Origin of the sequence: Bradyrhizobium sp. Pha-3, from assembly GCF_042258325.1 — a bacterium.
GTDB classification, from domain to species: Bacteria; Pseudomonadota; Alphaproteobacteria; order Rhizobiales; family Xanthobacteraceae; genus Bradyrhizobium; species Bradyrhizobium elkanii.
Window position 1 is genome coordinate 4,426,041 of record NZ_CP170151.1, and the last position, 898,460, is coordinate 5,324,500.

The following is an 898,460-nucleotide window of genomic DNA, read 5'->3' on the forward strand; positions in this document are numbered from 1 at the left end:
TCCCTCTGGCGAGGGAGTGTGCCTGGGACCGGACGCCGCTCGGGCTTGAATCCGCCACTCCGTGTCAGCCGCGCGCGGCGCTGGCTGGGGAGGGACCGGAAAAACACGGCGGGATCTTCGATCTGGAAGGTTCCACCGCTGCACCGGGAGGCTGAACGCGACACAACCGGGAGTACTAGCCGTCAGCACCCCGTACATACGTGGATTGACCGCCGCGTGCAAGGGAAGCGTCACGCCGCCGCAACACTCGGTTCTTTTCGCTGGCGCGTCATTAGGGGGCGATTAACCGTGTGGTTCTAATGCGGTAAGAAGCAGCTGGGAGGCTACGAATCGGGTGGCGAACCGCGCAAAACACCTTGTTTTTCTGGGATGCGGGCTATTGTGCGCCGCAACATCGGTGTTTGCCATTGCCGGCGCCCCGAGCGCCGCCGAGGGACCGCAGAACGGCCCGCCTGCGCCGGCCGCGAGCGCCCCGAATTTCCCGGTCGCATCCGGCGCCAGGCTCGCCGGCGACGCCAAGCAGACCCGATTCATCCTCGATCTCGATCGCAAGATCGAATTTCGCGCCTTCCCGCTGGCCGACCCCTACCGCGTCGTGGTCGATATCCCGCAGGTCGATTTCCAGCTCGCGGCCGGCACCGGCTCGGCGGGGCGGGGCTTGGTGAAGGCGTTCCGCTATGGCCTCGTGATGCCCGGCGGCTCGCGGATCGTGTTCGACCTGACCGGACCGGTGAAGATCGCCAATTCCTACGTGCTCGACGCCGCCAACGGCCAGCCGCCGCGGCTGGTGCTGGACTTCGAGGAGGTCGACCGCACCAGCTTCGTGCAGTCGCTGGCGCCCGCGAGCCGGCCCGAATCGAAACCGGCGATTTCCGAATCCACCACGGCGACCATTCCGGCCGTCACCTCAGCGGCGCTGCCGCCGGTCGCGGTCACCGACGCGCGCCCGCTGATCGTGATCGATCCCGGTCACGGCGGCATCGACAACGGCACGCAATCCGGCGACCAGACCGAGAAGAACCTGGTGCTGGGCTTTGGCCTTGCCCTGCGCGACCGGATCGAGAAGTCGGGCAAGTATCGGGTGGTCATGACGAGGTCCGACGACACCTTCATCCCGCTCAACGACCGGGTGAAGATCGCGCGCTCCCAGTCGGCGGCGCTGTTCGTCTCGATCCACGCCGACGCCCTGCCGCGCCGCGAGGGCGATGCCCAGGGCGCCACGATCTACACGGTGTCGGACAAGGCCTCCGACGCTGAGGCCGAACGGCTGGCGGAGGCCGAAAACAAGGCCGACGCCATCGCCGGCGTGAACCTGACCGACGAGCCGACCGAGGTCGCCGACATCCTGATCGACCTCGCGCAGCGTGAAACCAAGACGTTCTCCAATCGCTTCGCCCGTCTTCTGATGGACGAGATGAAGACCACGGTGCGGATGCACAAGCATCCGCTCAAATCGGCCGGCTTCCGGGTGCTGAAGGCGCCCGACGTGCCGTCCGTGCTGGTCGAGATCGGCTACGTCTCCAACAAGGGGGACCTCGAGCACCTGGTCTCGGAGAGCTGGCGGAACAAGGCGGTCGGCTCGATGGTCCAGGCGATCGACACGTTCTTCGCCAAACGGCTGGCAACTGCCGGGTCGGCAAAGTGAAATCGGCCCGCTGAAAAGCCGTGGCCGTTGCGCCGAAGCCCTAGTTTGGCCACAGCGGCGACGGTATAGACAATGGACCGCAGGTCCGCAGAATCGACCATATTGTCCGGCGGCTCTTGTATATTCGCGTGCGCAAGGTGGCTCGCTGGGCCCAAGCTTCGTTGTGTGAGGCTTTCGCACTTTTGGACAGGCGCTTCTGACGACTGAGCGCCGGAGGGTAGGAACGGAACGTCGATAATGCGCCTGCTCGTGCGGTTTATGGGTTTCTTGTTCGCCGCCGGAACCGTCGTGTTCCTGGTCGGTGTCGCCGCCGTCGCTGGCGCCATCTGGCATTTCTCCAAGGATCTGCCCGACTACTCGCAGCTGCAGGACTACGAGCCGCCGGTGATGACCCGCGTGCACGCCGCCGACGGCGCGCTGCTTGGCGAATACTCCAAGGAGCGCCGGCTCTATCTGCCGATCCAGGCGGTGCCGAAACTCGTGATCAACGCCTTCCTCGCCGCCGAAGACAAGAATTTCTACGAGCACGGCGGCATCGACTATCAGGGCATGGCGCGCGCAGCGATCCTTTATGCGCAGAACTACGGCTCGAACCGCCGCCCGCAGGGTGCCTCGACCATCACCCAGCAGGTCGCGAAAAACTTCCTGCTCACCAACGAGGTCTCGTTCAGCCGCAAGATCAAGGAAGCGTTGCTGGCGATGCGCATCGAGCGCGCTTATTCCAAGGACCGCATCCTCGAGCTCTATCTGAACGAAATCTATCTCGGCCTCGGTGCCTACGGCATCGCGGCGGCGTCGCTGGTCTATTTTGACAAGTCGGTCAACGAGCTGACGATCGCTGAGGCGTCCTATCTCGCCGCGCTGCCGAAAGCGCCGGCGGCGCTGCATCCGGTTCGCAATCGCGACCGCGCGATCGAGCGCCGCAACTATGTGATCGACCGTCTGCTGGAGAACGGCTGGATCAAGCAGGCGGACGCCGATAAAGCGCGCAAGGACCCGCTCAACGTCACCAGCCGCTCGAACGGCGCGCACATCTTCGCCGGCGAATATTTCGCCGAGGAAGTCCGCCGCGACATCTTCGAGCGTTACGGCGAAAAGAAGCTCTACGAGGGCGGTCTGTCGGTTCGCACCACGCTCGATCCCAAGATCCAGGTGATGGCGCGCAAGACCATGGTCGCGGGTCTCGTCAATTACGACGAGGCGCAGGGTTGGCGCGGGGCGCTGCACAAGCTCGACATTTCCGGTGACTGGGGCGTCAAGCTCGCCGACGTGAAATCGCTGTCCGACATCTCGCCGTGGCGGATGGCCGTCGTGCTCGAGACCAGCGATCAGTCGGCGCGGATCGGCTTCCAGCCGGGCCGCGAGCTCGGCGGCGCGGTCAGCAAGGAACGGCAGACCGGCATCATCACGATGGACGGCGTGCGCTGGGCCAAGACCAAGGGCAAGGCGCCGAGTGCGGTTTCGCAGGTGCTGCAGCCGGGTGACGTGATCTACGCCGACCCGCTGGTGACCAAGGAAGGCAACGCGGTCGAAGGCCAGTATCGCCTGCGGCAATTGCCTGAAGTCTCCGGCGCTATGGTGGCGATGGATCCGTGGACCGGCCGCGTGCTCGCGATGGTCGGCGGCTTCTCGTTCGACCAGAGCCAGTTCAACCGCGCGACGCAGGCCTACCGGCAGCCGGGTTCGTCGTTCAAGCCGATCGTGTACTCGTCGGCGCTGGACAATGGCTATACGCCGTCGACCACCGTGATCGACGCGCCGATCGAGATCGATCAAGGGCAGGGCGCCGGCGTGTGGCGTCCGGAAAACTACTCGACCGGCAAATATTACGGCCCGACCACGCTGCGCAATGCGCTGCAGCGCTCGCTCAACACCGTGACGGTGCGGCTCGCGCAGGATATCGGCATGCCGCTGGTCGGCGAATACGCCAAGCGCTTCGGCGTCTATGACGAATTGCCGAACTATCTGTCGTATGCGCTGGGTGCCGGCGAAACGACCGTGATGCGCATGGTCACGGCCTATTCGATGTTCGCCAATGGCGGCCGCCGGGTGAAGCCGACGCTGATCGATCGCATCCAGGATCGCTACGGTCATACCATCTTCAAGCACGACACCCGCGAATGCCGCGGCTGCGACGCACCCGGGGGCTGGAAGAGCCAGCCTGAGCCGCAGCTCGTCGACCGCCGCGAGCAGGTGCTCGACCCGATGACCGCCTACCAGATCACCGAGATGATGGAAGGCGTGGTCCAGCGCGGCACCGCGACCGTCGTGAAGGAAGTCGGCAAGCCGATCGCCGGCAAGACCGGCACCACCAACGACGAGAAGGACGTCTGGTTCGTCGGCTTCTCGCCCGATCTCGCAGTCGGCGTCTACATGGGCTACGACAAGCCGCGCAATCTCGGCCGCGCCGCCACCGGCGGCCACGTCGCCGCGCCAATCGCGCGCGACTTCCTCAAGCTTGCGCTCGCCGACAAGCCGCCGACGCCGTTCAAGGTTCCGGCCGGCATCAAGCTGATCCGCGTCGACGCCAAGACCGGCATGCGCGCCGGTCCCGGCGACGGCGGCAACACCATCCTCGAAGCCTTCAAGCCGGGCACCGCGCCGCCGGAGAACTATTCGGTCATCGGCGTCGCCGATGCCGATGGGCGCGGCCCTGCGTCTGGCCCGCAGCCGTCGCAGAATGGCGCGCAGCCGGATGGCGGCTTCTTCATGCGTCCGGGAACCGGGGGGCTCTACTAGCGGCCGATCCGGCCAAATCGCCGGGATAGTGCGGCCAAGCCGATTGCGCTTTGCCGCGCCGGTCGCTACATCCCCCGGAACCTTTTTAGCCAACACCTGAAAGACCATGCGCGCGGAAATCGAACGCCTTGTTGAAGAGATCAAGCAGTCAGTCGGGCTGCTGAGGAGGCATCTTTGACGTCGAACAATCGACGGCACGCCTCGCTGAGCTGAACAAGCTCGCAGAAGACTCCAATCTCTGGAACGATCCCCAGAAGGCCCAGCGGCTGATGCAGGAGCGTACCTCACTGGAGGATGCGCTTTCGGGCATCGGCAAGGTCGAGCGCGAGCTCGAGGACAATATCGGCATGATCGAGCTCGGCGAGGCCGAGAACGATGAGGGCGTGGTCACTGAGGCCGAGAAGGCGCTCAAGGACCTCAAGAAGGAGGTCGCCCGGCGCGAGCTGGAGGCGCTGCTGTCGGGCGAGGCCGACAAGTTCGATTCCTATCTCGAGGTCCATGCCGGCGCCGGCGGCACCGAGAGCCAGGACTGGGCGCAGATGCTGCTGCGCATGTACACGCGCTGGGCGGAGAAGCACGGCTTCAAGATCGAGTTCCTCGAAGAGTCCCAGGGTGAAGAGGCCGGCATCAAGTCCGCCACCATCCAGATCAGTGGCCACAATGCCTATGGCTGGTTGAAGACCGAGGCCGGCGTGCATCGCCTGGTGCGCATCTCGCCGTTCGATTCCAACGCGCGGCGGCACACCTCGTTCTCGTCGGTGCAGATCTTCCCCGTGATCGACGACAGCATCAAGATCGAGATCAAGGAATCGGATGTTCGCACCGACACCATGCGGTCGGGCGGCGCCGGCGGTCAGCACGTCAACAAGACCGAGTCGGCGGTGCGCCTGACGCACATCCCGACCGGCATCGCGGTGGTCTGCCAGGCCGGCCGCTCCCAGCACAAGAACCGGGCGCAGGCCTGGGACATGCTGCGCGCGCGGCTCTACGAGATCGAGCTGAAGAAGCGCGAGGAGCAGGCCGCTGCCGATCAGGCCGCCAAGACCGATATCGGCTGGGGTCATCAGATCCGCTCCTACGTGTTGCAGCCCTATCAGATGGTGAAGGACCTGCGCACCGGTGTGCAGACCTCCGACACGTCGGGGGTGCTCGATGGCGACCTCGATGAATTCATGGCGGCGACCTTGGCGCAGCGTGCCTTCGGCACCGGGCCCGGCTCCGTCGAGGATGTGGATTAGCCCATGCCGCGCGTCGCTTTCATCGGATTGGGACGCATGGGCCACGGCATGGCCGGCCGTTACCTCGATGCCGGCTTCACGGTCGCGGTGTGGAACCGGAGTAAAGCCAAGGCCGCGGACCTGATCGCCCGCGGCGCGCTGTGGGCGACCTCGCCGGAGGATGCCGCGATCGACGCCGATGCTGTCGTGACCATGGTCGCCGACGACGAGGCTTCGCGCGCGGTCTGGCTGACCAAGGACGGCGCCGCCGCCAACATGAAGGCCGGTACCCTCGCGATCGAATGCTCCACGGTCTCGTACCAGCACACGCTCGAGATGGCGCGCGAGCTCAACAGCCGCAGCTTGATCTACATCGATTGTCCGGTCACCGGCCTGCCGGAGGCGGCGGCCGCCGGCAAGCTGACGCTGCTGGTGGGCGCTGATCCGGCCGATCTCGAACGCGCGCAGCCTTATCTCGCGCCGATCGGCAGCACGATCCGGCACTTCGGCCCGGTCGGCACCGGCACGGTGTTCAAGCTGATCAACAACCTGATCGGCGCGGTGCAGATCGCAAGCCTCGCCGAGGGCGTGGCGATCGCCGAGCAGGCGGGCCTCGACATGCAATTGGTGGCCGAGGCGCTGGCGACCGGCGCTGTGGCAAGCCCGCAGGTGATCCGCCACAGCAAGCGGATGATCGACCGCAACTTCTCCGGCGCGTCGTTCACCGCGGGGCTGCGCCACAAGGATGCCGACTACGCCGTGCGGCTCGCCGAGACCTTGCTGCCCGGCGTGCCCGTCAGCCGCGCCGCGCTCGCCGCCTACGACAAGGCGAAGGCCCATGCGCCCGACGCCGACGAGGGCCAGATGATCGAGATCGTGTCGCGGCCGAAATAGGCGGGGCCGCCATTCGCGGAAATCGGGTGGAATATTCGCGGCGCCGCGCTAGTCACCTGTCCGACTGCAGGTGAGTGCCCGACATGCCTTCCGCCGACAACCGCATCGATCGTCGCGACTGGGGGCTGCTCGTCCTGCTGTCGGTGCTGTGGGGCGGCTCGTTCTTCTTCAACGGCGTGATCCTGCGCGAACTGCCGCCGCTGACCCTGGTGCTGCTGCGCGTCCTGCTCGGCACGATCATCCTGCTGCCGCTGCTGCGGGCCGCCAGAATCGAATTCCCGCGCGGCCTGTCCGGCTGGGCGCCGTTCGTTGCGATGGGGCTGTTCAACAATGTGCTGCCGTTTGCGCTGATCGTGTTCGGGCAGACCTATATTCCGAGCGGGCTGGCCTCGATCCTCAATGCGACGACGCCGCTGTTCGCGGTGGTCGTGATGGCGGCGGCCGGCGAGGAGCGGCTGCAGGCGCGCCGCGTGGCGGGCGTCCTGGTCGGGCTGATCGGGGTTGCGATCCTGCACGGCGATGCGCTCGGCTTCGAGAGCCGGCAAGGCATCGGCATCCTGCTGTGCCTCGCCGGCGCCTTCAGCTACGGCATCGCTGCGCTGGTCGGGCGGCGGCTGCCGGAGCGGGTGCCGCCGCTGGGGACGGCGACGTTCCAGATGATCGCCTCGGCGGTGCTGATGGCGCCCATCGCCGCCGTCGTCGATCGGCCGTGGCAGCTGCCGATGCCCCACGCAACGACGTGGCTCGCCGTGCTCGGGCTCGCGGCATTGTCGACGGCGCTAGCCTATATCGTGTTCTTTCAGATCCTGCGGCGTTCCGGCGCGACCAATGTGATGCTGGTGACGCTGCTGATTCCGGTCACCGCGATGCTGCTCGGATATCTCGTGCTCGGCGAGCCCATCGCGCTGCGCGAGGTGATCGGCGCGCTCGTGATCGCGATCGCGCTGCTGCTGATCGACGGCCGTGTGCTGGCCTGGTTCAGCCGCGCGCCTGCTTCCACGCCGCATACCATCCGCTGAAGCGTCCGCTGTCGCGCTCGCCGCCGTGCCAGGCGGCATAGGCGGTACCGTCGTCGGCGACCAGCACCACGGCATCTAGCCCCTTGGAGCGGCGCAGCGTGTCCATCGCCTGCGCCGGCGTCTGCGCGATGGGACCTGCGACATTGAACGAGGTGTTGACCGAAATCTCGACGCCGATATGACGGCCGAGCGCCTTCAAATAGGCATGGGTGAGGGGATCGTCGGCCTCGCGCACGATCTGGATGCGGCCGGTGCCGTCGGCATGCACCACCGCCGGAATCTTCGCGCGCGCCTCGGGCTTCGAATGCGCCGTGAGCACCATGTAGTTGTAGGCGTTGTAGTCGGCGTCGGACGCGCCGTCTTCGAGCTCGAAATAGCCGCGCGCGGCCTCTAGCGTCGCCATCGGCGCCAGCGGCCGGATCGCCTCGCGATATTTGACGCGCTCGTTGAGCCGCTCGCGCACCTCGGGGTCGCTGGGATTGGCGAGGATCGAGCGGTGGCCGAGCGCGCGCGGGCCGGTTTCGGCGGCGCCCTGATAGATCGCGATCACACCGCCTTGCGCGACCATGGACGCCATCAGGTCGGCAACCGCGTCGCGGCCCTCTGACGTCGCCACATTGCCGATCTCTGTCGAGGCAACGTCGTCGGCTTGCAGCGCCGTCGTGATGTCGGCGTTCGAGGGCGGCAGGCCGCAATAGAATGCGTGCGACAGCGGCGCGCCGCGCGGCGCGCCCGCCATATGCGCGAACAGCCAGGCCGCGCCGATCGGCACGCCGGGATCGCCGGGCACCGGCGGCACCCACATATGCAACCGCGTCTTGCGCTGCTGCGCCCGTTCGAACCACGCCTCGTCGAAATGCTCGAGCAGCCGCATGTTGCCGAGCGCGTTCAGCGCGACGCCCCCGGTCAGCACCAGGCGGTCGGTGCCGGTGGTGCGCAGGAGATGGTCGATGACATGGATCATCGCGTCCTCGAACACCAATTGCGTCGCAGCCGCCTTGTCGACGCGGTCCTTGGTGTCGGGGCGGTGATTGATGTCCTCGACGCGCAGCACGGCGTCGGGATTCCAGAGCTGGTCGGGGCGCAGCGGCGGTCCGAGAATATCGATCAGCGGCTGATGATAGGGATTGTCGGCGGGATCGGCGTACCAATTGGCCATCGCGCGATTGAGCTGCACGCTGCCATTGGGCCCGAGCTGCAGCACCGCCTTCAGGCGCTGATAATACGGATTGGTGGCGCGGTTCATGTCGCCCCAGGCGGCGGCGCCCATGTAGCGGCCCTCGCTGGAGAGCCAGGTCCAGCCGCCCTGGCTGGATGAGATCACCGTGTAGAAAGCACCGAGCGAGTCGAACAGGCTCTCATTGCAATAGAGCTGCTTCATCTCGCCGTTCTCGGCGACATAGAGCGAGATCGAGCCGACGTCGCCGGTGCCGTCGAGCACCGCGATCGCAACGCGCTCGCGCGTATCGGCGAACGGCGAGGCGGTGAACGAGTACCAGGCGTGATTGTCGTGATGCGGCATGCAGATCAGCGGCAATTGCTTGTCGAGCCCGTACATCCTGCCGAGTCGGCGCGACAGCCGCCGCACCTGATCCAGCTGGCGCAGATTGATTGCCGGTGCGATCGGGGCGCGCAGCAATTTGAGGCTGGCCGGCGCTTCCTCGAGCGAGGTGCGGATCAGCATCGCCAGCAGCGCCGGATAGTCCCACGTCGTGACGAAGGCGGCGATATCGCCGATGTCGCGGCCCATCCGCTGCAACACCCTGCGCATGTCGTCGAGCGCGTGTTGCGGGAACTCGTTGGTGTGCTTGTTGCCGGAGAAGCGCTCTTCCTCGTTGTTGACGATCAGGCGCGGTCCGTCCTTCTGGGTGATCTCGACCAGCGCGACGCCGGTATTGTGCGTGCCGGGGCAGGCGAGGCCGGCGATGTAGACGGTCTCGCCGCGCTGCAGCTTTTCGCGGATCGACGCGATCGTGCGCTGCGCGAACTCGCCATTGGCCTTGTGCAGGCCACGCTTCGCCAGCGCGGACTCGCTGAGGCGGCGCGTGATCCCATAGCCCGCGGCCGCAAGATGCGGATGCCGCGGACCGGTACGGATGTCCGGTTTACGCAATCAGAACGCCTCGACTCGTGATCCCCAGATCGACCTTCAATCACAAATAGCGCCAGGCAACAATGCCGTTTCGCCCAACGGAAAAACCCAGCGCTTGCCAGCACATGCGTCTCTTGCGAGACTTGCCGCCAAAACCAACGACAAAAATCGGGAGAAAACGATGCCGGCTCGTTTCGGATATATTGGCGCAATCGCGGCGTTCGCAAGTGCCGCGCTGATCGCAACCTCAGTCGCACTGACCGCGACCGCGGCCACCGCGCAGAAGAAATACGATCCCGGCGCGAGTGATGGCGAAATCAAGATCGGCAACATCATGCCATATAGCGGCCCGGCGTCGTCCTACGGCGTGATCGGCAAGACCGAGGCCGCATTCTTCAAGATGATCAACGAGCAGGGCGGCATCAACGGCCGCAAGATCAACTTCATCAGCTACGACGATGCCTATTCGCCGCCGAAGGCGATCGAGCAGGCGCGCAAGCTGGTCGAGAGCGACGAGGTGCTGCTGATCTTCCAGCCGCTCGGCACGCCGTCCAATTCGGCAATCATGAAATACATGAATGCCAAGAAGGTGCCGCAATTGTTCGTCGCCTCCGGCGGCACCAAATTCGGCGACCCCAAGAATTTCCCCTGGACGATGGGTTTTCAGCCCAACTACCAGAGCGAGGGCCGCATCTACGCAAAGTACATTCGCGACAAATTCCCCGACAGCAAGATCGCGGTGTTCTGGCAGAATGACGATGCCGGCAAGGATCAGTTCAAGGGCCTGAAGGACGGTCTCGGAGACAAGGTCGGCATGATCATCGCCGACAAGTCCTACGAGGTCTCCGATCCCTCGGTCGATTCGCAGATCGTTGCGCTGCACGATTCCGGCGCCGACATCTTCTTCTCCTGGGCGGCGCCGAAGGGATCGGCGCAGGCGATCCGGAAAGTGGGCGAGCTCGGCTGGAAGCCGAAATTCTTCCTCGCCAACACCGCGACCTCGGTCGCCTCGGTGCTGAAACCGGCCGGGCTCGAGTTCTCCAAGGGCATCATCTCGACGGCCTATCTGAAGGACCCGACCGATCCGACCTGGGACAAGGATCCGGCGGTGCAAAGCTGGCGTGCGTTCATGGGCAAGTATTATCCCGACGGCGACAAGGCCAACGCCAACAACCTCTATGGCTATGTCCAGGCCGAGGCGATGATGCAGGTCCTGAAGCAATGCGGCGACAATCTCACGCGCGAGAACGTGATGAAGCAGGCCGCCAACCTAAAGAACTTCCACTCCGACCTGATGCTGCCGGGCGTCATGGTCAACACCTCCCCCGACGACTACTTCCCGATCGAGCAGATGCAGCTGATGCGCTTCAACGGCGAGGCGTGGGAGCTGTTCGGCGACGTCATCACCGGCGAGGTCGGGCACGAGGCGTCGCGATAGGGGGAGGCGCCGCTCGCGCCGCAACACCATCGTCGTCCCTGCGAAAGCAGGGACCCATACTCCGCGGCGGATGTTGTGAGCGGGACTTGTCGTTCCAGCATCGCGCAACAATCAGCACTTGTGGTTATGGGTCCCTGCTTTCGCAGGGACGACACCGAATGTGTTGCGCGGCGTGAGGCACAAATCTACGCCAAACTCCTCTCCGGCCGGCGGGCGCGGAGCGCCATGCCGCCGGCGACGCCGACGCCGATCACGTACATCCAGCCTTCGTGAAAATCGGCGAGATGCGAATTGAGCAGCGAGCTCGTGATGTTCTGCACGACCACGGCGAGCCCGATCCAGGTCACGAGATCGCGGCCGGCAAACAGCCTGATGTGGCTGGTCCACATCGCGTAGAGCAGCAGGATGCCGATCAGCCCCCACTGGATAGCGACATTGAGGGTCTGGTTGTGCGGGTTGTTGATCACCTCGGCCTCAAGGCCGGTTTGCCCGACGGCATCCTGCGTGAACATGTGCCTGATCGAGCCGGTGCCGTGGCCGAGCCAAGGCGCCTCGGCGATGAATTTCACCGACTTCCGCCAATAGGTCAGGCGCTGCGCGGTGGAGGCGATGCCCGAGGTGTCGTGGGCGCGATACTCGATCCCGACATCGGCGATGCGTTGGCGGAGGTAGGGGGACGTGGTCCAGACCACGAGGCTGATGATAGCCACCCCGCCGAACAGCAGCCGCGTGGAGCGCCGCGACAGATGCAGCGAGGCGAACAGGATCAACAGCACCGGCATGTAGACCAGCGCGGTCCGCGCCGAGACGACGTAGAGCATGTTGGCGACGAACAGCAGCATCAGCGCGATGGCGCCGGCTGCGATGCGCCATTGCCGGGCCCGCAGCGCCGTCAATGCCGGCAGCGCCAGCGCGAACGCGCAGAGCGCGAACTCCTGGCTCTGGTCGAGGTAGTTCTTGACCGGCACTCCGTCGGAGGCGGTGTGCGCGAGCTTGAGCTGCGGCAGCGCCAGCACAATCCAGGACAGGATCATCAGCACCGTGCACGATACCAGGAAGGCCAGGAACACCCAGAGCCCGCGCTGCGAGCGCTGGAAGTAGCCGAGCAGGAACGGCAGCAGCAGCAGCTTGCCGAGCGGCTTGATGCCCTGCAGCCGTTCGGGCCAGCTTGTCTCCGACCACGCCACGCCGATCACGGCAAGTGCGACCAGCGCGATCGGCAATGCAAAGGCCGGCTCCGCGAGGTCGACAATGAACTGCTCCCAGTCGACGGTCGGGATCACGGCGACAAGCCACAGCAGCATGAAGACGGCGAGTGCCGTGGTCGACCAGGGTAGGGACGTCGCGGCCAGGGCGATCAGGGTATCGGTGGCGCGGAAATAGGCGACTGAGCCGGACCAGGCGCGGACGCGATCGCGCCATCGTGCTGGCGGTTCGGTTGCGAGACCAATGGCGTCGGAATCGGTGCTCATGACCGGTCACACGCCGTGCGCCGTTGCACCGTTGAAGGTCGCCATCGCGGTGGTGAGCGCCGCGGCGGCGGCCGCGACGTCCGGGGCCGCCCGATGCGACAGCAGGTCGCGCGCCTGAGTGTGGTGGCCGAAGCGTTCGACGAGTTCGGTCCGCCGCTCGCGGATCCGGTCGCGCCATTGCTCCTGCTGCGCCAGCACGCGTCGCACCGAGGCGCAGATCGATTCGGTCGAGAACGGATCGAAATAGTCGGCAAGCTCGCCGGCGACCTCGCGGAACACGGCAATATCGGAGCACAGCACGGGGGTATTGGCCGCGAAGGCCTCGATGATCGGCACGCCAAAGCCTTCGGCGAGGCTCGGCATGATCAGGCCGTGCGCGCCCGCGATCAGTGCCGCCTCCTCGTGCTCGTCGACATAGCCGGAGAAGCGGACGTTCTTCGGCAGGTTGCGCGCCTGGTTGGCGCCACCGGCATAGCCGATCACGACGAGATCGGCCTCCGGCAGCTTGCGGAAGGCGCGGATGACGGCCGCGAGGTTCTTGCGGGGCTCGTTCGAGACGATGACGACGAAGCCCGGCCGCGTCGGGACCGCGGTTGGCACCGGCGCAAGCGGCGCTTCCGCGACGTCGAAACGGGTCCGCGGATAAACCACTCGCGCCGGAATGTGCGCATATTGCGGGAGCAGGGCGCGGAAGCGGTTCATGCTGTAGTTCGAGACGAAGGCGAGCTCGTCAGCCTGATTCACGCTGGTGAAAAGGCGCGACAGGAACAGGCGGGTTGCGATGTCGTCCAGCTTGAGATCGGTGATCGGCAACAGGTCATGCACGACGCAAATCACCTTTGCGCCCGGGCGGCGCTGGATCGCAACCCGGGTCGGGGTGTCGACGAGAATGACGTCATAGTCGCGCGCATCGACCCGTGGCGGGGGCAACCGGGTCAGGGCCGACGTGTCCTGATAGCTGTAGAAGCCGGGCTCGAGCAGGAAATCGCCGAACAACTCGAGATGGCGCAAATCGGTCGGAATGTATTCGAGGCCCTCGGTCCGGTTCTCGATCAGCTTGACGCTGGTCGGCAGCAGATGAATCGAGCGCAGGAAGGCGATGATGAATTCGAGCGAGGTCGCCGCGTTGAGCTTGTGCTTGAACCAGTCGACGGTGCGGCGCAGGCCGCCGCGCATGATCGGCGAGTTCATGTCGGTTTCATCGAGGTAACGATAGAGCGCGAGCAGCTCGATCAGCCGTGAGTCCTCGGGCAGCAGGCGCGTCCGCTGCTGCCTGCGGCGCAGCTTCCGGTAACGGCGCGTGGTCTCCACGACGAGGGTCAGGGCATGTCCGTCGCCGGCCAGCGAGCGGATCAATTCACGGGTGAAATGGAAGATGCCGCGCTTGTGGTTGGGCTCGCCAAGCGCCTCGCTGACGACCAGGATCTTTGTCATACGCTGATTTCTCTGAGCTCGAGGTGATGCGGGACGGGCGCATCCAGCGCGAAGGTGCTGGCGATGCGGCCGTGATCGAGATTGATGATGCTGTTGCAGGTCCGGCGCAGCAGGGCGTGGTCGTGCGAGGCGATGATCACGATCGCCGCGGTCTCGACCATCTTGCGCAGCCGCTGCTCGGCCTTGGCCGAGAAAATCTCGTCGACCACGCTGAGCCATTCGTCGAGCAGCAGAATGTCGGCGGGAAACGCGGTCGCGGTCGCGAACAGCACACGCATCAGCATGCCCGACGAGAACATGCGCAGCGGCAGCCGCCGCATGCGCTCCTCCAGTTCCGTGAACGCCCAGATCTCGTCCAGGACCGCCGGCGTCGGCTTGTGTCCCGATATCCGCAGCAGCAGGCTGATATTGTCGGCGGCGACGAAATCGAGATTGACGCCGGCACCGAGGCCGAGCAGCGGCACGATGTTGCCGGAAATCTCGACGCGGCCGCTGCTCGCCGGGAACACGCCGGCGATCAGCCGCAGCAAGGTGGACTTGCCGGAGCCGTTCGGACCGGCGAGGCCGATGCGCGCGCCGGCTTTCGCCTCGATCGAGATGCCGTCGACCGCGCGGATGGTCCGCATCTCGCTGGTCTGGCGGAACAGGCGGCCGAGCAGGCGGCGCTTCAGCGAGAAGTCGTAGGCGCCGTACAGCGGATAATCGAGGCAGACGTCGCGGAGGTGGATGCTTGCCATGCCCTAGATCCAGAATGCCGCTTTGCGCAGATGGGTGATGGTCACGATCGCGGCGACCGCGAGCGCGGCGAGGCAGGCCAGCACGTAGATCACGCTTGCCGTTGCGACATGACCGGTCGCCAGCGGGTCGCGCCAGATCGCGAACAGATGCGTCAGCGGGTTGAGCCGCATCACGGTCGAGCCGCGATCGATCATCTCGGATGTCCAGATGATCGGCGAGGCCAGGAAGGCCAGCGTCAGCGAGGACTCGATGATCGGCTTGATGTCGCGGTAACGCGTCGCCAGCGCGCCGAGCACGAGGCTCAGGCCCAGCGTGCAGACCACGAACAGAACGAGGCCGGGAAGGGCGGCGATGGCGCCGCCGACATCGTGCGGCGTCAGCACGAGCCAGAGCAGCAGCGGCACGATCGCGTTATGGGCGGCGAACAGCGCCTGCCGGAAGGTACATTGCAGCAGGAAGATCACCGGCGGCAGCGCGCGATCCTTGATCAGGCTGGCCGAGCCCTGCAGCGCGGTGGTGGCGTCGAGTACCACGCTGTTGAGGAAGGTCCATGCGGTGAGGCTCGCCGCCAGCATCGGCAGCCGCGCCACCGCGCTGGCGTTGGAGAGATGGCCGATGACCGAGCCGAGTACGGCCACCATGATCGCCATCTGGATCGACATCCAGAAGGGTCCAAGGAGGGAGCGGACGTAGCGATGACGCACGTCGGACCAGGCCAGTGTTGCCGCGATCTGGATCGCGCCGACGAAACCTGCCGTTCGGGGACGCGGGGCTGGGGCTGACGACCCTGCGTCCCTTGCGGCGGCCTCCTCGGTAACGACCTTGCGATACACCGTCTCGACTCCCTCCTTGAAGGCTGCGGTTGAGTATTTCGTCATCGCGCGATGGCGCGCGGCCTGCCCCATGCGGCGGCGCCGCTCGGGATCGTTGATCAGCGTCTCGATGGCGTCGGCAAGCGCGGTGGGATCGCCGGGCGGCACCGTGATGGCCTCGAGGCCGTCGCGGGCGACATGCGGAACGCCGGTGTCGAGCCCGGTGTTGACGACGGGCCGGCTTGCGGCCATCGCCTCGAGCTGCGCCAGCCCGAAGGTCTCCGCATTGGTCACCGACGGCATCACGAAGACGTCGGCGATGCGCATCAGCTTGACGCGCTCGCTCTCGGACACCGAGCCGAGCAGGCGGACGCGGTCCTGCAAGCCATAGTCGCGGATCAGCTGTTCGAGGTTGTCGCGCTCGCGGCCCTCGCCGACGATCCAGACCTCGAAATTGCGGGCATGCGCGGCGCGCACCAGCACGTCAAAACCCTTGTAGGGCACCAGCCGTCCGCAGGCGAGCACGAGACGGCCGCGGGCGTTGACGTCGTCGGCCTGGGCGGCCGGCCGGTCATATTTCGCGACATCGACGCCGAACGGAACGGCGTGGCACTTGTCGGAAAATTCCTGCAGCAGCGGCGTGGTTTCGACCAGCACCGGATCGGAGACGATGATCGCGGCGGCTCGGCGCAGCGTTCGCCGCATCATCGGCTCGACGAGGAACCGCAAGGCGGCTTGCGAGACGATGTCGGCGTGCCAGTGCACGACCAGCGGGCGGGTGCGGCCGAGCCCGAATGCGAAGACGAGGTCGGCGAGCGGGAAGGGGGCGTGCAGCGCCAGCAGATCGTGTTCGGCGATGCGGCGCCACAGCCGCCACGGATAGGTCGGCGCCGCCGGCAGCGACAGCACGTCGCCGAACGAGTGCACGCGCTCGACCGCGACGTCGTTGACCACGATCTGCCGCTCGCCGCCGGAGCGCGAGCAGACCAGCACGGCGGCGTTGAAGGTGTCCTTCAGTCCGGCGCAGATATCGCGGATCACCGTCAGCGTGCCGCCGAACAGGTCGGGATAGTAGACCTTGAAGATGTGGAGCACCGACGGACGCCGGGCCGGCTCGTTGACGACGATCATGGGCGGCTCGATCCGGATCATGCGACGAACAGGGCGACGATGAACGGTAGCGCCAGCGCGGCGGCGAACACCAGCGAGCGCAGCAGCGCCGGAAACAACGGCTCGATCGGGCCGCAGGGGACCTGCGGCGTGAAGCGGAATGTGGTGGCGGCGAACCGACCGGATTCGTGAAACGAATCGGATTCGTGAAACGAACCGGATTCGCGGGCCGAACGAAGAGACATTGCGTCGGATTCCCTGCTGAACGGATTCTGGATACGTGGGAAAATTTCACACGTCAATGGCGTCGGACTAAAATGTGGGATTATGTCCCACGTGGGGCGGTGGACAACTTTTCTGGGAGTAAGGATCGGAACGCATGACGGTGCGATCGCGCCGCGATGGCGCGGGGCGGGCGAGCAAATGCGCGAGTTGCTAGCGGAGCGTCAGGCCGGCTCGGCGGCGCCGCGGTCGGCCGGTTGCTGGAGCTGGCGCCTGATCGCGGCGATGTCGAAATGAATCCGCTCGGGCAGCATTGCCGCTGCCGGGCGCTGCAGATCCTGCTCGATGACGACGCGCTTGCCGCCGTCGGGCGTCAGCGCAATCGAGATCGATTGTGCGCGTGGCTCGGCGCGGAGGCCGGCATGCGCGCGGCAGGCATATTCGCCGGCGCGCAGACCGCCGAAGCCGAAGGCGAGCAGGCGGCCGTAGATGTAGAGCGCAAGCAGGTCGGTTTCGTCGAAGCGGCGCGGCGATCCGGGCGCAACGCCCGGCAGGCAGGGATAGCCGCCCGCCATTACCGTCGACACGAACTCCTCAAAGGGAACCTGGGCGATCCGGCAGGCTTCCGCGATCGCAAGGTCGAATCGGGCAGACGTCATGGAGCGGTCCGTGGCGATGGCGGCAATGCCGGGCACCGTGGCACCCGCTAGCGAGCGCGCGGACTGTGTCCGGAGGTGATTTTGTTTCCCATAAGTGGGAAAATGTCACACGTCAAGTGAGGTGGGATTGTGTCCCACGGCGCGGGCGGCTAAAAGTTAGGCATGAATGCCAAGGCCCCGAAGTCGAAGGTGGGATCGTCCGCGCCGATCGCCGCAGCGAAGCTGCATGCGCCGCTGGCGCGGATGCTGCGCCCGCTGGTGCGGCTCTGCATCCGCGGCGGCATGACGTTTCCGGCCCTGACCCAGCTGCTGCGTGAGCTCTATGTCAACGTCGCCGAGCACGACTTCGCGCTCGAGGGCAAGGAGCAGACCGACAGCCGCGTCAGCCTGCTGACCGGCATTCACCGCAAGGAGGTGGCGCGGCTGCGCGGCGCCGGCGCGCCGGTCAATGCGGTGCCGGCGACGCTGTCGCGCACCAGCGCGATCATCGCGCGCTGGCTGGCCGCGCCCGAGTTCACCGATGCCAAGGGCGATCCGCTGCCGCTGCCGCGCACCGCCGACGGCGGCGCGCCGTCGTTCGAGACGCTGGTCGAATCGATCACCAAGGACGTGCGGCCGCGCGCGGTGCTGGACGAATGGCTCGACCGCAAGCTCGTCACCATCAATGACGACGACGAGATCATGCTGGTCGAGGAGGCCTTCGTGCCGCACGGCGACGACGACCGCAAATGGCACTATCTCGGCCGCAACCTGCACGACCATGTCGCGGCCGCCGAGCTCAACGTATCCTCGGCCGCGCCGCGCTTCCTCGAACGCGCGGTGCATTACGACGGACTGTCGGCCAAACTGGCAAAACGGCTCGAGGGCCGCTCGCGCGAGCTCGCGATGGAGGCGCTCAAGGTCGCCAACCGCGAGGCCAACCGCGCGCTGGCAAAAGACAAGGGCGGCGACTATCGCTGGAATTTCGGCATCTACATCTATCGCGAGGGTCCAGACGGCCCGGTCGATGACGATGCCGACGAAGGCGGTGCGTCGTGAACGGTCCGCCCGTTATCTCGCGCCGGGCGCTGCTTGTCGGCTTCTGGCTTGCCGGAACGTCGCTCGCGGGCGCGCAGGTCAAGAAGCGCGGCAACGATCAGGGCATCGGCGGCACCGGCATCACCGGTTCCGATCAGGGCATCGGTGGCACCGGCATCGTCGGCGTGATCCAGCGGTTCGGCTCGATCTATGTCAATGGCGAGCGCGTCGCCTATGCACCCGACGTGCCGGTCAGAATCGACGGCGAGGCGGCGAGCGCCAAGGCGCTGCGGATCGGACAGCTCGCGCGCGTGGTGGCGCAGCGCGACGCCGGTGGCGCGCTGTCGACCAAACGCATCGATGTGACCAGCGAGGTGACCGGGCCGGTCGAGCAAATGAAGCCGGGCGGGCTGACGGTGCTCGGCCAGACGGTCGCCTGGACCGGACGCGAGAGCTGGCTGAAGGTGGGCGCGCATGTCGCCGTGTTCGGGCTGCGCCGCACCGACGGCGTCGTCGTCGCAAGCCTGGTGCAGGAGCGCCATGACGCCGCCGCGCGCGTCGCGGGGCCGCTCGAGCGCGACCGTGCCGGGGTCTTGCGGATCGGCGAGCTCAAGCTCGCCGGCGTCGATGCGGCGCTGGTCGGTCAGCGCGTGCAGGCCGAAGGACATCTCGCGCAGGGCGTGATGCAGGTGTCGCGCAGCCGCGCCGATGATTTCTCCGATCTCGCCGGCGCGAACCGGCTGTTGATCGAGGCCTATGTGCGGCGGGTCGGCAATGACCTGCAGCTCGGCTCCGGCTTTGTCGCGCGCGACCATTCGCGGTTCTCGCCGGCGGCCGATACGCGCGTCGTCGTCAACGCGCAGCTGTCGGGCCCGCGTGAGCTGCGCGTCGAATCGGTGCAATCGGTCGGCAAGTTCCCGGGCTCGTCGGTGAAGAGCCCGGGCACGCCGGGCCGTGGCCCCGCCGGTGGCGGATCCGGGCCGGGTCATGGACCGGGACCTGGCGGCCGCGGCGCGCCTGGTGGCGGCGGTCCGGGTGGCGGCCCCGGTGGGGCGCCGTCCGGCATGCCGGGCGGCAGCCCGCCAGGCGGCGGGGCTGCGCCTGATCCGCTGAGTGGTGGACCGACCGGCCCCGGTCCCGGTGGCTTCGGCCCGCCCGGCGGGCCGTTCGGTCCCGGTGGCGGTGGCGGTGGTGGTCCGTTCGGGCCCGGCGGTGGATTCGGTGGCGGTGGGCCGCCCGGCGGCATGGGCGGCGGCGGCCGCCGCTGACACGACACGCGTGATCGGCGCAAGCGAGACCGCTTGCGCCGATTGTTCAGATCGATCGTTGTGCGATTGAGCTAGCCCGCGCTGAGCCGGACGCCGGCGCGGAGGAATTTCTGCGGATCGACCGCTTCGCCGTCGATGCGGGTCTCGTAATGCAGATGCGGACCGGTGGAGCGGCCGGTCGAGCCGACGGCGCCGATCACCTGGCCGATCTTGACGTATTCACCGACCTTGACGCCGATCTCGGAGAGGTGGCCGTAACGCGTCGACAGGCCATTGCCGTGATCGACCTCGACCATGCGGCCATAGCCGCCGGCCCAGCCCGCCGACACCACCTTGCCGTTGGCGGTGACACGCACCGGATCGCCCTGCGCGGCGCGGAAGTCGAGGCCGGTGTGCATCGCCGGCCGGCCGAGGAAGGGATCGGTACGGACGCCGAAGCCGCTGGTGAATTCGACTTCACCGACCACGGGCTTGCGGTAAGGCACCAGCGCCAGCGTCTGGTTCAGCCGCTGCATCTGTGCGCGGTTGATGTTGATGCGATAGAGCTGGCGTTCGAACGCGCCGGCGTCGGCAGAGAGTTTCACAGGGACAAAGGGCCCGCCCATGCCGGAGCGCGGCGTCGCCGCTTCGAGCTGCGCCATGTTGAGGCCGAGATCGGAGATCACGCCGCGCATCCGGCGCACCTTGGAATCGATGCTGTCCTCGACCGAGGCGAGCGCGGCAACCTGGCGCCGCTCGACCTGGTCAAGCGACGTTTGCAGGCGGACCAGCACGTTGTCGACGCCCTGGGCCTTGGCGAACTGGTTCGGCTGCGTCTTGGCGATCAGCGGCGCGCGCGATTCCAGCCGTGCCTCGCGATCCGGCGGCGCCACGAAGATCACGGTGTCGCTGATCGGGGAGGGTTTTAGCGTGCCGGAGGACGGCGCAGCCTCGGCGCGGCCCTGCGGCTTGATCGATCCGGTGCTGGTGACGTCGGGCATCGCGCCGAGCGCGGTGGCGCGCGATTCCAGCGTCGACTGCCGCTTCATGATCTGGTCGAGCTTCTGGTCGAACTGCTCCTGGTCGAGCAGCTGGCGACTGGTGGTGCGGTCGACTTTGGCGCGCAGCTCCGAGATGCGGTCCTCATAGGCGTATTGCATCTCGGCCTGGCGCGCGATCAGCCGGGTCAGCACGTCGTCGCGGAACGCGAAATAGGTCGCCGTCGCCGCCGACCACATGCCGAGCAGCACCACCGTGCCGACGATGATCCAGAACACCACCGGCCCAAACCGGACCTGCTTGCCGGCATGGACCAGGGTATAGCCCTCGCCGGAGGTCGCCACCGCTGCGGGTGCAGCGTGATGGGCTGCCGGACGGCGCGCCGGCGTCCGGCCATGGTCCTGCGGATGATGGTGTTTGTGATGTTCATGGTGGTGACCGGACCGGCTCGACATCGGTACTCCCGCGGCCGGTCGGACCAAGCTCCGTACGGCTAATTTGCGGGGCCGATTTGAGCCCGTCATGGTTAATTTTCAGGAAACGGAACTCTTCCCGTCAGAGCGCTCGGGCAGCCTCCAATACCGCTTCGGCGTGGCCGTCGACCTTCACATGACGCCAGACGCGGGCGACTTTTCCGCTGGAATTGACCAGAACCGTGGTGCGAATAATTCCCATGAAGGTCCTGCCATACATGGATTTTTCGCCCCAGGCGCCATACGCCTCCAGCATCTGGTGGGCTGGATCGGAGACCAGCGGCACCGACAGCTGGTGTTTGTTTCGAAATGACTCCTGCGCCTTAACCGTGTCGGCGGAAATGCCGACCACTTCGGTCCCTGAAGCTGCGAACTCGCTTTTGAGCCGGGTGAAATCGATCGCCTCCCTGGTGCAGCCGGGGGTGTCGGCGCGGGGGTAGAAGAACAGCACCAGCTGCTTGCCGGCAAAATCCTTCAGCGAAACGCTGCCCCCGCCGTCGCGCGGCAGGTTGAAGCCAGGCGCCGTGGCGCCCTCGGCAAGTGTGACGGCGGACGAGTTGGTCACGGTCGCGGCCGGCTCTCGCTTTAACGGTTTCGATGCCGCCTTGTGCGAGGCTTTGCTTCGAACACCCGCTGCGGTCTTTGCTTTCGTTGCCTTGGTCGTTTTCTTAGTTGTTTTCTTAGTTGTTTTCTTGGCCGCTGCCTTCTTCGCAACCGCTGTGCGGGTTTTCGTCGCGGACTTCCCAGTGCTTGCGCTTGCGGCACGCGCAACCTTTGTTGCGACCCGCTTTCCGGTTGTGTTGGAGGATTTCTTGCGCGTTTTCTTGGACATACGCCTTCCTTTCGTCGCTTTCCGAAGCTCAACCATTGGGGTATTGCGGGTCTTATTGGCGGCGGCCGGATTCGCTCCGGCCGCTGGGCAAGTTTGATGGCCACGGAGTATGGTGACAAGGAATTCGACGCGTGACCCGTCCGCTTGCTGAATTGGCTTTTGATTGGTTGGTTTGGTCCGTTCTGGGGGCCATCGGCGAGTAACATGATTAGGCGAGGATAGGCGGCGATGCCGGCACAGGAGCGCTCGATACGCATCGACGGGCGCCCCGATGGCGGCGATCAGCTTCGCCGTCAGCACCGAGAGGCAATGGCAAGGAACACGTCGCCGCAGGGTCCAAATCCGCGCGCCGGGGCTGACTTCTCGCAATGGGAAGACGACGCTGCGTGGGACGAGCAGGATGAGGCGGCGGGCAACCGTGCGCGGCAATTGCTGTCGCGTTCCAACACCAACCTGCATCGCTTCACCGATTTCTGCTCCGGCATGCAGCGCTGGCTGAACGGCGAGCGCTGGATCCGTCGCATCGGACTGGTCCTCGTGGTGCTGCTCGCGATGTTCGCGACCTGCTTCGGCGCGCTGTGGTGGCGGCTCGGCGCCGGCCCGATCAATCTCGACATGGCGACGCCGTGGCTTGCCGCGGCGATCGAGGAGAATATCGGCCACGGCAACACGGTCGAAGTCGGTGGAACGCAGATCGAGCGCGCCGGCCGCGTCAGGATCGCGGTGCGCATCCGCGACATCATCGTCCGCGACCGCGACCATGCGGTGGTTGCGAGCGCGCCCAAGGCCGAAGTGCGCCTGTCGGGCACCGCGCTCCTGATGGGCCAGTTGCGGGCGGAGAGCCTCAATCTGGTCGATGCGGAACTGTCGGTGCGCATCACGCCCGACGGCAATGTAACCGTGTCCGCCGGCGACACCGCAAAGCCGCTGGCCACCGGCGTTGCCTCCAAGCGGGAGGCGGGGATGCCGCCGACATTCCCGCGGCCGACACCCGCAGCACCGCCGCCGCCGGTTGCCTCGCCGCCGGCGGCCGCCGAGCCCTCGGCGTCACCCGATTCGGCCCAGAGCGGGCTACTCGCCGGTCTCGACTGGCTCGACAGCCTCAGCATGACCGGCCTCGACGGGCAGAACCTCAACGAGATCGGCCTGAAGAACGGCAATCTCGTCGTCGACGATCAGCAGCGCGGCAACAAATGGAGCTTTGAGAACATCAGCCTCAGCCTGCGGCGCCCGAGCGGCGGCGGCGTTGCGCTCAGCTTCGGTGAGGAGGGCGCAAAACCCTGGTCGGTGCGCGTGCTGGTCGGACCGCAGCAGAACGGCGTGCGCTCGGTCGACATCAAGGCCGACAAGGTTTCCACCCGGAACATCCTGCTCGCGCTCCGGACCAAGGATCTGACCTACACCGCCGACCTGCCGCTGTCGGGCGAGATGAAGGGCGAACTCGGCCGCGACGGCCTGCCGACCTACTTCCGCGGCAAGATCAATGTCGGCGCCGGCAACATCATCGACACCGACACGCCCGACTATCCGATGCCGGTCGATTCGGCCGAGATGAGCGTCGAATGGGATTCGGGGCGGCGCGTGCTGCTGGCGCCGATCAAGATCATCTCGGGCGCCAACCGCATCACACTGCTCGGCCATCTCGAGCCGCCGAACGACAACGTCACCGACTGGCAGGCCGGCCTGTCCGGCGGCACCATCGTGCTGGCCGACGCCGACAAGAACGAACCGCCGTTGATCTTCAATCGCATCAACATCGGCTTCCGGTTCGACACCGACAAGAAGCGCGTGCTGCTGACCCAGGCCGACATCTCCAATGGCGAGATCGGCGTCGCCGGAACCGGCAGCATCGACTATTCCGGCGAGCCGCGGCTGCAACTCGGATTCGCCGGCACGCCGATGTCGGCCTCGGCCCTGAAACGGATATGGCCGATCATCATCGTGCCCGAGGTGCGCGAATGGGTGCTCGAGCGGATCGACCGCGGCACGCTCCAGCGTATCGATGTCGGCGTCAATTCGCCGGTGCACAACCTGTCGCGCAAGGGACCGCCGATCCCGGATGACGGCCTGTCGGTCAACATTGTCGCCTCGGGTGTCACGGTGCGTCCGGTGGATCAGATGCCCGCGGTGCATGACGCGGATCTGAAGGCCCGGGTGACCGGCCGCACCGCGACCGTGACCATCAACCAGGGCATTGCCGACACGCCGGCGGGCCGCAAGATCACGCTGTCGGACTTCACCTTCGAGGTGCCGGACATGGCGCCGAAGCCGTCGCCGTCGAAGGTCAAGTTCCGGGTCGACTGTCCGGTGCCGGCCGCCGCCGAAATCCTCGCCTCCGACCGGCTCAGCGACCTCTCCGGTCCGCCGATCGATCCCAACGCCAGCAAGGGCAACGTCACCGCGACGATCAATCTCGGCATGCCCGTGAAGGGCGAGCTGACCAAGGCCGATACGCTCTACTCGGTCACCGCCGACATCTCCGGCGTTGCCGTCGACAAGCTGGTGATGAACCAGAAGCTCGAAGCCAACACGCTGAAGGTGATCGCCAGCAATGCCGGCTTCCAGGTCAGGGGCGACGTCAAGATCAATGGGCAGGCGGCCTCGCTCGACTACCGCAAGCCGGCTGAGGGCGATGCCGACGTCAAGCTGCAGGCGACGCTGGACGATGCGAGCCGCGCGCGCCTTGGGCTCGATCTCGGTCCCGCGGTCTCGGGCGCGATCCCTATCAAGCTCAGCGGCAAGATCGGCAGCGGCGACAACCCCACCACCAAGATGGGCGTCGAAGCCGACCTGACCCAGCTCAAGCTCGACAACATTCTTCCGGGCTGGGTCAAGGCGCAGGGCAGGGCCGGCAAGGCGACCTTCAACGTGGTGCCGAAGGGTCAATCGACCAGGTTCGAGGACATCTCGATCGACGGCGCCGGCGTGTCGATCAAGGGAGCGCTCGAGGTCGACCAGAACGGCGACCTCATGAATGCCTACTTCCCGACCTACGCGCCGTCGGAAGGCGACAAGACATCGCTGCGGGCCGATCGCGGTCCCGACGGCGTGATCAAGGTGACGATGCGCGGCGACGTGTTCGACGGCCGCGGCTTCCTGAAGTCGGCGATCTCCGGCCGCGACAGCGATCCCAAGAGCAAGACCAGGACCACCGATTTCGATGTCGATCTGAAACTCGGCGCGGTCGCAGGGTTCAACGGCGAAGCGCTGCGGAGCGTCGACGCCAAGGTCTCGCGCCGCAACGGGTTCTTCAAGGCGTTCACGCTGAGCGGCAAGGTCGGCCGCGACACCCCCGTCACGGTCGATATGCGCGGACGCCAGCAGGGCCGCGAGGTGATCTATCTGCAGACCGCCGACGCCGGCGCGTTCCTGCGCTTCATCGACACCTATTCGAAGGTGGTCGGCGGCCAGCTTACGCTCGCGATGGAGCCGCCGATCCCTGAGCCGAGCCCAAGGGAGGGGCTCATCAATATCACCGGCTTCTCGGTGAAGGGCGAAACCCAGCTCGATCGCGCCGTTGCCGGCGGGCCGGTCAGCACCCAGAACGGCATCGGGTTCGACGCGCTGCGCGCCGAATTCACCCGCCAGAGCGGCCAGCTTTCGATCCGCAATGGTGTGGTCAAGGGACCGACCATCGGCGCGACCATCGAAGGCAGCATCGACTATATCGGCAACCAGGTGCGGATGAACGGCACCTTCATTCCGATGTACGGGTTGAACAACATGTTTGGCCAGATCCCGTTCTTCGGGATTTTCCTCGGCGCCGGCAGCAATGAAGGCCTGATCGGCGTGACCTATGAAGTGGTGGGAACGCCGAGCGCGCCGGTGCTGCGCGTCAATCCGATCTCCGCGCTGGCCCCCGGCCTGACGCGCAAGATCTTTGAGTTCAAGCAGTACGGCCCGAACGATCTGCCGACGACGAACAATTAGGGCGTCAATTGCAAAATCAGCGTGGCGTGGACGGTGGCGCTCCCGGAAAGCGAACCCCGAAGCGCTGGATCAGTCCGGGCACGCTGCTCATATCCATGTCGAGCGCATAGCGCGCGCAGAGCGCCGCCAGCCGCTGCGGATCGGGCGGACCATTGATCAACTCCGCTCCGAGCTCACGGAAATAGGCCTCAAATCCGGCGGGCGATATGATTTCCAGTACGCGGGCAGGGGTGTCCCCTGCATTCCAAAAGGTGTGCCACTGCTCGCGCGGCTTGAAAATCAGGTCTCCCGGATTACCGATCACGACGGACTCGCCGAGCAGCGCGCCGATCCTGCCTTCGAGGACGAAACTGTACTCATCCTCGCGATGATGCCGGTGCATGGGTGCTGCCAAAGCGTGCGGCTGCATTGGATGCTCGACGAGCGCAAAGCGCCGGCCGGCGTCGGCCCCTTCGACCATGAACCGGGCGCTCGCGCCGCCGAGAACGGCGAGATGACCATCATGTGGGGCGAGTATTCGCGGTGATGCCATGCTGTCCATCGCTCCAGTCATGTGCCGGGATAATGTTGCCGCAGTGGTTCGCAGCCCCCCGCCAGCACTAGGTTGATCCGGGCGGAGGTGGCAGCGCTCCGATCTGGTGAAAAAGCGCAAATCGGTCGGGCACGCCCCAGTGTTCGATCAGTTTACCGCCGGAAAATCGACAGATGTCGATGACATCGATGGCGACTGGCTTTCCCGATCGCGGATCGACGCCTGTTGCCTTGCTGCGCGCCCATACCGTATCGCCAGCTTCCACGATCGCCTCTATCGCGAGCCGCAGGTTCTTGATGCTGCCTCTCGCATCTTCGATCTGCGCCTTCAGGATTTGCGGGCCGGGAAGGTCGGTTTTCGATAGATACTCATGTTCGATCAGCTTCTCGGCGCAAACTTCGTCCGCGACCGTCAGATCGCCTTGAGAAAATCCACGTTCGATGATGGCTTTGAAGTGCTCCAGGTTCGTCGACATGCCCATCGCTCCGGTTCTCTCGGACCGCCGACCGCGATGCTGGCTGCAACGACACGAATTTGCGTCGCGTCATGCTCGCCGTCATCCAGGTCTTCGGTGAGGGCAGACCTTGCCGGGAAGCCAGCGTGAGCGCTTGTAAATTTCGGTCATCCGCCGGGGAAAAAGATATTGTCCCAGTCGCCGACGAGGCCGGTCGGCGGCAGGCCGGCGAACGCGCGGCATTCGCGGATAAAATGGGCCTGATCGAAGTAGCCGAGTTCGTGGATAATGTCGGTCCAGGTCCGGTGCGGGGCATCGCGGCGGGCGACCAACGCCCGGTCGAACCGGATCGTTCGGGCAAACAGTTTGGGCGTCATTCCAACCTGCGTCGCAAACCGACGCTGGAACTGACTGGGGCTGAGGCCGGAATTTGCAACGAGGTCCTCGATCCGCAAATGGCCCCGGATGGCGATCATCCGGCGTGACGCGACGCCGATCGCGCAGTCGGGACCCCGCTTCTCAAGCATCGTCTCAACCCAGCGTTCGACTGCGGCGACGCGGAGATCGAAGTCCGGCGCCAGGCGCACGGCGTCGCCAACGACCGTGGCGGATTGGCCGAGGACATCGGAGGCTGCCGGGTCCTGGTTGACCAACGACGCCATGTCGATTCCGGCCAATCGGTTCAGGCCGGCCGGTTGAAACAGAATGCTGAAAACGTGGATCGAGCCCGACAGACAAACGTGGGCTCTGCGATAGGTTTGCGGACCGACAATGCTCGTATCAGGCGTAGCGTTCGCCTGGCCACCATCGATGCGGACGCGATATGGATCGGCCAGGTGGACAATCAGGATCTGATGCGGCCGCGCGGCGACGGGCCAGGCCAGGACCGCGCTACCGAGCTCCACGCGCCTCTCCTCGAACGCGCGTAAGACGCCGCGAAGTTGGGGGTGGGGTAATGCCCGCTTGATATCCATGGAGGCCCCTCGGCGGCGGAAGCCTAGATCGAGCCGCTACATGCGACAATATCTGTCTTGCCGGCCCCCGGGTTATTTGCTCCGCGCCGAGTCCGCTTTCGAGACTGCTCGGTTGCATTTGCCTGGTTCAGGAATACGCGCGGCCGCGGGTTTCTCTCCGCATTCATCCGAGGCTGCGACCAAGTCTAGGCCACCGGATGAAGTTCGCGCAGGAACCTTGCCCTATCTGGGATGTTGGAGAGCAATTCAATAACTCAGGAGGAACTCTCATGAGAACGCTGTTACTGGCTGGTGCACTGGCGGTGGCCGGTTTCGCGATGGCCACGCCGATTTCCATTGCACCCGCGTCAGCTCAGGTTGCCGTTGATACGCCGCTCGGCGGCGTAAGAGTGGGCCCGCAGCCCCGTTACGACCGAGACTACGATCGACCCGCTTATCGCGCCTACGGATATGATCGCGGATATCGCGGATGCCGCACCGTCACGATCGAGCGTGACGACGGATCGGTCCGGAGGGTCCGTCGCTGCGACTAGCAGTACCGGACCAGAGGATCGACTTCCGTGGCTTACAAGACCGCTCGAGCCGGTTCTCGCAATCAAGGAATTGGAGCCATCGACTTGGGCCGCTGCAGTTGGCGGCCTGTTTCATTTCGCGAACGCCTGTCGACCCAAGCACTGGTCCGAGGCCGCATGCGTTCAGGTCGGATTCCACGTTGCCTTCGCGGGGTAAGCGGACGCGCAGGTCACGAACTCACCGCCGCAGTGCCGGCACCACCAGGAACGGGATCAGGCCGAGCACCACATTGACCAGCGCGAAGGCGATCAGCGGATTGTAGCTGTGGGTCCAGTCGTGGATCAGGCCGCCGCCCCACGAGCCAAGGCCGGAGCCGAGGCCGCTGCCGATCATGATCGTCCCGTAGATCGTGCCGACGCGCTCGCCGCGGAAGATCTTCAGCGCGGTCGCGGTGATCAGCGGGCCGCGCGAGCCGATCATGCTGCCGAAGCAGATGATGAAGCCGGTCAGCAGCCAGTAGTTCGGATACCACTGCAGCAGCCACAGCAGAATGATGCCGAGGATCGAGACGCCGTAGCTGAACAATACCGAGGGCCGGCGGCCGATGATGCCGTCGAGGGTGGACACGCCGAGCATGCCGACGAACAGCGCGACGCCGGAGAAGCCCCAGGCGGTTGCCGCCTGTAGCGGCGGGAAGCCGACATCGATCAAATAGGCGACGATCTGCGCGGTCAGCGCATACATCGCGATCGCGGTGAAGAAGAAGGTGGAGAACAGCGCCCAGAAGGCGTGGTGGCGCATCGCGCTGAGCAGCGTCCAGCCTTCGTCGGCCAAACTGCTTTCCGCCTTCCTGACGATATGCGGCGATCCGCCGGCGAGCAGCCGCCACGGCAGAAAGACCAGCGGAACAAGCAGGCAGAGCGCGCCGATGCCGAACACCTGATAGGCCTCGCGCCAGCCGATCCGGTCGATCAAGACCTGCGACAGCGGCAACAGCAGCAGGAGGCCGGCGCCGGTCGCCGAATACATCACGGCCATCGCGGTCGGCAGGCGTGGTCCGAACCAGCGGCCGAGCAGGATCGAATTCGACACATTGCCGATCAGCGCGGTGCCGAAACCGACGCAGAGTCCGACGCTGAGCTGGAATTGCCAGAGCTCCTGCGCGCGTGAAGCAACGAGGAATGCGCAACCGAGCAGCGACAGGCCCAGCGCATAGACCACGCGCGGACCCGAGCGGTCGAACAGGCGTCCGACCAGCGGCGCGGTCAGGCCGCTGGCGAGCCAGGTCAGCGAGTAGACCGACACCACGGAGGCGCGGTCCCAGCCGAAATTTTCCGAGATCGGTTTCAGGAAAACGGTGAAGCTGTCGCTAAGGCCGCGCCCAAGCACCGACAGCACGAAGCAGAGCGCGAGCACGTTCAGTGCGACGCGGGACTGTTTCGCCGGCGCTGCAAGCGTGTCGTTAGGAGGCGTGGTCTGCTGGTCCATCGCATTCTTTTCGAGCGCGATCGGACGCAAAACCGGAAGTCCGCTTTTGCTGATCGCGCTCAGGCAGGGAGCGCGCTTTCCGCACTCCCTGCAACCGACAAATGCGAATGCGCCTATGCAGGCTTCAGCAGGACGTGGCGCTTCTTGCCGAGCGACAGTTTCACCACGCCTTCCGGTGTGAGATTGGCCGAAGTCAGCAACATCTTCTCGTCGGTCACGGCAGCATCGTTGACGCGCAGGCCGCCGCCCTTGATCTGCCGGCGCGCTTCGCCGTTGGAAGCGACGAGCTCGGCCTTGACGAAGGCGACGAGCACGCCGACGCCGGCTTCAAATTCGCCGCGCGGAATTTCCACCGTCGGCAAGGTTTCGGCCAGCGCACCTTCCTCGAAGGTGCGGCGCGCGGTCTCGGCGGCTTCGTTCGCTGCATCGCGGCCATGGAGCAGGGCGGTCGCTTCCGTCGCCAGCACCTTCTTGGCCTCGTTGATCTCGCCGCCAGCCAGCGCTGCAAGCTTGCTGATCTCGCTCATCGGCAGGATGGTGAACAGCTTGAGGAACTTGACGACGTCGGCGTCCTCGACATTGCGCCAGTACTGCCAGAAATCGTAGGGCGAGAACTGGTCGGCGTTGAGCCACACCGCGCCCTTGGCGGTCTTGCCCATCTTGTCGCCCGAGGCGGTGGTGAGCAGCGGCGTGGTCAGCGCAAACAGTTGCGGCGTGCCCATGCGGCGGCCGAGATCGACGCCGTTGACGATATTGCCCCACTGGTCGGAGCCGCCCATCTGCAGCCGGCAACCGGCGCGTCGCGACAGCTCGACGAAGTCGTAGGCCTGGCAGACCATGTAGTTGAACTCGATGAAGCTCATCTCCTGCTCGCGCTCGAGCCGGAGTCGCACCGAGTCCATGGTCAGCATGCGGTTGACCGAGAAGTGCCGGCCGATGTCGCGCAGCATCTCGATCCAGTTCAATTTGGTCAGCCACTCGGCATTGTCGAGCATGATGGCGTCGGAAGGCCCGTTGCCATAGCGCAGCACCTTGGCGAACACGCCGCGGATCGAGGCCTTGTTGGCTTCGATCTCCGCAACCGTGCGCATTGCGCGCGTCTCGTCCTTGCCGGAGGGGTCGCCGACCATCGTGGTGCCGCCGCCCATCAGCGTGATCGGCTTGTTGCCGCTCTGCTGCAGCCAGTACAGCATCATCATGGTGAGGAAGTTGCCGATGTGCAACGACGGCGCGGTGCAGTCATAGCCGACATAGGCCGTCGCCTGGCCCTTCGCGGCAAGCGCGTCGAGGCCCTCGAAATCGGAGCACTGGTGGACGAAGCCGCGTTCCTGTAAAGTGTTCAGGAAATCCGATTTAACTGCAGTCATTTGTCGGCCAGCCAGCTCATTCTGTTTTTACGGTTTTTGCATCAATTTGCGGAACCTTGGCGCTGAGGCTGCCGCAGGCGGACGCGCAGTGGCATTATAGGATGTACTTGTTTGAGACAAGCCGGGGGTTCCCGGCTGGGGCGCTTCCAACATGATGTTAACGGCACTCGGTCTGATGAGCGGTACCTCGCTCGACGGGGTCGACGTGGCATTGATCGAGACCGATGGCCGTCAGATCAAGTCTTTCGGACCCTCGGGCTATCGGCCTTATACCGAAGGCGAGCGCAGCCTGCTGCGCCAGGCGCTGACGGAGGCGGTTCATCTGTCGCAGCGCGACGCCCGACCGGGGATTTTGCGGCAGGCCGAGCAGGCCGTCACCACGGCCCATGCCGAGGCGGTCGCTAACTTCACGGCGCAGCACAGGATCTCCGCCCAGGATATCGACATCGTCGGGTTCCATGGCCAGACCGTGCTGCATCGTCCCGAGCGGAGGTTGACGGTGCAGATCGGCGATGCCCTGGCGCTCGCCAAGGTGATCCACATTCCGGTGATGCACGATTTCCGTGCCGCCGACGTCGAGGCCGGCGGGCAGGGCGCGCCGTTCGTGCCGGTCTACCACCGCGCGCTGGTGCAATCGCTGAACCGCGAGGGGCCGATCGTCGTGGTGAATATCGGCGGCGTCTCCAACATCACCTATATCGACGGCACGGACACGCTGATCGCCTGCGACACCGGGCCGGGCAATGCGCTGCTGGATGACTTCATGTTCCGTCAGATGCACCAGCCGTTCGACACCGCCGGCAAGTTCGCCGCGCTGGGCAAACCGGACGAGGCCTGGATCGCACAGGCGTTGAAGCTGCCGTTCTTTGCGCTGCCGCCGCCGAAATCGCTCGACCGCAACGACTTCGCCGGCCTCAAGCTCGGCGCCGTGGCGCCGGCCGATGGCGCCGCGACGCTGACCGCCTTCACTGCCGCGGCCATCGCCCGTGTCGTGCCGCTGCTGCCGAAACGGCCGAAGAGCTGGATCATCTGCGGCGGCGGCGCCTCCAACCTCACGATGATGCGGATGCTGCGCGAGCGACTGGCGCCGGCGACCGTCGAGCCGGCCGAGGCGCTCGGCTGGGCGGCGGATGCGATCGAGGCGCAGGCGTTCGGCTTCCTTGCCGCGCGCGGCATGAAGGGCCTGCCGCTGAGCTATCCCGCCACCACGGGGGTGCCGATCCCGATGACCGGGGGCATCATCGCGCGACCGTGATTTAGATGCAAATGCATCTACCTTGACAGTTCCATGCCGTTGCATTTAATTCGATGCAGTTGCATTGAACGCGAGGTTCGTCATGGCCGCCCTGAAACTGATCAGCCACAAGCTCTGTCCCTATGTGCAACGCGCGGTGATCGCGCTGCGTGAGAAGGGCGTGCCGTTCGAGCGGATCGACATCGATCTCGCCAACAAGCCGGACTGGTTCCTGAAGATCTCGCCGCTCGGCAAGGTGCCGGTGCTGGTGGTGACGCGCGACGACGGCAAGGAGGTCGCGCTGTTCGAGAGCAACGTGATCTGCGAGTACATCGAGGAGACGCAGGCGGGGGCGAAGCTGCACCCGGAGAACGCGCTGACGCGCGCCGAGCATCGCGCCTGGATGGAATTCGGCTCGGCCATTCTCGGCGATCTCTGGGGGCTCGAGACTGCGACAGATGCCGCGGCCTTCGAGAGCAAGCGGCAGGCGGTCGCCGCAAAATTCGCGCGCGTCGAGGCTGCGCTCGGCGCCGGTCCGTTCTTCGCCGGCCAAAATTTCAGTCTGGTGGACGCGGTGTTCGCGCCGATCTTCCGCTATTTCGATTTGTTCGACCAGCTGACCGATCTCGCTGTTTTCACGCACACGCCAAAACTTCGCGCCTGGCGCAGCGCGCTGGCGCAGCGGCCGAGCGTACGCAGCGCGGTGTCGCCGGACTATCCGGCGCTGCTGCACGCGTTCCTGGTCGGCCACCGCGCGCATATGCTGAAGCTTGCCGCGTAAGCCATGTCGCACTCGGTTGCCTGGATCGCGCTCATCGTCGCCGGCCTGCTGGACGTCGGCTGGGCGATTTCGATGAAATATGCCGAAGGCTATACGCGGCTCGGCTGGACGCTGGTCTCGCTGCTGCTGCTCGCTGCGTTCGTGTTCCTGCTCGGACGCGCGCTGCAGGTGCTCGGCGTCGGCGTCGCCTACACGGTGTGGACCGGCATCGGCGCGGCCGGCACGCTGGTCATGGGTGTGCTGCTGTTCAACGAGGCGCTCAACCCGATGAAAGTCGCGGGGATTGCGCTGGTGCTGATCGGGATTGCCGCGCTGAAGCTGGCGCCGGAATAGGTCAGTGCCGTAGCCCGGATGGAGCGGAGCGCAATCCGGGGTTCTCATCCACGGCGAAAGTGTCCCGGATTTCGCTGCGCTCCATCCGGACTACAGGAGCGCAACGTCAGCGTACGTTGGCGAGACGCATGTCGAGATAGCCGGTCACCGTCTCCATCAGCGGCTCGAGCTTGCCGTCAAAGAAGTGGTTGGCGCCGGGGATGACCTGCTGGTCGATCACGATGCCCTTCTGCGTCTTCAGCTTCTCGACGAGCGTGTTGACGTCCTTGGGCGGCACCACGGCATCCTTGTCGCCGTGCACGATCAGGCCCGACGACGGGCAGGGCGCAAGGAACGAGAAGTCGTAGAGATTGGCGGGCGGCGCGATCGAGATGAATCCCTCGACCTCCGGCCGGCGCATCAGAAGCTGCATGCCGATCCATGCGCCGAACGAGAAGCCCGCAACCCAGCAGGCGCGCGCCTCCGGATTGATCGCCTGCGCCCAGTCGAGCGCGCTCGCGGCGTCGGACAATTCGCCGGTGCCGTGATCGAACGAGCCCTGGCTGCGGCCGACGCCACGGAAGTTGAAGCGCAGCACCGAGAAGCCGCGATGCGCGAACGCGTAGTAGCACTGGTAGACGATCTGGTGGTTCATCGTGCCGTGGAACTGCGGATGCGGATGCAGGATCATCGCAATCGGCGCGTTCTTCTGCTTGGCCGGGTGGTAGCGGCCCTCGAGGCGGCCAGCAGGGCCGGTGAAAATGACTTCAGGCATTGTGTTCCCTTGATTGCCGCGTTCCCTTGATTGACGTCGATCAATCAACCGGTTGGAGCCATCTTCAGCGACGGTTCGCGAACAGAGCAGCTCGTGATGAAATCGGCGCAGGCACCGCCGCGCGGCACGCTGGAGGCCTTCTAGCATGACGCGAGGGGCAAAAATCAAGGAAATTGTGCCGCTTGGCGGTCGCGAATCCGCGTCGCGTTGCGCGCGTTGCCGACGCGGCGGCGGCGATCCGGATCGACACGCCGGATTGCTTCGAAGGCTACCTGAAGTTTCAGTCTGTCATAATGCTATCGCGCTCGGGGGACCGCGAACGCCGTGTCTCGCGGCAGCAAGGCTCCTGCCGCGCATGAAAAATCTCCCGTGCCGGTAACGTCTGATCTGGTCTCGGTCGTCAACTGTCGTTATGTCGCAGTGAAGGCCGCAACCACGGTGGTTGCCGCGGATCGCTTCATGGCCGATCGCGTCTATCTCGACTGGAATGCCACCACGCCGCTTCGCCAGGAGGCGAAGGCGGCGATGGCTGCGGCGTGGGAATTGATCGGCAACCCGTCCTCGGTGCACAGCGAGGGACGGCGGGCGCGACGGCTGCTTGAGGATGCCCGCAATGCCGTGGCGAAGGCGGTCGGCGGCCGGCCGCAGGACGTGGTGTTTCTGTCCGGTGGGACCGAAGCCAATGCGCTTGCACTGACGCCGGGATTGCGCCGCGCCGCGGGCGCACCGGTGCAGCGGCTCCTGGTGTCGGCGATCGAGCACGCGTCCGTGCTCGCGGGCGGTCGGTTTGCGACGGAGGCGACCGCCGCAATCCAGGTCACGCGTGCCGGTGTGATCGATCTCAACCATCTGCGCGCGCTGCTGGCGGACGGTCCGCCGGCTCTGGTCTCGGTGATGCTGGCGAACAACGAGACCGGTGCCATTCAGCCGGTGGCTGATGTCGCCGCAATCGTCCATGCGGCTGGCGGCCTGCTACATGTCGACGCGATCCAGGCGTTCGGCAAGATCCCGTTCGATCTGGCCTCGACGCAGGCCGACCTGGTGACGCTGTCGGCGCACAAGATCGGCGGACCGAAGGGCGCAGGCGCGCTGGTGCTCGCCGAGGGCGTCGAGGGTCTGGAGGCGTTTCTGCGCGGCGGCGGGCAGGAGCTCGGGCGGCGGGCAGGGACCGAGAACATCGCCGGCATCGCTGGGTTCGGTGCGGCCGCCAAGGCCGCGATGGCGGCGCTGAAGGGCGACGCGGCCCGCGTCAGGGGGCTGCGCGACCGGCTCGAGCACGGGCTGCGGCAGACGCCGGACGTGCTGGTGTTCTCCGATGACGTTAAGCGGTTACCGAATACCGTCTTGTTCACGGCACCCGGGATGAAGGCTGAGACGGCGGTGATCGGGTTCGACCTTGGGGGAATCGCGGTGTCGTCCGGTTCCGCCTGCTCGTCAGGCAAGGTCCAGCCTTCCCATGTGCTGGAGGCAATGGGATACCGTTCGGAGGTGTCCCAGGCAGCGGTGCGGCTTAGTCTTGGCTGGTCTACCACGGAGACAGACGTGGATTTGACCCTCAAGGCTTGGCGAAAGCTCGCCGATACCTTAGTTAAGGGAGAACGACGAAACACAGCTTGAACTGTTCTAAGCGGATTTCGTCATCAAAGCATCGTAAGAGATTTTCGGAACTTGATATCCACCGCGGTCCTTGAAACCGCGAGCGGAGGATTGAATGCCTGCTGTACAAGAGACGGTCGAGCGCGTCCGGCGCATCGACGTCGACCAGTATCGATATGGGTTTGAGACGCTGATCGAGTCCGACAAGGCCCCGAAGGGGCTGTCGGAAGACACCGTCCGCTTCATCTCCGCAAAGAAGAATGAACCGGCCTGGATGCTGGAATGGCGCCTGGAGGCGTATCGCCGCTGGTTGACCATGACCGAGCCGACCTGGGCGCGCGTCGACTATCCGAAGATCGACTACCAGGACATCTACTACTACGCGGCGCCGAAGCCGAAGAAGACGCTGTCCTCGATCGACGAGATCGATCCGGAAATCCTCAAGACCTACGAGAAGCTCGGTATCCCCTTGCGCGAGGTCGCGATCCTCGAGGGCGTCGAGCCGCCGCCCGGTGGCGAGCAGACGCCGAACCGCAAGATCGCGGTCGACGCCGTGTTCGACTCGGTCTCGGTCGCGACCACCTTCCAGAAGGAGCTGAAGGCGGCCGGCGTGATCTTCATGCCGATCTCGGAGGCGATCCGCGAGCATCCCGAGCTGGTGCAGAAATATCTCGGCACCGTCGTGCCGACCTCCGACAATTACTTCGCGACATTGAATTCGGCTGTGTTCTCCGACGGCTCGTTCGTCTACGTGCCGCCGGGCGTGCGCTGCCCGATGGAGCTGTCGACCTATTTCCGCATCAACGAGCGCAACACCGGCCAGTTCGAGCGCACGCTGATCATCGCCGACAAGGGTTCCTACGTCTCCTATCTCGAAGGCTGCACCGCGCCGCAGCGCGACGAGAACCAGCTGCACGCCGCCGTGGTCGAGCTCGTCACGCTCGACGACGCCGAGATCAAATATTCGACGGTGCAGAACTGGTACCCGGGCAACTCGGAAGGCAAGGGCGGCATCTACAATTTCGTCACCAAGCGTGGCGACTGCCGCGGCAGGAACTCCAAGATCTCCTGGACCCAGGTCGAGACCGGTTCGGCGATCACCTGGAAATATCCGAGCTGCATCCTGCGCGGCGACAATTCGAGCGGCGAGTTCTACTCGATCGCGATCTCGAACGGTTTCCAGCAGGTCGATAGCGGCACCAAGATGATCCACCTCGGCAAGAACACGTCGAGCCGGATCATCTCCAAGGGCATCGCCGCCGGCAAGTCGCAGAACACCTATCGCGGTCTCGTCAGCGCCCATCGCAAGGCCACCGGCGCGCGCAACTACACCGCCTGCGACTCGCTTCTGATCGGCGACAAATGCGGCGCGCACACCGTGCCCTATGTCGAGGCCAAGAATTCCTCGGCGACGTTCGAGCATGAAGCGACGACGTCGAAGATTTCCGAGGACGTGCTGTTCTACTGCATCCAGCGCGGGCTCTCGCAGGAAGAAGCCGTCGGCCTCGTCGTCAACGGTTTCGTGAAGGACGTGCTGCAGCAACTGCCGATGGAGTTCGCGGTGGAAGCGCAGAAGCTGATCTCGATCAGCCTTGAAGGTTCGGTTGGCTAATCCATCCCGCTAACGGCGCGGCCGACGCGCGCCTTTCGGGTGATGCTCAGGAAAAATCAGATGTCTCTGCTTGAAGTGAAAGATCTGCAGGTTCGTGTCGAGGAGCGTGAGATCCTCCACGGGCTGTCGCTCACGGTGAACCCGGGCGAGGTGCACGCGATCATGGGGCCGAACGGCTCCGGCAAGTCGACGCTCTCCCACGTCATAGCCGGCAAGCCGGGCTATGAAGTCACGGGCGGGCAGATCCTGTTCAGGGGCGAGGACCTGCTGGAGATGGAGCCCAACGAGCGCGCCGCCAAGGGCGTGTTCCTGGCGTTCCAGTATCCGGTCGAGATCCCCGGCGTCACCACCTGGAATTTCCTGCATGCGGCGCTCAACGCCCAGCGCAAGGCGCGGGGCGAGGACGAGATCTCGTCGCCGGCCTTCCTCAAGAAGGTCCGCGAGGTCGCCAGGTCGCTGAACATTCCGCAGGACATGCTGAAGCGCGGCGTCAATGTCGGCTTTTCCGGCGGTGAAAAGAAGCGCAACGAGATCCTGCAGATGGCGCTGTTCGAGCCGGCCGTCTGCATCCTCGACGAAATGGATTCCGGCCTCGACATCGACGCGCTGCGGATCGCGGCCGACGGCGTCAACGCACTGCGCTCGCCGGAGCGCGCGATGGTCGTGATCACCCACTATCAGCGGCTGCTCAACTACATCGTGCCCGACTTCGTGCACGTGATGTCGAAGGGCCGGGTGGTGAAGAGCGGCGGCAAGGAACTGGCGCTGGAGCTGGAAGAGTCCGGTTACACGCAGTTCGAAGACGCTGCCTGACAAACGCGGGTTTTGTGATGAACGTTGTTGCAAAGACCGAGACCGGGCGCGCGCTGGGCGATGCATTCGCCGTGGTGCGCGACCGTCTGCCGGGTGAGGGCAAGATCGCCGATCAGCGGCGCCAGGCCTTCGAGGCTTATGAACGATCAGGCCTGCCGCATCGCCGGATCGAGGACTGGAAATACACCGACTTGCGCGCGCTGATGCGCGAAGTGCTGCCGCTCGCGGCGTCCCCGGATGATGCCGCGCTGAGCCGCGCCAGGGCCGTCGTAGAGGCCCGCGCGATCGAAGGCGTCCGGCGCCTGGTGCTGGTCGACGGCGCGTTCGCGCCTGATCTTTCCGATTGGCAGGATCTGGAGAAAGGGCTCTCGATCAATCCGCTGCGCCTCGCGCTGGAAGCCGGCGACGAGATCGTCGCAACGCAGGCTCTCGCGTCCGATGTTGCCAACCCCATGATCGCGCTGAATGGCGCGCTGGCGACCGACGGGGTCGTCATCGACGTCGCCAACGGCGCGGTGCTGACCCAGCCGTTGCACATCGTGCATGTCGCATCCGGCACCGCGCCGGCCTCGACGTTCACGCGGTCGCTGCTCCGGCTCGGCCGCGATACCGGCGTGACGCTGGTGGAGAGCTATCTCGCCGCCGACGGCGCCAAGGCCTACCAGACCCATGACGGACTGGTTGTTGCGATCGGTGACAACGCACGGCTCGATCACGTGCGTCTGGTCGAAGACAGCGTCGATGCCTTCAATATTTCCTCGGCGACGGTGTCGCTCGGCGCGCATGCCCATTTCAACACCTTCGGCCTGACCTCGGGCGGTCATGTCAGCCGCTATCAGCTGACGGTGACCTGCGCCGGCGAGGGCTCGACGGTCGAGACCAACGGCGTCAATCTAATCAACGGCAAGCAGCACGCCGACACCACGCTGTTCTTGGATCACGCGGTGCCGCACTGCGCGAGCCGCGAGATCTTCCGCGCCGTTGTCGACGACCGCGCCCATTCGGTGTTCCAGGGCCGCATCATCGTCCGCCCCGACGCGCAGAAGACCGACGCCAAGATGATGACCCGTGCGCTGCTGCTGTCCGACGACGCGGAGGCCGACAACAAGCCCGAGCTCGAGATCTTCGCCGACGACGTCACCTGCGGTCACGGTGCGACCACCGGCGCGCTCGACGAGAGCCTGCTGTTCTACATGCGCGCCCGCGGACTGCCCGAGAAGGAAGCGCAGGCGCTCCTGATCCAGGCCTTCGTCGGCGAGGCGATCGAGACCATCGCCAGCGACGCGTTGCGCGAGGTCGCAATTGCCGCCGCGCAGCGTTGGCTTCAGGCGAGGGCGTGAGCATGCACAAGGCGGTCGCCAACGGCAGTTACGACGTCGCGCTGGTGCGGCAGGATTTCCCGGCGCTCGCCATGCAGATCTACGGCAAGCCGCTGGTCTATCTCGACAACGCAGCCTCGGCGCAGAAGCCGAATGCGGTGCTCGACCGCATGACCGAGGCCTACAAGAGCGAATACGCCAATGTGCATCGCGGCCTGCATTACCTCGCCAATGCCGCGACCGAGGCCTATGAGGGCGCCCGCGGCAAGGTGGCGCAGTTCATCAACGCCCGCCGCAATGAAGAGATTGTCTTCACCCGCAACGTCACCGAGGCGATCAACCTGGTGGCGTCGTCCTGGGGCGGGGTGAACATCAAGGAGGGTGACGAGATCGTCCTCTCGATCATGGAGCACCACTCCAACATCGTGCCGTGGCATTTCCTCCGGGAGCGCCATGGTGCCGTGATCAAGTGGGCACCGGTCGACGACGAGGGCAATTTCCTGATCGAGGAGTTCGAGAAGCTCCTGACCCCGCGCACCAAGATCGTCGCGATCACCCAGATGTCGAACGCGCTCGGCACGCTGGTTCCGGTCAAGGACGTGATCCAGCTGGCGCACGCTCGCGGCATCCCGGTGCTGGTCGACGGCGCACAGGGTGCGGTGCACCTGCCGATCGACGTCCAGGACCTCGATTGCGATTTCTATGCCTTTACTGGCCACAAGGTGTACGGACCGACCGGCATCGGTGCGCTCTACGCCAAGCACGAGCATCTGGTGGCGATGCGGCCATTCAACGGCGGCGGCGAGATGATCCGTGAGGTGGCCAAGGACTGGGTCACCTATGGCGATCCGCCGCACAAGTTCGAGGCCGGGACGCCGCCGATCGTCGAGGCAATCGGGCTCGGCGCTGCGATCGACTACGTCAATTCGATCGGCAAGGAGCGCATCGCCGCGCATGAGCATGAGCTGCTGACCTATGCGCAGGAGCGCCTGCGCGAGATCAACTCGCTGCGCGTGATCGGAACCGCCCGCAACAAGGGACCGGTGATCTCGTTCGAAATGAAGGGCGCCCATCCCCACGATGTCGCGACCGTGATCGATCGTCAGGGCATTGCGGTCCGTGCCGGCACGCATTGCGTGATGCCGCTTTTAGAGCGGTTCAACGTGACGGCCACCTGCCGTGCATCCTTCGGGATGTATAATACTAGGGAAGAAGTCGACCATCTGGCGCAGGCGCTGATCAAGGCGCGGGAATTGTTCGCATGACCGATACAGCCGAAGTCAAGACGGCCACCATGGAAACCACCTCGGCACTGCCGGCGGAGGAAACCGAGCGCATGAGCGGCGAGATCGTCGCGGCGCTGAAGACGGTGTTCGACCCGGAAATCCCGGCCGACATCTACGAACTCGGCCTGATCTACAAGGTCGATCTCAAGGATGATCGCTCGGTCGACATCATGATGACGCTGACCACGCCGAACTGCCCGGCCGCCGGCGAGCTGCCGCAGATGGTGGAGAACGCGGTCGCCAGCGTTCCCGGTGTCGGCGTCGTCAACGTCAATCTGGTGTGGGATCCGGCCTGGACGCCGGACCGGATGTCGGACGAGGCACGCCTCGTCCTCAATATGTGGTGATGCGTCACAGCGTTTTCGAGCGAAGTGGATGCCGGTTCGCGTGAAGAAAACGCGTCAGAACAAGAGGTAAAGGTTCTGATCAAGAACCTTTACGGATTGGACTTAGGCTCAAGAAGAACGGCAATTGATTTGCCGCTGGGACTGACCACATGAGTGTCATGACGCAAGCTTCATCAACCCCAGCCAAGCCGAAGCGGCCCCGCCCGCAGGTCATGAAACTGACCGATGCCGCCGCCGAGCGGATCACCGAGCTGACCAAGCGCGCGGACTCGGAGATCGTCGGGCTGCGCGTCGGCATCAAGAATGGCGGCTGCGCCGGACAGTCCTATACCGTCGAATACGCCCACGAGATCCGCCCGACCGATGAAGTGGTCGAGGACAAGGGCGTGAAGATCCTGGTGGATCCGAAGGCCGTGCTGTTCCTGCTCGGCACCGAGATGGACTATGTGGCCGACAAGATGCAGGCCCAATTCGTGTTCAACAACCCGAACCAGGTCTCCGCCTGCGGTTGCGGCGAATCGGTGCAGCTCAAACCGGCCACGGTCTGACAGCATCGTCCCGGCCAAGTGCGCAATTGCGCGCGGGGGCCGGGACGCAATAACCACCAACATTGATTGTTGATCCGATCGTCGTCCATACTGCCTTGTCGAGAGGCTGCGGCGTATGGGTCGCGGCCCCTCGTGCGCAATTGCGCACTTGGCCGGGACGCGACGGTGGGCACATGGACCGCGAATTCCTCACCGACCTGTTCGCCGATTTCGGCCCGGTGACGCTGCGCCGGATGTTCTCCGGCTACGGCATCTCGGCTGACGGCACCAATTTCGCGCTGGCCCTGCGGGCTGGGCTCTACTTCCGTGCCGACGAGGAGACCATTCCGCAATTCGAGGCGGAAGGCTGCGGGCCATTCCAATATCAGACACGGTCGAAGACCGTCACGGTGAACTCCTACTGGCAGCTGCCGGCACGGCTGTTCGATGATTCGGAGGAACTCGCGGTCTGGGCACGCTCGGCGCTCGGCGCTGCCCAGCGCGCCGCGCTGCGCAAGCGGCCGAGGAAACGAGCGGCTGCGCGAAAGTCGAAGGCGCCTGCGAAGAAGACTGCGGCAACGAAAACTGCGGGCAAGAATGCTGCGGTAAAGAAGGCGGCCGCGAGGAAATCGCCGGTCAAGAAGAAGCGTGCCCCAACGAAAAGGTCGTGATCCCGGGGCCGAAATGCATCCACGTCATTGCGAGGAGCGATAGCGACGAAGCAATCCATCGTTCCGCATGTGCGGCGAGATGGATTGCTTCGCTTCGCTTGCAATGACGTGGAGTGAGCTGCCTGAGCAATTCGCGCCTCTTGAAATGCGCGAATAGTGCCTCTCGGTACCGGGGTCACGCCACGCGGGTCTGGATCTCGGTGCTGTATTCCGGATCGGCCTCGCAGATCACACGGTTGCGGCCGGCGCGCTTGGCGGCATAGAGGCAGGCGTCGGCGCGCTCGATCAGCGAGTCGGTGTCGTCAGTCGGCTTCAGCATGGATACGCCGACGGAGATCGTGACACGGCCGAGGATCTCGCCGGTCGACTTCTTCTTCAGCTCCTTGGCCATCACGGCGCGGCGGATGTGGTCGGCGACCGTCAGCGCCTGCCGCAGCGCCGTGTTGGGCAGCACCACGGCGAATTCCTCGCCGCCATAGCGGGCGGTGATGTCCTGGCCCTTGATGTTCTGCTTCAGCGACTGCGCCACCAGCCGCAGCACCTGGTCGCCGGTGAGATGGCCGTAGGAGTCGTTGAACGACTTGAAGTGGTCGATGTCGAACATCAGGAGCGACAGCGGCTCGCCGCTGGCGAGCGCGGCCTGCACCGCCATGTCGATCGAGCGGTCGAAATATTTCCGGTTGCCGAGGCCGGTGAGCGGATCGGTCAGGCTCTCGGCGCGGATCGCCTCGAGGCTGTGTTGCAGGTCGCTGATCTCCGACTTCGACAGCGCGAGCCGGTTCTCCAATGCCTGATTGGTCTCGCGCATCTCGCGCGTCGATTTTGCCAGGCTATCGACGATTGCCTTGATGTGATCGCGGGTGGTCGCGCTCGCGAGCTCGTCGCTGGCGCCGACGAGGCTGGCGTCATAGGTCGCGGACACGCCGAGCGCGTCGGTGATCAGCTTCATGACGGCGTCGATCTCGCCGATGACGCGCGCGCCGACCTTGTCGATGCGGTCCGAGGTCTTGATGTGCGAAAGGTAGGTTTCGTAGATCTGCTCGAGATCGGATTCAGAGAGCTTGCCGCTGCGGGCCAGCGTCTCGTTGATGACCTTGTTGAGCGGCGCGTTGTATCCGGTCGCGTAGACGTACCAGATTTCGTAGTTGCGGGGGACGGCGGTCTGGCGAAGCGAGCGGATCTGGCCAAGTGCGACTTCGGCAAAGGCCAGCGTACGTTCGTGTTCGTCCAGCAGCTTGACCACTGTCACGTCCTCAATGCACGCAATGCCGATTAAGCCCGGCAGCAATGACTAAACTATTGGGGCGAGGGTACGGGACGAGAGTGAAGGCAAGGTAAATGGTGGAACTGCGGGGAAGCCGGTTGCGACGACCATGCGGCGCGCCCGATGCTTGTCCGTCTTGAGCGCCACTTTCGGACGCTTCTCGTTTGCCCGCATTGCGATGCGAAAACTGCGCGCATTTGATTCAAACGCCGGGAATCGACGTGTGCACCGGTCGCGGGCGGCAACAGAGATTGGCTGGACTACCGCCGCTGGCGCGGCGGCATCGGAGCAGACTTTACGCGCGTGCGCGCACAGGTCGCAGCAGGAAGGCGGGCAGGTGCGAATGATCGGCGGGCTCGTGGTCCACCTCGCGCTGCGGCCGCCGTGGCTCGGCACGCCCGATCGACGGTACGTGCGACGGAGCGGCCTGCGGAGCCGAATTGCGGCCGTGGCGCGGTTCACGCTCCGGCTTCGCTGCGCGCTCCTCGCGGGGCTGCCGCTCGCGACGCGCTTCGCGTTCACCGTGACGCGCTTCGCGTTCACCGTGACGCGGCTCGTGCTCACCGTCACGCGGCTCGCGTTCACGTCGCGGCTTGCGGCCGCCACGGGCGCCGTCGCGCGAACCTTCGCGGCTGCGCGAGCGGCGCGGAGCGGCGTCCTCGTCGGAGCCCTCGCTGTGAACGGTGTAGTCGCCCTCGGCGCGCGGGATCGGCTGGCCGATCAGCTTCTCGATCGCAGTCATCGATTTGCTATCGAGCGAGGTGACGATGGAGATCGCGGTGCCGGTGCGTCCGGCGCGGCCGGTACGGCCAATGCGGTGGACGTAATCGTCCGGATGGTGCGGGACGTCGAAATTGAAGACGTGGCTCACCGCGGGAATGTCGAGACCGCGGGCGGCGACGTCGGAGGCGACGAGCAGCGGAATCTCGCCCTTGCGGAATTGATCGAGGGCCGCGGTGCGGGCGGATTGATCCATATCACCGTGCAGGGCGCCGACACTGAAGCCGTGCTTCTGGAGTGATTTGTGAAGGACGGCGACTTCGCGCTTGCGATTGCAGAAGATAATCGCGTTGTTGAGATCCTTGGCGTCGCGCAGCAGGCGGCGGAGGATCTCGCGCTTGTCATGCGCTTCGCGACCGGCCGGGACCTGCAATTGCGTGACGGTGACGGCGGTGGTCGCGGGTTTGGAAACTTCGATCCGGGCCGGATTGTGCAGGAAGGCCTCGGTGATGCGGCTGATCTCCGGGGGCATCGTCGCGGTGAAGAACAGGGTTTGCCGCGTGAAGGGGACGAGCTTGCAGATGCGTTCGATGTCGGGAATGAAACCCATGTCGAGCATGCGGTCGGCTTCGTCGATCACCAGCAGCTCGACGCCGGTGAGCAGCAATCCGCCGCGTTCGGTGTGGTCGAGCAGGCGGCCGGGCGTTGCGATCAGGACGTCGACGCCGCGCATCAGCTTGGAGTCCTGGTCGCCGAACGAGACGCCGCCGATCAGCAGCGCCACGTTCAATTTCTGACCGGCGCCGTATTTGTCGAACTGCTCCTTCACCTGCGCGGCAAGCTCGCGGGTCGGCTCGAGGATCAGGGTGCGGGGCATCCGTGCCCGCGCGCGGCCCTTCTCGAGCAGAGTGAGCATCGGGAGAACGAAGGCAGCGGTCTTGCCGGTGCCGGTCTGGGCAATGCCGAGGACGTCGCGCCGGGCGAGGACGTGCGGGATTGCCTGTTCCTGGATGGGAGTGGGGGTGGTGTAACCGGTGGCCGCAACTGCGGCGAGGACCTTATCGGACAGGCCTAGATTGGAAAAAGACATTGAGCCTCTGGTCGAAACCGCCGTTCGGCATCGCAGGTAAAAGGCTGTCGCGTTCGGCCCCGAAACGGCTCGCTTTTCTATAAAGCTCGGGGGCTCTGACTAACGCTGACGGACGGCAAACCTGACGAATCGCGTTTCGATCCGAGGGCCGCGTTGCCCGCAACATAGGGGCGAAAGCGGTAAAGTCAATCTTGGAACCAGCCGGGTAGCCGAAAAAGCTTAACGTTTTGACTGAAATAAGCGTCTTTTTCGTCATTTGGCGGTCAAAAGAATCACGATCCCCGCCCCGGACGGCGAGGTCGCCACGGGGGCTTCCACGCTGTTTTTCATCCTGAATTCGCCGGGCGTCAGGCCTTCGGATGCGCCGAATATCCGGTAGAAGGTGGCGAGGCTGCCGAACCCGCAGGTGAGCGCGATGTCGGCGATCGGCCGCGGCGGCTTTTCGCAAAGCAGCCTTCGGCTCTCGCGCAGGCGCTGGGCGGTGACGGTCTGAGAAAAGCTGGTCCCGGTCGCTTCGAACAAAACGTGCAGGTAGCGCACCGAGACGCCGAGCATCTCGGCGACCCTGCTTGGCGACAGCGCCGGCTTTGCCAGGTGACGCGTGATCAGGCGGCGCGCGAGGCTGAGCCGGCCGACGCGCAGCGCCTGCTGCGCGCGGCGGCTGCCCGGCCTGATCACACCGCGCTCGATCAGCGCAAGGTCCGCCACGATCTTAACCAGCGCAGGAATGCTCGCGGTATCACCGGCCTCCGTCGCTTCCTTGAAGTCGGCGAGGCAGGCTTCGAGCAGCGGCGCCCAGCCGCGATTGCTGGTCGCCGGTGATCCCTGACGGCCAGGCCCAGCTGCCGGGATTTGATGCGCCCGCAGGTCCGCGGCATCGAGAGGAAGGCGCGTCGCGCCTGTAGCCGGCGTTTCCTGGCTGTGATCCCCGTGCTTACCGCGCATTGTGACTGATCCCTCGCTCTGCATGAGAGCGCGCGTCGCCGGTAAGGAAATTTGCGGTGCCGAACCCGGACGAAGCGCCGCAGTGGTTCTGGCGAAATGGCCGGAAAATATCTTCTCAATGCGCGCAGGCTGATCACTTCGGTTCAGCGAAGGTCGGATCGCGCGGCGGTGTGAAATTCAGGGAGGCGAAGGGGGTGCAGCCGAGCTTCGGCAAATTGCGAGCGCGGTGTCCCGGCCGGTCCGGTCGGGCGCTTAGGCCGTTTGCGCGCGGTAGTCGCCCGGCGTCATGGACTCGGACGCGTTGAAGAGGCGGTAGAACGTCGCAAGGCTCTCGAAGCCGCAGGCAAAGGCGACCTCGGCGATCGTTTGCCTCGGCTGCTCGCGGAGCAGGCGGCGGCTTTGTTCGAGCCGGAGCGTGGTGACGGTCTCCGAGAAGCTCATCTCGGTCTCCTCGAACAGGATGTGCAGGTGTCGGACCGAGATGCCGAGCAGGCCGGCAATCAGGGTTGGCGACAGCGCCGCACGCGCCAGATGGCGCCGGATCAGGCGGCGGGCCAGCGACAAATGGGCGGTTCGCAAGGCCTGCTGCGCGAGGCGGCTCTTCGGCCGCATGATGCCGCGCTCGATCAGCGCGATATGGGCAAGCGCCTGCACCATCGGAGCCGTGCCCGCCGCCGCAGCACCGTTGCTTTCGGTGAGGTCGCGGAAGCATGATTCCAGCAGGGTCCGCAGCGCGGTCTTATCCTGCACGGGCCTGGGGACGAGTTCGCCGAGCTCGGCGCCCGGCGGGACGATGTTCGCCACCGGCACCTTGATGATGCGCAGGTGGAAGCCGTCATCGTGCAGCGGGACAGTGCGATAGGGCAGGTCCGAATAGCTGGTCGCGAACATGCCGTCGCGAACGGCGAATTCATCGAGCCGCGCGCCGCCGAACCAGCCGCCGCCGCCAAGCTGCTGGTAGATGCACAGGCTGTCGCTGGCCGCGTCGGCGATGTCACCCGTGCGCCGCTCGACGCGGTACGGCGAGGCGCGCAACTCGACCAGCCCGGCATCGCCGAGCTTGCGCAGCGAGAATTCGCCGAAGAAGTCGCGGCGCCGGTCGGCTTCCAGCTCGGCGGTGACGCCGAACAGCCCCTTGGCGCGGACCTCGCGCCAATAGTCGAAGCGATCCTTGGGATCGACTTGATCAGTAGACCATGTGTGCACGGAAAAGCCGTTGCGACGTGCGGAGAGCTCGAGCCGGATGGAGCCAAAAATCTATCACGCGGGCCGTAAAAAGAAACTTGACCTAAGACAAATCGGACCCCTCATTTCGGCCTGGCGTGGCCGGCCGGAACGGCCGCCCGCGGTCGGCCTTGAACCGGCCAAACGGCTGCTCCGACTATTAGGCGGCGGTCGTACGGGCGGCGTACTTGTCGTGCAGGCGGGAAAACGGGATGAAGAGTTGGCTTTCGAGAGTTTCGGCGATCCTTTGGGCAGTTGCATTTGTCGCATCGGCCGCACCCGCCCAGGCCGAAAAGCGCGTCGCGCTGGTGATCGGCAACAATGACTACAGGAACGTGCCCAGGCTGCAGAAGGCGGTCAACGACGCCCGCACCATGGGCGACACGCTGAAGCAGCTCGGCTTCAGCGTCATGGTGGCCGAGAACCTCAACCGGCAGGCGTTCTCCGAGACGCTGCTCGCGTTCGACCGCGCCGTGGAACCCGGCGATACCGCGTTCTTCTTCTATGCCGGCCACGGCTTCGAGATCGCCGGCCAGAATTTCCTGCTGCCGACCGACGTCCCGGCCGCCACCGAAGGGCAGGAGGAATTGGTGCGCGACGCCTCTGTTCTCGCCGACCGCATCGTCGAGCGCTTGCAGAACAAGAAGGCGCGGACCTCGATCCTGGTGTTCGACGCCTGCCGCAACAATCCGTTCGAGCGCGCCGGCACGCGCGCGGTCGCCGGCGGCGGTGGCCTCGCGCCGATGACGCAGCTGCCGGAGGGCGTGTTCTCGGTGTTTTCGGCGGGGCCGCGCCAGACCGCGCTCGACCGTCTTTCGAACGACGACGCCAATCCCAATTCGGTGTTCACGCGGACCTTCGCCAAGGAGCTGCTGCAGCCCGGCGAGAATCTCGTGCAGGTCGCGCAGCGCACGCGGCGCCTGGTCAGCGAGATGGCCGAGACCGTGAAGCACAAGCAGATCCCGGTCTATTTCGACCAGATGGTCGACGACGTCTTCCTGAACGGGATCGCCAAGGGGCAGGCCGAGGCGGCCAAGCCGTCCGCGCCGCCGCAGCAGGTGGCCGCGCTGCCGCCGGTCGCGGTACCGAAGCTGCCGAAGGAAGATTCGATCAATGCGCCGATCGCGAGCTTCTCGCGGCACAATGGCGGCTGGACCGTGGTGTTCTCGATCGCCGATCCGACGCTCGGGATTTCCTGGCGGATGGGCGATAGCGGCGATTTCCGCGAAACCGGCTTCATCGACACGCTCGATCCGCGCACGCGCAAGCGGATGCCCAATCCGTCGGTCGAGCTGCCGGCCGATGCGCCGGCCGCCACGATCGAGATACGCTATGTCGATACGCAAGGCATGATGCAGGGGCCGTTCCCGATCAAGTTCGATCCCGACGCCGCGCTGATCCGCGACCAGCGCAAGATTCTCGACATGACCGCGACCAGCTGGCTGTCATTCCGCGAGTTCAACGGGCTGCTGGTCTACTATACGCACCTGATGTCGTATCGCTGCGCGATCCGCGAGGTGCGCATCGGCATCGACACCGCGGTGCCGGACAAGGTCCTGAAGATGCCACCCTGCAATTCGCGCGATCCCAGCGCGATCCCGTCCGACGCGCAGCCCTATCTGAAGCTTGCGCCGCAGACCAAGGCGGTCTCGGTCGAGCTGACCTATCGCGACGGCAGCGTGTCGGAAATCAAGACCTTCAGGCGTTAGCCTTGCATCCTTGCCGCCCGATCCGCGTTACAATCGGGTCCTGAAGGGCGAGGCAGCGGTGAGGACGGCATCATGGATGCAGGCAATCCGGCAGGGCCCAACACGCGTCAGATCAGGATCCGCTGCTGCGTGGTCGGTGGCGGGCCGGCCGGCATGATGCTTGGCTATCTGCTCGGACGCGCCGGGGTCGATGTCGTGGTGCTGGAGAAGCACGCCGACTTCTTCCGCGATTTCCGCGGCGACACCGTGCATCCGTCGACCCTGCAGGTGATGGACGAACTCGGCCTGATCGACGGCTTCCTGAAGCTGCCGCATCAGGACATTCAGACGCTCGACGGCATGTTCGGCGGCACCTCGGTGCGGATCGCCGACCTCCGCCGCCTCAGCGTCAAATACCCCTTCATCGCGATGATGCCGCAGTGGGATTTCCTCAATTTCCTGCGCGAGAGCGGCAGGCGCTTCCCTTCGCTGAAGGTGCTGATGGAGGCCGAGGCGACCGATCTGATCCGGCGCGGCGATGCTGTCGCGGGCGTGCGCGCGAACACGCCCGATGGCCCGGTTGAGATCGAAGCGGATCTCACCATCGGCTGCGACGGACGTCATTCGATCGTGCGCGAGCGCGCCGGCCTCGACGTCGAGGAGATCGGCGCGCCGATGGACGTCTTGTGGTTTCGCGTCGGGCGGCGTCCGGATGAGACCGAGAATCTGTTCGCCCGCGTCGAGCACGGCAAGATGATGGTGACGTTCGATCGCGGCGACTACTGGCAATGCGCCTATGTGATCGCCAAGGGCCAATACGAGGCCGTGAAGGCGAGGGGATTGCCGGCGCTGCTCGACGACGTGCTGCGGCTGGCGCCGATCGTCAAGGCCGGCATTGCCGACGTGAAGAGCTTTGACGACGTCAAGCTGCTCACGGTCGCGATCAATCGCCTGACGCGCTGGACCCGTCCCGGCCTGCTTTGCATCGGCGACGCCGCGCATGCGATGTCGCCGATCGGCGGCGTCGGCGTCAACCTCGCGGTGCAGGATGCGGTCGCGACCGCCAACATCCTGGCGGCGAAGCTCGTTCACGGCGTGCCGTCGGAAGACGAACTCGATGCGGTGCGGCGTCGCCGCGAATTCCCGGTGCGCGTGACGCAGCGCATGCAGGTGATTGCGCAGAACAACATCATCAGCGCGGCGCTGAAGGCCGGCGATCAGCCGGTGCCGTTGCCGCTGCGGTTGATCACGGCAATGCCCTGGCTGCAGGGCCTCACCGCACGTCTGGTCGCCATCGGGGTGCGGCCGGAGCACGTGCATTCGCCGGCCGCGGGCTGAAACGCGCGCCGCGCGATGGGAAGAGAGCTCGTGTTTTCAGGCCATCACCGAATAGCCGCCGTCGACGGGGATCGCGGTGCCGGTGACGAAGTCCGATGCCGGCGACGCCAGGAACACGGCGATGCCGGCGAAGTCGTCGATCGCGCCCCAGCGTGCCGCCGGCGTGCGCGCAAGCACACGCTCGTGCAGCCCGGCCACCTGCTGGCGTGCGCCCTTGGTCAGGTCGGTATCGATCCAGCCGGGCAGGATGGCGTTGACCTGGATGTTGTCGGGAGCCCAGGCGTTGGCGCAGGCGCGGGTGTACTGCACGATGCCGCCCTTGCTCGCGGCATAGGCCGCGGCGAAGCTCGCACCGAAGATCGACATCATCGAGCCGATATTGATGATCTTGCCGTGGCCCGACGCCTTGAGCGCCGGATAGGCCGCCTTCGAGCACATGAACGCGCTGGTGAGGTTGGTGTCGATCACCTTGCTCCACTCCTCGAGCTCGAGCTCGTGCGGAGGCTTGCGGATGCTCATGCCGGCGTTGTTGACGAGAATGTCGATCCGGCCGAGCTCACGAACGACCCGTTCGACCATGGCCGCGACCGCGGCCTTGTCGGTCACGTCGGTTGCCACCGCGATTGCCTTGGCGCCGCGCTTGCCGAGATCCTCGACGGCGGCCTTCGACTTCGCCTCGTTGCGGCCGACCACGGCAACCGCCGCGCCGGCGTCTGCGAGGCCGCGTGCCATGCCAAGCCCGATGCCGCCATTGCCGCCGGTGACGATGGCGACCCGGCCCGAGAGATCAAACTGTCCGTTTTTCATTGTTGTTGTCCGCTGAACTTTGAACCGGGCGCGAGAGTGCCCGATCGTCACGGCGCTGACCAGATCAACCACAGCCGGTCCGCCCTGCGCCGGCGGGCGTGTGCGTGGGGCGATTCCCGGGACGTTCGGGCAACAAAAAAGCCCCGGACGATGCCGGGGCTTTGGTCTGCTATCTCAGCAGGGATCAGTACACAGCTCAGTACTTGGCAACAACCGGACCGGTCCAGTTGAAGCGGTAGACCAGCGAGGTGCTGATGGTCTGCACGAACGGCTTGAAGGTGATGTCGCGGCCGTTCGAGATGTTGGTGCCGTCGGCCAGCTCGGAGATGTTCTTGTTGTCGTAGTAAGCGGCGCGATATTCGGTCTTCATGAACCAGCCCGGCGCGGTGATGCCGAAAATGTTCAGGTTGTTCTCGACGCCGCCGCCGACGAACCAGCCGCTGCGATCGAAGCCGTTGGTGTGCAGGCCCGAGGGAAGAGCGGTCGCGGTGTTGAACAGCGTGGTGCCCTTCCAGTGCGAGCTGGAGTAACCGGCGTTGACGTAGGACAGAACGTTCGGGGCGATCAGATAGCCGAGGCGCGCACCAGCGGCCCAGCTGTAATCGTTCTTGATGTTGCCGGCGACGAACGGACCCTGATCCTGGATCGTGCCCTTCAGGCTGCCGAACTGACCGTCGGCGAACACGCCGATGACCCAGCTGTTGGCGGTCTGCCAGTCGTAACCGGCGCCGACGGTGCCGAACCAGCCATCGCCGCCCTGGCGCTGGTTGAAGCCGAGGATCGGAGCGCCCGTGGCGGTCGACTGAACGCCGGTGTCAGCGTCCCAGACGCCGCCACCGCCACCGCCGAAGATGTAGAAGCCGGTCCAGCTCGGAGCGACCGGGAGCGGGGCAGGAGCCTTGGTATAGGGGCGGGCGGCCAGGTCGGCAGCCGACGCCGAGGCCGTCATCGCAGCAACCGCGGTCAGAGCGAGCAAAATCTTCTTCATATCCAAATCCTCGACTTAGCGTTCGATCAGGTCGCTCAGGGGAGTGCGCTGGCACCGATTCCCGAAACTCATGGTCGGACTATACGTGGTTCCACCGGAAATGCTGTTGCTGGTGGGACACAACCGGCCGAAAACGAAGCCGCTGGGGCTCTCCGAACAGGCAAATGGCAATGGCCGCCCCCAATCTGGAGGCGGCCGGAAACTCATTTCAGATCAATCGGTTGGGCCTTAGACGTCGAGCAGGTCGTCGCTGGCGAATTCGGCCTTGTCGGAGATGAAGGCAAAGCGCGCTTCGGCCTTGGTTCCCATCAGCCGTTCGACCGAGTCGGCGGTGCCCTCGCGATCGTCGGCCAGCAGCACCACGCGCAGCAGCGTGCGCTTGGCCGGATCCATCGTGGTTTCCTTCAGCTGCGCCGGCATCATCTCGCCAAGGCCTTTGAAGCGATTCACCTCGACCTTGGCATTGGCATTGAATTCGCTCTTCAGCAGCTCATCCTTGTGCGCGTCGTCGCGGGCGTAGATCGACTTGGTGCCGTGCTTCAGCTTATAGAGCGGCGGAACCGCCAGATAGAGGTGGCCCTCGTCGATCAGCCGCGGCATCTGCCGGTAGAAGAAGGTGATCAGGAGCGATGCGATGTGCGCGCCGTCGACGTCGGCGTCGGTCATGATGATGATGCGCTGGTAGCGCAGATCCTCTTCGCGGTAATGCGCGAGCGTGCCGCAGCCGATCGCCTGCACGAGGTCGGAGAGCTGCGCGTTGGCGGTCAGCTTGTCCTTGCCGGCAGAGGCGACGTTGAGGATCTTGCCGCGCAGCGGCAGCACGGCCTGCGTCTTGCGGTCGCGCGCCTGCTTGGCGCTGCCGCCGGCCGAGTCACCTTCGACGATGAACAGCTCGGAGCCTTCGGTGCCTGCGTCGGAGCAATCGGCGAGCTTGCCGGGCAGACGCAGTTTCTTGCCGGCGGTCTTGCGCGCGGTCTCTTTTTCCTGGCGGCGGCGCAGCCGCTCCTCGGCGCGATCGATCACGAAGTCGAGCAGCCGGTTGGCCTGGTTGGGATTGCCTGACAGCCAGTGGTCGAACGGGTCCTTCATCGCCTGTTCGACGATCCGCTGCGCTTCGGCGGTGGCGAGGCGGTCTTTCGTTTGGCCCTGGAATTCAGGCTCGCGCACGAACACCGAGAGCATGACGGCCGCGCCCACCATCACGTCTTCGGAGGTGATGGTGGCCGCGCGCTTGCCCTGGCCCGCGCGTTCGGCGTGGTCCTTGAGGCCGCGCAGCAAAGCGCTGCGCAGGCCGGATTCATGCGTACCGCCGTCGGGTGTCGGCACCGTGTTGGTGTAGGACGACAGGAAGCCGTCGGCATCGGCCGTCCAGGCCACCGCCCATTCGCACGAGCCATGCGCGCCGCTGCGGCCGGATTTGCCGGAGAAGATATCCTGATGCACCAGGGTGTCGGCGTGGATCGCCGCGGCCAGATAATCCTTCAGCCCGCCGGGGAAGTGGAATTTGGCTTCCGCCGGGACGTCTTCGACGCCCTTCAACAGTTCCTGGTCGCAGTGCCAGCGAATCTCGACGCCGCCGAACAGATAGGCCTTCGAGCGCGTCATCTTGAACAGACGCTGCGGCTTGAAAGCCGCCTTGGCGCCGAAAATGTCGGTGTCCGGCTTGAAACGGATGCGCGTGCCGCGGCGGTTGTTGACCTTGCCGAGGTCTTCGAGCTTGCCCTTGGGATGGCCGCGCTCGAACGTCATGCGGTGCAACTGCCCGCTGCGCGCAACCTCGACCTCAAGTCGCGAGGAGAGGGCGTTGACCACGGAGACGCCGACGCCATGCAGACCGCCCGAGGTCTCGTAGACCTTGGAGTCGAACTTGCCGCCCGAATGCAGCGTGCACATGATGACTTCGAGCGCCGACTTCTTCGGGAATTTCGGATGTGGGTCGACCGGAATGCCGCGGCCATTGTCGGTCACGGTCAGGAAGCCGTCGGCGGTCAGCTCCACGTCGATGAAGGTGGCGTGGCCCGCCAGCGCCTCGTCCATGCAGTTGTCGATCACCTCGGCGAACAGGTGGTGCAGGGCCTTCTCGTCGGTGCCGCCGATATACATGCCGGGACGCCGGCGGACCGGTTCCAGCCCCTCCAGCACCTCGATGTCAGCCGCCGTATAGCCGGCTTCCGCGCCTCCAGCGGATCGCGAAGCAGCCTTCGCCGGGGCGCGTCCCTTCGGCTCCGGGGCTTCGAACAGATCGTCGGCAGATTTGCTTTTGGCGTTCGATTTCAATGATTTGGCCATGGTTCTTCAAGTGGCGCGCCAGTCACGGCGCGGCGAATCGGTTGCTTTGACTATGCCACGGATGGGCTGCCAATGGGGACGGCCGCGCCCTGGAGCCCGGCCATCCCCATAGATAGGAGACCGCGATTACGCCTTCGAGGTACGGAACACAACGACCGTGAACAGGGCCATGGCGGCGACCACCAGCAGTGACCCGACGATCGGCGCGGCCTCGAACGAAGGACCCTTCAGCAGCACGGCGGCCACGCCGGCCGGGAACAGGACGCCGCCGACGATATGCAGCCAGCCCTGGATTCTGGCGAGCAGCATGCTGCCCGCTTCCGGCACCAGCCGGTAGTAGAGGCCGAACAGGAACAGCAGCACGCCGCCGACCAGATTGAGATGCGCATGCGCCGGTCCCTACGTGAAGTCGTGCTGAATACCCATGGCGATGCCCGCGAGCATTCCGAACAGCAGGACGAGAACGCTCACGCACATCATCAGCGATCCGATCATCCGGTATTTCCTTTTTCTTGTGAGGGAGATGCCTGCCAGCCCGAACCTCAGGGGTCTTACGGGAAATCACGCTCGATCCCCGCCTTTGTGACTTGATGTCACGCAATCGGCTGGCTTACCTGTTCTTAGGCTGCGTGCCGCTAGAAAGGTTCATTCGAGGTTCAACGGAGCGGGAAGGCACACGACGAGATGGAAGACCTTGCGCGGGCCCTGGCCGAATTCGTGCGCCATCACCAGGCCTGGGCCGCTCCGATCGTCATGCTGCTGGCGTTCGCTGAATCGCTCGCCTTCATTTCATTGCTGGTTCCGGCCTGGGGCGCGCTGGTCGCGATCGGCGCCCTGATCGGCGTCAGCGGGATCAGCTTCTGGCCGATCTGGATCGCGGGCGGCGTCGGCGCTGCACTCGGCGACTGGGTCTCCTACTGGTTCGGCTATCGCTACAAGGAGCAGGTCGCGCAGATGTGGCCGCTGTCGCGCTATCCGGAGATTCTGCCGCGCGGCGAGGCCTTCGTGAAGAGCTGGGGCGTGCCCAGCATCTTCATCGGCCGCTTCTTCGGTCCACTGCGCGCCTCGGTGCCGCTTGCGGCCGGCATTTTCGAGATGTCGTACTGGCAATTCCAGATCGCCAATTTCGTCTCCGCGCTGGTCTGGTCGGCGGCACTGCTGTTGTTCGGCGACGTCATTGCGCATGCCATCGAGTGGGTGTGGCGGGTGGTGTAGCAAGCTCCGGAATAAGGCCGACCTGCAGGGGTTAGGCGGGAGGACAACCGCTCGCGCCGTCGTCATCGCGCGAGCATCGAAACGCTGATACAACCGCGCCCACCAGGCGCGAATTCATCGGGCGCAGCTTCACTGGGAGGACACCACATGGAATTGACACGACGTCACGCTCTCGCCGGCGCTGCCGGCATCGCCGCTGCACCGTTGCTATCAGCCGTTCCCGCGGGTGCCGCAGCGCCCGCGGCCGACAAGCAGGCACCGAGCTTCTATCGCTACAAGGTCGGCGACATCCTCGTCACTGTGGTGTCCGACGGCAAGAATGTCTTCAAGCTGGAAGATTCGTTCATCCCCAATGCGAAGCGGGACGACGTCAACGCGGCGCTGGAGAAGGCGTTCATGCCGCGCGACATGATGACGATCTGGTTCGCACCGCTGGTGCTCAACACCGGCGGCAAGCTGGTGGTGATCGACACCGGCAATGGCGCGCTGGCGAAGGCCAGCACGAAGGGCACCAATGGCCTGTTCGCCGACAATTTCGTCGCCGCCGGCTTCGATCCCAAGAATGTCGACATGGTCGTGATCTCGCACTTCCACGGCGACCACGTGAACGGCCTCTTGACCGCCGAAGGCACGCCGGCATTCCCGAATGCGGAGGTGCTGGTGCCGGCAACCGAGTGGAAGTTCTGGATGGACGACGGCGAGATGAGCCGGGCGCCGGCCGGCCGCATGCAGGGCCTGTTCAAGAACAACCGCAATATCTTCGAGGCCGGCCTGAAGAAGAAGGTCACGCCCTATGAGTGGGGCAAGGAGATCGCGCCGGGCCTGACCTCGGTCGAGACCGTCGGCCACACGCCGGGTCATACCTCCTACGTGCTGGCCTCCGGCTCGGACAAGGTCTTCATCCAGTCCGACGTCACCAACAATCCGAACCTGTTCGCGACCAACCCCGGCTGGCATGCGTTCTTCGACCAGGACGGCGACGTGGCGGAGAAGACCCGCCGCCGCATCTACGACATGGTGGTTGCCGAGCGGCTCCAGGTGCAGGGCTTCCACTATCCGTTCCCGGGCCTCGGCCATGTGGTGAAGGACGGCAGCGGCTATCGCGTCGTGCCGGCACCGTGGAATCCAGCGATCTGAACGGTTTTTCTTGACGTCAAGCGGGCGCGGCCTTATAGCCGCGCCCATGATCAACGCCGCGACCATCATCATTGCCCGCCGCCGCCGCACTATCGCGGTATGGGCGGTCGCTCGCGTTTAAGACCATCGCCTCTGCCGCCGGACCTGATCCCGCGGCGCTCTCCTGAAAAAGACACGCGGTTCGATCTGGCGGCTCCTTCGTCATGCAGGAGCATCAATCATGTATACGCCACCGCCTTTCAAGCCTGACCGCGCCGCGAGCCTTGCCTTCGCGGAAGCGCGCGGTTTTGGCATCGCCTGCGCGTGGGACGGCGGCAAGCCGATCGCCTCCGCGCTTCCGTTCTATCTGACCTATTCCGCTGACGGCACACCGCAGGCGCTGTTTCATGTTGCCCGTCATAATCCGCTGGTAAAGCTGGCGGGCGGGTCACCTTGGCTGCTGGCCGTTACCGGCGCCGACGCCTATGTTTCGCCGGACTGGTACGTGTCACCCGATCAGGTGCCGACCTGGCTCTATCAGGCGGTGCATCTGACCGGGCCGGTGCGGACGTTGTCGGATGACGAGCTTGCCGTTCAGATCGACGCACTGAGCGCAAAGTTCGAGGACCGGCTGCTGCCGAAAAAGCCGTGGGTGTCGGGCAAGATGACCGCCGCGAGGCTGGAAACCATGAAGAAGGCCATCGTGGGCCTCGAGATGATGGTGGAAGAGGTGGAGGGCAGCTTCAAGCTGAACCAGCACAAGTCTGAAATCGATTTCGCAGCGGTCGGCAACACGCTCGCTTTGCAGGCCGAAGCCGGTGCCCGGGACATCGCGGCCTTGATGCGCGAGGTGCGCCCGCAGGCTTTCGCAGCGACACAACCCGAAATGACGACGCTTCAAGGGGGCGCGTGATGACGAAGAAGAAAATCGGCATCTTGGGCGCGTCCGGCTACACCGGCGCCGACGCGGTGCGCCTGTTGGCGCGGCACCCGAATGCCGAAATCACCGCGCTTACCGCTAACACCCATGCCGGCAAGACGATGAGCGAGGTGTTTCCTCACTTCTTCATGCTCGACCTGCCAAAACTCGTGGAATGGGAAAAGGTCGACTGGACGCGGCTCGATGCCGTGTTCTGCGGACTGCCGCACGGGACGACGCAAGAGATCATCGCGGCGGTGCTGAAAGCCAATCCCAGAATCAAGATCCTCGATATGTCCGCGGATTTCCGGCTGCGCAACAAAGACAGCTATGCGCAATGGTACGGCCATGAGCACCGGGCGCTCGAATTGCAGGACGAGGCGGTCTATGGGCTGACTGAACTCTACCGGGAGGAGGTCACGGCCGCGCGGCTGGTAGCCTGTCCCGGCTGCTATCCGACGGCGGTGCTGCTGGCGCTTGTTCCGCTGGCGAAGGCAAAGCTGATTGACGTCGACGACATCATCATCGACGCAAAGTCGGGCGTCACCGGCGCCGGACGCGGACTGAAGCAGAATACGCTGTTCAGCGAGGCCGGCGAAGGGTTGTCGCTCTATTCGATCGGAAGCCATCGACACTCGGCGGAGATTGAGCAGGAGATTGGCGCGGCCGCTGGCTCGGCTGTGACGGTGAACTTCACCCCGCATCTCATTCCGATGGCGCGGGGTGAGTTCTGCACATCCTATGTCAAGCTCAACGGGGCTACGCCGGACGATTTGCGCGCCGAGCTGGAAAGGGCCTACGCCAACGAGCCGTTCGTATATGTGACGAAGAAGGATGTGCTGCCACAGACGCAGAACGTGCGTGGTTCGAATTACGTTCAGATCGGCGTCGTCGCCGACCGGATCAAGAACCGCGCCATCGTGCTCTCGACGCTCGATAATCTTGTGAAGGGTTCGGCCGGACAGGCGATCCAGAACATGAACCTGATGTTCGGCTTGCCCGAAACCACCGGACTGGAGCAGATCGCGCTATTTCCATGAGCGGGGGTTGTTGTCGCTGGCAAGGGGCGCTCAATCTAAGGATAACTGCCTATCCCCGTTGGCGGCGCAGGCGCGGCCAGATGTGTTAAACGAAACGAACGAGCTCGAAAGGAACGTGCCATGACCCTCACCGACACCAACCAACCGAAAACCAAAAGCGGTGCGACCAAGGCGACCGTGTTCGTCGATGGCGCATCCGGCACGACCGGCCTCGGTATCCAGGAGCGGCTGCTCTCGATCGGCGACGTCGCGGTGAAGCACATCGCCGAGGACAAGCGGAAGGACGCCGGTGCCAAGCGCGCGCTGATGGAGGAGGTGGATCTCGTGATCCTCTGCCTGCCTGACGAGGCTGCCAAGGAGACCGTGGCGCTGATCGACACGATGGGCAATGCCGCGCCGAAAGTGCTCGACGCCTCGACGGCCTATCGCGTTGCGCCCGACTGGGCCTATGGTTTCCCCGAGCTCGTGCCCGACCAGGCCGACAAGATCCGTAACGCGAAGAAAGTCTCCAATCCGGGTTGCTATCCGACCGGCGCGATCGCGCTGCTGCGGCCGATCGTCGATGCCGGCCTGCTGCCGGCGGATTATCCGGTCACCGTCAACGCGGTGAGCGGCTATTCGGGCGGCGGCAAGTCGATGATCGCCAGCTTCGAGGACGGCTCCGCGCCGGCCTTCGAGCTCTACGGCCTCGGTTTCGAGCACAAGCACGTGCCGGAGATGCAGCTCTATTCGCATCTGACGCGAAGGCCGATCTTCATCCCGTCGGTCGGCAATTACCGGCAGGGCATGCTGGTCTCGGTGCCGCTGCAACTCGACGCACTGCCGGGCAAGCCTGATGGTGCCGACCTGCAGGCTGTTCTCGCGAAGTGGTACGCCGGCAGCAAATATGTCTCGGTGATGCCGCTGCAGAACGAGGCCGCCAAGGGCGGACGGCTCGAGCCGGAGGCGCTCAACGAGACCAACCAGCTCGAGCTCTATGTGTTCGCCAGCGACAAGCATCACCAGGCGGTGCTGGTCGCGCGGCTCGACAATCTGGGCAAGGGCGCCTCGGGTGCCGCGGTCCAGAACATGCGGCTGATGCTCGGGCTGGCCGACAGCTGACGGCGAAGCGGATCGTGGACGACGCCACGCTGCAATTCTATCGGCGCAATGCCGAGGCCTATGCTGGGTGGGCGAAAGCCCCGTCCACTCGGCTGATCGGCTTTCTGAAGCTGCTGCCGCCTGGCGGCGCGATCCTCGAACTCGGCTGCGGCGCCGGCAATCATGCCGCGGTCATGCTCGCCGAAGGCTTCGTGCTGCGTGCGACCGACGGGTCGCCCGAGATGGCCGAGGTCGCGGCGCGCCGCATCAATCATCCCGTCGAGGCGATGCTGTTCGATGAGCTCGAGGACCGCGAAGCCTATGACGGCGTCTGGGCCAGCGCCTGCCTGCTGCACGTGCCGCGTGACGAATTGGCCGGCATCATCGGCCGCATCCATCGGGCGCTGAAACCCGGTGGCGTTTTCTACGCGAGCTACAAGATCGGCCATGGCGATGGCCGCGACAGTATCGGCCGTTACTACAATTATCCCGCGGCGGACTGGCTCGCCGCGACCTACGCCTCGTCAGGGGCGTGGACGCAAGTCTCGTCCGACACCAGCGAGATCAAGAGCTTCGACGAGGCGCCCGCGACGATGCTGCATATCGTGGTGCGGAAGAGCGGGTAGTTGATGCCGCGCCGGCGCGGCTGTCGCCGCGACCGGCGGGAAGTCGGAGCTCAGACGATCTTGAAGATCGCGAGCGCCAGCACCGCCTGGGCGAGGAAGCCGACCGTGAAGGCCAGGGTGCGGAACACCGGCAGGCCGAGCGTGTACACGATAAGGTGGGCGACGCGGGCCCAGAAATAGACGGCGCAGGCGAGCACGGTCCATTTGGTGGAATAGTCGGCCGCGTTGAGGATCAGGACCAGCGGCGCGAAGATCACGAGGTTCTCGACCGCGTTGTCATGGGCGAACATCAGCCGGTTGGCCCATTCCGCATGCGGCTTGTCGTTGCGCGAGGGGTTGCCCATGGCGCCGGAGAGGCCCCGAACCTGACAGCGGTTGATGATGTAGGGGATCCACAGCAGCCCGGTCAGGATCACCGTCAGCGACAGCCAGAACAGTTCGCGCGTCATCGTCTCCCCCTCACGTGAATTCGATTCCCGAGCGTCGGGACCGTCTGTTTATAGCTGAGCGGGAGACTTGGCGCTACGCGCGGACGCGGACATAGCTGCCCGGAGCGTCCTCGAGCACCTGCGTGCCGTTGGAGCCGACCATGCGCGCCGGGACCGTCTCCGGATCATGGCTTTCCAGCCAGCCGCGCCAGTCGGGCCACCACGAGCCCTTGTGCTCCTCGGCGCCATTCAGCCAGTCGGCGAGCTTCATGTCCTTGATGTTGTCGTTGGTCCAGTACTGGTACTTCTTCGACGCGGGCGGGTTGACCACGCCGGCGATATGGCCGGAGCCGGACAGCACATATCTCACCGGGCCGCCGAAGAACTGCGAACCGTAGAGCACCGATTCGGCCGGCGCGATGTGATCCTCGCGGGCGGCGAGGTTGTAGACCGGCACCTTCACCTTCGACAGATCGAGCAGCGTGTTGTCCAGCACCATGGTGCCGGTCGACAGCCGGTTCTCCAGATAGCAGTTGCGCAGGTAGTAGGAGTGGTTCGACGACGGCATCCGCGTCGCATCCGAATTCCAGTGCAGCAGGTCGAACGAGGAGGGCGTCTGGCCCTTCAGATAATTGTTCACGACATACGACCATATCAGGTCGTTGGAGCGCAGCATGTTGAAGGCCATCGCCATCTTGCTGCCCTCGAGCACGCCGGATTCCTGCATGTCGCGTTCGAGCGCCGAGATCTGGTCCTCGTCGACGAACACCAGGAGATCGCCTGCATGGGTGAAGTCGACCTGCGCGGCAAAGAACGTCGCCGACGTCACACGCTGGCGGCGCTTCTCGGCGAGATAGGCGAGCGTCGAGGCGAGCAGGGTGCCGCCGACGCAATAGCCGGCGGTATGCACCTTCATCTCGCCGGTGACCTTCTCGATGACGTCCATCGCCGTCAGCGGGCCTTCGGTCATGTAGTCGGCCCAGGTCTTCTTGCCGAGCTCCTTGTCCGGATTGACCCAGGAGATCACGAACACCGTGATGCCCTGGTCGACGCACCATTTGATGTAGGATTTCTCGGGGCGCAGATCGAGGATGTAGAACTTGTTGATCCAGGGCGGCACGATCAAAAGCGGCGTGCGCAGCACGTTCTCGGTCGCCGGCGAATACTGGATCAGCTGCATCAGCTCGTTCTGGAAGATCACCTTGCCCGGCGTCGTCGCCATGTTGACGCCGACCTCGAGATTGCTCGAGTCGGACTGGCGGATCCGCAGCGTGCCGTGGCCGGCCTCGATATCCTCGGCCAGCATCTTCATGCCGCGCACCAGATTGTCGCCATTGGTCTCGACGGTGGCGCGCAGCACCTCCGGATTGGTCAGCACGAAGTTCGACGGCGCCAGCGCGTTGCTGATCTGCTGGACGTAGAATTCGGCTTTCTTGCGCGTGTGGGGATCGATCCCGTCGGCGTCATGGACCAGCTGCTGCGCCCATTTTGAGGTCAGCAGATAGAGCTGCAGGATGAAGTCGAAGAACTGGTTCGACTTCCATTCCGGATCCTGGAAGCGCTTGTCGCGCGGGGCCGGGGCGATCGCCGGCTTGGCATCGGCCTCGCCGGCCATGCGGCGCACCGCCGAGCCCCAGAGATCGAGGTAGTCTTTGCCGAGCTGCATCTGCAGCGACGAGGCGCGCTCCTTGTCGGACAGCCAGTATTCGGCGATCACGCTGAAGGTCTTGATGACCTCACCGAGCTCATTCGGCGGCTTGTCGCGGACTTCTCCCGTCTGGCGCGGCTTGAGATAGGCTGCCAGCGCCTGGCCGCTGCTCTCCATCGCCCGCGCGATGTTCATCGCGAAGGCTTCGGCGTTGAATTTCGGGGTGGTCTGGGTGTCGGTACTAACGTTGCTCATCTGAGGTACAATATCGCGTCGTTTGGAGGGCGTCATCGCGCGGTGCGGCAACGCAAATCAGTCAAAATCCAGCATTTCGCTCTGTTGCGGTGCGAGAAAAAATCTTTGTTCCGTCATATTGAAGCCTCAGGGGTCGCTTTTGGTGTTCCCGCTTTAAGCGTTTCGGGCGACAATGGTTTGAAACGCTAAAGTCGAAATTAACGCAGCGGGGACGCTGCAAGGCTCGTACCAGTGCGACCCGTGTCGGCAACGTGCGACGTGCGCGCTAGCTTGTTGGGGACAATTCGGCGCATGCCGATCGATCGAATGAACAGGGGGCTCGCGGCCGCAGTGCTGCTCGCGTCGTTTGTGGCGCTGAGCGGGTGCTCGAGCACGATCGCCGATATGACGATGCCAGCCGATGCGCCGGCGCGGGAGAAGGACGCCGGCGGCTACCTGCCGGTCCATGATCTTCCGCCCGACCGCGCCGATCCGACGATCAAGCCGGCGGACCAGGCCAAGATCGAGCAGGAGCTGATTGCCGCGCGCGCGCGCCAGGCCTCGACGGCCGCCCAAAGCGGCAAGTAGCGCCCGACAAACGGCCGATCAGCGCTGGCGCCGCCCGGTGTCCGTGCTAAAAGAAACCCAATTCAACCGCAGATCCGGCCGCAGCCCCCAGATCGTGCGCCTGAATTCGCTCTAAGTCATTGATTCAGTGCGATTTCTGTCAGAGGCCGAGCCGGCTTCCGCAAACTGGACCAAGGGGGTCGATTCTGGCATCGCGGTTGTCGGAGCAAGGGTCCCATGGAAGATTTTTACCGCATTCGCCGTCTGCCGCCTTACGTCTTTGAGAAGGTCAACCAGGCAAAGGCGGCCGCGCGCAACGCCGGGGCCGACATCATCGACATGGGCATGGGGAACCCGGACCTGCCGACGCCGCCGCATGTGATCGAGAAGCTCAAGGAGACGCTGGGCAAGCCGCGGACCGACCGCTACTCGGCCTCGCGCGGCATCAACGGCCTCCGCAAGGCCCAGGCGGCCTATTATGCGCGCCGCTTCGGCGTCAAGCTCAACCCCGACACCCAGGTGGTTGCGACGCTCGGCTCGAAGGAGGGGTTTGCCAACGTCGCGCAGGCGATCACGGCGCCCGGCGACGTCGTGCTGTGCCCCAATCCGAGCTACCCGATTCATGCGTTCGGCTTCCTGATGGCGGGCGGCGTCATCCGCTCGGTGCCCTCGGAGCCGACGCCGCAGTTCTTCGAGGCGGTCGAGCGGGCGATCATCCATTCGATCCCGAAGCCGATCGCGCTGATCGTCTGCTATCCGTCGAACCCGACCGCCTATGTCGCGGACCTCGACTTCTACAAGGACCTCGTCGCGTTCGCGAAGAAGCACGACATCTTCATCCTGTCCGATCTCGCCTACGCCGAGGTGTATTTCGACGAGAACAATCCGCCGCCATCCGTGCTGCAGGTGCCCGGTGCGATCGACGTCACCGTCGAGTTCACCTCGATGTCGAAGACGTTCTCGATGGCCGGCTGGCGCATGGGCTTTGCGGTCGGCAATGAGCGGATCATCGCGGCGCTGGCGCGGGTCAAATCCTATCTCGATTACGGCGCGTTCACGCCGGTCCAGGTGGCGGCGACCGCGGCGCTGAACGGTCCCGACGACTGCATCCGCGAGATGCGCGACACCTACCGCAAGCGCCGCGATGCGCTGGTCGAGTCATTTGGCCGCGCCGGCTGGGACATTCCGCCGCCGCAGGCCTCGATGTTCGCCTGGGCGCCGCTGCCCAAGGCGTTCGAGGCGGTCGGCAGCATGCAGTTCGCGACCCTGATGGTGGAGAAATCCGGCGTCGTGGTGTCGCCCGGCGTGGCGTTTGGCGAGCATGGCGAGGGCTATGTCCGCATCGCGATGGTGGAGAACGAGCAGCGCATCCGGCAGGCCGCGCGCGGCGTGCGCCGCTTCCTTGAAAGCGGCATCGAAACGTTGCACAACGTCGTTCCTCTCGCCAACCGACGCTAATCCTTCCAGGTTGCTTAATCTCCAGGTCCCTTAAATCCATGGTCGCACCCCTGAACGTGGGCATAGCGGGGCTCGGCACCGTCGGTGCCGATGTCGTCCGCCTCATCGAAACGCAAGGACGGGCGCTGGCCGAGCGCAGCGGCCGCGGCGTTCGCGTCGTCGCGGTCACGGCGCGCTCGAAAGCCAAGAAGCGCGGCCTCGACCTGCGCGGCATCGCTTGGGCGAAGAGCCCTGAGGCCCTCGCCGGAGATCCCAATATCGACTGCTTCGTCGAATTGATGGGCGGCGCCGGCGATCCCGCGCTGTCCGCGATCGAGACCGCGCTGAAAGCCGGCAAGTCGGTCGTCACCGCCAACAAGGCGCTGATCGCCAAGCATGGACTGCGTCTCGCCGCGGCTGCCGAGAAGCACGGCGGCGCGCTGAATTTCGAGGCGGCGGTCGGTGCGGCGATCCCGGTCATCAAGACGCTGCGCGAGGGCCTCGCGGGCACCAGCGTCAACCGCGTCTACGGCATCCTCAACGGCACCTGCAATTACATCCTGACCCGGATGGAGCAGGAGGGCCTATCGTTCGAGGAGTGTCTGAAGGACGCCCAGCGTCTCGGCTATGCCGAAGCCAACCCGTCGTTCGACGTCGATGGTCACGACACCGCGCAGAAGCTCGCAATCCTGGCGAGCCTCGCCTTCGGAACCAAGGTCGCGGAAAGCGCGGTTTATGTCGAAGGCATCTCCTCGATCACGCCGGAAGACCTCAAGGCCGCCGCGGAACTCGGTTACCGCGTCAAGCTGCTCGGCGTCGCGGTCCGCACGGCAAAGGGCATTGAGCAGCGCGTGCATCCGACCATGGTGCCGAAATCATCCTCGATTGCGCAGGTGATGGGCGTCACCAATGCGGTCGCGATCGACGGCGAGGGGATTCCGCCGATCACGCTGGTGGGACCCGGCGCCGGCGGCGGCGCGACGGCTTCGGCCGTGGTCGCCGACATCGCCGACGTCGCCCGCGGCATCCGTGCCAAGCCGTTCGGCCGCCCGGTGGAGCGGTTGCGCGACACCACCAAGGCGCCGATGGAACGCCATGAGGGTGGCTATTATATCCGCCTGATGGCGCGCGATCTTGCAGGCACTGCCGCAACAATCGCCACCCGGCTGGCGGAACAGAAGATATCTCTGGAATCCATCGTGCAACGGCACCCCGATGGCGTCGATGTGAACGGTGCGGCCAAAAAACCTTCACCGGTCCCGGTCATTCTGATTACCTATGCGACCAGCGAGGATGCCGTGCATCGCGCGCTGGCTGCAGTGCAGCGCGATAAGGTCATCAGCGGCCGGCCGCAGGTGATCCGGATCGAGAAAAACTAGCGCATGGCCTGAACGGGTCGGGCGTGAGACGATTGATGCGGGCAGGCTGGCCTGTCCCCGAGGCTTAAGGAGTACGCCGATGTCGACCCATATTTCCGTTCCGCCGCAGATGCTGCTCGAGCGCATCCTGACGCTCGAAATCGTGCGCGTGACGGAGCGCGCGGCGGTGTCGGCCGCGCGGCTGCGCGGCCACGGCCAGGAGAAGGCCGCCGACAAGGCCGCGGTCGACGCGATGCGGCGCGAGCTCAACAAGCTGCCGATCGAGGGGACCATCGTGATCGGCGAGGGCGAGCGCGACGAGGCGCCGATGCTGTTCATCGGCGAGAAGGTCGGCCTCAACGCCGGTCCCAAGGTCGACATCGCGGTCGACCCGCTCGAAGGCACCACGCTGTGCGCCAAGAACATGCCGGGCTCGATCGCCACGATGGCGATGGCCGATGGCGGCACGCTGCTGCACGCGCCCGACGTCTACATGCAGAAGATCGCGATCGGTCCGGGTTACGCCAAGAATGTGATCGAGCTCGACGCGCCGCCGGCCGACAACGTCCGCCGGCTCGCCAAGGCCAAGGGCGTCGACCCCAGCGCGATCAACGTGCTGGTGCTCGACCGTCCGCGCCATGCCGACATCATCAATAGCGTGCGTTCGACCGGCGCTGCCGTGCAGCTGATCACCGACGGCGACGTCGCCGGCGTCATTCACTGTGCCAAGCCCGATGAGACCGGCGTCGACATGTATATCGGCACCGGCGGCGCGCCCGAGGGCGTGCTCGCGGCGGTGGCGCTGCGCTGCATCGGCGGCCAGATGCAGTGCCGCCTGATCCTCGACACCGAGGAAAAGCGCGAGCGCGCCCACAAGATGGGCGTCACCGATCCGAAGATGATCTACGGCATCGAAGACATGGCCAAGGGCGACTGCCTGTTCGCCGCCACCGGCGTCACCACCGGCTCGCTGCTGACCGGCGTGAAGTTCAAGAAGGACGTGATCGAGACCGAGACCGTCGTGATGCGCTCGGTCACCGGCACCGTGCGCTACATCAAGGCCGAGCATCGGCAGCTCGAGAAATTCCACCTCGACTAAGACATGCGGTCGTTCCAGGGGCGTCCTTCGGACGCCCCTGGAACTCGAGATTCCGGGTTCGCGCTCACGCGCGCCCGGGAATGACAAGCCAACAAGAACAACAATGGGAGACGCGCATGTCCGATCTGTCCGGAGTCAAGGCGCTGGTATTCGACGTGTTCGGGACCGTGGTCGACTGGCGCACCAGCCTGATCAACGACTTCACCAAATGGGGCGAGACGCGCGGTATCAAGGCCGATTGGACCGCGCTGGTCGATGGCTGGCGCGCAGTCTATGCGGCCTCGATGGACGAGGTGCGCAAGAACCCGCAGAACGGCTACGTCATCCTGGACGTATTGCACCGCCGCTCGCTGGAAAAACTCGTCGCGCAATTCGACATCAAGGGGCTGACCGAGGCCGACCTGCAACATCTGACGCTGGGCTGGCATCGCCTGCACGCGTGGCCCGACAGCGTCGCCGGTCTGACCCGGCTGAAGACCAAATACATCATCTCGCCGCTCTCCAACGGCAACGTCGCGCTGCTCACCAACATGGCGAAGTTCGCAGGGCTGCCCTGGGACCTCGTGATGTCGGCCGAGCTGTTCGAGCACTACAAGCCCGATCCGGAAACTTATCTCGGCGCCGCGAAGCTGCTCTGCCTGCCGCCGGAGCAGGTGATGATGGTCGCCGCGCACAACTACGACCTGAAGCACGCGCAGAAGCTCGGCCTGAAGACCGCCTTCGTGGCGCGTCCGACCGAGTACGGCCCGCTGCAAAAGGTCGATTTCGAGGCCACCGGCGAGTGGGACATCGTGGCCAAGGATTTCGGGGAAATCGCCGGCCGGATGGGCTGCTAGAACTGGTCCACAAATCATCGAAGCGTTACGATTCCTGCCTGATTGGAAAAGGATCATGACGCTGCACGCATCCGCACTGCCCGTTGAGGCGCCACAGGCGTTCCTCGGCGTGACGCGGTCGCTGACCGGAAAACTCTGGCGCGACCGGCTGGATGCGCGCGGGGCGGCGCGGGCGCTCGCGATCGTGCAGCGTCACAACCTGCCGGAAATGCTGGCGCGGGTTCTGGCGGGGCGCGATGTCGGGATCGACGAGGTCGCCGACTTCCTCGATCCGACCATCCGCAAGCTGATGCCGGATCCCCATACGGTCACCGAGATGGAGCACGCAGCCAAGCGCATTGCGGATGCCGCGGTGCGCGGCGAGAAGGTTGCGATCTTCGGCGACTATGACGTCGACGGTGCGACCTCGGCCGCGCTCTTGACCTGGCATCTGCGCCATTGCGGGCTGGACCCGCTGATCCACATTCCCGACCGTATTTTCGAAGGCTACGGGCCGAACGTCGACGCTGTGCGTGCGCTGGCGGCGAAGGGCGCGACGCTGCTCGTCACGGTCGATTGCGGCACCACCAGCATCGAGCCGCTGGCGGAAGCCAGGAAGCTCGGGATGTCGGTCGTCGTGATCGATCATCACCAGACCGGCGATGTGTTGCCCGAGGTCGACGCACTGGTGAATCCGAACCGGCCCGACGATCTCTCGGGGCTCGGCCATCTCGCAGCCGTCGGCCTCGTGCTGGTGACCTTGGTCGCGGTAAATCGCGAGCTGCGCCAGCGCGGCTTCTGGACCGGCGAGATGCCGGAGCCGGACCTGCTCAGCGTGCTGCATCACGTCGCGCTCGGCACCGTGGCCGACGTCGCGCCGCTGATCGGGCTCAACCGGGCCTTCGTTGCCAAGGGCCTGATCGCGATGCGCCGCCGCGACCATGTCGGCCACACCGCGCTGATGGATGTCGCGCGCCTCAACGGCCCGCCGGAGGCCTGGCATCTCGGCTTCATGCTGGGACCGCGCATCAATGCCGGCGGGCGTATCGGGCGCGCCGATCTCGGCGTGCGGTTGTTGCTCGAAGGCGACGTCTCCGAAGCTGCGCGGATCGCAGCCGAACTCGATCGCCTCAATGCCGAACGGCGCGTGATCGAGCAGGCGGCCGAGGCACAGGCCGAAGCCGAGGCGCTGGCTTCGCTCGGGCTCGAGGACAAGGGCGCTGTCATCGTCACCGCGGCGGAAGGCTGGCATCCCGGCGTGGTCGGGCTGGTCGCGGCGCGGCTGAAGGAGAAGTTCGCGCGTCCCGCGTTTGCGATCGCGCTGGAGCCCGGCGGCATCGGCACTGGATCGGGCCGCTCGATCGGTGGCGTCGATCTCGGCAAAGCGGTGCGGCAGGCGGTGCATGACGGCCTCCTGATGAAGGGCGGCGGCCACGCGATGGCGGCCGGCGTCACGCTGCGCAAGGAGAAGCTCGCCGAATTCCGCGCCTACATGGAGAGCGCGCTGGCGGCCGACGTCGCCAACTCGCGTCATGAGAACGAGCTGTTCATCGACGGCGCCGTGACCGCGCGCGCGGTGACGGCGGAATTCGCCGCGACGCTCAATCGCGCGGGCCCGTTCGGCAGTGCCAATCCGGAGCCGGTGATCGCGCTGCCGTCGCATCAGCTGGTCTATGCCGACGAGGTCGGGCAGGCGCATCTGCGGCTGCGCTTCAAGTCCGGCGACGGCTCCATCGTCAACGGTATCGCGTTCCGTTCCGTCGGACAGAAGCTCGGCAGCGCCTTGACGCAAAATCGCGGCCAGCAATTGCACGTGGCGGGCTCTCTTGCGGTCGACCGTTGGCAAGGCACCGAACGTGTGCAATTCCGTGTCCTCGACGTCGCGGTGCCGGATCAGGGCCCGACGGTGATCCGATAGGAAACGTTGGGAGAGGACATGTCAGGACAGGTTGAAGGCAAGGTCGCACTGGTGACCGGCGGCGCATCGGGTATTGGCGAGGCCATCGTCGAATTGTTCGCGCAGGAAGGCGCGACGGTTGTTGCGACCGATATCGACGAGTTGAGGGGACCCGAGCTCGCAGCGCGGCTGAAGAAGGCCGGTCGCGAGGTGGTGTTCCTGCCGCAGGACGTCACCAGCGAGGAGCGCTGGATCGAGGTCATCGCTGACATCGGCAAGCGCTACGGCCGCCTGGACATCATGGTCTCGAATGCCGGCATCGGCATCGGGGCGCCTTCGATCGTCGAGATGTCGCTCACCGACTGGCGGCGGCAGACCGCGATCAATATCGACGGCGTGTTCCTGTCGGTGAAGCACTCCCTGCCGCTGATGCGCAAGCATGGCGGCGGCTCCATCATCGTGATGTCGTCGCTGGCCGGCCTGCGTGGCGCGGCGACGCTCTCCGGCTACAGCGCCACCAAGGGCGCGGTGCGGCTGTTCGCCAAGTCGATCGCGATGGAGTGCGCGCAGGTAAACGACGGCATCCGCGTCAACTCGGTGCACCCCGGCATCATCGACACGCCGATCTGGGGCAAGATCCCGACCGGCGCGACCGGCGCCGGCCAGAACGCGCCGATCGATCCGGAGGAGCGCGCGAGATTCGCGACGCCCCTCGGCCGCGCCGGCCAGGCGATCGAGATCGCGCAAGGTGTGCTCTATCTCGCTTCCGACGCGTCACGTTACGTCACGGGCAGCGAGCTCGTGATCGACGGCGGCATGAACGCCGGCGGCGTCGTGCGGCAGCCTCCGAGCGGCTAGCCGCGAACTGTCGTAGCCCGCATGAGCGGAGCGATATGCGGGAACGCGTCCCTGGGTATCGCTTGCGCTCACCCGGGCTACGCAGATCGCTGTCGCTCCTCGCAATGACGTTGGCGGCCTACCCGCCTTGGCGTAACCGCGCCAGCACCTTGAGCCCGCCGTAACCGTCGGCGGGCAACAGGCCCGTCCTGATCTGAAAATCCTTGATCGCCTTCATGGTGTCGTTGCCGACGCGGCCGTCGGTGCCGCCGGTGTCGAAGCCGGCCTTGGTCAGCCGCGTTTGCATCTCCTGCACTTCGGCGAGTGTCAGCGCGCGCTCCGAGCCCGGGAAGGGCTGGATGAAGGGCGGCCCGCCGAGGCAGCGATCGCCGAGATGGCAGATCGCCAGCGCGTAGTTCATCGACGGGTTGTAGCTCTTCACCGAATTGAAGTTCGGACCGAGCAGGAAGGCCGGACCACCCGCGACCGGGATCCACAATTGCGCTGACGCATTTGGCTGCGGAAACGGCTGGCCGTCGGCGCGCGTCACGCCGGCGCTGGCCCAGGCCGCATAGGTGCGGCTGCCGCTGGCGCCGCCGCCGGGCGCGCGGACCTCGTAGCCCCAATGCTCGCCGCGGTGCCACTTGCCGCGATTGACGAGATATTTCGCGGTCGAGCCCAGCGCGTCGTCGGGCCGGCCGAACGGCGAGACCTTGCCGTCGCCGTCATAATCGAAGCCGACATTGAGCCAGACTTCCGGCATCCACTGCGAATGCCCCATCGCGCCGGCCCAGGAGCCGTTCATCTCCTGAGGCGTGCTCCAGCCGCGCTGCACGATCTTCATCGCGTTGATCAGTTCGGTCTCCCAATAGGCCTTGCGGCGCGGCTCGTTCCAGGCGAGCGCCGCCAGCGAGGGAAACACCGGCGTCATGTGGTTCTGCTGCACCAGCGGATCGCCATAGGCTGACTCGACGCCCCACAGCGCGAGCAGCGTGCCGCGCTCGACACCGAAGTCGCGCTCGATCCGGCCGAACAGCGCCTCGTTCTTCTTCAGTGCCTCCCGGCCGTGAATGATCCGCCAGTCGGAGACACGGCGATTGATGTACTGCCAGATCTGCTCGTGGAATTCAGGCTGGTTGCGCATCTGCCTGAACACGCTCATGTCGGGTTCGACCCGCCCCATGCAGCGATTCCACGTTGCCTCCGAGATGCCTTTTGCCAGCGCGCGGGCGCGAAAATTGTCGCGCCACTGGTCGAAGCCGGGAGGGGCGGCCGCCAGCGCGCCGATTGGATTGACGAGCACCACGCCGGCCGCGAGCCCGGCCTTCAGGACGGCGCGGCGGGCAGGGGATTTCGGAGAATCAGGCTGTTTCATCGGGCCAGTGTAGCGGCGCCGATCGGGTGAGCCAAAAGCCACACCGCCGCAGGAGCCATTGTTTTGAGCATGACCTCCGCGCAAACGCGTTCCGCGTTTGTCGCGAGGGAAAACCGGTTCCCACTTTTCCGGGTCATGCTCTAGCTATCCTGCAAATCTAGGGCGATTTTTGACAGCCACCGGCGCACCACCTGTTCCGACCTGGCGTCGAGACTGGCGGCGAGCCGGCGTTCCTGGGCCTGGGCGATCTGCCGGCATTTCTCCAGCAGCGCGGTTCCATGGCCGGTCAGGGTCCATTGCAGCACGCGGCCATGGACGGGGTGCGGCGTCTTGCCGATTGCGCCGTCGCGCTCGAGGTTGCGGATGATCACGCTCACGGTCTGCGGCGTCAGCAGCGCGACGCGAGCCAGATCGGCGCCCGAGAGCCCCGGATAGGCTTTCAGCATCGTCAGCACGACGAATTGCGGCGAGGTGACGCCGAGCCGTCCCAGTTGGCGCTCCATCGACAGCCGCGAGGCCGCGTGGGCCTGGCGCAGCAGATAGGCGAGATAGCCCTGCTCGCCGCGCTTGCCTTCGCCCGGCGCCGGAACGGAGGGGGCGAGCAGGACGTCGCCTGCGGTCGATGCCGCATTCGCTGCGGCCCTTCGGCCGGCGGCTTTTCCGACCGGACGCCGCTCGGCGGTGCCGGATTTGCCTCGTTTCTGCATTGCCGCCATGTCGCCTGCTGTCGCCTTCGCCGATGCCCGCATCTTGCCGATGATATCAGAGCTCTGATAATATCTCAGTACACTGATAACATGAGGCCAGGCCAATGTCACATGCCCGCAAGGAATACACCGACTTCGAGAAGCTCGCGCCCGACGTCTTCGCCGCGGTGCGCGCGCTCGGCCAGTTCGCGGCGAAGGCCGGCCTCGACAAGCAGCTGCTCGAACTGGTCAAGCTGCGCGCCTCGCAGATCAACGGCTGCGCCTTCTGCGTGCAGTATCACATCCTGCAGGGCGAGAGCCTCGGCGTGTCCGCCGACAAGCTGAACCTCGTCGTGGTGTGGCGCGAGGCGCCGCAGTTCACGCCGCGCGAGCGCGCCGCGCTGGCCTGGACCGAAGCGTTGACCACCTTGCCGAACGGCGTCAGCGACGAGGTCTATGCGCAGGCCACCGCCGAATTCTCCGAGCAGGAGCTGACTTACCTGACCTCGGCGATCGCTTCGATCAACGTCTGGAACCGGTTCGGCGCGGCCTATCGCTGGACGCCGCCGCCGCGCCGGCAGCGTGCGGACGCGGCTTCGTAACGTCGAGACGGATCAAACGGCAACCGACAGGGAGAAAAACAATGACCTCGATGGCAATGACTCCATCTGTTCCATTCGCGCGGCCGCCGCGGCCGGTCGCGCTGGCCGTGATCGCGGGGCTGGCCTCCGCGTTCGTGATCGGCAAGGCACTGCCGACCCCGATGGACGCGATCTCCTCCGTCATCGCGCCGCTGTGCGCCAGCGCCAATGCGGCGTCGCCGCTCGACAAGGTCGAGGTCATCAGCTCGCATGCGCTGCCCAATGTGGCGGGAAAGCGCGTCACGGTGGTGCGCGTGTTCTATGGTCCCGGCGGCTTCACGCCGCCGCACCGCCATTCCGGTTCGGTGACGGCCTACATCACCAAGGGAGAAATCCGCTCCCAGCTCGGCGGCGGGCCGGTCGAAACCTTCAAGGTCGGCCAGTCCTTCTTCGAGCCGCCGGGTTCGACCCACATGGTTTCGGCCAATGCGAGCACCACGGAGCCGGCGGAGCTGATCGCGGTGTTTGTGGCTGACGAGGGCGCGCAGCTGACCACGATGCTCGAATAACGACCGGCGGGAAGCACTGGACCAGTTTGGTGCCCAGTTCGCGTGAAACTGGACCTTGCGCGCGACGCGGCGCGTCGATTGATTGCGCGGCAGGTTACGGCGACAGCCGCCGACGAGGGACGAACCGATGATCAGTCTGAAGGGCCTCTCTGCCTTCCCGATAACGCCTTCGAACCGGGATGGACGAGTCGATGTGGGTGCGCTCCGCGCCTTGCTCGACCCCTTGGTTGCGGCGAAGGTAGATTCGGTCGGGCTGCTCGGAAGTACCGGCTCATATCCGTATTTCAGCCGCGATGAGCGGCGGCGCGCCGTGCAGGCGGCCACCGCCTTGGCAGACGGCAACACACCAATATTGGTTGGCATCGGCGCATTGCGCACCGACGATGCGGTGCGGCTGGCCCAGGATGCGCGCGATGCGGGCGCGACGGCAGGCCTGCTGGCGGCGGTTTCCTATACGCCGCTGACCGATGACGAGGTCTTTGAGCATTTTCAAACCGTGGCTCGCGAGAGCGGGTTGCCGATCTGCATCTATGACAATCCCGGAACGACTCATTTTCAATTTACGCCGGCGCTCATCGGCCGGTTGGGTCGTGTGGACGGAATCGTCGCGGTAAAAAGTCCGGCGCTGGATGCTTCGACCGTGGCGGGCCATCTCAGGGAATTGCGGGCTGTCGTTCCGGACGGCGTTGCGTTGGGTTACAGCGCCGACTGGAATTGCACCGAGGCGCTGCTGGCGGGCGCAGATGCCTGGTACAGCGTTGTCGCAGGAATCTTCCCGAAGGTCTGCGTGGACATCGTTCGCGCCGCGACGAGCGGCGATGCGGCCCGGGCGCGAGAGCTCAACGCGCGTCTGCGGCCGATTTGGGATCTGTTCAGGACATATTCCAGTCTGCGCGTCGTCTACGCACTTGCCAATCTCCGAGGGATCTGTGCGGCCGAGCCTCCACGTCCGATATTGCCGCTCCCCGCGGACGCTCAGAGGCGGGTCAAGGAGACGTTGGCGGCGATCGAGATCGATTAATCGAAACCGCGGCGCAAGGCGCTAGATGCCGGCGCGCGCCAGTGGGTTGCGGCCGAACCGGTTGTCACCCTTCGATCCCGGCAGCACGCTCAGCGTTGCGACGAGCGCCAGATAGGGGATCCAGTATTTGACGTGCAGCGCGGCGGCGAGGTGAGGAATGGCGAGGATCGTCAGCGCCCACCAGCCCGAGACGTTGAGGTCGTGCAGCCGCTTCACCAGGATCGCGGTGAACGGCCACAATGACAGCATGAGCAGCAAGCGCAGGACGGACAGGTCGTCGGCGGGCGGGCTGCTGTCGTAATACCGTGGACCGGGGTCGAGCCTTACGCCGATGCGAATGACGAGCATGTCGACCAGCACGAGGCCGAAAAATCCCAGGCCGAATTCCTGCCGGCTGATGCGGCCTTTCACCGAAAGAAAGAACCAGCTGAAGGTCGAGAGCATGCTTGGTTGTGGTCCAGCCTGAATGGGCATCTGATAGAGACTTGCGTCCGATGGTCAAAGCGGGACAGGTTCCTGCGGATTGCTGCTTCCATCATGATCATTCAAGCTGGCAATTGTCGCCGCGACATGGCGCGCATCGATGCGATTCCGAATGGAACCTGCGGTCGTTCCGCCCGTGGCATGGCTTCCATCAGCGCGCAAAATCGGCATAACAACCGTTAGGCGTGCTCGCTGGGAGGCGTTCGATGCGATTGCCGCTATTTCTGTTGGCGCTGCTGGTTCCTGCATTGGCCCGGGCCGAGGAACCCGCGACCAATGCGCCGGCGCTGTGGGGCAGCCCCACGGTCGACAACGGCGCCTGCTGCAAGACGCTTGGCGAGGTGCGCAGCAATATCGACAGGCTCGACCGCGAGATCGTGCGCCTGATGGCCGAGCGCGGCCGCTACGTACATGAAGCGGCCCGCTTCAAGGCCAACCCGGCGCAAGTCGAGGCGCCCGAGCGGGCCGAGGCGGTGGTGAAGAAGGCAATGACGCTGGCCGAACAGGACGGGCTGTCGCCCAAGGTCGCGGAAGCCGCCTATCGCGCGATGGTGCGCGCCTTCATCGACTACGAGCAAGGCATCTTCGCAGCCGCCGCGGCGCGCGGCGACGCGCCCTGGAAGAAATAGGCGGACGCGCTGATCATGCGGTACTCATTCCGGCGCGTGCTCGCAGGCGCGGCGTTCGTCCTGATCGGCTGCACGTTTGTATCGATCCCCGCGCTTGCCGAGCGGCGTGTCGCGCTCGTGATCGGCAATTCGGCCTATCGCAACACGGTGCAGCTTCCCAATCCGCGCGATGACACGGCCGACGTGGCGCGGATGCTACGTCACTGACGCCGGAGCTGCGCAAGGCTGTCGAACAGCGGCTGGCTCGCGCCGGCCTGCCAAGCGCACACCCGACGGCCACTATGGTCCAGATACGCTGGCTGCCCTGCAAAGCGCAGTACTTGCGAAGTAGTCGGCAAGCGCGTTGCGGTCATCGGTCTGTGACGCTGCGACGACACGTGTTCTGCGATTCAGATCGCAACCATCTCAGATAATAATTACTCTTTTGCTCTGCGGCATGCTTAAGCAAGCTGAGAGAGCGCGGTTCAATTTGTTCGTACCGAAGCTTTAAGTCTCCGGCAGATCAGCAAGGAGCCGTCAGCATGCCGTTTCTGCGTTTTGATTTGATCGAGGGAAGAAGCGACGCCGACATCCAAAAGCTGCTCGATGTCACGCACGAGGTGCTGGTCGAAACTCTCCACGTGCCGCAGCGCGACCGTTATCAGGTGGTGCATCTTCATCCGCGATCTCGCATTGTCGCACTCGATACGGGACTCAGTATCGACCGGACGGACAAGCTGGTGATGTTGCAACTGACCAGCCGTCCGCGCGACAGGGCGTTGAAGCTGGATTTCTATCGTGTTCTCGCCGAGAGGCTGTCGTCGGCCTGCGGGATCGCACCGAGTGACCTCGTCATCAATTTTGTGATCAATGACGATGAGGACTGGTCGTTCGGCATGGGGCGGGCACAGTTCATCACCGGCGAGCTGAAATAATTCCGCGGACGAGGCTTTCCGGTCCGTTCGATCTTGCGAGTCTTTCACGATCGATGTGGTCACTTCACGGCGGCGATGCCGTGAGCAGGCGATCGTTTTCTCTGGCGCTGGAGTCTGATCATGCTTCGCAGTTTGCCGCTGCTCATGCTCGCGATATCGCTGGGGCTTACCGGCGCCACCGGCGCCCAAACGCCAACCGGAGCGCTGGCTCCGCAGACGTCCACGCCGGAGCAGCTCGTCGATGCCTTGAACGGCGTGTTCGGTAAACATTCGGGTGCGCGCGCGGTCCATGCCAAGGGAATTGTGCTGGCGGGCACGTTCACGCCCGGCTATCAGGCATCAGCCGTCAGCAAGGCGCCGCATTTGCAGAATACGATGGTTCCTGTAACGGTTCGCTTCTCTGACTTTGCCGGAATTCCTGACATTCCCGATAATCAGGGATTGGCCAGCCCGCGGGGCTTCGCAATCAAGTTTAAGCTGCCCGATGGCAGCGACAGCGATATCGTGGCCCACTCTTTCAACGGCTTTCCTTCACCGACCGCGGACGACTTTCGCGAACTGCTGATTGCGTTGGCAAGCAGCGGTGCCACGGCGCCCAAGCCAACGCCGCTTGACAAGTACCTGGCGACGCACCCCGTCGCACAGACTTTCCTGACCGCGCCGAAACCGTCGCCCGAGAGCTATGGCACACTACCGTATTTTGGCGTCAACACGTTCAAGTTCGTCAATCGCGCCGGAAAGGTCACCCATGGCCGCTATCAATTCCAGCCGATGGCCGGCGCCCATTTCCTCAGCGACGAGGAGGCAGGAAAGAAGGCCGCAGACTATCTGAGCACGGAAATCCGTGCGCGGGTCGCGCAGGGGCCGGTTAATTTCAGGATGCTGCTCCAGGTCGCCGGGGCCGATGACAAGCTCGACGATCCGTCAACAGCCTGGCCCGACACGCGCCAGACCATCGAACTCGGTACGATTTCGATTACGAAAGCCGTCCAGGACAGTGACGCCGCCCAATGGCAATTGCTGTTTCTGCCGAACGCGCTTCCGTCCGGCATCGAGGTGCAGGATCCGATGATCGATGCGCGGTCGGCCGTGTATCCGGTCTCGTACTCTCGCCGGCAGGAATAGCCGTCGCCGTCGGCTGCGCCGAGCGCCATGGCGGTGGGCGTTTGCACAATTTCGGAATAATGGAATAGTGCCGCTGATTTGCCCGACGTGTCAAGTTGTCGTGTCGAACGACGGCAGCCGCCGGCTACTTTGCATGGGGTTGTTTTCGATATTTTGGCAGTGCGCCCCGAACCGGTGTCCCCTTCGCTCGACAACATTCTAATTGCCGCCACCCTCCTGGGTGTCGATGCGATGCAAGACGTCGTCGGGCAGGGCATGGGCCACGGCGGCCGCAGGTCCGGGCTCCGGTCCGATCTCGCGGCCGCGGCCGCGGATCAGCCGCTCATAGGCCGACACCAGCGTGGTGTAGGGATTGACCCACAGCCAGCCGTCGCGCGTGAACACCTGGACGTCGAAATGCAGATGCCGCGACGTGCCGTTGGGGTGGTCGAGATAGTTCGAGACCACGCCGATCTTCTCGCCCTCGCTGACGCGGCGTCCGTTGAGCAGGCCGTCGCCATCCATCACTGACGGGTTCATGTGCATGTAGCGGAAGCGGACGTGCTCGGTGCGGGTGTTGACCTGCAATGTCGCGGCCTGCTGTTGCGGCGAGCGGATCACGATGCTGTCGCGCACCGCAACGACCGCCTGCTGCTTGGGGTCGCAACCATCCTTGCTGTCGACAGGACATGCGCCGGGGCGGATGTCCTGGCCCTGATGGCCGTAGCCGCTGGCACATTGGCCGACCTCGAAGCTGCGCGCCTCGCAGAAATTGTCCTGCCAGGGATACGCGTCGACGGCCGCGCCGGGCTTGCGCCTGGCGAAGGATTGCGAGTGGGCGAAGGCCGGCGCCTTCTCGAGCGGAAAGCGGATCTGCGAATAGACGGTGAAGTCGGCGTGACCGCCTTGTTGCCTGCGGCCGCCGCTGCCTGCGACGATGTCGCCGCTCGGGTGGTAGGTGAAGTCGGCGGATTGCGCGGCGGGCCGCTCGGCGATGTCGGAGGCGACGTCACTGCGTGGCCGTGACGGCTGGCCGCCGGCGATGCGCAGGGCCTTCAGAAAGCGCTCGACGACCGGATAGGCCTCGCGGCAGGCCAGCCGCTTCGGCCGCGGCGCGCTGTCGAGGCACTGGATCGACACGACATAGGGAATCCCGAAGCGGGTGAAGGCGTAGCGGACATAGCCCTCGCGAATGAAGCGGCGCAGGTCCGGAAACTGCGCGGCCAGCGTCTTGACCGGCTCGCCCTTGCCGCCGAGCCGGTCGGCGAGGTCGTAGACCAGGATCGAGCCGGAAATCTGCACCTCGACCGGCTTCGCAAATGTTCGCGGCGGCATGCCGTCACCGGCGCCGGGGTCGAGCGAGAACACGGCATCGTAGCCCGACGCACCGGCATGGAAGAAATCGACCGCGCGGAAGTCGGCTTGGTAGCGCGCGATCGACAGGCTGTCCGGCACACCGTTTTGCCGCGCGTCGAGATAGCTGGCGGGATCGAACGGCAGCAGCACCGGGATCGGGCTCTGCGCGATGCCGGGAAACAGCGGCGCTGTCACCGCGTTCAACTGCACCAGCGCAGGCGTCGCCCGCGGATCGGTGGAAGGAACGCGGCGTTGTCCGGCGAAAGTGAACCCGGCGGCGACGGCCGGGCGGCTGCCGATCTCCTGCCGCAACTGGTCGAGCACGGCTCGCCATTCGACCCGCATGGCCGAGATCGATGGCGTTCGGAACTCGTCGGCATGCGCGCCGGGAAGAGGCGCGAGCAGGGCTGCCAGCCAGCAACTGACGAAGCTGACCACCTTCCTGCTCACTGCACTCCCCGGGCTCATGTCTGATCGCCCGAGAGACTAAAGCAAGTTCCGGAAAAGTGTGTAGCGGTTTTCGGTAAAGTTGATGCTTAACCAACAAGTTGAGGCGGGGTGACGATTCATTTCAAATCCCACCGCGCCTCAAGCGCTCAGTCCTTGGCGCGTTCGACGTAGGAACCGTCCTCGGTCATCACCACGATGCGGGTGCCCGTGGTGATGTGCGGCGGCACGCCGGTGCGCAGGCCGTTGGACAGCATGGCCGGCTTGTAGGACGAGGAGGCGGTCTGGCCCTTGGTCACGGGCTCGGTCTCGACCACTTCCAGCGTCACGCGCTGCGGCAGCTGGATCGCGACCGGGTTGCCCTCGTGCATCGAGAGCTTAACGGTCATGTTCTCTTGCAGATACGGCGCAGACGAGCCGACGATTTCCTTGGAGACCTGGACCTGGTCGTAGTTGTCGTTGTTCATGAAGTGGAAGCCGTCGCCATCTTCATAGAGGTAGTTGTAGTTGTGGTCCTCGACGGTGGCCTTCTCGACCTGATCGGTGGTCTTGTAGCGCTCCGAGACCTTCACGCCGTCGCCGATGCGGCGCATTTCGATCTGGCTGACCGGGGTGCCCTTGCCGGGATGAATGTTCTCGGCGGAAAGGACCACATAGAGCTTGCCGTCCTGCTCGATGACGTTGCCCTTGCGGATGGAACTGGCGATGACTTTCAAAGGTGTTTTCCTGAATTTGAGAGCCTAAGGGCGCCAACCGGATCGGCAGCCCCTCGGCCATGGCGGCGATTTCGGGCTGCAACATACTGATTTGTCCCTGAGATGCCAGTCTTTTGCGGCCGAATTCGCAAGGTTGCGAACCGTCCCGGCCGCGCCGATCGGCCCTATTTTCGGGCCGGATCGGGCGTTTTCGGTGCGGTCCGGTTGTGCTCGGCAAAGCTCGCAGGAACCGAGAATGTGCCGGTCTTCAGATCGTAGAGGCAGCGCCAGTCCTCGACCCGGGGGAGAGGCGTTTCCTCTCCTTGGATGTCGAACGACAGGCCGATCACGAGGTAACGGCTATCCGGCCAATGCTGGCCCATCGAGGTTGTCAGAGCCGTCGTTCAGGTTCAGCCAGGCGCGCACATGGACAAGGTGCGCGTCTTTCGACAAGAAGGGATCAGCCTCGCCGCATTCGGCGGGGGTTGGGGCTGTGCAGGCTTATGAACTTGTGTGGAATCAATCGGTTGTGCAAGACTCTTGAGTGCGGATGGCGGCTCGTTGATGTTGAATCCATGAGGATGCTCTGGCGATGACAGCTCATGACCAGCCGTCGCGGTGGTGGACGCCGTCGCGCTACGCCGATCGCAGGCCGTTCCTGCAGGCGCGGGCCGCGATCACGCGAGCGGTGCGCGCTTGGTTCGAGGAGCAGGGATTTGCCGAGGTCGAGACCGCGATCCTGCAGATCTCGCCGGGCAACGAGACACACCTGCACGCTCCCCGCACCGAGCTCAGGCAGACCGATGGCTCGCATGTGCCGCGCTATCTGCGCACCTCGCCGGAGTTCGCCTGCAAGAAGCTGCTCGCGGCCGGCGAGCCGAAGATTTACGAGTTCGCGCGGGTGTTCCGCGACCGCGAGCGCGGCGACCTGCATCTGCCCGAATTCACCATGCTGGAATGGTACCGCGCCAATGCCGGCTATGACGCCATCATGGCCGACACGATCGTCGTGATCGCCCATGCGGCGCAGGCGACCGGGATCGGGCGGTTTTCATTCCGTGGCAGGATGGCCGATCCCTTTGCCGATCCGGAATTGCTGACGGTCGCGGCAGCTTTCGAGCGCTTCGCCGGCATCGATCTGTTGGCGACGATCACGGGCGGCGCGGGCGATCGCGAGGCGCTTGCGGCGGCGGCAGCAGCGCGGGTGCGGGTTGCAGATGACGACACCTGGTCCGATATCTTCAGCAAGGTGCTGGTCGAGCATGTCGAGCCCCAACTGGGGCAGGGCCGTCTGACGGTGCTGTTCGAATATCCGTCGCCAGAGGCCGCGCTGGCGCGCACCAAGGCCGGCGATCCTGATGTCGCCGAGCGTTTCGAGGTCTATGCCTGCGGCGTCGAGCTTGCCAACGGCTTCGGCGAGCTGACCGATGCGGCCGAGCAGCGCCATCGTTTCACCGCAGCGATGGACGAGAAGGCCCGCCGTTATGGCGAGCGCTATCCGCTCGACGACGATTTCCTTGCGGCGGTCGGCCAGATGCCGGAAGCCAGCGGCGTCGCGCTCGGCTTCGACCGGCTGGTGATGCTGGCGAGCGGCGCGCCACGAATTGATCAGGTGGTCTGGACACCGCCTGCGGGAGAGACATGAACAGGATCGATCCAAAACTGGCGGCGACATTGCGACAGCCGCGCGAGCTGGTCGATGCCGGGCTCGCGCCGGTCGCAGCACTTGCCGGGCTCGAGCGGGTCGCTGCGCGCTACGCGGTCGCCGTGACGCCGGAGCTCGCCGCGCTGATCGATCCGGCCGATCCCGCCGACCCGATCGCGCGGCAGTTCATCCCGAGCGCCGACGAACTCGTCGAGCAGCCGGGCGAGAACGCCGATCCGATCGGCGACGATGCGCATTCGCCGGTCGCCGGAATCGTGCATCGCTATCCCGATCGGGTGTTGTTCAAACTCGTCCATGTCTGCGCGGTGTATTGCCGGTTCTGTTTCCGGCGCGAAATGGTCGGGCCGGGAAAGGCCTCGGCCTTGTCCGATGACGCCTACCGCGCGGCGCTGGATTACATCCGCAGCTATCCGGAGATTTGGGAAGTCATCCTGACCGGCGGCGATCCCTTGATGCTGTCGCCGCGCAGGCTGACCGAGATTATGGCCGATCTCGCCGGGATCGATCATGTGAAGATCGTTCGTCTCCACACCCGTGTTCCGATCGCCGATCCGGGCCGTATCAATCCCGAGATGGTCGCGGCATTGCGGGTCGAGGGCGCGACGACCTGGATTGCGATCCACGCCAACCATCCGCGTGAGCTGAGCACCAATGCCCGCGCGGCGTGCGCGCGCCTTGCAGACGCCGGCATTCCCCTGGTGAGCCAGTCCGTCCTGCTGCGCGGCGTCAATGACGATGCTGCGACGCTCGAGGCGCTGATGCGTGGCTTCGTGGAGTGCCGGATCAAGCCCTATTATCTGCATCACGGCGACCTTGCGCCCGGCACTGCGCATTTGCGCACCACGATCGAAGCCGGGCAGGAATTGATGCGGGCGTTGCGCGGGCGTGTCTCCGGACTTTGTCAGCCGGATTATGTGCTCGACATCCCCGGCGGCCACGGCAAGGCGCCGATCGGCCCGAGCTATTTGTCGCAGCCGGCTTCCCGCGAACGTGAAGATCCGGTGGAACAGCGCTACCGTATCGTCGATTATTGCGGCGACGTTCATCTTTACCCGCCGCAATCCTGAGGCGGCGATGAGCGGGGCCAGGGACGGACGGCAGGAGCCGCCCGAGGACGAGGGCAACCGCAGCATCGAAAATGCTGTGATGTTCGGCTTCTTTGTCGTGCTGGTCGCCGCGGGAATCTGGCTCCTTGGCACGATGGCCGATATACGGAAGGTACAGGATTGCGCAGCGCAGGGGCGACGCAACTGTGCTACCGTCGAGGTCCCGGAACGGGCGCGATAGGGTTGAGAAGCGGAGACGCGAGATGCGGAAGACAGTTTTGTTGATGGCTCTGATGATGGTTGCGGCCGGAGCGCCCCAGCTTGGCACGTCCCAGGCATGGGCGCAGCAGCAGGGCGGATCGTCCTCCATGCAGAAGGGCGGGACGGTCCCGGAGGCGCCGATCGGACATCGTCAGCCACGCCGCGGGGACGTTGGCAACGAGAAGAACATTAGCGATCCGAACAGTCAGGCCAACAAGGAAGACGCGGCGCTCGACAAGAAGATCAAGAGCATCTGCCGCGGCTGCTAAGCCACGGAAGAGACCGGCGGAGCGCGATGTACGCCCCGCCGGCAACGCTCAATCCGTCCGGCCGCGTCAGGCCGAACGCTCCTGCAGGCCGTCACGCCGCACACTGCGCCTTGCGTCGACGGCATCGGCCAGCTGCTTCAGCACGTCAGCCGTCGTCCCGAGGTCGATGCAGCCATCCGTGATGCTCTGGCCGTAGGTCAGCGCCTTGCCCGGCACGACGTCCTGGCGTCCCGCAACAAGATTGCTCTCGATCATCACGCCGATGATGCGCTGTTCGCCGCCTGCGACCTGGCGCGCGATGTCGGCGGCAACTGCCGGCTGGTTCTCCGGCTTCTTGCTGCTGTTGGCGTGGCTGGTGTCGATCATCAGCCGCGCTGCGACACCAGCGCGGCCGAGCTCGGCGACGGCAGCATCGACGCTCGCGGCATCATAGTTCGGCGCCCGGCCGCCACGCAGGATGACGTGGCAGTCTTCGTTGCCGCTGGTGGCGGCGATCGCCGAACGGCCGCCCTTTGTGACCGCCATGAAGTGATGCGGGTGCGAGGCCGACTTCACCGCGTCCGCCGCGATCCGCACGCCGCCGTCGGTGCTGTTCTTGAAGCCGACCGGGCAGGACAGCCCGGAAGCCAGCTCGCGATGGATCTGGCTCTCCGTGGTGCGTGCGCCGATCGCGGCCCAGGAGACCAGATCGGCGATGTACTGCGGCGTCGTCATGTCGAGGAATTCGGTGCCGGCCGGCAGGCCGAGATTGTTCACCGCCGACAGCACGTTGCGGGCGAGCCGCAGGCCCTTGTTGATGTCGAAGCTGCCGTCGAGATCGGGATCGTTGATCAGCCCCTTCCAGCCGACGGTGGTGCGCGGCTTCTCGAAATAGACCCGCATCACGATCTCGAGGCGGTCGGCGAGCTGTTCGCGCAGGCTGGCGAGGCGCTCGGCGTAGTCGACGGCCGCCGCGGGATCGTGGATGGAGCAGGGGCCGACGACGACCAGCAGGCGGTCATCGGTGCCGTTCAGGATCGCGTGGACGGCATTGCGGGCGCCCATCACGACCCGGGTCGCCGTCAGGGTGCGCGGGACCTCCCGCATCACCTCTTCGGGCGTACTGAGCTCTTTCAATTCCTTGATGCGAAGATCGTCTGTCGTACTCAACACGGCTGGCTCCTTTGGAGTTCGGGACCTGCCGGCACAAAAAAGCCGCCAGGTCTGGCGGCTTGTTTTGGACGTTTGCTGCAATTCTTCAGATTGAGCGCGATCCTCCTGCCGCCAGCGAGCTGTCGTAGCTAAAGTACCAAAAATAGCTGGTGGCTGATGTGATCATGGGTCGGCTCTATAGCGCAGGGATTTGGGGCTGTCACCCCCCAAAAGCAAGCCCCCCGCGGTTCGGCGTCAGGTGTTGCGCGCCGCCAACGCCATGCCGATCAGGGTCGCACCGCCGAACATCAGATTGAGGCCGACGAGGAGGCCGATCGCCCATCCCGCGGATTCCGGCAAGCCGGCGATGATGAAGAAGGCGATCACGACGTCCATCAGGCCGGCGATCAGCAGCCAGGACCAGCGTCCCGACAATTCGCGGCGGTGCTCCAGCGCGTACATGATGGCGGCGACGCCCTCGGCGACGAAATAGGCGCCGACCACGATGGTCAACGTCAGCACGCCCTGCATCGGACGGGCGAGCAGCACCATGCCGGCCAGCACGGCGAGCGCGGCCGAAATCAGCGACCACCAGAAGCCCGGCATGTTGCGCGCCCAGAACGTCACGATCAGCCCGCCGATCCCTGAGATCAGGAACATCCAGCCGAGGAAGATGGTGACGGCGAGGCTCGCGAAGGTCGGCACGATCATCGCGGCAATGCCGAGGATCACGAGCAGGATGCCTTCGAACAGGAACGCCTTCCAGTGCGCCTTCACCGCGGCCTGCATTTCCGATCGCAGCTTGTCGAGGTCGTTGGACAGGGTCATCGCGGCTCTCCGGATCTGCGAACGTAAAGGCTGCGCGCGTGCGGCGTGATCCTAACTCTGGCTCGGTGCGGACGGAAAGCCCTCCGAGGCGGTCCGCATCCGGTTGCGGCCGAGGAAGTAGACCGCGGTGGTCGCGATCAGCAGCGCCAGTCCGATCAGGATCGAGGTGAAGCCGATCGGGACCAGGATGAACGACGCATTGCGTTCGGGATTGACGTACCAATGATGCAGCGAGGTGAGCAGGAAGGAGACGCCGGCAAAGCCGGCGCCGCCGCCGATCAGCAGCAGCGCCCACATCCGCCGCAGCTGGCTGAGCCGCTCGCGCGCAACGTCGGTGCGCGGCGCATGATGCTTGCCGAGGCGTCGCACCAGGCGGATCGCAAAGCCGATCGAGGAGAAGCCGATCAGCACGCTGGCCGAGCCGAGCAGCAGCCGCGTGGTCGAGCCGAGATCGGGGATGCGCTGGAGCGCGAGCAGCGGAAAATCGAACGCCGCGTGCAGCGCGACCGGTGCGACCAGCACCAGCGCCCAGTTCGTCATGCGCGCCCAGTCGCGGTGACCCCGGTAGGCGCCGAGCGCGCCGCCGGACCGCGCGATCGCAAGATAGGCGCCGGCGATGATGCCGAGCGCGCCGTGGAACGGCACCGTGAGCACGCTGCGCAACGCGGCGAGCGCGCGCCACATGTCCTTGTGCTGGACCAGATAGGCGAGGTTCTCATAGGCGGCAAATCCAAGTCCGGCGGCCGCGCCATAGACCACCGTATCCATCGGATCGGCGAACGCGCGGCGCCGCGTCGAGATGACGACGATGACGAGCACCTTGACGATCTCCTCCGGTGCGGCGACCCCGAAGGCTGCACGCACCGCCTGCGTCGCCCAGGGATTGTCGGGAATGGCGAGCAGCGCATTGAACGGAATTCGCGCCAGGCCGAGCAGCGAGATGCTGGCCGCGCCGAGCACGAAGGCGAGCCACACCTGCACCGGCGGTCCGGGGCGCTCGTCGGCGGCGATGACGAGCCACAACACCAGCAATGCGGGGGCAATGGCGGCGGCGCCGATGACGGTTGGAAGCGACTCAAGCAACAACATGAGCCGGACGGGCCCCTTTGATGGCACCAAAGCGATGCGTGCCGAAGAAATGGCAGCAAGTTCAGCGGATTGCAAATCGGTCTGATGCCGTTCTCGTGACCAATATGCCACGGTGCCTTGCGAAAGCGGGTTGGAAAGGTGCCGTTGCGGGCCTTGATCAGCTCAAGGCCGAGGGCGGCTCCCGGACAGGTTCCTGACGGCGGCAGGCCCATGGCGTTTCCAGGCGCAGGAGCTTTGGTACCCCGACGATGGATGGGATCGCGACCTGTGGGTCCAATCAGCTTTCGGCACCGCGTTCCCTTCGTTGGGCTATAATGCCGTGGGCAAGGCGACTGATCCGGTAAAAGCCAGAGATGCTTTCGATTGATTCTGCTGTGAGCGTTCTTGCCGTGATCGCGCTGTTTGCGGCGTTTGTGAATGGCGCGCTTGGTTACGGGTTTTCCTCGCTCACGGTGCCGGTCGCGCTCGTCTTCTACACCAACCGCGTCCTCAATCCCGCGGTGGTCCTCGTCGAAGTCTTCGTCAATCTGTATGTTCTGTGCATCAACCTGAGCGGTGTTCCGGCCGTGTGGCGGCGCGTGCTGCCTATTCTCATCGGCATGCTGCCCGGCATCGCGGTCGGAGCCTTTGCGCTGACGTCGCTTCAGCCCGGCTGGACCAAGTTCGCCACCTACTCGATCATTCTGCCGCTCATTCTGCTGCAGGCGGCCGGTTGGCGGAGGCCGATCCAGTCGAAATGGCTGGTCGGTCTGCCTTTTGGAACGATGCTCGGGGTCTTGTACTCGGTCACGACCATTTCGGGCCCGCCGCTGGCGATCCTTTTCAACAATCAGGGCCTCGTCAAAGATGAGTTTCGGGCCGGTCTCGCACTGGTTCGGGTGACGGAGTCCAGCCTGACCGCAATCGCGTACTACAAGCTCGGTCTGTTCATCGACGAGAGCCGGAGCCTCTTGTTCGTGCTCGTTCCCTGCGTTGTCCTCGGCATACCGTTCGGTGCCTGGCTGATCCGGCGGCTGGACGCCGAGACGTTTCGCCGGATCTGCATGAGCTTTGATGCGTGGGTCGTGGGATTCGGCCTGTCGCGCGTGTTGATCGAAGTGAAGCTGATGGAAAGCCCGTGGGCCTACAGCGTCATGGCCGGCACGATCCTGATCGACGTCTGCTTGTTGTACGTCTTCTTCACCGCGAGGAGAGGCACCGTGCAGAACTCGCACGCGCTGGCTTCGCTGAAGTCCGGCAACCGGGGCGGTCCGACCTGAAGGTGCTTTAACCTGCGAGCAGGCGCCGGCAGGTTTCGACAAACACCTCGGCCCCCGTGACGATATCGGCGTCGTCGGTGTTCTCGCTCCAGTGATGGCTGATGCCGCCGATCGACGGCACGAACAGCATCGCCGCCGGCATGATGGTGGCGAGGACCTGGGCGTCATGGCCGGCGCCGCTCGGCATGCGGATTGATTTGCCGCCGGCGCAGGCTGCGCTCGCGGCTTCGATCGCATCCTGGAATGCGGGCGTCATCATCGCCGGCACCCCGGTGCGGATGCGCTCAACCTTCACGCCGCAACGGCCTTGAGCGGTGGCCTCGGCCGCCAGGCGATGCAGCTGTTGTTCGAGGCGGGCGATCATCTCGGGATTGTCGTCGCGGATCTGGAACAGCATCTCGGCGCCGCCTGGAATGATGCTCGGCGCGCCCGGGTCCAGCGTGATGCGGCCGGTGGTCCACACCGTGCGCGGTCCCGACAGGGCAGGGAAGCTATCGTCGATCGCGACGCAGAACCGCGCCAGTGCCAGGCCGGCGTCCCTGCGCACCGCCATCCGCGTGGTGCCGGCATGGTTCTGCTCGCCGGTGAACGTGATGCGATATTGCCAGATGCCGACGATCGAGGTGACGACGCCGATCTTGAGCCGGCTGCCTTCCAGCGTGTCGCCTTGCTCGATATGCGCTTCGAGATAGCCGATGTGGCGGCCGGCCTCGGCGTTGAGGCGCGGGCGACCGGCGAAGCCTGCGTCGCGCAATGCATCGCGCATGGTGCGATCGCTGGAGCGGTCGCGGGCTGCATCGATGTCGGCTTCGGTCACCGCGCCGACAAACGACCGGCTGCCGAGGAAACTGCCGAAATGTCCTTCCTCGTCGCACCACGCGGCGACCTCGACCGCGCCGTTCGCGTCCGGATCGGTATTGATGACGCGCGCCGCCTCCAGCGCGTAGATCACGCCGAGCGGCCCATCGAGCCAGCCCGCATGGTTCTGGCTCTCCAGATGCGAGCCTGCGAGCAGCTTTGGTCCCGTCTTTGCGCTGGAGCCGAGCACATTGCCGATGCCGTCGATCGTTGCGGTGAGATTGGCGTCGGGCAAACGCGCCGCGAGCCAGTCGAGCGAGCGCAGATGCGGTTCGGAGAATGTCGGCTTGTGCACGCCGGTCTTGTAGGCGCCGATCGCGCGCAGCGCGTTGAGATCGGCGAGCACGCGCTTGCCGTCGAAGCGACCGTTGATGCCTGGCATGATTGGACTCCGGATTGCCGTCTTGATTTCGCGTCTTGATTTGCGCCTCGATTTGCTCCTTGGCGCCTCAATCCCGTCTTGATGCCGTCGTGGTTGGGTGCGACGGAACAATCAGGGCAAACGATTTCTTAGCGGTTCTGCTCTTAGGTCGCAGTACGAATAGCGTGAGAGTGTGATCATGTCTGCATTCCGGAACTGGGCCCGCAAGGCCGCTGTGCTGTTTTTCCCGATCGCGCTCGGCGCCTGCGCGCAGGTTTCGCAGCAATACAGCATGACCGCGCCGCCGCCGGGGACAGGTCCGCTGGCTTGGGACGGTGCCGGACAGGACCCCAATCTCCCGCAGCCGCGGCGCCATGCGCGAAATGCGTCGCCCGCGGTGGCGGACACATCACCTGAGCAACTGTCGGAAGCGGATGCCGACGAACGGCTGGCGCGCAAGCTCGTGATCTGCAGCACCTGCATCAAGCGGACGCCTGTGGCGGCGGCGCAGCCGAATAATCGTCAGGATGTTGCCAGCAATCACTAGCGGCCGGCGCTGAGCGCTGTTGCCGGACATCCAGCCCGCTCGCAGGCCTTAGTTAGGCCACGATGTCGGTCGATGCGCAGGCGCATGTCGATCCGAAGATACATTGTTCCCGTCGTCGTCGTCGCGCTCGCCGCCGCGATCCTGGTTCACGTCGGCGGTTCGCGGGCGCATGCACATGTGCCGACGCATTGCGGCTTCTGGACCTCGATCGAGGCCGGATTGTCCTGCAGGTGATCTCTAGGTGACCTGCAGCGTGACCTGCAATCCGGGAAAAGCGCTCTGAACGCTTGCCCGCCCGGCCAATCGCCACTATACGTTCGCCCGTCGCGGCTTGAGGGCTGTGGCCAGTCCGGCGCATCTCACGTCTAACGTATTGATTTGCCGGGAGTTTTGCTCCCTTCGTCTATCGGTTAGGACGCCACCCTTTCACGGTGGAGAGAGCGGTTCGATTCCGCTAGGGAGCGCCATCACGGCCAAGCTGAAGACTCCACAAAATCAGACGTTTAAGCGCCGAGATTGACATTTTCGGCGCATCCGCCAGTCGATCTCGCGACGACAGTTCTATCAGCACCTTTGGGAAGTGACCCCCAAGCGCGGTGATCGCCGCACCTGGGTCCGGAACGGTCTTGGTAAACTGGCGGCGTTTTGTCTCTGCTCTGCCGTCAGGCCAGCAATTGCCGCAAGCTGCTTCTTGATTGGGGCTTACGATTGCGATTGGCGCTGCTCGGAGCATGACGTCAGGCCAGACTTTTCGGGCTGCTGCGCGACTGTTAGAATCGCTGGATCAATTTCGTCTGGAAATAATCCACACGACGATGGGCCAGCTCGGCTCATTTCGTAATGCCAATTGGTAAATTGGATTGGCAGGATCGTCCGGGATGGGTTTCATCCGAAGCGGGGATGCCATCAACCCGATCACCTCGCGGTTGCCCCATCCCCCACAAGCGATCGACTCGGCGTTCGCCTTGTCAGATAACAGCCTTAGCGATTCCGGAGTGAAGCGCCAAAAGTCCTTCGGCGCCGCGTGAATGCCATTGACGAAACAGGTCGTGTGACAGACGTAGCCGCCCGGCTTCACAACTCTGATTGATTCAGAGAATGCTTTTTGGGGATCTCCCTCGACGTGTTCGAGAACCTGGTCCGAGACACAGAAGTCAAAAGTGCCGCTTTCGAATGGCAAATCTATGAAGTTGGCATCAGGATAGCTGACCTCTGTGTATTTCGTTTTGGTCAGCCCCAGCTCAACACCGAGTCCCTTCGATCCGGATATCGACAGGCAAGTTTTTTCGGTTCCGTCATATTCCGATAGAGCGCGATGGAGCGCTTTGTACATCGCGAGGCGCGTGATCCACCACGTCTTTGGACCGGGCGCATCGAGAGCGTGTTCGTAAAGTTGCCGAATGGTGGTTGGCGAGAGACCGTCCATTGTTTTTCCTTTGAAGGTGGCACACTACCGAATTCAAAATGTCGATTGAGCCCCAGCAAACGGAAAAGAGATGTGCAGCAGTCGCCCGCTCCCTTCAATTAAAGAAGACACCATACGCACCACGGTCAATCCGATCAAGTGCGGCATTTAGCGATCGAAATTTGCTGTGGCCCAAGCCGCGCCGACTCGCCACCAAACGGAGAAGGCCAAGGTCGCTTCATCAATTGTGTTCGGTGCCAAGACCGCGTTCCTGATGAGCGACGATGTGAGTATCGCGTGAACGCTGGCGGGCATTTACGGCAAAACGTCACCGCAGCACTTGGCAGCAGCCAGGCAGCCGCGCTCCGCTTGGTACCAAGCCATGCAGCAGATCAGCCAAGTCAGCCAGGATGTCACTTGCGGAGTCCGAACTGACTTCGAAATCCAGATTTGCAACGGCGCCGTGCCGCGCTGGCAGATGTGAACAATCCCGAGATCGCTGCAATCCGCCCCTCTTTCGCAACCCTTTGTAAAGCCAACGGCGATACGGCTGGGCCCGGGATGATGTGATGGCTCCAGGGACCAGGAAGCGCGAAACGCGCAAATCGCTGCGGCAATCCGGCTGGATCACGCTCGACGGCGGATTCGCCGCGCGGCCCTGCGTGGTCGAGGACATGTCCTCGTCGGGCGCCAAGATCACGGTCCAGGACAACAACACGCTGCCGGCCAAGCTGCGGCTGGCGTTCACACGCGACGCCCGCACCGGGCGCGCCTGCGAAGTGGTGTGGCGCGAGGGCAGGACGTTCGGCGTCAAGTTCGTGCGGTAGAGCATGATCCGGAAAAGTGGATCCGGTTTTCCGAACAGATCATGCTCAAGAAAGCAGCAAGCTCATGCCGCAATTCTTCCCGATCGCATCATGAGCTAGCCTCATCCGGTGGGGCAGGATAGAAGGGCGGATGCGCAAGACCTGCTTCGCCATCATCGCCGTCCTGCTTCCCGCCGCTGCGTTCGCGCAGCAGGGCGACCGCCGCAATTTCCAGACGCCCACCGACGCCGGCAAAACCTTGCCGTCGAAATCCGCGACGCGAAGCAATCCTTGCGCGTCGTACGGACCGGGCTTCGTCAAGGTCGAGGGCGCCGACACCTGCGTGAAGCTCGGCGGCGGCATCAGCGTCGATGGCGGGATGTCCGGCCGCGGACGGTGAGCGGTTTGCCGCCCGCGCTCACGACATCGGCGGCGCGATGAAGCGCACGAAGGCCGGCCGCCCCGCGATCTCACCGAACCAGCGTTCGAGATTGGGCAGCTTCGGCTTGCTGACGCCCTCGACGCCGAGCCAGCGCCGCGCAAAGGCGCCGAGCGCGATGTCGGCGATCGTGAAATGGTCGCCTTCGATGAAGCGGCGCCTTGCAAGCTGCGCCTCGACCACGCGCCACACCACGCCCTCGGCATCGGCGTCCTTCTGGATCTGCACGATGTCGCGCTTCTCCGGCGGCGTGCGCACCAGGCCCCAGAACACCGGACGGTCGACCGGCTGCAGCGTCGACAGCGTCCAGTCGAGCCAGCGGTCGACGGCGGCGCGCGCCTTCGGCGCTTGCGGATAGAGCGGCGCGCCCTGACCATAGGCCATGCAGAGATAGCGCATCACCGAATTGGATTCCCACAGCACATAGTCGCCGTCGACCAGCGTCGGGACGCGGCCATTCGGATTCATCGCGAGATAGTCGGGCTGATCGTTCTTGCCGAACTGCATGCCGGCATCGATGCGCTGATAGGGCAGGTCGAGCTCGGCGAGACACCAGAGCACCTTCTGCACGTTGACCGAGTTGGCCCGGCCCCAGATCGTCAGTTGCGGCTTGCTGTCCATCACGCGATTCTTCCCGCCGTTGTGCTTTGCGCGCGTTCATAGCTGAAGCGTCGGGGAAAAGCGCGGGGTGAATTGTACCGAGAGCAAAAAAAGAGGCTCCGCCGCATTGCGGCAGAGCCTCGCTGATAGCTATGCATCAAGACGCCGTCAGTGACCGAACAACAACCACAACACGATGATCACAGGGATCGGCACACCCAACAGCCAAAGCAAAATTCCTCTTCCCATCGTTGCCTCCTCGCATGCTTGTAAGGAGGCAACGTCAACGATCGTGTCGCGTTCCTCGCGATCGCTCCGCCCTTCAGCAAAAGCGAAATGCCGACAGGAACGTGGGTGCGGGCGCGGTGTTTACCAGTGGCCGGTGTTCGGCATCGACGCCCACGGCTCGGCCGGGGCCTTCGGCTCGCCCTTTTGCAGGATCTCGATCGAGTGCAGGTCGGGCGAACGCACGAACGCCATGTTGCCGTCGCGCGGCGGCCGATTGATGGTGACGCCCATCTTCATCAGCTTCTCGCAGGTCGCGTAGATGTCGTCGACCTCGTAGGCGAGATGGCCGAAATGGCGGTCCTCGCCGTATTTCTCCTCATCCCAATTGTAGGTCAGCTCGACCAGCGGCGCGCCGCGGGTCTGCGGCAGGGACTTGAGCAGATGGAGATCTTCCTCCGCGCAGAGAAACACCAGCGTGAAGCGGCCCTTCTCATTGTCGATGCGGCGCACTTCCTTCAGCCCCAGCGCGTCCTGATAGAATTTCATCGCGACATCGAGATTGCGGACGCGCAGCATGGTGTGCAGATAGCGCATTTTTTTATCCTCCTGCGGATTGAGATTTTGTTTGGGCTCGGGCGAGACGGGGCAAGAAATAGCAGCAAAACGCGGCGCGGGGCAGGGGTTTGCGCGACTTTTGCCGACCGCATTTCGCCTTTGCATGCTCACGCCTTCGCGAGCGCTGGCTCCCGTTGCGCCGCGCGATCACGCAGCCAGGTATGGACGGGACGCGCCGCGACACGCTTGCGCAGCAAGCCCCGCCCAGCAAAATTTCTGGGACGGGGCTTGTGGTCGAGCCTTGGAGGCGCGGCCTCTATCGCACTGATTGCCGATCACGGCCAATCAAGGACGCGCGAGGTTGGACGTCCTCTAAAGCGCAAAACCCCGCGAGTGGGCTCGCGAGGTCTGATGCCGACCGGCCTTGGGGAGATCGTGCCGGCAACCGGGCACACAATGTCATTGCGCGCGGAAAGTTCCTGAGGCCGGAAAATAGAAAGCCCCGCAGGCTGGATGCGGGGCTTTCCCAGCTGACGGACTGGGGATCTCTCAGGGCGTGAGCCGTCAACTGTTGGAGACCAAACTTAAGGTTGAATTTGTAAAATGCAACAGCGCCGCGTAGACGGAGTATGTTCGTCCCACAGCGCTGCGCCGGATGCTGGGCCCTGAAATCCCCAGCGCCCTTTATGTCTTCGCGCCGTGCAAAAGGTTCAAAGGAGGACCCCGCGAGGGGGATTCGCGGGGTCCTTCCAAAGCCGACAGGGCGGTGAGCTGTCGGCACCACGCGTGATATGCCGTTGCGCTGGTTCAATGCGGTTTCGGCTGGCTGGGTCCGCCAGCTGGCCGACCGGCTTCAGAAACCAAAACCCCGCCAGTTACCGAAGTAAGCTGACGGGGCTTGTTGAGCTGATATTTCCGGTGGATTTCTCCCTCGTTGTACCGCTCACCAAACCAACGGCGGAACGAGAGACTCGTTCCTTCTTTTTTTAAGGGCGCCTCCTTTTTTTGAAGGTGGCCTTTTTTCAAGGACGCAGCTCCCGGACGTTGGTCGTGGGAACCTACTTTTTTGCGTCGTTCCTTTTCGCCGCGCCTTTTGCCGTGTCTTTCATCTCGGACTTGTTGGCCCGCTTCATATCCATCCCCGTGGTGCCCATCGCGCCGCTCTGGGTAGCTCCGTTGGTGTTTTCAGGCCGTTCCATGCCGCTCTGCGGCGCGGGACCGGTATCCTGGGCAAAGGCCGCGCCGCAGATCAGGGCGAGGACGGTGACCGCGACAAGCTTGCACATGGGTGCCTCCCGGCGTCACCAGGATGACCCGCGCGCAGTCGAGAGGTTCCTGTCGGCTGGTGCCGCTCTCACACCTTGATGTCGAGGATGGTCTCGACCGCTTCACGGTCGGCCTGGTTCTTCGCGGCGAAGACATCCAGCACATCCTCATTGATGATGCGCGGCTGCTCCTTCGCCGTCTGGTCGACGACGAGCTGCACTCTGGCTTGCGTCACTTCGACAGGTACGGGGTATACGAGCATGGCTCTCTCCCTCCGGAGGATCGAACCTTGTCAGGGCTTTCTTAACGATTTGTAAGCGCCCGGGAGCTGCGTTTTGCGCCGATTCGGACGGCCGGACGGTATCGGCCTGCTCGCACGTCGGCCGGATTGGAGCCATACTGCGGGCCGCCAGGACCGGGCGGCGCGATCGATGAAGAACGGGCTCTATTCGATCCACATCCACATGACCGACGGCGTGAGGGGCCGCGACAGCGGCATCCTGATCCTGCGCGACGGTCTCTTGATCGGCGGCGGGCCGTATTTCTGGTCGATCGGGGCCTACACGGTCGGCGAGGGCACCTGGAAGGGACATCTCAGCACCAACCAGCATTCGCCATTCGCCGACCCGTTTACCCGTCCGCTGTTCGCCGGACAGGAAGTGACGAGCGGGTTCTCCGGCACGTTCAGCGGTGACGAGGCCGAGGTGTTCGGGACGGTGCTGGTTGGAACCCGCAGCCTGGGTTTCCGGGCCACCCTGAAACGGCTGGCGGATGCCTGAACGCGCACACACGGCGTGAGGCTGTGGACGAAGGTGCAGCAAGATCCGTGTTTTGTTGGATAATTGGTCCCGCCGGTGCTGTGAATTTGCTGCGGACAACCGGGGGATATCGCTGTGAATCCCGCTGCGGCGGCTGATCGGAACTTCCCTGACGAGGCATTACCCGGCCACCGCTAACCCTACCTGGTTAGGTTAAGGGCAGCATCGTGTTGTCAACACCTGCGATTGCGATTGGGATGGCTGCGGGTGACAGCCATGATGCCATCGTTCCACAGTGCTGATCGACCGACCCACCGGCGCGTGATGGTGGTGGGGCTGCTGTTCTGCTCGGCTTTTGTCGCGATCAGCTTCTGGCTTCGGCCGCAGCCGGAGAGCGGCAAAGTGCTCGTGAAGTCGGACCGGCTGGTCCGGACAGCGGGAGAGGCTCGGAAGGCAAACTGAAGACGGCAAGCCGGGGAGCGGCAAGCGGAGACGGGCCGCCGGCGCTCAGTCCGGCAGCTTCCCGTTCGGATGCTTGTGATACATCGCGATGCCGATGAAGCCGGCAAAGCCCATCACGTTAAGCAGCAGTTCCATCCACGCCGGCATTGATGCCAACCTCATTCACCGCCAAGATAATCTCTGAGGTTGTATTTTTGTTCCAGCGCTATCCGATGGTAGCTTTGCGCTATCGCATGGCTGACGCGTTTTCGAGCGATCCGATCGGAAAGGAAAACGCTCGAGGGAACCGGAACTGCGCTTGCGGCAACCATCGCACAGCGGCACTGGCAACAGCCATAAGCCCGGAGCACGCCGCTCGGGGCTTTCTCACTTGCGCCTCATGGCGCAATCGCGGTGCCCGGACCATGACCGCGATAGCCCGGCAGGGCATCGAGCGGCCTTGCGTTAAGCGGTCTTGCGTTGAAATCCGCTCCAGGCATTGCCGAGCGTGTTGTCGTAGTATTCCTGGCGATCGCGCTCGAACTTCTGCTGCGTCGCCCTGAAGCTGGCGACACGCGCGACGATCTCCTCGCGCTCGCGCGCGACGCGGTCTTCCTGATCGGTCATGCCCATCCTCCTGGCCGTGGTCCTGTCCCGGGCGCATTGGCGTCAGCGAATTGGGCGTCAATGCGGAGCAGCCAGTGCAGGAATGTGATGATGCTGAGGCGGTGGAAGAGTGACGAAGCGGATGCGCCGAGGCGGCTGGTCGCAAGCCGATCGATCAGGGCATCTCGATGGCAGCCGATCGCTCGCGCAACGGTTGAGCTCGCAATCGGTCTGGCCGTGCTATAGTCGCTGCGGCCAACCGGATTGTTTTCAGTGATCGCAAAAGACTTGCGCAGCGGCGTCGAGCAGCTCGGCAACATGATTGCCGAGGCGTCGTCCATCGTGCCGTTCACCGGGGCGGGTATCTCCACCGAATGCGGCATTCCCGATTTCCGCTCGCCCGGCGGGCTGTGGACCCGCAACCGGCCGATTCCGTTCGACGAGTTCGTCGCCAGTCAGGACGCGCGCGACGAGTCATGGCGGCGCCGCTTTGCGATGGAACCGACCTTTGCCGCGGCCAAGCCCGGTCGCGGCCATCGCGCGCTTGCGTCGCTCTACCGGGCCGGCAAGGTTCCCGGCATCATCACGCAAAACATCGACAACCTGCATCAGGCATCGGGCTTCAAGGCCGACGACGTGATCGAGCTGCACGGCAACACGACCTATGGCCGCTGCATCGGCTGCGGCAAGGACTACGAGCTGTCGTGGGTGAAGCAGCAGTTCGACAACACGGGCAGCGCGCCCGACTGCGCGGACTGCGGCGATCCGGTGAAGACCGCGACGATCTCGTTCGGGCAATCGATGCCGGAGGATGCGATGCGCCGCGCGGCGGAACTCTCCAGGCACTGCGACCTGTTTCTGGCGATCGGCTCATCGCTTGTGGTGTGGCCCGCCGCGGGCTTTCCGATGATGGCGAAGGAGAGCGGCGCGCGGCTCGTGATCATCAACAACGAGCCGACCGATCAGGACGACATCGCCGATCTGGTGATCCGCCACGACATCGGCGACACGCTTGGTCCTTTCGTAGGCAATTGATGCCCGATTGATTCGCGGCTGTGCAAGCCTGTTCATAGTTCCCGCAAGAATCGTTTTTTAGCTATGCCCCGCAAGCGGGAGTGTTATCTTTTGGTTGAGAGATTCGCGCCGCGTCCAAAATCAGTCCGAGTGAGTTGGTCATGGAGAGCAGCGTGTACAGGGTGCGCCGCAACGACGGCGATCTGCATTTGATGTGTGGGGTCCGGGGTCATGGGGTCGGACGGATTTGAGTCCAAGAAGCTCGGTGGACCGCCGATGGGCGGAGTTGGGCAAAGCAGGATTGGTCAAGGCGAGTATGGAAGCGCGCCGCGCGATCCGGCGATCGATGCCTTCTCCGGTCTCGGCGACACCGCGGCCAACCTCGTCGAGGTTTCCGGCGTCATCAAATGGTTCGACGCCTCGAAGGGATACGGCTTCATCGTCCCCGACAATGGCTGGCCCGACATCCTCCTGCATGTGACCGTACTGCGGCGCGACGGCTATCAGACCGCCTATGAGGGCGCGCGGCTGGTCGTCGAGTGCGTGCAGCGCGCGAAGGGCTACCAGGCTTTCCGCATCGTCTCGATGGACGAATCGACGGCGATCCATCCGGCGCAGATGTTGCCGCCGCGTACCCATGTCACGGTGACCGCAACCAGCGGGCTCGAGCGCGCGCAGGTCAAGTGGTTCAACCGGCTGCGGGGCTTCGGCTTCGTGACCTGCGGCGAGGGCACGCCCGACATCTTCGTGCACATGGAGACGCTGCGCCGCTTCGGCATGACCGAACTGCGCCCCGGCCAGTATGTGCTGGTGCGGTTTGGGCCCGGCTCCAAGGGCATGATGGCCGCCGAGATTCACCCGGAGACCGGTCCGTCGGCGCTGTCGTCGCATTAGCGCCTGAACGGACTCCATGACGGAAACGTGAGCCGCCGGCGAGCCTTCCCGGCTCTGGCATTTGCCGCAATCGTCGGGTTAGGGTCCGCCGGAAAATTGTCTCCGGTGTGGGTATTTGTCGATGGATTTCGTTCGCATTGTTGAGCGGCTTCGCCCCTGGCTGATGGCCTCGCTCGTCATCATGTTCGGCGCGCTGGTCCCGGCCGCGCAAGCTGCCAGCGTCCAGCCGCTTGAGATCGTCACCAAGTCCGGCGTGCATGTCTTCTCGGTCGAAATGGCGACCACCGAGCAGGAGAAGGAGACCGGCCTGATGTACCGGAAGGAGCTCGCGGACGGCAAAGGCATGCTGTTCGACTTCTCGCCGGAGCAGGAAGTGTCGATGTGGATGAAGAACACCTACATCTCGCTCGACATGATCTTCATCCGCGCCGACGGGCGCATCCTTCGGATCGCCGAAAACACCGAGCCGCTTTCGACCAGGATCATTCCGTCGCGCGGGCTCGCCAAGGGCGTGCTCGAGGTGATTGCCGGGACCGCGCAGAAATACGGCATCCAGCCCGGCGACCGGGTTGCCCATCCGCTGTTCGGCGGCCGTTAGCATCCGGTTTTGACGTGATTTCCGGGCGGAAAAACCGGTGCCCGGATTCGCCGCACGAAGCCCCCATCCGTGCCTTGCTGGCGCTGGCTGAAGCGTGTATCCACGGGGCTTCTCGGAAATGTCGGGGTATAGCGCAGCCTGGTAGCGCGGCAGTTTTGGGTACTGCAGGTCGTTGGTTCGAATCCAGCTGCCCCGACCATCCAAATCAAAGACTTAACAGAGACGCTTCGTCGGTAGATGAGGCGGACGCGATGTTTATGATCGGCGCGTGCTCGGCATTCGCGTCTGACTTGATCCACAAATCGCGGTCAGTTGGCATCCTGAAACAGCAAGCGCGGGACCGAAGCCCCGCGCTCCACTGCTCGCCAGCCGCCTGGGCGCTGAGCAGATCAACGAGCCGGCGGGTTGTAGCGATCCAGGATCACGGTTCTTGAGCCACTCTCCGGCGGTCGCGAGATCGGGTCGTCGAATTTGTGATAGCGGTCGAACTGCTGCTGCTCATCGCGCAGATGTGGCGCTTCGACGGACGAGTAAGCTCTATTTGCGTTCCAGTGATCAAATCCCGACACGACGCAACCCCGTCTTGATTCAGATGCAGGTTGGTTAGCATCGTTGTGGGGGTATCTCTGTATCGCCGTGGCAACACCGCCGGCAATCCGCGCGACATGAGCACACGGATTGTTTCTGTGGCTCTCTGTGCGTGAACAGCGTTCTGGCACGGGTAACCAGGCTTCGGCCGAGATTGTCTCGCCTGAGGCAACAACGCCGCCTGGACGGAATATGCTCGTCCAGACGGCGCCGTCGAAATACTGGGCCCTGAAATCCCCAGTGCCAATGGGTCGTGTGGGCAGGGGATAGGTTCAACGTTGCGCCGCCTTGCCGCAGTCCATCCAAGGCACGACATCGTGAGCTGCGATATCGAGCGGATGCAGCTTGCCGACAACGCACGCGCGCTGGCAGGGTGGTTCGGCCCGACAAGACCAATCCGCGAGAAAGCACCATGGCGCGCAGACTGATCGATATCTCCGTTCCCCTGCAGAACGACGTTCCGGCCGATCCGCCCGGCAATCATCCGAGCATCCAGTATATCGATCATCAGCAGGGGCTGCCGCGCATGCTGCAGTTCTTCGATGGACTGAAGGCCGATGATCTGCCCGACGGGCAGGGCTGGGCCGTCGAGCAGGTCTCGCTCTCCACCCACAACGGCACGCATCTCGACGCGCCCTGGCATTTCCATCCGACCATGAACCGCGGCGAGCGATCCTGGACCATCGACGAGGTGCCGCTGGAGTGGTGCTTCCAGCCGGGGGTGAAGCTCGACTTCCGGCATCTGCCTGATGGCTATGTGGCGACCGCCAAGGATGTCGAAGCCGAGCTGAAGCGCATCGGCCACGCGCTGTCGCCGCTCGAGATCGTCGTCGTCAACACCAGCGCGGGCGCGAAATATGGCCAGCCCGACTACGTCAATTCGGGCTGCGGCATGGGCTACGAGGCGACGATGTATCTGCTCGAGCGCGGCGTGCGGCTGACCGGCATCGACGGCTGGAGCTGGGACGCGCCGTTCGTCTTCACCGCGAAGAGATACGCCGAGACCAGGGACGCCAGCCTGATCTGGGAAGGCCACAAGGCCGGGCGCCACATCGGCTACTGCCACATCGAGAAGCTGCACAATCTCGAGCAGCTGCCGTCGACCGGGTTCATGGTGTCGTGCTTCCCGGTGAAGATCGAGCGCGCGTCGGCGGGGTGGACGAGGGCGGTCGCGATCCTCGACGGCTAGGCGCGCCGGGGATTGTGTTCGGCCAGCTTCGGGAACCGGTGGACAGGCTGTGCATTACTGCGGGTTGTTGCGGTACGGCTACAGCCTGAGGAAGCCGAATCTGCTTTCATGCACGCAGTAGATGCATTGGGTGATCGGGCCGCCGGCTCGTCCTCGCGTCCCGATTTCGGAAGCGTTCTCTCCCATGACTAGAGCCCCGGCGTCTCCGGGGCTCTTTCTTGCGTGCCGCAGCTGAGCCAAGCCCGGCAGGTGAACCAAGCCCTAAAAGCAAATCAGGTGCGCCGGGACCGACGCACCTGATTTCATGTCTTCAATATCGCTTGTGTCGACCGGGCGGTTGTTACCACCGGCAAACGCGAACACCGCGCGGGGTCCACCAGCAACGGGGACCGGCGTAACCGCCGTAGTAACCATAGCCACGGCCATATCCGCGGCCATAGCCCCACCCGCGACCGCGACCCCAGCCGCCGCCGCGATAGCCCCAGCCACCGCCGCGTCCGCGCCAGGCTTGCGCAGGCGCTGTGGTGACGCCGACCAGGATGGCAGAGGTGCTTGCGACATAGACGAACAACAAAGCGACTGCTGCTAGGCAACGAGTCAGGATATTGTAGCGTTTAGTCATTCTGAAGATCTCCAGTCCACTTCCAAACATCTGAACTGATGCTGGCTGTCTCGCTTAGACGCGCGACACCGGCATTCGGTTCGTGCATGCTAAGACAATATTTTCACTAAGGTTCTTGCGAGCTTTAACGACTCTATTGAGACCAACAGGTAAGGTCAAGTTACAGTCCCGCCTGCAAAGGATACTGTCGTTGCTGCGCTCATCTTGTCGTTCATCCGCCGTTCATTCTGTTCATCTTGCGTTGCGCCGATTTGATTTGTGCATCGCAGAAACAGAGATTTGAGAACCTCGAAAAATGCCGGCGAGAACTTGAAGTCGACACGATCCTGTTCTCTCAGCGTTGCTGTATCCTTCCAAAGAGTGCCCATGCCGAAACAACACACTTACGTCCTTGGTCTCAACGTCTACGACCATGACGTCAGCGCCTGCCTGCTGCGTGGCGGCGCGATCGCCTACGCGATCTCCAAGGAGCGCATCACCCGCGAGAAGCACGCCTCCGGCTTCTACAAGGAAGTCGTCGACTACTGCCTGTCGGCCGAGGGCATCACCCTCGACGACGTCGATCTCGTGGTGCGCAACAGCTACATCCTGCCGGTGCCCGAGATGGAGGAGCGGATGCTCCACCAGGATATGCCGGGCTTCCTGCCGATCGCCGAACGCAACGAGGCAATCAAGCACCCGCTGTTTCGTTCCAAATCCGACAAGGTGGTGTCGATCTCGCACCACCTCGCGCATGCCTACAGCGCGTTCGCGGTGTCGCCATTCAGGGACGGCGTCGTGATGATCGTCGACGGCGTCGGCAATTATCGGGCCGACGCGATGGAGTCCTACTCCGAGGATGAGGCGTCGCCGCTGGCCCGCGAGTCCGAGAGTTACTACAGGTTCGACGACACCAGGCTCGAATGCCTGAAGAAGGTCTGGATGGAGCCGGCGCGGGGGCTGTTGTCGGACGAGTTCTACAACATGCCGGGACTGGGGGCGCTGTACAGCCGGGTCTCGACCTACGTGTTCGGCGACTGGAACAAGTGCGGCGAGTTGATGGGGCTTGCGCCCTATGGCCGCCATGAGCAGGTCGGCCATCTGCTCGAGATGAAGGACGGCAAGCTGCACGTGCCGTTCTGGGGCGCCGAGAACCAGCAGCCCTTCGTGCTCGACAGCGGCAGCTGGGACAAGAGCCCGGCGATGCGGCACTGGGAGGACATCGCCTGGCGGGTGCAGGACGACACCGAGAACGTGCTGCTGGCGCGGGCGCGCTGGCTGCGCGAGACCACGGGTGCGAAAAATCTCTGCATCGCCGGCGGCGTCGCGCTGAACTGCGTGGCCAACGGGCGCATCGCGCGCGAGTCAGGTTTCGAGAACATCTGGATCCAGCCCGCCGCCGGCGACGACGGCATCGCGATCGGCTGCGCTTATTACGGCTGGCTCGAGGTGCTCAAGCAGCGCCGCTCGTTCGTGATGGACCACGCCTATGTCGGGCGGCGCTACGGCGACGCCGAGGTGGCCGCCGCGCTGCAAAGCTTCCTGGTGCGCATCCAGATCGACGCGAAGCGCAGCGACAATATCTGCCGCGACACCGCAAGGCTGCTCGCCGACCAGCGCGTGATCGGCTGGTTTCAGGACCGTTCCGAATTCGGTCCGCGCGCGCTCGGCAACCGCAGCCTGATCGCCGATCCGCGCAAGGCCGAGATGAAGGACATCCTCAACAGCCGGGTCAAGCACCGCCAGGCATTCCGGCCGTTCGCGCCGATCGTGCTGGCCGAGCGCATGAAGGAGATCTTCGAAGGCGAGGAGGACTCGCCCTACATGCTGATCGCAAAGCCGGTGCGGCCGGAATGGCGCGACAGGATCCCGGCGATCGTGCATGTCGACGGTTCGGCACGGGTGCAGAGCGTGCGGGAAGAGACCAACCCGATGCTCTATCGCCTGCTGAAGGAGTTCGAGGCGCTCACCGGCGTGCCGGTCCTGATCAACACCTCGTTCAACGTCAAGGGCGAGCCGATCATCGAGACGCCGCAGGACGCGGTCAGCTGCTTCCTCACCACCGGGATCGACCACCTCGTGATGCACGACACGCTGGTGTCGAAGACCGCCATGCACAAGGTGGTCACGCCTGTCATGACGACGTTCGGCGACGTCGCCACCATTGTCTCCTCGACGACGCAGGACACCAGTCGCGGCGGCGGCTGAAACTTATTACGCGGGTGTCGCCGGTGCCGCGGGCTTCGCCGCCGGCGGCTTGACCGGCTTGTCCTGCCGCTTCGACCACGAGATGTAGTAGGCCACGATCGTCATGATCGCGATGCCGGAGATGCTGACGAAGATCTGCGCGAACAGCGAGCCCGAGCTCATCGAGAGCTCGAAATGTCCGACAAAGGACAGGAACACGCCGACGCAGAACACCGCCAGCGACTGCTGGCCGCAGACGATCAAGGGATCGAACACCTTCCACTCCAGCGCCGCCCAGTCCTTCGGAATGAAGCGGATCACCAGCACCGTGATCACCACGAAGTGCAGGAAGCGATACGGCGCGAGGTTGGTCTTGTCGTTCGGGTTGAAGGCCGAATAGAGCCAGTCCGGGAACATGGCGCCGAAGTCCGGGAAGCGTCCGGCCATCGTCATGATCAGCGCGAAAATCATATAGGCGATGCAGAACCACAGCGTGTAGCGCGAGTTGATGATGCCCATGTTGTTGCGCGCGCCGCCCATCGCGCACCACGAGCCGAACACGAACAGCACCTGCCAGGCGAACGGATTGAAGTACCAGCTGCCGGCCGGGTAGGCCGGCAGGTTCCAGCCCTGGTGGCGCGACACCAGCCAGAGCACGAGCGAGGCCGCCATGGTCCAGTTCGGCCGCCGCAGCATGAACCACAGCACCGGCGGGAACAGGCCCATCAGCACGATATAGAGCGGCAGCACGTCGAGATTGACCGGCTTGAATTTCAGGAACAGGCCCTGGCGCAGCGTCTCGGTGGCGTTGTCGACGAGGCCGGCGACATTGAACTCGTTGATGATCTCGGAATCGCCGAAGCGCAGCGCCAGATAGCTGATCGAGGCGATGTAGATCACGAACAGGATGATGTGGGCGACGTAGAGCTGCCAGACCCGCTTGGTCAGCCGGGTGGCGCCGACGATGAAGCCGCGTTCCAGCATCATGCGGGCGTAGACGAAGGAGGCGGTGTAGCCGGAGATGAAGACGAACAGGTCCGCGGCGTCGCTGAAGCCGTAGTTCCGCGTCGTGATCCAGTTCACGACATTGTCGGGGATGTGATCGAGATAGATCGCCCAGTTCGCGACCCCGCGGAACAGGTCGAGCCGGAGGTCACGTCCTTTTTCGGGCAGGGTAGCGTGGATTTCCATGGGGCGCCGCTTCCTCGAGGTGATGCTTGTCGAGAAGATCGCGCCGCGGGCCCAGGCGACTGCTAAGGGAGCCTCCCGGGGCCAGATTGTCACAGCGCGGTAGAATGACTATACCGGTCCGGCGAAGGCTGCCTCCGAGATCGAGGAATCACCGATCAGATCGTTGATAGGTGTCTCTATACTATCCCGGCGGTTTCCTTCAAATCGCTTCCATGTCGCACATCCCACGGGGCCGACCATCCATGACCGCACGCATTTTTAAGCCCGCCAAAAACGCGATGCAATCGGGACGTGCCAAGACCAAAGAGTGGCAACTGGACTACGAGCCGGAGCAGCCGCGCTCCGTGGAGCCCTTGATGGGCTGGACCTCGTCCACCGACATGAAGCAGCAGCTGACGCTGCAGTTCGAGACCAAGGAAGAGGCGGTCGCCTATTGCGAGCGCAAGGGCATCGCCTACCAGGTGATCGAGCCGAAGGATTCGGCGCACCGCCAGATCGCCTATGCCGACAATTTCGCGTTCCGCCGTTGGGAGCCTTGGACCCACTAAGGTTGGACCCACTAAGTCCTGACTGGCGCCCGGATCAGCTCGCCGCGGGCGCGGCGAGGGCGCCCGGGATCGGCAGCGGCGCGTCCTTGGAGACGCCGAGCACCGGAAAGCTTCTGATCTTACGCACATTGGGCAGGCCGGCGAATTGCAGCAGCTGCTGGCGCATGTCGTCGACGCTGGGCGCGACGCATCGGAGCATGAAGTCGGCATCGCCCGAGATCCGCCAGCATTGCAGGAAGCGCGGCACGGCCGCCACATCAGCCTCGAACGCCTCGATCGCGCTCAGGGTCTGGCTGTCGAGCTGGATCAGCACGAAGGTCGTCACCTCATAGCCGAGCAGCCGTTCGTCCAGCGTGGCGCGGATCGCCTGAATCACGCCGCGGCTGCGCAGGGCGCGAACCCGGCGCAGGCAAGGCGGGGCAGTGATGCCGACCCGCTCGGCGAGCTCGTTGATCCTGATCCGGCCGTCCCGCTGCAACTCGGACAGGATCCGCAGATCGGTGTCATCGAGCTGTGGGCGCTCGGTCACGGTCACGAGCCCGCCACGGCGGCGCGCTGGCTGTCGCTGCCGTGGCTCGCCTGGCCGATCGCGGCCTGCGGCGCGACGCCCGACAGCACCAGCTTCTCATGCGCCGCGATGATGGCGTCGCGGGTCAGGCGGCCGCCGGGGCGGTACCAGGTGCAGAGCCCGGTGAGCAGCGCCAGGATCGCGAAGGTCGCGATCTGGATGTCGACCACCTCGAACACGCCGTCTGACGCCCCGTCGGTGAGGATCTGCGCCAGCCGCTGCTCATAGGCGCCGCGCAGCGCCACCACCGCGTCGTAGTTCTTCGCATCGAGGCTGCGCAGCTCGGAATTGGCGATGAAGACCTCGCGCTTGCGGGTCATGTGATAGGTGACGTGGAACGCGACAAAGGCGCGCAGCTTCTCGACCGGATCGGCCTTGCCCTCCAGCGCAAGATCAAGCTCGCGCAGCAAATCGTTGATATGGTCCTGCACCAGATCGAACAGCAGGTCCTGCTTGGTTGAGATATGGTTGTAGAGTGAGCCCGCCTGGATGCCGACTTCGGCGGCAAGCTGGCGCAGGCTCATCGCCTCGTAACCGTGCTCGAAGATCAGGCGCACACCGGCCTTGCGGATCGCCTCCAGCGTGGTGGGACCGTGTGAGCCGATCGTGCGTGCCATCGGGGCCTCGGAGGGTGTTGGCTTGCCAGGGAGAGCTAGGAAACAAGCGAACGACCGTATGTATATCGCACGAAATCCCAGTGAATTCAATGAACTGCGGATTTCGCGCCCAAACCATAGCACGATTGCTTGCGAAGCCAAGAAAAAAACGTATGATCGTTTAATTGCAAGATGAATCTCACGGGAGGGGATCATGGCCTCGAACCAGGCGGCAATCTTCAATTTCGACCTTGGCGAGACCGCGGATGCGATCCGCGAGACGGTGCATGACTTCTCGACCAACGAGATCGCGCCGCGCGCCGCCGAGATCGACCGCAGCAACCAGTTTCCGCGCGACCTATGGCCCCGGATCGGCGCGCTCGGCCTGCACGGCATCACCGTCGAGGAAGAGTATGGCGGGTCGGGCCTCGGCTATCTCGAGCACTGCATCGCGGTCGAGGAGATCTCGCGGGCGTCGGCCGCGGTCGGCCTGTCCTACGGCGCCCATTCCAACCTCTGCGTCAACCAGATCCGCCGCAACGGCAACGAGGCGCAGAAGCGCAAATATCTGCCGAAGCTGATCTCGGGCGAGCACGTCGGCTCGCTCGCGATGTCCGAGCCGTCCGCGGGCTCGGACGTGGTCTCGATGAAGACCCGCGCCGACAGGAAGGGCGACCGCTTCGTGCTGAACGGCAACAAGATGTGGATCACCAACGGCCCGGTCGCCGATACGCTGGTGGTCTACGCCAAGACCGATCCGAACGCCGGCCCGCGCGGCATCACCGCCTTCATCATTGAAAAGGGCATGAAGGGATTTTCCACCGCGCAGAAGCTCGACAAGCTCGGCATGCGCGGCTCCGACACCTGCGAACTGGTGTTCGAGGATTGCGAGGTGCCGGAGGAGAACGTGCTCTCCGAGGTCGGCCGCGGCGTCAATGTGCTGATGAGTGGTCTCGACTATGAGCGCGCGGTGCTGGCGGCGGGGCCGATCGGCATCATGCAGGCCTGCATGGACGTGGTGCTGCCCTACGTCCACGAGCGCAAGCAGTTCGGCGAGCCGATCGGCTCGTTCCAGCTGGTGCAGGGCAAGGTCGCCGACATGTACACCACGATGAACGCCTCGCGCGCCTATGTGTACGCCGTGGCGAAAGCCTGCGACCGCGGCGAGACCACGCGCGAGGATGCCGCCGGCGCCATCCTCTATGCCGCGGAGAAGGCCACCCAGTGCGCGCTGGATGCGATCCAGCTCTTGGGCGGCAACGGCTACATCAACGACTATCCGACCGGCCGCTTGCTGCGCGACGCAAAGCTCTACGAGATCGGCGCCGGCACCAGCGAGATCCGCCGCATGCTGATCGGCCGCGAGCTGTTCGCCAAGACGGCCTGATGTCTTCTCCCTCGCCCCGCGCTGGCGGGGTGAGGGGCGGGGTGAGGCCTGTCACCGCATCGACGGTGGCAGCTCACCCCGGCACGATGATGATCTTGAACCCCACCGATACTCCAACGAAACGTGCAACACCGATGCCGCTTCATTCGACGATCGATCCCACATCTTCTGAATTCGCCCGCAACGCCGAGGTGATGCGCGGCCTGGTCGCGGAGCTCCGCGGAAAGCTCAACCAGGTGGCCGGCGGCGGCGGCGAGACCTCGCGCAAGCGGCACACCTCGCGCGGCAAGATGCTGGCGCGCGATCGCGTCGATCTTTTGGTCGACCCCGGTACGGCGTTCCTCGAGCTGTCGCCGCTCGCCGCCAACGGGCTCTATGGCGGTGACGTGCATTCCGCCAGCGTCATCACCGGCGTCGGGCGCATCGCGGGGCGCGAGTGCATCATCGTCGCCAACGACGCCACCATCAAGGGCGGCACCTATTACCCGATGACGGTGAAGAAGCATCTGCGCGCCCAGGACATCGCGCGGCAGAACAATCTGCCCTGCGTCTACATGGTGGATTCCGGCGGCGCCTTCCTGCCGCTGCAGGACGAGATCTTTCCCGACGAGCGGCATTTCGGCCGCATCTTCTACAACCAGGCCCAGATGTCGTCGAAGGGCATCCCGCAGATCGCGATCGTGATGGGCTCCTGTACCGCCGGCGGCGCCTATGTGCCGGCGATGTCCGACGAGAGCATCATCGTGCGCAACCAGGGCACGATCTTCCTCGGTGGTCCGCCGCTGGTGAAGGCCGCGACCGGCGAGGTCGTCACCGCCGAAGAGCTCGGCGGCGCCGATGTCCACTCCCGCCAGTCGGGCGTGACCGATCACTATGCGCAAAACGATGCCCACGCGATCGGGATCGCGCGCCGCATCGTCGGCACGCTGAAGCAGCCGGTGAAGGCACTGCTCAACATGCGCCCTGCGCAGGAGCCGCTGTTTCCGGCCGAGGAGATCTATGGCGTGGTCTCCGCCGACGGCAGAAAGCCGTTCGACGTGCACGACATCATCGCGCGGATCGTCGACGGCTCCGAATTCGACGAGTTCAAGAAGCTCTACGGCACCACGCTGATCTGCGGCTTCGCCCATATCTTTGGCTATCCGGTCGGCATCATCGCCAACAACGGCATCCTGTTCAGCGAGAGCTCGCTGAAGGGCGCGCATTTCATCGAGCTGTGCTGCCAGCGCGGCATTCCCCTGGTGTTCCTGCAGAACATCACCGGCTTCATGGTCGGCAAGAAATACGAGGCGGGCGGCATCGCGCGCGACGGCGCCAAGCTGGTGACGGCGGTCGCCACCGCCGGCGTGCCGAAATTCACCGTCGTGATCGGCGGCTCCTACGGCGCCGGCAATTACGGCATGTGCGGCCGCGCCTACAGCCCGCGCTTCCTCTGGCTGTGGCCCAACGCGCGCATCTCCGTGATGGGCGGCGAGCAGGCCTCGATGGTGCTCAGTCAAGTTCGCCGCGACGGCATCGAGGCCAAGGGCGAGAGCTGGTCGGCGGAAGAGGAAGACAAGTTCCGCGAGCCGATCCGCGCGCAATACGAGAAGCAGGGCAATCCCTATTACGCGACGGCGCGGTTGTGGGACGACGGCGTGATCGATCCGGCCGATACGCGCCTCGTGCTCGGGCTAGGCCTGTCGGCGGCAGCCAACGCGCCGATCGAGCCCACGAAATTCGGCCTGTTCAGGATGTGACCCAGGAACTGACCATGGACCGCTCAAAACTCACCCGGCGTTTCCGCACGCTTCTGATCGCCAACCGCGGCGAGATCGCCTGCCGCGTCATCCGCTCGGCGCGCGCCATGGGGCTGCGCACCGTCGCTGTTTATTCCGAGGCCGACCGCGACGCGATGCATGTCGCGCTCGCCGACGAGGCCGTGCTGCTCGGTCCGGCCCGGGCCCGCGACAGCTATCTCAACATCGAGCGCGTCATCGCGGCGGCCAAGGAGACCGGCGCGGAGGCGGTGCATCCCGGCTACGGCTTCCTGTCTGAAAATGCGGAGTTCGCGCAGGCCTGTCTTGAAGCAGGTTTGGTGTTCGTCGGCCCGACCGCCGAGATGATGACGGCGATGGGCTCGAAGTCCGGCTCGAAGGCGCTGATGGAGAAGGCCGGCGTGCCCTTGGTGCCCGGCTATCACGGCGAGGCGCAGGACGAGGCGACCTTGGCGGAGGCCGCCAACCGGATCGGCTTCCCCGTGCTGGTGAAGGCGTCCGCCGGCGGCGGCGGCCGCGGCATGCGCGTGGTCAATTCGGCGGCTGAACTCACGGCCGCGATCACCAGCGCCAAGCGCGAGGCCAAAGCGGCATTCGGCGACGACCGCATGCTGATCGAGAAATACGTGCAGAACCCGCGCCACATCGAGGTGCAGATCATCGGCGACAGCCACGGCAATCTGCTCTCGCTGTGGGAGCGCGAATGTACGCTGCAGCGCCGCCACCAGAAGGTGATCGAGGAGGCGCCGTCGCCGACGCTGAACGCCGCGCAACGCGAGACGGTTTGCGAGGCTGCCCGCAAGGCCGCCGGCGCGGTCAACTACATCGGCGCCGGCACCATCGAGTTCGTCTCCGACGGCAAGGACGTGTTCTTCATCGAGATGAACACCCGCCTGCAGGTCGAACATCCCGTCACCGAACTGATCACCGGCGTCGATCTCGTCGAATGGCAGCTCCGCGTCGCGTTCGGCGAGGCGCTGCCGCTGAAGCAGGACGAGATCAGGCTGAACGGGCACGCCATCGAGGCGCGCGTCTACGCCGAAAATCCGCAGAAGAACTTTATGCCCTCGGTCGGCCGCATCAAGACCTGGCGCACGCCACAGGAAGGCGACGGCCTGCGCATCGATGCCGGCTATCGCAGCGGCGATAACGTCTCGCCTTACTATGACGCGATGCTCGCCAAGGTGATCGCCTGGGCGCCGACCCGTGAGGGCGCGATCGACAAGCTCAATCGCGGGCTGCAGGAGACCGATGTCCGCGGCATCGTCACCAACATCCCGTTCCTGTCGGCGCTGGTGACGCATCCGGATACAAGGGCCAATGCGATCGATACCGGCTTCATCGAGCGCGAGCTGAAGAACCTGACATCAGGCACCGGCGCGGCCGGCGAGTTCGAGCTTTGCGCAGCAGTCGCTGCGATCGTCAACGACGAGCAGAAGGCGGCGCGGCGCGAGGTGAACTCGCCCTGGCAGGCCTTCGGCTGGATGCCGGTCGGCCGCCGTCAGCGGGTGTTTTCGTTCCGGCAGAGCCATGAGCCGGCCCAGACCATCACGCTGCACTATGGCAACGGACCGTCTACGCTATCTATCGGTGGGCGCGAGTTGGCTTTCGCCATCTCGTCGTCAGGCGAAGATGGCTTCGACCTGACGCTCAACGGCCTCAAGTCGCGCATTGCCTCTGTGATCGAGGGCCACGAACTTTACTTGCGCACCCGCAACGGCCGCTTCGACCTGCACTGGGTGGATCCGTTCGGCGGCGAGAGCGAGGAGCAGGTCGGCGAGGACAAGATCGTCGCTCCCCTGCCGGGCACCGTGGTCGCGCTGCTGGCCGAAGAGGGCGCGACGCTCGAGAAGGGCGCGCCGATCCTCACCCTGGAAGTGATGAAGATGGAGCAGACCCTGCGCGCGCCCTATGCCGGGGTGCTGAAGAAGCTCAAATGCAAGGTCGGCGACATCGTCGGCGAGGGCGTCGAGCTTGCCGAAGTCGAACCTGCGGCCGCGTCATGAGCGATCAGATCCAACTCGTCGAGATGGGGCCGCGCGACGGCCTGCAGAACGAGAAGACGCCGGTCAGCGTCGAGGCGCGCATCGCCTTCGTCGAGGCGCTGGTGGCGGCCGGGCTCAATACCGTCGAGGTCGGCGCCTTCGTGTCGCCGAAGGCGATCCCGCAGATGGCAAGCTCCGACCAGGTGCTGCGCGGCGTCAGCCACGTCAAGGGCGCCGAATTCCATGTGCTGGTGCCGAACGAAAAGGGCTATGACGCCGCGCGCGCGGCGGGCGCCCAGGTGGTCTCGGTGTTCGCGGCGGCCTCCGAAGGCTTCTCCCGCGCCAACATCAATTGCTCGGTCGCGGAGTCGATCGAGCGCTTCAAGCCGGTGCTGGCCCGCGCCAAGGCCGACGGCGTCAGGGTGCGCGGCTATATCTCCTGCGTGCTCGGCTGTCCGTTCGACGGCGAGATCAAGCCGAAGGCGGTCGCCGACCTCGCGGTGACGCTGTGGGATCTCGGCTGCTACGAGATCTCGCTCGGCGACACCATCGGCGTCGGCACGCCGCTGAAGGCCAAGCAGTTGCTGCGTGCGGTCGGTTCTGAGTTGCCGGTCGGCAACCTCGCGATGCACTTCCACGACACCTTTGGCCAGGCGCTCGCCAATCTCTATGCCGGCATGGAAGAGGGCGTCCGCGTCATCGATGCCGCCGCCGGCGGTCTCGGCGGCTGCCCCTACGCCCCCGGCGCCACCGGCAATGTGGCGACGGAGGACGTCGTCTACATGCTCGAGGGCATGGGCGTGAAGACAGGGATCGACATGGACAGGCTGCTGGCCACGACGAACGAGGTCGCCGGATTGCTCGGCCGCCCGCCGGTGAGCCGTGTTGCGTCCGCGCTCAACGCGAAACGCAGGCGGCTCGCCAAATCGTAAATGTGGGACGTTTGGAGCGATTTGTCCGCCGTTGCTCGAGGAGCGAAGGCGGAAGCGATACCGATCGCGGCCCGGGCGGCATTGATGGGTATCGGGATTGCAGCCGCCTCAATCTTCAGCGCTCGCGCTCGGAGTTATGCGCTGCGAAGCGCAGATTCAAGGCACATAGTTGCGCCCCCGGCTTGCGCCGTCTGGGCTCCCGAAGCTGGACTCTCAACCCATATGCGTATGGTGCGACAGCGCCTTGCGCTATCGCCGCCCTCCTTGAGGGCGTTTCCTCCCTAGACTTGGGCCGCTCGTTGTTTCGAGCGGCCCTTTTTCTTACGCTGCCGGAGCGTTGATCGTCGCGATCACGGCCCTCATATCGGTCGCCAGCTCGCGATAGTGCCCGCCCAGCCGCTGGTACAGTTCGCGGTTGCTCCCATCCAGCGTCCTGCTAGCGATCAGCTCGCATTCGTCGGCGAGGATCTCAAATCGTTCCAGCTTCGCTTGAAGAGCAGACATGGCGGGAGTTTCCCTGACTGTTACTGAGGGAGTTGCGACGCTACTACTCCGACTGCGTCTAGCGCAGCATAATTATAGGGTAGAACTAAATTCTTCTCGGCAGTGACCTTGACCGATTGATGGGAGCGACTTGTCCGCCGTAGCTTGAACAACGAAGGCGGAAGCGCATGAGCGGTAAGATGGTTGGAGCGAACCGAAGCTTTTCTCAGATGGGAGGTGTTCGGATCGTCCATGTCGGTTGGAACCCGTTTTGCGGCGCACACAGCCGGCGTCATCGGGTCGGCTCCCGATTAAACCCTCCCGAAAGCGTTCATGGCTTGGTGACTCAAACGTGCTGAGGTGAGGGGGCTCGCAATTGCTCCAGGTGGATTCTCGCCATGTCCGGACAGGTGTCAGCTTCCCGCGGCCGAACGTTTCTGGCCGGAAAAATCGTCTTCAACTTCGGCCGGTCGGCCTTCGACTGCACGGTCCGCCAGCTCACGGAGACGGGCGCCACCGTGGAACTAGAAAGTGTCGTTGGCATTCCCGATCACATTCAACTGTTGCTCGTCGGCAGCAATCAGGTGAAGCCATGCAAACGGCTGTGGCAATCGGACCGCCAGCTCGGCCTGGTTTTTGAAGAGCAGCAGGCCAACGCTGCGGCGCCCGCGCCTGCCGCTCCTGCGCCGGCCGCCATTCCGGAGCGGCGCAGCGGCGATATTCTGCGCGGGCACATGCTGGCGCTGCGCGCGGCGCTCGATCAGATCCCCGTCGGCATCCTGCTGTTGGACGCGGAGTTGAAGGCCCTGTTCATCAACCGCGCGTTTCGGAACATGTGGCGGCTTCCGAACGAGGTTGCCGATCGCAACCCCACCTTCACCGACCTGATGCATCACGGCTGCAAGACCATGGCCTACGAGCTGCCGGCCGCGCAGCTCGAAGCCTATGTTGCCGAGCGCGTCCGCCTCGTAAGCGTCGGGGACCCAAACCCGATCGATCTTAGGCGCAGCAATGGTGATGTGGTTCGATGTCAGTGCACACCGCTGCCCGACGGCGGCCGGATGATGAGCTACACGCCCGTGACCGACATCGTGCGCGCATCGGACAAGCTGAAGGTGCTGACCGGTGCGCTCGAGAACGTGGAGGACGGCGTCGTCCTGCTCGACCGCGATCTCAATGCGGTCTTCCTCAATCGGCGAATGCGGGAATTCTGGGAGGTGAGCGAGGAGGAGGTCGCGCGGCATCCGGCATACATCACGCTGCTCACGCGCAACCGCCGCGCCGTTCCGGCGGGCGCGACCCCAGAGCAAGTCAGGGCCTTTCCCGCGCAGCGGATCGCCGAGATCAAGGCAGGCGATCACAAGCGCGACGTGCAGACGCCGGACGGCCGCCATATCAGGATCCATTGCTCGACGATGGCAAACGGCGGTCGCATGCTCACCTTCGTCGACGTGACCGATCTCGTACGCAACGCACGGCAGCTGGAGGTGCTTGCGACCACCGATCCGCTCACCGGATTGTTCAACCGCAGGCACTTCCTGACGACGCTGGATGCGGAGTGGAGCCGGTTCGAGCGCTACTATCGTTCCGTATCCGTGCTGATGGTCGATATCGATCACTTCAAGAGCATCAATGATCGCTTCGGCCATGCGGCCGGTGACGAGGCCATCAGGGCTGTTGCCGGGATTTGCATTCGGGGCAAGCGCAAGTCCGACGTCGTCGGCCGCGTCGGAGGCGAGGAGTTCGCGGTCCTGCTGCCGGAGACCACATTGTCGCGCGCCCGAACCGTCGCCGAGCGCATCCGCAAGAGGGCGGAAGCGTTGACGGTGGGCGCGGATGATCGACCGGTGTCACTCACGGTGAGCATCGGCGTTGCCGAGGCCCTCACAAGCATGCCCGGGATCGACGCCCTGATGAAGGCCGCCGACGCGGCGCTCTACCAGGCCAAGGAGCACGGCAGGAATCGCACGGAGTGCTGGTCACCTCCGTCGCCACCGAAGCTGGCGGCCGGGTAAATTGCAGGATGGGCAGAACGACTTGTCCGCCGCCGAGATCGGCGATCTGGCTGAATACGTTCGCCGCAAGCTCGGGGATGCCAACCAGACGGAAGAAGATCGGCACAAATGATTCTCATCCTTCGGTAAGGGCGTCGAGTGCTCAGGTCGATACCGCCTTAATGCTTGGTGCCCGACTTCCGATAGATCAGGGAGACGCAAAACAGCCGCTCGGATGCGGAGCGAACTTCAATCGCCATATCGGGCCGTTCGTTTATAAAGACCGAGTCCTTCACCATCCCGGCTAGGGTTTGCATTGCTTCGATTTCGGCGGCCTTTTGATTGGGCAAATCGAGGCCATCCTCGTCCGCAAAGAATTCGCGGCCGCTTTGGATGTCGAAGAAAAAGAGGGCCATCTGGAGCACTCCCATCCATGCAAGGCGGGAGCGCGCACAAACTCTCAGCCACCGGCGCCCAAGGGGTCTCGTGCCAGTGATCTCCTAGAACGCAGCAATCAGGGGATAGTTTCTAACCGGGCGGCTTCAGCCCCGGTGACGTCAGCCACTCCGTCAAATGGGCGGCGGTCTCGTCATGCCGCGCCTTCCTCAGCAGGCTTCCTTCCTTGCGCATGGTGGAAGCGTCTTGGCTTCCTCGCGCAGGCTCTTGGCCTCGTCCGTGAGCCGCTCTTCCAACGATTGCGTTTGCCTGAAACGACGCCGTTTCTGCATGGTGCTGCTCCCTGTAGCGTTCGGCGGGAGCGCGAAAGGCGTTCTCAGCACCGATAGATACCCGAAGCCGTGCGGTGATGAACCGTTAACGGACCGACAGACACGAAGTTCCTGCACGCGGAACGCGAAGCAGAAGAGCCTGCGCGGCCAAGTTCGTGCGGAGCGCGGTATGTCGCGAAGGACCAAACACGGACAGCTTCTGTGCGAAGCGATCAAAGCGGAAAAATGATCCGGCAGACCATTCCCTCGGGACGCCAATCAAAAGAGGCAGTGCCTGTTCGCTCGGCAGCCATAACCTGGATAATCTTGCTGCCAAAGCCTGCGCGGCTCGGCGGCAATACCCTCGGACCATTGGTCTCGGCCCAGACAAGTTGCAACTTCCGGTCGGCGTCGGACCACGTCACGTCGATGCAGCCATGGTTCGTGGAAAGGGCGCCATATTTTGCAGCGTTCGTTGCCAATTCATGGATGACTATGGCAACCGCTTGCGCAAGGTCTGGTTCAAGCAGCACTTGAGGTCCGCTCATGCGCACACGATTGTCCACCTCAGCGGAATATGGGGCAAACTCCTGCTTGAGGATCGGCGTCAATTCCGCTCCGATCCAGCGGGTTGCCGCAAAAAGCGAATGAACGTTCGCGAGAGCTTGAATGCGTCCCTGTACCGACTGCTTGAGCTCATCGACAGTATCGGCCCGCGACAGATTGACCATAGCGTTCACATTGGCGAGCAAATTCTTGCTTCGGTGTTCGGCCTCCCGTGCAAGTACGGAAATTCGCTCCTGGATTTGCTTCTGATCGGTAATGTCGCGAGCGATCTTGGAAGCACCGACGATAACGCCATCGCTGTTCTTGACGGGAGAAACAGTCAGCGAGACTACAATCTGAGTGCCGTCTTTACGTTGACGGATAGTCTCGAAATGCTCGATGCGCTCTCCATGCCTTATCTTCGACAGTATTTCCCGTTCTTCAGCATGCCGGTTCTCCGGAATGATCATTGTGATCGGCTGTCCGATTGCCTCCGCCGCTGTGTAGCCAAAGACGCGTTCGGCGCCCTTGTTCCAGCTCGAGATGATGCCATCCAGATTTTTGCTTACGATGATGTCGTCAGTCGAATGGACTATCGACGCAAGCAAATTCAGTTGCTCTTCGCTATGACGAAGCGCGCTCTCCATTTCTTTGCGCTCGGTAATGTCGGTGTTCGTTCCATACCAACGAATGATCTGGCCCGCGGCATCACGAAATGGGAGCGCGCGCGAGAGAAACCACCGATAGGTGCCGTCCTTACCCCGCAATGGAAAAGTATCTTCCCATGGCGTTCCGGTTTCGAACGACATTTTGATTTTTGCGACGACGCGGTCCACGTGCTCGGGGTGATGAACCTTCTGCCACCCCCAACCCTGCATCTGTTCGAAGTCAGTGCCCGTGTAGTCGTACCAACGCCGATTGTACCAATTGATGTCGCCGGAGGCGTCGGCGATCCACGCAAGCTGCGGGATGGCGTCGACCAACGCGGCAAGTGCGGCCCAATCAACTCCGTCCAAATGATTGTCCGACATCCATCCTCGCGCCCGTTGCCGTCATATCTAACACGGCAGCGGGCAGGGCGGTTCATGAAACGTCGATCGGGAGACCTTCGGCGGCAGCCAACGAACTCTCGCGCGCCTATCCCGCCGCCTGTTTTTGTGGCGCGATCGATTCCGGGCGCAGCCCGGAGCCGTCATCGGGCGCGCGTTCGCGCAATCCGTCGGAGCTGCCCCGGAATGACGGCGGGAGGGGCGCCCCCTGCCACTGAGTTGCCCGACGGCGCAAGGCCCCTTCGTAAAAATATTTCGCTTTATCAGAAGCGCAACTCAGGGTATGATTTGCCCGTCTCACCCGACACTTTGCCCGTCTCACCCGACACGAGGGGCGCTTCGCGGTCGTCACGAACGTGGGTCGAGATGCGGTGGACGCCGATTGCGCAACTGACGAGTGCGCGTGACGCGGACGGCGAAGTCGTGTGGGCCTTATTTTGATACTCGGCGAGCCGATCTGATACCCGCTGAGCGTATCTTTACCCTATAAAAATAGGCTCATTTGGGAATATCCTTGATCTGCAAGGCTGATGGGCGCGCCGCTGAACCGCCGCTACTGGGGCAGGGCCCCAGCGCGGCACCCCCGCATCGCATCGCCTTGAGAGCACCCAATGCCCAACATCACCGAACGAGACTGCCGCGCCGAAGTGAAGCAGCGCCGCAAAATTTACGACGCCTCCTGCTCCGGCCTCTACGTCAGCCTGAGCCCATCAGCGCCGCCGACCTTCTTCCTGAAGTATACCAATCCCATCACCAAAACGCGCGGCACGCATCGCCTGGGCGTCTATCAGAAGGGCGAGCACGATGTGATCTTCTGGCGCAAGGAAGCGTGGAAGCTGAAGGTTAGGATCGCCAACGGCGAGGATATCGCGCAGACCGCGCGGCAGGTTCGCAGGCTGCAGGCCAAACAGGCAGGCATCACGGTCGGCGAGATCATCGACAAGCGCATCGCGTGGATCAGCGAGGAGATCGAGACGCGCCGCCACGCTGAGCATGGTGTCGTGATCAAGAAAGCGCCGCGCATGAAGAGCTGGCAAGAGCAAAGCCGCCACCTGAACCGTTTCGTGCGCCCGCGCCTCGGCAGGATGATCGCGAGCGAGGTCACCAAGCACGACATCGCGCAGCTGCAGGCCGATATCCTCGCAGGCAAGCTGATCGCCAACGGCAAGCCGCTGAAGGCATCGGTCAGCAGCGCCCGCCATATGCGCAAGGCCGTCTCAGGCCTCTTCAACTGGGCGGCTGAAGCTGGCCGCGACTACGTCAGCACCAGCCCTTGCGTGAACCTGCCGCTGCTGCCAGCCGAGGAACCGCGCAAGCGCAAGCTGAGCCGCGAGGAGATCAGGCTGCTCTGGCGCGGGCTGGATCGGCCTGACATCACCGTTGATCGGCGCATCTGCCTTGCGCTGAAGTTCGCGCTGGTCAGCATGCTGCGCTCGGTCGAGCTGCTGCACATCCATCGCGATGAGCTGGGCCGCGACGGCCTGAGCAGCAGGAATCCGCTGGTGGTGGTCCCCGAGGAGCGGGTGAAGGCAAACCGCGTGATCCATCAGCCGCTGTCCGATCTGGCGGTCGAGATCTCCAAGGAAGCGATGGGTAACTATCCGTGGATGTTCGCGGGCCGTTGGAGCACCGAGCCGCTGAACAAAAAAGCCATGGCCTGCGCGCTGCGCGGCAATAAGGCCAGCAATGGCCGCGTGCGCTCCGTGGGCCTTTGCGAGCAGCTCGGCATCAAGCCCTTCACGCCGCATGATCTGCGCCGCACTGCCGCCAGCCTGATGGGCTCCATCGGCATCAGCCGCGCGACGATCTCGCTCTGCCTTGACCACACCATCAAGAGCGATGACCATGGCGCGGTCGCGGCGGTGACCGGCAAGCATTACGATCAGGACCCGCGCATCGAGGAGAAGCGCGCGGCGCTGCAGAAGCTCGCCGACGAGATCAGGCGGATCATCAGCTCGCCAATGGATGCCGAGGAAGAGATGCGGCAGGCCGCCTGACCTGATGTACCGCAGACATCCTGATAGCTTTGCCGGATGTTCTTTGATCTAGATCAACCTTAGCGAGCAGCCTCCGAGCACCACTGCCGAGCGTGCGTGCATGAGATAGGGCACGTATCCTGACGGTTGTCAGTTCTCCGACAGCGGTCAGGGGAGAACAGCGGCACAGAAATTTTCAAAGTGCTTCGGGGCCTTTGGCCGAAATTGCAACTTGGCTGAGGTCAACCAGGAAAGGGACCGATGCGATGGCGTTGTTGTGGACGATTGTAGCATTCATTCTAGGTATGTTTCTTTCAGACGTTGCTGCCGCGCAGGGATATTGTTCTTGCACGTCGGGTCCAAACATGAACCAGCGGCCCTATTGTGTGCAAGATTCCCGGCAGTGCCAATTTGATTGTTCTCCCTATCCATTCACGTATTCGCCCAATGCAGGTTGCTCCTCTTCGCTGCCCACCGCTAATGAACCTGATTGTGGGCAAGTCTGGAGCGATTGGGTTGATGTTGGCCACGGCCCAGGAAACCCATGTCCTGACGGCTGTCGCAATAGGACCAGTGACCCCGATTTGGGGATAGCACTAAGGATGAAAACCCCATTTCAGCCGCAAGCGAAGTACAAGCTTCAGTGTTGGGGAATAGCACGGCAACCGGCACCGCCATGGGCCGGCCATCAGGCCAGCATGGCAGATGTAAATGGTGATGATAAACCGGACCTTATTTTTAGAGACTTCGGCAATCGGTTCTGGATTTCACTGGCTGACGGCGGTGGGTTGCTGGCGAAGCCTGTCGCAAGCATTGGGCATGGCGGACCGTTTCGCGATGGTCAGGTCTTCTTCGCAGACATCAACGGCGACAAGCGATCTGATCTGATCTTTCGCGGTGTGGATAATCGCTTCTGGATATCGCTGGCTGATGGCAAAGGAGGACTCGCGAATCCAGTCGAGAGTATCCGGCATGGCGGGCCATTTCTCGAAGACCAAGTATTTTTTGCTGACGTAAACGGTGACGGTCGGGCGGACCTAATATTTCGCGGACAGGACAGCCGCTTCTGGATATCGCTGGCTGATGGCAAAGGAGGACTCGCGAATCCGGTCGAGAGTATCGGACATGGCGGGCCATTTCTTGATGGTCAGGTCTTCTTCGCAGACATCAACGGCGACAAGCGATCTGATCTGATCTTTCGCGGTGTGGATAATCGCTTCTGGATATCGCTGGCTAATGACAACGGGGGTCTCGCGAATCCGGTCGAGAGTATCCGGCATGGCGGATCATATCTTGTAGACCAAGTATCTCTTGCTGACGTAAACGGTGACGGTCGGGCGGACCTAGTATTTCGCGGACAGGACAGCCGCTTCTGGATATCGCTGGCTGATGGCAAAGGAGGACTCGCGAATCCGGTCGAGAGCATCCGGCATGGCGGGCCATTTCTTGAAGACCAAGTATTTTTTGCTGACGTAAACGGTGACGGTCGGGCGGACCTAATATTTCGCGGACAGGACAGCCGCTTCTGGATATCGCTGGCTGATGGCAAAGGAGGACTCGCGAATCCGGTCGAGAGTATCGGACATGGCGGGCCATTTCTTGATGGTCAGGTCTTCTTCGCAGACATCAACGGCGACAAGCGATCTGATCTGATCTTTCGCGGTGTGGATAATCGCTTCTGGATATCGCTGGCTAATGACAACGGGGGTCTCGCGAATCCGGTCGAGAGCGTCCGACCTTAGGTAGCCCTCCTGCCTCGCGATCAGCGTCGACCGCCGCCGACCGCTAGGATTGAGTTTGGAGGCCTGCCATGGCTACATTCATCCTCGTGCATGGGACTTGGACGAAGTCCGCCCGTTGGCCTGCCTTGCAGGATGGTCTAGCAGAAGCGGCGCGCGCAGCCGGTGACGAGCCAGTATTTGAACAACTAACGTGGACTGGAAGAAATTGGGCAAAGGATCGTCGGGCGGCGGCTTCGGCGATCCTCACATTGGTACAAAAGGTTCAGCGCGCTGCGGCAAATGAAACGATTTTCATTATCGGCCACAGCCACGGGGGAAGCGCTATTGCTTACTTCCTCAAGGAACACCCAGAAGCGGCAAAAACGTTAGGAGGCTGCGCATTTTTATCCACGCCGTTCACAGCCATTCGTCCGAGGAGAGAAGCTTTTCAGCTCATCTCTGCGCTGATCTTTTTTCTGTTGATCCCGTACGCAAGTCTATGGAATGCGATCACTGAAGGGCGTCCTGATCTCTCAACCATGGAGAAAATAGCAGAACACCTTAATTCGCCTATCATAACGTCAACCAAGCTGTTCACCATCTTGGTCTCGTTCATTGTTGCGGGGCTTGTCTGGTGGGTTTCAGTCTCCCTCAAAAAGGCCAGCGCCGCTCAGAATGTGGAACTGGCGATCCGACAGCAAACCGCCGATATTCCAGCTGGGAATTATCTTTTTCTTAGGTGCTCCGGCGACGAAGCTGCCGCAGCTCTTTCAGCCGCTCAGATCATAGCGTGGGCGGCCACGAAGACTTCGCAAATGCTGGAGCTATTGATTCGACCATTGTTCAACTCAGGGCGACCCTACGTTCGGGCTGCTTCTTGGGCTTTATTCTTTCTTCTACTTTCAAGCGTCGCTTACGGATGGCTCTCTGTGTTTCCCGGCATTCTTAAGTCCGGACTAGGGTCTGTACCTAAATAGCGCCACGTGATTCTCTTGCCTACGTGTTGATTCGGGGGCGAGAGAATGCGCGCTGGTTTGTTTTGGCTGAACGACAGGCAATGGGCGCGTATCGAACCGCATCTGCCGAGGGGACTGACGGGGCCGGATCGGGACGACGACCGACGCATCGTCAGCGGCATCATTCACATGCTGCAATCGGGTGTGAGCGTCATCCGGTGACCACGCCCTGAGGGCTGATCTGGTCGGCTAGGAAGACCTCGTGGATTGGTTTTTCACGAGGTCACCATGTCAAAGGATAGTTGTAAGGATGGCGCTAAGGATAGGCATACGGCTATCCTTGAGGACGGCTCTAACACGTTGCAGCGCATCGAGATCATCACGGGGACTGGCCGCCGACGGCGCTGGTCGACGGATGCGAAAGCGGCGATTGTTGCGGAGAGTTTCGCGCCGGGTGCAAGCGCTTCCGGGGTGGCGCGGCGGTACGACATCAGCCCGGGCCTGTTATTTCTTTGGCGTCGTCAGGCAACGCGGGCAAAGGTCGCGGCGCGCAGGGATGGAGGCGTGGCACCAGGCTTTGTGCCGGTCACGATTACTGGCTGCGGCGGCAAATTGCCGGTATGCGAGGAGCAGGGGGCGATTGAGATCGAGGTCGGCGCGGTTCGCATCCGTGTCGTGGGAACGGTCGACCGGCGGGCACTCTGCGAGGTGCTGGCGGCAGTCGGGACGGTTGGCCGATGATCGGGCTCCGACCTGGGTTGTCGATCTGGATCGCGACGCAGCCGGTCGATTTCCGTCGCGGCATGGACTCGCTGGCGCTGCTGGTGAGCGAGGCGTTTGGAGCCGATCCGTTCGACGGCGGGCTGTGGGTGTTTCGCTCCAAGCGCCGAGATCGCGTGAAGATTCTGACCTGGGACGGAAGCGGCCTTGTCCTTTACTACAAGAGAATCGAGGGGCAGTTCACCTGGCCGCCGATCAAGGAAGGCGTCATGCCGCTATCTCATGCTCAGCTCTCGGTACTGCTTGACGGTTCGGATTGGAAGCGTGTGCCGATGCGGGTTGTGGATCAACCAACACGAGCTGGTTGATCATCGTCAAGAGTAGTTCGTCATTCATGCAGAGCTGTAGTAGAAACACGCTGCATGATTGATTTGCCTTCTGATCCAGCATTGCTCCAGCAAACCGTGATGGCGTTGTCGTCACGGCTTGCGGTGTTGTCGGCGGAATGTAGCACGCTGGCGACCGAACGTGATGCGGCGATCGCCCAGCGCGATGCTGCGATCCAGGAGAACGACAAGCTCCTGGTGATCCTGTCGCAGTACAAGCGCACGATCTTCGGTCCCCGCTCCGAGACACTGGATTCCGGACAGCAGTCTCTCTTCACCATTGCGGCGCAGGCGGCTTCTGCGGCCGGCAATGATGATGCGCCCGGGGCCAAGCTGCCCGACAGATCCGAGGCTCGTGGAAAGCAACCGGCGCGACGCAACCGGGGGAGGCTTCCGGAGCATCTGCCGCGCATTGATGTCGTGATCGACGTCGAGACTGACATCTGTCCTTGTTGTGGCGAACGGCTGCACAGGATCGGGGAGACCGTCAAGGAAGCCTTCGATGTCGTTCCGATGCAGTACCGGGTCAAGCGCATCATGCGCCCACGCTATGGCTGCCGGGGGTGCCGCCAGGGTGTGCTGCAGGCGGCCGCGCCGGCCCAGGCGGTCGAGGGCGGGATGGTGACGGAAGCCTTGCTGGCTCACATCGCGGTGATGAAATACGGTTACCAGCTGCCGTTATATCGCCAGGAACAGATGTTTGCCGCGCAGGGCATCGCGCTCGACCGTCAGACGCTGGCTTCGTGGATGGGCCGCGTCGCCTGGTGGCTGAGGCCGCTTCACGCGCTGTTGCGCGACACGGTGATCTCCTTCCCGCGGCTGTTTGCCGATGAGACACCGCTGCCGGTTCTTGATCCCGGCCGTGGCAGGACCAGGATCTGCCAGTTCTGGGCGATCGCCACCGATGACCGGCCGTGGGGCGGCCCGGCACCGCCGGCGGTGGTCTACGTGTTCGCCGAGGATCGCAAGGCGATCCGCGCCAAACAGCTGTTCGGAGACTACCGGGGCATTCTGCAGGTTGACGGCTATGCCGCCTACAAGGGTCTGATCAAGAACGGCGGCCATCTGGTGCAACTGGCATTCTGCTTTGCGCATGCGCGGCGGAAGTTCTGGGACGTTCACGTCGCGACGAAGTCGCCGATTGCCGCGGAAGCGCTGCAACGGATTGCGATGTTCTATGCCGTCGAAGACCGCATCCGTGGTCTGCCGGCGGCGCAGCGGGCTGCGGTTCGGCAAACTGACACCAGACCGCTGATCGAGGACTTCAAGCCCTGGCTCGAGGCGCGGCTGCTGGAAGTCTCGAAGAAGTCTGGCCTTGGCAAGGCCATCCGCTACACCCTAAACCATTGGGAAGGCCTGACGCGCTTCATCGATGACGGACGCATTGAAATAGACAACAATACGGTCGAGCGCACCATCAAGCCGATAGGGCTTGGAAAGAAGAACCATTTGTTCGCGGGCAGCGAAGGCGGCGCCGAGACATGGGCCATTCTCGCGTCGCTCATCAACTCGGCAAAGCTGCAAGATATCGACCCACGGCATTATCTGACCGACGTTCTCGAGCGCATCGTCTCCGGACGCACCAAGATCAATCAGCTGCACACATTGCTGCCGTGGACATGGAAGGCCGAGCGCGATGCTCTGGAGACAAAGCTCGCTGCCTGATCAATTTGACGGGAGGGCGTCGGGAACTTCCTGCGCGTCGCTGGTGTCGTCATAAATCTCTTCGCGGATCACGCGCAGCGTCACCTCGTGCAGATAGACTTGCAGCGCCCTCTCCAGCTCGGTGAACTCCGGCAGCAGAACCTTGTCAACGAAGCCCCGTGACGCGCGGATCATCACCGTGTTGCGTCGCTGGCGGCGGTAACGAAACGGCCGCAGCCCGTATCGGCGGCAAAGTGCCAGAAACAGCTGCCGCGACCATTGGTCAGGAAGTGATAATTGTTGCTCGATCGGTGGATCGTGGCGAGCGAGCTCCTCGACCCGGGCACGCACCCGCTGCAGCGCGGCTTCCGCTGCCAAGCGCTCACCAGCAGTTCCTGCACCCGCGAACAACGCCTCGATCTTCCGAAGCTTCTCGCGCAGCTGCGACTCGCTGGTCATTCTGATCCCCGTTACCCGCTCCAAACCGGGATCACCCCATCACCGCGCGCCGGCAGCGTCAATCATCCCGACCGGGCTATCCAGAGCATTCCGCGCAAGTCAAGCCCGGGCACCAGTGCTCCTCTCGTGACGCTCACAATCGGGTGCACGATGGCGTGATTGTCCACGTGAATACGGCCCTTACACGACGATCTACAATCGCTTCAATCGCTGGGCCAAGCGAGGACGATGGTGCGCAATCTTCGAAGCGCTGGCCAAGCCTGGCGAAGACGGCGTCGTACTGTCGCTCGACTCGACCTCGATTAAAGCTCACCGGTGTGCCTCCGGCGGAAAAGGGGGGAGCACAATCAAGCAATCGGCCGCTCGCGCGGAGGCCGCACGACAAAAATCCATGCGCTGAGCGATCCGCTCTGCCGGCCGGTCGTCCTGCATCTGACTCCAGGCCAGGATGCCGATATCGCTGCGGCTCCCGATGTCCTGGCGCTCGCGCCACCCATGAGCGTGCTCCTCGCCGACAAAGGGTATGATGGCGACAAGCTTCGCGGCGAAATCATTCGTCGTGGCGCCAAGCCCGTAATCCCCAATAAATCTAACCGTGTCGTCATCCATCGCTTCAACAAACGCGCCTACAAAGGACGAAATGTCATCGAACGCTGCTTTTGCAGGCTCAAGGACTTCCGGCGCATCGCCACGCGATATGACAAGCTCGCCCGTAATTTTTTGGCCGCTGTTCATCTCGCCGCTCTCGTCGCATATTGGCTCAATTGAGTCTGGACCCTAGCTCCAGGACTAGTCCTATGGCTTCGCGAAGCCTCACTGCCGACGCAAGGTGGCCGTCACCGGGGGCTTACTGTGCGGCCGCATCAATCGGGCCCAAAAGCCGCCCTCTGACGAATAGGCCGGGCTAGCAGTTGACGGTGCTCAGACCGTGTAGCGGCACACGGTATATGCATGTATATGCATGTATATGCATGTATATGTAAAGAAATGCGACAGATGCGTTAATAGAATTGCAGAATCCTACATGTCGAACGCGATGCTCAAATCCAGCTGCGCCACCCCGAATTTACCGCCCCCCAACGCCTTTCCCGAAGACCCCGGGTCGCTGGCTGCCAAAGAGGTCGCGCGACTGAGCATTCTTGACGGCATGCGGGGAATTGCTGCCATCTGTGTCGCCGTTTTACATTTTTATGAACCCTTTCAGTTCGGTCCTCAGAACCGGATTCCTCACGGTTATCTCGCTGTAGATTTTTTCTTTTGCTTGTCAGGGTATGTAATGGCATTTGCCTACGACCCTTCTCGCGTAGAATTGTCACCCACAGAACTTATTAAAAGGCGTCTGATACGACTGCATCCGCTCGTCGTAATTGGCTCCTTGTTGGGCTTCGTTGTGGTTGTAATCGGACGATTCTATGCGCCTATGGCTGCTGCGTTATTCAATTTTAGTGTCACGGAGTTTTTTATTCTCCTCACCTGCAGCGTACTTCTGTTGCCGCACTTATTTGTCCACGATCCCAGCTTTCCTATTTTTCCTTTTGTCGCTCCCGCCTGGTCATTGCTTTGCGAGTATGTGGCGAGCCTAACGTTTGCTCTTTGTCTGCGCCAACTATCGCTTCGATGGTTGCTAGCGATGCTCGCCTTCGCCGCGGTTGCAACGGCATACACGTGCTACGATTTCGGAAGCCTAAACGGCGGTTTCGACCGCAGAACCTTCTGGATTGGCTTTGTACGGGTAGGTTTTTCATTTATCGCGGGCGTTGTTGCTTGCCGTATTGGCAGGCAACCGCTGTTGCCAGGGGCAGCATATTACCTTCCGCTTATCATGCTTGCGACCTTTTTTTGGCCCTTCCTTTGGAAGCCCTACGATTTCCTGATCGTCACAATCGTATATCCGCTCCTTGTTTGGCTGGGCGCTAATGCAATCGGGAGTCCGTCGATCAACCGTTTTAGCGAGTTTATCGGAGATCTTTCATATCCGCTTTATATGACCCACTACGTTCCACTCATGCTATTGTTCGGCGGAACTTCGGCAGGTTGGGTTGCGCAGATCCATGCAGCGCTAGCGGTACCAAGCATGACTCTAGTTGCAATCGCTTTTAGCTTTCTTGTTAAGCGATATATCGACGAACCGATCCGTGCCACTTTGCGTCACAGATCATTTGAGCACCTCAAAGGCTAATGCAGGCACTGCCGCAGGTATGCACGGATGTGCTTATCCTGTTCTGCTCTCAGAAGCGCTTTCGCCCCCTCTGGCCTTCCAGCTTCAGGGTAATTAGCTAGGTATGAGATGTGGGTAATTGAAAGAGCTAACTCAGGCAGACCACAGTATCCATCCGGCCAAGACCGCGGCAGATCTGTTACGCGATTTGCCACGCGACGTGATCGTATCGTGCTCCGTCATTGACGAAGAAGTACGCAATCGCTTTGTAGCATTCTTCTAGATCTATGCACCAGGATAGGGGATGCTCGTCGACCTGCCCGTTGGAGAGTGTGTAAGCGCAGGTTCCCTGATGGTCTGGGTTACCCTTTGTCACGACGCCGCTATCACCATTGAACCGCAGATACATAAGCCAAGCGTGGCTACCATTGCGCAGCATGGCTAAGGACTGACCGTTCGGTACCGATATCCAGAGTTCGAACTGCGGTTGCTTGTCGATGCGATCCAGAGCAAGGCTCAGATGCTCGACAGTGGCAATCGACAAGTCAGTTCCGTTAAACGTGATCTTCATCTGATCAGGCAGCGGCGACAAGGGTTCTGGGTTTTGACCAATTCCACGGCAGCAGCTCGTCGAGCCTCGACGCCGGATGATCATTGATCCGCAGCAGCACGTCCGTCAACCAGGCCGGCGGATCGAGATCGTTGAGCTTGGCGGTCTGGATCAGGGTGTAGATGGCGGCGGCACGGCGGCCGCCATCGTCGGAGCCGGCGAAGGTCCAGTTCTTGCGGCCGACGGCCACGGCGCGTAGCTCGCGTTCGGCCGCGTTGTTGGTCATGCACAGCCGGCCATCGTCGATGAAGCGCGTGAACACCTCCCAGCGCTTGAGGCTGTAGTCGATCGCCTTGGCGGTCTCGCTCTTGCCGGAGAGCTTGGCGCGGCGCTCGTGCAGGAAGGTATGAAGCTCATCGACCAGCGGGCGGCTGCGCGCATGGCGCGCGGCTTTGCGCTCGTGGGCCGGCAGACCGTTGATGTCGCGCTCGATCGCAAACAGGGCGTCGATCTTCGCGATCGCTTCGATCGCGATCGGCGCCTTCTTCAGCCGTGCGATCTCGAAGAACTTGCGCCGTGCATGCGCCCAGCAGCCGACCTCGATGATCGGGCCCGGCTTCCGCGATGGATCGTAGAGCCTGTTGAAGCCGGCATAGGCGTCCGCCTGCATCGGTCCGGCATAGGTCGCAAGATGCGCCTCTGGATGGGTGCCGGAGCGGTCGGGCGAGTAGAAGAACACGGCGGCCGGCGGCGCGTGCCCGGCGAAGGGCCGATCGTCGCGCACATAGGTCCAGACGCGCCCCGTGCGCGTCTTGCCCTTGGCCAGAACCGGCACCGTGGTGTCGTCGGCATGGATGCGCTCGGCAGCGAGGACATGCGCCTTGATCGCATCGACCAGCGGCATCAATGTCGCCGCCGCCGCGCCGACCCAGTCGGCCAGCGTGGAGACGTCCAGGATCACACCTTCATGCGCATACGTCGTGCTCTGCCGGTTGAGGGGCAGGTGCAATCCGTATTTGGCGAATAGGATGTGCGCGAGCAGACGCGGTCCAGCGCGCCCGCGCGAGATCGGATGGAACGGCGCCGGCGGCTGGCTGATCGCCTCGCAGGCGCGGCAGGAGAACTTCTCACGGACGTGCTGGATCACCTTCCACTGCCGCGGCACGAGCTCCAGCGTCTCGGTCACGTCCTCGCCGATCTTGCGCAACCTGTCGCCGCCGCAACACGGGCAATGGGCCGGCGCGGGATGAACGACGCGCTCCCGCGGCAGGTCCTCGGGCAGCGGCCGCCGCGCCGGACGCCGCCGCTCGAATGGCTGCACGTCTATCTTCGCGGCCTTGGCCCGTTCGGCTGCCAGCTGCGCATCGGCTTCGGCCTCCGATGCATCCTCCTCGAGGTCGGCGAGTTCTAGCTCGAGCTGATCGAGCACCGAGGCTCGTTCGGAGGATTGGCCGTGCTGTTCGTGCTTGAGCTTGGCGATCGTGAACTTCATCTGCTCGATCAGCAGCGTGCGGGCGCGGACCTCGGCTTCGAGATTGCGTGCCTTGGCTTCCGCCGCAAGCTGGGCCGCCTGGCCGGCGAGCACCAGCGCCTTCAGCGTCGCGACATCATCAGGGAGCGAATCGGCTGTGATCATCGCAGAAGATGGAATCACAGCTCCGCCCGGTACGCATCAGTGCCGTTACGTTCGAGCGCTCAACCAACAGCTTCCGGGCGCCACGTCCGCTGCGGATGCCGCCAGTCGATGCCTTCGAGCAGATAGCCGAGCTGGGCCGGCGTGATCGTCACGGCTCCGTCCACAGCCTGTGGCCAGATGAAGCGGCCGCGCTCCAGCCGCTTGGCGAACAGGCACATGCCCTGGCCGTCGTGCCACAGCACCTTGATCAGCCCGCCGCTGCGGCCGCGGAACACGAACAGATGGCCGCCATGCGGATCGCGCTTCAAGGTCTCCTGGACCAGCAGCGCCAGGCCGTCGAAGCCCTTGCGCATGTCGGTATGGCCGCTCGCCAGCCAGACCTGTGTGCCGGAGGGGATCGGGATCGTCATCGCGAACCCGCCCGGAGCGCCGTGATCACCGCCGTCACCGTCGCGGCATCCGCCGCGCCGCTGATCCGGATCTTGGTCTCAGTCCCGATCTCGACTTCGATCAGCCCCTGAGGCGGAGCTGCCGCTGCGTGAAGATCGGGATCGGCTGCAATCGTCACAGCGGCGAAGCCGGGCACGGCAGTCTCCTCGCCGCACAGCTGCTGGCGCCAGCGGAACACCTGGCTGGAATGCACACCAAACGCGCGCGCCACGCCCAGGATCGTCGCACCCGGCTGCAACGCTGCAGCGACGATGCGCTCCTTGTCAGCCCGCGACCAATGCCGCCGTCGCCGCTCCGACGTGATCACTTCCACTTCCGCTTTGGCCATAGGACTAGGGTCTGTACCTAAATAGCGCCACGTGATTCTCTTGCCTACGTGTTGATTCGGGGGCGAGAGAATGCGCGCTGGTTTGTTTTGGCTGAACGACAGGCAATGGGCGCGTATCGAACCGCATCTGCCGAGGGGACTGACGGGGCCGGATCGGGACGACGACCGACGCATCGTCAGCGGCATCATTCACATGCTGCAATCGGGTGCACGATGGCGTGATTGTCCACGTGAATACGGCCCTTACACGACGATCTACAATCGCTTCAATCGCTGGGCCAAGCGAGGACGATGGTGCGCAATCTTCGAAGCGCTGGCCAAGCCTGGCGAAGACGGCGTCGTACTGTCGCTCGACTCGACCTCGATTAAAGCTCACCGGTGTGCCTCCGGCGGAAAAGGGGGGAGCACAATCAAGCAATCGGCCGCTCGCGCGGAGGCCGCACGACAAAAATCCATGCGCTGAGCGATCCGCTCTGCCGGCCGGTCGTCCTGCATCTGACTCCAGGCCAGGATGCCGATATCGCTGCGGCTCCCGATGTCCTGGCGCTCGCGCCACCCATGAGCGTGCTCCTCGCCGACAAAGGGTATGATGGCGACAAGCTTCGCGGCGAAATCATTCGTCGTGGCGCCAAGCCCGTAATCCCCAATAAATCTAACCGTGTCGTCATCCATCGCTTCAACAAACGCGCCTACAAAGGACGAAATGTCATCGAACGCTGCTTTTGCAGGCTCAAGGACTTCCGGCGCATCGCCACGCGATATGACAAGCTCGCCCGTAATTTTTTGGCCGCTGTTCATCTCGCCGCTCTCGTCGCATATTGGCTCAATTGAGTCTGGACCCTAGGATTTTTTTTGTCGCCTGATGGACTCCTCTTCGAGAAACTCGACGCTATAAGGATGATTACTCACATCACCGCAATTGGGTATGCCGTTGTCTCCTTTGTCGTCGCAATCTTTATCTCCTTGTGCATATTGGCGGCGCTTATCATTTTTGCAGTGCAGGCGCTCACCTCATGGGCGTTTGGGTGGACGCTGTTATCTACGGGCTTCTTGGTCGAAGTAGCCATTGAGCCGCTTCCATTTGGAAAGCATTCTTTGGGGCACATAGATTGGACCGCCAGTTCGATTGGGCTCGATGGACTGCTGCACAGTTGGACGTACGCTCATCCTGTCGCAATAATCCATCTGCAGAACTGGGTTAGGGAGCGGCTAGAGGAAAGGTTGCCCAGGACGGCTTCTTGACTACCGCCCATAAACTGTAGTTTGCATTCCGCAACGCCGACCAGTTAACGCAGCAGCCCGTCGAATTTTCCGGACGATGGCGGCGCGTAACCACCTGCCAGCCTCGTGCGGGCAACCGGCGTCAGGCCGAACTCGGCAGCGTAGCGGATCACATCGCTGGCGTGCTTGCGGGCGACACTAACCAGCGGATTCATTGCGGCGTCACCATACTTGGTTTTGATAATCATCGCGTTCATGGTCGGATCGTTTGCTTGCATCTTCCCTAGCGCTTCAGCCGCCATCCGCCATTGGCCGAAAGCGTGGCAGTAGGCAGCGAGAGCTGGGACATCGACCTTGGTCAGAAGACCAAGGCGATGCAGTTCGGGTGCGGTAATCCACCATTCATCGGCGGCATAGCCGGTGATGAAGGGCGGCGGATCAGGCACATCAGCGGCGATCTCGGGCTGTGGCTCGGGCTTCATTGGCCGCTTGCCAGGGTTGCCACGGAGCACTTTCAGCGGAAACGGCACTGGTGGGTTGGGCATTGGACTGCCTCCGGGCGGGTTGTCGGCAAGTCTGCTCGGTTTGAAGCTAGGAAACGAGGGGTTCCGCAGAATAATTTTTCTGGGCAAAAAGCGCGAACTGCGGGCGCTAAAATGGGAGCGCCGCCAGCGCTCGGAGACGCTATAGTGCCTATTGAGCGATCCGCCCCCCGGCCCCTGAACAAGCTCAGCCCATCGCGCAGCCGCTGGTGAGTTATTTTGAGGTGGCCGGTAACCATACAGCGGCGAGCTGCTCGAAGGCATCAGCGACTCTCTCCGCGGCAAAATGCTCACAGAGAGCCAGTCGTGCTCACTCACTACGATCATTCGCACTGCGCGCCAACTTGAAAGTTCCGTCGCTCCGCTTGGTGGAACCTTTCGTGCAAGCATCACGACCAACGGCTTTGGGTTCACCCTTGTGGGTGAGACAATCTATTCCGGTGGGCGCAGGGTCCTGTTTTTCAGACCTCGCCCCTCCCTGATCGCGGGTTGACCCTCACACCGGCAGTGGCATGTAGAGCATCATCCTATTGTAGTGGGTGGTGGGTGGGAGGACGAAGTCGGTGGAGGTGAGGGTTGGTCCGAAGTTTGTGCATATTGTCGAAGACAATGCGAACTTCCGCAAAGCAATTGAAGGCCTATTGAAGCAATTCAGATATGAGGTCTCCACCTATCCTTCGGCCCAGCACTTCCTGGATCGCTTGCCGAGCGACGACGTACCGAGTTGCATCCTTCTCGACGTGCGGCTGCCCGGAATGAGCGGGCCAGAGCTGCAACAGCGCTAGTCAGAACTCGGTTCGACGCTGCCCATCATATTCCTCTCCGGTTACACTGACGTTGCGACCACCGTGAAGACCATGAAGGCCGGTGGAGAGGATTTCCTGATCAAGCCTGTATCATCGGATCAGCTTCTTCCAGCCGTCGAACGAGCCATCGCACATCACAAGGCGATGCTTAACCTGAAGCAAACTCGCGCCCAAATTCTCTCCCGTCTTGCAACGTTAACGCCGCGCGAACGGCAAGTCTTTGAACTTGTCATTCGCGGCAAAACCAACAAGCAGATGGCCGATGCCTTGGGTGCGACCGAGCGCACCATGAAGGCGCACCGTCACGGCGTGATGACTAAGATGCAGGTTCGATCCTTAGTGGAACTGGTTTCGCTTACATCGGAACCGCGTATTGGTCGTTGATGATGATCCGGGAATGTTGAAGGGCGTTGAGCGGCTGCTTCGGCATAATGCCTACGAACCCATCCTGTTTTCGTCTGCGGAAGCCTTCCAGAGCCACACTGATTTTGACGGCGCGGTTTGCCTAATCCTCGACATCAACCTGAAGGATGGGTCGGGTATCGAGCTAAGGTATCGTCTCAAGGCTGACGGCGTTTCGGTGCCGGTTATCTACATGACCGGGAACGACAGCCTGGACGTTCAAAAGGCAGCGCTGGCCTCCGGGTGCATCGCCTTTCTGAAAAAGCCATTCGCAGCCCAGGAGCTGATAGAGCCACTCAGGAAGGCCGAGCGGCTCTAACACCAGCGGGTCTCGCAGAGGGTCTGCTGGGGCACCTGCGCCAGCGGACTCGCTTAAGGCTTGGAGGCTCCTCAAACGAGTCCGCTACGCCGCCGCTGCTTTCCCCTTGATCGATACTGTCGATCAGCTGACGGCGCGTCTGCACGCTCTTCAACATAAGCAGGCGGAACATAATTACCGTGTTGAGGCAGCCACACTGTCTGCTCCCGCCATGGGCAGTCGTTGGTGAATGCGGGCCGCAAAGGCTGCAGGGATCGATCCACGTGTCCAATATTGGGGTGGTGCCTCGCGCTCGGAACCGTCCGCGCGATCAGCCTGCGGGCTAACGGTCGTAGCCGTACAAATAGCAACCTTTCCCGGACAGCAGCATCTTACTCATCGCTGGCGCTGACTTACCTCGCCAAAGCCCGAGTGATCTGCCCCGTTCTGCTTGTTGGCGGCCAGAGTGAGCGGCGTGTGCGGGGGCGTTTCTGTGATTGAGATCAAGAATGATTTTCATGTTGTTTGCTGCGGCTATTGCCGCCTTATTTTTTATCGGCTCACTCCTCTTGCTGCATTTGGGTCAACAGCTCGGTCAGCGACATCGCAAGCGAAACGGTAGCGAAGGCATTGGAGGCTTAGCGACCGTTGAGGGCGCAATTTTCGGTTTGATGGGTCTATTGCTGGCATTCACCATCTCGGGTGCACTGCAACGCTTCGATGATCGCCGACAATTAGTCATTCAGGAAGCGACGGCGGCCACCACCGCATATGACAGATTAAGCCTTTTCGGCGGGGACGATGCGCTCAGGCTTCAGACCGGCCTCAAAGAATACGTCCGCGCCCGAATCGATCTATATCGCATGGCCCATGATTTCTTGCTGCTCCAGCGGGCGGAAGATTTCTCGGACCAGCAGGAAAAAAATGTGCTCGAACTCAAGAACCAGTTATGGGACGCGGCGGTGGCGGCATGCCCGCAACCGAACTACCGTCCTGCCTGCGCGTTATCGCTTCCAGCTCTGAATAGCCTTTTTGAGGTCGCACGCCTGCGCGCAGGTGCCGCCGAGAAGCACCCGCCGCAGATCATCTACTTCATGCTGTTCGGCCTTGGCCTTGGTTGCTCGTTACTCGCCGGGTTCGGGATGGCCGCAAGCGCCGGACACAGTTGGATACACATGCTGCTCTTTGCAGGAACCCTCACCGTCGCGCTCTACATCGTGACCGATATGGAATATCCGCGTCTTGGCCTGATCCGGATCGAGAGTTTCGATCACTTCCTCTCGGACGGTTACGATCAAATGCGATAAGTCGGATCGATCCATGGCTCGCGTCACTCTGCGTAGCTGCTAATCATCCGATCGTATTGCCAGAACGCCAACACGAAACCGGCTCCGCATATAATCCAGAAAACTAATTCCCAGTTGATCGGCGGCATTCGCATCGATCCCTCCGGCAAGAGAGCCGGCGTCATTAGTGCGCACCTTTTGGTCCAATCGTTGATTTCGATCAATCGCGTTTGAGAGGCCAGCGCGGGTGAGCACCCAGCAACTGCTGGATTCAGGTACGGCCCGATCCCTTGCCCAGCCCCTTGAACGAACTCGCCCGCAGCAAGCCTTCCGACGTGACGTCGCGGTACTCAACATCGGCATAGAACTTTGGCTCGACCCATGTTGCTTTCGGTTTTCTGATAGGTCTGGTCAGCTTTGACTTCGGGCTGACCACGGTATCGAGCTGCTTTCTGATCTGGCTTGAGACGGTGCGGGACCAGCCCGTGCCAACCTTGCCCATGTAGACTAGCTCTTTGCCTTCCTGCTTGCCGAGATAGAGTGCGGCGACACCACTCGGGTCTTTGACAAAGCCGACGACAGGGAATTTGCCTTTCTGCACGGTCTTGATCTTCAGCCAGTTCTCATTTCGCTCCGACCGATACGGGGCGTCGGCTCGCTTGGATATGATGCCCTCCCAATTCAGCTTGGCGGCATGCTCGAACATCTGCTGACCGTCGCCGATGAGATGTTCGGAAAACAGCACGGGCAGCTCGACATCGTTTTCGCCGAGCAGGTCCAGCAACAGTTGCTTGCGCTCGATCTGCGGCAGCTTGCGGAGGTCGCCATTCCGCCAGAGAAGGTCGAAGGCGTAGTAGATCAGGCGGCCCTGCCTGCCCGCAGCCAGCTCTGCCTGCAGTTCCGAGAAGTTGGTGCGTCCTTCATGGACGACCACCACCTCCCCATCGATGATGGCTTCGCCCGGAATGGCTAGAGCGCCGGCGATCTCCGTGAAGCGCTTGGTCCAATCCAGTCCGTTGCGGGTAAAGACTTTCTTCCGTCCCCGGTTGAGATGGACCTGAATGCGATAGCCGTCATACTTGATTTCATGGAGCCATTGATCGCCCTGGGGCGCTTTGGTTCTCAGGGTGGCGAGCTGGGGTTTAATGAACCCCGGCATCTCGATACGCTTTGGCACTCGGGAAAATCACAAACGCCCGCCGCACCTTGGGGGCAATGGCGAGCATTTTACTTACTTCCCCAACATCTCGAACAATCAGGGGACGTGATCGCTCTGGCCACCACCAATGGTTTGCAGATTTTTCCCGAACGATTTCCAGCCTCGTAACACCGTGATTCTACGGAATCCTCAATTCTGCTGGGCGCGATAAACTTGCTCCGGCCAGCGTGGTGTTTTCATCCCGAACAAATTTGGGCTGGCGGAGGGCCGCAGGAATGCGGCCCTTTTGCCATCCGGTAGTTGCGCCATTCGCTCATGCCACAATGCGCCGGGGTTCCGGCAATCGCCACTACCAGCCCTAGTGCAATTTGCGTTGCGCTCCGCGACCCGCTTTGATGTGCGATGGGCACCAAGTCACGAGAATCCATCTACGGCGCGTCAGTTCGGGCTGCGGCGGAACAGGCTGCGGAGGCGCGCAAGACAGCCGACCGCTTAGCCTGCGAGGCCTGGAACAAGCGGATGCTCGGCTTTCAGGGACCGGCGCAGCCTTCTCCTGCATTGGGTGATGCTCTCAACGCCGGCTACCTCTACCTTGAAGTCAAATGTCTGGGCTGCAGCACGCATCAAACCGTGCCGCTAAACATAGTCCGCCGACCGAAGGCTACGCCGATCCATGAGCTGGAGCGCTACATGCGGTGCAAGGATTGCTCGCGGCTTCAAGGGCGACCGTACAAGCGGAGCCATCTGATCGCGCTGCGGGCGACGAAGATTTCCGCAAACGATCCGGCGTCAACGTGGTGGCCGGGCGAGCGGGATTAGGGACAATGTGCAATCTCTATTCGATCACCACGAACCAAGAAGCCATCCGCGCGCTCTTTAGTGTCGTGAACCGTTACGTGGGCAACCTGCCGCCGATGCCTGGCGTATTCCCGGATTATCCGGCGCCGGTGATCCGCAATGCCGGTGACGAGCGCGAGCTGACGATGATGCGCTGGGGCATGCCGCCACCACCGCGCGCTGGCGGGCCGCCGGTGACCAATATTCGCAACACCAGCTCTCCGCACTGGCGGATGTGGCTGAGGCCGGAGAACCGCTGCCTAGTCCCCTTTAACAGCTTCGCCGAATACGCCCCCGAGCCCAATCCGGAGACCAAGAAAAAGGATGTGGTCTGGTTCGCGATGAGCGACGAACGACCGCTGCTGGCCTTCGCGGGTATCTGGACCGAAATCAAGGGCGACCGGGGCACCAAGTCGAAGCCGATCCCGGGGCCGCACCTCGTTTACGGCTTTCTGACAACGACGCCGAACGCCGTGGTCGAGCCGATCCATCCCAAGGCCATGCCGGTGATCCTGACGACCGATGAGGAACGCGATGTATGGATGCGCGCGCCGTGGGACGAGGCGAAGGCGTTGCAGCGGCCTTTGCCGGATGATGCGCTCAAGATCGTGATGCGTGGTGTCGACAAAGAAGACAAGGCCGCTGCATAGCGGCTCATCCGAGGGAGGTTGGTAGTTCTTATCTTGGTTGCTTGAGCGCCCGAGCAATGACCTTGTCAGCCGTACTCTTTTTCTTCCCGATCTCATCCATGATAATTAAGACAATACGTATAGCGAGAAGAAAGTTTGCCTTTGCCGGCAAATTCAGCGGAGTGCCATTGGGAAAAGTTCCATTTGTTCCTTGGATTGAGCGGGTCAGTTTGAGGCGGCTGACCTCTTGCGAAATCGGCTCGTCAGAGAATGAGATAAGCATCTTGGCATGCGCGAAAGCGTTCCGTATGGCACGCATAACATGAAGTTCGTCTGCAAGTGGGCGGGTTAGGATGCCGAATGCCTCGCCAGTCAAAATTTTCGAGTTGAAATCGCTCAACGGCCCCATGTTTTGAAACAGGCGATTTAGAAATTCTTTGTCTGTCCTCTTGAGGCGCGTCACGATCAACTTCTCAAGAGTTGCCTCGACAATGGAAACAGCGACGATGCCAGTATGCAAATCATCCTTATTCTGCAATCCATCGAATATTTTTTCGACCTCGCGCGGCGCCGGTAATCTGCGGCTCAATTCACGAAGCGCGTCACGTTTAGGCATTAATTCGTTCCGTTGCGATGGAGACTTCTCCCTCTTACTGCGTAAAACCCATGGCAATACGTTCAAGTTGACGTATTCGACGCCATACGTCGGTAATGTCTCCCGATAAAGAATGATCAAGACGAGCCGCTGCGGCCTTCCATTTTTCCAGACTAGTATCCATTAAATTGCGGCGTTGATCGTGCTCGTCGTCGGGGATATCTACGTCCCCCTCCTCATAGTCTAATCCTGAAGTGCTTTGCCGCATAATTGTAACCAAGTCGACGAGGCCCGATCGGACTGATTGCAGAGTGGCAATTGCATCAAGTCTGGCCTGCTGGGTCGGCGACGGCTCTGGATGGCGATTACTGTATCGCTGCATGTCACGCAGCGCCGCATCGCAAATCTCCATTTGACCGAACGCCGCATCCGGCCACGAGGAATAGATGTCTTCCCATGATCTATTGTCATAATCAAAGAGAAGACCGGGAAAGTGGTAGAAGTCGTCAGCTGCCTTCCTAATCCGATCGCGCTCGGCTTCGAGTGTTTCGGCAGACCTGGTAATCATAGTAACTGCCGCCGCCGCCGATTGTCGCCGTTGCTCCCTTAGCTGTCGATACACAGGCGCAGCAGCAAAATAGGCTGCCGCTAACGCTAAGAGAGCGGCCAGAAGTGTTTGCCATTTTTCAAGGCCAATCCAGACGCTGTCGGCGAAAAACGGCCCCGCGATGCCAGTCCATGCGACTAGGGCGCAGCTAAGCACCAAGATCGAGAAAGCCAGCAAGTCAGCATCGGGTTTACGCATAGGGCGAGATTTCCAGCCGGAGGGCATTGCAACCAAGGCAATAGACCAACTGGGATTGTCAATTCTGCCGCCCGCAAGATCACAAGTTTATTCTTGTGGGAGCACGGCACCGGAAGGAGCTTCGTTGTCAGACCCCGGCGGCTGCTCGCCAAGAAGTCGAGAAATCCAAAGCTCTTATCAGCCCGAAGCTGTCCATCCAGCCCACCTGCATTTGATTGCAAACGTCAGGTACCTTCCTGTTAGCCCGCTGCTTGCCTGGCTTAGAGATTTCATTGGTCACGACGCAGCGATCATTTCGCGATTTTAATCCATAAGAGATTAGGAATGGATCACGCCCAATGATTTCAACCTCTTGATCGGTCAAGTCAGCGGCATATCCTTCGTCGACGACTCGTCGAACGAGGGCAACGTCTGCCGCTTCATCCAAACACAACGCATCCAAATTGTCGCGATCTGACAGCCAATCGGCTAGATCGTCTGTACCCTCGCGAATTTCCTCAACCATCTCCAACGGCATTTTCAGCTTACCTTCGGAGCCTTGATAAACAAGCCATTCCCAAAACTCGGGAACGCGATCCAATGGATAATAGAGCCGATTTGCCGTTATGAGGATGTTGGCGTCGAGCAAATGTAACAATTGTTACCCCTGCACCGACTTTAAGTTAGCCGGTCCTCTCGCAGCGCCGACGATGCTGTAGACATTGGTAGGTTTGACGCCGAGAACTTTGGCCGCCTTAGAGGGCGACATTGTTCTTTCCGTCATCATTCGACCGGCAAAGGTGACCAGAGCCTCGCCGAGACGGTGCCGTCTCACGACATAATAATTCGGGCCACCCTCGCGCTCACGATTCCTCTCTCGTTCGGTGGCGCGAGACGCTTTCCATTGATTGCGATAGAGTGCAGTCAACCTACTCCAAAGATCACGTTCAATAATTCCTTCCCTTAACAGCTTGTAGGCAACCATTGACCGGCTAATATGCCGCTGCTCCGCGAAATCGTTTATGCGCGCAATGACAGTGTCGAAGGATGCACCGCGCAAGTCAGCCAGTCTGTTTATCTCCGACGCGGGCAGAAAAAATCGACCGGCCACATCGTTGCAAAATTGTTCAACGGCTGTTCCGGCTGTTGCGCCGCTGACTCCGCTCGCACCAAGCCAGACATGGCAGAGTTCGTGAAGCAACGTGAACGCCCATGCCGTTACGGCATCTTGGTCATTAATGACGATGAAGGGAGCAATGTCATCAGCCAGCGCAAAGCCGCGAAATGTCTCAACGTCTAGATTAGTGTGATGGCTGCCAAGATTTCCGATAAGCAAAACATAAATACCGGCCTTTTCGGCTCTCTCACGTAGGTAGGCGAACCCACCGGATTGCCGGTTCGTTCCGCGATACCGCTCAAGATCAAGGTCTAACGTCTCTTTGATCGACTGGAGAACAGCCTCGACGCCTTGGCGCATTGTCATCGACGCGACAAATGGAAGCCGAACAGCTTCGTCTTGATCCTCCAGCGCCGCACGAACAATCTGCTGGCGCGCGCGAACATCGCGAATTAGAGCATCGACCAAGGCGTCCTGCGCTGAAGAGTGCTCCGGCGGAAGCGTTCGGAAATCCTCGCCCCGTTCTCCCACCTTGGGAGGCTCTGACATATAAAATGTGAGCAACGGACGACGATATTGCTTGGCCATACGGACCAAGAGTGGACGCGACGGCTCGTATTCTCCCGACTCATACGCGGCGAGCCGGTCTTCGCCGGTCACACCGCGCGCCTCACCAATATCGAGTTTTGCTGCTGCATCCTCGATAGAGAGGCCGGCTGTCTCGCGCGCCCATTTCAGAATGTCGGGATTTACGCTTGGCATGAATAAGATATAGCCCAAAATTGGCGCAGGTCAGCCCTGCGGAACCAAATTCGTAGCCTTAAATGGCAAAAGATTACGTAACGAGCTTGGCTACTGCGGCGGCTCGCCATGGCTTCCAAATGGTACTTTGGGGCGGTTTGGGCGCTGGACCGGGCCTTTTGGGGAGATTGATGCCAAGGTCGTTTCGGATGTGCGGGGGTATATCGCGTGAGGGCCGCGAGGCTTAATTCAATCCGCCCCGCTGCAGTACCTCCGGCAAGTCGATCACCTTCGCCTGTTCGGCCCTTATCATGTGGCGCAGTTCGGCAATTGCGATCTGGTGTTCTGCCAGCTGGACGCTGATATGGCGGTCCTCGGCTGATCGGAGGTCGTTCGCGCCCACCAATTCCGCCAGCTTGAGTTCGAGATTGTGGATTTTCTCGGTCTGCGCCTTCAACTTCTCATCCTGATCTTCGATCATACCCTTTAGGTCGGCAACCAATTCGACGAGTACCTCCCGATCAAAGCTGCGTTTGCGGTCGATCCGTGAATCGCACCAGCGATTCCAGGCGGACCAGTCGGGCTCTCGGTTTCTGTCGCTCATGATACTCACCAGTTGACGTTGTTGATGACCTGCGCGCCTCCCGGCGTGACAGCCCACGCCGCGCGGGCACGCACACGGATCGAGATGAGGTGGGTTTGAAAAATGCTCTCGGTCGGCGCAGCCAGCACGCCACCCAAACTAACTATATCGGCTGGACTGCCATCTTCGAGATGGATGGTTGCTGACTTGCTGGTTTCGATCTGGGGCGCGCCCTGATAACCTGACGCAACCGCAGTCGGCGCAAAGCAGGCAACGGCCTTTGTCGGCAGTCCCAGCGTTGAAAGAACCGGATAATCGAACTTGGGACCAACCTTGATCTTGATGATCGTTGCTTCGCGCGGCGAGCAGACGAATACGGCTCCTGAAGGATCGATGCCCGACGCTCCGATTGCGCCGATCAAAGCACCGAGGTCTTCAGCCATAGCGTCGGGCCCAGCGGCAGCTGCCGTGGTAGGAGCCACGCCATGCAGCAGACCAGCAGGCTGGTCCTCATCGGCTGCGGCGTTGCCGAACGCGACGGCGTCGATGGACTTGTTGGAGCTGTCAGCGAGAACGCGCCCAACGAGAGCGCTCGCACTCGCTGGAGTAGCGGCCTCAAGATCGCCCGTAACGGCTGCGAGGATCAAAACCTTTCTCGCAGGGCCGAGCACAGTGGTGTCAAAGGTCCAGTGGACGTTGGGTGCTGGCTTTCCTTCTCCGACAAAGATAGCTGCGGGTGGAAGCGTAGCGAAGTTTGGGATGCGAATGGTGGTGATGCCGGCCAAGTCCAGCTGGAGCCCGCGCTCAAACAGCTGCAAGGCCGCGCTGGACGGCGCGAGGCTCTGGAACAATCCAGTCTTGTCGAATGCCGGGAAGTCATCGGTGCTAGTCGGGCTCTGGGCCGCCCGCAGGATCAGCGCGGCCCTATCATCATTTGGCCATGCGGCCTTGAGCACATTGGCCGGATCGGAATGCCGCAGGGTGGCGAGCGCGGAGGCGGCGACGGCGCGGTGCCAGGCACAGCTTTCGAGACGTTGCGCCTCGCGGTAATCTGGTCGCAGAGGAATTGGTTGGCTCATGGCAGACCGGTTCTGATTTGGTCCTAGCCTGCCACGTTCCGCGAGAGCCGAGCGTTACCGGTAACGGGGTTGCTAAACCCAAGGAAACTCCTCGTCTTGTTCCTCTCCGCGTTCGATGCGTTCGTAGAGCGCGCGGACCTTGTCCTCGGGCAGATCGTATACGGAAACCCAACCATTGCTTTCAGCGGACTTAACGAAGGTAACCCGCCCGATACAGTCGTCGGAATCGGGATCAGTTCCATAGGGATCGGCTATCTTGGCCCACCACCATGTGATTTTACAGGTCTCGACATCGATCATCCTCCCAGCCTCTTCGCGGCTCGCCAACCATGCTTGCCTCTTTTCGTTGATCATGGCTTTTCTCCCTTCATATTGAGCCTGAATGTTCTGCCGCTTCGCCTATCAGGCGGCGAATGGCCTCGCCTATCTGCTCGTGCTTGCAGGCGTCACTTTCAGCCAACCACCGCATTTTGATCAGAAGGCCGATGATCCGTTCGTCGACTACGACCGGCGCGACGATCTGGTGCCTCGCCAATCGCCGACGATAAGCCCGTTGCTTTTTCGCCTGGCGATCTGATGGTGGAGTGCGCTTTTTCATCAGTCGGTCACCTCGCGAAGCACCTTGCGAAACACTCCTCGGGCTGGTTGCTGTCGCCGTGGAGTGAGTAGGATGTCGCGCGGGGGGTGCGTAGAAGTCTTCGGGACGCACAAGACGCACTGGGACGCACTGGCTATATACCCCCACGCGGGGAACCCCTTATTGGGCCTACGTAGGGAAATGTGTCCCAATGCGTCCTGTGCGTCCCGAAAGCGTTTCATCCGCGCTCCCATAAACGTTGGCCTCCGATGCCGCGCTTCTTGGCGCGCCGCCAGCCCAAGCCGGTCATGATCGCGGCGATCCGACGCGCATCTGCGGTGCCCAGCTTGTCGATCTTTTTAAAGTCGAGAGCGCACTTGGCGATTTGCAGGACCGTGATCCGCCTGACTGTACCGAGATACTCGGCAACCGGCCCTTCCCAGACATCCGCCTCATAGCGCTCAGCCTGTTCGGCTCGCGCATGCTCGCGCTCAAATTCAGCGGTCGGCCACCACGCCGTGCCCTTGCGGTAGAGCGTAACCGCCTCGGCGAACAACTGATCGCGGTCGCGCTTCAGCGCCGCGATCTTGATGCTGACGGTCTTGATCGGCCAGAAGCGCCTGCCTCCGGTCTCGTCGCGTAGATAGGCATCCTTGTTGGTGGTTCCCACAAAGATGCACTGTCGAGGTTCGATCACCTCCATCCGGCCATAGGGCGGGCGGAACCGCTCGACCATGCGGCTGATGAAACTCTTGAGCAGGGAGGCTTCGGCCTTGTTCATGGCATGAAGTTCGGCGACCTCGATCAGCCATTTGCCGCGCAGATGCTGGCTAACATCTTTGCCAGCGGTGATTTCTGGCAGATTGTCGGAGAACCAGTCGCCCGCGAGGATGCGGCAGGCGGTTGATTTCAGAATGCCTTGTTCACCCTCCAGCACCAGCATGTGATCAGCTTGGCATCCCGGCGCGAAGATTCGGGCGACCAGACTGATCATAAACATCTGCCCGATGCCCCTGACGTATTCGGAATCTTCTGCGCCTAAGTAGGTGGTCAGCCACTGTTCCAGGCGCGCCTCATTGTCCCAGCGCAGTCCGTTGAGGTAGTCGCGAATCGGGTGAAACGGGCATTCGCTTGCGCGCGTCTCGACCGCCTGTTGCACGATCTCCCGCCCGATCCGGCGCAGCCCCTGCCACTGCAGATATTCCTGAATGGCAGCGATGTCGGCATCGCTCACCGGACGAACGGCGAAATCAGGCTCCGCCTTGAACAGCGGGCGAAGCAGGACCGGCACGCATAGCATTTCATTGAAGGCGAACGCATCGCGGAACGCCTGATCCTCTCGCAGGGCCAGCAGCGCGTTGCCGAGGTTGCTGGCGATGTCGCTTTTCGTCCCCATCGTCTTGCCGACCCACGTACGATTGGCCTTGCCGCCCCGCGCGCGGCGGATGACTTCGAGATCATTTTCGGTGTCATGCATCGTGGGCCTCCTTGGCCATGATGCGTTCAGCGTGGCGGTGGACGATGCGCCGCCAGATGCGGTGGACCTCGGAGGCCTCTAGCGGTGGCCGGCAAACGTGCTCGTTCCACCAGAACAGAACGTCGAGCGCGACGGCAGGATCGAGATGGCGCACCAGATACCCACCGAAGCGGGCACAGGCGAGGTCTGCATATTCGGTAACCGGCTCGCGGGTCAGCTTGAGCCAGTTCTGGTACGGCTGCGGCAGACGCGGCGGATCAATCTGGCGCGGCGGCGATGCAAGCCTCTTCGCGAGCCACACCGGCAATTCTGCGAGCGGAATCTCGGCGGGATGGTGGTCAACAGACCACGCATAGCGGTTGGCCGTCAGATGCCGGGACGGTGGTGCGACGATGTAGCCATCGCGCGCCCTGATATCGATGCCGGGACCGAGCAGCGGATTGTCTCGCGCCTGGCTTGAGGCGATCTCGACGCCTTCGGGACATTTGAAGATCACATGCTCGCCGCCGCCGCCGGTCATCACCCGCCAAGTCGGCGGGAAGTTATGGGCGTGTTCCAGCGCGGCAAGTGAGCTGTCCCCGTCGTGACGCGGATCAACGTCCAGCACCACCAGGCGGTTGGTGACGACGCCGAGATTGGCCTGCGGTTCGTCGGCAAACCATCTCCGGATCACAGCCGGATCGGTCGAGGCACTAAGAAGCCCATTCGGCACTAGCCGCCCCAGCGGATGCTTCGCGCCTGAAATGCAGTCAGCCGCTTTCCGGCAGCTACAGACCGCGCGCCCGTTGACTCTGATTGGCCACGTCAGCGGCAGCACGGCATGGCCGTGCCTCGCAAATGCCAGAGCGGTGCTCTGTACTGAAATGGAGCTGGCGTCGATCATGGCCCGGTTCCTTATGCACCCTCTGGCGGGGCGGCTCGGATCGGGCTATATCGTCGGTGCTGTAGTGATGACGACCTTGCCCGGTCGGAAAATGTTCAAGCCTCGGAGGTCATCCTCCGAGGCTTTTTTCTGGTTCAGCAGCGAGACCGAAATTCAGCGGTCGCTCTTCGCGCATGATGCGCCTGACGATGCGGTCCCATTTTTGCTTCGGCACCAGCAAAAACCGACCGTCCCGCACAAGCGGAAAGTCGCCTGCATGTGCTCTGCGGAAGCTCGAAGCACGGCTCCAGCCGATCATGGCTCCAGCAACATCGACCGTGTAGTAGTGGCGTTGACGAAGCTCTTCAGGCAGCCGCATCTCGCAACCTCCATGAAATTGGTCGAGATCGACGCGAGCATGCCGCCGAGGCTGAGCACTGTAAATTGCAGGGTTTTTAGGCTGAGACGTGCTGAGCCGACTTGAGACGCGCTGAGTCAATTTTGAAAAAAATATTTGAGCGCGAGAGCGAGCAGCTTGCATTTCAATGCCGCGCGCGTCCGTCAGATCAGCTGCGAAGATGCGCGCAACGCTTCCAAGAAGTTGCCAGCGGAGAACAGGACGTGGGTGTTCAAGATCAGCGCAGCGCCGCTCAGCGGGTATCAGCGCCGCTCAAGCCTTGGAAAACTGAGCCGGGGCCTATTCGGGGCCTGATCCTTCCGAGCAGGCCGCTCTATTTTGCTAAAGCATTGAAAAGCCAGCATTTCTTTATGCTTGCGGCAAAGCCGTGTGGTCCTGACGCCCTAGCGGCAGGTGTCCTCTCGTAAGACGCGAAGCGTGTTGCGAAGGCGGTGACAAAAAAGCCCAGTCTCGCCGGGGAGAGCACGTATAAGCCGTAACCCATCGCGCAGGGAAAGCCGGATTGCTCCGGTTACACCTGTGGTCCTACCCCCGAGCTTTCTACCTTTTGCTCGGGGCCCATGGGTGCGATCGGCACCCGGCTTTCCCTGCGCCCTCTGTTCAAGACAGGGCGGAACGAAGAGCAAAGCTCGGACAAATCATGTCGCGAGAATGCGGATGTGTGACCCTCTGGCCGCGCAACACATTCAGTGTCGTCCCTGCGAAAGCAGGGACCCATAACCACAAATGCCGATTGTTGCGCGATGCTGATACGACGAGTCCCGTTCTCAACACCCGCCGCGGCGTATGGGTCCCTGCTTTCGCAGGGACGACATCGGTAGAGAGTCGTGTACCCTCATTCTCCCGGCGTCATGCCGCACACGCGGGCGTCCAGTACGCCGCGGCTCCTCGGCACAAGCACAGACGCCTCTGGAATACTGGATCACCCACATGCGCGGGGTGACGACACCGAATACGCTGTTTGACAGTTGAATCCGCGAGCAGCGGCTGTCCTTCAATCCCGCTACTCAAGCGAGCTCCATCACAAGGCGGCAATCTATCGGCTATGTGGTCAGGCCCGCGTCAGGTTCCCATAAGGACTGGTAATACATGGTTGCGCGGCGGCCACGATTGTTGCGGCGCGGCAACGGTGCTTGAACATTTAACCTTAAAAGCACCCGGTCCGTAGTCGCGCCGCTTTTTAGCCACACCCCGACATGAAAGGATATTCACGTAGCTGAATCCGACGGTGGGACATTTTTTCGGGTTCCGGCGTTGACGCAGGAAAGAGCGCCGGGAACAGGGTCGCGATGGACGTCAAGACGAACATCAAGGGCAGGCTGCCCAGCCGTCACGTGACGGAGGGCCCCGAGCGCGCACCGCACCGGTCCTATCTCTATGCGATGGGGCTGACGACAGCCCAGATTCATCAACCCTTTGTCGGCGTTGCTTCATGTTGGAATGAAGCCGCTCCCTGCAACATTTCGCTGATGCGCCAGGCGCAGGCGGTGAAGAAGGGTGTGGCCTCGGCCGGCGGCACGCCGCGCGAGTTCTGCACCATCACGGTCACCGACGGCATCGCGATGGGCCATGACGGCATGCGCTCGTCGCTGCCGTCGCGTGAATGCATCGCCGATTCGGTCGAGCTGACGGTCCGCGGTCACTCCTATGACGCGCTGGTCGGGCTCGCCGGCTGCGACAAGTCGCTGCCGGGCATGATGATGGCGATGGTCCGCCTCAACGTGCCGTCCATCTTCATCTATGGCGGCTCGATCCTGCCCGGCAACTTCCGCGGCCAGCCGGTGACCGTCCAGGACATGTTCGAGGCGGTCGGCAAGCACTCGGTCGGCGCCATGTCGGACGAGGACCTCGACGAGATCGAGCGGGTGGCGTGCCCGTCGGCCGGCGCCTGCGGCGCCCAGTTCACCGCCAACACCATGGCGACCGTCTCCGAGGCGATCGGCCTCGCTCTCCCGTATTCGGCCGGGGCCCCGGCGCCTTACGAGATCCGCGACTCCTTCTGCTCCGCCGCCGGCGAGAAGGTGATGGAGCTGATCGAGAAAAACATCCGACCCCGCGATATCGTCACCCGCGAAGCCCTTGAAAATGCTGCGGCCGTGGTTGCAGCCTCAGGTGGTTCGACCAATGCTGCGCTGCACCTGCCGGCGATCGCCCATGAGTGCGGCATTAAATTCAATTTGTTCGACGTCGCCGAAATCTTCAAAAAGACTCCTTACGTCGCGGATTTGAAGCCGGGCGGCCGTTATGTTGCCAAAGACATGTTTGAAGTAGGTGGCATTCCGCTGCTGATGAAGACGCTGCTCGACAATGGCCACCTGCACGGGAATTGCCTGACCGTCACTGGCCGAACGATCGCCGAAAACCTCAAAAGCGTGAAATGGAATCCGCACCAGGATGTGGTGCGGCCCGCCGACAATCCGATCACCGTGACAGGTGGCGTTGTCGGGCTGAAGGGTAATCTCGCTCCGGAGGGTGCGATCGTGAAGGTCGCGGGAATGTCCAACCTGAGGTTTACCGGTCCGGCCCGGTGCTTCGACCGCGAGGAAGACGCCTTCGAGGCGGTGCAGAAGCGCACCTGCAGGGAAGGCGAGGTTATCGTGATCCGCTACGAGGGGCCGAAGGGCGGTCCCGGCATGCGGGAGATGCTGGCGACCACGGCGGCGCTGACCGGGCAGGGGATGGGCGGCAAGATTGCCCTGATCACCGATGGCCGGTTCTCCGGCGCCACCCGTGGCTTCTGCATCGGACATATTGGACCCGAAGCGGCCGTCGGCGGGCCGATCGGGTTGTTGCAAGACGGCGACATCATCGAGATCGATGCGGTCGCCGGCACCCTTAACGTAAATTTGAGCGACGCCGAACTCGCAAATCGTAAGACCAAATGGGCCCCTCGCGCGACGAACCATACATCTGGTGCGCTGTGGAAGTACGCCGAGCAAGTGGGGCCGGCGGTGGATGGCGCAGTCACCCATCCGGGTGGCGCGTACGAGAAACAGTGTTATGCGGACGTTTAGGCGTACGATATTGGCGTTTGCGTTAGGGGCCATCCCGGTGGCGGGCTCCGGATTCGGATTCGACGGCGCTCCGGTCAACCCACAAGATACGGTTCTTCCTGTGGTTTCCCCGCAGCCGGGGACAGCCGGCGCGCTGAAACGGGCCGCGACTCCGGTGGCGCCTGCGGCGACCTCGCCAACCTCGTCGTTCAGCTCATTGCAGTATCAGGCCGAGGGCGGTCACCCCGTCGCGCAGTGGAAGCTCGGCAAGATGTACGCCGAGGGCGACGGCGTCATCCAGGACGACATGCGCGCCTTCGAGTATTTCAGCCGGATCGCCAATGCGCATGCCGAGGATTCGCCTTCGGCGCCGCAGGCCTCGATCGTGGCCAACGCCTTCGTCGCGCTCGGCCGCTACTATCTGAGCGGCATTCCCAATTCCAAGGTGAAGGCGGACACCGAACGGGCGCGGGAAATGTTCTCCTATGCCGCGTCCTATTTCGGCAACGCCGACGCCCAGTACGATCTTGCCCGGCTGTACCTGAAGACGCCGGACGCCTCGCGGGACGACTTCCGCTACGGCGCGCGCTGGCTCGGGCTCGCCGCCCAGAAGGGCCAGCATCAGGCGCAGGCGCTGCTTGGCCAGATGCTGTTCAACGGCGACCGCCTGCCGCCGCAGCGGGCGCGCGGCCTGATGTGGCTGACGCTGGCGCGCGACAGCGCGACGCCGGACGAGGCCTGGATCAAGGAAAGCTACAACCGGGCGATCGCCAAGGCGTCCGAGGACGACCGCGCGATGGCGCTGCAGATGCTCGAGCACTGGGTGCAGGGCCGCCGGGATTGATCTCCCGGCCGGCGGGTCAGGTGGTCTCGAAATCGAGATCGGCCCAGACCGGGACGTGGTCGGACGGCTTCTCCCAGGCGCGGACATAGCTGTCGATGCCGACGTCGATCAGCCGGTCGCTCGCCTGCGGCGACATCAACAGATGGTCGATGCGCAGGCCCCAATTCTTCTGCCAGGCGCCGGCCTGGTAGTCCCAGAAGGTGTACTGGCCGGGCTCGTCATTGACCGCCCGCAGCGCGTCGGTCAGGCCGAGGCCGAGCAGCGACTGGAAGGCCTCGCGGGTGGCGGGGCGGAACAGGGCGTCGTCGGCCCAAGCGGCGGGATTGTAGACGTCGCGGGCTGCCGGAATCACGTTGAAGTCGCCGGCCAGGATCAACGGCTCCTCGGTCTTCAGCCGCTCCTTCGAATACTCGAGAAGCCGCGACATCCACTTGAGCTTGTACGGATATTTGTCGGTATTGGCGGGGTTGCCATTGGGCAAATAGAGGCACGCGACCCGGATCACGCCCTGCTTCAGCGTGACGACGCCTTCGAGGAAACGGGCGTGGGCATCCTCGTCGTCGCCGGCGAGGCCGGATTTGGTCTCGTCGAATGGCAGCTTGGAGAGCAGCGCGACGCCGTTGAAGGTCTTCTGGCCGTGCGTGACGACATTGTACCCGAGGGCCTCGACCTCGAGGCGGGGAAACGCATCGTCGACGCATTTGATCTCCTGCAGACAGACGATGTCGGGGGAACACTCCTTCAGCCAGCTGACCAGAAGGTCGATCCGTTGCCGGACCGAGTTGACGTTCCACGTAGCGATGCGCATGCAAATGACCGGATTGAAGCCGCACTATTTCACTTAGGTGGCATACCATGGGCGGTCCGCCTGTGCTAACTCTCTCCGGAAACAAGGCGCAACAATTGCCGACGGGGGAGTGACGACGCGCACCGGCCTTCAAGGGAAGCCGGCGGCGCACGTGCAAAACTTATGAAAAAACGCAATTTGGTTCTGACTGTCGCTGTTCTCGGCATTGCGGCCGGGGCGGCTTACATGACCCGCACTTCATGGATGGGTGGCGGCGCCGCCACCGCGCAAGGGACCCCGCGGCCACGCGTGGTGTCCGTGGATCTCGCCAAGGCGGAACGCAAATCGGTTCCGGTCGATGTCGATGCCATTGGACAGGTCACGCCGATCTCCAGCGTGGCGCTGAAGTCGCGGCTCGAGACCACCATCGTCTCGGTGCATTTCGAGGACGGCGCCAGGGTCAATGAAGGCGACCTGCTGTTCACGCTCGACGCGCGGCAGATCGACGCGCAGATCGAGCAGGCCGAGGGCGTCCTGGCCCGCGACCAGGCCCAGCTCGAGGGCGCGCAGCGCGACCTCCGCCGCTACACCGAACTGGTCGGCAAGGGCGCGACCACCCAGGTCAACCTCGACAACGCAAAGACCCAGTCCGACGTCCTGATCGGCACCATCAAGGCGGACCGGTTCGCGCTGGAAAACCTCCGCGTCCAGAAGAGCTACACCGTCATCCGCGCACCATTCGCGGGACGGATCAGCGCCGCCAACGTCAAGGTCGGCAACTTCGTCCGCCCCGCCGACACCCAGCCGCTCGCGGTCATCAACCAGATGGCGCCGGTCTATGTCACCTTCGCGATCCCGCAGCGGGCGCTGGTCGATCTGCGCGACGCGATGGGCAAGGGCGATTCAAGGGTGATCGCGACCATTCCCGGCCACCAGCGTTCCGAGCGCGGCAAGGTCGCGATGGTCGAGAACGCCGTCGACGCGACCACCGGCATGGTGACCGTGCGCGGCATCATGAACAACGAGAGCGAGACGCTGTGGCCCGGCACCATCGTGCAGACCAAGCTGATCATCCGCAGCGAAGACGCGGTCGTGGTGCCGACGGTCGCTGTGCAGCGTAGCCAAAACGGCAATTTCGTCTTCGTCGTCAGGGACGGCGTCGCCAAGGTCCAACCCGTCAAGGTCGATCGCACCTTCCAGGGCAGCTCGGTGATCTCGGACGGATTGGCGGGCGATGAAAGCGTCGTTGTCGACGGCCAGCTGCTGTTGTCGGAGGGATCGCGGGTCGAGCCGCGGGCGCGCAAGGCTGGAGCCTGACCGATGACGCTCTCCGAGCTCTGCATCCGCCGCCCGGTCATGACGACGCTGATCACGGCGTCGATCATCGCGTTCGGGGTGTTCGGCTTCCGCCTGCTGCCGGTCTCGGCGCTGCCCAAGGTGGACTTCCCGACCATCGCGGTGACCGCGACCTTGCCCGGCGCCAGCGCCGACACCATGGCGGCTTCGGTCGCCGGCATCATCGAGCGCCAGCTCTCGACCATTGCCGGCATCTCCTCGATGTCCTCGAACTCCTCGCAGGGCACGAGCGTCATCACCATCCAGTTCGACCTCAACCGCAACATTGATGCTGCCGCGCTCGACGTGCAGACCGCGTTGACGATCGCGCAACGCCGCCTGCCGATCGAGATGACGATCCCGCCGAGCTTCCGGAAGGTGAACCCGGCGGACTTCCCGGTGCTGTTCGTCTCCTTGGGATCGGCGACACTGCCGCTGTCGAGCGTCAATGAATATGGCGACATCACGATTGGGCAGGCGCTATCGCAGCTGCCGGGCGTCGCCCAGGTGCTGATCTACGGCGCGCAGAAATTTGCCATCCGCGTCCAGGCCGATCCGGAGGCCGCTGCCGCGCGCGGCGTCTCGATGGAGGATATCCGCGCCGCGGTGTCGCGCGCCAATTCCTCGACCCCGGTCGGTACCTTGAACGGGCCCAAGCAGGACGTCGCGCTGCAGGCTTCCGGCCAGATGGACAAGGCGGCCGACTACCGCCAGATCTATGTCGCCTGGCGCAACGGCTCGCCGGTCCGGCTCGACGAGATCGCCAAGGTCTATGACAGCGTCGAGAACGACAAGATCGCGACCTGGATGAACGACGAGCGGGCGATCGTGCTCGCGATCCAGAAGCAGCCCGACGCCAACACCGTGGCGGTGGTCGATGGCGTGCTGGCCAAGCTGCCGTCGCTGCGCGCCGCCATTCCGCCCTCGGTGACCATGCAGGTCATGATGGACCGCTCGGTCTCGATCCGCCAGGCGGTCAGCGACGTCGAGGAGACCCTGCTGATCGCGATCGGTCTCGTCATCCTCGTGATCTTCCTGTTCCTGCGCTCGGCCTCTGCCACCTTCATTCCGGCGCTCGCGGTGCCGATCTCGCTGTTCGGCACCTGCGCGGCGATGTACGCGCTGGACTACTCCATCAACAACATGACGTTGCTGGCGCTGACGCTCTCGGTCGGCTTCGTGGTCGACGACGCCATCGTCATGCTGGAGAACATCGTCCGCCATATCGAGCACGGCATGAAGCCGTTCGAGGCGGCGCTGAAGGGCGCCCGCGAGATCGGCTTCACGATCATCTCGATCACCTTCTCGCTGATCGCCGTGTTCATCCCGGTGCTGCTGATGGGCGGCATCGTCGGCCGCGTGTTCCGCGAATTCGCGGTGACGATCTCGGTTGCGATCATCGTCTCCGGCTTCGTGTCGCTGACCTTGACCCCGATGCTGTGCGCCCGCGTGCTGCGCACGCATGACGCGACCAAGCGGCCTAACGTCGTGCTGCGGGCGTTCGAGGCGATGTTCGAGGCCTGGCTGCGGGCCTATGAATGGGCGCTCGACTGGGTGCTGGCCAAGAAGGCGCTGATGCTGCTGGTCACGCTGGCGACGCTCGGCGGCACCATCTATCTCTACATGATCGTGCCGAAGGGCTTCTTCCCGCAGGAGGACACCGGCTTCCTGATCGGCGTGACGGAGGCTGCGACTGACACCTCGTTCGAGGCGATGAAGGTGCGCCAGCAGGCGCTGGTCGAGGTGCTCCGGACCGATCCTGCGATAGAGTACATCAACTCTACGGTCGGCTCCGGCGGTCCCAATCCGACGGCGAATTACGGCCGGCTGTTCATCGCGCTGAAGCCGCAGAAGATGCGTGACAACGCCACCGTGGTGATCGGCCGTCTGCGGCAGAAGGCGCGCGAGATCCCGGGCATGCAGGCGTTCTTCCAGAGCATCCAGAACCTCAGCATCGGCGGGCGTATCTCCAAGAGCCAGTATCAGTATGTGATGCAGAGCGGCGATACCGAGGCGCTGTACCGGCTGGCGCCCGAGATGCGCGACAAGATCGAGAAGATCGCAGGGCTCCTCGACGTCACCACAGACCTCTACATCAAGAACCCGCAGATGACGGTCGACATCGATCGCGAGAAGGCGGCGGTCTACGGCGTCACCGTCGATCAGGTCCGCAACCAGCTCTACAACGCCTACGGCGCGCGGCAGGTCGGCACCATCTACATGCCGTCGAACGACTACCAGATCATCCTCGAGGTGCAGCCGCAGTTCCGCGTCGATCCGTCCGACCTCTCGAAGCTCTACATGAAGACCGCGAACAACCAGACCATTCCGCTGGATGCGGTGGCAAGGCTGGTGCCGACGGTCGGGCCGTTGCAGATCAACCACCAGGGCCAGCAGCCGGCGGTAACGGTCTCCTTCAACCTCGCGCCGGGCACCTCACTCGGCTACGCGGTCGACAAGATCACCGAACTCGAGCAGACCGCGAATTTGCCGCCGACGATTGTGACCGGCTTCTCCGGCACCGCGCAGGTGTTCCAGGATTCGCTGCGCGGGCAGGGCGTCCTGATCCTCGCCGCGGTGTTCGCAGCCTTCGTGATCCTCGGCATTCTCTATGAGAGCTTCATCCACCCCATCACGATCATCTCCGGCCTGCCGTCGGCCGGTATCGGCGCGATCCTGACGCTGATGATGTTCGGGATGGAGCTGTCGGTCATCGCGATGATCGGCATCGTGATGCTGGTCGGCATCGTCAAGAAGAACGCGATCATGATGGTCGACTTCGCGCTCGAGCGACGCCGGGTCGGCCTCAGTGCCGAGCACGCGATCCGCGAGGCGGCACTGCTGCGCTTCCGCCCCATCATGATGACGACGTTCGCGGCGATCTTCGGCACGCTGCCGATCGCGCTCGGCGCGGGCGCCGGCGCCGAACTGCGTCAGCCGCTCGGCGTCGCCGTGGTCGGCGGCCTCTGCGTGTCGCAATTGTTGACGCTGTTTATCACGCCCGTCATCTACATCTACCTCGACCGCATCGACCGCAGGCTGCGCCGCAAGCTCGATCCGCAGGCGGACGCCGGCGGCGACGTCGAGCGGCCGCAGGTGGTCGCGGCGGAATAGCCGAACGTTCGGCGCGAGCCGGAAACCGGCTCGCCGGGGGTAACCGCTCGGGATCGCGAGGCGTTAAATCGAGAAGCTGGTGCCGCAACCGCAGGAGGCGGTGGCGTTTGGATTGACGACGCGGAACGAGGCGCCGATCAGGTCGTCGACGAAGTCGACTTCCGAGCCCGCGAGGAACGGCACCGAGGCGGGATCGATCAGCACCACCGCGCTGTCGCGCTCGATCACGAGGTCGTCATCGGCCTGGGTGCGCTCGACGTCGAACTTGTACTGAAAACCGGAACAGCCGCCGCCCTCGACCGAAATGCGCAGCTTGGCGCCTTCGCCTTCCTTGCTGAGGATCTGCCCGATACGGCGGGCGGCCCGTTCGCTGACGGTGATGGCAGCAGTCATGTCGGTCTCCGAAACCCTATTTGAGCATGATCTGATCCGGATCAGGCCCGGCGTCATCCCCAATTCATTTGGTCGGCCGCCTCAGTCATAGTTAAGTGCGTCGGACCATGGAATCAAATGGATAAGGACTAAAATACAGTGTCGGTCGGAATGGCTGCCCCCCGCGCGCCTTATGCCTGCGACCCCGATCGCAGCCGCGGCCGGCTGGTCGCCGAGCCGCCGAGCCGGACCCGCAGCCCGTTCCGGCGCGACTGCGACCGGGTGATTCATTCCACCGCGTTCCGCCGCCTCAAGCACAAGACCCAGGTCTTCGTCTTCCATGAGGGCGATCACTACCGCACCAGGCTGACCCATTCGCTGGAGGTGGCGCAGATCGCCCGGGCGCTGGCCCGCCAGCTCGGGGTCGACGAGGACCTGACCGAGACGCTGGCGCTGGCGCATGACCTCGGCCATCCGCCGTTCGGGCATGCCGGCGAGCGGGCGCTCGACGAATGCCTCAGGGATGACGGCGGCTTCGACCATAATGCGCAGGCGCTGCGGGTCGTCACGTCGCTGGAGCATCGCTACCCCGAATTCGGCGGGCTGAATCTGACCTGGGAATCGCTCGAGGGGATCGTCAAGCACAACGGGCCGCTGACCGAGCGCAATGGCGCGCCCGCCGGCCGTTACCTGGAGAGTGGAATCCCGATCGGAATTGCCGACTACAACAACGGCTACGACCTCGAGCTCTGGAGCTATGCCTCGCTCGAGGCGCAGATCGCGGCCTTCGCCGACGACATCGCCTATGACGCGCACGATATCGATGACGGCCTGCGTGCCGGCCTGTTCGCGGTCGACGATCTCAAGGAGATGCCGCTGACCGCCGACATCATCGCCGAGATCGACCGCCACTATCCTGGGCTCGACGAGGTCCGGCGCGGCGCAGAACTGGTGCGTGAGCTGATCTCACACTTCATCAGCGCGGTCTTCAACGAAGCGAGCCGGCGCCTCGCGGCCGCCCAGCCGCAATCGGCGCACGACGTGCGCCATCACAATGCCCCGCTGATTGCGTTTCCGTCCGAGGTGGCGGAGCAGGAGGCGGCGATCAAGGCGTTCCTGTTCCGGCGGATGTATCGCCACAAGCGGGTGATGCTGGTGATGGGGGAGGCGGAGGAGGTGGTCCGCAATCTGTTCGAGCGCTACCAGCAATCGCCGGAAGACCTGCCGGCGGAATGGATCGAGGGGAGCGTGCAGGAGACCGGGAGCGCTCGGAACAGGCGGATCGGCAATTTCATTGCCGGGATGACCGACCGTTTCGCCCTGATCGAGCACCAAAGGCTTTTTGACTCGACCCCGGATTTGCGTTAGCGCCCTGCCATGGCCGACACCACTGCTTCACCACACCTTTTTGCCGACATGCTGACGCGCGTGCACGCGATCTGTGCCGCTGTCGCAGCCGAGGACAATTGGCCCGCCGGCATCGATCTGTCCCGCGTCGTGGTGGAGCCGCCGCGCGACGCCAGCCATGGCGACATGGCGACCAATGCCGCGATGGTGCTCGCCAAGGACGCCAAGGCCAAGCCGCGCGAGCTTGCCGACAAGATCGCCGAGCGGCTGCGCGCCGATGCGCTGGTGGTCTCGGTCGATGTCGCCGGGCCCGGCTTCATCAACCTGACCTTGAGGCCGCAGGTCTGGTCGGACGCGCTACGCGCCGTGCTGGCCGCCGGCTCGGCTTACGGGCGCAGCGACATCGGCAAGGCCGAGAAGGTCAATGTCGAATACGTCTCGGCCAACCCGACCGGGCCGATGCATGTCGGCCATTGCCGCGGCGCCGTCTTCGGCGACGCGCTGTGCAGCCTGCTGCAATTCGCGGGCTTCGACGTCTGCCGCGAATATTACATCAACGACGCCGGCGCCCAGGTCGACGTGCTCGCGCGTTCGGCGTTCCTGCGCTACCGCGAGGCACTCGGCCAGGACATCGGCGCGATCCCGGAAGGGCTCTATCCCGGCGACTACCTCGTGCCGGTCGGCGAGGCGCTCGCCAAAGAATATGGCGAGAAGCTGCTCGACATGAGCGAAGCCGCGTGGCTGCCGATCGTGCGCGACAAGGCGATCGCCATGATGATGGAGATGATCAAGGGCGATCTCGCCGCGCTCAATATCCATCACGATGTGTTCTTCTCCGAGCGCTCGCTGATCACGTCAGGCAACAACAAGGTCGCCGAGACCATCGATTTCCTGCGCGCCAAGGGCGACATCTACGAGGGCCGTTTGCCGCCGCCGAAGGGCAAGCCGGTCGAGGACTACGAGGACCGCGAGCAGTCGCTGTTCCGCGCCACGGCCTATGGCGACGACGTCGATCGTCCGCTGATCAAGTCGGACGGCTCCTACACCTACTTCGCATCCGACATCGCCAACCACCGCTACAAGTTCGAGCGTGGCTTCACCAATCTGATCGACGTGTTCGGTGCCGATCACGGCGGCTACATCAAGCGCATGCAAGCCGCCGTGAAGGCGGTGACCGCGGGCAAGGCTGTGCTCGACGTCAAAATCGTGCAGCTCGTGAAGCTGCTGCGCGACGGCGAGCCGGTGAAGATGTCGAAGCGGTCCGGCGAGTTCGTCACGCTGCGCGAGGTGGTCGACGAGGTCGGCTCCGACGCTGTCCGATTCATGATGCTGTTCCGCAAGAACGACGCGGTGCTCGATTTCGACCTCGCCAAGGTGATCGAGCAGTCAAAGGACAACGCGGTCTTCTACGTCCAGTACGGCCACGCCCGCGGCCATTCGATCTTCCGCAACGCGCGGGAGGAAGCGGTTCCCGATCTGCCCGAGACCGATGAGGCCCGGCTCGCCTATCTCCGTAATGCTACGGTCGAGCGGCTGACCGACCCGGCCGAGCTCGAGCTGCTCAAGCGGCTTGCGCTTTATCCGCGGATGATCGAGGCTGCCGCGGTAGCACATGAGCCGCACCGAATCGCTTTTTATCTCTATGATTTGGCCAGTGAATTTCATGCGCTTTGGACCAAGGGGCGTGATTTGCCCTATTTACGCTTCATTATCAATAATGATGCAGAGATCACGAGGGCGCGACTGGCAATGGTTCAGGGCGTCGTCTCGGTTCTGGCATCGGGCTTAGCTGTTCTAGGCGTCCACGCTCCGACCGAGATGCGGTAGGCAGGGGCATTAGGCCCTCACGAGTGGGGATTTGTGAGGGCATCTGGCAGAGGCCAACTCGTACGAACCGGCTGTGCCGGCGATTTTGGCGCTGTCCCGAAGGGGATGCATCATCACAATGGCTGATCGATATCAGGACCGACATTTTCCCGCCGACACGGCTTCCAAGGCCGACAGCGATCCGCTTGCCGAACTGGCACGGCTGATCGGCCAGACGGATCCGTTCGGCTCCTCCAACAAGCCGCCGCCGCGTCCGCTGCAGTCGCGCGCCAACGCGCGGCCGCAACAGTACGAGCCGCAGGCCGCGGACGAGGATGCGCCGCCCGCGGGCCCGCCGCCCTGGATGCAGCGCGCGCGGCAGGAGGCGGTCGCTCCGCCCCCCGTGCAGAACACCGAAGACGAAGAGGCCGAGCAGGACTACCAGCCGAAGCCGGTGCATCCGTTGCACCGCTATGCGGCTCAGCAGGCGCAGCCCGCGCCCGCGCCGGTGGCGCAATATCGGCCGGTCGAGGCCCCTCGTCAGCCGGAGGCATTTGACGAGGAGCCGCACTATCAGAGTGACGGTCAGAGTCAGGATCCGTCGCGCTATGACGACGCGCTCTACGGCCAGCTGGAAGCCGGCGAGCAGGACCTGCAGCGCGATCCCGCCTATCCGGACGATCCCTATGCCTATGAGGAGGCCTACGAGGAAGAACCCGAGCCCCGTCGGCGGCGCAGCGGCCTGATAACGGTCGCCGCGGTGCTGGCGCTTGGCGTGTTCGGCGTCGGTGGCGCGTACGCCTACCGGACCTATGTCGGTTCGCCCCGCAGCGGTGAGCCGCCGATCATCAAGGCTGACAACACGCCGACCAAGGTGATCCCGGCCCAGGCCGATGCGCCGGCCAAGACGCCGGACCGGATGGCGACAGGCGACGGCACCGAGAAGATCGTGTCGCGTGAAGAGACGCCGGTCGACGTCAATTCGAAGACCGCCGGACCGCGTGTCGTGTTTCCGCCGCTGAACGCCAATGCGAATCCGCCGCCGGCGGCCAGCGTGCAGACGGCGCAGCCGGCGCCGGCGCCGCTCACCGCGAACGGCACGTTGCCGAACAACGAGCCGCGCAAGGTCCGCACCCTCTCGGTCAAGGGCGATACGCCCGATGGCACGCAGGCCACCGCGGCCGTGCCGGCAAAACCTCCGGCGGCGGCGAAGCCTCCGGTGTCGCGCGGCAACCCGGCTGCGGCCAATGCCAGTGTCAACTCGCCAATGTCGCTTGTTCCCGGCCAGGCTGAGGCGGCTCCGGCCGCGCCTCCGACCCGGGTGGCGTCGACCTCGGCGGCTCCGGTTGGTGGCGGCGGATATCTGGTCCAGGTGTCCTCGCAGAAGAACGAGGCGGACGCCCAGGCGTCGTACCGGACGCTGCAGGGCAAGTATCGCAACGTGCTCGGTTCGCAGCCCTTGGTGGTGAAGCGCGTCGATCTCGGAGAGAAAGGCGTCTACTACCGCGCCTTCGCGGGCCCGTTCGCGTCCTCGGAAGAGGCGAGCCAAGTGTGCAAGAGCCTGATGTCGGCGGGTGGGCCGCAGTGCCTCATCCAAAGAAATTAAAGGCCGTTTCCTTGACCCGTGAGCTGCATACGGCCTAATCGGCCGAATGACGAACCGCGCATTCATCACGGGTATATCCGGGCTGATCCTCAACGACGCCGAACGCGAATTCATTCGCGCCGAGCGGCCATGGGGCTTCATCCTGTTCAAGCGCAACATCGAGAGTCCTGCCCAAGTGACGGCTCTTGTTGGGGAACTCCGGTCTGCAGTCGGCGTCGCCGATGCCCCGGTCCTGATCGACCAGGAAGGCGGGCGGGTGCAGCGGCTCGGCCCGCCGCATTGGCCGGCCTATCCGCCGGGCGCGAGCTTTGGTGCGCTCTACGACATCGATCCGAAGCTTGGGCTTGCGGCAGCCCGGCTCAGCTCTCGGCTGATTGCGGCCGACCTGATCGATCTTGGAATCACCGTCGATTGCCTGCCCTTGGCCGACGTTCCCGTGGCCGGGGCGGATGCGGTGATCGGCAACCGGGCCTATGGAACCGAGCCGGACAAGGTCGCGGCGATCGCCCGCGCTGTCACGGACGGGCTGGAACAGGGCGGGGTGCTGCCGGTTCTCAAGCATATTCCCGGCCATGGCCGGGCCACGGCGGACAGCCATTTCCGGCTTCCGACGGTTGATACCGCCAGGGACGAGCTGGAACGGACCGATTTTGCTGCGTTCCAGCCGCTTGCGTATCTGCCGATGGCGATGACTGCACATGTTGTGTTTAGCGCGCTCGACCCCGTCCATCCGGCGACGACTTCTGCGACAATCGTCGAACAGGTGATTCGCGGCCTGATCGGGTTCCAGGGTTTGTTGATGAGTGATGACGTGTCGATGAATGCTCTGGCCGGATCGATTGCCGAGCGGACCCGCGCCATCGTCACCGCCGGTTGCGACATGGTTCTGCACTGCAACGGCAATATTGACGAGATGCGCGAGGTCGCACGCGAAACGCCGGAACTGACCGGCAAGGCGCTTGAGCGCGCCAAGGCGACGCTCGCCGCGCGCAAGCCGCCTCAGCCGCTCGACCGGCAGGCGGCACGGGCTGAACTGGATGCGTTGTTGGATCGGGTAGGGACGGCATGACCGCTGAAATTCTTTCGTTTGATACCGGGCGGCCGGCCGACCTCGCCGAGGGCGAACCGGCGCTGGTGGTCGACGTCGAGGGCTATGAAGGTCCGCTCGACCTGCTGTTGACGCTGGCGCGACAGCAGAAGGTCGACCTGTCGAAGATCTCGATCCTCGCGCTCGCCGACCAGTATCTTTCGTTCATCGAGGCGGCGCGCAAGATTCGCCTCGAGCTTGCGGCCGACTACCTCGTGATGGCGGCGTGGCTGGCGTTCCTGAAGTCGCGGCTCCTGCTGCCCGAGCCGCCGACCGCGGAGGGGCCGAGCGCCGAGGAAATGGCGACCGCGCTCGCCAACCGGCTGCGCCGCCTGGAGGCGATCCGCGAGGCGGCGAACCGGCTGATGAACCGGCCGCAGTTCCAGCGCGATATCTTTCCGCGCGGCAATCCGGAATCGATCGCCGAGATCAAGCATCCGAAGTTCACCGCGACCTTGTACGACCTGCTGTCGGCCTATGCCACGCAGCGCGCGTCGCGCGTACTGACCTCGGTGCATCTGGCCAAGCGGACGGTGTGGTCGCTCGCCGAAGCGCGCGCGTCGCTGGAGCGGCTGGTCGGCCTCGCCGAGGAATGGAGCTGCCTCGACGAGTACCTGATGAAGTACGTCGCAGATCCCAAGCAGAAGGCGACGGTGTTCGCCTCGAGCTTCGCGGCCGCCCTCGAACTGGTTCGCGAGGGCGAGATGGAGATCAACCAGAAGCAGGCGTTCGCGCCGATCTATTTCCGAAAGCGTCAAGCGCAAGCCGCAATGGCGGCGCCGGACCTGTCGGTTGAGTAAGTGGAAGAAGGAGAGCAGGCCCATGGCAAGCTTGGCGGAAGTGCGCAGAGAAGAGCCCGAGGAGGAGGCTTCTCCTATGGATCCGGTGGCGCGTCCTGAGGAATTGCGGCTCCTGGAAGCCCTGTTGTTTGCATCGGCCGAGCCGATCGATCAGGCAACGCTGGCAAAGCGGATGCCCGACGGCGTCGACGTCAAGGCGGCGCTGGCACAGTTGCAGGCGGAATACGCGCCGCGCGGCGTCAACCTGGTGCGTGTCGCCAACAAGTGGACGTTCCGCACCGCCGGCGATCTGTCGTGGCTGATGACACGCGAAAGCACCGAGACCCGCAAGCTGTCGCGTGCCGCGATCGAGGTGCTGGCGATCGTCGCCTATCACCAGCCGGTGACCCGCGCCGAAATCGAAGAGATTCGCGGCGTGGTCACGTCGAAGGGCACGATCGACGTGCTGCTCGAGACCGGCTGGATCCGTCCGCGCGGCCGCCGCAAGACGCCGGGCCGTCCGCTGACCTTCGGAACCACCGACGCGTTCCTGTCGCAGTTCAGCCTGGAAGCGCTCGGCGACCTGCCGGGGCTCGAGGAGCTGAAGGGCACGGGTCTGCTCGACTCGCGTCTGCCGACCGGATTTTCCGTTCCGTCGCCGTCGGATGACGCGACGCTGCGGGAGGACGAGGAGCCGCTCGAGCCGGGTGATACGCTGGAACTGCTGCTGGCGCCGGCCGTCGAGCCGGAAGCCGAGGAACCCAAGACTGAGGCCGAAAAGACTGAGGCCGAAGCGTCCGCGGAGGTTGAAACCATCGCCGAGGCCGAGGTCGAGGGGGACGTTGCCTCTGACGCGGATGCGGCCGAACCTGACGCTGGCGAGCCGGAAGACCGGGCCGACCACGCGGGTGATGACGCCGACGCCGAGGACAAGGGCGAATAAGCCTGAATATTCCCGGTTAAGCCTAGCAATATTACGTAGCCGCGACAGCGATTTGCCGCGGCCGAGGTCCTTGTTTTTGACACCCCGCGGGCCTACCTTCCGGCAAAGTTCAGGCCGGTCCGCCGGCCATTTCTGGAGGGTTGCAGGATGGGTTCGTTGAGCATTTGGCACTGGATCGTCGTGATCGCAGTGGTCCTGCTGCTGTTCGGACGCGGCAAGATTTCGGATCTGATGGGTGACGTCGCTCAGGGCATCAAGGCCTTCAAGAAGGGCATGCAGGACGACGACAAGGTCGCCGAGAAGACCGAGCCTACCAAGTCAATCGATCACAATGCGGCGACGTCGGCCGCGCGCCAAGATGTCGGCAGCAAGGCCGTCTAACGCGCTTGTACTGACGCATATTTCGACGTTTTTTCTTGCGCGAAACGGTGACGCCGTCGCACAGACGCGCTATGGACGCCGATTGAGAAAAGGCGCCGGCAGCCCCAGATCCTGTTAGGAGCGATGGGGCCGATGGCGGCGCGCTTAGGCGGAAGAATTCATGTTCGATATCGGGTGGAGTGAACTGGTCGTCATCGCGGTCGTCGCGCTGATCGCCATCGGCCCGAAAGAACTGCCGGGCGTGCTGCGCATGGTCGGGCAATGGATGGGGAAGGCCCGCAAGATGGCCTCCGAATTCCAGGGCCAGTTCCAGGAAGCGATGCGCGAGGCCGAGATGGCCGACCTCAAGAAGAGCTTTGACGAGGTCAGGGAGGCCGCAACCGGCATCACCAGCGGCAACATCATGACCTCGCTGCAGAAGGACGTCAGCGACGCCCTGCAGATCGACAAGCCGGTCGATGCGCAGGTCGCGTCCGCAATCGACGCACCGGTGACGTCAAATGACGCACCGGTAACGCCCACGACTCCCGCCGAGCCGACGCCGGAAACCTTCGTCGAGGCCGAGGCGCACACGGCCGCCAGCGAGCCGCTCGCGATCATCAATGAGGTGAAGGGCGAGCCGGCGCCGCAGGATGTGACGCCGGCACAGCCCGATGTACGCAAGGACGCGAGGGCGTCATGAGCGCCGAAGACATCGAGGCCAGCAAGGCCCCCTTGATGGATCACCTGATCGAGCTGCGCTCGCGGCTGATCAAGGCGCTGCTCGGCTTCGGCGTGGCCTTCATCATCTGCTTCTTCTTCGCCAAGCAGATCTACAATGTGCTGGTTTGGCCGTTCGTCTGGATCGCGGGGCCGGAGAATTCGAAATTCATCTACACCGCGCTGCTGGAATATTTCATCACACAGCTGAAGCTCGCATTGTTCGGCGCGGGCTTCATCTCGTTTCCGATCGTCGCCACCCAGATCTACAAGTTCGTCGCGCCCGGTCTCTACCGGCATGAGCGCAACGCCTTCCTGCCGTATCTGATCGCCACCCCGGTGTTCTTCGTGATGGGCGCGGCGCTGGTCTATTTCGTCGTGCTGCCGATGCTGGTGCGGTTCTCGCTCGGCATGCAGCAGGCCGGCGGCGCGGAGACCGCGCAGATCCAGCTGCTGCCAAAGGTCGGCGAATATCTTTCGCTGATGATGTCGCTGATCTTCGCCTTCGGCATCGCGTTCCAGCTGCCGGTGATCCTGACGCTGCTCGGCCGCATCGGCATCGTCACCTCGAAGATGCTGAAGGAGAAGCGGCGCTACTTCATCGTGATCGCCTTCATCATCGCCGCGGTGCTGACGCCGCCCGACGTGCTGAGCCAGGCCTCGCTCGCGATCCCGCTGCTCGCGCTCTACGAGGGCGCGATCATCGCGGTCCGGATCGTGGAGAAGAAGGCTGCCACCTCGACCGCCTCGTCCGGGGCGACCAATCCCGCCGAATAGGTGATTTTGCCTCACACTCAGCGTCATACCCCGCGAAAGCGGCGTATCCAGTACGCTGCGGCCTCTCGGTGACACGCTGACGTCTCTGGAATACTGGATCGCCCGCCTTCGCGGGCGATGACAGTTGTGCTAGTTGAGGCACACCACAAAACGTTGACATACAACGTTATCTGCCTGAGCGACGTTAGGACCCCGACTGCCATGCACGACATCAAAGCGATCCGCGACAACCCGACAGCCTTCGACGCCGGCCTGAAGCGCCGCGGGCTTGGGCCGTTGTCGCCGTCGCTGCTTGCGATCGACGAGAAGCGGCGGGCGGCGATCCTGGCGTCTGAGCAGGCCCAGGCGCGGCGCAATGCGGCCTCGAAGGAGATCGGCGAGGCCAAGAAGGCCAAGGACGAGGCGCGTGCGGCCAAGCTGATGGCCGAGGTCGCCGAGCTGAAGACCACGATGCCGGAGCTCGAGGCGGCGGCGAAATCGTCCGATGACGAGCTGACCAAGGAGCTGTCGTCGATTCCGAACCTGCCGCTCGACGAGGTGCCCGACGGCAGCGACGAGCACGGCAATGTCCAGCACCATGTGTACGGGAAGAAGCGCGACTACGGCTTTGCGCCGAAGCTGCATGACGATCTCGGCACCGCGCTCGGCTATATGGATTTCGAGGCGGCGGCGAAATTGTCCGGCGCACGCTTCGTCGTGCTGAAGAAAGGGCTGGCGCGGCTCGAGCGCGCGATCGGACAGTTCATGCTCGATTTGCACACCGGCGAGCACGGCTACACCGAAATCAATCCGCCGCTGCTGGTGCGCGACGCTGTGATGTTCGGCACCGGCCAGTTGCCGAAATTCGAGGACGACCAGTTCTGGGCGATCAAGGGCGAATTGCTCGCGGCACCGAATGCCGATCTGCGCAGCGAGCGCCTCGGCCTGATCCCGACCGCGGAAGTGTCGCTGACCAACCTCGCGCGCGAATCCATCCTGGATGAAAAGGAACTGCCGATGCGGCTCACCGCGCTGACGCCGTGCTTCCGCGCCGAGGCGGGCGCGGCGGGGCGCGACACGCGCGGCATGATCCGCCAGCACCAGTTCACAAAGGTCGAGCTGGTATCGATCACGACGCCGGAAGCCAGCAAGGATGAGCTGGAGCGCATGCTGTCCTGCGCCGAGCAGGTTCTGCAGAAGCTCGACCTGCATTATCGCGTGATGACGCTGTGCGCCGGCGACATGGGCTTCTCCGCGCAGAAGACCTACGACATCGAGGTGTGGATGCCGGGGCAGGGCGACGGCGGCGCCTATCGCGAGATTTCGAGCTGCTCGGTGTGCGGGGATTTCCAGGCCCGCCGCATGGACGCGCGCTATCGCGGCCCCGACGGCAAGCCGCGCTTCGTGCATACGCTGAACGGCTCCGGCACGGCGGTCGGGCGCGCCTTGATCGCGGTCATGGAGACCTATCAGCAGCAGGATGGTTCGATCGCGGTGCCCGATGTGCTGCAGCCCTATATGGGCGGGCTCAAGGTCATCGAGCACGGCATGTGAGGCGAGGGCCAGTGTGATGCCGCTCCACCGTGACATCCACTGGCTTGGTCGACAATGGGCCGTCACGGGCCACGGTCTGCAGCTGATCAATCAGAAGCAGATGGGCTACTACGACATCGAGGCCGCGCGCCTGTGGGACGCGCGCGTGACCGAGGTGCAATCGAAGGCCTGGATCGACAGGCCCGACTTCGACAAGGCGCTGGAGATCGCGCGCGGCAAGTTCGCCCAGATGGCGCCGGCCGATCTGCCGCCACCACCGGCACCGATTGCGTCGCCGCCACCGCCGGTCCGGGCGACGCCGCCGGCCGCGCCGCGCGCGCCGCTTGACGCGACATCGGTGCCCTCGATCGAGGAGCTGCTGGCCAGGCTGAAATCGAAATCGGCTGCGACGGCGCCGATCGCAAAACCGGCCGAGGCGCTCGCTCCGGTGCCGCCCAAACCCGAACCGCTCAGGGTTGAGTCTCGGAAGGTCGAGCCGGCGAGATCTGAGCTCCCCCAAGCGGCTTCGGTCGCCCCTGAACCGTCCAAGGCTGCGCCTCGCGCGTTTGAAGCTCCGAAGGCTGAGTCGCTCACGACCGCGCCCGCCAAGGCCGATCCCATCACGGCCGATCCCATCAAGTCCGAGCTCCCCAAATCGGAGCTTCCGAAGCCTCCCGAGCCCGAGCCTCGCCAAACCGCTCCTGCTCTTGAGCCCGCCAAGTCGGAAGCTCGGAGGGTTGAACCGCCCAAGGTTGAAGCGCCCAACTCTGAAGCTCCCAAGTCTGAAGCTTCCAGGTCTGAAGTTTCCAAGTCTGAAGCCCCCAAGGCTGATGCTTCCAAGGCTGATGCTTCCAAGGCTGAAGCTCTTAAGGCTGAAGCTCTCAAGGCTGAAGCGCCAAAGCCTGAACCTGCCAAGCCCGAGCCACCAAGGTCAGAAGCTGTCACGTCCCGGGGTCTCGGGGCCGAACTGCGTCAGGCCCCGCGGGTCAAAATGCCAGGGGTGCCGCCGCCAGCGCCCGTGATCGCCGTTGTTCGGCGGCCGGCCAGACCGGCCTGGCCGGTGTTCGAGTGCAAGATCGCCGGCAGCGCGCGATTTGTCCGTCCATGGCGCGTGACGTCGGCGCGATGGCACGGGCCATCGCCAGGTTTGCCTCCGCGGCCCTAGCCGGTTAAGACGGCAATCAACTCAAGAAACCGCAGCGTAAGAAACCCGCGTCGAATCGGAACAAGAGGCACTTTGACGGATGCGAATTCTCTGCACCAATGATGACGGCATCCACGCTCCAGGCCTGCAGGTCGTCGAGCAGATCGCACGCGCGTTGTCCGACGATGTCTGGATCGTTGCCCCCGAGCTCGATCAGTCCGGCGTCTCGCATTCGCTGTCGCTCAACGATCCGCTGCGTCTGCGCGAGGTCAGCCCGCGTCATTTCGCGGTGCGCGGCACGCCGACCGATTGCGTCATCATGGGCGCGCGCCACATTCTCGGAGACAAGCTGCCCGATCTCGTGCTGAGCGGCGTCAACAAGGGCCGCAACGTCGCCGAGGACGTGGTCTATTCCGGCACCATCGCCGGCGCGCTGGAAGGCACCATTCTGGGCTTTCCGTCATTCGCGCTGTCGCAGGAATTCTCGATCGAGACGCGCAATGCGCCGCTGTGGGACACTGCGCTGAAATTCGGACCCGACATCATCCGCAAGGTGATCGGCGCCGGCGTCCCCAGGAACACCGTCATCAATGTCAACTTCCCGTCCTGCATGCCCGATGACGTCAAGGGCATCCGGATCACGCGGCAGGGCAAGCGCAATCAGGGTTTCCTGAAGATCGATCGCCGTCACGACGGACGCGGCAATCCGTATTTCTGGATCGGCTTCGAGCGCGCGGCGATGATGGATGCGCCGGCCGAAGGCACCGATCTCGCCGCGCTTGCGGCGCGCTACGTCTCGGTGACGCCGCTGCGGCTCGACCGCACCGATGAAGCATTTTCGGAAACGCTGCTTGATACGCTGAAGTAATCCTCGGGGAATCTGTAGCACGGATGGAGCGAAGCGAAATCCGGGACCCGTGTTGTGAAGTCCCCGGATTACGCTTCGCTCCATCCGGGCTACGCACCCAACTTGCCGTTAAACCGGCGCACCCTTCATCGCGCTGGAGATCACCTGGGCCAGCGTTTCCAGCTGGAAGGGCTTTTGCAGCGCCGGACGGTCGCGATACTCCGGAGGCAGGCCGGACGAGCCATAGCCGGTCGCGAAGATGAAGGGGCGGTTGCGGGCGTTGATCAGTTCGGCGACCGGGGTGATCACCTTGCCATTGACGTTGACGTCGAGGATCGCGAGGTCGAATTCGGTCGATTGGGCAAGCTTGACCGCTTCGCCGATTTCGCCGGCCTCGGCCGCGACGCTATGGCCGAGTTCCTCCAGCATATCGGCGACCATCATCCGGATCATGACCTCGTCCTCTACGAGGAAAACTGAACAGCCCGCCGGCCGTATCGCTGTCATGATGGAATCCTTGCCCTTCCCTGAATCAGGCTCGCAAATAACATTACAGCGCGCAATGCAAACGTTTGGGAATTGGTCCTTTTCCAGCGCGCAGCGAGGTTTGCCGCATCGCCTTGGCTGACCTTGTTGCGCAAGATTTGCTCAACAGCCGACGAGGTATGTTGGCTCTGCCAGAGCCCCGGTCTGCACCACCCAGACGTTAACCCGCGCATCGTCGCGATTATATGTGATGCAACCGGGCCGGCGCCAATGCGAAACCGGGCGGATGGTTCCTGGCCGGGAACAAAACGCGACGGGAAATTTTTCCTTAACGCGGTATTTCGGATTTCAATGGCATCAAGAGGGCGGAGATTCCGCGCTGCTGCCCAGAGACGCTGATGAACATGGCCGTGAACCCCGATCCGACCGAGAAGATGATGTTTCAGCTGACCCTGCGGCGGCGCGGGGTGAGTGATCAGGCGGTGCTGCGTACGATGGAGGAGGTGCCGCGCGAGGTCTTCGTCGATCCGCGCGATCGCAACGAGGCCTATCGCGACAGCGCGCTTGCGATCGCATGCGGGCAGACCATCAGCCAGCCTTTCGTCGTGGCCTACATGACCGAGCAACTGCAGCTGCAGAAGGACCATCTCGTGCTCGAGATTGGCACCGGCTCGGGCTACCAGGCGGCCGTGCTGTCGCGGTTGTGCAAGCAGGTTCTGACCATCGAGCGCTACCGGACGCTGGCCGACGGCGCCCGCAAGCGCCTCGAAAAGCTGGGCTATTACAATATCGAGGTGCTGCTCGGGGACGGCTTCGACGTTCCGGCCGGGGCGGGTGACTTCGACCGCATCATCGTCACCGCGGCGATGGAGCAGATCCCGGAGAAGCTGCTCGAGCGGCTCGAACCCGGCGGCATCCTGATCGCCCCGGTCGGACCGCATCAGGGTACCCAGACCCTCGTCCGCGTGGTGCGGACCGAGAACGGCTTCGACCGCAAGGAATTGGTCGACGTCCGCTTTGTGCCGGCGCTGCCGGGAATCGCGCGCGAATTGTAAATTTGGCGATTTGCTGCTTGGCACCAACGCCTTATTCGCAGGGTTAAGCGGTTATTTACTCGGTACGTGTTTACTCAAAACAGTCTTTTGTTGCGTACGAGTGAGTAACCATGTCTGGGGTTGTCGAGTTGCTTCGCTCGCGTCGCGTGCCGCAGGTTGCGGTGCTGACGCTGATGTCCATGGCTTTTGCCGGTTGCAGCGCCGATATGTCGTCGCGCTTCTCGCAAAACTCCTACTCGCAAAATCCGTTTGCGTTTGATCCGCAGCCGACCGGCGCCGTGCAGCAGGCGCCGCCGCCGCGCGAGTTGCCGCAATACGCGCGGCCGCGAACGCAACCGCAATATTCGCAATATCAGTCACAGCCATTGCCGCCGCCGGTCGCAGCGGCGCCGCAGTCCTATCCGGTCGCCAATGCCAACGCCGGCGTCTCCGGAGGAGGGCGCGGGGTTTCGTCCTACACACCGCCGCCCGCGCGTCCGCAGATCGAATCCACCGGCACCGTTCCGCATTCGGTCGCAGCAGCCCATGCCGGGCATAACGGCACCACCATCATCGTCGGCACCAGCGACACGCTGGAAGTGCTGGCGCGCCGCTACAACGTCTCGACCGCCGAGATCCTGCGCGCCAACGGTTACAAGGGACCGCGCGCGCTGTCGCCCGGCCAGCAGCTGATCATTCCGCGCCCGACCGCATCAGCCGCGGCGCCGGCGTTGGCCGCACCGCCAGCGCGCCCCGTCGCCGTGGCAGCGGCGCCTGCCGGCGTCCACTATGTCAATCGCGGCGACACGCTGCACAGCATCGCGCGCCAGCACCACATTCCCGTGGCCGAGCTCGCCCGCGCCAACAATCTCGACCAGTCGGCCCGGCTCAGCCTCGGCATGAAGCTCATGGTGCCCGGCGCCAAGACGGCGATGGCGGCACCTGCGCCCGTTGCGCAACCCGTTGCTGCCGCACCGGTTGCTGCGGTGGCTCCGGCACCGGCGGTCGCAGCCCCGAAGGTCGTTGCAACCGCGCTGCCGCAGCAAAGCGCGCGGCTGGTCCAGCCGACCGCGACAGTCGAACAGCCGGCGGCTGCTGCTGAAGCGCCCGTCGTCACCAAGTCGAGCGAGGCCACCGGCGCGTTGCCGACCTTCCGCTGGCCGGTGCGCGGCAAGGTCATCACCGCCTACGGCTCGAAGACCAACGGCAAGGTCAATGACGGCATCAACGTCGCGGTGCCCGAGGGCACGCCGGTGAAAGCGGCCGAAGACGGCGTCGTCGCCTATTCGGGCAACGAGCTGAAGGGCTACGGCAATCTCGTGCTGGTTCGCCATTCCAACGGCTACGTCACCGCCTACGCCCACGCGAGCGAAATCCTGGTGAAGCGCGGCGATACCATCAAGCGCGGTCAGGTGATTGCCAAGTCGGGCCAGTCCGGCGAGGCGGGCTCTCCGCAGCTCCACTTCGAGATCCGCAAGGGATCGTCGCCGGTCGACCCGCTCCAGTTCCTCAACGGCGCGTAAGCTACGCGTCGGGACTTCAAGGGGCTTCCAAGTCTCACAACAAAGACAGCGGGGGAGGCGCAAGCGTCCCCCGTTTTGTTTGTGTGCCGAGTATGAACGACAGCTTGGAGGTGGAAGTCCTCTACCCAGCCTGATGGCGGCGAAGGGTTAGCGAAGCGCAAGGGCATCATCGCGAGGTGGGGTCTGAAGAAAGCGTGGAGCAAAGCCGCGGCCCGATGGACAAGAACCGGATAACGAGGCCTACCCGGCCGGACGAGCGAGCAAACGGTCGCGAAGTCCAAGGTCATCAAGGGTCGGGGTGGTAAATCCGGCGGGCGTGCGGCGAAGGCGGTCGGTCTTACCTCGGGAGGTCTGCGCTGTGTCCCGGCAACGGGACTGAGGTCGTCGCAAGGCGGCCTGACCGCAGCGCAGAAGTCAGCCGAGGGCATAGTAGGCGGCAGCGCGCCGCCGAAGGCCCGAACGGTGGAAGTGGTTAGTAGAGCGGTCGATCTCGCGCGAGCCATGCGGCAGAAGAATCAGGTTGAGCTGAACTCGGACACCGGAGCGAAGGGTGAAGCCCAAAGCGCCGCCGTCCGAGAGACCGAAGCAAGCGCGGCGACGGCCAGTCTTGAACGCCCGGCGGTCGCAGGGCTGTCGATGGAAGCAGTGGTCGAGCGTGAGAATCTGAAGAAAGCGTTGGCGCAAGTGAAGCGCAACAAGGGCGCGGCAGGCGTCGATGGGATGACCGTCAACGAACTGCCGGCCCACCTGAAAGAGCACTGGCTCACGATCCGAGCTCAACTGCTTGACGGCACCTACAAGCCGCAGCCGGTGCGGCGGGTCGAGATACCGAAGGCGTCGGGCGGCCTGCGGCCGCTCGGCATCCCGACGGTGCTCGACCGCGTCATCCAGCAGGCGGTGATGCAGGTGCTGCAGGCGGATTGGGATGGGACGTTCTCCGAGACGAGCTTCGGCTTCCGGCCGACCCGCTCGGCGCATCAGGCGGTGGAACGGGCGCAGGCGTATATCGCGTCCGGGCACGCCGTCGTCGTGGACATCGACTTGGAAAAGTTCTTCGACCGGGTCAACCACGACGTCCTGATGGGGCTGGTCGCCAAACGGGTGACTGACAAGCGCCTTCTGAAGCTCATCCGCGGATTCCTGAATGCGGGGGTGATGGAGGGAGGGGTGGTCAGCCCGACGGAAGAGGGCACGCCGCAAGGCGGTCCGCTCTCGCCGCTGTTGTCGAATCTGATGCTGGATGTGCTGGACAAGGAACTGGAGAAGCGCGGCCACCGCTTTGTGCGTTATGCCGATGACTGCAACATCTATGTGCGCAGTCAGCGAGCGGGCGAACGGGTGCTGGCCGGCATCGAGAAGTTCCTCGAAAAGCGCCTCAAGCTCAAGGTCAACAAGGCCAAGAGTGCGGTCGCCAAACCGAGCGTTCGCAAGTTCCTGGGCTTCAGCTTCACCGGCGGGACAGCACCGCGGCGGCGCATTGCGCCGCAGGCGCTCGCCCGCTTCAAGGCGAAAGTTCGGGAGCTGACACGGCGCACGCGCGGCCGAAGCCTTGCGCAGATTGTCAAGGAGTTGTCCGTCTATCTGATCGGATGGCGCGGCTACTTCGGCTTCTGCCAAACCCCGTCGATATTGCGCGACCTTGATCAATGGCTCAGGCGGCGGTTGCGCGCCATCGCCTGGAAGCAGTGGAAGCGCGGAATCACTCGTTTTGCCGAGCTGCGACGCCGCGGCGTCGGCCGGGATCGGGCGGCGCAAACCGCCGGAAGCCCACATGGCCCCTGGCGGCTCGCGAACAGTCCCGCACTCACCATCGCCATGCCAATCGCGTTCTTCAGTTCACTCGGCTTGGCTTCCGTCGCGGCGCTGCAGACCGCATAATCCACTGAACCGCCGGATACGGACCCGTATGTCCGGTGGTGTGGGAGTTGCGCCTTGCAAGCGCGTTGAAATCTGCCGTCTGAGATGACGGCCACGGCAAAGCCTAGCGAGCGGCCGTGTACCAAGTCTTGCGTGGCGTCCGGTAACGGTCGCTACGAAGCGTAGACAGGGAGGTTGCAGGCCGGAATGAAGTGAACGGGAAGATAGCCCCGAAATCGAACGTGATCGGAGTAGCCGACCCTGTCTCTCAAAGGGGAAGGCGGAATCGCAACCCGCGTCATCGCGAGCGGGCTGAGGTGCTCCCGGGGTTCGTACCGCCAGCATGCAACCAAGGGGATTGACGTGAACAAGGGAGATCCGTCCGGTTCAAGCGCAAGCTTGTAGGACCTGCCAAGCCGATGAGGTGAGAAGGGTCTGATGACCGGGTGGAAGTCAGACTGACTGATAGTACTCGGAGGTCGGGAGAGCCGACTACATGGGGAAGCGGTCAGCGGTAGTTGAATTGTTCTTGGGCGACATGGGCTCCATTCAACGGGAGTCACGGCCTTCTATCCTAAGAGAAGATCAGCTGACCATGGAAACGAAACTTGAACAAATAGCAGTGAAAGCTCGGCGCGAGCCAAATCTTCGCTTCACCTCGTTGGCCCATCACATCACGCGCGACCGAGTGCAAAAGAATCTATTACAGATTCCGAAGCGCTCCGCCGCCGGGGTGGACGGACAGACGGTGGAGGCGGCGAGGGAGAGCTTCGACGGATGGATCGAGCCGATGCTCCAATCCATCCACCGACAGGGATATCGGGCGCCGAACATTCGGCGTGTCTATATCCCCAAGCCCGGTAAGACGGAGAAGCGCCCCCTCGGGGTTCCAACTGTCGCCGACCGGGCCCTCCAGCGCAGCACGGCTGAGGTGTTGTCCGCCATCTACGAGCAGGACTTCTTGCCCAGCTCGTTCGGCGGCAGGCCGAAGCTCAGCGCCCATCACGCCTTGGCGACCCTCAATGAGGTCATCGCCGGCGGCATGATCAGCTGGGTGTTGGAGGCGGACTTGAAGAACTTCTTCGGGAGTCTCGATCATGATTGGGTCCTCCGGTTTGTCGAACATCGAGTCGGTGATCCGCGCCTGATCAGCTTGATCCGGCGCTGGTTGAAAGCGGGTGTCTTGGAAGACGGAGCAGTGCATCCGAGCGAACAAGGAACGCCACAAGGCGGATCGATCAGTGTGCTTTTGAGCAACCTCTACCTTCATTACGTTCTCGACCTCTGGTTCGAACGCGTGGTGAAGGGTCGGTTGCGGGGCGAAGCCCGACTTTTGCGCTATATCGACGACTTTGTGATCTGCTTCCAATATCGATCGGACGCCATCCGCGTACAGGAGGCCCTGCGTCTTCGGTTGGGGAAGTTCGGCCTCACTCTAGAGCCGACCAAGACCAAGTTGGTCGAGTTTGGTCGGTTCGCGCAAAGACACGCGGGCAAACGCGGCAGAAACCGCCCGGAAACAATCTACTTTCTGGGGCTGACGCTCTATTGCACGCGAAACCAAAGAGGCAACTTCAAGGTTGGGATGCGTACCGAGAAATCTCGGCTAAAGCGCAGCCTCATGTCTCTGCAGGAGCTGATGCGGCGAATACGGCATTACAAGATCAGTGACCAGGCCGATGAAATCAACGTCGTCCTGCGCGGCCACTATGGCTATTACGGCGTCGCCGGAAATCTCCGGAGCCTCGTAAAAGTTTATCGGGCAGTGGAGCGTTACTGGCGCGGAATGCTGCGCAGCCGCAGCTGGGCAGGCCGACGCCTCACTTGGGACGCCTTCAACCAAATCAAAGAACGGACACCGTTGCTGAAGCCTAAGCTGCGCCTCCCTTATCGGGAGCTGCAGGCGCTTGCGGTGCTGTGAACCAACTGTCGAAGAGCGTCGGTGCGGGAAATCCGCACGCCACGTTCTGTGGGAACCGGGGGCGGGCGACCGCCTCCGGTGACCCGGTGGGCGGAGCCGCGAGGCCCCCCCTATCCCGATTGTCGATTGCCGCGGTGATTACTTGCCGCTCAGCCGCGTAGCCCGGATGGAGCGAGGCGAAATCCGGGAGCTCACCCGCGGAGTGCACCGATCCCGGATTGCGCTGCGCTCGATCCGGGCTACACAGGCGATGACGGGAGGGGCTAGGCCTCCCATCGCCTGTTACTTGCCGCTCAGCCGCACGCCGAGCCGGCCGGCGAGCTCCTGCGTGTACTGCCAGGCGACGCGGCCCGAGCGCGATCCGCGGGTGGTCGACCATTCGAGCGCCTCGCGCTCGAGTTCGTCGTCGGCGATGTTGATGCCGTAATGGTCGCAATAGCCCTTCACCATCGCGAGGTATTCGTCCTGGCTGCAGCGATGGAAGCCGAGCCAGAGGCCGAAGCGGTCCGACAGCGAGACTTTCTCCTCGACCGCTTCGCCGGGATTGATCGCGGTCGAGCGTTCGTTCTCGATCATCTCGCGCGCCAACAGATGCCGCCGGTTCGAGGTCGCATAGAGGATGACGTTGTCGGGGCGCCCCTCGATGCCGCCTTCCAGCACGGCCTTCAGCGACTTGTACGAGGCATCGTTGCCGTCGAAGGAGAGGTCGTCGCAGAACACGATGAAGCGGAAGGAGGAGCTGCGCAGCAGCTCCATCAGGCCGGGCAGGCTCTCGATGTCCTCGCGGTGGATCTCGATCAGCTTCAGCCGGTCGGCCGGCTCGCGGTCGAGATTGATGCTGGCATGGGTGGCCTTGACCAGCGACGACTTGCCCATGCCGCGGGCGCCCCAGAGCAGCGCATTGTTGGCGGGCAGGCCGTCGGCGAAGCGCTCGGTATTCTCCATCAGGATATCGCGCATCCGGTCGACGCCCTTGAGCAGGCCGATCTCGACGCGGCTGACGCGTGGCACCGGGGCCAGGCGCCCGTCCGGATGCCAGACAAAGGCGTCCGCGGCGCCGAAGGTCTCGGCCGGATCGAGGGCCGGGGAGGCGTCAGCGAGGCGGCTGGCGATGACCTCCAGGGCGTTCGCGATCCGCTCGGCCGCTGCGCCGTCGAGCGCCGTTACCGGGCGTTTTGTCGCGGCGTTTTCAGCACGCTTGGCGGCAGCCTTGGGGGTGGTTTTGCGGGTTGTTTTACTGGTCGTTTTCTTGGCTTTTTTCGGCATTTGTCCAGTTCCTGACGGCGCAGCCTTATCGGGCTGGCGGCGGTCCCGCAAGCGCCCTAAATGAAGGTCCGTTAACGTTGCAATTGGGACCGCGGCCGCTATAGTCCGCGCGAATTTGTCCGGACCGCCATACCGCCCCGAATCCGAGGGCGCTGCCGGTTCTTTCCCGTCTTATCCGAGGATCGTCCGAATGCTGATTACTCCTGCGTTTGCCCAGGCTGGAGCGACTGGTGACACCAACAGCATGTTGATGTCGCTGCTGCCATTCGCGCTGATCTTCGTCATCATGTACTTCCTGATTCTACGCCCGCAGCAGAAGAAGGTGCGCGACCATGCGGACCTCGTGAAGAACATCCGCCGCGGCGACACCGTGGTGACCTCGGGTGGCCTCGTCGGCAAGGTGACCAAGGTGGTCGACGACGACCAGATCGAGTTCGAGATTTCGGACGGCGTGCGCGTGCGCCAGATGCGCCAGATGATCTCGGGTGTGCGTACCAAGGGTGAGCCGGCGAAGGGCGACGCCAAGGACGAGGCGTCCGCGAGCTGATCGCCGCGGCGCCTTTTTGGAATCTGACGGGTCAACTCGATGTTGTATTTCACGCGGTGGCGAGCGCTGGGGATTATCCTGACAGCGCTGGTGGTCTGCCTGTGCGCCGTGCCCAATTTCTTCCCCGAGGCGCAGGTGAAGACCTGGCCGGCCTGGGCGCAGCGGCGCCTGGTCCTCGGCCTCGATTTGCAGGGCGGCTCTTATCTGCTGCTCGAGGTCGACTCCAACTACGTGAAGAAGGAGAAGCTCGACCAGATTCGCGACGATGTTCGGAAGGTACTTCGTGAAGCCAAGATCGGTTACACCGGCCTCAACACACGCAACGACGCGGTGGAAGTCCGCATCTCCAAGGAAGGCGACCAGTCGACGGCATTGTCGAAGCTCCGCGAGCTGTCGCAGCCGCTCGGCGGCCTGCTCGGCTCCAGCGGCCAGCGCAGCCTCGAGGTTGCCGATGCCGGCGGCGGCCTGATCCGCCTGACGGTCCCGCAGGCCGCGATCACCGAGCGCATCCGGCAGACCATCGAGCAATCGATCCAGATCGTCGAACGGCGCGTCAACGAGCTCGGCACGGTCGAGCCGGTGATCCAGCGTCAGGGCACAGACCGCATCCTGGTCCAGGTGCCGGGCCTTCAGGATCCGACACGCCTGAAGGAACTGCTCGGCAAGACCGCCAAGATGGAATTCCGCATGGTCGACAGCTCGGTGTCGCCCGACCAGGCCCAGCAGGGCCGCCTGCCGCCGGACTCCGAGCTCTTGATGAGCGCGTCACCGCCGCCGGTTCCGTATGTCGTCAAGAAGCAGGTCCTGGTTTCCGGAGGCGAGCTCTCCGATGCCCAGCCCGGCTTCGACCAGCGCACCGGCGAGGCGATTGTCAGCTTCAAGTTCAATACGTCGGGCGCGCGCAAATTCGCGCAGGCGACCGCCGAAAACGTCGGCCAGCCGTTTGCGATCGTGCTCGACAACAAGGTGATCTCGGCACCCGTGATCCGTGAGCCGATCACCGGCGGACAGGGCCAGATCTCCGGCAGCTTCACCGTGCAGTCGGCCAACGATCTGGCGATCCTGATGCGTGCCGGCGCGCTGCCGGCCCCGTTGACGGTGATCGAGGAGCGCACTGTCGGTCCCGGCCTCGGACAGGACTCGATCGAGAAGGGCGAGCTCGCGGCCTATGTCGGCTCGATCCTGGTCATCGTGTTCATGCTGATCACCTATCGGCTGTTCGGCGTGTTCGCCAACATCGCGGTGGCGATCAACGTCGCCATGATCTTCGGGCTGCTGTCGCTGCTCAACGCCACGCTGACGTTGCCCGGCATCGCCGGCATCGTACTGACCGTCGGCATCGCGGTCGATTCCAACGTGCTGATCTACGAGCGCATCCGCGAGGAATTGCGCGGCGGCCGCAACGCGATCTCGGCGATCGACGCCGGCTTCAAGCGGGCGCTGGCGACCATCCTCGACTCCAACATCACCACCTTCATCGCCGCCGCCGTGCTGTTCTACATCGGCACCGGACCGGTGCGCGGCTTTGCCGTGACGCTCGGCATCGGCATCATCACCACGGTGTTCACCGCCTTTACCCTGACGCGCCTGATCGTCGCCGGCTGGGTGCGGTGGAAGCGGCCGCAAACCGTGCCGATCTGAGAGGCCTGTTGTGACTCATACCGTTCTCATTGGCCTTGGCATCCTGATCGCCGTCTTGACCGTGGTCGCGGCGCTCGGCCTGCTGCCGGCGCTGCGCATCGTGCCGGACGACACGCATTTCGACTTCACCCGCTTCCGCCGCATCAGCTTCCCGATCTCGGCGCTGCTCTCGATCCTTGCCATCACGCTGTTCTTCACCCACGGCCTGAATTTCGGCATCGACTTCAAGGGCGGCACGCTGCTGGAGGTGCAGGCCAAGTCCGGCACCGCCGACATCGCCGCGATGCGCACCACCTTGAACGGCCTTGGCCTCGGCGAGGTGCAGCTGCAGCAGTTCGGCGGTCCGGCGGAAGTCCTGATCCGCGTCGCCGAGCAGCCCGGCGGCGACAAGGCGCAGCAGGATGCGGTGACGAAAGTACGCGGCGCGCTCGGCGAATCCGTCGACTATCGTCGCGTCGAGGTGGTGGGACCGCGCGTCTCCGGCGAACTGCTGGCCTATGGCATGATCGGCCTGATGTTCGCGATCATGGGCATCCTGATCTACCTTTGGTTCCGGTTCGAATGGCAGTTCGCGCTCGGCGCCATGATCGCCAACGTCCACGACATCGTGCTCACGATCGGCTTCATGTCGATCACCCAGGTCGATTTCGACCTCACCAGCATCGCGGCGCTGCTGACGATTCTCGGCTACTCGCTCAACGACACCGTCGTGATCTATGACCGTATCCGCGAGATGCTGCGGCGCTACAAGAAGATGCCGATGCCGCAGCTGCTGAACGAATCGATCAACTCAACGCTGTCGCGCTCGATCATCACCCACGTCACCGTGACGCTGGCGCTGCTCGCACTGCTGCTGTTCGGCGGCCAGGCGATCCACAGCTTCACCGCGGTCATGATGTTCGGCGTGGTGCTGGTCGGCACCTACACTTCGATCTTCATCGCGGCGCCGATCCTGATCTATCTCGGTGTTCACACCACGCGGGGTGGAGAGGCGGCGCAGGACGCGCCGGCCAAGAAGCCGGACACGGCGGCAGCCAAGAAGTAGCCGGTCATGAGCAACCCCTCGGACGCTCCCCATCTTCCGAGGTCGGCGCCGATCGAGGCCTACGGCAAGGGCGGCTTCGCGTTCGCCGATATGTCGCACCGCGGCTCGCTTTTGTGCCTGCCCGACTCGATCTGGGCCTGGCCGGTCACCAGACCGCAGGAGATCGACGAATACTCGCTGCAAAAGGTGTTCGCGGCCGCCAATGCGATCGACACGCTGATCGTCGGCACCGGCACCGACGTCTGGGTCCCGCCAAAGGGCTTGCGCGAGGCCCTGCGGGCCGTGCGGTTGGTGCTCGATCCGATGCAGACGGGACCCGCGATCCGCACCTACAACATCATGCTGGGCGAGCGGCGTCGCGTCGCGGCGGCGCTGATTGCGGTGCCATGAGTGCGACGGAGGCACCGAAGGACGGCGCGGCCTTCTGCGCCGATTTGGTGCGGAGCCATGACTTCGTGCGCTACGCGTCGACGTTGTTCCTGCCCGGTCCGGAACGGCGGGCGATGCTTGCGATCTACGCCTTCAACATCGAGGTCTCGCGCGTACACGAGCAGGTCAGCCAGCCGCTGCCCGGCGAGATGCGGCTGCAATGGTGGACCGACATGCTCGCCGGCGCGGGCCATGGCGGGGTCGAGGGCAATCCGGTCGCGGCAGAACTGCTGCACACGATCCGCAATCACCGTCTGCCGGTCTCGCCATTCTCGCAGCTGGTCGAGGAGCACCAGTTCGATCTCTACAACGATCCGATGCCGTCGCTGGCCGAGCTCGAGGGCTATCTCGACGCCACGGCCTCAGTGCTGTTCTCGCAGGCCACGCGCGTCGTGGCGCGGCCGTCGGAGGCGATCGATCACCTGGCCCGTCATGCGGGTCTTGCCCAGGGCATGGCGCAGGTCATCGCTTCGCTTGGCCGCGACGCCTCACGACAGCAGCTGTTTCTGCCGTTGCAGCTGCTGCAGCAGCACGGCGGCAGCAAGGAGGAGGTGTTTGCCGGCAAGGTGACGCCGAACATCCGTGCCGCGATCGATCAGCTTGCGGACGAGGCCCAGGGCCATCTCAAGACCGCATTCGGACTGCTTGCGGATGTCCCGTCCGGCGTGAGGCCGATCTTTCTGCCGCTCGCTTGCGTCAGGCGCGAGCTGAACCGGGCGAGGAGCGAGGACTACGACCCGTTCCTGCCGAAACCGGTCTCGCGCCTGCGCACGCTCTGGACGTTGTGGCGAGCCGCGCGCACGGAGGAGTTCGGTCGCTAGCTCTGCTCTTTCGGGATGTGCTTGGTGAAGATCCGGATCATTGCGCCCCTGACCATCGGGCCGCTGTCATAGATGTCGGATGCGATCTGCTCGACCGCGTCGCGCAGCGCAACGAACTGGGCTTGCCGCGCCATGCTCGCCGTTCCGCGCGTGCCGGCCAGCTCGTCCAACGCGGCGTCGCTGATCTGGCATTCGATTTCCTGGTCGCCGTTCATCATGGTGAATCCGAACGCCAGTCGTTCGGAATTGTATCCCCCGATCCGGCCACGGGTGAGTGGCATTAAACTTGTCCCTTGAGCGCGCTACCCCTCGCAAAGAGTGAAGCTTCGCGCCGCGTTTGTCGAGGGCCACGCGCCGAGAAGCGCGCTCTAACCTGCCGGCCGGTCCATCTCGGCGACTTCAAAATTGAAGCGGTCGCGCAGATTCTTGCGTTGCTCGAGGATGTCCTTGAGGAACTCGCGATCGGCGTCGCTGCGCATCATCGGTTCGATCAGGTCGATCTGGTTCATGGCGACGAGCTGCAGGATTTCGGTGCGCGGCTTGCCGGCGGCATCGCGCGGCAGCGCGTGCACGATCTGGATGTGTTCGGGCGGCTTGACGCCCCTGGCCGCGGCAAGCTCATTGCGCAGCGTCCTTTCCAGCGCGGACTGGTCCGCCTCGACGAAGGCGTAGAGTCCGACGCCGACGCGCCGGTCGGCAAAGGCGACGATCGCAGTGTCGCGCACCTGCGGATTCTTGCGGATCAGATCGATCAATACCGGGGCGTCGTTGACCAGCCTGCGGCCGCCGCCTTCGCGGTCGGTGAAATTGAAGATGCCGCGCGTGATCGCCTGATAGACCTTCTTGCCGGTCCTGAGCCAGATGCTGGCGACCGCGGACTTCTTTGCGAGTACCTTGCGCTCTTTCGGCGTCAACGCCTCCGGCGCGTAGCTGCGCTTGTGCTTCAACAGATGCCGCAGATCCTCATAGGCGGCGATGCGGAACAGCCGGCTGCGGGTCTTGAAGCAGGCGGCAAGCTGGAAGTCGGTGAGGTAGGCGCGGCCATCGCGCCCGACCAGCCAGTTCTGCTCCTTGGCGAGATCGTTGTGGCAGATGCCGGCGCGATGCAGCCTGCGCAACGCGGCCTTGGCGGAGCGAAAATATGCGACGTCGCCATGCGGCTTCGCCAGATGCAGCGCCGCGCCGTCGATGAAGCCGCGCACCAGCGCGCGCCGGCCGGCCCACAACAGCTTTGGCCCGACGTCGAGGTCGCGCGCCAAGGTCAGCGCGCGGCGCTCGCGCGAGAACAGATGCAGCGCCAGGCCGAACGACCAGAACGGCACCTGATCGAGCCGGCGCAGCACGCCGTCGACCTCGCCGTCATCGGCGCGGAAGCGGCCGCGCTCGACGGTCGAGAACACGTCGCGCTTGAGCAGCACGCCCTGGCTCCACCGCACCGACAGGGTGGCGTCATCGTCTTTCGGCAAGCTCATGACTGTCAGGCCGCTGCCGCAACGCGCAGATGCTCTGCGATCCAGTGGTCGAGATCGGCGAGAGCGCGCGCGCTGATCGCCTGCTTCTTGGCGACGGTCTTCTCGTTGCCGCGCAGCCGCGAGCCGTCCGGCTTCTTGGTCGGCGCGCTGGCCAGCGGCGGGAACAGACCGAAATTGATGTTCATCGGCTGGAACGAGCGCGAACCGGCCTCGATCGTTTCGATGTGGCCACCGGTGATGTGGCCGAGCAGCGCGCCGAGCGCGGTCGTCGCGGGCGGCGGCGTCAGCGCGGCACCACGCATGTCGGCGGCGGCACAGAGGCCGGCGATCAGGCCGACGCTGGCCGACTCGACGTAACCCTCGCAGCCCGTCATCTGCCCGGCGAAGCGCAGCCGCGGCTGCGCGCGCAGACGCAACTGACCGTCGAGCAGCTTTGGCGAGTTCAGGAAGGTGTTGCGATGCAGGCCGCCGAGGCGGGCGAACTCCGCGTTCTCAAGGCCAGGAATGGTCCGGAACACGCGCTGCTGCGCGCCGTGCTTCAACTTGGTCTGGAAGCCGACGATGTTGTAGAGCGTGCCGAGCTTGTTGTCCTGCCGCAGCTGGACGATCGCATACGGCTTGACCGTCGGGTTGTGCGGATTGGTCAATCCCACCGGCTTCATCGGCCCGTGGCGCAGCGTCTCGTGACCGCGCTCGGCCATCACCTCGACCGGCAGGCAGCCGTCGAAATAGGGCGTGTTGGTTTCCCAGTCCTTGAAGTCGACCTTCTCGCCGTCGAGCAGCGCCGCGACGAAGGCGTCATACTGCTCCTTCGTCATCGGGCAGTTGATGTAGTCCGCGCCGGTGCCGCCGGGGCCGACCTTGTCGTAGCGCGACTGAAACCAGGCCACCGACATGTCGATGGAATCCCTATGCACGATCGGCGCGATCGCGTCGAAGAATGCCAGCGCGCTCTCGTCGGTCAGTTGCCTGATGGCGTCGGCAAGCGGTGCCGAGGTGAGGGGACCGGTCGCGACGATCACGTTGCTCCAGTCGGCCGGCGGCAGCCCCGCGACTTCCTCCCGGCTGATCTCGATCAGCGGATGTTCGTTGAGCGCCTTGGTGACGGCGGCCGAAAAGCCGTCGCGGTCGACCGCCAGCGCGCCGCCGGCGGGCACCTGATTGGCATCGGCCGAGCGCATGATGAGCGAGCCCAGCCGCCGCATCTCGGCGTGCAGCAGCCCGACCGCGTTGTTGGCGGCATCGTCGGAGCGGAAGGAATTCGAGCAGACCAGTTCGGCGCAGCCTTCGGTCCGGTGCGCCTCGGTCATCCGGTGCGGGCGCATCTCATGCAGCACGGCACGGACGCCGGAGTTGGCGACCTGCCAGGCGGCTTCCGAGCCGGCGAGCCCCGCGCCCACGATGTGCACGGGTTGGGAAGAGGATTGATGCGGTGTCATCGCGCAGCGTTAGCGCGTTTTGATCTCATATGCATCTGAAACCGCACCACAAACGACAACGCCCGCTGTGGAAGCGGGCGTTATCCGTTCAGCAGATGGCCTGCGGCCGATTAGCCGTTGTAGGTGCCGGCGGCAACGCGCGGAATGTCCGAGCGGTCGAGGCCGATATCGGCGAGTTCACGATCGCTGAGCTGGGACAGTTCGCTGACATTGCGCTGATAATCCCGGAAAGCCTGGATCATGCGGATGAGCGAGAGCAACATGGTAGTCTCCTAGTAATTCAGATTCAGCTTTTCCAAAGCCTCATCGTTGAAGTGAATATAGATGATATAGTGCAGTGCGGTAGTTCCGATGTTGCGATGCAGCTAGGCTCAAAACGCATAGCGATGGTAAGTTCCGGTTAACCGTTTGGCGCATGGAGAACTGCCCCGTAGACGGAAGTTCCATCAAGGCGGAGTATTCCAACAAACGTTCCTGAAATCAGTTGGTTATTGAAATCTTGGCAGGCGTGGTTACGTCATTTACGTGGTAATTACGGACCGTTTGTTCAAGCCGAGGTCCCTCGTTATGGGAGGGATCACAGCGATGTGTTTCATGCGTGATTCGCATACAAGCGATTATCGTTAAAGTGATCTTATATTCACTTCATTGCGATCTCGGACAGGAGACGGCATCGCGTCAATCAGTCGCATTGACGTAAGCGGTAATTCGATCTTGTGCCGCAACGGATTTCCGTCGCGGGGTCGCATGTCGCGCGGAATGTGCTGCTGATTATCGGAAGTGCGTCTCGATTGAAGTGAATACGTCGAGCAAAGCTATTGCGGCGCTGCTTCCTTACTGCCTTGTAATCAAAACACTATGCAACGCATGCGCGATACGCGCGCAGCGCTCATCACATTTGTATCGCGCGAAGTTCATTCTGAACGGTGCCGGGAACAGCGAATAATCGTTCCGCAGATTCCGCAATCACGCTGGGATCTGTCCAAGAACAACAGATGGATCATCCCATGATTAAGACATTGATCGCAGCAGCCACCGTGGCTGCCGTTGCCTACGCTGTCGCTCCCGCTCAGGCTGCGCATCGTCATCATGCGGGCCTCGGCTGCAGCGGTGCCAATCTCGGCAAGACCGAAGCTGCAGTCGAAGCTATGGCTGACAATGAGGTCAAATTCGCGGCGGAGAAGGAAGTCTCGCTCGCCCAGGACGCGATGCTGAACAACAAGTGGGGCGCATGCGGCGCGCACCTCAGCAAGGCTGCCGAAGCCAGCATGGCGAAGTAAGCTTTGATCATTGCGATAAGGGCCGATTGCCTGGGGCGATCGGCCCTTTTTGATTCACCCGTGGAGCAGCCTTGATTGAGTCAGAGAGGAAGGTTGGCCTCGCTGCGCCACGCAATCTGGTGTGAAAGCGCTATGGAGCCTTGGCGAGCTGGGTGGCGAAGTAGCCGATCGTCTTGGCGTACACCTCGCTCTTGTTCCACTGCTGGATCACCGCAAAATTCTCGCTGCCGGGCTCCCAGCCCTTGCCCTTCTTCCAGCCATAGCTCTTCAGGTAGTTTGCCGTCGACGCCAGCACGTCGGGCACGTTGTGCAGGAGGTCGCGCTTGCCGTTGCCGTCGAAGTCGACCGCGAACTTGATGTAGGACGACGGCATGAATTGGGTCTGGCCGATCTCGCCGGCCCAGGCGCCGCGCATCTCCTGCGGCGGCAGATCGCCGCGCTCGACGATGCGCAAGGCATCCATCAACTCGGCCTTGAACATGTCGGAGCGGCGGCAGTCATAGGCGAGCGTCGCCAGCGAACGTATGGTCGGAAACTTGCCGGTGTTGACGCCGAAATCGGTCTCCAGTCCCCAGATCGCAACAAGGATCTCGCCCGGTACACCGTAGGCCTCCTCGATCCGCGACAGCACGGAGCCGTAGCGCTTCATCATGTCGGAGCCGCGATTGAGGCGCGGCGGCACCATGCGGCCCGAGAACTGCTCGAACGTCTGGCTGAACACCTGCTGCGAATGGTCGCGGGCAAGGATCGCCTTGTCCTGTGTGACGCCGGTCAACCCGGCCTGGATCGCGTTCTGCGAAATGCCCTTCGTCGCAGCCTCTTTCTTGAAATCGTCGAGCCAGGATTCGAACGTGCCCGTGCCGCATTGGGCAGCCAGCACCGACGCCGTCGAGGTCAGGAGCCACGCGCCGATGGCGAGCGTGCGAAAGCAAAAGCGAGAGGTCATAGGCAATTCACTCCGGAGTCTGCGATGTCGTCGATTGGTCGTGAAGGGCGGCGGGTATGTTCGCGGCAACAGCGGCCAAAACAAGGCTCGTGACCGAGCCGTTCTTCCTCGGGCAGCGCTGCAAATGCCACGCCAATTTCACATCCTCTTGACGGTCCGGGACGACAAACCGCCGGCCGAACATATCGGCCGGCGGTTGCTTTGACGTTTACGAATCCGGGTTAGCGGCGCTTAGCCGCGATCGCTGCGCCGCCACGGAAACAGATTGGCCGGGAAGTCCGCGGCGGGCTTGCGCTCGCGCGGTTCGGGGGTTACCGGCCGCGCATTCGGATCCTTGACGATGACCTCGCGATAGAGATGCCAGGTGGCGTGACCGAGCAGCGGGATCACCACGGCAAGCCCGAGGAAGAACGGAATCGTGCCCAGCACCAGCAGCACCGCGACGATCAGACCCCAGGCCGCCATCGGCACCGGGTTCTGTGCGACGGCGCGCATCGACGTCACCATGGCTTCGCCGGCGGTCGCCTGGCGGTCGAGCATCATGGGGAAGGCGATCACGCTGATGCAAAGTGCGACGAGCGCGAACAGGAAGCCGACGCTGCAGCCGACCACGATGAGCCACCAGCCTTGCGGAGTGGTCAGCACGCGCGCGGCGAAATCGGGAATGTTGGCTGCGGTCTCATAGCCGAACACCGCCGTGTAGATCGCCTGGGCGGTCGCGATCCAGGTCACGAACAGCGCGAACAGCAGCGTTCCGACCCCAAGCATCGCGCCGAATGACGGCGAGCGGAATACCTCCATGGCATCCCATGCAGATGCTTCCCCGCCATCCTCGCGGCGGCGGCTCATCTCGTAGAGGCCGATGGCGGCAAACGGGCCGAGCAGGGCAAAGCCCGCGGCCAGCGGAAACAGCAGGGGCAGCACGGAATAGCCGTGCACGGTGCGCGCGAGCACGAGGCCGAGCACCGGATAGATCAGGCAGAGGATGATGGCGTGACTTGGCACCGCCTTGAAGTCTTCCCAACCGAGACGCAGCGCGTGATGCAAGTCGGACAGGCCGATGGTGCGGATAACAGGCGCAGACGCGGCGCCTTGTCCGCTCTGCGTCATCGATGTGACATTGCCTTGGTATGATGTGGCCATGGTCGTTGTCTCCCTCTGGGCGGTCGCATCTGGCGCCCGGCACGCGGGCACAAACGTACCGCCTCTCGAAGCGATCACGATCAAGCCAGACGCGAAAGACAGAGCAGGGAACTGGCCGTGTCGCGAACTGTGCAATGAGGCTACTCCCAAACTGTGCCAAAAGCACTCACGCTTAAGTGAATGTCGCATTGGCAAGCTATGGAGGGGGCGATAGACTTGAACTGCGACCTCGGTCAGCCGGCCAGTTGCCGTGTGACCTTCACATCTCAACTCTCTTGGGAGCGAACGATGAGCATTTTCGGAAAAATCATGGGCGCGATCTTCGGCAGTAGCGCCAGCGCTGCGCCCGCCGGCGGAACGGCCACAAGCGCAGCTCCCGCCGGTGGATCCGGCAGCGCATCGTCGTCTCCTGCCGCGGTGCCCGCCGGCGCGGCGCCGGCGCAGTCGGTTGACGTCGCCCCGATTCTCGACAAGGCGGTTGCCGCGAAGGGCGAGAAGCTCGAGTGGCGGACCTCGATCGTCGACCTGATGAAGGCGCTCGACATCGACTCCAGCCTGTCGGCCCGCAAGGAGCTCGCCAAGGAGCTCGGCTACACCGGCGACACCAACGATTCCGCCAGCATGAACATCTGGCTGCACAAGCAGGTGATGACCAAACTCGCGGCCAATGGCGGCAAGCTGCCCCCCGACATCAAGCACTGAGGGATCATCCTCCCGCGCATAGAAAGGGCCCGCGCCAGCGCGGGCCCTTTTTTATCGACCGGCGAACATCTATAGATCGCCCAACAACAACAAGGAGAACGCCCATGACAGATCTCGATCGCCGGACGATGCTTGCGACCGGCGCCCTCGCGCTGGCCGGTGCCGCCGCGCAATCCGCGCCGGCCCATGCCGAGGCCGCGCCGAAGGCGATGTTTCCGGTCGCGGCCGTGACGATCCCGATCGTCGGCGCCAGCGAGGTGTTTCAGGTTCGCCGCATCTACTGCATCGGCCGCAACTACGCCGCGCACGCGATCGAGCGCGGTTCGGACCCGACGCGCGAGCCGCCGTTCTTCTTCCAGAAGCCGACGGATGCGATCCAGAATGTCGCGATCGGCACCGTCGCCGATCATCCCTATCCGTCGCTGACCAAGAACTATCACCACGAGGTCGAGCTGGTCGCCGCGCTGAAGTCCGGCGGCACCAATATTCCCGCCGACAAGGCGCTCGATCACGTCTATGGCTACGCGCTCGGCCTCGACATGACGCGACGCGATCTGCAGAACGGCATGGCCGCGGAGAAGAAGCCCTGGGAGATCGGCAAGAGCTTTGACCATGCCGCGGTGCTCGGGCCGATCCATCCGGCTAATAAGACCGGCCACTTCACGCAAGGCGCCATCTCGCTCGCGATCAACGGCACGGTGCGACAGAGCTCGGATCTGAAGAACATGATCTGGAGCGTCGCCGAGCAGATCGCAAAGCTGTCCGAGGCATTCGAGCTGAAGGCCGGCGACATCATCTATTCCGGTACGCCGGAGAACGTCGGCCCGGTCGTCAAGGGCGACGTGCTGCTGTGCAAGCTCGAGGGCCTGCCCGACATGTCGATCAAGATCGTCTGACGCCGGGTGAGGCGCAATAGCGTTTTCGAACGAAGTGGGTACCGGTTCGCGTACGGAAAACGCGTCAAAAGAAGCAGCTGGAGCCCCGTTCCGATTCCATCGGAACGGAAAGGGCTCTAGCCGGCAAGGTCCGCGTATTCCGGATGCTTGTCGAGGTAATTCACCACGAAACCGCAGCCGGCGATCACCTTGCCGCCGTCGGCGCGGATCAGCTCCAGGGCACCCTTGACCAGCTCCGATGCGATGCCGCGGCCGCGCGGGGCGCGCGGTGTCTCGGTATGGGTGATGATGACGGCCGCGGGCGTCCGCCGGTAGTTCGCAAAGGCGAGGCCGCCCTCGGTGTCGAGCTCGAAGCGGTTTTGGTCCCTGTTGTCGCGCACGGCGGCCATCGCAAAATCCCGGTTGATTCACAGGCGCTGATGTAAGCGAGTGAACCGGCCGGTGCAAAGCCGCGACCAACCCGCAAATTGGCATTTGTGGATTGACGATATGCGCATTTCGGCCTGCCTGACCGCCGTATTGCTCGGCGCCGCCTTGACGCTTCCAAACCCGCCGAAAGCCGCCGCCGGCGACGATCCGAACTGGCAGACCTGCGTCGGCCTGACGACGGCGCCCGGCGACCGCGTGGCCGCCTGCACCACGGTGATCGACGGCAAGACCGAGAGCGGCAAGCGGCTGGCCGGCGCCTATTGCAATCGCGGCCATGGGCTGACCGAGAAGCGCGAGCTCGACGCTGCGTTCGCCGACCTCAACGAGGCCATCAAGCTCGATCCCGCCTATGCCTGCGCCTACACCAATCGCGGCCGCGTCTACGCCTTCAAGCGCGACCTCGATCATGCGATTGCCGATTACGACGAGGCGATCCGCATCGATCCGGCGTTCGCGCTGGCCTACAACAATCGCGGCGATGCCTGGCTCAACAAGGGCGATCTCGACCGCGCGCTGGCCGATCTCAGCCTCGCCATCAAATACAATCCGCAGCTCGCCACCGCCTACGGCAATCGCGGCTTCGTCTACTACCGCAAGCGCGACGCGGCGCATGCGATCGTCGACTTCACCACCGAGATCAGGCTCGAGCCCAACGTGCTCGCCTACATCAACCGCGGCAATGTCTATCGCGATACCGAGCAGCTCGATCGCGCAGCCGCCGATTACGGCGAGGCGGCGAGGATCGCGCCGACCGATGCGCGCGGCTGGCGCAACCGCGGCATGATCCGTCTCTTTCAGGGGGACAACAAGGGCGGGCTCGCCGATTACGACAAGGCGCTGCAATACGATCCGAACGACGTCTATTCCTGGAATAATCGCGGCCAGGCCAAGCTGCGGCTCGGCGACAGGAAGGGCGCGGCGGCCGATTTCCGCAAGGCGCTCGAGCTGCAGCCCGATCTGCAGAGCGCCAAGGGGGCACTGGCGCGGCTCGGCGGGGCGCGGTGACATCCTGCCGGCCACGATCGCCGCGGCCGCGTCGCACACCCGCTGGACGGGCCTTGCGGATGGATGCAGTTCGATTACGTTTGATGTCAGACATACGCCCCTGATGCGGCCGGATGGTCGTCTGGTACGGAGTGGCGGAGCCGGCCGCCGACGTATGCCTCTTGTCGGAGGAGGTTCGTCATGTCTGACAATCGTTTCTTCAACACACACCGTCCCTGGGAGGACTGGTTCGGCATGCTGCTCGGCGTGCTGATCATGGTCTCGCCCTGGTTTCCGATGCAGGTGAGCGGCGCCGTCGATATCGAGCGCAGCCACCTCGTCCTCAACAGCTTCATGGTCGGCATGCTGGTGCTCGGCATCGCCCAGCTCGAATATGTCGCGCTGCACCGCTGGGAGGAGGTGGCCAGCATCCTGCTCGGCCTCTGGCTGATGGCATCGCCCCTGGTCTTCGGTTACGCCGAGGACCACTGGCTGCAGATCTGGCACATCCTGCTCGGCGCGGTGGTCGCCTTTATAGGCGCGTTGCAGCTGTGGCAGGACTGGAACCTGAGCGAGCAGGAACTCGCCAAGCACCCGCAGTAGCGGCCTGGGCAGAAAACAACGGGCTGGCCGCCGCCGGCGCGCGGTATCATCGCGCTGCGTCCGGCGGGCCTTGCCGAAGGCGGCGGCTTGGCGATAAACCGGGTGGTACCGACCCCTTGCGGCGCTTGAAGACGCCCGGTTCTGACCGAGGAAATACCCGATGACCGTCCTGACCTTGCCCTGTCTGTTGTGCGTATCGGCGGGGCGGCAATGAGCGGGACGGCTGCTGCCGCACCGCGCGGCGGGATCGCGCGGGTGTCGCGCCGGGTGATGAACCTCGCCTACATCCTGACCCAGAACGCCCGCCGCCACGGCGATCGCCCCGGCTTCATCTGGAACGAGAAGGCCTGGTCCTGGCGTCACATCGACCAGAACGTCTCGGCGTTGGCCGCGGCATTGGCCGCGCGTGGCATCGTCAAGGGCGACCGCATCCTGGTGCATGCCAAGAACTGCGACGAGATGTTCTGGTCGATGTTCGCGGCCTTCCGGCTCGGCGCGGTCTGGGTGCCGACCAATTTCCGCCTGATGCCGGACGAGGTCGCCTATCTCGCGGCGGCCTCCGGCGCCAAGGCGTTTCTCTGCCACGCCGACTTCCCCGAGCATGCCAAGGCGGCCGCCAATCCCGCGCTCGAATTCGTCTGGCGGATCGGCGAGGAGGGCACGTTCGGCGAGGCGACTCTTGGTGACGTCATCGCCAAACACGCAAGCGCTGTGGTCGAGAACGTTGCCGTCGACTACGACGATCCCTGCTGGTTCTTCTTCACCTCCGGCACCACCGGCCGCTCCAAGGCCGCGGTCTTGACCCATGGCCAGATGGCCTTCGTCATCACCAACCATCTCGCCGACTTGATGCCCGGCACGACGGAAGAGGACGCCTCGCTGGTGGTGGCGCCGCTGTCGCATGGTGCCGGTGTGCATCAATTGGTGCAGACTGCGCGCGGCGTGCCGACCATCCTGCTGCCGTCGGAGAAGTTCGACATCGCCGAAGCCTTCCGGCTGATCGCCAGGCATCGCGTCAGCAACATGTTCACGGTGCCGACCATCCTGAAGATGATGGTCGAACATCCCGCCGCCGACCAGCACGACCATTCCTCGCTGCGCTACATCATCTATGCCGGCGCGCCGATGTATCGCGAGGACCAGAAGGCGGCGCTGAACAAGCTCGGCGGCGTGCTGGTGCAGTATTTCGGCCTCGGCGAGGTCACCGGCAACATTACGGTGCTGCCGCCCGGCCTGCACGATCCCGAGGACGGCCCGCATGCGCGGATCGGCACCTGCGGCTTCGAGCGCACCGGGATGCAGGTCTCGATCCAGGGCGACGACGGGCGCGAGCTGAAGCCGCACGAGACCGGCGAGATCTGCGTGATCGGTCCCGGCGTGTTCGCCGGCTACTACGACAATCCCGACGCCAACGCGAAGGCGTTCCGCGACGGCTGGTTCCGCACCGGCGACCTCGGCCACATGGACGTGGAGGGCTTTGTCTACATCACAGGCCGCGCCTCCGACATGTACATCTCGGGCGGCTCCAACATCTATCCGCGCGAGATCGAGGAGAAGCTCTTGACGCATCCCGCGGTCGGCGAGGTCGCGGTGCTCGGCGTGCCCGATCCCTTCTGGGGCGAGGTCGGCGTCGCCGTCTGCGTCGCGCGCGAGGGCACCGAGGCGGTCGCGGAGGCGGAGCTTGCCGCCTATCTCGCGCCGAAAGTGCCGCGCTACAAGATGCCGAAACGCTTCTTCTTCTGGGAGGCGTTGCCGAAGTCCGGCTACGGCAAGGTGCCGAAGCGACTGATCCGCGACGAGCTCGAGGCGCGCGGGCTGCTCGAGGTGATCGCCAAATCGACGGGCGCGTGAGGCGATGCGCAGCATCGCCCAGCCTGGCGCTCCGCATCCAGAGCGCATCCAATGGGTCAGCGCGCGCGGCCGCGCCTTTTCATTCGTGCTCGAGGCCGGCATTCCGCTGCTCGAAGCCGTGCGCCGCGGCTTTGCGGCGGAGGGTTTTTCCGGCGGCGTCCTCAGTGCGAAATGCGGCGCGCTCGGGCCGTTCGCCTATGTGATGCCGGCGCTGTCGAAGGACGGCGTCAACGCCGCGTTCTACAGCGACACGTTCCGTCCCGACGGCGTGACGCGACTCAAGCTGGCGGCGCTGACTTTCGGCGAACGCGACGGCGCGCCGTTCTTTCATTGCCACGGCCTGTGGACCGAGGCCGATGGCCGCTTCAGCGGCGGCCACATGCTGCCGGATGAAACCATTGTCGCCGAGCCGTTCGAGGTCAACGCGTTCGGGATCGACGGCGCGACGTTCCTGGCCGAAGCGGACAGCGAGACCAATTTCAAGCTGTTCGGTCCCGTCGCCAGCGCGCCGCGCGGGGCGAAGACCACGAGCCATGCCTTCGCGCTGCGGCTGCGGCCGAACCAGGATTTTGCCTGCGCGCTGGAAGGCTTCTGCCGCCAGCACGGCATCCTGCGCGCGCGGCTGCATGGCGGCGTCGGCTCGACCATCGGCGCCGTCTTCACCGAAGGCCACAGCGTCGTGCCGTTCGCGACCGAGCTCGCGGTGACCGCAGGCGAGATCACACCGGACGCCGATGGCCGGCTGCATGCCGAGCTCGACATCGCACTGGTCGACTATCTCGGCGGCATCGCCGAGGGACGCCTGGTGCGCGGCGACAACCCGGTGCTGATGACGATGGAGCTGGCGCTGGAGGTGCTGGCGGAGGCGGAGCAGCCGTAGGGGCATGGCATACCCCATCCCCGCGTCGTCCCGGCGAAGGCCGGGACCCATACTCCGCAGCAGTTGTTGTGAGACGGACTCGTCGTTCAAGCGTCGAGCAACAATAGTCATTCGTGGTTATGGGTCCCGGCCTTCGCCGGGACGACAGGGAGTGTGTCATGCCGCCTGCGCGTCACACATCCGCATTCTCGCGACATGTTTGCCCGAGCTTTGCATTTCGCTCCGCCCTCTCTTGACCAGAAGGCGCAGGAGCCGCTCACCGCCGCTTGCGGACATGGATGTTGATGTCGAGGTCGATCTCGCTGACGCAGGTCTGCTCGGTGCGGTGCGATCCGCCCTCGTGCCAACGGCCCTTGCGCAGGCTGATATCGTTGACATTGGCGAGCCGCAGGCAGCGCCATTGCGGAAGCTTGCCCGAGCTCTCGCCGGCGAACTGCCAGGCCAGCACGACCTCTTCACCGCTCTTGTTGTGGCCGATGATGTGCGGGCAGAGCTCGCGCGGCCGGCCGTCATAAATGCAGACGACCTGCTGCTCGGTGAGGATCGCCTTGCGGAACAGGTCATAGCTGCGGCTGGGCATCGGCGCGGGTCTCGGTTGAAGGGTGGTGGCGGCAGCGGGCGCTTGCGCATCAGTTAGCATGATGCATCGATAACGCTTCTGGCCGGGCTTTTTGTTCTTGTTACGTTCTTGACGGGTCCATATCGATCTGGGATTGTGCGCTCCGAGGCGCGAGCCCCCAAAGGTTGCACCGATGGCCAGACGAAACCGCCCGATCAATATGCCCGCGCCATACCTGCGGCGGGTCTGGCTCGAGCCTGCGCGGATCCCGGACCGCGAGGCTTATCCATTCGTGCTGCCGCTGCTGCGCGACGATTTCGAGCTGAGCTTCGACAAGGCAATCACCATCATTGTCGGCGAGAACGGCACCGGCAAGTCGACGCTGCTCGAGGGGATCGCCGTGATGGCCGGTTATGATGACGCCGGCGGCGGCAAGGGCTACATGCCGGTCGATCACAGCAATGCGGTCGAGGAAATGGGCGGCTCGCTTGCGACCGCGCTCCGCGCGAGCTGGCTGCCGAAAATCACCAATGGCTGGTTCTTCCGCGCCGAGAGCTTCTTCTCGGTCAGATATCTCGACTCCGTCGCCAGCCCCTACGCTGACTTCCTGTCGCATTCGCATGGCGAAGGCTTTTTGCGCTTCTTCGAGGAGCGCTGCCAGCGGCAAGGCATCTTCATCTTCGACGAGCCGGAATCCGCGCTGTCGCCGTCGCGCCAGATCGAATTCCTCAAGCTGCTGCACCGGATGAACGGCACCGGCCATTGCCAGGTGATCATGGCCACGCATTCTCCGGTGCTGATGGCCTATCCGAATGCGACGCTGCTGCGGCTGACGAAATACGGGCTGGAGCCGGTGAACCTGAGGGACACCGATCATTACAAGGTCATGCGCGAGTTCTGCGACGATCCGAAAGGGTTCGTCGAGGCGGCGATCGAGGAGTGAGACCGCCGCCCGGCGGGCTTGCCTCCCGGGGAAGCCGCCGGCCGCGACTTCGCTCTGGTGCAAGAAGCCCGTCCCCGATCTAGTCTAGAACCCTGACCATAAACTGCGGCATACGCCAGGCGGCGGATGGCCGACACATATCGGGAGAGAACAAGGATGAGGCGAACGATCGCGCGAGCTTGCGTCGTGGTGGCGGCATTGGCTGTGTTGGGGGCCGCGTGGGCTCACGGGCCGACCCGCCAGAAGGTGCGGGAATCGATCGAGATCGACGCGCCGCAGGCCAAGGTGTGGGCGGTGATCGGCAATTTCCAGGACATGAGCTGGCTCGCCGGCGTCACCAAGACCGAGGGCGAGAAAGGCAACGAGATCGGCGCTACGCGGCGGCTGACGCTGGGACCCGGCGCCACCGTCGACGAGGAACTCTATAAATACGAACCGGAGATGATGAGCTATTCGTACCGGATCACGGCGGTCGACGTAAAGGTGCTGCCGGTCACCAATTATTCCTCGACGCTGACGGTGTCGCCGGCGCCGGACGGCAAGTCGAAGCTGGAATGGGCCGGCGCATTCTACCGCGGTTTTCCGAACAATGATCCGCCGCCGGAGCTGAGCGACGAGGCCGCGGTGAAGGCGGTGAGCGGGCTCTACAAGGCCGGGCTCGAAGCGCTGAAGAAGAAGATCGAGAGCGGGACCTGAGCGTGCGCGCGATTGCGCTCGTCGCGCTGCTTGCCAGCCTCGGCGCCGCGCATGCCGAGGAGGCGTTCGTCACCAACCAGCTCAGCGACGACCTCACGGTGGTCGATCTCGCGACCTCGAAGCCGGTCGCGACCATCGCGATCGGCGGCAAGCCCGCCGGCGTTGCCGTCAGCAATGACGGCCGCTTCGCCTATGTGACGAGCCCGGATGCCAAGGCGGTCACGGTGGTCGACGCGTCGACGCGAAAGGTCGTCGGCCGGGTCGATGTCGGCGGCGGGCCGCTCGGCATTGCGGTCGCGCCCGACGGCGCCACGGTCTATGTCGCCGACTGGTACGCCGCCGCGGTGCGGGTGATCGACGCCAGAGAGCGGCGTGTCGCCGCGAGTATCGCGGTCGGGGCTTCGCCGTCCGGGCTGGCGGTGACGCCGGATGGGCTGCTGCTGCTGTCGGCGGATCGCGACGATGACAGCGTCTCCATCATCGACACCGCCTCGCGCGAGCGGAGGGGGATCGTGAAGGTCGGGACGCGGCCGTTCGGCGTCACGATCGATGCCGATGGCAAGCGCGCCTACACCGCCAATGTCGGCACCAACGACGTCTCGGTGATCGACATCGCGACCGCCCGCGAGATCGGCCGCGTGCATGTCGGCCTGCGCCCCTACGCGGTTGCGCTGGCGCAGGGCCGCGGTTTCGTCACCGACCAGTATGACGGTAAGGTCAGCGTGTTCGACCTCGCGACGTTGCAGCCCGTGAAGCGGATCACCGTCGGCGATTACCCCGAAGGCATCGAGGCGACCGCCGACGGCAAGCGCATCCTGGTCGCGAACTGGGAAAGCAACACGCTGAGCGTGATCGACGCCGCCGAGCTGAAGGTGATTGGCGAGGTCAAGGTCGGCGACGGCCCAAGGGCGTTCGGGGCGTTTCTGAGAAGGACGGAGTAGGCGGAAGGTGAACAGGGGGCGGGTTAGTTTTACTGTGTCAGGTACTCCCGCGTCGTCATTGCGAGAAGCTCGCGACAAATTGCAGAGCAATTTCTGAGCTGAAGCGACGAAGCAAAGGTACGCGTGCTAAAATATCGAAAACAACCCCATGCAAAGTGGCAGGATGCCGCCGGCATTCAGAACAGCGACTTGACGCGTCGGCCAAATCAGTGATACATTTTTATTATTCCGAAATTGCGCAAGCGCTCGCCGTCGCGCGATCAACGTTCTTTGCCAGGAGCTCCCTTCGTCGTCATTGCGAGGAGCTCGTGACAAAATTGCAAAGCAATTTTGCGTTGAGGCGACGAAGCTATCATCTAGCTGCGTTTGCGGCCAGATGGATTGCTTCGAGGAGCCCTTCATCGGCGGACGTTCGCGGGACCCGTTGACTCGGAATGACGAAGTCTGGCCAACGCGCCTGCGACCTGTCGCCGAGCTGCGACCCATTGGCTCACCAGCGCGGCAGGCATATATTATCGGCAAACACCAGGAAACAGGGAGGATGCCATGCATCATACCTTGGTGCCCAGCGACCGGGTCGAGCACGTCTGCGTGTTCGGCCGCGACGGCGCAAAGCTCGGTTCGATCGAGCGGCTGATGCTCGACAAGGTGAGCGGCACGGTGGCCTACGCCATCATCAAGACCGGCGGCGTGCTGAGTACCCACCACCACTATCCCGTCAGATGGACCGCACTGCGATTTGATCCTGTGCGTCAGGCCTTCGAGGCCGAGGTGACGCTGGAGGATTTGCGGACGGGGCCGTGCGAGTTCGACGGCGACGAATTCGACTGGGGCGACCGCTCGCGGTCGTATACGCACCCGAATTACTGGGCGGTGTAGTGCAGACGAGGTGGTTTTTGTAGCCCGCATGAGCGAAGCGACATGCGGGGCCGACGTTGGCGACTGCCAGAGCTCCCCGGATGTCGCTTCGCTCATCCTGGCTACTTGCTCCCTGCGTCTGGCAGATCGCTACATGCCGCAGTAATCAGTAGGATGGGCGGAGCGAAGCGATACCCATCATTCGGGCCGCGGGGTGAGTTGATGGGTTTCGCTTCGCTCTACCCATCCTACTTGCATGTTGCGGTAACTCGCACCGACGAGCGATGCCGCTACTCCGCCGCCTCGCTCGCTGAGCTCTTCCTCGGCTTGCTGTTCGCCTTCTTCAGCACCGGCGCCAGGAACTTGCCGGTGTAGCTGCGCGGTGCCTTGACGATGTCCTCCGGCGGGCCCCAGGCGACGATCTCGCCGCCGCCGTCGCCGCCTTCGGGGCCGAGGTCGATCACCCAGTCGGCGGTCTTGATGACCTCGAGATTGTGCTCGATCACGACGACCGTGTTGCCCTGGGCGACCAGCTCGTGCAGCACCTCGAGCAGTTTTGCGACGTCATGAAAGTGCAGGCCGGTGGTCGGCTCGTCCAGGATGTAGAGCGTGCGGCCGGTGGCGCGCTTTGACAGCTCCTTCGCCAGCTTGACGCGCTGGGCTTCGCCGCCCGACAGCGTCGTCGCCTGCTGGCCAACATGGATGTAGTCGAGGCCGACGCGGTGCAGGGTCTGGAAGGTTTCGCGCACGCGCGGCACCGCCTTGAAGAACTCGGCGGCTTCCTCGACGGTCATGTCGAGCACGTCGGCAATGCTCTTGCCCTTGAACAGCACCTCCAGCGTCTCGCGGTTGTAGCGCTTGCCCTTGCAGGTGTCGCAGGTGACGTAGACGTCCGGCAGGAAGTGCATCTCGATCTTGATGACGCCGTCGCCCTGGCAGGCCTCGCAGCGGCCGCCCTTGACGTTGAAGGAGAAGCGCCCGGGCTCGTAGCCGCGCGCCTTCGCTTCGGGCAGACCGGCGAACCACTCGCGGATCGGCGTGAAGGCGCCGGTATAGGTCGCGGGGTTGGAGCGCGGCGTGCGGCCGATCGGCGACTGGTCGATGTCGATGATCTTGTCGATGTGCTCGAGGCCCTCGATGCGGTCGTGCGGCGCGGCGCCTTCGCTGGCGTTGTTCAGCTTGCGGGCGATGGCGCGGTACAGCGTGTCGATCAGCAGCGTCGACTTGCCGCCGCCGGAGACGCCGGTGACGCAGGTGAACAGGCCGAGCGGAATCTCGGCGGAGACGTTCTTGAGGTTATTGCCGCGGGCGTTGACGACCTTGATGGTGCGCCGGTGGTTCGGCGGCCGCCGGTCGGGCACCGGAACCGAAAGCTCGCCGGTCAGATACTTGCCGGTCAGCGATTTCGGGTTGCGCATGATCTGGTCAGGCGTGCCTTCGGCGACGATGTGGCCGCCATGCATGCCGGCGCCGGGCCCGATATCAAGCACGTAATCGGCAAGGCGGATGGCGTCCTCGTCATGCTCGACCACGACCACGGTGTTGCCGAGGTCGCGCAGCCGCTTCAGCGTGTCGAGCAGGCGGGCATTGTCCCGCTGGTGCAGGCCGATCGACGGCTCGTCCAGCACGTAGAGCACGCCGGTGAGGCCGGAGCCGATCTGCGAGGCGAGGCGGATGCGCTGGCTCTCGCCGCCGGACAGCGTGCCGGAGGAGCGCGACAGCGTCAGGTAGTTCAGGCCGACGTCGAGCAGGAAGGTCAGGCGCTCGCGGATCTCTTTCAGGATCCGCGTCGCGATCTCGTTCTGCTGTGCGTTCAGCGCCTCCGGCACCGTCTCGAACCATTCGCCGGCGCGCTTGACCGAGAGCTCGGAGATCTCGCCGATGTGCTTGCCGCCGATCTTGACGCACAGCGCCTCGGGCTTCAGCCGGTGGCCGTTGCAGCCTTCGCAGGGCACGTCGGAGAAATACTTGCCGAGCTCCTCGCGCGCCCACTCGCTTTCGGTCTCGCGGTAGCGGCGGTTGATGTTGGTGATGACGCCCTCGAACGGCTTCTTGGTGTCGTAGGAGCGGACGCCGTCCTCATAGGAGAACTTGATCTCGTCGTCGCCCGAGCCGTGCAGCAGCGCGTTCTGGACCTTCTTGGTGAGGTCCTTCCACTTGGTGTCGAGCGTGAACTTGTAGTGCTTGCCGAGCGCGATCAGGGTCTGGATGTAATAGGGCGAGGACGATTTCGCCCAGGGCGCGATCGCGCCCTTGCGCAAGGTCAGCTCCTTGTCGGGGATGACCAGGTCCTCGTCGATATGCTGCTCGACGCCGAGGCCGCCGCAGGCCGGGCAGGCGCCATAGGGGTTGTTGAACGAGAACAGGCGCGGCTCGATCTCGGGGATCGTGAAGCCGGAGACCGGACAGGCGAATTTCTCCGAGAACAGGATGCGCTCGGGCCCGCTCTTGTCGTGGATCTTCGCGGTCTTCTTCTTGTCCTCTTTCTTGTCGTCCTGGGCGGCCGCCGCCGGCGCGTCGGCGTATTCGATCACGGCGAGGCCCTCGGCGAGCTTCAGCGCGGTCTCAAAGCTTTCCGCGAGGCGCTGGGCGAGGTCGGGACGCACCACGATGCGGTCGACCACGACGTCGATGTCGTGCGGGAATTTCTTGTCGAGCGCGGGCGCCTCGGACAGTTCGTAGAAGGTGCCGTCGATCTTGACGCGCTGAAAGCCCTTCTTGAGATATTCGGCGAGTTCCTTCTTGTACTCGCCCTTGCGGCCGCGCACGACCGGCGCCAGCAGATAGAGGCGGGTGCCTTCCGGCAGCGCCAGCACGCGATCGACCATCTGCGAGACGATCTGGCTCTCGATCGGCAGGCCGGTGGCCGGCGAATAGGGCACGCCGACGCGCGCCCACAGCAGGCGCATGTAGTCGTAGATCTCGGTGACGGTGCCGACGGTGGAGCGCGGGTTCTTCGACGTGGTCTTCTGCTCGATCGAGATCGCCGGCGACAGGCCGTCGATCTGGTCGACGTCCGGCTTCTGCATCATCTCGAGGAACTGGCGCGCATAGGCGGACAGCGATTCGACGTAGCGGCGCTGGCCCTCGGCATAGATGGTGTCGAACGCGAGCGACGACTTGCCGGAGCCGGACAGGCCGGTGAACACCACGAGCTTGTCGCGGGGAATCTCGACGTCGATGTTCTTCAGATTGTGTTCGCGCGCGCCACGGATCGTGATGGCGCGCGATGAGGAGCCGGCGTTCTGTTGGCGCTTCGCCTTGAGCACTTCATCCATAGCGACAGTTCCGGGCGCATGCTTGGGCGCCTTTTGGGCGCGCATCGCCGGTGATGCCGGGACCTTGCGCCGATGGGGTGTGAAGACTGGAACGTAGGAAGAACGGTCGACAATTTCCAGTGCTGAGTCGCGTCCATCACCGGATAGTTTGCCTGATGGCAGCAGCCGTCAGCAGCGCCGGTTCCGCTAGAGTCTTTTGCCGTTCCGATGGAATCGGAACGGGGGCTCCGGATTCCTGCTTTGACGCGTTTTCTTGACGCGAACCGGAATCCACTTCGCTCGAAAACGCTCTTACGCAAAAAGGCCGGCGCGAGGCCGGCCTTTCCGTGCGATCTGATCGCAGATCGATCTTAGTACTTGGCGACGATCGGGCCGCCGAAGTGATAGTTCACACCGAACTGGGCGCTGTGCAGCTCGAGCGTGCCGGACGGCACGCCGAAATAGTTCTCGCTGTCGAGGCTGCGATACAGGTATTCGCCCTTGATCGACCACTGCGGGGCGATGAACGCCTCGACGCCGGCGCCAACGGTCCAGCCGGAGTGGAAGTTGCTCTGCGAGGCGGTCACGCCGAGCGCGGTGACGCTGACCTCGTTGTTGGCCCAGGCGTAGCCGCCGGTGCCGTAGAATAGCACCTTGTCAACGGCGAAGCCGAAGCGGCCGCGCACGGTGCCGAGCGAGTCGATCTTGCTCCGGGCGGTGACGCCGAGGGCGGAGACCGACGCGTCGATGTCAGCGCCTGCAGCGTCGACCTCGAGGCCGTACACGATGTTGCCGGCCTGCCAGTTGTAGCCGATGGTGCCGCCGCCGAAGCCGCCTTCCATGCTCGGGGTGCCGGAGTTCTCGCTGGCGTAGCCGCCGAAGCCGCCGACGTAGAAGCCGGTCCAGTTGTAGATCGCGGCCGGCGGCGGAGCCTTCACGTAGGGGGCGCGAGCCGCCATGTCGGCGGCCATCGCAGGTGCAAAAGCGCTCAGTGCAAACAAGCCGGCCGATGCCAGCAAAACATTCCTGATTTTCAAAGTCCGAGTCCCGTTTTTCTTGCCCATTTTCTTGTTGTCCCTTCAAACTTTTGAAGAGAGCGTCACAGCAGTGTCGCGTGACGTGCCGGTGCTTCTACAGAGAAATGCCGGAAGTTGTGTATCCGCGAAACCACAATGCACCGAAAACGGCCGCGGTGAGGTGCACGCGCACACACAATGAAGAAGCCGGCGCACAAACAAAAAGGCCGGCGCGAGGCCGGCCTTTCGTCTGGATCAATCGGATTCGCGCGTTCAGTAGCGCGCAACGACCGGGCCACCCCACTTGTAGTTGACGCGGACGGTGACGAGGTCGACGTCCTGGCGATCACGGATGGTGCTGTTCAGCGTGCCGTTGGGGGCGATCAGGTTGTAGGTCTTGTCCTGCATGAACAAGTGGTCGTATTCGATGCCTGCGGTCCAGTTCGGCGCGAAGCCAACTTCGATGCCGGCGCCGACGGTGCCGCCCCAGCGGGTGTCGCTTGCGCTGCCGACCAGCACGCCGGTCGGGGTGAAGTAGGTGTTGAAGCGGTTGTCGGTCAACGCCGCGCCGCCCTTGGCGTAGAGCAGCACGTTGTTGACGGCGTAACCGATCTGGCCGGTGAACAGGCCGAACGCGTCGATCTTGGACTGGTTGGTGAACAGGCCCGGGAAGATCGCGCTGCCGTTGCTGCCCTTCAGGTCAGCCCAGTCGCCCTGCGCTTCGAGGCCAAACACCCAGGCGCCGGCCTGCCAGCGATAGCCGATCTGGCCACCGGCGACGCCGCCCGTTGCGTCGTGGCAACCGTCCGAGGCGAGGAAGATGCCGGCCGGGAGCTGGTCCCAGCAATTGTGGCTCGAGCCCCAGCCGCCGTTGGCCCCGATGTAGAAACCGGTCCAGTCATAGATCGGGGCAATCACGGGCGGCGGCGCCTTGGTGTAGGGGCGCGCAGCGAGGTCGGCGGCGGCGGCAGGCGCAGCGAACGCAATCAGAGCAACCGTACCGAGCAAAAACTTCTTCATTATCAGTCCCCCAGCTCCCCGATCGGCTTCCAAAAGGTCCCGAAGCACGATCCCAGACGCGAGCGCCCGCGCCATGGTTGGAGCTATACGCTGATTCAACCGGAAACGCCGTCTCCCAAATGCAACACTCGCGGAAGAAGTAACGATAAGGCAAGGCGCTGATTTATTTGTTGTTTTTGTAGATCTCGCTGCCAGGCGTCGGCCGGTGCCGAGATCGACTGCCGCTCCGGCGGCACGGGCCGCTTCTACGACTGGTTGTGGCGAACAAAACTGGAACAATTCCGAATGCGATGCTATATCTCGAATGTCGTGGATAACCGGCGCGAGGGCAAAGGCGGCGAGCCGGCACCGGCGTATAGGGTCATCCACGACGCCTGCGACGTAAGTGGCGAAGGTTGAGAGTGGCGGCCGATGTCCGGACGCCCGGTTTTTGAGTGGAGATGATGCGATGGCAGGAAGCGTGAACAAGGTGATCCTGGTGGGAAATCTCGGCAAGGATCCGGAAATCCGGCGGACGCAGGACGGCCGTCCGATCGCAAACCTTTCCATCGCCACCTCGGAAACCTGGCGCGACAAGGGCACCGGCGAGCGCAAGGAAAAGACCGAGTGGCACCGCGTCGTGATCTTCAACGAGGGCCTCTGCAAGGTCGCCGAGCAGTATCTGAAGAAGGGCGCGAAGGTGTACATCGAGGGTCAGCTGCAGACCCGCAAATGGACCGACCAGAGCGGCGTCGAGAAGTACTCGACCGAGGTCGTGCTGCAGGGCTTCAACTCCAACCTCACCATGCTCGACGGGCGCGGTGGTGGAGGCGGCAGCTTCTCCGATGATGGCGGCAGCGATTTCGGCTCGGCCGGACCGGTCAGCTCGGCGCCGCGCCGCGCCGTCGCTGCGGGCGGCGGCAGCCGCAACAGCGACATGGACGACGACATCCCGTTCTGAGGAGCGGTCGCGCTTCCATCGATGCCGTCAGGCGCCGTTCCGTGAAGATCATTTCCCGGAACGGTCGTTGCGATCCGGAGTGGCAATCTCTTCGTGTGGACTATGAGGATAACCCCGTAACCGTCTGCTAGAATGGCGGCGATCCGACGTGCAGGGATGCGGGTTCCCTGAACTTTGACACAGGCCGATGTAAATGTTATTTACATTGATCTGCGGCATTTGATGTCTGGCCGCGAGCTTCACTCAAGGGCCGCCATCATGAGCCTCGCGCCATTGCTCGACGCAGCGCCTGCGATCCCGCTTCACGCCTTTGCCGCGATGGCCGCCTTCGTGCTCGGCTCCATCCAGCTCGCCGCCCCCAAGGGCACGCTGCCGCACCGGACCCTGGGCTGGATCTGGGTGATCCTGATGCTGGTGGTTGCCGGAAGCTCGTTCTGGATCCATCAGATCCAGCTGCTTGGTCCCTGGAGCCCGATCCACCTGCTGTCGATCTTCTCGCTGGCGATGCTGGTGCTCGGCGTAACGGCGGCGCGGAGCCACAATGTCCGCCGCCACAGGTTCACGATGATCGGCATCTTCTTCGGCGCACTGCTCATCGCCGGTCTGTTCACCTTCATGCCCGGGCGGATCATGCACGCGGTGGTTTTCGGTCATTGACGGGAGAGGGGGTAGCCAATGGCGAGGGGCGAATAGGGATTTTTCCATTCGCTGTTCGCCATTCGCAACGCGCTTCCCGACCAAGCAGCCGGAACCTCGGCGCTCCACCCGTAAGTGCATGAAAAAACGAAGGGAAAAACGGCTTGCCGGAGCCGCGCAAGGGTGGTTATCAGGGCCCCGATGGGCTATATGATTCCCCAGTAGAACTGACCGGATTTCCCCTTTGTCCGATAACGACGACCACAAGCCCGGCGAGCCGCCGGGACCCTCAGATATTCGTCCCGTTTCCATTCTCGACGAGATGAAGAAGTCCTACCTCGATTACGCGATGAGCGTGATCGTGTCGCGTGCGCTGCCCGATGCGCGCGACGGGCTCAAGCCGGTGCACCGGCGCATCCTCTATTCGATGCATGAGCAGGGACATACGCCGGACAAGAAATACGTGAAATCCGCGCGCGTCGTCGGCGACGTGATCGGTAAATATCATCCGCATGGCGACCAGTCGATTTACGACGCGATGGTCCGCATGGCGCAGGATTTCTCGCTGCGCGTGCCGCTGATCGACGGCCAGGGCAATTTCGGTTCGGTCGACGGCGATCCGCCGGCGGCCTATCGATATACCGAAGCGCGGCTGACCAAGGCGGCGCTGGCCGTGCTGGCCGACATCGACATGGAGACCGTCGATTTCCAGCCGAACTACGACAACTCCGAGAAAGAGCCGTCGGTTCTGCCGGCCCGGTTCCCGAACCTTCTGGTCAATGGCGCCGGCGGCATCGCGGTCGGCATGGCGACCAACATTCCGCCGCACAATCTCGGCGAGGTCGTCGACGCCTGCGTGGCGCTGATCGACAATCCGGCGCTCACGATCGACGAGCTAATCGACATCATTCCGGGACCGGACTTCCCGACCGGCGGTGTCATCCTCGGCCGCCAGGGCATCCGCTCGGCCTACCACCTAGGCCGCGGCTCGATCGTGATGCGCGGCAAGGTGACCATCGACACGATCAGGAAAGATCGCGAAGCGATCGTCATCACCGAGATTCCCTATCAGGTGAACAAGGCGACGATGGTCGAGCGCATCGCCGATCTGGTGAAAGAGAAGAAGATCGAAGGCATCGGCGACCTGCGCGACGAGTCCGACCGTGACGGCTATCGCGTCGTCATCGAGCTGAAGCGCGAAGCGGTGCCCGACGTGGTGCTCAACCAGCTCTACCGGTTCACGCCGCTGCAGACCAATTTCCCGGCCAACATGCTGGCGCTGGATTCCGGCCGTCCGCAGACCATGAATCTGAAGGACCTGCTCACCATCTTCGTCGCGTTCCGCGAGCAGGTGGTGACGCGGCGGACCAAGTTCCAGCTCGGCAAGGCGCGCGATCGCGCCCACATCCTGGTCGGCCTCGCGATCGCGGTCGCCAACATCGATGAGATCATCCGTGTCATCCGGACCTCGTCCGATCCGAACACCGCGCGCGAGGCCCTGATGTCGCGCGACTGGCCGGCGCGCGACGTCGAGGCGATGATCACGCTGATCGACGATCCCCGGCATCGCATCAACGAGGACGGCACGCTGCGGCTGTCGATGGAGCAGGCCAGGGCCATCCTCGACCTTCGCCTGCAGCGGTTGACCGCGCTGGGCCGCGACGAGATTTCCGAAGAGCTCGACAAGCTGGCGGCCGAGATCGCCGACTATCTCGACATCCTGCGCTCGCGTGCCCGCGTGCAGGGCATCGTCAAGACCGAGCTGGCCGAGGTGAAGCAGCAGTTCGCCACGCCGCGCAAGACCGTGATCATCGAGCAGGAAGGCGAGGTCGAGGACGAGGACCTGATCCAGCGCGAGGACATGGTCGTCACCGTGTCACATGCGGGCTACGTCAAGCGCGTGCCGCTGTCGACCTACCGGGCGCAGCGCCGCGGCGGCAAGGGCCGCGCCGGCATGCAGACCCGCGACGAGGATTTCGTCTCGCGCCTGTTCGTGGCCTCCACGCACACGCCGGTGCTGTTCTTCTCGTCGCGCGGCCAGGTCTACAAGGAGAAGGTCTGGCGGCTGCCGATGGCCGCGCCGAATGCGCGCGGCAAGGCGCTGATCAATATCCTGCCGCTGGAGCAGGGCGAGCGCATCACCACGATCATGCCGCTGCCGGAGGATGAATCCTCCTGGGCCAATCTCGACGTGATGTTTGCGACGACCGGCGGCACGGTTCGCCGCAACAAGCTGTCCGACTTCGTCGACGTGCGCCGATCCGGCATCATCGCCATGAAGCTTGGGGAAGGCGAGGCGATCGTCGACGTCCAGATCTGCACCGAGCATGACGACGTGCTGCTGACCGCCGCCGGCGGCCAGTGCATCCGTTTCCCCGTCACCGATGTGCGCGTCTTCACCGGCCGCACCTCGATGGGCGTGCGCGGCATCGCGCTGGCCGAGGCCGACAAGCTGATCTCGCTGGCGATCCTGCGCCATGTCGAGACCACCTCGGACGAGCGCTCGGCCTACTTGAAGATGCGCCGCGCCGTAGCCGGCGAGGCCGCGGCCGAGGAGCCGGTCGAGGCCGAGGGCGAGGAGACCGCGAATGCGATCCAGCTGTCGCAGGAGCGCTATGCCGAACTGTCGGCGGCCGAACAGGTGGTGCTGACCGTCTCCGTCAACGGCTACGGCAAGCGGACCTCGTCCTACGAGTACCGCACCACCGGCCGCGGCGGCAAAGGCATCGTCGCGATGAGCGTCAACAACCGCAACGGCAACCTGGTGGCGTCGTTCCCGGTCGAGGACGCCGACCAGATCATGCTGGTCACCGACAAGGGCCAGCTGATCCGCTGCCCGGTCGCCGACATCCGCGTCGCCGGCCGCTCGACCCAGGGCGTGATCGTGTTCGACACCGCCGAGGACGAGCACGTGGTCTCAGTCGAGCACATTCCGGAGGAAGAGAACGGCGCGAACGGGAACGGCGAGTAGGGCCGTTCCCGAACGTGGTTCGTTGCATGCGCCTCCAGGTTGGGGCGCCACGCCCCGCCGGGTTGATGAATGCCTGATTGCTCGGGCGCGCAGGGCTGCGCCCGTGGGTCGTTTCGGCGGGCTTCGCGAACCTGCGTCTGTGTTCGTCGAGCGGCAGCCCGCTCAGGGCGACTGGGACGCAGACAGCATTGTGAACAGAGCGCTATCGCCGTCCCGTTGCGCTGTTTCGCGTGACGTCGCGTAGCCGTGCGTGAGCTCCAAACCGCCTTCGGAAACATGCCATTTCCAGCGAGTGGGCTCTTTCTGCGCACTCACGATAACCTCGAGGAGGCGAACGCGGGTTTGTTTGGCCATCTTGCCGAGATGCGTCTGAGTTGGCATTTTGCCCATGCGCCCAATTTGGTTGCGCAGGAGTTATTTCTTCTTCTTTGGCGGGGGAGGATTGATCTCGGCGATCTTGCGCAGGCAATCGGCTTCGGTGTCATGCGGGCCGGTGACGAATGTTCCGCTGACTTTTGTGGAATACCAACCGGAAGTCACGCCGAGGCGCACAGACTCTTCAGTCTTGACGTGACGAGGCGAGAGATTTTGCATGAAGGTCTTTCGGTGAGTGCGTTCGAACCTTTCTCGAACGCACGGAGGAGGCTTTCAACCATCCGACTGGAACGTTCGTCGGGTTCGCCTTGCGCTGGCAAGCCGCGCCAGTCAGCAAGCGTTCCTGCGCGCGATTGCAGCAAATAGCCAGCACTTTCTCGCGCGATGCGGGTATTTGTCCAATCAAGCAGATCATACCTTGTATTCGACCGCATCGTCGCCATGTCCGTAGGACAAAGAGGAACGTATTTCGAATGAAGCTTCGTATCGGATTCGAAATGCACTACGAGTTCCCGCAGCCGACGCCCATGATCATGGTGCTGGGCACGCATTTCACGCGCGCGTCCGATATCATCGTCCCCGATCACCTGACCACCATCCCCGCGGTGCCGATCACGCCGTATCGCGACGGCTTCGGCAACTGGTGCAGTCGTATCGTCGCGCCCGCCGGTTCGATGCGCCTGGCGGCCGATGGCGTCGTGCGCGACAGCGGCGAGCCTGATCCGGTGTTTGCTTCGGCCGGTCAGCACGCGATTGAGGACTTGCCGGCCGACACGCTGGTCTATCTGCTGGGCAGCCGCTATTGCGAGACCGACCGGCTTTCAGAGGTCGCGTGGAAGCTCTTCGAGGGCACGCCACCGGGCTGGCCGCGGGTCCAGGCCATTTGCGATTTCGTCCATCGCCACATCGCTTTCGGCTACGAGCACGCCCGCGCCACCAAGACGGCGCGGGAGGTCTTCGACGAAGGCAAGGGCGTGTGCCGCGACTACGCGCATCTCGCTATTACCTTCTGCCGCTGCATGAACATTCCGGCGCGCTATTGCACCGGCTATCTCAGCGACATCGGCACCCCGCTGCCTTGGGCGGCTGGTGATTTCGCCGGCTGGTTCGAGGCCTTTATCGGCGGGCGCTGGCATACATTCGATCCGCGCAACAACGTGCCGAGGATCGGCCGGGTTCTGATTGCGCAGGGACGGGATGCCTCCGACGTTCCGATCACCCAGACGTTCGGGCCAAATACGCTGATTTCGTTCAAGGTCTGGACCGACGAGGTCGTGTCATGACGGATGATCCCCAAGCCCTCAGTTCGGACGAGTTCGCCTCCTTGGTCGAGGTCGGCAAGGGCGATGCGCAACGGGAGATTCCCCAGTTGCACGGGGAGCGACTGGTCGGTCTCGGCTACGCAGTCAGACGGCTCGGTGAACTCGGCCTGACTGCATCCGGCGTTCGTCGTCTCGCGGCGGGCGAATAGACTTTCAGGCCCTTGGATGTCGCAGTCCGATTTGGGTCAATGAGCCACGCCTTGGCCGGTCGAATTCTCGAGTTCTCGGCTGAGGCCGGCCAGCGGGTCCGTCTTGCCGATCTGCGCGAACCAGCACCACAGCTCCAGCGTTGAGGCGAGCCGGTAGAGCGCGATCGTGGCCTCCCAATCGGGGCGGTCAAGCGCGCCATAACCGGCGAGCAAGCCGGCGCGTCGCGAGGCATCCTTCGGCGTGAAGTAGTACAGTGCCTTGGCGATATCCATCAAAGGATCGCCGGCAGTCGCGTTCTCGAAATCGACGATGCCGCGGAGCTGCGGCGTGCCTTGCGGCGTCACCAGCACATTGCCGGCATGCAGATCGTAGTGGCAAAGGCGGGGCCTGTCAGCGGCGTCGAGCAGGTGCGCGCGGGCGGCGATGCCGGCCCGGAGCCGCTCGGCCAGCGCCGCGTCTCCGCCCCGGGTGCAAAACTCGGTCAGCTTGCGCTCAAACTGCGCGGACATGTAGGCGCGGTTGGTCGGGTGGGGCGTCCAGACCCCGTTCGGGCCGATATAGCCGAAGCTGTCGAGCGCGATGTCGTTGATCCTGCGCAGCGCCGCGCCCATCTCGGCGAAGATAGCAAATTGCTCCTGCTCGCTCAGCTCCGGATCGCGCCGGCTAAGCTCGATGCCGTCGAGCTTGCTCATCAGCACGAAGCTGAGGCCGATCACTGAGCGCGTGTCGTCGGCGAGGAGAATGCGGGGGACGGGGATATCGACGCCGCGCAACCGCCCGAGGACGTAGACCTCCTTCGCCATCTTCCAATGCAGCTCTGCGGGATAGACCTTGAGAATGCAGTTTGGCGCGTCCGCCAGCACGATCTCGAGGATCGTGCTGATCTCGCCGCCGCGCAGCTCGGTGATGCCTGCCACGCGCGAGCCCGGCGCAACCCGATCGACGATCGCCTGCGCCTGGTCGATCGAAATCGCCAGGCGCGGCTTCAGCTGAAGAGGTGGATCGTCGGACATTTGCAAATGCCGTAGCCTGGATGGAGCGAAGCGAAATCCGGGAGCTTGCGGTGCGGTTTCGATTGTCCCGGATTGCGCTTCGCTCTATCCGGGCTACGCAGCTACGCAGGCGGCGGGATCAAATCTCGATCTCCGTCCCGAACTCCACGACCTGTCCGGTCGGCACGCCGAAGAACGCCGCCGACCGCTCGGCGTTGCGCTGCAGGAAGGCGAACAGCGATTCCCGCCATACCCACATGCCCGGAATGTCCTCCCGCGGGATGATGGTCTCGCGGCCGATGTAGTAGGTTACATCGGTCAGACGGAGACCGGGCAGTTTGCCCTGACGGCAGGCGAGCTTCAGCCCTTCGTAAACGGTCGGATATTGCATGAAGCCGTAACGTAGGATGACCCGGATGATGCCCGGGGTGACGTCGTGAACCACGACGCGATCCTCGTCCGAGATGCGCGGGGATTCCTCGATCTGTACGGTGACCAGCAGCACGCGCTGGTGCAGCACGTGATTGTGCTTGACGAACTGGGTCAAGGCGAGCGGCACGCCGTTAGGGGCGGAGGCGAGGAATATCGCGGTGCCTGGCAGCCGGCTGTGGCACTTGTTGACCGCGGTCTCGATCAGATCTTCTTCCGGCTGACGCAGCTTGCTGCGCGCCGTCTCGACCAGTTTTACGCCGCCGCGCCAGGTCAGCATCAGGAAGGCCACCGCAGCGGCGAGCAGCAGCGGGAACCAGCCGCCTTCGAACAGCTTGGTCGAGTTCGCCGCAAAGAAGATCGCGTCGATCACGAAAAAGAAGCCGTTCACCGCGATCACGATGATCGGCGAATAGCCCCACTGGATCGCGACCAGCGCTGCAAGCAGCGTGGTGATTGCCATCAACAGCGACACTGCGATGCCGTAGGCGCCGGCGAGCGCGTCCGAGGTGCCGAAGGCGAGTACTGCGCCGAGTGTCCCGGCGGCGAGCAGCCAGTTCACCAGCGGCACGTAGATCTGCCCGATCGCATCGCTCGTGGTGTGCTCGATGTGCATGCGCGGCAGGAAGCCGAGCTGGATCGATTGCTGGGTCAGCGAGAACACACCCGAGATGATGGCCTGCGAGGCGATCACCGTGGCAATGGTCGCAAGCAGGACGAGCGGGTAATGCGACCAGTCCGGCGAGAGCTGGAAGAACGGGTTCTCGATCGCGGTCGGATCGGTGATCAACAGCGCAGCCTGGCCGAAATAGTTCAGCACCAAGGCGGGCAGGCAGACGGCGAACCAGGCGAGCCGGATCGGAAAGCGGCCGAAATGTCCCATGTCGGCATACATCGCCTCACCGCCGGTCACCGCGAGGAAGGCGGCGCCGAGGATGGCGAAGCTGACGTGAAAATCCTGATGGATCAGGAAATCGAATGCATAGAGCGGGCTCAGCGCAACCAGCACGCCGGGCGCCTTGACGATGCCGTGAATGCCGAGCGCTGCCAGCACGGCGAACCAGAACAGCATCACCGGGCCGAAGATCCTCCCGATGAAGCCGGTGCCCTGCTTCTGCATCATGAACAGGCCGATCAGGATGACGACGGTGATCGGCACCACCGCAGGCGTCAGCGAGGGCGCGTCGACCTTGAGGCCCTCGATCGCCGACAGCACCGAGATGGCCGGCGTGATGGCGCCGTCGCCATAGAGCAGGGCGGCGCCGATCAGGCCGACCACCAGAAGGTGGGCGCGCCAGGTGCCGGGCGCCGCGTTGCGCGCCGAGAGCAGCGCCAAGAGCGCGACGATGCCGCCTTCGCCGCGGTTGTCCGCGCGCAGGATCAGCATCGCGTATTTGATCGAGATGATAAGGATCAGCGCCCACAGGATCAGCGAGACCACGCCGAGCACCGCGCTCTCGGTGAGCGGACCGCCATGGGTGGCGGCCTTGGCGGCTTCCTTCAGTGCGTAGAGGGGGCTGGTGCCGATGTCGCCATAGACGACGCCGAGGGCACCGAGCGTGACGGCAACCGGGATCGGACTGGACGGGGGGTGGCCAGAAGAAACGATGGCGGGCGTACTCGTCACGGCAATCCCCCGATGTCTTGCGCGCGCCGGGTTATCCGGCCGGGCGCCGTAGACGATAGTCTGCGACGGGACGTCGCAAATTACCATTGGGTTTTGTGTGACGGCCTGACCTTACGCCAGGCTGACGATCGACTTCGCTTGAATGCGCTACGGGGTACGGTCGGCGGTAACCAGGCGGGCTTCGCGAACCACCGTCTTGTTGCCGGCGGTGCGCAGGCACGAGGCCTCGAAATTCGGCCAGGCCTGCTGCGAGCAGTCCTTGCCGACCGGGTGGACGTCGAGACGGTCGCTCTTGGCCAGCGGCTGCGGGGTGGAGGCTTCGACCTGCGGCGCAAAGCCCGGCAGCACGGTGAGCGCGGCGGCAATGAACGCGGCGACAGCGATGGCGGAAAGTGCCTTGATCATGACGGTCCCCAGTTGATCGGGCCCCCGGGCCCGTCGTTTCGTTGTCCAATGTCTACCGGCCGCAAGTTTCCTGGTGTCTTCGCCACCCCGGGAAATGGTTTCGTCGCGGGCCGGTTTTGTTTCGTCCGCCAACGGCCGACGAAACATTCACCCCCGTAGACGCTGGCATCCCAGGACTCGTTCACTGGACGACTGGAAATTTGTTTCGAGCAGGCGATGGAACCCGGGCGGCTTGCCGGGGAGAGCCGGGCGGGTTAGGAGGGACCATGTCCCGTATCGCGATCTATCCTGGCTCCTTCGATCCCGTCACCAACGGCCATCTGGACGTGGTGAAACAGGCCGTCTTCCTCTGCGACCGCCTGATCGTCGCCATTGGCGTCCATCCCGGCAAGAAGCCGCTGTTTTCCACCGAGGAACGGCTGGCCATGGTCCATGAGGTGTTCGGCCCCATCGCCCAGCAGGCAGGCTGCGCCTTCGAGAGCGCGACCTATGACAACCTCACGGTGGCGGCGGCGCGCGCGACCAAGGCCACGCTGATGATTCGCGGTCTGCGCGACGGCACCGATCTCGACTACGAGATGCAGCTCGCCGGCATGAACGAGGCGATGGCGCCCGAGGTACATACCGTGTTCGTTCCGGCGTCGGTTACGGTCCGCCCGATCACCGCCACACTGGTGCGCCAAATCGCCCAGATGGGCGGCGACTTCTCTTCATTCGTGCCGTCATCGGTCGCCGCTAGCCTGAAGGCCAAGTTCGCCGGCTGATCCCGGCGGCCTGCCACATCCCGAACGTTAAAGCTCCGGAGTTGCCATGATCCGCATTCTTGCATTCGTTGCCGCGCTGCTCTGCGTCGTGCCCGCGGTCGCGCAGCCGCTGCCGGCCAATCTCGACAAGGCCGATGCGATCGTGATCGACACCACCAAGGGCCGTATCGTCATCAAGCTGCGCACCGACATCGCGCCCAAGCATGCCGAGCGCATCAAGCAGCTGGCGCGCGAGGGCTTCTACAACAACGTCCCGTTCCATCGCGTGATGGACGGCTTCATGGCGCAGACCGGCGACGGCCAGAACTTCAACGGCACCGGCGGCTCGAAATATCCGAACCTGAAGCAGGAATTCTCCCAGGTCCCGTTCAAGCGCGGCATCGTCGGCATGGCCCGGCGCGGCGACAGCGTCGACAGTGCCAATTCGCAGTTCTTCATCATGTTCGCCGACGGATCGAGCCTGAATGGCCAGTACACCGTGATCGGCGAGGTGGTGCAGGGCATGGACGTGGTCGACAAGCTGAAGAAGGCATCTGCGGGCTCGCCTGGCGGAGCCGTCACCGATCCCGACAAGATGGTGAAGGTGCAGGTCGCATCCGACATCAAGTGATCCGCGATGGCGGCGCGCAGCAAACCACGTGCCTGGTTCGCCGCGCCGCCGCTGGTGTGGCTCGCGCTGACCGGATCAGCGGCGGCCGAGCCGGAGCAACTCAATACGATCAAGGACGTTGTTCTGGCCATCCACCGCTGCTGGCGGCCGCCGCCGGCGGACAAGGCCGGCCCGATCGACATCACCGTCATCGTCAGCTTCAACCGCGAGGGCGCGATCCTCGGACATCCCAGGATCAGCTATGAATCGCAGGAGGCGACCGACAACGACCGGATTGCATACCGGATCGCGGTGATGGAGACGTTGCAACGCTGCACGCCGTTGCCATTTACCGAGAGCCTGGGCGGCGCGGTCGCCGGCCGTCCATTCGCAATCCCGTTCAGGAATAAGAAGTATCCACCCCGAAGCCAGGAGAAGCGAGCATGGCTGCTACCGAAAATACTCTGATCCTCGAAACCACCCAGGGCCCGGTCACGATCGAGATGCGCCCGGATCTCGCGCCCGGCCACGTCGCGCGGATCAAGGAGCTGGTGCGCGAGGGCTTCTACGACGGCATCGTGTTCCACCGCGTGATCGACGGCTTCATGGCGCAGACCGGCTGCCCGCAGGGCACCGGCATGGGCGGCTCCGGCAAGAAGCTGAAGGCCGAATTCAACAAGGAGCCGCATGTCCGCGGCACCGCCTCGATGGCCCGCGCCGCCAATCCGGATTCCGGCGACAGCCAGTTCTTCATCTGCTTCGACGACGCCTCGTTCCTCAACGGCCAGTACACCGTCTGGGGCAAGGTCACCGAGGGCATGGAGAACGTCGACAAGATCAAGCGCGGCGAGCCGGTGAAGGATCCGGACAAGATCGTCAAGGCACGCATGGCCGTCGACGCGGCGTAAGTCAAACACTCCGTCATTCCGGGGCGATGCGCAGCATCGAACCCGGAATCTCGAGATTCCGGGTTCACGCTTCGCGTGCCCCGGAATGACGGCGCTGAGGTATTAGTCACCGCCATGCGCACCGATCTCTTCGACTTCGAACTCCCCCCGGAAAGCATCGCGCTTCGCCCTGCGAGCCCGCGCGATGCGGCGCGGATGCTGGTGGTGCATTCGGACGGCGTGCTGCGCGACGCCGCGATCGCCGACCTGCCGCGGTGGCTGGAGCCGGGCGATCAGGTCGTCGTCAACGACACCAAGGTGATCGCGGCGCAACTCAAGGGTCGCCGCATCGGACGCGACACCGAGCCGAAGATCGAGGCGACCTTGATCAAGCGGCTCGACGGCTCGCGCTGGCAGGCGCTGGTGAAGCCGGCGAAGAAGCTCAGCCCGGGCGACACCATCCGCTTCGGCAATGAGGGCAGGGTCTGCCTGCTCGGCAATCTCGATGCAGAGGTCGAGGCCAAGGGGCAGGAGGGCGAGGTGACGCTGTCATTCTCGTTCCATGGTCCGGTGCTCGACCAGGCGATCGCCGATGTCGGCGCCACGCCGCTGCCGCCCTACATCGCCTCCAAGCGCACGCCTGACGACCAGGACGTCAGCGACTACCAGACCATGTTCGCCGCCAATGAGGGCGCGGTCGCAGCGCCCACGGCGGGGCTGCATTTCACGCCCGCGCTGGAGGCCGCGCTGAAGAGCCGCGGCGTCGAGCTGCACCGCCTGACGCTGCATGTCGGGGCAGGGACGTTCCTGCCGGTGAAGACCGAGGAGACCTCGGAGCACAAGATGCATGCCGAATGGGGCTGCATCACCGCCGAGACCGCTTCCGCCTTGAATGCCGCGCGCGCAAGAGGCGGCCGGATCGTCGCGATCGGCACCACGTCGCTACGGCTCCTCGAAAGTGCGGCAAATGCCGACGGCACTATCGAGCCGTTTGCGGCGGAAACCTCGATCTTCATCACGCCGGGCTACCGCTTCCGCGCGGTCGATATTTTGCTGACCAACTTCCATCTGCCGCGCTCGACGCTGTTCATGCTGGTCTCGGCCTTCTCCGGCCTCGAGACGATGCAACGCGCCTACGCCCACGCGATCAGGGACGGCTACCGGTTCTACTCCTACGGTGATGCGTGCCTGCTGTTTCGCGCGCGAGGCTAGCTCAGCAAGCACGGCTGCTTCACCGTCACCCCCGCGCAAAGGCTTCGCCTTTGTCGCTGAGGCGGCCGCTTCTTCAGCGGCCCTCGAAGGGCGACGGCCCGACTGGGGCCGATGTATCCTTCGAGACGCCCGCCGCGCGGGCTCCTCCAGCGACAATGGCTGCGCCATTGCGCGGGGATGACGGTTCTTGCATTCATGCCATCGCGCGTTCGGGCAGCAGCTCGGCGATCTGCACCGCGTTGAGGGCCGCGCCCTTCAGCAGCTGATCGGCCGCGACGAACATCGAGATCGAGTGGCCGCTGGGATCGCTGAGATCCTTGCGGATGCGGCCGACCAGCACGTCGTCCTGGCCGGAGGCGTCGATCGGCATCGGGAAGTAGTTCTTGGCGCGATCGTCGACGACCTTGACGCCCGGCGCCCGCGCCATGATCGCGCGCACCTGGTCCTCGGTGATCGGCTTCTCGCATTCGAAGGTGATCGCCTCGCAATGCGCGCGCAGCACCGGCACCCGCACGCAGGTGACGCCGACCGCGATCTTCTCGTCCTCGAAGATCTTGTGGGTCTCCTTGATGACCTTGGTCTCCTCGTCGTTGTAGCCGGTCTCCGGATCAACAGCGGTGTTGTGGTTGAACAGGTTGAAGGCGTAGGGGTGCGGCATCACCTTCGGGGTGTAGACCTGTCCGTTGAGATTGGCGCGGGTGGACTCGACGAGCTCCTCCATCGCGGCTGCGCCGGCGCCGCTCGCGGCCTGGTAGGTCGAGATGATCACGCGCTTGATGCGGTTCTTCTGGTGGATCGGCCACAGCGGCACCAGCGCGGTGATGGCGGCGCAATTCGGGTTGGCGATGATGCCCTTGTGGTCGCGGATGCGGTTGGCGTTGATCTCGGGGATCACCAGCGGCACGTTCGGATCCATCCGGAACGCCGAGGAATTGTCGACCACGACGGCGCCGGACTTCACGGCAAGCGGCGCGAACTTCCTGGAGATGCCGCTGCCGGCCGAGAACAGCGCGATGTCGACGCCCTCGAAGGCGCGCTCGGTCAGTTCCTCGATCGCGACCGGCTTGCCGCGGAAGCTGACGGTCTTGCCGGCCGAGCGGGCGCTTGCCAGCGCCTTCAGCTTGCCGACGCGGAAGCCGCGCTTGTCCATGGTGGCGATGAATTCGGCGCCGACGGCGCCGGTGACGCCGACAATCGCGACGACGGGATCGTTACTCACTTTGTCCTCCATTCGAGTTGTATTTCAGGCAATAAAAAAGCCCCGGACCTTCATCAGGCGGGGCTTCGGGTAGAGATGATGCGGTTCGACCGACTACGCGCGCACGCCTCCCGAGGCCCCGGAGGGCTTGGTGGTTTTGCTGGTGCGTTTGGTCGCGGTGATCATGGCTCGGACTTATGCGGGACAGATCGGCGTCCGTCAACGGCTTTTGGGCGAAAACTTGGCGAGGGAAAACTTGGCGAGTCCCGCGCCGGCCTCAGCGCCTGCGCGCGCCGGGCGGTTCGAGGATCACCTCTTTCAGATCGCTGCCGGCGAGCACGACGATGACGAAATTGAGCTTGCCGCGTTCGCGCATCAGGCCGCCGCTGATCGCCTTCCCCGAGGTCGTGCGCTCGGCCACCCGCACGGCGTCGGCGAGGCGATGCCGAAGCGCCCTGAGCACGGCGAGGTTGTCACGGTCTTCGGCGCCGAGCGATTTCAGCGGCGCGGCGGCCTCGCCACCCACCACTTCGCCGGTCGCCGCGTCAATGGCGTGGCGCCAGATGCGGTCCTGCTGCATGGTCTTGACCCGGTAGACCGCGGGCTCCGACGCGCCGTCGAAGCTGATGTCGGCGGTGATCGAGCCGGAGTGCAGCGCCTCCGCAATCGCCATCGCCTTGCGCAGCGAGATCTGGGCCGCCTGGAAGCTGTCGAGCTCGCGGCGAACCGCGTGCACGTCGAGCGCGGTGTCGTTGTCCTGCGGGGTGAGCGCCGCGGCAGTTGAGCTCGTGATCGCGTAAGCCGGCGTCGCGAAGGGCAGGGCAATGAGCGCGGTTGCCAGCAGCCGCGTGCCGAATGCCCAATGCCGCAGTGCGTGTAATCGTCCCGTCGTCATGGTCGCATCCGTCGCGTCGAACCGCCGCCCGGGCAAAGAAAGTGCGGCCGACCTTTGTTAGTCAGAGGTCGGCCGCCGAACGTTCAGACGGAGCGATGGCGGCAGCTCCGTCGTGACGATCGAAGTTACAAGGCGACACGAAACCGTTGGGGGGCTGAACTTGGGTTCCGCGTCTCATTGCAACTAAACAATACGGTTTCGTTCTGTTTCCTTCAAGGCTCATCACGACAACGTGTGAGGCGATGCAACGATCCTAAAACTGTTAGCGGGCCGGGCGGCGGCGCGCCTTCGTCGCTTCCTTGGCCGTATCGCGAAGCCGGTCCTGCGGCCCGACGGCGCCGGCGAGAAACAGCCGGATCGAGACTTCCATCCGGGTCTCGGCGGTCTTCATGTCGATCGGAATTCCGAATGTCGCCATCCGGTGGGTGTGGCCGACCACCATGTTGAGGAATGTCTCGGCCGCGATCGTGGTGTCCTCGAGGTCGAGAACGCCCTTATCGACCAGATGGTCGAAGAAATGCGCCGTCGTGGACACGGCTTTCGACCAGCCCTCGTCGACGGCAAGCTTGGCGACCTCGGGGAAATTGATCGCCTGCGCGGTCAGGATCCGGCTGAAGGCGATGGAGTCGGCGCTGCAATTCAGCACCAACAACTGGCGGCCGAGCTCGGTCAGCCGTTCCTCGACCGAACCGTCGCAGTTGCCGCCGGTCTGCGCTTCGGCCGCCGCGGCGGCGAGCGGGGCCAGCCAGCGCGCGATCTCGCGGCGGAGCACCGCGGCGAACAGGCCTCGCTTGTCGCCATATTGCCCGTAGACGGTGGGCTTGCTGACGCGGGCGGCCTCGGCCACCGCGTCGATCGACGTCGCATCGAAGCCGCGCTCGAGGAACAGGCGGGTGGCGACCTCGATCAGCCGCTGGTCGCGCTCGATCGCGGCATCCCGCGTCGGCCGGCCGCCGCGTGACTTGATCACGCTGCGCTTGGCCGCTTTGGCCTTGGTTGCCGTCAATCCCATTTGCCCATTCATCTCGTTGTGCTTCGGACGGGTCTTTCCGGTCTATAACCCGCGCGGTGCGGATTCGTCCATTCGGCGGTACCGGGAGCAGGCCGCTTACGGGGGCGTCGTGGTCCAGGCCTGCCCGGCGGCGGCCTTGTCGTATCCGTACTGGTAGAGCGCGCGCATATAGGCGGTGTCGAAGCCTTGTGTTTCCGCCGCCGGATAGTCGCGCTCGATGTAGGACAGATGGAAACCCACCCGGTTGCGCCGGGCGAAGTCATAGGTCGAGAGGATGACGGAGCGCGTCTGCGCCTGCGTGATCGCGGAAATGCTGCGCGAGGCGACGTCGATCGTCGAGTTCGACACCAGCTCGAAGTTGCCTTCGAGCTTCTTGTTGACGAGGATATAGATGTTCATGCGGCCATTGGCGGGCCAGCCGCGCTCGCGGAACAGCAGCGCGTCCGGCAGCGTCAGCACCGGCGCGGTCACGCCGCCGTCGACATGCATCTCCTGGAAGCGCCGGCCCTGGCCCTCGGCGTCGATCATGATCGGCGGAAACACCAGCGGGATGCTGGCGGAGGCGGCCATCACGTCGCGAAACAGCTGCAGCGCCTCGGGCGTTCCGACAGCGGCGATCCGTCCCATGTCCCAGATCACCGTGCGCTGGGTGTCGAGATCAGTGGTGACGATCAGGAGCTTTCGGCCCTTGGCGTTTTCGCGCGCCACCTCGCTCAGGATGTGCGGACCGACGTAGCGCGCCACCAGTTCGCGCAGTCGCTTGTTGCCGAACAGGCCGGAGCCGAACAGCACCCGCATCAGGCTCGGATCCTGCAGCAGGCTTTCCGCGATGCCCGAGGTGTAGACCTCCTTCAGCGTGTCGTCGTAGCGCGGGCCAAGGAAAGCAAAGGGCGCAATCAGTCCGCCGGTGCTGACGCCTGAGACGACCGAAAAGGCCGGGCGGTTGCCGGCCGCAGTCCATCCGTTGAGGACGCCCACGCCATAGGCCCCGTCGGCGCCGCCGCCGGAGAGGGCGAGGTAGGTCTTGATCGGGGCGAGGTCGCTTTTCTCGAGCTTGAATTTTGACGCCGGCTCGTCGGCATAGCGGCGCAGCCCGTCGAGGTCGAGCACCCGCGAATTGGCGGCATCGGCGGCCGTGTAGGGCATCCGCGGCAGCGAGCTGCAGGCCGCCAGCGCCAAGGCGAGGCCGCACAGCAGGACCGCGTGCCGGATCGCGCGGGCGGCCGTCATCCGAGGGCCGGCGCCGGCGGGCCGGGCGCTACGGGGTGAGACCATCTCTGCCAGTCAGGTTCGCGGATTGACGTCGCTGCGGAAGCCGGTTGCCATATTGTTGTCATAAAACGACACGGTTTCGTTTTGTTTAACGGGACGGACGATGCAAGGCAAGCGTCCGGCCGGTTGTCGATGTTCACGAAGTCGCGCGAGGGCCGTTATCCGACGGGTTGATCGGGCACCGGCGACACGCAATAAGCAGCCGCATGAATCTTCCCAATCATTTCGAGCTGCTGGCAACCGACGGCGCCGCCCGCACCGGGCGCCTGACCACGCCGCACGGCTTCGTGCGGACGCCCGCCTTCATGCCGGTCGGCACCGCGGGCGCGATGAAGGGCATGCATTGGCGCGAGGTGCGCGATGCCGGCGCCGATATCGTGCTGGGCAACACCTATCACCTGATGCTGCGGCCCGGCGCCGAGCGCATTGCCGGGCTTGGCGGCCTGCAGCGCTTCACCGGCTGGGGCGGCCCGATGTTGACGGATTCCGGCGGCTTCCAGGTGATGTCGCTGTCGGAACTGCGCAAGGTGACCGAGAAGGCCGTGACCTTCCGCTCGCATATCGACGGCACCAAGGTCGAGCTGTCGCCGGAGCGCTCGATCGAGGTGCAGCGGCTGCTCGGCTCCGACATCGCCATGCAGATGGACGAATGCGTCCGGCTGCCGGCGGAGCGCGCCGACATCGAGCGCGCGATGCAGCTGTCGCTGCGCTGGGCCGAGCGCTCCAAGCGCGCCTTCGCGGCGGCGCCGGACGGCTACATGCTGTTCGGCATCGTACAGGGCGGCGACGTCCCGGATCTGCGGCACGCCAGCGCGCGCGGGCTGACCGACATCGGCTTTCACGGTTATGCGATCGGAGGGCTCGCGGTCGGCGAGCCGCAGGCGGTGATGCTGGCGATGATCGAGGAGACTGCGCCAGCGCTCCCGGTCGATCGACCGCGTTATCTGATGGGCGTCGGCACGCCGGAGGACATCCTCGAGGCGGTGGCGCGCGGCGTCGACATGTTCGACTGTGTGATGCCCACACGGAACGGACGCCACGGCATGGCGTTCACCCGCTTCGGGCAGATCAATTTGCGCAACGCCCGGCACGTCGACGATCCGCGTCCGCTCGACAACGAGAGCCCGTGGCCGGCGGCCAACGGCTATTCGCGCGCCTATCTGCATCATCTGGTGCGATCGGGCGAAACACTTGGGGCAATGCTGCTGTCCGAAATCAACGTCGCCTATTACCAGCAGCTGATGCAGGGCATCCGCGATGCGGTGGCGAACGGCACGTTCGAGGACTTCAGAACGAAAACGCGCGCCGGTTGGGCGCGCGGTGACATCGCTCCAAGATGAGCTGTGTGATCAGTTGCACACGATCGGTTTCACCGCGTGCTTGGTCACGAACCCGTAACCGCAGTTGTCGCAGGTCCAGAGATAGCTGATCAGATTGTCGAACAGGTACGCGGAGGCTTCCGCCGCCACCATGGAGTCAGCACACACCGGACAGGTCGGCAAATCGCAGCCGCGCGGATCGGGCCTGGACGCTGTGGTCGACAGAACTTCAGCGAGAGCTGGCATGTGACCTCCTTTGCGTTCTGAGCTGCACCTGACGAAAGTATATAGACGCATTTGTTTGACCATGTCGCAACACAAATGCGTAGGTTTTACGTTATTTGCGTAGGTTCTTATTTTGCGATGCAACGAATTCGCGCCACGGCGGTTTCTCACTTGCGCGTCATGATGCGCTGCTTCTAATGAGACAAGACCGCATATTTCCAGCACATCCCGCTACAGGAGCCGCTTGATGGACGCGCCGTCGACAACGAGTGCAGTGCAACCCGGACGCGGCCGCGTCTTTGACTCCATCGTCGATGCGATCGGCTCTACGCCGATCGTGCGGCTGCGCAGATTGCCGCAGGCGGCTGGCATCAACGCGACGATCCTCGCCAAGCTGGAATACTTCAATCCGGCGGCCAGCGTGAAAGACCGCATCGGCGCGGCGATGATCGTGGCGATGGAGAAGGCCGGCATCATCAACGCCGACACGGTGCTGATCGAGCCGACCTCGGGCAACACCGGGATCGCGCTCGCCTATGTCGCGGCCTCGCGCGGCTATCGGCTCAAGCTCGTCATGCCGGAATCGATGTCGATCGAGCGGCGGCGGATGCTCGCCTTTCTCGGCGCGGAGATTGTGCTGACGCCGGCCGCGCAGGGCATGAAGGGCTCGATCGCGACCGCGGAAGAATTGGTGCGCACGACGCCCAACGCTGTCATGCCGCAGCAGTTCAAGAACCTCGCCAATCCCGAGATCCATCGCCGCACCACCGCCGAGGAGATCTGGAACGACACCGGCGGCAACATCGATTACTTCGTCGCCGGCGTTGGCACCGGCGGCACCATCACCGGCGTTGGTCAGGTGCTGAAGCCGCGCAAGCCGTCATTGCGCGTCGTCGCGGTGGAGCCGGAAGAGAGCCCGGTGCTGTCGGGCGGCCAGCACACCCCGCACAAGATCCAGGGCATCGGCGCCGGCTTCATCCCTGACATCCTCGACCGCTCCGTGATCGACGAGATCGTCAAGATCAACAGCGCGACCGCGATCGAGACCGCGCGCGAGCTGGCGCGCAACGAAGGCATCCCCGGTGGTATCTCGTCGGGTGCCGCGATCGCAGCCGCCTTGCAGATCGGCAAGCGGCCGGAAGCGGCCGGCAAAACCATTCTGGCGATTGTGCCGTCATTCTCGGAGCGCTATCTGTCGACGGTACTGTTTGAAGGAATCTGAGACACAGGAATCCAGCATATGGCCGACCAGCCGAGGCGACCGCGAACCCTGAACGATGCCCGCAGCGAAGCCGAGGCGGCGTTCAAGCGCGCCACCACCAAGGTCGCGGACGCGGTGCCAAAGACCGTCGCTGTCCCCGGCGTCCGCGAGCAGGTCACACTGCGGATCGATCAGGACGTGCTGGAGTATTTCCAGGCGGGCGGCCCCGGGTGGCAGGACCGCATCAACGCGGCGCTGCGCAAGGCCGCCGGAAAGTAACACGCTTTCGAAACCAGGAGGCCCGGGACGATCCCCGGGCCTTTGGCTGGCAGGGCGCGGGCGGCGCTAGCTGCGGCGCGACGCGAGCGTCATCTTGCGCGCGCCGGCTTCCTTGCGGTCGGTTTCAGGTTCATGAGGTTGCCGGCCAGGATCATGGCCGCGCCGAGCACCGTGTAGACATCGAGCCTTTCGGCATAGATCAGCCAGCCGGCGATCGCCGTCAGCGGCACGCGGACGAAATCCATCGGGATCACGACAGTCGCGTCGGCGTGGAGCAGGGCGCGTGCCATGCAATAGTGCGAGAAGGTGCCGCAGAACGCGATCACGACAAGCCAGCCCCAGGTCGAGAGCGGCGGCCAGGTCCAGACGTAGAGCGCAGGCCCGATGCTCGCGAGCGATTGCACCACCAGCATCCAGAACATGATCGTCAGGGTCTGCTCGGTCCGCGTCAGCGACTTGACCACAGCGACCGAGATGCCGAAGCCGACTGCCGCGGCAAGCGCGATCAGCTGGCCCGGATTGATCGCGCCGGCCGCCGGCCGCACGATCACGAATACGCCGACAAGGCCAAGCACGATCGCGACGATCTTCCACGCCGTCATCCGCTCGCCGAGAAAGCTCGCCGCAAGGATCGCGGTCCAGATCGGCATCGTGAACTCGATCGCGACCACCTGGCCGATCGGGATCAATGTCACCGCAAAGAACCAGCCGAGCTGCGCGCAGAAATGGATCAGGTTGCGCGCGATATGGACGTGCACCCGTGCCGTCTTCACGATCGCAAATCCGCCATTCATGTGGATCAGCGGATAGAGCATCGCGAAGCCGAGCACGCCGCGAACGGCCATCAATTGGAAGACGTTGACCTCGCGCGTCGCCTCGCGGCCGGCCACCGCCACGATCAACATCAGCGCGAGCCAGCCGGACATCCACAATGCTGCGCGGGTCTTTGAGGGCGTGCGATCCATGACGGGGAACGAGCGGAGGAGGGGGCCCGGTATCGGCGAGCTGCCATGAATTTGCAACGCGCAATTCTGCCTGCGCGGTGATGCGTCACCCGCGCGATCTCTGCTAAGCAGATCGGGAAAATCAAATCAGGAGGATCTGCTCATGCGCGTCTTGCAACCGGCCGAATGGTCGAAACCCCGCGGCTTCTCGCACGGTGTCGCGTTCGACGCGCCCGGCAAGTGGATCGTGCTGGCGGGGCAGACCGGCGGCGACGAGAAGGGCGACTACGCCCCCGACATGGCCGCCCAGGTCGGCACCGCGTTGAAGCGCATCATCAAGCTGTTGAACGAAGCCGGTGCTGGCCCCGAGCACATCGTCCGCCTGACCTGGTACCTGACCAGCCGCAGCGAATATGAGGCCGCGGGCGCCGGTATCGGCGCGGCGTGGAAGGAGACGCTCGGGCGCAATTTCCCGCCGTCGACGCTGCTCTATATCGGCGGGCTGGTCGATCAGCGCGCCAAGGTCGAGATCGAGGTCACGGCATTCGTGCCTGCGGCATAGCACCGCTGCGACGGGTGTGGGCGATTGGCATCCAGCCAGCAAAAAGCCCTCGGGGATGACCCGAGGGCTTTTCTCGCCTGAGCGCGGATCGATTACTTCGACAGCGTGATGCTGGCGCCGCGGAACTGGCTGTCGGCCCTGATCGTGACCGCCTGCTTGTTGCCGGTGGTGCGCATCGAGATGTCGGCATTGAAGCCGGGAGCGCTGGCAACGACCTGGAAGTTGCCGCCGCCGCCGCGACCCTGCAACGAGCCGCTGACATTGCGGCTGGACTCGCTCCAATTGCCGCTGACCGCGCTGCCTTCGGCCTGCACATCGGCCGCCAGGTTGAACTTGTAGGCGTCGCTGGCGCAGGTGAGGCTCATGGTCATGCGGGGCCCACCGACGTGATAGGTGGCGCGGCAGCGGATGCGCTCGCTGGAGCCGTCGTCCAGCATGACCGAGCCGGCACCCGACCAGGTGCCCGCCATGCCGGCGAACGGGCCGGACTGGGCATGGCCCGTGGTGCTTGCGAGTGCGATCACGAAAAACGCGGCGGCAGCAAATGCTGGCCGCCGCGCGATGGCGAAGAAACTTGATAGGCTGGTGATCTTACTGACGGGACGCTTCCCATCGGCCGCTGCACGGTACGCCAGCTGATGCCCCATTCCACTTCCCCGATCCGGAGTTGCCACTGAGTTGTCCGTTCGCATATGCACCATTGATCGAGACTCGCACAAGTCCCCCGCTGCCGACGGTGCCGGAGATCGCCGCGCCCTGGGCCGAGATCTTTCCTTCAGCGACAGTCACGGTCGAGCTCTGCGACGGTTCGCAGCTGCCGGTCTTGGTGACGACGGTGACGTTCCAAAGGCCGTCATAAGGCTGCTGGGCGGACACGGGAGCAGCGGTGAGGGCGGCGGCCGAGGCGACCGAGGTGACCAAAATCAGGTCGCGAATGCGGATCGAACGCATGAATCAAATCCCTGTAATTTCGTGTGATGACGCGGCTTATCCTGTCACAATGTGTTCAAAATTTGCTGCGTCGCGAGAGTCCCCAAATGTTCCTGTGAACTCAAACACATCATGGTGAATTCGGTTCCGGATCAGGAACGGAAAATCCGAGCATGGCTTTTCCGAACGAGGTATTCATATACCCTAGCTCGGGTTAGTGTTTGCCGGGGCTCAGATTCGGCGCCTTGGTCGCAAACTGCTCATCCTGGACCTTGGCCGGCAGCGAGCCGTTGACCTTGCCATAGTCGATGACCTGGGCGAGCAGACGCAAACCGAGCGGCGCCAGCGCGCGCTCCCACAGCTCGCGGGCGGTCTCGCCTTTCTTGACGAACACCCAGTCCTGCGCGGCGATCGCGCCGGCGTCCATGCGGTCGGCGAGGTGATAGATGCTGCCGCCGGCGATCGGATCGCCTTCCTTGATGGTCCATTCCACCGCCGCGATGCCGCGGTGGCGCGGCAGCAGCGACGGGTGGTAACCGATGCCGCCGAGCCTGGACGCGGCAAGCGCCTCCCTGCTGACCCGGGCGTGGCTGTGGGCGGTCACGATCAGGTCGGTGTCCGGCGCGATCTCGGCGGCCGTCACCAGCTTGGGATCAGCCTGGACAACGACCTCGATGCCGGCCGCCCTGGCCGCTGCCGCCAGCCGGTCCTCGCCGTCATGGACGACCACCCTGACCAGCGTGACGTGGTGTTCGCGCAGCATGTTCAGGGTCGTCACGCCGAAATGGCGGGAACCGACAAGGGTAATGCGCATGGGGATCTATTCCGTGGGGTTTACTCGAGGATTATTCAGGCCGCCGCTATGCCGATAGCACACCGCAGCCGCCTGTTTCGCTGTCTTGCCGCTTATCAACAGGACGGCCGGGTGGCAAATGTCAGGCCGCCGGCTGCTTGCTGGCCAAAACCTTGTCGATGCGCCGGCCGTCGAGGTCGACGATCTCGAATTCCCAGCCCTGCGCGGTGGTTTTCGCGCCGACATCGGGGATCGCGCCGAATTCATGCAGCAGGAAGCCGGCCGCGGTCTGGTACGGCCGCGGCGATGGCAACGCGATGCCAAGCAGTTCGCTGAATTCCAGCGCCGGCATCCAGCCCGAGATCAGATAGGAGCCGTCGGCGCGCCGGACATAGGCGGGCTCGGCCGGGCCTTCCTCGGTATGGAAGGCACCGACGATGGCTTCGAGGATATCGGCACTGGTGACGACGCCCTGGAAGGTGCCGTACTCGTCGTGGACGAGTCCGATATGCACTCTGGAGTCGCGCAGGATCGCGACCACGTCGCGGGCGTCGACGGTCTCCGGAATGATCGGCGCATCGCGCGTCAGCGCGCGGATGTCGGGCGTCTGGCCCGCGAGGTAGACGTCGAGCACGTCCTTGGCCTGCACGATGCCGAGCGCATGATCGCGATTGCCGTCGAACACCACGCAGCGCGAGTGACTGCTCTTTTGCAGCGTCGCCAGGATTTCGGCCGCGGGGGCGGCGAGGTCGATCAGGCTGACCTCGTGGCGCGGCGTCATCACGGCGCCGACCGGAAGATCGCCAAGCCGCATCACGCCGGCGATCATCTCCTTTTCGCCGGGCTCGAGCACACCGGCGTTCTCGGCCTCCACCACCAGCGTCTTGATCTCGTCCTCGCTGACGCGGTCCTGTGCATCCTCGCGATGGCCGAGCACCCACAGTAGCAGCTTGCCGGATCGGTCGAGCAGCCACACCAGCGGCAGCGACAGCCGCGCCATCATGGTCATGGCCGGCGCGACCTTGACCGCGATCGACTCGGGATCGCGCAATGCGATCTGCTTCGGCACCAGCTCGCCGACGATCAGCGAGGCATAGGTGATCACGCCGACGACGAGGCCGACGCCGACCGCGTCGGCGATGCTTGCAGACACGCCGAGCTCAAGCAGCCATTGGGTCAGACGCTGGCCAAGCGTTGCGCCCGAGAAGGCGCCCGACAGCACGCCGATCAGCGTGATGCCGATCTGCACCGTGGAGAGGAACTTGCCGGGATCGGAGGCCAGTGCAAGTGCGCGGCGCGAACCGCTGACGCCTCGTTCGACCAGAGCCGCAAGGCGCGCCGGACGCGAGGAGACGATCGCGAGCTCCGACATCGCCAACAGACCGTTGACGACGATCAAGACCGCCACGATCGCAAGTTCCAGATATAACACGGGAGTCCCTAAACATTGGCGGCGTCGGCCGCTGCACAACGCCCAATATAGGCATACCGGAGCGATTTTGCTGTGCCTTGTCGGGCGTTCCTGCACAAGCAGAGGGTGCGTATGGCCAGCATGCAGCAGGAGATCGCGGCATTTTGGCGCGCTGGCATGGGTGACAGCCAGACAAACGCTGAAGCGCGATGCGATTGGGTTGAATCGTCATCGCGCTTCAGCCCATTGTTTGAGCATGATCTCCACGCAAACGCCCCGCGTTTTGTCGCGGGGGAAAGCCGCTTCGCACGTTTCCGGATCATGCTCTAGGCGAGGATCCGCAGCGCCGGCCTGGCGAACGTCCGGCTGCCCGATGAGGCGGGCTGCACCAGCATTCGTTTGGAGGCGGCTTGCAGTTGCACGCGCAAATCGGCGTTGCACTGCTTCATCTGGTTGCGCAATTCGCGGCGAGAGAAGGCGGTGAGCGAGGGGTCCGCGAGTTGCTGCCAGGCCCTGCGCAGCCATTCCTGCAGTTCGCGAATGTTCTGATCCAGAACCTTCTGATCAAACACGTCGGGCTGGGTCATGCCGCCAAATCCCACGAAGCGATCAGTTGCAAAGTAACGCTGATTCGCGTCGCTTCACCTAGCGCTATGTTGCGCAGGCGTGTTTGCGGCAGGGGAGATCGGCGGCGGCAGGCGCGTTCGTGCCCGCGTCAGCGAGCGTCGCCGGACCCGCTGCGCAGCAAATCCAGCGCGACGGGCAGCGCGAGGAACAGCGCTGCCAGCATCGAGAGATGGCGTGTCTGCGCGGCGGTCAGGCCGAGATCGTATTGGGCGAGATAGGCCAGCATGATCGCGATGTAGGCGGCGACGCAGATTGCGACGGCGATGCTTCCGAAATCGGTCTTGCTGTCGGTCTGATCGTCCACGGCGGCACCACGTCGTTGCCGGAGCGGTGTAGCGTGGCTCGGCTTCACCACCTATGAGCTGGATCACGGGCAAGGGGTTGCGCGGCCGAATGGCTTCGTGCGTCACGACTATCATCTGGTCAGCACGCGCGGCAATCTGGCGACCAGCATTCCGCAGCGACGTGGCTGCGACGCCCTTGAAAGTCTCGCGGCGACCTAACCTGCCAGCAGCAGGGGCCTAGCGAGGCAGGCTGCCTTGCGGTTGGCTTCCACCGGGAAGCTTCACCGGAATGTGGGGCGAGGTGCTCACCACGCGGGGACTTCCGTCGGAATGGGTCTGGCCGTTAAGCAATGTCTCGAGCAACAGAATGAATTTCTCGGCAAGCATGGGCGTAGCCCTCGTCGTCTAATGTCCTTATGTCGCGGCGCTCGGCGGAAAATTCGATCAACAAAATGCGAGTCGAACCGGCACTGCGATGTTGCAGCGCGGAGACTTCCCGGCGCAATCCGGGAGACTACCGGCACCCGCGTACAGCCCGCGCGTGGATGGTTGCCAGGTTGCTAACGATTGCCGGCGCTGCACGTGATGGCACTCACCGTTCCTTCAAGGATGCACGTTAATGATAGGGATATGGATCGTGATCAGGACATCGACGAGGGATTCGGATCGGCGCTGCGCCGCAGCTACGGGCGGCTGGCCTGGTGGGTCGTACGACTTAACCGCGTGCTCGAACCGTCGCGCGCGGCCGAACCACCGCGCACCCAATTGCCACCGCGGCCGGCCGTTCCGCCACGGCGACCTGTCCCGCCGCGCCCCGAATAGACCCCACCGGAATACCGGCTTCCGCTGTATCGGCCGCGCGGCCGGACTGCTATTCATGCGCCATCCGCGGACCCCTCCGGTCCGCCGTTTTTGACGATGCGGCCGCGCGGCCGCGCAAGCGACGAGGGACGAATGCGATGATTGAGACGGTTGGCATTATCGGCGCCGGGACCATGGGCAACGGCATCGCGCAGATCTGCGCGGCGGCAGGCCTCGGCGTGACCATGGTGGATATCTCCGACGCGGCGGTCCAGCGCGGCCTGAAAACGGTCGGGAGCAGTCTCGATCGGCTGGTCGCCAAGGAGAAGATGACCGCGGCCGATCGCGACGCGACGCTCGGACGCATCAACGCGACCACCGACAAGGCCAAGCTCGCCGCTTGCGATCTCGTGATCGAAGCCGCGACCGAGAACGAGGAGCTGAAGATCAAGATCCTGAAGGATCTCTGTGCGGGGCTGAAGCCGAGCGCGCTGGTCGCAACCAACACCTCGTCGATCTCGATCACTCGCCTTGCGGCCTCGACCGATCGTCCCGACCGCTTCATCGGGATGCATTTCTTCAATCCGGTGCCGGTGATGGCGCTGCTCGAACTGATCCGGGGCTTGCAGACCTCGGACGACACCGTCGCCAAGGCCGAAGCCTTCGCCAAGCGGGTCGGCAAGGTCGCGATCACGGCGAAGAACAGCCCGGGCTTTGCGGTGAACCGCATCCTGTGCCCGATGATCAACGAGGCGATCTTCGCGCTGCAGGAAGGCATTGCGACCGCCGAGGAGATCGATGCCGGCATGAAGCTTGGCTGCAATCATCCGATCGGCCCCCTCGCGCTCGCCGATCTGATCGGGCTCGACACGATGCTGTCGGTGATGGAGGTGTTCTACACCGGCTTCAACGACCCCAAATACCGGCCGGCGCCGCTGCTGAAGGAGATGGTCGATGCCGGCCATCTCGGCCGCAAGACCGGGCAGGGGTTCTACAGCTACAGCAAGTGAGGCCGGCGCGCGTCCGACCCCGTAATCATCCGGGATGGATCGCGCGGACAAGGTCGCGTATCGACAACACCTGATCCGCCACGAGGCGGGGGACATCAGAAACGAGGCCCGGTCTCCTAGGCACACCGGGCCTCGTTTTTTTGTGAGATACCGGGCTCAGTCGGCCGATGCGACCGGCGTGACGCTGGTTTCCTCGGGATCGGCGCCGAACAGGCCGACGAGATACTTGTAGTAGTCCGGCATCTTCTCCTTCAGCGTGGCGCGCGTATAGGGCTCGTGCTCGGAATCCTTGCCGGCCAGGAAGATGCTCGCCGTCACCGCGAAGAACTCCTGCTGGTTCTCAACGCATAGGCCTCCTTGGCGAACAGCTCCTTCGATTTGGCCTGGCTGAGGAAAGCCTTGATGCCTTTGTTCTCATAGCCGTTCGGCATCAGCCGGGCGTGATAGGCATGAAGGAATTCGTGCAGCAGCACCGGCTCCTTCGCGTAACGCATCATGTTCGGACGCATCCTGATGATGCCGATGCCGGAATCGAGCGCAAGCGCGAGCGGATCCGAATTGGTCCATTGCTGCTTGTCGTGATCCCAGATGGTGACGTCGCGCGTCGTGCCGTGGTCCCATTCCGGCGGCGTCAAGCCATAGCAGGCCGCCGCCGCGCCTTCGTCGAGACACGCCATCTCGCTGGCAACGATCGGCACGCGATGGAAGAACTGCAGCACCTTGGGGCTGAAGCCTGCGGTTTCCACGACGTCGAGCTGGCGGCGGACCATGTCGGCGATGCTGGTGACGTCCTTGCGGTCGGCGTTCTCGGAGAGATCGAAGACGTAGCCGCGATATTTCTCGACGCTGCCCGGCGCCGCCTCGGACGGCCCCGACATTCGTGGTCCGGCTACGGCCGGCCCGACCGCGAGTGACAGGATCATTGAAGCAATGAGCGCGCTGCGCATGATTATCCCCCGTGCGACGAGCCTCTCCGGGTGTCGTCGTCCATTGAGCCGCGCGGGAGACTAGGGCAGCCGCCTTGCGGCGCGCTCAAGTCGTACATTTCAACCGCGTATCCCCGATTAGGCGTCGGTTAACTACATGCGCTGGGATGGGCCGGCGGGCAGCGGGCCAGCGGGGTGTGGAGGCCGCGAGGGCCGATGACCGGTCAGCCGGTGCTCACCGTGCCGCGAGCGGGCTTTGAACGATCGTCACAGCTTCTTGAGGCGGTCCCCGGAAACCTCGCAGATCGTGCCGGCGTACCTAGATCAGCGGCTGGGTGCCGATTGAGCAAGGAAACACGATCATGCGCAGGACGAATTGGGCAATTCTGGCGTTCGCGGCGCTCGGAACGAGCTGGATTGTCGGTTCCGCGTCGCCTGCGGCGGCCGATCCCTATGAGTATCCCTGGTGCATCCAGGGCCGGCAGGAGGGATATCCCGGCTATTGCGGCTACCAGACCTATCAGCAGTGCCAGGCATCCGCGTCGGGCCGCGACGCCTATTGCGGCATCAATCCGCGTGTTGCCTTCAGCCAGCAGCGGATGGCGCCGCGGGCGTTCCGCTGAGCGGTGCGAGGAGGTCGGGCCAAGCGACCGTCGGGCACGATGGTTGCATAGCTGACGGTCGGATCATTTTTTTTGCCTTGGAGCGAACATGGGCGAGATCATCAGGTTCATCTCGAAGTCCGAACGCGAGCGCGCGCGTCTGATCCGCGAGGCGCGTGCGAACTATGAGCGCATCTTTCCATCGGCCGATCCGGCTGATGCGCAAGGCGCCGCAGACGAAGGCAGCAGCGAGGCGTCGTCGAAGCCGTAGCGCAAGTCAAGCGCGCAACGGGAGGCGGAGCGGCGATGTGGCAGCGTTTGTGGCAGACTTGGACGATCGACAAGCCGGCCGCGCTTGGCGATTGGCTGTGGCAGATCCTGGTCGTTGAGCTCGCCGCCTTGCTCGATCGGCTGACGTTACGGAAGCTGATCGCGCTGATCCCGGTTGCCATCGTGATCGGCGCCTATTGGCACCGGATTCCGCTTCCTCCCGAGCTGATGCTGGTTGGCGATGTGCTGGCCTATATCGACATCTTCTCGATGATCTTCCTGATCGGCTTCTTTACCCGCGTTGCGACGGTGGTGGCCCTCGTCAGGCAGGCCATCGATCTCGTCCGCGGCGTGATGCGGCAGGTGCCGATGGCGCTGCACAGATTTGGCGCTCGTCACCGTCGTGCCAAGGACAGTCCGCGCCGCAGGCGGCTCACGCATGCGAAGACAGATGACGATGGCGCCGCCGGCATGGCGGGCCTGGCGTGGGCCTAGTCGGACGCGATGTGGTGGTGACGAACGCGATCGCGGCGCCTATCGCGGCTGTCCGGCCAGCTGATCGCCGTCATCCGCCTGGCGCCGGGCCGGGCTGCGCGCGGAAGCGCCGTCCTGGCTGCGCCGATGCGAACTGGAGAGGTCGGTCGCGCCGTGCTGGGATCGATGAAACGCGATACCCATCTGGAAACTCCAGACACCGAACAGCAGTGCGCCTGCCACACAGGCCGCCACGAAAGCCCAATCGCGTTTCCTCATCTGGTCCAACAAAGCCAATTCGATGCCGCATCAACGGCGCATGTTCCAAATCTCGCCAAGCGAGACAGCCGCATTGTGAAACGATTGCACGCGGTTGTCGATCCGCGCAGCTCATCCTCGCATCGGTCACGGAGCGGTGACTATCAAATCATGCGTCCAGAAACACTCCGACCAGATTGCCCGACCCCCGCAACAAACTTGCCAAACTTTCACTAGGTCGCCGGCGCACTGAGTTCGAAAATGCAGGAACCGATCGGACGATTCGCGAATGACCGAACTTGAGGAGCTCAGATATTTCGAGCATCAGTGCCTGGAGATGGCGGAGCAATCCACGCTGCCGGATGCCCGCCGCGCGCTTCAGATCCTGGCGCGCAACTATGCCGCTGCGGCCGAAATCGTCGAGCGGCGCGCGCAATCCGCCAACACCGCGCTCGCGCAGCTGTTTCGATGTTTGAGGCTATGAGGGCGTGACAAGGGCGCCGCGAGCCGGTCACGACGACCGATCCCGATGGCGCGGATGCGGCTTGCCCTCGAAGCCGCAGGCGTCAGGACGCCTTGGTCTCGTGTCGTCGGCATCGAAATGCTTGAACACACCGGGCGACGCTGCCATCAGATTGCGCGATCTCGGCGGCATGGCGCCGTCGGCAGTCGGAAGGCGAGGTGCTGCGATGTTCTCGCTGACTTTTCTGGGAACGTCGGCAAGCGTGCCGTCTCCCGAGCGCAATCACCCGGGCATCCTCGTCGAGGCGGCCGGCAGTCGTATTCTGGTCGATTGCGGCGAGGGAACGCAGCGCCAGCTGCTGCGGAGTGGCGCCGGCTTTCGACGGCTTGATCGCCTGTTGCTGACCCACGGGCATTTCGATCATGTGCTCGGCATCCCCGGGCTGTTTTCGACCCTCCGGTTGCGGCAAAGCTCGGATGCGATGACGATTCATGCCGGGCCCGGCACGCTCGATGTCGTCGTCCGCATGCTGGCAGGCCTTTGGGGCGAGGGCAGAGCGCCGATCCCGCTTGATCTGGTGCCGTTGAGCGAGGGGCGAGTCCTCGACGCCGGCGAATTCACCATCGATTGCTTTCCGGTCCGCCACCGGGATACGGACAGCTTCGCTTTCTCCTTTCAGAGCGCGATGCGCCGGCATCTCCTCCCGGACCGGCTCCTGGCGCTGCGCGTGCCCGATGGGCCCGTTCGGCGGGAGCTGGCGGAGGGACGGCAGGTGAAGCTGGACGACGGTCGCACCATCGATCCCGAGCAGGTGCTTGGCCCCGCGCAGGAGCGAAAGAAGCTCGTCATCGTCGGTGATGCCGAAACCACCGAGGGGCTCGCCGAACACGTCGGGGACGCCGACCTGCTGGTGATCGAAGCGACGTTTCTCGAGCGTGATGCAGTCATCGCGCGCGACTACGGACATTTGACCGCCAGCGAAGCCGCCGCGCTCGCGGCGCGGAGCGGGGTCAAGCAGCTCATCCTCACGCACATCTCCGGCCGCTACCCGGACGAGGACATTCTGGCGGAGGCGACGAGGACTTTCCCGAACAGCCGGATAGCCATCGACTTCGACCGCATCGCGATCTGAGTGCGCGCCGCCGCACGAACAACGTTTCATTAACCCGACTCACGCAACGTCGTCCCAGGCCGTCTGGATGGGCCGCTTGCAGAAGGCCGCCACGAGTGACTACGTGGCGGCCTTTTGCGTGTCACAGTGCCAAGGGAGACGACCGATGGACTACGGCGCCTTCACCGACGCCAGCCTGAAGATGATGTACGAAGCCGTCCGCGGCGCGCTCAAGGCCGACGACCAATTCGAGGCGGCCGGCGAAGATCCAAGATTCCGCGTCCGCGCAACGCCCGAATGGAAACGGCATGCCGGCAGTCTCGAGGCAGAGATGTTGAAGCGAGGACTCCAGCTCGAGATCATCGACTGGACAGGCGGTCAGGGCGAATTGCCGTTGGCCTGATGTCTGAACTCTTGCAGCGCTCCGAATGTTCGCTCCGAATTGCCCGCTGGGCTTCGTGCGCTTTCGGCATCCTGCGTTCACGCTCCTCTCGGTGCGCAGGTGGTCTTCACCGTCGCGGGCGGCTTCCACTATGCTTTTGAGCTGTTCACTGATCGTTCCTCCGCGGCGACGCGCGGTGGCTCGACTAAAAGGCCGGTAGTCAAAGCTGAATTCCGCGACGGCCTAATTTGCTCCACTGATGCGCCGCGGTTTTGCCGCGCCTCGTTCGCTTTGCCCAACTCTGTTCATATACCTTACGAGGTAACACAGATGTCATCTGTTCGCGGTTTGTGTCGCCGCCGATCGGGGTATTCGAGCTAGCTCTGCCTACGGCTCGGGCTTCAGGGCGTCCGTCAATGCCTGCTTGATGTGTTCGGCCTGTTCCTTCGTCAGCTTCTCGGCGAAGCGGCCGTCTTTCTTCAACTGCGCTGGCCCCTTGAGCTCTCGATCATAGACCATCCAGTCGGTGCTTCCTCTCCGAACGATAAACCTTGACGGTAGGGGCGCTGCGTATCTCAACGATACCTCCCAATGAATCCAGCTGGCCGTCTCCAAAAGACACATCCGGCGACAGCTTGTTCCTGAACCGGGACACTGAAATTCCCTGCGCCACGTAAAGAGCAAGGCTTATGCCGCAATACACCCGCCGCCGACCGGTCCGGAGAACCGCAGGCGGGCCCGACGTGGGCGACGCCGAGCATGATGACCGCGACAGGGAGAGCAACGAGCCGTTGGCGTCCGAATGCGTCTGGTCCGAGCATTGGGATTGCGGTTCTGATCATTCCGAAAAATTACGCCGCCGGGCCCGAAATGGTTTGTCCCGGCGGCGCCCTGTTCTTCCAGCCTCTGGGCCCTGAAATCCCCAGCGCCCAAAACCTACTAAAGATCACGCCGAACAACTGTGGCTTGGTTCACACAAAATTAAGAAGAGCCGGCGCCAGGGCCCGCGCGCCAGCTCCTCCTGAAACGGTGACCGTATTCCGCATCCCCAATCGGTCCCGTCCCGTGAGAAGCGCCCTCCGGTACGGTTACCGATCTGCTAACCGGGCTTGCCGAAGCCGTTGATCTTGGCGATCGCGGTCCCCGCGGCCATGAACGGCGCCGGCGCCTGCGCAGCTGCGCGAGCACCATGAGCGCTATCGTCATTGCCGCACTACTGTGTGCAACGCATGTGCAAGACGAAACTTTGAAAACGGCTTGGAGGCTGTATTTCTGGCTTCAATATCTGAATTTGCTTGGTGAGCGCGGAGGGACTCGAACCCTCGACCCCATGATTAAAAGTTATGGCCCAGCACACTTGCTAACCTCATGAGTTGGCGTTGTTTTCAGCCGAACGACCTTAAGTAGCTGAAAATGCATAATTAATCAACTATCATCCGTTTTCATGGGGGATAACGCGATTTCACTTGCATTAATTCCGGCGAGTGTGCTCAGAGTGTGCTTGTTGACCCCGTGACGCAAGCACACTCCGAGGGAAGGGCGCGCAATGGCCGCGAAGCTGAAGATCACCAAGGAAGCGGTGGAAGCCCTGGAGCCGGGCCAAATCATCTCCGATACCAACCCGACCGGCTTTGTCGCTCGCTGCCAGCAGAGCGGGAAGGTGTCCTATTTCTACCGCTACCGGGACAAGCGCACCGGCAAGAAGCACTGGCTTGGCCTGGGCGTGCACGGGGACATCACACCGAAGCGGGCGCGGGAACTGGCGTCGATCAAGGCCGGCGAGGTTGCCGGAGGATCCAATCCGCTCGAGGAGCAAAAGGCCGAGCGCGAGGAGGCGCAACGGGAGGCCCTTGCCGACAAGAACACGGTGGACGCGGCCTTGGACTTATTTGTGGAAAAGCACGCAAAGAAGCTGCGGAGCTGCAAGCAGGTCGAGCACGCCTTTGACAGCTATGTCCGGCCGAAGATCGGCACCATGTCGATCTATGACGTCAAGCGTCGGCATATCTCCGAAATGCTGGACGCTGTCGAAAAGGAAGCCGGCCCAGTCATGGCTGACCGGACGCTGGCCCACGTGCGGAAGGCCTTCAACTGGTGGGCGACCCGCGACGACGAATTCTCCTCTCCGATCGTCCGCGGCATGGCGCGCACCAAGCCAAAAGAGCGAGCCCGGAAGCGCACACTGACGGATGAAGAAATCCGGGACGTGTGGAAGGCGCTGGAGAAGGTGCCCGAACCGGCCTGCTACTCGCGGTACGTGAAATCGCTCCTGCTCAACATGACGCGCCGGAACGAATCCTCACGGATGACATCGGCCGAACTCGACGGCGACCTGTGGACCATTCCTGGCTCGCGATACAAGAACAAGCTGGATCACGTCATCCCCATGTCGGCGCAGGCGAGGGCGCTGATCGGCGAAAAGCCGGAGGGCTTCAAGGGTAACTCATGGTTCATTTTCTCGACCGTGGGCGGCGCCAAGGCCTTTAGCGGCTTCTCAAAGGCGAAGAAGCTGCTGGACGCGGAGATAGCCAAAATCCGCAAAGCGGAGAGCCGGCCCAAGATGCCGCGGTGGACGCTTCACGACCTGCGCCGCACCGCCCGCACGCTCATGAGCCGCGCCAAGGTGCCGGAAGATCACGCCGAGCGAGCGATGGGGCACGTGATTGTAGGCGTTCGCGGTACCTATGACCGTTACGCCTACTTGGACGAGAAGCGCGAGTCGTTCGCCAAGCTAGCTGCACTGGTCGATATCATTCTCGCCCCGCAGACTGACAATGTCGTTCCCTTCGCGGAGGTCGCAAAGTGAGCAAAGAGCTACGAAGCTGGCTCAACTTCCTCGTCGGTATCGCTGATGGGCCGCACATGAAGAAAGTCGGCAAAGTGGAATTGCTCGAGGAGAGAATGAACGCTTATGCCGTTGCCGCTCGCGGCTGGGCGTTTCTAGCCGGCTTCAAGGGCGATGATACGATCGAGGTTGTTGAGCTGGCGACGTTGGAGGCGATCTCGCGAATGTCGCGTTTCAGGCAGCAGCGGAAGGGGCGCAGGGAAGGGTACGTCTCAGTTCATACGAAAAAGCAGGATGCCGCTCTCGATGCCGAGCTGAAGCGTGGCTCTTCGCTGCGCAAGGCCGCTCGCAAGGTGGGCGGAGAGGATCAGGCGGAAACTCATCGACGACGCGTCCAGCGACGGCGGCGCCGCGTGAGAGAAATTGTCGCCCTTCAGACAAAAGATAGGTGACATTGAAAGGGCAAAAAATCGTCCATTTAAACTGACGCTCAGTCGAGGCCACTTCACGCAACTAACTTCCTTCTCATTGCAAATCACTCTTGATGAGGAGGCTTCATGTCCGAGAATCCCGACGATCTCCTTTCCCCCCAGGAGGTCGCGTCCATCTTGAAGATCACGACCGGTGCACTCGCCAACAAACGCGTGAAGGGAGACGGCCCGGCTTTTGTGAAAGGCGGCAGGATCCTGTACCGGCGCGGCGACGTGGTCGAATACGTCCGCTCGCTGGTCAGGCGATCGACCTCTCAGCAGGAGGCCGCGGCCTGATGATCCAAGAAACAGAGAAGGCCGGCGCCGTGGCGGGCACCGACCTTCGGAAAACTGTTCTGGCGAACAGCTCCGAAGATAGCCTCCGCGCCCGGCGCGCGCAATACCTCTCCGAAATCTTCGCGATGCCGGCGGACACCGCCGTCACGATCGCAGACCTCGCTTTTGGAGGTGCTGCGCATGATTAAGGCCTACGCCTGCCAGGTCGATCACATCGCCGGCCAGCTCCAGCACAACGGGATGAACGACATCAGCACCGATGACCTGCGCTCACTCTCGGGCTCGCTGCAGATGACGCTGGATATCGTCTATCGAGAAATCTACCGCAGAATGGAGCTCGAACAGGAGGCGCTGCCCAAGGTGGCCAACTATTCCGGCGGCGGCCTGCTCGACCTTCTGAAGCCCTCCAATCCGGAGGGCGCAGCATGAGCGAGCCCGTCACCTTCAATGTGCTTGGCCCGCCTCAGGGTAAGGGCCGGGCTCGAGCTTTCGTCCGCGGTGGTCGCGTCGGCCACTACACGCCGCAGAAAACCCGCAGTTACGAGAGCCTGATCTTCGGCGCCGCCGTCGATGCTATGGGTAGCCGAGCGCCGTTCGGCGAAGCCGTTGAACTCACGCTTCGCGCCATCTATCCGATCCCGGCATCGTGGTCCGAGAAGAAGCGCCAGCGGGCGATCGTTGGCGAGCTAAAGCCGACGAAAAAACCCGATCTCGACAACGTGGCGAAGGTCTTCAACGACGCCATGAACGGCGTGGTGTATGTGGACGACAGCCAAGTCATCCTGATCCACCTGGAAAAGCGTTACGGGCCGCAGCCGCTCGTGGTCTGCACGGTGAAACCTATTTTCAGTGCAGATTGCACCGAAAATCAAACTCCCAACTTGGGAGTTTCATCTCAGGTTGAGACAAAAATGGAGGCTGGCGAATGAACCATCGCCTCATGGTCTCCGATCCGGCCATCCGGAAGCAGCTCCAGCTCGCCGGCCTGCGCTTCATGTGCAGCCGCGCGCAGTGGCTCGCCAGCGAAGCCCGCGTGCTCGGGCTGCAGCTCAAGAACGACAGGATCACGTCAGCGCAGGTTGACGCGAAACTGGAGGAAATGGGCGCGCTGGATCTCGTCTATCCCGAACTGATGCGGGGTGACGTATGACGGTTCCTGAGCATGTCATTGAGCGTGCGTGGCAGGTTGCTCAACCGATCCTGAATAGCGGTCGCAACCAACGCCGTGCGAAGGCGAAAGGCTTCGCGTTCAAGCTTTTCCGCGAATTCGACCATCCCGCGCAGGAAGGCAGCAAGGCGCATATCATCAAGAAGATATTCGCATGGGGAGAGACTTCTGCGTGGATCGGGCCACCTGGTAGCCTGAAGTCTTCCTTGCTGGCCGATGCTGCCGTAGCCATCGCGAGTGGCAGCGATTGGTTTGGATACAAAAGCAAGGGCCCCGTGAGTGTCGTGTACTTCGCCCTTGAGCGTGCCGATCTTGTCGAGCGGCGCATCTGGGCGACGGCGGCTCGGCGCGGCATCACAGGTAGTCTTCCAATCGCAATTGTCCCTGGCATCGTGGATTTGGCCAAACCGGGTTCAGTTGAGAAGATCGTCAACACCATTCGTGAAGTTGAGGGCGAATTCCTTGAGGACGAAGATCATCAAGGAGACTACGTGGGGTTGGCGATTTTTGACACATTCGCCAAGCTGGTCGCAGCCGGCGGCGGTGATGAGGACAAAGCAAGCCATCAGGGAGCCGTCTTTACCGGCATCCAACGAGTAAAGGACCTGCTCGGCGGCGGCGGACCGCACATCGCACTGATCGGCCATACCGGGAAAGACGAGAGCCGCGGCGCGCGCGGTTCAAATGCTTTTCTCGGCGACGCCGATCTGATGGTGACGTTGAGCGGCGAGGGTATCAAAACCGCGACGGTCACAAAGGCCAACGACGCTCCCGAAGGTCCTCTCTTCTCGTTCATAGGGGAAGTGTGCGAACTCGGCGCCGACGAGGACGGAGACCCGATCACGGTGAACATCGTGAGCCGGGAGGAAGTCACCGCGACGTCGAGCGGCGGCAGCACCGAGCCGAAGCTGTCCACCAATCAGCGCGTCATGTACCGGCTGCTGTCCGATGCCGGACCCGCAGGATTGACGACGGAGGCCTGGAGCGAGCTTGCCAAGGCCGAGGGTATCACCGTGAAGCAGCGCCATTACGAGACGCGCATGGCGCTGAAGGACAAGGGACTGGTCCGGGAATATGCCGGCATCTGGAGAGTGAACGCATGACCACCGAAGCCGAGATCATCCCGCCGGAGCCGAAGCCGAAGCGGCCGAGCGAATTCACAGACGAAATCTTCACCGAGATTTGCGATCGCATGGCGAACGGGCAGGGGCTTCGCAAAATCTGCGAGGACCCCGAGATGCCAAGCCGCCAGACATTCCTGCGGTGGATGGAGAAGGACACCGGTCGGCAATCCCGGTACCAGACCGCGCGCGAATCCCTGATGGATTGGTACGCCGAAGACATCATCGACATTGCTTGGGACAACTCCAAGGACACCATCAAGGACGGAAAGGGCGAGCCGAAATGTAACCATGAATGGATCAACCGATCCCGCCTCAAGGTTGATACCCTCAAGTTCCTGATGGCGAAGCTTCACCCCAAGCGATACGGCGACAAGGTGCCCGAGCTGGAGGGCGAGCGTGATCTCAAGATCAGTTGGCAGCAGCAGGCCGAACCGGTCCACCGCATCGAGCGCATCATCCTACAGGGCGTCGCCGCCGACGAACGCGTGCTTCAGAGGCGCATCGATGAGTTGGAAGCCGAGTTGGAGAAAGCCAAAACTCTGCCGCCTCCGCCGCCAGCGCAGCTCACGTTCCAGCCCGATCCATTGCCAGGCGATCTCACCCCCGAGGATTGGTCATTGCTCTCGGAGGTGCTGAACCTCATTCGTCGGACCATACCGACGGACGACAACTCTCCGCCGCAGGTGATCTTCGGCATCCTTCGCCAAGCCCTGCTGCTTCACTTCCGGGAAGTCGAGATTGATCTCGCGGCTCAGGCCGCTGAGTAACGGGGTCCGGTAACGTCCGGTCTCCCCCTTATAGGGGGGAGAACCGTGACGTGACCGCGTGACCGGTCACGATCCGTGACCATCCGTGACCGTGACCGTTACCCGTGACCCAGAGAACCCCATGGCACGTAACCAAGCATGGCGATTGAAGAAATCGGGAGATTGGAGCCACGCGGGCGAGAGACGGACCATTACGCGCGCGTGCGCGCGAGGCTTGGCCGATGGCTTGGTGAGGCGTGACGGTAACGCCTGCGATCCGTTACCAAGACCGTCAGAGTGTGCTGATGGTGTGCTTTTGGCTAGGAATGATTTTAAGTGATTGAATATGAAAACAAACTACGTGATTAAAGATTACGGGGTCTTGTAGTCGCGCCGCTAACGCTCCACACTTGCTCCATCTGATTTGGAGGAAGCGATGGCGACGAACTACCAGCTCTATCGACCGCAGAGCGTCGTCCAGAACGGGCAGCACATGGGGCCGGCCACTCTGGTTGGCACCTATTCCACACAGGCGCTTGCGATGGCGGCGCCCAGTGTCGTGGGGGATTTGATCATCCCGCCTGGCTGGAACTGGTCCATGACGAGCCACAGGCCTGTCCTCAGCGACACAACGTTGGCGGCAGGTAGCCAGCCGCAATACGTCACCGTGGGTGGCGGCGCCGGCTCGACGGCAAACCACGTTGGTCCGAGGCAGTGATGTCCAATTCCGTCCGTTACTCGAGTGAGATTCATCTCCGATGTGCGCCTGAGGTGACCGAACAGATTGACTTGGCAGCACGGAAGCATGGTCAGAAGCAATCCGAGTATGTGCGGCAGGCGGTGCTGAAAGCCCTCCGAGCTGATGGCATCGATCCGATCGCAGCGGGGAGGGCTTCCTGATGGACGAGGACGATTGTGACCTGTTCGACGCTGAGACCTTCGATCGCGAGACCTTTGCGACCGGTGAGCCGGCGCCGAGCAATGACAACGAGGAGGCGTCGGATTGACCCTCATTGCCCGGCATAACTTTGTCTCGCCGTGGCCGCAGGGAGGCGATGCAAGGCGCGTCTATGGGCCGCAGTGGAACGATGATCATCCGATCACGGGGACTGCAGACGCGACGCAGCTCAACGCGAACGTTGTCCAGTCCGTTGTCAGCGACACGAACGTCGTCGGGGCGATCTCCAACCAGACCCTGACGCTTTCGTGGTCTGGTGTGCTTTCGGCAAGCCGCGGCGGGTTTGGTGTGAACGTCAATGCCAGCACCGGTGTGCCCGTGTTTTCGGCTGGTGTTCCGACGTTTGCACCGACGACCGGGACGGGCAACGCTGTTCTCGCGACGTCGCCGACGATCTCAAATCCCACAATTTCGTCCATCAACAGCGCTATTGCGATCCAATTCCTGAACGGCGCCAATGCGCAGCAGGCTGATGTCGGTGCGCTTGTCGTCGCGGCGAACTATTCGGCGACGCCTCCGACGAATGGCATTTATACTCAAGGGGGCGTTGCCTTTGCTGGATCGAGTTCGGGGACTACGCAGGTTAACGCGGCTGTGGCGGCATCTGGCACGCTGACGCTTCCAGCGGTCACGGATACCCTTGTCGGGCAGAGCGCAGCGCAAACGCTATCGAACAAGACGCTTGTAGCGCCCGCGCTCGGCACTCCCGCGTCTGGTACGCTCACGAACTGCACCGGCTTGCCAGTCTCGACTGGTGTAAGCGGCTTTGGCACCGGCGTTGCGACGTTCCTGGCAACGCCGACCTCGGCCAATCTGCGGGCTGCAATCACCGATGAGGTCGGAACGGGTGCGGCTTACTTCGTTGGTGGTGCGCTGGGCACACCGGCATCAGCAACGTTGACCAATGCGACCGGTCTGCCTCTCGCGACGGGCGTGACGGGAAATCTGCAGGCCGTCAATGTCAACGGCGGTACAGGCGCATCTACGACCACGTTCCTCCGCGGTGATATGACGTGGCAGACGCCGCCAGGCGGTGGCAACGTCAGCACCAGCGGCTCTCCGACTTCGGGTCAATTGGCGTTTTTCGCAAGCGCGACTTCGATCCAAGGCGTCACCATCAATCCTGTCATCAATTCGCTGGGTGCGAACGTCAGCATTTCGAATACAACTTCGTATTTCGATGGCCCAACTTCATCGCAGGGTGCGGCAACAGGGACTTTCTACGTATCGGGCTATGTGTCGCTGTTTTGCTCGAGTGCGACCAATTCCTACACTCTCAGACTTTGGGATGGCACAACAGTTGCGGCTTCCACCTTTGCGAGCTCTGCAGCGGCAAATCAAAGCGTCGTGGTTCACATCAGCGCCATCGTTACCAATCCAGCAGGTGCCATTCGCATCTCTGTGAAAAACACGAACAACACATCTTCCATCATGCAGTTCAATGCCACGGGCGACAGCAAGGACTGCACCATCTCCGTCTACCGAATTTCGTGAGGTACTGATGGCCCTCTTTGATGGCAGCTTTTTCGCACCGAACAGCTATCGCGGAGACGGCTTGATTGGCCGTCTGCTCGACCTTGCCGGACAGCCGAGTTTCCCAAGTGGTCTGCCGAGCGACATGGCGCAGTACGGCGGGACAACCCCGCCGATGATGGCCGGGTCTGCTCCAATGGTCCAGTCAGCGCCGCTGCCCCCGGTGCAGCAGCCGATGCAGGCAAGTGCGGTTCCAGCGCAGAACTACACTCAGCCTGCCATGGCGCCCGGCCCGCAACCGGGCATGCCGCAGTTTGCGCAGGCTCCGGATACATCGGGTCTTGGCGCACATCTCCGGGCCGGCGCCGAGAGCTTGGGCAATTCCGGCGGCCTCATCTCGGGCATCATCAACGGTGTTACCGGCTTGGCAACGGGCGAACTGCAAGGCCCTGCAGGCGTCGCGCAGCAAAATCAGCGCGCGCTGTTCAGCGCCTTGTCCCAGCAGCTTGGGCCACAACGGGCTCTGATCGCGATGCTTAGCCCACAATATGGGCAGCAATACGTTGCGGACTCGATCGCTGCCGGCAAGCATCAGTATGGCTTCCAGACGCTTCCTGATGGAACGATCGTCAAGACCGATCCGAGGACCGGTGCGGTTTCGCCGGCCTATCAGGGCCCTCAGAAGTGGGAATTTGGCGTCGTCAAGGAAGACGAAAACACCAAGACTTATGGCTGGCGCGATCCGGTTACGCACAAGACCTATGACGTGAACGGCAAGCCGCTCGAGGCTGGCACCGAAGCGCCAGCCGACAGCACGACGGTTACGGGACCGGACGGCAAGGAAATTCCGATCCCGCCCGGCGTGGACCGCAAGACGTTCGTCAAGGAAGTCACCAAGGCCAACGCCGATGCTGCGACGGGCAAAAAGACTGAGGTGCAGGCGAAGTCCGAGAAGTTCGGAAACAAGATGGAGACCGCCGAGAAGACCATTCAAAACCTCGAAGGAGAGGCGGGCGGGCTTTCCGGGAGCTACAATCGCGCACTGGACACGATCCCGTTCGTCGGCGGCAGCGCGGCCACCAACATGGCCAACACCGGCAAATATCAGCAGTACCGACAGGCAAGAGACAATTTCATCACGGCAATCCTGCGTGACGAGTCGGGCGCTGCGATCGGCTCCTCGGAGTTCCAGCGATACGAAAAGGAGCTGTTCCCGCAGCCGGGCGACAGCGCTGCGGTCGTTGCGCAGAAGCGTCAGGCGCGCCAGGTTGCCATTGAGGCGATGAAAAAGGCGGCCGGTCCTGGCTACAAGTCGCCGAGTGGAGGTGGTTCGGCTGCAGGGGCGCCGATTGACCCATTGGGTATTCGCTGATGGCCGGACAGCTCACGATCGCAGACGTTCGCGCGAAATTCCCGCAGTACGATGACATGAGCGATGCTGATCTGGCATCGGCGCTGCATCAGAAATTCTATGCGGACATGCCGCAGGCTGATTTCAACGAGAAGATCGGGCTGAAGCCGGACAAGTATCGGCAGGCGGCGATTGACGAGCGCAACGACCTGCAGGCCAAGGGCATCGATACCGGCGCCGGCCTGACACGCAGGCTTGTACAGGGCGCGACACTGAACCTTGCGGATGAGGCAATTGCCGGCGCGATGACGCCGCTGGAAATGATCAAGCGGGGTACTCTGGATCCTCGCGAGGCCTACAAATATGCGAAGGCTCGGGAAGACCTGATCCTGGACGATGCGCGCCAGAACACTGGCACGCTCGGCACTGCGGCGGAGATCGCGGGCGGAGTTGGCAGCGGTCTTGGTCTTGCTCGGCAGGGCGTGACCACTGCGAGAATGCTTTCGCAAAGCCCGGGCATAGTCGGACGTACACTTGCCTCGGCAGCGGACAGCACGGCGCTTGGCGGAATAGCGGGTTTTGGTTCCGGTAACTCGCTTGACGATCGCCTTGCGAACGCGGGGCAGGGAGCAGCCATCGGCGCCGCCGCTGGTGCGCTGCTCCCTCCTGCTTTGGCAGTCGCAAAGACTGCGGCAAGCCCGCTGATCAGCAACATCATGGCTCGGATCAATCCGGATCGATATGCGAGCGGCCAGGTTGCGCGCGCGATTAACGAAAGCGGTCTGACCACGCAGGAGGTTGCCGATCGGCTCGCGCAGGCAAACGCTGAAGGATCGCCCTATACCCTTGCTGACGCGCTCGGCAACTCGGGGCAGCGGATGCTTTCGACGGTAACGAGAGCACCGGGTCAAGGCCGAACTGATGTCGTCAATTTTCTCGATACCCGGCAAGCCGGGCAGGGCCGCCGCGTTTCTCGAGCCATTGAAGAGGGCTTCGGCAGTCGGATGACGCCGGACGAACTGCGGAACACCATGACGGCGGAGCGCGGTGCCATCGCCGATGAGGCGTATGGTGCTGTTCGCGACGGTGCGGGCCCCGTGAACGTCCGTGGCGTGGTCGATCATATCGAGGCCAACGTTCCCGCTGAGCCGGCGGCACCGGACACCATTTCGGGACGCTTGCAGCGCTACCGGCGCATGCTTACCAACGGCGACGCGGAAAACCCGGAATTCATCTCCGACTTTGAGCATGTCCAGCGTGTCCGCTCCGAGCTCGCTGACGAGGTGCAGAACGCTCGGCAGAATGGGCAGGGCAACCGTGCCAGAATGCTCGGGCAGGTGCTTACTCAGATTGACGACGCGCTGGAGAACGCTTCAGAGGGCTTCCGGCAAGCCAACCGGGACTTTGCTGGCGCGACCCGCAACATCGAGGCAATCGACGCCGGCCGGGCAGCAGCGACCCGCGGTCGCACCGAAGATATCATTCCAGCCTATCGCGCCTTGTCGCCGCGCGGTCAGCAGGCGTTCCGCACCGGTTATGCCGATCCGCTGATCTCGCAGACGCAGGGTGCGGCCTTCGGTGTGGACAAGACCAGACCGCTGATAAACGATGCCTTTGCAGCAGAGGCGGGGGATATCGCTCCCGGCAACCCGTTGATGCAGCGGCGGCTGATGACAGAACAGCGCATGTTCGAGACGCGCAACGCCGCCAAGGGCAACAGCAAGACGGCTGAGAACCTGGCCGACGATGCCGCGCTTGGCGTCGATCCTGGCGTGGTGGGGCAGGTGCTTTCCGGCAACTACGGCGGCGCCGTGAAATCTCTCATCAGCGCCGGCTCGAACGTCGTCACCGGAAACACGCCAGCAGTCCGCGAGGCGGTCGGCAGGATACTGCTCCGGCGCGGTGTTTCTGCCGGCGAGCTGGACGGCATGATTGACGAGACGATCGGGCGCATTCAGCGCGCGCAGCAGATGGCGCGAACGGCAGGCCGTGGCGCTGCCGGCGGTCTGGCAGAAGCATCAACCCAAAAGAAGCGACAGCTTAGGAGAGCGAATTGACAGACCGCGACGAAGCTACCGGGCAGTTTGTCCCGTCAGAGCCGAAGTTCGGAATTGAAGGTGTCGAGATCGATCAGGGGTACGTTCCTCGCTCGGCTGTCATCAAGAAGGAACAGCCGGAGGAGTACGGCAGCGACGACGCATCGCTGTGGGAGCTGGCAGAGAGCCTGACCCCGACTTCTGACGAACCGGTCAAGCTGGTGGCGACCGATGATGCCGGCAATCCCGTTCCGGAAAACGAGAGCGTTACCGTCGATCAGGCGGCAGACGATTACGCGAATTATAGCGACGCCAATCGCGCAGCCCTTGAGGCCAAGGACGACGCAGATATTGCTGCTGCTGTCGATGCTGCGCGGGCGGAGGCACTGAAGAACGATCCGAATGCGGCTCAGATTTACGGCTTCGAACTGCCGAAGACTGATGAGGCAAAAATTGAGAAGCCGGCGACGGATGCTGCCGAACCTGCTGGCCGCGCGTCGGTGCCGGATGGTGAACTTGATCCGCAGCTTGAGGCTGCGCTCAACAACCCGCAAGTTCGCGCAGCGTTGGAAGCCGAGGTAGCCGAAATCGGAAAGGCTAAAGAGGCCTATGCTCACGGCATCAAGGAAGCCGGGGAATTTGCGCTTGTCGGCTTCCTCGATCAATTCCCCGAATTTGCGACGATCCCGCGAGATCAGTGGCAGACCGCCGCAATCCTCATGTCACAGCAGAACCCGCAGCGCGCCCAGCAGGTCGCCGCTTATGTGAACCGCTGCCAAAATATCCTTCATCGGACTGCCGAATTGAATGCGCACCAAGCGCAGCAGGCCGAGCGCGATTTCGCGGAGTACGCGAAAGCCGAAGATGCCAAGGTCAACGCCATCATTCCGAAAATGGATGGGGACGTCATGGCAGAAATCCGAGCCAGCTTGAAGGAAAGCGGGATCGAACTCGCCGAGTTTGATCGATTGTCTCGGAGCGATCGAACGTTGCGCAGCGCCTTCGCTCAAAAGACAATGTACGAGGCAGCGCAGTGGAGGCTGCATCAGAGGGCGATGGCGGATTACAAAAAGCAGATCGAGGCGCGGAAGCTCCCGCCTGTTGCTCCGAGGGTTCAGCGTCCTGGTGTGGCCTTGACGCGCGGCGATCGCGCCCATGCCAGCTTGGGCGACCTGGAAGCGAAGCTAAGCCGGAGCGGGAGTGTTGACGACGCTTTCGCTCTCTACAGCGCACAGAAAGCTGCTAGGAGGTAAGCCATGTCAGACGATGATAAGAGCTACGTTGACGGCCTGGAAGAGCATAGCGAGTTGATGACAGGCAAGCCGGCGACGCCGGACGAGATCACCAAAAACTTTGCGCTGTATGGTCTTTCCAGGCGTGTGGACATCATCAAAGACTTCCGTAAATCGCTCGACCGAGATGTGGACAGTGATGTTGCCTCGCTAAAGAAATACGCCAGCGACGTGAACCAGCTCAAGCGACTGGAGGAGATGCACGCGCGCTTGAGGAAAGCGAAGCGGTGAACGGGCTTGGAGCATATGTCTCGGCTCTGTCACGCTTCAACAATTGGTGCGAGACTAAGGGCTTGAGTTCGATGCCGGCGAGCCCTGCGACCGTCGCCGCTTTTGTCGCGGCTTGCGAGCCGATTGGATTTGAAAATCTTCTGCAATCCGTGGTGGCTGTATCGAATGCTCACACCGGGCGAGGCCTTGCCGATCCGACGTTCGGTCCGGCATCGGCGGAATTAAATCGCATCAGCGGCATCGGCGTTCCGTCCTCGTGGAAAAAGGCGCATTGGCCAGCGTTCATGGGATTGCCGTATCCCCTACAGGTCTATGTAATCGAGCGTGATAAACAGGACAGGTTAGTGGTCGCGCGATCGTTCAACGACGCGGCCAAGGCAAAACAGGAATTGGAAGAAATCAAACTGAAGGAAGCAATATGAAGATCCCCAAGGGTGTCCGCGAAAAATTTGTCCAAGCGAAAGCGGAGGCCGATGCCTTCATTGACAAGCGAGCGGCTGAACTCGCAAAACTCTCCCCTGGGGTCCCAGTCGGCGTGATCCGTAACTTGATCACGGGCCATGGCTGCGCCTGTCTCGACGCGATGAAGATCTCGGACGAGATCGAGAAGGAAAACGCCGCGTGAGCTGGCTAGACAGGCTGGAGGCGCGAGGTTTTGAAGCGCGAAAGGCCGCGGTGGTTAAGAGGCGGTCGCCGGCACCGAAGCGGTCGCCAGTGCAACAGGTCGTTTACCAGGTTCGTCCGCAGTCTGAGGGCGACCCTGGGGAGATCGATTTCGGCTTCTATGTAATCGAGGACGATGCTGTCGTGACGTTGACCGATATCAACGGCAAGCCACTCGGCAATGATTGCAACCAAACCATTCCGCCGGGCGCCGAGCCCTTCAGCATTGCGCGGAACATGATCTTCAATCGTCGCAAGAATGACCCCGCGGCGAATTTCAACCGGCGGATTCCCTACGGCCGCACGGGATGGCTTTAACTTACTGTTGGCCCGGCTTCTTGCGCCTGATTGCGACAATCAGGTTTCCGATGCCGGCACCAAGGGCGGCGCCGCCAAACATCACGATCAGCACCACGACGCCGATAGCCAATAGCCAGCCAAGGATGCTCAACATTATCGGAATCCTCCGAGCCATGTGATGATAGCGACAGCGCCGATCAGCGCCATGCAGATCGCGGTACGCATGCCAATTAGGTTGAGACGTTGCATGTCATTTGGGCCTTGCTTCGGTGCCACCGGGGGCAAGCACCATGGCCATGTCCGCTTGATCTCCGCCGTCGAGTGCGTCCTGCAGCACGATTTGAAGGTGATCCATCACGCGCATGATAGCAGGCTCCTGGCCGATGCTCGTGGCGAGATGCGCGACAACCAAATCTACGTGGTGCGCGATCGCCTTTGCGGTTTGATAGGTGTCTGCCATTTGCAAAGCTATTATGTTTCGCCGGGAAGGCTGTCGTACTGTCGGTCAAGCCGATCTTGAATTCCTCCGGTCGGCAACAGATCAGCCGCCTTCAGGAGAGCTCTCCCAAGACCTGTCAGTTTTGTGGATCTAAAACGTCCCTCGAGGCCGGTAGAAATTAAACCGCGTTGATGCAGGTTTTGTTTGGACCACTCGTAGAATTCAGATCTATCGCGCTCTGGGCGGGGAGCACTTGCGGCGACAGGGCGAGGTGCAATCTCTTGAAGACGCGCCTGCGCATGGTCGTCGGCATAGGCCTGCAGTATCAAGATTTCCTGATCGTCCAAATCACCCAGTATCTTAAGCAGTCTCTTTTGGCGAAGCTTCGATTGTTCTTCGCTGGCAAGCCCGCTCGCGACGACCTTTGCAATCTGCAGCCTTCGATCATCGGTCAGCGCGCGCACCGCCTGATAAGCGCCTTCCTCGATCAGATCGACGCTTTCGGGCCGCTTGATTTCTTCCATTGCGATCTGCAGGCGATCGATCTGCTCCGAGAGCATCACAAGGTATTTCTCAACGCGCTCGGCTCTTTGGTTTGGCACGATGGCGGTGACGACCTCTTGCAAGGTCTGGCCCAGCACTGGGATTATCGAAAGGACCGATCGCGCGACGGCCACGGTTACGTCGGCGCCCGTCGCGCCGATGTACGGCTTTTCCTGATCGCCGGATTCGTCTGCCATGGCGAAGATACAACCCGAACGGGCGGCCGAAGGCAATTCCTCCCCCAAGGGAGGGGATGGATTTTTAAGCAAATCAGGTGCAGGCTGTCCGTGGGTGTAGGAACCCGGACCGAAATAGGCTGGCGATCGATTGGCGTCGATGGCTGCCGAAAGCGCGGTGAGCCTTGGCGGGCTCGCTAGGCGCTACTGGAGCGCCTTGGCGGGCGCGCCGTTCTGGCTTTATGCCGGGGGCGCTGCGCCATGTCCAGAGGGGAAACCCTTAAAAGCGCTGCGACCTGTCTTTCGGCAGGTTCCTACCCCCCGGCTGCCCAGTCTGTCACTGGGCGCGGCTGTAGGAAGCCAAACCGAAAGACTACCGACATGCAAACCATCATAGAACGGCCAGCCGACTCCGCTGGTGCGATCCGGTCTGGACTCGCTGTCCAACGGCGGGAGCGGGAAACGACTCTCCAGAGCCTCCGCAGACTCAGGAAAGAGGCATCCGCGGAAATCGAGCGGCTGATCGCCTTCCTCGATGCGAGCGACGAATACGTGATGACCGAGCGCGAGCTGGACGATTGCGACCGCGAGGACTGCTTCGAGGACGACGAGCCCGACCTTGGGAGCCTCGATCGGGCAGCCCAGCCTCATTGGGCGGCTGGCGGCACCGACGACCTCGAGGAGGACAACGACAGCGGGATAGGGGACATGGACGGCCTGCTCGAGCAGACCGGGACCCAGGACTGGCAGCAGGGAGCGATGGCGTGAGGCTGACCCGTGCGCTGGTGATGCTGATCCGGCTGCGGATCGCGCGCTATTCCATCCTGCTCAGCCGGAAGCTCGCGACGATCGGCAGCAGCATGATGTTCTGAAAGCTAAAGGGCTCGCCGGTTCATGCCCGGCGGGCCTTTTCATCAGGGGGCGAGACGGCACGTCGTTACGAAGCCCGCCTTGCTGCACTGCCACTCGCTGCCGAGCTCGGCGCTTGGGACGGCACGGGGAGCGGCCATCAACGCTAGTAGGGCGGCGGTCGCAGCCAGCAAACTTGCGAGTATGAGCATGCGCACTTTGCGATTCTGCAGTGAGCCCGTCATAGCCTTCGCTCCTTCTGGAGGAGCGGCGACGTTAGGCTTGGTTTATTTCGGGACGGTTTCGCGCAATGGGGAAAATGGTTTCGTCCCGAGCTTTAGCCCGGCTCACCGAAGCTGTTGACCTTGGCGATGAGCACCACCGCGGCAACGAAGGGTGCGAGCAGCACCAGAACTGCGATCCCGAACAAGAGAGCGGCAATCATCGCTGCACCTAGCGTGTGCTGGGTGTGTGCTTGGGCGATTTTTCAGCCCAGTATCGCAATCTCGATTTTGATCTAAGTGCTTGAATTTGTTTGGTGAGCGCGGAGGGACTCGAACCCTCGACCCCATGATTAAAAGTCACGTGCTCTACCGCCTGAGCTACGCGCTCACTCACCTGAACAGCGGATCCAGACGTCAGCGGGTTAACCCGCATCTCGGGATCGTGCTCCAGCCCGCGCTGTGTAGGGGGCAGGGCCCATCGGGTCAATAGCCGAGGGGCGCTCAATTGTGCACCGGCGCACCGGATTTGCCGTTCCGGCGCCTGCGGTTAGGGCCGTTTCTTGAAGTCGGCTAAATCAGGCGCTAGTTGTCGCGGCGGATTTCCGAGCCGACCGGCTGCGACGGGGCGGCGACCGAGGGCAGGCTGACCGGGCGCAACCCGATCAGTTCCGCGGTCCGGATCGCGCTGTTGCGCCAGAATGCGAACTCGTTGATCCGCGAATTTTCCAGGATCGCGATGGAGACCGCCGCCAGGAATGGCAGGCTCTGCAACACCAGGACGCCGGCAAAGATGTAGATCTCGCGCACCTGCTTGTAGCCGTTGGTGACGACAAGCACGACGGCGCCGATCAGCAACAGCACGCCGATCACGGCTTCCCAGAACGCCTGGAACTCGATCGACATCCGCGACAAGCCGCCCTTGGAGGTGCGAGCGAACGCGAGATGCTCGGTGATCAGGCCCTGTGCCACCGCGCGCGACACCGTCCACTGCACGCTCATCGCCGCGATCATGGCCCCTAACATCTGGCCTGCCTTGATATTCACGCGCAGCCGGTAGAGCGCGACGAAATGCACCAGCGAGACGATGAAGGAGGCGATGATCGGCAGCGTCAAAATCTTGTCGGGGATCGCGATGTCGGCAAAGGCGACGATCGGCACCCAGATCAGATTGAGGATCGCAACCACGACGCCGAGGCTTTCGGCGCCGAGCCAGTTGAGCCAGCCCAGCGAAAATTCGCGGCGCTGATCGGGCGTCAGCCGGCTGGCGCCGGGCAGGAAACGCCGCCAGTGCTTCTTGACGATCTGGAAGCCGCCATAGGCCCAGCGATGCCGCTGCTTCTTGAAGGCCTCATAGGTGTCGGGCAGCAGGCCTTCGCCGTAACGTACATTGGTGTAGTGCGTGAGCCAGCCCTGCTGCTGGATCGAGAGGCCGAGATCGGTGTCCTCGCAGATCGTGTCGCTGGACCAGCCGCCTGCCTTGTCCATCGCGGCGCGGCGGATCAGGCACATCGTGCCGTGCACGATGATGGCGTTGAACTCGTTGCGCTGGACCATGCCGATGTCGAAGAACCCGGCATATTCGCCGTTCATGATGTAGTGCATCAGCGAGCGATCGCCGTCGCGATGCTCCTGCGGCGCCTGCACGAGGCCGACGCGCGGATCGGCAAACGCCGGCACGAGATCCTTCAGCCAGTCCGGATGCACGACATAGTCGGCATCGATGATGCCGATGATCTCGGCATCCGCCGCGGTGCGGTCCATCGCGATGCGCAGCGCGCCGGCCTTGAAGCCCTGCACCTTCTCGGCATTGATGAACTTGAAGCGCTCGCCGAGCAGCCGGCAGTGGTCCTGGATCGGCCGCCAGAAGTCGGGATCGGGCGTGTTGTTGATGATGCAGACGCACTCGAAGTTCGGATAGTCGAGCCGCGACACCGCATCGAGCGTCTGCTTCAGCATCTCGACCGGCTCGAAATAGGCCGGGATGTGGATCGAGACCTTCGGAAACTTCACGTTCTCGCCGATCGTGGCGGGCGCGAGCGGCGCGCTCTTGCCGATCAGCCGGCGCGGGCCGCGGCCGAACGCCACCGCCGCGATCTCCTCGATTCGCGCCATCGCGATCAGGACCAGCGGAACCAGCAGCACCAGGCCGAGGCTGAGCGCGAAGGCCGAACCCCAGACGAAGTAGTGCGTGGTCCAGTAGGAGAACACGGTCGCGACCCAGGCGCCCACACCGTTGGCGGCCGCCGACAGCAGCAGCGCCTGCATCACGGTCGGCTGGTCCAGCCGCAGGATCGGCAGCGACATGAACAGTCCGACCAGCACGGCGACCAGCGCGATCTTCCAGTAGTTCGGATCGGTGACCGGACCGGTCCAGGCGAACTTTGGCTCGCGGTCGGCATTGAGGATGCCCCAGTAGGGTCCGACGCCGCCTTCGAAGAACTTCCACGGCTGATCGATCGCCTCGACGATGTTGTAGTCCATGCCGATGGCTTCGGCGCGGGTGACGAAGTTGCGCAGCACGGTGGCCTGCTGGAACGGGCCGGGAACGGCGCTGCGCAGATTGTAGCCCTGGCTCGGCCAGCCGAATTCGGCGATCAGGATGCGTTTGCCGGGGAAGGAGTCGCGCAACAAATTGTAGCGGTCGACCGCCTGGTCCACCGCCTGCTTGTCGGTGAAGTTTTCCCAGTAGGGCAGCACGTGCGCGGCGACGAAGTCGGACGAGTTGGCGAGCTGCGGATGGTCGCGCCAGATGTTCCAGATTTCACCGGTGGTGACGGGAACGTTGACCGACTTCTTGACCCGCTGGATCACCTTGATCAGCCGGTGCACGTTGTTTTCGGCGACTGCCCATTTGATCGCTTCAGCGCGCTTGCTCAAGCCGCTGCTGCCGCTTTCATCCGGCTGCATTTCCGCGTCGTGAAGGCGCTGCGCTTCCTCGCGAAGGATACGTTCGGACTCCTCGGGCGGCACGCCGATCTCCGGAACCGAGCCAAGGTTTTCCAGCGGCACCTGTTCGCCGCGGAACACGGTTTCGTTGCCGACCACGATGCCGATGACGTTGCTGTTGCGCTTGGCCAGGTTAATCGCGGCTTCGATCTCGCGGTTGTTGCGGTTGGCGTCCTTGTCGATCCACGCGCCAACCGTGACCTTCATGCCGAACTCGGCGGCAACCGGCGGCACCAGCTCGTTGCCTTCCGTCGACGAATAGAGGCGGACCGCTTTTGTGAGCGTGGAGAGCTTCTTCAGGTCGGTGCGCACCTTCTCGGTGTCGGCGGCAACGTCGGCGACCGTGTGACCCGACTCGAACGGGGCGTAGGACAGGCTCGGCAGCGTGCCACGGAAATCGGGCGCCGACTGCTTCTCCTGGAAGAGACCCCAAAGGGCGGCGTGGGCGGCGGTGACAAGCAACAGGACGGCGACGACGGCGCGCATCGCGGTTAAACCATACGGGGCCTGAGATTGAGGACTAAGCGAACCCGTCCCCTGGGTTCGACCAATTCGACGGCGGAGGGAAAGATATCTCCGCCATCCGATTTAACAACTGGTGTGCCGCGATGGCGTTTTAAGGGCGCAAGCCGTTCCAGCCGCGAAAAAAATTCGCGGCCGGACCCGGTCGCGGGATACGGCTATTTCGACGCCGGCGCAGGTGACGCCGACGGGGTCGGTGCAGGCGAGGGCGACGCTGCCGGTGCCGGTGCCGCGGTGCCGGCCGTCGCCGGCGCCGGGGTCGGAGCAGCGGCGGCCGCCGCGGCCTGGGGCTGCGCGCCCGGATTGATCCAGCAGGCGTGGATGCGGCCGTCGAGGCTGCCGCGGACCTTGTCGTCGATCTGGGCGCCGAACCGGGTCAGGCAGCGGAACGCCGCCTGGACGTGGCCGCCGGGGCAGCCGAACCGATCGTAGAGGTCGAGATGGCGGAACGCGGTGTCGAGGTCGTCGTTCCACATCAGGCGGACGACGCGGCGGCCGAGCCAGACGCATTCCGGGTTGCCGGCCGGGCCGTTGATGGCCTGCTGGGCCTCGACGAATTCCTCGACCTTGCGCTGGTTGGCCTCGCGCACCGCATTGGCGTTCGCGTCGGCCTGTCCAGGCTGCTGCTTGGCCTGGTCGGGCGGATTGGGCGTGCCGCTCTGGGCGAAAGCGCCGCCGGCCCCGGTCAGGAGCGCAAGGCCTGTGACAAGGCCGGTTACGGCAAGGTGGCGCAAAGCAGTGTTCTTCAACTCAAGCAGCCGTCGACGCATGTATTCCCCGATAATGTTCCTGCCCCCGCGGGATCATCCTAACGGCTCGCGTGATGCCGTCCAAATAGGTCTCCAGTGCGGCGGAGACTCTGGCGGAATCCCATGACTGGAATTTGGTATTTTGTCCAGCGAACTCACAACTTTATCGGCCCAGCGCAAAACTGTCGCAGGACAACCACGGTATTGACCTAATCCCGCTCTTGGCAGATGGGCTGTGACCGGCTAATTCGACGGTCCCCCGGAGGATGGAACCGATTTCGCTTCGTACGCCGCTGGCGCTTCTCCTGATCTCGCTCGCCGTGATTGCATCCGTGTGGTGGTGGCTCGCCACGCCGATTACGCTCGTGCGCGCGCCGATCGATCCCGCTGCAAAGCTGCAATGCGTGTCCTATACGCCGTTCCGCGGCGCGCAGACGCCGCTGGATCCCACCACCCAGATTCCAGTCGAGCAGATCGAGCAGGATCTGACCGATCTCGCCAAGGTCACCGACTGCGTGCGCACCTATTCGATCGAGAACGGCCTCGACCAGGTCCCCGGCGTTGCGGCCAAGGTCGGGCTGAAGGTGATGCAGGGCATCTGGCTCAGCAGCAACCGCTTCAAGAATTTGCAGCAGATCGCGATCGCGGTGCGGCTCGCCAAGGAGTATCCTGGCGTCGTCACCTCGCTGATCGTCGGCAACGAGGTGCTGCTGCGCGGCGAGATGACCGCCACCGATCTTGCCGGCAACATCCGCGCGGTGAAGGCGGCGGCGGGCAATCTTCCTGTCACCTATGCCGACGTCTGGGAATACTGGGTGAAGAACCGCGAGATTTATGACGCGGTCGATTTCGTCACCATTCACATCCTGCCCTATTGGGAGGACATCCCGGTCAAGGCGAAGTACGCCGCGGCGCATGTCGACGATATCCGCAAGCGGATGGCGGTGACATTCCCGGGCAAGGAGATCCTGATCGGCGAGACCGGCTGGCCGAGCCAGGGGCGGATGCGGGAGGGCGCATTGCCGTCGCGCACCAACCAGGCGCGGGTGGTGTCCGAGATCCTCGACCTCGCCAAGCGCGAGGGCTTTCGGGTCAACCTGATCGAGGCCTACGACCAGCCTTGGAAGCGCAAGCTCGAGGGCACGGTCGGCGGCAATTGGGGCCTGTTCGATTCGGTCAAGCGGCAGGTGAAATATCCGCCCGGAGTTGCTATCACGAACTATCCGGACTGGAAGCTGCAGATGGCGGGCGGCATGGCGCTGTCCGTCGCCACCTTCCTCGCGGCCTGGCTGACGCTGCGCCGCCGGCCCTGGACGCCGCGGCCGTCGGCCTGGATCGCGGTCGCCATTTCGGCGACGACGGCGGGGGCGCTGCTCGGGATTGCCGGCGACAAGATGTATTACGAGAGCTACGGCGTCGGCGGCTGGCTGCATTGGGGCGTGCTGCTCGCGGTGGGCATTGCCGCGCCACTGCTGACGGCGCATGCGCTGATCGCCGGGCGGTCGCTGCCGACCTTCCTGGAGTTGATCGGGCCGCGCGACTATCGCGGCAAGGGCGTGATCGGCGCGGTGCTGGCGATTGTGCTGATCATCACCACGGTGATTGCTGCCGAAACCGCGCTCGGCTTCACCTTCGATCCGCGCTACCGCGACTTCCCGTATGCCTCGCTGACCATGGCGGTGGTGCCATTCGCGCTGCTGACCATGCTCAATCGCCCGAAGGAAGGCATCCGGCCGCTCGCGGAATCCGTATTCGCCGGCCTGTTGGCGATCGCCGCCCTCTACACGATCTACAATGAGGGTACGATCAACTGGCAGTCGGACTGGACCTGCGTGATGTACCTTTTGCTTGCCGCTACGCTGTGGCGGGCGCGGGCCGCGCAAAACCCAGGATGAACAGCCCGATCGCAAGCCCCGACAGCACGACGTTGTAGAGCACGATCCCGAGCCCCGCAGCGATCAAGCCGACGGTGAGCAGCACGATCGACGGCCGCGTCAGGTTGAGCACCGCGATTACCAGCGCGGTGATCCCGAACACCGAGTTCTTGAACAGGACGGTCGACAGCGCGCGAGCCTTGCAGAGCATGGTCTGCGTGCCGGCATCGCAGGCCAGCGCAACGGGAGAGAACTCGATTGCCAGATAGCGCACGTAGAGCGCGTAGCCGACGGTGACGAAGCCCACGACCATCAGGAACTGGACCTGATAGGGTGAGAGGCGGAACGGAGGTTTTGTCATCGCGGCACTATGGTCGGGATCGGGTTGCAGGACAAGCTCGGTCGGAGCATCGAAATCGGTTGAAAATCCGGCCGCAATCCCTTGGCTAGCAAGATTATTGGCTGTTCCGCCGGAACATCGAGGAGATCGTGGTCGGCTCCGGCTTCTTGTCCTCCGCGACCGGCTGCGGCGATGGCGGCGGTGCGACGGCGCGCTTCGGCACGGCCCGCCGATGCGATGGCGCCGGCTTGGCTCCGGCGGGTGGCTCGTTGAGGGCCAGCCGCTGGCCGTCATAGATTGCCGTCTCGCAGGTCCGCTGCACCAGGTTGAGGCCCGCGCAGATCCTGGCGGCGGTGCCGGCGTCGTTCAGCGGTCCCGCCACCAGGCGCAACTGCATGCCGAGCCCGTTGCTGTTCTCCTTGATCACGATGATCGGCCGCAGCGCCGCCAGCGGCGCGTTCGCCTTCGACTTCAGCAGGCCGCGCCACAGCGCGCGCAGACCATTGACCGAATTGGCCGTGCCGAGATCGACGCCGAACTCGGTGCGGTGGATCTGTGCCTGCGGCGCATCGTCCTCGGAGTCCGGATCCGCTGTGATCACCAGCGGAGGGATTGGTGCGGCGGTGACATCGTTGGCGGTCGGCGGCTTGACCGCTTCGGTTGCCTTGTTCGCCGCAGGATCGAGCGATGCCAGGACCGGCTTGTCGGCAGGCGGCTTGTCCGCGATCGGCGCCGGCGCAGCGGGTGCATTCTCGGCGCTGGCCGCCGCGGCGCTCATCGGACTGGCGATCGATGCGGCGGAGGCGGAATTCGGCGACGAATTGTCGGAGGCTGGCGGCTTCTCCGCGGCGGCTTGCGGCTTGGCGGCCGCCGGTTTCTTGTCGGCCGTCACGGGCTTTTCGGCCGCCGCAACCGGCTTCTCGATCGGCCAAGTCGCCTTGCTGTCGCCGGCTGCGGGCAGCTTGTCGATCGCCGCCGGCTTGTCCAATGCGACCGGCGGCGTCGTTGCGACAGCGGCAACGGTTGGCGCGGAGGCGGCGGGGGGCGAACTGGCGGTTGCGGGCGAGGTGCCGGGCGCCGCTGCCAAGGGCGACGGTGCCGGCGGCTGCCTGGCGATCGCGCCGGTCACGGAGTCGAGACCCTGCTCCAGCGTGGTGACGCGCGAATACAGCCGGTCGTGGTCGCCGTTGAGCGTATCGATCGCGGACGCCAGCCGGCGCGTCTCGTTGTGGCTCTCCTTCGCCAGCGTCTGCAACTGCTGGGCCTGTCGTGCAAGGTCCGCGGCGGCGACCTGGTCGCGCCGCAGCGTCAGCGCCGACTGGTTGGCCATCACCGCGACGGTGACGGCGCCGACCGCGGCGACGCCCCACGAACCGAGCCGCCACAGCATGCGGCGATCCAGAGCTTCCTCCTCGGCCAAAAAGCCGGTGGTGCTCTCGGTGTCGAATTCCGCCGCCAGATTGTCGCGATCTTTGGCCAAAGCCCGCTTGGCCCTCCTCAAGGCCCGCCGAATCACGAGGCAAAGATTAACAGGAAATGGACCGGGAACTTGAATCCGGAGCGCCCCGGAGGCGAATCGGTTTCTTCTGCCGGGGAAAACAATTAAAGACGGCCTCGAAGAGAGCTTTGCGCAGCGAACTGCGCGCGACATCGAGGATTGCGAATGACTGCGCGAACGAGCCTGACAGTGGTGCTTGCGGCCGGTGAGGGCACGCGGATGCGCTCGTCGCTGCCGAAGGTGCTGCACCCCGTGGCCGGGCAGCCGCTGCTGGCGCACGTGCTCGATGCCGCCGCCTCCGGCGAGGGATCGCAGCTGGCGGTCGTGATCGGCCCGGATCATGAGGCGGTCGCCGCCGAGGCGCGCAGGGTGCGGCCCGACGCGCAGGCCTTCGTGCAGCGCGAACGGCTCGGCACCGCGCATGCGGTGCTGGCGGCGCGCGAGGCGATCGCCCGCGGCGCCGACGACCTCTTGATCGCATTCGGCGACACACCGCTGATCTCGGCCGAGACCTTTGCCCGTATGCGCGCGCCGCTGCGCGACGGCGCGGCGCTTGCGGTGCTCGGCTTTCATGCCGCCGACCCGGCCGGCTACGGCCGGCTGGTGGTCGAGAACGGCAAGCTGGTTGCGATCCGCGAGCAGGCCGATGCCAGCGCCGAAGAGCGCAAGATCACGCTGTGCAATGCCGGCGTGATGGCGTTCGACGGCAAGAAGGCGCTCGCGATCATCGAGAAGATCGGCAATGCCAACGCCAAGGGCGAATATTATCTGACCGATGCCGTCGGCATTGTCAGGGAACTCGGACTGGAGGCCGTCGTGATCGAGACCAGCGAAGATGAAGTGCGCGGCATCAACACCAAGACGCAGCTCGCCGAGGCCGAGGCCGTGATGCAGGCGCGGCTGCGCAAGCAGGCGCTCGAGGCCGGCGTGACCCTGATCGCCCCGGATACCGTCTATCTCGCCGCCGACACCAAATTCGGCAAGGACGTCACGATCGAGCCGTTCGTGGTGATCGGTCCCGGCGTGTCGATCGACGACGGCGCCGTGATCCATTCCTTCTCGCACATCACCCAGGCTACGCTCGGAAAGAAGGTGGAGCTCGGACCCTACGCGCGGCTGCGGCCCGGCACGTCGCTCGGCGACGGCGTGAAGATCGGCAATTTCGTCGAGACCAAGGGTTCGAGGCTGGAGGCCGGCGTCAAGGTCAACCATCTCTCCTATGTCGGCGACGCCCATGTCGGTGCCAATTCCAACCTCGGTGCCGGCACCATCACCTGCAACTATGACGGCTTCCTCAAGCACAAGACGCTGATCGGCGAGGGCGCCTTCATCGGCACCAATACGTCGCTGGTCGCGCCGGTCACGATCGGCAAGGGCGCCTATATCGGCTCGGGCTCGGTGATCACCAAGGATGTTCCTGACGATGCGATGGCGCTCGAGCGCAGCGAGCAGTCCATCCGCGAAGGCGGCGCCGCGCGCTACCGCACGGCGAAGCTGAAGGAAAAGGCCGCGAAGGGGAAGTGATCTTATCGCGACATATTTGCGAGCCTGTATCAACGATAAGGTGTCGTCCCGGCGAAAGCCGGGACCCATACTCCGCAGCGGAAGTTGGGGGCAGCACTCGTCGTTCCAGCATCGTGAAGCAATGACCATCGGTGGTTATGGGTCCCGGCTTTCGCCGGGACGACAGCCAATGTGTTGCGCGATCTGTGAGTCACATGTGCGCATCGGGCGGCGGGGTTCATGCCGCATTCTTCGCCTGGCGCGGCTCGTCGGTCTTCGGCTGGACCGGTCCGAGCAGGATACGCCGCTGCATCTCGTCAAAGGCGAGGTTTGCGTTCTTCTCCCGGGTCACCAGCGACAGCAGGATCGCGACCGCAAAGGATAGCGGCATGCTGATGATCGCCGGATTGCGCAGCGACACGAACCACCATTGATGCTCGACCGCGGCGAGCGGCTTGCCGAGAATGTCGACCTGGATGGTCGGGGACAGATAGATCAGCACCAGCGAGCTCAGCGTACCGACAAGGATGCTCGCCACGGCAGCAGGCGTCGTGAAGTGGCGCCAGGTGATGGCGAGCACGAGCGACGGGAAGTTGGCGGCGCAGGCGATCGAGAACGCAAGTCCCGCCATGAAGGCGACATTCTGGCCTTCGAACGCGATGCCCAGGCCGATGGCGAGGATGGAAATCAGAACAGTCGCGACCCGCGCGACCTTGAGCTGCTCGGCCTCCTGAGCGGTTCCGTTCCGGATCACGTTGGTCCAGACGTCGTGGCAGAGCGTGGCGACGCCCGACAGCGTCAGCCCCGCGACGACGGCGAGCATGGTCGCGAACGCGACCGCACAGATGAAGCCGAAGAACGCATTGCCGCCGACGGTGAGTGCGAGCAGGGGCGCTGCCATGTTGCCGCCGCCTCCGGCCTTGGCCACCGCCTCGGGGCCGACCAGCACCATGGCGCCAAAGCCGATGATGAAGACCATGAGATGAAAAACGCCGATCAGGCCGGTGGCATAGAGGATCGACAGCCGTGCGGCTTTGGAATCCTTCACCGTATAGGCCCGCATCAGCACATGCGGCATCGCGGCGGTTCCGAACATCAGGCCGAGCCCGAGCGAGATGGCATCCCATTGACCCGAGACCACCTTCGATCCCGGCTGCAGCACCTTGGTGCCGTATTTCTCGGACGCCGCGGCGAACAGCTTCAGCGGGTTCATGTCGAAATGGGTCAACACGAGGAAGGCGAGCAGGATGCCGCCGCCCATCAGCAGCACGGCCTTGACCACCTGCACCCAGGTCGTCGCCAACATGCCGCCGAACAGCACATAGACCAGCATCACACTGCCGACGACGATGACCGACCAGGTGTAGGGCAGGCCGAACAGCAGCTTGATCAGCGATCCTGTCGCGACCATCTGGGCGATCAGGTAGAACAGGATCACGGCAAGTGTACCGATGGCGCCGGCGAGGCGCACCGGGCGCTGGCGCAGGCGATAGGCCACGACGTCGGCGAAGGTGAAACGACCGACATTGCGCAATGGTTCGACGATCAGGAACAGAATGATCGGCCAGCCGACCAGCCACCCGATCGAATAGATCATGCCGTCGAAGCCATTCGAGGTGACGATGCCGGCAATTCCGAGCAGGGCCGCGGCGCTCAGGAAGTCTCCCGCGAGTGCCCAGCCGTTCTGCCACGGCGTGACCTGGCCACCGGCGGCAAAAAAGTGCTCGGTGGTGCGCGTGCGCCGCGCAGCCCAATAGGTGATCGCCAGCGTCAACGTCATGAAGGCGAAGAAGAACCCGATCGAAAGCGTGCTGCTGCCCATTTGCCCGTCCCCTTAGCGAAGCTCGCGAACGCCTGCGTCGAACACCCGGTTCGCCCACAGCACGTAGATCAGGCAGAGCACGAAGGAAGAGATGATGACGAGCGGGCCGAGCACGATACAAAGCGACAGGCCGGGCATCAGGATGGTGCCGAGCAGCGGCTTGTCGAACGCGAAAAGCCCCATGAAGCCGAAATAGATCGCGATCATCGCGACGCTCAGAACGAGCGCGACGGTCAGCCGCTTCTTGGCCAGTTGCTCGGCCGCTTTCTTGGCCGGTTTCTTGGCCAATGCGCCGCCGCTCTGCGCCGGATCGGCATTGCCGGGAATAACCACGTTCATATCGGCCCCCTCAAAACTTCAGCGCGCTCTGCTTGCGCCAATCGGACGAGCTTCAGCCGGGGTCTGACGGAAGGGAATTATGGATTTTTGCAATCTGCTGTGCGCGGCTGCGGCACGACATCGGCCAGCGTGACCTGCATGTCGGGATCCTGCTTCAGGGTATTTTTCAGGAAGGCGCGGACGGCGCGGATGCGCGGGGCGAATTGCAGGTCGCCATGGACGTTGAGCCAGACCTCGCGAACGGTGCCGGCGAGGGTGGGCAGCACGGGTATCAGGTCGGGCCGGTTCCTTGTGGCAAAGCTCGGAAGCATCACGATGCCGAGGCCGCCCGCCGCGGCGTTCATCTGCGCGATCATGCTGTTGGAGTGGAAGGCGATTTTCGGCTCTTCGATGACGTCGGCGAGCCAGCGCACCGAATCGACCTGGATCAGGTCCTCGATATAGGACACGAACCAATGATCCTGCAGGTCGCGCAGGCTTGCGGGCGTCCCATGATTGTCGAGATAGTCCTGGCTCGCGAATAGCCCGAGCCGAAACTTGCCGATGCGCTCCGAGATCAGGCCGGGACCAGGTGGCCGGAAGAAGGACACGAACAGATCGGCCTCGCGCTTATGGACGTAGACTGTCTGGGCGGACGTGACGAGTTCGACCGTGAGCTGTGGCGCGGTGCGTCGCAGCTTGGCAAAGCGTTGCGCCAGATAGAGCGAGGCGATCCCCTCCATGGTGGCGAGCCGCACGGTCCCGACGAGCTCCTGGGTGTCGCTGGCGCTGGCCTCCTCGCGAATGGCGATCACCGCGCTCTCGACCCGCTCGGCATGACGCAACAACCGCTCGCCGACCTCGTTCAGCTTGAGCCCGGTGCGGTGGCGTTCGAACACCGCAACCCCGAGGGAAGCTTCCATCTGGGCGATGCGACGGCTGACGGTGGAATGGTCGAGCCGCAGCCGCTTTGCTGTTTGGCTCAAATTCCCGGCGCGGGCGGCGCAGAGAAACACCCGCAGATCGTCCCAGTTGATCGTGTCGAACATGATCTGCCTCCAGGTTGCGGCCGTTGAGATTGCGGCCCTTGTCAGCAAAGCAATTCCCGTTCCAGCGCGTGGCGGTTCCGATCCTTCGCAACCGACCTTGCGACAATTCCCATGCACGCCGGCAAGGCAGGGATGATACCGCTTCGCTCCCCTCATCCTAGAGCCTTCCGTTCCGATTGGATCGGAACGGGGCTCCAGATTTGTTTTGACGCGTTTTCGTCACGCGAACCGGTATCCACTTCGCTGGAAAACGCCTAGCCGGGATTTTCGACATGCTCCCTCGTTTCAAGGCTGCTGCCGTCCACGTCGCACCCGTCTTCCTCGACAGCTGGGCGACCACCGAAAAGGCGATCGCCATCATTCGCGAGGCGGCCAGGGCCGGCGCCGAGCTGATCGCGTTTCCCGAGACCTACATTCCCGCCTTTCCGGTCTGGGCCGCGCTGTGGCCTCCGATCGACAACCACGATCTGTTCGTGCGCATGGCGGAGCAATCCGTGCTGGCGGACGGACCGGAAGTGGCGCGGCTGTGCGCCGAGGCGCGCGCCCTCGGCGTCACCGTCTCGATCGGCATCAGCGAGCGCTCGGCCGTCAGCGTCGGGGGGCTGTGGAACTCGAACCTGCTGATCGGCGAGACCGGTGAAATTCTCATCCATCACCGTAAGCTGGTTCCGACCTTCTATGAGAAGCTGGTGTGGTCGTCCGGGGATGGTGCGGGCCTTAAGGTCGCGGAGACGCGGCAGGGCCGGATCGGCGGATTGATTTGCGGCGAGAATACCAATCCATTGGCACGCTTCGCGCTGATGGCGCAGGGCGAGCAGGTGCACATTTCGAGCTGGCCGCCGATGTGGCCCACCCGGCGCCCGGCAGGCGGCGGCAATTTCGACAACGTGGCCGCCAACCGCATCCGGGCCAGCGCCCACTGCTTCGAAGCCAAGGTATTCGGGATCGTCACCGCCGGCTACATGGACCAGGCGATGCGTGCCTTCCTCATCGAACGCGATCGAACGATCGCCGACGTGATCGACCAGACACCACGTGCGGCGAGCTTCTTCGTCGATCCGACGGGCAGCGTCTTCGCCGATGCATTGCAGGACGAGGAGGGGATCGCCTATGCGGAGATCGACCTCAATCGATGCGTCGAGCCGAAACAGTTTCATGACGTGGTCGGCTACTACAACCGCTTCGACATCTTTGGCGTGACGGTCGACCGCAGCCGGTTGACCCCCGCACGATTCCGCGATGCAGAGCAGCCAATAGCGGATACGCAAGACGCGGCAATTCTGTCAGTCGATGCCGACGCCGGCTCGAACGGTCAGGGGCGCGACCGCCGGAGCTGACGAGGAGCTGGTGCTGCTCGTATAATCCTTCGTCCGCTTGCGTGACCCGATGTGGACATCGCAGTCCGGCATTCTCGATAGCCCGTAAACCTGCACCGTTGCCAACGCGGGAATGTATGGCTACGCTTTACCCTGGGTAGGCTGCCAAACGCTTCTTCGATCGGCCGGACGCTCATGCCAAAATTCCTTCGCATCGGAGTCCATCAGTCGAACGTTTCCGGATACACGTCGAAGGCATGGTGCATTCGACGGGCCGGCTCGACGGTTTTCCTGAAGTGGGGCGCCGTGCAGGTTGATGGCGCGGGCGACGGGCGAAAGGTCTACTGGACGTTTCCACCGCAGGAAAAAACCATTCGCTGCCGCACGGTGCAGCGCGCCCAGGACTACACCAAGGCCGCCATCGCGCGGCGACGCAGCCATCGCTATGAACCGCTGGCTGGAAATATCGCGAACCGGCGCCGAACCGCCGATCGGGACTCGCAGCTCAAGCAGGCGCTCGCCACCATCCTCTATGTCGATATCGTCCGATCCACTGAAAAGGCCGCGCGGCTCGGCGACACGCGCTGGGCGACGGTGATGAATCACTACTATGTCGCTGTGCGCAGGGAGCTGAAGGCCTTGCGGGGGAAGGAAGTCGTGACGACGGGGGACGGGGTGCTGGCGACATTCCGCGCGCCGGCAGCCGGGATCCGTTGTGCGACCGCAATCCGCGAGTCCGTGCGCACGCTGGGGCTGGAGATCAGGGTCGGACTGCACGCTGGCGAATACCAGGTGAGCGGGGCGGAGGTGATCGGTCTTGCGTTTCACATCGGCGCGCGCGTCGCAGCGAAAGCGCGGGCCGGCGAAGTGCTGGTCTCGAGCGCCGTCAAGGACCTGATGTCAAAGTCCGAAATCCGCTTCAAGGACCGCGGCGCGCACCAGCTCAAAGGTGTGCCGGAGCGATGGCGGCTCTACCGGGTTGAGCATTAGGGCGTCCGGCAAGGATCAACGTCGACGTTGCGATCAACGCCGACGCGACACGCTGATGGCTCGACGCGCTACAGCGCGATGATATCTGGTTGAGCCGCCGTCGCCGTTCAGACCATCGTCAAAGCATGATCCTTTCGGAAATCCGCATCGCACTTTCCCGGATCGTGCTCTAGCCCTTGCGGGTCGAGATGTTCTCTCGAATCCGTTCCAGCCAGCCGATGATGGCGCCGAGCGCCTGATCGCCCTTGCCGAGCAGTCCCGCCAGCTCGCGCTCGGCACTGCCTCGCCGCGTGGAATCGGGCTCGAGCAGTGGCGGAAGAATGTGGGCGTAGTAGGTCTTGTCGAGCAGCCGGTGCAGCAGGCGTTCGCCCGGGAACGGTTCGTTGTTGTTCAAGGCACGGGCGCCCTTCAGGATGGTCCGGATATCATATTGCGTGGGGCTGATGTCCGGCACCTGCTTGGCGAGTTTGAGCAGTGTGTACCCCGCGACCCGCGCGGTGCGGACAGAGCTGTCCATCGTGAAGATGATGTCGTTCGATGTTTCCACGAACTGGCCCATCAGGCCCAGATTGGTGCAGCCCGCGGGGACGGGATGCGGCCGGTCGCCCGCCGCGCGGGGCATGAACATCGCGGTGATGTAGGGCATCAAGGCGAGGCGGGCCTTGGTGTTCGCCACTACCGCATCCAGCTTGTCCTCGATGCCGAGGTGGTAGCAGAGCTCCGCCAGAATCTCGCGGCCGGTGCAGGCCGGCATCGGCTTCTTGACGTAGTTGCCCTCCTTGTCCATCAGCAATGCATAGACCCAGACCACCAGGACGTCCTTCGGCTGGGTCGGAAAGTGCGGCTGCCGGTTGCAGGTGAAGCTGAGCACCCAATTGGAGTCGGTGAAGGTGATGATCCCGCCGGTGACCGTCTTGCCGGAATAGGGATCGTTGACTGAAAGCTCCTTCAGCCGGTCGACGAAGGGCGACGGCTTGCAGGTGAGCGTGACCGACTCCCACATCGACTTGTCGACATTGCCGTAGAACTTCTCGGGCTTGCCGAAGATCGGCGATTTCTTCGCCAGGTTCGTCCACAGCGTCCAGTCGCTGGCCTCGCCCGGATCATGCTTGCCGCGCTGAAGAACCGGAGCGTGGTCCATGTCGCCATAGGCGGTGCCCTCGGTCATCGATCCCGTGAGCGCAAAGACCAGATCTTTCGGACCGACCGGAATGGTGGTGTCGGCGCCGCCCACCTTGGCGTGGATCGCGGTGACCGTGCGGGCATCGCCGTCGACCTTGATGTCGAGATCGTGGGCGCGGGTATCGAACTGCACCTTGACGCCGCGCTCGCGCAGATGCGTCACCAGCGGACGGACGAAGCTGTCGAACTGGTTGTATTTCGGAAATACCAGCGCCGACATGTCGCTCAGCCCGTCGATCGCATCGAGGAAGCGATGCATGTAGAGCTTCATTTCGAGCAGGCTCTGCCAGTTCTCGAAGGCGAACATCGAGCGCCAGAGGAACCAGAAGTTGGTCTCGAGGAAGCCCGGGCTGAAGTACTGCTCGATGGTGATGTCGTCGAGATCCTCCTTGCGCTTCAGCAGCAGGCGGATCAATTCCCATTGCTGCGGCTTCGACAGGCCGAGCGTCGAGAAGTCGCGGATCTGGCCGCGCTTGTGCATCAGCCGCGCCTTGGAGAAGTTCGGATCGTTGTCGTTGACGAGCCGGTATTCGTCGAGAACGCTGTAACCCTCGGGCAATTCCAGCGCCTGGACGTCCTGGAACATGTCCCAGAGATTGTCGTAGTTCCAGTTCATCTCGCGACCGCCGCGAATGATGTAGCCGTTCTCGGGATCACCGGCGCCGTCGAGCGAGCCGCCCTCGATGTGCATGGTGTCGAGAATGGTGATGTCGTCGCCCTTCATGCCGCCGTCGCGGATCATGTAGAAGGCCGCGGCCAGTCCCGCGATGCCGCTGCCGATGATCCAGGCCTTGCGGGCTTCGACCGGCTGATTCGACACGGGACGGTTGCGCATGTAAGCGCCCATCATGTCCGGCGGCGGCAGCGTGTTGTGGCTCCCGTTGTGCCAGTAGCGCCTGGACGCGTCGGTTTCGACCTCGAAGGTGGGCGTGCCGGAAGCTGCGACATCAGTCATTGGCGACCTTTCTGCGTGATTGGCTTTCGCGATCTCCGTGGGGCCGATGTTGGCAGTTCGCCATGTCATTTTCTGGCCCGGGCCCGGTTGCGGAGAAGATGCCGCGGCGCGACCGGCGATGCTTCGTTAAGGGAGGGTGTCGCGGAGCCGGCAAATTTTCAGTGATTTGGGGAGGTCGACCGGATCGCCGCGCACCGGTCCGGGATCGTAGGTGCGTCTCTACCGCGTGCCGAGGATACGCTGCCATGGCGTGCCGCCGAGTACCTTCTGGGAGCGCCGACGACGTCCGGCGTCGGCTGGCCTCGTCGAAAGGCGTTAATGACGTATTGATGTGGTTAACGACGTTTGCGGTCTGCGGTTTCATCGCTCTTAGGAGGCGACGAGGCAAAACACGTCATGCGCAAACATGCTGCGACCGCTTTGATTGGAGTCTTTTGCAGCCTCGTGACGTACTTCAGCGCCGCACGACTCTGCCAATGGGCCGAGACCAGACAGCTGGCGGTGCTGTCCCGGAAGACACACGACCAACCTGAGTTCGTTTCCTGGGGCGACGATCGGCTCAGCTTCGTGCTGCTGTTCGCGCTCTATCTGTTTTTCCTCAAGAACGGACTGCACGGCATGCTGGCTACGTGCCGCGACGTCTGGCGTGGCCGGGGATGGGAACCGTGAGCGCGCGGCTGATCGCTGGATTGATCAAGGTGCTGCTCGGAGGTCTTCTCACGGCCGGTCCGTCGCTCGTGTCGGTGGCACGGGGCGACGAAACTTCGAGCATCAATGTACGACGCGAGGCGCTTCGCGAATGGAGCAGTCTTGCCAATGGACGCACGGACTTTGAAGTTTTCGATCCGGCCCTGGTGCCAAGGATGCTTGCGCTTGCGGCCGAGCAATCCGGCTGCAAATACAGGGATGACATCGAGAAGTTGCCGGTTCGCTTCATGAAAGTGGCCGGGCACCGTCTCGCGCTGATGTTCTGTCGCTTTTCCGTGACCGGATCGCATCGCGCGTTCGATCTTTCCGACGTCAGCAGACCAAAGCCAATGGAGTTTCCGTACGTCGCGCTGAACGGCTTCGGTACGACGGACACTCCGGGTTTCATCACATGGAGGGAGGAGGCCGGCTTGTTTCAGGCCGAAACCGGATCGGACCTGTGTCCCAGCCGACACCTGCGGCATGTCTATCGGCTGGACGTGACCAACCGCGAAAGCTTTGTCGTGGTTCGCGTCGAGGTCAGCGCGCCTGCGTGCGGCGCGGGTCAAGAATGGACCACGATTTGGGAGGCGAAACCGTGGCCAGCGCCGGCGGGTCCCCGCTGACGCGCTCTTGCCAAAATGGTTAGCCCCGATTAACCAGCCTTTCGCATCAACCTTGCCGTTTAAGACTGTCGCAATCGGCAATAATTATTGAGTATCTTGCGGCCGGCGATTCCCGTTAAGGGACCGTGTCGCCGCTTTGGCAAATTTTCGGCGATTTTTGGGGACATTGAACCGCATGTGCGGCATCGTCGGCATTCTTGGACGCGCTCCGGTCGCGGAGCAATTGGTGGATTCGCTCAAGCGGCTGGAATATCGCGGCTATGATTCCGCGGGTGTCGCCACGCTGGAGAATGGCGGCCTGGCGCGGCGCCGCGCCGAGGGCAAGCTGAAGAACCTCGAAGCCCGGCTCGAGGCCAAGCCGCTCGGCGGCCACACCGGCATCGGCCACACCCGCTGGGCCACCCACGGCCGGCCGACCGAGAACAACGCACATCCGCACGCCACCGAGCGCGTCGCCGTGGTGCATAACGGCATCATCGAGAATTTCCGCGAGCTGCGCGAGGAACTCGAGGCCAAGGGCGCGACGTTCTCGACCGAGACCGACACCGAGGTCGTGGTGCATCTGGTCGACAACCTGCTGAAGGGCGGCGTCAAGCCAATCGAGGCGGTGAGGGCGGTGCTGTCGCAGCTGCGCGGCGCGTTCGCGCTCGGCTTCATCTTCGCCGGCGAGGACGACCTGATGATCGGCGCGCGCAACGGCCCGCCGCTTGCGGTCGGCCATGGCGAGGGCGAGATGTATCTCGGCTCCGACGCGATCGCGCTCGGGCCGTTCACCGACACGATCAGCTATCTCGAGGACGGCGACTGGGTGGTGCTGAACCGCAAGGGCGCCACGATCTTCGACAAGGACAACGCCATCGTCCACCGCGAGGCGATCAAGCACACGACGGCGACCGCGCTGGTCGACAAGGCGAACTACCGCCACTTCATGGCGAAGGAGATCCACGAGCAGCCGGAAGTAGTCGGGCACACGCTCGCGCGCTACGTCGACATGGCGACCGAGCGCGTCACCATGCCGGTGAAACTGCCGTTCGACTTCAAGGATATCCAGCGCATCTCGATCACGGCCTGCGGCACCGCGAGCTATGCCGGCTTCGTCGCGAAATACTGGCTGGAGCGGCTGGCGCGGCTGCCGGTCGAGCTCGATGTCGCCTCCGAATTCCGCTATCGCGAGGCGCCGCTGCGCAAGGGCGACCTTGCGATCTTCATCTCGCAGTCGGGCGAGACCGCCGACACGCTGGCGGCGCTGCGCTACGCCAAGGCGCAGGGCGCGCACACGCTGTCAGTCGTCAACGTTCCGACCTCGACGATCGCGCGCGAGAGCGAGACCGTGCTGCAGACGCTCGCCGGCCCCGAGATCGGCGTCGCCTCGACCAAGGCGTTCACCTGCCAGCTGATGGTGCTGGCCTCGCTCGCGGTCGCCGCCGGCAAGGCGCGCGGCGAGCTGTCCGATGCCGACGAGGCCAAGCTGGTGCATGGCCTGGTCGAGATCCCGCGCCTGATGTCGGAAGCGCTGACCACCGAAGTGCAGATCGAGAAGCTGGCGCGCGAGATCTCGAAGTCGCGCGACGTGCTCTATCTCGGCCGCGGCACCAGCTATCCGCTGGCGCTGGAAGGCGCGCTGAAGCTGAAGGAAATCTCCTACATCCACGCCGAGGGCTATGCCGCCGGCGAGCTCAAGCACGGGCCGATCGCGCTGATCGACGAGCACATGCCTGTCGTGGTGATCGCGCCGTACGACAAGGTGTTCGAGAAGACCGTCTCCAACATGCAGGAGGTCGCCGCCCGCGGCGGCAAGATCATCCTGATGACCGACGCCAAGGGCGCGGCGGAAGCGACCATCCAGTCGCTGGTGACGATCGTGATGCCGGACATGGGGGCGACCTTCGCGCCGATCGTCTACGCCGTTCCGGTGCAGCTGCTCGCCTATCATACCGCTGTCGTGATGGGCACCGACGTCGATCAGCCCCGGAATCTGGCCAAATCGGTCACGGTCGAATAGTCGCAAGCCGCGGCTTCACGCGGCCCTTCAAAAAGCTGCTAGAATGGCTTAGCTGGGTGATGACTACGGCCCCTCCGACGCCGCTTCGACGACCTTGGAACCGCAATGACCTCCAACCAAGTGCCTCCCGCCTCGACCGGTGAATCACCCCCGGATGCCCCGCGCGGGCTGATGGCGCGGTTTCGCAACTATTTCCTCACCGGCCTCGTGGTGGCCGGTCCGGTTGCGATCACCCTGTATCTGACCTGGTGGTTCGTGAACTGGGTCGACAATCTGGTCCGCCCGTTCGTGCCCACGGCCTACCGGCCGGAAACCTATCTGCCGTTCGGACTGCCGGGTTCCGGCCTGATCGTCGCGGTCATCGCGCTGACGCTGCTCGGCTTCCTCACCGCCAACCTGATCGGGCGAACCCTGGTCGATCTCGGCGAACGGCTGCTTGGCCGCATCCCTGCGGTGCGCGCGATCTATCGCGGCCTGAAGCAGGTGTTCGAGACGCTGTTCTCCGGCAACGGCTCGAGCTTTCGCCGCGTCGGCCTGGTCGAGTTTCCGTCGCCCGGCATGTGGTCGATCGTGCTGATCTCGCAGGCGCCGAGCACCGAGCTCGCCGCCAGCTTCCCCGGAGAGGAAGAGCACATCTCGGTATTCCTGCCGTGCGCGCCGAACCCGACCACCGGCTTCTTCTTCTATGTGCCGAAGAGCAAGATCATCGAGATCGAGATGAGCACCGAGGATGCCGCGACGCTGATCATGTCGGCCGGCGTGGTGCAGCCCGGCGCCAACGATCAGAAGCGCGCCGCGGCGCTCGCCGGCATGGCCAATGCCGCGCGCATCGCCAGCCAGGCCTCGACCAACCAGGCCTCGCTGCAGCCTGCCACACAGCCCGCGCCGGCGAAGGTGGAGTAGGCAAGCGCCACTCCATACTACCCCGCGCCGATCAGCGGCACGGCCTCGTCGCGTTCATAGAGGTAGAGCAGGACGCGCAGCGCTTCGCCGCGCTCGCCCTTCAGCTTCGGATTGTCCTTCATGATCCGCAGCGCCTCGTCGCGGGCCTGGGTGATCAGCTGGCCGTGCACCTCGGAGCGCGCGATGCGGTAGCCGGGCAGGCCGCTCTGGCGGATGCCGAGAACGTCGCCTTCGCCGCGCAGCTTCAGATCCTCCTCGGCGATCCGGAATCCATCCGTGGTCTCGCGGATCACTTTCAACCGCGCCTTCGACATCTCGCCGAGCGGCTCCTTGTAGAGCAGAAGGCAGGTCGAGGCTTCCGAGCCGCGGCCGATGCGCCCGCGCAATTGATGCAGCTGTGCGAGCCCGAAACGTTCGGCGTTCTCGATCACCATGATGGTCGCCGCCGGCACGTCGACGCCGACCTCGACCACCGTGGTCGCGACCAGGAGGCCGATCTCATGCGCGGCGAATTGCGCCATCACGCGATCCTTCTCGGTGCCCTTCATCTGGCCGTGCACGAGGCCGACACGATCGCCGAACCGCTTCTGCAAGCTCTCGAAACGTTCGGTCGCGTTGGTGAGATGCTCGGTGCCCTCGGCCTCCGATTCATCGACCAGCGGGCAGATCCAGTAGACCAGCTTGCCGGCGGCGAGCGCGCGGCCGACGCCGTCCATGACGTCCTCGATCCGGCTCATCGGCACCGCGCGGGTGTCGATCGGCTGACGGCCAGCGGGCTTTTCGCGCAGCTCGGAGACGTCCATGTCGCCGAAGTAAGTCAGCACCAGCGTGCGCGGAATCGGCGTGGCGCTCAGCACCAGCACGTCGACGGCCTCGCCCTTGGAGGTCAGCGCGAGGCGTTCGCGCACGCCGAAGCGATGCTGCTCGTCGACCACGGCAAGCGCCAGCGCCTTGTAGATCACGTCGTCCTGGATCAGCGCGTGGGTGCCGACCAGGAGATCGATCTCGCCGGCCTCGAGCTGTGCCAGCAGCTCGCGGCGCTCCTTGCCTTTCTCGCGGCCGGTGAGGATGGCGACGCGTAGGCCGGCGCTCTCGGCGAGCGGCGCGATGGTCTTGATGTGCTGGCGCGCCAGGATTTCGGTCGGCGCCATCAGCGCGGCCTGCTTGCCGACTTCGGCGACTGCGGCAGCCGCCAGTAGCGCCACCACGGTCTTGCCGGAACCGACATCGCCCTGCACGAGGCGCAGCATCCGCACCGGCTGCTGCAGATCCGTGATGATTGCCGCGACCGCCTCTTGCTGCGACCTGGTCAGCGCATAGGGCAGGGCATCGATGATCTTCCGGCGCAGATGACCATCGCCGGCGTTGCGCACACCGGCAGGGCGGCGCAGCGTGGCGCGGATCAGGGCGAGCGCGAGCTGGCCGGCGAGCAACTCGTCGAACGCGAGGCGCGACCAGAACGGGCCGTCGGGCAGGATGTCGGTCAGCTCGACCGGCACATGCACGCGGGTCAGCGCCTCCCTGATCGGCGGGAAGTTGCAGCGGCGCAGCACCTCGGGGCTGATCCATTCCGGCAGATCCGGCAGCCTGGTCAGCGCCTGCGCGATGGCGCGGCGGAGCGAGCCGATCGCAAGGCCCTCGGTCAGCGGATAGACCGGATCGATGCCGGACAGTTTCGCAAAGCCCGCTTCATCGACGACGCGATCGGGATGCACGATCTGCGGGATGCCGTCATACATCGCCAGCGTGCCGGAGACGTAGCGCTTCTCGCCGACCGGCAGCAGCTTCTCGACATAGCCGGGCTGGGCGCGGAAGAAGGTCAGCACGACGTCGCCGGTATCGTCGCTGGCATAGACGAGGTAGGGCGCGCGCGAATTGCGTGGCGGCGGCGGGCGATGGCGGTCGACGGTGACCTCGAGCGTCACCATGGTTCCGACCGCGGCGTCGCGGATCTTCGGCCGGGCGCGGCGGTCGATCACGCTCGCCGGCAGATGCAGCAGCAGGTCGACCAGCCGCGGCGTCTCGCTGCGGTCGAGCAGATAGCGCAGCAGCTTGTCCTGCTTCGGGCCTACCCCTTGCAGGGTCGTGACCTGGGCAAACAGCGGATTGAGCAGGGCTGGGCGCATCGGTGCCTTTACACACGACTCACGGCATGCGCGCAAGGAAACCCCAAAACGCGGCGAATGAGGGCTGACATCGGCCGTCGCCACGGCTATATCAAGCCCGCCCGGCACGTCCGGGCTTTTGGCGTTGGATGGATTTTGGGACATGACGGGATCGACACGATCGAGCAGCGGGCTCGATGACCGCCGCAAGCGCCTTTTGTTTCGCTGCTGGCACCGCGGCACCCGGGAGATGGACCTGATCCTCGGCCGTTTTGCCGACGCGACCATTGGCGAACTGTCCGACCACGAGCTCGGCGAGCTCGAGCATCTGATCGAGGTGCCGGATCCCGACCTCTACGCGGCGCTGACCGGCGACAAGGTGCTTCCCGCAGAGTACGCGACCGCGCTGTTTGCCCGCATCAAGGCGTTTCGGGTCGCGGATCCCAGCGCATGAAACAGCCCATGAAATCACCGGCCGCGATGCTCGCGCCCGGCCGGGTGCTGACCATCGCCAACGTCGCCGAGGGCGCCGAGGGGCTCGTCATCTCGGATCTGGCGCGCGCGATCGCAGCGCAGCCGAAGCGTCCGGCGGTCAGCCTTGCCGTGGTGTGCCGCGACGGCGCGCGGATGCAGCAGCTCGCCCGCGCGCTGGAGTTCTTCGCGCCCGATATCGCCGTGATGCAGGTTCCGGCCTGGGACTGCCAGCCCTATGACCGCGTCTCGCCGCATTCCGGCATTTTGGCGCAGCGGCTGACCGCGCTGGCAAAGCTGTCGCGGCTGGTCGGCAGCGACAAGCCGCTGATCGTGCTGACCACGGTGAACGCCGCCGTGCAGCGGGTGCCGGCGCGCGATCAGGTCGCAGCGCAAGCGCTGTCGGTTGCGCCGGGCAATGTGGTGCCGATGGATTCGGTCGTCGCCTGGCTCGAGCACAATGGCTACACCCGTTCGTCAACGGTGCGCGAGCCCGGCGAATATGCCGTGCGCGGCGGCATCCTCGATCTGTTTCCGGCCGGCCTCGACCAGCCGGTGCGCTTCGACTTCTTCGGTGACTCCCTTGAGTCGATCCGCACCTTCGATGCCGAGACCCAGCGCACGCTGCTCGACATGCGCGGGCTCGACCTCGTGCCGGTCTCCGAATTCCAGCTCACCACCGAGACCATCCGGCGTTTCCGCATGGGCTATGTCGCGGCGTTCGGCGCGCCGGAGCGCGACGATCAGCTTTATGAAGCCGTCTCGGAAGGACGGCGCCATCCCGGCATGGAGCACTGGCTGCCGCTGTTCCAGGAGCGGATGGACACGCTGTTCGACTATCTCGACGGCGCGACGGTCGCGATCGAGCCGCAGGGCGAGGACGCCGCGCGCGAGCGCTTCTCGCAGATCGTTGACTACTACGACGCGCGGCGCGAGGCGCTGGAGCATCCCGGCAGCGGCGCGATCTACAAGCCGCTGCCGCCGGACCAGCTCTATCTGACCGAGGCCGAATGGACCAGGCTGCTCGGCGATGCGCCGCTGGCGCGGCTGACGCCGTTCGCGGTGCCGGAAGGCTCGCCCGACGTGTTCGACGCCGGCGCGCGGCAGGGCCGCAATTTCGCCCCCGAGCGCGCCGACACCAACGTCAACGTGTTCGAGGCCGTGGTCGGTCATGTCGGCGCGCTGCAGAGCCAGCGCAAGAAGGTGGTGATCGCGCTGTGGAGCGAGGGCTCGCGCGACCGCATGGGCGCGATGCTGCGCGACCACAAGCTCTTGAACACGACCAGCGTCAACACCTGGCGGATCGTGCAGGCGACGCCGCGCAACGAAACCATGCTGGCCGTGCTCGGCATGGAATCCGGCTTCGAGACCGACGAGTTCGCCGTCATCAGCGAGCAGGACATTCTCGGCGACCGCCTGGTGCGGCCGCGCAAGGCGAGCCGCAAGCTCGACAATTTCATCTCGGAGGTGACGAGCCTTGCGACCGGCGATCTCGTGGTCCATGTCGAGCACGGCATCGGCCGCTTCGTCGGCTTGCAGACGCTGGAAGTCTCCGGCGCGCCGCATGACTGTCTCGAGCTGCATTATGCCGCCGAAACAAAACTGTTCCTGCCGGTCGAGAACATCGAGCTGTTGTCGCGCTACGGCTCCGACAGCGCCAATGTCGAGCTCGACCGCCTCGGCGGCGGTGGCTGGCAGGCGCGCAAGGCCAAGCTCAAGAACCGCATCCGCGAGATCGCGGGCGAATTGATCAAGATCGCGGCCGAGCGGCAGCTGCACGAGGCGCCGAAATTCCCGCTGCAGCCGCATGTCTATGACGAGTTCTGCGCGCGCTTCCCCTATGAGGAGACCGAGGATCAGTTAGGGGCCATCACCTCGACCTTGAAGGACCTCGAAATCGGCCGCCCCATGGACCGCCTGATCTGCGGCGACGTCGGCTTCGGCAAGACCGAGGTGGCGCTGCGCGCGGCGTTCGCTGTGGCGCTGGAGGGCCGGCAGGTCGCGGTCGTGGTGCCGACCACGCTCCTGGCGCGCCAGCACTCGCGGACCTTCACCGAGCGCTTCCGCGGCTTCCCGGTCAATGTCGCGCAGGCCTCGCGGCTGGTGTCGACCAAGGAGTTGAACCAGGTCAAGAAGGGGCTCACCGACGGCAGCGTCGACATCGTCGTCGGCACCCACGCGCTGCTCGGCAAGACCATCAAGTTTAGGGATCTCGGCCTGCTGATCGTCGACGAGGAGCAGCATTTCGGCGTCAGCCACAAGGAGCGGCTGAAGCAGCTGCGCGCCCAGGTCCATGTGCTGACGCTGTCGGCAACCCCGATCCCGCGCACCCTTCAACTTGCATTGACCGGCGTCCGCGAGCTCTCGATCATTGCCTCGCCGCCGGTCGATCGCCTTGCGGTGCGCACCTTCGTCGCGCCGCACGATCCCCTGATGATCCGCGAGGCGCTGCTGCGCGAGCGCTACCGTGGCGGGCAGGCGTTCTATGTCGTGCCGCGGATCGAAGACCTCGCCGGCGTCAAGGACTTCCTCGACAAGAACGTGCTGGAGATGAAGGTCGCGGTCGCCCACGGCCAGATGCCGCCGACCGTGATCGAGGACATCATGTCCGCGTTCTACGACGGCAAATACGACATCCTGCTCTCGACCACGATCGTCGAGTCCGGTCTCGACATCCCGAACGCCAACACGCTGATCGTGCACCGCGCCGACATGTTCGGCCTTGCCCAGCTCTATCAGCTGCGCGGCCGCGTCGGCCGCTCCAAGCTGCGCGCCTATGCGCTGTTCACGCTGCCGGCACAGCAGAAGATCACGGCGCAGGCGGAGCGGCGGCTCAAGGTGCTGCAATCGCTGGAGACGCTGGGGGCCGGCTTCCAGCTCGCCTCGCACGACCTCGACATCCGCGGCGCCGGCAATCTGCTCGGCGAAGAGCAGTCCGGCCACATCAAGGAAGTCGGCTTCGAGCTGTACCAGTCGATGCTGGAGGAGGCGATCGTCAACCTCAAGGCCGGCGTCGCCGAGCCGGCTGCCGACCGCTGGTCGCCGCAGATCACGATCGGCATGCCGGTCCTGATCCCCGAGGACTATGTCAACGACCTCAGCGTGCGGCTGTCGCTGTATCGTCGGCTCGCCGATCTCGACACCGACGAGGACATCGACGCCTTCGCCGCCGAGATGCGCGACCGCTTCGGCGTGCTGCCCGACGAAGTCCGCTATCTGTTCAAGGTCGCGGCGATCAAAGCCTATTGCCGCCGGGCCAATGTCGGGAAGGTCGACGCCGGCCCGAAGGGCGCCGTGATCGCATTCCGCGACAACAGCTTTGCCCATCCGGAGCGGCTGGTGAGCTTCATTCGCCAGCACGGCCAGGCCGCCAAGGTGCGGCCCGACATGAAGGTGGTGTTCTTCCAGGAGTGGGATACGCCGGAAGAGCGCCTCGCCGGCACCACCGAGATCCTGCGCCAGCTCGCCAACCTCGCGGAGAGCAAGAAGGCGGCTTGACACGCGGTTCGACGCGAGCCCCCGCTCAGGATCGGATCAAATATGGCGCAACGTGGTCGTCGAGCAGTTTCAGGAACTGCTCGGCGAGAACGCTGAGTTCGCCGATCGTCGGCTTGAGGACCCCGACCTCGTAGTGGATCGCCGGCGCGAAGGGGCGGACGACGAGCGCGCTCGCACCGCTGGTTCGCCTGAGCGTTTCGGACGCGCTGAGCGCGTCGACGAGGCAGACACCCGCGCCATCGATGACGAGGTTGAGCGCGACGGCGAAGAATTCACACTCGATCGCCGGATGAAACGGCGTACCGCTGGCTTCGAAGGCGCGCGATACCGCGGCATAGGTCGATCGGCTCTGCGAGGTGATGATCAGATCATGTCGTTCGAGAAGATCGGGAGTGACGACTTTCCGATCAGCCAGTGCATGCGTTGCAGGCAGCACGCAGTCCAGCGACATCCGGTAGCGCCGCAGCACGACATTGGTGCGGTCGAACGGCGGCTCGGCGACTCCGAAGTCGAATGCACGCGCCGAGACCAGGCTCCGGACATTCTCGGAGCTTCGGGTCAGGAGCCTGATCGTTGTTGACGGGCGCTCCCGCTGGAAGCGGCTGACGACGCCCGGAAGCCAGACTATCCCAGGTCCCGGACTCGCGATCGTCAGAACGCCGCGCTTGCCTGCGGAGATCCCGGCAGCGGCGTCCTCCAGCTCGGCAAACCCGGCGAGCGCCCGGATCGCTTCGTTGTGCAGCAGATGCGCCTCCGGCGTAGGCACGATATGGCGGCTCTCCCGGCGAAACAGCGCAAACCCGACATCCGCTTCCAGCCGTTTCAAGGCCGTACTCACAGCCGGCTGCGATATGCCGAGTGCGCGCGCGGCCTCGGTTGCCGATCGATGCTGCATAACAGCATGGAAAATCTCAATAAGACGACGATCCATAATCAATATCTATATATCGTTTCGATGCTGCTCGTGGTATGAGCATGGAGGGAAACGCCAATAATACAAGGGAATTTTCGCACATCACGCCGGCGAGATTCCAGATAATGTTACCGCAATCTGAGCGTGACGAGCATTGGCATTATATTTGCTTATGTTTCGAAATGAACTCGTCTGGAGGGTCTGCGGGGATGAACACCAGCCACGCATCATGTGCCGCGTCGGTCCTGGCCGCCGAGGCGGTGGTCAAACGCTTCGGCGCCCACACCGTTCTGAACGGCGTGGATCTTGCGCTGGGCACCGGGCAGTCGACCTGCATCATCGGTCCAAGCGGCTCCGGCAAGACGACCCTTCTGCGATGCATGGCGCTGCTGGAAGCTCCTTCCGACGGGCGCGTCGTGATGGAGGGGGCGACGGTCTCGCAGGCCCGGCCATCGTCGGATGTGCGGCTCGCTGCCCGCAAGGTGCGGCCGGAAATCGGAATGGTGTTCCAGCAGTTCAATCTGTGGCCGCACATGACGGTGCTGGGAAATATCATCGAGGCCCCGATGCGCGTGCGCGGCGTCAGCCGGGATGAGGCGGTCGTCACGGCCGAACGGCTGCTTCAGAAGGTCGGCATGGAGGCGAAGCGCGATGCCTATCCGGCCAGGCTGTCCGGAGGCCAGCAACAACGCGTTGCGATCGCCCGGGCGCTTGCCATGCAGCCGAAGATACTCCTGTTCGACGAGCCGACGTCGGCTCTCGACCCCGAACTTCGCCGCGAGGTGCTGCAGGTCATGCGCACGCTCGCGCTCGAAGGCATGACGATGCTCGTGGTGACGCACGAGATGGGCTTCGCCCGGCGCGTGGCGAGCCATGTCGTGTTCATGGACGAGGGGATGATCGTTGAGCACGGCACGCCGGCCGCCTTTTTCGAACGTCCGACGACCGAGCGCGCCAAGCGCTTTCTCAATCAGTTTGACGAGTGATCACTGCAAGACAGGAGATTGAAGCTCATGCCAAATCTGCGCCGACTTGCCTTCGTTTGCGCGCTCTTTCTCTCGATGACGCCGGCGGCTGCCCAGCAGACGCAATCGCGCCTCTACGAGATCACCAAGAGCGGGGTACTCAGGGTCTGCATCTGGCCCATGTACTATTCGATTTCGTTCCGCAATCCGGATAGCGGACAGCTCGAGGGGATCGACATCGACCTCTCCAAGGAGCTGGCAAAGGACATGGGCGTGAAGCTGGACTATGTCGAGACCAGCTTTGGCAGTTTCATCGCCGACTTGCAGGCCAACAAATGCGATCTCGGCATGTTCGGCGTCGGGGCGACGATGAAGCGTGCGCAGGCCGTCGCGTTCTCGGACCCGTATCTGACGAGCGGCGTCTATGCCGTCGTGCGCAAGGGCGGCCCGATCACATCCTGGGCGGATATCGACAAGCCGGGCGTCAACGCCGGCGTCTCGCTCGGCAGCTATGTCGAGAACTTCATGCGGTCCTACTTCAAGAACGCCAAGACCGTCGCGGTTGCGCCTCCGGCCACGACCCAGGCTGAGCTGATGGCGCAACGCGTCGACGTCGTCATGACCGATTATCCGGCCTCGATCAAAATGAATGCCCAGTTCGACTGGACCACGACGGTGGCGCCGCCGGAAAACCTGTCCGTGACGCCCTACGGTTATGTCATGAACCAGGGTGACCAGATCTGGCTGAACTACGTGAACCTGTTCGTTCGCACCATCAAGCTCGACGGCCGGCTCAAGGCCGCCGCCGAGAAGAACAAGCTCGGACCGATCGTCGCGCCTTGAGACATCAGATGCAAAGCTACAGCTTTCGCTGGGACGTCATCCCGAACAATCTGGGTTTTCTTGCCTCCGGCATGGAAATGACCCTGTTCATTTCAATTGTCACGCTCGTGGTGGCGACCCTGTTGGGGCTCGTCATCGCGATCATGCAGATGTCCCGTTTCCGCTTCGCGCGCATCATCGCGCTTTCCGTCGGCGAAATTGTCCGCAATACGCCAATCCTCGTGCAGCTGCTATGGGTCTATTACGTGCTGCCGATCGTCTTCAATGTGAGGATCGATGCGCTGGCCGCGTCGATCCTCGGTCTCTCGCTCTATTCGGCGGTGTTCATCTCCGAGGTCTTCAGAGCGGGCATCCAGACCGTTCCGGTCGGGCACCGCGAAGCGGCGCAGGTGCTCGGCCTGACGCCCGCGCAGAGCTTTGTGCGGATCGTTGGCCCGCAGGCGATTCGCAGCGTGCTGCCGCCGCTGGCCGCCAATTTCGTCCAGCTCATCAAATATTCCTCGCTTGCGTCCGTGGTGTCGGTCGGTGAGGTCACGCGGCGCGGCATGGAGTTGTCGTCGTCGACGTTCAGGCCGCTGGAAATATTCACCTTCATCGCGGTGGTGTATTTCGCGATCTGCTGGCCGCTCACCCACTCAATCCGCATATGGGAAGCGCGCCTTGCACGACGTTGATCAAGTTCGCCGCGCGGTTTCGAGCGATCGGACCAGCCAGGTCGTCGAGCTGGCGATGCGGCTGATCGGAGTGCCGTCGCCAAATCCGGACGGCGACACGCGCGCCGTGGCGGCGCTGGCGGCGGATCTTCTCAGGGCGCATGTGCCTGGCGTTGCAGTTGAGCTGCATCCGGGGACAGCCGAGATCGTCAACGTCGTCGCGCGGATCAAGGGCCATGCCCCCGGCCGCCGCATCGTGTTCAACGGCCATCTCGACACCTATCCGTTGGGCGAGCGGATGAGCTGGTCGGTCAATCCCGACGGAGAGGTCGTAGGCGGCCGCCTTTACGGCCGCGGCGCTGCCGACATGAAGGGCGGCATCGCGGCATCGATGGCCGCGATGGCCGCATTGGCCGAGCAACGCGAGGCATGGGCGGGAGAGGTGGTGCTGACGCTCGCCGGCGACGAGGAAAGTATGGGTCCATACGGGACCAAATACCTGCTCGACCAGGTCTCCCATGCCAGCGGCGACGCCGTGATCATTGGCGACGCCGGTTCACCGATGGTGCTGCGCTTCGGCGAGAAGGGATTCCTCTGGATCGAGATCGAGGCGGAGGGCAGCGCGGCGCACGGCGCGCATGTCCATCTGGGCATCAATGCGATCGATCGCTTGCGCGAAGCGCTGGACAGGGTGAGTGAGCTGCGCAGCCTGGCGGTTGCGATGCCGGTCAATGTCGCCGACGCCATCCGCCGTGCAAGGCCTGTCTCCGAACCGCTGTGCGGCGCCGGCGAATCCGATGTCCTGTCGAGCGTCACGGTCAACATCGGAACGGTGAGTGGCGGTTCGTCGCCGAACCTGGTGCCGAGCCAGGCGCGAGCGGCCATCGACCTGCGTCTGCCGGTCGGCGTCACGTCGGCAGCGGTTCTCGCGCTGTTGCGGGAGGTGCTCGATCTGCCCGGCATCACATGGCGCGTGTTGCGCTGCTTCGAACCCAATCACACCGGCCCCGGTGACGAGATCGTCACGCGCTGCGCAACGGCGGCGACGGACATCATCGGCGGGGCGCCGGCGATCAACATGCGCGTCGGCGGCTCCGATGCGCGCTGGTTTCGAATGGCCGGAATCCCGACGGTGGTCTATGGGCCGACTCCTCACAACATGGGCGCGCCGGATGAGTACGCGGAGATCGCCGAACTGGCGACCGTCTCCCGCGTGCACGCGCTGACCGCCTTCGACATGCTGACAAGAGAGAACAGAAAATGAGCGACGTGGCGGGTTTCGTGGGTCCGGAAACATTCATGGGATTGCCGGCGGGGTTGCCGCGGCCGGGCAGCCGCGCTGCCGTGCTCGGCGTGCCGTTCGACTGCGGCACGCATCCGTTCCGCGTCGGCGCCCGGCAAGGCCCGCTGGAGGTCCGGCGGGAGTCGCGGCTCATTCGCCGCTATCATCCGTCGCTCGCCGACGTCGACGTGCTGTCATTGCTGGGTGCGGTCGATGCCGGCGATGTTGCCTTGGTGCCGGGACGCATCGAAGACGCCTTTGTGAAGATCGAGGCTGCCGCCGGTCGGATTCTCGAGCTTGGCGCGGTGCCGGTCGGGATCGGCGGCGACGGTTCGGTCTCGCTTCCGCTGATGCGCGCCGCCGCCCGGTATCACAAGGATCTCGTCGCGCTGCATATCGACAGCCATACCGATGCATATCCGTACACGCCCGACGATCGGTACAATGCGGCCACGCAATTCACCAACGCGGCGCAGGAAGGCGTGGTGAACGCCGGCCGATCCTGGCACGTCGGCGTGCGCGGATTCACCTATTGCCCGGGTGTGCTCGAACATACGCGGTCGCTCGGATTTCGCGTCGTCACGATCGAGGAGCTGATGCGGCGCGGTTTCGCGCAGACCGTCGCGGAATTCAGCCAGGTCGTCGGCGCGCGACCGGTCTATCTGTGCTGGGACATGGATGTGTTCGATCCATCGGTCGCTCCCGGCGTCTGCACGCCCGCCTGGGGAGGCCTGTCGGCCCGCGAGGGGATCGAATTGCTGCGCAGCCTTTCAGGCTTGAATATCGTCGCGATGGATTTCAACACGGTCAGCCCGCCACAGGACGTTCAGGGGATGGCCGCCCAGCTCTGCGCCCATATGATCATGGAGGCTCTCGTGCTGCTTGCCGCGGGCATGGGGCTGTTGCCGGACTGAAATCGCAGCGGCTTGATGGGCTATGCTGCGCCGGCGATGACCGTGCCATAAAATCCGCGGGCCTTACGACGCCGCGCGCTCCGGCGTTCCGAACAGGCGCCCGAGCAAGGAGATCGCGGAGTCGCCCGGCATCAGCGTTGCGACGCTGACGGCGGGCTCGGCACGCGTGTCGCGGCGGCCGTTCTGGGTGTGGCGCATCACGCTGGCGAGTCGCCGCGTGATCGCCTGCGCATTGCGCAGATCGGTGCCGGCGAACGCAACGACGAGCGAGCGGTCGTCGTGCACCGCGCCGAAATCGGCCCGGCGCATCAGCCGGCTGATGATCCGCGCGCCGTCGAATTGCGCGCGCGGTTGCGTGTCGTCGAACGTGAAGCGCGCCACCGAAAGAGCGCCGCCGCGCTCGGCGGTCTGGTAGACGGCGGTGGCGAAGTCGCGCTCGAACGCGGCCTTGGTGAGCAGGCCGGTGCGGGCGTCGATCAGGCCCTTGGCGTCGATCGCCTTCAGCATGCGGCCGAGCCGCGCCTCGAAGGCGTGTTGGCGGATCATCGGCAGCGCCATGTCGGCGATGCGCGTCGGCCCGGCCGTGACGATCTCGAGATTGGGCAGCTCGTATCGCGGCGTCACCTCGCCCGAGGCGACGATCACGGGCAACGGGCGGAAGCGGACATCCTCGGTCAGCACGGTCAGGAACGCATCCATCACCCGCGGCGTGAAGCCTTCCGCCAGCACGATGCCGTCGATATCGCGGCTCGAGAGATGCTTGGCGGCGGCCTCGATGCTGAGCGCGCCGACCACGCCGGCGCGTTCGCCGAGCGCGACCGACAGCGTCGGGTAGGCGCCGCCGCGGCCGATCAACAGCGCGGTGGCCTCTCCGATCGGATCGATGTCAGACAGGGCGATCGGTGCCGGCGGCACCAGGCGGCGCATCACGGTGGCATGCAGGCCGCGAACGCGTAAGGACGCGTTGAGCCGGGCGACCAGCCGATCCGGCAGACCCTTGTTCTGGAAGAATGCGATCACGGTGTCGGGCAGGGTGGTCGCAGGATCGACCGCGATCAGCGGCAGATACGGAGCGCGGGCGGCGGCGCGCTTGGCGAGACCCGACAGGGTGACGAAGTCGACGCCCTCGGCGGCCGCGATGATCGCTGCCGGCTTGACCTGCTCGATGGCCCGTCCGGCCTCGTTCCAGTCGCTGACCACGACCGGGAACAGTTTCATCTCATCGAGGACTGCGGCAAACGACGGCTTTGTCGACGCCGATACGATGAGGACCGGACCTTGTTGGGACATTCGAACGCTCGAAACCAATGCTTAAGATCAGCAAACGGCTGCGATGCTAGTTCGCATGGCTTAATGCGGCGTCAACACAATGATAAGACTAACGCAATGATAAGATTTTAACTCACCCCGGCGCCACCACGGTCGCGAAATGCTTCGACCATCAAGGGGTTAAGCCCAAGTTCTGTGAGGGCGTCGCGGGCGCGCGCATTGTCCTGCGCCCGTCCGGCCAGCCGGTGGCCGCTGAGACGGTCCGGCAATGCCGTGAGCAGCGCACCCTGGCCGAGGCGGCGCGACCACTCCTGCAGCTCCTGGGCGAGGAAGCGGTAGCCGCCGACCGTCATCACCCCCGACGGCGGCGCGGTGATGTTGATGGCCCCGGTCGCGCGATCGACCCGCGCGGCATATTCGGTGTCGACGAAATCGCGCAGCGGCGGCGCGATCAGGCTGTCGCCGGGCGGAGGCGGCGGCGCATAGGCGGCGACCGGCACCATCGGGCCGCGCAGGCCGAGCGTGCCCTTCGGCGTCAGCAGGATCTCGCCGGCGATCGATGCGCCGGCCGCTTCGCGCGGCGCGCTGTGCGGCCCCGGCTTGATCAGGGCCGGCGATCCGTCCTCGGCGGTGCGGCGGGCGCCGAACAGCCCGGCCTCGCCGAACAGATAGACGTCGGTCATGGTCACCGGCCGCGAGCTCCAGCGCGCACTGGAGGCAACCTGCTCCGGCGTGCGCCAGAGGCCGATCACGTTGCGCAGGCTGGGCAGGCGCTCCGACAGGCCGCGCTCGTCGAGCCGCAGCGCGAGCTGCGCCGGCGCGATCAGCGCGTTGCAGGTGTGATCGTTGAACTGGGTCTCGAACGCTTCCTCGTCGAACGGGTGGTGCAGCACCAGCGTTCCGCCCGACAGCAGCCAGGTCACCAGCGACGCACAGATGCCGGCGAACGACATCGGCGCGAACGCCGACATGATGGTGGCACCTGGCGGCAGATCGCTCTCCAGCGACATCGCGAGCCCGCCGGCAATCAGGCCGAAATGCGCGCGCGGCACCGGACGAAGACCTTCGCTGGTGACGTCGAACGAGATCAGCGCCGGCTTGCGGCCGTCCTCGATCATCGGGCGCGAGGCCCGGGTGTCCTCCAGGATCGCCTGGTCGAGCGAGGCCATGCCTTCGGGCAGATCGGTGCCGAAGCCGCAGACATGGCGGATCGAGAAGGCTTCCGCCGCGGCGTTCATGGCGATGTCGGCATAGGAGACGCCGTCGATCCGGCCGCAGCTGACGATCGCCCGCGCCGCGGTGCGGTTGAGCACGGACGTCAGCTCGGCCTGCCGCCACAGCAGCGGCAGCGGCACCACCACGAGGCCGACCCGATGCGCGGCGAGGACCGTCAGGGCGAATTCGACCGTGCCGGGCAGCTGCACGGCGATCACCGTGTTGGCCGGCAATCCGCTCTGGACGAAGTGGGCGGCGATCGCCGAGATCGCGCGATCGGCCTGAACATAGGTCAGGCGCTTGCGGGTCTGTCCGGTGATGCGCTGCTTGTTGAGCGGGTCGACCAGCGCCAGCGCCTCGGGCTGCCGCGCCAAAGTGCGCTTGAACAGGGTATCGAGCGTTGGCGAGGTGATCGACTGGTTCACGGGTTCAACGTCGGTTGCATCGCTTCGGTCGGACCAGATCATGCCGCGTCGGGTCGCATCACTCGGCAAATCATCTGGATTGCGTGCCGGGCTTCTGCCACCAAGTCTCCGGCAGGTAGCCCGTCAACGCCGTGGTCGAAGGCCGTTCTATCCGATTCCAGCGCGCGATCCATTGCTCTCCCAAGTTAAATAGGGGGATAGCGTAGAAGCCCGACATCAGGGCCCGGTCCAGCGCCCGTACCGCCGAGACGAAGGCCGGCCGCTCGCGCGCCGCGAGCAGCGCCGCGATCATGGCGTCGATGGCGGGATCCTTGGCGCCCATGTAATTCCTCGTGCCCGGCACATCGGCGGCCTGGCTGCCCCAGTAGAACCACTGCTCGTTGCCCGGCGACAGCGACTGGTCCCAGCGGATGGGGATCATGTCGAAGTCATAGCCGACCCGGCGCTGCTCGAACTGCACCGCGTCGACCACCCGCACCGTGGCTTCGATGCCGGCCCGCTTCAGGTCACGCTGATAGGCGAGGGCGATCCGCTCATGCTCGCGCGTCGTCACCAGGATCTCGATGCGCAGCGGCGTCCCTGTCGACCGCTGCTTCAGGACGGTGCCGTCGAGCGCGTAACCCGCCTCGGCGAGCAGCGCGAGCGCACTGCGCAAAAGGCTGCGGTCACGCCCCGACCCGTCGGTGACCGGCAGACGATAGCGGCCGTCGAGGATGTCAGGCTGGATGTGCGACAGGTATGGCTTGAGCAGCTCGCGCTCGCGATCGTCAGCGGGACGGCCATAGGCAGACAGATCCGATCCGGCGAAGAAACCACCGGCGCGCGAGAACAGTCCGAAATAGTAGTTGCGGTTGACCCATTCGAAATCGAACAGCATCGCCAGTGCCTGACGCACCCGCAGGTCGGCGAATTTCGGCCGTCGGCTGTTGAACACCAGAAATTCGGACGGCCGCGGCGTGCCGATCTTGATGGTGTCGCGGATCACCTCGCCGTTGCGCGCCGCCGGGAAGTCATAGCCGTCGTGCCAGCGCAGCGGCTCGGTCTCGGTCCGGAAATCATACAGGCCGCGCTTGAAGGCCTCGAACATGCCGTTGGCCTCGCGGTAGTAATCGAGCCTGATCTCGTCGAAGTTCCAGAGGCCGCGGTTGATGGGCAGGTCGCGGCCCCAATAATCGGGATCGCGCGTGAAGGTCACGCTGGCGCCGGGCTTGACTGCCGTCACGCGGTAGGGGCCGGACCCGATCGGCGGGGCCAAGGTTGTTTCCTCGAATTTTTCGGGGTCGATGGCGTGCCGCGGCAGGATCGGCATCAGGCCGAGGATCAGCGGCAATTCGCGATCCGCCACGCCGCCGAAATCGAACCGGACCGTGAGCGGGTCGAGCGCCTCGGCCTTTGCGACTTTCGAATAATACTGACGGTGCATCGGACGGCCGTGGTCGCGCAGCAGCGCCAGCGAGAACAGCACGTCGTCGGCGAGTACCGGCTGGCCGTCCGAGAAGCGGGCGCGGGGATCGATGTGGAACGTCACGTAGCTTCTGGCGTCGTCGGTCTCGACGCTGCGCGCGAGCAGGCCGTACAGCGTGAACGGCTCGTTATTGCCCCGCGCCATCAGGCTTTCGTAGACATAACCGCGCTCATAGCCGTAGCCCCTGACCTGCTGCACGGCGACGCCCCTGATGATCATCGGATTGAGGCTGTCGAAGGTGCCGATCACACCCTGGATCAGGCGGCCGCCCTTGGGAGCGTCGGGATTGGCATAGGGCAGGTGGGTAAAGTCGGGTGGCAGCGCGGGGGCGCCATGCATCGCGATCGCGTGGCTCTCGGCGGCCGCCGCAGGGGCCAGCCCGCTCGTCATGCATCCCAAGACCAGCCATCCCAAGGCTAGCCAGATCGCGGCCCATGCGGCGCGCCAAGTGTGCCCGGGAACACGTGCGTGAGGCGCCGGATTTGATTCGCGAAACGTCACGTCCGGAGGTTTATCACAGGCCGCTGAAACTCGCCGCGAGATGGGCGCAAATACGCTTGTCGGCATTGATCTTTCCGCGCGCCGCTGTATTGAAGGCGTGCAATTCGAAGGCGGGAACGCCTGTCACGTATCCGCCTCAATTGACTAGGAGACAGCCGCCCAAACGGCTATGTGTCGGCGCCTGCAGCGGTTTCGGGCTTCCGTTCAGAAAGGGTTTTCCGCAATGAATTTCCGTATCTTGGCCGCCCCGGTCCGGCCGCATGGGCGAATTGTTGCCCTGATGGCGGCGACGGCATTCTCTGCAGCGCTCCTGGTTCCTGCCGCTCGGGCCCAGCAGCCGGCAGCGCCGGCGCCTGCGGCACCGAAGGCTGCGCCCAAGGCGGCACCCAAGGCAGCTCCGAAGGCTCCGGCAGCCCAGGCGCCCGCCCAAGCACCGGCCGCCGGCCAGCCGCCCGCTGCGGCCGCCCAGCCGCCGGCGCAGGATCAGCAGATCCAGCTGATCTACGCCCCCTGGACCAAGTTCTGCCTGAAGGGCCAGGAAGCCAACGCCAAGCAGGTCTGCTTCACCGGCAAGGACGGCCGCATCGAGTCCGGCCAGCCGGTGATCGCCGCCGTGATCATCGAGCCGGAAGGCGAGCCGAAGAAGATCCTGCGCGTCACGCTGCCGCTCGGCATGCAGCTCGTGCACGGCACCCGCATCATCGTCGACGGCAACCCGCCGCAGCAGGCGCCCTATGTGATCTGCTTCCAGAACGGCTGCATGTCCGACTATGAAGCAACGCCCGAGCTGATCGCCAACATGAAGAAGGGCCAGAACCTCGTGGTCCAGGCGATCAATTCGAACGGCGCGCCGCTGACGCTGCCGCTGCCGCTCAACACCGAATTCGCCAAGGCCTATGACGGCCCGCCGACCGATCCGAAGGTGTTCGAGGAAAACTCGAAGAAGCTGCAGGAAGAGTTGCAGAAGCGCGCCGAAGAGCAGCGCAAGAAGCTGGAAGGCGCGGGCGGTGGCTCCGCGCAGGCTCCGGCGCCGGCCAATCCGGCGGCCAAGTAAACACTTCGATCACGCGTTCAAGAAAACGCGAGATCATCGCAGTCAAAAGGCGCCCGGAAGGGCGCCTTTTTTTGTCATGCGAAACAGACTGGCTGCTGGCAGCCTGCTGCGCTGGTGATCGCGCAGATCGTGTGCGATGGTCATCGAAGGGTGCTTCGATTGCGTCGCGCGATGAGCGCGCATCGTTGGTGCCTCGTTCGGACAAGTCCGGCGTCGAAGCACAATCATAAATCCGATACGGGAGGCCAGACGAAAGCGCGGACAGCGCCTTCGATGCGCAAATCTGCGCGTGGTTCTTCCGCGAATCCTGGCCGCCGTTCGCAGTCATGGAAGTCGCGCAATGTCCCAGCAAGTCAGCACGCAGCGGCGCGAACCGCGCTCCCGGCCTCCGGAACAGCCGACCGGCCGCGCGTCGGTCGATGCAGCTATTCGCGTCAGCCAGGATAACGCCCCCGGTAACTTTCATCCCGGCATCATCCATCTCGCGCTAGCGATGGGCGGCTTTGCGATCGGCATCGCCGAATTCGCGACCATGAGCCTGTTGCCGTTCTTCGCCCACGATCTGCACGTCAGCGAGCCCCAGGCCGGCCACGCGATCAGCGCCTACGCACTCGGCGTCGTCGTCGGTGCGCCGGTCATCGCGGTGCTGTCGGCACGCATGACGCGGCGGACGCTGCTGATCGCGCTGATGGGCTTCTTCGCGCTGATGAACGGCCTTTCGGGGCTCGCGCCCGATTATCACACCATGCTGGCGCTGCGCTTCCTGGCGGGGCTGCCGCACGGCGCCTATTTCGGCATCGCCATGCTGGTCGCGGCCTCGCTGGTCCCGATGGACAAGCGCACGGCGGCGGTCGGCCGCGTGCTGCTGGGGCTCACCATCGCGACGACGATCGGCGTTCCGCTCGCCAACGGGGTCGGCCAGGCAATCGGCTGGCGCTGGGCCTTCGCGATCGTTGCCGGCCTCGCGCTCTTGACCGCGATCCTGGTCCTGATCTTCGCCCCGCGTGATGCCGCCAACAGCAAGGCGAGCCCGCTGCGTGAACTGTCGGCACTCGGGCGCAAGCATGTCTGGCTGACGCTGGCGATCGGCGCCATCGGTTTCGGCGGGCTGTTCTCGGTCTACACCTATCTGGCGTCGACCATGCTGGCGGTGACCCACACGTCGCCCGCGCTGGTGCCGGTCACGCTGTGCGTGTTCGGCGCCGGCCTTACCGCCGGCAACATCATCGTGCCGCGCTTCGCCGACCGCGCGCTGATGGCAACCGCAGGTGGGCTCCTGCTGTGGTCGGCGGCGACGCTCGCGCTCTATCCGCTGGCGGCAGGCAATTTCTGGACGCTGACCGCCGATGTGTTCCTGATCGGGCTGGGCGGGGCGCTGGCCACCGTGTTGCAGACCCGCCTGATGGACGTCGCGGGCGAGGCGCAGAGCCTCGCCGCCGCGCTCAACCACTCCGCCTTCAACGTCGCCAATGCGCTGGGTCCGTGGCTCGGCGGAATGGCGGTTGCCGCGGGTTATGGCTGGACGTCGACCGGCCTCGTCGGCGCGGCGCTGGCGCTGGCGGGATTTGTCGTCTGGGCGATCGCGGTTGTCTTGGCCAAGCGCGAGGGGGTGTGAGCGTGGCAGCGCGAACGCCGTGGCATTCGCCGGACAGCCGCCGAACCTCAGTTCAGCGACGGGTTGCGCGGACGGTAGCCGCCCGATTTGTCCTTGATGAAGATCTCCGCCACCTGCGAATGCCGGATCGGCTCGCCCGACTCGTCGGGCAAGAGGTTTTGCTCCGAGACATAGGCGACGTACTCGGTCTCCGAGTTTTCCGCGAGCAAATGGTAGAACGGCTGGTCCTTGTGGGGCCGCATGTCCTCGGGGATCGACAGCCACCATTCCTCGGTGTTGTTGAACTCCGGGTCGATATCAAAAATCACGCCCCGGAAGGAGAACACCCGGTGACGGACGATCTGCCCGATCTGAAACTTGGCGGTGCGCGCTTTGATCATGGCTCGTCGATAGACCAACATTGTGGCCGATGCTAGGGGCTAAGGTCCGAATTAACCCGCGCTTTACCGATTCCAGCCCTGCAAAAACGACCCGAAATCCGGCCGAGAAACTACTTTCAAAATGATCGATATCCTCAATCTGGCGTTGCCGTATTTCGGCTTGATCTTCATCGGTTACGCGTGCGGCAAGGCCAAGGGTTTGCCCGAGAGCGGGCTCGCCTGGATGAATTTCTTCCTGCTTTACGTTTCGTTGCCGGCGCTGCTGTTCGGGATCATGTCCAAGACGCCGTTTGCGGAGCTGAACAACCCGCCATTCCTGATCGCCACCACGCTCGGAACCGTGCTCGCCTTCATCCTGGCGATGGTCGCGGGCAAGGTGATCGGCGGGCTCACGCTGCGCGAGGCGACGCTGGCCGGCCTGTCGGGCGCCTACGGCAATATCGGTTACATGGGCCCTGGCCTCGCGCTCGCCGTGCTCGGTGCCAAGGCGGCGGCGCCGACCGCGCTGATCTTCTGCTGCGACAGCATCTTCCTGTTCTCGATCGTGCCGCTGCTGATCGAGCTCACCGACCGCGACCATCCCTCGCTGCTGCACGCGCTTGGCGTGGTGCTGCGGCAGATCGTGCAGAACCCGCTGATCATGTCGGCCGTGTTCGGGGCGCTGGTTGCGGCGTTTCACATCCCGATCCCGGTCGCGCTCGATCGCACCATCCAGTTCCTGGAAAACGCCGCCGCGCCGACGGCGCTGTTCGTGCTCGGCATCACGGTGGCGCTGCGGCCGTTCGAGCGGGTGCCGTGGGAGGTCCCGGGCGTGGTCGCGATCAAGCTTTTGATCCATCCGCTGCTGGCGTTCGGCCTGATGCTGCTGTTCGGCCCGTTCGCGCAGCCTTGGGCTGCGACAGCGGTGCTGATGGCTTCGCTGCCGCCGGCGCTCAACGTGTTCGTGATCGCGCGGCAGAACGACACCTGGATCGAGCCGGCCTCGGTCGCGGTGCTGATCGGCACCTTCGCCTCGGTGGTCACGCTGACCAGCGTGATGTGGTTCATCCAGAGCGGCCGGCTGGTGTTTCCCTAAAGCGTGATGAACTTGAAGCGGTCCGACCGTGGATTCGGTTCACCTCTCCCACGGGAGAGGTGAAGTTCATCGCCGCCATGACGGCGCGAGGCCCTCGCGCATCGCTAGCCGCCGCAACGGGCCGAATGCGCCGAGCAGATGCAGGCCGGCAGCACGCGCCGTCTGCATGCCGAGGAAATCGCTCAGCAGCGACCGGTTGGCGATGTCGATCGCCCAGGTCCGGCTGGCGACATCGGGGCGCCGCGCCGCCTGGTAGCGCCACAGCACATTGGGCGCGCCGGGATCTTCGCCACGACCGATCGCCTGGCCCGTGATCTCGGCGATATCGGCGGCATCGCGCAGTCCCATATTGAGACCCTGCGCGCCGATCGGCGGCAGCACATGGGCGGATTCCCCGACCAGCGCGATCCTGTCCTTGGCGAATTGCCGCGGCCGCTCGATCGCGAGCGGAAACACGTGACGGCCGCCCTGGACTTCGACGCGGCCGAGGATCGAATGCGATTGCCGCTCGGCGGCGAGGGACAATTCGTCGTCGCCGAGCGCCATCAGCCGCTCGGCCTCCTTGGGCGCCGAGACCCAGACCACGCTGCTTCGGTTGCCGCTGAGCGGCACGAACACGCAGGGGCCGTGCTCGGTGTGGAACTCGGTCGAGATGTTGTTGTGCGGGCGGGTATGGGTGATGTTGAAGGTCAGGGCGGACTGCCCGAGATCGCGGCTTGTCACCTCGATGCCGGCGGCCTCGCGGGATAATGAATTGCGCCCGTCGGCACCGACCACGAGCCGGGCCTGAAGCGACTGGCCCTGCCGCGTCACCACGGTGATCTTGGCATCGTCCGGCCGCACCGAGGCGGCTTCATCGTCGAACCGCGTCAGCGCGGACAGTTCTCCGGTGCGGTCCTCGAGCGCGGCGACCAGCGAGCGGTTGTCGATGTTGAAGCCGAATTGCTCGCGGCCGATCTCGTCGGATGAGAAGCGCACCTCGGGCGCACGGATCAGGCGGCCGGTGTCGTCGACGAGGCGCATGGTCTTGAGCGCCGCCGCTCGGTCGCTGCAGCGCCGCCAGACGTCCAGCCGGTCCAGGATATCGGTCGAGGCACCGAGCAGCGCGGTGGTCCGGTTGTCGGCATAGGGCGCGCGGCGCGCCAGCAGCGCGGTCCGTGCACCGGCGTCGGCAAGGGCAATCGCAGCCGTCAATCCGGCCGGACCGCCGCCTATTACGATAACGTCATAATCCAGCGAGCTGTCGGTCATATCAGGACATTTGACATGCTTGGCCCGATTTTCAAGCCATCGGTAACCACCAAGAGTTTCCAAGGCTTTGCGCGGCGGAACGCCGCAAGACCGCATATGCAAACCAGTCCGATTCCTGATAGCACTTCGGCCGATGGAGCATTCGAGCCAGCCCGAAGCGTTGCCAGAACGGATGCGGACCGCCGCATTCTCCGTTCATATTTTCACGGCGCTCGGCGCCGGGGTCGCGCTGCTGGCGATGCTGGAGGCGGTGCGCGAGCACTGGGCCAACATGTTCGCCTGGCTCGGGGTCGCGCTGATCATCGACGGGATCGACGGCCCGCTGGCGCGCCGGCTCGACGTGGTGCGGCTACAGCCGAACTGGTCGGGCGAGGTGCTCGACCTGGTGGTTGATTTCGTCACCTATGTGTTCGTGCCGGCCTATGCGATCACCGCGAGCGGCATGCTGCTGCCGCTGGCCGCGCCGATCCTCGGCATCGGCATCGTGGTCTCCAGCGCGCTGTATTTCGCCGACCGCCGCATGAAGGCCGATGACAACCATTTCCGCGGCTTCCCGGCGCTGTGGAATGCGGCGGCGTTCTATCTGTTCCTGCTGCACCTGCCGCCGGTGCTGTCGACGATCGTGGTCGCGGCCCTGATCGCGCTGACCTTCGCGCCGTTCCACGTGCTGCACCCGCTGCGTGTGGTGCGGCTGCGCTGGCTGACGCTGTGGCTGCTCGCCGCATGGGCGGTGCTCGGCATGTACACGCTCGCCAACGACTTCGTGGTGGGAGCTCCGATCACCTTCGGGCTCTGCGCCATCGCAGCCTACATCATCGGCAGCGATACCGTGATCCGCCGGATGAAAGCCTTCAGAGCATGATGCAATTGATCACCAGCCCGGAAGCCTGGGCGGCGCTGTTGACCCTGACTGCGCTCGAGATCGTGCTCGGCATCGACAACGTGATTTTCCTGTCGGTGATCGTGTCGCGGATCCCGCCGGCACAGGCCAAGCGCGCGCGGCAGATCGGCCTGCTGCTGGCGCTGGTGTTCCGCATTCTGCTGCTCTCGATCCTGGTCTGGCTGATCGGGCTGACTCAGCCGGTGATATCAGTCAAGGACGTCGAGCTGTCGTGGCGCGACATCATCCTGATCGGCGGCGGCCTGTTCCTGATCGCGAAAGCGACCCACGAGATCCACGGCGAGGTCGAGGCGCGCGAGGCGGAAGCCGACGACAGGCCGAACGCCAGCGCGTTCTTCTGGGTGATCGTGCAGATCATCATCATCGACCTGGTGTTCTCGCTGGATTCGATCATCACCGCGATCGGCATGGCGCAGGACATCGAGATCATGATCGCGGCGGTGGTGATCGCCTGCGCCATCATGTACATCTCGTCGGGACCGGTGGCGCGGTTTGTCGCGGAGCATCCGACCACCAAGATGCTGGCGCTGGCCTTCCTGGTGCTGATCGGCGTGGCGTTGGTGGCCGACGGCTTCAAATTTCACATTCCGCGCGGCTACATCTATTTCGCGATTGCCTTCTCGGCCGCCGTCGAGGCGTTCAACGTCATGGCCAAGCGCAACCGCAGGAAGCCGGCGCGCCAATGAGCATTGTCTCCGCGCCAACGCTGCGCGTTTGTCGCGAGGGAAAGCCGCTTCGCGCTTTTCCGGATCATGCCGTAGCCGGTTCCCGCCCGCTTGGTTGACAAGCCGGCCGCGATGGCATTCGCTCGCTTGACGCTGATATCTGAGGGGAGCGACGACATGACCAAGGCTGTGCGCGTGCACCAGGTGGGGGGCCCGGAAGTCCTGACCTATGAGGACGTCGAGGTGGGCGCGCCGGGGACCGGCGAGGTCCGGATCCGCCAGCATGCGGTCGGTCTGAATTTCATCGATGTCTATTTCCGCACCGGCCTCTACAAGGCGCCCGGCCTGCCGTTCATTGCCGGCAATGAGGCCGCAGGCGAGGTGTTGGCCGTGGGTCCGGGCGTGACCAATTTCCACCCCGGCGATCGCGTCGCCTATTACTACAATCTCGGGGGCTACGCGTCCGAGCGCGTCATCCCGGCCGACAAGCTCGTCAAACTGCCCGACCACATCACCTACGAGCAGGGCGCCGTGCTGATGCTGAAGGGGCTCACGGTCTGGTACCTCCTGCACAAGACCTTCAAGGTCGAGCAGGGCCATCGCGTGCTGATCCACGCCGCGGCGGGCGGCATCGGGCTGCTCGCCTGCCAATGGGCGCGGGCGCTCGGCGCGCATGTCATCGGTACCGTCGGCTCGAAGGCGAAGGCCGATCTCGCGCTCGCCAATGGCTGCGATCACGTCATCCTCTACAACGAGGAGAACTTCGTCGAACGAGTCAAGCAGATCAGCCGCGGCGAGCTCTGCGACGTCGTCTATGACGGCGTCGGCAAGACCACGTTCCCGGGATCGCTGTCCTGCCTCCGGCCGCGCGGCCTGTTCGTCTCCTTCGGCAACGCGTCGGGTCCGGTGCCGCCGTTTCCGCTCGCCGAGCTCAACAACCACGGCTCGCTGTTCGCGACGCGGCCCAAGCTCAACGACTATGTCGGCACCCGCAAGGAATTGCTCGAAGGCGCCGACACGTTGTTCGCCGCCGTGATCAACGGCAAGCTGCACGTGCCGATCAACCATGCCTATGCGCTCAAGGACGCCGCCAAGGCGCATATCGACCTGGAGAGCCGGGCGACCACCGGAGCAGCGATCCTGCGGCCGTAATTCTCGCCGTCATTGCGAGGCGCTCGCGACAAAATTGCAAAGCAATTTTGCGCTGAAGCGTCGAAGCAATCCATTGTCCCGCATATGCGGAGGGATGGACTGCTTCGCGGAGCCTGTCATCGGGCGCGCGTTCGCGCGACCCGTTGGCTCGCAATGACGAGCGCGTGCGTTACGCCACCCGGCGCGCAGCGCCGACCTTGGTCAGCACCGTATCCAGGCAGTCGATGACCAGGGAAATCTCCTCCCGCGTCACGTTGAGCGCCGGCATGAAGCGCAGCGTGTCCGGCTGCGGCGAGTTGATCAGCACGCCGGCCGCGAACGCCTCGGCGACGACGGCCGCGCCGATCGGCATCTTGAGATCGAGCGCCAGCAGGAGGCCGCGGCCCCGGATCTCGCCGAGACCGTGCCGCGACGACAGCCGCTGCAATTCGCGCTCGAGCAGCAGACCGGCATCGACGACCGATTTCAGGAAATCGGTCTTGCCGACCTGATCGAGCACGACAAGCCCCGCGGCGCACATCAAGGGATTGCCGTTGAAGGTGCCGCCCTGATCGCCGTGATCGAAGCACGAGGCATGCTCGGTCGCGAGCAGGGCCGCGAGCGGCACGCCGCCGCCGATGCCCTTGCCGAGCGTCATGATGTCGGGCTCGATCCCGGCGTGCTGATATCCGAACAGCTTTCCGGTCCGGCCGATGCCGGTCTGAATCTCGTCGACAATGAGCAGCAGGCCGCGCTGCTGGGTCAGCGCCCGCAACTCCTTCAAAAACTCATCCGTCGCGGGCCAGACGCCGGCCTCGCCCTGGATCGGCTCCAGCATGACCGCGACCGTCGACGACGAGATCAACTTTCGCACCGACTCGATGTCGTTCAGCCTGGCTTTGCGGAAGCCCGAGACCTTCGGCTCGAACAGGGGTTCGAACGCCTTCTTGCCCGAGGCCGACATGGTCGCGAGCGTGCGGCCGTGGAAGCCGCCTTCGAAGGTGATGATCTCGTGGGCGCCATTCTTGTACTTCGTGCCATATTTGCGCGCGAGCTTGATCGCGCCTTCATTGGCTTCGGCACCGGAGTTGGCGAAGAACACCTGGTCGAAGCAGCTGTTGTCGACCAGCAGCTTTGCCAGTTTCAGGCTCTGCTCGTTGTAGAACGCCGGGCTTGGCGTGAGCAGCCGTCTGGCCTGCGCGGCCAGCGCGTCGGCCACGATGACCGGCGAGTGGCCGAGGGGATTCACGGCCCAGCCCTGCACGAAGTCGAGATAGCGGTTGCGGTTGCTGTCCCACAAATACGAGCCGGCGCCGCGCACGAACACGACCTCGGGGCGAGCGGTGATGTCCATCAGCGCATCGAACGGAGGGGTAGCGTTGGTCATGTCGTTCTCCTCTGGGGCCGGTGTTGGGAAAGGGCAGGCCGAAAAGCGAGAAGGCCGCGCTTTGGGGGCGCGGCCTTCTCGAAAACCTTGGCTGATTTATAAGATCAGCGATGGCGTCGGACACGGCGCAGCCCAGCATCGTCGCGGGTGCGACGACGGCAGATGGCGCTGCGGTGGGTCCGATTCAGCTTCATGGCAGAGGGCCATACAGCCGAACGCCGGAACATGTCAAGCATCAGAATCCGGCGACGCTGCCGTGCAGGTCGTATTCGTCGGAGCGCTCGATCTTGGCGGTGACGATGTCGCCGACCTTCAGCGGGCGGCGGCTGGTGAGGTAGACGGCGCCGTCGATGTCAGGCGCGTCGGCCTTTGACCGGCCCTTCACCACCGTCGGACCGACCTCGTCGATGATGACCTGCTGGCGGGTGCCGACCTTGCGCTTCAGGCGCCTCGTCGAAATCTTCTGCTGACGGGCCATCAGCGCATTCCAGCGCTCCTGCTTGACCTCATCGGGCACAGCATTGGGAATCGCGTTCGACGCGGCGCCGGCAACCGGCTCGTATTTGAAGCAGCCGAGGCGATCGATCTCGGCCTCATCGAGCCAGTCGAGCAGATAGGCGAAATCGGAATCGGTCTCGCCGGGGAAGCCGACGATAAAGGTCGAGCGCAGCGTCAGCTCGGGGCACGCTTCGCGCCACTTCTGGATCCGCGCCAGCGTCTTCTCCTGCGCAGCCGGGCGCTTCATCGCGCGCAGCACGTCCGGGCTCGCATGCTGGAACGGGATGTCGAGATAGGGCAGCACCTTGCCCTCGGTCATCAGGCCGATGACCTCGTCGACATGCGGGTAGGGGTAGACATATTGCAGCCGCACCCAGGCGCCGAGCTCGCCGAGCTCCTTGGAGAGATCGAAGAATTTTGCGCGGACGCTGCGGTCCTGCCATGGGCTCTCGGCGTATTTCAGGTCGACGCCATAGGCCGAGGTGTCCTGCGAGATGACGAGCAATTCCTTGACGCCGGCCTTCACCAGCTTCTCGGCCTCGCGCAGCACGTCATTGGCCGGCCGCGACACCAGATCGCCGCGCAGCTTCGGAATGATGCAGAAGCTACAGCGGTTGTTGCAGCCTTCGGAAATCTTCAAATAGGCGTAGTGCCGCGGCGTCAGCTTGACGCCCTGCGGCGGCACCAGGTCGACGTGCGGATTGTGCGCCGGCGGCAGCGCGCGGTGCACGGCGTCCAGCACGCTCTCATATTGCTGCGGCCCCGTGATCGAGAGCACGCCGGGATAGGCGCTCTCGATCTGCTCGGGTTCGGCGCCCATGCAGCCGGTGACGATCACCTTGCCGTTCTCGGCCATGGCCTCGCCGATCGCGGCGAGCGATTCCTGCTTGGCGCTGTCGAGGAAGCCGCAGGTGTTGACGATGACGATGTCGGCGCCGTCATGCTTGCGCGCCAGCTCATAGCCCTCCGCGCGCAGCCGGGTGATGATGCGCTCGGAATCGACCAGCGCCTTGGGGCAGCCCAAGGACACAAAGCTCACTTTCGGCGCGGCGGCCTCTTGCATATCTCTGATCTGCCTGATGAATGGGCAGGAGCTAGTCCCAATTGCCGAGAATTACAACCCTTTCCCGGGGCTTCCGGCATGATATGGATGCTGCTTGCCGGGTCCCTAAGAGTCGTCGATGAGCGCTGAGTCGTCTCCCAAGATCGTCATAGTCGACGAAAGCCCGATCCGCGCAGCCATCCTGGAGGAAGGACTGCGGGAGGCCGGCTATACGGACGTGGTCCATATCAGCGAGATGCAGAGCCTGCTCTCGCGGATCTATGCGCTCGACCCCGAGATCATCGTCATCGACCTCGAGAATCCCAGCCGCGACGTGCTGGAACAAATGTTCCAGGTCAGCCGTGCCGTCCGCCGGCCGATCGCGATGTTCGTCGATCAGAGCGACGCCGCCTCGATCCAGGCCTCGGTGGAGGCGGGCGTCTCCGCCTACATCGTCGACGGCCTCAAGAAGGAGCGGATGAAGCCGATCCTCGATCTGTGCGTCTCCCGCTTCAATGCCTTCGCCAAGCTGCAGGACGAGCTCGACCGCACCAAGCACGCGCTGGAGGAGCGCAAGGTGATCGACCGCGCCAAGGGCATCCTGATGAAGGTGAAGGGGCTGACCGAGGAGGAGGCCTATGTGTTGATGCGCTCGACCGCGATGCGCGAGAAAAAGAAGATCGGCGAGATCGCGCAATCGATCCTGACGGCGTCGGAGCTCCTGAAATGACCACACCTTTGCGCATCGGGTTCATTCCGCTGGTCGACGCTGCCGCGCTGATCGTTGCCGTCGACAAGGGATTTGCCACGGCCGAAGGCCTCGACGTCACGCTGGTGCGGGAAGTGTCGTGGTCGAACGTCCGCGACAAGCTGAATATAGGCCTGTTCGACGCCGCCCATCTGCTGGCGCCGGTGGCGATCGCCTCGAGCCTCGGGCTCGGCCACGTCAAGGTGCCGATCGCGGCGCCTCTCAACCTCGGGCTCAACGGCAATGCCATCACGGTCTCGCCGGCGCTGCACGCCGCGCTGATGGAAGAGCTCGACGGCGACCGCTTCGATCCGATGGCCACCGCACAGGCGCTCGCCCGCGTGGTGGCCAAGCGGCGCAAGAGCGGGGCGGAGCCGCTGACCTTCGGCATGACCTTCCCGTTCTCGACCCACAATTACCAGTTGCGGTTCTGGATGGCCGCCGGCGGCGTCGATCCCGACGAGGACGTCCAGCTCGTGGTGCTGCCGCCGCCCTACATGGTCGACAGCCTCGCCAACGGCCATGTCGACGCGTTCTGCGTCGGTGCGCCCTGGAATTCGATTGCGGTCGATCTCGGTATCGGCCACATCCTGCATTTCGTCTCCGACATCCTGCTCAGCGCGGTGGAAAAGGTGCTGGCGGTGCGGCAGAGCTGGTCGGAGAAGCATCCCGATATCGTGGCGGCGCTGGTGCGTGCACATCTGCGCGCCGTGGAGTTCATCGAGCGGCCCGAGAACCGGTCCGAGGTCGCGCGCATCCTGGCGCAGCCCGAGCGGATCGGCGTCGATGCCAGCGTCATCCAGCGCACGCTCGATGGCCACCTGAAGATCTCGCCCGACGGCACCATGCGCGAGAGCAATCGCTATCTGCTGGTCGGGCGCGAGGCAGCAGCGCGGCCTGATCCGGGGCAGGCGGCCTGGCTCTACGCGCAGATGGTTCGCTGGGGCCAGGCGCCGTACCGGCCGGAGGCGCTGAAGACCGCCATGGCCGTGTTCAGGCCCGATCTCTACGATGCCGCATCGGGGCGCCCGGCCGGCGCCTCCAGTGCCATTGGGGCGTTCGCCGGCCCGCCGTTCGACCCGAGCGACGTTCCCGGGCATCTGGCGGCGTTCAAAATCGGGCGCTGGAAGGCCTGAGCGCGACGCAACTCCGCCTCCGGCTACTTTGCATGGGGTTGTTTTCGAGATTTTGGTTAGTGCGAGACTGGTGCGGGTTCCCGACGCCTCGAATTGCAGCGAATAGGATTCTCGGCCGAGCGCGCGAGAAGGAATATTCCTCTTGGAACCGGGTTCCCGAAGGCGGCGGCATCGCTATTTTTGCCGCCCGCTTGAATCCGCCCGCGAACGATATTCCATATGCCTGAGAATGGGGCATTGGAGATCGACCATGCGCGAACTATCGGCGGAGGCCCGCCTGCACCTTTACGCGCGAAACATTTCAAGGAAATCCGGGACCGGAATTCACACGGCGGCGCTGTACAGCGCCTTTGCGGTGATCGCGGCCATCGTGTTCGGCACGCTGTCCGTCCACCCGTTCTAGGCGCTTCGGAACATGCAAAAGCCGCCGCCTGATATCCTCAGACGGCGGCTTTGTGTTGGGTGGATGCTGGCAGCTCAGTAGCCGTAACCGTATCCGTAGCCGCCGCCGCAGGTGTTGCAGGTCGGCTGAACCGGCGCATAGTAGGAATAGCCCGGCGAGACCATCTGCACGCGCTCCTGGGTGGCGTATTGCGGCGGGATGCGCTCATAGGCGACGCCTTCCGGCGCGACCATCACGGTCTTCGGCACCATCACGGTGCGATACTGCGCCGGCGTGCGATGCGCGACGACGCGGCCCGGCGCCACCATCACGGTTTCCTGCACCGTGCGAAATTGCGGCGGCACGCTCTGCACCTGATAGCAGGTCGTGCACGGCTGCGGCGGCGGCGTATAGCAGCTGTAGCAGCCGGCGGATGCCGCGCTGGTGAACGCGGCGGTAGCAACCGCGGCGATGGTGAGGGAGAGGCTGGTGCGGAACATGCTTTCGTACCCAATTTCCTAAGAGGACAATCAAAGGCTCGGAAGCTGCACCTAGCAATCAAACGGCAAGTTTGGGTTTAAGAAGACTCTTAACGGAGTCTAAAGGGCCGGCGCGGCGGCCGGCCCTTTTTTGATCGATGTTCGCGGCTTAGTGCGCGGTCTTAAACGGCGCAACGGTGATGCCCGCCTGCTTCAGCGCCTCGCGCAGGCCGCGCGCGATCTCGACGGCACCGCGCGTGTCGCCGTGGATGCAGACGGTATCGGTCTGCATTTTGATCACCTTGCCGGTGACCGAGACGACCGCGCCGTCCTGCACCATCCGCACCACACGATCGGCGATCGCCTTGGGATCATGCAGCACCGCGCCGGGCTTCTTGCGCGACACCAGGTTGCCATCGTCCTCATAGGCGCGGTCGGCGAACACCTCATGCGCCATGCGCAGTTTGGCAGCCTCGCCGGCACGCACCAGTTTCGAATTCGCGAGCACCACGAACACGAGGCTCGGGTCGACCGCCTTGATCGCATTGGCGATCGCCCTTGCAGTCATGTCGTCCTCGCAGGCGACGTTGGAAATCGCGCCATGGGCCTTCACATGGGTGACCTTGTGGCCGGCCGCGGTCGCAATCGCCTGCAGGGCGCCGATCTGATAGGCGATCAGGTTCTCGATCTCCGAGGACGTCAGTCCCGGCATCGGCCGGCGGCCAAAGCCGTGCAGGTCGCGATAGCCGGGATGGGCGCCGACGCTGACGCCGCGCGCCTTCGCCAGCTCGACCGTCTTGCGCATGATGTCGGCGTCGCCGGCATGAAAGCCGCAGGCGACGTTGACCGAGGTCGCAAGCTCGATCATCGCGGCATCATTGCCCATTTCCCAGGGGCCAAAGCTTTCGCCGAGATCGCAATTGAGGTCGATGGTGGAGGTCATGACGATCGATCCGTCTGTTGTTGTACAGATTCAGGGTAGCGCAACTTGCCAGGTCGACACATCGACGGCGTTGACGGCCTGACCCGCGACATTCGCATCCCGCAGCGCTTCGATGTTGAGGCCAAAATCCTCAATGCCGCGGACGCGGTCGGGCAGGGAACGCAGCAGCTCGTGGAACTTGATCGCCTCGGCCTGCGCTTCCGCCATCGTCACCGCCTTGAAGCGGAACGGCCGGCCGGCCGAGATCTGCGCGAAGCGGCCGAAATCGGCCGTGATCACCGTCGCGATCTTCGGATAGCCGCCGCTGGTGCCGCGGTCCGGCATCAGCACGATCGGCTGGCCGTTGCCGGGCACCTGGATGCTGCCGTTCACGGTGCCGTCGGAGACGATGTTGTGGCCGTCGAGATGCTTGATGACGGGACCTTCGAGGCGATAGCCCATGCGGTCGCTGGTCGCTGAGATCTTCCACTCGCTGTCGACCAACAGCTTCTTGTTGTCCTCGGCGAACTCGTCGTCCTGCGGGCCGAACACGATGCGGATCGGCGCATCGGTCGGGGTCGGCAATTCGATGCGGCGTTCGGGCGCGCCGCTTGCGGCTTGCGTTTTCAACTCGTCGCCGCTTTGCAGCGGCCGCGGGTAGGGGCTGCCAAGCCCGGCGCGGGCGTTGACGGCGAGGCTGCCGAACATCGGCTCGCCTTCGATGCCGTGCTCGATCGCGAGATAGCTGAACGAGCCGCTGCGGGCGAAGCCGAGAGTGAGCGTCTCACCTTCGGCAAGCGTTGCCGAACTGTCGAACAAGACCGGCCGGCCGCCGATATCCGCATTGCGCGACGCGCCGGCGAGGGCGACGCGCACCGCGCCGCCGCGCGCGGTGAAGCTGGCGCCGAACGGGCCGATCTCGACCGCGGCGGCGAACAGTTCATTGTCGACCAGCGTGTTGGCGGCCGCCAGCGAAAGCCGGTCCATCGCGCCGCTCGGCACGAGACCGTAGCGCTGCGAGCCCGGACGACCAGCGTCCTGCACCGAGCTTGCCGGGCCGATCGAGGTGACGACGAGCTTGCTCATGGCGTCACCAGTTCAGCGACGAACTCGCCGGCCTCGGCGGCGCGGTCCTGTTCGGCGAAGGTCTTGGCGTCGACCGCCGTGAAGGTGATGGCGTCGCCCGGCTCCAGCAGGAAGGTCGGATCGCGATGCAACTGGTAGGTTCGCACCGGCGTGCGGCCGAGCAGGTGCCAGCCGCTCGGACCGGCCAGGCACTGCACGCCGGTCTGGATGCCGCCGATCGAAATGGTGCCGGCCGGGGTCAGGAGCCGCGGATCCTTGCGCCGGGGCATGTGCAGGAACTTCTCCAGTCCGCTGAGATAGGACCAGCCCGGCGTAAAGCCGATCATCGCGACGCGATAGTCGCCGGCGACATGGCGCGCCACGATCTGGTCGGGCGTGGTTTTGAGCGCCTTCGCGACATCCTCGAGATCGATGCCGTGCTCACCGCCATAGGTCACCGGAATCCGCCAGCGCCGCGTTCCGGTCTCGGTCGGCGGCGCCTTGGCGGCGCGTGCCAGCAGTTGCTCGCCCAGCGCATCGAAAGTGATCTGGATGGGGTCGTAATGCACCAGCAGCGACCGGTAGGTCGGCACGGTCTCGGTGATGCCGGCGATCGGCTCGGCGGATATCACGCGGTCGAGCGCCAGCACCCGCCGGTTGGCGGCGTCATCGATGGTGCGGCTGAATTCCACCGTGATGGCGCTGTCGCCACTCGGCAAAAGGCGGGGAGGACTTAAGGGTTCGGCCATTGGGTCAAGCGCTGTCGTCAGCCATCAAGCTAGCGTGTTTCGGGATAAAACGGAATTCGCTTCGTGCAAAATGATGCAGCAACTTCAATAAATTAATCGGCATGCCGGCGATAAATTTGGATGATCGCAGCTTTTTCGCGCAGCCCTTGACGCAAAGCCTTTGCCCGGCAACATGCGCCGGTCTTTTCCTCCATCGGAGCACTCTTTCCAGATGTCACTGTCCGCCGAAGCGATCGCGACGCTGTCGCATGTGTCCACCGCTACCATCACCACCGTCCTGCTCAAGAAGGGCCTGCGCAACATCTGGATGCGCGGCACCAAGCCGCTGAAGCCGGGGCAGAAGCGGCTGGTCGGACCGGCCTTCACGCTGCGCTTCGTGCCGGCCCGTGAGGATCTGGCGACGCCGGAATCCTGGTCGTCGCCGATCTCGACCCGCACCGCGATCGAGGCGATGCCGGCGGGCTGCATTGCCGTGGTCGATGCCATGGGCATCACCGATGCCGGCATTTTCGGCGACATCCTTTGCGCCCGCATGGTCAAGCGCGGGGTGACGGCGCTGATCACCGACGGCGTCGTGCGCGACGTCGAGGGCGTGCTCGGCACCGGCCTGCCGGTGTGGTGCGACGGCTACGCGGCTCCGCCGTCAGTTGCAGGTCTGACCTTCGTCGGCTGGGGCGAACCGATCGGCTGTGGCGGCGTTGCCGTATTTCCGAATGACGTCGTGGTGGCCGACCAGGACGGCGCGGTGCTGATCCCGCAGGCGTTCCTCGATCACGTGCTGGCCGAGGGGCCGGAGCAGGAACGGATGGAAGCCTGGATCGTCAATGAAGTGAACAATGGCGCCCAGCTGCCCGGCCTGTATCCGATGAATGCCGAGACCAAGGCGCGCTACGCCGCCACCAAGAAATAACGTCAAGAAAGGGAGGTAACCCCATGGACATCCACGTTTCTGGCTCGCGGCCGACCCGCCGCGCGCCGAAGGAGAATTTTACCGGCACGGTGTTGCAGGACCCGATCAACATGGCGCCTGCGCCGGCGCGGCTCAACGCCTCGCGCGTCTCGTTCGAGCCCGGCGCACGCACCGCCTGGCACACCCATCCGCTCGGACAGACGCTGTATGTGATCTCCGGCATCGGGCGCGTGCAGGCCAAGGGCGGCCCGATCAGGGAGATCCGTCCCGGCGATGTCGTCTGGATTCCGCCGAACGAGAAGCACTGGCACGGGGCCACGCCGGACAACAGCATGACCCACATCGCCATGCAGGAGGCGCTCGATGGCGTCTATTCGACCTGGATGGAGCACGTCACCGACGAGGAATACAACGGCAAGGTCGGCTGAGCAGCCGTAGTTGCTAGCACAAAGGAAGGCCCCGCTCTTGAGCGGGGCTTTTTCGTATGCGTAGCACGGATGGAGCGAAGCGCAATCCGGGGCAATCTCTCTCTCGGTGAAAACCCCGGATTTCGCGGAGCCTGTCATCGGGCGCGCGTTCGCGCGACCCGTTGGCTTCATCCGGGCTACGAATTCCGGCCGATTAATTCACCCGCGTCCAGGTCTGGCCGCCGCAAAACAGGCCGCCGAACGCGCAGCCCTGGACGCGCAGCGTGTCCGGGTTCCTCATCGCGATGGTGGAATCGTAGGTGCTGCCGCTGTTCGGATCGACGATGCGGCCGATCCATTTGTCCTTGCCCGGCTTCATGTTGATCAGAACCTGTTCGCCGTTGGCGCTCGATTTCTTGTCGACGGCGTAACCGCAGAGATTGGCACCACATTGCTCGATGCGGATTTTGCCTTCCTTCTCTTCGGTGAGCCAGACGCCGAGCGGCGAGTTCGCTGCTTGCACGGGATTGGCAAGCGGCTTGGGCACCGGAGCGCTCGGCGAGGCGGCACCAACGGTTGGAGCGGCGGTGGGCTTTGCGGCTGGCGCAGCAGTTTGCTGGACGGCTGGCGGCGCGGGCGGCGGCGCTGTGGTCGCTGCGGTAGCTGAAGGCGGCGTGGCCGCAACACCCGTGCCGGCCGGCTCTGTCGTTGTTGCGGCAGGCGCCGGCGGGACGGCGGCCGGATCGTCGGCCGGCGGAGCGGGCGGAGCAGCCGCCGCGGGCGCGCTGGGCGGCGCGGCCTGGGAATCCGTCTTGGTGTCCGACTTGGTGTCCGACTTGGTGTCTGTCTTGGCTTCCTTCGGAGCCTTGCGCTTCTGCTCGGTGTCCTCGCTTTTGGCGCGCTTGGCGCGGCGGCCGGTATTGTCGTAGACGCCGGGGATCGAAACCGTGCCGCGATCGGGATCGATGCGAATGGTGCGGCCGCCGTAATCGAATGTGTACTGCGCCTGCGCTGCGGCCGTGCTCGCAAGTATGAGTGTGGCGATCGCCAGAAGCTTTCTCATCTCGATCTCCGATGCAGGAAACTCCGTTCGCAAGGCTATCCGGTGACCGCCTCGTTGAACGTGTCCCAGATCACGGTCAGAACATGAGTCGTATCCTTGCGGCTTAGGTTCAAATCGCTGGATTGCGGTCTGGTTTCAGGCCGCGCGCTTCAAATGATGAGCGTGACGCAGGCTATTCGAACCACGCGGCGTAGATCTTCGCGTAGCTGCCATTTTCGCGCGCGATGTGAAGCCATTGGTCGACGAACGCCTTCAATGCGACGTCGCGCTGCATCCAGTAGGCCTTTTCCGCGAAGTCGAACGGCTTGTCGGGATGCACGGCGCACAGCACGCCGGGGTGCAGCTTCTGCTGATAGCGCGTCTCGGACGCATCGGTCATCATCAGGTCGGCGTCGCCCTTGGCGATCTCGTCGAAGATCTTGGTGTTGTCGTTGAAGACTCGGATCTCGGCGGTTTTCACATGGGCGCGTGCGAAGCGCTCATTGGTGCCGCCGGGATTGACGATGATTCGGGTGCCCGGTTTGTCGATCTCGGCGATCGTCTCGAACTTGCCCTTGTCGGCACAGCGCGCGATCGGCGTCTTGCCCTCGCGCATGATTGGAGTGGAGAACAGACCCTTCTTCTGCCGATCGAAGGTGATGGAGACGCCGCCCATCGCGATGTCGAAATCGTCGGCCTCGAAATCCCTGGTCATCTGCGGCCACGACGTCGGCACGAACTCGACCTTGACGCCGAGCGCCTTGCCGAGTGACTGCGCCATGTCGACATCGAAGCCGCGGAAGGCCTTGGTCTCCTTGTCGAGGTAGGTGAAAGGCAAATAGTCGCCGGTCATGCCGACGCGCACGATGCCGCGCTTGACGATCTCATCGAGCCGGGACGGCGCCTGCTGCGCGTGCGCGACAGACAGAAGCAAGGCGAGGGCGAGGCCGGCCAGCGCGCGAAACATCAAGGTCTTCTCCATCCGCATTTTATTGCGATGCCCGAAGGGCACGTATCGCGTCTCAGGCCTCGTTGCTGTCCTCGCTCGCCCGAATGACGCTCGCAGTGCGGCTGAGCATCTCGTGCTTGAAATGCTCGAAGCGCCGCCGCGCTTGGGCCTCGCGATCGTCGACGAATTTGATCGCGGCATCCCTGTCCATCGGGCCGTTGACGAGTGGGGTCGATGCCTCACCGACGGTCTCGTCGACATAATATTGGGCGCCGTCCTGGCGCACGGTCCAGCGGAAGCGCAGCGCGGCCATCGGACCTGGGCCGGACTTCGAATAGCCATTGGCCTCGATCGATTGGGGCGGCGGCTGGATCGGCTCCGGCTCCGGCGCACTGGGCTCGGGTTCACTAAACCCGGCCTCACTCGTCTCAGCCTGTTCGACCGGGGTGGGCTCCTCGATCGCTGCCGGCTCGACCACCGCCGGTTCGGCGGGCGCGACCTCAACGGACACCGTCTTGATGGACACGGTCTCGACGGTAACGATTTCGACGGATGACGGCAGGGGCGGCGGCATCGCTATCGAAACCGGCGGCTCCTCGACAGGTTCGGGTGCCTTGTCCGACGACTTGCTCTCGGACGATTTGGACTTCTCGGGAGGTGTGGTCGTCTGGTCGAGAATGCTCGCGATTGCGGCCAGCGCATTGTCGGTCGGGTCATTCACGGTTTGGTCTCCCAGGCTGACGGCGCGCGGAATCGTGCCGACGCCCGCTCTATCTACCTGATCTGACTATCCTTTGTCAGCCCCGGCAGTTCTGGCGCGCAGCTTTCAAGCGAAGCGGGATCCGCTTCGCTTGAAAGCGCCGCTAGGCGCAAACCGGCGGACGCCGGTCCTTCCAGGGGCGGACCTGTTCGAGCTGGCCAGCCAGGCGGAACAGCAATCCTTCCTCGCCGAGCTTGGCCGCGAACATCATGCCGAGCGGCAGACCGGCCTTGTTCCAGGCCAGCGGCACCGACATCGCCGGCTGTCCGGACATGTTGAACATCGAGGTGCCCGGCATGTAGCGGCGCAGCACCGGTGCAATGTGGCCGAGGTCCTCGGACATCGTGTTGAGCTCGCCGAGGCGGAGCGGCGGCGCGCACAGCGTCGGGCTGAGGAAGATGTCGCAACCTTCGAAGAAGGTCGCAAGTGCGCGCGAGATCTGGAACGCTGCAAGCTGCGCGGCCACGTAGTCGGCCGGGTTCATCTTGGTCGCATTCTGGGCGCTGGCGAGCGTGAGCCGCTCGACATCGTCCGACGTCAGGGTGCGCCCGACGCGCTGCTCGAGCAGACGGACGGTCAGCGCCGTGTTGCCGCCGACGATGGTCGTCATGACCGCGGCGGGATCGGCCGCAAGCGGCGGCGCGCGCTCCTCGACATGATGGCCGAGGCCCGCCAGCAGCTTGGCTATGTCGCGCACGGCCGCTGCGATCTCGGGATCAATGGCATCGCCATAGGGCGACTTGTCGGTGAAGCTGATGCGCAAATGGCCGGGATCGCGGCCGACTTCCTGCGAGAACGGCCGCTCCGGCGGCGGCGCGACATAGAGGCTCGACGGCTCCGGGCCGTGGATCGCATCCATCATCACCGCGCTGTCGCGGACGCTGATGCTGAGCACATGGCCGACGGAGAAGCCGCCCCAGCCTTCGCCGCGATCGGGTCCGCAGGGGTTGCGGGCGCGCGTCGGCTTCATGCCGAACACGCCGGAAGCGGAGGCGGGGATCCGGATCGACCCGCCGCCGTCGCTGGCATGCGCGACGGGCAGGATGCGGGCCGCGACCGCAGCCCCGGCGCCGCCGGACGAGCCGCCGGAGGAATGGTCGAGATTCCAGGGATTGCGGGTCGGGCCGAACAGGCGTGATTCCGTCGTCGGCATCAGCCCGAATTCCGGGCTCGAGCTCTTGCCGAAGATCGCAAGCCCGGCATCGAGAAAGCGCTGGGCCAAGGTGCCGTTGTGGTCGGCAACGAAGTCCTTCAGCAGGCTGGCGCCCGACGTGGTGCGGGTGCCTTCGAGCAGATCGAGGTCCTTCAGCAGGAACGGCACGCCGGTGAAGGGACCGTCAGGCAACCCCTTGGCGATCTGGCGCTCGGCGTAGCCGTAATGCTTGACGACGACCGCGTTGATCTTGGGATCGACGGCGGCGGTGCGCGCGATCGCCTCGTCGAGCAGCTCCTTCGGCGTCACGTCCTTGTTGCGGACGAGCTCGGCGAGACCGACCGCATCGTAGTTGCCGAATTCCTTGAAAGCCATGTGGGTACTCCGCATCGCCGGGCCGATCTTTCGGATCGGCCGCGGCGCAAACGAGGAAGGCTGAAAGCTCAGCCGAGGACGTCCTGGTTGATCACATTCTGGCGCAGCGGATTGCCATCCAGCACGCTGAGGATATTGCGTGCGGTCTGCTCGCTCATGCGATCGACGGCCTCGACCGTGACGCCCGCGACGTGCGGCGCCATGATCACGTTGGGCAAAGCGTGCAGGGGCTGGCCGACCGGCGGCGGTTCGACCTCGAACACGTCGAGGCCGGCGCCGGCGAGCTTGCCTGACACCAGCGCGTCGTGCAGCGCCTTCTCGTCGACGATGCCGCCGCGGGCAGTGTTGATGAGATAGGCGGTCGGCTTCATCAGCCGCATCCGCGCGGCATTGAACAGCCCGACCGTTTCGGGATTCTTCGGGCAGTGGATCGTGACGAAGTCCGCCCGCGGCAGCGCCGCTTCGAGGCTCGACACGGCCTCGCAGCCGGCCGCGGTGATCTCGCTGGCGGGCTTGTAGGGATCGTAGACCAGCACGTTCATTTCCATGGCGAGGCAGCGCTTGGCGGTGCGGGAGCCGATGCGGCCGAAGCCCACGATCAGCACGGTCTTGCCGTAGAGGTCGAACGGCAGCACGCCGAGCCGGCTCGCCCAGGTGCCGTCCTTGACCATCGTGTGCATTTCCTGCGCGCGCTTGGCCAGCGTCAGCATCATGAACAAGGCTTGTTCGGCAACCGACGGCGAGTTCGCGGTGCCTGCGACCATCAGCGGCACCTTGCGGCGCGACAGCGCCGGAACATCGACGGCGTCATAGCCGACGCCGATCCGGGTCACCACCATCATGCCCTTGGACGCCTCCAGCTCCGCCTCGCCGAAGCGGGTTGCGCCGAGCGCCACGCCATGGACCGGCGCGTGCTGCTCGAGCATGGTCTGAAAGTCCTTGGCGGAGATCAGGTTGGGAAATTCGATGAGTTCGACGTCGTCCCGCTCGTTGAGGAGCACCCGTGCCCCCGGTGACAGAGTCTGGGTAATAAAGATCTTCTTCTTGTTGGTGGCCATTTCCTGCCCTTGAGGTTTCTTGTGCGCCGTCAAAGGACGGCGCCGGTCACCTCGTTTAGCAAATGCATATTGTTGAGGTCCACAGCCAATCGGAGCGGACTGCCATCCTGCGCACCGGCATTGGGATTGACCCGGCCGCAGACCTGGGTGCCCTCGAGCGTGAAATAGACCAAGGTTTCCATCCCCATCGGCTCGGTGACGTCGAGCGTCGCGTCGAACGGCTCGATGCCCGGTTCGGCATGCGGCCGCGCCTCCATGACGTGCTCGGGCCGGATGCCCAGCAACAGCTTGTCGGTGCGGGAGAGAGCCTGATAGCGGGCGGCGCGCGCCGGCGGCAGCGTGAAAGCGAGGCGATCGGTCAGCCGCACGTTGAGCTTGCCTGCGGTGTCCTCGAGCCGACAGGGCACGAAGTTCATCGCGGGCGAGCCGATGAAGCTTGCGACGAACCGGGTCGCCGGCTTGTGGTAGAGTTCGTTGGGCGTGCCGATCTGCTCGATCCTGCCGTGGTTCATCACCACCACGCGGTCGGCGAGCGTCATCGCCTCGACCTGGTCGTGGGTGACGTAGACCGTCGTGGTGCGGACCTTCTGATGCACCTTCTTGATCTCGATCCGCATCTGCACGCGCAGCTTGGCGTCGAGGTTCGACAGCGGCTCGTCGAACAGGAACACCTTCGGATTGCGCACGATCGCCCGTCCCATCGCGACGCGCTGGCGCTGGCCGCCGGAGAGCTGCTTCGGCTTGCGGTCGATCAGATCGGTGATGTCGAGCATGCGGGCGGCCTCGGTGACCCGGCTCTTGATCTCGGCCTTGGGATAGTGCTTCAGCCGCAGACCGAACGACATGTTCTCGGCGACGGTCATGTGCGGGTAGAGCGCATAGTTCTGGAACACCATCGCGATGTCGCGGTCCTTCGGCGGCACGTCGTTGACGACGTCGCCGCCGATCATGATGTCGCCGTCGGAAATGTCCTCGAGGCCGGCGATCATCCGCAGCGTCGTCGACTTGCCGCAGCCGCTCGGCCCGACCAGCACCACGAACTCATGGTCGGCGATATCAAGGTCGATGCCGCGCACCGCCTCGACCTCATCGTAACGCTTCACAACCTTCCGCAAACTGACGTCAGCCATAAGTTCAACCCTTTGTCGCACCGGCGGTCAGGCCGGCAATGTAGTAGTCCATCAGGAAGGCGTAGATGATCAGCGGCGGCGCGGCGCCGAGCAGGGCGCCGGTCATGATCTGTCCCCAGTTGAAGACGTCACCCTTGATCAGGGTCGTGATGATGCCGACCGGCAGCACGAGCTGATCGGTCGATGTCGTGAACACCAGCGGATAGAGGAACTGGGCCCAGGAGACGGTGAAGGCAAAGATCGTGGCCGCGATCAGGCCGGGCAGCGCGACCGGGATGAAGATCCGGGTCAGGGTCTGGAACCAGCTCGCGCCGTCGATGATCGCCGCCTCGTCGAGCTCCTTCGGGATCGAGGCGAAATAGCCGATCATGATCCAGGTGCAGAACGGCACAGTCAGCGTCGGGTAGATGAAGAGCAGGACGTACCAGCGATTGACCAGCTGGATGCCGGTCCAGTCGCCGAACACGGCGAACATTTTGAACAGCGGAATGAACAGCAGGCTGTCCGGAATGAGATAGGTGAGGAACACGCCGGTCGCGAGCGTCGCCGAGCCCCAGAATTTCATCCGCGCCAGCGCAAAGGCCGCCGGCACGCTGATCAGCATCGTGATGGTGACCACGATGATCGAGACCCAGGCCGAGTTCCAGAAGAAGCGCAGGAACTGGTTCGAGGTCAGGAGCTCGATGTAGTTGCTGAGTGTCGGGTGATAGACCCACCACGGATTGGTCGCGGCCGAGATCTCGGCGCTGCTCTTCAGCGAGGTGATCAGCATGTAGATCGGCGGCGTCAGCGAGAAGATCGCAAACAGCACCAGGAAGAAATAGGACCAGCGTAGCGCCCAGGCGCGGTCGCGGCTCATGCTGCCGTACTTGACCTTGCGGGTCGGTCCGGACTTGTCGATCGTCAGCGAGCTCATCAGGCTTCGTTCCCGCGTTTGGTGATGTCGCGCAGGATGAAGATCGCCGCGACCGCGAGGATCGGCACCATGAACAGCGAAACGCTGGCGCCGAGCGGCACATCACTGCCCTCGATGCCGACGCGGAACGCCCAGGTGGCGAAGATATGGGTGTGGTCGAGCGGGCCGCCCGCGGTCAGGATGCGCACGATGTCGAAATTGGCGAAGGTCACGATCAGCGAGAACAGTGTCGTGATCGCGATGATGTTGCGCATCATCGGCAGGGTCACGTACCAGATCCGCTGCCACCAATTGGCGCCGTCGATCGCGGCCGCCTCATAAAGCTGGTCGGGTACCGATTTCAACGCCGCCAGATACATGATCATGAAGAATGGCGCGCCGTACCAGACGTTGACCAGGATCACCGAGAAGCGCGCCCACATCGCATCGCCGGTCCATGGGATCGGCCCGATGCCGAAGAAGGAAAGCGTGTAGTTGAAGGCGCTGTAGGAGGGGTCGAACAGCCAGAGCCACGCCAGCGTACTCATCGCCGGCGGGATCACCCACGGCACCAGCAGCATGCCGCGCCACTTGCGTTGCTTGTTGGCGGGTACGTTGTGCACGAAATGCGCGACGATGAAGCCGATCAGGGCTTTGAAGATCACCGCCGAGATCGCGAAAATGCAGGATTGCTTGACCACCAGCCAGAAGGTGTCGCGCTTGAACAGGAACTCGAAATTGCCGAACCCGACGAACTTCGTCATCGCCTTGTTCAGCGTCGCAAGGTGCAAGGAGTAGAGGGCCGGGTAGAGCACCAGGATCGCGATCAGAAGGATCAGCGGCAAGGTCATCAGGAACGCGGCCATCGACTTGCGCCGCAGCGCGTTGCGTAGGCCGACGCGCCTTCGTCCCGTCTGGGCAGCGGCTGCGCGGTTGGATTGGAATGCTACATCAACCATAACGCAGGTCCCTCGCGCGGGTTGGTTGCACAGCTCGCCGGTCCGACGGCTGGGATGTGAAGACGGGACCTCGCGCGGCCAACATTACGGGCGGTCGCGCGAGACCTCGCTTGTCGTCAGCTTCGCATGAAGCCTTCGCACTCGCCCTCGGCCCAGGCGAGTGTCTTTTCCATGCTTTCACCCTGGTAGTACCGCAGGCACATCTTGGTCAGCGTGGCCTGGAAGTAGATCTGCTGCGCGATCTTGGGCGGCGCGGGCGAAGCCGCCATCGACAGGGTCTGGTGCTTGAAGGGGTTCGGGTAGTGATAGAGCGTGCCCTTGGGCGGCCCGACCTCTTCCCAGACCTTCAACGTCGTGAGCTTCTCGTAGGCCGGCAGGTCATAGCCGCCGCTCGCGACCACCATCTTCTCGATCGATGCCGGTTGTGACAAATGGGACAGCAGGCTCTTGGCCGCTTCCTTGTTCTTCGAGAACGACCAGATCGACCAGAAGAACGGCAGATAGGGCGCGAAGCGGCCCTTGGGCCCGGCCGGGAACCCGTGCGTCCAGCATTGCTCCGCGACTTGCGGGGCATCGCGCTTGGCGACCGCCCATGCGCTCGGCGGATTCATGATCATCGCGCCCTTGCCGGCGACCAGCCACTTGTTGTTGGAGGCATCGTCCCATGCGGAGACATCGGGCGGCAGGAAGGCGATCAGCTTCTTGTAGAAATCGAGCGATTGGCGCACCGCGTCGGTCTTGACGGTCAGGTTGCCCTTGGCGTCGACCAGCTGCGCGCCGAACGAGTTGAAGATCGCGCCGGCGGTGTCGACGCTGTCGCTGGTTTCGCCAAGGCCGATACCGAACGGGAATCCGGCCTTGTGGCAGGCTTCAGCCGCCTTGAGGAACGTATCGAGGGTCCAGTTATCGGCTTTCGGCTCGCTTCCAGCCGGATACATCTCCTGCACGTCGATGTTGGCATGTTTCTTCATCAGGTCGATGCGTGAGCAGGGACCCTTGATCTGGCTGCCGACGCTGGCGGGAACGCCGAGCCATTTACCGCCGGCCTGGCCGAGATATTTCACCGTGCCGTTGACCTCGCCGTTCAGCTTGATGAGCGGGTCCATGATGTCGTTGACCGGCTCGAGCAGCTCGGCGTTGGCCTGCGGCCACCATGTCGGCATCTGGAAAATATCGTGACCGGATTTCGCCTGCGCCTCGGCGGCGATGGTGACGATGTTCTTGTTGCCCTGGCTGGTGACGTAGTCGATCTGGACCTCCACCTTTTCCTTGGCGGCCCATTCGTTGACGAGCTCGGTGGAGGCACTGTTCGCGCCCGGCACCCAGTGATCCCAGAAGCCCATCGAGAGCTTTCCGGCTGCGTAGGCGCCACGTACGTAGGGGGCTGTAATCAGCGCGGCCGATGACAGCGCTGTCGCTGCGACGAATTCTCGGCGCGAGAGCTTCTTCCGTGACATGGCATTCCCTCCCTGGTAGCCAACGGACAAAAGACTTTTTTGAATCCCGTTGTTGTTTTTGTGCGTCGCGTTTGCGCGACGTCGCGGGATTGCGTTGACACCGATCAGAACAGAATTGCCGGCATCTGTCGAGAAACGAGATGCTGATGCCACGTAGAACTAACGTTGTGGTCAAATAGCAGGCAGTGTCGTTCGCATCATTGCAGTTGCCGGCGGTTTGCCGCGCGTCTTGCGATCATGCTGCGACGCACGCGGGCGGTGACGGAGACAAGGAAGCAGACGGTGCGCGGTTGAGCCGCAGCTTTCCGGTCAAGCCTCGGCGAACTCTGTTCCGCCATGGTGATGCCCGCCGCGGCCGATAGACTTGCCGAAGCCGTAGACGTTAAAGTCCGGATTCGTCGAACCTACCCCCGCATCAATTCCGCAATCCACCACCGATCACGGAGACCCGATCATGCTCATCCCGGTAGCGAAGCTGCGAGCGCAATGGAGATTGTGCGCCGCGGTTGGGGCCGCCACCGTCACGTTGCTCGCAGTGCCTCATATGGTCGATGCGCAGATCGTGCAGGGCGTCGAAAAGGGTGCGCGCGAGGGCAACAAGGCCGCCGGGCCGGTCGGCGGCGTTCTCGGCGGAGCGATCGGCGGCGTTGTCGGAGTGGTGACCGGCGTAACCGGAGTATTGACCGGCAACAATGGCAACTCCAATGCCGGCAGCGGCAAGAACGCGCAGGCCCCGGCGGCCGGCGCCAAGGCCTCCAAGTCGGCCAAGGCCGCCGCCAAGGACAAGGGCGCGAAGCAAGCGCCGACCGTGCTGACCCAGGCCGGCGCGCCGCAGCTGACGGCCGAACAGATCGTCGCCAACAGCGACGCCAACATCGAACGGATCAAGAAGGAGCTGAACCTGACGCCGGAGCAGGAGAAGAATTGGGCCGGCTTCAACAGTGCGATGCACTATCTAGGCCACAACGGCGCCGACCGCCTCAACCTGCGCATCGCACGGGCGCAGCGCGATCCGCCGGATGACATCATCGAACAGATGCGCAACGAGGCCCAATTCCTCAATGACCGGGCGGTCGATCAGCGCGGCGTTGCCGACGCCGCCGAGCCGCTGTTTGCCAGCCTCGACGACAAGCAGAAACAAATCTTCATCAACGAAATGGTCCGCCTGAGCCACGAACGCGGGCTCGATTGAGCGGCCTCGCTGGCCAAGTGGGGACGAATAGCCGGGCCACCAAGCCCTGGGGTAGGTTAAAGGCGCAGCACCCGGCTATTCTGCCGCAGCGGCGCGGCCCGGTTAATTCGTCATTCAATGTTGAAGAAAAACGGACCGGATCACGCCCGAGTGATGGCCGAGTCAGGGCCTTGTCGGGAACCATCCACAGCGCCCGAGGCCAGCGCGGATTGAGCCGTCAATGACCGGGACATCGGCGCGGCAAAGCGACGATGTCCTTCGGACGGCTCTGGCAATCAGCGATCCGCAAAACGCCGGCGCTCAACTCTTCGGGAAATTCAGCTCCACGCCGACGCCGTCCGGATCGTAGAGGAAGATCTGAGTGTCGCCGGTGCGCGGCACGATCCGCTCACGGAAGGTGACGTTCTTCGACTGCAGGCGCTTGCGCACGGCCTCGACGTCGCTGGCGGCAAAGGCGATATGGTCGAGGCGGCCGGTGTCGTCATATTTCTTCTCGGTGCCGCGCACCACGATGCCGTCGCGTGGCTTGCGGGTGCCCATTAGATGGACTGTGGCCTGGCCGCCGGAATAGAGCCAGTAGCCGGGGAAATCGAGCGGCGGCCGTTCGCCGTTCTCGAGCCCGAGCACATCGCAATAGAACTCCTTGGTGCGCTCGAGATCCTGCGGCTCGATGGTGTAATGCTGTAGTCCGCCCAGTTGCATGGTTCTTCTCCTTGAGAAATCGGGTTAAACGAAGCTGAGGTCGGTATCGACGCCCAGCATCCAGGCGCCGACGGTCTCGAAATGACTGAAGCGGCCCTGCAATTGCTGGGTCACGGTATGGATGTCGCGGAAGCGCCGCTCCAGCGGATGGCCGTCGAAGATCGCGGTGGCGCCGGCGGTGTTGTAGGCGAAGTCGACGGCCTCCCGCGCCTTGTGGATGGCGTGCGTGGCCGCCATCCGGATCGTCATGCGCTGGGCGACCGTGATGCTGTGGCCGGCAACCAGATCCTTCCAGATGTCGGCCATCGACTGCAGCAGGAAGGCGCGGGCAGCGCGCAGATTGACCTCGGCCTGGGCGAGGCCGGACTGCACCACGGCATTGTCCCGCAGTGTCTTCTTCATGCCGCGCGGCACCTTGTTGCGGGCGACGTCGACGAAATTGTCGAGCGCGCTGCGGGCAATGCCGCAGGCGACCCCGGCAAAGCCGATCTGGTAGCAGGTGTGGTTGCTCATCCGGTACAGCGGGCCATCCTCGCGGCACTCGCGGTCGAATTCGCGCGTGATCGAATGGTCCGCGCGGACGAAGAAGTCGTCGAGCGCGAACTGGTCGCTGGCGGTACCGCGCAGTCCGACCGTGTTCCAGATGTCGGTCCATGCGACGTCGTCGGTCCGCACCAGCATGGTGCGCTCGACCTGCTCGCCATTGGCATCCCGGCGCGGCGAGCCGTCCGCGGCATAGACCGGGCAGTGCGCGCCGAGCCAGGTGGCGTGCCGCCCGCCCGAGGCAAACGACCAGACCCCGGTGACGCGGTAGCCCCCCTCGCACTCGATCGCCCTGACCTTCGGGCCGGGGCCCCAGGCCAGCACGGCGCGTGGATCGGCAAACACCTCCTGCGCGACCGGCAGGTCGAGATAGGCCGCTGACATCGCGCAGCCGCCGGCCTGGCTCAGGCACCACGCCGTCGAGGCATCCGCCTTGGCGATGGTCTCGATGGCATGGAAGAAGGTGACGGGATCGGTCTCAATCCCGTTGCTTGAACGCGGCAGCAGCAAGCGGAACAGCTGCGCCTCATGCAGCCGGTCGAGCAGGTCGGGCGGCAGGCGGCGCGTCGTTTCAATATCGTTGGAGGCGGCCGCCACCGAGTCCCTGATCGCCTCGGCGCGGGCGATCACGTCGCGATCACCGGTAAGGTCCGCAGCAGTCACATTCATGTTCGCCTCCCTCAGGCGCGCCGGATCGTTGCGGAGGCCGCGACGTCAGCCGTCGCGTTGAGCTCCTTGTCGATCTGCTCGATCGACTTGTCCCGGGTCTCGAGCCCGAAGAACAAATAGACGGCACCCGCCATCAGGAACCAGCAGCCGAGATAGACGAAGGCGGTCGGGATCTGGGTCAGTGGCACGTCGGGCTTGAGGTAGTTGGTCGAACCGACGATCAGCGCCAGCCCGACCGGCCCGATGATCTTGCCGATGCCGCCGAAGCCATAGGCCGAGCCCATGCCGGTGGTGCGCAGATGCGACGGCCAGACCTCCGCCGCGTAGGGCCCGACGATCGCAAAGCCGCCGTCGGCGAAGAAGAAGGCGGCGGCCAGCAGCAGCCAGAACGCCGACATGTCGAACAAAGTCGCGTCGTAGTGGTAGCCGGCAATGATGGTCAGCGCGCCGGCGCCGAAGCCGAGCAGGCCGCCGGCAACACGCCGTCCGAGCAGCTCCGAGAACCAGGAGAACGAGATGCGACCGAGGAAGCCGGTGATGCTGAGCAGGATCATCATCTTGGCGGCTTCCTGCGGCGTCACCTTCAGCAGCAGCACGAACAGCGCGGGCGCCCATAGCGTGATGCCGTAGACGCCGGTCTGCGCGCCGGCATTGCCGAGCCAGGAGACGATCAGGCTGCGCGGATATTTGAAGAGGTCGAACCAGCTCGTCGTGACGATCGGACCGGCGTCGGCCGCGCTCGGCAATGGCAGTTCGGAGGGCTGAACTTGCAGCGCCCAGGCCAGCGACTTGCGGGCTTCGTCATAGCGTCCCTGCCGGCACAGCCAGCGCGGCGACTCCGGGACCCAGATCCGAACCAGCAGCACCAGGACCGACGGCAGCACGCCGATCGCAAACAACAGCCGCCACTGATCGGTTCCCATGACGGCTCCCAGCACCGCGCCGAGGCCGACGCCGAGGGGGATCACGCAGGTGACGAGGCCGCCGACCCAGCCGCGCTTGTGCGAGGGCATGAACTCCTGCACCAGCGGCAGGTCGACACAATAAAGACCGCCGACGCCGGTGCCGACGAAGAAGCGCAGGATCGCCAGATAGACCCAGCCATTATCGGGCGTGAAGTAGAGCAGTCCGGTTGCGATCGAGAAGTTCAGCACCGTGCCGATGAAGACGATCCGTCGCCCGACCCGGTCGGCGAGCCAGCCCCAGAGATAGGCCCCGAGGATGGCGCCGATGCCGGAGCTCATCAGCACGGTGGCCGACTGGCCAAAGGTGAGTTTCCACGGCCCGATCAGGAACGCGAGCACGAAGCCGATCAGGAAGTAGTCGAAGAATTCCAGCGCATCGCCGATGATGGCCGCCGCAAGGATCTTGATCTGGTTGCCGGTCAGAGTCGTCCGGCGATCGAGAATCTCGAACATGGCGCGTCTCCCCATGGCGCCTGTTCATTATTGTTCGGAGCGTGCGTCGCGCCAGCGCATCGCCCATAGGATGAGGCTATCCTCGCGCCAGCGCGAACGACAAGCCGCGCCGACGCGGGGCTCATCTGCACTGGCGCGATAAGCGGTTCGGTCTACTGCTGCGCACAAATGGTGGTGCGAAAGCCCGATGGGGGCCGCCGGAGCCGTTGACTCCTGCAATGCCGATCGCCCACGTTTACGTGAAGAAGGCGGGGGAGCAGGTTGGGTGGACGAAAAGCGCAAGCATCCGCGAACCGAGGTCAATGAACCCGGCTATGTCTCGTCGGGCGGTTCGGTCATGCATTGCACGATCGTGAACATCTCGCCGGAAGGGGCAGCCATTGAGGTTGAGAATCCGGCCTTCGTCCCGCACAGATTCCGCCTGATGATGGCCCGCGACGCCTCGGTTGTCTATGAATGCCAGGTGATCTGGAGTAAGAAGTCGCGAATTGGAGTGAGTTTCGTGGCGACCGCCTGAGCGCGGCAATCTCGATTGGGGACGCCCATGAACCAGCGTGCCAAGGCGGTCGGGTTTCGTTGCTGGAACAGCAGGTGATCCGCCGATGACTCCGGAACCTGCAACGATATGCCTTGGCTGCTAGCAAAACCTGCATATGCCGATCCCGTTGCGCGGTCCCTTGTCGGCGCCGTTCCGTCTGTTCGGCGTCCGGCCGAGCCGCATGAACCCGAACACATGCACGATCTGTGAGATGGCCTTCTCGAAGATCATGAAGGCGCGCGCCGTGACCATCGACGCCACCATCCTGTTCGCCGATCTGCGCGGCTACACCACGCTGACGCAGACCATCGCGCAGGACGGGCTGACCTCGCTGCTCGACGCGTTCTACGACGACTGCGCCGCCGCGATCTGGCGTTATGACGGCATTCTCAACAAGACCATCGGCGACGCCGTGTTCGCGATCTTCAATTTCCCGGTGCGGCGCGATGATCACGCCGTGCAGGCCTTGCTCGCGGCGCGCCAGATCCAGCGCAGTTTTCGCGACAGGCACGACGCGCTGGTGCGGGCGATCGGCGCCGGCGACATCGAGATCGGCATCGGAATCGGGATAGCGGTGACACCAACTTCGGTGAGTTCGGCCAGGCCCACCGCGACCTGACGGCAGTCGGCACGGTGGTCAATCGCGCGGCACGCGCGCAGGCGGCCGCCAAGTCAGGCGAGATTCTCGTGACGACGGCCGTGCGGGATCGAACCCGCGACATCATCACGGCAGCCGGTGCCGACTACACCCTGAAGGGCTTCGACCAGCCCGTCACACTGTTTCCTGCGTGAGTTGGCTTTCGCGTGAATTGACGCGGCGCAAAAAAGACGGCTCCAGCGTGCAACTGCGCGCCGAAGCCGTCGGGGATGGTCGTTTGCCGATTACGAACGGCGCCTCAACGCGCGGCAGGACGTTCGTTCCAGGCCCCGCTAAATCGTTCGGGGCCGCCATCAGCGCCACATGCCGCGCATCCGGGCGCCGATGTCGATCGGCGGCGCGCGGTTGGCCGAGGATGCTTGCGCTGTTGCGGCGCGCGGCCAGGTGGTGCGCTCGAACGTCGGCAGCAATCGTTCCGGGATGAACCGGGTGCGCGAGGCATACATGTGGCGGTCGCCCTTGGCGGCCTGGCCGTGAACGAAGAAGCGCTGCGGCACCAGCAGATGCAGATCGTCCTTGGCGCGGGTCATCGCGACATAGAGCAGGCGGCGCTCCTCCTCGAGTTCGGCCGACGTGCCGGCGCCGAGGTCGGAGGGCATGCAGCCGTCGACGACATTGAGCACATAGACGGATTTCCATTCCTGCCCCTTGGCGGAATGGATCGTCGACAGGATCAGATAATCCTCATCGAGCAGCGGCACGCCGGCCTGGTCGCTGGTCGCATCGGGCGGATCGAGCGTGAGTTCGTTGAGGAAACGTTCGCGTGACGGGTAGCCGGCGGCGATCTGCTCGAGTTGGATGAGATCGGCGCGGCGCACCTCGGCGTCCTCGTGGATGCGATCGAGATGCGGCTCGTACCAGAGGCGGGCGCGTTCGATGTCGACGGGCCATTCCGAGTAGCGGAGGTTCTCGATGGCCTCCACGAACAGCCGCCAGTCCGCACCGGCGCGGGGCGGAGCGGGCAGCGCGACGAGCGCCGCAATCGGATCGGCGGCCTCGGTCATGCGGTCGAGCACCCGCTGCGCCGAGGCCGGTCCGACGCCGGGCAACAGATGCAGGATGCGAAAACCTGCAACCCGGTCGCGTGGATTGGCGGCGAAGCGCAGCAGCGCCAGCATGTCCTTGACATGCGCGGCGTCGAGGAATTTGAGGCCGCCGAATTTCACGAACGGAATGTTGCGGCGGGTCAGTTCGACCTCCAGCGGCCCGCTGTGCGAGGAAGTGCGGAACAGCACCGCCTGGTGCTTCAGCAGGGTGCCTTCCTCGCGATTGGCCAGCACCTGCTCGACGATGTAACGGGCCTGATCGGCCTCGTCGCGGATCGTGACGAGCAGCGGCTTGCGCGTCGAGGTCCGGTCGGTCCACAGGTTCTTGGTGAAGCGCTCCTTGGCGAGCGAGATCACGCCATTGGCGGCCGACAGGATCGGCTGCGTCGAGCGATAGTTGCGGTCGAGCGTGACGATCTCGGCGGCCGGGCTGAACTGGGCCGGGAAGTCGAGGATGTTGCGGACGGTGGCGGCGCGGAACGAATAGATCGACTGCGCGTCGTCGCCGACCACGGTAAGCCCGCGTCCCGTGGGCTTGAGTGCGAGCAGGATCGAGGACTGCAGGCGGTTGGTGTCCTGATATTCGTCGACCATCACATGGTCGAAGCGGCCGCCGATCTCCTCGGCCAGCGCGGCGTCCGTCACCATCTGCGCCCAGTAGAGCAGGAGGTCGTCGTAATCGAGCACGTTCTGCCGCTGCTTGGCTTCGACATAGGCGCCGAACAGCTGTTTCAATTCACTGGCCCAGCCGGAGCACCACGGGAAGAACTGGCCGAGCACGGCCTCGATCGGCATCTCCGCGTTCACGCAGCGCGAATAGATCGCAAGGCAGGTGCCCTTGGTGGGGAACCGGCTTTCGGTACGGGAGAAACCGAGATCGTGGCGGACCAGATTCATAAGGTCGGCGGAATCCTCGCGGTCATGGATCGTGAAGGCCGGGTCGAGGCCGATACGCTCGGCGAATTCGCGCAGCAGCCGCGCGCCGATGCCGTGGAACGTGCCGGCCCAGTTCAGCGCAACGGTCATGACCGAGGCGCGATCGCCGAGCACGCGGCGCGCAATGCGCTCGACGCGGCCGGCCATCTCGGCGGCGGCGCGCCGCGAAAAGGTCATCAACAGGATGCGGCGCGGATCGGCGCCGGCGACGATCAGATGTGCGACGCGATGGGCGAGCGTGTTGGTCTTGCCGGACCCCGCGCCCGCGATCACCAACAGCGGCGCGCCGACGATGCAATCCTTGCCGACCCCGTGCTCGACAGCACGGCGCTGCTCGGCATTGAGCGCATCGAGATAGGTCGTGTTGGCAAGATCAGTCACGAATCACCCCCAACGAAACGCTAACAGACATTGCGATTCATGGGGCCGACGCACCGAGGCGGACGCAGAGAAATTAGATTGACATTAACGTGGCGCGGCGCACAACCCGGCCATGGGTGACGTATCCAAATCCGACACGCCGCTGAAGGCGACGTTCAAGGTGCGGCTGAACGGTGAGACGGTGACGCTTGCGACCGTCGGCCAGGCCTATCTCTTCATCAGCAATCTCAGCGCTGTCGAATGGATGGAGTTCCGCTCGCTGCATGACGAGGCGCTGGTTGCGCTCGAGAGAGCGGCGGGGAACGCCATGCTGACGGTGCAGGCGACCAACGCGTTGCGGATGCTGTTCGTCCGCGCGAAATTGCTTTGAAAGGAAAATGAGCCGCCTTGGTGTTCCCTTGGCCCTCCAAGGCGGCCCGAGAGTACGGCTGAAGCGCATTGCGCGCCCGGCCGTCGCGTGTACCGCCGTTACCTTGTTTGCGGCCATAACGAATAGGGCCTTACGCAACCACGGCCGATTCGGCTGTAGCCGCCGCACCACAATCAGGAGCCAACGTCGTCGACCAGGCGGTCATACACGAGCGCGGACCGGAGGTTCATGGTTGCGATCTTCAGATATCCCGGCTCGCGCATGGCGTTGTTGAACATCATGATCGCCGTCTTCCAGTAGCCGCGCTGACGCTGATCCAGGTTCAGCGCGGACAGGTAGTCCGCGGCGTCGCCGACCGTCGCGAGCGTTCGCCCGTCCTTCAGCGTAATCGGGAACGCAAGCGGCGACCGCTTCTCCAGCTCCAGCACGTCAGGCTCCCCCAGGACCAAGCAGCAATAGGACAAAGCAGCAATAACAGGAACAGACCTAGCTGCGCCGCTATATCAAAGCCTTAAGGGGGCGTCCGGCCCGGTTGGAGCGGACGGTTCAGAAAGAATCCGCCAGCGCGATCTCCGCCTTCAGCGCTTCGATGCGCCGTTCGGCTTCCTCGGACGTCAGGTCGCGTGCGTACTGGTTCGGCTGGTAGGCCTCCTCGGCAAGGCTCCTCAACCGCAGCGCCTGGGCGCGGGTCATCAGCCCGCCAAGGCGCTCCGCAACCCCACCATATCTTACCGCTGTCACGCTCATTGCTTGCCTCGCTTGCTGGATCGTGACTTGACAATATGTTCTATTTTTGTTCCAACAAGCCATGGACAACAAAATCAATGAAATTCGGCGCAAGATCAGCACGTTGCGAGCTGAGATGACCCTGATCGAGGCGTCGATCCGGGATCAGGTCAACCGCGACCTCGATTGTAGTGAGGCGTCGTACCGGCTGATGGCGATGCGAGCCGAAGTGGCCGAGCTCATCGGCCGGTGGAAGGCCGCCGGCGGCGGCGAGCGTCTCCCCACGGTACGCGAGCGGCTCAGCCGGAGCTTCGAGGACCGTGCCGGTGCGAAGGTCAAGCTGGACAAGGCGAAGAAGCCCGGGGCCAGTCACAGCAACGCGCGGGTGTGATCGGGCCGTTCGACCAAAGAAGGGAGCCTCGAACACCGGCTCAGGCCCAAATCAGGTTTCAAGGCTGGAACCCGAGCCGCAGGATCTGTATTTTCTTGTGGTGAGAGCCAACACGATAGCATCGCCCAGCGCCATGATCGCCGATCCGACCGCGCCACCGCGGGCATCGATGAATGACGATCGCAGTCCGTTGCTGACGCTGATCTCCTGCATCAGCTGCATCAGGACGATGCGGCTCGAGAGCAGTCATCCGGGCAGTGAGGGCAGGGATATCCTTCAGTACCGCTGCGAGCAATGCAGCCGCATCGAGCGGGTGCAATTGGTGCGGCGAAGCTGGCCGGCGGAACGCTAGCCTTTCCACTTCGAACTAGGAGCGGGCTTTCGCCTTTGGCCTGGCCGCGACGTCACGCGCGATGGCATCGAACTCGCCCGAAGCGTCGGCGGACGGGCTGCCCGCCGCGTTATCGACCCCGTGCCCCGTCAACTTCGCGAGTTCGCGGCTAAGGTCGTGGATGTGGTACGGCTTGCGCAGCACCGGAAAGTCGGACCTCACGTCGCGCGCGCTCTCGCTGTAGCCTGTCGTCAGCAGGATCGGCAGTTCGGGCTTCCTGTCGCGGATCGTGCGCGCCAGCTTCAGTCCGTCGATCCTGCCGGGCATGACGATGTCGCTGAACACCACGTCGATCCCGTTGGTGTCGATTTCCGACAAGGCGGCCTCTGCGTTCGACGCCCAGTGCACCGTGTAACCGAGCTGTTCGAGCAGGCCCGTGCTCGCATCGGCGACGGCGGGATTGTCCTCGATCAGCAGGATCGTGGCCGAGCCGGGCACGCTGCGCCCCGTAGCCGTGCGCTTTGCGGCCGCGGTCCCCTGCGGCAGGTAGATGCTGACCGTCGTGCCCTTGCCGAGCGCGCTTGTAATCTCGACCCGGCCATCCGCCTGGTGCGCGAAACCGTGAACCTGGGACAACCCAAGGCCAGTCCCTTTGCCGACCGGCTTGGTGGTGAAGAAGGGATCAAAGACTCTGTTCATGACATCGTCAGGAATGCCTTCGCCGGTGTCGGTAACGCTGACGACCACCTGGGCGGCTTCCGGGACATTGCGCGCCGCGATGGTCAGCGTGCCGCCGCCGGCCATCGCATCCCGCGCATTGACCACGAGGTTGATCAGCGCGGTCTCGAATTCGGTCGGATCGACGAAAATCGGCCAGAGATCCGCTCTGATCTCCATGTTCAGCTTGATCGCGCCGCCAAGCGCGCTGGTCAGGACCTCGCGTACCGCGGCGATCCTGTCAGCGACATTGATGGTCTGCGGATTGACGCTCTGCCGACGCGCGAAGGTGAGGAGCTGCCTGGTCAGGGATGCGGCACGCTCGGATGCGGTTTCGATCGCACTGAGTGCAAGCTTGCTCCGCTCGCTCGTTACCTCACGCTTGATCCGGTGCAGATTGCCGGAGATGATCATCAGCAGGTTGTTGAAGTCGTGCGCGACGCCGCCGGTTAATTGGCCGATCGCATCCATCTTTTGCGATTCCGCAAGCTGACGCTGCACCTGTTCGAGCTTCTGCTGCGCGTCGCGCCGCTCGGAAATATCCCGCGTGATCTTGGCGAAGCCGACCAGGCAGCCGTCGGTATCGCGGATCGGATCGATCACGACGCTCGCCCAGAAGAACGAACCGTCCTTGCGGACCCGCCAGCCTTCCTCCTCATAGTGCCCGGTCTCTTCCGCGATCTTGAGCGCGCGGGCCGGCTTGCCGGCGGCCCGGTCGGCCGGCGTATAGAACCGCGAGAAGCTCTGGCCGATGATTTCGCCGGGCGAATAGCCCTTGATGCGCTCGCCGCCGGCGTTCCAATTGGCAATGATGCCGGCCGGCGTCAGCATATAGAGCGCATAGTCGGTGACATTGCTCACCAGCAGACGGAACTGGCTTTCGCTGGCCTCGAGGTCCTCGCGCGCCTGATGCCGCTCGGCGATGTCGCGGATGACCATCACATAGCCGACGAGCTTGCGCTTCTCATGGATCGGATCGATGACCACAGCGGCGTAGAATTGCGATCCGTCCTTGCGAAGACACCAGCCTTCGGCCGCTGAGTGCTTTTCCTTCCGCGCCATCTGCAGCGCTTTCGCCGGAACGCCGGATGCGCGGTCTTCGGCAGGATAGAAGATCGAGAAGTGCTTGCCGAGGATCGCCTTGGCCGGATAGCCGGTGATGCGCTCAGCGCCCTTGTTCCAGTTGATGACCCGGCCATCGGGGGCGAGCATGCAAATCGCGTAGTCGACCACGCCGCCAGCCGCCGGCCGAAAATTGCGCCGGCTCGCAACAATACCGCGTTCGAACTGTTCTGATTTCTTAACCATCACCGATCCTGCCCCCGCCCGAAACGCGCGGGGGAGGGCAACGTTCCATGCGAACACGAGGACCGGGCGATTAGGCCGCTTACGTCGTTCGTCGGAAAAGTTCGGCCAACGGCCGGAACTTTTGGTTCCAGTTGCGATTAAGGTACTCGGTTTGCGTCACAAATTGCGGTTTTGGCGTTTTCCCGCTTGAATAGATCAAGGGCAGTCATTCTTATAGTCACACTGGCATTGCCGAGTCTCTGGATTCGCGGCCAGCGCGTAGGGGAAATTACATGACCGATCTCGGTTCGCCGCCTCGTCCCCGTGCTGATACACGCCGCAGCCAACCATCAAACGGAAGCCTCGATTCCTCGCACGATCTGCTGCAGTCGCTGCAGGCGATGCGCGCCGGCGACTTCTCGGTCCGGATGCGTGGCGACTATCTCGGCATCGACGGCAAGATCGCGGACGCCTTCAACGAAATCGCAGCCGCCAACGAGCGCATGGCGCAGCAATTGGCGCGCGTCGGCCAGGTCGTCGGCCGCGAGGGACAGACCCGCCAGCGCGTCAATTTCGGCCTCGCCAGCGGCGCCTGGGCCGATATGGAGAGCTCGGTCAATACCCTGATCGACGATCTGCTGTGGCCGACCCGCGAGGTCACCCGCGCGGTCGCCGCGGTGGCGCAGGGCGACCTGCTGCAGACCGTGCAGCTCGACGTCGAGGGCCGGCCGCTGCGCGGCGAATTCCTGCAGTCGGCGAATATCGTCAACACGATGATCAAGCAGCTCTCGGTGTTCACCTCGGAGGTCACGCGCGTGGCGCGCGAAGTCGGCACCGAGGGCAAGCTCGGCGGCCAGGCCCAGGTGCCGGAAGTGACCGGCGTCTGGAAGGACCTGACCGAGAGCGTCAACTCGATGGCCAACAACCTGACCGGCCAGGTCCGCAACATCGCCGAGGTGACGATCGCGGTCGCCAACGGCGACCTGTCCAAGAAGATCACGGTCGACGTTCGCGGCGAGATCCTGCAGCTGAAGGAAGCCATCAACACGATGGTCGATCAGCTGCGTTCGTTCGCGTCGGAAGTGACGCGCGTGGCGCGCGAGGTCGGCACCGACGGCAAGCTCGGTGGCCAGGCGATCGTGCCCGGCGTCGCCGGTACCTGGAAGGACCTCACCGACTCGGTGAACGCGATGTGCGGCAACCTGACCGCCCAGGTCCGCAACATCGCCAACGTGACCACGGCCGTGGCGCGCGGCGACCTGTCACGCAAGATCACGGTCGACGTCAGCGGCGAGATTCTGGAGCTGAAGGACACCATCAACACGATGGTGGACCAGCTCAACTCGTTCGCGTCGGAAGTGACGCGCGTGGCGCGCGAGGTCGGCACCGAAGGCAAGCTCGGCGGCCAGGCCCAGGTGCCCGGCGTTGCCGGCACCTGGAAGGACCTGACCGACAACGTCAACTTCATGGCGTCGAACCTGACCGCGCAGGTCCGCAACATCGCCGACGTCGCGACCGCGATCGCCGGCGGCGACCTCTCGAAGAAGATCACGGTCAACGTGTCGGGCGAGATCCTTCAGCTGAAGGAAACGCTCAACACCATGGTCGATCAGCTCAACGCCTTCGCGTCGGAAGTGACGCGCGTGGCGCGCGAGGTCGGCACCGAAGGCAAGCTCGGCGGCCAGGCCAATGTGCTCGGCGTCGCCGGCACCTGGAAGGATCTGACCGACAACGTCAACTTCATGGCGTCGAACCTGACCGCGCAGGTCCGCAACATCGCCGCCGTGACGACGGCGGTCGCGGGCGGCGACCTCTCCAAGAAGATCACGGTGGACGTGCGCGGCGAAATCCTCGAGCTGAAGGACACCATCAACACGATGGTGGATCAGCTCAACGCCTTTGCTGGCGAGGTGACGCGCGTGGCGCGCGAGGTCGGCACCGAAGGCAAGCTCGGCGGCCAGGCCGAGGTGCGCGGCGTCGCCGGCACCTGGAAGGACCTGACCGACAGCGTCAACTCGATGGCCTCGAACCTGACCGCGCAGGTCCGCAACATCGCCGAGGTCGCGACCGCGGTGGCGAAGGGCGACCTGTCGAAGAAGATCACGGTGAACGTGTCGGGCGAAATCCTTCAGCTGAAGGAAACGCTGAATACGATGGTGGACCAGCTCAACGCCTTCGCCGGCGAGGTGACGCGCGTGGCGCGCGAGGTCGGTACCGACGGCAAGCTCGGCGGCCAGGCCGAGGTGCCCGGCGTCGCCGGCACCTGGAAGGACCTGACGGACAGCGTCAACTCGATGGCCGGCAATCTCACGGCGCAGGTCCGTAACATCGCCGAAGTCGCGACCGCGATCGCCGGCGGCGACCTGTCGCGCAAGATCACGGTCGACGTGCGCGGCGAGATCCTTCAGCTGAAGCAAACGCTGAACACGATGGTCGACCAGCTCAATCGCTTCGCGGGCGAGGTGACGCGCGTGGCGCGCGAGGTCGGCACCGACGGCAGCCTCGGCGGCCAGGCCAACGTGCCCGGCGTCGCCGGCACCTGGAAAGATTTGACCGACAACGTCAACTCGATGGCCGGCAACCTGACCGCGCAGGTCCGCAACATCGCCGAGGTGACCACCGCCGTGGCGCGCGGCGACCTGTCGCGCAAGATCACGGTCGACGTGAAGGGCGAAATCCTCGAGCTCAAGAACACCATCAACACGATGGTGGACCAGCTCAATGCGTTTGCGGGCGAGGTGACGCGCGTGGCGCGCGAGGTCGGCACCGAGGGCAAGCTCGGCGGCCAAGCCGAGGTGCCCGGCGTCGCCGGCACCTGGAAGGATTTGACCGACAACGTCAACTTCATGGCGTCGAACCTGACCGCGCAGGTCCGCAACATCGCCGAGGTCGCGAGCGCGATCGCCGGCGGCGATCTGTCGAAGAAGATCACCGTGGACGTGCGCGGCGAGATCCTGCTGCTCAAGGACACCCTGAACACGATGGTCGAGCAGCTGCGCTCGTTCGCCGCCGAAGTGACGCGCGTGGCGCGCGAGGTCGGCACCGAGGGACGGCTCGGCGGCCAGGCCGTGGTGCCCGGCGTCGGCGGCACCTGGAAGGACCTCACCGACAACGTTAATCTGCTGGCCGCGAACCTGACCACCCAGGTGCGCAACATCGCCGAAGTCACCACCGCGGTGGCGCGCGGCGACCTCTCGCGCAAGATCACGGTCGACGTGAAGGGCGAAATCCTCGAGCTCAAGAACACCATCAACACCATGGTCGACCAGCTCAACGCCTTCGCCGGCGAGGTGACGCGCGTGGCGCGCGAGGTCGGCACCGAAGGCAAGCTCGGCGGCCAGGCCGAGGTGCGTGGCGTTGCCGGCACCTGGAAGGACCTCACCGACACCGTCAACGTCATGGCGGTCAACCTGACCGAGCAGGTGCGCGGCATCGTCAAGGTGGTGACCGCGGTCGCCAACGGCGATCTGAAGCAGAACCTGACGGTGAAGTCGAAAGGCGAGGTGGCCGCGCTCGCCGACACCATCAACAACATGACCGAGACGCTTGCGACCTTCGCCGAACAGGTCACCAGCGTGGCGCGAGAGGTCGGCGTCGAGGGACGGCTCGGCGGTCAGGCCAACGTGCCCGGCGCGGCCGGCACCTGGAAGGATCTCACCGGCAACGTCAACCTGCTCGCGGCTAACCTGACCTCGCAGGTGCGCGCGATCGCGGAAGTCGCGACCGCCGTGACCAAGGGCGACCTGACGCGCTCGATCCAGGTCGACGTCCGCGGCGAAGTCGCGGAGCTGAAGGACAACATCAACACGATGATCGGCAACCTCCGTCTCACGACGGAGCGCAACACCGAGCAGGACTGGCTGAAGACTAATCTGGCGCGCTTCACCAACATGCTGCAGGGCCAGCGCGATCTCGCGACCGTCGGCCGGCTGCTGCTGACCGAGCTTGCGCCGCTGATCAACGCGCATATGGGCGTGATCTACCAGGTCGACAATCCCGAGAATGCGCAGTTGCGCCTCTTGTCGGCCTATGCCAGCGACAGCAGCAATCCACATCCGCAGATCGTCCAGTTCGGCGAGGGATTGATCGGCCAATGCGCGCTCGACAAGCGCCAGCGCCTCGTCTCCGAGATTCCCGGCGATGCGGTGCCGATCAATTCGGCCTTGATGCGGATCATGCCGAAGAACCTCGTCGTGTTTCCGGTGCAGTTCGAGAACCAGGTCAAGGCGGTGATCGAGCTGTCCTCGATCGCCTCGTTCACGACCTCGCAGATCACCTTCCTCGAACAGTTGACCGACAGCATCGGCATCGTGCTCAACAGCATCGAGGCGACGATGCAGACCGAGGCGCTGCTCAAGCAGTCGCAACAGCTCGCCGGCGAGCTGCAGACCCAGCAGAAGGAATTGCAGCAGACCAACGATCAGCTGGAGCAGAAGGCCCAGCAGCTTGCCGAACGCAACGTCGACGTCGAGCGCAAGAACCAGGAAATCGAGCAGGCGCGGCGCGCGCTGGAAGAGAAGGCGACCGAGCTGTCGCTGACTTCGAAGTACAAATCCGAATTCCTTGCCAACATGTCGCACGAGTTGCGGACGCCGCTGAACTCGATCCTGATCCTGGGCCAGCAGCTCACCGAAAATCCCGACGGCAATCTGACCGGCAAGCAGGTCGAGTTCGCCCGCACCATTCACGGTGCCGGCACCGACTTGTTGAACCTGATCAGCGACATCCTCGATCTCTCCAAGATCGAGTCCGGCACGGTGACGGTCGACGCCGAGGAAATCCTGACATCGAGCCTGCTCGAGACCGTCGGACGGCCGTTCCGGCACGAGGCGGAGAACCGGCATCTCTCGTTCAGCATCGATGTCGACGCCAATCTTGCACGCAGCATGGTTACCGACTCCAAGCGGCTGCAGCAGGTGCTCAAGAACCTGTTGTCGAATGCGTTCAAGTTCACTGCGGAAGGCGGCGTCAGCCTGACCGTGTCGGCCGCGCTCGGCGGCTGGAGTGTGGAGCATCCGATCCTCAATGCGGCGCCTGCGGTCGTTGCGTTCGAGGTGTCGGATACCGGCATCGGCATTCCACAAGACAAGCAGAAGCTGATCTTCGAGGCGTTCCAGCAAGCCGACGCCGGCACCAGCCGCAAATATGGCGGCACCGGTCTTGGACTGGCGATCAGCCGTGAGCTCGCGGGTCTGCTCGGCGGCGAGATTCATCTGCGCAGCGCGCCGGGCAAGGGCTCGACCTTCACGCTCTATCTGCCGCTGAAATATGCCGGACCGTCGGTGGCGCTGCGTCAGCAGGCCCAGCCGTTCCCGATGCCGCACGCGCCGGCGCCGGCGCTGCAGGCGTCCGGCGCGCAGGACCGTGTGATCGAACAGCTTCCGGACGACCGGCTCAATCTCGAGCCCGGCGACACCATCCTGCTGATCGTCGAGGACGATCCGCATTACGCGCGGGTGCTGATCGATCTGGCGCGCGACAAGGGCTTCAAGGTGCTGGTCGCAAGCCGCGGCGCCGAAGCGCTGGACCTGGCCAAGCAGTTCCAGCCGAGCGCAGTGTCGCTCGACGTCTTCCTGCCCGACATGCTGGGCTGGACGGTGCTGAGCCAGCTCAAGCACAATCCGCTGACCCGTCACATCCCGGTTCAGATCATCACGCTCGACGAGGACCGCCAGCACGCGCTGGCGCGCGGCGCCTTCTCCTTCGTCAACAAGCCGACGACAACGGAAGGCGTCAGCGCGGCGCTGTCGCAGATCAAGGAATACGCCAGACCGCGCCGCAAGCGCCTGCTGATCGTGGAGGACAATGCGGCGGAGCAGCTTAGCATTACCGAACTGCTCGGGCACGAGGATATCGAGATCGTGACCACCGGCACCGGGGCAGGGGCGCTCTCAACGATGCGCGAAAATCCGTGCGACTGCGTCGTGCTCGACTTGCGCCTGCCCGACATGAGCGGTTTCGAAGTGCTGGATCATATCCGCAAGGACGAGACGCTCTCCAATATTCCCGTTGTCGTGTTTACGGGCCGGGAACTTTCAGCGGAGGAAGACGCGGAACTGCATACGATGGCGCGCAGCATCGTCGTCAAGGGCGTGGAATCGCCGGAGCGTCTGCTCGATGAAACGTCACTGTTCCTGCACCGTGTGATCACGGAATTGCCCGTCGAAAAACAGAGGATGCTGGAGAAGCTCAATAGTTCCGACGAGGATCTTATTGGCAAGACCGCGCTGCTGGTCGACGACGATGCCCGCAACATCTTCGCGCTCTCGAGCGTGTTGGAGCGGCGAGGTATGAAGGTGTTGACTGCGACGACCGGTCACGAGGCCATCTCGCTGGTCGAATCCAATCCCAAGATTGCGATCGTGCTGATGGACATCATGATGCCGCAGATGGACGGTTACCAGACCATCGGCGCCATCCGGCAAAACTCCGCCTTCGCGCGGCTGCCGATCATCGCGCTGACCGCGAAGGCGATGAAAGGCGATCGAGAGAAATGCCTGGAGGCAGGCGCGTCCGACTATCTGGCGAAACCCGTGAACACCGAGCAACTGCTGCTGGCGATCCGCATGTGGCTGCACCGCTGATCGGCGATCGAACATGATGGACCACGAAAAGGTAAACATCCTTCTGGTCGATGATCAGCCGGCGAAGCTGCTGGCCTATGAGGTCATCCTGAAGGAGCTAGGCGAGACGCTGGTCGCCGCGTCGTCGGGCCGCGAGGCGCTGGAATTCCTGCTCAAGAACGAAGTCGCGGTCATCCTGGTCGACGTCTGCATGCCCGAGCTCGACGGCTTCGAGCTCGCGGCGATGATTCGCGAACATCCGCGCTTCCAGAAGACCGCGATGATCTTCATCTCGGCAATCCAGGTCAGCGATATCGACCGGCTTCGCGGCTACGAGATGGGTGCGGTCGATTACGTGCCGGTGCCTGTCGTGCCCGAGGTGCTGCGGGCAAAGATCCGCGTGTTCGCCGAGCTCTACCGCAAGACACGGCAGCTCGAACGCCTCAACGCGGAGCTCGAGGACCGCGTGCGCGCACGCACCGCCGAGCTCGAGCAATCGACCACGCGGCTGGTCGAGAGCGAGGCGCGCCGCAGCATGGCGATCGCCGCCGGCAAGATGGGCTCGTGGGACTGGGATTGGGTCAACGGCGACTGGATGTGGGACGAGGGGCAATACAAGATCTTCGGCGTCGACCCGAAGTCCTTCAAGCTCACGTCCGACAATATACAGGCGCTGTTTCATCCCGACGATGTCGAACACCTCCGGCAAGCCTGGACTGGCTTCGGCAAGGGCCAGACGTCCTACGAAACCGAATTCCGCGTCATGCGGCCGGACGGCGAGGTGCGCTGGTGCGTCGGCACGGCCGCGGCCACCAGCGACCGCAACGGCAAGGTGGTACGGGTGAGCGGCGTCACCGTCGACATCACCGATCGCAAGAAGGCCGAGGAGCGGCAGAGCCTGTTGACCCGCGAGGTCGATCATCGCGCCAAGAACGCGCTGGCGCTGGCGCAGTCGATCGTGCGGCTGACGCGCGCGCAGAACGTGACCGCCTATGTGCGGGCGGTCGAGGGCCGCATCACGGCGCTGGCGCGGGTTCACACCGTGCTGTCGCTGTCGAGCTGGCAGGGCGCTGAAATCCGGCGGCTGGTCACCGAGGAGATCGCGCCGTATTCGGAGGCCGGGCAGATCCAGATCGACGGCGCGGAGGTGCAGTTGCAGCCCGCGACCGCGCAGACGCTGGCACTGGCGCTGCATGAGCTCGTCACCAACTCCGCCAAATATGGCAGCCTGTCGGTATTGCCAGGCCGGCTCGCAATCACCTGGGAAGTGGCGGACGACACGCTGATCCTGGCCTGGGTGGAATCCGGCGGACCTCCCGTGACCAAGCCGAAGCAGAAGGGTTTCGGCACCAGAAGCGTGATCGCCAGCATCGAGACCCAGCTCGGCGGACGGGCCGACTTCGATTGGCGCGCCGAGGGCTTGATCTGCCGCCTCACGGTTCCTCTCAAGCCGCTTGTTGGAGACACGCCGGCGTTCCGTGAACCGTCGGCAGCCCAGCGCAAGCCCCTGGTCAGTTCCAGAGCCGTGTAGCGCCTCCCGGCCGAACAGGAACCAAGCGCCGGACGCTGCGGTTAACGAAGCCTGACCGCTCCGTTCGTGGCTTGAGGTGCTGCCGTGGATGCCCAAACCCGTGAGCGCGGGCTGTCCGCGGAGAAGCCGCGGCAGCCTGAGCGCAATCCCGAGCAAGAAACGCGACCCGACCGCGAATCCTCGCCGCAGCAGGAGACCGGGCGCAAGCCATCGATGCGTGATCGGCTGCGCGAGCACTGGCTGCTTGCCACAGTCGGCGCCTGTCTGCTCCTGCTCGCGATCATCGGTGGCGTGAGCTATTGGCTCGACGTCCGTCATTATGAATCGACCGATGACGCGTTCGTGGCCGCACGCAGCTTTGCGGTGGCGGCAAAGGTCGGCGGCTACGTCGTCGAGGTCCCCGTCACCGACAACCAGCACGTCAATGCCGGCGATCTCCTCGCGAGGATCGACGAGCGCGACTACAGGATCGCCGTCGATCAGGCCAGCGCGCAGGTCGCGGTCGCAGAGGCCAATATCACCAATGTCGAGGCCCAGATCGACAGCCAGCAGGAGCAGATCAAGGAAGCCAAGGCGCAGCAGCAGCAGGCCGAGGCGCAATTGAAGTTCGCGCGGGAAGAGGCGGAGCGCGCCCAGAACCTCGTCGAGAAGGGCGCGGGCACGGTGCAGCGGCAGCAGCAGACCCGCTCGGATCTCGATGCCCAGCAGGCCAATGCCAGCCGCGCCAGGACGGCAGTGACCGCGGCCGAGCTTGGCGTCAAGACGCTCGAGGCTCAGCTCAAGAGCAGCCAGGCATCGCTGGAGCAGGCGCAGGCACAGCTCGATCAGGCCAAACTGAACCTGCAATATACAAGCATCGTCGCGGCGCAATCCGGACGCGTCGTCAAGCTGAGCGGCGCGGTCGGCACTTATGTGGCGCCGGCCCAGAGCGTCATGATGTTCGTTCCTGACGAGGTCTGGATCACCGCCAACTACAAGGAAACGCAGCTGACGGACATGCGCCCCGGCCAGCCGGTCGAGATCAGGATCGACGCGTATCCGGGGCGCAAGCTCACCGGCCGCGTGGCGTCGGTTCAGCCGGGCTCGGGCACTGCGTTCAGCCTGCTGCCGGCGGAGAACGCGACCGGCAATTTCGTCAAGGTCGTGCAGCGCGTTCCCGTGAAGATCGTGATCGACAATTGGCCGAATGACGTTCCGATCGGGCCGGGCATGTCGGTCGTGCCCTGGACCAGGGTGCGGTGAGCGACGTTGCGGCAGGCGGCGGCGCGGCCTGGTCGCCGGAGCGTTCGGCTGCCGGCGGACATAATCCCTATCTGATCGCCTTCGTCGTCTCGATCGCGACGTTCATGGAGGTGCTGGACACCACGATCGCCAATGTGGCCTTGCGCCATATCGCGGGCGGCCTGGCGGTCGGCATCGACGAGAGCACCTATGTCATCACCAGCTATCTGGTCGCCAACGCGATCGTGCTGTCGATCTCGGGCTGGCTCTCGACCGTGATCGGCCGCAAGCGCTTCTACATGATCTGCGTCGGCACCTTTGCATTCGCATCCCTGTTGTGCGGGCTTGCCTGGAGCCTGGAAGCGCTGGTTCTGTTCCGGATCATCCAGGGCCTTGGCGGCGGCGGGATGGCGACGAGCGAGCAGGCGATCCTCGCCGACTCCTTTCCGCCGGCCAAGCGTGGCCAGGCGTTCGCGATCTACGGCGTCGCGGTGGTGGTTGCTCCCGTGATTGGGCCGACGCTCGGCGGCTGGATCACCGATACCTATAGCTGGCACTGGATCTTTCTGATCAACGTGCCGATGGGCTTGCTCTCGCTGTTCCTGGTCGGGACGCTGGTTAAGGAGCCGTCCGGCGCCGAGCAGGAGCGCAGGCAACTCCTCAAGGACGGCCTGCGCGTCGACTACATCGGCTTCGTGCTGGTCGCGATCGGGCTCGGTTCGCTCGAATTCGTGCTCGACGAAGGCCAGCGCAAGGACTGGTTCGGGTCCAATATGATCGTCGGCTTCGCGCTGGCCTCGGCGATTTGCCTGATCGCGCTGGTCCCCTGGGAGTTGACGCGCAAGGACCCGATCGTCGATCTCCGCCTGCTGGGACGCCGCCAGTTCGGATCGTGCTTCCTGGTGATGCTGTGCACCGGCGCGGTGCTGATCTCGTCGACGCAGCTCCTGCCGCAGCTGTTGCAGACCGAGCTGAACTATACTGCGCTGCTTGCAGGGCTCGCACTGTCGCCCGGCGGCATCGTCACGCTGATCTTGATGCCGGTGGTCGGCAACCTCGTCAGCCGCGTCCAGCCGAAATATCTGATCGCGATCGGCGGCTGCATCGTCGCATTCTCGATGTGGCACCTGACGGGATTGAACGGCGACATCACCTATGGCTACGCCGCGCTCGCGCGCATCTTCCTCTCCGCCGGGCTTCCGTTCCTTTTTCTCCCCGTCACGACGGCGTCCTATGACGGTGTGCCGCCGGACAAGACCAATCAGGCCTCGGCACTGATCAACGTCGCGCGCAATATCGGCGGGTCGATGGGCGTCGCACTCGCCCAGACGGCACTGGCGCAGCGCCAGCAATTCCACCAGAGCCGGCTGATCGAGCATGCCGCGCCGTCCGATCTCGGGTATCAGCAGACCATCGACACGATGACGCGCTTCTTTCAGGCCCAGGGGTCGAATGCATCGGACGCCGCGTCCCAGGCGGTCGCCTGGGTCGGCCAAACCTTGCAGCGGCAGGTCGACCTGCTCGCCTATATCGACGTGTTCTGGATGCTCTCGATTATCGGCCTCGTGATGATCCCGCTGGCGCTGATCATCAAACCGGTCGATCTGACGGCGCCGCCCAAGGGACATTAAAGCAGACGACATTGTGAACGCGGGAGCGGCCGAACCGCGCTATGAACGGCGTGACCGAAGGGAAATCGCGCGAGGAGCATATGCCCAGGACGAGTCTTGCCGGTGCGGGTCTGTCGGTCGTCTTCCTCGCGGCGATCAGCATCACGCAATCGGGCGCCGAGCCCGTGCTGAAAGGTACGGAAGCCTTCGGCGACTGGCAACGCGACAAGCCGGGCACGGTGCGCCTGATCACGCCGCAGGACTTACCCAAGCCCGGGGCAACGGCGTCGAGCAGCAAGTTTCCGCGCGTCATGCCGAGACCTGCATCGGCCATGCCGCAGGTGCCGGCAGGGTTCAAGGTCGAACTGTTTGCGAGCGGGCTCAGCGGCCCGCGGATCATCCGGACCGCGCCCAATGGCGATATCTTCGTCGTGGAAACCGGCTCGGGCCGCATTCGTATCCTGCGCAGCGCCGACGGCGCCACCAAGCCTGCGACCAATGAAGTCTACGCAACCGGCTTGAACCAGCCGTTCGGCATCGCGTTCTTTCCGAGCGGTGACAATCCGCAATGGCTCTATGTCGCCAACACCGACAGCGTCGTGCGCTTTGCCTACCGTAACGGCGATCTCAAGGCGTCGGGAAAGCCCGAGACGATCGTCGCCCGGCTGCCGCCCGGCTACGCCCATTCCACGCGTGATATCGTGTTCACGCCGGACGACAAGCGGATGCTGGTATCGGTCGGCTCCGCCGGCAACGCAGGCGAGGGGCTGGGCCGCCCGCCGAAAGGGATCGAGGCCTGGAGCCGCGACCATGCGCTCGGCGCTGCCTGGGGCGACGAGACCGACCGCGCCGCCGTGCTCGCCTTCGATCCTGATGGCAAGAACCGGAAGCTGTTTGCCACGGGGATCCGCAACTGTGTCGGACTTGCGATCCAGCCCGGAAGCGGTACGCCGTGGTGTTCGACCAACGAGCGCGATGGCCGCGGCGACAACCTTGTGCCCGACTATGTGACACGGGTCCGCGAAGGCGCGTTCTACGGCTGGCCCTGGTACTACATCGGCGGCAACGAAGACCCCGCGCATGCCGGCGCGCGGCCCGACCTGAAGGACAAGGTGACGGTCCCCGACGTGCTGTTGCAGGCCCACTCGGCGTCGCTTGGCCTGACCTTCTACACCGGCAGCAGTTTTCCGCCGGAATATCGCGGCGATGCGTTTGCCGCCGAACACGGCTCGTGGAATCGGTCGAAGCGCACCGGCTACAAGGTCATTCGCATCAGGCTGAAGGATGGCGTGCCGACCGGCGAGTACGAGGATTTCGTCACCGGCTTCGTCATCGGCGACAATGAGGTCTGGGGCCGTCCGGTCGGTGTGACTGTCGCGCGCGACGGCGCGCTGCTGGTCTCCGAAGACGGCAACGGCACGATCTGGCGCGTCAGCCGCGACTAATACTCCAGGCGGCGCGCGCTAGCCGAGCCCGTCCTTGAGTCCATATTCCTCGTAGATGGTCAGGGGATCGGTGTCGGGAAACAACCGGCACTTGGCCTGCGCAAGATGCAGCGTGACGGCGCCGGCCTCACATCTGGCGGTCAGGATCTTTCGGACGTCCTCCATATGCGCGCGGGGCTGATGCTTTGACGGCAACTGTTCGAGCGCCACCAGCGCTGTGGCCAGGGCCTCCGTGACCACCCATTCGTCGTGTCCGGTAATTCCCTTTCGCGGCATCGCCACACCCTCCGTAGCACCGGCTGCGACATTGTAGCGCGAGATGGGTGGGGGCTGTCATCAGCTAACGTGGGCAGGGCAGCGGGCGGGGAACCGGTTCGCGTGGCCCTGCCACGATGCGCCGCAGGGAACCGGCGTGGCAGCGCGCGGAAGCAATGATTAGAAAAACGAGGCTCGCTTCTTCGTCCCCGGTCAGTCCACCCAAATGTTCGCTCCCTATCTCTCGGCCTGGAGTCTTGTCCCCGACGGCGACCCGATCGTGACGCACGCCGCACGGTTGCTGCCGGTGCGCCGGCATGGCGAGCCGGCCATCCTCAAGCTCTCGCACGAGCCGGACGAACGCCTCGGTGCCGTCGTGATGGAGTGGTGGGACGGCGAAGGTGCGGCGCGGGTTCTTGCCCGTGACGGCGACGCCCTTCTGCTCGAAAGGGCGATGGGTTCGGCTTCGCTCAGCGAGATGGCGCGAACCGGCCGGGACGACGAGGCCTGCAGGATTCTGTGTGCAACGGCTGATCGGCTTCACGCCGAGAGAGCGAAGCCGCGGCCGGATCTGACGCCGCTGACGCACTGGTTTCGTGAGTTGTGGCCCGCGGCGAGGGCGCATGGCGGCATTCTGAACCGATCGGCGGAAGTTGCCGAAGCTCTGCTGGGCAATCAGCGTGAGATCGTGGTCCTGCATGGTGACCTGCACCATGACAATGTGCTCGACTTCAGCACGCGCGGCTGGCTTGCGATCGATCCGAAGCATCTTGTCGGCGAGCGCGGCTTCGACTTCGCCAACATCTTCACCAATCCGGATCTTGCGGATCCGACGCGGCCGGTCGCGACCGAATCCGGACGCTTTGCCCGGCGGCTCGACATTGTCGTTGAAGCCGCGCGGCTCGATCGCCGGCGCCTGCTGTCATGGATTGTGGCCTGGACCGGCTTGTCGGCAGCCTGGTTTCTGGGGGACGGCGATCCACTCGCCGAAATCGACCTTACGATCGCACAGCTAGCCGCCGCGGAGCTCGACCGGATGGCGTAGAGCGCGCAGCGATTACGCCGCCGCGGCGCTGGCTCCACTCAGCGACACGCTCAAAATCCGCCACTTCGAGATATCGAAGAAGTAGGCGGCCTTGATGCGCGCGGAAGCGGGGTCCGGCGCCTGAATCGCCGTGTGGAATTGCCGCGTCCCATCGCTCAGCGAAATCCGGAATGTTTGCATTGGTCGAACCTCCACGCGCGGATGCTGCGGCACGGAGCGTTAACATCCGGTTGCAGTTGATGGCGCGCGACACGTGCACTTCTCACTCGGGTGAGGCCGGCGGCAGCCGCACCATCGTGTCTTCCGCGCCAACGACGCGTCCGTCTTGCGCGCGCAGCTCGAGCCGGCGCACCGGCAGCCCGTTCTTGCGGTCGACCAGGAGCACATGCGCCTCGTCGGGTTCAAAGAAGAAGTCCTCACCCCACTGGCGGAGCGCGACGAGAAGAGGGAAGAGCCCGCGTCCCTTTTCGGTCAGCACATATTCCTGGTAGGGGCTGCCGTCGCTTGCGGGCACCGTTTCCATGATGCCGTGCGCCAGAAGATTGCGAAGCCGGGCCGAGAGGATGTTCTTGGCAAGCCCGAGGCTCTTCTGAAACTCGCCGAAGCGGCGCAGCCCGTCGAAGGCATCGCGGACAATCAGCAGCGACCACCAGTCGCCGATCGCATCCAGCGGCCGGGCGACGCCGCACATCGAGTCCCTGTGGCTCACTCGCTTGGCCATCGTGATCCTCAATACTCATTCCCTGGGGGGTGATCGGCGCTCAGTGGCGCGGCCGGAAAACCACCCGGATCGTTCGGTGGATATATTGGTTGCAAACTAAAACCTCAAGCGTTACACGTTGGTTTCAAATTGAAACCATGCGAGGTCAGAGCCGTGATCCAAGCCGACGCCACGTTCGACGGCACTTTTTCGTTCTCGCCGCATTTCAGCGCGGCGCCGGGCTTCCAGATGCATTATGTCGACGAAGGTCCGCGGGACGGCGAGGTGGTGCTTTGCCTGCACGGCGAACCAAGCTGGGGCTATCTGTTCCGCCACCTGGTGCCAGGCCTCAGTGCGACGCACCGGGTGGTCGTTCCGGATCACATGGGTTTTGGCAAGAGCGCGACGCCGGCGCATCGCAGCTATTGGCTGCAGGACCATGTCGACAACCTCGAAGCGCTGGTCCGCGCGCTCGATCTCACCAACATCACGCTGGTCATGCATGATTTCGGCGGCCCGGTCGGCATGGGGCTAGCGGCCCGGCATCCGGACCGGATCCGCCGCATCGTTTCCGCCAATGGGCCAACGCCGTTCGGGCAGAGCGATCTGTTCGATCGCGTCGCCGCCAACGCGCAGGCCTCGCCGTGGTTTCAATGGATCGCAAAGGCCGAGGCGAGCGGCGACCTCGAGCCGGTTCTCGGACAGCTCGACTTCAACATTTTGAGCACGCTGAAGCTCAACGGATTCGAGAACAACGCCGTCATCACGGACGCCTGGCTCGCCGCCTACGGCGCGCACTTCGCCCGTCCGGCGGACTGCCTCGGTGCGATCGGCTGGGCCAAGGGCTTTGCGACCGGCACGCATCAATTCCAGACGCCCGATCCCGCCGCCGACCGTTTGATTCGCAGCAAGCCTGCGCTCGCGATCTGGGGCGAGGCGGACCGCACGCTGCGTGCGGAGCATTTCCTGCCGCTGTTTTCCGCAATCTTCCCAACGGCACCGGTCAGGCGCCTTGCCGGTGTCGGGCATTACTGTTTCGAGGATGCGCCTGAGGAAATCCCGGGCCTGATCGCGGAGTTCATCCGGCAGACGTGACTGCGCGTCTGATCGCGTGCCGCGGGCAGGCAGCACTGACCATGCGACGCTCCTGTATTGTGGGACGTGCCAGTCGGCCCGGCCGTCGCACGTCACATCGTGCATTCCGCCGAGATCGCCGCCTCAAGTGCCGGCACCCAGGCCTTGTAGGCGGCCGCGGTGAAGTGAATGCCGTCGGCCATCTTCGCGCCGGGCGGCAAATGCGGGTCGATAAACCGAACACCACGCGCAACTGCGGCAGCTTCGATCGCGCGGTTGGTCCGTTCGTCAGCTGCGACGGCAATGACCACCAATGGCCGCGTCGACAGCGGCTTGACGGTCTCGATGAGGTCGGTGAAGTCGCGTTGCGCCGTTGGCGATCCGGCATCGTTCGCGCCCACCGCGAGGACGAGCAAGAATGCGCCCTGGTCCTGCAGCACGCGCCCGGCGAGCTGCTTTGCCTCCGGGATGGTCTGACCGCCAACGCCGGCATTGATCACCGGACGTCCGCAGAGCAGCCGGGGCAGCGGAGCCATTTCGGTGATGCTATCGCCGAGCACTACGATCGGAGCCGGCGCGTCGGCGAGCGCGGCGCGTATCATGAATTCGCGCACTGCGGCATGATCGTGAAAGGCGTGCTGAGACACTTCACCGAAACGGTTGCGCATCCTCTGCAGCTCCGCAAAGGAAGCGACAAAACCAATCAGAAAAGTAACGGCCAAAACCCAAGGTAGTGCGCGACGCATTGCTGCTCAGAGCTACCATCGCGGCTCCGGCCCGAGCAATATTCAGAAACAACCGCGCAACGCCGGAGCGATCACTTTATGCGGATCACGCCCTGCGGGAGGTTGCTGGATACGGCGGCGCGCAACCCGTTACCATCGTTGCGGCCGCGCCAACACTCCACTCTTCGATAAGGATCCGTTGCCCGGCCGAGTTCGCGCGGTGCTGAATCGCTCGGTATCGACGCTGTGACGCCGGCCTAATCGAGGGAGGCATTGTCCCGAAAAGACGCCGCCGGTCTCACAAATACACGTCCGGCGGCGTTTTCTTCCTGGACTGGGACACTGAAATCCCCAGCACCGTCAAAACTGCAGAGATGATGCCATCGCGGTTCACGCGGGACGGCTAAGTACGCATGCCGCATCGCTGGATACTTTGACCTAGATCAAGCCCCATCTATCGAAAACAGCGTCACATACGCGCCCCCTGTCATTTCAATTGGAGGGTAGCATGGCAGTCGTCGTGCAGTATGTGGTCAAGCCGAATCCAGGCGGCGACCTCGCAGGAATACTCGAATTGGCAAAGGAGAGCGCCGGGCTTTGGCGCAAGCACGGTGGCAAACCAAGGTTCTGGTCTGTCGCCGTCGGCGAAGCCGGTAATTTCGTTTTCTCAGTGAATTTCGAAACGTTTTCGGCTTACGGCGCGGCGGTTGACAAACTAAACGCCGATCCAGCCTTCCACACTTGGCAAGCGAAAAGATTGAAAGCCGGCTTGACCACCCTCGTGCGCGCGAACATGGCGATCGAGATTGAACTCTGAGTGAGCGGTACGCGAAAATTACGCCGCCGGGCCCGAAATGGTTTGTCCCGGCGGCATAATTTCAGCTGGTTCGCGATGCCCAGCGTCATAACGATAGTGGGATTGTCGTAACGGCCGCATCGACGCCGGTATCAATGCGGCTGTGCGTTCTCGCCCCGTGGGCCGGATCTATTGGGCAGCGAGCGCCCTACCATCAGGAGCGATCTTCAGGCGGCGGCCATTGGGGCACCGGCACGAAATCGTCGTGGGCAAATAACAAAGTGAATTCAATAGATTGTGGCGGAAGGGGTGGGATTCGAACCCACGGTACCCTTGCGGGCACGCCGGTTTTCAAGACCGGTGCCTTAAACCACTCGGCCACCCTTCCAGGCCTTGAAATTGCTTAGCTTTCTTGAGCGGCGGAGAGAACATTTCGAGACTCGGCTACCGCTTTGCTACCCAACGTCGTCGGCGCGCTTGTTTATGGCGGCTCGCATCACCCCGTCAACCGCTGCGGCCGCTTCTCCCTGCATGTTCGGCATCAGGTGCGAGTAAACGTCCATCGTGATCGCGATCGAGGAGTGTCCGAGCCGTTCCTGAACGACCTTGGGGTGGATATTCGACGCCAGCATGTGGCTGGCGTGGCTGTGGCGCAGCCCGTGCAGGGTGACCTTCCAATCCTTCAGGAACGCCGAGACGACGTGGGTGAGGCTCCTGGGCTGCAACGGGGAGCCGTCAAACTGGGTTACAACATGCCAATCATCATCGGCGCGTACCCCGAGCCGGAGCAGTTCCTGGGCCTGTGTGACGCGCCAGCGGCGAAGTTCCTCGACGGCCATGGCGGGCAGGGCGACCGTGCGGGCCCGACCGCTCTTAGCTTCCTTCTCTCGGATTGCGCCGGCGTCGGTCTGTTCCGTGCTGGCGATGACGGCGAGCTGGCCGTTCTCAAGGTCGACTGACTTCCACCGGAGGGCGGTAATCTCGCCACGCCGAAGGCCACAGAGAGACGCCAGCACCAGCGGCACAAAGAGCCGGCGCTCGCGGGCAGCATCGAAGACCGCGGCGGTTGACAGAGCGTCGATCGTCCGAACTGCCTTCCGCTCGATCTTGGGCCGGTCCCGCTTTTCCAGGAGCGCGGCGGGATTGCGAACGATCAGCTTCCAGCGCTCGGCCTGGTTCAATGCGGAGTAGAGGACGCGGTGCATATGGTGCACTGTCCGCGGCGAGAGGCCACCCTTGCCATCACGACGGCCGGTCTCAAGGGCGTTGCTGTAGGCTTCGCTGACGTCGATGGGCTGCAACTTTGAAAGGATCTTGGCGCCGATCAGCGGCGCGAGGTTTTTCGTCGCGATCTGTTCGTATCGTTCGTGAGTGCGAGGCGACACGTTCGGCTTGATGTGCTTGAGCCAGCGCGTCAGAAACTCCGCAACCGTGGTCTTTGAAGGTTCGACGTAGGCGCCGGCCTTCACCTCGGAAATCAGGCGCGCACACTCGGTCTGCGCTTGCCGTTTGTTACCCTTGTACGAATGCCATTTGCGCTTACGCTTTCCGGTGGACGGATCGCGCTGCTCGATAATGATGGCCCAATGGCCGGGCGATCGTTCGCGGATATGACCTTTCATTTCTTGCTCCTCTTGCTTTGCCGCTGCATTGCTGCGTCTCTCGCATCCAAGGTGCGATAGCTTTCGATGCGCTGCACGAGAGCGCCAAGGCTCTTGTTCAGGTCGGTAGCAAGTGCTTGATTTTCAGGTACGTTCGGCTTGCCCGACGCTGCGAACTTCAGGAAATACTCGCCCCAGAACACTCCGTCCCAAGGCGTAGGGTAGTTATCCGGAGCGCGACGAGTTGCCGGCCGCAGTGCTTCTAGGATCGTGATCGTGGCCTCCACCGCGCGGCCATATGCTTGCGGGCTATCTGTCCACAGTTTTTTGCGCGCGATCTCCCAGGACATATCGTTCTCCTCGAAGAGAGCTGCCTCGCCTGCAGCGTTCATTGCTTCTTGGATCAGCTTCAATATGCCGAAGGTCGGCTTGCTGTCGTCGAGGGACTTCGCTTCGAGCGAGCGAACAAGCCTTTCCGTGATCTCTTTATTGAGAGATACGCCGTTTTTTTCCGCGGCCTTTTCGAGCTGATCACGCAGCTCACGATCAATCCGGAATTTCAGTTGGGAGGAGTCTTCCTGCGCCATTTGTCCACACCTAGTGACGGGGAGGGACTGGTTAGCATGTAACCGATATTGACGCAAGGTAACCAAATCATCTATTTCGGTACCATGAAGCTTCGATATTAACCAAGAGGCATATCATGACCGAGAAGCCGGAAGTGTTGGTTTACGACGTTCCCGAGGCGGGGCGACTGTTGGGGATGGGTCGCAACAAGGCCTACGCAGCCGCGGCGGCCGGCGAAATCCCGACGATCCGTTTCGGCAAGTTGCTGAGGGTGCCGAAGGTCGCGCTCGATCGCATGATCGAGGAGGCCTGCGCGGCGCATGCGAAATAGAAAAAACCCCGCGCGGTTAGGCGACGGGGTTTTTAATGACGATCGCACCAGTCAACGCGATTTCCCCGTGAATACGACAACAGAGCCCAGCCCGCAAGGGTTGCAGGCGCGCAGGCTATCCAAGCTTTTTGCGCTCCCGATTGCTCTGGCAATCGTCATCGCCGAGCTGGCTTTCGGTCCGGAGGCGCGCCGATGAGCAATATTCAGCAAATCATCAGCCGCGCAGTCGGTGGCATCGTGAGCGTTGCCAGTATCCGCGATCCGGCGGACGGCTCGGTCCGGTTTACCGTGATCTATCAGAGCCGCGCGCTGTATTGGCAGACACGACACCGATTTCAGCAAGTTGAACATGCGGAAGCCGGCGCGCTGGCCTTGGCCGATTTTCTCGGCGCGGAGGTGCGCTTGTGAACGTTGCCACCTTTCCCGTTTCCGTCGACGGCTGGCTTGCACAATGCCTCAATGAGAACGGCAAGCCGCTCGCGATCGTCACCAACGCCCTGGTTGGCTTGCGCCGAGATCCGGGCCTTAGAGATGCCTTTGCTTACGATCAGATGCAGCGCTGCGTTTTGATCATGCATGAGGTTGGCTGTCCGACCGGGCCATTCGAGGTGCGGCCGATCGCAGATGAAGACGTAACCCGCGTCACCGAACATCTGCAGCGAGCTGGGCTGAAGCGCATCTCGCGCGATATTGTCCGTGACGCAATCAACCAGTTTGCACAGGAGAACGCCTTCCATCCCTTGCGTAACTGGCTTTCGGACCTCGTTTGGGACGGCCAAAAGCGCATCAATGTGTGGCTGACAACGCGGCTGGGCGCCGAGCTGAATCCCTACACTCAAGCCATCGGCAAGATGTTTCTAGTTTCGCTCGTCGCCAGAGTTTTCGAGCCGGGCTGCAAGGCCGACCACATGATCGTGCTCGAAGGCCCGCAAGGCGCTATGAAATCCACCGCCTGCGCCGTGCTCGGCGGCGAATACTATTCCGACAACTTGCCAGAGATCGGTGAAGGCAAAGACGTTTCTCAACATCTGCGCGGCAAATGGCTGATCGAGATCGGCGAAATGCACGCGATGAACCGCGCCGAGAGTGCGCAACTCAAGGCGTTCATCACCCGGCAAGTTGAGCGCTATCGTCCAAGCTATGGGCGATACGAGGTCACCGAGCCGCGGCAGTGCATCTTCATCGGCTCGACAAATCGCGAGGCGTACCTGCGCGATGAGAGTGGCGGAAGGCGATTTTGGCCGATCAAGGTCGGCAAGATCGACATCGACAGCCTGATCGAAGATCGCGACCAGCTATTTGCGGAGGCGGTCCACGCCTACCACGAGGGCGAGCGGTGGTGGCCAGATCGAGACTTCGAGCGCGAGCACATCAAGCCGGAACAAGAAGCCCGCTTCGAAGCCGACACCTGGGAGGAGTCCATCGGCGACTACCTCAAGACGCAGACCCGCGTTTTGGTCAGCCAGGTGGCGAAGGAAGCACTCTTCATCGAGGCCGCCAAGGTCGCGCGCGCTGACCAAAACCGCATCACGGCCGCTCTGGAGCGCCTCGGTTGGCGGCGGGAGCGCGAGGACGGCAAGACCGACTGGCAGGGCAAGCGCTGGTGGATCAAGGCATGACACCACAGCGCACAGCGGACCACAGCGCACTTCCCAATAGAGGGGTACTGACGGAAGGGGTTCATATAGAAAACTCCGCTGTCTGCGCTGTGTCCGCTGTGGGTCCCGGTGAGCCGTCAGGTTCATACGGAGAGCGAACGCGTCCTCCAGCAAATCGGGGTCCGGAAAAGGGTGAATTTTACCGGCTGGGTAAAATCGCCGAGGCGCTCGCCGCCGGCATCGACCTGACGGCCGAGGAACGCGCCGCGGCCGCGCAGGCACTGCGCACCGCCTCGCTGGTGCTGATGCCAACGAAGCCCGGCCAGCGCAGTGTGTCGACCAGGATGGCGCAGGCTGAGCATCAGCGGCTACTGCGCACCATGGCGGCGACGTTCTATTCCGAACAGTCAGCCAGTGGGGCCGCCGACGGCATCGCCAAGCGGCTTGCCCGGTATCGGTCCGGGCCAGATTGGAAGCGCGACCGCACCGCCGCCAGCATCTCCTACCGGGAGACGCTGCGCGGCCACTGCTGGGCCGTCCTGAAGGCAATCGACCGTCCGCTATCTGCCCGGCGCATTCGTGCACTGTTGGCCGCGAGCTAGGACAGCTCATGGCCAACGACCTGAGGCATGGTGAGGACGAATCAGCCCAACGGAGCTTTTGAAATGCCCATTGAGTATTTTCCCAGCAGCACCATCAGAGCATTGTCGGGCGATCTCGGCATCCCGAGCAGCATGGAAGACTGGGAGCGTATGGCCAATGCGGCCAGTGCGACCGCCAAGACCCCGGCCGAAAGGGCGACCTTCGCCCGAATTGCGCAGACCGCCCGCAACATCAGTGCCGGCGCATTGGAGCCCGAGGCACAGGCTGCATTCGCGAGGGTCACACAGGCATTTCAGGAACTCGATGCAGCCACATCGGCCCGCACCGCGGAGCTTCAGGGCTCTCTCGATCGCAACGTCCAGGCCTTGGTCCCGTCGGCGGCGCCGGTCAACACCAGCTTCAGCCTGGTCCGCGGCCGTCTCCCGGACTGGGTGCAAGCGCATCTGGAGCGTATCGATGATGACCTCGACGAGGTGCGCGCGCAGCGTCACAGGCTGACGGAGGAACTTCAGGCGCTGATCCAAGAGCGCGGCGATGTCGTTCAAAAGATCCGGATCAACACCGACGAAGCCCAAGCCTCACGATATGGCATCACCGTCCTCATGCCTGAGGGTCATCCTGGCTTGGTGAAGCTTCAGGCCGATCAGGCCAAGCTCGATGGTCAGATCGCGAAGGTGAATGAGAAGCTGGATGCATCCAAGCCGCGCTTCGAGGCGCTGGATAAGTTGCAGGAGCGCTGCAGGATCTATGCCCGGCACCTCCTGCAGCAGGCATTGGAGTTCATCCCGCACGAAGGCAAGCAGGGCAAAACTGTTGCGGACCTGAAGAAGGCCATTGTCGACATCAGGCAGGAGATCGCCGAACTGTTCGCTGACCTTCGGGAACTCCGCGATCGTCCTCGACCGTCCGCTGACGTGAAAGCCTCCGCCAGGAAGCTGGTAGACACCACCGCGAAGGCACCGAACGTTGCGCAGGCGATCGATCACGGCGACCCGATCACCTGGCCGGTAGCCGGTATTCAGACCGAGATCATTCGGGATGATGGCCGCAGCATGATGGTCGAGGGCCGAGCAGCAGCAGCCTTCGGCCGCACCACTGACGCGCTCGGCTTCCTGCTCTGGGCGTTCAAGGAGCCAATCATCGCTGCGCTCGATCAAGAGATCGACCGCTATGCCGATGACGCAAACGCTATTACCGACGCTGACCGTGCGCTGGGCGAAGCCGAATTGCTCGCCAAGATCCTGCTCCTCGAGCGGGAGGAAGAGCAGCTGATCCGATTGGCGAAGGAACGCGAACTGCCGATCCATCGCCGCGGTGATGCTGATCCGCGCGTCGTTCTCGGCTTGGCCAGCAGCCTGCCGGCGATGGTGGAATTCTAGTGGAGATCGTCCCAGCGCGGCCAATGAGGGAATGGGTTGGCTTCCTCGGCTCGACTGTGGACGCGGGGAGCGCCGTCTTGATGGATGGTGCTCCCCCTCGGTTTCGCAGGGGCTTTCCTTGTGATGCGTCAGCCAGAACTGGACGGGCGGGGCGAGCGTCTCCGGGCTCTCGCCCCCGAGTTCCTGGGTCCTGGCAGGCCGAAAACTTAGTGCGGGGAGCCCGAGTGTTCGATTTCTCTAGCGCGACAGACATTTTCGAAGGTGAACAGTGAACGACGCAGGATTGAGCTTAAGCGCATTGGCCAAGGTGCTCCGCCGCGCCAAGAGCGGTCTGCACAAACTCGCGAAAGCCGGGAAAATCCCACAGATGCCGAACGGTCGCTACGATTTGGCGGCCGTCCAGCGCGCGCTCGAGAGCAACCTCGAACCGAGCCGCGCGAAGCGTTCTCAGGGTGAACGAAATCCGGCCGATCCAGGTGAACAAGTGAACGGGCGAACGCCGCGGCCTACCATCTCGGCGCCGGCTGACGCAGAACAGGCCGTCTCCGTGATCCGAGAGGTGCTTGAACGGGAGGGCGCCTTCAAGGGCATCGTCGACTTTAACGCGGCCCGGACCGCGGAATTGATCCTCAAGTCCTATGGCCGATGGTTGGACAACGAGGAGCGGACCAAGGGTCTCATCGACGCCAAGGCGGCCTGCGAGTGGGTCTCCGATTGGGCTCGGGAAGTACGCGATGCTTGGTTGAATTGGCCTAGTCGCATCGGGGCCTTGCTGGCTGACGATATTGGAAGTGATTCCGTCAAGACCATGATTGCCCTCGAAAAGCATGTTCGAGAGCACCTGTCTGAGTTGGCGGATCCAGATGAAATGAGAAATCGGATCGAGAACAAGATTGAGGCGCTGTGATGCTGATCGTTCCTCCGACTTGGCGACAGCCTTTGGTCCCGGCCGAGCGTGTCATCCTCGAGGGCCTGCTCCGCGCAGGAGGTTCGCTTTGCTTTCCGGAGCCGGACGAGGACACCGATATCGAAGAGATCAAGCTGGTCATCCTGCTCAACGCATTGGCTCTCGACGGCAATGTCGCCATCGATCGCGGCGACCGTTCCAGCCTTTACACTATCACCGACGCAGGCCGGGCCCTGCTCAGCAGCAAACCGCAATAGGAGGGCCCAACCATGGCGGGCAAGAACGACATTGTCATGCGGATCGCGCTCGAGGGCGCGGAGGACGTCCAGGCCAAGCTGAAGCGGACCGGCGAAATCGGAAAGCAAGCCCTGCAGGACACCGAGAAGCGGCTCGCCGATGCTGGCAACGCGGCGCAGAGGCTAGCCGAGCCGATAAGCAGGGTAAGCGAAGCTCTCGCCCCAGTCATCGAACAGGGAGGCATCGCCGGCGCGCTGGGCGGTGCTGGCCCCAGTGGCGTCGGTGGTTTGATAAGCCGACTTGCTTCGGGCTTCCTAAGCCCCGCTGGGCTCGTCGCTGGCGTCACCGGATCGCTGATTGGGCTGGCGAAGCTTGGTGAGGAGACGGACCGTTACAAAGCTCGCCTGAAGGGGCTTGGTGGCAACGCGGACGCCTTTGGGAAGCTATCTGGTTCGGCGAAGGAGTTGGGCACCGACGTCGAAAATCTGCAGCCTGGATTCGAGAAGTTCCTGACCTACCGTCGCGACCTGCTTACTCGGAACAAATACTTTCCTATCTTCGAGGGGAGTTCCGCCGTCGCGCCGGCAACTGACGAAAACTTCCTCAAGGCGCAGGGCGGCCTGCTCGCCGAGAGCCGGGTCGACAAAACGAATACCCAGACAGCATCCGCGGCCATCGGCCAATTCTTCGGGAGCCTTTTCGACAACAAGCTGCTCACGACCGAGGCCGTGAAGGCGCTGCAGCAGGTATCGCCGAATGCGGCAAACTTTGTCGCTCGCTCGGTGTCGCCTCCGTTCGGGTCGGGACGGCCGTTTAAGAACGCTGATGAACTAATCGACTTCACCGACCGCGGCGGCCGTTTACAGCCAAACACGGTCATCGATCAGCTCGCGAGAAAGTATCCGCAAGCTACGGCCGATGCAGAGGCGGCCCGCGGCGTCACTGAAGCTTTCGAGAATTTAGAGGCGGCGACCAAACGGCTGACCACTACGATGGGGGGCGATCACGCTAACCTCACCAAAGGCATCGACACTGCCGCCGGGTATGTCGATAAGACAACCGAGGGCGCCGACAGGCTCTTGCACGCCAAGGATTATCTGCCTGGCGGCGGGCGGTTCATCGGTCCGGTGCGGCCTGAAGACGTGCCACGGGCACCGCAGAGCCTCAGCGAGGTGTTCTCGTCAGATAAGGGTGATCTGCTCGGCCGATTCGTCGGCTATCTTCGCAACGATGCGGCTTCCGGGATCAATGGCGGCAATCCGTTCGGCGTGATCACTGACTTTGTGAAACGAGCGATCACGGATCCCGGTTCGATCGGTCGGCCGATCGAGGCGAAGCCGCTCCCATATCAGGGGGGACCTAATGATGTCGATGTTGTAGGGCCGAACGGAAAGCGGGAAATCTACACTCCGGCGCCCGACGGCGGCGACTTCATTCGCCGCGACCCTAACTCTCGATACAACTGGCCGATCGCGCCGGGCCCGACCGCACCAGCGCCCTCAGTCACGCCCGAACAAGCGCCGCGGGTTGGCGAAGCTCAACCGTTGCAACAAACCGCCGACCTATCCGGCGCGCTGCGCATCATCCTGGAAAGTATATCGGCCGCGGCGAACAACGCAAACAAGCCGGACTTGAAGGTTGACGAGCCCGCCAGCGGCGGCATCCGCGGCGAAGGTCCATCAGGGACAGCAGTCGCCGACGCCAGCCAGGTAATCACGGCGGCGGGCGATAAGCTGGCGGCAGCGCTGGAAGGTGTCGCCTCGCGCATTGAGGCCAAACCGGCGAGCGTGCAAGTGGCTTCAGGCGGGGAGGTCCGCAAGAATATGGATGGCGGAGGTCACGTCAGTGGCCCCGGCACCACGACATCCGATTCCATCCCTGCCCGGTTAAGCGACGGAGAATATGTCATCCGCGCCAGCTCGGCGCGCAAGATCGGGCGGTCCCGTCTCGATCAGCTCAACGCTAACGGTTACGCCGATGGCGGCGATGTCTCGGATGATGACGGTGTTGTTGGCCGCACGCTCGCCAGTGCAACCAGGCTTGGACCCGGTCAGCATACGGTCACGTTCGATCCAGGATCCGGCGGCGCGATCGTCGATGGCATCCTGCATCTGCCCGGCGATCCGCTGCTGGATGATCCTGTCGTCAAGAAGGGCATCGCGGAGAGCAAGGCTGGAATGCGGGAGCAGTCCAAGAAGCCGAAATACAAGAGCTGGTTCAAGGGACGCTTTGGCCACAGCGACGACAGTGACACTTACGTCCGGGACGGTGGCGCAGTCGGTCACTTCGCCGAAGGAGGCCTGGTTGGCAACCTTCTGAGCAGACAGATCGGCTTGCCGCACCTTGCAGGCGGCGGTGCTACCGGCTTCGATATGGGCAGCATCGGCCACGCTCCAACACCGGCGCTGGAGAGAGGCTCGGGCAGCGGCGAGCACCACACCGTGGATTTGCGCACCAACGCTGGCGACTATCCGGTGAAGATGGAGCGGAGCGTTCTCGACCAACTGAAGCGCGAATCGACTCAGGCCCAGCTGGCCCAAGGTGGCATAGCACCGAGCTGGTATAGATGAGGCGAGAGAGATGCTTTTGCCTTCTTCGCCGCATCGTAGGCGATCGAGGGCAAAGGTTGCGAGGTCAAGTTTTCGTCCATCTGTGTAGAGGCTGCTCGGGCGGCGGCGCCGGTGGCGGTATAGGAGCGCCAATGGACGTCGCAAATCGCGCGTAGTCCGCAAAGCGAACAGTCGCACCTTGCATGACTGCCTCAATCGATCCGTCCGATAATGTCCGGTAGGGTATGCCGGACAACACGCTTTCCGCCTGAAAGGGGCCGGCCGTGGTGTAGGCCGGCCTCGGCTCTGGCGCATCTTGTCGCTGCATCACCAGCACGAACAGTAGCGCCAGCAACGGCGAAATCACGAGCGATAGAAAGAACCAACCGATGCCGCTGCGACCGCGCGCATTGGCTGCGACTGCGACGAGGATCGAAAACCCGACCCAGAAGAGAAAAATTTCCATGTGCCCGGCCCCCTGAATTAGTGCAGATCGCTCCTCGCAAAATGCGAAAAACGTTGTAGAGCTACGACTTGTCGAACTTCGTTGGGCTTCCGCGCCGTGGATCAGATGCCGAGCGCGATCGCGCTCGGTTCATGACATCCCGCCATTCTTCGATACGCAATTCGGTCTTGTCGCAGGCAACGAGCTGCGAATCTAACATGCGATTGTATTGAGCCGCCTTTAAGACCGCCGACGGATCCGCGCGGGTCGTCCCTGCGGCGAGCTTGCCCTTCATTTCTCGGATCCAATCACGAATGTTATTCAACGATTCGAGTTCGCGATCGGCGTTGAAGTCATCGTTGATCATGAAGGACTGGTTTAAGCGCTTGAACGGAAACACCGCCGTCAAGCCGTCTGAGGACTGTGTAAATCGATCGAACATCTTTCTTACGCACGGATCGCCAAGCTCGTTCACATACTGAACGACCACGGGGTCGACCTCGATGAACGGAGTCGTGAGCTCGTCCGGCTGCAATCTGAAGATTGAGACCGCCTTTTCTCCGTCAAGAGCAGCATGATAGCCTGATCCAATGAACTGATCTTCGGTATGGTAGATGCGACCCCGCGTTATGAATCCTCTGCACATCAATCCCTTAGACAACAGTGCAAGACAGGCCTGCCAACAATGGTTCACGACGCCGAGCGCGCCTGCCGGCGACATTTCCGTGGAGACCACAGCACAATCTGAAATTTGAGTTATTTGAAAATCGATGTCAGGCGCCAGCTTCGGAGAGCCAGGGCAGAGGCGAGGCCCGCGTTCTCTCATGTCTTCCCGGTCGGCACGGGACCCAAGATCCTTCGTCGCGGCGATTATATCTTGCAGCGGCATTCCTCGACCCGCTTCGGCCTCGGTAACCATGTTCTTGAAGCCTAGGATATCAACGAACGCGATAAATTTGTCTTTGAAGACAGCCGTGCCGCTGGCGACGTCGCTCATGAGCTTAGGTCTTTTATTTTGTTGAGTTCGGCGGAAAGCGGTAGAGTTCCTCAAACTTGCCGTCGACGGTCCGGCCGACAGACCATTCAGAGAATTGCACGGCTTGATGATCATCCACAGCGGCAATAAGTCCGCTCTCAACGTCAAATATCTTGTGCTGGGACTGTGTTTCAAATGCCCGGATGAAGCGCTGAGCGCCGGCACAAATCAGTCCGGAGCCAATGACGCGGGGTATGCGGCTAGATAGTTTTGGCCGCATCGCGGCGTCGGGAAAGTGGATGAGCGGCTGCGTCATGCCGCCGATCTGTATCCAGATCGTGTTATTTTTGGAATCGGCCGTCGGCAACGTAAGAGCTGCTCTCGCACCTCCGCCATCGGCAACGCAAAGTCCAAATGATCCATCCGAACTAAACTGGAAAAATCCTCCCAACGGCAGACGGTCAAAACCGGTGATCACTCCATTGAAATCGACTTGCATTCAAATATCACTCCTTTGAAATTTTCCCTTTTGGCTCGTTCGCGGGAGCAGGCGACAATTGCTCGGATGGTCCCCCACGGAAAATGTCGACGAGGCGCGACAAAACGTCGTTCGCCATAGGCACCTTCGGAGGCGGCGTCCGATGAGCAGCGTCGATATCTAAGAGATCGCAGACATTCTCAGGCTTGCCGTCAACTCGACGCCATATTCCGCGGTCGTTAAACCAAAGCTCGCCCTCGAACCTATAGACCTTAAGCGTCGCGCCCGATGCTACGCCTGGATCGGGTGCGCATGTCCTCACCAGCACGGCATCTCGGTCGAACTTCTTTTGGAATCCGATTTCTTCAGGTGTGGGAATCCGCCTGTTGAAATAGGCGAACACACCTAATGCGACGATGATTGCAATAACCAGAAGAAAGCGCCCCATGGGGCCCGATGATGTTGCAACCGAAGAGCGAGCGCAAGCGCGGTTTTCACGGAAACCGGGTTATTGGTCCTTCGCCTTAAGTCCAATCTCGACCAACTGCCGGATGGCCGTCGCCAGCTTGGGACTGTCGGGCTGATGCTTCGCCCAAGTTCGGACTTCGGCCTGCAACTCTTTTGGCATGCGAACGCCGACCATTGGCGCGGTCCCGGTGGCGGGGCGGCCTCGTCCTATTTTACGATTATCTTTTATTGACTTCGCCATGAATAAAAGATTATCATAAAAGCAAGCCGGGGCAAGGCGGCAACCTCGCTCCGGCTCTAACCCGAGCCACACAGGAGTGGAATCCAAATGACCCAGGCTGTTCGCGTGCTTAGCACGCCACGGACGAACTCGCCCTCTGAAACCGACCATAGCGCCGCCGGCGCTGTTCAATTGTCGTCACCGCAACTGATTTCGACCAGCCGAGCCATCGCATGTCAGGGGCTCGCCACGGAGGCTGAACCCAATGCCAACGTGAAGACTTATGCCGACCGAGCAGGGGGCATAACGAGGAGATCCGCAATGAACCTGATCGCATCCACCGCAGCCTTGGCTGCCGCCGTCCCCACAACCGCGCCAGCGATCGCCGAGGCCGCACAACAGGACGAAATATTTGCTCTGATCGAGGCCCATCGCGCCGCGGCGAAGGCCTCGTCTGAGGCCGCGGACGAACAGTGCCGCCGGGAGGAAATCCTGATCGACGAGGGCATCGGCCTTTGCCCCTACGTCGTCGTCATGTGGGGTGGCCGCCCGGTCACCATCCACACACACGATCAAATCGATAAGAACACGGGCGCCACGGATCGACAGCGCGCAGGGGCTCACGCCGAGCTGGATAGGGTGCTGAAGCGATATAGGGAGATCTTCGGTGATGCCGAGGATGTCGCCGATGCCACCTATAAGGCCGACCGTGAGGCGCTCGATCGCCTGATCTCCACTGTTCCCACGTCGAACACTGGTCTGCAGGCGTTGCTTTCCTACGTGGCGGAGGAGGTCGAAGACGTCGAGATAGCACTCCGAGACGAGGGGCGGCTGGAAACGCTCCTAGTCACGATCCAGGAAGCGCTGGCCGAGCGGGTGACGGCATGAGGACCACGACCCGCCGGCGCGCGCCGCAGTGCCTCGCCACCACGATCCGCAAGGTCGAGCCCATGGGCAGTGGTTTGGTCCGCCTTTACTTCGCCGTCGAGCAGGGCGGCTTATGGGAGGATCGCGCCGTGATCGAGATGCCCAGCATCGGAATCCCCCAGAACTTTGCCTTTACGCTCGAAGCCGTGCGCGAGATTGAACGGGCGGAAGGCGCAGATCTCGACCACACACCGTTGGCGGCCATCCCGCACCTCGGGGCGGTGAACTGATCTGGCGGGCGACTGCTACCGCTTTTGCTACCGAACGACACAGCACCAAACAAAACAGGGCGGCACAGCGATGTGTCGCCCTTGCTTTTTATCGTGATTTTTCAGCACTCAACGTAACGAGACGTCACTACCCGATACGTCAACTCCAGAATTTCAAGACCGGTGCCTTAAACCACTCGGCCACCCTTCCGGATCGATCGGATCAGGCCCTTAGCGTAGGGCAGCGCCGAACGCAACGCGAACTTGGCGGCGAAACCCGGGCCGGCCGGTCGTTCGCCCGGTCCCTGCTGAAGGGGCAGGTCACACATGCGGCAGCCCCGCGCCAATGCAGGCGAGGCCGACAATCAGCAGCGCGCCTGCGCACGCTTCCAAGATGACTGAACGATGCCGTCTTGCATAAAGGGCGAGCACCGATCCCACGATCGTGCTCGCGATACCGAACTCCACGATCATTGATTTAAATCGCTGAACTTTGGCAATTGGCCTTGACGAAGAAAAATGAAATATCTCAGACACTACATGACGCCACGTCGGTGCGGGCATCGGTTTTCGGCTTAACGTTAAGGTGGCGAACCGTGGATTTACGGATCCGCCGCCGACCCCGCTGTTACTGTCGGGTGATCTGGACCGCACTATTTTTGTCGATCGCGCCTGCTGAACATGCTTCGAAACCGGCGGGGCAGCCGCGGCAATTGCCATTCCGAACTAGTCCTAACCAACAGACTTGCAGCCAAATCGCGTGCGCAAAAGTAGTAGCGCGCCGCAGCATTGCGGTTCGTGGTGGATAGAAATTCGGAAAAAGGCGCAATGTAACGTCGTGGGCGGAGGGTGGCCGCTACAGCCTCCGAAGCCGCGTCAGTCCCAGCTCAATCCGCCTTCCAGCTGGGCGCACCGGACGGGGAGGGAGATCTCATGAAGGCAGCGCTCTTGGCATTGTCGCTCGTTGGTCAGCCGCCCGTACAAATTTCAGACAGTGTTCCCAACTTCGACATCAAGGCGCTTTGCGCGGACGTTTCCGTTGACGATAGAGCGTCGGGACTTCCCAAGGACGCGAGTAAGTGCGTGAGTGACGAGACGGTTGCGCGGCAGCAGCTAAACTCGATCTGGCTAACTGTCCCGGCAGGACCGCGTGAAAGTTGCGAACTCTTGGCGGGGTCAGGGCAAGTGCAAAGCTATGTCGAACTCCTCGTTTGCCTGAAAATGATTGACTGGGGCTCGCCATCGACAGTGCCCTCTCAGAGGCCCAAGCAAGGTTCGAAAACGCTAGGCAATTGAGCGCCATTCGATGAATTGCGGTTGAAAGACGCCGCCAATTGAGGCGGTCGGAAACGCTTCAATTGCGGCCGAAGATCAAAGAACGTATCTGCCCGGCTGGGCAGCGGCCTGGATTTGAATTGGCAAAAATAGCCCGCCGGCCGTGAACCGGCATCGTCGGGCCCGGTCTCGGCATCAAGTGCCCGTGAAATGTGAGGCGGTTCACACTCGATCATCGCGAGTTGGTCTAATGCACGAGCGGGTGGCAGCTCGGTGTCGGAGAATTGTGATGCCGTTTTTCAGCAGCCAAAGCTTGCCGTCGGCAGCCGCCGCTTCAGTGCTCAGTATTCTCATCGTGGGAGCGGCTGCCTATTCGGCTGTTGGCTATGTGGAGTGGTCATCGGGCGTTAATCTGACCCATTTCATGGGCCGGACTGCCCCGGATGCCTCAACGCCGGTTCTACCGCTCAAGGGGCGAACAGGTTGCGAGCAGGGCAATAGGCCGCTGCCCGCGCTTTCTCTACCGCTCGAATGACGCCGACCTGAAGCGACAGCGCCCAATCTCCCAAGGAGGAGACGAAACCGGCAGACGGGCAGGCAGGGCAATCGCGCCAGCTTGCTGTGCGAGGAAAAGACGCCGCCGGTCTCAAAAATACACGCCCGGCGGCGTTTCCTTCCTGAACTGGGACACTGAAATCCCCAGCGTCAATTTAACTGCATGGGTCGTGCCGGGAGGGCCTCATCGCCTGCTGGCGACGTGCATCGGCGAATTTGTGCCTGGCTCGGGCGCCCCCATGGTTGCCCATACCGCAACGCCTATAGCCAGCGCTAACAGCACGGTCTTTGTAGCAATCTTGTCGCCAGACATTCTCGAGACGCCTCTCATGCGTCAGCGCGGCAAATCTCAAAAACTACGCCGCCGGGCCCGAAATGGTTTGTCCCGGCGGCGCCCTGTCATTCCCAGCGCTAGGGCCCTGAAATTCCCAACGTCACTTGCTTAGCAGGTACCCGGAGTGACGGCTGTTGCCTAACTCACACAAGGTCCAAAAGAGGAGCCGACGCTCAGGGCCGGCGCGCCAGCTCCTCCGAAACGTGACCGTGCTGCGTCCCCAACGGTCCCGTCCCTCAGAGAAGCCTGCGCCGATCACGTTGCTGATTTGCTAACGGGTCTCATTTCCGGATGCGCCCTGTGGGGTACCCCCTGAGACCTCGCCAGGCACGCCACGACATCGAGTACAATTCAGACAGCCGCGGATGTACCGGCGCTCTGCTGAACCGAGGCGGCCTGCTCACTGGCGCCCGCGCCCCCAGCAGACAGAATGACGGCCTCAGCAACCCACGCTGGGGCCGTTTTCGGTTGCGGCCCGCTGCTCAAAATTGGCACCGCAATTGGCACCCAACTCAACGGGACGGGCAGGGATGATTGAGGACTGGTCGGTTCCGTCGTTTCAAGCACCCCCGGGCCGGCCCGTCATTCGCCCGGTCCGTGAGCTGAAAGAGGCTCATGCTCGCAACGCCGTTGACCGCGAGGGCCGACGTTGGCCATCATGACGGCCATGAAGCGTGTCCTCTTTCTCTGCACCGGCAACTATTATCGCAGTCGATACGCAGAGGAACTGTTCAATCATCTTGCAAGAGCCGAACAACTGGCGTGGCGCGCGTCCTCCAGAGGCGCGGCCGAGCGGGGATCGCCCGACAATGTCGGGCCCATGTCAGTCTTCACCGATGATCGTCTTCGCGCCAGCGGCATTGTGCCGGAAGGCGCAGCGCGCTTTCCGCAGCCCTGTTCATTGGCCGACTTCGACGACGCCGACCTCGTGATCGCGCTCAAGGAGGCCGAGCACCGTCCGCTGATCGAGCGCCGGTTCCCCGAGGTCGCCGACAGGGTGACTTACTGGCATGTGGACGATATCGACTTTGCGCATCCGTCAGTCGCGTTGGCCTTGATCGACGATCACATCCGCGCGCTGGTTTCAGCGCTCAGGTCATCGGCTCGCGCTTCAGGAAGATCTCCAGCGCAAACGTAGCCGGGCGCGCGAGCATGCCGCTGATGCGTTCGAGGTCGTCGATGGCGACGATCTCGAGGCGGCCTTCGGTCACCGTCAATTGGTCGATGGGCACGTCCCGCGCGAGGAACACCTCGCCGCGAAGCGTGCCGTTTGGCGTTGCATGATCGAGACCGGAATAGCGGCCGATCAACTCAAAACGCTCGGGCGGCAGGTAGTAGCCAATCTCCTCGTGGATCTCGCGCACCACGCATTCGAGAAAAGTCTCGGCGCCTTCCCGCCGTCCGCCAAACAGGCTGACCTTTCCGCGATCGGTAACATGTGGGAGGTCGTCGCGCAGTTGCATCAGCAGCCGGCCATCTGTGCTGACGAGAAGCGCGGACGTTCCCTCCCTGACCCTGCCGATCATCCGTACATCCTCTTCTGGAAAAGGCGAGGATGCGTCACGAGTGGGGCGGGGAGAAGACCGCGCGCCTGCCGAAACCCGATCGGCGGGGAATGAGATAGGGGTAATCGATCACAGTCGCACGGGCGCCGATGGCGCCCGAGGTCTCAAAAACGTTCAGCCGAACGCGAACGCCAGCAGGCTCGAGCACAGCAGCACCAGGCTGGCTGCGGTCAGGGTCAGAAATCCGTCGGAGACCAAATCGTGATTACGCATGACACACCTGCCTTCAATCGATGCTCATCCGAATTGATTAAAGCTTTCCGAACATTCACTCCTGGAAAGAGGTGACGCGTCTTTCCACCTTCAACGGACTGTCAGGCCCGGTACCGATAGCCTTCCACGGCGTGCGCCAAGAAGATCGCCGCACTCACCAGGCCCATCACCGCTGTAACCGTCTCGATCATCGCAAACTTCCTTTGCGCCCCACGCGGACGAGAAAACGATTGCAGCCTTGCACAGTCAAAAAGATTCAATTGTTGGAATCCAAGATGCCCCCCGACTGATGATTTGCTGCAACAGTGTGTCTGATAGCGGGACAGGCCAGGGCGTTTGGCGGAGACGAAGGTCAAGTAGAACGACGGAGGAGGCGCAACAGACCATTCACCAAGACGCCACCGCCCGCCGGCTCTCCCCATTTCCGCCGTGTTCCGGTTGCGATATCGTCACGCTCTGGTGCGGAGGTGGGCCGCACAGCGACGGCAAGAGACTTCGACGCCTCGGAGTAGGCGCAGGTCCGGCAGAATGGTACTTGGGGCAGATGGGGATTAGACGGCCAGATTCGATGATCCGGACGGCGCGCGGCGCCGTTGCGGTGGCGACGTGCCTCGTCCTCGCCAATTGTGCCTCCTCGAACAAGTTCGCCAGCCGGGTCGACCCCAAATACGGGGTGTCGTCGAGCCCGCGCGTGGTGGCGCTGGGTGATCCCGTGCCGAAAGGCGGCGGCACCTATCGCATCGGCAAGCCTTATGTTGTCGCCGGCCGCACCTATGTGCCGGAGGAGAATGAGAACTACCGCGCGGAGGGCATGGCGTCCTGGTACGGCGACGATTTCCATGGCCGCCTGACCGCCAATGGCGAGGTGTTCGACATGGGCTCGCTCACGGCCGCCCATCCGACCTTGCCGATGCCGAGCTACGCCCGCGTCACCAATCTGAGCAATGGCAGATCGCTCGTCGTTCGGGTCAATGACCGCGGCCCGTACCACGGCAACCGCCTCATAGACGTCTCGAACAAAGCCGCAGAACTGCTTGAATTCAAAGGCAATGGCGTGGCTCGTGTCCGCGTCGAATATGTCGGCCGGGCGCCGCTCGAAGGGTCCGATGACCGCCAGCTGATGGCGACCTTGCGCACCGGTACTCCCGCGCCGTCCCCATCGATGGTCCGCGTCGCCTCCGCACGGCCGTTCGTGCCTGAGATGTCGTCCTCCTCGGGCCGGATTCGCGGCGACGTTCCGTTGCCGGAGGGGCGGCCCTACAGCCTCGGCAACACCCAGGCCGACTACGCCTCGGTGAGCGCCACCTCCGAAATGTCGGCCTCGAGCCGGTCGCACCGGCGCGCCCTGAATAATCCGCGCGAAGTCTCCTATGAGGGTGACGCGCGCTATGCCGCAAGCCCGAGCCCGGCGGCCGCCTATGTCCCGATCGACGCGCGGGGGCCGGCCGAAGTCCTGAGCGGGCGCGGCCTCTACTGAGCCATGCGCTTACAGATCAAGCCCTTGGCCTGATCATTTCAGAAACGCGATCAGCGCCTCGTTGACCTCGTCGGGGCGCTCCTGCTGGATCCAGTGGCCGGCGCCTTCGATGATCAGCTTCTTCCTGAGGTTCGGCAACACGCGCTCCATGTCCGCGACCCGCTTGGCGCCGATCAGCCCGGTGATCACCGAATCATTCGAGCCGGCGATGAACAGTGACGGCTGATGGATCTGCGCGTCCTGCCAGGGCGAGGTCAGTTCCCAGTTGCGATCGAGATTGCGATACCAGTTCAGGCCGCCGCGGAAACCGGAGTGCCGATAGCCTTCGGCGAATTCGGCAATGTCAGCCTCGGTCAGCCAGGCCGGCAACGGCATTCCGGCCGGCAGCTTGCCGAGGAAGCCCTTGGCCTCGTCGACGAACATCGAGCTTGGATCGGAGACGCCACGCCCGAGCACCAGCCGCATGGTGTGGGCGATGTCGCGCTCGAACTCGGCCTCGGCCACGCCGGGCGCCTGGAAGTACTGCCAATAGAAATTGGTGATGCCGCTGTCGCGCAGGGTCTCGAGCGGGCGACCACGGCCGCGGAATGGCGGCGGCACGCTGAGGCCGGCGACTTTCGTGAAGATGTCGGGACGGAACAGGGCTGCGTGCCAGGCCACCGGCGCGCCCCAGTCATGGCCGACGATCATCGCGCGGGTCTCGCCGAGCGCGGCGACCAGCGCGACCATGTCTCCAACCGTATCGAAGATCGTGTAAGCACCGACCTCGGCCGGCGCGCCGGTGCGGCCGAAGCCGCGCATGTCAGGCGCGACGACCCGAAAGCCTACCGCGGCCAACGCCGCGATCTGGTGCCGCCATGAATAGGACAATTCCGGCCAGCCATGACAGAGCACGACCAGCGGGCCTTGTCCGGCCTCGCGCACGAACATGTCGATGCCGTTGGCGGAAATGGTGCGGGAGGATGACATTCGCGTTTCCGCCTTGTTTGCCGGTTCTGCTGACGTTAGCTGGTTCCAAGGATACGGACGTTCAACGCAGGCGGCAATCCGGCTTGCCGTGCACAAGCGCAGAAACCTCAGTTGTTTGCGATACTTCCAGCTGTTAGAACGCAGTCTTTCAGGACATCGCCGATGGCAGCCCCAACCGCAGTTCCCCGCACGTTGTCAGCTCGCGCCGGGCGTTGCTGGCGCGGCCTGGTCGCGGCCGCGGTCGCGCTGGCGATCGGTTGCGGCGGAATGGTCTATGCCGCCAACAACAGCGTCCAGGGCGCCAAGAAGGAAGAGGGCGGGTTCGACGGCGATGCGCCGACCGCGATTCTGGTCGAGGCCAGCAGCGGCAGCGTGCTGTTCGAGAAGAACGCCGACGAGCTGCGCGCGCCATCCAGCATGATGAAGCTGATGACGGCCGAGGTGGTGTTCGACGCCATCAAGAAGGGCGACATCAAGCTCACGGACGAGTACCGGATCAGCGAGAGCGCCTGGCGGCGGGGCGGGGCGCCGTCCGGCACCTCGACGATGTTCGCGGCGATCAACAGCAAAGTCTCGGTCGACGATCTCCTGCATGGCGCGATCATCCCGAGCGGCAACGACGCCTGCATCGCGCTCGCCGAAGGCATTGCCGGCAATGAGCATACCTTTGCGACCGATTTCATGACCAAGCGCGCCCGCGAGCTCGGCATGACCAAGTCGACCTTCGGCAATTCCAACGGGCTGCCCGACCCGGCCAACAAGATGACGGTGCGGGAACTCGCAACGCTGGCGCGCCACATCATCCTGACCTACCCGGACAGGTACAAGCTGTTCGGCGAGAAGGAATTCACCTGGAACAAGATCCGCCAGCAAAACCGCAATCCGCTGCTGAACGCCTTGCCCGGTGCCGACGGCTTGAAGACCGGCTATACCAAGGAAGGCGGCTACGGCATGGTCGGCTCGGCCGTGCAGAACGACACGCGGCTGATCGTCGTGGTCAATGGCCTCGAGGATTCCGAGGACCGCGCGACCGAAGCCAAGAAGATGCTGGAATGGGGGTTCCGCAGCTTCGAGACCCGGACCCTGATCGCGGCCAACCAGCCGGTCGGCTATGCACGGGTGTTCGGCGGCGAGAGCCGCTCGGTCAAGCTCGTCAGCCCCGATCCGATCAAGGTGATGGTGTCGAAGAACGGCAACGACAAGCTGCTGGCGCGCGTCATCTATAGCGGCCCGGTCAAGGCGCCGATCACCGCCGGCCAGAAGATCGGCGTGGTGCGGGTGTGGCGCGGCGCCAATGTCGCAATGGAAACTCCGGTCTTCGCGGCGGACGCCGTCGGCACCGGATCGACGATGCGTCGTGCGCTCGACGGCGCCCAGGAGCTGGTCATCGGCATGTTCCGCGCAGGGGTCGAGAAGCTCTGACATGGCGGAAGCAGCAGTCCAACGGCCGAGCTTGCGCGGTCGCTTCATCACCTTTGAGGGCGGCGAGGGGTCGGGGAAATCGACCCAGATCCGCAAGCTCGCCGAACGGCTCGATGCCGCCAAGCTGCGTGCGATCGTGACCCGCGAGCCGGGCGGCTCACCAGGGGCTGAGATCATCCGTCACCTTGTGCTGTCGGGGATGGGCAAGCTGCTGGGGCCGGAGGCCGAGACGCTGCTGTTTGCCGCTGCGCGCGACGACCATGTCCGCACCGTGATCCTGCCGGCGCTCAATCAGGGCATCTGGGTGCTGTGCGACCGCTTCTTCGACTCCACGCGTGCCTATCAGGGCCAGCTCGGGCAGGTGTCGCCCGAACTCGTCAATGCCATGCAGCGCGTGACCATCGGCGATCTCAAGCCCGATCTGACCTTCATCCTCGATGTGCCTGTCGAGGTCGGATTGCAGCGCGCCGCTGCGCGACGCGGCAACGCCACCGCCGATCGCTTCGAAGCCGAAGGCATCAAGTTCCATCAGGATTTGCGTGACGCGTACCGCCGGATCGCGGCCGAAGATCCGGAGCGCTGCGTGCTGATCGACGCCACGGCCGATCCGGACACGGTTACGGCCAGAATATGGGCCGCGCTGCGCGAGCATCTGCGCGCAGCGCTCACGGCGGACAATCCTGCATGAGCGCGCGCAAGGTCGAACAGGAGAGCGCCGCCCGCCCTCCGCGCGAAACGCCGGATTTGTTCGGGCATCGCGAGGCGGAGACCGCCTTGCTCGATGCCTATCGCAGCGGGCGAATTCCGCACGCCTGGCTGATCGGCGGCGCGCAGGGCATCGGCAAGGCGACGCTGGCCTACCGCATGGCGCGGTTCGTGCTGGCGTTTCGCAATCCGAAATCGTCCCAGGTTCAGGCGGCGCCGACGCTGCGGGTAGATCCGTCCGATCCGGTGGCGCGGCAGGTCGCGGCGGGCGCCCATGGCGGGCTGCTGGTGCTGGAGCGCGGCCTCAACGATCGCGGCGTGATGCGGACCGTCATCACCGTCGACGAGACGCGCGAGACCATCTCGTTCTTCGGCTCGACCGCTGCGGTCGACGGCTGGCGCGTCTGCATCGTCGACACCGTCGACGAGCTCAATCCCAACGCCGCGAACGCGCTGCTGAAGATCCTCGAGGAGCCGCCGCAGCAATCGCTGTTCCTCCTGGTCAGCCACGCACCGTCACGGGTGCTGCCGACCATCCTGTCCCGTTGCCGCAAGTTGCTGCTGCGGCCGCTGGAGACGAGCGATGTGGTGCGCGCGGCCGCGGCCGCAACCGATATCGAAGCCGACGATCCGGCGCTACTGGAAGCCGCCGCAGCATCCGAAGGCAGCGTCGGGCGGGCGCTGTCGCTGCTCGGCGGCGATGCGCTCAAGCTGCAGCAACGCACGGCCGCGTTGCTCGCGACGCTTCCGAGCGTCGATCCGCGCGAGCTGCATGCGCTGGGCGATGCGCTCGGCACCAGTGACCGCGTCGCGCTCGCCGCTTTCATCGACGGCATCGATCGCTGGATGAGCGAGCGCATGCGCGCGGGCGATGCCAACGCCAATCTGCCGCGCCTTGCACGGCTGGCGGAGGTATGGGAAAAGATCGTCCGCGCCGCGCGCGATACCGAAGCCTACAATCTGGAGCGCAAGCCGCTGGTTTTCTCGGTGTTTTCGATGCTCGCGGATGCGACCCGATAGACCCGATAGACACCGCGTCTGACAACACATCCGTCTGACAACACTCCCGACAATCTCGTTTCGATCTGCAAAGGATTCTGTGGTGGCGACCGCTAAGAAGAAATCGTCGAAAAAAGCCAAGAAGACGAAGAAGGCATCGTCCGCTCGCGCGACCGGCAAAGCCACGGCGAAGGCGCGCGCCGCCAAGAAGGCTGGGCGCGTCGCCAAGAAAGCGAAGAAGGCCGCCAAGGCCAAAACGGGAGCCAAGGGCGCCAGGAAATCGGCGGCGAAGAAGGTCGTGAAAAAGGCCGTCAAGAAAGCTGCGAAGAAGACGGCCAAGAGCACGGCCAAGAAGGCTGCTGCGAAGGCCACCAAGGCTCCGCCGAAGAAGGCAGCCGCAGCAGCCGTCGCACCGGCGGCAACGAAGCCCGCTCTGCCGATGGCTCCCGTTACCGAGAAGGCGCCGAGACCGGCAAAGCCTCGCGCGCCGAAGCAGCCCAAACCCGCAGCGGCAGCTCCTGCGGCCGCATCCATCCCGGTGCCCGCCGCGGACCGCGGCAACATGTTCTACATCACCACCGCAATCGCTTATCCGAACGGTCAGCCGCATATCGGCCACGCCTATGAGGCGATCGCGACCGACGCATTGGCGCGCTTCCAGCGTCTCGACGGCAAGGACGTGTTCTTTCTGACCGGCACCGACGAGCACGGACAGAAGATGATCCAGACCGCGGCCGGCGAGGGAATGACGCCCTACGATCTCGCGACCCGCAATGCCGCGCGGTTCAAAGAGATGGACGAGCGGCTCAACGTCTCGTTCGACCGCTTCATCCGCACCTCGGAGCCTGCGCATCACGAGTCGGTGCAGGCGATCTGGCGCCGTATGCAGGACAATGGCGACATCTATATCGACACCTATGCCGGCTGGTATTCGGTGCGCGACGAGGCCTATTACGCCGAGGAGGAGACCGTCGTCGGCGAGGACAATGTCCGCCGCGGCCCGCAGGGCACGCCGGTCGAGTGGGTCGAGGAAAAGAGCTATTTCTTCAAGCTGTCGGCCTACCAGGACAAGCTGTTGCACCTCTATGAGAGTCAGCCCGATTTCATCGGCCCGGATTCGCGCCGCAACGAGGTGATGAGTTTCGTACGGGGCGGGCTCAAAGACCTCTCGATCTCGCGCACGACGTTCGACTGGGGCGTCAAGGTCCCGGAGGATCCCGAGCATGTGATGTATGTCTGGGTCGACGCGCTGACCAACTACATCACCGGCGTCGGCTATCCCAATGAGAGCGACAAGCATTGGCGCTACTGGCCTGCCGACGTGCACATCATCGGCAAGGACATCATCCGCTTCCACGCCGTGTACTGGCCGGCCTTCCTGATGTCGGCAGGCATTCCCGTGCAGAAGCGGGTCTATGCGCACGGCTTCCTGTTCAACAGGGGCGAGAAGATGTCGAAGTCGGTCGGCAACGTGGTCGACCCCTTCAATCTGGCCGAGCAGTACGGCGTCGACCAGATGCGCTACTTCTTCCTGCGCGAAGTGCCGTTCGGCCAGGACGGCAACTACAATCACGAGGCCATCGTCGCGCGTATCAACGCCGACCTCGCCAATGATTTCGGCAATCTGGCGCAGCGTTCATTGTCGATGATCGCCAAGCAACTCGGCGGCGTGCTGCCGGAGCCCGGCGAATTCAGCGACAACGACAAGGCGATCCTGGCGCAGGCCGACGCCATGCTGGAGGCGTCGCGGACCGCGATGGCAACGCAGCAGATACATCAATGGCTCAACACGGTCTGGGCCGTGGTCGCCGAGGCCAACCGCTATTTTGCCGGCGAGGCGCCGTGGGCGCTGGCGAAGACTGATCCCGCGCGCCAGAAGACGGTGCTGTATGTCACCGCCGAAGTCGTGCGCCAGATCGCGATCATGGCGCAGGCCGTGATGCCGGAGTCCTGCGGCAAGATGCTCGACAGCCTCGGTATCGCTGCTGACGCCCGCGGCTTTGCCGCGGTCGCCGAGCGCATCAAGCCGGGGACCGTCCTGCCGGCGCCTGTTGGCGTGTTCCCGCGCTATGTGGAACCGAAGACCGAGTGAGCGGTTCGAAATTCATGCTGGTCGACAGTCACTGCCATCTGGATTTTCCCGACTTTGCCGACGATCTCGACGGGATCGTCGAGCGCGCCGAGGCGGCCGGCATCGGCCGCATGGTCACGATCTCGACCCGGGTGAGGCGGCTCGGCGGCCTGCTTGCGATCACCGAGCGCTTCCCCGACGTCTACTGCTCGGTCGGCACCCATCCGCATCATGCCGATGAAGAGGACGGCATCCCGGCCGGCGAACTGATCGAGCTGACGAAGCATCCGAAGGTCGTGGCGCTCGGCGAGGCGGGGCTCGACTATTTCTACGAGCACGGTTCGCGCGAGGCCCAGGAGCGTGGCTTTCGCGCGCACATCGCGGCGGCTCGTGAAACCGGCCTGCCGCTGGTCATCCACACCCGGGAAGCCGACGAGGATTGCGGTCGCATCCTGGAGGATGAAGTCGCGAAGGGCCCGTTCAAGGCCGTTCTGCACTGCTACACCGGCGGGCGCGAGCTCGCGATGAAGGCGATCGCGCTCGGGCTGTCGATCTCGTTCACGGGCATCCTGACCTTCAAGAAGTCGGACGCGCTGCGCGCGCTGGCGGCCGAGCTGCCGGCCGACCGCATCATGGTCGAGACCGACGCGCCGTATCTTGCGCCCGGCAAATTCCGCGGCAAGCGCAACGAGCCGTCCTATGTCGTCGAGGTCGCCAAGGTGCTCGCGGAAACCCGCGGCGTCTCCCTGGAGGAGATCTCGCGGCAGACCACCGAAAACTTCTTCCGGCTGTTCTCCAAGGTGCCGGCGCCGAAGGTTGCTGCATGACGATGACACTGACCATTCTGGGCTGCGGCTCGTCCGCCGGCGTGCCGCGCCCGGCACTCGGCTGGGGCGCCTGCGATCCCGGCAATCCCAGGAACCGTCGCCGGCGCTGCTCGATCATGGCCGAGCGCACCATGGAGCACGGCACCACGCGGGTCGTGATCGACACCTCGCCCGATCTGCGTGAGCAGCTGATCGACAGCAATGTCGAGCACATCGACGCGGTATTCCTGACGCATGAGCATGCCGACCAGACCCACGGCATCGACGATTTGCGCTCGGTCGTGCTGCATCAGCGCCGCCGCATCCCGGTCTACTTCAACCAGTCGACCGCCAAGGACATGATGGCGCGGTTCTCCTATTGCTTCATCGCGCCGGAAGGCAGCGACTATCCGCCGATCCTGACGCGGCATTCGATCGAGGCCGGAGAAAGCCACACAGTCCAGGGGAAGGGCGGCCCGCTGAAGCTCGGGGCCTTCCTGGTGCAGCATGGCAAGATTCCGGCGCTCGGCTACCGCATTGGCGGCGCCGCCTACACGCCCGATCTGCACGACATCCCCCAGGAGAGCTGGCCGGCGCTCGAAGGTCTCGATCTCTGGATCGTCGACGGCTTGCGCTACGCGCAGCATCCCAGCCATTTCAGCGTTGCGGACGCGCTGTCGTGGATCGAGCGCTTCAAGCCGAAGCGCGCGGTCATCACCAACATGCATTCCGATCTCGACTACGAGGTGCTGCGGCAGAGCCTGCCGGCCGGCGTCATCCCGGCCCATGACGGCATGCGGCTGACGCTCGACCGAGCCGGCTGACGGCTCAGGCCGAGATCGCCTTGGCCGATCCGACCTGGTTGCGCAGCAGGAATTTCTGGATCTTGCCGGTCGAGGTCTTCGGGATCACGCCGAACACCACGGCTTTCGGCGTCTTGAACCCCGACATGTGCTCGCGGCAATAGGCGATGATCTCGGCCTCGGTCGCCTTGGCACCGTCCTTCAGCTCGATGAAGGCGCAGGGCACTTCACCCCATTTCGGGTCTGGCTTTGCCACGACGGCCGCAAACAGCACCGCCGGGTGCTTATAGAGGATGTCCTCGACCTCGACGGAGGAGACGTTCTCGCCGCCGGAGATGATGATGTCCTTGGAGCGGTCCTTGATGATGACGTAACCGTGCTCGTCCAGCACACCGAGATCGCCGGTGTGAAACCAGCCGCCGGCAAAGGCCTCCTGCGTCGCCGTCGCGTTCTTCAAGTAGCCCTTCATCACAATGTTGCCGCGGAACATGACCTCGCCGATGGTCTCGCCGTCGCGCGGCACCTCGCGCATGGTCTCGGGATCGAGCACCGTGACGCCTTCCTGCAGCGGATAGGACACGCCCTGACGCCGCTTCAGCTGCGCGCGCGCGTCAGCCGACAGTTCGTCCCAGCCGGGCTGCTCGGCGCAGACCGAGGCGGGGCCATAGACCTCGGTCAGCCCGTAGACATGGGTCAGCCTGATGCCGATGCGCTCGCCACCCTCGAGCACCGCAACCGGCGGCGCCGCGCCGGCGATCAGGCCGACGACGGGCTTTGCCTTGCCGCCCTTCGGCGCATCGGGCGCGTTGATCAGCGTGTTGTAGACGATCGGCGCACCGCACATGTGGGTGACGCCGTGCTTGGGGATCAGCTCGAAGATCTTGGCCGGATCGACCTTGCGCAGGCAGACATTGACGCCGGCGGTCGCCGCGATCGTCCAGGGGAAGCACCAGCCGTTGCAATGAAACATCGGCAGCGTCCAGAGATACACCGGATGCTGGCCAAGATTGCCGGCGAGGATGTTGCTGACGGCGTTGAGATAAGCGCCGCGGTGATGGGTCACGACGCCCTTGGGATTGCCCGTCGTGCCCGACGTGTAGCTCAGCGCGATCGCATCCCATTCGTCGGCCGGCGGCCGTTCGACGAAGCCGGCATCGCCCGCCGCGACCGCCGCCTCATACTCGATCTCGCCGATCCGCTTGCCGCCGCTGAAGGCTGCGTCATCGACGTCGATCACGAACGGCTTTGCGCCTGTCATCAGGGTCAGGGCTTCCGCGATCACGCCGGAGAATTCGGGATCGACCAGAATGATCCTGGCGCCGCCATGCTCGAGCTGGAACGCGATCGATGCCGCGTCGAGGCGGATGTTGAGCGCGTTGAGCACCGCGCCGGTCATCGGCACCGCGAAGTGCAGTTCGTTCATCGCCGGGATGTTCGGCAGCATCGCCGCGACCGTGTCGCCATGGCCGATGCCACGGCCCGCGAGATAGGACGCAAAGCGCCTGCAGCGTTCGTAGGTCTGTTTCCAGGTGAAGCTGCGGCCCTCATAGACCGCGCTGATATGGTCGGGATAGACCGCGGCCGAGCGCGCCAGGAAGCTCAGCGGCGAGAGCGGCACGTAGTTGGCCGGCGTCTTGTCCAACCCGATCGAGTACTGGTTTTGAGCTGCACTCATGGCCCTATCCCATCCGCAAGGTGCTTTACAGGAAACCGATCGATATCCAGGGGAAGATGGCGACGATGATCAGGCCGATCAACAGCGCCAGCATGTAACCCCAGATCGGCCGGATACCTTCGGCCGGATCGACGCGCCCGATGGCGCAGGCGGCATAATAGCCGACCCCGAACGGCGGCGCGAACAGGCCGATGCCCATGGCCAGGATGATGATCATGGCGTAGTGCACCTCGTGGACGCCGACCTGGTGCGCAATCGGAAACAGCAGCGGCCCGAACAGCACGATCGCCGGGATGCCCTCGAGCACGCTGCCGAGGATCACGAAGGCCAGGATCGAGACCGCGATGAAGGTCGCCGAACCGCCGGGCAACCCGGTCATCGCCGCCGCCAGCGCCCGCGAGAAACCGGACTGGGTCAGGCCCCAGGCCATGCCGGTCGCGGTGCCGATGATGAACAGGATCGCCCCCGACAGGCACGCCGTGTCGATCAGCATCGGCAGCAGCCGCCGCCAGTTGAACTTGCGGTAGATCAGGAGGCCGATGACGAAGGCGTAGACGATGCCGATGGTCGACACTTCGGTGGCGGTGGCGATGCCTTCGACCACGGCGTAGCGGATCACGAAGGGCAGGGCCAATGCGGGCAGGGCGAACACGAACGCCCTGCCGATCTCGCTGCCGGTGGCGCGCTGGGCGTGGCTGCGGTCTTCGCCGCGGTAGCGCCACCACACCAGCCCCGACAGCGTGATCGCCAGCACCACGCCCGGCAGCAGGCCGCCGGTGAACAGCGCCGAGATCGAGACGCCGGTCACCGAGCCGATCGTGATCAGCACGAGGCTCGGCGGAATGGTTTCGGTCTGCGCGCCGGTGGCGGCGAGCAGGGCGACCAGATCGCCCGGCTTGGCGCCGCGCTGCTTCATTTCCGGGAACAGCACGGGCGCGACCGCGGCCATGTCCGCGGCCTTCGATCCGGAGATGCCGGAAACCAGATACATGGCGCCCACCAGCACGTAATGCAGGCCGCCGCGGACATGGCCGAGCAGGCTCGCGAGGAACGCCACCATGGCCCGCGCCATGCCGGTCATCTCGATCAGGAGGCCGAGGAAGACGAACAGCGGCACCGACAGCAGGATCAGATGGCTCATGCCCTCGTCCATCCGGCCGACCAGCACCATCAGCGGCGTCCGCGTGGTCAACGCCAGATAGCCGAAGATCGCCATGCCGAAGGCAAAGCCGATCGGCACGCCGGCGAACACGCAGAAGCCGACCACGCCGACGAAGAAGATGATCAGGTTGAGGTTGCCGAGCGGCCGCAGCATCGGCTGCGCCAGCCAGAACGCACCGATCAGCGCAGCCACCGTCAGCGCGGCCAGCAGGAAGGTCTTGAACTCGCCGACCCGGGCCAGCCGCAGCAGCGCGAACAGCGCCATCAGACAGGTGCCGACCGGCAGCGCCGCCGCGCGCCAGGTATTGGAGATCTGCAGTGCCGGCGTGGTGATGAAGCTTTCCTCGTAGGCGTACTCATAGGCCGGCCGCACGATCAGGATCAGGAACGCCAGCGCGGCGCAGGTCGCGACGACGTCGAGATAGGCCCAGAGGCGCGGTCCCGCGCTTGCGACCAGCGCCGTCATCCGCATGTGCTCGCCGCGGCGGAACGCAACCGCCGAGCCCAGCATCGCGAGCCACAGGAACAGGATCGACGCCAGTTCGTCGGACCAGATCAGCGGCGCATGGAGCACGTAGCGCGACACCACGCCGGCGAACAGGATCACGACCTCGGCGACGACAAGGATCGCCGCCGGGATTTCGACCAGCATCCCGAGCGCCGCATCGATGGAACCGAGAACGGAGCGGCGGCGAGGGGGCTGCGACGCCGCCTCGCCGGCCACGGCCGGCGTCATCTCGACATGAGCCATGGCAAGCCTCCTGCTGGATCGATCAGGACAGTTTGCCGACGGACTTCTCGAGCAGATCCCAGGCCTTCTCGCCGTACTTGCCCTTCCACTCGGCGTAGAAGCCGGCGGCGCGCAGCTTGTCGCGGAACGGCCCGACCTCGGGCTGGTTGAAGACGAGCCCCTTGCCCGTGAGCTCCTGCTTCACGGTGGCGTTCAGCTTCTCGGTATCCTCGCGCTCCTTGACGGCGGCCGCGTTGACGTTCTTGGCGACGATGGTCTTGATATCGTCCGGCAGCGCCGCCCAGGCTCTGCGGTTCATCAGGAACCAGAAACCGTCCCACATGTGGTTGGTCATCGAGCAGTACTTCTGCACCTCGTAGAGCTTCGCCGCCGAGATCAGCGCCAGCGGGTTTTCCTGGCCCTCGACGATCTTGGTCTGCAGCGCCGAATAGACCTCGCTGAAATTGATCGAGGCGGGCGATGCATCGAACGCCTTGAACATCGAGGTCCACAGCGGCGACACCGGCACACGGATCTTGAAGCCCTTGAGATCGTCGGGACCGGTGATCGGCTTGGTCGACGACGTGGTCTGGCGGAAGCCGTTGTCCCAGATCTTTTCCATGACCTCGAGGCCTGCCTTGTTGATCTCGCCGCGCACATAGGCGCCGAGCTCGCCGTCCATGGCCTTCCAGACCGTGGGATAGTCCGGGAATGCGAAGCCGATGCCGTTGATCGAGGCCGCCGGCACCAGGGTCGCCAGGATCAGGCCGGACAGCGTGAAGAACTCGACGCCACCGGAGCGCACCTGGCTCAGCATGTCGGTATCGGAACCGAGCTGACTGTTCGGGAACACCTGCAGGTCAAAGCGGCCGTTGGTCTCGGTCTTGATCGCCGCGGCCATCTCCCGGGCGCGCGCCACGAACGGATGCGACTCCGGCAGGTTGTTGGCGAACTTGTAAGAGAACTCGGCCGACTGGGCGCGCGCGACATAGGGCGCGCCAATCCCGCCGAGGACGGCGGAAGCGGCGGAAACCTTCAGCAGCGTGCGTCGTGAAAAGCTCATTGGTTGCTCCCTCAAGAGGCTTGTTGTTGTTCTGAGATGCCATCCTATACGGACCCGATGCCGCGGGGTCACCAGCGATCTCTGCACAGCTGGGGCTTATTGCAGCGTCCGGACGCGGCGGCAATATCGGCTTTCAGACGAGATGCGCGCGCGTGGATCGCTGCGGCATCGGCACGGGCCGGACGACCGGCTTGGGTACATCAGCACACACGCCAACTTGCGGACCAGTGCGAAGATTTCCCACTAAACATCTGATCTAATTGTAGATATAAATATTCCATAATATACCTTATGCGAATTGTCGATATGAGGCTGCCAAGATGCCCACGGTCCGCTCACCTTGACCACGCGGCCGACAGTCATCCCAGGAACCATCGGCACCGGTCGCAGATTGACGGCCCCGCTCCGACCTCCAGTGATCGAGCGATGAGCCGTATGAGACACAGGCGCGTTCCGCGCTCGCAAGATTCGCGCGGGCGCTTTGGCTTGCTCGGCGTCACCATGACTACCTCAGCCGCCCACGGTGGCGTCAGCCGGTCGCAGCTCGACCAAGCCGCGATCGTGCCGCGGCCAGGCGCGCAACTGCCGGAGCGTCAGCCCGCAGAGCATCATCAGCCGCGCGGGCTGGATCGCACCTTCGCGCTCAGCAGCGAGAGAAACGGCGGCATGAACTGTCCCAGCGCAACCCCAGCAAGCAGGCATTGCCACCCCTGCTCTGGCTCGCCCTGATCGATTTCCTGGCCCGGACCTGAGTTAGTTCTGGGGTGGAGCGCGGCATCGGCGCGTCATCGCTTCAGTCGTCGAGGGCCCACATCCGCAGAATATCGGCTGTGGATGCCACCTCGATCTGGATGCTGAAGCGTTCGGCATAGAGCTGCAGCAGCGCGTCATGGCTTTGATCGGAAGAGCTGCACAGCGCATCCTCGGCCACGATCACCCGATAGCCGATATCGATCGCGGCCAGCACGGTGGCGAGCACGCACACGTCGGTCTCGCCGCCCGACACAATGACCGTATCGGTCCCATGCGCATCCAGGTGAGCTTGCAGGCGCCCATTGCCGAACGCGTTGTAGATCGGCCGGTCGACGATGGCAGCCGGCGGCACACAGGCGGCGAGCGCCGGCACGAGCTCGATCAGCTCCGGATCAAGCCGCTCACGGGTCACGCATTCCCATTTCTCGTAATAAGCCCGCCAAATCCCTCGCGCGTCGTGCTTCGAGTGCGGCGGAATAAAGCGGGTGAACACGGTACGTTCAGGCGCATGCTGCGCCAACTCGACGACGCATGGCAGCACTCGGTCCATCCAGGGCGTCGCCCAGGGCGCCCCCGGCTCGAACAGCCGCTGCATGTCGATGCAAAGGTGCGCCGCGCGCGGACCCGGCGGGCTCAGAAGCTGTCCCATCGCTTACTCCTGCGCGCGCCGACCTGATGCCGTCACACGCAGGGTCAGCTGCTCAGGCCGCGAAAGGCCCCGCCGAAGCGGGGCCCGGGACGTGGTCCCGTTCACCATTTCTGGCGGCCGTACCAGTCGTTCACTTCCTTGGCGGCTTGATCCTTGGCATAGCCGTAGCGCTGCTGCAGACGGCCCTCGAGCTGGTCCTGCTTGCCGGCGATCACATCGAGATCGTCATCGGTGAGCTTGCCCCACTGCTCCTTGACCTTGCCCTTGACCTGCTTCCAGTTGCCTTCGACACGATTCCAATCCATTGCGGTTCTCCCTTGAACGATGAGACCGACCAACGGGCCGGCCGAGGCTTCGTTCCGTAACCGCGTTGCGGCAAGACTTCGCAATCAAGACTTCGCAATCCGACCAGGGTCCATCGTAACGCCCTTGAATGCGCGACAGCCGAGAAGGCGCTTTGCCGCGCATCGATCAAGGATAGGAACTTGCTTTCCGCACTCGTGTTGGCACTCCGAACTATTCACCCAACTCACGGAGCGACCAATGCCGGACAAAGATCTCAGCGCCCTCTTCCTCGATACCCTCAAGGATATTTATTACGCGGAAAAGCAGATCCTGAAGGCGCTGCCGCGGATGGCCAAGGCCGCCGAGTCCGACGACCTGCGCGCGGCCTTCGAGAAGCATCATGACGAGACCGAAGGACAAATCGAGCGGCTCGAGCAGATCTTCGACCTGATGGGCAAGCCGGCGCGCGGCAAGAAGTGCGACGCCATCGAGGGGATCATCGACGAGGGCAAGGAGATCATGGAGGAGTATGCCGACACGCCGGCGCTCGACGCGGGCCTGCTTTCGGCGGCCCAGGCGGTCGAACATTACGAAATCGCCCGCTACGGCACCTTGAAGGCTTGGGCCAACCGGCTCAGCATGAAGGATGCCGTCAAGCTCATCGACCAGACCCTGGCCGAGGAAAAGAAGACGGATGAAGCGCTCACCAAGCTCGCCGTCAGCGGCATCAACGCCGAAGCCGCCTGACGAGACGCGCGATGAAGCGACGTCCGCTTTGTACACACGCTCGCATTTGCTGGTAGATTGGACGCCGATTCAGCATCTGGGAGCCCGATGGCCCGACGCACCGGCAGCGCCGATCTCCCGCTCCATGGCGGCCGCGTGCCGCCATGGCTGGCGGCGCGCATGGCGACGCTGGGCGGCATCATCACCCAGGCCGTCGTCCACCATCACGGCCGCGATGCCTTTTTGCAGCGACTGTCGCATCCATTTTGGTTCCAGTCGTTCGGCGCCGTGATGGGCATGGACTGGCACTCGTCCGGCATCACCACCAGCGTCATCGGCGCGCTGAAGCGAGGTCTGGCCCCGCTGCAAGGCGAGCTCGGAATCCACGTCTGCGGCGGCCGGGGCAAGCATTCGCGCCGCACGCCCGATGAACTGTCCGCCCTCGGGGACCGCGTCGGATTCGACGGCGTCGCCCTGACCCGCGCGAGCCGGCTGGTGGCCAAGGTCGACAGCGCCGCGGTGCAGGACGGATTCGAGCTCTACCTGCATGGCTTCTTCGTCACCGACGACGGCAAATGGACCGTCGTCCAGCAAGGCATGAACGGCGACAAGCGGCAGGCCCGCCGCTATCACTGGCACTCCGAGGGCCTGCGCAGCTTCGTCGACGAGCCGCACAGCGCGATCGACGGCCCGACGCAGGGCGAGATCGTCAATCTCACCGATCACCGCGCCGAAAGCTCACGCCAGGCGCAGCTCGATCTGCTCGCAGCGCTTGGGCCGGACGGCATCACGCGAGAATATGCCGAGCTGACGCAGAGCGCGACCGCGCAGCCGGATCTCCTGCACCTGATCATGCCCGCGCATCACGACGTGCGCTCGAGCGACGTGTTCGTGCGCCGCCTGCACGGCACCTTGGCCGCGGCTGCCGATCGCGGGCCGCTGGATTTTCCCGAACTGCTGCTGACGCCCGGCGTCGGCGCCCGTACGGTGCAGTCGCTCGCGATGGTCGCCGAGGTCGTTCACGGGACGCCCTACCGCTTCCGCGATCCGGCACGCTTCTCGCTCGCCCATGGCGGCAAGGACCGTCACCCCTTCCCGGTGCCGATCAAGGTCTATGACGAGACCATCCGCGTGCTGAAGTCGGCCGTGCAGCAGGCAAAGCTCGGCCGCGACGAGGAGATGCAGGCCTTGAAGCGGCTCGACGATCAGGCCCGCAGGCTGGAACGAACCGCCACCGGTCCCTCCTTCGAGGCGTTTGTCGCGAACGAGCGGGCCCGTTCTCCTGCGCTCGACGGCCGCTCGGTGTTCGGCTGGGAAGCCGACCTTGCCGAGCGCAACGGGATCACCAAGCCTTGAAGCGAGGGCTTGATCCAACAGCTTGATCCACCGCTTGGACCATCGCATGGCGCGCGTATTGATTGGTACCTCCGGCTGGCACTATCCGTCCTGGCGCGGTCCGTTCTTCCCCAGGGGATTGCCGCTCAAGCGGCAGCTCGATTACTACGCGACGCAGTTTCCAACCACTGAGCTGAACGGCGTCTTCTATCGCACGCCGACCGAACAGGCGGTCACAGGCTGGCGGGATGCGACCGATTCGGATTTCGTCTTCGCGTGGAAGGCGTCGAAATTCATCACGCACTGGAAGCGCCTCTCCGCGAACTCGGTCAACAGTCTCCAGTTGCTGGAAGAGCGTCTGTCGTTGCTGCGCGACAAGGCCGGCCCGGTCCTGTTTCAGCTGCCACCGAACTTCACGATCGATGCCGATCGGCTAGGCGCGTTCCTCAAGCTGTTGAAACGACGGCGGCGCTATGCCTTCGAATTCCGCCACCCCAGCTGGTACGCGCCGCATATCCTGAAACTGCTGGCGGATCGCAATGTCGCACTCTGCATTTCCGATCACCACGACGCACCGGCGCCGTGGAAACGGACCGCGGATTTCGTCTACGTCCGCGGCCACGGCCCGGGCGGCCGCTATCGCGGGCACTACAAGCCAGCCGAGCTCTCCGATTGGGCGAAGCGCATCCGCAGTTGGAAGCGGCAGGGATGCGACGTCTATGTCTATTTCGACAACGACCAGAAGAGCGCAGCGCCGGCGGATGCCAAACGGCTTTGCGCGCTGCTCGGCTCCGCCGTTCTGCGGCAGCCCTCGCAATAGGAACGAACAGTTCCAGCCTGCATTGGCTCCTGAAGAAAGGAGCCGATGCGATGCCATCCGATGCGCTGAAAGCCATTGCGCTGAACTGTACGCTGAAGCGGAGCAAGGATCCCTCCTCGACCGACAAGCTGCTCGGAGAATTGCTCGATGCCCTCGGTCAGCACGGGGTCTCCGGTGAAGTGGTTCGCATTGTCGATCTCAGCATCAAGCCCGGCGTGACCTCGGATGAAGGCGCCGGCGATGAATGGCCGGAGCTGCGCCGCAAGATCCTCGCATCCGACATTCTGATTGTGGGCACCCCGATCTGGCTGGGACAGCCATCCAGCGTCGCAAAGCGGTTGCTGGAGCGAATGGATGCGTTCCTGGAGGAGACCGACGACAAGAACCGCATGCCGTCCTTTGGCAAGGTCGCGATCGTGGCCGTCGTTGGCAATGAGGATGGCGCCCATCACTGCCATGCCGAACTGTTTCAGGCGCTGAACGATGTCGGCTTCACCATTCCGGCCGGCGGCGGCACCTATTGGGTCGGCGAGGCGATGGGATCGACCGACTACAAGGACCTCGAAAAGCCCTACGACAAGACAGTGCAGACCACCGCCATGCTTGCGGCGAACGCGGCACACCTTGCACGCCTGCTGAAGTCGGCGACCTATCCGGGCGTAGCCTAGGCACGGAGCGGATATGCCGCTTCATCCGACCTGGACCGACATCGCCATCCGCCTTGCCTTGACCATTCTCGCCGGTGCCATCATCGGCTTGACCGCGGTGCGCGCGGCCATGCCGCGATCTTTTGCGTGTCCTCGAGAAGCACTTCGTCGTCAGGTCCTTCGAGGTGACCACCGAGAGCGGCAAGTAGCACCGCGGCCGGCCGGCGCCGACTTCGTTCCCGCGACCGCCTGCGTCCTGGCCGCGGCGACAAAGTTAGGAACGCCGTTCCGGGCGGCATCGTTAGGCCGTTGACGCAACCAGCCAAATGGAGAGGCTAGCATGAAGGTTTGCGACGCGATGACACCTGACGTCCAGCTGTGCACCCCCGACGATACGCTCCGCGATGCCGCAGAAGCGATGGCTGCACTCGGTGTCGGCCTGCTGCCGGTTGCCGATAGCGAGCGCCTGGTCGGCATGATCACGGACCGCGACATCGCGCTTCGCGGCATCGGAATGGGTCGCAGCCCCGACTCGCGGGTCGGCGACGTCATGACGGCCGAGGTGAAGTATTGTTTCGAGGATCAGGAGCTCGAGGACATCGCGCAGAACATGGGTGCGATCCAGGTTCGACGCCTGCCGGTGCTGAGCCGGGACAAGCGCCTGGTCGGAATCATCGCCCTCGGGGATATCGCCCTGATCCAGGCCAGCGATGGCACCGGCATGGCGCTCAGCCAGATCTCGCGCCCGACCACCCAGCACGCGCAACGTTAGACTTACACGGCTCCGCTTCGCCCGCTGGCTCGCGAAGCGGAGCGTCAGGTGCGCCAATGGCCGACTATGTACCGTGGATCGTGATTGCCGCAGGGCTCATCGCCCTGATCGTCACGGCGCTGCTCTGGCGCGCCCACTACGTCAGCTCCGATTGACCGAACGGCGAGCCCGCGCCGTCAGGCCGCCATCTTGCGGCAGGATTCCGCGCACGCACGGCACATCGCCACGCATTCGTCCATGCCGCCGACACGATCGCAATCCTCGGCGCATTCACCGCAGATCTCGGCGCATTCCCGGCAGGTGTGCTTGTGATGCGGGGTGTTGATCAGCATGAAATGGGCCGCCGTCCGGCACATTTCCGCACAGGCCATCATCAATCGGAAATGTGCCGGCTCGACGTGCTTGCCGCCGGTGACGAGACAATGGTTCATGGCCGTGGCGAGACAGGTCCTATAGCAGGACAGACAGGTCTCAACGCATCGGTTCATTTCCTCCGAGAATGCCATGTCGATACCTCACGCCTGCGCCAGCAGTCGGCGCAGGTAGCAGAGCCCGTCAAAGGTCAGCTTCGACTCGCGGACCTCGCCCTGTGCGATCTCGGCTTCGAGGAAGGTCTCGAGCTCGGGAAGCGCGCGGTCGAACCTGTCCGCGATGCCCATCAGCTCGCAGGTCTCCTTGATCCGCTCGATCGGTTTTTCCAGCACGTTGATCTGAACCATTTTGGCATAAGCCCGGGCCATGCCATTGGTTCATATGCTCATTGCTGGATGCGTTGCTGCGGGGTCGGCGCCGGCTACGACGCCTTGCCGACCGTGTCGGCCATGGTTGCGCCACGTGCTCCGAGCGGCTTGCGGCGGCCCTCGGTCGAATCGAGCATCGTCTGATGCTCGATCTCTGAATTCAGCTCTGCCCCGCACAGCACGATGATGGCGGACATCCACATCCACGTCATCAGGCCAATGGCCGCCCCCAGCGAGCCATAGGTCGCGTTGTAATCGCCGAAGTTCGCCAGATACCAGGAGAGCAGCACCGAACCGGCCAGCCACAGCACGGCTGCCGCAACGGCGCCGACGCTGAGCCATTGCCAGCGCGGCCTGGTTCGGCTCGGGCCATAGCGGTAAAGCACCGCAAGCGCGGTGAGGAGCAGGAGCACCAGGATCGGCCAGCGTCCGAGCCGGATGACGAGCTCGGCCGTCGTGCCCAGTCCAACCTGCTGCAGCAGCAGCGGGACGACGACCACCGCTCCGACCATCAGCATGATGGAAATCAGCCCGGCGATCGTGAACGCGAGGGACATCAGGTTGAGTTTGACGAAGCCGCGCTTTTCCTTCTCGTCATAGACGACGTTGAGCGCATCGAAGATCGCCTTCATGCCGGCATTGGCGCTCCAGATCGCGATCAGCAGGCCGGCGGCAAAGGTCAGGCCGAGCGTCGAGGTCCCCTTCGCGAGCACGCGGGCGATCTGGTCCTGGACGATCGCAAACGAGCCTTCCGGCAGCATCAGGGCCAGGCTCTGCAGGTTCGATGAGATCGTGGACGGATCGGCGAACAGGCCGTAGCTCGAGACCAACGCGGTGATGGCCGGGAAGATCGCCAGCAAGCCGTAGAACACGACGCCGGCCGCGGTGGCCAGCAGGCGGTCCTCGTCGATCTGCTGATAGGTGCGCAGCAGAATGTCCTTCCAGCCGGCAGCCGGAATCTCAAGCGGCGTGTCGGCAAGCCGTCCACGATCCCGGGTTTCGGCCAGCGCGGGTTCGACGTTCTGCTCCCGCGCGGACGGCCGCTCCGATCGGGACAGCTGGCGAGAGATCGCCAAGGTCGCCAGAGCCGTTGCACCGGCGAGCATCAGATCGTTGGTCCAATTGCGTGGCGCCATCGCTAGTCCTGGATCGCGTCGCGCTGACGCCGGGCGCGCGATGCGGCAAACCAGCCGACAAGCATGATCGCAGCCCCGGCGGCCAGTGCCCGGGTGGTGGGATCTACGCTCCTCCCTGCTCCCGTCCGATTGGAGGCGATCAGCCGCGCCGCGACTGGCACCGCGATCGCGCGCTTGAGCATGTCGGCCTGTCGGCCCGCGCGCGGCACGCCCGGCGCAGGACGCGCGAGCAGCACGCGGCCCACGACCAACCCCAGGATCCCGAGAAGGAGAAAGACGCCTCCGATCGCGGCATATGCGATCCAGATGCCGTAATGCGCTTCAAGGGCGTGGAAAGCCGCTGCGACCCCGATCCCGATCGCGACCAGGAGCGAGACCGCGCCGACCAGCATGACGCCGCATGCCAGCGCGTAGCCGGTCACGAGACGCCCCAGCCATTGCCGCAAGTCCGCAAGGTAGGAGCGGAAGATCAGGCTCAGCGAAGGCGGCCGGGTGTTGACGGGCATGACAAGGTCCGTAGCAAGTTGGCACCCGACAACCCGGCAGGAAGATCGACGTTCCTCGCCCCGGGAGCGCGCGACGGTTCGTGCGACGCGGGGCAGCGCGGACCGAGCGCTAGCTGACCGGAGGGAGATTTGCGCGTGGTGGCATGGAGCTCGGGAACGGCTTGGCGACCATGAGCGCCGCGCGCTCGTCGGTTTCGAGCGCGATTTTCTGGGCAAGCATCACGTCGCCCGCCACCAGCGAGCCGACGGGCCGGAAGCACCAGCCCAGCACGATGCGGTCGCCGCCGTCCATCTCGTAGACGTTGGTCGAGGTGCCGTAGCAAATTCGGTATCGCTTGCCGGAGTCCGAGCCGATGACGTCGAAGCGATTATATTTTTCGAATTGCGCCCGCTGCTCGGGTGACAGCCACGCGGATAGCAGCGCAAGTCCGCGCGCCTCAATTCGCTCATAGGCCTTCCAGCGATCCCAGATCGCGGCCATGGTCGCACGCAACGTAGTGGCGGCTCCTCGGAGCGCGGACCGCAGGGGCATCTCGCGCAGGCGGGTGAGCATGGCGTCAGCCGCCGACCAGCCTCGGATAGAACAGAGTTTCCTCGGCGGTCGGATCAAGCGCGCGGACCAACCTCGCCTCTCCGGTCGCCTGCCGAATTGCGGCAGTGTAGCCGTCCGATGTGAGCTGGGCGAAGCGGGCATTCGCCCAGGCCAGTTGCTCGCTGTTATCGGGATCGAATTGCTGCCTCGTATCGCCGGAGTGGTCCATCACCAAGATCGTTGCCATCATCGTCTCCCTTGAAGGACATTCACAACTGCATCAGACAATCGGCACGGCCGTCGTCGGCCTGCCGCCCATCCACTCCGGCAACGCGGCGCCGTCGCGGTGACGGCCGCCCGCGCCGGCCGCGGCCCACGCGGCGACCGCACCGAACAGCAGTGCCGCCGCAACCGAGAACGCCAGAATCACCGCGCTGCGCCGCGACCGCTGGATCGCGGTCCTGGCATCGCCCATCACGCTGTCGACGCGCTTCTCCGCCTCTGCCGCGGCCAGACCGGTCGCGGCCGCAACCTGCTGGATCAGATAGCTGCGATCGTCGGCGCTGACGCCCCCGCGGCCGGAGCTCGTCAGCAGGATGCGGCCCGCCTCCGCCCGCTCATAGCCGATATCGATATTGGCCGGACGCCGCAGCGACCGGTACAGGCGGTCGAGCTCGGCGCTCAGCAACGGCTCCGCGGCCGTCGCAGATGGCCGGTTCTGGACCACCGGGCGCGCGGTTGACAGGCCGACCAGCGCGACGATTGTAGCACCGAGGATGACGGCGAGCGCCCAGGCGGTCAGTCCGTGAAGCCCGTCGCGGCTGTCGATCTCGTCGGATCGCGTCGCGCCGATCACGCGCTGCGCCCGGCCGGCGATGTAGCCGCCGACACCGAAGCTCACCACCGCCTGCAGGATCAAATACATCCCCGACAGCAACGCGAGCGCAGCCGATGCGTCGCGCCATGACGGCGAGCTTGAACTCACGCCCAACCCGACCGCCGCGCCGAAGCCGATCAGGATCACCGACAATGCCGCGGCAGCCAGCGCGCCGGCGATGACCGGGCTCCATTGCAGCCGAAGCCCGGTCCTGTTGACGGCGGACGCGGCAAGCCCTCGCTCGTTGTCCATGATGTGCCTACCGCAGCCCGAAGAACGACAATATCGCCAAAATGACCACGATCAGTCCGACCAGATAAATCAACTGGTTCATGCAAACCTCCTCCTCCACCTCGTCCCGTCCTGACAATCTGGTGGAGCAGCCAAGGTTCCTACGCTGACAAACCGGCGCGATGCGGTAACGCCAATGAAAAGGGCCCCGCCGAAGCGAGGCCCTCATCGGTCGTCGCGAGCTGGTTATCGCGACGTGCGACCAGCACCGTTAATCGTCCCAGTCATGACCACGGATCACGAAGCCGCGGTCGCGGTAGTAGTCGCGATGATGGTTGTACCAGCCGTGGTGCCAGCCCCGGTCATGCCGGTATACGTCGACGCGCGGGCCACCATAATATCGATTGCCGTAGTAGCCGTGGTCGCTGCCGACATAGATGCCCACACCCTGCGCGCTCGCAACGGTCGGTGCCGCTATCGAGAGTGTCGCAACTGCGGCAAGAGCGTAAGTAAGCTTCGTCATGGCATCCTCCTTTCCAGTACGACGTGACAACGACTGGCGTCCGCGCATGTTGCAGGAACAGGATCGGAACTTTCCTGAACGTTCCTTCACCATCATGGCGGCTGCACGTGACCGGCGGACGAGATCGAGGAGCCATCGACGCGCACTGCTCGATCGCTGCGGCTCCACTCACACCTGTTCGACACAAGTGACCCCAGCTCAGGGGTGAGAGCTGGGGCCGTAGCGGCGTTCTCCTGGTTGAGCTGACGACCGGTCGGCGCGTCAGTTCGCGAGAACCTGCGCTTCGCAACGGGTTCCGGCACTAACGTCTGCAAATGTGCGACGCACAATCGCGACAAACGCAGCGCCCGCTCCAGGCCGACGTCGGCGCCTTGCAGCGTCTCAGCCGCGCAGCTTGGTATGCAGATAGTCGGCCGAAAACAGCGCCGTGTCCTTGAGCAGTTTCAGGTCGTTGATCGTCAGTATGCGGTCGCGCAGCACGATCAGGCCGGCGCCGCGCAGCTCCTGCAGCGTCCTGTTGACATGGACCACGGACAGCCCGGTGGCATCGGCAAGATCCATCTGCGTGATCGGAAACAGGCAGGAATCGCCGTCGATCATTCCGACCGGCAGCAGGCGCTCATAGAGTTCGCACAACAGATGCGCGACCCGCTCCAGCGCCACGCGCCGCCCGATATTGACCGTCCACTCCCGCTGGATCGCGCTGTTCACCATGGTTTCGCACCACAGCGCTTCCTCCAGCGAACGGTCGCTCGCCAGCAGCTGCTCGAACGCCGGACGCTTGATGTCGGCGTAGGCGACCGGGGTCAGAGCGCCGATCGAATGATCCATCACCGACAGCAGATAAACGCAGGCGTCGCAGCTGTCGCCCGGCAGGACAAAATTGACGATCTGGCGACGCCCGTCGGCCAGCGTCTTGTAGCGGCAGAGCCAGCCCGACAGGATGATCCTGACGCTGTCGACCGGATCGCCTTCGGTCGCGAGGTCCTCGCCCGGGCGGGCGCGATGCAGCCCATCCTGGATCGCCTGTTGCAGCAATGCGATCCCCCGTTCGGACAATGGCCGCAGGGCGTTGAGCCGCCGGATCACTGGCTGCGCCAGATTTCCCTCGAGCATCGGGGGATGCATCTAGCTCCCCATGCTCGGCGTATGGATCGCTTGCGGGGTCATCGGTATGGCGATCGTGCAGTGAAGTCCCGACGGATTGAACTCGAGCGTGCTCCTGCCCTTGAATTCAAATTCCAGCGTCCGTTCCAGGAGATCGGATCCAAATCCCCTGCGGCGCGGCGGCGTCACCTCAGGCCCGCTGCGCTCGCGCCAGTTGAACACCAGTTGCCGTGGCTCGGCCGCATCGTCGATGCGCCATGAAACGTCGATGCGCCCGGCGCGTTGGCTCAGCGCGCCATATTTCAAGGCGTTGGTTGCGAGCTCGTGGATTGCCAGCGCGAATGTCTCCGCGGCCTTGGGTTGCAGGCGAATCCCGGGACCGGACACCTTCAGTTGCTCGCCTTCCCGCGCGTTGTAAGCCAGGAATTCCTCGACCACGAGGTATTCGAGATCGACGCCGCCTTCGGGATCGCGGGTCACCAGCGACTGGGTCCGCGCGAAGGCATTGAGCCGGCCGTCGAGATGCGACGCATAATCCTCGACGTTCGCGCTGGTCTCGGCCGAGCGGCGCGCGATCGAGCGGACCACGCCGAGCGTGTTGCGGACGCGATGCTGCAATTCTGCGAGCAGCAGGCGCTGCCGCTCCTCGGCCCGCGTGATTGCAGTGACATCGATGAAGCTGATCACGACACCGGCGACGAAATCGTCGATGCTGCGGTACGGCAGGATGCGCACGATGTAGCGCCTGCCGCTGTCGGGCGCGGTCAGCTCGCGCTCGGCGCTGGCCAGCGTCCGCTGCACGCGGCGGACATCATCATAGAGCTCCTCGATCGGGATGCGCGCCTTGATATGCGCGATCGGGCGGCCGACATCGGTCTCGACCAGATGCAGCAACTGCGTGATCGCCGGCGTGAAGCTCATCACCTTGAGATCGTTGTCGAGGAACACGGTTGCGATCCGGGTGCTCTCGAGGAAATTCTTCAGGTCGCTGGTGACCCGGGTGAGTTCCTGCACGCGGTGCGCCAGCTCGCCATTGACGGTGGTCAGCTCCCCATTGACCGACTGCAATTCCTCGCGCGAGGTCTCCAGCTCCTCGTTGAGCGACTGGTATTCCTCGTTGGAGGACTTCAGCTTCTCATTGGTGTTTTCGAGTTCCTCGATGGTGACCTGTAGCCGCTCGCGGGTGGCGAGCAGCTCGCTTTCCAGCCGCTCGACATGCTCGGTCCCGACCAGAATGCTGGGATTGCTCTCGGCCTGCTCCACGGGACGGATCGGGCCATCCTTGAACAGCACGACGAAATTGCGATGGCCGACAGGGCCGTTCTGGATCGGCTCGACGGTGATGTCGACCAGCACGCGATGCCCGTTGACGCCGAGCCGCACCTGCTCGGCATGCGCCGGTTCATTGGTTTCAGCGGCACGGCTGAGCACGGTGCGCAATTCAAGCCTGAGGTCGCGATGCACGAGTTGCAGCAAATCGAGCGTTGCCGTCCCTGCGGTCGGCTCGACGTAGCGGCCGGTGCGGCCGGAGAAATGCAGGATGCGATAGTGGCCGTCGGTAATGACATAGGCGGGCGCGTAGCGCTCGGCAATGCGCTGGGCGCGGCGCTCCAGGCCGACATCCGGGCCAACGGAATGTACCGGCGAGATGTCGATCGCGACCCGTCCGGCCGCCGTCGTGATGGGGAATTCCGGCGGCAGCCGCGTCCCGGTGTCGAGCCGGCGGAGGTGGCGGGAATAGACATCGATACGCTCCGGAATGTCCTCCGGCGGAAGCACAAAATCGGCGATCGCCGCGGCGGAACTGCCTTCGTCGTGGGGGTCTGACTGGCCGTCGCCAATGCCTTCGGCGATCGCCAGGCCGCCATGATCCTTCAAGGTCCCGACCCCGAGTGTGCCATCGCCGCCCGTGCCGGCCAGCACGACGCCGATCGACCGCTCGCCGCGCTCCTCCGCCAGCGAGACCAGGAAGCTGTCGATCGTCGCCCGGTCACCACGCGCCTGCTCGGCGCGCCGGACGGCGAGACGGCCGCTCTGGATCGTGGTGATCATGTCAGAGGGGCAAAGATGGATCACGCCGCCCTCGACGACCTGACCGTCCGTAATCTCGGACACCCGCGCGCCTTCCGATCGCTGCAACGCGGCGTGCAGCCGGGCATCCTCGATGACATCGTGGTCCTGCAGTACGAGCACGACGGCTTGATCCGGATTGAGCCGCAGCCGGGAAAAGAACCGCTCGATGCTATCGAGAGCGTCGGCGGATGCGCCCACGCCTACGATCAGCGGCGCCTTGCTCTCGCGCTCTCCATCTCCGCCCTGGGGCTGGCCGACGTCATCCATGGTCGCAGCGGCTCTCAATTCTCCGACGGGCATTCTCGCCCGTGCCCGTTGATACCAGAGTTTGATCCTATCCCGATGGGATAAGTAGGAAATCTCCTACCTGCAGGGAAGCGCGATGTGGTCGCCGCTGGTCCTCCAGAGCGCGACGGATCATGTTTGCTTGGCGGCGGCCGACCCGACGATAGACCTTTCCAGTGAGTTCGCGCCGCTACCCCGGCCGAACCGCCGATGGCGATGATGTCTCGATTGGACATGGAACCTGCCCTTTCCAACATTGTTTGCAACAAGGCGAGCATTCGTCCTGCGTTCCAATTTTGCGATGACGACATGCCGGGCGCGGCCGGAGTTGATATGTCTGATTTTTCTGCACGTTTGCCCGAGGGCCCATTGCTGACAGGACGCCGTGTCCTGATCGTCGAAGACGAGTATTTCCTTGCCGACGACATGCGCAGCGCGCTGCGCGCGCTCGGTGCCGATATCGCCGGGCCGGCCGGTAACATCGACGATGCGCTTCGCATCCTGCACGACGGCGGCGTGATCGATGGTGCGGTGCTCGATGTGAACATCCGCAAGCAGATGATCTATCCGGTCGCGCGCGAACTCCAGGCGCGCGGCGTGCCCATCGTGTTCACCTCGGGATACGACAAGATCGTGCTCGGCACCGAGTTCGGGGACGTCCCGTTGTGGGAGAAGCCGTTCGATCAGCGCGCCATGGCGCACGGGCTCGCCGGCATGATCCTGCGCGGCGATCCCATGAAGCAGATTGATCCGCAGGTCTGACCGCCTGTCTCATGGCGCTGCTGGACACGAATAATCCACCCGAGCATTTGCAAATGTTAGTGCGGAGGTTTGCAGCGAACGCCACGATACTCCAGTCACGATATCGGACGGGGGTGCGTAATGACCGAGATCGAAAAACGTATCGAGCTGCTGGAGCAGACGGCCGCGGAACGCGCGCTGATCGCCGACCTCTCAACCGTTACGGAAACCCGCATCCGTAACGCCCAATTGGCGGACGAGTTACGCCTCGTCGTCGCGCAGCTCAGGACGTTGAGATCGGGTGACGTTCATGCGGTGAGATGCAGTGGACGCCGAGCGTGGTACTGACGAGAGCACGCAAGGCGGACGGCGAAATCGTGCAGGCCTGACGCCTCCCCGGCGAGACTGGGCTTTGTTGTTACCGCAGGGAAAGCCGGGTTGTTTCCGGTTACACCTGTGGTCCTACCTCCCGCATTTTTCATTACGCGGAACCCATGGGTGCGATCGGCACCCGGCTTTCCCTGCGCCCTCTGCTTTCAGAGCGGCGAAACGAAATGCAAAGCTCGGGCGATTCATGTCGCGAGAGCGCGAAATCATGACCACTGATCGCGCAACACACTCGCTGTCGTCCCTGCGAAAGCAGGGACCCATAACCACAAACGCAAATTGTTACGCGATGCTGGAACGACGAGTCCCGCCTGTAACGCCCGCCGCGGCGTATGGGTCCCTGCTTTCGCAGGGACGACGTGGGGGTTGGAGTTGTGCGCCCAGATGCAGCAAGCTACGCGGCCTCAGGCAGGTTGCAGCTCCGCCCCACCCGCCCTCGCCGCGTGCGGGCGGGCTTCGTCGATCGAAGCGAACGGGCCGACGACGTGATAGCCGGCCTGCCGTGCCAGCGCGGCACAGTCATCGGCAATGAAATACTCGTCTTCCACGATCAAGATCGTGCGCATAGCAGCACCTCTGCCAGTTGCGCGGATCATCGAGGCATTAACGTTTTCCCGCTGGACGGGTTTCCAAGGCGCGTCGTTGCGTGCGCCGTTAAGACAGCGGCCGTGGCCTATTTCACCGAGCGGGGAATTCGACGCCAAGGCGGGCTGGTCCCGTTTTCCAGGCACGCGCCGTCAGCTACCGGCCACCAGCAACCCGAGGTACAGCCAGAGGACAATTGTCACAGTGATCGTTGCGGCGAAAAAGTAGCGGTCGATGAGATTCATCAACTGCACCCTTCGGCTGACTAAGGCAGATATCGAATCGCGGTCGAGACATCAGTCGCCCCCGCTTTTCATCTCTGCGCCTGGTTCCGGCATTAACATATGAGAGATCGAGTCGCGCGGGAATTTCGCAAAATCCAAACAGAGGCGCGTGGCAGCAAACGATCGGAGCGCCCGCGCTGGCCGATGATCGTGGTGCGCAGTCCAACTGCAGCAAGGAAAGCCGCGCGCACCGGAGCGCGGCGGCGAAGTTAAGCTTGACGGTCGGAGAGGGTTGGGATGACGATTTACATATGCAAATGCGGACGCCGGTGACGGGCGCATGGTACCCGCTGCCTGCTCGGTCTCGACAACGGTGCAGGCGGATGCCCCAGCATCGGCCCCAGGGCCCTGAAAGGTGCTGGGGTCGTCTCCGCACCGCAAAGGCCCTGACGCATCGGCCCGGCGTCAGGGCCTTCGCCATTCCAAAGCCTGGAAGGGCTCCTGAACGAGAAGTATCAGCGCCCCTTGAAGCGCGGCTTCCGCCGTCCGAGGAAGGCCGCGACGCCTTCCTTGTGATCCTCGGTTAGGCTGGCCAGCGCGAACTGGTCGAGGTCCATGTGGCTGGCGAGATCGTCGAGCGCATGTGCCAGCCGGTTGACCGTCAGCTTGGTCATCGCGACCGAGATCGGCGGCTGGGCGGCGACCTTGGCCGCGAGCGCCATCGCGACGTCATATGACTTCCCAGGATCGGTCACCTGCTCCACCAAGCCCCATTCGTAGGCCTCATCGGCCGAGATCCGGTCGTCGGCCAGGATCACCGCCTGCTTGGTGCGCGCCGGTCCCATCAGATGCAGCATGCGCGGCACGCTCTGCCAGCTCATGTTCATGCCGAGCGCAATTTCCGGCACCCGCATATGCGCGTCGCGCGCCATGACGCGGAAATCCAGCGCGACCGCGAGTGCCACGCCGCCGCCGACGCAAAACCCCTCGATCGCGCCGATCGTGACCTGCTCCATGTCCTGCCAGGCGCGCGTCAGCCGCGGCCCGAGCTTCAGGTGCCGGCGTAGCGCGCCCATGTCCATGGTTTGGCGCGAACGCCCTTCGGCATCCTTGAGGTCGAAGCCGGCGCTGAACGATTTGGCGCCGCCGGTCAGCACCACCACCGAGGTCTCGCCATCGTCCTCGAAGCTGCGCGCCGCGTCGGTCAGCTGCCGCAGCGCATTCGGCGACAGCGCGTTGATACCGTCGCCGCGGTCGAACCGCACCACCGCGATGCGGCCCTCCGGCCCGAGCCCCTTCTCGATCGTCACATCATCAACCACGCATACCTCCCCGCTCGCATTCTTGTGTACTGCCTGCCTCGACATAGCACGACGGTTTCGCCTATTCTGTGGGCATGAGCGAACATGATCATCACGACCATTCCGAACTGTCGGAGACCGAACTGCGCGTCCGCGCGCTGGAATCGATCCTGACCGAGAAGGGCTATGTCGAGGCTGCCGCGCTCGACGCCATCGTGCAGGCCTACGAGACCAAGATCGGCCCGCATAACGGCGCCCGCGTCGTCGCCAAGGCCTGGACCGATCCCGCCTTCAAGAAGGCGCTGCTCGAGGACGCCAGCAAGGCGGTCGGCACCCTCGGCCATGTCAGCCGGGTCGGCGACCATCTGGTCGCGATCGAGAACACGCCTGGTCGTCACAACATGGTCGTCTGCACATTGTGCTCCTGTTATCCCTGGGAAATGCTGGGGCTGCCGCCGGTATGGTACAAGGCCTCGCCGTATCGCTCGCGCGCGGTCAAGGATCCGCGCGGCGTGCTCGCCGATTTCGGCGTCAGCCTGCCGAAGGAGACGGAAATCCGGGTCTGGGATTCGACCGCGGAGACGCGCTTTCTGGTGCTGCCGATGCGGCCCGAAGGCACCGAGGGCTGGAGCGAAGACCAGCTCGCCGAGCTGGTGACGCGCGATTCCATGATCGGCACCGGCTTTCCCAAGAAGCCGGGAGCGCCGTCATGAACGGCGTCCATGACATGGGCGGCATGGACGGGTTCGGCAGGGTCGACCCCGAGCCGAACGAGCCGATGTTCCATGAGGAATGGGAATCCCGGGTGCTCGCCATGGTCCGCGCGATGGGCGCGGCCGGCGCCTTCAACATCGACGCCTCGCGCTTCTATCGCGAGACCCTGCCCCCGCAGGTCTATCTGTCGAGCTCCTACTACAGGAAATGGCTGCTCGGGCTGGAAGCCCTGCTGCTCGACAAGGGCTTCATCTCGAACGACGACGTCGCCGCTGGGCATTCCGTCGCGCCGGCGAAGGCGCTCAAGCACGGCAAGTTCTCGGTGGCCGATGTCGAGCGCGTGATGGTGCGCGGCAAGTTCGGCCGCACGGCGCCGGCGCCGGCGAAATTCAAGGCCGGCGATCGGGTGCGGGCGAAGAACATCCATCCCGCCACGCACACGCGGCTGCCGCGCTACGTGCGCGGTCACGTGGGGGTGGTCGAGCGCGACCATGGCTGTCACGTATTTCCCGATACGGTGGCCAACGACGCCGGCGAGCATCCGCAATGGCTGTACACCGTCGTGTTCGACGGACGCGAGCTGTGGGGACCGGACTCCGATCCGACCATCAAGGTCTCGATCGACGCGTTCGAGCCGTATCTGGAGGCCGTCTGATGGATGCCGGTGCCGCCGCGCGCGCCACCAGCGCCGTCTCCAGCATTCCCCGCGATCAGGACGGCCCGGTGTTCCGTGCCCCCTGGGAAGCGCAGGCGTTCGCCATGGCGTTGAGCCTGCATGACCGCGGCGTGTTCACCTGGACCGAATGGGCCGCCGCGCTCGCCGACCAGATCAAGCGCGCGCAGGCTGCCGGCGATCCCGACACCGGCGAGACCTATTACCAGCATTGGCTGGCAACCCTCGAACACCTCGTGGCCGCCAAGGGCGTCACGACGCATGAGACGCTGCACCGCTACCGCGACGCCTGGGACCACGCCGCCGACCGCACCCCGCACGGCCAGCCGATCGTGCTGACGGCTAAGGATTTCGAGTAGCGGCGCATTCTTTCTCTCGTTTGCCATCGCGCAGGCCTCATCAAGCTCGTCGTCCTGGCGAAAGCCGGACCCATAACCACCGAATTGAATGATGGACGGGATCGCGGCCCCGGCGTCGCGCAACGATTGAGATTTGGGGTAATGGGTCCTGGCTTTCGCCAGGACGACGATGAGGGTGGGTTCTCGCGCGTACCGGGTCGCCCAATCGAGCCACACCCGCACGATTTCGGAATAATAGAAGAATACCGCTGAGTTGCCCGACGTGTCAAGTTCCCGTGTCGAACGCCGGCAGCCGCCGACTCCTTTGCATGGGGGTTGTTTTCGATATTTTGGCAGTGCGCCCCTGCGGACGGCTATCAGCCCACGGTTACGGGCCGCCCTGCGCGACATATTCGCGCCAGCCCTTGGCCCGCAGGCTGCAGGCCGGGCATTCGCCGCAGCCATAGCCCCAATCGTGCTGCGCGCCGCGTTCGCCGAGATAGCAGGTGTGCGAGTGCTCGCGGATCAGGTCGACCAGCCCTGCTCCGCCGAGCTCGTGCGCGAGCCGCCAGGTTGCGGCCTTGTCGAGCCACATCAGCGGCGTGTGCAGCTCGAAATCCCTGGCCATGCCGAGGTTGAGCGCGGACTGCAATGCCTTGATGGTCTCATCGCGGCAGTCCGGGTAACCGGAATAGTCGGTCTGGCACATGCCGCCGATGATGTGGCGGATGCCGCGCCGATAGGCCAGCGCCCCGGCGAAGGTGAGGAACACGAGGTTGCGGCCGGGCACGAAGGTGTTCGGCAAGCCGTCCGCGCCCATTTCGATCGCGACGTCGCGGGTCAGCGCGGTGTCGGAAATCTCCGACAGCGTCGGGATATCAAGCGTGTGGCTGTCGCCGAGTTTGGCAGACCATTCCGGCCGGACCCGCTTGATCCCGGCCAGCAGCTGGTCCCGGCAATCGAGCTCGATCGCGTGACGCTGGCCGTAGGTGAAGCCGAGCATCTCGACGCGGGCAAAGCGCGACAAGGCCCAGGCAAGGCACGTGGTGGAATCCTGGCCGCCGGAAAACAGCACCAGCGCGGTGTCGGAAGCGTTCTGATCGGTCATGGAACGCGATTTAGCACCTGACGGCGCCGTGGCCAATCCGTGGACAGTGCCGTGTTTCCGGCGTGTTTTGCTGGGATCGACAGGGCCGACTTGGCATAACGGCCATAACTCTCATACAGCAGTGCTCCATGACCCCTTCCCGCGACATTTCCCGCCTGATCGAGATCATGGCTGCGCTGCGCACGCCGGTGACCGGCTGCCCATGGGACCTCGTGCAGAATTTCGAGACCATCGCGCCCTACACGATCGAGGAGGCTTATGAGGTTGCGGATGCGATCACCCGCGGCGATCTCGACGATTTGCGCGAGGAGCTCGGCGACCTGCTGTTGCAGGTGGTCTATCACGCCAGGATGGCCGAGGAGCAGAACGCGTTCGCGTTTGGCGATGTGGTCGAGGCGATCACCGGGAAGATGATCCGCCGTCACCCGCACGTCTTCGCCGACAAGGACGGCAACATCCAGCCGGCCGGCGTCGAGAGCGCCTGGGAACGGATCAAGGCCGAGGAGAAGGCCAAGCGCGCCGCGCGGCGGCCGCCCGAGGAGACCGCGCACAAATCGCTGCTGGCGAGCGTGAAGGCGGGCCTGCCTGCCCTGACGCGCGCGATGGAGTTGCAGCGCAAGGCGTCCACCGTCGGCTTCGACTGGAACGACCCGCGCGCCGTGCTCGCCAAGATCCGCGAGGAGGCCGACGAGGTCGAAGCCGCGCTCGACCGCAACGACAGAGCGGAGATCGCCGAGGAAACCGGCGACCTGATGTTCGCGCTGGTCAATCTCGCCCGCCACGTCGACGCCGATCCGGAAACCGCGCTGCGTGCGACCAACGCCAAGTTCGAGCGGCGGTTTGCCTATATCGAGAAGGCGCTGGCGGCGAAGGGGCGTTCGCTGGATGGCGCGTCGCTGGAGGAGATGGACGCGTTGTGGAATGAGGCGAAGACCGCAGTCACCGCCGTCGTCCCTGCGAAAGCAGGGACCTATACCGCGTGATCTAACAGTAGGTTGGCGATACCAGTACCGGGCAATTCACCGCCAAGCTTGGTTGCGCTGAACAACTGCGACCGAGCTCAATAACTACGGCCGGTGGTTATGGGTCCCTGCTTTCGCAGGGACGACAGCCAATATGGTGGACGCGATTGCGGCGAAGCGCGCAGACGCGCTCCTCACCTCACAACAACGTCCCACGCAATATCACCGCGGCAACACCGAAATAGATCACGAGACCTGTGACGTCGACCAGTGTTGCGACGAACGGCGCGGATGCGCTAGCCGGGTCGAAGCCGATGCGTTTGAGGATGAAGGGCAGCATCGAGCCGCACAGCGATCCGAACGTGACGATGCCGACCAGTGCGGCTCCGACGGTCGCGGCGACGAGCACCCAATGCGGGCCGTAATCGAACAGGCCGAGCGTCTGCCAGAGCGTAATCCTGATGATGCCGATCAGGCCGAGAATGGCGCCGAGCACGATGCCGGTCGGCAGTTCGCGCACGGCGACACGCCACCAGTCGCGCAGCCGTACCTCGTGCAGCGCCAGCGAGCGGATCAACAGCGAGGTTGCCTGTGAGCCGGAATTGCCGCCCGAGCTCATGATCAACGGGATGAAGAGCGTCAGGACGATCGCCTTCTCGAGCTCGCTCTGGTACGACTGCATCGCGGTCGCGGTCAGCATTTCCGACAGGAACAGCGCGCACAGCCAGCCGGCGCGCTTCTTGATCATCTCGCCGAAACCGATCCGCAAATACGGCTCGTCGATCGCTTCCATGCCGCCGAACTTCTGGGCATCCTCGGTCGATTCCTCGACGATGGCGTCGATGACGTCGTCGACGGTGACGATGCCGAGGATATGGCCGGGGCCGTCGACGACCGCGACGGCGAGCAGGTCGTAGCGCGAGATCAGCCGCGCCGCCTCCATGCGGTCGGCCTCCGGCGAGATCATCAGCGGCTTCCGCGCCGGTGCCGCCGTCAGCACATTGGCGTGCGGATCGCCCGAGATCAGGCGGCGCAGCGGCACGGCCTGGATCAGGGTCTTCTTGACCGGGTCGATCACGAAGATCGAGTAGACAGTCTCGCGGGTGCGCTCGACCATCCGGATGTGATGCAGGACCTCGGCGATGGTCCAGCTCGAGGGCACGCTCACGAACTCGGTCGTCATGATGCTGCCGGCGCTGCGCTCGGGATAGGCCAACAGCCCCGAGATGACGTTGCGGGCCTGCGGATTGAGCCCGTTCAGCAGCGTGGTGCGCAGCGGCTCGACCAGCTCCTTGAAGATATCGGCGGCACGGTCGTCGGAGACGCCCGACAGCAGCGAGACCGCGGTGTCTTTCGGCAGCTCGGCGAGGATTTCGCAGGTGTTGTCGAGCCCCGGCAGGTCGAGCACCTCGATTGCCTTCTCGGCCGGCAGCGAGCGCAGCAGCTTGGCGGCATCCGCGGGCTCCCGGGCGTTGAGCGCCTCGACGATTTCGGGCGCCCGCTCCTGGGCAAGATCACCGTTCTGGCCGGCGACCGTGTCGTGAGTGAGGGTTTCGCTGGTGTCCTGCATCGATCGGCCTCGGCTTTGCGTTCTGCAGCGCAATGAACCAAGGCGGCGCGGATTTCAAACAGAAAGTGCGACGCCGCGTCGCAGGCGCATCGGCGCCCGCACCGTCACGGCATCGTCATATTTCGGAAGATTGCAGGGACCGTCTTCGACGGGCTTACGCCTCGTGGGGAACAGCCGCGAACCGGCTCATCACGATGTCGCGCTTGGTCTCGTCGACGCGCACGGTCATGTCGAAGCGCTCGCCATGCAGCTCCTTGTTCAGGACCTCGGCATTGCGGTGCAGCCAGCTGATGCCGGCGCCATCGGAGGCGTCGATCGAGAGATTGAGCGTCGAGCGCTTGGCCGCGAGGCGATCCTCGATCGCGGCGAGCAGCGCATCGATCCCCTCGCCTGTCGCGGCGGAAACCAGGAAGCATGGCCGCTCCGGCGGACGGCGCGCGGCGATATTGCGCAAATTGTCCCGCTCCTCGGGATCGAAACGGTCGATCTTGTTCCAGACCTCGATTATGCGCTGACCGCCGTCGGCGTCGGGGTCGATGCCGAGCTGGCGCAACACCGCCTCGACGTCGCGCTCCTGCGCCTCCGCATCCTCATGGGAGATGTCGCGGACATGCAGGATGATGTCGGCTTCCAGCACCTCTTCCAGCGTGGCGCGGAACGCGGCCACGAGCTGGGTCGGCAAATTGGAGATAAAGCCGACCGTATCCGACAGCATCGCCTTGCCGCCATGCGGCAGGTTGAGCGCGCGCAGGGTCGGGTCGAGCGTCGCAAACAGCATGTCCGCGGCCTGCACGTCGGCGCGGGTCAGGCGGTTGAACAGCGTCGATTTGCCGGCATTGGTGTAGCCGACCAGCGCCACCACGCGGTACGGCACGCGCTGGCGGCCGGCGCGATGCAGCCGCCGCGTCGCCTGCACTTTCTTCAACTCGCCTTCGAGCTTGGTGATGCGCTCGCTGATCAGGCGGCGGTCGGCCTCGATCTGGGTTTCGCCGGGGCCGCCCATGAAGCCGAAGCCACCGCGCTGCCGCTCGAGATGGGTCCAGGACCGCACCAGGCGGCTGCGCTGGTAGTTGAGATGGGCGAGTTCGACCTGCAGCGCGCCTTCCTTGGTCTTGGCGCGGCGGCCGAAGATTTCCAGGATCAGGCCGGTGCGGTCGAGCACCTTGGTGCTCCAGGCCTTCTCGAGATTGCGCTGCTGGATCGGCGACAGCGCGCAATCCATCACCACGAGCTCGACCTCGTTGCTGGCGACGAGCCCGTTGATCTCCTCGACCTTGCCCTTGCCGAGATAGGTCGCGGGCCGGATCTGGCTGATCGGCGCGATGACGGAGTCCACCACGGTGAGGTCGATCGCACCGGCGAGGCCGGCGGCTTCCTCGATCCGCGCTTCATAGTCGCGGACAGAGGATTCCGTTTGCGCATCGCCGTCGCCACGGCGCGTGCGCACGTACGGGCCGATGACGATCACCCGCCCGGTGCTGCCGCTCCCCGCCGACCCGGCCCTAGACTTGGTCCGGTCGGCGCCCCCTTCACGATTGAAGGGTTCCAATCAGTTCACTCTCAAGCCGGTGCGTCCTCACCACCTTCGAACAACTGAATCGGAGCTCCGGGCATGATGGTCGAGATCGCGTGCTTGTAGACAAGCTGCGAGTGGCCGTCGCGCCGCAATAGCAAGCAGAAATTGTCGAACCATGTGACAATGCCCTGCAGCTTTACTCCGTTGACCAGAAATATCGTCAGTGGCGTCTTGGTTTTACGAACGTGATTAAGGAAGGTGTCTTGTAGATTTTGTGCGCGGTCTGCCGCCATTGTTTTTGTCCCGCAAGCTTGTGCTTCTTTTTATTGAACCGGTTGCTGCTCTCTGACGGAGCCTCCTCCGGCTGCCCACCTGCCACGAGATCCCCCTCCGGCAGGCATAGCGGTAGGATTAGAGGCTACGCGCGGTTTTTAGGCAAGCCAGTTCGCGGTGCAGTCGGTAGGAACACGGTGGCAATTCTAAGAAAGTGCGGGGAAAGAGACGAATATTCTCGTGGAGAGTGGATAAATCCCCGGTTGTACCGGCCCCACCCTCGCCCCACTGATCGATCCAAACCGCCGCCGAGAGCCGCCCTGTCGGCTCCCCGGCGGTGACCGCCGGGGCTTCGCTCCGAGCCGCCGGCGGACTGCCGGCCTGCAGCGCCGGGGGTCAGCCGACCCCGAGCGCCTTCAGCTTGCGATGCAGCGCCGAGCGCTCCATGCCGACGAACTCCGCGGTGCGCGAGATATTGCCGGAGAAGCGGCTGATCTGGGCGATCAGATAGTCGCGCTCGAACACCTCACGCGCCTCGCGCAACGGCAGGCCCATGATGTGCTCGCCATTGTTGGAGGTCGGCATCGCCGGCACCATCGAGCCGACGTCCTGCGGCAGCATGTCGGCGGTGATGATCGCCTCCGGCCCGCCGCCGGCCAGGATCATCACGCGCTCGACATTGTTGCGGAGCTGGCGGACGTTGCCCGGCCAGACATGCGACTGCAGCACCGCCATCGCGTCCTGCCCGATCTGCCGCTTCGGCAAGCCGGTGGCGGCCGAGATCTGGTCCATGAAATAGTCGATCAGCTCGGGGATGTCCTCGCGCCGCTCCGACAGCGGCGGCACCCGGATCGGCACCACCGAGAGGCGATGATAGAGGTCCTCGCGGAAGCGGCCTGCTGCGATCTCCTCCTCGAGATTGCGCGCGGTCGAGGAGATGATGCGGACGTCGACATGGACCTTGCTGGTGCCGCCCTGGCGCTGGAAGGTCTGATCGACCAGCACGCGCAGAATCTTGTTCTGGGTCTCGCGGGGCATGTCCGCGATCTCGTCGATGAACAGCGTACCGCCATGCGCCTCCTCGAGCGCGCCGGCCTTGCGCTGCTGCTCGCCGTTCGATCCCTCGATGCCGAACAGCTCGATCTCCATGCGCTCCGGCGTGATCGCGGCCGCATTGATCACCACGAACGGCCCCTCGGCGCGCCCGGAGGCATGGTGCAGCGTGCGCGCGGCAAGCTCCTTGCCGGCGCCGGAGGGACCGACGATCAGGATGCGGCTGTTGGCCTTGGCGGCGCGGTCAATGGTCTGGCGCAGCTGGTTCATGCAGGCCGAGCGGCCGGTCAGGACGCTCGCCGCGGGTGCCAGTTGCTTAAGCTCCTTCACCTCACGGCGGAGCCGCGAGGTTTCCAGCGCCCGGGTCGCGACCAGGATCAGCCGATCCGACTTAAACGGCTTCTCGATGAAGTCGTAGGCGCCGCGCTTGATCGCGGCGACCGCGGTTTCGATGTTGCCATGGCCGGAGATCATCACGACGGGCAAATCGGCATTGTCCTTCTTGATCTGTTCGAGCAGCTGCAGGCCGTCGAGCTTGGAGCCCTGCAGCCAGATGTCGAGGAAGACCAGGTTGGGCCGGCGGTTGGCAATCTCGGCAAGCGCCGAGTCGCTGTCGCGCGCGGTGCGCGTGGAAAAGCCCTCATCGTCCAGAATACCCGCAACGAGGTCGCGAATGTCAGCTTCGTCGTCGACAATCAGAATGTCACTTGCCATGGGTTACACCTGCCTTGTCAGTCGCTCGTCGCGGCTTTGAATTTTGGCTTTTGCGCATTTGGCTCTTGATTATTTGGCCGTTGATCGGCGGGATCTTGGATTGGTTCTTGGGTCGGTTCTTGGATTTTTGGTTCATTGTTGGTCGCCTGTGCCGGGCTGTTGGTCGGCTCCTCCGGCGGATTTTTTTCACTGTCCGGTTCGGTCTTGTCCGGTTTGACGTCCGGTTTTTGGTCCTTGCCTTCGGGCTTGCTTTCCGGCTTGGCCGCCTGGCCCGTGACGGCAAAGCGCAGCCGCATCCAGGCGCCGCGCTGGCCATCGCGGAAATCGGAGGCATCCTTGAGCTCGATGCGGCCGCCATGGTCCTCCAGAACGCGGCCGACGATCGCCAGGCCGAGGCCGGTGCCCTTCGCCCGGGTCGTGACATAGGGCTCAAGCAGGCGCGCGCGGGCGACCTTGGGCAGGCCGATCCCGTTGTCGACCACGTCGATCAGGATGTCGTCGTTCTCGCGCTGCGCCACGACGTCGATGCGGCCCTTGCCGAGTTCCTCGCGCGGCACCTGCTCGATCGCCTCGGTGGCGTTCTTGATGATGTTGGTCAGCGCCTGCGAGATCAGCCGGCGGTCGAACTGCGCGGGCAGCGGCGACTGCTTGATGTCGGCCTCGATGTCGAGATCGGGATGGGCGACCTTCATCAGGAACACCGCCTGGCGAACCACGTCGGCGACGTCCTCGCCTTCCATCACGGGCTTCGGCATCCGGGCGAAGCGCGAGAACTCGTCGACCATCCGCCTGATGTCGTCGACCTGGCGCACGATGGTATCGGTGCACTGCTCGAAGATCGACTTGTCCTTCTCCTCGGTGATGGTCTTGCCGAACTTGCGGCGGATGCGCTCGGCGGAGAGCTGGATCGGGGTCAGCGGATTCTTGATCTCGTGGGCGATGCGGCGGGCGACGTCGCCCCAGGCCGATGTGCGCTGCGCCGACACCAGCTCGGTGATGTCGTCGAGCGTGATGATGTAGCTGTCGCGCGACTGGCTGGTCTGCTCGGCCGAGACGCGGACCGACAGATTGCGCTCATGGCCGTCGCGCAGGATCGTGACCTGCCCCTGCACCAGGCGCTGGGTTCCCTCGCGCGCGGTCTTCATCATCTCGTCGAGCTCGGGCAGCACGTCCGAGAGCGGATGGCCGAGCGTCTCCGACTCCGCGTGGCCAATCAGCTTTTCCGCCGAGCGGTTGAGGACGCCGATGGTGCCAGAGGCGTCGACCCCGATGATGCCGGCAGAGGCCGACGACAGCACCGCTTCGATGAAGCGGCGGCGGCTGTCGATGGTTTCGCTGGCATCGACCAGCTCGTTGCGCTGGGTGCGCAGCTCCTGCGTCATCTTGTTGAAGATTTCGCCGAGCAGCGCGAGGTCGCTTTCCGACTTGTTGACGGGCACCTGGACATTGAGGTTGCCGGTCGAGACCTCGCTCGCCGCGCCCATCAGCTGGCGGATCGGCGACACCAACCCGTTGGCGAAGTTCAGCCCGATCAGCACCGAGGCCATCAGGATGGTCAGTGCGATCACCGCGAACATCAGCGCGAACGCGACCTGGATGCCGAGCCTGCGGGTCTCGAGCTGGGCATACTCGGCCGCGCTGGTCTGGGTCTGCTTGAGCTGGGCAACCACCGCCGGATCGAGCAGCCGTGCCACATACAGGAACATGTCGTCATAGGCCCGCAGGCGGACCACGGAGGCGACATAGTTTTCCGGAAAGACCGAGATCTTCGGTTCGGTCTCGTTGATGTCCTTCAGGATGTCGGGCGGGGGCGCCTCGTAGTTTAGGCGAACGCCGGTTTCGGCGCTGGCGACGATCTTGCCGTCCTTGTCCATCAGCACCGCGACCGGAAGATTGCGCGACTCGGCGCCGGCCGTCATCAGCTGCAGGAACGTCATGCGGTCCTGGTCGTAGAGCGGCCGCGCATGGGCGAGGTCATTGGCCATCGCCAGCGTGTCGCCGTTGATGAGCTGGGCGTGCTCCTGCATGTAGGCGCTGGCAATCGTCAGCGAGTTCTGGATCACCTGCTTGGTGGGCCCCGAGAACAGCCGGTCGAGGCCGCGCTCGATGGTGACGTTGGCCACGATCGACACCAGCACCGCGGGCAGCACCGCGATCACCGAGAACAGGCCGACGATCTGGACATGCAGCCGCGCCGCGGCCCGGCCGCGCCGCCTCGCCTGCACCATCTGCCAGACTTCCCGGACGATAATGCCAACCAGCAGCAGGATGGTGCCGGCGTTGATCATCAGGAAGGAGCGGACCACCTCGGACGTGGGCTCGATCGGGGTCAGCCCGGTCAGCACCACGAAAGTCAGGAAGGCGGACAGCAGCGCGATGGCCACGGCAAACGGCGCCAGCCAGCGCCGCAGCGGGAAGCCCCGCGCCTCTGCATTGGGCTCGGCCGGTGAGGCGTGTATTGTTGAAGCGGTGGTCTCTGCGCTGGTCATACCGGCAATTGAGCTGAGAGCGATCGCCCGCGGGAATTGCGAACTGATGCAATCATATCACAATGTTGCCGAATTGCGACATTTCCGCGGCGCAAACCAAGGTGCGGCGCCGTGTCCCCAAAACCATTTGTGACTACTCAATAACGGTGGTGGGGCCCGTGCCGGCCCCGTCAACCTCTACCCGCCGCTCCGGTAGACCTGGATGTCGAGGTCGCGGATCTTCTTGCGCAGCGTATTGCGGTTCAATCCGAGCAGGTCGGCGGCCCGGATCTGGTTGCCGCGGGTCGCCGCCAGCGCGGCGGTCAGAAGCGGGATCTCGATCTCCTTGAGGATGCGGTGGTAGAGGCCCGGCGGCGGCACGCCGTTCGGGAAGCCGGAGAAGTGCGAGGACAGATAGGCCTCGACCGCGCCGCCGAGATTGTCGACGCCGACGGTCGCCGTGCTGCCCGAGGTCACCGCCGGCGGCGCCAGCTCGCCGTCGATGACGGAAGCGGTGATGACGTCCTGCGGATAGAGCGCGGCGAGCCGCCGGGCGAGGTTCTCCAGCTCGCGGACGTTGCCCGGCCAGCGGTGCTGCTTGAGCCGCTCTAGCGCCTGGGCGTCGAGCTTCTTCGGCGGCAGGCCGTCCTTCTCGGCGAGCGAGAAGAAGTGCCGGATCAGATCGGGCAGATCCTCGATGCGCTCGCGCAGCGGCGGCAGCCGCAGCGGCACCACGTTGAGGCGGAAGAACAGGTCTTCGCGGAACAGGCCTTGCTGGATCAGGATGCGCAGGTCCTTGTTGGAGGCGGCGACGATGCGCACGTCGGTCTTGATCGGGGTGCGACCGCCGACCGTGGTGTATTCGCCCTGCTGCAGCACGCGGAGCAGTCGGGTCTGCGCCTCCATTGGCATGTCGCCGATCTCGTCGAGGAACAGCGTGCCGCCCTCGGCCTGCTCGAAGCGGCCGGAGGCGCGGGTGTTGGCGCCGGTGAATGCGCCGCGCTCATGGCCGAACAGCTCCGATTCGATCAGGTCGCGCGGAATCGCCGCCATGTTGACCGCGACGAACGGGCCGTTGCGGCGCCGCCCATAGTCGTGCAGCGCGCGGGCGACCAGCTCCTTGCCGGTGCCTGACTCGCCCGAGATCATCACGGTGAGGTCGGTCTGCATCAGCCGCGCCAGCACGCGGTAGATTTCCTGCATCGCCGGCGAGCGGCCGACCAACGGAATCGAGTCGAACTCGCCGTCGTCGGCGGGACTGGAGACCCGCTCCTTCGGCTCGGCCAAGGCGCGGCCGACGATGGTGATCAGCTCCTTCAGGTCGAACGGCTTCGGCAGGTATTCGTAGGCGCCGCGCTCGGAGGCGCGGATCGCGGTCATGAACGTGTTTTGCGCGCTCATCACGATGACCGGCAAATTCGGCCGCATCTTCTTGATCCGCGGCAAGAGATCGAACGCGTTCTCATCCGGCATTACCACGTCGGTGATGACGAGGTCGCCCTCGCCCTGGCTGACCCAACGCCACAGCGTTGCGGCGTTGCCGGTCAGGCGCACCTCATAGCCGGCGCGCGAAAGCGCCTGGTTCAGGACGGTCCGGATGGCGGTGTCGTCGTCAGCGACAAGTATGCTACCTGCAGGCATTGGTGTTCCTCATCGTACATCCTGAGAGGCAGGCGAGGACGTACCCGGAACGTCATCGCGGTTGCTTTGGTCGAGTTGTTTGGCGGCGCTGTACATCGGCATCAGCACGCGAAAGGTGGTTTTGCGCGGCTGCGACTCGCATTCGATGATGCCGCCGTGATCGCCGACGATCTTGGCGACCAGCGCGAGGCCGAGCCCGCTGCCGGTCTGCTTGGTGGTGACGAAGGGGTCGAACAGGTTCGGCAGCAGGTCTTCCGGCACGCCCGAGCCGTTGTCCTTGACGCAGAATTCCAGCGGCAGCGAGACCCGCGATTTCTTGCCGGGTACCGACAGCCGCACCCCCGGCCGGAACGCCGTGGTGAGCTGGATCTCCGCATCGGTGCCGAGATCGGCGACCGCCTCGGCCGCGTTCTTCACGAGGTTGAGGAACACCTGGATCAGCTGGTCCTGGTTGGCCAGCACCGGCGGCAGCGACGGATCGTAATCCTCGATGAAGCGCACATTGCGGGCAAAGCCGGACTGCGCCAGGCGCTTTACATGATCAAGCACGGAATGGATGTTGACCGGGCCGCGCGCCACCGGGCGGTCGTCGCCGAACACCTCCATGCGGTCGACCAGCGTCACGATGCGGTCCGCCTCGTCGCAGATCAGCCGCGTCAAGAGCCGATCCTCGGAGGAGGCCTGCTGCTCCAAAAGTTGCGCCGCGCCGCGGATGCCCGACAGCGGGTTCTTGATCTCGTGGGCGAGCATCGCCGCCAGCGCGATCACCGAGCGCGCCGCGCTGCGATGGGTGAGCTGCCGATCCATCTTGTCGGCAATGGTGCGCTCCTGCAGCATCACCACGATATGCCCGGGCCGCTCGGTCAGCGGCGCGACGTGCAGATCGACCTGGCGATCGCCGCCGATCCGCGGCGTGCCGAGATCGACCTTGTATTCGTTGACCGGCGAGCCGCTCGTCCGCACCTGCTCGATCAGCGCCAGCAGCGGGCTGCCGAACGGCACCAACTCCTTCAGCGATTGCCGGCGCAGGAACTGGGTCGAGATCTCGAAGAAGGATTCGGCTGCGATATTGGCGTCGACGATCCGCCCGTCGGGCGCGACCAGCAGCACCGGATTGGGCAGCGCATTGAGGATGGCCTCCCCGTCAGTCGGCACCGGCCGGCGGAATTCCATGGCTGACGTCATGCGGCAGCACTCCAGGCAAAATCGTCGTAGGCGTCGGCGAGCGAGCGATGCACGCTGGACGGCTCTTCCGCGGTCAGGATCGCCTGCCGCCAGGTCTTCAATGTCGCGGCCGGTGCGCAGCTATAGGCCGCAGCAGCCTCCAGCGCCCAGCCGAGATGCTTGCGCGCATGCTTGAGCCCGATGCGCAGGCCATAGTGGCTGCAAACCTCGTCATAGAGCGCGCAAATGTGCTTGAGCTGCTCGGCGAGCGACGGCGCGGCCTCGGCGATCCCGGTCTCCAGGCGGCGGCCGATCTGTCCCGGCAGCCAGGGCTGCCCCTGCGCGCCGCGGCCGATCATCACGGCGTCGGCACCCGACATCTCGAGCGCGCTGACCGCCTTGTCGAACGAGGTGATGTCGCCATTGACCACGACCGGGACGGTGACGGCGTCCTTCACGGCGCGCACGGCGTTCCAGTTCGCCTCGCCCTTGTAGAACTGGCAGCGGGTCCGGCCATGCACGGTGATCATCTGCACGCCGGCAGCCTCGGCGCGGCGCGCCAGTTCCGGCGCATTGAGCGAGCGGTCATCCCAGCCGAGCCGCATCTTCAGCGTGACCGGCACCTTGACCGCGGACAGCGTCGCCTCGATCAGCGTGATCGCGTGGTCGAGGTCGCGCATCAGGGCCGAGCCGGACTGGCCGCCGGTCACATGGCGGGCCGGGCAGCCCATGTTGATGTCGATGACGTCGGCGCCGGCGCCTTCGGCGATCCGCGCGCCCTCCGCCATCCAGTGGGTCTCGCAGCCCGCCAGCTGGACCACATGCGGCCCGATCCCGGCTGCCTCGCAACGCAGCTTCGACATCGGCTTGCCGTTCACCAGATCGTTGCTGGCGGTCATTTCGGAGACCACCAAGCCGGCGCCCAAAGTGGCAGCGAGTCGCCGGAAGGGCGCATCGGTAATGCCGGACATGGGCGCGAGGAGAACCCGGTTGGCGACAGCAATATCGCCGATCTTCAATGGGTTACGAGGAGTACTTTGCACGCCGGTCACAGCCGTCTCGTCGTTTTGTCAGCCACGCCATTGCAGCTGACATCGTCCATTCTGCGCACAATTCTTGTGCAGTCAAGGCTCATGCCTACGGTTTAGACATTTCTACCATTTGCGCAAGTGCACCGCAACAAAATCTGCTTTTCCCACAGTCATCGGCAAACGCTCTGTTTTTGCGCAGCGGTCATGCTAAGGGCTGTGCGCGGCGATCCTCGCCGTCCCCCTCATCCCCGATTCGTCTGTCACTGGTTCAAAATGCCGAAGCCTGAGCGTACCGCAGCCATCCTTGTTGCAGCCGGCCGTGGACTGCGCGCCGGCGCAGGCGGGCCGAAGCAATACCGGACGATCGGCGGACAGACGGTGATCTACCGCGCCATGGAGGCGTTCTCCGGACATCCGGACGTGTTTGCGGTGCAGCCTGTGGTCAATCCTGACGACACCGCGCTTTTCGATGAAGCGGTTGCAGGCCTCCGCCACCGGCCGCCAACGCCGGGCGGCGCGACCCGGCAGGCCTCGGTCCATGCCGGTCTCGAGGCGCTTGCAAGCCAGAAGCCGGACATCGTGCTGATCCACGACGCCGCGCGCCCCTTCGTCACCGCAGCCGTGATCTCGCGCGCGATCGCCGCGGCCGGCCGGACCGGAGCTGCGATCCCCGTGATTCCCGTCACCGACACGATCAAGCTCACCGGCGATACCGGCAACGTCGAGGCGACGCCGGAGCGCGCGCGCCTGCGGATCGCGCAGACACCGCAGGCTTTTCGTTTCGACGTAATATTGGAGGCGCATCGTCGCGCAGCGCGCGAGGGCCGCTCCGATTTCACGGACGATGCGGCGCTTGCCGAGTGGGCGGGATTGACGGTTGCGACGTTTGAAGGTGATGCTGCCAACATGAAACTCACCACACCCGAGGACTTCGTGCGCGAGGAAGCGCGGCTCGCAAGCCAGCTCGGCGACATCAGAACCGGCACCGGCTACGACGTGCACGCCTTTGGCGACGGTGACCATGTAATGATCTGCGGCGTGCGCGTGCCGCACACGAAAGGATTCCTGGCCCATTCCGACGGCGATGTCGGGCTGCATGCGCTGGTCGACGCGATCCTCGGCGCACTGGCCGACGGCGATATCGGCTCGCATTTCCCGCCGAGCGACGCCAAGTGGAAAGGCGCCTCCTCCGACCAGTTTCTGAAATACGCGGTCGAGCGCGTCACCGCGCGTGGCGGACGGATCGCCAATCTCGAAGTGACGCTGATCTGCGAGCGGCCGAAGATCGGGCCGTTGCGCGATACCATGCGGGCGAAGATCGCGGAAATCTCCGGCGTCCATATCTCCCGCGTGGCGGTCAAAGCCACCACCAGCGAGCGGCTCGGCTTCACCGGCCGCGAGGAAGGCATCGCGGCTACCGCGAGCGCCACGGTGCGTCTCCCGTGGGATGATAAAGGTTGGGACGATAAAGGCAGGAGTGCCTGACATGGGCGGCAGCGACGCTCGTGCCCTCTCCCGCTCGCTGCTCGACCTGTGCCGGATGCGCAAGCTGACCATCGCGACCGCCGAATCCTGCACCGGCGGCCTGGTCGCGGGTGCGCTCACCGACATCCCCGGCTCTTCCGACGTGATCGACCGCGGCTTCGTGACCTATTCGAACGAGGCCAAGCGGGTCATGCTCGGCGTCAAGGCGGCCACGCTGGAAACGTTCGGCGCGGTGAGCAAGGAGACCGCGACCGCGATGGCGATCGGCGCGCTGGAAAAGGCCGGCGTCGACCTTGCGGTCTCGATCACCGGCATCGCGGGCCCTGGCGGTGCGACGCCGGGCAAGCCGGTCGGCCTGGTGCATTTCGCCGTCGCGGCGCGCGACGGCCGCATCATTCATCGTGAACAGCGATTTGGCGCAATCGGCCGCAGCACGGTGCGGCAGCGCTCCGTGGTCGAAGCCTTGCGCATGCTGATGGAGCTTGCGCGCCCGCCGCAGGCCGCCAAGCCGCGTCGCGAGGCCGCCAGCCGGTTGCGGCCAAGGGTGGCCCGCTCGCCACGGAGCCACGCCGCGAAACGCCGCCGGCCGCCGCGCGGATAGGCCCGACTCAAAGTCGGGTCGCGCCACGGCCCGCCCTACACTGACTTGTGTCAACTGCGGCCCAGTGACGCCTACCTAAAATGGAACCTTGACGCGGCTTCGCCGCTTTATGTTGTTCCAACTCTGCTGTTTCGATTGTTCGTCCAACAGCAAAATCCCACAACAATGAGAAAATGATGAAGTTGGGAACTTTGCTCGTGGCCGCCATCAGCGCTGGCGCCATGACGCTGTCGACTGTTGCGCCGTCGTCCGCCGCACCACTCGCTCCCGCGCGATTGCAGGACCAGCCTACCTCCGTCGAGCATGTGCAGTATCGTCATTGGCACGGTGGTCCGCGTTACGGCTATCGCGGCGGATACGGCTACCGCGGTGGTTACTATCGCGATCGTGGCAGTAACGGCGCGGCGATCATCGGCGGGCTTGCGGCCGGTGCGATCATCGGCGGCGCCATCGCGGCAAGCCAGGCGAAGGCCAATAACGACGCCTATTGCTCCCAGCGCTTCCGTACCTACGACCCGGCTTCGGGCACCTACATCGCATCCGGCGGCGTGCGGCGATCCTGCCCGTAAGTCGGCGAACGGTCTCCCGCATCGTCCGTCGTGCCCGGCCTCGTGCCGGGCATTTGCGTTCCAGGGAAGCAAACGAGACGGCTTCGCTACGTCGACAGCTGCGGCTTGCCGTAGACCTGATCTGCGCGCTTCTCGAACGCCGCGGCAAAGCGCGAAAACGCGGCGTCGAACATCGAGCCCATCAGCATCGCCAGCATCCGGCTCTTGAATTCGTAGTTCAGGAAGAAGCCGACATCGCATTCGGCTTCCGACCTCGGCTCAAAACTCCAGCGATTCTCCAGATTGCTGAACGGGCCGCGCAGATATTCGACCAGGATCTTCAGATTGGGACGGTCGAGCGTCACCCTGCTGGTGAAGGTTTCCCGCACCAGCTTGAAGGACACCGTCATGTCCGCCACCACGACCTCGGTGCCGTCGTCCTTGGGCGTGCGCTGGCGGATCTTGAGCGACTGGCACAGCGGCACGAATTCGGGATAGCGCTCGACGTCGGCGACCAGATCGAACATTTGAGGTGCGGTGTGGCGGACCCGCCGCTTGCTTGAGAATCGTGGCATCAGTGGATACTCGCACGGTTTTGCCCGAGTGCGAGGCGCTTCAGATAATCATCCGCCTGCGCTCGATCGGTGAAGCAGACCAGCGATTGATCGGGCCGCAAGCCGGCAAAATACTCGATCAGCTTCGGCCGCTGCTGCTGGCGATAGGTCCAGACGTAGCGGAAGAATTCGAGATCGATCTTCTCGGGGCAGCCTTCCGCCATCTCAGGCCGGACGTGGCCATAGCTCCCGGCAATCCGCCTGAAGATGCCGAGCATGCAGGTCGACCGCGGCAGGTCGAACCAGATGATCGTATCGGAGAGCTTCCGGCGCAATTCCCCTGCACCGTGCCTCATGTAGTTCCCATCCATGATCCAGCGCGGTTCTCGGGCTGCTTCGGTCATGCGGCGCTCGAATTCGTCCCTGCCCGACTCGACCCAGCCCGGTTTCCAGAACAGCGCATCGATCGACACGGTCGGAATCCCTGTCATCGCGGACAGCCGCCGCGCAAAGGTCGACTTGCCGGATCCCGACGATCCCATCACCAGAACGCGCTGCATTGGTCCAGTCCAAGATTCGATCAACGTTCGATCAAGGTTCGGTCTAGGCCCGATCAAGCAACGGCGCGTGACGGCGCCGGCTTACCGCCGTTTACAAAAATCTAGCGACCGCGGGCCGTGCGCGCCGCCTGCAGTTTGGCGAAATCCTCGCCGGCGTGATGCGACGAGCGCGTCAACGGGCTCGCCGACACCATCAAAAAGCCCTTGGTATAGGCGACGCGCTCGTAGCCAGCGAACTCGTCCGGCGTCACGTAGCGCATCACGGCGTGATGCTTGCGGGTCGGCTGCAGGTATTGGCCGATGGTCAGGAAATCGACTTCGGCCGAGCGCAGGTCGTCCATCACCTGCAGCACTTCGTGCCGCTCCTCGCCGAGGCCGACCATGATGCCGGACTTGGTAAAGATGGTCGGGTCCATTTCCTTGACCCGCTGCAGCAGCCGGATCGAATGGAAATAGCGAGCCCCGGGACGGACCGTCAGATAGCGCGACGGCACGGTTTCCAGATTGTGGTTGAAGACGTCGGGCTTGGCCGCGACCACGCGCTCCAGCGCGCCGTCCTTGCGCAGGAAGTCCGGTGTCAGGATCTCGATCGTGGTGTTCGGGCAGCGCGCGCGGATGGCGCGGATCGTCTCTGCAAAATGCTCGGCGCCGCCGTCGGCGAGATCGTCGCGGTCGACCGAGGTGACCACGACATGACTGAGCCCGAGCTTGGCGGTCGCCTCCGCGACGTATTCCGGCTCGCTCGCCTCGAGCGCGCCGGGCATGCCGGTCTTGACGTTGCAGAACGCGCAGGCGCGCGTGCAGGTGTCGCCCATGATCATGAAGGTGGCGTGCTTCTTGTCCCAGCACTCACCGATATTGGGGCAGCCCGCCTCCTCGCACACCGTGACGAGGCCGTTCTCCTTCACGATCCGGCGCGTATCCGCATAGCCGCGCGTGTTCGGCGCGCGGACGCGGATCCAGTCCGGCTTCGGCGGCGACACGGCATCCGGCCGGTTCACCTTTTCGGGGTGACGCGGGCGGAGCTGAGTGGTGGAGATGGTGTCGACGATGGTGACCATGGATGCCTGCAAGTCGCGGGAGCATGATCCGGAAAAGTGGAGGCCGGTTTTCCCCCGACAAACCCGGAGCGGGTTTGCGCTGGAGATCATGCTCCGAACCAAGGGTTTAGCTAATCGGTGTTGACGCGGCTCGCAACCCGCCCCGCGACCCTAGCAGACCTGCCCATATATTGGCAGTCTTGCGGTCCGTTCCATGCCGATTCCCACCTCAAAATGCCTCAAAAACCCCGATTCACCAGCGCGACCGCGCCGCGCCTCGGCAAGGCGCTGAAACGCTCGTTCTTCGATCGCAGCGTCCACGAGGTCGCCCCCGACCTGATCGGCGCGACCTTCCTGGTCGGCGGCTCCGGCGGCATCATCACCGAGGTCGAGGCCTATCATCACACCGATCCGGCGGCGCATTCCTACCGCGGGCCGACCCCGCGCAACCAGGTGATGTTCGGCCCGCCCGGCTTCTCCTACGTCTACCGCTCCTACGGCATCCATTGGTGCGTCAATTTCGTCTGCGAGGAAGCGGGCTCTGCCAGCGCCGTGCTGATCCGCGCGCTCGAGCCGACCCACGGGCTCGCGGCGATGCGCCGGCGGCGCGGGCTGGAGGACCCGCGCGCGCTGTGCTCGGGACCCGGCAAGCTCTGCGAGGCGCTCGGCATCACCATCGCGCACAGCGAATTGCCGCTCGACCGCGCCCCGATCGCGCTCCATGCGCGGACCGAAGCACCCGACATCATCACCGGGGTGCGGATCGGCATCACCAAGGCCGTCGACCTGCCCTGGCGCTACGGGCTGAAGGGATCGAAATTCCTGAGCAAGCGGTTTTGAGCGCCACGGCGCTATCAGCTATGACGCCTTCTTCAACCGCTCGATCGCCTCGAGGATCTTGGCGCGGCGCTCCGTTGCTGCCGCGCGCTTTTCCTTCTCTTCCTCGACGAGCTCTTCCGGCGCGTTGGCGACGAACTTCTCATTGGCGAGCTTGGCATCGACCCGCTTGATGTCGGCGTCGGCCTTGCCGAGCTCCTTCTCCAGCCGCGTACGTTCAGCCGCGAGATCGATCACGCCCTTCAGCGGCAGCGCGACCGCCTCGCCGCGGACAAGGAGCTGCACCGCGCCTTCCGGCGGGTGATCGGCGAACGAGATATCCGACAATCGCGCGAGCCGCTTGATGGTGTCGCTCCAGCGCTGCGCGCGGTCCCGCGTCTCGGCGGAGGCGCCCGCGATCACCAGCGGCGTCAGCGTCGACGGCGGGATGTTCATTTCCGCCTTCACCGACCGCATCGCGGTGACGAGATCGACCACCCAGCCGATCTCGGCTTCAGCCGCGGGATCGCTGAACTCGTCGGCGTCGAGCGCGGCAATGACCGGTGGAATGATCGGATCGACCACCGGACCGGCGGTCGCGATCGCGGCCAGCTGCTCGCCGGTCACGCCCGACTTGCGCGGCCAGGACGCCAGTACCAACAGGCCGTCGCGCTTTGCGGTCACCGCCCACAGCTCCTCGGTGATGAAGGGCATGAACGGATGCAGCAGCTTGAGGATCTCGTCGCGGGTCCAGGCGATCATGGCGCGGGTCTCGGCCTTGGCCGCGCTCTCCTCGCCCATCAGCACGGGTTTCGCGAGCTCAAGATACCAGTCGCAGAACACGTTCCAGACGAAGCGGTAGATCGCAGCCGCGGCATCGTTGAAGCGATGATCCTCGATCGTCTCGGTGACCTCGCGGGTGACGCGCGAGGTTTCGTGCGCGATCCAGCGGTTCAACGTCTCCTTTGCGCCCTTCGGATCGAAACCGTCCGGCTTGACGCATTCGTTCATCTCGGCGAAGCGGCAGGCGTTCCAGAACTTGGTCGCGAAATTGCGGTTGGTCTCGACCAGATGCGGCGACAGGCGGATGTCATGGCCTTGCGCCGCCTCGCGGGTCAGCGCGAAGCGCAGCGCGTCGGCGCCGTATTCGTCGATCACGCCGAGCGGGTCGATGACGTTGCCCTTCGACTTCGACATCTTGGCGCCCTTCTCGTCGCGGACGAGGCGGTGGATGTAGACGGTCGAGAACGGCGCCTCCTTCATGAAGTGGAGGCCCATCATCATCATGCGGGCGACCCAGAAGAAGATGATGTCGAAGCCGGTGACGAGCGTGTTGGTCGGGTAATAGCGCGCGACCTCCGGGGTGTCGTCCGGCCAGCCCAGCGTCGAGAACGGCCACAGCGCCGACGAGAACCAGGTGTCGAGCACGTCCTCGTCACGCGTGATAAAGCCCTCGCGCTTGGCCGGGTCGACCGCCATGTCGTGGCCCTGCTCCGGCGTGATGACTTCCTGCTCGACGTAATAGCCGAGCGCGTGACCGACCGCCTCTTCCTCGGTCTCGGCGACGAACACCTTGCCGTCAGGTCCGTACCACGCCGGGATCTGATGGCCCCACCAGAGCTGGCGCGAGATGCACCAGGGCTGGATGTTCTCCATCCACTCGAAATAGGTCTTTTCCCAGTTCTTCGGCACGAACGTGGTTTCGCCCGAGCGCACCGCCGCAATCGCCGGCTGCGCCAGCGTCTTGGCGTCGACATACCACTGGTCGGTGAGATACGGCTCGATCACAACGCCGGAGCGGTCGCCATGCGGCACCATGTGGGTGTTGGGCTCGATCCGCTCGAGGAAGCCGAACTCCTCCAGCCTTGCGACGATCTTCTTGCGCGCCGCGAAGCGCTCGATCTTGTCGAACTCGGCGGCGAACTCGGCGGCGCCCATCGGCAGGCCGCGCAGATAGTCCTCGTTGCCCACCAGGCTGAGGCTGCCTTCCTGGTCGAGCACGCTGATCTGCGGCAGGCCGTGACGCTTGCCGATCTCGAAGTCGTTGAAGTCGTGCGCCGGCGTCACCTTGACCGCGCCCGAGCCCTTCTCCGGATCGGAATAGTCGTCGGCGACGATCGGAATCCTGCGGCCGACTAGCGGCAGGATGACGTGGTGGCCGACCAGATCGGTGTAACGCTCGTCGTCCGGATGCGCCGCGACCGCGGTGTCGCCGAGCATCGTCTCGGGACGCGTCGTCGCGACCACGATGAACGATTTCGGATCGTCGGGGCTGAAGCTGCGGCCCTCGATCGGATAGCGCAGGTACCAGAGATGGCCCCTGACCTCGACCTGCTGCACTTCGAGATCGGAGATCGCGGTGAGCAGCTTCGGGTCCCAATTGACCAGGCGCTTGTCCTTGTAGATCAGGCCATCGCGGTGCAGCTCGACGAACACCTTGACGACGGCGCGCGACAGGCCCTCGTCCATGGTGAAGCGCTCGCGCGACCAGTCGCAGGACGCGCCGAGACGCTTGAGCTGGTTGACGATGGTGCCGCCGCTCTCGGCCTTCCACTGCCAGACCCGCTCAAGGAATTTGGCGCGGCCCATGTCGCGCCGGCCCGGCTCCTGCCGTTCCATTAGCTGACGCTCGACCACCATTTGCGTGGCGATGCCGGCGTGATCGGTGCCGGGCTGCCACAGCACGTCGCGGCCGCGCATCCGCTCGAAGCGGCACAGGATGTCCTGCAGCGTGTTGTTGAGCGCGTGGCCCATATGCAGCGAGCCGGTCACGTTCGGCGGCGGGATCACGATGGTGAAAGGCGCGGCGTCCTTGCGTTCAGGCCGGCCGGCCTTGAACGCACCGCTCTCCTCCCAGATCCGGGCCATGCGGTGCTCGATATCGGCGGGCTGGTAGTTTTTCTCGATCATGACAATGCGCTGTGGACCATGGAAAGGGCTAGAAAGCCGCCGGAGCGCACCAAGTCAACCGGACCGGCACGTCAAAACGGCGTTTAGGGCGTTTTCGAGCGAAGGGACACCGGCTCGCGTGAAGAAAACGCGTCAAAACAGGAAGCTGGGGTTTCGGTTCTGATTTTGTCAGACCGAAACTGTGGGGGATTTGGGGAGCTGAATGAGGGCTGCCAGGCCCAACGGCGGGAGCCAGCCTCGCGCCCGCGGCGGAGCTAACGCCCGCGGGATACCCGCTCGATCTCGGCCTTGACGATCCGCTCGACCAGCCCAGGCAGATTGTCGTCCAGCCAGGACTTCAGCATCGGCCGCAGCATCTCCTTGACCAGATCCTCAAGCGTCCGCGCATTGTTGCTCAGCACGGTGTTGGCCAGCGAGTTGAAGGCCGACTCGACGGCCCGCATCGTGGTTCCCGAAATGATCTGCTGCATGGGCGCGCTCTCGATCGCCGGCGGCTCCCGGGCCGGTTCCGGCGCTCGGCTCCGCGCTTCCGTGAACTCGAGGTCGTCCTGCGGCTCGACCTTGCGGAACGACGGCGCGGCGGCTGGGTCCGGCAGCGCCATCTCGTCGGTGAGTTCGAACACGTCGGCTTCGGGCTGGGCTGCGGGCTGCGGCGACGGCCTGATCTCGGCTGCGGGCGTCGCCTCGTCGAGGCTGGCGAGCAGCGAGTCGATGTCGTCCTGACTGTTGCTGGCCACCGGTGCCGGCGCAGGCGGCGGTGATTTCGGCGCGGGCGCGGCGGCCTTCGCGGCCGGTGGCGCTGCGGGCGGCGGGCTCTTCATCGCGGGCTTGGCTGCTGGTGCTGGCTCGACCTTCGGCGGCGCTGCTGCAGCAGCAGGCTTCTCGGCCGCGGCCGGCTTCGCCTCGTCGTCGGCAATGATGCGACGGATCGACGCCAGGATCTCCTCCATCGAGGGCTCTTGGACCTTCGCAGGTTGCGTCATCTCCGACTCCACATCGAAACGATTTTACATCAAGCCCGAGAGGATTCGCCGGTTCCGATGATGCGGGCGGAGATTTTCATTACTCCCGCCCGACTTGTCCCCAGATCAAGCCCGCCCGAGGCTTTGTGCAAGCTTCGTGTCGCCCAATGCAGCGTGATCACAGGTGGCGTCGCACCTGTCATCACGCTACGCCGGCGCGCCGCGAATCGCCTTGCTGCCCGACAAAACGGTATGTCAGGCCAATTATCGAATGCAAGCAAGCGCGCCTGTTTGTGGTCCTGATTAACTCAGAACCACAAACATGACGCGACAAGCGATGATGATGCGAAGGTGTTTAGCGGCCGTCGGGCGTGCGTACGCCGGCCCAGTTGTCACGAACCTGCTGGTAATGCACGCTCGGATCGTAGACGTTGGTCGAAAGGCCGAGCACCTGCGGCGACAAGCGGCCAACTGCGCTCAGCACGTTATAGGACGCGACGACGCGGTCGTGCTGCGCGGTGACCAGCGCGTTGCGCGCGTTGACGAGCGCCTGCTGCGCGTTGAGCACGTCGAGCGTGGTGCGCTGACCGGCCTTGGCTTCTTCGCGCACGCCGTTCAGGGCGATCTCCGACGCGGTCACCTGCGCCTGTGCCGATGCCACCTGCGACTTGCCGGCGACCAGCTGGCCCCATGCGGTGACGACGTTGGCGCGCGCCTGATCGCGGGTCTGTTCGAGCACAAGGCGCTGCTGCGCCAGCGATTCCTTGGACTGGCGGATCAGCGAGTATTCCGCACCGCCCTGGTAGAGCGGCACCGACAGCTGGACCGCCGTTCCCGCGCTGAATGCGCGCTGGCTGATCATGGTCTGCTCGTATTGCTGCTGCACGGACGTTTGCAGGTTGACCGACGGGAACAGCGCACCTTCGCTGACCTTGACCTGCAGGAAGTTGACGTCGACGCCGTACATCGCCGAGGTGACGTTCGGATTCTGGGTCAGGCTGAGTTCGACGGCGGCCGCAAGCGTCGTTGGCAGGAAGCGGTCAACCGGCGAGCCCGGCGCGAGATTCTGCGGCTCGTTGCCGATGATGCGGCGGAAATTCGATCGCGTCGTCGTCAGGTTCGATTCGGCGGTGAGCTGCTGGGTTTTGCCAGCCGCAAGCTGCGCTTCGGATTGCGCGACGTCGGTCCGCGTCACTTCGCCGACATTGAAACGGTCCTGAGTCTGCTTCAGCGTCTGTTCCAGCACGCGCGTGTTGCTGCGTTGAACTTCGACGATGGCGGAGTCGCGGAGAAAGTCCATGTAGATCGTGGCCGCGCTCAGGATCACGGTTTGCTCGAGCACACGCAGGCCCTCGCGGGCCGCCGAGACCTGGCTTTCCGCCGCGCGCACCCTGGGCGCGGTCTGTGCGTTGAACAGCGACTGGTTGACCGTGAGGCCTGCGCTGCGCGGCGCGTTGGCGCCATGGATTTGGGTGCGAACCAGATTGTTCGAGTCGCCACCCTGTGTCGTCAGCGTATCGGTGTATTGGTACCCCGCGCTTGCCGTCAGCGCGACTTTCGGGCGGTAGCCCGACAGTGCCTGCGGAACGTTCTCGTCGGTTGACCGCACCTGCGCGCGTTGCGCGTTCAGCTGGGGATTGTTCTGGTAGGACCGCACCAAAGCGGCCTCGATTGTATCGGCGAGTGCGGGCACAGGGCCCATCTCCGCCAACAGAAGGACGGCAGTCGCAGCCGCGGTGACAACCTTCACCCCACGCATCCCCGGAAATCCAATCATTGTAGTCGCCGTCTCCACACGCAAATCAGTCCGGCGGTCGCTTCAGTCGAAGTGAGTCCCGCCTCACCTTAGTCCGCAGCTAGGGCCAACGGAACTACCCCGCAACGGAACACGGTCGAAACTCTTCACATGGGGCAAACGGGCCACACTTCTGATTCGGAACGGGATTTTATCAGGCGGTGCGCCGCGATAGCGTCAGAAGACGAAGGCGGGAAGCCGCTCGAATCCTGGCAAAACGGGGGCCGAGGCGTCGAACAGCTCGCGATGGCCGAAATCCCCGTGGGAGTGCGTCACCAGGGTGGCGCGCGGCGGCGGCAACAGGCTGAACACCCCGACCAGCCGGCCCCCCTCCTTGAGCTGGCCGAACAGCCCGGTCGGGACGATTTCCGTCGCACCATTGAGGATAATGACGTCAAACGGGGCGCCCGCGGCATCGCCGTCGGCGGCCGCAGCCGTTTTGACGGTGATATTCTGGATCCCGAGCTGGGCGAAGGCCGTGGTCGCCTTTGCGGCAAGCGCCGGGTCGCTTTCGGTCGCGCTGACGTCTGCGGCAAAGCGCGCCACGACGGCGGCGGCGTAACCGGTCGCGCAGCCGACCACCAGGACGCGGTCGGTGGCCTTGATCTCGGCGGCCTGGAGCATCCGGGCGAGCAGCGCCGGCGTGATCAGGCAGCGCCTCGTCGCACCGCCCTCGGCTACGTCGAGGTTGAGGTCGAGATAGGCCAGCGCCTGCTTGCCGGTCGGCACGAAGACCTCGCGCGGCACGGTCAGCATGGCATCGAGAATACGATCATCGGTCACGTCGCTCGGACGCACCTGACCATCGACCATATACTGGCGCGCGGTCGAAAAACCGGTCATTGGCGGAGACCCTGCAAGTCGCGGCATTGCCGCTGGAGAAGCTAGAACAGGGCCATCTTTTGGAACAAGCTCCGCCAAAACGCAACACGCCGCTGGCGTGCAAAACGCGCCCGAAAACGCGCTCCACGGCGCGGTCTATTCGATCGTGACGGCGAGTCGGCCGATCAGGCGGGCCACTTCATCGAGATGCTCGGAATCATGCTCCTCGACGGCCCTCGCGAGCCGCCGGACGCACTCATCGTCACTGATGTCGGGGGCATCATTCGGAACCAGCGTCGGCTGCGGCATCGACAGGTCGATCAGGTTAATGGCCATCAAAATCACCTCTCAAGACCCGGCGAGAACAAGTGTCGACGGCTATTGAGTCGATTTGACGACGTTTTCGGCCTGTCCGATGCGGACCACGGGCTTGTGATTGTTGATGAGTGTGATGGGGCCAGACCGAACTGGCTCCCCGGGCTGGATTCGAACCAGCGACCATTCGATTAACAGTCACACGCGAAACCACTTCGCTGCATTTCTTCCCATTCTTATCATTTGTTCTCTTTGCAAAAATCGCTGTAAATCTTGCGGTTTTTTGAGTTTCGATTTATCCTTCCACTTCATCGGGCCACATACCATTTCCCGCTCAAGTGGCCCCGGAGTGGCCTCAGATGCCCAAGACCGATCATCGCGTAACACTGACGCCCACCAAGGTGACTGGCCTGAAGCCGGCCGCAAAGGGCGAGCGTTATCAGGTAATGGACGCTGTGGTTGCGGGCTTCGGCGTCAGGGTCACCGAGAATTCGAAGACATATATATTAAGGCTGCGCTATCCGGGTGGTGGAGCCAGCGCCAGTCGCCGCGAGATCGGGAAATGCGGCCACCTCGATCTTGCCGACGCCAGAGAGAAGGCTAGGCAGTGGCGCGCCCTCGTCGAGAAGGGTATCGACCCCGCCGACCAGGAGCGCCGGGACCGGGAGGCTGAGATCCTCCAGCGCAAAACTACCTTCGGCGCCGTGGTCCAGGATTTTATCGACGACAAACTGTCCACCGAGCGCAAGGGAGCCGAATCCGAACGTGAGATCCGGCGGGACCTGTTGCCGGCCTGGGAAGCCTTGCCCATCACAGAGATCACCGACCTGCAAATCTCAGCTCTTATAAAGGCGAAGGGTCGAAAGAAGAATGTCGCCAAGTCCAAGGGATCGGGCGGCAAGGTTGGCGCCCGCAACCTGCTCGCCCTCATCAAGCGATTCTTCCGGTGGGCGGTGGCGCAGCCGGAGTATGGATTGAAGGTGTCTCCGGCTGCCAATCTCACGGCGACCGCCATTCTGGGCGACATGCCGCCGTCGGCCGCGCGAACGCTATCCGACGATGAGTTGTTCGCTCTCTGGCGAGCGGCATCGCGCATGCCCTACCCGGTCGGCGCCATCTATCGAATGCTTTGCCTTACAGCGCTTCGGCTCAATGAAGTCGCCGATGCATCCCGAGATGAGATCAAGGCCCGTGATGGCATCTGGGTTATTCCGGCCGCTCGAATGAAGGGTAAGAACGGCGGCAAAAAGCAGGCCCGCCCCCACGCTGTCCCGCTGACGAAGGACATCCTCGCCGTCATCGAGGATCTGCCGAAGTTCAAGGGCGGCAAGTTCTTGTTTTCGACTACTGCCGGGAAAACCCCTGTCTGGGTCGGCTCAAAGTACAAACAGCGACTGGACGCGCGGATGCTTCGGACGCTTAAGGCCTTGGCGAAGGTGCGCGGCGAAGACCCCAAGCACGTCGCCCTGCCCCCGTTCGTCAACCACGACATCAGGCGCACCGTGCGAAGCCAGCTCTCGCGGCTCAAGGTCACCGAGGAGGCCCGGGAAGCGGTGCTCGCCCACGTCCGGCCCGGGATCAAGGGCACATACGACCACCACGACTATTTGGACGAAAAACGGGAGGCCCTCGAGTTGTGGGCGGCTCGGTTGATGACGATCGCAGAACCGAAGCCGGATAATGTCATTCCGCTTCGTACTAGGGCTTGACGCTTCCCCTCGTCCGCTCCATATATTGTGGCGTTGCTGATTCGCGGGATGCGAGTCAGCGGCTGCCCTGATCATAAAGGAGTATTGGGGCCGCCACGGCGGGATGCCGGAACTTCATCGTAAGGCAGAGCACTGCCCCGATGGTCGTTCAGTCTTCGGTATCCGAACCAAGCACCATTCAGCAGCAGTTTCGATCGCCGGAGAGCTTTCAGGAAAATCCTGGGTCTCGCCGGCTTTTGACGTTTGAAAACCGGTCAGGCGAGCCCGCAAAACGGAGACTCGTGACGATGGCTGCACCAGTTCTGATTTCGTACGACCGACTGAAGACCAAGGGCATCAGCCTTTCCAAGGTTCAGCTTTGGAAGCTTGAGAAACGCTCAGCATTCCCCAAACGCGTCCGCACCAGCCCGGGGCGTTACGCTTGGGTCGAGGCCGAGATTGATGCGTACATCAGCGCGAAGATTGCCGAGCGCGACGCCGCCATGGTGGCCGCATGATGGGATCCCTCATAGCCCGCGGCTTGTTGCCGCAATACAGAAATCAGGACGGCAGCAATTTCGAGTCCTGTTGCGGGATTTCACTGACGGAAGCGTCAAGGCTGAAATTCGCATTTACGAGCGCCACGGCGACGCCGACTGGGAGCCTTCGGCGCGCCACGTTGTCGTGGGCCGCCCATATCTTCGCGAGTTGGTCGACGGGTTGTTGCGGGCCGACGCACTTCTTACCGCGGAGGCTGCTTGAAGCATGACTCCCAAAATGGAAAACGCCGCCCTGGCCGGCGGCGTCTCCGAATGCGATCTGGCGACCTGTAAGATCATTTCGGACTCTAGGATATCGATCCGCGAACTTCAAGCGGTGAAGCTCACGCGCCGATGCGCGGTCTCTCTCGCGATGGCGGCAATCCTCGCCCCTCTCTTACATGGGGAGGTGCCGCGATGACGTCGACAGAGGTTTATCGTGCTGGCCCGATAAAACAACATCGGGACCGTCGAACCAATGCCAGGATTGGGCAGCTCGATCGCCAAATCATTGAGGTGCTCCGAGAAGACAATCCGCAGAGCGTCCGGCACGTCTTCTACCGGATGACCAACCCCCGCTTGCCGGAGCCGGTCGAGAAGACCGACCGCGGGTATCGTCACGTCCAAGACCGGCTGGTGAAGCTCCGTCGATCAGGTCGAGTGCCGTTCAATTGGATCACGGACTCCACGCGGCGCGGTTACCACACCCCCACCTACCGCAACGAGGCCGAGTTCCTGCGCGCGATGAAGGGGCATTACCGCGCCGATCTTTGGCAGCAGTCGCAGTACTACTGCGAGGTCTGGACGGAGTCGCGGTCCCTTGCCGGCACCGTCGAGCAGGACTGTAAGGAACTGGCCGTCAGTCTGTATCCGGCCGGAGGCTTCTCCAGCATTACGCTGGCGTATCAGTCGGCGGAGGTCATCAATCACTATGCCGGCGGTCGGCCAGTCGTCATCTTCTACATCGGGGACTACGATCCTGCCGGGGTACTAATTGACGTCGCGCTGGAGCGAGAACTGCGAGAACATCTCGATCCAAGTCTCGAGCTGCACTTCAAGCGGATCGGGATCACGGAAGACCAGATAACGCATTACGACCTGCCCTCAAAGCCACGGAAAGCGACCGACCTAAGGTCCCCCCATGTCCGCGACACCGTCGAGGCCGAGGCAATGCCAGCTCATATCCTGCGGGACTTGCTGCGAACCAACATCGAAAGCCTGTTGCCTGAGCGCGCACTAGCTGTGGCCGAGGTTGAAGAGCAATCAGCCCGATCGTTCTTTGAGGCTATGGCCAGCATGAGGGGGCAGGCATGAACAAGCCGATCAATCCCGAACAACTCGAGTTGGCCACCGGTCTGTCTCGAGAGGAATGGTTGCTGACTCAGGCGCCTCACATCGCCCCTGAAAGTCCTGCCTTCAAGGCGGATATTGCGAAAGTCGATAAGATCGCGCTCACCATGGCGGCCGATCCTGTGGACGAAGAAGTCGAGTTCAATTGGAATGACGACGACTCCATCATCCTCCGAGAACAGCGTGCCACCGCGGCTTACCGCAACAAAGACGGCGATCTGATAATTCGCCAGCGGGCTCGTTGGAACGATGATGAGGATACGTTCGTCTTCATCTCGCCCGAGAACGAAGTCGCTTTCATGGAGGGGCTCGCCAAGCGGGCTCGGGAAGGTTGACTTTCCTTGGGCAAGAGACGCAACAACCAGATAGACGGGCAGTTCTCTGCCCGCACTATCGAAATGCTGGCCAGTCCCGCCTGGCGGGCTCTGAGCTTGTCAGCACATCGCGTGTTCGACCGCATCTGCATCGAGCTCGCACACCACGGCGGCAACGACAACGGCCGGCTGCCAGTCACGTACGACCAGTTCATGGAATACGGGATCGATCGGCAAGCAATCGCGCCGGCAATCCGCGAACTGGAGGCCCTTGGCTTCGTCGAGATTACCCAGCGAGGCAAACCCAGCGCGGGCGAATTCCGATGGCCGAACTATTTCCGGCTCACCTGCATCAACTGCAAGAGCAGTCCCACACCCTCTCACGAATGGCGCAGCATCAAAACGGCAGAGGCGGCCGCTCAGCTCGCCCGGTTGGCACGCATGGCCAAAAACAAATCCCCAGGGTGGAAAACCCACACTGTCACAGTAGGGGAAACCCACACTGTCGAAGGCATTTCCCAGGGTGGAGATTCCACACTACTGGCCCGGTAGGGGAAACCCACACTACCTCTATATCTCGGGTAGCTAGCGCAGCGGTTCTGTTCAGGTGGCCGAACGGCTCATCAACACACCGCTCCGGCCCCAAAGCATTTGCTCCCTGAGCCGACTTTTCCTGTGTTCGGCTTTACCGAAAGTTCTGCGGCGCCGATTTGCGGAGTGAGAAAACAACCGCTCTTTAGTCGGTTGTTCTATGAAGCGCAAAGACAGAATTTGAAGGGCTTTCACACCGACGATTTGACAGGTGAATCATACGGGGCCACTTATGGGCCACATGAATTGCCAATCGACGGTGGAATACGAATGTCGGCCCCTACCCTGGCAGTAACAACTGGCAAGCAGACGCATCGCTCCCGTGTCACCAACGGGACCGCGCTGTTGGCTGGAGTTGACGGCCGTAGCGTGTGGGCGCGTCGACTGCGCGACCTGATCGAGTCCCACGTCTCGGATCTAGGTGGCAACGACGCTGTAACGGCCGCTGAGCGCTCCATCGTGCGCCGGGCTGCGACATTAACCGTTGAACTTGAGCGCATGGAGACCGTGTTTGCGGGCGCTGGAGAGGCCAGTCCGGAGGCGCTGGACCTGTACGGCCGAACTGCCGGCAACCTGCGCCGTCTGCTCGAGAGCGTTGGCCTGCAGCGCCGCGCGAGGGACGTAACCCCTGATCTGCGCGACTACGTCTCGGCTATCTCGGTGGAGACTGCATGAATATCCTGCAGGCCTGCGCCGACGCGAAGCTTTTCGCGCCTTGGTTCAAGACGAAGTCTGATTGGGCTGCCTGGATGGCGTTCTTGGCTGCGTTGTTCGCGTTGCCGATGTCGCCCGAGATGTTGGTCGTCTATCAGCAATGCACCGGCAGAACAGAACCGCCGACCTCCCCTGCCCTTGAAGCCTGGTTGATCTGCGGACGCCGTGCCGGCAAGTCGTTCATTTTGGCGCTCACGGCAGTGTTCCTAGCCTGCTTCGGCGAGTACCGGCGCCATCTCGCTCCCGGTGAGCGCGGTGCTGTACTTGTGATCGCCACCGATCGCCGCCAAGCGCGCACCATCATCAGGTACATTCGCGCCCTTCTCCACCAGATCCCGATGCTCAAGCGCATGGTCGAGCGCGAAACGAGCGAGAGCTTCGACCTGTCGAACTCCGCGACCATTGAGGTCGCAACAGCAAGCTTTAAATCCGTGCGCGGCCACACGATCGTTGCGGGCCTTTGCGATGAGATCGCGTTTTGGCCGACCGAGGATGCGGCAGAGCCGGACTATGAGATCCTAGACGCACTCAGGCCCGGCATGGCGACTATACCGGGGGCAAAACTGCTTTGCGCCTCCTCCCCCTATGCGCGCCGCGGTGCGCTCCACGATGCGTTCAAGCGCTATCACGGTAAGGATAGCCCGGTCTTGGTGTGGAAGGCTGACACCAAGACCATGAATCCAACTGTGCCGCAGGCTGTGATTGATCAGGCCTTCGAGCGCGATCCGGCCAGCGCATCGGCTGAGTACGGAGCTGAGTTCAGGAACGACATCTCGGCCTTTATCACCCGCGAAGCCCTCGACGTGTGCATCTCGCCCAAGGTTCTCGAGCGTCCGCCTGTGTCCGGCGTGAGATATAGCGCATTCTGTGATCCGTCCGGTGGCTCATCTGACAGCATGACCTTGGCAATTGGCCATCGTCAGATGACGGCGGATGGCAAGAAGTCCATTTCCGTGCTGGACGCGACGCGCGAGGTCCGCGCGCCGTTCAATCCGGACGATGCCGTCACCGAATTTGCAAGGCTCCTGCAGGAGTACGGCATCCGCAGCGTTCGGGGTGACCGCTACGCTGCCGAATGGGTTGTTGCGGCTTTCAAAAAGGTCGGCATTGCCTATCGGCCCGCCGATCTAAGCAAGGTCGAGATCTATCGTGATTTGTTGCCCCGGCTGAATTCCGGCGAGATCGATCTGCTCGACAATCAGCGCCTGATCTCGCAGTTGCTCGGCCTCGAGAGGCGCACGGCTCGCGGTGGCAGAGACAGCGTCGATCATCCGCCCGGCGGTAAGGACGACCTCGCAAACAGCGTGGCTGGCGTCCTGGTCTATTTGTCGAGTGCGCGCCACCAGCCCGTTTATCCCGCCATGTACTCGTGGAGCGGCGAACGAATAGGCGCGCCACGATCGAGACAATTCGACGGACCAATCACCGAAGGCGAACTGGCCGGCGGCTACGCAACAGCAATGAGGTAGAAAATGGCTTCCGAAGGAAGAAGGCACCTTAGAATCAATCGCGATGGATCGGCGGACGCCTCGTCGCCGTTTATCGGGATCTGGGATATTGAGGCGAGGCCCGGTACGACGTTAGAGCGGCTTAAGGCGGCCCGTCGAAGCGGACTAGATGCGGCTGACCTTATGAGAACTCGTCGCAGCGAGCACGTCGCCAGCGGACAATTTACGGCGGATGGCATCAAGGCGGCGTTGGTGAAGAACGCAATGAGTGAAGCCGTGTCACGGTTGCATCGCGCCCGTCAAGCGATCAAGAGCGCAAAAGCAGAGCGGGATGAGTTGCGAGCGAAAGTGAAGCCGCCCGCTACGGACAAAACAGATCTCGTCTCCGCAATGCTCCGCGCCGAGATGAGAGACTGGTTTCGAAGCAAGCCTCAGTCCGAACGTGATCGCATAAGCGCCGATCCCGCGAAGATGGATTCTCAGCTTGCTCTAGCCCTGACGGAAATGCCGGCCGAGCTGACGGGCGTTTCCGTGATGCACCGGAATGCGCTGATCGAGCACACCGTGCAGGCAGAGCACGCCGAAACAATCGCAACGATCAAGGAACTGGAGCGTGGAATCGAGCTCGCTGAGCGAGCTGTCGAAGCATCGCGAGAAGAAATCCGCAAAGATACCGGGCTGGAGCGCGCGGCATTCGACGGGTTAGCGGCGCCGATCGAGAAGAAGGTGACCGCGCCCTGGCTGCGCAAGGGTCGTGTGATCGATCTCGAGCGCGGCGTGGCGCGGGAGCCGACCGAGGAAGAACTCGCCATCGTCGTCTAGCCCCCGGTGAAACCTTCTGGAATCCTGAATCAACCGGGACTCGAGCGCAAGAACTATCTTTGACGGTCACGCCTGCTGAACATGCTTCGAAATCCTCGCGGCATCCGCGGAAGGTCATCCTCCGGCTTCGGCCTATTGCACTTCGGGCAGGGCGCGCCAGCACCGCCGCACCTGCATGCGTGATTGCCAGTCCATGGCTGGTCCGGGTGGTTCTCGCAGACCCAGCCGGTGTCGTCGCAAAGAATGCATGCTGGCTCAGTCATCTCATCAGCTGGTGCTGGCCTGTTTTAACCGTAAGCGTCGTTCTCAGGCCACGGCTTTGAGGGCTTGAGCGCGGTAGGCCCAGGGCAGTAGCTGGTCGATGTCGCGGTTTGGATGCCCGTTGATGATTTTGGTCAGGACGTCGGTGAGATAGGCGAGCGGATCGACGTCGTTGAGCTTGCAAGTCTCGACCAGGGACGCGACCACAGCCCAATGTTCGGCACCGCCGTCGGATCCGGCAAACAGCGCGTTCTTGCGACTGAGCTTGATACCACGGATTGATCGTTCGACAGTATTGTTGTCGAGTTCGATGCGGCCGTCATCGATGAAGCGCGTTAAGCCTTGCCAGCGCGAGAGGGCGTAGCGGATGGCCTCGGCGAGCTTGATCTTCTGGCTGATGAGAGCCAGCTTGGTGCGCAGCCATACCTCGAAGGCATCGGCCAGTGGTCGGCTCTTCTGCTGCCGCACGAGGCGACGCTCCTCCGCGCTGCGGCCGCGGATCTCCTTCTCGATCGCATAGAATGCGGCGATGTGCTTCAGCGCCTCGCTCGCGATCGGAGCGGGGCCGGCTGTCGCGAGTTCGTAGAAGTTGCGCCGCATGTGCACCCAGCAGAAGGCGAGTTCGACCTCGCCACGTCCGGCAAGCTTTGGGTAGGCGTTGTAGCCATCGACCTGCAGGACGCCCTTGAAGCCGGCAAGATGGCTGAACAGCCGCTCGGCTTTGCGGTCGGGTGCATAGACATAGGCGATGCCGGGCGGATCAAGGCCGCCCCAGGGCCTGTCGTCGGCGGCATAGGCCCAGAGCTGGCCGGTCTTGGTACGCCCTCGACCGGGATCGAGCACCGGCACCGTCGTCTCGTCGGCGAACAGCTTGGACCTCGCTCGAAGCACCGTGAGAAGGCGCTCATGCAGCGGGCGCAGATGGAAGGCGGCATGCCCAACCCAGTCCGCCAGTGTCGATCGATCGAGAGCGATGCCCTGGCGGGCATAGATCTGGGCCTGCCGGTAGAGCGGCAGATGATCGGCATATTTGGACACCAGAACCTGGGCGACGGTTGCCTCCGTCGGCAGTCCGCCCTCGATCAACCGGGCCGGAGCCTCGGCCTGCAGGACGCCATCTTCGCAGGCTCGGCAGGCGTATTTGGGACGTCGGGTGACGACAACGCGGAACTGCGCCGGCACCATGTCCAGCCGCTCGCTCTTGTCTTCGCCGATCTGGTGCAGGTCGCCCTTGCAGCAGGGGCAGGTCTTGGCATCGAGGTCGACCACGACCTCGATCCGCGGCAGATGCGCCGGTAGTGCTCCGCGATTGTTGCGGCGCTTGCGTGCGCGCTCCGCCCGGCCTTCCGGAGCTGTCTCGTCTTGGCTGGCTTCCGTACAGGCCGCAACCTGCTCGACGTCCTCGAGACCGAGCAGCATCTGCTCCTCGGGAAGCGACTCTGCCTTCCGGCCAAAGCGATGACGCTGCAACTCCTTGATGATCTGGCGCAGCCGCTCGCTCTCGTGCCGCTCGGCAAGCAGCATCGCCTTCAGCGTCTCGGGATCATCAGGAAGGTTATCGCTCACAGGCAAATCAGAGCATATTCGCGCCCGCCTGACGACGTGCTCGATGCCCCTGATTCACTTCGCCGCAGCGCGGCCCACAATTATCCGGCTTGCGTCGGCACGACCGTCTCCCGTGCCGCGTGGACACGCCGCCAATCAAGTCCTTCGAGCAGCGCCGACAATTCCGCCGCCGACAAACGCATCACGCCATCCTCGATCTTCGGCCAGCGGAAGACGCCTTCCTCGAGCCGCTTGGCGAACAGGCACAAACCCGTACCATCCCAGAAGATCAGCTTGATCCGGTCTGCCCGCTTGGCACGGAACACATAAACAGCACCCGAGAACGGATCGGCCTTCATGTGCTCGCGTACCAACATCGCAAGCCCCTCCATTCCCTTGCGGAAGTCGACCGGCTTGGTTGCCACCATCACCCGGACAGTTCCGGATGGGCCGATCACCGGCTTGCCTTCAGCGCATGGACGATGGCCGCAATCATCGTCACGTCGGCGCCTCGGCCGACCCGGATAGTGACGCCTTCGGCTTCGATCTCGATGCCCTCGACATCCGGCTTGGCCTTGCGTCGCGCTGTCTTGCGCTCATGGCCAACAGCCACGGCCGGTACCATGGCGTCTACCACCGCCGGTACAAACGGCGGATCGTCAGCCATCGGCGTCGGCAACCGGCGTGCTTGCCGGCGCCAGGTGAACACTTGTTGTGGGGTCAGCCCGTGTCGCCGGGCAATCTCGGAAACGACCGCGCCTGGTACCAGCGTCTCCTCGACGATCCGGGCCTTCTCGTCCTTGGAGAACCAACGACGGCGTCCCGTCTCCGTGATCACTTCCAGCCGGCGCGCCGTCACGTCCGACTTAAGCGTATGGTCAAACATAGACACAAGCCGATCCCTTCAAAGAGATCGTGAAACTCGCCTATCCCATGTGCCGCGAGAAGGTGGGAGCGGAACGACGCTTACTTTTAACCCCTAGTGGCCTAATTTGAATTTGGGAGTGGCCTGTTTTGAATTAAGCGAACCGAAACCAAGGCTTGGCCGATGTTCTCAGTAGGACTACCGAGCTGGCTATTCACCGTTTTAGGCACATAGATTTAGATAGTACCCCGTCCGTTCCTGATCCACAGAACACATGGGTTACCGGGGATTCTCCGTGCGTGAACAGAGTTCCTGACACCAGCCCACCACCGTAGTTCTACGGGCTTGGCACCAATTGCACTGGCGCCGCAAGCTTTATGGCGTAGGCTGTCTGCCTCACGCGCGAGGGTTGTGTCATGATGGACGACCTACTCTACAAGGTGCTCGCCGTCGTTTTTGGACTTTGCCCTATCGCACTGATGGCCAGCGCCCTATTTATCTCAGGTTAAAGCGCTGCCTGGACCTCGCGCATTTACCCTTCAAATTCCGTAGACCAGACGCCTAGAGCCGTTCTAAATGGACTGGAACTCTCGGGAGCGCTCTTGGGTCAATGCGAAATTACAGAGCCTTTATCCTTGGGGACGATGGCCACGTCATCGACCGCGTGGACCTGCCAGACTGCGACGACGATGAGACCGCGAAGCACAAGGCGCGGAAGCTCGCCATCGGGCAGGCGGTGGAGCTATGGGACGGCCCGCGCAAGATCGCGACGTTTCAGCCGACTAATCCCGAATCCTGAGAACGTGCGCCTGAATGTAAGGCCGCCTCAGTTGGCGGCCTCTTCGTTTTCGTGCCCTTCCTGATCGGCAAGGATTTCCTTATCGATTTCGAGCTTCTGAATTAGGCGCTCGATCTCCTTCACGCCAATGTTGCCGCTCGCCGCCCTTTGCGAGGGCGTCGGCATCCGCACCGCTGCGCGCCTGACCGGCGTCAACCGTGGCACCGTTGGCAACCTGGCTCTCCGTGTTGGCATGGGCTGCATGGAGCTGCACGATCGCTTGACCACAACGGAGACGCCGTTTTCAACGTAAGCATCCGGTGAGGACCGCGTAGCGGTCACTCAGGCTGCTTTTTCGGCTCGCTTGTTTCGGTCACGCCAATTCCACGGAAGCAGTTCATCAAGCTTTTGGGCTGGATGTGCGGCGATGCGCGCCAGGACGTCGGCGAGCCAGGCTTGAGGGTCTACGTCGTTCATCTTGGCAGTGACGATTAGGCTGTACATCATTGCGGCACGGTCGCCACCGCGGTCGGAGCCGCAGAACAGCCACGACTTCCGTCCCAGGGCGATGCCGCGCAGGGCTCGTTCGGCGGCGTTGTTCGACAGGCAGATGCGGCCGTCGTCGAGGAAGCGGGTGAACGCACTCCAGCGCTTGAGCATATAGTCCATCGCCTTGGCGACATCGTTGCGCCGCGAGAGCTTGGCGCGTTGCTCACGCATCCAGGTTTCCAAACCGGCGACCAGCGGCGCGCTGAGCTCCTGGCGGACGGCCCGGCGCCGTTCGGGCGTCTCGCCGTTGATGCCTCGCTCGATCTCGAACAAGGCGTCGATCCGGCGGACTGCTTCCAGCGCCAGAGGCGAGATCACCGCTGGCTTTTTGCCCTGCATTTTGCGGCGCGCATTCTCCGCCAGATCAGCCATCACGAAGAACGGCCGTCTGGCATGGACCCAGCATGCGGCTTCCAGGATCGGACCTGCGTTGCGGCCCGAGTTGTAAAGCTTGCCATAGCCGCCATAGGCGTCGGCCTGGAAGATGCCGCTGTAGCCGGCCAGATGGGCCTGGGGATGCTCGCCGGCGCGATCGCGTGAGTAATAAAACACTGCCCCCGGTGGGGCCTGCCCGCCAAAAGGCTTGTCGTCGCGCACATAGACCCAGATTCGGCCGGTTGAGGTCTTGCCTTTGGCCAGGACCGGCACCGTAGTGTCGTCGCCGTGCAGTCGCTCGGTACTCAGCACATGGGCCTCGAGGCGCCGGAACAGGGGCGTCAACGCGACCGTACAACCGCCAACCTGGTCGGCGAGGGTCGACAGGCTGATCGGCACGCCCTCCCTGGCATAGCGTTCGGCCTGCCGGTTCAGGGGCTGGTGCTGGCCGAACTTCTCGAACAGCACCATCGCCAAAAAGCTCGGACCGGCCCAACCACGAGCGATGACGTGGAATGGCGCCGGCGCCTGACTAATCTTCTCGCAATCACGGCAGGTGAACTTCTCCCGGACGTGCTGGATCACCTTCCAGGACTTCGGGATCACCTCCAGCGTCTCGGTAATGTCCTCGCCGAGCTTGGACAGCCGCGAACCGCCGCAGCAGGCGCATGAGGTCGACCCTGATACAATCACACGCTCGCGGGGCAGATGATCCGGGAATGGTTTGCGGGATGGCCGCTGGCGGGTGAACGACGCCACGGTGGTGGTATTCGTGATCCTGGATGCGGCCATTTCGGCGGCCAGTTCATCTTCGGTCGCTGAGGCCTCGAGCTCCTCCAGCGTCATTTCAAGTTGATCCAGCAGCCTTGCGGTACGCTCCGAGCGAGGGCCATGACGATCACGGTTTAGCTTTTCGATCTGCAGCTTCAGGTGGGCGATCAGCGCCTGGTCGTCAGACTGTTGGGCGCGAACGCCGGCAAGTTCGGCGCGCGTTGCCAGCAACGCCGCCTGCAGTGCCTCAATGTCTTCCGGCAGCTTCTCGGCACCGTCACCCATGCACCGATGGAATCACAAAAGCCGCGATTTGGCGCGGGCTTTTTGCAATCTCACGGGATTATTAGGTAACCTATCCGGCGCTCTGCGGCCGCCAGCTGTGTTGCGGGTTGCGCCAGTCGATCGCCTCCAGCAAATAGCCCATCTGAGCTGCGGTCAGCGACACCACGCCATCCACCGTCGCTGGCCAGATGAAGCGCCCACGGTCAAGCCGCTTGGCGTAAAGCGATAGCCCGACCCCGTCGTGCCAAAGCGCTTTGATCAGTGTGCCGGCACGACCACGGAACACAAAGACGTCGCCGGCAAAGGGATCTCGCCCCAAGCCCTCCTGCACCAGCAATGCCAGACCCTGCATGCCTTTGCGCATGTCAGTATGACCGGTTGCGATCCAGATTCTCGCCCCCGCTGCGATCGGGATCATCGCCGCTCCAGCAGATCCAACACGCGAGACAACGCGGTCATATCAACGCCGGCATCTACGATCACTCGATAAGCTCTAGCCGAGACAATTTCGATGCGCCCGCTCGCTGACGTCGCTAAAGCTGTCGGCTGCGCTGGCGGCTGGTCCGGCATCACCATCGCCGGCACAAAGCTAGGCTGAGGCTCTTCATCACCGCTCGCTTGGGCCCCAAACGATCGCCGCCAAGTCAACAGCAGCGAGCGCGAGATGCCGTATCGCCGCGCTGTCGATGAGACGGACCGTGGGGTCTGCAGGCTCTCCAAAACGATCTTGAGCTTCTCATCATCGGTCCACCGACGACGCCGGCCAGTCTCAACAACCTCGAACCGTTCAACCTGAGTACTGCCCTTATTGCTGTCCATAAGGACTGTTACACAGCACTCGACTTAAGCCGACAAGGCGGCCCTCACCGGAGGGAGACTTTTCAACGATGACGGATCGGAAATGATTTCCGTCACACCTCAGGAAAAGGGCATCGATGTTCGTTTAGCGCTCGACCTAGTCAGTTGCGCTCGCACAAAGCAATTCGATATCGCCCTTGTGTTCAGTCAAGATCAGGACTTGCAGGAGGTCGTTCAAGAGATTGCCGACATTGCCAAAGAGCAAGACAGGTGGATACGAGTAGCTTGTGCTTTCCCATCCGGTCCCAACGCATCTTCAGGGCGCGGCATCGACAAAACCATGTGGGTGAAAATGGATCGAGAGTTCTACGACAAGTGTCTCGATCCTTGGGATTACCGCCCCAAGAAATAGTGGCCTATTTCGTATCTGCGAATGGCCTAAATGAAGAAGTCCCAGCGCCCCGGGGAAGGAAGCGCTGGGACTTGATGGCGAAAGCGCTTGGGAGCAATGCGGCCGCGCTGCCGCCGATTGCCTAATTTTCCCGACACGCAATCGTTCCTATCAAGTGGCCGGTTTTGAAATGGCGAGTGGCCTATTTCGGCCAGTACCCATCAGCTCGAAGAGATCGAGGACGTCTGCGAGCCGCAGTTTAGCACCTTTGGGCATATGCTGGAGGAGCAGATGCCGAGTGTCCGCGGCGATCTCGTCCCGCTTGAGCGGGCTGTACTCGGCATGGAACGCCTCTATCTTGGCGGCGAACTGGCGGGCCACCTCTGGCGGGATTTCCAGCGGCTTTCGGGTTATCGGCATGGGCGCGGCATCGTGGTGCGCTAGATTGAAGGGCTCATTGATCCGCAGGTCTCTTGGGTTTTCTTGTGCGCGTGCGCACGCCAATGTTTGAGCACGTACCCCTGCCCACAGTGATGGTGCTTCTGGGCGTAGCTAAGCGAACCGATCACAATCAAAGCCACTACGACAAGTCCGGCGACGATGTTCTGCACCATGGCTACCACTCCCTGGGACCGCACCGCCCAAACGGGGATATGGACACTGGAACTCTTCGGGGCGATGGAAGTTTGGGATTAGGTTTCCCGCAGGACATCGGCAAGCCGGAGCTTCGCTTCAGCACTCACGATCTCCAGTTTTCTGAAAGTGGCACGCGGCCCCCATGTCGTGCCAGTTCGGAACGATGTGCGCGGCGCAAACCGTGCCGCACTGAGCGCCAAAACCGGCGCAGATCCCCCGTCTTCTACCAATACCCCCGCCGGGTCTGGGACCGACGGGGGTTGGGAAAGATGGTGCGAGGCGGGATATAATCCCGGTGTCGCTCCAAGGACCCGTCCGCATGACAGCGTGGTGGAGCAATCTTCACAAGGTGATTTGATAGGCAATCGGACCGCGGATTAAGCAGCTCGTGTGGATTCCTATGGCTCCCGTCTCTGCTCCCTGGACAGGTCCTCTAAGAACCGCTCAAGAGCTCGTTTGCCAGCATACTCGGCAGCAGTGGGAGATTGAAACCCACTGGAGCCGAGTTGGATGCCCATTGGCTTGCTTCGTCTTCTCAACTCCCAACGCCATGGGTGTGGGCGCGTGCCCGTGTTGATAATCTCGATGTAGTAGTCTGACTCCATGGGAAGGGTCAAAATAATGACCGCGCGCTGGGCTTCCTGAGGGTGCCTCGCTCCTTTGCTCTCGCTGGGGTCATTTCTTTTTGGCGCGGGGCCCTAGCCAGCGACGCCTTTGGCGAAGTTGATCACCTCTCCCCAGTCCATCCGGGTATCGACCCAACCGACCTTGCCGCAGGCGCTGCATTTGAGGTGGGCCGAGATGTCGGCCCAGTCCCACTCTGGCAGATCGGCAAGGTTCAGCCGGCCGTTGTGATGGTCGCACGCGACGCAAAACACCAACACGGTCTTGAAGCCGGCGTTGCGATTGACGGTACCGGACCAGTAGCGGAGATGACGAGCGGGCTTGCGGCGCCAGGGCATGACCCGATGATCGCGCCATTCGCGCGCGGAGAGAAGCCGCTACGCGTCGGGCTGGCGGGATCTGCTGACGCAGTGGGTCGGTCAATCCGCAATGCGTCTAGACAATTAGGCCTCAGCCGGCAGATCCGTTGACAGACGGTTGTGACTCACTCAGGGTTCCACCTTTGACATCTGGGAAATCACTTTCAGGTGTAATTCTGAGCATTTACAATGGCTTACGAGAAGCCCGCGCACACTTTGAACCAAATCGACAAAGCCGGCCGGGCGATACTTGATCCGTCGCTGTTTTCCGAAGGGATCGACGTGCTGAATAGCTGGCGGGTGGCGCATCGCTATCCGCTCAACGCGCTGCATATGACTCTTCGCAACCGATCAATGCGTATTGACGCCAATGCAGTTACCGCGCAGCGGTTGAAGCGCTTGGATTCTGTTGTTCGAAAGCTTCATCGGCAACCCACTTTGCAAATGTCCCAGATGCAGGACATCGGAGGATGCCGCGCGGTTCTCTCAAATATGAGCCGCGTAAATATGCTGCGGTTCATGTACGAAACAAACCCGCTGCGACACAAACTGGCGCGCACAAGAGATTATATTTCTAACCCTAAAGAAGACGGCTACAGGAGCGTTCATCTTATCTACCGGTTCGTCGGCAAAGCGACATCGTCGCCCTGGAACAAGCTATGGATCGAGATCCAACTGCGGACCAGTATGCAACATGCTTGGGCGACCGCCGTCGAAACCGTCGACGCCTTCACAAGTGAGAACCTGAAATTTGGAAGCGGCTCCGACGACTGGAAGCGCTTTTTTCAGTTGATCGGAGCGCTGCACGCGCGAACAGAAAAGACTGCTCCAATCCCCAATGTGCCAAGCGCTTACGAGGGCCTAGCGAAAGAGGCCAAGCTACTGGAGCGAAAACTGGGCGTCATCCATCGCTTAGAGCAATATGCGCACATCACCCAGCAAATCACCCGGAAGAAGCGCGGTGTGAATTTTGACTGGTACGTGATGCAAATTCTGCCCGAGACAGGCCGAGTGATTGTGAGGGGTTTCCCGCTTCAGGCGTTTGATCAAGCGCAGGAGTCGCTGATCCTCCTAGAGGCAAAGTTCAAGGGCACAAGGAACCAGGCGGTTCTTGTAGCCACCGCTTCTCTGAATGAGCTGCGCCGAGCTTATCCAAACTATTTCGCCGACACCAAATTCTTCATTGAAGTATTGCGCTCCCTCGTTCGTTAGAGGCGCTATGCTCGCGGCCTTCGGTGGTTGCGTCGATTTGTGAATCGCAGGAGGCAAGGCCGAAGGGCCGGCCGGAGCACCGCAGTTTGGGCAACTAGCGGCCCGCTCGCTAATCGACTTTCCGCAATCTTCGCAAGTAACCAATGCCATGCGTCGAACGCCCTAATTCGCCAAACGCTGTATGAGTGCTCCGACGGACGAGTACCCGCAAAAATAGGCATAAGTCGCGGCTTGGCCTGCGGCGACTATGTCCACTTCCACTCGAATGGGAGGCACGGGTTCGCTCCACTTTTGGGCCGACACTTCTATCGTGCGCGTGCGTGTGGCCTTAATGGTTAGACCGGCGATTTTGGGAAGCGCCTCTGCCGATTTGAGTGTGCACGCCCGTCTCGCTTCTGGGAAAGATTCGGCCGCTGGATCGGCCGTTGGCCGTTCCGCTGGCTGTGCGGGCGCCGGTGATGCTGCGGCCAATTGAGCGGCGGTATCTGCCGATGCTTGCTTGAGCACAAAGAGATGGAGCGACTGCTGCGCGATGACAGTGACGAGCACGCCGGCAACAAAACTAAGGGCTGCAATTGCCCAGACTGTGCGGTTCATTGAAATGCCCCTGTTACGAAACGGCGGAGATAGATCTCCGTCCAATCTCAGTGGACTAAGCCGCGTTGATTTGCGGTGCGCTCGGGCACGAGATAGGTCGGATTCTTGGGACTGTTCACCAGCCGCTCCGACATATCGCACTCACCAATCGGCTTGCAGGTGTGAAGCACCTCGACGGTGTCTTGTTGGCAGTCGGGGCACGGGTCTTTCATTGGAGGCGTGGAAACTGCCGCCGATTGGTGAACGAGACTGTCCGGATCATGCTCAGCACGCTCTCTCAGTTGGATGAAAGCGCGCTCGCGGTCACTCTCATCATCCGAGATCAGCAGAGGATAGATCGTGGTATACACGTTCACCGGCACAATCACCTCGCCGAGATCAGGCACGTCCACGACTGCGGGGGCTGTTAGTCCGGCCAGCGGCGGGACACCGATCGTGCGCCCGTGAAATCTCACGAACCGGTCGGGAGCGCGTCGCATGGGATTGGCGTAGATCGGATTGCGCGGCACATAGATTGGTCGATACACGCTCGGCTTCCGGTAGATTATTCCGGGGGCGATATACCTGGGGTGGGCGAACTGCACCCTGGGTGCATAGACTCGAGTTACCGGCGCCGCCCGATAGACGGGAGCCGAACGCATGACGGGAGCGGCTCGGAATGTTCCGGCGGACCTTGCGCCGCCACCACCATAGGAATGACCGCCACCGCCGGCTCTCGCAAAACACGGTGATGAGGCCACCATCGCCGCGGACAGCGCCGCGGCGACCAGCAAAAACCTTTTCATATCGATCGCCCTAAAATAACTGTCTTTGAAAGGGCGACAGTGTCTCGCAACCCTCGGGCGAGTGCAAGCGGGCTTTCTACGGGTTATTTGCCTCGCACCTTCAGCCCGATCTCGACCAGCCGGCGGATCGCCTCAGATCGGCCCGGGGTGTCGGGCTGCTTTGAAGCCCAAATATCTACGTCCTCTCGCATTTCTGCCGACAGGCGAATGGCGGTCACGGGGTCTTGACCCGTTGCCGGCCGGCCCGGACGTTTTCGTACTACGTTTTTTGTTGACTTAGCCATAATAAACGTACTACGTTATTTGTGCTTGAAAAGCAAGCGGCCCGCTCCGGTGCTTCCAACACCGAAACGGGCCTAACCCGCAAATCATGAGGTTGAGTCATGACGTCGCAAGCTACCGCAAATCATACCACAGTTCCGCTTTACCAGCTCTTCCGCAGTCCCGTCCTGCGCGCCGCCTTCGAGGCTGCAGAGCGTGACGGCCTCGCTCCGGCTGCGGTCATTGTCGACCGTCCGCGCGATCTCGACGGCGGCCCCGTTGTTCGCCCCGAATTCGAACCGGCATAGGGGGCAGCGATGAAAGAACTTGATGAGGAGTCTCGGAAGCTGAGGGCGAAGCAGTCGCATGAAAACGCCCTTAAGCGCCTCAAGAAGGACGGTAGCACGTCGAGCGCGAACGTCCGGCGCCGACTGGCCCTAATCGCAAACGAGCGATTGCTGCCTGGCGCAGCTGCCTCGAGGGCGGCTCGCTCGTTCTCTGAAACCATTGCCTTCTGCAAGGCGCATGCTGTGAACCTCGACTGGGTGCTATACGGCGACCTCAAGGGCCTGCTCCGCACCGTGCGGGACGCGAGGTCCGCGACGCCAGAGGCTGAGCTGGCTCAGTCTCAGGAGGTCGCGACCCTCTTCCGGCAGCTGTTGCCCCATGACCGGAACAGGCTCCTCAACGGCCTCCGCAACATGACTGGGGCGGCATTCAAGCGGGAGCCATCAGCATGATCGCCAACAACACCATTGACGACTGTGATGCCATCATCGACCACGCCACGCTGCTGTGCGTGCTCACGACCGCTCCAGATGCTGAGACCTGCTTGAATCAGATGAACCGCCTCATGTGGGTCATCATCGAGCATGCGGGGGCGATCAAGGAGCGCGAGGTTGAGAACCACGTACCAAGTCTGCCGCCTCGGCCGAAATTGTCGGTAGTGCACCGGCCCGAACCGCGCGATCGGACCTGATCCGTCCCAAGAAAAGACGCCGCCGGTCTCAGAAATACATGCCCGGCGGCGTCATTCCAAAACCTGGGCCCTGAAAATTCCCAAGCGCAAGCAAACGTCAGTGCCCCCGCCCGATTTGCTATTTTTAAGGGGCCAGTTTGGTTGCTGATTTGCGAACGGCTGTTTCTCCACGCGTCTTTATCCTTGCGGGACCTGAGGCTCAGCGCTTAGATTTCCCGTATTGGGATCAAAGGAGTTTTGTCCGTGGCTACAGGTACTGTGAAGTGGTTCAACCCGACGAAGGGTTACGGATTCATCCAGCCCGATGACGGAGGGAAGGATGTTTTTGTGCATATTTCTGCGGTCGAAAGGGCGGGGCTGAGCAGCCTAAATGAGGGCGCGAAAGTCAGCTTCGAAGCGAAGGACAATCGCGGAAAAACATCCGCCGAAAATCTGCGGGTGGGCTGACGCACCAGGAACAAGGGGCAATGCCGGGAGTCATCATAAGCTCCCGCAATCTGGTGCCCCCCCGACCGGGAGTTTAGAGCGACCTTGGCGTTCCCCGCGCCAAGGTCGCTTTCGTTTGACAGGCCGCCTCGGTTCAGCCGGCGGCCAGACCCCTCTCGCAGGCAAGGAAATCTCGATCACAATTTCTTGTGGCCCTTAACGTGGCCCCAAGCCGAAAACGGATCTTGTGATGGATGATGATTTGCGAGCCAAGTCGTTGAAATTGCTTGGCTCCCCGGGCTGGATTCGAACCAGCGACCATTCGATTAACAGTCGAATGCTCTACCGCTGAGCTACCGAGGAATAGGCGAACATCCGTTCGCGCGCGGGCAGCGTATAACAAAGCCTTTCGGCCTTGCAAAGAACCAAATGGCCCCTCCGGCGAAACTTTAGCGCGCACGGTAAGCCTCTGCGATACAAGGGCTTACCCTTCGCCCCGGCTTGGTACATGCTCAGCCCGCCGGCCCGGCCGCGCTCCTGTGGGCGCCTGGAAACACCGCCAGCGCGGCGATCGGGCCGAGCCTATGATTCTGGTCTCGGGCAGCACGGCCCGGCTCCTCGCGCAAAGGGGCTGGCTACCGCCCGGCGATGGCAACGATGAAAAGCGCGGTCGCGGCCAGCGAGGCGATGGTCCGCACGTGGTTCCAGAAGGTCCAGTCGGTCAGATAGCGCGCCCAAACCGATGCCGCCGACGTGCCCGCGGGGTCGGTAGCCGCAAGCTGATCGTTCAGCGGCACATTGAAGACGATGGTCACGACGAACATGCCGACCACGTAGAGGCCGCCGCCGCAAATCATCGCAATCGCGCCCGGCTCCCGCCATCTGAGCCCGCCGAGCACGACCAGCACGGCGCAGGACAGCGTGGTGCCGAGGAACACCGGCATGAACGGCGAGCGGACGATATCGACATTGATCGCGTTCATCGCCGAGATGCCGGCGGCCTGATCGATGCGGCCGAGCGCGGTCATGACGAAGGCCGAGAACGCGAAATAGAGCCCGGCGAGCAGGCCGCAGCCGAGCGCGGAAAACCACAGCAAGCCCGAGGTCAGGATCTGGCGCATCGCCTCCAAATGCGAGACATACTCGTATTTGTGAAATGCGATAAACTCTCGTATTAGAGCCGTCAACCCCGATTGCAGGGAAGAAAGAGATGTCGAGACGAAAGGCCGCGCCCGTGGAAGTCCCCCTGCCCGGGCTGGCGCGGCTTGCCCCGACCCAGCAGCGCAGCCGCGAGCGCTTCGAGCGCATCCTGGCCTGCGCGACCGAGATCATGGCGGAAAAGGGCAGCGAGGCTTTCCGCATGAGCGACGTCGTCGCGCGCAGCGGCGTCGCATTCGGCTCGCTCTATCAATATTTCCCGGACAAGGCCGCGATCATCGGCACCCTGGCCGCACGCCATAACGCGGTCGGGCGCGATTGCGTCAGACGCGATCTGGCCACCGTGACGACCGCGCGCGACCTGCACCCGGCGCTGTGCCGGATCGTCGACAGCTACTACGAGATGTTCATGCGCGAGCCGGTCATGCGCGACATCTGGCAGGCGACGCAAGCCGACCGCGCCCTGCAGAAGCTCGATGCGGACGACATGGCGGTGCTTTCGGGCCTGTTGTCCGATGCTGTCATGCGGATTGCGCCCGACATGCCGACTGCCGCCCTCGCCACCTTTTCAGCACTGACCATGACGCTGGTCGCAGCCGCCGTGCGTCACGCGATCACGCTGCCACCGAGGAAAGCGCGGCAGGCGCTGACGCAGTTCAAGACCATGCTGCCGTACGACCTCGCCGGGTTGACATAACGGCGCGCAGACGTCGGGAATTTCCTCCGGCCCGAGGCGATAGACAGCGGGTGTCGACGATTGGCGCTGTCCGGGAGCTGCCCGCAGCGCCCAACGCTGCCCACCGGTGAAACGATGTCAGCAAGAGCCGAAGATCGAGGCGGCATGCGATCAACGAGTATAGCGCGACGCACGCCGTCATTGTCACGGCTCCCTAAAATTCCTGCGATATTTGACGGCTATGAGTATTGCCGGGAATTCTAGGCAGAGTTTTCCGCAAGATGTGATCTGCCTCACATGAGGTGCGGCCACGCCGACCTAGGTTCCCGAAGGGGTCACCAACGATTTATTAACCAACGCGGGCGCCATCGTTCTTTTCATAAAATTCGAACGAATCGCTCAATCCGGACCGAAGACTGTTTTGCGACCATGGCGCTCTCGAACCTCGGAGAGCGCGATGAGCGAAGTCGAATTTGATCTGCTGCTGGACGCCGTGCGAACGGCGATCGCGCCCATTGCTCAGGAGGATCTTGTGGCTCAGCCCTCGCCCCGCATTCAGCCGCCACCGCGTGCGGCCAATGACAACCAGGCGCCGTGGCCGCTGATTCCGTTTCCTGAAGGTTGGTACGCCGCGAGCTAATGCGGCTTCTCATTGACTGGCTGCAAGCCATTGATGAGATGAGTGGAGGCCACGACCAGAATTGAACTGGTGTACACGGTTTTGCAGACCGTTGCGTAACCACTCCGCCACGTGGCCCCTTGCGGCGGACTTCATATACGGCCTCTCTCCGATAGGCAACCGAGCCGGAAGGTAAGGTGCCCCTCGTTTGAGCATGATCTCCGCGCAAACGCCCTGCGTTTGTCGCGAGGGAAAGCCGCTTCGCGCTTTTCCGGATCAGGCGCTAGCGCCGACGCCTCCGGAAATCCCGCTTCTTCGGTTTTGGCGCCAATTCCGGCAATTTGGCCTGCACTTCCCGGAACCTCGCCAGCATCCGCTCGAAACTACCTGATAACGTTGCGGCAATGTCCGGGCGCTTCTCCAGCCCCGCCAACAGGATCGCGGCCGCCTCAATGGTGGCCAGGCCGTCGCGACGCGGTTCCCGCCGCAGTCTGCCGTAGAGCGAGGGCCGTTTCGGTCCGAGAATCACCCGCTGGCACTTCAACATCCAGGCATTGCGCCACCACAGCGCCTTTGCCTGGCTCCAGGTGCCGTCGAGCAGCACGATTCCCTCGATGTCGGCCAGGATGGCACGCTGATGCGGCTCAAGCTCGCCCTTGCGGTTGATCGCGACGATCTCGGCATCGGTCTCGAGGTCCTCGACCTTGGCGGAGCCGAGATAGAGCACCGCCCAGCGCGACGGATCAGGCACCGGCCGGCCAAGCGCCTTGGCAAGGCTCGGCCAGGACAATCCGATCCGCACCACGGCGTTCTCGAAATGCCGCGCCAACAGTCGCGCGGTGCCGAGCGCCCTGTCCTGCTCCTGCGGATGGATCAGGATCAGGAGCTGGATGCGGCTCTCGATCGGCGTGACGCTGTCGCAGATGCACAGCGGCAGTGGCTTGCCGCAATGCGGGCACTCCTCGATCTCGGCGACAATATCGGTTTTTGCTTCGGTCGGTTCGGACATCGCTCCGCTATACGCTTGCAACCGCGCAATTCAAACTATTCCGCGGGTGCATGCACGCCTGATGGCTCGCGGCGCTGGCGCAGCCGGTCGATCAACAGATAGATCACCGGCGTGGTGTAGAGCGTCAGGATCTGCGACACGAACAGGCCGCCGATGATGGTGATGCCGAGCGGCCGGCGCAGCTCGGTGCCCGGGCCGGTCGCAATGACCAGCGGAACGCCGGCGAACAGCGCGGCCATCGTCGTCATCAGGATGGGACGGAAGCGCGCGCGGCAGGCCTCGAAGATCGCGTCCCGCGAAGACAGGCCCTGATGCCGCTCGGCCTCGAGCGCGAAGTCGACCATCATGATGCCGTTCTTCTTGACGATGCCGATCAAGAGGATGATGCCGACGAAGGCGATCACCGTCAGCGGCGTGTTGGTCACCTGCAAGGCGAGCAAGGCGCCGAGGCCGGCCGACGGCAGTGTCGAGATGATCGTGATCGGATGCGCCAGGCTCTCATAGAGCACGCCGAGCACAATATACATCGCGACCAGCGCGCCGAGGATCAGCAGCGGCTGCCGCCCGCTGGTCTTGTTGAAATCGCCGGCATTGCCGTCGAAGCTGCCGCGAATGCCCTCGGGCATGTGCAGCTCGTCGACCGCCTGCTGGATGTTGGTCGTCGCGACCTCCAGCGGCACGTCCGGCAGCAGGTTGAATGACACCGTGGTCGAGGGGAAGCCGCCGGAGTGATAGACCGCGAGCGCCGACAGGCCGCGCTGGTAATGCACCAGCGCCGACAGCGGCACCTGCACGTCGTTGGCGCCGGCAACGTAGATGCGCTCGAGGTTCGACGGATCGCTCTGGAATTTCGGATCGATCTCGAGCACCACCATGTACTGGTTGCGCTGGGTGTAGATGATCGAGATCTGCCGCTGCGAGAAGGCGTTGTTGAGCGCGTTGTCGATGTCCTGCACGCGGACACCGAGGCTGGAGGCGGTCTTGCGGTCGATCACCAGGTTGAGCTGCAGGCCGCCGGGATCGCGGTCGGAGGAGACGTCCGTAATGCCCTCCACCGTCTCCATGCGCTTAGCCACGATCGGCGCCCATTTCTGCAACAGCTCGAGGTCGGTCGAGGCGAGCGTGTACTGGTAGTCGGAATCGCTCTGCCGGCCGCCGGTGCGGATGTCCTGGGCGGCGAACATGAACAGGCGGATGCCCGGCACCATGAACAGGTTGCGGCGCAGCCGGTCGATCACCTGCGCGGTCGACAGGCCGCCCCGCTCCTCCGGCGGCTTCAGGCTGATGAACATGGTGCCGCGGTTGGAGGTGGCGCCGCCCGGGCCACCGCCGGAGCCGACCGACGAGCCGATGCCGGCGACCGCGGGGTCGGCCATCACGATGTCGGCGAGCCGCTGCTGCAGCTGAAGCATCGCCTGGAACGAGATATCCGCAGACGCCCGTGTCGAGCCGATCACAAAGCCGCTGTCGTCGGTAGGGAAATAGCCCTTCGGCGTCTTGATGTAGAGCGTCACCGTCAGCGCGACGGTGGCGAAGAACACCACCAGGGTCAGGAAGGGATAGCCGAGCACGATCCGCAGCGTCGCTGCGTAGAACGCCACGACACGGGACAGCGTGCCCTCGATGACGCGGTCGTACCAGGTGGCGTGATCCGAGGTCGCCTCCCTGATGTAGTGCGCGCAGATCATCGGCGTGATGGTCAGCGACACCACGGTCGAGACCGCGATCGCGAACACCAGCGTCAGCGAGAATTCGCGCAGCAGCCGCCCGACGATGCCATCCATGAAGATCAGCGGCGTGAAGGCCGCGATCAGGGACAGCGAGATCGACAGCACCGTGAAGCCGATCTGCTTGGCGCCTTCGACGGCGGCCGGATATGGCGCCATGCCCTGCTCGAGATTGCGGTACATGTTCTCGATCATCACGATGGCGTCGTCGACCACGAAGCCGACGGAGATCGCAAGCGCCATCAGCGACAGATTGTCGATCGAGAAGCCAGCGAGCCACATCCCGGCGCAGGTGCCGGCCAGCGCCAGCGGCACCGAGACGCCGGCGGCGATCGTCGGCACTACCCGGCGCAGGAACACGAACACCACAATCATCACAAGCACGGCGGTCGCCAGCAGCGTGAACTGCATATCCTCGACGCTGGCGCGGATCGTTCCAGTGCGATCGACCAGGGTCGAGATCTCGACGCCCGCCGGAATCCATTTCCTCAGCTCCGGCAGCAACCTGCGAACGCCGTCGACGGTGTCGATGACGTTGGCGTCGCCCTGCTTGGTGATCTGGATCAGCACCGCCGGCTGCTTGTTGAACCAGGCGATCGAGCGCGAGTTGCGGACGGAATCCTCGACCTCGGCGACGTCGGCGAGGCGGACGAAATTGCCGTTCGAGCTCTTGATGACGATGTCGCGGAACTCGGCCGCGATACGCATCTGCTTGTTGATCGAGAGCGTCTCGCTCAGCCGGCCGCCATTGAAGATGCCGACCGGCCCCAGCGGGTTGGCGTTGATGATCGCAAGCCGGACGTCGTCGGTCGCGATCCCGGCGTTCGCCAGCGACACCGGGTTGAGCGCGATGCGCACCGCCGGCTGGTCGGCGCCGCTGACGGTGACCTCGCCGACCCCCGGCACCTGCGAGATCCGTTGCGCCAGCACCGTGTCGGCGACGTCGTACATCGCGCTGGTCGAGATCGTCTTCGAGGTCAGCGCCAGCACGAATACCGGCGACGCGGCCGGGTTGGCCTTGCGGAACCTGGGCAGCGACGGCAGGTCGCTCGGCAGATCGGCGAGCGAGGCGTTGATCGCGGCCTGCACGTCGCGCGCGGCGCGGTCGATGTTGCGGCCGATCGAGAACTGCACCTGGATGCTGGTGGTGCCGAGCGAGCTCGTCGAGGTGATCTGGTCGACGCCCGAAATGGTGCCGAGCTTGCGCTCCAGCGGTGCGGCGACGGTCGCGGCCATCACCGAGGGATCGGCTCCCGGCCTCGACGCCGACACCCTGATGGTCGGGAAGTCGACATTCGGGACCGACGACACCGGCAGGAACTGGTACGCGACGATCCCGACCAGGAACAGCCCGATCGCAAGCAGTGTGGTGCCCACTGGCCTGCGGATGAAGGGCTCCGAGATCGAGATCACTGCATGCCCTCGGTGGCGCCCGCGATCGGCGGGCCGCTGGGACCTGGCTCCGGCACCGCCCGCTCGATCCGGCGATTGAGCCGGTCGAGCGCCAGATAGATCACCGGCGTGGTGTAGAGCGTCAGCAGCTGGCTCAGCAGCAGGCCGCCGATGATCGAAATGCCGAGCGGGAAGCGCAGTTCGGCGCCGGTGCCGCTCTCGATCGCGAGCGGCAGCGCGCCGAACAGCGCCGCCAGCGTCGTCATCATGATCGGGCGGAAGCGCAGCAGGCAGGCCTGCACGATGGCGTCATAGGACGACATGCCCTGGTGACGCTCGGCCTCCAGCGCGAAGTCGATCATCATGATCGCGTTCTTCTTGACGATGCCCATCAACAGGATGATGCCGATCAGGCCGATCACCGAGAGGTCCTGCCCGCACAGCATCAGGGCGAGGATGGCGCCGACGCCGGCCGAGGGCAGCGTCGAGAGGATGGTGATCGGATGGATATAGCTCTCGTAGAGCACGCCGAGCACGATGTAGATCGTGATGATCGCCGCCAGGATCAGCCAGGGCTGCCCGGCGAGCGAGCGCGCGAATTCGGCGGCGTCGCCGGAATAGATCCCGACGATGCTGCCGGGCATTCCGATCCTGCTCTCGATCGCCTTCACCGCCGCGACCGCGTCGCCCAGCGCCTCGCCCGGCGCCAAGTTGAAGCTGAGCGAGACCGACGGGAATTGCGCCTGGTGCGAGATCGCGAGCGGCGCCGTGGTCCGGACCAGCGTAGCCACCGCCGACAGCGGCACCTGCGCGCCGTTGGCGCCGGGCAGATAGAGCTTGTCGAGGATCGACGGGTCGCGCTGATACATCGGCAGCGCTTCGAGCACGACGCGGTACTGGTTGGCCTGGCCGTAGATCGTCGAGATCTGCCGCTGCGCGAAGGCATCGTTCAGCGTGTCGGTGACGCCCTGCAGACTGACGCCGAGCTGGCCGGCACGCTGGCGGTTGACGTCGAGCGCCGCGCGCAAGCCGCCCTCCTGCGCCTCCGAGGAGACATCGCGGAAGATCGGGTCGCGCCGCATCTCGGCGACGAGCTTTTGTGCCCATTGCGAGACCTCGGCGGCGTCGGTCGCGGTCAGCGTGTACTGGTATTGCGACCGGCTCGACTGAGTCGAGATCTGCACGTCCTGCACCGGCTGGAAGTACACCGTCATGCCGGGCACCGTCGCGACCTTCTGCTTGAGGCGCTCGATCACCTTGACGACGCCTTCGCGCCGCTCATCGAGCGGCTTCAGCGTCATCACCAGACGGCCGACATTGGTGGTCGGATTGACCGAGCCCGAGCCGATCACCGAGGCCACGCCAACCACATCGGGATCGGCCTTGATGATGTCGGAGACCGCGCTCTGCCGCCGCTGCATCTCGGCGAACGAGACGTCGGGACCGGCCTCGGTCACCGCCGTGATCGACGAGGTGTCCTGCAGCGGCAGAAAACCCTTCGGCGCCAGCACATACATGATCAGCGTCAACGCGATGGTTGCGAACGTCACCAGCAGCGTCGCGCGCTGGCGCCGCAGCACCCAGAGCAGCGTCCGATGGTAGAACTCCACCATGCGGTCGATGAAACGGCTGACCGCGGCCAGGCCCGGGACCGCCATTTCCTCATGGATGTTCTTGAGCAGCCGCGAACACATCATCGGCGTCAGCGTCAGCGAGACGATCGCCGAGGTCACGACCGCGATCGTCAAGGTGAGCGCGAATTCGCGGAACATGCGGCCAACCAGGCCGGACATGAACAGCAGCGGGATGAACACCGCGATCAGCGACACCGTCAGCGAGATCACGGTGAAGCCGATCTCGCTGGCACCCTTCAGCGAGGCCTCCATCACCGTCTCGCCGCCTTCCATGTGGCGAACGATGTTCTCGATCATGACGATGGCGTCGTCGACCACAAAGCCGGTTCCGATGGTCAGCGCCATCAGCGACAGGTTGTCGAGGCTGAAGCCCGCGAAATACATGATGCCGAAGCTCGTGATCAGCGACAGCGGCAACGCGACGCCGGCGATCAGGGTCGCGCGCAGCGACCGCAGGAACAGGAGCACCACCAGTGTCACGAGCACGACGCTCAGGATGAGCGTGAACTGGACATCGCGCACGGAGGCTCGGATCGTCACGGTGCGGTCGGAGACGATGGTCAGCTTGACGCCGGCCGGGACCGCCCGCTGCAGCCGCGGGATTTCGCCGCGGATCTGCTTGACGACGTCGATGACGTTGGCGCCCGGCTGGCGCTGGATGTCGATGATGACGGCCGGCGTGCCCTGGTACCAGCCGCCGGTGCGGTCGTTCTCCAGCCCGTCGACGATCTGGGCGACGTCGCCGATCGTGACCGGCGAGCCGTTGCGATAGGCGATGATGATCGGCCGGTAGGCGTCGGCGGCGGCGATCTGGTCGTTGGCGGCGATGGTGTAGGATTGCTGGGCGCCGTCGAGCGAACCCTTCGGCCCCGACACGTTGGCGCCGGCGATCGCGTTACGCAAATCCTCCATCGCGATGCCATAGGCCGCAAGCCGGGCCAGATCGGCCTGCACGCGCACCGCCGGCTTCAGGCCGCCGAGGATCGAGACCCGCCCGACGCCGGAAATCTGGCTCAGCCGTTGGCCCAGGATGGTATCGGCGAGATCGCTCATCGCCCGCAGCGAGATCGTGTCCGAGGTCAGCGCCAGGGTCATGACAGGCGCGTCCGCCGGGTTCACCTTGGCGTAGACCGGCGGATACGGCAGCGTCTTCGGCAAAATGCCGGCGGCAGCGTTGATCGCGGCCTGCACATCCTGCGTGGCGCCGTCGATGTCGCGGTTGAGGTCGAACTGCAGCGAGATCTGGCTGACGCCGAACGAACTCGTCGAAGTCATTGACGACAGTGACGGGATCTGCCCGAGCTGCCGCTCCAGCGGCGCCGTGATCAGCGAGGCCACCACGTCGGGGCTCGCGCCGGGCAGTTGCGTCGTCACCTGCACGGTCGGGAAGTCGACCTGCGGCAGCGCGGAGACCGGCAGCGCCCAATAGCCGAGCGCACCGCCGATCATCAGGGCGATGCCGAGCAGCGAAGTGGCGATCGGCCGGCGGATGAACGGTTCGGAGACGCTCATGGTTGCGTGCTCGCTGTTGGGTCGGACATTACGAGGTCAGGATGCCGGTCATGGCTGCGCCTTCGGCGCGCCGCCCGACTGTTCGCCCCCTGCTGCCGGCGCGGGCGCCGGTCCGGTCTGCCCCTTCTGATCGCCTTCGGTATGCTCGTGCCGGCCGCGATGCTCGCCGTCCTTGCCCTGCCAGTCTTTCTTGCCGTCCTTGCCCTGCCCTTCGCCTTGACCAGCGCCGCGCTTGCCGTCGGGATTGCGGCTGCGCTTGCGCGGCGCGAGATCGGCGGCCGGCGGTCCGTCGTCCTTGCCGACCACGACCTTCGCGCCATCGGCAAGATTGGCAAAGCCGGTCGTCACGACGCGGTCCGACGTGGTCAGGCCGCTGGCGATGACGGCCTCATGCTCGTTCTGCTGGGTGACCGTGACCGGCTTGGCGGTGATGATGTCGCCCTCGCCGATCACGTAGCTGAAGGTGCCGGCCGGACCGCGCTGTACCGCCGAGGTCGGCACCACGATCGCCTGCGGCAGGGTCTCGACTTTGAGCCGCACATTGACGAACTGGCCGGGCCAGAGCTGGTAGCTGGCGTTGGGGAATTCGGCCTTCAGCTTCAGCGTGCCGGTGGTCGGATCGACCTGGTTGTCGATGCCGGTCAGCTTGCCGGTATCGATCACGGTGACGCCGTCATTGCCGAACACATCGACCGCAAGCTGGCCCTTCGCCGCAGCGGCATTCACGCGCATGATCTGCTGCTGCGGCAGGCTGAACCACACCGCGATCGGCCGCAACTGGGTCAGGATCACGAGGCCCGTGGTATCGGCGGCGTGGATGATGTTGCCCTGATCGACCTGGCGCAGGCCGGCCCGCCCCGCGATCGGCGCGACGATCTTGGTATAGCCGAGCGTGGCGCGCGCATTGTCGATCTGGGCCTGGTCGGCCTTGATGATGGCCTCCTGCTGCGCGACCAGCGCACGCTGCGTATCGGCCTGCTGCTTGGAGCCCGCGTTGGTGGCGGCGAGCTGCTCATAGCGGGCAAGGTCTATCTTCTGATTGGCGAGCAGCGCTTCGTCCTTGGCCTTCGTGGCCACCGCCTGGTCGTATTGCGCCTGATAGATCGCCGGATCGATCTCGCCCAGCACGTCGTCCTTCTTGACGTCCTGGCCCTCGACGAAATTTACCTCGAGCAGCTTGCCGTCGACCTGCGAGCGCACGGTCACGGTATTCAGCGCCTTCACCGAACCGACGCCGTCGAGATAAACCGGCACGTCCTGCACATGCGGCATCGCCGCGAGCACCGGCACCGGCAGGTCGGGCCGCCCGCCCGCGCCGCGCCCGCCGCCGCCATTTTGCTTGGGCTGGAAGGCGAGCCAGCCGAGATAGCCGAGCCCGCCCAGGATCACGAGCGTGATGAGCAAGGACACCATGCGCCCAAGCAGGCGCGAGAGAAGGCTCCGCTTGCGCGGCGCCGTGCGTTTCTCGTCGTCCGTCGAGTCGGGCTTAAAGAGCATCGACCGGTCTTTCCATCTTCAATTCCCAGCCGCCCCCTAATGCCTGATATAGGCTCACGATCGCCAATAGCCGGGCCAGTTGGGCCTGCGAATAGGCATCTTCCGCCTGGAACAGGGTCAGCTGCGTGTTTAGCACAGTTACGATATCGGCGGTGCCGGCCTTGAGCTGCTGCTCGGCGAGGTCGAAGGCCCGCCGCGACGACGACAGTACGTCGCGCTGCAGCTGCAGCCGCCGCGTGGTCTCGCGGATCGCGACCAGCGCATTGTCGACGTCGGTGAACGACTGCACCACCGTCTTGCGGTAGGTCTGCAGCAACTCGTCCTGCTTGGCCTTGGTGTATTCGAAATTGCCGAGGATCCGGCCGCCGTCGAAGATCGGCTGGGTCATGCTGCCGACCAGGTTGAAGAAGGCGGCATGCGGCTGGAACAGCGAGACCAGCGCCTGACTCTGGTAGCCGCCCGTTCCGGTCAGCTGGATGCTCGGGAAGAACTGCGCCCGCGCGCTGCCGACATTGGCGGTGGCGGATGCCAGCTGCGCCTCCTGCCGGCGGATATCGGGACGCTGGGTCAGCAATTCGGACGGCAGACCCGGCGTGACGCGCGGGATCGCAACGGCGTTGAGCGAGCCGCCAGAGACGCGCACGCTTTCCGGCGGCCGCGACACCAGCACCGCGAGCGCGTTGACATTCTGGTCGAGCGTCTGCCGCAACGGCGGCACCAGCGCGCGCTGGTTGGCGAGCACGCTCTCCTGCTGCGCGACGTCGAGATCGGAGCCGGTGCCGGCCTTGAAGCGCTCCTTGATCGCATTGAGGATGCGCTCGGCGCTGGCGATGTTGCGCTGCGCGGTGCGCAGCCGGTCCTGCGTTGCGAGCACCGTGAAATAAGCATTGGCGACGCTCGCCAGCGTGGTCAGCGCCACCACCTCGCGATCGAACCGGTTGGCAACGGCGGTCTCCTCCGCCGCCTGCGCGGCGTCGCGGTTCTGGCCCCAGAAGTCGAGCTGATAGCTGGCGCTCAGCGAGGCGTTGTAGTTCACCACCTCGCGCCCGCCATTGGTGAGGCCGCTGGCGCTGGAGCCGGAGGTGCGCGAGTAGGTTTCCGATCCGTTGAGATTGAGGGTCGGCAGCAGCGCCGCGCCGGCCTGCCGCGCCAGCGCGTCGGCCTGGCGGAAGCGCGCAACCGCAGCGGCAATGTCGAGGTTGACGGTCTGCGCCTCCTCCATCAGCTGGGTCAGCTCCCTGGAGCGGAAGCCCCGCCACCAATCGAGCGTCGGAAGCGCGTCGCCCGGCCGGCCGAGACGCGCGGCCTTGTAGCCCTGCGGCACGTCGAGCGCCGGATCAGGGATGTCCTGGGTCAAAATGCAGCCGGCAGAACCAACGACCAGGCCGAGTGCAACAAGCGAGCGTCCCGCGAGCCGGCGCACGCGGACGGCGAGGCCGAACCGGCCTCCAGGCACCATCACGGACACGGGCTGGGTCACACCCGTTCTCCGCCGAAGCCAGACTTCGCCCGTGGCGCACGAATGACGCGTTCAGCGATGGTCTGGGTGACGTTCACGGGGGTATGCTTCCAATGGAACCTGCCTGTCCCATCCTACCCTTGGGACAATGGGGCGGACAGCCCCGTCACGATTGCGTGGCGTCGCATCGCAAGCGATTCGTGGCTACCTTGAATGCCGACTTTTCCCTATTTTTTACGGCATTTCCGCGCATTTCGGCCCGTGTCGGAAGTCACGATTCTTACAAAGATTTCATGGAGATTTCTCGGCTCCTGTTGCATTGAATCCGCAAGATGTGCTTACGCGGCGCGAAAGTCGCGCCACCGCGCACCGCGCCGTCAGGTCTTGATCGGCCTGGAGCGCGCAACTCATCCAAAATCACGGACCACAGGATGATTCTGCTGGCCGACCCGACCGCCGCAAAACGGCGTTCTCCCCAAGTCCGCAACATTCGCGCTGGTGAGGTCAAGCGTGTTGAACCCGCCTCTTGCCGCAGTGCAAAAGCCCTTCCCTTTTTCGATCAGCACACTAGGTTCGCCAAGCAAGACACAGACCGGCAAAGAAATTCCCCGACATGATATTCAACAAAGACGTCATCGAAGCGATCGGCAACACCCCGCTCATCAAGCTGAAACGCGCGTCCGAACTGACCGGCTGCACCATTCTCGGCAAGGCCGAATTCATGAACCCGGGCCAGTCGGTGAAGGATCGTGCCGGCAAATGGATGATCCTGGAGGCCGAGAGGCGCGGCGCGCTGAAACCTGGCGGCCTGGTGGTCGAGTCGACCGCGGGCAATACCGGGATCGGGCTTGCGGTCGTGGCGAGTGCGCGCGGCTACCGCACCCTGATCGTCATTCCGGAGACGCAGAGCCAGGAAAAGAAGGACATGCTGCGGCTGTGCGGCGCCGAACTCGTCGAGGCGCCGGCGCTGCCCTTCGCCAATCCGAACAACTATCAGCATCTCGGCAAGCGTCTCGCCGAGCAGCTGCGCAAGACCGAACCGAACGGCGTGCTGTTCGCCGACCAGTGGAACAACCTCGACAATCCCAAGGCGCACTACGACTCGACCGGACCGGAAATCTGGCAGCAGACCGACGGCAAGGTCGACGGCTTCATCTGCTCGGTCGGCACCGGCGGCACGCTTGCCGGCGTCAGCCGCTACCTGAAGGAAAAGAACCCGGCCATCATCACCGCCTGCGCCGATCCGCACGGCTTCGGGATGTACGAACTGTTCAAGAATGGGCAGGTCAAATCGACGCCGGGCGACTCGATCACGGAAGGCATCGGGCTCGGACGCGTTACGCCTGTGGTCGAGACAGCGAAGGTCGACACCGCGTTCCTGATCTCCGACGAGGAAGCCGTGACCATCATCTATGAGCTTTTGGAGCACGAAGGCCTGTGCCTCGGCGGCTCGACCGGCGTCAACATCGCAGGCGCGATCCAGCTCGCCAAGCAGCTCGGCCCCGGCAAGACCATCGTCACCATCCTCTGCGACTCCGGCAACCGCTATCAGTCCAAGCTGTTCAACCCGGCCTTCATGCGCTCGAAGAATTTGCCGGTCCCGGAATGGCTGGAAAAGCGCAGCAAGATCGAGCTGCCGTTGGTCTAGGGAGACAGTAGCGAACGGCGAGCAGCAAATAGCGCGAAGCTCTATTCGCCATTCGCTGCTCCCTACTCCCTCATCTCAAGATTTGACTCAGGAACAGCTTCGACCGCGCGTGCTGCGGGTTGGCGAAGAATTCCTGCGGCGTGTTCGATTCGATGATCTGGCCCGCGTCCATGAACACGACGCGGTTGGCGACCTCGCGGGCAAAGCCCATTTCATGGGTGACGACCAGCATGGTCATGCCCTCCTTGGCAAGATCGACCATGGTGTCGAGCACTTCCTTGACCATCTCCGGGTCGAGCGCCGAGGTCGGCTCGTCGAACAGCATCACCTTCGGGTTCATGGACAGCGCGCGGGCGATCGCAACGCGCTGCTGCTGACCGCCCGACATCTGGCCGGGAAACTTGTTGGCCTGATGCGGGATCTTGACCCGCTCGAGGAACTTCATCGCGGTGGCCTCGGCATCCTTCTTCGGGATGTTGCGCACCCAGATCGGCGCCAGCGTGCAATTGTCGAGCACGGTGAGATGCGGGAACAGGTTGAAGCTCTGGAACACCATGCCGACCTCGCGGCGGACTTCGTCGACGCGGCGCAGGTTCGGGCCGAGGTCGATGCCGTCGACCACGATCTCGCCCTCCTGGAATTCCTCCAGCGCGTTGATGCAGCGGATCAGGGTCGACTTGCCCGAACCGGACGGGCCGCAGATCACGATGCGCTCGCCCTTGCCGACCTCCAGGTTGATGTCGCGCAGCACATGGAAGTCGCCGTACCATTTGTTGAGAGCGGAAATGTTGACGATCGGGGTTGTGGACATGGTGACCTTGTTCAGTGGCGGCGGTGAGCGTTGAGCCGGTTTTCGACGAACAGCGAGTAGCGCGACATTCCAAAGCAGAACACGAAGTAGATCATTCCAGCGAAAGCGAAGCCGGTAAAGGCCGTGGTCGGCGTCGACCAGGTCGGATCGGAGAACGTCGCATGCAACGACCCCAAGAGGTCGAACAGCGCGACGATCGAAACCAGCGAGGTGTCCTTGAACAGCGCGATGAAGCTGTTGACGAGCCCCGGAATGACGTGGCGCAGCGCCTGCGGCATCACGATCAGCGACGTGGTCTTCCACCAGGACAGGCCGAGCGCGCTCGCCGCCTCGCCCTGCCCGCGCGGGATCGCGGCAAGGCCGCCGCGCACCACCTCGGCCTGGTAGGCGCCGGCAAACAGCGCGATGCCGATCAGCGCGCGGACCAGCCCGTCGACGTTGAAATTGCCCGGCAGGAACAGCGGCAGCATGTAGGTTGCGAAGAACAGCACCGTGATCAGCGGCACGCCGCGCCAGAACTCGATGAAGGCAATCGAGAAGATCCGGATCAGCGGAATGGTCGAGCGGCGGCCCAGCGCCAGCGCGATCCCGATCGGCATCGAGGTGACGATGCCGGTGACCGACACCACCAGCGTCACCAGGAGGCCGCCCCACAGCCTGGTGTCGACGATGGGCAGTCCGCCGCGGTCGAGCCCCATCAGCTTGATCACGATCGCGATGCCGGCAAAGCTCGCCAGGCTCCCGAGTAGCGCCCGTTGTCCGGTTCGCATGCCGCCGCCGAGGAAGAACAGGATCAGCGAGACGATACCAGTGGTCAGCAGGAAGTCGAACCACAGCGGCTGGCTCGACATCTGGAGCTGCTCGCGCAGCGAGGTCAGCGGAAAGATCAGCCAGCCGATCAAGCTGCCGACGAGCATGATGATCTTGCCGACGGCCCACAGCGGCGGTCCGATCGCCGAATTCCGGCTGAGATTGACCAGTACCTGCCCGGCATTGACGATGCTGTCGTCGAACAGCTGCAACAGGCTCGTGACCCAGCTGACGCCGAAACCGGCTAGTCCGCCGCCGCGCAGCAGGAAGAAGGCGACCGCCGGAAACGCGAAGAAGAACAGGCTCGCATTCAGGCCCTTCGCCGGCAGGCGCGGTATCAGCAGCGGCAGCAGCAGGACGGCCGCGAGGATGAATGTCAGATTGACGCGCCAGCGTTCGGCTTCGGGATAGAAGCCATAGACCAGCTGCGTCAGTTTGGCCTGGATATAGGGCCAGCAGGCGCCGACCTGACGGCCGGCGGTCTCGGCGAGACATGCATTGCGGTCCTTGCCGCTCCAGACCGCATCGATCAGCAGGAACCTGAACGCGGGAACGATCGTGTACCAGAGCAGCCCCAGCGCCAGGATCGTCAGCAGGATGTTGGTCGGCGAATTCAAGAGCCGCGTGCGGATGAAACCGACGAGGCCGGTGGTCCTCACCGGCGCCCGGCGCTCGGGCACCAGGTCCTGCCGGACAAAGGATGACGCGGTGACGTCGGTCATGCCCCAAGGCTCCGGTTGATGCGCCAGCCATAGACGCTCATGACCGCGCTGGTGACCAGCGAGATCAGCAGGTACATGCCCATGGTGATGGCGATGATCTCGATCGCCTGGCCGGTCTGGCTCAGCGTCGTGCCGGCAAATACAGAGACCAGGTCGGGATAGCCGATCGCGACCGCCAGCGACGAATTCTTGGTCAAGTTGAGATACTGGTTGGTCAGCGGCGGAACGATGACGCGCATCGCCTGCGGCACGACGATCAGCCGCAAGGTGGTGCCGCGCGACAGACCGAGCGACGAGCCGGCTTCCATCTGTCCCTTATGGACCGACAGAATACCGGCGCGGACGATCTCGGCGATGAAGGCCGCCGTATAGGTCGACAGCGCAATCACCAGCGCAACCAGCTCCGGAATAACCCGCGCGCCGCCGGCGAAGTTGAAGCCCTTGAGTTGCGGCAGCTCGAAGGTCACCGGCAGCCCGAACACCAGCACCGTCACCAGCGGCAATCCGACCAGCAGGCCGAGCACATAGGGCCAGATCCGGATCGCCTGCCCGCGTTGAAACAGCGCCCGCCTTGCGTAGGCGCGCAGCGCCAGCGCGCCTGCGATGGCGATCGCGAGCGCGATCAGAAACGGATCAAGCCCGGCCTCGCCGATCGGCCGCGGGATCACCAGCCCGCGATTGGAGAGGAAGAAGGCGTTGAACAGCGAGATGCTCTGGCGCGGCCCCGGCAGCGCCGCCAGCACCGCAAGGTACCAGAACAACAGCTGGAACAGCAGCGGCAGATTGCGGACGATCTCGACATAGATCTCGCCGAGCCGCGCCAGCAGCCAGTTCGGCGACAGCCGGCACAGCGCAATGATGAAGCCGATAATGGTGGCGAAGACGATGCCAATGCCCGCAACCAGCAGCGTGTTGAGTAGGCCGACGAAGAACACCCGGGTATAGGTGTCCGACCCCGAATACGGGATCAGGTTCAGGCTGACATCAAAGCCCGCATTGTTCTTGAGAAACCCGAACCCGGAGGCAATGCGCTGCGTCTCCAGGTTGGCGCGGGCATTGGCCACGATCTCATAGGCGACCCAGGCCAACACCGCCGCGAACACGATCTGCACGGCAAGGCCAGTCCAGCCGGACTGGCCGCCGAGCGCGCGCTTCAGGCGGAAGATAAACTGCGGCGGTGGTTTTCGGGGCTCGGTCGTCATCGCCGCAGCCGCCTCGTCGCCGGTCAGCGGATCGGAGGCGCGTACTGGATGCCGCCCTTGTTCCAGAGATTATTGAGCCCGCGTGCGATCTGCAGCTTCGATCCGGCGCCGACGTTGCGATCGTACATCTCGCCGTAATTGCCGACGGCCTTGATGATGCGGGAGAACCAGTCCTTGGTCAGGCCGAGTTGCTCACCGAGATTGCCGTCGGTGCCGAAGGCGCGCTTGAGGTCGGGCTTGTCCGACTTGGCCATCTCGTCGACGTTCTTCTGGGTGACACCGAGTTCCTCGGCATTGATCTGGGCGAACAGCGCCCACTTCACGATGTCGAACCACTGGTCGTCGCCATGGCGAACCATCGGGCCGAGCGGCTCCTTGGAGATGATCTCGGGCAGCACGACGTGGTCGGCCGGGTTGGCGAGCTTCAGCCGCTGCGCATAGAGTTGGGACACGTCGGAGGTGAACACGTCGCAACGGCCGGTCTCGTAGGCCTTCACGGTCTCGTCGGCGCCGGCGAACGCGATCACCTCATACTTCATGTTGTTGCCCTTGAAGTAGTCGGCGAGGTTCTGCTCGGTCGTGGTGCCGGTCTGCACGCAGACCGACGCGCTGTTCAGCTCCAGCGCCGAGTTGACTTTCAGCGACTTCTTCACCAGAAAGCCCTGCCCGTCATAATAGGTCACGCCGGTGAAGTTGGCGCCGAGCGAGGTATCGCGCGACAGCGTCCAGGTGGTGTTGCGCGACAGCACGTCGATCTCGCCCGACTGCAGCGCGGTGAAGCGGTCCTTGGCCGACAGCGGCACGAACTTGACCTTGGACGGATCGTCGAAGATCGCCGCGGCAATGCCACGGCAGATGTCGACGTCGATGCCGGTCCAGTTCCCCTTGTCGTCCGGTGACGAGAAGCCCGGCAGGCCGCCGCTGACGCCGCAGGACAGCTGGCCTCGGTCCTTGACCGTCTTGAGGGTTTGCGCCGAGGCGGCCTGGACCGACAGGGCGGCGGCAGCGGCAAGGGTGACAGCCAGGGATACGCGTTTCATGGGCGGGGCCTTTCAGGGTCGTCCGGTGGACGGTTACTTTGTGATCGCCTCGCGTTCACGGGCCATCCCAATGATCCCTTGCAGCAAAAATGCCGATTTGACCGGCAGTTTGACCTGCAAACCGGTCAGGCAACGGATCGTAGGTCGCGGCAGGCCCCTCAACGTGCGGCGACTGGTAGTTGCGGCGCATCACATAGCGACTGACGAGCCGGGTCAAGGGGTTGACGCATGTCTTCTACCTCTTGTTAGTAACACCTCCCGGCCCGGCCCTGTCTTCCGACGCGGTACGGCTGCGGCAAAAAGTCTAAAGTCCAACGGCAGCGATCCATGACCTCCTCCGACGGCTCCACGCCCTCCCACCCGCAACAGGCCGCGACCCGTCTGGTCACGGCCGGCCGCGACACCAAGGCCCAGAAGGGCTTTGTCAATCCGCCGGTGTTTCACGGCTCGACCGTGCTCTATCCGACCGCGGAGGACCTCCACGCCCATCGCGCCGAATTTACCTATGGGCGCCATGGCAGCCCGACCACGCGGGCGCTGCAGGACGTGCTGATGGCGCTGGAAGGTCCGCAATGCGCCGGCGTCGGCCTTGCCCCGTCGGGACTGGCGGCGATCAGCACCACGCTGCTCGCCGTACTCAAAACCGGTGATCACCTCCTGGTGTGCGACAATGCCTATCGGCCGACCCGCAATTTCTGCGACAACATGCTCAAGCGCTACGGCATCGAGACCAGCTATTTCGACCCGCTGATCGGCGCCGGCATCGAGACGCTGTTCAAGCCGAACACCCGCGCGGTGCTGATCGAAGCGCCCGGCTCGCAGACGTTCGAGATGCCGGACGTGCGGGCGATATCGGCCGTGGCGCACGCCCGCGGCGCGCTCATGATCGACGACAACACCTGGGCGACGCCGCTCTATCACCGCTCGCTCGAACAGGGCGTCGACATCAGCATGCAGGCCGGCACCAAATATGTCGGCGGCCACTCCGACATCATGTTCGGCACCGTCGCAGCCAATGCGAAAGCCTGGCCGCTGATCCAGGAGGCGATCCGCCTGCTCGGCGTCTGCGCCGGCCCCGACGACGTCTATCTCGCGCTGCGCGGGGTTCGCACGCTATCGGTGCGGCTTGCGCAGCACCACCGCTCCGGGCTCGAGATCGCGCGCTGGCTCGGCGCGCGGCCCGAGGTCGATCGCGTGCTGCACCCTGCCCTCGACACCGATCCCGGGCACGCGATCTGGAAACGCGACTTCACCGGCGCCTCCGGGCTGTTCAGCATCGTGCTGAAGCCGGTGCCGCAGACCGCGGTCGATGCAATGCTGAACGCGCTCACTCTGTTCGGCATGGGCTTTTCCTGGGGCGGTTTCGAAAGCCTCGCCATCCCGTTCGATTGCAGCGACTATCGCACGGCGACCAAATGGTCGCCGGGCGGGCCGACGCTGCGGCTGCATATCGGGCTCGAGAATCTCGACGACCTCAAGGCCGACCTCGACCGTGGATTTGCGGCGCTGAAGGCCGCGCTCTGATCCTCCCGCGCTGGCGCGCGCGTTAGACGACATTAACCACGACCAACCGGCGATGACGCCGCGTTGCGACCAACGTCGTATGCCTTGAGCACGCGCGATCTCCGGGATTCTGCGGAGATGCAACGGCGCCGATAACTCGCCGTTCACCATCCCCACCAATCCCTTAATTGTCCGGACCTTCCATCAAGTTCCCTTATACTTTTGCGGCCGTAGTGATGCCTCGGGAAGGGCTGTCAGTGCCGCAAGGACGCGACTGCCCTGTGTGAAGGGCATTCAGACAATCGCATGAAAACGGCACGCATCGTGGTCCTCGGCATCGCCGGCGTCGCAGGCCTCGCGGCCATGTATCTCGCGAGCGTTGGCGATCGCAAACCGGCGCCGGTCGCGCCGCCCGTCGCGCAACTGCCGACCGTCGAAGTGCTGGTCGCAAAGTCCGACATCGGGCTCGGTCAATCGGTCAAGGCCGAAGACATCCAGTGGCAGCGCTGGCCAGCTGAAACTGCAAGCAGCGCGTTCATCCGTCACGACGCCAACGCCAATGCCATGAACGACATCATCGGTTCGATCGCACGCGCGCCCTTCATCGTCGGCGAACCGATCCGCGAGCAGAAGCTGGTCAAGGCCAATGGAAGCGGCTTCATGGCCGCGATCCTGCCCTCCGGCATGCGCGCGATCTCCACCGAAATCTCGCCGGAGACCGGCGCCGGCGGCTTCATTCTGCCGAACGACCGCGTCGACGTGATCCTGTCGCGACGCGACAAGAATCCCGACCAGCAAGGCGGCCGCGATATCGTCACCACTGAAATCCTGCTGTCCAACGTCCGCGTGCTGGCGATCGACCAGGCGCCGAAGGAGAAGGACGGCAACAACTCCCTCGTCGGCAAGACCGTGACCCTCGAGCTCAAGCCCGAACAGGCCGAGACGCTGGCGCGCGCCCGGCAGAGCGGCACGCTGGCGCTGGCGCTGCGCAGCATCGCCGACGTCAACGAGCAGACCGACGAGACCAGAGACCATGCCCCGAAGCGGGGCGAGAGCATCAAGGTGGTGCGCTTCGGCATCCCGAGCTCTCTGACGACACAGAAGTGATGGGGGCTTCGATATGACGACGGGTGCGAAACAAATGGCGACGTCGACCACGCTGGTCCGCGCGCTGTCATTCTCGGCGATCACTGCGCTGATGCTGATCCCAGCCCTTGCCAGCGCGACCGATCCCGACAAGAACGCGGATGTCGCGGTGACGAGCAGCATCGCCGCCAAGACGCGCTCCGTCTCGCTCGGCGTTGGCAAGTCGGTCGTGGTCGACCTGCCGCGCGAGGCCAAGGACGTTCTGGTCGCGGATCCCAAGATCGCCAACGCCGTGATCCGCTCGGCGCAGCGCGCCTATATCATCGGCGCGGCGGTCGGCCAGACCAACGTGGTGTTCTTCGACGCCGACGGCAACCAGGTCGCCTCCTACGACATCGCCATCAAGCGCGACCTCAACGGCATGCGCGCCGCGCTGAAGCAGATGCTGCCCGGCGTCCAGATCGAGGGCGTCGGCGACAGCGTCGTCCTGACCGGCACGGTGGCAAGCCCGGTCGAGGCCCAGCAGGCCGGCGACATCGCCGCCAAACTGGTCGGCAGCGCCGACAAGGTCGTCAATTCCATCGTGGTCCGCGGCCGCGACCAGGTGATGCTGAAGGTCACCGTCGCCGAAGTCCGCCGGGACGTCGTCAAGCAGCTCGGCGTCGACCTCAGCGCCAACATGAACTACGGCACCGCCGCGGTGGTCTTCAACAACGCCAACGCCTTCACCGCCAATAATGGTGCGCTCGCCCCCAACAACGGGCTAACGGGCGCAGCCCTGAACAAGCTCGGCGTGCCGACCGTCACCGCGACGCTGCGCGCGATGGAGAGCGCGGGCGTCGTCAAGACGCTGGCCGAGCCCAACCTCACCGCGATCTCGGGCGAGTCGGCGACCTTCATTTCGGGCGGCGAGTTTCCGATTCCGACCGGCGTCACCTGCCAGACGACGACGTCGGGCACGATCGGCAATTGCGTCCAGACCGTCAGCTTCAAGAAATTCGGCATTTCGCTCAACTTCACTCCGGTGGTGCTGACCGAGGGACGGATCAGCCTGAAGGTGATGACCGAGGTCTCCGAAGTCTCGATGGAAAACGCCCTGACCGGCGGTCAGAACGGCACGACCATTCCCTCGATCAAGACCCGCCGCGCCGACACCACGCTGGAGGTGCCGTCCGGCGGCTCGATCGCGATGGCCGGTTTGATCCAGGAGCAGACCAAGCAGGCCATCAACGGCATGCCCGGCGTCGATCAGATCCCGATCCTCGGCCAGCTCTTCAGGAGCCAGGACTTCGTCAACAACGAGACCGAGCTCATGGTCATCGTGACGCCCTACGTGGTGCGCGCCGTTGCACAGAAGGAGCTGTCCCGTCCCGACGACGGATTTGCCCCGGCTTCCGACGCGCAGTCGGCGCTGCTGGCGCGCGTCAATCGCATCTACGGCGTTGCCGCCCGCGGCGAGCCGATCGGCGCCACGCCGGTCAATTTCGGCTTCATCATCGACTGAGGCGCGGACCTGAAGGGGGTGGGGGATCCTATGATGACACGCAACACACAAGCCGGTCGTGCCACGACGCTGTCGCTGTTCGGCGCCCTCGTCGTCAGCGCGATCGCGCTCGGCGGCTGCAATCTGACGGGCGATGTCGTCACCGGCACGGTGCCCGACGACTACCGGCAGCGGCATCCGATCGCCGTCACCGAAGGCGAGCAATCGATCGTCGTCTTCGTCGGCCGCGCCCGCGGCAACCTCACCGAAACGCAGCGCGACGACGTCATGGGGCTGGCACGCACCTGGCGCCGCGAAGGCACCGGCGCGATTGCGATCGACGTGCCGGCCGACAGCTCGAACGCGCGCTCGGCACAGGCGGTGTATCAGGAGATCCGCGGCCTGCTGGCGTCGATGGGCGTGCCCGCCCATGCCATCACCAAGCGCCCCTATCATCTCGATGATCCGCGCGCGCTTCCGACCATTCGCTTGAGCTATCCGAAGATGGCCGCCGTCGCCGGTCCCTGCGGAGTGTGGCCGAGCGACCTCGGTCCCTCGATCTACAATCCGAGCTACAACGAGAACAAGCAGTACGACAATTTCGGCTGCGCCACGCAGCGTAACCTTGCCGCGATGGTCGCCAATCCGTCCGACCTCGAACAGCCGCGAACCGAGACCGCAGCCTATACGCCGCGCCGTACGATCGCGTTCGATAAATACCGCAAGGGTGAGTCGACCGCGACCGCCTACCCCGAAGCCGAGAAAGCCAAGCTGAGCGACGCCGCGAAATGACCGAACAGCAAGACGAGCCGCAGCACGCCAACGATTACATCGCGCCGGCGCCGCGGATTTCCGTGCAGGCCTTCTGCGCCAGCGTCGCGACCGCCGCGAACGCACGCGCGGCTGCCGACGACCGCCGGCTCGCCAAGGCTCATCTCTCGGTCCATATGGGCGGCATCGCCGCGGCGATCGACGCCTACCACAAGGCGCCGACGCCCAACGTCATTATGCTGGAGACCGAGCCGGATCACGATTTCCTCGCCGGTCTCGACGAGCTCGCCACGGTCTGCGATCCCGGCACCCGCGTCGTGGTGCTCGGCAGGCCCGGCGAGACTGCGCCGTATCGGGAATTGGTCCGGCGCGGTGTCAACGACTACGTCATCGGGCCGGTCAAGGTGCTCGACATCGTACGCTCGATCTGCAGCCTGTTCTCGGCCTCCGAAGCGGTCTCGGTCGGCCGCCTGATCGCGGTCGCGGGCGCCAAGGGCGGCGTCGGCGCCTCGACCGTTGCCCACAATGTCGCCTGGACCATCGCGCGCGACCTCGGGCTGGATTCGGTCGTCGTCGATCTCGACCTCGCCTTCGGTACCGCCGGCCTGGACTACAATCAGGACCCGGTGCAGGGCATTGCCAACGCCGTGTTCTCGCCCGAACGTCCGGACTCAGCCTTCATGGAGCGCCTGCTCGCAAAATGCGGCGATCATCTCAGCCTGCTGGCGGCGCCGGCCACCCTCGACCAGGTCTACGATTTCGGCGCCGAGGCGTTCGATGCCATCTTCGATACGATGCGCATGACGACGTCCTGCATCGTGCTCGACGTGCCGCATCAATGGACCGCCTGGACCAAACGCGTGCTGGTCGGTGCCGACGATATCCTGATCGTGGCCGAGCCCGACCTCGCCAACATGCGCAACACCAAGAACATGATTAACCTGTTGAGGACAGCGCGTCCGAACGACCGCCCGCCGCTCTACTGCCTGAACCAGGTCGGTATGTCGAAGCGCCCCGAGATCGAGGTCAAGGATTTCGCCAAGACGATCGAGAGCCAGCCGATCGCAGCGATCCCGTTCGACTGCCGGCTGTTCGGTGAAGCCGCCAACAACGGCCAGATGATCGCGGAAGTCTCCGCGCGTCACCGCACCACAAGGACTTTCCTGCAGATCGCGCAGCGCCTCACCGGCCGCCCCGATCTCGCCGAAGCCCGCGAGTCGTTCCTGTCGCCGATCCTCAAGAAGCTGCAGTCGCGCCGAAACGACGGGCGCCGGGCCGCCGGCTAGCGTTCCGCTTGAAAGCGTCCTAGTCGCGGCGACTGGCTGCGACCGGGATCTTCTCGGCGTCGGTGCGGCTCGCATCCCTGCGCGCCAACAGCCGTTTCAGCGCGGCGACGTTGGCTGAGCCCTGCTCCGGCGTCAGATCGGCCTTCATGATGGTTTCCGCCTCGGACTGGCGGCCCTGCAAACCAACCACGACGGCGAGATTGGTTCGCACCCGCATGTCGCCGGGGGCGCGCTCCCGGGCACGGCGCAGCGTCTCCTCGGCCCTCGGCAGGTCCTTCGACAGCAGGTAGGACAGGCCGATATTGGAGAGCACTGACGGATCGTCAGGCACGATCTTCAGCGCACTCGCATAATACTGCCGCGCCTCGTCGTGGCGATCGAGTTGATCGAGCACGGCGCCCTGCGCCGAGAGGATGCGCCAGTCCGGATCTTCCGGGGTATGCGCGCGCCCGAGCACGTCGAATGCCTGCTGGAAATTGCCGTTGTCGGCGAGCGCCCGGCCGTAACCTGCGAGCAGCGCCTTGTTGCTGGGTTGCGCCAGCACCGCCTGCTCCATGACGGCGACCGCCTGGGCCCGCTGGCCGGTGGCGCGTAGCGCCCGGGCGTATTTCAGCGCGGCCTCGGTGTCTTTCGGGTTGGCGCGGACGCGCTCGTGGTAGGTCGCGATGTCGCGCCGCGGATCGGCCGGGGCCGGCGTGGCCTCCGCCGTGTCGCCCAATGAGCCCGTGATGTCAGACGGGCCGGAGGTTTGACAGGCGGACAACCCGATCAGCAGGATCGCGGCAGATACCGTGCCCGCGAGACGGCGCGCGCGGCCTGAGGGTCGGGGTAATTTCTCAAACATAAAGCGAGACTCGGAACGGCGAAGGTTCCGGGATGCTCACAGCTTAACCCTAAGGTCCGGTTAAGGATGCCATCATGTCGCCGTCATCCGGCCCAGATGCGGTGCCGGACGCCTGGCGAGAAAGCAGCCAAATGACGGGTTCAGTCGACGAACTGGGCGCCGAACTCGTGCCCGATCTGCCAGGCCAGCCGACACTGACGCGGACTGCCGGTCGACAGGATGATGGTGAATTCCGGCGGGATCTCCAGATATTCGGCGATCACCTTGACGCCGCCGGCCGAAATATCGGTGATCATGCAGTCGCGTGGCAGCGACCCTGTGCCCAGTTGAATTTTGGCGACGCTCCGGCACGGGCGGCGTTCGCTCTTGCGGCGATTCATAAACATTCTGATCCCCAAGCCTTTCTGGGCAACTTCCTGACTATCGTCATACCCGGGAAAGATTGGAAACTGCCTAGCGGAACCCATCGCAATTGAGCGGTCGCGTTCGAGATTCGTTTACCCGGGGGCGCCCTCGCCGGGCCCCAGAAGCTTGCTTCAATCAAAGATTGAATAGTTGAGGATTGACGCTGTAGATCGAATGACACCCTCCCGATCGGCCGATCCACTCAGCAGCGTGCGTCGCTCCCGCCGGGCTCGCATGAGAACAAAAAGGGGTTGATCGCCAGTCGATAGACGATACCTATATCCTTTCGACTCGAATTCGCCGGGATGCCAGGAAGCATGGGAAGCATTGTTCTGCTCGATCTGATGGGGGGCGTGGCGCTCCTGCTGTGGGGCCTGCACATGGTCCATAGCGGGATTCTGCGTGCCTTCGGGCCGGATTTGCGGCTGCTGCTTGCCCGGGCGCTGCGCAACCGCTTTACCGCCCTTGGCGCCGGTCTCGGCCTGACCGCCCTGCTCCAGAGTTCGACCGCGACAGCCCTGATCACCAGTTCCTTCGCCGCCGAAGAGATCGTCAGCCTGGTGCCGGCGCTCGCGATCATGCTCGGCGCCAATATCGGCACCACGCTGATCGTGCAGGTGCTGTCGTTCAACGTCGCCGCCATCGCGCCGGTTCTGTTCATTGTCGGCCTCGTCGCGTTCCGCAGCGGGCCGCGCTCCCGGATCAAGGATCTCGGCCGCGTCTCGATCGGCCTCGGCCTGATGCTGCTGGCGCTGCACATCCTGCTCGATACGATGGCGCCCGCCGAGAATGCCCCGGGCGTGCGCGTGTTTCTGGGCGCGATCACCGGCGATCCCGTGCTCTGCATCCTGATCGGCGCCGTCGTCACCTGGCTAGTCCATTCCAGTGTCGCCAGCGTGCTGCTGGTGATGTCGCTGGCCTTTTCCCAGTTCATCTCGCCCTATGCCGCGTTCGCGCTGGTGCTCGGCGCAAATCTCGGCAGCGCCATCAATCCGTTGCTGGAGGGCGCGCGGCGCGACAATCCGGCGAGCTACCGGCTGCCGGTCGGCAACCTCGTCAACCGCGTCGTCGGCATCGTGCTGGTGGCGCCGTTCCTGCGCCCGATCACCGAGATCATCTACGCCTGGCAGCCCGATCTCGCCAAGGCGACTGCGCTGTTCCACATCGCCTTCAACGTTGCGACCGCGCTGCTGTTCATCGGCGTGCTCGATCACATGGCGCGGCTGCTCGAACGTCTGTTGCCGAAGCGAGCGCAGGAGACCGATCCATCACGGCCGCGCTATCTCGACGAGAGCGCGCTGGAGACGCCCTCACTGGCGCTGGCCGATGCCGCGCGCGAGGTGCTGCATATGGGCGATCACACCGAGGCCATGCTGCGCAAGGTGATGGCGGCGATGCTGACCAACGATCGCGCCCTGGTCGACCAGGTGTCGAAGATGGACAACACCGTCGACCGGCTGAACGAGGCGATCAAGCTTTACGTCACGAAACTCACCCGCGGCAGCCTGGACGAGCGCGAGGGTCAGCGCGCGATGGAGATCGTCGCGTTCGCGATCAATCTCGAACATATCGGCGACATCGTCGACAAGAACCTGAGCGAGCTCGCGACCAAGAAGATCAAGCATCGCCTGCAATTCTCCACCGAAGGCGCCGAGGAACTGTCGGCGTTCCACAAGCGCACGATCGACTCGCTGCGGATCGCGTTCGGCGTGTTCATGTCGGGCGACGCCAACGAGGCGCGCAAGCTGCTCACCGAAAAGGCGGCGCTGCGCGCGGCCGAATTGGCCGCCGTCGAGCGTCATCTGGAGCGCCTGCGCGAAGGCCGGCCCGAAACCATCGAGACCACTTCGCTGCATCTCGACGTGCTGCGCGACCTTCGCCGCATCCATTCGCACATCTGCTCAGTCGCCTATCCGGTGCTCGATGCCACCGGCGAGACCGCCGCCGACCGCGAGAGCACGATGGCGACGACCGACGTTGCGGCGCCCGTGCCTTCGAGCTCTCCGGGCTCCTGACCCCTGCAAGGCCCGCCACGGCGCCATGGCCTGATGCGATCTGCGCTCGCTATGTCGGCGGCCGATGTTCGGAGCCGAAACGGCGCTGTGGAAGCGCGGAGATGGCAGCGAGTTGGTTGATGCTGTCACGCTGGCGATCGAAGGCCCCAAGCAGGTCGCCTTGCAGCAGCCGGCCGCCTGACAGCTTCATCCGAAGCGGATCGACGTTGCGGCCGTTGATCCGCACCTCGTAATAGAGATGCGGTCCGGTCGAGAGACCGGTCGATCCGACAAAGGCGATCGTCTCGCCCTGACGAACGCGGTCTCCGATCTTCAGTCCGGACGGGAAGCTCGCGACGTGGGCATAGGTCGTCTCATAGCCGCGGTCGTGCCGCACGCGGATATATTTCCCGTACCCCCGTTCGTACCCTTCAGTCTCGACGACGCCGGCGCCCGCGGCCGCGATGGGCGACCCATAGGGCGCCGCATAATCGACGCCCTCATGGAAGCGGCGGTCGCCAAGGATCGGATGAATCCGCCAGCCAAAGCCGTCGCCGAGCCGCCCGCTCACGACCGGCTTGCGCAACAGGAATTTGGTGATGGACTGGCCGGTCTCGTCATAGAAATCGGAGCTGCCATCGTCCGGCGCCGTGAAGCGATAGTACCGGCGGGTCTGCCCGCCCGCCGTCAAGTCAATGAAGACCAATTCCGGCTGACCGATGTCGTTCGGCGCGTAGATGATCTCAGCCACATCGGCGTCGCCGAGCGGCTCGTCGAGATCGAAATCGCGACCACAGAGCCGCATCAGTTCAGCAACGATCCCCTGATCGACGTGGTTGGAGCGCGCAAGCGCGTTAAGGCCGTCACGGAGCGTTTCGCCCGGAACGGAATGCGTATCGATCGACTCACGCAGCGGGCTCTCGCTCCGCGAGGTGATATCCGGCTGTTCCGGCACGATCGCCTGGTATTGGCCGCCATCGGTGCGACCGACGGCGGACACATTGGAGCCGGCCCGTTCGATCGACACTTTCGCGACATGGCCGCGTGGCGAACCGGCGTCTTCGCCCTGTTCGATGACCGTGATTTTCTCGCCACCGGACAGCGTCTCTCGAGCGCCAGGCGACGGGAAAGCCGCGAGGATCGCCGGCGCGTCCTCCGCGGCCGCCGCCAGCGCCCGCAGGATGGCGGACAGCGTGTCGCCGCTTCTCGCGATAATGACATGTCGACGGTGACGCGACGACGAAGGAGACTTCGGAAGGTTGGTTACGTTGACAGCCTCACCGATCGGAGCCGGCGGATGCGGTACGTCCTCACCGTCAGCATAGGCGCTGGTGCCGCCCGGCAGTGGGCGGCGCGATGGACCCGTCCGTATGATGGCCGGCAGCTCCGACAGCAGGTCGCGTTGCGAGCCCGGTCGCGCGTCGTCCTTTTCGTCTCCCCGCGCTTCCTGTCGTGGTTCGAGATCGATCTCCGCGAGCCGCGCTGACACGCGGGTAAATCGACGGACCGCGCCGGCATCGCTCAGCTGCTCAATCTTGAGCGCAGCGGAATTGCCCTGCGAGCCGAGCCTCCGGTCGAGACGATCGCCGCGCCGCGCCTCGTCAACCACCTGCCCTGCGAAGCGCGGAAGTGACACGACCGGCGCGCTTGCGAATCGCGCGTGATCGCCAAACGCCCCGCGAAGCGCGCCAGCCAGAAGAGCGACGGCCGCGGATCCGATCAGAATCGTCCCCGTCATCCAGCGGAAACTGACGGCGCGCCGGTCAGGCAATTTGCGCTCGCCGGTCAGCGGCGGCTCGTCAAGCGACGGAACATCGCGGACGCCCGATAGACCATCCGCTTTCGTCGCTTCGTCACGGCCGGTCATCAACGCCCCTCATCCCCTGGGGCACGGTCTCGAGATACCGCCACGCCCACGGCAAGCCGTAGATGCCACGCGCCTTGGGGCGAATGTTTGACCTTGATTCAGATCCGGTCGCAATCGATCCGGGCTGACGATGACGGCAATCAGCTATCGAGCGTCTTCGACCCGCGGCCGCGGTTCTTCACGATCAGCATGATGTTGCGAATGTAGATCAGCGTGGCCAGCCCCTGCCCGATGATGATGACGGGCTCGCGCTTGGCAAGCCCGTAGATCAGCGTCATCAGGCCGCCGCCCATCGAAAAGAACCAGAACGCCATCGGCACCACGCTCTGGCCGGCGCGCTCGCTGGAAATCCACTGCACGAGGAAGCGCGCGGTGAAGAACAGTTGCGCGATCAGTCCGAACGCCAGCCAGAAGTCGAACTTGGCGATGAACACGTCGTAGAGATAGGCGCTCAGCGCCTGACCGTACTGAATCAGCATCACTTCACCTCGGTCACGCCCGGCACGCCGGCGACATCGGGCACTTCAGCGACCACTTCCGTGACGACCGGCGTCGGCTTCTTGCGGCGGATCAGCCACCACACGCCGGCGAGATCCATGATCCCGATCCAGAGCCGGTCGAAGAATCCATAGTTCGACACGCCGGAATGGCGCGGCCGGTCGACGACGTCGACATAGGCAATCGTCAGCCCCTCGCGGCGGACCAGTGCCGGAAGAAAACGGTGCAGCCCGTCGAAGTAAGGCATCGCCAGAAACACCTCGCGCGGAAACGCCTTCAGGCCGCATCCGGTGTCGCGGGTGCCGTCGCGCAGGATGATGCTGCGCACCGTGTTGGCGATGCGCGATTGCAGCTTCTTGAAGCCGGTGTCCTTGCGCCCGACGCGCTGGCCCGCGGCGAGGCCGACGCGGCCATTGCCGCTCTCGACCGCCGCGATCAGGTCCGGCAGGAAGGCGGGATTGTTCTGGCCGTCACCGTCGAGCGTCGCCACGATCGCGCCGCGCGCGGCGCGCACGCCGCTGCGCACGGCCGCCGACTGGCCCGACGAGACCGCGTGGCGGAGCTGCCGGAGATTGCGCCGCTCGACCATGACCGCGCTCAGCCGCTCGCCGGTGGCATCGGTCGAACCGTCATTGATGTAGATGATCTCGTAGGCCCAGCATCCGTCGAGCGCGGCCGCGATCTCGGCGATCAGCGGCGCGATATTGTCCGCCTCGTTGCGCACAGGCACGACGATGGAAACGGCGACCGGCGTCTGGTCGGGAGCAGGCAAATCGGCACTCGTGGTTGGTATTGTCGGCGATGGAACCAGCCCGATCCGACCGTCGGGCGACCGCTTTTATGGGGCGAAGGCGCTCCTCGCAACCCTTTTGAGACGCCCGTCCGACGGTCCTGAGAGCGCCACCACGGTGCCGTCGCGATGAATGGCAAAACCAAGGCGGCGGGCGGCGAACCAGTAGCGTACGACCATTGCGCCGATCACCCCGACCAGCGCACCGGCCACCACGTCGCTCGGATGATGCGCCAGCAGCACGAGCCGGGTCGCGGCGATGACCAGCGCATAGACCAGCATCGCGAACCGCGCGCCCGGCCACACCGCGGACACGGCAAAGGCCAGTGCGAACGCGGTGATCGAATGTCCCGACGGAAAGCTCGAATAGGCCTCGGTGCCGGCGAAATGCTGGAAGTTGAAGGCATTGGCCTTGCCGCCGACAAAGGGCCGTCCGCGGCCGACGGTCCACTTGATCAATTCGCCGACAGCGACCGAGAGCACGACCGACAGAAACAGGTATTGCAGCCTTGTCCCGAGGCCGAGCAAGGTGGCGCGCGGCACGCCGCGCAGCGCAGGCGCCGCCAACGCGACCGCGATCAGCAGCAGGCCAAGCGCGCACAGCACATACTCGTCCTTGCCGAAGTCGGTGAGCGTCTTCACCCACCAGAGACTCGGCGTGCCGCGTGGCGGCATCAGACTGATCTCGGTCACATCGAACGCATACATCAGCGTGATGATCACGGCGCCGACAATGACGACGAGCAAAAGTCCGTGGCGCGCGGAGCGGCGCGCCGCCTCGGCGCGGCGCGAATGCGACGGCGCCCGCACGAGCTGGGCGAGGGACAGCCAGACCAGCGTCAGCAATCGTCCGAAATAGTTGGCGGATTCCGGGGTCGCTGGCAGCGCCGGCATGTCATTCCGTCCCTTCGGAACGGAAGATCGCGATCGAGACCGCCTTGCCCTGCGAGATGTTGTAGCCCTCGACGCGCACCGGCGCGTTGTAGCGCAGGCCGATCGCCTCGGCGCGCTGCACGAAGGCGCGCTCCGAGCGCTGCTCGACCAGCGCGAAGCGGCAGGAGCCCTGCCCGAGGAAATCCGCGGCGCCCGATCCGTCGGTGAGCAGCGTCGAGGTATCGGTCATGAACACGAGGCTCGGCTCGTGGAAGCCGGCGGCTGCCGCCTTCGGGCCGACGCAGGTCACGTTACGCAAGGCGCGTGCGACCTCCTGGCTTGGAAATACGGTGGTGAGCCGCGGCAGCACCACGCCATAGGTGCCGGCTGCCATCAGAGCCGCGGCGACCACCGCATTGAGCAGCGAGCGCTCGGCGCGGCTGTCCTCGAACAACCACCACGCGATCAGGCCGAACACCATCGCGACGGCGAACAACGGCCAGGCCGGAAACACCGGCTGATGGATCGCCTTGATGGCGCCGACGATCACCAGCACCGCGCCGAATGCGGGGATCGCGAACCACCAGGCGGCGCCCCGCAACAGCCAGGGCGAGCGCGACAGCACGCGCCGCTCCAGCGCACCGACCGTCAGGATCGCGATCGCCGGATAGAGCGGCAGCACGTAATGCGGCAGCTTGGTCAGCACGGCCTCGAACACGATCCAGGACGGGATCAGCCAGGCCAGCAGGAACTGCGCACCGGGCTCGCGCCGCGCCCGCCAAACCGCAGGCGCCGCCATGCCGGCCAGCGGCGCACCGGGCCAGAACGTGATCCAGAACAGCAGCAGATAGACTCCAGGCGGCGCGCCGTGGGATTCCTGTGCACCGAGCTTGCTCAGCATGTCGCCGCCGACCGAGTCGGCAAAGAAGGTCTCGCCGGCGCGCAGGAAGATCAGCACGAACCACGGCAGCACCAGCACCAGGGTCCACATCAGGCCCCAGACCGGGCGCATGCGCCAGAACCATGCAGCCGATCGGTCAAGAATCGCTAGCCCCGCCATCGCAAGGCCGACGAACATCAGGATCAGCGGTCCCTTGAGCAGGATGCCGACCGCCAGCGCCGTCCAGAAGACCGCCGGCGGGACCCATGACGGGTGCGCGGGGTCCTCGCCGCGCTGCCACGACAGATAGACCCGCGCCATCGCGCCCATCGCCGCGGTGACCGTCAGCAGCAGCATCGCATCGGTCTTGGCGAGCCGCGCTTCGACCCCGAGCAGCACACAACTTGCCATCATCAGGGCGGCCAGCACGGCCCCCTGCCGCGTCACGAAGGCAAGCGCCGTCCAATAGGTCAGCAAAACGGCGCCGATGGCGCCGATCAGGGACGGCAGGCGGTACACCCAGATGCGGACCTGGGCGCGCGGCACCCCGAGCGCGGAGACGGTCTTCAGCGCAGCCGCCTGCATCCAGTAGATGCCGACCGGTTTCTTGTAACGGACGTCATCCTGGAAGCGGATGTCGACGAAATCGCCGCTCTCGACCATCTGCTTGGTCGCCTGGGCAAAGCGGACCTCGTCACGGTCGATCGGCGGGATGGTGAAGAAGCCCGGCAGGAACAGCACCAGGCAGGTCAGCGTCAGCAACAGGATCGAACGCCATTGGCTGGCCGTTGCGAACTCGAACGCCATGAACAGCCTGCGGCTCGAATGCGCAGGTTTTACAGACTGTTGCCCTGCTCCGAAGCGCCGGGGTTGGAGGCCATCCACCATGGGTTTCGCATACGATGAAACCGCAGCGCAAACAACTGTGCTGTTCCGCTTTCCGACCGTGCCGGTCCGCTTTCCCGTGCGATCATTGCACGCGGATCACAACGGTATCCGCGGCACCCGTGGCGTCGATCACGGTGAGCCGGGCGAAGCCCGGCCACGGCGGGTCGATCAGGCGCTGGCGCCGGCTGTCGATGTCCCCGGCTGAGACACCATTCACGAGCACCGTCAGCGGCAGCACCCCGCCGGCAACCTTGACCGGCATCGGCGCATTGCGGCCGTCCTCGGAATGATCGACATCGATGCGCGAGCCGTTCAGCGGAAACTGGATATGCGGCGCCTGGTCGCTGCCGCTGCGGACCAGTTCGCCGAGCGGCCGGAAGCGGCGCAGCGGCGGCGGCAGTTTCGCGTTGGAGGCGACCAGAACGCCGCGTGGCGGCTTCGGCAATGCCGCCGGGATTTTGCCGGTGCGCGCAAAGGCGTCGAACAGGATGGGTGCCGCGGCCGTACGGCCGACCAGACCCGGCACCGGCGCTCCGTCGGGTCGGCCGACCCAGACGCCGATCGTGACGCGGCCGTCGAAGCCGACCGACCAGGCATCGCGATAGCCGTAGCTGGTACCGGTCTTGAACGCGATCCGGTTGTGCACGCCGTTCTCCGGCGGCGGCGTGCCGAGCAGGACGTTGCCGACCTGCCAGGCCGCAGCCTGATCCATCAGCCGCATCGTGTCGCGGCCGTCATTGGCCTGCATGATCTCGCGCAGCGGCTTGGTCGCGCCAAGCCGCGCCAGGCCGGAATAGAGCTGGGCGAGATCCTGCAACGTGATGCCGACACCGCCGAGACCCATCGCAAGGCCCGGTGCCTCGTCCTTCGGCAGCACGAGACTGGTGCCGGCCTGCTTCAGCCGCGACGACAGCCGGCTGGCACCGACGCGGTCGAGCAGCGCGATAGCCGGCACGTTCAGCGACAATTGCAGCGCCTTGCGGATCGGCACCGTGCCCTGGAACGTCATGTCGAAATTTTCCGGCGCGTAGGTGCCGAAGCGGATCGGGCGATCCTCGATGAGGCTGTCGGGATGGACAAAGCCATCCTCGAATGCGAGCCCATAGATGAACGGCTTCAAGGTCGAGCCCGGCGAGCGCACCGCGCGCGTCATGTCGACCTGCCCGGCCCGCCGCTCGTCGAAATAATCCGCCGAGCCGACGCGCGCGAGCACGTCGCCCGTCTCATTGTCGACCACGACGATCGCGACCGAGACGTCAGGCCCCTGCGCGATGGCGCGGTCGCGCGCCAGCGCCTCCAGGTTCCGTTGCAGCGTGGCGTCGAGTGTCAGCTTGATGACGGGCGCATCCTTCATCGTCGCGATCGCCTGATCGGACGAATGCGGCGCCAGGATCGGAATCTGCTTGCGCATCTTCGCCACCGCCGTCGCCGTGGCCTGCGCGGCATCGTCTTTCGACACCACGCCATCCTCGACCATGCGCTCGAGCACGCGGTCGCGGGCGGCGTGGGCCGCGTCTGGATAACGGTCGAGCCGCCGCCGCTCCGGCGATTGCGGCAGCGCCACCAGCAGCGCGGCTTCGGCGAGCGACAGCCGCTTCGGCTCCTTGCCGAAATAGGCGATCGAGGCGGCGCGGATGCCCTCGAGATTGCCGCCGAACGGCGCCAGCGCAAGATAGAGATCGAGGATCTGGTCTTTCGAAAGCTGCCGCTCCAGTTCGACCGCGCGCACCATCTGCCGCAGCTTTGCGTAGACCGAGCGCTGCTGGCGCGGCTCGATCAGCCGCGCCAGCTGCATCGTGATCGTCGAACCGCCCGAGACGATATGGCCGCTCGTGAGCAGCTGGAATGCGGCGCGCGACAGCGCCAGCGGATCGATGCCGTGATGCTCATAGAAGCGTTTGTCCTCATAGGCGAACAAGAGCTTCAGATAGGTGGGATCGACGGACGTCTTCGCGTCGACCGGCAGCCGCCAGCGCCCGTCCGCCATCGCATAGGCGCGTAACAGCTTGCCGTTGCGATCGATCACCGTGGTCGAGACCTGCTGGGCCTTGTCGAGCGGCAGCGGCCCGAGCGACACGACCCAGGCGGCGAATGCGCCGGCTGCGCTCAGCGTCGCGACGGCACAGATCGCAAGGACCGACTTGATCCGTGGCCAGCGCGATCCGCGTACCGGTGCTGTCCTCAACGTTCCACTCATTTCGCCGGCTTCACCTCAACCGCACCGGTGCCGCTGCGGCCATAGCGCGAGGGATTGTACATGTCCTCGACATAGGCCTGCGGCAGCACATATTTGCCCGGCGACACCGCGCGCACGACATAGGCAACCGTGAACACCGATTTGTCGTTGGCGCCCCGGTCGATCGCCGCCGTGAAGCGGTCATCGCGGAACTCGGTGTTCTTCGGCTCGACGCCGTCCTCGATCCACGCGAGCGTGCCGGAATCCCCCGATGACACCAGGTTCGGGTTGTCGATCTCGAGCCCGGCCGGCAGATAGTCGGCCACCATGATGTGCCCAAACTCCGGCTTTGCTTCCGTGACCTTCAGGACAACCGCGAAGCGGTCATTCTGTTTCGCCTTGGCGACATCGGCCGGCTTGCCATCGAGCGTGAAATAGCTGCGCTCGATCTTGAAACCGTTGGAGGCCGCCGGCTCCGGCGTGACCGGCGAGCCCGACACCGAGATCACCGCCTGCACCGGTGCGTCTCCGGTATTGGTGATCCTGAGCGGCTGGCCGGTCATCTCCTCGGCCTTATAGCTGCGATAGACCGCGGTCTTGACCGGCTGGCCGTTGATATCGAGCGCCAGCGTTTCCTTGGCGAGCGCCCGCGCCGCCAGCACCATCCACGCATTTTCCTGCGTCGAGGTGTAGGGCGACAGTCCCCGCGCCGCCTCGACCCGCAGCACGGCCTGCGTCAGCGTGGTGCGTGGCGCATTGCCCTCGCCGGCGAGCGAGACCAGCGCAGCAGCGTCGCGCAATGCCGAGCCGTAGTCGACCCGGCCGAACTCGATCACGGGTTTCGGGTTCAGCGCATCGAGCGCGGCACCATAGACCCGCTCGGCCCTCGCCTTGTCGCCCACCAGCGCAAGCGCAGCGGCAAGCTGGGCCTTGGAGATCGGCGTCGCCAGGTTGTTCAGCTTGGTGTCGGCGAGATAGCGCAGATCACCGATCGGTGCTGCGCCGTTGCGCGCGAGCACGTAGAGGCCGTAGGCCAGATCGCGGCCGCCGTCCTTCTCCGGCTCGTTGGCATTGACCACCGAGTTCCTGACGCGGTCGAGCGCGCTCTTGAACAGCACGTCCGGCACCGCAAAGCCCTTTTCGCGGGCCCGGGTCAGGAAGTCTGTGACGTAGGCATCGAGCCAGGCGTCGTCGCCGCCCGCCGACCACAGGCCAAACGAGCCGTTGGACCCTTGTCGAGCGAGGAGCCGTTCGATCGCGTCGCGGATGCGCTGGTCGACCGCGGTGTCCATCGCGAGATGGGCGCCGGCGGCGAGATCGTTGACATAGAGCAGCGGCAGCGCGCGGCTCGTGATCTGCTCGGAGCAGCCATAGGGATAGCGATCGAGCGCCTTCAGAATGCTCGCGGCATCGAGCGCGGTCGACAGGCTCGCCGAGACCGACACGCTGCCGGTGCCCGGCACGAGATCGGAGAACATGTCCGAGGTCAGTGCCAGGCTCTCGCCCTTCGCCAGCGTGCGGATCGAGCGGCGCGCCAGGACCTGGGTCGCCGGCTTGACGTCGAGCGCATAATGCCGCGCCAGCGTCAGCCCGTTCGGCCCGGAGATGTCGACGTCGAACTCGGCACGTCCGGCGCCGCCGGCCTCAAGACCCAGCGACAGCGAGGAGCGCTGCTTGGCGGCGAGCTTCACGGTCGTGGTCGAATTGCCCGAAGCCTTGATCGGGCCGCTCGCCTTGACGCTGATGGCGTAGTTGCCCGCTGCACCCTCGACATTGTCGATATCCATGCTGATGGTGCCCCTGTCACCGGTCAGCAAGAAGCGCGGCAATGTCGCGGTCACCACCACGGGATCGCGCACGATCACGTCGACATTGGCGCGGCCAACCTTGGTTGCGCTCCACGCCACCGCCATCACCCGCGCGGTGCCGGCAAATTCCGGGATGTCGAAGCTCACCTCGGCAGTCCCATCAGGCCCGACCGTGACGATGCCGGAATAGAGCGCCAGCGGCTTCTGCGTCGGCGGCGAGCCCTGCAGCTCGGCGCCGGCGGAGTCGCCGCCGCTGCGGATCTGGCCGCGGGTGCCCTGCATGCCGTCGATCAGCTGGCCGTAGAGGTCGCGGATCTCGGCGGTCAGGCGGCGCTGGCCGAGATAGTAATCATCCGGCGCCGGCGGCTTGTAATTGGTCAAATTGAGAATGCCGACATCGACCGCGGCCAGCACCACCTTGGCATCCTCGCCGGGATTGAGGCCGCCGAGCTTGACCGGAATCTTCAGCGTCGAGCCCGGCCGCACCAAGGCGGGCGGCGACAGTTCGACGGCAAGCGTGCGCGCCTTCTTGTCGATGCCGAACCATTTCAGCCCGATCGCGCGGCCGGGCATGCGCCCGGCGGCGACATCGAGCGGACGACGCAGCGTCGTCATGACATAGGCGCCGGTGCCCCAATCCTTTCCGACCGGGAGCCTGACCTGCTGGGTGCCCTCCGTGACGTCGACGCTTTGGGTGGTCAGCAGGCGGTCGCCAAGCACGTAGACCGTCAGCTTGCCGGCGGTGCGCGCATTGACTGACACCGTCATGGTGTCGCCGGATTGATATTCGGGCTTGTCGATCGAGGTTTCCAGTAGATCGGGCGTGTCGGCGCTGCCGTCGGAATACCAGCCGACGTCGAACTGCACCGAGGTGACGGGCCCGTCGGCGTCGGTCGATTTCACGTCGAGCCGGTAGCGGCCGGGCTGCGGCTGGAAGGTCAGGCGCATCGGCTTGTCGGCGGCAAGGTTGACGTCGCCATCGGCAACGCGGCGAGTCGACTTGACCGGCTCATACTGCCAGGACGAGTTCTGCCGGTACCACTGATAACGCGACTCCAGCTTCAACAGCTCGTAGCGCAGCCCGTTGCGCGGCAGCTGCTTGCCGTCGGGCGCGACGAACACGACGTCGAACTCGGCCTTGTCGCCCTCGGCCACGCTCTTGTCGCCGAACAGCGGCTTGACGCCGATCAGCGAGGCCACTGGGGCCACCGGCAGTACGATCTTGCGCTCCACCGAGCGTCCGCCGGTCTCCGCCATGCGGATGTAGATCTGGGCCTCCTGCGGCCGGGTCGAGGTCGGCACCTTCTCGAGCTTCACCGGGAACGTCGCCGCGCCGTTGGCATCGGCCTCCGGCAGGTCCTCGATCGGGGTCCGCTCGTTGCTCGCAGTCTGCTCGTCGTCGACGCCGAACTGATAGCCGGCATAACCGGGCCGGCCGTTCGCCGCGGGCGCCACCAGCATGTCGCCCTCGAGCTGCAGGCCCGAGGCCGGCGCGCCGTAGAGGAAGTGGCCGGAAACCTGAAGTTCCACTGGAACTTCGGCTTTGATCACCTTCTCCTTGCTGGTCAGATCGAATTCGACCCGTTCGGGGATGTAATCCTCGACCATGAAGGTGGTCTCGCCGACCGACGAGCCCTTCGGATCGGTAAAGACGCGGGCGCGCCAGGTGCCGGTCGGCACCGCAGAGTTCAACGCCACCGCCAGCATCCGGCCGCCGGCGCCCTGGTCGGGTAGCACGGCGCGGCGGAATTCGACGCCGTCGGGGCGCTCGATCACCATGGTCAGCGGCGTCCCGGTCAGGGCATTGCCCTGCCCGTCGCGCAGCAGCGCGATCAGATAGACGGTCTCGTTGGAGCGGTAGACGCCACGCTCGGCGTAGACGAAGGCGTCCGCGCCGGCCGGGATCGCCCGGCCCGCGACGCCGCGGTCGGTGAGGTCGAACGCATTGGTCTTCAGGCTCAGGAAGGCGTAGTCGGCCTTCTCCCCCATGACAGTCAGAAGCGCCGGCGACAACCCGCCCTCGCCGCGGGCCAAGCCTTGCTCGAACAGCACGTGGCCGGCCGCATCGGTCTTGCGGGTGGCCAGGATCTCGTTGTTGCGGGCGACCAGCTTCACGTCGGCGTTGGCAACCGGTTCGGTGGAAGCCAGTGAGTTGACGAAGACGTGGATACCGTCATTGCCGGAGAAGGCCGACAGGCCCATGTCCGAGACGATGAACCATTGCGTCGCCAGCGTGCCGTCGTCGTCGGTGCCCGGCCCCTTGGCCGCGGCGGTCATGACATAGACACCGGGTTGCAGGTCGCCAAGCGCCTGGTCGACCGGAAAGGCCGTAACGACGTCCTGGTTCAGCGTGGTCGCTGTCGCAAGCTCGCCGGACCACACCTTGACGCCGCGCTGGTCGCCGAGATCGGAGAGCTGGTAGCGGCTCAGCGTGCTCTGGAAGTCGCTGTCGATCACCGTGTTGATCAGGTTGCGGTCGCCGATCCGGAAGACGTCGACCTTGACCGCCGGCGTGTTGACGCTGACCACCGGGATACCGCGCTGTCCGGTCCGCGGCAGCACATAGGCCCGCCCGGTGAACCGCACGAACGGCTTGCGGTCGCGGACATAGATGTTGAACTCGGCCGATTTCGGCAGGGTCTCCTTGACAGTCGAAGGCAGGCCGGCGCGCAGATTGATGTTGTAACGCTCGCCGTGCTTCAGCCCGTCGACGCAGAGCTGCTGGCCTTCCGCCGACAAGGCCGGCTTGTCGGTGCCGGCGAGCGCCAGATAGGGCGCGAAGTCGACGCGCTTGGCGAGCTCCTCTGAGAACTGGAAGCAGGCCCGCGGCGACGCCGCGTCGGAATCGACGGTATAATCGAGCAGCCGGAAGCCGTGCTCGTCGCGCATCTTCTCGTACTGGCCGCGGACATCGGCGACCTCGCGCATGTCGAGCGACAGCCGCAGGCTGTCCAGCGCCGGGCGCCACAGCTTGCGCTCGGCAAGCGCCTTGCCGAGCACGGCCAGTGCGTCAGCCTCCTCGCCCGCATTGCCGGCGCGCTGATAGGCGATGTAGGCGGCGGTGGAGGCGCGCTCCATCAGGAACGTCTGTTCGCTTGAGCTCGGCGACCGGATCTGGAAGATCGTCCTGGCGAGGCGCAGCCAGTTGGCGCCGTCCTCCGGCGTGGTCGCCGCGATCTGGCCGAGGATCTGCAGCCCGCCGCGGAAATCATTGCGCCTGAAGGCGGCGTCGGCGTCGGTGCGCAGGGTTGCGGCCGATTTGTTGACCGCGCCGGCCTCGCTCTTGATCTGGGCTTCCAGCTTGATCGCGGAATCGGCGAGATCGTCGCGCCTGAAGGCCTTGTCCGCGGCCTGAGCGCTCACCAGGGCGAGCACCAGCGTGGCGCATATCGTGGCGGCACGAACCAATCCGATCATGATGGAGCTCCTGAACGCCCCCGCGGTCGAACGCCGCGTTGGGGCCAAAAGTGCGCGAAAAGGTGACGGAGTGAAGGCGCGGACATGAACGGACGAAAACGTCGCAGATCGCATTGCCGACATTCCTTTGACCAGCCCCCGGCGGCAGCATCGTGCGGCGCGGCGGGCTGGACAGGCCAACGCAGGGCGGGTCCCTGCTCGCCTTTGTCGCTCGACCACAAAAATCGGTTCGGCCGGACTTGGCGGAAAGGCGGATTTTTCATATTGGCGGTGCTACAAGGCCGCCACGGTCCCGTAGCTCAACTGGATAGAGTAGCGGATTTCTACTCCGCGGGTTGCAGGTTCGAATCCTGCCGGGATCGCCACCCTGCTCCCTCCAATGAAACCATTTTCTGGAAGCCGCGAAGCCGGCCGGAAACAAAGGCGGCGTAGCGTCCCATCATTGGACCAAAGGGGATTCGGTCATGTGGGATTTCATCAACGAATTGTATCGGGATTTTTGCCTCGCTCGCCTGCAGGAGATGCGGAAGCTGGAGCACCATAGCTGATCGGGCGGAGCATCGGTGGCGATCAGCCGTTCTCGCGCGGCGGCGTGGATCACCCTGACAATCGGACCTTCGCCAGCGCACAAGCAGCCAACATCAGTCCATCACGGGACGCCAGTCCCCGTATGACTACGGGGGCGCTCGAACCTTGGCGCCGGTTTTGCAGACACAAACATGACTGGGATTGCGGGCCCAGATTGGAACAGGGCGCTGCCGGGACAATGCATTTCGAGCCCGGCGGCGTAATTTTTCGGGACAGGCTCACCGCCGTAATCCGAACGCCTTGGCGTCATTGCCAGGACCGGTCGCGTTACTTCGCCGCGGCCTCTCCTGCCTGGAAATCGAGCACGCTCGTTCGACGTCGATAGACCCACCATCGAAGCGTCAGCCTGGACGGCGATGAAAAAGTATCGCCGTTGGTTGATCGTCGTCTTCCTGGCCGGTCGCTCGCGAACGTCGACCGTCGGCAGCAATCAAACCAATCTCTAAGGCTCTCTTAACCACAAGCGAAGGCCGAACGCGGGGTCGTGGGCCGATTGCGCGCCGATCCGCGTTGTCCGGCACCATGCGTATGACAAGCCGTTCGATCGCCTCTGCTCTGTGTGGTACGGCGATTCTCGCCGCGCCGCTCGCAGCCGCCAATGCGCAGCAGGTGCAGGCCGGAACGCTTGAGTGTCGTGGTGGCCCCGATACCGGGTTCGTCGTAGGTCCGGTGACCAACCTCAATTGCGTGCTGCACGTCGATAGCACGCCGGACAGTCGTTATGTCGCAGCCATCCGCAACCTCGGCGTTTTGATCGGAGATCAAGAAGTCGCCATGACCTGGAAGGTGATGGCGCCCGTGCCGTGGCTTGGAAGCGACGATCTCGCCGGCGGTTACGCCCATGCCGACGGCGCCGGCGTCAACGTTCTCGCCGGCGGCTCGAATACGCCGATCACGCTGCATCCGTTGAACGAGCAGAACGCCCCCTCAACGCCGCCCCTGAAAATCGAGAACCTCGAGATTCGGCCGGTGGACCGCTGACCCCGAGCACAGCTAGGTGATAGCCCGCGCGGTCGCCAGAATGCACAACGCCGTCCGCTTGAAATACATGCGAACGGCGTTGGCCCTAGCCCCAGGAAGGTGATGCAAAATCCTGACAGCTCTAAGAATGCACACTTTGTGCCAGCGGCGCATGTCCCAAATTGGCTATCACGCGGCATGGCCCAAATGGGCCATTTGGAAACACAGAAACGAAGATAAGTTAGGCACCGAGGCGCCGGCGACGGTGCCTCACGACCAAAGTGTCTACTTGGCCTCAGCGTGGCCCACGCGCTGAGGCCTTTCTTTTTTGATGTTCGCCGTGTGCCGTGAAATCAGTCGCCGTCTTTATCATTCAGCGCACGAAACGATTCCGTAGTTCTCCGTGCGTGAACAAAGTTCCGACGGCGATTGAGAGACCGATCGCTTTCTGTTCGTGCGTTGCAGGTTCCAACATATGCCGCGAGCGCCGGCAGCGCGCTTCGCAATTTCTTAATCCAAAAGTGCGTTCTTTAGGGGATTGTGAGTGCCCGCCTCGGTCGTCGATATAGCAGGGACCGCGATGGACGATTCCGAGATCGTCCTTTTTCCTCGATGAGGATTCGCACGACTAAAAACATCAAGCGAGCGACGCGGACACACGGCGCACAGCGATCACGCCGCGAGAGTCTCACCTTGGTTTGCTCGGTCGATGCGCCATTCCCATATACACCCCACCGGCTTTCAACTCCGCCAGCATCTGGTCGATCCGCTTGCGCCGTGTTGCAGCTCGCACGCTGCGGCCGATCCAGTGCAGATAGTCGTTGCGCTGATAGGGCGGGCGCGCCTTGAACGCCTGCATCAGTCCGGTCGCATCGAGCTCGCGACGGATGCTCGCCGGCATCGCCGCGCGCGGTCGCTTCAACGTCACGCCGCTCTCCAGTCGCCGGATCAGGACCGCCGCTTGGCTTCGACGTAACGCTTGAAGTTATCCAGGATCGCCTGCCAACCGCCGCGCTGCTGCTCGACCGAATGGGTATCCTCGCTGTCGAAGCTGACCTGCACCCTGACGCCGCCGGTCTCCGGCGTGAATGCGACCTGCGCGCTGCGATCGCCGAACGAATATTCGAGCAGACGGGGCTCCTCGACCCTGGTGTAGGTGCCGGCGAAATCGAACCCCATGCTGCCGTCCTTGGCTTCCATCCGCGACGAGAAGGCGCCGCCGGTGCGCAGGTCGACGGTCGCGGCGGTCGTGTGCCAATCGTCGGAAGCCGCGTTCCACTGCTTGATGTCGTCAGGCGTCGTGTAGGCGCGCCAGACATCCGCGATCGGCGCGGCAACGGTCGTTTCGACGGCAATCCTCATATCTATTCCCTCGTCGCGATGGAGTGAAACCGACGCGCTTCCCGGGCGGCGCCGGACCGCGGCCATTCTATTAGGGCCATAGATGCCTTCGTCAAATGACAACGGTCGGACCACCGGGAACATGAGGAGACCGGAGACGCCATTCAACCAACCAAATGGTGCGTGGCCGCCACAAGAATTTCGTCAGGAATGACCGTGTATGGAAGACGGGTCCAATGCCCGGAGAGCGCGTCATGCGGAACCTGAACACCGTCCTGAGCAAGCTGAACGACCGCCTGCTGCGGCTGGAGGGCGAACTGTTCGTGCTGCGATCGATCGCGCGCGCCGCCCTCACCGCCGGCGACGAGTCCGCCGTCCGCACCCGCAAGCTGCTCGAAGGCGCCAAGCTCGCGCTGTCAGACGAAGCCGAACGGCCGCTGGACGCCGCGACCGGGAAATACGTCGCGGCCGCGATCGCCATGGTCGAAGAGCTGCTTGAGAATCCCCGCGAGGCGGCGCCGCTGTTCAGGGTGATCGACGGCGGCAAGCGGGACGATTAGCGCGCTTGCCAAAAGCACCGCGCCTAGCCGGCGCCCTGCACGGCCCTGTCATACGCCTCGATCGTCACCCTTGCCCTGACCGAAATATCCGCGGCCGTCATGCCCGGCTTGTAGAGGCTGCTGCCGAGACCGAAGGCGCGAATGCCCGCCTTCACATACTCGGCGAAATTCTGGTCCGAGACGCCGCCGACCGCGGCGACCATCACATCCGGTGGCAGCACGGCGCGGATCGCGGTGATGCCGGCGGCGCCGAGCACGCTGGCTGGAAAGAATTTCAGGCTCGACGCCCCCGCGCGCGCGGCGAGCAGCGCTTCCGTCGGCGAGAACACGCCGGGCATCGTGATCATCGCATGGTCCCGCGCCCGCGCCAGCACCTCGACGTCGACATTCGGCGACACCATGAGGCGGCCGCCGACATCGTGCAGGCGATCGACGTCTGCTGCAGTCAGAACCGTGCCGGCGCCGATCAGAACATCGGCCGGCGCGCGCTTCGCCGCGATCTCGATCGAGCGGAACGGCTCGGGCGAGTTCAGCGGAATCTCGATCGCGGTCATGCCGGCGTCGAGCAGCGCGCTGACGATGCCCAGCACCTCGTCCGGCTTGACGCCGCGCAGGATCGCGACCAGCGGTCGCTTCATCGGCGGAAACGGAATGCTCATGCGTTGATCCCTCGCTTCTTCCAGATCGCCGCCGCCGCGCCGGCGAGACCACGGCGAACCGCCTCCTCCGCATCCACGGCATCGAGCGGAATCGAAAGGCATTCGAGCGCCATCTGAAAGAGCCGCTGCAACCGGCCCGAGGCGATCAGCGTAACCGGCGCTCCCTGCTTTCGCTCCGCAAGGCCCGCCGCCAGTTCGACGCCGATCAGCGTACCCGAGATCGTCTCACGCGCGGCCTGTGCGCTGCCGCCGAACAGCAGTTGCCGCGATCGCACGCGAAACAGTAGATTGGCCGATAGCGCCGGCGCCGCGAATGCCTCCGCGACGGCCGCGCGGAACGCATCGCCGTCAACCGCCTCCTCTGCGCCGGCGACGGCGTGCGACAGGATGGTGTCGCGCGCAATCGCGCTGAACAACTCTCCGGTCATGAAGGTCGCAAAGCGCTCGACCGTTCCACCGCGGACCCTGACCCATTTGGAATGCGTTCCCGGCATGCAGACGAGCGCCTCGCCCGGCGCGTTCAAGCCGAGCGCCCCCAGCAGCTGGGTCTCCTCGCCCCGCATGACGTCAGGTGCGGCGATATCACGCTGCGCAATCCCAGGCAGGATACGGATATCGCGCGGCTGCCCGCTGACCACGACGGCGCCCTTGAGGATGTCCGACAGATCCGCCGGCGTATCGATATAGCCGGCCTCGACCCAGCCCTGCCGCGCGCCCGCCATGCCGCAGATCACGACCGGCAGGTCGGCCGCCGCGCCCAGCGCATCGAGATGCGATTGCAGCACGGCCGCAAACCCGGTCCTGGCGGCCGCGGTCATGCCTTCATCGCTGCGCCGCTCACCGAGCACCTTGCCGCTGGCGCTCATCAGCCAAAGCCGGAAGCTGCTGGTGCCCCAGTCGACCGCGACATAGGAAAGTCCGCTCATCGCGCCCTGTTCCACGCTCTCAGTATCCGGCGCGCCGACGGCGCCGCTGCCCAGACGCGATAAAGGCGATCATCGCGCCACGCAAGGCGGCCCGCTGGCGTGACGTCACGAGGCCTCGCCTGGCATCAGATGCGCGGCTGCGACTACCGCGCGCCCTTCAGCGTGCAGGAGGTCGTGCAGGTCGTGACGTTGCCGCGGTCACATTTGATGCAGGCGTTGACGCACTGATCCATGACCTTGGGATTGTACTGACTGTAAAGATTGGCCGCACAGCTGTTGGTCGATCCCGTGACCTCCGGGTCGGACCAGCAACCGGACAGTAAAAATGCTGCGGCACTCAAAATGGCGACCTTGCGCATAAGGCCTCCTGCCACGCTCTATCCGAGTAACCTTGATCGGTTAGGTTAAATTCTGGTTTCAATTGCGACCTTATTCGGAAGCAGTATTGCTTATCCACCGGACATTTCCCCAAGGTCCGGGCCCACACCGGCAAGGCCGTCAGGCGACCCCGCCTGGCGGCTTTGTTGCCCAGCAATGCACAAGGATACCAACAAGATGGCCCGAAAGCCGCGGTGGTCGTTCAAGGAGGACCGACGACTGATGGAACTGGCACGCTCCTCAAAGTCGCTGGAGGAGGTCGTGAAGGCGACCGGCCGCTCGCCGGAACGGATCAAGAAGATGGCCATGCGCCTCGGCCTGTCGATCAAGCCGCGCGGTACCACCAAGAAATAACCTGAAATGCGGCCGCTGCGGCGGCCCGGCCGGCCGGCGCGCCTTCCAGCGAAATCGGCACCGCCTCGCGTGCGGACAACGCGCCAGAAAAAGATATCTAGAGCTCCGGCGGACAATCGTCCTTCGCCCGCACCGGGATCGCCTTGACCTCGCCCTGCGGCTTGGCCTCAGCCTCCGCCTCGGTCGCCCGGGTGCAGGTGGTCAGCACGAAGGCGACCCGGCTGCATTGCCATTCCGGCCCGAGCGCCGCATTCGACACCGGCTCGGGCGACGCCAGCGCCAGGGATAGATACGCCACCAAAACGGCACCCGCCGCGCCTGCGGCAGCCAGCGCCGCGCCCTTTCCGGACCACAGCTTGGACATCATGGCCTTGGTTCCCGCCGATCTCCGGGAGTGAGGCAGCCCGCCTGTCCGCGTGTGATCGGAATCACAACCGGGATCAAACAGTTCAGCCCGAGTCTTTGGGCTTGATGTGGGATCGATATTGCACTGCCGCAAGACGGGGTCAGCGCGCCGGCTCGATCACATTACAGTTGGTCCGGCCCGACATCAGGCAGTCCTGCATCTTGCTCGCCGCCGTCAGGTCATGCGCGAGCCAGAGGCCGACCGCGAGCATGACCGCTGCGACCAGCAGTCCGATCAGCGCGCCCCTCCTGCTGCCTCCGTCGTCGGATTCGCTCATGCCAGCTTCGGTTCCCGATTGCCACGGTCCGCATCATGACCCTTTGCACGGTTGCGTGCGATCAATTCTGCAACAGTCGCACTACGAAATGCACGGCCGCAGCCGTCGGCACCGCAATTCCGTTGCGCGCCAGGGGCGACTCGCGAAAGAGTACTCGCTGAAGTGGAGCGCGTGTGCGGGGCGTGCCGATGAGCGAACAAGAAGCGACGACGTACGACTATCAGCGTTACAGGCAGTTGCTCTCGGAGGCTGTCGATGAGAGCAGCAGGCTGCAGCTGATCAGCCTCCTGATCACCGAAAAGGCGCGCGACAGGCTGGAAGCCCAGCGCGCCTCGGACCGGAGCGCGATGACCGCCGAGACGGTTGCCAAGGTCCTGGGTAACGGACGACGCGAGCACCTCCAGCGCGGCTGAACTTTTCAACAGCCCTTGTTCAACAGCCCTTGGTGACCGGCCACTCACCACGCGCCCGCGGGGCGAACGATGGCCACTTGACGTTGGCTCATATCTCCCTTGCTCCACAGCCCTCCGTTCGCCACTGGCAATTTCGTCGCCATTCACTTATTGAAACGCCGAACCAACCCCATCCATCACCCGAACAGAAAGCAGCAAGGCTTCCTCTATGAGTGGCTTCAAGGAACCGGGTTTTGCCGACCGCCAGAAAGCGGCCCTGCAGGCGCGGCAAAACCTCCTCAACAAGTTTCGCTCCCAGCCGGGAGCTGACGATCCCGCTGTGAAGGCACGTGCCGAGGAGCGCGCGGCGATCGCCGACCGCCGCGCCAAGGCCAAGGAAACCCGTGAGGCCGAAAAGGCCGAGCAGAAGCGCCGCGAGGAAGAGGCCGCAGCCGCCGAGGCCGCCCGCATTGCGCGCGAGAAGGAAGAGGAAACCGCCCGCGAGGAGGCGCTGCTCGCCGAGCAGAAGGCCAAGCGCGATGCCCGCTACGCGGCACGCAAGGAGCGCGGCAAGAAGAAGCGCTAAGGCGCAATCAGGCCCGCCAGAGCGGCGGGCCTGCGGACAGCGGGCGATGACGGCAGTCAGTTCTTCTTCATGCCGTCGTCTTTCTTCATCATCCCGCCGCCGTCCTTCTTCATGGCGTCGTCCTTCTTCATCATGCCACCGTCCTTCTTCATGGCATCCTTGGACATCGTGTCTTCCTTCTTCATCGCGTCATCCTTGCCCATCTTGTCCTGAGCGAAGGCGGCGGGCGCCAGCGCCAGGCTGAACGAGAGCAGCGCGGCGGAAAGGCCGAGGCGGGTCTTGGTGGTCATGGTGATGATCCCTTGTGTGGTCGAATGTGAGCGCGACGACTTGCCGCTCTCTGCTCGACGCACTTGCGCCGGCCGTCGTTACCTCCAATAACGAATTCTTGAAGCAGCACGGCTGCGGTCGGCTGGTCGCGCGACGGTTGCGTGACGACGCGGCGTCACCGCGCATCAGTGTGCGCCGCAACAACGGCAAGGCTTGAATGTCAGGACTTGAACGTCAGGACTTGCAGCCCCGTATCGGCTCGCACTATCAGGGCGCCTCGAACTATCAGACTAGAGAATATTCACGCGAAGACCGGCTAAGCTAAAACTCCGCGCCGGCCTAACAGCCACTCAAGAAGCTCTCAGGGGAGAACAATGCTTACACGCCGCCACGTCCTTGCTTCCGCCCTCGCCGCACCCGCCGTCCTGCGGATGGGCATCGGGACCGCGCATGCCGCGACCACGCTGAAGATCTCCCACCAGTTCCCCGGCGGCACCATCGACAAGGGCGACTTCCGCGACCGGCTGTGCAGGATGTTCGCGGCCGAGGTCGCCAAGCGCTCGGGCGGCGACCTGACCGCAGAGGTCTACCCGAACTCGTCGCTGATCAAGACCAACGCGCAGTTCTCGGCGATGCGCAAGGGCGCGCTCGATCTCAGCCTGTATCCGATGCCTTATGCCGGCGGCGAATTGCCGGAGACCAATATCGGCCTGATGCCGGGCCTCGTCACCACCTACGATCAGGGCCTGCGCTGGAAGAAGGAGCCGGTTGGCAAGGCGCTGACCGACTTCCTCGCCGACAAGGGCATTCTGCTGATTTCCTGGGTCTGGCAGGCCGGCGGCGTCGCCAGCCGCTCCAAGGCGATCGTGGCGCCCGAAGATGCCAAGGGCCTCAAGGTGCGCGGCGGCTCGCGCGAGATGGACATGGTGCTGCAGACCGCCGGCGCCGCCGTGCTGTCGGTGCCCTCGAACGAGCTCTACGCCGCGATGCAGACCGGCGCCTGCGACGCCGGCATCACCTCCTCCACCAGCCTGATCTCGTTCCGTCTCGAGGAGGTCGCGAAATCGCTGACCTCGGGCGCCGGCGCCTCCTACTGGTTCATGCTGGAGCCGTTGATGATGTCGAAGGCGATCTTCGACAAGCTGCCGAAAAACCAGCAGGACATCATCCTTGCCGTCGGCACCGAGCTCGAGGCGTTCGGCCGCAAGGGGGCGCAGGACGACGATACCGAAGTCGCCAAGGTCTACGAAAAGGCAGGCGCCAAGGTCAGCGCGCTCGATGCAACCATTGTCGGCAAGTGGCGCGACATCGCGCGCGATACCGCGTGGAAGGACTATGGCGCCAAGACCGCCACCGCCGCCAACCTGCTGAAGCTCGCAAGCGACGTCGCCGCATGATGCATGGTCCGGTCGCGGATCAGGCCGAAACCGCAAGCATCGCCGCGGGCAACAGGCCCGTGGCCTTGCTTGGGCGCGCGCTGTCCATCTGCAACAACATCATCGTGGTGTTCGCCGCGCTCGCCCTGGTCGCGGCCTGCGTGATCCTGAGCTACAGCGTGCTCGGCCGCGCCCTGTTCCACAGTCCGAACTACTGGCAGGACGAGGCGGCCGTGTTCCTCCTGGTCGGCGCCACCTTCATGACCTCGGCCTATGTGCAGAGCCAGCGCGGCCATGTCAGCATCGAGGCGTTCGTCGGGCTGCTCTCGGCGCGCGCCAACGCCATCAGGCTGTGGCTGGTCGATGTCGCGAGCTTCGCGTTCTGCGCCTTCTTCGCCTGGAAGTCCTGGACCCTGGCGCATGAGGCCTATGTCGACGGCCAGGTGTCCAACTCGATGTGGTCGCCGCCGCTGGCCATCCCCTACGTGCTGATGGCGCTGGGCATGACGCTGCTCTGCGTGCAGATCCTCCTGCAAATCATCATTCCGCTGACGGGTGGCGCGCGTCGATGACCGTGTTTGGTATTGGTATCTCCTACGGACTTGCCACCCTGTTTGCGATGTTCTCCGGCATGCCGATCGCGTTCGCGCTCGGTGCCGTCGCGGTCGTGTTCATGGCGATCTTCATGCCGGCGGCCTCGCTCGATACGGTGACGCAGAACGTCTACGAGGAGATGGCCTCGATCACGCTGCTGTCGATCCCGCTGTTCATCCTGAAGGGCGCGGCGATCGGCAAATCGCGCGCCGGCCAGGATCTCTATTCGGCGCTGCACGCCTGGTTGCACCGCGTGCCCGGCGGTCTCGGCGTCGCCAATGTGTTCGCCTGCGCCCTGTTCGCGGCAATGGCCGGCTCCTCGCCGGCGACCTGCTCGGCGATCGGTTCGGCCGGCATTCCGGAGATGCGCAAGCGCGGCTATTCCGGCGGCTTTGCCGCGGGGATCATCGCCGCCGGCGGCACGCTCGGCATCCTGCTGCCGCCCTCGATCACGATGATCCTGTTCGCCGTCGCAGCCGAGAAATCGCTGGGACGGCTGTTTCTCGCCGGCATCGGCCCCGGCCTGCTGCTGGTGACGCTGTTCGGTTTCTACGCCGTGTTCCGCTTCCGCAAGGAATACGCAATGGCCCGCGCCGTCTATGACGCGACCGGCAAGGACGCGGCGATCCTGCAGCATGACGAATTCACCATGGCCGAGCGCTTCAGCGCGCTGCCGCGCGTGATCCCGTTCGTGCTGCTGCTGACCGGCGTGATGATCGCGCTCTATGGCGGCTACGCCACGCCGTCGGAAACCGCCGGCCTCGGCGGCCTCCTGGCGCTCGGGCTGATCGCCGTGATCTACAGCGTGTGGACGCCCAGCGACCTGTCGCCGATCCTGAAATCGACCATCCGCGAGTCCACCATGCTGATGCTGATCATCGGCATGTCGCTGCTCTATTCCTATGTGATGAGCTACCTGCATATCTCGCAGTCGGCGGCGGAAGCGATCGTCGCCATGCACCTGCCGCGCTGGGAGCTCTTGTTTGCGATCCTCGTGATGGTGATCGTGCTCGGCTTCTTCCTGCCGCCGGTCTCGATCATCCTGATGACCGCGCCGATCATCCTGCCGCCGCTGCGCGCGGCCGAGTTCGACATCATCTGGTTCGGCGTCGTCATGACCATCGTGATGGAGATGGGCCTGATCCATCCGCCGGTCGGCCTCAACATCTTCGTCATCCGCAACGTCGCGCCCGACATCCCCTTGAGCGAGGTGATCTGGGGCACGCTGCCGTTCGTGCTGCTGATGATGTTCGCAGTGCTGTTGCTCTGCTTCTTTCCGCAGATCTCGACCTGGCTGCCGAATCTGATCATGGGGCCGGACGGCGGGCGCTAGACCGTTTTCGCGCAGAGGGGACGCGGCAAGACCGGAGTTTCAGGCCGCCTCCTGCTCGCGTTCCGCGAGCGCCTTCTCGATCCGGCGGACCAGCACCGCCGTCGGACGCCCCTCGCGCTTTAGCCGGCGGAGCTCGTTCCACAGCCTGATGATTTCGCGGTCTCGCTCGGCGTCCATGGCGGCACTCTCCCGGGGCGCGCCAATATGAACGAAACAAGAACAAAACTCAAGACCCCGAGATCAAGACGCAGTCGCTCGTGCAGGAACGGGAGCGACGCGGCGCGATTGGTTCCTTCATGAAAATGGCCAAGGCAATTCGCAAGCAGGCGCAGACCGCGGAGCGGGTCGCATTGACGACGGCCGACGCACTTGTCGCCAACCAGATGCGCTCCCTCGCCCGCGCCTTCAGGAGCCAGGCCGATATCCTGAAGAAGAAAGAGAAGAAGAAGTGAGACGCGCCTGCGGTCGCGGCTCAGGGATAGCCATCACCCGGCGTGTCGACCTCGACCACATCGATCCGCGACGTGGACCTGCCCTTGCGTAGCTCCTCGTAGGACGTCTGCGCGCTCAGGCAGAACAGCGTTCTGCGGTCCGCACCACCGAGCGCGCAGGCAAGCGCGCGGCGGCCGGACACCGTGATGCGCTCGCGCTCCACGCCAGTGCGATCGATCCGGACAAAAGCATCCTCCGTGAAAGACGCGACCCAGGTCGCCCCGTCAGCATCGAGGCAGATGCCGTCGGGATCGTTGATGCTGCCGAACCGCCCGCGCAGGCTCAGGCCGCCGTCCGACGCGATGTCGTAATCGGCGAGACCTGCGCCATCCATTTCGGCAACGACGAGCCGGCGATGGTCGGAGGAGACCGCAATGCCGTTGGGAAACCGCAAGCCTTCCGCGACGACGCGCGCACTGCCGTCGGGCGTCACGAGGATGATCCGGCCGACCGCACCGCGGCGCTCCGGCGGCGGCAGGTTGAAGCCGAGATCGCCGACATAGGCGCGTCCCTGCCCGTCGATGATCATGTCGTCGATCGTGCCGGTCGCGACCTCGGAGAGATCGGCATAGGGCGACAGCGCTCCATCGGAAAACCGCAGCAGCCGCTTCCTGAACATCGTCAGCACGACGATGTCGCCATCAGGCAGGACGCCGAGCCCGCACGGCGTGTCGCCGGTCAGCGCAGCATGCTCCTGCAACTCGCCCGACGGGCTGATGCTCAGAAGCGTCCGCGCCATGCAATCGACGAACCAGAGCCGCCCGCGATGCCAGCGCGGGCCTTCGAAATAGCGGCCGCCGTCGAGGATGGTTCTGAGGCGCGCCGTCATGGCGCACCGGCTGGCGAAAAGTGATCTGTCAGTGACATCGGCAGCCCCCACGCGTGTTCGCAATGACGATACAACTCACGCGGAACCGGTCAAAGCACGGTGCTGCCTGTCCGTTTCCGCCCGTAAAAACCCCGGATCCCGCGGGTTTCACACGCCATATTCCATATTTCGCCGCGTTTTCCCTGTTGAGTTGCAGCTGCATTAACACTCGAGAATCGAGGGTAGTGATAATCTGCGGCGGTTGTGCCGCCGTATGACGCGTTCTGTTGTGCCTCATGGTTTCTCAGGGGGGACCAGGGAATGAACCGTTGCCTACGTCCGCTGGCGTGCTTCGCCACCGCCGCCGCGCTCGCGCTGCTTCCGGTCCAGGCGACCGCCAAGCCGCATCACCAGCACCAGGCCAAGAGCGGCCACGGGGACAAGAAGGCGCATGGCGGCAAGGCCGCGCGCGAAACTGCCTCCGGCAAGCGGCGGCACGCCAGACATGGCGCCGATAAGCGGAAATCCGCGAAGGCCAAATCCGCCCCTTCCAAATCCGCTGAGAAGGCGCCCGAGCCGGAGAAACCCGCCGGGCCGCAATTGTCGGGCGATCTCGCCACGATCAGGGACGCGATCCTCGCCGCGCGCAGAGGCAAGACCAGCGACGCCACCGACATCCAGGCCAAAATCACCGACCCGGTCGGGCGAAAACTCGTCGAGTGGTATCTGCTGCGCCACTCGGAATCGAGCGCGCCGTTCACCCGCTATGCGGCATTCGTGACGGCCAATCCGGATTGGCCAAGCGTCACGCTGTTGCGCAAGCGAGCCGAAGCACGGATGTGGCAGGAGCGCAGCGATCCGGCCACGGTGCACGGCTTCACCCTCGATCAGCCGATCAGCGCCAAGGGCAAGTTCGCGCTCGCCCGCACGCTGCTGGCCGAAGGCGACCGCGACGGCGCCACCCGCCTGGTGCGCGAAGCATGGCGCTCGGAGGAACTGTCCGATCGCACCGAGAGCGACGCCTATGATGCGTTCAAGGACCTGCTGACGCGCGACGACCATCGGGCGCGCATGGACAAGCGGATCGGCGCCAAGGACCTCGCCGGCGCCCGGCGCGCGGCGCAGCGGCTCGGCAGCGACGATCTGGCGATCGTGAAAGCCTGTGGCGCGGTCCGCGGACAATCCAGCAAGGCAGAGGACACACTCAACGATGTGCCGGCCGATGCCCGCCGCGATCTCGGCTACACGCTGTGCCGAATTCAGTGGCTGCTTGCGAAGAACAAGGTCGACGAAGCGGCGCGCGTGACGATCGCGGCTGAGCCCGAGACGATGGCGCAACAGGACACCGACCAGTGGTGGCGCGAGCGCCGCATCCTCTCCCGCAAGCTGCTCGACCAGGGCGAGTACCAGGCGGCCTATGACGTGATCCGGCCCGCGGCGGCGCCGGACAATCCTTATTACCGCTCCGACATGCACTTCATGCGCGGCTGGATCGCGCTGCGCTATCTCAACGACGCCAGGATCGCCGCGGCGCATTTCGCGCATATCGACGAGGGCCAGACCAACCCGACCGTGCTGGCGCGCGCCGCCTATTGGCGCGGCCGCGCCGCCGAGGCACTCGGCAATTCCGCGGCGATGCGGGCCGATTACCAGGCCGCCGCGCGCTACCCGACGGCCTATTACGGTCAGCTCGCGCTGGCCAGGCTCGGCCGTGATGGTGGCGTCGAGCTGCGCGCGCCCTCGCCGGCCGCCAACGCCGGCAGCATGGCCGCGGATGAGCGGGTCCGCGCTGCCGATATGCTCTATGCGATCGGCGAGCCCGACATCGTGCTCTATTTCGCGGCCGACCTCGCCGAGGAAAGCACCGATGTCGGGATGCTCGAAGCGCTCGGCGAGCTCACCGGCCGCCGCAACGATGCCCGCGCCATGCTGCAGATCGGCAAGATCGCACTCGCGCGCGGCTTTGCCTTCGACCATTACGCTTTTCCGGTGATCGGCATTCCCAAGCACACGCCGATCGCCCCCGATATCGGGCGCAGCATGACCTACTCGATCGCGCGTACCGAAAGCGCGTTCGACCAGCGCGACAAGTCGGCGGCCAACGCCGTCGGCCTGATGCAGGTGACTCCCGAAGCCGGCCGCGACACCGCCAAGCGCTTCGGCGTCAGCTATGACTGGAGCCGGATGGTGTCCGATCCCGTCTACAACACCCAGATGGGCGCAGCCGAATTGAGCGCGTTGCTGTCGGAATATCGCAACTGCCACATCATGACCTTTGCCGGCTACAACGCCGGCCGCGGCCGCGTTCGCGACTGGATCAAGGCCTATGGCGACCCGCGCGATCCCAAGGTCGATCCGGTCGATTGGGTGGAGCGGATCCCGATCTCGGAGACGCGCAACTACGTCCAGCGCGTGATGGAGAATTTCGCGGTCTACCAGGCGCGGTTCGAGGACGCCGGCACGGCGATAGCCAAGAACGGCGAGCGCGTCGTGACGCAGGAGAGCAACGCGGCGCCGGCTGAGGCAATGCCGTCGCAATAACGTCGTCCCGGCCTAGTACGCAATTGCGCGCGGGGCCGGGACCCATAACCACCGCTGTCAGTTGTTCGCAAATCGTCAAGCCGATTGCCCTTTGCGTCGGCCGCGGCGTATGGGTCCCGGCCTTCGCCGGGACGACAAGGTTCAATCCACCTTCACGTTGGCGGCCTTGATCATCGGCCACCATTTTGCGATTTCCGCCTTCTGCCAGGCGCCGAGTGCATCCGGCGTGAGCTGGTCCTTCGGCGGCATCTGCAAGCCCAAATTCTCGAGCTGCTTCTGCACGGCCGGATCAGCCATCGCCTCGACCGCCGCGGCGTTGAGCTTGGCCACGATCTCCTTCGGGGTACCCTTCGGCACCCAGAGGCCGGACCACAGCGTCATGTGGAAGCCCGGCAGACCGGCCTCGTCGACCGTCGGGACGTCGGGCGCATTCGCGACCCGCTTGGAATCGGTGACCGCATAGGCACGTATGTTGCCCGCGCGGACCTGGTTGATCGAATTCGAGGTCTGGTCGACGATGATGTCGATCTGGCCGGCGACGAGATCGTTCAGCGCCGGCCCGGTGCCGCGATACGGCACATATTGCAGCTTGATGCCGGAGACGTTCTCGAAATAGAGCCCGGCGATATGGCTGCCGCTGCCGGCGCCGGCGGTGCCCGCGGTCGGCGGCGCCGGCCGCGACTTCAGCCACTCCAGCAATTCCTTCAGCGATTTCGCCGGCACGGCGTTCTTGCTGACGATGATCATCGGGTTGCTCGGCAGCAGCACCACCGGCTCGAGATCGGTGACGAGGTCGTAGCCGAGCTTGTAGATCGCGCCGTTGGCGACATGGGTGCCGAGATGGCCGAACGAGATGGTGTAGCCGTCGGGTGCCGAGCGCACCGCACGGCCGACGCCAATCGAGCCGCCCGCTCCGGTCACGTTCTCGATCAGGAGCACCTCGCCCAGCGACTGCTTCATGCGCTCGCCGAGGATGCGTGCCATCGCATCCGAGGGGCCGCCGGCAGCAAACGGCACCACGATGGTGATCGGATGCGCGGGATAGGTTTCCGCGGAAACGGTCCCCGTCAACGCCAACATCGCCAATACGGCCAGAACCAGCTTCCGCATCACGCTCTCCCTCAATTTTCTTGTTTCCAATATTTTTGAAGGGCCACCTCTCGACAAGATGGCCCTTCGGATGAGGCGTCAGAACTGCGAGAAGTCGATCGGCTTGTGCCGGTCGAGTGTGCGGGTGATCGGCGGCAGCGGGTATTTCAGGCCGCTGGCGCAGTTGAACAGCATCACCCGGTCGGTCTTGCTGACGCGGCCGTCGGCGAGGCTCTCCTTGTAGGCGGCATAGGTCGCGGCACCCTCGGGGCACAGCAGCAGCCCCTCCTCGCGCGCAACCTCGTTGAGGGCGGCGCTGATCTTGTCGTCATCGACGGCGATCGCAAAGCCCTTGCTCTCGCGCACCGCGCGCAAAATGAGGAAGTCGCCGATCGCCTGCGGCACGCGGATGCCCGAGGCGATGGTGTGGGCGTCCTCCCAGCGCGCGGCGTGCTCGGTGCCGGCGTCATAGGCCCGCACCATCGGCGCGCAGCCGGAGGCCTGCACCGCGACCATGCGCGGGCGCTTGCTTCCGATGAAGCCGATCTTCTCGAGCTCGTCGAACGCCTTCCACATCCCGATCAGGCCGGTGCCGCCGCCGGTCGGATAGAAGATCACGTCGGGCACGTCCCAGCCGAGCTGCTCGGCGAGCTCGAGGCCCATCGTCTTCTTGCCCTCGATCCGGTACGGCTCCTTCAGGGTCGAGGTGTCGAACCAGCCGACTTTCGCTTTTCCCTCGCCGACGATCTTGCCGCAGTCGTCGATATAGCCGTTGACACGATAGACGGTGGCGCCCTGCAGCTCGATCTCGCTGACATTCACCTCCGGCGTATCCGCCGGGCAGAAGATCGTGGTCTTGATGCCGCAGGAGGTGGCATAGGCCGCCAGTGCCGCGCCGGCATTGCCGTTGGTCGGCATCGCCATGTGCTTGATGCCGAGCGCCTTGCCCATCGACACCGCCATTACCAGGCCGCGTGCCTTGAACGAGCCGGTCGGCAGCCGCCCTTCATCTTTCACAATGATCTCGCCGCCGCCAAGCTTTGCGCCGAGCCGCGGCAGCCGGATCAGCGGCGTCGTGACTTCGCCGAGCGAGACGATGTCCTTGCATTTGCGCACCGGCAGCAGCTCGCGGTAGCGCCACAGATCGGCGGGACGCTGCGCCAGCGCGTCCTTGGTCAGCGCCTTCTTCACCCCGGCAAGATCGTAGCGCACCAGCAGCGGCTTGCCGACCTTGGAGAGGTTGTGCACCTGGTCGGCGGGATAATGATCGCCCTCCATCGCGCATTCGAGATGGGTGACGAAGGTCGGGCGTTCGATGGTGAGGTTGTCGTTGTCTTTCACGAGATTCTGTCCTTCTTGTTCTTCGTGATGTCTTCTCTGCCAGACCCGTCACCCCCGCGCAAAGGCGAAGCCTTTGTCGCTGGAGGAGGCCGCGCAGCGGCCGTCTCGAAGGGCGACGAGCCCCGCTGCTCGATCCGGGCCGTGCATCCTTCGAGACGCGCTCCTCAGGATGACGGGACTTCTATCGGCGACGTCTCCGAACGTTAGATATTCAGCACGCGCCCGTAGGCGTCGAGGACGGCTTCCTTCATCATCTCCGACAAGGTCGGATGCGGGAATACGGTGTGCATCAATTCCTCTTCCGTGGTCTCCAGATTCATCGCCACGACGTAGCCCTGGATCAGCTCGGTGACCTCGGCGCCGATCATGTGGGCGCCGAGCAGCTGGCCGGTCTTCTTGTCGAAGATCACCTTGACGAGGCCCTGGTCCTCGCCGAGCGCGATCGCCTTGCCGTTGCCCACGAACGGGAAGCGGCCGACCCGGATCTCGCGGCCGCCTTCCTTGGCGTTGGCCTCGGTGAGGCCGACGGAGGCGACCTGCGGGTTGCAGTAGGTGCAGCCCGGGATCATCAGCTTGTCCATCGGATGCGGATGCAGGCCCTTGATCGCCTCGATGCAGATCACGCCTTCATGCTCGGCCTTGTGCGCGAGCATCGGCGGCCCCGCGACGTCGCCGATCGCATAGATGCCGGGAACGTTGGTCTTGCCGAGGCCGTCGATCACGATGCAGCCGCGGTCGGTTTTGACGCTGAGCTTCTCCAGCCCGAGATTCTCGATATTGCCGACCACGCCGACCGCCGAGATCACGCGCTCGAACTCCACCGCTTGCGGCTTCTCCTTGCCGTCGTCGATGGTCGCAACCACGCTGTCGGCCTTCTTCTCGAGCTTTGTCACCTTGGTCGAGGTGAGGATCTTGATCCCCATCTTCTCGAAGCGTTTGCGCGCAAGACCGGCGATCTCGGCGTCCTCGACGGGCAGGATCTGCGGCAGCACCTCGACCACGGTGACATCGGCGCCCATGGTGTGGAAGAACGAGGCGAACTCGATGCCGATCGCGCCGGAGCCGACCACCAGCAGCGATTTCGGCATCCGCTCCGGCACCATCGCCTCGAAATAGGTCCAGATCAGCTTCTTGTCGGGCTCGAGCCCGGGCAGCACGCGCGGCCGCGCGCCGGTCGCCACGATGATGTGCTTGGCCTGATAGGTCCCCTCGCCACTGGCGCCCTTCGGCGCCTCGACCGCCGACTTCTTCACCGTGATCTTGCCGGGCGCATCGATCGTGGCCTCGCCCCAGATCACCGTGACCTTGTTCTTCTTCATCAGGAAGCCGACGCCGTCATTGAGGCGCTTCGAGACGCCGCGCGAGCGCTGCACCACCGCCTTCGGATCGAACGAGACGTTGTCGGCCGACAGTCCGTAATCCTTTGCGTGCTGCATGTAGTGATAGATCTCGGCGGAGCGCAGCAGCGCCTTGGTCGGGATGCAGCCCCAGTTCAGGCAGATGCCGCCGAGATAGGATTTCTCGACGATCGCGGTCTTGAAGCCGAGTTGCGCGGCGCGGATCGCGGTCACGTAGCCGCCGGGGCCGGAGCCGATGATGATGACGTCAAAGGATGTATCGGCCATGGCGGCTCCCGTTCAACTCAACGTGTGGCGCCGCGGGCGCGGCTTCTTGCGATCAATGACCTGACCAGCCATTCGAGCCCGGTCGCCAGGGCCATGATGGCCAGGGCCGTCAGCACGATCGGCTGGGCGATGTTCCGCGCCAGCTGTTCGCCGGCGAAGAACGCGGAGTGCAGAAAATCGAACCCGACCGGATTGCAGGCCAGCGCGGCCGACAGCAATAGCGAGATCCAGGGCCAGCGCGTGCGAGCCGTGCCGGCCATTCATCCGTACTCCCGCCATACCGCACCGAGGAACACGGACCACGCCAGCGCCAGCACCGCGGCGCCGATCATCATGATCCTGAACTGGATCGTCGATATCAGGTCGCGGTTGACCGCAACGAGCAACGCGACGGCGACGGCGGCGAGCAGGACGTACGGACCGTAGATCGCGTACATGGCGGATGCCCGTCACACCATCATCATCACGGGGTTTTCGATCAGCTGCTTGAAGGCGCCGATCAGCTCGGCGCCGAGCGCGCCGTCGATCGCGCGGTGATCGCACGACAGGGTCACGCTCATCATATGCGCGATCTCGATCTTGCCGCCGCGCACCACCGGACGCTCCTCCGAGGTGCCGACCGCGAGGATCGAGGCATGCGGCGGATTGATCACGGCGGTGAAGTGGTTGATGCCGTACATGCCGAGATTGGAGACCGCGGTGGTGCCGCCCTGATATTCCTCGGGCTTCAGCTTGCGGGCGCGGGCGCGCGTGGCGAAATCCTTCATCTCGTTGGAGATGGTCGAGAGCGTCTTGGTCTCGGCCTTGCGGATGATCGGCGTGATCAGGCCGCCCGGCATCGCCACCGCGACGCCGACGTCGGAATGCTTGTGCTTGAGCATGCCGCCTTCGGTCCAGCTGACGTTGCAGTTCGGAATCTTCTGCAGCGCGACCGCCATCGCCTTGATGACGAAGTCGTTGACCGAGATCTTGTAGAGTGGCTTCTTCTCCTTGTCCTTCGGCGCTGAGGCGTTGATCTCCTCGCGCGCGGCGAGCAGCTTGCCGATGTCGCAGTCGATGGTGAGGTAGAAGTGCGGGACGTTCTGCACCGAGGCGGTGAGACGCTGCGCGATGGTGCGGCGCATGCCGTCATGCGGCACCACCTCGTAGGAGCCCGGCTCGAACAGCGCGAGGATCTGCTTGTCCGACATCGACGGCGCGATGCTCGGTCCCGCGGCGGGCGCGGCCGCCGGCGCCTTCAGGCCCTTGCCGGACTTGGCCTCGTCGACGTCGCGCGCGATGACCCGGCCATGCGGGCCGGTGCCGGTGATGCGGGCGAGATCGATGCCGGCTTCCTTTGCCAACCGGCGCGCCAGCGGCGATGAGAACACCCGGGCGTGGCCGTTGGCCTGCGCGGCGGCCTGAGGCGCCGCGGCGGGCGCTGCGGCCGGCTTTGGCGCAGGCGCTGCCGCCGGTGCCGGAGCCGCCGCCGGCGCGGCCTGGGCCGCGGGTTTCGGCGCCTCGGCGGGTTTCGCGGCCGGTGCTGCGCCCGCTCCGGCGCTGGCCGCCGCCTTCACATCCTCGCCGTCGCCGGCCATGACCGCGATGACGTCGTTGACCGGCACGTCCTGGGTGCCTTCGGGCACCAGGATCCTGGCGATCGTGCCTTCGTCGACCGCCTCGACTTCCATCGTCGCCTTGTCGGTCTCGATCTCCGCGATCACGTCGCCGGACTTGACCTTGTCGCCCTCTTTCTTGAGCCACTTGGCGAGGTTGCCCTTTTCCATCGTCGGCGACAGCGCGGGCATGAGAATATTGATCGGCATTGTCAGTGACCTTGTTGCGACCGCGGTTTGGTTTGGCCCATGTCGGTCGGCCGGGCGATTTCGGCTTCGAACATCTCGACGATGCGCGCGAGCGCCTCGTCCTCGGTGTATTCGCTCTCGCGCGCATAGGCGCGCGCGGCATGGCGGGCGATGTCGACCAGCATCAGCCCCCACATGTCCGGCTCCTCGAAAGCGCGCTGGAACGCGATCGACAGGCCGCCATCGACGACGAAGGCGCGCAGCACCTCGATGGCGTCGTCGCGGCCCATCACGTCGGGCGGCAGCGGCTGCTCCTTGGGACCGGCCATCGGCGTTACCGGTAGGATACGGCCTTGGCGGCGGCGACCACCTCGGCGACGGAGGGCAGAGCGAGCTTTTCGAGGTTGGCGGCATAGGGCATCGGCACGTCCTTGCCGGAGACGCGCGCCACCGGCGCGTCGAGATAGTCGAAGGCGTGCTCCATGATGCGCGCGGCGACCTCGGAGCCGACGCCGCTCTGCTGCCAGCCCTCCTCGACCGTCACCGCGCGGCCGGTCTTCTTCACCGAGTTGATGACGGTCTCGGTGTCCATCGGACGGATGGTGCGCAGATCGACCACCTCGGCCTCGATGCCTTCCTTGGCGAGTTCGTCGGCAGCCTTCAGCGCGTACGACATGCCCATCGCCCAGGAGACGATGGTGACGTCCTTGCCGGCGCGGGCAATCCGCGCCTTGCCGATCGGCACCACGAAATCAGCCAGCTTCGGCACCTCGCCGGTGTGGCCGTACAGCACCTCGTTCTCGAGGAAGATCACCGGATTGGGATCGCGGATCGCGGCCTTGAGCAGGCCCTTGTAATCGGCGGCCGAATACGGCGCGATCACCTTGAGGCCCGGAATCTGCGAATACCACGCCGCGTAGTCCTGGCTGTGCTGGGCGGCGACGCGCGCGGCGGCGCCGTTCGGGCCGCGGAACACGATCGAGCATCCCATCTGGCCGCCGGACATATAGAGCGTCTTGGCGGCGGAGTTGATGATCTGGTCGATCCCCTGCATGGCGAAGTTGAAGGTCATGAACTCGACGATCGGCTTCAAGCCTGCCATCGCCGCGCCGACGCCGACGCCGGCAAAGCCGTGCTCGGTGATCGGCGTGTCGATCACGCGGCGGGCGCCGAATTCCTGCAACAGGCCCTGCGTCACCTTGTAGGCGCCCTGATATTCCGCGACCTCCTCGCCCATGATGAAGACGTCGCCGTCGCGGCGCATCTCCTCGGCCATCGCATCGCGCAGCGCCTCGCGAATGGTCTGCGTGACCATCTCGGTTCCCGCAGGGATTTCCGGATCAGGCAGCGGCTCGGGCGCGGCCGGCGCCTTCGCCGCGGGCTGCGGCGCTTCCGCCTTGGCTTCGGCAGGCGCGGCCTCGGCGGCCTTCGGCTGCGGCACTGGTGCCGCCGGCGCCTTGGCGAGGTCGGCGGCGCTTTCGCCGTCGACGAGAATGGTGGCGATCGGCGTGTTCACCGCGACGTCCGCGGTGCCTTCCGGAATCAGGATCTTGCCGAGCGTGCCCTCGTCGGTTGCCTCGACCTCCATCGTCGCCTTGTCGGTCTCGATCTCGGCGATGACGTCACCGGACTTGATGGTCTCGCCTTCCTTTTTCAGCCATTTGGCGAGGTTGCCCTTCTCCATGGTGGGCGACAGCGCAGGCATCAGCACTTGAATGGGCATATCGGCTCCCGAAATCGGTCTTGAAATTCGTCTGCGCGGGTGGGGTCAGCGGTAGATGTCGGTGTAGAGCTCGGCCGGATCCGGCTCCGGATCGTGCTGCGCGAAGTCGGCGGCCTCGTTGACGATCTCGCGCACCTGGGCGTCGATCGCCTTCAGGTCCTGCTCGCTGGCGCCCGAGGCCAGCAAGCGGTTGCGCACCTGCTCGATCGGGTCCTGGTCGTGACGCACCTTCTCGACCTCCTCGCGCGTGCGGTACTTCGCCGGATCGGACATCGAGTGACCGCGGTAGCGGTAGGTCTGCATCTCCAGAATCATCGGACCGTTGCCGCCGCGGGACCAGGCCACGGCCTCATCGGCGGCGGCCTTGACCGCGCGCACGTCCATTCCGTCGACCTGCTTGCCCGGAATGTTGAAGGAGGCGCCGCGCTTGGAGAAGTCCTGCTGGGCCGATGCGCGCGACACCGAGGTGCCCATCGCATAGCGGTTGTTCTCGATCACGTAGATCACCGGCAGCTTCCACAGCTCCGCCATGTTGAAGCTTTCGTAGACCTGGCCCTGGTTGGCCGCGCCGTCGCCAAAATAGGTCACGCTGACGTTATCGTTGCCGCGATAGCGGTTGGCGAACGCAAGGCCGGTGCCGAGCGAGACCTGCGCACCCACGATCCCGTGACCGCCGTAGAAATGCTTTTCCTTGCTGAACATGTGCATGGAGCCGCCCTTGCCGCGGGAATAGCCGCCGCGGCGTCCGGTCAATTCGGCCATCACGCCCTTGGCTTCCATGTCGCAGGCCAGCATGTGGCCGTGGTCCCGGTAGCCCGTTATGACCTCGTCACCCGGCTTCAGCGCCATCTGCATGCCGACCACGACCGCTTCCTGGCCGATATAGAGATGGCAGAAACCGCCGATCGCACCCATGCCGTAGAGTTGACCGGCCTTCTCCTCGAAGCGCCGGATCAGGAGCATGTCCCGCAGTGCCTTGAGCTCCTGCTCCTTGGTGAATTCGGGGGGAGAGCCGGCCTTCTCCTGCCCTGATTCTTTTGCGACGCTTTTCTTGGGTGCGGCCATGGCAATTCCGGGTGAGAGAAGTCGGAGAACCCTCTCTAACCCAACTCAAATCGCCTTGGAAGGATTGCGTTCGCCCGATGGAATTTTGCTATGCCGCACTGCAGCGCAGCGCGACATTTTTGTGATAGCGCGCGAGTGATTTTGAAATTTGAGAACGCGTCAGTACTTGTTGATCCGAACGAGATCGCGCGGATTGGCGTAGTCGAGCTGAAAGCGCGCACGCTCGTCCAGCATGTCGGGATCGACCCGGTCCGACCGCAACAGCGACACCCGCTGCTCGCCCTCGGCCCGCTCCTTCTTCAGCCGCGCCAGCTCGGAGGTCAGCGCGATGATCTCCTGATCGAGCTCCTGCCGCGCGTTCAAGCCGTATTTGCCGGTGTAGGCGTTGACGCCGAAATAACCGACCATCAGCGCCGCCAGCGTATAGAGGGCGAGCCCGGTCAGAATCGATTTGAGGCGTGTGCGGGAAACCATGGCCGCGAGCATGCGGCCATGGGGTTAATGAAGGCTGAACCAGAGCGTTTTCGAGCGAAGTGGATACCGGTTCGCGTGAAGACAACGCGTCAAAACAAGTTCAGAGTCCCGTTCCGATTCAATCGGAACAGGGCTCTTGCTCAGCGGTTCTGCTTTTCGATAAAGGCCGCGAAGGCGTCGAGGTACTGCTGCAGCACGCCCTTGAGCGACTCCTTGGTCAGTTCGCCGTTGTCGTTGAAGGCATCGCCGACGCCGTTGAGATAGGCTTCCGGCTGACCGAGGATCGGACCGGAAATGCCCGGCAGGATGTTCTGCAGGTGCTTCACCGCGCTGACGCCGCCGAGCGGTCCGGGCGAATTGCCGATGATGCCGATCGGCTTGCCGCTGAACGAGCTCTTGCCGTAGGGCCGCGAGGCGACGTCGATGGCGTTCTTCAGCACGCCCGGGATCGAGCGATTGTATTCGGGGGTCACGAACAGCACGCCGTTCGACTTCTGCAGCTTCTCGCGGAAGGCGAGCCAGTCCGCCGGCGGCGCGGCTTCGAGGTCCTGGTTGAAGAAGGAAATTTCCTGAAGCGTCGTCACATCGAGCTTCAGCGACGCCGGTGCAAGCTTGGCCAGCGCATTGGCGATCTTGAGCGAGAAGCTCTGCTTGCGGATGCTGCCGACGATGGTGACGATGTTATAGGCCATAGCAAATTCCCCTCGGGGTTGCGCGTGAAACTGGTGGCCCTCACCTACCGGGGCACCAAGAAAGATGCAAGTGCATGGATCGTCCAATTCCGGAAACGCAGCGTTTCGCCGAATTGGTCTATGCAAAGCAAAAAGCGCCGCCCCTGTCGGGACGGCCCTTGCGTTTCGATCCTCAGCCCTTGTTCGGGTTGATCAGGAATTTCTCGCCGGTCGCGCGCTTGTTGTAGACGGCGATGTTGTCGAGCTGCAGGGTCTCCTGCAACGAGACCACCTTGGTGTAGTGACTGGCGAAGGTCGTCTTCAGTTCGGCCACCACGCGTTGGCGCAGCTTGTTGCCGGCCTCCGGACCGATCTTCATCAGAAACGGGAACAGCAGCCAGCCGCCGACGCCCCAGGCCATGCCGAAGCCGCGCGGCAATTCGATCGAGCGGGTGTCGAGGCTGCCATAGACGTAAACCTGCTTGTGCACGTTCGAGCCGTAGCGGCTATAGGCCTTGGCGGTCTTGTTGATCGCGGTCTCCATCGCGACCAGGATCTGGCCAGCGAGCTTGCCGCCGCCGATCGCATCGAAGGCGATGGTGGCGCCGGTCTCGACCAACGCGCCGGTGAGCTTGTCCATGAAATCGGGCGCGGAGGAATCGACGACATGCTTGGCGCCGATCTTGTGCAGGATGTCGGCCTGCTCCTTGTTGCGCACGATGTTGACGAGGCCGATGCCGTCCTTGAGACAGATCTTGTTGAGCATCTGGCCGAGGTTGGACGCCGCCGCGGTGTGCACCAGCGCCTTGTGCCCCTCGCGCCGCATCGTCTCGGTCATGCCGAGCGCGGTCAGCGGATTGACGAAGCAGGACGCGCCTTCCGCCGGCGTGGTGCCGTCGGGCAGCGGCAAGCATTCGTTGACGCGCAGCGTGCGGTATTGCGCGTACATCGCGCCACCGATCATCGCGACCGTGCGGCCCATCAGCGCTTTCGCCGCATCCGATGAACCGGTCCTGATCACGACGCCGGCGCCTTCATTGCCGACCGGCATGGACTCGTCGAGCCGCGCGGCAAGGCCCGGCAATGCCGCTTCCGGCACGCGCGCGGTGACCACGGGCAATTCCTTGCTGCCGGAGACCTTGGCGGCCGACATGTCGGCCGGGCCGATCAGAAGACCGAGATCGGACGGATTGATCGGGGTCGCCTCGACCCGGACCACGACTTCGTCGGGGCCGGGCTCGGGGGTCGGGACGTTGACCAGCGATATCTCGAGCTCGCCATTCTTCTTGAGCAGCGAACGCAGTTGCAGACCGCTCTTGCCGTCGCTCATCCCGACCTCCCGTTTTTGCGTTTGTTGGATCCCGATCAAGTTGGGGCGCTACGCCAGCGCCTTCAAGGCCGCCCTGCCCGCGTATTTCGCCTGGGTGCCGAGCTGCTGCTCGATGCGCAGCAGCTGGTTATACTTGGCGGTGCGGTCCGAGCGTGCCAGCGAGCCGGTCTTGATCTGCCCGCAATTGGTGGCGACCGCGAGATCGGCGATCGTGGAATCTTCGGTCTCGCCGGAGCGGTGCGACATCACGGCGGTGTAGCCGGCCTTGTAGGCCATCTCGATCGCCGCAAGCGTCTCGGTCAGCGTGCCGATCTGGTTGACCTTGACCAGGATCGAATTGGCGCGGCCGTTCTTGATGCCGTCGGCAAGCCGGGTGACGTTGGTGACGAACAGATCGTCGCCGACCAGCTGGCACTTCTTGCCGATCGCATCCGTCAGCTCCTTCCAGCCGTCCATGTCGTCCTCCGACATGCCGTCCTCGATGGTGACGATCGGATAGCGGCCGACGAGATCGGCGAGATACTTCACCTGCTCGGAGCGCGAGCGGGTCTTGTTCTCGCCGCCATAGACGTAGGAGCCTTCCTTGAAGAATTCGGTCGAGGCGCAGTCGAGGCCGAGCACGACGTCGTCGCCCGCCTTGTAGCCGGCCTTGCCGATTGCGTTCATGACGAACTCGAGCGCGGCGTCGGCCGACGGCAGGTTCGGCGCGAAGCCGCCCTCGTCGCCGACATTGGTGTTGTGGCCGGCCTTCTTCAGTTCGCCGCGCAGCGTGTGGAAGATTTCCGAACCGCAACGCAGCGCCTCGGCGAACGACGTGGCGCCGACCGGCAGGATCATGAATTCCTGGAAGTCGATCGGGTTGTCGGCATGCACGCCGCCATTGATGATGTTCATCATCGGCACCGGCAGCGTCCGCGCCGAGGTGCCGCCGACATAACGATACATCGGCATGTCGAAGGATTCGGCGGCGGCCTTGGCGCAGGCCAGCGAGACGCCGAGGATGGCGTTGGCCCCGAGCCGGCTCTTGTTCGTCGTGCCGTCGAGCTCGATCATGATCTGGTCGATCGCGACCTGCTCCTCGACGGCCTGGTCGCTGAGCGCCTCGAAGATCTCGCCGTTGACGGCGGCGACCGCCTTCTCGACGCCCTTGCCGAGGTAACGCGACTTGTCGCCGTCACGCAGTTCCACCGCCTCATGCGCGCCGGTGGACGCGCCCGATGGCACCGCCGCGCGACCGATTGACCCATCCTCCAGCACCACATCGACCTCGACCGTGGGGTTGCCGCGGCTATCCAGGATTTCGCGGCCGATGATGTCGACGATGTCAGTCATGAGAACCTCTTATGGCAGTGAGGGGGTCGGATGGCGGTGCTTCTAGCGCAATGCATCGAGGGGGAAAAGGCCGGGTGACGGGCGCCCGATCATAGGCTAGGAGACCCCACGGAGACCCTCGAATGGCAAAGAAATCCAGCAAATCAACGACCTCCCCCGGCCTGCAACTCGGCCGTGCGGTGGAATGGCCCGACGCGCCGGAAAAGGCGCAGCTCGACCGCGTTCCCAATCCGCAAGCTGGTACCGATTATCTGGTCCGCTTCACGGTGCCGGAGTTCACCTCGATCTGCCCGGTAACGGGCCAACCGGATTTCGCGCATCTGGTGATCGACTATGTGCCGGGCCGCTGGCTGCTGGAATCCAAGTCGCTGAAGCTGTTCGCCGCGAGCTTCCGCAACCATGGCGCATTCCATGAGGATTGCACTGTCATGATCGGCAAGCGCATCTCGGACGAGATCAAGCCGAAATGGCTGCGCATCGGCGGCTATTGGTATCCGCGTGGCGGCATCCCGATCGACGTGTTCTTCCAGACCGGTCGGCTGCCGAAGGGCCTCTGGGTTCCCGATCAGGGCGTCGCGACTTATCGCGGGCGGGGCTAAGGGCTTAGTCTCTTAAGGCTCGACGTCTGGCCGCGCGGCGGCATCGGCCGGCCGCGTCTGCTTCAGGAATCTCGCGCAGATGAATCCGAGCACGACCATCACGGCGGCGGCTGACACCAACGTCGCGGTCTTGCCGACGTGTTGCAGGCCGAAGCCATAGGCGATCGGGCCGACGGTCTGGCCCATGAAAAAGAAGAACGAGTGCAGCGACAGCGCGGTGGCCCGCGCCTCGACCGACAGCTCGCTGGCGAACACCTGCAGGCAGCCGTGGATCATGTAGAAGCCAAGGCCCATCACCAACAGGCCCGCCATCTGCAGCTTCCAGTGCGGCCCGAAGGCGACGCCGACCAATTGAATCGCGACCAGCGTCGCGCCGACGACCATCATGCCCCTCACCCCGATCCACGGCAGCAGGCGCGACACCGTCAGCGTGTAGAGCAATCCGCCGATCGCAAAGCCCGCGATCACGATGCCGGCGATCGACAGCGAGGTCTCGCCGAGCTCGAACAGGAACGAGGCGATGAAGGGAAACAGCCCGAGCACGCAGCAGCCTTCGACGAAGACCGCCGAGTAGCAGATCCGCGCGTTCGGGTTGGTGAAGATGGTGCGATAGCCGTGGCGCAGCGCCTTCAGGCTGGTGCGCGGCGGACGGTTCAGCGCGGCGCCGCGGAAACCGGCCGCAACCGCCAGCGCGACGATGATCACGAGGCCGCCGAGCACCGCGAGCACGCCGCGCCAGCCGAGGAAATCGCCGATCAGGCCCGAGGCCGTCGCGCCAAGCAGGTTGCCGGTCATCGAGCCCGCCAGCGTTCGCCCGATCGCGAGCTGCCGCTTGTCGGGACCGACGAGATCGCTGGTCAGCGACAGCGCCACCGGAAACACGCCGCCCGAGCCGATGCCGGCGAGGATGCGGGTCACGAACAGCATCGGGAACGAGGTCGACAGCGCGCCGAGGATGTTGGCGACGCCGAGCAGCCCGAGGCAGATCGTCATCAGCCGCGCCTTGCCGAACAGGTCGGCAGCGGCGCCGATCGCCGGCTGGACCGCGGCGAAGGTAAAGGCGAACACCGCGGCAAAGCTCGCCGCGGTCGCGATGCTGACGCCGAAGTCCTCGGCGACATGCGGCAGCACCGGATCGAGCGCGCGCACCGACAGGCTCGCCGCGAAGGTCGCCAGCGTGATGACGTTGAGGGCCGGCGGCATGCCGCTGGTTGCGGTCATGTCGTTGTCCGCCGGTCAGGTCGTCTTGGCGAGCGCGTCGAACTGCATCAGCCGCTTGACGAGGGACTCGAAGTCACGGAGCGGCACCATGTTGGGGCCATCGGACGGCGCGTGATCCGGATCGGGATGGGTCTCGATGAATACGCCGGCAACGCCGACCGCGACCGCGGCCCGCGCGAGCACCGGCACGAATTCACGCTCGCCGCCCGAGGATGTGCCCTTGCCGCCCGGCTGCTGCACCGAATGGGTGGCGTCGAAGATGACAGGCGCGCCGGTGGTGCGCGACAAGATCGGCAGCGCGCGCATGTCGGAGACCAGCGTGTTGTAGCCGAATGACGCGCCGCGCTCGGTGACCAGCACGTTGGCGTTGCCGGCGCCGGTGATCTTGCTGACCACATTGGCCATGTCCCACGGCGCCAGGAACTGGCCCTTCTTGACATTGACGACCTTGCCGGTCGCGGCTGCGGCCAGCAAGAGATCGGTCTGCCGGCACAGGAAGGCCGGAATCTGCAGCACGTCGACTGCCTGCGCCACTTCGGCGCACTGGGTCGCCTCATGCACGTCGGTCAGCACCGGCAGCCCGAGCGAAGACCGGATCTCGGCGAAGATCGGCAGCGCCTGCGCCAATCCGATGCCACGCGCCGCCGTCGCGCTGGTGCGGTTCGCCTTGTCGAACGAGGTCTTGTACACCAGACCGATCTTGAGCCTGGCCGCGATCTCCTTCAGCGCGGACGCCACTTCAAGCGCATGCGCGCGGCTCTCGAGCTGGCAGGGACCGGCGATGATCGAAATCGGCAAGGCATTGCCGAATTTAGCCGATCCGACGGCAACGATCGGCGCGGCGGCTGGCGCGGAAACCTGATTGGTCAAAATGCTGCATCCTTTTGCCGGCGACCATGCAGTCCCGGGCGGGACGGATCAAGCCATCCCGCACGATGAGGGGGTTGCGCTGACGCCGTGGGTGCGCCGTGCTAACACAATCCCGCCCAACCAGCGCCTATAAACTGGCGCGGAACAGATTCCCATGAGGAAGACATGCGCATCCCGCTGATGATCGGAGCCGTCGCCGCCCTGTCGGCGATGTCGGGCCTCGCCTACGGCCAGACCAGCAGCCAGCCCGGGGTCGTCACCAGCGGCGCCACCGGCGTGACCGTCAATGGCAAGCCGGCGGCGCGCAGCGGCGACACCACGAGCAATGGCGGCGCGCTCGTCGAGGGCGTGCCCAATGTCCTGATCAACGGCAAGCCGGCGGTGGTCATGGGCGATCGCACGCATTGCGGCGGCAAGACGACCTCCGGCAGCCACGGCGTCTTCATCAACGGCAAGCCGATGGTCCGCGAGGGCGATCAGACGTCCGGCTGCCCGCAATAGCCGCGCCGGTCACTGGGCGCGACGAAGTTTCGTCATCGCGCCCCCTGCGGCCACCGCGTCACTTGACCGACGAAAACGCCGTCGGCACCAGAAGCTGGTTGACGATGTTGAGAACGATCTGGCCGTCCTCCTCGGTCTTGGCGCGCGCGGTGATCCACTCCGGATCGGTCCGGAACGCGGTCCACTTCTTCTCGCGCTCGGCGAGCGATTCCCAGGCCAGCAGATAGGTCAGCTCCTGGTTGGATTCCCCGACCAGCGTCGTGAAGAAGCCGGCCTGCCTGATGCCGTGCTTGTCCCAGAGCTTCAGCGTGATGGTCTCGAAGCGCTTGAGCAGCGCCGGCAGCCGTCCCGGCAGGCAGCGATAGACGCGGGTCTCGTAGATCATTGGCAGTCCTCCCAGATTTGTGTGCGGGCGGTTATAGCCAGCGCCTTCCGGACTGTCTTGAGGGGGTGACAACATGGCACCCCTGCTCGCGACAGGCGGCCATTTCCGCAATGTTGTTGCAATGTTACTTGCCCTAAAACCTGCCTTCAGGAGCTGGACCCACAAGGACATGCGGATACTGCTGGTTGAGGACGAGGCCGAAATGGCGGCGGCGCTGTCGCAGGCGCTGAAGGGCTACGACATGGTGGTCGACCACGTGCCGAACCTTGCCGAGGCCGAGGAAGCGATCTCCGCCGACGTGCATGGCGCGGTCCTGCTCGACCGCCAGCTTCCGGACGGCGACGGCCTTACCCTGATCCCGAAGCTGCGCGCCAAGGCCGACGGTGTCCCGATCATCGTGCTGACCGCGCGCGGCGACCTCACCGACCGCATCACCGGCCTCGACAGTGGCGCCGACGACTATCTGGCCAAGCCGTTCGCCGTCGAGGAGCTGCTGGCGCGGCTGCGAGCCGTGCTGCGCCGCCCCGCCGGACTGCAGCTCGAGATTATCAGGGCCGGCCGCGTGGCGTTCGATTGCAGCCATCGCGAGGCCAGCGTCGACGGCCGTCCGCTCGAGCTGCCGCGGCGCGAGCTGCTGGTGCTGGAGACGCTGTTGCGCCGCATGGGCCGCACCGTGCTGCGTGCGACGCTGGAGGAAGCCGTTTATAATTTCGAGGACGAGATCCAGTCCAACGCGCTCGACGCCCACGTCTCGCGGCTGCGTCGCAAACTCGCGGACGCCAGCGCCGGCGTCGAGATCCACAGCATCCGCGGCGTCGGCTATCTCTTGAAGCAAACGTCATGAGCGAACAGGCCGAGCACTATTGCCTGCGCTCGCAACTGAGCTGGCGGCTGGTGACGCTGCAGGCGCTGCTGCTTGCCATGCTGATCGTTTGCCTGATCAGCGCATTGTGCGCCACCGGCTTCCTGATCGTTCCGCGCGATGAGGATCATGTGATTTCCATCGTGCAGGGCGCGGTCGCACGCGACGGCAAGGGCGAGCTGATCTTGCGCCCGACGGCCGAACTGCAAAAGCTTCGTGACGACACGCCCGACCTCTGGTTCCTGGTGCGCGACCGGCAAGGCCGTTCGCTGACGGAAGGCGCGGTGCCGCCGGAATTTGCCAGGATCGGCGGCGCACTCGACCAGATCAGCCAGGCGCGGCTCGGCTGGCAGATGTTCGAGGATGATCCGCGCAAGCCGCCGGCGCGGCTGAAGCGCGTCAATTCCGACGCCGGCCCCGTGCAGGTGCTCACCGCGACGCAAGGGCCGATGTCGAGCGTCAAGACCGCGCTCGCCACGACGCTGGCATTCCTCGCCATTGCCCTGCCCGGCCTTTTCCTGATGGCATGCGCCACCTTCATCGCGACGCCGATGGTGGTGAGGCGCGCCTTCGCCGGTCTCGATACCACCGCCGACGAAGCGCGCCGGATCGATTTCCGCCAGCGCGGCAGCCGGCTGTCGGCGGACCATCTGCCGCTCGAGGTGGCGCCGCTGGTGACCGCCATCAACGATGCGCTGAAGCGGCTCGACGACGGCTATTCCCGGCACCAGCGCTTCGTCGCCGACGCGGCACATGAATTGCGCACGCCGATCGCGATCCTCAACACGCGGCTGGAGTCGCTGCCGCCGGGCCCGGAGAAAACCCGCCTGCTCGAGGATTCAGCGCGGCTTGCGACATTGGCCGAGCAACTGCTCGACATCCAGCGCTTCGACCAGTGCCGCAATCCGTTCGTCCGCGTCGATCTCGTCGCGGTCGCACGCAATGTCGCGGCCGACCTTGCGCCGCTGGCGATCGCGGCCGGCTACGAGCTGTCGCTCGATACTTCGGTCGATCGCGTGGAAACATCCGGCGATCGCGCCGCGCTGGAGCGCGCGCTCACCAACCTGGTGCAGAACGCCATCCAGCACGGCGGCCGCCGCGGTACCATCACCATCCATGTCGGCAGCGCCGCGACGATCGACGTATCGGATGAAGGCGACGGCATTCCCCAGGACCAGCGCACGCGGATCTTCGATCCGTTCTACCGGCTCGCGCCGCTCGACCGCGGCGCCGGCCTCGGCCTCAACATGGTGCGCGAGATCGCAAGGCTGCATGGCGGTCACGTCTCCGTGCTCGACGGACCGAAGGGCGGCGCGTGCTTCCGTCTCACGTTACCGCCGGCGCCGTTCGCGTCGTGATGCGCACAACATCGCGCAATGTTGTCGCAATGCAGCTCCCGCAAACAAGGCGTCACGCTTCGCATCTTGAGTCGAAGCGCCGCGACACTTTGCTGGGAATCCCAATGTCACATGATCTGCTGTCTTTCTTCACGGCGTGGATGGCGGCCCCCGGCCGCGTCGGCGCCATCGCGCCGTCGGGCGCCGCGCTCGCCGAACTGATCACGCGCGACATCAGCGCCGACACCGGCCCGGTGCTCGAGCTCGGTCCGGGCACGGGCGCGTTCACCTATCAGCTGTTGAAGCGCGGCGTGCGCCAGCAGGATCTCACGCTGATCGAGTACGGCTCGGATTTCATGCGGCTGCTGCAGCTGCGGTTTCCCGGCGCGCGCGTGCTGTGGATGGACGCGGCGCGCCTCGCCTCCGAGCGGCTCTACGATGGCGCGCCGGTTGGCGCCGTCGTCAGCGGACTGCCGCTGCTCAACATGTCGCCGCGCAAGGTCATCTCGATCGTCGGCGGCGCGTTCAGCTATCTGCGTCCCGGCGGCGCGTTCTATCAATTCACCTACGGGATGCGCTGCCCGGTGCCGCGGCCGATCCTCGACCGGCTCGGCCTGCGCGCCACGCTGGTCGATCGCGCCATCCTCAACGTGCCGCCGGCCGCGGTCTACCGGCTGACCCGCCGTCCGCAATACAAGCTGATGACGCGCGACGGCACGCCGGCGGCTGGTGCAAACGTTTCACTGATCAAGAAAGAACGCCGGACCAACGAGGACTGCGCCGTGTAGCGGCGCAGCTGACGGCCGCTTGGTTAGACCAACCGGCTCTGCTTCGCCGCGGCCTCGATGAACGAGGCAAACAGCGGATGCGGCTCGAACGGCCGCGACTTCAGCTCGGGATGGAACTGGACACCGATGAACCAGGGATGGTCCTCGTACTCCACGATCTCCGGCAGCACGCCGTCGGGCGACATGCCGGAGAAGCGCAGGCCGTGCTGCTCGAGGCGGTCCTTGTAGGCGGTGTTGACCTCGTAGCGATGGCGGTGCCGCTCGGAGATCTCGGTCGCGCCGCCATAGACCTGCGAGACGCGGCTGCCGCGGTTGAGCGCCGCGGGATAGGCCCCGAGCCGCATCGTGCCGCCGAGATCGCCGCTCTGCGAGCGCTTCTCGAGCTCGTTGCCGCGCAGCCATTCCGTCATCAGACCGACCAGAGGCTCCTTTGTCGGGCCGAACTCGGTCGAGTTGGCGTCCTCGATGCCGACCAGGTTGCGCGCCGCCTCGATCACCGCCATCTGCATGCCGAAGCAGATGCCGAAATACGGCACGTCACGCTCGCGCGCGAACTGCGCCGCGCGGATCTTGCCCTCGGCGCCGCGCTGGCCGAAGCCGCCGGGCACCAGGATGCCGTTGACGTGCTCGAGGAACGGCGCCGGGTCCTCGTTCTCGAACACCTCGCTCTCGATCCAGTCGAGATTGACCTTCACCTTGTTGGCGATGCCGCCGTGCGAAAGCGCCTCGATCAGCGATTTGTAGGCGTCCTTCATGCCGGTGTATTTGCCGACGATGGCGATCGTCACCGCACCTTCCGGATTGCGGACGCGCTCGTTGATGACGTTCCAGCTCTGCAGCGCCGGCGGAATCTTCGCGGTGATGCCGAACGCGGCCAGCACCTCGTCGTCGAGGCCGGCGGCATGATAGGCCTCCGGCACGGCGTAGATGTTGTCGACGTCGCGCGCCTCGATCACGGCGCTCTCGCGCACGTTGCAGAACAGGCCGAGCTTGCGCCGCTCCTCCTTGGGAATTTCGCGGTCGGTGCGGCACAGCAGGATGTCCGGCTGGATGCCGATCGAGCGCAGCTCCTTCACCGAGTGCTGCGTCGGCTTTGTCTTGAGTTCGCCGGCACTTGGAATGTACGGCAGAAGCGTCAGGTGAATGTAGACGGCATGATCGCGCGGCAGCTCGTTCTTGAGCTGGCGGATCGCCTCGAAGAACGGCAGGCCCTCGATGTCGCCGACGGTGCCGCCGATCTCGACCAGCACGAAATCGAACTCGTCGTTACCCGACAGCACGAATTCCTTGATCGCGTTGGTGACGTGCGGGACCACCTGGATGGTGGCGCCGAGATAGTCGCCGCGGCGCTCCTTGGTGATGATGTCCTGGTAGATTCGCCCGGTCGTGATGTTGTCGGCCTTGGTGGCCGGACGACCGGTGAAGCGCTCGTAATGGCCGAGATCGAGATCGGTCTCGGCGCCGTCGTCGGTCACGAACACTTCGCCGTGCTGATACGGCGACATCGTTCCGGGATCGAGGTTGAGGTAGGGATCGAGCTTGCGAAGGCGGACTTTGTAGCCCCTGGCCTGCAGCAAAGCGCCGAGCGCCGCTGAAGCCAGACCCTTGCCGAGCGAGGAGACCACGCCGCCGGTGATGAATATGTACCGCGCCATGGGACTTTACCTTTAATCCGCTTCCTGCGATTCGCAAAACGAATCGACCGTTCCCGGCAAACAAATCACCGGGCTGTGGGTTACGTTAAACTGAGAGCGATTTCAGAGCATTAATGGGGGCTTCTGATGCAGGATGCCAGCGGGGCATCCTGCATGGCGCCCCTGCTTTATTGCGACCGTGGCGCCTGCGGGCCGCTCGGGGCCTGCTGCCCCTGCTGTTCGTCGGCCTTCTTCAGCGAATCGAGGATGCCGCCGGAGGTCGGCGCGTTCATCGGCGTGCCGCCGGCCGGCTGGGTCTGCGCCGGTGCCCCGGTGCCGATGATCGAGCTCGGCTTGCGGTCGTAGCCGGCGTACCAAGACAGGAACAGGCTGGTGAGGAAGAAGCCGGCCGCGAGGATCGCGGTGGTCCGCGACAACAGATTCGCGGTGCCGCGGCTCGACATGAAGCCCGCGCCGCCGCCCATGCCGAGGCCGCCGCCTTCGGATTTCTGCAGCAGCACCGCGCCGATCATGACGGCGACAATCATGAGGTGGACAATGATAACGACAGTCTGCATCGCAAGCCTTCCGTCACAAGCCGCCAAGCGGCCAGACAAACGGCGCTATCGGCTTTACGGGTTTTCGTGAAGTCGCGCTCTGTTACACGATTGCACCGGGCATTGTCACCCCCGAGATAGTCGCACTGTCGATGATCACAAGCAGCGCCGATCACGGCCCGGCCAGGCCTTGCCCGAAGCCGGCAGATTCTATTATAATAGACATATGGACACTTTGGTAGACGATCTGAGCCAACGCCTGGCACAGCGGATCAGGCTCGAACGCGATGGCCGCGGCTGGTCGCTGGCCGACGTCGCCGAACGCGCCGGCGTCTCGAAGGCCACAATCAGCAAGATCGAGCGCGCCGAGGTCAGCCCGACCGCGGTGGTGCTGGTGCGCCTCGCCTCGGCTTTCGATCTCACTTTGGCCGGGCTGATGTTGCGCGCCGAAGGCCAGGGCGAACGGCTGTCGCGCGCCGCCGCGCAACCAGTCTGGCGTGATCCGGAAACCGGCTATCTGCGCCGCCAGGTGTTCAGCCGTCCCGACCATCCGGTCGAGCTGGTGCGGGTCGAACTGCCGCCAAGGCAGACCGTGACCCTGCCCGCCTCCTCCTACGCGCATATCCGCCAACTGGTCTGGGTGCTCAGCGGCAGCCTCGTTATCACCGAAGGCTGCACACGCCACGTGCTCGCCGCCGGCGATTGTCTCGGATTCGGCCCGCCGGCGGAGACGACCTTCGCCAACGAGACCAACGCCGGGTGCAGCTATGTGGTCACCCTGGCCCGGAGCTGATGCATGTCACACTTTGCCATCAAGCCGATCGAGGATGCGCCTGCGATTCGCGGCGCGCTCAGCGAACTGTTGATCGAGACCGTCGCCAGCGGCGGCTCGGTGAGCTTCATGCATCCGCTGTCGCCAGATGACGCCGATGCATTCTGGCAGGACTCGCTCGGCGCCGCCGCACGCGGCGAACGCATCGTGCTCGGCGCCTTCACCAGCAATGATCTGATCGGCACCGTGACGCTTCTGCTCAAACTGCCGCCGAACCAGCCGCATCGGGCGGAAATTGCAAAGATGATGACGCGCGTCGCCCATCGCCATCGCGGCGTGGCGACCGAATTGATGCGCGCGGCCGAGCAGCTTGCGATCACGCACGGACGCACACTGCTGGTGCTCGACACCGCCGAAGAGGATGGCGCCGCGCCGCTCTATGAACGACTGGGATTTCAGCTCACCGGCATCATCCCGGACTACGCGCTGAAGCCGCATGGCGGCCTCACCGGGACGATGATCTACTGGAAGCGGATCGGCGCGGCCGCGGCCTGAATCCGTAGCCAAGCAGAGATGCCGATGGCAGCTGTCTGCGCAACACTGCCAATCCCGTCACCCCCGCGCAAAGGCGAAGCCTTTGTCGCTGGAGGAGCGCGTAACGCGTCTCGAAGGGTCGACGGCCACCAGCCGGGCCGTCGATCCTTCGAGACGGCCGCGTTGCGACCTCCTCAGGATGACGGCGTGAGAGCTCGGTGCGAAAGGGGCACCCCTAACACCCCGCAGCGATCGCCAAAAAGTCGGACGCCTTCAGGCTGGCGCCGCCGACCAGTGCGCCATTGACATTGGCGACGGCCATCAGCTCGGCCGCGTTCGACGGTTTCACCGAGCCGCCATAGAGGATCCTGATCCTGTTTCCCTCGCCCTTGAAGCGATCGGTGAGCTGACCGCGGATAAACCTGTGAACTTCCTCGACATCCTTGGCCGTCGGGGTCAGGCCGGTGCCGATCGCCCAGACCGGCTCGTAGGCCACGACGAGGTTGGCCGCGGTCGAGCCGTCGGGCAGCGACCCCGCAAGCTGGGTGCCGCAGACATCGAGCGTCTTGCCGGCGTCGCGCTGCTCGCGCGTCTCGCCGATGCAGACGATCGCGGTCAATCCGGCGCGCCACACGGCCTCCGCCTTCTGCCGAATCAAGGCGTCGGTCTCGCCGTGGTCGGCGCGTCGCTCGGAATGGCCGACGATGATCGCGACCGCGCCGAGGTCCTTGAACATCTCCGCCGAGAGATCGCCGGTGTGGGCACCCGATGCCTTGGGATGGCAATCCTGGGCGCCGACCGCGACCTTCGAGCCGCGCGCCTTGTCGGCAAAGGCCCCGACCAGCGTCGCCGGCGGACAGACCAGGAGATCGGCCTTTCCGGCGACATCGCCGGCGCCCGCCAGCATCGCGTCGAACTCGACAAAAGAGGATTTCAGGCCGTTCATTTTCCAGTTGCCGGCGATCAGCGGCCGGATGGCGTCGGTCATGTCGGATTTCCCATCGTTCAAGCGTGTCCCTGCGCTATCAGAGCCGGGCGGCGACTTCCAGAGTGCGGCTTCGCGCACACCGTGCGACGCTTCCGCCCGCGCGGCCAAGGTTGCGGGGGCGCTTCGGCCACTTTATGATGGGTTTTCAACCCGGTGACGCCCTGCTGCGGGACAAAAGCCTCGACATTCGGCTCCCCATTGGGCACGACCCGGTTCCCCTCCTGTAAAACAAGTTGGACCCATGCTTCGAGGAATGCGGAAAGCCTCATCAAACTGGCTCGGCAAGACGATTATGGCCGTGGTGATGGGCGTTTTGATCGTCAGTTTCGGAATTTGGGGTATTGCCGACATTTTCAAGGGGTTTGGCCAGTCGACCTTCGCCAAGGTGGGCGGGACCGAGATTTCGGCCGAGCAGTTCCGCCAGATCTATACCGACCGCCTGCAGCAGCTTGGCCGCCAGTTCGGCCGTCCGCTGACGCCGGACCAGGCGCGCGCCTTCGGCATTGACCGCCAGGTGCTGCAGCAGACGCTTGCGGAAGCCGCGCTGGACGAGGAGGCGCGCCGCATGGGCCTCAATGTGTCCGACGCCGAGGTGCTGCGCGCGATCTACAACGACCCGAATTTCAAGGGCCTCAACAACCAGTTCGACCCGCAGCGCTTCCAGGCCGTGATCCGCAACTATGGCTATACCGAAGGCCGCTACATCGCCGAGCAGCGCCGCGTTGGCCTCAGGCGCCAGATCGCCGGCACCATCTCGTCCGGGATCGAGCCGCCGAAATCGCTGGTCGAGGCGCTGACCCGGTTCCAGAACGAGCAGCGTTCGATCGACTACATCACGCTCGGCGCCGCGCAGGCCGGCACCATCGATCCGCCCTCGCCCGAGGCGCTCGCCGCCTATTTCGAGGACCACAAGGTCCAGTTCCGCGCGCCCGAATACCGCAAGATCTCCTTCGTCGCGATCACGCCCGAGGAGATCGGCAAGTGGGAAACGGTGTCGGACGAGGACGCCAGAAAGATCTTCGAGGAGCGCAAAGACCGGCTCAGCACGCCGGAGAAGCGCGAGGTCTCGCAGATCGTGTTTCCGGACGCCGGCGAGGCGCAGGCCGCGCGCGGGCGGATTGCGTCGGGCGCGTCGTTTGACGACATCGCCAAGGAGCGCAACCTCAATCTGGCCGACGTCAATCTCGGCCTGATCGCGAAGTCGGCGATCCTCGATCCGGCCGTCGCCGATGCCGCCTTCTCCCTGGCCGCAGGCGAAGTCAGCCAGCCGGTGCAGGGCCGCTTCGGCGCCGCGCTGGTCAAGGTCGGCAAGGTCGAGCCCGGCGTGACCCCGAGCTATGAAAGCCTCGCCCAGCAGGTGAAGAACGAGATCGCCTCCGAGCGCGCCCGCACCAAGGTCGCCGAGCTGCGCGACAAGATGGAAGACGAGCGCGGCGGCGGCGCCAGCGTCGTCGAAGCCGCACAGAAGCTGAAGCTGACCCCCGTCACCATCGACGCGGTTGATCGCTCCGGGCGGCTGCCGAACGGCCAGGTCGCGACCAACATCCCGCGCGGTCTCGACGTGGTGTCGCAGGCCTTCAATAGCGACGTCGGCGTCGACAACGACCCGATCCAGTTCAACGGCGGCTATGTCTGGTACGACGTGCTCGGCATCACGCCGTCGCGCGAGCGCAGCCTCGACGAGGTTCGCGACCAGGTCGAGGCCAAGTGGCGCGAAGACCAGATCTCCGCCAAGCTGCGCGCCAAGGCGACCGAGATCGTCCAGAAGCTCGACAGCGGCGCCAAGCTCGCCGACGAAGCCGCCGCTGTCGGCGTCAAGGTCGAAACCGCGGCGAATTTCAACCGCGAGGCCTCGCTGCCTGCCGTGCCGGCAGGCGTGATTGCGGCCGCATTCCGGGCCGCCAAGGACGGCGACGGACAGACCTCCGTCGCCGGCGGCAGCCAGTGGGTGGTCTTCCGCGTCACCAACGTGACGGTGCCGCCGGTCGACTTCGCGTCAGATGCGGCCAAGCAGCTGACCGAGGCGCTGCGGCGGTCGCTCAGCGACGAGCAGGTCGCGCAATATGTCACGAAGATCGAGTCCGATATCGGCGTGACCATCAACCAGGCAGCCTTCGCACAGGTGACAGGCGCAAATAATTGAGCATGATCGGGACACCGCGACGGCGCGCTGCGCAGCGATCAAGCTCCAACAACAGACCCTGAGCCAGCGAATGGACGACCTGAAATCGATCATCGGAAAAGTCGCCACCGGCGCCACGCTGACGCGTGAAGAGGCGGCATCCGCCTTCGACAGCATGATGTCGGGCGAAGCCACGCCCTCGCAGATGGGCGGGCTGCTGATGGCGCTGCGGGTGCGCGGCGAGACCGTCGAGGAGATCACCGGCGCCGTCACCGCGATGCGCGGCAAGATGCTGCCGGTCACGGCGCCGGCGGAGGCCGTCGACATCGTCGGCACCGGCGGCGACGGCTCCGGCTCGGTCAACGTCTCGACCTGCGCGGCCTTCATCGTGGCCGGCGCCGGTGTGCCCGTGGCGAAGCACGGCAACCGCGCATTGTCGTCGCGCTCGGGCGCCGCCGACGTGCTGGCCTCGCTCGGCGTCAGGCTCGATTTGACGCCCGAACAAGTCGGGCGCTGCGTCAAGGAAGCCGGCATCGGCTTCATGTTCGCGCCCGCGCATCATCCGGCGATGAAGAATGTCGGTCCGACCCGGGTCGAGCTCGCCACCCGCACCATCTTCAACCTGCTCGGGCCGCTGTCGAACCCGGCCGGCGTCAAGCGGCAGATGGTCGGCGTGTTCTCGCGGCAATGGGTGCAGCCGCTGGCGCAGGTGCTGAAGAACCTCGGCTCGGACAAGGTCTGGGTCGTGCATGGCTCCGATGGCCTCGACGAGATCACCCTCACCGGCCCGACCTTCGTTGCGACGCTCGAGAACGGCGAGATCAGGACATCAGAGGTGACGCCCGAGGACGCCGGTCTTGGCCGCGTCGGCGGCGAGGCGCTGAAGGGCGGTGACGCCGATACCAATGCGATCGCGCTCGCCAGCGTGCTGCAGGGCAAGCCGAGCGCCTATCGCGATGTCGCGCTGCTCAACGCCGCCGCCGCGCTGATCGTGGCCGGCCGCGCCAAGGACCTCAAGGACGGCGTCGCGATCGGCGCGCAGTCGCTCGACAGCGGCGCCGCCGCTGCGCGGCTGAAGCATCTGGTCGCGGTTTCGAACGGTTGAGCATGATCCGAAAAAGTGGGAACCGGTTTTCGAATCAGATCATGCGCAAGCAAGGCATTAAGCGATGTCCGACATCCTGACCAAGATCGAGGCCTACAAGCGCGAGGAGATCGCGGCCGCGAAGCGCGCCCATCCGCTCGCCGAGATCGAGGCGCAGGCCAAATCGGCTTCGGCCCCGCGCGGCTTCGTCCGCGCCCTCAAGGACAAGCATGCGCGCGGCGACTACGCGCTGATCGCGGAAGTGAAGAAGGCCTCGCCCTCGAAGGGCTTGATCCGGGCCGATTTCGATCCGCCCGCGCTCGCGAAGGCCTATGAGGCCGGCGGCGCGGCCTGCCTGTCGGTGCTGACCGACGCGCCCTCGTTCCAGGGCCATCTCGACTTCATGGTCGCGGCCCGCGCCGCGACCAGCCTGCCGGTGCTGCGCAAGGATTTCATGTTCGACACCTACCAGGTGGCGGAAGCGCGCGCCCATGGCGCCGACTGCATCCTGATCATCATGGCCGCGCTCGACGACGCGGCGGCCGGGGAGATCGAGGACGCCGCGCTCGGCTACGGCATGGACGTGCTGGTCGAGATCCATGATCGCGCCGAGCTTGACCGTGCCTTGAAACTTCGCTCGCCGATGATCGGCGTCAACAACCGCAATCTGCGTACCTTCGAGACCACGCTCGCGACCAGCGAGGCGCTGGCGCCGCTGATCCCGCGCGACCGCCTGATGGTCGGCGAGAGCGGCATCTTCACGCCTGACGATCTCGCCCGGCTCGAACGGGTCGGGATGTCGACCTTCCTGGTCGGCGAAAGCCTGATGCGCCAGCAGGACGTCACCGCGGCCACCCGCGCCTTGCTGACGCGGCAGGCCGCCCCGCGCGCCACCGCAACGCGCTGACGCAATGGCGCGGAACAGCAAGGGCAAGACCAAGGCCGAGCCGTCCGGCTCGGGCACCGCCCTCACCCATATCGACGCCAAGGGCGAGGCTCGGATGGTCGACGTCTCGGCCAAGCCCGCGACCGAGCGGACCGCCGTCGCCGAAGGCCGCGTCGTGATGAGCAAGGCTACGCTGGCGCTGATCGAAACCGGCCAGGCCAAGAAGGGCGACGTGCTCGCGACCGCGCGCATCGCCGGCATCATGGCGGCGAAGCGGACCTCGGAATTGATCCCGCTCTGCCATCCGCTGGCGCTGACCAAGGTCACGATCGACATCACACCCGACCGCAAGCTGCCCGGCTGCATCGTCCGCGCCAGCGTCAAGGTGACGGGGCCGACCGGCGTCGAGATGGAGGCGCTGACCGCGGTCTCGGTCGCATGCCTGACGATCTACGACATGGTCAAGGCGGTCGACCGCGGCATCCGCATCGAGGACATCCACCTCGTCGAGAAGATCGGCGGCAAGTCCGGGCGCTATCGCGCCGGCGCGTGATCGCAACCGATGCGCAAGCGACGGCCTGTCGCGAATGTCCGCAAGATTTCGTTAACCAATCTCGCTAACCCGCGCTCCATTTCGATTGGATACGACTTTCGCGGGCCGGGGGTGCACGAAACCTACTTCCGGGTGAAACACCTGGAAGCGATTGCGGCACATGAATCCAAACGGCAGCGCCTCGTTCAACATCACCTCGGTGATCGGCAGCGGTCCAATCCGCTGGCTGATCCTCGGCGGCGCCGTGCTGATGGCTGCGATCGCGATCGGCGCGACCTTGATGGCCGAGAATTTCCGCGAGCGCGCCCTGCACAACAGCGAGCGTGAGCTCGAGAACACCGTGCTGCTGCTGGCGCGGCATTTCGACCAGCAGCTCGACGATCTCGAGGTCGTCCAGCGCGACCTGATCGCGTTCATGCGCGACAACGCAATCGCGACACCGGAGAATTACAAGCGCCGGATGTCGGCCGCCGACATCCATGCGATGCTCAAATCCAAGATGGACGCGCTGTCCAATGTCGGCAGCCTCAATGTGTTCGACGCTGACGGCGTTCTGATCAACAGCTCGGGCGCCTGGCCGCTGCCGCAGGCCAGCATTGCCGATCGCCCCTACTTCCAGATCTTCAAATCGAGCCCCTATTCGCCCGACATGCAGGTCGCGCCGGTGGTGAGCCGCGTCACCGGAAACTGGACGACCGTCATCGTCCGCAAGGTCACCGGACCGCATGGCGAATTCCTCGGCGTAGTCGGCCGCGGCATCGAGCCGGCGACCTTCGAGAAGTTCTTCTCCACGGTGGCGCTCGGCGACGGCGCCGCGATCTCGATGCATCATCGCGACGGCACGCTGCTGGCGCGTTATCCCCATGTCGAGGAGCTGATCGGGAGGAACTTCCGCAACGGTCCGGTCAATCAGCAGCAGGTGTTCGAGCTGCCGCAGAGCACGACGCGGCTCGCCAGCCCGGTCGACGGCAAGGACCGCCTGGTGTCGTCGCGGGCACTGACCAAATTCCCGATCGTCGTCGTTGCGACGAGCACCACGGAGGCGGCGCTCGCCAACTGGCGCGAGCAGATCGGCATCCTGATCGCGGTGACCAGCATCTCGGTGCTGGCGATCGCGATCCTGCTGACGCTGGTGGTGCGCAAGCTGGTGCAGCAGCATCGCGCCCAGCAGCAGAGCCTGACGCTGGAGAAGCTGCGGCTCGACACCGCCGTCAACAACATGACGCAGGGGCTGTTGCTGTTCGATGCCGCGCAGCGCCTCGTGATCTGCAACAGGCGCTATATCGAGATGTACGGGTTGTCGGCCGACATCATCAAGCCCGGCTGCAGCTTCCGCGACGTCATCGTGCATCGTCACCGGACCGGATCGTTCCAGGGCGACGTCGAGCGCTACGTCAATCTCGTGCTGCGCGACGTCGGCATCCGCAACACCATGGTGATCACGACGCCCGACGGGCGCTCGGTCCAGGTCGTCAACGAGCCGCTGGCCGATGGCGGCTGGCTTGCGACCCACGAGGACGTCACCGAGCGCCGCCGCGCCGAGGAGCGCATCACGCATCTCGCCCACTACGATGCTCTCACCGACCTGCCGAACCGCGCACTGTTCCACGAGGAGATCAGGCGCGAGCTGCCGCACGTCGCGCCCGACAGCCAGCTTGCGGTGCTCTATATCGACATCGACGAATTCAAGGGCGTCAACGACTCGCTCGGCCACATGGTGGGCGACGAGCTTCTCAAGTCCGTGGCGAGGACGCTGAGCGGCGTGATCGGCGACGGCGATTTCGTCGCCCGCCTCGGCGGCGACGAGTTCGCGATCGTGCAGACCGGGGTGAAGAGCGAGGCCGAGGTCACCGACCTCGTCGCGCGCATCTACGAGGTGATCCGCGCGCCCTATCAATGCCTCGGCCACCAGGTCACGACCGACGCCAGCATCGGCATCGCGCTGGCGCCGAAGGACGGCACCGATCTCGACCAGATCATGAAGAACGCCGACCTTGCGATGTATGCAGCAAAGTCGGCCGGCCGGCGCGTCTTCCGCTTCTTCGAGCCGGCGATGGATGCCGACGCGCGCGCCCGCCGCGAGCTCGAGATGGAGTTGCGGCAGACGATCGCCGCCGAAAGCGGGCTCGAAGTGCATTACCAGCCCTGCGTCGACCTGCGCAGCAACGAGATCACCGGCTGCGAGGCGCTGGTGCGCTGGCGCCATCCACAGCGCGGCATGATCTCGCCGGCCGAATTCGTGCCGATTGCGGAAGAGACCGGCCTGATCAACCAGCTCGGCGAATGGGTGCTGATGACGGCCTGCAAGGAAGCCGTAAACTGGCCCGACCAGGTCAGGCTTGCCGTCAACGTCTCGCCGGTGCAGTTCCGCAGCGGCACGTTGGCGCTCAAGGTGATCGCGGCGCTGGCATCGTCGGGGCTGTCAGCGAGCCGGCTCGAGCTCGAGATCACCGAGGCGGTGCTGATCCGCGACGACGAGACGGCGCTGGCCGCGCTGCACCAGCTGCGCGCCATCGGGATCAGGATCGCGCTCGACGATTTCGGCACCGGCTATTCGTCGCTGAGCTACCTGAAGCGATTCCCGTTCGACAAGATCAAGATCGACCGCTGCTTCGTCACCGACATCGCCGATCCGCAAGGATCGGCCGGCATCGTCGAGGCCGTCGTCAACATCGCCGCCGAGCGCAGCATGACGACGACGGCGGAAGGCGTCGAGACCGCGCAGCAGCAGCAATTGCTGCGCGAGCTCGGCTGCTCGGAAATGCAGGGCTATCTGTTCAGCCCGCCGAAGCCCGCCGCCCAGATCCGCGAGCTGCTGGCCGGGCATCGCCGCGGCCCTGCCGCGGGCGCGAGCACCACACGCCGGCGCAAACCCGTCGCCGGCGCGGCGTAAGGCTGCTCGGAAGTCGGGAGCCCGAGGGCGCGCCTGCACGATATTCGGAATATTAGAAGAATACCCTGAAATTGCCCGACGTGTCAATTGCCTGGTCGAGCGCCAGCCACCACCGGCTACTTTGCATGGGGTTGTTTTCGATATTTTGGCAGCACGCCCCTCGACGGCGCCCGGATGGACCCAACACGTCGCGCGAACGCGCGCCCGATGACAGGCTGCGCGCAATCCGGGGACCTTGCAAACGCGCAGACAGCTCCCGGATTTCGCTTCGCTCCATCCGGGCTACATGTGTCAGGTTCTAGTTCGGCACCGGCCGCTTCTGCGCGGCCTTGGTGTCGGCGTTCTTGGCATCGGCATTGACGGTAACGCCGCGCAGCTGGTTGAACGCGGCAGCCAGCGCCTTGTCATTCTTCTCGTCCGGCGGGACATAGGACTGCGAGCCGGTCTGCTCGGCGCCCTCGGCGGAGAGATGGCCGCGCATCGAGGCCTCGCCCTTGATTTCCGAGCGGGTCTTGAACTCGTCCGGCACGTCCTGCAGCACCTCGATGTCGGGCTTGATGCCAAGCGCCTGGATCGAATGGCCCGACGGGGTGAAATAGCGCGCCGTGGTCAGCGCCAGCGCACCGTTGCCGGTGCCGAGCGGAATGATGGTCTGCACCGAGCCCTTGCCGAACGAGCGGGTCCCGATCAGGGTCGCGCGCTTGTGGTCGTGCAGCGCGCCGGCGACGATCTCGGAGGCCGATGCCGAGCCGCCATTGATCAAGACGACGAGCGGCTTGCCCTTGGTCATGTCGCCGCCATGCGCGGTGAAGCGCTGGGTTTCCTCGGGATTGCGGCCGCGGGTCGAGACCACCTCGCCGCGCTGCATCAGGGTCGAGGTCACCGAGACCGCCTGGTCGAGCAGGCCGCCGGGATTGTTGCGGAGGTCGACGACGTAGCCGGCGAGCTTGTCCTGCGGCACCTGCTTCTGGATCTCGCCGATCGCCTTGCGCAGGCCCTCGGTGGTCTGCTCGTTGAACGAGGTGATCCTGATATAGCCGATGTCGCCGCCCTCGACGTGATACTTCACGGGACGCACGCGGATGATCTCTCTGACGATCGAGACCTCGATCGGCTTGTCGGCATCCTTGCGGATGATCTTCAGCCGGATCGAGCTGTTGGGCGCGCCCTTCATCTTGTTGACGGCCTGATCGAGCGTCATGCCCTGGATCTGGTCGTCGTCGATCGAGGTGATCACGTCGCCCGACATGATGCCGGCGCGCGAGGCTGGCGTGTCGTCGATCGGCGCCACCACCTTGACGAAGCCGTCCTCCATGGTGACCTCGATGCCGAGCCCGCCGAACTCGCCATGCGTGGTCTCCTGCATCTCCGCCCAGCCCTTCTCGTTCATGTAGCGGGAGTGCGGATCGAGCGAGGAGATCATGCCGTTGATCGCTCCCTCGACGAGCTTGGAGTCCTCGGGCTTCTCGACGTAGTCGGTCTTGACCTTCTCGAACACCTCGCCGAACAGATTGAGCTGCGAATAGGTGTTGCTGTTGTCGGAATGCGCGGCGGCATTGGCGACGGCGAACAGATGCGCGCCCTGCGGCGAGGCCACGAGCAGGGTGAGACACGCGCCCGCGACCGTCCCGAGCAAGAAGCCAACATGTTTGCGCATTATCCGTGATCCCTTCGCTAACGGCCGGCAACGTTTCGCAACATTCGGCCCCACCCCGACGCGGGGCACCACACAACGGCTTTTTGGTCGGATCAAGGCCGCCTTGTCACCGGACCATTACGGTCCTGTCACGGTGCCCGGATCGGCCTCCTGTCAGCCCCCTGTCAGCCTTTCGTCGGCCTTTGGCCCAGTCTCCTGCAACCCGTTCTGCCAGGTCGACGGTTGGGTGCCGAATCCGCGCTTGGCCCGCGTGCCCAGCCAATAGCCGAACTGCGGAGGAACATTGCGGAACGGCCCCTCGACGCCGAGCTTGAGCGCGGCGTCCATCGGCCAGTTCGGGTTATTGAGGATTTCCCGGCCGACGGCGATCAAATCTGCTTGTTTATCACGCAGGATTTGTTCGGCCTGGTCCCCGTGGATGATCAGGCCGACCGCCATGGTCATGATATCGGCATGGGCGCGGACATATTCCGCGAGCGGCACCTGATAGTTGTATTTGATCTCCTTACCCAGGATCGGCGCCATCTCGCTGATTCCGCCCGATGAGCAGTCGATCACATCGACGTCCTTGGCTTTCAGGATCCTGGCGAGCCGGGCGCTCTGCTCCGGGCCCCAGCCGGCATTGTCCTCGACCGACAGCCGCACGAACAGCGGCTTGTGATCCGGCCAGTGCGCCCGCACCGCCTCGGTGACCTCGATCAGGAAGCGCATCCGGTTGGCTTCCGAGCCGCCATATTCGTCGCTGCGCTGGTTGGAGCGGCCGGAGAGGAATTCGTGCACGAGATAGCCATGGGCGCCGTGCAGTTCCAGCACCTCGAACCCTGCCTGATGCGCGCGTCGTGCCGCCTGCCCCCAGGCCGCGACGAGGTCCTTCACCTCGTGCGTGTCCAGCGCGCGCGGCACCGGCCAGCGCTCGCTATGGGCGATCGCGCTCGGCGCCACCGGCGTCCAGGCATCCCAATCCTCGATCTCGGCGGTGCGTTCGAGCGGGCGATCGCCCTCCCAGGGCCGGCTCGCACGCGCCTTGCGGCCGGAATGGCCGAGCTGGATGCCGGCGACCGCGTTCTGCTGCTTGATGAAGCCCACCAGGCGGCTGAGCGGCGCGATGAACTTGTCGTCCCAGATGCCGAGATCGCCGATCGTGCCGCAGCCGCGCCGCTCGACCTTGGTCGATTCGACGATCACGAGACCGGCGCCGCCGGCGGCGAACTTGCCGGCATTCATCAGATGCCAGTCGGTCGGAAAGCCCTTCTCGGCGGAATACTGGTGCATCGGCGGCACCACGATGCGGTTCTTCAACGTGACGCCGCGGATGGTCATTGGCGAAAACAGCAGCTTGTCGGACATCGCTTCCTCATCATGCGTCGTTACCCGGCGCGCGGGACCGATCTTGTGTTTGGCGCGGACGATATACGCACCGCGCGATGGCCGATAGGGGCGCGCCGGCGGCCGCAATTGGCCGCTCAAATGGATCGCGGCATGGCAGCGCCGAAGCTGGCCGCGACACGTTCGCCATGCCTGTTCCCTCGCGGCGATTTTTCGCACGCATAGGAAATGATGATCGCGATGCGTGTTGTCCCCGGCAACCCAGAGGAGGGACACTTATGAGGACCCGCACAATCGCACTGCTCATCGCCGGTGCCATGGCAACCGGCCCGATCCTGGTGCAACACGCGGTTGCCCAGAACCTGCAGAACGAAGCCGACAAGGGCGCCAAGACCCGCAACTCCGGCGAATCCGGCTATGTCGGCGATCAGGACAAGCCCGGCGCGGCCGCAACGCCTCCCGGACGCCCCGATACCGCCGCCGGTTCCCCAGATGCCGCGACGTCTCCGAGCGCTCAGAGTTCCGGAACCGGGATCGCCGGCGCGCCGGGCAACAAGAGCGGGCCGCCCGCCAAGCAAGGCACGGTCGGTTCGAACTCGCAAAACCTGCATGTCCAGGAACAGGATTCCTCGAACATCAAGGGACAGCCCGGCAACAAGAGCGGCCCACCCGCAAAGCGCTAGGCGGCGCGCATGCCGACCAGGCGGCCGTAACCCGGAATGGCGCCGACAAAGCTCGCTGGGCCCGATCGGCGCCGGTTCGAAACCGGCAATTGATCGCGTCGTTGAGATATTATTGAGCGGCCTTCCGGCTCGCGGAGAGGTCGGTGGGGCAATTTGCTCCGCATTCAATCGACTTCTTCTGGTCGGCGACGCGCCATACCAGCAACGCGACCAGGACAATGATGGTGACGGTGAGCTTGGCCAATGCGTCGTGGTTCAATGTCGGCTCCGCAGAACAATCGGCATAACGGAAAAAATCAGCTGCAAGCGGAAATGTGACCCCGACACCCTTTGGGGCCGAGAGCCGACGCTGGGGGGCGTCCACCGGGCCCGCATTCGATTCGGGCCGGCCGACGTCATGATGGTACGGACCTGACGCGGTCCGCAAGCTTCTCAGTCTGCATGGCAGCATGGCACGGCCGGCCGCAGCCGGTTGGAACATAGTCATCGGTGTGCGGTTCAGAGGCTGTCCTCTGATTCATTGCCCCAGAGGCACACACCACCCCTGCGGCCCCAGCCGTCACGCTGGGGCCGTAAATCATTGGAGGTGCACGCGGACTGCTGTTGGTCGCGGGATGAGTGCACGATCTCCGAGAACCACAATCGATTTGCGCGGGCGGGCCGCAAATGACGTAGCCTATACAGATCGCGGTCAGAGCTTCGCGAGCCTCGCCGCACCTGCCGCGATCGCCTCGTTGAAGCTGGTGTCCCAGAATTTTCCAACCTCCGCGCGAGCGTCGAGCACGCCGAGCTTGAGGAAGGTGTCGGCGACCTTCTGGTGCGTCTCCGGCACGTCAGGCGTCACCCCGGCGAGCGCGAAGTCGTCGCTGCGACGGGCGAACTGGTCGAGGATGTCCTGCAACGGCAGATGCGTCTCCGCCACCTGCGCGGCCGCATACACCGGAAAATTCTTGTTGGCGAACGCATAAGCGCGCTGGATCCGCAGCAGCAGATCGCTCACGGCCGCGTGACGCAGCGGATCGTCGACCGCCTTCGGATTGGCGTAGATCGGGAAATTCCCCGAGAGATAGCCGGCGCCGGTCTTGAGCAGCCGCGCGCCCTGCTTGGCGATCGCGAGTTGCCCGTTATAACCGTAGATCGCCCAGGCATCGAGCTTGCCGGAGGCGAACGCCGAATAGCCGTCGGACGGCGTCAGATTGATGGCCTCGATATCGCCAAACGCAAGGCCGGCTTCCTCGAGTTGCTTGGCGAGGAAATAATGCGCCGTGGTCGCGCGCACATAGCCGACGCGCTTTCCCTTGAGATCAGCGATCGAATGGATCGGCGCGTCTTTCGCCGCCACCGTGACCTGGATGTTGAGATCCTCATGGGTGACGGCGACGAAGCGCACCTTGGCATTCTGGCGCGCCGCGAACATCGCCGGAATCTCGCTGCCCGAACCGATGTCGAGCGCGTCGCCGTTCAAGGCCTCGATGTGGAGCACACCGTTGTTGAGCTCCTTCCACTCGATCCTGTACGGCGTCTTGTCCTCGCCCGCGGCCTGCAACAGCTGTCGCCAGCCGCCCTTGTAGTAGGCAACGCGCAATGTAACGCCGCTGAGATCGGTGCCGCCCCCCGCCCCGGTTTCCGCGCGCGCACCGCCGGTGATCAGACTTCCGGCAAGCACGCCGAGCGCAGAACGTCGCGAGAGCGAAAATGGCGTAGTCACCGGCTTGAGCTCCTGAACAACAGTCACAACTGCTGCGAGCTTAAGAGAAAACCGCCCGATGTATATGAGACGCTATTTCGTTTTTCGCCATGCGCGCGAAAAGCCGTTCCATGGATTGATGGCTGGACGCGGCGATCTGTTTTCCGCCGCCCTGTCGGCCAATTGTAGCCCGGATGAGCGAGCGCGATATCCGGGGTCCCGCCATCGATTCAAGCTGGACCTTACCCGCATGTCGCTTTGCTCATGCGGGCTACTTTCTGCTACTTGCCGACCTCGTACACATCGGGATCGAAGCTCGAGCTCGGATTGGCGAACGCGTGGCGCAGCGCCGGCGACATCGGCACGTTGTAATTGATACCTTTCGGCGGGGTCGGCGCTTCCAGCCACTTCCTGTACATGACCTCGATCTCGGGGCTCTTGTAGAGCTCCGCCGTGGCGCGGTCGGCGAGCGTCTTGAACGGGGTGTCCTCCCTGCGCAGCATGATTCCGAACGGCTCTGCCTTCGAGAAGGCCTCCTCGCTGATCATGTAGAGCGAAGGCTGCTTCGATCGCGCGATCGCAACGGCAAGCTGGACGTCGTCGAGCGCGTAGGCCTGGGCGCGATCGGTCTCCAGCATCAAAAACGCCTCGGCCTGATCCTTGGCCGGCAGAACGTTGATGCCGAGCTTGCGTTCGGTGTTGACCTTGATGAGCTGCGTGAGGTTCACCGAGCCCGCAACAGCGGTGACCGACTTCCCCTTGAGATCGTCGATCGTGTTGATGCCTGCGGATTTCTTGGCGGCAAATCGTGTCGCGCTGAGGAAGTGCGTGTTGGTGAAGGTCACCTGCTTCTGGCGGTCCGCGCTGTTGGTGGTCGCCGAGCAATGCAAATCGATCGTACCATTGACCATCAGCGGAATGCGGTTCGACGAGGTCACCGGGAGGTAGTCGACGGCGATGTCGGATACGCCGAGCTCCTTCTTCGCGGCATCGACGATCTTCAGGCAGATGTCGAGCGCAAAGCCGATCGGCCGCTGATTGTCGTCGAGATAGCTGAAGGGAACGGAAGCCTCCTGAAAGCCGAGCGTGACCTTCTTCGTTTCCTTGATCTTCTGCAGCGTGCCCGACAGCTCCTCGGCGGCCGCGGGGCCCGCGGCGAACATGAGAGCGAAGAGGATGGCGGGCAAACGCATCGGCGGCTCCTGTGCGGTGATCAGACGGCGGTGATAGCGCACGCGTGAGCCCGTAGCCAGATGACGGTGTGTCTAGCAGCTATCGCACTTTGCTATGGTCCGCCTGCCAAGGTTGCAGCCGCGGCCGCGACGCATCCCTAGCGCTGCGCCCCGCCCTCGAGCAGGCGGTCGCCGACCAGGCGGACCGCGCCACGGGTCCAGGAATAATCGGCGCCCATCCGCAGGCCGCTGTCGCCGCGTGAGACGACCGCGCCGCTGCGGGCGTCGCGCAGCTGGAAGCCGATCGTGTATTCGGTCCGGCTGACCCGCCTGATCACGCCGATCAGCGACTGATCGGCACCGAGCTGTTGCGCGATCGCGGCCTCGCAGCCGTCGCAGTCGCGCAGCGCATGTGCCTTGACGGGCTCCGCGGTCGCGCCGCCGGTATCGACCAGGCGGTAGCGGCCCGACTGCGCAATGCGGTCACGCACGCCCTTCGTGACATCGGCGAGATAGGCTGCATCGGAGCCGGCAAGGCCGGACGCGGTTGCCGCCGAGGTATCCTCAAGCTCGAATTCGAACACCGCAAGCCCGATCGGCGCCGCAGCGGCGGTCTGCGCCGGCGGCAGTGCGGCCGCAAGGGCGCGGCGCACCTCGCGCGACACGAACATCGCCGCGTGGTCCCATGCCTCGTCAGTGTCGCCACGAAACGTGTAGAGCTTCTCGTAGAGCACCTGGCTTGCGCTGACGTCGATGACCGCCACCTTGGCCCACTGGATCAGCGTGCTCATCTTCTGCACGCCGCCGATAACCTTGATCCGGGCCTCGCCCGCAGGCGCCGTCGATGGCACCAGGCGATAGTGCGGCTCCGCGGCGACATCGGCGCGCAGCGTCCGCATCAACGCATCCAGCCGCCTCTGGTGCGCAGCGGTCTGGTCGTTTACCTCGCCCGACGTATCAACATAGCCGAAATCGTCGATGCTGACGCCAACCGGGAACACCGTCGCGGCGCCGGTCTCGGCGCGCAGAGGACAGATTCCGGCCAGCAGGCCGATCAAGGCAACAGAGAGCAGGACGAGACGGGGCTGACGCATGATTGGGGCCTTTCAGCTGCTGGTGCGGGCGGGTCGGTCGCAGCCTAGGCCGGCGGGCCTCCGCGCCGCAGCGGAGCGCCTCCCGCCCGGTGCCGGGAAAATTTCACGACGATGGTCCGCGCCGATAGCGGCGCTTCTCGGCGCCTCCGTTCTGCCGTTTAATGTGCCTGACGGCCCTGCCCGCGATCGCGCACTGAGGCTCGTCTGCGACCTTGAGGATACGCCAATGTGGAATTGGTCCGGAAGCGATCTGAAACTGCGGCTGACGTTGCGCGTGGCGATCGTCTCGACGCTGTGCTTTGCCGTCATCTCCGGCTATTTCCTGATCGAGGCCGACCGCTCGGTGCGCGGGCGGATCGCGGCGGTTGCCGATGTCGCCGCCAAGACGCTGGAGCTGCAGCAGAGCAAGATCCAGTGGCTGAATAATGCGCGTTCCGACTTTCCCGATCTCGACAGCGTTGCCGCTACGGTCATGACGCCGGGACTCTGCATCGCCTTTCGCAGCAATAGCGGCGAGATCAGCCAACGCTTCTGCGGCGGCGCGCAGACTGACACGGCCGCGCCGCCGCTGGCCTTCGCAGCGCTCTATCGCCGCCTGTTCGATCCCGGCCGCGAGGCGGTGCGGCAGGTGGTTTCGCGCGGCAACGCCATCGGCGAAGCGGTGGCCTGGATCGATCCAGCGGTGCCGACCGCCGAGGCCTGGCACGATGCCGGCCGGCTGATGGCGGTGTTCATGATCGCGCTGCCGCTGCTCTGCGCTTTGGTCTATGCGGCGCTGGCGCGCGCGCTGCGTCCGACGCGGCAGATCCGCGACGGGCTCGAGCGGATCGCCGCAGGCGACCTCGCCGCGCGCCTGCCGGCGTTCGATCTCGCCGAACTGTCGGCGATCGGCGACGTCTTCAACCAGCTCGCCGAGCGCCTCGCCGCCGCGCTCTCCGACCGCAACGCGCTGACGCAGAAACTGATCCTGGTGCAGGACGAGGAGCGCCGGCACCTCGCGCGCGAGCTGCATGACGAGTTCGGGCAGTCGCTGGCCGCCATCCGTGCGCTCGCCGCCTCGGCGCGCCAGACCGCGGCGGCGGATTGCCCGCCTTTGCTCGCCGAATGCGACGGCATCGCGCGGACCGCGTCCGACATGATGGAGACGTTGCGCGGCGCCCTCTTCCGGCTCCGCCCGCCCGATGTCGACGAACTCGGACTTGCGGCCAGCCTGGAGGGCCTGGTCGCCGGCTGGAACGGCCGCAGCCGGGGACAGCCACGGTTCGAGATCACCATATCGGGATCGTTCGAGCGCCTTGCCGCCTCCGTCAGCGCCAATCTCTACCGCATCGTGCAGGAGGCGCTCACCAACGCCGCCAAGCATGCCGGCGCCACGCGCGTGATGCTGCGGCTTGAGATGCGCGAGGCGGCGCCCGGCGGCGGCGCGATCGTGCTCGCGATCGACGATGACGGTCAGCCCGGCGATCCGCAAGGCGATCCCCAGCTCAAGTCAGGCCTCGGCCTGCTCGGCATGCGCGAACGGGTCGCCGCGCTGGGTGGGCGGCTCAGCTTCGAGACCGGACAGCCGAGCGGCTCCTCGCTCCGCGTCATCGTTCCCGTCGCGGCCAACCGAGAGGCCGCACCGGTGGAGCGCGCGGCATGAGCCATGCGGCGCGAACCATCATGCTGGTCGACGACCACGCCGTCGTCCGGGAGGGCTACCGCGCGATGCTGCAGAAGCAGCCGGGCCTCTGCGTCGTCGCCGAAGCCTCCGACGGCGTCGAGGCCTACCGTCTCTACAAGGAGACCGGGCCCGACCTCGTCATCATGGACCTGTCGATGCCCGGCATCGGCGGCATCGAGGCCATCCGCCGCCTGCGGCAGTGGGACAGGCGCGCAAAAATCCTGGTGTTCACCATGCACCAGAACGCGGCCTTTGCCGTGCAGGCGATCCGCGCCGGCGCGAGCGGCTATGTCACCAAGACCAGCCCGCCGGAGACGCTGGTGCACGCCGTGATGGATGCGCTGTCGGGCAAGATCGCGATCAGCCCGGATATCGACCACGAGCTCGCGCTCAGCCACCTTGCCGGCGAGACCAAGGCTGCCGACCTCCTGACCGCGCGGGAATTCGAGGTGCTGCGGATGCTGCTCGCGGAAAACACCACCGAGGAGATCGCCGAGGCGCTGCACCTCAGCCCCAAGACGGTCGCGAACCTGCATTCCCTGATCAAGGACAAGCTCGGCGTCGGCACCGATATCGAGTTGGTCCGCCTCGCGCTGCGGCAAGGCATCCTGACGCAGCTCGATCTCGGCGAACGCTGAGCCCGCGTCAGCGGCAGCGACCAACCCTTGCGAGCGCGCCGGGGATTGGATAGCCTCCTGCTCGCGATGAGCTGCAGGCTCATTCGCCCCTCGCGCGACTGGCGAGCTTACGTGGAATTGACCACGGTGAAGCGCGAAGGGTTCTAGCGCCGTTCGCCTGGGCAACCCGTTCAGCTGATGATCCAGCGTCTTAGGGAGCCCGGACCATGCCGTCATTCCGCAATGAACTCCACCTCAACGATTCGGAAGTTGCCCTTGCGCTCGAGGGCGAAGAGCGCCGCCAGCAAGACGGCGTCGAGCTGATTCCGTCGGAGAACTACACCTATCCCGAGGTTCTCGAGCTGCTTGGATCGGTGTTCACCAACAAGTATTCCGAGGGCTATCCGGGACGCCGCTATTACGGCGGCCAGGAATTTACCGACCAGATAGAGAACCTTGCCCGACAGCGAGCTTGCGCGCTGTTCCGCGCCGAACATGCCAACGTTCAGCCTCTGTCCGGGTCGCCAATGAACCAGGCCGTGTATCTCGGCCTGCTGCAGCCCGGCGATACGATATTGGCGATGGACCTGTCACACGGCGGCCATCTCACCCATGGCGCGCCCGTGTCGCACATGGGGCGGCTCTTCAACTTCGCCCGCTACAAGACGCAGCCGTCAAGCGGCGGCGCCATCGATTTCGATGAGCTCCGCGCCATGGCCCGGCACGTCCGTCCGAAGCTGGTGCTCTGCGGCTACAGCTCCTATCCGCGCGATCTGGATTATGCGTCCTTCAAGAGCATCGCAGATGAGGTGGGTGCACTGACGATGGCCGACGTCAGCCATTACGGCGGCCTGATCGCCGGCAACGCCTTGCGCAATCCGCTCGATGCGGGTTTCGAGGTGATGACGACGACATCGCACAAGACGCTTCGCGGGCCGCGCGGCGGCATCGTTCTTTGTCGCCGGGAGTTCGCCGGCAAGATCGACGCGTCGGTGTTCCCGGGTTTGCAGGGCGGGCCGCACATGAACGTTGTGGCCGGAACCGCGGTCACGCTGAAGAAGGCATCGACGTCCGATTTTCAGGCCTATTCAAGACTGGTCATGCGCAACGCGAAGGTCCTGGCCGAAGCGTTGATGGAACGCGGCATGACGTTGATCACCGGTGGAACCGACAATCACATGATGGTCGTGGATACGGTGGCCAGTGTCGGCCTGGACGGCGGCGCGGCCGAGAACATCCTCGACGCCGTCGGGATCACCGCAAACAAGCAGATCATTCCCGACGATCCGCGTCCGCCGCTCAGGCCGAGCGGCATTCGCCTCGGGACGCCGGCGGCGACCACGCGCGGCATGGGCGAGCCCGAAATGCGCCTCATCGCCGAACTCATTGCGGAATCCCTCCGGTCGAAGGGAGATGCAGCGGTCGTCAAACGACTGAGATCGAACAGCGTCGAAATGTGCCGCGCTTTCCCCGTTCCGGGGATCGCGCCGCCCTCATAGGCGGCCGAGCCGCATTCCTGCTCCGCGTTCGTCGCGTCACCCGGCCGGGTATGCGGCCTGCATGGGCACGTCGTGAAGGTTCCCCGGAAAGGACCGGAACGGAAATCGATGCTGTTCGTTGGACCGCATGATCTCGAAGACGGAGCGTCCAACGCCGTGACCCGGAAAACCTTGCAAGCACGCTCGGAGCAGGCGCTCGTCGTCATCATTCTCAGCACCGGCGCGCTGATCGGTTACCTCGGCCTGGCGCTGTCCAGGATGTGAGCGCTACGCCCGGCGGGCACCAAGCCGCCGGCAAGCATCCGGCCGCCGGCAAGCATCAAGTCGCTTGATGCGCTGAAAGCTCGCGCGCGTGCCACTGAGTTGCCCGACCCACAAACGACGCCTTATATTGGGTGTCGTCCCTGCCTAGTGCGCAATTGCGCACGGGAGCAGGGACCCATAACCACAAATGCTGATTGTTGAACGACGCTGGGACAACGAGTCCCGTTCTCAACACCCGCTGCGGCGTATGCTTTCGCAGGGACGACACCGGTAGATTCGGGCGATGCAGTACGCCGCGGCCTCTCGGCTCAAGCACAGCCGTCTCTGGAATACTGGATCACCCGCATGCGCATGCGGGTGATGACACCGCGGTTTTTGACGTCTTGAATCGCGAAACAACCTCACCGTCGTCCCGGCGAAGGCCGGGACCCATAACCCCAAATACAGATTGTTACGCAACGCTGGAACGCCGAGTCGCATCCAACAAGATCCGCCGCGGTGTATGGGTCCCGGCCTTCGCCGGGACGACGGTGGTGTGCGCGGGAACAGTCTCGCGATGAATGCAACGCCACGTACAATCCACACACCGGTCACTGAAATCGAGGACATTGCCGCCTGCCCGCAATTCTCGTACACGGTTTCATGCAATGACCTCGCAATTCTCTCCCGACGCCGTCGACGTGCTGCTGTTCGATATCGGCCGCGTCGTGCTCGACATCAACTTTGACAAGGTGATGGCGCACTGGGCGCAGCACGCCGGCTGCGCGCCCGCCGAGCTCGCCACCCGTTTTGTCGTCGACGACAGTTTCAAGCATCACGAGATCGGCCGGATCGACGACGCGGCGTTCTTCGAAAGCCTGCGCCAGACCCTCGGCATCAACATCACGGACGCCCAGTTCCTCGAAGGCTGGAACGCGATCTTCACCGGCGAGATGCCGGGCATCGCCCCGCTGCTCGCGGCGGCCGCCGAGCGGATGCCGCTCTACGCCTTCTCCAACACCAATCCGGCCCATGTCGCGCATTTCTCGGTCACCCATGCCGAGCTGCTCAGCCATTTCCGCAACGTCTTCCTGTCCTCGAGCATCGGCTTCCGCAAACCCGACGCCGAGGCCTACGATCATGTGGTAAAAGCCATCGGCGTGCCGGCGTCGCGGATCCTGTTTTTCGACGACCTGGCCGCCAATATCGAAGGTGCGCGGGCGCGCGGCCTTCATGCTATCCACGTGACATCGACGGATGACGTGGCAAGGGCTTTGACCGCACTTGGTATTTGAACATTGGGAATTGAGGAGCTCTGAGCGTGGCCCTGATGCCGGTTGCCGATGCCCTGTCCGCCGTCCTCGCCGGCGCCGAACCGCTGCCGGAGGAGATGGTCGCGCTCGATGCCGCCTACCACCGCACCCTGGCGCACGACCTCGCGGCGCTGCGCACCCAGCCGCCGCAGCCGATGTCGGCGATGGACGGCTATGCGGTGCGCGCCGCGGATGCGGCTGATCTAAAGGCCCGGCTCGAGGTGATCGGCGAAGTCGCCGCCGGCCGGCCGTTCGAGCGGACGGTCGGCGCCGGCCAGGCGGTGCGGATCTTCACCGGCGGCGTGATCCCCAATGGCGCCGACGCGGTGATCATCCAGGAAGACACCGCCGTCGACGGCGACCACATCACGATCACGGAGACCGCCAGCATCGGACGGCACATCCGCCCGGCCGGGGTCGACTTCCGTGCGGGCGAGGTGCTGCTCAGCGGCGGCAGCCGCCTGTCCGACCGCGCGCTGTCGCTGGCGGCCGCCATGAACTATCCGGAACTTGCGGTGCGCCGCCGCCCGAAGGTCGCGGTGCTGGCGACCGGCGACGAGCTGGTGATGCCGGGCTCGCAGCCCGGCCCCGGCCAGATCGTCTATTCCAACGGCTACGCGCTGCGGGCGCTGGCGCGCGCCGAGGGCGCCGAGACCGTCGACCTCGGCGTTGCCGCCGACACGGTGGAGGCGACCACGGCCGGCATCCGCCGGGCGCGCGAGGCCGGTGCCGATGTCCTCATCACGACAGGCGGCGCCTCGGTCGGCGACCACGATCTCGTCAAGCGGTCGCTGGAAGCCGAGGGCGTCGACATGACGTTCTGGCGGATTGCGATGCGGCCCGGCAAGCCGATGATGCATGGCCGGCTCGGCGCGATGCGGGTGATCGGTCTGCCCGGCAATCCGGTGTCGTCCTATGTCTGCGCCTTCCTGTTCCTGGTGCCGTTGATTCGGGCGCTGAGCGGCCGGAAAGTGATTCATCATCGCCGCACGAGCGCCCTGCTCGGCCGCGACCTCGCCGCCAACGACCAGCGCGAGGACTATCTGCGTGCACGGCTCGAAGCGCGCGAGGACGGCACGCTGATCGCAACGCCAGTGACGCAGCAGGACTCGTCGCTGCTCGGGAATCTCGCTGCGGCACGGGCACTTCTGGTGCGTCCGCCGTTCGCGGCTGCGGCCGTCCAAGGCAGCGAATGCGAGATCCTGACACTGCCCGAATAAGGTTTTCGCGCCCCGCCGATTGTGCGTTGCCTGATCCGTTCACCGGAAATTAAGTGGTTGCGGAACACATATCGAACATATAGTGTCCGTTCATGATTTGTTTCGAGTACTGGTGTCTACAATCGGGAAGTCGTGTGGAAGCAGGTGCAACGAGCACATGCTCCTGAGGTCAGGCCCCGCCTGCAGGCCCTACCAGAAGAGTCTCGGAATCGAACGACGCTATCAACCGGGGGAATACTCGAGATGCTCACGCGCAAACAGTACGAACTTCTGCGTTTCATCAATGAACGTCTGAAAGAGGCCGGCGTACCGCCCTCCTTCGACGAGATGAAGGATGCGCTCGACCTGCGCTCGAAGTCCGGTATCCACCGCCTGATCACTGCGCTGGAGGAGCGCGGCTTCATCCGCCGCCTGCCGAACCGCGCCCGCGCCATCGAGGTCATCAAGCTGCCCGAACTCTCGGCCGGCGGCGGCAACGGCCGCCGCGGCTTCACGCCCAGCGTCATCGAAGGCACCCTCGGCCGGCGCGCCAGCACGCCGCCGATCGCCGAGGACGACGGCAACCGTCCGGTCGCGGTCCCCGTGATGGGCCGGATCGCCGCCGGTACGCCGATCGAGGCGCTGCAGACCCGCAGCCACACCATCAGCGTGCCGCCCGACATGCTCGGCGCCGGCGAGCACTATGCGCTCGAAGTGCGCGGCGACTCGATGGTCGATGCCGGCATCCTCGACGGCGACATGGCGCTGATCCAGCGCAACGACGTCGCCAACACCGGCGACATCGTGGTGGCGCTGATCGACGAAGAGGAAGCCACCCTGAAGCGCTTCCGCCGCCGCGGCGCATCGATCGCGCTCGAGCCGGCCAACACCGCCTATGAAGTGCGTATCCTGCCGCCGAACCGGGTCCGCATCCAGGGCAAGCTGATCGGCCTTTATCGCAAATACTGAATTGCAAATACTTGCGGCGGCCGGGAACGAGCAACACGTCGGATCGTTCCTTGCATGATAGTGTAGCGTACGGCCTGCCCGATGCGCTCCGATACCTCTCGCGCAGCGTCGCGTGTTTGTGATCGGAGGCGGTCTCGGACCAGTCGTACAATCGCCCAGAAACGAGCAGAAGCTCGTTCGCTATCGTCCACTCTGGTAGAGGCCCTAATGCCTCAAGGAGAGGCACGGGTCGCTACCTCGAAATGAGGAGCCATCCGATGTGTGACTATAGTCTGCACGCCGTGGCATCGCGCCCCGCCATTGTCGGAGAGACGCTGATCACGACGACGTTCCGCGGCACGTCGACCCGCGGCTTTGCTTCGGAGAACGATCCCACTGTCGCGGTCTGCATGCTGCCGGGCACCGAGCTCGCTTTCGCCGAGAACGTTCGCTACGACAGCCGCTGGATTTGGACCAAGACGCTGAACTATCGCGTCGGCGTATTCAACGAAGTCGAGCCCGACGTGCCCGATCGGCATCATGACGCGGTCGAATTCCCCGACGGCAGCCATGTCCTGGTGACCCAGCTGGTCGAGGGACAGCGCGTCAGCGTGCTGCAATTGCCGGCGCTGCATCCGCCGGTCGAGCAGAAGCCGAAGGTTGTAGAGCGGCGGCCCTCCGCATTCGCAACGCTGTTTTTGGGTTGAGCGCATCGTGCCGCGGAATGAGCTGTTCGGCGGCGGATGACCTAAGCAATTTCGGGCGACCCCGGACTTCCGCTTCCGGGGCGCATGGGGAGATTTGCGTCGGCCGGCGCCTTGGCGCATCATCGGGCACGGAGGACGTGCGCGGTGGTCGATAAGGTCACTTGGCAAAAGGCTGGACGCGTCACGGAACCGGGCCGCTACATGTTCCGGTTCGGTTGGCTGACGGTGACGGCCGACGACCTGAAAGTCTGGGAGCAATTTCCCGAGGCTTCCTTCACCCTCGTCAAGAAGCCCGACGTCGGCCCCGACTCCGACGAATACCATCTCGGCCTGTTCGAGTTGCCGAGCGGCCCCTCGCCGGACCACCGCTAATCATCGCCCTGCAGATCGGTCTCGGCCGGCGTCGCGTCCACGGCGGGCCGCGGCGCGGCGGCGGGCGCGCGCAGCATCGTCTCGCTCTCGCCGTCGCCGGGAACCGCCGGCGACCACGGCCGGTCGATCCCGCCGGGCTTCACCGCGTCGACGGCGTAGCCGTCCCTGATCCGCCGCAGCACCAACGCGCCGTGGCGGCGCAGTCGCTCGGCATCGATCACCGATGCCGCGCAGCCCTGCGGCGCCGGCCGCGCCGTCACGATCAGGCCTGCGCGCTCGCAGTCGTCTGCCAGCGCCTCCGGCCGGGTCGCGAGCGCGACGAAGGCGCCGCCAGGTCCCTGGGCCACGCAACCGCCGGCATCGCACGAGACGCCCTCGCCGAGCGACGCATCGGTAGCGGTCCGCGCGTCGGCGTCCGCTGCCAGCCACTCCTTGACCAGGAACGCATCCTTGGCGCTGTGCATCAAATGCAGCCGCCCGTCACCGCCGCGCACCGCGACGTTGCGCCCGTCGCCGGAGACCAGCACGTCCGGCTGCGGCACCCTGAGCGCCCAGACCGAGGCCACCAGCAGCAGCACCGCGCCTGACCAGCGCAGCGGCGTACGCAGCAGCCCGAGCAGGATGATGCCGGCACTCGCTGCGATCAGCGGCCCTATGCCGAACGCCGCCATGCGGCCGACCGCGCCCGGGAGTGCGGCGACCCATTGCGTCACCAGGATCATCCAGTCGATGCCAAGCCCCATGATCGCCCAGAACACGCCGTCGAAGCCGAACGGCATGGCGACGAGTCCCAGCAGGCCGGCCGGCATCACGACCGCCGAGACGACAGGCATCGCCGCGAGGTTGGCGAGCAGCCCGTAGGGCGTCACGCGGTGGAAATGGAACGCAGCGTAGGGCGTCGTCGCAAGCCCTGCCACCAGCGAGGCCAGCATCAGCATCGTGAGCTCACGTCCGCCCCACAGCGCAACCCGTGCGGTCGCCGAATGGTCGGGCGACGCGAATAGGTTCGGCAACCCGATCTGCACCAGCGCCACCAGCCCGAGCGTCGCGGCAAACGACATCTGGAAACTGGGATGCACCAGCGCCTCCGGCGCGATCGCGAGCACGATCAGTGCCGCCACCGCCAGCGTACGGAAGGTGATCGCGCGGCGGTCGACGATCACGGCGAGCAGCACCACGGCGGTCATGAAGAACGACCGTTGCGTGGCGACCTCCGCGCCCGACAGCAACAGATAGAACGCCGCGGCGAGCAGCGCGGCCGCCGCGGCCCATTTCTTGATCGGATGCCCCGCCGTCAGCGCGGGAAACAGGGCGAGCAGCGCGCGCACCGCGAAGAATACGACGCCGGCGACCACGGCCATATGGTAGCCGGAGATCGACAGCACATGGCCGAGCCCCGAAATGAACATCGCATCGTTGACCGGCGTCGAGATCGCATCGCGCCGGCCGGTGAGCAGCGCGGTTGCGATCGCGCGCTGGTCGCCGTCGAGCGTGGTGCGAATACGCGCGTCGATGGCGTCGCGCAGGCCTTGCATGAAGGCGGCGTAGCGCAGCGCAAAGCCGCCGGTCGCAGGCGGCTCCCTGGTCTTGACCGCGCCCATCACGAAGCCGGAGGCGCCGATGCCCTGGAAATACAGGTCTCGTCCGAAATCGTAGGAGCCCGGACGCTGCGGCCCGAGCGGCGGCAACAGCCGCGCCTTCAACTCAACGAAGCTGCCGACATCGGGCGCGGTGCCCTTCTTCACCGAGAGCCGGACACGATCGAGCTTCGTCATGTCGCGCGGGCTCTCCATCGAAACCACGCGCAGCACGAAACGATCGGTCTTCTCGCGGATGTCGCGCGTCTCGACGAAGCCGGTCAGCGCCACCGAGAACATCGGCCGCGCCAGCACCGTGTGGGCAACGCGCGCCGTCTTCCAGGTCGCCGTCGCAAAGCCCGCGGCCACCGCGGCCAGCATCGCGATGACCGGAAACACGCTGCGCCGCCGCAGCAGCAGCGCCAGGAGGCAGAGCAGGATTGCGACGGTGGCCGCGGCCGACAGCACCGGCTCGTGCTCGGCCGCGAAATAGAAGGCGATACCGGTGCCGAACGCCACCGGCACCCACGGCAACAACCGGCCCGCCCCCGCCTCCGCGCGCGCCCATTGCCGCAATGTCCCGACGAAAGGCTTCCAGATGCCGACGCGCGTCGGGAGATAGCCGCCGACCGGCGCAGCCGCGCGCGGCGGCCACGTCCCCGCGTAGCCGCGTTTGCCGCCCGGCGTCGTGCCCTGCTCCGCCATTCCGCTTGCGATCCCTGCCGGGCGGCAGGCTAGCGGATGGCCCGGTCACCCGACTAGCGGAACGGATGCAGAATACGGACCCGGCAACGCCCGGGTACCTGGATCGTCCTGCGCCTTGCCAACCTCGCGCCGGGCCACAGCTGCCGCCTGCGTCAAATCGATCGAGCCGAAAGTCTCATAAGATACCGATCCCGTTGGGATTAGACTGTCCTGATGCCTCCACTCCCAAAGAGACAGGGATGAGGCAGTGACGGCTCGCGGCACTTGGAGGCCGCTGGAGCTCCTCTCAGGTGGCCACAACTCCCCTGAGATCAGGCGTTGCGGACGAACTCGCAAAATCTCGCCTGTAACGCCGTGCACCACGCGCACTCCGCGAGCGGACAGATCGCTGAAAAACGCGAGGCGTAGCGTTTGCATTTGAGAGGAGCAGCACATGGCAATTCAAGTACCGAGCGATTTTCGTCGCGTGATTGTGGCTGCGTCAGTGGGAAACATCATTGAATGGTACGACTTTTATATTTTTGGCAGCCTGGCCGCGGTTCTGTCGGTCAAGTTCTTTGAGCAATCCCACCCCGTCGCAGCCCTGCTGAGCACGATCGCGCTGTTCACTGCGGGATTCCTGATCCGCCCGCTGGGCGCCTTCCTGTTCGGATGGATGGGCGATCGGGTCGGCCGCAAATATACATTCCTTGTTACCTTGAGCGGAATGGGCCTGGGAACGGGCGCGATCGGACTCATCCCAACCTATGAATCGATCGGCCTGACGGCCGCATTCGTTCTGTTCGGCTTGCGGATGATCCAGGGTCTCTGCCTGGGCGGCGAATATGGCGGCGCCATCACCTACGTCGCCGAGCATGTTCCGGATGACCACCGCGGCTACTACACAGGCTGGCTACAAACCTCGCCGACACTCGGGATCGTGGTGTCGCTGGCCGTAATCGTTCTGACCCGAACCTGGGCCGGCAATCAGGCCTTTGACGAATGGGCGTGGCGCGTACCGTTCCTGGTCTCGTTCCTGCTGGTGGCCATCGCCATCTACATCCGCCTCCAGCTCCAGGAGACGCCGATTTTCCAGGAGATCAAGGCACGCGGACAGATGACCAGGAATCCCTGGCGGGAAGCTTTCCTCAGCTCCAACATCAAGTACATCCTGATCGCGATCGTCGTCCTGATTGGACAGGGCGTGGTCTGGTACAGTGGTCAATTCTGGGCACTGTACTTCCTGCAGCAGGTCTCCAAGGTCGATGCGGTGACCTCGGCCTACATCGTGGGGACCGCACTGTTGATCGCAACGCCGAGCCTGATCTTCTTTGGTTGGCTGTCGGATCAGATCGGCCGCAAATCCGTGATCCTCGGAGGCATGCTGCTTGCCGCGATCACCTACTATCCGCTGTATCTGTGGCTCGGCATGGTCACGCAGCCGGGACACATCAACTATCCGGTCGCCGTCTTCATCATCTTCATCCTCGTCTGCTACGTCGGGATGGTGTACGGGCCGGTCGGCGCGTTTCTGGCGGAGTTTTTCCCGGCCAGGATCAGGTACACCTCGGTCTCGGTGCCGTATCATATCGGCAATGGTTGGGGCGGCGGATTGGTGCCGTTCATCACATCGGCCGCCTTCGCAGCGACCGGCAGCATCGGCTACGCGCTGATCTACCCGATTGTCGTTCCCGCGGTGTGCTTCGTGATCGCGGTTTTCATCATGCCCGAGACACGCAAGACCCGAATTTGGGACCAGATCGAGGCGAAAGCCGCATCGTGACGGAGTCACTTTGCTGACGGGCGACTAGAGCCCCGTTCCGATGGGATCGGAGCGGGGCTCCAGAATCTTTTTTGACGCGTTTTCTTTACGCGAACCGGCATCCACTTCGCTCGAAAACGCTCTACCGCTGCAGCAGGAGCCGTGGCCGCCGTCCAGCGCGCGCGGGACGACGCTTCTGGATCGTCCGGTATTCGCCGTCTCTGGCGTGATGTCTCTGTAGAACCTGCATCCGCGTTACACCGAAGCGGCACGGAGGGGATCCGGCGCTGCGCAGTTCCAACCTCTCCGGCCGCCTTGGGTTGGCGGTCAGGCCAACGTCTCGGTCAGCTTCCTCTCAGCCAGCTCGGTGATGCCAGCGATCGTGCCACCAGGTGGCGAAATCACGATCCATCGTCAGCTCCCAGCAAGCGAGCACGATCACCACGATACCCGCGAGCACGCTGCTCGTCGTGACCGATCCCGACTGGTAGCTAAACGTCCAGGGTGCCACCACCAGAGCCAACCCCATCAGCATCTCGCCCCATTCCTCCAGATAGGACGGAATGATGAATGCCTCGAGGGCGAACAGCACGACGCCCAATCCAAGCGCGATGGAGATCCAGAGAGCTGCCCCGGAGAAGCCCAGTGCAAACGGCGATGCAACCAGCCAAACGCCCACCAACAGGCTGGCGGCATCCTGCCAGTGTTGAATGCGCATGATCCTCACCTCCTTCTTCCGAAGACATGGTGCGGCGCGGTCAAAAAAGCATCAGTCCGACCTGCGATGTGTTGCCGCTGCTGATCCGCGAGCCGACGACCATGCTGCCGTCCGGCCGCCCGGAAGCCGCGCTCCACAGCCTACGACCTTGGTCCCTCCTCGCAATGCAGCGCGATCCAGATAGCCTGCGAGTTGGGTGCAGCCGCGAGGCGCCCGGCCCCGCGCACTCTCCCTGACTACGAGGGCCCGCCGGCCCTCGACTTTTTGTGGCACGCTCCAGCGCCAGGCCTAGATCAGCGGCGTCTGCGACGAGACGTGGTGGCAGACGATCTTCCAGTCGCCGTCCTCGCGTGCGATCACCCAGGTGATCTTGACGGCGAGCGAGGGCGCATCGCCGTCGAGGAAGAATGACGCGATGCTCGCCATGTTGACGAGCTCGGCATTGACCCGTTCTGCCCTGACATCGCTGAACTGAACGCGCGGCGCGCGCCAGCGCGGCAGACCGTCAAAATAGGCTTTGACGCCGTCGCGGCCGCGATACAGCGTCGGGTTCGAGCCGAAGAAGAACGCGCTCTTCGAATAGAGCGCGCTTAACGCATTCGCATCGAGCCTGCTGAAACCCGCCGACCATCTGGCGATGATGGCGGAGGCGATCTCGTCGGATTCATCAGGCATCGATCCCCCGTCTGCTTGTCCGCGCGGAACTGCGCTAGCCCTTGCCGCCGACTTCCTTGGCGAAGGTATCGCGCAGGCCGATGGTGCGGTTGAACACCAGCCGGTCCGGCGTCGAATCCGCATCGCGCACGAAATAGCCCTGCCGCTCGAATTGCATCGGGTCGGGCGAATTGCTCTCGGCGATCGCCGGCTCGACGCGCGCATCCTTCAGCACTTCGAGCGACTGCGGATTGAGGTCGGCGGCGAAATCGGCCGCGTTCGGGCTCGGATTGGCGAACAGCTGATTGTAGATACGGATCTCCGCCGGCTTCGACTGCGCCGCCGGCAACCAGTGCATCGTCGCCTTGACCTTGCGGCCGTCGGGCGCGTTGCCGCCCTTGGTCAAGGGATCGTAGGTGGCGCGGAGTTCGACGATCTCGCCGGCGTCGTTCTTCACCACGCCGGTGCACTTGATGAAGTAGGCATAGCGCAGCCGCACCTCATTGCCGGGCGAGAGGCGGTAGAACTTCTTCGGCGGATTCTCCATGAAGTCGTCGCGCTCGATATAGAGCTCGCGGCCGAACGCGATCTTGCGGGTGCCGGCTTCCGGATTGTCGGGATGGTTGATCGCCTCGATCTCCTCGACCTGCCCTTCCGGATAGTTCTCGATCACCACCTTGAGCGGCCGCAGCACCGCCATCCGGCGCAGTGCCGTGCGGTTCAGCTCCTCGCGGATGCAGAATTCGAGCATGCCGACATCGACCACGCTGTTGGCCTTGGCGACGCCGATGCGCTTGATGAATTCGCGCACCGCCGCCGGCGGCACGCCGCGCCGCTTCAAGCCGGCAATGGTCGGCATGCGCGGATCGTCCCAGCCCGAGACGTGTCCGTCGCGAACGAGCTGGGTCAGCACGCGCTTGGACAGCAGCGTGTAGGTCAGGTTCAGCCGTGCCATTTCGTACTGGCGCGGCTTCGAGGGCACCGGCAGCTTGTCGAGCAGCCACTCATAGAGCGGGCGGTGATCCTCGAACTCCAGCGTGCAGATCGAATGGGTAATGCCCTCGATCGCGTCCGACTGGCCGTGCGCGTAGTCGTAGCTCGGATAGATCGACCATTTGTCGCCGGTGCGCGGATGGTGGGCGTGCAAGATGCGGTAGAGCACGGGGTCGCGCAGGTTGATGTTGCCGGCGGCCATGTCGATCTTGGCGCGCAGCACGCGGGCGCCGTTCGAGAACTCTCCGGCCTTCATGCGGCGGAACAGGTCGAGGTTCTCCTCGACCGAGCGGTCGCGGAACGGCGAGTTCTTGCCGGGCTCGGTCAGCGTGCCGCGGGACGTACGGATCTCCTCCTGCGACTGATCATCGACATAGGCATAGCCGGCCTTGATCAGGCCCTCGGCCCAATCGTACAGGCGTTCGAAATAGTCCGACGCAAAGAACAGGTTGGCTCCCCAGTCGTAGCCGAGCCAATGGACGTCGGCCTGGATGGAGTCGATGTACTCCTGCTCCTCCTTGGTCGGATTGGTGTCGTCGAAGCGCAAATTGCACTGGCCGCCGAACTCTTGCGCGATGCCGAAATTCAGGGCGATCGACTTGGCGTGGCCGATATGCAGGTAGCCGTTCGGCTCCGGCGGAAAACGGGTCACGATCCGGTTGTGCTTGTGGGAGGAGAGATCGGCCTGGACGATGTCGCGGATGAAGTCGCGCCCTGCCTCTGCCGTCGTGTCAGTCGTCATCAAAGGGTTCCCTGGAGGAGTCAGCTCAACCTTCTGCCAAATTCGTGCCGTCCGGCCAAGTCTGGTTTCAAGCCCTGGTTTCAAGTCTGGTTTGGCGGGCAAAAGGTCAACCGGGGCTTTAGTTATGTCCGGTTCCTGTTATACACCACGGCCGTTCCCGCATACGTCTCGCTCGATCATGACCAAACCCGTCGTTACCCGCTTCGCCCCCTCACCGACCGGCTTCCTCCATATCGGAGGTGCCCGTACCGCGCTGTTCAACTGGCTCTATGCCAGGAAGCTCGGCGGCAAGATGCTGCTCCGGATCGAGGACACCGACCGTGAACGCTCGACCAAGGAGGCGATCGACGCCATCCTGGACGGCCTGAAGTGGCTCGAGCTCGATTGGGACGGCGAGGTCATCTACCAGTTCAGCCGCGCCGCCCGCCATCGCGAGGTCGCCGAAAGCCTGCTCGCCGCCGGGCGCGCCTATTACTGCTATGCCTCGCCGGAAGAGCTCACCGCGATGCGCGAGAAGGCGCGCGCCGAGGGCCGCACCCGCCTCTATGACGGCATGTGGCGTGACCGCGATCCGGCCACCGCGCCCGCTGGCATCAAGCCGACCATCCGCCTCAAGGCGCCGCAGACCGGCGAAACCGTGATCGAGGACCAGGTGCAGGGCCGCGTGGTCTGGCAGAACGAGAACCTCGACGACCTCGTCCTGCTCCGCGGCGACGGCACTCCGACCTACATGCTCGCGGTCGTGGTCGACGACCACGATATGGGCGTCACTCACATCATCCGTGGCGACGACCACCTGATCAACGCCGCGCGTCAGAAGCAGATCTACGACGCGCTGGAGTGGGAACTGCCGAGCATGTCCCACATTCCGCTGATCCACGGTCCCGACGGCTCGAAACTGTCGAAGCGCCATGGCGCGCTCGGCGTCGATGCCTACCGCGCGCTCGGCTACCTGCCGGCCGCCTTGCGCAACTACCTCGTCCGGCTCGGCTGGAGCCATGGCGACCAGGAGATCTTCTCGACTCAGGAGATGATCGACGCGTTCGACCTCTCGGGCATCGGCCGTTCTGCGGCGCGGTTCGATTTCGCCAAGCTGGAGAACCTCAACGGTCACTATATCCGGCAGAGCGACGATCAATCCCTCGTGACCCAGTTCGAGAGCGTGCTGGATTATGTTCCCGAGGGCGCCGCGCTGAAGGCCAAGCTCAACGACACCACCCGCGCGCAATTGCTGCGGGCGATGCCGAGCCTGAAGGAGCGCGCCAAGACGCTGATCGAGCTGATCGCGGGCGCCTACTTCATCTTCGCCGATCGTCCGCTCGCGCTCGATCCGAAAGCTGTGGCGCTGCTGACGCCGGAAACGCGCGCGTTGATCGGCCGCCTGCGCACCGCGCTGGAAGCCGTCAACGACTGGACGGCGGAAACCACCGAGACCGCGATGCGGAATTTCGCCGAGCAGAACAACCTGAAACTCGGCGCCGTCGCCCAGCCGCTGCGGGTGGCGCTGACAGGACGTACAACGTCGCCGGGCATATTCGACGTGCTGGCCGTGCTGGGACGCCAGGAGTGCCTTGCCCGCCTCGCCGATCAGGCGGCGTGATCCTGCATGGACCCCCTCCAGGGTCCATCTTGCAGCGCACATGGCAATGAGCTACCCAATCCCGGACGCTTTCTCCACAAGCCGTTCCGCCCCGCCATGGGCCGCAATTTAGCGACTGGGCAAGGTCGGTTTTCGCAACGAATTCATCGGGGATATCACGATGGACGCAAAATCCAGCAAGACAGCCACACTCACCATCGGCAACAAGAACTACGATTTCCCGATCCTGAGCGGCACGGTTGGGCCTGATGTCATCGACATCGCCAAGCTCTACGGCCAGGCCGGGGTGTTCACCTACGACCCCGGCTTCACCTCGACCGGCAGCTGCCAGTCGAAGATCACCTACATCGACGGCGACGCCGGCGTGCTCGAATACCGCGGCTATCCGATCGAGCAGCTCGCCGAGCACGGCGACTTCCTCGAGACCTGCTACCTGCTGCTGTACGGGGATCTTCCGACCCCGGCGCAGAAGAAGGACTTCGACCATCGCGTGATCCATCACACGATGGTGCATGAGCAGATGGCGCGGTTCTTCCAGGGCTTCCGCCGCGACGCTCATCCGATGGCGATCATGGTCGCCGCCGTCGGCGCGCTGGCCGCGTTCTATCACGACTCCACCGACATCAACGATCCCCGGCAGCGCATGATCGCCTCGATGCGAATGATCGCGAAGGTGCCGACGCTGGCGGCGATGGCCTACAAGTACACGGTCGGTCAGCCCTTCGTGTATCCGAAGAACTCGCTCTCGTTTGCCGAGAACTTCCTCAACATGTGCTTCGCGGTGCCCTGCGAGGACTACAAGATCAACCCGGTGCTCGCCGACGCGCTCGACAAGATCTTCATCCTGCACGCCGACCACGAGCAGAACGCCTCGACCTCGACGGTGCGCATTGCCGGCTCCTCGGGCGCCAATCCGTTCGCCTGCATCGCGGCCGGTATCGCCTGCCTGTGGGGCCCGGCGCATGGCGGCGCCAACGAGGCCGCGCTCAACATGCTCTACGGCATCGGCAAGGTCGAAAACATTCCGGACTTCATCGCCAAGGTGAAGGACAAGAACAGCGAAGTTCGCCTGATGGGCTTCGGCCACCGCGTCTACAAGAACTACGATCCGCGCGCCAAGATCATGCAGAAGATGTGTCACGCGGTGCTGAAGGAGACCGGCCACGGCGACGATCCGATGCTCAAGGTCGCGATGGAGCTCGAGAAGATCGCGCTCAGCGATCCCTATTTCATCGATCGCAAGCTCTACCCGAACGTCGACTTCTATTCGGGCATCACGCTGAAGGCGATGGGCTTCCCGGTCTCGATGTTCACCGTGCTGTTCGCGGTCGCCCGCACCGTCGGCTGGATCAGCCAGTGGAGCGAGATGATCGAGGATCCGCAGCAGAAGATCGGCCGTCCGCGCCAGCTCTACACCGGCGTCGCGCGCCGGGACTATGTGCAGATCGACAAGCGCAAGTAAGCTGCATCGCTCAAGAGAATCCGGGACGGCGCCATCATTCCTGATGGCGCCGTTTTCGTTTGCCCCGCGCGACTTCGGTCGCGATCGCGTCAAGGCGCGGCAGCCAGAACGCCCGGAACCGGTCGAGCCAGTCGTGGACCTCGCGCAGCCGCGCCGGCTCGACCGCGTAGATGCGGCGCGTACCCTCGGCGCGCACCGACGCGAAACCGGCGTCGCGCAAGATCCGCAATTGCTGCGAGACCGCCGACTGGGTGATGCCGAACTCGCGCTGCACGACCGCAACGACGTCACCCGAACTGTGCTCGCCGGTCGCCAATAGTTCCAGGATGCGCCGGCGGACGGGATCGCCGAGGATGTCGAAGGCGTGCAAGGTCGCTAAAGCGCGATGAGATTGCATCGTCATCCCGCTTCAGCTCTTTGTTTGAGCATGATCTCCGCGCAAACGCGTCCCGCGTTTGTCGCGAGGGAAAACCGCTTCACACTTTTCCGGATCATGCTCTAGCCTCCGCTCCCCGGCTCCGGCTCGCCACAATAGGCCGCCGTGGTATTTGCGGCTGATCTGCGCGCCGCAGCCTCCTCGGTGCCCGCCGCGATCGAGGCCCGGCACCAGTCCTCGCTGGCGCGGCGGATGAATTCCTTGCCGTCGTCGGTGGCCGGCCACGCGGACGCGGCGGCGCGGTCGAATTCCTCGCCGGGCGACATGGCCAGATAGAGTGCGAGCCCGAGCAGCGCGAGATCCCAGCCGACGCCGACCGCACCGGCTCCGTAGCGGTCCCAGAAGTCGCCCTCGATCACCGAGAGGTGTTCCAATTCCAGGCGCGTGGTGTCAGGGCCATTCTCGGCCAGCGTGACGGTAACCCAGCTGACGGTGCCCATGGACTCCCACGTCACGGCAAGCCGGCGCGGCGGCTCACACGTCGTGATCTCGCCGCCCGCATGGCCCTGGAACTGATAGCGGCCGCCAAGCCTCAGGTCGCCCGAGATCGGCAGGAACCAGCGCGGAATGCGTTCGGGGTTGGTCAGCACATCCCAGAGATCGGCGATGTCGGTGTCGTAGTTGCGGGTCGCGATCACCGCCCGCGCCGGCTTGCCGTCGCGTTCCCGGAAGGCGACTTCGCGAATGACGGCTCCGACATAGGCGACCGGGTCGATCTTCATGGCAGGCTCCATACTAATATTAGATATTTCTAATATTAGTATGGACTAAATATCCAGCACAAGCGGGATCGTTGCGGCGGTATGTCGCCACTGAACGAGTACACGATCGATTGGCTAGGCCGAACGGCGGCCCATCTCCGCCAGCACGATGTCGGCGGCGCGGACGCTCGGCGGCTGGTCGCCGGTCGACATCTTCCCGTCCATCGTCGCGAACCCCACGAGCTGCCGCAGACGATCGGGCGAATCCGCAAGCACGTCGCCCAGCGCCGCCGCGAGCTTGTCCGGTGTGCAGTCCTCCTGCAGGAACTCGGGAATGATATCGCTGCCGATCACGAGATTGGCGAGGATCACCGAGGACACCCGGATCGCGCGGCGCAGGATGAACGCCTCGGCGGCGCCGACGCGATAGGCCGTCACCATGGGAATGCCCGACAGCGCGAGCTCCAGCGTCACCGTGCCCGACTTCGCGAGCGCAGCGCGGGCGACGCGGAACGCAGCGCGCTTCTCGGTCTCGCCGATCGCGAGCCGCGGCACCACCGGCCACGACGCGACGCCTTCGCGCACCATCGCCTCGAGATGCGGCATGGTGGGGAGCACGAGCTCGAACGGCGTTTGCTTGCTGAGCTGGCCGAGCGCCGTGCCGAACAGCGCCAGATGATGCCTGATCTCGCTGCGCCGGCTTCCGGGCAACACCAGCAGCACCGGAGGCTGTGCATCGCGCCGCTTCTGCTCGTCCTCGTTCGGCCGCAGCGAGGCAAGCTGCTCGGTGAGGGGGTGGCCGACATAGCTGCACGGCGGTCCCTGCAGCTTGCAATATTCCTCCGGCTCGAACGGCAGCAGCGCGAGCACATGATCGACATAGCGTCGCATCGCGCGCGCCCTGCCCGGCCGCCAGGCCCAGACCGACGGCGACACGTAATCGACGATCGGAATGTTCGGGTTGCGCGCGCGGACACGGCGGGCGACGCGGTGCGTGAAATCGGGGCTGTCGATGATCACGAGCATGTCAGGCGCGTCGGCGAGCACGGCATCGGCTGTGCGCCGGATCAATCGCAGGATTTTCGGCAATTGCTTCACGACGGAGGCAAAGCCGATGATCGAGAGTTCCTCGATCGGAAACAGCGGGGCGATGCCCTGAGCAGCCATCGCCTGGCCGCCGACGCCGGAAAACTGCACGGCATCGCCAAGGCGCTGGCGCAGCACCTGCATCAGCGCCGCGCCGAGACGGTCGCCGGATTCCTCGGTCGCGATGAGGAAGATCTTGGAAGCGGTGCTGGGGCTGCGCACCTGCATCAGCCCGCCAGTCCGATGACAAACAGTCCCCTGGCGTCGGCGGCCTCGACCAAAGCCTGCGGCTCGGCGGCCAGCGTATTGCCGGCGATCACGGCGATGCCGGCGATACCGGCGGCTGCCGCGCCCTCGACCGTCCGCGGGCCGATGGTCGGCAGATCGAAGCGCAGATCCTGCCTGCTCTTCGGCGCCTTCACCAGCACGCCGCGGCCGGCCTTGGCGCGAATGCGGCCCTCGGCGCGCAGCCGCGCGACGCGCGCGAGCAGCCCGTCGGTGCCCTCGATATCCTCGACCGCCACCACGTGACCGTCGATCACCACGGCAGCCTGACCGATGTCGAACGGGCCGAGCGCGTCGAGCACGCCGCGTCCGCGCGCGATATCGGCGAGCGCCGTGCTGTCGGGCGCCGCGCGCGTCACGGCGCCCTCAGGCATCAACAGATCGGGCGCGACATCCTTGATCCCGACCATGCGGAATCCCTGCTGCTCGAGGATGCGGCCAACGCTCGATAGCAAATGATCGTCGCCGCCGCGAAATGCACGCACGACGTGGCCGAGCAGGCGCAGCGTGCCCCAGTCGAGCCGGATCTCCGACAGCGCGGGGCGCACCAGGGTGCCGATGAAGATCAGATCGCGGCAGCCTTCGTCGCGGAACAGCCGGGTCGCCCGCCCGAGCTGGCCGACCGAGATCCAGCGGTGACGAAACCGCTGGGCGCGCGCCGGATCGCACGCGCCGCGCAGCGCGAACAGCACCGGCGTGATACCGCGCGCAACCAGGGAGTCGGCAACCGCGAACGGCATGGCGCCGCCGCCGGCGATGACGCCGACCGGCGAGGAAAGCGAGGGAGCCGCTGACGTCATGCTGGCGGCCATCCCCTGCTCAATCGGTATCGGCGGGAAGGCAGAGCGGGCGCAGCTTGCCGCCCTCGATGAAGGCCAGGATTTCCGCAATCGCGGGATCCTCGCCGGCCAGCGGCTGCACCGAGGCCAGCCGCTCGGCGAAGATGCCGGGGCCGTGGAACAGCTTCTGATAGAACGCGCGCACCGTCGCCAGCCGCGCCTTGGTGAACTGGCGGCGCCGCATGCCGATGATGTTGAGTCCTTCGAGCACCGCGTACTGACCGTTGGCGAGGCCGAACGGGATGATGTCGCCGCGTACGCCGCAGACGCCACCGATCATCACCTGCGAGCCGACGCGGGTGAACTGGTGCACAGCCGACAGGCCGCCGATATAGACGAAGTCGCCGATCTCGCAGTGGCCGCCGAGCGTCGCCGACGTCGCGAAGATCACGCCATTGCCGACCATGCAGTCGTGGCCGACATGGCTGTTGTTCATGAAGAAGCCGCGATCGCCAACGCGCGTGAGCCCGCCGCCCTTGACCGTGCCGACATTCATCGTCACGCCCTCGCGGATGGTGCAGGCTTCGCCGACTTCGAGGCGGGTCGGCTCGCCGCGATAGCTGAGATCCTGCGGCGGCCCGCCGAGCGCCGCGAACGGCGAGATGATACAGCCGGCGCCGATCCTGGTATGCCCGCTGATCGTGACATGCGCGATCAGCTTGCAGTTCTCGCCGAGCACGACATTGGGGCCGATGATGCAGTACGGACCGATCTCGGTGCCGGCCCCGATCACAGCGCCATCGGCAATCCGCGCAGTCGGGTCGATCATGCTCATGAAGTTTCGGTCCGGAATTCGTTAATGGCGCCAAGGTGCTATCGAGGCGCCAGGCTGTCGATTGGGGCGGTCGTTAGCGCGACTTTGCCCGCCCTGTCCAGTGACGTATCATGACCGCCTGTTGCAAACGAGAAGGTCGCAACCAATCATGGTCCGGGCCGCCGCGCTGATCCTCAGCCTGCTCTCTGCGCCAGTCGGCCCGGAGACGGTCGATCTCGGCAACAGCACGGCGGTCGATCTCTCGAGCTTCGAATGCCGCGACATCAACCGCAGCACGATCGTCCAGCGGGTCTGCTACAGGGCGGATCAGCGCGCGCTACTGGTCGCGGTCAGAGGCAGCTACCAGCACTATTGCGGCGTCCCTGCCGAAACCTACGACGCGCTGATGAGCGCGCCGTCGATGGGCGTCTTCCTCAATCGCGTCCTGCGGATCGCGGGCGCGGACGGCCGCTACACCTGCACAACGTCGTGAGCCCGGCGCGGCCTAATCCGTCAGCATCGCACCGACATCGGCCTCGGCGACGACCTGGCCGTTGACCTTTGCATCGCCGTGAAACCACCACATCGTCTTGCGCCGGCCGAGCGAGCGCATGTGATACTCGATGGTGTCGCCGGGCATCACCGGCTTCCTGAACTTGCACTTGTCGATGGTGAGGAAATACACCGCGCGCGGCTTCTCGGTGCCCTCGACCGACTTGATGCCGATGACGCCGGCGGTCTGGGCCATCGCCTCGATCATCATCACGCCGGGGTAGACCGGGCGGTCCGGGAAATGGCCCTGGAACGGCGGCTCGTTGAAGGTGACGTTCTTGATGCCGATGCCGCTGTAGTCGGTGCGGATCTTGATCACCCGGTCGATCAGCAACATCGGAAAGCGATGCGGGAGCGTCTTCAGGATATCGTTGATATCCACCAGCTCGAATTTGACCGGTGCCTCCTCCATCACTCCTGTTCCTTGCCTTTGGCTTCGTTGTCGCGCACCAGACGCTCCACTGCGATAATTTCCCTGAACCACTGCTTGGTCGGCTTGGCGAAATGCCCGCCCCAGCGACCGTTGGCCGGGATATCGTCCTTGACCGCGCTCATCGCCGTCACCTGGGCGCCGTCGCCGATCTTGAGGTGGTTGTTGATGCCCACCTTGGCGCCGAGCGCGACATTGTCGCCGATCGTCAGGCTGCCGGCGAGCCCGATCTGGGCCGCCAGCAGGCAGTGCCGGCCGATCGTCACATTGTGGCCGATCTGGACCTGGTTGTCGATTTTGGTGCCCTCGCCGATCACGGTGTCGCGCAGGGAACCGCGGTCGATGGTCGAGGCGGCGCCGACCTCGACATTGTTCTGGATCACCACGCGGCCGGTCTGCGGCACCTTCACATGGCCGGCCGGCCCGAAGAAGATGAAGCCGTAGCCGTCCTGGCCGATATTGCAGCCGGGATGGATCAGGACATTGTTGCCGATCAGCGCGAACTGAATGGTGGTCTTGGCGCCGACATTGCAGTCGCGGCCGATCTTGACATCGGCTCCGATCACCGCGCCGGCGCCGATGATGGTGCCCGAGCCGATCTCGACCCGCGGGCCGATCACGACCAGCGGATCGACAATGACGCCGTCCTCGAGGCGCGCGGTAGGATCGATGATCGCCGACGGCGCGATGCCCTCGGTGTCGAACCAGGATTGCGGCCGCAGGGCATCGGCGTGCCATTCGCGGGCGAGCTCGACGAACGCCTGGAACGGCTTCGCCGCCCGCAGCACGGCAGTGCCCTTCGGCACCTGTGCCTCGAAGCGCGGGCTGACCAGACACGCGCCGGCCTTGGTCGCAGCAAGCTGGTCGGCGTATTTCAGATTGTCGAAAAAGGCGAGATGCATCGGACCGGCCTCGTCGAGCGAGGCCAGCCCCCTGATCTGAAGCGCCCCCCTTTCGGGGTCGACCAGTTGCGCCTTCGTCAGCGCGGCTATTTCAGCCAGCGATGACGAAGGAGGACTCTTGAAGAAGATCGGCTGCGCCATTCCATCCGTCGCAGTCCGGTTGGCAATCGGTCTTAGAACGTCGTACCGCCGCCAAACCGGAATTCTTGCGTGCGGTCAAACGCACCCTTGGTCAGCGGCACCGCGTAGTCGAAGCGCAGCGGACCGAACGGTGACTGCCAAATCAGGCCGACACCGACCGAGGTACGGACAACCTTGCTGTCATCGTAGCTCAGGCCAAGGCACGTACCCGGAGACGGCGGATTGTTCGTTGGCCTGATACAGCCAGGCTGGTTGACTTCGCCGGTCGCCGCCCACGAGGTCGGGCCCTGGTAATCGTACAGGCCGCCGGCGTCGGCATAGACCGCGCCCTTGAGCCCGACTTCCTTCGGCAGGAACCAGAACGGCATCTGCAGTTCCGCCGACACGCCCCAGTACTTGGTGCCGCCGATGGCGTCCATGGTGCCGTACGGGTTGATGTCACGCGGACCGATACCGTTCGGCGCGAAGCCGCGGACCAGGTTCGGGCCCATCTGGAAGTGATCGAGCATGCGCAGATCCGACGTCCCGAGCTTGTTCAGGATGCCGCCCTGGGCGTGGATCACACCGACGATGTCGGACACCAGCGGGGTGTAGTACTTCGCGTCGATCGCGGTCTTGATGTAGCTGACGTCACCGCCAACACCGGCGAAGTCCTGCTTGAAGTCGACGATCAGACCGTCGGTCGGGTTCTTGTTGTTGTCGAGTGTGTTGTAGTTGAGCGTGTAACCCAGCGCCGACGTGAGGGTCTTGCCGCCAGCCAGCTCCTTGCGGACCGGCAGCGAGGCTTCGCCGTCATAGAAGCAGCCGAGACCATTGGTCGACACCAGGCTGATTCCGTTCAGGTTCGCATAGGCCGGGCTCGGATTGAACGCGGGATTGGGCGTTCCATCCGGCAGGAGCGGCACGTTGTTACAGTTGTTCAGCGTCGACGGCAGGGTGATTTCCTGCTGGTAGATCGAGTAGCGCAGCTGCAGCGACAGATCTTCACGCAGGCTGAAGCCGAGCCGCGGGCTGAAGCCCAGCGTCTTGGTGCCGTACGCGATGTAGCTGTTGGACAGCTGCTGGCGCTGATAGAGGTCGAGGCCGAGCGCGACGCGGTAGTCGAGCAGATAGGGCTCGACGAACGACAGCGAGTAGCCGCGGGCATATTGGCCGTAGGTCACCGACGCCTTCGCGTACAGGCCGCGGCCGAGCAGGTTGCGCTCGGAGACGCTGACTTCGGCCAGCGCGCCGTCGGTGGTCGAGTAACCGCCCGACACCGAGAAGTCGCCGGTCGACTTCTCCTCGAGATCGACAATCAGGATGACGCGATCGCTGGAGGAGCCCGGCTCGGTGGTGATCTTCACCGTCTTGAAGAAGTCGAGGTTCTTCAGCCGGCGCTCGGCACGGTCGACCAGCGCACGGTTGTAGGCGTCGCCTTCCGAGATATCGAACTCGCGGCGGATCACGTAGTCGCGGGTGCGGCTGTTGCCGCGGATGTTGATGCGCTCGATATAGGTGCGCGGACCTTCGTCGATCGCGAAGGTGATCGACACCGTGTGATTGTCGAAGTTGCGATCGCCGCGCGGCCGAACCACCGCGAAGGCGTAGCCGCGGCGCGATGCCTCGATCTGCATCTCCTCGACCGATTTCTCCAGCGCCTCGGCGTTGTAGAGCGAGCCGACATTGACGCGCGAGTAGGTGCGCAGCGCGTTCGGGTCGAGCGTTGCGATCGACGACGTATAGTTGACGGACGCGACGCGGTACTGCTGGCCTTCCTCGATCTTGAAGGTAACCAAAAAGCCCTTCTTGTCGGGATCGTATTCGGTCAGCGCGGCGACGACCTGGACGTCGGCATAGCCGTTCTTGAGGTAGAAGCGACGCAGCAGGTCGCGATCGGCCTCGACCCGGTCGGGGTCGTAGACGTCGTTGCCGCCGAGGAAGCTCAGGATGTTCGATTCGCGGGTCTTGATGACGTCGCGCAGACGGGACGCCGAATAGGCGCTGTTGCCGATGAACTCGATCGACCGGACGCCGGTCTTCACGCCTTCATTGACCTCGAAGATCAGGTCGACGCGGTTGTTCGGCTGCTCGATGATCTGCGGGTTGACCCGCACGTCATAGCGGCCGGACCGACGGTAGATTTCGGCGATGCGCAGGGCGTCCGACTGGACCATCGGGCGCGAGAACGTGCCGCGCGGCTTGGACTGCACTTCAGCGGTGAGCTGTTCGTCCTTGATCTTCTTGTTGCCCTCGAAGGCAACGCGACCGATCACCGGGTTCTCGACCACGACCACGACGAGGCGCCCGCCCCGCTGATCGATATGGACGTCCTGGAACAGGCCGGTCTCGATCAGCGCCTTCAGACCGTCGTCGATCTGGGCCTGGCCCAGCCGACCGCCCGGCCCGGGATGGAAGTAGGAGCGGATGGTTTCAAGCTCGACACGGCGGTTCCCCTCCACCGTGATCGAATCGACGGTCTGCGCCGACGCAGGCACAGACACAGCTACGGTCGCCAAGGTGGCAACCACCGGCGCGGCGAACATGACCAAGGCGGCGAACAGCCCCCCCCTCACTCGCATTCCAAACATCATGCGCAACGCGCCCTTATCTTAACGATGCCAGATCGTTCCCCAACGACCCGACAGATTCCCAACCTGCCGCTCAGCTTGTAACCAAATTTGCCAAGGGGGCAAACTTACTAGAGCTGAACATTTCCATTTTCGTTCCAAGACGTTGCCCATTGGCAACGCCACAAAAAAGCCCGTTTCAGGACCCGGCGATCCTGAGGATGTCGTTATACGTCGCAAACACCATCAGCATCAGGACCAGACCCAGCCCGATTCGGAAACCCACCTCTTGCGTCCGCTCCGACAGCGGGCGTCCCCGCAGCGCCTCCGCACTGTAGAAAAGCAGGTGTCCGCCATCCAAAAGCGGGATCGGAAACAGGTTCAGCAGGCCGATCGAGACCGACAGGATGGCGCAAAGATTGATCACGAACTGGAACCCGGCGCTCGCGGCCTGCCCCGACAGCTTCGCGATTCCGATGACTCCGCTCACCTCGGCCGGATTGCCGGTTCCAACGAACAGCGACCCCAGGAACTTGAACGTGCTGGAGATGATGTACCAAACCTGCTCGACGCCGATCTTCAGGGCCTCCAGCACGCCGACCGAGGCGCTGGTCGCCTCGCCGACCTGAGCCTTGTGCTCGATTCCCAGCACGCCGATTCGGTGGGCATTGCCGAAGGGGTCCTTGACCTCTCGGAGCGCCGGCGTCGCCTTGAGTGCGACGATCGCGCCATCGCGCTTCACCTTGAACCCAAGCTCTGAACCAGCATTCGAGGCTACAATCCGCTGCATGTCGGCAAAGCTCTGAATCGCGCTGCCGTCGATATCCACGACGACATCCCCGACCTTGAAGCCGGCGTTCGCGGCGACGCTTTCGGCCACCAGGCCGTCGACCCGGGCGATCGTGCTCGGCTTGCCGTAGTAGAGCGCCATGCCCGCGAAAATCAGGGCGCCGAGGATGAAATTGGCGATCGGGCCGGCCGCAACGATGGCGGTGCGCTTTCCGACCGATTTGTGATGGAAGCTGCCCTCGCGCTCTTCCGCCGTCATGGCGGCGAGCGTCTCGTTGGACGGCGTCGATGCCTCGCTGTCGTCGCCGAAGAATTTGACGTAGCCGCCGAGCGGTATCGCCGAGATCTTCCAGCGCGTGCCATGCCGGTCGTTGAAGCCGGCGAGCTCCGGCCCGAAGCCCAGCGAGAACGTCAACACCTTCACGCCAGCCCAGCGCGCGACCAGGAAGTGGCCGAGCTCGTGGAAGAAGACGACGATGGTCAGGACGAAGAGGAAGGGAACGATGGTACCGAGAAGCCCATGACTCAACGCATTGATACTATGAATAAAATACTCGGGCATTCGATTTTCCCTCGACAAGAGCCAAAGGCTCCGTCCCCAACCCTCTAGGTTGCCTTTAAGGCAATTTGAGGCAATAGGGCGGCAGCTTTATTTCGCGCGATATGGTCAACGGAAATCGCATCATCCGCCGAGCGCAGTGGTGGCTGATTCCCTGACTTGATCCAATCGTTCATCGTCGCCTCGACCAGCCGGGCGATCGCGCCGAACTTGATCTTGCCGGCGATAAACGCGGCGACCGCGATCTCGTTCGCGGCGTTGTAGACCGTCGTCGCGCCGTGCCCCATCCGCAGCGCCTCGTACGCCAGCCGCAGTCCCGGGAAGCGTTCAAAGTCCGGCGCCTCGAAGGTGAGCTGTCCGATCTTCGCGAGATCGAGCTTGGCGGACGGGCCGACGACGCGGTCGGGCCAGCCGAGGCAATGCGCGATCGGAATCCGCATATCGGGCGTGCCGAGCTGGGCGACCACCGATCGGTCCGAGAACTCGACCATGCCGTGGATGATCGACTGCGGGTGCACCAGTACGTCGATCTCGTCGGGCGCCAAAGCGAACAGATAGGACGCCTCGATCACCTCGAGGCCCTTGTTCATCATCGACGCGGAATCGATCGTGATCTTCTGCCCCATGCTCCAATTGGGATGTTTCAGCGCCTGTTCCAGCGTCGCCTGCTCGATGTCGGCGGGCGCCCAGGTGCGGAACGGCCCGCCGGACGCGGTGATGATCACCCGCGTCAGTTCCTCGCGATTGCCGGAAGCCAGCGCCTGGAACAGCGCATTGTGCTCGGAGTCCGCCGGCAGAATGCAGGCGCCGGCCCTCTTGGCCCGCTCCATGAAGATATCGCCGGCGCAGACCAAACATTCCTTGTTGGCGAGCGCGACGGTGGCGCCGCGATCGACCGCGGCAAGCGCGGGCTTCAGCCCGGCCGCGCCGCTGACCGCCGCCATCACCCAATCGGCAGGCCGCGCGGCCGCCTCGATGATCGCGCTCTCCCCAGCCCCGCATTCGGTCCGGGTTCCGGCCAGCGCGTCCTTCAGCTCCGAAAGCTTCGCCGGATCGGCAATGGCGGCGAACCGCGCGCCGAATTCCTTGGCCAGCTTGGCGAGGCCCTCGACATTGCTGTTCGCGGTCAGCGCCTCGACTCGGTAGCGGTCGCGCGCGCCGCGCAGCAGATCCATGGTGCTGTCGCCGATCGAGCCGGTGGCACCGAGGACGGTTACGGTCCGCACGGCGGACACCGCCGCGGCCTTGTTGTTACGCAACGGAACTGCGCTCATCTCATCACCAAACCATAAGACCGCGTCCGACGCCATCGGCGCCACCACGGAGAAAGCCGAAAATCGCCGCCACAATGACGGCCGCGACAAATCCGTCCAGGCGGTCCAGGAGGCCGCCGTGACCGGGAATGATGTGACTCGAATCCTTCACGCCGAACCGCCGCTTCACCGCGGATTCCAAGAGATCGCCGAGTTGCGAGACCACAGACAACACGGCTCCGAGCATCAAGAGCGGACCGGTCGAGCCGATCTCGAAGGCGGCAAAGCCGGCAGCGACCAGCAGGCTCGCCACGAAGCCGCCTACCGCGCCCGCCCACGTCTTCTTCGGGCTGACCCGCACCCAGAGCTTCGGCCCACCGATGCTGCGGCCCGCGAAGTAGCCGCCGATATCGGTGACCCACACGATCAGCAACACGAACATCAGCGCGGCAAAGCCCTTCGCCGTGTCGAGGCGCAGCAGGATCGATGCGATCTCGGCCCCCGCGGCATAGAGCAATCCCGCAATGGCCCAGTTGCGCCGCGCGCCGGACGTCAGTGCCACAACAACCGCACCGACGGCGAGCACGATCAGGGTCGCATCGATACGGCCGGCCATCAGGCACAGTCCGGCGAGCAGCAACGTGATCACGCCGGGCACCACGATACGGAGCTCGCGTCCGAGTCCGGTGACAACAAGCCATTCCGCGAACAATCCGGCCGCCGCCAATGTCACGAGGAACGACCAGGCGACGCCACCCATATAGGCCAGCGCGATCGCAACCGGCGCCAGCACCAGCGCCGCGATCACGCGCATCGCGAGATTGCGCGACCCCTGTTCGTTTGCTGCCGCCGGCGCGGCCTCGCCCTCGGTCACGATCCGGTTTTCGCAGCGAGCCCGCCGAACCGGCGCTCGCGCTTGCCGTATTCCGCAATCGCGCCTTCGAGCGCCGCCTTGTCGAAATCCGGCCAGTGAATCGGCACGAACACGAGCTCGCTATAGGCGGCCTGCCACATCAGGAAGTTGGACAGACGCTGCTCGCCGCTGGTGCGGATAATCAGATCCGGATCCGGGATGTCGGGCGCATCGAGATATTGCCCGAGCGTGTCGGCATCGATGGAGCTGGCGTCGCGCTTGCCTTCGGCGACCTCGCGCGCAAGGCGCCGCGCTGCGGAAGCGATCTCCGCGCGCGAACCGTAGTTGAAGGCGACCACGAGGTTGAGCTTGTCGTTATTCCTGGTCAGCTCCTCGGCTTCGTTGAGCAGCGCGCAGATGTCGGCGTCGAGGCCGTCACGCTCACCGATCACGCGTACCCGCACCCCATCGCGGTGCAGCGTCGCCAGATCGTTGCGGATGAAGCGGCGCAACAGGCCGAACAGATCGCCGATCTCGCTGGCCGGCCGCGACCAGTTCTCCGAGCTGAAGGAAAAGATCGTGAGATAGACGATGCCGAGTTCATGGGCTGCACGCACCACGCGGCGCAGCGCCTCGACGCCGCGGCGGTGGCCCTCGACGCGCGGCAGGCCGCGCGACTTGGCCCAGCGCCCGTTGCCGTCCATGATAACAGCCACATGCAACGGACTGCCAGAGCGATCCGGTCCGTCAGTTGCTGGGGCGGCGGCGTTCGACATCGGCTGTTTCCGTAGCGCCTTCAGACCGTCAGGATTTCCTTTTCCTTGGCGGCGAGCAGCTGGTCGATTTCAGCGATCATGCCGTCGGTCGCCTTCTGCACCTCGTTCGACAGGCGCTCCTGATCGTCCTCGGAGATCTCGTGATTCTTCTCGAGCTTCTTGATCACGTCGAGACCGTCGCGGCGCACGTGGCGCACCGCGACCTTTGCCGCTTCGGCGTATTTGTGCGCGACCTTGACGAGCTCCTTGCGGCGCTCCTCGTTGAGTTCGGGAATCCGCAAGCGCAACACCTGACCTTCGGTCGCCGGCGACAGGCCGAGATTGGAATCGACGATCGCCTTTTCGACCGCCTTTACCATCGTCTTGTCCCAGACCTGCACCGAGAGCAGGCGCGGCTCGGGCACGCTGATGGTCGCAACCTGGTTGAGCGGCATATGCGAGCCGTAAGCCTCGACCTGGACCGGCTCCAGCATGGACGCCGCGGCACGGCCGGTGCGCAAACCGCCGAGCTCGTGCTTGAGCGATTGTGTGGCGCCCTGCATGCGGCGCTTCACGTCGTTGATGTCAAAACCAGGTGCGGCCATGACGTTCTCCCTTCCCTAGAAACCGGCTGTCGACGCCCGGAGGCGCGGCATCAGCCGGCGACGACCGTGCCGTGTCCGGTACCGCGCAGAACCGCACCGATCGAACCGGGCTCCGCGATCGAGAACACGATGATAGGCAGCGACGTCTCGCGGGCAAGCGCGAAAGCGGTCGCGTCCATGACCTTGTAGCCGCCCTCGATCGCCTGCGAATGGGTCAGGCGGTCGAAGCGCTTGGCTTTGGGGTCCTTCTTCGGATCGGCGCTGTAGACGCCGTCGACATTGGTGGCCTTCAGCACCGCCTGCGCGCCGATTTCGGCCGCGCGGAGCACGGCGGTGGTGTCGGTCGTGAAGAACGGGTTGCCGGTTCCACCGCCGAGCAGGACGATACGTCCCTCGGCGAGATATTTGTGCGTTGCACTACGGGTGAACAGCTCGGAGATCTCCGGCATCACGAATGCCGACAGGGTCCGCGCCGGGGTACCCTTGCGCTCGATCGCCGCCTCCAGCGCGAGGCAGTTCATCATGGTGGCAAGCATGCCCATGGTGTCGCCGGTCGGCCGGGAGACGCCGCGCGAGGACACCTCGACGCCGCGGACGATGTTGCCGCCGCCGATCACGACGGCGACCTCGATGCCGAGCTTGCGGGCAGCGATCAGGTCGTCGGCGACGCGATCGACCGTCGGTTGATCGATACCGAAACCGTGGGAGCCGGCTAGATATTCGCCGGACAGCTTGATTACCACGCGACGATAGATCGGCTCAGCCATGATGCGATCGCTTTCCTATCCCGCGCAGGCAGGCTTCCGGCGCAAAGCGCCGGAGGCCCTCTGGTGTCAGCGGTTACTTCTTGCCGCTGGCGGCCGCGACTTCGGCGGCGAAGTCGCTTTCCTGCTTCTCGATTCCCTCACCGAGAGCATAGTTCACAAAGCCAGCGATTTTGATCGCCCCGCCGACCTTACCCTCAGCTTCCTTCACCGCCTGGGCAACCGACTTGCCGCTGTCGTGGATGAAGGCCTGATCGAGCAGGCAGACCTCCTTGTAGTAGGTCTTCAGGCCGGAATCGACGATCTTCTCGATGACGTTCTCCGGCTTGCCCTGCTGGCGGTACTTGTCGGCCAGCACGTCCTTCTCGCGCTTGACGGTCTCCGGATCGAGTCCGGCCGGGTCGAGCGCCAGCGGCTTCGCCGCCGCCACGTGCATGGCGAGCTGGCGGCCGAGCACCGCGAGCTCGTCGGCCTTGCCGGCGGACTCCAGCGCCACGATCACGCCGATCTTGCCGGCGCCCTCGACGACCGCGTTGTGGACATAGCTCGACACCACGCCCTTGCTCACCTCGAGCGAAGCGGCGCGGCGCAGCGTCATGTTCTCGCCGATGGTCGCGATCGCGTCGGAGATCGCGGTCTCGACGGTGACGTCGCCGACCTTGGCCGCCTTGATGGTCTCGACGTCGGCACCGTTGTGCAGCGCGACCTGGGCGATCATCTTGACGAGGCCCTGGAACTGCTCATTGCGCGCAACGAAGTCGGTCTCCGAGTTGACCTCGACGAGCACGCCCTTGGTGCCGGAGGTCAGCGCGCCGATCAGGCCCTCGGCCGCGACGCGGCCGGCCTTCTTGGCGGCCTTGGAAAGGCCCTTCTTGCGCAGCCAATCCTGCGCTTCCTGCATGTCGCCGTTGTTCTCGGTCAGCGCCGCCTTGCAATCCATCATGCCCGCGCCGGTCGACTCGCGGAGCTCCTTGACCATCGCTGCTGTGATCGTTGCCATCGTTCAATGCCCTTCTTGCCTGTACAGAAACCGCGGCGCCCGATGGCGCCGCTGTCTGCGACAGGGAAATCGTTGTTCGTGGAATAGAAGCGGCGGCCGGGAGAGACCCGGCCACGCCGCGTAACCTTTATTCCGCTTCGGCGAGCGTCTTGGCCTGGGCGACCCAGGCGTCGGCACGGCTCGGCAGACCGACTTCTTCGCCGATCTTGTGCGCGGTGTCGTGATCGAGCTCGGCGAGCTGCCAGTAGTGGAAGATGCCGAGGTCGTTGAGCTTCTTCTCGATCGCACCGGACACGCCGGTGAGCTTCTTGAGGTTGTCGGCGGTGCCGCGCGGACCGGCGAGGCCCTGGAAGCCGGACGGCGCAGCCGCCGGAAGGTCTTCTTGCACGGGCGTCGCCGACGCGCCGATGTCGATTCCGGAATCGCCCTGAGCGCGCGAGATGCCGTCGATGGCGGCGCGCGCCACGAGATCGCAATACAGCGAGATCGCGCGGCCGGCGTCGTCATTGCCCGGCACCACATAGGTGATGCCCTTCGGGTCCGAATTGGTGTCGACGATCGCGGCGACCGGAATGTTGAGCCGCTGGGCTTCCTGGATCGCGATGTCTTCCTTGTTGGTGTCGATCACGAAGATCATGTCGGGAAGACCGCCCATGTCCTTGATGCCGCCGAGCGAACGGTCCAGCTTGTCGCGCTCGCGCTGCAGCGTCAGCCGCTCCTTCTTGGTGTAGGAGTTGGCTTCGCCCGACGACAGCACGTCGTCGAGATGACGCAGGCGCTTGATCGAGGCCGAGATCGTCTTCCAGTTGGTCAGCGTGCCGCCGAGCCAGCGCGAGTTGACGAAGTACTGCGCCGAACGCTTGGCAGCGTCGGCAACGCCGTCCTGGGCCGAGCGCTTGGTGCCGACGAACAGGATGCGGCCGCCCTTGGCGACGGTATCGCTGACCGCCTGCAGGGCACGGTGCAGCATCGGCACGGTCTGCGCGAGGTCGATGATGTGGATGTTGTTGCGGGCGCCGAAGATGTAATCCTGCATCTTCGGATTCCAGCGGTGGGCCTGGTGGCCAAAGTGAACGCCGGCTTCCAAAAGCTGACGCATGTTGAATTCGGGCAGCGACATAGATTCAATTCTCCGGTTGGTTCCTCCGGAAACGTGTGAGCAAACGCGCCTGAATGGCCCGGTTGCCACCGGACGGCCTTGAGAGCCATGTTTCCGTGTGAGATGGCGCGCTATATAGCGCGATTTGCGCGAGAAGCAAGGAAATACGGCAGGTTACCCCGGCCGGCCGGGCCCAAATCGTGCCGAAACGGCCCTGTTTGGCGCCCGAAACCTCCCTTTAGAGGGTCTGCACGTCGACCACGCCCGCGACCGCCTTGATCGCGCCGGCGATCTGCGGCGAGACCCTGTAGCGGCCGGGCAGCTTCATCTCCACCTCGGTTTCGAGGTCCAGCATCATCACCAGCGAGACGTCGCCATCGGCCCCTGCCGCCGGTGGCGGTGCGGCGGCCGGCTTCACGGCCGGCGCCTTTGCGGCGCCGCCCGGGGCGGGCGCGGCTTCCGGCATGTTGAGGCGGCGAGCGATCGAATCCAGCGGCTTGGTGTCGCGGACGAAGATGCGCAGGCCCTTTTGCGTCTTGGCGGCGGCGTGATCCAGCGGTTCGGCGTGCAGCACCCTCGCCCGCACGTCCTCTCCCTGCAATTCGGCGCCGAGCTGCAACAGCACGGCCGCCCCCGGCTCGAGCACGTCGCGGTATTGCGCAAGGCCCTCCGAGAACAGCACCGCCTCGAAATGGCCGGTCGGGTCCGACAGGCCCATGATGCCCATCTTGTTGCCGGTCTTGGTGCGCCGTTCCATGCGCGACACCACGGTTGCCGCGACCTTGCCCGCGGTGGCGCCGGTCTTCACCGCGCGCGAGAATTCCGCCCAGGACTGCACGCGCAGCCGCTTCAGCGCGGTCGCGTAATCGTCGAGCGGATGGCCCGACAGGAAGAAGCCGATGGCGTCGTATTCGCGCCGGAGCCGGTCCGCGGGCAGCCACGGCTCGATCTGCGGCAGCATGATGCTCGGCGCATCCGCCGCGCCGCCGAACATGTCGTTCTGGCCCGAGGTCGCCGCCTCGTGGCTGCGCTGGCAGGCGGCAAGGATCGCATCGGCACCGGCGAAGACGCGCGCGCGGCTCGGCTCCAGCGTGTCGAAGGCGCCGGCCGCCGCAAGGCTCTCGATGATCCGCTTGTTGACGGCGCGCGGGCTCACCCTTGCTGCGAAATCGGCGAGCGAGGTGAAGACGCCCTTCCTGTTGCGCTCCTCGATGATCTGCTCGACCGCCTGGATGCCGACGCCCTTCAGCGCCGCGAGCGCGTAGTAGATCGTGTTGTCGCTGACCTCGAAGGTCGCGCCGGAGCGATTGATGTTGGGCGCCTCGACCTTGATGCCGAGCCGCTGCGCCTCGGAACGAAATTCGGAGAGCTTGTCGGTGTTGTTGAGTTCGAGCGTCATCGACGCCGCCAGGAACTCGACCGGGTAATGCGCCTTCATATAGGCGGTGTGGTACGACACCAGCGCATAGGCGGCCGCGTGGCTCTTGTTGAAGCCGTAGTCGGCGAACTTGGCGAGCAGCTCGAAGATCGTCTCGGCCTGGCCCTTCGCCACGCCGTTCTTCATTGCACCGGCGACGAAGATGTCGCGCTGCTTGTCCATCTCGGCGCGGATCTTCTTGCCCATCGCGCGGCGCAGCAGGTCGGCCTGGCCGAGCGAGTAGCCCGCCATCTGCTGCGCGATCTGCATCACCTGTTCCTGATAGATGATGACGCCGAAGGTCTCCTTCAGGATCGGCTCCAGGATCGGATGCAGATATTCCGATTCCTCGTCACCGTGCTTGCGCGCGCAATAGGTCGGGATGTTCGCCATCGGGCCCGGGCGATACAGCGCCACCAGCGCGATGATGTCCTCGAAGCGGTCCGGCCGCATGTCGATCAGCGCGCGCCGCATGCCCTGGCTTTCCACCTGGAACACGCCGACGACATCGCCCCGCGCCAGCATCTGATAGCTCGGCGCATCGTCGATCGGCAGCGTCGCGAGATCGACATCAACGTCGCGCTGCTTGAGCAGCTTCACCGCAACGTCGAGCACGGTCAGCGTCTTCAGGCCGAGGAAGTCGAACTTCACGAGGCCCGCCGGCTCGACCCATTTCATGTTGAACTGGGTCACCGGCATGTCGGATTTCGGATCGCGGTAGAGCGGCACCAGCTCGCTCAGCGGCCGGTCGCCGATCACGATGCCGGCGGCATGGGTCGAGGCGTGGCGCGTCAGACCTTCGAGGCGCTGCGCGATATCGAACGCACGCGCCACCACCGGATCCTCGTCGCGGAACGCCTGCAGCTTCGGCTCGCCCTCGATCGCCTGCGCCAGCGTCACCGGTGCTGCGGGATTCTGCGGCACCAGCTTGGTCAGCTTGTCCACCTGCCCATAGGGCATCTGCAGCACGCGCCCGACGTCGCGCAGCACGCCGCGCGCCTGCAGCGTACCGAAAGTGATGATCTGCGCCACCTGGTCGCGGCCGTAGCGCTCCTGCACGTACTGGATCACCTCGCCGCGGCGGTCCTGGCAGAAGTCGATGTCGAAGTCCGGCATCGAGACGCGTTCGGGATTGAGGAAGCGCTCGAACAGCAGCGCAAACCGCATCGGATCGAGGTCGGTGATGGTGAGCACCCAGGCCACCAGCGAGCCCGCGCCGGAGCCGCGGCCCGGTCCGACCGGAATGCCCTGCGCCTTCGCCCATTTGATGAAGTCGGAGACGATCAGGAAGTAGCCCGCATATTTCATGCGGGTGATGACGTCGAGCTCGAACGCAAGGCGCTTGCTGTAGTCCTCTTCGGTCATTCCCGGCGAGAGACCGTGCACCCGCAGGCGATTCGCGAGCCCCTCCTCGGCCTGGCGTTTCAGCTCGGCGGCCTCGTCGGCGGCGGCATCGACGCTGGCGGCCGCCCCCACCGTGAAGAACGGCAGGATCGGCTTGCGGGTCTTCGGCCGGAACGAGCAGCGCTCGGCGATCTCCACCGTCGAGGCCAGCGCCTCCGGGATGTCGGCGAACAGCACCGCCATTTCCGCGCGGGTCTTGAAGCGGTGATCCGGGGTCAGTTGCTCGCGGTTAGTCTCGGCGATCAGATGGCCGCCGGCGATGCAGAGCAGCGCGTCATGTGATTCGTAGTCGTCATTGCTGGCGAAATACGGCTCGTTGGTCGCGACCAGCGGCAGGCCCTTGCTGTAGGCGAGATCGATCAGGCCGCCCTCGGTGCGGCGTTCCTTGTCGGCGCCGTGGCGCTGCAATTCGATGTAGAGGCGATCGCCGAACAGGCTGGCCAGCCGCTCGCAGCGGGTGGTCGCCAGCGCCGCCTGTTCGGCCCGGAGCGCCAGCGCGATCGGCCCGTCGGGGCCGCCTGTCAGCGCGATCAGGTCTTCGGCGTCGTCGGTGAGCCAATCGAACTTGATGTGTGGGGTCTGGTTGACCGGCGTCTCCAGGAACGCCCGCGAGTTCAGTCGCATCAGGCTGCGATAGCCGCGCTCGCGCGCCGCCAGCAGCACGATTCGCGCCGGGCCCGTCGTCGCAAGGATGCTCCGCGTATTCGGATCGACGTCGCCGAAATCCACCGCGAGCTCGCAGCCGACGATCGGCTGGATGCCGTAGCCGGCCATCTTGTCGGAGAATTCCAGCGCCCCGAACATGTTGTCGGTATCGGTCAGCGCCAGCGCCGGCTGGCGGTCGGCCTTCGCGAGCTCGCCCAGCTTGGCGATCTTGATCGAGCCCTTCAGCAGCGAATAGGCGGAATGAACGTGAAGATGAACGAATCCGGCATTCGGCATGGCTGCTTACGGAAGCTCTTGGGTCAGGGATGGAGCGAGCGCCAGGGCCGGAGCTCGAAAGCGTCAGACCCGACTCGCGATCCCATCGTGGGGCCTGAACCCTGCCAAGTCCACGCCGAACGCGGCATGGCGGCAAGTCCTCCCGCTTTTCCCCAAGGGCAAACCATGCCGTCGGCTATGCTCCAGTCCCCGCGGGCGCATTCTCAGAATTGGGTGATCAGCTGGGCCCACACCGCGATCATCCCGACGAACAGCGTGATCGATGCCAGCGCTGCAGCTTCCTGCACGAAAATCTTCAACATGGCCGCCCTCCCTGAACTGGAACGTATGCAGAACATTGTTCCTTTTTTGTTCTAGGAGTCAAGCAACGGTAGTGGGTCAGTTTGAAAACTGACCCCGAAAGAATCCCTTGGTTAATCGTGGCAGGAAGTGGCAGCGACTCGATAGTTTGAAGCGTTACTGCGCTCAGCGTAGGACGTGCTGATTCACTTCTCAGACTTGGCTGCCAGCGTTGCTTGGGTAGTGGGTCAGTTTGATTGTGGCAGTCGGCCGGGGTGGAAATTGGCTGGCACAGGGTGCATATTTGCTCCATGAGCCACTGGCTAAAAACTGCCTTGATCATTTTCGGCATGTGCGCCGGGTGGATGGCCTTTGGTTACTTGACCACCGATGACGATGAGATCGTCCGAATCGTTGCGGCGCAAAAATGACCCCTAAACGCCCCAGAGACCCCAACCTCTGTGGTTAATTCCAGACCGGCCGACGTCTCGCCGCCGATCCGGATGGCGAGCTGGTCGGGAAGTTCCGGGGAGCTAGTTACCGCAGCAATTCCCCGCCTGCTTGGGCGGGCACGGGATTGTTCCGTATGAGCAAAACACGCAGCAATCTCCTGCTTTCGGTTTCAGGCGACTGCCGCACCCCTTGCAGTCGTAGAAGAACCGGCAGGCATCGGTCGGCATCGTCTCGATGGAGACATGGCCGCAGGATGGGCACGTCAGTTCGGAGATAAGCTGCACGTTCGTCATGCCCCGAATATGCGGCGTTGACCGTTCGGTTGGAAAGCCCGCCCAATCAAATCTGCCCCGAATCCCGGAGCGGACGAGCGAAGCCCACCCCCCTGCTACTGGCCGACGAACTGCGCCGCCAAGCCAACAAAAAACCCCGGGCCGAAGCCCGGGGTTTTCGATGCCGCTTGAATTAAGCGAGCGATCAGTACTTCGCGATGACCGGGCCACCGAACTTGTAGTTCAGACGGCCGAGGACCATGTCGGTGTCGCCACCGGTGTGGAAGCCAGCCACTGCAACACCAGCCGGGGTGACGAAGGTCGCGCCGTGGGTGTCTTCGAAGATGTGGTTGTATTCGACGCCGAGCGACCAGCCCTGCGAGAAGGCGAACTCGAGGCCAACGCCGACCGTCGGGCTCCAACGGGTGTCGAAGCCGGTCTCGGACGCCAGATTGCCGACCGCGTTGAGGAACTGATAGTTGCGATCGGTGACCGCAGCACCGCCCTTGGCGTACAGCAGGACGTTGTTCCAGGCGTAGCCGATCTGACCGGTGAACAGGCCGAACGCATCGGTCTTCGAGCGAACGATGCCGCCCGGGACGACCAGGTTGCCGGTGCTGCCGGAGAAGTCAGCCCAGTTGCCCTGAGCTTCCAGACCGAACACCCAGCCGCCGGCCTGCCAGCGGTAGCCGATCTGGCCACCGACGGTACCGCCGTTGGCGTCGTAGCTTCCGACGCCGCCGAAGCCGTCGACCGAACGGTTGTCGTGGCTCTGGCCCCAACCGCCGTTGATACCGATGTAGAAGCCAGTCCAATCATAAACAGCGGCAACCATGGGCGGCGGAGCCTTGGTGTAAGGGCGAGCCGCGAGGTCAGCCGCGGAAGCAGCAGTCGCGCTGAGCGCGATCATGCTGGCGGTGACAAGCAAAATCTTTTTCATTTTCCCGTTCCAACTTTTTCTACAGGCCCCCAAGGCCGCGAGACACCGTCATAGCAGCCCCCGGCGGAATTGCTGTAACTTCGCTGCAACAGGCAGGGCCAAATGACTTCCCTCAAATTTGAAGTTAATACTGTATTACGGGCTCTTCCTGGAACTTTTGCCACACAACTGCCGCACAATCTTCACAATTCAGGTCCGCCTGCGCAGCTGCGCGCAAGATCGTGTTGACCGAAACCGGCTTGTCCGATTTGGATCGTCGCCAAGGTCGAATCTTCGCAGCAAAAGGAATGCACATGCGGACGATGATTCTTGCTGCTGCAGCGTCGGTGGCCGCACTCGCAACGCTGGGGACTGCGCCCGCACATGCGGTCGGCGTGCGTTACCCGTTCTGCATTCAGGGCGACCGCTATCCCGGCCTCAGCAACTGCTCCTATCCATCGTATGAGGCGTGCCTGGCCACTGCTTCGGGCATCGGGCAGAACTGCGTCGCCAACCCCTATTATGCCGGCGACAACGACCCGCGCTCCTATCTTCACGTGTCCCCGCGGGACCGCCGTGAGGGCAATTTCTTCGACCTGTTCATCCACTGACGCCCGATCCGGCAAACACCGGCGCGGGAATGTGAGTTGATCCAGCGCTGCGCGCGGGTGCCTATTCGCGCGCGCTCGGCATCAGCATTGCCGGCGCCCGACCGACGAGGAGATTTCTGATGCGCAGTCTGATTCTGGCACTGTTGCCGGCATTCCTGGCCTTGGCGGCGCCGGCACCAGCCAGCGCCCAGAAATACGATTCGACCTCGCCGGTCTGCAAAACCAACTACCGATGGGGCGGTGAGGATACCGATTGCGGCTACACGTCGATCGCGCAGTGCCAGACCTCGGCGTCCGGCCTGGCGGCGATCTGCGTCAACAACCCCTACTATGCCGGACCGCCGATCGACCGTCGGCCGAGGCAGCCCGGCAGACGCCCCGCTTATTGAGGATCAAGCGCTTTCCGGGTCCGCGTGAAGCAGAGCGAAAAAGGCTCCGGATTCCAGCTCTTAGCGCGCGTTCTTCGCGTGAACAATTACCTGGTTCGCGCGACGGCGCACTATTCGAGCTCGACAACCTGTCCGTTCGACAGCGACACCCTGCGATCCATTCGCGCGGCGAGATCCAGATTGTGGGTTGCGATCAGCATCGCGACCCGGGTCGCCTTCACGAGTTGCATCAGCGCGCTGAAGACGTGGTCGGCCGTGCCGGGATCGAGATTGCCGGTCGGCTCGTCCGCGAACAGCACCCGGGGCGCGTTGGCGACCGCACGCGCGATCGCGACACGCTGCTGCTCGCCGCCTGAGAGTTCGGCCGGACGATGGGTGATGCGGTCGCCGAGCCCGAGATAGGAGAGAATCTCGGTCGACCGTTTCACGGTTTCGGAGCGTTTGAGGCCGCGAATCATCTGCGGCAGCATGACGTTTTCGAGCGCCGAGAACTCCGGCAGCAGCCGGTGCGATTGATAGACGAAGCCGATATCGGAACGGCGAATCTGGGTGCGGTCGACATCGGACATCTGCGAGGTCGGCGTGCCCGCGACATAGACTTCGCCGTCATCAGGGGTCTCCAGCAGGCCCGCGATGTGCAGCAACGTCGACTTGCCGGATCCCGACGGCGCCACCAGCGCCACCGATTGCCCGGGCCACAGCGCGAGCTTGGCGCCGTTCAGGACCGTCAGCGTCGCTTCGCCCTGCCGGTATTCCCGCTTGATGTCATGAAGATAGACGACCGGTGTGTCTTCCGCCCCCTCAGCCATGTGCGCTCCTTATTCGTACCGGAGCGCGTCGACCGGATCGAGGCGCGCGGCGCGCCAAGACGGGTAGAGCGTCGCAAGGAAGGACAGCGTCAGCGCCATGATCACGACGGCGAGCGTCTCGCCAAAATCGATTTCAGCAGGCAGCTTCGACAGGAAATACAGCGTGGGATCGAACAGTTCCGTGTTGGTGAGCCACGACAGGAATTGCCTGATGGTTTCGATGTTGAAGCAGATCAGCAAGCCGACCAGCAGACCGACCAGCGTGCCGACGACGCCGATCGATGCGCCGGTGATCAGGAATATCCGCATGATCGAGCCTTGCGAGGCGCCCATGGTACGCAGGATCGCGATGTCCTGGCCCTTGTCCTTCACCAGCATGATCAATCCTGAGACGATGTTGAGCGCCGCGACCAGCACGATCATGGTCAGGATCAGGAACATCACGTTGCGTTCGACCTGAAGCGCGTTGAAGAAGGTCGAATTGCGCTGCCGCCAGTCGACCAGGAAGACCGGCCGGCCCGCCGCCTCCGTCACCAGCTTGCGATAGGTCTCGATCTTGTCCGGATTGGTGGTGAACACCTCGATCGAGGACACGTCGTTGTTGCGGTTGAAATAGGCCTGCGCCTCGGTCAGCGGCATGAACACGAAAGTCGAATCATATTCCGACATGCCGATCTCGAACACCGCGGTGATCTTGTAGGGCTTGATGCGCGGTGTGGTGCCCATCGGCGTCACCGCGCCCTTCGGTGAAACCAGCGTGATCATGTCGCCGGCATGCAGCGAAAGCTGATCGGCGAGGCGGCGACCGATCGCGACGCCCTGCCCCTCATCAAAGCCCTCGAGCGAGCCTTGTTTGATGTTCTTGGCGATCGAGGTGAGGTTGTTGAGATCGTCGGCGCGGATGCCGCGGATGAAGACACCGGCAGCGTTGAACGGCGACGATCCGAGCCCCTGCCCGTCGACGACAGGCGCGGCGAGGCGGATGCCCTGCACCTGGCTGATGCGGTCGGCGACATCCTTCCAGTCGGTCAGCGGCGATTCCAGCGGCTGCACCAGAATATGTCCGTTGAGGCCGAGGATCTTGTCCAGCAATTCCTTGCGGAAGCCGTTCATGACCGCCATCACCACGATCAGCGTAGCGACGCCGAGCATGATGCCGAGGAACGAAAAGCCGGCGATGACCGAAATGAACCCTTCCTTGCGGCGCGCGCGCAGATAGCGTCCGGACAGCAGCCATTCGAATGGCGCAAAGGGCGGGGTACGGACTGGCTCGCTCATGGTCTCATCCATCTGTCGATAATCCCATGATTCGGGCCAAATGTGGCCGGATTACCCCGCCGATCAGCGCGGCGTGAATAAACTTTAACCCGCGAGCTTCGCGACCACGTCGGCGGGGCTCATGTTGTCGCGTGAGCCGTCGCTGCGACGCTTCACTTCAACCTTGCCGTCCGCAAGCCCCTTGGGTCCGACGAGAATCTGCCACGGGATGCCGATCAGATCGGCCGCGGCGAACTTGGCGCCGGCACGCTGGTCGGTGTCATCATAGAGCACGTCGACGCCCTTCGCCGAGAGCTCGCGATAGAGCTGCTCGCAGGCGCCATCGACCGCGGCATCGCCCTGCTTGAGATTGAGGATCGCGGCGCGGAACGGCGCGACGGCCTCGGGCCATTTGATGCCGGCGTCATCGTGACACGCTTCGATGATCGCGCCGACCAGGCGCGACACGCCGACCCCGTAGGAGCCGCCATGGATCGGCACGTCGACGCCGTCGGGACCGGCGACCATCGCCTTCATGGTGTCGGAATACTTGGTGCCGAAATAGAAGATCTGGCCGACCTCAATGCCGCGCGTGTTCAGCCGCTTCGCCTCGGGCACTTCCTGTTCGAAGCGCGCGGCCTCGTGGACGTCCTCGGTCGCGGCGTAGACCGAGGTCCACTGCTTGATGATCGGCGTCAGATCACCGTCATAATCGACGTCCTCGCCCGGCACCGGCAGGCCCAGCACATCGCGGTTGATGTAGACGCCGGACTCGCCGGTCTCCGCGAGCACGATGAATTCATGGCTGAGGTCGCCGCCGATCGGGCCGGTCTCGGCCCGCATCGGGATCGCCTTCAGGCCCATCCGCGCAAAGGTGCGCAAATAGGCCACGAACATCTTGTTGTAGGAGCGCCGCGCGCCGGCCTCGTCGAGGTCGAACGAATAGGCGTCCTTCATCAGGAACTCGCGGCCGCGCATCACGCCGAACCGCGGACGCTGCTCGTCGCGGAACTTCCACTGGATGTGGTAGAGGTTGAGCGGCAGGTTCTTGTAGGACTTGATGTAGGAGCGGAAAATCTCCGTGATCATTTCCTCGTTGGTCGGCCCGTACAACAGCTCGCGCTTGTGACGATCGAGGATGCGCAGCATCTCCGGGCCATAGGCGTCGTAGCGGCCGCTTTCGCGCCAGAGATCGGCGAGCTGCAGCGTCGGCATCAAGAGCTCGAGCGCGCCGGCGCGGTCCTGTTCCTCGCGAACGATCTGCTCGATCTTCTTCAGCACCCGGAAGCCGAGCGGCAGCCAGGCATAGATGCCGGCAGCCTCCTGCCGCATCATGCCCGCGCGCAGCATCAGCCGATGCGAGACGATCTCCGCCTCTTTCGGGTTTTCTTTCAGGATGGGCAGGAAAAACCGCGACAATCGCATGGCGTTACTCGGGAATCAGGAAAGCGTGGGAAGAGCTGCAGTGAAACCGGATCGGTTGTGAAAACACAAGGCCGCCAAATAAGAAAAACCCTTCAAATCAGGCGATTTTCGGCCATTTGAACGAATTGCGTCCCATCGAAGCCCCGAGCGCGCTGACCGCGGCTTTACCTGACCTCGAAATCGTCTTCCAGCGTCACTTTCTTGAAATCGGTCACCAGAGCGTCGATCTGCATGTGCCAGCGGCCCGGGACCGGCAGCGGCACCTTGCGCACGTGCCAATAGCCATCGGCACCGCGCGCGGCGGCGCGTTCCATCGGTTCGATGCCGCGCTCGGGCAGGCTCAGCGTCAGCGTCGCCTCCTTGGCCGCAAACGGGCTGGCATCGCCGTTCATCAGCTGCAGCACGAAGTCGTTCGGCCCGACCTTGCCCGGCGCGATCAACACCTGGAACATCGCGGCATCGGTGTGGATGTGGACCGCGAGCGGAACATCGGCCGACATCGCCAGCACGCGCGGCGGCGGCGTGAAGCGCCAGAGCGCGACGAGGCCGAGAATGGCGATCATCAGCACGAATTCGAGCGCAATCGAGCGCTGCAGCGGCCGTGTCCGATGAAACTCGCGCGCGATGGCCGGCGTGAACACCAACCGGTTCAGCGCAGCGAGCCCGAGCAGCAGCACCACCGGCACCAATTTCGCAACGAGGATGTTGCCGTACCCGGTGTCGATCAGCGCGTGAAAACTTTCGAGCTGGACGATCGCGAGCGCCAAGCCCGACAGGGCGATCAACGCGACGACCGGCACTGCGAGCGTCGAAAAATGCCGCAGCACCCGCAGCAGCGAATCCTTACGCTGCCAGGCGAGTACCGCGAGCGGCGCCAGCGCGCCCATCCAGAACGCCACGCCCACGCCATGGATGAACAGCGCGGTTCGCGTCAGCCATTGCGGCGAGGCCGTGGCGGCGTGGCCGCTGACCGCAAACGACAACCCGACACAGATCATTGCGATCGCAGTGCGGGTGAAGGCTGCACCGAACGACGGGCTGCGCCAGGCAATTGCCGCGATCAGCATCGCGGCAATTGCGAGCAGCAGCGCGGGAAACAGGCTGGTGTCCGCGGCGCTGGCCCATGCCGCCCACGTCACGATGCCCGAGAGCGGCAGGTTCAAGAGGTCGACGCCCTGCAATCCAAGCGACGCGATCGCGCCGACAAGGCCGATCTTCAGCGACCACATGATCAGCCGTTCGCCGGCCGGGCCCTGCCCGATCCAGGCGGCAAAGAACACGCCGCCGACGCCGGCAAACAGCCCCAGATAGAGCCCGAGCCGCGCCAGCCAGATCAACACATCGAGCACGCCGTCGCTTGACGGCGCCGCCGAGCCGGTGACGACGCCGATCGAAAACAGCAGCGAGCCCGCGACCGGATGCCTTGTAATACGATCCGACCGCCGCCTGCTTTCCTTCGAGCGTGATATGCGCGATCGCCGGCTGCGCTGCGAGCAGCGCAGCCGTGGCAATGAGGAGCGTCTGTGATCGCATGGCTCCCTCACATCTTCTTCATGTCCATGTGACCGGAATGGTCGCTATGGCCGGAACGATCGCCGCCGCCCGGCGCCTGCGCGCCGACGGCCTGCACGTCGAGCGAGACCGAGACCTTGCCGGCCTTCTCGAATTCGAGCGTGACCGGCACCTTGTCGCCCTGCTTCAGCGGATTCTTCAGGTCGAACATCATCAGGTGATAGCCGCCCGGCGCGAGCTTCACGGTTTTGCCGGGCTCGATGGTGAGGCCCTTGTCGAGCGCACGCATCTTCATCACGCCATTGTCCATCGACATCTCGTGGACTTCGATCTTGCCGGCAACATCGCCGGAGCCTGACACCAGCCGGTCGGGCGTCGTTCCCTTGTTCTCGATCGTCAGATAGCCGCCGCCGATCTTGGCGCCGTTCGGCGTTGCGCGCGTCCAGGCCTGCGTGATCACGAGGTCGCCGGCCTTAACGTCCTCGGCACGTGCGGACGTCGACACGAGTGCAGCGGTCAGCGCTGCGAGGGCAAGGATGCGGGGGAGCGTCTTCATGGCGACGGATTTCCTTTCAAGTTGGAATTCAAGTGTCATCGAGCTGCACCCGACTGGGCGCTGGACCATTTGTCCAGATCGGCAATTTCGGCCGATCCTTCGATCGTCGTGATCGTTCCATCGCGCGCAATCAGCATGGTTCGCGGGATATCGCCTTGCCAGGCCGGATCGATCTCAAATCTCAACCGCTCGGCAAAGCCGTCGTCGAAAATCCAGTTTTCGGCCGCGCCGAGGCCGGCGCGATCCAGCATCGATCGCGTCGCCTCCGGTAGGTTGGGAACCAGATCCGCGCTGATCGTGACGACATCGATTCCGGGATGATCCTTCATGAACTGGCCAAGCTGCGGTAGCTCGACCTTGCATGGTCCGCAGGTCACTCCCCAGAAGTGCACCAGGGTCGGATGACCGGCATGCGCATGCAGCAGCTTTTGCCAGCTGCCGCGTTCGAATGGCTTTGGCGCGCCCTCTCCCGCCGCCAACGCAGACGGCAGCGTTGCGAGCAGGACCAGCGCCGCGAACATATAACGCTTCATGGTTCGCCCTCGATCACTTGAAAATGGTAGCCGTCGGCCTTCGTCATCCACGACAGATAGGTCTGCCGGCTGTCCGAGACGAGCAGCGGATGGTCGGAACTGTCGGCGGTGTCCGCGATCACCGTTGGCTTCGACCATGTCGCTCCATCGTCGTGCGATGTCATGAGGTCGATTGTCGTCTTCTGCCCGTCGAATTCCTTCCAGGCCAGAACAAGCCCCTGTGGCCCCGCGATTATCTGCGGCCTGGATGGGCTGCGGTTCGGCTGACCGACCGGAAGTGGATCGGAGAAGGTTTTGCCGCGATCGCGCGATCGCGCATAGAACAATCCCTTGCGCGCCTTGCCGTTGGTGTACCACGTCACATGGTAGGTTCCTTCGGGCGATATGGTCAGGCTCGGACCGTGATGCGGACAGGCCGCGATCTGCCAGTCGTCACGGCTCACCCGGTGTATCTCGCCGGGCGTGGCCAGGTCAGAGAACGTCACGATCGCATGGTCGCGCACGCCGCCCTCGAAGATGTTCCGGAACACGATCACCGGGTGGCCCGCGCCATCGAACGCCAAAGCGAGGCGGCAGCATTCGCAGGTGTTGTCGGCGACGAGCCGCGCGTCGGAATAGGTTGCTCCGCCATCTCCCGAGGACGCGAAAAACAATCCGGCGCCGTCATACTTCTGGCCGCGCTGCTGCGCCGGCACGCGGTTGCGCTTGTCGAGCCACGCGGCAAACACCGCCCCCGCAGGATCGAAACCGATCGCTTCGAACCGTTGGCTCTCATTGCTCGCGGTGATCGGCTTCGGCGCATCGAAGCTGCGGCCGCCATCGGTCGATCGCGTGGTCAGCACCTGACCGTTGAAATTCTGATCGCGGAAGATCGAGAACGCCACAGCGATGTTGCCGTTGGCATCGATCGCAAGCTTCGGCCGCGCATCCGGTCCCCAATCGAGATTGAGCCGCTCCCGGGTGACCTGCACCGGTGTGGAAAAGCTCTTGCCCTGGTCTTTTGAGCTCGCGACGGAGATCTGGCCGCCGGCCATCCACGCCAGCCACAATGTCCCATCCCGCCCAAAGGCGGGCGTGACCTTGGTCGCGCAGCGCAGGTCCGTCTCTTCGCAGGCCGCTTCGGAGGCGTGCTGATGGCTCATCTGTGCGACAGCAAGGCTCGGCAAGGCCGCGAGCATGAGCGTTGCAAGCAGCGTCAGGGCGACCGGTTTGCGATAGGTCATCGATGCGCTCCTCATTTGAACGCAATCTTCATGCCCGCCACGAAGGCGCGCGGCGATCCGGCATAGATCGAGTTGGTCGAGTTCGCCAGTACGCTCGCGGGATTTTGAATGCCTGCCGCGGTCACCGAATTTGAGATGTTGTTCGCCGACGCCACGTAGGTCCGGTCGAAGACGTTCCTTACCTCGATGTACAGGTTCAGCGCCTTGAAATAATCCGAGACGAGATCGGTCTTGTAATGCAGGTTGAGATTGACCAGCTCATAGCCCGGCGCCTTCAAGAGGTTGGCGTTGTCCATGTAGAAGCTGTCCTTCCGCTGGACTTCGACGAACCCGCCAAGTCCCTGCAACGGACCCGACAACTGGTCGTAGCCCAACCGCGCTGTGAGCTCGTTCGGTGAAATGCCGGGGATCTTGTTGCCGGCGCGATTGAAGCTGAACACCGTGCCGTTCGTGATGTTCTCGATATATTCGGTGTAGACCTCGTCGAGATAGGTGTAGGCCGCCGAGAACCGCCAGCCCGGCAGGAATTTCCAGTCGGCGGCCAGCTCGACGCCGCGATGCTCCGATCGCGGCGCGTTGAACGTGTAGGAGATGCCCGCAAGCGGCGTGGCCTGGGAAACGAGCTCGTCCTTGAAGAACTCGTAGAAGCCGGTGACGCTGAGCTTGAGCGCGTTGTTCGGTGTCCAGTCGGCGCCGACGTCGTAGCCGAGATTCTTCTGCGTCCGCAGCTGGGTGTTATTGCCCGAGGCGCCACTCGGCAGGACGAACAAATTGCCGACCTGCGGCGTGCCATATCCGGTTGCGACGCGCCCGCGGAATTGCCAGTCACTGTTCAGCCGGTACAGCAATGCGAGCTCGGGCGCGGTATTCTGGAATTGCCGGTCCGCCGTCGTGATCGCCGTGGTGGTGGTTCCGGCCGCGCCGGCGTAGCTGTAGGCGGTGTTTCGGCCCGTCAGACTGGTGGCCTCCCAGCCAATGCCGGCAACGGCCGTCAGCGCAGACGTGAGCTTCAATTCCTCCCGTGCACGAACACCGTAATTCGTCGTCGTGCTGAGCAAATTGCTGGACAGGCTTCCGAGCGTCGCATTTCCGCCCGGCATCACATTGCGCGTATCGCTCGACGCGGTGAGCGTATTGTAGAAGCCTCCGAAATAGGTCGTCGAATCCAGCCCGAACACATCGCCGCGTCTGACGACGTCGCTCATGTAGTTGTAGGACGGGAAGTCGCCGATCGCGCTCGTCGATCCAGTCGGCTGATTGATGTTGCGGTCGTCGAAGACGAACTGGTTGCGCCAGGTGGTCTGGTTGTCGAAGTCGTGCTCCCAGCGGCCTCCGACGATGGTGCGGCGGTCGTCGCGCCCGAGGCCGGCCTGAACCGCGGTCTCCCTGTCGGTTCCTGCCGCCGCGTTGAAGCCGTTGTTGAACAACGTCACGGTGGCGCATCCCGGCGCGGCCGTCGCGCCGGTCGTGCAACCCTGCTGGAACGGGTTCTGGTAGAACTGGTTGAGCGAGGAGCGTATCGGCAGGCGCGTCGTCAGGTCGTTGTTGATCAGCTTCACCGTGAAGCGGTCGTCCGGCGTGACCTGCAGCGTACCGAGGAAATTGACGGTCTGGGTGTTGAACCAGCTATTGCCGATGTAGCCGTCGCCGCGCGCGTCGCTCGCGAACAGCGAGCCCTCGAAATTGCCGACCTTCTTGCCTGCGGCGAGATAATTGTTGAGGTAACCGAAGCTGCCACCGTCGACGCCATACTCGACACCGTCGATCGTGCCGCCCGGCCGGGTCCGGAAATTCAGCGCGCCGCCGGTCGCATAATTGCCGTAGAGCGCCGATGACGGCCCGCGGACCACGTCGATCGCGCCATAGGCACGCGGATCGATCAGGTCGCTGCGCGACAGCCCGTCCGGCTGGGTCACCGGGAAACCGTCGTCGAAGATGACGAGGTTGCGGATGCCGAAGCCGTTCCGCGCATTCGACCCGCGGATCGAGATGCCGAAATCACGCGGGCCGTTGCCCTGCTTGATCGAGATGCCCGGACCGTCCCGCAGCACATCGGCGACGGAGAACGCCGGTCGGTTGTCGAACTGGCTGCGGTCGATGGTGGTCTGCGTCTGGCCTGTGGGCGCCCGATTCAAACCGTCGCGGATCGCGGCAAGCGTCTCCCCCGGCCTCGCGCCGCCCGACGGGGCCGCCGTCACGGCCGGCGCTGTCGCCGGCTTCAGTGGCCGTCGGACGGATGCCGCACGAACGCGCGGCTTCGGCGCCGCCGGTTTGGCGCGCACCGCCGTCCGGGGCGCCTCGACGGTGACGGAGGGTAGCTCTGTGCTGGGCGCCTGTGCTTCGGCAGCGGACGGCAATGCGCAAAGCGTCGCGCCCAGCGCGAGCACGCTTGCCGCTTCCAGCGGACGATAGCGAAACATGGAAGAATCCTGACACCGGCGCTTCGGCCGGCTTGCTCAAGGGCACTTGCCGGCGCGGGACGCACCGGCAGCGACAAGGTCGTCAGGAAAACAGCGGCGGCGCGCGGGCTTGCACCGAGAGGCCGGCGCGCGAACGATCTAGCTCAGTGGCGAAATCAAGCCAGGCGATGCGGCTCGGGAGGCGCTCGACGGGCTGGGCCGCAACTTGCGGGCTATCAACCGGCGCACCGGTCTGCAGCACGCTGCAGGCCGAGCAGCAGCCGTCATGGGCGTCGTGACCGGTCTGGTCGCCCTGCCCGGCTCCGGAGCCGGCATCGCCGTGACAGATGGTGGCGGCCGCGAGCGGATCGGACGCGGCAAGGCTCGCCGCCCAGCAGGCCCCGATCGGTGCAAGAATCTGCACCAGCAGGGCAACCAGGACGATGGGCAGAAAATTCTTCAGCCGCCGGCGCATCGCAAATCCATCCGGGACGGAACTAACCACCATGGACGCCGGAAGTCGAGATCGCCGACGCGTCCCGTTCCTTCCAGCCGACGGAAATAGCCGAGCGTGGCACTTGCGTCACGGCGGCTCCGAAATCAGTCGTATCCCCTTACCCTGCAACGTGTTTTACATCTCCGGTCACAACCGCCAGTGGAGCCATCCCAATCATTTCGCAAATTGCTCGAAAATTGAACAATCGTTGCCGAAAATGATGACAAGCCTGGAAAGATAGTCTACCAATTCGGGCTCAGGCCAGCCGCGAGGTGTGTCCTGGTGGTCCAAGTCTCGGGAGGAGCCCGACGCGCACAAGCAGCGTCACCCCATCAATCAAGATCAAATCGAATTTTTGGGGCAAATAGGGTCGACACAATTTTTGGAGCAGGGCTTTCAGCCCTGCTCTTTTTTTATGTGATGATCGCAATCCGCTATGACTCCATCATTGAATCCGATTGAACGCAGCTTTGAACTCGCAGCCGCGCGTTGCGATGATCTGACACCGCTGGTCTATCGCCGCCTGTTTCGCGAACATCCCGAGACGCAGGCGATGTTTCGCACCGAAGGCAGCGAGCCTGTGAAAGGCTCGATGCTGCAGCTGACGATCGAAGCCATCCTCGATTTCGCGGGCGAGCGCCGCGGACATTTTCGCCTGATCGAGTCGGAAGTGTTCTCGCACGACGCCTACGGCACGCCGCGCGAACTGTTCGTGGCATTCTTCGCGGTGATCGCCGATACGCTGCGCGACATTCTCGGCGAGCAGTGGACTGCGGAGATCGATGCTGCGTGGCACAAGCTGCTCGGCGACATCGAAGCCATCGTGCTGCAGCAGAAACATCTCGTGGACGAGAGGCCGTAGCGTCACCGTTCCGATTGTGACACACTCGCTTTATCCGCGGCGCGTGCAACTGACGCCGACGGTCAGAAAAACGATGAGGGAGCAAGCAATGCCAGGGACCGACAAGGGGATGGACAAGGCGTCGACGACGCGGCGCGACCTTCTGCAGATGGCGGCGGCAGGTGGAACTGCAGCCGGCCTGTTCGGCGGAATGGGCATGACGACGTCCGCGCTCGCCGCCGAAATGGGACGCTCGGAAAAGCCGCTGAAGGCGGCGTTCTCCAACGCCGGGCTGCAGGCGACGTGGTGCGCACAGGGCAAGCAGGCCGCCGAGTTCTGGGGCAAGCTGTTCAATGTCGAGGTGACCTGGTTCGACGGCCAGCTCGATGCCGTCAAGCAGCGCGCCGCGATCGACAACATGGCGTCGCAGAAATGGGACTTCGTCGCGATCCAGGCGTTCGGTATCGGCACGCTGACCCAGCCGGTGCAGAAGATGATCGACGCCGGCACCCCCGTGATCGACATGGACACGCTTATTGCTCCTCTCGATCAAATTAACGTCCACTCGTTCCTCGCGCCCGACAACGAGTTCATGGGCGCCTCGGTGACCCAGGCGCTGTGCAACGCGATCGGCGGCAAGGGCAAGGTCATCATGACCCAGGGCGCGCTCGGCCACACCGGCGCGCAGGGCCGCGCCAAGGGCTTCAACTCGGTCATCAAGCAGTTCCCGAACATCGAGGTGCTGGATACCCAGCCCGCCGACTGGGACGTCTCCAAGACCGCCCGGCTCTGGGAAACCTATCTGACGAAGTATTCGCAGATCGACGCCGCCTTCTTCCACAATGACGACATGGCGCTCGCCGCCTACAACATCATGAAGGCGCGCAACCGCACCAACATCCTGATCGGCGGCGTCGACGCGATGCCGCCGGCGATCCAGGCGGTCAGCGAAGGCCGCATGTTCGCGACCGTCCGCAATCCGTCCTGCCGCATCCATGGCGGCGCGATCGTCGCGGGTGTCGCCGCCGTGGTCGGTGGCGAGAAGAGCGGCCAGGGCATTCCGAAGAACGTCGTGACCGACGGTCCCGTCGTGACCAAGGCCAACGCCGCCGGCATGCAATGGATGGAGGATCACTTCCTGATCTGAGCGGGCCTCATGACGCAGGGACGCTCGGCGATCCTCGAGTTGCACCAGATCACGAAGGCCTTCGGCGGCGTCGAAGCCCTTCGTGGGGTCGACTTCGCGCTGCACGCCGGCGAGATCCACGGTCTCGTCGGCGAGAACGGCGCCGGCAAAAGCACGCTGATGAAGATCATCGCCGGCGTGCACCCGGAGTTCTCCGGCCGCTTCATGCTGGACGGCAAGGAAACCCGCTTCCGCTCCACCCGCGACGCGCACGCCGCCGGCATCGGCATGGTGCATCAAGAGCTCAGCGTCGCACCTGATCTCACGGTCGCCGAGAACGTGTTCCTCGGCAACCAGCCGACCAACCGCCTCGGCTTCGTGCAGTGGGGGCGGATGGCGCGCGAGGCCGGCGAGCAGCTGGCACGGTTTGGCATCGACGTCGATCCGATGACGCGGCTCGGCGATTTGCCGATCGGCCTGCAGCAGCTGATCGAGATCGCCCGCGTGCTGTTCTCGGGCGCACGCATCATCATCCTGGACGAGCCGACCTCCGCCCTCTCCCCGCCCGAGGTCGAACGCCTCTTTGCGACGCTCCACAAGCTGCGCGACGAAGGCACCAGCATCGTCTTCATCTCGCATTTCATCGAGGACATTTTGCGGGTCTCCGACGTGGTGACGGTGTTCCGCAACGGGCGCAAGATCGCCGAGACGGCGTCCGCGGACACCACCAAGGGCGCGCTGATCGAGGCCATGATCGGCCGCGGCGGCGAGGCGCTGGAGCACAGCTACACCGATGACCTCATGCTCCCGCAACCGGGCGGCGGCGCGGCGGTGCTGAAGGTCGATCGGCTCTCGCTCCGCCGCAGCCTGCAGGACGTCTCGTTCGAAGCCCGCTCCGGGGAAGTGCTCGGCATCTACGGCTTCATGGGCTGCGGGCAATTGGAGCTGTCGCGCATCCTGTTCGGCAAGCTGCGGCCCGACGGCGGAGCGCTGATGGTCGACGGCGCCGCCAAGACCTTCCGCAGCACCGCAGCCGCGCGGCGGGCCGGCGTTGCGCTGGTGCCGGAAAGCCGCCGCGCCATGCTGTTCCACCAGGAGCCGGTCTACAAGAACATCTCGATCAGCATCCTCGAGCGGATCTCGGCGCTGCTGCTCAAGCCGGTGCGCGAGCGCGCCATCGCCCAGCGCCAGGTCGAGCAACTGCAGATCCGGCCGCCGGTGGTCGGCCTCGATCTCGGCATGCTGTCCGGCGGCAACCAGCAGAAGGTGGCGCTGGCGAAATGGCTCGCCTACCCGCCGCGGGTCCTGGTGCTGTGCGAGCCGACCCGCGGCATGGATGTCGGCGCCAAGAACGACGTGATCAACATCGTGCGCGATCTCCGCGCCAGGGGACTGGCGATCATCGTGCTGTCGACCGAGCCGGAGACGGTGCTGTCGCTGGCCGACCGGATCCTGGTGCTCAAGCGCGGCGCGGTGGTGCGCGAATTCGCGGGCGAAGCAGTCAGCAAGGACCGGCTGCTGGAGGCCGCCTAGAGCATGATCCGGAAAAGTGCGAAGCGGTTTTCCGATGAGGTCATGCTCAAACAAACAGAGAAAGTGCGATGACCACCTCATCGTGCTTGATGGAGAGACATGATGGCAAGCAGTGACGGCGCGACGGCGCGAGCGGATCACCAGCGGTCGCGCGGACTGGCGCCGTTCCTGCGCTCGCAGATGCGCAACATCGCGCCGTTCCTGACGCTGATCTTCCTCAGTGCGTTCTTCGCGATCGCGAGCCCATCGTTCGCGACCATCGACAATGTCGGCAACATCCTGACCCAGGTGTCGGTCACCGGCATCATCGCCGTCGGCCTCACCTTCGTGATCCTGTGCGCCGAGATCGACCTATCGATCGCCAGCATCGCCAACGTCACCGGCATTGCCGTGGCGTACTTCACGTTGCAGGAATCCTACGTCAACATCGCCAATGTCCCGATGCCGGGCATCGTCGCGATCCTGCTGGCGCTGGCGCTGTGCGCGCTGCTCGGCCTCGTCAACGCGCTGGGGCTGACCATGATCGGCATCCCCTCCTTCATCATGACGCTCGCCATGATGCAGATCGCGGCCGGCGTCTCGGCACTGCTGGTGCGCGGCCAGATCGCCTACAAGGTGCCGGACCTGATCACGACGCTCGGCTCCGGCTCGATCGGCGGCATCCCCTGGATCGTGATCGTCGCCGCAGTGATGCTGCTCGGCGGCCATCTGGTGCTGACCTACACGCGGTTCGGCCGCTACGTCTACATGGTCGGCGGTAACCGCGAGGCCGCGGAATTTGCCGGCCTCAACGTCAAGCTCATCCTCGGCAGCGTGATGGTGATCTCGGCGGTCTGCTCGGGGATCGGCGGCATGCTCGGCGTCGCCCATTTCGGCAGCGCCCAGCAGAACGAGTTCGATACTTATCTGCTGGATTCGATCGCGGCCGTGGTGGTCGGCGGCACCAGCCTGTTCGGCGGCCGCGGCGGCATCGGCAACACCATCGTCGGGCTGTTCGTGCTCGGCGTGCTCAACAACGGCCTCGACCACGTCAATATCGACAGCTTCCTGAAGATCCTGATCCGCGGCCTGATCCTGCTCGCGGCGCTCATCATCAACGTCTACGCGCAGCGGCTGCGGGAGCAAGCGGCGGATTGAGAAGTACGCATACGACGAAGACCGCCTGATTGATGCATGCGCGCGGGCACGGCGAGCTCTATGATTGTGTTGCGTGAAGATCAGGCGGCCTGCTGATCGGCAGGCTTGTCGCCTTGGCGCAGGAGCTTCCATTCCCAGGGTAGCAGTTCGTGCAGACGCGAAGCGGGAAGATCGGCGATACGGGCGAGGACGTCGGCGAGCCAGGCCTTGGGATCGACGTCGTTGAGACGACAGGTCGTGATCATCGTCAGCATGATAGCGGCACGGTCGGCACCACGCTGGCTGCCGGCGAAGGTCCAGTTGCGCCTTCCCAGGGCGATGCCTCTCAATGCGCGCTCAGCGCAATTGTTGGTCAAGCAGATCCTGCCATCGTCGAGGAAGCGGGCGAAGTTGTCCCAGCGCCTGAGCATGTAATTCATCGGCTTCAGGACCTCGGACGAGCGAGAGAGGGTTTCGCGCTCACGCAACAACCAGGCGTGCATGTCCCCGAGGAGCGGCTTGCTCTTTTCCTGGCGCACGGCGTGCCGCTCTTCGGCGCCGCAGCCGTTAATGGCGCGCTCGATCTCGAACAACACATCCAGGCGCCTGACCGCCTCCAGCGCGATCGGAGAGACCGGTTTACCTCTCTTGCCTTCCCGGGCATTCTTCTCGATGTCAGCCAGCTCGAAGAAGCCCCGCCGCGCATGGGCGAAGCAAAACGCCGGCGTAATCGGCAGCACCTTCTTTTGCGGGTCGAACAGCGGCTCGAAGCCGTTGTAGCAATCGGCTTGCAGGATACCGGCGAAGGCGGCCAGATGCTTCTGGGGATGCTCGCCTCGTCGGTCGCTCGAGGCGTAATAGACCGCCGCCGGCGGCGCAGGCCCGGCAAAGGGCCGGTCATCCCGCACATAAGTCCAGATCCGCCCGGTCGTGCACTTGCCCTTCGCCAGGATACGGATGGTGGTGTCATCGCCATGAAGGCGCTCGGCAGCGAGCACATGGCGTTCGATCAAGTGGAAGAGCGGCATGACGGCGAAGGTCCCGTGGCCGACCTGGTCGGCCAGCGTCGACAGCGGCAAATCAATCCTCTCGGCCTTGAAGCGCGCACTCTGGCGGTTGAGCGGGATATGCATGCCGAACTTGTCGAACAGGATCGTCGCCAGCAATTGTGGGCCGATGAAGCCGCGCGGCGTGGCATGGAACGGCGCAGGCGGCTGGCTGATCTTCTCGCAATCGCGGCAGGTGAACTTCTCGCGCACTGTCTCGATGACCTTGAAGCGACGCGGGATCTCCTCCAGCGTCTTGGTCACATCCTCGCCGATCTTCGCCAGCCGCGATCCGCCGCAGCAGGCGCAGCTCGTCGGAGCGTCAATGACGACGCGCTCGTGTTCGATGTCGTCCGGCCAGGGCTTGCGCACCGGCCGCTTGCGCGTGAAGGGGCGGACGTTCTGAGTCTTCGCCGCTGCGGCCTGCGCCGCAAGCTCATCCTCGCTCGCCGTGGTGACGAGGTCTTCGAGCTCCAGTTCCAACTGCTCGAGCAGCCGCGCCGTGCGCTCGGAGCGCTGCCCGTACAGTTCGCGTTTGAGCTTCTCGATCCGCAGCTCGAGATGCGCGACCAGCGCCTCGTTGTCCGACAGCTCCGCCTGCGCGCTGGCAGCCACCGCCTCAGCTCGCAACCGCGCCTCACGCTCGGCCTGCAGCGCCGCCAGGGCACTCGCAAGGTCCGATGGAAGATCGTCCGGCTTCGATGTCATGAAGCCATTGAATCAGATCAAGCAGAAGATTCAAACTGTAAAACGGCTATCCGACCCGCGTCGGACGCTGGGTTTCTTGAGGGTTGCGCCAATCGATCCCGGACAACAGATAGCTCAACTGCGCCGGAGAGATCGTTACCGATTCACCGGCAACCGATGGCCAGATGAACTTTCCTCTCTCGAGTCTTTTGGTAAACAGGCATGCTCCCTGGCCATCGTGCCAGATCACTTTCACAAGATCGCTGCGCCGACCGCGGAAGACGAACAGATGACCGCTGAGCGGGTCTTTGCGCAGCACCTCCTGCACTTGAAGTGCCAACGACGGAAAGCCTCTGCGCATATCCGTGTAGCCTGTCGCGAGCCACACTCGCACGCCGCTCGGAACCGGAATCATCGGCGCACCAGGGCATCGAGAACTCGTCGCAGCGCGTCTCCATCAACGTCACCATCGACCCGGATTCGGTGTCCGCTACCGAGATCAATCTCGATGATGCCCTGGCTCCTCCGTCGACGCGCCGGCGCCGTCGTCAATGGCGCTTCGGCCACATCCCGCGGCGGCACAGACGGCCCAATCTCGACCGGCACTAACGGCGCTACACTCGTTTCACCGTGCTTGCAAAGCTCTTTGCGCCACCTGAACAGCTGGCTCACATGAAGGCCGGCCATGCGAGCCACCTCCGAAACGGTGGCTCCGGGCTCGAGCGATGCTGCAACTAGCCGTTCCTTCTCATCCTGCGACCACCGACGCCGCCGCTCGACCGATGTGATCACCTCTGCCCGCGAAATCGTCATAGCGCTTCTCCTAGGATTACCCCTAGGACCTGCAGCGCTCGCGTCCGTCAAACAAGGCGGCCCTCAACGGAGGGATACATTGAGAACGATGGAGGTGAGTACACAGCTCTCTCCATTCGTCGTCCCTGCGAAAGCAGGGACCCATACTCCGCGGCGGATGTGGTGAACGGGACTCGTCGTTCCGCGATCGCACAACAATGACCATCTGTGGTTATGGGTCCCTGCTTTCGCAGGGACGACAGCGAATGTGCGGCTCGGTTCGTGAGTCATACTTCGGTGTTCTCGCGACATGAATTGCCCGAGCTTTGCTGTTCGTTTCACCCTCTGAAAGCAGAGGGCGCAGGGAAAGCCGGGTGCCGATCGCACCCATGGGCCCCGTGCAAAAGGTAGAAAGCACAGGGGTAGGACCACAGGTGTAACCGGAAACAACCCGGCTTTCCCTGCGCGATGGGTTACGGCTTACTTCGTGCTCTCCCCGGCGAGACTGGGCTTGCTTGTCACCGTCTTCGCAACGCGCACCGCGCAATCGGAAAAGACACCTGCCGCTAGGGCGTCGGGACCACACGACTTCACCGTCCGCGTCATGCGCGTTCGTCAACTGCGCACTCCGCGTCCACCGCATCTCGACCCACGTTCGTGACGACCGCGAAGCGCCCCTCGATCGGGTGAGACGGAGGAATTAAACATCTGAGTTGGGGTCCACGTCAAGATAAAATTCGGAAAATACGAATATTTCCACCGCCCCCGCTACCTGGCGAAATCCGGCTGCCAGTGGCGCAGCTCGCGCGCGGCGTAGGTGACTGCGCCTATTGTCGTGAAGGATGCTGCCTCCAGCATCATGTTGCGGGCGAGCTTGAGGGCCCGCGCCTCGCAGATCGCGCGCTGCTTCTCATCCGCGATCCACTCGAAATCGATGTTGTGCGCGAGACCAAGGATGCGCCGGACGGTCTTGGCCGCGGCGAAGCTGACGGTGTCCTGGAACAATCGCGCCATATAAGCCTGCCGTTCCGCCTCCAGCCGCGCCGCGCCCGCCTCGCCCGCGAACAGCGACACCGGATAGCCGTCGCCATCAGCCTCGCTGCGCCACAGCGCGAGAAATCTTCGCGAGAACCCGGCCCAGACGCCCTCGATGGTCTCGAGCAGCCACGCCTCGAAAGAGGCACGGTCGCCCGGCGCGCGCTCGTGGCCGGCGGAGGCGAGATAGGCCATCAGCAGATTACCGATCACCGCGCCGATGTCGAAGCCCATCGGGCCGTAGAAGGCGAATTCGGGATCGATCACCTTGGTTTCGCTCTCGGTGACCATGATCGAGCCGGTGTGCAGGTCGCCATGCAGCAGCGCTTCCGGGCTCGCCATGAATTTCAGCTTCAGCCTGCTGATCGCGACATGCAGGTCGAGATCCTCGCGGAATGCCGCGGCCGTGGCGTCGAGATACGGCGCGGTCCAGCGGTTCTGCTCGGCTGTGCGGTAGGGATCGGTGAAGATCAGATCCTCGGTGATCTTGCAGAGCGCATGGTTGCCGGCGAAATCGGCGATGCCCTGCTTCTTCTCCGCCGCCGCCGCATTGCCAGGGCGAGGTTGATCCCCGCTCCATTGGCATCAGTTTCTAAAACAGCATCCCCATCGGTACGTAGCCCGGGTGAGCGAAGCGATACCCGGGAAAGTGATCCCGCATGTCGCTTCGCTCATGCGGGCTACTTCTGATCCGACGAAAACTGCGTATCAGAACGGCATCCCCATCAGTTTCGACAGCCGCTCGATCGAGAGATAGCCGGAATGATAGGCCCACATCGCGATCGCGAAGATCACGGCCGAGATCAACGTGGTCCACAACAGCTTGCGGCCCATCCGCGCCAGGATCGGGGCGCCGGGATCGGTGCCGGGCGCGCCGACGCCGTCCTCATGCTGGCTACGTATGCCGAACGGCAGCGTCAGGAACAGCACGAGCCACCAAAGCACGAAATAGATCGCTAGCCCTGTGGAGATCTGGTACGCCATATGGCCTCAGGCCTGTTCGATCTCGACCAACGCGCCGGAAAAGTCCTTCGGGTGGAAGAACAGCACCGGCTTGCCGTGCGCGCCGATCTTCGGCTGGCCATCGCCCAGCACCCGCGCGCCCTCGGCTATCATGCGGTCACGGGCCGCGATGATGTCGGGCACGTCGTAGCAGACATGGTGGATGCCGCCGTCGGCATTGCGCTCGACGAATTTCGCGATCGGCGAGGCTTCGCCCAGCGGCTCGATGAACTCGATCTTGGTGTTCGGCAGCGTCACGAACACGGTGATGACGCCGTGCTCCGGCAGCGGCACCGCATCGGAAATCTCGGCATTGAAGGCAGTGCCGTAAATCTTCGCGGCCTGCTTGGCGTCCTTGACCGCGATCGCGACGTGATTGAGCCGGCCCAGCATCTCTCTCTCTCCCTTTAGTTGAGCATGATCTTTTCGGAAAACCGCTTCGCACTTTTCCGGATCATGCTTAGGCTCAAACCGTCAGAACGTGCACGACGCAGATCGGCTTCTTGCCCCATTGCTCGTTCAGCGCCGCCCGCACCGCGCGCCGCACCGATTCCCCCAGCGCGTCCGGATCGCGCCGCCGCGGCTTCGGCAGGCCCTCGATCGTCGATACCACCACATCGAACACGATGTCGTCGAGCAGTTCGCCCGCCGCATTGTTCTCCGGCATGCCGACCAGATCAACCTCGGGATCGTCGACGAGCTCGCCCTGCTCGGTCATGGCGATGGCGACGAAGGCGCAGCCGGCAAAGCCCATCCGCCGCCGCTCCACCACGGCACGCGACTTGGCGTCCTCCAGAATGGTTCCGTCCTTGTAGAGCCGGCCCGCCGGCACCTCGCCGATGATGCCGGGCTCGCCGGGCCCGAGCTTGACCAAGTCGCCGTTGCGGCAGGTCAGGACCTTGGGCACGCCGGCGGCGCGCGCCAGCTTGGCGTGTTCGGCCAGATGCAGCGCCTCGCCATGGACCGGGATCAAGAGCTGCGGCCGCACCCAGGAGATCATGTCGCGCAGCTCGTCGCGGCGCGGGTGGCCGGAGACGTGGACCAGGTGCTCGCGGTCGGTGATGATCTCGACGCCCTGCATGACCAGGTTGTTGATGATGGAGCCGACCGCCTTCTCGTTGCCGGGAATGGTGCGGGAGGAGAAGATCACGGTGTCGCCCTTGTTCAGGGTGACTTGCGGATGGTCGTCATTGGCGATCCGCGCCAGCGCTGCGCGCGGCTCGCCCTGGCTGCCGGTGCACAGCGCCAGCACCTTGTCGGCCGGGAAATGGCCGTAATAGTCGGCGCTGCGGAATTTATGCGAGCCGTCGAGATAGCCGCATTCGCGCGCCACCTGCACCACGCGCTCCATGGCGCGGCCGACCACGACCACCTCGCGGTCGGCGGCGTTCGCGGCGTCCGCCACCGCCCGCACCCGGGCGACGTTGGAGGCGAAGGTGGTGACCGCGACCCGGCCCTTGGCCGCCTTGACCAGCTTCTTGATCGTGGCGGCAACCTCTGTCTCCGACGGCGAGCGCCCGTCGCGCACCGCATTGGTGGAGTCGCCGACCAGCGCCAGTACGCCTTCATCGCCGAGCTCGCGCAGCCGCCGCTCGTCGGTCGGCTGGCCGATGATCGGGGTCGGATCGATCTTCCAGTCACCGGTATGCAGCACGGTGCCGACATCGGTCTTGATCGCCAGCGCGTGCGATTCCGGAATCGAATGCGCGACCGGGATGAACTCGACATTGAACGGACCGATATCAACCCGCCCGCCCGACGGAATCACCGCGACCGGGATTTTTGGCGGGTTACGCTCGGCGGCGCATTTGGCCTCGAACAGCGCCGCGCTGAATTGCGTCGCGTAGATCTTGCAGCCGAGCTTCGGCCAGAGATCGATGATGGCGCCGAAATGATCCTCATGGGCGTGCGTCAGCACGAGGCCCATCAGATTGTTGCGCTCCTTCTCGAGGAAGCGGACGTCGGGCATGATCAGGTCGATGCCCGGCAGATGCTCCTCGTCGCCAAAGGAGACGCCGAGATCGACCGCGAGGAAGGAGCGCTGGTGGCGGTTGCCGAGGCCGTAGATCGACAGGTTCATGCCGATCTCGCCGACGCCGCCGAGCGGCGCAAAGGTGAGCTCCTCGGGACGCGCCATCAGTTCACCCTCACCGAGGCTGCGGAGCCGAAATAGACCTCGCCCGCCGTCACGGGCAGGCGCTCGCCATCAGCGGCGCGGACGATCAGGCAGCCGGTATCATCGATGGTGTCAAACGTGCCCTCAAGGGTCGCCGATCCGGTATGGACCGCGACCTTCTCGCCGAGCCCGGCCGCGCGCTCCAGCCACAGCCTGCGGATCTCGGGGAAGCCGCGGCCGTCGTCCCAGATGCCGCGAAACTCGACCCAGGCGTCCGACAGCGCGGCAAACAGCTCCTCCGCCCCGATCTGGATGCCGAGCGCCGCGAGCGATACGGCCGGCGTCGGCGTCCCCTCGGGTGCTGCGACGACATTGGTGCCGATGCCGACGACGACCGCCAGCCGGCTCCCGATGGCCTCGGCCTCCAGCAGGATGCCCGAGAGCTTCTTGCCGTTGGCCAGCACGTCGTTCGGCCATTTCAGGGTGAACTTCGGGCTGTCCGGCCCGAGCCGCAGCGCCGCCTCGATGCTGACCTTCCGCAGCGCGGCTTCGAGCGACAGCCCGGCGGCAAAGCCGAGGGTGGCGGCGACTGCCGGCTGGACGTCCGTCACCTCGAGGATCGTGCTGGCGAGATTGCCGCGCGGCGCGACCCAGACCCGCTGCCGCCGCCCGCGGCCCGCGGTCTGTTCCGGCGTCACGAACCACATCGGCCCCTGCTCGCCGTCGCGGGCGCGCAGCATCGCCTCGGCATTGGTCGAGCCGATCTGATCGAAGGCGGCGAGCCGGTAGCCCGCCGCTATGGCCCGGGGCCCGAGCGTGAAGGTCATGTCAGCGTTATGCGCATGATTGGTTCCGAAAGCCAGCATCCCGATTTCGGAACCGCACGCGTCAAAATAGTGATTTGGCCGCCGCCGTGGCCACGCTCACCAGCGGACCCGGATAGGCGAAGAAGAAGATGTTGAAGATGCCGGCGACCGCCAGCACGGTGCGCAGCTCGACGCGGACCGGGTCGAGCTTGCCGAGCGGCTGGTCGAAATACATCACCTTGACGATCGACAGATAGTAGAACGCGCCCACCACGCTGGTCAGCACGCCGATCACGGCGAGCGTGAACAGATTGGCCTTGATCGCGGCGACGAACACGTACCACTTGCCGAAGAACCCGGCGAGCGGCGGCACGCCGGCCAGCGAGAACAGCAGCATCGCGAAGATGAAGGCGAGCAGCGGATTGGTGCGGGATAGGCCGGCGAAATCGCTGATCTGCTCCAGCGCCTGGCCGTTCCGCTTCATCGCCAGGATGATGCTGAACGAGCCGAGCGTCATCGCGACATAGATCGCGATGTAGATCAGGACGCCCTGCGCGCCCTCGACCGTGCCGGAGGCGAGGCCGACCAGCGCAAAGCCCATATGGCCGATCGAGGAATAGGCCATCAGGCGCTTGATGTTGGTCTGGCCGATCGCGGCGAACGAGCCCAGCGCCATCGAGGCGATTGCCACGAATACCAGGATCTGCTGCCACTGGGTGACGATGCCCGGGAACGCGGTCAGCGTCGCGCGGGTGAACACCGCGAGCGCGGCGACCTTCGGGGCGGACGCGAAGAACGCCGTCACCGGCGTCGGCGCGCCCTCATAGACGTCCGGCGTCCACATGTGGAACGGCACTGCCGAGACCTTGAAGCAGAGGCCGGCGAGCAGGAACACCAGGCCGAACACGATGCCGATGCTGCCGGTGGTTGCCGCCGCGGCGATGCCCGCGAAGCTGACCGTGCCGGTGAAGCCGTAGATCAGCGAGGCGCCGTAGAGCAGCATGCCCGACGACAGCGCGCCGAGCACGAAATACTTCAGGCCCGCCTCGCTCGACTTGGCGTTGTCGCGCTGGCTGGCGGCGACAACATAGAGCGCAAGGCTCATGAGCTCGAGACCGAGATAGAGCGAGATCAAATCGCCGGCCGAGATCAGCACCATCATGCCGAGCGTCGACAGCAGCACCAGGATCGAGAACTCGAAGTTGCGGCTCGACGGCTGGGACAGGTACTCGGTCGACAGGATCAGGGTCGCCGCCGAGGCGATCAGCGCGAGGACCTTCAGGAAGCGGGCGAAGTCGTCGACGATGAAGCTGCCGCCGAAGGTCACGAGCTTGCCGGCCGGCAGCCAGAGCTCCAGCACGCCGGTCAGCACCAGGAGACAGATCGCCAGCGCCGTGACGAGCCGCGTCGTCCCCTGCCCGCGATAGGCTCCGATCATCAACAGCACCATGGCGCCGACCGCGAGCACCAGCTCCGGCAGCACCGGCTGCAACTGATAACCTGCACTGGAAAAGCTCATGACGAGGGCCTTACTGGACGGTCAGCGCGGCTGCCTTCACGGCAGTCACGGCGGTTTGGTAATTGTTGACGAGCTGCTGGACCGAGGCGGCCGACATGTCGAGCACCGGCTTCGGGTAGACGCCGAACAGGATGGTCAGCGCGATCAGCGGGAACAGCGTCACGCATTCGCGGAATGTGAGATCCTTGATCGACATCAGCGACGGCTTGACCAGCGCGCCGAACACCACCTTGCGGTAGAGCCAGAGCGCGTAGCAGGCCGACAGGATCACGCCCGTGGTGGCGAAGAACGCCGTCGGCAGCGAGATCTTGAAGGTGCCGAGCAGCGTCATGAACTCTCCGACGAATCCGCTCGTGCCCGGCAGACCGACATTGGCCATGGTGAAGACCATGAAGGTCAGCGCATAGAGCGGCATCCGGTTGACGAGGCCGCCATAGGCCGCGATCTCGCGGGTGTGCATGCGGTCGTAGACCACGCCGACGCAGAGGAACAGCGCGCCGGAGACGATGCCGTGCGAGACCATCTGGAACATGCCGCCGGCGACGCCCTGCGTCGTCACCGCGAAGATGCCCATGGTGACGAAGCCCATATGCGCGACCGACGAATATGCAATCAGCTTCTTCATGTCCTCCTGCATCATCGCCACCAGCGAGGTGTAGATGATGGCGATGACGGACAGCACGAACACGAACGGCGCGAAGTCGTGCGAGGCCAGCGGGAACATCGGCAGCGAGAAGCGCAGGAAGCCGTAGCCGCCCATCTTCAGCAGGATCGCGGCCAGGATCACCGAGCCCGCCGTCGGCGCCTCGACGTGCGCATCGGGCAGCCAGGTGTGCACCGGCCACATCGGCATCTTCACCGCGAACGAGGCGAAGAAGGCCAGCCACGCCCAGGTCTGCAACGACCGCGGCACCGCGGTGTGCATCAGGGTCGGGATGTCGGTGGTGCCGGCGTTCCAGTACAGCGCCATGATGGCGAGCAGCATCAGGACCGAGCCAAGGAAGGTGTAGAGGAAGAACTTGAACGACGCATAGACCCGGCGCGGGCCGCCCCAGACGCCGATGATCAGGAACATCGGGATCAGGCCGCCCTCGAAGAACAGGTAGAACAGCACGAGGTCGAGCGCCGAAAAGGTGCCGACCATCAGCGTTTCCAGGATCAGGAACGCCATCATGTATTCGCCGACGCGCTGCGTCACCGACTTCCAGCTCGCGATGATGCAGAGCGGCATGATCGCGGTGGTCAGGATGATCAGCGGCAGCGAGATGCCGTCGACGCCCATGTGATAGGTGATGCCGGTGGCGAGCCAGGACGCCTTCTCGACGAACTGGAAGTCGGTCGAGGCCGAATCGAAGCGCACCACGAGGATCAGCGAGATCGCGAAGGTAATCAGCGTGGTCCACAGCGCGATCCAGCGCGCCGTGCGGCTCGCGGTCTCGTCACCGCCCCGCGCCAGCAGATAGACCAGGATCGCACCGACCGCCGGCAGGAAGGTCGTGACCGAAAGGATGGGCCAGGTTGTCATTTACTGGCCTCCCAAGCCGAACATGAACCAGGTGATCAATCCGGCAGCCCCGATCAGCATCGCGAATGCGTAGTGATAGAGGTAGCCGGTCTGCAATTTCACGACGTTGCGGGTGACGTCGAGCACGCGGGCGGAGACGCCATCCGGACCGAAGCCGTCGATGATGAAGCCGTCGCCCTTCTTCCACAGCGTGTAGCCGAGCCACTTCGCCGGGCGCACGAAGATCCAGTCGTACAGCTCGTCGAAGTACCATTTGTTGAGCAGGAACTGGTACAGCATCGGCTGCTGCTGCGCGAGCTCGACCGGCAGATACGGCCTGCGGATGTAGAACAGATACGAGATGAACAGGCCGAGCGCCATCATCACGGTGGGCAGCGGCGCGAGCCAGCCCGGCATGTGCTCCATGTCCTCGAGGATGTGCGGGTTCATCTTCACGGACTCGCGGAAGAACTCTTCCACGCCGTGATGGCCGACGAACAGCTCCTTGAACGGCAGGCCGGCGAGGATCGAGCCGGCGGCGAGCACGCCGATCGGCACCAGCATCCACACCGGGCTCTCATGCGCCGCCTCGTAGTGCTTCTGGTCGTGCGGCTCGCCGAAGAACGTCTTGAAGATCAGACGCCAGGAGTAGAACGAGGTCAGGCCGGCGGCCACGATGGTCAAGAGATAGGCGTAGGTCGCGAACGGGTTATGCGCCGCATAGGCCGCCTCGATGATCGCGTCCTTGGAGAAGTAGCCGGCGAACAACGGGAATCCGGTCAGCGCCAGGGTGCCGATGCACATCACCGCGAAGGTGTACGGGATCTTGCGCCACAGCCCGCCCATGTTGCGGATGTCCTGCTCGTGATGCATCGCGTAGATCACCGAGCCGGAGCCCAGGAACAGCAGCGCCTTGAAGAAGGCGTGCGTGAACAGGTGGAACATGCCGACCGAATAGGCCCCCGCTCCCATCGCCACAAACATGTAGCCGAGCTGCGAACAGGTTGAGTACGCGACGATGCGCTTGATGTCGTTCTGCACGAGGCCGATCGTGGCGGCGAAGAACGCTGTGGTCGCGCCGAAGAACATCACCACCGCCTGCGCGGTCGGCGACAGCTCGAACAGCGGCGACAGCCGCGCCACCATGAAGACGCCGGCGGTGACCATGGTCGCGGCATGGATCAGCGCCGACACCGGGGTCGGACCTTCCATCGCGTCCGGCAACCAGGTGTGCAGCAGGAACTGGGCCGACTTGCCCATCGCGCCCATGAACAGCAATAGGCAGGTCAAGGTCAGCGCGTCGACCTGCCAGCCGAAGAAGTTGATGGCCTTGCCGGTCAGCCCGGGCGCGGCGTGGAAGATGGTCTCGAAATCAGTCGAGCCGACCAGCGCGAAGATCGCGAAGATGCCGAGCGCGAAGCCGAAGTCGCCGACGCGGTTGACCACGAAGGCCTTGATCGCCGCGGCATTGGCCGACGGCTTCTGGTACCAGAAGCCGATCAGGAGGTAGCTCGCGAGGCCGACGCCCTCCCAGCCGAAGAACAGCTGCACGAGGTTGTCTGACGTCACCAGCATCAGCATCGCGAAGGTGAACAGCGAGAGATAGCCGAAGAAGCGCGGCCGGTTCGGATCCTCGTCCATGTAGCCGATGGAGTAGAGGTGGACGAGCGCCGATACCGTGTTGACCACGACCAGCATCACGGCGGTCAGGGTGTCGACCCGCAGTGTCCAGGCCACCTGCAGGTCGCCCGAGGTGATCCAGGGCAGCAGCACGACGCGCGCGTCATGGTGCATGAAACCGACATCGACCAGCGTGAACCAGGACAGCGCCGCCGAGACGAACAGCAGGCCGGTGGTGATCAGCTCGGCGAGGCGCGAGCCGGCGGCCGCCGGCTCGGAGACATGGTGATCGTCATGGCCATGGTCATCATGGCCGTGATCGTCATGGGCCGCGGAGGTATGGGCATCCCCATGCGCATCGTCGTGATGGTCGACGGTATCGCCGCTCGGGCAGCGCGCATGGGCACCGACCAGCGAGATGATGCCTGCGAGGATGGCGCCCAGCAGAGGCAGGAATACGATTGCCTGAACCATAACTGCGCCTAGCCCTTCATCAGATTGACGTCTTCAACCGCGATCGAACCGCGGTTGCGGAAATACACCACCAGCACGGCGAGACCGATCGCAGCCTCGGCGGCGGCCACTGTCAGCACCAAGAGCGCGAACACCTGGCCGACGATGTCGCCCAGGAAGGTCGAGAACGCCACCAGATTGATGTTGACCGACAGCAGGATCAGCTCGATCGACATCAGGATGACGATGATGTTCTTGCGGTTGAGGAAGATGCCGAGGATCCCGAGCGTGAACAGGATCGCGGCGACCGCGAGATAGTGTCCGAGCCCGATCGTCATTTCACCCACTCCGCCGCGTCGGCATCCTGCAGGCCCTGCCCCGACGCCACCTTGCGCATCGCCATCGCCATCTCGGGCGTGCGCGCGTTCTGCACGTTGATGTTCTGCCGCTTGACCTTGGCCTTGTGGCGCAGCGTCAGCACGATGGCGCCGATCATCGCGACCAGCAGCACCATGCCGGCGAGCTGGAAGTAATGGATGTACTTCGTATAGAGCACGAGGCCGAGCGCCTCGGTGTTGCTGACATTGGTCGGGATCGCCGCGGTGATCGTCTTGGTGACCTGCGGGTTGATCACCCAGGCGCCGACGACGAGCAGCAGCTCGAACATGAAGATGCCGCCGATCACGATGCCAATCGGCAGATACTGGATGAAGCCCTCGCGCAGCTCGACGAAATCGACGTCGAGCATCATGATCACGAACAGGAACAGCACCGCGACCGCGCCGACATAGACCACGATCAGCATCATCCCGAGGAACTCGGCGCCCATCAGGAGGAACAGCCCGGCCGCGTTGACGAAGGCCAGGATCAGGAACAGCACGGAGTGCACGGGATTGCGCGAGACAATCACCATGACCGCCGAGGCCACGCAGACCGCGGCAAACAGATAGAAGAACAGCGCCGAAAGGATCATGCCCTCACCTCACCGGTACGGCGCGTCGAGCGCGATCGACTTCGCAATCTCGCGCTCCCAGCGGTCGCCGTTGGCGAGCAGCTTGGCCTTGTCATAGTACAGTTCCTCGCGGGTCTCGGTCGCGAACTCGAAATTCGGTCCCTCGACGATGGCGTCCACCGGGCATGCCTCCTGGCACAGGCCGCAATAGATGCACTTCACCATGTCGATGTCGTAACGCACCGTGCGGCGGGTGCCGTCGTTGCGGCGCGGGCCGGCCTCGATCGTGATCGCCTGCGCCGGGCAGATCGCCTCGCACAGCTTGCAGGCGATGCAGCGCTCCTCGCCGTTCGGATAGCGGCGCAGCGCGTGCTCGCCGCGGAAGCGCGGCGAGATCGGGCCCTTCTCGAAGGGATAGTTCAGCGTCGGCTTCGGCTGGAAGAAATAGCGCATCGCGAGGAAGAACGCCGAGACGAATTCCGACAGCAGAAGCGAGCGGGCTGTTGCGTTGACATTGACACTCATGACGGCCTCACTTCGGCGCGATGCCGGCGAACTGCAGCACGCCGGCCACGATCACCACCATCGCCAGCGACAGCGGCAGGAACACCTTCCAGCCGAGCCGCATCAGTTGATCGTAGCGGTAGCGCGGCACGATCGCCTTCGCCATCGCGAACATGAAGAACATGAAGAACACCTTCAGGGCGAACCAGACGATGCCCGGAATCCAGGTGAACGGCGGCAGGTTGACCGGCGGCAGCCAGCCGCCCAGGAACAGGATCGACGCCAGCGCGCACATCGTGGTGATCGCGACATACTCGCCGAGCATGAACAAAAGATACGGGGTCGAGCCGTATTCGGTCATGAAGCCGGCGACCAGTTCGGATTCGGCTTCCACCAGGTCGAACGGCGGACGGTTGGTTTCCGCGAGCGCCGAGACGTAGAACACGACGAACATCGGGAACAGCGGCCACACATACCAGTTCAGGATGGTGAGCTGCGGCAGGCCGATCAGGTGCGCAAGCCCGCGGGTGTTCTGCGCCTCGACCACCGCCGACAGGTTCAGCGAGCCGACGCAGAGCAGCACGGTGATGATGACGAAGCCGATCGAGACCTCGTAGGACACCATCTGCGCCGCCGAGCGCAGCGCGGCCAGGAACGGGTATTTCGAGTTCGACGACCAGCCGGCCATGATGATGCCGTAGATCGACAGCGACGAGATCGCGAAGATGTAGAGAACGCCGACATTGATGTCGGAGATCACCCAGCCGAGATCGAACGGGATCACCGCCCAGGCGGCCAGCGCCAGCACGCACGACACCAGCGGCGCCAGCAGGAACACGCCCTTGTTGGCGCCGGACGGAATCACCGGCTCCTTCAGTACGAATTTCAGGAGGTCGGCGAAGGATTGCAGCAATCCGAACGGCCCGACCACGTTGGGGCCGCGGCGGATCTGCACCGCCGCCCAGATCTTGCGGTCGGCGAGCAGGATATAGGCGATCGCGATCAGGAGCACGACCAGCAGCAACAGGCTCTCCGCGACCATGATGATCAGCGGCCAGAGGAAGCCGGTCCAGAACGAGCTTGCGAAGAATTCAGCCATCAGGTCACGCTCACTCCGCTGCCGTCAGCATTCGGCCCGACGCCAGCCGCGAGCATTCCGCCATCACGGCAGAGGCCCGCGCGATCGGGTTGGTCAGATAGAAATCCTCGACGGTCGGCTTGAACGCCGCCTTGTCGACGCTGCCGCCCTTGCCGGCCAGCGCCTTGACGTCGTCGGGCTTGCCGGCCTCGATCTGGTCGAGCCGCATCAGATGCGGATGGGCCTTGAACATCGCTTGCCGCAGCGCCTGCAGCGAGTCGAACGGCAGCTTCTTGCCGAGCACGTCGGACAGCGCGCGGATGATCGCCCAGTCCTCGCGGGCCTCGCCCGGCGGGAACGCGGCGCGGTTGGCGATCTGCGCCCGGCCCTCGGTATTGACGTAGATGCCGGACTTCTCGGTATAGGCCGCGCCCGGCAGGATGACGTCGGCGCGATGCGCGCCCTGGTCGCCATGGGTGCCGATATAGACCACGAAGGTGCCGTCTGGCGCCTTGATCTCGTCGGCGCCGAGCAGGAACAGCACGTCGAGCGTGCCGAAGGTCGTCATCTGCGCCGAGGTCAGCCCGCCCGCCGCCGGCGAGAAGCCGATATCGAGCGCGCCGGCGCGCGAGGCGGTATCTTGCAGCACGGCAAAGCCGTTCCAGCCGTCCTTCAGCGCGCCGACGTCGACCGCGAGCTTGGCAGCCTGCGCCAGCACGGCCGCGCCGTCATGCCTGGTGTAGGCGCCGGCGCCGACCAGGATGATCGGGTGCTGGGCCTTCTTCAAGACGTCGGCAAAGGAGTGCTTGCCCGCCACGAGATCGGCCAGCGTATCGGTGCCCGCGCCGAGATAGTCGTGGTCATAGGTGAAATCGGCCTTGGCGCCGATCATGCCGACCTTGAGCCCGCCGGTGCGCCAGCGCTTGCGGATCCGCGCGTTCAGCACCGCGGCTTCCTTGCGCGGATGCGAGCCGACGATCAGGATCGCGTCGGCCTGGTCGATGCCGGCAATGGTCGGATTGAAGATGTAGGAGCCGCGGCCGGCCTTGGCGTCGAACGCATCGCCGCCCTGCACGGCGAGATTGACCGAGCCGAACTTCGCGAGCAGTTCCTTCAGCGCATACATTTCGTCGACTGCGGCGAGATCGCCGGCGATCGCGCCGATCCGCTTGCCGTCGCTGCGGCCGGCCCTGGCGGCGATGGCGGCGAAGGCTTCCTGCCAGGTCGCCGGCCGGAGCTGGCCGTTCTCGCGCACATAGGGACGGTCGAGGCGCTGCGTGCGCAGGCCGTCGACGACGTGGCGGGTCTTGTCGGAGATCCACTCCTCGTTCACCGCCTCGTTGATGCGCGGCAGGATGCGCATCACCTCGCGGCCGCGGGTGTCGACGCGGATCGCAGATCCCACGCCGTCCATGACGTCGACCGACTGGGTCTTGCCGAGCTCCCAGGGCCGCGCCGCGAAGGCGTAAGGCTTGGAGGTCAGCGCGCCGACCGGGCAGATGTCGACGAGGTTGCCCTGCAGCTCCGAGCTCAGCGCCTGCTCGAGATAGGTGGTGATCTCCATGTCCTCGCCGCGACCGGTCGCGCCCATTTCCGGCGCGCCGCAGACTTCGGCGGAGAAGCGGACGCAGCGCGTGCACTGGATGCAGCGGTTCATCGAGGTCTTGACCAGCGCGCCGAGATACTTGTCCTCGACCGCGCGCTTGTTCTCGGCGAAACGGCTGGTGTCGACGCCGTAGCCCATCGCCTGGTCCTGCAGGTCGCACTCGCCGCCCTGGTCGCAGATCGGGCAGTCCAGCGGATGGTTGATCAGCAGGAACTCCATCACGCCCTCGCGCGCCTTCTTCACCATCGGCGAACGGGTCGAGATCTCCGGCGGCTCGCCCTTCGGGCCCGGCCGGCAGTCGCGCACGGCCCAGGCGCAGCTCGCGACCGGCTTCGGGCCGCCCTTCACCTCGACCAGGCACATCCGGCAATTGCCGGCGATCGACAGCCGCTCGTGATAGCAGAAGCGCGGAATCTCTGCGCCGGCCGCCTCGCACGCCTGCAGCAGCGTGTACTCCGGCGGCACATCGATCTCTTTGCCATCGACGATGATCTTGCTCATGTCTGTCTCAAGTCTTTCCGAGCTTGCAGTCGGGCGGTGCGACGCTCGCGGTTTTCAATGAGGTCTTCACCCATTGCTGGGTGTCGGCGCCGTAGGTCGCGAGATAGGCAGGCTGCGCCTGGTTCTTCTCGCAGAGGAACGGCAGATGCGGTTTCAGGTCGTAGTCACACGATGCCTGCCATTCGCGCTTGTCCGCGAATGCGGCAAAGGTCTCCTCGCAGGCATAGAGGAAGTACGAGACAAAACTTTCATATTGGGACCGCTCTTCGCGGCCGCCGGCCTTGATGGCTTCGTAATCGGGCTGAGCGAATTTCGGATTCTGGAATGCGAGATCGGTGTAGCCGAGAAACGCCGAACGCGCGCTGGAGGCGCGGTTCGAGGTGCGGATTTCGTTGATCTGCAGCAGGATTGCACCAAAGCCGAGCAGCGCCACGGTCGCCTGCGCCATCTGCGCAAGCGTTCCGTACTTCTGCCACCATGCGGCCTGTTGCGTCATCGCCAGCATTACTCCGCGGCTACCATGTGCATGGGATCGCGCACGCCCTGATCGTCGAGATCGGCCTTGTGCGAATACTGGTCGATGCGCTCTTCGATCTCGTGACGGAAATGCGCGATCAGGCCCTGGATCGGCCAGGCAGCGGCGTCGCCGAGCGCGCAGATGGTGTGGCCCTCGACCTGCTTGGTGACCTCGAGCAGCATGTCGATCTCGCGCTTGTGGGCGCGGCCCTCGGCCATCCGGGTCAGGACGCGCCACATCCACCCGGTGCCCTCGCGGCACGGCGTGCACTGGCCGCAGCTCTCATGCTTGTAGAAATAGGAGATGCGCGCGATCGCCCGGATCAGGTCGGTCGACTTGTCCATCACGATCACCGCCGCGGTGCCGAGGCCGGAGCGCAACTTGCTCAAGCTGTCGAAATCCATCGGCGTGTCGATGATCTGCTCGGCCGGCACCATGCGCACCGACGAGCCGCCGGGGATCACGGCCTTCAGATTGCCCCAGCCGCCGCGAATGCCGCCGCAATGCTTCTCGATCAGTTCGCGGAACGGAATCCCCATCGCCTCTTCGACGTTGCAGGGCCGCTCGACGTGGCCGGAGATGCAGAACAGCTTGGTGCCGACATTGTTCGGCCGGCCGATGGCGGCGAACCAGGCGGCGCCGCGGCGCAGGATGTCGGGTGCGACCGCGATCGACTCGACGTTGTTGACGGTGGTCGGGCAGCCATAGAGGCCGACATTGGCCGGGAACGGCGGCTTCAGCCGCGGCTGGCCCTTCTTGCCCTCGAGGCTCTCGAGCAGCGCGGTCTCCTCGCCGCAGATATAGGCGCCGGCGCCGTGCGCGACATAGATGTCGAACGGCCAACCGTTGATGTTGTCCTTGCCGACCAGCTTGGCCTCATAGGCCTGGTCGATCGCCGCCTGCAGCCGCTCGCGCTCGCGGATGAACTCGCCGCGGATATAGACGTAGCAGGCATGCGCGCCCATCGCGAAGCTCGCGAGCAGGCAGCCTTCGACCAAGAGGTGCGGATCGTGCCGCATGATCTCGCGGTCCTTGCAGGTGCCGGGCTCCGACTCGTCGGCGTTGACGACGAGGTAGCTCGGACGGCCGTCCTTGGATTCCTTCGGCATGAAGGACCACTTCATGCCGGTCGGGAAGCCGGCGCCGCCGCGACCGCGCAGGCCCGACGCCTTCATCTCGTTGATGATCCAGTCGCGACCCTTGTCGATGATCCCTTTGGTGCCATCCCAGGCGCCTCTGCGACGCGCGCCCTCGAGGCCCCAATCATGCAGGCCGTAGAGGTTCTTGAAGATGCGGTCCTTGTCGTCGAGCATGCTCAAAACTTTCCGAACATCACCGATTGGCTTGCGAATAAGCGAGCCCGGCGGCGCAGCCGCCGAACACGATGGCCCACAACAGGCTGGATTCCAGCGTGGCGCTCAGGCCGTAGCGTTGCAGCAGGAACATGAAGCCCGCCGCGACAACGGTATGCAGGGCGATCGTGCGCCAGGCCTTCATCGCAGCGCCCCTTCCCGTCTCATCTGCTAGCACCTGAAAGCTCCGCATCAGGTGGTTTCCTTCAGCGTCGTCGGCCCGCCCGCGGGCGCCGAGAACTGACGGTCGATCTGCGGGCCCGGGTTCGGCGGATTGCCGGCGGCAAAGCCGTCGAGCACCTTGCCGAAGCTTTCCTTGGTCAGGTCCTCATAGGTGTCCTTCCAGATCAGCACCATCGGCGCGTTCACACAGGCCCCTAAGCACTCGACCTCTTCCCAGGAGAAGTTGCCGTCCTTCGACAGCTGGAAGGGATCGTGATGGATGCGATGCTGGCAGACCTCGATCAGGTCGGCGGCGCCGCGCAGCCGGCACGGCGTGGTGCCGCACACCTGCACATGCGCCTTCTTGCCGACCGGCGAGAGCTGGAACATGGTGTAGAAGGTCGCGATCTCCAGCATGCGGATATGCGGCATCTCGAGCAGGTCGGCGACGGCGCGGATCGCGGCTTCCGAGACCCAGCCGTCATGCTGCTCCTGCACGCGCCACAGGATCGCGATCGCGGCCGAAGCCTGCCGTCCCGGCGGATACTTCTCGATCTGCTTCTTGGCCCAGGCGAGATTCTCGTCCGTGAACGTGAAGCTCGCGGGCTGCAATTCCTTCGGGGCAAGGCGGCGGACGGACATCGATCAAACTCTCATTGCGCGCGGTGCGGATGCGGACATCGTCACCGGTCGACCTCGCCGAACACGATGTCCAGCGAGCCCAGGATGGCGGAAACGTCGGCCAGCAGATGGCCCCTGCAGATGTGATCCATCGCCTGCAGATGGGCGAAGCCCGGCGCGCGGATCTTGCACTTGTAGGGCTTGTTGGTGCCGTCGGCGACGAGGTAGACGCCGAACTCGCCCTTCGGCGCCTCGACCGCGGCATAGACTTCGCCGGCCGGCACGTGCACGCCTTCGGTGTAGAGCTTGAAATGATGGATCAGCGCTTCCATCGAGCGCTTCATCTCACCACGGCGCGGCGGCGCGATCTTGTTGTCCTCGACCACCACCGCGCCCTGCCCGTCGGGTGCTTTGAGCTTCTGGATGCACTGCTTCATGATGCGCACCGACTGGCGCATCTCTTCCATGCGGATCAGATAGCGGTCGTAGCAGTCGCCGTTCTTGCCGATCGGAATGTCGAAATCCATCTCGGCGTAGCATTCGTAGGGCTGCGACTTGCGCAGGTCCCAGGCCGCGCCCGAGCCGCGCACCATCACGCCGGAGAAGCCCCACTCCCAGGCTTCCTTCAGCGGCACCACGCCGATATCGACGTTGCGCTGCTTGAAGATGCGGTTGCCGGTGAGCAGCCGATCGAGATCGTCGACCACCTTGAGGAACGGATCGCACCACGCCTCGATGTCGTCGATCAGCTTCGGCGGCAGGTCCTGATGCACGCCGCCGACACGGAAGAACGCCGCGTGCATGCGCGAGCCCGAGGCGCGCTCATAGAACACCATCAGCTTCTCGCGCTCTTCGAAGCCCCACAGCGGCGGGGTCAGCGCGCCGACGTCCATCGCCTGCGTGGTGACGTTCAGCAGATGGGAGAGAATGCGGCCAATCTCGCAATAGAGCACGCGGATCAGCTGGCCGCGGCGCGGCACCGTGATGCCGAGCAGCTTTTCCGCCGCGAGGCAGAACGCGTGTTCCTGGTTCATCGGCGCGACGTAGTCGAGCCGGTCGAAATAGGGAATCGCCTGCAGATAGGTCTTGTGCTCGATCAGCTTCTCGGTGCCGCGGTGAAGCAGACCGATATGCGGATCGACGCGTTCGACGACTTCGCCGTCGAGCTCCAGCACGAGGCGCAGCACGCCGTGCGCCGCCGGATGCTGCGGCCCAAAGTTGATGGTGAAGTTACGAAGGTTTTGCGGCTGTTCATTCATGGCTTCGGCTCCGCCTTGGCCTTTTCATCGCCGGGCAGCGGATAGTCCGCGCCTTCCCAGGGCGAAAGGAAATCGAACTTGCGGAATTCCTGGTTGAGCCGGACCGGCTCGTACAGCACCCGCTTCTCCTGGTCGTCGTAGCGCACCTCGACGAAGCCGGTGAGCGGGAAATCCTTGCGCAGCGGATGGCCGTCGAAGCCGTAATCCGTCAGCAGGCGGCGCATGTCCGGATGACCGGTGAAGATCACGCCATAGAGGTCGTAGGTCTCGCGCTCGAACCAGTCGGCGCCGGGGAAGACGCCAAGGATCGACGGCACCTGCGTAGTCTCGTCGGCCTGGCCGCGCAAACGGATGCGCGCGTTCAGCGTCGGCGACAGCAGATGGTAGACAACGTCGAAGCGCTTCTCGCGGCTCGGATAGTCGACTGCGGTCACGTCGGTGACGTTGACGAAACGGCAGCCGGGATCGTCACGCAGAAACCTGGCGACGTCCACGATTCTGCCAATCTCGACGTCGATAGTGAGTTGATTGAACGCGACCGAGTGCGCCGTGGCCGCGCCCGGAAGCGCGCTCACGATCGTCTGCCCAAGGGCGTCGAGCTTGCCGTCGTCCATACCTGAAACCTTAGCGTTCAATAGTGCCGATACGGCGGATCTTCTTCTGCAGCAGCAGCACGCCGTAGAGCAGCGCTTCCGCCGTGGGCGGGCAGCCGGGCACGTAGATATCGATCGGCACGATGCGATCGCAGCCACGCACCACCGAGTAGGAGTAGTGATAGTAGCCGCCGCCATTGGCGCAGGAGCCCATCGAGATGACGTAGCGCGGCTCCGGCATCTGGTCGTAGACCTTGCGCAGCGCGGGCGCCATCTTGTTGGTCAGGGTGCCCGCGACGATCATCACGTCGGACTGGCGCGGCGAGGCGCGCGGCGCGAAGCCGAAGCGTTCGACGTCATAGCGCGGCATCGAGACCTGCATCATCTCGACCGCACAGCAGGCGAGACCGAAGGTCATCCACATCAGGGAGCCGGTGCGCGCCCAGGTGATGAGGTTATCGGCTGCGGCGACGAAGAAGCCCTTGTCGGACAGCTCGTGATTGACCTCGAGGAAAAACGGATCATTGGCGCCGACCGGCTTGCCCGTCGACGGATCAAGAATACCCTTCGGAGCCATGGCGATCTCAGATTTGGCAATCGCCGGCTGGGAGGTTGCGGCGGTGGGGCTCAATCCCATTCGAGCGCGCCTTTCTTCCATTCATACGCAAACCCGACCGTCAGCACGGCCAGGAACACCATCATCGACCAGAACCCGGTGGCGCCGAGCTTTCCGAACGCCACGGCCCAGGGGAACAGGAACGCCACTTCGAGGTCGAAGATGATGAAGAGGATCGCCACCAGATAGAAGCGGACGTCGAACTTCATGCGGGCGTCGTCAAAAGCGTTGAATCCGCATTCATAGGCGGACAGCTTTTCCGGGTCCGGCGATTGGAACGCGACCAGGAACGGTGCGATCAGGAGCGCCAGACCGATCAGGCTCGCAACTCCGATAAAGACCACAAGTGGGAGATAATTCTGCAGGATGCCGGTCATCGGCGAGGCCTTCTTGCTGCGGTTTCGGACGTGCCGCAGATTCGTTGATTGGAATTGTTCTTGAGGCTTTAGCGCAGCGCAACAGGGGGCGCAAGACAAGCTATTTTGACGCTTTTACCGTCCTTCCCGCGGGCTCTTAGCCTCATCAGGCGGATGCGCTTGCCTCCATGGGTAACGTCGCGACGGCCATTCTGTGCCCTGCGCTCTCCCCATGTCAGCCCAGCCCCCGCTCGGCAGCGAGCATCTCGGCGGCAGTCAGGGTGAGCCGATCGATGTGTCCGAGCAGCAGCTCGAGATCCCCCGGCGCAAGCTGTTCCAGCAGGCGCCGGTTTCGCTCCTGCGCGCCGGCCACGATGGCATCATGGGCGGCCAGGCCGGCCTTGGTAAGAGAGACCAAAGTCTCCCGGTTGTCGCGCGGATTGGCCGCCTTCGCCACCAGCTTGCGCGCCACGAGCTCGGCGAGTGCCCGGCTGATCTGCCCCTTGTCCATGCCGACGGCCTCGGCGAGCCGCACCACACTCATCGGCGGCCGCCGGCCGAGCGAGGCGACCAGGCCGAACTCGACCGAGGACAGGCCGGTCAGGCGCTTGTAGCGCAGCATCGCGCCGCGCCTGAGCAGGTTCGCCAGCACCATCAGCCGCGACGACATCATCGCGGTGATCGGCGCCAGTTCGGAATCGACAACGGCCTCCGGCGGCAAGGCCCTCTCAGTCCTGAGCTTCTCGGTCATCACCAACCTCTGCCAACAAAGCCGCGCGCTGCCAAGCTCAACGAGATCGTTGACATTGTCATCGATATATCGTTGACTTGGTCAACGATAGATCAGCCGCCGGCGCCAGACCAGCGGCGGGGAGGACAACATGACGATCACCCAGCGGGACCGCGATCTCGGCACGGCCTATGCGATGAAGCCGTCCAACACCCGGACCGAGCTCACCTCGGTCGGCCGCGGCACGCCGATGGGCGAGCTGCTGCGCCGGTATTGGCACCCGCTCGGCCTCACCGGTGACGCCACCGATATCCCCAGAAAAGTCCGCGCGCTTGGCGAAGACCTGATCCTGTTCCGCGACCGGCATGGCCGGGCCGGCCTGCTGCATGGGCGCTGCTGCCACCGCGGCACCACACTCTATTACGGCAAGGTCGAGGAAGACGGCATCCGCTGCTGCTATCACGGCTGGAAGTTTGACACCGAGGGCCGCTGCCTCGAACAACCCTGTGAGCCCGACGGCGGCCTGTTCAAGGACAAGGTGCGCCAGCCCTGGTATCCGGTGCAGGAACGCTACGGCCTGATCTTCGCCTATATGGGGCCCGCCGAGAAAAGGCCGGTGCTGCCGCGCTACGAGTGCCTGGAAAACATGGACGACGGCGAGTTCGTCGAGGCCGACGATTCCTCGATCGGCGGCGGCGGCCCTGCAGTGATCCCCTGCAACTGGCTGCAGCATTTCGAGAACGTCGCCGACCCCTACCATGTGCCGGTGCTGCACGGCTCGTTCAGCGGGCCGCAGTTCACCAATATGATGGCCTCGATGCCCGAGGTGAAGTTCGAGATGTCGCCGCGCGGGGTCGCGGTGCGTTCGATCCGCAGGCAGGACGACGGCAAGGTGTTCTATCGCGTCACCGAGGCCGCCCTCCCCACACTCCGCGTCGTGCCCAATCCGCGCGTCGCGCAGTTCGCGCGCGTCGAATCGATCGGCTGGACCTTGCCGATCGACGACACCTCGTTTCGCATCTACGTCGCCGGCCGGGTCAAGAACGCGGGCGATATCGGGCGGATGCGCTCGAAGTTCAACGGCAAGTTCTGGTGGGACATGACCGAGGCCGAGCACCAGCAATTCCCCGGCGACTACGAGGCTCAGGTCGGCCAGGGGCCGGTGACGATCCATTCCGAAGAGCATTTTGGCCAGAGCGATCGCGGCATCCTGATGATCCGCCGGATGCTCTCTGACCAGATCGAGGCCATGGCCACCGGCCGCGACCCGATCGGGGTGTCGTTCGACGCCGACACGAGGCCGGTCGAATTCGAGGCAGGGAATTACATCCGCGAGGCGTAAGGCCCGCGCGCAAGCAACAACAATCAAGAAGATCCGGGGGAGGAAGTCATGGTCGATGTCGCACCGCAAGCGGCCGCGCCAATACAAGCTGCGGCCGCGCCCCCGGCGCGCCGCTACTACGTCCTCGCCTTGCTCACGATCATCTACGCCCTCAACTTCCTCGACCGCACCATCTTCAACGTGCTGATCGAACCGATCAAGAAGGAGTTCACGCTCAGCGACACCACGATGGGCCTGCTCGCCGGGTTCGGCTTCGTGCTGTTCTATTCGCTGCTCGGCATTCCGATCGCGCGGATGGCCGATCGCCTCAACCGCCGCAACATCGTAGCATTCGCCTTCGCGCTCTGGAGCGCGATGACCTATCTCTGCGGCCTCGCCTCCAGCGTCACGACGCTGGCGCTGGCGCGGGTCGGCGTCGGAATCGGGGAGTCAGCGGGAACGCCGGCCTCGCAATCGATGATCGCCGATCTGTTCGACAAGAATGAACGACCGCGCGCGCTCGGCATCTACGCGATCGGCACCTATCTTGGCGTCTTCCTCGGCTATTTCATCGGCGGCTATGTCAACCAGCACTATGGCTGGCGGATGGCGTTCTTCACCGCGGGCCTGCCCGGCATCGCGCTCGCCGCCGTGCTGTGGCTGACGATCACTGAACCGAAGCGCGGCGCAATGGCCGAGAGCTTCAAGGCCGAGCCGATCGGGCCGACATTGCGCTTCCTCGTATCGCAGCCGAGCTTCGTCATCGTGCTGATCGGCTTTTGTCTGACGACCTACACCAACTACGCCACCGCGGTGTGGATCCCGCCGTTCCTGGCGCGCATCCATCACCTCACCAGCGCCGAGATCGGCACCTATGCCGGCACCTTCAAGGGTCTCGCCGGCATGGCGGGCACGCTGATCGGCGGCCTCGTGGTGGCGCAGATCGGCCGTCGCGACGACCGCTGGAAGCTATGGGCGCCCGCGATCATGTCCGGCCTCGCCGGGCCGGTGTTCGCCCTGTGCATGCTGACGCAAAGCTTCACGCTGATGGTCGCGACGCTGGCGCTGACCTCGTTCATGGTCGGCTTCCATCTCGGCCCGATCTTCGCGATCGCGCAGACGGTGGCAAAACCCAGCATGCGCGCGCTGGCCTCGGCGATCGTGCTGCTGACCGCGACCTGCTTCGGCCAGGGCGTCGGCCCCCTCGCCGTCGGCATGATCAACGACGCGCTGAAAGGCACCTACGGCGTCGATGCGGTTCGCTACTCGCTGCTGTCGGCCGCGCTCACGACGACGCTCGGTGCCCTGCTGTTCGTGTGGGCGGCGCGCGCGATCCGCGCCGACATCGCGCGCGCGAGCTAGCACCCGTCTCAGCTGAGCCTGCGCGCGATGTCAGGCGGCGCTCACGTCAACTTCCCGGTATACTTCTCCAGCGCCGCCCAGGCGTCCGCGCCATAGGTCTTCTGCCACTGCGTGTAGAAGCCGGCCTTCACCAACGCGGCCCTGAACTGCACGGGATCAGGCTTGTTGAACGTCATGCCCTTCTCGGTCAGCTCGGCCTGCAGCGAGCGGTCCATCTCGACCAGATCGGCGCGCTCCTTCACCGCCGCGGCGTCGAACGCGGCATTGATGAGCTCGAGCAGATCGGGCGGCAGGCCCGCCATCGCGCGGCGGTTGCCGAGGATCCAGTAGCCGCTCCAGCAATGGTTCGAGAGCGCGCAGAATTTCTGCACCTCGTAGAGTTTTCCGGTGGAGACCTGCGCCAGCGGATTCTCCTGCCCTTCGACGATGTGGGTCTGCAACGCCGAATAGAGCTCGCTGTAGGAGATGCTCGACGGCAATGCGCCGAGCCCTGAGAACAGCGACGTCAGCAATGCCGTCACCGGCACGCGGATCTTGAAGCCCTTGAGATCGTCGACGCTGTTGAGCTGCCGGCTCGACGACGAGGTGATCTGGCGGAAGCCGTTGTCCCAGACCTTCTTCAGCGGCACGACGCCGGTCTTCGTGATCGCCTCGCCCACGAGGTCGCCGACGCCGCCGTCCATCGCCGCCCAGACCTGGTCGTAGGACTGGAAGGCGAAACCGATGCTGGGCAGTCCCGACAGTGGCACCAGCGTCGACAGCGTCATGCTGGGCGCCGCCAACAGCTCGATCCCGCCGGCCCGGACCTGTGACAGCATCTCCGGATCGCCGCCGAGCTGGCTGTTGGCGAACACCGTGATGTTGACCCGGCCGGACGACTGCGCGCCGACCGCCTTGGCGGCCTCAGTCAGGCGCATTGTTAGCGGGTGGGTTTCCGGAGTGTTGACGCCGAGCTTGAGATCGAACTCGGCGGCGGCAAGGACCGGCTTACCAAACATCGTGGCGGCAACTGCAGCAGAACCGGTTCCCAGCACCCGGCGGCGGGTCATTCTCATTGTTTTCATTATTGTTTTTCTCCCAAGCGCATGTCCGCGCTCACGGCCAGTTTTAGCCGGCCGCCAGTGTGACGCAAGGCACGGTGAAACCAATCCGCCCGTGGCACGAAACCATTTCCCGGAACTCACGAAACGATCCGGAAACAGATGGGGCTTACCAGTACCTGCCATAGACGGCGCACAGACGCCCGGAGGCGACCATGAACCACTCGATCCATTCAGCTGACCGCGCGACCCATCTCAAGATTGTGGTGGTTGCCCTTGTTGCGGGGATCGGGATTGCGGCGCTCGGCATCTCGGCCCGGAACAACGCGGATTTCACCCAGACTGCCCAGACGACGCAGGTCATCAAGGCCGGCAAACCGGTGGCGATCACCTCCTCGGGCACCTCGACGGTCCGCTAGGACGGGTTCAGGCTTCGGCAGACAAAACGGCCGCCCTCGGGCGGCCTTCTTTTTTGTTGGTCCTGATCGTCGCAAGCTCGGACCAGGATGGTGTGGCCTTTGCGAGCAAGTTCGGCTACGGCGATTGCCGGACCACCGAGACCGGGGCGCGCGCGATCGACGTGTGCAAGGTCGCAACCCGGCTGAGCGCCGCGCATGACTGAGCCTCGCCTCGCCGGCGACAACATTGCGAAGCCGCAGGATGCTTCCCGTACCGACGGGTCGCCCGCTTTGCTCGGCCTCCCGGCATCGCTGCCGCTGGTGCTCGATCTCGACGGCACGCTGATCACGGGCGACCTGCTCTATCTGAGCTTCTTCTCGATCCTGCGCCGCAATCCGCTGATCGTCGTGTCATGCGCCGCTTGGCTGACGCGCGGCCGCGCGGCACTGAAGCGCCGGCTCGCACAGCGCCAGCACATCGACTGGAGCCGGATCGAACTGCACCAGGACGTCGTCGCATTGGCCGAGCGCGAGAACGCGGCCGGCCGCCGCATCGTGCTGGCAACCGCGGCCGACGCGCTGCTCGCACAGAAGCTGGCGTCGCGTCTGCCTTGGATCGACCAGGTGCTTGCCTCCGACGGCGAACACAATCTCAAGGGTGCCAACAAGGCCGACCTGTTGCAGAAGACATTTCCCGAGGGCTTCATCTACGCCGGCGACAGCGCCTCCGACCTCGCGGTCTGGGCCCACGCTGCCGGCATCATCACCGTCAATGCCCGCGATGCCGTGCGCGCCGCCGCGGCCGGGCTCGGCAGGCCGACGCTGCATCTGCAGGGCCGCGCGGCCGCGGCGAAATCTTAATCGCGTCCTAACGCGGTCGCTCGATTGCAATCCGCTCCGCGACCCCAGTCTTAAAAGTTGCTCGGTTAAGGTCGGCGTCAACAGAGGCGCAGGCCACAATGAATTTGCAGCAGCAAGTAATCTCAACCGGCTTCAAGATCATCTGCACGGATTGCGGCAGCCTGGCGATCAAGGTCGCCGATCCGGCGCACGCATCCGGCGACACCATCATCGAATGCCGCCGCTGCAACGCGGTGCGCGGCACGGTGGCGGACCTGCACGACCTGGCGCGGCACGGCCGCGACCTGTTCGAATTCTAACCGCGGCCCCGCCGATGCTGTCAGACCCGAAGGCAACCGTGCAGAGCGACGTTCCCTTGGACACGGTCTGGTCGATCCTCGAGGCCGCCAACGAATTGAGCGACACCCACACGGTTGACGCCTGCCGCCGCGTCATCGACGCCAATTTGCGCGGCGACGCGCCAGGTCAATCCGACCTCAACGCGGTCGCCGCATTCTTCGCCTGATCAAGGCAACGTGTTGCCGTTCTGTGAATTCAATAAGGCATCGCGGTGACGAATCGCCGGGCAGAAACATAACAACACAGACCGAGATATTGCTTAACTTGCTTCGTCCAGGGCCGACCGGCTAGCTGCCCGGCAGCTTTCGGATTCGGACTGGCCGATGACATTGACGCGCGATGACCTGGTTGTCGGGGTCACGATCCCCGGGTTCTTCGTCCTCAGCGTCGCCTCGATGATCGCCTGCGGGCACGCATTCCCGGCGATGCATGTCTGGCAATCCGGCATCACCGCGCAGGCCGTCCTCGGCACCGCCATCATGGTCGCGTTCGTCCCGGCGTTCGTCGCGGCACGATTCAGCTTCGGTTATCTGGTGGGCTTCTCGCTGCTGTCAGCCGTGTTCGGCTTCGTCTGGCTCAGCTTCTTCAGCGCATTCGACTATCCGCATGCCATCGCCCGCTGGGCCATGATCGCCGCTCTGGCCGCCGCGATGATCCCTCTGATGCTGCAGAATATCCCGGTTTGGCGGCCCGATTTGTCCGATGCGGCCGTCAAGCGCATCGCGGTTCTGCTGTTGGCGTCGTGCTTCGCCGTGCTGGTCGCCGACATCTCCTACGGGGCCAATCTTGGCAATCCCTATGGCGCAGCCCGCACCGCTGTCGTGCGGCCGGCGCTAATGAACTATCTCACCGGGATCATGATCGGCGCGGTCCTGCCCTATCTGTTCGCGCATTTCGCATCCCGCAGTCGATGGATTCCGGCGGCCGGTGTGCTGCTGCTTGCGCTTTGCTTCTATCCCGTCGTCAACAACAAGACCGTGCTGCTGCTGCCGATCTGGCTGCCGTTTCTGTTCTGGCTGTACGGCCGGTTCGACCCGCGGCTGGCCACGGTGCTCGCATTTCTGATCCCGATGGTCATCGGCCTTTTTGGCCTTCGCCATTCTCGTCGCCGACAAGAACTACATCGTGTTCAGCGCCATCAATCTGCGCTTCGTCGCAATCCCGTCGCTCGCGCTCGATCAATACGCCGACTTCTTCGCGCACCGCGAGCTCACCCGGTTCTGCCAGATCACCGTCGTGCGATACATGACCGCCTGCCCGTACGGCGAACTCGGCCCGACCCTCGGAGCGATCTATCAGGACGGCAATTTCAACGCGTCCTTCCTCGCCACCGAGGGCATCGCGTCGGTCGGTCTTGCGCTCGCCCCGCTGTCGGCGCTTGTCTGCGGCCTGATCCTGTCGGTGGGATCGATGGTCTCAAAGCACCTGTCGCCGCGCTTCATCGCGGTTTCGTCCGGCATCGCAGTTCAGGCGATCATGAACGTGCCGCTCACGACAGGCCTGCTGTCGAACGGCATAGCGCTGCTGTTCCTGCTGTGGTGGCTGACGCCCGAACAGCGCACGGCATTATCCGTCAGGCCCGAGCTGGCCGCTCAACGGGTCGGCGCCGTCGGCCTCGCGGCGTCGTGAGCTGTCGCGACAGTCGCCAGGTGCAGTGAGCAGGGAGAGAGCAAGCAACTCGTTACGGCACCGGCCCTGAGGGTCCGATGGTTCCGGGTCAAACACGCTGCTAAGTCATTGAAATGAATGGCGCGAGAGACGGGACTCGAACCCGCGGCCTCCGCCGTGACAGGGCGGCGCTCTAACCAACTGAGCTACTCCCGCGGATGCCGATCATCGGATTGATCCGCGCAGGACCGAGGGCATAAAGGCCCGCATCCGGTTAGTCAAGGACGTTGCGGATCCCTGCACAGCGTCGGCAGTTTCGCGGCGCCGGCGCGAGGTGTCGCCTGTTTTCAGGGGAAACGGCGTAGTCAGCGAAGCCCCGAATCAAATAAGGCCTGATACGTCTGGGTTTCCTGTGGCCGGCCCGGCGCTGCCCGTTCCCGGAACCGGCGGTTTTCAGGACTTTTCCGGACGCATTTTCCCGACGCGAACGGCGCGCCATTCGCGTGAAAGCAGCAATCCAGCCATTCAGCAACGAGGAGGGCCAGACATGGCGAAGAAAGCAGCGACACCGGCGACGATCACGCTGAAGCATTTGGCGGCGGCCATCGCCGAAGAGCAGGAGCTGTCCAAGAAGCAGGCCGAGGCGATCCTGACCGACATGGTCACAAGGATCACCAAGCACCTCAAGAAGGGCGAGCGCATCAGGATCGTCGGCCTCGGCATCCTGCAGGTCCGCAAGCGCGCCGCCCGCATGGGCCGCAACCCGGCGACCGGCGAACAGATCCACATCAAGGCAAGCAAGAAGGTCGCCTTCCGCGCCGCCAAGGAGCTGAAGGAAGCCGTCTAGCGCCTTCTCTCTCCGTTAAGACAAAGCGCCATTCCGGCTCGTGACGCGGCCCCGGAGTGGCGCTTTTCTGTTATTGTCCTTCGAAACTCGCCTTGACGCGGTTTGCTCGCGCGAACCAACTTCGCCAAAGCGCATTGTTCCTTTTCCCTGTTTTTGCGCGGTTTTCATGCTGGTACCGGCTCTCGACTTCAAGCACACCGTCACCGAGCGCTTCCTGCGCTATGTCGTGATCGATACCCAGTCCGACCCGGATTCACCGACCTGCCCCTCCACCGAGAAGCAGAAGAATCTCGGACGCCTGCTGGTCGCCGAGCTGCAGGCGATGGGGATATCCGACGCGCATCTTGATCCGCACGGCTACGTCTATGCGACGATCCCGGCCAACACCGACAAGACGGTGCCGGTGATCTGTTTCTGCTCGCACATGGACACCTCCCCCGACTGCACCGGCAAGAACGTCAGGCCGCAGGTCGTGAAGAACTACCGCGGCGGCGACATCGTGCTTCCCGCCGATGCCTCGCAGGTGATCCGCCCCGCCGAGCACGAAGCGCTGGCCGACCAGATCGGCAACGACATCATCACCACCGACGGCACCACCCTGCTCGGCGCCGACAACAAGGCGGGCCTTGCCGAGATCATGGATGCTGCGCATTTCCTGGTCACCAATCCGCAGGTCAAGCACGGCACCATCAAGATCCTGTTCACGCCGGACGAGGAGATCGGCCGCGGCGTCGACAAGGTCGACATCAAGAAGCTGGGGGCCGATTTCGGCTACACCATGGATGGCGAGACCGCCGGCCATATCGAGGACGAGACCTTCTCGGCCGACGGCGCCAGCATCATCATCGAAGGCGTCGCGACCCATCCCGGGTTCGCCAAGGGCAAGATGGAGCACGCGATCAAGATCGCCGCCGCGATCGTCGATCGCCTGCCCAAGGACACCTGCTCGCCCGAGACCACCGAGGGCAAGGAAGGCTTCCTGCATCCGGTCGCGATCTCGGGCGCGCTGGAGAACGCGCGGATCGACTTCATCGTGCGCGATTTCACCGAGGCCGGCCTGAAGCAGAAGGAAGCGTTGCTGGAAGACATCGTGAACGATGTCATGAAGGGCTATCCGCGCTCGACCTACCGCATGGAGGTCAAGCAGCAGTACCGTAACATGAAGGATGTGATCGATCGCCACCCGCAGATCGTGGCCTATGCGATCGAGGCGATCGAGCGCGCCGGCCTCACGCCGGTGAAGACCTCGATCCGCGGCGGCACCGATGGCTCGCGGCTGTCCTTCATGGGCCTGCCCTGCCCGAACATCTTCGCCGGCGAGCACGCGTTCCATTCGCGGCTCGAATGGGTCAGCCGGCAGGACATGGAGAACGCCGTGCAGACCATCGTGCACCTGGCGATGATCTGGGAAGAGAAGGCCTGATCAGGCCCGCGCCGTCACGATCCAGATCGCGCCGGGCAGCAGCACCGCATCGCCCTTGACGAACGGCGCCAGCGCCTCGCGCATCGAGGCGATCGCCGCAGCGCGCACCTCATCGGGGTGCCCTTCCAGCGCGCGGCTGGCCGGCCCGATCTCGAGCGCGCCCTGGATCGCGGCATCGATGCCGCGCCCGGTCGCGACATCGAGCTCAATCCGGCACGGCTCCATGGCAATGCCGGAGAAGCCGGCTTCGCCCAGGATCCGCTTCACCCTCGCCTCGGAGGCGAACGCGAACGGGCCGGGATCCTCGGGCCCGAGCGGCGGCAGTTTCGGCACGTGTCTGTAGACGGCAGCAAGCGGCGTCATGAAGAACGGATTTTCGCGCGGCTCCTGCCAGCAGGCGAAGGCGAGACGGCCCGTCGGCTTCATCGCCTTGTGCAGATTGGCGAACGACACCACGGGATCGGCAAAGAACATCACGCCAAAGCGCGAGGCCAACAGATCGAAGCTCTCGCTGACAAACGGATAGACGGTCGCATCGGCCAGCGCGAACTCGACCGGCAAACCCTGCGGCGCGCTCTGCCGCGCCCGCGTCAGCATCGGCTCCGAGACATCGACGCCGAGCACGTGACCAGCCGGCGCGACCTTGGCCCCCAGCGCGAAGCTCGAGGCGCCGCTGCCACAGCCGACATCAACGACGCGTTCGCCGGCTTTCGGCGCGGCGCGATCGATCAGGAGGTCGAGCACCGGTTGCAGCACGATGTCCTGCGCGGCCTGCCGTGTGGCCCAGCGCTGACCGCCCGGCCCGTTCCAGTATGCGATCTGATCGGCGTTTTGCGGGTGGCCTGCGTTCATGCGATCCAAACCTTCTCGGGAAGCTTCTGTCGTCTCATGTTTGGGGAAAACCGCTTCGCACTTTTCCGGATCATGCCCTAGCAGCTCTCGCGCGTCGCGGCGCGCAGCATCGGCATCACCTGATAGGTGAATCCGGCGTTGGCCTTGGTGACGGGATCGTTGGCGACGATCTCCTGCGGATCGGCATCGTCGGGCAGTTGCAGCACGCCGAGGCCCCAGATCCCTGCCGGATCGGCGACCGGCCCAAACACCAGCGCCTTGCCGGCCTGCAGCAGCTCGCCGCAATAGGCGACGTGCGCCTGCATGATGGCGGCTTCCTGCGGCGTCATGTCCTGCGGAAAGGTCGGGCGCGGTCCGGTCAATTTGCAGACGTAGTATTTCATCGACCCGATCCGCGCTCGGAGATTACTTGGCGGCTGCGCTCGTCGGCTTGGCCGGCTTCGGCTTCGCGGCATTCGCCTTGGGCGCGCCCTGCCCGTCGCTGCGCGCGATGCCCCAGGGATCGGTCGGCTTCTGATCCGGCACACCGCTGAGCGCACGCTGATAGGCACGCTGCTGCCGCGCCTCGTTGGCCGCATCGGCCGGCGACTTCTCGACCTCTTCGCGATAGCGCTGAACGTGATCCGACTGCGCGAATGCGGGTCCGGCAATCATGGTGAGAAGAAAAATCGCGGCGAGTTTGCGCATACATCGAGTTCCCGGTTAGGCGGACAGAATAGCATCGCGGCAGCGTCGGCATCAAACCTGAGCGCGTGACTTTCGGCACCTTTCGCGCGATCGGCCATCGAACGACACTTGACACGCCAGCGCGGAGCAAGCGCGGTCCCGGCCACCCCATCCACGCCACGGTCGGGATCGCGCCCTCTCCATGCGTTCACCGAGAGCCGTGCAATGGGCTTGCTCCGTAGGGCTCATCAACCAGAGGCCGCTTTGCAGCTCGTGAAACACCGCGCCACCGTCATCCTGCGCGAGCATGTGCAAGCGGAGGCGGAGTTGGTCGGACGAGCCGCGGTTCTCACCGATGGAACCGCGGGCACCGTCGAGGGCGTGTTTCTGGACGAATCTCATGGGTTGCGCATCTCGATCAGGGGCCATATCGGGAAGTGGCCGATCGCGACAATCAGGATGCTTCAGCCATAGGCTGGATCCAGCGCCTTTACGTCAACGGGCAAGCGCCGATGCAATCTCCCAATCATCGGGAGAAGCGGACGGCTGCGCCGCTCGAGGCTTCGTCTGAGGGTTGCGATGGTGGGCGGTGAGAGGATCGAACTCCCGACCAATGGTGTGTAAAACCAGTGCTCTACCGCTGAGCTAACCGCCCTTGCCAGCGCGCCTCTTTAGCCTCGCCAGCCCTCGGGGCGCAAGGTCGCAAACGCCTCAATCCGTCAGCTCCAGTCCTTGGGTCGCGCCGGCAATTCCTTGAGATCATTGATCCATGGCGCGGCGGAGCGGCACCAGACCTGGCGTCGCGGGGGCAATCGGTCGCGCTGGCGAATGCTGCCCCAGCGGATGCCCCAATCGTCGGGCCCGCCGTTCTCGCCGCTCGTGAACAGCGGCGAGCCGCAATCGCCGCAAAAATGCTGGAAACGGATCCGGCCATTGTCGCCTCGCTTGCGGTAGATATTCGGCGCACCTGCGGTCAGCCACACCTGCTCGGCGGCGCAGATCACCGTGACGCGATAGGGCGAACCGGTCAGCGCTTGGCAGTCCGTGCAATGACAGATCGACACCCGTTCGGGGTCGATCTCGGCCTGATAGGTGATAGCCCCGCAATGGCATTGCCCGTCGATACGCATGTGGCGCGCTCCAATTCCGTCCAACAAAGCAGCCGCCATGGGCGCGGTTCCATCGTCCCCGGCGCTCGGCCCGTCTCCCTTGACGGAGCCACGCCGGTATCCCGTACCCGCCTTGTTTGGGATACCAAATCGGGATACGAAAGCCGCCTGACCGAGATTCCGCGCCCGCCAAGGGCGGCCAAAGGACGGCGCCATGTCGCAGATGCTTCAGATCCATGACCAGCTCCGGGAGATGATCCTGTCCCTCGACCTGGGCCCCGGCGAGCGGCTGACCGAGCGCTGGCTGGAGAGCCGGTTCGAGGGATCGCGCACGCCGATCCGTGCCGCGCTGGTCCGGCTCGAAGGCGAAGAGCTGGTGCGTCGTGACGGCCGCAACTGGATCGTCGCCCCGATCGACCTCGGTGAGCTGGAGGCGCTGGCCGAGTTCCGGATTCCCCTGGAGACGACGGCGGTGCGCCTCGCCTGCGCGCGGGCAAGCGCGGCCGATATCGCCGGCGTCGAAGAAATGCTGGACGCCTGCCAGTCCGGCGCGCCGCGCGAGGAATGGCACCGGGTCGGCACCGATTTCCATGTCGAGATCGCACGGCTCTCCGGCAATCCCTTCATCGTCAAGGCGATCGCCGGTGCCATGACCCGCCTGTCGCGGGCACGCTGGCTGGAAGTGTGGACCGAGCCGTCGCGCGAGCAGGCTTGGCGCGAACACCGGCGCATCCTCGGCTTCATCAAGGCCAACGATCCGGAGGCCGCCGCGCGCGAGGCCGCCGACCACATCACCAATACCCGCGATCGCCTGCTGCGTTCGCTCAACGAGGATCGCCGCGGCCTGCGGGCGCGTCGAGGAGTTGCTCCGACGCCATCCTGAGCTCGGCGCCGGCATCCGTCGCACGCTGGAGCGCCGGATCCGGGCCTGGCGGGCGATCCACGGCGAGGAGCAGGAGGTCATCTTCCGGCAGACCCACGAACCCGGTCAGCGCGGCCTGTCCGACTTCACCGACATGGGCGAATTGGGTGTCACGATCGCGGGCGTGCCGCTCGACCATCGTCTCTATCACTTCCGGCTGGCCTATTCCGGGTTTGAGCACGCCCATGTCGTGCTCGGCGGTGAGAGCTTCATCGCTCTGGCCGAAGGCCTGCAGAATGCCTTGTGGTCACTCGGTGGAGCGCCACGGGAGCATCGCACCGACAGCCTGTCGGCCGCCTTTTGCAATCTCGACCGCGACGCCAAAGACGATCTGACGCGGCGATACGAAGACCTCTGTGCCCATTACGGCATGCGCCCCTCCCGCAACAATCGTGGCATCGCCCACGAGAACGGGGCGATCGAGAGTTCGCATGGCCATCTCAAGCGGGCGGTCGGCGACGCGCTGTTGCTGCGTGGCACCGCCGACTTCGACGATCTCGCTGCCTATCGTGGCTTCATCGATGAGATCGTCAGCCGCCGCAATGCCCGCAACGCCAAGCGGATCGACAGCGAACGTACCGCACTTCAGGATCTGCCGGACCGCCGCACGTCGGACTATGAAGAGGTGATCGTCCACGTGACATCGTCCGGCGGCTTCACCTTGCGCAAGGTGTTCTACACGGTGCCGTCGCGCTTGATCGGCCATCGGCTGCGGGTGCGCCTGTATGACGATCACCTCGACGTGTTTGTCGGCGGCACGCATCTCCTCACCTTGCCGCGCGGGCGGCCGCATCCCAATGGCAAGCACGATCAGGTCGTCGATTATCGGCACGTGATCCATTCCTTGCGGCGCAAGCCGATGGCGCTCCTCAACCTGGTCTACCGCGACCAGCTGTTCCCCCGGGAAGCTTACCGCCGAGCCTTCGACGTCCGGTTTTGCCGTGATCGGGACTTCGAAGCCGTACCGATGATCTCCAAGGCGCAAATGACCGCGCTCGCCGCCGGCGACGGCTGGTTGAACAAGGGCGCCAATCTGCTGCTGTTTGGTCCGCCCGGTGGCGGCAAGAGTCACTTGGCAGCAGCAATCGGCTTGGCTCTCATCGAGAACGGATGGCGCGTCCTCTTCACCCGCACCACCGATCTCGTGCAGAAGCTCCAGGTGGCGCGCCGCGAACTCAACCTCGAGGGTGCCATCAACCGCCTCGATCGCTTCGATCTCGTTATCCTTGACGATCTTGCCTATGTCACCAAGGACCAGGCCGAGACCAGTGTGCTGTTCGAGCTCATCAGCGCACGCTACGAGCGACGCTCTTTGCTGATCACCGCCAATCAGCCCTTTGGAGAATGGAACAAGGTCTTTCCGGACCCAGCTATGACCCTCGCGGCGATCGATCGCCTTGTTCACCACGCCACCATCGTCGAGATGAACGTCGAGAGCTATCGCAGGGCTGCGCTGACATGAACATCGAAGTCGATCGCGAAGCCCTGCTCGACGCGGGCCCCTGGAAACGCAATTTGATCGTCTGCGTGTTCGGCTCCTTCACGACAATCGTGGGGATGACGCTGCTGCTGCCGTTCCTGCCGCTCTATGTCGAGCAGCTCGGCGTGACCGATCACGCCGCGATCGTGCAATGGTCGGGCGTCGCCTATGGCGCAGCTTTCTTCAGCGCGGCACTGACGGCGCCGCTGTGGGGTCGGCTCGCCGATCGCTACGGCCGCAAGCTGATGCTGATCCGCGCCAGCCTCGGCATGGCGATCGCCATGTCGCTGATCGGCATGGCGCACAATGTCTACGAGCTGGTCGGCCTGCGGCTGCTGACCGGCCTGCTCGGCGGCTACGCCTCGGGTTCGACCGTGCTGGTCGCGGCGCAGACGCCGAAAGCGCGGTCCGGCTGGGCGATCGGCGTGCTGTCGGCCGGCATCATGGCCGGCAGCCTGGTCGGTCCCTTGATCGGCGGCGTGCTGCCGGGGCTGATCGGCATCCGCGCGACCTTCTTCCTGATCGGCGGCGTCATCTTCTTCACCTTCCTCGGCACGACGTTCCTGATCCGCGAGGAAGCACGCCCGAAGACCGCGAAAGGCGGCAAGGCGCGCGGCGGCTGGTCGCTGGTCCCGGACAAGCGCCCTGTCGTCGCGATGTGGGGAACAGGCCTGCTGCTGATGGTCGCCAACATGTCGATCGAGCCGATCATCACGGTCTATGTCGCGCAACTGGTCGAGACACCGCGGGTGACGTTCGTCGCCGGCCTCGTGATGTCGGCGGCGGCCTTTGGCAGCCTATTGTCGTCCTCGCATCTCGGCAAGCTGGCCGATCGGGTCGGCCACTGGCGGATCATCACCATCTGCCTTGCGGTCTCGGCGCTGCTGTTGATCCCGCAGGCCTTCGTGGTCAGCGGCTGGCAGTTGATCCTGCTGCGCTTCCTGATGGGGCTCGCGCTCGGCGGCCTCCTGCCCTGCATCGCGAGCGTGATCCGGCACAACGTGCCCGATGCGGTCACCGGCAGCATGCTCGGCTATTCGATCTCGGCGCAATATGCCGGCCAGGTGATCGGCCCGCTCGCAGGCGGCTTCATCGGCGGCCATATCGGCATGCCCGCGGTGTTCCTCGGCACCAGCGTGCTGATGGCACTCGGCGCGATCGGCAATTTCGTCGTCGAGAGGAAAGACTAGTCCGGCGCCCGCGTACCCACATCGGCAACTCGATCGTTCCGTACCGCAACGACGAAAAAGCCCGTCGGGGTGTCGGAACGCGCGCCATTCGTTCGTCCTTTTGCCTGTGAAGCCAGCAAATGGAGATACGCAATGGCCGACCTGACGCTGACCACCTTCGCTTGGGTTCCGGAGATGCCGCGGGGATTTGTGCGCGACCTCCGGGTGCGCTGGGCATTGGAAGAGGCGCGCTTGCCGTATCGCGTTGCGAGCGTGCCGTTTCGCGATCGGAGCGCCGAGCACTTCGCGCACCAGCCGTTCGGCCAGGTGCCGTGGCTGACCGACGGCGACATCTCGATCTTCGAGAGCGGCGCGATCCTGCTGCATCTCGGCGAGCGCAGCGACGCGCTGCTGCCGACCGATCCGCGCCAGCGCAACGAGGCTTTGAAATGGCTGTTCGCAGCGCTCAACTCGGTCGAGATGGCAAGCCTGCCCTGGTCGCTCCTGGTATTCTCGGGCGAGAGCGGCGGCACGTCGGCATGGACACGCTTCGACGGCTTCCTGCAATCCCGGCTCAGGCACATGGAGCCGGTGCTGACGGGCCGCAAATGGTTGGCCGGGCCGTTCTCCGTCGCCGACGTTCTCATGGCGGATGTGCTGCGCCTGGTCGACCGCTTCGACGGACTGGCGGAATATCCCACGTGTCGCGACTACGTCGCGCGCGCCACGGCCCGGCCGGCTTTCGCAAAAGCGCATGCCGATCAGATGGCGCACTTTGCCGCCGCGGACAGAGCCGCAGCCTTCCCGACCTGATCGCGAACAGCGAAAACAAAAACGGCGCCCGAAGGCGCCGTTTTCTTATGTCGATCTGAGCTCGCTTCAGTGCGCCGTCAGGCCGCCGGAAGCCTCGTCCGAAGCGTCGGGCTTGACGTCGACCTTGCTGGTCTCCTCTTCCCAGACGATCGGCGCCGGCACGCGGGTCAGCGCCTTGGCAACGACCTCATCCAGCCGCGAGACCGGAATGATCTCCATGCCGCCCTTGATCGCATCGGAAATCTCCGTGAGATCCTTGGCGTTGTCTTCCGGGATCAGGACCGTCTTGATGCCACCGCGCGCGGCAGCCAGGAGCTTCTCCTTCAGACCGCCGATCGGCAGCACGCGACCACGCAGCGTGATCTCGCCGGTCATCGCGACATCGTGGCGGACCGGGATGCCGGTCATGACCGAGATGATCGCGGTGGCCATCGCCACACCGGCGGACGGACCGTCCTTCGGCGTCGCGCCCTCCGGCACGTGAACGTGGATGTCGCGGCGGTCGAACATCGGCGGTTCGATGCCGTAGACGATCGCACGCGAGCGGACGTAAGACGCCGCCGCCGAGATCGACTCCTTCATCACGTCGCGCAGATTGCCCGTGACGGTCATCTTGCCCTTGCCGGGCATCATAACGCCTTCGATGGTCAGCAGCTCCCCGCCGACATCGGTCCACGCCAGACCGGTGACGATACCGACCTGATCCTCGTCGTCGATCTCGCCGAAGCGATACTTCGGAACGCCGAGGAACTCTTCGATGTTCGCCTCGGTGACCTTCACCGACTTCTTCTTGGAGATCATCAGCTCCTTCACCGCCTTGCGGGCGAGTGTGGAGAGCTCACGCTCCAGGTTACGCACGCCCGCTTCGCGGGTGTAGCGGCGGATCATCAAGAGCAAGGCCGCGTCGTCGATCGACCATTCCTTGGAGTCCAGACCGTGCTTGGAGAGCGCGCTCGGGATCAGATGCTTGCGCGCGATCTCGACCTTCTCGTTCTCCGTGTAGCCGGCGATCCGAATGATCTCCATGCGGTCCATCAGCGGGCCGGGAATATTCAGCGTATTCGCGGTCGTGATGAACATCACGTTGGACAGGTCGTAGTCGACCTCCAGGTAGTGGTCGTTGAAGGTCGAGTTCTGCTCAGGGTCCAAAACCTCAAGCAGCGCCGACGACGGATCGCCGCGGAAATCGGCGCCCATCTTGTCGATCTCGTCCAGCAGGAACAGCGGGTTCGAGGTCTTCGCCTTGCGCATCGACTGGATGATCTTGCCGGGCATCGAGCCGATATAGGTGCGGCGGTGACCGCGGATCTCGGCCTCGTCACGCACGCCGCCGAGCGACACACGCACGAACTCGCGCCCCGTCGCCTTCGCGATCGACTTGCCGAGCGAGGTCTTGCCGACGCCAGGAGGCCCGACCAGGCACAGGATCGGTCCGGTCAGCTTGTTGGCGCGCGACTGCACCGCGAGATACTCGACGATGCGGTCCTTGACCTTCTCGAGCCCGTAGTGATCGGAGTCCAGCACCGCCTGCGCGGCCTCGAGGTCCTTCTTGACCTTGGACTTCTTGCCCCACGGGATCGACAGCAGCCAATCCAGATAGTTGCGCACGACGGTCGCTTCCGCGGACATCGGCGACATCTGGCGCAGCTTCTTCAGCTCGTGCTGGGCCTTCTCGCGCGCTTCCTTGGACAGCTTGGTCTTGGAGATCTTCTCCTCCAGATCGGCCAGCTCGTCGCGACCTTCGTCGTCGCCGAGCTCCTTCTGGATCGCCTTCATCTGCTCGTTCAGGTAATACTCGCGCTGGGTCTTCTCCATCTGGCGCTTGACGCGCGAGCGGATGCGCTTCTCGACCTGCAACACCGAGATCTCGCTCTCCATCAGGCCCAGCACCTTCTCCAGGCGCTGCGTGACGGACAACGTCTCCAGGATCGCTTGCCGATCGGCAATCTTGACCGCGAGATGCGAGGCAACGGTATCGCCGAGCTTGGCGAAATCGGTGATCGCCTGAACCACGCCGACGACTTCGGCGGAGATCTTCTTGTTCAGCTTCACGTAGCTTTCGAAATCGGACACGACCGACCGCGCCAGCGCCTCGGCTTCGACCGAGTTGGCGTCGGTGTCGGCGAGTGCGACCGCGGTCGCCTCGTAATATTCGCTGCGGTCGGAGTACTTCTCGACGCGCGCGCGCTCGAGGCCCTCGACCAGCACCTTCACGGTGCCGTCGGGCAGTTTCAGGAGCTGCAGGACGCTGGCGAGCGTACCGGTCTCGTAAATTGAATCGGGTGCCGGATCGTCATCGGACGCGTTCTTCTGCGTCGCGAGCATGATCAGCGCGTCGTTCTTCATCACCTCTTCGAGCGCGCGGATCGATTTCTCGCGGCCGACGAACAGCGGCACGATCATGTGCGGGAAGACGACGATGTCGCGGAGCGGCAACACCGGATAGGAGTGGCTTTCGCCGTGGACGATCGTTGGCCGGGGTTTTGAGGTCGTCATGGCCTAATCCTTTTGTTTTGCCCCCTTGCACGCAGTCCGCTTGCTTGCGCAACCGCCACAAGGTGCCTTGGTGATCCGGAATGAGAGTGCCGTCAGCAGCCGCTTATTCCGCATCGTGAAGCGACGAATCTCAACGCATGAGATCCCTCACCGATAGCATTAGGTGGCTATCAGGCAGGGGGGTGTCAAGTCTCAGAAGTGTCGGGAAATATAGGCTAAACAGGCATTTGCTGCTACGCCGCAAGGGCGCCGCTGCTGCGCCACAGCGGCCGCCGGAGCGTCCGGCAGCCGTGCATTTTTGGCGGGTCGAGACGAGCGCCGTTTAGGCGCTCGCGCTGCTCTCGACGGCGCGGTCGGAACGATCCGCGTAGATGTAGAGAGGACGCGCCGTTCCCTCGACGACCTCGCGCGAGATCACGACTTCCTCGACGCCTTCCAGGCCCGGGAGATCGAACATGGTTTCGAGCAGGATGCTCTCCAGGATCGACCGCAGGCCGCGCGCGCCGGTCTTGCGCTCGATCGCCTTGCGGGCGACCGCGCCAAGCGCCTCGTCAGCGAAGGTCAGCTCGATGTTCTCCATCTCGAACAGCCGCTGGTACTGTTTCACCAGCGCGTTCTTCGGATCGGTCAGGATCTTCTTCAGCGAGGCCTCGTCGAGGTCCTCCAGCGTCGCAACGACGGGCAGACGGCCGACGAATTCCGGGATCAGGCCGTACTTCAGCAGGTCTTCCGGCTCGACGTGACGGAAAATCTCGCCGGTGCGGCGGTCCTCCGGCGCGAGCACCTGCGCCGCGAAGCCGATCGAGGTCGAGCGGCCGCGCGCGGAGATGATCTTCTCGAGACCCGAGAACGCACCGCCGCAGATGAACAGGATGTTGGTGGTATCCACCTGCAGGAATTCCTGCTGCGGATGCTTGCGGCCGCCCTGCGGCGGGACCGAGGCCACCGTGCCTTCCATGATCTTCAGCAGCGCCTGCTGGACGCCCTCGCCCGACACATCGCGGGTGATCGAGGGGTTGTCCGACTTGCGGCTGATCTTGTCGATTTCGTCGATATAGACGATGCCGCGCTGCGCACGCTCGACGTTGTAATCGGCGGCCTGCAGCAGCTTCAGGATGATGTTCTCGACGTCCTCGCCGACATAGCCGGCTTCGGTCAGCGTCGTCGCGTCAGCCATGGTGAAGGGCACGTCGAGGATGCGGGCCAGCGTCTGCGCGAGCAGCGTCTTGCCCGAACCGGTCGGACCGATCAGCAGGATGTTCGACTTCGCCAGCTCGACGTCGTTGTGCTTGGTCTGATGGTTAAGCCGCTTGTAGTGGTTGTGGACGGCGACCGACAGCACCTTCTTGGCATGGCTCTGGCCGATCACGTAGTCGTCCAGGACCTTGCAGATTTCCTTCGGCGTCGGGATGCCGTCGCGCGACTTCACCAGCGAGGACTTGTTCTCCTCGCGAATGATGTCCATGCAGAGTTCGACACACTCGTCGCAAATGAAGACAGTCGGTCCGGCAATCAGCTTGCGAACTTCATGCTGGCTCTTGCCGCAGAACGAGCAATATAGCGTGTTCTTGGCGTCGCTCGTGCCGACCTTACTCATTCATTATCTCCGTCCGCCGTTCGATCTTGTTTGCCAGATCGACCCAATCCGGCACAAAACCGGGGTCTTGGGTAGATAGAGCAAATTCCGTACCAAAAAAGACCCTACGCAATACCGACCGTGTGGATCACGGTTTATTCGAATCTCCGCGATCATAGCCGATGCATCACAGCCAACCATGCTGGCACCCGACTATCAAGAATTCGCTAATCGGATGGCCGGCTCAAGACCGTGACAATACCGTGATTTTCAACGATCGCACGTGGAATACGCGTCGAAATCCACGGAACGTTGCGGGATTACCACGTCGGTATAAGAGCACGAAACCGGAACTTTCCGCCTGTGCGCATGCACCCGCCGCGGGTCCACCGCCCTGCTTTTGCCGGTTATGTGAGGCGTCAATGTGGAGATCACACCGACGCCTCGAGATGCCTGCCCAGATCAGGCCGCCTTCGCGGCGGCCGGATCGTCCGGACGCTTGTCGATGACCTTGTCGACGAGGCCGAACGCCTTGGCGTCCTCGGCGGTGAGGAACTTGTCCCGCTCGAGCGCGTCCTCGATCGCCTTGTAGGTCTGGCCGGTATGCTTCACGTAGATCTCGTTGAGGCGCTTCTTGAGATTCAGGATCTCCTGCGCGTGCAGCATGATGTCGGTGGCCTGGCCCTGGAAGCCGCCGGAGGGCTGGTGCACCATGATGCGGGAATTCGGCAGCGTGAAGCGCATGTCCTTCTCGCCGGCGGCCAGCAGCAGCGAGCCCATCGAGGCCGCCTGCCCCGTGCACAGTGTCGATACCGGCGGGCGGATGAACTGCATCGTGTCGTAGATCGCAAGGCCCGACGTCACCACGCCACCCGGCGAGTTGATGTACATCGAGATTTCCTTCTTCGGATTCTCGGCCTCGAGGAACAGCAGCTGCGCGACGATCAGCGTCGACATGCCGTCTTCCACCGGACCGGTGACGAAGATGATGCGCTCTTTCAGAAGGCGCGAGAAAATGTCGTAGGCGCGTTCGCCGCGATTGGTCTGCTCGACGACCATCGGCACGAGGTTCATGTAGGTTTCAACGGGATCGCGCATGAAAGAACCCAAGGGTTAGGGGTGATGCAGAACTTTGCTCAAGACTACTTGGCTCAAGACTACTGCCTCAAGGCTTAACCCAGATATGGGCCAATTTCCGGCCGACAAGACCGTCAACTCGCCGCACTAGCCACCTGGGCAGGTCGCAGAAGTTCAAGCTGATTCGCGTCGGTGCGCCTAGCGACGGGACCCGTCGCGAGGCGCGCTTTCGCGGTTCATCATTAACGCGAGGTGCCGGAATTAGGCGGCAGTTTTCTCGGCGTCTTCATCCTTGAACAGCTCTTCCTTGGTGACCTTCTTCTCGGTCACATTGGCGAGCTCCAGAACGAAGTCGACAACCTTGTCCTCGTAGATCGGGGCGCGGAGCTGGGCCAGCGCCTGGGCGTTGCTGCGGTAGTAGTCCCAGACCTCCTTCTCACGACCGGGCATCTGGCGCGCGCGCTCGATCACGGCGCGCGACACCTCGTCATCGGTCACGGTGATCTTGTTCTTCTCGCCGATCTCCGACAGCACGAGGCCGAGGCGGACGCGGCGGTCGGCGATCTTGTGGTACTCCTCCTTTGCCGCTTCCTCGGTGGTGTTCTCGTCGGCGAAAGTCTTGCCGGACGAGTCCATCTCGGCCTTGATCGAGTTCCACATCAGGTTGAACTCTTCGGCGACAAGCGACGGCGGCGCCTCGAATTTGTGGCTCTCGTCGAGCCGGTCGAGCAGCGCGCGCTTGACCTTCTGGCGGGTGGCGCCGGCGAATTCAGCCGTCAGGCGCTCGCGGGCGGCTTCCTTCAGCTTGTCGAGCGACTCCAGGCCCAGCGTCTTGGCGAACTCGTCGTCGATCGTGGTCTCACCGGGCGCCTCGATCAGCGTTGCCGTGGTCTCGAACTCGGCCGGCTGGCCGGCGAGCTTCTCGTTCAGATAGTTCTTCGGGAACGAGACCTTCAGGGTGCGGGTCTCGTTGGTGCCGATGCCGATCAGCTGCTCCTCGAAGCCCGGGATGAACTGGCCGGCGCCGATCACGACCTGGATGCCCTCGCCGGTGCCGCCCTCGAAGGCCTCACCGTTGATGGTGCCCTTGAAGCTGATGGTGACGCGGTCGCCCTTCTCCGCCGCACCCTCGGCCTTGGCATTGTACGGGCGGCTGCCTTCGGCGATCCGCTTGATGGCATCGTCGACATCGGCGTCGGAGACGTCGACCACCGGCTTCTCGACCGAGAACGACTTGAAATCGGCGAGCTGGATCGGCGGCACGACCTCGATCGCGACGGTGTAGGTCAGGTCGGTCTTGCCCGACAGCAATTCCTCGACCTGGTCCTTCTCGGTCGGCATCGTGATCTTCGGCTCGCCGGCGAGGCGGAAGCCGCGATCTTCGAAGATCTGCCGGTTGGTATCGCTGATGGTCTGGTCGATGGTCTCGGCCATCACCGAGCGGCCGTAGATCTTCTTCAGATGCGCCACCGGCACCTTGCCGGGACGGAAGCCGTTGAGACGGACCTTGTCCTTGAGGTCGACCAGCTTGGCGTCCGCCTTGGCATCGAGATCGGATGCTGGGACGCTGATCGTGAATTCGTGCTTCAATCCCTCGTTGAGGGTCTCGGTGACCTGCATGGTATCAATCTTCTTCCGCTTTTGCCGCGGCCCGAGCGGCCGTGTCAGTGTTCAATCTGTTCGACGATGGGCTTTGCGGCCTAACGTCTGTGGGTTCGGCGAACCCTCACCCCATCGGGGCCAAAGGTTCTCCAAGAATTCGTCATGCAAACGCTGTAAGCGCTTGGTGCGGGCGGAGGGACTCGAACCCCCACAACTTTCGTCACTGGAACCTAAATCCAGCGCGTCTACCAGTTCCGCCACGCCCGCGCGAAAAGCATCCCAGTCCGGCCGCGATGCCGCGGGCGGCCGGGCTTATAACATGCGCCCACCGGTTCGCAGCAAAAAAATGGCCGCTGTTGAGCCCGCCCTGCGACCGATCGCGACTGGACAGGTACTCTTGAAAATGGTCCGCATCGGCCGGATGGCAAGTCCTCCCGCAAGTCCCGAATTTTCACTCACCCGGCGCAACCTGATCGCCGCCCTCGGCGCCGCGGCGCTTTGCCCCGCTCTGCCGGCCACCGGCGCGGCGCAGGGCCGGACCGCGGTCGCGCTCCATGCCAGACCCGACCGCATCTCGCTTCGTCCGGGCGACGGACCGGGTCTTGGCGGACCGGGTCCTGGCGGACCGGAGACACCGGTCTGGTCACTCGGCAGTGGCGAACTCCGCTTCAAGCGCGGCGAGGTTCTCGACGTGACCTTTGGCAATGAACTGCCGGTCGCGGCCGCGCTGGATTGCCGCGGGCTCGACGGCGTCGCGGCGGCGGAGCCACTGGCTTCCCGGGCGCTGCTTGCCGCCGGGGCCAAGGATAGCTTCCAGTTGCCGCTTCGGCACGCCGGCACCTTCCTGTGCGAGCCGCTGCTCGGTGATGGCGGCACGGCACCGGCACGGCCGCGGCCGCTAATCGTGACCGGCACTTCGCCGGTCGCAGTCGATCGCGACGAGGTCCTGCTGATCGAGGAGTGGCGCCTGCAGCCGGACGGAAGCGCAATCCCGGCCGGCAACGATCCTAAAGATTCGACGCAGATTCATACAATTAACGGAAAAACCTCATACGACATCTCGGCACCAGCCAATGCCCGCCTCAGACTCCGCTTTATCAACGGCAGCCAACGCAGCGTGCTGGCGATCAAGCTGGAGAACCTCGACGTCCGGGTGATGGCCATCGATGGCCAGCCGGCCGAACCATTTCCGGCCCGCAACGGTGCGCTCGTCCTCGCTCCCGGCAGCCGCACCGATGTCTTCGTCGACGCGGCCGGACTGGCCGGAACCAGCTTTCCGATCCTGCTGCACGACGGCAAGCAGGCTCGCCCGGTCGGCAGGCTGGCCGTCTCGAACGACCCGCCGGTCCGCCCGGCGCCGTTCGCACCGGCACCGCCGCTGCCCGGCAACGACATGCCCGCCCAGCTCGATCTCAAGAGCGCCGCAAGGTTCGAGCTGGCGCTCGGCACGCCGACCGAATGGTTCCGCCCGGCGGACTTCAAGCCATCAGCCGCTCCGGCCTTTCAGGCCAAAGCCGGCTGGCCGGTGGTGCTGGCGCTGACCAACCGCGGCCCGATCGCCAGCGTGTTTCATCTGCACGGCCATCACTTCCGTCTGCTCGACCGGCTCGACGACGGCTGGAAGCCGTTCTGGCTCGACACGCTCGCGATTGAGCCGGGCCAGACCCAGCGCATCGCCTTCCTCGCTGAATATCCCGGCCGCTATTTGATCGAGCAGGTCGCGACCGACTGGGCCGCGCCGCGGCTGGTCCGATGGTACAGTGTCCAATAACAAGAAGAGGAAACGTCCATGAGCCAGACAGTTGCGGCGATCCGCGGAGTTCGAGCGCGAAGCGTCGTGGTGCCGCTCAAGCGCCCTGTGAAGAACGCCTTCGGAGTGATCGATTCAGGCCCACTGGTTCTGATCGATATCGAGACCGACCAAGGCGTTACCGGCCGCACCTACATCTTCGCCTACAGCAAGCTCACGCTTAAGCCTCTTGCCTATCTGATCGAGGAGATCGGCCGCGAGCTCATCGGCAAGCCGGTCGCGCCATTCGACCTGATGAAGGCGATGGACGCCAAGTTTCGGCTGCTCGGCTGGCAGGGCCTCGTCGGCATGGCGGTATCCGGACTTGACATGGCCTATTGGGACGCGCTCGGCCAGCTCGCCGGCCGGCCGCTGGTCGAACTGCTTGGCGGCTCGGCGAAGCCGATCGAGGCCTATGACAGCTACGGCGTGGTCGATCCCGTCGCCGATGAGCGCGCGCTGCGCCGTTCGCTCGACCAGGGTTTTCGCGGCATCAAGATCAAGGGTGGCGACGGTGATGCCGCCAATGACGAGCGCGTCGTGAAGGGCGTGCGCGCCCTGCTCGGCCCCGACATCGCACTGATGATCGACTTCAACCAGTCGCTCGATCCGGCGGAGGCGACCCGCCGCATCGCCCGCCTTGCGCCCTACGATTTGCACTGGATCGAGGAGCCGGTGCCGCAGGAGAGCCTGTCCGGCCACGCAAAAGTCCGCGAGACCTCGCCGACGCCGATCCAGGCCGGCGAGAACTGGTGGTTTCCGCGCGGCTTTGCCGAAGCGATCGCGGCCGGCGCATCCGACTTCATCATGCCCGACGTGATGAAGGTCGGCGGCGTCACCGGCTGGATGCAAGTCGCGGGACAAGCCGATGCCGCCTCGATCCCGATGTCGAGCCATCTGTTCGCGGAGGTCAGCGCGCATCTGCTCGCGGTGACGCCGACCGCGCACTGGCTCGAATTCCTCGACTTCGCCGGCTCCATCCTCACAAGGCCCGCCGAAATCGTCGACGGCGCGGTGACTGCCCGCGGCCCCGGGCTCGGGATCGAATGGAACGAGCCGGCGGTCGCGAAGTATCTCGTGACCTAGCGGCGATCCTGGCTGGTGAGCGCGCGCTTCACCTTTGCGACGCATTCATGTAGGTCGATCCGAAATCGGAGCGCCCAATGTCGACCAATAGCAAGCTGACGCTCAAATTCCGTTGCCCGACGGAGCTCGACGGACTGATACCGGCCCCCATACCGGCGGCGCAGGGCGTTCCCGACTGGCTCAAGGCGATGCCGGCGACGGCCTTCTCTTCGATCAACCTGCACGACGAGGACACCATCAAGCGCTGCCCGCCGTTCGTGGATGCGATGACCTGCGGGTTCTTGCTGCCGCTGGTTTGCGATCTCAAGGTCGAGGACGGCGAAATCACCTGGGACCAGGACCTGCCGCCGGGAGGCACGCCGGAATTTCCACGCTCACCGATCGGCTTCCACGACCCGGGTCAGGTCACCGGCACCCCGCTGTTTGAAGAGGGCCGCTTCTTTCTCAAATTCCACAATTTGTGGACAGTCGAAGCCCCGGAAGGCTACGCGATCTACTTCACCCATCCCGTCAACCGCTTCGACCTGCCATTCACCACACTCAGCGGCCTGGTCAATTCCGACCTCTATGCCGACAATTGGGTGCACTTTCCGGCGTACTGGCACGACAGGAATTTCAGAGGCGTCCTCCCCAAGGGGACTCCGATCGCGCAATGTATTCCCGTCAAGCGAGACGACTGGACCGCGCAGACATCGCCGTTCACCGCGGAAGACGCCAAGCGGGTCGGCGAACTCCGCACCGAGCTCAAACGGCAGCCGAACCTCTACCGGAGAAACTTCAGGGCGTAAGGCAAGGCGGAATGTCGTCCGCCGCGCTCAATCTCAGTCCCCACCGAGGAACTTCGCAGCGGCGCTCTGGGAGAAGAAGAAGCGGCCGTGAGATCCCGAGGCCATCACGAATGCCGCGCGTCCAAATAGCTGGGGCTGACCGCGCATCACCGAGCGCAGCGCTGCCTCGGCAGCATCGCGCTCACCCTGCTCAAAAAGGCAAGTGGCAAGGTGGGCGCGGGTCGAGCGATCATCCGGGTATTGCGCGAGCACGCGGCGGAACGCATCCGCGGCTGCGGCGTAGTCGCCACGGAGGATCAGGACCCGCCCGAGCTGGTTGAGAACGTCGGGGCGTCCCGGCGCAGCATCACGTGCCGCCGTCAGGACGCTTGCAGCCCGCGCGATGTCATTGGTCTCTTGCAACAGGCGCCCGAGATCGAGCTTCAGGTCGACGCTCTCAGGGGCCAGCGCCAGACCGGCCTCGATCGTGCTGATGGCCTCGTCGTGTTGACCGGCCTTGGCAAGCTGCCCGGCGAGTTCCTGAAAGGACGGAAAATATGGCGGGCGGCGCGCCGCCGTGCGCCGAAGCTGCGCGATGCCGTCGGTGACGCGGCCGGCGCCGCACAGCAGCGCGCCGAGCAAAGTCTCGACCTCTCCATCGTCGCCGCGGCGCGCAACGCGCTCGAGCGCCGCGATCGCCTCGCCTCCCCGGTTCTGCCCCATCAGGGCATGCGCCAGAAGAAGCGCGGCATGTCTGTCCGTGCGGTTTGATTTGAGGATGTTCGTCGCAATCTGCTCGGCCTGAGCAAACTGCTGCGCCCGCAACGCCAAGACGCCTTGTTGCAGCGCCTGAGCGAGGAAATTGTTTTGCCTGCCACTCACGAGCGAGATTCACGGTGCCGAAGGAATATCCTGCGCGTTTAGCCCGCATCTTTCGACGCGTCCACCAAAAGTATCGTAAGACGGACGAGGCCCGGATGTCCGCATGCGTTGATCACGCGGACATCGTGCGCTTCGTCCCGCTACTCCCCGCCGGCGGCGATCCCGCCGGGGCTTGGTTGCAGCTTGCCGCGTACCTCTGCGGATGACGCTTGGTCGTCCATCGCCTCCGGCCGCAACGCCTCCAGCGGACGCTTGCGGGTCTCGATGCCGAGCGCCGCAACCGCGATCGCCTGCACCACGAGGAGCCCGGCCACCACAGAAACAGCGCCGGTGACGCCGAACCTCGTGAACAGTTCGACCACGATGAACGGCGTCACGATCGACATCAGGCGACCGGCGGTGTTGCAGATGCCGGATCCGCGCATCCTGAGCTCGGTCGGGAACAGTTCGGGGATGTAGAGCCCCCAGGCCAGCGCCAGCATCACCGCCACGGTGAAGACGAGGAGGAAGCCGATCACGACGAAGGCGACGGGGTTGATGAACATCGGATAGATCAGCCCGAGCCCGGCCGCCGCGAGCGACAGCACGATCAGCGACGGCTTGCGGTCGATCTTCTCGCCGATCCACATGCCCGACAGCGTGCCGAGCGGGCTGCCGAGCGTCATCAGCATGGTGTAACCGAGAGATGACGACAGGTTGATGCCCTGCTTTACGAAGAAGGTCGGGATCCAGGCGATGAAGCCGTAGACCGCGGTGTTGAGCCCGATCAGGATCAAGCAGCCGACGATGGTCCGCGCGATCAACGCGCGCGAGAACAGGCGCGTGAAGCGAACGTCCGGCTGCACCGGGGCCGGCCGATAGGCCGGGGTCGGCAGGGTCCTGCCCTTGCCGACCTCCTGCTCGATCGCCGCCAGCACCGCCTCCGCCTCAGCGCTCTTGCCCTGCGTCTCGAGCCAGCGTGGCGATTCCGGCAGCGAGCGCCGCAGGAACCAGACGATCATCGCGCCGACGCCGCACAGCGCGAACATCCAGCGCCAGCCGAGATGCGGAATGACGACCCAGCCGACCAGCGTCGCGACGAACAGCGCACCATTGGTGCAGGTCGCGAGCGCCGCGCCCCAGCGGCCGCGCTGCTGCGGCGGGATGAATTCGCTGAGCACGACATAGCCGACGACGATCTCGGCGCCGAGCCCGAGGCCCATCACGAAGCGGGCCCCGATCAGCCAATTCATCGACGGCGCGAGCGTTGCCGCCAGCGCGCTGAGGCCGAAGATCAGGAGATTGGCCTGGTAAGCGAACTTGCGGCCGAAGCGGTCGCCGGCGACGCCCGCCAGCCAGGCGCCGATCAGCATCCCGACAAAGGTCGCCGAGATGAAGCGCGCATTCTGGGCGAGGTCCGAATAGCCGGACTGAACCAGTGCGCCGAGAATGCTGCCGGCGAGGAATATCTCGAAGCCGTCGACGAACAGTCCGGCTCCGATCAGCGCGAAGATCCGGTAGTGAAACCTTGAGATCGGCAATCTGTCGAGCCGGCCCCCCGCGTTAGCGCCCTTGGTCACTTCAGCCTCCCTGATTTTGATTTTGTTCTGATCGTTGTCTGCGCCGATTTTTGTGCCGGGGCTATCCGGTCGAGACGCGCGCCTCCTCGTCTGCGCTTGCATGCGCGGCTTGCGGCCGCGGCAGGCCGAGATTCTCGCGCAACGTGTCACCCTGATACTCGCGCTGGAACAGGCCGCGGCGTTGCAGCTCGGGCACCACGAGGCGCACGAAGTCCTGGTAGGTGCCGGGCACATGGGTGGCGGCGACGACAAAGCCGTCGCAGCCGCCTTCGCAGAACCAGCGCTCCATCTGATCGGCGACCGCCTTGGGCGAGCCGACGAAGGTCGGCAGCTCGGCGAGTGTTCCGCGCCCGCTGAACTGGACGAAGTCCCGCGGCGTCGGATTGGGCTTGCCGCTGAGATTCATCACGCGGTCGCGGATTGCCTGCAACCCGCTGATCGAGGCCAGCTCATCCGACGTGAACGGCTCGTCCATCGGCTTGGCCGCGAAATCGTAGTTCAGCACCTCCGACAACAGCGTCAGCGCATCGATCGGCTTGGCGAGCCGGCTGATCACCGTGAACTTATCCTCGGCCTCGGCCTGGGTCTCGGCGACGACAGGATAGACCGCCGGCGCGATGCTGATGTCCCTGCCCGTCTTGGCCAGCGTTCCCTTGAGGTCGGCATATTGCTTCTTGGCAAGGTCGAGATTGGGATAGATCACGAAGATCAGTTCGCCCCAGCGCGCCGCGAAGGTCTTGCCGCGGCCGCTCTGGCCGGCCTGGATGATCACCGGATGGCCCTGCGGCGAGCGCGGCACCGTGAACGGGCCGCGCGAGCGGAAGAACTGCCCGTGATGGTCAAGCCGGTGCACCTTGGCCGGGTCGGCGAACAGCCCGCTCTCGCGGTCGAAGCTGACGGCGCCGTCCTCCCAGCTGTTCCAGTGACCGAGCACGACCTCCATGAACTCGTCGGCGCGGTCATAGCGCAGATCGTGGCTGAGATGCTGCGAGGCGCCGAAATTCGCCGCCTCGGAGTCGTTCAGCGATGTCACCACGTTCCAGGCGGCGCGGCCGTTCAGCAGCAGGTCCATCGTTGCGAACACCCGCGCGACGTGGAACGGCTCGTAATAGGTGGTCGAATAGGTCACGCCGATGCCGAGCCGCTCGGTCGCCAATCCCATCGTGAGCGCGACCGAGACCGGATCGAGCTTCGCCGCGCGCACGCCGTGGCGGATGGTCTCGCGGAAATCGTCGCCGAAGCGATCGGGGATCGCGAGCCGGTCGTCGAAGAAGGCGAGATGGAACTTGCCGTGCTCCAGCGTGCGCCCGATCTCCTGATAATAGTCGCGCGAGAACCAGTTCGGCTTCGAGTCCGGATGGCGCCAGGAGGCGGGATAGTTCGAGCAATTCTGGGCCTGCAGGAAGCCGATCAATTTCATCTGCCTGGTCATGGCGTGGTTCCTTCGTGGCCGCGGGAGAATTGGCTCATGTCAGATCACCCCGTCGCTGCGCAGCGCGGCGAGCGCAGCCGCGGTTGCGCCGGCAAGCGAGGTCAGAACTTCGTCGGTGTGCGCGCCGAGCGCGACGCCGGCATGCCTGAACTGCGGCGGCGTGCGCGACATCTTGGGGATCGCGCTCGGCACCGCGATCGGCCCGGCGCGCGAGGGCACCTCGGCGATGTTGCCGCGGGCGCGGTATTGCGGGTCGGCGAAGATGTCCGCAATGCTGTAGATGGGACCGCAGGGCACGTCGTAGCGCTCGCACTCGGCAAGCGCCGTCTCCAGCGGCATGGAGCCGATCCAGTCGGCGACCATCCCGTTGACCTCCTCGCGCCGCGCCAAGCGCCCGGCCATGGCCGCATAGCGCGGGTCGGTCGCGAGATCCGGCCGCCGCATCGCCTGCGCCAGCCGCTCGAACATCTTGTCGCTCGAACAGGCCAGTGCCACCCATTTGCCGTCGGCGGTCTGGTAATGGCTGTGCGGCACGACATTGACCGTGTCGGCGCCGAGGCGTTCGCGGACGAAGCCGGTCTTGGCGAACACGGTCGCCATTTCATCAAGCAGCCGAAACACCGATTCATAGAGCCCGATATCGACCACCTGCCCGTGTCCGGTGGCTTCGGCATGGCGCAGCGCCAGCAGCACGCCGAGCGCACCCCATAGCCCGGAAATATAATCGGCGAGCGAGGTCGATCCCGGCATCACCGGCGCCCGCCCCGCCTCGCCGGCAAGGTAGGCGAGCCCACTGAAGCCGTGCGCGATCCGGGCAAAGCCGGGCTTGTCGCGCAGCGGGCCGTCCTGCCCATAGGCGCTGACGCGCAGCATCACGAGTTTTGGGTTGATCTCGCGTAGCGCCTCGAAGCCGAGCCCCCATTTCTCCAACGTGCCCGGCCGGAAGTTCTCAAGCACCACGTCGGATTGCCGGACCAGCTCGCGAAACAGCGCGGCGCTCCGCTCGCTGCGCAGATCGAGCGTCACCGACTTCTTGTTGCGGGCTTCGCTGAGCCAGACATAGGTGTCGCCGCAGTCGCTCGGCGTTCCGAACCGGCGCAAGGGATCGCCGACACCTGGCTGCTCGATCTTGATCACCTCGGCGCCGAAATCGGACAGCACCGTCCCGCAGAACGGCGCCGCCACGAAGGTCGCGATGTCGAGCACGCGAATTCCGGCAAGCGGTGGCTCATGCGACATCGCGCGCTCCTGCCCTGCCCGCCGCCTGAATTGCGTCGTGGCGGTCGATGATCGCCTGCGCGCGCTTGAGCACCGCAAGATCGATCAGCACGCCGTCCTGCCCGAAGGCGCCGTCGCCGCCGGCGCTGGCGGATTGAATCCTGGCCGTGATCTCGCGCGCCCAGCCGATCTCACGCGCGGTCGGCGAGAACACCTCGTTGGCGCTCTCGAGCTGCGAGGGATGGATCGCCCATTTGCCCTCGAAACCGAGCGCGGCCGCCCGCGCCGCACTGGCGCGAAAGCCTGCGGCATCGCCGAAATTGGCATAGGGGCCGTCGATCGCACGCAGGCCGTGGGCGCGGCAGGCATTGGCGATCCGGGCGAGCGCGAAGTGCCACTGGTCGTTCCAGTGCACGCGGCGCGCGCCGCCCTCGTCCGCATCGGTGAGCACGGCATAGCGCGGATCGGAGGCGCCGATAATCTCGCCGCAGGTGCGCAGGTCGATCGAGTAATCGCCGATGCCGAAGATCACAGCCTCTAACCGCTCCGACGCCTGCACGATGTCCTCGACATTGGCGAGCCCAAGCGTGGCCTCGATCAAGATCTCGATGCCCAGCGGCCTTGCGCGCGGGAACTCGCGCTCGAGCCCTGTCAGCAGCGCATCGACGAAACGGACGTCGAATGCGGTGCCGACCTTCGGCACCATGACGAGGTCGAGGCGCGGCGCGCGGCTGACGATCTCGATGATGTCGCGATGCGCCCATTCGGTGTCGAGGCCGTTGATCCGCACCGCCAGCGTCTTGTTGCCCCAGTCGATCCGGTTCAGCGCCTCGATCGCGATCTCGCGCGCCTCGGGTTTTCGCGGCGGCGCAACCGCGTCCTCCAGATCGAGGAAGATGAAATCGGCGGCGCTACTCGCGGCGCGTTCGAAGAAATGGGTCGAGGTCGCGGGAACCGCGAGTTCGGAACGCTGGACGCGGCGGGTGCGCGGCTTGGTGACGGTGAAGGACATAAAGCATCTTTTCTGCATCGCGCCGCAGGATCGTCTCCCGCGGCCAACACAATCATGCTAGATGTCCGGAACTGATCTTTCCAACGAGATTATCTTAAGAATTGTTCAGTTGTTCGGGACAATCCCTCGCAAGGCAAAACGATGTCGCAGATCAATTTCAAGCTGCTGCACATGTTCATCGCGGTCGCCGAGAACAAGAGCTTTCGCCAGGCCTCCGAGCAGCTCAACCGTTCGCAATCCGCGGTCAGCATGCAGATCAAGCTGCTGGAGGACCAGGTCGGCGCCGCCCTGTTTCATCGCACCACGCGGCGCGTCGAGCTGACCGCCGAGGGACTGCAATTGCTGACGCATGCCCGGCGCGCGCTCGGCGAATGGGAGAACGGCCTGCGCGAGATCCGCGAGGTCATCGACATCCAGCGCGGCACGCTGTCGCTGGCCTGCGTTCCCACCATTGCCGCGACGATCCTGCCGCAGGCGCTCCATGCCTTCCAGGCGAGCTATCCCGGCATCAACATCAATCTGCGGGAGCTTGCGGCCGAGGACATGCTGGACTGCCTGCGCCGCCGCGAGGCGGATTTCGGCATCGGACCGGAGATGGACGGCTCGACCGAGTTTCAGTTTGCGCCGCTGTTCAACGACCCGATCTATGCGCTGGCGACCAAGGCGTTTCCGTTTCGCAAGCGCAGCGTGGTCGACCTGACCGAGCTGTCCGCCTACCCGATCCTGCTCAACTCAAAATCGGCGGCGCTGCGCTCGATGCTGGAGCGCGCGCTCGCCACGCGCAATCTGCAGATGAAGATCAAGTTCGAGGTCGAGCACAGCTACACGCTGGCCGCGCTGGCCGGCGCCGGCCTCGGCGTCGGCATCCTGCCGAAGGTCGCCTTGCCGCGGCCGGTCAGGAAGACGATGCAGGCGCTGCCGATCGTCAATCCGACGCTGGAGCGCACGGTCTGCATCGTCTCGCTGCGCGGACAATCGTTCTCGCCGGCCGCCGGCGCGCTGACATCAGTGATCCACAAATTCCTCAAGCCGCGGCCTTAGGTCCGCCGGGTCAATCCGCAGAACGCGCCGCCAAAATAGATCAGCGGCGTCTCCCCCTCCCGCAGATGCATCGCGCGGACCGCGCCGACGAAAATCGAATGCGTGTCGTGCGCATGTTCGTCGATCAGCTCGCAGTCGAGCCCGATTAGCGCACCCTTTAGGATCGGCGCGCCCGTGGCAAGCGATAGCCAGCCGTCGGCGTCGGAAAAGCGATCGTCCCGCTCGATGCCGCGGCGGCCGGCGAACACGTTGGCCAGCTCGGCCTGGTCGGCGTGCAGCATGTTGACGCCGAACGCGGCGGTGCGCCGGATCAGGCCATGCGCGCTCGCCGAACGGTTGACGCAGGCGATCAGCCGCGGTGGCGTGTCCGACAGCGAACAGACCGACGTCGCCGTCATGCCCGTTCTGTCGCCAGGCCCGCCCGCCGACAGGATCGTCACCGCGCCGGCGTGGTGGCGCATCGCCGCGCGATAGGACGCGGGGGCGACGTCGTGGTGGAGCGCGCCGGCGGTCCGTGCGGCGGTAGAGAGCTGGCTGCTCGGTGCGATCATCTGACTGTTCCGCGCAAGTGACAAGGATGCCGATCCTATAGGTCAGCCGAACCGATCGCGGAAACGCAAATATCTAACGAGTTGTTCAGTTCAGCCGATCAATGCCAATCACGCTCATGGGAGAGGTCCCGCAATCTCCAGTTCGCCCTGGGCAATAAAACGTAACGTGCCGCTCGCCCGGAACTATTTCAGTGTGGCCGAGCCAGATGCGGATAGGTCAATGAAGAACCTTCAGATGCCTCGAACCTCAATCATCATTTTCTGCCTTTCGGGCCTCGTCCTGTCGATGTCCGCAACCGGCATGGCCGAGGCGAGAGGCAGCTTCCACCCGAATTGCCGCGTCCCAAGGATCAGCCTCTGTCCGGGTTGCACGGCCGCCGTTAAGATTATCGTGCTGCAGAATCACGAGTGCCGGATCAACTATGGTTCGTTGGGTCCCATGCACTCCGAAGCTGGAGCGAACTTTGCCGTCCATCAAACGGCAGACTAGATGAACTCATTGCACAAGCGCCCTGGCCTTCACCGGAGGAGTACCGTCCAACTCGGCAATCCGGCGTTCAATCACACCGATCACGTATTTCGAGAACGGCCCGAAGTGCAAGTACAGCGCCATCAGCATCACGATGTAGCGCAGCGCGCCTGGATTGGACTTGGCGACCTCGACAAAGACCTTCCAGAACGGCTCGCGAACCTCCGGCAGGGCACTTATGATCTTGTGTACGCCTTCGATGCCGCCAAGCCTCTTGCGCATGTCGCCATCCGGCAGGTCGCGGCGCCGGTCCGACCGGTCGAGCATGGCGGCAAGCCGCGACAGCCGTCCTGCATATCCCGTCGGGCTGTATACGTGCCCGAGCACGGCCTTGTAATCCGTGAGGATGTCACGAAGCGGACGTTTGGTGTCGAAATTGCAGCCCAGCGTGCATTGGTCGCCTGCCTGCTCGACCTTCATGAGATCATGGCCCTCGTGCAGTCGGCCTTCCTGGGCCAGCCGCCGCGTCAGCTGTGTGCCAGGCAGCGCATAGAGCAGTCCAACCATGCAGACGGGAATGCTCGCCTCCTCGATGAAGTCGATCATCGCCTGTGCCATCGAGACCTTCTCGGTATCGAACCCGACGATGAAACCCGCGGTGACGAACATGCCATAGTCATAGATCTTGTGAACGCTCTCGGCGATGTTGCGCCTGGTGTTCTGCTTTTTCTTCATCTGCACGAGGGTCTCTGGATCCGGACTCTCAATGCCGACAAAAATGCCGAAGAAGTTGGCGTCCTTCATTGCCTGCAGCAGTTCGCTGTCGTCAGCGATATTGATCGAGGCTTCGGTCGAGAATTCGAACGGATAGTCCCGCTCTTCCAGCCAGGCCTTGAGCCGCGGCAGCAAGACTCGGAGATTTTTCTTGTTGCCGATGAAATTGTCGTCGACGAAATCGACATGCCCTCGATAACCATGATCGTAGAGCGCTTGCAGCTCGGCGAGGATCTGATCGGGGGTTTTGGTACGCGGCACGCGCCCGTACAGCTCGATAATGTCGCAGAACTCGCAGGTAAACGGGCAGCCGCGCGAATACTGCACGCCAATGAAGAGATAATGCTCGAACTTGATCAGATCGTAGCGGGGCATCGGGCTTAGCGTGACGTCGATCTTGAATTTCTCGGCGGTGAACACGCCCTTGCGCTCACCGCGTTCCCAAGCGGCGATGAATTCCTCGATGATGTGCTCGGCCTCGCCGATCACCTGGAAGTCCGCATCCGCGTAGAGGTGCGGGCTGGAGGAGACGTCGGGCCCGCCGACACATACCGGCTTGCCGTGCCGGTGGGCGAGATCGATCAGGTGGAGAAAATCAGGCTGCTGGTTGAGCATACCGCCGATCATGACGAGATCGGCCCAGTCGAGGTCCGCGTCGGTCGAAGGCTCGGTGTTACGGTTGACGAGGCGAATCTCCCAGTGCTTCGGCAGCATGGCGGCCACGGTGATCAGTCCGAGTGGCGCCGCCGGATACTTCGCGCCGACGAGTTCGCAAGCCTCCGTATAGTTCCAGAAAGAATCCGGAACGAACTTCGGATAGATCATGAGGACGCGGCAGGGACTCGTCATGTTGCTCCGGTCCGTACCACAAAACCTCAAGGCTCAAGGGTACATTCGCTGGTCGATACAGGCATTAAGTGCTCAAAAGGTGGCGGATAGCCAGACGATATTTCGTCTTGCCGCGAGCCCGGTCCTATCCCCGGGCCTGCCGCGGTCAGCTATTCCGGTCAAAAATCACTCACGCGCCGGCCCGCGCGTCCAGCGATAGCGCACGCCCGGCTCCCTCTCCTCGTTGCCGCTGCCGTCGGTCTCCTCAACCGCGACAAAACCGCGCGTCTCGTAGAAGCGGCGCGCGCGGGCGTTGCGTTGAAACGTCCAGAGCTGCAGCCGGTCCGCGTCTTGCCTTGCGATCTCGAGCAGCGCGCCGCCGATGCCGCGGCCCTGCGCGTCCGGCAGCACATAGAGCTGCTCTATCCAGTCGTCATGAAACGCAATCACGCCCCGCATCGCCGCGCCGTCGAACGCCCCCCATAGCGTGCAGGTCGCAAACATCCGCTCGCGGTAGAACCAGCGATCTTCGTCGGGCGTGTGCAGGCCGGCGAGCCACGGCAGCACCTGATCGAACGCCGTGCGATGCACGCGCGCGGCGGCATCCATGTCGGCCAGCGTGAGCCGCCTAATACTCAATCCCGAATTCGTCATAGAGGCGGCGGAACACGGCGGGCAGCACTTCGGTGAGATCCTCCGCGATCAGGCCGGGGCCCGCCTCGCTCGCGCTCTCGCCGTGCATCCAGACGCCGATGCTGGCGGCCTCGAAGGCCGCGACACCCTGCGCCAGGAAACCCGCGATGATGCCTGACAGCACGTCGCCGGCGCCGGCGGTGGCGAGCCACGGCGGCGCGTTGGCGGCGACGGTGGCGCGGCCGTCGGGAGACGCGATCACTGTGTCGGCGCCTTTCAGCAAGACCACCGCGCCGGAGCGCTCGGCCGCCGCGCGCACGCGCTCGAGCTTGGAACGGCCGGGATGCTTGTTGGAAATATCGCTGAACAGCCGCGGAAACTCGCCCTCATGCGGCGTCAGCACCACCTGCTGCCCGTCGCTTGCCTTGATCGCCTCGAACAGCCGGTCCGGCGCGCCGGCAAAGCTGGTCAGCGCGTCGGCGTCGAGCACCAGATGCCGCTGCGCCGACAGCGCGGTGTGGACGAAGTCACGGGTCCGCGCGCTGACCCCGGCGCCGGGACCGATCACGCAGGCATTGAGGCGCTTGTCGCCGAGCAGTTCGGCGAACTGGATCGGGTTGTCGACCGCGCGCACCATCACCGCGGTCAGCGCCGCCGCATTGACGGCAAGCGCATCGCGCGGCGAGGCCAGCGTCACGAGGCCGGCGCCGGCGCGTAAGGCCGCGCGCGCGGCGAGCCGTGCCGCCCCGGTCGAGGCGAGGTCGCCCGAGACCACGACGGCATGCCCCCGCGCGTATTTGTGGCCGTCGATCCGCGGCACCGGAAACGACCAGCGCCAGGCCTCCGGCAAGTTCTCCGCGGTCAGCGGCTTGATCTCGTCGAGCACCTGCGCGGCGATGCCGATGTCGGCAACGCGCACCCGGCCGCAATACATCCGGCCCGGCAGCAACAGATGCGCGGGCTTCTTGCGGAAGAACGTGACGGTCTCGGTGGCCTGCACGGCCGCGCCCATCACGGCGCCCGATGTGCCGTTGATGCCGCTCGGCAGGTCGACCGCCAGCACCGGCGTACCGTTGGCATTGATCGCCGCGATCATCTCCAGCGGATCGCCCTTCACCGGCCGGTTGAGGCCGGCACCGAACAGCGCATCGATGATCAGCGCCGGCTTGCCGAGTGCCTGCGGGTTGAACGGCAGCACCGGATATTTCCAACCCTTCGCCGCCAGCGCCGCGTCGCCCTGCAGGCTGTCGCGCTCGCAGAGCAGGATCACCGAGACCTCGCGGCCGCGCGCGGCAAGCTCCGCGGCCGCAACGAAGCCGTCGCCGCCATTGTTGCCGCGGCCGGCGACCACCACGATCGGCCCCTCCTCGACGAGGTCCATCGCGGCTTCCGCGACGGCCTGACCGGCGCTCATCATCAGAGCGAAGCCCGGCGTTCCGGCTGCGATGGTCAGCCGGTCGGCGCGTTCCATCTCGGTGGTGGTCAGAACGTCCATGCCGAATCCTCAATCGCTTCGCCTTTTCGAGAGGCAATTCCTGTGACGTTCGCGGGGTTTCCACTGGCCGACTGCATACGGATTGATCTATTTGCCTATTTGTTAGGCTTGGATATCATAGCCCATGTGGTTCGATATCAGCCGATTGCCTGTTAAAAGGCTGATAACATTCCGAAATCGGGGACCTTAACAACTTGGCATAGACCCTGCTTTTGAGGAAGCCGCGCGCAAGGCCGCTCCATGCGACCATTGCGCGTGTTTCCGGCCACCGGCCGGAAGCCTTAAGACCAACCAGACTGCGCCCCACGCGCATCGAATTCGACCCTGCAATCTGCAATGCCCGGGAGGCGCTCAGTGAAGAAGATTGAAGCCATCATCAAGCCCTTCAAGCTCGACGAGGTGAAAGAAGCGCTCCAGGAAGTCGGACTGCAAGGCATCACCGTCACCGAGGCCAAGGGATTTGGCCGCCAGAAGGGCCATGCCGAACTCTATCGCGGTGCGGAATACATCGTCGACTTCCTGCCCAAGGTGAAGATCGAGATCGTGATCGGCGACGACCTGGTCGAGAAGGCGATCGACGCGATCCGCCGCGCGGCGCAGACCGGCCGGATCGGCGACGGCAAGATCTTCGTCTCCAACATCGAGGAAGCCATCCGCATCCGGACCGGCGAATCCGGGCTGGACGCTATTTAAGGGCGGTGCTATCCGGAATTTCTGACGGCAAAAGAGAAAAAAGGCTGCTTCGGCAGCCTGATTTCGTTTGTGCAGTCACACGAACTCGCCAAAAGCGGGAATAACGTCGCTCTCCGCTGGAAACCGACCCGCACATCCATAAGGGGTATTCATGAAGACCGCCAAAGACGTCCTGAAATCGATCAAGGACAACGACGTCAAATACGTCGACCTGCGCTTCACCGATCCGCGCGGCAAGTGGCAGCACGTCACCTTCGACGTCAGCATGATCGACGATGACATCTTCGCCGAGGGAACGATGTTCGACGGCTCGTCGATCGCCGGCTGGAAGGCGATCAATGAATCCGACATGTGCCTGATGCCCGACCCGGTCACCGCGACGATCGACCCGTTCTTCGCCGAGACCACCATGGTCATCACCTGCGACGTGCTCGAGCCGACCACCGGCGAGCCCTACAACCGCGACCCCCGCGGCATCGCCAAGAAGGCCGAGGCGATGGTGAAGTCGATGGGCGTGGGCGACACCGTGTTCGTCGGCCCCGAGGCCGAGTTCTTCGTGTTCGACGACGTGCGCTATTCGGCCGAACCCTACAACACCGGCTTCCGCCTCGACTCCTCCGAGCTGCCGATCAACTCGGCGACCGAATATGAGGGCGGCAACCTCGGCCACCGCATCCGCACCAAGGCCGGCTACTTCCCGGTGCCGCCGCAGGACTCGGTGCAGGACATGCGCTCCGAGATGCTCGGCGCGATGGCCAAGATGGGCGTCAAGGTCGAGAAGCATCACCACGAAGTCGCTTCCGCCCAGCACGAGCTCGGCATGAAGTTCGACACGCTGACGCTGATGGCCGACCATATGCAGATCTACAAGTACTGCATCCACCAGGTCGCCCACATCTACGGCAAAACCGCTACCTTCATGCCGAAGCCGGTCTATGGCGACAACGGCTCGGGCATGCACGTCCACCAGTCGATCTGGAAGGACGGCAAGCCAACCTTCGCCGGCAACAAATACGCCGACCTGTCGGAGACCTGCCTGCACTACATCGGCGGCGTCATCAAGCACGCCAAGGCGATCAACGCCTTCACCAACCCGTCGACCAACTCCTACAAACGTCTGGTCCCGGGCTATGAAGCCCCCGTGCTGCTCGCCTATTCCGCGCGCAACCGCTCGGCGGCCTGCCGCATCCCCTACACGGCGAACCCGAAGGCCAAGCGCGTCGAGGTGCGTTTCCCCGACCCGATGGCCAACCCCTATCTCGGCTTCGCCGCGATGCTGATGGCCGGTCTTGACGGCATCAAGAACAAGATCGATCCGGGTCCGGCGATGGACAAGGACCTCTACGATCTGCCGAAGGAAGAGCTGAAGCAGATCCCGACCGTCTGCGGCTCGCTGCGCGAGGCGCTCGAGAGCCTCGACAAGGACCGCGCGTTCCTCAAGAACGGCGGCGTGTTCGACGACGACTTCATCGACGCCTATATCGAGCTGAAGATGACCGAGGTCGCGCGTTTCGAAATGACCCCGCACCCGGTCGAATTCGAGATGTACTACTCGCTGTAAGTTTTTACGGCACCGACGAAATGCGAAAGGCGCTTCCACCGGAAGCGCCTTTTGTTTGTGTGCCGAGTATGAACGACAGCTTGGAGGTGGAAGTCCTCTACCCAGCCTGATGGCGGCGAAGGGTTAGCGAAGCGCAAGGGCATCATCGCGAGGTGGGGTCTGAAGAAAGCGTGGAGCAAAGCCGCGGCCCGATGGACAAGAACCGGATAACGAGGCCTACCCGGCCGGACGAGCGAGCAAACGGTCGCGAAGTCCAAGGTCATCAAGGGTCGGGGTGGTAAATCCGGCGGGCGTGCGGCGAAGGCGGTCGGTCTTACCTCGGGAGGTCTGCGCTGTGTCCCGGCAACGGGACTGAGGTCGTCGCAAGGCGGCCTGACCGCAGCGCAGAAGTCAGCCGAGGGCATAGTAGGCGGCAGCGCGCCGCCGAAGGCCCGAACGGTGGAAGTGGTTAGTAGAGCGGTCGATCTCGCGCGAGCCATGCGGCAGAAGAATCAGGTTGAGCTGAACTCGGACACCGGAGCGAAGGGTGAAGCCCAAAGCGCCGCCGTCCGAGAGACCGAAGCAAGCGCGGCGACGGCCAATCTTGAACGCCCGGCGGTCGCAGGGCTGTCGATGGAAGCAGTGGTCGAGCGTGAGAATCTGAAGAAAGCGTTGGCGCAAGTGAAGCGCAACAAGGGCGCGGCAGGCGTCGATGGGATGACCGTCAACGAACTGCCGGCCCACCTGAAAGAGCACTGGCTCACGATCCGAGCTCAACTGCTTGACGGCACCTACAAGCCGCAGCCGGTGCGGCGGGTCGAGATACCGAAGGCGTCGGGCGGCCTGCGGCCGCTCGGCATCCCGACGGTGCTCGACCGCGTCATCCAGCAGGCGGTGATGCAGGTGCTGCAGGCGGATTGGGATGGGACGTTCTCCGAGACGAGCTTCGGCTTCCGGCCGACCCGCTCGGCGCATCAGGCGGTGGAACGGGCGCAGGCGTATATCGCGTCCGGGCACGCCGTCGTCGTGGACATCGACTTGGAAAAGTTCTTCGACCGGGTCAACCACGACGTCCTGATGGGGCTGGTCGCCAAACGGGTGACTGACAAGCGCCTTCTGAAGCTCATCCGCGGATTCCTGAATGCGGGGGTGATGGAGGGAGGGGTGGTCAGCCCGACGGAAGAGGGCACGCCGCAAGGCGGTCCGCTCTCGCCGCTGTTGTCGAATCTGATGCTGGATGTGCTGGACAAGGAACTGGAGAAGCGCGGCCACCGCTTTGTGCGTTATGCCGATGACTGCAACATCTATGTGCGCAGTCAGCGAGCGGGCGAACGGGTGCTGGCCGGCATCGAGAAGTTCCTCGAAAAGCGCCTCAAGCTCAAGGTCAACAAGGCCAAGAGTGCGGTCGCCAAACCGAGCGTTCGCAAGTTCCTGGGCTTCAGCTTCACCGGCGGGACAGCACCGCGGCGGCGCATTGCGCCGCAGGCGCTCGCCCGCTTCAAGGCGAAAGTTCGGGAGCTGACACGGCGCACGCGCGGCCGAAGCCTTGCGCAGATTGTCAAGGAGTTGTCCGTCTATCTGATCGGATGGCGCGGCTACTTCGGCTTCTGCCAAACCCCGTCGATATTGCGCGACCTTGATCAATGGCTCAGGCGGCGGTTGCGCGCCATCGCCTGGAAGCAGTGGAAGCGCGGAATCACTCGTTTTGCCGAGCTGCGACGCCGCGGCGTCGGCCGGGATCGGGCGGCGCAAACCGCCGGAAGCCCACATGGCCCCTGGCGGCTCGCGAACAGTCCCGCACTCACCATCGCCATGCCAATCGCGTTCTTCAGTTCACTCGGCTTGGCTTCCGTCGCGGCGCTGCAGACCGCATAATCCACTGAACCGCCGGATACGGACCCGTATGTCCGGTGGTGTGGGAGGGGCGGAGCCGCGAGGCCCCCCCTATCCCGATTGCGGGGTGTCGCCGTCGCGCGCGATCCGTAGGATGGGTAGAGCGAAGCGAAACCCATCATCTCGAGGCTTGCACCGGCGCGATGGGTTTCGCTTCGCTCTACCCATCCTACGAAGGGCGGCTACACCTTCGCCTTGGCGAGCCGCCGTCCGCCGGCGTCGAGCGCGCCGAATTTGCCCGCGATCATGTCCGGCGTCGGGATCATCCCGCCGAGCGACCAGTTCGCCGGCTCGCCTTCCTCGATCTTGACCCAGACGTTGCGGCGGAAGTCCGGGTTGCCCTGCCCCTCGATCTCGACCATGAGATCGGTGACGCGCTCCAGCAGCGCCTGCTTCTGCGCGACATCGAAGATGCCGCGGACGGTGGAAATCGTGACGTAAGGCATGGTCTCTCTCCATTGCTGAGGGTGTGACAACGCAGCGAAGATGGACCGGCACGGCCAAATCAGGCAGTGGCCGATCGGACAGAGATCGGGCAATATCTGCCACCGCCGGATCGCGCTGATCGGCTAGCATGACGGCAAATTCCGGAGGTCCCATGAAGCTTGCGATCCTCGCGCTGGAAGGCTGCATGCAATCGGCGGTCGCCGGCATCGCCGACATCCTCACCCTCGCCAACCACGTGATGCAGCTGCGCGGCGGCAAGGCGCGCTTCAGCTGGCAGACGCTCTCGCTCGACGGCAAGGCGGTGCGCGCCGGCGGCGGCAAGTTGCTCGCCGTCGATGGTGCGGTGGGCGGGCGGACGGCGTGCGACGCGATCATCGTGCCAGGCAGCCTGGTCGATCATCTCACCGCCGAGCGCCTGCAACCGCAATATGACCGTGCCGGCGCCTGGCTGCGCCGGCAGCATGCCAGCGGCCGCTTGATCGGCGCGTTCTGCAGCGGCGTGCTGCTGCTCGCCAATGCCGGCCTGCTCGAGGGCCGCCGCGCCACCATCACCTGGTGGCTACAGAGCGAGCTTCGCCGCCGCCATCCCAAGGTCGATCTCGCCGGCGATGCCGTGATCACGCAGGCCGATCGCCTGGTCTGCGCCGCCGGCCCGATGTCGTGGGTCGATCTCCTGCTGCGGCTGATCGAGCTTGTCGAAGGCGCGGAGGTCGCAAAAATTTGCGCCGACTATGCGGTGATCGACACCGCGCAGCGCACCCAGGCGATCTTCATGCCGCTCGGCTACATGCTCGGCCAGGATCCGCTGCTGATCAAGGCGGACATGCTGGTGCGCCGCACCGGCAAGACCCCGATCACGGTGCGCGGCCTCGCACACGCGCTCGGCCTCAGCGAGCGCACGCTGAACCGCCGCTTCCGCGAACTGACCCACGAGCCTCCGCAGGCCTTTATCATGCGCCGCCGCGTCGAGCACGCCCGTACGCTGCTGGAGACCACGGCGCAGCCGATCAAGGCGATCGCCCGCGCCACCGGCTATGAGGACGAGAGCAGCTTTCGAAAAGCCTTCCGCAAGCTCACGCTGACATCGCCGCAGGCCTATCGCGCGCAGCGGTCGATGCGCGCGGCCTGATCGCAGGAAGCCCGGAAGACTACGGTCAGCAACGCTGACGAACCTGATGACGTGCTGCGAACCGCACACAAGGTTGTGTTTCCGGGATCGACAACGCCTGGGCTCGGGTGTTCACTGCCGGCAAGGACCCGAAAAGCGGCCTCCGATAAATCACGCATTCATTTTCTGCATGGGGAGAAACGAGATGTCTTTCGTCGCTCTACGAATGGCGGCGCTTTCGACCGCCATCACCATTCTCGCTGTCTGTGCTGGCGGCGCATTTGCCCAGAAGAAATACGACACCGGCGCAACCGATACTGAAATCAAGATCGGCAACATCATGCCCTATAGCGGGCCGGCATCCGCCTATGGCACCAGCGGCCGGGCCCAAGCGGCCTATTTCCGCAAGATCAACGCCGAGGGCGGCATCAACGGCCGCAAGATCAACTTCATCTCCTACGACGACAGCTACAGTCCGCCGAAGACAGTCGAGCAGGCGCGCAAGCTGGTCGAAGGCGACGAGGTCCTGCTGATCTTCGCCTCTCTCGGCACGGCATCCAACGGCGCGATTCAGAAGTACATGAACGTGAAGAAAGTACCGCAGCTGTTCATTCAGACCGGTGCCACCAAGTGGAACGATCCGCAGAACTTCCCGTGGACCATGGGCTGGCAGCCCAGCTATCAGAGCGAGGGACGGATCTACGCGAAGCACATATTGAAGGAAAAGCCGAACGGCAGGATCGCGGTCCTCTACCAGAACGACGATTATGGAAAGGACTATCTCAAGGGCCTGAAGGACGGCCTCGGCGACAAGGCGGCGTCGATGATCGTCATCGAGGATGCGTATGAGGTGGCCGAGCCGACCATCGACACGCACATCGTCAAGATGAAATCGATGAATGCCGATGTATTCGTCGACATAGCCACACCGAAATTCGCGGCGCAGGCCATCAAGAAGACGGCCGAGATCGGCTGGAAACCGCTGCACATCCTCAACTCGGTCGGCTCCTCCCTCGGCGCCGTGATCCAGCCTGCCGGCTTCGAGAACGCGCAGGGCATCATTTCGGTGGCCTACCTGATGGATCCGCTCGATCCGCAATGGAAGGACGACCCCGGCATGAAGGCGTTCGACGAATATCTCTCCAAATATTTCCCCGAGGGCAATCGGGCCGACGGCCTGATTATGACAGGGTACAATGCCGCCCAGACGCTGGTTCAGGTGTTGAAGCAGTGTGGCGACGATCTCACGCGCGCCAACGTGATGAAACAGGCCGCCAACCTGAAGGCCTTCCGGACCACCAACCTGCTTCCCGGCATCACGATGAACACCAGCCCGATCGATTTCGCGCCGATCAAGCAGATGCAGCTCAGACGACTCAAAGGCGAGCGATGGGAGCTGTTCGGGCCGATGCTCAGCGCGGAAGTGGGCGGTTAGCCGACCGTGGCCCCTCGCTGCACCGCCCGGACTGTCCGAGCGCTATCCGCGTCATTGCGAGGAGCGCAGCGACGAAGCAACGACGCTAATAGCTTTAGATCTGTAGGATGGGTAGAGCGCAGCAAAACCCATCACCCTCGCCCCTTGCACAGGCGATGGGTTTCGCTTCGCTCTACCCATCCTACGCGGGCCGAACTACACCCGGAACAGCTTCGCGTACTTCGCCTTGATCTCCTCGCTCTGCACCTGCACCTGGGCCGGATCGGCTTTCAGCATTTTCAGTTTGTCGAGCGGCACGTGCCCTGCCTTCTCCTTCACCTTGGCGTGAAACGAGCGGTGCGCGAATTCGTCGGCCAGCATCTGCTGGGTCTCGGCGCTGAAGAAATAGCTCTGGAACAGCCGCGCGGCATTCGGGTTCGGCGCGTTCTTGAAGATGCCGCTGGGGACGATGATCAGTGGCGCGCCTTCGGTTGGATAGACCACCTCGACCGGCTTGCCCTGATCCTTGGCCAGCACGAGGTTATAGTCGTTGCCGTCGGCCATCACCGCGCGCTCGCCGAGCAGGATCTTTTTCGGTGGATCGGCCGCCGACTGCACCTGCATCACCCGCTGCTGCGAAAGCTTCTCCAGATACGGCCAGCCGAGATCGCGCGCCAGCACGAAGGTTGCGGTCATGATCGCGCCAGAGTAGCTCGGGTGGCCCTTGACGATCTTGCCGCGCCACTTGGGATCGAGCAGGTCGGCGTAGCTCTTCGGCGCCTCCTCGCGCTTCACCTGGTCGGTGTTGTAGCCGATCACCTCGAACCAGGCGCAGGATGTCGCCGAGGTGCCGTCGGGATCGATCTGGTCGGCCGGAAAATGCCTGGCGACGTCTTCCGGGACATAGGCCGCGAGCCAGTCGTTCTTCTTCCAGTCGAGGTAATGCGCGGGATCGGTGGAATTGGCGACGTCGACGGCGTTGATGCCGCTGCCCTGCTCCTGCGCGATGCGCTGGAAGATGCGCTCCGCGCCGGAGCGCTCGACGCGGACGCTGATCCCGGGATATTTCTGCTCGAAGTCACGCGCGAGGCGCTCGGCCGTGTTCAGTTCCAGCGCGCTGTAGAACGAGATCTTGCCTTCCTTCTTGGCGGCTGCGATCAGCTCCGGCGTCACCGCTTCAGCCGGCGGCGCCGCCGCGCGCAGCGGCTCCGCGAATACCATACCGGCGGCGGTGGCCGCCGTCACCTTGAGCCAGTCGCGCCTCGACCATTTGCGGTCCTGCATTCCATACTCCCTGAAATCGGGCCGTTGACCGGCCGCGCCTTTGTCGCGGGAGCTTAGCGCGTAGGATGGGTAGAGCGAAGCGAAACCCAGCGGCCGCATCAGGGATGATGGGTTTCGTGCAGTTTATCATCAGGCCGTGCGTTGCGGACCCGGTGGCATCCAGGCCGCGCCGCGGTCTACGTCTTCCCCGGCGGATTCTCGCGCAGGAAGCGCTCGAGATCGGGCTGTACCGAGTAAGGCTGTGGAACCGGATCGCCCTGAAAGTCGACCTGAAGATCAAGGCAGCGCCGCAGCATCCGCCCCAGCTCGCCGCGCCGATAGGGCTTGGTGAGCAGCGGAATGCCGTGGCCGCCGCGCCCCTGCTGTGCGGGCAGCACGCCGTCGCTGTAGCCCGACGTGAACAGCACCCGCAGTGCCGGGCGCCCCGCCATCAGTGTCTCCGCCAATTGCCGGCCGTTCATGCTGCCGGGCATCACGATATCGGTGAACAGAAGGTCGAACGCGGTGCCGCGTTTGACGATTTCGAGCGCGGCGTCCGCGTTCGCCGCGACCAGAACGTGGTAGCCGAGGCTTTCGAGCTGGCCCGTGACATAATCCCGGATCGTAGGGTCGTCCTCGACGCACAGGATCGTCTCGTCGCCGCCCCTGACGCGCAGATCGTCCTCCTCCGCCGCGCGCTGTGCGGTGCCGTCGGCCTTCGGCAGATAGATCCTGAAGATGGTGCCGCGCCCCTGCTCGCTCTTGACCTCGATGCCGCCGCCGCTTTGCTTGACGAAGCCAAACACCATGCTGAGCCCGAGCCCGGCGCCCTGCCCGACCTCCTTGGTGGAAAAGAACGGATCGAAGATCTTCTCCAGATGTGTCGGCGAAATGCCGGTGCCGGTATCGGTCACCTCGATCACGAGATGATCGCCGGCGCGCTCGACGCCGCACGCCACGGCGTCGGGAATCCCGAGCTGGATGTTGCGGGTCGCAAAGCTCAGCGTGCCGCCCTCAGGCATGGCATCGCGCGCATTGATGGCGAGATTGACCAGCGCGGCACCAAGCTGGCTGCGGTCGACGAAGGCGAGCCAGGCGTTGCGGCCGAGCTCCGTCCTGATCTCGGTCTGCGAGCCCAGCGTCTGCGACAGCAGCCGGACCACCTCGCCGACCAGGTCGTTGACATCGGTCTCGCCGGGCTGCAGCGGTTGCTTGCGCGCGAATGCCAGGAGGCTCGAGGTGAGCTGCGCGCCGCGATCGGCGGCATCGCTGATCAGCTTGGCGATCGCGGCAAGCTGCGGGTTGTCCTTGACGCCGTCGGCGAGGATCTCGATCGTGCCGGTGATCACGGTCAGCATGTTGTTGAAGTCGTGCGCGATGCCGCCGGTCAACCGCCCCAGCGATTCCGACTTCTGCGCCTGGATCAACTGCTCCTCGGCGATCCGGCGCTGGCTGACGTCCCTGACAAAGGAATTGATGATCCAGCCATCGCCGCGGCGCAGCGCGTTGAGCGACACCTCGACATAGAACCGATGACCGTCGCGGTGCAGGCACGCCGTTTCATAGCGCATGCCCATGCCGCCGGCCGCGGTTTCCTGCAGGAAGCGGGTGATCCGCTGCCGGTGCGCGAGGCGCAGCTCCTCCGGAAACACCAGTTCGACCACCCGATAGCCGACCGCCTCGGACCGCGTCCAGCCGGTCAGTGCCTCGGCCTGCGGGCTCCAGTCGAGAATAAAGCCGTCCTGGTCGGTCTGGACGAAGGCGTCGAGCGCGGTCCTGACGATGGCCTGCGCCATCTGCTCGCTCTCGACCAGCGCCTGGTGTGCCCGCCGCTGCGCGGTGACGTCATGCAGCACGGCGACCGCGCCCCGCAGATTGCCGGTATCGTCGCGCAGCGGCCGCGCGTTGACGACAAGACAGACGGCCGGTTGCGGCGGTTGCGGTTTGACGATCAGCTCGAAATCGTCGACGTCATCGCCGCGCAGCGCACGCGCCATCGGCGTGTCCGTGATCGGCATCACGGTGGTGCCGTCGGCATAATAATTCTGGAAGGTGCGAACGCCGGTCAGGGTATCAAAACCGGGTTCGACGCTGTAAAGCCGTCGCGCCGCGGCGTTGACGATCACGATCATCCCGTGCTCGTCGGCGACCACCACCGGATCGCGGATGCTCTCGACGGTCTTCTCCAGCAGGTGCTGCCTGCTGCCCAATTGGGCCGACAATTCGGCCAGCGTCGCCGCGAGCTGAGCGGTCTCGCCGTCATCGCTTGAGCCGAGCGAGACCTGCTGGCCGCGCGACAGCGCCTCCGCCGCCCGCACCAGCTGGGCGGGCGTCCTGGACAGCGATCTCGCAATCACCTCAGCCGTCATCAATACCACCGCAACCGCGCCACCCGCGAGCAGAATGCCCGGCAAGGTCACGCCATGGATGAAGCCCAGCGCGAGCAGGAGCGCGGCGACGGGAAACATCATCCCCGTCGCCAGTCGGCCCGACAAATTCATCCCGACCAACCCCTCGTGTCGGCTGCACCGAAAATGGAAAAGGAAAAACAGTATTCGGAAAGGGGTCGTCGGCGCCGGAGCAAATATCCCTGTTGCTTAGCCGAGTCCGGCGCAGCAATCCGCCACTTTCGTATCCGTATTAGTACGGAGAAAGACCGATTCCGGCGCGCGCTCGATACCGGAAGAACAGCTGCGGCCTGTCAACCAGCGGGACATCTCGCCAGCAGCGCAACTCAACATACCGAGAATGCGCGTGAGGGCGCCCCGGGGTACATGTCTGGCGCCACGGTCAGGCACCGGCCGAAGGCGCCATGCAGGATGCCGACATGGTCGGTTGCCGAACATGGAGCGCTCCGCATCCCCGCGTTTCAGGTCCAGCCCGCCCTCTCCGGCGCTTGGTGACGCTCTCAACGCCGACTAACGATACCTCGACGTAATGTGCCTCGGCTCCGAGAGGCATCCGATGTTCGCGCTCGATAGCGTGAGGCGGCCGAACAGCACCCCGATCCACGAGCTCCAGCGCTCCATGGCAAGCGGTGTTCCCGATTGCGGACGAACGATATCTCGGTCAAAATCGTCGGGACAGTTCAGGAAGGGTGAGCTGATAAAAGAAGGACGATGTGACGTACAGGCCACATCCTCATCCCTGGGAAGCTTAAGCTGCAAATACCCATCCGGGTCCCGTTGAATGTTAGCGCGCCGAGGAGCGGACCTGCTCTCAAGGCGGGTGACCTTGCATTTGATACGGAGCACAAAATGCATTCCATGCTGGATGACAGGGGCGCGGAAGGGCGGCTCGCGAGCTTGGAAGAGCAGCTTTCGAACCTCGCGCGCGAAGCCGGAGTCACTCCTTCCAACCCACCGACCACCATGAAGGCGTTTCGCGCGCCGCTAGCGACGGTTCATCGATTGGTGGATTGGCGCCACCTGGCTGTTGTCGGTACTGTGTTGGCAGCATGCATTGGTGGCGCTGCTTGGTGGTGGTCGTCACCCGTTGATAAGGCGATGGTGGCCTCCTCCGGCCACCCATCGCCTCCTGCGCAAACCCCGCCGAAAGACGTCGCGCCGAAGGACGTTGCGCCGACTGCCGCCGCACTTTCTTCCGACTTGGCGCAGCAGCTCCAACCGATGGCGCGCGATCTCGCTGCCTTAAGGCAAGCGGTCGAACAGCTTGAGGTGAGGCAAGACCAATTGGTCCGCGACCATAAAAACGTCGCAAGCCAACTCGAGGCGAGCCAAGCAGAAATGGCGCGCAGCAAAGATATCATCGACCAGATCAAGGCGACCCAGGATCAGCTGGCGCGCGAAAGCGAGACCGTCACCGAGCGGCTCAACGCAAGCCAGGAACAGCTGGCCGGTGTCATCGCCAACGCCGCCGAGCCAAAGGTGAGCCCCGAACAGCCAACGGTAACCCCGGAAATACCTCTGCCGCGCCCGCGGCCGTCGGCCAATGTTGCCCAAACGCGCAAACCGGCGCCATCCCCGGCGCGACCGCACGCCACCGCCAAACCGCAACCGTCGGCTTGGCCATGGTCAGTGCGCTAATGCCATAACGTGCTGCTTCCTGCGCGCCATCGACGCGGCGACGGCCCCTACCTGCATTTGCGATCAATGAAGCAACACGAAGAGGCCGCTGGCGCTGGTCAGCGGCCTCCTGAACCTGATCTCAAATGAACGTCTTGGTGGTAAAATCTTTGCCTCAGGTCCGCCATTATTAAACGGGGAATTCGCCACACAGTGAAGTCCCAACAGATGCGATGCTCAACGGAACTCTTGTGACGTTGCGGGGACAACACACTTTGCGTTGGCAACGATCTACTCGCCTGCCGCTCGGCTCGCGCGGATTGGCTCAGGAAAGCCCCGCGTCTTTCACGGCCTCCCGAACCGAGGTGCGACAAGCCGACCCGACGGGCAGACGACGCCACACATCCGGCGTCGTCCCTGCGAAAGCAGGGACCCATAACCACCGACGGTCATTGTTGAGCAGTGCCGCAATGACGAGTCCCCTCCACTACAACCGCTGCGGAGTATGGGTCCCTGCTTTCGGAGGGACGACAGCGCGCTTTTTGAAGACGACGTCGCGACTAGACGCGCAGGGACGATGGCGGTGAGACCATCCTACGCCGCCCGCCGCCGCTCGCGCAGCGCGTCGCCGAAGGCCTCGAACAGGGCGCGGTTGATCGGATTGCGCTGCGGATCGTATTCGGCGTGCCACTGCACACCCAGCGCGAAACCCGGCGCATCGGCGATGCGGATCGCCTCGATGGTGCCGTCCTCGGCGATGCCCTCGATCACGACGCGCTTGCCGGGCTCGAGGATGCCCTGGCCGTGCAGCGAATTGACCCGAATGGTCTCCCGGCCGAGGATTTTTGCGAACGCGCCGCCCGGCGTCAGTGCGACGTCGTGACGGTCGGCGAACACAACGGTCGGGTCAGGATGGATTTCACCGTTCTCGAGCCGCGGCATCCGGTGGTTCATGCGGCCCGGAATCTCGCGGATCTCCGGATGCAGCGAGCCGCCGAAGGCGACGTTCATCTCCTGCAGGCCGCGGCAGATGCCGAATATCGGCACGCCGCGCGCGACGCAGGCTTCCGACAGCGCCAGCGCGACGTCGTCGCGATGGATGTCGTAAGGCTCGTGCGCGGCACACGGTTCGGTGTTGAAGCGCGTCGGATGAACATTGGCGCGGGCTCCGGTCAGCACGACGCCGTCGACCACGTCGAGCAAGGCGCCGACCTCAGTGATTTCGGGGCTGCCCGCAAACATCAGCGGCACCGCGCCCGACACCTCGGCAACCGCGCGAAGGTTGCGCTCCCCGACCATCTGGACTGTGAAACGATTTTCGATGCGATGGGCGTTTCCGATCACGCCGACCACGGGCCGTCTCATTATTGAAGTCTCGCGCAATGATTCTTCTAAGTTTGCGACGTTGCGTAGACGATCATGCCTTCGAGTTCCCGCCGGATCAACTGTCTATATCTGCACAGGGGGCCTTGCAGTCCTGCACAGATTCGCGCCCCTCGGGACCCGGAGCCGGCCAGATGCCCGCCAATCGCGCCCGGCGCCGCGGCGCGTCAGCGGCAAACCGGCACGCTCCCGCCAGCTTGATCCCGGCGGGATTTTCGCCAAAGACTGCTTCGGACCGTCGCGAAGGGGGAATCACCCGTGACAGATTCGGCTGACAATCGCCTGCAGGCCCGCAACGACTTGGCATGGGCGATCGCCGTCGGCGGCATCGGCGTGGTGCTGTTCGCAGCCCTGCTGACCTTCGCCTGGCATTTCGCCGCGACCCTGTTCCTGCTGTTCGCGGGCATGCTGCTCGGGGTCGCCCTCAATGCCATGACCACCCTGCTCGGCCGGCTGACCAAGCTACCCCACGCGTTGCGGCTCGCGATCGTCTGCCTGGCGATGGCCGGGCTGCTGTCCGGCATCGTGTTCCTTGGCGGCACCACGATCGCGCAGCAGGCCACGGTGCTGAGCAACACGATCAAATCACAGCTCGGCAGCGTCAAGGACTTCCTGGAGCAGCACGGGGTCGACACCAGCTATCTCGATTTCACCAATGCCGCCGGCGAGGCGAAGGGCGAAGGCAGCGCCCTGACGACAACGACGACGACACCCGCGCCGTCCCAGTCCCACGGCATCCCCGGCGCCGGCGCGCTGGCCTCCAGCGGCGGCGCCATCATCAGCCAGACGCTGAAGGTGCTGCTGGGCACCGTCAGCGTCGTCGGCAACTTCTTCATCGTGCTGTTTCTCGGGCTCGCCTTTGCGGCCCAGCCAAGCATCTACCGCGCCGGACTGTTGTTCATCGCGCCGGCGAAGTATCGCGCGCAGGCGACCGTCATCGTCGACCGCATCGGCGAGACGCTGGAGCGCTGGCTGATCGCGCAGATCATCACGATGACGGCGGTGTTCCTCGTGACCTGGATCGGGCTTGCCATCATCGGCATTCCGAGCTCGTTCATCCTCGGCATCCAGGCCGGTCTGCTCGCCTTCATCCCAACGGTCGGCGCGATCCTCGGCGGGCTGATCGTGGTGCTGGCGAGCTTGGCGACCGGGTGGATCGCGGCGCTGTCGGCCTTCATCCTGTTCCTCGGCGTCCACGCGCTGGAAAGCTACGTGTTGACGCCGATCATCCAGCGCCAGGCGCTCGACATCCCGCCGGCCACGCTGTTCGCGTTCCAGATCCTGCTCGGCGTCGTGTTCGGCATCTGGGGGCTGGCGCTGGCGCTGCCGCTGATGGCGATCGCCAAGGTGATGATCGACCACTTCAAGACGGATGATCCTGCGCGGGCCGCGTGACCCGCACGTCAGGAGAGCAGCAGCACTGTTCCCGCGACCATCAGCATCACGCCGGCCAGCATCACCATCGGCCAGCGGCTCTTCGGCGGCTGGTATCGCCCCTGCGCGCGCCGTTCGGCGATCAGCGCGGTCTCGTATTCATTGGAGTCCGAGAACAGGCAGGCGAAACCGCTGCGCGCCGAAACCCTTCGGCTTCGAGCGACATCAGGGCTGACTGCGGATTGCGGGTGCGGATCGACTCCATGCCCGAAAGCATGGGATCGAATGGTTAACCACTCGTTACCGCGCTCACACCCGGACGCTCGCCGGCTTTTGCCGCGCCGAAGCCGGCAGGCCCGCGGTCTTGCGCCGCCAGTTCTCCAGCGAGAGCGGCAATTCCTCCGCCGCCTCGACGCGGTTGCGGCCGCCGCGCTTGGCCTGGTAGAGCGCGGTGTCGGCCGAGGCCAACAGCACCTCAAGCTCGGTGCCGGCTGGGCCGCCGGCGACGCCGATGCTGACCGTGGTGTCGACCGCGCCTTCCTCGCAGGTGATGTTGCTGTTCTCGAAGGCTTCGCGCACGCGCTCGGCGACCAGCACACCTTCCTCCAGCGAGCACGGTAGCAGCGCCGCGAATTCCTCGCCGCCGATCCGCCCCGACAGATCGCTGATCCTGAGGCTGTTGACCACCACGGCGGAGAACAGTTTCAGGATCTCGTCACCCGCGGGATGGCCGAAGCGGTCGTTGATCGACTTGAAGTGATCGATGTCGAAGATCATCACGGTGACCGGCCGGCCCGCAACGGACTCGCGCTCGATCACCCGGGCGCAGGCCTCGGTGAAGCCGCGGCGGTTGAGCATGCCGCTCAGGGGATCGATCGACGCAGCCGTCTTGTGCACGGCCACCGCGCGGTCCGACACCATCATGAAGATCACGAACACCGTGCCGATCGCGTACAGCACGAGTTCGATCGAAAACAGCGTGACCCAAAAGCTGGAGACGAAATTCTGGCCGTTCAATCGCAGCAGGTCGCCGACCAGGATCGGCAGCATCAGGACGCAACCGTGCGCGACCGGAATGACGATCGCAAGCCAGCGCCGCTGCATCGCGCGGCGGCGCTCGCTCCACAGTTCGGAGGCGGTCAGCGCGGCGTAGATCGCGACGGTCCCGGCGCCGATCGTCAGGCGCATCGCGGGATCCTCAACCGTCGTCACCGCCCCGATCCATGCGATCGGGCCGAGCACGAGACCCAGCAGGTTGGCGTTGCGGCCGTGGAAAATGCGCGCGGCATTCCAGACCAGGCCGCAGGCGGCAAAGCCGATCGCATTGAGGCCCAGCAGAACCATCGGATCGAGCGTCGAACTGCCGACCGTCCAGACCGCGACCGAGGCCGCGCCGAGCAGATAGGCGGTGCCCCACCATTTCAGCGCGGAAATGTTCTCCTGCCTGCCGAACAACCACAGCATGGCGCCGAGCATGCCCGCGACCATGGTGGCGAACAAATAAAGTGTCGATGGATCGAACGACATAAACTCACCCCAGCCCGGTGTGATGCAACGTTCGCAGGCGCAAATAAATACGGTGATGCAGCGCCACTGCGAGCCCGCAAGCTAGAAGGTGCGAGTTCCAATTTCGTTTGCACGCACACGCAAGTTTTCATGAAAAACTGCGCTAATTCGCGCCGAAGCACGGCCGGTCGGACGCAGCAAAAAGGGCGCCTCGCGGCGCCCTCTGCAACTCGATGCTTGCGGCAATTGCCGCGAATTTTAGAACTCGAATTAGCGCTTCGAGAACTGGAAGGACTTGCGGGCCTTCGCCTTGCCGTACTTCTTGCGCTCGACCGAGCGGCTGTCGCGGGTCAGGAAGCCGCCCTTCTTGAGGACGCCGCGCAGCTCGGGCTCGAAGTTGGTCAGCGCCTTCGAGATGCCGTGCCGAACAGCACCGGCCTGGCCGGAGAGACCGCCGCCGGCGACGGTGCAGATCACGTCGTACTGGCCGTTACGGGCCGCAGCGACCAGCGGCTGCTGGATCATCATGCGCAGCACCGGGCGGGCGAAGTAGACTTCGAACTCGCGGGTGTTGACCGAGATCTTGCCGGAGCCGGGCTTGACCCAGACGCGGGCGACCGCGTCCTTGCGCTTGCCGGTGGCGTAAGCGCGGTTGTACTTGTCGACCTTCTTGACGTATTTCGGCGCGTCGGGCGCGGCCGGCTTGACCTGCGAGAGCTGGTCGAGGGACTGCAACGTATCGGACATTATGCGGCCCTCGTGTTCTTGCGATTCAGGGAAGCGATATCGACCTTCTCGGGGCTCTGCGCTTCATGCGGATGATCGGCACCCGGATAGACGCGCAGATTGCCCATCTGCATGCGGCCGAGCGGACCGCGCGGGATCATGCGCTCGATCGCCTTCTCGACGACGCGCTCGGGGAAGCGACCCTCGAGGATCTGCTTCGCGGTGCGCTCCTTGATGCCACCGATGAAGCCGGTGTGCTTGTAGTAGGTCTTCTGGTCGCGCTTGCGACCGGTCAGCACCACATGCGCGGCGTTGACGATGATGACGTTGTCGCCGCAATCGACGTGCGGGGTGTAGGTGGGCAGGTGTTTGCCGCGCAGGCGCATCGCGACGAGCGTGGCGAGACGACCGACGACCAGACCCTTGGCGTCGATCACGACCCACTTCTTCGTCACTTCGGCGGGCTTGGCCGAGAACGTGCTCATGTGTGAAATCCGTGAAAAGGAAATCGGCGCCGTATGCGCCGAACTGGGCGGCTTTCTAGAGAAGCCGCGATCGCGCGTCAACGCCCACGCGATCAAATTACACCAGCGAAAACAATGGCTTGTAAATATGGTGCAATAATACCGCAGAAAAGCCTATTGATTCGGAATGGAATAGGTCGCCGTGACATGGGCAATGGGATCAGGAGACGAGCCGGACAGCAGGTTGACCTCGCCGACCGCGAGCCGCTTGCCGAGCTTGAGCAGCCTTGCCACCGCAAGCACGTCCTGCCCCGGCTGGCCCTTGCGGAGGAAGTTGATGTTGAGGTTGGTGGTCACGGCAAGGCCGACCGGCCCGATCGCCGACAGCAGCACCACGTACATCGCGAAATCTGCCAGGCCCATCAGGGTCGGCCCGGACACCGTACCGCCCGGCCGCAGCATGCGCTCGCTGAAGCGCTGGCGCAGCAGGGCGGTCTCGCCGTCGGCGCTTTCGATCCGGACATCGTCGTGGACGAACGCCTGCGGGAATTCCCTCCGCAGGAACTCCTCCACGTCAGCCACGCTCATTTTCGCAGTCGCCATGCCGTCCCTGCCCTCGCTTCAGCCTGCCTGTTACATTAAGTTGTCACAGAGACCAAAGTGGAATTTTCAGCATGTCCGCCCAAGCCGCCCGCGCCGAAGCGCCGCAACGCCAACCGATCCTGCTGCGTGAGACCATCGGCAGTATCGCGCTACTGACGCTCAATCGGCCCGGAGCGCGCAACAGCCTCTCCGAGGGCCTGATCGCCGAGCTGCACGCCGCGCTGAACGATGTCGGCGGCGACAAGCGCATCCGCGCCGTCGTGCTCGCCGCCAACGGCCCGGCGTTCTGTGCCGGCCACGACCTCAAGGAGCTCACCGCGCGCCGCAGCGATGCGGACCGCGGCCGCGCCTATTTCGCGCAAATCATGAACGCCTGCAGCGCGATGATGCAGGCCATCGTGCGCCTGCCGAAGCCGGTGGTCGCATCCGTCCAGGGCATCGCCACCGCGGCCGGCTGCCAGCTCGTCGCAAGTTGCGACCTCGCGGTCGCCTCCGAAGCGGCGGCGTTCGCGACGCCGGGCGTCGACATCGGGCTGTTCTGCTCGACACCGATGGTGGCGCTGTCGCGCAACGTGCCGCGCAAGCAGGCGATGGAGATGCTGCTGACCGGAGAGCCGGTCTCGGCGGCAACGGCGCAGACCATCGGCCTCGTCAACCGCGTGGTATCCGCGGGCACCGAACGCGACGCCGCGATCGCGCTGGCCGAGAAGGTCGCGCTGAAATCGGCCTACACCGTCAAGCTCGGCAAGGAAGCGTTCTATCGCCAGGCCGAGATGAACCTCGCCGACGCCTATCGCTTCGCCGCCGAGGTGATGACCGAAAACATGATGGCGCGCGACGCCGAAGAAGGCATCGGCGCCTTCATCGAGAAGCGCGATCCGAAGTGGCAAGACAAGTAAGATCGAAATGAATCACGACGCCTACGACGACAATTACATCCGCAGCATCTTGAACAACGTCAAGACGATCGCGATGGTCGGCGCCTCGCCGGTCAATGTGCGGCCGAGCTATTTCGCCTTCAAATATCTGGCGCAGCGCGGCTACGACATGATCCCGGTCAACCCCGGCCATGTCGGCAAGGCGCTGATGGGCAAGCCGTTCGTCGCCTCGCTTGCGGACATCGATCGGCCGATCGACATGATCGACATCTTCCGCAATTCAAGCCACATCATGCCCGTGGTCGAGGAGGCGCTGAAATTGTCGACGCCGCCGAAGGTGATCTGGATGCAGCTTGGCGCGCGCGACGACGCCGCGGCCGAGAAGGCGGAAGCCGCGGGCCTCAAGGTGGTGATGAACCGCTGCCCGAAGATCGAGTATGGCCGGCTGTCGTCGGAGATCTCCTGGATGGGCGTCAACTCGCGCACGCTGAGTTCCAAGCGCGCGCCGATCCCGACGCAGGGCATGCGGCTGTCGCTCAATCGCACGAGCTTCGGCGGCGGACAGACCCCGGCATCCGACCGCGCGGCAAAGAACAAGACCGAGACGACCTGACATCGCGGCGGAATAATCGCTGCGATCATCCGGTATAGCGCGGGATGCCCCTCCAAAAACCGGCGGTGTGCCCAACTCGCTTGACGGCGGGCGTCGCCGCCATCAGCATGCCGCGCGTTTCGACCAGGCCACAACAGGATACAAAGAATGACCGATCGCCTTCCGGGATTTTCCACCCTCGCCGTGCACGCCGGCGCGCAGCCTGATCCCACCACCGGCGCGCGGGCGACGCCGATCTACCAGACCACGTCATTCGTCTTCAACGACGCCGACCACGCGGCCTCGCTGTTCGGCCTGCAGGCATTCGGCAACATCTATACCCGCATCGGCAACCCGACCAATGCCGTGCTCGAGGAACGTGTCGCAGCCCTCGAAGGCGGCACCGCGGCGCTCGCCGTCGCTTCCGGTCACGCGGCGCAGGTCGTCGTGCTGCAGCAGCTGTTGAAGCCCGGAGATGAGATCATCGCGGCACGCAAGCTCTATGGCGGCTCGATCAACCAGTTCACCCACGCCTTCAAGGCGTTCGGCTGGAATGTGGCCTGGGCCGACCCCGATGAGATCGAAAGCTTCGAGCGCGCGGTGACGCCGCACACCAAAGCAATCTTCATCGAGTCGATCGCCAACCCGGCCGGCAGCATCACCGATATCGAGGCGATCGCGGCCGTTGCGCGCAAGGCCGGCGTGCCGCTGATCGTCGACAACACGCTGGCCTCGCCCTATCTGATCAAGCCGATCGACCACGGCGCCGACATCGTCGTGCACTCCCTGACCAAATTCCTTGGCGGTCACGGCAACTCGCTCGGCGGCATCATCGTCGACGCCGGCACCTTCGACTGGTCGAAGGACAACAAATATCCGATGCTGAGCGAGCCGCGCCCGGAATATCACGGCATCAGGATCCAGGAGACCTTCGGCAACTTCGCCTTCGCGATCGCCTGCCGCGTGCTCGGCCTGCGCGACCTCGGCCCCGCACTGTCGCCGTTCAACGCCTTCATGATCCTGACCGGCATCGAGACGCTGCCGCTGCGCATGCAGAAGCACTGCGACAACGCCAAGGCGGTGGCGGAATTCCTCTCCACCCACCCCGCGGTCTCAGCGGTGAATTATGCCGGCCTGCCCGGCGACAGGTACAACGCCCTGCAGCGCAAATATTCGCCGAAGGGCGCCGGGGCGGTGTTCACCTTCAGCCTGAAGGGCGGCTATGACGCCGGCGTCAATCTGGTGTCGAACCTGCAGCTGTTCTCGCATCTCGCCAATGTCGGCGACACCCGCTCGCTGGTGATCCATCCGGCCTCCACCACCCACAGCCAGCTCGACGACGCCGCCAAGGTGAGGTCGGGCGCGGCGCCCGAGGTGGTGCGGCTTTCGATCGGCATCGAGGACAAGGAAGACCTGATCGCCGACCTCGACCAGGCCCTGCGCGCCTGATCCCGCAATTGTTCCGGAGCGGTGCGCCGCATCGCTCCGGCAGCTTGCCCAAGGCGACGGACCTGCCGTTAAGGCTTAATACCGACGGGCCTCTCGTTAACGTTCAATCCGGCTTAAAGTGGCAGTGATAGGCTCCGGATGATTCGGGAGAGCATTGATGCTGCGCTGGACATTGCCGCTCGCGATCACATTGTTTGCGATTCCGCCTGCTGACGCCGCCGACGGCCCGGCCGTCGCCAAGAGCGCGACCGTCAAGGCCGCGCGCCAGCTGCCGGCGGGCCTGCCGCGGCAGCATTACGCCTACCGCACCACCATCACATCCCCGACCTATGTGCGGCGCGGACGCCAGCTCGTGGTCGTCGAGCCCGTGGTGATCCCGCTCAATACCGAGCCGTATATCCCGTTCGTGCCCGGCGAACCGCTGCTGCCGGGGTCGTCGTCACTGCCCGGCTATTACGGCAACTGGCACTCCTACAACTATCTCGGCCCGTACTACGGCGGTGCCTATGTGACCTATTGGGACCGCCTGCCCTACGCCTGTGGCGTCTACGGCTACTGCTAGCGCGGACCGATCGGGTGGCCAGATCGCCGCAGAAATCCAGCGCACCGGCTTCGGGGAACGCGGTGACCGCCGATCTCGTCGCGGTGCTGGTCGCCGTCACCGAGGGCACGCCGAAGATCATGACCATCGCCGGCGGCTCCGCGCTGCCGAGCGGCCCGTTCGAGTTCACCCATCGCTCGCTGCAGACCGCGCTGCGGGCCTGGGTCGAAGCGCAGACCGGCCACCCGCTCGGCTATGTCGAGCAGCTCTACACCTTTGCCGACCGCGGCCGCTCCGGCGACGCCAAGGGGCCGCACAGCGTCTCGATCAGCTATCTTGGCCTGACCCGCGAGGACCGTGTCGGCGAAGGCTTTGAGGCGCACTGGTCCGGCTGGTACGACTACTTCCCCTGGGAGGATCATCGCGCCGGCGCGCCGGCCTTCCTGGCCAAGACGATCGCGCCGAAGCTCAAAACGTGGGCGAAGGCCGCACCGTCGCCGACGCTTCAGCGCGAGCGCTGGCAGCGCTGCGCCATCACCTTCGGCCTCGACGATCGCGACTGGAACGAGGAGCTGGTGCTGCAGCGCTATGAGCTGCTCTACGAGGCCGCGTTGATCCCGGAAGCCGGGCGCGCGCATGGCCGCGAGGCGCCGGTCGTGCCGGGCAAGCCGATGACGGCGGATCATCGCCGCATTCTCGCGACCGGGATCGCGCGGCTGCGCGCGAAGATCAAATACCGTCCGGTGGTATTCGAGCTGATGCCGGCCGAGTTCACCCTGCTGCAACTGCAACGCAGTGTTGAGGCACTCGCAGGCCGGCTGGTCCACAAGCAGAACTTCCGCCGGCTGATCGAGCAGCAGGAACTCGTTGAAGAGACTGGCGCAATGGCCGCCGATACCGTCGGCCGGCCGGCCAAGCTATTCCGCTTCCGCCATGCCGTGCTGGCCGAGCGGGCCGTCGCCGGCACCAAGCTCCCGCTTTCGCGCACTTGACACGCCTTATGCTCAGGATAAGTATAAGCCATCTTATGCTCACGGAGAGTATAAATGGTTGCACTCGATACCGATCTGCTCACCCGCACCGCGCCGCTCTATGAGCGCGTCAAGCGCGTCATCCCGCCGCTCGAATGGGCCACGTTCGCCGAGGACGTCGATGCGATCCTCACGCTGAAACGCCGCCGCAACGCGGTGGTGCTGGCGCACAATTACCAGACGCCGGAGATCTTCCACGGCGTCGCCGATATCGTCGGCGACAGCCTGTTGCTCGCGCGCGAAGCGACCAAGGTCGATGCCGATGTCATCGTGCTCGCGGGCGTGCATTTCATGGCCGAGACGGCGAAGCTGCTCAATCCGGCCAAGACCGTGCTGATCCCCGACCTCAAGGCCGGCTGCTCGCTGGCGGATTCCATCACGGCGCAGGACGTGCGGCTGATGCGGGCGCGCTACCCGGACGCGCCGGTCGTCGCCTATGTCAACACCTCGACCGCGGTGAAGGCCGAGTCCGACATCTGCTGCACGTCAGGCAATGCGCTGAAGGTGGTTGAATCGCTCGGCGCCGAGCGCGTCATCATGCTCCCGGATGAATATCTGGCGCAGAACATCGCCAAGCAGACCAGCAAGAAGATCATCGCCTGGAAAGGCCACTGCGAGGTGCACGAGCTGTTCACCGCCGACGACGTGCGTCAGCTGCGCGAGGATCATCCCGATATCACCATCCTGGCGCATCCGGAATGCCCGCCCGAGGTGGTCGCTGAAGCGGACTTTGCCGGGTCGACGGCTGCGATGCAGTCGTTCGTCGAGACCAAGCGTCCGCCGCGCGTCGTGCTGCTGACGGAATGCTCGATGAGCGACAACATCGCGGCACGAAACCCCGATGTCGACTTCGTCCGCCCCTGCAATCTCTGTCCGCACATGAAGCGGATCACGCTGAAGAACATCCGCCACGCGCTGGAGACCAACCAGCACGAGGTTACGATCGACCCTGCGATCGCCGATCGCGCGCGCAAGAGCGTCGAAAGGATGCTGGCGATATGAGCACCAATATCTCCGATCTCAACGGCCGTCCGGTGATCAGCGGCGGCGGCGCCGCCGGGCTGATGACCGCGCTTCAGCTCGCGCCCGAGCCGGTCGTCCTGCTGTCGAAATCGCCGCTCGGCGCGGAAGCTTCCAGCATGTGGGCACAGGGCGGCCTTGCCGCGCCGGTCGGCGCCGATGACAGCCCTGCCCTGCATCTCGCCGATACGCTCGCGGCCGGCGCCGGCCTTTGCGACGCGGCCGCCGCGAGCCGGATCGTCCACGCCGCGCCCGCCGCCGTCGAACAGCTGGCGAGGCTCGGCGTCGCCTTCGACCGGCACGCCGACGGCAGCTGGCGCCTCGGGCTCGAGGCCGCACACCGCCGCAACCGCATCGTGCACGCCACCGGCGACGGCACCGGCCGGGAGATCATGCGCGCGCTGATCGCGGCGGTCCGCCAGACGCCGTCGATCACGCTGCTGGAAGGCGTCGAGGCGCGCCGGCTGATCGTCGAGGACAATGCGGTGAGGGGGGTGCTTGCAGCCAGCCCAAGCGGCGCGCTGACGATCGCGACCAACCGCGTGGTGATCGCGACCGGCGGCATCGGCGGGCTGTTCGCCGACAGCACCAATCCCGGCGGTTGTTTCGGCCAGGGGCTCGCGCTTGCCGCACATGCCGGCGCGAAACTGTCGGACATCGAGTTCGTCCAGTTTCATCCGACCGCGTTCGACGGGACGTCGCGCCCGATGCCGCTGTTGACCGAGGCGATCCGCGGCGACGGCGCGATCCTGATCGACGAGACCGGCCGGCGCTTCATGGCCGATCAGCCCGGCGCCGAGCTTGCGCCACGCGACATCGTCGCGCGCGCCGTGTGGCGCCACCGCGCCGCGGGGCATCGCACCTTCCTCGACGCGCGCCAACATCCGGGCGCGGAGTTTGCGCAGCGCTATCCCGTGATCAGCGCGTTCTGCAAGATGGCCGGCATCGATCCCGCCCATGATCCGATCCCGATCCGGCCGGCGGTTCACTACCACATGGGCGGCATCGCGGTTGACGGTTTTGGCCGCAGCACGGTGCAAGGCCTGTGGGCCTGCGGCGAGGCCGCGCGCACCGGGTTGCACGGCGCCAACCGCCTCGCCAGCAACTCGCTGATGGAAGCGATCGTCTGCGCGCGCTGGGTCGCCGAAAGCATCGAAAGCGTGAATGCGGGCCCGCGCGCCATGCTGCGCGAGGACGCGATGCCACAAGCTTCCGATCCTTCCGCCGTGCGACCGATCCTCACCCAGGGGCTCGGCGTCCTGCGCGACCGCGACGGGATCGCCCGCGCGATCCGCAGCCTCTATCCACTCGCATGCGGTCACAGTGCGGCGTCCGATGCAGCATTGGTCGGATTGATGGTCGCGGTTGCCGCAATCAGGCGCGAGGAAAGCCGCGGCGGCCACTTCCGCAGCGATTTCCCCTACACCGCTGCGTCGGCCGTTCCGTCGTCCCTTACCCGCGCCGATGCACTCGCCGCCGCGCGCGACATCGTCGAATCCACGCCATTTGCCAGGAGTGCCCTGTCATGACCCTCAATCCCCTCTTGCCCCTGATCTATGAGCCGATCGTGCAGACTGCGCTGCGCGAGGATCTCGGCCGCGCCGGCGATATCACCGCAGACGCCATCGTGCCGGCCGTCCAGCAGGCGCGGCTGGTGATGCGAGCGCGGCAGCCCGGCGTAATCGCCGGGCTCGACGTCGCGCGGTCGGCCTTCCAGATGGTGTCGCCGGCGATCACGCTGCGCGCCGAACGGCCCGACGGCAGCGCGGTCGAACCCGACCAGGTCATCGCGATCATCGACGGCCCGGCCCGCAGCCTGCTCACCGCCGAACGAACCGCACTCAACTTCCTCTGCCATCTGAGCGGCGTCGCCACCGCAACCGCCACGTTGGTCAAGGCCGTGGCCGGCACCCGCGCGCAGATCGTCTGCACCCGCAAGACGACGCCGGGACTGCGTGCGCTGGAGAAATATGCGGTGCGCGCCGGCGGTGGCGGCAATCACCGCTTCGGCCTCGATGATGCCGTGCTGATCAAGGACAACCACATCGCGCTCGCCGGCGGCATCCGCACCGCGATCGAGCGCGCCAAGGCCAATGCCGGCCATCTCGTCAAGATCGAGGTCGAGGTCGACACGCTGTCGCAGCTCGAGGAGGCGCTAACGCTCGGCGTCGACGCGGTGCTGCTCGACAACATGACGACCGAGCAGCTCAGCCAGGCGGTGGACATGGCGCGCGGCAAGGCGCTCACCGAAGCCTCCGGCCGCATCACCGCGGCGACGGCCGCAGCGATTGCCGCAACCGGCGTCGACCTGATCTCGGTCGGTTGGGTGACCCACAGCTCGACCGCGCTCGATATCGGGCTCGACTATCTGTCCTGATCGATCAAAGAGGTTGATGGATCAACCGGGTTGATGGATCAACCGGGCTGGCCGACCGGCACGAGGGTCGGCTGGTCCCGCTCGGTCCGGCGCGCGGCGAAGCGCTCGGCCTGCAGCACCGCGAGCGTCAGCACGACGATGGCGACGGCCTGGTGCGTCAGCGCCAGATCGATCGGCACCTGATGCAGCAGCGTCAGGATGCCGAGCGTCGCCTGCAACGTGATCGCCGCCACCAGCCACCAGGCGCCCGCGACCACCGCGCTGCCGGCGCGCGCGCGCATGGCATCGATCGCATGGGCGATCGCCAGCGCGAAAAGCAGATAGGCGGTCATGCGATGTTCGAACTGCACGGTCAGCGTGTTGTCGAACAGATTGCGCCACCACGGCGTCTCGAACCAGAGACGGTCAGCCGACGGGATGAAGCCGCCGTCGATGTCGGGCCAGGTGTTGTAGACCCTGCCCGCGCGCAGCCCCGCGACCAGCGCGCCGAAATAGAGCTGCACGAAGGTCAGCACGAGCAGCACCGCGCTCGTGATCTTCAGCCTGAGCGGCGCGATCACGGACGGACGGTCCGTCAGGCGCCGTAGCGTCCAGACGATCGCCGCGAAGATGAGGAGCGCCAGCACCAGATGCGTCGCCAGCCGATACTGCGACACCTCGACGCGTTCCGAGAGGCCGGACGCGACCATCCACCAGCCGACGCCGCCCTGCAGCGCGCCGAGGCCGAAAATCACCCACAGCCGCCGGCCGAGCTCGCCGCTCACGGCGCCGCGCCACAGGAAATACAGGAACGGCAGCAGATAGGCCGCGCCGATCACCCGGCCGAGCAGCCGGTGGCTCCACTCCCACCAGAAAATCGTCTTGAAGTCCGCGAGCGTCATCCCGGCGTTGAGCTCGCGATATTGCGGGATCCTCTTGTAGCCCTCGAAGGCCTGGGTCCACTGCGCCTCGGTCAGCGGCGGCAGCGTGCCGGTCACCGGCTTCCATTCGACGATCGACAGGCCGGACTCGGTCAGCCGCGTGGCGCCACCGACCAGCACCATCAGCGCGATCAGGGCGGCGACCGCGACCAGCCATACCCTGACGGCGCGGAGCTGCGATGTCTTTGCGGAAATACCGACCATTTCGCCCTGACTTGATTGGATTTTCGGGCCCCTTATAGTCCGCCGCGCCCGCAGCGCAAGATCACGAGTTGTCCATATCAGCCATGGCCATACGCACCCGCAAATTGCTCGGAACCATTTTCCTGCTCATCCTGGTCGTGGTGTGGTCACTGCTCGGCATGACGGTCGCGCAGACGCCGTGGCTCGCCAATTCCGGATTGTTGCAAGCGATCTTCTACGTCGTCGCGGGCCTCGGCTGGGTGCTGCCGGCGATGCCGATCGTCGCCTGGATGTCGCGGCCCGATCGCGCCTAAGTAACGTTCTGGTCGCGCGCGCTGCGCGTCGGCCGCACCGGCGCGAACATCACGCCCGACAGCAGCACCCGCATCATCCGCAGCGAGCGCACCCGGCCGTCCCATGCGATCCGCGGCAGCGCGTAAAGATTTGTGCGGCCCTGCGCCTCGACAACTCCGGAGATGGTCGACACCGCGCTGGCAAAGCCGGCCTCCTCGGCCATCACGACATGCGGACGGCCGAATGCTTCGCGGTCCCCGAAGGGGAACGCGAAATGCCTGACCTGCCGCCGCAGCGCGCTCTCGGCCACCGCCTTGCCCATCGCCATTTCGCGCTGCGCGTCGGCATCCCTGAGGCTCAACAGCGCCGGATAGTTCACCGTGGCGCTGCCGAACGTCACGTTCGGATCGGCGGCAAGCTTCGCCAGATCCTGCCAGTCGAGTGACGCATGGCGTGACAATTGGGCCGCGTCGGCCGAATAGCGCCTGGCGAGATCATTGAGCGCGTAGGACAGGTCCGACGGCGGCAGCTTGCGCAGCCAGCCGGACAGGAAATCGAACAGCTCGTACTTGTCCGACGGCGTCGAGATCGCAAAGTGCTGCTCCCTGCCGTCGACCATCATGCTGATGCGGCTCTCGCGGGCGATGATGTCTTCGAGCGCCAGCCACCACGCGACGCCCACGCCATCCGGGAAGGCCGTCGGCAAATACAGGGTGAAGGGGACGCCGTGCCTGGCGAGCACCGGCCAGGCATGGGTGACGATGTCCTTGCTGGCGCCGTCAAAGGTCAGGCAGGCAAAGCGCCGGCGCTCAGGCAAGGTCACCGCGCGGCGGCAAGCCTCGTCGATCCCGACGATGTCATACTGCCAGCGCTTCAGCGCGCGGATCGTGCGATCGAGGAATGCCGGCGTGATCTCCTGCGACTTCAGCGGCTGAAACCGGCCGCGTCGCGCGGGACGAACGCGGACGAACCGCAGGATCACCCCGGCGCCGCCGGTCTCGCGTTTCCGCAGCCTGAACGCGCCACTGAAATACGCGAGCTCCATTCGGGCCCGTCGTAAAATCCCGCTGTCCGGCGCCAAGGTCCCTCTACCCGTCCCTGCCTGGCGGTTCCCGCACGCCGCCGCGGCATTGTTCTTACACTTTGTTGACATTTCCCTGCGAAGGTCGGCCCCAGCCGAGAACTGTAAATTAATACCTAAAAATTTCGAGTTCCGAGATGACCATGGCGGCGGCAATCGAAGGCCAGACGACTGAGGCGCGAGCGTGGCCGAACGCAATCCGCCTTGCCGGCGTCGACATCTTTCATGATCTCACCGCGGCCGAGGCCACCTGGCGCGGCTTCGAGACATCGCAGCACAGCTACACGCCCTATCAGCGGTTCGATTTCCTCGCCGCTTGGCAGCGCCAGGTCGGCGAGCGCGAGGGCCTGCGGCCCTTCATCGTCGTCGCTCATGACAGCGAACGCCGGCCGCTGCTGCTGCTGCCGCTCGCAATCGAGTCCCGCCTCGGCGCAAACTGCGCGAGCTTCTTGGGCGGCAAGCATGCGACCTTCAACATGGCGCTGTGCGCGAAGGATTTCGCCGCCAACGCGACGGAAGCCGACATCGCGGCTCTGATCGGATCGATCGCCGAACGTTCCCGCGCCGATGCGCTCGTGCTCTGCCAGCAGCCGCTGCGCTGGCAGGACCTCCCGAATCCGCTGGCGCTGCTGCCGCATCAGCCTTCGGTCAACGACTGCCCGGTGCTGGCGATCGAGCCCGGCGCGGCACCGGCGACGCTGGTCAGCAACTCGTTCCGCCGCCGCCTCAAGGGCAAGGAGCGCAAGCTGCAGGCGCTGCCCGGTTACCGCTATTACGTCGCGAGCGAGAGCGCCGATGTCTGCCGCCTGCTCGACTGGTTCTTCCGCGTCAAGCCGCAGCGCATGGCCGAGCAGAAGCTGCCGAACGTGTTCGCCGAGCCGGGTATCGAGCAATTTGTTCGTGCCGCCTGCCTCGCGCCGCGCGCCGACGGCAACGGCAACGGCTATGCGATCGACATCCACGCGCTGGAGTGCGACGAGGAAGTGATCGCGATCTTCGCCGGCGTATCCGACGGCCATCGCTTCTCGATGATGTTCAACACCTACACGATGTCGGCCAATTCCAAGTTCAGCCCCGGCCTGATCCTGATGCGCGATATCATTGACCGCCATGCCGGCCTGAACTACCGCGCTCTGGATCTCGGCATCGGCTCGGACGAGTACAAGCGGCTGTTCTGCAAGGACGATGAAGCCGTCGTCGACAGCTTCGTTCCGCTCAGTCTGCGCGGCAAGCCGGCGGCGAGCGCGCTGTCGGCCGTCAATCGCGCCAAGCGCGCTGTGAAGCAAAATCCGGCGCTGTTCGAGATTGCGCAGAACCTGCGCAGCATGTTCCGCTGAGCATTCAGCTCGCCGCGTCGCCCTGCTCTGCGCCGCCACCCGGTACGCCGAGCCGTTTCATCGCGTCGAACAGCAGTGCCGCGGCGGGTGACAGCGCACGCTTGCGCAGCTTGATCAGGCCGTAATTCTCCAACAACAGCCTGTCCCGCAGGCGCAGCACCTTGAACCGCTGCGGATCGACCAGATCGAACACCAGCATGGGGACCGGCACGATCGCGTCGATGCCCGCGGCAATTCCGACCGAGGCGAAAAACGACTCGGTGTTGATGACCCGGCGCGGCGGCGTCACGCCGCGGCTCATGAACAGCCTCTCGAGCGCCTGGCGCATGAAGGATTCGCGCGGCTGGCAGATCCATTGCTGGTCGGCCATGTCCTCCAGCTCGACCGTCTCGCGGCTGGCCAACGGATGCTCCGCACGGACGAGCAGCACCGCCTCCTCCGCGCCGATCTCGTAATAGTCGAATTGCCGGGGATCGATGCCGGCGGGAATCCTGGCGACGACGAAATCGAACTCGAGCGCCAGTAGTCGCGTGATCAATGGCGGGCTGGTGCTGACATCGAGCGAGATGTTCACCCGATTCAGCTTCTCGCCGAGATACTGGATCACGTCGACGACGAGGTCGATGCTGGGCTTGGCGACTGTTCCAACGGAGACGGTGCCGAGCTCACCGGATTTGTAGCCCGCGAACTCGTCGGTGACCTGGTCGAGATCCGCCAGCACGCTCTTGCCGCCACGGATCAGGATCGACCCATAGGCCGTCGGTTCGACGCCGCGCGCCGTGCGCTCGAACAAGGGAACCCGCGCCAGCGCCTCGATTTCGGCGAGCATCTTCGATGCGGCGGACTGGGTGATGTTCAACCGCTCGGCGGCGAGCTGCAACTTGCGCTCATTATCGAGAGCGACCAGCAGGCGCAACTGGCGCAGTTTCAGATTATTGATCACGGCCCGCCACCATCCTGCCCGGCAAGAGCCTGTTCCGTTCCGATTAGACCGGAACAGGGCTCCAGATTCTGCTTTGAGGCGTTTTCTTGGCGCGAACGAGCAGCCACTTCGCTGGAAAACGCTCCAAGGTTCCCGCGCTTATATCGCGGTGCATCATGACAGTTTCGCCGTGGCTCCATTCCCAAATGCCATTAGTCACGCGGCAGTCGATTACACAACAATGAAGAAGACTTGCAAGAGCAACGCGACGAACCGCTGCGAGTGCGCCAGGTGCCGCCCCGAACAGCGCGGTGATCGTCTGCCGATTCGAAAAACAGGAAGGGATGGGAACGATGAGCGACGATGTCGAGAAGCGCGCGATCGGAAAGATGATGCGGCGGCTGATTCCGTTCCTCATCCTGTGTTACTTCGTGGCCTATCTCGATCGCGTCAATGTCGGCTTCGCCAAGCTGCACATGAACGCAGCGCTCGGCCTCAGCGAGGCCGCCTACGGGCTCGGCGCCGGTCTGTTCTTCATCGGCTACTTCTTCTTCGAGGTGCCCTCCAACATCCTTCTGGAGCGGTTCGGTGCGCGGCGCTGGATCGCCCGCATCATGATCAGCTGGGGCATCGTCTCGGCCGCATTTGCCTTCATCCCGCAGATGTCCGCGGCGAGCGGCCTGTCGAGCGAGTGGATCTTCTACTTCCTGCGGCTTCTGCTCGGCGCCTGCGAGGCCGGCTTCTTCCCCGGCATCATCTTCTATCTGACGCTCTGGTTCCCGTCGGTGTACCGCGCGCGCGTCATCAGCCTGTTCATGCTGGCGATCCCGATCTCGAGCATCATCGGGGCGCCGATCTCGGGATTGCTGCTCAACCTGTCGGGCGCCGGCCTGACCGGATGGCAGTGGCTGTTCGTCTGCGAGGCACTGCCGTCGGTCCTGGTCGGTTTCGCTGTCCTGACCTTCCTGCCGGACTTTCCGCGCCAGGCAAGCTGGCTGCAGCCCGACGAGGTCAAGTGGATCCAGACCACGCTTGAGCGCGAGCGGCAGCAAACCGAGGCCGTGGAGCATATTTCCGTTCTGCAGTCGCTCACCGACTCGCGGGTTCTTGCCTGCGCCTTCGTGTATTTCTGCCTCAACGCGGCGAGCTACGGCGTCGCCTTCTTCCTGCCCACCATCATCAAGGCGTTTGGCGTCACCGACACCCAGACCGGCTTGATCGCGGCCCTGCCCTTCGTGTTCGGCGCGGTCGGCATGGTGCTGCTCGGCCGCCATTCCGACAAGACCGGCGAGCGGCGATACCATGTCGCCGGCGCACTGACGCTCGCCGCCGTCGGCATCGGCCTTGCCGGGCTGATGTCGAATCCGGTGCTGATCGTCGCCCTGCTCTGCCTTGCGCAGATCGGCGTGTCGGCGGTGCCGCCGATGTTCTGGCCGATGCCGGCCGGCATCCTGACCGGCGCCTCGGCAGCGGCAGGCATTGCCGCGATCAACTCGCTCGGCAACCTGTCAGGCTTCGCCGGCCCATTCGCCGTCGGCTATCTGAAGGACCTGACCGGCAGCTTCACGGCGGGGCTGCTGCTGCTCGCCGTGATGGGCCTGATCGGCGCGCTCGTCACGATCAGGCTGCGGATCGATCCGGTGCTCGAGCGAACCGCGCGCCAGCCGATGATGGCGCATTAGACGTCAGGCGCCTGCGGGAGCGGCGCCCGCAATTCGCGTCATTTGCGGACGGCCGCTTTGCTCGCGGCCGCCGTGGCGACCTCGCGGATGCAGGCGATGAATATCTCGGCGGTCGGGCCCAACGTGCGGCCTTTCAACGTGACGATCGCGGCCGAGACGGCGGCCGCTCGCGGAAGCTGAACCGGAAGGACCTTCAGGCCGAGATCGCCGCCGGCAAACCGCGCGACCGAGCCGGGCAGCACGGTGATGAAGCGGCCGGTCGCAGCGAGCCGGCAGCACAAATGAAGCGACAGCGTCGTGACCGGCGCGCTTGGCGTCTGCATTCCGAATTCGCCAAACATCTCCGCCACCGCGGAGCCCGGAAAGGTGTCCGGCGGAGGCAGCACCCAGCGCTCGTCCGCGAGGTCGGCCAATTCGAGCCTGGATGCGCGCGCCCATTTGCTTCGCCTTCCCGCAACCACGACGCGCCGATCATCGAGCAAGGGCTCGACCGCCAAGTCTGTCTCGTCAAACGGCGTCGGCGTCCATCCAAGCAACAGATCGATGTTGCGCTCGCGCAGTTCGCGGTAACGCAGATCGCTGAGAACGGTCTGCGCGACATTGATGCGGATGCCGGGATGCTGCCGCGTGAAGCGGTCGATCGCCACCGGAAGCAAGCCCGCTGCGATGCTCTCCGTGCTGCCGATGCGCAACTCTCCGATGCTCGGATCGGCCAGAAACTCGAGTTCCTGCAAGCCCTGGGTAAGCTCGTCGAAGATCGAGACCCCGCGTCGCACCAGCGCATGGCCATAGGCCGTCAGTTCGATGCCGTTACGGCAACGATCGAACAGCCGAAGTCCGAGCGCGTGCTCCATGTCGCTGACCGCCCGCGAGATGGCCGGCTGCGACACTGCGAGCTCCGCGGCAGCCTTCGCCATGCTGCCGCGCTGCGCGATGACGAGCAGGATGTGCAGGTCACGCAGCTTGATCCGACGTCGGGCACGCTCGATGTCCTGCATCAACGACCCTTACCAAAACGGTTATGGACGCCTCAGACACTAGCATTGGACGTTTATCCCCGCCTCACGCATCCTCCGCGTGCGATGACGCAGATCGTCGCGGCCCGGACGGCGCGGCTCGACGACCATGGAGGCATGCATGTTGACCCGTCGCGACGTCCTGACCGCGTCAGCGGCCGGTGCCGCGCTCGCCGCCGCGGGCTTGGTCCGGCCAGTCGCCGCGCAGCCCCGCCTGAAGACCGCCCATATCCTGACCGGCTACACACCCGGATTGCCGGACGCCGTCGCAAGGCTCATCGCCGGGCAGATGAAGGATTATGCCGACTCAATCGTCGTCGAGACCCGGCCCGGCGCGAGCGGCCGGATTGCGATCGAGGCCGTGAAGAACGCCGAGGCCGATGGATCGGTCATGCTGCTCGCGCCGCTTGGGTTCATCGCGCTGTTTCCGCACACCTACAAATCGCTCGCATATGCACCGCAGGACTTCACGCCGGTATCGACCGTCGGCTCATTCGCGACGTTGCTGGCGGTCGGCCCGAAAGTCCCGAACGACGTCAGGAGCCTCGCCGACTTCGTCGCCTGGTGCCGCGCCAACCCGACACAGGCGACCTACGGCACACCGGGCGTCGGCACCACGCTGCATTTCATCGGCGCGATGCTCGGCCGGACCGCGGGCTTCGACTATCTCCACGTGCCCTATCAAGGCAGAGGGGCGGTCCAGGATCTCCTGAAGGGCGAGATCGCGTCGGCGGTGATGCCGATCGACAGCCTGCTGGGCCAGGTCCAGTCCGGACAGCTTCGCGCTCTGGCGACGACCGGTCCCAGCCGTCTCAAATCTCTCCCCGATGTGCCGACGGTGGCGGAAGCCGGTTTCCCCGCGCTTCAGGACGTGACCTGGTTCGGCATCTTCCTGCCGGGGAAGACGCCTCCGGCAATCGTCGCGCAACTCAACAGCGCGATCCAGGCGTCACTGCGCACCGACGAGGTCAAGTCCGGCATGGCCAAACTGTCGGTCGACGTCGACGCAATCGCGATGAATGACTTTGCCCGACTGCTCGCCACCGAATCCGATCGCTGGAAGGGGATCGTGCGGGCGACCGGATTTACCCCGACGGGCTGACGGTGGCGCTCAGGCGGCCACCACCCGCGGGCCCCTCACGGCCGCGTCCGACGCCGCGCAGGATTTGCTCAGCATCGTCACTTCGGCGAAGCCGACCGCCCTGAGTTGCTCGTCCATCGAGCGGCGGGCATCCTGCGCCATGGCGGCGTCCGGCACGACGACCGCCTGCGCCTTCGCGGTCAGCAGTTCGGCCGGCAGGTCGACGGCCGAACCGGCGTCGAGCAGCACGTGATCGTAGACCCTGAGCAGCGCGTCGATCGCAAGTGCGAGCCGCGGCGACTGCAGATGCGAGCGATCGAAGCCCGGACGCCCGGCGCTGACGATCTGAACACGCGACTGCCGATCCTTGGTGATGATCTGCGCGAAGGTCGCCTCGCCCTGCATCAGTTCGGCAAGGCCGGGCGCGGCGGGATCGACGGTCGCCGACGTCAGCACCGGCGAGGACGCGACGAGATCGACGACGACGACCTTGGCCTGGCGCGCCATCAGACGCGCCAGCGTCAGGGCGGTCAGCGTAACGCTTTCGGCGGCGGCGGGCCCGAGCACCGTGACCTTGTGGGCGGCGGGACCGGCGGCGACGAGGCGCTCGGCGAGCTCATAGATCTCGTCGGCGGCCCGGGCGGACGCGGGCTGCGGCTCAGCTTCATAGGCAGCCGCAGGCTCCAGCGGCAGTTCGGGCTCCACGGTCGGCCTCGGCACGACCGGCGATGCGAGCGCGGGTTCAGGCGGCAGCGCCGGCGCGGGTTGGTCCACCGTTGCGGCATCCATGACCGGCTCGCGGCGCCTGATCACGGCGGCCGCCGGCGCGAAGGCGCGGCCAACCGCACCGGGCGCGGAGATACGCAGCAGCTCGCCGGTGATGATGATGCCGGACGACAGCAGCAGCGTCGCCAGCGTCGCGATCAGCACGATCGGCAGCTTCTTCGGATAGGCCGGCGTATTCGAAACCGAGGCGCGCGAGATGATGCGACCGTCGGTCGGCGCGGCCTCGATGTTCTCGCGCGCCGTCGCCTCGCGATACTTGGCGAGATAGGCCTCCAGCAGGTCGCGCTGCGCCTTGGCCTCACGCTCCAACCCGCGCAGCTGCACGTCCTGGCTATTGCTCGACGATGCCTGCTTCTTCGACTGGTCCAGGCTCGCCTGCAGCGCCATGACACGGCCATCGGCGACGCGGGCGTCATTGTCCAGCGAGCGCGAAACCTTGCCGGCTTCCTCGCGCAATTGCCGGTCGAGATCGGCGATCTGAGCCTTCAATTCCTTGATGCGCGGATGGTTGTCGAGCAGCGTCGACGACTGCTCGGCAAGCTGCGCGCGCAGCGTGCCGCGCTGTTCGGCGAGCCGGCGGATCAGCTCGGAATTGAGCACCTCCGAGGCCTCGATCGGCTTGCCGCCCTGAAGCATCTCGCGGATCAGCCGCGCCTTGGTCTCGGCATCCGCCTTCAGCGCGCGGGCATTGTTGAGCTGCGTGTTCAGCTCGCCCATCTGCTGGTTCGACAGCGGGATGTTGTTGGTACCGACGAACAGGCTCGACTTCGAGCGGAATTCCTCGACGCGCGAATCCGCGTCCGCGACCTTGGTGCGCAGCTTGTCGATCTCGCCGAGCAGCCATGTGCTGGCGGATTTGGCCTGGTCCTGCCGCGCGGCCTGCTGCAGCACGAGATAGCCGTCCGCGATCGAGTTGGCGACGCGCGCCGCAAGCTCGGGATCCTCGGACTGGAATTCGATCACCATGACCCGCGACTTGTCGACCGCAAAAGCCTGGAAGCGCTCGTAGTAGGAATCAAGCACCCGCTCTTCCGGCGTCAGGCTGAACGGGTCACGGCCGATGCCGAACAGCGCCAGCAGCGACTTCAGCGGCGAAAAGCCCCGCAATACCGGATCGAACTCCGGACGCTCGGCCAGCTTGTTCTTCTTGATGATGTCGCGCGCGAGATCGCGCGACAGCAACAACTGCACCTGGCTCGTCACCGCCTCGGCGTCGAGCGAGGTGCGCTCCAGGTCGCGCTCGCCGTTCGGACGCAGGAAGGCGTTCTCGCGATTGTCGATCAGGATTCGCGCTTCCGACTTGTAGCGCGGCGTCACGACGTTGACCGCGGCAAGCGACAACACGAACACCAGCACCGTCGGCACGATGATCCAGCCGCGCTTGCGCGCCAGCGCACGGCCGAGCACATGCAGGTCGAGATCGGCCGCCTCCGCCGGACGCGCCGGCTTGTCAGGCGCAGGCTTGTCAGAAGCAGGCTTGGGCGCGGCCGCCTTCACGACAGCGTCGTCGGCGACGGGCGCAGACTTCGGCAACGCCCGTTGCACGACGGCCTTATCCTTGCCTCTACGCCAGAATGCAAAACGCATAACGAACTCCCGCGGACGCCGCGACTCCATCGCAATGGGGCGATTACAGTCCATTAAGGTTGCCGCTGGGTTAATCGGTGGGGTTGACGGACATCGCGGCCACCACCCTGCCCGTCATTCTTTGTTAACCACGAGTGCCGTTAATCGAGGCCGATATTGTCGCGGGATTCCTCACATGCGCGATCTGCGCGCTCCCCTTATTTGCCTGGTCGCTGCGCTCGCGCTGTCGGGCTGCATGGGCCGGACGTCGCCGGTCGCCGGCGACCCCGGCCTCAATTCGATGGCGTATGCTGCGCCCGTGGCCTATGCCGAGCCCGCGCCGACGCGCGAGGGCTACAATCTCGGCCCCGGCGACAAGCTCCGGGTCGTGGTCTATGGCCAGGAAGGGCTCACCAACGCCTATGCGATCGACGCCGCCGGCGCGATCACCATGCCGCTGATCGGCTCGGTGCCGGCGCGCGGCCGAACGTCTGCCGGGCTTGCCGCCGAGATCACGGCACGGCTGCGCAACGGCTTCATCCGCGAGCCGTCCGTGGCGGTCGAGATCGAGGCCTACCGGCCGTTCTTCATCCTCGGCGAAGTCCAGGCCCCCGGACAATATCCCTATGTGCCCAACATGACGGTCGAAAGCGCGGTTGCGATCGCCGGCGGCTTCTCGCCGCGCGCCAGGCGCGACGAGGTCACCCTCACCCACACCGATGCATCCGGCGCGGGCCGCTTCGTCGCTCCGCTGGGCACGCCGATCGGCCCCGGCGACACCGTGTTCGTCGGCGAGCGCTGGTTCTGATCGATGGCGCAGGATCAAAATCAGCAACCGCCGCTCCGCATCCTGCATGTCGTCCGTGCCCCGGTCGGCGGCATCATTCGTCATATCCTCGATGTCGCCAACGGCCAGATCGAACGCGGCCATCATGTCGGAATCGTCGCCGACAGCCTGACCGGCGGCGCGCGGGCCGACGCGGCGTTTGCCGAGATCGAGCCGCGGCTCAAGCTCGGCGTCCGCCGCGTGGCGATACGCCGCGAGCCGCGCTTCGCCGACTTCATGGTCTGGGCCCACATCGCCGGCCTGATCCGCAAGCTGAAACCCGATGTCGTGCACGGCCATGGCGCCAAGGCCGGCGCCTTTGTTCGGCTGCGGCGGCGGTCGAGCAAGGTGATCCGGGTCTACACGCCGCATGGCGGCTCGCTGCACTACCCGCTCGACACCTGGAAGGGCCGCTTCTACAGCCAGCTCGAGCGCACCCTGATGAACAGCACCGACCTGTTCCTGTTCGAGAGCGCGTTTGCCCGCGACACCTATCAGCGCACCGTCGGCAAGCCGGCAGGCCTCGTGCGCTGCGTGTTCAACGGCGTCACCGCGGAGGAATTCGAACCGGTCCCCCGCGCCGGTGATGCCACCGATGTGGCCTATGTCGGCGAGTTCCGCCGCATCAAGGGCGCCGATCTCCTGATCGACGCGGTGGCGAAGCTGCGCGCCGAGGGCAAGCCGGTGACGCTGACGCTCGGCGGTGACGGCGAGGAATTCGAGCGCCTCAAGGAGCAGGTGAAGCGGCTGTCGCTCGGTGAGGCCGTCCGCTTCATCGGTCACGTCAAGGCGCGCTACGGTTTCTCCAAGGGCAGCCTGCTGGTGGTGCCCTCGCGCGGCGATTCGATGCCCTATGTTGTGATCGAGGCCGCCGCCGCCGGCGTTCCGATGATCGCCGCCGATGTCGGCGGCATCCCCGAAATCTTCGATACCCACACCGACGCCCTGTTCGCGCCGAGCAATGCCGGGGCGATGGCCGACGCGATCAAGACCGCACTGGACAATCCCGCCGCGACCGCGGCGCGCGCCGCCAGACTGCGCGAGCGGATTTCGGAACATTTCTCGCAGGACGCGATGGTCGAAGGTGTGCTGGCCGGCTATCGCGACGCATTTGCCAAACGTTAACCACTTCTTGCACACGTAACCGTTTCTTCCGATTTGTCCCCTTAAGTCACGTCCGGGGGAATTTCGTGCTGCGCGCGGATGCCCATCTGCATGCGCAGGAATGGACGTGGACTCGTGGAACCGTTTAACGCACGCTCGATGCTGGATGCCGCTGCGTCTGCGACGGCCGCTCAGCCGCAGATCGAACGGCGCCGGCGCCTCTCGCCGGCCGCGCTCGCCGTTACCAACCAGAAGGTTCGCGGCGCCTACTCGCCGGTCGTGATCGCCGGCGTGGTTCGCCTCGCCGACTTCGTGCTGCTCAGCCTGGTCGGCGTCGGGCTTTATCTCGCCTATGTCAGGCCGCTCGCCGGCGGGGGCATTCACTGGGGATACATCGCATCGATCCTCGGCATGTCGGCTGCCGCCGTGGTCTGCTTCCAGGCCGCCGATATCTACCAGGTGCAGATCTTCCGCGGCCAGCTTCGCCAGATGACGCGCATGATCTCGTCATGGGCCTTCGTGTTCCTGCTGTTCATCGGCATCTCCTTCCTGGTCAAGCTCGGCGGCGAAGTCTCGCGGGTCTGGCTGTCGTCGTTCTTCTGCGTCGGCCTGGCGGTCCTGATCGCCGAACGGCTGCTGCTGCGATCGATGGTGCGCGCCTGGGCGCATGACGGCCGGCTCGACCGCCGCACCATCATCGTCGGAGCCGACCACAACGGCGAGCAGCTGATCGAGGCGCTGAACGCCGAGAATGATTCCGACATCCACTTGCTCGGCGTGTTCGACGACCGCAATGACGATCGCGCCACCAATACCTGCGCCGGCTCACCGAAGCTCGGCAAGATCGATGACATCGTCGAATTCGCCCGCCGCACCCGCGTCGACCTCGTGCTGTTCGCGCTGCCGATCTCGGCGGAGACCCGCATCCTGGAAATGCTGAAGAAGCTGTGGGTGCTGCCGGTCGACATCCGCCTCTCGGCCTATACCAACAAGCTGCGCTTCCACCCCCGTTCCTATTCCTATATCGGCAAGGTGCCGACGCTCGATATGTTCGAGGCGCCGATCACCGACTGGGATCTGGTGCTGAAATGGCTGTTCGACCGCGTGGTCGGCGGCCTGGCGCTGCTTGCCGCGCTGCCGGTGTTGGGACTGGTGGCGCTCGCGGTGAAACTCGACAGCCCCGGCCCGGTGCTGTTCCGCCAGAAGCGCTTCGGCTTCAACAATGAGCGGATCGACGTCTACAAATTCCGCTCGCTCTACCATCATCAGGCCGATCCCACCGCCTCCAAGGTGGTGACCAAGAACGATCCGCGCGTCACCCGCGTCGGCCGCTTCATCCGCAAGACCTCGCTCGACGAATTGCCGCAACTGTTCAACGTCGTGCTGAAGGGCAATCTCTCGCTGGTCGGCCCGCGGCCGCACGCCGTGCAGAGCAAACTGGAGAACCGCCTGTTCGACGAGGCGGTCGACGGCTACTTCGCCCGCCACCGCGTCAAGCCCGGCATCACCGGCTGGGCGCAGATCAACGGCTGGCGCGGCGAGGTCGACACCGACGAGAAGATCCAGAAGCGCGTCGAATATGACCTCTACTACATCGAAAACTGGTCGGTGCTGTTCGACCTCTACATCCTGCTCAAGACCCCGTTCTCGCTGCTGACCAAGAGCGAGAACGCGTACTGAGATCGAGAGCCTGCCGCCGACGCTCCCCGCAAAGAACGAGCGTCAGGTTATGTATCTGTTGCGTTGCGTGAGTATCCGATGGCCTATGCGGCGACAGCCGGGACGTCCCATTCGCTGACATCAGCACCAACGGGCGTGCTGGCGCTGCAGCGGGCGCTGGTGTGGCTGGCCGGCGCGTCCGGCGCCATCGTGTTCATCGAGCCGAGCCCGTATGAGCTCGTCACGCTGACCGCCTGCGTGCTGTTCTTCGCCACGGGCCTGCGCATGCGGCTCGTGTTCATGCCGCTGCTGTTCACATTGATCGTGCTCAATGTCGGCTACAGCATCGGTGCGATACCGTTCCTCGACAAGCCGGAGGTCGTGAACTGGGTGCTCACCTCCTGGTACATGGCCGTCACCGTCATCTTCTTTGCGATGGTGATGTCGGAGGACACCGAAGCTCGCCTCGACATGCTGCGCCGCGGCCTGATCGTCGGCGCGATGATCGCCTCGCTCGCGGGCATCGCCGGCTACTTCCGTCTGGTGCCCGGCGGCTACGATCTGCTGACGCTGTACGATCGCGCCCGCGGCACCTTCAAGGATCCGAACGTGCTCGGCGCCTTCCTGATCCTGCCGGCGCTGTTCACGCTGCAGAGCGTCGTCTCCGACCGCTTCGGCAAGGCGTTCCGCAACGCCATCGCCTTCGGCATCATCTCGCTCGCGATCCTGCTGTCGTTCTCGCGCGCCGCCTGGGGCGGCCTCGTGATCACCGCGGCCTTCATGCTGGCGCTGATGGTGTTCACCAGCCGCTCGCAGGCGGAGCGCTCACGCATCATCGTGATGACCTTGATCGCCGCGATCCTGGCCGTGGCGCTGATCGCGGTGCTGCTCTCGATCGGCTCGGTCGCCGACATGTTCAAGCAGCGCGCGAGCTTCGACCAGAGCTACGACGAAGGCCGCTTCGGCCGGTTCGGCCGCCACATCCTCGGCGCCCAGATGGCGCTGGAGCTGCCGTTCGGCATCGGGCCGCTGCAATTCCACACCTACTTCCCCGAGGACACCCACAATTCCTATCTCAACGCCTTCATGTCGGGCGGCTGGATCTCGGGGATCTGCTATCCGGCGCTGGTGTTCGTCACCGCGATCATCGGCTTCCGCTACGTCTATCTGCAGGTGCCGTGGCAGCGCGGCTATCTCGCGGTCTTCTCGGCGTACCTCGGCTTCGTCGGCGAAAGCTTCATCATCGATACCGACCATTGGCGGCACTTCTGGATGATGCTGGGCACGATGTGGGGCATGTATGCGGCCGCCGAGCGCTATCGCGCGACGTCGGCGCGGATCATCGACGAATCTTCGGCGGCATCTTGAGACTGGCGCGCTGCTCCGGCGGCATGTCGATCACCGCCTTCAATGCTCCGGTCGCTTCCAGCACGCCCTTGTAGCCGTCATTGGCGAAGCGCAGCAGCAAGCGCAGCTCGTCGTCGGTGTAGCCGCTCCACAGCTTGAGCATCGCCTCCTGCATCGGCACGTAGAACTTGCCGATCTCCGCCGCCTTTTCCTCCACCACCGAGATGAAGACCTTGCGGCGGTCGCTCTCGTCCCGCTCGCGGCGCACGTAACCCGCCTTCTCCAGACGATCGACCACGCCGGTGATCGCGCCCGTGGTCAGGCCGGTGACTTCGGCGAGACGGCCGGCGGTCACGCGCCCCTCCAGATGCAGGATGTCCATGCATTCCATGTCGGAGTTGGAAATTCCGGCCATGTTCGCAACGGCTTGGCCGTACATCACGCCCTGCGCGGATGACCGGCGCATCGCCTCCTCGAGTTCCTGCATCAGCGCTGCGCGCGACTTCGCACTTGACAAGGCGGCTCCTGTATCTTACTCGCCTTATATCTTATATACTAAGATAGTTAGCAACTGACTTTTCCTACCCCACACCGATGCATGGAGCAAGGCATGACCTCTCGTCCCCGTAAAGCTCTGATCATCGGCGCCGGCATCGCAGGTCCAGTGAGCGCGATGTTCCTGACCCGGGCCGGCATCGAGGCCGAGCTCTATGAAGCCTGGCCCTACTCCGCCGGGATCGGCGGCGGACTGCAGATCGCGCCGAACGGCATGCATGTGCTGGCCGAGCTTGGCCTCGCCGACGAATTGATCCGCAACGGCTCGATCGCGGAGTCCTTCGACTTCTATTCGCAAGGCGGCAAGAAGCTCGGCTCGCTCAATCAGAACATGCAGCAGCGCTTCGGCCAGCCCGCGGTGAACATGTGCCGCGCGACGCTGAACGAGACGCTGATCGACAAAGCCTGGGCCTCCAACGTCTCGGTGTTCTTTGAGAAGAAGCTGGTGAAGATCGAGGACCGCGGCGACCAGCCCGTCATCGCCTATTTCAACGACGGAACCACCGCCGAAGGCGATTTCGTGATCGGCGCCGACGGCGTGCACTCGGCGGTGCGGCGCCACGTGATCCCGGATGGGCCGACGCCGTTCGACACCGGGCTGATCGGCTTCGGCGGATTCGTCCCCCGCGCGGTGATCGAGAAGCTGCCGATCGGCCAACGGGTGGCGACCACGTTCGGGCAGAGCGGCTTCTTCGGCTATGGGATGTGCAGCCCCGATCCGGACACGGGCGCGATGTGGTGGAGCACGCAGCCGTCGCACGGCATGACCGCGGCGGCCTACCGGCTGCAGAGCCAGGACGCGATCAGGCAGCATCTGCGCGATTTCCACGCCGGCTGGCACGCGCCGATCCCTGCGATCATCGAAGCCGCCGAAAATATCGTGGTCACCGACACGCTCGACGTCGCAACGCTGCCGACCTGGTCGCGCAAGCGCACGCTGTTGATCGGCGACGCCGCGCACGCCACCAGCCCGCATGCCGGCCAAGGCGCATCGCTGGCGCTGGAGGACGCGCTGCGGCTCGGCATCCTGATGCGCGAGGGCCAGGAGCTCGGCATGACGTTCCAGGCCTTCGAGCACGAGCGGCGCCCACGCGCCGAGAAGATCGTCGCAATCGCCCGCCGCAACGGCAACAGCAAGCGCGAGTTCAGCCCGACCGGCGCCTGGCTGCGCGATCATATCCTGAAGCTGCTGCTGCCGGTGTCGTCCAAGGGCATGGACTTCATGTACGCGTATGATCCGCGGGCGGCGGCGTAGCGCTGGCTGTCATGCCCCGCGAAAGCGGGGCATCCAGTATTCCAGAGACGCTCGTGCTTCAACCGAGAGGCCGCGGAGTACTGGATCGCCCGGTCAAGCCGGGCGATGACACCGATAGGGACGGCTAAAGCTACTTCTCGACCTCGAACGTCAGCCCGGCGTGATCGACCAGGCGCTTGATGAGCTTGTGCTGCATCGCGGCTCCCGGCGTCCAGAAGCCGGGCGCAACGTCGGGCGTATCGCGCAACAGGCAGATCGCGCATTCCGAGATCATCTTCGAGGTCGAGCCATAGCCGGGATCGCGATCGCCCTTGACGCCGGCGCGGACCATGCGCCCGTCGGGCGCGACCGCGAGATAGAGCAGATCGTAGCGGCCGTTCTCGCGCTCTTCCTTTGACGGGCCCTCGCCCGGCTTCGGCGCGCTCGGGCCGGTCTTCTCGGCGTTCAGCGCCATCACGCGCTTGGCGTTGGCCTCGCCCTTCTCGCCCGGGCCGGTCAGGACCATCTCGTCGTAGACGAAGTCCCGTCCGTAGGGAAAGCCCATCAGCATGTTGGAGCGGTGGACGTTGCGCGTGTTGATCAGCGCCATCATGAACGGCGCGGTCCAAGAGTGCAGATCCTCCTCGTAGGCCGGCTTGCTGCCGCGCGGCTGCTTCGGCCCCTCGAAGCCCGGCGTCAGCGCGAACGGGTTGTTGAGGATCGCAACCAGGCTGAGGTCCTTGGCGACCGCATCGAACGTCGCCTTGGCGCTCGCCGCGGTACCGCCGGACAGCGTACCGCGCATGTCGCGCACGCGGCCCTTGACGCGCGACGCCGGCGCGCCGAACACGCGCCTCGCTTCCTCCTGGACGAAGAACGCGCCGAGCTCGAACGGCACCGAGTCGAAGCCGCAGGAGAACACGATGCGCGCGCCGCTGGCCTTTGCCGCGGCTTCGTATTTGTCGATCATCTGCCGCATCCAGACCGGCTCGCCGCAGAGATCGAAATAGTCGGTGCCGCTTTCGACGCAGGCCGCGATCAGCTCGTTGCCATAGAGCTGATACGGTCCGACGGTCGAGATGACAGACTTGGTTTGCGCCAGCATCGCCTTCAGCGAGGCGGCATCGCCGGCATCGGCGACGATCAGCGGCGTGTCGGCGGGCGCGCCGATCGCGTCGCGTACCGAGGCGAGCTTGTCCTTGCTACGCCCGGCCATCGCCCATTTCAGGCTGCCGTCGCGATAATGCACCGCGAGATATTCGGCGACGAGCTGGCCGGTGAAGCCGGTCGCACCGTAGACGACGATGTCGAGTTTCGACGAGGACATGGATCAGGCTCCTTGCGCAGCGAATTGGGCGCCTTTTGTCATCGCGGGCGCGGCGACGCAATGCGCTATTTCTTGTACGATACGCCCATGCCGGCGCGCACGTCGGCCTGGATGCCGTAGGGCGCGATCGGGTAGCGCAAGCCGTTCTTGGCAAGCTGCTTCATGCCGGCGATCGCCTTCACCAGATAGGCCGGCGGCAGCGCCATCAGCATCTCCTCGTCGGGCACGCCGCCGTAGCGGCGCTCGGCGAAGCATGGCAGCGACAGGCTCGGCTCGCCGGTCTTCAGCGCCCGCCCCCACGAATCCGCGCAGGCGGTTTCGCCGACCACGCCCCACTCGAACTTCTTGTAGCCGGTATATTGGAGGCCGTTGATCAGGATGATCATCTGACCCGGCGTCGCATAGACGAGGCAGATGTCGGGCGGATTGAGGCGGCCGCTGGTCAGCGGGCTCACCGCCATCGCCTGGTACTGGCCGTAAGGCACCACATCGAGCGCCTCCTGACGCTTGCGCGCGTCTTCGGCGGTGCCGTGCCAAACACCGACATAGTTCTCGCCGGCAAGCCATTTCTCGTCCTGCGGCGCGAGCCCGATCACCGCGCGGCATTGCGCGCCGACCAGATCGTCGCCGGTGATGCCGACGGTCCAGCCGAGCCGCGAGGCCATGCTGACGATCTGGTCCGTCGTGTGGACCGCCGACGGACGGCGGATCTTCGGGATCGCCTCCATCTCCTCGACGCGCGCGAACATCTTGATGCCGATGACCGTGGTCTTCAGCCGCAGCAGATTGTTCAGATCGGTGACGATTGCGCCGAGGTCGAACTGTTCCGGCGGTGTCTGCTGTTGCATGGCGTGAACTCCCGTGATCGGCGGCTTGGCGCCGCCTGTTGCGTCGATGTTAGGATTGGCCGTTGGAGGCGACAAGTCCCTGCGGCTCAGCGCGCGGCCGGTCCCGGCAGCAAATCATCGGTTCTGCCAGCCAGATGATAGGCCAGAAGCCCGATCCACTCCCGTGTGCCGAGATCGGTGCGCGAGAGGCCCTCGATCGCGAGCGTCGCGAAGCTGAAGACATTCCCGACGCGCCAGTCGACCGGATAGGCCTCGACGTTGAATCCCGCCTTGCGGAACAGCCCGACCGAGCGCGGCATGTGGTAGGCCGAGGTGACGAGCAGCCAGCGCTCGCCCGGTTTGGGATCGACCAGCGCCCTGGAGAACTCGGCGTTCTCCACCGTGTTGCGGGAGCGGCGCTCGATGATCAATCGCGACCTGGCAATACCGAGACCCTCGAACATCTCGGCGGCATAGTCGGCTTCGCGCGCATCGTTCGAGATCAGGTTTGCGCTGCCGCCGGTGAAGACGAGGCGCGCATTAGGATATCTGCGCGCGAGCGCCGCCGCCGCGATGACGCGATCGGCCGCGCTGCGCACCACCGGCGTGCCATGCGCAACCGACAGATCGGCATCGATCGAGCCGCCGAGCACGATGATGCCGTCCGGCGCGCCGCGTGAGGCGTCCCATGGCGGGAAGCGCTGCTCCAATGTCGAGATCAGGACATTGCCGAGCGGCGAGAAGCCGCAGATCGCAAGCAGCAGCAGCGCGGCAACCATCAACCTGCGGCCGCGGCGCGCAAACCGTGTCAACAACAGCACGGTGCCGATCACGCCGATACCGATCAGGAAGTTGATCGGCAGCAGCATGATGCCGAGCGTCTTGGAGAGCACAAAAAACAAGAGAAGCCCCTGCGAAGTTCTGCTACAGCGTCATACGCTGCTGGGAAACTAATCAAAAGCCGTCACATGACCCATCATCATCTGAAGTCGAGCCCCGAAACCTGCCATTGGGGCTTCTTTGAAGCCAAGCTGAAACCGGTTCTGACCGTCGCGAGCGGCGACGAGATCACGATCGAGACCGTCAGCGGCGGCCCGGACGTGGTGCCCGATCGCGGCAAATTCTTCGTTCCGCCGGAGCTCGACGACATCCATGCCAAGTGCGAGCGGATGGTACCCGGACATATTCTGACCGGCCCGATCGCCGTCAGCGCCGCCGAACCCGGCGACGTGCTCGAGGTCGATATTCTCGACGTTCAGCTGCGACAGGACTGGGGTTACAATCTGATCAAGCCATTGTCCGGCACCCTGCCCGACGATTTCCACGAGACACGCGTCCTCAACATCCCGCTTGATCGCGGGCGCATGGTCGGCCGCATGCCCTGGGGGCTCGATCTGCCGCTCAAGCCGTTCTTCGGCGTAATGGGGGTGTCGCCGCCGCCGGCCTGGGGCCGCATCTCCTCGCTGATCCCGCGCGCAATGGGCGGCAATCTCGACAACAAGGAGCTCGGCGCCGGCGCCAAGCTCTATCTGCCGGTGTTCGTTCCGGGCGCGCTGTTCTCCTGCGGCGACGGCCACGGCGTGCAGGGCGACGGCGAGGTCTGCGTCACCGCGATCGAGACCGCGGTGACCGGCCGCTTCCGCCTCACACTGCGCAAGGATATCCAGCTCGCCTATCCACGCGCAGAGACCGTGGACCATTACATGACCATGGCGATGGATCCCGATCTCGACCAGTGCGTGGTGCGGGCGCTGCGCGACATGATCGTGCTGCTCGGCGAGAAGCGCAATCTGTCGCGTGAGGACGCCTACACGCTGTGCAGTCTGGCCGCCGACCTGCGCGTGACGCAGACGGTCAACGGCTCCAAGGGCATCCACTGCATGATCGCCAAATCCGTGGTCCACGGCTGACAGGCGGTCGATAAGCCGCACTTGTGTTCCGCGAGCACGGCTCGATACAATCCCCATCCCAACGAACAAGAATGGACGGGGACGGATATGCTGAAGGACAGGCTTTCGCCGGCCGACGAGGCTGCGCGCGACCGGGAGATGCACGAGACGCTCGCCGCCTGCCCGCGCATCCTCGACCTCATTGCCCGCGGCCCGCAGGGCGCGCCGGACGCCGAAGCCGCGATCTATCTGCGCTCGCCGCTCGATCCCGACCCGGTCGTGATCTCGAACGATCATTTGATGGGCTGCATCAAGGCCGCTGAAACCTATTTCCGTAAGCAGGGCATCGGCAAGGACGATGCGGTGGCTGTCCTGCTCCCGGCGTGCCCCGCGACCGTCGTCGCGATCTTCGGCGCTGCCGCCTGCGGTGTCGCCGAGCCGCTCAACTTGCTGTTCACGCGCGAGGCAATCGTCGCCCAGCTCAATGCGATCAACGCAAAGCTGTTGCTGGCGCCCCCGCCGGGCATGCCGGGCGGGCTCTATGAGAGGGTCGAGGGCCTGCAGCGCGAGGTGCCGTCCCTGAGGCGCATCGTGATCGTGCCGCTCGACGGCAGCATCGCCTTCGACGGCGAGGTGCTGCGGCCTGATCCCGCCTGGCGCGACGACTACGGCAAGTCCAGGGACATGAGCGAGGCCGACCGCGTCGCCGTGATGCTGCCGACCGGCGGCACCACCGGCCATCCCAAGGTGGCGCGGCTCACCAATCGCGCGATGGTTGCCTCCACGGTATCCTCGCGGATGGCGCTCGATTTCCATCGCGGCGAGCGCGCGATGATCACGATGCCGCTGTTCCATGTCGGCGGCCTGTTCTGCACCACGGCCAATTCCCTGGCGGCCGGCACGACGATGGTCATCCCCGGCCCCGCCGGCGCGCGCGATCCGGCGCTGGTCCGGCACTTCTGGCAGATCATCGAGAAGTACCGCATCAACATCGCCGGCAACGTGCCGACGATACTCGGCGCCCTCGCCGATATCCCGGTCGCGGACAGCGACATCTCGACCCTGCGTGTCACTGCCACCGGCGCCTCGATCTGCCCACCGGAGATCGAGCGGCGTTATCTTGCGACCTGGGGCGGCCCCTGCATCCAGCAGCTCTACGGCATGACCGAACTTGCCGGTGCCATCACTCACGATGTGCATGGCGTGAAGCCGCGCGCCGAGAGCGTCGGCACCCGCAATCCGCTGGTCGAGCTTGCGATCCTCGACGGCGGCAAGCTCCACACCGGGCCGTGGCCCTCGCCGGTCGGCGAACTGCTGACCAGGGGCCCGCAGGTGTTCGCCGGCTATGTCGACAAGAAGCAGACCGAGGAGGCGTTCCGCGACGGCTGGCTGCGCACCGGCGACATCTGCCGGATCGATGCCGACGGCTTCGTCTACATCATGGGCCGTGCCAAGGACGTCATCATCCGCGGCGGCCACAACATCGATCCGCGCGCGATCGAGGACGCCGCGCTGGCCTTTCCGGGCGTGGCGCTTGCCGCAGCCGTCGGACGTCCCGACACCTACGCCGGCGAAGTGCCGATGCTGTTCGTCTCGGCGCAGCCCGGCTCCCATATCGATCCGAACGCGCTCGCAGCCTTCGTGCAGGACAACATCCTGGAGCCGCCGGCGCGCCCGCGCGTGGTGTCGGTGATTGCGGAGATGCCGGTCACGCCGGTCGGCAAGATCTTCAAGCCGAAGCTGCGCGAGATCGCCGCCGGCGAGGCCGCGCGCGAGCTGCTGGCGCTGGAAGGATTGTCCGGCGTGGTCAGTGTCGACGCGATCACCGATCCGTCCCGCGGGCTGTACCTGAGTGTGAGCGGGCCTCCGGACAAGGCAGAGACGGCTGAGCGACTTCTCAAGAAGTTCCCGGTCAAGGTCGAGTTACGGTCCTAACACCCTCATTATTCAAGACAATCTGATTACAGTACCGCGCCGGAACTGGCCTCCGGCGCGGCTGGACGCGGCTGCCCGCATTTTGCGGTCCATGGCTTGACGGATCGCCACATTCCTAAATAGACTCTAAATAGATACTTTTCAGTGCGGCCGTTCAGGGTTAAGCGTTTCACCATGGCTACGGAAAAGGCCGAAACCGACCGCGTCCCGGTCACGCTGGCGCTCTCGACCATCGGATACCTCGAGAAGCTGGTGAGACAGGGCACCCACGGCACGAGCGTCCCGGGCGTTGCACGGACATTGATCGAGGAAGGCATTCGGCTCGCCATCAAGGACGGGTTGCTTGCAATCCGCGACAACGGCCGCACGCCCTAGAGCATGATCCGGAAAAGTGGAGACCGGTTTTCCGAAGAGATCATGCTCAAAAGGGGAATGAGATCACGGCGCGATCGCTTGTCATCGCGTGGTGAGCTCAGGCGTGTGCCGGCGCGGCGGTTCAACACAGAACGTGGAACCGTCAGATGATTGCCATCGAACCAACCTGGACGCCGGAGCGCGTCGACCAACTCAAGATCTACTTTGAAGCCGGCCTCTCCTGCCGCGATATCGCCGTCAATATCGGCGTCAGCCGCAATGCGGTGATCGGCAAGCTGTCGCGGCTGAACCTCACGCGCGCGACGCCGGACGAACGGCGGGCCCGGCGCAAGAAATCCGCCGCGCACGTCGCGCAACGGGCGACCGCCAAGCAGCAGCTCCGGCTGCTTCAGACGGTCTACGAGCAGCCCTGCGACGATGCACCCATCGTCAGCGCCAACAATTGCTCGCTGTTCGAGCTGAGCGAGCAGCGCTGCCGCTGGCCGATCAGCACCCCGGGCGCCGATGATTTCTGCTTCTGCGGCAACACGCCGCTCGGCGGCATGCCCTATTGCTCGGGGCATTACCGCCTCGCTTATCAGGCGGGCTCGCGCCAGCGCGCGATGCGCGGATAGCCCTTGTGTGAAGCCGTCCCGTACGCGATGCGGGACGGTCGCTCAGCCGACCTTCCAGCCGGTTGCCGCTACGATGTTCTGGTAGAACTCCGGCGTGTAGGCCTGTTCCGGAGTCTTGCGCACGCGCTCGTCGAGCAGATGCGCATCGTCACCGACCAGGATGCGCCAGCGCTCGGCCTTGACGCCGTCGAGGATGATCTTGGCGGCGGCCGCGGCCGAGGTCGGGGCTTCGTCATGGAAGATGCGGGCGCGATCGAGCGCGAGCTGCTGGATGTCGGCATCCGACATCTTGGCGACGTCGATCCCCTGCCCCTGCAGACGCTGACGGGCCTGCTTGAGCTCGTCGGCATTGAGTTGGTCGGAGCCGTTCTGCACCTTGCGCGAGTTCGACACGATCGAGGTGCCGATGTGGCCGGGCATCACGACCGAGCACTTCACATGCGGCGCATTGAGGCGGAGATCGTTGATCATCGCCTCGGTGAATCCCTTCACGGCAAATTTCGCCGCGCTGTAGGCGGTGTGCGACACGCCCATGCCGACCGAGGCCCAGAAGCCGTTGACGCTCGAGGTGTTGACGATGTGCGCCTCGTCGGCCTTCACCAACAGCGGCAGGAAGGTGCGGACGCCGAGATAGACGCCGCCCCAACAGATGTTGAAGGTGCGTTCCCATTGCTCGCGCGTGTTGGTGAACAGGCTGCCGCCGCCACCGATGCCGGCGTTGTTGAACAGCAGGTGGATCTTGTCGGTCGCCTGCTGCTCGATCAGCTCATCGCGGAAGCGCTTGTAGTGATCCTCGATCGAGACGTCGGCAATGTGGGTCGTGATGCGCAGGCCCTGCGGCAGCTTCTCGACCTCGCAGAGCCGCTTGGTCTCGGCCATCGCCTCGGCCGAGACGTCGCACATCGCGACATTGCAGCCCTCGGCAACGAGCTGCCGTGCCAGCTCGCGCCCCATGCCCGTGCCGCCACCGGTGATGACGGCGATCTTTCCGGCAAATTCCTTCATGTGAGATCCGTTCCTTCCCTTATTTTTCTTGCCCTGTTCTTCTTTGTTTCGGCCGGAGCGCGGATCGCAGTCCCAACCGCTTGGCTGCGGCACCTTACATCACCGAATTGTCGCCCAGCAACGGCGCCTCCTCACGCGCAAGTGAGCCGCGTGCAGCAAATTGAAGCGGCGGCGGCGTAACGAGATCATTCCGCGTTGCGAACAATCCGACATCGACAACAGGAGACGATGATCGTGCACATCCTGAACAGATTGGTCGCGACAACGCTGATGGCGATCGCGGCCGGAATTTCCACCGCGGCTGCTGCCGCCGAGGTAACTCCAGCGAAGCAGCGCGACAGCACCTGCGCAGATGGACCACGTTGATCGCAATCGGCGCAGCGCGCGGCGTGGCACAGCGCGCGATCGTCATAGGCGGAGCTCTGACAATGTTAGGATCAGGTCGCCCGAATTCGAATACTTGTTTGCGAAGCGCGTGAGCCTCACGCGATGATCGCGCGCATCCTGGCCGCAGGCCAAGCCGCGTCATGATGCGGCCCGCGCTATTCGGCGGTCTCGATGCGCACAGATGCGCGCCGCCGCAGGGCGCCGGCACCTGCGCTCAGGGCCAGCTTGAACAGTCCGCGCCACGAGAAATCGATGATCACCTCATGGTGCCGCAATCCCTTGCCGCCCTTCACCAGACCGAGATCCCGGATCAGGCAATAGTGGCCGCTGCTCATGCGCGCCAGGCGGCTGTTCTTGAAGCGTCCCATGAATGGCGAGAATGCACTGCGGATCGATTCCGTCAAATCTTGACGGCGTCGAATCGGCAAGGCGACGGCAACCCGATCGCCAGCCGCAGCTTGCGCGGGCGACGCACACCACCATCGTCGACGCCGGCTGAGCCCTTGAATCAAAAACCTCCGGCAGGGCATTGCCGGAGGTTTGGGAGGCTTAGCAGCTAGCTAAGAGCCATCATTCAATGTGTTGGCCGTGGCGTATATAGTTTAGTAGATCAGGTAAGTAAATAAGTTTGGCGGCTGATGAATCGCATGGCTCGTCTTCGTCGTTCGCGTGGACCGAAATGACGCAGCTCAGCTCTTCTCGGAATCTTCCGCAAAGAAAAACCCCGGCAGTTGCCTGCCGGGGTTCTGTCGGATCGTGATCAGATCAACCGGAATTACCAGTTGCGCTGAGCGCGGAAGAGCATCTGGACAGTGTCCTGATCCTTCAGCTCGTAGGTCGCGGTCGGCTTGCCGATAGCAGTCGACGACGTCGTGATGATGCCGGCATATTTCTGATCGAGGTGCGAGTAGGTCACGTCGGCCGAGAAGGTCAGGTTCTTGACCGGGGTCCAACGGGTGATCACGCCGATCTGCGCGATGTTGTAGTCGGGGTTGCAGGCGGTCACGCCAGCGCCGCCAGCGAATGCGGCACGGAACGAACCACCGACGCCACCAACGCCGCAGATGAGCGACTTAGCCGCGTCGTTGTACGAAACAGCGGCGAACGCACCGTACAAGCTGGTGTTCCAGTAGGGATCCCAGTTGTGGGTGTACGCACCGCGCATACCCCAGGTCTTGATGGACTGCTGCTGACCGCCGGGGCCGAACACCGTGTCGGGTGCCGTTCCGAAGCCAACGCTGCCATAGACGCCCGGCAGGCTCGAACCGCCGAAGATGGCGATCGAGCTGGCCTGGCTGGCCAGTTCCTGGATGTTGTAACGGGTCGCACCGTCGGTGTAGACGCCCTGGATGTTGATGGTGTCGCCAGGTCCGGTCGGGATGTTCTTGATCGACAGGGCCAACGCACCAGCCCAACCCCACTTGTCGTCGGGATGACCGGTCAACTCGGTGCCGCCGTAGTAGGCAGCGTGGTTGTCATGCGCGGCGACCGACGCCTGGAAGATACCCCAAGCCTGGTCGACCTTGAGCGAAGCGACGAAGTCCGGAGCGATCGTGCCGGCGTAGTCGCTGGAGCCGTAAGCGCCACCGACACCGAGGTTGTTCACGCCAGCCTGCATGTAGGCAACCTGGTCCTGCGCCGACAGAGCGAGCGACACGCCGTTGCCGAACTGCGCGGTGTAGGTGAACTGGTTGATGCCGTTGGTGGTGTTCACGCCACCGACGAGCGCGTCGTAGTTGTTGCCCGGATAACCGTTCCAGGGGGCAGCGAACTGCGAAACCGCCTTACCCATCGTGAAGCCGGCGAACTGGATGAAGGCATAGTAGACGCCGACCGTACCGGCAGCCACGTTGCCCGAACCTGCGTTGTTCGGCGCAGAAGACGAGCCGATCGCCGAGTACACGGTCGAGCCGTTGCCCTGGCCGGCATAGGTGTCAGACGTCCAGGTGAACACCGCATCGAAATAGGTGCGGACCACGCCGTATTCGGTCGCGGTGCGCGTATCGATGTTGAAGTCTTCACGCGAACGCCAGGTGTAGCCGTTCGTGAAACGGTTGTTGGCACCGCTGGCGCCGTTGTAGTTCGCGCCGTACACGCTGTTGCCGTTCACCACGACGTCAGCACGCACATAGCCGCCCAGCTTGATGCAGGTGTCGGTGCCGGGGATGTAGTAGAAGCCCGGACCGTAAAGCGAGCAAACCTTCACGTACTCGACCGCTTTGGCCTTGACGGGAAGATCGGCCGCCTGTGCCCCGCCGACCGCGACCAGCGCAGCCGTCGAGCCCAGGATAAGGCTCTTCAAATTCATATTAAACCTCCAAGTTGCTCATATGCGGAGAGTCCGAGGCCGCGAGCGCCCCGTGATCCTCCCGCATTGTCCAAGACCGTTTTCCCCAAACCCCGCACCCTCAGATCAATCTGTGGTGTGCGACGGACTTGAACGATCACCGCAACGGGACGATCGAGATTCCCCTACCGCCGGGTTCAATATGCATTGGCGAGTTCGCCAATCAAAATAGTTTATAAAGTCAGGAATGCGAATGCGGCCACACTGTGTCTCGCCGGCAACGCTGCCTGTAAGCCCTTTGCTTACCTGGGAAAACTTGTCACACCGCAAATAGTCCAACCGTCACGCGACCATCATAATTACTTTACGTTCACTTGCGTTCGTTGGCGGCTTGCGGGAAAAAACGTACTGCAGCGCAGAAAACAAGAAATGAATCAGCACAAAGCTGAGTCGGCGCCCGAGGGAAGAGGAAGCTGTGTCAGTGACAAGGAAGGATACGACGCGCCAGCGCGCCATCGAACATCTCGACATCATCAAGCGATTCACGCTCGAGATTTCCGCCATCAACTCGCATCTGGAGCGCGTCCGTCAGTTCTGGGGCAGGTCGCTTGGCGTCAGCGGTCCGCAATGGATGATTCTCATCGCGATCTCGGATCTCGACAAGGATGACGGCGTGCCGATCAACGTGGTGTCGAAGCTGCTGCACGTCGATCCGTCGTTCGTGACCACGCAATCCAAGCTGCTCGAGCAGAAGGAGCTGCTGCGGCGCGCGCCCTCCCCGGCCGATGCGCGCGTGGTCCGGCTGTCGCTGACCGACAAGACCAAAAAGCACCTCGCGGGCCTCGCCGAACAGCACAAGGCGTTCAAGAAAACCGTCTTCGAGGAGTTCAGCGAGCCGGAGCTGGCCGAGTTCACGGCCAAGCTTTCGATGCTCACCAACCGCCTGGAAAAGGCCTGCCTGATTGTTGCGATGGAAGCCGAGGCCTGAAGTCGCGGCCACATCGGCCGGAAGGAACGCCGCCGAACGTTCCGAAAATTGGTCGGAGCGAGAGGATTTGAACCTCCGACCCCTAGTCTCCCAGACTAGTGCGCTAACCGGGCTGCGCCACGCTCCGATGCCGTTCCATTAGCTGCGATCCTGCGTTCGCGCAAGGCGGGGCAGGCTCTCAAAGACTGTATTCCGAGGCCGGTTCCCTTGGCAGGCGTCCTTGCCTCAGCCGTCCTTCATCGCCGCGTCGACCATCTGCCGACAGGCGACCAGCTCCTGCAGCACGCGTTCGAGCCGCTCCCGATCCGCTGACGGAACGGAGGGGCGCACCGGCGGCGCCGCGGCGGGCGCCTTGCCCGGATGGGCATGCGCCTTGTAGGTCGACAGGATCGGATCCTCGTCGGGATCGACGAATCGGTAGTCGATCCCCTTCTCGTCGCCGTCGCCCTCCTCGCCGTCGAAATCGAGGCCGTCGCTGCTCTCGAGGTCGTCGGGCTCGGCCATGCTGTTGCCGACGGCTTCCTCGACCGCGCCGAACGAGACCGCCGCGGTCTGGTCGGCAATGCCCTGCACCGACTTGATGCCGTGCTCCTTCAGGATCCGCTGCACGCCGCGGATGGTGTAGCCCTCGCCGTACAGCAGCCGGCGGATGCCCTTGAGCAGGTCGACGTCGTCGGGGCGATAATAGCGGCGTCCGCCGCTGCGCTTCATCGGCTTGATCTGCGCGAAGCGCGTTTCCCAGAATCTCAGCACATGCTGGGGAATATCGAGTTCATCAGCGACCTCGCTGATGGTACGGAACGCATCCGGCGCCTTGTCCAAATGCCCGCTCCTTTGAGCTCAATGCCTGGAGCCTTTCCGTTCCGATTGAATCGGAACGGGGCCCCGGATTCTAGTTTTGCCGCGTTTTCTTCACGCGAACCGGGTATCCACTTCGCTTGAAAACGCTCTAGTCGGCCTTGCTGCCGTCGCCATTGGTGACGACATGGCCATTGATCCGCTGCTTCAGGATCGCCGACGGCTTGAACACCATCACCCGCCGCGGCGAGATCGGCACCTCGGTGCCGGTCTTGGGATTACGCCCGATACGCTGGCCCTTCTTGCGCACCATAAAGGAGCCGAATGAGGACAGCTTCACCGTCTCGCCCTTTTCCAGGCAATCGGTGATCTCCTTCAGCACCAACTCGACAAATGCCGACGATTCCGTGCGCGACAGACCCACCTTTTGGTAGACCGCCTCACACAAATCGACGCGCGTAACTGTTTTTCCGGTTCCCGTGGTCATCGCCTGCCCCGCACTCTCGGCGAACAATTTCTTGACTGAAATTAAAAGCTTAGCGCGCAATGGTCAACAGCGACAAGCATCCGGGTGCAGGAAAGATACCAGCAACCTGTCGATACTCTTTGGCGATGCGCTACCAGCGCACGAGCGCCGAGCCCCAGGTGAAGCCGCCGCCCATCGCCTCGAACAGCACCAGATCGCCCTTCTTGACGCGCCCGTCCTTCACGGCGACCGACAGCGCCAGCGGGATCGAGGCCGCCGACGTGTTGCCGTGCTTGTCGACCGTCAGGACCACCTTCTGCGGCGCAATATGAAGCTTGTGCGCCGACGCATCGATGATTCGCTTGTTGGCCTGGTGCGGAATGAACCAGGTGATGTCCTCGGCGGTGAAGCCGGTGGCGTTGAAGGCGTCGACGATCACGTCGGTGATCATGCCGACGGCGTGCTTGAACACCTCGCGGCCCTCCATGCGGAGATGCCCGACCGTCCGGGTCGAGCCGGGCCCGCCATCGACGAACAGCTTCGCCTTGTGGCGGCCGTCGGAGCGCAGATGCGTCGTCAACACGCCGCGGTCGCTGGTGGTGCCGGAATGCTGCTGCGCCTCCAGCACGACCGCGCCGGCGCCGTCGCCGAACAGCACGCAGGTGCCGCGGTCGTTCCAGTCGAGAATGCGCGAGAAGGTTTCAGCACCGATCACCAGCGCCCGCTTGTGGGTGCCGGCGCGCAGGAAATTATCGGCGGTGGCCAGCGCGAAGACGAAGCCGGAACAGACCGCCTGCAGGTCGAACGCGACGCCATGGTTGATGCCGAGCCCGTGCTGGACGGCGACCGCGGTGGCAGGAAAGGTGTTGTCGGGCGTCGAGGTCGCGAGCACGATCAGGTCGATCGACTGCGCATCGACTTGCGCATGGGCGAGCGCAGCCTGCGCCGCCTTGATCGCTAGATGCGAGGTGAATTCGTCGTCGGCCGCGATGTGGCGCTCGCTGATGCCGGTGCGCTGCACGATCCAGTCATCCGACGTGTCGATCCGGCTGGCCAGTTCGGCATTGGTCAAAACCCGCTCCGGCAAATATGAGCCGCAGCCGAGCACTACCGAACGTATAGCAGTCACGAGACAGCCTCCTGCGCGGTCTGCGCCCGCACCAGGGCGCTGCCGTCGCGATTGAGCATCTGATTGATCTTGGTGAGGAGATCGAAGTGGGCCATCTCATAGCCAACATCCACCGCATAGGCAAAGCCTTCCGCGTTGGTGCCGCCATGGCTCTTGACCACCACGCCCTTCAGGCCGAGCAGCAGGCCGCCGTTCGACTTGTTGGGATCGAGCTTGTCGCGCAGCTTCTGGAACGCGCCGCGGGCCAGCACATAGCCGATTCGCGCCAGCCAGCTCGATGACATGGCCTCGCGCAGCAGCGTGAACATCTGGCGCGCGGTTCCCTCGGCGGCCTTGAGCGCAATGTTGCCGCTGAAACCTTCCGACACGATGACGTCGGCGAGACCCTTGCCGATCGCGTCGCCCTCGACGAAGCCGATATAGTTGAACTGGGTCGAGTTCATCGCGCGCAGCATCTCCGCCGCCTCGCGGATTTCCCCGTGCCCCTTGATCTCCTCGGACCCGATATTGAGCAGGCCGACGGTCGGCCGTTCGAGGTTGAACAGCACGCTCGCCATGGCGCTGCCCATCACCGCCAGCGTCGCCAGATGGCGGGCGTCACCGCCGATCGTGGCGCCGAGGTCCAGCACGACAGAGTCGCCGCGCAGCGTCGGCCACACCGCCGCAAGCGCCGGGCGGTCGACACCGGGCAGCGTCCGCAGATTGACGCTGCCCATGGCCATCAGCGCGCCGCTGTTGCCGGCGGAGACCGCAACGTCGGCCTCGCCATGCTTCACGGCGTCGATCGCGAGCCACATCGAGGACGCCCTGCGGGTCCGCCGCAGTGCCTGGCTCGGCTTCTCATCGTTCTTCACGGCGACGTCGGTATGGATCACTTTCGATACCGCCTTCAGCGCCGGATGCTTGGCGAGCTCCGGCTCGATCTGGGCCCGGTCCCCCACCAGCAGGAATTCGCTGTCGGGATGACGGCTTAACGAGATTGCGGCGCCGGGAATGACGACGGAAGCGCCGACATCGCCCCCCATGGCGTCAAGCGCTATTCGAACCTTTTGAGGCATGAACGTCCCGGAAGCCTGCTTTCCCGCAGCCTTCAGACGAAGACCGCGAGCTTGAAGTCACCGCCGTCAACGGCGCGCGGCGAAACACCAACTCGCGTCCCGGCCGGGCCGCGACAATAGCGTGTCCTCGATCCGACACAACCTCTTGACCGCAAATGAGGCAGCTGCCGAACCGTCACGCAACACATCAGAACATACCAGAAATACATTGTATTTCAATGTATTGTGACACATATTTGAAGTAACTGGGAACGCCGCTCGCGCAAGCTTGCAGGCAAGCCATCCCCGCAAATGTGGCGTCGGCTGCCCTCAACTCCCCTTGGGCTTCTTGCCGTCCGGCTTTTCCTTCAGCGCCTTCAGGGCCGCGAAAGGATGATTTTCCGGGTCAGGCGCTTCAACCTTCTGTTCAAAGACCGCATCCACCTTGCGCGGATACGGGTCTATGCCGAGAAACAGCGCATCGGTGGCGAGCCGGCCGATGTCGATGACGCCGCCGACGATCGGCTCCGGCGGGTCCGGCGTTTCCTCATCGCTGTCGTCGGCGTCGTCGACCAGGTCGGCCATATGCGGAATCTGCTCGGGCGGCGCGAACACCACATCGATCGGCTCATCGATCTTGTTCTCGATCGGATCGAGCGTCACCACGCAGGTCTGCCCGACCCTGGCCTTAACTCTGCCGGTGACTTGGTAGCTGCCGTCGCGCTTGGGCTGCAGGTCGAACTCCGCGTGCGCGGAGACGACTTCCCGTAACTCGGCAACTTCGGCCATCGCCTTGCGCGCCGCCTCGTCGGCCGCGATCTCGCGATGCAGGCCGGTCTCCGGGATCTGCGCGACATTGACGAGAACCCGCCAGGGGTCGCGGTCGCGCCGTGCATCGGGCTGCCCTGTGGTGCCGCCGCTCATGCCGCCGTCCCCGCAGCCTGTGCTACCGGAAAGCGCCAAGCGCCCTTGGCCAAAGCCGCGAGATCGGCGCGCGCCAGCTCTTCCATCGCCTCCTGGGCGTAGGCGGCGAGCTCGCGGGCCTTGTCGATGTTCTGACCGTTGAGGATGTTCTTGCAGAACGACTCGGCCAAGGCCGCCTGGCTGTCGGTCAGCGCCAGATCATAGGCCGCGGTGCGGCCGTAGAAGGCTTCACCGAAGGCCTGCATGCGCTTCGGCACCGTGAGGTCGCCGACGCCCATTTCGCGCAGATTGTCGTCCATATCGATGCAGAAATGATCGAACAGCGCCTGGGACAGCGCTACGCCGCCCTCGACGGACTTGAGGCGCCGCAGCACCAGCCACAGATGCATCAGAAGCAGGTCAAAACGGCCGTTAAGCGTGTCCGGAACGCCCAAGTCACGGTAAAACAACGGTTCTCGCGCCTGCGTCACGATCATGCCATAGATGGTCTCAATGGTGCTGCGCGCGGGCACCCGGGGTCTTCTGAAGTGATTGAACGGCCAAAGCATGACGGGTTCCGGCTGCCGGTCCCCAAAGGGTCGCCTGTTGAGAGGTCGCCCATTGGAGCTCGGCATGATTGCAATCCATTGAGCTGCCCGGTACGTCAATGCCTCGGCCGATGCAAGGGGACGGATCAGTTCCGCCGATGAACCACACTCTTTCACGACAGTCTCGCGCCGCTTCCGCGCGCGGGTTCTTTTCGCGTCTCCGCGCCGTCGCGGCGATCGGCCTCGTCTGCGCCGCGCTCGGCGGCTGCGCCGGCGAACAATTCCAGAAGGGCTACATCCTGCCCGAAGGGGCGCTTGAGCAAATCCCGATCGGCGCGAGCCAGGACCAGGTGCTCATCGTGCTCGGCACGCCCTCGACGGTCGCAACGCTGGACGGCGAGGTGTTTTATTACATCTCGCAACGGACCTCCCGCCCGGTCGCCTTCATGAATCAGCGGGTGATCGACCAGCGCGTGATCGCGGTCTATTTCGACAAGAACCGGCAGGTGCGCCGGCTCGCCAATTACGGCCTGAAGGACGGCAAGATCTTCGACTTCGTCAGCCGGTCCACGCCGACGTCAGGCCAAGAAATGTCCTACCTGACACCGCTCTTCAAGCTGCTGAGCTTCAACTAGAGCGAAGTGGACTCCGGTTCGCGTGAGAAAACGCGTCAAACCGGAGTCCAGAGCATAAGCCGCTGCGCCAAGTTGTCGCTTGCCCGAGGGGCAAGCGGTCCCCTAGTTTGCTCGCAAACAAGAGCCTGAGCAGGGGGTAAACGCATGAGAGCCAAGAGATTTTCCCGTCGTACGGTATTGTCGGGCACAGCCGCGATGACGGCCGCGTCGATCCTGCCGCGCACAAGCCTCGGCGCCGGCGACTGGCGGCCGACCGAGACCGTCCGCATCATCGTGCCGGCGGCGGCGGGCGGCTCGACCGACGTGATGGGGCGTCTGCTCGCGGCGCATTTGCAGCCGCTCTGGGGCCAGTCGGTGGTGGTGGAGAATCGCTCCGGCGCCGGCGGCACCATCGGCACATCCGAGGTCGCGCGCGCCAAGGGCGACGGCCACACCATCCTGATCGGCAATCCCGGCCCCAACGCGATCGCCTACAGCATCTTCCGCAACCTGACCTACAAGGCCGACCAGTTGCAGCCTGTCTCCAACATGATCCGGATCCCGAACATCGTGTCGGCGCATCCGTCGACCGGCCTCAAGTCGATCCCCGAATTGATTGCCTTCCTGAAGCAGAACCCGGACAAGCTCACCTACGGCTCGTCCGGCACCGGACAGAGCCCTCACCTCACCGGCGCCTGGTTCCTGCAACTCACCGGGCTGAAGATGACGCACGTGCCGTTCCGCGGCGCCGGTCCCGCATTGCAGGCGGGGCTCGCCGGCGACATCCAGATCCTGTTCGACAATCTCTATCCGTCGCTGCCGCAGGTGCAGGACGGCAAGCTCAACGGCCTCTGTGTCACCACGCCGGAGCGCAGCGATTCCGCACCGAACCTGCCGACGATGCGCGAGGGCGCGCCGGAACTGGCAAAGTTCGACGTCTCGTCCTGGTTCGGCGTCTTCCTGCCGAAGACCGCGCCCGCTCCGGTGCTCGACGAACTGAACCGCCAGGTCAGGGCGATGCTGGAGCGCGACGACATCAAGAAGAACATCGCCGGCATGGGTGCGCGCGCCGACTACGGCACGCCCCAGCAATTCTCCGATTTCGTCGATGCCGAGACGAAGAAGTTCGCGGCAATCATCGAGAAGGAAGGCTTGCAGATGGAGGTCAAGTAGCAGCCGCCGCCGCGATCGTTCGTGAGCATGTCGCGCCTCATGCTACGACGACTTGTTGATCTTCTTGACCTTGGCGTCGGTTGCTTCAATCGACATCGCCAGTTCCAGGATCGCCTTCGACAGCAGCTCGATGGCCTCCTTCTGATCCTGTGATTTGGAAGCGCGGAGCGCGTAGTTCCGTGCGGATGAGAGTGACATCGATTGATCTCCGTGTTGTTCGCGTCTGGGTCTCTGCGGATATCGTTGGCGGAAAGTCGATCAGTTCGGCAAGCACGCCGAACGAAGCCCATATAGAAATAAAAATCCCGCGGCTCGCACCGCGGGATTTTGCGCTTCAGTCGTGTCGCGCCGCTCAGTGCGCCAGGATCGCCAGCAGCAGCAGCGCCACGATGTTGGTGATCTTGATCATCGGGTTCACCGCCGGGCCCGCCGTGTCCTTGTAGGGATCGCCGACGGTATCGCCAGTCACCGCGGACTTGTGGGCGTCAGAGCCCTTGCCGCCGTAGTGGCCGTCCTCGATGTACTTCTTGGCGTTGTCCCATGCGCCGCCGCCCGAGGTCATCGAGATCGCGACGAACAGGCCGGTGACGATGACGCCGAGCAGCATGGCGCCGACCGCGGAGAACGCCGCCGACTTGCCGGCTGCGCCACCGCCCGCGATCGCGTAGATCAGGAAGTAGACCACGATCGGCGACAACACCGGCAGCAGCGACGGGATGATCATCTCCTTGATCGCCGCCCGGGTCAGCAGGTCGACCGCCTTGCCGTAGTCCGGCTTGTCGGTGCCCTGCATGATGCCGGGCTTCTCGCGGAACTGACGGCGCACCTCCTCGACGATCGCACCGGCGGCGCGGCCGACCGCGGTCATGCCCATCGCACCGAACAGATACGGCAGCAGGCCGCCGAACAGCAGGCCGACCACGACGTAAGGATTGTTCAGAGAGAAGTCCGGGTTGACGCCCTTGAAGTAGAGGTGGTTGGCGGAGTCCGCGATGAAGAATTTGAGGTCCTGGTTATAGGCCGCAAACAGCACCAGCGCACCGAGACCGGCGGAGCCGATCGCGTAGCCCTTGGTCACCGCCTTGGTGGTGTTGCCGACCGCGTCGAGCGCGTCGGTCGACTTGCGCACTTCCTTGGGCAGCCCCGCCATCTCTGCGATGCCGCCGGCGTTGTCGGTGACCGGGCCGAAGGCGTCGAGCGCGACGATCATGCCGGCCAGCGCCAGCATGGTGGCGGTCGCGATCGCGATGCCGAACAGGCCGGCCAGGCTGTAGGTGACCAGGATGCCCGCGATGATCACGATCGCGGGCAGCGCGGTCGCCTCCATCGAGACGGCAAGGCCCTGGATCACGTTGGTGCCGTGACCGGTGACGGACGCCGCCGCAATCGACTTCACCGGGCGGTAGTCGGTGCCGGTGTAGTATTCGGTGATCCAGATGATCAGGCCGGTGACGACGAGACCGACCACGCCGCACCAGAACAGCGCCATGCCGGTATAGTCGACGCCGTCGAGCTTGCCGAAGCCGACCAGCCAATTGATCACGAGCGCGACGCCGACCAGCGACAGGATGCCGGTGGCGATCAGGCCCTTGTAGAGGGCGCCCATGATGGACTGGCTGGCACCGAGCTTGACGAAGAAGGTGCCGATGATCGAGGTGATAATGCAGATACCGCCGATCGCGAGCGGCAGCGTCATCATGTTCACCAGGATCGGCGTCTTGGCGAAGAAGATCGCCGCGAGCACCATGGTGGCGACCGCGGTCACCGCATAGGTCTCGAACAAGTCAGCCGCCATGCCGGCACAGTCGCCGACATTGTCGCCGACGTTGTCGGCGATGGTGGCCGGGTTGCGCGGATCGTCCTCGGGGATGCCGGCCTCGACCTTGCCGACGAGGTCGCCACCGACGTCCGCCCCCTTGGTGAAGATGCCGCCGCCGAGACGGGCGAAGATCGAGATCAGCGAGGCGCCGAAGCCGAGCGCCACCATGGCGTCGACCACAGTGCGGCTGCCGGCTTCGAGCCCCATGAACTTGACCAGCACCATGAAGTAGATGGTGACGCCCAGCAGCGCGAGACCGGCAACCAACATGCCGGTGATCGCGCCCGCCTTGAAGGCGAGTTCGAGGCCGCCGGCGAGCGAGGTGGTTGCCGCCTGCGCGGTGCGGACGTTGGCGCGCACCGAGACGTTCATGCCGATGAAGCCGGCAGCCCCCGACAAGATGGCGCCGATCGCAAAGCCGATCGCCACGAGCAGGCCCAGGAAGTAGGCCAGCACCACGAAGATCACGATACCGACCATGCCGATCGTCGTGTACTGCCGCCGCAGATAGGCCTGTGCGCCCTCGCGCACCGCGGCCGCGATTTCCTGCATGCGGGCATTGCCCGCATCCGCGTTCAAGACCGACTGCGTCGCCCAGATCGCGTAGACGATGGAAAGCGCCCCGCAGAGCACAATCAACCATAAAGCTGTCATGTTGCCTCAGATCCTTGATGTAACCCCCGCGCCTTCTTGTGCCGCTAGGGGGCGGCAGGCGCTTGTTTTGCGAGGACAATCCTCCCCAAAAACGGATTGCCTCAAATCGGGCGCGACCTTGCCAAAATCGTTACCGCTGTGCAACGCCACCTGTGGCCGAAAACGCCGATATCGGCAGCTATTTAGAAGGAAAATCGGCATCATCAGGCGCGGGAAGTCTCGCGCTCGTTGCGTTCCGACGCGTTTTCCTAACGCGAACCGGTGCCCACTTCGCTCGAAAACGCTCTAGAAATGGCTGTACGACAGCCGCTTCAACTTCAGTTCCCGACCCTGCCCGTCAAGGAAGCTTGGTGGCGACAAGCCTGCGATCAGGCCGCCGATTGCGGTTACCGCGACCTTGGCCTGCCGTGCGTCGCGCAGAAACGCGTCGACGTGATCGCTCGGGACCGCGCACAAGAGCTCGTAATCATCACCGCCGGCCACCAAGGCCTCGATATCGATCGCCTTGCGCGCGAGCAGCCCTGCGGCTGCAGACGACAACGGGATACTCGGCACATTGATTACGGCCGCCACACCACTGGCTGCGCAAAGCTTGGTCAGATCGCCGGCAAGACCGTCGGACACATCCATCGCGGCGCTGGCGTGGGTGCGGACGGCCTTGGCCAACGCGTTGCGCGGCTGCGGAACACGGTAACGGGCGGCAAGAAAATCCCGCCCGACGACATCGTCCGCCAGAGCCGCGGCGACCGGGCCGCCCCGGAGCACATCGAGGCCGAGCGCGGCGTCTCCGATCGTGCCGGTGACGAACACGCGGTCGCCCGCCTGTGCCCCCGCGCGATGCACCATCGTGCCCTGCGGCACCCGGCCGAACGCGGTGATCGAGATCATCAGCGGCCCCGGCGTCGAGACCGTGTCGCCACCGAGCAGCGGGCAGCCGAAATGCGCGGCGTCCTGGCCGAGCGCCCGGGCAAACGGCTTCAGCCAGGCCTCCTCGGCGCCGCGCAGCGCCAGCGTCAGCACGAATCCTGCCGGCACCGCGCCCTTGGCGGCGATGTCGGAGAGGTTCACCCGCAGCGCCTTGCGCGCCAGCGTGTCGGGCGGATCATCGAGAAGGAAGTGCACGCCCTCGACGATGGCGTCCGTGGTGACCACGATGTCCTCGCCATCAGCCCTCAGCGCGGCGGCGTCATCGTCGAGCCCGAACGCACCCGGATCGGTCGCGAGCGGCTTGAAATAGCGCGCGATCAGGGAGTCTTCGCCGGATATCGGTTTGTCGCTCTGCGTCACGATAGCAGCCCCGTCATCCTGAGGTGCGAGCGGAGCGAGCCTCGAAGGATGCACGGCCCCAGCCGGGCCGCCGCCCTTCGAGACGGCCGCTGCGCGGCCTCCTCAGGGTGACGGTCAAGCGATCATATGTCTCCACTCAGCTCCGCACAAACTCGTCGCCGCGGAACTGGCGCGCGATCTGGTCGAGCACGGCGTTGACCATGCCGGTTTCGTCCTTTTCGACGAACGCGTGCGCGACGTCGACATATTCGGAGACCACCACCCGGCCCGGTACGTCCTTGCGATGCTCCAGCTCGTAGGACCCTGCCCGCAGCACCGCGCGCAGGATGGCGTCAATCCGCTTCAACGGCCAGCCCTTCGACAGCGCCTCGTCGATCAGCGGATCGAGCTTGGCCTGGTCGCGCACCACGCCGGAGACCACGTCGCGGAAAAACGCGGCTTCCGCCGGCAGGTATTTCTCGCCCTCGACCTCGTTGCCGAGCCAGTGGCTCTCGAACTCGGCGAAGATGTCGTTGATGCCAGCGCCGCCAATGTCCATCTGGTAGAGCGCCTGCACCGCCGCGAGCCGTGCCGCGCCGCGGCGGTTGGCTTTTCTATCGGGAGCTTTCGCGGGCTTCTTGTTGTCAGCCATGGTCAGGCCTTTGCCAGGCGGCGTTTGATCCGCAGCATCGCCAGCGCCGCACGCGCCGCGTCGCCGCCCTTGTTGAGTTCGCTGGCGCGCGCCCGCGCCCAGGCCTGCGCCTCGGTGTTGACGGTGAGGATGCCGTTGCCGAGCGGGAATTTCCGGCTGACGGCCAAATCCATCAATCCGCGCGAGGATTCCTGCGAGACGATTTCGAAATGGATGGTGTCGCCGCGTACCACGCAGCCGAGCGCGATCGCCGCGTCATAGGGCTTGCCGTTCGCTTCAGCCGCGTCGATCGAGATGGCGATCGCCGCCGGAATCTCCAGCGCGCCCGGCACCGTGATCACGTCATGGCTGGCGCCTGCGGCCTTGATCTCGGCAAGCGCGCCTTCCAGCAGCGCATCCTGGATGTCGTCATAAAACCGCGCCTCGACGATCAGCACGCGTGCGCCGGTAATGTCGGTCTGGTCCTTCAGGGGTTCGCGCCGCGCGTCAGCCATTACAATACCAATCGGAACTTGGGGAGGAGTTGTGCAGCGTTTTAGGCGCAGCAGGGGCTAAAGCCAAGGGCAATACTGGCCCGGATGTCACCGCGATCAGCCCGATTTTTCAGGCCGGGTTCGCCTGCAATGCATAGGCCCCCGGGACTGGAAATCGCCCCGAAGCGAATAGGCAGATAAGGATGCCTGCCTCGGCCGCAATGCGCGGGCCGAAGCTATTTCATCTCCGACAGCCGCGCCGCGTAGCGGGCCATCAGGTCGACCTCGATATTGACCTCGCTGCCGGCTTTCCAGCCGCTCAGGGTCGTGACAGCAAGCGTGTGGGGGATGATCAGCACCGAAAATGTCACATCGTCGACCGTATTCACGGTCAGCGACACGCCGTCCAGCGTGATCGAACCCTTCGCCGCGATGAAACGCGCCAGTTCGCGGCTGGTTCGCAGCTCGAAGCGCGCCATGTCGGGTAGGTCGTCGCGCTTGACGATGGTTGCGATCCCGTCGGCATGCCCGGCCACGATGTGACCGCCGAGTTCATCGCCGATCTTGAGCGCGCGCTCGAGATTGAGCCGGCCGCCCTGCGCCCAATGCTTGGCGGTGGTCATGCCGAGCGTCTCGGCCGCCGCATCGACATCGAACCAGGTCTTGCCGTCGGCGGTGCCGGAGGCGACGACGGTGAGGCAGACGCCGTTGCAGGCGATCGAGGCGCCGTCGGCGATCGTGGTCTGGTCGTAGTCGCAGGCAATTCGCATGCGATGCAGTTGCCCCTGCGCTACCTGCTTCAGGCTGGTGATCTCACCGATATCGGTGACAATTCCGGTAAACATTACGCACGCTCGTAGATCATGAGACTGTCTTTGCCGAGGGTTTCGCTAGCACGAAGGCGAAAGGCCGGCGACTGCGTGATTGCGTCGAGCGGCATTGCGTCCAGCGCGGGAACGCCACCGGCACCGATCGCATCGGGTCCGCGCAACAGCCAGATCTCGTCGACAAGGCCGGCTGCCACGAAAGAATTTGCCACGCGCGATCCGCCCTCGACCAGCAGCCGCGAGATCCCCCTCTCCGCCAGCGCATGCAGGACGGACGGCAGATCGAGACCTTCAGGCGCGCTGGCGGAGACGCGGATCACCTGCGCCCCGGCGGCACCTAACTTCACCGCGGCAGGCGCCTCCGCCATGTCAGAGGTCATCACCCAGAGCGGCGTCTCGCGCGCCGAATGCACCAGGCGGCTGTCGCCTGAAATCCGCAGCGCGCGGTCCAGCACCAGGCGCACCGGCGAGCGCGCCGCCATCCCCGGCAACCGGCAGGTCAAAAGCGGATCGTCGGCCTTGACCGTGCCGATGCCGACCAGGATCGCGTCGCTCTGCGCGCGCAGCAAATGCACCCGGGTCCGCGCGGCCTCGCCTGATATCGCGACCGGCTCGTGGCCGCTGGCGGCGATCTTGTCGTCGACGGACACCGCGAGCTTGAGGATCACATGCGGGCGCTTGTCGCGGATGCGGCGGAAGTGTCCGGCGTGGTCGCGCGCAGCTTCCGCCGCACACAGCCCGACATCCACCGCGATGCCGGCGGCGCGCAGCTTGGCGTGCCCCTGCCCGGCGACTTCCGGATTGGGATCCTCGATCGCCGAAACGACGCGGGCGAGCCCGGCCGCAACCACGGCATCCGCACAGGGCGGCGAGCGGCCGAAATGCGAGCAGGGTTCGAGCGTCACGTAGAGCGTGGCGCCGCGCGCGGCGTCACCTGCGCGCCGCAGCGCCTCGACCTCGGCATGCGGGCGGCCGCCTGCTTGCGTCCAGCCGCGGCCGACGATGATGCCGTCCTTGACGATCACGGCGCCGACCGCCGGATTGGGCCAGGTGCGCCCGAGCCCGCGCCGGCCGAGCGCGAGCGCCAGCTGCATGAAGCGCAGATCGACCGCCTTTGCCGCGTCCTTGGCCTCTTTGGCCTTCTGCGCGAACTGGTCTTCCAATATCCGGAAGATCATTTGCGTAGCGTCGCGAGCCGCGGGTCCTCTTCGCCGGTCAACTCGTCGAGCACGGCCTCAAAGTCCTTGGCCTCGCGGAAATTGCGATAGACCGAGGCGAAGCGCACATAGGCGACGTCGTCGAGCTGGCGCAGATGCTCCATCACGATCTCGCCGATCGCCTCCGAGGAGACCTCGGCTTCGCCGCCGCTTTCGAGCTCGCGCACGATGGTCGACACCATCTTCTCCACCCGCTCGGATTCCACCGGGCGCTTGCGCAAGGAGATCTGCAGCGAGCGCACCAGCTTGTCGCGGTCGAACGGCACGCGGCGGCCGTTGCGCTTGATGACGGTCAGCTCGCGCAACTGCACCCGCTCGAAGGTCGTGAAGCGGAAGTTGCAGGCCATGCAGACGCGACGCCTGCGAATGACCGCGGAGTCCTCGGTCGGACGCGAGTCCTTGACCTGCGTATCGAGAGAATTGCAGCTCGGGCAGCGCATCCGACGGGACCTCTACAGCGACCTTTTACTGATAGATCGGGAACCGATCGGTCAGCGCCTTGACGCGCTCCTTGATCGCGGCCTCGACCAGCGGCGCCTTGCCGTCTGGCGACTGCGCCAGCGCGTTCAGCACTTCGGCGATCATGCCGCCGACCTGATTGAACTCGGCGACGCCGAAGCCGCGCGTAGTCGCCGCCGGCGTGCCGAGACGCAGGCCCGAGGTGACGAACGGCTTTTCGGGATCGAACGGGATGCCGTTCTTGTTGCAGGTGATGGCGGCGCGCACCAGCGCCTTCTCGGAGATGTTGCCCTTCAGGCCCTTCGGCCTGAGGTCGACCAGCATTAGATGGTTGTCGGTGCCGCCGGAGACGATGTCGAGGCCGTGGCCGCGCAGCGTCTCCGCCAGCGCCTTGGCGTTCTCGACCACGTTCCTGGCGTAGACCTTGAAATCCGGCCGCAGCGCTTCGGCGAACGCCACCGCCTTGGCGGCGATGACGTGCATCAGCGGACCACCCTGCAGGCCCGGGAAGATCGCCGAGTTCAGCTTCTTGGCCAGCGTCTCGTCATTGGTGAGGATCAGGCCGCCGCGCGGACCGCGCAGCGACTTGTGCGTCGTCGTGGTGGTGACGTGTGCGTGCGGCACCGGCGAGGCATGCACGCCGCCTGCCACGAGGCCCGCGAAATGCGCCATGTCGACCAACAGATACGCACCGACCGAGTCCGCGATCTCGCGGAAGCGCTTGAAGTCCCAGGCGCGCGAATAGGCCGAGCCGCCGGCGATGATCAGCTTCGGCTTCACCTGCTCGGCCTGCTTCTGCACCTCGTCCATGTCGATGATCTGGTCCTCGCGGCGCACGGTGTAGTGCGCGGCCTTGAACCACTTGCCGGACATGTTGACCGGCGAACCGTGGGTGAGATGGCCGCCGGCCGCGAGGTCGAGGCCCATGAAGGTGTCGCCCGGCTGCAGCAGCGCCAGAAACGCCGCCTGGTTCATCTGGCTGCCGGAGTTCGGCTGGACGTTGGCGAAGCCGGCGCCGAACAGCTTCTTGGCGCGCTCGATCGCCAGCGTCTCGGCGACGTCGACCCACTCGCAACCGCCGTAGTAGCGCGCGCCCGGATAACCCTCCGCGTATTTGTTGGTCATCACCGAGCCCTGCGCCTCCAGCACGGCGCGGCTGACGATGTTTTCGGAGGCAATCAGCTCGATCTCATGACGCTGCCGGCCGAGCTCGCCCTTGATCGCGGCGGCGATCTCGGGATCGGCCTCGGCGAGGGTCGCGGTGAAGAAGGAATCGGGCGCGGAAGCGGTCTTGGTGGATGAGGTCATCGGCGAAATATCTCCACCGCCGCAAGCCTTTAGGCGGGATGCGGACGGTCACGAGTGGCGGTCGAAGCTGGTTTCAGAGCGTTATCACATCGCCCCAAAATGGCCAAGCGGTTGCGGTCCCTGCCGGTCAATTATGCCAGATATGGTGGGGATGGCGGGGATTGCCAGCCGGCGGGTGGCCGCCCCCGCCATCCGGTTCCAGCCGCCCGGCCAGCACGGCTGAGGCGGCCACCGAATGGAATGTGACGCCCCCTTCCCGACCGCGCGGGCTAACGGACAAGACGACCAGCACCTCGAGGTTTGCAAGCGCTGCTCGCGCAACCACGCGACATCGGACCCGCCTGATCGCGACGCGCGCGATCGCGATACATTTGGCTCACGAGACGGCGAGACGATTTTTGAATCGTTCGATTTTTGAATCGTTCAACACTGGATCGATTCAAAGCTCTCACGCGATGCGTGCAATTGCGCGTCATGCGCCGTTGTCTCCCGGTCACACAGCCAAGCTTTGCGCGCAACTTCGACAGCTTCTAACCGCGTGCAGGCTGCTCGCGAAAATCACCGTGATAACGACTCGCTCAAGATTTTTTTACGGAGCGTGGAATTAATGTCGTGCAGGTGGATTCGGCCGCAGCGGTTTGCTGCTTCGGCTGTCGTTGTGTTTTCGGTTGTCGGTGCGGACGATGTCGTCGCCCAGACGCAATTGCCGTCCGTGACCGTCGAAGCGCCGCAGCGGCAAGCGGCGCGATCGCAGCAACCCTCGCAACGAACCGCACGCCCGCGCAGCGCCTCGCGCCGCGCAACAGTTGCGCCAGCGGGCGCGCAGCCGCAGATCGCTCAGCAGCCCGCGGGCGGCGGCGGCGGGCACGAACGCGCCAACGGCCCGGTCACCGGCTATCTGGCGCGGCTGAGCGCCAGCGGCACCAAGACCAGCACGCCGATCATCCAGACGCCGCAATCGGTGTCCGTCATCAGCGCCGAGCAGATCCGCGACCAGAAGATCGTCAGCAAGTTCGACGAGGTGCTGCGCTACACGCCGGGCGTCATCGGCGGCACCTATGGCGCCGATTTCCGCAACGACTGGTTCATGATCCGCGGCTTCCCCGCGCAGAACGAGTCGCTGTTCCTCGACGGCCTGCAGCTGTTCTACACCTCCTATGCGAGCTGGAAGCTGCAGCCCTTCAATCTCGAGCGCGTCGAGGTGCTGCGCGGTCCGTCCGGCATCCTGTATGGCGGCTCGGCGCCGGGCGGCCTCGTCAACGCGGTGAGCAAGCTGCCGCAGACCGAGCCCATTCGCTACATCGAGACCGGCGTCAACAATTTCGGCAACGCCTATACCCAGTTCGACATCGGCGGCGCGACGGCGCAGCCCGGCAATGGCCAGGTGCAGTACCGCCTCGTCGGCCAGGCCCAGGGCGGCGGCACCCAGACCGACTATGTCTACGACAACAACTTCTTCTTTGCCCCGTCGGTGACCTGGCGGCCCGATGCCGACACCAGCCTCACCGTGTTCGGCATGGCCTCGCACAGCAACACCCGCGCGCTGAACTTCCTGCCCTATGTCGGCACCGTCACCAACGCGCCGTTCGGCCGGATTCCGACCAGCCTGTTCGTCGGCGATCCCAGCGCCGACCAGTTCCGGCGCGACCAGCAGATGGTCGGCTACCAGTTCCAGAAGAGCGTGACTGACAGCGTCGACTTCCGCCAGAACGCGCGCATGGCGCATGTCGACGTCTATTATGCCGGCCTCTACGGGCTCGGCTACGCGACGACGCCGGCCGCCGCCGACATCACCCGCGGCAATTTCTACACCCGCGGCATCGCCACCCAGCTCAACCTCGACAACCAACTCGAATACCGCTTCGCCACGGGCGCGCTGCAGCACACCGCGCTGGTCGGCGTCGATCTGAAATATTACGGCATCGACGACCGCCAGGGTTTTGGCATGGGCACGAATCTCAACGTGCTCAATCCGGTCTATGGCACCAACCTGCCGTACAGCGGCCCGCTCTATCAGAACGGCTATCTCGCCCAGGGCATGGCCGGGCTCTATCTGCAGGATCAGGTCAAGCTCGACCGCCTGACGGTTGTGCTGTCCGGACGCCAGGACTGGGTCGATCTCACCAACAACAACCGGATCGGCGCGTCGCAGGGCCGCGACGACAGCAAATTCTCCGGCCGTGTCGGCGCGATCTACAATTTCGACAGCGGCGTTGCGCCCTACGTCTCCTACATGACGGGCTACAATCCGGTGATCGGCACCACCGCGGCCGGCCAATTGCTGCTGCCGGAAACCTCGGAGCAGACCGAGGTCGGCGTCAAGTACGAGCCGGTCGGGCTCAACGCGCGGTTCGGCGTCGCGTATTTCGACCTCAAGCGCAAGAACGCGCTGACAACAGATCCGAACAACCCGCTGTTCCAGACCCAGAACGGCGAAGTCACCTCGCGCGGCGTCGAGCTCGAGGCGGTCGCGAACATCACGCGCGATTTCAAGCTGGTGGCGAGCTACACCAATTACGAGCTGTTCGTCAGCAAGGACCTCAATCCCGCGCTGATCGGCACCGTGCCGACCAACGCGCCGCGGCAGCTCGCATCAGTGTGGACCGACTACACCTTCCGCGACGGCCCGCTCACGGGCTTCGGCTTCGGCGGCGGCGTGCGCTATGTCGGCTCGTCCTTTGCCGACACCGCGAACACCGCACGCGTCCCGGGGGTCGTGCTGGGCGACCTCGCCTTGCATTACGAATGGGACAACAACTGGCGCGCGGCGCTCAATGTCGTGAACGTCACCGACAAGATCTATGTCGCGAGCTGCGCGACCATCAGCTCCTGCTATTACGGCGACCGCCGCCGCATCACGGCGAGCCTCGCCTACAAATGGTGAGCTGAACTTTCAGTTCACGGAAAATCCTGTGACCGGGAGGCGGTGTTCAGCCGCCTCGCTTTTTTCACCGTCGTCAGGATGGTGTCAGCTTGTCGCGCTAGGTTTTGCGTCGCGGCGATATTTGCCGTGCCCAGACTGGCCCGCTCCGAAATGCGAGCCCCGGAGCGGGCCTTTTACGATCTGGTCGCGTCCTAATCCTCGTTCGCCTTGAACCGCCCGAGCCCCTTGAGCACGAACGGCGCCAGCAGCGCGATCAGCGCGATGCCGAGCAGCGTCGCCGACATCGGGCTTTGCAGCAGCACCATGGGATCGCCGAGGCTGATCGCCAGCGCGCGGCGCAGCTGGCTTTCGGCGATCGGCCCGAGGATCAGCCCGATCACGACGGGCGCGATCGGGAAGTCGAACCGGCGCATCAAAAAGCCCATCACGCCGAACGCCGCCAGCATCGACAGCTCGACGACCGACGGCTTGGCCGCGATCGTGCCCATGGTGGCGAACACCAGAATGCCGGCATAGAGCCAGGGCTGCGGAATCGCCAGCAGCCGCACCCAGAGCCCGACCAGTGGCAGATTGAGCACCAGCAGCATGCCGTTGGCGATGAACAGGCTCGCGATCAGGCCCCACACCAGGTCGGGCCGCTCCGCGAACAACAGCGGCCCCGGGTTGAGGCCGTATTGCTGGAAGCCCGCCAGCATCATTGCAGCCGTTGCCGAGGTCGGCAGCCCGAGCGTCAACAGCGGCACCAGCGTGCCGGCGGCGGACGCGTTGTTCGCCGCTTCCGGCCCTGCGACGCCTTCGATCGCACCCTTGCCGAACTCCTCCGGATATTTGGTCAGCCGCCGCTCGGTGGAATAGGACAGGAATGTCGGGATCTCCGCCCCGCCGGCCGGCAGCGCCCCGATCGGAAAACCGAACAGCGTGCCGCGCAGCCACGGCTTCCACGACCGCCGCCAGTCCTCGCGCGTCATCCACAGCGAACCGCGCACCGGCTCGAGCTTCTCCTCGGCGTGATGACGGCGCGAGGCGACATAGAGCGCCTCGCCGACCGCGAACAGGCCGACCGCGAGCGTCGTCACCTCGACGCCGTCGAGCAGCTCGGGGATACCGAAGGCAAGCCGCGCCTGACCGGTCAGCTTGTCGATGCCGACCAGCCCGAGCGTGAGGCCGATGAACAGGCTGGTGAGACCGCGGACCGGCGAGTCGCCGAAGGTTGCCGACACCGTGACGAAGGCGACGCACATCAGCGCGAAGTAATCCTCCGGCCCGAAGCGCACCGCGAAATCGACCAGCCATGGCGCTAGGAATGCGAGGCCGATGGTGGCGATGGTGCCGGCCACGAACGAGCCGATCGCCGAGGTCGCCAGCGCCGGGCCGCCGCGGCCGGCCTTGGCCATCTTGTTGCCCTCGAGCGCGGTCGCCATCGACGCGCTCTCGCCCGGCGTGTTGATCAGGATCGCGGTGGTCGATCCGCCATACATGCCGCCGTAATAGATGCCGGCGAACATGATCAGCGAGCCGCCGGGATCGAGCTTGTAGGTCACCGGCAGCAGCAGCGCGACCGTCAGCGCCGGTCCGATGCCCGGCAACACGCCGACCGCGGTGCCCAGGAACACGCCGATCAGGGCGTAAAGCAGGTTCATCGGCTGCATGGCGACCGCCATGCCGTGCGCCAGCGCGGCGAAAGTGTCCATCACAGCAGTCGCTCCAGCGGGCCGGCGGGAAGGCTCAGCGTCAACAGCTTGTCGAACGCGAGATAAATCAGCGTCGTGATCACGAGCGCGATGGCGGTGTCGGCCAGCACGGCGCGGCGGCCGAACGCCGCCGACGTGGTAACGAACAGCGCCGAAGCCGCGAGGATGAAGCCGCCGCCAAAGCCGATGATGGCGATCAGGAGCGCCAGGCCGCCGATGATCAGCCACACCGGTTTCGGATCCATGCTCTCGCGCGGCGGCAGGTTGCCGCGCAGCGCATCGATCAGATTGCCGACCGCGAGGATGACAAGGCCGGTTGCGATGACGACCGGCATCGCCTCCGGTCCCATACCGTACATCGTGGTGGACGGCAGCTTGCTGGCGTCCCACACCAGCACCGCGGCAAGCCCGGCAAGCGCGGCCGCGATGACCACGCCGGCGCGATCGACGCGCCGCGCCGGCGCGGGCGGGAGATTTTCAGACGCCGCGTCCGGCGTCATGACTTCACGAGGCCGACGGACTTCAGCACCTCGGTCACGCGCGCGGTCTCCTTCTTCAGGAAATCCGCGAACGCGTCGCCGCCGAGATAGGCGTCATCCCAGCCCTTCTGCTTCAGGATCTCCTTCCAGGCATCGGACTTCACCATCTTCTCGACCGCATCGCTCAGCACCTTGCGCTGCTCCGGCGTGATGCCGGGCGGTGCGACCACCGAACGCCAATTGGCCAGCACGAGATCGATGCCCTGCTCCTTGAAGGTCGGGATGTCGACGCCGGGCAAACGCTGCGCCGAGGTCACGCCGAGCGCGCGCAGCTTGCCGGCCTTGATCTGGCCTTCGTATTCGCTGAGGCCGGAAATGCCGGCCGTGACCTTGCCGCCGAGAATGGCTGCAAGCGACTCGCCGCCGCCCGAGAACGGAATGTAGTTGATCTTCTTGGCGTCGGCGCCGACCGTGCCCGCGAACAGCGCCGCCATCACATGGTCGACGCCGCCGGCCGAGCCGCCGGCAAAGGTCACCTTGGCGATATCGGCCTTCACCGCGGCGGCGAGATCCTGCGCCGTCTTGATCGGCGAGTTCGCCGGCACCACGATGACCTGGGTCTCCTCGGTGAGGCGCGCGATCGGCGTCACCTGATCCAGCGTCACCGGCGACTTGTTCATGGCGAGTGCGCCCACCATGACGAAGCCGTTCACCATCATCTGGTTGCCGTCGCCCTTGGCGCCGTTGACGAACTGCGCGATGCCGACGCTGCCGCCGGCGCCAGGAACGTTGGTGACCTGGACGCTGCGCGCGACACCGGAGGCGACCAGCGCCTGCTGCATCGAGCGCGCCGTCTGATCCCAGCCGCCGCCGGGCGCCGCCGGCGCCATCAGCTTGAGCTCGAGCTGCTGTGCGGGCGCCGGACCGCTCGCCCCAAGCAACAGCGCGACGACCGCGCCGAACAGGCGCATGTGGGACGGGATCATGGGGCTTCCTCCTGAATTTTCGAAAGCAGCCTGCCGATCGCCGGCCGCATCCGGTCACGTGATCGCATCGCCACTCGGACAGCGCGGTCCCTTCGGTCAGGAATCGCTCGCCGATCTCGCGTCTGCGTATCCCTAGCGACCATTCGCCACAGCCTTCGGCAAGCCGGAGAGCGCGGCGAGCCAGTGCTGCAAATCGCCGCACCATCTCCGGTCATTTTTCGCTTGCTTTGATTCGGAGCGGCTCGCCAACGCAAGCCTGGTTCTAGGAACCTTCGCCATTTTCTCCCGTTCCACCTCCTTCATGAGGCTATTGGAGGAGACCAACATGAACATTAAAGCGATTGTCGCGGCATCGTTGCTCGCCGCTTTCGTCACGCCGGCATTTGCAGCGGACGAATTCTACGTCGTGCAAGACGTGAAGACGAAGAAGTGCACGATCGTCGACAAGAAGCCGGTCGACACAACGACCACCATCGTCAGTCCGTCGGGCACTGTCTACAAGACGCGCACCGAAGCCGAGACCGGCATGAAGAGCGTCAAGGTCTGTACCTCGAACTAGGAGGCGATCGCATGCCGGTCATCATTCTCTGGGCTGTGCCGGCGATCATCGTGATCGGTGGCGGCATCTACCTGATTGGCCATATGCACTGAAGGCAAGGAGACCTCTTATGAAGAAGTTGGCTATCGGCTGCATCATGGCTGCAGCGTTCGCTACTGCCGCGCATGCGGCAACCACCATGCCCGCCGCGCCGGCGGACAGTTCGACCATCACCAACTACTACAAGCAGAACGTCTACGACCCGAAGGAATCCAAGATCGGGACGATCGACGACGTGCTTGTCGACAAGTCTGGCAAGGTGACCGGTCTCGTCGTCGGTGTCGGCGGCTTTCTCGGCGCCGGCGAGAAGGACGTGATCGTGCCATTCACGGCCGTCAAGTCTCAAAAGAAAGACGACAAATGGTGGCTCACGCTCGACGAGACCAAGGACAGCCTGAAGGCCGCGCCTGGTTTCAAATACGATCGCGCCAGCACGACCTGGAAGCCGGAAAACAAGTAATACCGAAGTCCTGTCTGCTCGCTGAGAGCAGACAGGACCCCTTCGAAATCAATCAGCGGGATGGGATGTACTGAGGAGACTCACGTTAGCGCAGGCGGGAAAATGGCGCCGCTAGTCCTCCCAGATGCGTTCACCGCAGTTGCACTGATAAAGACGAACGGTCTTGCCTTTGCTGGTATCCAGCATCGACTGAATAAGCCGGAGAAAGGCTGCGCAGGTGGGGCAGCGGAGCCCGCGCTGTTGGATTTGTGGCGCTGATAGCTCTTCTTGGTGATGCGTAGTCACTGACTTAAACCTCTCAACCGGAGTCTTAAGTGCAGAAGTGAACATTCGTTCCAACCCACCGCGCAGCCTCGCCCCGCCAGGGACCAGAAGTTCAAACTTTGCTGCGATGCAAGACGCCCCCCTTGCGGTAGCCGACAGATCGTGTCTTGTTCCCCGAGTTCCCGGGAGACCTGCGATGCAGGACATGCGCGCGTATCTGGAGAAACTTCGCATCGAGGCCGAGGAGTGCGAACTCATCAGCAAGCTCGCGACCGATCCCACCAAGAAGGCGCTTTTTGCCAAGCTTGCGGCTCACCATCGGGCGCTCGCCGACGAAGTCGAGGGGGCAATCAGCGTATCCAGTTCGAAACCGTAGCGGCGTCACCTGCCAGCTGCGCGTTGCCGCTTTCGGATGATCGCCAACCGAGAACTCACCGCCGCCTCCGTACGCCCCATCATGTGAGCTATCTCACGTTGACTCAGCCTGGTCTCCCTTAGCAACCGCAATAAATTTTGTTCGTCCTCTTCGGACCGCGATGCCGATGACCTGCTTTGCAACTCTCATCCCCCGAAATAAGCGAAGTATGACTTCGAAATTGCGAGACCTAGTCGAGTCCACCCTTGGCGCGAAATTCGACCGTAGCCGCCATCAGTAGCGCTGGCGAGCAGACGGTTCAATGCGGGCGGAACGCCGCTCGTGGAGCGGACTGCAGTTCGTCCCGCACCAGTCCGGTTCTCACGGCTGCGCCAAATCCCCAAGAGATTTTGCTGTCGCCTCGGTCGAAGCCGGGCCTTGATGATCACCGCTCGGACCGAGGCAGTTGTCGGTGACGAGAACGCGGTCGCGCTCCCGCCGCTTGAGGAGCGCTGACCATTGCACAATGCCATCCACATTTTCGATCGAGGAGTTGCGCTGGAAGGGATCTGGCCATTCCGCATCGGCACCTTCGCGGTTCGTCGCGCGAGACGACCAACCGAGGATCTCATGCCCATTGATATGATGATCCGCAAGGTGCGTCTCCATTGCGAGCTGTCGGGGGCGGATACAACGACGCTGCGGTCGATCGTTTCTCGCGTGAGGGAAATGCCCGCAGACACCATCATCCATCGTGACGGCGACGCGATTATCCAGTGTGCCGTCATGCTGACGAGCCTGTCACAAGCCCGCATGGATTCATTGATCATGCTGCGCTTGAGCAAATTATCGACACGCGGCCGGCAATCGACAGGGCGCTCTGGCGGGAGACGCTGTTGGATGCGGCCCTCTTCAGGCAATGGGTCGTCAGGTTTGGGACGCTGCCCGCCCGGACGCGGCGACACATCATTCAGGGGATGGCTGCGGTGTCTGGAACGGATCACGAAGCGCGCGAAACAACGATACGGCCCCAGCACCTTTGGGGGCCTGGAGGCCAGTGCCGGGGCCGGTCGCCTGATCCGGGCCGAGTTGCTGCTGGAGGCAGGCAGTCTGATCGATCAATAGCGGCGCGGTTCCGGCATTAGCTTATGTGAATCGGCGTCCGAATTTCCGCGGCGGTGTCTTGCAAGCAACACCCGCCACAACGAAGAGGATGGATTCACCGCAAAAATTCTTCGGCCGGCTTCTTGACACGGCATCTCCGATTTTTATTTTTTTCGCGCCAGCCCCCATCGCGGAGGCTGGTGCCTGGTCGCCGTTCGGGTCCAGGCCAGACGGGCACCGGTCGTGTCCGGTGCCGTTTCATATCCATCTTGCTCTATGGAGGATTTGGCTATGCGCACATACGACTTCTCTCCCCTGTTCCGGTCGACCATCGGATTTGACCGGCTCTTTGATCTCGCCGAAGCAGCCCACCGGGCCGGCGAAGATCACTACCCACCCTACAACATCGAACGGCTGTCCGAAGACCGCTATCAGATCGTGCTCGCGATCGCCGGCTTTGCGCCGGACGAAATTTCCGTCACGGCGGAGCAGAACGTTCTGACTGTCGAAGGCGTCAAGGTCGAAAAGGTCGAGCGCGAATACATCTATCAGGGCATCTCGACGCGCAGATTCAAGCGCCAGTTCAGCCTGGCCGACTACGTCGAGGTCAAGAGCGCGGCGTTCGATAACGGACTTCTCAGGATCGAGCTGGCGCGCGAAGTGCCGGAGGCGATGAAGCCGCGACGCATCGCGATCAATGCGGCATCGAACATGGCGCCCCGACAGCTGGAAAGCGTCGCCGCCTGATCGAACCGGCGAAGCCGCGCCCGACCAACGGAGCGGCTTCGTCTCAACAGCAACTCGTCCCTAGAACGGAGGCAACCATGCGGCCGACGACCGCGCCTGCTCATAACGTTGTTGGCTTTAACCGGCCAATTCGCGACCACCACGAATATGAGACCCCGCACGATGTAGTGCGGGATCCTCGCCTGAGCGTCGCCGAGAAGCGAGCCATCCTGGCATCCTGGGCTTCGGACGCCGGCGCTGTGGCGTCCAATCCCGCCTTGCGCGCGCCCACCCCGCTCAAATCACCCGTTCCCGTCAGCGAGATCCTCGAAGCACTTCTTGCGCTCGACGACGATCCACCCCAGCCGCCAGGCGGACGGCCTGCCCGCCTGCGCTCCGTCAACCGCTGTCTGGCTGCATAGGGAGAGCGAGATGACAGACATCAGACTACCGAAGCAGGTCATCGACCGGCTCGAAGGACGCTGGCGGTCAAGATTTGGCCAGGAGGCCAGGCAGCGGAGCTCAGAGCTGTTCGACCACCGGCTCGAACAGTTGCGCGCTCATCGCAACAATATTCATCGATATCGGCGATTGCTGCAGACCCAGCTCTCCGACCTCGAACGCGCTTTTATCGAAAGACGGATGTGCGAAGAAGTTGCCGCGATGGAAGACGTCGCGGCCGACATTCCGCCACTTCCCTCCCCGCTCGATCGCGCAGCTTGCGAGGAGATCAAGCCATGAATGGGCTGCAACAGCTGCTCATAAGAGGCAGCGAAAAAGTCATCGGTCACTATCAATTCCTGCTGGACACCGCGACCTCCGAACAAGAGCGCGAGCGCTATCGACGGAGGATCGAGGAAGAACGCCGGATACTAGGCCGCCTGCTTGGTAATTCCGATCAATCGGCCCGCGCGGCGTGAGGCGATCACGGCGGCGGGAGATCAATGTCGCTCGTGATATTCCCCCGCCGCCGAGGATATGCAGCACGGCGCGCACCTTAAGAGCGATACGATACGACAATCCTCCAAGCCCGAGCACCCGTCGAGGATCGCCAGGAACCAGCGGCATTCGCAAGTTGTTGGAGGAACGAGGACGTTAGCGGCGCAGCGCCCAAGATGTACAAAGACGCTATCATGGACGAGCTGAGGCAGATTGAACTCGACGTGGTCGAAGGCGAACGGCGGCTCGCGGAACAGGAGGCACTGCTGATTGAATTGAAACGGCTGAACGAAGACGCCACCAAGGTTCAAGCCGAGCTCGAAGTGATGCGCAAAAATCAACTCGAGCGGGAGCAGAGCCGGCAACGCCTGCTTTCGCTTCTGCATCCCTAGCGCAAGCAAGACATCGCTTAAGCGAAGCGGGCACCTTTGCCTTGCAGGAAGAGAAAGGTGCCGCCGATTTGTCCCGAATGAGGGTCTCGATGGAGCGCCCTCGTTCGAATTTCACCCTATCAAAAGCCAGGCCATGGAGGCGATGAAGGCCACAAGCGACACGGTCGCGGCGCCTACAAAGGCAATCTCCACACCGTCGATATGGTGGTGGTTTGTATGCATTGAGCATCCTCCTAGCAGGCTGTTGAAAAAGGTACTCGCCGCCAACCGGCGAGCGTGATTCATTGGCTCCGACGAGATTCGGAGACGGGGCGTGCGCGGTGGCGATAATCGAACGGGCGAGTTGTTCAGCTACGTCGACCTGGAGGCACGGGTACGGCGTGATCATCCGCTGCGAGCGATCCGGAGGATTGTGAACGAGGCGCTGTCAGAGCTGGAGCGCGAGTTTGCCGCGCTCTATTCGCCGATTGGGAGGCCGTCGATCCCGCCGGAGAAGCTGCTGCGGGCGATGCTGTTGCAGGCGTTTTATTCGATCCGCTCGGAGCGGCTTCTGATGGAGCGGCTGGAATACGACCTGCTGTTCCGCTGGTTCGTCGGCATCGGCGTCGATGACGCAGCCTGGGACCATTCGGTGTTCTCGAAGAACCGCGACCGGCTGCTGGAAGGCGACATCGCGGCGAAGTTCCTGGCGGCGGTGCTGGCGCAGCCCAGGGTGAAGAAGCTGCTGTCGAGTGATCACTTCTCGGTCGATGGCACGCTGATCGAGGCCTGGGCCTCGATGAAGAGTGTCAAGCCGAAGGACGGCTCCGGCGAGCCGCCGGCGCAAGGCGGCCGCAATGCTGATGCGGACTTCCACGGCCAGAAACGCTCGAATGACACCCATGCTTCGACCACCGATCCAGACGCCAGGCTGTATCGCAAGGGCAAAGGCAAGGAGACGAAGCTGTGCTTCATCGGGCACGGGCTGATGGAGAACCGCCACGGTCTGCTGGTCGATGCCTGCCTGACGCAGGCCGATGGGCATGCCGAGCGGGTGGCCGCGCTGCACATGATCGAGCCTCGTGCTGACCGGCCGACAGCGATCACGCTTGGCGCCGACAAAGCCTACGACGTGGAAGACTTCGTCAACGAACTGCGCTCGATGAACGTGACGCCGCATGTGACACAGAACACCAGCGGCCGCCGCTCTACGATTGACGGGCGAACAACCCGGCACGGCGGCTATGCGGTCAGCCAGCGCATCCGCAAGCGGATCGAGGAGGCATTCGGCTGGATCAAGACGATCGCGGGGCAAGAGAAGACCCGCTTCCGTGGCCGTGATCGGGTCGCATGGGCCTTTACCTTCGCTGCCACCGCCTACAATCTGGTGCGGCTGCCCAAGCTGATCGCGGAGACCGGCTGATGGCCAAGGTGCCCGGTCTCGCCAAGGCCTTTGCAGGCCGCTGGCGCATCGTCGAGATGGACGTCTGGGATAGCGACTTCCTCGATCTTGTCGAGGAGGCGCATCTCACCTTCCAGGGCAAGTCCGATGGCGAAATCGCCTTTGGGGCTCTCAAGGGGTTCCTGGACGTGCGCTACGGCACCCGCGACGGATCGGCGTGCGCGGAGTTCTCATGGGAAGGGCACGATGAGAACGATCCGTCCTGCGGTCGCGGATGGGCTATGGTCGGCACTGCAGACAGGCTCGTCGGCCACTTCTACATCCACAACGGCGACGATTCAGCCTTCGTTTGCGAACGCGGCTGAGTTCTTCAACAGCCTGCTAGATGCGTGCCCGCGGACCTTGGGACAGTAGCCATGCCGTCAAATTGGCGGTGGTTTCGTCGTGCCGCGCCTTCCTCAGCAGGGTCTCTCGCTCCCGACAGGGAGGAAGGTTCTTGGCCCGTTGGCGTAGCCGTCTGGCTTCATGGGCAAGGCGTTCCTCAAGGGGGAAAATCTGCTTAACACGGCGTCGTCGCTTCATGGCTCCTCTCTCCAACGCTGACGTTTGGCTGCCCCGAAAGCAAAATCAAAAAGCTCGGGAAGCGTGAAAAGTTCCCGCCAGCTTCGCGTCAATGGGAATGAATAGGCGCCATTTTTCGACGTCTCTCATTCGTTCAGCCGAACTGAGAGTTCGTCGATCGCGATCGTGCGATCAAACGGATGGAACTGCCGGTACGGCGTGGAAGTTAATGGACATGGGCATCGCCAAGGACCTGAAGAAGCAGGCCAAGACCGCCGAGCAGGCGGCGGTGCGGACGGCTGACGAGTTCGCGGCCGAGCAAATGAAGAACCTCGCCCAGGCCTTCCGGGCTCAGGCCGAGGTCGTCAAGCGAAACAAGAAAAAGAAGAAATATGAGCTTCACCGTAAAGGCTAGGTGCAGGTTTGGAGAGATCGTGCACCGTCGCGGCACGGCCGAGGCAGCTTTGCGGAAGGCAAAAGAGCTCTCGCGATCGCACTGTTACGACATCCACATCGTGACACCTGAAGGCCGAGACTACGACTCGTCCGAGTTTGGGGATCTTCCTCGCACGCCGTTGGCTGTGCGCGTTGCTCAGAAAGGCCACACCTATCCATAGCACAGTATGGGTTTCAAAAAGGCCGGCTCAAAAAACGGCCCCAGCGAGGGGGTACAGGCTGAGGCCGGAGCAACTTGGTGCTCAATCCTAACCTGGACCCGACATTTGCCGCCACTCCGTCCGGTATAGGCGCTTACGAAATTGAGGTACCTCTTCGTGGCTACGAAACTCTTGGACCCGCCAGCAGACCAATTGTCGTCAGGATTTTGCATCACCCATCCTGGGGCTAGAGCCATCGCCGCTCGCATGCATTTCAAGCGGGCGGCGTTGTGCTATCGGTGTCTTGCCACGCTCCGCGCCCCCGCTCTGATGATCGACAGCCGCGCTGACTGAAGCCTCAGTGCCCGAGCTTCCGGTCGGTCTCGCGCTACGTTAAGCCGGTCTCGCGCAAGAGCGGCTGCTCATCCTCTACGGACAACAGGGTGAGCGATAGACCCGAGCGTCGCTCTGATAACCGCCATGGACGGCGCGGCGCTTTTTCATCCCGCCGCTATTCCGTCATGGACCGAACCATATCGCCGGCACGCTGCCGAACATCGGCCCAACCAACGCCCCCCGGCGCCGGAGGTTCACAGCACCGGGGATCGTTACTCCCGGGGCTTTGGGGGCAATGGGCCGGGAGCTGAAAATCGACTCTCGCGGTTCTCGTTCGTTCCTTGGCGCAAAAAGGGCCGCTGACGGTTGAAGGTCTGCGCTGGGTGCGCCCTTCCCTGTCCCTTCACACGCCGGTCGGGGAGGACAATCAATATCGCTCGCGAGGTGCCCGCCATTGCCGGCCAAACGCAGCGCAATGGCAAGGATGCCGTGCTTTTTGCCGCGGTCCGATGTTTCCCGATACGCAAGCTTGATCGTTCGCCGGCTGCGAAACTTCAATTGAAAAAAGTTCCATCGACCAATAGAAATGTTTGAGTGGCGCGCTAGCGTGACCAGAGCCATCATCAACCAACACCGCTCGGTTCGAGGCAGATACCGGGTGATGAGAACGTTGCGTTGCGCTCCCGCCCTGTGAGGAGTGCCGAAGGTGCAGCTTTGTCCAACACACCCGAGCTTGCGGCTCACATCGTCCGGGCCCCGGAGGTGGTCCAGCTCTGGCCGGGCGACTCGTGACGTCAAATGACTGCGAGGAAATGATGCCCATCGATATGATGATCCGGAAGCTGCGTCTTCACTCCGACCTATCGGAGGAAGACACAGCCGCCCTGAGGTCGATCGTCTCGCATGTGAGAGAACTGCCCGCGGAAACGTGCATCCAGCGCGAAGGTGATGTCGTCAGCCAATGCACCGTCATACTCAGCGGCTTTTCATATCGTTCGAAAGTCACCGACAACGGCAAGCGGCAGATTTTATCTTTCCATATTGCAGGCGAAATGCCGGATCTGCACGGGCTGTTTTTCAAGACGATCGACCATGACCTTACGAGCCTCTCGCGGGCGCGCGTCGGCTTCATTGATCATGCTGCGCTACAGGAAGTCATCGATCGGAGGGCGGCGGTTGCGAAAGCCCTTTGGCATGAGACGCTGCTGGATGCGGCCCGATTCCGGCAATGGATCGTCAGCCTCGGAACGCAGTCGGCCGCCAGCCGGTTGGCCTATTTGATCGCGGAAATCCGCCAGCGTCTCGCGGCGGTGGGTCTTGCCGCAGACGATCAGTTCAGTTTCCCTATCACCCAGGTAAAGCTCGCTGAGGCACTCGGCCTCAGCACCGTGCACGTCAACCGCACGCTTCAATCGTTCCGCGCCAAGAACATTCTCGATATTCAGGACCGGGTCGTGACGCTGGGCGACATTGAAAAGATCGTCGAGCTCGGCGGCTTCGGTGAGAGTCACGTCGGCCGGCACGAAGATGCGTAGGAACGATCGGACAAACCTCCGGTTGGCGAACATGGCGACCTATTATTTCGTGATATCGGGCGCTCGTCCCTACGACGGCCGGGATGGAGTTCCATTGAGGGATGATGCAGCGGCATGGGAAGAGGCGCGATCGTTGATGCGCGACGCCGAAGAAAGTCTTTGCCCTGGCGACGAGTGGGTGCTCGACGTCAGGCGCGAAGCCGAGCGTATTTTTACTATCCGAGTGAGTAGCGAGAAATTCCCCGGAGTTTAGGGACTTCGGCGTGATGATCGACGGCATGCGCCGCGACGAGCTGTCTCAATTGGCCGCCTTCTTCCCGGTCGCTCGAGAAATCAATAACGATCGCGATATCCCCGCCGCTGCTGACCAAATGCCGCGCGAGGATTGATGCCGCAGGTCACGTTCCTTCCGGAAGCTGACGCGAGACACTGGGCGCGGGTGCGGTACATGCAATCGCCGGGATAGCCGACGCCGCGCCCCTGCACGCACCAGGGATAATCCCGGGCGCTGGCCGGGCTCACATTTGCCAGCCCTGCAAAGCCGAACGCCAGGACGAACGCCAAGATAGCGAATGGGACAGTTGTGCGCATGATTGGCTCCTCGCAAGCAATCGAGGACCAACGGAGTGGAAAGATCAGCGTTCCCTTCGGATAGTGGCCGGCTGGTGCGCAGGCAGGATCGCGGGCCGCAGCTGGAGCGGCCGCGCCGAGAGCGAGCGCAGGAACCATGCTCCGTTGGGTCGGTTGTCGGAAACCATCCATCCCACCGAAGTCAATTGGCATGCCGTCACGACTGCTTTGGTTCCTGGGTTTTCCGGTTCTGGTTGTTCTGGGTGGCTGCGGCGATCAACTCGAGTGCGATTCAATCGAAACCAGGAAGGCCGTGCTCCAGACCATCTCCAACGATCACCGCAATCCGCTTGTCAATTTCGCCGCCAGGGAATCGACGGCGAAGCCCACCGCGGAAAACTCAAAGCCGCAATATCTCCTCGGTGAAAAGATCGTCACGACGTCGGCCAGCGAGGACAAGCGAACATTGCAGTGTAGCGGCGGCATCTCGGTTTCCCTCGGCGACATCAAGGCTTCCAAGGAAGTCGAATTCACCGTGCAGAAATCAAGCGACGGAAAGCTGGCGGTTTCGGTTGCTCCATTCCAGTTTTGAGGGGCGACAAACTCAGTGTCGTCCTGGCGAAAGCCAGGACGACGATCGTGTGTGAGGAACCCGCACCGTCATAGCCAGGTTGGCGATCCAGTACGCCGCGGCCTCTCGGCTCAATCACCGCGGCCTCTGGAATACTGGATCACCCGCTTTCGCGCGGGTGATGACAACAGCTGTTTGACAGTTGAATCAGACTGCGAAACCAGGCTGCCTTACAGCCCGGTATACCCAGCCTTGACATGGTCGGTGCTGCCGTCGAGCTGGCGCAGATAGGTCAGCCCGCACACCGTCAACCGATGCGGATCGCGCTCGCCGGCGTCGAACAGCGTCTGCACGTACTCTGTCACCTTCGCGCGCGCTTCGTCGCTTGCAGCGGGCGTGCGGTTGAGCAGCAGATCATACGTCTGCATGATCCGATCGATCGCGGCTTCCATTGAAGTCTCCGGGTTGACGCTCAGGCGACCACCAGCGTCTCGGCCTCGAACTTCGCGATCGCCTTGTTGGCGAGGCGGAGGCGGTTCATCTCACCGCGCTGGAACAGCTTCACGATGATGCCGAGCAGGCGCTCATTGGTGGCGAAATTGTCGGGAATGGCTCCGGATTTGCGCAGATAGTTCGAGGCGATCGCGTAGGCGTCACCGACGACCTCGACGTTCAGCACCTCAATCCCGCGTTCGAGCAACATATCCCTGCCTCTCCGTTGGCTAAGGGATAAGCCGCAGGGAATGCCTTGGTTCCTCGCCGGGGCCATTTATTTTCGCAGGTGCAGCATGAAAAAACGCACCGGCCGGGCATGACCGATGCGTTGACTGGAGCAAGGCTGGACTGGAGCAAGGCTGCCGGTCTTCTCGAGCGGCCGGCTTGGCCATCAGGCGAAAACGGGAAGGCTCAGAGGCGATACAGGATCTGGTCGGTCCAGAAGCGCTCGAGGCGATGCAGCGACTTGTTGAGGCTCGCGAACTCCTCGTTCGAGATGCCGCCGACCTGCTCCACCGTCTTGACGTGCTTCTGATAGAGCGCATCGACGATCTTGCGGACTTCCTGGCCCTGCGGGGTCAGCCGGATGCGGACCGAGCGGCGATCGACGCGCGAGCGCTGATGATCGAGGAAGCCGAGCTCAACGAGCTTCTTCAGATTGTAGGAGACGTTGGAGCCGAGATAGTAGCCGCGGGTGCGCAGCTCGCCGGCGGTCAGTTCCTTGTCGCCGATGTTGTACAGGAGCAGCGCCTGCACCGAGTTGATGTCGGCGCGGCCACGACGATCGAATTCGTCCTTGATGACGTCGAGGAGGCGGCGATGCAGCCGCTCCACCAAAGTCAGGGCTTCGAGATAGAGCGGCTGCACCGGAGCTTGACCGGTAGCGCGATCAGCGGCATCCGCCGCCGTTGTCGCAACGGCTTTCATCATGACACTTCCCCTGTTTGTCGTTTTTATCGACTTTATTCGACGAAACTTGTGTCCCGCCTGATAGGTCCAACGTAAGGGGGCCGTTTGAATATCCGCTTAAATAAGAGAATAAAGAGATCATGAATTTAAGACAGTGAATCGTGGATTAAGCCCATGGATCAAAGGCTTTTCGCAACTTTTCATTGACGGTGGCAGAGCCTTGTTCACGCTTCGTCTGCCTGCCCTGTCACATTCGGAAACAGCATCGTCTGAATTCGAAACGGTGGCGTAACGGGTATGAGGGAACCCTTTACGGTGACCGATCGGTTACCGGAAAATTCTTTGAAAATTTTATCGGAGTGTCGGCGGGACGTGCACGCGGTGGGCGCAAGCGGTGACGACCTGTTGCGGGGGCCAGACCGGTTCCGCCGTCGGCCCGCGCAAAGCCGGCCGGCACACGCGCCGAGATCCGGTGAAATGGGTCCCGACGGCAGGTCCCGCAGAGACGGTCCCGGAAGGGGGTGTCTCAAACGGATGCGATCTGTCGGAACCCACCTATCAGAACCAGCAATGCTGTCTTCTCGTTGCGCGCACGGCTGCCAAATTTTGCCGGCCGCGGCCAGCTATTCATGGCGCTGTCGCCACGGGGCAACAGTGCATCAGGCCATCGCCGCACGCCGGCCTATGGCGGGCGTTCACGCGCCGACATCCAGGCCAGCGCGAGATAGGCGGCGAGCATCAGCGCCTCGAGCCCGACCACGGTGAGACTGCCGCCATAGATGCCGGGAAACATCAGCTCGATGACCGCCATCGACACCACGGTGGTCAGCCACACCACGGCGCCCCACGGCGTCGCGAGCCAGAGCCCGACGGCGGCGACGAGTTCGATGACGGCGAAATAGATCGTGGCGGTCTGCCAGGCCATCGACTGGTTCTCGAAGGCCTCCTCCTCGCCGCCGACGAAGCCGGTCACCTGGGCCCAGTGATAGAGACCCTTGGCAACCGAGACGACGGCCATGATGCGCAGGAAGATGACGAGGCGCCGCGTCCACGCATTGTCGTCCGGCTCGATCCGGTCGGACGAGATCGCGCTCACCGAGATGGCATTGTCCCGCGCCTGATCGCGTGCAGAGGTGTCAGACATCCGAATCGCCGCATAGCGGCTGCAAAATGGGGTTTATGGGCGCAGTCTTGGCCCGCCGGGGACGCAAAATCAATTGCCGTTGCGGCAAATCAAGGGCGCCAAGGATGCAATAGCGGCGCAATGACGGCGCCCCTGACAGGTGCTAGAACTGGACTTATATCAGGTCCAGACCTTATCAGGTCCAGACCAGCCGTCCGTCGAGGAGAAGAAGACATGGCGATCAAATTCGGGCGCCCGATCGAACTGCGCGATACGCCACGGCGCCAGACGGATGCCCTCGCCTCCCCCTCGCTCGATCTCACGATCCGGATGCGGCGCAATCGCAAGTCGGAATGGGCCCGCCGCCTGGTGCGCGAGAACGTGCTGACCACTGACGATCTGATCTGGCCGATGTTCGTGGTCGATGGCCACAACGCCCGCACGCCGGTGGCCTCGATGCCCGGCGTCGACCGGCTCACCGTCGACCAGATCGTCCGCGACGCCGAGCGCGCGGCAAAGCTCAACATTCCCTGCATCGCGCTGTTCCCGTTCACCGAGCCGTCGCTGCGCGACGAGCAGGGCTCGGAGGCGCTCAACCCCGACAATCTGGTCTGCCAGGCGGTGCGCGCGATCAAGAAGGAGTTTCCCGACATCGGCGTGCTGTGCGACGTCGCGCTCGATCCGTTCACCAGCCACGGCCATGACGGGCTGATCGAGGGTGGCAAGATCCTCAACGACGAGACCGTCGCGGTGCTGGTGAAGCAGGCGCTGACCCAGGCCGAGGCCGGCTGCGACGTGATCGCGCCGTCGGACATGATGGACGGCCGGATCGGCGCGATCCGCGAGGCGCTCGACGACAACGGCTTCGGCGACGTGCAGATCATGTCCTATGCGGCGAAATACGCCTCCGCCTTCTACGGCCCGTTCCGCGACGCGATCGGCTCGGCCAAGACGCTGACCGGCGACAAGCGTACCTACCAGATGGACAGCGCCAATTCCGACGAGGCGCTGCGCGAGGTCGAGCTCGACATCGCCGAGGGCGCCGACATGGTGATGGTGAAGCCGGGCATGCCCTATCTCGACATCGTCCGCCGCGTGAAGGACCATTTCGCGATGCCGACCTTCGTGTACCAGGTGTCCGGCGAGTACGCGATGATCGCGGGCGCCGCCGCCAACGGCTGGATCGACGGCGAGCGCGCGATGATGGAGAGCCTGGTCGGCTTCAAGCGCGCCGGCGCCGACGGCATCCTCACCTATTTCGCGCCGAAAGCCGCCGAAAAAATCAAGGCGGAGAGCTGATAGTTTCCTCCGCCGTCATTGCGAGGAGCTCGCGACAAAATTGCAGAGCAATCTTGCGCTGGAGCGACGAAGCAATCCATGCCGCCGCGAGCTCGGCAATGGATTGCCTCGCTCCGCTCGCAATGACGGCGTGGAGGTAGAACCGCTCAATTCAGCCGCCGAATCGCCGGAATATTTCGGCTAGTTAATGTTCGCGCAGGCTTGGCGAACGCGCCTCCTGTTCCCATCTCCTGCGCGGGACTTTCATCGGAGGTTGGTCATGTCCTACGGCAATGACGGCGGCACCTGGCGCAACGAGGCCTGGCGCAACGACGGCGGCGTTCCTCCGCATGCGTTCGACCCAATGATGCAGCCGGACCTGTTCCGCGGCGTGCTGACGCGGCGCGTGTTTGCATTCCTGATCGACCTGTTCGTGCTGTCCGTGCCGGTGATCCTCGCGGTGATTTTCATCGCGGTGTTCGGCCTCGTCACGCTCGGTCTCGGCTGGGCGCTGTTCTGGCTGGTCTCGCCGGCCTCGATCGTCTGGGCGATCGTCTATTACGGCGCCTCGATCGGCGGGCAGCACTCGGCCACCATTGGCATGCGCATGATGGATCTGGAACTGCGGACCTGGTACGGCGCGCGCGGCTATTTCGTGCTCGGCGCCACCCACGCGGTGCTGTTCTGGGTGACGATCTCGTTCCTGTCGCCGCTGGTGCTCCTGATCGGGCTGCTCAACGGCCGCCGCAGGCTGCTGCACGACATCATCCTCGGAACCGTCATTATCAACAGCTCGGTCCGGACCCCGGTCGCTCCGGCCGCGCGGGCCTCCTATTAGGCCCGCCTAAACCAATTGACCGTTAGCCTCAGGGGGGCGATGCTCACTCGGCTGCCTGTATTGTTTGTGGAGCCCGACGATCTGACGTGACCCAGCATTCGCGTGATACTCCCCAGTTCTATTTGACGGCGCCCTCGCCCTGCCCGTATTTGCCGGGCCGTCACGAGCGGAAGGTTTTCACGCACCTGGTCGGCGACAAAGCGGGCGATCTCAACGACTTGCTGACCCATGGCGGCTTCCGCCGCAGCCAGTCGATCGCCTACCGCCCGGCCTGCGACCAGTGCCGGGCCTGCGTCTCGGTCCGGGTGATCGCCAACGAATTCCGTCCCTCCCGCAACTTCCGCAAGGTGCTGGCCCGCAACGCCGACATCATCGGCGAGCAGCGCACCGCGGTGCCGACCTCGGAGCAATATTCGGTCTTCCGCGCCTATCTCGACCGCCGCCACCGCAACGGCGGGATGGCCGACATGACCGTGCTCGACTACGCCATGATGGTCGAGGACAGCCATGTCGAGACCCGGATCATCGAGTACCGCAAGCGCAATGCCGACAGCGCGATCACCGGCCGGGGCGACGAGCTGATGGCGGTGGCGCTGACCGACGTGCTCAGCGACGGGCTGTCGATGGTCTATTCGTTCTTCGAGCCCGGGCTGGAGGCCCGCTCGCTCGGCACCTTCATGATCCTCGACCACATCGCCCGCGCCCGCCGGCAGGGCCTGCCCTACGTCTATCTCGGGTACTGGATCGAGGGCTCCAAGAAGATGGACTACAAGGGCCGCTTCCTGCCGCAGCAGCGGCTCGCGCCTTCGGGCTGGCTGCGCGTCGACGCCTCAGGCGAGGTCTTGGCCGAGCCGCAGGACTAGCTGCCGAAGAACGTATCGATCAGCAGCTTCACGTTCAGGATCACGATCAGCCCGGCGACGATCCACGCCGCCACCGCGACGGGGCGCGAAATCGCGAACGCGCCCATCTTGCGCTTGTCGGACACGAAGCGCACCAGCGGGATCACCGCGAACGGCAGCTGCATCGACAGCACGACCTGGCTGAACACCAGCAGCTGCGCCGTGCCGCTCTCGCCATAAAGCGCGGCGACCACAATGACCGGGACGATCGCGATGCCGCGGGTCACGACCCGCTGCAGCCAGTCGGGCAGCCGCAGATCGAGGAAGCCCTGCATCACGATCTGGCCGGCCAGCGTCGCGGTCACCGTCGAGTTGAGGCCGGACGCCAGCAGCGCCACGGCAAACAGCGTCGAGGCGATGCCTAGGCCGAGCAGCGGCGACAGCAGTTCGAACGCCTGGTCGATCTCGGCGACATCGGAATGGCCGCTCTTGTGGAAGGTCGCGGCCGCCAGCACCAGGATCGCGGCGTTGACGAACAGCGCCAGCATCAGCGCGATGGTGGAATCGGTGGTCGCCCATTTGATCGCGTCGCGCCGGCCCTCCTCGGTGCGCGGATAGGCGCGGGTCTGCACGATCGAGGAGTGCAGATAGAGATTATGCGGCATCACGGTGGCGCCGATAATGCCGATCGCGATGTACAGCATCTCCGGATTGGTGACGATCTCGCGCGACGGGATGAAGCCGCCGAGCACGGCGGCCACCGGCGGCGCGGCGGCGGCGATCTGGACGACGAAGCAGACCGCGATGACGATCAGGAGCGCGATGACGAAGGCCTCGAGGAAGCGGAAGCCGCGGTTCATCAGGAGCAGCAGCAGGAATGCATCCAGCGCCGCCAGCAGCGCGCCGCCGATCAGGGGAATGCCGAACAGCAGCTTGAGCGCGATCGCGGTGCCGATCACCTCAGCGAGGTCGCAGGCGATGATCGCGGCCTCGCAGGCGAGCCACAGCAGCAAATTCACCGGGCGCGAATAGGTCGCGCGGCAGGCCTGGGCGAGATCGCGGTCGGTGGCGATGCCGAGCCGCGCGGCGAGCGCCTGCAGCAAAATCGCCATCAGGTTGGAGAGCAGGATGACCGACAGCAGCGTGTAGCCAAACTTCGATCCGCCCGCGAGGTCGGTGGCCCAGTTGCCGGGGTCCATGTAGCCGACCGAAACCAGATAGCCCGGCCCGGCGAAGGCGAGCAGCCGCCGCCACCACAGGCCGCCCGACGGCACCGCGACGCTCGCGTTCACCTCCGGCAGGCTGCGCACATGTCCGGCGTCGCCCCGCCAGCCGCCTGGCACGGCATTGGGAACGGAAACGGAAGACAGTTCTGGGGTCCGAGCATCCATGCACCAAGGATGGCCGATCTCTGCCGTTATTGCAACTCATTTGCAACTGCATCTAGGCTCACGAAAATGATACCAACTGCCCTCCTTGTAAAGTACTGAGGAAGTGCTTTACGTTTGATACATGATTAAGCTGCCCGTCGAGACGCCAACCGCGACGCTGCGCTACGCCCTCGCCCCTGACCCTTCAGGCACCGAGGCGATCGAGGCGACCTTTGCGGCCTATGACCGGATGATGGCGATCCTCGCGGAGGTCGCTCCCGTCGGCGCCAACCTGGTTTCGCTGCACGCCCAGGCCTACGAGAAGATCCGCAAGGAGACCGGCCTGCCCGCACGGCTGGTGACGCTCGGCCTGCGCGATCGCGCCAGTTACATCGCAGGCTCCGCCGTCCGCCGGATACCGCTCGACGACAAGTTGTTCGCGATCAAGGGTCCAACTTCACTGACCATTAGCACTGTCAGCGGACGCGTCTTGGTGCCGTTCGACGTGCCGGGATATGTCTCGGGCTGGGAAAGCCCCTTCCCGGCGCATTTGATCTCAGATGGACGCGGCTACGAAATCCACATCGCCGTCAAATCGAAATCAGCACAACCGGAGGAGAAGACCATGCTTCACGAAGGCATCCTTGCGCGCATGGGCCGGCTTCTTGCCGCCATCGCGAGCCAGACCATCGACAATGTCGAGAACAACAACAAGGTCGCGCTGGTCAAACAGGCGATCCGCGAGATCGACACCGGCGCCGACGAGGCGCGCTATGCGCTCGGCAAGTCGCGCGCCGAAGAATTCCGCTTGAGGAAACGGCGCGAGGAACTGGATACCGAAACGACTGGCCTGAACGAGAAGATTCGTCTCGCACTTGCGGAAAATCGCGAGGATCTCGCGCGCGCCGGTGTCGCACGGCAAATTGATCTGGAGTCGCAGGTGATCGCGCTGGAGCGCGCGATGGATTTCATCGAGCTCGAAATCGATGAGCAGACCAAGGCGCTGCAGGCCATGCTCGGCGCGCGCCGCGAGGCGGAGACGCGCCTGGCCGATCTCGAACAAAGCCTGATCCGCGAGGCCCAGGACGAAACCAGCCGGGGCCCATCGACGACCAATACATTGAGTGCTGAGCGCGCCATGGCGGCGATCGCCCGGGTCACCGGTGTTCCCGCCTCCAGCGTGCTCGGCGACAAGGAGCTTGACGAACTCGATCGCCTGCATCGCGAAAAGGAAATCGCGGCGCGGCTTGAAAGGATCAAGTCAGAAAAATGAGTGCAGTTGGCGACATTCTGCTCGCCCCCGACGTGCGGCCGTTCGCGGTCGCGGCTGCGATCATGGTGGCACTTGGCGGTATCGAACTGCTCTCCACTATGGTCGGACTTTCGATCAGCGAATTGATCGGCAAGGATTTCGCGGTCGAGGCCGAGAGCCACAATGCTCTCGGTGGCCTGTTTCTCTGGATCAACGCCGGGCGGCTTCCCCTCCTGATCCTGATCATCCTGATCCTCGGCATCTTCTCGATCGGAGGCTTCCTGCTTCAGGGACTGGCGCATGCCGCAGGCACCGCCATCCCGGTCTCGCTTGCCGCGGTGGTTGCTGCGGCAGGCAGCATCCCCGTGATCAGGAATACCAGCCGCGGCCTCGCCCGCGTCATTCCGCGCGACGAGAGCTACGCGGTCAACGACAGCGACTTTGTCGGCAAGGTCGCAACCGTGTCGGTCGGCCCGCTCGATCAGGGCCTGCCCGGCAGGGTCCGTCTCAAGGATGTCTTCGGCAACTGGCACACCGTGTCGGCGCGTGCCAGCGCGGAGTCCGGGGCATTGCCGGTCGGCGCCAGCGTGCTGCTGGTCGATCGCGATGCCAAGGGCTTCATCGCGATTGCCGCTCCAGCCGACCTCGTCGAACAACAACGATCTTCCAACAGGGCATAACACATGTGGGAACTTGCTGTACCCGTCGTTATTGGCGTCATCGTCATCCTCGTTATCGGTCTCCTGTTCGCAAAGCTCTACAAGCGCTCGACGCGCGATGAGGCCTATGTCCGCACCGGCCTCGGCGGCCAGAAGGTGGTGCTCGACGGCGGCTCGCTCGTGCTGCCGATCTTCCACTCCACCGCTGCGGTGAACCTGAAGACGCTGCGGCTCGAGGTCGCGCGCGGCGGCCCGGACTCGCTGATCACCAAGGACCGCATGCGCGTCGATATCGGCGCCGAGTTCTATCTGCGCGTCAAACCCGACTCGTCGTCGATCGCGCTCGCCGCGCAGACGCTCGGCAACCGCACCAATGACGCGGCCGAGCTGCGCGAGCTGGTCGAGGCCAAGTTCGTCGACGGCCTGCGCTCGGTCGCCGCGACCATGAACCTCGAGGAATTGCAGGAGCAGCGCGCCACCTTTGTCAAGGCGGTGCAGGACGCGGTCGGCGCCGACATCCAGAACAACGGTCTCGAGCTTGAATCGGTGTCGCTGACGAAGCTCGACCAGAGCGACATCAAGCACTTCAACCCGAGCAATTTCTTCGACGCGCATGGCCTGACCACGCTGACCAAGATCACCAAGGAGCGTGAGCAGGAGCGCAACCAGATCGTCCGTACCACCGAGGTCAACATCGCCCAGCAGGATCTGGTGGCGCGGCAGACCACGCTGACGATCGAAAGCACCAAGCGCGAGGCCGAGCTCGCCCAGCAGCGCGACATCGCCAACAAGACCGCCGCGATGCGCGCGCAGACGGCGCAGGTCGAACAGACCGCGCTGCAGAACGAGGCCGAATACCGCATCCAGCAGGAGCTCGCGGTCGCCAACAAGCAGACCGAGGCCAACCAGGCCCGCGACACCCGCAAGATCGAGGCCGATCTCGCGGTCAAGCGCCGCAACACCGAGATGGAGCGCGACCTTCAGATCGTGGCGCAGGAAAGCGCCATCGCGGTCGCGGCCAAGAGCAAGGAGCAGTCGGAGGCCCAGACCATCGCCGAGACCGCGCGCGCCGTCGCGATCGCCGCCGAGGAAAAGGTCACCACCGCCCGCGCCACCGAGATCGCCGAGCGCGACAAGATCATCAACGTGATCGCGGCGCGCAAGGCGGCCGAGACCGACGCGATGCCGATCACGGTGATGGCCGAGGCCGAACGCCAGGCCGCCGCCAACAAGGCGGAAGCCACCAACGTGCTCGCCAAGGCCGATGCGGCGGCTGCCACCACCCGCGCTGCCGGCGTCAAGGCGCTCGGCCAGGCCGAAGCCGAGGTCGCGACGATGAAGGCGGAGGCGCGCAACAGACTGAGCACCGACATGATCGCCTACGATCTCAACCTCGCGCGGATCAACGTGATCCCGAGCGCGCTCGCCGAGGCGGTGAAGCCGATCGAGAAGATCTCCGACATCCGGATCTTCGACACCGGCAGCATGCTCGGCCGCGGCGGCGCCAATGGCCACGCCAACGGCAATGGCGGCCTTGGGCTCGGCGACGGCCTCGCCGCGCAGTTGCTGTCGGTCTCGGCGTTCAAGCCGATGATCGATAAGATCCTCTCGGAGGCAGGCTTCCCCGCCGGGTCGGACGCGCTCACCAGCCTGACCAGCGCGCTGGCGCAGCGCAAGTCCGAGGTCGCTCCGCCGGCGGCGAATGGCGAGGACAGCCGCCCCGCCACGTTGGTGGGCACCATCACCGGCCAGCTTGCGGCGGGACCCACGGCGCAGTGATGTGACCGGGCTCTGACGGCAGACGCATTTCACCTCTCCCGCTTGCGGGGTCGAGACGAGCGAAGCTCGCTCTTACGTCGGATCGCATCGGAGATGCGATCCGGGTGGGGGCTCTCTCCACGATACGGATCGCGGAGAGAGCCCCCACCCTAACCCTCCCCCCGCAAGCGCAGGGCAATCGCATATGACCCTTCGGCGGCTGCGGAGGTAACTCGGCCTCGTGGTTCGAGACGCGCCGCAAGCGGCGCTCCTCACCATGAGGGTCTATTATTGTGCCGCAAAACAAGATCCTCATCCTGAGGAGCCCGCCGAAGGCGGGCGTCTCGAAGGATGGCCGCGAGGACGCTGCCCGACAGATTTCTTTCCATATGCGATTGCCCTGCCCGCAAGCGGGGGAGGGAATGCAGCTCCGATGCGCTAAACCCCATCTCACTTCGACCAGAAAGGCCCGCCTCTCCGGCGGGCTTCTGCTTTTGGCGTTATCGGGAAACGGGTGGGATCGGACCTCTTCCAACCACACACTATGGGCAGTCGAATGATCAAGGATTCTGCCATGTCCGCCGATACGCCTCGCCTGCCGGCCACCTTCAATCGCCTGGCCTGGTCCAATCTCGCCGCGCAGTCGGCCGAGCAGATCGCGCTTGCGGCCGCACCCATCGTCGCCGTGCTGCTGCTCGGCGTCGGCGAAGGCCAGACCGGCCTGCTGCAGACCGCGCTGACGCTGCCCTTCATCCTGTTTGCGATCCCCGCCGGCCTGCTCGCCGACCGCGTGTCGCGGCGCTGGGTGATGGCGGGCTCCGAAGCGCTGCGCGCGGCCGCGCTTGCCGCGATCCTGCTGTTGCTGTGGCTCGGCCTGATGACCTTGCCGCTGCTCGCCCTGCTCGGCTTCATCGCGGTCTGCGGCACGGTCGCCTACAGCGTCGCTGCGCCGGCGCTGGTCCCTTCGCTGGTGACGTCACAGCAATTGCCTGCGGCGAACGCCCGCATCGAGCTCGCGCGCACCGTCGCGTTCGCCAGCGGCCCCGCGCTCGGCGGCGTGCTGGTCGGCTGGGTCGGCGCTGCGCCCGCATTCGGCTTCGCCGCCGCGCTGTCCGCGATCGCAGTCGTGCTGCTCGCCGGCATCTACGAGCCGGCGCGCCAGCCTGCCCCGCGGCGCCATCCGTTGCATGACATCAAGGAAGGCGCGGCCTTCGTGATGCACCACGCCTTGCTGCGGCCGGTGTTCATCACCCAGTTCATCTTCAACACGGCGTCCTTCCTGCTGCTCGCCGTGTTCGTGCCCTATGCGGTGCGTCATCTCGAGCTCAGCGCCACCGGTGTCGGCACCACGCTTGCGATGTACGGCGTCGGCATGGTGGTCGGCGCGCTGTTCGCCACCCGCGTGATGAAGCGGCTGGCGTTCGGCACCGTGATCGGGCTCGGCCCGGTCACCGGCTTCGTCGCCGCGGCCGTGATGGCGCTGACGACCTGGATTGCGACGCCGCTGCTCGCCGGCCTCAGCTTCTTCCTGCTCGGCGTCGGCCCGATCCTGTGGGTGATCTCGACCACCACGCTGCGGCAGTCGGTGACGCCGCCCTCGCTGCTCGGCCGCGTCTCGGCGATCAACATCATGAGCTACGGCGCGCGCCCGCTCGGTTCCGCGCTCGGCGCCATCGTCGGCGGGCTCTACGGCGCCGAAGCCTGCCTCTATCTCGCAGCCGCAATCTTCGCCGCCCAGGCGCTGGTGATCCTGATGTCGCCCGCGGTGTCGCTGACGCGACAGCCGGACATGGTCGGCGAACCTGCGCGCTGCTGATCAGCTCGCTAGGTACCGCTCGTATTTGCCGCCGACGACCTCGTCGGCGGCGACAGCCGGATCCAGCGTGTAGAGATCCTGCGCATGGCCGATGCCGCGCAGCACGAAGCGGCCGGTGGAGACCAGATAGTTGCGGCCGGCGGCGTCGAGCCCGGTGCGGAAATCGGTCGAGGTCAATAGCTCGCGGTCGACCGAGGCGCACATCGAGGCGATCCGGCTGACCTCGTTGACGGCGGGCCCGACCACCGTGAAATCCAGCCGGTCCTCGCTGCCGATATTGCCGTAGAAGACCTGGCCGACATGGAGCCCGACATAGGCCGTGGTGGTCGGCCGGCCCTCGTTCTCGCGGCGATCGTTCAGCACGCGGATGTTATGTCGGAATCTGTGCTCGGCCCGCAGCGCGGCCCGCTTCGCGCCTGCCACGTTCTCGCCGGTGAACATCGCCAGCACGCCGTCGCCGATCAGCTTCAGCACCTCGCCGCCGGCGTCATGGATCGCGTCGATCGAGGCCTGCGCATAGTCGTTGAGGAACGGAATGATCTCGTCCGGGCCGATCCGCTCGCTGATCGCGGTCGAGCCGCGCACGTCGGAGTACCATAGCACGGCCTTGATCTTCTCGGTGATGCCGCGCTGCATGCGTCCGCGCAGCACCTGCTCCGCGGTGTCGCGGCCGAGATAGACCCGGCCCAGCGTGCGGGCGATCTCGACCTGCGCGGCCGACTTGATCGCGAGCCCGAGCACCGGCACCAGATCGCGCAGCGCCGCCATGTGGTTCTCGTCGAACCCGTCCGAATGGCGGGTGGTGTAGTAGGAGTAGAAGCAGTCCATCTCGCCGATCGTGCCGGCCTCGCCGAAGCGATGCACGAAGGCGGCGAAATGCTTGTGGCCCTTTTCGGCGAGCTCGCCGATCATCGAGAAATCGTGCGAGGTATCGGCGAGATCGATCACTATCTCGCCATGGCCGTTTTCGAGCATGTGGTAGAAGGCCGACCGCCGCCAGGTCTGGCTGGCCTCGCCGGTGCTGGTCGAACCGTATTCGAAGATGTCGGCTTCATTGCTCTCGCCGTCGTTCCAGCGGAAACCGCGTCCCTCGAAGATCGGATGCAGCGTATCGATGAAGACGATGGCCCGCGAAAGCGGCATGCCCGCCGCCCGGCAGCGCTCGCAGAAACCGCGCAGCAGGTCGTTTTCCGGCAGGCCCGTCAGACCCTGGCGGACCAGCCAATTCATCAGGCGCAAACGGGGCGTCAGTTCCATAAGTCGGATTATGCCGGGCAATTGGTGCGGGAGGAAGGGCTGGTCGTCGCGTGACAGATGCGAACGCCAATGCGGCATTGCAAGGCCGCCCGCGCCACCATTTCGAGCGGAACACGGCCACCGAAGAGCGCCGATTCCGCTTCCTTTTGTCCGGCCGCTCGCGCACAACAGCGCATGGACAACGACGCTGGCCCGCCAAACCCGATCCGCCGCCTCATGCAATGGGCGATCACCCCGCCGCAATCCTATGGGGTCTACCTTGTCGGTCTTATCCTGGTGTTCGTCCTGTCGTTCTACGCCGGCACGCTGAAGCCGAAGCACTCGCCTGCCCCATCGGTGACCACGCCTTCCGCCCCGCGCGGCTGATCAGACCGATTTGGTTTCCGACGTCGCGATCCAGATGCCCGCAAAGACCGCGATCAGGCCGACGACCAAATTGGCCGTGATCGGCTCGCCGACCAGTTGCTTGGCAAGCAGCCCGGCGGCGATCGGATTGACCGTCATGGTGTTGGCAACGCGGGTCGGCGAGGCCCGCTCGAGCGCCAGCACCCACAGGATGAAGGCCAGCGCACCGCCGGCTATGCCGAGATAAAGCCCTGCGATCCATTGCGACGTGCCGAACTCGCGCAGCGTCGCCGGGCTGCCGGTGAACGACCCCACCGCCACCAGCGCCGCCGCGCCGGCGCCCATGCCGACGGCAAGGAAACCGAGCGCGCTGGAGCGGCGGATGAACGGTCGCGACAACACGTTGTAGAAGGCCATGCAGAGCACCGCGGCGGCCATGATCAGTTCGCCGCGCCATGCGCCCGGTGGCGCCGCCGCCAGCCCGGATGCCAGCGCTGCCGCCACGCCGAGCACCGCAATCGAGACCCCGACCGATTTGCGCATCGTCAGCGGCTCGATGCCGAGCAAGGCGCCGACCACCATGGTGGAGAGCGGCAAGGTCGCCAGCGCCAGGCTGGCGCGCGCCGCCGTCGTGTAGGACATCGCGAGATTATAGAGCACGAAGAACACGCCGAAGAAGGCGACGCCGAGCGCCGCGACCGCCGGCAAGTCCTCGCGCCGCGGCCACTTCGCCCCGAGCAGGACCGCGGCGGGAAGCACGCAGAGAAAGCCGATCGCCCAGCGCAGGATCGCCAGCGTGATCGGGTCGGCGTTGCCGGCCAGATAACGCGTGATCGCCGCCGCCGTGCCGCCGAGGCAGCTCGAGACCAAGGCAATCGCAACGCCGATCCACTCGCCCATGCCGATCCCCATGCGTTTCGCATTCGCTTGTGGCATCTTGCCCGGCGAGATCATTCCGGCAACTACTTGGCAGGTATTTGGCAGGTACCCATGTCGCAGCAGCGCGATTTTGCAGCCAGCCTGCGCTGGTGGCGGCAACGCAAGGGGCACTCGCAACTCGAACTCGCCGGGCGCGCGGACATTTCCCAGCGCCATCTCAGCTTCCTCGAGCTCGGGCGCGCCGCACCGAGCCGCGACATGGTAATCCGGCTTGCCGCGGCGCTCGACGTGCCGTTTCGCCAGCAGAACGCGCTCTTGGTCGCGGCCGGATTCGCGCCGGTCTGGCGGCAAACCGACCTTGCCGCGCCGGAGCTCGGCCAGATCCGTTACGCGCTGGATTTCATCCTGGCGCAGCAGGAGCCTTTTCCGGCGGTCGTGGTCGACCGGCACTGGAATCTGCTGCTCGCCAATTCGGGCGCGGGGCAGCTGGTGGAATTCCTGGTCGGGCCGCTGGCCCCGGGCACGGCGGTCAACCTTGCCGATGCACTGGTCGCGCCCGGTGTGTTGCGCCCCTATCTCACCAACTGGACCGAGGTGGCCGGCTATTTCATCCGCAGCGTCGAGGCCGATGCCGCCGCCGACGGCACCACCGCGACGGCGGAATTGCTCAAGCGCCTGCTGGCCTATGACGGTGTCGAGGCCGCGTTGGCCGCGCCGCCGGGGCCCACATCCGGGCCGGTGCTGCCGATGCTATTCCGCAAGGGCGACGTCAGCCTGCAATTGTTCACCACGATCGCGACGCTGGGGACGCCGCAGGACGTCACACTGCAGGAGCTGCGCATCGAAAGCTTCTTCCCGATGGACGAGGAGACCGCGCAGGTTTTTCGCGACTGGTCGAAAGCGCGCGGCGCCAAGACCGTTCAGTCATAGAACTCAGGCGACAGCTTCAGCCCGTCGCGCTGCGCCTTGTCGTGGTTGATCCAGAGCTGCGCCTTCTCTTTCGACAGCGTGTCGGCGATCTTCTGCATCGAGGCCAGCGTCTGCTCCTTGCTGGCGTTCATGCTCGGCGCGCGCCGATTGTCCCAATTATCCCTGAAGTGAACGGCATCGCCGGTCAGCACTACCGCGCCTGTCTTCGGCAGTTTCACCAGCAGCGACTGGTGGCCGGGCGTATGGCCCGGCGTCGACAGGATGGTGATGCTGCCGTCGCCGAATACGTCGCGGTCGCCTTCCAGCTTCGTCACGGGATGCTCGGGTTTGAAGCGCGGCGCGTTGTTGGTCCCGGGCCATTCATATTCCGCCTTCTGCACATACAGCATCGCGGCCGGGAACAGCTCGACATTGCCGATGTGATCGGGATGGGTGTGCGAGACGGCGATCGCCTTGATGTCCGACGGCTTGACGCCGAGCTGGTCGAGCTGCGCGGCGAGCGTCTTCGGCCGCCGCCAGGTGACCGCCTTCGGATCGGCCGGCGCAAGGCCGTTCGGCATCGCCGCCACCGCATCCGGAATGCCGGTATCCCACAGGAACCAGCCCTGGGCATGCTTGATCAGGTAGCAATTGTCGACGAAGTCCATCGACTTGCCTTCATTGACGCCGGGCGACCAGCGGGAAATGTCGCCTGCAACGCCTTCGCCGCAGTTGAGGATGTAGAGCTTCTCGACGCCTGATTTCGCCGGCTCGGCGCCCGCATGCGGCAGCGCGCCCACGGCCCAGAACAACATCGCAAGACCGATTGCCTTCTTCACGTCGCCCTCCGTTGATCACGCCGGCCATTCGCGCGGTCGCAATGTGCCGTGTCGCCGCCGCCCGCGGAAGACGGGGACATGGGTCGATCGATCAATTGAATGCGAGTGGATGGCGGCTCCTAGGCTAGACCATTTCGGCCGGTGCCAGCCGGCAGGTCTCGCTGCTGATCTCGACCTGCAGCGTGGCGTGGTGGATGCTGAAGCGCTCCGAGAGCTCGGCGCAGACATGATGCAGGAAGACATCGTCGTGTCCGCCGGGCCGCACCAGATGCGCGGTCAGCGCGGTCTCGCTGGTGCTCATCGCCCAGATGTGCAGGTCGTGAACTTCAGTCACCCCCTCGAGCGCGGCGAGATAGTCCCTCACCTGCTTGAAAACGATCCCCTTCGGCACCGCGTCGAGCGCGAGGTTGACACTGTCGCGGGCGAGCTCCCAGCCGCTCAGCAGCACCACCACGGCGATGACCAGGCTGATCGCCGGATCGAGCCACTGCCAGCCGGTCGCCATGATCAAGAGCGCGGCGACCACGACGCCGACCGAGACGCCGGCATCCGCCGCCATGTGCAGATAGGCGCCGCGGACATTGAGATCGCTGTCGCGGCCGCGCATGAACAGCAGCGCGGTGCCGCCATTGATCAGGACGCCGAGCGCCGCGACCCAGACCACGGTCCAGCTTGCGACCTCCGCCGGTTCGCGCAAGCGATTGATCGCCTCGACCGCGATGCCGCCGACCGCGATCAGGAGCAGCCCGGCATTGAACAGCGCCGCCAGGATCGAGGCGCGACGGTAGCCATAGGTGTGGGTATCGGTCGGCCGCCTGCCGGCGAGCCATGCCCCGCCCCAGGCCAGCAGCAGCGCGATGACGTCGGAGAGATTGTGAACCGCGTCGGAGACCAGCGCCAGCGAGTTGGCGGAATAGCCGAAGATCAGCTCCGCGACGACGAAGGCGGTGTTCAGCGACGCGCCGACCGCAAAGGCGGTGCCGAAATTGTCGGGCGCGTGGCTGTGTCCGGCATGGGAATGCCCGGCGTGGGCGTGTCCGTGAGAATGACCGCTGTGGTCGTGGTCGTGATTGTGCGCCATGGCAACCGTCGCCCGATGTCGTCGGCGACGGTTATAGCGCGGTGAAATGTGGATACTATCACACCGCGCTAGTCGAAGGCGTAGCCCGGATGGAGCGCAGCGCAATCCGGGATCATTGCCCAATGCGACAGCGGCCCCGGATTTCGCTTGCGCTCCATCCGGGCTACCGTACGGCTATTCCACGCCGCGATTGAACTTGTTCGACTTCGGCAGGCCGTGGGCGAGCCGGCCGGCGTCGGCGCGGTTGCCGCGCCAGTCGGCCAGTTCCTTCATGGTCATGCTGTGCTCGCGGCCGGCGGAATCCTTCCAGGTCAGGCCGGCCTTGGCATCGAACACCGCAACGTCAGACAGCGACGCGCTGGTGTATTTCTGCAGGCGCACGCCGCGGCCGCGCGCCATCTCCGGCACCTGGTCGAGGCCGAACAGCACCATCTTGTGGTTGGTGCCGATTACCGCGACGGTGTCGCCGTTCACGATCGTGATCGCGCGGGCCTCGTTCGGCATTTCGACGTTGAGCACCTGCTTGCCCTTGCGGGTGTTGCCGACGCAGTCCTCTTCCTTGACGACAAAACCCTGACCCTCGCTGCTCGCGATCAGAAACTTGCGCTCGCCCTTGTTGACGAACAGCGAGATGATCGCGGCGTCCTGCTCGAGATCGATGAACATCCGGATCGGCTCGCCATGGCCGCGGCCGCCCGGCAGCTTTGCCACGTCGAGCGAATAGAACTTGCCGTTGGTCGCGAACAGCAGCAGCTTCGAGGTGGTCTCGGCAAAGAACGAGTGCTCGAGCTTGTCGTCGGTCTTGAAGGCAAGGCCGGAGAGATCCTCGACATGGCCCTTCAGCGTCCGCACCCAGCCCTTCTCTGATATCACGACGGTGCACGGCTCGCGCTCGACCAGCGCTTCCTCGATCGCGGCGAGGTCATGCTCGGGCGCATCGGCGAAGGTGGTGCGACGCTTGCCGAGCGGCGTCTTGGGCCCGAAGATGTCGCGGACCTTGCGCACCTGATCGCTGACCTTGGCCCACTGCTCCGTCTCGGAAGCCAGCAGGCCCTCGATCCCTTTCAGCTCCTTGCGAAGATCCTTGTCCTCGGTGCGGATCTCCATCTCCTCCAGGCGGCGCAAATTGCGCAGGCGCATGTTGAGGATGGCATCGGCCTGAATCTCTGACAGCTTGAAGGTCTTCATTAAGACCGGCTTCGGCTCGTCCTCGGTCCGGATGATCTTGATCACCTTGTCGAGGTTCAGATAGGCGACGAGGTGGCCGCCCAGCACTTCCAGGCGGTGCTCGATCTGGGTCCTGCGGAAGTTGGACCGGCGGACCAGCACGTCGCGCAGATGGTCGAGCCATTCGCGCAGGCACTCGGCAAGGCCGACCACCTTCGGGATGCGGCCCTTGATCAGCACGTTGAGGTTCAGCGAGATCTTGCTTTCCAGCTCGGTCAGGCGGAACAGCGACTCCATCATCAGCGCCGGATCGACGGTGCGCGATTTCGGCTCGATCACGAGCCGGACGTCCTCGGCCGATTCGTCGCGGACGTCGGCAACCAGCGGCAGCTTCTTCTCGTTGATGAGCTCGGCGATTTTCTCCACGATCCGCGACTTCTGCACCAGCCAGGGGATCTCGGTGACGACGACCACCCAGGTGCCGCGCGCGCCCTCCTCCTGGGTCCAGCGCGAACGGGTGCGGAACGAGCCGCGCCCCGTGGTGTAGGCCTCGACGATCGCTTCCTTGGAATCGACCACGATGCCGCCGGTCGGGAAGTCCGGGCCCTTGACCCATTTCAGCAGCGCCTTCGACTTGGCGTCGGGCTTCTCGATCAGATGCAGCGCGGCGTCGCAGAGTTCGGCCGCGTTGTGCGGCGGGATCGAGGTCGCCATGCCGACCGCGATGCCCTGCGCGCCATTGGCGAGCAGGTTCGGGAAGCCGCCCGGCAGCACCACCGGCTCTTTCGACTGGCCGTCGTAGTTGAGGCGAAACTCGACGCCGTCCTCGTCGATGCCGTCGAGCAGCAGCCGCGCGACCTCGGTCATGCGCGCTTCGGTGTAGCGGTAGGCCGCCGGATTATCGCCGTCGATATTGCCGAAATTGCCCTGGCCGTCGACCAGCGGGTAGCGCGAGGAGAAATCCTGCGCCAGACGCACCATGGCGTCATAGATCGCCTGGTCGCCATGCGGATGGAACGAGCCCATCACGTCGCCGACGATCTTGGCCGACTTCTTGAATGCGGCGCGCGGGTCGAGCCCGAGCAGGTCCATGCCGTAGAGGATGCGCCGGTGCACCGGCTTCAGCCCGTCGCGGGCGTCCGGCAGGGCGCGATGCATGATGGTCGAGAGCGCATAGGCGAGATAGCGCTCCTCGAGCGCGTCACGCAGCGGCACCTCGTGAATTTCGGCCGGCTCTTCCGGCGGAATCTGTCGTTTTCCCATGGGGAGGCGTTAAACCTTGGCGGTGAATCGGGCAAGCCGCGAATCACGCCAACCGCCCATCGATGCACCTGATTCGCGCGATTATTGCGCCGACTGGCCGGCGGTCCGCACGGGCTTGACGGGAGTTTCCTTGAGGCAATGGCGGGCGATTTCGATCTCGGCGTCGGTCGCGCCATGGGCTCTGGCCCAGCTTTCGGCGGCCGAGGCGGAGTACCTGGCGACGTAGTAGCGAACCACCGTGCAGGAGACGCGACGGAGCACGCCCCCCTGCTCGCCGGCCATTGCGTCCGGTGGCAGCGTCAGCAACGCCGCTGAAATAATAATTCCCCGCAGAAACATCGGTCGCCCATCGATGGAACCACGCCCCCGCAATGCTTCACGAGGCGATCTCGTTCCCGTCCCGCCGCGCATGACAGGGGCGCGGGAATGTCAGTGCTTCGCGCCATCGACGTCCGAGGCGAGCTCGATGACCTCGATCTCGTGAAAACAGCAGCTCGGGGCGCGGGATCACGTCCCCGCCAGCCGTCTCCGCCGCCGGGCCACGGCGTTGATAAATCCGTCGCGGGCGTCGGAATGGCCCTGGCCGCGGGGCTCCAGCACGTGGCGGAGCAGGAACAGGCCGGTAATCTGGAAACCGTCGAGCAGGTCCTGGTCCGACCAGCTGTTGGCGCCGCCCTCGCCTTCGCGCAGGAACGCCGGCAGCGGCAACAGCCGGTCGCGCCACTGCTCGCCGGCGGCGCGGGACACGGCGCCGCCGGATTTCGGCGATACATAGATCAGGTCCGACGTCTCCCCAGTGGCCGCGCAGTTTTCCAGGTCGAGCCCGAAGCCGAGCTCGGTCAGCATGGCGAGCTCGAACCGGATCAGGTGCACGGCGGCAACGCCGGCGTCCTCGAAATCGTCGAGCGTCCCTTGCAGCATCCAGTAGATGTCCTCATGCGGATCGCGCTCCGGCAGCAGCCGGGCCAGCGCCGCCAGATGCGTGACGCCGTAGACCGCATGTGACGAGCCGAGCAGCGTCGCCGCGCGCAGCCGCGTGCCCTCCAGCACATACATGCCGAGATGCTCGTCGAGCCGCGCCCGCCACACCGCGGTGACGCTGTTGCCGGGCTGCAGCAGCGGCCGCATCCGCGAGCCGGCGCCGCCGCGCACCAGGCCGAGATGGCGGCCGTGCTCGCGCGTCAACAGCTCGACGATGGCGGAGGATTCGCCATGCCGCCGCACGCCGAGCACGATGCCTTCGTCGGTCCATTCCATGCGCGGAGTCTATCAGGATTCCTCGGATGAACGCAGCTTTCCTCACGCGTCATGCCCTACGCGTTGAACCAGCCCCGCGCGTCACCGGTGAAGGAATAATACATCCCGGCCGTGGTCAGGATGCATGACACCACCTCGATCGCGCTGTCGATCTCCATGCCCCTTGCGCCGATGACCTGCACCAGGGACATCACCGACAGGACAAGCACTGCGAGCAGCGCCCAGCGCGGCCAGTTCTTGCGGTGCTGCGCGGCGAGCCGGACGAAATACATCAGCAGCAGAATCATGCAGCCGGCCGTCAGGGTCTCGCCCATGATCATCTGCTCGGTCTTCAGCACGCTCGGCGTGCGGTCCTGGAACGCCACCGACAGCGCATCCAGCGTCAGCGACAGATAGAGCAGAACCTCAAACCACAGCACATTTCTGGGCACGTTCATGCAAACGTCGACTCTTATTCCTTGGGGAATTCCAGTCCCATTTCCTTGTAGCGATCGGGATCGTCACCCCAGTTCTCACGCACCTTGACGAACAGGAACAGATGCACGGGGACGCCCATGATCTCGGCGATCTCGGCACGTGCCTGCGCGCCGATCGACTTGATGGTGGCGCCGCCCTTGCCGAGCACGATCTTGCGCTGGCTCTCGCGCTCGACAAAAATCGTCTGCTCGATGCGGATCGACTTGTCCTTGCGGTCGGTCCAGCTGTCGGTCTCGACCGTCGACTGGTACGGCAGTTCCTGATGCAGATGGCTGTAGATCTTCTCGCGCGTGATCTCGGCCGCCAAATGCCGCATCGGCGCATCCGACATCTGGTCCTCGGGATAGAGGAAGGGCCCTGCGGGCACCAGCTTGGCCAGCGTCTGGCGCAAATCGGCAACGCCGTCGCCGGACAGCGCCGAAATCATGAAGGTGTGCTCGAAGCGCATCCGCTCGTTGGCGGCCTGCGCCAGCGCCAGCAGCTTCTCGCGCTGCACGAGATCGACCTTGTTCAGCACCAGGATCTTCGGATGGGCGACGGTTTCGAGCTTGGCCAGGATCGCGTTGGCCTCTTCGTCGAGGCCCGACTTCGCATCGAGCAGCACACAGACGAGATCGGCGTCGTGCGCTCCGCTCCAGGCGGTCGACACCATGGCGCGGTCAAGCCGGCGCCGCGGCGCGAAGATCCCGGGCGTGTCGACCAGGATGATCTGCGCGTTGCCCTCGATCACGATGCCACGGATCAGCGCGCGCGTGGTCTGCACCTTGCGCGAGACGATCGTGACCTTGGAGCCCACCAGCGCGTTGACCAGCGTCGACTTGCCGACATTGGGCGCACCGATCAGCGCGACGAAGCCACAGCGCGTCGCGTCCCCTTGCCCTTCGGCCTCGTCAGTCATTGGTGCCGACGCCTTCGCGCTCGATCATCGCGGATGCTGCCGCCTTTTCGGCCGCGCGCTTGTTGCCACCGAGGCCCTCGGCGGAGGCCAGGCCCGGCAGGTCAACCGCAACGCGGAATTGTGGATCGTGATGCGGGCCGGTGCGTTCGACCTCGCGATAGACCGGCGTCGGCAGCCCCTTGCCCTGTGCCCATTCCTGCAACACGGTCTTGGGATCGCGCAGCGGCCGGCGCAGCTTGTGCATCCGTTCGGTCCAGTTGCGCTCGACGAACTGGCGCGCCGCCTCGTAGCCGCCGTCGAGAAAGATCGCCCCGATCACCGCTTCGCAGATGTCGCCAAGCACGGACTTGCGCAGCCGGGCGCCCTCGACCGCCTTCACCATGCCGAGCTTGATGTCCTCGAGCAGCCCGAGCGCCTTGGCGACGTCGGCACAACTCTCCTTGCGCACGAGGTCGGCGAGCCGCTTCGACAGTTCGCCCTCGTCGGCCTTGGGGAACGACCGGAACAGCATGTCCGATACGATCAGCCCGAGCACGTGATCGCCGAGGAACTCCAGGCGCTGGTAGCTGTCGGCGCGGTTGCGGGTGGCGGGCTTCAGCGCGGACACGTGGGTGAACGCAGTGGTCAGCAGCGCGGGATCCTGGAACGTGTACCCGATCCGTGCCTCGGTGCCCGCGATCGCGGCCTTCTCCTCAGCGGCCTTGGCCGCCTTGCTGCGCCGTTTCTTCGGCGCGGCTGTGCTGTCGGCGGCAGGCGTCTGGCTCGGCTCGCCGGTCGGCGCTTGATCGTTGATGGCTGCGGTATCGTCGTTCATCGCACGATAGAGAATAGGCGATTCCACCGCACGGCAAGCGGCCAGCGCCAGATCATCCAGGCCTGCTCGCCCTCGGCGATCGAGAAGAAGATCATCTGGGCGCGCCCGATGATGTTCTCGAACGGCACGTAGCCGACCTGCGACAGGAAGCGGCTGTCGGTGGAGTTGTCGCGGTTGTCGCCCATCATGAAGAAATGCCCGGGCGGAACGGTGTAGACGATGGTGTTGTCCATGTAGCTGTTGTCGGTGCAGTCCAGCGTCTCGTAGCTGACGCCGTTCGGCAGCGTCTCCTTCCAGCGCTTGACGCGGGCGGTCGCATCCGCCGAGCCGCAGGGATCCTCGCCGACGAAATCGCTCAGCCGCTCCCGCTTGATCGGCTCATCGTTGATGTAGAGCAGCCCGCTCTTGACCTCGATGCGGTCGCCGGGCAGCCCGATGACGCGCTTGATGTAGTCGGTGGAGTCATCCCGCGGCAGCCGAAACACCACGATGTCGCCGCGGTTCGGCTCCGAGCCGAAGATGCGGCCCGAGAAAATGTTCGGCGAGAACGGGATCGAATAGTGGCTGTAGCCATAGGAATATTTCGAGACGAACAGGTAGTCGCCGACCAGGAGCGTCGCCTTCATCGACCCGGAGGGGATGTTGAACGGCTGGAACAGGAAGGTGCGGATAACGAGCGCGATCAGAAGGGCATGGATGACGACGCGGATGGTCTCGCCCAAGCCGCTTTCAGATTTGGTCCCGGTGGTCACGCTCATTGCTTTCCCAATTCCCGTGGACTGATGTCCACGCGGTGGCAGAACGTTCTCTTCGCGCGAAGCGTTCGGCCTTCGCGTGAGGAAAATGGCCTTGATTCTGATCTTGAGGGCAAATTCCGGCCTAAACCCGGAATCAGCGTCTCGCTCGATATAACCCTGCGGCGTTTTAGACGGTTGTTCGCAGGGGCGCAATCAATCGGCGCCTCAAAACTTCGCAATTCATTGAAATATCAATGATTTTTTAGTTTGCTGAAGTTTTCCGGCAGATTCCGGCGCCCCGCGTTCATCTGGCGGGGGCAACCGCCGAAATTATGACGAAGGCCTGGGCCAACGGCCAATCGTCGGTGATCGAAAGATCGATCTGCGCCTGCATACCCTCGGGCGTCAATTCCTGGAGCCGGGCGAGCGCCCCGCCGGTCAGCCGCATCGAGGGCCGCCCGCCGGGCAGGTTCACGACGCCCATGTCCTTCCACCACACCCCGCGCCGGATACCGGTGCCGAGCGCCTTGGAGCAAGCCTCCTTGGCGGCGAAGCGCTTGGCGTAGGTTGCGACCACCATCTTCTCGCTGTTGGCGCGGCGCATCGCCTTGGCACGCTCGGCGTCGGTGAAGACGCGATCGAGGAATCGCTCGCCATGGCGCTCGATCACCTTGGCCACTCGGGTGATGTCGATCAGGTCGGAGCCGATGCCGATGATCATGCGCTGACGCCACCCTGCGCCCTGGCGCGGCCGCGGTCCATCGCAGCACGCATCTCACGCACCGTCGCGGCGATGCCGACGAACAGCGCCTCGCCCATCATGAAATAGCCGATGTTCAACTCCCGGATTTCGGGCAGCGCGGAAATCGTCTCCGCGGTGTCATAGTCGAGCCCGTGGCCGGCATGGACCTCGAGCCCGGCCGCCTGCGCGAGCCTGGCGCCGGCGACGATGCGCTTCCATTCGGCCTCCGCCTTGTCCTTGTGACCGTCGACCACGGCGTCGCACCAGCCGCCGGTGTGGATCTCGATCACCGGCGCCTTCAGCTTCGCGGCCATCTCGATCTGCCTGGGATCGGCGGCAATGAACAGCGAGACGCGGATGCCGGCGTCATTGAGCCGTGCGATGAACGGCGCCAGTGCGTTGTGCTGGCCGACGACGTCGAGGCCGCCTTCGGTGGTGAGTTCCTGGCGCCGCTCCGGCACCAGGCAAACCGCGTGCGGCTTGGTGGCGAGCGAGATCCGCAGCATGTCGTCGGTCGCCGCCATCTCGAAATTCAGCGGCTTGGAGATCTCGGCCTTGAGCCGCGCCATGTCCTCGTCGCGGATGTGGCGGCGGTCCTCGCGCAAATGCGCGGTGATGCCGTCGGCGCCGGCCGCGATCGCGGCAAGCGCCAGCCGCACCGGATCGGGCCGCCCTCCGCCCCGCGCGTTGCGCAGGGTGGCGACGTGATCAACATTGATACCGAGACGCAGCGGCGGAGACGACATCAAATCACTCTCTGACAAACCAGTTAAACCATCCCCTCATCCTGAGGAGCGGCGCCTGCGCCGCGTCTCGAAGGATGTGGCCCCGTCTCGGGCCGCATGGTTCCCGAGCGATGCGGAGCATCGTCCGGAGACGGCGCTGACGCGCCTCCTCACCATGAGGGCCGATGACAGGCGGAACCCTAACCATTGACGCGCTCGACCCGAGCGACGACGGCCTTGGCGCGCAACTGGGCGATGATAGCGCTGAGATGCTTGAGGTCATAGACCTCAAGATCGATGGTCAGCTCCGTGAAGTCAGGCGATTGGCGCGACATGTGGATGTTGTCGATGTTGCCGTCGTGCTCGGCGATCACGGTCGCGATCTGGGCAAGGCTGCCGGGCTCGTTGACATTGTGGACCAGGATGCGCGCAGGAAAGCGCTGCGGCATGGTTTCGTCGATATCCCAGCGCACGTCGAGCCAGCGCTCCGGCTCCTCCTCGAAATCCTTCAGCGCCGGCGACTGGATCGGATAGATCGTGATCCCCTCGCCCGCCGTGACGATGCCGACGATCCGGTCGCCCGGCACGGCGCCGCCGTTCGGCGCGAACTTCACCGGCAGGTCGGAATTGATGCCGCGCACCGGGATCACCGAGGTGGCGCGCGCCGGATGCGGCGGGTTCTGCGTCTTCAGCTTGGCGGCGAGGCCCTTCTTGGCGCCGTAGCGCACCAGCCGCTCTTCCTTGTAGTCGGGATACATCGCGCGCGCGACGTCGGAAGCCTTGATCTCGCCGCGCCCGACCGAGGCCATCACGTCCTCGATCGAGGTGCGCGCGAGCCGCGGCAATGCGCCCTTCAGCTTGTCGTCGGCATATTCGATCTTGGCACGGGCAAACAGGCGGTCGACGATGCGGCGGCCGAGCCCGGCATACTGGTCGCGCACCGCGTCGCGGGTGGCGCGGCGGATCGCGGCCCGCGCCTTGCCGGTGCGGGCGAGCGCTTCCCAGGCCGACGGTGGCGCGGACTGCGCCTTCGAGGTCAGGACCTCGACCTCGTCGCCGTTCTGCAGCTCGGAGGACAGCGGCGCGAACTTGCCGTTGATCTTGCAGCCGACCGCGCTGTTGCCGACGCCGGTGTGAACGGCGTAGGCGAAATCGATCACGTTGGCGTTGCGCGGCAGCGCGATCAGCTTGCCCTTCGGCGTGAAGCAGAACACCTGGTCGTGGAACAGCTCGAGCTTGGTGTGCTCGAGGAATTCTTCCGGATTGGCGCTTTCCGAGAGGATGCCGATGGTGTGGCGCAGCCAGGCGAAGGCGTTGGACTCGTGCTTCATCCGCTCGTGCGGCGAACCCGCGCCCTCCTTGTAGAAGGCATGCGCGGCGATACCGAACTCCGCGATCTGGTTCATGTCCTCGGTGCGGATCTGCAGCTCGACGCGCTGCTTGCCCGGCCCGATCACCGTGGTGTGGATCGAGCGGTAGTCGTTCTGTTTCGGGGTCGAGATGTAGTCCTTGAAGCGGCCCGGCACCACCGGCCAGGTGGTGTGGACGATGCCGAGCGCGCGGTAGCAGGCCCCGACATCGTCGAGGATGATGCGGAAGCCGTAGATATCGGACAGCTGCTCGAAGCCGACCGACTTGCGCTCCATCTTGGTCCAGATCGAAAACGGCTGCTTGCGGCGGCCGAACACCCGCGCAGTAATGCCGTTCTTCTGCAGATTCTTGGAGAGCTGGGTTTCGATCTCGCCGATCAAATTGCGGTTGCGCTCGGCCAGGGAATCGAGCCGCTGCTTGACCACGGCGTAGGCCTCGGGATCGAGCACGAAGAACGACAGGTCCTCCAGTTCCCCGCGCATCTCCTGCATACCCATGCGGCCAGCCAGCGGCGCGTAGATATCCAGCGTCTCCTCGGCGATGCGCCGCCGCGAGGCCGGCGGCACGAATTCCAGCGTGCGCATGTTGTGCAGCCGGTCGGCGAGCTTGATCAGCAGCACGCGGACGTCGTCGGCGATCGCAAGCAGCAGCTTGCGCAAATTCTCGGCCTGCTTGGCCTCGCGCGACACCAGTTCCAGCCGCTTCAGCTTGGTCAGGCCCTCGACCAGCGCGCCGATCTCGTGGCCGAACACGTTGTCGATCTCGGCCCGCGTCGCCTCGGTGTCCTCGATCGTGTCGTGCAGCAGCGCCGCCACGATCGTGGCGTCGTCGAGCTTGAGGTTGGTGAGGATCGCGGCGACCTCGAGCGGATGCGAGAAATAGGGATCGCCGGAGGCGCGGGTCTGCGTGCCGTGCGCCTTCATGGCGTAGACATAGGCGCGGTTGAGCAGGTCTTCGTTGGTGTCGGGGTTATAGGAGCGGACGCGCTCGACGAGGTCATATTGTCGCATCATTCGCGTCCGCGGCTTGGCCGGCCTTTCCGCCGTGGACGACGTCGGCGCCACCGCGACCGTTTCGGTTGCAGCCTGCATCTGGATGGAACTGCGGCGTCGATACGCCATGAACTCGCTGCCTCTCGCGCGGGACCGGAATGTCCCAACTTTCCTCAATCTAGTGCGCTTTCGAATGAAGCAGCACCCCGCGCGGGCCCTGGAACCATTCAATTTCGCGCGTCCGCATAGGACGCACCGTAACAGCAAAATTGTCAACAAAAGCAAAGGCCCGGAGCAATGTCCGGGCCTTCGGTAAATCGGTTCGAAACGACGGCGAGTTTACTCGTCTTCCTCGGGCTGTTCCTCCGGGGGCGCCAGACCCTCGAGGCCCTTCAGCAGTTCTTCCTCGGTCATCCGCTCGACCGCGACCTCGGTGTCGTCGGCGTCGACGCTGGCACCGGCGGAACCGATCAGCGGCACGGTGTCGGGCTCGGGCTCGTCGACCTCGACGAACTTCTGCAGGGAGTGCACGAGCTCCTCTTTCAGGTCTTCCGGCGAGATCGTCGAATCGGCGATCTCCCGCAGCGAGACGACCGGATTCTTGTCGTTGTCGCGATCAACCGTGAGTTGCGACCCCGACGAGATCATCCGGGCGCGATGCGCGGCCAACAGGACGAGGTCGAAACGATTGTCGACCTTGTCAATGCAATCTTCGACGGTGACGCGAGCCATCTCGAGGCGCTCCGTGGTAAAAGGGACCGAACATGTAGGTTATGAGGGTTAGTTATAGGCCTAGCCCCCGTTTCGCAAGGTAAAATTTGTGATTTGCCTTCCGAACAGGCTCTGATAACCCGGTCTCACGGGGGCCAGAAGGGCCGGAGCGTCTGACGACATGGCTAGGTTGCTGTCCCAGGCGAGTAAATCTCTTCATTGCAATGTCAAGGGTCTAGGCTTTTTGCCCTCGCCTCACCATAATTGCGGTGGTGACTGTCGTGGGGAAAGATTCACAGAACTTTAGGCAGCAACGCCGGAAATTGCGCGCGGTTGATCACCGCCGCGCTAAGAACACTAACAACCACGCGAGAACACTTTGATGTCGTCACCTGTTTCCAACAAGATCGCGCTCTTCATCGACGGAGCGAATCTTTACGCCACCGCTAAGACGCTGGGCTTCGACATCGACTACAAGCGCCTCCTCAAGGAGTTCCAGAGTCGCGGTACGCTGCTCCGTGCGTTCTACTACACGGCGATCATCGAGGATCAGGAGTATTCGTCGATCCGCCCGTTGATCGATTGGCTCGATTACAACGGCTACACCGTCGTCACCAAGGCGACCAAGGAATTCATCGACGCCAGCGGCCGCCGCAAGGTGAAGGGCAACATGGACATCGAGCTCGCCGTCGATGCCATGGAACTCGCCGAGCACATCGACCAGATGATTCTGTTTTCCGGCGATGGCGACTTCCGCTCGCTGGTGGAGGCCGTGCAGCGTCGCGGCGTTCGCGTCACGGTCATCTCCACCATCGCCAGCCAGCCGCCGATGATCGCCGACGAGCTGCGCCGCCAGGCCGACGTCTTCACCGACCTGGTCGAGCTGCAATCCAAGCTCGGCCGCGATCCGTCGGAACGTCCGGCCCCGCGCGAACCGCGCCACCACTCCCCGCAATTCCTGCAGCGCGCGACCACCATGGCCCCACGGGGAGCCGATGACGATTTCGACGAGTAACCTCGTCATCGCTGCCACGCGCCCCGACAGCAACTGTCCGCTCTGTCCACGGCTGGCCGAGTTCCGCGCGCAGGCGCGCGCACGCGAGCCGGGCTGGTTCAACTCACCGGTGGAATCGTTCGGCGATCCGAATGCGCGGCTGTTGATCGTCGGGCTCGCGCCGGGCCTGCAGGGCGCCAACCGCACCGGCCGTCCCTTCACCGGCGACTACGCCGGTGATCTGCTCTATGCGACCCTGCTCGAATATGGCTTCGCCAGCGGCGTCTATCAGGCGCGGCCGGACGATGGGCTGAAGCTGGTCGACGCCCGGATCAGCAACGCGGTGCGCTGCGTGCCGCCGCAGAACAAGCCGCTGCCGGCCGAGATCAACACCTGCCGGCAATTCCTCCGCGCCACCATCGCCACGATGCCGAAGCTGCGCGCGATCGTGCTGCTCGGACGAATCGCCCACGAATCGACTCTCAAGGCGCTGGATGTTCGCTTGGCGGCCGCGCCTTTTGTGCACGGTGCCGTGCATAGTGCGGGCAAATTCAAGCTCTACGACAGCTACCACTGCTCGCGCTACAACACGAACACCGGCGTGTTGACGACCGATATGTTCCGCAAGGTGTTCGCGACCGTGCGCAAGGAGCTCGGCTAGCATCCGCGACAGCCTTGGGGCGGGGCATGCACAATTTCGGAATATTAGAAATATATCCCTGAATTGCCCGACGTGTCAAGTTGCCTGGTCGAACGCCGGCCGCCGCCGGCTACTTTGCATGGGGTTGTTCTCGATATTTTGGCAGCGTGACCTGCGACCGCCCCATCACATCATGTTCGCTAGTCCCTCCGCGGATTGGCCTTCAGCCATGCCAGCACGTCGCCGGCGTTCCGGTCAGGCGGGAACACCGGATAGAACACGTGCGTGATGCGCGCGTCGTCGATGACCAGCGCGAGCCGCTTGATCATGGTCAGGCCGGCCACCGACATCGTCGGCAATCTCAGCGTGTGTGTCAGTTCCAGCGCTTCGTCGGACAGCACCGGAAACGGCAGATGCAGGCGCGACGCCATCTCGGTCTGGTACGCATTGCTTTGCGTCGACAGCCCGAACACCTGGGCAGCACCGGCCGCCTTCAGCTCGGCAAACAGGTCGCGGAATGCGCAGGTCTGCGGGGTGCAGCCGCGGGCGCCCGGGATCATGTCCCAATCGTCGACCAGCCCGATCTTGCCGGGCTCGCCGGTTCGCGGATAGGCGAACACCACGGTGCGGCCCTTGAGCGCCGACAGCGCCACCGCGGTGTCGTCGGTGGCGCGCAGCCTGACCGGCGGGATCGTCATGCCGACGAGGTGCGCCGCGCCGCCGTCATCCGTGGGCGCCGGGATCTTGCTCCAGTCGACATCGGTAAGGCTCGATTGAGTCAGGCCCAAATCTCCATCCACCGTCATCGCGAGGAGCTCGCGACAAAATTGCAGAGCAATTTTGCGCTGAAGCGACGAAGCGATGACGACAAATATCAACCGCCCTACCCGCGCGCTCGCATCAGGCGGCCCTTCTCGCGGCCCCAGTCACGCTTCTTCACGGTCTCGCGCTTGTCGTGCAGCTTCTTGCCCTTGGCGACCGCCAGCAGCAGTTTGGCACGGCCGCGCTCGTTGAAGTACAGCTTCAGCGGAATGAGCGTCATGCCCTCGCGGTCGACCGCTCCGAGCAGCTTGTTGATCTGCTTGCGATGCAGCAGCAGCTTCCGCGGCCGCTTCGGCTCGTGGTTGAAGCGGTTGGCCTGCAGATATTCGGGGATATTGGCGTTGATCAGCCACAGCTCGCCGTTCTTGGAATCCGCATAGGATTCCGCGATCGTGCTCTTGCCGCTGCGGATTGATTTCACCTCGGTGCCAGTCAGCGAAATGCCGGCCTCGATCGTGTCCTCGATCGCGTAGTTGAAGCGGGCCTTTCGGTTCTCGGCAACGACCTTGATGGGACGTTCGTTCTTCTCGGCCACGTTAGCTCTTCTTGAGGAGGTCGCGGATTTCAGTCAGCAGCACGACCTCGTCGGACGGCTTCGGCGGCTCGGCGGGCTTGGCCTCATCCTTGCGCTTGAACTGGCTCATGACGCGAATGACCATGAACAGCACGAAGGCGACGATCAGGAAGTTGAGCGTCAGCGTCAGGAAGTTGCCCCAGGCCAGCACGGCGCCCTGCTTCTTGGCGTCGGCCAGGTTGGTTGCGTTGACGGCCTTGGAAAGCCCGGTGAAATAGTTGGAGAAGTCGAGGCCGCCCGTGATCGCGCCGATGATCGGCATGATGATGTCGCCGACCAGCGAAGTGACGATCGCGCCGAAGGCCGCACCGATGATGACGGCGACGGCGAGGTCGACGACATTGCCCTTCATGGCGAACTCGCGGAATTCCTTCAGCATGCCCATCCCCTTCTGTTCGACATTGCGCACGGCACTGTTCACGGCGGTAGCGGTCCGGCTCAGTTGATCAGGCCGGCATGCACCATGGCGCTGCGGACCGCCTGGCGGGTCGCCTCGGTGACCGGCACCATCGGCAGGCGCAGCTTCTCGTCCAGCTTGCCGAGCAGCGACATCGCGTACTTCACCGGCGCCGGATTGCTCTCGATGAACAGATTGGTATGCAGCGGCATCAGCTTGTCATGGATCTTCAGTGCCGTGGTGACGTCGCCCTTCTGCCAGGCGGTCTGGAACTCCGAGCACAGCCGCGGCGCGACGTTCGAGGTCACCGAGATGCAGCCGTGGCCGCCATGGGCCATGTAGCCGATGATGGTGGCGTCCTCGCCGGAGAGCTGGTTGAAATCCTCGCCCATCGCCGCGCGCTGCTGCGAGACCCGCACCATGCTCGCGGTGGCGTCCTTGACGCCGGCGATGTTCTTCAGCTCGAACAGCCGCGTCATGGTGTCGACCGACATGTCGATCACCGAGCGCGGCGGGATGTTGTAGATGATGATCGGAATGCCGATCGCATCGTTGATCGCCTTGAAGTGCTGATACATGCCTTCCTGGGTCGGCTTGTTGTAGTACGGCGTCACGACCAGCACCGCGGTGGCGCCAGCCTTCTCGGCGTGCTCGGCGAGCTCGATCGCCTCCTTGGTCGAATTCGAGCCGGCACCGGCGATCACGGGAACCCGGCCCTTGGCCTCCTCGATGCACCATTCGACCACCCGCTTGTGCTCGTCGTGGCTCAGCGTCGGGCTCTCGCCTGTGGTGCCGACCGGCACCAGGCCGTGGGTGCCCTCGGCGATCTGCCAGTTCACGAGGCTGCGGAACGCCGCTTCGTCCACCGAGCCGTTTTTGAAGGGCGTCACCAAGGCAGTGAATGATCCCCGGAATTTTGTCTTGGCTGCCATGGACTTCCTCCAAACGCTTCAGGCTAAAGGCTAGGTCGACGGACCTTTGTTGTCGGCGCGCTTCACGTCCGTGCGACCGGCACCCGGTTGTTGCGAAACGCCATGAAAGGCAATTCATATCGGGTCTGGCCGACAGGCGAAAGGGCCGTACCGTACCTATTCCCAACGGTAATCTGCGGCGCGCGAAATCGTTTCCAGCCGCGATTTTGCCGTTGTGCTGGCGCAAACAGCCGCACCGGCAGGCTTCTTAGTATTTTGTGTACGTTTTCAATCAAATAAGAACCCATGGCCCAAACGACCAGATGATTCGGGGCCGCAGAGGACTTCTGTGATCCGTTCCGTTCGCGCAGGCACATTGCGGTCGACGGCGCTGGCGACGAGCCTGGCGCTCGTTGTCGGCCTCGCCGCCATCACGGCAGATGCCTGGGCCGCCGAGGATGCTCCAACTGCAAAGCCGGCTGCCCAAGACACGGCTTCCAAGCCTGCTCCTTCCAAGACCACGCCAAAGTCCACGGCTCCGAAGGCGGCGGCTTCAAAGCCAACGGCAACCAAGCCCGGCGCCGCCAAGACTGACGCAGCCAAGACTGAAACTCACAAGACCGACGCTCATAAGACCGACGCTCACAAGACGACGTCTTCCAAGTCCGGCGCGGTCAAGGCCGATGGAGCCAAGTCCGCTCCTCCCAAGACCGAAGCTCACAAGCCAACGGCTCCGAAGACCACGGAATCCAAGGGCACCACGTCCAAGACCAATACATCCAAGACCACAGCGGCCAAGCCCGCCGCTCCGGTTGCAACGGGAACTGTATCGAACAGGTCGGTGCCCGCGCCCGCGCTGGTTCCGGCAACCCGCCAGCACGCCGCGCCGATCGCGCGCAAGCCGGTGCTGCCTGCGGCCGTGGCCGCGACATCCTCGACGTCGCAGTCGGACAAGGAAGTGCTTGCAAGCGTCGTCGAGCTGCTGCGCAAGCGCAGGCCGGCGGACGCCACCGAGGCCGAGGCCTCGATCTCAGATCCGGTCGCGCGCAAGCTTGCCGAATGGCTGATCCTGCGCAGCGAGGACAACGGCGCCTCGGTCGAGCGCTACCGCGCCTTCCTCGATGCCAATCCGAGCTGGCCGTCGCAGACCTTCCTGCGTCGCCGCATCGAGGCCTCGCTGTGGGACGACCGCCGCGACGACTCCGCGGTCTGGACCTGGTTCCAGAATGAATCGCCGGTCTCGGCCAAGGGTCGGCTCGCGCTCGCCAAGGTGATGATCGGACGCGGCGACCGCGGCAATGCCGAGCGCCTGGTCCGCGAGGCCTGGCGCAACGACGGAATGAGCGAGGACACCGAAAACACCGCGCTCGACCTGTTCGGCTCGCTGCTGACTGCCGGCGATCACAAGGCACGCATGGACACCATGCTGTACGGCACCGACAACGAGGCCGCCGGCATGCGCGAAGCCAAGCGCCTTGGCTCCGGCTACGTGGCGCTCGCGAAGGCACGCATCGCCGCCACCCGCAAAGGTTCGAACCTACGCGCGCTGCTGGAAGCCGTGCCGAGCGAGCTCTCCGGCGACACCGGCTATTTGTTCGCCAGGATCCAGTTGCTCCGCCGCGAAGAGAAATTCGCCGAGGCCGCGCGGCTGATGCTGAGCGCACCGAAGGAAGCCTCCCGCCTCTACAATGTCGACGAGTGGTGGATCGAGCGCCGGCTGCTGGCGCGCAAGATGATCGACACCAACGAGTTTCGCACCGCCTATCTGATCGCGCGCGACGCGGCGCTGCCGGCCCGCGACATCTACAAGACCGAGCAGGAATTCACCTCGGGCTGGATCGCGCTGCGCTTCCTCAACGATCCCGCCCTCGCCGCCCAGCATTTCGCGCGGATCGGCGTCGGCAGCGCCAATCCGACCGCGCTGGCGCGTGCCGGCTATTGGCAGGGCCGCGCCGCGGAGGCCGCCGGCCGCGGCCAGGAGGCGCGCGCCGCCTACGGACGCGCGGCCGAGCAGTCCACCAGCTATTACGGCCAGCTCGCGCGTGCCAAGCTCGGCCTGCCGCAGATCGAGCTGAACAGCGCGCCGCGCGGCCGCGGCGCCGAGCGGCTGGAGATCGTGCGCGCGGTGGCGCTGCTCTACGAAATCGACGCGCGCGAGCTCGCGATCCCGATCTTCGGCGACATGGGCGACAATGGCGATCCGGAGGCCCTCGCCGGCCTCGGCGAGCTCACCGGGCGCCACGGCGATGCCCGCGGCATGCTGCTGATGGGCAAGGCCGCGCTCAACCGCGGACTGCCGTTCGACCACTACGCCTACCCGGTCAACGGCATTCCGTCGTTCCGCCAAGTCGGGCCGGAAGTCGAGCAGAGCGTCGTCTACGCGATCGCGCGCCAGGAGAGCGCGTTCAATCCGGCGGTGGTGTCGCCGGCCCAGGCCTACGGCCTGATGCAGGTGACGCCGGACGCCGGACGCTATGTCTGCAAGCGCGCCGGCATCGGTTTCGACCTCAACCGGATGAAGACCGACCCGGTCTACAACGCGATGCTCGGCGCCGCCGAGCTCGGCGGCCTGCTCGAGGACTACCGCGGCTCCTATATCCTGACCTTCGCCGCCTACAATGCCGGCCGCGGCAGCGTGCGGAAGTGGATCGAGCGCTATGGCGATCCGCGCGATCCCAAGGTCGACGCGGTCGACTGGGTCGAGCTGATTCCGTTCTCGGAGACGCGGAACTATGTCCAGCGGATCATGGAAAACCTGCAGGTCTATCGCGCCCGGTTCGGCGGCGGCACCAAATTGCAGATCGAGGCCGATTTGCGGCGCGGCGCCAGCGTGGAATGAGCCGGCGCAACCGGTTTTCAACAGGCTTGGCGCCGGGCGCTTCCAGTCCCGGCCCGATGTCGGTCTAATATATTGTTATATCTTGTATTCTAAGCATCCGGGCGCTCCGACGCCTGCCGATTGGAGCCATATATGAAGGCTCGGGGATGGCCGGCGGCGGAGCTGCCCTCAAATCACCTTGGCGCAATCTGAATCTGCCGCTTGCGGCTCAGCGCCCTCTCGGGCATATCGGCGCCATTGGAGACGTGGCCGAGTGGCTGAAGGCGGCGGTTTGCTAAACCGTTATAGGCTTGTAAAGGCCTATCGAGGGTTCGAATCCCTCCGTCTCCGCCATACTCATTGTGTCCAGCCCGAAGACATGGGTAACAGGTCGTACCTAAGACATGGGTGACAACCTCGTGCCGAACGGGTTGTCGAGGGGTTGCAGGGTTTTCTGCTCCAGGTCGAAGTATCCCAAATCATAGTGCATGAAGCTGACGAGCCAAATGCTGGCCCCTGGCCTGGACTGGTCGTCACCTCCGCGTGAATGAAACATCATTCCCGGCGCCGCGAAGCGAGCGCGCAACAAACCGCGCCCACGATCCCCGCATTGTTTTCTTTCACCTGAACATTTCCGGGGTAAGGCCATGCAGCAAGACAGTGGCATCCAATTCCAGGATATCGACCAGGTTCTGCGTAACGCCCAGCTTCGCCGATCCGCCGACTTTGGCTTCTGGCTACGACAGCGCTTCTCATCCAAAGCAGGCAGGCTCGTGGTCGCAACTTCGCTGGCTTGCATGGTTGTTGTGCTGGCGATCGTTGCTGCCCCGCGGCCGGTCTCAAGCGCTGCGCTCGGCAGCGAGTGGCAATGCAGCAAGGCGGCGTTTGTTTTGACGACCTGCCGTCAAGCCGACCCTGCGCGCTCATAGCAATCGGCCGCGTCCGGGGGGCGTACGGTAGCAACGTCAATTGACATCGGTGAAACCATTGTCCGCCGACTCCGTAGCTGGAGCGCCGGCCCATTTCTTCCATTTTGGCACTACGGGCCGGCTGGGGCCGTTCGGTCTTTCCCAGTCACGAACGGCCTCACTTTTAGGTCCATCTATGAACTCAGCTTTCCCTCGGCTTGATTATTTGGCATCAAATGATCATGCAGCGTGCTCGAAGAATCCGCCGGCCGGTCGAGATCGGGCTGAGGGCGAAGAAATAAATGGATGGTCCAAGTCACGGTCTCAGGTTAGCGATCTGTTTCGCGCTGGTTCTCGTTCTGCCTGCTGCGCAGACGCCGCCGACGCAGCATTCGCGGGACGAGTGGCGTGTGGTTGACAAGGAATGTCGCGACGTCTTGCCTCCGCAGGCAAAGATACGAGCATGTCTCAACCTGCTGAGCGATCGACGACTCCCGACCGCCTATCTCGCGCCGATCACCGGCGAAATATCGAGCACCTTCCAAAGCTTGCGGGATTACGGCAACGCCATCAAGTACAAGAAGATCGAAATTGAACGCACCTCGGCAAGGCAACCTTCTTCGTCGGGCGACGCACTTCCTGCCAGTCTCGGTGCGATGTCTCTGCGTTATACGGAGCTCGGGACACTCCAGGCACTCGATCGCCAAACCAACTTCGGCAGTCAGTCGGATGAAGCCCGCCGAGGCGCCGCTGAGGAGCAAAATAGCTACAACCTTGCGCTTCAGTACAACCCGATGAACTACAGGGCATATAGATACCGGGCTGAAATTCGCAGCCAATTCTGCGAGAGCGCGTCCGCCGCTCAGGACATGGAGGCAGCGGTCAGGTTTGCTGAACAGGCTGGAGATCAGGACGCCGCTCGAGACTTCAAGCGTGTCACGCTAGGTGCTTGCGTTCCGGCGTGGCGGCGAGACTAGTCTGCGAGACCCCATCAGGCTGTCGTTCACCCGGTGGCGCACCCTGCGCCAGACCGCCCGACCGTATTCCTACGGACCCGAGGTTGGCAGGCAACTTGCGATGTATCCGTGAATAGTTCGGCGCCGCTGTTCTCGATGTGCCGAACTCAGACATTCGGAGCACGCAAATGAACATGCATCATCGTTTTGAGACAGCTCGCGGACATGGCGGACGAGAGTCGACAGTCGGCAAGATGCTGTCCGATCTCATTCTGGCCTGCCAGCAGATCGAAGCCGATATCGCGACCGAAGAACAGCGCGCGGGAATTTACGACCGATCGGACGCGAGGTATCCGATCTTGGCAAGGTCGCTCAATGAGCGGTACGCCAATCTCAAGCGAACCATCGCCACACTCGAACAGCGTGTCGCCGAAAGATCTCAGCACAAATTGGTCACCGACGCCGCATAGCTCGATCTTTGACCAACTTCCTGTACGCTGGCAGAGCGACCGATGCGATGAAGCATCAGTGCAGGCGCTGACCGACATCAGCCGCTGCCGCGGGTGGATGGATCGAGGTTCCGGTTCTCGCCAGGCGGTATGGGCCCAAAGCCGGGATATCGGTACAAGCTCGGAGGAGCCACCTGCTCGCTTGGGCGGATGATGAAAGGCTGCCGCACGCGCCTGTGATGCGCAGTTGCGGCGTCGGCAACCACGCTCGACAGGAGCACAAGCGGCAGCATCAGGACCAGGGAAATACGTAAGCATACGCGCAAGGCAACACGCATCGTGATCACTCCGTCTCACCGAACAGGTGATCGCAGAGCGTAGCGCCCTATTCTGCCCTGGCCTCTCACATGCGATCAAAACGGCGAGATCGCCAATCCATGACTTACGAGTCATCGCGTATCGCGGGCCGTCTTGACCGGCCGCGGAAAGGCCTGCGCGCAGGCGACGCCGAGCAGCGCAAGGCCGCCGCCGATGACGTGGAATGGCCTCACCGGCTCGCCCAGCATCACGATCGCGGCCGCGGCCGTCAGCACCGGCAGCAGGTTCATGAAGACCGCGCAGCGGTTCGGGCCGAGCTGCGCGACGCCGCGGATCCAGAGAAACGGCAGCACGACCGAGGCCAGCGCGCCGGCATAGACGATCAGCGGCCAGGTTTCGGCGTTGACCTGCCGCAGCGGCACCGGCGTCGCGAGGAACGCGGGAAACATCACGGCCAGCGCGCACAGCGCCTGCATGTAGGTGGATTGCCATCCACTAATCGGCATATTCCAGCGCTTCAGCAGCACGCAGTACAGCGCATAGACGATCGCGGCCAGCAGCATCAGCGCGTCGCCCGCATGCACGCCGTTCTGCAACAGCAACGACAAGTCGCCGCCGCTGACGAGATAGACAAGGCCCGCAAATGACAGCGGCGCGCCGCAGATCATGCCAAGCGTCGGCGGTTCGCCGAGCAGCGCGGCACTGAGGGCGACCGTCAAGAGCGGCGTCAGCGCGGTGAACACCGCCATGTTGATCGCGGTGGTGGTTTCGGCCGCCAGATACGACAGGCTCTGGAACAGGCACATCGCAAGGAAGCCGAGGATCGCGAGCGGACCAAGATGCGGCCAGATCGCATGGCGATTACGCCAGGCGCCGCGCGCCACGAACGGAGACATCAAGAGCACCGCGACCAGCAGACGATAGAAGGTGATCGCCTGCGGACCGATCGTGTGCGCCGAGAGGCGCGAGATGATGACGTTGCCGGCCCACAGCACGATGGCAACGAAGGGATAGAGAAGTGCGGCTTTTGACTTGAACATGACCCGGCAGCGCGTTGGTGAAGGAACCACCAGCAACTAGCCGTCGCGCCGAAGTCCGTCTCACGCTAGAATGACTTTGCCTAGCGAGATTGGGACATGCGAGATGAAGACGTGTTGGACGAGCTGATCACACGGCACCTCGACTATCACGCCACGGCGCGGCCGATGGCGGCGATGGAGATCGACTATCCGAGCGGCGCGTCGACCGGCCTGCACGCGCATCCGCGCGGCCAGCTGCTCTACGCGATCGAAGGCGTGATGGTCGTGCGCTGCACTGAAGGCACCTGGGTGGTGCCGCCCAATCGCGCGGTGTGGCTCGTGGCCGATCTCGAGCACGAGGTCCGGATGTGCGGCGCGGTCAAGATCCGCACCGTGTTCGTGGACGCCGACGCGGCTCCCAATCTGCCGCAGGCCAGCTGCGTGTTCGCGGTCTCGCCGCTGCTGCGCGAATTGTTCGTCGCCGCGATGCGCGTCCCGCTGGACTATGCGCCCGCGACCTCCGACGAGCGCCTGATGCGCGTGCTGCTCGACCAGCTGCGCGAAGTCGATGTGCTGCCGCTGCATCTGCCGATGCCGCGCGACGAAAGGCTCGCGCGTGTCTGCGCCGCGCTGGTGGCTCGCCCGGACGATGGCTCCACGGCCGAGCAATGGGCGCGCCGGCTGAGGCTGACGTCGAAGACCATCCATCGTCTGTTCGCCAGGGAGACCGGCATGACGTTCGGCGAATGGCGTCAGCAGGCACGTTTGCTGTTCGCGCTCGAACGCCTCGCGCGCGGCGCGCGCGTGGTCGATGTCGCGCTTGATGCCGGCTATGCCAGCCAGAGCGCCTTCACCGCGATGTTCCGCAAGCATTTTGGCGTGCCGCCCAACGCGTTCTATCGGTAAGCCGCCACCGGATCGCTAGCGCCCAGCGGCGGCTACTGGGCGACCGGTCCCAGGATCCATTCCCTGAACGCCGCGATCTTCGGAAGCGACTGCCGGTTGTCGGGACAGACGAGATAGTACGCGAACTCCTCCAGATGCGCGGTCTCGAGCAGCTGGATCAGTTCACCGCTCGCGATCTCATTTGCCACCATCGCGGCCGGCAGCAGGCCCGCGCCCTGCCCTGTCAGCACGGCCTTCAGCAGAAGGCCGCTGTCATCGAACGAGGGTCCGCGAGGCGTGCGAACCTCCGCGATGCCGTTGGCCTGAAACCACAGGCTCCACCCCTTGCGATCGGCGTCATGCACCTGCGGCCAGCTTGCGAGCGCGCCAGGAGATGCCGGTCGCCCGAGGCGCGCCACCAGCGACGGCGATGCGACCGCCACCATCTCCACGGTGACGACGCGGTCGCTGCGCAGCCCCGGATAGCGGCCAAGGCCGTGGCGCACCGCGACGTCGACGCCGCTGCGCGAGAAATCGACCACTGTGTTGCTGGTGACGATCTGCAGATCGATCTCGGGATGCGCGCCCTGAAACGAGGCCATGCGGGGCACCAGCCAGGCCGACGCAAAGAACGGCGTGACGCTCACCGTCAGCGTACCGACATCGACGGATGCCGCGACGCGGCGCGAGGCATCCGCGATCTGGCGAAATGCGTTGCGGATCGACGGCAGATAGTCGCGGCCGGCGTCGGTGAGATAGATGCCGCGCGGCACCCGCTCGAATAGCTTCACGCCGAGATCGGCTTCGAGCGTCTTGAGCATCTGGCTGACCGCGCCCGACGTCACGCATAGCTCCTCGGCCGCGAGCTTCACCGAGAGATGGCGGGCGGCGGATTCGAACGCCTTGAGCGCGTTCAGGGGTGGAAGCCTGCTTTCCATGATTTAGATTTTCTAATCTGAATCGTCCAGCAAATCTGGTTTGCCAACTCGGCCTTGCAGGCGCTCTATCAGCTTAATCCGGTGCTGAAAGCCGCGTCAATGCAGAGAAAGTCGAACTATGGAACTTAGATTTTCTAACCTTCTTTGCCGCTCCCGACGGCGCCGCTTTCTTGATGGAGCCAAGCCATGACTGAGGTCGCAAGCAAGCTCGGCCTCCGCGAGATCGCTGCGGGCGGCCAGACCGGCCCGCTCGCCGAGCGCATCAACGCGTCGCAAGCCGGCAGCCTGCCCGGCCTCCTGGACTTTCAATGGCTCGAAGCCGGACGCGGCCACATCCGCGGCCGCTTCGAGATTGCCGCAAAACACTTCTCGCCGCACGGGCTGCTGCACGGCGCAAGCATCGTCGCATTGGCCGATACCGCATGCGGGTTCGGCTGCCTCGCGTCGTTGCCGGATGGCGCCATCGGCTTCGCCACCGGAGAGTTGAAGACCAACTTCATCGGCGCCGCGCGTGAAGGCGGCGTGAGCTGCGAGGCGCGCCTCGTTCACGCCGGGCGCACCACCCAGGTGTGGGACGCCGAGATCCGCGACGAGGCCACAGGCAAGACCATCGCGCTGTTTCGCTGCACGCAGATGCTGCTCTACCCGCCGGGCAAGCCCGGTGGTCACGCGGCACAGGGAGAACGATCATGAGGAATGCCGTCATGCACGCCGGTTATCAACGAACCAAGCCGTTCTACGGCTGGTATGTGGTCGCAGCAGCCTTCGTCGTCACATTGATCGGCTTCGGCAGCGCCTACACGTTCTCGTCCTTTGTCGAGTCCCTGCAACGGGAGTTCGGCGCCTCGCGCGGCTCGGTGTCGCTGGTGTTCTCCTTCGCGGGCTTCCTGTATTTCGGCCTGGGGATGATTTCCGGTCCGCTTGCCGATCGCTGGGGCGCACGCAGGCTCGCTGGCCTCGGAATGGCGCTGGTCGGTCTCGGCATGGTGCTGGCGGGACAGGCCCAGACCATCCTCCAGGTCTATGCCGCCTACAGCATTGGTATCGGCGCCGGCGTCGGCTGCGCCTACGTTCCGACCTTGGGCGCCGTGCAGCGCTGGTTCGTCAGGCGGCGCGGCTTTGCGTCGGGCCTCGCCGTCAGCGGGATCGGGGTCGGCACACTGGTGATGCCCCCGCTCGCGACCTGGCTGATCACGAGCCTCGGCTGGCGCGATGCCTATGCCGTGCTGGGCGTTGTCGCCGCCGTTGCCGGGATCGGTGCATCGCTGCTGATCGCGGACGATCCGCGCCGCTACGGCACCGGACCGGACGGCGATCCGCTCGATACGGTTTCGGGCGCGCCGCTCCGCCAGGGCGTCTCGATCGGCGGCGCGGTGCGGACCGCGCGCTTCGCCGGGCTCTATGCCGCCTGCCTGATCAGCGCGTTCGGGGTGTTCGTGCCCTTCGTGCACCTCGTGCCCTTCGCGGTCGATCATCAGGTCGCGCCGACGCTTGCCGTGTTGCTGCTCGGGATGATCGGGGTCGGCAGCACCGCCGGCCGGTTCTTCCTCGGCGGCATTGCCGACCGGGTCGGCCGCGATGCATTCCTGGTCGCGATGTATCTCGGCATGGCCGTCTCGCTGGCGATCTGGGCGATCGCCGGCACCTTCTGGTCGCTCACGGCCTTCGCGCTGCTGTTCGGCCTGTTCTATGGCGGCTGGGTCGCGATCCTGCCCGCTGTGGTCACCGACCATTTCGGCGGCCGCAATGTCGGCGGCATCATCGGCATCCTCTACACCAGCGTCGCTGTTGGCACGTTGCTGGGCCCGAGCGCCGCCGGCTTCGCCTACGACATCAGCCACAGCTACTTCATTCCGGTGGCGATCAGCGCAGCCGCCAACCTCGTCGCCGCCCTTATCGCAATCGCGACCATGCGAACGGCCTCGCCGATCGTTTCGGTTGCGCAGGGGTGAAGCCCTCCTGACGGTCGGCGATCCCTGTGCTAGCGTTCCGGGCTCACCTCCCTGATCGCTTCAAGACCTCTGTGATCACTCCGTTCGCCATGACCAATACTTGGAATTATCGGCGAGCGGACAGTGACGGCATCGTCGAGCTGGCATCGTGGCGCGGCGCCGGCTCGCTTGGCCTCAAGCCGCACTTCCACGACGAGAACCAGATCGTGCTGGTGCTGGCGGGGTCGCGCGCCTTTCGCATCGGCGGCGCGACCGTCACCGTGCCTGCCGGCCATGCCGCGCTCATTCCGGCGGGAATGCTGCATGCGCCGATGACGATGTCGGACGAGGAAACGGTCTGCCTGAACGCCTACGTTCCAGCCGACCGCGTCTGCTCGTCGGTGCGGATCATCCGCTTCGGGCAGCGTTGGCGGAACCTCGATGAGATCTCGCCTGAGCAGGTCGGCGAGATCGCCGACGACATCCTGTCGCGCGCGCCGTCTCACCCCGCCGGGTGCACCGACAGGACGAAGCTCGCCATCGCGCTGACCGAGAGCGTCGCGCCGATCGGCGCGATTGCCGCCGGCTTCGGGCGAAGCCGCGAAGGATTCAGCCGCATGGTCAGCCGCGAGCTCGGCATCCCGCCGCATACCTTCCGCCTGCTGGCCCGCCTCAATCTTGCCCGGCAATTGCTGCGCGCCGGCGAGCCGATCGCGGCAGTCGCGGCCGATGCGGGCTTTTCCGATCAGAGCCACCTCACCCGGCTGTTCCGCCGCACCTTCGGCACGACGCCGGGCGTCTACTGGCGCGGCTGAACCGACGTCACAGACGTTCCAGACCGATTGGCGCGCCGCCCGCTAGCCTGCTCACCCTCGAGAGGGTGAAGGATGGATACCCAGACAAGTCTTCTGCTGCTGGCGGCCGGGGTCGCCGGAGGGATCATCAATGCACTGGCGGGCGGCGCGACGCTCATCACCTTTCCGGCGATGCTCGCGGCGGGCCTGCCGGCTGTCATCGCCAATGCGTCGAATGCGGTGGCGATCTCGCCGGGGCATTTGATCGCAGCGCTCGCCGATCGCGGGAAGTTGCCGCCGCTGACGCGGCGCGCGATCAGCTTCGTCGTGATCGCCGCGGTGGGCGGCGCGGTCGGCGCCGGCGTGCTGCTGCTGCTTCCCGAGCGGCTGTTCGTCCTGCCGGTGCCGGCTCTGATCGCATTTGCAACACTGTTGTTTGCCTTCGCGCCGCAGATCCAGGGATGGACCGTCGGGTGCGAGAGGGCCGCAGCGCTGCCCTCGACCGGCGCGAGCGGTGCTATCCTGGGATTGTCGTGCGTCTATGGAGGGTTCTTCGGTGCCGGATTAGGCGTCATCCTGACCGCGGTGCTGTCGATTACCGAGCCCAACGACATCAGGGCGATCAAGGCGTTGAAGAACCTGCTCGCGACCTGCGTGTCGCTCGCTGCCACATTGATCTTTGTCTGTCAGGGAGCAGTGCGGTGGCCGGAGACCTTGGCGATGCTGCTCGGCGCCATGGTCGGCGGCTATGCCGGAGGTTTCCTGATCCGGATCCTTCCCGGCCACATCGTCCGGCAGTTCGTCATCGTGGCCGGAGCGCTGATGACCGTGATCTACGCGGCGCGATACTGGTTCTAGGTGGAGCGAGGGAGCCGAGGCTCCCATCGACATCGGTGCCTTGCTTAGTGCGTCGTCATCCAGGCGCGGGCTTCGCGCTGGGCGGCCGCGATCTCGACATCGGACATCTGCTCGGCGACTTCGCGGCGGTGCGCGATCGCGTCAGTACGTCCCTTGAGGGCCGCCAGGTTGAACCATTTGTGCGCCGCGACGAGGTTGACCACACCGGAGCGGCCGCTCGCCCAATACATGCCACGTTCGAACAGCACGTCCTGGATTGCCGTTGCGGCAACCGGGACAGCGCTTTCCTGATCGATGACCCCCTGAAACATTCTCATTCCCCTTTTTGTTGTTGGCCGCCCTCCCCCGAGCGCGGCCCCCGTCCACTGTTAAAACTACCCTGTCATTCCCAGGCTGAACTCTTGATCATGCCCCGCGCCGATCCTTGGGATCACCGCGTGCCGGTTGCCGGCTTGTTGGGATGATCTTGGCCCATCAAATTTGAAGAGCGGTTTAAGTATCGCGATGAACGGGATGTAAATCGGCACCGCCAGGGGCGCCTCCAGGAATCGCAGAAGTGCCTGTGCCGCAGGCACTTCCTTGCATTCGTGAACGCCGGTTTACCCTGGTGCTTGGGACAACGATAACCATGGCGGACATTGGCCGAGGGCGCCGGCAGATCCCGCCAGGCAATCAGTTTCGAATTGACGGAGGGGTAGCGCGACCAACGGTCGAGCCGCGGAGCGGCGTGCGGTCGGGTGCACAGACAAAAGCAACGCGACGCCGTCAGGCCCAACGTCGATCCGGAACGGAGATGGGGAAAGTGGCTGCCGGGCGCGGACTGCGCGGGCCGCCGGAACGAGGGGGTCGGCGAACACGTCAGGACCAGATTTCAGCTCGGCATTCTCGCCGGTGAAATTGCGGAACCAAGCGGGCTCCGCACCGAACGAAGAAATCTCTGTTTCTTCTGCCGGACCGGTTTTGGGAAGGTTGCCCTCTCCGAAATTCGATCCAGCCGTTTGACCTGATGTCTCGCCGACACCCTCTTTCGTCAGCCAGAGCCTTGGGGGTGGGATGTGCCTCTCAGCAGTCCGTCCGCTGGCTCTCGCGACGTGCCGGCGTCAAGCCGCCGGCAATCCTCTCAAGGCGAGAGGCTTACTTCTTCTTGGCGACCTTGCGGGTCTTCTTCGCAGTCTTCTTCACTGCGCTCTTCGCCTTCTTCGCCTTCTTCGCCTTCTTTGCCTTCTTAGCCATGTTGCCCTCCAGTATGTGAGATGGCTCTTACTTCGCTGCGTGCACTCGGGAATCGATATGCACTACTTCCCGAATACACCAACAGACCGAAAAAAACAGTGTCCCGCTTAAGGAAGTGTTGACGCAGCGCTGGCAGTGCGCACCGTGCGCGCCGCCGTTCAAATCGACGCGTCATTCGCGCGACGATGCAAGAAACGCAACGGCCGCCGACATCGGCATTTGTCAACGTTGCAGGAAACGCCTTCTGTTGTAGGCTTTTCTTGAATTCGCATTCGAGCGATCGACGCGCGGCCGTCATTGCGTTGAGTCGCGAGCGACGATGAAAAGCGGCCCGTCGCCGACGCCGAGTCGTAATTTTTGGCAACGAAAAAATTTTCGTGGGTAAGACGGGTTTTGCCTCGTTTGAGGTCATCCGAACCGGATTTGCGAACGAATCGCGGCTTCGGCGATTCGACGCCGAAGGCGCCGGCGCGCCGCGAACGGAGGGTGTGAGGCAGGATCACGCCGCGTTCAGGCGCGCGCGACGACGCCGGAGGTGACGGCAAGGAAGCATGCAAGGAAGCATGATCCGGCTGGATCATGCGCCAAGGACAACATCATTGTCCTGTTGTTCAGATGCCGAGCTTCGACTTCAAGAGGTCGTTGACCGCCTGCGGGTTCGCCTTGCCGCCCGACGACTTCATCACCTGGCCGACGAACCAGCCGACCAGTTGCGGCTTCGCCTTCGCCTGCTCGACCTTGTCAGGATTGGCCGCGATGATGTCGTCGACCACCTTCTCGATCGCGCCGAGGTCGGTGACCTGCTTCATGCCGCGCGCCTCGACGAGCGCGCGCGGATCGCCGCCTTCCTGCCAGACGATCTCGAACAAGTCCTTGGCGATCTTGCCGGAAATCGTTCCCTCACCGATCAGGTCGACGATCGCGGCGAGTTGCTCCGCCGACACCGGCGAGGCTGCGATCTCGACGCCTTCCTTGTTGAGACGACCGAACAGTTCGTTGATCACCCAGTTGGCGGCGAGCTTGCCGTCGCGCGCATTGTCGGCAAGACCCGACAGCACCGTCTCGTAGAACTCCGCGCTCTCGCGCTCGGCGACCAGCACGCTCGCATCATAGGGCGACAGGCCGAAGCCCGTAATAAAACGGGACTTCTTCTCGTCTGGCAGTTCCGGCAGCTGCGCCTTGAGATCGTCGACGAAGGCCTGGCTGAACTCGAGCGGCAACAGATCGGGATCGGGGAAGTAACGGTAGTCGTGCGCCTCTTCCTTGGAGCGCATCGAGCGGGTCTCGCCCTTGTTCGGGTCGAACAGCCGGGTTTCCTGGTCGATCGAGCCGCCGTCCTCGATGATCTCGATCTGACGCCGCGCCTCGTACTCGATCGCCTGGCCGATGAAGTTGACCGAGTTCATGTTCTTGATTTCGCAGCGGGTGCCGAACGCGCTCTCGCCGTAACGGCGCACCGAGACGTTGACGTCGGCGCGCAAATTGCCCTTCTCCATGTCGCCGTCGCAGGTGCCGAGGTAGCGCAGGATCGAGCGCAGCTTGGTGACGTAGGCCTTGGCCTGCTCGGCGTCGCGGATGTCGGGCTTGGAGACGATCTCCATCAGCGCGACGCCGCAACGGTTGAGGTCGACATAGGACATCGTCGGCGACTGATCGTGCAGCAACTTGCCGGCGTCCTGCTCCAGGTGCAGCCGCTCGATCCCGATCGTGACGCTGCGGCCGCCGTCGAGCTCGAGCGACACCTCGCCCTCGCCCACGATCGGCGATTTGTACTGGCTGATCTGGTAGCCCTGCGGCGAGTCCGGATAGAAATAGTTCTTGCGGTCGAACACCGAGCGCAGGTTGATCTTCGCGTTCAGCCCGAGACCGGTGCGCACCGCCTGGCGGACGCACTCCTCATTGATCACGGGCAACATGCCCGGCATCGCGGCATCGACCAGCGAGACATGGGAATTGGGCTCGCCGCCGAACGCGGTCGATGCGCCGGAGAACAGCTTTGCGTTCGAGGTGACCTGGGCATGGATCTCCATGCCGATCACGACCTCCCAATCGCCGGTGGCGCTCTTGATCAGCTTGTGCGGGGCGGCAGATGCGGTCATGGATCTCGGTTTCCGGATAAAGGATATCTGGGATGGATTGGGCTTCGCGCAACCGATCGCGCCAGTCAAGCCGCCTTGCACCTATGGACCCCCTCATGGTGAGGAGCGCGGAACGCGCGTCTCGAACCATGAGGCCCCGCCGGCGGCCTACATCCTTCGAGACGCTTGCTTCGCAAGCTCCTCAGGATGAGGATAGACGGTGTCGCCGAAATCTAGAGCCCGCGCCGGAACTGCTGGTAGGCCTTGCTCGAGCGCAGCGCGTCGGCGCCGCCCGCGATCAGCTGGTCGACCTGCTCGGGCGGCAGCGACAGCCGCGTCGGGATGGCGTTCAGGATGCCGGCGCGGTCCGGTCCGAGCCGGTCAAAGCCGAGCCGCTCGACATAGATCGCGACGTCGCCGCATTTCCAGCCGGCGCCGACGCCGAGCCGGCTGCGCTCCGCCGCCGACAGCCCGCAGCGCCAGCGCTTCAGCTTGCCGGACCAGTCCTCGGCGAGCGCCGTGAAGGCGGCGTAGCTGGAGCGCACGCTGGCATCGATCGCGGTGTCGGCGGCTGCGGACACCAGTTCTACGCCGCTCGGCCCTTCGAGCGTCTGCACGAAGTCGCCGGAGATGCCGCGGCCGGCGTCGACCACCAGGAACAGGATGCGCTTCAGCTTGGCCGCCTGCCGTTCGTTCAGCGGCTCGTAGGGACGCTGCGCGGCGAGCAAGCCGATGCTCAGCCCCGACAGGCCGTAATTGTCGACGAGGCCGCCATCGAGCAGCTTGACGTAGCGCATCGAGCCGTCGCGGTAATGCGCCTGGGCCTCGGCGTAGGCGCGCAGCAACGGCTGTGCGTTCGGATCGTTGCGCACCCGCTCGAGCCAGGCCGGCAGCGGCGCGGCGCAACCGCCGGGATAGGTTTGCAGCACGATCGGGGCGAATGCCAGCGGCACCGCGGCGGATGCCGCCACCGCTTCGGCGACACGATACGATCTGATGTCGCTGCACAAGGCATCGAACGACGTCTTGCCGAACACGAACGGCGTGCGGTTGTAGATATCAGACGCGTTGATCCAGACCCGCGGCCGCCGATCGTCGGCCAATGCATCGAACCGCGCGCCGTCGAACAAATTCTGATCGAGCCAGTCGGTGAACTGGCTGTCGTTGACGCCGCCGCCGAGCGCGCGCCCGATATTGCCGAGCGAGATCCGGGTCTTCAGTCCCTCCTCGGCGTTGCGCAGCAGGAAGCGCTGGCGGAAATCGTCGAGCGCCGCGCGGCGCTTCAGTCCGAAATAGGCGGCGGTGACCGATCCGCCGGAGACGCCGGAGACGAAGTCGACGCGGTCGAGCAGCGTCTTGGTGCCCGCCGCGCTCGAACGCGTATGGTCAAGCTCCTCCAGCACGCCGAAGGAAAACGCCGCCGCGCGGGTGCCGCCGCCGGAGAACGACAGCGCGAGCAGCAGATCATCTTCGTAGGCCGGAATGTCGCGCGCGCTGCTGTTGTCGGCGAGCGCGGCGCCGAGCGGCACATTGCCGGGCAGATTGTAGACGGAGGCGCAGCCGGCAAGGCCCGCCGCCACCACGGCCACCAGCATTGCTGACAGCCATCCCCCTATGCCCGACCCACGCACGAATACTCTCTTTTGCCGCTGGCCCCCGCCCGGTTCCATTAGCCTATCACGGCCAATCTGGGCGGCGGCATGGCGGCCGAAACAGGGTTAATGCTCGCGGTGCCTCCGCACCGGCGTTCTTTAGCCGCGCTGCGCCAGCAGCGTGGCAACGATCCGCTCCCACTCGGCTTCGAGCGTGTCCTTTGCGACCGGCTGGCCGGCCTGGCGATACCAGTAGCCGGCGTTGCCGAGATCGCCCTCGACGCGATGCAGATAAGCATGCACCCAGGCCGAATTGGCGTCGCCCTCATCCTGCACGATGCGGTGCGCCTGATCCCAATTGCCCTTCTTCGCCCACCACAACGCAGCGAGCGGCGGCGGTAGCGCCGCATCAGGCGCGGTGTCAGCGAGACTGGCGCGGAAATCCGCCATCGCTCACCACCATTTGGGCGCCGTGAAGCGGCCCGCCGCCTGCTCGATCACCTCGCCGAGCGAGAACAACGTCTCCTCGTCGAACGGACGGCCGATCAGTTGCAGGCCGAGCGGCAGACCTTGCGAGTCCTTGCCGGCGGGCACGGCGATGCCCGGCAGGCCCGCCATGTTCACGGTCACGGTGAAGATGTCGTTGAGATACATCTCGACCGGATCGGCGCCGCCCTTTTCGCCGATGCCGAACGCAGCCGACGGCGTCGCCGGCGTCAGGATCGCATTCACGCCCTTGGCGAAGCAGTCCTCAAAATCCTTCTTGATCAGCGTCCGCACTTTTTGCGCACGCAGATAATAGGCATCGTAGTAACCGGCCGACAGCACATAGGTGCCGATCAGCACGCGGCGGCGCACCTCGTCGCCAAAACCATCGGCGCGGGTGTTCTCGTACATCTCGATGATGTTCCTGCCCGGTTCGCGCAGCCCGTAGCGCACGCCGTCATAACGCGCGAGGTTCGACGAGGCCTCGGCCGGCGCCACAATGTAATAGGCCGGCAGCGCATATTTGGTGTGCGGCAGCGACACCTCGACGAGCTCGGCGCCGGCGGCCTTCAGCCACTGCGCGCCCTCGCTCCAGAGCTTTTCGATCTCGGCCGGCATGCCGTCGAGCCGATATTCCTTGGGGATGCCGATCTTCATGCCCTTCACGGATTTGCCGATCGCGGCCTCGTAATCCGGCACGGCGATGTCGACCGACGTGGTGTCCTTGGGATCGTGCCCCGCCATCGAGCGCATCAGGATCGCGGCATCGCGCGTCGAGCGCGCGATCGGGCCGGCCTGGTCGAGCGAGGACGCAAAAGCGACGATGCCCCAGCGCGAGCAGCGGCCATAGGTCGGCTTGATGCCGACGGTTGCGGTGAACGCGGCGGGCTGGCGGATCGAGCCGCCGGTGTCGGTCGCGGTCGCGCCCATGCAGAGAGCCGCCGCCACCGCCGAAGCCGAGCCGCCGGACGAGCCGCCCGGCACCAGCGTGGTGTTGGAGCCCTCGCGCCGCCACGGGTTGGTGACCGGGCCGAAGCACGAGGTCTCGTTGGACGAGCCCATCGCGAACTCGTCATTGTTGAGTTTCCCGAGCAGCACCGCGCCGTCGCGCCAGAGCTGCGAGGTCACCGTCGACTCGTAGGGCGGAATGAAATTGCCGAGGATCTTCGAGCACGCCGTGGTCCTGATGTCGCGGGTCGCGAACAGGTCTTTGATGCCGAGCGGGATGCCGGCGAGCGGTCCGCCCTCGCCTTTTGCAATTTTCACGTCGGCGGCCCTGGCCATCTCGCGGGCGCGGTCGGGCGTTTCGAGCACATAGGCATTGAGCACACGCGCGGCTTCGATCGCTGCGAGATGCGCATCGGTCAGTTCGCGAGCGGTGAAAGACTTGCTCGCCAGGCCCTCGCGGGCCTCGGCGATCGTCAGCGATGTCAAATCAGTCATTTATTGATCGGGCTGCAGAAGAACGGAGACAGGGTCTTGTCGTTGGCGGGGTCGTCTTGGCGTGCCAGGTTATTTGCCTTGGCGTTTTCCTTGGTGCGCTCGGCGTCGAGCGCCTCGAGATGGTCGAGCACAGCGTCCATCGCCGCGTTGGGATCGGCGACCTTCCCCTTGCGCTCCATGGCATCGAGGAAGTCCATATAGGCCTTGTAGGCCTTCTCATCGTCGCACAGCAGACACATTGGACTTTGTCGCTTTTGTTTGGCGCGTTTTGTTCACGCGAACCGGTATCCACTTCGCACGAAAACGCGATGCTTGCGTTACTCGACCACCTTCGGCACCAGGAAGAAGTCGTTCACGGTGTCGGGCGCGTTGCGGACGATGACGTCGGCGATCTCGCCGTCATTGACCACGTCGGCGCGCTTCCTCATCTCCATCGGCGTCACCGAGGTCATCGGCTCGACGCCGTCGATATTCACTTCCGACAGCTGCTCCACAAAGGCCAGCATCGCGTTCAGCTCGCCCTGGAGATGGGGAACTTCGGCGTCGCTGACCGCGATCCGCGCCAGATGCGCGATGCGACGGACGGTCGTGGCGTCTACGGACATTATATAGGGCCTCGGGGCTGAAAGGTCAGGCTGAAAGGTCAGCCTGCCGTATAGCAGAGGCCGGTTTTGCGCCGCAACCGCGCGAATTTGCCCGCCCAACGGGGCTTTGGAGCCCATCCGGCGACCGGGCAAGACATCCTGCCACCCATTCCGGCTGCGAAACGCACGACGAAACCACTTCGCGGCCGCCGCGAAGTCGTCCCGAAACATTCACGGCGCCTACTCGACCCCAACAAAAAATTCGGAGCGCGTCATGTCAATGCTCAACGGCAGCCCCCGCCCGGAGGGCTGGGACCCCGCCCTCTGGTCGATCGGCACGGCGCTGGGAGTCGCGATCCTTTACGTGGCCTGCCTCGTCTGAAAGAGCTGGCGCGTCAGGCCTGAGACAGAGCCCCCATCCGCGCCAGCGCCGCGCCCGCCAGCGCGCGGGTCAACTCGGCCGCCGGCATTTCCTTGCCCATCCGCACCGCCTGCCCGGCCCACAGATTGGTAAAATCGACCTTGCCCTGTTTTTCGGCTGCCGCCTTCAGCGGCCCGAGCGCGGTCGCCGCATGCGGGAACGCCGGCGCATCCGGCGAGATCGGGCCGACCTCGCGCATTACGCGGTTGGCGACGCCGCGCGCCGGGCGTCCGGTCATCACATTGGTGATGACGGTCGATTCATCGCTCGCCTGCGCCAGCATCACCCGCGCCGCCGGAATGACCTTGGACTCCGGGCAGCGCAGATAGGCGGTGCCGATCTGCACGCCGGACGCGCCGAGCACGAACGCCGCCGCGATGCCGCGCCCGTCGGCGATGCCGCCGGCGGCGATTACGGGCACCCTCACCGCATCGACCACCTGCGGCACCAGCGCGAAAGTGCCCGGCTGCTCGGCGATGTTCTCGGTCAGGAACATGCCGCGATGGCCGCCGGCCTCCGCACCCTGCGCGATGATGACATCGGCGCCGTTTTCCTCGAGCCAGATCGCCTCCTTGACCGTCGTCGCCGACGACAGGATGACGGCGCCGATCGCCTTCACGCGCTCAAGCAGCTTCGGCTCCGGCAGGCCGAAATGGAAGCTGACGATCTCGGGCTTCAGCTCCTCGACAACAGCGCAGAACGCGGCATCGAACGGGGCGCGGTTCGCGGCATTGATTTGCGCGTTCGGGTCGAGCCCGTGCTCCCGATAATAGGGTGCGAGCCGCTGCCGCCAGATCGCTTCGCGCGCCGGATCGGCGTCGACCGCCTTGTGACAAAAGAAGTTCAGGTTGATCGGTGCCGAAACGCGCTGGCGGAAGATGTGGACCTGCTCGCGCGCCTTCTCGGCCGACAGCATCGCGCATGGCAGCGAGCCGAGCCCGCCGCCCTGCGCCACCGCAATCACCAGCTCCGCATCCATCACGCCGGCCATCGGCGCCAGCACGATCGGAAATTCGGTCTTGAAGCGATCGATCAATCGACGGTCCGGCCACATGGTGTGTCTCGCACTTGTTCAGGTCAAAGAGGAAAGAGAGTTGCGCCGGCCCTGCAGCGACTGCTCGGCTTCGGCGACGATGCGACCGACGATCTCGGCCGCCGGAACGATATCATGGATCAGGCCGACGGACTCGCCGGCAAACACCGCGGCGACATCGAAATTGGCCGCGGCCTTCGCGGCGGCATACTCCACCGCGATGTCGTCCGCCCGCTGCATCAGCTCGATCTCGCGGCCGCTCCAGCGCCGCAGATGATCGTTGGCAAGCGAACGCGCGGTGAACGGCGCCGGCCACATCAGCTTGCGCGACCAGTCGAACACCACGCCGCGCACCGTCTCGCCGCTCTTTGCCGCACAGATCAGCTGCTTCGCCTGCTCGGCCGCGTCGGCCTCGGCGCTGGCGTAGAAGCGCGTTCCCATCAGCACGCCGGATGCGCCGAGCATCATCATCGCCGCGAGGCCACGCCCGTCCGCGATGCCGCCGGCCGCCACCACAGGCACGCGCCCTGCCGCGAAATCGATGATCGCCGGCACGATGTCGAGCGTGGTGCGCGATGCGCCGTGACCGCCCGCCTCCGTGCCCTGCGCGATCAGGATGTCGGCGCCGCAATCGAGCGCCTGCCTCGCCATCTCCTCGCTCTGCACCTGGCAGATCAGAAGCGCGCCTGCGGCCTTGATGTCAGGCGCGAACGGCGCGGGATCGCCGAATGACAGCATCACCGCACGCGGCCGCGCATCCAGCGCGATGTCGATCAGCTCGGGCTGCTTTGCGAGGCTCCAGGTGATGAAGCCGATGCCGAACGGCTTTGCAAACCCCTTCAGCTTCGCGGTCTCGGTCTGCAGCCGCGTCTTGTCGCCGTAGCCGCCGCCCAGAATGCCGAAGCCACCGGCATCGCTGACCGCCTTAACCAGCCCGCTGCCGGCAATCGTGTCCATCGGCGCCGCCAGGATCGGATGCTCGATGCCCAGACGTGCCGTCAATTCGGTGCTGATCGGCATGCGCTTGCTCCCTGTTCTGGACTTGCTGTTCTGGACTCGCAGCCTAAGCGGGCCTAACATTCTCGGATAATGAATACTAGAGAACGCTACCATCTCTAAATCAGAACGGTGGTCCCGATGGAATTGACCGACCTGCTCACCTTTTCCACCGTCGCCCGGCTCGGCGGCATCACCCGGGCGGCCGATGAGCTGAACACCGTGCAGTCCAACGTCACCCAGCGCATCAAGGCGCTGGAGGCCGAGATCGGCACCGCACTGTTCGAGCGCCACAGCCGCGGCATGTCGCTGACCGGCGCCGGCCGTCGCCTGTTGCCCTATGCGCAGCGCATGGCGGCGCTGTCGCGCGAAGCCGTGCTTGCCGCGCGCGACGATGGCGAGCCGAAGGGTCCGTTGTCGATCGGCTCGATGGAAACCACCGCCGCGGTGCGGCTGCCGACGCTGCTCGCCGAGTTTCATCGCCGCTATCCGGCGGTGCGCCTGACCTTGCGCACCGCGCCGACCGCCGACCTCGTGGCCGCCGTGCTCGACGGCTCGCTCGATGGCGCCTTTGTCGCCGGTCCGATCGAGCATGCCGAACTGTCGGCGACATCAGCCTTCACCGAGGAACTGGTGCTGGTCACGGCGCAGCGCTGGAAATCGCTGGCCGCGTTGCGCGCCGGCACGCCGGAGTCGGGCCCGACCGCGCTGGTGTTCCGCACCGGCTGCACTTACCGGCAGCGCCTCGAACAGGTGTTCACCGAGTTCGGCTGGCCATCGGCCGTCCGCTTCGAGTTCGGTACGCTCGACGGCATGGTCGGCTGCGTCGCCGCCGACATGGGCGTCACCCTGCTGCCGCGCGCCGTCGTCGAGCGCGATCACGTCCAGCGCGACATCAATATCCACAAGCTCAATCCGCAGCATGCGCGTGTCGAGACGTTGTTCATCCAGCGCCGCACCGCGCATCAGTACAGCGCCTTGCAAGGGCTGGCCGCGTGCCTTCCCGGCGACGACCGTGTGATCGCCGCCTGACCGGCGTTTTCGCATGGACGCCTGCCCGCAGCCGGGCTTTGCCTCGGCGCGCGGCTGCGTGCTAATCGCAAGGGCATGCCCGCCCCCATCCTTCCCCTGATCGAAGCTGCGCCGCACTGGCCCGAGCGCGGCGCGCTTGTCGGCCTCGACCTCGGCACCAAGACCATCGGAGTCGCCGCCTCCGATCCCGACCGGCGGCTCGCCACCGGCGTCGAGACCATCCAGCGCAAGCAGTTCAAGACCGACGCGGCGCGGCTGCTCGCGATCGCCGCCGAACGCAATGCCGTCGGCTTCGTGCTCGGGCTGCCGATCAACATGGACGGCAGCGAAGGCCCGCGCGCGCAATCGACCCGGGCCTTTGCCCGCAACCTCGCCGGCCTCACCGCGCTCGCGATCGGGCTGTGGGACGAGCGGCTGTCGACCGCGGCGGTCGAGCGCGAGCTGATCGGGATGGACGTCAGCCGCGCCCGGCGGGCCGAGGTGATCGACGAGCACGCCGCGATCTTCATCCTGCAGGGCGCACTCGACCGGCTCGCGAAGTTGCGCGGGGAGCGCTGAAAATGGCCGTGGTGATCGCGGCGCTGCTGCCGGTGTTCCTCCTGATCGTGCTCGGCTTCGTCCTGAAGCGCACGCTGATGCAGCTCGATACGCAATGGCACGGGCTGGAGCAGCTGACCTATTACGTGCTGTTCCCGGTGCTCCTGGTGCAGACACTGGTGAAGGCCGACCTGACCAAGGTGCCGGTCGCCGGCGTCGGCGGCGCGCTGCTGCTCGCGGCGCTGGTGATGTCGCTGTTCTGTCTCGCGCTGCGCGGCCCGCTGGCCCGCGCCGGGGTCGACGGTCCCGCCTTCACCTCGATCTTCCAGGGCGCGACGCGCTGGCAGACCTATGTCGCGCTGTCGGTGTCGCGCAATCTCTATGGCAGCACAGGCCTTGCGCTGGCTTCGGTCGCGATGGTCGCGATCATCCCGCTGGTCAATGTGTTCAGCGTCGCCGTGCTGGCGAAATATGCCTCGTCGGAGAAGCGGTCGACCGGCGTCATCGTGATGACGGTCGTGAAGAACCCGCTGATCTGGGCCTGCGTCATCGGGCTCGTCATCAATGTCGCGCACATCCCGCTGCCGCAGATCTGGCATGACGTCGCCGACGCGCTCGGCGGTTCGTCGCTGGCGATCGGCCTGCTCGTCACCGGGGCCGGGCTGCATCTGGAAGGCATCTTCCGGCCCAGCCTGGCCGCCAGTATCGCGCTGGTGCTGAAACTCGTGCTGATGCCCGTCCTGACCGTCGCGCTCGCGGTGTGGTTCGGCGTCACCGGGTCCAATCTCGCCATCGTCGCAGCCTGCGCCGCGGTGCCGACCTCGCCGTCAGCCTATGTGCTGGCGCGCCAGATGGGTGGCGACGCGCCACTGCTCGCCCAGATCATCACGCTGCAGACGATTTTGGCTGCGATCACGATGCCGATCGTGATCGCCGCGGTCGGGCCCTAGAGGACGTATCCGAGCGGCCTGGAATAGCGCCGCGCCTATCGGCTGCTACCAGACTTCGCGATAGTTCGCGAACTTGCGCAGGGTCTTGTCGTAGCGGGCCGGTACGATCCAGGGCAACAGAAGCCTGAAGATCGCGTTCGGAAGCGGAGAGCGAAGCCGCACATAGAGGTCGAGCGGATCGAGGTCGTGCCGCATCCGGAATTTCGGTTCGTAGCTGAGACCCGTGCTTCGAAGCCACCTGTAGCCGTTGGCGATCGCCCAATTCATCATGTCGCGAATGGTGTAGTAATAAAGATGAAGGTCGAGTGCGACGCCATAGTCGAGGCCGACATACTCCCAGAACAGACTGTCGCCTTCGACCATGCAAAGGCTGAAGGCGATCACCTTCCCGCCACGGCGCCAGATGAAGAAGCGGACCTTGTCTTTCATGTCGCTGCCGAGCCGGCGGAGATAGTCGGCTGTCAGTTTCTCGAACCGGAATTTCGAACGGTCGAAGACCTGCAGGTAGAGCGGATAGATCTCGTCGACGGCATCCCTTGCGTCGTCGGTGACGGTAAGAGCTATGGTTTCACCGTCGGTTGCCTTGAATTTCTTGCGGAGCTGCCAGCGCGCCGACCGCGGCAACGCATTTTGCATGTAGGCATCGAAGTCGTCGTGCTCGATATTGAGCGCCGTCATCGGCATGCTCGGCGCACGGGCGAAGCCGCGCCGGACGAAGCAATCCAGCACCGGCCTATAGCGCGCGGGGAATTCCTTCAGGACGATGAGTTGCGCCCGGCACGATCTTGCGAGAGTGACGATTTCGCTGCAAAGAATCTCCGCGATCTTGCCGGACGGCACCGTGCTTGATCCCGCAAGATGCCCTTCCCCGGCGAAGCATCCGACCATCAGGGTGCGCATTCTGAGAAACCCGGGAACGAAGCGTCGGATGCGCGCCAGCAGCGGCTGCCATTCCGCTCCAAGTCCTTCGAGAACGTCCTGGTCGAGAAGAAAAAACGGCTGGACGGCGTGGAGACAGCCCGCCCGGTCGATGATCGCGAAGTACCGATATTCGACACGCTCGCGGAGCGTATCCTCCAGGATCTCGTAGTAACGGTGATCCTTGCGCAGGTCGGCGAAACTGGCAGCCCAGGCGGGACAACCGGCGATTTCGCCGCGCGTTACGATCTTCACGCAAAATGGCGCTGTAGCAGCCGCCGCGTCCGCTACACTTGTAGTATCAGCCAGACTGACTGTGTCTGACGCCAACGCAATGCTCCGGTGATGAAAAGTCTTTCAATACAGTATCAATGTACCTGATTTGGCCGGGGGCTCCTGTACCATCCGCGCAACAAATTATTTCTTTCGAAGCCGCGTCGCGCCGAGCGGCGCGCGCTCCCCCCGATCAACCGGCCCGCCGGTCGCGGCGACGTAGCGCCACAACGCGTCCCTGCGCTTCAGCAAGCAGCGAAGCCCGCAACAATTGGCGCGGCTCGTAGGCCTTCTCCTGATCGTCGCTATTTTCCAGACGAGCCGACGAACGCCGTATCGAGCACATCACCGATCGGCTGCCAGCTACGGCCATCGAACTGAAGCAACCGCAATTGCTCGACCGGTCGGAACTGAGCGGTGTTGATCTTGATGCCGGGGAGCAGAGCGGACGCCTGATAATCCCTGAGCGCCGCAGCCTGCTTCATGACGTTCTCACGCGACAGGTCGTTGCCGCATTGCCTGAGCACCTCGACCATCGTTTCGGCAGCGGCATAGCCGTAGACCGCCGCCGCGTCATCCTTGCCGCCGGCTTTGGTATACTTGTCCAGGAAGCTGTGCCAGCCGCCCTGCTCCGTTCTCCAGGCCGGATCGCTCGCATCCTTCAGGAACGCCGCGGTGATGACGCCGGTCGCATTCTCCGTGCCGGCCGGCTTGAGCACCGTCTCGATCGATGACGCCATCTGGTTCACGACAAACACCGGCCGCCAGCCGTGGTCGGCCGCGGCCCGGATCACCTTGGCGGCATTTTCCGGCACTCCGGCAAACACGAAGACCTCGGCGCCCGATTGCTTCAGGATCGAGACGTGGCCGTCCAGATGCTGATCGTCGACATCATAGGCGATGTCGACCCTGATGTTGTGGGCGACGTCACCCAGCCCTTGCACCAATCCCTTGAACAATTCGCGCCCGAACTGGTCATTCTCCCAAAGCGCCACGATTTTCTTTCCGGGATAGAAAGCCTGGATGTAGTTGGCGTAGATGCGCCCTTCCTCGCGATACGAAGGCTGCCAGCCCATGGTCCACGGATAGAGCGACGGCTCGCTGAGATCATGATCGCCGGAAGCAACGAAAAGCTGGGGGATCTTCCGTTCGTTGAGATATTTCCGCACCGCCAGATTCCCCGGCGTGCCGAACGAACCGAACATCAACAGCACATTGTCGGTCTCGACCAGAATGCGCGTGAGATCCATGGCGTTGGAGGGATCCGACAGATCGTCGTAAGACATGAAGCGGATCTTGCGGCCATTGATGCCGCCGCGTTCGTTGATCATCTCGAAATAGGCGGCTTCCGCCTTGCCGATCTGCCCGAAAATCTCCAGCGCGCCACTATACGGCATGACATTGCCGATGCGGATTTCGGTGTCGGTAACGCCCTGGTCGCGCACCTGCTGCGTGATGGCGCCGAGAGACGCCAGCGCGACGACGCCGGCCAGGATTGCTCGGATCAAGATAGCCATGAGAAGAGCTCGCACGACGGCAGCCGCCGCTGCCTGGTTTCAGTCCGGCCCGCGCTCATTCATTGATCCAGATCATAGCACTCGGACGGGATGCTGGCATCCCCTTCGTCAACCTTCCGATGGGCGGCGATGCGCCACTGCTTGTTCCGGATCATCGCGCTGCAGACGGCTCCGGCGGCCATCACGATGCCGATCGTGATCGTCGCGATGGGGCGTTAAGCGTAAGGGCCTATCGTGAAGCAGCTGACTATGTTCAAGGCCGAGTGAACGATCACAGTCAGCCAGGTCGAATTACTGCGCCAACGAAAGTAGCCCAGAGCGAGGCCGAAAACGAATAGACAAAAACGATAGGACCAATCGTACTGCGTGTGGTTGAGAGCCCAAACCAGTGATGTCAAGACGATGGCACCGACTGGTCCGAGGAAGGACTGCGACCATCCTGAAACAAAAAGCCGCGGAAAACAAACTCCTCCATGATCGGCGCGGCCAAGCAGCAGCCGATCAGGAAGCTGAGCAAGCCAACCCGCCCCTGCACGTTCAGATTGGGAACGGCCCAACTCGTGTCTGCTCCTACGAAAGCTAGAAAACAGCTCTCCACAATCAGCAGAACTGCCGCGATGGCGAATGCGAGAAGAAGCTCTCTTGAACTGGGCCAATTGAGCGCAAGGTATTCGGAAAAGTCCCGATCGAGCTTGCGGACGGCGACCCAAAGCACCGCAACAGCGGCTGGACTTCCGAGCACCAGACCTGCACCCTGCCAGCGTCCCTCGAGCCCGACCTGAGCAATCGGGATTGTCCCATACTGCGCGTGCATAAGGACAAGAACACCAAGCCCTCCCGTCAGAAGAAACGCGCCGTAGGCGAGAAGGCCAACAAGCGTCGTCTCCAGGAAATCCCATACCCGCGGCGATTTCGCCGAAGCCGGGACCGGCGCGTTGGCATTCTCGAAGTTCGACATATGGGATTCTTCTGCAACAACGTTGCAGCGAAGGTGGGCCTAGCTTCAACCTAGCATAGGGAACTCTCAGCCCGCCAGCCACCAGGTCTGGATCGTCGCCGCGAAATTGTTCAGCCCGTGCAGCAGGATGGTCAGCCAGGTCGAGCCGGTGCGGAAGCGCAGATAGCCGAACAGGAGACCGATTGTCAGCACCTGACAGAGGAAGAACCAGTCGTACTGCAGGTGCATCACGGTCCAGACGATCGACGACAGCAGGATCGCGCCGTAAGGGCCGAGCCTGGATTCCGACCAGCCGCGGTAGAGCCAGCCGCGTGCGAACAGCTCCTCCCAGAGCGGCGCGGCCACGGCGAACGCGATCACCAGGAGCCACAGCGCGCTGTGCTCCTGCGCCGATTTCAGCACGTCGCCCATGAAGCCCGGCGCCACCTCGCGGCCGGCCGCCCGGGACACCATGTCCCAGGCCCCCACCAGCACGACGAGCGCGACGACGCCGATGATCACGTTCTTCCACGACGTCCCGCGCAGCCCGAGGTAATCGGCGAACGGGATCCGGGTCCGGCGGATCGCGAACCACAGCACCAGCAACACCATCGGCAGGCCGGCGAGGACCGAGAGCGAGATCGTCAGGCCGTCGGCGACCACATGGGTGATGCCGGCCGTCGACACCTCCCCGCCCTGCGCGACGATGCGCCAGACGATGACCGTGACCTGGCCGACGAACATCGCGGCGAAGATCAACAGGCCCCACAGCGCGGTGCCCCAGAATTTCCAGACCCGCGGGGGGAGCGGCGGCGGTTCGACAGCCGACGGCGGAGTATCGGGATTGAGTGCGTCCATCAGCAAACCTTCATGGCAGCGCCCGCGCCAGCAGCGCGCGCTGATCGGCATCGGATAAGTCCACCGCGCCGTACATGCCGGCGTGGCGCTCGGCAAGCCGTGTCGCCGCGAACAGTTCGGCGTTTTTCGGCGAGACCTGGTTGAGCGCCGCGGTTGCCGCCAGGAGCGCCAGCTGCTCGACCGCAAGCCGCGCGACGCGCTCGCTGTCCGGCCGCCGGAACGACTGCCCGATCGAGGCAACAGCCTCGGCGGCGCGGGGCAGCCCCCTGGTCTCGTCGGCGAGCGCGCGCAGCACCGCGAGTGCGGCGTCAGCCTCGCGGCCGAGTGCGCGCAGCACATCGAGGCACATCACGTTGCCGGAACCCTCCCAGATCGCGTTGACCGGCGACTCCCGGTAATGGCGCGCCAAAATGCCTTCCTCGACATAGCCATTGCCGCCGAGGCACTCCATCGCCTCATAGAGGAAGCCGGGCGCGCTCTTGCAGATCCAGTATTTGATCGCCGGCGTCAGCAGCCGCATATAGGCGGCCTCGCCCGCATCGGCCGGCGCACGATCGAAAGCACGGCAGAGCCGCATCACCAGCGCGATCGACGCCTCGACATGCAGAGCCATGTCCGACAGCACCGCCTGCATCAGCGGCTGGTCGGCGAGATGCTTCTGGAACACGCTGCGGTGCCGCGCGTGATTGAGAGCATGCGCCAGTCCCGAGCGCATCAGCCCGGCGGAGGCGATCGCGCAATCCTGCCGCGTCAGCTGCACCATCTGGATGATGGTGCGGATGCCCTTGCCCTCCTCGCCGATCAGCTCGGCATAAGCGCCGTGGAATTCGACCTCCGACGAGGCGTTGGAGCGGTTGCCGAGCTTGTCCTTCAGGCGCTGGAAGTGGATCGCGTTGACCGTGCCGTCGGGCGCAAAGCGCGGCATGAAGAAACAGCTCAGCCCATTCATCGTCTGCGCCAGCACCAGGAAGGCGTCGCACATCGGCGCCGACATGAACCATTTGTGCCCGGTGACACGCCAGGCCTCGCCGTCGCGCTCGGCGCGCGTCATGTTGGCGCGCACATCCGTGCCGCCCTGCTTTTCCGTCATGCCCATGCCGAGGGTCATGCCGCGCTTGGTCCACCACGGCGCAAAGGTGGGGTCGTAGGCGCGCGTTCCGATGACCGGCATCGTCTTCGCCAGAATATCCTGCTGCGAGGCCAGCGCCGCGACCGAGGCGCGCGTCATCGTGATCGGGCAGAGATGGCCGGTCTCGACCTGGGAAGCGATGTAGAACCTTGCCGCACGCACCACCTCGGCCGCCCCGCCGGCCGGCCTGCCGTCGGCGCTCCAGGTCGAGTTGTGCACGCCGGCATGCGCGGAGTGCGCCATCAGCTCGTGATAGGCCGGATGAAACTCGACCTCGTCGCGGCGATTGCCCCTGGCATCGAACAAACGCAGTTTCGGCGTGTTCTCGTTGGCAACGCGGCCGCGCTCCGCCATGGCAGCGGATCCCCAATGCTTGCCGAAATCGGACAGCTCAGCCGTTGCCGCCGCTCCGCCATTGGCGGCAACCGCAGCGGCGAGCGGCGCATCCACCGTGAACAGGTCGACATTTTCGAACGGCGGCGACTGGTTGAAGACGTCGTGGGTGGCAAACGGAGCCTGCGTCATGGTCTCCTCGGGAACTGGTCTATACGCATGCGGCCCGGACAACCGGCCTCCTCCGGCCGGATCACGGGCCAGCCGCGGCGCAATGGAATCGGAGGATCATAAGCCTGCGAGCCGGCGCGGGGCAGCGAAAAGTACACGTCCGCTAGATGCTTCCATGCTTTAGATGCTTGCGCGCTTGGGCGCATGGCGGCCGAGCCAGCGGTCGACCCAGTCATTGACGCGGGTCCGGTTCGCCTCCTTCCTGGAAGCCTGGACAGGAAAGATGTCACCGCTGCTCAGGTGCCGGTTATCGGGATAGGCCGCCAACTGCAGGTTGGACTCGTGCGCGGCGCCGTCCACCGGCGAGATGTAGGCAAACCGGATCTCGATCTTGTGCTTGATGTCGGCGCCCTGCCATTTCGGATGATGGCGTGCCAGCAGCTCGGTAAGCTCGCAAGGCAACAGATCGGAGGTCGAGCTTCGCGACCCCTCGGTCTTCTCCATGTAGCATTGCTCCCTGACGCTGCTGACGCGCGCGTCGATCGGCCGGAAGTTCAGCCGCTTGTCGAGCTCGCCATAGACATAGAAGCTCGCGACGGCGACAGCGATCATACCGTAGAGGCCAAGGCGCATGGTTGTGCTTCCGTCCTGTCGAACCGCGTCGGTCAGATCGAACGCGTCTTGTCCGCCTTGTTCTTGGAGGCAAGGACGGGAAACACGTCCCCGGCGCGCAGCGGCTTGCCATTGGGGAAGTAGGACATCTGCAGGCTCGACTGGTGGGTGGCCCCGTCGACCGGCGAGACATAGACGACCTTCACCTCGATCTTGTGCTTCACGTCATAGCCCTGCCACTTCGGATGCTCCTTGCGCAGCAGCTCGGCAATCTCGCAGCGGGTCAGGTCGGAGGTCGACGTCGTCTTGGTGATGACGCCGCGCTCGACCTTTTCCAGATAGCATTGCTCGCTGACGCCGCTGATGCGGGCATCGACGCGCTGATAATTCGCGCTCTTGTCGTGTCGATCGTAAATCAAGACGCCGGCGACGCCGACGACAACAATTGCAATGGCTGCGAACCGCATGCTGCATGCTCCCGTGTTGCCCGCACTTCATACGGCCACAATTAAGGAGTGTTGAAAGCGCGCTTAGCTACTTTTGCGATGGCAAGCGTCGTCTTGCGAAAATGCTTCGGATTTGAGGAAAATCCTGCGCTAGAGCTTCGGTTTTGATTGAATCGGAATCGAAGCTCCAGTCTCTTGTTCTGACGCGTTTTCTTCACGCGAACCGGCGTCCACTTCGCTCGAAAACGCTCTACCGCGCCCGGACGACCGGGAAGTCGTAGGCCGGCCCACCCGCCCCGGCAGCGAAAAGTGCCACCATTCCTTGGCATAGTTCGCGAACCCCTGCCGGGCCATCGCCGCGACCAGCATGGCGCGCCAGCGTCCTTGCGCCGGCGTGATCGATCTGGCCGCGGTGTGGGCCTTCACGTCGGAACAGTCGTAGCCGGTGCCCATGTCGACGCTCCCCTCCGGGGCGCGCGCGGCGGCCGCCGCTGTGCAGTCGGCATAGTCCCTGGCCGGATCGAACTTGCGCGAATTGTCGGCGCCAAGATCGACCAGCGTGAGATCGACCGCGGCCCCTGTCGAATGCCCCGAATGGGTGGCGATGTAGCCGAGGCGGAACAGATCGGCTTTCGAGAAGGCCGGATTGTAGCGCCGCTCGGCGACGGTCTCGGTGCCATTTTTCGCCCACGCCACCGTGTCGGCGACGGCACGGGCCGGCCGGTAGCAATCGAACATCTTCAGCGACAGTCTTTGCCGGGCCAGTTCCTGCTGCACCGCCTTGAGCCTGAGCCCCACGTCCCGCTTCACCACGCATTCCGCCGCGCCATAGCCCGCGAGCGGCCGGCCCATGAAATTGTTCGCGCCGGCGTAGCGGATGTCCTGGATGATGGTCGGGTCGATGTCGCGGAGGAACGCGAAGTCGCCGGGCAAGTTCTGAGCGAAGGCAGGCGAGACCGCCCTTGGGATCAACGCGATGGCCATCCATGCGATCACGACAATTTTCACGAGGTCTCGCTCCGGCGTCACGGCCGGGTATAGCCCGTCAGGAGGACGGCGTCGCTGCCGCTCCGCCTATGCCCGGCCATCCACGTCTTGTTCCGGAAAACCCCGCAAAAGTAAGGCGCGGATGTCCCGCGGCGAGCCCCGGCAGGACTGCCGAGAAGGCGGCGACATCTTACTCGGGGAAAACTCCCGCGAGCCCTCTTCGCGCTTGCCCCACCGGCCATCCGCGCCTATAGCTCTCGCTTTAATGACCCCATCATTGAAATCGACTTTTGTCCTCGGTCACCGGCATCTGCTGGGCATCGAGGGCCTTTCCGCTGACGACATCACGGGCCTGCTCGACCTCTCCGAGGAGTATGTCGAGCTCAACCGCCAGGTCGACAAGAAACGCGCCAGTCTGCGCGGCCGCACCCAAGTCAATCTGTTCTTCGAGGCCTCGACGCGGACCCAGTCCTCGTTCGAGATCGCCGGAAAACGCCTGGGCGCCGACGTCATGAACATGTCGGTGTCATCGATGTCGACCCGCAAGGGCGAGACCCTGATGGACACCGCGGTGACGCTGAACGCGATGCATCCGGACATCCTGGTGGTACGCCACCACGCCTCCGGCGCGGTCGAGCTCCTGGCGCGCAAGGTTGACGGTTCCGTGATCAACGCCGGCGACGGCAGCCACGAGCACCCGACCCAGGCGCTGCTCGACGCGCTGACCATCCGCCGCAACAAGGGCCGGCTCGAGGGGCTGACGATCGCGATCTGCGGCGACGTGCTGCATTCGCGCGTGGCGCGCTCCAACATCTTCCTGCTCAACACGATGGGCGCGCGCGTCCGCGTGGTGGCCCCTTCCACCCTGCTGCCGCCCGGCATCGAGCGGATGGGCGTCGAGGTCGCGCGCGACATGCGCGAGGGGCTGAACGGCGCCGACATCGTGATGATGCTGCGGCTGCAGCGCGAGCGCATGAACGGCTCCTTCGTGCCGTCGTCGGGCGAATATTTCCACTATTTCGGCCTCGACCAGAAGAAGCTCGGCTACGCCAAGCCGGACGCGCTGGTGATGCATCCCGGCCCGATGAACCGCGGTGTCGAGATCGACACATTCGTCGCCGACGGCGCGCAGTCGCTGATCCGTGAACAAGTCGAAATGGGTGTGGCAGTGCGCATGGCGGTGCTCGAAGCGCTCGCCCGTAACCTGCCGAACGCGTGATGCCATGCTGACCGACCGCCGCCCTATCCTGCTCGCCAACGCCCGCGTCATCGACCCGTCCCGCGACTTCGACGGTCCGGGCGACGTCCTGATCGCCGACGGCGTGATCCGTGACGCCAAGCGCGGCATCGGCGCCGCCGGCGTCCCCGAAGGCACCGACATCGTCAATTGCGCCGGCAAGATCGTGGCCCCCGGCCTGATCGACATGCGCGCCTTTGTCGGCGAGCCCGGCGCCAGCCATCGCGAAACTTTCGCCTCCGCCAGCCAGGCCGCCGCGGCCGGCGGCATCACCACCATCATCTGCCAGCCCGACACCTCGCCGGTGATCGACAATTCGGCGACCGTGGATTTCGTGCTGCGCCGCGCTCGCGACACCGCGATCGTCAACATCCATCCGATGGCGGCGCTGACCAAGGGCATGCAGGGCCAGGAGATGACCGAGATCGGCTTGCTCAAGGCCGCCGGCGCCGTCGCCTTCACCGACGGCGACCGCAGCGTCACCAACGCCCAGGTAATGCGGCGCGCGCTGACCTACGCCCGCGATTTCGACGCGCTGATCGTGCATCACACCGAGGATCCGCATCTGGTGGGCGAAGGCGTGATGAACGAGGGCGAATTCGCCACAAGGCTCGGCCTCGCCGGCATTCCGACCGCGGCCGAGTCGATCATGCTCGAGCGCGACATGCGGCTCGCGGGGCTCACCGGCGGCCGCTATCACGCGGCCTCGCTGACCTCGACCGAATCGCTGGAAATCCTCAAGCGCGCCCGCGACGCCGGCTACAATGTCTCGGCCTCGGTCTCGATCAACCACGTGACGCTGAACGAGAACGACATCGGCCCCTACCGCACCTTCCTCAAGCTGGCGCCGCCGCTGCGCACCGAGGAGGATCGCAAGGCGCTGGTCGCAGCGCTCGCCTCCGGCCTGATCGACGTCGTGATGAGCGACCACAACCCGCAGGACGTCGAGGTCAAGCGGCTGCCGTTCGCGGAGGCGGCGAGCGGCGCGGTCGGCCTGCAGACCATGCTGCCGGCGGCGCTACGGCTGATCCACAATGGCGAGATGGAATTCAAGACGCTGATCCGGGCGATGTCGACGCGGCCGGCGGAATTGCTCGGCCTGCCCGGCGGCACGCTGCGCGCGGGCGCACCGGCCGACGTCATCGTGATCGACGCCGACACGCCCTGGGTGCTCGACCGCGACGATCTCAAATCACTGTGCAAGAACACGCCGTTCGACGACGCCCGCTTCTCGGGCCGCGTAACGCGGACGATCGTCGGCGGACGGACCGTGTACGAGCACGTCTGAAACTGGGGTGGAACTCAGCGCGACGCGAGTTGCGACATCGCTTCCATCGTTGTGCCAACGACGATGGCCGCGACGTAAACGACAAAGAAAAACTGCTCCAGCCGCCTGCGAACAGAAGCCATGATAAGCTCCCTCATTACCAAGGCCATGGTGCGCATTTATGGTTAATATTTCATTGACGGCACGGCCCCATTCGGGCGGGACCGACCGAAGGAACCACCGCGATGTCTGCTGATGGCTTGCTGCCGGTCGCCTTTCTGATCGGCTACCTGCTGGGCTCGATCCCGTTCGGCATGGTGCTGACCAGGATGGCCGGCACGCAGGATCTGCGCACGGTCGGCTCGGGCAATATCGGGGCCACCAACGTGTTGCGCACCGGCCGCAAGGGCCTCGCCGCGGCGACGCTGCTCGGCGACATGCTGAAGGGCACCGTTGCCGTCATCATCGCCGGCACCATCGACGGCCCGAACGCGGCGATGCTGGCGGCGCTGGGGGCTTTCCTTGGCCACCTCTTCCCGGTCTGGCTCAAGTTTCGCGGCGGCAAGGGTGTCGCGACCTATCTCGGCGTGCTGCTCGGCCTGTTCTGGCCGGCGGCGCTGATCTTTGCCGTGATCTGGCTCGGCACCGCCTACACCACGCGCTACTCGTCGCTGTCGGCGCTGATCGCGGCGTTCGTGACGCCGCTGTTCCTATGGTGGTTCGGCCACAACGCGCTCGCCTCGCTGTTCGCCGTGCTGACGCTGCTGCTGTTCTACATGCACCGCGAGAACATCCAGCGCCTGCAGGCCGGCACCGAAGGCAAGATCGGCGAGCGGAAGTAGCGCAGCCGCTACCGCTTCAGCGCGTCCTCGACAAAGCTCGCGGCCGCCAGCGCCTTCGCATCATCGCCAAAACCCGCGATCACGGTCACGCCAACCGGCAATCCGCCCTCGGCGGTCAGCGTCGGCACGTTGACGCAGGGCACGCCCATCAAGGTCCAGAGCCGGTTGTAACGGGGATCGCCGGTCGACGCCAAACCCTTGGGCGCCGCGCCCGGCGCCGACAGCGTCACGAGCACGTCGACCTCGGTGAGAACAGCAGCCAGCGCCTGCCGCGCGCGCAGCGTGACGTCCATTGCCGCGTCGTATTCGGCGGGCGTCCCGCCCTTGCTCTCGTCGAGCCGGCCGCGCAGCAGCGGCGGCATCGCATCGTAGTTCTGGCCGTATTCCCAGGCGAACGACTGATGCGCCTCGAACTCCTGCACCACTGGATGGATACGCCAGGCTTCCGCGATGATCTCGGGCAGCGCGAGTTCGCGCACGGTCGCACCCGCCTGCTCCGCCGCGCGCGCCGCCTTCTGCAACGCCTCTGCGCCGGAAGGTTCCGGCGAACCGGCGAAGGCCTGCGTCACCACGCCGATGCGCGGCGCGGAAACCTTCGACGGCACCACCAGCTCAGGCCGCCTGGTCATCGCAGCGAGCCCCAGCGCGACATCACGCACGCCGGCGCCGAACAGCCCGACGGTGTCGAGCGTCCAGGAGAAGCATTTCACGCCGACGGTCGGCAGCAGCCGGTAGCTCGGCTTGATCGCGGCGACGCCGCAGAACGAGGCCGGCCGGATCACCGAACCGCCGGTCTGCGTGCCGAGCGCGAGCGGGATCATCCCGGCCGCGACCGCTGCGGCCGAGCCCGACGACGAGCCGCCCGGCGTGTGCGCGTGATTGTGCGGATTGAGCGTTGCGGTCGGATCGTTCGCCGCGAATGCCGTCGTCGTGGTCTTGCCGATGATGGTGGCGCCGGCCTGCTTCAGCGCCATCACGACCGGCGCGTCGGCGCGCGGCTGATGCCCGCGGTAGATCGCGGCGCCCATCTCGGTCGGGAGGTCGGCGGTATCGATGATGTCCTTGATGCCGACCGCGATCCCGCGCAACTGCCCGGCTTGTTGCGCACGCGCCGTCTCGTCGAGGCGGACGAACGCGCCGATGGTGTTGTCCTGCGCCGCGATGGCGTCCCGCGTCTGCGTGATGGCGGCATCGGTGGACAATTCGCCGGAGGCGATGCGGCGTTGGAGATCGGCAAGCGAAATCATCGGCGGACGTCCTGTTTCTTGATGGTTCTTGACGGTTTTTGGCGGCTTCTTGCCAAGCGCTTTTAGCGCGTCGCGCGCGGCTGCGCCAATGTCGCAGTTGATCACAATCTCAGGTTGGGCGAAGCTGCGCCCCGCATGCATGACCGCTCGCCCAGCCCTACAAAACTCACCGACACCGAACGGCTCAACCGCCTGCGGCTGATCCGCTCCGACAATGTCGGCCCGCGCACCTTTGCATCGCTGCTCCGCCATTTTGGCGACGCGGCGCACGCGCTGGAACGCCTGCCCGATCTGGCGCGCCGCGGCGGCGCCTCGGGCCCCGGGCGGATCTGCAGCGAGGCCGACGCCGCAGCCGAGCTCGCGGCCTGCCGCAAATTCGGCATCGATCTCGTCGCACCGGAGGAAGCCCATTATCCGGCGCGGCTTGCCACCATCGACGACGCGCCGCCGCTGCTTGGTGTGCGCGGCGCGCGCGAGGCCCTGATGCGGCCGATGATCGCGATCGTCGGCTCCCGCAACGCCTCCGGCGCCGGGCTGAAATTTGCAGGCCAGCTTGCGCGCGATCTCGGCGATGCCGGCTTTGTCGTGATCTCCGGCCTCGCCCGCGGCATCGATCAGGCGGCGCACCGCGCCACCGTTGCCAGCGGCACGGTCGCCGTGCTGGCCGGCGGCCACGACAGGATCTACCCGCCGGAGCACGAGGATCTGCTGGCCGCCCTGCTCGAGCACGGCGCGGCGATCTCGGAGATGCCGCTCGGCCACGTGCCGCGGGCGCGCGACTTCCCCCGCCGCAACCGCCTGATCTCCGGCGCCTCGCTCGGCGTCGTGATCGTCGAGGCCGCGCATCGCTCGGGCTCGCTGATTACGGCGCGGATGGCGGCCGAACAGGGCCGCGAAGTGTTCGCGGTGCCGGGCTCGCCGATCGATCCGCGCGCCGCCGGCGCCAACGACCTGATCAAGCAAGGCGCCACCTTGGTCACCGAAGCCGCCGACGTCATCAGCGCGGTGACGCCGATCATGGAACGGCCGGTGATGCTTGGCGCGCGCGAGGACGACGAACCGCTGGACTTTGCCACTGATAGCGGCGATCGCGCCCGCATCATCGATCTGCTCGGGCCGAGCCCGATCAGCCTCGACGATCTGATCCGGATGGCCGACGTGTCACCCGCTATGGTCCGCGCGGTGCTGCTCGAGCTCGAGCTCGCCGGCAGGCTCGAGCGCCACGGTGGCGGGCTGGTGTCGATGATTTGACGAGCTGAATATCTCGCTCGCGCAAACGCCTGTCCGTCATCCTGAGGAGCGCGCAGCGCGTCTCGAAGGATCGACGGCCCGACTGGTGGCCGTGCATCCTTCGAGACGCCTGCTACGCAGGCTCCTCAGGGTGACGGGTCTACTTGTCCGAACGCGAAGGCTCCGAACTCAGCCTTCGCCATTCCGCGCATCGAAGTCGTTTCGCGCGCCCTCGATCTCCGGCAGATGCGCGAACGCCCATTCGCCGAGCGCCATCACAGGCACGGCCAGCCCGCGCCCGAGGTCGGTCAGCTCGTAGTCGACCCGCGGCGGAATGGTCGGAAACACCGTGCGCGTCACCAGGCCATCGCGCTCCAGCCCGCGCAGCGTCAAGGTCAGCATGCGCTGCGAGATGCCGTTGATCATCCGCTTCAGCTCGTTGAAGCGGCGCGGTCCGTCGCGCAGCAGCATGATGACCAGCACGCTCCATTTGTCGCCGACCCGCGACAGCACCGAAGCCACGCCGCGGCAGTCCTGATGCGTCCCGGGACCACGCGGCAGGCCGGTTTCGGCGGTTACATCGATGTGCTCGGGTTCCATTGGTGTGCTCGGGTTTCAAAAATGTGCGTTCTTGCGGAGATTTAGGGCGGTCACTCATATAGCGCCAGTTACAAACCTATACCAAAGGTGACCTCAGCCATGAAACTTCTGCACATCGATTCCTCAGTGCTCGGCCTCCACTCCGTCAGCCGCCAGGTCTCCGCCGCCGCCGTCGAGCGGCTGCGCCAGGCCAATTCGGGCCTCGTCGTCAGCTATCGCGACCTCAGCCAGACCCCGCTCGCCCACCTCTCCGGCCTGCACCTCGCCGCCAGCCAGGGCGCGGCGCCGGACCCGTCGGTGCGCGACGACATCGCGACCGGCCAGGCCGTGCTGGACGAATTCCTCGCGGCCGACATCGTCGTGATCGGCGCGCCCATGTACAATTTCACGATTCCGAGCCAGCTCAAGGCCTGGATCGACCGCATCCTGGTTGCGGGCAAGACCTTCAAATACGGCGCCGGCGGCGTCGAGGGATTGGCCGGCAACAAGCGCGTCATCATCGCGATCTCGCGCGGCGGATATTACGGTGCCGATACGCCGATGGCCGCGCTCGAGCACCTCGAGACCTATCTGCGCGGCGTGTTCGGCTTCATCGGTGTCAGGAATGTCGAGTTCATCCCCGCCGACGGCATCCAGGTCGGCCCCGAGCATCGCGAAAAGGCGGTTGCGGGCGCGCTGCAGGCCGCCGGCAGCCTGAACGCCGCCTGATGTGAATCAAAGCGCCTGCCGTCGCCCGGCGGCGGCAGGCCGTTCAGGTGGAGAAACTCAGAACCAGACGCCCTGAATGCCGAGGATGACGGCCACCAGCGAAATCAACAGGCCGATGCCGGAAAACAGTGCGACCATCACGAACTGTGACGTGTCCGAACTTTCCGATGCGGACGAAACCGGGATCGACGTCGAAATGCGGACTGCTTTCGGCATGGCGGCACTCCAAATGATTCCGTGGTGAAAAATTCCCCGCCCAATCAGGAGTCCGGGGAGTACGTCAAAGGTTCAATACACACGATGATAGTCGCGCACGAAATCGGCCGGTGTGAAGCGCTTCACACCGGCCGTTCGTTACAATGAGAAACAAACCAGAGCGTTTTCGAACGAAGTGAATACCGGTTCGCGTGAAGAAAACGCGTCAGAACAAAACCAGAGCCCCGTTCCGATTTAATCGGAACGGAAAAGCTCTATCCGCGATAGATCGGTGCGCCTGCGGGCGACGCCGTTGCACCGCCATCGATGAACAGCTCCTGCCCCTGCACATGCGCTGCGTCGTCGGACGCCAGGAACAGCACGGTCTTCGAGATGTGATCGGGTTCGCCGATACGGCCGAGCGGCGTGGTCTTGCCGATCCGCTGCTCGAATGCCTTCTCGGCCTCGGGCGTCGCGATCGCCGCGCCCCAGATCGGGGTGCGCACCGCGCCCGGCGCCACCACATTGACGCGGATGTTGCGCGGCGAGAATTCAGACGCCATCACCCGCGCCATCGCGCGCACGCCGGCCTTGCTCGCGGCATAGGCCGAATAGCCGGGATTGCCGAGCACGGAAATTACCGAGCCGTTGAGAATGATCGACGCGCCGTCGTTGAGATACGGCGCGACCGCCTGCACCGTGAAGAACACACCGGTGAGATTGGTGCGGATGACATTCTCGAAGGCGGCCAGCGTGGTGCCGCCCACCGGCGTCTGGCCGGGAATGCCGGCATTGGCGAACAGCACGTCATACTTGCCGAACTTCTCGGCGCCCTGCTTGACCGCGGCTTCCAGCGCCGCGACGTCGGTGGCATCGGCGGCCACCGCGAACGCGTTCGGCCCGAGCTCCTTGGCTGCCGCCGCAAGCGTCTCCTTGTTGCGCCCGGTGATGACGACCTTGGCGCCCTCGGCCACGAACAGCTTTGCTGTCGCGAGCCCGATGCCGCTGTTGCCGCCGGTGATCAACGCCGTCTTGTTCGCCAGTCTCATGTCCGCCTCCAGTTGGTTGCATTATTAAACTTCATTGCCTAGCTAGGGCATACGGTTTAATATTGCAACCACACAAGGTCGTGATGGCCCAAATTCCTGGAGACAGCCGGTGAAACGAACCAGCCTTGCAGGCGACAGCTGTCCCGTCGCGCGCGCGCTCGACGTGTTCGGCGACTGGTGGTCGCTCCTGATCATCCGCGACGCCAGCCTCGGCCGGCGCCGCTTCGGCGAATTCCAGGCGAGCCTCGGGCTTGCCAAGAACATCCTTGCCACACGGCTGCGCACGCTGGTCGAGCGCGGCATCCTGAAGACGGTCCCCGCCTCCGACGGCAGCGCCTATCAGGAATATGTCCTGACGCCGAAGGGCCACGGCATCTTTCCGATCCTGGTCGCGCTGCGGCAATGGACCGAGGAATTCGACGAGCATCCGGACGAGATCGCGACCATCCTGATCGACCGCGACAAGGGCAAGCCGGTGAAGAAGCTCGCGCTGTACTCGCAGGACGGACGCGTGCTGGGTGCCGCGGATACGACGCTGAAGCCGCGGCCCGCGCGGAAAGCGGCAAAGCGCGTATCGGCGTAGCGCCATCCTCATCGTCGTCCCGGCGAAGGCCGGGACCCATTACCCCAAATGAGAGTTGTTGCGCACGCTGGGGCCGCGATCCCGTTCATCACCGAATGCGGTGGTTATAGGTCCTGGCTTTCGCCAGGACGACGCGGCGAGAGTTTGGGTGCGCCCCTCACGACAGCTTCCTCCGGCTGCGCGAGCGCAGCTGCTCGTCGGCCTCCAGGCGGGCCATCGCGAACAGGCGGTCGAGGACTTCGAATTCGTGTTGCCGGGCGAGTTTGGCGAGTTCGGTCGCGGCGGCTCCGATCAGGACCAGAGCGTCGTCCGGGCCGCCCTCCCCAGTTGTCTCGTCGCCCGCTGGTCGCCGCCGGCCGGACGCCTTGCGCTTCCGGCCGCCCCCTGTGCTGCTCAAAAGGCCTAATCCGATTCCCACCCTATATATAAAGAGATACGCCCTTTCCGGCCGCAACTCTAGGGCGCATTTTGCAACCCTTGGGATAGAGACTCCACAGCTTGGCCCCGCCCTTCAATATCTGGCGATTTGACAGGGACCGCCCCAGCACCCATGTTCGCCCCGACACTGCGGGCGCGAGTCTAGCGGAATCCGTCTTCAAGTTTTCCCGTAAGCTATTGGAATGACATGAATATCGTCATTGTGGAGTCGCCGGCCAAGGCCAAGACGATCAACAAATATCTGGGGTCCTCCTACGAGGTCCTGGCGTCGTTCGGCCATGTTCGCGACCTCCCGGCCAAGAATGGTTCCGTCGATCCCGACGCCAATTTCCAGATGATCTGGGAGGTCGATGCCAAGGCCGCAAGCCGGCTCAACGACATCGCCAAGGCGCTCAAGGGTGCCGACCGTCTGATCCTCGCAACCGACCCCGATCGCGAGGGCGAGGCGATCTCCTGGCATGTGCTGGAGGTGATGAAGGAGAAGCGCGCGCTGAAGGACCAGAAGGTCGAGCGCGTGGTGTTCAACGCGATCACAAAGCAGGCCGTCTCCGAGGCGATGAAGGCGCCGCGCCAGATCGATGGCGCGCTGGTCGACGCCTATATGGCGCGCCGTGCGCTGGACTATCTGGTCGGCTTCACCCTCTCCCCCGTGCTGTGGCGCAAGCTGCCGGGCGCCCGCTCCGCCGGCCGCGTGCAGTCGGTCGCACTGCGGCTGGTCTGCGACCGCGAGCTCGAGATCGAGAAGTTCGTGCCGAAGGAGTACTGGTCGCTGGTCGCGACGCTGCTGACGCCGCGCGGCGACGCCTTCGAGGCGCGGCTGGTCGGTGCCGACGGCAAGAAGATCGCACGGCTCGACATTGGCTCCGGCGCGGAAGCCGAGGATTTCAAGAAGGCGATCGAGGCCGCGCTGTTCAAGGTCGCGACCGTCGAGGCCAAGCCGGCGCGGCGCAATCCGCAGGCGCCGTTCACCACCTCGACGCTGCAGCAGGAAGCGAGCCGCAAGCTCGGCTTCGCGCCGGCGCACACCATGCGCATCGCGCAGCGGCTCTATGAGGGCATCGACATCGGCGGCGAGACCACCGGCCTCATCACCTATATGCGAACCGACGGCGTGCAGATCGCGCCCGAAGCGATCACACAGGCGCGCAAGGTGATCGGCGAGGACTATGGCAATGCCTACGTGCCGGACGCCCCGCGCCAGTACCAGGCCAAGGCCAAGAACGCGCAGGAAGCGCACGAAGCGATCCGCCCGACCGATCTGTCGCGTCGCCCGGCCACCATCGGCCGAAGGCTCGATGCCGATCAGGCGCGGCTCTATGAATTGATCTGGAAGCGCACCATTGCGAGCCAGATGGAGTCGGCCGAGCTCGAGCGCACCACCGTCGACATCGAGGCCAAGGCCGGCTCACGCGTGCTGGACCTGCGCGCTTCCGGCCAGGTCATCAAGTTCGACGGCTTCCTCGCGCTCTATCAGGAAAGCCGCGACGACGAGGAGGACGAGGATTCGCGCCGCCTGCCCGCGATGAGCGAGGGCGAGGCCGTGAAGCGACAGAGCCTCGCCGTCACCCAGCATTTCACCGAGCCGCCGCCGCGCTTCTCGGAAGCCTCGCTGGTGAAGCGGATGGAAGAGCTCGGCATCGGCCGCCCCTCGACCTACGCCTCGATCCTGCAGGTCCTGAAGGACCGCGGCTATGTCAAGCTCGAGAAGAAGCGGCTGCACGGCGAGGACAAGGGCCGTGTCGTGGTCGCGTTCCTGGAGAACTTCTTCTCGCGCTATGTCGAGTACGACTTCACCGCGGATCTCGAGGAGCAGCTCGATCGCATCTCCAACAACGAGATCGCCTGGCAGCAGGTGCTGCAGGACTTCTGGCGCGGCTTCATCGGCGCGGTCAACGACATCAAGGACCTCCGGGTCGCCGAGGTGCTCGACGCGCTCGACGAGATGCTCGGCCCGCACATCTATCCGCCGCGCGCGGATGGCGGCGACGTCAGGCAATGCCCGACCTGCGGCACCGGCCGGCTCAACCTCAAGGCCGGCAAGTTCGGCGCCTTTGTCGGCTGCTCGAATTATCCGGAATGCCGCTACACAAGACCGCTCGCGGCCGACAGCGCCGAGAGCGCCGACCGCGTGCTCGGCACCGATCCCGACACCGGCTTCGATGTCACGGTGAAGGCCGGCCGCTTCGGCCCCTACATCCAGCTCGGCGAGCAGAAGGATTACGCCGAAGGCGAGAAGCCGAAGCGCGCGGGCATTCCAAAAGGCACCTCGCCGGCCGATGTCGATCTCGAATTGGCGCTGAAGCTGTTGTCGCTGCCGCGCGAGATCGGCAAGCATCCGGAAACCGGGCAGCCGATCACCGCCGGCCTCGGCCGGTTCGGGCCGTTCGTGAAGCACGAGAAGACCTATGCCAGCCTCGAGGCCGGCGACGAGGTGTTCGACATCGGGTTGAACCGCGCCGTCACGCTGATCGCGGAGAAGATTGCCAAGGGCCCGAGCGGTCGACGCTTCGGCGCCGACCCCGGCAAGCCGCTCGGCGATCACCCGACGCTCGGCGCGGTCGCGCTGAAGAACGGCCGCTACGGTGCCTATGTCGCGGCCGGCGGCGTCAACGCGACGATCCCGAGCGACCGCACGCCCGACCAGATCACGCTCGCGGAAGCGATCGCGCTGATCGACGAGCGCGCGGCCAAGGGCGGCGGCAAGAAGGCCAAGAAAGCGAAGGCGGAAAAGCCCGCCAAGGCGAAGAAAGCCAAGTCCGAGGCGACCGAGACTGACGGCGACGCCGAAGCCAAGCCCGCCAAGAAGGCTGCGTCGAAGAAGGCCGCGGCGAAGCCGAAGACGGATGCGACCAGCAAGGCACGCGCGCCGGTCGCCTCCGGTGCCAAGACGTCGCCTGCAAAATCATCGGCATCAGCGAAAGCGCCCGCGAAGAAGAGCGCCGGCAAGGCACGAGGATAAGTGAAACGAAAACCCGACCATGGCTTTCCGGGCCGGGATGCCATCGTCGCCTTCATCCGCGCCAATCCAGGCAAGGTCGGCACCCGCGAGATCGCGCGCGAGTTCGGCCTGAAGAACGCCGACCGCGTCGAGCTGAAGCGGATCCTCCGCGAGCTTGCCGACGACGGCACGATTGCCAAGCGCGGCCGCAAGATCCACGAGCCGGCGGCGCTGCCGCCGACCCTGCTGGCCGACATCACCGGCCGCGACAGCGACGGCGAGCTGATCGCCACGCCCGCCGAGTGGGACTCGGACGAGAACGGTACCGCCCCGAAAATCCGCATCGAGACGCCGCGGCGGCCGAAGCCCGGCACCACCGCCGGCGTCGGCGACCGCGCACTGCTGCGCGTCGAAGTCACGGACGAGCAAGACGGCACGCCCTATCGCGGCCGCGTCATCAAGGTGATCGATCACGGGCGCACCCGGATCCTCGGCATCTTCCGCCGCAATCCCGATGGCGGCGGGCGCCTGATCCCGGTCGACAAGAAGCAGGCCGGCCGCGAGCTCAACATCGCCAAGGCCGACAGCGGCGGCGCCGAGGACGGCGATCTCATCAGCGTCGACCTGATCCGCACCCGCGGCTATGGGCTGGCTTCCGCCCGCGTCAAGGAGCGGCTCGGCTCGATTGCCAGTGAAAAGGCGATCAGCTTGATCGCGATCAACACCCACGACATCCCGCAGGTGTTCTCGTCCTCTGCGCTGCGCGAAGCGGAAGAGGCAAAACCCGCGACCTTGCAGGGCCGTGAGGACTGGCGTGACGTGCCGCTCGTCACCATCGATCCGCCGGATGCCAAGGATCACGACGACGCGGTGCATGCGGAAGTCGATCATGATCCGAACAACAAGGGCGGCTTCATCGTCCATGTCGCGATCGCCGACGTCGCCTACTATGTGCGGCCCGGCTCGGCGCTTGACCGCGACGCGTTGCAGCGCGGCAACTCGGTCTATTTCCCTGATCGCGTCGTGCCGATGCTGCCCGAGCGCATCTCCAACGATCTCTGCTCGCTGGTGCCGGGCGAGCCGCGCGGCGCGCTCGCGGTGCGCATGGTGATCGGCGCCGACGGCCGCAAGCGCTCGCACACCTTCCACCGCGTGCTGATGCGCTCAGCCGCGAAGCTCCATTACGCACAGGCGCAGGCTGCGATCGACGGCAGGCCCGATGACACCACCGGCCCCATCCTCGATCCGATCCTGAAGCCGCTGTGGTCGGTCTACGAGCTGGTCAAGCTTGCACGCAACGAGCGCGACCCGCTCGATCTCGATCTGCCCGAGCGCAAGATCCTGCTGAAAGCCGACGGCACCGTCGATCGCGTGATCGTGCCGCAGCGGCTCGACGCGCACCGGCTGATCGAGGAGTTCATGATCCTCGCCAATGTCGCCGCGGCCGAGATGCTGGAGAAGAAGGCGCTGCCGCTGATCTATCGCGTGCACGACGAGCCGAGCCAGGAAAAGGTGCACAACCTGCAGGAATTCCTGAAGACGCTCGACCTGCCCTTCACCAAGCAGGGCGCGCTGCGTCCCACGCAATTCAACCGCGTGCTGGCGCAGGTTGCCGGCGAGGACTACGAACCGCTGGTCAACGAGGTGGTGCTGCGTTCGCAGGCGCAGGCCGAATACTCCGCCGAGAACTACGGCCATTTCGGCTTGAACCTGCGCCGCTACGCGCACTTCACCTCGCCGATCCGCCGCTATGCCGATCTGATCGTGCATCGCGCGCTGATCCGCGCGCTCGGGCTTGGCGAAGGCGCCTTGCCGACCGATGAGACCGTGGAGACGCTCGCCGAGATCGCCGCGCAGATTTCCGTCACCGAGCGCCGCGCAATGAAGGCGGAGCGCGAGACCACCGACCGGCTGATCGCACATTTCCTTGCCGATAAGGTCGGCGCCTCGTTCCAGGGCCGCATTTCCGGCGTGACGCGATCCGGCCTGTTCGTGAAGCTCGACGACACCGGCGCCGACGGTCTGATCCCGATCCGCACCATCGGCAGCGAATATTTCAACTACGACGAAACCCGCCACGCGCTGATCGGCGTGCGCAGCGGCACCATGTATCGGCTCGGCGACGTCGTCGATGTGCGTCTGGTGGAAGCCGCGCCGATAGCCGGCGCGCTGCGGTTTGAGTTATTATCCGATGGTCAGGCAATTCCGCGCGGCAGAAAACGCGACGGCGTAAGGGCCGAGCGCCGTGCCGCCGGATTTGGCAAGGGACCGAAAGGATCTGGCAAGAAGGCGCACAAGGAGTGGAAATCGCGCAGCAAGAAGGACCGCAAGCCGGCGCAGCAGAAGTCCGGCAAATCGAAGCGAGGCAAGTCATGGAAGTGACGCCGCCGACGGTGGTCTGGACTCGCGAAGCGGCCGAGCCCGAGAAGCGCGACGTGTGGAGCGCGATGAAGCGCGGGTTCCGCTGCCGCTGTCCGCGCTGCGGAAAAGGCAGACTGTTCCGCAAGTTTCTCAAATGCGACGGCCATTGCCCGGTCTGCGACCTCGACTTCACGCCGCATCGCGCCGACGATCTGCCTGCCTACCTCGTCATCGTTATCGTCGGCCATATCGTGGTACCGATGGCGCTGTGGATCGAGACTAATTATTCGCCGCCGGTGTGGCTGCAACTTGCGATCTATCTGCCGTTCACGCTGTTCGCATCGCTGGCTTTGCTGCAGCCGGTGAAGGGAGCCGTGATCGGCTTGCAATGGGCCCTGCGCATGCATGGCTTTGACGAGAATCCCCCTAGCGACATCCCGCCGGTCTAGCTAAACCGGGCCGCAAGAAGAAATGAAAGGGATGAAATGACTGAAGCTGCCGCGCCCGCCGCTGTCGTCCATCAGGGCGAAAAAGAAGCCGACCATCATGCGTATTTCCGGCCGAAGGATGCCGCGACGCTGATCCTGATCGATCGCTCCGGCGCCAAGCCGAAGGTGCTGGTCGGCAAACGCCACGACAAGGTCGTGTTCATGCCCGGCAAGTTCGTTTTCCCCGGCGGCCGCGTCGACAAGGCCGACAATCGCGTGCCGGTCGCAGCGCCGATCACGCCGGAGCTCGAAGCCAATCTGTTGAAGGGCAGCCCGAAGATCACGCCCGGCCGCGCGCGTGCGCTTGCCAACGCCGCGATCCGCGAGGCCTGCGAGGAGACCGGACTCTGCCTCGGCCGCAAGGTCGAGAAATCGCACAAGCTCGACGGGCCCTGGGCTCCGTTCACCGATGCGGGTCTGTTGCCCGATCCGTCCGGTCTGTTCCTGATCGCGCGTGCGATCACCCCGCCCGGCCGCGTCCGCCGCTTCGACACGCGCTTCTTCACCGCCGACGCCTCGACCATCGCGCATCGTGTCGAGGGCGTGGTGCATGCCGATGCCGAGTTGGTCGAGCTGGTCTGGGTCGAGATCGGCTCCGAGCCGCTCGCCGACGCGCATGCCATGACCAAGAACGTGCTCGCCGAGCTCGACCGCCGTCTCGCCACGGGCCCGCTCCGCCACGACGCGCCGGTGCCGTTCTTCCATTTCTACGGCGGCAAGATGCAGAAGGACGTGCTGGGGGCGTAGTATGATCCTCGTCATTCCGAGGCGATGCGCAGCATCGAACCCGGATCCCGAGATTGCGGCGCGAGATTCCGGGTTCATCGCTGCGCGATGCCCCGGAATGACACTGTCGAGAGAGCGGCCAAAAACAAAATAATCTTCCCGATGGCGCGCCGCGAAACGCCTCCCTATCTGTTCCGCTAACGACATCAAGGACGGAACGGGGCAATGGCGAAGCGTCAACTCAAGCTCGGCGCGTTCATGCGGCCGATCAGCATTCACACCGGTGCCTGGCGCTACCCCGGGGCCTGGCCCGACGCCAATTTCAACTTCGACCACATCAAGACGCTGATCCGCAAGCTCGAGGCTGGCAAGTTCGACGCCTTCTTCATGGCCGACCATCTTGCCGTGCTGAACATGCCGATCAACGCGCTCAAACGCAGCCACACCGTGACCTCGTTCGAGCCGTTCACCCTGCTGTCGGCACTCGCCGCCGTGACGGAGAATATCGGCCTGATCGCGACCGGTTCGACCACCTTCGACGAGCCCTATCACGTCGCGCGGCGCTTCGCCTCGCTCGACCACATCTCGGGCGGCCGCGCCGGCTGGAATATCGTCACCACATCCAATCCGGACGCGGCGCTGAATTTCGGCCTCGACGATCACATGGAGCACGCCGAGCGCTACAGGCGCGCCCGCGAGTTCTACGACGTCGTCACCGGCCTGTGGGATTCCTTCGCCGACGATGCGTTCGTGCGCGATGTCGAGTCCGGGCTGTTCGTCGATCCCGACAAGATGCATGTGCTCAATCACAAGGGCAAATATCTCTCGGTCCGTGGGCCGCTGAACATCGCCCGCCCCGTGCAGGGCTGGCCTGTCATCGTGCAGGCCGGCGCTTCCGATGACGGCAGGCAGCTTGCGGCCGAGACCGCGGAAGCCGTGTTCACCGGCGGCGGCAGCCTGGCCGACGGACAGAAGCTCTATGCCGACATCAAGGGCCGCATGGAGAAGATCGGCCGCGATCCCGAGCATCTGAAGATCCTGCCCGGCGCCTTCGTCGTCGTCGGCGACAGCGTTGAGGAAGCCAAGGAGAAGCGCGCACTGCTCGACAGCCGCGTGCATTACGACAGCGCGATCGCCTCACTGTCGGTGATCCTCGGCACCGATGCGTCCGGCTTTGATCCTGACGGACAGTTGCCGCCGATCCCCGAAACCAATGCCAGCAAGAGCGGCCGGCAGCGCCTTGTCGATGTCGCGGCGCGCGACAAGCTCACCGTGCGTCAGCTCGCGCAGCGCGTCGGCGGCTATGGCGGGCTCGCCTTCGTCGGCACGCCGCAGACCATCGCCGACCAGATGGAGGAATGGTTGACCGGCCGGGGCAGCGACGGCTTCAACATCATGTTCCCCTATCTGCCGCAGGGCCTGTTCGAGTTCGTCGATAAGGTGGTGCCGGAACTGCAAAAGCGCGGGATTTTCCGCACAGAGTATGAGGGGCGGACCTTGCGCGAGAATTTGGGCCTGCCGCGGCCGAAAAATCAGTTCTTCGAGGGGTAATAGGCCCGGAATCGGGATGATCTTGACTGAGAAATCCTTGACTTTGGGCTGTTTCTGGCTAGTTTCCCGGCCAAACGCGGGCCGATTTGGCCGGCTCCCGAATTCCCCCGATTTTCGAGGTTTTGCACATGGCCAAGGCGGTCACCATCAAGGTCAAGCTCGTGTCGACGGCCGACACCGGCTTCTATTACGTTGCCAAGAAGAATTCGCGCACCATGACCGACAAGCTGGTCAAGAAGAAGTACGACCCGGTCGCGCGCAAGCACGTCGAGTTCAAGGAAGCCAAGATCAAGTAAGATCGGCTGCTTCCGACGTTTCAAACGGGGCCCTCGCGGCCCCGTTTTTGCTTTCTAGGCTTGCGTCATCCCTCATGATTCCCGGAGCAGTCCCGGGCGCAGGGCTCAGATGATCGCAACCTTGGACGAGGGAAACGTCGGCGGCTACTCGGTCGCTTACGGCCGCGAGGACATCTACTTTCCGGTCTATGTCACGGCAGCCCTCGCCGCGATCTTCCTGACCGCGACCTGGATCACGGGCGCGATCTATTGGCTGGCGCTGGCAGCGGCAGCGGGCGGCTTCACCTATTACAACATCCCCCTGCTGGAGGCTGGTCGTCCGACGATCGGGGCCAACCAGTACGGCATCTTCATCCAGGCCTTCGGGCTGATCCGCTGGCGCGCCATCACGCGCATCGACCTCGTCGAGATCGCTGAGCGCGCGATGACGGTTCACGAGTTGCAGATCGCGCTTAACGGACCGCTCGGCAGCTCGCTGGTGGCCGATTGGCGCAAGCGGCCGGCCTACCGGCTGTTGATGCGCCTGCCGTGGCGCATGGACCATCGTGGCGTGGTCCGCGTCAATCTGGAGCCATTCGACCGGACGCCCGACGAGATCCACCGGACGTTCCTCAGGATGTGGCGTTACTACCGGAGCTAACCCTTGAACGCCTCGTCACGCAGATGCGCGTCTGCGATCTCTGCATCCGGATTGTGTGTGATCGTCATGAACCAAATGAGGCTGAAGAACAGCGACCACGCTGTGTTCCAATAGAACCAGTTCATCGGATCACCTCGAACAGCTTAGATCCGCGCCAGCGGGCGAAGATCGCCAGCTGCGCGGAATGCCGCCAAAGTCTACTGCACGACCTCGCCGTGCAGTGCAAGATCCAACCCTTCGCGCTCGATGTCCCGCGTCACGCGAAGCCCGACGAAGAGATTGATCACGAACAGGATGATCAGGCTCACCACGGCATCATACACGAAAACCGTCGCAACGCCGATGCATTGATTGAGGAACTGCCCGGGATTTCCTTCCAGAACACCTGCCGTTCCACCATACTGCTCGACCGCGAACACCCCGGTCAGCAGCGCCCCGACGATGCCGCCAAGGGCATGGACACCGAAGCAGTCCAGCGCATCATCGTAGCTGAACATGCGCTTCAAGCCGGTGCATCCCCAGTAGCAGCAGACGCCGGCGGCGATGCCGATCGCGAAAGCGCCGACCGGCCCGACGAAGCCGGAGGCCGGCGTGATCGCGACGAGGCCCGCCACGGCACCCGAGCAGATGCCGACCACGGTCGGCTTGCCCTTCAACGCCCATTCGACCAGCATCCAGGTGAAGCCTGCCACAGCCGTTGCGATCTGGGTCACCAGCATGGCCATGCCCGCCTGCATTCCGGCCGTGACGGCGGAGCCGGCATTGAAGCCGAACCAGCCGACCCACAACAGCGAGGCGCCAATGAAGGTCAGCACCATATTGTGCGCCGGCCCCGTCTCGACGCGCTTGCCGAGCATGATGGCGCACATCAGGCCGGCCACGCCGGCATTGATGTGCACAACGGTGCCGCCGGCGAAATCGAGAACCTTGACATACGCAGCGTCGTTGCCGGCCGAGAATATGCCGTCAGGGCCCCAGACCCAGTGCGCGATCGGCGCATAGACGAAGATCGCCCACAGCCCGATGAACCAGAGCATCGCGGAGAACTTCATCCGCTCGGCAAAAGCGCCGGCGATCAGCGCCGGCGTGATGATGGCGAACGTCATCTGGAAGCAGATGTAAACGGACTCGGGGATCGTCGCAGCGAGCGGATTGGGATTGCCGATGCCACCCTTGCCGATGTCGCTCAGGATGTCCTTGAGGAACAGGCGATCGAGTCCGCCGATGAACGGCGTGCCGGCACGAAACGCCAGGCTGTAGGTGAGGACGGCAAACAGGATCGTGACCAGGCAGGTGACCGCGAAACTGGTCATCACGGTGTCGCCGACATTCTTCTTGCGCACCATGCCGCCATAGAACAGTCCGAGCCCCGGGATCGTCATCATCAGGACGAGCGCGACTGACGTGAGCATCCAGGCGGTGTCGCCAGAATTCGGCGTGCACTTCTCGAGAATCTTGCCGCCACAGGCAGGCGGCGCCGCCGCATCCTCGGCCAGCGCAAGATCGCTGAACAGCAGGCAAAGGAACGCCACGCCCAACAAGGCAACCACGATTCTCACGAGCTTCTGGCGCGTGTGTGTCGCAGACTCCATCATCGACCTCCCATCACAAAGGAAATGCTGGCGTTCCGAATGGGCGCGGCGCGTTCGCAGCGTGAGCGCCGAAGGACAGCGCGCGTCCGGCTATCGGGATGTCTCGAAGTGCCGCGGTGCGGGTGGCGGGATGCAGCGAAGTCGCAGCGGCATCAGGCCCGACGCAGGGCACAAGGGCCTCCTGCTCGGCGGCGCGGCAAAGGCCGTGGTGCGCGGATGGCTGGAGAATGACGGCGACTAGCCCCATCGCGGCCAGCCCTTCCCAAAGGTCCCCAGGCCGGAACCTCAGCGAGGGCTTCCGGCACGATTTCCAGCCAAATTGAAACAAGATTCGTGCCACCCTGCGCGCCGTGTAACACTTTGAAAACGCTATCGCTTCGATCCACGGCCGGAGCCGCATCGCGCTCCATTGCACGCTCTTGCGGCAAGTGGCCGGTCAAAAACTAGGCAGCATCTGGCCACTGCCCTCGCAAGGAGCAGCCGCCAGCTTTGCAGGGATTTCTGCTAAGCGGCCTTCAGCAGCGGCGGCTGCGCCGGCCGGATCAGCGCGAAAGCGAGTTGGATGATGCCGCCGGCAAGGCCCAGCGCGACGCCGATGCGCCAGGCCATGGTGTAGGAGCCGAGCGAGTCGTAGATCAGCCCTCCTCCGTAAGCGCCGAGGAAGCTGCCGACCTGGTGGCTCATGAAGGCGAGGCCCTGGATCATCGCCTGCCAGCGCAAGCCGAACATCTCGGCCACCGCGCCCGCGACCAGCGGACCGACGCCCATCCAGAGGAAGCCCATGATCGCGCCGAACAGCAGCGTCGAGCCGGGCGTCGCCGGCAGCATGAAGTACCAGGCGAGCGCCAGCGAGCGCAGGATGTAGATCGCGCCGAGCAGCGCCAGCTTGTTCCAGCGCTGGCCGGCCCAGCCGAAGAACAGCGAGCCCAGCACATTGAAGCCGCCGATCATGCCGAGCGTCTGCGCGCTCAGCATCGGATCGAGCCCGCAGATCGCGAGATACGACGGCAGATGCGTGGTGAGGAAGACGAGCTGCATGCCGCAGACCATGTAGGCACAGGTCATCACCACGAAGGCTGCGTTGCTGAACGCGGTCTTCGCCGCTGTCGCCGCGGTGGCGTTGCCGATGTCGTCGCCAGCGGGCTTCGGCAGCGGAATCCTGTCGACGCGGCCGGCGTACAACGCAGCCGGAATCATGAAGACCGAGAGGATCACGAAGCCGGCAAGTCCGACGCGCCAACCGAAACCCTCATTGAGCATCTGGCCGATCGGCGCCGACAGCAGCGCGCCGAGCGAGCCCGCGGCGGAGACCATGCCGAGCACGGTCGAGCGTACCGTCTCCGGCACCGCGCGCGCCGAGACCGACATTGCGATCGCATTCGCGGTGCAGGCGAGCGAAAGGCCGATCAGGACACCGGCGCCGATCATGATGGCAACGAGCCCATGCGCCGTCGTCATCAGCACGAGGCCCGCGATGTAGGCCAGCGCGCCGACCACCATGATCGGGCGGAAGCCGTAACGCACCGTCATCGCGCCGGCGACCGGCTGCAGAAAGCCCCACGCGAGGTTCTGCACCGCAAGCGCCAGCGTGAAATGGGATATCGAGATGCCGATGTCGTGCGTCAGCGGCTGCATGAAGATGCCGAGGCTCTGCCGCAGTCCCATGCTCAGCGTGAGCATGATGGAGGCGCCGATCAGGATGGGAAGCGTGGGACGCAGGACCTGCAACAGGGGCATTGTTCTTGTTCTCCCATAACAGCACGGCACGCGTGCCATGGCCTGCGATTCACGCATGTTTTGGTTACACAGACCTGTGTACTTAGGCTATACAGGGGGCTGACTGTCAAGCGAAGAGGATCACGGCTGGCGCATGGCTTCCCCGCCTCCCAAACAGACCATGAAGGAGCGGATCCTCGAGACCGCCGACAAGCTCTTCTACCTGCAAGGCATTCGCGCCATCGGCGTCGACACCATCGCGGCCGAGATCGGCATCAGCAAGCGCACGCTCTACAACCACTTCCCGTCGAAGGACGCGCTGATAGAAGCCTATCTGCAACGCCGCTTCGTGCAGCCGCGTCCCTCCGACAAGCCGCCGGCCGAGCAGATTCTCGCAACCTTCGATTCGCTGGAGCGGCGCTTCTCGGCGAAGGATTTTCGCGGCTGCCCGTTCGTGAACGCGGTGGCCGAGCTCGGGCCGGAGGACGAGGATCGCACCTTCAGGAACATCGCAATCGCCTTCAAGGAAAGCCGCCGGCTCTGGTTTCGCGATCTGCTGCGACAGCTCGGCGTCGCCGATGCCGAGGGACTTGCGACCCAGCTCACGCTGCTGGTCGATGGCTCGATCGCGCAGGATCTGGTGCGCGACGATCCGGCGATGGCGCGCGCGGCCAAGGAAGCCGCGCGCGTGTTGCTGGCAAATGCAGGCGTCAAGGTCGGCAGCCCCGCCCCCGCCGGCAAGAAACGCGCCGGATAAATCCGGTTGCGTGCGGAAGTCAGGTTTGGTTGTTAACACCGACCACAGGCCACGGCATTCCCGGCTGGATATTCCGTCCGGCGAGATTGGCAGCGACCGCGCGAAGACCTGCTACTTAGAAGACTTGCGGCACAACAGGGGAACGACCATGGAAGATCTGAAGGTGACGGCCACCGGCTATGATTTCGCGCCGGCGCGCGCGGCCATGCAGCGCTATATCGACAACGATCTCCTGTCCGGCATCTCCTGGACGGTTCTGGTCGGGCGCGACATCGCTGACACGGGATGCGTCGGATGGGCCGACAAGGAAGCGCAGATTCCGCTGCGCACCGATCACATCTTCCGCGTCTTCTCCAACACCAAGCTGATCACCTCCTGCGCGGCGCTGCTGCTGGTCGAGGAAGGCCGCTTCCGGCTCGACGATCCGATCGAGACCTTCATCCCGCAACTCAGAAACCGGAAGGTGCTGCGGCCGGGCGCGACGTCGATCGACGACACCGAGCCGGCGCAGCGGTCGATCACCATTCGCCATCTGCTGAGTCACTCGGCCGGCCTCAGCTACGGCCTGTTCGATCCGGGCACACCGATTTTCAAGGCCTACAACGAGCGCAAGATCCTCAATCCGATGACGACGCTCGCCGACATGGTCGACGGTCTGTCCGATCTGCCGCTGGTGTTCCATCCCGGCTCGTCATGGGAATATTCCGTTGCCATCGACGTGGTCGCACGGCTGGTCGAGGTGGTGAGCGGCCAGCCGTTCGACAAGTTCATCAAGGCGCGCATCCTCGATCCGCTCGGCATGGTCGACACCGGCTTCCATGTTCCGGAGAAGGATCACAACCGGCTCGTCGCCTATTACGCCGGCGCCGATCTGATGGACCCGATGAAGCCCGGGCTGACGCGCACCGACAACGCGCCCTATCCTGGCGCCTATCTGCGCCCGGTGCCGCGCTTCAATGGCGGCGGCGGCCTCGTCTCGACGCTGCACGACATGGTCGCGCTGATCCGCAGCCTGCTGCCCGGCGGACCGACGCTGCTGAAGCCGGAGACGATCGCGCAGGCGATGACCAACCAGCTCACACCGGGCCAATGGATCCGCTTCGCGATGATGGGCGAGCAACCCGGCAAGACCTATGGTCTTACCGGCGGACTGATCCTCAACCCCTCCCCGATCGATCATCCCGACGCCGCCGGCGAACTCTATTGGGGCGGCGTCGCAGGCACGCAGTGGTGGATTTCGCCCAAAACGGGCATCGCCGGCGTGATGATGGCGCAGCGCCAGATGGCGTTCGTCCATCCGTTCTCGTTCGAGTTCAAGCGGATGGCCTATGACGCGGTGAGACGCGGCCGCTAAGGGCACTTCGTAGCCCGGATGGAGCGCAGCGAAATCCGGGAAGCTGGTGCAAGCGGCGCGATACCCCGGATTGCGCTTCGCTGCATCCGGGCTACGAGATCGCGCTACGCTGCCGCAGACACCACGCGGTTGCGGCCGTCGTGCTTGGCGCGATAGAGCGCGGTGTCGGCGCGCTTGAGCACATCGGTGACCTGCTCGCCCTTGCGCTCCAGCGTGGTGAGACCGATCGAGATCGTGACTGTGATCCGCTTGCCGCCCTTGTCGACGGTGAAGGGCTCGCCCGCGATCGAGCGGCGCAGCCGCTCGGCGACCATGCCGGCGACGTGCAGGTCGGTCTCGGGCATCACGATGACGAACTCCTCGCCACCGTAGCGGCAGGCGAGATCAATGCCGCGGATCGACTTGCGGATGCGGACGGCGAATTCGCGCAGCACGTCGTCGCCGGCATCGTGGCCGTAGGTGTCGTTGATCGCCTTGAAGTAGTCGATGTCGAGGATCATCAGCGCCAGCGGCTTGCCGCGGATCGAGGCCTGCTCCGCCAGCGTCGCGAGGTGGCTTTCCATGTAGCGCCGGTTGTTGAGACCGGTCAGCGCATCCGTGATCGCCATCTCGATCGAGTTCTGCACATTGTCGCGCAGATGATCGGTGTAGCGGCGGCGGCGGATCTGCGTGCGCGCCCGCGCCAACAGTTCGTTCTTGTCGACCGGACGCAGCAGGTAGTCGTTGACGCCGATCTCGAGCCCGCGCATCAGCCGCGTGTTGTTGTCGGCATCCGAGATGGCGAGGATCGGGACCTGGCGCGTGCGCTCCAGCGAGCGGGCCTGGCTGCACAGCCGCAGACCGTCGTAATTGTCGAGGCTGAGCGACACGATCAGCAAGTCGTAATTGCCCTCGGCGGCGTGGAACAAGGCTTCCGACGGATTGATCTCGACGTCGACGTTGTGTTCGGCGGAGAGGATCGGCGCCAGCTTCTCGTAGGACGACGGCCGGTCGTCGACGAGGAGAATGCGGCCGCCGGTTCCCTTGTCGGCGATCGCGCTGCGCTCGGGCGCCTGCATGCCGATCTCGAGCGAGGTGATGGCGCGCATGCGCAATTCGTCGGTCATCATTTTCAGCCGCGTCAGCGAGCGCACGCGCGCGATCAGCACGACGTCGGACACCGGCTTGGTCAGGAAGTCATCGGCGCCGGCTTCAAGGCCGCGCACGCGATCGGCCGGGCTGTCGAGCGCGGTGACGATGACGACCGGAATGAAATGGGTCGCCGGATTCGACTTCAGCCGGCGGCAGACCTCGAAGCCGTCCATGTCGGGCATCATGACGTCGAGCAGGATGATGTCGCATTCGGCGCGTGCGCAAATTTCCAGTGCCTCAGTCCCGTTGGAGGCAGTCAGCACATCGAAATATTCGGCTGACAGACGGGCTTCCAACAACTTGACGTTCGCCGGAACGTCATCGACCACGAGGATACGCGCGGACATTGCACCACAACTCCCCTATCCGATAAAGCGTCGGACAGTCTCAATAAATTTGCCGACCGAGATCGGCTTGGACAAATAGGCTTCGCAGCCGCCCTCGCGGATGCGTTCTTCGTCGCCCTTCATGGCGAAGGCGGTGACCGCGACCACCGGAATCGCGCGCAGATCGGGATCGTCCTTGATCCAGCGCGTGACCTCCAGGCCGGAAACCTGGGGTAGCTGGATGTCCATCAGGATGAGGTCGGGGCGCAGCTTGCGGACGAGGTCGAGCGCTTCGAAGCCATTGCTGGTGCCCGAAGTCTGATAGCCGTGCGCTTCCAACAGATCGCGAAAGAGCTTCATGTTGAGCTCGTTGTCCTCCACGATCAGGACGGTTTTGGCCATCCCGTCCCTCCCAAACCCAGGAGACGGGCCCGGCTGCGGTACCTCACGCACCGCGCTCGGGGCGCGTCGAAAATGTGAATTCAAACTAGCGCCAGAATCGCTCTAACCCGTTAACCCGAAGTCCAACTTCCGCAGCGTGGTTTCCGTTGCTTGAACACATGCGGAAGACTCGGGCATGATGGGCCTCTCAATAGAGACCATAAGTTAACGGAAAGGCAAACCGGCGCGTTGAAAAAGCCTGTTCACAACCCCCGGGAAGTTGCTGAAATCGTTGCGATTCAGGCGCTCGGCTTCATTGCCGGCGATCCCGAGCGGCTGGGCTTGTTCCTGGCCGAAACCGGAATCGGTCCAGAGACGCTGCGGAACGCCGCGTCCGATCCTCAATTTCTTGCGAGCGTGCTCGATTTCGTGATGCGCGACGACGCCACCGTGAAGGCGTTTGCCAAGGCCTCGGAACTGCACCCGACCAATATCGCCGCCGCCCATCAGGCGCTGGGCGACCCGAAATGGGAGCGCGACGTGCCGTGACGACGGCAGCGGCAGCTTCCGACGGCCCCCTCAGTTTCTGCCGAGACTGCCTCGGCGACCTCGATATCAAGGTGAAGCGATGCAGCCATTGCGGCTCGCCGCGGCTGGTGCGTCATCGCGCCCTGCCCGCGCTGGCGCTGGCGCACATCGACTGCGACGCGTTCTATGCCACCGTCGAGAAGCGCGACAATCCCGAGATCGCCGACCGCCCGGTCATCATCGGCGGCGGCAAGCGCGGCGTCGTGTCGGCCGCCTGTTACATCGCCCGCACCTATGGCGTCCGCTCGGCGATGCCGATGTTCAAGGCGCTGGAACTCTGCCCGGATGCGACCGTGATCCCGCCGGACATGGCGAAGTATGTCCGGGTCGGGCGCGAGGTGCGGCAGGCGATGCAGGCGCTGACGCCGCTGGTCGAGCCGCTGTCGATCGACGAAGCCTTCCTCGATCTCGCCGGCACGCAGCGCGTCCACGGCATGATCCCGGCCAAGGTGCTCGCCAAATTCGCCCGCGATGTCGAGCGCGACATCGGCATCACGGTGTCGGTCGGGCTGTCCTGCAACAAGTTCCTCGCCAAGATCGCTTCCGACCTCGACAAGCCGAGGGGCTTTGCCGCGCTCGACCAGGACGAGGCGCGCGAGATGCTGGCGAGCAAGCCGGTCGGGTTTATCTACGGCGTTGGCCCTGCGACCCAGGAGAAGCTGGTGCAGCGCGGTTTCCGCGTCATCGCCGACCTGCAGCGCGCCGACGAGAACGAATTGATGAAGCAGTTCGCGAGCGAAGGCCGTAGGCTGTGGCGGCTGGCGCGCGGCATCGACGACCGGAGCGTGGTGGCCGATCGCGGCGCCAAGACGATCTCGAGCGAGACGACCTTCGAGACCGACATCCGCGACTTCGCAACGCTGGAGAAACTGCTCTGGAAACTGTCCGAGAAGGTCTCGGCGCGGCTGAAGACCAGCGAACTCTCAGGCTGCACCATCACGCTGAAGCTGAAGACCGCGGACTTCCGCCAGCGTACCCGTTCGCAATCGATCCAGACCCCGACCCAGCTTGCCGCCAAGATCTTTGCGGTGTCGCGCGAGATGCTCGCGAAGGAAATTGACGGCACCGCCTTCCGCCTGATGGGCACCGGCGTCAGCGCGCTGCGCCCGGGCGCGCAGGCCAACGATTCCGACATGCTCGACCGCCGCTCGGCGCACGCCGAACGCGCGATGGACAATCTGCGCAGGAAATTCGGCAATGCCGCCGTGATCAGGGGCATTGCCTATGAGGGGCAGCAGAAGAGCGCGGAGGAGTAACCGGTCGTCATGGCCGGGCTTGACCCGGCCATCCATCAACGAGGACTCTTTGAAAAGCGATGGATGCGCGGGTCGAGCCCGCGCATGACGACTGCGCAGCCCTTCAATCCGCGACCGCAACCGCCTCGATCTCAATCAGCCATTCCGGCGCCGCGAGCGCGGTGACGCCGACCAGCGTAGAGGCCGGCGGCTCCATGCCCTCAAAGAATGCCGAGCGTGCCTTGCCGATGATGGGACGGAGCTCCGGCTTGTAGCCGACGACGAAGGTCGTGATCTTCACGATATTGGAATAGCTGGCCCCGGCGGCCTTCAGCGCCATGCCGAGGTTCTGCATCACCTGCGTCGTCTGCGCCGCAAGATCGCCGGCGCCGACCACGCGGCCCTCCTCGTCGACGGAGACCTGTCCCGAAATGTAGATCGTGCGCGCGCCGGAGGCGACGACGACGTGGGAGTAAGCCGGATTGTGATGCAGGCCGCTGGGGCGAAGATGGTCGAGCTCGCTCATGAGGTGCCTCCCTGACACGCGTGTTTAGGGAAGCGTACTCGTGTCGGACGGTTCAGGCCAGTGCGGTGTCGTGGAGTGCTCGGGCTTGCTCCGCCGTCGTCCCGGCGAAAGCCGGGACCCATAACCACCGAAGGTGATTGTTGCGCGACGTTGGGGCCACAGCCCCTTTAACAATTCAACCCTGTGGTTATGGGTCCCGGGTCGCGCTTCGCTTGCCCGGGACGACGCTGAGTGGGTGGCGATAGCCAGCCCTCACTTGCAGGGCTTGGAATCCCTGACGTCGAACTTGTCCAGCGCGCCCGAGATCACGAAATCGTTGTAGTCGAGTACCAGCGCACGGGAGACGCCGTTCTCGTAAAGCTCGAACGACATTGCGTAGACCGGCGTCTGCTCGCCGTCCTTCGCCCGCGCGTCGCTGTCGTAATAGCTCACCGTCACCGGCCAGCGCGTCATGGCCTTCATCGCATTGCTCGCCGTCGACGGATCGGGCGATGACGGCGCGCGATCGCCCGCGATCGGCCGCCCGATCACGGTCAGCGTGTTGTAGATCTTCTCGCCGTTGTCGGAGCCGTCATAGACGGTCTGCTCGAGCACCGACTTGCCGTCGCGGGCGGCAGCGATGATGTGCTGGATCTGCTCGGTCGGGAACACGATCTTGCCGTCGATATTGAACGTCTTTTTCACCGGCTGGGTCAGCTTCACGGTGATATGATCGCCGACCCGCTCGGCGATGCCGTCGACCGGCGACGATTCGCTGTCGTTCATCCGCGTGTCGATCTTGAAGCGGTAGCTTTTGCCCGACGCGTCCTCCCAGGACGTGGAGCGAAGATCGGACAGCGTCACCTTGCCCTCGCCGCTGTCGAGCTCGGACACCTGGCGGAATTCGGAGGTATAGCCTTCGCAGGAGTTGCCGGAGAAATTGTAGAGGATGCGCCCGCGCGCATCGCTGACCGAGTTGGAGCCGCGCGACTTCACCAGGCTGAGGTCATAGAGCGCCTGATGCGCGAGAAACGGCCCGCTGGCCGCCGCCGCGGCGGCCCCCTGAACCAGGCCGGATCCTGCGGCAACGGCGATCGCAAACACCAGGGCACGCGACGGAGTCCGGAACGGCAGGGTCATGTGGTTTCCTCGAGGAGGGCAGGGATTCGCCACAATAGTGACGGTGGTATTGCGCCGCAACTGGGGCAAGTCTGACAAAATGGCAATGTACGCAGCGAAAATGCCGTCATTTTCAGCAGCTTTCCGTGCGATTCGGCACCTCATGGCCGCGTTGTCCTCACCTTACCGTCGCTTGCAACCGGCGGCACGATGCGCGAAACAATCGAAGCAAACTTGGCCCTGACCGCGTTTCAGGCTTCGTGCAATCCAATTGGGGGACCAAAAAATGGCGGGTACCGTCGAACAAAAACTGGCGTCACAGGGCATCACACTTCCGGAGCCGACCTCCCCGGTCGCAAACTATGTCCCCTTCGTCCGCAGCGGAAACCTGCTGTTCGTGTCGGGCCAGGTCTGCTTCAACGCCGAGGGCAAGCTGATCGCCAAGGGCAAGCTCGGCGCCGGCGTCACGCTCGAACAGGGCGCCGCTGCCGCGCGCGGCTGCGCAATCAACCTGCTGGCCCAGATCAAGGCCGCGCTCGGCGACCTCGATAAGGTCGTGCGCGTGGTGCGGCTCGGCGGCTTCATCAATTCGGCGCCCGACTTCTTCGACGGGCCGAAGGTACTGAACGGCGCTTCCGACCTGATGGTCGAAGCATTCGGCGACAAGGGCCGCCACGCCCGCACCACCGTCGGCGTCGCCTCGCTGCCCGCGGACGCCGCGGTCGAAGTCGAAGGCGTGTTCGAAGTCGCCTGATCGATGCGCGCTCCTGATTGGCTGACGAAACGGCCGGTCGCCCATCGCGGCCTGCATGATGCCGCGCGCGGTATCATCGAGAACATGCCGGCCGCGGCCACCGCCGCGGTCGCCGGCAACTTTGCCATCGAGTGCGATATCCAGCTCACCGCCGACGGCGAGGCCATGGTGCATCACGACGATGCGCTCGGCCGCCTCACCGAGGGGGCGGGCCTGCTGGCGACCAGGACGGCGGCCGAGCTGAAGACCGTCAAGTTCAAGGACACCGCCGAGCAGATGATGACGCTCGGCGATCTCTGCGCGCTGGTCGCCGGCCGCGTGCCGCTGGTGGTCGAGGTGAAGAGCCATTTCGACGGCGACCGCAGACTGGTGCGGCGGATGGCCGAGGTACTGGCGTCCTATTCCGGCCCGGTGGTCGGCATGTCCTTCGATCCCGACCAGGTGCTGGCGCTGCGCGAGATCATGCCGAACCTGCCGCGCGGCATCACCGCCCAGCGCACCTATGACGACGGCCATTGGGACAAGCTGACGCCGGCGCAGCGCGACAGCATGCTTTACCTGCGGCACGGCTTTACGACCGAGCCGCATTTCGTCGCCTATTGGGTCAACCAGTTGCCGGCACCGGAGCCGTGGATCGCCCGCAATGTGTTCGGCTGTCCGCTGCTGGCCTGGACCGTGCGGACCGCGGAACAGCGCGAACGCGCGGCGCGCTACGCCGACCAGATGATTTTCGAGGGGTTTGTACCGGGAACCTGACATGTCCGCGACATGCCCCTGCAGTCTTGAACTCGTCGCTGCGACGCACGATGTTGGCGAAGGTTGGTCGTCATCGGCGATGGCGGAATGCGGGGCATGATCCGGAAGTGGGGCCAGCTGTTCCGGAAAGATCATGCTCAAACGAGGCACCGGTCTTCATTCTCGATGGCGTCTTCTGAAATCACCCTAGAGGCTGTAGCTGACATCGGCGGCATTCCGGCCGCCGAATGGGACGCCTGCGCCAATCCCAAGGCGGACGCGGACAGCATCCATCACCTCGACACGCTGGCCTCGCCCGGTTCCGCAAACGATTGCCAGACCGCCGCAAGTTCGAGCTATAACCCGTTCGTTTCCCACGCCTTTTTCGCCGCCGCGGAAGCCTCCAATTCGGCCTGCCCGCGGACCGGCTGGGGCCCGCGGCATCTGATCGCCAAACTCGACGGCCGGATCGTCGGCGTTGTGCCCTGCTATCTGAAATCGCACTCGCAGGGCGAATACGTGTTCGATCGCGGCTGGGCCGAGGCCTATCACCGCGCCGGCGGCAGCTATTACCCGAAGCTTCAGGTGTCCGTCCCCTTCACGCCCGCGACCGGGCCGCGGCTGTTGATCCGCGACGGCGTCGACCGCGAGGTGATCGGCTCGGCGCTGGCGCGCGGCCTGCGGGCACTCTGCAACGCCACCGAGGCCTCCTCCGTGCATGTGACGTTCGCCCGCGAGGACGAGGCCAGGTTCCTCGGCGCACACGGTTTCCTGCAGCGGACCGACCAGCAGTTTCACTGGCACAATGAGGGCTACAAGACCTTCGACGACTTTCTCGGCTCGCTGAACTCGCGCCACCGCAAGGGCATCAAGCGCGAGCGCCGCGAGGCGGTTTCCGCCGGGATCACCATCCACTGGCTGACCGGCGCCGACATCACCGAGGACGCCTGGGATGCGTTCTTCGAGTTCTACATGGAGACCGGCTCGCGCAAATGGGGCCGGCCGTATCTGACCCGAGAATTCTTCTCGCTGATCGGCGAGACCATGAGCCGGGACGTGCTGCTGGTGATGGCCAAGCGCAACGGCCGCTGGATCGCGGGTGCGATCAACTTTATCGGCTCGGACACGCTGTTCGGCCGCAACTGGGGCGCGATCGAGCACCACCCGTTCCTGCATTTCGAGGTCTGCTACTACCAAGCGATCGATTTCGCGGTTCAGCGCGGGCTCAAGGTGGTCGAGGCCGGCGCGCAGGGCGAGCACAAGCTGGCGCGCGGCTACCTGCCGCAGACCACCTATTCGGCGCATTTCATCGCCGATCCCGGACTGCGCCGGGCGATCGCCGATTACCTCAGGCGCGAGCGCGATTATGTCGCCGAGGTCGGCCGTGAGCTCGCCGAGGCCGGCCCGTTCCGCAAGACGGTCGACGACGACGCTTGACGTCTCCGCCGCCACCTAGGCAATAAAGCAGCATCATCGAGGAGCCGCCACCATGCCCGCCGCCTACGACAGCAATAACATTTTCGCAAAGATCCTGCGCGGCGAGCTGCCCTGCTACAAGGTCTATGAAGACGAGCACGTCTTCGCCTTCCTCGACATCATGCCGCGCTCGCCGGGGCATACGCTCGTCATTCCGAAGGCCCCTGCCCGCAACATCCTCGACATCAAGCCCGACGACTATGCGCACGTCGCGCGCGCCTCGCACAAGATCGCCGCCGCCGCGATGAAGGCATTCGAGGCCGACGGCATCACCGTGCAGCAATTCAACGAGCCAGCCGGTGGCCAGGTCGTGTTCCACCTGCACATGCACGTCATGCCGCGCAAGGACGGCGTCGCGCTGCTGCCGCCTGCGAGCCACAAGGAAGATGCCAAGGTGCTAGAGGCAAGCGCGGCAAAGCTGAGCGCAGCGTTGAAGTAATCCCACCGCTGTCATTCCGGGGCGCGCGGAGCGCGAACCCGGAATCTCGAGATTCCGGGTTCGATGCTTCGCATCGCCCCGGAATGACCGGTTGAGAGATTCTACTCCGTCTCGAAGTCCCCGGCCTGCGGCGGGGCGAGCGGGGTGAACTCGCAACGGTCGGGCTTGACGTCGATCAGCGGCGTCTCGTCGAGGCAGTCGAGGCCGCGCACCAGGATGACGTTGCCCTCGACGCCGACCAGCTTGACGATCGCGGTGCCGATCGGATTGGGGCGCACCGGCGAGCGCAGCGAAAAGGTGCCGCGGGTGCTGCCGTTGTTCTTCGGGCTTTGCAGCACGATGTCGCGGCGCGACTGGTGCAGCCAGTACAGCACCTCGAGATTTGAATAGAAATCGACGCCCTTGATCGCGGCGACCCAGGGCTCGAAAATCTCGAGCCGGCACACCGGGCCGTCGTGCCGCCCCTGCCGCGGCGTCGCCAGCCGCGAGGTCCAGGGCGTGCGGATGCGGCCGATGAAGACGAGCCCGGCATCGCGCGCCGTCGGCATGTCGACGGCGACCTCGCCCTGGCGCAGTTCCATTTCACGTACCATGTGTCAATCCAGCGATATGTTCAGCGCCTTGACCACGCCCGCCCACCGCGCGCGATCGGTATTCACGAACTTGTCGATCTCGGCCTGGCTCTTCGCGCGCAGCGGCGGGAAGCCGATCTTGAGCAGCGAAGCGCGGAACGCTTCGTCGTTCAAGGCCCGGTCGAGGCTAGCCTTGATCTTGTCGGCGACGTCGTCAGGCACTTTCGACGGCGCTGCGATACCATACCAGACGCTGACCGCATAATCGGGATAGCCGCTCTCGGCGATCGTCGGCAGATCGGGCAAATCGGGGATGCGCTCGGTCGAGCTGACGCCGAGCGGCCGCAGCATGCCCGATTTGACCGGCGGCAGCGCGGTGCCGAGCGTGTCGAACATCAGCTGGATGTTGCCGGACAGCAGATCGGTCAGCGCGGGTCCTGCGCCCTTGTACGGCACGTGGGTCATCTCGACGCCGGCCATCTGCTTGAACATCTCGCCGGCGAGATGAACCGTGCCGCCGGTGCCCGCCGATCCGAAATTGAGTTTTCCGGGATTCTTCTTCGCGTAAGCGACGAACTCGGCAATCGTCCTCGCCGGCACCGACGGGTGCACCTCCATGATCATCGGCGCGTCCGTGATGACGGACAGCAGGCGAAAATCCCTGGCCGGATCGTAGGGCAGCTTCTTGTAGAGCATCGGATTGAGCACGAAGATCGAGGCCGCCGTCACGAACAGCGTGTAGCCGTCGGGATCGGAGCGCGCCACCGCCTCGGCGCCGATCGCGCCCTGCGCGCCGGCCTTGTTCTCGACCACGACCACCTGTTTGAGATCGCGCCCGAGATATTCGCCGACGATGCGGCCGAGCACGTCGGTCGGCCCGCCCGCGGCATAGGGCACCACGAGCTTGATCGGCCGCGTCGGATAATCCCCGGTGCGCGCCGGCAGCGTCGCCGCCAGCAATGCCGTCAGAGCAACAATGAATAGCGATGATGCGCGCCGCTGCATGCCGTTTCCCTGTTGTCTTGTTCTTGGGGAGCGAGAGTAGCGGATAATGCGGACGCCGCAATCAGCCGAGCCAGTATTTGCCTGCGATCATGACGATCTCGCCCGCGATCACGCCGGCGAAGATCGATTTCCTCGCCAGCATGAACACGACAAAGCCCGCGGCGACGGCGCCGTAGCGCAGCCAGTCCGGCACGCTGGCGAGCGCGCCCGGCGGCTGCACCACGATCTGCGCGATGATACCGGCGAGGATCGCGGTGGCGACCGCCCTCACCCAGACCAAGAGCTCGGAGTTCTCGTCGATGCCGCCGCCGAACCACAGGCCGAGCATGCGCCAGATCTGGTTGGGGATGACGCCCGCGACGAACAGGATCGCGAGCGCGTGCCAGTCGCCGATGAAACCGCTCATGCGCGCGCCCCGACGATGCCTGCCCTCGCCCGGTGCACGGCATAGGCAATGGTGCCCGCGACGACCCCGCTGACCAGGATGTCGACGCCGCTGTTCAGCATCGCCGCCAGCGGGAACAGCAATAGGCCAAGCACCAGCGCGATGACATCGGCGAGCTCGCGGCAATTGCGTGCGGTCGAGAACAGGAAGGCGAGCGGCGTCAGCATCAGCATGCCGGCGGCGAACAGCGGCGTGAGGTTGGCCGCGAGCATGTAGCCGATCGTGTTGGCGATCAGGCAGACGGTGACCAGCCCGCAGCCGAGCCCGTGGATAAAGGCGATCCGCCGGTTGCGCGGCACCTGCGGCAGGAAGCGGAAGCATTCGACCCACAGCGTCACGGCGGTGAGATGCGCCACCAGGATCAGATGCCGCCGCTTGGTCTGTTCGGTGCGCATCATCGGCAACACCGAGACCACCATCGGGAACAGGCGGATCGCGCTGACGGTGACCGCGATCGCCGATTGCAGCACGGTGGCGCCGGAGCCGAGTGTCGTGATCACGATGATCTGCGCAGGGCCAGCCCAGACGAACGCCGTGCTCGCCAGCGTCCAGCCCAGCGAGAAGCCGGAATCATGCGCCAGCGCGCCGATGCCGAGATAGGTCGCAAACAGCACCAGGGTCAGCACGGTCGCGCCGATCGACCGCGCGCCCCATAGGAAGGCGCGGAACGAGGTGTGCCATTGCGGAGAATCGAGCGGAGGAAGCGCCACGGGGAACCGGATGGTTTTGCAATCGCGGCGGCTTAGGGCGCTGACAACGCAGGGTCAAGCAAGAGACGGCACAGGTCCGGTATGCGCCTCGGTAGCCCGGATGAAGCGCCAGCGAAATCCGGGGCCGCTTTTGCAACCGGCGAGAGCTGTCCCGGATTGCGCTTCGCTTCATCCGGGCTACGGGATCAAAGCAATCACGCCCTGTTCTTCAGCACGAAACACGCCCCGCCCGCCTTGCGAATGCGGTTGCATAGGCCGTCGGCCTCGGGGCGCGTGTCGGCGCCGATGCGCACCTGGTAAAAGGTCGCGCTGCCGCGGGTGCGCAGCCGCGAAGAAAGCAGGCTCGGATCCTGATCGCCGATCACGTTCGACAGCCGCTTGATGGCGCGGTCATACATCGCGAGCGCCTTGTCGCGGCTGAAGCCGGCGGCGAGCTGGACGCCCCACACCTTGGCCGCCGACAGCGTGATGTGCTGCTCGAGCCCTGCGACGAACGGGTTGGGCGCGCGCTTCAGCAACGCCGTCAGCTCGCGGCAGCTCTTGGTCGGCGCGCGCTGTGGCATCTTGCCGTTGCGCCCGGCGGCGGCCCAGTCATCGACGCTAGAGCCGGTGATCGCGGAGACGTAATTGCGCGTCTCCTGCGGCACGTATCCGGAGCCGGCGAGCCAGTCCTGGATCCGGCGCGGGCCAGCATTGTAGGCCGCCGCCGCGAGGCCGAGATTGCCGAACTGGTTGCGCAGCTCACTGAGGAATTCGGCCGACTTCGGCAGCGCCTGCACCGGATTGAATGGATCGAGCAGCCCGCGCTCGTTCGCGGTGCCCGGCATGAATTGCGCGATGCCCTGCGCGCGCTGGCCGTTGCGGGTCATCGGACCAACCGCATCGGCCTGGAAGCGGCTCTCCTGCCAGATCACGCGCGCGAAGAATTCGAGCGGCAGATCGTTGGCCCGCGCCGCCGACTCGATCATCAGGCACATCGCCTCGCGGGTATCGCTCTCGCGCGCGTCATCCGCGGGCTTGTCAGTTGCCGCCGCGGGCGTATCCGCCGGGGGCGCGGCAGGTTTCTCGGCCGATGGCGCGGCCTGCTCTCCCGGCGGTGGCGCAGGCGGCTCCCCCGGCGCGGCCGCAGGCTTCTCAGCGGGCTTGTCCGGGGGCGGCGCTGCCGGCTGCTCGGCGCCTGGCGGCGGCGCCGGAGCCGCGGCTGGAACGTCCTCCGCGCCGACCCCGGCCGGCGGCACCAGCAGCACAAGCATGACCAATGCGGCGCAACGACCGGTTCGCATGGCAATTCTGTTCCCGTGCGGGCGCGGCTTGACACCGCAAGCTCGTGGTCTAGCTATGGACTGAAATGATGGCGCGCAAAAGGGAGCGCAAAATGGCCGCAGCATCCGACGATCAACTCGGCTTTGCCCCCGATGACGACGCCCCGATCGGCTATATGAAGCGAACCCGCGATTATTACGCGGCGATCGGCTACACCACCCCCTACCGCTGGGCGCATTACACCTCCGCCCCGTTCCAGCCCCTGAAGAAGCCGCTGAACCAGTCCCGGGTCGCCATCATCACGACCGCGGCGCCGTTCGATCCGGCACGGGGCGACCAGGGTCCCGGCGCGAAATACAACGGCGGGGCCAAGTTCTATGCGGTCTATGACGGCGACACGTCAAAGCAGCACGATCTGCGGATTTCGCACATCGCCTATGACCGCACCCACACCACGGCGACCGACAACGGCACCTGGTTCCCGCTGGCACAGCTGAAGCGCCTCGCCGCGGCCGGCACGATCGGCGACGTCGCGCCGCGCTTCTTCGGCGCCCCGACCAACCGCAGCCACCGCGTCACCATCGAGACCGACGCGCCCGAAATCCTCAAGCGTTGCCGTGACGACAAGGTCGACGCCGCGGTGCTGGTGCCGAACTGCCCGGTCTGCCACCAGACCGTCAGCCTGGTGGCGCGGCATCTCGAGGCCAACGGGATTTCCACGGTCGTGATGGGCTGCGCCAAGGATATCGTCGAGCATGCCGCGGTGCCGCGTTTCCTGTTCTCCGATTTCCCGCTCGGCAATTCCGCCGGCAAGCCGCAGGACGTCGCCTCGCAGGCGTTCACGCTGGAGCTGGCGCTGCGCGTGCTTGAGCAGGCGCCCGGTCCGCAGACCACCGTGCAGTCACCGCTGCGCTGGAGCGAGGATGCTTCCTGGAAGCGCGACTACAGCAACGCCGATGCGCTCAGCGCCGAGGAGCTGGCCCGCCTGCGCCGCGAGTTCGACGCGCAGAAGGAAGTCGCCAAGGGCCTGCGCGAGCGCGTGGCGTAAGGCTCGGCGCTAGACACGAGCACTTAGCCAACTCAAAGCGTCGTCGCTCGGCTCGACCGGGCGATCCGGTATTCCAGAGACACCAGTCAGTCACGGAGAAGCCGCGGCGTGCTGGCATGGCGCAAACAAGCCCGGCCATGACGGAGCAATGTTGAGGCGAGCTCTCAGGCGGATGGCGCCGCCGCGACCTGTATGGCGGTGAGCATGCCGGTCCGTTCATGGCAGCCGAGATATTCGAAGAACTGCTCGTCGGCGGCAGCCACCGTGACCTCGTGATACAGCCTGAGCTTGGCGTTCGGCCCCAAGGTCGAGAGATACTTCATCGCCGCGCCAAAAATCCTGACATGGGTCGGGTGCGATTCCGCCCAGCGCTCAAGTGCCGCAAGGCTCTTCCACCAGCTCTGGCCGTAGGACTTTTCGGTTGGCCTGCCCTCCGCATCGACAACGCGCATGTAGCGGTTCGCATAGCAGCCGATCGGCACGCCGTCGTCGCGCAGGAAATCCATGCCCTCGCGCAGCACCGGCTCGACATCGTCGAGATACATCTTGCGTTCCGCTGCCTCGGTATCGCTCCAGTCCTGTCCGGAACGGATCAGGCAGAGATTGTCATGCGCGACCACACGGATGCGTGCGCCGTCGCGGATCACGCGCGGCTCGCCGCCCGGCGTCATCGCGTCGGTCTGCGACAGCGCGATACGGTCGCGCATGCCGCCCCAATAGGCGTGCTCCTGCACCTCTCCGCTCATGCCGTCGGCAAGCACCGCGACGCCCTCCGGACGGCCGAGCGACGAGAACAGCGTCTCGTAGCGCGCAACATGCGGCCGCAGCACCTCGATGAAGCGACCGACGCCATCGCTGGCGCCGCTGCCGGTCCAGGCCTCGCGCGCGCCGTCGAACCAGGCGTCGAAACGCCCGGCATCGTCCCAATAGGCGACCGAGACGACGTTGGTGAAGCCGGCCTGGTCGACATATTGCGCGCGGTCCCAATGCGTCGGGCCGTTCTCGCCGGCAAAGCGTTTTGCGATCGATGCCAGCGCCTCGTTCGCCGCCGCGCTCCGCTCACCTCGATATTGCACGCCGAAATAGGCCATGATCACGCGCGTGATCGCGGGCTTGTAGCGCGCAACGAAGGACGGATAAGGCGGCGCGTAATCGTCGGGCACACGCCGATGACGCGACCGGGCTGCTGTCTGCAGATGAGAAGGAATGGCGGATTCCATGGCAGTCGCCTCCGGTTGGATGTCGCCCAAGGCATGATCCGGAAAAGTGCGAAGCGGTTTTCCGAAAAGATCATGCCCGTAGTCTGTTCAGCTCGCGGCCGCGTCGATCTCCTCAAGGCTGTCGAGCGGCAGCGCGAAATGCTCGACGCGCTTCGAAGGCTTCTTGTTCAGCAGCAGACGCGTGACATCGGGGCGCGAATAGTGCCCGGCCGGATCGGCGGCGTTCTTGGCGATCCCGATCGCGCCGAGATCGATATCTGCGAGCAGCAGGCCCTCCTGCTCGGGCGGCAGCTTCTCGGCGATCGCGCTGCCGTCCGGCCCGTAGATCGCGGCGTGTCCGCCGCCGACATGCAGCAGCGCGTGCTTGTCGTCGCGGTCGCACATCTCGTCGACCATCGCCTGCGAGACCGTGGCGCAGGGCGCCAGCACGAAGCATGAGCCCTCGACCGCATAGACCCGCGAGGCCGCGTTGTTGACCTCCCAGCCGAGCGCCGGCGCGAACGGATCGTACAGCGAGAAGCTCGGCCAGGCCGCGACATGGACCTGCTCGTTCTGGGCGTACATCGCGTATTTCGACAGCGGCTGCAGATGCTCCCAGCAGCACAGCGCGCCGAGCCGGCCGATGCCGGGACGGTCATGCACGGCAAGGTCGCTGCCGTCGCCCTCGCCATAGACGGTGCGCTCGGCATGGGTCGGCCGCAGCTTGCGCCGCTTCGCAATGGTCTCGCCGTCGGGCCCGATCAGCCATTGCGCGAGATAGAGGCTGCCGCCGTCGCGCTCGGACAGGCCGAGCACCGCGGTCATGCCGGCCTTCTTCACCGCGAGCCGCAGCTTCTCGGCCTGCGGGCTGTCGTAGCTCAGCGAGTTGTCGAAATAGCGCTGCACGAAGCCGCGCCCGATCGCCCAGGCCGGCGAGTCCAGCCAGATGTACCAGGGATAGCCGGGGATGAAGGCCTCGGGAAACGCGATCAGCTTCGCTCCTTTGGCGGCGGCCTCCTCGATCAGCGCGATGGACTTGGCGATGGAGGCGTCGAGGTCGAGCCAGGCAGGTGCCGCCTGCACCACCGCAACGCGGTATTTCGGATGTTCGATGCCCATGATGTCCTCCTCGCGGCCGACGCTTGCGGCCGGTTCGTGCTTGATCGGCCATGGCGGCCTCTGACATCATGCTGCCCCGGGACCGGGCACGCCGTTCGACCAGGACGGAAGGAAAATTCGACTGCGGAGGAGATTCCCCAGCCGTCCCGGTATGAAGCTTGCTTTGTTTTCGTGGCCAGCGTTTGCACTCGTGAAGGGAGGAAATCATGCCGGCCCTGTTCACCACGGAAGACGCGCCCACCCATCGGCGCCTTGCGCTCTGGCAGGACATCGTCTGCGACGTGTTCGTGCAGCTCGACTGCAAGTCCGATCTCGGCACCGCCTTCCACGGCGCCATCACCAGCGCGCAGCTGGGCGCGGTGAAATGCTCCGTTGTCTCGTCGAGCCAGCAACGGGTGCTGCGTACGCCGTCGCGGATCGCTCGCGCCAGCGAGGATTTTGTTCTGTTCGCCCTCGGCCGGAGTGGCGCGGGCGCCGTGCTGCAGGACGGCCGCGAGACCGTGATCCAGCCCGGCGAGTTCGCATTCTACGACACCACCCGGCCCTATGAGCTGCGCTTCAACGCCGACTTCACGCAGACCATCTTCCAGGTGCCGCGCGCCATGCTGCACCGGCGCTTTGCCGGCACCCAGGGCTTAACTGCGACCACGTTCACATCGGATCGTCCCGTGCAGCGGCTCGCCTGGCAGTTCATCGCGGGGCTCTCCGAGATCGCCGACAAGCTCGATCCTGACAACGCGATCCGCCTTGCCGACCAGGCCGCCGACCTGCTGGCGATGGCGATGAGCGAGCAACTCGGCGGCGCCGCGCTGCCCGCCTCGACCCACCGCTCCGCGCTGCTCTACCGGCTGAAGGCGCATGTGCTTGCGCATCTGCCGAACCCCGAGCTCAACCTCACCGAGACCGCCGCAGCGCTCGGCATCTCGCCGCGCTACGTCAACAGCCTTTTGGCCGACGAAGACACCTCGTTCCAGCGCTTCGTGCTGGCGCAGCGGCTGGAGCGCTGCAAGCGCGACCTCGCCTCGCCGGCGCACGCGCATCGCCACATCGGCGAGATCGCATTCGCCTGGGGCTTTAACGATCTCTCGCATTTCGGCCGCGTGTTCCGCGACCATTACGGCCTGTCGCCGCGCGATTGGCGGCAAAGCCGGCTGCCGAACTAAAGGGAAGCCATAGGTCTCTTGCGGCGCAAAATAGCCGGGAATCCACGCTCTCACGGATGCAAATATTTACACTAACTGCAACGGGCTCCCCCGGCGCCCTTCTTTTCGCTGGGGCGGACCGGTACAGTCGTGCCGTTCATTTGGAGGATTTCCCGTGCAGGACCGGCGCCAGAGCGTACGCGACAAGGTGTTCTATGGTGCGGTTGCGGAGATCAATGAACGCGGCTCGACGATGGATTGCGTCGTCCGCAACATCAGCGAAGGCGGTGCCTGCGTTGAATTTAGCGTTGCCGCGCACTTGCCCGAAGAGATGAATCTCAGCGTCGCACGCAAGGGCCGCTCGTTCCTGGCCCGTCTGATCTGGCGCCAGGCCAACAAAGTCGGCCTCGCCTTCCGGATCATGACTTCCGACACGCCGGTCAGCGATCTCGACGAGCGGGTCCGCCGCAGCGAGATCAAGAAGCGGCAGCTGCAGCGCCGCATCAACGAATTGCTCGGCCAGGGCTGAGCCGCCTCGGCTCGGAGCCTTCGTTTCGGTCGCGGCCGGCATCCGGCATTCGGGGTTGCAAAGGCCGGGCTAATCCAGCATGCGGTAATCCCCGCAACGCCGGAACCGAGAGCCACTCCACGACATGTCGTCCGCGATCATTGAGCATCCCGACGGGCTGCCGCAGCCGCAGCGCAATTGGGCCATTCTCACGATCGCGCTCGGCCTTGTGATGGCCGTCGTCGACGGCTCGATCGCCAACGTTGCGTTGCCGACTATTGCCCGGGATCTGAACGCCAGCCCGGCGTTCTCGATCTGGATCGTCAACGGCTATCAATTGGCGATCACGATCTCGCTGCTGCCGCTGGCCTCGCTCGGCGAAATCATCGGCTATCGCCGCGTCTATCTGGCGGGGCTGTTGCTGTTCACGCTGGCCTCGCTGTTCTGCGCGCTGTCGCACACGCTGCCGCTGCTGACGGTCGCCCGCATCCTGCAGGGGTTTGGCGCTGCCGGAATCCTCAGCGTCAACACCGCGCTGGTCCGCTTCATCTATCCGCATTCGCTGCTCGGCCGCGGCATCGGCGTCAACGCGCTGGTGGTCGCGATCTCGGCCGCGGTCGGTCCCACCATCGCCTCGTTCATCCTGGCGGTCGGAACGTGGCCGTATCTGTTCGCCATCAATGTCCCGCTCGGCATTGTCACGCTGGCGCTGGGTTGGCGCTTCCTGCCGCACACGAGGCCGGCGGTTCACGCCTTCGACTGGCAGAGCGCCGCGCTGAGCGCGATTGCGTTCGGATTCGGCATCAGCGCGATCGACAGCGCCGGCCATGGCGGGTCGCTGTATCTCTGCGCATTGGAGTTCGCTGTCGCCGCGGTCGCCTCGCATTTGCTGTACCGGCGGCAGCAGCATCTGCCCTCGCCGCTGCTGCCAGTCGACCTGCTGCGGATTCCGATCTTCGCACTCTCGATCGGCACCTCGATCGCCTCGTTCTGCGGCCAGATGCTGGCCTTTGTCGCGATGCCGTTCTATCTGGAAAACCATTTCGGATATTCGGCGGTTCAGATCGGCCTGTTGATCACGCCGTGGCCGATCGCGGTCGCGTTCGCCGCCCCGCTCGCGGGCTGGCTGGTGGAACGCTATCCGGCCGGCCTGCTTGGCGGCATCGGCCTGCTGCTGTTCGCGACGGGATTGGGCACGCTGGCCTTGATGCCGGCCAACGCGACGCCGATCGACGTGATCTGGCGCATGGCGCTCGCCGGCGTAGGCTTCGGCCTGTTCCAGACCCCGAACAACCGCACCATGATCGCCGCCGCCCCGCGCGAGCGCTCGGGCGGCGCCAGCGGCATGCTAGGGACCGCGCGCCTGCTCGGACAGACCATCGGCGCCGCCCTGGTGGCGCTGCTGCTGGCGCGCTATCCGGCCGACGGCACCCGGATCTCACTGATGGTCGGCGTCGGCTTTGCCGTCGTGGGCGCCGTGTTCAGCACGCTCCGGCTGTCCTCCGCCGGCAGCCGCGGTGCCGACCGGGTGCGGGTCCAGGAGGGCCAGCGGCTGAAGGGCGAGTGACGGCGCAGAGACGCGCCTCCCACCGCCAGAAACAAAAAGGCCGGCTGTTCAGGCCGGCCTTTTTCATTTGATTGCTTGTTCGCGCCTCAGACCTTGACCATCGGTCCCTTTGAGGCCGGCCCCTTGGTGCCGCCTCCGCCACCGTTGGGACCGCCCTTCGGCGGCTTGCGCTTGCGCGGCGGCAGATTCTCGGGCTTCGGCGTGACCGGGCCCTCGACATATTCGAAGCCGATCTTGTCTTTGGCGGTCGCCTCGTCCTTGACCAGGATGACGCGGACGTGTCCGCCGCCCTTGAGCTGGCCGAACAGCACCTCATCCGCGAGCGGCTTCTTGATGTGCTCCTGGATGATGCGCGCCATCGGACGTGCACCCATCTGCTCGTCATAGCCGTGCTCGATCAGCCAGGCCTTTGCAGGCTCGGACAGCTCGATCGTGACGTCGCGGTCGGCGAGTTGCGCCTCGAGCTGCAGCACGAACTTCTCGACCACCATGCCGATCACCTCGGCATTGAGGTGCGCGAAGGAGACGATCGCATCCAGCCGGTTGCGGAACTCCGGCGCGAACTGGCGATTGATCGCCTCGTGATCGTCGCCTTCCCGCTTCGAGCGGGTGAAGCCGAAGGCCTGCCGCGCAAGGTCGGCCGCGCCCGCATTCGTGGTCATGATCAGGATCACGTTGCGGAAGTTGACCTGCTTGCCGTTGTGGTCGGTGAGCCGGCCATGATCCATGATCTGCAGCAGCACGTTGTAGAGATCCGGGTGCGCCTTCTCGATCTCGTCGAGCAGCACGACGCAATGCGGATGCTGGTCCACGCCATCGGTGAGCAGGCCGCCCTGGTCGAAGCCGACATAGCCGGGAGGCGCGCCGATCAGGCGCGACACGGTGTGCCGCTCCATGTATTCGGACATGTCGAAGCGCAGCAGCTCGACACCGAGCGACGCCGCCAGTTGCTTCGCCACCTCGGTCTTGCCGACGCCGGTCGGACCCGAGAACAAATAGCTGCCGATCGGCTTCTCCGGCTCGCGCAGGCCGGCTCGCGCCAGCTTGATCGACGCCGCCAGCGACTCGATCGCCTTGTCCTGGCCGAACACCGTGCGCTTCAGGGTCTGCTCGAGATGCTTCAGCACCTCGGCATCGTCCTTCGACACGCTCTTCGGCGGGATCCGCGCCATGGTCGCGATCGTGGTCTCGATCTCCTTGATGCCGATCGTCTTCTTGCGCTTGCTCTCGGCGACCAGCATCTGCGCCGCGCCGGACTCGTCGATCACGTCGATCGCCTTGTCGGGCAGCTTGCGGTCGTGGATGTAGCGCGACGACAGCTGCACCGCCGCCTCGATCGCCTCATTGGTGTATTTCAGCCGATGGTAATCCTCGAAATAGGGCTTCAGGCCCTTGAGGATCGCGATCGCGTCTTCCACCGTTGGCTCGTTGACGTCGATCTTCTGGAAGCGCCGCACCAGCGCGCGGTCCTTCTCGAAGTGCTGACGGTATTCCTTGTAGGTGGTCGAGCCCATGCAGCGGATCGTGCCCGAAGCCAGCGCGGGCTTCAGCAGGTTGGACGCATCCATCGCGCCGCCGGAGGTGGCGCCGGCGCCGATCACGGTGTGGATCTCGTCGATGAACAGGATGGCGTTCGGATGCGCCTCCAGCTCCTTCAGGACCTGCTTGAGCCGCTCCTCGAAATCACCGCGATAGCGGGTGCCCGCAAGCAGCGTGCCCATGTCGAGCGAGAACACGGTCGCGGCCGCCAGCACTTCCGGCACATCGCTGTCGACGATGCGCTTGGCGAGGCCTTCGGCGATCGCGGTCTTGCCGACGCCGGCTTCGCCGACGAACAGCGGGTTGTTCTTCTGGCGGCGGCACAGCACCTGGATCGCACGGTTGATCTCGGCATTGCGGCCGATCACCGGATCGATCTTGCCGTCGCGCGCCTTCTTGTTGAGGTTGACGCAATAGGTCTCGAGCGCCTCGCCCTTCTTCTTGGCGTCCTCGTTGCCCTTGGTCTCGGTTTCCTCGTCGACGCCGCGCACCGGCCGCGCCTCGGACACGCCGGGCCGCTTGGCGATGCCGTGGCTGATGTAGTTGACGGCGTCGTAGCGCGTCATGTCCTGCTCCTGCAGGAAGTACGCGGCATGACTCTCGCGCTCGGCGAAGATTGCGATCAGGACGTTGGCGCCGGTCACTTCCTCGCGACCGGACGACTGGACGTGAATCACCGCGCGCTGGATCACGCGCTGGAACCCGGCGGTCGGCTTCGCGTCATCGGCGCCGTCAGTCACCAGGTTTTCGAATTCGGTCTCGAGATAATTAACGAGGCTGGTCCTCAGCTTGTCGAGATCGACGCTGCAGGCCCGCATCACAGCCGCCGCATCCGAGTCATCGATCAGCGACAGCAGCAGATGTTCGAGCGTCGCGTATTGATGGTGACGCTCGTTTGCGATCGCCAATGCACGGTGCAGCGACTGTTCAAGGCTTTGGGAAAAAGTTGGCATTCGCGTCCTCTATGGCCCCCTGCCATCATGATCGCCATTACCGGGTCAGGCAATAACAACCTTCGTGATCGCCTTTGATATAGTTACGACGGATCGTGGCGAAAGACCGGTCCCGCGATGATGGTTTTCTTCTAAATTCGGGGCATCGGGGCGTCGCGCGGCGACGCCCGTGATCGTACGGGAACGCCGTTCACCACCATCAAAAACCGCGATGCAAGACCCGTTCCGCGCCTCGCGGCGGGTCAGTCGTTCCAGCGACCTATTTCTTTTCCATCACGCACTGCAGTGGATGCTGGTGCTTGCGCGCGAAGTCCATGACTTGCGTCACCTTGGTCTCGGCGATCTCGTAGGTAAAAACGCCGCACTCGCCGATCCCGTGGTGATGAACGTGCAGCATGATCTTGGTCGCCGCCTCGGCGTCCTTGTTGAAGAATCGTTCCAGCACGTGAACCACGAACTCCATCGGCGTGTAGTCGTCGTTCAGGATCAGGACGCGGTACAGGTTCGGGCGCTTGGTCTTCGGCTTGACCTTGGTGATGACCGAGGTCGACGGGCCGTTGCCCGTCCCATTGCGGTTGTCATCATTGTTCATTTTCGGCGCCGGCGCGGCGGCCACCGCCGGCATCGACGAAACCGGCTCGGAAATCGGGACTGTCAACGTGGATCGCAACATGGCTCAGGCGTTCGAATTCCCCAAGGGAAACCGGATGGCGGGAAACCGGATGGCAATTGGATGGTGGTCGCGATTGCCGCAAGACTGATCGCGGAACCCCCAGCAATGCTTTCCAGATTGCCGCTCCCGGTCCGATCCGGCGGCCGGATCGACTTCCCGAATATGGGCCTCGCGAGGTCCTGCCGCAAGCGCAGACCCGGCGCGGCCCACCGGTCCGATTCCGGGCGCGGCAACCCTCGGAAGGTTAATCATTTCTGCCCGATTTGACAAAGGAGTCGGGCCGCCAATTTAGACGTCATTGAGGATAGCGAGCGCTTTTGCCCGGCTTTTGAGCCTGCCCCACGCCGCCCTGCCGGGTTTCCGGCGCCCGATTCACCATCTGTTTAGCGGCGCCGGTCGAGATGCCACCGCAATTCATTTCGACGAGAGTGCCATGCTTGGTTCAGCCATTTCCGATCGCGTCTGCGCGGTTGCTCGCCGGTTTTCCAGGGCAAATAACGGCAATGTCGCGGTGATCTTCACCTTCGCAATGCTGCCGCTCCTTGCTTTCGTGGGAGCCGCGATCGACTATACCCGCGCCAACAACGCCCGCTCCGCGATGCAGGCGGCGCTCGATTCGACCGCACTGATGCTGTCCAAGGATCTGACCATGGGCAACATCACGGCTGCGGAGATCCCGAGCAAGGCGCAGACCTATTTCACCGCGCTCTACACCAACAAGGACGGCCAGGGCATTTCCGTCACGGCCAACTACACCACCCCGACCTCGAGCGCGGCGGCCACCATCCTGCTGGGCGGATCCGGCCACATCAAATCCGATTTCATGCAGCTGGCCGGCTTTCCGACGCTGGATTTCAAGAGCACGACGACCACCACCTGGGGCAACGTCAAGATGCGCGTCGCCCTCGCCCTCGACAACACGGGATCGATGGCGCAGGACGGCAAGATCACCGCGCTGCGCAACGCGGTGGCCGGAACCGGCGGACTGATCGACCAGCTCAGCGCGCTGAGCAAGAACAATGGTGACGTCTACATCTCCGTCATTCCGTTCGCCAAGGTCGTCAATGTCGGCACCAGCAATGTCGGCCAGAGCTGGATCGACTGGACCGACTGGCTCAACCCTCCGACCACGCAGCCCGCCAACGGCACCATGCAAGCAAGCCTGCCGATGAACTGGCACGCCGTCGGACCCGGTGCGCGATGCCCCTGGACCAACAACAATGGCGGCTTCACCTGCACGAAGAACCCGACCAGCACGTCCAACGCGAACTACATCCCCTCGAGCGGGACTTATTCCGGCTACATTTGCCCCAGCGTCGATGCGAACTCGCACACGCGCTACAATGGCTGCTGGGTGAGCACCGCGGCCGGCACCGGGGTGTTCTGCAGCGGCTCGAACTCCTGTGCATGTCCGACGGACTCCACGGGCAACGCGGTGTCCGGCTGCAGTTGCAAGACGACCAGCGGCGTCTATCAGTGCACCGGCAAGCTGTATACCCACGACTGGACGCAGCCGGGCCCCAACGACACGGTGGACAATACGAGCCAGCCCCGGGTCAGCGCCGTTGTCGGGTGGACCAACAACCAGTGGACCTCGACAAGTCAGACCCCGACGGTAAAGAACGACTGGCGGCAGGCCTCCACTAATCCGATCGGCAACTGGACGGGCTGCATCACGGACCGCACCCAACCGAACGATGCGACCGGCGTGCTGCCGGCGTCGTCCGACGTCACTACGCTGTTCCCGGCCAACGAGTACTATGAGAACAGCACATTCTATTGCAGCAGCAGCGCCTCGACGCCGCTCGAGCCCATCATTCCGCTGAGCTACAACTGGAGCGCGCTCAAGACGGCGGTCAACGCGATGCAGCCGACCGGCGGTACCAACCAGGCCGTCGGCCTCGCCTGGGCGTGGCAGTCGCTGCTGGTGGGCGGTCCGCTGAACGCGCCGTCGGAGGACACCAACACGACCTACAACCGGGTCATCATCCTCTTGTCCGACGGTCTGAATACCGAGGACCGCTGGCCCGAGTACGGCGACGGCAGCTCGCAAGCCTCAGGCAATCCGATCGACGCAAGGCAGGCATTGATGTGCCAAAACCTGCAGAACGCGAAGGATTCCAACGGAGCGCCGTTGTACACGATCTACACGATCCAGGTGAACACGAGTTCGCCCGCCGATCCGACCTCGACCGTCTTGAAGAACTGCGCCAGCACGCCCGACAAATTCTTCATGCTGACCAGCTCGACCCAGATCCTGACGACGTTCAACACGATCGGAACCGCCCTCAGCAAGCTGCGGCTGGCCAAATAGTCGCCCCCTTCAGGCACAACAAAAAAGCCCGGCCAAACGGCCGGGCTTTTCGTTTGTCTTGGTCGGCAACGCTTACTGAGCGGCGGGCGCGAACTTGGAGACCAGGCCCTCATAGGGCTTGAAGGTCTGCTTGGCGCAGTCGCTGTACAGGCCGGCGATCTTCTGCGATTCCGCAACGAAGGTCTCGTAGGACGAGCGCAGGTACTCGGTCTGCGCCTCGAGCGCCTTGTCCAGCGACTTCACGCCCGACAGCTTCTCGACGAACGACTTGGTGTCCTCAAAGGACTTCTTGGCATAGTCGCCATAGGCGGTGGCGATGGCCTGAACGCCGCTCTGCAGGTTGTTCGCCGACGCGGTGACCGACTCGAAATGCTCTTTGCCGTAGTTCTGAATGTCTTCGATCTTGACCATGGATGGAATTCCTTTTCCCAGACTTGAAGGCGCAAATTCCCATTGCCGGGAAGCTCCCGGCCCCCTGACGCCGATAGCCATATCGCATGGCACAATAGAGTCAATGAATATTGTGCATCGCACAATCACACAGCCCCGAATCTCCGGCATTTGCGATAAACCCCGGGGGACTACGCAACGGTTGCTTAATCTTTTGGAAACTCGGTCCGCCTAACCTGATTCCCGGACTTTGTTCGCCTTCCGACAGACAGTCCCGAAAGCTGTTTGTGAACAACACCTTAGCTAGAAGAGCGACCTGAGCCGCCACGTGGGCCGATGGTTCTGTCCGAAGTGGTTTGTTGCGCAGGCAAGGATCGATGGCCGCCGGGCACAATTTCGCCTCACGAGCCAGTGATCTAGATAGAAATTGGGACGGGGAAGTAGATGCTTCGAACAACCTTGGCCTCCTCGCGGGCGCTGCGAGTTGGCGTTCTTGGGCTCGTTACCGTCACGACGGCGATCCTGATCACGAGTGATAGCGCCGAGGCGCGCCGTCACCGGCGCCACTACGCCCGTCACCACCACAGCGAGGCCGCGCGCGAAAGCTACAGCCCGCAATTCGCGTCGATCATCGTCGACGGCAACACCGGTTCGGTGCTCACCGCCACCAGTCCCGACGGTCTGCGCCACCCCGCCTCGCTGACCAAGATCATGACGCTCTATCTGCTGTTCGAGCGCCTCGATTCCGGAAAGATGAAGCTCGACACCGAAATGCCGGTGTCCGAGCACGCCTCCGAACAGGACCCGACCAAGCTCGGCCTGCGGCCCGGCTCGACCATCAAGGTCGAAGACGCCATCAAGGGCCTGGTCACCCGCTCCGCCAATGACGCCGCGGTCGTGATCGCCGAGGCGATCGGCGGCAGCGAAGACGATTTCGCCCGGATGATGACCCGCAAGGCCCGTGCGCTCGGCATGAGCCGAACCGTTTATCGCAACGCCTCCGGCCTGCCCAACGATGAGCAGGTGACGACGGCGCGCGATCAATCGACCCTCGGCCGCGCGATCCAGGACCGCTTCCCGCGCTATTACCGCTACTTCTCGACCTCGGTGTTTAACTTCCGCGGCCAATCGATCCGCAACCACAACCATCTGCTCGGCAACGTCGAGGGCGTTGACGGTATCAAGACCGGCTACACCCGCGCCTCCGGCTTCAACCTCGTGACCTCGATGCGCCGCGGCAATCGCTTCCTGGTCGGCGTGGTGCTAGGCGGCCGCAGCGGCGGCTCGCGTGACGCCATCATGCGCAACCTGCTCGCCGAGAACGTCGGTAAGGCCGCGACCACCCGCACCGCCGCCGCGATCACCGAACGCAATCCGGCCGACGCCAATGTCGAGGTCGCCGACGCGGATAATGCGCGCGCGCCGGACGCCTCGCCCATCGCGGCATCGGAGCCCGCCGCTGCAGCTGCCGCGATCCAGGCGCCGCGCCCGGCCAGCAAACCCTCGCTGATGGCGGCCGCCGCCGCCGCGCTGCCGCCGCTTCCGGCCAAGCCGGAGCCGCAGGCCAAGCCCGAGCCGGCGCCGCTGACCTCAGGCGTGATCCAGACCCAGCCGATCGCCGCGATCCCCGGCTCGGCTGAACCGATGAAGCCGGTCAAGGTGAAGACGGTGCAGGTCAAGGCCGGCCAGATCAAGCTCGCCGCGGCCGGCTCGGCGCAGTCCGCGCCTCCGATCACCAACACGATCCCCTCGCGCGGCGAAGTCCCCGAGACCTCCAATGCGATGATGGCGCGGGCCGCCGAGACCTCGAGGCCGGAAATGCCGCCGCAGCCGGCCAATTTCGGCACCGGCAACGGCATCCTCGGCGTGCTGCCGGCCTCAGCCGTGCATGCACCCGCTGCCCCGGCGCCACAGGCCGTGGCGTCGATCGAACCCGCAACCCGCAGCGTGCAGGCCGCTCCGCCGACCAGCTCAGCAAGGCCGGGCGCCGCGCATACCGGCTGGATCATCCAGGTTGGCGCGCTGGAGTCCGAGGGCGAGGCCAACAAGCGTATCGACCTGGCGCGCAGCTCGGCCCGCGGCCTGCTCAGCAAGGCGGATCCGTTCACCGAGGTGGTCGCCAAGGACAATCGCAAGCTCTATCGCGCCCGCTTTGCCGGCCTCGAGCGCGATCAGGCCGAGGCGGCCTGCAAGACGCTGAAGCGCGCCGAGATCTCCTGCATCACCGTTCGAAACTGATCGTCAGCATCTTCTGATTTCGAACGGCCGGCGCCGCAAGCGCCGGCCGTTTTGTTTTTGCCGCCGCGGAAACGGCCGGCCGTCAGAGCGCGGCGCAACCATGAAACTTCTCGTCAAGCTTTTACGGTTAAGTTTTCCCGAAAGAGCGATCGGCCACGCCGGACAGCGGCGGGCCAGACGGGGCATCAATCAGAAACGGAAGGCAGCTCTCGGCTGTGGCGTTGGTAGCGTAGCCGGAGTTAGAGATGCGTGCGAAGCAGAGTGTCCTTGGCCTCGTTCACACGGGCCGCGAGGTACGTCGAGCCCCCCTGGTCGGGATGGAGTTTCTTCATCAGGGTTCGGTGAGCCCGGCTGATGTCGTCGCGCGACGCTCCCGGCTGCAGGCCAAGGATCTGATAGGCCTCCTCGTTCGTCATTTTGCCGCCCGACGCCGCACGGCCCTGCCTCCGTGCCCGGTCGCCCTGTGCGTCCTGACGCCAGGCGGGAAAGCGGCGGTCCAGATAGCTTTCAAGTAGCGCGACGCTCTCGGCGTCGAAGCTCGGGACCATCGCCAATAGCTGCGACAGGTCGAACTCATCGAGCATGTGGCCGGCCTGCGGTCCGGCCACGATCTGGCCCCTGAGCACGCCGCTGCCGTGATCGAGGGTCATATCGAGATATTGCGAGCGCACTCGCGAGCTCTGTCCCTGGCTGCGCGAGCCGCCGAACATGCCGCCGAGATTGGGAAATCCGGTGCTTCCGAACGGCGACCAGCCGAGCAGTCCGGCGCCGAAAATGCCGAGCGGAATTGCCACCGCCAGTTCGCCCCGCACGCCGGTAAAGGCCGCGACCGCCAGCGCGAGCACCCCGCCGCCGATCTTGATCGCGCGCGCAAGCACGGCGGGATTGGCCGCACGAAACATCTGCAGCGCGGAATAAAGGACGACAACGGCGACGACACCAGCGATCAGGGTTGGCATATCCGGAATATAGGCGGCCCGGCGGCAAAAAGCATGCGAAGCTTCGTCTCACCGGCGTCAGGCGGAGCCTGACGCGACGCGGCGCTATTTCATCTGGCCGATCAGCTTCGCCGCACCGCTCGCGGTCTTGGCCAGCTGCAGCAGCGCCTCGCGGCCGCCGGCGGCATAGGCTGCGGCGGCACGCAGCAATTCGCGGAGCTGCGCGGCCGCGCCGGGATCGAACCTGCACCATGCCCCGCCGGTCAGCCGCGCGATCTCGCGAAACGTCTGCTCGGCGGTCGCATCCCTGCCCTCCTGGAACATGAAGACCGGCACCTTGAGCAGGCCGAGCTCGCCGGCTTTGGCGCAGAGATCGTCGGCACTCTCCTCCATCGCGTCGCCGACGAACACCAGCGCGCGCACCCCGGCCTCGACTGCTTCGCGACGCGTCTCGGACAGCACCTTGCCGATCTGGGTGTTGCCGCCCTGGCAATCGATCTTGCTCATCAGCCGCGCGAGCTGCGCGCTGTCGGAGATCCAGCCCGACGCACGGCATTCATTGAAGCCGCGATAATAGACGAGGCGGATATCGAGACTGCCGAGCGCGCCGGCCTCGCGGAACATGTCCGCCTGCAGCGTGCACGCCATGTCCCATGTCGGCTGCCGGCTCATCGTGGCGTCGAGCGCGAACACCAGCCTGCCGCGCGCGCCGGCGCGATGCGGCGACATCGCCCGCGCTTTGGCGACGAATGCCGCGATGTCGTTCGCGCTGGATGTCGGCACGCCAGGCGCATGGGCCGGGCGTACATCGCTTCCGGATGTCGGTTTGATCGTCTTGCCGGCCATCAGCGCTTGCCTCGTACAGCAAACACTATGTGGGCCGCGGCAGCGGATTGGTCAACGTGACGGGCCAGCCTGGGTGCCGTGCCGCCCGGTCAATTCGTGACCGACGGATCCTTCTTCGTCTCGGTCTTGGTCAGCGAGAGCGACTTCTTGAGCTTGTCGGTCAAGGTCTGAGGTTTCTCGACCGGCACGTAGAGCGAGACGGGACCGGGCTCCAGAATCTTCGGCGGCGCATTCCTGGTGTCGACCGGCGCGACAGCGCTGTCGGTGTCGGCCAGGAATTTATCGAGCATGGCCTGGATCGAGTCCTTGGCCTTCTCGGGCCCAGTGTCACGCATGTCATTGTGTTGGAAGTTGGTGTTCACCACGGTGATGCCGGCCTTCTCGCACTCGTCGGCATCGGGAACGACACCCGGATCCGGCTTGAACTGCGAATCGTGAGACCGGAATGAAAGAATCTTGAACTTGCCGTCGGTCATGAACGGCACGCGCAGATTGTCCAGCGTCACCACCTTCTTGATCTCGTCCGGATACTGCTTGGCGAAATACAGCGCGATGTCGCCGCCATTGGAATGGCCGACCATCGTCAGCTTGCTGTAGTCCGCGTTCGGCTGGCGCTTCTTCATCTCCTCGATCGCGAACTTGATGTTGGTGATACCGCGCTGGTACTGCGGCAGGCGGCCGACATAGAGCTCGCCGACCTTGGTCACCATCGGTCCGTCCGACGGCAGGTCGTTCTGAATGCTGATGGTCAGATAGCCGCGCGCCGCGAACACGTTCGCGAGGAAGGAATATTCGGTGAATTTGACGGTATTGCCATGATTGAGGATCGCAACCGGCAGCGTGATCATGCCAGCGTCGGCCTGCATCTCCTTGTCGAAGCGCACGGCAACGTCGACCGCGACCGGCCGCTCATCGCGCGTCGGATCCTTGAACATGAGAGTTTCGTGACGGATCGCCCACTTGCTCGCGGTGAAATAGGCCGCCGTGATCACCACGGAGAGAGAAAGCAGAACGAGAATTCCACGCTTCATGACGTCCTCGAGGTGCCCGCCTTTTCAGGGCTATTCTTGGCCGGAGACTCTTCGGCCTCCTTTTGAGAATATAAGTCACAGCGCTGTGACAGGAAGTCTAAAAGTTGGGACTTCGCAGCACGTTCATTGTGCGGTGCACACAACCTTTGTGCATTCGCTTCTGGCGCCATGACTCTGCGGCACGATAATACCTCAAGACCAGCCGACGGGGAGCGGGAACGCGGCTAGCTTGGGAAAACCGGATCTGGCCAGCTTTGTTCCGGCATATTGGCGACGGAGTGGCCGAAAACCCCGCAAGACTACCGTGCTTCTGCACGGTCCAGGAAGTGACTATCGTCACCTGCTGCGCGCCTGCCGCCTGGAACCTGCCCCAGGGAGTGCCCGGCGGACTAGCTGCCGATGATGTCGTCGACTTCCAGCGGCTTGTCGACCTGGCTGAACCATTCGGCCCGGTTGGCGGCCCGGCGGCGGCCGCGCTCGTCGAGCGGCAGCTTGAGCTGGCGCAGCAGGCTCATCACCTCCTCGCGGGCGGTGACGTGACCGAGGCTCGGGCGGGTGCCGAGCGTCGCCTCGTCGATGTCGTCGAGCGCCGTCAGCCCGCGCGGGAAGAATTCGCGATAGACCACCCGCTCGGCAAAGCCGTCGACCGCACGGAACCCGAGCCGCAGCGACAGCTGTTTCAAGCCGTCGGCCACCAGCTGCTTGTTGCGCGAGCCGAGCATCGACAGCCGGTTGCGCACCACGATCCAGTCGGTCGAGGCGCCATCGAGCTGGCGGCGCTTGCGTCTGGTGTCGCGCACCATCTCCGCATAATGGCTCTCGCCGGTCACCGCATAGGTCGCGGGATCGACGGTGCCGAGCACGTCGAAATCGAGGAAGCTGTCGTTGATCGGGGTCACCAAAGTGTCGGCCATCGAATGCGCGAGCCGCATCAGGTAGCTGTCCGCGCCCGGGGTATCGATGACGATGAAATCATAGGCGCGTTCCACCGCGCTCACCGCGGCCATGAACTGCTGGAATTCCGCGTTCTCGTTCTCCTCGATCTGCATCGTCTCGCCGTACTTGATGCAGTGGTGTGCCGGGAGCTCGAGGTCGAGCCCGGTGCGTCGCGCCCAGGCCTGGCGATTGCTGATGTAGCGGGTGAAGCTCTGCTGGCGGCAGTCGAGATCGATGCTGGCGACGCGTTGCCCGGCCTTCAGCAGCGCGACGGCGATATGCAGGGCGGTGGTCGACTTTCCCGATCCACCCTTCTCGTTGCCCAGCACGATGACATGTGCGGAGCCGGATTGACCCTGACGAGCCTGCACCAACATGATTCAAATCCCCGCAATGATCTTCAAAGCGAGCGCCGCTGCGGTCAAGTGAAATGCATCGCTGCGACAGGAAATCGATTGCGGCCGGGCTGATGAATCGATCAAGCAAGACTGCTGCGTCGATCGGCGGCTTTGATCCGCGCACGTTCGAGGTCGTGTAAGGCTTATCGGCCGGTTTGCCGATCGTGGTTCGGACTTGGTAAGCTGCGTGACCTGCCGAACGCCAACCCGTCCCGCCCAGATTCGTTCCCACCCGGATTGCCCCACGAGCCGAGACCAGATGCCGAGAAATCCCACCGTCGTCCGTACCGTCCCCGCCCTTCGTCGCGCCGTCGACACCCTGCGCGCCAAGAAGGCCACCGTCGCGCTGGTCCCAACCATGGGAGCGCTCCATGACGGCCATGTGTCGCTGGTGCGCCTCGCCAAGCGCCGCGCCAAGCGGGTCGTCGTCTCGATCTTCGTCAACCCGACCCAGTTTGCGCCGACCGAAGATTTCGGCTCCTATCCGCGCACCTGGAAAGCCGACGTCGCCAAGCTCGCCGCCGAGGGCGTCGACCTGATCTGGCATCCCGAGCTGAAGGCGATGTACCCGGACGGCTTCGCCACCAGGATCGTGCCGGAGGGGCCGGCCACCGCCGGGCTCGAGGATCGCTTCCGGCCGCATTTCTTCGGCGGCGTCGCCACCGTGGTCGGCAAGCTCTTCACCCAGGTCCGGCCCGACGTCGCGATCTTCGGCGAGAAGGACTTTCAGCAGCTCCGGGTCGTCACCCAGATGGCCGCGGACCTCGACCTCGGCGTCAAGGTGATCGGATCCAAAACGGTGCGCGAGCGCGACGGTCTCGCGATGTCGTCACGCAACATCTACCTCTCGCCGGAGGAGCGGCGCGCCGCCCCCGAGCTTCATCGGGTGATGAAGGAGACGGCCGGCCGCCTGCGCGCCGGCGAGGATATCGCGACCGCAATGGCCGACGGGGCGGCGGCGATCACCAGGGCCGGCTTCGTGCTCGATTATCTCGAAGTGCGCCACGCCGCCTCGCTGGCGCCGATCGGCTCGCTGAAGGACGGCCCGATGCGGATGCTGGTGGCGGCAAAGCTCGGCAGCACGCGTCTGATCGACAACATCCCGGTCTGAAGCAGGATCCGGAAAGTGTGATGCGGTTCATGCGCAAACGAGGTGCGAGCCTGTAATGAGGGCTCGGCCTCATCTGCGCGGCCCGACGCGTGGATGATCGCGCCTTTCAGAGGCGATCGGAATGAGCGGTTATTTCAGGCAAGACATTGCTTTCGGCATCGCGCTCGTCGCCGCAGGCCTGGCGCAGGCGCAGACCCGGCCGCCGGTCGGGGGGTCAATTCGGCGCCCGGCGCGATGATCTTCTATGTTGCGCATGGTGCGCCCGATGCCTGCGGCCCGGGCTGCGCGGACTGGATCGCCGCCGAGGGCGCCGTGCAGTGGGATACCTACAAGCGCCTGCTGACGATCCTCGACCGGCAGAACGGCCGCAAGCTGCCGGTGGTGATCAACGTCAGGGGGAATTCCAACCTCAACGTCGCCTCCAGCCTCGGCCGCATCCTGCGCGATCGCGGCATCGATGCCGCGGTCGCAGCGACCGAGGTCGAGGCCTGCACCGGAAAATCCGAGGAGGAATGTTTCGCGCTCAAGCGGCCCGGCGGCCCGCTCGATGCGAAGGAGAAGCTGTCCGGCGTCGCCTGCGATTTCGCCTGCCTGCTGGTGCTGTCGGGCGGCGTGCATCGCAGCCTGCCGGAGGGCAGCCGCGTGGTGCTGAGCGGCATGGCGATCCACAACCGGCTCGCGCCCAACGTCTCGGCCGAGCACCGCGAGAGCCTGACCTCAATCTTCACCGACCAGTTCCGACGCTATCTTGGCGAGATGGGGATCGATCACGAACTGCTCGACGTCGCCGTCAGCAATGCGGGCGGCGGCCGCTATGTCGAGGTCCCGGCCTCAGAATGGGCTCGGCTGCATCTCGTGACACAGCCGCAGTAGTTCGCGGCAGCCATCGCGCTCAGAGCAAGCCGAGGTCGCGCAACTCGCGGCGCATCGGCTCGGGCATCGATGCCACGCTGGCCGCGCTCGACTTGGTGAGATCGGCCGGCGCGGAGTCCGCAGTCAGGTAGCGCCAGCCCTGGAACGGCCGCATCGGCCGCGGCGAGACCGCGATCACCTTGGGCTGCATCACCAGCCGGCAGCGTCCGATGCCGTCCTTGTCGCGGAACGGCTCGATGGCAATGATCTTCTCGCGCGCGGCGATCTCGCCGCGGATCACCCAATAGAGCGAGCCGCCGGCAAGGATCTCCTCCTCGCGCTTCGGCGTCATCCGCGTGACGTGGACGTGACGGAGCGGCAGGCCCTTTTTCTTCGCGGTCGCCATCCGTTCGGCAACCCAGCCCTTGAGTTCCTTGACGGAGTCGCAACCGACGGCGAGCTTGATGAGATGAAGCGGCATGTGCCGGATGTAGCGGCCGGCGCGCGCTTTGAAAAGGGAGCGCTCTCCGCGGCGGTGGATATCGGGACTTGAGCGTTTTTCGAGCGAAGCGAAGCCGGAACAGTGCAGTGACGGCGGCTCAAGCCGCCGTCATCACGCTCATTGTTCGTTCGCAGCCGCCGGTGCGCTGGCGGCGGCAGGAGGCGGCGCTGGCGCGGCCGGGGCCGGCGCGATCTGGACCGGGCGCTTCGCCGCCGGCGGACGCTTCGGGGCTGCGGCGGGCGGCGCGGCGGCGCGCGCGGCCGGCGCTGGTGCGGCGGCGGCCGGCTTTGCCGGCTCGGGCGTCATGATGCTGACCGGCGGCGTGTTCGCCGAGCTCGGAAACTCCGCATTGGTCGGCTTGCCGGTGGGCAATGACTGCGGCAGCGCCGCGACCAGGCCGGAGGCAGCCGATGCCTGGGCGCCGGCCGGCGCGTTCCACGACCCTGCGTAGCGCGTGATCAGGTTCTCGTAGGTCCGCTCGTTCATGTTGGCGATGATCTGATGGTTGTCGCCGAGCGAGCGGAACGCGGGGCACGCGGTCGGCGTGCAGTGGTCGCGCGCCATCAGCGCATAGGCGACCAGGCCATAGCGGTCATGCTCGATGGCGCGGCGCAGCGCCTGCAACTCGGTGGTCGAATTGCGCTCGGCGGTCGCGAGGTCGCCCAGCGCAGTCAGGCGCGAGACCTGCGCCGCCGCATAGCTCACCGCCGCTGCCGCCGTATCCGATGAACCGAACAGCACCTTCTCGCAGGCGTTGAGAACGGCGTCTCCGGCGAGGTCGTCGACGCAGGCCAACGCCGGCACCGTCTGGCTGGCCAGTTGCGCCGTCCGCGTCTCGGCCGGCGCCGCCTGCCCGCCCGGGCCGAAGCCACGGATCGTCGCGGCGACCGCAACCGCGATCGACAGCAGCGTGATCACGGTCAGCGCGCCGTTGGCGACGGATTTTTCCGCACGCAGCAGCGTGACCAGAACGACGATCCCAAAGAACCCCGCGGCGGCCAGCGTCAACCACATCGGGAAGGTCGGTGAGCGCCAGATCTGATCCAGCGAGGAAGCCCAGTTCATGCGCGATGTCCCTCAACGCAGCGTAAGCACAATCGGCGACGGCGAACGCCGCCACCCCGACGTCCAACCTTCAGCACAATGGGTCTGCGAACAGGGCCTTTTGACGGCGGCGGTGCGGAACCCGCTCCAGCCGCCGGCTTGCGCACAACTCCTTCAGGACAGCGCGAGCTGACTCTCCTTGGCCACCCGTTCGAAAGCTTCGGTCGAGCTCTTGATGCGATACTGGCAGTCGTCACCGTCGGTCGGCAGCAGCCGGATCACTTGATAGGTGCCGCTCGCGGCGGGGCGCGCCACGTTGCTGGCCGTGAAATAGACGGTCTCGCCAATCGAGTACTTATGCTTCAACGCCCTCTCCATTTTCTTAGAGATTGCTGGCTGAGCTGACAGTCCCGCTAGCTCAGGCCGGCATTTTGAGAACCCTGCGGCAAGCTAGCACATCGCACCTCCCCAAATCCAGCAAGATTGGGGCATAGCGAAGGTGCAATTTTTGCAGGTTTTTCAGGGTGATAGACAGCAATTTGCGTGCCAGCCGGAAATTGCGCGCCCAGCCCCGCTGGAACCCTGATTCCAGCCGCTCAGGCGGTGTGCGGCAGCTTGCCGCCCGGGCTCGCGCCGTCGACCGCAGCCGGAAGTTGCTGGGCGAGCACCTTGGACAGCTGGTCCACCGGAATGTTGAATTTGGCGGCGAGCTGCTTGACCGTGTCGCTGCCGAGCACCTGCTGGAGCTGCTCGGCCGTGATCGGCAGGTTCTGACCGGTACCGATCCAGGATTTGACCTGCTCGCCGAGTCCGGCCTGCTCGAGCTTGGCGACGATCGCGGACAAGCCGCCCTGCCCGCCATTGCCCAAGACCTCGCCGAGCACGACCGGGATCACCGCCGCGCCAAGCTGGCCAAGCATGCCTTTCAGCTCCGGCGAATTCTCCAGGGAATCGAGAATGCCCATGGTCTAAGTCCTTTCACGACTTGCAAAACCAGCCTTTCCGGATTCGACGCCTCCAACCCCGCGGCGTCAAGCCGCGATCTTTGCGACCGCTGTCACAATTCGGAAGCGCATGGAGCGTTTTCGAGCGAAGTGGATACCGGTTCGCGTGAAGAAAACGCGTCGAAACAAAAATCTGAAGCTTCGGTTCTGATTCAATCAGGACCGAAGCTTCAGGACCGTCAGGCATCCTCGAATCGGGCGATCCGCAGCGTCTCGGCAGTGCCGTCGCGGGTCCATTCGGCAAACGCCGGCAGCGCCATCATGGCATCGACATAGTGCTGCGCCTCGGCCTCCACCGGGATCGCGTAGGTGCGGAAACGATGCACCACGGGCGCATACATCGCGTCCGCCGCAGAGAATGCGCCGAACAGGAACGGACCCTGCTTGCCGTAGCGCGCATGGCAATCAGCCCAGATCTCCTGGATCCGCGCCACGTTGGCGCGCGCATCATCGGAGAGCGCGACGGCGCGGATTGGCCGGTGCAGGTTCATGCCGCATTCGTTGCGCAGCGGCATGAAGCCGGAATGCATCTCCGCCGAGATCGCGCGGGCATGCGCGCGCGCGGCGCGATCCGCAGGCCAGAGCTTCGCCTCGGGAAATCTCTCGGCGAGATATTCGATGATCGCCAGCGAATCCCACACCGTGACGTCGCCATCGATCAGTGTCGGCACCTTGCCGGCCTTGCTGAACGAGAGAATGCGGTCCTTGTCGGTCTGGTCCGTGTAGAGCGGAATGAAGACCTCTTCGAACGGGATGTTGTTGGCGCGCAACGCCAGCCAGGGCCGCATCGACCATGACGAATAGTTCTTGTTGCCGATGACGAGCTTGAGCATGTCCGGGAATCCTGTTGCCACGGTAGTTTGCCATAGTGCATTGCACGCGTTCAACCTGTACATGACGCGGATGCGGCCCGGCGCGGCCAGTCAGCCGCGCGCTCACGAAGGAAGGCAACATGACTGGCTATTGGACCGACATCCTGGCCGTCGGCTTCTTTGCGCTGGAATGGCTGGTCTATACCATCACGCTGGAGCACACCGCGTATGGGCGCGACAGCCTGTCGGCGCGGATGCATGTCTATCGCGAGATCTGGGTGCGGAATCTGCTCAACCGCGACGCACGGATGGTCGACATGCAGATCATGGCCAGCTTGCAGAACGGCACCGCGTTCTTTGCCTCCACCAGCCTGATCGCGATCGGCGGCGGGCTGGCGCTGTTGCGCGCCACCAATGACGCGCTCGCCGTGCTCGGCGCGCTGCCGGTCAACCTCACGCCCTCGCCCGCTTTGTGGGAGGTCAAGTGCATCGGGCTGATCCTGATCTTCATCTACACCTTCTTCAAATTCGCCTGGGCCTATCGCCTGTTCAACTATGTGGCGATCCTGTTCGGCGCGATGCCGCCGGCCGACCAGCGCGATACGCCGGAGGCGGAGGCCCATGTGATCCGCACCACGCGGCTGTTCGAGACGGCGGGCCGGCACTTCAACCGCGGCCAGCGCGCGTTCTTCTTCGCGCTCGGCTATCTCGGCTGGTTCGTCAGCCCCTGGGTGCTGTTCGTCACCACAGCCGCGGTGGTGATCGTGATCTGGCGCCGGCAGTTCGCCTCGAATGCCTGGCAGGCGATGGGAAGCTGAAGCTTGCCTCGGCTCACGACGCGAAATCGCGCGGGCTGAAATCGAGGTCGAGCACCTTCCATTCGCCGTAGCGATCCCGCGGCAGCATCGCATAGGGCTGGCAGGCCTGCAGCGCCTCGGTCGCGCTCTTGAGCAGCAGCGGCCCCTTTTCCGAGGCGGTGGCCTCGATCAGCACCGGCTGCGCGGCGAGCTTGCCGTCGGGCTTCATGAACACCCTGAGCTTGATCTTGACGTCGTCGCCCGTGCTCAGCGTCGGCGGGAGTTTCAGGCAGGTCTTCAGGTGACGGCGGAATTCGGCGACCACGCTCGAGCCGACGTCAGCCTGCTCGGTGGCGGCTGCGTCGAAATTGTCCCTGCCGGGTCCGGGGCCGGACGGCGCGCTGGCGGGCGGCTTCACGGAGATGTCGGGCGGCAGGCCGAGCATGACATTGTATTTGACCGAAAGATCAGGCTCGGGTTGCGCATAGGCAGGCGACGACGCTGCCGCCTGTTGCTGCGCCGTTGGCTGGGGCATCGGTGGCGTTGGCGGCGCGGGCGGCGGCTCGGCCGCGGCACGTTGCGGCGCCGGGCTGGGCTTGGGCGCCGGCGGCGTCGGCTGCTTCTGCGGCGGCTGCTGTGGCGCGTTCTGCTGTGGCGCGGGCGCCTGCGCCGATGGTTCGGGCTTGGCTGAATCCACCGGCTTGTCGAGCGACGGCAACTGCAGTTCGGGCGTCGGCGACGGGCTCGGTGCCGGTTCGGGCTTGGTCTCGACCTCGGACCTGGCGACCTCCTGCGGCGTCACGATCTCGACCGGCACCGTATCAGCGGCGACGGGATCGAACTGATGGACCTCCGAATAAAGGAAAATCAGCGCGAGCAGCATCAGGTGCACGAACACCGACGCCATCAGATCCGCGTTTGGCCGAAACTTCATCCCACTCGATCACGTCAGTGATGTCTCTCCCCGCCGGCTATAATACCGGCCGGAACCCGCCTGCCTCAATCCCCATTCGGTCCAAAGCTGCAATCGGCCAGCGGGGCATTAGCATGATTGGGATCACGGCCCAGCCATTTTTCCGAAACTTGATGTTCAGGCCGTGCCCCATGCGCCACGGGGCTCATCATCGCGCGTCAGCGCTGCCCAATGCCGAAATCTCGCGCATGTCCTCATCCGACAACTCGAAATCGAAGATGCCGATATTTTCCTGAAGACGTTCGAGCTTCGAGGTGCGCGGGATCGCGGAGACATTCTGTTGCACCAGCCAGCGCAGGCAGACCTGGGCAGCGCTCTTGCGATAGCGGTCGCCGATCCGCGCCAGCGCGCGGTCGCCCTTGACCCGCCCCTTCGCGATCGGGCTGTAGGCAACGAACGCCATGCCGCGGCGTCGACAGGCCTCGATCACATCGGCCTGGTCGAGATAAGGATGGTATTCGACCTGGTCGCAGGCGAGCGGCTCGGGGCATGTCGCCACCGCCTCCTCGATCAGCGCCGCGTTGAAGTTGGAGACGCCGATATGCCGCGCCAGGCCCGCCTGCCTGACCCGCGCCAGCGCGCCGAGCGTCTCGGCAAGCGGCACCTGCGGATTGGGCCAGTGCAGCAGCAACAGATCGACCTCGGTCAGGCGCAGCCGCGCCAGGCTCTCCTTGGCGGCGCGTTCGAGATCCTTCGCCATGAAATGCGTGGTCCAGATCTTGGTGGTCACGAACACGTCGTCGCGCTTGACGCCGGAGGCACGCAGCCCCTCGCCGACCTCGCGCTCATTGTCGTAGATCTCCGCGGTGTCGATGTGGCGATAGCCGAGCCGCAACGCCTGCTCGACGATGCGCGCGCAGGTCCGCCCGCGCAGCTCCCATGTGCCGAGCCCGATTGCCGGGATCCTGGCACCGTTGCCTTCGACGACATTCATGCAGCCATTATGCGCGCATGACGAAGCGCTGCCAACTCACAGTGCGGTTCCGCGGTGTCGCGACGTCTCACCGCTCCGGCTGGTAACCGTCGGTCAACGTCTTCAGGAAGGCGATGATGTCGGCCTCATCCTGCGCCGTCATCGCGGGCGTGTCGCCGAGATGGCGCTCGAACGGCGGATCGCTGACGTCGACATTGCCGTGATACTTTTCCGGCAGGTCATCGTACTTGCGCACCGTGCCGTCGGCGCCGCGCGGAAAGACCTTCTCCGGATTGGTATCGCGGAAGTTATAGAAGTCGAGCACCTGCTCGAGGCTCGTGAAGACGCCGTTGTGGAAGAACACGCGACGCTTCGCCGTGTTGCGCAAGGTCGGCGTCAGAAACATCCCGCAATATTGCGTCTGCTCGGCAATGTCGGTGCGGTACGGACCGCAAACCCCGAGATCGAAATGGTCGAGATCGCGGTTGCTGACGAGCGCGGCGTTGCGCGGCGCGCCGAGCGCCTCATATTGATGATCGGTGAACAGCGGCGGCAGACCGTCCCGGGTCGGCTGCGACGTATGGCAGCCGCCGCAATTGGCCTTGTCCGGATCGTTGAACAATTGCAGGCCGCGCAACTCGCTCTCGTCCAATCGCGCCTTGCCCTCCAGCCAGTAGTCGAACTTGCTCGTGTAGGGATGGAAGCTCGGCTCCTCCACCTGATAACGCGCGACGGCAAACATCGCCTCCGCGACCAGCAGCCGCGTGTTGTCGAAGACACCGGCGCCGAACAGCTCGGCGAAGCGCGGCGCGTAACTCGCCTGGCGCAGCTTCTGCGCTACGATTTCGATACTGCCGCCGTCCATCTCGTTGGGATCGAGCAGCGGGAAGATCGCCTGGTCCTGCAGCGTATCGGCGCGGCCGTCCCAGAACAGTCCGCCCTGCGGCACGATATTGACTGCTGAGGCGGCAGTCCCGGTCGCCACTTTCCTGGCGCGCGCGGCCTGCTGGCCGAGCGCGGCCAGTTGCGCGAAGTCGACGACATTGTCGTCTTCGTCCTTTTCCGGCCCGATGCTGAAATTCGGCTGCCGGTCGAGATAGGTCAGGCCCGGCACGGCGCGCGTCCCTTGCCGGGATTGCGCGGGCCCGCCGAGCATCACCGGCCCATCATTGGGTGGCCCGTAGGCATGGTCCGGACTGTGACAGGACGCGCATGACAATCCGCCCGAAGAGGACAGCGACGCGTCGAAGAAGATCTTCTGACCGAGCAGCGCCATCGCGGACAGCGGGGCGACCGGCGGACGCCTGAGCTGCACCGGGTTCGGATTGGTCCCCGGAAGTCCCTGCGTCTCGGCGGCCGCAACAGTGCCGGCCATGCACAGCAGGCCGGCGCCGAGAAGCCACAAGGTGCGGCCGTTCATGTCATATCCAGTGTCGTTAAGCGTTTTCGCGCGAACTGGAGACCAGTTCGCGCGAGCAGAACGCGTCAGGGCGGAGCTTCGGTTCTGATTGGATCAGAACCGAAGGGCGTTAGTGGTGATGGTGATCATCCGGCGGGCTGACGATGACCGTGCCGGCGGTCGGATCGAGGAACAGCGTGTCCTGCCGGTACTCGTGGTCCTGGCCGTGGCCGCGCTCGAAGTCGAACATGTCAGCGATCGATTCGACGCTGTCGTCGAACGCGCCGCCGCCAAGACGCTGGCCGTGCAGCCAGTTGTCCTCGATGAAGCGCACCACGGACGCCTGCGAGATGCGGGTGTGGCTGACGTAGTTGCGCTTGGCGAAGGGCGAGATCACCAGGAACGGGACGCGCGTGCCGGGACCGCAGCGGCCGTTCACCGGCTGGCCGTTGAGGCCGTTCGGCTGCGTCTGCTTGCCGATACCGCGGCCGCACCGGCCGGGGCCGTTGACCTGGTCGGCGGTCGGATCATACGAGGCGCTGATCGGCGCAAGGTACTGGTGGTCGTACCAGCCGTCGGAGTCGTCATAGGTGATGATGACGGCGGTCTCGCCCCATTCCTTCTGCTTCTGCAGGAAGTTGATCAGCTCGACATTGCCGGCCTGCTCGTCGAGCGGATCGGAGTTGCCGGGATGGCCGTCCTGATAGGCCGGCATCTTGATGTAGGAGACGGCCGGGAAGTTGCCGGCCTTCACCGAAGCGTAGAAGTCCTCGAGATCGTAGGCGTGATTGGCCGGATCGAGCGTCTTGCTGCCGGGCACATAGGTGTGTCCGACCGCATTCACCGAGCTCGGCCGCGCATGGGTCGGATTGGCCGTCGACTTGTAGTATTGGAACCAGGCGTGGTGCGGGATGTAGTCCACGACGGTGCCGTTGACGTTGCTCGAGAACGTGCTGCGGCCGCAGTAGGTGGTGCCGTTGCTGTTCTTGAGCGTCAGGTCGAAGCCGCCCATGAAGCTGCCCCAGCTGATCTGCTCGGCATTGAGCAGGTCGCCGATGTTCTTGCTGGTCATCAGGACCTGGCTGGTCGTGCTCGAGCAGGCATCGTAGGCAGGGTCGGTATCACCGATCAGCGTCAGACCACCCTTGCCGTCGGCGATCGACGATGACGAGCCGACGATGTTCTGCGCACCGTTGGTCTGGCCGGCAACCACTTCGAGCGCGCCGGGCGTCGACGGACCAAAGGTGTCGGTCCAGTTGTTGTCGCTCATCGCGAAGTTCTGGGCGTAATTCCAGAACGCGGTGACGGTGTTGCCGTCGAAATAGCCCATCACCTGCCCGTTGGTGCCGAAGGCGCCGACACCGCCGGCGGTGCCGCGACCGGTGAATTTCGGAAACAGGTCTTCCTTGCCGTTGTCGACCGCCTGCTGCTCGGGCGTATAGGCGTGGTTCTGCGACTTGGTGTTGGCCTGGGTGCGGTCGAGGCGGAACGGATTGGTCGCGCCAGTGCCGTTCGCCGGGTTGGTGTTCGGGTTGTTGGTCAACAGATTGGCGCTGGCGAGGTTGTTGACCTTCGGCGTATGCGGCTTCGCCGTGAACGGGATCGAGCCGGTCGGGTTGGTCGCAACCGGGTAAGTTGCGAAGTAGTGATCGAACGAGCGGTTCTCGTTGAAAATGACGACGAGATGCTTGATCGGCGTTTGGGTGTGGGTGTCGTGCGGATGATGATCGTGGCCGTTATTGCCTTTGTTGTCGTCCTGAGCGGCGGCGCTGCACATCACCGCAGCGGCAGCAACCAGACAGACTCCGACCGTCGAAAGAAATTTGGCTTTCACCGTAGTGCCCCTCTTATTTTTAAGGATTTATGACGTCGACCTGCGACAAGTTATCCACCACCGATGACAGCGCTGTGTCGGTCGAATGAATGCGACGAACGATGATGCGCGCTCATGTCCGCATCGGTTGCAGCAGATATCGGGGGCCCAATCTTTGCGCGCATAGCGGACGTCACGCCTCTGACGCGAGCGGCTATCCGTAGACGCGGCTTCGGTCAGAAGACATGGAATTGAAGGGATCGCGTTGAAGATGACGGCGGCAGTCAGCAATCATGTGAACAAATCATGCGCCGCCGGCAATCGCGGCTGCTCACGCCCAAAATAAATCCGCGCCCTCCGGGGATGTGTCCCCAAAAGCGCGGATCTTTTGGTCTGGTGGCAGATGAAGGCCGCGAGTCAGCTCGGCGCGACGGTGAACGAGGCTAATCCTTCATCCCCGTAATCGAAGCACTGACCGCCCGCGGATCGCGCTGCGGCCAACGGCCGCTCTCGACCTGCGCCAGAAAATCGCCGACGATCCGGTTGTATTCGTCGGGCTCCTCGATGTTGATGGCGTGGCCGCAGTTCGGCATCACCGCGAGCGCGGCCGACGGGATGCTCTGCTTCATCAGGATGCCCGGCAGCAGGCATGGCCAATCCTCATCGCCGGTGATGATCAGCGTCGGCACATTGATGCGCTTCATCTCGTCGACCAGCGTGTAGAGCGAGGGACGCTCCTTCTGCACGCCCTGCTGGGTGTTGGCCGATCCCACCGCCGAATGCTCGGCCAGCATGGTCTTGAACTCGGCGTGGCCGCGCGGGTCCTTGTTCTCGTACTGCACGCGCGTCGGCCCGTAGGCGTAGCGCTCGGCGAAGGCCGGCATGCCCTCCTTGCGGATCATGCCCGCGATCACGTCGGCCTCGGCGCGAAACGTCTCGCGCTTGTCGAGCTCGGCGCCGTAGCCGCAGCCGCCGATGCATAGCGACAGCGCCCGATCAGGGTGACGCAATCCGAAATGCAGCGTCGCAAAGCCGCCCATCGACAGACCAACGATATGCGCCTTCGGCGCGCCGATGTGATCGAGCACCGCCAGGATATCGTCGGCGGCGCGCGCTTGCGAATAGGACAAGACCTGCTCCGGCACATCGGACGGTGGAAAGCCGCGCGCATTGTAGGCGATGGTTCGGAAGCGCTTGCCGAAGTGCCGCATCTGCGGCTCGTAGCTGCGCAGGTCGCCGGCGAACTCGTGAACCAGGATCACCGGATGCCCCGATCCGGTCTCCTCGAAATAAAGCCGCACTCCGTCGTCTGTCACAGCATAGGGCATGTTGATCTCCTGCCTTCTCTCTTTGCTTGTTACGGGATGGTCGCGTTACGGAATGGTCGCGGCCTTCGGCGGCTTGGCGCGCGGCAGATAGGTGCCGTGGTCCTTGCCGCCGACGAGCGTACCGTTATCGACGACGACCTTGCCGCGCACCATGGTCAGCACCGGCCAGCCCGTGACCTCGAGCCCTTCATAGGGCGTGTAGTCCGCGCCGTCGTGGATCAGCTCGTGGCGGATCGTCACCTTGCGCTTCGGGTCCCACAGCGCGATGTCGGCATCCGAGCCGACCGCGATGGTGCCCTTGCGCGGATAGAGGCCGTAGATTTTGGCGTGGTTGGTGGCGCTGAAGGCGACAAAACTGTTGAGGTCGATCCGCCCCTTCACCACGCCTTCGGAAAACAGGATCGGCAGCCGCGTCGCCACACCCGGGATTCCGTTCGGCACCCAGCGGAAGCTGGTGCGCCCCTTCGGCGCAAGCTTGCCTTGCGGGTCGTCGTAACGGAACGGACAATGGTCCGACGAGAACACCGAGAACACCTTCTGCTGCAGCCCTTCCCAGCAGGCCTGCTGGCTGGCGACGTCGCGCGGCGGCGGCGAGCAGACGTATTTTGCGCCTTCCATGTTGAGCTGATCGAGATCCTGTTCGGTCAGCATGAGATATTGCGGACAGGTCTCGCCCATCACCCGCAAGCCCCGCTGCTGCGCGCGCCGGATTTCGTCCATCGCCTCGCGGTTCGAGACATGCACGATCATGATCGGCACGTCGACGAGCTCGGACAGCGAGATCGCGCGATGGGTGGCCTCGCGCTCGACCGGGATCGGCCGCGAGGTCGCATGGAAGCGCGGCGCGGTGTTGCCGGCGCGCTCCAGCCGGTCGGTTAGGAAGCGGATGGCGTCGAAATTCTCCGCATGCACCATCAGCATGGCGCCGGTCTCGCGCGCAACCGACATGGTTTCGAGCAGCTCGCGGTCCGAGAGCGCGAGGCCCTCGTAGGTCATGAAGACCTTGAGCGAGGTGTAGCCGTCCTCGACCAGCGCCGGCAGTTCCTGGCCCAGCACATGCTCGGTCGGATCGGTGAGGATGAGATGGAAGGCGACGTCGACATGGCACTCGCCTTCGGCCAGCGAATGGTAATGCTTCAACGCCTCGCGCAGCGTCTGGCCCTTCTCCTGCAGGCAGAACGGCAGCACGGTGGTGTTGCCGCCGAACGCCGCCGAGCGCGTGCCGCTGGCAAAACCGTCGGCCATCACGATGCCGTCGCCGGACGGCTGGGCGAAGTGGACGTGGCTATCTATGCCGCCCGGCAGCACGAGGCGGCCGGTGGCGTCGATGATCGTGGCCGCATCGCCGAGATCATGGCCGAGCGCCGCGATCTTGCCGTCGCGGATACCGACGTCGCAGGGGAAGGTGTCGGCAGCGGTCACCACGGTGCCGCCGCGGATGATGGTGTCGAAGGACATCAGTTTGTTCCCTCCCTCGGTGAGCGGTGTTCGATGATTGCGGCGAGTGGCTCGGCCAGCCCGCGCGTCGGCTTCGGATCGGGACGGCGGAAGGTGCCGGCCACCGCCTTGCGCGGCTTGAGCACGGCGAGCGTTTCCGCCTGCCGCACCGCCGCCGCGACCGGATCGACCACCGGCACCGGAATGCGGTCGCGGACCTTTGCCGCGAGTCCGGCGAGCGGCGCGCCCGACAGAATGACAACATCGGCGTTGTCCTGCTCGACCGCGCGGTTGGCGAGCGCGACCAGCAGTTCCTCCTTCTCGGCCTGCACCTGCGAGATCGACTGGAAATGACCGTCAAGCGTGCGGATGCCGGCGCAGCGCGAACTCAGCCCGTGCATCGCGACGCATTCCTCGTACCAGGGCGCCAGCGCGCCGGCGAAGGTGACGATCGCAAACCGGCGGCCGAGCATGCAGGCCGTGAGCATCGCAGCTTCGGCCAATCCCACGACGGGAAAGGCGAACAGCTCACGCGCGCCGAACAGGCCGGGATCGCCGAACGCCGCGATGACAGCGGCATCGACGCCGGGGCCGGCTTCGGCCAGCATCTCCAGCGCGATCGCGCCGCCGATCTGGGCCTCGGCGCGGGTCGCGATATAAGGCACGCCGCGCGCGGCAGTGACCGGCACGAGCTCGGTGCCGGCCGACGCCGCCTTGCTGCCGGCGGCATGAAGCAGATCCGTCACATCAGCCGTCGTGTTGGGATTGAGCAGCAGGATCTTCATGGCGCAACGTTCCTCGTCTTGCGGCCGCGCGGCCTTGCCGGAGGCTCCGGTGCCCCAGCGTCGGCCGCCTCGGCATCCAGCGTCTTGGCATCCAGCGTCTCGGCGACGATCTCGCCGGTGCGGCGCACGTGGTGGGCCAGTATCTGCCCGGCCCGGGCCGCATCGCGCGCCTTCAGCGCGGACAAAATCTCCTGATGCTCCCGCACCGATTCATCCCAGCGGCCGAGCACGTACAGCGCGAAGAAGCGCGCGCGCTCGGCCCGCGCCAGCAGCGCCTCGTGCGTCGCCTTCAGCACCGTATTGCGGGCGAAGCCGACGATCGCCGAATGGATCTGCTGATTAACTTGAAAATAGTCGCGCAGCTCGCCACGGCCGTGATGCCACTCGATCTTGTCCTGCAGCGCCGCGAGCCGTTCGAAGTCTTCCGGCTCCATGCGCAGCGCGGCGAGCTCGGCGGCACAGCGCTCGATGCCGCTGACGGCCTCGAACAGTTCGGCGAGCTCGGCGCGGCGGAACGGCGCCACCACGGCGCTGTGGTTGAGCCGCAGCTCGACCAGGCCCTCGCTCGCCAATTGCTTGAGCGCCTCGCGCAGCGGCGTGCGCGAGATGCCGAGCGCATCGGACAGGTCCGCCTCCCCCAGCGACTGCCCCGGCGCCAGCTCGCCGCGCACGATCATGGTGCGCAGCCGCGCCGCCGCCTGCTCGTGCAGTCCGACCCGCGGCACACGTAAGCGCCGGCGTTGCAGCGCGGTCATCGCGCGCTTGGGTTCCTTGGTACGTCTGGTCGCTTTGGCTTCAGTCACCGCTTGCCTGCATTGTCATGATTGGAGATCGCGCCCTCCCACGTGGATCGCGGTGGCCGCGCGCAGATCGGGGTTCGCGAACAGGCTGCCCCAGCCCTGCACACGCGACGGATCGCAGCCGGCAGCTGTGAGGCACGCCCACAGCGTCACCGCAATCGAATCCAGCACCGGGACGCCAAATCCGCGCTCCAGCCGCTCGGCCGGCCCGGCACCGCGCATGTTGGTGCAGAGCACGACGGCGGCATCGCAGCCCTCGCGCACCACCTCCTCGATCAGCCGCGCGACCTCGGCCTCGCTGACCTCGGCAAAGGAGAAATTGTCCTGCAGCGACAGATGCCGCTCGGCAAGACAATGCAGCCCTTGTGAATTCCAGTTGGCGACGATCCGCTCCTGCACGTCCTTGCGATACGGCGTCACCAGCCCGATGCGGCTGGCGCCGATCCGCCGCAACAGGTCGCGATAGGCCAGCACCGTGGTGCAGGCCTTGATACCCGTTGCCGCCGTGATCTCTTCGCACAGGCTCTCGTCGCGGTCGAAGCCGAGCCAGCTAGCCGAGGTGCCGTTCCAGGCGATGACGTCGACCTTGGCATGGGCGAGCAACTCGGCCGCGCGAAGAATCTCGCTGGCGTCGAACTGGCGCAGCGCCGCCTCCGACAGCGCGATCTCGGTCACCTTGAAGCGCGAGAAATGTGCCGAGACGTCGTCGATCCCCGATAGCATCGCGCAGGTGATCGGCTCGAGCGCGGTATTCGACGACGGCGTCAGCATGCCGAGCCTGATAAGACGTGTCATTGGTGAGCCTCGTCAAGCGGCCGAACCCTTGGCGGATTCGGCCGCATCCGTTTTAGACCGGGAGCTTGCGGCTGTAATCGATCAGGGTCGAGCAGATCAACAGCGCAATGCCCGCGGCGGCGAAATACATCAGGGCCAGGAAGTAGGAGCCGGTGGCCTGCACGATGAAGCCGACGATCAGGGGCGTCGTGATGCCGGCGATATTGCCGCCGAGATTCATGCAACCGCCGAGGAAGCCGGACTTGCCGCGCCCCGCCAGCGCCGACGGAATCGCCCAGTACATGCCGCACCAGCGCAGGAAGAACAGCGTCGTCGACAGCAGCACCACGACCGCGACCGCGTTGGTGACGTAGGCGACGAGGAAGATCGAGACCGTCGCCATGATCGCCGCGATGCCGAACAGCGTGCGGAACACGGTGTTGGGCGACCCACCCCGCTCCCGCCAGTTATCGCCGATCCAGCCGCCGACCAGCTCGCCGACGAAGCCTGCGAAGAAGATGATGAACGACGCGCCGCCGAGCGCCTTGATGTCGAAGCCGTGCACCTTGAACAGATAGGTCGGCATCCAGGTCAACAGCCCGTAGAACGTGGTGTTGAAGAACATCCAGCCGAGGCACATGCACCACACCGAGCGAAACCGGAAATACGCCATCCAGCTTGCGCCCGAGGACGGCGGCGTCGCCGCATCCTCGATCGCATGCGCCTCCTCGAGATAGCGAGCCTCGGCTTCATTGACCGACGGATGCTCGCGCGGCACGTTGCGGATGTAGTACCAGGCCCACAGCCCGCACAGCATGGTGCCGACGCCGGCGATGACGAAGGCGACGCGCCAGGAGCTGAACGCCGCCATCAGCCAGGCGATCACGATCGAGCCGAGCGCCGCACCGAGCGGCGCGCCGCCGTCCAGCAAGGTGGCGCCGCGGCCGCGCTCGGTCTGGGTCATCCAGATCGCGTTGAGCTTGCCGCCGGCCGGATAGATCGGCGCTTCCGACGCGCCGAGCCCGAGCCGGGTCAACAGCAGCAGCATCCAGCTGGTGGACAACGCCGCCAGCGCCTGGAAGAAGCCCCAGAACAGCGTCGCGAGCGCGATCACGATGCGCGGCTTGAAGCGATCGGCGAGCATGCCGCCCGGCACCTGCATCAGCGCGTAGGTCCAGAAGAACGAGCTCAGGATCAGGCCCTGCATCGCCGGATCGATATCGAACTCCTTGGCGATGACCGGCATCGCGACCGAGAGCGAGGCACGATCGATATAGTTGATCGAGATCAGGAACAGCATCAGCAGGAAAATCTTCCAGCGTACGCCGCTCGGCTTTGCCGTATCTGCCATTGCGATGGTGGACACCTGATCGCTCATTGCTCGCTCCTCCCGACAGATTGTTTTGCCCTGGCCCGCCCCTCGTCCTTGAAGGTTGCTGGCGTCTCCTGCCCTGCGCGAAGTCTGCTTCAAGGCGGTCAAACCGACAAGCACATTTTGTATTCTGCATGCAATTTATTGTATCATTTTGATATCCCTGAATATATTATCATATTTGCGCTACAATTGAGCACCGGTGATCAGGGATTGGGCGCCAGATCACTCGCTCGAGCCAGGCAATTTCAGGGAATTGGTCCCCGCGTTGCGGCTCCACCAATCGCACGCACAACGGCGTTCTGCTCGTTGCAAAAACAGTGGTCCGCGCTTCCCGTCGGAAGCGCGGACTGTGGTGAGCCGCTGAATGCGGATCGTTCGTCAGCGGCGGATGAAGGCCGCAACCACCGCGCTGGAGGTCGCGCAGACGGCGACCACCAGGAACACCAGCGAGGTCTGGTTATGCTTGTCCATGAAGTGGCCGATCATCGGCTCGCCGAGACCTGCGAACAGATAGGCGAAGAAGTTCATCACCCCGGTTGCGGTCCCTGCCCGCTTGTGGCCGACCAGATCCGGGCATAGCGCCCAGAACGAGGATTGCGGCCCATAGGTGAAGAAGCCGCACAGGAACAGCACCGTCATCCCGAGAACGACATCCGAGGTCGGGATCGCGTACATGCACAGCGAGGTGACCGCGGCGAGCGCCATGTAGAGCACGATGGCGAGGTAGCGGCGCGAGCCGAACACCTTGTCCGAGACCCAGCCATTGCTGAACGCGCCCACCGCCATGCCGACCGGCAGCGCGATGCTGATCCAGCGCGGATCGATCACCGAGGCGGCGCCGGCCTTGGCCCAGTTGCTGCCGAGGAAGTGCACGGGCACCCACACCAGCAGGCCGTAACGCGCCGCGTTCTGGAAGCCGATCGCGACGCCGGCGACCAGGAGGCGCCAGTTCGACAGCACTGCCTTGTAGCGTGCGAGCGAACCCTCATTGGCGTCGACCGCGGCTTCGCTTGCAGCGACCTCGTCGGCCTCGTCATGCGGCGAGGCAAAGCCCATGTCCTCGGGCTTCTCGCGCGCGATCAGATAGAACGCGATGCCGCCGAGCAGCAGCAGCACGACCGGGATGCGGAAGATCCAGCGCCAGTCGAGCTGGAAGTAGCCGACCACGACCAGCGAGGTGACGAACGACAGCACCGAGGCGAGACCGGCCGCGAACGTATAGAGCCCGTAGACCGTGCCGCGCTCGTGGCGGCCCCACCAGTTCGACAGCAGCCGGCTGCCCGGCGCCCATCCCATCGACTGGAAATAGCCGTTGATGCCCCAGAACGCGGTGAGGCTGACGATTCCGGTCGAGAGGCTGGTGGCCCAGTTCATGATGAAGGAGAGGATCGCGCCGGCGCTCATCACGCGGCGACCGCCGAACTTGTCGCCGAGATTGCCGTTGATGGCCTGCCCGACCGCGTAGCACCAGAGCAGCGCCGCGCTGGCCCAGCCCAGGGCCTCCTTGGTGACGCCGAACTCGGCCTGGATGCCAGGAATGGCGAAGCCGAAGGTTTGCCGCCCGGTGTAGAAGAACAGATAACAGAACATCGCCGCGAACAGCATCCGCCACTGCGCACGGCGGAACGATGTCGCAAGCTCCGGATTCTGGACTCCGACCGAGCCGACGCCCGACGGACTGAACGTGATCGACATTGAGACCTCCCCTGATTGATTGGTGATTGCAGTCGGCCGCCGCGTTGTTCTTGTCGTACGCGTGCGGCCTTCGTTCGGACGTCCCTATGCCGGCCAGGGCAGCGAATAGGTCTTGACGTTGGTGAAGCTCTTGATCGCCTCCTGCACGCCTTCCTTGTAGCCAAGGCCAGAGTCCTTGATCCCGCCGAACGGCGACATCTCGATCCGATAGCCCGGCACTTCCCAGACGTTGACGGTGCCGACATCGAGCTCGTTGACGAACCGCGTGATGTAGTCGAGCCGGTTGGTGCAGACGCCGGACGACAGGCCGAACGCGGTCGCGTTCGAGATCCGGATCACGCTCTCGATGTCGTCGGGCACGCGGATGATCGGGATCACCGGGCCGAAGGTCTCCTGCATCACCAGCTCGCTGGTGTAGGGAATCCGGTCGACCACGGTCGGCGGATAGAGGGCGCCGTCGCGGTCGTTGCCGTGCAGCAGCTCGGCGCCGTCGGCGACGGCGGCATTGACGCGGCGCTCGAATTCCCTCGCCGCGCCCTCATGGATCACGGTGCCGACGTCGACCGTCGGGTCCATCGGGTCGCCGCACTTCAGCTTGCGCGCCTTCTTCAGCACCAGCGCAGCGAAATCGTCGGCGACCGCCTCGACGCAGAGGATGCGCTTCACGGCCGTGCAGCGCTGGCCGGAATTCTTGGTGGCGCCGGTGACCGCGAGTTCGGCCGCCTTCTCGAGGTCGGCGTCCTCCATCACGATCAGGGGATCGTTGCCGCCGAGCTCGAGCACCAGGCGCTTGTAGCCCGCCTTGCTGGCGATGTGCTTGCCGACCCTGACCGAGCCGGTGAAGGTCACGAGATCGGCGTCAGGATCGGTGATCATCGCATCGCCCATCGAATGCGGATTGCCGGTCACCACCGACAGCATCTCCGGCGGCAGCCCGGCCTCGTAGAGCACGTCGGCGAGCGCGAGCGCGGTCAGCGGCGTCAGCTCGGTCGGCTTCAGCACCACACGGTTGTTGGTCGCGATCGCGGGGGCGATCTTGTGGCTCACCATGTTGAGCGGATGGTTGAACGGCGTGATCGCCGAGATCGCGCCGAGCAACGGCGTGCGCGTCGTGAAGATCTTGCGCGCCTTTCCTTGCGGGCTGATGTCGCAGGAGAACGTCTCGCCGTCGTCCTTGATCGCGAGCTGGCCGGCAAAGGAATAGACGTCGTAGGCGCGGCCGGCCTCGTAGAGCGAATCCTTCCAGCACAGGCCGGACTCGGCGGTGATCAGCCGCGCGAATTCCTCCTTGCGCCCGGCCAGGATCTCGGCGGTGCGCAGCAGGATGCGCTGGCGCTCGTAGCGCGTCAGCTTCGGCTTGAACGCGGCCGCCCTGGCGAAGGCGCTGCGCACATGCTCCGGCCGCGCCGCCGGCACCGTGCCCACCACCTTGTTGGTGTAGGGATTGAAGACCTCGACATGCTCGTCGGTGTCGACGAGGCTGCCTGCGATCCGCATCTGCTCGTGGCGAACGGTCGGGCTCTGGATGTTCATGGCACTGTCCTTGGGGTCCGATAGCGTCACTGGATGCGGTTGAGCGCGACGTCGAAGGCGTCGAAATTGCGCAGGGCGTGGCCGGCCGGCAGCGCGATCCTGCGGTTGGCGATCAGCGGCACCCGCTCCTCAGTCAGCCCGCCATGCGAGCGCAGCGGCTCGGTCAGGCCCGATAGATCGTGACGCGACTCGCTGGTGCCGAGCACCTTGTGCCTGGTCGAGATCACGACGATGTCGCCGATCCGGTCCGGCGGCAGCTCGAACCTGGCGCAGGCTTCCTTGCGCGTCAGCGCGACCTCGATGCCCCCGGTCGCACGCAGCCGCGACAGCAGCGTATCGACGTTGGCGCCCTCCGGCGTGTAGATGGTCGCGAACGAGCCGAGCGAGCCGTGATGGGCGACATAGGGATCGGTGATCGGCAGGATCACGCGTGCGGCGCCCGCACCGGTCCAGTCGTCCATAACGTCCTGGAGGTAGATCACGTCCGGCCTGCCGTCGGGCAAGAACTTGTCGTTCATGCCGTGGTCGGCGGTCGCCACGATGTTGCAGCCGAGCGCATCGAGCTTGGCAAGATAGCCGTCGATCATCGCGTAGAAGTCGTTGGCGACCTTGGTGCCGAGCCCGACCTTGTGCTGGATGTAGTCGGTGGTCGACAGGTACATCAGATCGGGACGGCAGTGCTCGACCAGCTTGACGCCGGCCGCGAACACGAAGCGCGACAGGTCGGCCGAGTAGACCTCGGGCAGCGGCAGGCCGACGAAGTCGAGCACATCATCAATGCCGTTGGCCGTCTTGGTGGCCTGATCGGCCTTCTCCGACGAGAACGCGATGGCGCGGCCGCTGGAATAGTCCAGACCGTACGCAAGCAAGGTGCGCAGCTTGTCCTTGGCGGTGACGGCGGCGACCTTGTAGCCGGCGTCATGGACACCGGCCAGGATGGTCGGTGCGCGCAGGAATTTCGGATCGTTCATCATGACCTCGGCGTTGTTCGCCGTGTCATAGAAGTAGTTGCCGGCGATGCCGTGCACCGCGGGCGGGCGCCCGGTGATGATCGAGAGGTTGTTCGGATTGGTGAAGCTCGGGATCACGCTGGCGGCATGAACATGCGCGCCCTCCTTCATGAAGCGCGCGAAAGTCGGCGCGACGCCGGCCTCGATCGCCTGCTCGATATAGCCGGGCTCCGAACCGTCGAGGCAGATCACGACGGTTGGCCGCGTCGGCGCGTCGTAACGGCGCCCGTTGACGGTGATTGTCTTGCGATTGTCTTGCATGATGCCTCTCCCTGTCACTGCGCCGTCGTCACGCGTTCACCGCGCTCGGCATCCGCAGCGTCTGCGCTGCTTCGATCAGCCGTTCCTTCGACCCTAAGAAGTTGCGGCCGCGCTCGCCTTCGAGCGAGTCCGCGATCAGCGCGTGCCATTCGGCGCGCTCGATCCTGTAGGCGGCCGGATTGCAGGAGATGCCGAGCCGCGCCATGAAGTCCTCGAGATCGTCGGCCGCCCGCGCCAGGTCGGCGCCGAAGATCTGCTTCAAGCTGTCCTCGCAGAGCCCGCCCGCCCCTTTGACGCTCCGCAGCACCATCGGCAGCGAGAACGAGCACGCTATGCCGTGTTGCACGCCGTGCCGCAGCGTGATCGGATAGGACAGCGAATGCGCGATCGCGGTCTTGGTGTTGGAGAACGCCAGGCCTGCGAACAGCGCCGCCTGCGCCATGCCGCTGCGCAGCTCGAGATTGCCGAGGTCGTTGGCGAGCTTCGGCAGCACGTCGAGGATGCTGCGCGCCGCGGCCACCGCGTGGTTGGCCGACACCGGGTTGTTGTTGACGTTCCAGATGCTCTCCAGCGCATGCGACAGCGCGTCGAGCCCGGTGCTGATGGTGAGAAGCTGCGGCTTGCCGAGCATCAGGCGCGGATCGATCACCGCATGGGTCGGATAAAGCGACGGACGCGCCAGCGAATATTTCTTGCCGTTGGCCTCGTCCCACACCGTACCCCAGCAGGTCACTTCGCTGCCGGTGCCCGCGGTGGTCGGCACCGCGATGATCGGGATCGCCGCGAGGCGCGCGGCGCCCTGCTGTGTCTCCAGATAGGTCTTGACCGTCGCGAAGTCGCCGCCGGCGGCCGCGAACACCTTTGCGGAGTCGATCACCGAGCCGCCGCCGAGCGCGACGATCACCTCGGGCTGCCTCGCGAGCCCGGCAAAGCGCGCGGTCTGCTCGGTGAGCAGGCGGTAGTCCGGATTGGGCGCGACGTCGCGGATGGTCAGGACCGACGGTCCCGCCGCGGCGCGCAGCCGCCGCTCGAGCTCGTCGAAGACCGGCTCGCCATAGGTCACGAGCGCGTAGGCGCGCTTGCCGATCAGTCCCGGCAGCTTGTCGAAGCTGTCGGCTCCGAATTCGATCCTCACCGGGTTGGAATAAGTCCAGTCCATCCGCGCGTCCTCCGTTTGGCGCGAAGGTACGGCGCCGGCTGCTATTGACAAATTCATTCTACGGATGCGTTCTATTGATTATGTCAATAGTGTTCAGCCAGCTGCGCGCCTTCCATGCGGTCGCCACCCATGGCGGCTTCACCGCGGCCTCGCGCGTGCTCAATGTCGGTCAGCCGACGCTGACCATTCAGGTTAAGGAGCTGGAGGAGAGCTACGGCGTCGAGCTCTTGATCCGGAAGCCGCGACATACCGAGCTCACCGAGGCCGGCGCCGCGCTGTTCGAAATCACTCGCGGCATCATGACGTTCTGCGACGAGGCGCACGACCTGTTGGCCGCGCACGGCAAGGCCACCAAGGGACACCTGCGGGTCGCGACCGTCGGGCCGTTCCATGCCACCGAAATCATCGCGGCGTTCAAGCGCGATCATCCGGAGGTGCAGATCTCGACCCTGCTCGGCAATTCCGAACGCACCTTCCGCCACATCGTCAACTTCGAGGCCGACGTCGCGATCCTGGCGGAGGTGCCGGAGGATCCGCGCGTCACCATGATCCCCTACCGCACGCACCGCGTGATCGTGTTCGTCAACCGCGATCATCCCTGGTTCAAGCGCAAGTCGGTCAGGCTGCGCGAGCTGGCCGACCAGCCTATCGTGCTGCGCGAGCGCGGCTCGACCACGCGGCGCGCGTTCGAGGCGACGATGCAGGCCGAGGACATCAGGATCGAACCGGTGTTCGAGATCGAGAGCCGCGAGGGCGTGTGGAAGGCGGTCGAGCGCGGCCTCGGCATCAGCGTCGTCGCCGACTTCGAATTCGTGCCGCACCCCAACCTGCGCGCGCTCGAGATTAGCGACCGCACCATCAAGACCCAGTACAGCATCGCGCATCACAGCGGACGCGGTCATTCGCCGATCATCAAGGCGTTCATCGACACGGTCCGGCGGATGAAGGGTCGTGATGCTACCGCGAGGGGGTCTTCGGCCCGGGCTTGAGTGCGAACAGCGCCAGAAGCGCAGCCAAGCTCAGAGCCGATGTGACCGCAAGCGTGTAGCCGCCGAGCGGTGAAATCAGGAATCCGAATATGAGGGGCGCGAGGGCTTGAGACAGTCGCGACGGCGCGCCGAGCAGTCCCAGGCGGTAGCCGTAATCCTTCGGACCGAATATCGCCAGCGGCAGCGTGCCGCGCGCGATCGTCAGGATTCCGTTCCCCGCACCGTGCAACAGCGCGAACACCCCCGCGAAGCCACCGCCGAACAGGCCGATGACGCAGGCGCCCAAGGGATGTGTGATGCAGGCCAGGCGCGCCGACCAGAGCGGGTGGAAGCGCTTCAGCAGGCTCGCTTCGATAATGCGTGCCGCCACCTGCGCCGGGCCGATCAGTGCGCCTGCCGCGATCGCCTGCGCCTGCGTCGCACCGAGCGACTCCAGAATTCGCGGCAGATGAACCGCCATCGCCGACGTCACGCTCCAAGCGGCGGCGAAGGCAAAGGCAAGCAACACCATCGCGCGGTCGATGGCAATGTGCGGCTTCGGCGTGTCGGCCGCGATCCGATGCTCCCGCTTCAGCTTGGGGATCAGGAGGCCGTTGAGCGGCAAGCAGATCAGGATGTGCGCCGCCGCCCAGCCGAAACAGGTCCAGCGCCAGCCGATGGTTGCGAGCCCCCACGCACTCAGCGGCCAGCCGATCGTGCTGGCAAAGCCCGCGATCAATGTAATGCCGGTGATGGAGCGGCGGGCGGCGTTGCCGTAAATGCGCCCGAGCGCCGCGAAGGCTGCATCATACAGGCCAAGGCCCATGCCGACGCCGAGCAACAGCCAGCTCACCGCCATCAGCACGGCGCCCTGCGACAGCCCGAGCAGGATCAGCCCCGACGCCAGAATGAGGTTCGACGCGCAGAGCACTTCGCGTCCGCCCATCCGGTCGATCTGGCGGCCGACGCGCGGACCGAGCAGCCCGGAGATCACCAGCGCCATCGAGAACGCGGCGAACAGCCAGTTGGTCGAGATGCCGAGGTCCCGCGCGATCGGGTCCGCGAGGATGGCGGGCAGATAATAGCTCGACGCCCAGGCAAGCGTTTGCGTAGTCCCTAGCGCAACAATCAGGACGTTGTCTGCACGGCGGCTCATCCGGCGCGCACACCCGGCGTCCTGGGCGGAACCGCTTCTCCGTCCTCCTTGACGAACTGGCCGATGTCGGCCACGGCGAGGAGATCGAGCACGGCCTCGGACGGCCGGCACAGTTTCACGCCCTTCGGCGAGACCACGATCGGCCGATTGATCAGGATCGGATGCGCGATCATGAAATCGATCAGTTCGTCGTCGCTCCATTTCGGATTGGCAAGGTCGAGCGTCGCATAAGGCGTGCCTTTCTCGCGGAGCAGCGCGCGGGGCGTCATGCCCATCGCCTTGATCAGCGCGATCAGCGTGTCGCGCGCGGGCGGCGTCTTGAGATATTCGACGATCTCGGGCTCCTCCCCGCTTTGGCGGATCATGGCCAGGGTGTTGCGCGACGTCCCGCAATCGGGATTGTGGTAGATCGTGATCGTCATCGGATTGCTTCCATCTTCGTTTCGGTCTGCCGCAGGAGCCACGTCATCAGCGCCAGCGCGACCATCGCCCCCAGCATCTCGGCGACGATAAATCCCGGCAGGTCCTGCGGGCGGATACCGGAAAACGTATCGGTGAATGATCGCGCGATGGCAACGGCTGGATTGGCGAAAGACGTGGACGCGGTGAACCAGTAGGCGGCCGTGATGTAGAGCCCGACCAGCCATGGAATGGCGGCCTCGCGAAACCGCAGGCCACCGATGATCGTTGCGACCAGGCCGAACGCGGCAACGAATTCGGCAAACCACTGCGGGAACCCGGTCCTCGCCTTGGCGGAGAGCTCCAGGAGCGGCAGGCCGAACATGGCATGCGCGACCATCGCACCCAGGATTCCCCCGAGCACCTGCGCCGCGACGTACTGCGCGGCGTGCGGCGGGCGGAGTTCGCCCTTGAGTGTGAACACCAGCGTGACCGCCGGATTGAAATGCGCGCCGGATATCGGTCCAAGGATCGTGATCAGCACCACCAGGATGGCGCCGGTCGGCAGTGTGTTGCCGAGCAGCGCCAGCGCCACGTCCTTGGTCAGGGTTTCTGCCATGATGCCGGAGCCAACGACGGTCGCGACCAGAAGCAACGTGCCGAGACCTTCGGCCACAAGGCGCCGTGGCAGATCGAAATCGCGCATCAGGCACGCGCCTTCTTTTTGCTCGTGGAAGGCTTGCACTGGGCGGCGGCGAGCGCCGGCGCGCAGATCTCCGGGTGGCCCGCGCAGCAATCCTTCATCAGGAAGGCAATGAGGTCACGCAAACCGGTGAAATCCGCCGAGTAGATGATCGAGCGCGCCTCGCGGCGCGGCAGGATCATGCCGGCGTGTTCTAGGTCCTTCAGATGGAACGACACGTTGGATGGCGACACCTCGACCGCCTCCGCAATCGCCCCCGCGGCCATCCCCTCAGGACCGGCCTTGACCAGCAATCGCACGATCCGCAGCCGCGTTTCCTGCGACAGCGCGGCAAACGCGGTTCGGGCTTGACGCTCCTCCATCTTTCGATAATCCTACAATTCAATAATCATTGAAATGAGGATAGCAGCCATGGACACGCTTGCCAATACCCGTTCGATCGTCGGCGCCCTGCTTCCGGTGGAAGAGCTGTCATCGGCAGCTCTCCTTTCCAGCCTTGAGGCGCACAAGGACAAACCGCTGATCTTCAGCTACGACGGCCGGGACGTCCGCCCCAGCTACCACGTGACCGAAGTCAAAACCGGTTCATTCAGGGCGCTCGATTGCGGCGCGAACCCGGAGAGCTGGAGCGAGACCTTCATTCAGCTCTGGGACATCGAGGAGGAAAACGGCGGTCACATGCCGGCCGGAAGGTTTCTTGCGATCATCCGCAAGGTCGACGAGGCCGTCGGCTTCGACCCGCAAGCCAGGCTGACATTTGAGGTGAGCGACGGTGTTCGGCCGATGCAGATCTATCGCGCGGAACGCATGGAGACCGGCGACGCTGCGATCCGCGTCTATCTCTCGGCGCGCCCGTCGAGCTGCAAACCGCGCGACCGATGGCTCCAGGAACAGGTGTCCTGCTGCACGCCGAAAGCCAAACAGCCTTGCTGCGGCTGATGGATGCTTGAGCACTTCCCGGCGAAATCCCTGACCTGGCCAGGCGTGTCACGAGGATTGGCGCTCGCGGCCGCGGGCTGCCCGGAAATAGCCGATCATTGAGTTGCCCGACAGGTCAAGCCTCCGGAGCAAAAATGTTTCGCTTTATCCGAAACGTAGCTTGGTGTATAGATGCACCCATCTCACCCGATCGAGGGGCGCTGCGCATCGTCACGGGTGTTGCGGTGAGATGCGGTGGACGCCGAGTGCGCAACTGACTAGTGCGCATGACGCGGACGGTGAAATCGTGCAGGCCTGACGCCCTAGCGGCAGGTGTCTCTTCGCAGGACGTGAATGCGTCGTTGCGAAGACGGTGACAAAAAAGCCCAGTCTCACCGGGGAGAGCACGTATAAGCCGTAACCCATCGCGCAGGGAAAGCCGGGTTGTTTCCGGTTACACCTGTGGTCCTACCCCCGTGCTTTCTACCTTTTGCACGGGGCCCATGGGTGCGATCGGCACCCGGCTTTCCCTGCGCCCTCTGCTCAAGAGAGGGCGGAACGAATAGCAAAGCTCGCACAATTCATGTCGCGAGAATGCGGAAGTTTGACTCACAGCCAGCGCAACAAACTCACCGTCGTCCCTGCGAAAGCAGGGACCCATATTCCGCGGCGGTTGTTGTTGAAGCGACTCGTTGTTCCAACATCGCGCAACAATCAGCGTCGGTGGTTATGGGTCCCTGCTTTCGTGTTTGGTCCCTGCTGATTGGTTGGGTGGAATCGGTGTAGAACGAGGCGTGGCCTTTGTCAGGGAGCACCTCGGGTCATGGAACTGAGCCTGCATGCAAACGCCACCACGACACCAAAGACGCGCGCCTACATCCAGCGCAGCAAGAAGTCGGTTGCCCAGTTGGCGGCTGAACTGGGGGTCAGCGAGACCACGATCTACCGCTGGCGCGGCCGCACCACGGTTGGAGACCGTTCGCACCGGCCGAACAACCTCACTACCAGCCTGTCGGCCGTCGAAGAGCGAGCGGTTTGCGAGTTGCGGACGTCGCTGCAGTTGCCGCTGGACGACATCGTCGAGGTGATGCAGCGATGCATCAATGCCAAGCTGTCCCGCAGCGCCATTCACCGCTGCCTGCAGCGCAATGGCATCAGCCGGCTTGCCAAGCCTGACAAGCCCAAGCCCGGCATCTTCGAGACCGCCAGCATCGGCTTTATCCATATCGACGTGAAGTATCTGCCGGCTCTGCAACGCCGCACCAGCTATGCTTTCCTCGCCATCGACCGCGCCACCCGCTACGTCTTTGTCGAGATCCATTCCAGGCGGGACGGAGCCACCGCGACCGGCTTCCTCAAACGCTTCCTGGCCGACTTCCCGCACCAGGTTCACACCATCCTGACCGACAACGGCGCCGAGTTCACCGACCGCTTCGCGGTCGACAAGAAGAACAAGCCGGTCGGGAAACCGTCCGGCGACCATCCCTTTGATCAGCTCTGCAGGCAGCGCGGCATCCAGCATCGCCTGACCAAGCCCTACCACCCGCAGACCAACGGTCTCGTTGAACGCTTCAACCGTCGTATCGCCGAAGCCATTGGCCGCGAACAAAAGCGCGGCAGCGCAAGGCGCACCTTCATCGACCATGCCGATCGGGACGCCTTCATCGCCAAGTTCGTCCACGACTACAACCGAACTCGCCTCAAATGCCTCGGCTACCTGGCCCCAATGCAGGGTCCTCGCCAATCACACGGGACCAAACACTTTCGCAGGGACGACACCGAGATTGCAGCAATGATGGCGAACGACGCCCCACCCGCTCAAGCCGCCGTCGGCTCGCTCGACAACGCGGCGAACACCGTCTCCGGCGAATGGGCGATCACCGCAAGCAGCGCGCGGGCAGGTCCGCGCGGCGCGCGCTTGCCCTGCTCCCAGTTGCGGATGGTTTCCACGGGCACGCCGAGCTTGGCGGCGAATTCGAGTTGGGTGAGCCGGGCCCGGCGGCGCAGATCGCGCACGGCCGGCTGCGCCGCGGCAGGCTGCATCGCAGCCTGGTCGGGATGTGCGGGCACGAGCGGGATTTCCTGCCCGTCGCGCAATTCGACGATCCGTCCGTCCGCCTTGAGCCGCAACCGCTGCATGATGGCCCCCGTGATGGCCCCTTGGAGATAGCGGCATCATCGATGAAGCGCGTTAAGTTCGGATTAACGATAAGCAGCCCGGCGCGGCTCGCGCCCGAACCATGCGCCGCCCTACCCGCGAGCGCGTTACTTGAGCCCGAACCACAGCGTGGCGATGCCGAGGAACGAGAAGAAGCCGACCACGTCGGTGACGGTCGTGACGAAGGTGCCGGAGGCGACCGCGGGGTCGGCCCGCACCCGTTCCAGCACCATCGGGATCAGGATGCCGCCGAGCGCGCCGGCCACCAGATTGCAGATGATCGCAAGCCCGATCACGATGCCGAGGCCGGGGATCTTGAACCAGGCCACTGCGGCGACGCCGGTGATGACGGCAAAGGCGATGCCGTTGACGAGCCCGACCATGGTCTCGCGCAGCACCACGCGCATCGCGTTGTAGGAGCCGAGCTCGCGGGTGGCGAGCGCGCGCACCGCGACCGTCATGGTCTGGGTCGCGGCGTTGCCGCCCTGGCTCGCCACGATCGGCGCCAGCACCGCAAGCGCCACCATCTTCTCGAGCTGGCCCTCGAACAGGCCGAGCACCGACGAGGCCAGGAACGCGGTGGCGAGATTGACCAGCAGCCAGTTGAAGCGGCCGCGGGCGATGGTCCACACCGTGTCGGACAGCTCTTCGTCGCTGGTGACGCCGCCGAGCGCCTTCAAGTCCTCGTCGGCCTCCTCCTCGATCACGTCGACGACGTCGTCGATGGTGATCACGCCGACCAGCCGGTCGATGGTGTCGACCACGGGAGCTGCGACCAGATTGTACTTGCCGAACATCCGCGCGACCTCTTCCTGGTCCTCCAGCGCGGAAACCCGGCGACGGTCCTCGTCGATCAGGTCCTTGATCGCGATCGGGCGGCGCGTACGCAGCAGCACGTCGAGCGGCACCGCGCCCAGCAGGTGCTTGTCGGCATCGACCACATAGATTTCGTAGAAGCGATCCGGCAGGTCCGGCGTGTCGCGCATGTAGTCGATCGCCTGCCCGACATTCCAATCCGGCGGCACCGCGATGAACTCGGTCTGCATCCGCCGACCGGCGGAATTCTCCGGGTACAGCAGGCTGCGCTCGATGTCCTCGCGCTCGGCCGCCGGCAGCTTCTCCAGGATCTCTTCCTGGTCCTCCTCGTCGAGGCTCTCCAGCAGCTCGACGGCGTCGTCGGATTCGAGCTCCCGGACGCCCTCGGCAACCGTCTCCGGCTTGAGTTCCTCGAGGATCTCCTCGCGGACCGTCTCGTCGACCTCGTTGAGCGCCGAGAAGTCGAAATCGGTGCCGGTGAGCTCGACCAGGGTGACGCGGTCGTCCGGCTCCAGCGCCGCGATCAGGTCGCCGAGATCGGCCTCGTGCAGTTCCGCCACCACCTCGCACAGCAGCGGCCGGTCGGCGGCGTGGATGGCCCGGGTGATCGCCGCGACGAATTCGCCGCGGAGGTCGCCCTCCTCGTCCCGCATCGGCATCCGGGCCAGCGGGTCGGCCTCGGCGGGTTCGGCAGCGTCGAAATTCTCGGCCATGCCGTGTTTCGCCGGTTTGACAGGAGGGGAAAAACTGGTTGGATGAGTGCGGAACGGATTACCTAATCGGTGGGGCCCAGTGCAATGAGAAAGATGTCGAGCGCACCGCGACCGCTCCGGAGGGCTTTCGCGGCGCTGGTGGCGCTCGCGCCTGTTGCACTGTGCGGCTCGGCGCACGCCGCCGAATGCCAGCGCAAGGACGCGCTCGGCACCTCACGTGTGCTCGAGGTCGACCCTGCGACCTATCCGCGCGTCGGGCTGAAGAGCTTTCCGCAAACCCTGCCGCTCAGGGATGGCGAGGTCGTGCTGACCTTCGACGACGGACCGACGCCGGGGGTCACCGACAAGGTGCTGACGGCGCTGGCCGCCGAATGCGTGCAGGCAACCTTCTTCATGGTCGGCCGCAACGCGGCCGATCATCCCGATATGGTCCGCAAGATCGCGCGCCTCGGCCACTCCATCGGCTATCACAGCTGGGACCATCCGCATCTCAACAAGATGCCGACGGATCAGGCCGAGGCGAACATCAACCGGGGAATAGAAGCGGTCCAGACGGCGCTGCGCGGCACCGCAAGCACGGTCCCGAGCACGCCGTTCTTCCGGTTCCCCTATTTCGAGTCGACGCCCGCGCTGCTCGATCGCCTGGAAAAGCGCGGTATCGCGGTGTTCGGAGCCGATTTCTGGGCCAGCGATTGGAACAAGATGCCCCCCGAGGAGGAACTCAAGCTGCTCACCGGGCGGCTCGAAGGCCACCGAAAGGGAATTATCCTGCTGCATGACCCGCAAATGCGGACAGCCGAGATGCTGCCCGCCTTCTTGAGGTACCTGCAGGAGCATAATTACCACGTCGTCCACATCGTCCCGCCGGCGATGAAAACCGTGTCCGACCGGACACATTGAACCCGGGGCCCAAGGTGGATTACAGACCGTTAAGGCGGCATTCATGGCGCCGCACCTAAGGATTCGTCAGTGCGTTTGGAATGCGGCCGAGATTCGATGATTGCAAACGTCCTGGTGATGATCCGGAAGTGGTCGCGGACCGTGGTCCGCGCGGCGCTGCTGGGCTGCGGCTTGATGACGCCGTACGCCGCCCTCGCCGCAGACTGCCCTTACCCCAACGCACTCGGCACCTCGCGGACCCTCGTCGTCGATCCCAAGGAGCATCCCCGGATCGGCACCATGCAGTATCCGGAGACCTTGCCGCTCGCCGATCACGAAGTGGTACTGACCTTCGACGACGGGCCGCTGCCGAAATACAGCAACCAGGTGCTGGCCATTCTTGCCAGCCAGTGCGTCAAGGCGACCTTCTTCACCATCGGCTCCCAGGCCCGGTTCAATCCAGAGGGCGTGCGCAAGCTGATCGCGGCCGGACATACCGTCGGCACGCACAGCCAGAACCATCCGCTGACGATGAACAAGATGCCGCTCGAGAAGGTGCGGCAGGAGGTCGACGACGGCATCGCCTCGACGCTCGCCGCACTCAATGGCGACAAGAGCAAGCTGGCGCCGTTCTTCCGGATTCCCGGCCTGATGCGCGCCGAGATCCCGGAGGCCTATCTGGCGTCACAGGGCATCCAGGTCTGGAGCGCCGACTTCCCGGCGGACGACTGGCGCCACATCTCGCCGCAGCGGGTCTATGACCTCGCGATCCAGCGGATCGAAGCCAAGCGCAAGGGCATCCTGCTGCTGCACGACATCCAGCCGCGCACCGTTGCGGCGCTGCCGCGCATCCTCAACACGTTGAAGGAGCGTGGCTACCGGATCGTTCATGTCGTGCCCGCAGCGCCCGATCGCCCGGCGACGCCGACCCAGCCGCAGCAATGGTA

The 898,460-nt window shown here is 64.4% G+C and carries 887 protein-coding genes, 12 tRNA genes, 8 pseudogenes and 1 riboswitch (1 of these 908 only partly in view); of the genes and pseudogenes, 433 read left to right on the forward strand and 474 right to left on the reverse strand.

What is annotated here, in order from left to right:
• Positions 1-334: 334 nt before the first annotated feature.
• The 5 genes from ACE10X_RS20575 (at position 335) to ACE10X_RS20595 (ending at position 7,514) form a co-directional block, all read left to right on the forward strand.
• Entirely contained in the window at positions 335-1,645 is a 1,311-nt protein-coding gene (locus ACE10X_RS20575) for an N-acetylmuramoyl-L-alanine amidase (protein WP_304555522.1), read from the forward strand.
• A 237-nt stretch (positions 1,646-1,882) separates the two neighbouring features.
• Positions 1,883-4,384 carry a penicillin-binding protein 1A gene (locus ACE10X_RS20580; protein ID WP_304555521.1) on the forward strand — a complete coding sequence of 834 codons (2,502 nt, stop codon included), beginning with the start codon at positions 1,883-1,885 and terminating at the stop codon, positions 4,382-4,384.
• 106 nt (positions 4,385-4,490) lie between these two features.
• Positions 4,491-5,622, forward strand: a protein-coding gene (gene prfB, locus ACE10X_RS20585) for a peptide chain release factor 2 (protein WP_100213632.1) whose coding sequence is annotated in 2 segments (ribosomal slippage) — positions 4,491-4,559 and positions 4,561-5,622 — 1,131 coding nt in all. Because the reading frame shifts where the segments join, the coding sequence is not laid out codon by codon here.
• Positions 5,623-5,625: 3 nt separating this feature from the next.
• Positions 5,626-6,495 (forward strand): NAD(P)-dependent oxidoreductase, encoded by an 870-nt coding sequence (locus ACE10X_RS20590; protein ID WP_375764510.1) that lies wholly within the window; start codon positions 5,626-5,628, stop codon positions 6,493-6,495.
• An 83-nt stretch (positions 6,496-6,578) separates the two neighbouring features.
• Positions 6,579-7,514 (forward strand): DMT family transporter, encoded by a 936-nt coding sequence (locus ACE10X_RS20595; protein ID WP_375764511.1) that lies wholly within the window; start codon positions 6,579-6,581, stop codon positions 7,512-7,514.
• Here ACE10X_RS20595 and ACE10X_RS20600 read toward each other — a convergent pair.
• Complete coding sequence (locus tag ACE10X_RS20600; RefSeq protein ID WP_375764512.1) at positions 7,474-9,627, reverse strand: carbamoyltransferase C-terminal domain-containing protein; 2,154 nt, start codon at positions 9,625-9,627, stop codon at positions 7,474-7,476. The genes ACE10X_RS20595 and ACE10X_RS20600 overlap by 41 nt on opposite strands.
• 160 nt (positions 9,628-9,787) lie before the next feature.
• On the opposite strand from ACE10X_RS20600, the gene ACE10X_RS20605 reads away from it, so the two are divergent.
• On the forward strand, positions 9,788-11,044 hold the full coding sequence (locus tag ACE10X_RS20605; RefSeq protein WP_038388407.1) for an ABC transporter substrate-binding protein: 1,257 nt from the start codon (positions 9,788-9,790) through the stop codon (positions 11,042-11,044).
• Between the two features lie 185 nt (positions 11,045-11,229).
• Here ACE10X_RS20605 and ACE10X_RS20610 read toward each other — a convergent pair whose 3' ends face one another.
• The 6 genes from ACE10X_RS20610 to ACE10X_RS20635 all read right to left on the reverse strand — a co-directional run bounded on the left by ACE10X_RS20610 (position 11,230) and on the right by ACE10X_RS20635 (position 17,491).
• A complete protein-coding gene (locus ACE10X_RS20610; protein WP_038388406.1) occupies positions 11,230-12,516 on the reverse strand; it encodes an O-antigen ligase in 1,287 nt (428 codons plus the stop codon).
• 6 nt (positions 12,517-12,522) lie between these two features.
• Complete coding sequence (locus ACE10X_RS20615; protein ID WP_375764513.1) at positions 12,523-13,950, reverse strand: glycosyltransferase family 4 protein; 1,428 nt, start codon at positions 13,948-13,950, stop codon at positions 12,523-12,525.
• On the reverse strand, positions 13,947-14,687 hold the full coding sequence (locus ACE10X_RS20620) for an ABC transporter ATP-binding protein (protein WP_038388404.1): 741 nt from the start codon (positions 14,685-14,687) through the stop codon (positions 13,947-13,949). The genes ACE10X_RS20615 and ACE10X_RS20620 overlap by 4 nt, the downstream gene beginning before the upstream one ends.
• A 3-nt stretch (positions 14,688-14,690) precedes the next feature.
• Positions 14,691-16,631: a glycosyltransferase gene (locus tag ACE10X_RS20625; protein WP_304555519.1), complete on the reverse strand. Its 1,941-nt coding sequence runs from the start codon at positions 16,629-16,631 to the stop codon at positions 14,691-14,693.
• A gap of 17 nt (positions 16,632-16,648) precedes the next feature.
• A complete protein-coding gene (locus ACE10X_RS20630) occupies positions 16,649-16,855 on the reverse strand; it encodes a hypothetical protein (RefSeq protein WP_038388401.1) in 207 nt (68 codons plus the stop codon).
• Positions 16,856-17,056: 201 nt separating this feature from the next.
• A complete protein-coding gene (locus ACE10X_RS20635) occupies positions 17,057-17,491 on the reverse strand; it encodes a hypothetical protein (RefSeq protein WP_038388400.1) in 435 nt (144 codons plus the stop codon).
• A 162-nt stretch (positions 17,492-17,653) separates the two neighbouring features.
• On the opposite strand from ACE10X_RS20635, the gene ACE10X_RS20640 reads away from it, so the two are divergent.
• Entirely contained in the window at positions 17,654-18,529 is an 876-nt protein-coding gene (locus tag ACE10X_RS20640) for a DUF6502 family protein (RefSeq protein ID WP_038388399.1), read from the forward strand.
• Complete coding sequence (locus ACE10X_RS20645; protein ID WP_304555518.1) at positions 18,526-19,776, forward strand: DUF5666 domain-containing protein; 1,251 nt, start codon at positions 18,526-18,528, stop codon at positions 19,774-19,776. The genes ACE10X_RS20640 and ACE10X_RS20645 overlap by 4 nt, the downstream gene beginning before the upstream one ends.
• A 71-nt stretch (positions 19,777-19,847) precedes the next feature.
• Here the strand turns inward: ACE10X_RS20645 and ACE10X_RS20650 are convergent, their stop codons facing one another.
• Complete coding sequence (locus tag ACE10X_RS20650; protein ID WP_051003328.1) at positions 19,848-21,209, reverse strand: M23 family metallopeptidase; 1,362 nt, start codon at positions 21,207-21,209, stop codon at positions 19,848-19,850.
• Between the two features lie 100 nt (positions 21,210-21,309).
• Complete coding sequence (locus tag ACE10X_RS20655; protein WP_162832453.1) at positions 21,310-22,059, reverse strand: peroxiredoxin; 750 nt, start codon at positions 22,057-22,059, stop codon at positions 21,310-21,312.
• A gap of 228 nt (positions 22,060-22,287) precedes the next feature.
• On the opposite strand from ACE10X_RS20655, the gene ACE10X_RS20660 reads away from it, so the two are divergent.
• Positions 22,288-25,989 (forward strand): DUF3971 domain-containing protein, encoded by a 3,702-nt coding sequence (locus ACE10X_RS20660; protein ID WP_304555517.1) that lies wholly within the window; start codon positions 22,288-22,290, stop codon positions 25,987-25,989.
• Positions 25,990-26,005: 16 nt separating this feature from the next.
• On the opposite strand, the gene ACE10X_RS20665 is transcribed toward ACE10X_RS20660, so the two are convergent.
• From ACE10X_RS20665 to tyrS, 5 genes are all read right to left on the reverse strand, one after another.
• The gene (locus tag ACE10X_RS20665) at positions 26,006-26,530 is read right to left on the reverse strand and encodes a cupin domain-containing protein (RefSeq protein ID WP_085970827.1); all 525 of its coding nucleotides are present in this window, start codon (positions 26,528-26,530) and stop codon (positions 26,006-26,008) included.
• Between the two features lie 58 nt (positions 26,531-26,588).
• Positions 26,589-26,996: an ester cyclase gene (locus tag ACE10X_RS20670; protein ID WP_375764514.1), complete on the reverse strand. Its 408-nt coding sequence runs from the start codon at positions 26,994-26,996 to the stop codon at positions 26,589-26,591.
• Between the two features lie 146 nt (positions 26,997-27,142).
• Positions 27,143-27,949 carry a helix-turn-helix transcriptional regulator gene (locus ACE10X_RS20675; protein WP_080583602.1) on the reverse strand — a complete coding sequence of 269 codons (807 nt, stop codon included), beginning with the start codon at positions 27,947-27,949 and terminating at the stop codon, positions 27,143-27,145.
• Between the two features lie 750 nt (positions 27,950-28,699).
• On the reverse strand, positions 28,700-29,950 hold the full coding sequence (locus ACE10X_RS20680; protein ID WP_304555514.1) for an MFS transporter: 1,251 nt from the start codon (positions 29,948-29,950) through the stop codon (positions 28,700-28,702).
• Between the two features lie 113 nt (positions 29,951-30,063).
• A complete protein-coding gene (gene tyrS / locus ACE10X_RS20685) occupies positions 30,064-31,317 on the reverse strand; it encodes a tyrosine--tRNA ligase (RefSeq protein ID WP_038388386.1) in 1,254 nt (417 codons plus the stop codon).
• A 151-nt stretch (positions 31,318-31,468) separates the two neighbouring features.
• On the opposite strand from tyrS, the gene ACE10X_RS20690 reads away from it, so the two are divergent.
• The 3 genes from ACE10X_RS20690 to ACE10X_RS20700 all read left to right on the forward strand — a co-directional run bounded on the left by ACE10X_RS20690 (position 31,469) and on the right by ACE10X_RS20700 (position 33,665).
• A complete protein-coding gene (locus ACE10X_RS20690) occupies positions 31,469-32,572 on the forward strand; it encodes an anhydro-N-acetylmuramic acid kinase (RefSeq protein ID WP_038388385.1) in 1,104 nt (367 codons plus the stop codon).
• Between the two features lie 82 nt (positions 32,573-32,654).
• The gene (locus ACE10X_RS20695) at positions 32,655-33,332 is read left to right on the forward strand and encodes a glutathione S-transferase family protein (protein ID WP_038388384.1); all 678 of its coding nucleotides are present in this window, start codon (positions 32,655-32,657) and stop codon (positions 33,330-33,332) included.
• A gap of 3 nt (positions 33,333-33,335) precedes the next feature.
• Positions 33,336-33,665: a DMT family transporter gene (locus ACE10X_RS20700; RefSeq protein WP_375764515.1), complete on the forward strand. Its 330-nt coding sequence runs from the start codon at positions 33,336-33,338 to the stop codon at positions 33,663-33,665.
• Between the two features lie 106 nt (positions 33,666-33,771).
• Here the strand turns inward: ACE10X_RS20700 and ACE10X_RS20705 are convergent, their stop codons facing one another.
• Complete coding sequence (locus ACE10X_RS20705; RefSeq protein WP_016843213.1) at positions 33,772-34,419, reverse strand: alpha/beta hydrolase; 648 nt, start codon at positions 34,417-34,419, stop codon at positions 33,772-33,774.
• Positions 34,420-34,878: 459 nt separating this feature from the next.
• On the opposite strand from ACE10X_RS20705, the gene ACE10X_RS20710 reads away from it, so the two are divergent.
• From ACE10X_RS20710 to ACE10X_RS20745, 8 genes are all read left to right on the forward strand, one after another.
• Positions 34,879-36,036, forward strand: a complete 1,158-nt coding sequence (locus ACE10X_RS20710; protein ID WP_038388387.1) for a cysteine desulfurase family protein — start codon at positions 34,879-34,881, stop codon at positions 36,034-36,036.
• Between the two features lie 94 nt (positions 36,037-36,130).
• Positions 36,131-37,627 carry a Fe-S cluster assembly protein SufB gene (gene sufB / locus ACE10X_RS20715; protein WP_038380064.1) on the forward strand — a complete coding sequence of 499 codons (1,497 nt, stop codon included), beginning with the start codon at positions 36,131-36,133 and terminating at the stop codon, positions 37,625-37,627.
• Positions 37,628-37,687: 60 nt separating this feature from the next.
• Positions 37,688-38,440: a Fe-S cluster assembly ATPase SufC gene (sufC, locus tag ACE10X_RS20720; RefSeq protein WP_038386765.1), complete on the forward strand. Its 753-nt coding sequence runs from the start codon at positions 37,688-37,690 to the stop codon at positions 38,438-38,440.
• Positions 38,441-38,457: 17 nt separating this feature from the next.
• Positions 38,458-39,780 carry a Fe-S cluster assembly protein SufD gene (gene sufD, locus ACE10X_RS20725; RefSeq protein ID WP_038386761.1) on the forward strand — a complete coding sequence of 441 codons (1,323 nt, stop codon included), beginning with the start codon at positions 38,458-38,460 and terminating at the stop codon, positions 39,778-39,780.
• Positions 39,777-41,024: a cysteine desulfurase gene (locus ACE10X_RS20730; RefSeq protein WP_085970746.1), complete on the forward strand. Its 1,248-nt coding sequence runs from the start codon at positions 39,777-39,779 to the stop codon at positions 41,022-41,024. The genes sufD and ACE10X_RS20730 overlap by 4 nt, the downstream gene beginning before the upstream one ends.
• Positions 41,021-41,392: an SUF system Fe-S cluster assembly protein gene (locus ACE10X_RS20735; RefSeq protein ID WP_016845787.1), complete on the forward strand. Its 372-nt coding sequence runs from the start codon at positions 41,021-41,023 to the stop codon at positions 41,390-41,392. The genes ACE10X_RS20730 and ACE10X_RS20735 overlap by 4 nt, the downstream gene beginning before the upstream one ends.
• 158 nt (positions 41,393-41,550) lie before the next feature.
• Positions 41,551-41,940, forward strand: a complete 390-nt coding sequence (locus ACE10X_RS20740; RefSeq protein ID WP_038386762.1) for an iron-sulfur cluster assembly accessory protein — start codon at positions 41,551-41,553, stop codon at positions 41,938-41,940.
• A 173-nt stretch (positions 41,941-42,113) separates the two neighbouring features.
• On the forward strand, positions 42,114-42,590 hold the full coding sequence (locus ACE10X_RS20745; protein ID WP_038386763.1) for a TfoX/Sxy family protein: 477 nt from the start codon (positions 42,114-42,116) through the stop codon (positions 42,588-42,590).
• Positions 42,591-42,765: 175 nt separating this feature from the next.
• Here the strand turns inward: ACE10X_RS20745 and ACE10X_RS20750 are convergent, their stop codons facing one another.
• The 4 genes from ACE10X_RS20750 to ACE10X_RS20765 form a co-directional block, all read right to left on the reverse strand.
• Complete coding sequence (locus ACE10X_RS20750; protein ID WP_375764516.1) at positions 42,766-43,833, reverse strand: GGDEF domain-containing protein; 1,068 nt, start codon at positions 43,831-43,833, stop codon at positions 42,766-42,768.
• A gap of 316 nt (positions 43,834-44,149) precedes the next feature.
• Positions 44,150-45,664 (reverse strand): DEAD/DEAH box helicase, encoded by a 1,515-nt coding sequence (locus ACE10X_RS20755; protein WP_375764517.1) that lies wholly within the window; start codon positions 45,662-45,664, stop codon positions 44,150-44,152.
• A gap of 252 nt (positions 45,665-45,916) precedes the next feature.
• A complete protein-coding gene (locus ACE10X_RS20760) occupies positions 45,917-46,633 on the reverse strand; it encodes a helix-turn-helix transcriptional regulator (protein WP_080583469.1) in 717 nt (238 codons plus the stop codon).
• Positions 46,634-46,861: 228 nt separating this feature from the next.
• Complete coding sequence (locus ACE10X_RS20765) at positions 46,862-47,815, reverse strand: helix-turn-helix transcriptional regulator (protein ID WP_375764518.1); 954 nt, start codon at positions 47,813-47,815, stop codon at positions 46,862-46,864.
• Positions 47,816-48,045: 230 nt separating this feature from the next.
• Here ACE10X_RS20765 and ACE10X_RS20770 point away from each other — a divergent pair, with 230 nt between their 5' ends.
• Entirely contained in the window at positions 48,046-49,542 is a 1,497-nt protein-coding gene (locus tag ACE10X_RS20770; RefSeq protein WP_038386769.1) for a caspase family protein, read from the forward strand.
• A 72-nt stretch (positions 49,543-49,614) separates the two neighbouring features.
• The gene (locus ACE10X_RS20775) at positions 49,615-50,859 is read left to right on the forward strand and encodes an FAD-dependent oxidoreductase (RefSeq protein WP_080583470.1); all 1,245 of its coding nucleotides are present in this window, start codon (positions 49,615-49,617) and stop codon (positions 50,857-50,859) included.
• Positions 50,860-50,895: 36 nt separating this feature from the next.
• Here the strand turns inward: ACE10X_RS20775 and ACE10X_RS20780 are convergent, their stop codons facing one another.
• The 4 genes from ACE10X_RS20780 to ACE10X_RS20795 all read right to left on the reverse strand — a co-directional run bounded on the left by ACE10X_RS20780 (position 50,896) and on the right by ACE10X_RS20795 (position 55,306).
• Positions 50,896-51,666 carry an SDR family NAD(P)-dependent oxidoreductase gene (locus ACE10X_RS20780; protein ID WP_016842941.1) on the reverse strand — a complete coding sequence of 257 codons (771 nt, stop codon included), beginning with the start codon at positions 51,664-51,666 and terminating at the stop codon, positions 50,896-50,898.
• Positions 51,667-51,862: 196 nt separating this feature from the next.
• Positions 51,863-52,654 (reverse strand): outer membrane protein, encoded by a 792-nt coding sequence (locus tag ACE10X_RS20785; protein ID WP_038386770.1) that lies wholly within the window; start codon positions 52,652-52,654, stop codon positions 51,863-51,865.
• A gap of 228 nt (positions 52,655-52,882) precedes the next feature.
• A complete protein-coding gene (gene parE, locus ACE10X_RS20790; protein ID WP_375764519.1) occupies positions 52,883-54,943 on the reverse strand; it encodes a DNA topoisomerase IV subunit B in 2,061 nt (686 codons plus the stop codon).
• Positions 54,944-55,069: 126 nt separating this feature from the next.
• Positions 55,070-55,306, reverse strand: coding sequence for a hypothetical protein (locus ACE10X_RS20795; RefSeq protein WP_244435910.1), 237 nt, complete (start codon positions 55,304-55,306; stop codon positions 55,070-55,072).
• Positions 55,307-55,627: 321 nt separating this feature from the next.
• On the opposite strand from ACE10X_RS20795, the gene ACE10X_RS20800 reads away from it, so the two are divergent.
• From ACE10X_RS20800 to ACE10X_RS20825, 6 genes are all read left to right on the forward strand, one after another.
• Positions 55,628-56,158, forward strand: a complete 531-nt coding sequence (locus ACE10X_RS20800) for a DedA family protein (RefSeq protein ID WP_028332199.1) — start codon at positions 55,628-55,630, stop codon at positions 56,156-56,158.
• A 147-nt stretch (positions 56,159-56,305) separates the two neighbouring features.
• Entirely contained in the window at positions 56,306-57,295 is a 990-nt protein-coding gene (locus ACE10X_RS20805) for an MBL fold metallo-hydrolase (protein ID WP_038386772.1), read from the forward strand.
• A gap of 220 nt (positions 57,296-57,515) precedes the next feature.
• A complete protein-coding gene (locus ACE10X_RS20810) occupies positions 57,516-58,187 on the forward strand; it encodes an FMN-binding negative transcriptional regulator (protein WP_375764520.1) in 672 nt (223 codons plus the stop codon).
• A complete protein-coding gene (gene argC, locus ACE10X_RS20815; protein WP_038386784.1) occupies positions 58,187-59,233 on the forward strand; it encodes an N-acetyl-gamma-glutamyl-phosphate reductase in 1,047 nt (348 codons plus the stop codon). Before ACE10X_RS20810 ends, argC (ACE10X_RS20815) begins: the two co-directional genes overlap by 1 nt.
• 120 nt (positions 59,234-59,353) lie before the next feature.
• Positions 59,354-60,334, forward strand: coding sequence for an N-acetyl-gamma-glutamyl-phosphate reductase (gene argC / locus ACE10X_RS20820; protein WP_038386773.1), 981 nt, complete (start codon positions 59,354-59,356; stop codon positions 60,332-60,334).
• 14 nt (positions 60,335-60,348) lie between these two features.
• Positions 60,349-60,939 (forward strand): bifunctional 2-polyprenyl-6-hydroxyphenol methylase/3-demethylubiquinol 3-O-methyltransferase UbiG, encoded by a 591-nt coding sequence (locus tag ACE10X_RS20825; protein WP_038386774.1) that lies wholly within the window; start codon positions 60,349-60,351, stop codon positions 60,937-60,939.
• A gap of 50 nt (positions 60,940-60,989) precedes the next feature.
• Here the strand turns inward: ACE10X_RS20825 and ACE10X_RS20830 are convergent, their stop codons facing one another.
• Together ACE10X_RS20830 and ACE10X_RS20835 are read right to left on the reverse strand one after the other, a co-directional pair.
• Positions 60,990-61,388 (reverse strand): MAPEG family protein, encoded by a 399-nt coding sequence (locus ACE10X_RS20830; protein ID WP_038386775.1) that lies wholly within the window; start codon positions 61,386-61,388, stop codon positions 60,990-60,992.
• 73 nt (positions 61,389-61,461) lie between these two features.
• Positions 61,462-63,270 (reverse strand): alpha/beta hydrolase, encoded by a 1,809-nt coding sequence (locus tag ACE10X_RS20835; RefSeq protein ID WP_038386776.1) that lies wholly within the window; start codon positions 63,268-63,270, stop codon positions 61,462-61,464.
• 291 nt (positions 63,271-63,561) lie between these two features.
• On the opposite strand from ACE10X_RS20835, the gene ACE10X_RS20840 reads away from it, so the two are divergent.
• From ACE10X_RS20840 to ACE10X_RS20870, 7 genes are all read left to right on the forward strand, one after another.
• Positions 63,562-63,837, forward strand: coding sequence for a hypothetical protein (locus ACE10X_RS20840; protein ID WP_038386777.1), 276 nt, complete (start codon positions 63,562-63,564; stop codon positions 63,835-63,837).
• A gap of 216 nt (positions 63,838-64,053) precedes the next feature.
• Positions 64,054-65,274, forward strand: coding sequence for an LL-diaminopimelate aminotransferase (locus tag ACE10X_RS20845; protein WP_016842955.1), 1,221 nt, complete (start codon positions 64,054-64,056; stop codon positions 65,272-65,274).
• A gap of 38 nt (positions 65,275-65,312) precedes the next feature.
• Positions 65,313-66,632, forward strand: coding sequence for a homoserine dehydrogenase (locus ACE10X_RS20850; protein WP_038386778.1), 1,320 nt, complete (start codon positions 65,313-65,315; stop codon positions 66,630-66,632).
• A gap of 79 nt (positions 66,633-66,711) precedes the next feature.
• Positions 66,712-67,710: a class II fructose-bisphosphatase gene (gene glpX / locus ACE10X_RS20855; protein ID WP_028332190.1), complete on the forward strand. Its 999-nt coding sequence runs from the start codon at positions 66,712-66,714 to the stop codon at positions 67,708-67,710.
• Between the two features lie 116 nt (positions 67,711-67,826).
• Complete coding sequence (locus tag ACE10X_RS20860) at positions 67,827-68,546, forward strand: haloacid dehalogenase type II (protein WP_038386779.1); 720 nt, start codon at positions 67,827-67,829, stop codon at positions 68,544-68,546.
• 55 nt (positions 68,547-68,601) lie between these two features.
• On the forward strand, positions 68,602-70,443 hold the full coding sequence (gene recJ / locus ACE10X_RS20865) for a single-stranded-DNA-specific exonuclease RecJ (RefSeq protein WP_038386780.1): 1,842 nt from the start codon (positions 68,602-68,604) through the stop codon (positions 70,441-70,443).
• Positions 70,444-70,461: 18 nt separating this feature from the next.
• Positions 70,462-71,280, forward strand: a complete 819-nt coding sequence (locus ACE10X_RS20870; RefSeq protein ID WP_304555513.1) for an SDR family NAD(P)-dependent oxidoreductase — start codon at positions 70,462-70,464, stop codon at positions 71,278-71,280.
• 118 nt (positions 71,281-71,398) lie between these two features.
• On the opposite strand, the gene ACE10X_RS20875 is transcribed toward ACE10X_RS20870, so the two are convergent.
• Together ACE10X_RS20875 and ACE10X_RS20880 are read right to left on the reverse strand one after the other, a co-directional pair.
• Entirely contained in the window at positions 71,399-72,634 is a 1,236-nt protein-coding gene (locus ACE10X_RS20875; protein WP_304555512.1) for a lytic murein transglycosylase, read from the reverse strand.
• Between the two features lie 140 nt (positions 72,635-72,774).
• Positions 72,775-73,350: a MarR family winged helix-turn-helix transcriptional regulator gene (locus ACE10X_RS20880; RefSeq protein ID WP_304555511.1), complete on the reverse strand. Its 576-nt coding sequence runs from the start codon at positions 73,348-73,350 to the stop codon at positions 72,775-72,777.
• 95 nt (positions 73,351-73,445) lie between these two features.
• Here ACE10X_RS20880 and ACE10X_RS20885 point away from each other — a divergent pair, with 95 nt between their 5' ends.
• The 3 genes from ACE10X_RS20885 (at position 73,446) to ACE10X_RS20895 (ending at position 75,491) form a co-directional block, all read left to right on the forward strand.
• Positions 73,446-73,922 (forward strand): carboxymuconolactone decarboxylase family protein, encoded by a 477-nt coding sequence (locus tag ACE10X_RS20885; RefSeq protein ID WP_038386787.1) that lies wholly within the window; start codon positions 73,446-73,448, stop codon positions 73,920-73,922.
• Between the two features lie 41 nt (positions 73,923-73,963).
• The gene (locus ACE10X_RS20890) at positions 73,964-74,470 is read left to right on the forward strand and encodes a cupin domain-containing protein (RefSeq protein WP_038386788.1); all 507 of its coding nucleotides are present in this window, start codon (positions 73,964-73,966) and stop codon (positions 74,468-74,470) included.
• Between the two features lie 127 nt (positions 74,471-74,597).
• Positions 74,598-75,491: a dihydrodipicolinate synthase family protein gene (locus tag ACE10X_RS20895; protein ID WP_038386789.1), complete on the forward strand. Its 894-nt coding sequence runs from the start codon at positions 74,598-74,600 to the stop codon at positions 75,489-75,491.
• Between the two features lie 21 nt (positions 75,492-75,512).
• Here ACE10X_RS20895 and ACE10X_RS20900 read toward each other — a convergent pair whose 3' ends face one another.
• Positions 75,513-75,935 carry a DUF805 domain-containing protein gene (locus ACE10X_RS20900; protein ID WP_038386790.1) on the reverse strand — a complete coding sequence of 141 codons (423 nt, stop codon included), beginning with the start codon at positions 75,933-75,935 and terminating at the stop codon, positions 75,513-75,515.
• Between the two features lie 245 nt (positions 75,936-76,180).
• On the opposite strand from ACE10X_RS20900, the gene ACE10X_RS20905 reads away from it, so the two are divergent.
• The 4 genes from ACE10X_RS20905 to ACE10X_RS20920 all read left to right on the forward strand — a co-directional run bounded on the left by ACE10X_RS20905 (position 76,181) and on the right by ACE10X_RS20920 (position 78,642).
• Complete coding sequence (locus ACE10X_RS20905) at positions 76,181-76,603, forward strand: chorismate mutase (RefSeq protein ID WP_080583473.1); 423 nt, start codon at positions 76,181-76,183, stop codon at positions 76,601-76,603.
• Positions 76,604-76,618: 15 nt separating this feature from the next.
• Positions 76,619-76,810, forward strand: a complete 192-nt coding sequence (locus ACE10X_RS20910; RefSeq protein ID WP_375764521.1) for a hypothetical protein — start codon at positions 76,619-76,621, stop codon at positions 76,808-76,810.
• A 314-nt stretch (positions 76,811-77,124) separates the two neighbouring features.
• Positions 77,125-77,517, forward strand: coding sequence for a tautomerase family protein (locus ACE10X_RS20915; protein ID WP_038386792.1), 393 nt, complete (start codon positions 77,125-77,127; stop codon positions 77,515-77,517).
• A 120-nt stretch (positions 77,518-77,637) separates the two neighbouring features.
• Positions 77,638-78,642: a catalase family peroxidase gene (locus tag ACE10X_RS20920; RefSeq protein WP_038386793.1), complete on the forward strand. Its 1,005-nt coding sequence runs from the start codon at positions 77,638-77,640 to the stop codon at positions 78,640-78,642.
• A gap of 198 nt (positions 78,643-78,840) precedes the next feature.
• Here the strand turns inward: ACE10X_RS20920 and ACE10X_RS20925 are convergent, their stop codons facing one another.
• The 3 genes from ACE10X_RS20925 to ACE10X_RS20935 form a co-directional block, all read right to left on the reverse strand.
• Positions 78,841-80,445 (reverse strand): M23 family peptidase, encoded by a 1,605-nt coding sequence (locus ACE10X_RS20925; RefSeq protein ID WP_375764522.1) that lies wholly within the window; start codon positions 80,443-80,445, stop codon positions 78,841-78,843.
• A 128-nt stretch (positions 80,446-80,573) separates the two neighbouring features.
• Positions 80,574-81,140 carry an elongation factor P gene (gene efp, locus ACE10X_RS20930; RefSeq protein ID WP_016844580.1) on the reverse strand — a complete coding sequence of 189 codons (567 nt, stop codon included), beginning with the start codon at positions 81,138-81,140 and terminating at the stop codon, positions 80,574-80,576.
• Positions 81,141-81,304: 164 nt separating this feature from the next.
• Positions 81,305-81,502: a hypothetical protein gene (locus ACE10X_RS20935; protein ID WP_038386798.1), complete on the reverse strand. Its 198-nt coding sequence runs from the start codon at positions 81,500-81,502 to the stop codon at positions 81,305-81,307.
• A 209-nt stretch (positions 81,503-81,711) separates the two neighbouring features.
• Between ACE10X_RS20935 and epmA the strand changes: the two genes are divergently transcribed.
• The 4 genes from epmA to ACE10X_RS20955 are packed head-to-tail and all read left to right on the forward strand — an operon-like array spanning position 81,712 to position 84,361.
• Complete coding sequence (gene epmA / locus ACE10X_RS20940; RefSeq protein ID WP_304555509.1) at positions 81,712-82,764, forward strand: EF-P lysine aminoacylase EpmA; 1,053 nt, start codon at positions 81,712-81,714, stop codon at positions 82,762-82,764.
• The gene (locus ACE10X_RS20945) at positions 82,761-83,852 is read left to right on the forward strand and encodes a lysine-2,3-aminomutase-like protein (protein WP_038386800.1); all 1,092 of its coding nucleotides are present in this window, start codon (positions 82,761-82,763) and stop codon (positions 83,850-83,852) included. Before epmA ends, ACE10X_RS20945 begins: the two co-directional genes overlap by 4 nt.
• Before the next feature lie 7 nt (positions 83,853-83,859).
• Positions 83,860-84,072: a hypothetical protein gene (locus ACE10X_RS20950; RefSeq protein ID WP_038386801.1), complete on the forward strand. Its 213-nt coding sequence runs from the start codon at positions 83,860-83,862 to the stop codon at positions 84,070-84,072.
• A 22-nt stretch (positions 84,073-84,094) separates the two neighbouring features.
• Positions 84,095-84,361 (forward strand): hypothetical protein, encoded by a 267-nt coding sequence (locus tag ACE10X_RS20955; protein ID WP_028342111.1) that lies wholly within the window; start codon positions 84,095-84,097, stop codon positions 84,359-84,361.
• Positions 84,362-84,427: 66 nt separating this feature from the next.
• Here ACE10X_RS20955 and ACE10X_RS20960 read toward each other — a convergent pair whose 3' ends face one another.
• The 3 genes from ACE10X_RS20960 to ACE10X_RS20970 all read right to left on the reverse strand — a co-directional run bounded on the left by ACE10X_RS20960 (position 84,428) and on the right by ACE10X_RS20970 (position 87,409).
• Positions 84,428-85,513: a 3-deoxy-7-phosphoheptulonate synthase gene (locus ACE10X_RS20960; protein WP_038386802.1), complete on the reverse strand. Its 1,086-nt coding sequence runs from the start codon at positions 85,511-85,513 to the stop codon at positions 84,428-84,430.
• A gap of 234 nt (positions 85,514-85,747) precedes the next feature.
• On the reverse strand, positions 85,748-86,320 hold the full coding sequence (locus ACE10X_RS20965) for an HdeD family acid-resistance protein (RefSeq protein WP_375764523.1): 573 nt from the start codon (positions 86,318-86,320) through the stop codon (positions 85,748-85,750).
• 51 nt (positions 86,321-86,371) lie between these two features.
• Positions 86,372-87,409: a PrsW family glutamic-type intramembrane protease gene (locus tag ACE10X_RS20970; RefSeq protein WP_375764524.1), complete on the reverse strand. Its 1,038-nt coding sequence runs from the start codon at positions 87,407-87,409 to the stop codon at positions 86,372-86,374.
• 389 nt (positions 87,410-87,798) lie between these two features.
• On the opposite strand from ACE10X_RS20970, the gene ACE10X_RS20975 reads away from it, so the two are divergent.
• Positions 87,799-88,668: a sulfite exporter TauE/SafE family protein gene (locus ACE10X_RS20975; RefSeq protein ID WP_244435912.1), complete on the forward strand. Its 870-nt coding sequence runs from the start codon at positions 87,799-87,801 to the stop codon at positions 88,666-88,668.
• A gap of 7 nt (positions 88,669-88,675) precedes the next feature.
• Here the strand turns inward: ACE10X_RS20975 and ACE10X_RS20980 are convergent, their stop codons facing one another.
• Positions 88,676-89,908, reverse strand: coding sequence for a Zn-dependent hydrolase (locus tag ACE10X_RS20980; protein ID WP_038386806.1), 1,233 nt, complete (start codon positions 89,906-89,908; stop codon positions 88,676-88,678).
• 178 nt (positions 89,909-90,086) lie between these two features.
• Here ACE10X_RS20980 and ACE10X_RS20985 point away from each other — a divergent pair, with 178 nt between their 5' ends.
• From ACE10X_RS20985 to ACE10X_RS20995, 3 genes are all read left to right on the forward strand, one after another.
• A complete protein-coding gene (locus tag ACE10X_RS20985; protein WP_157788062.1) occupies positions 90,087-90,434 on the forward strand; it encodes a hypothetical protein in 348 nt (115 codons plus the stop codon).
• A gap of 84 nt (positions 90,435-90,518) precedes the next feature.
• On the forward strand, positions 90,519-90,668 hold the full coding sequence (locus ACE10X_RS20990) for a hypothetical protein (protein WP_162832434.1): 150 nt from the start codon (positions 90,519-90,521) through the stop codon (positions 90,666-90,668).
• Between the two features lie 158 nt (positions 90,669-90,826).
• Positions 90,827-90,901: transfer RNA gene (locus tag ACE10X_RS20995), tRNA-Glu, on the forward strand.
• A 317-nt stretch (positions 90,902-91,218) separates the two neighbouring features.
• Here the strand turns inward: ACE10X_RS20995 and ACE10X_RS21000 are convergent.
• Positions 91,219-91,860, reverse strand: a complete 642-nt coding sequence (locus ACE10X_RS21000; RefSeq protein WP_051003152.1) for a methyltransferase domain-containing protein — start codon at positions 91,858-91,860, stop codon at positions 91,219-91,221.
• Between the two features lie 548 nt (positions 91,861-92,408).
• Between ACE10X_RS21000 and ACE10X_RS21005 the strand changes: the two genes are divergently transcribed.
• Together ACE10X_RS21005 and ACE10X_RS21010 are read left to right on the forward strand one after the other, a co-directional pair.
• Entirely contained in the window at positions 92,409-92,666 is a 258-nt protein-coding gene (locus ACE10X_RS21005) for a PilZ domain-containing protein (RefSeq protein WP_038386808.1), read from the forward strand.
• Between the two features lie 130 nt (positions 92,667-92,796).
• On the forward strand, positions 92,797-93,045 hold the full coding sequence (locus tag ACE10X_RS21010; RefSeq protein WP_038386809.1) for a hypothetical protein: 249 nt from the start codon (positions 92,797-92,799) through the stop codon (positions 93,043-93,045).
• A gap of 18 nt (positions 93,046-93,063) precedes the next feature.
• On the opposite strand, the gene ACE10X_RS21015 is transcribed toward ACE10X_RS21010, so the two are convergent.
• From ACE10X_RS21015 to ACE10X_RS21035, 5 genes are all read right to left on the reverse strand, one after another.
• The gene (locus ACE10X_RS21015; RefSeq protein WP_304557912.1) at positions 93,064-93,705 is read right to left on the reverse strand and encodes a glutathione S-transferase family protein; all 642 of its coding nucleotides are present in this window, start codon (positions 93,703-93,705) and stop codon (positions 93,064-93,066) included.
• A gap of 348 nt (positions 93,706-94,053) precedes the next feature.
• On the reverse strand, positions 94,054-94,506 hold the full coding sequence (locus ACE10X_RS21020; RefSeq protein WP_016844600.1) for a VOC family protein: 453 nt from the start codon (positions 94,504-94,506) through the stop codon (positions 94,054-94,056).
• A 768-nt stretch (positions 94,507-95,274) separates the two neighbouring features.
• Positions 95,275-95,493 carry a hypothetical protein gene (locus tag ACE10X_RS21025; RefSeq protein ID WP_157788063.1) on the reverse strand — a complete coding sequence of 73 codons (219 nt, stop codon included), beginning with the start codon at positions 95,491-95,493 and terminating at the stop codon, positions 95,275-95,277.
• Between the two features lie 32 nt (positions 95,494-95,525).
• Positions 95,526-95,753 carry a hypothetical protein gene (locus ACE10X_RS21030; protein WP_375764525.1) on the reverse strand — a complete coding sequence of 76 codons (228 nt, stop codon included), beginning with the start codon at positions 95,751-95,753 and terminating at the stop codon, positions 95,526-95,528.
• A 68-nt stretch (positions 95,754-95,821) separates the two neighbouring features.
• Positions 95,822-95,995: a hypothetical protein gene (locus ACE10X_RS21035; protein WP_018271496.1), complete on the reverse strand. Its 174-nt coding sequence runs from the start codon at positions 95,993-95,995 to the stop codon at positions 95,822-95,824.
• A 73-nt stretch (positions 95,996-96,068) separates the two neighbouring features.
• On the opposite strand from ACE10X_RS21035, the gene ACE10X_RS21040 reads away from it, so the two are divergent.
• Both ACE10X_RS21040 and ACE10X_RS21045 read left to right on the forward strand, forming a co-directional pair.
• The gene (locus ACE10X_RS21040; RefSeq protein WP_244435914.1) at positions 96,069-96,512 is read left to right on the forward strand and encodes a GrlR family regulatory protein; all 444 of its coding nucleotides are present in this window, start codon (positions 96,069-96,071) and stop codon (positions 96,510-96,512) included.
• A gap of 255 nt (positions 96,513-96,767) precedes the next feature.
• Positions 96,768-96,953, forward strand: a complete 186-nt coding sequence (locus ACE10X_RS21045) for a hypothetical protein (protein WP_035632016.1) — start codon at positions 96,768-96,770, stop codon at positions 96,951-96,953.
• A gap of 444 nt (positions 96,954-97,397) precedes the next feature.
• Here ACE10X_RS21045 and ACE10X_RS21050 read toward each other — a convergent pair whose 3' ends face one another.
• Complete coding sequence (locus ACE10X_RS21050) at positions 97,398-97,559, reverse strand: hypothetical protein (RefSeq protein WP_162832435.1); 162 nt, start codon at positions 97,557-97,559, stop codon at positions 97,398-97,400.
• Between the two features lie 252 nt (positions 97,560-97,811).
• Here ACE10X_RS21050 and ACE10X_RS21055 point away from each other — a divergent pair, with 252 nt between their 5' ends.
• The 5 genes from ACE10X_RS21055 to ACE10X_RS21075 all read left to right on the forward strand — a co-directional run bounded on the left by ACE10X_RS21055 (position 97,812) and on the right by ACE10X_RS21075 (position 101,821).
• Positions 97,812-98,573 (forward strand): Sir2 family NAD-dependent protein deacetylase, encoded by a 762-nt coding sequence (locus ACE10X_RS21055; RefSeq protein WP_038386813.1) that lies wholly within the window; start codon positions 97,812-97,814, stop codon positions 98,571-98,573.
• A 210-nt stretch (positions 98,574-98,783) separates the two neighbouring features.
• On the forward strand, positions 98,784-99,446 hold the full coding sequence (locus tag ACE10X_RS21060; RefSeq protein WP_018271501.1) for a cold-shock protein: 663 nt from the start codon (positions 98,784-98,786) through the stop codon (positions 99,444-99,446).
• A gap of 163 nt (positions 99,447-99,609) precedes the next feature.
• Complete coding sequence (locus ACE10X_RS21065; RefSeq protein ID WP_051003154.1) at positions 99,610-100,044, forward strand: DUF192 domain-containing protein; 435 nt, start codon at positions 99,610-99,612, stop codon at positions 100,042-100,044.
• A 122-nt stretch (positions 100,045-100,166) separates the two neighbouring features.
• Positions 100,167-100,243, forward strand: a tRNA-Pro gene (locus tag ACE10X_RS21070).
• Positions 100,244-101,044: 801 nt separating this feature from the next.
• Positions 101,045-101,821 carry a cyclase family protein gene (locus ACE10X_RS21075; protein ID WP_038386815.1) on the forward strand — a complete coding sequence of 259 codons (777 nt, stop codon included), beginning with the start codon at positions 101,045-101,047 and terminating at the stop codon, positions 101,819-101,821.
• Between the two features lie 340 nt (positions 101,822-102,161).
• Here ACE10X_RS21075 and ACE10X_RS21080 read toward each other — a convergent pair whose 3' ends face one another.
• Positions 102,162-102,443: a hypothetical protein gene (locus ACE10X_RS21080; protein WP_080583474.1), complete on the reverse strand. Its 282-nt coding sequence runs from the start codon at positions 102,441-102,443 to the stop codon at positions 102,162-102,164.
• Between the two features lie 366 nt (positions 102,444-102,809).
• Here ACE10X_RS21080 and ACE10X_RS21085 point away from each other — a divergent pair, with 366 nt between their 5' ends.
• Positions 102,810-104,630: a carbamoyltransferase gene (locus ACE10X_RS21085; RefSeq protein ID WP_375764526.1), complete on the forward strand. Its 1,821-nt coding sequence runs from the start codon at positions 102,810-102,812 to the stop codon at positions 104,628-104,630.
• Between the two features lie 6 nt (positions 104,631-104,636).
• On the opposite strand, the gene ACE10X_RS21090 is transcribed toward ACE10X_RS21085, so the two are convergent.
• Positions 104,637-105,800 carry an OpgC domain-containing protein gene (locus ACE10X_RS21090; protein WP_028342094.1) on the reverse strand — a complete coding sequence of 388 codons (1,164 nt, stop codon included), beginning with the start codon at positions 105,798-105,800 and terminating at the stop codon, positions 104,637-104,639.
• 242 nt (positions 105,801-106,042) lie between these two features.
• Between ACE10X_RS21090 and ACE10X_RS21095 the strand changes: the two genes are divergently transcribed.
• Positions 106,043-106,348, forward strand: coding sequence for an ETC complex I subunit (locus ACE10X_RS21095; RefSeq protein WP_016846428.1), 306 nt, complete (start codon positions 106,043-106,045; stop codon positions 106,346-106,348).
• 34 nt (positions 106,349-106,382) lie between these two features.
• Here ACE10X_RS21095 and ACE10X_RS21100 read toward each other — a convergent pair whose 3' ends face one another.
• Both ACE10X_RS21100 and ACE10X_RS21105 read right to left on the reverse strand, forming a co-directional pair.
• The gene (locus ACE10X_RS21100; protein ID WP_038386818.1) at positions 106,383-106,877 is read right to left on the reverse strand and encodes an Lrp/AsnC family transcriptional regulator; all 495 of its coding nucleotides are present in this window, start codon (positions 106,875-106,877) and stop codon (positions 106,383-106,385) included.
• Positions 106,878-106,879: 2 nt separating this feature from the next.
• Positions 106,880-107,533: a TetR/AcrR family transcriptional regulator gene (locus tag ACE10X_RS21105; protein ID WP_038386819.1), complete on the reverse strand. Its 654-nt coding sequence runs from the start codon at positions 107,531-107,533 to the stop codon at positions 106,880-106,882.
• A gap of 193 nt (positions 107,534-107,726) precedes the next feature.
• Here ACE10X_RS21105 and ACE10X_RS21110 point away from each other — a divergent pair, with 193 nt between their 5' ends.
• The 4 genes from ACE10X_RS21110 to ACE10X_RS21125 all read left to right on the forward strand — a co-directional run bounded on the left by ACE10X_RS21110 (position 107,727) and on the right by ACE10X_RS21125 (position 113,573).
• The gene (locus tag ACE10X_RS21110; protein WP_028342091.1) at positions 107,727-108,899 is read left to right on the forward strand and encodes an isovaleryl-CoA dehydrogenase; all 1,173 of its coding nucleotides are present in this window, start codon (positions 107,727-107,729) and stop codon (positions 108,897-108,899) included.
• 134 nt (positions 108,900-109,033) lie between these two features.
• Complete coding sequence (locus tag ACE10X_RS21115; RefSeq protein WP_375764527.1) at positions 109,034-110,638, forward strand: carboxyl transferase domain-containing protein; 1,605 nt, start codon at positions 109,034-109,036, stop codon at positions 110,636-110,638.
• Between the two features lie 14 nt (positions 110,639-110,652).
• Positions 110,653-112,662 (forward strand): acetyl/propionyl/methylcrotonyl-CoA carboxylase subunit alpha, encoded by a 2,010-nt coding sequence (locus tag ACE10X_RS21120; protein WP_038386824.1) that lies wholly within the window; start codon positions 110,653-110,655, stop codon positions 112,660-112,662.
• The gene (locus ACE10X_RS21125; protein WP_375764528.1) at positions 112,659-113,573 is read left to right on the forward strand and encodes a hydroxymethylglutaryl-CoA lyase; all 915 of its coding nucleotides are present in this window, start codon (positions 112,659-112,661) and stop codon (positions 113,571-113,573) included. Before ACE10X_RS21120 ends, ACE10X_RS21125 begins: the two co-directional genes overlap by 4 nt.
• A 321-nt stretch (positions 113,574-113,894) precedes the next feature.
• Here ACE10X_RS21125 and ACE10X_RS21130 read toward each other — a convergent pair whose 3' ends face one another.
• Positions 113,895-114,077: a hypothetical protein gene (locus tag ACE10X_RS21130; RefSeq protein ID WP_016846867.1), complete on the reverse strand. Its 183-nt coding sequence runs from the start codon at positions 114,075-114,077 to the stop codon at positions 113,895-113,897.
• 377 nt (positions 114,078-114,454) lie between these two features.
• On the opposite strand from ACE10X_RS21130, the gene ACE10X_RS21135 reads away from it, so the two are divergent.
• Positions 114,455-116,071 carry a diguanylate cyclase gene (locus ACE10X_RS21135; protein WP_375764529.1) on the forward strand — a complete coding sequence of 539 codons (1,617 nt, stop codon included), beginning with the start codon at positions 114,455-114,457 and terminating at the stop codon, positions 116,069-116,071.
• A 158-nt stretch (positions 116,072-116,229) separates the two neighbouring features.
• On the opposite strand, the gene ACE10X_RS21140 is transcribed toward ACE10X_RS21135, so the two are convergent.
• Both ACE10X_RS21140 and ACE10X_RS21145 read right to left on the reverse strand, forming a co-directional pair.
• The gene (locus ACE10X_RS21140) at positions 116,230-116,466 is read right to left on the reverse strand and encodes a DUF6894 family protein (RefSeq protein ID WP_375764530.1); all 237 of its coding nucleotides are present in this window, start codon (positions 116,464-116,466) and stop codon (positions 116,230-116,232) included.
• A gap of 524 nt (positions 116,467-116,990) precedes the next feature.
• Positions 116,991-118,334, reverse strand: coding sequence for a sensor histidine kinase (locus ACE10X_RS21145; RefSeq protein WP_375764531.1), 1,344 nt, complete (start codon positions 118,332-118,334; stop codon positions 116,991-116,993).
• A gap of 629 nt (positions 118,335-118,963) precedes the next feature.
• On the opposite strand from ACE10X_RS21145, the gene ACE10X_RS21150 reads away from it, so the two are divergent.
• From ACE10X_RS21150 to ACE10X_RS21180, 7 genes and pseudogenes are all read left to right on the forward strand, one after another.
• Positions 118,964-120,349: a tyrosine-type recombinase/integrase gene (locus tag ACE10X_RS21150; protein WP_375764532.1), complete on the forward strand. Its 1,386-nt coding sequence runs from the start codon at positions 118,964-118,966 to the stop codon at positions 120,347-120,349.
• A 677-nt stretch (positions 120,350-121,026) separates the two neighbouring features.
• Positions 121,027-122,070 (forward strand): FG-GAP repeat domain-containing protein, encoded by a 1,044-nt coding sequence (locus tag ACE10X_RS21155; RefSeq protein ID WP_375764533.1) that lies wholly within the window; start codon positions 121,027-121,029, stop codon positions 122,068-122,070.
• 68 nt (positions 122,071-122,138) lie between these two features.
• Complete coding sequence (locus tag ACE10X_RS21160; protein ID WP_375764534.1) at positions 122,139-123,026, forward strand: alpha/beta fold hydrolase; 888 nt, start codon at positions 122,139-122,141, stop codon at positions 123,024-123,026.
• Positions 123,027-123,049: 23 nt separating this feature from the next.
• Positions 123,050-123,209: pseudogene (locus ACE10X_RS21165) on the forward strand (IS5/IS1182 family transposase); the annotation flags it as partial.
• Positions 123,210-123,365: 156 nt separating this feature from the next.
• Positions 123,366-123,746: a transposase gene (locus ACE10X_RS21170; RefSeq protein ID WP_157183433.1), complete on the forward strand. Its 381-nt coding sequence runs from the start codon at positions 123,366-123,368 to the stop codon at positions 123,744-123,746.
• Positions 123,743-124,093, forward strand: coding sequence for an IS66 family insertion sequence element accessory protein TnpB (gene tnpB, locus ACE10X_RS21175; RefSeq protein ID WP_026192390.1), 351 nt, complete (start codon positions 123,743-123,745; stop codon positions 124,091-124,093). Before ACE10X_RS21170 ends, tnpB (ACE10X_RS21175) begins: the two co-directional genes overlap by 4 nt.
• A gap of 99 nt (positions 124,094-124,192) precedes the next feature.
• A complete protein-coding gene (locus tag ACE10X_RS21180; protein WP_018270228.1) occupies positions 124,193-125,776 on the forward strand; it encodes an IS66 family transposase in 1,584 nt (527 codons plus the stop codon).
• On the opposite strand, the gene ACE10X_RS21185 is transcribed toward ACE10X_RS21180, so the two are convergent.
• On the reverse strand, positions 125,777-126,214 hold the full coding sequence (locus ACE10X_RS21185) for a hypothetical protein (RefSeq protein WP_018270227.1): 438 nt from the start codon (positions 126,212-126,214) through the stop codon (positions 125,777-125,779).
• A 136-nt stretch (positions 126,215-126,350) separates the two neighbouring features.
• On the opposite strand from ACE10X_RS21185, the pseudogene ACE10X_RS21190 reads away from it, so the two are divergent.
• Together ACE10X_RS21190 and ACE10X_RS21195 are read left to right on the forward strand one after the other, a co-directional pair.
• Positions 126,351-126,982: pseudogene (locus ACE10X_RS21190) on the forward strand (IS5-like element ISBj2 family transposase); the annotation flags it as partial.
• Positions 126,983-127,238: 256 nt separating this feature from the next.
• Positions 127,239-128,393, forward strand: coding sequence for an acyltransferase (locus tag ACE10X_RS21195; protein WP_223153693.1), 1,155 nt, complete (start codon positions 127,239-127,241; stop codon positions 128,391-128,393).
• Positions 128,394-128,571: 178 nt separating this feature from the next.
• Here the strand turns inward: ACE10X_RS21195 and ACE10X_RS21200 are convergent, their stop codons facing one another.
• Genes ACE10X_RS21200 through ACE10X_RS21215 form a run of 4 tightly spaced genes read right to left on the reverse strand, consistent with a single transcriptional unit; the run spans position 128,572 to position 131,336 of the window.
• A complete protein-coding gene (locus ACE10X_RS21200) occupies positions 128,572-128,943 on the reverse strand; it encodes an Imm1 family immunity protein (RefSeq protein ID WP_075969264.1) in 372 nt (123 codons plus the stop codon).
• Between the two features lie 4 nt (positions 128,944-128,947).
• Positions 128,948-130,558, reverse strand: coding sequence for an IS66 family transposase (locus ACE10X_RS21205; RefSeq protein ID WP_075969262.1), 1,611 nt, complete (start codon positions 130,556-130,558; stop codon positions 128,948-128,950).
• A gap of 59 nt (positions 130,559-130,617) precedes the next feature.
• Positions 130,618-130,968, reverse strand: coding sequence for an IS66 family insertion sequence element accessory protein TnpB (tnpB, locus tag ACE10X_RS21210; RefSeq protein ID WP_075969263.1), 351 nt, complete (start codon positions 130,966-130,968; stop codon positions 130,618-130,620).
• Positions 130,965-131,336, reverse strand: coding sequence for a transposase (locus ACE10X_RS21215; RefSeq protein WP_039187448.1), 372 nt, complete (start codon positions 131,334-131,336; stop codon positions 130,965-130,967). The genes tnpB (ACE10X_RS21210) and ACE10X_RS21215 overlap by 4 nt, the downstream gene beginning before the upstream one ends.
• 70 nt (positions 131,337-131,406) lie before the next feature.
• On the opposite strand from ACE10X_RS21215, the gene ACE10X_RS21220 reads away from it, so the two are divergent.
• Positions 131,407-132,167 (forward strand): IS5 family transposase gene (locus ACE10X_RS21220; RefSeq protein WP_110115998.1). Its coding sequence is split into 2 segments (ribosomal slippage): positions 131,407-131,746 and positions 131,746-132,167, totalling 762 coding nucleotides; the frame shifts between segments, so codons are not numbered across the junction.
• Between the two features lie 74 nt (positions 132,168-132,241).
• Here the strand turns inward: ACE10X_RS21220 and ACE10X_RS21225 are convergent.
• Both ACE10X_RS21225 and ACE10X_RS21230 read right to left on the reverse strand, forming a co-directional pair.
• Complete coding sequence (locus ACE10X_RS21225; RefSeq protein WP_375764535.1) at positions 132,242-132,403, reverse strand: hypothetical protein; 162 nt, start codon at positions 132,401-132,403, stop codon at positions 132,242-132,244.
• Between the two features lie 219 nt (positions 132,404-132,622).
• Positions 132,623-133,102, reverse strand: coding sequence for a phage terminase small subunit P27 family (locus ACE10X_RS21230; protein WP_375764536.1), 480 nt, complete (start codon positions 133,100-133,102; stop codon positions 132,623-132,625).
• Between the two features lie 560 nt (positions 133,103-133,662).
• Between ACE10X_RS21230 and ACE10X_RS21235 the strand changes: the two genes are divergently transcribed.
• From ACE10X_RS21235 to ACE10X_RS21250, 4 genes are all read left to right on the forward strand, one after another.
• Positions 133,663-133,884: a response regulator gene (locus tag ACE10X_RS21235; RefSeq protein WP_375764537.1), complete on the forward strand. Its 222-nt coding sequence runs from the start codon at positions 133,663-133,665 to the stop codon at positions 133,882-133,884.
• 72 nt (positions 133,885-133,956) lie between these two features.
• On the forward strand, positions 133,957-134,289 hold the full coding sequence (locus tag ACE10X_RS21240; RefSeq protein WP_375764595.1) for a response regulator transcription factor: 333 nt from the start codon (positions 133,957-133,959) through the stop codon (positions 134,287-134,289).
• Positions 134,279-134,626: a response regulator transcription factor gene (locus tag ACE10X_RS21245; protein WP_375764538.1), complete on the forward strand. Its 348-nt coding sequence runs from the start codon at positions 134,279-134,281 to the stop codon at positions 134,624-134,626. Before ACE10X_RS21240 ends, ACE10X_RS21245 begins: the two co-directional genes overlap by 11 nt.
• 488 nt (positions 134,627-135,114) lie before the next feature.
• Positions 135,115-135,912 (forward strand): hypothetical protein, encoded by a 798-nt coding sequence (locus ACE10X_RS21250; RefSeq protein ID WP_375764539.1) that lies wholly within the window; start codon positions 135,115-135,117, stop codon positions 135,910-135,912.
• A 250-nt stretch (positions 135,913-136,162) separates the two neighbouring features.
• On the opposite strand, the gene ligD is transcribed toward ACE10X_RS21250, so the two are convergent.
• Positions 136,163-137,068: a non-homologous end-joining DNA ligase gene (ligD, locus tag ACE10X_RS21255; protein WP_375764540.1), complete on the reverse strand. Its 906-nt coding sequence runs from the start codon at positions 137,066-137,068 to the stop codon at positions 136,163-136,165.
• A gap of 384 nt (positions 137,069-137,452) precedes the next feature.
• Between ligD and ACE10X_RS21260 the strand changes: the two genes are divergently transcribed.
• Positions 137,453-137,869, forward strand: a complete 417-nt coding sequence (locus ACE10X_RS21260; RefSeq protein WP_375764541.1) for a hypothetical protein — start codon at positions 137,453-137,455, stop codon at positions 137,867-137,869.
• Positions 137,870-137,874: 5 nt separating this feature from the next.
• Entirely contained in the window at positions 137,875-138,537 is a 663-nt protein-coding gene (locus tag ACE10X_RS21265; protein ID WP_375764542.1) for an SOS response-associated peptidase, read from the forward strand.
• Positions 138,538-138,565: 28 nt separating this feature from the next.
• Here the strand turns inward: ACE10X_RS21265 and ACE10X_RS21270 are convergent, their stop codons facing one another.
• The 7 genes from ACE10X_RS21270 to ACE10X_RS21300 form a co-directional block, all read right to left on the reverse strand.
• Positions 138,566-139,132, reverse strand: a complete 567-nt coding sequence (locus ACE10X_RS21270; RefSeq protein ID WP_375764543.1) for a hypothetical protein — start codon at positions 139,130-139,132, stop codon at positions 138,566-138,568.
• Positions 139,133-139,166: 34 nt separating this feature from the next.
• Complete coding sequence (locus ACE10X_RS21275; protein WP_375764544.1) at positions 139,167-139,916, reverse strand: hypothetical protein; 750 nt, start codon at positions 139,914-139,916, stop codon at positions 139,167-139,169.
• Between the two features lie 127 nt (positions 139,917-140,043).
• Complete coding sequence (locus ACE10X_RS21280) at positions 140,044-140,544, reverse strand: DUF4411 family protein (protein WP_375764545.1); 501 nt, start codon at positions 140,542-140,544, stop codon at positions 140,044-140,046.
• Between the two features lie 12 nt (positions 140,545-140,556).
• Positions 140,557-141,774 (reverse strand): ImmA/IrrE family metallo-endopeptidase, encoded by a 1,218-nt coding sequence (locus ACE10X_RS21285; RefSeq protein ID WP_375764546.1) that lies wholly within the window; start codon positions 141,772-141,774, stop codon positions 140,557-140,559.
• 223 nt (positions 141,775-141,997) lie between these two features.
• Complete coding sequence (locus ACE10X_RS21290; RefSeq protein ID WP_375764547.1) at positions 141,998-142,357, reverse strand: hypothetical protein; 360 nt, start codon at positions 142,355-142,357, stop codon at positions 141,998-142,000.
• 5 nt (positions 142,358-142,362) lie between these two features.
• The gene (locus ACE10X_RS21295) at positions 142,363-143,415 is read right to left on the reverse strand and encodes a hypothetical protein (protein WP_375764548.1); all 1,053 of its coding nucleotides are present in this window, start codon (positions 143,413-143,415) and stop codon (positions 142,363-142,365) included.
• 72 nt (positions 143,416-143,487) lie between these two features.
• On the reverse strand, positions 143,488-143,769 hold the full coding sequence (locus ACE10X_RS21300; protein WP_375764549.1) for a hypothetical protein: 282 nt from the start codon (positions 143,767-143,769) through the stop codon (positions 143,488-143,490).
• 28 nt (positions 143,770-143,797) lie between these two features.
• Here ACE10X_RS21300 and ACE10X_RS21305 point away from each other — a divergent pair, with 28 nt between their 5' ends.
• Positions 143,798-143,992: a hypothetical protein gene (locus ACE10X_RS21305; RefSeq protein WP_375764550.1), complete on the forward strand. Its 195-nt coding sequence runs from the start codon at positions 143,798-143,800 to the stop codon at positions 143,990-143,992.
• Between the two features lie 238 nt (positions 143,993-144,230).
• Here the strand turns inward: ACE10X_RS21305 and ACE10X_RS21310 are convergent, their stop codons facing one another.
• The 3 genes from ACE10X_RS21310 to ACE10X_RS21320 form a co-directional block, all read right to left on the reverse strand.
• A complete protein-coding gene (locus tag ACE10X_RS21310) occupies positions 144,231-145,469 on the reverse strand; it encodes a VapE domain-containing protein (protein WP_375764551.1) in 1,239 nt (412 codons plus the stop codon).
• Positions 145,462-146,352, reverse strand: coding sequence for a bifunctional DNA primase/polymerase (locus ACE10X_RS21315; protein WP_375764552.1), 891 nt, complete (start codon positions 146,350-146,352; stop codon positions 145,462-145,464). The genes ACE10X_RS21310 and ACE10X_RS21315 overlap by 8 nt, the downstream gene beginning before the upstream one ends.
• A 109-nt stretch (positions 146,353-146,461) precedes the next feature.
• Positions 146,462-146,710 (reverse strand): hypothetical protein, encoded by a 249-nt coding sequence (locus ACE10X_RS21320; RefSeq protein WP_375764553.1) that lies wholly within the window; start codon positions 146,708-146,710, stop codon positions 146,462-146,464.
• A gap of 122 nt (positions 146,711-146,832) precedes the next feature.
• Here ACE10X_RS21320 and ACE10X_RS21325 point away from each other — a divergent pair, with 122 nt between their 5' ends.
• From ACE10X_RS21325 to ACE10X_RS21335, 3 genes are all read left to right on the forward strand, one after another.
• Entirely contained in the window at positions 146,833-147,156 is a 324-nt protein-coding gene (locus ACE10X_RS21325) for a hypothetical protein (RefSeq protein ID WP_375764554.1), read from the forward strand.
• An 882-nt stretch (positions 147,157-148,038) separates the two neighbouring features.
• Entirely contained in the window at positions 148,039-149,763 is a 1,725-nt protein-coding gene (gene ilvD, locus ACE10X_RS21330; protein WP_038388506.1) for a dihydroxy-acid dehydratase, read from the forward strand.
• Positions 149,750-150,586, forward strand: a complete 837-nt coding sequence (locus ACE10X_RS21335; protein ID WP_038388505.1) for a tetratricopeptide repeat protein — start codon at positions 149,750-149,752, stop codon at positions 150,584-150,586. Before ilvD ends, ACE10X_RS21335 begins: the two co-directional genes overlap by 14 nt.
• A 16-nt stretch (positions 150,587-150,602) precedes the next feature.
• Here ACE10X_RS21335 and xth read toward each other — a convergent pair whose 3' ends face one another.
• Positions 150,603-151,394 carry an exodeoxyribonuclease III gene (gene xth / locus ACE10X_RS21340; protein WP_038388504.1) on the reverse strand — a complete coding sequence of 264 codons (792 nt, stop codon included), beginning with the start codon at positions 151,392-151,394 and terminating at the stop codon, positions 150,603-150,605.
• Between the two features lie 162 nt (positions 151,395-151,556).
• On the opposite strand from xth, the gene ACE10X_RS21345 reads away from it, so the two are divergent.
• Positions 151,557-152,690, forward strand: a complete 1,134-nt coding sequence (locus ACE10X_RS21345; protein WP_038388502.1) for an efflux RND transporter periplasmic adaptor subunit — start codon at positions 151,557-151,559, stop codon at positions 152,688-152,690.
• A 3-nt stretch (positions 152,691-152,693) separates the two neighbouring features.
• Complete coding sequence (locus ACE10X_RS21350; RefSeq protein WP_038388501.1) at positions 152,694-155,822, forward strand: efflux RND transporter permease subunit; 3,129 nt, start codon at positions 152,694-152,696, stop codon at positions 155,820-155,822.
• A gap of 63 nt (positions 155,823-155,885) precedes the next feature.
• On the opposite strand, the gene erpA is transcribed toward ACE10X_RS21350, so the two are convergent.
• On the reverse strand, positions 155,886-156,215 hold the full coding sequence (erpA, locus tag ACE10X_RS21355) for an iron-sulfur cluster insertion protein ErpA (RefSeq protein WP_016846874.1): 330 nt from the start codon (positions 156,213-156,215) through the stop codon (positions 155,886-155,888).
• Positions 156,216-156,353: 138 nt separating this feature from the next.
• Here erpA and ACE10X_RS21360 point away from each other — a divergent pair, with 138 nt between their 5' ends.
• The 12 genes and pseudogenes from ACE10X_RS21360 (at position 156,354) to surE (ending at position 169,143) form a co-directional block, all read left to right on the forward strand.
• Complete coding sequence (locus ACE10X_RS21360; RefSeq protein ID WP_080583621.1) at positions 156,354-157,562, forward strand: deoxyguanosinetriphosphate triphosphohydrolase; 1,209 nt, start codon at positions 156,354-156,356, stop codon at positions 157,560-157,562.
• A gap of 9 nt (positions 157,563-157,571) precedes the next feature.
• A complete protein-coding gene (gene argS / locus ACE10X_RS21365; protein WP_038388499.1) occupies positions 157,572-159,368 on the forward strand; it encodes an arginine--tRNA ligase in 1,797 nt (598 codons plus the stop codon).
• Positions 159,369-159,486: 118 nt separating this feature from the next.
• Positions 159,487-160,953, forward strand: a complete 1,467-nt coding sequence (locus ACE10X_RS21370; protein WP_038388498.1) for an SPOR domain-containing protein — start codon at positions 159,487-159,489, stop codon at positions 160,951-160,953.
• 46 nt (positions 160,954-160,999) lie between these two features.
• On the forward strand, positions 161,000-162,022 hold the full coding sequence (nagZ, locus tag ACE10X_RS21375; RefSeq protein WP_375764555.1) for a beta-N-acetylhexosaminidase: 1,023 nt from the start codon (positions 161,000-161,002) through the stop codon (positions 162,020-162,022).
• Positions 162,019-162,840, forward strand: coding sequence for a ScpA family protein (locus ACE10X_RS21380; protein WP_028342077.1), 822 nt, complete (start codon positions 162,019-162,021; stop codon positions 162,838-162,840). The genes nagZ and ACE10X_RS21380 overlap by 4 nt, the downstream gene beginning before the upstream one ends.
• A 22-nt stretch (positions 162,841-162,862) precedes the next feature.
• Positions 162,863-163,652, forward strand: a pseudogene (scpB, locus tag ACE10X_RS21385) (SMC-Scp complex subunit ScpB); the annotation flags it as partial.
• 257 nt (positions 163,653-163,909) lie between these two features.
• Positions 163,910-164,143: a twin-arginine translocase TatA/TatE family subunit gene (locus ACE10X_RS21390; RefSeq protein ID WP_016846882.1), complete on the forward strand. Its 234-nt coding sequence runs from the start codon at positions 163,910-163,912 to the stop codon at positions 164,141-164,143.
• 160 nt (positions 164,144-164,303) lie between these two features.
• Positions 164,304-164,825 (forward strand): Sec-independent protein translocase protein TatB, encoded by a 522-nt coding sequence (gene tatB / locus ACE10X_RS21395; protein WP_038388492.1) that lies wholly within the window; start codon positions 164,304-164,306, stop codon positions 164,823-164,825.
• Entirely contained in the window at positions 164,822-165,619 is a 798-nt protein-coding gene (gene tatC, locus ACE10X_RS21400) for a twin-arginine translocase subunit TatC (RefSeq protein ID WP_038388491.1), read from the forward strand. The genes tatB and tatC overlap by 4 nt, the downstream gene beginning before the upstream one ends.
• Positions 165,620-165,820: 201 nt before the next feature.
• A complete protein-coding gene (gene serS, locus ACE10X_RS21405) occupies positions 165,821-167,152 on the forward strand; it encodes a serine--tRNA ligase (RefSeq protein ID WP_038388490.1) in 1,332 nt (443 codons plus the stop codon).
• Between the two features lie 16 nt (positions 167,153-167,168).
• Positions 167,169-168,296, forward strand: a complete 1,128-nt coding sequence (locus tag ACE10X_RS21410) for a hypothetical protein (RefSeq protein WP_162136701.1) — start codon at positions 167,169-167,171, stop codon at positions 168,294-168,296.
• Positions 168,297-168,375: 79 nt separating this feature from the next.
• Complete coding sequence (surE, locus tag ACE10X_RS21415) at positions 168,376-169,143, forward strand: 5'/3'-nucleotidase SurE (RefSeq protein ID WP_038388488.1); 768 nt, start codon at positions 168,376-168,378, stop codon at positions 169,141-169,143.
• A gap of 108 nt (positions 169,144-169,251) precedes the next feature.
• On the opposite strand, the gene ACE10X_RS21420 is transcribed toward surE, so the two are convergent.
• Positions 169,252-169,629: a response regulator gene (locus ACE10X_RS21420; protein ID WP_026192734.1), complete on the reverse strand. Its 378-nt coding sequence runs from the start codon at positions 169,627-169,629 to the stop codon at positions 169,252-169,254.
• Between the two features lie 377 nt (positions 169,630-170,006).
• On the opposite strand from ACE10X_RS21420, the gene ACE10X_RS21425 reads away from it, so the two are divergent.
• The 4 genes from ACE10X_RS21425 to ltrA (ACE10X_RS21440) all read left to right on the forward strand — a co-directional run bounded on the left by ACE10X_RS21425 (position 170,007) and on the right by ltrA (ACE10X_RS21440) (position 175,943).
• Positions 170,007-170,663 (forward strand): protein-L-isoaspartate(D-aspartate) O-methyltransferase, encoded by a 657-nt coding sequence (locus tag ACE10X_RS21425; protein ID WP_051003354.1) that lies wholly within the window; start codon positions 170,007-170,009, stop codon positions 170,661-170,663.
• Between the two features lie 110 nt (positions 170,664-170,773).
• Positions 170,774-172,165, forward strand: a complete 1,392-nt coding sequence (locus ACE10X_RS21430; RefSeq protein ID WP_038388487.1) for a LysM peptidoglycan-binding domain-containing M23 family metallopeptidase — start codon at positions 170,774-170,776, stop codon at positions 172,163-172,165.
• Positions 172,166-172,666: 501 nt separating this feature from the next.
• Positions 172,667-174,043, forward strand: a complete 1,377-nt coding sequence (gene ltrA / locus ACE10X_RS21435; RefSeq protein WP_253592511.1) for a group II intron reverse transcriptase/maturase — start codon at positions 172,667-172,669, stop codon at positions 174,041-174,043.
• Between the two features lie 574 nt (positions 174,044-174,617).
• Entirely contained in the window at positions 174,618-175,943 is a 1,326-nt protein-coding gene (ltrA, locus tag ACE10X_RS21440; RefSeq protein ID WP_375763020.1) for a group II intron reverse transcriptase/maturase, read from the forward strand.
• 282 nt (positions 175,944-176,225) lie between these two features.
• Here the strand turns inward: ltrA (ACE10X_RS21440) and ACE10X_RS21445 are convergent, their stop codons facing one another.
• A complete protein-coding gene (locus ACE10X_RS21445; RefSeq protein ID WP_038387095.1) occupies positions 176,226-177,209 on the reverse strand; it encodes an ATP-binding protein in 984 nt (327 codons plus the stop codon).
• 190 nt (positions 177,210-177,399) lie between these two features.
• Here ACE10X_RS21445 and yajC point away from each other — a divergent pair, with 190 nt between their 5' ends.
• The 5 genes from yajC to ACE10X_RS21470 are packed head-to-tail and all read left to right on the forward strand — an operon-like array spanning position 177,400 to position 181,692.
• Complete coding sequence (yajC, locus tag ACE10X_RS21450) at positions 177,400-177,756, forward strand: preprotein translocase subunit YajC (RefSeq protein WP_026192737.1); 357 nt, start codon at positions 177,400-177,402, stop codon at positions 177,754-177,756.
• A gap of 39 nt (positions 177,757-177,795) precedes the next feature.
• On the forward strand, positions 177,796-179,397 hold the full coding sequence (gene secD, locus ACE10X_RS21455) for a protein translocase subunit SecD (RefSeq protein ID WP_028342067.1): 1,602 nt from the start codon (positions 177,796-177,798) through the stop codon (positions 179,395-179,397).
• A gap of 10 nt (positions 179,398-179,407) precedes the next feature.
• On the forward strand, positions 179,408-180,442 hold the full coding sequence (secF, locus tag ACE10X_RS21460) for a protein translocase subunit SecF (protein ID WP_038387096.1): 1,035 nt from the start codon (positions 179,408-179,410) through the stop codon (positions 180,440-180,442).
• Positions 180,443-180,448: 6 nt separating this feature from the next.
• On the forward strand, positions 180,449-180,832 hold the full coding sequence (locus ACE10X_RS21465) for an Mth938-like domain-containing protein (protein ID WP_375764556.1): 384 nt from the start codon (positions 180,449-180,451) through the stop codon (positions 180,830-180,832).
• Entirely contained in the window at positions 180,829-181,692 is an 864-nt protein-coding gene (locus ACE10X_RS21470; RefSeq protein WP_038387098.1) for a phytoene/squalene synthase family protein, read from the forward strand. Before ACE10X_RS21465 ends, ACE10X_RS21470 begins: the two co-directional genes overlap by 4 nt.
• Here ACE10X_RS21470 and ACE10X_RS21475 read toward each other — a convergent pair.
• The 4 genes from ACE10X_RS21475 to ACE10X_RS21490 form a co-directional block, all read right to left on the reverse strand.
• Positions 181,689-181,973, reverse strand: coding sequence for a DUF1488 family protein (locus ACE10X_RS21475; RefSeq protein ID WP_038387099.1), 285 nt, complete (start codon positions 181,971-181,973; stop codon positions 181,689-181,691). The genes ACE10X_RS21470 and ACE10X_RS21475 overlap by 4 nt on opposite strands.
• Positions 181,974-182,060: 87 nt before the next feature.
• Entirely contained in the window at positions 182,061-183,164 is a 1,104-nt protein-coding gene (locus ACE10X_RS21480; RefSeq protein ID WP_038387100.1) for a serine/threonine protein kinase, read from the reverse strand.
• Between the two features lie 5 nt (positions 183,165-183,169).
• Complete coding sequence (trmFO, locus tag ACE10X_RS21485) at positions 183,170-184,603, reverse strand: methylenetetrahydrofolate--tRNA-(uracil(54)-C(5))-methyltransferase (FADH(2)-oxidizing) TrmFO (RefSeq protein WP_038387101.1); 1,434 nt, start codon at positions 184,601-184,603, stop codon at positions 183,170-183,172.
• Between the two features lie 110 nt (positions 184,604-184,713).
• Entirely contained in the window at positions 184,714-184,866 is a 153-nt protein-coding gene (locus ACE10X_RS21490) for a DUF1127 domain-containing protein (protein WP_016846063.1), read from the reverse strand.
• 732 nt (positions 184,867-185,598) lie between these two features.
• Here ACE10X_RS21490 and ACE10X_RS21495 point away from each other — a divergent pair.
• A complete protein-coding gene (locus ACE10X_RS21495; protein ID WP_028332121.1) occupies positions 185,599-185,883 on the forward strand; it encodes a hypothetical protein in 285 nt (94 codons plus the stop codon).
• A 130-nt stretch (positions 185,884-186,013) separates the two neighbouring features.
• Here ACE10X_RS21495 and ACE10X_RS21500 read toward each other — a convergent pair whose 3' ends face one another.
• Both ACE10X_RS21500 and ACE10X_RS21505 read right to left on the reverse strand, forming a co-directional pair.
• Positions 186,014-186,829 (reverse strand): lytic transglycosylase domain-containing protein, encoded by an 816-nt coding sequence (locus tag ACE10X_RS21500; RefSeq protein ID WP_038387102.1) that lies wholly within the window; start codon positions 186,827-186,829, stop codon positions 186,014-186,016.
• Between the two features lie 231 nt (positions 186,830-187,060).
• Positions 187,061-187,972 carry a DUF2189 domain-containing protein gene (locus tag ACE10X_RS21505; protein WP_028340767.1) on the reverse strand — a complete coding sequence of 304 codons (912 nt, stop codon included), beginning with the start codon at positions 187,970-187,972 and terminating at the stop codon, positions 187,061-187,063.
• A gap of 288 nt (positions 187,973-188,260) precedes the next feature.
• Here ACE10X_RS21505 and ACE10X_RS21510 point away from each other — a divergent pair, with 288 nt between their 5' ends.
• Both ACE10X_RS21510 and ACE10X_RS21515 read left to right on the forward strand, forming a co-directional pair.
• Positions 188,261-188,674, forward strand: a complete 414-nt coding sequence (locus ACE10X_RS21510; RefSeq protein WP_038387103.1) for a DUF3597 domain-containing protein — start codon at positions 188,261-188,263, stop codon at positions 188,672-188,674.
• Between the two features lie 104 nt (positions 188,675-188,778).
• Positions 188,779-189,570, forward strand: coding sequence for a fumarylacetoacetate hydrolase family protein (locus tag ACE10X_RS21515; RefSeq protein WP_038387104.1), 792 nt, complete (start codon positions 188,779-188,781; stop codon positions 189,568-189,570).
• 116 nt (positions 189,571-189,686) lie between these two features.
• Here the strand turns inward: ACE10X_RS21515 and ACE10X_RS21520 are convergent, their stop codons facing one another.
• A complete protein-coding gene (locus ACE10X_RS21520) occupies positions 189,687-189,959 on the reverse strand; it encodes a GNAT family N-acetyltransferase (RefSeq protein ID WP_038387105.1) in 273 nt (90 codons plus the stop codon).
• Between the two features lie 100 nt (positions 189,960-190,059).
• On the opposite strand from ACE10X_RS21520, the gene ACE10X_RS21525 reads away from it, so the two are divergent.
• The 4 genes from ACE10X_RS21525 (at position 190,060) to ACE10X_RS21540 (ending at position 194,317) form a co-directional block, all read left to right on the forward strand.
• Entirely contained in the window at positions 190,060-191,004 is a 945-nt protein-coding gene (locus ACE10X_RS21525; protein WP_038387106.1) for a tetratricopeptide repeat protein, read from the forward strand.
• Between the two features lie 180 nt (positions 191,005-191,184).
• Positions 191,185-191,586, forward strand: a complete 402-nt coding sequence (locus ACE10X_RS21530; RefSeq protein WP_038387107.1) for an SPW repeat protein — start codon at positions 191,185-191,187, stop codon at positions 191,584-191,586.
• A gap of 210 nt (positions 191,587-191,796) precedes the next feature.
• On the forward strand, positions 191,797-193,437 hold the full coding sequence (locus ACE10X_RS21535; RefSeq protein ID WP_051003183.1) for an acyl-CoA synthetase: 1,641 nt from the start codon (positions 191,797-191,799) through the stop codon (positions 193,435-193,437).
• Positions 193,438-193,441: 4 nt separating this feature from the next.
• The gene (locus ACE10X_RS21540) at positions 193,442-194,317 is read left to right on the forward strand and encodes a PCC domain-containing protein (RefSeq protein WP_038387109.1); all 876 of its coding nucleotides are present in this window, start codon (positions 193,442-193,444) and stop codon (positions 194,315-194,317) included.
• 256 nt (positions 194,318-194,573) lie between these two features.
• Here ACE10X_RS21540 and ACE10X_RS21545 read toward each other — a convergent pair whose 3' ends face one another.
• Entirely contained in the window at positions 194,574-194,897 is a 324-nt protein-coding gene (locus ACE10X_RS21545; RefSeq protein ID WP_038387110.1) for a hypothetical protein, read from the reverse strand.
• Positions 194,898-195,177: 280 nt separating this feature from the next.
• Here ACE10X_RS21545 and ACE10X_RS21550 point away from each other — a divergent pair.
• The 5 genes and pseudogenes from ACE10X_RS21550 to ACE10X_RS21570 all read left to right on the forward strand — a co-directional run.
• Positions 195,178-195,273, forward strand: a pseudogene (locus tag ACE10X_RS21550) (AAA family ATPase); the annotation flags it as partial.
• A gap of 78 nt (positions 195,274-195,351) precedes the next feature.
• Positions 195,352-195,819 (forward strand): AAA family ATPase, encoded by a 468-nt coding sequence (locus ACE10X_RS21555; protein ID WP_375764596.1) that lies wholly within the window; start codon positions 195,352-195,354, stop codon positions 195,817-195,819.
• Positions 195,820-195,975: 156 nt separating this feature from the next.
• Complete coding sequence (locus tag ACE10X_RS21560) at positions 195,976-196,515, forward strand: SRPBCC family protein (protein WP_028340757.1); 540 nt, start codon at positions 195,976-195,978, stop codon at positions 196,513-196,515.
• 2 nt (positions 196,516-196,517) lie between these two features.
• Entirely contained in the window at positions 196,518-197,456 is a 939-nt protein-coding gene (locus ACE10X_RS21565; protein ID WP_304555499.1) for a cytochrome D1 domain-containing protein, read from the forward strand.
• Positions 197,457-198,002: 546 nt separating this feature from the next.
• Positions 198,003-198,335 (forward strand): PRC-barrel domain-containing protein, encoded by a 333-nt coding sequence (locus tag ACE10X_RS21570; RefSeq protein WP_038387112.1) that lies wholly within the window; start codon positions 198,003-198,005, stop codon positions 198,333-198,335.
• Positions 198,336-198,604: 269 nt separating this feature from the next.
• Here ACE10X_RS21570 and uvrA read toward each other — a convergent pair whose 3' ends face one another.
• On the reverse strand, positions 198,605-201,592 hold the full coding sequence (uvrA, locus tag ACE10X_RS21575; RefSeq protein ID WP_038387113.1) for an excinuclease ABC subunit UvrA: 2,988 nt from the start codon (positions 201,590-201,592) through the stop codon (positions 198,605-198,607).
• A gap of 350 nt (positions 201,593-201,942) precedes the next feature.
• Positions 201,943-202,602 carry an outer membrane protein gene (locus ACE10X_RS21580; protein WP_038387115.1) on the reverse strand — a complete coding sequence of 220 codons (660 nt, stop codon included), beginning with the start codon at positions 202,600-202,602 and terminating at the stop codon, positions 201,943-201,945.
• Between ACE10X_RS21580 and ACE10X_RS21585 the strand changes: the two genes are divergently transcribed.
• Positions 202,529-202,789: a hypothetical protein gene (locus ACE10X_RS21585; RefSeq protein ID WP_162136677.1), complete on the forward strand. Its 261-nt coding sequence runs from the start codon at positions 202,529-202,531 to the stop codon at positions 202,787-202,789. The genes ACE10X_RS21580 and ACE10X_RS21585 overlap by 74 nt on opposite strands.
• A 71-nt stretch (positions 202,790-202,860) precedes the next feature.
• On the opposite strand, the gene ACE10X_RS21590 is transcribed toward ACE10X_RS21585, so the two are convergent.
• Positions 202,861-203,607, reverse strand: coding sequence for an outer membrane protein (locus ACE10X_RS21590; RefSeq protein ID WP_038387116.1), 747 nt, complete (start codon positions 203,605-203,607; stop codon positions 202,861-202,863).
• 448 nt (positions 203,608-204,055) lie between these two features.
• On the opposite strand from ACE10X_RS21590, the gene ACE10X_RS21595 reads away from it, so the two are divergent.
• The 3 genes from ACE10X_RS21595 to gyrA all read left to right on the forward strand — a co-directional run bounded on the left by ACE10X_RS21595 (position 204,056) and on the right by gyrA (position 208,154).
• Positions 204,056-204,547 (forward strand): single-stranded DNA-binding protein, encoded by a 492-nt coding sequence (locus ACE10X_RS21595; protein ID WP_038387117.1) that lies wholly within the window; start codon positions 204,056-204,058, stop codon positions 204,545-204,547.
• A 258-nt stretch (positions 204,548-204,805) separates the two neighbouring features.
• On the forward strand, positions 204,806-205,204 hold the full coding sequence (locus tag ACE10X_RS21600) for a DUF2306 domain-containing protein (RefSeq protein ID WP_375764557.1): 399 nt from the start codon (positions 204,806-204,808) through the stop codon (positions 205,202-205,204).
• Positions 205,205-205,427: 223 nt separating this feature from the next.
• Positions 205,428-208,154, forward strand: a complete 2,727-nt coding sequence (gene gyrA, locus ACE10X_RS21605) for a DNA gyrase subunit A (RefSeq protein ID WP_375764558.1) — start codon at positions 205,428-205,430, stop codon at positions 208,152-208,154.
• A gap of 414 nt (positions 208,155-208,568) precedes the next feature.
• Here the strand turns inward: gyrA and ACE10X_RS21610 are convergent, their stop codons facing one another.
• On the reverse strand, positions 208,569-208,748 hold the full coding sequence (locus ACE10X_RS21610; protein WP_038387120.1) for a hypothetical protein: 180 nt from the start codon (positions 208,746-208,748) through the stop codon (positions 208,569-208,571).
• A 254-nt stretch (positions 208,749-209,002) separates the two neighbouring features.
• Here ACE10X_RS21610 and ACE10X_RS21615 point away from each other — a divergent pair, with 254 nt between their 5' ends.
• Together ACE10X_RS21615 and ACE10X_RS21620 are read left to right on the forward strand one after the other, a co-directional pair.
• The gene (locus ACE10X_RS21615; protein WP_038387121.1) at positions 209,003-209,812 is read left to right on the forward strand and encodes a transglutaminase family protein; all 810 of its coding nucleotides are present in this window, start codon (positions 209,003-209,005) and stop codon (positions 209,810-209,812) included.
• On the forward strand, positions 209,809-210,000 hold the full coding sequence (locus tag ACE10X_RS21620) for a hypothetical protein (protein WP_038387122.1): 192 nt from the start codon (positions 209,809-209,811) through the stop codon (positions 209,998-210,000). Before ACE10X_RS21615 ends, ACE10X_RS21620 begins: the two co-directional genes overlap by 4 nt.
• A 36-nt stretch (positions 210,001-210,036) precedes the next feature.
• Here ACE10X_RS21620 and ACE10X_RS21625 read toward each other — a convergent pair whose 3' ends face one another.
• The 3 genes from ACE10X_RS21625 to ACE10X_RS21635 form a co-directional block, all read right to left on the reverse strand.
• The gene (locus ACE10X_RS21625) at positions 210,037-211,014 is read right to left on the reverse strand and encodes a phosphotransferase family protein (protein WP_038387123.1); all 978 of its coding nucleotides are present in this window, start codon (positions 211,012-211,014) and stop codon (positions 210,037-210,039) included.
• A 118-nt stretch (positions 211,015-211,132) separates the two neighbouring features.
• On the reverse strand, positions 211,133-213,031 hold the full coding sequence (locus ACE10X_RS21630; RefSeq protein ID WP_051003185.1) for a KUP/HAK/KT family potassium transporter: 1,899 nt from the start codon (positions 213,029-213,031) through the stop codon (positions 211,133-211,135).
• Between the two features lie 165 nt (positions 213,032-213,196).
• On the reverse strand, positions 213,197-213,454 hold the full coding sequence (locus tag ACE10X_RS21635; RefSeq protein ID WP_038387125.1) for a hypothetical protein: 258 nt from the start codon (positions 213,452-213,454) through the stop codon (positions 213,197-213,199).
• Positions 213,455-213,720: 266 nt separating this feature from the next.
• Between ACE10X_RS21635 and coaD the strand changes: the two genes are divergently transcribed.
• From coaD to queA, 5 genes are all read left to right on the forward strand, one after another.
• Positions 213,721-214,218 (forward strand): pantetheine-phosphate adenylyltransferase, encoded by a 498-nt coding sequence (coaD, locus tag ACE10X_RS21640; RefSeq protein ID WP_038387126.1) that lies wholly within the window; start codon positions 213,721-213,723, stop codon positions 214,216-214,218.
• Positions 214,219-214,264: 46 nt separating this feature from the next.
• Positions 214,265-214,828 carry a peptidylprolyl isomerase gene (locus ACE10X_RS21645; protein WP_028340744.1) on the forward strand — a complete coding sequence of 188 codons (564 nt, stop codon included), beginning with the start codon at positions 214,265-214,267 and terminating at the stop codon, positions 214,826-214,828.
• Between the two features lie 6 nt (positions 214,829-214,834).
• Positions 214,835-215,275 carry a hypothetical protein gene (locus tag ACE10X_RS21650; RefSeq protein WP_304555497.1) on the forward strand — a complete coding sequence of 147 codons (441 nt, stop codon included), beginning with the start codon at positions 214,835-214,837 and terminating at the stop codon, positions 215,273-215,275.
• Positions 215,251-215,715, forward strand: a complete 465-nt coding sequence (locus ACE10X_RS21655; protein WP_028340742.1) for a peptidylprolyl isomerase — start codon at positions 215,251-215,253, stop codon at positions 215,713-215,715. Before ACE10X_RS21650 ends, ACE10X_RS21655 begins: the two co-directional genes overlap by 25 nt.
• Positions 215,716-215,829: 114 nt before the next feature.
• The gene (queA, locus tag ACE10X_RS21660) at positions 215,830-216,906 is read left to right on the forward strand and encodes a tRNA preQ1(34) S-adenosylmethionine ribosyltransferase-isomerase QueA (protein WP_038387129.1); all 1,077 of its coding nucleotides are present in this window, start codon (positions 215,830-215,832) and stop codon (positions 216,904-216,906) included.
• A 193-nt stretch (positions 216,907-217,099) separates the two neighbouring features.
• Here the strand turns inward: queA and ACE10X_RS21665 are convergent, their stop codons facing one another.
• The 4 genes from ACE10X_RS21665 to ACE10X_RS21680 all read right to left on the reverse strand — a co-directional run bounded on the left by ACE10X_RS21665 (position 217,100) and on the right by ACE10X_RS21680 (position 221,241).
• The gene (locus ACE10X_RS21665) at positions 217,100-218,137 is read right to left on the reverse strand and encodes an aspartate-semialdehyde dehydrogenase (protein ID WP_038387130.1); all 1,038 of its coding nucleotides are present in this window, start codon (positions 218,135-218,137) and stop codon (positions 217,100-217,102) included.
• A 244-nt stretch (positions 218,138-218,381) separates the two neighbouring features.
• On the reverse strand, positions 218,382-218,999 hold the full coding sequence (locus ACE10X_RS21670) for a PepSY domain-containing protein (protein WP_051003186.1): 618 nt from the start codon (positions 218,997-218,999) through the stop codon (positions 218,382-218,384).
• A 262-nt stretch (positions 219,000-219,261) separates the two neighbouring features.
• The gene (locus ACE10X_RS21675; RefSeq protein ID WP_038387131.1) at positions 219,262-220,011 is read right to left on the reverse strand and encodes a TetR/AcrR family transcriptional regulator; all 750 of its coding nucleotides are present in this window, start codon (positions 220,009-220,011) and stop codon (positions 219,262-219,264) included.
• A 96-nt stretch (positions 220,012-220,107) separates the two neighbouring features.
• Complete coding sequence (locus tag ACE10X_RS21680; protein ID WP_038387132.1) at positions 220,108-221,241, reverse strand: patatin-like phospholipase family protein; 1,134 nt, start codon at positions 221,239-221,241, stop codon at positions 220,108-220,110.
• Positions 221,242-221,489: 248 nt separating this feature from the next.
• Between ACE10X_RS21680 and tgt the strand changes: the two genes are divergently transcribed.
• Positions 221,490-222,623, forward strand: a complete 1,134-nt coding sequence (tgt, locus tag ACE10X_RS21685) for a tRNA guanosine(34) transglycosylase Tgt (protein WP_038387133.1) — start codon at positions 221,490-221,492, stop codon at positions 222,621-222,623.
• A gap of 9 nt (positions 222,624-222,632) precedes the next feature.
• Here tgt and ACE10X_RS21690 read toward each other — a convergent pair whose 3' ends face one another.
• Positions 222,633-222,848 (reverse strand): hypothetical protein, encoded by a 216-nt coding sequence (locus ACE10X_RS21690; protein WP_028332087.1) that lies wholly within the window; start codon positions 222,846-222,848, stop codon positions 222,633-222,635.
• A gap of 226 nt (positions 222,849-223,074) precedes the next feature.
• On the opposite strand from ACE10X_RS21690, the gene cysK reads away from it, so the two are divergent.
• Both cysK and ACE10X_RS21700 read left to right on the forward strand, forming a co-directional pair.
• Positions 223,075-224,049: a cysteine synthase A gene (gene cysK, locus ACE10X_RS21695; RefSeq protein WP_038387134.1), complete on the forward strand. Its 975-nt coding sequence runs from the start codon at positions 223,075-223,077 to the stop codon at positions 224,047-224,049.
• An 18-nt stretch (positions 224,050-224,067) separates the two neighbouring features.
• Positions 224,068-224,307, forward strand: coding sequence for a BrnA antitoxin family protein (locus tag ACE10X_RS21700; RefSeq protein ID WP_018271567.1), 240 nt, complete (start codon positions 224,068-224,070; stop codon positions 224,305-224,307).
• A gap of 89 nt (positions 224,308-224,396) precedes the next feature.
• On the opposite strand, the gene ACE10X_RS21705 is transcribed toward ACE10X_RS21700, so the two are convergent.
• A complete protein-coding gene (locus ACE10X_RS21705; protein ID WP_038387135.1) occupies positions 224,397-225,272 on the reverse strand; it encodes a DMT family transporter in 876 nt (291 codons plus the stop codon).
• 142 nt (positions 225,273-225,414) lie between these two features.
• On the opposite strand from ACE10X_RS21705, the gene ACE10X_RS21710 reads away from it, so the two are divergent.
• Positions 225,415-225,813, forward strand: coding sequence for a RidA family protein (locus ACE10X_RS21710; RefSeq protein ID WP_038387136.1), 399 nt, complete (start codon positions 225,415-225,417; stop codon positions 225,811-225,813).
• Positions 225,814-225,905: 92 nt separating this feature from the next.
• Here ACE10X_RS21710 and ACE10X_RS21715 read toward each other — a convergent pair whose 3' ends face one another.
• From ACE10X_RS21715 to ACE10X_RS21730, 4 genes are all read right to left on the reverse strand, one after another.
• Positions 225,906-226,283 (reverse strand): hypothetical protein, encoded by a 378-nt coding sequence (locus ACE10X_RS21715; protein ID WP_085970757.1) that lies wholly within the window; start codon positions 226,281-226,283, stop codon positions 225,906-225,908.
• 121 nt (positions 226,284-226,404) lie between these two features.
• Positions 226,405-226,764, reverse strand: a complete 360-nt coding sequence (locus tag ACE10X_RS21720) for a hypothetical protein (RefSeq protein ID WP_076828571.1) — start codon at positions 226,762-226,764, stop codon at positions 226,405-226,407.
• Between the two features lie 193 nt (positions 226,765-226,957).
• A complete protein-coding gene (locus ACE10X_RS21725) occupies positions 226,958-227,557 on the reverse strand; it encodes a formyltransferase family protein (RefSeq protein ID WP_018271570.1) in 600 nt (199 codons plus the stop codon).
• Between the two features lie 121 nt (positions 227,558-227,678).
• Positions 227,679-228,968, reverse strand: a complete 1,290-nt coding sequence (locus tag ACE10X_RS21730; protein ID WP_304555495.1) for a hemolysin family protein — start codon at positions 228,966-228,968, stop codon at positions 227,679-227,681.
• Positions 228,969-229,079: 111 nt separating this feature from the next.
• Here ACE10X_RS21730 and ACE10X_RS21735 point away from each other — a divergent pair, with 111 nt between their 5' ends.
• Complete coding sequence (locus tag ACE10X_RS21735) at positions 229,080-229,277, forward strand: hypothetical protein (RefSeq protein WP_375764559.1); 198 nt, start codon at positions 229,080-229,082, stop codon at positions 229,275-229,277.
• Here the strand turns inward: ACE10X_RS21735 and ACE10X_RS21740 are convergent.
• Both ACE10X_RS21740 and ACE10X_RS21745 read right to left on the reverse strand, forming a co-directional pair.
• Complete coding sequence (locus ACE10X_RS21740; RefSeq protein WP_038387141.1) at positions 229,274-229,534, reverse strand: hypothetical protein; 261 nt, start codon at positions 229,532-229,534, stop codon at positions 229,274-229,276. The genes ACE10X_RS21735 and ACE10X_RS21740 overlap by 4 nt on opposite strands.
• 128 nt (positions 229,535-229,662) lie before the next feature.
• On the reverse strand, positions 229,663-229,878 hold the full coding sequence (locus tag ACE10X_RS21745; RefSeq protein ID WP_038387142.1) for a hypothetical protein: 216 nt from the start codon (positions 229,876-229,878) through the stop codon (positions 229,663-229,665).
• 939 nt (positions 229,879-230,817) lie between these two features.
• Here ACE10X_RS21745 and ACE10X_RS21750 point away from each other — a divergent pair.
• Positions 230,818-231,669, forward strand: a complete 852-nt coding sequence (locus tag ACE10X_RS21750) for a 3-hydroxybutyryl-CoA dehydrogenase (protein WP_018271573.1) — start codon at positions 230,818-230,820, stop codon at positions 231,667-231,669.
• Between the two features lie 156 nt (positions 231,670-231,825).
• Here ACE10X_RS21750 and ACE10X_RS21755 read toward each other — a convergent pair whose 3' ends face one another.
• Together ACE10X_RS21755 and ACE10X_RS21760 are read right to left on the reverse strand one after the other, a co-directional pair.
• Positions 231,826-231,987, reverse strand: a complete 162-nt coding sequence (locus ACE10X_RS21755) for a hypothetical protein (protein WP_244435933.1) — start codon at positions 231,985-231,987, stop codon at positions 231,826-231,828.
• Positions 231,984-232,616 carry a hypothetical protein gene (locus ACE10X_RS21760; RefSeq protein ID WP_375764560.1) on the reverse strand — a complete coding sequence of 211 codons (633 nt, stop codon included), beginning with the start codon at positions 232,614-232,616 and terminating at the stop codon, positions 231,984-231,986. Before ACE10X_RS21760 ends, ACE10X_RS21755 begins: the two co-directional genes overlap by 4 nt.
• Positions 232,617-232,957: 341 nt before the next feature.
• On the opposite strand from ACE10X_RS21760, the gene ACE10X_RS21765 reads away from it, so the two are divergent.
• From ACE10X_RS21765 to ACE10X_RS21775, 3 genes are all read left to right on the forward strand, one after another.
• Positions 232,958-233,218, forward strand: coding sequence for a DUF3551 domain-containing protein (locus ACE10X_RS21765; protein ID WP_028340725.1), 261 nt, complete (start codon positions 232,958-232,960; stop codon positions 233,216-233,218).
• 88 nt (positions 233,219-233,306) lie between these two features.
• Positions 233,307-233,468: a hypothetical protein gene (locus ACE10X_RS21770; protein WP_162832439.1), complete on the forward strand. Its 162-nt coding sequence runs from the start codon at positions 233,307-233,309 to the stop codon at positions 233,466-233,468.
• 35 nt (positions 233,469-233,503) lie between these two features.
• Positions 233,504-233,962: a hypothetical protein gene (locus tag ACE10X_RS21775; protein WP_038387143.1), complete on the forward strand. Its 459-nt coding sequence runs from the start codon at positions 233,504-233,506 to the stop codon at positions 233,960-233,962.
• A gap of 39 nt (positions 233,963-234,001) precedes the next feature.
• On the opposite strand, the gene ACE10X_RS21780 is transcribed toward ACE10X_RS21775, so the two are convergent.
• Positions 234,002-234,229 carry a hypothetical protein gene (locus ACE10X_RS21780; protein WP_157788088.1) on the reverse strand — a complete coding sequence of 76 codons (228 nt, stop codon included), beginning with the start codon at positions 234,227-234,229 and terminating at the stop codon, positions 234,002-234,004.
• A gap of 259 nt (positions 234,230-234,488) precedes the next feature.
• On the opposite strand from ACE10X_RS21780, the gene ACE10X_RS21785 reads away from it, so the two are divergent.
• From ACE10X_RS21785 to ACE10X_RS21795, 3 genes are all read left to right on the forward strand, one after another.
• Positions 234,489-234,683 (forward strand): hypothetical protein, encoded by a 195-nt coding sequence (locus ACE10X_RS21785; RefSeq protein ID WP_016846119.1) that lies wholly within the window; start codon positions 234,489-234,491, stop codon positions 234,681-234,683.
• Positions 234,684-234,888: 205 nt separating this feature from the next.
• On the forward strand, positions 234,889-235,794 hold the full coding sequence (locus tag ACE10X_RS21790) for a ribonuclease Z (RefSeq protein WP_038387156.1): 906 nt from the start codon (positions 234,889-234,891) through the stop codon (positions 235,792-235,794).
• Between the two features lie 145 nt (positions 235,795-235,939).
• Positions 235,940-236,176 (forward strand): hypothetical protein, encoded by a 237-nt coding sequence (locus ACE10X_RS21795; protein ID WP_038387145.1) that lies wholly within the window; start codon positions 235,940-235,942, stop codon positions 236,174-236,176.
• Between the two features lie 366 nt (positions 236,177-236,542).
• Here ACE10X_RS21795 and ACE10X_RS21800 read toward each other — a convergent pair whose 3' ends face one another.
• Entirely contained in the window at positions 236,543-236,674 is a 132-nt protein-coding gene (locus ACE10X_RS21800; protein ID WP_259243485.1) for a hypothetical protein, read from the reverse strand.
• A 1,027-nt stretch (positions 236,675-237,701) separates the two neighbouring features.
• On the opposite strand from ACE10X_RS21800, the gene ACE10X_RS21805 reads away from it, so the two are divergent.
• From ACE10X_RS21805 to ACE10X_RS21890, 18 genes are all read left to right on the forward strand, one after another.
• On the forward strand, positions 237,702-238,961 hold the full coding sequence (locus tag ACE10X_RS21805; protein ID WP_253592099.1) for a site-specific integrase: 1,260 nt from the start codon (positions 237,702-237,704) through the stop codon (positions 238,959-238,961).
• Positions 238,958-239,392 carry a hypothetical protein gene (locus tag ACE10X_RS21810; protein WP_253592098.1) on the forward strand — a complete coding sequence of 145 codons (435 nt, stop codon included), beginning with the start codon at positions 238,958-238,960 and terminating at the stop codon, positions 239,390-239,392. The genes ACE10X_RS21805 and ACE10X_RS21810 overlap by 4 nt, the downstream gene beginning before the upstream one ends.
• A gap of 105 nt (positions 239,393-239,497) precedes the next feature.
• Positions 239,498-239,707, forward strand: a complete 210-nt coding sequence (locus ACE10X_RS21815; RefSeq protein WP_253592097.1) for an AlpA family transcriptional regulator — start codon at positions 239,498-239,500, stop codon at positions 239,705-239,707.
• Positions 239,707-239,895 carry a hypothetical protein gene (locus ACE10X_RS21820; RefSeq protein WP_253592096.1) on the forward strand — a complete coding sequence of 63 codons (189 nt, stop codon included), beginning with the start codon at positions 239,707-239,709 and terminating at the stop codon, positions 239,893-239,895. Before ACE10X_RS21815 ends, ACE10X_RS21820 begins: the two co-directional genes overlap by 1 nt.
• Positions 239,888-240,136: a hypothetical protein gene (locus ACE10X_RS21825; protein WP_253592095.1), complete on the forward strand. Its 249-nt coding sequence runs from the start codon at positions 239,888-239,890 to the stop codon at positions 240,134-240,136. Before ACE10X_RS21820 ends, ACE10X_RS21825 begins: the two co-directional genes overlap by 8 nt.
• Complete coding sequence (locus tag ACE10X_RS21830; RefSeq protein WP_253592094.1) at positions 240,133-240,636, forward strand: RusA family crossover junction endodeoxyribonuclease; 504 nt, start codon at positions 240,133-240,135, stop codon at positions 240,634-240,636. Before ACE10X_RS21825 ends, ACE10X_RS21830 begins: the two co-directional genes overlap by 4 nt.
• Positions 240,633-240,857, forward strand: coding sequence for a hypothetical protein (locus ACE10X_RS21835; protein WP_253592093.1), 225 nt, complete (start codon positions 240,633-240,635; stop codon positions 240,855-240,857). The genes ACE10X_RS21830 and ACE10X_RS21835 overlap by 4 nt, the downstream gene beginning before the upstream one ends.
• On the forward strand, positions 240,854-241,978 hold the full coding sequence (locus ACE10X_RS21840; protein ID WP_253592092.1) for an AAA family ATPase: 1,125 nt from the start codon (positions 240,854-240,856) through the stop codon (positions 241,976-241,978). Before ACE10X_RS21835 ends, ACE10X_RS21840 begins: the two co-directional genes overlap by 4 nt.
• Positions 241,975-242,766 carry a hypothetical protein gene (locus ACE10X_RS21845; protein ID WP_253592091.1) on the forward strand — a complete coding sequence of 264 codons (792 nt, stop codon included), beginning with the start codon at positions 241,975-241,977 and terminating at the stop codon, positions 242,764-242,766. The genes ACE10X_RS21840 and ACE10X_RS21845 overlap by 4 nt, the downstream gene beginning before the upstream one ends.
• 415 nt (positions 242,767-243,181) lie before the next feature.
• A complete protein-coding gene (locus ACE10X_RS21850) occupies positions 243,182-243,463 on the forward strand; it encodes a hypothetical protein (protein WP_253592090.1) in 282 nt (93 codons plus the stop codon).
• A gap of 285 nt (positions 243,464-243,748) precedes the next feature.
• A complete protein-coding gene (locus ACE10X_RS21855) occupies positions 243,749-245,197 on the forward strand; it encodes a hypothetical protein (RefSeq protein WP_253592089.1) in 1,449 nt (482 codons plus the stop codon).
• A 7-nt stretch (positions 245,198-245,204) separates the two neighbouring features.
• On the forward strand, positions 245,205-246,548 hold the full coding sequence (locus tag ACE10X_RS21860) for a hypothetical protein (protein WP_253592088.1): 1,344 nt from the start codon (positions 245,205-245,207) through the stop codon (positions 246,546-246,548).
• Positions 246,548-248,584, forward strand: coding sequence for a hypothetical protein (locus ACE10X_RS21865; protein ID WP_253592087.1), 2,037 nt, complete (start codon positions 246,548-246,550; stop codon positions 248,582-248,584). Before ACE10X_RS21860 ends, ACE10X_RS21865 begins: the two co-directional genes overlap by 1 nt.
• The gene (locus ACE10X_RS21870) at positions 248,581-249,816 is read left to right on the forward strand and encodes a hypothetical protein (protein WP_253592086.1); all 1,236 of its coding nucleotides are present in this window, start codon (positions 248,581-248,583) and stop codon (positions 249,814-249,816) included. Before ACE10X_RS21865 ends, ACE10X_RS21870 begins: the two co-directional genes overlap by 4 nt.
• Positions 249,817-249,819: 3 nt before the next feature.
• Entirely contained in the window at positions 249,820-250,086 is a 267-nt protein-coding gene (locus tag ACE10X_RS21875; RefSeq protein ID WP_253592085.1) for a hypothetical protein, read from the forward strand.
• Between the two features lie 62 nt (positions 250,087-250,148).
• Positions 250,149-250,508, forward strand: coding sequence for a hypothetical protein (locus tag ACE10X_RS21880; RefSeq protein WP_253592084.1), 360 nt, complete (start codon positions 250,149-250,151; stop codon positions 250,506-250,508).
• Positions 250,505-250,711 carry a hypothetical protein gene (locus ACE10X_RS21885; RefSeq protein ID WP_253592083.1) on the forward strand — a complete coding sequence of 69 codons (207 nt, stop codon included), beginning with the start codon at positions 250,505-250,507 and terminating at the stop codon, positions 250,709-250,711. The genes ACE10X_RS21880 and ACE10X_RS21885 overlap by 4 nt, the downstream gene beginning before the upstream one ends.
• The gene (locus ACE10X_RS21890; protein WP_253592082.1) at positions 250,708-251,067 is read left to right on the forward strand and encodes a hypothetical protein; all 360 of its coding nucleotides are present in this window, start codon (positions 250,708-250,710) and stop codon (positions 251,065-251,067) included. Before ACE10X_RS21885 ends, ACE10X_RS21890 begins: the two co-directional genes overlap by 4 nt.
• A gap of 1 nt (position 251,068) precedes the next feature.
• Here the strand turns inward: ACE10X_RS21890 and ACE10X_RS21895 are convergent, their stop codons facing one another.
• The 3 genes from ACE10X_RS21895 to ACE10X_RS21905 form a co-directional block, all read right to left on the reverse strand.
• Positions 251,069-251,203 (reverse strand): hypothetical protein, encoded by a 135-nt coding sequence (locus tag ACE10X_RS21895; RefSeq protein ID WP_259239593.1) that lies wholly within the window; start codon positions 251,201-251,203, stop codon positions 251,069-251,071.
• 96 nt (positions 251,204-251,299) lie between these two features.
• Positions 251,300-251,509, reverse strand: coding sequence for a hypothetical protein (locus ACE10X_RS21900; RefSeq protein ID WP_253592081.1), 210 nt, complete (start codon positions 251,507-251,509; stop codon positions 251,300-251,302).
• Positions 251,510-251,520: 11 nt separating this feature from the next.
• Positions 251,521-252,228 (reverse strand): hypothetical protein, encoded by a 708-nt coding sequence (locus ACE10X_RS21905; RefSeq protein WP_253592080.1) that lies wholly within the window; start codon positions 252,226-252,228, stop codon positions 251,521-251,523.
• Between the two features lie 360 nt (positions 252,229-252,588).
• Between ACE10X_RS21905 and ACE10X_RS21910 the strand changes: the two genes are divergently transcribed.
• Positions 252,589-252,975, forward strand: coding sequence for a hypothetical protein (locus ACE10X_RS21910; protein WP_253592079.1), 387 nt, complete (start codon positions 252,589-252,591; stop codon positions 252,973-252,975).
• 617 nt (positions 252,976-253,592) lie between these two features.
• Here the strand turns inward: ACE10X_RS21910 and ACE10X_RS21915 are convergent.
• The 3 genes from ACE10X_RS21915 to ACE10X_RS21925 form a co-directional block, all read right to left on the reverse strand.
• Positions 253,593-253,668 (reverse strand) — tRNA-Lys (locus tag ACE10X_RS21915).
• 194 nt (positions 253,669-253,862) lie between these two features.
• Positions 253,863-256,712 (reverse strand): glycosyltransferase, encoded by a 2,850-nt coding sequence (locus ACE10X_RS21920; RefSeq protein WP_038388784.1) that lies wholly within the window; start codon positions 256,710-256,712, stop codon positions 253,863-253,865.
• 194 nt (positions 256,713-256,906) lie between these two features.
• On the reverse strand, positions 256,907-257,518 hold the full coding sequence (locus tag ACE10X_RS21925; RefSeq protein WP_038388785.1) for a hypothetical protein: 612 nt from the start codon (positions 257,516-257,518) through the stop codon (positions 256,907-256,909).
• Positions 257,519-257,763: 245 nt separating this feature from the next.
• On the opposite strand from ACE10X_RS21925, the gene ACE10X_RS21930 reads away from it, so the two are divergent.
• Positions 257,764-259,392: a beta-1,6-glucan synthase gene (locus ACE10X_RS21930; protein WP_038388786.1), complete on the forward strand. Its 1,629-nt coding sequence runs from the start codon at positions 257,764-257,766 to the stop codon at positions 259,390-259,392.
• On the opposite strand, the gene ACE10X_RS21935 is transcribed toward ACE10X_RS21930, so the two are convergent.
• Positions 259,352-259,732, reverse strand: coding sequence for a hypothetical protein (locus ACE10X_RS21935; RefSeq protein WP_018271584.1), 381 nt, complete (start codon positions 259,730-259,732; stop codon positions 259,352-259,354). The two genes, ACE10X_RS21930 and ACE10X_RS21935, sit on opposite strands and share 41 nt — an antisense overlap.
• Positions 259,733-259,826: 94 nt before the next feature.
• On the reverse strand, positions 259,827-261,191 hold the full coding sequence (locus ACE10X_RS21940) for a hypothetical protein (protein ID WP_304555451.1): 1,365 nt from the start codon (positions 261,189-261,191) through the stop codon (positions 259,827-259,829).
• 183 nt (positions 261,192-261,374) lie between these two features.
• Between ACE10X_RS21940 and glmU the strand changes: the two genes are divergently transcribed.
• Positions 261,375-262,733, forward strand: a complete 1,359-nt coding sequence (gene glmU, locus ACE10X_RS21945) for a bifunctional UDP-N-acetylglucosamine diphosphorylase/glucosamine-1-phosphate N-acetyltransferase GlmU (protein WP_038386303.1) — start codon at positions 261,375-261,377, stop codon at positions 262,731-262,733.
• Between the two features lie 217 nt (positions 262,734-262,950).
• Here glmU and ACE10X_RS21950 read toward each other — a convergent pair whose 3' ends face one another.
• From ACE10X_RS21950 to ACE10X_RS21960, 3 genes are all read right to left on the reverse strand, one after another.
• On the reverse strand, positions 262,951-264,534 hold the full coding sequence (locus ACE10X_RS21950) for a cation acetate symporter (protein WP_375764561.1): 1,584 nt from the start codon (positions 264,532-264,534) through the stop codon (positions 262,951-262,953).
• Positions 264,535-264,546: 12 nt separating this feature from the next.
• Positions 264,547-264,873 carry a DUF485 domain-containing protein gene (locus ACE10X_RS21955; RefSeq protein ID WP_080583430.1) on the reverse strand — a complete coding sequence of 109 codons (327 nt, stop codon included), beginning with the start codon at positions 264,871-264,873 and terminating at the stop codon, positions 264,547-264,549.
• A 77-nt stretch (positions 264,874-264,950) separates the two neighbouring features.
• On the reverse strand, positions 264,951-265,901 hold the full coding sequence (locus tag ACE10X_RS21960) for a LysR family transcriptional regulator (protein ID WP_038386304.1): 951 nt from the start codon (positions 265,899-265,901) through the stop codon (positions 264,951-264,953).
• A 272-nt stretch (positions 265,902-266,173) separates the two neighbouring features.
• Here ACE10X_RS21960 and ACE10X_RS21965 point away from each other — a divergent pair, with 272 nt between their 5' ends.
• Both ACE10X_RS21965 and ACE10X_RS21970 read left to right on the forward strand, forming a co-directional pair.
• Positions 266,174-267,238 carry a carbon-nitrogen hydrolase family protein gene (locus tag ACE10X_RS21965; protein ID WP_038386305.1) on the forward strand — a complete coding sequence of 355 codons (1,065 nt, stop codon included), beginning with the start codon at positions 266,174-266,176 and terminating at the stop codon, positions 267,236-267,238.
• A 174-nt stretch (positions 267,239-267,412) separates the two neighbouring features.
• A complete protein-coding gene (locus ACE10X_RS21970; protein WP_038376465.1) occupies positions 267,413-268,207 on the forward strand; it encodes an adenylate/guanylate cyclase domain-containing protein in 795 nt (264 codons plus the stop codon).
• A gap of 169 nt (positions 268,208-268,376) precedes the next feature.
• Here the strand turns inward: ACE10X_RS21970 and ACE10X_RS21975 are convergent, their stop codons facing one another.
• Positions 268,377-270,344: an oleate hydratase gene (locus ACE10X_RS21975; RefSeq protein WP_038386306.1), complete on the reverse strand. Its 1,968-nt coding sequence runs from the start codon at positions 270,342-270,344 to the stop codon at positions 268,377-268,379.
• Between the two features lie 396 nt (positions 270,345-270,740).
• Here ACE10X_RS21975 and ACE10X_RS21980 point away from each other — a divergent pair, with 396 nt between their 5' ends.
• The 4 genes from ACE10X_RS21980 to ACE10X_RS21995 all read left to right on the forward strand — a co-directional run bounded on the left by ACE10X_RS21980 (position 270,741) and on the right by ACE10X_RS21995 (position 274,562).
• Positions 270,741-271,013 carry a hypothetical protein gene (locus tag ACE10X_RS21980; RefSeq protein ID WP_038386307.1) on the forward strand — a complete coding sequence of 91 codons (273 nt, stop codon included), beginning with the start codon at positions 270,741-270,743 and terminating at the stop codon, positions 271,011-271,013.
• Positions 271,010-271,657, forward strand: coding sequence for a hypothetical protein (locus ACE10X_RS21985; RefSeq protein WP_157788042.1), 648 nt, complete (start codon positions 271,010-271,012; stop codon positions 271,655-271,657). Before ACE10X_RS21980 ends, ACE10X_RS21985 begins: the two co-directional genes overlap by 4 nt.
• A gap of 175 nt (positions 271,658-271,832) precedes the next feature.
• The gene (glmS, locus tag ACE10X_RS21990; RefSeq protein WP_375762841.1) at positions 271,833-273,659 is read left to right on the forward strand and encodes a glutamine--fructose-6-phosphate transaminase (isomerizing); all 1,827 of its coding nucleotides are present in this window, start codon (positions 271,833-271,835) and stop codon (positions 273,657-273,659) included.
• Positions 273,660-273,764: 105 nt separating this feature from the next.
• Entirely contained in the window at positions 273,765-274,562 is a 798-nt protein-coding gene (locus ACE10X_RS21995) for a DUF502 domain-containing protein (RefSeq protein WP_038386312.1), read from the forward strand.
• Positions 274,563-274,579: 17 nt separating this feature from the next.
• Here the strand turns inward: ACE10X_RS21995 and recG are convergent, their stop codons facing one another.
• Positions 274,580-276,688, reverse strand: coding sequence for an ATP-dependent DNA helicase RecG (gene recG, locus ACE10X_RS22000; RefSeq protein ID WP_038386313.1), 2,109 nt, complete (start codon positions 276,686-276,688; stop codon positions 274,580-274,582).
• A gap of 142 nt (positions 276,689-276,830) precedes the next feature.
• Here recG and ACE10X_RS22005 point away from each other — a divergent pair, with 142 nt between their 5' ends.
• Both ACE10X_RS22005 and mfd read left to right on the forward strand, forming a co-directional pair.
• On the forward strand, positions 276,831-277,121 hold the full coding sequence (locus ACE10X_RS22005) for a succinate dehydrogenase assembly factor 2 (protein WP_028332052.1): 291 nt from the start codon (positions 276,831-276,833) through the stop codon (positions 277,119-277,121).
• Complete coding sequence (mfd, locus tag ACE10X_RS22010) at positions 277,118-280,636, forward strand: transcription-repair coupling factor (RefSeq protein ID WP_304555439.1); 3,519 nt, start codon at positions 277,118-277,120, stop codon at positions 280,634-280,636. Before ACE10X_RS22005 ends, mfd begins: the two co-directional genes overlap by 4 nt.
• A 25-nt stretch (positions 280,637-280,661) precedes the next feature.
• On the opposite strand, the gene ACE10X_RS22015 is transcribed toward mfd, so the two are convergent.
• A complete protein-coding gene (locus ACE10X_RS22015) occupies positions 280,662-281,567 on the reverse strand; it encodes a LysR family transcriptional regulator (protein ID WP_080583431.1) in 906 nt (301 codons plus the stop codon).
• A gap of 191 nt (positions 281,568-281,758) precedes the next feature.
• Here ACE10X_RS22015 and ACE10X_RS22020 point away from each other — a divergent pair, with 191 nt between their 5' ends.
• The 5 genes from ACE10X_RS22020 to ACE10X_RS22040 are packed head-to-tail and all read left to right on the forward strand — an operon-like array spanning position 281,759 to position 286,206.
• Positions 281,759-282,535 carry an amino acid ABC transporter ATP-binding protein gene (locus ACE10X_RS22020; protein WP_038386315.1) on the forward strand — a complete coding sequence of 259 codons (777 nt, stop codon included), beginning with the start codon at positions 281,759-281,761 and terminating at the stop codon, positions 282,533-282,535.
• A 27-nt stretch (positions 282,536-282,562) separates the two neighbouring features.
• Positions 282,563-283,357 carry an ABC transporter substrate-binding protein gene (locus tag ACE10X_RS22025; protein WP_051003103.1) on the forward strand — a complete coding sequence of 265 codons (795 nt, stop codon included), beginning with the start codon at positions 282,563-282,565 and terminating at the stop codon, positions 283,355-283,357.
• Between the two features lie 8 nt (positions 283,358-283,365).
• Positions 283,366-284,031, forward strand: a complete 666-nt coding sequence (locus ACE10X_RS22030; RefSeq protein WP_018271600.1) for an amino acid ABC transporter permease — start codon at positions 283,366-283,368, stop codon at positions 284,029-284,031.
• On the forward strand, positions 284,018-285,274 hold the full coding sequence (locus ACE10X_RS22035; RefSeq protein WP_375762842.1) for a M20/M25/M40 family metallo-hydrolase: 1,257 nt from the start codon (positions 284,018-284,020) through the stop codon (positions 285,272-285,274). Before ACE10X_RS22030 ends, ACE10X_RS22035 begins: the two co-directional genes overlap by 14 nt.
• The gene (locus tag ACE10X_RS22040) at positions 285,271-286,206 is read left to right on the forward strand and encodes an arginase family protein (RefSeq protein ID WP_080583432.1); all 936 of its coding nucleotides are present in this window, start codon (positions 285,271-285,273) and stop codon (positions 286,204-286,206) included. The genes ACE10X_RS22035 and ACE10X_RS22040 overlap by 4 nt, the downstream gene beginning before the upstream one ends.
• 63 nt (positions 286,207-286,269) lie before the next feature.
• Here ACE10X_RS22040 and ACE10X_RS22045 read toward each other — a convergent pair whose 3' ends face one another.
• From ACE10X_RS22045 to ACE10X_RS22055, 3 genes are all read right to left on the reverse strand, one after another.
• Entirely contained in the window at positions 286,270-287,496 is a 1,227-nt protein-coding gene (locus ACE10X_RS22045) for a GGDEF domain-containing protein (RefSeq protein WP_304555432.1), read from the reverse strand.
• A gap of 107 nt (positions 287,497-287,603) precedes the next feature.
• Positions 287,604-289,115, reverse strand: coding sequence for an AMP-binding protein (locus ACE10X_RS22050; RefSeq protein ID WP_038386321.1), 1,512 nt, complete (start codon positions 289,113-289,115; stop codon positions 287,604-287,606).
• 70 nt (positions 289,116-289,185) lie between these two features.
• A complete protein-coding gene (locus ACE10X_RS22055) occupies positions 289,186-290,970 on the reverse strand; it encodes an extracellular solute-binding protein (RefSeq protein WP_304557911.1) in 1,785 nt (594 codons plus the stop codon).
• A gap of 334 nt (positions 290,971-291,304) precedes the next feature.
• Between ACE10X_RS22055 and ACE10X_RS22060 the strand changes: the two genes are divergently transcribed.
• Together ACE10X_RS22060 and ACE10X_RS22065 are read left to right on the forward strand one after the other, a co-directional pair.
• Positions 291,305-292,135, forward strand: a complete 831-nt coding sequence (locus tag ACE10X_RS22060; RefSeq protein ID WP_028340693.1) for an invasion associated locus B family protein — start codon at positions 291,305-291,307, stop codon at positions 292,133-292,135.
• A gap of 340 nt (positions 292,136-292,475) precedes the next feature.
• The gene (locus ACE10X_RS22065; RefSeq protein ID WP_202948928.1) at positions 292,476-293,750 is read left to right on the forward strand and encodes an MFS transporter; all 1,275 of its coding nucleotides are present in this window, start codon (positions 292,476-292,478) and stop codon (positions 293,748-293,750) included.
• A gap of 47 nt (positions 293,751-293,797) precedes the next feature.
• On the opposite strand, the gene hspQ is transcribed toward ACE10X_RS22065, so the two are convergent.
• Positions 293,798-294,130: a heat shock protein HspQ gene (gene hspQ, locus ACE10X_RS22070; protein ID WP_021081543.1), complete on the reverse strand. Its 333-nt coding sequence runs from the start codon at positions 294,128-294,130 to the stop codon at positions 293,798-293,800.
• A gap of 121 nt (positions 294,131-294,251) precedes the next feature.
• Between hspQ and ACE10X_RS22075 the strand changes: the two genes are divergently transcribed.
• The gene (locus ACE10X_RS22075; RefSeq protein WP_038386323.1) at positions 294,252-295,205 is read left to right on the forward strand and encodes an AEC family transporter; all 954 of its coding nucleotides are present in this window, start codon (positions 294,252-294,254) and stop codon (positions 295,203-295,205) included.
• A gap of 66 nt (positions 295,206-295,271) precedes the next feature.
• Here ACE10X_RS22075 and ACE10X_RS22080 read toward each other — a convergent pair whose 3' ends face one another.
• Positions 295,272-296,456 carry a UbiH/UbiF family hydroxylase gene (locus ACE10X_RS22080; protein ID WP_038386324.1) on the reverse strand — a complete coding sequence of 395 codons (1,185 nt, stop codon included), beginning with the start codon at positions 296,454-296,456 and terminating at the stop codon, positions 295,272-295,274.
• Positions 296,457-296,589: 133 nt separating this feature from the next.
• Between ACE10X_RS22080 and pcsA the strand changes: the two genes are divergently transcribed.
• From pcsA to ACE10X_RS22095, 3 genes are all read left to right on the forward strand, one after another.
• Positions 296,590-297,318: a phosphatidylcholine synthase gene (pcsA, locus tag ACE10X_RS22085; RefSeq protein WP_051003105.1), complete on the forward strand. Its 729-nt coding sequence runs from the start codon at positions 296,590-296,592 to the stop codon at positions 297,316-297,318.
• Positions 297,315-298,043: a TerC family protein gene (locus ACE10X_RS22090; RefSeq protein ID WP_038386325.1), complete on the forward strand. Its 729-nt coding sequence runs from the start codon at positions 297,315-297,317 to the stop codon at positions 298,041-298,043. The genes pcsA and ACE10X_RS22090 overlap by 4 nt, the downstream gene beginning before the upstream one ends.
• 156 nt (positions 298,044-298,199) lie before the next feature.
• Positions 298,200-299,174, forward strand: coding sequence for a quinone oxidoreductase (locus tag ACE10X_RS22095; RefSeq protein WP_026192759.1), 975 nt, complete (start codon positions 298,200-298,202; stop codon positions 299,172-299,174).
• A 169-nt stretch (positions 299,175-299,343) separates the two neighbouring features.
• On the opposite strand, the gene ACE10X_RS22100 is transcribed toward ACE10X_RS22095, so the two are convergent.
• Positions 299,344-300,540 carry an acetylornithine transaminase gene (locus ACE10X_RS22100; RefSeq protein WP_038386326.1) on the reverse strand — a complete coding sequence of 399 codons (1,197 nt, stop codon included), beginning with the start codon at positions 300,538-300,540 and terminating at the stop codon, positions 299,344-299,346.
• 235 nt (positions 300,541-300,775) lie between these two features.
• Entirely contained in the window at positions 300,776-302,101 is a 1,326-nt protein-coding gene (gene rimO, locus ACE10X_RS22105) for a 30S ribosomal protein S12 methylthiotransferase RimO (protein ID WP_038386327.1), read from the reverse strand.
• Positions 302,102-302,219: 118 nt separating this feature from the next.
• Here rimO and ACE10X_RS22110 point away from each other — a divergent pair, with 118 nt between their 5' ends.
• The 3 genes from ACE10X_RS22110 (at position 302,220) to ACE10X_RS22120 (ending at position 304,367) form a co-directional block, all read left to right on the forward strand.
• Entirely contained in the window at positions 302,220-302,810 is a 591-nt protein-coding gene (locus ACE10X_RS22110) for an ANTAR domain-containing response regulator (RefSeq protein ID WP_028332037.1), read from the forward strand.
• Positions 302,807-303,964, forward strand: coding sequence for a CmpA/NrtA family ABC transporter substrate-binding protein (locus ACE10X_RS22115; protein WP_375762843.1), 1,158 nt, complete (start codon positions 302,807-302,809; stop codon positions 303,962-303,964). Before ACE10X_RS22110 ends, ACE10X_RS22115 begins: the two co-directional genes overlap by 4 nt.
• A gap of 250 nt (positions 303,965-304,214) precedes the next feature.
• Complete coding sequence (locus ACE10X_RS22120) at positions 304,215-304,367, forward strand: hypothetical protein (RefSeq protein WP_016844408.1); 153 nt, start codon at positions 304,215-304,217, stop codon at positions 304,365-304,367.
• A gap of 74 nt (positions 304,368-304,441) precedes the next feature.
• On the opposite strand, the gene ACE10X_RS22125 is transcribed toward ACE10X_RS22120, so the two are convergent.
• From ACE10X_RS22125 to pxpB, 4 genes are all read right to left on the reverse strand, one after another.
• On the reverse strand, positions 304,442-304,846 hold the full coding sequence (locus tag ACE10X_RS22125; RefSeq protein WP_051003106.1) for a hypothetical protein: 405 nt from the start codon (positions 304,844-304,846) through the stop codon (positions 304,442-304,444).
• 148 nt (positions 304,847-304,994) lie between these two features.
• Positions 304,995-305,768: a LamB/YcsF family protein gene (locus ACE10X_RS22130; protein WP_038386329.1), complete on the reverse strand. Its 774-nt coding sequence runs from the start codon at positions 305,766-305,768 to the stop codon at positions 304,995-304,997.
• A gap of 30 nt (positions 305,769-305,798) precedes the next feature.
• Positions 305,799-306,833, reverse strand: a complete 1,035-nt coding sequence (locus ACE10X_RS22135; protein ID WP_038386330.1) for a biotin-dependent carboxyltransferase family protein — start codon at positions 306,831-306,833, stop codon at positions 305,799-305,801.
• On the reverse strand, positions 306,830-307,561 hold the full coding sequence (pxpB, locus tag ACE10X_RS22140; protein ID WP_038386331.1) for a 5-oxoprolinase subunit PxpB: 732 nt from the start codon (positions 307,559-307,561) through the stop codon (positions 306,830-306,832). Before pxpB ends, ACE10X_RS22135 begins: the two co-directional genes overlap by 4 nt.
• A gap of 211 nt (positions 307,562-307,772) precedes the next feature.
• On the opposite strand from pxpB, the gene ACE10X_RS22145 reads away from it, so the two are divergent.
• Positions 307,773-308,471, forward strand: a complete 699-nt coding sequence (locus tag ACE10X_RS22145; RefSeq protein ID WP_028332032.1) for a ribonuclease activity regulator RraA — start codon at positions 307,773-307,775, stop codon at positions 308,469-308,471.
• 23 nt (positions 308,472-308,494) lie between these two features.
• Entirely contained in the window at positions 308,495-308,899 is a 405-nt protein-coding gene (locus tag ACE10X_RS22150; RefSeq protein ID WP_038386332.1) for a cupin domain-containing protein, read from the forward strand.
• Between the two features lie 193 nt (positions 308,900-309,092).
• On the opposite strand, the gene ACE10X_RS22155 is transcribed toward ACE10X_RS22150, so the two are convergent.
• The 9 genes from ACE10X_RS22155 to ACE10X_RS22195 form a co-directional block, all read right to left on the reverse strand.
• Positions 309,093-309,941 carry a DUF2147 domain-containing protein gene (locus ACE10X_RS22155; RefSeq protein WP_038386351.1) on the reverse strand — a complete coding sequence of 283 codons (849 nt, stop codon included), beginning with the start codon at positions 309,939-309,941 and terminating at the stop codon, positions 309,093-309,095.
• A gap of 172 nt (positions 309,942-310,113) precedes the next feature.
• Complete coding sequence (locus ACE10X_RS22160) at positions 310,114-310,887, reverse strand: transporter substrate-binding domain-containing protein (protein ID WP_244435885.1); 774 nt, start codon at positions 310,885-310,887, stop codon at positions 310,114-310,116.
• A 55-nt stretch (positions 310,888-310,942) separates the two neighbouring features.
• Positions 310,943-311,590 (reverse strand): hypothetical protein, encoded by a 648-nt coding sequence (locus ACE10X_RS22165; protein WP_304555414.1) that lies wholly within the window; start codon positions 311,588-311,590, stop codon positions 310,943-310,945.
• 142 nt (positions 311,591-311,732) lie between these two features.
• Positions 311,733-313,157 carry an amidase gene (locus ACE10X_RS22170; protein ID WP_375762844.1) on the reverse strand — a complete coding sequence of 475 codons (1,425 nt, stop codon included), beginning with the start codon at positions 313,155-313,157 and terminating at the stop codon, positions 311,733-311,735.
• Positions 313,158-313,225: 68 nt separating this feature from the next.
• Positions 313,226-314,215, reverse strand: coding sequence for a hydroxyacid dehydrogenase (locus tag ACE10X_RS22175; protein ID WP_038386335.1), 990 nt, complete (start codon positions 314,213-314,215; stop codon positions 313,226-313,228).
• Positions 314,216-314,244: 29 nt separating this feature from the next.
• Complete coding sequence (locus ACE10X_RS22180) at positions 314,245-315,345, reverse strand: ABC transporter ATP-binding protein (protein WP_038386336.1); 1,101 nt, start codon at positions 315,343-315,345, stop codon at positions 314,245-314,247.
• A gap of 4 nt (positions 315,346-315,349) precedes the next feature.
• Positions 315,350-316,261, reverse strand: coding sequence for a carbohydrate ABC transporter permease (locus ACE10X_RS22185; protein WP_016847559.1), 912 nt, complete (start codon positions 316,259-316,261; stop codon positions 315,350-315,352).
• Complete coding sequence (locus tag ACE10X_RS22190; protein ID WP_028340672.1) at positions 316,261-317,199, reverse strand: carbohydrate ABC transporter permease; 939 nt, start codon at positions 317,197-317,199, stop codon at positions 316,261-316,263. The genes ACE10X_RS22185 and ACE10X_RS22190 overlap by 1 nt, the downstream gene beginning before the upstream one ends.
• Before the next feature lie 116 nt (positions 317,200-317,315).
• Positions 317,316-318,656 carry an ABC transporter substrate-binding protein gene (locus tag ACE10X_RS22195; protein WP_038386337.1) on the reverse strand — a complete coding sequence of 447 codons (1,341 nt, stop codon included), beginning with the start codon at positions 318,654-318,656 and terminating at the stop codon, positions 317,316-317,318.
• A gap of 454 nt (positions 318,657-319,110) precedes the next feature.
• On the opposite strand from ACE10X_RS22195, the gene ACE10X_RS22200 reads away from it, so the two are divergent.
• Positions 319,111-319,848 carry a Spy/CpxP family protein refolding chaperone gene (locus ACE10X_RS22200; protein WP_038386338.1) on the forward strand — a complete coding sequence of 246 codons (738 nt, stop codon included), beginning with the start codon at positions 319,111-319,113 and terminating at the stop codon, positions 319,846-319,848.
• Positions 319,849-320,148: 300 nt separating this feature from the next.
• Here ACE10X_RS22200 and ACE10X_RS22205 read toward each other — a convergent pair whose 3' ends face one another.
• From ACE10X_RS22205 to ACE10X_RS22215, 3 genes are read right to left on the reverse strand one after another with little or no spacing between them, the layout of a single operon-like run.
• The gene (locus tag ACE10X_RS22205; RefSeq protein WP_375762845.1) at positions 320,149-320,550 is read right to left on the reverse strand and encodes a VOC family protein; all 402 of its coding nucleotides are present in this window, start codon (positions 320,548-320,550) and stop codon (positions 320,149-320,151) included.
• Positions 320,551-320,574: 24 nt separating this feature from the next.
• Positions 320,575-321,762, reverse strand: coding sequence for an acyl-CoA dehydrogenase family protein (locus tag ACE10X_RS22210; protein WP_051003108.1), 1,188 nt, complete (start codon positions 321,760-321,762; stop codon positions 320,575-320,577).
• Positions 321,763-321,773: 11 nt separating this feature from the next.
• Positions 321,774-323,180 carry an MFS transporter gene (locus ACE10X_RS22215; protein ID WP_038386340.1) on the reverse strand — a complete coding sequence of 469 codons (1,407 nt, stop codon included), beginning with the start codon at positions 323,178-323,180 and terminating at the stop codon, positions 321,774-321,776.
• 265 nt (positions 323,181-323,445) lie between these two features.
• Between ACE10X_RS22215 and ACE10X_RS22220 the strand changes: the two genes are divergently transcribed.
• From ACE10X_RS22220 to ACE10X_RS22230, 3 genes are all read left to right on the forward strand, one after another.
• On the forward strand, positions 323,446-323,697 hold the full coding sequence (locus tag ACE10X_RS22220) for a PilZ domain-containing protein (protein ID WP_038386341.1): 252 nt from the start codon (positions 323,446-323,448) through the stop codon (positions 323,695-323,697).
• A gap of 232 nt (positions 323,698-323,929) precedes the next feature.
• The gene (locus ACE10X_RS22225) at positions 323,930-324,337 is read left to right on the forward strand and encodes an adenylate/guanylate cyclase domain-containing protein (protein ID WP_375762846.1); all 408 of its coding nucleotides are present in this window, start codon (positions 323,930-323,932) and stop codon (positions 324,335-324,337) included.
• A gap of 14 nt (positions 324,338-324,351) precedes the next feature.
• On the forward strand, positions 324,352-324,510 hold the full coding sequence (locus tag ACE10X_RS22230) for a hypothetical protein (RefSeq protein WP_244435887.1): 159 nt from the start codon (positions 324,352-324,354) through the stop codon (positions 324,508-324,510).
• A 159-nt stretch (positions 324,511-324,669) separates the two neighbouring features.
• Here the strand turns inward: ACE10X_RS22230 and ACE10X_RS22235 are convergent, their stop codons facing one another.
• Positions 324,670-326,739, reverse strand: coding sequence for an ATP-dependent helicase (locus ACE10X_RS22235; RefSeq protein ID WP_375762847.1), 2,070 nt, complete (start codon positions 326,737-326,739; stop codon positions 324,670-324,672).
• A gap of 112 nt (positions 326,740-326,851) precedes the next feature.
• Between ACE10X_RS22235 and ACE10X_RS22240 the strand changes: the two genes are divergently transcribed.
• Complete coding sequence (locus ACE10X_RS22240; RefSeq protein ID WP_038386343.1) at positions 326,852-327,109, forward strand: hypothetical protein; 258 nt, start codon at positions 326,852-326,854, stop codon at positions 327,107-327,109.
• 173 nt (positions 327,110-327,282) lie between these two features.
• Here ACE10X_RS22240 and ACE10X_RS22245 read toward each other — a convergent pair whose 3' ends face one another.
• Complete coding sequence (locus tag ACE10X_RS22245) at positions 327,283-327,537, reverse strand: hypothetical protein (RefSeq protein ID WP_038386344.1); 255 nt, start codon at positions 327,535-327,537, stop codon at positions 327,283-327,285.
• Between the two features lie 118 nt (positions 327,538-327,655).
• The gene (locus ACE10X_RS22250) at positions 327,656-327,856 is read right to left on the reverse strand and encodes a DUF3072 domain-containing protein (protein ID WP_038386345.1); all 201 of its coding nucleotides are present in this window, start codon (positions 327,854-327,856) and stop codon (positions 327,656-327,658) included.
• A 61-nt stretch (positions 327,857-327,917) separates the two neighbouring features.
• On the opposite strand from ACE10X_RS22250, the gene ACE10X_RS22255 reads away from it, so the two are divergent.
• Positions 327,918-328,226 (forward strand): hypothetical protein, encoded by a 309-nt coding sequence (locus ACE10X_RS22255; protein WP_038386346.1) that lies wholly within the window; start codon positions 327,918-327,920, stop codon positions 328,224-328,226.
• Positions 328,227-328,277: 51 nt separating this feature from the next.
• Here ACE10X_RS22255 and ACE10X_RS22260 read toward each other — a convergent pair whose 3' ends face one another.
• Together ACE10X_RS22260 and ACE10X_RS22265 are read right to left on the reverse strand one after the other, a co-directional pair.
• Positions 328,278-328,448 (reverse strand): hypothetical protein, encoded by a 171-nt coding sequence (locus ACE10X_RS22260; protein WP_157788043.1) that lies wholly within the window; start codon positions 328,446-328,448, stop codon positions 328,278-328,280.
• 145 nt (positions 328,449-328,593) lie between these two features.
• The gene (locus tag ACE10X_RS22265; RefSeq protein ID WP_051003109.1) at positions 328,594-330,582 is read right to left on the reverse strand and encodes a PAS domain-containing sensor histidine kinase; all 1,989 of its coding nucleotides are present in this window, start codon (positions 330,580-330,582) and stop codon (positions 328,594-328,596) included.
• A 272-nt stretch (positions 330,583-330,854) separates the two neighbouring features.
• Here ACE10X_RS22265 and ACE10X_RS22270 point away from each other — a divergent pair, with 272 nt between their 5' ends.
• From ACE10X_RS22270 to ACE10X_RS22290, 5 genes are all read left to right on the forward strand, one after another.
• A complete protein-coding gene (locus ACE10X_RS22270) occupies positions 330,855-337,145 on the forward strand; it encodes a HAMP domain-containing protein (protein ID WP_375762848.1) in 6,291 nt (2,096 codons plus the stop codon).
• 16 nt (positions 337,146-337,161) lie between these two features.
• Positions 337,162-338,655: a sensor histidine kinase gene (locus ACE10X_RS22275; protein ID WP_038386370.1), complete on the forward strand. Its 1,494-nt coding sequence runs from the start codon at positions 337,162-337,164 to the stop codon at positions 338,653-338,655.
• Positions 338,656-338,739: 84 nt separating this feature from the next.
• On the forward strand, positions 338,740-339,897 hold the full coding sequence (locus ACE10X_RS22280; RefSeq protein ID WP_038386357.1) for an HlyD family secretion protein: 1,158 nt from the start codon (positions 338,740-338,742) through the stop codon (positions 339,895-339,897).
• Positions 339,894-341,507 (forward strand): DHA2 family efflux MFS transporter permease subunit, encoded by a 1,614-nt coding sequence (locus ACE10X_RS22285; protein WP_375762849.1) that lies wholly within the window; start codon positions 339,894-339,896, stop codon positions 341,505-341,507. Before ACE10X_RS22280 ends, ACE10X_RS22285 begins: the two co-directional genes overlap by 4 nt.
• An 80-nt stretch (positions 341,508-341,587) precedes the next feature.
• The gene (locus ACE10X_RS22290) at positions 341,588-342,931 is read left to right on the forward strand and encodes a PQQ-dependent sugar dehydrogenase (RefSeq protein ID WP_375762850.1); all 1,344 of its coding nucleotides are present in this window, start codon (positions 341,588-341,590) and stop codon (positions 342,929-342,931) included.
• An 18-nt stretch (positions 342,932-342,949) separates the two neighbouring features.
• Here ACE10X_RS22290 and ACE10X_RS22295 read toward each other — a convergent pair whose 3' ends face one another.
• The gene (locus ACE10X_RS22295) at positions 342,950-343,207 is read right to left on the reverse strand and encodes a hypothetical protein (protein WP_028340659.1); all 258 of its coding nucleotides are present in this window, start codon (positions 343,205-343,207) and stop codon (positions 342,950-342,952) included.
• 205 nt (positions 343,208-343,412) lie between these two features.
• On the opposite strand from ACE10X_RS22295, the gene ACE10X_RS22300 reads away from it, so the two are divergent.
• Positions 343,413-344,231 (forward strand): aminoglycoside phosphotransferase family protein, encoded by an 819-nt coding sequence (locus ACE10X_RS22300; protein WP_375762851.1) that lies wholly within the window; start codon positions 343,413-343,415, stop codon positions 344,229-344,231.
• A gap of 12 nt (positions 344,232-344,243) precedes the next feature.
• Here ACE10X_RS22300 and ACE10X_RS22305 read toward each other — a convergent pair whose 3' ends face one another.
• Positions 344,244-344,411, reverse strand: coding sequence for a hypothetical protein (locus ACE10X_RS22305; protein ID WP_016847764.1), 168 nt, complete (start codon positions 344,409-344,411; stop codon positions 344,244-344,246).
• An 82-nt stretch (positions 344,412-344,493) separates the two neighbouring features.
• Positions 344,494-344,952, reverse strand: a complete 459-nt coding sequence (locus tag ACE10X_RS22310; RefSeq protein ID WP_028340657.1) for a helix-turn-helix domain-containing protein — start codon at positions 344,950-344,952, stop codon at positions 344,494-344,496.
• Between the two features lie 153 nt (positions 344,953-345,105).
• On the opposite strand from ACE10X_RS22310, the gene ACE10X_RS22315 reads away from it, so the two are divergent.
• On the forward strand, positions 345,106-346,026 hold the full coding sequence (locus ACE10X_RS22315; RefSeq protein ID WP_375762852.1) for an alpha/beta fold hydrolase: 921 nt from the start codon (positions 345,106-345,108) through the stop codon (positions 346,024-346,026).
• A 92-nt stretch (positions 346,027-346,118) separates the two neighbouring features.
• On the opposite strand, the gene ACE10X_RS22320 is transcribed toward ACE10X_RS22315, so the two are convergent.
• Positions 346,119-346,751, reverse strand: coding sequence for an SGNH/GDSL hydrolase family protein (locus ACE10X_RS22320; RefSeq protein WP_375762853.1), 633 nt, complete (start codon positions 346,749-346,751; stop codon positions 346,119-346,121).
• A 487-nt stretch (positions 346,752-347,238) separates the two neighbouring features.
• On the opposite strand from ACE10X_RS22320, the gene ACE10X_RS22325 reads away from it, so the two are divergent.
• Positions 347,239-347,547, forward strand: coding sequence for a hypothetical protein (locus ACE10X_RS22325; protein WP_100213607.1), 309 nt, complete (start codon positions 347,239-347,241; stop codon positions 347,545-347,547).
• A 277-nt stretch (positions 347,548-347,824) separates the two neighbouring features.
• On the opposite strand, the gene ACE10X_RS22330 is transcribed toward ACE10X_RS22325, so the two are convergent.
• The 3 genes from ACE10X_RS22330 to ACE10X_RS22340 form a co-directional block, all read right to left on the reverse strand.
• Positions 347,825-347,914, reverse strand: a tRNA-Ser gene (locus tag ACE10X_RS22330).
• A 67-nt stretch (positions 347,915-347,981) separates the two neighbouring features.
• Positions 347,982-349,148, reverse strand: a complete 1,167-nt coding sequence (locus ACE10X_RS22335) for a tyrosine-type recombinase/integrase (RefSeq protein WP_375762854.1) — start codon at positions 349,146-349,148, stop codon at positions 347,982-347,984.
• Positions 349,145-349,714 carry an Arc family DNA-binding protein gene (locus ACE10X_RS22340; protein ID WP_375762855.1) on the reverse strand — a complete coding sequence of 190 codons (570 nt, stop codon included), beginning with the start codon at positions 349,712-349,714 and terminating at the stop codon, positions 349,145-349,147. The genes ACE10X_RS22335 and ACE10X_RS22340 overlap by 4 nt, the downstream gene beginning before the upstream one ends.
• A 116-nt stretch (positions 349,715-349,830) precedes the next feature.
• Between ACE10X_RS22340 and ACE10X_RS22345 the strand changes: the two genes are divergently transcribed.
• The 8 genes from ACE10X_RS22345 to ACE10X_RS22380 all read left to right on the forward strand — a co-directional run bounded on the left by ACE10X_RS22345 (position 349,831) and on the right by ACE10X_RS22380 (position 357,319).
• Entirely contained in the window at positions 349,831-350,025 is a 195-nt protein-coding gene (locus tag ACE10X_RS22345) for a helix-turn-helix domain-containing protein (RefSeq protein WP_375762856.1), read from the forward strand.
• A gap of 192 nt (positions 350,026-350,217) precedes the next feature.
• A complete protein-coding gene (locus ACE10X_RS22350; protein WP_375762857.1) occupies positions 350,218-350,433 on the forward strand; it encodes a hypothetical protein in 216 nt (71 codons plus the stop codon).
• A complete protein-coding gene (locus ACE10X_RS22355; protein WP_375762858.1) occupies positions 350,430-351,644 on the forward strand; it encodes a VapE domain-containing protein in 1,215 nt (404 codons plus the stop codon). Before ACE10X_RS22350 ends, ACE10X_RS22355 begins: the two co-directional genes overlap by 4 nt.
• A complete protein-coding gene (locus ACE10X_RS22360; protein WP_375762859.1) occupies positions 351,641-352,225 on the forward strand; it encodes a hypothetical protein in 585 nt (194 codons plus the stop codon). The genes ACE10X_RS22355 and ACE10X_RS22360 overlap by 4 nt, the downstream gene beginning before the upstream one ends.
• A 63-nt stretch (positions 352,226-352,288) precedes the next feature.
• Positions 352,289-353,605: a hypothetical protein gene (locus ACE10X_RS22365; RefSeq protein ID WP_375762860.1), complete on the forward strand. Its 1,317-nt coding sequence runs from the start codon at positions 352,289-352,291 to the stop codon at positions 353,603-353,605.
• Positions 353,606-353,873: 268 nt separating this feature from the next.
• A complete protein-coding gene (locus tag ACE10X_RS22370; protein ID WP_375762861.1) occupies positions 353,874-354,512 on the forward strand; it encodes a hypothetical protein in 639 nt (212 codons plus the stop codon).
• Positions 354,512-354,769 (forward strand): hypothetical protein, encoded by a 258-nt coding sequence (locus ACE10X_RS22375; RefSeq protein ID WP_375762862.1) that lies wholly within the window; start codon positions 354,512-354,514, stop codon positions 354,767-354,769. Before ACE10X_RS22370 ends, ACE10X_RS22375 begins: the two co-directional genes overlap by 1 nt.
• 12 nt (positions 354,770-354,781) lie before the next feature.
• Positions 354,782-357,319, forward strand: a complete 2,538-nt coding sequence (locus ACE10X_RS22380; RefSeq protein WP_375762863.1) for a hypothetical protein — start codon at positions 354,782-354,784, stop codon at positions 357,317-357,319.
• 64 nt (positions 357,320-357,383) lie between these two features.
• On the opposite strand, the gene ACE10X_RS22385 is transcribed toward ACE10X_RS22380, so the two are convergent.
• From ACE10X_RS22385 to ACE10X_RS22400, 4 genes are all read right to left on the reverse strand, one after another.
• Positions 357,384-357,764 carry a hypothetical protein gene (locus ACE10X_RS22385; protein ID WP_375762864.1) on the reverse strand — a complete coding sequence of 127 codons (381 nt, stop codon included), beginning with the start codon at positions 357,762-357,764 and terminating at the stop codon, positions 357,384-357,386.
• A gap of 61 nt (positions 357,765-357,825) precedes the next feature.
• Positions 357,826-358,740 (reverse strand): hypothetical protein, encoded by a 915-nt coding sequence (locus ACE10X_RS22390; protein WP_375762865.1) that lies wholly within the window; start codon positions 358,738-358,740, stop codon positions 357,826-357,828.
• 13 nt (positions 358,741-358,753) lie between these two features.
• A complete protein-coding gene (locus tag ACE10X_RS22395) occupies positions 358,754-359,218 on the reverse strand; it encodes a hypothetical protein (protein ID WP_375762866.1) in 465 nt (154 codons plus the stop codon).
• 7 nt (positions 359,219-359,225) lie between these two features.
• Positions 359,226-359,645 carry a hypothetical protein gene (locus ACE10X_RS22400; RefSeq protein WP_375762867.1) on the reverse strand — a complete coding sequence of 140 codons (420 nt, stop codon included), beginning with the start codon at positions 359,643-359,645 and terminating at the stop codon, positions 359,226-359,228.
• 561 nt (positions 359,646-360,206) lie between these two features.
• On the opposite strand from ACE10X_RS22400, the gene ACE10X_RS22405 reads away from it, so the two are divergent.
• Complete coding sequence (locus ACE10X_RS22405; RefSeq protein WP_375762868.1) at positions 360,207-360,773, forward strand: hypothetical protein; 567 nt, start codon at positions 360,207-360,209, stop codon at positions 360,771-360,773.
• Entirely contained in the window at positions 360,770-361,042 is a 273-nt protein-coding gene (locus tag ACE10X_RS22410) for a hypothetical protein (protein ID WP_375762869.1), read from the forward strand. The genes ACE10X_RS22405 and ACE10X_RS22410 overlap by 4 nt, the downstream gene beginning before the upstream one ends.
• Positions 361,043-361,342: 300 nt before the next feature.
• Here ACE10X_RS22410 and ACE10X_RS22415 read toward each other — a convergent pair whose 3' ends face one another.
• Positions 361,343-361,495: a hypothetical protein gene (locus ACE10X_RS22415; RefSeq protein ID WP_304495401.1), complete on the reverse strand. Its 153-nt coding sequence runs from the start codon at positions 361,493-361,495 to the stop codon at positions 361,343-361,345.
• 1,090 nt (positions 361,496-362,585) lie between these two features.
• Between ACE10X_RS22415 and ACE10X_RS22420 the strand changes: the two genes are divergently transcribed.
• Both ACE10X_RS22420 and ACE10X_RS22425 read left to right on the forward strand, forming a co-directional pair.
• Positions 362,586-362,831 (forward strand): hypothetical protein, encoded by a 246-nt coding sequence (locus tag ACE10X_RS22420; RefSeq protein ID WP_375762870.1) that lies wholly within the window; start codon positions 362,586-362,588, stop codon positions 362,829-362,831.
• 1,012 nt (positions 362,832-363,843) lie between these two features.
• The gene (locus tag ACE10X_RS22425) at positions 363,844-364,323 is read left to right on the forward strand and encodes a low molecular weight phosphatase family protein (RefSeq protein WP_080583439.1); all 480 of its coding nucleotides are present in this window, start codon (positions 363,844-363,846) and stop codon (positions 364,321-364,323) included.
• On the opposite strand, the gene ACE10X_RS22430 is transcribed toward ACE10X_RS22425, so the two are convergent.
• Positions 364,277-364,711 carry an NUDIX domain-containing protein gene (locus ACE10X_RS22430; RefSeq protein ID WP_375762871.1) on the reverse strand — a complete coding sequence of 145 codons (435 nt, stop codon included), beginning with the start codon at positions 364,709-364,711 and terminating at the stop codon, positions 364,277-364,279. The genes ACE10X_RS22425 and ACE10X_RS22430 overlap by 47 nt on opposite strands.
• A 796-nt stretch (positions 364,712-365,507) precedes the next feature.
• Between ACE10X_RS22430 and ACE10X_RS22435 the strand changes: the two genes are divergently transcribed.
• Positions 365,508-366,440 (forward strand): septal ring lytic transglycosylase RlpA family protein, encoded by a 933-nt coding sequence (locus ACE10X_RS22435; RefSeq protein ID WP_080583437.1) that lies wholly within the window; start codon positions 365,508-365,510, stop codon positions 366,438-366,440.
• Positions 366,441-366,473: 33 nt separating this feature from the next.
• Here ACE10X_RS22435 and ACE10X_RS22440 read toward each other — a convergent pair whose 3' ends face one another.
• A complete protein-coding gene (locus ACE10X_RS22440) occupies positions 366,474-367,409 on the reverse strand; it encodes an alpha/beta fold hydrolase (protein ID WP_038386363.1) in 936 nt (311 codons plus the stop codon).
• Between the two features lie 267 nt (positions 367,410-367,676).
• On the opposite strand from ACE10X_RS22440, the gene ACE10X_RS22445 reads away from it, so the two are divergent.
• The 6 genes from ACE10X_RS22445 (at position 367,677) to ACE10X_RS22470 (ending at position 374,236) form a co-directional block, all read left to right on the forward strand.
• Positions 367,677-368,831 (forward strand): D-alanyl-D-alanine carboxypeptidase family protein, encoded by a 1,155-nt coding sequence (locus tag ACE10X_RS22445; RefSeq protein ID WP_193375434.1) that lies wholly within the window; start codon positions 367,677-367,679, stop codon positions 368,829-368,831.
• Between the two features lies 1 nt (position 368,832).
• Complete coding sequence (tmk, locus tag ACE10X_RS22450; protein ID WP_038386365.1) at positions 368,833-369,519, forward strand: dTMP kinase; 687 nt, start codon at positions 368,833-368,835, stop codon at positions 369,517-369,519.
• Positions 369,516-370,556: a DNA polymerase III subunit delta' gene (locus ACE10X_RS22455; RefSeq protein WP_375762872.1), complete on the forward strand. Its 1,041-nt coding sequence runs from the start codon at positions 369,516-369,518 to the stop codon at positions 370,554-370,556. Before tmk ends, ACE10X_RS22455 begins: the two co-directional genes overlap by 4 nt.
• Positions 370,557-370,638: 82 nt before the next feature.
• A complete protein-coding gene (metG, locus tag ACE10X_RS22460; RefSeq protein WP_375762873.1) occupies positions 370,639-372,627 on the forward strand; it encodes a methionine--tRNA ligase in 1,989 nt (662 codons plus the stop codon).
• A 14-nt stretch (positions 372,628-372,641) separates the two neighbouring features.
• Positions 372,642-373,433 carry a TatD family hydrolase gene (locus ACE10X_RS22465; protein ID WP_375764597.1) on the forward strand — a complete coding sequence of 264 codons (792 nt, stop codon included), beginning with the start codon at positions 372,642-372,644 and terminating at the stop codon, positions 373,431-373,433.
• Positions 373,430-374,236 carry an MBL fold metallo-hydrolase gene (locus ACE10X_RS22470; RefSeq protein WP_375762874.1) on the forward strand — a complete coding sequence of 269 codons (807 nt, stop codon included), beginning with the start codon at positions 373,430-373,432 and terminating at the stop codon, positions 374,234-374,236. Before ACE10X_RS22465 ends, ACE10X_RS22470 begins: the two co-directional genes overlap by 4 nt.
• A gap of 4 nt (positions 374,237-374,240) precedes the next feature.
• Here ACE10X_RS22470 and ACE10X_RS22475 read toward each other — a convergent pair whose 3' ends face one another.
• The 5 genes from ACE10X_RS22475 to ACE10X_RS22495 form a co-directional block, all read right to left on the reverse strand.
• Positions 374,241-375,890: an acyl-CoA synthetase gene (locus ACE10X_RS22475; protein WP_375762875.1), complete on the reverse strand. Its 1,650-nt coding sequence runs from the start codon at positions 375,888-375,890 to the stop codon at positions 374,241-374,243.
• Between the two features lie 25 nt (positions 375,891-375,915).
• A complete protein-coding gene (locus ACE10X_RS22480; RefSeq protein WP_375762876.1) occupies positions 375,916-377,802 on the reverse strand; it encodes a TRAP transporter large permease subunit in 1,887 nt (628 codons plus the stop codon).
• Positions 377,803-377,824: 22 nt separating this feature from the next.
• Positions 377,825-378,844, reverse strand: coding sequence for a TRAP transporter substrate-binding protein (locus ACE10X_RS22485; RefSeq protein ID WP_018271684.1), 1,020 nt, complete (start codon positions 378,842-378,844; stop codon positions 377,825-377,827).
• A 793-nt stretch (positions 378,845-379,637) separates the two neighbouring features.
• Complete coding sequence (locus ACE10X_RS22490) at positions 379,638-380,246, reverse strand: cysteine hydrolase (protein ID WP_038386378.1); 609 nt, start codon at positions 380,244-380,246, stop codon at positions 379,638-379,640.
• Between the two features lie 101 nt (positions 380,247-380,347).
• Positions 380,348-380,551, reverse strand: a complete 204-nt coding sequence (locus tag ACE10X_RS22495; protein ID WP_016845939.1) for a CsbD family protein — start codon at positions 380,549-380,551, stop codon at positions 380,348-380,350.
• Between the two features lie 238 nt (positions 380,552-380,789).
• Between ACE10X_RS22495 and ACE10X_RS22500 the strand changes: the two genes are divergently transcribed.
• From ACE10X_RS22500 to ACE10X_RS22520, 5 genes are all read left to right on the forward strand, one after another.
• Entirely contained in the window at positions 380,790-381,278 is a 489-nt protein-coding gene (locus tag ACE10X_RS22500) for a ferritin-like domain-containing protein (RefSeq protein ID WP_028344048.1), read from the forward strand.
• An 87-nt stretch (positions 381,279-381,365) separates the two neighbouring features.
• Positions 381,366-382,613 carry a DUF763 domain-containing protein gene (locus ACE10X_RS22505; RefSeq protein ID WP_038386379.1) on the forward strand — a complete coding sequence of 416 codons (1,248 nt, stop codon included), beginning with the start codon at positions 381,366-381,368 and terminating at the stop codon, positions 382,611-382,613.
• Positions 382,614-382,659: 46 nt separating this feature from the next.
• On the forward strand, positions 382,660-383,412 hold the full coding sequence (locus tag ACE10X_RS22510) for a DUF72 domain-containing protein (protein ID WP_038386380.1): 753 nt from the start codon (positions 382,660-382,662) through the stop codon (positions 383,410-383,412).
• Between the two features lie 50 nt (positions 383,413-383,462).
• Positions 383,463-384,080: a flavodoxin family protein gene (locus ACE10X_RS22515; RefSeq protein ID WP_038386381.1), complete on the forward strand. Its 618-nt coding sequence runs from the start codon at positions 383,463-383,465 to the stop codon at positions 384,078-384,080.
• A 319-nt stretch (positions 384,081-384,399) separates the two neighbouring features.
• On the forward strand, positions 384,400-384,831 hold the full coding sequence (locus ACE10X_RS22520) for a CBS domain-containing protein (protein WP_304555404.1): 432 nt from the start codon (positions 384,400-384,402) through the stop codon (positions 384,829-384,831).
• Between the two features lie 176 nt (positions 384,832-385,007).
• On the opposite strand, the gene ACE10X_RS22525 is transcribed toward ACE10X_RS22520, so the two are convergent.
• The 10 genes from ACE10X_RS22525 to ACE10X_RS22570 form a co-directional block, all read right to left on the reverse strand.
• Positions 385,008-385,337: a four-helix bundle copper-binding protein gene (locus tag ACE10X_RS22525; RefSeq protein WP_028344046.1), complete on the reverse strand. Its 330-nt coding sequence runs from the start codon at positions 385,335-385,337 to the stop codon at positions 385,008-385,010.
• A 9-nt stretch (positions 385,338-385,346) separates the two neighbouring features.
• Positions 385,347-385,571 carry a hypothetical protein gene (locus ACE10X_RS22530; protein WP_038386757.1) on the reverse strand — a complete coding sequence of 75 codons (225 nt, stop codon included), beginning with the start codon at positions 385,569-385,571 and terminating at the stop codon, positions 385,347-385,349.
• A gap of 53 nt (positions 385,572-385,624) precedes the next feature.
• Complete coding sequence (locus tag ACE10X_RS22535; protein WP_375762877.1) at positions 385,625-386,707, reverse strand: YihY/virulence factor BrkB family protein; 1,083 nt, start codon at positions 386,705-386,707, stop codon at positions 385,625-385,627.
• A gap of 2 nt (positions 386,708-386,709) precedes the next feature.
• Positions 386,710-387,213 carry a hypothetical protein gene (locus ACE10X_RS22540; RefSeq protein ID WP_375762878.1) on the reverse strand — a complete coding sequence of 168 codons (504 nt, stop codon included), beginning with the start codon at positions 387,211-387,213 and terminating at the stop codon, positions 386,710-386,712.
• Positions 387,214-387,322: 109 nt separating this feature from the next.
• Positions 387,323-387,706, reverse strand: a complete 384-nt coding sequence (locus tag ACE10X_RS22545; RefSeq protein WP_375762879.1) for a hypothetical protein — start codon at positions 387,704-387,706, stop codon at positions 387,323-387,325.
• A gap of 64 nt (positions 387,707-387,770) precedes the next feature.
• A complete protein-coding gene (locus ACE10X_RS22550; protein WP_038386759.1) occupies positions 387,771-387,992 on the reverse strand; it encodes a hypothetical protein in 222 nt (73 codons plus the stop codon).
• Positions 387,993-388,025: 33 nt separating this feature from the next.
• Positions 388,026-388,874: a hypothetical protein gene (locus tag ACE10X_RS22555; RefSeq protein ID WP_375762880.1), complete on the reverse strand. Its 849-nt coding sequence runs from the start codon at positions 388,872-388,874 to the stop codon at positions 388,026-388,028.
• Positions 388,875-389,124: 250 nt separating this feature from the next.
• Positions 389,125-389,376 carry a hypothetical protein gene (locus tag ACE10X_RS22560; RefSeq protein WP_157788061.1) on the reverse strand — a complete coding sequence of 84 codons (252 nt, stop codon included), beginning with the start codon at positions 389,374-389,376 and terminating at the stop codon, positions 389,125-389,127.
• A 381-nt stretch (positions 389,377-389,757) separates the two neighbouring features.
• Positions 389,758-390,504, reverse strand: a complete 747-nt coding sequence (locus ACE10X_RS22565) for a Crp/Fnr family transcriptional regulator (protein ID WP_375762881.1) — start codon at positions 390,502-390,504, stop codon at positions 389,758-389,760.
• The gene (locus ACE10X_RS22570; protein ID WP_375762882.1) at positions 390,505-392,823 is read right to left on the reverse strand and encodes a chemotaxis protein CheB; all 2,319 of its coding nucleotides are present in this window, start codon (positions 392,821-392,823) and stop codon (positions 390,505-390,507) included. It lies immediately after the preceding gene.
• Between the two features lie 351 nt (positions 392,824-393,174).
• On the opposite strand from ACE10X_RS22570, the gene ACE10X_RS22575 reads away from it, so the two are divergent.
• Both ACE10X_RS22575 and ACE10X_RS22580 read left to right on the forward strand, forming a co-directional pair.
• A complete protein-coding gene (locus tag ACE10X_RS22575) occupies positions 393,175-393,603 on the forward strand; it encodes a response regulator (protein WP_051003148.1) in 429 nt (142 codons plus the stop codon).
• A gap of 120 nt (positions 393,604-393,723) precedes the next feature.
• Complete coding sequence (locus ACE10X_RS22580; protein ID WP_244435909.1) at positions 393,724-393,930, forward strand: hypothetical protein; 207 nt, start codon at positions 393,724-393,726, stop codon at positions 393,928-393,930.
• A gap of 443 nt (positions 393,931-394,373) precedes the next feature.
• Here the strand turns inward: ACE10X_RS22580 and ACE10X_RS22585 are convergent, their stop codons facing one another.
• Positions 394,374-394,535 (reverse strand): hypothetical protein, encoded by a 162-nt coding sequence (locus ACE10X_RS22585; protein ID WP_375762883.1) that lies wholly within the window; start codon positions 394,533-394,535, stop codon positions 394,374-394,376.
• A gap of 363 nt (positions 394,536-394,898) precedes the next feature.
• Here ACE10X_RS22585 and ACE10X_RS22590 point away from each other — a divergent pair, with 363 nt between their 5' ends.
• Complete coding sequence (locus ACE10X_RS22590; protein ID WP_244435907.1) at positions 394,899-395,051, forward strand: hypothetical protein; 153 nt, start codon at positions 394,899-394,901, stop codon at positions 395,049-395,051.
• 242 nt (positions 395,052-395,293) lie between these two features.
• On the opposite strand, the gene ACE10X_RS22595 is transcribed toward ACE10X_RS22590, so the two are convergent.
• Positions 395,294-396,100 carry an enoyl-CoA hydratase/isomerase family protein gene (locus ACE10X_RS22595; protein WP_038386751.1) on the reverse strand — a complete coding sequence of 269 codons (807 nt, stop codon included), beginning with the start codon at positions 396,098-396,100 and terminating at the stop codon, positions 395,294-395,296.
• Between the two features lie 74 nt (positions 396,101-396,174).
• Here ACE10X_RS22595 and nthA point away from each other — a divergent pair, with 74 nt between their 5' ends.
• The 3 genes from nthA to ACE10X_RS22610 are packed head-to-tail and all read left to right on the forward strand — an operon-like array spanning position 396,175 to position 397,825.
• Complete coding sequence (gene nthA / locus ACE10X_RS22600; RefSeq protein WP_375762884.1) at positions 396,175-396,792, forward strand: nitrile hydratase subunit alpha; 618 nt, start codon at positions 396,175-396,177, stop codon at positions 396,790-396,792.
• Complete coding sequence (nthB, locus tag ACE10X_RS22605) at positions 396,789-397,448, forward strand: nitrile hydratase subunit beta (protein WP_375762885.1); 660 nt, start codon at positions 396,789-396,791, stop codon at positions 397,446-397,448. The genes nthA and nthB overlap by 4 nt, the downstream gene beginning before the upstream one ends.
• Positions 397,448-397,825, forward strand: coding sequence for a nitrile hydratase accessory protein (locus ACE10X_RS22610; RefSeq protein ID WP_375762886.1), 378 nt, complete (start codon positions 397,448-397,450; stop codon positions 397,823-397,825). Before nthB ends, ACE10X_RS22610 begins: the two co-directional genes overlap by 1 nt.
• Positions 397,826-398,192: 367 nt before the next feature.
• Here the strand turns inward: ACE10X_RS22610 and queC are convergent, their stop codons facing one another.
• Positions 398,193-398,912, reverse strand: a complete 720-nt coding sequence (gene queC / locus ACE10X_RS22615) for a 7-cyano-7-deazaguanine synthase QueC (protein WP_375762887.1) — start codon at positions 398,910-398,912, stop codon at positions 398,193-398,195.
• Between the two features lie 128 nt (positions 398,913-399,040).
• Here queC and mazG point away from each other — a divergent pair, with 128 nt between their 5' ends.
• Positions 399,041-399,895 carry a nucleoside triphosphate pyrophosphohydrolase gene (gene mazG, locus ACE10X_RS22620; RefSeq protein WP_375762888.1) on the forward strand — a complete coding sequence of 285 codons (855 nt, stop codon included), beginning with the start codon at positions 399,041-399,043 and terminating at the stop codon, positions 399,893-399,895.
• A 178-nt stretch (positions 399,896-400,073) separates the two neighbouring features.
• Here mazG and mgtE (ACE10X_RS22625) read toward each other — a convergent pair whose 3' ends face one another.
• From mgtE (ACE10X_RS22625) to dusB, 8 genes are all read right to left on the reverse strand, one after another.
• Complete coding sequence (mgtE, locus tag ACE10X_RS22625; RefSeq protein WP_375762889.1) at positions 400,074-401,444, reverse strand: magnesium transporter; 1,371 nt, start codon at positions 401,442-401,444, stop codon at positions 400,074-400,076.
• Positions 401,445-401,598: 154 nt separating this feature from the next.
• Entirely contained in the window at positions 401,599-402,993 is a 1,395-nt protein-coding gene (gene hflX, locus ACE10X_RS22630) for a GTPase HflX (protein WP_375762890.1), read from the reverse strand.
• A gap of 11 nt (positions 402,994-403,004) precedes the next feature.
• Complete coding sequence (hfq, locus tag ACE10X_RS22635) at positions 403,005-403,253, reverse strand: RNA chaperone Hfq (protein WP_006020546.1); 249 nt, start codon at positions 403,251-403,253, stop codon at positions 403,005-403,007.
• Between the two features lie 376 nt (positions 403,254-403,629).
• Positions 403,630-405,000, reverse strand: coding sequence for a sigma-54 dependent transcriptional regulator (locus ACE10X_RS22640; protein WP_018271700.1), 1,371 nt, complete (start codon positions 404,998-405,000; stop codon positions 403,630-403,632).
• Between the two features lie 17 nt (positions 405,001-405,017).
• Positions 405,018-407,489, reverse strand: coding sequence for an ATP-binding protein (locus tag ACE10X_RS22645; RefSeq protein ID WP_375762891.1), 2,472 nt, complete (start codon positions 407,487-407,489; stop codon positions 405,018-405,020).
• 177 nt (positions 407,490-407,666) lie between these two features.
• Positions 407,667-409,109, reverse strand: a complete 1,443-nt coding sequence (ntrC, locus tag ACE10X_RS22650; protein ID WP_021079341.1) for a nitrogen regulation protein NR(I) — start codon at positions 409,107-409,109, stop codon at positions 407,667-407,669.
• A gap of 9 nt (positions 409,110-409,118) precedes the next feature.
• A complete protein-coding gene (locus ACE10X_RS22655; protein ID WP_375762892.1) occupies positions 409,119-410,294 on the reverse strand; it encodes a nitrogen regulation protein NR(II) in 1,176 nt (391 codons plus the stop codon).
• Positions 410,291-411,292, reverse strand: coding sequence for a tRNA dihydrouridine synthase DusB (gene dusB, locus ACE10X_RS22660; RefSeq protein WP_375764598.1), 1,002 nt, complete (start codon positions 411,290-411,292; stop codon positions 410,291-410,293). The genes ACE10X_RS22655 and dusB overlap by 4 nt, the downstream gene beginning before the upstream one ends.
• A gap of 285 nt (positions 411,293-411,577) precedes the next feature.
• Between dusB and ACE10X_RS22665 the strand changes: the two genes are divergently transcribed.
• The 3 genes from ACE10X_RS22665 to ACE10X_RS22675 all read left to right on the forward strand — a co-directional run bounded on the left by ACE10X_RS22665 (position 411,578) and on the right by ACE10X_RS22675 (position 413,959).
• The gene (locus ACE10X_RS22665; RefSeq protein WP_375762893.1) at positions 411,578-412,789 is read left to right on the forward strand and encodes a bifunctional 2-C-methyl-D-erythritol 4-phosphate cytidylyltransferase/2-C-methyl-D-erythritol 2,4-cyclodiphosphate synthase; all 1,212 of its coding nucleotides are present in this window, start codon (positions 411,578-411,580) and stop codon (positions 412,787-412,789) included.
• A gap of 1 nt (position 412,790) precedes the next feature.
• Entirely contained in the window at positions 412,791-413,390 is a 600-nt protein-coding gene (locus ACE10X_RS22670) for a CinA family protein (RefSeq protein ID WP_038386736.1), read from the forward strand.
• A gap of 173 nt (positions 413,391-413,563) precedes the next feature.
• Positions 413,564-413,959 (forward strand): BA14K family protein, encoded by a 396-nt coding sequence (locus ACE10X_RS22675; protein WP_038386735.1) that lies wholly within the window; start codon positions 413,564-413,566, stop codon positions 413,957-413,959.
• A gap of 86 nt (positions 413,960-414,045) precedes the next feature.
• On the opposite strand, the gene ACE10X_RS22680 is transcribed toward ACE10X_RS22675, so the two are convergent.
• The 3 genes from ACE10X_RS22680 to lipA all read right to left on the reverse strand — a co-directional run bounded on the left by ACE10X_RS22680 (position 414,046) and on the right by lipA (position 416,113).
• Positions 414,046-414,513, reverse strand: a complete 468-nt coding sequence (locus ACE10X_RS22680; protein WP_038386734.1) for a type II toxin-antitoxin system RatA family toxin — start codon at positions 414,511-414,513, stop codon at positions 414,046-414,048.
• The gene (locus ACE10X_RS22685) at positions 414,513-415,052 is read right to left on the reverse strand and encodes a DNA topology modulation protein (protein ID WP_038386733.1); all 540 of its coding nucleotides are present in this window, start codon (positions 415,050-415,052) and stop codon (positions 414,513-414,515) included. The genes ACE10X_RS22680 and ACE10X_RS22685 overlap by 1 nt, the downstream gene beginning before the upstream one ends.
• 101 nt (positions 415,053-415,153) lie before the next feature.
• Entirely contained in the window at positions 415,154-416,113 is a 960-nt protein-coding gene (gene lipA, locus ACE10X_RS22690) for a lipoyl synthase (RefSeq protein WP_375762894.1), read from the reverse strand.
• 213 nt (positions 416,114-416,326) lie between these two features.
• Here lipA and ACE10X_RS22695 point away from each other — a divergent pair, with 213 nt between their 5' ends.
• Positions 416,327-416,932 carry a DNA-3-methyladenine glycosylase gene (locus ACE10X_RS22695; RefSeq protein ID WP_375762895.1) on the forward strand — a complete coding sequence of 202 codons (606 nt, stop codon included), beginning with the start codon at positions 416,327-416,329 and terminating at the stop codon, positions 416,930-416,932.
• Between the two features lie 18 nt (positions 416,933-416,950).
• Here ACE10X_RS22695 and ACE10X_RS22700 read toward each other — a convergent pair whose 3' ends face one another.
• The 5 genes from ACE10X_RS22700 to ACE10X_RS22720 all read right to left on the reverse strand — a co-directional run bounded on the left by ACE10X_RS22700 (position 416,951) and on the right by ACE10X_RS22720 (position 423,733).
• Positions 416,951-419,818 (reverse strand): valine--tRNA ligase, encoded by a 2,868-nt coding sequence (locus tag ACE10X_RS22700; RefSeq protein WP_375762896.1) that lies wholly within the window; start codon positions 419,816-419,818, stop codon positions 416,951-416,953.
• 254 nt (positions 419,819-420,072) lie between these two features.
• Entirely contained in the window at positions 420,073-420,801 is a 729-nt protein-coding gene (locus tag ACE10X_RS22705) for a PopZ family protein (protein WP_375762897.1), read from the reverse strand.
• A 334-nt stretch (positions 420,802-421,135) separates the two neighbouring features.
• Positions 421,136-422,539, reverse strand: a complete 1,404-nt coding sequence (locus tag ACE10X_RS22710; RefSeq protein ID WP_038386728.1) for a TolC family outer membrane protein — start codon at positions 422,537-422,539, stop codon at positions 421,136-421,138.
• A gap of 213 nt (positions 422,540-422,752) precedes the next feature.
• Positions 422,753-423,418, reverse strand: coding sequence for a protein-L-isoaspartate O-methyltransferase (locus ACE10X_RS22715; protein ID WP_375762898.1), 666 nt, complete (start codon positions 423,416-423,418; stop codon positions 422,753-422,755).
• Positions 423,419-423,553: 135 nt separating this feature from the next.
• The gene (locus ACE10X_RS22720) at positions 423,554-423,733 is read right to left on the reverse strand and encodes a hypothetical protein (RefSeq protein WP_016842100.1); all 180 of its coding nucleotides are present in this window, start codon (positions 423,731-423,733) and stop codon (positions 423,554-423,556) included.
• A 338-nt stretch (positions 423,734-424,071) separates the two neighbouring features.
• Between ACE10X_RS22720 and ACE10X_RS22725 the strand changes: the two genes are divergently transcribed.
• From ACE10X_RS22725 to ACE10X_RS22760, 8 genes are all read left to right on the forward strand, one after another.
• Positions 424,072-425,421: a tyrosine-type recombinase/integrase gene (locus tag ACE10X_RS22725; protein ID WP_375762899.1), complete on the forward strand. Its 1,350-nt coding sequence runs from the start codon at positions 424,072-424,074 to the stop codon at positions 425,419-425,421.
• A 287-nt stretch (positions 425,422-425,708) separates the two neighbouring features.
• On the forward strand, positions 425,709-425,918 hold the full coding sequence (locus ACE10X_RS22730) for a helix-turn-helix transcriptional regulator (RefSeq protein WP_375762900.1): 210 nt from the start codon (positions 425,709-425,711) through the stop codon (positions 425,916-425,918).
• Between the two features lie 438 nt (positions 425,919-426,356).
• Positions 426,357-427,253: a hypothetical protein gene (locus tag ACE10X_RS22735; RefSeq protein WP_375762901.1), complete on the forward strand. Its 897-nt coding sequence runs from the start codon at positions 426,357-426,359 to the stop codon at positions 427,251-427,253.
• Complete coding sequence (locus ACE10X_RS22740) at positions 427,250-427,624, forward strand: hypothetical protein (RefSeq protein ID WP_375762902.1); 375 nt, start codon at positions 427,250-427,252, stop codon at positions 427,622-427,624. The genes ACE10X_RS22735 and ACE10X_RS22740 overlap by 4 nt, the downstream gene beginning before the upstream one ends.
• 6 nt (positions 427,625-427,630) lie before the next feature.
• Positions 427,631-428,155: a hypothetical protein gene (locus ACE10X_RS22745; protein ID WP_375762903.1), complete on the forward strand. Its 525-nt coding sequence runs from the start codon at positions 427,631-427,633 to the stop codon at positions 428,153-428,155.
• Positions 428,156-428,278: 123 nt separating this feature from the next.
• Positions 428,279-428,869 carry a hypothetical protein gene (locus ACE10X_RS22750; RefSeq protein WP_375762904.1) on the forward strand — a complete coding sequence of 197 codons (591 nt, stop codon included), beginning with the start codon at positions 428,279-428,281 and terminating at the stop codon, positions 428,867-428,869.
• Positions 428,866-430,377, forward strand: coding sequence for a terminase large subunit domain-containing protein (locus ACE10X_RS22755; protein WP_375762905.1), 1,512 nt, complete (start codon positions 428,866-428,868; stop codon positions 430,375-430,377). The genes ACE10X_RS22750 and ACE10X_RS22755 overlap by 4 nt, the downstream gene beginning before the upstream one ends.
• A gap of 3 nt (positions 430,378-430,380) precedes the next feature.
• Positions 430,381-431,178 (forward strand): hypothetical protein, encoded by a 798-nt coding sequence (locus ACE10X_RS22760; RefSeq protein ID WP_375762906.1) that lies wholly within the window; start codon positions 430,381-430,383, stop codon positions 431,176-431,178.
• A gap of 306 nt (positions 431,179-431,484) precedes the next feature.
• On the opposite strand, the gene ACE10X_RS22765 is transcribed toward ACE10X_RS22760, so the two are convergent.
• The 3 genes from ACE10X_RS22765 to ACE10X_RS22775 form a co-directional block, all read right to left on the reverse strand.
• Entirely contained in the window at positions 431,485-432,963 is a 1,479-nt protein-coding gene (locus ACE10X_RS22765; protein WP_375764599.1) for an IS66 family transposase, read from the reverse strand.
• 122 nt (positions 432,964-433,085) lie between these two features.
• Positions 433,086-433,442: an IS66 family insertion sequence element accessory protein TnpB gene (tnpB, locus tag ACE10X_RS22770; protein WP_063980520.1), complete on the reverse strand. Its 357-nt coding sequence runs from the start codon at positions 433,440-433,442 to the stop codon at positions 433,086-433,088.
• Positions 433,439-433,870 (reverse strand): transposase, encoded by a 432-nt coding sequence (locus ACE10X_RS22775; RefSeq protein ID WP_375762907.1) that lies wholly within the window; start codon positions 433,868-433,870, stop codon positions 433,439-433,441. The genes tnpB (ACE10X_RS22770) and ACE10X_RS22775 overlap by 4 nt, the downstream gene beginning before the upstream one ends.
• Before the next feature lie 589 nt (positions 433,871-434,459).
• Here ACE10X_RS22775 and ACE10X_RS22780 point away from each other — a divergent pair.
• Complete coding sequence (locus ACE10X_RS22780) at positions 434,460-434,648, forward strand: hypothetical protein (protein ID WP_375762908.1); 189 nt, start codon at positions 434,460-434,462, stop codon at positions 434,646-434,648.
• Between the two features lie 27 nt (positions 434,649-434,675).
• Here the strand turns inward: ACE10X_RS22780 and ACE10X_RS22785 are convergent, their stop codons facing one another.
• The 4 genes from ACE10X_RS22785 to ACE10X_RS22800 all read right to left on the reverse strand — a co-directional run bounded on the left by ACE10X_RS22785 (position 434,676) and on the right by ACE10X_RS22800 (position 437,426).
• Positions 434,676-434,843, reverse strand: a complete 168-nt coding sequence (locus ACE10X_RS22785) for a hypothetical protein (RefSeq protein WP_375762909.1) — start codon at positions 434,841-434,843, stop codon at positions 434,676-434,678.
• 126 nt (positions 434,844-434,969) lie between these two features.
• The gene (locus ACE10X_RS22790) at positions 434,970-436,607 is read right to left on the reverse strand and encodes an IS66 family transposase (RefSeq protein ID WP_375762910.1); all 1,638 of its coding nucleotides are present in this window, start codon (positions 436,605-436,607) and stop codon (positions 434,970-434,972) included.
• A gap of 70 nt (positions 436,608-436,677) precedes the next feature.
• Positions 436,678-437,025 (reverse strand): IS66 family insertion sequence element accessory protein TnpB, encoded by a 348-nt coding sequence (tnpB, locus tag ACE10X_RS22795; RefSeq protein WP_038388978.1) that lies wholly within the window; start codon positions 437,023-437,025, stop codon positions 436,678-436,680.
• Positions 437,022-437,426, reverse strand: coding sequence for a transposase (locus ACE10X_RS22800; RefSeq protein WP_038388979.1), 405 nt, complete (start codon positions 437,424-437,426; stop codon positions 437,022-437,024). Before ACE10X_RS22800 ends, tnpB (ACE10X_RS22795) begins: the two co-directional genes overlap by 4 nt.
• An 82-nt stretch (positions 437,427-437,508) precedes the next feature.
• Between ACE10X_RS22800 and ACE10X_RS22805 the strand changes: the two genes are divergently transcribed.
• A complete protein-coding gene (locus tag ACE10X_RS22805; RefSeq protein WP_375762911.1) occupies positions 437,509-437,817 on the forward strand; it encodes a hypothetical protein in 309 nt (102 codons plus the stop codon).
• A 270-nt stretch (positions 437,818-438,087) separates the two neighbouring features.
• Positions 438,088-438,240: a hypothetical protein gene (locus ACE10X_RS22810; protein ID WP_375762912.1), complete on the forward strand. Its 153-nt coding sequence runs from the start codon at positions 438,088-438,090 to the stop codon at positions 438,238-438,240.
• Here ACE10X_RS22810 and ACE10X_RS22815 read toward each other — a convergent pair.
• Complete coding sequence (locus ACE10X_RS22815) at positions 438,237-438,410, reverse strand: hypothetical protein (RefSeq protein ID WP_375762913.1); 174 nt, start codon at positions 438,408-438,410, stop codon at positions 438,237-438,239. The two genes, ACE10X_RS22810 and ACE10X_RS22815, sit on opposite strands and share 4 nt — an antisense overlap.
• Before the next feature lie 720 nt (positions 438,411-439,130).
• Positions 439,131-439,394, reverse strand: a complete 264-nt coding sequence (locus tag ACE10X_RS22820; RefSeq protein ID WP_375762914.1) for a hypothetical protein — start codon at positions 439,392-439,394, stop codon at positions 439,131-439,133.
• A 210-nt stretch (positions 439,395-439,604) separates the two neighbouring features.
• Between ACE10X_RS22820 and ACE10X_RS22825 the strand changes: the two genes are divergently transcribed.
• Positions 439,605-440,627 (forward strand): RelA/SpoT domain-containing protein, encoded by a 1,023-nt coding sequence (locus ACE10X_RS22825; protein WP_375762915.1) that lies wholly within the window; start codon positions 439,605-439,607, stop codon positions 440,625-440,627.
• A gap of 162 nt (positions 440,628-440,789) precedes the next feature.
• Here the strand turns inward: ACE10X_RS22825 and ACE10X_RS22830 are convergent, their stop codons facing one another.
• Both ACE10X_RS22830 and ACE10X_RS22835 read right to left on the reverse strand, forming a co-directional pair.
• On the reverse strand, positions 440,790-441,224 hold the full coding sequence (locus tag ACE10X_RS22830) for a hypothetical protein (protein WP_375762916.1): 435 nt from the start codon (positions 441,222-441,224) through the stop codon (positions 440,790-440,792).
• Positions 441,225-441,271: 47 nt separating this feature from the next.
• Positions 441,272-441,751 carry a hypothetical protein gene (locus ACE10X_RS22835; protein ID WP_375762917.1) on the reverse strand — a complete coding sequence of 160 codons (480 nt, stop codon included), beginning with the start codon at positions 441,749-441,751 and terminating at the stop codon, positions 441,272-441,274.
• Between the two features lie 641 nt (positions 441,752-442,392).
• Between ACE10X_RS22835 and ACE10X_RS22840 the strand changes: the two genes are divergently transcribed.
• The 4 genes from ACE10X_RS22840 to ACE10X_RS22855 all read left to right on the forward strand — a co-directional run bounded on the left by ACE10X_RS22840 (position 442,393) and on the right by ACE10X_RS22855 (position 443,696).
• Entirely contained in the window at positions 442,393-442,578 is a 186-nt protein-coding gene (locus ACE10X_RS22840; protein WP_375762918.1) for a hypothetical protein, read from the forward strand.
• Positions 442,579-442,587: 9 nt separating this feature from the next.
• Positions 442,588-443,010: a hypothetical protein gene (locus ACE10X_RS22845; RefSeq protein ID WP_375762919.1), complete on the forward strand. Its 423-nt coding sequence runs from the start codon at positions 442,588-442,590 to the stop codon at positions 443,008-443,010.
• Positions 443,007-443,249, forward strand: a complete 243-nt coding sequence (locus ACE10X_RS22850) for a hypothetical protein (RefSeq protein WP_375762920.1) — start codon at positions 443,007-443,009, stop codon at positions 443,247-443,249. The genes ACE10X_RS22845 and ACE10X_RS22850 overlap by 4 nt, the downstream gene beginning before the upstream one ends.
• Positions 443,250-443,492: 243 nt before the next feature.
• Positions 443,493-443,696, forward strand: a complete 204-nt coding sequence (locus ACE10X_RS22855; protein WP_038386707.1) for a cold-shock protein — start codon at positions 443,493-443,495, stop codon at positions 443,694-443,696.
• Positions 443,697-443,963: 267 nt separating this feature from the next.
• Here ACE10X_RS22855 and ACE10X_RS22860 read toward each other — a convergent pair.
• Positions 443,964-444,038, reverse strand: a tRNA-Asn gene (locus tag ACE10X_RS22860).
• Positions 444,039-444,310: 272 nt separating this feature from the next.
• Complete coding sequence (locus ACE10X_RS22865) at positions 444,311-444,796, reverse strand: DUF1772 domain-containing protein (RefSeq protein ID WP_038386742.1); 486 nt, start codon at positions 444,794-444,796, stop codon at positions 444,311-444,313.
• Between the two features lie 89 nt (positions 444,797-444,885).
• Between ACE10X_RS22865 and ACE10X_RS22870 the strand changes: the two genes are divergently transcribed.
• Complete coding sequence (locus ACE10X_RS22870; protein WP_375762921.1) at positions 444,886-445,530, forward strand: TetR family transcriptional regulator; 645 nt, start codon at positions 444,886-444,888, stop codon at positions 445,528-445,530.
• Positions 445,531-445,966: 436 nt separating this feature from the next.
• A complete protein-coding gene (locus tag ACE10X_RS22875; RefSeq protein ID WP_016842103.1) occupies positions 445,967-446,149 on the forward strand; it encodes a hypothetical protein in 183 nt (60 codons plus the stop codon).
• A gap of 43 nt (positions 446,150-446,192) precedes the next feature.
• Here the strand turns inward: ACE10X_RS22875 and ACE10X_RS22880 are convergent.
• From ACE10X_RS22880 to ACE10X_RS22905, 6 genes are all read right to left on the reverse strand, one after another.
• A tRNA-Cys gene (locus ACE10X_RS22880) sits at positions 446,193-446,266 on the reverse strand.
• 145 nt (positions 446,267-446,411) lie between these two features.
• Entirely contained in the window at positions 446,412-447,137 is a 726-nt protein-coding gene (locus tag ACE10X_RS22885) for a tRNA-uridine aminocarboxypropyltransferase (protein WP_375762922.1), read from the reverse strand.
• Positions 447,138-447,172: 35 nt separating this feature from the next.
• Positions 447,173-450,277, reverse strand: coding sequence for an efflux RND transporter permease subunit (locus ACE10X_RS22890; protein ID WP_375762923.1), 3,105 nt, complete (start codon positions 450,275-450,277; stop codon positions 447,173-447,175).
• Positions 450,274-453,402 (reverse strand): efflux RND transporter permease subunit, encoded by a 3,129-nt coding sequence (locus ACE10X_RS22895; protein WP_375762924.1) that lies wholly within the window; start codon positions 453,400-453,402, stop codon positions 450,274-450,276. The genes ACE10X_RS22890 and ACE10X_RS22895 overlap by 4 nt, the downstream gene beginning before the upstream one ends.
• A gap of 48 nt (positions 453,403-453,450) precedes the next feature.
• Positions 453,451-454,899, reverse strand: coding sequence for an efflux RND transporter periplasmic adaptor subunit (locus ACE10X_RS22900; RefSeq protein WP_375762925.1), 1,449 nt, complete (start codon positions 454,897-454,899; stop codon positions 453,451-453,453).
• Entirely contained in the window at positions 454,889-456,358 is a 1,470-nt protein-coding gene (locus ACE10X_RS22905) for an efflux transporter outer membrane subunit (protein ID WP_051003147.1), read from the reverse strand. Before ACE10X_RS22905 ends, ACE10X_RS22900 begins: the two co-directional genes overlap by 11 nt.
• A gap of 613 nt (positions 456,359-456,971) precedes the next feature.
• On the opposite strand from ACE10X_RS22905, the gene ACE10X_RS22910 reads away from it, so the two are divergent.
• Positions 456,972-458,006, forward strand: a complete 1,035-nt coding sequence (locus tag ACE10X_RS22910; RefSeq protein WP_028339763.1) for a cysteine synthase A — start codon at positions 456,972-456,974, stop codon at positions 458,004-458,006.
• A 70-nt stretch (positions 458,007-458,076) separates the two neighbouring features.
• Here ACE10X_RS22910 and ACE10X_RS22915 read toward each other — a convergent pair whose 3' ends face one another.
• From ACE10X_RS22915 to ACE10X_RS22930, 4 genes are read right to left on the reverse strand one after another with little or no spacing between them, the layout of a single operon-like run.
• Complete coding sequence (locus ACE10X_RS22915; protein ID WP_038386720.1) at positions 458,077-458,817, reverse strand: amino acid ABC transporter ATP-binding protein; 741 nt, start codon at positions 458,815-458,817, stop codon at positions 458,077-458,079.
• 11 nt (positions 458,818-458,828) lie between these two features.
• Entirely contained in the window at positions 458,829-460,349 is a 1,521-nt protein-coding gene (locus ACE10X_RS22920; protein ID WP_375762926.1) for an amino acid ABC transporter permease, read from the reverse strand.
• Positions 460,346-461,551, reverse strand: coding sequence for an amino acid ABC transporter permease (locus tag ACE10X_RS22925; protein WP_375762927.1), 1,206 nt, complete (start codon positions 461,549-461,551; stop codon positions 460,346-460,348). Before ACE10X_RS22925 ends, ACE10X_RS22920 begins: the two co-directional genes overlap by 4 nt.
• A gap of 23 nt (positions 461,552-461,574) precedes the next feature.
• A complete protein-coding gene (locus ACE10X_RS22930; RefSeq protein WP_028331912.1) occupies positions 461,575-462,591 on the reverse strand; it encodes an amino acid ABC transporter substrate-binding protein in 1,017 nt (338 codons plus the stop codon).
• 327 nt (positions 462,592-462,918) lie between these two features.
• Here ACE10X_RS22930 and metC point away from each other — a divergent pair, with 327 nt between their 5' ends.
• The 5 genes from metC (at position 462,919) to ACE10X_RS22955 (ending at position 468,720) form a co-directional block, all read left to right on the forward strand.
• Positions 462,919-464,115: a cystathionine beta-lyase gene (gene metC, locus ACE10X_RS22935; protein ID WP_375762928.1), complete on the forward strand. Its 1,197-nt coding sequence runs from the start codon at positions 462,919-462,921 to the stop codon at positions 464,113-464,115.
• A 285-nt stretch (positions 464,116-464,400) separates the two neighbouring features.
• On the forward strand, positions 464,401-465,201 hold the full coding sequence (gene cpaB / locus ACE10X_RS22940; protein ID WP_057016555.1) for a Flp pilus assembly protein CpaB: 801 nt from the start codon (positions 464,401-464,403) through the stop codon (positions 465,199-465,201).
• 34 nt (positions 465,202-465,235) lie between these two features.
• Positions 465,236-466,684 carry a type II and III secretion system protein family protein gene (locus ACE10X_RS22945; protein WP_038386716.1) on the forward strand — a complete coding sequence of 483 codons (1,449 nt, stop codon included), beginning with the start codon at positions 465,236-465,238 and terminating at the stop codon, positions 466,682-466,684.
• A 33-nt stretch (positions 466,685-466,717) separates the two neighbouring features.
• Positions 466,718-467,455: a CpaD family pilus assembly protein gene (locus tag ACE10X_RS22950; RefSeq protein WP_375764600.1), complete on the forward strand. Its 738-nt coding sequence runs from the start codon at positions 466,718-466,720 to the stop codon at positions 467,453-467,455.
• Positions 467,452-468,720: a CpaE family protein gene (locus ACE10X_RS22955; protein ID WP_375762929.1), complete on the forward strand. Its 1,269-nt coding sequence runs from the start codon at positions 467,452-467,454 to the stop codon at positions 468,718-468,720. The genes ACE10X_RS22950 and ACE10X_RS22955 overlap by 4 nt, the downstream gene beginning before the upstream one ends.
• Positions 468,721-468,739: 19 nt before the next feature.
• On the opposite strand, the gene ACE10X_RS22960 is transcribed toward ACE10X_RS22955, so the two are convergent.
• Positions 468,740-469,564, reverse strand: coding sequence for a tetratricopeptide repeat protein (locus tag ACE10X_RS22960; RefSeq protein ID WP_375762930.1), 825 nt, complete (start codon positions 469,562-469,564; stop codon positions 468,740-468,742).
• A 140-nt stretch (positions 469,565-469,704) separates the two neighbouring features.
• The gene (locus ACE10X_RS22965; protein WP_026192789.1) at positions 469,705-469,950 is read right to left on the reverse strand and encodes a PilZ domain-containing protein; all 246 of its coding nucleotides are present in this window, start codon (positions 469,948-469,950) and stop codon (positions 469,705-469,707) included.
• A gap of 336 nt (positions 469,951-470,286) precedes the next feature.
• On the opposite strand from ACE10X_RS22965, the gene ACE10X_RS22970 reads away from it, so the two are divergent.
• Positions 470,287-471,984 carry a Na/Pi cotransporter family protein gene (locus ACE10X_RS22970; RefSeq protein ID WP_375762931.1) on the forward strand — a complete coding sequence of 566 codons (1,698 nt, stop codon included), beginning with the start codon at positions 470,287-470,289 and terminating at the stop codon, positions 471,982-471,984.
• A 49-nt stretch (positions 471,985-472,033) separates the two neighbouring features.
• Here the strand turns inward: ACE10X_RS22970 and ACE10X_RS22975 are convergent, their stop codons facing one another.
• The 7 genes from ACE10X_RS22975 to ACE10X_RS23005 form a co-directional block, all read right to left on the reverse strand.
• Positions 472,034-473,830 (reverse strand): M23 family metallopeptidase, encoded by a 1,797-nt coding sequence (locus ACE10X_RS22975; protein ID WP_375762932.1) that lies wholly within the window; start codon positions 473,828-473,830, stop codon positions 472,034-472,036.
• 140 nt (positions 473,831-473,970) lie between these two features.
• Positions 473,971-474,309 (reverse strand): lipid-A-disaccharide synthase N-terminal domain-containing protein, encoded by a 339-nt coding sequence (locus tag ACE10X_RS22980; protein WP_016845896.1) that lies wholly within the window; start codon positions 474,307-474,309, stop codon positions 473,971-473,973.
• The gene (locus ACE10X_RS22985) at positions 474,309-475,100 is read right to left on the reverse strand and encodes a glycosyltransferase family 2 protein (protein WP_375762933.1); all 792 of its coding nucleotides are present in this window, start codon (positions 475,098-475,100) and stop codon (positions 474,309-474,311) included. Before ACE10X_RS22985 ends, ACE10X_RS22980 begins: the two co-directional genes overlap by 1 nt.
• A gap of 66 nt (positions 475,101-475,166) precedes the next feature.
• Entirely contained in the window at positions 475,167-476,012 is an 846-nt protein-coding gene (locus tag ACE10X_RS22990) for a phosphatase PAP2 family protein (protein WP_375762934.1), read from the reverse strand.
• Position 476,013: 1 nt separating this feature from the next.
• A complete protein-coding gene (locus ACE10X_RS22995; protein ID WP_375762935.1) occupies positions 476,014-477,678 on the reverse strand; it encodes an ArnT family glycosyltransferase in 1,665 nt (554 codons plus the stop codon).
• A 163-nt stretch (positions 477,679-477,841) separates the two neighbouring features.
• Positions 477,842-479,956 carry a penicillin-binding protein 1C gene (gene pbpC, locus ACE10X_RS23000; protein WP_375762936.1) on the reverse strand — a complete coding sequence of 705 codons (2,115 nt, stop codon included), beginning with the start codon at positions 479,954-479,956 and terminating at the stop codon, positions 477,842-477,844.
• A complete protein-coding gene (locus ACE10X_RS23005; protein ID WP_375762937.1) occupies positions 479,953-485,160 on the reverse strand; it encodes an alpha-2-macroglobulin in 5,208 nt (1,735 codons plus the stop codon). Before ACE10X_RS23005 ends, pbpC begins: the two co-directional genes overlap by 4 nt.
• A 288-nt stretch (positions 485,161-485,448) precedes the next feature.
• Between ACE10X_RS23005 and ACE10X_RS23010 the strand changes: the two genes are divergently transcribed.
• A tRNA-Arg gene (locus tag ACE10X_RS23010) sits at positions 485,449-485,525 on the forward strand.
• Between the two features lie 733 nt (positions 485,526-486,258).
• A complete protein-coding gene (locus ACE10X_RS23015; RefSeq protein ID WP_244435815.1) occupies positions 486,259-486,729 on the forward strand; it encodes a DUF992 domain-containing protein in 471 nt (156 codons plus the stop codon).
• Between the two features lie 667 nt (positions 486,730-487,396).
• On the opposite strand, the gene ACE10X_RS23020 is transcribed toward ACE10X_RS23015, so the two are convergent.
• Positions 487,397-487,636: a YdeI/OmpD-associated family protein gene (locus ACE10X_RS23020; RefSeq protein ID WP_038385180.1), complete on the reverse strand. Its 240-nt coding sequence runs from the start codon at positions 487,634-487,636 to the stop codon at positions 487,397-487,399.
• Positions 487,637-487,656: 20 nt separating this feature from the next.
• Positions 487,657-488,070 carry an SRPBCC family protein gene (locus tag ACE10X_RS23025; RefSeq protein WP_038385179.1) on the reverse strand — a complete coding sequence of 138 codons (414 nt, stop codon included), beginning with the start codon at positions 488,068-488,070 and terminating at the stop codon, positions 487,657-487,659.
• 233 nt (positions 488,071-488,303) lie between these two features.
• On the opposite strand from ACE10X_RS23025, the gene ACE10X_RS23030 reads away from it, so the two are divergent.
• Positions 488,304-488,609: a hypothetical protein gene (locus tag ACE10X_RS23030; RefSeq protein ID WP_028339727.1), complete on the forward strand. Its 306-nt coding sequence runs from the start codon at positions 488,304-488,306 to the stop codon at positions 488,607-488,609.
• A gap of 23 nt (positions 488,610-488,632) precedes the next feature.
• Here the strand turns inward: ACE10X_RS23030 and ACE10X_RS23035 are convergent, their stop codons facing one another.
• From ACE10X_RS23035 to ACE10X_RS23045, 3 genes are all read right to left on the reverse strand, one after another.
• Positions 488,633-489,268, reverse strand: a complete 636-nt coding sequence (locus ACE10X_RS23035) for a 2-dehydro-3-deoxy-6-phosphogalactonate aldolase (protein WP_038385178.1) — start codon at positions 489,266-489,268, stop codon at positions 488,633-488,635.
• Positions 489,265-490,194: a 2-dehydro-3-deoxygalactonokinase gene (locus tag ACE10X_RS23040; RefSeq protein WP_304555350.1), complete on the reverse strand. Its 930-nt coding sequence runs from the start codon at positions 490,192-490,194 to the stop codon at positions 489,265-489,267. The genes ACE10X_RS23035 and ACE10X_RS23040 overlap by 4 nt, the downstream gene beginning before the upstream one ends.
• 143 nt (positions 490,195-490,337) lie before the next feature.
• Positions 490,338-490,553, reverse strand: a complete 216-nt coding sequence (locus ACE10X_RS23045) for a hypothetical protein (protein WP_026192800.1) — start codon at positions 490,551-490,553, stop codon at positions 490,338-490,340.
• 196 nt (positions 490,554-490,749) lie between these two features.
• Between ACE10X_RS23045 and ACE10X_RS23050 the strand changes: the two genes are divergently transcribed.
• Positions 490,750-490,926, forward strand: a complete 177-nt coding sequence (locus ACE10X_RS23050) for a hypothetical protein (RefSeq protein WP_167350394.1) — start codon at positions 490,750-490,752, stop codon at positions 490,924-490,926.
• 97 nt (positions 490,927-491,023) lie between these two features.
• On the opposite strand, the gene ACE10X_RS23055 is transcribed toward ACE10X_RS23050, so the two are convergent.
• Together ACE10X_RS23055 and ACE10X_RS23060 are read right to left on the reverse strand one after the other, a co-directional pair.
• A complete protein-coding gene (locus ACE10X_RS23055) occupies positions 491,024-491,293 on the reverse strand; it encodes a hypothetical protein (protein WP_038385175.1) in 270 nt (89 codons plus the stop codon).
• Positions 491,294-491,432: 139 nt separating this feature from the next.
• A complete protein-coding gene (locus ACE10X_RS23060; RefSeq protein WP_162832424.1) occupies positions 491,433-491,609 on the reverse strand; it encodes a hypothetical protein in 177 nt (58 codons plus the stop codon).
• A 188-nt stretch (positions 491,610-491,797) separates the two neighbouring features.
• Between ACE10X_RS23060 and ACE10X_RS23065 the strand changes: the two genes are divergently transcribed.
• Positions 491,798-492,022: a hypothetical protein gene (locus tag ACE10X_RS23065; RefSeq protein WP_038385174.1), complete on the forward strand. Its 225-nt coding sequence runs from the start codon at positions 491,798-491,800 to the stop codon at positions 492,020-492,022.
• Positions 492,023-492,230: 208 nt separating this feature from the next.
• Positions 492,231-492,587: a DUF6481 family protein gene (locus ACE10X_RS23070; protein WP_038385173.1), complete on the forward strand. Its 357-nt coding sequence runs from the start codon at positions 492,231-492,233 to the stop codon at positions 492,585-492,587.
• Positions 492,588-492,643: 56 nt separating this feature from the next.
• On the opposite strand, the gene ACE10X_RS23075 is transcribed toward ACE10X_RS23070, so the two are convergent.
• Positions 492,644-492,877 carry a pentapeptide MXKDX repeat protein gene (locus ACE10X_RS23075; RefSeq protein ID WP_085970633.1) on the reverse strand — a complete coding sequence of 78 codons (234 nt, stop codon included), beginning with the start codon at positions 492,875-492,877 and terminating at the stop codon, positions 492,644-492,646.
• Between the two features lie 354 nt (positions 492,878-493,231).
• Between ACE10X_RS23075 and dctP the strand changes: the two genes are divergently transcribed.
• The 3 genes from dctP to ACE10X_RS23090 are packed head-to-tail and all read left to right on the forward strand — an operon-like array spanning position 493,232 to position 496,160.
• On the forward strand, positions 493,232-494,254 hold the full coding sequence (dctP, locus tag ACE10X_RS23080) for a TRAP transporter substrate-binding protein DctP (RefSeq protein ID WP_038385172.1): 1,023 nt from the start codon (positions 493,232-493,234) through the stop codon (positions 494,252-494,254).
• Positions 494,251-494,805, forward strand: coding sequence for a TRAP transporter small permease (locus tag ACE10X_RS23085; RefSeq protein WP_193375419.1), 555 nt, complete (start codon positions 494,251-494,253; stop codon positions 494,803-494,805). Before dctP ends, ACE10X_RS23085 begins: the two co-directional genes overlap by 4 nt.
• Positions 494,802-496,160, forward strand: a complete 1,359-nt coding sequence (locus ACE10X_RS23090; RefSeq protein ID WP_028339719.1) for a TRAP transporter large permease — start codon at positions 494,802-494,804, stop codon at positions 496,158-496,160. Before ACE10X_RS23085 ends, ACE10X_RS23090 begins: the two co-directional genes overlap by 4 nt.
• A 39-nt stretch (positions 496,161-496,199) precedes the next feature.
• On the opposite strand, the gene ACE10X_RS23095 is transcribed toward ACE10X_RS23090, so the two are convergent.
• On the reverse strand, positions 496,200-496,337 hold the full coding sequence (locus ACE10X_RS23095) for a hypothetical protein (RefSeq protein ID WP_157787995.1): 138 nt from the start codon (positions 496,335-496,337) through the stop codon (positions 496,200-496,202).
• A gap of 119 nt (positions 496,338-496,456) precedes the next feature.
• Between ACE10X_RS23095 and ACE10X_RS23100 the strand changes: the two genes are divergently transcribed.
• Entirely contained in the window at positions 496,457-496,612 is a 156-nt protein-coding gene (locus ACE10X_RS23100) for a hypothetical protein (RefSeq protein ID WP_157787994.1), read from the forward strand.
• 20 nt (positions 496,613-496,632) lie between these two features.
• Here ACE10X_RS23100 and ACE10X_RS23105 read toward each other — a convergent pair whose 3' ends face one another.
• Complete coding sequence (locus tag ACE10X_RS23105; protein ID WP_038385171.1) at positions 496,633-497,481, reverse strand: SMP-30/gluconolactonase/LRE family protein; 849 nt, start codon at positions 497,479-497,481, stop codon at positions 496,633-496,635.
• A gap of 300 nt (positions 497,482-497,781) precedes the next feature.
• Between ACE10X_RS23105 and ACE10X_RS23110 the strand changes: the two genes are divergently transcribed.
• Positions 497,782-500,001 carry a lytic transglycosylase domain-containing protein gene (locus ACE10X_RS23110; RefSeq protein WP_038385170.1) on the forward strand — a complete coding sequence of 740 codons (2,220 nt, stop codon included), beginning with the start codon at positions 497,782-497,784 and terminating at the stop codon, positions 499,999-500,001.
• 141 nt (positions 500,002-500,142) lie between these two features.
• Here the strand turns inward: ACE10X_RS23110 and ACE10X_RS23115 are convergent, their stop codons facing one another.
• The 13 genes from ACE10X_RS23115 to eno all read right to left on the reverse strand — a co-directional run bounded on the left by ACE10X_RS23115 (position 500,143) and on the right by eno (position 512,435).
• Complete coding sequence (locus ACE10X_RS23115) at positions 500,143-501,111, reverse strand: tripartite tricarboxylate transporter substrate binding protein BugD (protein WP_304555343.1); 969 nt, start codon at positions 501,109-501,111, stop codon at positions 500,143-500,145.
• Between the two features lie 78 nt (positions 501,112-501,189).
• Positions 501,190-502,431 (reverse strand): threonine synthase, encoded by a 1,242-nt coding sequence (locus tag ACE10X_RS23120; RefSeq protein ID WP_038385167.1) that lies wholly within the window; start codon positions 502,429-502,431, stop codon positions 501,190-501,192.
• Positions 502,432-502,634: 203 nt separating this feature from the next.
• A complete protein-coding gene (gene lpdA / locus ACE10X_RS23125; RefSeq protein WP_375762938.1) occupies positions 502,635-504,056 on the reverse strand; it encodes a dihydrolipoyl dehydrogenase in 1,422 nt (473 codons plus the stop codon).
• 17 nt (positions 504,057-504,073) lie between these two features.
• Positions 504,074-504,316 carry a hypothetical protein gene (locus tag ACE10X_RS23130; protein WP_038385165.1) on the reverse strand — a complete coding sequence of 81 codons (243 nt, stop codon included), beginning with the start codon at positions 504,314-504,316 and terminating at the stop codon, positions 504,074-504,076.
• A complete protein-coding gene (locus tag ACE10X_RS23135; RefSeq protein WP_162832423.1) occupies positions 504,317-504,493 on the reverse strand; it encodes a hypothetical protein in 177 nt (58 codons plus the stop codon).
• 12 nt (positions 504,494-504,505) lie between these two features.
• On the reverse strand, positions 504,506-505,861 hold the full coding sequence (locus ACE10X_RS23140; protein WP_375762939.1) for a pyruvate dehydrogenase complex dihydrolipoamide acetyltransferase: 1,356 nt from the start codon (positions 505,859-505,861) through the stop codon (positions 504,506-504,508).
• A gap of 2 nt (positions 505,862-505,863) precedes the next feature.
• Positions 505,864-506,169 carry a DUF5076 domain-containing protein gene (locus tag ACE10X_RS23145; RefSeq protein WP_018271806.1) on the reverse strand — a complete coding sequence of 102 codons (306 nt, stop codon included), beginning with the start codon at positions 506,167-506,169 and terminating at the stop codon, positions 505,864-505,866.
• A gap of 5 nt (positions 506,170-506,174) precedes the next feature.
• Entirely contained in the window at positions 506,175-507,563 is a 1,389-nt protein-coding gene (locus ACE10X_RS23150) for a pyruvate dehydrogenase complex E1 component subunit beta (protein ID WP_375762940.1), read from the reverse strand.
• Positions 507,564-507,608: 45 nt separating this feature from the next.
• The gene (gene pdhA / locus ACE10X_RS23155) at positions 507,609-508,628 is read right to left on the reverse strand and encodes a pyruvate dehydrogenase (acetyl-transferring) E1 component subunit alpha (RefSeq protein ID WP_038385162.1); all 1,020 of its coding nucleotides are present in this window, start codon (positions 508,626-508,628) and stop codon (positions 507,609-507,611) included.
• Between the two features lie 159 nt (positions 508,629-508,787).
• Positions 508,788-509,102 carry a septum formation initiator family protein gene (locus ACE10X_RS23160; RefSeq protein ID WP_026192803.1) on the reverse strand — a complete coding sequence of 105 codons (315 nt, stop codon included), beginning with the start codon at positions 509,100-509,102 and terminating at the stop codon, positions 508,788-508,790.
• A 140-nt stretch (positions 509,103-509,242) separates the two neighbouring features.
• A complete protein-coding gene (locus tag ACE10X_RS23165; protein WP_038385161.1) occupies positions 509,243-509,794 on the reverse strand; it encodes an NADPH-dependent FMN reductase in 552 nt (183 codons plus the stop codon).
• Positions 509,795-509,966: 172 nt separating this feature from the next.
• The gene (locus tag ACE10X_RS23170; protein ID WP_050384529.1) at positions 509,967-511,103 is read right to left on the reverse strand and encodes a zinc-binding dehydrogenase; all 1,137 of its coding nucleotides are present in this window, start codon (positions 511,101-511,103) and stop codon (positions 509,967-509,969) included.
• A 48-nt stretch (positions 511,104-511,151) separates the two neighbouring features.
• Complete coding sequence (eno, locus tag ACE10X_RS23175) at positions 511,152-512,435, reverse strand: phosphopyruvate hydratase (protein ID WP_375762941.1); 1,284 nt, start codon at positions 512,433-512,435, stop codon at positions 511,152-511,154.
• A gap of 122 nt (positions 512,436-512,557) precedes the next feature.
• Between eno and queF the strand changes: the two genes are divergently transcribed.
• Entirely contained in the window at positions 512,558-513,034 is a 477-nt protein-coding gene (gene queF, locus ACE10X_RS23180; RefSeq protein ID WP_038385158.1) for a preQ(1) synthase, read from the forward strand.
• Between the two features lie 12 nt (positions 513,035-513,046).
• Here queF and ACE10X_RS23185 read toward each other — a convergent pair whose 3' ends face one another.
• Positions 513,047-514,255, reverse strand: a complete 1,209-nt coding sequence (locus tag ACE10X_RS23185; RefSeq protein ID WP_038385157.1) for an MFS transporter — start codon at positions 514,253-514,255, stop codon at positions 513,047-513,049.
• Positions 514,256-514,270: 15 nt separating this feature from the next.
• Complete coding sequence (kdsA, locus tag ACE10X_RS23190) at positions 514,271-515,125, reverse strand: 3-deoxy-8-phosphooctulonate synthase (protein ID WP_375762942.1); 855 nt, start codon at positions 515,123-515,125, stop codon at positions 514,271-514,273.
• A 165-nt stretch (positions 515,126-515,290) separates the two neighbouring features.
• Between kdsA and ACE10X_RS23195 the strand changes: the two genes are divergently transcribed.
• Entirely contained in the window at positions 515,291-515,626 is a 336-nt protein-coding gene (locus ACE10X_RS23195) for a PAAR domain-containing protein (protein WP_038385155.1), read from the forward strand.
• 58 nt (positions 515,627-515,684) lie between these two features.
• On the opposite strand, the gene ACE10X_RS23200 is transcribed toward ACE10X_RS23195, so the two are convergent.
• Complete coding sequence (locus ACE10X_RS23200; protein ID WP_375762943.1) at positions 515,685-516,011, reverse strand: NIPSNAP family protein; 327 nt, start codon at positions 516,009-516,011, stop codon at positions 515,685-515,687.
• A 169-nt stretch (positions 516,012-516,180) separates the two neighbouring features.
• Here ACE10X_RS23200 and ACE10X_RS23205 point away from each other — a divergent pair, with 169 nt between their 5' ends.
• From ACE10X_RS23205 to ACE10X_RS23215, 3 genes are all read left to right on the forward strand, one after another.
• Entirely contained in the window at positions 516,181-516,855 is a 675-nt protein-coding gene (locus tag ACE10X_RS23205) for a response regulator transcription factor (RefSeq protein WP_038385153.1), read from the forward strand.
• Positions 516,852-518,231, forward strand: a complete 1,380-nt coding sequence (locus tag ACE10X_RS23210) for a HAMP domain-containing sensor histidine kinase (protein WP_038385152.1) — start codon at positions 516,852-516,854, stop codon at positions 518,229-518,231. The genes ACE10X_RS23205 and ACE10X_RS23210 overlap by 4 nt, the downstream gene beginning before the upstream one ends.
• 104 nt (positions 518,232-518,335) lie before the next feature.
• Positions 518,336-518,998: a class I SAM-dependent methyltransferase gene (locus tag ACE10X_RS23215; protein ID WP_038385151.1), complete on the forward strand. Its 663-nt coding sequence runs from the start codon at positions 518,336-518,338 to the stop codon at positions 518,996-518,998.
• A 23-nt stretch (positions 518,999-519,021) separates the two neighbouring features.
• On the opposite strand, the gene ACE10X_RS23220 is transcribed toward ACE10X_RS23215, so the two are convergent.
• On the reverse strand, positions 519,022-520,653 hold the full coding sequence (locus ACE10X_RS23220; RefSeq protein ID WP_028334049.1) for a CTP synthase: 1,632 nt from the start codon (positions 520,651-520,653) through the stop codon (positions 519,022-519,024).
• 167 nt (positions 520,654-520,820) lie between these two features.
• The gene (gene secG / locus ACE10X_RS23225; RefSeq protein ID WP_038385149.1) at positions 520,821-521,210 is read right to left on the reverse strand and encodes a preprotein translocase subunit SecG; all 390 of its coding nucleotides are present in this window, start codon (positions 521,208-521,210) and stop codon (positions 520,821-520,823) included.
• Positions 521,211-521,415: 205 nt separating this feature from the next.
• Between secG and ACE10X_RS23230 the strand changes: the two genes are divergently transcribed.
• Both ACE10X_RS23230 and ACE10X_RS23235 read left to right on the forward strand, forming a co-directional pair.
• Positions 521,416-521,982: an XRE family transcriptional regulator gene (locus ACE10X_RS23230; protein WP_038385148.1), complete on the forward strand. Its 567-nt coding sequence runs from the start codon at positions 521,416-521,418 to the stop codon at positions 521,980-521,982.
• Positions 521,983-521,985: 3 nt separating this feature from the next.
• Positions 521,986-522,516, forward strand: coding sequence for a GNAT family N-acetyltransferase (locus ACE10X_RS23235; RefSeq protein ID WP_038385147.1), 531 nt, complete (start codon positions 521,986-521,988; stop codon positions 522,514-522,516).
• 214 nt (positions 522,517-522,730) lie between these two features.
• Here the strand turns inward: ACE10X_RS23235 and tpiA are convergent, their stop codons facing one another.
• Entirely contained in the window at positions 522,731-523,483 is a 753-nt protein-coding gene (gene tpiA, locus ACE10X_RS23240) for a triose-phosphate isomerase (RefSeq protein WP_038385146.1), read from the reverse strand.
• Positions 523,484-523,724: 241 nt separating this feature from the next.
• Between tpiA and ACE10X_RS23245 the strand changes: the two genes are divergently transcribed.
• The 5 genes from ACE10X_RS23245 (at position 523,725) to ACE10X_RS23265 (ending at position 531,021) form a co-directional block, all read left to right on the forward strand.
• Positions 523,725-525,626, forward strand: a complete 1,902-nt coding sequence (locus ACE10X_RS23245; protein ID WP_038385145.1) for a peptidylprolyl isomerase — start codon at positions 523,725-523,727, stop codon at positions 525,624-525,626.
• Between the two features lie 70 nt (positions 525,627-525,696).
• The gene (trpD, locus tag ACE10X_RS23250; protein ID WP_038385144.1) at positions 525,697-526,710 is read left to right on the forward strand and encodes an anthranilate phosphoribosyltransferase; all 1,014 of its coding nucleotides are present in this window, start codon (positions 525,697-525,699) and stop codon (positions 526,708-526,710) included.
• A gap of 64 nt (positions 526,711-526,774) precedes the next feature.
• A complete protein-coding gene (gene trpC, locus ACE10X_RS23255) occupies positions 526,775-527,596 on the forward strand; it encodes an indole-3-glycerol phosphate synthase TrpC (RefSeq protein WP_038385143.1) in 822 nt (273 codons plus the stop codon).
• A 4-nt stretch (positions 527,597-527,600) separates the two neighbouring features.
• Positions 527,601-528,128, forward strand: coding sequence for a cyclic pyranopterin monophosphate synthase MoaC (gene moaC / locus ACE10X_RS23260; protein WP_038385142.1), 528 nt, complete (start codon positions 527,601-527,603; stop codon positions 528,126-528,128).
• A 160-nt stretch (positions 528,129-528,288) separates the two neighbouring features.
• Positions 528,289-531,021 (forward strand): EAL domain-containing protein, encoded by a 2,733-nt coding sequence (locus tag ACE10X_RS23265; protein WP_304555328.1) that lies wholly within the window; start codon positions 528,289-528,291, stop codon positions 531,019-531,021.
• Positions 531,022-531,319: 298 nt separating this feature from the next.
• Here ACE10X_RS23265 and ACE10X_RS23270 read toward each other — a convergent pair whose 3' ends face one another.
• Together ACE10X_RS23270 and ACE10X_RS23275 are read right to left on the reverse strand one after the other, a co-directional pair.
• Positions 531,320-532,678 carry a S41 family peptidase gene (locus ACE10X_RS23270; RefSeq protein WP_038385136.1) on the reverse strand — a complete coding sequence of 453 codons (1,359 nt, stop codon included), beginning with the start codon at positions 532,676-532,678 and terminating at the stop codon, positions 531,320-531,322.
• Between the two features lie 153 nt (positions 532,679-532,831).
• Complete coding sequence (locus ACE10X_RS23275) at positions 532,832-534,025, reverse strand: NADH:flavin oxidoreductase/NADH oxidase (protein WP_375762944.1); 1,194 nt, start codon at positions 534,023-534,025, stop codon at positions 532,832-532,834.
• Positions 534,026-534,282: 257 nt separating this feature from the next.
• On the opposite strand from ACE10X_RS23275, the gene ACE10X_RS23280 reads away from it, so the two are divergent.
• Positions 534,283-534,687 (forward strand): hypothetical protein, encoded by a 405-nt coding sequence (locus ACE10X_RS23280; protein WP_038385135.1) that lies wholly within the window; start codon positions 534,283-534,285, stop codon positions 534,685-534,687.
• A 109-nt stretch (positions 534,688-534,796) separates the two neighbouring features.
• Here ACE10X_RS23280 and ACE10X_RS23285 read toward each other — a convergent pair whose 3' ends face one another.
• The 4 genes from ACE10X_RS23285 to ACE10X_RS23300 form a co-directional block, all read right to left on the reverse strand.
• Entirely contained in the window at positions 534,797-534,946 is a 150-nt protein-coding gene (locus tag ACE10X_RS23285) for a hypothetical protein (protein ID WP_018271828.1), read from the reverse strand.
• A 432-nt stretch (positions 534,947-535,378) separates the two neighbouring features.
• Positions 535,379-536,395, reverse strand: a complete 1,017-nt coding sequence (locus ACE10X_RS23290) for an ABC transporter substrate-binding protein (RefSeq protein WP_244435814.1) — start codon at positions 536,393-536,395, stop codon at positions 535,379-535,381.
• 260 nt (positions 536,396-536,655) lie between these two features.
• A complete protein-coding gene (locus ACE10X_RS23295) occupies positions 536,656-537,567 on the reverse strand; it encodes an amino acid ABC transporter substrate-binding protein (protein WP_038385138.1) in 912 nt (303 codons plus the stop codon).
• A gap of 137 nt (positions 537,568-537,704) precedes the next feature.
• Entirely contained in the window at positions 537,705-538,640 is a 936-nt protein-coding gene (locus tag ACE10X_RS23300; RefSeq protein WP_038385133.1) for a DUF3280 domain-containing protein, read from the reverse strand.
• Between the two features lie 226 nt (positions 538,641-538,866).
• Here ACE10X_RS23300 and ACE10X_RS23305 point away from each other — a divergent pair, with 226 nt between their 5' ends.
• The 9 genes from ACE10X_RS23305 to ACE10X_RS23345 all read left to right on the forward strand — a co-directional run bounded on the left by ACE10X_RS23305 (position 538,867) and on the right by ACE10X_RS23345 (position 547,201).
• The gene (locus tag ACE10X_RS23305) at positions 538,867-540,282 is read left to right on the forward strand and encodes a sensor histidine kinase (RefSeq protein WP_038385132.1); all 1,416 of its coding nucleotides are present in this window, start codon (positions 538,867-538,869) and stop codon (positions 540,280-540,282) included.
• Positions 540,279-540,941 (forward strand): response regulator transcription factor, encoded by a 663-nt coding sequence (locus tag ACE10X_RS23310; protein ID WP_038385131.1) that lies wholly within the window; start codon positions 540,279-540,281, stop codon positions 540,939-540,941. The genes ACE10X_RS23305 and ACE10X_RS23310 overlap by 4 nt, the downstream gene beginning before the upstream one ends.
• Positions 540,942-541,025: 84 nt before the next feature.
• Positions 541,026-541,111, forward strand: a riboswitch (ZMP/ZTP riboswitch).
• A gap of 36 nt (positions 541,112-541,147) precedes the next feature.
• Positions 541,148-542,419: a serine hydroxymethyltransferase gene (glyA, locus tag ACE10X_RS23315; RefSeq protein WP_038385130.1), complete on the forward strand. Its 1,272-nt coding sequence runs from the start codon at positions 541,148-541,150 to the stop codon at positions 542,417-542,419.
• Positions 542,420-542,527: 108 nt separating this feature from the next.
• Positions 542,528-542,683, forward strand: a complete 156-nt coding sequence (locus ACE10X_RS23320) for a hypothetical protein (protein WP_162832422.1) — start codon at positions 542,528-542,530, stop codon at positions 542,681-542,683.
• A 647-nt stretch (positions 542,684-543,330) separates the two neighbouring features.
• Positions 543,331-543,957 carry an HAD family phosphatase gene (locus ACE10X_RS23325; RefSeq protein ID WP_038385129.1) on the forward strand — a complete coding sequence of 209 codons (627 nt, stop codon included), beginning with the start codon at positions 543,331-543,333 and terminating at the stop codon, positions 543,955-543,957.
• Between the two features lie 26 nt (positions 543,958-543,983).
• Positions 543,984-545,195 (forward strand): gephyrin-like molybdotransferase Glp, encoded by a 1,212-nt coding sequence (glp, locus tag ACE10X_RS23330; RefSeq protein ID WP_304555320.1) that lies wholly within the window; start codon positions 543,984-543,986, stop codon positions 545,193-545,195.
• Between the two features lie 243 nt (positions 545,196-545,438).
• The gene (lexA, locus tag ACE10X_RS23335) at positions 545,439-546,143 is read left to right on the forward strand and encodes a transcriptional repressor LexA (protein WP_016841600.1); all 705 of its coding nucleotides are present in this window, start codon (positions 545,439-545,441) and stop codon (positions 546,141-546,143) included.
• A 257-nt stretch (positions 546,144-546,400) separates the two neighbouring features.
• On the forward strand, positions 546,401-546,829 hold the full coding sequence (locus tag ACE10X_RS23340) for a hypothetical protein (protein WP_026192810.1): 429 nt from the start codon (positions 546,401-546,403) through the stop codon (positions 546,827-546,829).
• Positions 546,830-546,973: 144 nt separating this feature from the next.
• Entirely contained in the window at positions 546,974-547,201 is a 228-nt protein-coding gene (locus tag ACE10X_RS23345; RefSeq protein ID WP_038385125.1) for a hypothetical protein, read from the forward strand.
• On the opposite strand, the gene ACE10X_RS23350 is transcribed toward ACE10X_RS23345, so the two are convergent.
• Positions 547,198-549,483 carry a ComEC/Rec2 family competence protein gene (locus ACE10X_RS23350; RefSeq protein ID WP_304555319.1) on the reverse strand — a complete coding sequence of 762 codons (2,286 nt, stop codon included), beginning with the start codon at positions 549,481-549,483 and terminating at the stop codon, positions 547,198-547,200. The two genes, ACE10X_RS23345 and ACE10X_RS23350, sit on opposite strands and share 4 nt — an antisense overlap.
• A 433-nt stretch (positions 549,484-549,916) precedes the next feature.
• Here ACE10X_RS23350 and ACE10X_RS23355 point away from each other — a divergent pair, with 433 nt between their 5' ends.
• On the forward strand, positions 549,917-551,245 hold the full coding sequence (locus ACE10X_RS23355) for an MFS transporter (protein WP_375762945.1): 1,329 nt from the start codon (positions 549,917-549,919) through the stop codon (positions 551,243-551,245).
• 334 nt (positions 551,246-551,579) lie between these two features.
• Here the strand turns inward: ACE10X_RS23355 and ACE10X_RS23360 are convergent, their stop codons facing one another.
• The 3 genes from ACE10X_RS23360 to ACE10X_RS23370 all read right to left on the reverse strand — a co-directional run bounded on the left by ACE10X_RS23360 (position 551,580) and on the right by ACE10X_RS23370 (position 554,331).
• Positions 551,580-551,942 (reverse strand): SPW repeat protein, encoded by a 363-nt coding sequence (locus ACE10X_RS23360; RefSeq protein ID WP_038385123.1) that lies wholly within the window; start codon positions 551,940-551,942, stop codon positions 551,580-551,582.
• 288 nt (positions 551,943-552,230) lie between these two features.
• Entirely contained in the window at positions 552,231-552,617 is a 387-nt protein-coding gene (locus ACE10X_RS23365) for a YybH family protein (RefSeq protein WP_375762946.1), read from the reverse strand.
• 34 nt (positions 552,618-552,651) lie between these two features.
• On the reverse strand, positions 552,652-554,331 hold the full coding sequence (locus ACE10X_RS23370) for a glutamine--tRNA ligase/YqeY domain fusion protein (protein ID WP_038385122.1): 1,680 nt from the start codon (positions 554,329-554,331) through the stop codon (positions 552,652-552,654).
• A 178-nt stretch (positions 554,332-554,509) separates the two neighbouring features.
• Between ACE10X_RS23370 and gltX the strand changes: the two genes are divergently transcribed.
• A complete protein-coding gene (gene gltX, locus ACE10X_RS23375) occupies positions 554,510-555,931 on the forward strand; it encodes a glutamate--tRNA ligase (RefSeq protein WP_038385117.1) in 1,422 nt (473 codons plus the stop codon).
• A 160-nt stretch (positions 555,932-556,091) separates the two neighbouring features.
• On the forward strand, positions 556,092-557,393 hold the full coding sequence (gltA, locus tag ACE10X_RS23380; protein ID WP_028339667.1) for a citrate synthase: 1,302 nt from the start codon (positions 556,092-556,094) through the stop codon (positions 557,391-557,393).
• Positions 557,394-557,427: 34 nt separating this feature from the next.
• Here gltA and ACE10X_RS23385 read toward each other — a convergent pair whose 3' ends face one another.
• The 5 genes from ACE10X_RS23385 to lpxA all read right to left on the reverse strand — a co-directional run bounded on the left by ACE10X_RS23385 (position 557,428) and on the right by lpxA (position 561,515).
• On the reverse strand, positions 557,428-557,796 hold the full coding sequence (locus ACE10X_RS23385) for a helix-turn-helix transcriptional regulator (protein WP_244435813.1): 369 nt from the start codon (positions 557,794-557,796) through the stop codon (positions 557,428-557,430).
• Between the two features lie 95 nt (positions 557,797-557,891).
• Positions 557,892-558,551, reverse strand: a complete 660-nt coding sequence (locus tag ACE10X_RS23390) for an SRPBCC family protein (protein ID WP_038385121.1) — start codon at positions 558,549-558,551, stop codon at positions 557,892-557,894.
• Between the two features lie 114 nt (positions 558,552-558,665).
• Positions 558,666-559,844, reverse strand: a complete 1,179-nt coding sequence (lpxB, locus tag ACE10X_RS23395) for a lipid-A-disaccharide synthase (RefSeq protein ID WP_038385115.1) — start codon at positions 559,842-559,844, stop codon at positions 558,666-558,668.
• A complete protein-coding gene (locus tag ACE10X_RS23400; protein ID WP_038377445.1) occupies positions 559,844-560,701 on the reverse strand; it encodes an LpxI family protein in 858 nt (285 codons plus the stop codon). Before ACE10X_RS23400 ends, lpxB begins: the two co-directional genes overlap by 1 nt.
• Positions 560,702-560,720: 19 nt before the next feature.
• A complete protein-coding gene (gene lpxA / locus ACE10X_RS23405) occupies positions 560,721-561,515 on the reverse strand; it encodes an acyl-ACP--UDP-N-acetylglucosamine O-acyltransferase (RefSeq protein WP_028339663.1) in 795 nt (264 codons plus the stop codon).
• A gap of 148 nt (positions 561,516-561,663) precedes the next feature.
• Here lpxA and ACE10X_RS23410 point away from each other — a divergent pair, with 148 nt between their 5' ends.
• Entirely contained in the window at positions 561,664-561,987 is a 324-nt protein-coding gene (locus tag ACE10X_RS23410; RefSeq protein WP_038385112.1) for a KTSC domain-containing protein, read from the forward strand.
• Between the two features lie 12 nt (positions 561,988-561,999).
• Here ACE10X_RS23410 and fabZ read toward each other — a convergent pair whose 3' ends face one another.
• The 14 genes from fabZ to ACE10X_RS23480 all read right to left on the reverse strand — a co-directional run bounded on the left by fabZ (position 562,000) and on the right by ACE10X_RS23480 (position 579,452).
• Positions 562,000-562,458: a 3-hydroxyacyl-ACP dehydratase FabZ gene (fabZ, locus tag ACE10X_RS23415; RefSeq protein ID WP_016841580.1), complete on the reverse strand. Its 459-nt coding sequence runs from the start codon at positions 562,456-562,458 to the stop codon at positions 562,000-562,002.
• Positions 562,458-563,519, reverse strand: a complete 1,062-nt coding sequence (gene lpxD / locus ACE10X_RS23420; protein WP_038385111.1) for a UDP-3-O-(3-hydroxymyristoyl)glucosamine N-acyltransferase — start codon at positions 563,517-563,519, stop codon at positions 562,458-562,460. The genes fabZ and lpxD overlap by 1 nt, the downstream gene beginning before the upstream one ends.
• A 32-nt stretch (positions 563,520-563,551) precedes the next feature.
• Positions 563,552-566,092 (reverse strand): outer membrane protein assembly factor BamA, encoded by a 2,541-nt coding sequence (bamA, locus tag ACE10X_RS23425; RefSeq protein ID WP_038385110.1) that lies wholly within the window; start codon positions 566,090-566,092, stop codon positions 563,552-563,554.
• Positions 566,093-566,267: 175 nt separating this feature from the next.
• Positions 566,268-567,419: an RIP metalloprotease RseP gene (gene rseP / locus ACE10X_RS23430; RefSeq protein ID WP_038385109.1), complete on the reverse strand. Its 1,152-nt coding sequence runs from the start codon at positions 567,417-567,419 to the stop codon at positions 566,268-566,270.
• Positions 567,420-567,463: 44 nt separating this feature from the next.
• A complete protein-coding gene (gene dxr, locus ACE10X_RS23435) occupies positions 567,464-568,690 on the reverse strand; it encodes a 1-deoxy-D-xylulose-5-phosphate reductoisomerase (protein WP_375762947.1) in 1,227 nt (408 codons plus the stop codon).
• Positions 568,691-568,694: 4 nt separating this feature from the next.
• Positions 568,695-569,543 carry a phosphatidate cytidylyltransferase gene (locus tag ACE10X_RS23440; RefSeq protein ID WP_375762948.1) on the reverse strand — a complete coding sequence of 283 codons (849 nt, stop codon included), beginning with the start codon at positions 569,541-569,543 and terminating at the stop codon, positions 568,695-568,697.
• A complete protein-coding gene (locus ACE10X_RS23445) occupies positions 569,540-570,298 on the reverse strand; it encodes an isoprenyl transferase (RefSeq protein WP_038385105.1) in 759 nt (252 codons plus the stop codon). Before ACE10X_RS23445 ends, ACE10X_RS23440 begins: the two co-directional genes overlap by 4 nt.
• A gap of 20 nt (positions 570,299-570,318) precedes the next feature.
• Entirely contained in the window at positions 570,319-570,882 is a 564-nt protein-coding gene (frr, locus tag ACE10X_RS23450) for a ribosome recycling factor (protein ID WP_016844334.1), read from the reverse strand.
• A gap of 50 nt (positions 570,883-570,932) precedes the next feature.
• On the reverse strand, positions 570,933-571,649 hold the full coding sequence (gene pyrH / locus ACE10X_RS23455) for a UMP kinase (RefSeq protein ID WP_375762949.1): 717 nt from the start codon (positions 571,647-571,649) through the stop codon (positions 570,933-570,935).
• Positions 571,650-571,722: 73 nt separating this feature from the next.
• The gene (tsf, locus tag ACE10X_RS23460; protein ID WP_028339654.1) at positions 571,723-572,646 is read right to left on the reverse strand and encodes a translation elongation factor Ts; all 924 of its coding nucleotides are present in this window, start codon (positions 572,644-572,646) and stop codon (positions 571,723-571,725) included.
• A 127-nt stretch (positions 572,647-572,773) separates the two neighbouring features.
• Positions 572,774-573,766, reverse strand: a complete 993-nt coding sequence (locus ACE10X_RS23465) for a 30S ribosomal protein S2 (protein WP_028339653.1) — start codon at positions 573,764-573,766, stop codon at positions 572,774-572,776.
• Between the two features lie 217 nt (positions 573,767-573,983).
• Entirely contained in the window at positions 573,984-577,508 is a 3,525-nt protein-coding gene (gene dnaE / locus ACE10X_RS23470; protein WP_304555302.1) for a DNA polymerase III subunit alpha, read from the reverse strand.
• Positions 577,509-578,320: 812 nt separating this feature from the next.
• On the reverse strand, positions 578,321-578,533 hold the full coding sequence (locus ACE10X_RS23475; protein ID WP_375762950.1) for a GDCCVxC domain-containing (seleno)protein: 213 nt from the start codon (positions 578,531-578,533) through the stop codon (positions 578,321-578,323).
• Positions 578,534-578,717: 184 nt separating this feature from the next.
• Positions 578,718-579,452 carry an outer membrane protein gene (locus tag ACE10X_RS23480; RefSeq protein WP_038385098.1) on the reverse strand — a complete coding sequence of 245 codons (735 nt, stop codon included), beginning with the start codon at positions 579,450-579,452 and terminating at the stop codon, positions 578,718-578,720.
• Between the two features lie 224 nt (positions 579,453-579,676).
• Here ACE10X_RS23480 and ACE10X_RS23485 point away from each other — a divergent pair, with 224 nt between their 5' ends.
• Both ACE10X_RS23485 and ACE10X_RS23490 read left to right on the forward strand, forming a co-directional pair.
• Positions 579,677-580,042 (forward strand): DUF3551 domain-containing protein, encoded by a 366-nt coding sequence (locus tag ACE10X_RS23485; RefSeq protein ID WP_304495539.1) that lies wholly within the window; start codon positions 579,677-579,679, stop codon positions 580,040-580,042.
• Positions 580,043-580,161: 119 nt separating this feature from the next.
• Entirely contained in the window at positions 580,162-580,431 is a 270-nt protein-coding gene (locus tag ACE10X_RS23490; RefSeq protein ID WP_038385097.1) for a DUF3551 domain-containing protein, read from the forward strand.
• A 110-nt stretch (positions 580,432-580,541) separates the two neighbouring features.
• Here the strand turns inward: ACE10X_RS23490 and ACE10X_RS23495 are convergent, their stop codons facing one another.
• From ACE10X_RS23495 to ACE10X_RS23535, 9 genes are all read right to left on the reverse strand, one after another.
• Positions 580,542-581,240 (reverse strand): ABC transporter ATP-binding protein, encoded by a 699-nt coding sequence (locus ACE10X_RS23495; RefSeq protein ID WP_038385096.1) that lies wholly within the window; start codon positions 581,238-581,240, stop codon positions 580,542-580,544.
• Between the two features lie 9 nt (positions 581,241-581,249).
• Complete coding sequence (locus ACE10X_RS23500) at positions 581,250-582,530, reverse strand: lipoprotein-releasing ABC transporter permease subunit (protein ID WP_028339647.1); 1,281 nt, start codon at positions 582,528-582,530, stop codon at positions 581,250-581,252.
• Between the two features lie 72 nt (positions 582,531-582,602).
• Positions 582,603-583,922: a proline--tRNA ligase gene (proS, locus tag ACE10X_RS23505; RefSeq protein WP_038385095.1), complete on the reverse strand. Its 1,320-nt coding sequence runs from the start codon at positions 583,920-583,922 to the stop codon at positions 582,603-582,605.
• A gap of 164 nt (positions 583,923-584,086) precedes the next feature.
• Positions 584,087-585,433, reverse strand: a complete 1,347-nt coding sequence (locus tag ACE10X_RS23510) for a copper resistance D family protein (protein WP_375762951.1) — start codon at positions 585,431-585,433, stop codon at positions 584,087-584,089.
• 29 nt (positions 585,434-585,462) lie between these two features.
• Entirely contained in the window at positions 585,463-585,990 is a 528-nt protein-coding gene (locus tag ACE10X_RS23515; protein WP_375762952.1) for a copper chaperone PCu(A)C, read from the reverse strand.
• A gap of 35 nt (positions 585,991-586,025) precedes the next feature.
• On the reverse strand, positions 586,026-586,523 hold the full coding sequence (locus ACE10X_RS23520; RefSeq protein ID WP_038385093.1) for a TlpA disulfide reductase family protein: 498 nt from the start codon (positions 586,521-586,523) through the stop codon (positions 586,026-586,028).
• Positions 586,520-587,746, reverse strand: coding sequence for a sialidase family protein (locus ACE10X_RS23525; protein ID WP_038385092.1), 1,227 nt, complete (start codon positions 587,744-587,746; stop codon positions 586,520-586,522). The genes ACE10X_RS23520 and ACE10X_RS23525 overlap by 4 nt, the downstream gene beginning before the upstream one ends.
• 11 nt (positions 587,747-587,757) lie before the next feature.
• Entirely contained in the window at positions 587,758-590,166 is a 2,409-nt protein-coding gene (locus ACE10X_RS23530; protein WP_375762953.1) for a TonB-dependent receptor family protein, read from the reverse strand.
• 82 nt (positions 590,167-590,248) lie between these two features.
• On the reverse strand, positions 590,249-590,620 hold the full coding sequence (locus ACE10X_RS23535; protein WP_375762954.1) for a DUF2946 domain-containing protein: 372 nt from the start codon (positions 590,618-590,620) through the stop codon (positions 590,249-590,251).
• Between the two features lie 457 nt (positions 590,621-591,077).
• Between ACE10X_RS23535 and ACE10X_RS23540 the strand changes: the two genes are divergently transcribed.
• The 4 genes from ACE10X_RS23540 (at position 591,078) to ACE10X_RS23555 (ending at position 595,278) form a co-directional block, all read left to right on the forward strand.
• Positions 591,078-591,503 (forward strand): globin, encoded by a 426-nt coding sequence (locus ACE10X_RS23540; RefSeq protein ID WP_038385089.1) that lies wholly within the window; start codon positions 591,078-591,080, stop codon positions 591,501-591,503.
• An 88-nt stretch (positions 591,504-591,591) separates the two neighbouring features.
• Complete coding sequence (locus ACE10X_RS23545; protein ID WP_038385088.1) at positions 591,592-592,629, forward strand: sugar ABC transporter substrate-binding protein; 1,038 nt, start codon at positions 591,592-591,594, stop codon at positions 592,627-592,629.
• Between the two features lie 9 nt (positions 592,630-592,638).
• Positions 592,639-594,141, forward strand: a complete 1,503-nt coding sequence (locus tag ACE10X_RS23550) for a sugar ABC transporter ATP-binding protein (RefSeq protein ID WP_038385087.1) — start codon at positions 592,639-592,641, stop codon at positions 594,139-594,141.
• Between the two features lie 102 nt (positions 594,142-594,243).
• The gene (locus tag ACE10X_RS23555; protein WP_038385101.1) at positions 594,244-595,278 is read left to right on the forward strand and encodes an ABC transporter permease; all 1,035 of its coding nucleotides are present in this window, start codon (positions 594,244-594,246) and stop codon (positions 595,276-595,278) included.
• An 80-nt stretch (positions 595,279-595,358) separates the two neighbouring features.
• Here ACE10X_RS23555 and ACE10X_RS23560 read toward each other — a convergent pair whose 3' ends face one another.
• The 25 genes and pseudogenes from ACE10X_RS23560 to ACE10X_RS23680 form a co-directional block, all read right to left on the reverse strand.
• On the reverse strand, positions 595,359-597,011 hold the full coding sequence (locus tag ACE10X_RS23560) for an IS66 family transposase (RefSeq protein ID WP_038380666.1): 1,653 nt from the start codon (positions 597,009-597,011) through the stop codon (positions 595,359-595,361).
• A gap of 46 nt (positions 597,012-597,057) precedes the next feature.
• Positions 597,058-597,405 (reverse strand): IS66 family insertion sequence element accessory protein TnpB, encoded by a 348-nt coding sequence (tnpB, locus tag ACE10X_RS23565; RefSeq protein WP_018272694.1) that lies wholly within the window; start codon positions 597,403-597,405, stop codon positions 597,058-597,060.
• Entirely contained in the window at positions 597,402-597,803 is a 402-nt protein-coding gene (locus tag ACE10X_RS23570) for a transposase (protein WP_038380667.1), read from the reverse strand. Before ACE10X_RS23570 ends, tnpB (ACE10X_RS23565) begins: the two co-directional genes overlap by 4 nt.
• 747 nt (positions 597,804-598,550) lie before the next feature.
• Positions 598,551-599,363, reverse strand: a pseudogene (gene mtnK, locus ACE10X_RS23575) (S-methyl-5-thioribose kinase); the annotation flags it as partial.
• Between the two features lie 162 nt (positions 599,364-599,525).
• Positions 599,526-599,801: a DUF1467 family protein gene (locus ACE10X_RS23580; protein WP_028340120.1), complete on the reverse strand. Its 276-nt coding sequence runs from the start codon at positions 599,799-599,801 to the stop codon at positions 599,526-599,528.
• A gap of 6 nt (positions 599,802-599,807) precedes the next feature.
• Positions 599,808-600,212 carry a methylmalonyl-CoA epimerase gene (gene mce, locus ACE10X_RS23585; protein ID WP_016841811.1) on the reverse strand — a complete coding sequence of 135 codons (405 nt, stop codon included), beginning with the start codon at positions 600,210-600,212 and terminating at the stop codon, positions 599,808-599,810.
• A 73-nt stretch (positions 600,213-600,285) separates the two neighbouring features.
• Positions 600,286-601,956, reverse strand: coding sequence for a ribonuclease J (locus tag ACE10X_RS23590; protein ID WP_038385085.1), 1,671 nt, complete (start codon positions 601,954-601,956; stop codon positions 600,286-600,288).
• Positions 601,956-602,762 carry a biotin--[acetyl-CoA-carboxylase] ligase gene (locus ACE10X_RS23595; protein WP_038385100.1) on the reverse strand — a complete coding sequence of 269 codons (807 nt, stop codon included), beginning with the start codon at positions 602,760-602,762 and terminating at the stop codon, positions 601,956-601,958. Before ACE10X_RS23595 ends, ACE10X_RS23590 begins: the two co-directional genes overlap by 1 nt.
• 61 nt (positions 602,763-602,823) lie before the next feature.
• A complete protein-coding gene (gene nuoN, locus ACE10X_RS23600; RefSeq protein ID WP_028340123.1) occupies positions 602,824-604,260 on the reverse strand; it encodes an NADH-quinone oxidoreductase subunit NuoN in 1,437 nt (478 codons plus the stop codon).
• A gap of 10 nt (positions 604,261-604,270) precedes the next feature.
• Entirely contained in the window at positions 604,271-605,785 is a 1,515-nt protein-coding gene (locus ACE10X_RS23605) for an NADH-quinone oxidoreductase subunit M (protein WP_038385084.1), read from the reverse strand.
• Positions 605,786-607,858: an NADH-quinone oxidoreductase subunit L gene (gene nuoL, locus ACE10X_RS23610; RefSeq protein ID WP_304555286.1), complete on the reverse strand. Its 2,073-nt coding sequence runs from the start codon at positions 607,856-607,858 to the stop codon at positions 605,786-605,788.
• A gap of 8 nt (positions 607,859-607,866) precedes the next feature.
• Positions 607,867-608,175 carry an NADH-quinone oxidoreductase subunit NuoK gene (gene nuoK, locus ACE10X_RS23615; RefSeq protein WP_016841823.1) on the reverse strand — a complete coding sequence of 103 codons (309 nt, stop codon included), beginning with the start codon at positions 608,173-608,175 and terminating at the stop codon, positions 607,867-607,869.
• Complete coding sequence (locus ACE10X_RS23620) at positions 608,172-608,810, reverse strand: NADH-quinone oxidoreductase subunit J (RefSeq protein WP_375762955.1); 639 nt, start codon at positions 608,808-608,810, stop codon at positions 608,172-608,174. The genes nuoK and ACE10X_RS23620 overlap by 4 nt, the downstream gene beginning before the upstream one ends.
• A gap of 9 nt (positions 608,811-608,819) precedes the next feature.
• Positions 608,820-609,314: an NADH-quinone oxidoreductase subunit NuoI gene (nuoI, locus tag ACE10X_RS23625; protein WP_018271854.1), complete on the reverse strand. Its 495-nt coding sequence runs from the start codon at positions 609,312-609,314 to the stop codon at positions 608,820-608,822.
• Between the two features lie 7 nt (positions 609,315-609,321).
• Entirely contained in the window at positions 609,322-610,392 is a 1,071-nt protein-coding gene (nuoH, locus tag ACE10X_RS23630) for an NADH-quinone oxidoreductase subunit NuoH (RefSeq protein WP_304555283.1), read from the reverse strand.
• A 10-nt stretch (positions 610,393-610,402) separates the two neighbouring features.
• Complete coding sequence (nuoG, locus tag ACE10X_RS23635; protein ID WP_038385076.1) at positions 610,403-612,478, reverse strand: NADH-quinone oxidoreductase subunit NuoG; 2,076 nt, start codon at positions 612,476-612,478, stop codon at positions 610,403-610,405.
• Positions 612,479-612,485: 7 nt separating this feature from the next.
• A complete protein-coding gene (locus ACE10X_RS23640; RefSeq protein WP_157787992.1) occupies positions 612,486-612,974 on the reverse strand; it encodes a hypothetical protein in 489 nt (162 codons plus the stop codon).
• An 8-nt stretch (positions 612,975-612,982) separates the two neighbouring features.
• Positions 612,983-614,308, reverse strand: coding sequence for an NADH-quinone oxidoreductase subunit NuoF (nuoF, locus tag ACE10X_RS23645; RefSeq protein WP_038385074.1), 1,326 nt, complete (start codon positions 614,306-614,308; stop codon positions 612,983-612,985).
• A 19-nt stretch (positions 614,309-614,327) separates the two neighbouring features.
• Entirely contained in the window at positions 614,328-614,540 is a 213-nt protein-coding gene (locus ACE10X_RS23650) for a hypothetical protein (RefSeq protein ID WP_035631350.1), read from the reverse strand.
• Positions 614,540-615,151, reverse strand: a complete 612-nt coding sequence (gene nuoE / locus ACE10X_RS23655) for an NADH-quinone oxidoreductase subunit NuoE (protein WP_038385073.1) — start codon at positions 615,149-615,151, stop codon at positions 614,540-614,542. The genes ACE10X_RS23650 and nuoE overlap by 1 nt, the downstream gene beginning before the upstream one ends.
• A 41-nt stretch (positions 615,152-615,192) precedes the next feature.
• Positions 615,193-616,389, reverse strand: coding sequence for an NADH-quinone oxidoreductase subunit D (locus tag ACE10X_RS23660; protein WP_038385072.1), 1,197 nt, complete (start codon positions 616,387-616,389; stop codon positions 615,193-615,195).
• Entirely contained in the window at positions 616,386-617,003 is a 618-nt protein-coding gene (locus ACE10X_RS23665) for an NADH-quinone oxidoreductase subunit C (RefSeq protein ID WP_375762956.1), read from the reverse strand. The genes ACE10X_RS23660 and ACE10X_RS23665 overlap by 4 nt, the downstream gene beginning before the upstream one ends.
• A 10-nt stretch (positions 617,004-617,013) precedes the next feature.
• Positions 617,014-617,559, reverse strand: a complete 546-nt coding sequence (locus tag ACE10X_RS23670) for a NuoB/complex I 20 kDa subunit family protein (protein ID WP_375762957.1) — start codon at positions 617,557-617,559, stop codon at positions 617,014-617,016.
• A gap of 50 nt (positions 617,560-617,609) precedes the next feature.
• Entirely contained in the window at positions 617,610-617,975 is a 366-nt protein-coding gene (locus ACE10X_RS23675) for an NADH-quinone oxidoreductase subunit A (protein ID WP_018271860.1), read from the reverse strand.
• 214 nt (positions 617,976-618,189) lie between these two features.
• Positions 618,190-618,705, reverse strand: a complete 516-nt coding sequence (locus ACE10X_RS23680) for a MarR family winged helix-turn-helix transcriptional regulator (protein ID WP_050384956.1) — start codon at positions 618,703-618,705, stop codon at positions 618,190-618,192.
• Between the two features lie 130 nt (positions 618,706-618,835).
• On the opposite strand from ACE10X_RS23680, the gene ACE10X_RS23685 reads away from it, so the two are divergent.
• Both ACE10X_RS23685 and ACE10X_RS23690 read left to right on the forward strand, forming a co-directional pair.
• Positions 618,836-620,026, forward strand: a complete 1,191-nt coding sequence (locus ACE10X_RS23685; RefSeq protein ID WP_038385070.1) for an aromatic ring-hydroxylating dioxygenase subunit alpha — start codon at positions 618,836-618,838, stop codon at positions 620,024-620,026.
• Between the two features lie 48 nt (positions 620,027-620,074).
• Entirely contained in the window at positions 620,075-621,367 is a 1,293-nt protein-coding gene (locus ACE10X_RS23690; RefSeq protein ID WP_038385069.1) for an MFS transporter, read from the forward strand.
• Between the two features lie 41 nt (positions 621,368-621,408).
• On the opposite strand, the gene ACE10X_RS23695 is transcribed toward ACE10X_RS23690, so the two are convergent.
• Positions 621,409-622,422 carry a TRAP transporter substrate-binding protein gene (locus ACE10X_RS23695; protein ID WP_038385068.1) on the reverse strand — a complete coding sequence of 338 codons (1,014 nt, stop codon included), beginning with the start codon at positions 622,420-622,422 and terminating at the stop codon, positions 621,409-621,411.
• A gap of 200 nt (positions 622,423-622,622) precedes the next feature.
• Between ACE10X_RS23695 and ACE10X_RS23700 the strand changes: the two genes are divergently transcribed.
• The 6 genes from ACE10X_RS23700 to ACE10X_RS23725 all read left to right on the forward strand — a co-directional run bounded on the left by ACE10X_RS23700 (position 622,623) and on the right by ACE10X_RS23725 (position 625,663).
• Positions 622,623-622,826, forward strand: coding sequence for a hypothetical protein (locus ACE10X_RS23700; RefSeq protein WP_028333964.1), 204 nt, complete (start codon positions 622,623-622,625; stop codon positions 622,824-622,826).
• Between the two features lie 56 nt (positions 622,827-622,882).
• On the forward strand, positions 622,883-623,029 hold the full coding sequence (locus ACE10X_RS23705) for a hypothetical protein (protein WP_157787991.1): 147 nt from the start codon (positions 622,883-622,885) through the stop codon (positions 623,027-623,029).
• Positions 623,022-623,666, forward strand: a complete 645-nt coding sequence (locus tag ACE10X_RS23710; RefSeq protein WP_038385067.1) for a haloacid dehalogenase-like hydrolase — start codon at positions 623,022-623,024, stop codon at positions 623,664-623,666. The genes ACE10X_RS23705 and ACE10X_RS23710 overlap by 8 nt, the downstream gene beginning before the upstream one ends.
• 98 nt (positions 623,667-623,764) lie before the next feature.
• Positions 623,765-623,965 carry a hypothetical protein gene (locus tag ACE10X_RS23715; RefSeq protein WP_038385066.1) on the forward strand — a complete coding sequence of 67 codons (201 nt, stop codon included), beginning with the start codon at positions 623,765-623,767 and terminating at the stop codon, positions 623,963-623,965.
• A gap of 14 nt (positions 623,966-623,979) precedes the next feature.
• Complete coding sequence (locus ACE10X_RS23720) at positions 623,980-624,171, forward strand: hypothetical protein (protein WP_038385065.1); 192 nt, start codon at positions 623,980-623,982, stop codon at positions 624,169-624,171.
• 157 nt (positions 624,172-624,328) lie between these two features.
• Positions 624,329-625,663: a hypothetical protein gene (locus ACE10X_RS23725; RefSeq protein ID WP_375762958.1), complete on the forward strand. Its 1,335-nt coding sequence runs from the start codon at positions 624,329-624,331 to the stop codon at positions 625,661-625,663.
• Between the two features lie 89 nt (positions 625,664-625,752).
• Here the strand turns inward: ACE10X_RS23725 and ACE10X_RS23730 are convergent.
• Positions 625,753-625,829, reverse strand: a tRNA-Asp gene (locus ACE10X_RS23730).
• Between the two features lie 331 nt (positions 625,830-626,160).
• Between ACE10X_RS23730 and ACE10X_RS23735 the strand changes: the two genes are divergently transcribed.
• Positions 626,161-626,460, forward strand: coding sequence for an HU family DNA-binding protein (locus tag ACE10X_RS23735; RefSeq protein WP_016847738.1), 300 nt, complete (start codon positions 626,161-626,163; stop codon positions 626,458-626,460).
• 166 nt (positions 626,461-626,626) lie between these two features.
• Positions 626,627-627,883 carry a peptidase T gene (gene pepT, locus ACE10X_RS23740; protein ID WP_038385063.1) on the forward strand — a complete coding sequence of 419 codons (1,257 nt, stop codon included), beginning with the start codon at positions 626,627-626,629 and terminating at the stop codon, positions 627,881-627,883.
• Here pepT and ACE10X_RS23745 read toward each other — a convergent pair whose 3' ends face one another.
• The 3 genes from ACE10X_RS23745 to ACE10X_RS23755 form a co-directional block, all read right to left on the reverse strand.
• Positions 627,884-628,735 carry a class I SAM-dependent methyltransferase gene (locus ACE10X_RS23745; RefSeq protein WP_038385062.1) on the reverse strand — a complete coding sequence of 284 codons (852 nt, stop codon included), beginning with the start codon at positions 628,733-628,735 and terminating at the stop codon, positions 627,884-627,886.
• A gap of 77 nt (positions 628,736-628,812) precedes the next feature.
• A complete protein-coding gene (locus tag ACE10X_RS23750) occupies positions 628,813-629,118 on the reverse strand; it encodes a YciI family protein (RefSeq protein WP_038385061.1) in 306 nt (101 codons plus the stop codon).
• Positions 629,119-629,140: 22 nt separating this feature from the next.
• Entirely contained in the window at positions 629,141-629,422 is a 282-nt protein-coding gene (locus tag ACE10X_RS23755) for a hypothetical protein (protein ID WP_038385060.1), read from the reverse strand.
• A 243-nt stretch (positions 629,423-629,665) separates the two neighbouring features.
• Here ACE10X_RS23755 and ACE10X_RS23760 point away from each other — a divergent pair, with 243 nt between their 5' ends.
• A complete protein-coding gene (locus tag ACE10X_RS23760; protein ID WP_038385079.1) occupies positions 629,666-629,875 on the forward strand; it encodes a hypothetical protein in 210 nt (69 codons plus the stop codon).
• Positions 629,876-629,981: 106 nt separating this feature from the next.
• Here ACE10X_RS23760 and ACE10X_RS23765 read toward each other — a convergent pair.
• Both ACE10X_RS23765 and ACE10X_RS23770 read right to left on the reverse strand, forming a co-directional pair.
• Positions 629,982-630,056 (reverse strand) — tRNA-Val (locus ACE10X_RS23765).
• Between the two features lie 64 nt (positions 630,057-630,120).
• A complete protein-coding gene (locus ACE10X_RS23770; RefSeq protein WP_038385059.1) occupies positions 630,121-630,531 on the reverse strand; it encodes a GFA family protein in 411 nt (136 codons plus the stop codon).
• A gap of 193 nt (positions 630,532-630,724) precedes the next feature.
• On the opposite strand from ACE10X_RS23770, the gene ACE10X_RS23775 reads away from it, so the two are divergent.
• The 4 genes from ACE10X_RS23775 to ACE10X_RS23790 all read left to right on the forward strand — a co-directional run bounded on the left by ACE10X_RS23775 (position 630,725) and on the right by ACE10X_RS23790 (position 634,894).
• The gene (locus ACE10X_RS23775) at positions 630,725-631,393 is read left to right on the forward strand and encodes a GntR family transcriptional regulator (RefSeq protein WP_375762959.1); all 669 of its coding nucleotides are present in this window, start codon (positions 630,725-630,727) and stop codon (positions 631,391-631,393) included.
• A complete protein-coding gene (gene istB, locus ACE10X_RS23780; protein WP_375764601.1) occupies positions 631,308-632,894 on the forward strand; it encodes an IS21-like element helper ATPase IstB in 1,587 nt (528 codons plus the stop codon). Before ACE10X_RS23775 ends, istB begins: the two co-directional genes overlap by 86 nt.
• Complete coding sequence (locus ACE10X_RS23785) at positions 632,891-634,102, forward strand: MFS transporter (RefSeq protein ID WP_038385057.1); 1,212 nt, start codon at positions 632,891-632,893, stop codon at positions 634,100-634,102. The genes istB and ACE10X_RS23785 overlap by 4 nt, the downstream gene beginning before the upstream one ends.
• Positions 634,103-634,234: 132 nt before the next feature.
• A complete protein-coding gene (locus ACE10X_RS23790; RefSeq protein ID WP_375762960.1) occupies positions 634,235-634,894 on the forward strand; it encodes a glutathione S-transferase family protein in 660 nt (219 codons plus the stop codon).
• Positions 634,895-634,960: 66 nt separating this feature from the next.
• Here ACE10X_RS23790 and lon read toward each other — a convergent pair whose 3' ends face one another.
• The 5 genes from lon to ACE10X_RS23815 form a co-directional block, all read right to left on the reverse strand.
• A complete protein-coding gene (lon, locus tag ACE10X_RS23795) occupies positions 634,961-637,390 on the reverse strand; it encodes an endopeptidase La (RefSeq protein ID WP_038385055.1) in 2,430 nt (809 codons plus the stop codon).
• A 322-nt stretch (positions 637,391-637,712) separates the two neighbouring features.
• Positions 637,713-638,987 (reverse strand): ATP-dependent Clp protease ATP-binding subunit ClpX, encoded by a 1,275-nt coding sequence (gene clpX / locus ACE10X_RS23800; protein ID WP_024583449.1) that lies wholly within the window; start codon positions 638,985-638,987, stop codon positions 637,713-637,715.
• Positions 638,988-639,428: 441 nt separating this feature from the next.
• Positions 639,429-640,064 (reverse strand): ATP-dependent Clp protease proteolytic subunit, encoded by a 636-nt coding sequence (locus tag ACE10X_RS23805; protein ID WP_016847729.1) that lies wholly within the window; start codon positions 640,062-640,064, stop codon positions 639,429-639,431.
• A 240-nt stretch (positions 640,065-640,304) separates the two neighbouring features.
• Entirely contained in the window at positions 640,305-641,663 is a 1,359-nt protein-coding gene (tig, locus tag ACE10X_RS23810) for a trigger factor (RefSeq protein ID WP_038385054.1), read from the reverse strand.
• 164 nt (positions 641,664-641,827) lie between these two features.
• Positions 641,828-641,912: transfer RNA gene (locus ACE10X_RS23815), tRNA-Leu, on the reverse strand.
• A gap of 136 nt (positions 641,913-642,048) precedes the next feature.
• On the opposite strand from ACE10X_RS23815, the gene ACE10X_RS23820 reads away from it, so the two are divergent.
• From ACE10X_RS23820 to ACE10X_RS23830, 3 genes are all read left to right on the forward strand, one after another.
• The gene (locus tag ACE10X_RS23820; protein ID WP_375764602.1) at positions 642,049-643,416 is read left to right on the forward strand and encodes a multicopper oxidase family protein; all 1,368 of its coding nucleotides are present in this window, start codon (positions 642,049-642,051) and stop codon (positions 643,414-643,416) included.
• Positions 643,417-643,434: 18 nt separating this feature from the next.
• Positions 643,435-644,520 carry an enolase C-terminal domain-like protein gene (locus ACE10X_RS23825; protein WP_038385053.1) on the forward strand — a complete coding sequence of 362 codons (1,086 nt, stop codon included), beginning with the start codon at positions 643,435-643,437 and terminating at the stop codon, positions 644,518-644,520.
• Positions 644,521-644,597: 77 nt separating this feature from the next.
• Positions 644,598-645,308 carry a hypothetical protein gene (locus ACE10X_RS23830; protein ID WP_038385052.1) on the forward strand — a complete coding sequence of 237 codons (711 nt, stop codon included), beginning with the start codon at positions 644,598-644,600 and terminating at the stop codon, positions 645,306-645,308.
• Between the two features lie 33 nt (positions 645,309-645,341).
• On the opposite strand, the gene ACE10X_RS23835 is transcribed toward ACE10X_RS23830, so the two are convergent.
• From ACE10X_RS23835 to ACE10X_RS23855, 5 genes are all read right to left on the reverse strand, one after another.
• Entirely contained in the window at positions 645,342-646,169 is an 828-nt protein-coding gene (locus ACE10X_RS23835; protein WP_276325860.1) for a tetratricopeptide repeat protein, read from the reverse strand.
• Positions 646,170-646,309: 140 nt separating this feature from the next.
• Positions 646,310-647,728, reverse strand: coding sequence for an MFS transporter (locus ACE10X_RS23840; RefSeq protein WP_038385050.1), 1,419 nt, complete (start codon positions 647,726-647,728; stop codon positions 646,310-646,312).
• A gap of 61 nt (positions 647,729-647,789) precedes the next feature.
• Positions 647,790-649,160 (reverse strand): LLM class flavin-dependent oxidoreductase, encoded by a 1,371-nt coding sequence (locus ACE10X_RS23845; protein ID WP_038385049.1) that lies wholly within the window; start codon positions 649,158-649,160, stop codon positions 647,790-647,792.
• 39 nt (positions 649,161-649,199) lie between these two features.
• On the reverse strand, positions 649,200-650,399 hold the full coding sequence (locus tag ACE10X_RS23850; RefSeq protein ID WP_038385048.1) for a CaiB/BaiF CoA-transferase family protein: 1,200 nt from the start codon (positions 650,397-650,399) through the stop codon (positions 649,200-649,202).
• Positions 650,389-651,390 (reverse strand): CoA ester lyase, encoded by a 1,002-nt coding sequence (locus ACE10X_RS23855; protein ID WP_038385047.1) that lies wholly within the window; start codon positions 651,388-651,390, stop codon positions 650,389-650,391. The genes ACE10X_RS23850 and ACE10X_RS23855 overlap by 11 nt, the downstream gene beginning before the upstream one ends.
• A 141-nt stretch (positions 651,391-651,531) precedes the next feature.
• Here ACE10X_RS23855 and ACE10X_RS23860 point away from each other — a divergent pair, with 141 nt between their 5' ends.
• On the forward strand, positions 651,532-652,431 hold the full coding sequence (locus ACE10X_RS23860; protein ID WP_038385046.1) for a LysR family transcriptional regulator: 900 nt from the start codon (positions 651,532-651,534) through the stop codon (positions 652,429-652,431).
• On the opposite strand, the gene ACE10X_RS23865 is transcribed toward ACE10X_RS23860, so the two are convergent.
• The 4 genes from ACE10X_RS23865 to ACE10X_RS23880 form a co-directional block, all read right to left on the reverse strand.
• Complete coding sequence (locus ACE10X_RS23865) at positions 652,428-652,982, reverse strand: flavin reductase family protein (protein WP_038385045.1); 555 nt, start codon at positions 652,980-652,982, stop codon at positions 652,428-652,430. The genes ACE10X_RS23860 and ACE10X_RS23865 overlap by 4 nt on opposite strands.
• Positions 652,983-653,478: 496 nt before the next feature.
• Entirely contained in the window at positions 653,479-655,074 is a 1,596-nt protein-coding gene (locus ACE10X_RS23870; RefSeq protein WP_038385043.1) for a B12-binding domain-containing radical SAM protein, read from the reverse strand.
• 165 nt (positions 655,075-655,239) lie between these two features.
• Complete coding sequence (locus ACE10X_RS23875) at positions 655,240-655,662, reverse strand: GNAT family N-acetyltransferase (protein ID WP_375764603.1); 423 nt, start codon at positions 655,660-655,662, stop codon at positions 655,240-655,242.
• Between the two features lie 19 nt (positions 655,663-655,681).
• Positions 655,682-657,181: an NAD(P)H-hydrate dehydratase gene (locus tag ACE10X_RS23880; protein ID WP_212060031.1), complete on the reverse strand. Its 1,500-nt coding sequence runs from the start codon at positions 657,179-657,181 to the stop codon at positions 655,682-655,684.
• Between the two features lie 354 nt (positions 657,182-657,535).
• Here ACE10X_RS23880 and ACE10X_RS23885 point away from each other — a divergent pair, with 354 nt between their 5' ends.
• The 3 genes from ACE10X_RS23885 to ltrA (ACE10X_RS23895) all read left to right on the forward strand — a co-directional run bounded on the left by ACE10X_RS23885 (position 657,536) and on the right by ltrA (ACE10X_RS23895) (position 661,289).
• Positions 657,536-657,874 carry a P-II family nitrogen regulator gene (locus ACE10X_RS23885; protein ID WP_011441447.1) on the forward strand — a complete coding sequence of 113 codons (339 nt, stop codon included), beginning with the start codon at positions 657,536-657,538 and terminating at the stop codon, positions 657,872-657,874.
• Between the two features lie 151 nt (positions 657,875-658,025).
• Positions 658,026-659,435: a type I glutamate--ammonia ligase gene (gene glnA / locus ACE10X_RS23890; protein ID WP_028333940.1), complete on the forward strand. Its 1,410-nt coding sequence runs from the start codon at positions 658,026-658,028 to the stop codon at positions 659,433-659,435.
• Between the two features lie 477 nt (positions 659,436-659,912).
• The gene (gene ltrA, locus ACE10X_RS23895; RefSeq protein WP_375762961.1) at positions 659,913-661,289 is read left to right on the forward strand and encodes a group II intron reverse transcriptase/maturase; all 1,377 of its coding nucleotides are present in this window, start codon (positions 659,913-659,915) and stop codon (positions 661,287-661,289) included.
• Between the two features lie 200 nt (positions 661,290-661,489).
• Here the strand turns inward: ltrA (ACE10X_RS23895) and ACE10X_RS23900 are convergent, their stop codons facing one another.
• Entirely contained in the window at positions 661,490-661,753 is a 264-nt protein-coding gene (locus ACE10X_RS23900) for a tautomerase family protein (protein WP_038385458.1), read from the reverse strand.
• Positions 661,754-661,905: 152 nt separating this feature from the next.
• Between ACE10X_RS23900 and ACE10X_RS23905 the strand changes: the two genes are divergently transcribed.
• The gene (locus ACE10X_RS23905) at positions 661,906-662,883 is read left to right on the forward strand and encodes a GlxA family transcriptional regulator (protein ID WP_038385457.1); all 978 of its coding nucleotides are present in this window, start codon (positions 661,906-661,908) and stop codon (positions 662,881-662,883) included.
• A 184-nt stretch (positions 662,884-663,067) separates the two neighbouring features.
• Positions 663,068-664,297, forward strand: a complete 1,230-nt coding sequence (locus tag ACE10X_RS23910; RefSeq protein WP_375762962.1) for an ABC transporter substrate-binding protein — start codon at positions 663,068-663,070, stop codon at positions 664,295-664,297.
• 195 nt (positions 664,298-664,492) lie between these two features.
• Here ACE10X_RS23910 and ACE10X_RS23915 read toward each other — a convergent pair whose 3' ends face one another.
• Entirely contained in the window at positions 664,493-665,560 is a 1,068-nt protein-coding gene (locus ACE10X_RS23915; protein WP_375762963.1) for an ABC transporter substrate-binding protein, read from the reverse strand.
• A 176-nt stretch (positions 665,561-665,736) separates the two neighbouring features.
• The gene (locus ACE10X_RS23920) at positions 665,737-668,010 is read right to left on the reverse strand and encodes a PAS domain S-box protein (protein WP_375762964.1); all 2,274 of its coding nucleotides are present in this window, start codon (positions 668,008-668,010) and stop codon (positions 665,737-665,739) included.
• A gap of 786 nt (positions 668,011-668,796) precedes the next feature.
• Between ACE10X_RS23920 and ACE10X_RS23925 the strand changes: the two genes are divergently transcribed.
• Complete coding sequence (locus ACE10X_RS23925; RefSeq protein WP_038385454.1) at positions 668,797-669,585, forward strand: hypothetical protein; 789 nt, start codon at positions 668,797-668,799, stop codon at positions 669,583-669,585.
• A 573-nt stretch (positions 669,586-670,158) separates the two neighbouring features.
• Here ACE10X_RS23925 and ACE10X_RS23930 read toward each other — a convergent pair.
• Entirely contained in the window at positions 670,159-670,929 is a 771-nt protein-coding gene (locus tag ACE10X_RS23930; RefSeq protein ID WP_021079122.1) for a gamma-glutamyl-gamma-aminobutyrate hydrolase family protein, read from the reverse strand.
• A 276-nt stretch (positions 670,930-671,205) separates the two neighbouring features.
• On the opposite strand from ACE10X_RS23930, the gene ACE10X_RS23935 reads away from it, so the two are divergent.
• Entirely contained in the window at positions 671,206-672,342 is a 1,137-nt protein-coding gene (locus ACE10X_RS23935) for an AI-2E family transporter (RefSeq protein ID WP_375762965.1), read from the forward strand.
• Between the two features lie 8 nt (positions 672,343-672,350).
• Here the strand turns inward: ACE10X_RS23935 and ACE10X_RS23940 are convergent.
• The 5 genes and pseudogenes from ACE10X_RS23940 to ACE10X_RS23960 form a co-directional block, all read right to left on the reverse strand.
• Positions 672,351-672,586: pseudogene (locus ACE10X_RS23940) on the reverse strand (hypothetical protein).
• A gap of 44 nt (positions 672,587-672,630) precedes the next feature.
• Positions 672,631-673,848 carry a GGDEF domain-containing protein gene (locus tag ACE10X_RS23945; protein WP_038385452.1) on the reverse strand — a complete coding sequence of 406 codons (1,218 nt, stop codon included), beginning with the start codon at positions 673,846-673,848 and terminating at the stop codon, positions 672,631-672,633.
• A 249-nt stretch (positions 673,849-674,097) separates the two neighbouring features.
• Complete coding sequence (gene rpsI / locus ACE10X_RS23950) at positions 674,098-674,574, reverse strand: 30S ribosomal protein S9 (protein ID WP_028333930.1); 477 nt, start codon at positions 674,572-674,574, stop codon at positions 674,098-674,100.
• A complete protein-coding gene (gene rplM, locus ACE10X_RS23955; RefSeq protein WP_016840522.1) occupies positions 674,574-675,038 on the reverse strand; it encodes a 50S ribosomal protein L13 in 465 nt (154 codons plus the stop codon). The genes rpsI and rplM overlap by 1 nt, the downstream gene beginning before the upstream one ends.
• Before the next feature lie 153 nt (positions 675,039-675,191).
• Positions 675,192-675,620 (reverse strand): PaaI family thioesterase, encoded by a 429-nt coding sequence (locus ACE10X_RS23960; RefSeq protein ID WP_028340177.1) that lies wholly within the window; start codon positions 675,618-675,620, stop codon positions 675,192-675,194.
• A gap of 71 nt (positions 675,621-675,691) precedes the next feature.
• Between ACE10X_RS23960 and ACE10X_RS23965 the strand changes: the two genes are divergently transcribed.
• From ACE10X_RS23965 to nadC, 8 genes are all read left to right on the forward strand, one after another.
• Positions 675,692-676,519: an enoyl-CoA hydratase gene (locus tag ACE10X_RS23965; protein WP_038385451.1), complete on the forward strand. Its 828-nt coding sequence runs from the start codon at positions 675,692-675,694 to the stop codon at positions 676,517-676,519.
• 7 nt (positions 676,520-676,526) lie between these two features.
• Complete coding sequence (locus ACE10X_RS23970; RefSeq protein WP_038385450.1) at positions 676,527-677,111, forward strand: CoA-binding protein; 585 nt, start codon at positions 676,527-676,529, stop codon at positions 677,109-677,111.
• Positions 677,112-677,258: 147 nt separating this feature from the next.
• Positions 677,259-678,539 carry an O-acetylhomoserine aminocarboxypropyltransferase gene (locus ACE10X_RS23975; protein WP_038385449.1) on the forward strand — a complete coding sequence of 427 codons (1,281 nt, stop codon included), beginning with the start codon at positions 677,259-677,261 and terminating at the stop codon, positions 678,537-678,539.
• 157 nt (positions 678,540-678,696) lie between these two features.
• A complete protein-coding gene (locus ACE10X_RS23980; RefSeq protein ID WP_038385448.1) occupies positions 678,697-679,101 on the forward strand; it encodes a hypothetical protein in 405 nt (134 codons plus the stop codon).
• 119 nt (positions 679,102-679,220) lie between these two features.
• Complete coding sequence (locus ACE10X_RS23985; RefSeq protein ID WP_375764604.1) at positions 679,221-680,072, forward strand: hypothetical protein; 852 nt, start codon at positions 679,221-679,223, stop codon at positions 680,070-680,072.
• Positions 680,073-680,126: 54 nt separating this feature from the next.
• Positions 680,127-681,113: a quinolinate synthase NadA gene (gene nadA / locus ACE10X_RS23990; RefSeq protein ID WP_304555232.1), complete on the forward strand. Its 987-nt coding sequence runs from the start codon at positions 680,127-680,129 to the stop codon at positions 681,111-681,113.
• Entirely contained in the window at positions 681,110-682,660 is a 1,551-nt protein-coding gene (locus ACE10X_RS23995; RefSeq protein ID WP_038385443.1) for an L-aspartate oxidase, read from the forward strand. The genes nadA and ACE10X_RS23995 overlap by 4 nt, the downstream gene beginning before the upstream one ends.
• Positions 682,657-683,508, forward strand: a complete 852-nt coding sequence (gene nadC / locus ACE10X_RS24000) for a carboxylating nicotinate-nucleotide diphosphorylase (RefSeq protein ID WP_038385442.1) — start codon at positions 682,657-682,659, stop codon at positions 683,506-683,508. The genes ACE10X_RS23995 and nadC overlap by 4 nt, the downstream gene beginning before the upstream one ends.
• 38 nt (positions 683,509-683,546) lie before the next feature.
• Here the strand turns inward: nadC and ACE10X_RS24005 are convergent, their stop codons facing one another.
• Entirely contained in the window at positions 683,547-684,632 is a 1,086-nt protein-coding gene (locus ACE10X_RS24005) for a COX15/CtaA family protein (RefSeq protein WP_038385441.1), read from the reverse strand.
• A gap of 83 nt (positions 684,633-684,715) precedes the next feature.
• Here ACE10X_RS24005 and ACE10X_RS24010 point away from each other — a divergent pair, with 83 nt between their 5' ends.
• Entirely contained in the window at positions 684,716-684,925 is a 210-nt protein-coding gene (locus ACE10X_RS24010) for a DUF2842 domain-containing protein (RefSeq protein WP_016844954.1), read from the forward strand.
• On the opposite strand, the gene ACE10X_RS24015 is transcribed toward ACE10X_RS24010, so the two are convergent.
• Positions 684,922-685,950 (reverse strand): polysaccharide deacetylase family protein, encoded by a 1,029-nt coding sequence (locus tag ACE10X_RS24015; protein ID WP_038385440.1) that lies wholly within the window; start codon positions 685,948-685,950, stop codon positions 684,922-684,924. The two genes, ACE10X_RS24010 and ACE10X_RS24015, sit on opposite strands and share 4 nt — an antisense overlap.
• 173 nt (positions 685,951-686,123) lie before the next feature.
• Here ACE10X_RS24015 and ACE10X_RS24020 point away from each other — a divergent pair, with 173 nt between their 5' ends.
• A complete protein-coding gene (locus tag ACE10X_RS24020) occupies positions 686,124-687,323 on the forward strand; it encodes a GNAT family N-acetyltransferase (protein WP_038385439.1) in 1,200 nt (399 codons plus the stop codon).
• 4 nt (positions 687,324-687,327) lie between these two features.
• Here the strand turns inward: ACE10X_RS24020 and ACE10X_RS24025 are convergent, their stop codons facing one another.
• Positions 687,328-688,266: a LysR family transcriptional regulator gene (locus ACE10X_RS24025; protein WP_375762966.1), complete on the reverse strand. Its 939-nt coding sequence runs from the start codon at positions 688,264-688,266 to the stop codon at positions 687,328-687,330.
• A 323-nt stretch (positions 688,267-688,589) separates the two neighbouring features.
• Here ACE10X_RS24025 and ACE10X_RS24030 point away from each other — a divergent pair, with 323 nt between their 5' ends.
• Positions 688,590-689,927 carry an MFS transporter gene (locus ACE10X_RS24030; RefSeq protein ID WP_051003037.1) on the forward strand — a complete coding sequence of 446 codons (1,338 nt, stop codon included), beginning with the start codon at positions 688,590-688,592 and terminating at the stop codon, positions 689,925-689,927.
• A gap of 38 nt (positions 689,928-689,965) precedes the next feature.
• Here the strand turns inward: ACE10X_RS24030 and ACE10X_RS24035 are convergent, their stop codons facing one another.
• Positions 689,966-690,925, reverse strand: a complete 960-nt coding sequence (locus ACE10X_RS24035) for a LysR family transcriptional regulator (protein WP_038385437.1) — start codon at positions 690,923-690,925, stop codon at positions 689,966-689,968.
• Between the two features lie 139 nt (positions 690,926-691,064).
• Between ACE10X_RS24035 and ACE10X_RS24040 the strand changes: the two genes are divergently transcribed.
• Complete coding sequence (locus tag ACE10X_RS24040; protein WP_375762967.1) at positions 691,065-692,045, forward strand: Bug family tripartite tricarboxylate transporter substrate binding protein; 981 nt, start codon at positions 691,065-691,067, stop codon at positions 692,043-692,045.
• Positions 692,046-692,054: 9 nt separating this feature from the next.
• Here the strand turns inward: ACE10X_RS24040 and ACE10X_RS24045 are convergent, their stop codons facing one another.
• Positions 692,055-694,397, reverse strand: a complete 2,343-nt coding sequence (locus ACE10X_RS24045; protein WP_375762968.1) for a GumC family protein — start codon at positions 694,395-694,397, stop codon at positions 692,055-692,057.
• A 175-nt stretch (positions 694,398-694,572) separates the two neighbouring features.
• Here ACE10X_RS24045 and ACE10X_RS24050 point away from each other — a divergent pair, with 175 nt between their 5' ends.
• From ACE10X_RS24050 to ACE10X_RS24065, 4 genes are all read left to right on the forward strand, one after another.
• On the forward strand, positions 694,573-695,184 hold the full coding sequence (locus ACE10X_RS24050) for a polysaccharide biosynthesis/export family protein (protein WP_038385430.1): 612 nt from the start codon (positions 694,573-694,575) through the stop codon (positions 695,182-695,184).
• Between the two features lie 3 nt (positions 695,185-695,187).
• Positions 695,188-696,327, forward strand: coding sequence for a glycosyltransferase family 4 protein (locus ACE10X_RS24055; protein ID WP_038385429.1), 1,140 nt, complete (start codon positions 695,188-695,190; stop codon positions 696,325-696,327).
• Between the two features lie 114 nt (positions 696,328-696,441).
• Complete coding sequence (locus tag ACE10X_RS24060) at positions 696,442-697,986, forward strand: undecaprenyl-phosphate glucose phosphotransferase (RefSeq protein WP_375762969.1); 1,545 nt, start codon at positions 696,442-696,444, stop codon at positions 697,984-697,986.
• A gap of 78 nt (positions 697,987-698,064) precedes the next feature.
• Positions 698,065-699,333 (forward strand): O-antigen ligase, encoded by a 1,269-nt coding sequence (locus ACE10X_RS24065; protein ID WP_038385427.1) that lies wholly within the window; start codon positions 698,065-698,067, stop codon positions 699,331-699,333.
• On the opposite strand, the gene ACE10X_RS24070 is transcribed toward ACE10X_RS24065, so the two are convergent.
• A complete protein-coding gene (locus tag ACE10X_RS24070; protein ID WP_085970651.1) occupies positions 699,305-699,799 on the reverse strand; it encodes a MarR family transcriptional regulator in 495 nt (164 codons plus the stop codon). The two genes, ACE10X_RS24065 and ACE10X_RS24070, sit on opposite strands and share 29 nt — an antisense overlap.
• A gap of 123 nt (positions 699,800-699,922) precedes the next feature.
• On the opposite strand from ACE10X_RS24070, the gene ACE10X_RS24075 reads away from it, so the two are divergent.
• Positions 699,923-701,122: an NAD(P)/FAD-dependent oxidoreductase gene (locus ACE10X_RS24075; RefSeq protein ID WP_038385435.1), complete on the forward strand. Its 1,200-nt coding sequence runs from the start codon at positions 699,923-699,925 to the stop codon at positions 701,120-701,122.
• 130 nt (positions 701,123-701,252) lie between these two features.
• Here ACE10X_RS24075 and ACE10X_RS24080 read toward each other — a convergent pair whose 3' ends face one another.
• The 3 genes from ACE10X_RS24080 to ACE10X_RS24090 form a co-directional block, all read right to left on the reverse strand.
• The gene (locus ACE10X_RS24080) at positions 701,253-702,428 is read right to left on the reverse strand and encodes a trans-acting enoyl reductase family protein (protein WP_038385425.1); all 1,176 of its coding nucleotides are present in this window, start codon (positions 702,426-702,428) and stop codon (positions 701,253-701,255) included.
• A gap of 65 nt (positions 702,429-702,493) precedes the next feature.
• Positions 702,494-703,276 (reverse strand): DUF169 domain-containing protein, encoded by a 783-nt coding sequence (locus ACE10X_RS24085; protein WP_038385424.1) that lies wholly within the window; start codon positions 703,274-703,276, stop codon positions 702,494-702,496.
• Positions 703,277-703,362: 86 nt separating this feature from the next.
• Positions 703,363-704,157, reverse strand: a complete 795-nt coding sequence (locus tag ACE10X_RS24090; RefSeq protein ID WP_085970650.1) for a YdcF family protein — start codon at positions 704,155-704,157, stop codon at positions 703,363-703,365.
• 66 nt (positions 704,158-704,223) lie between these two features.
• On the opposite strand from ACE10X_RS24090, the gene ACE10X_RS24095 reads away from it, so the two are divergent.
• From ACE10X_RS24095 to ACE10X_RS24110, 4 genes are all read left to right on the forward strand, one after another.
• On the forward strand, positions 704,224-705,165 hold the full coding sequence (locus ACE10X_RS24095) for an acetamidase/formamidase family protein (protein ID WP_375762970.1): 942 nt from the start codon (positions 704,224-704,226) through the stop codon (positions 705,163-705,165).
• A gap of 87 nt (positions 705,166-705,252) precedes the next feature.
• Positions 705,253-707,079, forward strand: a complete 1,827-nt coding sequence (locus tag ACE10X_RS24100; protein WP_375762971.1) for an AMP-binding protein — start codon at positions 705,253-705,255, stop codon at positions 707,077-707,079.
• A gap of 174 nt (positions 707,080-707,253) precedes the next feature.
• Complete coding sequence (locus tag ACE10X_RS24105) at positions 707,254-707,454, forward strand: hypothetical protein (RefSeq protein ID WP_016844973.1); 201 nt, start codon at positions 707,254-707,256, stop codon at positions 707,452-707,454.
• A 146-nt stretch (positions 707,455-707,600) separates the two neighbouring features.
• Positions 707,601-708,068 carry a GcrA family cell cycle regulator gene (locus ACE10X_RS24110; RefSeq protein ID WP_038385421.1) on the forward strand — a complete coding sequence of 156 codons (468 nt, stop codon included), beginning with the start codon at positions 707,601-707,603 and terminating at the stop codon, positions 708,066-708,068.
• 42 nt (positions 708,069-708,110) lie between these two features.
• Here ACE10X_RS24110 and ACE10X_RS24115 read toward each other — a convergent pair whose 3' ends face one another.
• Positions 708,111-709,073, reverse strand: coding sequence for an SDR family oxidoreductase (locus ACE10X_RS24115; protein WP_375762972.1), 963 nt, complete (start codon positions 709,071-709,073; stop codon positions 708,111-708,113).
• 228 nt (positions 709,074-709,301) lie between these two features.
• Here ACE10X_RS24115 and ACE10X_RS24120 point away from each other — a divergent pair, with 228 nt between their 5' ends.
• Positions 709,302-709,439, forward strand: coding sequence for a hypothetical protein (locus ACE10X_RS24120; RefSeq protein ID WP_157788008.1), 138 nt, complete (start codon positions 709,302-709,304; stop codon positions 709,437-709,439).
• A gap of 176 nt (positions 709,440-709,615) precedes the next feature.
• On the opposite strand, the gene ACE10X_RS24125 is transcribed toward ACE10X_RS24120, so the two are convergent.
• Positions 709,616-709,795, reverse strand: a complete 180-nt coding sequence (locus ACE10X_RS24125; RefSeq protein ID WP_244435829.1) for a hypothetical protein — start codon at positions 709,793-709,795, stop codon at positions 709,616-709,618.
• A gap of 440 nt (positions 709,796-710,235) precedes the next feature.
• Complete coding sequence (locus ACE10X_RS24130; protein ID WP_016844978.1) at positions 710,236-711,768, reverse strand: porin; 1,533 nt, start codon at positions 711,766-711,768, stop codon at positions 710,236-710,238.
• Positions 711,769-712,222: 454 nt separating this feature from the next.
• On the opposite strand from ACE10X_RS24130, the gene ACE10X_RS24135 reads away from it, so the two are divergent.
• Complete coding sequence (locus tag ACE10X_RS24135; RefSeq protein ID WP_028340207.1) at positions 712,223-712,735, forward strand: MarR family winged helix-turn-helix transcriptional regulator; 513 nt, start codon at positions 712,223-712,225, stop codon at positions 712,733-712,735.
• Between the two features lie 49 nt (positions 712,736-712,784).
• On the opposite strand, the gene ACE10X_RS24140 is transcribed toward ACE10X_RS24135, so the two are convergent.
• From ACE10X_RS24140 to ACE10X_RS24170, 7 genes are all read right to left on the reverse strand, one after another.
• Positions 712,785-712,862: transfer RNA gene (locus ACE10X_RS24140), tRNA-Pro, on the reverse strand.
• A gap of 98 nt (positions 712,863-712,960) precedes the next feature.
• Positions 712,961-713,557, reverse strand: a complete 597-nt coding sequence (locus tag ACE10X_RS24145) for a MerR family transcriptional regulator (RefSeq protein ID WP_038385418.1) — start codon at positions 713,555-713,557, stop codon at positions 712,961-712,963.
• A 127-nt stretch (positions 713,558-713,684) separates the two neighbouring features.
• Entirely contained in the window at positions 713,685-714,020 is a 336-nt protein-coding gene (locus ACE10X_RS24150) for an integration host factor subunit alpha (protein ID WP_035631661.1), read from the reverse strand.
• 130 nt (positions 714,021-714,150) lie between these two features.
• Entirely contained in the window at positions 714,151-715,128 is a 978-nt protein-coding gene (locus ACE10X_RS24155; protein WP_028340939.1) for a beta-ketoacyl-ACP synthase III, read from the reverse strand.
• The gene (gene plsX, locus ACE10X_RS24160; protein ID WP_038385417.1) at positions 715,125-716,186 is read right to left on the reverse strand and encodes a phosphate acyltransferase PlsX; all 1,062 of its coding nucleotides are present in this window, start codon (positions 716,184-716,186) and stop codon (positions 715,125-715,127) included. Before plsX ends, ACE10X_RS24155 begins: the two co-directional genes overlap by 4 nt.
• A gap of 309 nt (positions 716,187-716,495) precedes the next feature.
• A complete protein-coding gene (locus ACE10X_RS24165) occupies positions 716,496-717,089 on the reverse strand; it encodes a DUF177 domain-containing protein (protein WP_038385416.1) in 594 nt (197 codons plus the stop codon).
• Positions 717,086-717,637, reverse strand: a complete 552-nt coding sequence (locus ACE10X_RS24170; RefSeq protein ID WP_038385415.1) for a ubiquinol-cytochrome C chaperone family protein — start codon at positions 717,635-717,637, stop codon at positions 717,086-717,088. Before ACE10X_RS24170 ends, ACE10X_RS24165 begins: the two co-directional genes overlap by 4 nt.
• A gap of 137 nt (positions 717,638-717,774) precedes the next feature.
• On the opposite strand from ACE10X_RS24170, the gene ACE10X_RS24175 reads away from it, so the two are divergent.
• Complete coding sequence (locus ACE10X_RS24175) at positions 717,775-718,251, forward strand: outer membrane protein assembly factor BamE (protein WP_018271914.1); 477 nt, start codon at positions 717,775-717,777, stop codon at positions 718,249-718,251.
• A 144-nt stretch (positions 718,252-718,395) separates the two neighbouring features.
• Entirely contained in the window at positions 718,396-719,403 is a 1,008-nt protein-coding gene (locus tag ACE10X_RS24180) for a tripartite tricarboxylate transporter substrate binding protein (RefSeq protein WP_038385414.1), read from the forward strand.
• A gap of 42 nt (positions 719,404-719,445) precedes the next feature.
• On the opposite strand, the gene ACE10X_RS24185 is transcribed toward ACE10X_RS24180, so the two are convergent.
• The 9 genes from ACE10X_RS24185 to glyA (ACE10X_RS24225) form a co-directional block, all read right to left on the reverse strand.
• Positions 719,446-719,601, reverse strand: a complete 156-nt coding sequence (locus ACE10X_RS24185; protein ID WP_016844991.1) for a hypothetical protein — start codon at positions 719,599-719,601, stop codon at positions 719,446-719,448.
• A 154-nt stretch (positions 719,602-719,755) separates the two neighbouring features.
• Positions 719,756-721,876, reverse strand: coding sequence for a sodium-translocating pyrophosphatase (locus ACE10X_RS24190; protein ID WP_038385413.1), 2,121 nt, complete (start codon positions 721,874-721,876; stop codon positions 719,756-719,758).
• Positions 721,877-722,161: 285 nt separating this feature from the next.
• On the reverse strand, positions 722,162-723,163 hold the full coding sequence (thiL, locus tag ACE10X_RS24195) for a thiamine-phosphate kinase (protein ID WP_038385412.1): 1,002 nt from the start codon (positions 723,161-723,163) through the stop codon (positions 722,162-722,164).
• 136 nt (positions 723,164-723,299) lie between these two features.
• Positions 723,300-723,794, reverse strand: a complete 495-nt coding sequence (nusB, locus tag ACE10X_RS24200) for a transcription antitermination factor NusB (protein ID WP_038385411.1) — start codon at positions 723,792-723,794, stop codon at positions 723,300-723,302.
• Positions 723,795-723,796: 2 nt separating this feature from the next.
• Positions 723,797-724,288 carry a 6,7-dimethyl-8-ribityllumazine synthase gene (ribH, locus tag ACE10X_RS24205; RefSeq protein ID WP_038385410.1) on the reverse strand — a complete coding sequence of 164 codons (492 nt, stop codon included), beginning with the start codon at positions 724,286-724,288 and terminating at the stop codon, positions 723,797-723,799.
• 215 nt (positions 724,289-724,503) lie between these two features.
• Entirely contained in the window at positions 724,504-725,112 is a 609-nt protein-coding gene (locus ACE10X_RS24210; protein ID WP_038385409.1) for a riboflavin synthase, read from the reverse strand.
• Positions 725,112-726,272, reverse strand: coding sequence for a bifunctional diaminohydroxyphosphoribosylaminopyrimidine deaminase/5-amino-6-(5-phosphoribosylamino)uracil reductase RibD (ribD, locus tag ACE10X_RS24215; protein WP_038385408.1), 1,161 nt, complete (start codon positions 726,270-726,272; stop codon positions 725,112-725,114). The genes ACE10X_RS24210 and ribD overlap by 1 nt, the downstream gene beginning before the upstream one ends.
• The gene (nrdR, locus tag ACE10X_RS24220) at positions 726,269-726,751 is read right to left on the reverse strand and encodes a transcriptional regulator NrdR (protein ID WP_016844999.1); all 483 of its coding nucleotides are present in this window, start codon (positions 726,749-726,751) and stop codon (positions 726,269-726,271) included. The genes ribD and nrdR overlap by 4 nt, the downstream gene beginning before the upstream one ends.
• Positions 726,752-726,776: 25 nt before the next feature.
• Positions 726,777-728,078 carry a serine hydroxymethyltransferase gene (glyA, locus tag ACE10X_RS24225; protein ID WP_038385407.1) on the reverse strand — a complete coding sequence of 434 codons (1,302 nt, stop codon included), beginning with the start codon at positions 728,076-728,078 and terminating at the stop codon, positions 726,777-726,779.
• 607 nt (positions 728,079-728,685) lie between these two features.
• Between glyA (ACE10X_RS24225) and ACE10X_RS24230 the strand changes: the two genes are divergently transcribed.
• The gene (locus tag ACE10X_RS24230) at positions 728,686-730,962 is read left to right on the forward strand and encodes a TonB-dependent siderophore receptor (protein ID WP_038385406.1); all 2,277 of its coding nucleotides are present in this window, start codon (positions 728,686-728,688) and stop codon (positions 730,960-730,962) included.
• 191 nt (positions 730,963-731,153) lie between these two features.
• On the opposite strand, the gene ACE10X_RS24235 is transcribed toward ACE10X_RS24230, so the two are convergent.
• From ACE10X_RS24235 to ACE10X_RS24245, 3 genes are read right to left on the reverse strand one after another with little or no spacing between them, the layout of a single operon-like run.
• Positions 731,154-732,653, reverse strand: a complete 1,500-nt coding sequence (locus ACE10X_RS24235) for a tripartite tricarboxylate transporter permease (protein WP_038385405.1) — start codon at positions 732,651-732,653, stop codon at positions 731,154-731,156.
• Positions 732,653-733,153: a tripartite tricarboxylate transporter TctB family protein gene (locus ACE10X_RS24240; protein WP_375762973.1), complete on the reverse strand. Its 501-nt coding sequence runs from the start codon at positions 733,151-733,153 to the stop codon at positions 732,653-732,655. Before ACE10X_RS24240 ends, ACE10X_RS24235 begins: the two co-directional genes overlap by 1 nt.
• Positions 733,150-734,118, reverse strand: coding sequence for a Bug family tripartite tricarboxylate transporter substrate binding protein (locus tag ACE10X_RS24245; protein WP_375762974.1), 969 nt, complete (start codon positions 734,116-734,118; stop codon positions 733,150-733,152). The genes ACE10X_RS24240 and ACE10X_RS24245 overlap by 4 nt, the downstream gene beginning before the upstream one ends.
• 325 nt (positions 734,119-734,443) lie before the next feature.
• Here ACE10X_RS24245 and ACE10X_RS24250 point away from each other — a divergent pair, with 325 nt between their 5' ends.
• The 14 genes from ACE10X_RS24250 (at position 734,444) to ACE10X_RS24315 (ending at position 743,754) form a co-directional block, all read left to right on the forward strand.
• Positions 734,444-734,677, forward strand: coding sequence for a hypothetical protein (locus tag ACE10X_RS24250; RefSeq protein WP_038385433.1), 234 nt, complete (start codon positions 734,444-734,446; stop codon positions 734,675-734,677).
• A 109-nt stretch (positions 734,678-734,786) separates the two neighbouring features.
• Positions 734,787-735,176, forward strand: a complete 390-nt coding sequence (locus ACE10X_RS24255) for a PRC-barrel domain-containing protein (protein WP_028340955.1) — start codon at positions 734,787-734,789, stop codon at positions 735,174-735,176.
• A gap of 460 nt (positions 735,177-735,636) precedes the next feature.
• Entirely contained in the window at positions 735,637-735,816 is a 180-nt protein-coding gene (locus tag ACE10X_RS24260) for a hypothetical protein (protein WP_038385402.1), read from the forward strand.
• Positions 735,817-736,314: 498 nt separating this feature from the next.
• Complete coding sequence (locus ACE10X_RS24265; RefSeq protein ID WP_157788007.1) at positions 736,315-736,920, forward strand: hypothetical protein; 606 nt, start codon at positions 736,315-736,317, stop codon at positions 736,918-736,920.
• Positions 736,921-737,190: 270 nt separating this feature from the next.
• On the forward strand, positions 737,191-737,646 hold the full coding sequence (locus ACE10X_RS24270) for an Hsp20 family protein (protein WP_038385400.1): 456 nt from the start codon (positions 737,191-737,193) through the stop codon (positions 737,644-737,646).
• Positions 737,647-737,964: 318 nt separating this feature from the next.
• Positions 737,965-738,366, forward strand: a complete 402-nt coding sequence (locus ACE10X_RS24275) for a hypothetical protein (protein WP_244435830.1) — start codon at positions 737,965-737,967, stop codon at positions 738,364-738,366.
• Positions 738,363-738,545 (forward strand): hypothetical protein, encoded by a 183-nt coding sequence (locus ACE10X_RS24280; RefSeq protein WP_038385399.1) that lies wholly within the window; start codon positions 738,363-738,365, stop codon positions 738,543-738,545. Before ACE10X_RS24275 ends, ACE10X_RS24280 begins: the two co-directional genes overlap by 4 nt.
• A gap of 213 nt (positions 738,546-738,758) precedes the next feature.
• Positions 738,759-738,956 (forward strand): hypothetical protein, encoded by a 198-nt coding sequence (locus ACE10X_RS24285; RefSeq protein ID WP_244435828.1) that lies wholly within the window; start codon positions 738,759-738,761, stop codon positions 738,954-738,956.
• Between the two features lie 313 nt (positions 738,957-739,269).
• Positions 739,270-740,358 carry an IS5 family transposase gene (locus ACE10X_RS24290; RefSeq protein WP_026192311.1) on the forward strand — a complete coding sequence of 363 codons (1,089 nt, stop codon included), beginning with the start codon at positions 739,270-739,272 and terminating at the stop codon, positions 740,356-740,358.
• On the forward strand, positions 740,358-740,702 hold the full coding sequence (locus tag ACE10X_RS24295; RefSeq protein WP_016848197.1) for a hypothetical protein: 345 nt from the start codon (positions 740,358-740,360) through the stop codon (positions 740,700-740,702). The genes ACE10X_RS24290 and ACE10X_RS24295 overlap by 1 nt, the downstream gene beginning before the upstream one ends.
• Before the next feature lie 431 nt (positions 740,703-741,133).
• Complete coding sequence (locus tag ACE10X_RS24300) at positions 741,134-741,313, forward strand: hypothetical protein (RefSeq protein ID WP_375762975.1); 180 nt, start codon at positions 741,134-741,136, stop codon at positions 741,311-741,313.
• A gap of 1,329 nt (positions 741,314-742,642) precedes the next feature.
• The gene (locus tag ACE10X_RS24305; protein WP_038385397.1) at positions 742,643-743,365 is read left to right on the forward strand and encodes a Crp/Fnr family transcriptional regulator; all 723 of its coding nucleotides are present in this window, start codon (positions 742,643-742,645) and stop codon (positions 743,363-743,365) included.
• A 31-nt stretch (positions 743,366-743,396) separates the two neighbouring features.
• Positions 743,397-743,618: a DUF6894 family protein gene (locus ACE10X_RS24310; protein ID WP_157788006.1), complete on the forward strand. Its 222-nt coding sequence runs from the start codon at positions 743,397-743,399 to the stop codon at positions 743,616-743,618.
• A 10-nt stretch (positions 743,619-743,628) separates the two neighbouring features.
• Positions 743,629-743,754 (forward strand): hypothetical protein, encoded by a 126-nt coding sequence (locus tag ACE10X_RS24315; RefSeq protein ID WP_375764676.1) that lies wholly within the window; start codon positions 743,629-743,631, stop codon positions 743,752-743,754.
• On the opposite strand, the gene ACE10X_RS24320 is transcribed toward ACE10X_RS24315, so the two are convergent.
• Positions 743,699-743,956, reverse strand: a complete 258-nt coding sequence (locus ACE10X_RS24320; RefSeq protein WP_080583381.1) for a DUF3551 domain-containing protein — start codon at positions 743,954-743,956, stop codon at positions 743,699-743,701. The two genes, ACE10X_RS24315 and ACE10X_RS24320, sit on opposite strands and share 56 nt — an antisense overlap.
• 190 nt (positions 743,957-744,146) lie before the next feature.
• On the opposite strand from ACE10X_RS24320, the gene ACE10X_RS24325 reads away from it, so the two are divergent.
• Positions 744,147-744,527, forward strand: coding sequence for a hypothetical protein (locus tag ACE10X_RS24325; protein ID WP_375762976.1), 381 nt, complete (start codon positions 744,147-744,149; stop codon positions 744,525-744,527).
• A gap of 209 nt (positions 744,528-744,736) precedes the next feature.
• On the opposite strand, the gene ACE10X_RS24330 is transcribed toward ACE10X_RS24325, so the two are convergent.
• The 4 genes from ACE10X_RS24330 to ACE10X_RS24345 all read right to left on the reverse strand — a co-directional run bounded on the left by ACE10X_RS24330 (position 744,737) and on the right by ACE10X_RS24345 (position 747,054).
• Positions 744,737-744,958, reverse strand: a complete 222-nt coding sequence (locus ACE10X_RS24330; protein ID WP_016845010.1) for a hypothetical protein — start codon at positions 744,956-744,958, stop codon at positions 744,737-744,739.
• Positions 744,959-744,978: 20 nt separating this feature from the next.
• A complete protein-coding gene (locus ACE10X_RS24335; RefSeq protein ID WP_016845011.1) occupies positions 744,979-745,209 on the reverse strand; it encodes a hypothetical protein in 231 nt (76 codons plus the stop codon).
• A gap of 203 nt (positions 745,210-745,412) precedes the next feature.
• Entirely contained in the window at positions 745,413-745,931 is a 519-nt protein-coding gene (ldtR, locus tag ACE10X_RS24340; protein WP_018271925.1) for a transcriptional regulator LdtR, read from the reverse strand.
• A gap of 661 nt (positions 745,932-746,592) precedes the next feature.
• A complete protein-coding gene (locus tag ACE10X_RS24345; RefSeq protein WP_016845013.1) occupies positions 746,593-747,054 on the reverse strand; it encodes a DUF6163 family protein in 462 nt (153 codons plus the stop codon).
• A 213-nt stretch (positions 747,055-747,267) separates the two neighbouring features.
• On the opposite strand from ACE10X_RS24345, the gene hemB reads away from it, so the two are divergent.
• The 3 genes from hemB (at position 747,268) to ACE10X_RS24360 (ending at position 750,012) form a co-directional block, all read left to right on the forward strand.
• Positions 747,268-748,332, forward strand: coding sequence for a porphobilinogen synthase (hemB, locus tag ACE10X_RS24350; RefSeq protein WP_038385395.1), 1,065 nt, complete (start codon positions 747,268-747,270; stop codon positions 748,330-748,332).
• Positions 748,333-748,591: 259 nt separating this feature from the next.
• Positions 748,592-749,149 carry an RDD family protein gene (locus ACE10X_RS24355; RefSeq protein WP_038385394.1) on the forward strand — a complete coding sequence of 186 codons (558 nt, stop codon included), beginning with the start codon at positions 748,592-748,594 and terminating at the stop codon, positions 749,147-749,149.
• A gap of 86 nt (positions 749,150-749,235) precedes the next feature.
• Positions 749,236-750,012: an arginyltransferase gene (locus ACE10X_RS24360; protein WP_026192842.1), complete on the forward strand. Its 777-nt coding sequence runs from the start codon at positions 749,236-749,238 to the stop codon at positions 750,010-750,012.
• Here ACE10X_RS24360 and ACE10X_RS24365 read toward each other — a convergent pair.
• Complete coding sequence (locus ACE10X_RS24365) at positions 750,009-751,382, reverse strand: Nramp family divalent metal transporter (RefSeq protein WP_038385385.1); 1,374 nt, start codon at positions 751,380-751,382, stop codon at positions 750,009-750,011. The two genes, ACE10X_RS24360 and ACE10X_RS24365, sit on opposite strands and share 4 nt — an antisense overlap.
• A gap of 121 nt (positions 751,383-751,503) precedes the next feature.
• Between ACE10X_RS24365 and ACE10X_RS24370 the strand changes: the two genes are divergently transcribed.
• The 4 genes from ACE10X_RS24370 (at position 751,504) to ACE10X_RS24385 (ending at position 756,846) form a co-directional block, all read left to right on the forward strand.
• Positions 751,504-752,634: a PspA/IM30 family protein gene (locus ACE10X_RS24370; protein WP_051003035.1), complete on the forward strand. Its 1,131-nt coding sequence runs from the start codon at positions 751,504-751,506 to the stop codon at positions 752,632-752,634.
• Positions 752,631-753,293, forward strand: coding sequence for an OB-fold-containig protein (locus tag ACE10X_RS24375; RefSeq protein WP_038385384.1), 663 nt, complete (start codon positions 752,631-752,633; stop codon positions 753,291-753,293). The genes ACE10X_RS24370 and ACE10X_RS24375 overlap by 4 nt, the downstream gene beginning before the upstream one ends.
• A 3-nt stretch (positions 753,294-753,296) precedes the next feature.
• The gene (locus ACE10X_RS24380; RefSeq protein WP_038385383.1) at positions 753,297-755,051 is read left to right on the forward strand and encodes a flotillin family protein; all 1,755 of its coding nucleotides are present in this window, start codon (positions 753,297-753,299) and stop codon (positions 755,049-755,051) included.
• 553 nt (positions 755,052-755,604) lie between these two features.
• Entirely contained in the window at positions 755,605-756,846 is a 1,242-nt protein-coding gene (locus tag ACE10X_RS24385; RefSeq protein WP_038385392.1) for an MFS transporter, read from the forward strand.
• Here ACE10X_RS24385 and ACE10X_RS24390 read toward each other — a convergent pair whose 3' ends face one another.
• Positions 756,847-758,103: an adenylate/guanylate cyclase domain-containing protein gene (locus tag ACE10X_RS24390; RefSeq protein WP_038385382.1), complete on the reverse strand. Its 1,257-nt coding sequence runs from the start codon at positions 758,101-758,103 to the stop codon at positions 756,847-756,849.
• A 174-nt stretch (positions 758,104-758,277) separates the two neighbouring features.
• Here ACE10X_RS24390 and ACE10X_RS24395 point away from each other — a divergent pair, with 174 nt between their 5' ends.
• Positions 758,278-758,469 carry a hypothetical protein gene (locus tag ACE10X_RS24395; RefSeq protein ID WP_038385381.1) on the forward strand — a complete coding sequence of 64 codons (192 nt, stop codon included), beginning with the start codon at positions 758,278-758,280 and terminating at the stop codon, positions 758,467-758,469.
• Here the strand turns inward: ACE10X_RS24395 and ACE10X_RS24400 are convergent, their stop codons facing one another.
• The gene (locus ACE10X_RS24400; RefSeq protein WP_375764605.1) at positions 758,470-759,348 is read right to left on the reverse strand and encodes a DMT family transporter; all 879 of its coding nucleotides are present in this window, start codon (positions 759,346-759,348) and stop codon (positions 758,470-758,472) included.
• Positions 759,349-759,438: 90 nt separating this feature from the next.
• On the opposite strand from ACE10X_RS24400, the gene ACE10X_RS24405 reads away from it, so the two are divergent.
• Positions 759,439-760,257: a helix-turn-helix domain-containing protein gene (locus tag ACE10X_RS24405; RefSeq protein WP_038385380.1), complete on the forward strand. Its 819-nt coding sequence runs from the start codon at positions 759,439-759,441 to the stop codon at positions 760,255-760,257.
• Here ACE10X_RS24405 and ACE10X_RS24410 read toward each other — a convergent pair.
• From ACE10X_RS24410 to rpoZ, 13 genes are all read right to left on the reverse strand, one after another.
• Positions 760,248-761,051, reverse strand: coding sequence for an N-acyl homoserine lactonase family protein (locus tag ACE10X_RS24410; RefSeq protein WP_038385390.1), 804 nt, complete (start codon positions 761,049-761,051; stop codon positions 760,248-760,250). The genes ACE10X_RS24405 and ACE10X_RS24410 overlap by 10 nt on opposite strands.
• A 148-nt stretch (positions 761,052-761,199) precedes the next feature.
• Positions 761,200-762,156, reverse strand: a complete 957-nt coding sequence (locus ACE10X_RS24415) for a cation diffusion facilitator family transporter (protein WP_375762977.1) — start codon at positions 762,154-762,156, stop codon at positions 761,200-761,202.
• A 174-nt stretch (positions 762,157-762,330) separates the two neighbouring features.
• Complete coding sequence (gene parC / locus ACE10X_RS24420; protein ID WP_038385378.1) at positions 762,331-764,586, reverse strand: DNA topoisomerase IV subunit A; 2,256 nt, start codon at positions 764,584-764,586, stop codon at positions 762,331-762,333.
• Between the two features lie 81 nt (positions 764,587-764,667).
• Positions 764,668-764,925, reverse strand: a complete 258-nt coding sequence (locus ACE10X_RS24425) for a hypothetical protein (RefSeq protein ID WP_035631644.1) — start codon at positions 764,923-764,925, stop codon at positions 764,668-764,670.
• Positions 764,926-765,093: 168 nt separating this feature from the next.
• A complete protein-coding gene (gene recO / locus ACE10X_RS24430; RefSeq protein WP_038385377.1) occupies positions 765,094-765,843 on the reverse strand; it encodes a DNA repair protein RecO in 750 nt (249 codons plus the stop codon).
• 56 nt (positions 765,844-765,899) lie between these two features.
• Positions 765,900-766,280, reverse strand: a complete 381-nt coding sequence (locus ACE10X_RS24435; protein WP_038385376.1) for a hypothetical protein — start codon at positions 766,278-766,280, stop codon at positions 765,900-765,902.
• Between the two features lie 14 nt (positions 766,281-766,294).
• A complete protein-coding gene (gene era, locus ACE10X_RS24440; RefSeq protein WP_038385375.1) occupies positions 766,295-767,218 on the reverse strand; it encodes a GTPase Era in 924 nt (307 codons plus the stop codon).
• Complete coding sequence (rnc, locus tag ACE10X_RS24445; RefSeq protein WP_028340976.1) at positions 767,211-768,032, reverse strand: ribonuclease III; 822 nt, start codon at positions 768,030-768,032, stop codon at positions 767,211-767,213. Before rnc ends, era begins: the two co-directional genes overlap by 8 nt.
• Positions 768,029-768,790: a signal peptidase I gene (gene lepB, locus ACE10X_RS24450; RefSeq protein WP_028333840.1), complete on the reverse strand. Its 762-nt coding sequence runs from the start codon at positions 768,788-768,790 to the stop codon at positions 768,029-768,031. Before lepB ends, rnc begins: the two co-directional genes overlap by 4 nt.
• Before the next feature lie 283 nt (positions 768,791-769,073).
• A complete protein-coding gene (acpS, locus tag ACE10X_RS24455; protein WP_038385374.1) occupies positions 769,074-769,490 on the reverse strand; it encodes a holo-ACP synthase in 417 nt (138 codons plus the stop codon).
• A complete protein-coding gene (locus ACE10X_RS24460) occupies positions 769,487-770,257 on the reverse strand; it encodes a pyridoxine 5'-phosphate synthase (protein ID WP_038385373.1) in 771 nt (256 codons plus the stop codon). The genes acpS and ACE10X_RS24460 overlap by 4 nt, the downstream gene beginning before the upstream one ends.
• Positions 770,258-770,436: 179 nt before the next feature.
• On the reverse strand, positions 770,437-772,728 hold the full coding sequence (locus ACE10X_RS24465; protein ID WP_038385372.1) for a bifunctional (p)ppGpp synthetase/guanosine-3',5'-bis(diphosphate) 3'-pyrophosphohydrolase: 2,292 nt from the start codon (positions 772,726-772,728) through the stop codon (positions 770,437-770,439).
• Between the two features lie 210 nt (positions 772,729-772,938).
• Positions 772,939-773,331: a DNA-directed RNA polymerase subunit omega gene (rpoZ, locus tag ACE10X_RS24470; protein ID WP_016844003.1), complete on the reverse strand. Its 393-nt coding sequence runs from the start codon at positions 773,329-773,331 to the stop codon at positions 772,939-772,941.
• Positions 773,332-773,692: 361 nt separating this feature from the next.
• Here rpoZ and ACE10X_RS24475 point away from each other — a divergent pair, with 361 nt between their 5' ends.
• Both ACE10X_RS24475 and ACE10X_RS24480 read left to right on the forward strand, forming a co-directional pair.
• Complete coding sequence (locus ACE10X_RS24475; protein WP_016844002.1) at positions 773,693-774,325, forward strand: NYN domain-containing protein; 633 nt, start codon at positions 773,693-773,695, stop codon at positions 774,323-774,325.
• Positions 774,306-774,965: a uracil-DNA glycosylase gene (locus tag ACE10X_RS24480; protein WP_038385371.1), complete on the forward strand. Its 660-nt coding sequence runs from the start codon at positions 774,306-774,308 to the stop codon at positions 774,963-774,965. Before ACE10X_RS24475 ends, ACE10X_RS24480 begins: the two co-directional genes overlap by 20 nt.
• A gap of 179 nt (positions 774,966-775,144) precedes the next feature.
• On the opposite strand, the gene ACE10X_RS24485 is transcribed toward ACE10X_RS24480, so the two are convergent.
• From ACE10X_RS24485 to dapA, 4 genes are all read right to left on the reverse strand, one after another.
• Positions 775,145-775,726, reverse strand: coding sequence for a peroxiredoxin (locus tag ACE10X_RS24485; RefSeq protein ID WP_038385389.1), 582 nt, complete (start codon positions 775,724-775,726; stop codon positions 775,145-775,147).
• A gap of 101 nt (positions 775,727-775,827) precedes the next feature.
• Positions 775,828-776,301 (reverse strand): SsrA-binding protein SmpB, encoded by a 474-nt coding sequence (gene smpB / locus ACE10X_RS24490; RefSeq protein ID WP_016843999.1) that lies wholly within the window; start codon positions 776,299-776,301, stop codon positions 775,828-775,830.
• 1 nt (position 776,302) lies between these two features.
• Positions 776,303-776,719: a large conductance mechanosensitive channel protein MscL gene (gene mscL / locus ACE10X_RS24495; protein ID WP_038385388.1), complete on the reverse strand. Its 417-nt coding sequence runs from the start codon at positions 776,717-776,719 to the stop codon at positions 776,303-776,305.
• A 59-nt stretch (positions 776,720-776,778) separates the two neighbouring features.
• Complete coding sequence (gene dapA / locus ACE10X_RS24500) at positions 776,779-777,669, reverse strand: 4-hydroxy-tetrahydrodipicolinate synthase (RefSeq protein ID WP_038385370.1); 891 nt, start codon at positions 777,667-777,669, stop codon at positions 776,779-776,781.
• A 328-nt stretch (positions 777,670-777,997) separates the two neighbouring features.
• On the opposite strand from dapA, the gene ACE10X_RS24505 reads away from it, so the two are divergent.
• The 5 genes from ACE10X_RS24505 to ACE10X_RS24525 all read left to right on the forward strand — a co-directional run bounded on the left by ACE10X_RS24505 (position 777,998) and on the right by ACE10X_RS24525 (position 782,800).
• Positions 777,998-780,487, forward strand: a complete 2,490-nt coding sequence (locus ACE10X_RS24505) for a transglycosylase SLT domain-containing protein (RefSeq protein ID WP_375762978.1) — start codon at positions 777,998-778,000, stop codon at positions 780,485-780,487.
• Between the two features lie 239 nt (positions 780,488-780,726).
• Positions 780,727-780,820, forward strand: a tRNA-Ser gene (locus ACE10X_RS24510).
• Between the two features lie 293 nt (positions 780,821-781,113).
• Positions 781,114-781,395, forward strand: a complete 282-nt coding sequence (locus ACE10X_RS24515) for a hypothetical protein (protein WP_038385367.1) — start codon at positions 781,114-781,116, stop codon at positions 781,393-781,395.
• A gap of 389 nt (positions 781,396-781,784) precedes the next feature.
• On the forward strand, positions 781,785-782,351 hold the full coding sequence (locus ACE10X_RS24520; RefSeq protein ID WP_244435826.1) for a hypothetical protein: 567 nt from the start codon (positions 781,785-781,787) through the stop codon (positions 782,349-782,351).
• 167 nt (positions 782,352-782,518) lie between these two features.
• Complete coding sequence (locus tag ACE10X_RS24525; protein ID WP_038385365.1) at positions 782,519-782,800, forward strand: hypothetical protein; 282 nt, start codon at positions 782,519-782,521, stop codon at positions 782,798-782,800.
• Between the two features lie 428 nt (positions 782,801-783,228).
• On the opposite strand, the gene ACE10X_RS24530 is transcribed toward ACE10X_RS24525, so the two are convergent.
• The gene (locus ACE10X_RS24530) at positions 783,229-784,137 is read right to left on the reverse strand and encodes a DMT family transporter (RefSeq protein WP_304555180.1); all 909 of its coding nucleotides are present in this window, start codon (positions 784,135-784,137) and stop codon (positions 783,229-783,231) included.
• A 96-nt stretch (positions 784,138-784,233) separates the two neighbouring features.
• Here ACE10X_RS24530 and ACE10X_RS24535 point away from each other — a divergent pair, with 96 nt between their 5' ends.
• On the forward strand, positions 784,234-785,022 hold the full coding sequence (locus ACE10X_RS24535; protein WP_375762979.1) for a helix-turn-helix domain-containing protein: 789 nt from the start codon (positions 784,234-784,236) through the stop codon (positions 785,020-785,022).
• Positions 785,023-785,054: 32 nt separating this feature from the next.
• Here ACE10X_RS24535 and gcvA read toward each other — a convergent pair whose 3' ends face one another.
• A complete protein-coding gene (gene gcvA / locus ACE10X_RS24540) occupies positions 785,055-785,939 on the reverse strand; it encodes a transcriptional regulator GcvA (protein WP_038385360.1) in 885 nt (294 codons plus the stop codon).
• A gap of 186 nt (positions 785,940-786,125) precedes the next feature.
• Between gcvA and ACE10X_RS24545 the strand changes: the two genes are divergently transcribed.
• The 4 genes from ACE10X_RS24545 to ACE10X_RS24560 all read left to right on the forward strand — a co-directional run bounded on the left by ACE10X_RS24545 (position 786,126) and on the right by ACE10X_RS24560 (position 789,522).
• A complete protein-coding gene (locus ACE10X_RS24545) occupies positions 786,126-786,632 on the forward strand; it encodes a PaaI family thioesterase (RefSeq protein WP_193375422.1) in 507 nt (168 codons plus the stop codon).
• Positions 786,629-787,891 (forward strand): MFS transporter, encoded by a 1,263-nt coding sequence (locus tag ACE10X_RS24550; RefSeq protein ID WP_244435825.1) that lies wholly within the window; start codon positions 786,629-786,631, stop codon positions 787,889-787,891. Before ACE10X_RS24545 ends, ACE10X_RS24550 begins: the two co-directional genes overlap by 4 nt.
• Positions 787,892-787,980: 89 nt before the next feature.
• Positions 787,981-788,685, forward strand: a complete 705-nt coding sequence (locus tag ACE10X_RS24555) for a helix-turn-helix transcriptional regulator (protein ID WP_063709681.1) — start codon at positions 787,981-787,983, stop codon at positions 788,683-788,685.
• Between the two features lie 72 nt (positions 788,686-788,757).
• The gene (locus ACE10X_RS24560) at positions 788,758-789,522 is read left to right on the forward strand and encodes a sulfite exporter TauE/SafE family protein (RefSeq protein ID WP_375762980.1); all 765 of its coding nucleotides are present in this window, start codon (positions 788,758-788,760) and stop codon (positions 789,520-789,522) included.
• A 44-nt stretch (positions 789,523-789,566) separates the two neighbouring features.
• On the opposite strand, the gene ACE10X_RS24565 is transcribed toward ACE10X_RS24560, so the two are convergent.
• The 10 genes from ACE10X_RS24565 to ACE10X_RS24610 all read right to left on the reverse strand — a co-directional run bounded on the left by ACE10X_RS24565 (position 789,567) and on the right by ACE10X_RS24610 (position 799,412).
• Positions 789,567-789,833 (reverse strand): hypothetical protein, encoded by a 267-nt coding sequence (locus ACE10X_RS24565; protein ID WP_021078341.1) that lies wholly within the window; start codon positions 789,831-789,833, stop codon positions 789,567-789,569.
• Between the two features lie 1,080 nt (positions 789,834-790,913).
• Positions 790,914-791,336, reverse strand: coding sequence for a hypothetical protein (locus ACE10X_RS24570; protein WP_157788004.1), 423 nt, complete (start codon positions 791,334-791,336; stop codon positions 790,914-790,916).
• 30 nt (positions 791,337-791,366) lie between these two features.
• Entirely contained in the window at positions 791,367-792,854 is a 1,488-nt protein-coding gene (gatB, locus tag ACE10X_RS24575; RefSeq protein WP_038385357.1) for an Asp-tRNA(Asn)/Glu-tRNA(Gln) amidotransferase subunit GatB, read from the reverse strand.
• 212 nt (positions 792,855-793,066) lie between these two features.
• Entirely contained in the window at positions 793,067-794,428 is a 1,362-nt protein-coding gene (locus ACE10X_RS24580) for a patatin-like phospholipase family protein (RefSeq protein WP_168858152.1), read from the reverse strand.
• A gap of 156 nt (positions 794,429-794,584) precedes the next feature.
• Positions 794,585-794,875: a hypothetical protein gene (locus ACE10X_RS24585; protein ID WP_304555167.1), complete on the reverse strand. Its 291-nt coding sequence runs from the start codon at positions 794,873-794,875 to the stop codon at positions 794,585-794,587.
• A 3-nt stretch (positions 794,876-794,878) separates the two neighbouring features.
• On the reverse strand, positions 794,879-796,354 hold the full coding sequence (gene gatA, locus ACE10X_RS24590; RefSeq protein WP_038385353.1) for an Asp-tRNA(Asn)/Glu-tRNA(Gln) amidotransferase subunit GatA: 1,476 nt from the start codon (positions 796,352-796,354) through the stop codon (positions 794,879-794,881).
• A complete protein-coding gene (locus ACE10X_RS24595) occupies positions 796,351-796,593 on the reverse strand; it encodes a hypothetical protein (RefSeq protein WP_038385352.1) in 243 nt (80 codons plus the stop codon). The genes gatA and ACE10X_RS24595 overlap by 4 nt, the downstream gene beginning before the upstream one ends.
• 78 nt (positions 796,594-796,671) lie before the next feature.
• On the reverse strand, positions 796,672-796,959 hold the full coding sequence (gatC, locus tag ACE10X_RS24600) for an Asp-tRNA(Asn)/Glu-tRNA(Gln) amidotransferase subunit GatC (protein ID WP_016843980.1): 288 nt from the start codon (positions 796,957-796,959) through the stop codon (positions 796,672-796,674).
• A 374-nt stretch (positions 796,960-797,333) separates the two neighbouring features.
• A complete protein-coding gene (locus ACE10X_RS24605) occupies positions 797,334-798,413 on the reverse strand; it encodes a nitronate monooxygenase family protein (protein ID WP_038385351.1) in 1,080 nt (359 codons plus the stop codon).
• Between the two features lie 18 nt (positions 798,414-798,431).
• Positions 798,432-799,412, reverse strand: coding sequence for a nitronate monooxygenase (locus ACE10X_RS24610; protein ID WP_038385350.1), 981 nt, complete (start codon positions 799,410-799,412; stop codon positions 798,432-798,434).
• A gap of 117 nt (positions 799,413-799,529) precedes the next feature.
• Between ACE10X_RS24610 and ACE10X_RS24615 the strand changes: the two genes are divergently transcribed.
• The 3 genes from ACE10X_RS24615 (at position 799,530) to ACE10X_RS24625 (ending at position 801,907) form a co-directional block, all read left to right on the forward strand.
• Positions 799,530-800,420: a LysR family transcriptional regulator gene (locus ACE10X_RS24615; RefSeq protein WP_137477688.1), complete on the forward strand. Its 891-nt coding sequence runs from the start codon at positions 799,530-799,532 to the stop codon at positions 800,418-800,420.
• Positions 800,421-800,495: 75 nt separating this feature from the next.
• Positions 800,496-800,978, forward strand: a complete 483-nt coding sequence (gene ruvX, locus ACE10X_RS24620; RefSeq protein WP_375762981.1) for a Holliday junction resolvase RuvX — start codon at positions 800,496-800,498, stop codon at positions 800,976-800,978.
• Positions 800,979-800,980: 2 nt separating this feature from the next.
• Complete coding sequence (locus ACE10X_RS24625) at positions 800,981-801,907, forward strand: AEC family transporter (RefSeq protein WP_375762982.1); 927 nt, start codon at positions 800,981-800,983, stop codon at positions 801,905-801,907.
• Positions 801,908-801,952: 45 nt separating this feature from the next.
• Here the strand turns inward: ACE10X_RS24625 and ACE10X_RS24630 are convergent, their stop codons facing one another.
• The 9 genes and pseudogenes from ACE10X_RS24630 to ACE10X_RS24670 all read right to left on the reverse strand — a co-directional run bounded on the left by ACE10X_RS24630 (position 801,953) and on the right by ACE10X_RS24670 (position 810,085).
• Positions 801,953-803,080 carry a GNAT family N-acetyltransferase gene (locus ACE10X_RS24630; RefSeq protein WP_375762983.1) on the reverse strand — a complete coding sequence of 376 codons (1,128 nt, stop codon included), beginning with the start codon at positions 803,078-803,080 and terminating at the stop codon, positions 801,953-801,955.
• A 323-nt stretch (positions 803,081-803,403) separates the two neighbouring features.
• A complete protein-coding gene (locus ACE10X_RS24635; RefSeq protein ID WP_028341008.1) occupies positions 803,404-804,615 on the reverse strand; it encodes an ABC transporter substrate-binding protein in 1,212 nt (403 codons plus the stop codon).
• 215 nt (positions 804,616-804,830) lie between these two features.
• Positions 804,831-805,013, reverse strand: coding sequence for a CPBP family intramembrane glutamic endopeptidase (locus ACE10X_RS24640; RefSeq protein WP_375762984.1), 183 nt, complete (start codon positions 805,011-805,013; stop codon positions 804,831-804,833).
• The gene (locus ACE10X_RS24645; RefSeq protein ID WP_375762985.1) at positions 805,010-805,573 is read right to left on the reverse strand and encodes a hypothetical protein; all 564 of its coding nucleotides are present in this window, start codon (positions 805,571-805,573) and stop codon (positions 805,010-805,012) included. Before ACE10X_RS24645 ends, ACE10X_RS24640 begins: the two co-directional genes overlap by 4 nt.
• 66 nt (positions 805,574-805,639) lie before the next feature.
• Positions 805,640-806,410, reverse strand: a complete 771-nt coding sequence (locus tag ACE10X_RS24650; protein ID WP_038385348.1) for a CPBP family intramembrane glutamic endopeptidase — start codon at positions 806,408-806,410, stop codon at positions 805,640-805,642.
• 10 nt (positions 806,411-806,420) lie between these two features.
• Positions 806,421-808,064, reverse strand: a complete 1,644-nt coding sequence (locus tag ACE10X_RS24655) for an isovaleryl-CoA dehydrogenase (protein ID WP_375762986.1) — start codon at positions 808,062-808,064, stop codon at positions 806,421-806,423.
• 159 nt (positions 808,065-808,223) lie between these two features.
• Positions 808,224-808,676: a hypothetical protein gene (locus ACE10X_RS24660; protein ID WP_375762987.1), complete on the reverse strand. Its 453-nt coding sequence runs from the start codon at positions 808,674-808,676 to the stop codon at positions 808,224-808,226.
• 32 nt (positions 808,677-808,708) lie between these two features.
• Complete coding sequence (locus ACE10X_RS24665; RefSeq protein ID WP_375762988.1) at positions 808,709-809,122, reverse strand: hypothetical protein; 414 nt, start codon at positions 809,120-809,122, stop codon at positions 808,709-808,711.
• A gap of 229 nt (positions 809,123-809,351) precedes the next feature.
• Positions 809,352-810,085 (reverse strand): annotated as a pseudogene (locus ACE10X_RS24670) (M15 family metallopeptidase).
• A gap of 268 nt (positions 810,086-810,353) precedes the next feature.
• Here ACE10X_RS24670 and ACE10X_RS24675 point away from each other — a divergent pair.
• The 3 genes from ACE10X_RS24675 (at position 810,354) to plsY (ending at position 813,434) form a co-directional block, all read left to right on the forward strand.
• On the forward strand, positions 810,354-811,307 hold the full coding sequence (locus ACE10X_RS24675) for an aspartate carbamoyltransferase catalytic subunit (RefSeq protein ID WP_026192854.1): 954 nt from the start codon (positions 810,354-810,356) through the stop codon (positions 811,305-811,307).
• A 4-nt stretch (positions 811,308-811,311) separates the two neighbouring features.
• Complete coding sequence (locus ACE10X_RS24680) at positions 811,312-812,613, forward strand: dihydroorotase (protein WP_038385336.1); 1,302 nt, start codon at positions 811,312-811,314, stop codon at positions 812,611-812,613.
• Positions 812,614-812,837: 224 nt separating this feature from the next.
• A complete protein-coding gene (gene plsY, locus ACE10X_RS24685; protein WP_038385335.1) occupies positions 812,838-813,434 on the forward strand; it encodes a glycerol-3-phosphate 1-O-acyltransferase PlsY in 597 nt (198 codons plus the stop codon).
• A gap of 8 nt (positions 813,435-813,442) precedes the next feature.
• Here plsY and ACE10X_RS24690 read toward each other — a convergent pair whose 3' ends face one another.
• Positions 813,443-814,681 (reverse strand): amidase, encoded by a 1,239-nt coding sequence (locus ACE10X_RS24690; protein WP_375762989.1) that lies wholly within the window; start codon positions 814,679-814,681, stop codon positions 813,443-813,445.
• 135 nt (positions 814,682-814,816) lie between these two features.
• Here ACE10X_RS24690 and dprA point away from each other — a divergent pair, with 135 nt between their 5' ends.
• Positions 814,817-815,932 (forward strand): DNA-processing protein DprA, encoded by a 1,116-nt coding sequence (dprA, locus tag ACE10X_RS24695; RefSeq protein WP_375762990.1) that lies wholly within the window; start codon positions 814,817-814,819, stop codon positions 815,930-815,932.
• Positions 815,933-816,100: 168 nt separating this feature from the next.
• Here the strand turns inward: dprA and ACE10X_RS24700 are convergent, their stop codons facing one another.
• Positions 816,101-816,511: a helix-turn-helix domain-containing protein gene (locus ACE10X_RS24700; protein ID WP_038380388.1), complete on the reverse strand. Its 411-nt coding sequence runs from the start codon at positions 816,509-816,511 to the stop codon at positions 816,101-816,103.
• Between the two features lie 99 nt (positions 816,512-816,610).
• Between ACE10X_RS24700 and ACE10X_RS24705 the strand changes: the two genes are divergently transcribed.
• Positions 816,611-817,219, forward strand: a complete 609-nt coding sequence (locus ACE10X_RS24705; RefSeq protein WP_375762991.1) for an FMN-dependent NADH-azoreductase — start codon at positions 816,611-816,613, stop codon at positions 817,217-817,219.
• A gap of 57 nt (positions 817,220-817,276) precedes the next feature.
• Here the strand turns inward: ACE10X_RS24705 and ACE10X_RS24710 are convergent, their stop codons facing one another.
• Both ACE10X_RS24710 and ACE10X_RS24715 read right to left on the reverse strand, forming a co-directional pair.
• Positions 817,277-817,435, reverse strand: coding sequence for a hypothetical protein (locus ACE10X_RS24710; protein ID WP_375762992.1), 159 nt, complete (start codon positions 817,433-817,435; stop codon positions 817,277-817,279).
• Between the two features lie 254 nt (positions 817,436-817,689).
• Positions 817,690-818,463, reverse strand: a complete 774-nt coding sequence (locus tag ACE10X_RS24715) for an SDR family NAD(P)-dependent oxidoreductase (RefSeq protein WP_038385329.1) — start codon at positions 818,461-818,463, stop codon at positions 817,690-817,692.
• Positions 818,464-818,572: 109 nt separating this feature from the next.
• Between ACE10X_RS24715 and ACE10X_RS24720 the strand changes: the two genes are divergently transcribed.
• A complete protein-coding gene (locus ACE10X_RS24720; RefSeq protein WP_375762993.1) occupies positions 818,573-819,046 on the forward strand; it encodes a winged helix-turn-helix transcriptional regulator in 474 nt (157 codons plus the stop codon).
• A 157-nt stretch (positions 819,047-819,203) separates the two neighbouring features.
• Here ACE10X_RS24720 and ACE10X_RS24725 read toward each other — a convergent pair whose 3' ends face one another.
• On the reverse strand, positions 819,204-819,443 hold the full coding sequence (locus ACE10X_RS24725) for a hypothetical protein (protein ID WP_375762994.1): 240 nt from the start codon (positions 819,441-819,443) through the stop codon (positions 819,204-819,206).
• Positions 819,444-819,671: 228 nt separating this feature from the next.
• Here ACE10X_RS24725 and topA point away from each other — a divergent pair, with 228 nt between their 5' ends.
• From topA to ACE10X_RS24760, 7 genes are all read left to right on the forward strand, one after another.
• Positions 819,672-822,443, forward strand: coding sequence for a type I DNA topoisomerase (gene topA / locus ACE10X_RS24730; RefSeq protein ID WP_375762995.1), 2,772 nt, complete (start codon positions 819,672-819,674; stop codon positions 822,441-822,443).
• Entirely contained in the window at positions 822,444-824,804 is a 2,361-nt protein-coding gene (gene rnr / locus ACE10X_RS24735) for a ribonuclease R (RefSeq protein ID WP_038388564.1), read from the forward strand.
• Positions 824,795-825,232, forward strand: a complete 438-nt coding sequence (locus ACE10X_RS24740) for a DUF983 domain-containing protein (protein ID WP_018271985.1) — start codon at positions 824,795-824,797, stop codon at positions 825,230-825,232. Before rnr ends, ACE10X_RS24740 begins: the two co-directional genes overlap by 10 nt.
• A gap of 36 nt (positions 825,233-825,268) precedes the next feature.
• Positions 825,269-826,018, forward strand: coding sequence for an NUDIX hydrolase (locus tag ACE10X_RS24745; protein WP_375762996.1), 750 nt, complete (start codon positions 825,269-825,271; stop codon positions 826,016-826,018).
• 204 nt (positions 826,019-826,222) lie between these two features.
• A complete protein-coding gene (locus ACE10X_RS24750; RefSeq protein ID WP_076834480.1) occupies positions 826,223-827,548 on the forward strand; it encodes an LLM class flavin-dependent oxidoreductase in 1,326 nt (441 codons plus the stop codon).
• A 128-nt stretch (positions 827,549-827,676) separates the two neighbouring features.
• Complete coding sequence (gene rpmG / locus ACE10X_RS24755; protein ID WP_018271988.1) at positions 827,677-827,844, forward strand: 50S ribosomal protein L33; 168 nt, start codon at positions 827,677-827,679, stop codon at positions 827,842-827,844.
• 109 nt (positions 827,845-827,953) lie between these two features.
• The gene (locus ACE10X_RS24760) at positions 827,954-828,484 is read left to right on the forward strand and encodes a hypothetical protein (protein ID WP_375762997.1); all 531 of its coding nucleotides are present in this window, start codon (positions 827,954-827,956) and stop codon (positions 828,482-828,484) included.
• On the opposite strand, the gene ACE10X_RS24765 is transcribed toward ACE10X_RS24760, so the two are convergent.
• The 3 genes from ACE10X_RS24765 to ACE10X_RS24775 all read right to left on the reverse strand — a co-directional run bounded on the left by ACE10X_RS24765 (position 828,481) and on the right by ACE10X_RS24775 (position 831,813).
• A complete protein-coding gene (locus ACE10X_RS24765) occupies positions 828,481-828,609 on the reverse strand; it encodes a hypothetical protein (RefSeq protein ID WP_256527872.1) in 129 nt (42 codons plus the stop codon). The two genes, ACE10X_RS24760 and ACE10X_RS24765, sit on opposite strands and share 4 nt — an antisense overlap.
• 72 nt (positions 828,610-828,681) lie before the next feature.
• Entirely contained in the window at positions 828,682-830,079 is a 1,398-nt protein-coding gene (locus ACE10X_RS24770; RefSeq protein WP_375762998.1) for an ammonium transporter, read from the reverse strand.
• A 501-nt stretch (positions 830,080-830,580) separates the two neighbouring features.
• Entirely contained in the window at positions 830,581-831,813 is a 1,233-nt protein-coding gene (locus ACE10X_RS24775) for an MFS transporter (RefSeq protein ID WP_375762999.1), read from the reverse strand.
• Positions 831,814-831,946: 133 nt separating this feature from the next.
• On the opposite strand from ACE10X_RS24775, the gene ACE10X_RS24780 reads away from it, so the two are divergent.
• Positions 831,947-832,549: a TetR/AcrR family transcriptional regulator gene (locus ACE10X_RS24780; RefSeq protein ID WP_375763000.1), complete on the forward strand. Its 603-nt coding sequence runs from the start codon at positions 831,947-831,949 to the stop codon at positions 832,547-832,549.
• A gap of 148 nt (positions 832,550-832,697) precedes the next feature.
• Positions 832,698-833,903, forward strand: coding sequence for a serine hydrolase domain-containing protein (locus ACE10X_RS24785; RefSeq protein ID WP_375763001.1), 1,206 nt, complete (start codon positions 832,698-832,700; stop codon positions 833,901-833,903).
• A 104-nt stretch (positions 833,904-834,007) separates the two neighbouring features.
• On the opposite strand, the gene ACE10X_RS24790 is transcribed toward ACE10X_RS24785, so the two are convergent.
• Both ACE10X_RS24790 and ACE10X_RS24795 read right to left on the reverse strand, forming a co-directional pair.
• The gene (locus ACE10X_RS24790; RefSeq protein ID WP_168857442.1) at positions 834,008-835,381 is read right to left on the reverse strand and encodes a PleD family two-component system response regulator; all 1,374 of its coding nucleotides are present in this window, start codon (positions 835,379-835,381) and stop codon (positions 834,008-834,010) included.
• Positions 835,382-835,396: 15 nt separating this feature from the next.
• Positions 835,397-835,762, reverse strand: coding sequence for a response regulator (locus tag ACE10X_RS24795; RefSeq protein ID WP_028336390.1), 366 nt, complete (start codon positions 835,760-835,762; stop codon positions 835,397-835,399).
• Between the two features lie 228 nt (positions 835,763-835,990).
• Between ACE10X_RS24795 and ACE10X_RS24800 the strand changes: the two genes are divergently transcribed.
• Together ACE10X_RS24800 and ACE10X_RS24805 are read left to right on the forward strand one after the other, a co-directional pair.
• Positions 835,991-836,290: a DUF3572 domain-containing protein gene (locus ACE10X_RS24800; RefSeq protein ID WP_225646969.1), complete on the forward strand. Its 300-nt coding sequence runs from the start codon at positions 835,991-835,993 to the stop codon at positions 836,288-836,290.
• A complete protein-coding gene (locus ACE10X_RS24805) occupies positions 836,269-837,585 on the forward strand; it encodes a DNA polymerase IV (protein ID WP_375763002.1) in 1,317 nt (438 codons plus the stop codon). Before ACE10X_RS24800 ends, ACE10X_RS24805 begins: the two co-directional genes overlap by 22 nt.
• 103 nt (positions 837,586-837,688) lie before the next feature.
• Here ACE10X_RS24805 and ACE10X_RS24810 read toward each other — a convergent pair whose 3' ends face one another.
• Together ACE10X_RS24810 and ACE10X_RS24815 are read right to left on the reverse strand one after the other, a co-directional pair.
• Positions 837,689-838,090, reverse strand: a complete 402-nt coding sequence (locus ACE10X_RS24810; protein WP_253590036.1) for a RidA family protein — start codon at positions 838,088-838,090, stop codon at positions 837,689-837,691.
• A gap of 252 nt (positions 838,091-838,342) precedes the next feature.
• Positions 838,343-839,209, reverse strand: coding sequence for a cell envelope integrity EipB family protein (locus ACE10X_RS24815; protein WP_375763003.1), 867 nt, complete (start codon positions 839,207-839,209; stop codon positions 838,343-838,345).
• Between the two features lie 265 nt (positions 839,210-839,474).
• Here ACE10X_RS24815 and ACE10X_RS24820 point away from each other — a divergent pair, with 265 nt between their 5' ends.
• From ACE10X_RS24820 to ACE10X_RS24835, 4 genes are all read left to right on the forward strand, one after another.
• On the forward strand, positions 839,475-839,942 hold the full coding sequence (locus tag ACE10X_RS24820) for a RidA family protein (RefSeq protein WP_016845428.1): 468 nt from the start codon (positions 839,475-839,477) through the stop codon (positions 839,940-839,942).
• Positions 839,943-839,945: 3 nt separating this feature from the next.
• A complete protein-coding gene (locus ACE10X_RS24825) occupies positions 839,946-840,698 on the forward strand; it encodes a glycerophosphodiester phosphodiesterase (protein WP_038385779.1) in 753 nt (250 codons plus the stop codon).
• Between the two features lie 165 nt (positions 840,699-840,863).
• Positions 840,864-842,114: a GNAT family N-acetyltransferase gene (locus tag ACE10X_RS24830; protein WP_038385780.1), complete on the forward strand. Its 1,251-nt coding sequence runs from the start codon at positions 840,864-840,866 to the stop codon at positions 842,112-842,114.
• A 52-nt stretch (positions 842,115-842,166) separates the two neighbouring features.
• Positions 842,167-842,592: an HIT family protein gene (locus ACE10X_RS24835; protein WP_028343342.1), complete on the forward strand. Its 426-nt coding sequence runs from the start codon at positions 842,167-842,169 to the stop codon at positions 842,590-842,592.
• A 101-nt stretch (positions 842,593-842,693) separates the two neighbouring features.
• On the opposite strand, the gene tsaA is transcribed toward ACE10X_RS24835, so the two are convergent.
• The 5 genes from tsaA to ACE10X_RS24860 form a co-directional block, all read right to left on the reverse strand.
• The gene (tsaA, locus tag ACE10X_RS24840; RefSeq protein WP_038385781.1) at positions 842,694-843,185 is read right to left on the reverse strand and encodes a tRNA (N6-threonylcarbamoyladenosine(37)-N6)-methyltransferase TrmO; all 492 of its coding nucleotides are present in this window, start codon (positions 843,183-843,185) and stop codon (positions 842,694-842,696) included.
• A 3-nt stretch (positions 843,186-843,188) separates the two neighbouring features.
• Entirely contained in the window at positions 843,189-844,169 is a 981-nt protein-coding gene (locus ACE10X_RS24845) for a Bug family tripartite tricarboxylate transporter substrate binding protein (protein WP_375763004.1), read from the reverse strand.
• A 61-nt stretch (positions 844,170-844,230) separates the two neighbouring features.
• Positions 844,231-844,575 carry an AzlD domain-containing protein gene (locus tag ACE10X_RS24850; protein ID WP_028336400.1) on the reverse strand — a complete coding sequence of 115 codons (345 nt, stop codon included), beginning with the start codon at positions 844,573-844,575 and terminating at the stop codon, positions 844,231-844,233.
• Positions 844,572-845,324, reverse strand: coding sequence for an AzlC family ABC transporter permease (locus ACE10X_RS24855; RefSeq protein WP_028336401.1), 753 nt, complete (start codon positions 845,322-845,324; stop codon positions 844,572-844,574). The genes ACE10X_RS24850 and ACE10X_RS24855 overlap by 4 nt, the downstream gene beginning before the upstream one ends.
• Positions 845,325-845,518: 194 nt before the next feature.
• Complete coding sequence (locus ACE10X_RS24860) at positions 845,519-846,607, reverse strand: lytic transglycosylase domain-containing protein (RefSeq protein ID WP_244435858.1); 1,089 nt, start codon at positions 846,605-846,607, stop codon at positions 845,519-845,521.
• 92 nt (positions 846,608-846,699) lie between these two features.
• Between ACE10X_RS24860 and ACE10X_RS24865 the strand changes: the two genes are divergently transcribed.
• Positions 846,700-847,635, forward strand: a complete 936-nt coding sequence (locus tag ACE10X_RS24865) for a glycine/sarcosine/betaine reductase selenoprotein B family protein (RefSeq protein WP_038385790.1) — start codon at positions 846,700-846,702, stop codon at positions 847,633-847,635.
• Positions 847,636-847,799: 164 nt separating this feature from the next.
• Here the strand turns inward: ACE10X_RS24865 and ACE10X_RS24870 are convergent, their stop codons facing one another.
• Positions 847,800-848,855 carry a phenylacetaldoxime dehydratase family protein gene (locus ACE10X_RS24870; protein WP_375763005.1) on the reverse strand — a complete coding sequence of 352 codons (1,056 nt, stop codon included), beginning with the start codon at positions 848,853-848,855 and terminating at the stop codon, positions 847,800-847,802.
• Positions 848,856-848,942: 87 nt separating this feature from the next.
• Positions 848,943-849,953 carry a carbon-nitrogen hydrolase family protein gene (locus ACE10X_RS24875; protein ID WP_253608338.1) on the reverse strand — a complete coding sequence of 337 codons (1,011 nt, stop codon included), beginning with the start codon at positions 849,951-849,953 and terminating at the stop codon, positions 848,943-848,945.
• A gap of 206 nt (positions 849,954-850,159) precedes the next feature.
• Between ACE10X_RS24875 and ACE10X_RS24880 the strand changes: the two genes are divergently transcribed.
• From ACE10X_RS24880 to ACE10X_RS24890, 3 genes are all read left to right on the forward strand, one after another.
• Positions 850,160-851,116 (forward strand): helix-turn-helix domain-containing protein, encoded by a 957-nt coding sequence (locus ACE10X_RS24880; RefSeq protein ID WP_038385787.1) that lies wholly within the window; start codon positions 850,160-850,162, stop codon positions 851,114-851,116.
• Positions 851,117-851,270: 154 nt separating this feature from the next.
• Entirely contained in the window at positions 851,271-851,624 is a 354-nt protein-coding gene (locus ACE10X_RS24885) for a PilZ domain-containing protein (protein WP_038385788.1), read from the forward strand.
• A gap of 124 nt (positions 851,625-851,748) precedes the next feature.
• Entirely contained in the window at positions 851,749-853,170 is a 1,422-nt protein-coding gene (locus ACE10X_RS24890) for an MFS transporter (RefSeq protein WP_375763006.1), read from the forward strand.
• An 86-nt stretch (positions 853,171-853,256) separates the two neighbouring features.
• Here the strand turns inward: ACE10X_RS24890 and clpA are convergent, their stop codons facing one another.
• Positions 853,257-855,662, reverse strand: coding sequence for an ATP-dependent Clp protease ATP-binding subunit ClpA (clpA, locus tag ACE10X_RS24895; protein ID WP_028336408.1), 2,406 nt, complete (start codon positions 855,660-855,662; stop codon positions 853,257-853,259).
• A 259-nt stretch (positions 855,663-855,921) separates the two neighbouring features.
• A complete protein-coding gene (gene clpS, locus ACE10X_RS24900) occupies positions 855,922-856,254 on the reverse strand; it encodes an ATP-dependent Clp protease adapter ClpS (RefSeq protein ID WP_038385792.1) in 333 nt (110 codons plus the stop codon).
• Here clpS and ACE10X_RS24905 point away from each other — a divergent pair.
• Positions 856,247-856,423 carry a hypothetical protein gene (locus tag ACE10X_RS24905; RefSeq protein WP_156436563.1) on the forward strand — a complete coding sequence of 59 codons (177 nt, stop codon included), beginning with the start codon at positions 856,247-856,249 and terminating at the stop codon, positions 856,421-856,423. The two genes, clpS and ACE10X_RS24905, sit on opposite strands and share 8 nt — an antisense overlap.
• A gap of 345 nt (positions 856,424-856,768) precedes the next feature.
• Entirely contained in the window at positions 856,769-858,649 is a 1,881-nt protein-coding gene (locus ACE10X_RS24910; RefSeq protein ID WP_375763007.1) for a pilus assembly protein TadG-related protein, read from the forward strand.
• A gap of 72 nt (positions 858,650-858,721) precedes the next feature.
• On the opposite strand, the gene ACE10X_RS24915 is transcribed toward ACE10X_RS24910, so the two are convergent.
• Positions 858,722-859,060 (reverse strand): phasin family protein, encoded by a 339-nt coding sequence (locus ACE10X_RS24915; protein WP_016844841.1) that lies wholly within the window; start codon positions 859,058-859,060, stop codon positions 858,722-858,724.
• Positions 859,061-859,483: 423 nt separating this feature from the next.
• Between ACE10X_RS24915 and ACE10X_RS24920 the strand changes: the two genes are divergently transcribed.
• Complete coding sequence (locus ACE10X_RS24920) at positions 859,484-861,277, forward strand: D-alanyl-D-alanine carboxypeptidase (protein ID WP_304555116.1); 1,794 nt, start codon at positions 859,484-859,486, stop codon at positions 861,275-861,277.
• Positions 861,278-861,516: 239 nt separating this feature from the next.
• Here ACE10X_RS24920 and ACE10X_RS24925 read toward each other — a convergent pair whose 3' ends face one another.
• The 4 genes from ACE10X_RS24925 to ACE10X_RS24940 all read right to left on the reverse strand — a co-directional run bounded on the left by ACE10X_RS24925 (position 861,517) and on the right by ACE10X_RS24940 (position 865,405).
• Positions 861,517-862,236, reverse strand: coding sequence for a DnaJ domain-containing protein (locus tag ACE10X_RS24925; protein ID WP_375763008.1), 720 nt, complete (start codon positions 862,234-862,236; stop codon positions 861,517-861,519).
• Between the two features lie 84 nt (positions 862,237-862,320).
• A complete protein-coding gene (locus tag ACE10X_RS24930; RefSeq protein ID WP_038385796.1) occupies positions 862,321-863,061 on the reverse strand; it encodes a hypothetical protein in 741 nt (246 codons plus the stop codon).
• Between the two features lie 89 nt (positions 863,062-863,150).
• Complete coding sequence (locus ACE10X_RS24935) at positions 863,151-864,092, reverse strand: alpha/beta hydrolase family protein (protein WP_375763009.1); 942 nt, start codon at positions 864,090-864,092, stop codon at positions 863,151-863,153.
• Between the two features lie 389 nt (positions 864,093-864,481).
• On the reverse strand, positions 864,482-865,405 hold the full coding sequence (locus ACE10X_RS24940) for a division plane positioning ATPase MipZ (RefSeq protein WP_225158842.1): 924 nt from the start codon (positions 865,403-865,405) through the stop codon (positions 864,482-864,484).
• Between the two features lie 280 nt (positions 865,406-865,685).
• Here ACE10X_RS24940 and panC point away from each other — a divergent pair, with 280 nt between their 5' ends.
• Both panC and ACE10X_RS24950 read left to right on the forward strand, forming a co-directional pair.
• Positions 865,686-866,537, forward strand: a complete 852-nt coding sequence (gene panC / locus ACE10X_RS24945; protein WP_038385798.1) for a pantoate--beta-alanine ligase — start codon at positions 865,686-865,688, stop codon at positions 866,535-866,537.
• Between the two features lie 234 nt (positions 866,538-866,771).
• Positions 866,772-867,410, forward strand: coding sequence for a hypothetical protein (locus tag ACE10X_RS24950; protein ID WP_375763010.1), 639 nt, complete (start codon positions 866,772-866,774; stop codon positions 867,408-867,410).
• Positions 867,411-867,429: 19 nt separating this feature from the next.
• Here ACE10X_RS24950 and ACE10X_RS24955 read toward each other — a convergent pair whose 3' ends face one another.
• From ACE10X_RS24955 to ACE10X_RS24975, 5 genes are all read right to left on the reverse strand, one after another.
• Complete coding sequence (locus tag ACE10X_RS24955) at positions 867,430-867,870, reverse strand: DUF1489 family protein (RefSeq protein ID WP_038385799.1); 441 nt, start codon at positions 867,868-867,870, stop codon at positions 867,430-867,432.
• Positions 867,871-868,008: 138 nt separating this feature from the next.
• Positions 868,009-868,956, reverse strand: coding sequence for a hypothetical protein (locus ACE10X_RS24960; protein WP_038385800.1), 948 nt, complete (start codon positions 868,954-868,956; stop codon positions 868,009-868,011).
• Between the two features lie 153 nt (positions 868,957-869,109).
• Entirely contained in the window at positions 869,110-869,313 is a 204-nt protein-coding gene (locus ACE10X_RS24965; RefSeq protein WP_018272021.1) for a hypothetical protein, read from the reverse strand.
• 218 nt (positions 869,314-869,531) lie between these two features.
• Positions 869,532-869,900 (reverse strand): YidB family protein, encoded by a 369-nt coding sequence (locus ACE10X_RS24970; RefSeq protein WP_028343362.1) that lies wholly within the window; start codon positions 869,898-869,900, stop codon positions 869,532-869,534.
• Between the two features lie 218 nt (positions 869,901-870,118).
• Positions 870,119-870,772: a glutathione S-transferase family protein gene (locus ACE10X_RS24975; protein WP_038385801.1), complete on the reverse strand. Its 654-nt coding sequence runs from the start codon at positions 870,770-870,772 to the stop codon at positions 870,119-870,121.
• A gap of 119 nt (positions 870,773-870,891) precedes the next feature.
• Here ACE10X_RS24975 and ACE10X_RS24980 point away from each other — a divergent pair, with 119 nt between their 5' ends.
• Complete coding sequence (locus tag ACE10X_RS24980; protein WP_028336422.1) at positions 870,892-871,569, forward strand: DUF599 domain-containing protein; 678 nt, start codon at positions 870,892-870,894, stop codon at positions 871,567-871,569.
• A 13-nt stretch (positions 871,570-871,582) separates the two neighbouring features.
• Here the strand turns inward: ACE10X_RS24980 and ACE10X_RS24985 are convergent, their stop codons facing one another.
• The 14 genes from ACE10X_RS24985 to psrA form a co-directional block, all read right to left on the reverse strand.
• The gene (locus ACE10X_RS24985; RefSeq protein WP_038385802.1) at positions 871,583-872,482 is read right to left on the reverse strand and encodes a hypothetical protein; all 900 of its coding nucleotides are present in this window, start codon (positions 872,480-872,482) and stop codon (positions 871,583-871,585) included.
• 187 nt (positions 872,483-872,669) lie between these two features.
• A complete protein-coding gene (locus ACE10X_RS24990) occupies positions 872,670-873,455 on the reverse strand; it encodes an aldo/keto reductase (protein ID WP_038385803.1) in 786 nt (261 codons plus the stop codon).
• A gap of 67 nt (positions 873,456-873,522) precedes the next feature.
• A complete protein-coding gene (locus tag ACE10X_RS24995) occupies positions 873,523-874,854 on the reverse strand; it encodes a cytochrome-c peroxidase (protein ID WP_038385804.1) in 1,332 nt (443 codons plus the stop codon).
• 109 nt (positions 874,855-874,963) lie between these two features.
• Complete coding sequence (locus ACE10X_RS25000) at positions 874,964-876,667, reverse strand: phospholipase C (RefSeq protein ID WP_375763011.1); 1,704 nt, start codon at positions 876,665-876,667, stop codon at positions 874,964-874,966.
• A gap of 422 nt (positions 876,668-877,089) precedes the next feature.
• Positions 877,090-877,974: an alpha/beta fold hydrolase gene (locus tag ACE10X_RS25005; protein WP_375763012.1), complete on the reverse strand. Its 885-nt coding sequence runs from the start codon at positions 877,972-877,974 to the stop codon at positions 877,090-877,092.
• A gap of 45 nt (positions 877,975-878,019) precedes the next feature.
• Positions 878,020-879,432 carry a dihydropyrimidinase gene (hydA, locus tag ACE10X_RS25010; protein ID WP_202948926.1) on the reverse strand — a complete coding sequence of 471 codons (1,413 nt, stop codon included), beginning with the start codon at positions 879,430-879,432 and terminating at the stop codon, positions 878,020-878,022.
• Positions 879,432-880,196 carry an aspartate/glutamate racemase family protein gene (locus ACE10X_RS25015; protein WP_038385808.1) on the reverse strand — a complete coding sequence of 255 codons (765 nt, stop codon included), beginning with the start codon at positions 880,194-880,196 and terminating at the stop codon, positions 879,432-879,434. The genes hydA and ACE10X_RS25015 overlap by 1 nt, the downstream gene beginning before the upstream one ends.
• Entirely contained in the window at positions 880,193-880,999 is an 807-nt protein-coding gene (locus tag ACE10X_RS25020) for an FCD domain-containing protein (protein ID WP_038385809.1), read from the reverse strand. The genes ACE10X_RS25015 and ACE10X_RS25020 overlap by 4 nt, the downstream gene beginning before the upstream one ends.
• Before the next feature lie 15 nt (positions 881,000-881,014).
• The gene (locus ACE10X_RS25025; protein WP_038385810.1) at positions 881,015-881,791 is read right to left on the reverse strand and encodes an aspartate/glutamate racemase family protein; all 777 of its coding nucleotides are present in this window, start codon (positions 881,789-881,791) and stop codon (positions 881,015-881,017) included.
• A gap of 52 nt (positions 881,792-881,843) precedes the next feature.
• Entirely contained in the window at positions 881,844-883,148 is a 1,305-nt protein-coding gene (locus ACE10X_RS25030) for an MFS transporter (protein ID WP_028336433.1), read from the reverse strand.
• Positions 883,149-883,523: 375 nt separating this feature from the next.
• Positions 883,524-884,840, reverse strand: coding sequence for an MFS transporter (locus ACE10X_RS25035; protein WP_038385811.1), 1,317 nt, complete (start codon positions 884,838-884,840; stop codon positions 883,524-883,526).
• 84 nt (positions 884,841-884,924) lie between these two features.
• Positions 884,925-886,373 carry a phosphonoacetaldehyde dehydrogenase gene (phnY, locus tag ACE10X_RS25040; protein ID WP_375763013.1) on the reverse strand — a complete coding sequence of 483 codons (1,449 nt, stop codon included), beginning with the start codon at positions 886,371-886,373 and terminating at the stop codon, positions 884,925-884,927.
• A gap of 26 nt (positions 886,374-886,399) precedes the next feature.
• Entirely contained in the window at positions 886,400-887,647 is a 1,248-nt protein-coding gene (gene phnA, locus ACE10X_RS25045; RefSeq protein WP_375764606.1) for a phosphonoacetate hydrolase, read from the reverse strand.
• 25 nt (positions 887,648-887,672) lie between these two features.
• Positions 887,673-888,803, reverse strand: coding sequence for an iron-containing alcohol dehydrogenase PsrA (gene psrA / locus ACE10X_RS25050; protein ID WP_038385813.1), 1,131 nt, complete (start codon positions 888,801-888,803; stop codon positions 887,673-887,675).
• 80 nt (positions 888,804-888,883) lie between these two features.
• Here psrA and ACE10X_RS25055 point away from each other — a divergent pair, with 80 nt between their 5' ends.
• On the forward strand, positions 888,884-889,792 hold the full coding sequence (locus ACE10X_RS25055) for a LysR substrate-binding domain-containing protein (RefSeq protein WP_038385814.1): 909 nt from the start codon (positions 888,884-888,886) through the stop codon (positions 889,790-889,792).
• Here the strand turns inward: ACE10X_RS25055 and ACE10X_RS25060 are convergent.
• From ACE10X_RS25060 to ACE10X_RS25075, 4 genes are read right to left on the reverse strand one after another with little or no spacing between them, the layout of a single operon-like run.
• The gene (locus ACE10X_RS25060) at positions 889,761-890,927 is read right to left on the reverse strand and encodes an MFS transporter (protein ID WP_038385815.1); all 1,167 of its coding nucleotides are present in this window, start codon (positions 890,925-890,927) and stop codon (positions 889,761-889,763) included. The genes ACE10X_RS25055 and ACE10X_RS25060 overlap by 32 nt on opposite strands.
• The gene (arsC, locus tag ACE10X_RS25065; RefSeq protein WP_038385816.1) at positions 890,924-891,349 is read right to left on the reverse strand and encodes an arsenate reductase (glutaredoxin); all 426 of its coding nucleotides are present in this window, start codon (positions 891,347-891,349) and stop codon (positions 890,924-890,926) included. The genes ACE10X_RS25060 and arsC overlap by 4 nt, the downstream gene beginning before the upstream one ends.
• Complete coding sequence (locus tag ACE10X_RS25070) at positions 891,346-892,032, reverse strand: MIP/aquaporin family protein (protein WP_038385817.1); 687 nt, start codon at positions 892,030-892,032, stop codon at positions 891,346-891,348. The genes arsC and ACE10X_RS25070 overlap by 4 nt, the downstream gene beginning before the upstream one ends.
• Positions 892,032-892,391 (reverse strand): helix-turn-helix transcriptional regulator, encoded by a 360-nt coding sequence (locus ACE10X_RS25075; protein ID WP_028343381.1) that lies wholly within the window; start codon positions 892,389-892,391, stop codon positions 892,032-892,034. The genes ACE10X_RS25070 and ACE10X_RS25075 overlap by 1 nt, the downstream gene beginning before the upstream one ends.
• Before the next feature lie 49 nt (positions 892,392-892,440).
• On the opposite strand from ACE10X_RS25075, the gene ACE10X_RS25080 reads away from it, so the two are divergent.
• The gene (locus ACE10X_RS25080) at positions 892,441-892,968 is read left to right on the forward strand and encodes a DUF6428 family protein (protein WP_375763014.1); all 528 of its coding nucleotides are present in this window, start codon (positions 892,441-892,443) and stop codon (positions 892,966-892,968) included.
• Between the two features lie 802 nt (positions 892,969-893,770).
• Positions 893,771-894,619, forward strand: a pseudogene (locus tag ACE10X_RS25085) (DDE-type integrase/transposase/recombinase); the annotation flags it as partial.
• A gap of 146 nt (positions 894,620-894,765) precedes the next feature.
• Here the strand turns inward: ACE10X_RS25085 and ACE10X_RS25090 are convergent.
• Together ACE10X_RS25090 and mgtE (ACE10X_RS25095) are read right to left on the reverse strand one after the other, a co-directional pair.
• Positions 894,766-895,086, reverse strand: a complete 321-nt coding sequence (locus ACE10X_RS25090; protein ID WP_038385840.1) for a DNA-binding transcriptional regulator — start codon at positions 895,084-895,086, stop codon at positions 894,766-894,768.
• Positions 895,087-895,212: 126 nt separating this feature from the next.
• Complete coding sequence (gene mgtE, locus ACE10X_RS25095; protein ID WP_038385818.1) at positions 895,213-896,634, reverse strand: magnesium transporter; 1,422 nt, start codon at positions 896,632-896,634, stop codon at positions 895,213-895,215.
• Between the two features lie 84 nt (positions 896,635-896,718).
• On the opposite strand from mgtE (ACE10X_RS25095), the gene ACE10X_RS25100 reads away from it, so the two are divergent.
• Complete coding sequence (locus tag ACE10X_RS25100) at positions 896,719-897,534, forward strand: polysaccharide deacetylase family protein (protein WP_051003071.1); 816 nt, start codon at positions 896,719-896,721, stop codon at positions 897,532-897,534.
• A 96-nt stretch (positions 897,535-897,630) separates the two neighbouring features.
• Positions 897,631-898,460 carry the 5' portion of a polysaccharide deacetylase family protein gene (locus ACE10X_RS25105; RefSeq protein ID WP_038385819.1) on the forward strand. 547 nt of this gene lie beyond the right edge of the window, so 830 of the gene's 1,377 nt are visible here — the first part of the coding sequence; the start codon lies at positions 897,631-897,633; the stop codon falls past the right edge of the window.

Coding starts and splice junctions, on each gene's coding strand:
- ACE10X_RS20580 (WP_304555521.1), top strand. CDS start 1,883: ATGCGCCTGCTCGTGCGGTTTATGGGTTTCTTGTTCGCCGCCGGAACC.
- ACE10X_RS20590 (WP_375764510.1), top strand. CDS start 5,626: ATGCCGCGCGTCGCTTTCATCGGATTGGGACGCATGGGCCACGGCATG.
- ACE10X_RS20595 (WP_375764511.1), top strand. CDS start 6,579: ATGCCTTCCGCCGACAACCGCATCGATCGTCGCGACTGGGGGCTGCTC.
- ACE10X_RS20605 (WP_038388407.1), top strand. CDS start 9,788: ATGCCGGCTCGTTTCGGATATATTGGCGCAATCGCGGCGTTCGCAAGT.
- ACE10X_RS20610 (WP_038388406.1), bottom strand. CDS start 12,516: ATGAGCACCGATTCCGACGCCATTGGTCTCGCAACCGAACCGCCAGCA.
- ACE10X_RS20615 (WP_375764513.1), bottom strand. CDS start 13,950: ATGACAAAGATCCTGGTCGTCAGCGAGGCGCTTGGCGAGCCCAACCAC.
- ACE10X_RS20620 (WP_038388404.1), bottom strand. CDS start 14,687: ATGGCAAGCATCCACCTCCGCGACGTCTGCCTCGATTATCCGCTGTAC.
- ACE10X_RS20625 (WP_304555519.1), bottom strand. CDS start 16,631: ATGATCGTCGTCAACGAGCCGGCCCGGCGTCCGTCGGTGCTCCACATC.
- ACE10X_RS20630 (WP_038388401.1), bottom strand. CDS start 16,855: ATGTCTCTTCGTTCGGCCCGCGAATCCGGTTCGTTTCACGAATCCGAT.
- ACE10X_RS20635 (WP_038388400.1), bottom strand. CDS start 17,491: ATGACGTCTGCCCGATTCGACCTTGCGATCGCGGAAGCCTGCCGGATC.
- ACE10X_RS20640 (WP_038388399.1), top strand. CDS start 17,654: ATGAATGCCAAGGCCCCGAAGTCGAAGGTGGGATCGTCCGCGCCGATC.
- ACE10X_RS20650 (WP_051003328.1), bottom strand. CDS start 21,209: ATGTCGAGCCGGTCCGGTCACCACCATGAACATCACAAACACCATCAT.
- ACE10X_RS20655 (WP_162832453.1), bottom strand. CDS start 22,059: ATGTCCAAGAAAACGCGCAAGAAATCCTCCAACACAACCGGAAAGCGG.
- ACE10X_RS20660 (WP_304555517.1), top strand. CDS start 22,288: ATGCCGGCACAGGAGCGCTCGATACGCATCGACGGGCGCCCCGATGGC.
- ACE10X_RS20665 (WP_085970827.1), bottom strand. CDS start 26,530: ATGGACAGCATGGCATCACCGCGAATACTCGCCCCACATGATGGTCAT.
- ACE10X_RS20670 (WP_375764514.1), bottom strand. CDS start 26,996: ATGTCGACGAACCTGGAGCACTTCAAAGCCATCATCGAACGTGGATTT.
- ACE10X_RS20675 (WP_080583602.1), bottom strand. CDS start 27,949: ATGGATATCAAGCGGGCATTACCCCACCCCCAACTTCGCGGCGTCTTA.
- ACE10X_RS20680 (WP_304555514.1), bottom strand. CDS start 29,950: ATGGACCAGCAGACCACGCCTCCTAACGACACGCTTGCAGCGCCGGCG.
- tyrS (WP_038388386.1), bottom strand. CDS start 31,317: ATGACTGCAGTTAAATCGGATTTCCTGAACACTTTACAGGAACGCGGC.
- ACE10X_RS20690 (WP_038388385.1), top strand. CDS start 31,469: ATGATGTTAACGGCACTCGGTCTGATGAGCGGTACCTCGCTCGACGGG.
- ACE10X_RS20695 (WP_038388384.1), top strand. CDS start 32,655: ATGGCCGCCCTGAAACTGATCAGCCACAAGCTCTGTCCCTATGTGCAA.
- ACE10X_RS20700 (WP_375764515.1), top strand. CDS start 33,336: ATGTCGCACTCGGTTGCCTGGATCGCGCTCATCGTCGCCGGCCTGCTG.
- ACE10X_RS20705 (WP_016843213.1), bottom strand. CDS start 34,419: ATGCCTGAAGTCATTTTCACCGGCCCTGCTGGCCGCCTCGAGGGCCGC.
- ACE10X_RS20710 (WP_038388387.1), top strand. CDS start 34,879: ATGGCCGATCGCGTCTATCTCGACTGGAATGCCACCACGCCGCTTCGC.
- sufB (WP_038380064.1), top strand. CDS start 36,131: ATGCCTGCTGTACAAGAGACGGTCGAGCGCGTCCGGCGCATCGACGTC.
- sufC (WP_038386765.1), top strand. CDS start 37,688: ATGTCTCTGCTTGAAGTGAAAGATCTGCAGGTTCGTGTCGAGGAGCGT.
- sufD (WP_038386761.1), top strand. CDS start 38,458: ATGAACGTTGTTGCAAAGACCGAGACCGGGCGCGCGCTGGGCGATGCA.
- ACE10X_RS20735 (WP_016845787.1), top strand. CDS start 41,021: ATGACCGATACAGCCGAAGTCAAGACGGCCACCATGGAAACCACCTCG.
- ACE10X_RS20740 (WP_038386762.1), top strand. CDS start 41,551: ATGACGCAAGCTTCATCAACCCCAGCCAAGCCGAAGCGGCCCCGCCCG.
- ACE10X_RS20745 (WP_038386763.1), top strand. CDS start 42,114: ATGGACCGCGAATTCCTCACCGACCTGTTCGCCGATTTCGGCCCGGTG.
- ACE10X_RS20755 (WP_375764517.1), bottom strand. CDS start 45,664: ATGTCTTTTTCCAATCTAGGCCTGTCCGATAAGGTCCTCGCCGCAGTT.
- ACE10X_RS20760 (WP_080583469.1), bottom strand. CDS start 46,633: ATGCAGAGCGAGGGATCAGTCACAATGCGCGGTAAGCACGGGGATCAC.
- ACE10X_RS20770 (WP_038386769.1), top strand. CDS start 48,046: ATGAAGAGTTGGCTTTCGAGAGTTTCGGCGATCCTTTGGGCAGTTGCA.
- ACE10X_RS20775 (WP_080583470.1), top strand. CDS start 49,615: ATGGATGCAGGCAATCCGGCAGGGCCCAACACGCGTCAGATCAGGATC.
- ACE10X_RS20780 (WP_016842941.1), bottom strand. CDS start 51,666: ATGAAAAACGGACAGTTTGATCTCTCGGGCCGGGTCGCCATCGTCACC.
- ACE10X_RS20785 (WP_038386770.1), bottom strand. CDS start 52,654: ATGAAGAAGATTTTGCTCGCTCTGACCGCGGTTGCTGCGATGACGGCC.
- parE (WP_375764519.1), bottom strand. CDS start 54,943: ATGGCCAAATCATTGAAATCGAACGCCAAAAGCAAATCTGCCGACGAT.
- ACE10X_RS20800 (WP_028332199.1), top strand. CDS start 55,628: ATGGAAGACCTTGCGCGGGCCCTGGCCGAATTCGTGCGCCATCACCAG.
- ACE10X_RS20805 (WP_038386772.1), top strand. CDS start 56,306: ATGGAATTGACACGACGTCACGCTCTCGCCGGCGCTGCCGGCATCGCC.
- ACE10X_RS20810 (WP_375764520.1), top strand. CDS start 57,516: ATGTATACGCCACCGCCTTTCAAGCCTGACCGCGCCGCGAGCCTTGCC.
- argC (WP_038386784.1), top strand. CDS start 58,187: ATGACGAAGAAGAAAATCGGCATCTTGGGCGCGTCCGGCTACACCGGC.
- argC (WP_038386773.1), top strand. CDS start 59,354: ATGACCCTCACCGACACCAACCAACCGAAAACCAAAAGCGGTGCGACC.
- ACE10X_RS20830 (WP_038386775.1), bottom strand. CDS start 61,388: ATGACGCGCGAACTGTTCTGGCTGTCGCTGACGGTGATCCTGACCGGG.
- ACE10X_RS20835 (WP_038386776.1), bottom strand. CDS start 63,270: ATGAGCAACGTTAGTACCGACACCCAGACCACCCCGAAATTCAACGCC.
- ACE10X_RS20840 (WP_038386777.1), top strand. CDS start 63,562: ATGCCGATCGATCGAATGAACAGGGGGCTCGCGGCCGCAGTGCTGCTC.
- ACE10X_RS20845 (WP_016842955.1), top strand. CDS start 64,054: ATGGAAGATTTTTACCGCATTCGCCGTCTGCCGCCTTACGTCTTTGAG.
- ACE10X_RS20850 (WP_038386778.1), top strand. CDS start 65,313: ATGGTCGCACCCCTGAACGTGGGCATAGCGGGGCTCGGCACCGTCGGT.
- glpX (WP_028332190.1), top strand. CDS start 66,712: ATGTCGACCCATATTTCCGTTCCGCCGCAGATGCTGCTCGAGCGCATC.
- ACE10X_RS20860 (WP_038386779.1), top strand. CDS start 67,827: ATGTCCGATCTGTCCGGAGTCAAGGCGCTGGTATTCGACGTGTTCGGG.
- recJ (WP_038386780.1), top strand. CDS start 68,602: ATGACGCTGCACGCATCCGCACTGCCCGTTGAGGCGCCACAGGCGTTC.
- ACE10X_RS20870 (WP_304555513.1), top strand. CDS start 70,462: ATGTCAGGACAGGTTGAAGGCAAGGTCGCACTGGTGACCGGCGGCGCA.
- ACE10X_RS20875 (WP_304555512.1), bottom strand. CDS start 72,634: ATGAAACAGCCTGATTCTCCGAAATCCCCTGCCCGCCGCGCCGTCCTG.
- ACE10X_RS20880 (WP_304555511.1), bottom strand. CDS start 73,350: ATGGCGGCAATGCAGAAACGAGGCAAATCCGGCACCGCCGAGCGGCGT.
- ACE10X_RS20885 (WP_038386787.1), top strand. CDS start 73,446: ATGTCACATGCCCGCAAGGAATACACCGACTTCGAGAAGCTCGCGCCC.
- ACE10X_RS20890 (WP_038386788.1), top strand. CDS start 73,964: ATGACCTCGATGGCAATGACTCCATCTGTTCCATTCGCGCGGCCGCCG.
- ACE10X_RS20895 (WP_038386789.1), top strand. CDS start 74,598: ATGATCAGTCTGAAGGGCCTCTCTGCCTTCCCGATAACGCCTTCGAAC.
- ACE10X_RS20900 (WP_038386790.1), bottom strand. CDS start 75,935: ATGCTCTCGACCTTCAGCTGGTTCTTTCTTTCGGTGAAAGGCCGCATC.
- ACE10X_RS20905 (WP_080583473.1), top strand. CDS start 76,181: ATGCGATTGCCGCTATTTCTGTTGGCGCTGCTGGTTCCTGCATTGGCC.
- ACE10X_RS20910 (WP_375764521.1), top strand. CDS start 76,619: ATGCGGTACTCATTCCGGCGCGTGCTCGCAGGCGCGGCGTTCGTCCTG.
- ACE10X_RS20915 (WP_038386792.1), top strand. CDS start 77,125: ATGCCGTTTCTGCGTTTTGATTTGATCGAGGGAAGAAGCGACGCCGAC.
- ACE10X_RS20920 (WP_038386793.1), top strand. CDS start 77,638: ATGCTTCGCAGTTTGCCGCTGCTCATGCTCGCGATATCGCTGGGGCTT.
- ACE10X_RS20925 (WP_375764522.1), bottom strand. CDS start 80,445: ATGAGCCCGGGGAGTGCAGTGAGCAGGAAGGTGGTCAGCTTCGTCAGT.
- ACE10X_RS20935 (WP_038386798.1), bottom strand. CDS start 81,502: ATGGGCCAGCATTGGCCGGATAGCCGTTACCTCGTGATCGGCCTGTCG.
- epmA (WP_304555509.1), top strand. CDS start 81,712: ATGACAGCTCATGACCAGCCGTCGCGGTGGTGGACGCCGTCGCGCTAC.
- ACE10X_RS20945 (WP_038386800.1), top strand. CDS start 82,761: ATGAACAGGATCGATCCAAAACTGGCGGCGACATTGCGACAGCCGCGC.
- ACE10X_RS20950 (WP_038386801.1), top strand. CDS start 83,860: ATGAGCGGGGCCAGGGACGGACGGCAGGAGCCGCCCGAGGACGAGGGC.
- ACE10X_RS20955 (WP_028342111.1), top strand. CDS start 84,095: ATGCGGAAGACAGTTTTGTTGATGGCTCTGATGATGGTTGCGGCCGGA.
- ACE10X_RS20965 (WP_375764523.1), bottom strand. CDS start 86,320: ATGACCCTGTCCAACGACCTCGACAAGCTGCGATCGGAAATGCAGGCC.
- ACE10X_RS20970 (WP_375764524.1), bottom strand. CDS start 87,409: ATGTTGTTGCTTGAGTCGCTTCCAACCGTCATCGGCGCCGCCGCCATT.
- ACE10X_RS20980 (WP_038386806.1), bottom strand. CDS start 89,908: ATGCCAGGCATCAACGGTCGCTTCGACGGCAAGCGCGTGCTCGCCGAT.
- ACE10X_RS20985 (WP_157788062.1), top strand. CDS start 90,087: ATGTCTGCATTCCGGAACTGGGCCCGCAAGGCCGCTGTGCTGTTTTTC.
- ACE10X_RS20990 (WP_162832434.1), top strand. CDS start 90,519: ATGTCGATCCGAAGATACATTGTTCCCGTCGTCGTCGTCGCGCTCGCC.
- ACE10X_RS21000 (WP_051003152.1), bottom strand. CDS start 91,860: ATGGACGGTCTCTCGCCAACCACCATTCGGCAACTTTACGAACACGCT.
- ACE10X_RS21005 (WP_038386808.1), top strand. CDS start 92,409: ATGGCTCCAGGGACCAGGAAGCGCGAAACGCGCAAATCGCTGCGGCAA.
- ACE10X_RS21010 (WP_038386809.1), top strand. CDS start 92,797: ATGCGCAAGACCTGCTTCGCCATCATCGCCGTCCTGCTTCCCGCCGCT.
- ACE10X_RS21015 (WP_304557912.1), bottom strand. CDS start 93,705: ATGGACAGCAAGCCGCAACTGACGATCTGGGGCCGGGCCAACTCGGTC.
- ACE10X_RS21020 (WP_016844600.1), bottom strand. CDS start 94,506: ATGCGCTATCTGCACACCATGCTGCGCGTCCGCAATCTCGATGTCGCG.
- ACE10X_RS21030 (WP_375764525.1), bottom strand. CDS start 95,753: ATGTGCAAGCTTGTCGCGGTCACCGTCCTCGCCCTGATCTGCGGCGCG.
- ACE10X_RS21035 (WP_018271496.1), bottom strand. CDS start 95,995: ATGCTCGTATACCCCGTACCTGTCGAAGTGACGCAAGCCAGAGTGCAG.
- ACE10X_RS21045 (WP_035632016.1), top strand. CDS start 96,768: ATGATGCCATCGTTCCACAGTGCTGATCGACCGACCCACCGGCGCGTG.
- ACE10X_RS21050 (WP_162832435.1), bottom strand. CDS start 97,559: ATGACCGATCAGGAAGACCGCGTCGCGCGCGAGCGCGAGGAGATCGTC.
- ACE10X_RS21060 (WP_018271501.1), top strand. CDS start 98,784: ATGGGGTCGGACGGATTTGAGTCCAAGAAGCTCGGTGGACCGCCGATG.
- ACE10X_RS21065 (WP_051003154.1), top strand. CDS start 99,610: ATGGCCTCGCTCGTCATCATGTTCGGCGCGCTGGTCCCGGCCGCGCAA.
- ACE10X_RS21075 (WP_038386815.1), top strand. CDS start 101,045: ATGGCGCGCAGACTGATCGATATCTCCGTTCCCCTGCAGAACGACGTT.
- ACE10X_RS21080 (WP_080583474.1), bottom strand. CDS start 102,443: ATGACTAAACGCTACAATATCCTGACTCGTTGCCTAGCAGCAGTCGCT.
- ACE10X_RS21085 (WP_375764526.1), top strand. CDS start 102,810: ATGCCGAAACAACACACTTACGTCCTTGGTCTCAACGTCTACGACCAT.
- ACE10X_RS21090 (WP_028342094.1), bottom strand. CDS start 105,800: ATGGAAATCCACGCTACCCTGCCCGAAAAAGGACGTGACCTCCGGCTC.
- ACE10X_RS21095 (WP_016846428.1), top strand. CDS start 106,043: ATGACCGCACGCATTTTTAAGCCCGCCAAAAACGCGATGCAATCGGGA.
- ACE10X_RS21105 (WP_038386819.1), bottom strand. CDS start 107,533: ATGGCACGCACGATCGGCTCACACGGTCCCACCACGCTGGAGGCGATC.
- ACE10X_RS21110 (WP_028342091.1), top strand. CDS start 107,727: ATGGCCTCGAACCAGGCGGCAATCTTCAATTTCGACCTTGGCGAGACC.
- ACE10X_RS21115 (WP_375764527.1), top strand. CDS start 109,034: ATGCCGCTTCATTCGACGATCGATCCCACATCTTCTGAATTCGCCCGC.
- ACE10X_RS21120 (WP_038386824.1), top strand. CDS start 110,653: ATGGACCGCTCAAAACTCACCCGGCGTTTCCGCACGCTTCTGATCGCC.
- ACE10X_RS21125 (WP_375764528.1), top strand. CDS start 112,659: ATGAGCGATCAGATCCAACTCGTCGAGATGGGGCCGCGCGACGGCCTG.
- ACE10X_RS21130 (WP_016846867.1), bottom strand. CDS start 114,077: ATGTCTGCTCTTCAAGCGAAGCTGGAACGATTTGAGATCCTCGCCGAC.
- ACE10X_RS21135 (WP_375764529.1), top strand. CDS start 114,455: ATGTCCGGACAGGTGTCAGCTTCCCGCGGCCGAACGTTTCTGGCCGGA.
- ACE10X_RS21140 (WP_375764530.1), bottom strand. CDS start 116,466: ATGGCCCTCTTTTTCTTCGACATCCAAAGCGGCCGCGAATTCTTTGCG.
- ACE10X_RS21145 (WP_375764531.1), bottom strand. CDS start 118,334: ATGTCGGACAATCATTTGGACGGAGTTGATTGGGCCGCACTTGCCGCG.
- ACE10X_RS21150 (WP_375764532.1), top strand. CDS start 118,964: ATGCCCAACATCACCGAACGAGACTGCCGCGCCGAAGTGAAGCAGCGC.
- ACE10X_RS21155 (WP_375764533.1), top strand. CDS start 121,027: ATGGCAGATGTAAATGGTGATGATAAACCGGACCTTATTTTTAGAGAC.
- ACE10X_RS21160 (WP_375764534.1), top strand. CDS start 122,139: ATGGCTACATTCATCCTCGTGCATGGGACTTGGACGAAGTCCGCCCGT.
- tnpB (WP_026192390.1), top strand. CDS start 123,743: ATGATCGGGCTCCGACCTGGGTTGTCGATCTGGATCGCGACGCAGCCG.
- ACE10X_RS21180 (WP_018270228.1), top strand. CDS start 124,193: ATGGCGTTGTCGTCACGGCTTGCGGTGTTGTCGGCGGAATGTAGCACG.
- ACE10X_RS21185 (WP_018270227.1), bottom strand. CDS start 126,214: ATGACCAGCGAGTCGCAGCTGCGCGAGAAGCTTCGGAAGATCGAGGCG.
- ACE10X_RS21195 (WP_223153693.1), top strand. CDS start 127,239: ATGTCGAACGCGATGCTCAAATCCAGCTGCGCCACCCCGAATTTACCG.
- ACE10X_RS21200 (WP_075969264.1), bottom strand. CDS start 128,943: ATGAAGATCACGTTTAACGGAACTGACTTGTCGATTGCCACTGTCGAG.
- ACE10X_RS21205 (WP_075969262.1), bottom strand. CDS start 130,558: ATGATCACAGCCGATTCGCTCCCTGATGATGTCGCGACGCTGAAGGCG.
- tnpB (WP_075969263.1), bottom strand. CDS start 130,968: ATGACGATCCCGATCCCCTCCGGCACACAGGTCTGGCTGGCGAGCGGC.
- ACE10X_RS21215 (WP_039187448.1), bottom strand. CDS start 131,336: ATGGCCAAAGCGGAAGTGGAAGTGATCACGTCGGAGCGGCGACGGCGG.
- ACE10X_RS21225 (WP_375764535.1), bottom strand. CDS start 132,403: ATGGCTACTTCGACCAAGAAGCCCGTAGATAACAGCGTCCACCCAAAC.
- ACE10X_RS21230 (WP_375764536.1), bottom strand. CDS start 133,102: ATGCCCAACCCACCAGTGCCGTTTCCGCTGAAAGTGCTCCGTGGCAAC.
- ACE10X_RS21240 (WP_375764595.1), top strand. CDS start 133,957: ATGAAGGCCGGTGGAGAGGATTTCCTGATCAAGCCTGTATCATCGGAT.
- ACE10X_RS21250 (WP_375764539.1), top strand. CDS start 135,115: ATGATTTTCATGTTGTTTGCTGCGGCTATTGCCGCCTTATTTTTTATC.
- ACE10X_RS21260 (WP_375764541.1), top strand. CDS start 137,453: ATGGGCACCAAGTCACGAGAATCCATCTACGGCGCGTCAGTTCGGGCT.
- ACE10X_RS21265 (WP_375764542.1), top strand. CDS start 137,875: ATGTGCAATCTCTATTCGATCACCACGAACCAAGAAGCCATCCGCGCG.
- ACE10X_RS21270 (WP_375764543.1), bottom strand. CDS start 139,132: ATGCCTAAACGTGACGCGCTTCGTGAATTGAGCCGCAGATTACCGGCG.
- ACE10X_RS21275 (WP_375764544.1), bottom strand. CDS start 139,916: ATGCGTAAACCCGATGCTGACTTGCTGGCTTTCTCGATCTTGGTGCTT.
- ACE10X_RS21285 (WP_375764546.1), bottom strand. CDS start 141,774: ATGCCAAGCGTAAATCCCGACATTCTGAAATGGGCGCGCGAGACAGCC.
- ACE10X_RS21290 (WP_375764547.1), bottom strand. CDS start 142,357: ATGAGCGACAGAAACCGAGAGCCCGACTGGTCCGCCTGGAATCGCTGG.
- ACE10X_RS21295 (WP_375764548.1), bottom strand. CDS start 143,415: ATGAGCCAACCAATTCCTCTGCGACCAGATTACCGCGAGGCGCAACGT.
- ACE10X_RS21300 (WP_375764549.1), bottom strand. CDS start 143,769: ATGATCAACGAAAAGAGGCAAGCATGGTTGGCGAGCCGCGAAGAGGCT.
- ACE10X_RS21305 (WP_375764550.1), top strand. CDS start 143,798: ATGTTCTGCCGCTTCGCCTATCAGGCGGCGAATGGCCTCGCCTATCTG.
- ACE10X_RS21310 (WP_375764551.1), bottom strand. CDS start 145,469: ATGCATGACACCGAAAATGATCTCGAAGTCATCCGCCGCGCGCGGGGC.
- ACE10X_RS21315 (WP_375764552.1), bottom strand. CDS start 146,352: ATGATCGACGCCAGCTCCATTTCAGTACAGAGCACCGCTCTGGCATTT.
- ACE10X_RS21320 (WP_375764553.1), bottom strand. CDS start 146,710: ATGCGGCTGCCTGAAGAGCTTCGTCAACGCCACTACTACACGGTCGAT.
- ilvD (WP_038388506.1), top strand. CDS start 148,039: ATGGACGTCAAGACGAACATCAAGGGCAGGCTGCCCAGCCGTCACGTG.
- ACE10X_RS21335 (WP_038388505.1), top strand. CDS start 149,750: ATGCGGACGTTTAGGCGTACGATATTGGCGTTTGCGTTAGGGGCCATC.
- xth (WP_038388504.1), bottom strand. CDS start 151,394: ATGCGCATCGCTACGTGGAACGTCAACTCGGTCCGGCAACGGATCGAC.
- ACE10X_RS21345 (WP_038388502.1), top strand. CDS start 151,557: ATGAAAAAACGCAATTTGGTTCTGACTGTCGCTGTTCTCGGCATTGCG.
- ACE10X_RS21350 (WP_038388501.1), top strand. CDS start 152,694: ATGACGCTCTCCGAGCTCTGCATCCGCCGCCCGGTCATGACGACGCTG.
- erpA (WP_016846874.1), bottom strand. CDS start 156,215: ATGACTGCTGCCATCACCGTCAGCGAACGGGCCGCCCGCCGTATCGGG.
- argS (WP_038388499.1), top strand. CDS start 157,572: ATGGCCGACACCACTGCTTCACCACACCTTTTTGCCGACATGCTGACG.
- ACE10X_RS21370 (WP_038388498.1), top strand. CDS start 159,487: ATGGCTGATCGATATCAGGACCGACATTTTCCCGCCGACACGGCTTCC.
- nagZ (WP_375764555.1), top strand. CDS start 161,000: ATGACGAACCGCGCATTCATCACGGGTATATCCGGGCTGATCCTCAAC.
- ACE10X_RS21380 (WP_028342077.1), top strand. CDS start 162,019: ATGACCGCTGAAATTCTTTCGTTTGATACCGGGCGGCCGGCCGACCTC.
- ACE10X_RS21390 (WP_016846882.1), top strand. CDS start 163,910: ATGGGTTCGTTGAGCATTTGGCACTGGATCGTCGTGATCGCAGTGGTC.
- tatB (WP_038388492.1), top strand. CDS start 164,304: ATGTTCGATATCGGGTGGAGTGAACTGGTCGTCATCGCGGTCGTCGCG.
- tatC (WP_038388491.1), top strand. CDS start 164,822: ATGAGCGCCGAAGACATCGAGGCCAGCAAGGCCCCCTTGATGGATCAC.
- serS (WP_038388490.1), top strand. CDS start 165,821: ATGCACGACATCAAAGCGATCCGCGACAACCCGACAGCCTTCGACGCC.
- ACE10X_RS21410 (WP_162136701.1), top strand. CDS start 167,169: ATGCCGCTCCACCGTGACATCCACTGGCTTGGTCGACAATGGGCCGTC.
- surE (WP_038388488.1), top strand. CDS start 168,376: ATGCGAATTCTCTGCACCAATGATGACGGCATCCACGCTCCAGGCCTG.
- ACE10X_RS21420 (WP_026192734.1), bottom strand. CDS start 169,629: ATGACAGCGATACGGCCGGCGGGCTGTTCAGTTTTCCTCGTAGAGGAC.
- ACE10X_RS21425 (WP_051003354.1), top strand. CDS start 170,007: ATGAACATGGCCGTGAACCCCGATCCGACCGAGAAGATGATGTTTCAG.
- ACE10X_RS21430 (WP_038388487.1), top strand. CDS start 170,774: ATGTCTGGGGTTGTCGAGTTGCTTCGCTCGCGTCGCGTGCCGCAGGTT.
- ltrA (WP_253592511.1), top strand. CDS start 172,667: ATGCGGCAGAAGAATCAGGTTGAGCTGAACTCGGACACCGGAGCGAAG.
- ltrA (WP_375763020.1), top strand. CDS start 174,618: ATGGAAACGAAACTTGAACAAATAGCAGTGAAAGCTCGGCGCGAGCCA.
- ACE10X_RS21445 (WP_038387095.1), bottom strand. CDS start 177,209: ATGCCGAAAAAAGCCAAGAAAACGACCAGTAAAACAACCCGCAAAACC.
- yajC (WP_026192737.1), top strand. CDS start 177,400: ATGCTGATTACTCCTGCGTTTGCCCAGGCTGGAGCGACTGGTGACACC.
- secD (WP_028342067.1), top strand. CDS start 177,796: ATGTTGTATTTCACGCGGTGGCGAGCGCTGGGGATTATCCTGACAGCG.
- ACE10X_RS21465 (WP_375764556.1), top strand. CDS start 180,449: ATGAGCAACCCCTCGGACGCTCCCCATCTTCCGAGGTCGGCGCCGATC.
- ACE10X_RS21470 (WP_038387098.1), top strand. CDS start 180,829: ATGAGTGCGACGGAGGCACCGAAGGACGGCGCGGCCTTCTGCGCCGAT.
- ACE10X_RS21475 (WP_038387099.1), bottom strand. CDS start 181,973: ATGCCACTCACCCGTGGCCGGATCGGGGGATACAATTCCGAACGACTG.
- ACE10X_RS21480 (WP_038387100.1), bottom strand. CDS start 183,164: ATGAGCTTGCCGAAAGACGATGACGCCACCCTGTCGGTGCGGTGGAGC.
- trmFO (WP_038387101.1), bottom strand. CDS start 184,603: ATGACACCGCATCAATCCTCTTCCCAACCCGTGCACATCGTGGGCGCG.
- ACE10X_RS21490 (WP_016846063.1), bottom strand. CDS start 184,866: ATGTTGCTCTCGCTCATCCGCATGATCCAGGCTTTCCGGGATTATCAG.
- ACE10X_RS21495 (WP_028332121.1), top strand. CDS start 185,599: ATGGATCATCCCATGATTAAGACATTGATCGCAGCAGCCACCGTGGCT.
- ACE10X_RS21500 (WP_038387102.1), bottom strand. CDS start 186,829: ATGACCTCTCGCTTTTGCTTTCGCACGCTCGCCATCGGCGCGTGGCTC.
- ACE10X_RS21505 (WP_028340767.1), bottom strand. CDS start 187,972: ATGGCCACATCATACCAAGGCAATGTCACATCGATGACGCAGAGCGGA.
- ACE10X_RS21510 (WP_038387103.1), top strand. CDS start 188,261: ATGAGCATTTTCGGAAAAATCATGGGCGCGATCTTCGGCAGTAGCGCC.
- ACE10X_RS21515 (WP_038387104.1), top strand. CDS start 188,779: ATGACAGATCTCGATCGCCGGACGATGCTTGCGACCGGCGCCCTCGCG.
- ACE10X_RS21520 (WP_038387105.1), bottom strand. CDS start 189,959: ATGGCCGCCGTGCGCGACAACAGGGACCAAAACCGCTTCGAGCTCGAC.
- ACE10X_RS21525 (WP_038387106.1), top strand. CDS start 190,060: ATGCGCATTTCGGCCTGCCTGACCGCCGTATTGCTCGGCGCCGCCTTG.
- ACE10X_RS21530 (WP_038387107.1), top strand. CDS start 191,185: ATGTCTGACAATCGTTTCTTCAACACACACCGTCCCTGGGAGGACTGG.
- ACE10X_RS21535 (WP_051003183.1), top strand. CDS start 191,797: ATGAGCGGGACGGCTGCTGCCGCACCGCGCGGCGGGATCGCGCGGGTG.
- ACE10X_RS21540 (WP_038387109.1), top strand. CDS start 193,442: ATGCGCAGCATCGCCCAGCCTGGCGCTCCGCATCCAGAGCGCATCCAA.
- ACE10X_RS21545 (WP_038387110.1), bottom strand. CDS start 194,897: ATGCCCAGCCGCAGCTATGACCTGTTCCGCAAGGCGATCCTCACCGAG.
- ACE10X_RS21555 (WP_375764596.1), top strand. CDS start 195,352: ATGGGCGGCTCGCTTGCGACCGCGCTCCGCGCGAGCTGGCTGCCGAAA.
- ACE10X_RS21560 (WP_028340757.1), top strand. CDS start 195,976: ATGAGGCGAACGATCGCGCGAGCTTGCGTCGTGGTGGCGGCATTGGCT.
- ACE10X_RS21570 (WP_038387112.1), top strand. CDS start 198,003: ATGCATCATACCTTGGTGCCCAGCGACCGGGTCGAGCACGTCTGCGTG.
- uvrA (WP_038387113.1), bottom strand. CDS start 201,592: ATGGATGAAGTGCTCAAGGCGAAGCGCCAACAGAACGCCGGCTCCTCA.
- ACE10X_RS21585 (WP_162136677.1), top strand. CDS start 202,529: ATGTCGGCGGCCATCGCAGGTGCAAAAGCGCTCAGTGCAAACAAGCCG.
- ACE10X_RS21590 (WP_038387116.1), bottom strand. CDS start 203,607: ATGAAGAAGTTTTTGCTCGGTACGGTTGCTCTGATTGCGTTCGCTGCG.
- ACE10X_RS21595 (WP_038387117.1), top strand. CDS start 204,056: ATGGCAGGAAGCGTGAACAAGGTGATCCTGGTGGGAAATCTCGGCAAG.
- ACE10X_RS21600 (WP_375764557.1), top strand. CDS start 204,806: ATGAGCCTCGCGCCATTGCTCGACGCAGCGCCTGCGATCCCGCTTCAC.
- ACE10X_RS21610 (WP_038387120.1), bottom strand. CDS start 208,748: ATGCAAAATCTCTCGCCTCGTCACGTCAAGACTGAAGAGTCTGTGCGC.
- ACE10X_RS21615 (WP_038387121.1), top strand. CDS start 209,003: ATGAAGCTTCGTATCGGATTCGAAATGCACTACGAGTTCCCGCAGCCG.
- ACE10X_RS21620 (WP_038387122.1), top strand. CDS start 209,809: ATGACGGATGATCCCCAAGCCCTCAGTTCGGACGAGTTCGCCTCCTTG.
- ACE10X_RS21625 (WP_038387123.1), bottom strand. CDS start 211,014: ATGTCCGACGATCCACCTCTTCAGCTGAAGCCGCGCCTGGCGATTTCG.
- ACE10X_RS21635 (WP_038387125.1), bottom strand. CDS start 213,454: ATGATCAAGGCACTTTCCGCCATCGCTGTCGCCGCGTTCATTGCCGCC.
- coaD (WP_038387126.1), top strand. CDS start 213,721: ATGTCCCGTATCGCGATCTATCCTGGCTCCTTCGATCCCGTCACCAAC.
- ACE10X_RS21645 (WP_028340744.1), top strand. CDS start 214,265: ATGATCCGCATTCTTGCATTCGTTGCCGCGCTGCTCTGCGTCGTGCCC.
- ACE10X_RS21650 (WP_304555497.1), top strand. CDS start 214,835: ATGGCGGCGCGCAGCAAACCACGTGCCTGGTTCGCCGCGCCGCCGCTG.
- ACE10X_RS21655 (WP_028340742.1), top strand. CDS start 215,251: ATGGCTGCTACCGAAAATACTCTGATCCTCGAAACCACCCAGGGCCCG.
- queA (WP_038387129.1), top strand. CDS start 215,830: ATGCGCACCGATCTCTTCGACTTCGAACTCCCCCCGGAAAGCATCGCG.
- ACE10X_RS21665 (WP_038387130.1), bottom strand. CDS start 218,137: ATGGAGGACAAAGTGAGTAACGATCCCGTCGTCGCGATTGTCGGCGTC.
- ACE10X_RS21670 (WP_051003186.1), bottom strand. CDS start 218,999: ATGACGACGGGACGATTACACGCACTGCGGCATTGGGCATTCGGCACG.
- ACE10X_RS21675 (WP_038387131.1), bottom strand. CDS start 220,011: ATGGGATTGACGGCAACCAAGGCCAAAGCGGCCAAGCGCAGCGTGATC.
- ACE10X_RS21680 (WP_038387132.1), bottom strand. CDS start 221,241: ATGACGGCCGCCCGCGCGATCCGGCACGCGGTCCTGCTGTGCGGCCTC.
- tgt (WP_038387133.1), top strand. CDS start 221,490: ATGAATCTTCCCAATCATTTCGAGCTGCTGGCAACCGACGGCGCCGCC.
- ACE10X_RS21690 (WP_028332087.1), bottom strand. CDS start 222,848: ATGCCAGCTCTCGCTGAAGTTCTGTCGACCACAGCGTCCAGGCCCGAT.
- cysK (WP_038387134.1), top strand. CDS start 223,075: ATGGACGCGCCGTCGACAACGAGTGCAGTGCAACCCGGACGCGGCCGC.
- ACE10X_RS21700 (WP_018271567.1), top strand. CDS start 224,068: ATGGCCGACCAGCCGAGGCGACCGCGAACCCTGAACGATGCCCGCAGC.
- ACE10X_RS21705 (WP_038387135.1), bottom strand. CDS start 225,272: ATGGATCGCACGCCCTCAAAGACCCGCGCAGCATTGTGGATGTCCGGC.
- ACE10X_RS21710 (WP_038387136.1), top strand. CDS start 225,415: ATGCGCGTCTTGCAACCGGCCGAATGGTCGAAACCCCGCGGCTTCTCG.
- ACE10X_RS21715 (WP_085970757.1), bottom strand. CDS start 226,283: ATGGCGGGCACCTGGTCGGGTGCCGGCTCGGTCATGCTGGACGACGGC.
- ACE10X_RS21720 (WP_076828571.1), bottom strand. CDS start 226,764: ATGCGTTCGATCCGCATTCGCGACCTGATTTTGGTCACCTCGGTCGCC.
- ACE10X_RS21725 (WP_018271570.1), bottom strand. CDS start 227,557: ATGCGCATTACCCTTGTCGGTTCCCGCCATTTCGGCGTGACGACCCTG.
- ACE10X_RS21735 (WP_375764559.1), top strand. CDS start 229,080: ATGGCCAGCATGCAGCAGGAGATCGCGGCATTTTGGCGCGCTGGCATG.
- ACE10X_RS21740 (WP_038387141.1), bottom strand. CDS start 229,534: ATGACCCAGCCCGACGTGTTTGATCAGAAGGTTCTGGATCAGAACATT.
- ACE10X_RS21750 (WP_018271573.1), top strand. CDS start 230,818: ATGATTGAGACGGTTGGCATTATCGGCGCCGGGACCATGGGCAACGGC.
- ACE10X_RS21760 (WP_375764560.1), bottom strand. CDS start 232,616: ATGCGCAGCGCGCTCATTGCTTCAATGATCCTGTCACTCGCGGTCGGG.
- ACE10X_RS21765 (WP_028340725.1), top strand. CDS start 232,958: ATGCGCAGGACGAATTGGGCAATTCTGGCGTTCGCGGCGCTCGGAACG.
- ACE10X_RS21770 (WP_162832439.1), top strand. CDS start 233,307: ATGGGCGAGATCATCAGGTTCATCTCGAAGTCCGAACGCGAGCGCGCG.
- ACE10X_RS21775 (WP_038387143.1), top strand. CDS start 233,504: ATGTGGCAGCGTTTGTGGCAGACTTGGACGATCGACAAGCCGGCCGCG.
- ACE10X_RS21785 (WP_016846119.1), top strand. CDS start 234,489: ATGACCGAACTTGAGGAGCTCAGATATTTCGAGCATCAGTGCCTGGAG.
- ACE10X_RS21790 (WP_038387156.1), top strand. CDS start 234,889: ATGTTCTCGCTGACTTTTCTGGGAACGTCGGCAAGCGTGCCGTCTCCC.
- ACE10X_RS21795 (WP_038387145.1), top strand. CDS start 235,940: ATGGACTACGGCGCCTTCACCGACGCCAGCCTGAAGATGATGTACGAA.
- ACE10X_RS21800 (WP_259243485.1), bottom strand. CDS start 236,674: ATGGTCTATGATCGAGAGCTCAAGGGGCCAGCGCAGTTGAAGAAAGAC.
- ACE10X_RS21805 (WP_253592099.1), top strand. CDS start 237,702: ATGGCCGCGAAGCTGAAGATCACCAAGGAAGCGGTGGAAGCCCTGGAG.
- ACE10X_RS21815 (WP_253592097.1), top strand. CDS start 239,498: ATGTCCGAGAATCCCGACGATCTCCTTTCCCCCCAGGAGGTCGCGTCC.
- ACE10X_RS21820 (WP_253592096.1), top strand. CDS start 239,707: ATGATCCAAGAAACAGAGAAGGCCGGCGCCGTGGCGGGCACCGACCTT.
- ACE10X_RS21825 (WP_253592095.1), top strand. CDS start 239,888: ATGATTAAGGCCTACGCCTGCCAGGTCGATCACATCGCCGGCCAGCTC.
- ACE10X_RS21830 (WP_253592094.1), top strand. CDS start 240,133: ATGAGCGAGCCCGTCACCTTCAATGTGCTTGGCCCGCCTCAGGGTAAG.
- ACE10X_RS21835 (WP_253592093.1), top strand. CDS start 240,633: ATGAACCATCGCCTCATGGTCTCCGATCCGGCCATCCGGAAGCAGCTC.
- ACE10X_RS21840 (WP_253592092.1), top strand. CDS start 240,854: ATGACGGTTCCTGAGCATGTCATTGAGCGTGCGTGGCAGGTTGCTCAA.
- ACE10X_RS21845 (WP_253592091.1), top strand. CDS start 241,975: ATGACCACCGAAGCCGAGATCATCCCGCCGGAGCCGAAGCCGAAGCGG.
- ACE10X_RS21850 (WP_253592090.1), top strand. CDS start 243,182: ATGGCGACGAACTACCAGCTCTATCGACCGCAGAGCGTCGTCCAGAAC.
- ACE10X_RS21860 (WP_253592088.1), top strand. CDS start 245,205: ATGGCCCTCTTTGATGGCAGCTTTTTCGCACCGAACAGCTATCGCGGA.
- ACE10X_RS21865 (WP_253592087.1), top strand. CDS start 246,548: ATGGCCGGACAGCTCACGATCGCAGACGTTCGCGCGAAATTCCCGCAG.
- ACE10X_RS21875 (WP_253592085.1), top strand. CDS start 249,820: ATGTCAGACGATGATAAGAGCTACGTTGACGGCCTGGAAGAGCATAGC.
- ACE10X_RS21885 (WP_253592083.1), top strand. CDS start 250,505: ATGAAGATCCCCAAGGGTGTCCGCGAAAAATTTGTCCAAGCGAAAGCG.
- ACE10X_RS21895 (WP_259239593.1), bottom strand. CDS start 251,203: ATGTTGAGCATCCTTGGCTGGCTATTGGCTATCGGCGTCGTGGTGCTG.
- ACE10X_RS21900 (WP_253592081.1), bottom strand. CDS start 251,509: ATGGCAGACACCTATCAAACCGCAAAGGCGATCGCGCACCACGTAGAT.
- ACE10X_RS21905 (WP_253592080.1), bottom strand. CDS start 252,228: ATGGCAGACGAATCCGGCGATCAGGAAAAGCCGTACATCGGCGCGACG.
- ACE10X_RS21910 (WP_253592079.1), top strand. CDS start 252,589: ATGCAAACCATCATAGAACGGCCAGCCGACTCCGCTGGTGCGATCCGG.
- ACE10X_RS21920 (WP_038388784.1), bottom strand. CDS start 256,712: ATGCGCGCCGTCGTCGCCGTCCTGTTGCTTGTCACCGCCGCCCACGCC.
- ACE10X_RS21925 (WP_038388785.1), bottom strand. CDS start 257,518: ATGCGTCGACGGCTGCTTGAGTTGAAGAACACTGCTTTGCGCCACCTT.
- ACE10X_RS21930 (WP_038388786.1), top strand. CDS start 257,764: ATGGAACCGATTTCGCTTCGTACGCCGCTGGCGCTTCTCCTGATCTCG.
- ACE10X_RS21935 (WP_018271584.1), bottom strand. CDS start 259,732: ATGACAAAACCTCCGTTCCGCCTCTCACCCTATCAGGTCCAGTTCCTG.
- glmU (WP_038386303.1), top strand. CDS start 261,375: ATGACTGCGCGAACGAGCCTGACAGTGGTGCTTGCGGCCGGTGAGGGC.
- ACE10X_RS21950 (WP_375764561.1), bottom strand. CDS start 264,534: ATGGGCAGCAGCACGCTTTCGATCGGGTTCTTCTTCGCCTTCATGACG.
- ACE10X_RS21955 (WP_080583430.1), bottom strand. CDS start 264,873: ATGAACGTGGTTATTCCCGGCAATGCCGATCCGGCGCAGAGCGGCGGC.
- ACE10X_RS21960 (WP_038386304.1), bottom strand. CDS start 265,901: ATGTTCGACACGATCAACTGGGACGATCTGCGGGTGTTTCTCTGCGCC.
- ACE10X_RS21965 (WP_038386305.1), top strand. CDS start 266,174: ATGCTCCCTCGTTTCAAGGCTGCTGCCGTCCACGTCGCACCCGTCTTC.
- ACE10X_RS21970 (WP_038376465.1), top strand. CDS start 267,413: ATGCCAAAATTCCTTCGCATCGGAGTCCATCAGTCGAACGTTTCCGGA.
- ACE10X_RS21975 (WP_038386306.1), bottom strand. CDS start 270,344: ATGACTGATGTCGCAGCTTCCGGCACGCCCACCTTCGAGGTCGAAACC.
- ACE10X_RS21980 (WP_038386307.1), top strand. CDS start 270,741: ATGCGCAAACATGCTGCGACCGCTTTGATTGGAGTCTTTTGCAGCCTC.
- glmS (WP_375762841.1), top strand. CDS start 271,833: ATGTGCGGCATCGTCGGCATTCTTGGACGCGCTCCGGTCGCGGAGCAA.
- ACE10X_RS21995 (WP_038386312.1), top strand. CDS start 273,765: ATGACCTCCAACCAAGTGCCTCCCGCCTCGACCGGTGAATCACCCCCG.
- recG (WP_038386313.1), bottom strand. CDS start 276,688: ATGCGCCCAGCCCTGCTCAATCCGCTGTTTGCCCAGGTCACGACCCTG.
- ACE10X_RS22005 (WP_028332052.1), top strand. CDS start 276,831: ATGACGGGATCGACACGATCGAGCAGCGGGCTCGATGACCGCCGCAAG.
- mfd (WP_304555439.1), top strand. CDS start 277,118: ATGAAACAGCCCATGAAATCACCGGCCGCGATGCTCGCGCCCGGCCGG.
- ACE10X_RS22015 (WP_080583431.1), bottom strand. CDS start 281,567: ATGGATCGTCGTCTTATTGAGATTTTCCATGCTGTTATGCAGCATCGA.
- ACE10X_RS22020 (WP_038386315.1), top strand. CDS start 281,759: ATGAACACCAGCCACGCATCATGTGCCGCGTCGGTCCTGGCCGCCGAG.
- ACE10X_RS22025 (WP_051003103.1), top strand. CDS start 282,563: ATGCCAAATCTGCGCCGACTTGCCTTCGTTTGCGCGCTCTTTCTCTCG.
- ACE10X_RS22030 (WP_018271600.1), top strand. CDS start 283,366: ATGCAAAGCTACAGCTTTCGCTGGGACGTCATCCCGAACAATCTGGGT.
- ACE10X_RS22040 (WP_080583432.1), top strand. CDS start 285,271: ATGAGCGACGTGGCGGGTTTCGTGGGTCCGGAAACATTCATGGGATTG.
- ACE10X_RS22045 (WP_304555432.1), bottom strand. CDS start 287,496: ATGTCCCAACAAGGTCCGGTCCTCATCGTATCGGCGTCGACAAAGCCG.
- ACE10X_RS22055 (WP_304557911.1), bottom strand. CDS start 290,970: ATGACGAGCGGGCTGGCCCCTGCGGCGGCCGCCGAGAGCCACGCGATC.
- ACE10X_RS22060 (WP_028340693.1), top strand. CDS start 291,305: ATGAATTTCCGTATCTTGGCCGCCCCGGTCCGGCCGCATGGGCGAATT.
- ACE10X_RS22065 (WP_202948928.1), top strand. CDS start 292,476: ATGTCCCAGCAAGTCAGCACGCAGCGGCGCGAACCGCGCTCCCGGCCT.
- hspQ (WP_021081543.1), bottom strand. CDS start 294,130: ATGATCAAAGCGCGCACCGCCAAGTTTCAGATCGGGCAGATCGTCCGT.
- ACE10X_RS22075 (WP_038386323.1), top strand. CDS start 294,252: ATGATCGATATCCTCAATCTGGCGTTGCCGTATTTCGGCTTGATCTTC.
- ACE10X_RS22080 (WP_038386324.1), bottom strand. CDS start 296,456: ATGACCGACAGCTCGCTGGATTATGACGTTATCGTAATAGGCGGCGGT.
- pcsA (WP_051003105.1), top strand. CDS start 296,590: ATGGAGCATTCGAGCCAGCCCGAAGCGTTGCCAGAACGGATGCGGACC.
- ACE10X_RS22090 (WP_038386325.1), top strand. CDS start 297,315: ATGATGCAATTGATCACCAGCCCGGAAGCCTGGGCGGCGCTGTTGACC.
- ACE10X_RS22095 (WP_026192759.1), top strand. CDS start 298,200: ATGACCAAGGCTGTGCGCGTGCACCAGGTGGGGGGCCCGGAAGTCCTG.
- ACE10X_RS22100 (WP_038386326.1), bottom strand. CDS start 300,540: ATGACCAACGCTACCCCTCCGTTCGATGCGCTGATGGACATCACCGCT.
- rimO (WP_038386327.1), bottom strand. CDS start 302,101: ATGCAAGAGGCCGCCGCGCCGAAAGTGAGCTTTGTGTCCTTGGGCTGC.
- ACE10X_RS22110 (WP_028332037.1), top strand. CDS start 302,220: ATGAGCGCTGAGTCGTCTCCCAAGATCGTCATAGTCGACGAAAGCCCG.
- ACE10X_RS22115 (WP_375762843.1), top strand. CDS start 302,807: ATGACCACACCTTTGCGCATCGGGTTCATTCCGCTGGTCGACGCTGCC.
- ACE10X_RS22120 (WP_016844408.1), top strand. CDS start 304,215: ATGCGCGAACTATCGGCGGAGGCCCGCCTGCACCTTTACGCGCGAAAC.
- ACE10X_RS22125 (WP_051003106.1), bottom strand. CDS start 304,846: ATGTTCCGCACCAGCCTCTCCCTCACCATCGCCGCGGTTGCTACCGCC.
- ACE10X_RS22130 (WP_038386329.1), bottom strand. CDS start 305,768: ATGACCTCCACCATCGACCTCAATTGCGATCTCGGCGAAAGCTTTGGC.
- ACE10X_RS22135 (WP_038386330.1), bottom strand. CDS start 306,833: ATGAGCAAGCTCGTCGTCACCTCGATCGGCCCGGCAAGCTCGGTGCAG.
- pxpB (WP_038386331.1), bottom strand. CDS start 307,561: ATGGCCGAACCCTTAAGTCCTCCCCGCCTTTTGCCGAGTGGCGACAGC.
- ACE10X_RS22145 (WP_028332032.1), top strand. CDS start 307,773: ATGTCACTGTCCGCCGAAGCGATCGCGACGCTGTCGCATGTGTCCACC.
- ACE10X_RS22150 (WP_038386332.1), top strand. CDS start 308,495: ATGGACATCCACGTTTCTGGCTCGCGGCCGACCCGCCGCGCGCCGAAG.
- ACE10X_RS22155 (WP_038386351.1), bottom strand. CDS start 309,941: ATGAGAAAGCTTCTGGCGATCGCCACACTCATACTTGCGAGCACGGCC.
- ACE10X_RS22160 (WP_244435885.1), bottom strand. CDS start 310,887: ATGTTTCGCGCGCTGGCCGGCCTCGCCCTCGCCTTGCTTCTGTCTGTC.
- ACE10X_RS22170 (WP_375762844.1), bottom strand. CDS start 313,157: ATGGCTTTCAAGGAATTCGGCAACTACGATGCGGTCGGTCTCGCCGAG.
- ACE10X_RS22175 (WP_038386335.1), bottom strand. CDS start 314,215: ATGGCCACCAACAAGAAGAAGATCTTTATTACCCAGACTCTGTCACCG.
- ACE10X_RS22180 (WP_038386336.1), bottom strand. CDS start 315,345: ATGGCTGACGTCAGTTTGCGGAAGGTTGTGAAGCGTTACGATGAGGTC.
- ACE10X_RS22185 (WP_016847559.1), bottom strand. CDS start 316,261: ATGAGCTCGCTGACGATCGACAAGTCCGGACCGACCCGCAAGGTCAAG.
- ACE10X_RS22190 (WP_028340672.1), bottom strand. CDS start 317,199: ATGGTTGATGTAGCATTCCAATCCAACCGCGCAGCCGCTGCCCAGACG.
- ACE10X_RS22195 (WP_038386337.1), bottom strand. CDS start 318,656: ATGTCACGGAAGAAGCTCTCGCGCCGAGAATTCGTCGCAGCGACAGCG.
- ACE10X_RS22200 (WP_038386338.1), top strand. CDS start 319,111: ATGCTCATCCCGGTAGCGAAGCTGCGAGCGCAATGGAGATTGTGCGCC.
- ACE10X_RS22205 (WP_375762845.1), bottom strand. CDS start 320,550: ATGCAACTGGGCGGACTACAGCATTACACCATCGAGCCGCAGGATCTC.
- ACE10X_RS22210 (WP_051003108.1), bottom strand. CDS start 321,762: ATGAATGTGACTGCTGCGGACCTTACCGGTGATCGCGACGTGATCGCC.
- ACE10X_RS22215 (WP_038386340.1), bottom strand. CDS start 323,180: ATGTTCGAGATTCTCGATCGCCGGACGACTCTGACCGGCAACCAGATC.
- ACE10X_RS22225 (WP_375762846.1), top strand. CDS start 323,930: ATGGCCTTCTCGAAGATCATGAAGGCGCGCGCCGTGACCATCGACGCC.
- ACE10X_RS22240 (WP_038386343.1), top strand. CDS start 326,852: ATGGGTGACGTATCCAAATCCGACACGCCGCTGAAGGCGACGTTCAAG.
- ACE10X_RS22250 (WP_038386345.1), bottom strand. CDS start 327,856: ATGAGCGTGACAGCGGTAAGATATGGTGGGGTTGCGGAGCGCCTTGGC.
- ACE10X_RS22255 (WP_038386346.1), top strand. CDS start 327,918: ATGGACAACAAAATCAATGAAATTCGGCGCAAGATCAGCACGTTGCGA.
- ACE10X_RS22260 (WP_157788043.1), bottom strand. CDS start 328,448: ATGCAGCTGATGCAGGAGATCAGCGTCAGCAACGGACTGCGATCGTCA.
- ACE10X_RS22265 (WP_051003109.1), bottom strand. CDS start 330,582: ATGGTTAAGAAATCAGAACAGTTCGAACGCGGTATTGTTGCGAGCCGG.
- ACE10X_RS22270 (WP_375762848.1), top strand. CDS start 330,855: ATGACCGATCTCGGTTCGCCGCCTCGTCCCCGTGCTGATACACGCCGC.
- ACE10X_RS22275 (WP_038386370.1), top strand. CDS start 337,162: ATGGACCACGAAAAGGTAAACATCCTTCTGGTCGATGATCAGCCGGCG.
- ACE10X_RS22290 (WP_375762850.1), top strand. CDS start 341,588: ATGCCCAGGACGAGTCTTGCCGGTGCGGGTCTGTCGGTCGTCTTCCTC.
- ACE10X_RS22295 (WP_028340659.1), bottom strand. CDS start 343,207: ATGCCGCGAAAGGGAATTACCGGACACGACGAATGGGTGGTCACGGAG.
- ACE10X_RS22300 (WP_375762851.1), top strand. CDS start 343,413: ATGTTCGCTCCCTATCTCTCGGCCTGGAGTCTTGTCCCCGACGGCGAC.
- ACE10X_RS22305 (WP_016847764.1), bottom strand. CDS start 344,411: ATGCAAACATTCCGGATTTCGCTGAGCGATGGGACGCGGCAATTCCAC.
- ACE10X_RS22310 (WP_028340657.1), bottom strand. CDS start 344,952: ATGGCCAAGCGAGTGAGCCACAGGGACTCGATGTGCGGCGTCGCCCGG.
- ACE10X_RS22320 (WP_375762853.1), bottom strand. CDS start 346,751: ATGCGTCGCGCACTACCTTGGGTTTTGGCCGTTACTTTTCTGATTGGT.
- ACE10X_RS22325 (WP_100213607.1), top strand. CDS start 347,239: ATGGCAGTCGTCGTGCAGTATGTGGTCAAGCCGAATCCAGGCGGCGAC.
- ACE10X_RS22335 (WP_375762854.1), bottom strand. CDS start 349,148: ATGAAAGGTCATATCCGCGAACGATCGCCCGGCCATTGGGCCATCATT.
- ACE10X_RS22340 (WP_375762855.1), bottom strand. CDS start 349,714: ATGGCGCAGGAAGACTCCTCCCAACTGAAATTCCGGATTGATCGTGAG.
- ACE10X_RS22345 (WP_375762856.1), top strand. CDS start 349,831: ATGACCGAGAAGCCGGAAGTGTTGGTTTACGACGTTCCCGAGGCGGGG.
- ACE10X_RS22350 (WP_375762857.1), top strand. CDS start 350,218: ATGAGCAATATTCAGCAAATCATCAGCCGCGCAGTCGGTGGCATCGTG.
- ACE10X_RS22360 (WP_375762859.1), top strand. CDS start 351,641: ATGACACCACAGCGCACAGCGGACCACAGCGCACTTCCCAATAGAGGG.
- ACE10X_RS22365 (WP_375762860.1), top strand. CDS start 352,289: ATGCCCATTGAGTATTTTCCCAGCAGCACCATCAGAGCATTGTCGGGC.
- ACE10X_RS22375 (WP_375762862.1), top strand. CDS start 354,512: ATGCTGATCGTTCCTCCGACTTGGCGACAGCCTTTGGTCCCGGCCGAG.
- ACE10X_RS22380 (WP_375762863.1), top strand. CDS start 354,782: ATGGCGGGCAAGAACGACATTGTCATGCGGATCGCGCTCGAGGGCGCG.
- ACE10X_RS22385 (WP_375762864.1), bottom strand. CDS start 357,764: ATGGAAATTTTTCTCTTCTGGGTCGGGTTTTCGATCCTCGTCGCAGTC.
- ACE10X_RS22390 (WP_375762865.1), bottom strand. CDS start 358,740: ATGAGCGACGTCGCCAGCGGCACGGCTGTCTTCAAAGACAAATTTATC.
- ACE10X_RS22395 (WP_375762866.1), bottom strand. CDS start 359,218: ATGCAAGTCGATTTCAATGGAGTGATCACCGGTTTTGACCGTCTGCCG.
- ACE10X_RS22400 (WP_375762867.1), bottom strand. CDS start 359,645: ATGGGGCGCTTTCTTCTGGTTATTGCAATCATCGTCGCATTAGGTGTG.
- ACE10X_RS22405 (WP_375762868.1), top strand. CDS start 360,207: ATGAACCTGATCGCATCCACCGCAGCCTTGGCTGCCGCCGTCCCCACA.
- ACE10X_RS22410 (WP_375762869.1), top strand. CDS start 360,770: ATGAGGACCACGACCCGCCGGCGCGCGCCGCAGTGCCTCGCCACCACG.
- ACE10X_RS22415 (WP_304495401.1), bottom strand. CDS start 361,495: ATGATCGTGGAGTTCGGTATCGCGAGCACGATCGTGGGATCGGTGCTC.
- ACE10X_RS22420 (WP_375762870.1), top strand. CDS start 362,586: ATGCCGTTTTTCAGCAGCCAAAGCTTGCCGTCGGCAGCCGCCGCTTCA.
- ACE10X_RS22425 (WP_080583439.1), top strand. CDS start 363,844: ATGACGGCCATGAAGCGTGTCCTCTTTCTCTGCACCGGCAACTATTAT.
- ACE10X_RS22430 (WP_375762871.1), bottom strand. CDS start 364,711: ATGATCGGCAGGGTCAGGGAGGGAACGTCCGCGCTTCTCGTCAGCACA.
- ACE10X_RS22435 (WP_080583437.1), top strand. CDS start 365,508: ATGGGGATTAGACGGCCAGATTCGATGATCCGGACGGCGCGCGGCGCC.
- ACE10X_RS22440 (WP_038386363.1), bottom strand. CDS start 367,409: ATGTCATCCTCCCGCACCATTTCCGCCAACGGCATCGACATGTTCGTG.
- ACE10X_RS22445 (WP_193375434.1), top strand. CDS start 367,677: ATGGTCTATGCCGCCAACAACAGCGTCCAGGGCGCCAAGAAGGAAGAG.
- tmk (WP_038386365.1), top strand. CDS start 368,833: ATGGCGGAAGCAGCAGTCCAACGGCCGAGCTTGCGCGGTCGCTTCATC.
- ACE10X_RS22455 (WP_375762872.1), top strand. CDS start 369,516: ATGAGCGCGCGCAAGGTCGAACAGGAGAGCGCCGCCCGCCCTCCGCGC.
- ACE10X_RS22465 (WP_375764597.1), top strand. CDS start 372,642: ATGCTGGTCGACAGTCACTGCCATCTGGATTTTCCCGACTTTGCCGAC.
- ACE10X_RS22470 (WP_375762874.1), top strand. CDS start 373,430: ATGACGATGACACTGACCATTCTGGGCTGCGGCTCGTCCGCCGGCGTG.
- ACE10X_RS22475 (WP_375762875.1), bottom strand. CDS start 375,890: ATGAGTGCAGCTCAAAACCAGTACTCGATCGGGTTGGACAAGACGCCG.
- ACE10X_RS22480 (WP_375762876.1), bottom strand. CDS start 377,802: ATGGCTCATGTCGAGATGACGCCGGCCGTGGCCGGCGAGGCGGCGTCG.
- ACE10X_RS22485 (WP_018271684.1), bottom strand. CDS start 378,844: ATGAGCTTTTCACGACGCACGCTGCTGAAGGTTTCCGCCGCTTCCGCC.
- ACE10X_RS22490 (WP_038386378.1), bottom strand. CDS start 380,246: ATGGGACAGCTTCTGAGCCCGCCGGGTCCGCGCGCGGCGCACCTTTGC.
- ACE10X_RS22495 (WP_016845939.1), bottom strand. CDS start 380,551: ATGGATTGGAATCGTGTCGAAGGCAACTGGAAGCAGGTCAAGGGCAAG.
- ACE10X_RS22500 (WP_028344048.1), top strand. CDS start 380,790: ATGCCGGACAAAGATCTCAGCGCCCTCTTCCTCGATACCCTCAAGGAT.
- ACE10X_RS22505 (WP_038386379.1), top strand. CDS start 381,366: ATGGCCCGACGCACCGGCAGCGCCGATCTCCCGCTCCATGGCGGCCGC.
- ACE10X_RS22510 (WP_038386380.1), top strand. CDS start 382,660: ATGGCGCGCGTATTGATTGGTACCTCCGGCTGGCACTATCCGTCCTGG.
- ACE10X_RS22515 (WP_038386381.1), top strand. CDS start 383,463: ATGCCATCCGATGCGCTGAAAGCCATTGCGCTGAACTGTACGCTGAAG.
- ACE10X_RS22520 (WP_304555404.1), top strand. CDS start 384,400: ATGAAGGTTTGCGACGCGATGACACCTGACGTCCAGCTGTGCACCCCC.
- ACE10X_RS22525 (WP_028344046.1), bottom strand. CDS start 385,337: ATGGCATTCTCGGAGGAAATGAACCGATGCGTTGAGACCTGTCTGTCC.
- ACE10X_RS22530 (WP_038386757.1), bottom strand. CDS start 385,571: ATGGCCCGGGCTTATGCCAAAATGGTTCAGATCAACGTGCTGGAAAAA.
- ACE10X_RS22535 (WP_375762877.1), bottom strand. CDS start 386,707: ATGGCGCCACGCAATTGGACCAACGATCTGATGCTCGCCGGTGCAACG.
- ACE10X_RS22540 (WP_375762878.1), bottom strand. CDS start 387,213: ATGCCCGTCAACACCCGGCCGCCTTCGCTGAGCCTGATCTTCCGCTCC.
- ACE10X_RS22550 (WP_038386759.1), bottom strand. CDS start 387,992: ATGGCAACGATCTTGGTGATGGACCACTCCGGCGATACGAGGCAGCAA.
- ACE10X_RS22555 (WP_375762880.1), bottom strand. CDS start 388,874: ATGGACAACGAGCGAGGGCTTGCCGCGTCCGCCGTCAACAGGACCGGG.
- ACE10X_RS22560 (WP_157788061.1), bottom strand. CDS start 389,376: ATGACGAAGCTTACTTACGCTCTTGCCGCAGTTGCGACACTCTCGATA.
- ACE10X_RS22565 (WP_375762881.1), bottom strand. CDS start 390,504: ATGCATCCCCCGATGCTCGAGGGAAATCTGGCGCAGCCAGTGATCCGG.
- ACE10X_RS22570 (WP_375762882.1), bottom strand. CDS start 392,823: ATGGATGACGTCGGCCAGCCCCAGGGCGGAGATGGAGAGCGCGAGAGC.
- ACE10X_RS22575 (WP_051003148.1), top strand. CDS start 393,175: ATGTCTGATTTTTCTGCACGTTTGCCCGAGGGCCCATTGCTGACAGGA.
- ACE10X_RS22580 (WP_244435909.1), top strand. CDS start 393,724: ATGACCGAGATCGAAAAACGTATCGAGCTGCTGGAGCAGACGGCCGCG.
- ACE10X_RS22585 (WP_375762883.1), bottom strand. CDS start 394,535: ATGCGCACGATCTTGATCGTGGAAGACGAGTATTTCATTGCCGATGAC.
- ACE10X_RS22590 (WP_244435907.1), top strand. CDS start 394,899: ATGAGAGATCGAGTCGCGCGGGAATTTCGCAAAATCCAAACAGAGGCG.
- nthA (WP_375762884.1), top strand. CDS start 396,175: ATGAGCGAACATGATCATCACGACCATTCCGAACTGTCGGAGACCGAA.
- nthB (WP_375762885.1), top strand. CDS start 396,789: ATGAACGGCGTCCATGACATGGGCGGCATGGACGGGTTCGGCAGGGTC.
- ACE10X_RS22610 (WP_375762886.1), top strand. CDS start 397,448: ATGGATGCCGGTGCCGCCGCGCGCGCCACCAGCGCCGTCTCCAGCATT.
- queC (WP_375762887.1), bottom strand. CDS start 398,912: ATGACCGATCAGAACGCTTCCGACACCGCGCTGGTGCTGTTTTCCGGC.
- mazG (WP_375762888.1), top strand. CDS start 399,041: ATGACCCCTTCCCGCGACATTTCCCGCCTGATCGAGATCATGGCTGCG.
- mgtE (WP_375762889.1), bottom strand. CDS start 401,444: ATGCAGGACACCAGCGAAACCCTCACTCACGACACGGTCGCCGGCCAG.
- hfq (WP_006020546.1), bottom strand. CDS start 403,253: ATGGCGGCAGACCGCGCACAAAATCTACAAGACACCTTCCTTAATCAC.
- ACE10X_RS22640 (WP_018271700.1), bottom strand. CDS start 405,000: ATGGCAAGTGACATTCTGATTGTCGACGACGAAGCTGACATTCGCGAC.
- ACE10X_RS22645 (WP_375762891.1), bottom strand. CDS start 407,489: ATGACCAGCGCAGAGACCACCGCTTCAACAATACACGCCTCACCGGCC.
- ntrC (WP_021079341.1), bottom strand. CDS start 409,109: ATGCCTGCAGGTAGCATACTTGTCGCTGACGACGACACCGCCATCCGG.
- ACE10X_RS22655 (WP_375762892.1), bottom strand. CDS start 410,294: ATGACGTCAGCCATGGAATTCCGCCGGCCGGTGCCGACTGACGGGGAG.
- ACE10X_RS22665 (WP_375762893.1), top strand. CDS start 411,578: ATGCCGAAGCCTGAGCGTACCGCAGCCATCCTTGTTGCAGCCGGCCGT.
- ACE10X_RS22670 (WP_038386736.1), top strand. CDS start 412,791: ATGGGCGGCAGCGACGCTCGTGCCCTCTCCCGCTCGCTGCTCGACCTG.
- ACE10X_RS22675 (WP_038386735.1), top strand. CDS start 413,564: ATGATGAAGTTGGGAACTTTGCTCGTGGCCGCCATCAGCGCTGGCGCC.
- ACE10X_RS22680 (WP_038386734.1), bottom strand. CDS start 414,513: ATGCCACGATTCTCAAGCAAGCGGCGGGTCCGCCACACCGCACCTCAA.
- ACE10X_RS22685 (WP_038386733.1), bottom strand. CDS start 415,052: ATGCAGCGCGTTCTGGTGATGGGATCGTCGGGATCCGGCAAGTCGACC.
- lipA (WP_375762894.1), bottom strand. CDS start 416,113: ATGGTCACCATCGTCGACACCATCTCCACCACTCAGCTCCGCCCGCGT.
- ACE10X_RS22695 (WP_375762895.1), top strand. CDS start 416,327: ATGCCTCAAAAACCCCGATTCACCAGCGCGACCGCGCCGCGCCTCGGC.
- ACE10X_RS22700 (WP_375762896.1), bottom strand. CDS start 419,818: ATGATCGAGAAAAACTACCAGCCCGCCGATATCGAGCACCGCATGGCC.
- ACE10X_RS22705 (WP_375762897.1), bottom strand. CDS start 420,801: ATGACGCAACCTGCGAAGGTCCAAGAGCCCTCGATGGAGGAGATCCTG.
- ACE10X_RS22710 (WP_038386728.1), bottom strand. CDS start 422,539: ATGCGTGGGGTGAAGGTTGTCACCGCGGCTGCGACTGCCGTCCTTCTG.
- ACE10X_RS22715 (WP_375762898.1), bottom strand. CDS start 423,418: ATGACCGGTTTTTCGACCGCGCGCCAGTATATGGTCGATGGTCAGGTG.
- ACE10X_RS22720 (WP_016842100.1), bottom strand. CDS start 423,733: ATGGCCATTAACCTGATCGACCTGTCGATGCCGCAGCCGACGCTGGTT.
- ACE10X_RS22725 (WP_375762899.1), top strand. CDS start 424,072: ATGCCCAAGACCGATCATCGCGTAACACTGACGCCCACCAAGGTGACT.
- ACE10X_RS22730 (WP_375762900.1), top strand. CDS start 425,709: ATGGCTGCACCAGTTCTGATTTCGTACGACCGACTGAAGACCAAGGGC.
- ACE10X_RS22735 (WP_375762901.1), top strand. CDS start 426,357: ATGACGTCGACAGAGGTTTATCGTGCTGGCCCGATAAAACAACATCGG.
- ACE10X_RS22740 (WP_375762902.1), top strand. CDS start 427,250: ATGAACAAGCCGATCAATCCCGAACAACTCGAGTTGGCCACCGGTCTG.
- ACE10X_RS22755 (WP_375762905.1), top strand. CDS start 428,866: ATGAATATCCTGCAGGCCTGCGCCGACGCGAAGCTTTTCGCGCCTTGG.
- ACE10X_RS22760 (WP_375762906.1), top strand. CDS start 430,381: ATGGCTTCCGAAGGAAGAAGGCACCTTAGAATCAATCGCGATGGATCG.
- ACE10X_RS22765 (WP_375764599.1), bottom strand. CDS start 432,963: ATGCTGCTTGCCGAGCGGCACGAGAGCGAGCGGCTGCGCCAGATCATC.
- ACE10X_RS22775 (WP_375762907.1), bottom strand. CDS start 433,870: ATGTTTGACCATACGCTTAAGTCGGACGTGACGGCGCGCCGGCTGGAA.
- ACE10X_RS22780 (WP_375762908.1), top strand. CDS start 434,460: ATGCGAAATTACAGAGCCTTTATCCTTGGGGACGATGGCCACGTCATC.
- ACE10X_RS22790 (WP_375762910.1), bottom strand. CDS start 436,607: ATGGGTGACGGTGCCGAGAAGCTGCCGGAAGACATTGAGGCACTGCAG.
- tnpB (WP_038388978.1), bottom strand. CDS start 437,025: ATGATCCCGATCGCAGCGGGGGCGAGAATCTGGATCGCAACCGGTCAT.
- ACE10X_RS22800 (WP_038388979.1), bottom strand. CDS start 437,426: ATGGACAGCAATAAGGGCAGTACTCAGGTTGAACGGTTCGAGGTTGTT.
- ACE10X_RS22805 (WP_375762911.1), top strand. CDS start 437,509: ATGATTTCCGTCACACCTCAGGAAAAGGGCATCGATGTTCGTTTAGCG.
- ACE10X_RS22810 (WP_375762912.1), top strand. CDS start 438,088: ATGCCGAGTGTCCGCGGCGATCTCGTCCCGCTTGAGCGGGCTGTACTC.
- ACE10X_RS22815 (WP_375762913.1), bottom strand. CDS start 438,410: ATGGTGCAGAACATCGTCGCCGGACTTGTCGTAGTGGCTTTGATTGTG.
- ACE10X_RS22820 (WP_375762914.1), bottom strand. CDS start 439,394: ATGCCCTGGCGCCGCAAGCCCGCTCGTCATCTCCGCTACTGGTCCGGT.
- ACE10X_RS22825 (WP_375762915.1), top strand. CDS start 439,605: ATGGCTTACGAGAAGCCCGCGCACACTTTGAACCAAATCGACAAAGCC.
- ACE10X_RS22830 (WP_375762916.1), bottom strand. CDS start 441,224: ATGAACCGCACAGTCTGGGCAATTGCAGCCCTTAGTTTTGTTGCCGGC.
- ACE10X_RS22840 (WP_375762918.1), top strand. CDS start 442,393: ATGACGTCGCAAGCTACCGCAAATCATACCACAGTTCCGCTTTACCAG.
- ACE10X_RS22845 (WP_375762919.1), top strand. CDS start 442,588: ATGAAAGAACTTGATGAGGAGTCTCGGAAGCTGAGGGCGAAGCAGTCG.
- ACE10X_RS22850 (WP_375762920.1), top strand. CDS start 443,007: ATGATCGCCAACAACACCATTGACGACTGTGATGCCATCATCGACCAC.
- ACE10X_RS22865 (WP_038386742.1), bottom strand. CDS start 444,796: ATGCGCCAGATCCTGACCTCGGGCTTGCTGTGGTTTTCCGCGCTCGGC.
- ACE10X_RS22870 (WP_375762921.1), top strand. CDS start 444,886: ATGTCGAGACGAAAGGCCGCGCCCGTGGAAGTCCCCCTGCCCGGGCTG.
- ACE10X_RS22875 (WP_016842103.1), top strand. CDS start 445,967: ATGAGCGAAGTCGAATTTGATCTGCTGCTGGACGCCGTGCGAACGGCG.
- ACE10X_RS22885 (WP_375762922.1), bottom strand. CDS start 447,137: ATGTCCGAACCGACCGAAGCAAAAACCGATATTGTCGCCGAGATCGAG.
- ACE10X_RS22895 (WP_375762924.1), bottom strand. CDS start 453,402: ATGAGCGTCTCCGAACCGTTCATCCGCCGGCCGATCGCCACTTCGCTG.
- ACE10X_RS22900 (WP_375762925.1), bottom strand. CDS start 454,899: ATGCTCTTTAAGCCCGACTCGACGGACGACGAGAAACGCACGGCGCCG.
- ACE10X_RS22905 (WP_051003147.1), bottom strand. CDS start 456,358: ATGGTGCCTGGAGGCCGGTTCGGCCTCGCCGTCCGCGTGCGCCGGCTC.
- ACE10X_RS22910 (WP_028339763.1), top strand. CDS start 456,972: ATGATATTCAACAAAGACGTCATCGAAGCGATCGGCAACACCCCGCTC.
- ACE10X_RS22915 (WP_038386720.1), bottom strand. CDS start 458,817: ATGTCCACAACCCCGATCGTCAACATTTCCGCTCTCAACAAATGGTAC.
- ACE10X_RS22920 (WP_375762926.1), bottom strand. CDS start 460,349: ATGACCGACGTCACCGCGTCATCCTTTGTCCGGCAGGACCTGGTGCCC.
- ACE10X_RS22925 (WP_375762927.1), bottom strand. CDS start 461,551: ATGACGACCGAGCCCCGAAAACCACCGCCGCAGTTTATCTTCCGCCTG.
- ACE10X_RS22930 (WP_028331912.1), bottom strand. CDS start 462,591: ATGAAACGCGTATCCCTGGCTGTCACCCTTGCCGCTGCCGCCGCCCTG.
- metC (WP_375762928.1), top strand. CDS start 462,919: ATGACCTCCTCCGACGGCTCCACGCCCTCCCACCCGCAACAGGCCGCG.
- cpaB (WP_057016555.1), top strand. CDS start 464,401: ATGAAAACGGCACGCATCGTGGTCCTCGGCATCGCCGGCGTCGCAGGC.
- ACE10X_RS22945 (WP_038386716.1), top strand. CDS start 465,236: ATGGCGACGTCGACCACGCTGGTCCGCGCGCTGTCATTCTCGGCGATC.
- ACE10X_RS22950 (WP_375764600.1), top strand. CDS start 466,718: ATGACACGCAACACACAAGCCGGTCGTGCCACGACGCTGTCGCTGTTC.
- ACE10X_RS22955 (WP_375762929.1), top strand. CDS start 467,452: ATGACCGAACAGCAAGACGAGCCGCAGCACGCCAACGATTACATCGCG.
- ACE10X_RS22960 (WP_375762930.1), bottom strand. CDS start 469,564: ATGTTTGAGAAATTACCCCGACCCTCAGGCCGCGCGCGCCGTCTCGCG.
- ACE10X_RS22965 (WP_026192789.1), bottom strand. CDS start 469,950: ATGTTTATGAATCGCCGCAAGAGCGAACGCCGCCCGTGCCGGAGCGTC.
- ACE10X_RS22970 (WP_375762931.1), top strand. CDS start 470,287: ATGGGAAGCATTGTTCTGCTCGATCTGATGGGGGGCGTGGCGCTCCTG.
- ACE10X_RS22975 (WP_375762932.1), bottom strand. CDS start 473,830: ATGACCGGCCGTGACGAAGCGACGAAAGCGGATGGTCTATCGGGCGTC.
- ACE10X_RS22980 (WP_016845896.1), bottom strand. CDS start 474,309: ATGCTGATTCAGTACGGTCAGGCGCTGAGCGCCTATCTCTACGACGTG.
- ACE10X_RS22990 (WP_375762934.1), bottom strand. CDS start 476,012: ATGCCGGCGCTGCCAGCGACCCCGGAATCCGCCAACTATTTCGGACGA.
- ACE10X_RS22995 (WP_375762935.1), bottom strand. CDS start 477,678: ATGGCGTTCGAGTTCGCAACGGCCAGCCAATGGCGTTCGATCCTGTTG.
- pbpC (WP_375762936.1), bottom strand. CDS start 479,956: ATGAGTGGAACGTTGAGGACAGCACCGGTACGCGGATCGCGCTGGCCA.
- ACE10X_RS23005 (WP_375762937.1), bottom strand. CDS start 485,160: ATGATCGGATTGGTTCGTGCCGCCACGATATGCGCCACGCTGGTGCTC.
- ACE10X_RS23025 (WP_038385179.1), bottom strand. CDS start 488,070: ATGAGGATTGCCGTCGAAACGACCGTTGCCGCGCCGATCGCGGATGTC.
- ACE10X_RS23030 (WP_028339727.1), top strand. CDS start 488,304: ATGCGGAACCTGAACACCGTCCTGAGCAAGCTGAACGACCGCCTGCTG.
- ACE10X_RS23035 (WP_038385178.1), bottom strand. CDS start 489,268: ATGAGCATTCCGTTTCCGCCGATGAAGCGACCGCTGGTCGCGATCCTG.
- ACE10X_RS23040 (WP_304555350.1), bottom strand. CDS start 490,194: ATGAGCGGACTTTCCTATGTCGCGGTCGACTGGGGCACCAGCAGCTTC.
- ACE10X_RS23045 (WP_026192800.1), bottom strand. CDS start 490,553: ATGCGCAAGGTCGCCATTTTGAGTGCCGCAGCATTTTTACTGTCCGGT.
- ACE10X_RS23050 (WP_167350394.1), top strand. CDS start 490,750: ATGGCCCGAAAGCCGCGGTGGTCGTTCAAGGAGGACCGACGACTGATG.
- ACE10X_RS23055 (WP_038385175.1), bottom strand. CDS start 491,293: ATGATGTCCAAGCTGTGGTCCGGAAAGGGCGCGGCGCTGGCTGCCGCA.
- ACE10X_RS23060 (WP_162832424.1), bottom strand. CDS start 491,609: ATGAGCGAATCCGACGACGGAGGCAGCAGGAGGGGCGCGCTGATCGGA.
- ACE10X_RS23065 (WP_038385174.1), top strand. CDS start 491,798: ATGAGCGAACAAGAAGCGACGACGTACGACTATCAGCGTTACAGGCAG.
- ACE10X_RS23070 (WP_038385173.1), top strand. CDS start 492,231: ATGAGTGGCTTCAAGGAACCGGGTTTTGCCGACCGCCAGAAAGCGGCC.
- ACE10X_RS23075 (WP_085970633.1), bottom strand. CDS start 492,877: ATGACCACCAAGACCCGCCTCGGCCTTTCCGCCGCGCTGCTCTCGTTC.
- dctP (WP_038385172.1), top strand. CDS start 493,232: ATGCTTACACGCCGCCACGTCCTTGCTTCCGCCCTCGCCGCACCCGCC.
- ACE10X_RS23085 (WP_193375419.1), top strand. CDS start 494,251: ATGATGCATGGTCCGGTCGCGGATCAGGCCGAAACCGCAAGCATCGCC.
- ACE10X_RS23090 (WP_028339719.1), top strand. CDS start 494,802: ATGACCGTGTTTGGTATTGGTATCTCCTACGGACTTGCCACCCTGTTT.
- ACE10X_RS23095 (WP_157787995.1), bottom strand. CDS start 496,337: ATGGACGCCGAGCGAGACCGCGAAATCATCAGGCTGTGGAACGAGCTC.
- ACE10X_RS23100 (WP_157787994.1), top strand. CDS start 496,457: ATGAAAATGGCCAAGGCAATTCGCAAGCAGGCGCAGACCGCGGAGCGG.
- ACE10X_RS23105 (WP_038385171.1), bottom strand. CDS start 497,481: ATGACGGCGCGCCTCAGAACCATCCTCGACGGCGGCCGCTATTTCGAA.
- ACE10X_RS23110 (WP_038385170.1), top strand. CDS start 497,782: ATGAACCGTTGCCTACGTCCGCTGGCGTGCTTCGCCACCGCCGCCGCG.
- ACE10X_RS23115 (WP_304555343.1), bottom strand. CDS start 501,111: ATGCGGAAGCTGGTTCTGGCCGTATTGGCGATGTTGGCGTTGACGGGG.
- lpdA (WP_375762938.1), bottom strand. CDS start 504,056: ATGGCCGATACATCCTTTGACGTCATCATCATCGGCTCCGGCCCCGGC.
- ACE10X_RS23130 (WP_038385165.1), bottom strand. CDS start 504,316: ATGGCCGGCACGGCTCGCACGCGCTGGCCCTGGATCTCGCTATTGCTG.
- ACE10X_RS23135 (WP_162832423.1), bottom strand. CDS start 504,493: ATGTACGCGATCTACGGTCCGTACGTCCTGCTCGCCGCCGTCGCCGTC.
- ACE10X_RS23140 (WP_375762939.1), bottom strand. CDS start 505,861: ATGCCGATCAATATTCTCATGCCCGCGCTGTCGCCGACGATGGAAAAG.
- ACE10X_RS23145 (WP_018271806.1), bottom strand. CDS start 506,169: ATGGCCGGTCCCAAGGAGCAGCCGCTGCCGCCCGACGTGATGGGCCGC.
- ACE10X_RS23150 (WP_375762940.1), bottom strand. CDS start 507,563: ATGCCCATTCAAGTGCTGATGCCTGCGCTGTCGCCCACCATGGAGAAG.
- pdhA (WP_038385162.1), bottom strand. CDS start 508,628: ATGGCCGCACCCAAGAAAAGCGTCGCAAAAGAATCAGGGCAGGAGAAG.
- ACE10X_RS23160 (WP_026192803.1), bottom strand. CDS start 509,102: ATGGTTTCCCGCACACGCCTCAAATCGATTCTGACCGGGCTCGCCCTC.
- ACE10X_RS23165 (WP_038385161.1), bottom strand. CDS start 509,794: ATGGCCTATAACATCGTCACCATCGTCGGCAGCATCCGCAAGCAGAGC.
- ACE10X_RS23170 (WP_050384529.1), bottom strand. CDS start 511,103: ATGAGCGACGGCAAGAGCGGTCTGCAACTGCGTTCGCTGCTCAAGAAG.
- eno (WP_375762941.1), bottom strand. CDS start 512,435: ATGACTGACATCGTCGACATCATCGGCCGCGAAATCCTGGATAGCCGC.
- queF (WP_038385158.1), top strand. CDS start 512,558: ATGGCAAAGAAATCCAGCAAATCAACGACCTCCCCCGGCCTGCAACTC.
- ACE10X_RS23185 (WP_038385157.1), bottom strand. CDS start 514,255: ATGACCGCAACCAGCGGCATGCCGCCGGCCCTCAACGTCATCACGCTG.
- ACE10X_RS23195 (WP_038385155.1), top strand. CDS start 515,291: ATGCGCATCCCGCTGATGATCGGAGCCGTCGCCGCCCTGTCGGCGATG.
- ACE10X_RS23200 (WP_375762943.1), bottom strand. CDS start 516,011: ATGATCTACGAGACCCGCGTCTATCGCTGCCTGCCGGGACGGCTGCCG.
- ACE10X_RS23205 (WP_038385153.1), top strand. CDS start 516,181: ATGCGGATACTGCTGGTTGAGGACGAGGCCGAAATGGCGGCGGCGCTG.
- ACE10X_RS23210 (WP_038385152.1), top strand. CDS start 516,852: ATGAGCGAACAGGCCGAGCACTATTGCCTGCGCTCGCAACTGAGCTGG.
- ACE10X_RS23215 (WP_038385151.1), top strand. CDS start 518,336: ATGTCACATGATCTGCTGTCTTTCTTCACGGCGTGGATGGCGGCCCCC.
- ACE10X_RS23220 (WP_028334049.1), bottom strand. CDS start 520,653: ATGGCGCGGTACATATTCATCACCGGCGGCGTGGTCTCCTCGCTCGGC.
- secG (WP_038385149.1), bottom strand. CDS start 521,210: ATGCAGACTGTCGTTATCATTGTCCACCTCATGATTGTCGCCGTCATG.
- ACE10X_RS23230 (WP_038385148.1), top strand. CDS start 521,416: ATGGACACTTTGGTAGACGATCTGAGCCAACGCCTGGCACAGCGGATC.
- ACE10X_RS23235 (WP_038385147.1), top strand. CDS start 521,986: ATGTCACACTTTGCCATCAAGCCGATCGAGGATGCGCCTGCGATTCGC.
- tpiA (WP_038385146.1), bottom strand. CDS start 523,483: ATGACCGACGCCATCCGGCCGCTGATCGCCGGCAACTGGAAAATGAAC.
- ACE10X_RS23245 (WP_038385145.1), top strand. CDS start 523,725: ATGCTTCGAGGAATGCGGAAAGCCTCATCAAACTGGCTCGGCAAGACG.
- trpD (WP_038385144.1), top strand. CDS start 525,697: ATGGACGACCTGAAATCGATCATCGGAAAAGTCGCCACCGGCGCCACG.
- trpC (WP_038385143.1), top strand. CDS start 526,775: ATGTCCGACATCCTGACCAAGATCGAGGCCTACAAGCGCGAGGAGATC.
- moaC (WP_038385142.1), top strand. CDS start 527,601: ATGGCGCGGAACAGCAAGGGCAAGACCAAGGCCGAGCCGTCCGGCTCG.
- ACE10X_RS23265 (WP_304555328.1), top strand. CDS start 528,289: ATGAATCCAAACGGCAGCGCCTCGTTCAACATCACCTCGGTGATCGGC.
- ACE10X_RS23270 (WP_038385136.1), bottom strand. CDS start 532,678: ATGCGCAAACATGTTGGCTTCTTGCTCGGGACGGTCGCGGGCGCGTGT.
- ACE10X_RS23275 (WP_375762944.1), bottom strand. CDS start 534,025: ATGTCCGACAAGCTGCTGTTTTCGCCAATGACCATCCGCGGCGTCACG.
- ACE10X_RS23280 (WP_038385135.1), top strand. CDS start 534,283: ATGAGGACCCGCACAATCGCACTGCTCATCGCCGGTGCCATGGCAACC.
- ACE10X_RS23295 (WP_038385138.1), bottom strand. CDS start 537,567: ATGCGTTTGCCCGCCATCCTCTTCGCTCTCATGTTCGCCGCGGGCCCC.
- ACE10X_RS23300 (WP_038385133.1), bottom strand. CDS start 538,640: ATGCGTCAGCCCCGTCTCGTCCTGCTCTCTGTTGCCTTGATCGGCCTG.
- ACE10X_RS23305 (WP_038385132.1), top strand. CDS start 538,867: ATGTGGAATTGGTCCGGAAGCGATCTGAAACTGCGGCTGACGTTGCGC.
- ACE10X_RS23310 (WP_038385131.1), top strand. CDS start 540,279: ATGAGCCATGCGGCGCGAACCATCATGCTGGTCGACGACCACGCCGTC.
- glyA (WP_038385130.1), top strand. CDS start 541,148: ATGCCGTCATTCCGCAATGAACTCCACCTCAACGATTCGGAAGTTGCC.
- ACE10X_RS23320 (WP_162832422.1), top strand. CDS start 542,528: ATGCTGTTCGTTGGACCGCATGATCTCGAAGACGGAGCGTCCAACGCC.
- ACE10X_RS23325 (WP_038385129.1), top strand. CDS start 543,331: ATGACCTCGCAATTCTCTCCCGACGCCGTCGACGTGCTGCTGTTCGAT.
- lexA (WP_016841600.1), top strand. CDS start 545,439: ATGCTCACGCGCAAACAGTACGAACTTCTGCGTTTCATCAATGAACGT.
- ACE10X_RS23340 (WP_026192810.1), top strand. CDS start 546,401: ATGTGTGACTATAGTCTGCACGCCGTGGCATCGCGCCCCGCCATTGTC.
- ACE10X_RS23350 (WP_304555319.1), bottom strand. CDS start 549,483: ATGGCGGAGCAGGGCACGACGCCGGGCGGCAAACGCGGCTACGCGGGG.
- ACE10X_RS23355 (WP_375762945.1), top strand. CDS start 549,917: ATGGCAATTCAAGTACCGAGCGATTTTCGTCGCGTGATTGTGGCTGCG.
- ACE10X_RS23360 (WP_038385123.1), bottom strand. CDS start 551,942: ATGCGCATTCAACACTGGCAGGATGCCGCCAGCCTGTTGGTGGGCGTT.
- ACE10X_RS23365 (WP_375762946.1), bottom strand. CDS start 552,617: ATGCCTGATGAATCCGACGAGATCGCCTCCGCCATCATCGCCAGATGG.
- ACE10X_RS23370 (WP_038385122.1), bottom strand. CDS start 554,331: ATGACGACTGACACGACGGCAGAGGCAGGGCGCGACTTCATCCGCGAC.
- gltX (WP_038385117.1), top strand. CDS start 554,510: ATGACCAAACCCGTCGTTACCCGCTTCGCCCCCTCACCGACCGGCTTC.
- gltA (WP_028339667.1), top strand. CDS start 556,092: ATGGACGCAAAATCCAGCAAGACAGCCACACTCACCATCGGCAACAAG.
- ACE10X_RS23385 (WP_244435813.1), bottom strand. CDS start 557,796: ATGACGATGCAATCTCATCGCGCTTTAGCGACCTTGCACGCCTTCGAC.
- ACE10X_RS23390 (WP_038385121.1), bottom strand. CDS start 558,551: ATGAAGATCGACCCGGTCGCCTATGTCGGAGCCGTCATTCGCGAAGTC.
- lpxB (WP_038385115.1), bottom strand. CDS start 559,844: ATGCAGGTGCGCAGCCCCAGCACCGCTTCCAAGATCTTCCTCATCGCG.
- ACE10X_RS23400 (WP_038377445.1), bottom strand. CDS start 560,701: ATGACGTCAGCGGCTCCCTCGCTTTCCTCGCCGGTCGGCGTCATCGCC.
- lpxA (WP_028339663.1), bottom strand. CDS start 561,515: ATGAGCATGATCGACCCGACTGCGCGGATTGCCGATGGCGCTGTGATC.
- ACE10X_RS23410 (WP_038385112.1), top strand. CDS start 561,664: ATGGTCCGGGCCGCCGCGCTGATCCTCAGCCTGCTCTCTGCGCCAGTC.
- fabZ (WP_016841580.1), bottom strand. CDS start 562,458: ATGGAGGAGGCACCGGTCAAATTCGAGCTGGTGGATATCAACGATATC.
- lpxD (WP_038385111.1), bottom strand. CDS start 563,519: ATGGCGCAGCCGATCTTCTTCAAGAGTCCTCCTTCGTCATCGCTGGCT.
- bamA (WP_038385110.1), bottom strand. CDS start 566,092: ATGATGTTTGGAATGCGAGTGAGGGGGGGGCTGTTCGCCGCCTTGGTC.
- rseP (WP_038385109.1), bottom strand. CDS start 567,419: ATGCCCGAGTATTTTATTCATAGTATCAATGCGTTGAGTCATGGGCTT.
- dxr (WP_375762947.1), bottom strand. CDS start 568,690: ATGAGCGCAGTTCCGTTGCGTAACAACAAGGCCGCGGCGGTGTCCGCC.
- ACE10X_RS23445 (WP_038385105.1), bottom strand. CDS start 570,298: ATGTCGAACGCCGCCGCCCCAGCAACTGACGGACCGGATCGCTCTGGC.
- frr (WP_016844334.1), bottom strand. CDS start 570,882: ATGGCCGCACCTGGTTTTGACATCAACGACGTGAAGCGCCGCATGCAG.
- pyrH (WP_375762949.1), bottom strand. CDS start 571,649: ATGGCTGAGCCGATCTATCGTCGCGTGGTAATCAAGCTGTCCGGCGAA.
- tsf (WP_028339654.1), bottom strand. CDS start 572,646: ATGGCAACGATCACAGCAGCGATGGTCAAGGAGCTCCGCGAGTCGACC.
- ACE10X_RS23465 (WP_028339653.1), bottom strand. CDS start 573,766: ATGTCGCTGCCCGAATTCAACATGCGTCAGCTTTTGGAAGCCGGCGTT.
- dnaE (WP_304555302.1), bottom strand. CDS start 577,508: ATGCCGAATGCCGGATTCGTTCATCTTCACGTTCATTCCGCCTATTCG.
- ACE10X_RS23475 (WP_375762950.1), bottom strand. CDS start 578,533: ATGACGAACGTGCAGCTTATCTCCGAACTGACGTGCCCATCCTGCGGC.
- ACE10X_RS23480 (WP_038385098.1), bottom strand. CDS start 579,452: ATGAAAAAGATTTTGCTTGTCACCGCCAGCATGATCGCGCTCAGCGCG.
- ACE10X_RS23490 (WP_038385097.1), top strand. CDS start 580,162: ATGCGCAGTCTGATTCTGGCACTGTTGCCGGCATTCCTGGCCTTGGCG.
- ACE10X_RS23495 (WP_038385096.1), bottom strand. CDS start 581,240: ATGGCTGAGGGGGCGGAAGACACACCGGTCGTCTATCTTCATGACATC.
- ACE10X_RS23500 (WP_028339647.1), bottom strand. CDS start 582,530: ATGGATGAGACCATGAGCGAGCCAGTCCGTACCCCGCCCTTTGCGCCA.
- proS (WP_038385095.1), bottom strand. CDS start 583,922: ATGCGATTGTCGCGGTTTTTCCTGCCCATCCTGAAAGAAAACCCGAAA.
- ACE10X_RS23515 (WP_375762952.1), bottom strand. CDS start 585,990: ATGAAGACGCTCCCCCGCATCCTTGCCCTCGCAGCGCTGACCGCTGCA.
- ACE10X_RS23520 (WP_038385093.1), bottom strand. CDS start 586,523: ATGAAGCGTTATATGTTCGCGGCGCTGGTCCTGCTCGCAACGCTGCCG.
- ACE10X_RS23525 (WP_038385092.1), bottom strand. CDS start 587,746: ATGACCTATCGCAAACCGGTCGCCCTGACGCTGCTTGCAACGCTCATG.
- ACE10X_RS23530 (WP_375762953.1), bottom strand. CDS start 590,166: ATGTTTCGCTATCGTCCGCTGGAAGCGGCAAGCGTGCTCGCGCTGGGC.
- ACE10X_RS23535 (WP_375762954.1), bottom strand. CDS start 590,620: ATGCGCCGGCGGCTGAAGAATTTTCTGCCCATCGTCCTGGTTGCCCTG.
- ACE10X_RS23540 (WP_038385089.1), top strand. CDS start 591,078: ATGACTCCATCATTGAATCCGATTGAACGCAGCTTTGAACTCGCAGCC.
- ACE10X_RS23545 (WP_038385088.1), top strand. CDS start 591,592: ATGCCAGGGACCGACAAGGGGATGGACAAGGCGTCGACGACGCGGCGC.
- ACE10X_RS23550 (WP_038385087.1), top strand. CDS start 592,639: ATGACGCAGGGACGCTCGGCGATCCTCGAGTTGCACCAGATCACGAAG.
- ACE10X_RS23555 (WP_038385101.1), top strand. CDS start 594,244: ATGGCAAGCAGTGACGGCGCGACGGCGCGAGCGGATCACCAGCGGTCG.
- ACE10X_RS23560 (WP_038380666.1), bottom strand. CDS start 597,011: ATGACATCGAAGCCGGACGATCTTCCATCGGACCTTGCGAGTGCCCTG.
- tnpB (WP_018272694.1), bottom strand. CDS start 597,405: ATGATTCCGGTTCCGAGCGGCGTGCGAGTGTGGCTCGCGACAGGCTAC.
- ACE10X_RS23570 (WP_038380667.1), bottom strand. CDS start 597,803: ATGACGATTTCGCGGGCAGAGGTGATCACATCGGTCGAGCGGCGGCGT.
- ACE10X_RS23580 (WP_028340120.1), bottom strand. CDS start 599,801: ATGGCGTACCAGATCTCCACAGGGCTAGCGATCTATTTCGTGCTTTGG.
- mce (WP_016841811.1), bottom strand. CDS start 600,212: ATGCTGGGCCGGCTCAATCACGTCGCGATCGCGGTCAAGGACGCCAAG.
- ACE10X_RS23590 (WP_038385085.1), bottom strand. CDS start 601,956: ATGGCGCGTCCCGAGGAGCTCACCTTTGCGCCGCTCGGCGGCGTCGGC.
- ACE10X_RS23595 (WP_038385100.1), bottom strand. CDS start 602,762: ATGACCTTCACGCTCGGGCCCCGGGCCATAGCGGCGGGCTACCGGCTC.
- nuoN (WP_028340123.1), bottom strand. CDS start 604,260: ATGAGCTTTTCCAGTGCAGGTTATCAGTTGCAGCCGGTGCTGCCGGAG.
- ACE10X_RS23605 (WP_038385084.1), bottom strand. CDS start 605,785: ATGACAACCTGGCCCATCCTTTCGGTCACGACCTTCCTGCCGGCGGTC.
- nuoL (WP_304555286.1), bottom strand. CDS start 607,858: ATGGTTCAGGCAATCGTATTCCTGCCTCTGCTGGGCGCCATCCTCGCA.
- nuoK (WP_016841823.1), bottom strand. CDS start 608,175: ATGACGATCGGGCTCGGACACTATCTCGCGGTCGCCGCGATCCTGTTC.
- ACE10X_RS23620 (WP_375762955.1), bottom strand. CDS start 608,810: ATGATCCTTTCGGCGCTGTTCTTCTATCTGTTTGCCGCGGTCTGCGTG.
- nuoI (WP_018271854.1), bottom strand. CDS start 609,314: ATGAGTGTCAATGTCAACGCAACAGCCCGCTCGCTTCTGCTGTCGGAA.
- nuoH (WP_304555283.1), bottom strand. CDS start 610,392: ATGGCTGAATTCTTCGCAAGCTCGTTCTGGACCGGCTTCCTCTGGCCG.
- nuoG (WP_038385076.1), bottom strand. CDS start 612,478: ATGAGCAAGATCATCGTCGATGGCAAAGAGATCGATGTGCCGCCGGAG.
- ACE10X_RS23640 (WP_157787992.1), bottom strand. CDS start 612,974: ATGACGCAACAGGCCGCATGGTGGCAGAAGTACGGAACGCTTGCGCAG.
- nuoF (WP_038385074.1), bottom strand. CDS start 614,308: ATGCTCGACGACAAGGACCGCATCTTCAAGAACCTCTACGGCCTGCAT.
- ACE10X_RS23650 (WP_035631350.1), bottom strand. CDS start 614,540: ATGCGGAGCTTTCAGGTGCTAGCAGATGAGACGGGAAGGGGCGCTGCG.
- nuoE (WP_038385073.1), bottom strand. CDS start 615,151: ATGTCCGTCCGCCGCCTTGCCCCGAAGGAATTGCAGCCCGCGAGCTTC.
- ACE10X_RS23660 (WP_038385072.1), bottom strand. CDS start 616,389: ATGAATGAACAGCCGCAAAACCTTCGTAACTTCACCATCAACTTTGGG.
- ACE10X_RS23665 (WP_375762956.1), bottom strand. CDS start 617,003: ATGGACGACGGCAAGCTCGACGCCCTTGGGCAGACGATCGTGAGCGCG.
- ACE10X_RS23670 (WP_375762957.1), bottom strand. CDS start 617,559: ATGGCTCCGAAGGGTATTCTTGATCCGTCGACGGGCAAGCCGGTCGGC.
- ACE10X_RS23675 (WP_018271860.1), bottom strand. CDS start 617,975: ATGACCGGCATCCTGCAGAATTATCTCCCACTTGTGGTCTTTATCGGA.
- ACE10X_RS23680 (WP_050384956.1), bottom strand. CDS start 618,705: ATGACCGAGAAGCTCAGGACTGAGAGGGCCTTGCCGCCGGAGGCCGTT.
- ACE10X_RS23685 (WP_038385070.1), top strand. CDS start 618,836: ATGACGATCACCCAGCGGGACCGCGATCTCGGCACGGCCTATGCGATG.
- ACE10X_RS23690 (WP_038385069.1), top strand. CDS start 620,075: ATGGTCGATGTCGCACCGCAAGCGGCCGCGCCAATACAAGCTGCGGCC.
- ACE10X_RS23695 (WP_038385068.1), bottom strand. CDS start 622,422: ATGAGAATGACCCGCCGCCGGGTGCTGGGAACCGGTTCTGCTGCAGTT.
- ACE10X_RS23700 (WP_028333964.1), top strand. CDS start 622,623: ATGAACCACTCGATCCATTCAGCTGACCGCGCGACCCATCTCAAGATT.
- ACE10X_RS23710 (WP_038385067.1), top strand. CDS start 623,022: ATGACTGAGCCTCGCCTCGCCGGCGACAACATTGCGAAGCCGCAGGAT.
- ACE10X_RS23715 (WP_038385066.1), top strand. CDS start 623,765: ATGAATTTGCAGCAGCAAGTAATCTCAACCGGCTTCAAGATCATCTGC.
- ACE10X_RS23720 (WP_038385065.1), top strand. CDS start 623,980: ATGCTGTCAGACCCGAAGGCAACCGTGCAGAGCGACGTTCCCTTGGAC.
- ACE10X_RS23725 (WP_375762958.1), top strand. CDS start 624,329: ATGACATTGACGCGCGATGACCTGGTTGTCGGGGTCACGATCCCCGGG.
- ACE10X_RS23735 (WP_016847738.1), top strand. CDS start 626,161: ATGGCGAAGAAAGCAGCGACACCGGCGACGATCACGCTGAAGCATTTG.
- pepT (WP_038385063.1), top strand. CDS start 626,627: ATGCTGGTACCGGCTCTCGACTTCAAGCACACCGTCACCGAGCGCTTC.
- ACE10X_RS23745 (WP_038385062.1), bottom strand. CDS start 628,735: ATGAACGCAGGCCACCCGCAAAACGCCGATCAGATCGCATACTGGAAC.
- ACE10X_RS23750 (WP_038385061.1), bottom strand. CDS start 629,118: ATGAAATACTACGTCTGCAAATTGACCGGACCGCGCCCGACCTTTCCG.
- ACE10X_RS23755 (WP_038385060.1), bottom strand. CDS start 629,422: ATGCGCAAACTCGCCGCGATTTTTCTTCTCACCATGATTGCCGGACCC.
- ACE10X_RS23770 (WP_038385059.1), bottom strand. CDS start 630,531: ATGCGTATCGACGGGCAATGCCATTGCGGGGCTATCACCTATCAGGCC.
- ACE10X_RS23775 (WP_375762959.1), top strand. CDS start 630,725: ATGTCGCAGATGCTTCAGATCCATGACCAGCTCCGGGAGATGATCCTG.
- ACE10X_RS23785 (WP_038385057.1), top strand. CDS start 632,891: ATGAACATCGAAGTCGATCGCGAAGCCCTGCTCGACGCGGGCCCCTGG.
- ACE10X_RS23790 (WP_375762960.1), top strand. CDS start 634,235: ATGGCCGACCTGACGCTGACCACCTTCGCTTGGGTTCCGGAGATGCCG.
- lon (WP_038385055.1), bottom strand. CDS start 637,390: ATGACGACCTCAAAACCCCGGCCAACGATCGTCCACGGCGAAAGCCAC.
- clpX (WP_024583449.1), bottom strand. CDS start 638,987: ATGAGTAAGGTCGGCACGAGCGACGCCAAGAACACGCTATATTGCTCG.
- ACE10X_RS23805 (WP_016847729.1), bottom strand. CDS start 640,064: ATGCGCGATCCCGTTGAAACCTACATGAACCTCGTGCCGATGGTCGTC.
- tig (WP_038385054.1), bottom strand. CDS start 641,663: ATGCAGGTCACCGAGACCCTCAACGAGGGATTGAAGCACGAATTCACG.
- ACE10X_RS23820 (WP_375764602.1), top strand. CDS start 642,049: ATGGTCCGCATCGGCCGGATGGCAAGTCCTCCCGCAAGTCCCGAATTT.
- ACE10X_RS23825 (WP_038385053.1), top strand. CDS start 643,435: ATGAGCCAGACAGTTGCGGCGATCCGCGGAGTTCGAGCGCGAAGCGTC.
- ACE10X_RS23830 (WP_038385052.1), top strand. CDS start 644,598: ATGTCGACCAATAGCAAGCTGACGCTCAAATTCCGTTGCCCGACGGAG.
- ACE10X_RS23845 (WP_038385049.1), bottom strand. CDS start 649,160: ATGACCAGGCAGATGAAATTGATCGGCTTCCTGCAGGCCCAGAATTGC.
- ACE10X_RS23850 (WP_038385048.1), bottom strand. CDS start 650,399: ATGTCGCATGAGCCACCGCTTGCCGGAATTCGCGTGCTCGACATCGCG.
- ACE10X_RS23855 (WP_038385047.1), bottom strand. CDS start 651,390: ATGTCCTTCACCGTCACCAAGCCGCGCACCCGCCGCGTCCAGCGTTCC.
- ACE10X_RS23860 (WP_038385046.1), top strand. CDS start 651,532: ATGTCGCAGATCAATTTCAAGCTGCTGCACATGTTCATCGCGGTCGCC.
- ACE10X_RS23865 (WP_038385045.1), bottom strand. CDS start 652,982: ATGATCGCACCGAGCAGCCAGCTCTCTACCGCCGCACGGACCGCCGGC.
- ACE10X_RS23870 (WP_038385043.1), bottom strand. CDS start 655,074: ATGACGAGTCCCTGCCGCGTCCTCATGATCTATCCGAAGTTCGTTCCG.
- ACE10X_RS23875 (WP_375764603.1), bottom strand. CDS start 655,662: ATGGATGCCGCCGCGCGCGTGCATCGCACGGCGTTCGATCAGGTGCTG.
- ACE10X_RS23880 (WP_212060031.1), bottom strand. CDS start 657,181: ATGGACGTTCTGACCACCACCGAGATGGAACGCGCCGACCGGCTGACC.
- glnA (WP_028333940.1), top strand. CDS start 658,026: ATGAAGACCGCCAAAGACGTCCTGAAATCGATCAAGGACAACGACGTC.
- ltrA (WP_375762961.1), top strand. CDS start 659,913: ATGCGGCAGAAGAATCAGGTTGAGCTGAACTCGGACACCGGAGCGAAG.
- ACE10X_RS23900 (WP_038385458.1), bottom strand. CDS start 661,753: ATGCCTTACGTCACGATTTCCACCGTCCGCGGCATCTTCGATGTCGCG.
- ACE10X_RS23905 (WP_038385457.1), top strand. CDS start 661,906: ATGAAGCTTGCGATCCTCGCGCTGGAAGGCTGCATGCAATCGGCGGTC.
- ACE10X_RS23910 (WP_375762962.1), top strand. CDS start 663,068: ATGTCTTTCGTCGCTCTACGAATGGCGGCGCTTTCGACCGCCATCACC.
- ACE10X_RS23915 (WP_375762963.1), bottom strand. CDS start 665,560: ATGCAGGACCGCAAATGGTCGAGGCGCGACTGGCTCAAGGTGACGGCG.
- ACE10X_RS23920 (WP_375762964.1), bottom strand. CDS start 668,010: ATGATGTTTCCCGTCGCCGCGCTCCTGCTCGCGCTGGGCTTCATCCAT.
- ACE10X_RS23925 (WP_038385454.1), top strand. CDS start 668,797: ATGCATTCCATGCTGGATGACAGGGGCGCGGAAGGGCGGCTCGCGAGC.
- ACE10X_RS23930 (WP_021079122.1), bottom strand. CDS start 670,929: ATGAGACGGCCCGTGGTCGGCGTGATCGGAAACGCCCATCGCATCGAA.
- ACE10X_RS23945 (WP_038385452.1), bottom strand. CDS start 673,848: ATGTCGTTCGATCCATCGACACTTTATTTGTTCGCCACCATGGTCGCG.
- rpsI (WP_028333930.1), bottom strand. CDS start 674,574: ATGTCCGATACGTTGCAGTCCCTCGACCAGCTCTCGCAGGTCAAGCCG.
- rplM (WP_016840522.1), bottom strand. CDS start 675,038: ATGAGCACGTTCTCGGCCAAGCCCGCCGAAGTGACGAAGAAGTGGGTC.
- ACE10X_RS23960 (WP_028340177.1), bottom strand. CDS start 675,620: ATGGCGACTGCGAAAATGAGCGTGGCTGACGTGGAGGAGTTCCTGCGG.
- ACE10X_RS23965 (WP_038385451.1), top strand. CDS start 675,692: ATGTCCGCCCAAGCCGCCCGCGCCGAAGCGCCGCAACGCCAACCGATC.
- ACE10X_RS23970 (WP_038385450.1), top strand. CDS start 676,527: ATGAATCACGACGCCTACGACGACAATTACATCCGCAGCATCTTGAAC.
- ACE10X_RS23975 (WP_038385449.1), top strand. CDS start 677,259: ATGACCGATCGCCTTCCGGGATTTTCCACCCTCGCCGTGCACGCCGGC.
- ACE10X_RS23980 (WP_038385448.1), top strand. CDS start 678,697: ATGCTGCGCTGGACATTGCCGCTCGCGATCACATTGTTTGCGATTCCG.
- ACE10X_RS23985 (WP_375764604.1), top strand. CDS start 679,221: ATGACCATCGCCGGCGGCTCCGCGCTGCCGAGCGGCCCGTTCGAGTTC.
- nadA (WP_304555232.1), top strand. CDS start 680,127: ATGGTTGCACTCGATACCGATCTGCTCACCCGCACCGCGCCGCTCTAT.
- ACE10X_RS23995 (WP_038385443.1), top strand. CDS start 681,110: ATGAGCACCAATATCTCCGATCTCAACGGCCGTCCGGTGATCAGCGGC.
- nadC (WP_038385442.1), top strand. CDS start 682,657: ATGACCCTCAATCCCCTCTTGCCCCTGATCTATGAGCCGATCGTGCAG.
- ACE10X_RS24005 (WP_038385441.1), bottom strand. CDS start 684,632: ATGGTCGGTATTTCCGCAAAGACATCGCAGCTCCGCGCCGTCAGGGTA.
- ACE10X_RS24010 (WP_016844954.1), top strand. CDS start 684,716: ATGGCCATACGCACCCGCAAATTGCTCGGAACCATTTTCCTGCTCATC.
- ACE10X_RS24015 (WP_038385440.1), bottom strand. CDS start 685,950: ATGGAGCTCGCGTATTTCAGTGGCGCGTTCAGGCTGCGGAAACGCGAG.
- ACE10X_RS24020 (WP_038385439.1), top strand. CDS start 686,124: ATGACCATGGCGGCGGCAATCGAAGGCCAGACGACTGAGGCGCGAGCG.
- ACE10X_RS24030 (WP_051003037.1), top strand. CDS start 688,590: ATGGGAACGATGAGCGACGATGTCGAGAAGCGCGCGATCGGAAAGATG.
- ACE10X_RS24035 (WP_038385437.1), bottom strand. CDS start 690,925: ATGCAGGACATCGAGCGTGCCCGACGTCGGATCAAGCTGCGTGACCTG.
- ACE10X_RS24040 (WP_375762967.1), top strand. CDS start 691,065: ATGTTGACCCGTCGCGACGTCCTGACCGCGTCAGCGGCCGGTGCCGCG.
- ACE10X_RS24045 (WP_375762968.1), bottom strand. CDS start 694,397: ATGCGTTTTGCATTCTGGCGTAGAGGCAAGGATAAGGCCGTCGTGCAA.
- ACE10X_RS24050 (WP_038385430.1), top strand. CDS start 694,573: ATGCGCGATCTGCGCGCTCCCCTTATTTGCCTGGTCGCTGCGCTCGCG.
- ACE10X_RS24055 (WP_038385429.1), top strand. CDS start 695,188: ATGGCGCAGGATCAAAATCAGCAACCGCCGCTCCGCATCCTGCATGTC.
- ACE10X_RS24065 (WP_038385427.1), top strand. CDS start 698,065: ATGGCCTATGCGGCGACAGCCGGGACGTCCCATTCGCTGACATCAGCA.
- ACE10X_RS24070 (WP_085970651.1), bottom strand. CDS start 699,799: ATGCAGGAACTCGAGGAGGCGATGCGCCGGTCATCCGCGCAGGGCGTG.
- ACE10X_RS24075 (WP_038385435.1), top strand. CDS start 699,923: ATGACCTCTCGTCCCCGTAAAGCTCTGATCATCGGCGCCGGCATCGCA.
- ACE10X_RS24080 (WP_038385425.1), bottom strand. CDS start 702,428: ATGTCCTCGTCGAAACTCGACATCGTCGTCTACGGTGCGACCGGCTTC.
- ACE10X_RS24085 (WP_038385424.1), bottom strand. CDS start 703,276: ATGCAACAGCAGACACCGCCGGAACAGTTCGACCTCGGCGCAATCGTC.
- ACE10X_RS24095 (WP_375762970.1), top strand. CDS start 704,224: ATGACCCATCATCATCTGAAGTCGAGCCCCGAAACCTGCCATTGGGGC.
- ACE10X_RS24100 (WP_375762971.1), top strand. CDS start 705,253: ATGCTGAAGGACAGGCTTTCGCCGGCCGACGAGGCTGCGCGCGACCGG.
- ACE10X_RS24105 (WP_016844973.1), top strand. CDS start 707,254: ATGGCTACGGAAAAGGCCGAAACCGACCGCGTCCCGGTCACGCTGGCG.
- ACE10X_RS24110 (WP_038385421.1), top strand. CDS start 707,601: ATGATTGCCATCGAACCAACCTGGACGCCGGAGCGCGTCGACCAACTC.
- ACE10X_RS24115 (WP_375762972.1), bottom strand. CDS start 709,073: ATGAAGGAATTTGCCGGAAAGATCGCCGTCATCACCGGTGGCGGCACG.
- ACE10X_RS24120 (WP_157788008.1), top strand. CDS start 709,302: ATGATCGTGCACATCCTGAACAGATTGGTCGCGACAACGCTGATGGCG.
- ACE10X_RS24125 (WP_244435829.1), bottom strand. CDS start 709,795: ATGAGCAGCGGCCACTATTGCCTGATCCGGGATCTCGGTCTGGTGAAG.
- ACE10X_RS24130 (WP_016844978.1), bottom strand. CDS start 711,768: ATGAATTTGAAGAGCCTTATCCTGGGCTCGACGGCTGCGCTGGTCGCG.
- ACE10X_RS24150 (WP_035631661.1), bottom strand. CDS start 714,020: ATGACCACGGGAACCGGAAAAACAGTTACGCGCGTCGATTTGTGTGAG.
- plsX (WP_038385417.1), bottom strand. CDS start 716,186: ATGCCTCAAAAGGTTCGAATAGCGCTTGACGCCATGGGGGGCGATGTC.
- ACE10X_RS24165 (WP_038385416.1), bottom strand. CDS start 717,089: ATGAGCGGCGGCACCACAGGGCAGCCCGATGCACGGCGCGACCGCGAC.
- ACE10X_RS24170 (WP_038385415.1), bottom strand. CDS start 717,637: ATGCTTTGGCCGTTCAATCACTTCAGAAGACCCCGGGTGCCCGCGCGC.
- ACE10X_RS24175 (WP_018271914.1), top strand. CDS start 717,775: ATGAACCACACTCTTTCACGACAGTCTCGCGCCGCTTCCGCGCGCGGG.
- ACE10X_RS24180 (WP_038385414.1), top strand. CDS start 718,396: ATGAGAGCCAAGAGATTTTCCCGTCGTACGGTATTGTCGGGCACAGCC.
- ACE10X_RS24185 (WP_016844991.1), bottom strand. CDS start 719,601: ATGTCACTCTCATCCGCACGGAACTACGCGCTCCGCGCTTCCAAATCA.
- ACE10X_RS24190 (WP_038385413.1), bottom strand. CDS start 721,876: ATGACAGCTTTATGGTTGATTGTGCTCTGCGGGGCGCTTTCCATCGTC.
- nusB (WP_038385411.1), bottom strand. CDS start 723,794: ATGGCTGACAACAAGAAGCCCGCGAAAGCTCCCGATAGAAAAGCCAAC.
- ribH (WP_038385410.1), bottom strand. CDS start 724,288: ATGGCTGACGCGCGGCGCGAACCCCTGAAGGACCAGACCGACATTACC.
- ACE10X_RS24210 (WP_038385409.1), bottom strand. CDS start 725,112: ATGTTTACCGGAATTGTCACCGATATCGGTGAGATCACCAGCCTGAAG.
- ribD (WP_038385408.1), bottom strand. CDS start 726,272: ATGATCTTCCGGATATTGGAAGACCAGTTCGCGCAGAAGGCCAAAGAG.
- nrdR (WP_016844999.1), bottom strand. CDS start 726,751: ATGCGCTGCCCGAGCTGCAATTCTCTCGATACGCAGGTCAAGGACTCG.
- glyA (WP_038385407.1), bottom strand. CDS start 728,078: ATGACCTCATCCACCAAGACCGCTTCCGCGCCCGATTCCTTCTTCACC.
- ACE10X_RS24230 (WP_038385406.1), top strand. CDS start 728,686: ATGTCGTGCAGGTGGATTCGGCCGCAGCGGTTTGCTGCTTCGGCTGTC.
- ACE10X_RS24235 (WP_038385405.1), bottom strand. CDS start 732,653: ATGGACACTTTCGCCGCGCTGGCGCACGGCATGGCGGTCGCCATGCAG.
- ACE10X_RS24240 (WP_375762973.1), bottom strand. CDS start 733,153: ATGACGCCGGACGCGGCGTCTGAAAATCTCCCGCCCGCGCCGGCGCGG.
- ACE10X_RS24245 (WP_375762974.1), bottom strand. CDS start 734,118: ATGATCCCGTCCCACATGCGCCTGTTCGGCGCGGTCGTCGCGCTGTTG.
- ACE10X_RS24250 (WP_038385433.1), top strand. CDS start 734,444: ATGAACATTAAAGCGATTGTCGCGGCATCGTTGCTCGCCGCTTTCGTC.
- ACE10X_RS24255 (WP_028340955.1), top strand. CDS start 734,787: ATGAAGAAGTTGGCTATCGGCTGCATCATGGCTGCAGCGTTCGCTACT.
- ACE10X_RS24260 (WP_038385402.1), top strand. CDS start 735,637: ATGCAGGACATGCGCGCGTATCTGGAGAAACTTCGCATCGAGGCCGAG.
- ACE10X_RS24270 (WP_038385400.1), top strand. CDS start 737,191: ATGCGCACATACGACTTCTCTCCCCTGTTCCGGTCGACCATCGGATTT.
- ACE10X_RS24280 (WP_038385399.1), top strand. CDS start 738,363: ATGAATGGGCTGCAACAGCTGCTCATAAGAGGCAGCGAAAAAGTCATC.
- ACE10X_RS24285 (WP_244435828.1), top strand. CDS start 738,759: ATGGACGAGCTGAGGCAGATTGAACTCGACGTGGTCGAAGGCGAACGG.
- ACE10X_RS24295 (WP_016848197.1), top strand. CDS start 740,358: ATGGCCAAGGTGCCCGGTCTCGCCAAGGCCTTTGCAGGCCGCTGGCGC.
- ACE10X_RS24300 (WP_375762975.1), top strand. CDS start 741,134: ATGGGCATCGCCAAGGACCTGAAGAAGCAGGCCAAGACCGCCGAGCAG.
- ACE10X_RS24305 (WP_038385397.1), top strand. CDS start 742,643: ATGATGCCCATCGATATGATGATCCGGAAGCTGCGTCTTCACTCCGAC.
- ACE10X_RS24310 (WP_157788006.1), top strand. CDS start 743,397: ATGGCGACCTATTATTTCGTGATATCGGGCGCTCGTCCCTACGACGGC.
- ACE10X_RS24320 (WP_080583381.1), bottom strand. CDS start 743,956: ATGCGCACAACTGTCCCATTCGCTATCTTGGCGTTCGTCCTGGCGTTC.
- ACE10X_RS24325 (WP_375762976.1), top strand. CDS start 744,147: ATGCCGTCACGACTGCTTTGGTTCCTGGGTTTTCCGGTTCTGGTTGTT.
- ACE10X_RS24330 (WP_016845010.1), bottom strand. CDS start 744,958: ATGGAAGCCGCGATCGATCGGATCATGCAGACGTATGATCTGCTGCTC.
- ACE10X_RS24335 (WP_016845011.1), bottom strand. CDS start 745,209: ATGTTGCTCGAACGCGGGATTGAGGTGCTGAACGTCGAGGTCGTCGGT.
- ldtR (WP_018271925.1), bottom strand. CDS start 745,931: ATGATGAAAGCCGTTGCGACAACGGCGGCGGATGCCGCTGATCGCGCT.
- ACE10X_RS24345 (WP_016845013.1), bottom strand. CDS start 747,054: ATGTCTGACACCTCTGCACGCGATCAGGCGCGGGACAATGCCATCTCG.
- hemB (WP_038385395.1), top strand. CDS start 747,268: ATGGCGATCAAATTCGGGCGCCCGATCGAACTGCGCGATACGCCACGG.
- ACE10X_RS24355 (WP_038385394.1), top strand. CDS start 748,592: ATGTCCTACGGCAATGACGGCGGCACCTGGCGCAACGAGGCCTGGCGC.
- ACE10X_RS24365 (WP_038385385.1), bottom strand. CDS start 751,382: ATGGATGCTCGGACCCCAGAACTGTCTTCCGTTTCCGTTCCCAATGCC.
- ACE10X_RS24370 (WP_051003035.1), top strand. CDS start 751,504: ATGATTAAGCTGCCCGTCGAGACGCCAACCGCGACGCTGCGCTACGCC.
- ACE10X_RS24375 (WP_038385384.1), top strand. CDS start 752,631: ATGAGTGCAGTTGGCGACATTCTGCTCGCCCCCGACGTGCGGCCGTTC.
- ACE10X_RS24380 (WP_038385383.1), top strand. CDS start 753,297: ATGTGGGAACTTGCTGTACCCGTCGTTATTGGCGTCATCGTCATCCTC.
- ACE10X_RS24385 (WP_038385392.1), top strand. CDS start 755,605: ATGTCCGCCGATACGCCTCGCCTGCCGGCCACCTTCAATCGCCTGGCC.
- ACE10X_RS24390 (WP_038385382.1), bottom strand. CDS start 758,103: ATGGAACTGACGCCCCGTTTGCGCCTGATGAATTGGCTGGTCCGCCAG.
- ACE10X_RS24395 (WP_038385381.1), top strand. CDS start 758,278: ATGGACAACGACGCTGGCCCGCCAAACCCGATCCGCCGCCTCATGCAA.
- ACE10X_RS24400 (WP_375764605.1), bottom strand. CDS start 759,348: ATGGGCGAGTGGATCGGCGTTGCGATTGCCTTGGTCTCGAGCTGCCTC.
- ACE10X_RS24405 (WP_038385380.1), top strand. CDS start 759,439: ATGTCGCAGCAGCGCGATTTTGCAGCCAGCCTGCGCTGGTGGCGGCAA.
- ACE10X_RS24410 (WP_038385390.1), bottom strand. CDS start 761,051: ATGTTGTTCTGGGCCGTGGGCGCGCTGCCGCATGCGGGCGCCGAGCCG.
- ACE10X_RS24415 (WP_375762977.1), bottom strand. CDS start 762,156: ATGGCGCACAATCACGACCACGACCACAGCGGTCATTCTCACGGACAC.
- parC (WP_038385378.1), bottom strand. CDS start 764,586: ATGGGAAAACGACAGATTCCGCCGGAAGAGCCGGCCGAAATTCACGAG.
- ACE10X_RS24425 (WP_035631644.1), bottom strand. CDS start 764,925: ATGTTTCTGCGGGGAATTATTATTTCAGCGGCGTTGCTGACGCTGCCA.
- recO (WP_038385377.1), bottom strand. CDS start 765,843: ATGGAATGGACCGACGAAGGCATCGTGCTCGGCGTGCGGCGGCATGGC.
- ACE10X_RS24435 (WP_038385376.1), bottom strand. CDS start 766,280: ATGAACGTGCCCAGAAATGTGCTGTGGTTTGAGGTTCTGCTCTATCTG.
- era (WP_038385375.1), bottom strand. CDS start 767,218: ATGACTGACGAGGCCGAAGGGCAAGGGGACGCGACGCGCTGTGGCTTC.
- rnc (WP_028340976.1), bottom strand. CDS start 768,032: ATGAACGACGATACCGCAGCCATCAACGATCAAGCGCCGACCGGCGAG.
- lepB (WP_028333840.1), bottom strand. CDS start 768,790: ATGAGCGTGACCACCGGGACCAAATCTGAAAGCGGCTTGGGCGAGACC.
- acpS (WP_038385374.1), bottom strand. CDS start 769,490: ATGATCATCGGCATCGGCTCCGACCTGATCGACATCACCCGAGTGGCC.
- ACE10X_RS24460 (WP_038385373.1), bottom strand. CDS start 770,257: ATGTCGTCTCCGCCGCTGCGTCTCGGTATCAATGTTGATCACGTCGCC.
- ACE10X_RS24465 (WP_038385372.1), bottom strand. CDS start 772,728: ATGGCGTATCGACGCCGCAGTTCCATCCAGATGCAGGCTGCAACCGAA.
- rpoZ (WP_016844003.1), bottom strand. CDS start 773,331: ATGGCTCGCGTCACCGTCGAAGATTGCATTGACAAGGTCGACAATCGT.
- ACE10X_RS24475 (WP_016844002.1), top strand. CDS start 773,693: ATGTCGTCACCTGTTTCCAACAAGATCGCGCTCTTCATCGACGGAGCG.
- ACE10X_RS24480 (WP_038385371.1), top strand. CDS start 774,306: ATGACGATTTCGACGAGTAACCTCGTCATCGCTGCCACGCGCCCCGAC.
- mscL (WP_038385388.1), bottom strand. CDS start 776,719: ATGCTGAAGGAATTCCGCGAGTTCGCCATGAAGGGCAATGTCGTCGAC.
- dapA (WP_038385370.1), bottom strand. CDS start 777,669: ATGGCAGCCAAGACAAAATTCCGGGGATCATTCACTGCCTTGGTGACG.
- ACE10X_RS24515 (WP_038385367.1), top strand. CDS start 781,114: ATGCAGCAAGACAGTGGCATCCAATTCCAGGATATCGACCAGGTTCTG.
- ACE10X_RS24525 (WP_038385365.1), top strand. CDS start 782,519: ATGAACATGCATCATCGTTTTGAGACAGCTCGCGGACATGGCGGACGA.
- ACE10X_RS24530 (WP_304555180.1), bottom strand. CDS start 784,137: ATGTTCAAGTCAAAAGCCGCACTTCTCTATCCCTTCGTTGCCATCGTG.
- ACE10X_RS24535 (WP_375762979.1), top strand. CDS start 784,234: ATGCGAGATGAAGACGTGTTGGACGAGCTGATCACACGGCACCTCGAC.
- gcvA (WP_038385360.1), bottom strand. CDS start 785,939: ATGGAAAGCAGGCTTCCACCCCTGAACGCGCTCAAGGCGTTCGAATCC.
- ACE10X_RS24545 (WP_193375422.1), top strand. CDS start 786,126: ATGACTGAGGTCGCAAGCAAGCTCGGCCTCCGCGAGATCGCTGCGGGC.
- ACE10X_RS24550 (WP_244435825.1), top strand. CDS start 786,629: ATGAGGAATGCCGTCATGCACGCCGGTTATCAACGAACCAAGCCGTTC.
- ACE10X_RS24555 (WP_063709681.1), top strand. CDS start 787,981: ATGACCAATACTTGGAATTATCGGCGAGCGGACAGTGACGGCATCGTC.
- ACE10X_RS24560 (WP_375762980.1), top strand. CDS start 788,758: ATGGATACCCAGACAAGTCTTCTGCTGCTGGCGGCCGGGGTCGCCGGA.
- ACE10X_RS24565 (WP_021078341.1), bottom strand. CDS start 789,833: ATGTTTCAGGGGGTCATCGATCAGGAAAGCGCTGTCCCGGTTGCCGCA.
- ACE10X_RS24570 (WP_157788004.1), bottom strand. CDS start 791,336: ATGATCCAGCCGGATCATGCTTCCTTGCATGCTTCCTTGCCGTCACCT.
- gatB (WP_038385357.1), bottom strand. CDS start 792,854: ATGACCGCATCTGCCGCCCCGCACAAGCTGATCAAGAGCGCCACCGGC.
- ACE10X_RS24580 (WP_168858152.1), bottom strand. CDS start 794,428: ATGCTGGTGGCCGTGGTGGCGGCGGGCCTTGCCGGCTGCGCCTCCGTC.
- ACE10X_RS24585 (WP_304555167.1), bottom strand. CDS start 794,875: ATGGCGGATTTCCGCGCCAGTCTCGCTGACACCGCGCCTGATGCGGCG.
- gatA (WP_038385353.1), bottom strand. CDS start 796,354: ATGACTGATTTGACATCGCTGACGATCGCCGAGGCCCGCGAGGGCCTG.
- ACE10X_RS24595 (WP_038385352.1), bottom strand. CDS start 796,593: ATGTGTCTGCTGTGCGACGATGAGAAGGCCTACAAGGCCTATATGGAC.
- gatC (WP_016843980.1), bottom strand. CDS start 796,959: ATGTCCGTAGACGCCACGACCGTCCGTCGCATCGCGCATCTGGCGCGG.
- ACE10X_RS24605 (WP_038385351.1), bottom strand. CDS start 798,413: ATGTGGCCGGACCGTCGATTGATCGATCGCTTCAAGACCGAATTTCCG.
- ACE10X_RS24610 (WP_038385350.1), bottom strand. CDS start 799,412: ATGCCGATCAGCACCGAATTGACGGCACGTCTGGGCATCGAGCATCCG.
- ACE10X_RS24615 (WP_137477688.1), top strand. CDS start 799,530: ATGGAATTGACCGACCTGCTCACCTTTTCCACCGTCGCCCGGCTCGGC.
- ruvX (WP_375762981.1), top strand. CDS start 800,496: ATGCCCGCCCCCATCCTTCCCCTGATCGAAGCTGCGCCGCACTGGCCC.
- ACE10X_RS24625 (WP_375762982.1), top strand. CDS start 800,981: ATGGCCGTGGTGATCGCGGCGCTGCTGCCGGTGTTCCTCCTGATCGTG.
- ACE10X_RS24635 (WP_028341008.1), bottom strand. CDS start 804,615: ATGGCTATCTTGATCCGAGCAATCCTGGCCGGCGTCGTCGCGCTGGCG.
- ACE10X_RS24645 (WP_375762985.1), bottom strand. CDS start 805,573: ATGTCGAACTTCGAGAATGCCAACGCGCCGGTCCCGGCTTCGGCGAAA.
- ACE10X_RS24650 (WP_038385348.1), bottom strand. CDS start 806,410: ATGGACGCACTCAATCCCGATACTCCGCCGTCGGCTGTCGAACCGCCG.
- ACE10X_RS24655 (WP_375762986.1), bottom strand. CDS start 808,064: ATGACGCAGGCTCCGTTTGCCACCCACGACGTCTTCAACCAGTCGCCG.
- ACE10X_RS24660 (WP_375762987.1), bottom strand. CDS start 808,676: ATGCGCCTTGGCCTCTACGGTATGATCGCTGTCGCCGTCGCGAGCTTC.
- ACE10X_RS24665 (WP_375762988.1), bottom strand. CDS start 809,122: ATGCGGTTCGCAGCCATTGCAATTGTTGTCGTCGGCGTCGCCGGCGTC.
- ACE10X_RS24675 (WP_026192854.1), top strand. CDS start 810,354: ATGACCCCATCATTGAAATCGACTTTTGTCCTCGGTCACCGGCATCTG.
- ACE10X_RS24680 (WP_038385336.1), top strand. CDS start 811,312: ATGCTGACCGACCGCCGCCCTATCCTGCTCGCCAACGCCCGCGTCATC.
- plsY (WP_038385335.1), top strand. CDS start 812,838: ATGTCTGCTGATGGCTTGCTGCCGGTCGCCTTTCTGATCGGCTACCTG.
- ACE10X_RS24690 (WP_375762989.1), bottom strand. CDS start 814,681: ATGATTTCGCTTGCCGATCTCCAACGCCGCATCGCCTCCGGCGAATTG.
- dprA (WP_375762990.1), top strand. CDS start 814,817: ATGCATGACCGCTCGCCCAGCCCTACAAAACTCACCGACACCGAACGG.
- ACE10X_RS24700 (WP_038380388.1), bottom strand. CDS start 816,511: ATGGAACCCGAGCACATCGATGTAACCGCCGAAACCGGCCTGCCGCGT.
- ACE10X_RS24705 (WP_375762991.1), top strand. CDS start 816,611: ATGAAACTTCTGCACATCGATTCCTCAGTGCTCGGCCTCCACTCCGTC.
- ACE10X_RS24710 (WP_375762992.1), bottom strand. CDS start 817,435: ATGCCGAAAGCAGTCCGCATTTCGACGTCGATCCCGGTTTCGTCCGCA.
- ACE10X_RS24715 (WP_038385329.1), bottom strand. CDS start 818,463: ATGAGACTGGCGAACAAGACGGCGTTGATCACCGGCGGCAACAGCGGC.
- topA (WP_375762995.1), top strand. CDS start 819,672: ATGAATATCGTCATTGTGGAGTCGCCGGCCAAGGCCAAGACGATCAAC.
- ACE10X_RS24740 (WP_018271985.1), top strand. CDS start 824,795: ATGGAAGTGACGCCGCCGACGGTGGTCTGGACTCGCGAAGCGGCCGAG.
- ACE10X_RS24745 (WP_375762996.1), top strand. CDS start 825,269: ATGACTGAAGCTGCCGCGCCCGCCGCTGTCGTCCATCAGGGCGAAAAA.
- ACE10X_RS24750 (WP_076834480.1), top strand. CDS start 826,223: ATGGCGAAGCGTCAACTCAAGCTCGGCGCGTTCATGCGGCCGATCAGC.
- rpmG (WP_018271988.1), top strand. CDS start 827,677: ATGGCCAAGGCGGTCACCATCAAGGTCAAGCTCGTGTCGACGGCCGAC.
- ACE10X_RS24760 (WP_375762997.1), top strand. CDS start 827,954: ATGATCGCAACCTTGGACGAGGGAAACGTCGGCGGCTACTCGGTCGCT.
- ACE10X_RS24765 (WP_256527872.1), bottom strand. CDS start 828,609: ATGAACTGGTTCTATTGGAACACAGCGTGGTCGCTGTTCTTCAGCCTC.
- ACE10X_RS24770 (WP_375762998.1), bottom strand. CDS start 830,079: ATGATGGAGTCTGCGACACACACGCGCCAGAAGCTCGTGAGAATCGTG.
- ACE10X_RS24775 (WP_375762999.1), bottom strand. CDS start 831,813: ATGCCCCTGTTGCAGGTCCTGCGTCCCACGCTTCCCATCCTGATCGGC.
- ACE10X_RS24780 (WP_375763000.1), top strand. CDS start 831,947: ATGGCTTCCCCGCCTCCCAAACAGACCATGAAGGAGCGGATCCTCGAG.
- ACE10X_RS24785 (WP_375763001.1), top strand. CDS start 832,698: ATGGAAGATCTGAAGGTGACGGCCACCGGCTATGATTTCGCGCCGGCG.
- ACE10X_RS24790 (WP_168857442.1), bottom strand. CDS start 835,381: ATGTCCGCGCGTATCCTCGTGGTCGATGACGTTCCGGCGAACGTCAAG.
- ACE10X_RS24795 (WP_028336390.1), bottom strand. CDS start 835,762: ATGGCCAAAACCGTCCTGATCGTGGAGGACAACGAGCTCAACATGAAG.
- ACE10X_RS24805 (WP_375763002.1), top strand. CDS start 836,269: ATGGGAGCGCGACGTGCCGTGACGACGGCAGCGGCAGCTTCCGACGGC.
- ACE10X_RS24810 (WP_253590036.1), bottom strand. CDS start 838,090: ATGAGCGAGCTCGACCATCTTCGCCCCAGCGGCCTGCATCACAATCCG.
- ACE10X_RS24815 (WP_375763003.1), bottom strand. CDS start 839,209: ATGACCCTGCCGTTCCGGACTCCGTCGCGTGCCCTGGTGTTTGCGATC.
- ACE10X_RS24820 (WP_016845428.1), top strand. CDS start 839,475: ATGGCGGGTACCGTCGAACAAAAACTGGCGTCACAGGGCATCACACTT.
- ACE10X_RS24825 (WP_038385779.1), top strand. CDS start 839,946: ATGCGCGCTCCTGATTGGCTGACGAAACGGCCGGTCGCCCATCGCGGC.
- ACE10X_RS24830 (WP_038385780.1), top strand. CDS start 840,864: ATGGCGTCTTCTGAAATCACCCTAGAGGCTGTAGCTGACATCGGCGGC.
- ACE10X_RS24835 (WP_028343342.1), top strand. CDS start 842,167: ATGCCCGCCGCCTACGACAGCAATAACATTTTCGCAAAGATCCTGCGC.
- tsaA (WP_038385781.1), bottom strand. CDS start 843,185: ATGGTACGTGAAATGGAACTGCGCCAGGGCGAGGTCGCCGTCGACATG.
- ACE10X_RS24845 (WP_375763004.1), bottom strand. CDS start 844,169: ATGCAGCGGCGCGCATCATCGCTATTCATTGTTGCTCTGACGGCATTG.
- ACE10X_RS24850 (WP_028336400.1), bottom strand. CDS start 844,575: ATGAGCGGTTTCATCGGCGACTGGCACGCGCTCGCGATCCTGTTCGTC.
- ACE10X_RS24860 (WP_244435858.1), bottom strand. CDS start 846,607: ATGCGAACCGGTCGTTGCGCCGCATTGGTCATGCTTGTGCTGCTGGTG.
- ACE10X_RS24865 (WP_038385790.1), top strand. CDS start 846,700: ATGGCCGCAGCATCCGACGATCAACTCGGCTTTGCCCCCGATGACGAC.
- ACE10X_RS24870 (WP_375763005.1), bottom strand. CDS start 848,855: ATGGAATCCGCCATTCCTTCTCATCTGCAGACAGCAGCCCGGTCGCGT.
- ACE10X_RS24875 (WP_253608338.1), bottom strand. CDS start 849,953: ATGGGCATCGAACATCCGAAATACCGCGTTGCGGTGGTGCAGGCGGCA.
- ACE10X_RS24880 (WP_038385787.1), top strand. CDS start 850,160: ATGCCGGCCCTGTTCACCACGGAAGACGCGCCCACCCATCGGCGCCTT.
- ACE10X_RS24890 (WP_375763006.1), top strand. CDS start 851,749: ATGTCGTCCGCGATCATTGAGCATCCCGACGGGCTGCCGCAGCCGCAG.
- clpA (WP_028336408.1), bottom strand. CDS start 855,662: ATGCCAACTTTTTCCCAAAGCCTTGAACAGTCGCTGCACCGTGCATTG.
- clpS (WP_038385792.1), bottom strand. CDS start 856,254: ATGAACAATGATGACAACCGCAATGGGACGGGCAACGGCCCGTCGACC.
- ACE10X_RS24910 (WP_375763007.1), top strand. CDS start 856,769: ATGCTTGGTTCAGCCATTTCCGATCGCGTCTGCGCGGTTGCTCGCCGG.
- ACE10X_RS24915 (WP_016844841.1), bottom strand. CDS start 859,060: ATGGTCAAGATCGAAGACATTCAGAACTACGGCAAAGAGCATTTCGAG.
- ACE10X_RS24920 (WP_304555116.1), top strand. CDS start 859,484: ATGCTTCGAACAACCTTGGCCTCCTCGCGGGCGCTGCGAGTTGGCGTT.
- ACE10X_RS24925 (WP_375763008.1), bottom strand. CDS start 862,236: ATGCCAACCCTGATCGCTGGTGTCGTCGCCGTTGTCGTCCTTTATTCC.
- ACE10X_RS24930 (WP_038385796.1), bottom strand. CDS start 863,061: ATGGCCGGCAAGACGATCAAACCGACATCCGGAAGCGATGTACGCCCG.
- ACE10X_RS24935 (WP_375763009.1), bottom strand. CDS start 864,092: ATGAAGCGTGGAATTCTCGTTCTGCTTTCTCTCTCCGTGGTGATCACG.
- ACE10X_RS24940 (WP_225158842.1), bottom strand. CDS start 865,405: ATGTTGGTGCAGGCTCGTCAGGGTCAATCCGGCTCCGCACATGTCATC.
- panC (WP_038385798.1), top strand. CDS start 865,686: ATGCCGAGAAATCCCACCGTCGTCCGTACCGTCCCCGCCCTTCGTCGC.
- ACE10X_RS24950 (WP_375763010.1), top strand. CDS start 866,772: ATGATCTTCTATGTTGCGCATGGTGCGCCCGATGCCTGCGGCCCGGGC.
- ACE10X_RS24955 (WP_038385799.1), bottom strand. CDS start 867,870: ATGCCGCTTCATCTCATCAAGCTCGCCGTCGGTTGCGACTCCGTCAAG.
- ACE10X_RS24960 (WP_038385800.1), bottom strand. CDS start 868,956: ATGAACTGGGCTTCCTCGCTGGATCAGATCTGGCGCTCACCGACCTTC.
- ACE10X_RS24965 (WP_018272021.1), bottom strand. CDS start 869,313: ATGGAGAGGGCGTTGAAGCATAAGTACTCGATTGGCGAGACCGTCTAT.
- ACE10X_RS24970 (WP_028343362.1), bottom strand. CDS start 869,900: ATGGGCATTCTCGATTCCCTGGAGAATTCGCCGGAGCTGAAAGGCATG.
- ACE10X_RS24975 (WP_038385801.1), bottom strand. CDS start 870,772: ATGCTCAAGCTCGTCATCGGCAACAAGAACTATTCGTCATGGTCGATG.
- ACE10X_RS24980 (WP_028336422.1), top strand. CDS start 870,892: ATGACTGGCTATTGGACCGACATCCTGGCCGTCGGCTTCTTTGCGCTG.
- ACE10X_RS24985 (WP_038385802.1), bottom strand. CDS start 872,482: ATGAAGTTTCGGCCAAACGCGGATCTGATGGCGTCGGTGTTCGTGCAC.
- ACE10X_RS24990 (WP_038385803.1), bottom strand. CDS start 873,455: ATGAATGTCGTCGAAGGCAACGGTGCCAGGATCCCGGCAATCGGGCTC.
- ACE10X_RS24995 (WP_038385804.1), bottom strand. CDS start 874,854: ATGAACGGCCGCACCTTGTGGCTTCTCGGCGCCGGCCTGCTGTGCATG.
- ACE10X_RS25005 (WP_375763012.1), bottom strand. CDS start 877,974: ATGCCCTATGCTGTGACAGACGACGGAGTGCGGCTTTATTTCGAGGAG.
- hydA (WP_202948926.1), bottom strand. CDS start 879,432: ATGTCCTTCGACACCATCATCCGCGGCGGCACCGTGGTGACCGCTGCC.
- ACE10X_RS25015 (WP_038385808.1), bottom strand. CDS start 880,196: ATGAAGATCCTGCTGCTCAATCCCAACACGACGGCTGATGTGACGGAT.
- ACE10X_RS25025 (WP_038385810.1), bottom strand. CDS start 881,791: ATGACACGTCTTATCAGGCTCGGCATGCTGACGCCGTCGTCGAATACC.
- ACE10X_RS25030 (WP_028336433.1), bottom strand. CDS start 883,148: ATGAGCGATCAGGTGTCCACCATCGCAATGGCAGATACGGCAAAGCCG.
- ACE10X_RS25035 (WP_038385811.1), bottom strand. CDS start 884,840: ATGTCGATCACGTTCAGTCCGTCGGGCGTCGGCTCGGTCGGAGTCCAG.
- phnY (WP_375763013.1), bottom strand. CDS start 886,373: ATGAACATCCAGAGCCCGACCGTTCGCCACGAGCAGATGCGGATCGCA.
- psrA (WP_038385813.1), bottom strand. CDS start 888,803: ATGGACTGGACTTATTCCAACCCGGTGAGGATCGAATTCGGAGCCGAC.
- ACE10X_RS25055 (WP_038385814.1), top strand. CDS start 888,884: ATGTCAATAGTGTTCAGCCAGCTGCGCGCCTTCCATGCGGTCGCCACC.
- ACE10X_RS25060 (WP_038385815.1), bottom strand. CDS start 890,927: ATGAGCCGCCGTGCAGACAACGTCCTGATTGTTGCGCTAGGGACTACG.
- arsC (WP_038385816.1), bottom strand. CDS start 891,349: ATGACGATCACGATCTACCACAATCCCGATTGCGGGACGTCGCGCAAC.
- ACE10X_RS25070 (WP_038385817.1), bottom strand. CDS start 892,032: ATGCGCGATTTCGATCTGCCACGGCGCCTTGTGGCCGAAGGTCTCGGC.
- ACE10X_RS25075 (WP_028343381.1), bottom strand. CDS start 892,391: ATGGAGGAGCGTCAAGCCCGAACCGCGTTTGCCGCGCTGTCGCAGGAA.
- ACE10X_RS25080 (WP_375763014.1), top strand. CDS start 892,441: ATGGACACGCTTGCCAATACCCGTTCGATCGTCGGCGCCCTGCTTCCG.
- ACE10X_RS25090 (WP_038385840.1), bottom strand. CDS start 895,086: ATGCAGCGGTTGCGGCTCAAGGCGGACGGACGGATCGTCGAATTGCGC.
- mgtE (WP_038385818.1), bottom strand. CDS start 896,634: ATGGCCGAGAATTTCGACGCTGCCGAACCCGCCGAGGCCGACCCGCTG.
- ACE10X_RS25100 (WP_051003071.1), top strand. CDS start 896,719: ATGAGAAAGATGTCGAGCGCACCGCGACCGCTCCGGAGGGCTTTCGCG.